The sequence below is a fragment of the Pseudomonas sp. Pseusp16 genome (assembly GCF_047324915.1).
GTDB lineage: Bacteria > Pseudomonadota > Gammaproteobacteria > Pseudomonadales > Pseudomonadaceae > Aquipseudomonas > Aquipseudomonas fluorescens_CD.
In genome coordinates this window covers 967,386-1,890,131 of record NZ_CP168522.1, presented here as the reverse complement: position 1 = coordinate 1,890,131, position 922,746 = coordinate 967,386, and the positions used below count along the sequence as shown (strand labels likewise).

Below are 922,746 nucleotides of genomic sequence, written 5' to 3'. Positions count from 1 at the left end.
ATGTCCCGCCGACATGCGCCCAGCGCCATGCGAACGCCGATCTCTCGTCGTCTTTGAGTCACGTTCATCAGCATGACGTTCATCACGCCGGTACCGCCTCCCACCAAAGAAATTGCCCCAAGCGCCAACAACAAGTAAGCGAAGGTACGGTTTTGACGCGACATTCCATCCATGAGCTGATGCGGGAGCAACATTGCGACATCTGTTACGCCTGGCAACTGTTTCAAAGGGTCGACTAATGCTGTAGCAGCCGCGTTGATCTCCTGATCGGGGGAGACCCGGATAATCACGTTACGTATTTGTGCCAAAGGGCTGATTCGGCGCATGCCGTTCAAGGTAAGGAACAAGGAGTCATTGGCCCTGATTGGAATGAGCAGGGTATCGGGCCTGTCCTGCAGAATGCCGATCACCTGAAACAGGTAATTGTTGATGCGAATCCGGTCCCCTGTACGCAGTGGTTCATCGGCCGCTCCCAGGGTCTCGGCGAGTGAGTGTCCAACCACCACGTAAGTTTCACCCTGATCGAATTCGGACATGAAGCGCCCCGCGCGGAGTGTTAAATCCATGGCATCCATCAACTCGCCTGTGCTGCCAATCAGGTCGGCGTTCAGACTGCGCCCCTTGAATACCACCGAAGCTCCGACGTACGCGGTCGGTGCAATGTTCAGAAGATTGGGTACTGCCTTGCGAAATTGCCCGGCATCAAAGGTCGCGTAAGCAGGTGTCCGTTTTTCGTTCGCCGTGGATAGATGGGCCACGAACGTGTTAACTCCCATTCCTTTGAAAATCATTGATGCTTCTTCGGCGGCGTTACTTGCGATGTTGATCATGGCAACCACCGACGAACTGCCAATGGCGATCCCCAGCAGCGCGAGAACCGAACGCTTGCCCAGCGTGCGGAGGCTGGAGCTGACGTCATGCATCAGCAGAAGTGCGCTTCGTCCGCGACCCGGCATCACGCGGGACAAGGACAGAGTTCCTGTACAGCACCGTTAGTAACGCGAATCTGCCGATTCAGGCGCCTGGCGATCGCCGAATCGTGGGTGACCACGACAAGCGTTACGTCATGTGCCCGGTTGAGCGAAATCAACAGGTCCATGATGTCATCAGCCGTGCCAGGGTCGAGGTTGCCGGTGGGTTCGTCAGCCAGTATCAAGGAGGGTTGACCTACAAGTGCCCGCGCAATCGCCAGTCGTTGTCGCTGACCACCCGACAAGTCTGCCGGGCGATGATGAGCTCGCTGTTCCAGACCGACCTCTGCGAGCATTTGCTGCGCTCGTTGTCGCGCATCACCAGGCTTCATTGAGCGATACCTTAGTGGCAATGCCACGTTTTCGATAGCGTTAAGGCGCGGTATCAGGTTGAAACTCTGAAAGACAAATCCGATCTGTTGATTGCGAATGGCTGCCAGTTCATCGGGGGTAGCGGAGCATACATCGTGACCGGCGAAGCGATACTCACCGGCATCAACTGAGTCCAGTAACCCGAGAATATTCAGCAGTGTGCTTTTACCTGATCCCGAAGCTCCCAAGAGAGCACAGCTTTCGCCTGTTTTTATGGTCAAAAATACATCTTGAAGGATGGGCAGGTAATTGTTGTTTATTTTATAACCTTTATTGATGCCCTTGAGGCTAATGAGGCTTTCAATGGTGGTGTTGTTCATTTAATTGATTGTGTGGGAGGGTGGGTTTATTTTGAGTTGTTGATTGAGGAAAGCCGAAAATCTCAAAAATCTTAATGGCAGGCTAGCTGGTTTGTTAAGGATTCTTTGAAAGTAATGAAGTTGCTCGCCGTATAAGTTGTCGGCGAGCAACGCAGACAGCGGATTTGCGCGAGCGGTAGAGGGATTCAACTACGCGCCAAATCGTATGAAGATATTGCCCTTGAAACTTTAAATGTTGGTTCGACTAGTACAGCGTGGGTCCGACCCGGATTTATCAAAAATAAACTCAACCCGGATCTGTGCGGAACTCCAAGGAGCGTGCATCACACTCAGGTCTTGAGCATTCCACTGACCGTCCTGCTTCATTCTGTCGGGAGACTTGACCTCTTTGCTCCCTCCACCATTGAAGTTGGCCACAACCAGGTTCACGTTTGCTTTGTTACCACCCGATTGGCCGTTGTGTTTAGTGATTCGGTACTCTTTCAAGTAGACACTTTTGCTGCTGCCATAATTAAAGTAATGCCCTTTGGCTTCCCCGGTGAAGTTGCCAGTCGAGCAGGAGACGTGAAAGGGTTTGGATACTGAACTGCCAAAGTTCGGGTTGCCAGGGTTAGGGCTGCCGATGTTCGGGTCGACAATGATCGGATTGCCAATGATCGAGTTGGTTGGGGTGGCAGCAAACCCTGTTAGCGGTATGCAGGCTATCGACAGCGACAATAGGATTTTTTTTGCGGAAAGCGCGCTCACTGAAATACATCCTCTTTTTAGTTTTTTTGTGCCTCTCTCAAATGAACCGTTACGGTTGGGAGAAATGAGGCGACGCAAGACTATCGCCTCTCAAAATTGATTAATGTAGGAGTCACCTTCAAGGCAAGTAGGAATTTTCTTACTTGCCGTGAAGTGATTTTCACCCGGCGAAAGCGAGTCTCTTAAACTCGCAGGGTCCGGGTCATACGCAACGCCAGCAAACTGCCGCAGACAATCACACCCGCCAACAGATACAGCGCCGCATCGGTCGAACCGGTGCTGTCCTTGACCCAACCCACCAGGTACGGGCTGAGGAAGCCGGCCATTTGCCCCATCGAGTTGATCAGCGCCAGGCCACCGGCGGCAGCACCCGCACTGAGCAGGGCGGTTGGCACCGGCCAGAACATCGGCAGGCCGGTGAGGGCGCCCATGGTGGCGATGGTCAGGCCGAGAATCGCGATGGCCGGGTTGGCGGCGAAGTTCACCGCAATCAGCAGCCCCAGCGCGCCCATCAACATCGGCACCACCAAATGCCAGCGGCGCTCTTTGCGCAGGTCCGCCGAGCGACCGACAAACAACATGAACAGCGCTGCCAGCAGGTACGGAATTGCACTCAGCCAGCCGATCACCAGGTTATCGCTGAAGCCCAGGTTCTTGATGATCGATGGCAACCAGAAGTTGATCGCATAGACGCCACTCTGGATGCAGAAGTAGATCAGGCCGAAGGCCCAGATCGCCGGGTTCTTGAATACCGCCAGTAGCGAATCGGTCGTGGTTTTCGGTTTGTTGGCGCGGTCTTCGGCGTGGTCGGCTTCCAGCACCGAACGCTCGAATGGGGTCAGCCATTTCGCATTGGCGTAACTGTCGCTGAGCAGGAAATAAGCCAGCGTACCGAGGATCACGGTCGGAATGCCTTGCAGCAGGAACATCCACTGCCAGCCCGCCAAACCACCCTGGCCCGCGGCGAAGTGATTGAGGATCCAGCCGGAGAGCGGACTGCCGAGCAGGCCGGATACCGGGATCGCCGACATGAACAGCGCCATGATGCGGCCACGGCGGAAGGTCGGGAACCACTGCGAGAGGTACAGCACCACACCCGGGAAGAATCCGGCTTCGGCGGCGCCGGTGAACAGGCGCAAGGTGTAGAACTCGTTCGGCGTGGAGACGAACAGCAGGCAGGTCGACAGTGTGCCCCAGACGATCATCATCAGCGCGATCCAGCGTCGCGGGCCGAATTTGGTCAGGGCAAGGTTGCTTGGCACGCCGCACAGTACGTAACCGATAAAGAAGATGCCGGCACCGAGGCCGTATACGGTTTCGCTGAATTTCAGCGCGTCGAGCATCTGCAGCTTTGCAAATCCAACGTTTACCCGGTCGAGGTAGTTGAACAGGTAGCAGATGAAAATGAAGGGGATCAAACGCAGGGTGATGCGCTTGTAGACGGCGTTTTTATCGTCAGCGATGGCGTCGGACGCTATGGCGCTCTGTGTCATGGCGGCTCTCTCTTTATTATGATTTTTTGCGATGCAAAGGGTAACGTTGATCGCCCTGAGAGTCTCGACCACCCTCAGGGTGGCTGTCTTTGTGCCTGAGCACAGGGTTTGCCACCAAGGCCTGTGCGGGTGAACAACCCGTTCCACCACTGTTTCAAGGATCCTCGCTATGTTCGAACTCGATCACGACCTGGCCCAGGACATCGTCGACCGGGCGATGGCCATTCTGCCGTACAACGTCAACGTCATGGACAGCCAGGGCTTGATCCTGGGCAGCGGGGAGCCGGAGCGGGTCAACACCCGGCATGAAGGTGCGCAACTGGTCCTGGCCAACGGTCGCGTGGTGGAGATCGATGCGCAGACGGCGATTCATCTCAAGGGCGTGCAGCCGGGCATCAACCTGCCGCTGTTGCTGGATCAGCGCCTGATCGGCGTGCTGGGGATCACCGGTGAGCCCGAACAACTGCGCACCTATGCCGAACTGGTGCGCATGACCGCCGAGATGCTGGTGGGCCAGCGCAACCAGCAGGCCGAGCAGCAATGGCGGCGCCAGCGTTGCGATGATTTGCTGGCGCTGCTGCTGAGCGAAGCCGGGGACTCTCCACGACTGGTCGATGAAGCGCAGCAGTTGGGCCTCAAGCCACAAATGACCCGGGTGCCGTACTTGTTCGAACTGGGCCTGGAACACGCACCAGGACAAACCGTCGAGGCACTGAGTGCCTGGTTGACGAGCCGTCATCCCGACAGTTGGTGCGTGAGCTCGGCCAAAACCTCATTGCTCTGGTGCCGGCCGGCCAGCCAGTCGGTCGAGAACGAGCGCTTGCTGGACAAACTCGACGGCCTGGGCTGGAACATCCTGCGCATCGCCGTGGGTGGACAAGCCGACGGGTTGGCGGGATTACGTCGCTGCTATCGTCGGGTCGGTGACTTGCTGGCCTACGGGCGCGAGGTGTTGCCACGGTCCCGGTTGTTGACGCTGAACCGCTATCGGCTGCCGGTGATGCTTTGGCGCCATCGCAACGACGACGCCCTCGATGAATTGCTCAACCCGCTGCGCAAGGTCATTGCCAAGGACAGCAACGGTCAGTTGCTGGCGACCCTGCGCAGCTGGTGTGAACACGACGGCCAGAGCCAGGCTTGCGCCGATGCCCTGGGGATTCATCGCAACAGCCTGCGTTATCGCATGGAGCGGATTGCCGAGCTGAGCGGGGTTGATCCGTTGCGACTGGACGGCATGCTCGCGTTGTATCTGGGCGTGCAACTGCTGCCCGAGTCAGACTCAATTTCGTGAGCGACAAAATCCCCCTGTAGGAGCGAGCTTGCTCGCGAAAAACCAGAGGACGCCGCGGTAAGTCTGATTTCCCGCGTCATCGTTACCCTCCATCGCGAGCAAGCTCGCTCCTACAGGTGAAACGTCTGCAACGGGTTTTGTGGAAATGAACAATAATCCTCATCGCCGTTTGTGCAGCGGACCGGCGTTATTGTTCATGGCGGCTGGCAGCATGTGGACATTGGAACTGGAGAATTCCCATGAAAATCGTGATCGCCCCCGATTCGTTCAAGGACAGCCTCAGCGCTCAAGGCGTGGCCGACGCCATTGCCTTGGGATTGGCGCAGGTCTGGCCTGATGCCCAACTGATCAAATGCCCGATGGCAGACGGCGGGGAAGGGACTGTCGAGTCGATTCTTGCCGCGTGTGAAGGCGAATTGCGCCGCTCGGTGGTTCGCGGGCCGCTGGGGACCATGGTGGATGCCGCCTGGGGCTGGTTGCCGCAGAGCCACACCGCGATCATCGAAATGGCCGAGGCCAGCGGTTTGCAGTTGGTCCCGCTGGCTCAACGGGATGCGTGCATCAGCAGCACCTTCGGTACCGGGCAACTGATCCGCGCCGCGCTGGAGGCCGGTGCACAACGGGTGATCCTGGCGATTGGCGGCAGTGCGACCAATGACGGCGGCGCCGGCGCCATGCAGGCCCTGGGCGTGAAACTGCTCGACGCTCAGGGGCAGACGCTGTCACCGGGCGGTCTCGCCCTTGCGCAATTGGCTCGCATCGACCTGAGCGACATTGATCCGCGCCTGGCCCGGGTACGCTTCGACATCGCCGCTGACGTCAACAACCCGTTGTGCGGCCCCCACGGCGCTTCGGCGATTTTCGGCCCGCAAAAAGGCGCCTCCCCTGAACAGGTTCAGTTACTGGATCACGCCCTCGGGCGCTTTGCCGATCACTGCGTCAACGTCCTGAACAAGGATGTGCGTGACGAGCCGGGCAGTGGTGCGGCGGGTGGTCTGGGCTTTGCGGCCAAGGCCTTTCTCGGTGCGAAGTTCAAGGCGGGGGTTGAAGTAGTCGCCGAACTGGTTGGCTTGGCCGACGCAGTGCAAAACGCTAATCTGGTCATCACCGGCGAAGGCCGTTTCGATGCCCAGACCCTGCGCGGGAAAACGCCTTTTGGTGTGGCGCGCATTGCCCGGCAACAAGGCGTGCCGGTGATCGTCATCGCCGGCACCCTGGGCGAGGGATATCAAACGCTGTACGAACACGGCATCGACGCCGCGTTCGCCCTGGCCAGTGGGCCGATGACCCTGGCCAAGGCCTGCAGCGAAGCACCGCAGTTGCTGCGCGAGCGGGCGAGCGATATCGCCCGGGTCTGGCGAGTGGCCTCGCGTAGAACCTGAACACACCCGCGTTTTGTAGGAGCGAGCTTGCTCGCGATGGACATGAGGACGCCGAGTTCACCCAGGCATCCCGCGTCATCGTTGAAGTCCATCGCGAGCAAGCTCGCTCCTGCAGTAGGCAAAAAAAATTTCTGCCACCCCCCCTGCAAAAACCCTCAAGCCCTGCCGATACAACGATCAGGCGCACACACACACCTAAAAAAACAGTGTCGCCCGACTGACCGGCGCGCCTCAACGCCTGCCCGCCAGTGATCATGGCAAGGACGCTCGAAGCCTCAATCACCCGAGTATCGTCCTATGTCCCTGCGTCATCTGAACATCGCGCCTCGAGCTTTCCTGGGGTTTGCCTTCATCGCCTTGCTGGTCATCGTGCTGGGTGTGTTTGCCGTCAATCGCATGAGTATCATCCGCCAGGCATCCGTGGACATGGGGGCCACGCAACTGCCCAGTGTCGGCTTCCTGGGCAACATGACCGAAAACGTCCTGCGCATGCGCATCCTCTCGTTCCGCATCCTGGTCAACCGTGACCCGGCCGCGTTGCAGGAAGCCCAGACCCGTATCGGCGTGCTCACCGACAAACTGCGAAGTGCCCGGCAAAGTTATGCCGCGCTGCCCGCCCAACCGGAAGAAGCCGCGCTGTACAAGACCTTCACCGCCACCCTCGACAACTACATGCAGGCCCAGAGCCAAATGATGGAGCTGTCGCGTGCAAACAGGCTCGATGAGATGCGCAGCCTGATCAACACGCGGATCAAGGACGGCACCGACCAGATGGGCGAGCAGCTCAACAAACTGGTGGCCCTCAATACCGACTACGCCCAGCGCGCGTTGGCCGAGGCGGGCGAGCAATACAACAACGCCATCACCGGCATCATTGTGGTCGCGGTGATCGCGGCACTGATGACCGTGTTGTTGGCATTGCTGCTGACCCGCAGCATCGTCACGCCGCTCAACCGCGCGCTGCAGATCGCCGTTACCATCGCCGGGGGCAACCTGACCAATGCCATCGAAGTGGACGGCAAGGATGAGCCGGCGCGCTTGCTTGGCGCTTTGTCCAGCATGCAGACCAGCCTGCGCAAAACCATCGAGCAGATCGCCGGTTCCGCTACCCAACTGGGAGCCGCCGCCGAAGAACTGAGCACCGTCACTCAGGAAGCCTCTCGCGGTCTGCAACAGCAGAACAACGAAATCGAACAGGCCGCTACCGCCGTCAATGAAATGACTGCCGCCGTGGAGGAAGTTGCACGCAACGCGGTATCCACTTCAGAAGCCTCGAACCAGTCGACCCAGGCTGCCCGGGAAGGTCGTGACCGTGTGGTGGAAACCGTCGATGCGATCCAGACCATGACCCATGACGTGCAGAACACGGCATTGATGATTGAAGGCTTGGCGACCCAGGGCCGTGACATCGGCAAAGTGCTCGACGTGATCCGCGCCATTGCGGAACAGACCAACCTGTTGGCGCTCAACGCCGCCATCGAAGCTGCCCGGGCCGGTGAGGCCGGGCGCGGATTTGCCGTGGTCGCCGACGAGGTGCGGGCGCTGGCCCATCGCACGGCACAGTCGACCCAGGAAATCGAAAAAATGGTCGCCGGCATTCAGAACGGTACTGGCCAGGCGGTGTCGTCGATGCAACAAAGCAATCAACGTACACAGACCACACTGGAAATGGCCCGCGCCGCCGGCATTGCCCTGGAACAGATCACCCAGTCGATCCACTTGATCAACGAACGCAACCTGGTGATCGCCAGTGCATCCGAAGAACAGGCCCAGGTGTCCCGTGAGGTGGATCGCAATCTGGTGAACATTCGCGACCTTGCTACCCAGTCCGCCGCCGGTGCCAATCAGACCAGTGCAGCGACCCACGAATTGTCGCGCCTGGCGGTGGATTTGAACGCCATGGTGGCGCGTTTCGTGATTTGAGATAGGGTTGTGGCTGGGAGCACCCGCGCGACAGGAGACAGACATGCGCTATTCAGCCTTGACCCAACGAATCGCCGGTGACGGAGCGGCGGCCTGGCAGATTCACGATCGAGCGCTGCAATTGCGCGAACAGGGCGTCGACGTCCTGCTGTTGTCAATTGGCGACCCGGACTTCGATACGCCGCAACCTATCGTCCAGGCCGCCATCGCCAGCCTGTTGGCCGGTGATACGCACTATCCTGAAGTGCGCGGCAGCCGAGGGCTGCGCGACAGCATTGCCCGTCGGCATCGGCACCGCAGCGGTCAGGTGGTGGATGCTGAACATGTGATCGTCTTTCCGGGCGCGCAGTGCGCGGTGTATTCGGTGGCGCAATGCCTGCTCGATCCGGGCGATGAAGTGATTGTCGCCGAGCCGATGTACGTGACCTATGAAGGCGTGATCGGCGCCTGTGCGGCCACCGTGGTGCCGGTGCCCGTGCGCCCGCAGAACGGGTTTCGCGTCGACCCGGCGGATGTCGCGGCCCGGATCACGGCAAAAACACGCGCCATCCTGCTCAACAGTCCGAACAATCCATCCGGCGCCAGTTTGCCACTGGCCACCTGGCAAGACCTGGCCGCGCTGTGCATTCATCATGATTTGTGGCTGATCAGTGACGAGGTCTACAGCGATCTGCTGTACGAGGGCGAGCACATCAGTCCGGCGAGCCTGCCGGGCATGGCCGAACGGACGGCGACGATCAACAGCCTGTCCAAGTCCCACGCCATGAGCGGCTGGCGGGTAGGCTGGGTGGTCGGGCCCAAACCCATGGCCGGGCACCTGGTCAATTTGTCGCTCAGCATGTTGTTCGGCATTCCGGATTTCGTGCAGAACGCCGCGCAATTGGCGCTGGACCGGGACCTGCCGGAAGTGGCCTCGATGCGCGAAGAGTATCGTCAGCGTCGAGACCTGGTGTGTGCAAGTCTGGGCCAATGTCAGGGCCTCAGGCCAATTCGCCCGGATGGCGGTATGTTCGTGATGGTCGATGTGCGCCAGACCGGTTTGTCGGCCCAGCGCTTCGCCGAACGACTGCTGGAAGACTATGGTGTGTCGGTGCTGGCCGGTGAAGCGTTCGGGCCGAGTGCGGCGGGGCATATCCGCATCGGGTTGGTGGTTGACCGGCCGAAACTGGCAGATGCTTGTCGGCGGATCGTACGGTGTGCGACGGATTTGCTGGAGGCACGGCGTGCCTGAAAGGTTGTGGTGGTCTGTGCCGGCCTCTTCGTCGGATCGCCGCCCGGAGCAAGCCCGCTCCCACATTGATCTGTGTCGAACACAAAACCAGTGTGGGAGCGGGCTTGCTCGCGAAGGCTGCCTGAAAAGCGCCGAATACCTCAGCCCTTCCACGCCCCGACATTCACCAGATTCACCGGTCGCTCACCCGCCAGCGCCGCCAACAGGTTGTCCACCGCGCATCTGGCCATGGCCTCCCGTGTTTCATGAGTGGCCGAGCCGATGTGCGGAGTCGCCACCACGTTGTTCAACTGCAACAACGGCGAGTCCGGATTCAAAGGTTCGCGTTCGAATACATCCAGCCCCGCCGCGCGAATCCGGCCCGCACGCAGGGTTTCAATCAGCGCTGCTTCATCCACCACCTTGCCCCGTGAAATATTGATGAAGATGGTCTCGGGACGCATCAGGGCGAACTGTTCTGCGCCGATCAGCCCTTCGGTATCAGCGGTCAGCGGCAGCGTCAGGCAAACGAAATCCGCCTGTTGCAACAACTCCGGCAGGCTGCGGTACTGCGCATCGAACCGCTGTTCCACCGCCGGTTTCGGTGACTGGCTGTGGTAAATCACCGGCATGCCGAAACCGAAATGCCCGCGTTGGGCCAGTGCCTCGCCAATACGACCCATGCCAATGATGCCCAGGGTTTTACCGTGCACGTCGCTGCCGAAATGCGCGGGGCCGATGTTGCGGGTCCACTTGCCTTCGCGAATCATGTTGGCCAGTTCCACGACGCGCCGGGCCGTTGCCAGGATCAGCGCGAAACCAGTGTCGGCGGTAGTTTCCGTCAATACATCCGGTGTGTTGCTGAGCAAGATGCGCCGCTCGGTCAGGTAGTCGATGTCGTAGTTGTCGACACCCACCGAAACGCTGGCAATGGCTTCAAGGTGGGGTGCCAGATCGAGCAGTCCGGCATCCAGCTTCAGGCTGGCACCCAGCAAACCATGGGCACGGGGCAGGGCATCGCGCAGTTTGGCCAGGCCCAAGGCATCAAGGTTTTCGATCAGCGTCACTTCGGTCTGCTCGTGCAGGCGAGCCATCAGCAGCGGCGAGAGTTTCTTGTACAGGACGACCTGCTTTTTCATCTTTGAGATCTCAGCTTCAATTCAGGAATGTGCCGTGGCGGTGCGCGTTACCGGGGCCGTGGGCCGCTCCCGATCGCTGGCGCCGGGCTTGAGGAAAAGGGTCAGCAACACCGAGAACATCAGCGCGCCGCTCATCAAAAGGTACGAAGCTCCGGGCGAGCCGGTGGAGCTGTTCAGGTAACCGACCAGATAAGAGCCGCCAAACGAACCGAGCGCTCCCATGCTGTTGATCAGCGCCATGGCGCCGCCCGCGACGTTGGCCGGGAGGATCTCCGGAATGATCGCGAAGAACGGTCCGTAAGGCGCGTACATGCAGGCGCCGGCAATCACCAGCAGGGTGTAGGACCACCAGAAGTGTTCGGCACCCAGGGCGTAGGAACCATAGAAGGCAATCGAGGCAATCAGCAGTGGCGGCCAGACGAAACGTTTACGTTTTTGCAACTTGTCCGAACCCCAGGACACCAGCAGCATGCCGATCACCGCCGCCAGGTACGGCAGCGCCGAAAGCCAGCCGGCCTGGACCATGTCCATCTGCGCGCCAGCCTTGAGAATCGACGGCAGCCACAACACAAATCCGTACACGCCAATGCTCCAGCAGAAAAACTGCAGGGCGAGGATGATCACTTTGGGGGAGCGGAACGCTTCGGCGTAGTTCTTCACGGCCTTGATGCCGACCTGTTCGGCGGCCAGTGCGCATTCCAGGTCCTGCTTTTCCTGATCGTTGAGCCACTTGGCTTGTGACGGACGATCATCGGCCAGGCGCCACCAGATGAATGCCCACAATACCGCCGGCAAACCTTCGATGATGAACATCCAGCGCCAGCTGTAGTGCTGCACCAGATAGCCCGAGACCACCGACATCCAGAGCATGGTCACCGGGTTGCCGAGGATCAGGAAGGTGTTGGCCCGCGAGCGTTCGGCGCGGGTGAACCAGTGGCACAGGTAGATCAGCATCGCCGGCATCACTGCCGCTTCGACCACGCCGAGCATGAAGCGGATGACGATCAGCCAGTAGGCATTGGAGACGATCCCGGTCAACGTCGCCAGGCTGCCCCAGAGGATCAGGCTGACGAAAATCAGCTTCTTCACACTGTGTTTCTGCGCGTAGATCGCGCCGGGTACCTGGAAGAAAAAGTAGCCGAGGAAGAACAGCGCGCCGAGCATCGACGACAGGCCTGGTGTGATCATCAGGTCCGCCGCCATGCCGGACGCGGCGGCAAACCCATAGTTGGCGCGGTCCAGATACGCCAGGCTATAGGTGATGAACACGATGGGCATGATGTACCACCAGCGGCGGGTGGCGAGCGTTGCGGTTTTCATGGTGGTGCTCCTGAGCTTGTTGTTTTTGTCGCAGCAGGTAACGGTTCTAAATCTTCAGTGACTGTTCTGGCCTATTCGCGAGCAAGCCCGCTCCCACAGGGAAACGCGTTCCAATGTGGGAGCGGCGGTGCGGCGATCCGACTTGCTCGCGAAGACGGCCTCGAATTCGCTGGCCATTTCGGGCCGGGCAGGCAACCCCTCCATATCCCCCCGACTCTGCACCGCACGGCTGCCTATCCAGTTGGCGCGTTTCACGGCGTCGGCGATGCTGTGGTTTTCCAGTAGCGCGCTGATCATGCCGACGGCAAACCCGTCACCGGCGCCCACGGTGTCGACCACCTTCTCCACAGGCACGCCCGCCACGAAGCCTTCATCCAGCTGCGTGCGGTAATACGCCCCGTGTGGGCCAAGCTTGATCGCCACGGCTTCGGCGCCCTGGTCGAGGTAGAAGGCGGCGATGTCGGCCGGGTCTTCGAAACCCGTGAGCAAGCGACCTTCGCTCAAGCCCGGCAGCACCCAGTGGGCGAGGGCGGCGAGGCGGTTGATCTCGGTGATCATCTGTTGCTCGCTGGCCCACAGGCTCGGGCGCAGGTTCGGGTCGAAGGACACACTGCGCCCGGCCTCGCGCATGCGGGTCATCAACTCGAACGACATCTGCCGTGCCGACTCCGACAGCGCCGGGGGAATGCCGGTGGCGTGCAGGTGCCGGGCCTTGAGCAATTCGGGCACGATCGAGTGCGGCGACAGGTGGCTGGCCGCCGAACCACGGCGGAAGTACTCGACCACCGGATCGCTGCCGTCGTCGGTGCGGGACTTGAGTTGAAAACCAGTCGGGTGGGCGGTGTCGATGTCGACGTGGCGGCAATCCAGGCCTTCCTGTTCCAGGGTGTCGACCACGAACCGGCCCAACGAATCGGCACCGACACGGCTCAGCCATGCCACGTTGAAGCCCAGTCGGGAAAGGCCAATGGCGACGTTGCTGTCAGCCCCGGCAATGCGTTTGTGGAAGGCGCCGACGCTGGCCAGGTCACCCGCCTGCTCGGCGACGAACATCGCCATGGTTTCGCCGAAAGACAGAATATCGATCTCAGACATGAGCACTCTCCAGCTGCGATTGGCCGAGGTGGGCGAGGGCAGCGACGTGCTCGGTGGTCAGTTGCACCAGGTCATCGCCTTGCAGCGGATATTCGGCGGCGCGCATAACGCCTTGGGCCATGTGCCGCAGCAGGTACTCCCACTGTTGCAGGTCACTGACCGCGGGCGGAGTGGCAACCAGTTTGCCGTCGGTACGGCGCATGACCGCTTTGCAGTGCACATAACCGACATGACGACCGAGCAACCGCGCGGCGCTGGCGGCGGACTGGTCCTGCCAGTGCCAATTGCCGATGTCGAAGGTCATTTTGATCGGCAGCTTGTGCTGCTCGACCTCCGCGAAAAAACGCTGGAAGGGTTCAATGCGCCCGCCGTGCAGGGTCTGGTCGTTTTCCACCAGCAACTGCACGGCGCTTTCGCCCAGCACGCGGGCGAGGGTTTGCAGATCGCTGTTGTCGGTGAAATAGCCCAGCGACACCTTCAGCCATTTGGCGCCGAACGCCTGGGCGCGTTGCAGGGCAGTGATCAGTTCGGAGTTGGGCAAGGATTGCCCGGCCAGCCACAATTCCATTGGCGACGAATACACACTCTCCAGGCCTTCTGCTTGAGTGGCATCGGCCAGTTGAGCGGGGTCCTCGGTGGTCAGTAATTCTTCGCGCCACTCAATGCGCGTGGCGCCGGCGGCGGCGAGAATTTCGATGAAGCTGCCCTGGCCGCGTTGACGCACGAGGTCGGCGCCGTAGCTGGAGAGGCTGATGGAAACGGCTGGTTTGTTCATTGTTTTTTTACCTCTGAAACCGGTTTCATTTTTGTTCAAAAAAAATTTCAGCGCTACTTAGGGCCTCTTCGTCGGATCGCCGCCCGGAGCAAGCCCGCTCCCACAGGTTCAGCTGTGTTCACAGATTTTGTGTACGACTCGAACACTGTGGGAGCGGGCTTGCTCGCGAAGGCGCCGGACCATTCACCGAAAATCCCCACGGGTCGAACCTCGCACAACCAGCCGCGCCGAAAAATCCAGCGTCCTCACCGGTCCGTCATCTCCACGCAAACGCTTGAGCAAGCATTCGAACGCGCTGGCGCCAATCTCCTCGGTCGGCTGCGCGAGGGCGGTAATGCCACTGCCCACCAACGGGTACCAATCCAGGTCATCGAGGGCGATCAAGCCCACGTCATCGAACAGGTTGCACTTGAGTTCACGCAACGCATGGGTAATGGCTAGCGCCGCTATCCCGTTCGCGCAAAACAGCGCCTTCGGGCCGGGACCTGGCGTGTCGAGGAAGGTTTTCAGCTGTGCGGTCAGTTCGCTGCCGGTTTCGATGTGCGTGCCGCGAAGCGCCGGTCGTTGTTCGATTTGCGCCTTGAAGCTGCTGACCCGCTCAATCCGCGAACTGGTGCCATCCAGCGGCTCAGTCACCAGCAGCACATCGCAGTAACCGCGTTCTTCAAGGTGGTCAAGGGCCATGTCGATGGCCTGCGGGTTGTTCAGCCCGACCATATCGCTTTCAAGGTGCTGCACCTTGCGATCCACCAGTACCAGGGGCATTTCCCGGTGCAGTTCGTGCAATTCGTCAGGGTGATGACCGAGGGTGTTCACGATCAGGCCTTCGATGTTGTACGAGCGCAGCAGGGCCAGGTGCTGGCGTTCCTGCTCGTCGTCACGGTCGGTGTTGCACACCACCAGGCTATAGCCGTGCTGACGGCAAGCGGTTTCCACCCCGTGCATCACGGCAATTGAATAAGGGTTGCGGATATCGGCCACCAGCATGCCGATCAGGCGGGTGCGCCCGCGTTTCAGGCCCCGGGCCATCTGGTTCGGGCGATAGCCGAGTTCGGCGATGGCCTGTTCGATGCGCTGGGCGATGGCATCGGAGAGCAGGGCACGATCATCGCCAATGAACCGCGAAACGCTGGCCTTGGAGACCTTGGCGTATTCGGCCACGTCGAGCATGGTCACGCGACTGCGCTGGGCGGCGGAGAAATCGTTCACGGTCTGAAACCTTCTTATTGGATTTATAAGGTCGAGTGGTTCGTGAGATCCACCTGAAACCGGTTTCAGGAGACACCAAAAGCCAATTCGCCGTCAAGCCCCGGATGATGGATTGTCGAACAACGACCGAGAAGTGGCCGTCAGGCCAGCACGCTCAACCATGCCGAACCCAGCAGCAACAGCGCCATGCAGCGATTGAAGCGTCGCATGGCACGGGGTGAGCGCAACCAGCGGCTCGATCCGGCACCGAGCACCGCCCAGACCGCGAGACATGGCAGGGAAACCAGAAAAAACACCAGCGACAAATACACCACCTGCATAGCGCGATGTTCGTCACTCCCGGCGAATACGCTGACCACCGCCAGCGCCATCATCCAGGTTTTCGGGTTGACCAGTTGCAGGCTGGCGGCACCCATCCATCCCAGGCGCGCTTCGCTGTTCCGGGCGGCAATGGCTGTCGCCGGAGCACTGTAGATCTGCCAGGCCAGATAGCTCAGCCACGCTACGCCGGCCCATTGCATGACGTTTTGCACGGTGGGCCATGCGCTGATCGATGAGCCGACACCCGTACCCACCAGCAACACAAGGGTCGCCGCGCTGGCACAGGCGCCGAAGATGATCGGTACGGCCGCGGCCAGACCATGACGGGCGCTGTTGCTCAGTACCAGGATGTTGGTCGGGCCGGGGGTGATCGAAGCCACGAAGGCAAACAGCAGGAAAGGCAGCATGGTCGGGAACGAGGGCAGCATCGCGGGCGAACTCCAGTGAAGATCAGTGAATCCGATCTTCACAATCCGCGGGCTTGCCTGTCTGGAAGATTTGAGCAACGTTTGCGGTACAACGCCGGCGTCAAGCCGTAGGCACGCATGAACCAGCGCCCCAGATGGCTCTGGTCGGCAAAGCCCAGTTGCATCGCCACCGCCGCCGGTTGTTCGCCACGGGCCAGCAGGCGTCGGGCGGTTGCCAGGCGCAATTGCACCAGATACGCGTGGGGCGCCATGCCGTAAGCAGCCTTGAACGCGCGGGTCAGGCGGAAGCGGTCGACGCCTGTGGCGGCTGCCAATTGATCGAGGCCGATATCGTATTGCGCGTTGGCATGCAGGTATTCCCGGGCCTTTAGTGCCACTCGTGGCAGACGCGGGTCCTGGCCATCGCGGGCGCGCCAATGCAAATGGCTGGTCAGGCGTTCGAGCAACCCGTCGAGGGCGGACTGGCGGACGATCTTCAGTTCGCCGTAATGCAGGGTTTCAAACGCCAGGCTGGTGGCCTGGGCCAGCCGAACATCGCTGGCCAGGGTGGCGGCGAAGCTCAGTTGGCTGTTGTCGGGGGCATGCTCGTACACGGTGCCGAGTTCGCGCTGCAGCCACTGCGGGTCGAGGTACAGCATGCGGTAGGTAAAGCCGTCGGCGGTCGGCGCTTCACCGTCATGGATGTCACCGGGTTCGAGCAAAAACACCTTGCCCGGCGTGCTTTGGTGCCTGGTCCGCCGACAATTGAATTGCTGGACCCCTTGCTCGGTGACGCCTACCAGATAGCTGTCATGCCAGTGCGGGTCATAGGCGTGACCTTCGAAATGCGCGCGCAGGGTTTCGATGCCGGTGTCGGCATCCTGGGCCAGGTCGAGCCAGTTGTGAGAAGTCATGCTGCACCTGCACGGCGGATTGACCGCTCCATTTAACGCCCGCACCGAGGGCGATGACTAGAACGTTTGTGCAGCTTTCAGTTGAACAGCCCGGCGGCGATGTTGATCGAGAACCCGAGAATGGCCGTGTTGAACAGAAAACCGATCAACGACTGCGCCAGCACGATCTTGCGCAAGTCACGAGTGGCCACGCCGACATCCGAGGTCTGCACCGCCACGCCGACGGTGAACGAGAAGTACAAAAAGTCCCAGTAGTTGGGCGTCGTCAGACCTTCGGCAAAACGTAGTGCCGGCTCCTTGCCTTCCCACGTGTAGAACAGCCGTGCGTAGTGCACGCTGAAAATCACCCCGATCAGCAACCAGGAGCCGATTACCGTCAACGCGGTGAAGCCGTAGTGCAGCAGTTTGCGGGTGGTTTCCAGGTCTTTGCCGCCGGCCAGTTCGAGAGTGATGGCTGCCAGGCTGGCAATTGCCGCAATGCACACCACGAACAGCACCAGCCCGGCGTTCTCGTCCTCGATTTCGGCAATGCGTTTCACATCAGTCGCTTTCGAACGCACGACGAGCCAAGACATCAGGATCAGGTAAGTCCAGACCCCGGCATTCCAGCCGATGAGTATTTTGCCGATGACCGAATCGGCCGGAACCAGGATGCCAGCTGCGATACCGAACGTCGTGGCGGCGGACAGGCGAGGGTGGGTGCGGGTGAGGAAGGACATGGAGACTCGATGGGTCGTGGCTGTGCAATCACCTTAGCCCAGGTGAGCACAATCTTGAAATCACCGGGATCCCCTGTGGGAGCGGGCTTGCTCGCGAAGGGGCCATCACATTCAACATCCATGTCGACTGACCATCCGCCTTCGCGAGCAAGCCCGCTCCCACATTGGGTAGGTGTTGTTGGTTAAATGTTTTTATGGCGCTTGCGCACCAGTTTCATCACCACCACAAAAAACACCGGCACGAACACCACGGCCAGGGTCGCCGTGATCATCCCGCCAATTACCCCGGTGCCGATGGCTTGCTGGCTCGCCGAACTGGCGCCGGTAGCGATCGCCAACGGCACTACGCCAAGGATGAACGCCAGCGAGGTCATAACGATCGGCCGCAACCGCAGGCGTGCCGCTTGCAGCGTCGCGTCGATCAGGTCATGGCCTTCGTCGTACAGGCTCTTGGCGAACTCGATGATCAGGATCGCGTTCTTTGCCGACAGACCGATGATGGTGATCAGCCCGACCTTGAAGAACACATCGTTGGGCATCCCGCGCAAGGTCACGGCCAGCACCGCGCCGAGCACGCCCAGCGGCACCACCAGCAGCACCGAGGTCGGGATCGACCAGCTCTCGTACAACGCCGCCAGGCACAGGAACACGATCAGCAGCGACAGCCCCAGCAGGATCGGCGCCTGGCTGCCGGATAGCCGTTCCTGCAACGACAACCCGGTCCATTCCTGGCCCAGGCCTGCCGGGCCTTGCGCCACCAGCCGCTCGATCTCGGCCATGGCCTCGCCGGTGCTGTGGCCCGGCGTCGGTTCACCGGAAATGCTGATCGCCGGGTAGCCGTTGTAGCGGGTCAATTGCGCCGGGCCCTGCGTCCACGTTGCCTGTACAAAGGCCGACAATGGCACCATTTTTTCGTGGGTGTTACGCACGTGAATGTTCAGCAGGTCTGCCACCTGACTGCGTTGATCGCCCTCGGCCTGCACCACGACGCGCTGCATCCGCCCCTGATTGGGGAAGTCGTTGATGTAGGCCGAGCCCACGGCCGTGGACAGCACACCGCCGACATCGGCAAAGGACACACCCAGCGCGTTGGCCTGCTTGCGGTCGACGATCAGTTGCACCTGCGGTGCCTCGGCCAGGGCGCTTTCGCGCACATTCATCAGGATCGGGCTTTTTTCGGCCGCTGCGAGTAGCTCGGTGCGAGCCGCCATCAACTTCTCATGACCGAGACCACCGCGATCCTGCAGCCGGAACTCGAATCCGCTGGACGTACCCAGGCCATCCACGGGCGGCGGCAGTACGGCGAACGTCACCGCATCCTTGATCTGGCTGAGGGCGACGTTGGCCCGGTCGGCGATCGAGGCGGCCGAGTCGTCGCTGTCTCGCTCGGACCAGTCTTTGAGCGTGCTGAATGCCAGCGCCGCATTCTGCCCGCTGCCAGAGAAGCTGAATCCGAGAATCACCACGCTGTTGCGAATACCCGGTTCGCCGGCGTTGTGCGCTTCAACCTGCTCGGCCACCTGTACCGTGCGGTTCTTGCTTGCGCCCGGCGGCAACTGGATGTCGGTGATGGTGTAACCCTGGTCTTCTACCGGCAGGAACGACGAGGGCAGGCGACTGAAGCACACGCCCAGCCCCACCAGCAACACGCCGTAGATCAGCAGGAAACGCCCGCTGCGTTTCAGTGCATGGGCGACCCAGCCCTGGTAGCGCTCGGTCAGTCGCTCGAAGCGACGGTTGAACCAGCCGAAGAACCCGGTCTTTTCGTGGTGTTCGCCTTGGGCAATCGGCTTGAGCAATGTCGCGCACAGGGCCGGGGTCAAGGTCAGGGCGAGGAATGCCGAGAACAGGATCGAAGTGGCCATCGACAGCGAGAACTGCTGATAGATCACCCCGACCGAACCCTGCATGAACGCCATCGGAATGAACACCGCGACCAGCACCAGGGTGATGCCGACGATGGCCCCGGTGATTTGCTGCATGGCCTTGCGCGTGGCCTCCCTGGGTGACAGACCCTCGGTGGCCATGATGCGCTCGACGTTCTCCACCACTACGATGGCGTCGTCCACCAGAATGCCGATGGCCAGCACCATGCCGAACATGGTCAGCACGTTGATCGAAAACCCCAGCGCCAGCATTGTCGCAAAAGTGCCCATCAACGCCACCGGCACCACCAGCGTCGGAATCAGCGTGTAGCGGATGTTTTGCAGGAACAGGAACATCACCGCGAACACCAGCAGCATCGCCTCGCCGAGGGTATAGACCACTTTGGTGATCGAGACCTTGACGAAGGGTGAAGTGTCGTACGGAATCGAGTAATCGACGTTCGCCGGGAAGTAGCGCTTGAGTTCGTCCATCTTCGCCCGCACCAGGGTCGCGGTGTTCAGCGCGTTGGCGCCAGGCGACAACTGCACGGCGACGGCGGTGGACGGTTTGCCGTTCAGGCGCGTGGAAAACTGGTATTCCTGGCTACCGATCTCGACCCGGGCAACATCGCTGATGCGCACGGTCGACCCGTCCGGGTTGGCCTTGAGGACGATGTCGGCAAACTCGTCGGGGGTCGACAGCTGGCCCTTGACCAGAATGGTCGCGGTGATTTCCTGGGTGGTGCGGGTCGGCAGATCGCCGATGCTGCCGGCCGACACCTGGGCGTTTTGCGCGACGATGGCGGCGTTGACGTCCGCCGGCGTCAGGTTGAAGGCGAGCAGTTTCTGCGGGTCGATCCAGATCCGCATCGCCCGTTCGGCGCCGTACAGCTGCGCCTTGCCGACGCCGTCCAGACGCTTGATCTCGTTCATCACGTTGCGCGCCAGGTAATCGCTGAGCGCCACGTCGTCGAGTTTGCCGTCGCTGGACGTCAGGGTGATCAACAGCAGGAAACCGGAGGAGACTTTCTCCACCTGCAAACCTTGCTGGTTCACGGCTTGCGGCAGGCGTGACTCCACGGCCTTGAGGCGGTTCTGCACATCCACTTGAGCCAGTTCCGGGTTGGTGCCCGGCTGGAACGTAGCCTTGATGGTGGCGCTGCCCAGGCTGCTCTGGGATTCGAAATACAACAGGTGATCGGCGCCATTGAGCTCTTCCTCGATCAGGCTGACCACGCTCTCGTCCACGGTTTGTGCCGAAGCGCCCGGGTACACGGCGTAGATTTCGATCTGTGGTGGCGCCACGTCGGGGTATTGCGCCACCGGCAGTTGCGGAATGGCCAGTGCCCCGGCCAGCAGGATGAACAGCGCAACCACCCAGGCGAACACCGGGCGGTCGATAAAGAACTGCGGCATAAAAAAGCGTCCTGCTTACTGACCAGTCACCTGGGCAAGTGGAAGAGGGGTGTCGTCGATCTGCACTTTCTCGCCGGGGCGGGCGTGTTGCAGGCCTTCGATGACGATGCGGTCGCCTGCCTTCAGGCCGCTGGTGACGATCCAGCGATCGTTCTGCACGGCACCCAGTTCGACCGGTTGCTGCCCGACGCGCTGTTCGGCGTCGAGCAGCAGCACCTGGGCGACGCCGGCGCTGTCGCGCTGGACGGCACGTTGCGGCACGCTGATGCCCTGCTGGTTGACCGCTTGTTCCAGGCGAACGCGCACGAAACTGCCGGGCAGCAAGTCGAGGTCGGGGTTGGGGAACTCGCTGCGCAGGATGATCTGGCCGGTGCCCGGGTCGACGGTGATGTCGCTGAACAGCATTTTGCCAGGTAACGGGTAGAGGCTGCCGTCATCCTGAATCAGCGTGGCCTTGGCCTGGTCCTGGCCGACTTGCTGCAACTGCCCGGAACGGAAGGCTCGGCGCAGTTCGTTGAGTTCGCGGGTGGACTGGGTCAGGTCGGCATGAATCGGGTTCAGTTGCTGGATCAGCGCCAGCGCAGTGGTTTCGTTTTGCCCGACCAACGCGCCTTCGGTGACCAGCGCCCGACCGATACGCCCGGAAATCGGTGCGGTGACGGTGGCGTAGCCAAGGTTCAACCGGGCGCGCTCCACCGCAGCCTTGCTGGCAGCAACGTCGGCGGCGGTCTGCCGTGCGTTGGCCCGGGCGTTGTCGTAGTCCTGGCCGCTGATGGCCTTGTCGTCGATCAACTGGGCGTAGCGTTGCTCCTGCAATCTGGCCTGGAACGCGTTGGCTTCGGCCTTGCGCAACGCCGCTTCGGCACTGTCCAGGTCAGCCTTGAACGGCGCCGGGTCGATGCGGAACAGGACATCACCCTGTTTCACGTCACTGCCTTCACGGAAGGTCCGTTGCAAGACCACGCCGGCGACCCGGGCACGCACTTCAGCGATGCGCGGGGCGGCAATCCGTCCGCTCAGTTCGCTGCTGATGGTCAGTGGCTGCGCTTCGATGGTTTCGATGCGAACCGTGGCCAGCGGCGCCTGTTCCTCGGCGTTCGAGGACTTGTCACACGCGCCCAGTGTCATCGCAAGCGCAATCAGGCTGAGCCTGGCAAGCAGATTTTTCGACATGTCATACCCCAATAAAGACTCCCGGCATCCTACTGGGCGCCAGCGAGGTTAGCGGTGAAGCTTTGTTGGTGCTGTGTGAAATTGTGTAAGGGTTTTACTCAGGGACGAGTGAGGGCGTATATCCTTCAGTCCTTGAATTTTATTGCGTCTGTCAGGCCGCCTTCGCGGGCAAGCCCGCTCCCACATTGAAATGCGGTCCCCTGTGGGAGCGGGCTTGCCCGCGAAGAGGCCGGTACAGGCGCCACGGCTCTTTCTGGAAACACCCCATGCCCAACATCCTCCTGGTCGAAGACGACACCGCCCTCGCCGAACTGATTGCCAGCTACCTGGAGCGCAACGGTTATTCCGTCAGCGTGATCGGTCGCGGTGATCAGGTGCGCGAACGTGCGCGGCTCAATCCGCCGGACCTGGTGATCCTCGACCTGATGCTGCCCGGCCTCGACGGCTTGCAGGTCTGTCGCCTGCTGCGCGCCGATTCGGCGACCTTGCCGATCCTGATGCTCACCGCCCGCGACGACAGCCACGACCAGGTACTGGGCCTGGAAATGGGCGCCGACGACTACGTCACCAAGCCGTGCGAACCGCGGGTGCTGCTGGCCCGGGTGCGGACCTTGTTGCGCCGCAGCAGCCTCAGCGAGCCGCAGACCGCCAATGACCGCATTCTGATGGGTAACCTGTGCATCGATTTGTCCGAACGCACCGTGACCTGGCGCGGGCAATTGGTGGAACTGTCCAGCGGCGAATACAACCTGCTGGTGGTGCTGGCCCGGCATGCCGGTGAGGTGTTGAGCCGCGACCAGATCCTGCAGCGCCTGCGCGGCATCGAATTCAACGGCACCGACCGTTCGGTGGACGTGGCGATTTCCAAGTTGCGGCGCAAATTCGACGACCACGCCGGCGAGGCGCGCAAGATCAAGACTGTGTGGGGCAAAGGCTACCTGTTCAGTCGTTCCGAGTGGGAATGTTGAGCCGATGTTCAGAATCCTCTTTCGTCTGTACCTGGTGACCATCGTCTCGTTCAGCGCGGCGATCTACCTGGTGCCGGATCTGGTGATCAAGGTGTTCCACGAACGCTTTGTCACCTACAACCTCGATTACTCCCGTGGGCTGCAAACGCTGATCGTCAAACAGTTTCACGCGGCCCCGGCCGAACAGTGGCCGGCCCTGGCCGCTGAAATGGACAAGGACTTCAATCCACTGCACATTGTGCTCAGTGACAATGACGACAGCAGCCTGACGCCTGATGAACAGCAGCGCTTGCGCCGTGGCGAGAACGTCGTGCGCGTGGGCGACTGGGGCTGGCGCACGCTGGCGGTCGCGCCGCTGAATGAGCGCACCGTGGTGCAAATGGTCGTGCCCCCGGATCCGCTGGACGTCAACCTGTTGTACTGGAGCATCAACGTCCTGATCGGCGCGACCATGCTCGCCTGCCTGTTGCTGTGGCTGCGCCCGCACTGGCGTGACCTGGAACGCCTCAAGGGCGCGGCCGAACGCTTTGGCAAGGGCCACTTGAGCGAACGCACGCAAATTTCCCCGAATTCCAACATCGGCAGCCTGGCCAGTGTGTTCGACACCATGGCCGGCGATATCGAGAACCTGCTCAACCAGCAGCGGGATTTGCTCAATGCGGTGTCCCACGAGTTGCGCACGCCGCTGACGCGCCTGGACTTCGGCCTGGCGCTGGCGCTGTCCGATGACTTGCCGGCGGCCAGCCGCGAGCGCTTGCAAAGCCTGGTGGCGCACATCCGGGAGCTCGATGAGTTGGTGTTGGAGCTGCTGTCCTACAGTCGCCTGCAAAACCCGGCGCGGCTGACGGAGCAGGTCGAGGTGTCGCTGGATGAATTCATCGACAGCATCCTTGGCAGCGTCGACGAAGAAATGGACTCCCCGGAAATTGTCATCGACGTGCTGCTGCACGGCCAGCTCGAACGCTTCAGCCTGGACCCGCGCCTGACCGCCCGTGCCTTGCAAAACCTGCTGCGCAACGCCCTGCGCTATTGCGAGAAGCGTATTCAGATCGGTGTGCAGGTGCACGCCGGCGGCTGTGAGATCTGGGTCGACGATGACGGCATCGGCATTCCGGATGACGAGCGCGAGCGGATTTTCGAGCCGTTCTACCGCCTCGACCGCAGCCGCGACCGCGCCACGGGTGGTTTCGGACTGGGTCTGGCGATCAGCCGCCGCGCGCTGGAGGTCCAGGGTGGCACGCTGACAGTGGAAGCCTCGCCGCTGGGCGGGGCGAGGTTTCGCTTGTGGTTGCCGCCTTCGGCCTGATGCGTCCAGGTGAAAAAAACGACTATCAAGCGCTCAGCCGACTGCGCAACAGCTTGGCCATCTCCTCCAGATCCGTCATCGACTGATGCCCGATCAGCATCCAGGCGTGTTCCATGTCTGCCCAATACACGATGTTCAGCTCGCGCCGCTGTTCCCGGGCGAAATGGCGGCTGCCGCTGTTGGAGCGGGTGACGCACAGCGCCATGGGGCCGTGCGCCGGATCGAGGTAGGTGATCTGGGCGATGGGCGCACCGTCGTACTCGAGGATTTGCGCACGCTTGAACTCGGCACGGGGCAGGCTCAGTTTTGCCGGTGCGAGGTCAAGGCCCAGGCGCGCATCGATGGTCCGCAGCTGTGCCCGTTGGCTGGCTTCATCAGCGGGTAAATGGTCCAGGGTTTCCGGCACGTAGAGCGCCATGTAATCGGCCACCAGGCCGCGCCAGTTGTGTGTCTTCTGGCTCGCTTGCCAGCCGAGGAACAAACGGTCCGCCAACACGCCGCCGGCCAACAGTCCGGCCGCCGCGGCAAGGAACCAGCGTCGATTGAGCGCAGGGCGGACCGGAGAGGGCAGCGTTGCGAGCATGGCCTGCAGGCGATCCACCGGGGCCTGCCGGGCCAGTTCATCGTAGGCTTCCTTGAACGGCAGGCTACTGCGATTCAGCCATTGCAGACGCAGGCCGAGCATAGGGTCGGCGATGATGGCCGCGTCGATGCGCGAGCGCTGCTCGGCATCGAGTTGGTTGTCGAGGTACGCCACCAGTTGTTCGTCCGAGGGTCTTGCGCTCATCAATGTTCTCCTCGGTTAGGGTTGGGCACCGAGTGCAACGGTGGGTATTCGGCCAATTTCGCACGAGCGGTGGCAAGGCGACTCATGACCGTGCCGATGGGCACTTGCAGCACATCGGCGACTTCGCGGTAGGACAACCCTTCGACGTAGGCGAGAAACACGGTTTCGCGCTGGGCCTCGGGCAATGCATCGACGCGCCGGATGACCTGTGCCGCCAACACGTGGGTCTGCGCCACGGATTCTCCATCGAACGACAAGGCCTGATCGGCATCCACCCAGCCCTGACCTTGACGCACCCGTTGGGCGCGGACTTCGTTGAGCCAGATCGAATGCAGAATGCTCAGCAGCCAGCGGTCCATGCGCGTTCCCTGCTCGTATTGTCCGGCCCGCTCAAGCGCCCGCACGCAGGTGGCCTGTACCAGGTCATCGGCGACATGCCGTTGTCGGGACAGCAGCAGGCCGTAGCGCCATAAACGCGCCAGGTGCTGGTACAGTTCCGTTCGTATTGTCTGATCGCTGGCGATGGCGACCTCCGTCCGCTCGGGTTGTCAGGTTTTCGATGAATCGTTGATGGCTTCGGCCAGGTCCTGGTACTCCTCGCACCGGGTATTGCCGCAGATGGCTTTGATCTGCTGCAGTTGCTCCTGTGCAAGGTCCAGCCGGCCTTTGACCACATAGGCCTCGCCGAGGTATTCACGGACTTGCGCGTATTGCGGGTCGAGTTTTACCGATTGCAGGTAATAACCGATGCCTTCGTCGGTACGTCCCAGTTTACGCGTGGCGTAGCCGCGATAGTTCAACGCCTTTGCCGTATTTGGCTGTTTCAGTGTGTCAAGCAGGGCAAGGGCTTCTTCGTAACGCCCGTCCTTGGCCAGTTGATAGGCATAGTTGGTGCGGTCTTCGTCAGGCACCAGGTTGCTGGTCTGCCTGACGCAGCGCTGCGATCGGGTATCGAGCACCTGACCTTTCGGGCAATGGGGTCTGGGGGGAGGCTCGTCACCGCCGCCGCCACCGTTGGCCAGGGCGAGAGTGCCGGACAACGCAACGGTCAGCAACAGCGGGGTCATCAGAACAGCAAAACGAATACTCATGGGCTTGGCTCCACAGGTTCATGCGTTTCAGATCAGGTCGCGCCCGCCGGATGCAGCGCAAGGTCGAAACAGCCAACGGCTTGAACAATTGAAGGGGGCTGTCTGCCCCCGGCAATCTTATGTTCACGGTTGATGTCATGAGAACACCGCAGCAAGAACAATTATTCATTACGTACTGGCGGTATTTTCAAGGAAAGCTCATATCGGGGCGCAGGCATGGTTTTGAGCCTTGCGCAGCTTTGTGTGCGCTGAAGATCCCTGTGGGAGCGGGCTTGCTCGCGAAGGCGGTGTACCAGTCAATGATGATGTTGAATGTTACGGCCTCTTCGCGAGCAAGCCCGCTCCCACATGGGATTTTCGTCGAGCAAAACATCCGGGCGGTGTTTCGACGATGAACGTTGGCGCGCGATCAGCCCAGCAAACGAATGGGGGAGCCGGCAGACCAGGCCTGGATGTCCTCGATCATTTGCGAGAAAAACAGCTGGTAGTTCTGTTGGCTCACGTACCCGACATGGGGTGTTGCCAGCACGTTGTCCAGCGTCCTGAACGGGTGGTGGGCGGGCAGGGGCTCGTGTTCGAAGACGTCCAGAGCGGCACCAGCCAGCCGCTGTTTCTGCAGTGCCTTGATCAAGGCCGCTTCATCGACAATCGGCCCGCGAGCGGTGTTTACCAGCAGCGCCGTGGGCTTCATCCAGCCCAGTGCTTGCGCGTCCACCAGGCCTCGACTGCGGTCGCTGAGCACCAGGTGCACCGACAACACGTCGGCCTGTTCGAACAGTTCCTGCTTGCTGACATAGGTCACACCGACTTGCGCCGCACGTTCGGCGGTGAGGTTTTCACTCCAGGCAATGACGCGCATGCCGAACACCTGGCCGAACTGCGCGACGCGCTGGCCGATGCTGCCCAGACCGAGGATCGCCAGCGTCTTGCCATGCAGGTCGCCACCCAGGCCTTGTTGCCACTGGCCGGCGCGCAAGGCATTGGCTTCGACCACCAGGTTGCGGGTTGCGGCCATGATCAGCGCCCAGGTCAGTTCCGGTGCGGCGTGTTTGTAGCTGTCGGTGCCGCAGACCTGAATGCCCAGTGCGGCGGCGGCTTTCAGGTCAAGCGCGGCGTTGCGCATGCCGCCGGTCACCAGCAGTTTGAGCTTAGGCAGGCGGCGCAGCAGGTCTTCATCGAAGCGGGTGCGTTCGCGCATTACGCAAATCACCTCAAACCCGGCCAGGCGCTCGGCCAGGGATGGGTTATCGGTGGGGTAGTCATGGAGAAAGCTCACCTGGCCGACGCTGTCCAGCGCCGACCAGTCCACCACGTCCCGCGCCACATCCTGCCAATCATCAAGCACTGCAATCTGTACAGGCATCAGCCTTTCCTCTTCAACGCACGGGGTTGCTCTTGTTCAGCCAGGCGAGCAGGGCCTGGTGGAATTGTGCCGGTTGTTCCATCTGTGGCGCGTGGCCCATGCCAGGGAATTCGACCAGCGTGGACTGGGGAATCAGCCTGGCCACCTGTTTGCCGAGGACGTCGTAGTGCCCGATCTTCGCCTTGACCTCGGGAGGGGCGATGTCACTGCCGATGGCGGTGGTATCGGACGTTCCGATCAACAGCAGGGTCGGCATCCGCAGGTTGTGGAATTCGTAGTACACCGGCTGGGTGAAGATCATGTCGTAGATCAGCGCCGAGTTCCACGCGACTTGCGTATGCCCCGGGCCTTTGTTCAGGCCGGCGAGCATCTCGACCCAGCGATCGAATTCAGGTTTCCAGCGGCCGCCGTAATACGTGCTGCGTTCGTAGTTGCGGATACCGTCGGCGCTGAGTTTGAGTTCGCGTTCGTACCATTGATCAACCGTGCGATAGGGCACACCGAGGGCTTTCCAGTCCTCCAGGCCGATAGGGTTGACCAGCGCCAGTTGCTCAACTTGTTCGGGGTATTGCAAGGCATAGCGAGTGGCGAGCATGCCGCCGGTGGAATGCCCCAGCAGGGTGGCTTTCTGGATGCCCAGCGCCTTGAGCAATTGCTGGGTGTTCGTCGCCAGTTGCTGGAAGCTGTACTGATAGTGCGCCGGTTTGCTGGAGGTGCAGAAGCCGATCTGATCCGGGGCGATGACCCGATAGCCGGCGTCGCTGAGGGCTTTGATCGAACTGTCCCAGGTGGCGCCGCAGAAATTCTTGCCGTGCATCAGCACCACGCTGCGACCATTGGCCTTACCGTGGGCGGCGACGTCCATGTAACCCATTTGCAGGGACTGGCCCTGGGATTCGAACGCAAAGTGCTTGAGGGTGTACGGATAGTCGAAACCCTGGAGTTCGGGACCGTATGCCGGTCCTTCGGCTTGGGCGATGGCGGGCAGTGCGGCGGTCAGCAACAGGCCGTGTAACCAGCGGGAGAGGGGGCGCGGCATGGGGCAACTCCATGGAAAATCCGCCGATGCTGGATCGGCTCGATTAGGGCGACATTAAGCACAGGCAATCGCCGCCCTTGATGGTTCAACCCATCCAGCCCAATGTCGCCACGGCCAGTACACCATAACGGGCGCCTTTGGCCAGGGTGACGATCAGCAGGAACCGCCCCGGTGGCTCGCGCATGACCCCGGCGACCAGCGTCAGCGGATCGCCGATCACCGGTAGCCAACTGAGCAGTAATGACCAATGGCCGTAGCGTTGGTAATGAAACCGGGCTTTTTCCAGATGTCGGGGGCTCACCGGAAACCAGCGCCGGTCGCGGAACCGCTCGATCCCGCGCCCCAGCCACCAGTTAAGCAGCGACCCCAGGACGTTGCCCAGCGTTGCCACTGCCAGCAGCGCCCAGAGCCAATACCGATCGCTGAGCAGCAGTGCGACCAGCACGGCTTCGGATTGCAACGGCAGCAGCGTGGCGGCGCCGAATGCGGCGAAAAACAGCCCGAGGTATGCGCCGGACATCAATGGGCGGGGTAGTCCGCAACCACCACGTCAGTGCCGTCCTTTTTCAGGCCAATGACCTGATAGGCATCGCTCATGCCATCCATTTCCATGCCGGGCGACCCCATGGGCATGCCGGGGGCGGCGACACCGAGCAGATCGTCGCGCTTGCTCAAGGCCAGGACCTGATCGGCCGGGACATGACCTTCGACGAATTTGCCATTGATCAATGCGGTGTGGCACGACGCCAGGCGCGGCGGTACACCGTGCTGTTGCTTGAACTCACTCATGTTGGCTTCGACGTGGTCTTCGACCTTGAAGCCATTGGCCTCCAGGTGGGTGATCCACTTTTTGCAGCAACCACAATTGGCGTCGCGATGAACCTCGATCGGAATGAGGTCGGCGGCCTGGGCCAGGGAAGAAATGAACAGGGCGCTCAGGGCGATCAGACGCAGAGGGTTTCGCATGGGATTCGTCTCGGCTAACGGGCAAAAAACGCATTCTGACCATTTTTCCCGGTCAGGCATTCAAGGAGTGTTTCGAAGTACTACAAAGATCCGCCGTTCGATGATGGTAGATCAACGCTGTCAGGCAGATGAGGGGCACATTACAAAATCGTCAGGTGCAATGGTCTCCCGGCCAAGGCCTGAAGCCGTGTTACCCGGCCCGCCCGATTCATCGAACGGGCCGGTGACCCTTACCGGTCGAGCAGCTTCATGACTTCCTCCGGATAACGCAGGCCAGCGGTGGCATTAGCCGCAAAGACCGACTCCAGCGCGTGCAGCTCTTCGGCGCTCAGCGTCACCTGCAGTGCGGCCACGTTTTCTTCCAGGTATTTACGTTGCTTGGTGCCGGGAATCGGAATCAGGTAATCACCCTGGGCCAGCACCCACGCCAGCGCCAGTTGGCCCGCCGTCACGCCTTTTTCCGCCGCCAGGGCCTGCACTTGCTGCACCAGCAGCAGGTTCTTCGCGAAGTTTTCGCCCTGGAAGCGCGGGCTGAAACGGCGGTAATCGTCTGCGGCGAAATCATCCGGACTTTTCAATGCGCCGGTCAGAAACCCCCGGCCCAACGGGCTATAAGGCACAAAGGCGACGCCCAGGCGCTGGCAGGCTGCCAGGCAACCGTTTTCTTCCTGATCGCGGCTCCACAGCGAATATTCACTTTGCAACGCACTGATCGGATGAACCTTGTGCGCCCGTTCCAGTGTCGTCACCGAGGCCTCGCTCAATCCCAGATAACGGACTTTGCCGGCACTGACCAGATCGGCCATGGCGCCAACGGTTTCTTCAATGGCCACCTGCGGGTCGATGCGGTGCTGGTAATACAGGTCAAGGGTATCCACGCCGAGGCGTTTCAAGCTGCCGTCGATGGACTGGCGAATGTATTCCGGCCGACCGTTGACGCCCCGGGCGCCGGGGTTCGCCGGGTCGCGGACGATACCGAACTTGCTGGCCAGGAACACCTGGTCGCGCTTGCCGGCAATGGCCTTGCCAATCAGTTCTTCATTGCTGTGCGGGCCGTACATATCAGCGGTATCGAGCAGGTTGACGCCCAGTTCCAGCGCGCGATGCAGGGTGGCGGTGGCTTCGCGGGTGTCCGTGCCGGTGGTATAGAAATCGGTCATACCCATGCAACCCAGGCCGATGGCCGAAACCTGCGGACCGTTTTTTCCCAATTGACGTGTGTGCATGAAATCAGCTCCCTGTGAAGTGAATCGCCATTGTTCATCTCGACAAAAACAAGATAAACCGGCTAAAACGGCTATCACTATTCGTTAAATCTAAACAATCTGCCGGTGGAGCCAGCAATGGACCGTTTCAATGCCATGCGCGTCTTTACCCGAATCGTCGAGCTGGGTGGCTTTGCCAGGGCCGCCGACAGCCTGCAATTGCCCCGGGCCTCGGTAACCATCCTGATCAAGCAACTGGAGGCGCATCTGGGGGTGCAACTGTTGCAACGCACCACGCGGCAGATCAGCCTGACGCTCGACGGTGCGGCCTATTACCCACGTTGCGTACGCTTGCTGGCGGATCTTGAAGAGACCGAAGCGGTGTTCAGTGCAGCACGGCACAATCCCAAGGGGCTGTTGCGCGTGGACATGCCGGCGGGAGTGGGGCGCCTGGTGGTGATCCCGGCGCTGCCGCAATTCACCGCCCGCTATCCCTTGATCGAGCTGGAAATCGGCTTGAATGACCGGCCGGTCGACCTGATTCGCGAAGGTGTCGATTGCGTGTTGCGCGGTGGCTCGACGCTGGACGATTCGTTGGTGGCGCGGCCGCTGGTGATGATGGATCAGGTGACCTGTGCCAGCCCTGATTATCTGCAGCGGCACGGAACGCCTCGTTCCCTGGATGACCTGCGCGGGCATCAGGTGGTCGAGTACTTCTCCAGCAGCAGCGGAAAACGCTATGGGCTGGAGTTTGTCGTGGATGGCCAGGTGCAGTCGCTCGACCTGCCCAAGCAGGTGGCGGTCAACAGTGCCGATGGCTATCTGGCGGCGTGCGAGGCCGGATATGGTCTGGTGCAGACGCCGTACTATCATGTGGCGCGGCAGCTGGCGGAGGGGCGTTTGATTGAAGTGCTGAGGGAAGTGCCGCCACCGGGCATGCCGATGACGGCGCTGTATCCGCCGCACCGCCAGTTATCCCGGCGGGTGCGGGTGTTTGTCGATTGGCTGGTAGAGCTGTGTGCCCAGCCTGGCAATGACTTTTACAGAAAGGACTCGGGACATTGAGCCGCCGTTAACGATGTTGGTAGTAACCCGGTCCGCCATGGCCGTAGTAGTGATCGTGGTGCCGGCCCCCATGGGGGTAAATAATGCAACCGCTCAGGGTCAGGAGGGCAAACAGTGGAATCAGCAGTGTGATTCGACGCAACATTTTGGAAATCCTCATGTTATCGCCGTAATGAAGCTAAAAATCTTCATCGGCTGTAACATGAGACCGCGCTTATAGCAGGTCATTCCCGAAACAGGGTAAGCGCCTGGCATGCATGTCGATACAAACCGGATACATTTTTCAGATTCAGGAACCCGCAATGACTCAGTCGCAACGTTTGAAATACTCGATTCTGATCTCCCTGGTGGTACTGGGGATCATGTTTGGCCTTTCCTGGTTGCAGAATACCGGTGTCATCAGCGAAAAAATGTTCCAGTACATCGCCATAGGCGTGGCGGTGGTCGTGGTGGTCATCAATGGCGTGATGCGCCGCAAGGTCAAGCCCTGATCATTCGATCACGGGTTGCGCAGGATGGCGGCAGCCTGAGGGTGCAGGCTGTAGCTTTTGTCGGGGTTGAGGACAATCACGCCTTCGCTGCACAAGCGCTTTAGCACTTCACGCACGCTGAGAAAGGACAATGGAATATCCAGGTCCAGCAATTGGCTGTGCACGCCGCGTACGCCAAGGCTGCGGTCGCTTTCGGCGGCTGCCAGCAAGGCATCGATGACTTTCAGGCGGATCAGGCTGGTGCGCAGGCCATAGCTTTTGAGCAGGATCCTGATGCGCTCGTTGCCGTGGCGATCGCTACGCGGCTCGAATACGCCAACTCCCATGGAAGCACCCTTTGGCGCGTTGCTACCGTCCGTTGGCAGTCGCGAGTTGTACATTGCAAAAACTCCTTTTCAGAGCCTGATCAGGAAAAAGTGGGCGCTCTTACATGACTAGACGTATGAGCAGCGCAAATCATGAAGGCTCGAATGTAGAAATTTTGTCGCCACCGCGTGATCAACCTGTCAGTCCTTGCGCCAATGCGCGGTAAAACCCTAAATTTCTGGTGTGAGCTTCGTCCCTACAGGGAGGCACGGTGCGTGCGGGTATGCGCAGCAGTGGCCATCGTTTTTTCGATCAGGAGCGAGCGTGATTATTTCCAGCCAGTTAGCCAGGTTGAGCCTGGCGGGTGTGACACTGGGGTTGAGCCTGGGGCTGAGCCTTGCTGCGAGCGCGAGCGGTTCGCCTGCGCAAACGAGCGCGGACATCCGACGAACCGGTTTCGGCGTGCCGCACATCCGTGCCGACAACGAGCGCGGGCTCGGCTACGGCATCGGCTATGCCTACGCCCAGGACAACCTGTGCCTGCTGGCTAACGAGATCGCTACGGTCAATGGTGAGCGCTCACGGTATTTCGGACCGGATCAATTCACCGTCGAAGAGCGGGAGAACCGGGTCAGTGATGTGTTTTTCACCTGGTTGAATACACCACAGGCCGTGGCCGGTTTCTGGCAGGCGCAAATTCCGCAGGTCCGCGAACTCATTGAGGGTTACGTGGCGGGGTATAACCGTTCGCTGGCCGAACGTCGCGCACAGGGTTTGCCGGCGCAATGCCAGGGCGACTGGGTGCGGGATATCACGACGATGGATCTGGTGAAATTGACCCGGCGCCTGCTGGTCGAGGGCGGAGTCGGGCAATTTGCCGAGGCCCTGGCCGGAGCCGCGCCGCCTGAGGCGGTCACTCTGGCGTCAAACGCCGATTTCCAGGTGGCCGCCACGCGGATGCAGCGCTTTGCCCTGGACCGGGGCAGCAATGCCGTCGCGGTCGGCAGCGAGCGTTCTTTCAACGGGCGCGGCATGTTGCTGGCCAATCCGCACTTTCCGTGGGTGGGCGGCATGCGTTTTTATCAGATGCACCTGACCATTCCCGGCAAACTGGACGTGATGGGCGCGGCGTTGCCCGGCCTGCCGGTGATCAACATCGGTTTCAATCAACATCTGGCCTGGACCCACACCGTGGATTCCTCCAGGCACTTCACGCTGTACCGTCTGCAACTCGACCCCAAGGATTCGACCCGTTACCTGCTCGACGGCCAGTCCCTGCCAATGGACAAGCAAACCCTGACCGTCAACGTCAAACAGGCGGACGGGCAGGTCCAGGCGGTTTCCCGTGTGATCTACAGCTCGAAGTTCGGCCCGGTGGTGCAATGGCCAGGAAAGCTGGATTGGGACCACCGGTACGCCTACAGCCTGCGCGATGCCAACCTGGATAACGACCGCGTGCTGCAACAGTGGTACGCAATGAACCGCGCTGACAACCTCAAGGATTTCCAGGACTCGGTGCACAAGATCCAGGGGATTCCTTGGGTCAACACGCTGGCGGCGGACGATCAGGGGCAGACGCTGTACATGAACCTGTCGGTGGTGCCCAACGTCAGTGCTGCCAAGCTCGCCCAGTGCAGCGATCCGCGGATCGGCCTGCAGATGATCATCCTCGACGGTTCCAACAGTGCCTGTGCCTGGGACATCGACCCGCTGGCCGCGCAGGCCGGCATCTATGCCTCGGACAAACTACCGCAGTTGCTGCGCAAGGATTTTGTCCAGCACTCCAACGATTCGGCGTGGCTGGCCAACCCGGCACAACCACTGACCGGCTACTCGCCATTGATCAGCCAGGACAATCAGCCACTGGGCTTGCGTTCGCGTTTTGCGCTGGATCGCTTGCATACGCTGGCCAAGGTCGCGCCGGCGGACTTGCAACACATGGTCATGGACGATCAGGTTTATCAGGCCGCTCTAGTGATGCCTGATCTGCTGCAGTTTTGCGCGAAAAATCTCGGTGCCGACGCAAAAGCGCTCACGCCACTGTGCGCCAGCCTCAAAACGTGGGATCGCACGGCAAACCTGAACAGTGGCCTTGGCTTTGTCCACTTCCAGAATGTCATGGAGGCCTTGGAGCCGGTCCCTGATGTCTGGCGCGTGGCGTTCGATCCGCTAGACCCGCAACACACCCCGCGTGGCCTGGCGGTCGATCGTCCGAACGTGGCGCAGGCGCTGCGGGCGGCGATGCTGGCCTCGGTCGAACAAGTCAGCGCTGCTGGTCTCAAACCAGACAGCCGCTGGGGCGATATCCAGGTGGTCAGCAGCGGTAGCCAGCAAACATCGATTCACGGCGGGCCGGGCATGCTGGGGATCTATAACGCGATCCAGAGCGTGCCAAGGTCCGACGGCAAGCGTGAAGTGGTCAGCGGCACCAGCTACTTGCAGGTGGTGACCTTTGACGAGCAGGGGCCACAGGCCAAAGGGTTGTTGGCGTTTTCGTTATCGAGCGACCCGGCGTCGAAGTATTCCCGGGACCAGACCCAGGCGTTTTCGAACAAACAATTGAGCGTATTGCCGTTCACCGAGCAACAGATCACCGCCGATCCGCAGTATCAGCTACAGACCATCCGTCAGCAGGATGAAAAGCCCGCCAAGGTGGCCACGCAGTGATCTGAAGGGGTGCTGAAACGAACGAGGAAGGCCGCACCCGGCAAGGGTTGCGGCCTTTTCAGCTTTTTGGGGTCTTTTGCGGAATCGCGTTGACCACCAGATTGCCGTTGTCATTGCGCGTCAGGTACACCGGCAGCACGCGGGGCAGGGACTTCACCAGGCCGTTGATCTCCTTGATGCTGTAGATGCCGCCGATGTGGATCGAACCGGTGCTGTTGTCAGCGATCTTCAACGGCTTTTCCAGGTAACGGTTGATCAATGGCAATGCATCGGCCAGCGCCAGATCGTCGAGCACCAGTTTGCCCTGGCGCCAGGCCAGCGAACTGTCGTTGTCATAGGTATCGCTGATGCGCGGAGTGAAATCGCCGCGGCGATAGCTTGCCTGCATCGCCGGACCCAGCCGCAGTCCGTCGCCGGACAGGTTATCGTTGCTGCTGACCAGCACCGAGCCTTCGATCAGGTTCACCTTCACCTGGTCTTCATACATCCAGACGTTGAACTTGGTCCCGGTCACGCGTATGCGGCCTTCAGCCGCCTTGACGATAAACGGGTGACGAGTGTCATGGCTGACGCTGAAGAACGCCTCGCCTTTTTTCAGCGTGACTTGCCGCTGATTCTTGTAGTTGCTGTAGGTCAGCTCGCTGCCCAGGTTCAACTCAACCTGACTGCCATCGTTCAAGGTGACCGTGCGGACATTGTCGGTCGATTCGAAATGCTGGTACGAGTTGGGCAGCCAGCCCAGGTGCCAGCCGCTGTACGCGGCCAGCGGTAACGCCAGGGCACACACGGCAGCCGCTATGCCCATGGTGCGCCAGGGCGTCTGCGGTTTGGCATGAACCATCGGCATGACGGGGGCGGGGCAAGGCAGGTCCCCGGCAACATCCCAGATATCCAGCATCGCCTCGTACTCGAAGGCGTGGAGCGGATGCGCATCCCGCCATTGCGCGAACGCCTGGCGCTCTTGCTCAGTGCAATCATTGGCGTGCAGGCGCATGCACCAATGCGCTGCGGCATCGGTGATGGCGTCGTATTCGGCTTCCGAGAGCGTGTGGTCGGTCATTGGCTCATCCTGATTTCGTGCATTCTAACCTTGGGGGAAGTCTGCGAGAACATCAGTCATGGCAATTACCCATCAAAGTGCGTTTATTTTTCGCCAGAGTGCTGCGTTCTTTTCGGATGGGAGAATTCGTGGACCTGCCCGGTGGACCAACGTTGAGGCGCGGCGCAATACGCCAATGGAAGGAGCGTCGAGACGAAAAATCGGCGCCGGGGCGCAGGCGGTAGATAGTTAACGCATGGGCGGCTGGCGTTCGTGCCAGCCTGCGCAATCGAAGGGTTGACAGCTCGCTCCCGGCGCGTTGTTAATCGGCGGTCTACGTACGCTGTTGCCCCCTCCAATAATTAGTCTGGAGCTTCAGATGTCTGCGCCACACGATCACGCGTCCACTGCGGTCTCGCAATACCTGTCCCTTGAAGCGTTGAGCGCTTTGCTGGAGAAGATTTTCTTGCGTCACGGCACCTCGGCCGATGTCGCCAGGGTGCTGGCGCAAAACTGCGCGGGCGCCGAGCGCGACGGCGCGCACAGCCACGGCGTGTTCCGGATGCCGGGTTATGTGTCCACGCTGCAAAGTGGCTGGGTCAACGGCCAGGCCGTTCCGATCGTCGAAGATGTGGCTTCAGGTTTCGTGCGGGTCGATGCCGCCAACGGTTTTGCGCAACCGGCCCTGGCGGCCGCACGCGAGCTGTTGGTTGAGAAAGCGCGGAGCGCCGGAATCGCGGTACTGGCGATTCGCAACTCACACCATTTCGCTGCGCTGTGGCCGGATGTCGAACCTTTTGCCTATGAAGGCCTGGTGGCCTTGAGTGTGGTCAACAGCATGACCTGCGTGGTGCCCCACGGTGCCGACCGGCCGCTGTTCGGCACCAACCCGATTGCCTTCGCCGCCCCGCGGGCCGACGGCGAACCGATTGTCTTCGACCTTGCCACCAGTGCCATTGCCCATGGTGATGTGCAAATTGCCGCGCGCGAGGGTAAACGCTTGCCGGCAGGGATGGGCGTGGACAGCCTCGGCCAGCCGACCACAGACCCGAAAGCAATTCTCGAGGGCGGCGCGTTGCTGCCGTTTGGCGGGCACAAGGGCTCGGCGTTGTCGATGATGGTCGAGCTGCTGGCGGCGGCACTGACCGGGGGGAATTTTTCCTTCGAATTCGACTGGAAGAACCACCCTGGCGCCAAGACGCCCTGGACTGGCCAATTGCTGATCGTGATCGATCCGGGCAAAGCGGCGGGGCAAAGCTTTGCCGAACGCAGCCAGGAACTGGTGCGTCAAATGCACGGGGTCGGCTTGAAGCGCTTGCCGGGTGACCGGCGTCATCATCAGCGCGCCAGGTCGCAGGTCAACGGCATCGAGCTGGATGCCAAGACGCTGGCGAACCTGCGGGAGCTGGCGGGCGTCTGACGCTGTCAGCCTTGTGGGAGCGGGCTTGCTCGCGAAGGCGTCGTGTCAGCCGATAGCTTGGTTGCTGACACACCGCCTTCGCGAGCAAGCCCGCTCCCACACAGGGTTCAGTTTTTGCCAGTATTTAGCGCCGCCCCAACAACAACCCCACCACCAGGCCGAACCCGGCAGAAATCGCCACGGTTTGCCATGGATGCCCGCCGATATAGGTTTCAGTGGCCTCGACCGCGGGCAGCGTCCGGTCGCGCACGCTGGTTACCGAATCCCTGGCTTGCCGGAGTTTCAGCGCGATTTGTCCGCGAAGGGTCTCCGCTTCTTCCCCGACCAGTGAAGCGCTGCTTTTCAGCAGTTTTTCCGACTCTTCGATCAGCCGTTGAAGTTCGCTGAACGCCAGATCCTTGATTTGGTCTTCGGCGGCTTGCGCGGTGGTTTTGCGGACCATTGAAGTACTCCTTGCAGGTAAGTGGACAGTGAACAATGGAGTCTGCGGTTGTCGGAAAAGTTGCAGCTATTTTGCCCAGTGAGGCCATCTTGCTGAAAAACCGGCGCAGGACATTTCGTCCTACAGTGTAAGATGTCGCCTATTTTACGCAGCAGGAAAATCCCATGAGCTTCAATCTGGCCGACAAACCCCTCGCCGAGCGCGCTGCGCTTGAAGACGAGAAATCCCGTCTGTTCGAACTCTGGCAAAACAATCTGGGCAAAGCCAAGGGTGAGGCCGCGCGGTTGTTCGGCGAACGGGCCAAGCGCAAAGGCAAGTGGGCGGAATGGGTGCGCGCCGAGCTGGACGGTATGTCGCCCCCGGAATTCGCCAACATGGTGCGCAGTGAAGTCAATCGCCTGATGGCCGCCAACAAGTAATATCGGCTGTCACGCGAAACTTGCGACAATCGCTTCACGCACTTTCAACACCACCGGATCGAGTTGGGTGCTGGTGCGCCAGCCCAGCTCGATCGGGTAACGTGGCAACGCCAAGGGGCAGGGCAGCAACGCCAGTCCGCTGAGCGTTGCGATGCTTTGCGCCGCATGAGCCGGAATGGTCGCAACGGCCTGGCTGCCCTTGAGCAAATGCGGCAGCGCGGCAAAGTGCGTGGTCGAGGCGCACACCCGCCGACTCAACCCCAGCGCGGCCAACCCCTCGTCGGTAATCCCGATAAAACCGCCGGACGACACCAGAATGTGTTCGCGGGCGACAAACTCTTCAAGACTGATGCTCTGCTGGCCCGCGCCCAGGCTCGACGGGTCCGCCAGGCACAGGTATCCGCCTTCCCCCAGTACCTGACGGCTGAGCAGCCGCTCGGCAACCCCGCCCGCGGTGATCGCCAGGTCGATGCTGCGCTCCATCAACGCCTGGGCGACGATCTGGCTGTGGGTCTGGCGGAAAATCAGCCGCAGCTTCGGCGCGGTACGGGCGATTTCTTCAATCATCCGCCGGCCGTAGGCAATTTCGAAATCATCCGACATTCCCACAGTGACCGAGCGACCGTCGTACTGCTGTGCGGCCGGATCGACCATCGCCAGGCTCTGCCGGCATTTGTTCAGGGCATCGCTGACCACCGGCTTGAGCTGATTGGCCTTGAGCGAGGGGGCCAGGCCTCGTCCGGTGCGCACGAACAGCTGATCGCCATACACCTCGCGCAACCGCCGCAGTGCTGCACTGACCGCCGATTGCGTCACGCCCAGGCGCAAGGCGGCACGACTGGCGCTGGACTCCTCGTGCAGCGCTTCGAAGACTTTGAGCAGGTTGAGGTCGATGTCTGTGATATTCATTTGGCTCATATCATTCAGCAGTGAGTCGGTCTTTATTGATGATTGCGTGACGCTGGATAATGAGCAACACCTGATGCGAATGGAGTTTCCGATATGCCCAAATCAATCGTTGCGGCCCTGCAAATCGGCGCATTGCCCGGCGGCAAGGCTGAAACCCTGGAACAGATCCTGTCCTATGAAAACGCGATCATCGAATCCGGCGCCGGGTTGGTGGTGATGCCGGAAGCGCTGCTGGGCGGTTATCCCAAAGGTGAGGGCTTTGGTACGCAATTGGGTTATCGCCTGCCGGAAGGTCGCGAAGCCTTTGCCCGCTATTTTGCCAATGCCATCGACGTGCCCGGCGCGGAAACCGAGGCGTTGGCGGCGCTGTCCGCCCGCACTGGGGCCAATCTGGTGATCGGCGTGATCGAGCGTGCGGGCAGCACGTTGTACTGCACCGCGCTGTACTTTGATCCGCAGGCCGGGCTGGTGGCCAAGCACCGCAAACTGATGCCCACCGGCACCGAGCGGCTGATCTGGGGCAAGGGCGATGGTTCGACGCTGCCGGTGATCGACAGCCAGGTCGGGCGTGTCGGTGCGGCGGTGTGCTGGGAAAACATGATGCCGTTGCTGCGCACGGCGATGTACGCCAAGGGCGTGGAGGTGTGGTGCGCGCCGACCGTGGACGAACGGGAGATGTGGCAGGTCAGCATGCGCCACATCGCCCATGAGGGGCGTTGTTTCGTGGTCAGTGCCTGTCAGGTCCAGGCCTCACCCAAGGCCCTGGGCGTGGACATCGCCAACTGGCCGGCGGATCGGCCATTGATCGCCGGTGGCAGTGTGATCGTAGGTCCCATGGGCGACATCCTCGCCGGACCGTTGCGTGACAGCGCCGGTCTGCTCACCGCGCAAATCGACACTGACGACCTGGTACGCGCCCGCTACGACTATGACGTGGTCGGCCACTACGCGCGGCCGGATGTGTTCGAGCTGACCGTGGACGAACGCACCAAACCCGGGGTGCGTTTCATCGCTTGATACCCTGCGGGCTTTGGCCAAAGCAGTCAGACAACTTGATAACTTTGACCATTGCCCGACACCCCGCGCAGAGCGAGTATTTCCCTGTTGATTACGGTTCCCCCAACCTAATAAGAAACACAGAGGGATTCTGGCAATGCGCGATTACTTGTCTGCTACTTCTCAGTTCAATTATCAGCACACCGTCGACACCGCACTCGCAGGCGATCTGACCGCCCTCAACGCCTGTGTCGAATGTTGTGACCGGCATGCCTTGCCGGGCCGCATCGCGCTGTTCTGGGAAGGACGCGACGGCACCAGTGCGACCTATACCTTCACCGAACTGCAGGACAAGGCCGCGCGTTTCGCCAATTACCTGCAGGCCTTGGGCGTGAAGAAAGGCGACAAGGTGGCCGGCCTGTTGCCACGCAATATCGAACTGCTGATCACCGTGTTCGCCACCTGGCGCATCGGTGCGGTGTATCAACCGCTGTTTACCGCGTTCGGCCCCAAAGCCATCGAGCACCGCCTGAGCTGCTCTGGCGCCAAAGTGGTGGTCACCGATGCGGTGAACCGGCCGAAACTGGCTGAAGTCGCCGATTGCCCGACCACGGTGACCGTCACAGGCCCCAAAGGGCAGGGCCTGGTTCGTGGCGATTGCAGTTTCTGGGCCGAACTGGCCAACTATTCCGCCGACTGTGAGCCTGTATTGCTGACCGGGGAAGATCCGTTCCTGCTGATGTTCACTTCGGGCACCACCGGTCCGTCGAAAGCCCTGTCGGTGCCGCTCAAGGCCATCGTTGCGTTCCAGAGCTACACCCGCGATGCGGTGGATCTGCGCCCGGAAGACGCCTTCTGGAACGTCGCAGATCCGGGTTGGGCCTACGGTATCTATTTCGGTGTCACGGGGCCGATGGCCATGGGGCATCCGATCACCTTTTACGATGGCCCGTTCACCCTGGAAAGCACCTGCCGGGTGATCAACAAGTACGGGATTACCAATCTCACCGGTTCGCCGACCGCCTACCGTTTGCTGATTGCCGGCGGCGACGAATTCGCCAGATCGATCAAGGGCAAGCTGCGCATCGTCAGCAGCGCCGGCGAGCCGCTGAACCCGGAAGTGATCCGCTGGTTCGCCGACAACCTCGACGTGGTGATCCACGACCATTACGGCCAGACCGAACTGGGCATGGTGCTGTGCAACCACCACGGCCTTGAACATCCGATTCACATGGGCGCGGCCGGTTTTGCCTCGCCAGGCCACCGCATCGTGGTCCTGGATGACGAATACAAGGAACTGGGCGTTGGCCAGCCGGGCATTCTGGCCATCGACCGCAGCCAATCGCCGATGTGCTGGTTCGCCGGCTACGAAGGCGGGCCGACCAAGGCCTTTGTCGGCAACTATTACCTGAGTGGCGACACCGTCGAGTGGAACCCGGACGGCAGCATCAGCTTCGTCGGTCGCAGCGATGACGTGATCACCACCTCCGGTTACCGGGTCGGTCCGTTCGACGTGGAAAGCGCGCTGATCGAACACCCGGCCGTGGTCGAGGCCGCAGTGATCGGCAAACCCGATCCGGAGCGCACCGAACTGGTCAAGGCCTTTGTCGTGCTCAGCCCGCAATACCGCGCAGAACCTGCGTTGGCCGAAGAGCTGCGGCAACACGTGCGCAAGCGTCTGGCGGCGCATTCCTACCCCCGCGAAATCGAATTTGTCAGCGAGTTGCCGAAAACCCCAAGCGGCAAATTGCAGCGCTTTATCTTGCGCAACCAGGAAATCGCCAAGGCTCAAGAGGCCGCGGCGAAGAACGTTCCAGCTTGAATCCAGGGAAACAATGATGCAGATCGAGAACAAGATATTTATCGTCACGGGTGGCGCTTCCGGCCTTGGTGCAGCCACTGCCGAGGTGCTGGTTGCCGCAGGCGCGAAAGTGATGCTGGTGGACATGAACGCCGAAGCCGTTGCCGCCCAGGCCCAGCGCCTTGGCGCGCACAGCGTGGTGGCGGACATCAGCAACGAAGCAGCGGCCGAAGCCGCCGTGCAGGCGACGGTCAAGGCCTTTGGCGGCCTCAATGGCCTGGTCAATTGCGCCGGCATCGTGCGTGGCGAGAAGATTCTTGGCAAGAACGGCCCGCACGCGCTGGCCAGCTTCAGCCAGGTGATCAACGTCAACCTGATCGGCAGCTTCAATATGCTGCGCCTTGCGGCAGCGGCGATTGCGGAAACCGAAGCGGACGCCGATGGCGAACGCGGCGTGATCATCAATACCGCGTCTGCCGCGGCTTACGACGGTCAGATCGGTCAGGCGGCCTACTCGGCGTCCAAAGGTGCGATTGTCAGCCTGACCTTGCCCGCTGCCCGCGAACTGGCGCGTTTCGGCATCCGTGTCATGACGATCGCTCCCGGCATCTTCGAAACGCCGATGATGGCCGGCATGACCCAGGAAGTCCGCGACTCCCTGGCGGCTGGCGTGCCATTTCCGCCGCGCCTGGGCAAACCGGGCGAGTATGCCGCGCTGGTCAGGCATATCATTGAAAACAGCATGCTCAATGGCGAGGTGATCCGTCTCGACGGTGCCTTGCGCATGGCCGCCAAATAAGGAGGATTTGTCATGACAATGTCCAACGATCCGATTGTAATCGTCAGCGCCGTCCGCACCCCGATGGGCGGTTTCCAGGGCGAACTGAAAAGCCTGACGGCGCCGCAACTCGGCGCTGCCGCCATCAAGGCCGCGGTTGAACGTGCCGGCGTCGCCAGTGATAGCGTCGACGAAGTGCTGTTCGGCTGCGTACTGCCGGCAGGCCTCGGCCAGGCCCCGGCGCGTCAGGCGGCGCTGGGTGCCGGGCTGGATAAATCGACCCGCTGCACCACCTTGAACAAGATGTGCGGTTCCGGCATGGAAGCGGCGATCCTGGCCCACGACATGCTGGTGGCCGGCAGTGCCGACGTGGTGGTCGCCGGTGGCATGGAAAGCATGTCCAACGCGCCTTACCTGCTGGACCGCGCCCGTGCCGGCTACCGCATGGGCCATGGCCGGGTGCAGGACTCGATGTTCCTGGACGGCCTCGAAGACGCCTACGACAAGGGCCGCCTGATGGGCACCTTCGCCGAAGACTGCGCCGAAACCAACAGCTTCAGCCGTGAAGCCCAGGACGCGTTCGCCATCGCCTCGACCACTCGCGCCCAGCAGGCGATCAAGGACGGCAGCTTCAGGGACGAAATCGTGCCGCTCACCGTGACGGTCGGCAAAGAGCAGGTTGTGATCAGCAATGACGAGCAGCCGCCCAAAGCCAAGCTGGACAAGATCGCTTCGTTGAAACCGGCGTTCCGTGAAGGCGGTACGGTGACGGCGGCCAACTCCAGTTCGATCTCCGACGGTGCCGCCGCACTGGTGCTGATGCGCCAGTCGCAGGCACAGAAGCAAGGCCTGAAACCGTTGGCGGTGATTCATGGCCACGCTGCGTTCGCCGATACCCCGGGCCTGTTCCCGGTGGCACCGATTGGCGCAATCAGGAAGTTGATGAAGAAAACCGGCTGGTCGCTCAATGACGTAGATCTGGTGGAAGTCAACGAAGCCTTCGCCGTGGTCGGCATGGCCGCGATGACTCATCTGGAAATTCCCCACGAGAAACTCAACGTGCACGGCGGTGCTTGCGCCCTCGGTCATCCGATCGGGGCGTCCGGTGCGCGGATTCTCGTGACCTTGCTCTCGGCCCTGCGCCAGAAGGGCCTGAAGCGTGGTGTCGCGGCGATTTGCATTGGTGGCGGTGAAGCGACGGCGATGGCCGTGGAATGCCTGTATTAAGACTTGCGCAGTCCCTGTAGGAGCGAGCTTGCTCGCGAAGGGCGTCAACGATGACGAGGTCTGCCTGGATGAATGCGGCGCTCTCAGGCCCTTCGCGAGCAAGCTCGCTCCTACAGGGGGCGATTACATTTTTAAGGATTCACCATGATCCCCAATGACGACCAACAACAGATCCGCGACATGGCCCGGGACTTTGCCCAGGAACGGCTGAAACCGTTCGCGGCCGAGTGGGACCGTGAGCATCGCTTTCCCAAGGAAGCCATTGGCGAAATGGCCGGGCTGGGCTTCTTCGGCATGCTGGTGCCGGAGCAGTGGGGCGGATGCGACACCGGTTACCTGGCCTACGCCATGGCGCTGGAAGAAATCGCCGCCGGCGATGGCGCCTGTTCGACCATCATGAGTGTGCACAACTCCGTGGGTTGTGTGCCGATCCTCAACTACGGCACGGATGAGCAGAAAGAGCGCTTCCTCAAGCCGCTGGCCAGCGGCGCGATGCTCGGCGCATTCGCCCTGACTGAACCCCAGGCCGGTTCCGACGCCAGCGGCCTGAAAACCCGCGCGCGCCTGGAGGGCGATCATTACGTGCTCAACGGTTGCAAGCAGTTCATCACCTCCGGGCGCAATGCCGGGGTGGTGATCGTGTTTGCAGTGACCGATCCGGGCGCCGGCAAACGCGGTATCAGCGCTTTTATCGTGCCGACCGATTCGCCGGGCTACACCGTTGCGCGGGTCGAAGACAAGCTCGGTCAGCATGCGTCCGACACTTGCCAGATCCTTTTCGAAGACGTGAAGGTGCCGGTGGCCAATCGCTTGGGCGAGGAGGGCGAAGGCTACAGGATTGCCCTGGCCAACCTTGAAGGCGGCCGCGTCGGGATCGCTTCGCAATCGGTGGGCATGGCCCGCGCCGCGTTCGAAGCGGCTCGCGACTACGCCCGTGAGCGCGAGAGTTTCGGCAAGCCCATCATCGAGCACCAGGCCGTGGCGTTCCGCCTGGCGGACATGGCGACCCAGATCGCCGTGGCGCGGCAAATGGTGCACTACGCCGCCGCCCTGCGTGACAGCGGCAAGCCGGCGCTGGTCGAAGCGTCGATGGCCAAGTTGTTCGCCTCGGAAATGGCCGAGAAGGTATGCTCCTCGGCGCTGCAAACCCTTGGCGGTTACGGTTACCTCAACGACTTCCCGGTGGAGCGGATCTACCGCGACGTGCGGGTCTGCCAGATCTACGAAGGCACCAGCGATATTCAACGCATGGTCATTTCGCGCAATTTATAAGAAGGAGTCCCTTGTGAACTACGAAACGATTTTGTTGGAAACCCATGGCCGCGTTGGCCTGATCACCCTCAACCGTCCGCAAGCGTTGAACGCGTTGAATGCGCAGATCGTCAGCGAACTGAACCAGGCCCTCGACGGCTTTGAGGCTGACTCGAACATCGGCTGCATCGTCCTGACCGGTTCGAAAAAAGCCTTTGCCGCCGGTGCCGACATCAAGGAAATGGCTGAGCTGACCTATCCGCAGATCTACATCGACGACCTGTTCAGCGACAGCGACCGTGTGGCCAACCGCCGCAAGCCGATCATCGCGGCGGTCAACGGTTTCGCCCTGGGCGGCGGCTGTGAGCTGGCGTTGATGTGCGACTTCATCCTGGCGGGCGACAATGCCCGATTTGGTCAGCCGGAAATCAACCTCGGCGTGTTGCCGGGCATGGGCGGAACCCAGCGCCTGACTCGCGCCGTGGGCAAGGCCAAGGCCATGGAAATGTGCCTGAGCGGGCGTTTGATCGATGCCGTGGAAGCCGAGCGTTGCGGCATCGTGGCGCGTATCGTGCCGAGCGATGAGCTGTTGGATGAAGCGCTGAAAGTCGCCGCGTTGATCGCCAAGAAGTCGTTGCCGATTGCGATGATGGTCAAGGAAAGCGTCAACCGTGCCTTTGAAGTGAGCCTGGCCGAAGGCGTGCGCTTTGAGCGCCGGGTGTTCCATGCGGCATTTGCGACGCAGGATCAGAAGGAAGGGATGGCGGCGTTCATTGCCAAGCGTGAGGCGGAGTTCCAAGGCAAGTGATGCGGCGCTTTCGCTGACGCCATCGCGAGCGAGCTCGCTCCTACATTGAATCTCTGTAGGAGCGAGCCTGCTCGCGAAAAACCCAAGGGCACCGAGTAGATTCAGGTGCCCCGCGTCATCGTTGACCGCCATCGCGAGCGAGCTCGCTCCTACATTGAATCCCTGTAGGAGCGAGCCTGCTCGCGAAAAACCCAAGGGCACCGAGTAGATTCAGGTGCCCCGCGTCATCGTTGACTGCCATCGCGAGCAAGCTCGCTCCTACATTGGATCTCTGTAGGAGCGAGCCTGCTCGCGAAAAAACCAAGGGCTCCGAGTCGATTCAGGTGCCCCGCGTCATCGTTGACCGCCATCGCGAGCGAGCTCGCTCCTACATTGAATCCCTGTAGGAGCGAGCCTGCTCGCGAAAAACCCAAGGGCACCGAGTAGATTCAGGTGCCCCGCGTCATCGTTGACTGCCATCGCGAGCAAGCTCGCTCCTACATTGGATCTCTGTAGGAGCGAGCCTGCTCGCGAAAAAACCAAGGGCTCCGAGTCGATTCAGGTGCCCCGCGTCATCGTTGACTGCCATCGCGAGCAAGCTCGCTCCTACATTGGATCTCTGTAGGAGCGAGCCTGCTCGCGAAAAACCCAAGGGCACCGGGTTGATTCAGGTGCCCAGCGTTATCGTTGACCGCCATCGCGAGCGAGCTCGCTCCTACAGGTACAGGGCATCAAATCAGGTAGTTCTTCAGCTCGCGGGCGATCACCATCCGCTGTATCTCGCTCGACCCTTCGTAGATCTGCGTGATCCGCGCATCCCGGTAGTATCTTTCCACCGGATAGTCTTCCAGGTAGCCATAGCCGCCATGAATCTGAATGGCGGACGAGCAGACCTTTTCCGCCATTTCCGACGCAAACAGCTTGGCTTGTGAGGCCTCCGACAGGCAGGGTTTGCCGGCCGTGCGCAGGCGTGCGGCGTGCAGGATCATCAACCGTGCGGCGTTCAGTTGCATGTGCATGTCGGCCAGCAGGTTGGCGATGCTCTGGTGTTCATTGATGGTTTTGCCAAACTGCACCCGATCACGGGAGTAGGCCAGTGCCGCTTCGAACGCCGCGCGAGCAATGCCGAGTGCTTGCGCGGCGATGCCGATTCGCCCGCCTTCGAGGTTGGACAGGGCGATGGCCAGGCCCTTGCCGCGCTCACCCAGCAGATTGGCTTCGGGGATGGTGCAATTGTCGAGGGTCACGGCGCAGGTGTCGGAGGCGCGAATGCCCATCTTGTGTTCACTGCGGTCGACCTTGAAGCCAGGGGTGCTGGTGGGCACCAGGAATGCCGAGATGCCACGCTTGCCCAGGTCCGGATCGGTCACGGCAAATACAATCGCGAGCTTGGCCCGCTTGCCGTTACTGACGAATTGCTTGGCGCCGTTGATCACCCACTGGCCGTCGCGCAGTTCGGCGCGGGTGCGCAGGTTGTGCGCCTCGGAACCGGCCTGGGGTTCGGTCAGGCAGAAGCAACCGATGGCCTTGCCGCTGGACAGATCCGCCAGCCAGGTCTGTTTCTGTTCTTCGCTGCCGTAGTTGAGTACCGGCCCGCAGCCCACGGAGTTGTGGATGCTCATGAAGGCGCCGGTAGCACCGTCGCCGGCGGAAATCTCTTCAACCGCCAGCGCGTAGGCCACGTAGTCGACATAGGTTCCGCCCCATTCCTCGGGGACCACCATGCCCAGCAAGCCCAGTTCGCCCATCTTCGCCACCAGACCGTCATCGATCCAGCCGGCCTTTTCCCAGGCCTGGGCATGGGGCGCGATTTCGCCACGGGCAAAATCCCGGGCCATGTCGCGGATCATGACTTGCTCTTCGCTCAATTCGATATCGTGCATGGCTCAGCTCTCGCTCTGGTCAAACCCGCTGAAGAAGCTCGCCACGTGTTCGGCGTGCAGCGCCTGAAGGGTGGGCGGGTTCCAGCGTGGTGTCTTGTCTTTGTCGATCAGCAAGGCGCGCACGCCTTCGATCAGGTCGCCGCGCTCGAACCACTGGCGGTCCAGATGCAGCTCAAGGGCGAAACATTGCTCAAGCGGCAGCTCGCGTCCGCGACGGAGCATTTCCAGGGTCACGGCCATGGCCAGCGGCGAGCGGGTTTCCAGCAGGTCGGCGGTGGTGACAGCCCACGCATGGCTGTCGGCGACCGTTACCTGGCGCAGTTGTTCCACAATACTCGGCACGTCGGGCTGGGCGAAGAAGTGGTCGATGGCCGGGCGCAACGTTGCCAGTGGCGCATCAGGCAGTTGCTGAACGGCGAGTCTGGCCAGCAGGCCTTGCAGGTCCTTGAGCGGCGTGTCGTGCCATTCGAGCTGGTCGAGTTTCTCGTCCAGATCGCCCAGCCTGTCGCTTTCCAGGTACCAGTCGGCCAGACCGCAATACAGGGCATCGGCTGCGCGGATTTGTACGCCACTGACCCCAAGGTAAATCCCCAGTTCACCGGGAATGCGCGGCAGGAAATAACTGCCACCGACGTCAGGGAAATAACCGATGCCGACTTCCGGCATCGCCAGACGGCTTTTTTCGGTGACCACGCGCAAGTCAGCGCCTTGCACCAGGCCCATGCCGCCGCCGAGGACAAAGCCATCCATCAGGGCCAGCACCGGTTTGCGGTAGTGGTGGATCGCGAGGTCGAGGGCGTATTCCTCGACGAAGAAATCTTCATGCAGGGTGTCGCCGCTTTTGAAACTGTCATATAGCGAGCGTATGTCGCCACCAGCGCAGAAGGCTTTTTCGCCGGCACCACGCAAGACTACGGCATGGACTTGCGAATCCTGGGCCCAGGCGTCGAGCTGACGCTGCAGGTTGCGGATCATGTCCAGGGTGAGGGCATTGAGGCCGGCGGGGCGGTTGAGGGTCAGATGACCAATGTGGTTGCGAACCTCGGCCAGCACTTCGTTTTGCATGGCATCCATGGACTGAGTCCCCGGAGAAGACACCTGAGCAGTCATCACTAACTCCCTGCTTTTATTGTTCTTTATCGAGATGCTCGCGCGCGAGCGATGACGGATCGTATCAGTGCAAATTTGCCTTGTACAACCCGGATAAGTGCAGGTTATCTGTGCATTTTTGCATGGTGATGACCGGCACCGTTTCAGCGTAGACCACGGCGTATTCAGGCAAACGCCGCGAGCAGATCCTCTTCGAATGCCTTCTGCGCATCACCGGCCACCTGTGCCCGGTGCCGGGCCAGATGAAACGCGACATCGAAACTCATGTCGTTGCGCCGCACGGCCTTGAGCAAACCCTTGTCTTCCCAGGTACGGGCAAAGTGGCTGGGCAGGTAACCGACATGCTTGCCGGAAAGAATGAAGGCGAGGGTGCCTTCGACCTGCTCCGATCGTGCCGAACACAGCTTGCCTTGAAAGGGCTCGTCACTGCGCAGGAAGCGGTAGGGGTGACCGACCCGGTCGCAGGCCTGCAAATCCTCATCGTCCGGGGCCGCGTTGGTGAACAACGGGTGACCGGGGGCGCAATACAGATGCTGGGTTTCTATGAACAATTGGCGGTAGTCGAACGCGCTTTGCACTTGAGAGAAATAGCCGATGGCCAGGTCCAGCCGCTGTTGCAGCAGCAAGCGTTCCATTTCGCCGGGCATGGCGCTGATCAGTTCGATGCGCACCGATTCGTCCCTTTCACGGAAGCGCCGGATCGCCTCGGCCACCCGTTGCAGCACCGATTGATCGAGGGCTTCGGACAGACCCAGGCGCACTTCGCCGATCAAGCGTCCGGCCACGCCGTTGGATTGATGACGGAAGGCTTCGATGGACTCGAACAGTCCACGGGTGGCGCTGAGGAGCTGTTCGCCCTTGGGCGTGATCCTGAACCCTCCCTTGCCGCGACTGCATAGCCGGTAGCCAAGGCGGGTTTCCAGTTTGGCCATTTGCTGGCTGATGCTCGACTGGCTCAACCCCAGCTCGCCCTGGGCTGCGCTGAAACCGCCGCATTCCACCACGCTGACAAACAGTCGCAACAATTGCAGATCCAGATCGTGGAGTTGGCCGAGCATCAAACATTACTCCGTCGTAAAGTCAGGTTAATTAACTTGATATTTTATCAATGTATCCGACGACGCATCCTGCAACCACTTCCTCTGGTCAGGTGTTCGTCATGGCTCCCAAGTTCAAGCTGTGTTTATCCACGCTGTTGCTCGCCGTTGCTGTTTCGGCCCAGGCCGAGGACAAGGAGGTCAATCTGTACAGTTGGGCCGATTACGTCGCCCCCGAAACCCTGCAACGGTTCGAGCAGGAAACCGGTATCCATGTGCGCTACGACACCTTTGATTCATCTGAAGTGCTGGAGACCAAGTTGCTCACGGGCGGCAGCGGCTATGACGTGGTGGTGCCGTCCTCCAGCGTGCTGGCCCGGGGGCTTGCGGCCGGGGCGTTGAAACCGATTCCCCACGAAGGACTCAAGGGCTACGCCAACCTTGATGCGGATTTGCTGGAAAAACTCGCCGCTGTCGATCCGGGCAACCGCTACGGCGTGCCGTACACCTGGGGCACCCTGGGTTTGGGCATGAACGTCGAGGCGGTCAAGCAGCGCTTGCCGGACGTGCCGCTCAATAGCCTGGACCTGCTGTTCAAACCCGAGTACGCGAGCAAGTTGAAGGATTGCGGCATTGCCATTCTTGACTCACCGCAAGAGGTCATCGGACTGGCGCTGCATTACCTGGGTAAAGATCCCTACAGCACCGACAAGAACGATCTGTCAGCCGCCGAGGCGTTGCTGCATCAGCTACAACCGAATGTGTTGTACGTCGCCACCGGGCGGCAGATCAGCGACCTGGCCAATGGCAGTGTGTGCCTGGCGCTGACCTACAACGGGGACGCGAGCATGGCCGCCGACCAGGCACGCAAGGCCAACAAACCCTATGAAATTGCCTACCGGATTCCCAAGGAAGGCACCCTCGTGTGGCAGGACAACCTGGCGATCCCCAAGGACGCTCCGCACCCCGAAGCCGCCCGCGCTTTTATCGAGTTCATGTTGCGCCCCGAGTCCGTTGCGGCACTGACCAACACCTTGTTCTTCGCCACGGCGAACCAGGCCGCCACGCCGCTGGTGGATGAAGCGGTACGAACCGATCCGGACATCTACCCGCTAGCCGACGTGCGGGAACGGCTGTACGCCGACCGCAGCATGAGCCTCAAGGACATGCGCCAGCGCACCCGCCTGTGGACCACTTTCCGTAGCCGCCAATAAGAAAAAGACAAGGAGCCTTCAATGGACGTCCCGATGCAGAACGATCAAGCCATGACCCGTGACAGCCTTTACGGCACGGCCGCCGAAAGTACCTACGCCGGTATCACCAGCTTCATGCGTCGCCGCTACAGCCGTGACTTGCGCGGAGTCGACGTGGCCGTCAGCGGCGTGCCGTTCGACACCGCCACCAGCAACCGCCCCGGCGCACGCTTCGGGCCACGCGGCATTCGCGCCGCCTCTGCCGGGATCGCCTGGGAACGGCACTGGCCGTGGACGTTTGACCCGTTCGATCACTTGGCGGTGATCGACTATGGCGATTGCGATTTCGATTACGGCTCGCCGCAGTCGACGCCCGAAATGATCGAGGCCCACGCCGAACACATCCTCAATGCCGGCACGGCGATGCTGACGTTTGGCGGCGACCATTTCATTACCTATCCACTGCTCAAGGCCCATGCCCGCAAGCATGGGGCGTTGTCGCTGATCCACTTCGACGCCCACAGCGACACCTGGCCGGACGAGGAGGGCAAGCGCATCGACCACGGCACCATGTTCTGGCACGCAGCCAGGGAAGGGCTGGTCGCCCCGTCGCGCTCGGTACAAATCGGCTTGCGTACCACCAACGATGATCATCAGGGCTTTGAAGTGCTCGATGCGCGGCAGGTGCATCGACGTGGTTGCGAGGCGATTGTCGAGGCGATTCGCGCGCGAGTCGGCGACAACCCGGTGTACCTGACCTTCGACATCGACTGCCTCGATCCGGCATTCGCGCCTGGCACCGGAACACCGGTATGCGGCGGCTTGAGCACGGTACAGGCGCTGGAAATTCTCGGCGGTCTGCGCGGCATCAATCTGGTGGGCATGGACGTTGTGGAAGTGGCTCCGGCCTATGACAGCGCGGAGATCACCTCACTGGCGGCGGCGACGCTGGCGATGGAGATGCTGTGCCTGTATGCGGCCAGGCATAAGGTCGATCGGTAGTACAAAGCCCAATGTGGGCCCAGTGTGGGCGAAGCTACAACTTGACGACATTTAGACTTCCCCATCGCCAAGCTCAAGTGCCTTAACGATATTGGCATGGCGCCGGCAGTGTTTCAGGATATTCCCGCTAAATTTATCGACCAATTCCGGCAACGCTGTGTGGCCGAATCGATCCGTATATTGCAAATAACGAGGGTACTGCTGACACAGGGGGTCAACGTTCGTGAAGTGGCAATAAGGATCAAAATCGGGAAGACGACGCTCTACGACGCTTTGCGTGAGACCGATCAAGAACCCCAGCAAAGCTAAATGTCGTCAAATTGTAGCTTCGCCCACACTGGGCCCAGTCCCACGGCCAGCAGGCAGAGGGGGAGAAGCGCAATGACCCCGGCAATGACCGGCATTTTAAGGCCTGATGAAATCAGGTAGACGATAGGCGCGTAGAGTATCCCGCAGGCATAAGCGCCCAGCAGCATGATCGAATAGGAGATGTAGAGGCTTCGCAACAACATGGCGCAAGCCAGAAGCAGACCGGGGATGACGAACAGATAGGCAATGCTGGGGACGTAGAATGCAAGTGTTGCGCAGGCAATGCCGAACAGGACAATGGCCATGGGCCGCAGCACGGAATTCTTGCCCTGATCTTGGCGGCGAGTGCGGCAGCGTTGCGCCCAAAGACCGCAGAACACGAACGAGGCGATGCCCAGCGCATACATGGCGGGCAAAGGGAGTACCAGCAGTGTGCCGCCTGGCAGTGGGAAATAGGTTGCGTCCTCGTCAGCGCTCAGGGAGGAGAGGTCTATACCCTGGATAAAGTAGTTGCCCACTTCACGCACTGTCTTTTGGTAGCGAAACAAGGTCTCTGACGCAAGGTTCTCCACCGTGTCGCTCATGTGGTGGTAGTGTTGAAAACCCTCCACGACCGCAAAATTCAACCCCGCGATGTTCTTTTTCCTGAAGGCCGTAAAGTCTGTGTCGTTTTGCAGCATCTTGTAAATCAGGGGGGTGAATGAGAAGGAAATGATGTCCCGAACCCCTGCGTTCAGGTTCCTGATCAGGCTGTAGTCCATCTGCGAGGTCTCGAACAATAAAGGGATGCCCTGGTTACCCCTGGCTTCGAAGTTCAATACCAGGCGGATGGCTTCACGTTCCTGCGTGCTGAGCTGCGAGACGTAGTGCTCCGCTCCCAATAGGCCCAGTTCTTCGCCATCGGTAAATAGAAAGACAACATTGTTTTTGGCATCGCTGCGGGTAACGGTTTCCCGCATCAGCTGGAGTATCGAGGCGACGGCCATGCCATCGTCACTGGCCCCTGGGGCGGTTCCGACGCTGTCGTAATGCGCCATGAACAGGACCGTTGCGGTCGCTCCCGGTACGCGGCGTGAGGCTATCAGGTTGATTCCCTGGCCGCTGTCGCCTTCCAGCAGGCCGGAGCGAATTCGCACTTCCTTTTCAAAACTGTCCGCGCCCACCCGAGCCAGCTCGGCATCGAATGCTTGGCGCTGGTGCTCGTTCAGCTCGGCGTAGAGCATTTTCTGCCGGTTCACCATGCTTTCGATGGTAAATCGAAAGGGTTGTTCAACCACCTGGTAACCCATGCCCGCAATCGTTTCCTGCAAGTAATGCCTGACAGCGGCCTGGCGTGGTGACGCGGTGGGGTGGGGTGCAGCGGCGATGACGCCCAGGTTATTGCGTACATTCAGATAGCCGATATCGCGAGCATCGGCGGCTGTCAGGGCGGCGGGTTTCACCATCCCTGTTCCATGAACACTCGCCAGAGCGACAACGGCCAGCAAACATATACTCAATACCAAACGCTTCACTGGTTTCTTCCTTGGGGTCCGACGCTGCGAGTTTCGATACCCGATCGTCTTTTGGGTGTTAATCCGCTTTCACGTCCAGGACGCATTCCATGGCACCGCTCTGCAGCGTACGCTGTTTTCTGGGAACGACTTCAAACGCGCGGTCAACGGGCAGTACGGGAACGCCGGAGCCGAGAAAGATCGGAATGGTGGTGATGAACAGCTGCTGCAATTCCCCGGCGTCGGCAAAACAGGCTGCCGTTTTGCCGCCACCGACCAGCCAGACATTCTTGCCCTTCGCCGCTTGCCTGGCCCTGGCCGCGATCGCCCCGGCATCACCGCGTACGAAGGTGATATCCAGATTGGCGGGGACTGACCGATTCCGGTTGCTCATGACAAAGGCGGGTACATCCTGGTAGGGCCAGTCATCGGGAGCGTTCGACATGATCCAGTCATAGGTCTGCGACCCCATGACCACCGCTCCGACCGACTGATAAAAATCATCATAGGCCGTTGCGTCATCCCCCAGCGCAAAGTTCTCCAGCCAATCGAGTTTGTGTTGTTGAGTGGCAATATAACCATCCAAGGTGGCAGCTACGTAATAGACCAGCGTCGACATGTGTTTTCCTTGTAATCATGCAGGTGGGAAATGACCCGTAAATAAAGAGCCCCTCTGGAAAGTGGCGAGGGGCGATGGTGATCATTTATTTCGGGTAGGCGAAGATAATGCCGTGCCCACTTGGCAGGCGCTTTACCTGTTTGACGATAAAGCCGCTGTTCTCAATGAGGGTTCTGAATTCAACCTCGTTGCGCTCCTTGCCACCGGCGATACCGAACAAGGACAGCATGTAAAGATCCATCATTGCGCCTGTAGGATTGGGCTGGGCACTTTCACCCTGGTCAATCACCAGGTCCACTACAACCAGCAGCGCATTGTCCGGCATGCTCCGTCGGCAGGTGGCCAATATGGCCTGGCAGTCTTCGTCGCCCCAGTCGTGCAAGACATGGGACAGCAGGTAAGCGCTGCCATAGCTTGCTGTAAGCAGAGAACTTTTTGGCGTAATGAAGCTTGCACCGTATACCATCTCCTTTGTAGTTGGATAAGCGTTTTTACTTGTCGTGCTGATACGGCTAAGCAGCGGAGCTTTATGACTCATGCAGCTTGTAAAGTTTCCTTGATTACAAGATACAGTTGAATTTTTAACTTTGAATTTTAGGCGATGTGCGGTTGTTGAAGTTTGATTTATGATTGGCCATTTAGATTGCAAATCAAACGATAAGAAAGTAACAAAATATTGCGAGGCCAAAAAATGGGAATAGGAAGGCAGCTTTTAGGAATGAGCTGTAGGATTATTCTGAGGAACCCCAGCATCCAAAAAACAAGTTCTGGAAATGCGGGGGCTCCAGACAGATTTTTTGCAAAAGAGTGGGTTTTTTCAGAGTTTCTCTAGGGCGCGCCAGACTATTTAGGAGTAGCTCAAATGGGAGATTGGCGGCGGCAACGCTGGCGATGGAGATGCTGTGCCTGTATGCGGCAAGACATAAGGTCGATATGTAGTACACAAACCCTGTGGGAGCGAGCTTGCTCGCGATGGCGGTCGATCAGCCAACATAGTTGTTGAATGTTCCGCCCTCATCGCGAGCAAGCTCGCTCCCACAGTTTTGATGGGTGTCAGGCCACCGGAATGCTCGGTAACTCGAGGATCTGCCCCCCGCTAAAGCGTGCGAACGAACCGGAAATGGATTCGTGTGGCACACCTTTGGCCACGTCACTGACGCCATCCAGCCTTGCCATTTGCTCGGTGCTCAACTGCACATTCAGCGCGCCCAACGTGGCATCCAGTTGCTCGCGTGTGCGGGAACCGAGGATCGGAATCAGTGCCGTGGTCGAGCGTTTGGCCTTTTCCCGCAGCCAGGCGATGGCCACGTGGGTCGGGCTGGCATCGAGTGCTGCGGCGATGTCGATCAAGGTGTCGAGCAGGGCGGTTTCGCGGGCGCTTTTTTCAGCATGAATCAACACGCCGAGCTTGTTCGCGCGGTTGTCGCCTTCACTGTTGCGATACTTGCCGGTCAGGAAGCCGCCACCCAGCGGCGACCACAAGGTCGCGGCCAGGCCCAGGGCTTCGGCCATCGGCAGTTGTTCACGCTCGGCTGTGCGTTCGGCCAGGCTGTACTCGACCTGGATCGCGGCAATCGGCGCAAAACCACGCACCTCGGCCAACAGGTCGGCGCGGGCGATGCGCCACGCGGGGAAGTTCGACAGTCCGGCGTAATGAATCTTGCCGGCACTGACCAGGTCGTCGAAGCCGCGCAGGATCTCTTCCATGGGCGTGACGCCGTCGCTCATGTGAGCCCAGAACAGATCGATATGCTCGGTCTTCAGCCGTTTAAGGCTTTCTTCGACGGCGCGCACCATGTTCTTGCGGCTGTTGCCCGTGTGGGAAATGCCGGCCGCCGGGGTAGTCCCGAGGGTGTATTTGGTGGCGATGACCAGGCTATCGCGTTCCGCGGCGATGAATTCGCTGAGCATGGCCTCGGATTGCCCGCCCTGGTAACCATTGGCGGTATCGATGAAGTTGCCACCGGCTTGCAGGTAGCCATCAAAAATGCGTTTGGCTTCGTCACGCTCGGCGCCATGGCCCCAACCGGTACCGAAATTGCCGGCGCCCAGTGCCAGCTCGGAAACACGCAAGCCGGTTTTACGACCGAAAACTTTGTAGTGCATGGGATGACTCCAGAGGGATGACGTCAGGGTTATATATGTTGAGCGACATTTATAAATATGATGCTTGTAATTTAAGCCGTCAAGATGCTTTTCCCTTTCGCACAAAAGCGCCGATAACCGGTCACGTTATCAATGCGCAATGGCATACTGCCGCCCATGACTATCGATTCCCCCTTGAGCGCCTGGCAGCACGCCATCGAACAAAAGGGCTTCGTCCAGGACGAGGCCCAGGAACATGCCGTGTGGGCGTTGCAAAAATGCCACGAAGCGCTGCACGAAGGCCGCTCGGCCATTTCCGGGGTGTACCTGTGGGGGCCGGTGGGGCGGGGTAAAACCTGGTTGATGGACCAGTTCTACCAAAACCTGCGGGTACCGGCGCGGCGCCAGCACTTTCACCACTTCATGGGCTGGGTGCACCAGCGCTCGTTTCAACTGACCGGCACCGCCGACCCGCTCAAGGCGTTGGCCCGTGAATTGGCCGAAGAGGTTCGCGTGTTGTGTTTCGACGAGCTGTTCGTCAATGACATCGGCGACGCGATCATTCTCGGGCGCCTGTTCCAGGTGATGTTCGAACAGGGCGTGGTGGTGGTCTGCACGTCCAATCTGCCACCGGACCAGCTGTACGCCGACGGTTTCAATCGCGACCGTTTCATGCCCGCCATCGCGGCGATCAAGCAGCACATGCAGGTGATTGCAGTCGATGGCGGGGAAGACCATCGCCTGCATCCGGGTGCTGGTTCACAACGTTATTGGGTCGCCGAGCCCGGGCAGCCAGATGCGCTCACCGGGGTGTTCTCGGGGTTGGCCGTGAATCAGCCGGTGTCGAGCGAACCGGTCAAGGTCGGTTACCGCTCCCTCGAGGTGGTCAAGGCCAGCCCGACCGTGCTCTGGACCTGTTACGCCGCGTTGTGCGAGCAACCTTTCGCGGCCATGGATTTCATCGCCCTGTGCGATACCTACAGCGCTATTCTGTTGAGTGACGTACCCAACCTCAGCGCGCAAAAACGTGCCGGGCGCATCGCCCGTGGCACTGAGGACGGTGTCGAGCGGGTGGCAGCGGGGGACCGCGAGCTGCCACAGTTGTCGGTGCATGACGATGGTGTGCGACGGTTTATTGCCCTGGTGGACGAGTGCTACGACCGCAAGGTACCGCTGTACCTTGAAGCGCAAGTGCCGATGGCGTCGCTTTACACCGAGGGTTATCTGGAATTCCCGTTCCGCCGCACCCTCAGTCGATTGCAGGAAATGCAACTGCAGAGGTTTGCCGAAGTTTGATCGGGATTTGATCGGGAGCAGCGAACATGAATCAGCCCCTTTCGCACCATTTGCTGACCATGGCCTATCAGAACGCCTGGGCCAATCACCGACTGGCCAAGGCCTGGCGTCAGTTGAGCCCGCAGGAGCTGACTGCACCGCGGGTCAGCTTCTTCCCGACTATCCGCGCCACCCTCAACCACATCCTTACCTGTGACTGGTTTTATGTGGACGCCCTGGAGCGCGAACTGCGCGGCGACGATCCACATCCCGACTGCCGTGTATTTTTCAAGGAAGACGAGCCTTTTCTCATGGCGACGGACCTCGTTGGCGAGCAGGCCCACGTCGACCGCCGGCTGATCGCCTACTGCGAGCAGATGCGCGACGCCGACCTTGGCAAAATCGTGACCATCGCCCGCGACACCCCGCAACACGACAGTCGTTTGCGCCTGCTGTCCCATTTGTTTGAGCACCAGATCCATCACCGCGGCCAGGTTCACGCCATGCTCAGCGGAACTTCGGTCCGGCCACCGCAGCTCGACGAGTTTTTCTGCGCCGGAGAGTCACACTTGCGGGCCGAGGATTTTGCCGAGCTGGGATGGACCGAAGCCTTGATCTGGGGCGCTTGAGCGCCAAAAGATTTCCTCGGTTGCGATTGTCGTTGGCAGGGTGCTCGCGCTATGGTCAGCGCGCACTTCAGCGTGAAATACATGCTGGGGGCTACTTCATGTGTGATCGAGGATGGAAATGGACTCCGCAGAAATTCTTGTGCTTCAGGCCAGTTACACCAATCCGGTGCATGCCGAGGCTATTTGTCTGGTGTTGAACCACTACGCCGAGGATCCGATGGGGGGTGGTCAGTCGTTGCCAGCCAATGTACTGGAGCAACTCCCGGCAGAGCTTGCCAGGCGTCCCCACGCCTTCAGTGTGCTGGCGTTTGTCGGGGGCGAGCCAGCCGGGCTGGTCAATTGCTTCGAGGGGTTCTCGACCTTTGCCTGCCGGCCGTTGGTCAATGTGCACGATGTGTCGGTGGTGAAAAAATTTCGCGGGTTGGGCTTGAGCCGGAAGATGCTGCAAAAGGTCGAGGACATCGCCCGTCAGCGTGGTTGCTGCAAGCTCACCCTGGAGGTGCTGGAAGGCAATGCCGTGGCGCAGGGCGCTTATGCAAAAGCCGGTTTTGCCGCCGGCATGTTCGATCCGGCCCATGGACGCATGCTGTTCTGGACCAAGAGCCTCTGACTCAACAGGAAAAAAAGGGCGTCCATCAGGACGCCCGAACGATGTTCTCCAACTGTAGAGCCGCAGTCAGAGGTCCATGGATCATTTCGGTCTGTAGGTTTCAGTCATTTGTGCGGTTTGATCGTCGGGTACCCGCAGCTCAGAGCTTTGGATCGGATGGCCCAGGGCTTGTTGCTGGGCCAGTCGCAGACTTTCGTAGTAATAGCGCATGCGTTCGGCTCCACCCTCGGCAAATGCGCTGGCCGAGCCCAGTGCCATCAGGCCGGCGAGGATCGCGGCGGTGCGTTTCATGGTATGCCTCCCACTGAAGTTGTCGGATGCCTTTCGTCCATGAGCCAATGAATCAGTGTCGAAATGGCATTATCCGCCGATTCGGTTAAATGGGAATTAACTTCATCAACGGCTGCCATTTCCGAAGCGAGAAGATGAAAAAGGGGCCGGAAGCGGCCCCTGAAAGGATTACTGCTGAACAATTGCGGGTGGCGTTTTCGGCTTCATCAGGCTGAAGTCGATCAACGCGCGTTGCTCGCGCTCATACGGGTTGCCGATCATCAATGGCCGGGCCTTGAAACTGTCGCTGACCACACTTTTGCTTTGATCGAGTTCGTCGAAGCTCAGGCCTGCCAGATCGGCCCAGGTGTGGATCAGGTGCGAGCTGCTGTAAGGCCGCGAGAGATCACCGGCGAGGTTCCAGTCATGGCTTGCCCGCCATTTCGGCGAAGCCCAGGCCATGAACGGAATGGTGTACATCGGTGCTGTCGGCTTGTTCTCGTTGCGCCCCAGTGTGCTGTGGCCCACGGAATCGAACACGTCTTCGCCATGGTCGGACAGGTACAGCAGGAAGCCGTTCGGATCGGTCCTGGCGTAGTCCTTGATCAGGCTGGACACCACGAAGTCGTTGTACAGCACGGCATTGTCATAGCTGTTGTACGTCGGCAACTGGTCATCGCGAATGCCGGCCGGTACGCCAGTGCGGTCCTGGAACTTGTCGAAGGTCGGCGGGTAGCGGTACTGGTAGCTCATGTGCGTGCCGAGCAAATGCACGACGATGAGCTTGCGCGGTGCCCCGTCGGCCAAGGCCTTGTTGAATGGCTCGATCACGTCGCCATCGTACTGGGCGGCGTTCTGGTTGCGGTTGTTGTTCAGATACACCTGCTGGTCGGCCTGTTCGGAAAAGGTCGTGAGCATGGTGTTGCGCTTGGTCATGGTCTGCTGGTTGGTGATCCAGAAGGTCTTGTAACCGGCCTGTTTCATCATGCTGACCAGCGATGGCGTCGACAGGTACAGGTCCGGGTTTTCTTCGTCGGCGAAGGTCAGGACCTGCTGCAGCGCCTCGATGGTGTAGGGGCGCGGGGTGATGACGTTGTCGAAAACGTCCAGTTGATCCTTGAGCTTGTCCAGTTCCGGCGTGGTTGGCCGGGGATAGCCGTACAGGCTCATGCGCTGACGGTTGGTGGACTCGCCGATCACCAGCACCAGAGTCGCAGGCGTGTTGGCCATGGCATCCTTGAGGTTATGCAGTGGTGGAATCTTGCTGGCGCTTTCCAGCATGTCCTGCATACCGGCCAGGGTTTCCAGGTAACGGTGATAGGCCACGGCCATCTGCCACGGCACCGCAGGTTCGATGCGGGTTTCGAACTTCTCGAACCCGGCCGCGAAACTGCCGGTACGCTGGGTCTGCTTGATCAGCGGATAAGCGACCACGGAGACCAGAATGGCCACTGCTGCCACGATTGCCTTGCCGCGAGGCAGGTACACCGGGCGCAGGCGCGTCCACAGGAACCAGGAGAAAGCGCTGTGGGCCAGGAATGCCGGGACCATCCACCAGGCAAAATACTGGGTCATGTACTCGCCGGCTTCAGCCACGTTCGATTCGAACATGATGAAGATGACGCTCTGGGAAAATTCCTGCTGATAAATGAAGAAATAACCCAGGCTCGCCATGGAGCACGTCCACAGCACGACGCCGATCACTGCGGACATGACACGGGTTTGCCGGGGGAACAGCAACATGGGCGCCAGCCAGATGGCGCTCATGACGAAGGCCTGGCGGAATCCGCTAAAGCCGGAGGTGCCAGTCAGCTGGATCAGTAGTTGGGTAATGCCGGAAAAGTACCAGAAGAAAACAAACAGCCAGACGAATCCGGCCCAATCAAAAGCTGTCGCAGTAGTTTTACTGCGTTCAAACAAGGACATTCAGCGCTCCAGCCGAGAATTCACTACCACCGCCGGGACTTGGGTATCGCGGACGACGAACGATGGCCGCGCGGAATCGGGCGACCTAAACCAGTAATTATTGTGAAACAATTGTGAAAATTATGTGAGGTGCCAGGGAGGGCAGGGCGTGAGCCGGTGCGGAAGCAGTGCAGACTGCTCCCGCTTCAAAGGAGGGAATCAGGCGAGTGGGGCGCGCTGCACCACAGCCAGGGGCTGCACTTGATTGGCTTGCAGCAGCAGCCGCAATTGCGCCAGTTCCTGCTTCAACTGATCGCGTTCGTCCTTCAACTGGCGCAATTCATCGCGACGGATAGTGACGTAAAGGGTTTGTGCTGGCAGTGCGGTATGTACTGTGCCCATTGCTCACCTCGCAAATGGCGTGTCTCAACTGTAGGTACGCCTCGAAATCCGGGGCTGACCTACTATCGGCGCCAATTTTGATTTCTTTTGCCCCCGAAGGGAACTTTTTTATTTTTCATGGTCGTTGTGTCTTCGGTTTGATTCCCGACGTTATCCATCAGGATCGGGCACAATGCCCGGAAACTTCACGCCAACGCTCTGGACTAACCTCATGAGTCGCGTTGGGCTATAACCTTTGACACACTTTAATTTGTAGTAGGGAGCATCAGCACATGCAACTCGGGATTATTGGACTGGGCCGCATGGGCGGCAATATTGCGCGGCGCCTGATGCTCAACGGGCACACCACCGTTGTTTACGATCGCAATACCGCCTTTGTCGAAGCCCTGGCCACAGAGGGCTCCACTGGCGCCGCCGATCTGCCGGCGCTGGTTGCCGGCCTGGCCAGGCCGCGTGCGGTCTGGGTCATGCTGCCGGCCGGCGCGCCGACCGAAGAGACCATCGACACCCTGAGCACCTTGCTCGAACCCGGCGACACCATCATCGACGGCGGCAACACCTTCTATAAGGACGATATCCGCCGGGCGAAAACCCTGTCGGAAAAAGGCCTGCATTACATCGATGTCGGTACCTCCGGCGGCGTCTGGGGCCTGGAGCGCGGTTACTGCATGATGATCGGCGGCGATGCCGAGACCGTCAGGCGCCTTGACCCGCTGTTCGCAACCCTGGCCCCGGGCCTGGGCGACATCCCGCGCACCAAGGACCGCAAGTCCGACGACGATCGTGCCGAGCGTGGCTACATTCACGCCGGTCCCGCCGGTGCCGGGCATTTCGTGAAAATGATCCACAACGGCATCGAATACGGAATGATGCAGGCCTTCGCCGAAGGCTTCGACATCCTGCAAACCAAAAACAGTGAGAGCCTGCCACAAGACCAGCGCTTCGACCTGAACGTCGCCGACATCGCCGAAGTCTGGCGTCGTGGCAGCGTGGTGTCTTCGTGGTTGCTCGACCTGACCGCCGACGCCCTGGCCAGTGATCCGAAACTCGACGGCTTTTCCGGCTCCGTGGCCGACAGCGGTGAAGGTCGCTGGACCATCGAAGCCGCGATGGAGCAAGCGGTGCCGGTGCCGGTGCTGTCGAACTCGCTGTTCTCCCGCTACCGCTCCCGTGGGCAAGGTACCTTTGGCGACAAGATTCTCTCGGCCCAGCGCTTCGGCTTCGGCGGCCATGTGGAGACCTCGAAAAAATGACCCATGCGATCCGCAGGAAATCCAAGGCCGAGCCCGCACCACCGACGACGCTGTTTCTGTTTGGCGCCCACGGTGACCTGGTCAAGCGTCTGTTGGTACCGGCGCTGTATAACCTCAAGCGCAACGGCTTACTCGGGGATGGACTGCGGATCATCGGCGTTGACCACAACGCCATCAGCGATGAAGGCTTTGCGCAAAAGCTCGAAGACTTCATTCAGAACGAGATGGCTGGCAAGGGCGACCACACCCTTGATCCAGCGCTCTGGTCCAAACTTGCCAAAGGCATCAGCTACGTCCAGGGCGACTTCCTGGACGCCAGCACTTATCAAGCGCTGGCGGCGAAAATCGCCGACAGCGGAACCGGCAATGCGGTGTTCTACCTGGCTACCGCGCCGCGTTTCTTCAGTGAAGTGGCACGCCGCCTCGGTGCCGCCGGCTTGCTGGAGGAAACCCCCGAGGCTTTCAGAAGGGTCGTGATCGAAAAGCCCTTCGGCTCCGACTTGCAAACGGCCGAGGCCTTGAACGCCTGCCTGCTCAAGGTGATGACGGAAAAGCAGATCTACAGGATCGACCATTACCTGGGCAAGGAGACCGTACAGAACATTCTGGTCAGCCGGTTCTCCAACAGCCTGTTCGAAGCGTTCTGGAACAATCACTACATCGATCACGTGCAGATCACTGCCGCCGAAACCGTCGGCGTGGAAACCCGTGGCAGTTTTTATGAGCACACCGGCGCGCTACGGGACATGGTGCCCAATCACCTGTTCCAGTTGCTCGCGATGGTGGCGATGGAGCCTCCCGCCGCGTTTGGCGCCGATGCGGTCCGTGGCGAAAAAGCCAAGGTCGTCGGTGCGATCAGGCCCTGGACGGTCGAGGAGGCCCGCGCCAACTCGGTGCGTGGCCAATACGTCGCGGGTGAGATCGGCGGCAAGGCACTGCCGGGCTATCGCCAGGAAGACAAGGTCGCGCCCGACAGCAATACCGAAACCTATGTGGCCCTCAAGGTCATGATCGACAATTGGCGCTGGGTCGGGGTGCCGTTCTACCTGCGTACCGGCAAGCGCATGAGCGTGCGCGACACCGAGATCGTGATTTGCTTCAAACCGGCGCCCTATGCGCAGTTCCGCGATACCGAGGTCGATGAGTTGCAACCGACCTATTTGCGCATTCAGATCCAGCCCAACGAAGGCATGTGGTTCGACCTGTTGGCCAAGCGGCCCGGTCAGGCCCTGAAGATGGACAACATCGAGCTGGGGTTTGCCTACAAGGACTTCTTTGAGATGCAGCCATCCACCGGCTACGAAACCCTGATCTACGATTGCCTGACAGGCGATCAGACGTTGTTCCAGCGCGCCGACAACATCGAAAACGGCTGGCGCGCCGTACAGCCGTTCCTGGATGCCTGGCAGCAGGATTCCAGCGTGCAGAGCTATGCCGCCGGGGAAAACGGTCCCAAGGCCGGCGAAGAATTGCTCATCCGTGACGGTCGCGTCTGGCACCGTCTCGGATGAAGGAGGCCACGCAACGCCCCATTGGTTTTTTGCTCAGTGACATGGACGGCACGTTGCTGCTGCCCGATCATGGCCTGAGTCAGCGCACCATCGACGCCGTCCGCTCGTTGCGCGAGGCGGGTGTACTGTTCAGTCTGGCCACTGGCCGGCCACCCAAGGCCATGTTGCAAGTCATTGAAGCCCTGGGCGTCGACCTGCCGACGGCGGCCTTCAATGGCGGGACGCTGGTCAATCCGGACGGCAGTATTCTGGTTGCGCACTATTTGCCGGCTACTGCCGCATTAACCACATTGACGCTGCTTTGCGGCCTGCCAGAGGTTGAGGTCTGGGTGTTCAGTGGCGGCGACTGGCTGGTCAAGGATGCGAACGGCCCGATGGTGCCTCGTGAGCAACACGGCTTGGGGTACCCGCCGGTGGTGGTCGACAGTTTCGAACCCTATCTGGAGCGCATCGACAAGATCGTTGCCGCGAGCAACAACACCGGATTGTTGATCGAGCTCGAAGCGCGGCTGCTACAGCAGGTAGTAGGCCAGGCACAGGTGTCGCGCTCCCAACCGGTGTATCTGGATGTGACCGCCATGCAAGCCAACAAGGGAGAGGCATTGGTGACGCTGGCCAGGCATCTCGGTGTGCCGCTGGAACAGACGGCGGCGATAGGGGATGGCGGCAATGACCCGGCAATGTTTCAGGTTGCCGGGCTGTCGATTGCCATGGGGCAGGCGGAGGATGCGGTGCGGCGCCAGGCCGATGTGGTCACCGGTGCCAATACCGAAGACGGTGCTGCGCAGGCAATCGAGCAATACATCCTCCCTCGATAACAACGCAAAACCCCTGTGGGAGCGGGCTTGCTCGCGAATGCGGTGTGTCAGATACATCAATGTTGACTGACACACCGCATTCGCGAGCAAGTCGGATCGCCGCACCGCCGCTCCCATATTCTGTTTCGGGTCAGAGCCAGTAGCTCACCGCATACCACCCGAGCAAGCCCATCACCACGGTGTAAGGCAACGCCATCCAGACCATTCGCCCATAAGACAGGCGTACCAGCGGTGCGATCGCCGAGGTCAGCAGGAACAGGAACGCCGCCTGACCGTTGGGCGTCGCCACGCTCGGCAGGTTGGTGCCGGTATTGATCGCAATGGCCAGCGTCTCGAAATGCTCACGGGTCATCTCACCCGCCATGAATGCACGCTTCACTTCAGTGATGTAGATGGTTGCCACGAACACGTTGTCGCTGATGGCGGACAACAGGCCGTTGGCAATGAACAGCATGCCCGGCTGTTGGTCCGCTGGCAGTGTCAGCACCCAGTGGATCAGTGGGGCGAACAGTTGCTGATCGTGAATCACCGCGACGACGGCGAAAAACACCACCAACAACGCGGTGAACGGCATGGCGTCCTTGAACGCGGTGCCAAGGCGGTGTTCGTCGGTGATGCCGGTAAAGGCGGTGATCAATACGATCACCATCAGGCCGATCAAGCCCACTTCGGCGATGTGGAACGCCAGCCCGGCAATCAGAATCAATGCGGCAACGCCTTGCACCAGAAGCGCTGCACGTTGGCGAGTGGTGCGCTCGGCATTGTCTTCGGCGGCGTAGTTGGCCAGCACCGCATGGACGTTATCCGGCAGCAGCGTGCCGTATCCGAACCAGCGCAGCTTTTCCAGCAGGACACACGTTACCAGCCCGGTAACCAGTACCGGCAGGGATACCGGCGCAACCCGGGTAAAGAACTCGGAGAAGTGCCAGCCCATTTCATGGCCGATCAGCAGGTTCTGCGGTTCGCCGACCAGCGTGCAAACACCGCCCAGAGCAGTGCCCACGGCACCGTGCATCAGCAGGCTGCGCAGAAAGGCGCGGAACTGTTCGAGATCCCCCTGGTGCAGGGTAGGCAGATGCTGGTCGTCGCTGAACTCGCTGTCCTGACGCGGATCGTTACCCGAGGCAACGCGGTGATACACCGAGTAAAAGCCTACGGCGGCACTGATAATCACGGCGGTCACGGTCAGGGCATCGAGGAACGCCGACAGAAATGCTGACAAAAAGCAGAACATCAGGGCCAGCAGGGCCTTGGAGCGAACCCCCAACAGCAGGCGCGAGAACAGGTACAGCAACAAGTCCTTCATGAAATAGATACCGGCCACCATGAACATCAGCAGCAGGATCACCGGGAAGTTGTGCAACAACTCCTCGTACAACGCCTGGGGCGTAGTCATTTTCAGCAACAGGGCTTCAATCAGCAACAGGCCGCCGGGCATCAGCGGATAACACTTGAGTGCCATGGCCAGGGTGAAGATGAACTCCAGCACCAGTAGCCAGCCGGCAGCCATCGGGCCTGCGGCCCACAGCACCAGGGCATTGAGAATCAGAAAGCCGACGATGCAGGCCTTGTACCAACGGGGCGAGTTCCCGAGAAAGTTGTGTGCGAACGCCTGGGCCATTGAGCCGGACATCGGCTGCTCCTTGTTTTAAGAAGCGCGCAAGTTGCCGCAAGCAGCCTGGAAGATCAAGCGCAGTACTACTGCATCGGTTCAGCCCAGATATCGCGTGACTACTGCCTTGTAACTGCCATGCAACGAATAGCCACCAGCCACGATGTTGCCATCGGCCTGCACCGCGACACAGGTGGCAGTATCCAGGCTGGGGCCGAGGCGGCTCCGCACAAAGCCGCGGCCTGCACCAAAGCGGGGATCGAGATGGCCATTGGGCAGGTACCGTCCGACAATGAAGTCTGCCTCAACGCCGCCGATGGTCGCGCCCGCCGTGATCAAACGGCCATCGGGCTGTAATTGCGCGGCACTCCACTGGCAGCCGCTGCGGCCAATTTCCAGGCATCGCGGGTGGCCGCTGTTGCAGTGGTTGTCGGGGCGGCCGTTGCTGTGCATTTTAAAGGTCAGGCAATGCATCGGCTCATGACTGCTGCCCACACACAGGATATCGCCAGTGTGTTGCTGGACCACCTGACTGACTTGGGCACCATGCCCATGCGCCTTGAACGTCATGAATCCATCCACGGCAAAGCTCTCGTCGAGGCGCCCATCCGGGTGATAGCGGGCCAGCAAGCCTTCTTCAGGGAAGTTGATCGATCCACCCACCAGAATCCGACCGTCGCGTTGAACGGTCAGGCTGCTGAGCCAGGTATTCACCAGCAGGTGCCGTACCACGACAAAGCCGTTGCCATTGAACGAGCAGTCCAGCGAGCCTTCGACATCCAGCCGTATCAACAGGCCCACGTGATCGGCCAGTTCGTAGTAATGGTTGGCCAGGACCAGGATCCGGCCGTCTTGCTGTACGTCCACATCGCAGGCTTCTGCGCCTGGCACACCGGGAGGCAGCCAGATATCACGCATGCCCAGGGAAAGACCGCCAGGCAATCGTACGACGCGCTGGCCATTATCGCCAAAGCCGTGAACCAGATTGCCCCGCTGATCCAGCAATGCGAGGGCCGGGAGCGTGTGGTGCGCGTTTTCGTAGTGCAGACCGGCCAACAGGATATTGCCGTCGGGCATGACCACAACCTTGGCGCCCATGGCTTCGAATCCCGGTTCGAATTGCCCGATGATGCTGCCTTGCTTACCGAACGCGAGGTCCGCGGAACCATCCTCCAGCAAGCGGGCCAGGCCAAAGCGGCAGCCATCGGCCATGGTGACCTTCGCAGCCACCAGCAAACGGCCCTGGGCATCGATTGCGACGTCGTTGGCAATGCTGGAAAGGCTGTCGGCGAAATACACCTGGGTTTTGCCATTGGCGGCAAACGTTGCATCGAGGGTGCCGGCGGTTTTCCGGGTGGTGGGGTAGGCAATAGCGGGCCGGATTGACATGAACCGCATCTCCTTGCGAGTCGTCCGGATCCAGAAGTTTGGGTGGCGACGTAATAAGGAGACTATTCAATCCCTGAATGGGGAGATGCACAACAGTGAGAAGTAACAGACGGAGAGTCGCTGTGTGCCACAACAGTGTCTTTTCGAACCAATAGCGAGCCTGCGAAGTACCGGGTGCGTAAAAGTACGAACTTGCGGAGGTAATCAGTGCGGATGGGCGAGAGCGTTCAGCCCAACTAATGACAGGGGGAGGGTGCGGATTACCCCGGGGTAATCCGCAAAACGATTAGTGCGGCATCGACCACGACTGCAGTGTGTAACCTTCCTGGCTCAATTCGGCGCGGGCCTGTTCCAGCAGCAGTTCGAGTTGTGCCGGATCGGAATAAGCGCTGCTTGGAATCTGCTTGCGGCCAATGCTGGTGCTGGTGCGGTCGATAACGGTCAGGCTGAGTTCGCCATTACCGTCTTGTGGAGCCCAGGCCACGCATTTGAATGGTTTAAATGCGCGGTCGGCAATCAGAAGTGCTTCGTTGATACGCAGCGGGGCGTTCATAGGGTCTTCTCTCAGTTTGCCCAATCAAGTGATGTGCCGACGGTTGGGCTTACCGTTCAGCTGGTTACTTGTACTGATGCCCGCAACCGGGGGTTGGGTCACACACAATCAAAAGAATTTTCCACTTTATTTCATATACTCAAGTATGAGCCTGACATTGAAAGCTGAATGAAAGGAAAGAGTCGTTAGGTAACTATCAAAAGTGCTTCTTATAACCGGTTTTATGACAACGCTATAGTCAAACAGTTCAAGGGCCTGTCAAATTCTTGCTAATGTTACAGCCAGGTCCGCCAAACGACTGTTTTTAATAAATTTTCTTAAATTTGGCGCCAAGGAACAGTCATGAGCGATGCGCCTGCTTTACGACGTTTACTAGTGGTGGACCCCTGCGACGATTGCCATCGTCTGATCCCCGGATTGCGGGCTATCGGTTGGGACGTTGATAGCTGCACGCTGGAGAACGCCGCTGACCGATCCTGTGACGTGGGTTTGTTACGCTTGCAGCCCTTTCACCTACAGCACCCGGAAGCTGTCAAAGCGTTGATCAGCCGCAGTGGCACCGAGTGGATAGCCGTACTCAATCAGGAAGTGCTGCGACTGCAAAATGTCGGCGACTTTGTCTGTGAATGGTTTTTTGACTTTCATACCTTGCCATTCGATGTGTCCCGGGTCCAGGTAACATTGGGGCGCGCGTTTGGCATGGCGCGCTTGCGCGGGCAGGGCACGGTCTATGTCGACCAGCCCGAGCACGAATTGCTGGGCGACAGCAAGCCTATTCGTGAGCTGCGAAAGCTGTTGAGCAAACTGGCTCCGACCGAATCTCCGGTGTTGATTCGGGGTGAAAGCGGCACTGGCAAGGAACTGGTCGCACGAACCCTGCATCGTCAGTCCCAGCGTCACAACAAACCCTTCATTGCGATCAATTGTGGTGCGATTCCCGAACATTTGATCCAGTCCGAGCTGTTTGGCCATGAGAAAGGTGCATTCACCGGCGCGCACCAGCGCAAGGTCGGACGGATAGAAGCCGCCAACGGTGGCACCCTGTTTCTCGACGAGATTGGTGACCTGCCACTGGAGTTGCAGGCCAACCTGTTGCGGTTCCTCCAGGAAAAACACATCGAGCGGGTGGGTGGCAGTCAGCTGATTCCGGTGGATGTTCGGGTTCTGGCGGCAACACATACCGACCTTGAAGCCGCCATCGAGAAGAAGCGCTTTCGCGAAGACTTGTATTACCGCTTGAACGTACTGCAAGTGGCAACCGTTCCGCTGCGCGAGCGCCATGGCGACCTGGCGACGCTGGCCAACCACTTCTCCCATCTCTACAGCCATGAAACCGGGCGCCGCCCGCGCAGTTTCAGCGAAGACGCATTGATTGCCATGGGCAAACACGACTGGCCAGGCAATGTTCGCGAACTGGCCAACCGCGTTCGTCGCGGACTGGTGTTGGCCGAAGGCAGGCAGATCGAGGCCCGCGATCTGGGGTTGATCAGCCAGCATACAATCGCCGCGCCGATGGGGACCCTCGAAGAATACAAGTCCCGGGCCGAACGCCAGGCGTTGTGTGATGTATTGAATCGCCACAGCGATAACCTGAGTGTCGCCGCCAAAGTATTGGGTGTGTCGCGACCGACCTTCTATCGCTTGTTGCACAAGCACCAGATTCGCTGAACCGCAGCCTGAAAAAACCGTTGCGATTGCAATTGCAGCGGTTTTTTTGTTCGGGTCAGAAGTAGTAAGGGAGTTTCAGGCTGAACTGGAAGTCCGGGGCATCGTCCGTCATGCCGATGGACAGGTTGGGGACGATGGTCAGATTGTCGGTGGCCGCAATGGTCATGCCGATGTTGAAGTAGCCGGCGTTGGCATCGCTGGACACCACCGATTGCCAATCCCCGCCATCTTCCTTGAGCTTGCTTTTGCGTTGCACCAGGTCAGAGACCGAGAACGACATACTCATCTTTTCGTTCAAGGCGAACGCAATACCGGCGCCGATCTGGAAACTGTCGCCAATGCGGACTTTGCCCGGTGTCTTGACCGCCGGGTTGGAGCTGATGTCGTCGAAAGACTCTTCCAGGTTGTGCGTGTAGGACAGGCTGCCGAACAGCACTGCCGGATCGAACGTCTTGACCAGAGAGATCCCCGGCGTAATCGACCAGACGCCGTTACCGGTAGGCAAGGACTCAGGCACGGCCAGGTTGGAGTTATCGGCCGCCCGAATCAGCTTGATGCCGAACGGGTCTTTGCCGGTCGGTGCCTTGACGCGCAAGGTCACCACGGCATCCGGCGTGCTGGCCGATTCGTCGAGGAATTTGTAGGCGATACCGAAGTTGACGTCACCAATGGTCGGGTCTTCCTTGACCGTATCTTCGGTCGTGACGTTGGCGGTGCCGTTGTTGCCGCCACCGGACTGGTACGTGGATTGGCGGTAGACCACCGGCACGTTCAGGTCGAATTGCCAGCGATTGTTGAAGTTGTAGCGGCCGGTGAGGTCAAGCGTCCAGGTGTCGGCCTTGATCCGGTCCAGGTTGATGGAGCCCAGGAAGATCGAGTCCAGGGCGAGAAAGCCGTTGAGGATCAGTTGGCGGGTATCGTATCGGGAGTAGGTTATTCCGGTTTCGAAGCTGAACTTGCCACCGCCGAAGAATCCGCTGGCCTCGTCATACAGGTTTGAAACGCTTTGCGCCGGTTGAGAGTCATCGGCCAGCGATTGTCCATAAGAGCTGCCGCTGCCCCCGGCGGCGCCCCCTGAAGCCGCCGCGGCGCCGGTGCCGGTGGCGACTTTTGGATTGCCTTTGAGGTCCGCTGGCGACTTGGCCAGGCGTTTAGGGGGGGGCGCAGCGGGTTGGTCTTCGACCTGGCGGACCCGTTGTTCGAGAACCGCCAAGGCTTTTTGCTGTACTTCGTATCGCTGCTTCAACTCCAGAAGCTCTTGTTTGAGAGCCTCCATTTCCGGGTCAGGTGCTGCCTGCAACATCGCCGCGGGGAGTAGAGCACTCAAGCATGCAACTGCACGCAGTGATACTGATCGGTACATGAAATAAGCCGTCCATTTGTGCCCAATGCTCGAGACTCAGCGTAGTTCAATACCCCAGGGTCCGTAATGCAGCGAGTTGGTTCAGGTTGCAGTCCAATACACTGGCACTCGGGCCATTATTGTTGAGCACTACGTTGAGTTGAGTCATGTTGTCGACCACGTTGCTGCTGCCCAGCAACCGGGTATTTTGCAGCAACCCGCCTTGGGCGACCTGTTGCAGGCTTGAGCCCTGGTTATTGTTGGCAGTAATGGCCATCTGAACTCCGCCGCCCGTCGCGGACACGGCGACACTGCCTGCGGCATTGCCGCCGGTAATGGTTTGACCGGCTATCAGCGCCTGCCCCTGGCTCGGCACCAGTGCCGGGGCCGTGCTGGCCTCTTTGACGTTGATGGCGATGTTGTTGTTTGAGCTGTTGCCATCGCCTGCGGCCCGTGTGACCTGGGTGATGCCCCGAGAGGTGTTGAGTCCGGCGCCACCCATCACGTTACCGGTACCCTCGTTGTGCGAACGGCCTTTACCGGATTGTTTGATGGTCGAAACATAGAACTCGGGCTTGACCGTTTCGGCCTGGAGTTGCATCGAGGAGGATGCCCCGATCAGATCACCACTGGCGTTGCGCCAGGTACTGCTCATGACGACTCCGAAACTGATGATCCGCCCCGGCATAACATACCGGCCACGCAACTCGGCCAGTTCCTGGTCCTTGAGTTCGATGGGCCTGAATTCATCAGCAAAACCTGATGTGGTCGCTGCCAGACAGGCGGCGACCACCCAATACGAGGTTTTCATTTGCTGCTCCCGGAGCATCCTGCCCCCTATCATCTTGTTGGCGATTAAAAGAAGTCGCTCTGTATGAAGCCAAAATCCATCAATTCAGCGTCTTTGACCGGGTTGAAATTATCCATCTTGTTCTTGGCTGTCAGCGGTTCCGGCGGGCTGCGTAACGCATTGGACTTGTCGTAACCGGGACCGACGATGGCGAAGACAATGCCATTCCAGCCTTTGACAAAGTCATCATGGGAGTAGCGTTTGTGACCAAGTACCGGGTCGCCGATATAGACCCAGTTCCTGTCCGCCCGCTGCAACACCACGAAGTGCTTGTAGCCGCGAATTTCCATCAGTACCACCACCGGAATCGTCACTGAATCGAGTCTTTCAGGCGGGATTTTGTAGCCTCGGGCGCGCATGCCGATGCTTTCTATGTAGCGCTTCATGTCCAGCATGGAAAAACCCTGGGTACGTACAAGGTCCTGGTCGGCGTAGACCAGCATGCCTTTGATGATGTGCTCCTCATCGACGTCGAGCCAATAGGCCTGGCGCAGTATCGTTGCCAGCGCGGCGGCGCCACAGCTGAAATCGGTTTTCTGTTCGACGATGTCGCTGAACTTGCGCTCGCGCAAACTCTGTACGTGCTTGTACACCAGTACGCCACCCGGCAGGGCCGCAACCGGCATCTGTGCGGCCTGGGTCAGGCCAGACAGGCAGAGCAGGGCGAAAAGGGCCGTCTTACGCATGGACGATACGCCTCCAGACCGAGGAAAAGCGTCGTCGCCGAGGCTTTCATGACGGTCGCGATTATGGGCATGATTTGCAGCCTGCGGCGATGGACAGCGAGTTGCTTTGCTGGTTGCCGACGCCGGACGATACGTTGGCTCCGCCGTTGCCGGAGAAGCTGTTCATCGAGCCCGTGATCGAAGCATTGTTGGTTACAGGAGGTCTCCAGCCTTCTGGTGTCATCACTTGTTGTGTGGTTATGCCGGACAGACCGAGTACACCTACGGGTACGAAATCAGTCCTGGCGTTGTTGGTGACTTTCAGCCCGGACGTGCTTTGGTTCGCCGCCGCCGCGGCTACTGCTACACGGCCGCCGGAAACGGCAATCGCCAGGTTGTTTTTCTGTTGGTTGAAGTCGCCGGTGGTCACGTTGATGCCGATGTTGCCGGAACCGCTGTTGCCAGAGTTATTGAGCGTTGTGTTGTTGGTGTTGGAGTGGTTCCTGGCGGTGTTGCCGGTGCTCTTCTGAGTCGCGCTGGAGACGGTGACGGCGGAGCCGAAGATGAAGGCTTCGTCAGCCGTGGCAAGGGCGGCGGCGTTGTCTTGCTGGTTGCCGTTACCGGCTGCAACGTTGGCGCCCATGTTGCCGTTGGAGTTGTTCAGGGAGTTATCGATTTTGGCGTCGTTTTTGGTGCCCCGGTTCACTACCCCGCTGTCACTGCTTTCCTGCGAGTCCAGCACGGCGGCCCCGGCGCCTGCGGTAATCTGCAGAATCTGATCCAGCGATGGGCCATTAGGCGGTTGGTTGCTGCCCTGTCCATTGCCCTGCACGGGATCAGCCTGGGCTGCGAATGCCATCACTGCTGCCAGGGCGAAAGCCAGTGGTTTGAGAGCAGTTATCGGGTTCATGGTGATTCTCCGTGCTCATTAGTTGGTCAAGTGTTGGTACTTCCCCATTCGCACTGTATCGGGGTCAGTCAGAGACCCGGATACTCAGGGTGTTAGCCATTCGGTTCCCCACCCCGGCACTCTGGTTCACCTGGATCACGCCCCGGCTGCCGGTGAAGGCCTGGTCGCTTGTCACGACCTGGCGACTGCCGTTTGGGGTGCCAGTTGCTCCCGAGTTCGGTAGCAACGCCACGTTCTGTTGAGAAAGAGCACTGTCGTCGATGGCTTGCGGTGCAGCGCCGATGCTGATGCGCAGGGCGTTGACCATCTGGCTGTTCGCCCCGGCGCCCTGGTTGACGCCCAGCACGCCGCTGCCATTGCTGAAGGCGGTGCCGCCGATAGTGGCCGTCGCATCCATCGACGGATTGGCGGGCGTGGTGATTTTCTGCTGGACACTGGTGGTCGCACCGGCTTCGGTACCAATGGCGATCGCGCGGACGTTGGCCTGCTGCTGTTGATCACCCGCCGCCTGGTTGACGCTGAAGTTGCCTCGGTATTTAGTGCCGGAATCCTGGATGGAGGCGTTGTTCATTGAACGGACGCCCGAGTCGGCCATCACGCCGGTGCATCCGAGCAGGGCAAGTAACAGGAGGGAACGACTCATCTCATTGGCCTCCCGCCATTCTGCCCAGTGAGCCGAGGCCGCTGCTCATGGCACGATTGATGGTTCCGGAAATAGCGCCGCCACTGCCACCCCCTTGGCCGACAGACATGCCAGGCAAACCGTTGGGGTTGGTGACGACGTTGAAACCTTGCATGCCACCCAGGCTTTGCCCGTTGCTGTTGCGAAGGGCCGTTCCGGTGGTGACCCCGGCAATGTCGGCGTCACTGAGTTCGCCGGTGACGCGGGCCGACGGGTTGGCATTGACGGTGTTCGGGGTCGGATCCCTGCCGCCACTGCGACCGATGGGCGTTGTGTGAATGGTACGATCGAGCACGATGACACCGTTGCCTTCGGCTTGTACGTTCAAACTGAGAACAGTACTGGCAACACTTCCGATCAGCAGTAGGCAGGTCAAGCCTCTTTTTTTGAGAATCCCCACAGTGGTCATTCCTTCTTTCCTGGCTGGCCCTTGTCAGCCATGGAAGAAAGAGAGCGAAACCTGTGCCGGTTTTTGAATATGGCGTTGATTCAACGGCTTACGGAGTTTGTCAAAAAACACTTTGTCGGGGATGTTTCATCGGTGAGACAGCGCCCGTCGCGGGCAGCCCGCAAATGCGGATGCACCGCTCTGATGACCCCCTGTAGGAGCGAGCTTGCTCGCGATGGTCGTTAACGATGCCGCGTGTTAACTGACTAAACGCAGCGTCCTTGAGACCATCGCGAGCCAGCTCGCTCCTACAGAGTCCCTGACTGAATAGCATTGCCCTCTGGAGCGAGGGTTCCAGTGATTCTGTATCAATCCCTTAACAAATCCGCCGGCCAAACGATGAAGGGCGTTCAAATGGGCTGTTTGAGACAGGGAGGGTGTTTCAGGACCGGACATTTTTTCCCAAAACAGGGTGGGGGGAGTGGGGAAATCCCCCCAAATGCCGGTCAGGCGTCGAGCAATCGGGTCACGGCGTCCAGTGCACGGCGTCGGCGTTCTGCCCAATCTCCGTGCAGTACTTGAACCGGTTGTGCGTGGTGCTCAAGCCAGGCGAGGGTCTGGTCGAAAAAAGCCTGGCGCTCACTCAATCGGGGCTGACAACGCTGACCGTCGTCAGTCCATTTGACGTGTTCCGGCGACAGCAGCAGGTGCAAGTCGTAATGCCGGGCCAGAAGCGCTTGTTCAATCCAGGCGGGGCAATCGCCAAACAGGGTTTGGCTCCAGAGGATATTGCTCAGCAGGTGCGTGTCGAGGATGAGCAAGGACGGTTGTTGCGCCCGCGCTTGGTCTTCCCATGCCAGCTGACCGCGGGCGATGGGCGTAATGTCCGCCAGCGTGGTGTCCCGTGGATTCTGCTCGATGAACCAGCGCACATACTCGTCAACCAGAATCCCGCCGAAACGCTGTTGCAACTCGGCCGCCAGCCAGCTTTTACCGCTGGATTCGGGGCCTGTGAGTACCAGGACCTTCATGCGCGCAAAGCCGGATCGGCGCGCCATTCGCGCCAGCCCTGCACGGCGATAACGGTGAACAACCCGTACAGCGTGGCGGTCAGGTACAGGCCTTTATAGATGAACAACCCGACGAAAATCACATCCAGGGCGATCCACAGCGGCCAGCACTGGACACGTTTTTGCGCCATCCAGACCTGCGCCACCAGGCTGAATCCGGTCAGCGCCGCATCGAGCCAGGGTTGCGCTGCGTCGGTCCAATGGACCATGGCCGCTCCCAGCAACAGGCTGCCGAGTGCGCCAATGGCGAGGCTCACCGCCACGGACCGGCCATCGAGCCGACTGACTTCGCGGCCATGTGTCGTTTCACCAACCCGTGTCCACTGCCACCAGCCGTAAAGCTGCAAGGCGGCATAGACGACTTGCAGCAGCATGTCCGAATACAGCTTCACCTCGAAAAAGACCCAGCTATATAACAGCACCATGACCAGGCCGATGGGCCAGCACCAGGGGTTCTGTTTGACCGTCAGCCAGACGGCAATCACACCGAGGGCGGCGGCAAACAGTTCAAGCCCGGACATGGAGGTTCCTTGGGGAAATCGAAGAGGGGGCCGATTGTAACCGGATTGGCGTGCGCAATCTCGTGGCGAAGGGCATACGCCACTGGAACGTGAAACGGTCCTGAAATATGCCGTGGCCTGCCGGTTTCATCGGCTCCGATCGCCGCGGATTCTTGTTCCTGTCATAAACCATTGCCAGCATCCAGCCACGCCATGTCGCATGAGCCTGTACGAGCGCCGCCCGGACTTGTCTGCTAGGATTCCGGCCCCGCACGGGTAAACCTGATTCAGGGTGTTTTTTCACAGGATTTTTACAGTGCTGTGGTGATCCTTGATGCGTGGGGCTTCAGTACGCTGATCGCAATGAAAGCTTTTGAAAAATACTAACGGGGCATGCCGGCGCGCATAGCCTTTTGGGGGATTGATGGATCTTTGGACCGCCTTTCAGGCATTGATTCTTGGGGTTGTAGAAGGGCTGACCGAATTCCTGCCCATTTCCAGTACCGGCCACCAGATCATCGTCGCCGACTTGCTCGGCTTCGGGGGCGAACGGGCGATGGCGTTCAACATCATTATTCAGCTGGGTGCCATCCTGGCGGTGGTGTGGGAGTTTCGACGCAAGATCCTTGACGTGGTTATCGGCCTGCCGACCCAGCCGAGTGCGCGGCGGTTTACCGCGAACCTGTTGATCGCGTTCTTGCCGGCGGTAGTGTTGGGCGTCATCTTCGCCGACCTTATCCACAAATACCTGTTCAATCCCATCACCGTGGCAACGGCGCTGGTCGTGGGCGGGGTCATCATGTTGTGGGCCGAGCGCCGTCAACATGAAGTACATGCCGAATCGGTGGATGACATCACCTGGAAAGATGCCCTGAAAGTCGGCTTCGCCCAATGCCTGGCGATGATCCCGGGCACTTCGCGTTCGGGCTCGACGATCATCGGCGGGTTACTGTTTGGTCTGTCGCGCAAGACCGCTACCGAGTTTTCGTTCTTCCTGGCGATGCCAACCATGGTCGGCGCAGCGGTGTATTCGGGCTATAAGTACCGTCACCTGTTTGTCCCGGCGGATTTCCCGGTATTCGCAGTCGGCTTCGTCACGGCCTTCGTCTTCGCGATGATTGCGGTTCGCGGGTTGCTCAAGTTCATCGCCAACCACAGCTACGCGGCGTTTGCCTGGTATCGCATCGTGTTTGGCCTGTTTATTCTGGCGACCTGGCAATTCGGTTGGGTTGACTGGAGCGCGGCCAAGCCGTGAGTGACTCACGCTCGCGCAATAACCCCGGACGCCAGTCCGGGGGACAGATCCGTCATTCACGGTTGAAATGGCTGGTGTTTGCGATCCTGTGTGCGTTGCCGCTGTCGGGATCGCTGTCGTCATGGCTGCATGGAGAGTCGCTGATTCCCCTGGCGGCCTACGGCATCGTCAGCGTCGTGACGTTTTTCCTGTACTGGAGCGACAAGCGCAAGGCCCGCGCCGATCAATGGCGCACGCCGGAAAATGTCCTGCATGCGCTGGAGTTTGCCGCAGGCTGGCCCGGCGCATTGCTGGCCCAGCAGGTGTTTCGGCACAAAACGCGCAAAGTCTCGTTCCAGTTGGTGTTCTGGATCATCGTGCTACTGCACCAGGTGTTCTGGATCGATCACCTGTTCCTTGGCGCACACGTGTTCGCCTTGCTCCAATAACGAAGGCCCTACAGCAGGAGTCCGACTTGAGTGCGCTTTGGCAGTCTGCTCACCACCAATTGGTGGGAACGCTGCAGCAATTCCTGTAGTTCTTCGTTACCGAGCGGGTAGGGCGTTTCCATGATGATCCACTGGGCACGCGCCAGATAAGGCGCCGGGTGAATCCCCGGGCGGTCGCAATGACCAAGAAACACATCCTTGTCGACCTTGAAGGCCAGGGAGTCACCCCGCAGGCCCTGCAAGGCGAACATCTTGTTCCCGGCAATCGAAAACACCCGTACACCACCCCATTTGTAGTCTTCCCGCGTTCCAGGCAGGGCGAGGCAAAATTGCGCGACATCCTCTTCGCTCATCCGTCCAGCCTTCATAACAATCGTTCCCCACAGGCATTGAAAGATTCAACCAGATGATCAATCCAGGCGCGTACCGCCGGCATCACCCCGCGTCGATGAGGATAGACCGCTTGCAGCCAGCCACCGGGCAACGACCAGTCGGGCAACAACTGCACCAGTGAGCCGTTTTCCAGTTCCTGCTCGCAATACATCATGGGCAGCATGGTAAAGCCCTGGCCGGAGAGGGTACTGGCCTTGCGCACGATAAAGTCATCAATGCCCAGCCGGGCCTCGAGCGCGAGTTCACAACTTTTGCCTTTTTGATCCAGCATGCGGATGTGCACCATGCGGTCGGCTTCCAGTGCGCCGAGCACCGGCAGGCTTTTCAGATCCTCGGGATGGTTGATCTCACGTCCGACGAGAAAACCGGGACTGGCGACCATCAGCATCTGCGCCTGACGCAGCCGGCGGGTGACCAGCAGCGGGTCTTCGTCGCCCGGTTCCCGCACACGCAGGGCAACGTCAATGCCTTCGTTCACCAGGTCAACCCGCCGGTTGAGCAGCATGACCTCCAGCTGGACTTGTGGAAACCGTTCCAGAAAGTCGCTGATCACCCCCGGCAATATTTCGTGGGCCAGCCCGACCGGGCAGGACACCCGTAAACGCCCGCGGGGCTCGCTGGACATGCTGGCCACGGCCTCGTCGGCCATTTCCGCCTCCAGCAGCATTGCCTGGCAGTGCCTGAGGTAGCGTTCACCCACGGCGGTCAGCTTCAGCTGTCGAGTGGTGCGTTGCAGCAAGCGCGCGCCAAGGCGTTCTTCCAGTTCGGCGATGCGCCGTGACAGTCGTGACTTGGGGATGCCCAGCAATCGTCCGGCTGCCGCGAATCCCCCGGCTTCCACGACTTTGGCGAAGTAATACAGGTCGTTGAGGTCTTGCATGATGTGAGCCTGATTGTTCTATCTGTGAGACGAACTATCGCATTATTGCCGTCTAATCAGCTATTGGTTTCGTATGTAGGATTAGTCCCATCAGATCGCCCTTGTGGGCGATCCTCACTTGGAGATCCCACATGAAACTGCTGCATATCGATTCGAGCATTCTTGGCGACAACTCGGCTTCCCGTCAGTTGAGCGGCGAAGTCGTTAAAGCCTGGCAAACCGCCGAGCCAACCGCCGTGGTGACTTACCGCGACCTGGCCGCCGACGCGATCAGCCACTTCTCGGCCAACACTCTGGTCGCCGCCGGCACCACCGCTGAACTGCGTAATGCCGCACAACAGCACGAAGCCGAACTGAGCGCCTCGACCCTGGCCGAATTCCTCGCCGCCGATGCCGTGGTGATTGCCGCGCCGATGTACAACTTCACCATCCCGACTCAACTGAAGGCCTGGATCGACCGCATCGCCGTTGCCGGTCAGACCTTCCGTTACACCGAAGCCGGCCCTGAAGGCCTGTGCGGTGGCAAGAAAGTCGTGATCGTCTCGACTTCCGGCGGCATTCACGCCGGTCAGGCGACCGGTGTTGCCCACGAAGAATATTTGAAGTTGCTGTTCGGTTTCATCGGTATCACTGACATCGAAATCGTCCGCGCCGAAGGCCTGGCCTACGGTGACGACGTTCGCAACAAAGCCATGAGCGCTGCTCACACGCAAATCAGCGAGCAGCTGTTCGCCGCTGCGTAAGGCTTGCGTAAAGAACGCAACCGTTCAGGTAACACCCAAAAAAACTCTGTATTCTGGTTACGCAAGTACCAGTTACGGAGTTTTTTGTTTCTGGTCGTTTCAGATTGTGGCTCGACTTATGCAGTCAAGGGTTCACGTCTCAAGTCCGGTAACAAGGTGGGGCATCCCATGATGCGACTTTGTGCAACTTTACTGATTTGCCTGCTCAGCAGCCTGAATACAGTGCACGCAGCACCTGCACCGCATCCTCACTGGAGCGTCGGCTTCCATGAGATGACTTTTCTCGATCCGTTGGACCTGCAGCCGATGCGCGCCATCGCCTTCTATCCTTCCAGTGACTGGGAGCACACCAGCAAGCTAGAGGGTTACACCGTCGAAGCCGGGGAAGACAGCAAAGTCGCCATTGGCCGGTTCCCGATGCTGATGCTGTCCCACGGTAATACCGGCACCCCGCTGGCTCTGCACGATCTCGCCACATCACTGGCGCGTAAAGGCTTTGTCGTGGTGGCGGTGATCCATCCCGGTGACAACTCCAGGGACCACAGCCGCCTCGGTACTTTGAGTAACCTGTATGGCCGGCCGATCCAGATTTCCGAAGCCATAACCGCTACCCTGGGCGACCGTATGCTGTCGCCGTTCGTCAATGCCGATCAGGTGGGCGTCATTGGCTATTCGGCCGGTGGCGAGACCGCATTGATCCTGTCCGGCGCGACCCCGGACCTCGATCGCCTGCGCCGTTACTGCCAGGAACGTCCCGATGATCGCGACGCCTGTAACACCCGGGGTGAATTGATTGTCGACCGCGACGACCTGCAACCGGTGGCTGATCCTCGCGTCCACGCCTTGATGCTGATGGCGCCGCTGAGCCTGAAATTCGGCCGCCACACCCTGGCCGATGTGCATGTGCCGGTGCTGCTTTACAGCGGCGATGGCGACAAGCTGGTGGCTGTCGACAAGAACGCCGCAGCACTGGCGCGCAAACTGCCGACGGCGCCTGACTTCAAGCTACTGGCTGGAGCAGGGCACTTCGTCTTCATGGCTCCGTGCAATGACGAGCAGATCGTGATCATGCCGGCGCTGTGCACCGATGCCGATGGCGTCGATCGGCAAGACATTCACCGCAATCTGATCTCTGAAGCCGGAAGCTTCTTCTCACGGACTCTGGGCAGGGCGACCCGGGCCGGGATGCAGACCGCCGATCAGTAAACTTGTGATCGGCGATCGCAGGGTTCAATGACTTTTTGAAAAAACATTTTCCCATGTTGAGTTCGGAAAGATGGTTCGCGGACCGGTTTGATAAATGATGTCACTGATTTTTTAAAACACTGGAAAGTGCCCGCACATAGCAGGCACTCACTATGGATATGGTTTCTGACTTTCCGGGCGTTGGGCACTACTCCTCAGTTGCTCAACACTGAACGGGCAGCACTCATCGCCGATCTCGCCGAGATCATAGCAGACACCGTTATGGCAGATCTGCTGAGCGGAGTCTTGTGCATTTGCATTGGAGTAAAGTGAAATCAGCAAGGGCGGAACGAGCAGGGTCAGCGGTAATAGACGCATATCAATTTCCTGTATTTATAATCTAGGTGAGTTCAGCGCATGTGATTCTGCCTCCATCAATAATTAAAACAACGATAGCACTTTGAATTGATATGTTCGGGGTGTTTCATGTTTGTTTTAAATTGAAATGCATTAGTTGTTGTTTCTTTTTGGGCTGTTTCTAGTGCGATGCGCTCGCCGATTTACGTGCCAGCAATAAAGTCAGTCCCAAACCCGTCACCGACAACAACGCCGCACTGAAGAAAATCCACGCATAACCCAGGTTCAGCGCCACTGCGCCCATCAACGGGCCGGCGATGGCCAGCGCCAGGTCGAAAAACACCGCATAAGCACTCAAGCCCGCGCCCCGACTGGAGTCAGGTACCTGCTTGATGGCCTCGACACCCAGTGCCGGGTACACCAGGGACAGGCCGAATCCGGTCAGGCCGGCGCCAATGAGCGCATACCCGGTCGAAGGAGCCAGCCACAGCAGCACCAGGCCAACCGTCTCGATGCACATGCAGGCAATGGCGGACGTGAACCCGCCGAAACGGCTGATGGCGGAAATGAACAGCAGCCGCGACAGAATGAAACACACCCCGAACACGGTCAGGCAGTAAGCTGCGCCGGTCCAGCCGCGATTGACGTAATACAAGGTGATAAAGGTCGTCAGGGTGCCGTAGCCAATGGACGCCAGGCTCAGGCTCGCGCCAAACGGCGCAATGCGCCCGAACACCGCCCAGAACGGCAGACGCTCACCGCGCACCACGGGCACCGAGGGCTTGTTGCGAATCAGCAGCAGTGCGGCCAGGGCCAGCAGCGACAGGGCGATGCCGAGGCTGGTGAAACCGAGTTGTTGCACCATTACCACGCCCAGCGGTGCACCGATGGCAATCGCACCATAGGACGCAATGCCGTTCCAGGAGATCGACCGCGCGGTATGCTCAGCGCCCACCTGGCCCATGCACCAACTGATGGTGCCGACACCGATCAACCCTTGGGCGATCCCCAGCAACAGGCGCCCGGCGATCAAGATCAGCAGACTGAGCAAGGGAAAGCCTTGCAACAGAGTCGACAGCAAGGTCAACACGCCACTGAGCACGATGCCGGACAAGCCATAGATGATTGCGCGCTTGGTGCCGACGCTGTCGGACATCCGCCCGGCCATGGGCCGGCTGAGCAGGGTAGCGAGGTATTGTGAGCCGATGGTCAACCCGGCCACGATGGCGCTGAATCCGAGTTGTTCGTGGACATAACCCGGCAATACCGCAATCGGCAAACCGATGCAGAGGAAGGCAATGAAGGTATAGAAAACGATGGAGACGATCTGCAGGGTGATCGCCATGGAGCTTTGCGGAGCAGCTTGCTGCACAGACATGAGGGCTCGTTCGCGGGCGGCGGTGGGAGAGCTGCATGATGGCGCGGCGTTGCGATAAAAGAAAGCAGGCTAACTAATTTTTGCAGTTAACCTGACTGTAGGAGCGAGCTTGCTCGCGATGGACGACAACGATAACGCGTGCAACCTGAATGCACGCGTTATCCAGACTTTTTTCGCGAGCAAGCTCGCTCCTACAAGTGCAAGTGCAGCGAGGTGTTTTTAGAACACCACACCCTGGCTGCGCAGGTAGTCGTCGTAGGTGCCGCTGAAGTCGGTCACGCCATTAGGGCTCAACTCGATGATGCGGGTGGCCAGGGACGATACGAACTCACGGTCGTGGCTGACGAAGATCAGCGTGCCCGGATAGTTTTCCAGCGCCAGGTTCAGCGCCTCGATCGATTCCATGTCCAGGTGGTTGGTCGGTTCGTCCATTACCAGTACGTTCGGCTTTTGCAGGATCAGCTTGCCGAACAGCATGCGGCCTTGCTCACCACCGGAGATGACCTTGACCGACTTGAGGATCTCGTCGTTGGAGAACAGCATGCGACCCAGTGTGCCGCGAATGATCTGCTCGCCCTGAGTCCACTGGCCCATCCAGTCGAACAGGCTGACGTCGTCTTCGAAGTCATGGGCGTGGTCCTGAGCGTAGTAGCCCAGCTCCGCGCTTTCGGTCCACTTCACGGAGCCGGCGTCCGGGGTCAGCTCGCCCATCAGGGTGCGCAGCAGGGTGGTCTTGCCGATACCGTTCGGGCCGATGATCGCTACGCGCTCGCCGGCCTCGACGGTGAAGCTGAAGTTCTTGAACAGGGTCTTGCCGTCGAAGCCCTTGGACATCTGCTCGATGGTCACGGCCTGGCGGTGCAGTTTCTTGGTCTGTTCGAAGCGGATGAACGGGCTCACGCGGCTCGATGGCTTGACTTCGGCCAGCTGGATCTTGTCGATCTGCTTGGCGCGGGAGGTGGCCTGCTTGGCTTTCGAGGCGTTGGCCGAGAAGCGGCTGACGAACGTTTGCAGTTCGGCAATCTGGGCTTTCTTCTTGGCGTTGTCCGAAAGCAATTGCTCGCGGGACTGGGTCGCCGCGGTCATGTACTCGTCGTAGTTGCCCGGGAACAGGCGCAGCTCACCGTAGTCCAGGTCGGCCATGTGGGTGCAGACGCTGTTGAGGAAGTGACGGTCGTGGGAAATGATGATCATGGTGCTGTTACGCACCGTGAGAATCGATTCCAGCCAGCGAATGGTGTTGATGTCCAGGTGGTTGGTTGGTTCGTCGAGCAACAGCACTTCCGGATCGGAGAACAGTGCCTGAGCCAGCAACACCCGCAGTTTCCAGCCCGGAGCCACTTCGGACATCGGACCGAAATGCTGTTCCAGTGGAATACCCAGGCCCAGCAGCAGCTCACCGGCGCGGGATTCGGCGGTGTAGCCGTCCATTTCGGCGAATTCGGTTTCCAGCTCGGCCACGGCCATGCCGTCTTCTTCACTCATTTCCGGCAGCGAATAGATACGGTCGCGCTCGGCCTTGACCTTCCACAGCTCTTCGTGACCCATGATCACGGTGTCGATCACGGTGAATTCTTCGTAGGCGAACTGGTCCTGGCGCAATTTACCCAGGCGCACGTTCGGCTCCAGCATGACCTGGCCGCCGGACGGCTCGAGGTCACCGCCGAGAATCTTCATGAAGGTCGACTTGCCGCAACCGTTGGCGCCGATCAGGCCGTAACGGTTGCCACCGTTGAACTTGACCGAAACGTTTTCGAAGAGCGGCTTGGCGCCGAACTGCATCGTGATGTTAGCTGTAGAAATCAAAGGTTTTTCCTGCGAAGCATTCAGAGTAGCTAGGGTTGCGGCAGTACCGGTTCAGTACCCGTTTCCACTGTCCGGACCCCGGGACATTCATCCCGATCGGCAGTGGAAGATCCATCTGGCATTAAGTGGACAGCAGCATGTGGCGCGCCTGGCCCGAGTCAACGTGCGCTGAAAGGGGGAGGTTTCCCGCTCTCAACCTGGGGACGCGTAAAGTTTGGCGGCGATTGTACTGGTCTGGCTCTTTAAACGATAGGGCGTTGAGGCCTGTGCAACGCTTTGGCGGATTTTTGCGGCGACATTTTCGCCGTTGCAGGTTAACTATTGGTTACAAACTGTGGCTAAAATGCCATCTATCGGCCGGATGCCGACCATCGGTATGGTTCGATGGCATCACAGGGCCTCTGTTTCGTATTCAGCCGCTGCACAAGACCGGGAGACCGGGATGCCGGTAAAGGGTGCAGTTTGTTTACTTCTGATGTGTGACGATTTCCGTGAAACTGATCATTGCCGTTATCTACGTTGTCTCCATTGCGTATGTCCATCTGCGTGGTCAAGTGCGCCATAAGCTGGGTCGCCAGTTGAGTGATCACTCGACGTTTCTGGCGCCGATAAACTGCTTTCTTTATCTGTTCTCGAAAATCCCCAACAAGCCGTATCTCGACCCGGCCGACTTCCCCGACCTGCGTCCGTTGCAGGCACACTGGGAAGAAATTCGTGCCGAAGGCCAGAATTTGCTTCACGCCGGCGAGATCAAGCGTTCGAACCAATACGACGACGTCGGTTTCAACTCGTTTTTCAAGACCGGTTGGAAGCGCTTCTATCTCAAGTGGTATGGCGACAGCCACCCCTCGGCCATGAAGCTCTGCCCGCGCACCACCGAGCTGTTGCAGGGTATTGACTCGATCAAGGCGGCGATGTTCGCCGAATTGCCGCCGGGCTCCAGACTGGTGCGCCACCGCGATCCGTATGCCGGTTCGTACCGTTATCACCTGGGCCTGGATACACCCAACGCCGACGGTTGCTACATCAATGTCGATGGCCAGAACTACCACTGGCGCGATGGCGAAGTGGTGATGTTCGATGAGACCTACATTCATTACGCGGAAAACACCACGCCGCACAATCGCATCATTTTGTTCTGCGACGTCGAGAGGCCGATGAAGTATCGGTGGGCAGCGGCATTCAATCGCTGGTTCAGTCGCAATGTCATGTCGGCGGCTGGCGCGCCGAACGAGGCGGGCGACAGGACCGGAGGGCTCAACCGACTGTTCGGCAGGATCTACAAGGTTCGCCTGCGCGGCAAGCAACTGAAAAAGCGTAACCGCACGCTTTACTACCTCGAAAAATGGACGATCTTTGCCGGATTGCTGGCAGTCTTCATTCTGATCTGAGAGGTGTTCTGTTACATCTTCCCGGGGAGGTTTTTGTTAACAAATCCGAACCCCGGGCGTAGCGTGGTATCGAAGTCCTTATCCACGCGACGTAGAGAGGCACCCCATGAACCGATACGTGTTTGGCGCCATTGCGCTAGCCTTGAGTGCCATTCTGGGCCCCCAGGCACAGGCCGATGCCTCTGCTTCGTTGCAATTGGCCCAGAACCTGCCAGGCCGCACCAACAACAACCCTTACAACAGTCCGGTTCAGCGGGCCAATCCCAACAGCATGCAAGGCACTCAACCCAGTGCCCCGGCTATACGCGGACCGAACACCGTTCCGGTCCAGCGCTCGCCGACGCTGGACAACGGCGGCATCGGTAATCGCTATCCCGAGCGGAGCGTTCCCGCCAACCCGCCGAAGTTCATTGCCAATCCACCCCCACGAGACATCGGTAACAACATCCCTTGAGTGGCAGGCAGGTCGTCTGCCCGCTGTTTTCAGCAGACCTCATGTTGATCAGAAAAGGAATCGTGCATGTTGCGCAAAAACTTATTGGCACCCCTCTGTGCCGGCGCATTGATCACCGTCACGTGCACTGTGCTTGCCGCGCCCATCCAGACGATGAAAAGCGAAGAAGGCACCCTTGAGGCCACCCCGATCGTGACGGGGCTGGAGCACCCTTGGGCGCTGGCGTTCTTGCCGGATGGTAAAAGCATGCTGGTAACCGAACGCCCCGGCAACCTGCGGCTGGTCACTGCCGACGGCAAGCTGTCGGCACCGCTCAATGGCGTACCAACGGTCTGGGCCAAGGGGCAGGGCGGCTTGCTGGACGTGGCGTTGTCACCGGACTTCAAGCAGGACCGGATGGTCTACCTGTCCTATGCCGAAGGGGGTGGCGAAGGTAACAAGGCCGGTACTGCGGTGGGCCGCGGCCGGCTCTCCGAAGATATGACGGCGCTCAAGGATTTCCAGGTGATCCTGCGTCAGGAACCCAAACTCTCGGTCGGCAACCATTTTGGCTCGCGGCTGGTGTTCGATCGCGACGGCTATCTGTTCGTGACCCTGGGGGAAAACAATGACCGCCCGACCGCCCAGGACCTCGACAAACTGCAAGGCAAAGTGGTGCGAATCTACCCGGACGGCACGGTGCCCAAGGACAACCCCTTTGTCGGCCAGGCCAACGTACGCCCGGAAATCTGGTCCTACGGGCAGCGTAACCCGCAAGGCGCGGCGCTCAATCCGTGGAACGGCACACTGTGGGAAAACGAACACGGCCCTCGGGGCGGCGATGAAATCAACATCATCGAGCGTGGCAAGAATTACGGCTGGCCGCTGGCGACCCATGGCATCAACTACTCCGGTCTACCGATTCCCGAAGCCAGGGGCGATACCGTCGAAGGCACAGTTTCCCCGAACCATGTCTGGGAAAAGTCCCCGGGCCTGAGTGGCATGGCGTTTTACGATGCCGACCGCTTCAAGGCCTGGCAGGGCAACGTGTTTATCGGCGCGTTGGCCAGCCAGGAACTGATTCGCCTGGAGTTCAATGGCGACAAGGTGGTGCACGAGGAGCGTCTGCTCGGGGAGCTGAAAAAGCGCATTCGTGATGTGCGACAAGGGCCGGATGGGTATTTGTATGTGCTGACCGATGAAGAGGATGGTGCCTTGTATAAAGTCGGATTGAAATGAAACTCACCCGCCGCCTTCGCGAGCAAGCCCGCTCACACATAGATTCCTACAGGTCCTGAAGATCCGATAGTCCAACATCACGGACGCGTCCTACACGCATTTCGGAAGCCTCCTATTTCAACGCCTGTCCGCTTCCAGAAAGCTGTCGAGCGCTTGAACGGGGATGGAAATGAAGCCTCCCCGAACGCCCAGGGAGGCCCATACTTGAACACCGTTCCGCCCGTCTTCTTCGACCACAGCCGCCACAAACTCTGGGTCGACGAGCTCGAGACCCACCTCGACGTCCTCGCCTTTGACGGCCAGGAGCACCTGAGCCAACCCTTCAGCTACCACATCGAATTCACCAGCACCGAGCAGGACCTCGCCCCGGAACAACTGCTTGGCAAGCAAGCCCGTTTCAGCCTGTACGCCACCAAACAGCCACCGGTGATCAAAGGCCTGCCCATCCCTGTAATCACACCGCTGCGCACCCTGCACGGCGTGATCACCGCCTTGCAACGCCTCTCCGGCTCCCGCGACGAAGCGCGTTATGAAGTCACCCTGCAACCACGCCTGGCCCTGCTCGAGCGCGGCCGCCAATACCGCATCTACCAGCACCAGTCGGTGCCGGAGATCGTCGAGCACGTCCTGCGCAGCCGCCACCAGTTTGCGTATCAGGACTTCGTCTTCGACCTGACCCGCGAATACCCCCGGCGCGAACAGGTCATGCAGTATGGCGAAAGCGATCTGGCGTTCATCAGCCGGCTGCTGGCCGAGGTCGGCATCTGGTACCGCTTCACCAGCCATGAACGCTTGAAGATCGACGTGGTGAATTTCTGCGACGGCCAGCGCGGCTACCAGTTCGACGTCGAGCTGCCGTTGCGCCCGCCGGCCGGCCTGAGCAGCAGCGAAGACGGCGTGTGGGCGCTCAAGACCCGCCACCAGGTGGTGGAAAAACACGTCAGCGTCCGCGCCTACCAGCATCGCGACGCCCGAGCCTACCTCGACGCCGATGTCGACCAGACCCGCGGCGCCACGACCACCTACGGCGAGGCCTACCACTACGCCGAACCCTACCGCGAGCTCGGCGACCGCTACCAGTTCTATCACGAGCTGCCCGCTGACAACGGCTACTTTTATGCCCGTCTGGCCCACGAGCGCTACCTCAACCGGCAGACCCTCATGAGCGGCACCAGCAGCAGCGCCACTCTGGCGCCGGGCCAGGTGCTGACCATCAGCGACGGCGCGCCCCAGGCCTTCAGCCCGCGTTGCACGATCATCGGCGTGCGGACCCGCGCCGCCCGCGATGCCAGCTTCGAATGCGATTTCGAAGCCATGCCTTACTCGGAATACCTGTGCTTTCGCCCGCCACTCGTGGCCAAACCGCAAATCGCCGGCACCGTCCCGGCCCGGGTCACCAGCGGCCAAGCCCACGACAAATACGCCGAGATCGACAAGGAAGGCCGCTACAAGGTCAACTTCCTGTTCGACCGCGACAGCTGGAAACTCGGCCAGGAAAGCCTGTGGCTGCGTCTGGCCCGGCCCTACGCCGGCGACACCCACGGCCTGCACCTGCCCCTCATCTGCGGCACCGAAGTCGCCATCGCCTTCGAACAGGGCGACCCCGACCGCCCGTACATCGCCCACGCCCTGCACGACAGCGAACACCCGGACCACGTCACCCTGGCCAAGCGCGACTACACCCGCAACGTGCTGCGCACCCCGGCCAACAACAAGCTGCGCATGGAAGACGAGCGGGGGCAGGAGCACGTCAAACTCAGCACCGAATACGGCGGCAAGAGCCAGCTCAACCTGGGGCATCTGGTGAATGCCGAGAAGCAGAAGCGCGGGGAAGGCTTTGAGCTGCGCACGGATGATTGGGGGGCGCTACGCGCGGGCAAGGGGCTGTTCATCAGTGCCGACGGCCAACCCAAGACGCAAGGCCAAGTGCTGGACATGAGCGCCGCCGTGGACCGCCTGCAACAAGCCGGCGAACAACTGCAAAAACTCTCGGTCGACGCCCAGGCCGCCGGCGCCGAGCCGGCGGACGTAAGCGCGCAACTGCAACTGCTGCGCGAAGATCTGGAAGAGTTGAAGTCTTCAGTGCTGCTGCTCAGCGCCCCGCAAGGCATCGCCCTGACCAGCGGCCAGCACCTGCAACTGGCCGCACAAAACAACCTGATGCTCAACGCCGGCGGCGAAGCCGACCTCAGCGTGGTCAAGCGCCTGTTCATCGGCGTCGGCCAGGGCCTGAGCCTGTTCGTGCGCAAGCTGGGGCTCAAGCTGATCGCCAATCAGGGGCCGGTGCAGATTCAGGCGCAGAACGACAAATTGGAATTGTTCGCCCGCCATGGGCTGGACATCACCAGCACCGAGGATGAAATCCGCATCACGGCCAAGAAGAAAATCCTCCTCAATGGCGGGGGCAGCTACTTCAGCCTGGAACAGTGCGGTATCGAGTCGGGCACGGCGGGGGATTACAAGGTCAAGGCCGCGCATTACGAGTACAGCGGACCGGCCAAGCAAGTGCTGGAGACACCCGTGATGCCGCCGTTGAGCGAATACGCGACCAAGCGCCTGGGTCTGACCAAAATCTCCGGCTAATCCGGAACGCCATCGCCTCGTACAACGGCGGCTTCATCACAAGGAACGGATCACCATGCTCGGCTACATTTTTGAGGTCATCAAGGACGAGATCAGCTATCGACGCGAGCGAGCCCGGCGCGCCGCGCTGCCACCCCCTGCACCGGAGACGAAGTCGAGTCCCGCCACACCGTCACTCGGCATGCGCATACTCTCGCCACCTCCGCGACCGGCACCCTCAATGCCGCCGCTAAAGAACTGGAGTCACCCCTTCGGCGACCGTGGCAACCCGTTGCAGCAATTGACCCAACTGGCCAACGCCCAAGCCGGTTACTACCCGTTGGGTCGCAATGGCATGTGGCATGGCGGTGTGCATTTCGATTCCGGTACCACAGGCTCCGATGCTCTGTTTCAGGTGCACTGCCTGGCTGACGGCGAGGTCATGGCCTACCGCGTTCCCGAGCACACACCGCTTAGCACCTTTTATCCGGAAGCGGGGGGCACCCTCGAAGCGCCGTTTGCTTCGGGGTTCGTGCTGGTCCGGCATCACCTGCAAGCGCCGAAGATGGATGGCAGCGGTGATGAACCGCCTGGCCTGACCTTCTTCAGCCTGTACATGCACCTGGAAGATTGGGCGCGTTATCAGGCGGACCCAGCGCTAGCACGTCCCGGCTTCTGGCCTCCTGCCCCGGTTCTTCGCGTCAAACCAGACGCGCCCGACAGAATGCCCGGCCACCCGGAACAACGGGGGGCGAATGTCTGGCATAAAGACCATCAGGGCCAAGTAATCGATTTCCTGCCTGTTGGCACTGAGGTGACAATCAGTGGCACCGGTAACTTCCGCAAGCTGGAAAACAGCCGTGGCCCAGCGACCCTGCGCAATGAGGATGATGCGTTACGGGGTTATGTTTCATTCAGCCACCTTGCGCCGAATCACGCAGGCAGTTATCGCGTCAATGTGATCAACGATCCACTTGTGGTCCGTGCTGAACCCGACAGGCATAGCGCAAAGATTGGAGAGTTGCCGAAGGGCACTGAAGTCACCATCAGCGGCGAAGGTGACTTCCGCAAGCTGGAAAGCATTGCCCAGTACGTGCAATTCAAATCGTTGCAGAGTGAGCGCAAACCGCAGGTTTTCGATGACGTGGTGGTACTCGATCAACCAGTGCCCATCAACGCCGGCGAACTGATCGGGCATCTCGGTCGGTATCAGGAATGCGACGAAACCGCGCCAAAGCAAAAGCTGCATCTGGAGGTCTTCAGCGATGATGACGTGCAAGCCTTCTTCGCCGCCAGCCGTGCCTGGGCCCAGCACCTGCCGGACAAACACAAGACCTGGCTGAAGCTCGCCAAGGGCACGACCGTGGCAGCGCATCAAGATCGCATCAGCGCCAGCCTTTTGCCCATCTGGAGCAGCGACAACCCCCGCAGTGATGCCGACCTGCTGGTACCTAAAAGCCTGCTCGACGGCTTGCCGCCCGAGCGGAAAATCCAGGTGCCCACCGGTGCCAGCGGCAAAACCTACAACTGGTACCGCCTGGAGGGCCTGCTCCATGACGCAGCCGGAAACCTGCTGGACGACGGCTGGGTGCGTGAGGAAGTGGGTGTCACGCCCTGGATCAGTCCCTGGTCCTGGGAAGGGCACGACGTTCTCTACAACTACGCACTGCCGCAGTTGAGCCTGTCCTATCTGCTGAGTGTCACGGGCATGCTCGGTGAGGAGTCGCAGGACCGCCTGCGCGACCGGGCGGAAAAGTGGGACAAGGGGCGGATGCAGACGCGCTTGTACGAAATCATCGACCGAGACCGCAACGGCAAAATGACCGCCGACGAATTGCAAGCGGCATTGCGCATGCCCGCGAAGGCACAGGCACTGGCGCAGTTGGTGATCTTTAGCGAAAGCGAATGGAACTACCAACAGAGCAAGTGGGATGCCCTGGACGAGGTGTTGGGGCATACCAATTCGGCACCGATTTTGAATTGGGTGGCGGAGAAACAGCGAATGAAGCAGTTGAGCTGGTGGGGTGAGGTGGCGGGGAAGGTGGGGTTGTCTAAAGAGGGGATGGTGTTTCACTTTCATCCGGTGCGTTTAGTCGGTGGTTTTTTGAGTAATAACTATAAGATTACCGTCAGTTTAATAGAAAAAGTAACAGGCAAGACTGGGGCGTGGTTTACGGGGAAAGGTGGTAGCAGAAGGTTCACCAAAGAGTTCCAAGAAAATTATCCGAATGTCTATGGGTTCGATAAGCATAAATTTATTGATCTGCTCAACGATGCATTTGAGCGGCATGGCATAGTTACACCCTATCAGCAAGCGCACTTTGTAGCCCAGTGTTTTCACGAGTCCGCACACTTTGAAACAACGATCGAATTTGCTACGGGAGATGGATACGACCCTGGGGCGCACACTAGTGCTATTGCCAACGGAAATACGGAAGTCGGAGATGGCCAAAAATATAAAGGTAAAGGGCTAATCCAGCTGACATGGAAGAACAACTACAAGGCCTACTCGGAATTCAAAAGCATAGACCTTGTTTCAAGTCCGAATCTAATTGCGGAAAACATGCACTTAGCCATTGATGTTTCGTGTTGGTTCTGGAGAAAAAAAGGCGCCGTATATAAAAAGCATGAAGCTAAAGGTGATATCAATATACTGATTGACAAGGAGCCGTTCAATGTCAGCCTTGTCACGCTTGCTGTAAATGGCGGAAGTAACGGATTGGGTGAACGAACCGATATATTTAATGCGCTAATGAAGGAGTGGGGGCTAAAGTGAGTTTTCATCAAAGAAATATCTTCTGGTTAATTGTTTTTTTCATGGGTGTCGACCCTCTGTGCAATGTCACTTTGGCTGCTGAAAAAGCTCCAGTAGTGAAAATAGAAAGTCGATCACCTCTTTCTGTTTCATTGCTAGAGCGAGGAGTAAAATACAACCTTTCAATTTCAAAAAAAATCAATGATGAAGTTGAGGGGATCTACACTGATTTGCACCTGCAAGATCTTAATGGCGATGGCATGCATGAAGTTGTGGCAACACTAGATGATCATGGGGGAGTAAACCAATGTTCAAAAGCCTACGTAGTAAATCTGACCGATTACTCACTGGACAACCTGGTTTTCGATAGTGGCCCATTGTGCAACCATAAAGTTGACCACGAATACTTGATTAGCTCGTACAGAGACGGCGCGATCTGGAGAGAAGACATTTACAAAGTTGAAGGGCGTGCGACACAAATAATTTTTGCGGATAGTTGTATAGGGTGTGGCGAGGTCTTAAGAAAAAAATTCGACTTAGGCGGAAATTATTTTCAATATCTTGCACGTGATAACGGGGACTTTAAAGAGCGTCATCCAATATTTGCAGTGGTTTCTTCGATGAGGGCTGAAGTTTTTAGCAGTCCCGGAGTCTTGTCCAGAAAATATTTGACACGTGGGGACAAAGTGATAGTGGTTCAAGTGGATGATTCAAATTCAGGCATCCCCTGGATTCAAGTCAGATTTGAAGGAGAGATAACTACCGATGGGTGGATTAAATGCAGTGACATTGAAAATTGCAATAATCTGTAGGTTTAAACGATAGGTGACTAATCTTTAGTGTGCAGAAGTAAACCGTCAGAAGCACTCATTATCCCAATCCTCTTGTGAAGGAAAAGGGATCTCGGAGTACTGATAGCTCACCGAGAAAAAAGAGGAAACTCAATTTGAGAGGGCTTTAAAATGCGATTGTTGGGATTGATTATATATTGCTTTAGCTTTTTTTGGATTTTGACTGCTATTGCCGCAGAGAGACATCTGGCATTTAAACACAACGGCATTCCAGTCGCCCTTGACGGTCATTCATGCGCCTGTGGTTGCGCATTGATTTCCTCGTTGCCTGAAGCGGAAGCGAGTTAGTCATGCCGGTCAGACTAGATAAAGTACCTCCTCTCGCACTGCGTCCTGCACAACCCGGTTTTTTGCGTTGGCTCGGCTTGCTGTTGCTGTTGCTGTGTTTGTTGCTGGGTGTGGGCGGGGGATTAGTATTTGGTGATGAACCCTTGCCCCAGTGGCCTGTTGATTTCTGGGGCTTGGCCGTAGGTATACCAATCTTCGGTTGGTGTCTGCTGGGTTTCTTGCGAGTGGCGTTGTATCTCGGCCAACAGGGCGTTGCCGATGGTTGGGATGAGGCGCGTGAGGAAGACCTGATCCGTAAAATTCGCCAGGGTCGGCGCTCTCAGCAACTGTTGAGTGTGAGCCTGTACACCGCTTTTCGAAATCCAGAAGATCAGCCAGATGCGCAGTTGAATAAGTTGCGCAGCGGAACTCAATCTCTGAAGGCTCAAGCGACCCGACTGGGCGAAGCACCATTACGCCATAGTCGTTTGCATTGTGGTGCGGATGAATCGTCGAACGACTTGCTGCTGCGGGTGGTGACGCAGGTACTGAGCGACCTGGCGCAAACTCTGGCTCAGGTGCCTGACGACAGGCTATTGGCTTTATTGTTGGAGATCGAAAGCAGCTTTTCGGAAGATTTGTTGTGCCGAGTGTGGCAACAGGCGTGGGCTGAGTCGGGTATTCGCCAAACAACGGTACTCGTCGAGGGCAGTGGATTGGCCGCAGTGGATCACTGGCTCGACCAACGCATCAACGATCAGGCCATGCTGATGGTTGTAGCGTTACATCTTGCGCCGGAGCAGCCCGAAGACACGGCAGAGGTCGCCGTGGGCTTGTTGCTGGGCAACCGCCTGACGCAAACCACCCTGGCGCCGATCGCCTACCTCCACCGTCCTGAGCAGGAGCGCGCGGCGACCGATATCGATCTGCTCTACGCCACGCGCCAGGCCCTCGACTGGGTGCCGCTGCAAGCGCAGGCGGTCGAACGGGTCTGGCGGGCGGGGATCGATGCGCAACGTCAGGCCTCCATCGCCACCGCGTTGATGGACGTGCCCATGCCGGTCCAGCCACCACAGGGTTTGTGCAACCTCGATGCGGTGCTCGGGCAGCCGGGGAAAACCTCCCCCTGGCTGGCCATCGCCGCCGCGGCGCAATCGATTGAGCGCGGTGCTGGGCCGCAATTCATTTTCAGTGGTGGTGGCGCTGCCACGGCCGGGCTTTGGGGCACGGTGTTGATGCCGGTGTCTCCACTTTCGACATAGGAAATTTCGAATGCAGTTTCGACGCTCTGTAGGGATCGGTGTGCTGATCGGCGGGCTGTTGCTCACCGGTCTGGTCTTGGCGGGAGTGCTCTGGCGCCATCCCGAATGGCTGGGGATGGCCGCCGGCAGTGACCGGCAAAGGATCTGGCTGGCGGTGACCTCGGTCCTCACCCTCGGGGTGATGTTTTGGGGTGGCTACCATTGGCTGGGGCGGCAACTGGGGCGCGCCGATTATCTTCAGTTCGACGGGGATGATGCTCGCCAAGCGGCGCCAGTCTCCCTTGAGGAGTCCGTCGAGTCCCGGGTGGCACGTACCATCGCGACGATCAATGCGGACCTGCGCGAACAACACGGCCTGCTCTGGCGCTTCAAGGTTCGCGTGTTCCTGGTGGTCGGCGAACCGGAGCAGATCGACGCCATCGCTCCCGGCTTGGCCCACCACCAATGGCTGACCAGTCACGACACCCTCCTGCTCTGGGGCGGCAGTACGCAAACCGCGGCCAGCGACAGGGTACTGCACCTGTGCCAATGGCTGACCCGCTGGCGCCCCCTCGACGGTGTCATCTGGGCCCTGAATAAACCACAAAGCGCCGACGCCGCCGCGATGGACATCGGCGCCCGCCACCTGCAAGCCCTGGCGCTCAAGCTGCGCTGGCAGTTGCCGCTGCACCTGTGGCAGGTCTGCGACAGCCAGTGGCAACAGGACCAGCGCCAGCCGGTCGGCTGCCTGCTGCCCACCCCCGTGACGCCGCCGGATGTGGAGGACGCGCTGGACAGCCTCCTGCAACCCCTGCGCCACGCCGGCTGGCTGCAGATGCAGGACTCGGTGGACAACGATTTCCTCGTGCGCCTGGCCCGCGATCTGCAGGTCGAGGGCATTGCCCGTTGGCGTCAGGTGCTGGCACCGTTGTTTCGGATTTTTGCCCGGGGCGTGCCGTTGCGTGGTCTGTGGTTCAGCCTGGCGGTGCCGGGCGGCACGGCAGAGGCCGGGCGTCTGTGGCATGTCACGCCGCCCTGGGAGGGCGTGCTCGGTGACCAAACCGTGCACCGTCGCCGCCTGGGCTGGGGCGCCGTGCGCATCGGCTACGCAATGGCCCTGGCCCTGATCGCGGTGTGGGGTGTTGGCCTGCTGCTGTCGTTCGCCAGCAACCGCGTGCACATCACCCAGGTACAGAGCGCCATCACCTCGATGCAACAGGCGCAAAGCGCCGACCAACAACTGCTGGCCCTGCACCAGCTGACCCTAGAGCTGGGGCGCCTGGATGACCGCGTCGAACACGGCACGCCCTGGTACCAGCGGTTTGGCCTGAACAAAAACGACGCGCTGTTCGAGGCGCTGTGGCCGCGTTATGTCGAGGCCAATAACCGGCTGCTGCGCGACCCGGTGGCGGCCACTCTGCAACAGCAGCTCGACGCCCTGATCAAGTTGCCGCCCGCCAGCCCCGAGCGCGCCCGCCGGGCCCCGGCGGCCTACGCCCAGCTCAAGGCCTACCTGATGCTGACGCGGCCGGAAAAGGTCGACCCGACCTTCCTGACCCAAGCCCTGAGCGAGGCGCAACCGCAACGCGCCGAGATCTCGCCCGGCCTGTGGCAACACCTGTCGCCGATCCTGTGGCAGTTCTATGCCGAACAGCTGGCGGCGCATCCCGACTGGCGCATCGAGGCCGACCCGCGACTGGTGGCGCAAGCCCGCCAGGTGCTGCTTGGCCAACTCGGCCAGCGCAACGCCCAGGCCAGCCTCTATCAAAAAGTCCTCGACGACACGGCCAATCATTACCCGGCGCTGAGCCTGCCACAGATGGTCGGCGACACCGATGCCCGGGCGCTGTTTGCCAGCCAAAAAACCGTGCCCGGCGTGTTCACCCGCCAGGCCTGGGAAGGGCAAGTGCGTGGGGCCATCAACGCCATCGCCGAGGCCCGTCGCGAGGAAATCGACTGGGTGCTCAGCGACCGCCCGGCAGACCTCGCCGCCGAGCTGACCCCGGAGCAACTCAAGGAACGCCTGACCGAGCGCTACTTCCAGGACTACGCCAACGCCTGGCTGGATTTCCTCAACAGCCTGCGCTGGCAAGAGGTCGACAGCCTCGGCGAGGTCATCGACCAGCTGGCGCTGATGAGCGACGTGCGCCAGTCGCCGCTGCTCGCGCTGCTGAACACCCTGGCGTATCAGGGCCAGGCCGGCGCGCGCGGCCAGGCGCTCGGCGATTCGCTGGTCAAGTCGGCGCAGAAGCTGATCGGCCAGGACCAGGTGCCGCTGATAGAACTGCCAGCGCCAAGCCAGCCGCTGGACGCCAGCTTCGGCCCGTGGCTCACGCTGCTGGGCAAGGACGCCGACGGCAAGGCCGACAGCGAGCGCTTGAGCCTGCACGGCTTCCTCAACCGCGTGACCCGGGTACGCTTGAAATTGCAGCAAATGATCCAGGCGAGCAACCCGCAGGCTATGACCCAGGCCCTGGCGCAGAGCGTGTTCCAGGGCCAGCAGGTCGACCTGACCGACACCCAGGCCTACGGCAGCCTGGTCGCCGCCAACCTGGGCGCGCAGTGGGACGGCGCCGGTCACGCGCTGTTCGTGCAGCCGCTGGAACAGGCCTGGCAGCGGGTCCTGCAACCCTCGGTCGCCGGCCTCAACAGCCAGTGGCAACGGGCGGTGGTCAACGACTGGCAGGGCGCCTTCGCCGGTCGCTACCCCTTCGCGGCGACCGCCAGTGACGCCTCGTTGCCGATGCTGGGGCAGATGATCCGCGCCGATTCCGGGCGCATCGAACAATTCCTGCAGCAACAACTGGGCGGCGTGCTGCGCAAGGAAGGCAGCCGTTGGGTGGCCGATGCCCGGCACAGCCAGGGCCTGCGTTTCAACCCGCAGTTCCTCAGCGCGATCAACCAGCTCAGCCACCTGGCCGACGTGCTCTACACCGACGGCGGCATGGGCCTGAGCTTCGAGCTGCAGGGCAAGGCCGTGCGCGACGTGGTGCAGACGACCTTCGTGCTCAACGGTGAGAAACACCACTACTTCAACCAGAAAGAGCGCTGGCAACGCTTCGCCTGGCCAGGCTTCAGCAGCCACCCGGGCACCAGCCTGACCTGGACCAGTGTCCACGCCGGCGAGCGCCTGTACGGCGATTTCCAGGGCACCTGGGGCTTGATCCGCCTGCTGGAACAAGCCCGGGTCACGCCGTTGACCGACAGCGACAGCCACTACCGCGTGCAACTCAAGGCGCCGGACGGCATCGACCTGACCTGGAACCTGCGCACGGAACTGGGCGCGGGGCCGTTGGCGCTGCTCAAGCTGCGGGGCTTCAAGATACCGACGCAGATCTTTGTGGGGGAGAGCGATGCCTCAACAGCTGCTGCGAGAAGCGGCAGGTCTGGGTGAGATGAACATCTCTCCGGAAACCGTGCGTATGCACCGCAAGAACTTGTATTTGAAGTTGGAGGTCGGGGCGCAGTCGGAGTTGTTTGCGTTGTTTATCGAGTGGTTGCGTAAGCATTGAGAGTCAAAAGATCGCAACCTGCGGCCGCTCCTACCGGGAATGCATTTCCCCTGTGGGAGCGGCGATCCGACTTGCTCGCGAAGGCGGTGTCAGGGCTACCACCAAAGTAGCTGCTACCTCTGACCATACAAAATCACAGCCGCCCTCAATTTGTCCCGGCCAAAGCTGCACATCTTCTCGAACTCCCCATGGCTGACCGGCAGGTGCTGGCAGTCCATGGCCTGGCGATGCTGGCTGTGGTCCACATCGGGATCATGCAGATAGACAAATTCTTCATCGCAATCGGTCACCATCACCCAGTGCGGCGATTTGGAGCGGGTCAGGCGATAGCTACTGATCAGCACCAACGGCTGCCCGCCATGCTCCAGCAGTTGAGGAAGATTCAGTGGCCCGCCGATCTCACACACGACGTCACTGGCAAGCAACTGCGCGGTGAACTCTTCGTGCACCAGACGCATTACGTCTTTTTTATGCACATCGCGCACCCCGTCAAGGAACAACGGCCCGGCCATGCTCAGTTGCAGGCGCACCCGAAACCCGCGGCGCCAGGCCGCCAATGCCAGGCCTTGCGGGCTGCAGCCACCGTGGCCGGAGGTCATGAACACGGTGGTTGCCTCGCGCCAGATTTGCAGTTCTTCACGCCGCTCCAGCAAACGCCCCCGCTGCAACGCGCCCATGGCCATGAGCAGGCAGGCCGGACCGCAGGTGAAATCGGTGGTCTGTGGGTAGTAGGGCACTTGAATGTTGCGTGATTCGCGGTGCTGGAGAATGCGTTTTTCCAGGCGCAACGCATCGGCGTGGTCCTGATAGTAGTCATGGATCAGGGCAAAGCGCCGGTAACCGTTACGTTCATACAGGGCAATTGCCGGCGGATTGTCGATACGCACCTCCAAACGCAAATAGGCGCAATCGTGTTCCAGGGCAATGGCTTCGGCGCGATCGAGCAACTGCTTGCCCAAGCCATTGCCCCGCGCCTGAGCCGCGATGGCAATCGAATACAGGCGCGCCAGCGACGTACCTCGATGGAAAAGTACCACGGCGTAACCCAGCAGATGCTCGCCGTGCTGGGCCACGAGCAGTTGCCCGTTGGCGCGGCTGATCATCCATTGAAAGCTACGACTGTTGAGCCGATCGGTGGTAAAGCATTGCTCTTCAAGTTGCAGCAGTGCGGGTAAGTCTTCTATTACCGCCAAACGAAAAACTGTATTCATACTGACCGCCGTAAAAGTTGCGTAACGAAACGGGACTTTCGAATAAGTTCGTGCTTAATAGGAAAGGTCTTGTTCTCCAACGGATCAATCACTATGTCAGCGGTACAAGGTCATTGGCGCGAAGTATCCGAGCAAACTGTGCCGACAGCAATCACTTCGGCAACTTATTTAAATGATGCGAATAAAACTTCCAGCCAGTTGATTATCATCGTCGAACGCAAGGAAGACTGGGCCAACTATTTTCCCAGCGAGGACATTGTCACGGCCCAGGAGTATCTGGAACAAACCCGCGACAACGAGCAGGGCAAGCGCGTGCAGGTCATCAACCTGTGCCGTAGCTACAAGTACCTGGGGCACGGTTATTACTGCTCGCTGCTGGCTGAAGCCCGTGGGCACAAGGTCATTCCGTCGGTGCGAACCATCAGCGAACTGACCCGCAAATCCCTTTACGGACTGGCGCTGGATGACCTGGATAAAACCCTGGAAAAAGCCCTCAGTCATCATGCCTACAGCGACACTGAAGGCTTTACCCTGACGTTGTATTTCGGCAAGACCAATATCGAACCTTTGCAGGATTTGGCCAGGCAATTATTTGAAGTGTTTGCCTGTCCGATCTTGTTAGTTGAGTTTCGTCGAACTAACGGCTGGCATATCGAAGGCATCAAGTCCGGTGCGTTGCACAAGTTACGAGAGGATCAGGAAGATCAATTTGCCCACTCTCTCGATAGTTTCAGTCGCAAGATCTGGCGTCTGCCGCGCTCACGACGGCTGGCCCGCTACGACCTGGCCATCCTGCGCGATCCTCAGGAAGCCTTGCCACCGTCGAATGCCAAGGCGCTGGACAACTTCGTCCGGGTCGGCAGGACGCTGGGTATCGACGTCGAGCTGATCGAGCGCAAGGACTACGCACGGATTGCAGAATACGACGGTTTGTTGATCCGCGAGACCACCAGCGTCGACAACCATACTTATCGCTTCGCCAAGAAAGCCGAGAGCGAAGGGCTGGTGGTAATGGACGACCCGACGTCGATTCTGCGCTGTACCAACAAGGTGTACCTGACCGACCTGCTCAAGAGTCATCAATTGGGCATGCCCGCCACCGAAATCCTCTACAAGGAGCGACCGGAAGACTTCGAACGGGTTGGTGAGCGTCTGGGCTTTCCGCTGGTGTTGAAAATCCCCGACGGTTGTTTCTCCCGGGGCGTGATCAAGGTCGAAAGCCAGCAAGCCTTGCTCGAAGCCACCGCTGAACTGTTCGAACACTCGGTGCTGTTGCTGGCCCAGGAGTTCTTCTACACCGAGTACGACTGGCGCATTGGCGTGCTCAACCGCAAACCGATCTTTGCCTGCCAATACTTCATGTCCAAGGGCCACTGGCAAATCTACAACCACAAGGCCAAGGGTCAGGACATCAACGGTGAATGCCGCACCCTGGCGGTTCACGAAGCGCCTCGGGCGCTGGTGGAACTGGCAGTCAAAACCGCCAACCTGATCGGCGATGGCCTCTACGGCGTCGACCTCAAACAGTCCGGCGACAAAGTGGTGGTGATCGAGGTCAACGACAACCCGAACATGGACGCCGGCATCGAAGACGCCTACCTGCAGGACGATCTGTATTCACTGGTGCTGGAAGAGTTCGTCCGCCGCCTGGAGCTCAAACGTCGCGGCCAGGCCTGGTGAGCGAGCAATGATCAAGAGTTTCGATTTGGCTCACGGCGCACTGCACGCCGTTGAACGCCTGGACGCCGATGTCATGCTGTTCAGCAACCCCGATGCAGCCGAGCGCGACTTGCTGCACAGTCACTTCAAACTCGATGAACACGCGTTGGCCTCGGCGCTGGACCCTGATGAGGTGTCGCGCATCGAGTTCCACCCAGACAACCTGTTCCTGATCTGGAAGCGTCCGGACAGTTACTCAGGCGCCGACAGCCTGGGGTTCCAGGTGTCCTCTTGTGGTCTGCTGTTTTCTCCGGGCCGGTTGCTGGTGATCGCCACCGATGACGCCCCGCTCAACGGGCTCGGCAAGCGTCAGGCGCTCAATACGCCACTGGATGTCTTGCTCGATCTGCTGTTCAACAACATTCATCATTACCTGGGGCACTTGAAGGTCATCAAGCTGATCGCCCGGGAATTGCAGCAGAAATTCAACGCCTCGATGCAGAACCAGCATCTGATCCAGATGTTCAACCTCAGCGAAAGCCTGATCTATTACATCAACGCGATTCACAGCAATGGCGCCGTCCTGACCCGACTGCGCAATCATGCGCAAAAACAGTGTTTCAGCGCTGAGGCCATCGGCCTGATAGATGACCTGATCATCGAAAACAACCAGTGTTACAAGCAGGCGGAAATCTATTCAACGGTGTTCTCCGGACTCATCGACGCCCGGGGCAACCTGATGAACAACAGCATGAACAACCTGCTGCGCAAGCTGACGTTGATCAACGTGGTGTTTCTGCCATTGAATCTGCTGGCGAGCATTGGCGGCATGTCCGAGTTCAGCATGATGACGGCGGGAACGCCTTGGTGGGTTTCGCACCCGTTGCTGCTGTCGGCGATGATGATCGGGGCGGCGGCGATGGTGGTGGGGCTCAAGCGCTTGGCGAAATGATGGCGGTGCAAGTTGACCGCCATGGCCCCCACTGGGGCCGAGTCAGATCTGTCGAGTCGTGGCAACTAATGCCTTTCGATCCTGAAACCCGCGCACAACCAGATACAACAATGGCCCAATCGACACAAAAACAGCGGTGATCAATAGATAAGGCACCACTGAAAGCGCCGACTGCCCGCGCTTTCGTGCATCCCGGTATATCCAGATGCTCGCCAGTACCGCCAGCAAGTAAAGATCGATCACCACCTGTGCGGTATCCGGGCTGGACATCAGGCTGATGCCGAAATCGATCAGCGATTGCTCGGCCTGGAGCATCACCGAAACGGTATAGCCGGCAAAGGCGATCAGGGCGATAAAGGGCAGGGCGATAGCCTTCATGGTTTCCTTCCTTGGACAATGAATTTGATAGAGTCAGCAGCCTATAGCGCGCAGCGCAAACTTGCCATTGACTTGCCATCAATGCCCGGCTAATTTCGAGCCATGACTTCCTCCGTATTGCGCTGCCAGCCAAGCATTATTACCGCCATTCCTCATCTGGCGGGCTAGCTCACGACTGCAGCACCCAACCCGCCCCAGAGGCGGGTTTTTACTTTCTGTCTCCCGGGCCCCGATCAACGTCAGGAGACGACGATGAGTTTTACAACCGATCAGCAAGCCCTGCTTGAACGCTACGTCAAAAAAATCCTTGCCGCGCCGGTGTATGAGCTGGCGGTGCGCACGCCGTTGCAACCGGCGTCGGCCTTGTCTGAAGCCTTGGACAACCAGGTCCTGCTCAAGCGCGAAGACTTGCAACCAACCTTCTCCTTCAAGATCCGCGGCGCCTACAACAAGCTGGTGCAACTGAGCGAAGCGCAAAAGGCTCGCGGCGTGGTCACGGCTTCTGCCGGCAATCATGCGCAGGGTGTGGCCCTGGCCGCTCGGGAACTGGGGATCAATGCCTCCATCGTCATGCCCTGCACGACGCCGCAACTGAAGGTCATCGGGGTGCGCAGTCGTGGCGCTGATGCGCTATTGCACGGGGAAAGCTTTCCGTTTGCACTGGCCTATGCACTGGATCTGGCCAGGGAAACCGGTCGCACCTTTGTTTCACCCTTCGACGATCCGCAGGTGATCGCGGGCCAAGGCACGGTGGCGATGGAAATCCTGCGCCAGCATCAAGGTCCGCTGGATGCGATCTTCGTGCCGGTGGGTGGCGGAGGGCTGATCGCGGGGATCGCCGCCTACATCAAATACTTGCGGCCGGAAATTCGCATCATCGGCGTCGAGTCGGAGCATTCCGCGTGTCTGCAAGCCGCGTTGCTGGCCGGTGAGCGAGTGATCCTGCCCAGCGTCGGCACCTTCGCCGACGGGGTGGCGGTGGCGCAGATCGGCGCCTACGGCTTCGAGGTCTGCCGCTTTTGCGTCGATGACGTAGTGACGGTCAGCAACGATGAGCTTTGCGCTGCGATCAAGAATATCTACGACGATACCCGCTCGATCACCGAACCTTCCGGCGCGCTGGCGGTGGCCGGAATCAAGAAGTACGTGGCACGGAGCGGCGCTCGTGGTCAGACCCTGGTCGCCATCGACTCGGGTGCCAACATCAATTTCGACAGCCTGGGGCATGTGGCAGAGCGCGCCGCGTTGAGCGGCGCACCCGCATGACGCTTGCGCAGGCCGCCAGCGGACGCCGCGAGGGTCCGCCCGATGGCCAGGTCATTCCTGAATGGCTTTCTCGACCTTGTCCGACGCCGACCAGATTCGGTAGCGCACTTCGATGTCCTTGGGTACGTACAGCACGAGCGGCAGCTTGCTGTTGTAGCGCAGCAGGAAGCCATCACCGACCACCGGTACGAAATCCTGTTTGCTCGTGCCGTCCGGGCAGGCCATCAGCGTGCTCATCGGGCCAATGATTTTTTCCAGGCGATAGAACGGGTAGCCCCAACCTTCGAGGTTTTTCTCCTCGAGGATGCCGCCCAGACGCGGGTGGTTGCAGTCTACGGTCATTGTTTTGCCGGCCAGGATCTCGACCTGAAAGTCGTTTTCCCGGGGCTGTGGCGCGAGGTGAATCACCTGGCGGGTAAACCCGCTCTCGGCCTTCGGATAGGGCGCGGTCTCTTCGAGTTTGGCGGCGTGCGCCACGCCAGCAAGCCCCAGTGCGAATAGCGCTGTGCAAGCGTTAACGGTCAAAGAACTCATGATGCCTCCTTGCTTGAAGTGAAGGGCGGCATTCTCACTGTCGTGTGCAGTGAATGCAAATCCGGGGGGGGGGCCAGTGTGCAAATTGCAGGGGCGCCAGCGGCAACTATTGCAAACTGCACGGCAGGCTTTACCGGTGATTGGTCTAAACCCTTGAATTGCCGATGAGCTGCACAGCGAAATCCACGGTATGTTTTATGCTGTACCTGTCCTCGAAGCTTGCCGGGATCTCATAGGAGCGAGCATTGATCGTTATTGGCAGTCTCACAAAGGAGAGAGTCGCCATGTTTCTTTCTGCCCTGGAACTTCGAAACATCATCGAAAGCAGTTTTCTACCCAAGCGCTGCCAGTGCACGCTGTCACCGGATCTATCGATGACCGTCAAGGTCTATGCCGACGGGCAAACCGATCACCTGGATCTATTGGTCACCGGCATCGATGCCTCCGGGCTCAATGGTTGTCGGGAAATAAACGAGTTGATTGCCCAACTGCGGTCCAGACAGCACCACATGGAGGTCGAGCCGCACTCCATGCTGGGCAAGGCGCTTTAACCTGCGGTTTCGAGTTCCACCGATACACGCCGGGTCTGGAAGAACCCCAGGCCCAGCGCCAGTTCAAGCTCGACGGCCAGTAAAATGCCCGGCCCGGCATGGCCAATCCCCAACGGACGTTTCGGTCAGCCTTGGTTCTCGCAGGCGTCGGAAAGTTTACGGTAGGTGATTTCTGCCGGTTTTCCCGTGTCATCGATGTACTTCATTTCGGCCTTCACCACTTTGCACTCCAGGGTGTCGGGCTCGGTCAGTGAAATCACTTTGCTGACATGCAATGGCATGCCGTAGTGATAGGGCACGGCTTGAGAGGTCGTGGTGTCATTGGCCTGAGCCAGGCCGGCAAACGCCGTGCAGGCAAGGGCGGTGGTAACCAGCAGGGTGCGAGTGTTCATCAGCGATCTCCGGTGCGAACGGAATGTCAGTTCGATGTGTGGCTTGTCGAACCTGCCGCACTGGGCGTCAGAACAGTCTGAGGGCGTGCGGTCCAGTGAAGTGTTGGACCGCACGGTTAAGCGAGGGTTAACCCGGTTGAACGCCGCCTGCCGCGATTGCGCGATCCTGTGTATTAGTTAAGACCATCGGGCGCCTGATAGAAAGTCATCGCGAGCAAGCTCGCTCCCACAATGCCCGAGCGTCGACACAAATGTTGTGAACGACCCGCAACCCTGTGGGAGCGAGCTTGCTCGCGATGAGGGCATCAGTGTCAGCTCATCTCCAACTGCTGCCGATAAGGCAAATCCGGCCCGGTCTTGCTGCACGTCAACGCGGCCGCCTGTACGGCGAACCTCAGCATGCGGTCGATCTGCTCGCGGCCAAGTTGCTTCACACCCTCCACCGAATCCAGCTGCTGTTCGGTCAGCCAGGTAATCAGCGCCGCCTGAAAGGTATCGCCCGCGCCCACGGTGTCGGCGATCTTTACCGAACAGGCGGGAACCGACCACGAACCATGGGCCCGGCTGAACACGGTCGCGCCTTCGCCGCCCCGGGTCAGGAATACCAGCTGACAGCGGTGCTGCAACCAACCTTCGATCACCTGCGCCGGGTCCTGGCCGGGATACAACAGATGCAGGTCCTCGTCACTGACCTTGATCAGGTCAGCCAGTTCTACCAGCGTCGCGATCCGCGTGCGCCATAGTTCGATGTCCGGCTCCGGATTCAGACGCACGTTCGGGTCGAGGCTGATCAGGCGCTTGCCGCTTTCCCGGCGCACCAATGCCAATAGTGTGTCGGCGATCGGCTGCACCACCAGGGAAAACGAGCCGATATGCAAGCCGCGCACTTCAGGCCCGAGTGCCGGCAGGTGCTCCGGTTGCAATTGCCGATCCGCGCAGCCTTCGCCACGGAAGCTGTACTGCGGCGAGCCATTGGCCCCGACCGCGACCATCGCCAGGGTGGTCGGCGCGGCAAAGTCGAGCAGGAATTCCTGGCGCACGCCTTCATCCTGCAACACTTGAAGCAAGCGCCGGCCCAGGTAGTCGGTGGACAACCCGGCAAACAGCGCCGCGTCCACGCCCAACCGGCGCAATCCCACTGCCACGTTGAACGGCGAGCCGCCGGCAATGGCTTTGAAACTCACTTTGGAAGCCATACCGCTGGCGTCGTTTTCACTGAAAAAATCGAACAGCGCTTCGCCACACACCAGGTACATAGTTGTTCACTCTTCAAATTGGGTTGCGACATGCTGTCGATAGCGTTCATAAGCCTGCTGACAGGCTTGCACATTGTCGGCGACCGGCAGGGTTTCACTGGCCGGGTCGAGTTTCACGCAGCGTTCGCACAAGTCCGCCAGGCTGTCTTCGCGTCCGTTCGCCCGGGCTACGCACCAGGCCGCCTGAATCGCTGCACCGAGGGCCGCGGCTTCGCTTTGTTCGGTGCTGATCACCGGTGTATTCATGGTGTCGGCGATGATTTGCCGCCAGACCGCACTTTTCGAGCCGCCGCCGATCAGGCAAATGCTGCGGCTTTGTAAGCCATTGTGGCGTAGCAGGTCCAGTCCGTATCGCAATCCGAACGTCGTGCCTTCGACCACCGCGCGGCACAGGTTGGCCCGGGTCAGGTTGGTCATGGTCAAGCCCGACAGGCTGGCGCTGGCATGGGGCAGGGCGGGCACCCGCTCGCCGTTGAAGAACGGCAGCATGCTCACACCTTCGGCACCGATGGGGGCCTTGGCAACGAGCGTATTGAACTGGTCGATGTCCAGGTCCAGCAGGTCACGAATCAGTCCGGTGGCATTGGTCAGGTTCATGGTGCAGATCAAAGGCAGCCAGCCACCGCTTGAAGAACAGAACGTGGCAACCGCAGCATCTGGGGCGACGATCGGCTGATCGGCATAGGCGTACACCGTGCCTGACGACCCGAGGCTCATGGTGATTGCACCGGGCTGGATATTGCCGGTGCCGATGGCGCCCATCATGTTGTCGCCGCCGCCACTGGACACCAGTGCCCGTGGGTTGATACCCAGGTGTTCGGCAATGCCCGGCAGAATCGTGCCGACCGCCTGGTGGGCATCGATCAGCTCCGGCAGGGCGGCTTGCAGGCGTCCGCTCGGGTCGATGTCACGCAACAAGTGCACATCCCACTGGCGCGTACGCACATTGAAATACCCGGTGCCCGAGGCATCACCGTATTCGCTGCAACTGCGGCCGGTGAGCCAATGGTTGAGGTAGTCGTGGGGCAGCAAAATGCGGGCGATGCGGGGAAAAATCTCGGGGTGCTGCTCTTTGGTCCATAACAGCTTGGACAGGGTGTAGCCTGGCGCGATGACCACGCCGAGGCGTTCCAGCGAAGCCTTTTCGCCACCCAGGTGGGCCAGCAGGCGGTCATTCTCCGGGGTGGTTTCAGTGTCGCACCAGAGTTTGGCCGGCCGCAGCACCTTGCCATGCTCGTCGAGCAGCACCAGGCCATGTTGCTGGCCGGACACACCAATGCCGAGGATCGACTGGCCATCGACGCTGGCCGCGAGCAAGGCGCGGCGGGTGGCGCTGGCGAAGGCTTCCAGCCACTGCTGGGTGTCCTGTTCGCGGCGACCATTGGCAGCGCTGATCAGGCTGTGGCTGGCAGCTCCCTGGCCGAGCACTTCACCAGTGGCCGCGTCGAGGATGATGGCTTTGGTGCCCTGGGTGCCGCAGTCGATGCCGAGGAAGAGTTGTCGGGTTGTCATGGAGGATCCTTGGTCGTCAGCTTGATACAAGTCTGGATTCAGTATCACCGGTGCCTGTCTGGCCGCCTTCGCGAGCAAGCCCGCTCCCACAAGGAACACCAAACCCTGTGGGAGCGGGCTTGCTCGCGAAGACGGCAGTAGCCACACCACCGACACTACGCCAAGACCCGCTCCAGAGTTCTTGTCACACCCACTTCGCGCAAACTGTTACAGCACCACTCGAACGCCGCGACAAACTCCGGCGAACGCGAAATAGCCGTACCAAAAATCTCCTCGACCGCCAGCAAGCGCTGGGTGATCAGCACATCATCGGCCACCAGCACCTGGCAGAATGCCGCCCGTGGGTCCGGGATCGAGTAAGTCTCGCCATGCTCATCCACGCCCTTGAGGTACAGTGCCCACGCCGCCACCACCAAGGCCGCACGCCTGGTCTCGCGGCCATCGGCGATCAGGCGGTTGATGGTGGGTACGGTGAATTTAGGAAACTTTGACGAACCGTCCGAGCAAACGCGCTCCAGTTGATCGGCAATCGCCTGATTGGAGAAACGCGCCACCAGGGTGTTTTTGTACTCGGTCAGGTCAATTCCCGGCACCGCCGACAGTTGTGGCGTCACGTCCAGGTCCATGTAGGCGCGGATGTAACGCACGAACAGCGGGTCGTTCATGGTTTCGTGGACGAAACGGTAACCCTTCAGGAATCCAAGGTACGTCAGCGCCAGATGACTACCGTTGAGCAGCTTGATCTTCATTTCTTCGTAGGGCGTAACGTCGTCGGTGAACTGCACGCCAACCTTTTCCCAGGCCGGGCGACCGTTGACGAATTTGTCTTCCAGCACCCATTGCACAAAGGGTTCGCAGACCACCGGCCAGGCATCGTCCACCCCATGTTTGTCGGCCAGTTGCAGGCGGTGTTCGGTGCTGGTCATCGGTGTGATGCGGTCGACCATGGCGTTGGGAAAGCTCACGTTGCGCTCGATCCAGTCCCGCAGACCGGCATCGCGCAACGCGGCGAATGCCAGCAAGGCCTTGCGGGTGACAGCGCCGTTGTGCGGCAGGTTATCGCAGGACATCAGGGTGAAGGCCGCTGTGCCGGAGGCGCGGCGCTTGGCCAGCGCGGCACAGAGGAAGCCGAACACGGTTTTCGGGGTGTCCGGGTGCGCCAGGTCATGCTGGATTGGCGGCAAGTGCGCCATGAACTCACCGGTGCTGTCGTCGATGCAGTAACCGCCTTCGGTGATGGTCAACGAGACAATGCGGATCTCGGGGCTGGCCAGTTTGTCGATCAACGCCTGGGCGTCGTCTTCAGCCAGCAGCATGTCGCGGACGGCCCCGATTACCCGGACTTCGGTGTCGTCGCCATCGCCGAGTTCGAACAGGGTGAACAGGCAGTCCTGATCCTTGAGTTCATCACGGGCGCGGCGGTCCTCGGCGCGCAAGCCGATGCCACAAATGGCCCAGTCCAGACCGTCTCCGGTGTTCATCAGCGCATCGGTGTAAAACGCCTGGTGGGCGCGATGGAAACCGCCGACGCCGATGTGCGCGATGCCTTGGCGGGTGTCGCCCAACACGTAGGCGGGCAGGACCACTTCGGGCGCGAGGCGGTTGAGGTTGTGTTTGTTGAGTTTCATCGCGTGCTCTCTGAAGTCAGGCAGCAATGCGCAACGGGCGGGTCAACGCCACGCCGTCGGCATCGAACAAATGGCAGTGTTGCGCATCCAGGTGCAGGCTCAGGGTTTCACCGTAGCGGCTGGCCAGATCGCCGCGAACACGCAGGGTCAGGGGTTCACCGGACGAAGTCAGGACGTGGCAGAACGTGTCGCTGCCCAGGCGTTCGCTGACATCGGCGGTGACCTGCAAGGTGCAGTCACCCGGTTTGGCCAGTTCCAGATGCTCCGGGCGGATACCCAGCGTCACTGCACCGCCGACGCTCAGACGGCCGCCGTTCAATGGCAGGCTGATGCGGGTTCCGGCGTCCAGTTGCACTTCGCAGCCCTGGCTATCGGTGCGGGTGACCTTGCCTTTGAGAAAGCCCATTTTCGGCGTGCCCAGAAACCCCGCGACAAACAGGTTGGCCGGCTGGTGATACAGCTCCAGTGGCGAGCCGACCTGTTCGACCCTGCCGCCATTCAACACGACGACCTTGTCCGCCAGGGTCATGGCCTCGACCTGATCGTGGGTCACGTAGATCATGGTCGCCTGCAGCTCCTTGTGCAGTCGCGCCAGCTCCAGGCGCATCTGCACGCGCAGGGCGGCATCGAGGTTGGACAGCGGTTCGTCGAACAGGAAGATTTTCGGATTGCGCACGATGGCCCGGCCAATCGCCACACGCTGGCGCTGGCCGCCGGAGAGTTGCTTGGGTTTGCGCTCCAGCATCGGCCCCAGCTCAAGGATGCGCGCCGCTTCGCTGACCTTTTTCTCCACTTCGGTTTTTGCTACACCCGCCAGGTCGAGGGCGAACGACATGTTCTTGCGCACGCTCATGTGCGGGTACAAGGCGTAGGTCTGGAACACCATCGCCAGATCGCGCTTGGCCGGGCTCACTTCAGTGATGTCGCGGCCATCGAGTTCGATGGTGCCGCCGCTGACTTCCTCCAGCCCCGCGATCAAACGCAGCAGGGTGGATTTGCCGCAGCCCGAAGGACCGACGAAAACCACGAATTCCTTGTCATTCACTTCCAGGTCGATGCCCTTGATGATGGAAAAGCCTTCGAAGCCTTTTTGCAGATTCTTGATTCTCAGGTTGGCCATGGTGATGGGCCTCCATTTTCGTTATTCGGTTGAACCTGTAGGAGCGAGCTTGCTCGCGATGAACTTGCGGGCGGCGCGTTCATCCAGGTGGTACACGTCATCGTTCACGTCCATCGCGAGCGAGCTCGCTCCTACAGCAATCGAGTCGATCTTCATTTCACTGCGCCGAACGACAGGCCGCGCACCAGCTGTTTCTGGCTGATCCAGCCGAAGATCAGGATCGGCGCACAGGCCAGGGTCGAGACCGCCGACAACTTGGCCCAGAACAACCCTTCGGGGCTCGAATACGAGGCGATCAACGCGGTCAGTGGCGCGGCTTTCGACGAGGTCAGGTTCAGCGACCAGAACGCCTCGTTCCAGCACAGGATCAGCGACAGCAGCACCGTGGACGCCAGGCCGCCCTTGGCGATTGGCAGCAGCACCCGGAGCATTTCCTGCGCCAGCGTCGCGCCGTCCAGCCTTGCGGCTTCGAGGATGTCCCTGGGAATGTCCTTGAAGTAGGTGTAAATCATCCAGACCACGATCGGCAGGTTGATCAGCGTGTAGATGACGATCAGGGCAATGCGCGTATCGAGCAGGCCGAAACTCTTGGCCAGCAGGTAGATCGGCATCAGCACGCCCACCGGCGGCAGCATTTTGGTCGAGAGCATCCACAGCAGCGTGCCTTTGGTGCGTTGGGTTTCGTAGAACGCCATGGAGTAGGCCGCGGGCACTGCGATCAGCAGGCACAGGGCCGTGGCGCTGAAGGAAATCACCACCGAGTTCCAGGCAAAACTGAAGTAGTCACTGCGCTCGTTGATGTGCAGGTAGTTCTCCAGCGTCGGCATGAAAATGAACTGCGGCGGCGTGGCGAAGGCATCGATTTCGGTCTTGAAACTGGTCAGCACCATCCAGAAGATCGGGAAGAAAATCAGGATCGCAATGGCCCAGGCCAACGTACCGAGCAACAGGCTTTGCAAGCGACGGGATTGTTGAAGAGTCATGGCAGGCCTCAGGCTTTGTCGGTCAGGTTTTTGCCGATCATCCGCACCAGAATGATCGCGGCGATGTTGGCGATGACCACGGCGATCAAACCGCCCGCCGAAGCCATGCCGACGTCAAACTGCACCAGCGCCTGGTTGTAGATCAGGTAGGCGAGGTTGGTCGAGGCGTAGCCGGGGCCGCCGTTGGTGGTGGTGAAGATTTCGGCGAACACCGAGAGCAGGAAGATGGTTTCGATCATCACCACCACCGCAATCGGCCGCGCCAGGTGCGGCAGGGTCAAGTGCCAGAAGATCGCGATGGGCCCGGCACCGTCCAGGCGCGCGGCTTCCTTCTGTTCCTGGTCGAGGGACTGCATGGCGGTCATCAGGATCAGGATCGCGAAGGGCAGCCATTGCCACGAGACAATGACGATGATCGACAGCAGCGGGTAGTGCGCCAGCCAGTCCACCGGTTGCGCGCCAAACAGCTTCCAGACGTAGGCAAGAATCCCCGACACCGGATGGAATATCAGGTTTTTCCAGATCAGCGCGCCGACGGTGGGCATGATGAAAAACGGCGAGATCAGCATCACCCGCACGATACCGCGACCGAAAAACTCACTGGCCTCGAGCAAGGCACTGATCAGCACGCCCAGCACCACACTGATCAGCAGCACGCTGCCCACCAGCAACAGGGTGTTGCTGGCGCCGGGCAGGAAGCCCGAATCGGTGAGGAAGTAGGTGAAGTTTTCCAGCCCGACGAACTCGTTCTCGCCGGGATTGAGCAAGTTGTAGCGAATCATCGAAAAGTAGACGGTCATGCCCAGCGGGACAATCATCCACAGCAGCAACAACGCCACCGAAGGGCTGACCAGAAACCAGCCGGGGTTGGCCACGCGGCTTTTGCGCTGGGGTTGGACAATGTCCATGTGAGCTTTGGCAGTTGATGTATTCATGGTGATCAGAACCGGTTGATTACAGGCATATGAAGATCAATTGTGGGAGCGGGCTTGCTCGCGAAGGCGGCATTCCAATCGCAAAAATTGTGTCGGATGTACTGGCCTCTTCGCGAGCAAGCCCGCTCCTACATTGGGTACGGGGTTACTTGGGATAACCCGCGCGCTTCATTTCGCGTTCAGTGGTTTGCTGGGCCGCCGCCAAGGCCTGGTCGACCGTGGTCTGGCCGATCAGCGCCGCAGAGAAGGATTTGCCAACCTGCGTGCCAATGCCCTGGAACTCGGGAATGGTCACCAACTGAATACCGATGTAAGGCACCGGCCTGGCCCCCGGCTTGCCCGGGTCCGCGGCTTTGAGCGACTCCAGCGTGACCCTGGCGAACGGCGCTGCGTTCATGTACGTCTCGCTGTAGGTGGAGGCCCGGGTGCCCGGCGGCACGTTGGCGATGCCGTCCTTTTCCGCGACCAGCGCGCTGTATTCCCTGGAAGTGGCCCAGGCACTGAAGGTTTTCGCTGCGTCCTTGGCTTTGGAACTGGTCGGAATGGCTAGCGCCCAGGAGTACAACCAGGCCGAGCCCTTGTCAGTGACTTGATGCGGCGCGAAGGTGAAACCGACGTGATCGGCGACCTTGCTCTGGGTCTTGTCGGTGACGAACGAGCCGGCGACGCTGGCATCGACCCAGATCGCGCATTTGCCGCTGTTGAACAACGCCAGGTTTTCATTGAAACCATTGCTCGAGGCACCCGGCGGACCGGATTTTTTCATGGTGTCGACGTAGAAGTTCAGCGCATTTTTCCACTCGGGCCCGCTGAATTCCGGTTGCCACTGTTCATCGAACCAGCGCGCGCCATAAGCGTTGGCAACGGTGGTGACCAACGCCATGTTCTCGCCCCAGCCAGCCTTGCCGCGCAGGCAGATGCCGTACTGTTCTTTGTCTTTGTGGGTGAGTTTGCTGGCGAATTCGCTGATCTGTTCCCAGGTCGGGCGCTCGGGCATGTTCAGGCCGGCGTCCTTGAACAGGTCGGTACGGTAATAGGTGATCGAGCTTTCGGCGTAGAACGGCAGGGCATACAGCCAACCCTTCACCGACAGGCCCTCGCGCACCGACGGGAACACGTCGTCGAGGGCATAACCGGCCGGCAGATCCTTCATCGGCTCCAGCCAGCCCTTGGCGCCCCAGAGTGCGGCTTCGTACATGCCGATGGTCAGCACGTCGAACTGTCCGCCCTGGGTGGCGATGTCGGTGGTGAGGCGCTGGCGCAGGACGTTTTCTTCGAGGACCACCCAGTTGAGCTTGATGTCCGGGTGCTCGGCCTCGAAGGTTTTCGAGAGCTTTTGCATGCGGATCATGTCGCTGTTGTTGACGGTGGCAATGGTCAGGGTCTGGGCGCCAAGGCTGACGCTGCTGAGGGTCATGCAGGTGAGGGCAAGCAGGGTTTTTACCGAAGGTTGCATCGTGCACTCCTTTTCTGCGCCCGGCGGGGTACAGAAGGACAGTTATTGTTTTTGTGTCTTCCGAAGGCAGGAAGAATGTGCACTGATTACATCCTTCAATGGAGGGCGAAACAAATCATCCATCGCACTTGTTTCGATACTTTTTTGCACTGGGCTTTAGGGCGCTAGACGCTGGGAAGGGCTTTTCAGCGAGGAAACGATATCGAATACGTACAGGTTTCAGGCTTGGCTACGACCTCTTGTAGGAGCGGGCTTGCTCGCGAAAGCGTAGTGCCAGGCGATATTTCTCAACCTGACACTGCGCTTTCGCGAGCAAGCCCGCTCCCACATCGGGTCGCGTTTAACCGAGGTTTTGCTCGGTCAACCGCTGCACCACCAACCGCCGGTAGTGTGAAGGCGTCATGCCCTTTAGTTGCTGGAAGCGCCGGTTGAAGTTGGAAATATTGTTGAAGCCCGATTCGAAGCACACGTCAGTGACCGGTTTGTCGCCGTCGGCCAGCAACTCGCAGGCCTTGCTGATGCGCAGGCGATTGACGAACTCGATGAAATTGCGCCCGGTGGCCTGCTTGAATACGCGGCTGAAATAGGTGGGCTTCATGTCCAGGTGCTCGGCAACTTCTTCCAGCGGCAGTTCCCGGGCGTAATGGGCGAAGATGTAATCCACTGCGCGGTTGGTGCGATCGATGTTGTGCTCGTCGGCCAGTTGCGGGGTCGTGGCGCCAGAGAGCAATTGGTAGTCGTCGGTGGCCGCGAGCAACTCCAGCAGAATGAAAAAGTGCCCGAGCCGGGTGATGCCGCTGGTATCGGCGATGCGCTGCATCAGCTCGGTCGCTTTGCCGATGGTGTGCTTGCAGCGAAACTCGATGCCGTACTGCGCGCGTTCCAGCAACGGCGCCAGGGTCTTGAGTTCGGCGAATACCTGATAACCGCTATCGAACAACTCGTCGGTGAAATTGACCAGCATGTCGCGCTTGGGCACCACTTCGTCCTCGGCCACCTGGCTGATCCAGTTGTGGGGCAGATTGGGGCCGGTCAGGAACAGGGTATGCGGGTAGAAGTTGCCGATGTAGTCACCGATGAACACCTTGCCGGAACTGGCGACGATAAGGTGCAGTTCGTATTCCTTGTGGAAATGCCAGCGCACCAGCGGGCAGGGAAAACCGTGCTGGCGGTAAATGATGGACAAGCCGTTGTGGTCGTCCATCAATTCATAGGAAGGGTCGGTGATTCTGGCAATACGGGGCATGTCGATACACTTTTCTTGTTATCGCGCCCTGATCATGCCTCTTGTGGGGAGGCTAATGCCAGTTGTCGATGTCGCGCAACCTGACGGGAGCCTTCTCGGCTTTCGGGACTATCCGGCTTTTCTGGCTCTTCTGGCATTTATCAAGCTTGCGCTTCGGCAACAGGAAACCAGTTTCGATTCTTCCATGAAATCGACATTGATAATGTTGCACCTTTCGCTTCTGGAGTGGGTGACGGGATCAAACCAGGTGTCCAGTTCATCATGGATATCGACGGGGCCTCCCAGCTTCGAGTAGCTTGTGGCGGACAGTGACCACAAGGTGGTGCGCGGAGGTGGAGCCTTCAATACGTTCGTGATGTGCTGCTCCAGTTCCTGGACATTTGTGTCGCCAATCCCGCTCCATTTGTGTTCGATTTTCTTGCAGAACCAGGCGGGATCCAACTCCGGATGTTGTTCGGCAGTTACCAGAACTCGTTGCTCGCCGCTGATTTTCTTAAGCACGCCAAGTGGCAGGCCTCTATTGTCGGCAGGGATTATTCTCTGGCCAAGATAACGGAGCATCATCTCGTTGAAGAGTGCGTAGTCGAACGATTGTTGTCCGTCCTTGAGTTCATGGAAATCCAGAATCACAAACTCGTCAGGGTTGGCGCGCAAAAACAGATTCACAGCCGCAAATAAACCTAGCACGTTACGAGATGAGCGAAAGCCATTGTGCTGGAAACGGAATTTTTCAAACTCCATGGCCGGCTCGTCAAAGTCCAGTCGTAAATCGAGTACGCGCGAACCATTGTTGAGTTGAGCGGCGAACGAATCGTGCTGGCAAGCCAGCCAGTGTGCGCCGGGGATCAATGAATAGGTCGCTTGCAAGTCGCACCCGGCATTGTGCGTGCCGGGTAGTGTAAGCTCGCCAAGCGACAGGTTATCGATTGCCGGCGTAGCGCTCATCCAGTTATTGAGTGCGTAATTGTCTTCGGTTGTATTGTTCATTAATGCATCCTTGCATTGATTGATGAATAACAAGTTGCGCCAAAGCAGTGTTAGTTGACGGTGATCAATTATTTTGTCATTGGATGTACGCGGTCAATAATCAACTTTATTCGGAATGTTGGTTTCGGTTTTTCGCCTCGATCCATTGCGCCATATACTGGGTACTTTTGTGCTGATGATGGCGCAACATGCTGCCGGTGAAGTTATCGCGCCTGATATGTGGCAGATTCCTTTGGCATTCGACCAGCCTTTCGATCAACGCAGGACCATGGATGGACTGCGGGTAGCGGCTGGCCAACAAGTGCCGGGCCTGCGCCTGGGCAGCCAGCCACTGAGTCTTGTCTTGATAAAGTTGCACGGCACTCTCAGCGAACTCGCGTGCCGTACGGGTTACGGCACCGGGCCAGGGCTCTTCGCCGTGCATGGCTTCCGCGCCGACCGGCGTGGTGACATTGGGCGTGCCGCAGAGCATCGCATCGACGATCTTGCCTTTGATACCTGCACCGAAGCGCAGCGGTGCCAGGCACACCCGCGTCTTCGACATCACGTGCAAGGCATCTTCCGCCCAGTTCATCACATGAAAGCCCTGTGCCGCGTTGTGCAGGGCGGTGGCCTTGGGCGGGGTATACGCGCCATAGATGTGCAACTGTGCATCAGGCAGTTGCGCGCGAATCAGCGGCCAGATCGCGGTTTTCAGCCAGAGCACGGCATCCCAGTTGGGCGCATGGCGAAAATTGCCGATGTGCAGAAAATGCGCGCGATCTTCGTACTCTCCCGGCGCGCCGGTCGGCAGATCGACCATCAATGGGCACCAATGCAACAGGTTACGCGGGATCCTGAACTGCTCGACCAGCAATTCGATTTCCACCTCGGAAACCATCAGCGTCAAATCACAGCGATAAAATGAGGCGATTTCGCGCTTGGCCAGATCGGTATTGGCCATGTGTTCGAATTCTTCACGCGACGCCGGGGTGAACAGGCCGCTGAAGTCATTGTTGTCCTCGCTGGCCTTCAAGCGCTCCTTGAGGCGTTGATGCCGGCCGTGCCTGAGGCTCTGCAGGTCGCAACTTTCGAGCACGCGCAAGGCATCGGGACAATGCTTCTCGACCCGCCAGCCGAACTGCTCCTCCATCATGAATTGATCGAACAACACGATGTCCGGCGCCAGTTCGCTGATGAAAGCGTCGAAACTGCTGTTGTTCAGCTCGATAGGTACTTCGCGAATTCCCAGCGCCGTCAGGTCCGCGCGTTGCTCGCCATAGCTGGCCGGGCTGCTGAACGTGATGTCCCAGCCTTGTTGCAGGAACACCTCGAGTATTTGCATGACGTGCCCGCTGGCCGCGGAAGAGCGGGGCTCGGGCCAGACGTAACCAATGACCAGGACTCTGGTTGCGCGGGGCTGATTCATGTACGGGAATTCCTTGGAGCGGAGACAGGGCAGGGACGAAAAAGGCGCGCATTAAACCACAGCGGATTGCAGGGTCACTCCAGAATGCTTTTGACTTTATCGCGCAACTGATCGATGGAGAACGGTTTGCCGATCGCGTGCATGCCTTGAGGCACTTCGATGTTTTCGGCATACCCGCTGGCAAACAGGATCCGCAAGGCCGGACGCAAAGCCCGTGCTTCATTGGCCAGTTCGCGACCGTCCATGTTCGGCAAGCCCACATCGGTCATCATCAGATCAATATGCTGGTTCGAGTCCCTGAGCCGCTCCAGCGCCTGTTCGCTGCCATCGGCTTGCAGCACGTTGAATTCCAGTTCCTCCAGTACGTCGACGATCAGCATGCGCACAATGGCATCGTCTTCGACGACGAGGATAATGGACGCGTTGGCGGAGGACATATATGGCTTTCCTGAAAATGACGGGTTTTCTGGCGAGTGAAATCGCTGGCCTCTTGCATCAGTAAGTAGCGGATCCCGACAAGTTCCCGGCGTCGTGAAAAAGAATTGCACTGCAGGTCGCGCAAGGATAACCCGTGTACCTGAACGGGAGCAGCGGAATGTAGGACCTTGCGCTAAAACACGTCAGAAAATTGGATCAATGTGCCAGATATGGGGCAAACTCCTTGCAATCTGACAGTTCGACAAGGCCTGCCCCATGCCCTCAGCGTCCTCGGTTGATGAACAACGATTTCATAAACTCCTGAGCCGCAACATCAGCCTGCCATTGGGGCTGGGCCTCATCAGCGCGGTGTTCTTCGTTTCGCTGATCACCTATCTGCTGTCGACGATCAAGTGGGTGGAACACACCGACCGGGTGATCAATAACGCCAATGAAGCGGTCAAGCTGACCGTGGACCTGGAAACCGGAATGCGCGGTTTCCTGCTAAGTGGCGATGAACATTTCCTCGATCCCTACGAAACCGCCAAGCCGCGAATTGCCGTGGCCCTCGACACTTTGCTTGAGCTGACCGCGGATAATCCAGTGCAAACCGACCGCCTGCTGCGGTTGCAGGCATTGCAGCTGGAGTGGGCCAACTATGCGCAATCGATGATCGATTTGCAGCGCAGCAGCGGTGACTATCGCGCCGTGGTCAAGGCCGGACGCGGCAAGCGCCTGACCGATGAAATTCGCAAGCAGTTCGAGGAAGTGATCGACACCGAACAGCATTTGCGCACCGCTCGCAATGAAGAGGTGCGGCAGAGCACAGTCTGGAGCATCAGCCTCTATCTGTTGTTCATTGCCGGCGTCAGCGGCTTGCTGGCGTATGTCGGGCGCCGCGATCTGCTCAATCTCTCGCAAAGTTACAGCGTCAATCTCGCTGCCCAACAAGCCAGCGCCCATCACCTGGAGCAGCAGGCCTGGCTGCGCAACGGCCAGACCGAGCTCGCGGAGCAGGTGCTGGGGCAATTGAGCCTTAACCTGCTGGGACGCAACATCCTGCAATTTTGCGCGCAGTACCTGGGCACCGCCGTGGGGGCGATTTATGTCCGGGAAGATCATGGAGGCCTCAAACGCATTGCCTCCTATGGTTTCTCCCGTGAACAGGAAACCCTTGGACAACAGATCTACAGCGACGAAGGCATAGTCGGCCAGGTGGTGCAACAGGCGCGGCTGATTCGCCTCGACGAGGTGCCGGGCGATTATTTCAAGGTCAGCTCCGGCCTCGGCGAAGGTTTGCCGCGCAGCGTGCTGGTGGTGCCGACCAGTGACGATGACCGGGTCAACGGCGTGATCGAACTGGGCTTTCTGCGCCCTCTGAGTGACCGCGACACCGAACTGCTGGAACTGATAGCCGGCAACATCGGCACCTCCATCGAAGCGGCGCGCTATCGTCAGCGTCTGCAGGACGTGCTGGCCGAAACCCAACAGCTCAACGAAGAACTGCAAGTGCAGCAGGAAGAGCTCAAGACCGCCAACGAGGAACTCGAAGAGCAGTCGCGGATTCTCAAGGAATCGCAAGCTCACCTGGAAACCCAGCAGGTGGAGCTTGAGCAAACCAATGAACAACTCGCCGAGCAGGCGCAGGTGCTGGCCGATCAGCGTGATGCCATGGACTTGAAGAACACCGAGCTCAACCAGGCGCAGATCCAGCTTGAAGAACGCGCGGTCGAGTTGCAGCGCTCAAGCAAGTACAAGTCCGAATTCCTCGCCAACATGTCCCACGAGCTGCGCACTCCGCTGAACAGCTCGTTGATCCTGGCCAGGCTGTTGGCCCAAAACACGGAGCAAAACCTCAGCGCCGAGCAGGTCAAGTTCGCCGAGTCGATCTACTCCGCCGGCAATGACTTGCTCCACCTGATCAACGACATTCTGGATATTTCCAAAGTCGAGGCCGGGAAACTGGAAATCCGTCCAGAGAACACCAGCGTGGTGCGTCTGGTGGATGGCCTGCATGACCTGTTCCAGCCATTGGCCACGGACAAGCGGCTGGATTTCCAGGTGGATATGCAGGAGGGTGTGCCGCTGATGCTGTTCACCGACCACCAGCGTCTGGAGCAAGTCCTCAAGAATCTGCTGTCCAACGCGCTGAAATTCACGCAAAGCGGTAGCGTCAGCCTGTCCGTCGCCCCCGTGCTGAACGACGGCATCGCGTTCAGCGTGCGTGATTCCGGGATTGGCATTGCGCCAGACCAGCACGAAAGCATCTTCGAAGCGTTCCGCCAGGCCGATGGCACCACCAATCGGCGTTATGGCGGCACCGGGCTGGGTTTGTCGATCTCCCGTGATCTGGCGGCCTTGCTCGGCGGCTCCATCAGTGTGGCCAGTACACCGGGGCAGGGCAGTGTGTTTACCCTGGTGTTGCCGCAGCAATACGTAGAACCCGGTGAAGTGCCTGTTGAACCGATGCGAGCCGCTCCTGTGGCGGCTGCGCCGAGGGTATCGCCACCCACGTTGTCGCCACTGATAGCCGAAGTCGACATTCCGCGTTTCGACGATGATCGCAACAACGGTCCGTTCAGCAGCCGCTGCATACTGGTGGTGGAAGATGAAGCGAACTTTGCGCACATCCTCTACGATCTTGCCCATGAACTGGGTTATCAGTGCCTGGTGGCCCATGGCGCCGACGAAGGCTACGACCTGGCCAGGACGTTCATCCCCGATGCGATTCTGCTGGACATGCGCCTGCCGGATCATTCCGGCCTGACCGTGCTGCAACGCCTGAAGGAACACGCCGAAACCCGGCATATCCCGGTGCATGTGATTTCGGTCGAAGACCGGGTCGAAGCGGCTATGCACATGGGCGCCATTGGCTATGCGGTCAAACCGACCACCCGCGAGGAACTCAAGGATGTATTTGCCCGCGTTGAGGCCAAGCTGACCCAGAAGGTCAAGCGCGTGCTGCTGGTCGAGGACGACGATTTGCAGCGCGACAGCATTGCCCGCCTGATCGGCGACGATGACATCGAGATCACTGCCGTTGGCCTGGCACAGGAGGCGTTGGACCTGCTGCGCACGTGCGTATTCGATTGCATGATCATCGACCTCAAACTGCCGGACATGCTCGGCAATGACTTGCTCAAGCGCATGTCCACCGAAGACATCTGCTCATTTCCGCCCGTCATCGTCTATACCGGGCGCAACCTGACCCGCAATGAAGAGGCCGAGCTGCGCAAGTATTCGCGTTCGATCATCATCAAGGGCGCACGCTCTCCGGAGCGGCTGCTGGACGAGGTGACGCTTTTTCTGCACAAAATCGAATCACGGTTGTCCCATGAGCGGCAGCAGATGCTCAAGGTCGCCCGCAGCCGCGACAAGGTCTTCGAAGGCCGCAAGGTGCTGCTGGTGGACGACGATGTGCGCAACATTTTCGCCCTCACCAGCGCGCTGGAGCAAAAGGGCGCAGTTGTGGTCATTGGCCGCAACGGCCTTGAAGCGATTGAACGATTGAATGAAGTGGAGGACATCGATCTGGTGTTGATGGATGTGATGATGCCGCAGATGGATGGTTTTGAAGCCACGGCTGAAATCCGCAAGGACCCGCGCTGGCGCAAGCTGCCGATCATCGCGGTGACCGCCAAGGCCATGAAGGACGATCAGGAGCGGTGCCTGCAAGCCGGCGCCAACGATTACCTGGCCAAGCCCATCGACCTGGATCGACTGTTTTCGCTGATTCGTGTGTGGTTACCGAAGATGGAACGCATCTAGTGGAGCGCAGTTTTTCAGTGGAGCGAAACAGCGATATCGAATTGCGATTGTTGATCGAGGCGATCTACCTCAAGTACAGCTACGATTTTCGTGATTATTCCGGCGCTTCAATCAAGCGCCGGGTCAACCATGCGATGAGTCAGTTCGAGTGCAGTACCATCTCGGCGCTGCAGGAAAAGGTCCTGCACGATCCGACGGCCTTCATGCAATTGCTGCAATTGCTGACTATTCCGGTCAGCGAGATGTTTCGCGACCCTTCGCACTTCATGGCCATCCGCAAGGAAGTGGTGCCGCTGCTTCGAACCTATCCTTCGATCAAGATCTGGATCGCCGGATGCAGCACCGGTGAAGAGGTGTATTCGATGGCCATTCTGCTGCGCGAAGAGGGCCTGCTCGACCGCACGATCATCTATGCCACCGACATCAATCCGCGCTCCCTGGAAAAAGCCAGGCAAGGGATTTTCTCGATGGAGAATGTCCGCGCCTACACTGCTAATTATCAGCAGGCCGGTGGCCAGTGTTCGTTTGCCGACTACTATACGGCGGCCTATGGGTACGCGATTTTCGATAAGACCCTGAGCGAGAACGTGACCTTCGCCGATCACAGCCTGGCGACGGACAGCGTATTTTCAGAAACTCAATTAATTTCATGTCGTAACGTACTGATTTATTTCAATAAAAAACTTCAGAATCGGGCATTCGGACTGTTTTATGAATCCCTCTGCCATCGCGGTTTTCTGGTGTTGGGCAGTAAGGAAACCCCGAGTTTTTCAGCCTTCGGCAATCAGTTCGAGCCGCTGGTCAAACAAGAACGGATCTACCGAAAATCATGAGCAGTGCAACGAACCTTACAGTTATCGAAGCGATCGTGATCGGTGCCTCGTACGCGGCATTGGCCGTCTGCTTGTCGAGCTGGAACGAATCGCATGCTGAGTAATATCCCGGCCAAACTGCTGATCGTCGACGATCTGCCGGAGAATCTGCTGGCGCTCGAAGCGCTGATCAAGTGTGAGGACCGGATCGTGTACAAGGCGTTGTCCGCCGACGAAGCCTTGTCACTGCTGTTGCAACACGAATTCGCCATGGCCATCCTCGATGTGCAGATGCCCGGCATGAATGGCTTCGAGTTGGCCGAGCTGATGCGTGGCACGGAAAAAACCAGGAACATCCCGATTGTTTTCGTCAGCGCCGCCGGGCGTGAACGGAACTACGCGTTCAAGGGCTATGAAAGCGGTGCCGTGGACTTCCTGCACAAACCGCTGGACATCCATGCGGTCAAGAGCAAGGTCAATGTGTTCGTCGACCTGTATCGCCAGAGCAAGGCGATGCAGGAACAGGTGTTGGCCCTGGAGCAGAGCCGCCGAGAGCAGGAGGCATTGCTCGAGCAACTGCAAAACACCCGGCTGGAACTGGAACAGGCGGTGCGCATGCGCGATGACTTCATGTCTGTCGTCGCCCACGAAGTGCGCACGCCGCTCAACGGCCTGATCCTTGAAACCCAGTTGCGCAAGATGCACCTGGCCCGGGACAACGCCGCCGCCTTCACCCTGGACAAGATGCACGCCATGGTCGACCGCGACGAACGGCAGATCAAAAGCCTCATTCGCTTGATCGAAGACATGCTCGATGTTTCGCGCATTCGCACCGGAAAGTTGTCGATCCGGCCGACACGGTTCGACCTTTGCGCGTTGATTCGCGACCTGTTGCATAATTTTTCCCGGCAAATCGACGCCGCCGAGGCGTCGGTCACGCTGGATGCCGAGCAGCCGGTGATCGGAAACTGGGATGAATTTCGTATTGAACAGGTCATTTCCAACCTGTTGACCAACGCCTTGCGCTATGGGGCCAAGAGCCCGGTCTCGGTGAAGGTCTACAGTGAAGGGAGCACGGCGCTGGTGGACGTGCGGGACCAGGGGATCGGCATCGGCGAGGAAAACCAGAAGCGGATTTTCCAGCAGTTCGAACGGATATCGGCCAGGCACGCCGTTGCCGGACTGGGCCTGGGATTGTTTATTTCAGAACAGATTGTCACCGCCCATGGCGGTACTATTACGGTCCAGAGCAGGATTGGCGAAGGCGCCTTGTTTCGCGTTTGTCTGCCGCTGCAGGAAAACAGCCAGCCAAACGCAACCTCTGATCGACCCCACGGTCGTATCAGCAGCAAACGACCGAACAAAGGCTTCCCATGAGCGAAGATGCACAAGATGTAGTACTCGTCGTCGAGGACGATCCGTCGATTCTGATGGTGCTGTCCGCTTATCTGTCAGGCGAGGGTTACCGCGTATTGCAGGCCGAAAACGGCGAGCAGGCTTTTGAGATCCTGGCGAGCAAGCCGCACCTGGACATGATGATCACCGACTTCCGCCTGCCCGGTGGAATCTCCGGCGTGCAGATCGCCGAGCCCGCCGTGAAGCTGCGACCGGAGCTCAAGGTGATCTTCATCAGCGGCTATGCCCAGGAAATCCGCGAGACCGACAGCCCGATCACCCGCAAGGCGCCGATCCTGGACAAGCCATTCGATCTGGATAAGTTGCAGGAACTGATGCAGGACATGCTTTCGTAAGCGTGTTGGTCATGCGCGTACCTGTAGTTTCTGACAGTTGACGGTGGTGTTGTATCAGCAGATAAACGTTTCGGACGTCATGTGATCCGGAGCGAGCGCAATGCACCGTCATACACCAACACTTTCAGTGATTGATCCGCGTCGCTCCGTCGTACGTGAAATTGCCTATCATCGGTGCTCGGTCAGCCAAGCCCCTCAAGCACGCATCACCCAACATATCTACAGCATCCGCAACCGCGCCAGTCACAGCCGCGATCCCCGGCTTTTTGCTCTTCATGATCACGATGGGTCCGCACCCGCCAATCAAACCACAGTCACCACTCTCACCGGGCAGCCTTTGCTCTCTGTGAATCTGGACGCCGGATGGCGGGTTAGTATTTACGGTGCTGCCCAGCAAAGGCTGGAAAATTGGGACCAGAAACTTAATCACCTGCGCATGACCTACGATTTCTCTTTGCGCCCGGAGGGCGTTTTTGAATCGGCGACAGGTGAAGAGCAGCGCACGGCTTGTTTTGTGTATGGCGACGATTCGCCAGAGTCCGCCAGGCACAATCGCTGCGGTCAGTTGATCCGTCACGATGACGGTGCGGGTACTCAGCACTTCAGCGAATTCAGTTTGTTCGGTGCATGTTTGCAGCAGACTCGTTGCTTTCTGGCGCAAGTTCAATTGCCTGACTGGCCAGTGAACGAAACCGAGCGCGATAAATTGCTCGAGCCTCAAGGGGCGCTCACACAAATAGGTTTTAACAGTGTCGGCGAGTGGGTACGGCATATTGATGCTTTGGGCAACGAACAACTCCAGCGTCAGACCGTTGCCGGTCAATTGTTCGAAACCCGCATCAAGCTGGCTGACGCCGATGATGAAATCACCCTGATGGGTGACATTCAATACAACGCTTTCGGACAAATCGTGCAGCAAACCGCCGGTAACGGCGTAGTCACTCGCGCCGTTTTCGATCCCGAGGATGGGCGGCTGGCAACGCTGCAAGCGCAACTGGCAGGTCAGCCACCGTTACAGAGTCTGACGTATGCCTATGATCCAGTCGGTAACCCGATTCGTATCACTGACAACACCCAGTCGATCCGCTACTCGCGCAATCAACGCGTTGCCGCGATCAGTACCTGGCAGTACGACACCCTCGGTCAACTCATCGAAGCCAGCGGTCGACAACGTTGCAATGCCTCGGGCGGCCCCCATTTGCCGGCATTCGTTTCGCCACCGGACCCTGGCCAACTGGAGAACTATCTCCAGACGTTCAACTACGACGCCAGTGGCAATCTGGATACCCTGCATCACTACGCTGACAGCGCAAATCGATCCGAGCGAACGGCTGTTGCAACCTTGAGCAACCGAAGCCTGCCGTGGGGCGATGGCATCGAATCACCAGGGGACAGTGAAATTGCTGCTGCGTATGACGCCTGCGGCAATCTCAAGGTGCTTCAACGGGGACAGACACTGCACTGGGATACACGCAACCGCTTGCGTCAGGTCGATCAGGTGGTGCGCGAGGACGAACCTGCTGACATGGAAGTTTATGTCTATGACGGCGATGACCAACGTGTGCGAAAAATCCGTACGGCTTACACCGGCACATTGACCCGTACCCATGAAACCCGCTACTTGCCGGGTGTGGAGATTCGTACAAGTCCCGATGAGACTCTGCATGTCATCAGTGTCCAGTGCGGTAGATGCACCGTGCGGATCCTTCACTGGGAAAGGGGCTCGTCACCGGAAGGTGCCCGGCATCAGTTGCGTTACTGCCTTGCCGATCATCTGGAATCCTGCACGCTGGAACTGGATAAAGACGCCAGACTCATCAGCCAGGAAAGCTACTATCCCTACGGCGGCACAGCCTGGTGGGCGGGTAGGGACAAGGTTGAGGCCAGCTACAAGACGATTCGGTATTCAGGAAAGGAGCGGGACGCAACGGGGCTGTATTACTACGGATTTCGGTATTACATGCCGTGGCGACAGCGTTGGTTGAACGCCGATCCGGCGGGAACGCTAGATGGGTTGAACCTGTATCGGATGGTGGGGGGCAATCCACTCGGGCATGTCGACTGGCTCGGATTGGCCAAAACCCGGATTGGCAAAGTGAAGCGCATCACTGCGACCCTCGCTGCAATTGGCCGGGGAACTGTCAAGGCGGCCGCAGGATATGGCGCAAAGCAACTGGTAAGAAAGGCCTTGAAAGCATCGCTGGGGCGAATGGCAAGTTACCCCGTCGCAATAATGTCAGGCATGGCGGCGGGCTATGTAGGTGGCTCGACTGTGGCCCATGTTCTGGAACGCGAAGATTACAGCGTTATCCGCAAAAATCTGACCGTCGCGGGTGTGGGAATTCTCAGCTTTGGTGTGGGATTCACCCTTGGTTTAACAGCACCCGACCCAATCAGTATGGTTGAAGGGGTTGTCAAATCAATGGGGACGAAGGCGGTTGGGCGGGTAGTTTCCAGGATAGGTCCCAGCATTGCTCCGGATATCAGCACGCGAGGTGCGCTGGCCGTTAATACGATTGCCAATTTGAGCGGCAATATGGCTAAGGGTATGTGGTCCGCAAGCGCGCCTGAAGGCGTTCATCCGATACTGAACTCTGTCGCCGGTATCGTGATGAAAACTGCAGTGAGCGATGCGATTCGCTTTGTTGGCGGTGTGAGCTCTCGACTCAAGGAAAGTAGGCATCACCAATTGATGACCGTGCCGACAGGCGGGGAGTTGATCGACGCCGGAAAATCGTTGATTCACGAAACGGCGGTGCAGTCGGTTTACAAGCTGGGCAATACCGAAGTCGACAAAGGGCTGACCGCTGTATTGGGGTTGCAGACCTCAGAGTCGGCATGGCGGGCCGGGATCAGGCAGTTGAAACCCGCTAATGAGGTCAGCGCTGTGGGGATCTACTTAAACAACGAACAACAAAACGGGCAGGTGATCGCGGCGCATAAAAAAGTATCCGGTACGACAATGCAGGTGTGACGGCGGGAACATTGAGAAGTCCATCACTCGCATTCAGGCGCTGATTATCTCCCGCACTTTCGCTGTCAACAGATCGAAGGTAAATGGCTTGGTGATCATCTGCATTTCCGGATCGAGGAAGCCGCCGCGCGCTGCTGCGACGAGCTGCCTGTTCACTTGACCCTTGGTCGAGACATCGGCTCAACGAAATGTCAGTCGAGGTCAAAGCCCTTGTTGCAATGCCGGATCATCGGGGTTCATCTGTTCGAGTTGGGCCAACAGGATCTGCACGTTTTGCAGCTGCCCGCTTTCCTTCCAGTAATTGATCAGCAGCACCCGGGCCTTGCGATCGTTCGGATGGCGCTGAACGATTTCCTGCAACTGTTTCTGTGCCGCATCCAGTTCCTGCTCGACATGCAACGTGGTGGCCAGGTCGTAGCGGTAATCCCGGTTGTTCGGCTCAAGTTCAACGGCCCTGGACAGGCCGAGGAGGGCGAACTCGCTTTGGTCGTGATGCAGCAACCAGAGACCCAGGGCATGTTGCAGGTAGGCCGAATCGGGTTGCGCCTGGAGCTGCCTGGCCAGCAGTTGCCGGGCGGCGTCGTTCTGACCCTGTTTGTCCAGCACTTCGATTTGCAGCACCAGCGCCGGAAGGTTGTCCGGCGCCAGGCGCAGGGTGTTGTCCAGCGCCTGTTGCGCGTCCTTGAGCTCGGCGTTGTGCAGGTGCAGCCGGGCCAGTTGGTATTGGTTGTCGGCGTTTTGCGGCTCACTCTTGAGCACTTGCTCCCAGGCATCGATGGCTTGCTCCAGCGGCCCGAAATACAAACCGAGTTCATCCGGGGACAAACCCAGCAGCGCGTTGATCGCGGCCAGCCGCACGCTTTGTTCGCTGTCATCGAGCAATGGCCCCAGCAATAAACTGCGCTGGCCGTTCGGTACCAGGCCGCTGATGCTCCTGATCGCGGCGATTCGCACCTCGGGCGACTCGTTCTGCAAGTCGGCATTCGCCAGCTTCAGGGCCACCGAGCTTGGATAATTGGGCAACTCGGCATGCAACCAGACACGGCGCTTGGGGGGAAGGTCCGCACGCCCCAACTGCTGATAGAGCACCCGCGCAGCACCTGGTTGACCGGCCCGGGCAGCCGCCAGCGCTTCGCTGTAGCCACGCTGAATAGCTTCGGGAACCATCGGGGTGGTATCGCGCAGGGAAAACCACGCAAGGCCGATGACGAGCAGGGCGAAGAGGCTGATAAACAGATAGCGGCGGGACTTGGGCATGCAGGAATCCGGAAGCTGGCTAACTTTTGCAAAGGCGCCAGCTTCGGTCAGGCCGGGCTTTGAGTCAAACCTTGACGACGTTCACTGACGATTCAATGGGCCTGCAAGCGGTGTCGACGGCAAAACCTGTCGAGGCCCCGCTGCAGTGACTACGCTTGCTGGAGGCGTCTCGACGAGTGTTCCCATGCAAGCGTTGTTGCAGTACTTCAAGGCCATTCTCAACCCCGGCCCCGGGGTATTGCTGTTTGCCTTGCGAACCATGGCGGCCGGGTTGTTGACCCTGTACCTGGCGTTTTTGTTCGATCTGGAGCAACCCAAGTGGTCGATCATGGCCGTGGTCATCATCAGCCAGCCACTGGGCGGCATGGTGCTGGCCCGCAGTTTTGGCCAGGTGATCGGCACCACGGCGGGCGCGGCCGTGGCGGTGTTGATCATGGCGATCTTTCCCCAGGCGCCGCTGCCGTTCATCACCACCCTGGCGTTGTGGCTGGCGCTGTGCACCGCCGGTGGCACGCTGTTGCGCTACACCAGTTCCGGGGCGTTCGTGCTCAGTGGCTACACCGCCGTGGTCATCGCGTTGCTGGCGATTCCCGATCAGGACGGTACCTTTTTGCTGGCGGTGACCCGCCTCACCGAAACCTTGCTGGCGGTTGCCTGCGTGTGTGTGGTCAGCCTGCTCACCGCCAGGCCGGAAGCCGTGGCCCGGGATTACTTCGCCAGGATCGATCAGATCACCCGGTTGCTGGCCACCCATGCCAGCGCGGTCATCCGCACTGAAGAGAGCGAAGCTGACTTTCAGCTGCGGCAAATGCAGCTGCTGGGCCAGATCAGCGGCCTGGAGGGCGTACGCCGACACATGTACTTCGATGCGCCACGGTTACGCAGTGCCAACGGCCTGGTGCAACTGTTGGGTAACCAATTGGTGTTGTTGACCGCGCGCCTGACAGCTCTGCGCCACCAGCGCCTGCTGTTGACCGAGCGCTGGGAGGGCGAACTGCCTGAAGAAATTCAACGGTTGCGCGCCGAGGAACTGGCCTTTCTCGATGAACTGGCGCGTAAGGGGCGATCGCTGTCCAGTGAACAGCGCCATTACTTCACGTCGTTGCAACAACGCTTTGATGAGCTGGCCTACAGAGCCGAACAATTGACCGAGCCGCTGCCGGCCACCTTGCGCTCGCTGGCCTGGTCGCTGCGCTGGGAGCAGGCACGCCTGCTACAGCAGCTTGAGCAGATTCTGGAGTTGAGTGATGCCATCCAGAGCGGACGACCCGCCAGCAGCGTGTTTCGCGGGCGCGAAAATCCGCTGCACCTGGACTTCACCCTGGCGACCATGAATGCCATCCGGGCCTTTTCCGCGCTGTTGATCGCCGGCCTGATCTGGATCGAAACCGGCTGGGACGGTGCACGAGCCGGCATGGTGCTGCTGGGTATCCTGTGCTCGCTGATGTCGACGTTTCCCCGGCCGCTGCTGGCCGTTCAAAGCTATGCGCGGGGATTCGTGCTGGCGCTGGTGGCCTCGGCGCTCCTTCAGTTCATGTTTGTTCCGATGATCAGCAATTTCGAGATGCTTGCCTTGCTGCTGGCGCCCTTGCTCTATGCCGTTGCAGTGGGGTTGGCCAGTCCACCCACTACCGGTACCGGCATGGGCCTGGGGCTCACGACTTTTCTGCTGCTCGGACCGTTGAACGTGGGGATCGGTCAAAACACCGCGACCCAGTGGTTCGAATTTGCCGGGGCTTATACCTGCGCGACCGTGCTCGCGTTGAGTGTGTATGTGCTGATCTTTCCGTTCATGCCGGACTTGCGCATGCGCCGGCTGCATAGAGAGAACTGCGAGCAGGTGTATGCCTTGCTGAAAACCTCGGCAACCGATGAACAGCAGTTTGCTTTCGAGAGTCGAATGGTTGATCGCCTGACCATGATGCTGGGGCTGCTGCCAGCGACCCAGGAGCCACAATCGCGTGAGCGGTTTCAAACCAGCCTGGGCTGCATGGCACTGGGTATTGCCTTGAATCAGCTGCGGCAGCAGGGGCAGAACAACGCACTGTTGAGTGCGGATCTGCAAAGTCGGCTGTTTTCGACCGTCCGGGACACCGGAAGGCTGGTTGCCGGCCGGCCCGGAGTCGAAGTGGCGCAGGTACTCGACAACCTGCGCGCCTTGGGCGACGAACTGGATGCCCTGCATACCGATGTTCATGAGCGCTTGTGGTCGGTGTTCCGCATGCGTGTGGCGCTGCTGATCGTGGTGTCGTTCGTCGAGCGGTATCGCGGCTACTTTCAACCCGCTGGCCTTGAAGGAGACCCTGTCCTTGCCCATTGATCTGGAAGTGGGTGGTGCCTATCTGCCCCCGATTGCTCAGGCGCTGCTGTTGGGCCTGCCGATTTTCCTGTTGCTGGACTGGACGTTGCGCCGTCTCGGTGTGCTGCAGTTTGTCTGGCATGAGGCATTGTTCGAAGGCGCGTTGTACGTTTGTGTCTGCGCCACGTTGATACTGGTGATGGGAGCCTGATGCCTTGAAGAACATCCTTTCCCGACTCACGACGGTCGCGGTGGTGCTGCTGGCGGTTATCCTGGGCTGGTTCGCCTGGGAGCATTACACCCGTGCGCCCTGGACCCGGGATGCCCGGGTGCGTGCCGATGTGGTGACCTTGTCCGCCGATGTTTCCGGGCGGATCGTCAGTCTGGCCGTGCAGGACAACCAACACGTGAACAAAGGCCAGGCGCTGCTGGAGATCGATCCGGCGCGTTACACGCTGGCAGTGGAACATGCCAAACGTGCGGTTGAGGTGTCGAAAGCCTCGCTCGGGCAGGCCCAGGCGAACATTACCGCCAGCGAAGCCTTGCTCAAGCAACGTCAGAGCGAGGAACAACGGCGGCGCACGCTCAAGGATCGTTCGGCGATTTCCGGCGAAGAGTGGGAAAAAGCCAACACCGATGTGTCGGTGGCCCAGGCTGACCTGCTGCGTAATCAGGCCAATCTGGTGTTGGCCCAGGCCAACGTGCAACTGGCCATCGCGGCACTGACCCAGTCCGAGCTCGACTTGCAGCGTACCCACGTCGTCTCCCCGGTGACCGGCTACGTCACCAATCTGCTGACCCGGGAGGGCGACTACGCTTCGGCCGGCGGTCCATTGCTGGCACTGGTGGACAGCGATTCGTTCTATGTCAGTGGTTACTTTGAAGAAACCAAGCTGCCGCGGATCGGGGAGGGCGACCGGGTCAAGATCGAGTTGATGAGTGGCGAAACGTTCGGCGGCAAAGTGCAGAGCATTGCCTTCGCCATCGCCGACCGGGAAAACCTGCCGGGCGGACGATTGCTGGCGAATATCAACCCCAGTTACACCTGGGTCAAACTGGCACAAAGGGTGCCGGTGCGGATCGAGATCGATGCCGATTATGCCGGTAAAGACAAATTGCGCGCCGGGACCACCGCGACGGTGACCGTCCAGGAACACCCCTGATCCCTGTAGGAGCGAGCTTGCTCGCGATGGTCGTTAACGATGTCGCGTGTTAACTGACTAAACGCGGCGCTCTTGAGTCCATCGCGAGCAAGCTCGCTCCTACAAGAGATATGCGTTGCCTGGACAAGGCAAAAAAAAGCCCCGCGACCGAATGAGACGCAGGGCAAGGAAACTGGTTGGTTGCGGCCAACCCTGTAGGAGCGAGCTTGCTCGCGATGGTGGTCAACGATGACGCGGGAGCCCTGAAAAAACGCGGCGCCCTGGAGTTTTTCGCGAGCAAGCTCGCTCCTGCAAGGGATTTGCGTTGTCTGCAAAGTCAAAAAAAAGCCCCGCGACCGAATGAGACGCAGGGCTAAGGAATTGGTTAGTTGCGGCCAACCCTGTAGGAGCGAGCTTGCTCGCGATGGTCGACAACGATGACGCGGGAGCCCTGAAAAAACGCGGCGCCCTCGAGTTTTTCGCGAGCAAGCTCGCTCCTACAAGGGATTTGCGTTGTCTGCAAAGGCAAAAAAAGCCCCGCGACCGAATGAGACGCAGGGCAAGGAAATTGGTTGGTTGCGGCCAACCAAAGGAGCGCTTTAAGGCATCGGGTCAGTTGCTCGCGACCGTCTCCGGCTGCCAGCCACCTCCGAGGGCCTTGTAGATCGCGACTATGCCGCGATACAGGTCCACTTCAGCCTGGGCCTGGGTGTCTTCGGCCGCCAGGCGTTCTCGCTGGGCATCGAGCAGCACGAGGAAATCGGACGTGCCTTCGCGGTAGCGGATTTGCGCGAGGTCGGCGGCCGAGCGGCTGGACTCGCTCTGACGGATCAGCGAGATCAGGCGCTGTTGGCGTTTGCCGTAGTCGCTGAAGGCGTTTTCCGATTCTTCCAGGGCCAGCAACACATGCTGCTCGTAGGTCGCCAGGGCGCCTTCGGCATCGGCGTCGGCGCCACGTATGCGGGCTTTTACGCTACCCAGGTCAAACGCGGCCCAGGTGATGCTCGGGCCCAGCGCCCAGGCGTTGGCCGCCGAAGAACCAATCTGCGAACCACGTCCGGCGGTCCAGCCGAGGAAGCCGCTGAGGCTGACCCGAGGGAACAGATCCGCCTTGGCCACGCCGATACGCGCGGTGGCCGAAGCCAGTTGGCGTTCGGCGCTGAGGATGTCCGGACGGCGTTGCAGCAGCTCGCCCGGATCGCCGATCGGCAAGGCCTTGGCAATCGCCGGCAGGTCTTTGGGGCTCAAGTCCACGGTCAGCTTGTCCGGACGTTCACCCAGCAGGGTGGCGATACGGTTTTTCTGCCGCACCTGTTCGGCCTGCAGTTGCGGCACGCTGGCTTCAACCGACGCCAGTCGCGCGTCGGCACGCTCCACATCGAGCTGGTCGCCGACGCCGGCATCACGCAGGCTGACCGTGATCTTGCGCGACTCGCGCTGGTTTTCCAGGTTGGCCAGGGCGATTTTCTCCCGCAGTTGCGCGCCGCGCAGTTGCCCGTAGGAGTCCACCAGTTCGGCAATCATGGTCACTTGCAGCTGGTACAGGTCGGCTTCGAACGCCTGTTGCTCGGCGTTGGCCGACTCCAGGTTGCGCTGGATGCGACCGAACAGATCAATCTCCCAGGCCATGTCCAGGCCCAGGTCATAGCGTTCGCTGTTGACCCGCTTGGTGGTCTGGCCCGGGATCTGGCCTTTGCCCAGGTCACTGCTGACGCGGCTGGTGATGGTCGGCATGGCGTCGTTGCTGACGTCATCGCGGATCGCCCGCGCAGCTTTCCAGCGGGCGAAGGCAACGCGCAGATCGCGGTTGCCTTGCAGTGATTGCGTCACCAACTGGTTGAGGGTCGGGTCTTCGAACTGTTGCCACCAGATGCCTTCGAAATGTGAACGGTCAAAGTTCTTCTGGCCGGCGGCGCCATCGGTGGCGGCCGTGATGTTGGCCGCCTCGGTGGTTGGAGTCTTGTAGTCGGGGCCCACGGCACAGGCACTCAAGGCCAGTGCCAGCAGGCTCGGCAGGAACGCTTTCAAACTCATCAGTGCGACTCCAGCTTCAGGTTGGCCTTGGCAGCTTTGCGTGTCTGGCCGCGCTCGACAAAGTTACGAATCAATACGTAGAACACTGGCGTCAGCAACAGGCCGAAGAAGGTCACCCCGAGCATCCCGGAGAACACCGCCACACCCATGGCATGACGCATTTCGGCACCGGCACCGCTGGAGAACACCAAAGGCACGACACCCATGATGAACGCGAAGGAGGTCATCAGGATCGGCCGCAGACGCAGGCGGCAGGCTTCGAGGACCGCAGCCAGCGGGTTGAGGCCCTCGAGCTGTTTGTCCTTGGCGAACTCGACGATCAGGATCGCGTTCTTGCACGCCAGGCCCACCAGTACGATCAGGCCGATCTGGGTGAAGATGTTGTTGTCACCGCCGGAGGCAATCACACCGGTGATGGCCGACAGCAGGGTCATCGGTACGATCAGGATCACCGCCAGTGGCAGGCTCCAGCTTTCGTATTGAGCCGCCAGTACCAGGAACGCCAGCAGCACGCAGAGCGGGAACACGAACAGCGCGGTGTTGCCGGACAGGATCTGCTGGTAGGTCAGGTCGGTCCATTCGTAGGTCATGCCGTTGGGCAGTTCTTCCTTGAGCAGTTTCTCGATGGCTTTTTCGGCCTGGCCGGAGCTGTAGCCAGGGGCTGCCGCACCGTTGATTTCAGCGGTGATGAAGCCGTTGTAGTGCATCACGCGGTCCGGGCCCGAGGTGTCGCTGACCTTGATGAAGGTCGCCAGCGGGATCATCTCGCCCTTGTTGTTACGCACTTTCAGCTGGCCGATCTGGTCGGATTCGAGGCGGAACTGTTGTTCGGCCTGGACGTTGACCTGATAGGTGCGACCGAAGCGGTTGAAGTCGTTGGCATACAGCGAGCCCAGGTAGATTTGCAGGGTGTCGAAGATGTCGCTGACGGCCACGCCGTGGGTCTTGGCTTTTTCGCGGTCAATAGCCGCATCGACCTGTGGCACGTTCACCGTGTAGCTGGTGAACAGACCGGCCAGTTCCGGAACGCTGTGGCTCTTGGCAATGATGTTCATGGTTTCCTTGTACAGCTCTTCGTAGCCCAGGTTGCCCCGGTCTTCGATCTGCAGGCGGAAACCGCCGATGGTGCCCAGGCCTTGTACCGGCGGCGGCGGGAAGATCGCCATGTAGGCTTCCTGGATGTTCGCGTACTGGCCGTTCAAGGCACCGGCAATGGCCCCTGCGGACATGCTCGGGTCTTTGCGTTCGTCGAACGGTTTGAGGGTCACGAACACGATGCCGGCGTTCGGGCTGTTGGTAAACCCGTTGATCGACAGGCCAGGGAAGGCCACCGCACTTTCCACGCCAGGCTGTTTCAGCGCCAGCTCGGACATGCGCTTGATCACGTCTTCGGTGCGATCCAGGCTCGAGGCATCTGGCAATTGCGCGAAGGCCACCAGGTATTGCTTGTCCTGGCCGGGTACGAAACCGGTCGGGGTGCTGGAAAAACCGAAGAAGGTCAGGACCATCAGGCCGGCGTACAGCAGCAGGGCGATGCCGCTGGAGCGGATCACACGGGCAACGGTGCCGACATAACCATGGCTGGCCTTTTCAAAGAAGCGGTTGAACGGGCGGAACAGCCAGCCGCCAAAAATCTTGTCCAGCACCTTGGAGAAACGGTCTTTCGGCGCGTCGTGGCCCTTGAGCAATACCGCGGCAAGCGCCGGCGACAGGGTCAAGGAGTTGAAGGCCGAGATCACCGTGGAAATCGCAATGGTCAGGGCGAACTGCTTGTAGAACTGCCCGGTCAGGCCGGAGATGAACGCCGCCGGAACAAACACCGCACACAGCACCAGCGCCGTGGCAATGATGGGACCGGTCACTTCACGCATGGCGCGTTTGGTGGCTTCCACCGGGGTCAGTCCGAGTTCGATGTTGCGCTCGACGTTCTCCACCACCACGATGGCGTCGTCCACCACGATACCGATCGCCAAGACCAGGCCGAACAGCGACAGGGCGTTGAGCGAGAATCCAAACAGGTGCATCACGGCAAAGGTACCGATCAGCGAGACCGGCACAGCCACCAACGGAATGATCGAGGCGCGCCAGGTTTGCAGGAACAGGATCACCACCAGTACCACGAGGATCAGCGCTTCGAAGAGGGTGTGGACCACCGCCTCGATGGAGCCGCGCACGAAGATCGTCGGGTCATAGACGATGCTGAAGTCCATGCCTTCGGGGAAGCTCTTCTTCAGTTCGGCCATTTTGGCCCGCACTTCATTGGAGATCTCGATGGCGTTGGAGCCAGGGCGCTGGAAGATCGGGATCGCCACCGCCGGCTGATTGTTCAGCAGCGAACGCAGGGCGTACTGGCTGGAGCCCAGCTCGACGCGAGCGATGTCCTTGAGGCGAGTGATTTCACCGTTTTCGCCGGAGCGAATGATGATGTTCTCGAACTCTTCCTCACTGACCAGACGGCCCTGGGTGTTGACCGACAGCTGGAAGCTTTGCGCATTCGGGGCAGGGGGAGCGCCCAATGCACCGGCGGCCACCTGGCGGTTCTGTTCACGAATGGCCGTTACCACGTCAGTGGCGGTCAGGTTGCGCGAAGCGGTTTTGTTCGGGTCGAGCCAGACTCGCAGCGAGTAGTCGCCCATGCCGAACAGTTGCACGTCACCGACACCGCCCAGCCTCGCCAGCTCGTCCTTGATGTTGAGGATCGCGTAGTTGGACAGGTAGAGCATGTCGTAGCGTTTGTCCGGCGAGGTCAAGTGCACAACCATCGTCAGGTCGGGCGACGCCTTGTCCACGGTGATACCGATGCGCGTCACTTCCTCGGGAAGTTTCGGCTCGGTCCGGGTCACGCGGTTCTGTACCTGTACCTGTGCGTTGTCCAGGTCCGTACCCAGGGCAAAGGTGATGGTCAGGGTGATCTTGCCGTCAGCGGTGGATTGCGAGGACATGTACAGCATGTTCTCGACGCCGGTGATGGCTTGCTCCAGCGGAGCGGCCACGGTTTCGCCGATGACTTTCGGGTTGGCACCCGGGAAGTTGGCGCGTACCACCACGGTGGGCGGCACGACTTCCGGGTATTCGCTGATCGGCAACTGGAACAGCGAGATCGCACCGGCGATCAGGATCAGCAGCGACAGCACCGCTGCGAAGATCGGCCGCGAAATGAAGAATTGGGAAAAATTCATCTTGGAAATCCCTTAACCGCGTGGGGTCGTGGCAGCCAGTTTCACAGCCGTACCCGGTGCAACCCTGGCAGGCGCGACTTGGGGCAGGTTGCTGGCTTCCAGCGCTTGGCGTTGTTGTGCGAGTGCCGCGAGGGTTTGTTCGCTGGCCATCGGAATCACTTCAGGGGTGACCGGTGAACCAGGACGTACCCGTTGCAGGCCCTTGACGATAATGGTGTCGTCCTTGCTCAGGCCGTTGCGCACGATGCGCAAGCCTTCGATCTTCGGACCCAGTTCCACGGCGCGGTAGGCGGTCTTGTTGTCGCCATCCATCACGATCACGAACTTCTTGCCCAGGTCGGTGCCGACCGCTTCATCGTTGATCAGCATGGCGCTGTAGGTACCGCTGCCCACCAGTTTCAGGCGTGCATACAAGCCCGGGGTGTAGCTGCCATCGCTGTTGTCGAATACGGCGCGACCACGGATGGTGCCGGTTTTCGGGTTGACCTGGTTGTCGACGAAGTTCATCACGCCCTGGTGCGGGTTGCCGTCCTCGTTGGACAGGCCCATGTAAACCGGGGTGGTGGCGCCGCGCTTGCCCTGGCGAGCGAGCTCCGTGTACTTGAGGAACACACGTTCGTCGGCGTCGAAGTAGGCGTACACCTTGTCAGTGGAGACCACGCTGGTCAGCGGGGTCGTGTCGGCGGTCACCAGGTTGCCGGCGGTGATTTCCGCACGGCTGACGCGGCCGCTGATCGGTGCGGTGACGCGGGTGAAGCTCAGGTTCAATTTAGCCAGATCAAGCTGCGCTTGCAGGGCACCGACGGCGGCGCGGGCTTCCTGTGCGGCGCTGGTACGCGAATCGGCCAGTTCGGCGGAAATGGCGTTGCTGGTGCGCAGGCGCTCACCGCGCTGGGCTTCGTTTTCACTGCGGGTGGCATTGGCGCGCGATTGAGCAACCAGTGCTTCGAGGCGGCGGACCTCAGCCTGGAACGGACGCGGGTCGATCTGGAACAGCAGGTCGCCTTTCTTGACCAGGGCGCCTTCAGTGAAGGCCACTTCATCGATCTGGCCGGAGACCCGTGGACGAATCTCGACGGTTTCCGGCGCTTCGAGGCGACCAGTGAATTCGTCCCATTCGTTGACCGGTTGTTCCAGCACCTTGGCCACGCTGACCTTGGCTGCGGGCATGCTGGCGGCAGTTTGCGGGGCCTTGCCGCAAGCGCTGATCACCACTACGGCCAACAAAGCCAACGGGAAGCGCAAATGTTTGAGTGACTGTTCCATGGATGCATCCGCCAATGTGTTGAGATTGGCGAATGATGCGCGGCGGGTTTGTATCTCACGAATCGAATGGGGCGAAGGTAACTATCATTCGGAATGATATGAGGCCCAAGCCAGCCCTCTAGCCTGCGCCTTGCGTTCGGTTGTCATCAACTGGATTGATGACAATTGTGTGTTGCATTGGATGCAATAGTCAGACTTGGAACCGTGTTGCGGCTTTCGCGAGCAGGCTCGCTCCTACAGGGATCCTTGTCGTTCCCAAATCGCTGTGGGCTTGCCTGCGCTGTGCCAATTTCGTCACCGCCAAGGCCCAAACCCATCAAGCCATAACGCCTCGGACGGACCACTCTGACCGGTCTGTCCAAGGAGATGACCATGATCCGACTGACCCTGATCGAAGCCCGTGAGTTGGCCGAATCGATCTTGTTGCACAACGGTTTTAATCTGGCCCACGCACAAGCGGTGGCGGCGACGGTGATTGCTGGCGAACGTGATGGCTGTGCCTCCCACGGTTTGTACCGGATTCTGGGGTGTGTGAATTCCCTGCGTGCCGGCAAGGTGTCAGCCGATGCCGAGCCGCAGGTGGTCGACCAGGCGCCGTCGATTGTGCGGGTGGATGCTGGCGGTGGCTTTTCGCAGTTGGCGTTTCAGGCGGGGTTGCCGTTGCTGGCGCAGAAAACCCGGGCCAACGGCATTGCGGCGTTGGCAATCAACCGCTGTGTACATTTCTCGGCGCTGTGGGTGGAGATCGAGCAACTGACTGCTGCCGGTCTGGTGGCACTGGCGTGTAATCCGAGCCACGCCTGGGTGGCGCCGGCCGGAGGACGACTGCCGGTGTTCGGCACCAATCCCATTGCCTTCGGTTGGCCGCGTGCGGGGCAGGATCCGTTTGTGTTCGACTTCGCCACCAGCGCGATTGCCCGTGGTGATATCGAACTGCACCGGCGTGCCGGCAAGGCGATTCCCGAAGGTTGGGGCGTCGACGCCCAGGGCCGGCCGACCACCGATGCCAACGTGGTGCTCGACAGCGGCGCGATGCTGACGTTCGGCGGGCACAAGGGTTCGGCGCTGGCGGCGATGGTGGAGTTGATTGCCGGGCCGCTGATTGGTGACCTGACCAGTGCCGAGTCGTTGACTTACGACGGGGGCAGCAAGTCGTCGCCGTACCATGGCGAGTTGATCATCGCCCTGGACCCTCGGCGCTTTCTGGGGGACGCCACTGAAGAACATTTGGCCCGGGCCGAAACGTTGTTCGAGGGCATTGAAGGGCAGGGCGCACGCTTACCGTCGCAACGACGTTACGCGGCGCGGGTACGCAGCCTGGTGGAGGGCGTGCAAATTCCCGAGGCGCTGTACAACGACCTCAAGGCCTTGCTCGCCTGATTCAGTAGGAGCGAGCTTGCTCGCGAAAAACGCAAGGACAACGTTTCCATTCAGGCAACACGCGTTATCGTTGACGTCCATCGCGAGCAAGCTCGCTCCTACAGGGATTTACTCAGGCCAGAGAGTCGGCTCGGCGTGGGCTAGTCGAGGCTGGGTCCAGCGCAGCAACCCGCGCCGCCGACTCGGCATCCACCTGGCGCAATGATTTGCCACGGGTCTCGCGGGTCAGGCCGACAGCCACCACGGAAATCAGCGCGGCGCCCACCAGATACCAGGCGATCGGAGTCGAGCTCTGGTACTTGTTGAGCAAGGTGATGGCGATCAGCGGTGCCAGGGAACCGGCGAAGATCGGCGCCACCTGGTAGCACAGGGACAGCGCGGTGTAGCGTACGTGGGTCGGGAACAGTTCAGCCATCAGCGCCGAGTAAGGCGCGTAAGTCATCGACTCGATGGCCAGGCCCAGAGTGATGGCGGCCATGATCAGCCAGTTGTTGCCGGTGTCCATCATCGGGAAACCGATGAAACCCCAGAACGCGGTGAGCACCGCGCCGGTCAGGTACACCGGCTTGCGCCCGACGATGTCCGACAGATAGCCCATCAGCGGGATCAGGAAAAAGTGCACCAGGTGCGCGCCGAACATCAGCAGCAGAATTTGCGAAGTGTCCTTGTGCACCACCAGTTTCAGATAGGTAATCGAGAACGTCACCACGGTGTAGTAGAGGATGTTCTCGGCAAAGCGTGCGCCGATTCCCACCAGCACCGAACGCCAGTGATGACGCAGCACTTCCACCACACCGAGCTGTTGCTGTTTGGTCTGTGCCTGACGAGCCTGGGCTTCTTTGAAGATCGGCGCGTCATCGACGCTGGTGCGAATCCAGTAACCGATCAACACGACTACCGCCGAGAACCAGAACGCCACGCGCCAGCCCCAGGCAAGGAACTGTTGCTCTGACAGGTTCGACGACAACAGCAGCAGGGCGACCGTGGCCACCAGGTTGCCGGCCGGCACCCCGGCTTGCGGCCAACTGGCCCAGAAACCCCGACGATTGTCCGGGCAGTGTTCGGACACCAGCAGAATCGCGCCGCCCCATTCGCCACCGAAAGCGAAGCCTTGGATCAACCGCAACAGCACCAGTAGCACCGGCGCGGCGTAACCGATCTGGTCGAAGCCAGGCAGGCAACCCATCAGGAAGGTGGTGATGCCGACCACTACCAGGCTCAGTTGCAGCAGGCGTTTGCGGCCGAATTTGTCACCGTAGTGACCGAATACCAGACCGCCCAGCGGCCGGGCGAGAAAGCCGACCGCGTACAAGGCGAAGGCGGCGATGATGCCGTCGATGGGGTTGTCGGTCTGGCGGAAGAACAGCTTGCCGAAAACTAATGCCGAGGCGGTGCCGTAGAGAAAGAATTCATACCACTCGGCGACGGTGCCTGCCATGGCGGCGGCCACTACGCGTTTGAGTCCCGAGGGCGTGGTTGCGCTTTGCGTGTGTTGAGGATTCGACATGCTGACGTACCTTGTTAAGACGCAAAAAAAACGGGCAGCCGGGCGGGGCCAGTAAAGGCCCGCCCGGCAATCACTCAGAGACCGACGTCCGGTAGTTCCGGGCGGTTGGCCAACGCCTTGGCCATGATTTGCTCGACAAATACGCGGTCGGCTTCCGGCAGGGCCAGGCGTGGCGGACGGGTCAAGGCGCTGCCGCGACCGGCGATGGCTTCACACAGCTTGATGCATTGCACCAGGTCGGCACGGGCATCGAGGTGCAGGATCGGCATCAGCCATTCGTAGATCGGCATGGCTTCGGCGAAACGACCGGCCTTGGCCAGGCGGAAGATGGTTTCGCCTTCTTTCGGGAACACGTTGGACATGCCCGAGACCCAACCTTCGGCACCCACGGCGATGCTTTCCAGCACCACGTCGTCGAGGCCGGCGAACAGCACGAAACGGTCACCGACTTCGTTGCGCACGTCGATGAAGCGGCGGGTGTCGCCGGAGGAATCCTTGAAGCACACCACGTTGTCGCAGTCGGCCAGGGAAATCAGGATGTCCGGGGTGACGTCGTTCTTATAGATAGGCGGGTTGTTGTAGACCATCAGCGGCACGTCGGCGTTTTTCGCCACGTAGCGGTAATGCTCGGCGGTCTCGAACGGCTTGGAACCGTAGACCAGCGCCGGCATCAGCATCACGCCATCGACGCCGACCCGGCGTACGGCATTGGCGACCTTGGCCGCTTGCAGGCTGGTGAACTCGGCCACGCCGCAAATCACCGGTACGCGACCACGGGCGGCATCGACAGCGACTTCAGTCACGGCGATTTTCTCTTCGGCGGTCAGCGAGGTGTTTTCACCCACCGAGCCGCAGACCACCAGGCCCGACACGCCGTCGCGGATCACGTTGGAAATCACCTGATGGGTTTTTTCCAGGTTGATAGAGTAGTCATCGTTGAATTGAGTGGTCACCGCCGGGAAGACGCCACTCCAGTTAATGCGCTTGCTCATTGTTGTCTCCGATTCGTTAATAGTATTTCGTATACGACATTTAAAATGACAATGCTCGGCCAGTGCTTTTTCTGGTTTTCAGGGGTTTTTACTGGCCGATGGTCTGGGGGGGCAGGGATTGCGTGATCAGGCGCCGGGCCAAGTGTCGGACAGGCGATAGCCTTGTGGCCACGGATCGCTTGGGTCGAGCAGCAATTGATGGGTGCCGGTGATCCACGCCCGGCCGGAAATGCACGGGTAAATCGCGGCGCGGCCGGCGACTTCGGTCAACGAATCAATGCGGCAGTGGAACTCGGAGCCGATAATCGAACGGCCGACAAAACGCTCGCCAACCTGCATCAAGCCTTTGGCCTGCAACACCGCCATGCGCGCCGAGCAACCCGTGCCGGTGGGGGAGCGGTCGATCTTGCCCGGTTGAATCACCACCGCATTGGCGCCGGTGGCGACGCCGTTCTCATTGACGATCGGCGCGGCGATCTGGCAGAAGGAAATGTGCGACCACTCGGGATTCAGCGGATGCACGAAGCCCAGTTGTTCGTTGGCCGCTCGAGTGATTTTCAGCCCGACCGCCACCAGATCGGCCGCTTCATCCGGGCGGATGGAGAAACCCAGGCCTTTGGCATCGGCAATCACAAAACTGTCGCCACCATAAGCGGTGTCAACCTTCAGCGAGCCGATGCCTTCGACTTCAATCCACGCATCCAGTCGATCAGCGAAGGACGGCACGTTTTTCACTTCCACCCGTTTCACCTTGCCATCCCGGCAGTCGGCCACGGCTTCGATCAGGCCGCCGGGCGCTTCCAGCACCAGGCGTGTTTGCGGCTCGGTCATGGGCAGGATGCCGCTGTCGAGCAATACGGTGGCGACGCACAACGAGTTGGAGCCGGACATCGGCGGGGTGTCCGCCGGTTCCATGATGATCCAGGCCATCTGCGCCCGTGGGTCCTTGGCCGGAACCAGCAGGTTGACGTGGCGAAACACGCCGCCGCGGGGTTCGTTGAGGACGAAGTTGCGCAGGGTTTCGTCCCGGGCGATCCAGCGTGACTGTTCCCACACGGTGGCGCCTGGCGGCTGGGCGACACCGCCCACGATCACGTCGCCGACTTCGCCTTCGGCGTGGCAGCTGACTACATGAATGACTTTTGATGAACGCATGGTTTGCTCCTTGTTTCGCCTGTGAAGGCCTCAGTCGCTATTTCACTGATTTCAGAAACTCTGCAGTCTCCGCACGCACCGGATTGCCAATCACCTGGTCCGGCGAACCAATCTCATGCACCAGGCCATTGCGGAAGAACGCCACACGGTCGGACACGTCCCGGGCAAAGCGGATTTCGTGGGTCACCAACACCATGGTCATGCCGTCTTCGGCGAGCATGCGCATGGTGTCCAGCACTTCACCTACCAACTGCGGATCGAGGGCCGAGGTGGCTTCGTCAAACAACATGTAGTCCGGTGACATGGCCAGGGCGCGGGCGATGGCCATGCGTTGTTGCTGTCCACCGGACAGCTTGCCAGGGAAGGTCTTGAGCTTGTCGCCCAGACCGACGTGGGTCAGTTGCTTCACCGCTAGCTCTTCTGCTTCAGCCTTGCTTTTACCCAGCACTTTGCGCGGAGCGAGCATGACGTTTTCCAGCACCGTCAGGTGCGGGAAGGCATTCCATTGCTGGAACACAATGCCGATTTTCTGCCGCAGGCGATTGAGGTCGGTGGCGCTGTGATGGACCTCGACGCCGTCAACGCGGATGTTGCCTTTCTGGATCGGTTCCAGGCCGTTGATGCACATCAGCAAGGTCGATTTGCCGGAGCCGGAGCCGCCAATGATCGACACCACTTCGCCCTTGTTCACCGTCAGGTTGACGCCCTTGACCACTTCGAGGTTGCCGAAGGATTTATGTACGTTGTCGATCTCAATCATTTTCTTGCCACCTTCTTTCCAGACGAGCGCCCAGGCGTGCGACCACCAGGCTCATGACGTAGTAGATAAGGCCCGCGATGCACAGCACCAGCAACGGTTCCTGGATGCGCGTGACGATGGTTTGCGAGGCGCGCAGCAGTTCGACGATACCGATCCACATCACCAGCGCAGTGTCTTTCATTACACCGAGCACCAGGTTCAGCCAGCCGGGGAACGCTACTCGGGTGGCCATCGGCAGAACGATCCAGCGCAAGTCCTGCAAGAAGCTCAGCCCCAGCGAACGGCTGGCCCGGCGCACTGTGAACGGCACCGCCAGCACGCCGGCACGCACGATCTCGGTGAAGTACGCCGCAGCGTAAACCCCCAACACAATGCAGCCGACGCTAAAGGCGCTGATGTTCAAACCGATGATGCTTTTGAGTGAGTTGAACAGTACGAACTGGATCAGCAACGGCACGCTGCGAAACACGTCCAGCACCCAGGCCAACGGCCGGCTGGCCCGTGGCAACAAGGCCCGCAGCAGGCCGAAGACCAACCCGGCCAAGGAGCCGAGAATGATCGACCAGAACGTCAGTTGCATCGTGACCCACGCACCGTTGAGCAGGAACATCAGGTCATTCGAGGAAAAATCGGTGGAAAACATGGACAGCTCCTCAGTAACGGAACAACCGCCAGGCCATCAGCCGGGCTGCCGCGACGATCGCCTTGGCAATCAAGTAATACAGCACCGCTGCAATGGCGAAATACTCGAAGGTGCGGAAGGTTTTGACGTTGTATTCCTGGGTCACACCGGTCAGGTCATTGTTTAGTCCGACGATCACCCCCAGCGACGTCATCAACACCGCCCAGACCATCTGATTGGTCAGCGGGTAGAACACGACCCGCAGCAGTTGCGGGACGATGATCATGCGGTAGGCCTGGAAGGCACTCATGCCGAGGGAACGCGCCGCACGCACCTGCGTGTCAGGCACGGCCTTGAGGCCGCCGCGAAAGTTCTCCGCCAGATACCCGGCATTGTTGAAGGTGATCCCGGCCAGCAGGGCGAACCAGGAACTGACGTGCAGGTTCAGCGAGCCGAGGCCGAAGTAGAGGATGTAGATCTGGAACAGCGACGGGGTGTTGCGGGCAATCGATACCCAACCGTTGCCGAACCCGCGCAGTAATGGGTGTTTGGCCTCGCGCATCACCGTCAGGACCAGGGCGATCAGCACGCCGAAGATCATCGACAGCGCGGCGGTTTCGAAGGTGACGATGGCACCGGCAAGCATGTCCGGCAGGGCGCGCAAGGCGGAGCGCCATTGGAAGCTGTAGTCAAACATGCGCAGGGGTCTCCAGTAGGGCTGCAGGTTGTAACCAGGCCGGCAAACGTCCGCTGGCCATTGCGGTGCAGGCCGCGTCGACGCATTCGGCAAGGCTGGCGAAGTGCACCTTGCGGCCGACCAGGCCCGGTGCGTAGTGGGCGTATTTGCCCGAGTTGGTCATCAGGGTTTTAGCCGCCAGGGGGATTACGGGTTCGCCGAGCATGCACCAGCAGGTGTCGGTGACCAGGGTCGCGCCAAACGCTTCGATCACGGCGATGTGCCCGGCCTCGCGGGCCTGCTCCAGCACGGCACGGCCGCAGGTGATGGCAAGCACCACATCCGGGTGTCTTTGTCGTCCCCGGCACAGTTGCGCCAGGTGAGCGAACTCGCTGAGGGAAAAGTGCGGGTTACCCAGCGACACCACATCCACCCGGTTATCGCGAGCACTGTTTAGTTTGCGCCAGCTCGACAGCAGGTCCTTCAGGCGGATTTTTTCCACGGCAATGGCAGTGTCCGCATCCAGCACCTGCGCCGGGTCAATGGCCTCCGGGGTGACCCCGGCGATGTGGAACAGTGGTGCCGCAGAGGTGGTGGCGAAGGCCGCGCCAAAGGCTTTGAGGTCGTCCAGGCTCGGCTTGCGTTTTTCCAGTCCCAGCACCAGCGGCATGCGACTGCCGGCCAGGGCACCAATGTGGTAACCCAGCAGCGGGTAGAAGGCATCGTCCAGTTCACCGAGGGCAGGCAACTCGAGCTGCAACCGGGCCTTGCGTTGTGCGTCCAGGTGGCAGCCGATCAGCGGGGCGCGACCGGTGAGGGCGATGCAGATGTCCAGGTAATCCGGGTATTTCAGGGTGCGTGCACCGAGCACGCTGTTGGCGTAGACCACTGCGTTGGATTCCGCCCAGACGATTTGCTCGCCAGCCTTCGGTGCAGTGTCGAGCAGGTACGGCGCGCAAGTGAAACTGAGCTGTGCGCCCATCGCCATATAAGCATCGCCCAAGGCACTGGCCGGTTCACCCAGTGCCGGATCGATACCCAGTTCGCGCCAACGGCGCTGGTCGACGGAAATTGAATTGAGGGTGGTGGGCACTCGCACTTTTGCTCCCCATTGCACCAGTTGCCCGGCAAAGCGCAGGCTCGCCGGTCCGGTGTAAATGCAGCCGTCGATGTGTGCTTGAGTGACATCCACCAATTGGTCGGCACCCTGCAGTTCGGCCATACGCAGGACGATCTGCATGGCCATTTTCGCGGCCTTGCCATGCCGGCCATCGAGCATCGCCCGATCGTGCCCGGTGAGCCTGATCGAGGCGCTGCTGTCAGTGTTTGGTAATGGGCTGTCGAGCGCTTGCCAGGCGTCGCCCGGCAGGTGATCGAACAGGCTCAGCGTTGTATTTTCGACCCGGGCGAAGGCCTGGCCGCGCAAGGCGGCGAAGGCCTCCCTGCCGATGCACAGCACCGGCAGGGAACGGGCAAAAATGGTTTGCGCCACCAGCACGCCCAAGGTCAGGATCTCGTCGGCTTCGGCCAGCACCAATGCTGTCGGTGCATGGCCGTTGCTGATCAGTTCCATCAACACACTGCTGCCGGTGCACGAGCCGCGACCACTGGGAATCGCCAGCACGCGGCCGGCCAGGTGTTGGCCGCTGAGCGGGTGATGGCGGTCGATGACTTCACCCGTGCAGGGATCGACTCCGCCCCAGAAACTCAAGCCGACATCGGCGAACAGCAGGGCGCCTTGCGCGGCACCCGCCACCAGGCTGCGCCCGGTCAGAGAAATTGGCCCAGGCATGCCGGACATCTCAGTAGTAGACCTGAGGCACGGTCAGGTTGGTCGGCGGGATCTCGGTGCCGACCCATTTAACGAACAGCTCCTTGTAGCGACCGTTGCGCACTTGTTGGTTGACAAACAGGTTGAGGTAGTTGAGCAGGCCGTACTCGCTGCGCTTGGCACCCAGGGACACGTAGTCGATGACGTACGGGGCGTTACCGGCGACTTTCAGGTTTTTGTATTTGCCCGACTTGAGGGTGGCGGCGGCCACGGTGTTGGTGACCACAGTGGCATCGATGTGGCCTTGGGCGACGGCTAGCAGGGTATCGCTCTGCGACTGGTAGGCTCGGAAACTGCCCGAGCCCCAGTTCTTCACGTCTTTCTCCAGGGCGATGGCCTCATAGGTGCCGCTGGTGTTGCCCACTGCTTTGCCCTTGAGGTCGTCGAAGCCGTTGATGCCGGTGTCGTCGCGGGTCAGCACTACCATCTGGAAGGCAAAGTAGGGCACGGTCAGGCCAACGGTCTTGGCGCGTTCGAGGGTGTCGGAGGTAGACGCGACGATCACGTCAGCCCGCCCGGAGACCAGTGCCGGAATGCGATCCGGGAACGGCGTTTCCACCACTTCGGCCTCGACCCCGAGGATCTTCGCCAGGTCGCGGCAATAGTCCACATCGAAGCCGGCCGGCGAGTTGCTGGCATCGCGAAAGCCCATGGGCGGGAAGTCCAGGGTCACCGCGCAGCGCAGCTTGCCCGAACCGATGATGTCGTCGAGCTTGTCGGCCTGGGCAGTGGCGATAAAGGAGGTACTGAGAACAGCGCTGAGGGCTACGGCAAATGCGGGGTTTTTCATAGAGGCCTCGTTGATGTGAAGTGCTGTTGAATATCGTATTGGGGATTTCGTATACGATATCAACAATAGCAATCAACGTGCCTATTTCCAGTCCGAGGTGTGAATTAGTTGTCAGGCCTTGGCGTAGAGGTTTTGTAGCGCTGCAACTCGTAGCGCGGTGACGCCAAGGCAGTGAGGACAGGTGTTACATTTGGGAGCAGCGGTAGCGTGGGCGCACCTTTAAGGAACACTGGTCAATGCTGTGTGCGGCCTTGAGCCACCGATGTCAGAACAATCGCTGAAGATCAAAAACGGATATGCCCCCAAACCTAACGCTGGTTGTCGCGATACTGACTCGGCGACAAACTGGTCAGCGCCCGAAACTGCCGGCTGAAGGCACTGTGGTCGGTGTAACCACAGCGCAAGGCAATCTCGGTAATCGGCAACCCGGTGTGCAGTAATAACCGCGAACCTTCTTCCAGGCGCGCCTTGTGAATCATTTGCCGTGGAGTGAGCTGGAACACCCGTTTGCAATGCCGCTCCAATTGCGCCACGGAATAGCCACCGATGGCGGTCAGTTCGGCGAGGCTGATGGAGCGGGCGAAGTGGCGGCGGATATGGGCATCCACGGCGGCGAGTTTCTGGAACGCGGGATGGTTGGACTGCGGCGATTGCAGGTCGCGGGAGATACCGGCCAGGCCCACGATTCGACCCTGTTCATTTTTCAAGGCAAGTTTGTGGGTCAGGCACCAGATCGGCTGATTGCCATAATACAAATGCAGCTCCAGCTGATCGGCCAGTTCGCGACCGCTGGACAGCACTCGCCGATCCTGCTCGGTGTACAGCGGACCGAAGCGTTCCGGGAAGACCATTTCGGCGGTGCGCCCCAGCAGTTCGTCCCTGTGTTTGAAACCACAACGCCGGGCCAGGGTCTGGTTGACGAAGGCGTAGCGGGCCTCGCAGTCCTTGATGAAAAACACCACGTCCGACAGGGTGTCGAGCAATAGCGCGATGGGCTGAAGGCTATTAAGCAGCGTCGGCAGATCGCATGGTTTAAAGGTGGTGAGCGAGGGATACATGGTGCTGGGGGTCTGAGGGGGACCCCCGGGATCATAGACACTCGGCAGCGTGGCCGAAACCCCAGGCGTGGTCATCACGCTGACGGGGTATCGTCCAGGGACATCAAGGTTTCGATCCGCGCCGGGCTGAAGGGTGGGCGCGGTGCCGAGGGCTGCCAACCAAACAAATGCTGTACTGCGCCGCCACACACCCGGCCCTGGCAGGCACCCATGCCGCAGCGACTGGCGAGTTTGGCTTCGCGCCAGCCAGAGTGACCGGTCAATGCCGCGTAGGGCACGTCTTCGCAGCGGCAAACCAGGGTGTCGGGTTGGGCCAGGGACTTGAGTCGCGGGTCGAGGGCGAACGCGCTGTTCAGCGCCTTGGCGAAACCCTGCCAGCGCGCCCGCCGCGGCCAGAATTGCTTGGCGGCTTCCAGATTGCCGACCGCAGCGTGGCCGGCAATTGCACCTTCCACCAAGGCCAGTTCACTGCCGCCGAACCCTGTGCATTCGCCCGCCGCATAATGATCGGCGCGGTTGCTGGCCTGCCAGGCATCCACCGTGATGGCTTGATCTTCGATGGCGCAACCCAGTGCCTGACCCAACTGAATATTGGGAATCAACCCGAAAGAACAGGCCAGCCGATCACATTCCAACTCAACAATGTTGCCTTGTTGTTGCAGGCGCACGCCTTCCACTCGGTCGGTGCCAAGCGCTGCCAATACGTGGGTGGCGGTGCGGTAGTGGTGGTCGAACAGGCTGAACGATTGCAGCCATTTGCCGGGCCAGCGCGGCAGTTGCGCTGCGAAACCGGCGACGGCGCTGCGGCTGGCCTGTTCGGCGATGCGTTGCACTTGCGCGCCATGCTGTTTGGCGGTGGCGGCACTGGCCAGTAACAGCGGGCCGCTGCCGGCGATCACCACGCGCTCGTTCTGAACCGGCAAACCGGCCTTGATCAGCGCCTGCAAACCACCCGCACCGGTGACTCCCGGCAGGGTCCAGCCGGGGAAGGGCAGCAGCAATTCACGGGCGCCGGTGCACAGAATCAGTTTGTCGTAGCTGATCAACCAGCCATGGTCGTCATCTTCGACCAGCAGTTGTTTCGCGCCGGGGGCGGCGATCACCCGGGTACCGGCGTGATGGCGGATGTTGTTGCACGACGCCAGACGCTCGCGCAGGCGCCGGGCCTGACCGGGCACGTTGGCTTGAGGTCCGGCGCGCCAGATTTGCCCGCCCGGCAGCGGGTTGTCGTCGAGCATGACAATGCGGGCGCCGCTGGGGGCGGCGGCAAGGGCGGCGCCCATCCCGGCAGGGCCAGCGCCAATGATCAACAGATCAGCGTATTCATTCATGGGCGAGTCTCCACCTGCATGCCGTCACGGCACAGGGTCTGGCAAGCCAGGCGACGCCGGCCATCGATGGTCACCCGGCATTCCTGACAAATGCCCATGCCGCACAGCGGCGCACGGCGCTGACCGCTGACTGAGGTGCGCGTGCAGCCGTCACTGGCCAACGCCAGGGCAGCGGCGACGCTGGTGCCTTCGGCGACTTTCAGGACGTGGCCGTCCAGCAACAACTCAGGCATAGACCGGTTCTCCGAGAAAACGCTGGGGCAGATAAGGTTGTGCGGCCAGTGGCGGGGTTTCGTTGAACAGTTGCGCCACCAGTAAATCGGCGGTGCCGGGGGCGGTGGTTACGCCCAGTCCTTCGTGACCGACTGCCAGCCACAAGCCTTGACGTTGTGGATGTTGGCCCACCAGCGGCAAGCCGTCGGGGCTGGCGGCGCGCAAACCGGTCCAGGCACGGATGCCATTGAGCCGGGCCAGCCCCGGCATGTACTCGGCGGCACGCTTGAGCATTTTCGCGAGCATCCAGCCTTCGACCTGCGGGTCGGTGGTGCCGAATTGCCGCGAGGCGCCGATGAACAGTTGCCCGGTGGGGCGCGGCTGGATATTGCAGGCGGTCGACGGCCCCGAGGCGTTGTGGGCACTGGTGACGTAACCCAGTTCCACCAGCGTATGGGTGACTCTGCCGGGGTAGCGGTCAGTGATAAGCAAGTGGCCTTTTTTCGGCTCGATGGGCAATTCCGGGCACAACTCGTTGGCTTGAATACCGTTGGCCAACACCACGGCATCGGCACTCAACCAGTGACCATCATCGAGGCAGACGCGGTTGCCATCGACCGCACTGACCCGTGCCCGGCGCTGGCGGATGTTCGGTGTTTCGAGCATCCATCCGGCCGTGGCCGGGGCGTATAGAATGCCGTCGCCAATGATCAGCAAGCCGCCTTCCAGTCCTTCGCTCAGTTCCGGTTCGCGCTGGCGCAGGGCATTGGCGCCGATCAGTTCGCACGCCACGCCCTGGGCTTGCAGGTTCAGGAATTTGCTGTGGGCCACCGCCATTTCTTCGACATTCGCTGCCAGCCACAGCGTGCCGTTGCAGCGGTAGGCACAGCTGTCGGGCAGGTCCGCGCCCAGTTCGCGCCAGCGCTGCAACGAATATTGACTCAGGGCCAGTTCGGCGGGGTTGTCGTCGAGTACCAGCAAGTGGCCCATGCCGGCGGCTGTGGCGCCGTGCAGGCCGGCGTCCAAAACCAGCACCTGCAAGCCGCGACGGGCCAGCGCCTGGGCACAGGCGGCGCCGATAATGCCGGCGCCGATCACGATCACATCGGCTACCTGGCCCTCGTTCATGAACGAATGCCCCAGGCGAACGGGTCGTCCTGTTCGATGATCAGGCTCGCCTCGGCACTGATGAACGCGCGACCACGAATGGTCGGCACGATGCGCTCACCCTGCAGTTCGTAGGAACCCTCGAACTCGCTGCCGATGACGCTGGCCTGGCGCCAGATCTGCCCCGGTTGCAACTTGTCGTCGGCGGCCAGGCATGCCAGTTTGGCACTGGTGCCGGTGCCGCAGGGCGAACGGTCATAGGCTTTGCCGGGGCAGAGCACGAAGTTGCGGCTGTCGGCGTGATCGTCATCGGCGAACAACTCGACGTGATCGATCAAGCCGCCGTCTTCACCGCGAATGCCTTGGGCTTCCAGTGCTTGCTGCACGGCGAAGGTGTAAGCGGTCAGTGCTTCGAGGTTGTCGCCGGCCACCCGCAGGCCATGCTCGGCGATCAGGAAAAACCAGTTGCCGCCCCAAGCGATATCACCGACCACCTGGCCGATGCCCGGCACCTGCACCGCCAGCGCTTTGCGATAACGGTAGGCCGGCACGTTGCGCACGCTCACCGAATGGTCTTCGTGCAGGGTTGCCTGCACCGTGCCCACCGGCGTTTCGATGCGGTGCACACCGGGGCCGATCTTGCCCAGGTGCGCCAACGACGCCACCAGGCCGATGGTGCCATGGCCGCACATGCCCAGATAACCGGTGTTGTTGAAGAAAATCACCCCGGCACAGGCGCCAGGGTCCACCGGCGCGCAGAGTAGGGCGCCCACCAGTACGTCACTGCCCCGTGGTTCCAGCATACAGGCGGCGCGCCATTGATCATGCTGTTCGCTCAATACCTTGCGCCGTTCGACCATGCTGCCAGTGCCCAGGTCAGGAAAGCCGGCGGTCACCAGGCGGGTCGGTTCGCCGCCGGTGTGGGAGTCGATCACAGAGATGCGTTTCATGGGTGGGCCACGTCCATTCGGTTGAGTGAACGCAAGAGTGGCCCGTGCGGCGGGTGTCGGCTTGATGGATTTAGTCTGTGTCGATGACGAAATCGGCACAGCTTCCGCAGCTGTCAGTGGGTGTGGGGCAGGTGCTCGAACAGGGTCGTGCAGACGCCGGCAATGTGCTCGTCCAGAAGCTTCACCGCCAGGTCCACATCCCCGGCGCGGCAGGCCGCCAGGATCTCGCGGTGTTCGTGATCGGCCCGCTCCTTACCGGCCGACAAGCTCATCTGCATGCGTAGATAACGCTCCAGCTTGTCGTTGACCGAACGGATCAGGCTCACCAGAAACGGTCGCTGCGCCGGCTCGTACAGGCAGGAATGCAGTTCCCAGTTGAGCTCGGCCCAGCGCCCCACGTCGTCCTCGCCGATGAACTCCTGACAGATGCGCTCGGCACGGGCGAAGGTCTCTTCGGTCATGTTCGGAATGGCCAGGCGCAGAATCTTGTCCTCCAGCAACATCCGCACTTCGAACATCTGCGCCAGTTCCGCATCGGAAACCCGCGTGACCATTGCCCCGCGATTGCGCTGGAACATCACCAACCCTTCGGCCTCCAGCCGCTTGAGGGCTTCGCGCACAGGGATCTTGCTGACATTGAACTGGCGGGCGATGTCGTCCTGGCGGATCGGCTCATCCTCGGCAAAATGCCCGGCGACAATCGCATCCCGCAGATGGCGCGTGATGATTTCCGAAGTCGAAGGCGTGTTACCAAGGTCGGGTGCGTTGAGTTTGGGTAGGTTCACGGCGGCGGTCATTTGGAGTGAGATAGCGCTAGGGTATACGAAATTCTTTTGCTGATCTTCCCCGGTTCGACGTCGATGCACCCGATGTCGGTCATGCAACCCGCTACAACAAAACGGGCGCCCGCTGAGGCGCCCGTTTTCATTCAGGCCTGCGCCAAACCTGGTCCCCTTGGAGGTATTCTACAAGCCTTCTCAGAGGCTATCCGGATCCCCGAAGAACATCTGAATCCGCGACCTTAACCAGCGCTCCCCCGGATCATTGTCTTGGGACCCGCGCCAGGCCATGTGCAGTTCGAAACTGCGTACCGGCAACGGCGGATCTTCGGCCCGTACACCACCGGCGGCAGTCAGTGCTTCGGCGGTGTAGTCCGGTACCGTAGCCACGATGTCGGTGCCGGAGAGCAGGGTACTCAAACCGTTGAACTGCGGCACCGCGAGCACCACATGACGTTTGCGCCCGAGCTTTTCCAGCTCTTCATCTATGAAGCCGCTGAGGTCGCCGGCAAACGACACCAGTGCATGGGGGCGGGCGCAGTAGTCATCCAGGCTCAACGGCCCCGGCACGGTGTCGGCACGCAACAGCTTCGGCTGGCTGCGGCGCAGTACCTTGCGCTTGGCATTGGCCGGCAGGTCGGTGGTGTAACTGACGCCGATGGAGATCTCACCGGATGCCAGCAACCCCGGCATCAGGATGTAGTTGACCCTGCGCACCACCAGCACAATCCCCGGCGATTCGGCACGCAGGCGCTTGAGCAGCATGGGCAGCAAGGCGAATTCGACATCGTCCGACAGGCCGATGCGGAACACGGCGGTACTTGTGGCAGGATCGAACTCGGCGGCACGGCTGACCGCGGTGGAAATCGAATCCAGTGCCGGCGACAGCAGGGCGAAAATCTCGATCGCCCGGGCGGACGGCTCCATGCTGCGGCCGGTACGCACAAACAAAGGATCATCGAACAACCCGCGCAGGCGCGAGAGCGCCGCACTGATGGCTGGCTGGCCGAGGAACAGTTTTTCCGCGGCACGGGTCACGCTGCGTTCGTGCATCAATGTTTCGAAAACGATCAACAGGTTCAGGTCGACACGACGTAGGTCATTACGATTCATCTGGAGTCCTGGCAGAGTCAGCAAACTTGACGTGAGCGGCCATATGAGAACAATGGCCAGCAGGAATATTACGGGGAAAGGCTGGTACTCTGCACCGGGTAATTCCGATTTCCTGCCAAGGAGGCCGGATTCCTGCGGCATTTGACGATGCTGTGGAATCAATGACAGGCATGTCGACTATTAATAGCCACTGATAGTGTTGGGTTGAAAGCCCAGCTAGAGTTCAAGGCATTAGAGGTTCATTTGGCGAGGTTTGCGATGTCCCGCACGATCCGTTTTCACAAGTTTGGTCCAGCCGAGGTGCTCAAATGCGAAGAGCATGCGGCGGCTCTGCCTGCACCGGGCGAAGTGCAGGTGCGCGTCGAAGCGATCGGCATCAGCTGGTATGACATTCTCTGGCGCCAGAACCTGGCCTCGTCCCATGCTCGCCTGCCTTCAGGCCTTGGTCATGAAATGGCCGGTATCGTCACCGCCGTCGGCGAGGGCGTGGATGACCTGGCGGTTGGTGACAAGGTTGCCAGCTTTCCGGCCCAAAGCCCGAACGATTACCCGGTCTACGGCGAGCAGATCGTTCTGCCGCGCTCGGCTCTGACCCGCTACCCGGATGTGCTCAGCCCGATTGAAGCCAGCGTGCACTACACACCGTTGCTGGTTGCCTATTTCGGCTATACGGATCTGGCACGGGTCAAACCCGGGCAGTTTGCCCTGGTGACCGACGCCAGCCACTGCGCAGGCCCCTCGTTCGTACAACTGGGCAAGGCCTTGGGTGTTCGAGTGATCGCCGCGACCAAGAGCGCGGAGGAACGTGAATACCTGCTGTCGCTGGGTGCCGAGAAAGTCATCGTCACCGAGGAAGAAGATCTGCTGATGCGGATCAACAAAATCACCGATAACCGCGGCGTGGATGTGGTGTTCGATGGTTTGGGCGGTCCTCAGATGTCGTTGCTTGGCGATGTGCTGGCGCCGCGCGGCAGCCTGGTGCTGTACGGCCTGCAAGGTGGCAACCAGACGCCGTTCCCGGCCTGCGCAGCGTTCCAGAAGAACATTCAGTTCTTCGTGCACTGTATCGGCAACTTCACGGGCAAGCCGGAACTGGGCATCACCCAGGACCAGGCAGCACTGCAACGTGCCTTGCGCGACATCAATCAGCTGACCGCCGATCGCGTTCTGCTGCCGCTCAAGACTCGGGTCTTCCCGTTTGCCGAGTTTGTCGAAGCGCACCGCTACATGGACGAATGCCCGTGTCGCGAAAGGGTTGCGCTGCAGGTCGAACCGGCATAACGCTCACCCAGGACCCGATCCAGTAACCCCGCTCAAGAGTCCGTGCCCACACGGACTCTTTCGTTTCAGCCCTCCGAAACCCGTCGATCCGCAGACCGGTCCAGCAACTGAACTGGTTTTTGCTCGTAATCTGTAGCTTCTAATCAGCCACTAAGCCCTGATAATTGAATGATTACTTTCATCTCAAGGAATGAGTCATGGCTGGGTGTCAGGCTGTAACTTTTCAACGTGCGCCGTGGGTGCAAATCTCCAAATTAGTTCGTTGTTGTGTAGTTGCCAAAAAGACAATGACAACTTTCTTCTTTATTTCTTGTGTTAAGTGTCTGTGGGACTTTGTCGGACGTTTCCTAGGACTACGAAATCAATCGACAAAACCCCTGCCAGCCGGGCGCTATAGCCTCGCCTTCGCCATTAAGCCGAGGGGGTGCTGCGATCATTTCAAATGATTTCCGGAAATTTCAAGTGCTAGCATTTGGCAATAAGGTCCATGACTCCATTCGTGCAGACAGTCCAATGGGATTTGCTGTCTGCGCGATGTTGAACTTACGAGTATCAGGTAAATAAAGATGACCAGCATCCATGACCAAGCGATGAACTATGTCTATCAACAAGTGCTGCAGCGATTGCTGGGATATTTCTCGCGCGCTGAACGTACCGCATTGCAATTGTTGATTCAGCGCCTGGCGGTAGCGGCGGGGGGCATGGAGCACATTGGCGATTACAAGGTGTTGGCGATCCAGTCCGGGGCCCGTGACAACTGCTACACCCTGGCACTGTTGCGTGCTGCGCAGTTGACCATTGCCACGCGGGCGCCAGCGACATTCCAGTTGCGCATCGCCTCGTTGCGGTTGAACGGAACAAGCTGCGCAGCCGAGGAAAACATGCACCGGACCAACAGCGCATTGTTTGTCTATGACGATCCCCGGGTCGAGGTGTTGATGGTCGATGATCGCGAAGTCTTGCCGTTCAACCACCTGACGCCGATCTCCGACGCCGGTCGCGAGTCCAGCCGCCTGAACCAGCTGTTGATCGGCCATCGCCGGGAATGGCGCGGAGGGTTCGACCTATGGGATGACGGTTATCTGGCCACGGGGGAGTTCTACGGACAAATCGCCCGCTGGGACGGTGGTGTCGATGCATTGCTCATCAGTGACACGCCGCGTCAGCAGAAACAGTTCATCGACGGTTTGAAGCGTGCCGCCATCAAGGCCGGGCTCAAGCCTTCGCACGCGGGCGAGGCTGGTTATGCGGGGTTGTTCGCATTGCTCGACGAGCTGGGCAGCGACTGTTATCAGGCGTTCTACGTGGATTACGGCCAGGTCCCATGGCGTCCGCAAGAGCGCTTTGAGACCTGTCGTCGTACGGCTTGCATCGACATTCACGACCTGCTGGTCACTAACCTGGAAGAGCGCTGGCCATTGCTGACTGAATTTCTCGGGTTCCAGCCTGACGAAATGTTCGCGCAGATCAGCGACAACGAATTCGTCAGCCCTTCGATCTCGGCGCACGTCCGGGGGTTGCAGGCGAGCTTCGTTCAGGGGCGCAGTTACGAGTCCGGCGTTGCGCAATACCTGCAACACGCCTTGGTGATGATGCGCCGCAAGCACTTGCCTGAACGTTTGTGCGAGCAGGCCATCGAGGTGTTCGGCAACCCGGCGACAATGAGCGAGCGGCGCGCCCGAGCGGCGGCCGAGGCGCAAAAGAACCTGGGCTTGAGCGAAACACAACTGGTGTGCCTGCTTTTTGCGCCTTTTGTCGAAAAAGGTGCGGGGCTCAAGCGTTTTCTGCGTCAGTGCCATCCGGGCATGCTGGTGGCCATGCCCGAGTTGCACCGGGCCATGCAGGGGCATCCGGTCGCCGAACAGATCATGCAATGGATGAGTGATGTCAGCGGATTGCCCGTCAGCCTGATTGGCCAGCTTTATCGCATGGAGGGGGCGCCCGCAAGCGCAAGCGGAGCACCTCAAACACCCGGCCATAGGGCTGCATTGCAAAATACTGCGGACGATCCTGGCGCTGATCAAACGTTGGTGGATGAATGGTCAGCAGGTCACTGAACGTGGGCGGATTTTCAGCCACTGCGGTCGGCCTTCAACCATGAAAGGTCCACGAGAAACGGATTTTGCCTATCAGGCGGTTTATCGATACCTGGCCAGCCTGATCAACGAGTCAGAAGGGGATACACCCATCCGTCTGCCGTCACTGCGGCATCTGGCGGAGCGCCTCAATGTGTCGATCTCGACCATCCAGTACGCCTACTCGCTGCTGGAGAAAGAAGGACGCGTCTATTCGGTGGCCAAGTCCGGCTACTACGCGCTGCCAGTGTCCTCAATCAACCTGCAGGACAGCGGCAGCGACCTGCTGGAAGCCGTCTACGTCAACGCCAGGCGCCCGGGGATGCTGGTCCTGAGCGCCGATGAACCGGCGTTGTTGCAGCCGCTCGACAGTCCTTTGTTGCTGCTGGAGCGAGAGTTGCTGCGCCAGTATCCCCGGCAGCCGCAGTCGCCTTCGCAACCCTGCGGCGAGCTTGAATTGCGCACCGCCCTGGCAGCACGCTACACCACGTCTCCCATGCGTTACTGGCACGCCGATGATGTGTACGTCGGCGCCGACCTTCGCGGTGTAATGGAAATCCTGATCGCCGTGCTGGGCTTGAAAGATGCCACCGTGGTGGTCGAATCGCCGTGCGACTGGACGATCCTGCGTTTGTTTCAAGCCGCCTGCGTGCGGGTGATCGAGTTGCCCGTGCAAGCCGATGGCTGCCTCGATCCGGAACGGCTCAAAATGCTGCTGGCTACGGAACCTGTGCGGCTGGTGATGCTGTCATCGGCCCTGAACATGCCCCGTGGCAGCCTGGCGTCTGACGAAAACAGACAAGACATTGCCCGGCTTTTGGCCGCGCATGACAGTTGGGTTCTGGAAAACGACTGTTATGGCGAACTCGGGTTCGACTTGGGCGGTGTGCGTTTTCGCGACTTGCTGGACCCTGAGCGGCTGATGGTGTTTTCCACATTCGAGAAAACCATCGGTGCGGAAGCGCCCTTCGGTTACCTGCTTTCAAGGCATTTGAGCGCTGAGCTGCAACGGCACTTTCTGCTGCGTTCCTTTCGTCTCTCGCCGATTCGCCAGAAAGCCATCGCCCGTTTGTACAGCAGCGGTCGCATCGACCAGCACCTGCTGGTGCTGCGACGGCTACTCAAGGAACGCAAGAGTCAAATGACCCTGTTGTTACAGGAGCGCCTGGCTGATGCCTTGCATTTCGTCGAGCCGCAAGGCGGTGCAACGATCTGGGTGCGCTCGTTGCGTCGGGTCAATGTACGGCGTGTGTTCCAGCGCCTGCTGGCGCATCAAGTGGTCATCGCACCGGGCGAACTGTTCAGCCTCCACGGTCTGCACGGGCAGCATTTGCGCTTGAGTCATACGTTCGGCGGCGATCACAATCTGCCGGCCGCACTCGGCTTGTTGGGGGATGCGCTGCGTCTGGAATCGATCGAGTGAGACAAGAAATAACATCCTTCACTCTGTAGGATCGATCCCATCGCGTTGCGGTCAAACTGCCAGTAAACTGCGACCCAATCCCTGAACCACTCTATTCCAGAGGTTTTGCATGACACTCAGTCCTTTTGCGGGTAAACCGGCACCGGCAGAATTGTTGGTCGACATCCCGCGACTGGTAACGGCCTATTACACCGGCCAGCCTGATGCGGCGATTTCGACCCAGCGCGTTGCCTTTGGCACATCCGGGCACCGCGGCAGCTCGTTCGACTTGAGTTTCAACGAATGGCACGTGCTGGCAATCAGCCAGGCAATCTGCCTGTATCGCCAAGCTCAAGGCATCGATGGCCCGCTGTTTGTCGGTATCGACACCCATGCGCTGTCCACGCCGGCCGGCGCCAGCGCCCTCGAAGTACTGGCGGCCAACGGCGTGACCGTAATGATCGCCGCTGGCGACGAGTACACGCCGACGCCAGCCATTTCCCATGCGATTCTCTGCTACAACCGTGGTCGCACCACCGGCCTGGCGGACGGCATTGTCATCACGCCGTCCCACAACCCGCCGCAAAGCGGTGGCTACAAGTACAACCCAACCAACGGCGGCCCGGCCGATACCCACATCACCAAGTGGATCGAAGCCAAGGCCAACGAACTGCTGGCCAACAAGCTCGCCGGCGTCAAACGCATCAGCTACGAGCAGGCACTGAAGGCCAGCACCACCCATCGTCACGACTACCTCAACACCTATGTCGCCGACCTGATCAACGTGATCGACTTCGACGCCATCCGCGATGCCAAGTTGCGCCTGGGTGTCGATCCGCTGGGTGGAGCGGGGGTGCGCTACTGGTCGGCGATTGCCGAGCATTACCGTCTGGACCTGGATGTGGTGAACAAAGAGGTCGACTCGACCTTCCGCTTCATGACCGTCGACTGGGACGGCCAGATCCGCATGGACCCATCGTCCAGCCACGCCATGCAAGGCCTGATTGGCCTGAAAGAACGCTTCGACGTGGCGTTTGCCTGTGATCCGGACCACGACCGCCATGGCATCGTCACGCCGTCCGGTGGTTTGCTGGCACCGAACAACTACCTCGCGGTTGCCATCGACTACCTGTTCCAGAATCGCCCGCAATGGCGCGCCGATGCTGCCGTGGGCAAAACCGTGGTCAGCAGCGGCTTGATCGATCGCGTGGCCAGGCGCCTGGGTCGCCGCCTGTACGAAGTGCCGGTTGGCTTCAAATGGTTTGCCGATGGCCTGTTCGATGGTTCCCTGGGTTTTGGCGGCGAAGAAAGCGCCGGTGCCTCGTTCCTGCGCAAGGACGGCAGCGTCTGGTGCACTGACAAGGACGGTTTGATCCCGGCCTTGCTGGCTGCCGAGATGACTGCCCGGACAGGTCGCGACCCGAGCCAGGCGTATCGTGCCTTGACCGATGAACTGGGTCAGCCGTTCTCGGTGCGGGTCGACGCCAAGGCCAACCCGGAGCAGAAATCGCTGTTGAGCAAGCTGTCGCCGCAACAGGTCACCTCGACCCAATTGGCCGGCGAACCGATCCAGAGCATCCTCAGCCATGCACCGGGCAATGACCAGGCCATTGGCGGCCTCAAGGTCATGACCGAAAACGGCTGGTTCGCTGCGCGTCCGTCGGGCACGGAAGACATCTACAAGATCTACGCCGAAAGCTTTGTCAGCGACGACCACCTAAAGCAACTGGTGGCAGAGGCGCAAACGCTGGTGGATGGTGCCATTTCCGCGAAATAACGACATAACCCTGTGGGAGCGGGCTTGCTCGCGAAGGTGTGTCAGCTGCATGGGCGTCGACTGACACTCCATCGCAAGCAGGCTCGCTCCTACAAGGGGTGGTGGTTCGGGCACAAAAAAAGGGGCGCATTCGATGCGCCCCTTTTTGTTGCGTTCAGCAGGTCAAGCCAGGTCCACCAGAACGATCTCGCTGTCCTCGATGGCAGTCACCCGCAACACGGGTTCATCGGCAACGGCTACACCGTCTCGAGCTTGTGCACGCAAGCCATTGACCTCAATGACACCCGTGGCCGGTACCAGGTAGGCGCGACGACTGTTGTCCAGGTGGTACTCGGCGGTTTCGCCGGCCTTCAGGTTGGCCGCTACCAGCCGGGCATCGGCGCGAATACGCAGGCTTTGATCGTCGCCTTCCTTGCCGCTGGCCAGGGTGACAAAACCTTCGCGGTTGCCTTTCGGGAACGGTTTGGCGCCCCAGGAAGGCGCCAGACCGGACTCATTCGGGATAATCCAGATCTGGAAAATCCTGGTCGGCGTCGCTTCCAGGTTGTACTCGCTGTGGGCAATCCCGGTACCGGCGCTCATGACCTGGACGTCACCCGCTTCGGTGCGGCCCTTGTTGCCAAGGTTGTCCTGGTGGGTGATTGCGCCTTCGCGGACATAGGTGATGATTTCCATGTCACGGTGCGGGTGTTGCGGGAAACCGGTGCCGGGAGCGATCACGTCATCATTCCAGACCCGCAGGTTGCCCCAGTTCATGCGCTTGGGATCGTAGTATTCGGCGAACGAAAAATGGTGGTGAGCATCCAACCAGCCGTGGTGAGCACCGCCGAGCGAGTTGAAAGGTCTGAGTTCAAGCATGATCGTCTCCAGAAAAGGTTCGTCATGGGGCGAGGCGCCTGGGCCATGAAGCGAGACCGGTGAGTGATGACAGCCATCATCCAACAGGCAACAATCGATAAAAAGCGTAAAAAATGCTGCATTCCCATCGAATGGATTGATATGAAATAACCTCGAAAGTTTCTCATCCAACCTTCACTTCATCGCATAAGCCAATGAGTCATAAGCAATTCACTAGAACTCGACGGCAAATGCAGACACCATAGCGCTCAACAGCCTCACACCCTGGAGTCAGTCCGCGTGCCGCAACACACCCCCGATCTCCCGCCCGAACTTCGCCCCTTGGCCGAGATGCCGCTGATCAAGCGATTGCTCGCCCGATTCTTCGGTTACAGCCTGACCCGCCTGCACGCACAGCATCGGGTGTCGTGGTTGCATGGCCAGGCCGACGGTTTTCGCAGCGGTCACAGTGCCGGGGTCGATTACGGCTATAAGGAAGGCAAGCTCGAAGGGCTGGAGGAGGGTCGACAGGTCCTGCTGATCCGCGACTCGCGCTCCACTGAACACCGACCACCGAATGTCGACGAACTGTTGTTCGATGATTGGCGCCTGCCGTTGAGCGCCGAGTTGAAGAAGCGCATGAAGGCTGATGTCGCCCGGTTGTTGCCAGCCCATGCCCAACCCAGCACTGCACAGTGGAAAATGATTTTCAGCGACACGCCGTCCACTTCGGTGATCGCGGGTGCCGGCGCAGGCAAGTCGACCACGCTGGTGCTGCGTATCCTGCTGCTGACCCATTATCTTGGCTTCGAGCTGAGCTCGATGACGGTGGTGACCTTCACCCGTGAGTCGCGCAAGGACTTCATCAACAAGCTGATCGAACTGTTTGCGCTCTGGGGACGAGCGATCAGTTTCAAGGAGGCGCGGGATCTGGTGCGCACCTTCCACTCTCGGATCCTGCCGATGGTGCGCAGTCTTCCGGGTTTCGAGCGTTTGCAGGCCTTCGAAAACCTCAGCCTGCGGGCAGCGCAGGGGGACGAGGAGGTCGACAGCAATCCATTCGATTTGCGCATCAACGACGCTCAACGCCAACAGCTCAACGCCTGCTATCACCGCCTGCACAGTGACAATGAACGTTTTCGCGAGTTGATCAAACCCTTGTCCCGGCATGCCTTGCAACTCAGGGAGCTGGAGCGCGATCACCCGGATGTGCAGAAACGCATGGGCGTCACCGAACTGGCGGCCAAGCGCGATGAAGAACTGTGCGACGCCATTGAAGACCTGTGGTTTCGCGCCGGTGCCTGGCCCATCAAGGGGATCGAACCGAAACGTCAGTCGTTCGATATCAACGGTTCAAAATTCCATTGTCACGGCTACATCCCGACTCTGGATGCGTGGGTTGTACTGGGGTTCGATCCTCGGGAAAACCCGCAGGTCACGCGACCAAACGCCAAGCTGTCGGTGCGCGCAGAGTGGGCAGTAAAGCGCACCCTGTTTCAAGCTTTCTGTCGTAAGCCATTGATATGGATAGATAGTTACGAATCGTCAAAACGTGTTTTAGCCTCGCTTGCCGGCGATGCCAGCGCCGGACCGGGCTTCGATTACAAGGTCAAGGGCGAGCTCGCCTCTGCACCGCTGCTGGATTGCTTTGTCGCTGCCGCCGGGTTCATCGAGAACCTCGGGCTGGATGTGCCGGACGCCGTGGCCCGGATGAGTTTCGCCAAGGACGATCCCGACCGGTTCTTCTTCGAGGCCTTGAGCCTTTACTGGCGAGCGCTGGAAGATCATTTGCTTGATCAGAAACCGCCGATCATGACCTACAACCGGATGTTTGCCCTGTTCAGCGAGCATTCGCCGGAGAATCTCAAACTGCTCGGCGATGAGCTGCTGCGACCGTTGTCACACCTGATGATCGACGAATTTCAGGACGTCTCGCCGCAGATCGTCTCCTGGATCAGGGCCAGCCTGGCAGAGATCCGCAGTCGCGGACCGGCCATGCACGTCGGACGCGCAGCCCAGCGTTCCTCGCTGCTCTGTGTGGGCGATGACTGGCAGTCCATCTACGGTTGGCGCGGCAGTTCGCCGACCTACTTCATGGAGTTCAACAAGGAGTTCCCGTCGCCAAGTACCACCAAGGTCATGCTCAGCGACAACTATCGCAGCCATCAGCACATCATTGATGCCGCCGAGCACATCGTGCGCGCGGCACCGGCGATTGCCGGCAAGAAAGCCAAGGCCAGCGGTGAACCCAAGGCCTTGTTGCCAGTGAACGTCCTCGATCGCGATGACCAAGGCATGGCCCAACGCCTGATGGAGCATTATCGAAAGGGCGATTCAATCTTGATGCTTTATCGAAAAAGCAGCGATAAGTTATTGATAGAAGAACATATTCAGTCTGTAGTTAATGTTGATTCGAGGTTGCCGCATGAGGCGCGCAGGCTCAAGCAACTGACGTATCACAGCGCCAAGGGCCTCCAGGCCGATGCGGTGTTTTTGCTCGGCGACTGCCAGCACCTCACCAGTTCGCCCTACAAAAATCAGGTCTACCGGATGGCGGGCCTGGGCAAGGCCGGTGACAGTGAACCCTACGACAACGCCCAGAAGGACGAGATCCTGCGGCTGGCGTATGTGGGTATCACCCGCGCTGTCAGCCATTGCTACTGGTACGTTGATGCGCAGGACTCCCAGGCCGCGAACCTGCCCAAGGCATCCGACCGGATCGGCAAGGGCAAAGCGTTTTTTGCCGACCAGCGTAAAAGCCAAATCACCGCCTGACTTCTGTAGGTGTAGGAGCGAGCTTGCTCGCGATGGTCGTTAACGATGCCGCGTGTTTACTGACTAAACGCAGCGCCCTTGAGTCCATCGCGAGCAAGCTCGCTCCTACAGGTACAGGTACAGGTACAGCGTTCAACAAAAAGCCCACATAAAGTGGGCCTTTCAACAACCGAGCCTTCAGGCGTAACTCCTGAAGGCCTCCGGTGGGGTGAAGGTTTCAAGCTCATCTTCTACTGCTTCGATTATTCGTTCTACATCCGCGGCATTCATGACGGTGGCGCATGGAATACCGGCAATGGCGATCATGGTCTCGCCAGTGGCACGGTCAAAAAGACGGGCAATCATACTGCCCGGCGCGTCCATGCTCGCCTCGAAACCCATGGGATGAAAATGCCAGCGCATCAGCTGGCAGGCGTTTGGAAACGTGACTTTACTGAACCCTCTATTCATGTGTTGCCCGCCTTCATTTTCGAGCGCTTCCTTTAGCTCATGGTAGGGGGGAGAACCTTCATTGGTTCAACCAGTGGCAGTTTTTAAAAGTAGCATCCGGATGTGAAATAAATGTGGATTTTTCAGTTCGTTTGGCGATTGCTGCCATTGTTTTGATTCAGCTCAGTCTTGTTCGCCATTGGCGGGTACCCGCCATCCTCTGTTTAGTCGTTGAAGACATAGAGGAAGTTGGGCAAGCTCGGTTTTTTCCCGTCGAGACATCCAATGCACGCCGATGATGATGGCCCGTTGCAAACCCAGGCCACGGGCGAGACGGTCATGCGCTATCACTTGCGCTGGAAGCACCGGGATCTGGATGGCGTCATGGCGCTTTATCACCCCGAAGTCCAGTACAACGACTTTTTCCAGAACCGGGTCATGGGCCTGGCCGAACTGCGCGAATACGTGCGCAGCAGCATGCCCCGGGATCCGGATGAAGCACTGGAGCACTCCGACCGCATTCGTCTGGACGGCAATACCGCGTTCATTCAATACCGAATCACCTTGCGCGGTGGTGAAGGACTGGTGTCGTTTCGCGCCAGCGAAGCGATCACCGTCAGGGACGGGTTGATCTGGCGGGTCAATGAATATGCTTCACTGGTGCACGAACAACCCGGCAGCAAGACTTCCGGCAACCAGCGCCCGGCGGTCAGTCGACTCGGCCTGTCACCTCGCCAATTGAGCTTCATGGCTGATGACCTGCAGCAATATTTCCAGCGCCAACAGCCGTACCTTGACCCGGAGCTCGATCTGCAACGGGTGGCGAAGGAGTGCGGGTATAGCCGCAACCAGATTTCCTATCTGTTGAATCAGGTGCTGGGCCAGAGCTTCTACCGCTACGTCAACCAGGCGCGCCTGCAACATTTGCTTGCTGCGCTGGATGCCGCCACTCCGCCACTGCGTATCGATGAGCTGGCCTTCGCTGCCGGATTCAATTCGCTGTCGGCGTTCTACAGCTGTTTCCGCCAGCACACCGGCCAGTCACCCAAGGCCTACGTCAAACAAATTTCTTTGCGTGCACGCGCGCAAGACAGCCCCTGAGCCCACGCACTAGGATCGCCGTCATCGAAGTTTGAGTGGCGGAGTCTTGCATGCCGGCGTGGCGCACTATCAGTTTGTGGATGGACCAGCTCGACGAGCCGCTATTGGCGCGTCCGGCGCTGGAGCGGGATCTGGATGTGGACGTGGCAATCATCGGCGCGGGCTACACCGGCCTCTGGACTGCGTACTACCTCAAGCGGCAGAAACCTGAACTGAACATTGCCATCGTCGAAGCGCAAACCGCCGGTTTCGGCGCGTCGGGGCGCAATGGCGGCTGGCTGATGGGCAATTTGCTGGGTGAAGATCGCCTGCTGGCCGATCTTGCGGTCGAAGAGCGCCGCGCTTCCTACGATTTGCTGCACAGCATTCCGGATGAAGTGGAGATTGTCCTCAAACGCGAGGGCATCGACTGCGATTACCGTAAAGGCGGGGTGCTGTATTGCGCGGCGCGCTATCCGGAGCAGGAGGCTAGCCTTCGCCGCTACCTGGACGATCTTCACCGCCAGGGCCTCGACGACAGCCACTATCGCTGGCTGAGCCCGGAACAACTGGTGCAACAGATCCGCGTCGCCAAACCCTATGGCGGTATCTACGCACCGCACGTTGCGACCATCCACCCAGCCAGGCTGGTTCGCGGGTTGGCCCGGGCCGTTGAGCGGCTGGGGGTCAACATTTACGAAAACAGCCCGGTCACCCATTGGCAGTCCGGTAGCCTGCGCACGGCGAAAGCCTCGGTGCGCAGCCGCTGGATAGTGCCGGCGGTAGAAGGCTACTCCGTCACCTTGCCGCCATTGGGGCGTTATCAGATGCCGGTGCAGAGCCTGATTGTCGCGACCGAGCCGTTGTCTGCGGCCACCTGGGACGAAATCGGCCTGAGCCGCGGCCAGGCGTTCAGCGAGGCCAGTCGCCAGGTCACCTATGGCCAGCGTACCGCTGACAACCGTTTGATCTTTGGCGCCCGGGGCGGCTATCAGTTCGCCGGCAAGCTTCGCCACGACTTCGACCTGACCACGGATGAAAAAGAGCTGCGGCGCTATCTGTTCGGCGAGTTGTTCCCGCAGTTGAAGAACGTGCAGATCACCCATTCCTGGGGCGGCAACCTGGGCATGTCCCGGCACTTCAAGCCGCACATGCTCTGCGACCGGGTCAACGGCATCGCCTTGTCGGGCGGCTATGGCGGGGAGGGCGTCGGCGCCAGCAACCTGGGAGGACGGACGCTGGCCGACCTGATCCTGGGGCGCGACACCGATCTGGTACGCCAACCGTGGGTCATCCCGCAGCGAGGCCTGGACGCGCTCAGGGCCTGGGAGCCGGAACCCATCCGCTGGCTCGGCTACAACGCAATCATCCGCAGCTTTGTCCATGAGGACCAGACCCTGGCCAACCCGGCCACTGCACCTTGGCGGCGCAAGCTGGCCAGCGGGGTTGCCGGTTTCATGGAAGGTTTCATGCACTGAGCGGCGCGCTCTTCATCTACAGGCTACATCGACAGGTATTCCCATGAGCATCACACAATTCAAGAACACCGCAACCCTGAAACTGCAAGAGTCCAACCCGGTCGCCGTGCCCCTGGGGACTCCAGTGGCCGTGGCTTCGACCACCAGCGTCGAACGCGACGATGGCGTCGAGACCGGTGTCTGGGAATGCACGCCCGGGCGCTGGCGGCGGCAGATCGTCGCCCAGGAATTTTGTCACTTCATCCAGGGCCGCTGCACCTTCACACCCGACGGCGGCGAACCGATGCACATCGAGGCCGGCGACGCGCTGATGCTGCCAGCCAATAGCCTCGGTATCTGGGACATCCAGGAAACCGTGCGCAAGACCTACGTTTTGATTTTTTGAATGCTTTTGAAATTTGAAAGCTGATCTTTTGATTGCCTGCCAATAACAACAACCTCTACAGGAATCGACTCATGATCCGAAAGACCCTGACTCTGGCTCCGCTGATGCTGGTTGCATCCATCAGCCAGGCCGCCGAAACCGTCAAAATCTACAACTGGTCGGATTACATCGCGCCAGACACCACGAAAAATTTCCAGAAAGAAACCGGCATCGGCTTCACCTACGACGTCTACGACAGCAACGAAACCCTCGATGGCAAGCTGATGACCGGTAAATCCGGGTACGACGTGGTGTTTCCGTCCAACCACTTCATGGCGCGGCAGATTGAAGGCGGCGCACTGAAGAAGCTCGACAAGAGTCAGTTGCCGAACTGGAAGAACCTCAACCCGGTATTGCTCAAGGCATTGCAGACCAACGACCCGGGCAACGAGCACGGCTTCCCGTATCTGTGGGGCAGCACCGGCATCGGCTACAACATTGCCAAGGTCAAAGCGGTGCTGGGCGACAACGCCCCGGTGGATTCCTGGGACCTGATCTTCAAGCCCGAGAACATGCAGAAGTTGCAGAAGTGCGGCGTGGCCATCCTCGACAACGGCCCCGAACTGCTGCCGGCCGCGTTGAACTACCTCGGTTTGCCGCATCACAGCAAGAACCCGGAAGACTACAAAAAGGCCGAAGCGCTGCTGATGAAAGTGCGGCCATATGTCAGCTATTTCCACTCGTCCAAGTACACCAGTGACCTGGCCAATGGCGACATCTGCGTCGCGGTCGGTTTCTCCGGCGACATCCTGCAAGCGGAAAACCGCGCCAGGGAAGCCAACAATGGAATCGACATCGGCTACTCGATTCCCAAGGAAGGCGCAGCGATCTGGTTCGATATGGTCGCGATGCCGGCCGACGCCCCGGACGACAAGGCTGGCTACGCCTTCATGGACTACCTGCTGCGCCCGGACGTCATGGCCAGCGTCAGCAACTACGTGCATTACGCCAATGGCAACGAGAAAGCCGACAGCCTGATCGACCCTGCGATCAAGAACGACACCAAGGTTTACCCAAGTCCTGAAATGATGGGCAAGCTGTTTGCGCTGGAAGCGATGCCACTGAACATCGACCGGGTGCGTACCCGGGTCTGGAACAAGATCCGTACCGGCAGCTGAAGCGTTGAGCGGACATCGGGACCGGACGTCCCGATGCCATCGTCATCAACTGACCGGCTCGGCTGCACAACTCATCTGGCCTGAGCCGGGAATCTGCAAAAACACGTCATTGTCGATTTGCCAGAAGCTGTAGTTGCCTTTGTAATCCTTGCCCGTGTACTGGGTTCCGGAATGGCTCGGCACCTGGTTCAGGGTGATGGAGGTGTTCGCCCATTTCAGGAACACAACGCCCGGTTCGACCGTAAAGAAGGTCGCAGCAACCAATGCGTTAAACCCTGCGCAACGATAAGCCACCGGGCCTTCCGTGAGCCTGCTTGGGTCCTTGGTTCTCGCAATGGCCGAGCCCTGGCGCAGCTGGAACGCACGCTCGGCATAACTTCGGATGACGCACGCCTTGGCTTGAGTCCCGCCACCACACTGGTTACGGGACTCCATCCAGAACCGCTGATCAATCTCGACTTTATCCGGGCGCGGCACTGAATGGTCATCGGTGAGCGCCAGGAGATAAAGACGATCGAGTTCCAGGTCCATGCGCGCCAGTTGCGCGTCGTGACAGACAAGTTTTTCGGCGGATGCCTGGGGGTTGGCGCAATCGAAACTGGTTTTGTACGTTGGCAAGGGCTTTGGCTTGGCCTTTGTCTTTGTGGCGGCGTCACACAGGCTCGCCGTCACGCACGCGCTGACGGCGAGCACAGAGACCAGAAGTGGCGTGACCATTTTCATGTCGGCTTCACCCGGATCATTTCGTGAGGCCCGTGGTGTAAGGCAATCCATCGAACCCTTGCACCGTCATTCGTTCATGGGCTGTATCGCAGTTTAAGGCAGTGTGCAAAACCTGCCACACCGGGGAGGGTTCCAGTGGGGCGACAACGCCGGTTGTGCAGCCTTTGCGGAGCTGAAATGGTTATTGCCTGATGGTCATTCGTTGCCTGCTCGCGAAGAACGATAACCCGGTATTCAGAGGTGATCACCTCATTGGAATGTTTAACGGATTAAACATAAATAGTCGGACGATTCGAGTGCCCGGAAACTTACCTATATTTAATAATTAAATTGTCGATTGTCCGACAATAACTCCCGTCTAATATTTTTCAACTCGATACTTTCTCAGTAAACCCACTGTTTACGGGCACATTCCTGAATGCACAAATTTGACGTCAAAAAAGTAGTGGACGTTTGATTTCTAATTGTGTCAGTTTTCCTACGCCTTCAATGGGCGAGTGATAGGACGATCTCGCCAGGGATCGTCGCTATCTGACAAAAAACTGTTCCATAGCTAAACAAGGAAGTGTGTTTATGTCGAAAGTAAAAGATCACGCTATTGATTCCGCCGAACAGGTGCTGTTGCCACTGTCAGCATTGGCGGCAAGCAGTTCTGCATTTAATCAGATCAATAGTTTCAGCCATCAGTATGATCGGGGCGGCAACCTCACGGTCAATGGCAAACCGTCGTTCTCCGTCGATCAGGCAGCCAACCAATTGCTGCGCGACGGCGCTGCTTACCAGGACAAGGATGGTAGCGGCAAAATAGAGCTGACCTATACCTTCCTGACTTCGGCATCGTCCAGCACGATGTACAAACACGGGATTACCGGGTTCAGTCAGTTCAGCGCGCAGCAGAAAGCCCAGGCCGTGCTTGCCATGCAATCCTGGGCCGACGTGGCCAATGTTACCTTCACAGATAAGGCCAGCGGCGGCGATGGCCACATGACCTTCGGCAACTACAGCGGCGGTCAGGACGGCGCGGCTGCGTTTGCCTACCTGCCTGGTACCGGGGCCGGTTACGACGGGACTTCCTGGTACCTGATCAACAACAGTTACACGCCCAACAAGACCCCGGACCTGAACAACTATGGCCGGCAAACCCTGACCCACGAAATCGGCCACTCCCTGGGCCTGGCCCACCCCGGCGACTACAACGCCGGCGAGGGTGCACCGACCTACAATGACGCGTCCTACGGGCAAGACACCCGCGGCTACAGCGTCATGAGCTACTGGAGTGAAAGCAACACCAGTCAGAACTTCAGCAAGGGCGGCGTCGAAGCCTACGCGTCCGGCCCGCTGATTGACGATATCGCTGCCATCCAGCAGCTCTACGGTGCCAACACCACCACTCGCACCGGCGACACTACCTACGGTTTCAACTCCAACGCCGGTCGCGACTTCCTTGGCGCGTCTTCGTCGGCGGACAAGGTGGTGTTTTCGGTCTGGGATGCAGGCGGCAAGGACACCCTGGACTTTTCCGGGTTTACCCAGAACCAGAAGATCAACCTCAATGAAACGTCGTTCTCGGACGTCGGCGGCCTGGTGGGTAACGTCTCCATCGCCAAGGGTGTCACCGTCGAGAACGCCATTGGCGGTTCGGGCAACGACTTGCTGATCGGTAACAACGTGTCCAACGAGCTCAAAGGCGGTGCCGGCAACGACATCCTTTACGGCGCTGGCGGCGCGGACAAACTGTGGGGCGGCGCAGGTTCGGACACCTTCGTGTTTGCGGCCAGCAGTGACTCCAGGCCTGGTACGGTCGACCAGATCCTCGACTTTGTCAGCGGTCTGGACAAGATCGACCTGACCGGCATCACCAGCGGCGCGGGCCTGCACTTTGTCAGCGCCTTCACCGGGGCGGTGGGCGATGCGGTGCTCAGCACCTCGGGCGGCAACAGTTTGTTGTCGGTCGACTTCTCCGGGCATGGCGTGGCTCATTTCCTGGTCAGTACCGTGGGCCAGGCGGCGTACTCGGACATCGTGGCTTGATGTGAGGTGAACAAGGAGGGCGGCGCTCGATGCGCCGCTCTCTTACCGTAAGCAGGGTTGCGGCCCGGAGTACAAAAACCTATGACGCACAGCGTCTTTTCCCGCAAGGCAAGCGCGTGGCTTCTGGCAGCGCTGATGATTTCTACTGGAGATGCAACCATGGCAAGCAGTCTGAAACTGGCGGATCCGTCGGAGTTGGCTGGCAATTGGCTGGCCACGTTGAATGCCGCACAAGACACGGACAAATCACCGTTCGTTGCGTCGAATGATTGCTTGATCGAGCTTCAGCCAAACCAGACCCTGGGCGCCGGCGCGGACTGCTTTACCGCCTGGCTTGGGGAGCAGGCAATCGGCTGGTTTCCTGAACCGGACGGCATTGCAATCACCGGCAGGGAAGGCTCAAAAATCCTGTTCTTCAGCCGCCAGTTCGAAGGGCTTTATCAAGGCACTTTGCAGTCAGGGCAGACCATTACCCTCAAGCGGTCGACGCGATAGCCGCAAAAGCAGTCAGCGCAATCCCCCGGCACTTTATCGATCACAAAACATTGTTCGTTATTTGTAAACGATAACGGGCAAACAATGTCTCGACCGTGTGTGGACAGTTAACTGGAACCTCGCCCACGCGTGGCGATAAATATCAGCTCAGGAATAACCAATGAAGATGGCGAAGGCCCCAGCCACCGCACCATTAATCAAGGCACTGGGGGACTATAAGAGCATCTTGATCAGCGTCGGTTGTTTTACCGCCCTGATCAATATTCTGATGTTGGCGCCCTCTATCTACATGCTGCAAGTCTATGACCGGGTACTGTCTTCGCAGAATGAAACAACACTGGTCATGTTGTCGCTGATGATTGTCGGGTTCTTTGCCTTTATCGGTTTGCTGGAAGTTGTCCGCAGTTTCATCGTTATCCGTATCGGCAGTCAGTTGGAGCGACGGTTCAATCTGCGGGTCTATCGGGCGGCGTTCGAGCGCAACCTGTTCAAAGGCGAAGGCAATGCGGGACAGGCGCTGGGGGATCTGACACATATTCGCCAGTTCGTCACCGGCCCTGCGTTGTTCGCGTTTTTCGATGCGCCGTGGTTCCCGGTGTACCTGTTGGTGATTTATCTGTTCAACATCTGGCTCGGCGTTTTTGCCACGGCGGGGGCTTTGTTACTGATTGCGCTGGCCTGGCTTAATGAGTCCATGACCAAAAAACCGCTGGGTGAAGCCGCCGCGTGTTCCCAGCGATCCAGCCAATTGGCCACCAGCCATTTGCATAACGCCGAAACCATTCAGGCCATGGGTATGCTGGGGGCGTTGCGCAATCGCTGGTTCCAGGTGCATTCACGGTTCCTCGGCCTGCAAAACCAGGCCAGCGACACGGGCGCCGTCATCAGTTCCTTGAGCAAAACCCTGCGCCTGTGCCTGCAATCGTTGGTGCTGGGCCTTGGCGCGTTGCTGGTGATCAAGGGTGACATGACCGCCGGAATGATGATTGCCGGTTCGATCCTGATGGGCCGTGTGTTGAGTCCTATCGATCAGTTGATCGCCGTATGGAAGCAGTGGAGCGGCGCCAAGCTGGCTTACCGCCGTCTCGACGCCTTGCTGCAAGCCTTCCCGTCGGGCGACGAGGCCATGGCGCTGCCGGCGCCGAAGGGCCAGATCACTTTTGAGCAGGTCAGCGCGGCGCCTCCGGGGCAACGGGCGGCGACCCTGCACCTGGTCAGTTTCAGCCTCGCTGCGGGTGAGGTAATGGGCGTGCTCGGTGCTTCCGGTTCCGGTAAATCGACACTGGCACGGGTACTGGTGGGTGTCTGGCCGACGCTCGGCGGTACTGTGCGGCTCGACGGTGCGGACATCCATCGCTGGAACCGCGACGACCTCGGGCCTTACATCGGTTACCTGCCGCAGGACATCGAGTTGTTCAGCGGCAGCATCGCGCAAAACATCGCGCGTTTCCGCGAGGCCGATCCACATAGCGTCGTGGCCGCCGCACAGCAGGCCGGGGTGCATGAACTGATCCTGCGCCTGCCGCAGGGGTACGACACCACGCTCGGCGAAGACGGCAGCGGCCTTTCCGGCGGGCAGAAACAACGGGTGGCCCTGGCCCGTGCGCTGTACGGCCAGCCGCGCCTGGTGGTGCTGGATGAGCCGAACTCCAACCTCGACACCGTGGGTGAAGCGGCGTTGGCCAGCGCGATTGCGCAAATGAAGGCCCAGGGCACCAGTGTGATCCTGGTGACCCATCGTTCTTGCGCGTTGGCCCAGGCCGACAAGTTGCTGGTGCTCAACGACGGGCGCTTGCAGGCGTTTGGTTCGAGCCAGGACGTGCTCAAGGCACTCTCGGGGGCTCAGCAAGCACAACATGAAAAAACCGCGCAAGCGCCGGGCGGGCTCAGCATGAGCTGGCAGTCTCAGCCCGCGACAAGGAGTTCGGGCGTATGAGCCGTAGCCAGGTAAACCCTCAAAACGAAGCGACGATGGAGCACGACCACCTGGCTGGACAGCCTGAACGCGACGCGCGTTACTTCGCTCGCCTGGGCTGGATACTGGCGATTGTCGGCGCTGGCAGTTTCTTCACCTGGGCCAGCCTGGCCCCCCTCGACCAGGGCATACCGGTACAGGGCACAGTGGTGGTCTCGGGCAAGCGCAAGGCCGTGCAGTCGATGAGCAACGGCGTGGTCAGCCAGATACTGGTGAGCGAAGGCCAGCGGGTAAAACAGGGCCAGCCGCTGTTCCGGCTCGACCAGACTCAGGTCGCCGCGGACGTGCAATCGCTGCAAGCGCAGTACCGCATGGCCTGGGCCAGCCTTGCCCGTTGGCAAAGCGAGCGGGACAACCTCAAGCAGGTGAGTTTCCCCGCCGAGCTAAGCAATGATCCCGACCCGCGTCTGGCGTTGGTGCTCGAAGGCCAGCGCCAGTTGTTCAGCAGTCGTCGCGATGCCTTCGCCCGCGAGCAGGCCGCGTTGGGCGCCAGCATCGAAGGCGCCGGCGCGCAACTGGCCGGCATGCGCCGTGCCCGTACCGACTTGAGTGCTCAGGCCGATTCCCTGCAACAACAGCTAAGCAATCTGACGCCACTGGCGGAAAACGGCTACATCCCGCGCAATCGGTTGATGGAGTACCAGCGGCAACTGTCGCAAGTGCAACAACAGTTGGCAGAAAATCTCGGCGAAAGCGGCCGGGTGGAGCAGGGTATTGTCGAGTCTCGCTTGAAGCTGCAACAGCATATCGAGGAGTACCAGAAAGAAGTACGCACCCAACTGGCCGAAGCGCAGCTCAAAAGCGTGACGCTGGAAGAACAGTTGAACTCCGCCGGGTTCGATCTGCAGCACAGCGAGATCATTGCCACGGCTGACGGCATTGCGGTCAATCTGGGGGTGCACACGGTAGGCGCAGTGGTGCGTCAGGGCGACAACCTGCTGGAGATCGTACCTCAGGACACGCGCCTGGAAGTGGAAGGGCACCTGCCGGTCAACCTGATCGACAAGGTCGGTCCGCACCTGCCGGTGGATATCCTGTTCACCGCCTTCAACCAGAGCCGCACCCCGCGTGTACCGGGCGAAGTCAGCCTGGTCTCCGCCGACCAGTTGCTCGATGAGAAAAGCGGCGCACCGTACTACGTGCTGCGCAGCAGCGTCAGTGACCAGGCCATGGAGAAACTCAATGGCTTGGTGATCAAGCCCGGCATGCCAGCGGAGATGTTCGTGCGTACCGGTGAACGTTCGCTCCTCAATTATTTGTTCAAACCGCTGCTCGACCGGGCAGGCTCCGCGTTGACCGAGGAATAAGGATGTTCGGCAGTATGAATAAGCTTTCGATGCTCGGGGCGGCGTGGATGTTGTTCGCGGGCAACCAGGCCGTGGCGGCCATGGGACCGTTCGAGGTCTATGAACAGGCATTGCGCAATGATCCGGTATTCCTCGGCGCCATCAAGGAACGTGATGCAGGCCTTGAGAACCGTGCCATCGGCCGCGCCGGGCTGTTGCCAAGACTGGGTTACAACTACAACAAGGGCCGCAATAGCTCCAAGGTCACCTACCTCGACGAGCGCAGGCAAAACCAGAGCGATGACCGCAACTACAGCAGTTACGGTTCCAGCCTGACCTTGCAACAACCGTTGCTCGACTACGAGGCCTACGCGGCTTATCGCAAGGGCGTCGCGCAATCGCTGTTTGCCGACGAAAATTTTCGTGGCAAGAGCCAGCAATTGCTGGTGCGGGTGCTGGAAAACTACACCAAGGCGTTGTTCGCCCAGGACCAGATCGATATCGCCCTGGCCAAGAAGAAAGCTTTCGAGCAGCAGTTCCAGCAGAACGAGCAGATGTTTCGCCAGGGCGAAGGTACTCGCACCGACATTCTCGAAGCCGAATCGCGCTACGAACTGGCTATCGCCGAAGAAATCGAAGCGCGTAATGAACAGGATGCATCTCTGCGCGAACTTGGCGCGCTGATCGGTGTGCCGGCGATCGACATTGCCGACCTTGCACCACTGGATCAAAACTTCCAGACCTTCACCCTGCAGCCGGCCAATTACGACACCTGGCATGAGATGGCCGTGGCCAATAACCCCAACCTGGCTTCCCAGCGCCAGGCGCTTGAAGTGGCGCGCTACGAGGTCGAGCGCAACCGGGCCGGGCACCTGCCCAAGGTCAGCGCCTACGCCTCGGTGCGTCAGAATGAATCGGAAAGCGGCAACACCTACAACCAGCGCTACGACACCAACACCATCGGCATCGAAATCAATGTGCCGCTGTACGCCGGCGGTGGTGTTTCTGCATCGACCCGCCAGGCAAGCCGTGCGATGGAGCAGGCCGAGTACGAACTGGATGGCAAGACCCGGGAAACCCTGATCGAGTTGCGACGGCAGTTCAGCGCCTGCCTGACAGGGGTGAGCAAGCTGCGTGCCTATCAGAAAGCCCTGACCTCCGCCGAAGCGCTGGTGGTCTCGACCAGGCAAAGCATTCTGGGCGGTGAGCGGGTCAACCTCGATGCGCTCAATGCCGAGCAACAATTGTTTACCACCCGCCGGGATCTGGCCCAGGCGCGCTACGACTATCTGATGGCCTGGACCAAGTTGCATTACTACGCCGGGACCTTGAATGAACAGGATCTGGCCAGGGTCGACGAGGCGTTCGGACAAGGCCTTCAAACCCGATGATTGCCCCCGTAGGAGCTGCCGCAGGCTGCGATCTTCTGATCTTCAGCGTTTTCGTTGACGCAAAAAGATCGCAGCCTTCGGCAGCTCCTGCAAAAAGCGAAATACAGCCGGAAATAAATGGAAAGGTAACGACATGGGACTGTTTGATTACAAAAACGCCGGAAGCGAAGCCGGCAAGGCGTTGTACAGCGATGCCATCGCCTTGACGCTTTATGCGTACACGCCCACCGGCCAGCCACTACCAGCCGGCGGTTGGGCGCCGATAAGCGCCACGACGCTGGGCTATCAGGGCAAGGTTGGCGCCCAAGGTACCTTCTATGGCGAGAAGGACGGCTTCACCAGCGCCGAAGCCGAAATCCTCGGTAAATACGACGGCGCCGGGAACCTGATTGGCCTGGGCATCGCCTTCCGTGGCACCGGTGGCCTGGGGTACGGCGACACCTTTGGCGACATGAAAAACAACCTGTTGGCCGCGGTCGGCCCGGTGGATTATGCGAGCAACTACGCGAAAAACGCTTTCGACAGCCTGCTCAAGAGCGTCGCTGCATTCGCTATCGCCCACGGCCTGAGTGCCAGGGACGTTGTGGTCAGCGGGCATAGCCTTGGCGGGTTGGGGGTCAACAGCCTGGCGGAGTTGAGTGGTAATAACTGGGGCGGTTTCTTCAAGGACGCCAACTACATCGCCTTCGCTTCGCCAACCCAAAGCACCACCGGCAACAACGTGCTCAACATCGGTTACGAGAACGACCCGGTGTTTCGGGTGCTCGACGGCACTACCTTCAGCAGTGGCTCACTGGGCAAGCACGATGGTCATCAGGATTCAGCGACCAACAACGTCGTCAACTTCAATGACCAGTACGCCTCCACCGCGCAGAACCTGGTGCCCTTCAGCATTCTCAACCCGCTGAACTGGTCGGCCCATGGATCGCTGGGTTACGCCGACGGACTGAACCGGGTGATCGACTCTGCCTTCTATGACCTGACCGGGAAGGATTCGACCCTGATCGTCTCCAACCTGTCGGTGTCGACTCGCGGCGCCACCTGGGTCGAGGACCTCGGGCGCAGTGGCGAGCCGCACACAGGCAGCACGTTTATCATCGGCACCGACAGCGCCGATTGGCTCAAGGGCGGCGCCGGCAATGACTTCATCGAAGGCCGGGACGGCAACGACCGTTTCCGCGACGACGGCGGCTTCAACATACTTTTGGGCGGCAAGGGCAACAACACGTTCGAACTGCTCAAGCCACTGCAGAACTTCAGCTTCGCCAACGATGGCGATGGCACGCTGTTCGTACGTGACGCCTATGGCGGCATCAGCATGACCCGGGACATCGGCGCGCTGGTGAGCCAGGAATCCGGATCATGGTGGAGCACCAGGGACATCACCTGGACCGTCACCGGCAACGGCCTGCTCAACGGCAACGAACTGACCCGCTACAGTCATTCGCTCAACGGCGATGCCCTCGGCAATACGCTGTTAGCCGACGTCCAGGGTGACTGGCTGTTCGGCAACGGCGGCGATGACGTATTGCGCAGCGACAAGGGCCACGTGACCTTCGTCGGCGGCAACGGCAACGACGTGATGCATTCCACCGGGGACGGCAGCAATACCTTCCTGTTCAGCGGCGCTTTCGGATTTGATGCGATCAATGGCTACCAGGGCAGCGACACCCTGGTGTTCATGGGCGTTGAAGGCGCGGGGCAGGGCTATGACTACCGACAGCATGCCTCCCAGGCCGGTCAAGACACGGTGCTGAAGGTTGGCGACTTTTCCGTGACCCTGGTCGGGGTGGGGCTGGATAACCTGTCGACTTCCGGCTTTGTGTTTGCCTGACAGATTTTTGTAACAGCACTGGAGGCTCCGGGCATCTCGCGATCGAGGTGTCCCGGCAGTGAGCTATCTCTGACAATTCCAACAAAGAGAGAGGCAATACCCATGGGTGTGTACGACTACAAGAACCTTGGTACAGCAGACGCCAAAGCGTTGTTCACCGACGCGATGGCAATCACGCTGTACTCCTATCACAACCTCGACAACGGCTTTGCCACCGGTTACCAGCACAACGGTTTCGGCGTGGGCCTGCCGGCAACGTTGGTGACCGCGCTGATTGGCGGCACCGACTCCCAAGGGGTGATTCCCGGTATCCCCTGGAACCCAGATTCGGAAAAAGCTGCACTGGAGGCGGTACAGAAAGCCGGTTGGACACCCATCACCGCCGCGCAGTTGGGTTATGACGGCAAAGTCGATGCACGGGGAACCTTCTTCGGCGAAAAAGCCGGCTATACCAGCGCCCAGGTGGAAATCCTCGGTAAATACGACGCCCAAGGGCACCTCACGGAAATCGGCATCGCCTTTCGCGGCACCAGTGGCCCTCGTGAAAACCAGATCAGTGACTCCATCGGCGATGTCATCAATGACCTGTTGGCGGCATTGGGTCCACAGGATTACGCGAAAAACTATGTGGGTGAAGCGTTCGGGAAGCTGCTCGCCGACGTCGCGGCGTTTGCCCGGGCCAACGGGCTGTCCGGTAATGACGTGCTGGTCAGCGGTCACAGTCTCGGCGGGCTGGCAGTCAATAGCCTGGCAGATTTGAGCCGCGAAAAATGGGGCGGCTTCTTCCAGGACTCCAACTACATTGCCTACGCCTCGCCAACTCAAGGCAGCAGCGACAAGGTGCTGAACATCGGCTATGAAAACGATCCAGTGTTCCGTGCGCTGGACGGTTCGGCGTTCAACCTGGCATCGGTCGGTGTGCACGATACCAATCAAGCCTCGGCCACCAACAACATTGTCAGCTTCAATGACCACTACGCGTCGACCGCATGGAATCTGCTGCCGTTTTCCATCCTCAACATCCCGACCTGGATTTCCCACTTGCCGACCGGTTACGGCGACGGCATGACCCGGGTGCTGGAATCGCGGTTCTACGACCTCACCAGCAAAGACTCGACCATTATTGTTGCCAACCTCTCGGACCCGGCGCGGGCCCACACCTGGGTCCAGGACCTGAACCGCAATGCCGACACCCACAAAGGCAGCACTTTCATTATCGGCAGTGACGGCAACGACCTGATCCAGGGCGGCAAGGGCAACGACTATCTGGAAGGCCGCGACGGCAACGACACCTTCCGCGATGCCGGTGGCTACAACGTCCTTTTGGGCGGCAAGGGGCACAACGTGCTCGACTTGCAGCAGTCGGTGAAAAACTTCGACTTTGCCAACGACGGCGCCGGCAACCTGTACATCCGCGATGCCAATGGCGGCATCAGTATCACCCGTGACATCGGCAGCATCATGAGCAAGGAGCCGGGCTTTTTATGGGGGCTGGTCAAGGATGACGTGACCCACAGCGTCACCGCCAACGGGCTGGCGGACGGTAACCAGCTGACCCGGTACGAGTCGTCGATAAAGGGGGGCATGGGGAACGATACGCTCAAGGCGCAGGCGCTCGGCGATTGGTTGTTCGGTCTCGACGGCAACGATCATTTGATCGCAGGCAAGGGCAACGACGTGTTGATCGGCGGGGCCGGCAACGACCTGCTGGAATCGGGGGGCGGGATCGATACGTTCCTGTTCAGCGGCGCGTTTGGCCACGACCGGGTGCTGGGTTATCAGGCGAACGACAAACTGGTGTTTCTCGGGGTACAGGGTGTTACGCCGGACGACGACTTCCGGGCCCATGCCAGCGTGGTGGGGCAGGATACCGTGCTGACGTTTGGCAATGATTCAGTGACATTGGTCGGGGTCGGGCTGGACAGTTTGTCGGGTGTGGGGATTGTGATCGCCTGATGGTGAGTTGGCGCCGGTAAGGGCCTCTTCGTCGGAGCGCCGCCCGGACCAGTCCCGCTCCCGCAAGGTTGGCGCATACCTTGTGGGAGCGGGCTTTCCCGCGATGAACGATAACGCGAAATTCAGTCTTCCTTGCGGATCGTGGCCACTTCATCAGCCTTGACTTTCACTTTCGCCCCGGAAATATCTTCGAACTCGAAGAAGCCATCCTTTGTCTTGGTTTTCGGCATGTCCTTGGTCAAATACTGGGTGCCGTTCTGCAGGGTCACCACCGTTGGCGTCGAGCAGCCGGCCAGCATCAGCAGGGCCGCTGCCGCCAGGGGCAAGCCCAAAGTCTTGATGTCCATGATCACCTCCCGTACGTTTTGAAGCAGTGCCGTCAGTTCGAGGCTGTCACCGCATCTTTCTGGCGGTTGGTGCTGCCGGGGCGCAGAAAGTTCTACTGCCCTGAAAAATACCGTACAGCGCCGCCATTTATCCTTTTCCGATTGCACCGGGCAGGGCGGAACTGGTATCTGTACGCATAACCAGTACTCGCTCGCCATGGCCCATTTCCCTGTGACTGCAAATCCCCTCGACGATCCGTTCTACTACTTGAACAACTTCATGCAAGTGCTTGATTGGCTTGAGCAGCGCTCCAGCGATGTGTTGAGCGTCGAAGAGCAGCGCTTTATTGATGAGTTTAAGCGGTTGCCCCGTGAGTCGCAGGCACTGCTGGTCAGAATGGTGATGCGCAAAGGCGTACATTTCCGGGCGAGCAAGCTGCATTACGACGAAATCGGCGATATCGGCATAGCCGCCGGCCCGCTGCTCGAACTGGGTTGGGTCGACGGGCAAATGCCCATCGCCATCGACGAACTGTTCGAGGTGCTGCTCAAGGCAGAAATCCTCCAGACCTTCGCCACTGTCATCGATCAACCCAAAGGCAAGAAAGCCGATTGGTTGCCGACGCTCTGCGAGCAGTTTCCCCAGGCGCAAAGCTTCAACGCCTGGTGCCCGTGGCTGGATGAGCGCCTGTTCAGCCTGACCATCATGGAGTTGTGCGATCGCCTGCGCCTGATGTTCTTCGGCAACCTGTACCAGGACTGGTCGGAATTCGTGTTGGCCGATCTCGGCATTTATACCTATGAAAAAGTCGAATTCTGTGCCGAATCCCGTGGCTTGCGCAGCCGGGAAGACGTGGACGCCTGTGTCCTCCTGCATGCGTACCAGCAACAATTCGAGGCCGGTGAAGCGCTGGAAGAGGTGGTCGAGCGTATCAAGGGGCTGGTGCTGGACAATCCATGGTTGCAACGGCGGCGTGGCAAGCTGCTGTTCCAGATGGGGCAGTATTGCGAGCGCATCGTGGATTTCGCCATGGCCCTGAACCTCTACCGCGAATGTGCCTATCCGGGCGCGCGTTCGCGATTGATTCGCGTGCTGGAACGCAGTGGCGAGTTTGAGTTGGCGATGGACCTGGCCACACAGGCCGAACAGGCTCCGGAAAGTGCCGCGGAACACCAGCAGTTGCTCCGCGTGTTGCCACGCCTGCGGCGCAAGCTCGGCGGGCCGCCCATCAAGCGGGCAGCGCCTCGGCAAATGCAGCGTCTGGACCTGCAATTACCGAGGACAGACCCGGCGCTACCGGTGGAACTTCACGTCCAGGCGCATTTGGCGCAAGCGTCGGCGCCAGTGCACTACGTCGAAAACAGCCTGGTCAATTCACTGTTTGGCCTGCTGTGTTGGCCCGCGATTTTCGCGCCTTTGCCGGGGGCCTTTTTTCACCCGTTCCAGCGCGGGCCGGTGGATTTGCTCAGCGAAGACTTCCATGGACGCCGGGCCGAACTGTTTCAGGCTTGTCTGGCCGAACTCGACGACGGGCGCTATCGGCAGACCATCCGCGAACGGTATGCCGCCAAGTGGGGCGTGCAGTCCCCATTCGTGTTCTGGAGCGTGCTCGACGAAGAACTGCTGGAGCAAGCACTGGATTGCCTCCCGGCCGAGCACCTCAAGCATTGGTTCAACCGCCTGTTGCTGGACATCAAGGCCAATCGCGCCGGCATGCCGGACCTGATCCAGTTCTGGCCGCAGCAAAAGACCTACCGCATGATTGAAGTCAAAGGCCCGGGCGATCGCCTGCAGGACAACCAGTTGCGCTGGCTGGAATTCTGCCATGAGCACCAGATGCCGATTGCCGTGTGCTACGTGCAATGGGCGGAGCAGGGCGCTTGAGCTACAGCATTGCGGTACGGGCGTTGTGTGAGTTCACCGCCAAGACCGGCGACCTCGATCTGCGCTTCACACCGTCGCCCACCGCGCTGGAGGGCATCGTCGGGCACCGTACGGTGGCATCACGGCGCAGCGAGGGCTATCAAAGCGAAGTCGCCCTTGAAGGCCAGTATCAGACCTTGACGGTCAAGGGCAGGGCCGATGGCTATGACCCTGGGCAGAACTGCCTGGAAGAGGTCAAGACCTACCGCGGAGACTTGAGCAAACAACCGGCCAACCACCGTCAATTGCATTGGGCCCAGGCGAAAATCTACGGCTGGTTGATGTGCCGGAAACTGGATCTGCCCCGGATCAACCTGGCGCTGGTGTATTTCGACATCGTCAGCGAAAAGGAAACCTGCCTGGTCGAGCCCTTCGAGGCCGCGCAGCTGCAACAGTTCTTCGAGCGGCACTGCGCGCGCTTCCTCCAATGGGCGCAACAGGAAGTCGCCCATCGTGACGGGCGCAATCTAGCGGCGCAGCATCTTGCGTTTCCCCACGCCGGTTTTCGGACGGGGCAGCGCCACCTGGCCGAGTCGGTGTTCAAGGCTGTCAGCACGGGGCGCTGCCTGATGGCCCAGGCGCCCACTGGAATCGGTAAAACCCTGGGCACCCTGTTTCCCATGCTCAAGGCGCTGGCGCCGCAGCAACTGGACAAAGTGTTCTTCCTCACGGCGAAAACCCCGGGACGCAAACTGGCCCTGGACGCCGCGCAAGTGATTCTGGCCAGCACCGATGCGCCGCCGTTGCGGGTGCTGGAAATGATCGCCCGGGACAAGGCCTGCGAACACCCGGACAAGGCCTGCCACGGCGAGTCCTGTCCACTGGCCCGGGGTTTCTACGATCGCCTGCCCGCCGCACGGCAGGCGGCCAGTCAACTGAGCCTGTTGAACCAGGGCGCCTTGCGCGAGGTCGCCCTGGCACACGATGTCTGTCCGTATTACCTGAGCCAGGAAATGGCGCGCTGGGCCGACGTGGTGGTTGCCGACTACAACTATTACTTCGATTTCAGCGCGCTACTGTTCGGTCTGGCCCAGGCCAACAACTGGAAAGTCGCGGTGCTGGTCGACGAAGCCCATAACCTGGTGGAACGCGGCCGGCAGATGTACAGCGCGAGCCTTGATCAGGCGACCTTCAACGGTGTGCGCCAAACCGCACCCGAATTGCTGAAAAAGTCGATGCAGCGAGTCAACCGCGAGTGGAATGCCCTGCATAACGCGCAAACCGGCGCCTACCAGGCTTATGACAAGGCGCCGGAAAAGCTCCTTCAGGCACTGTCATCGTGCAGCGCCAGCATTGGTGACTACCTGAACGATCACCCGCAAGGACTGGACAGCACACTGCAGGGCTTTTACTTCGACATGCTGCATTTTTGCCGGGTGGCCGAGCTTTTCGACGAAAATTTCCTGTTCGACATCAGCAAGCGCGACCTTGAACGCAAGCGCAATCTCTCGCAGCTGTGCCTGCGCAATGTGGTTCCCGCCGGGTTCATCCGCCCGCGCCTGACTGCCGCTCGCAGCACGGTGCTGTTTTCCGCGACCCTCAGCCCCCGGCACTATTACGCCGATTTACTGGGAACACCGGCGGACACGGTATGTATCGACGTCGAGTCGCCGTTTCATGCCGATCAATTGCAAGTGCACATCGTCAGCCAGATCTCCACGCGGTTCGTACATCGCCAGTCCTCTCTCGAACCGATTGTGGATTTGATCGCCAGACAGTTCTGCAAGCGTCCCGGCAACTACCTGGCGTTTTTCAGCAGCTTCGAATACTTGCAGCAAGTGGCGCAGTTACTCACCGAGAAACATCCGCACATCAGCCTGTGGTCGCAGTCCCGGGGCATGGGCGAAGCGCAACGTCAGCAGTTTCTCGATCAATTCCACGCCGACGGCCAGGGTGTCGGCTTTGCGGTACTGGGCGGGGCCTTTGGCGAAGGCATCGATTTGCCCGGTGCCCGGTTGATCGGCGCATTTATCGCCACGTTGGGGCTGGCACAGCTCAATCCGGTGAACGAGCAACTGAAGCAGCGCATGGCCGCCATTTTTGGCGCCGGCTACGACTATACGTATCTGTTTCCCGGCGTACAGAAAGTGGTGCAGGCCGCTGGACGGGTCATCCGTACGCAACAGGACCAAGGGGTGGTGATGCTGATCGATGACCGTTTTGGCGAGAGCAAGGTCAAGCAGTTGTTGCCGCGTTGGTGGGCTTTCCAAAAACCCGGTATGACGCATACTCCAGAGAAACAATGAAGCGGTGGGATCAATGAGCGAAGATCGAACCAGGGTCAGTGCCATCGAAGACGGTCGTTTTCGGCTATTGATCGATGCGGTGATCGACTACGCGATCTACATGATCGATCCCGATGGCATCATCACCAGCTGGAATGCCGGCGCCAGGCGTTTCAAGGGGTATGAGGAGGCCGAGATCCTCGGCCAGCATTTCTCGCGTTTCTATACCGATGAAGATCGTCGTGCCGGCTTGCCCCAGCGGGCACTGGACACGGCGATTCGTGAAGGGCGGTTCGAGGGCGAAGGCTGGCGGGTGCGCAAGGACGGTACGCGTTTCTGGTCCCATGTGGTCATCGATCCGATTCTCGACCCGTCGGGCACGTTACTGGGGTTCGCCAAGATCACCCGGGACCTGACCGATCGCAAAATGGCCGAGGAAGTCCTCAAACAGAGCGAGCAGCAATTCCGCCTGCTGGTGCAGAGCGTTACTGACTACGCGATCTATATGCTTTCGCCGGACGGACGCGTGAGCAACTGGAATCCTGGCGCCCAGCGCATCAAGGGTTACTTGCCGGAAGAAGTCATTGGCCAGCATTTTTCGATGTTCTATACCCCGGAGGATCGCGAAGCCCGCGAGCCACAACGGACGCTGGACATCGCCGTTCGTGAAGGGCGTTTTGAAAACAAGGGCTGGCGGATGCGCAAGGACGGTACGCGGTTCCTCGCCCATGTCATTGTCGACCCGATCTGGGGCGACACCGGCACCTTGCTCGGTTTTGCCAAGATTACCCGCGATATCACTGAGGTCACGCAAGCGCAGCAGGCGCTGGAGCAAACCCGGGAGGCCTTGTTCCAGGCGCAGAAAATGCAGGCCATCGGTCAGCTCAGCGGCGGCATCGCTCACGATTTCAACAACCTGCTGACGGTGATCCTCGGCAACCTGGAAATCCTGCGCAAGCGGGTGACGGACGATCCCAAAATTACCCGCTTGATCGACAACGCCACCCAAGGTGCCTTGCGCGGTGTTTCCCTGACCCAGCGCATGCTGGCGTTTGCCCGACGCCAGGAGCTCAAGTCGGAACCGGTGCGGATACCGGCATTGGTGGAAGGCATTTCCGGGCTGTTGCGCAGCTCCCTCGGGCCTTCGGTGAAAATCGAAACGCGTTTTCCCGAGGGGCTCGAACCCGTGATGGCTGACCTCAACCAGCTGGAACTGGCGGTCCTGAACCTGGCGACCAATGCCCGTGATGCCATGCCCCACGGCGGGACCCTCAGCTTCAGTGCCAGAACCGATGAAGTGACCGACAGCTCCACCTCATCCCTGGCGTTGGGGCGTTACGTCTGCCTGAGTATTGCCGATACGGGCGAGGGCATGGACGAAACCACGCTGGCCTCGGCGATGGACCCGTTCTTTACCACCAAGGGCGTGGGTAAAGGCACGGGCCTGGGGTTGTCGATGGTCCACGGCTTTATCGAGCAATTGGGTGGCCGCTTCATCCTCAAGAGCCGGAAGGATCAGGGCACGACCGCCGAACTCTGGTTGCCGGTCGCCGCCAGTGGCTCGGCCGTCCAACCGGTTTCCAAGGCATCGGCCGTGACGGTGCCTCGCCTGTGCGTACTGGTGGTGGACGATGACAGCCTGGTGTTGACCAGCACCAGCCTGCTGCTCGAGGACCTCGGGCACCGGGTCATCAGTGCGGCCTGCGGTGCCACGGCGCTGGAGCTGTTTGAAAGTGGACCGGAGATTGATCTGGTCATCACCGACATGGCCATGCCACAGATGAATGGCGCGCAACTGGCCAATGCCATCAGGATCATTCGACCGGGCGTGCCGATCATCCTCGCCACCGGTTATGCCGAACGGCTGGAAGGCTTTGCCGCCCATCTGCCACGGTTGTCGAAACCTTTTACCCAACTCAACCTGGTGGAAGTCATTGCCTTGGCGATGAAGTGACGCGGCAGACCAGATTGCCCGGTATCTGTAGGAGCGAGCTTGCTCGCGATGGAGTGTCAGTCGACACTCACTCAGCTGACACACCTTCGCGAGCAAGCTCGCTCCTACAGATGGCGCAAGCTGCGCTCCATCCGCGCAATGCCTTCTTCCAGCAGCGACCGTGGGCAGCCGAAATTCAGGCGCACGAACTGCTTGCAGTCATCGCCGAAGTCCAGACCGGCGCTCAATCCGACCCTGGCCTGTTCCAGGAAGAACTGCTGTGGGTTGTCCAGCCCCAGTGCCGTGCAGTCCAGCCATGCCAGGTAGGTGCTTTGCGGCAGGTTCATGGTGATGCCCGGCAGGCGGGTGCGCACGGCCTCGGCGAGGAAATCGCGGTTGTCCTGCAGGTAGACCTTCAGCGCTGCCAGCCATGGCGCAGCTTCGCTGTAGGCGACGCGGGTGGCTTCCATGCCCAGCGGATTGACACTGTCGACCATGCCGCAACGGGCGTGGTTGACCTTCTCGCGCAGGTGACGGTCCTGGATGATCATGAACGAGGTTTTCAGGCCGGCGATGTTGTAGGCCTTACTTGCCGACATCAGCGTGATGGTGCGCTGGGCGATTTGCGGGCTCAGGGTAGCCATCGGAATGTGCGTGCGGCCGTCGAAGCACAACTCGGCGTGGATCTCGTCGGAAATGATCCAGGCATCATGCTCAAGGCAAATGTCGGCGATGGCTTGCAGTTCTGCGCGGGGGAAGGCCTTGCCCAGTGGGTTGTGCGGGTTGCTCAGCAGCAGTGCGCCACCGCCTTGCAGTGACTGGCTCAAGGAATCCAGCGGCGTGACGTAGGTACCATCGGCTTGCGCGTCGAAATTCAGCTCGACCTTGTTCAGCCCCCAATGCCCGGGTGCGTGGCGCAGCGGCGGGTAGTTCGGAACCTGCACGACGACGTTCTGTTGCGGCTGCACCAGGGCCTTCAATGCCATGTTGAAGCCCGACTCGACGCCCGGCAGGAAAATCAGCTCCTGGGGCTCGACGCGCCAGGCGTACTTGTTCCAGAGGTCGGCAACGATCGCCTCGCGCAGGTCATCCTGGGCCACGCTGTAACCGACCATCGGGTGTTCCAGGCGCTTCTGCAGGGCCTGGATGATCACCGGCGGCGCAGCGAAATCCATGTCGGCGACCCACATCGGCAACACGTCGGCCGGGTAGCGGCTCCACTTGGTACTGCCGGTGTTGTGGCGGTCGAACACCTGATCAAAATCGAAAGTCATGCGGGGTCTCGTAACGGCAGGTTGGTTATGGCGCCATGATAATCGCCAATCCCTTGTAGGAGCGAGCTTGCTTGCGATGGAGTGTCAGTCGACACTCACTCAGCTGATACACCATCGCGAGCAAGCTCGCTCCTACAGAGGGGGTTATGTCTGCAGGGCCGACGGTCGGCTGTCATGGTGAATTCGACAGCATTGACTACAGTTTGTAGTGTCGGCAGCCAGACTGCCGCGACCGTGGTTGTTCAAAAAAGCCCGGCCATGTACCGGGCGCCACCTGATCAGGAGTGCACGATGGATCTCAGCCGTCGTCAGTTCTTCAAGGTCGCCGGCATCGGCCTTGCAGGCTCTAGCCTGGGCGCGTTGGGCATGGCCCCGACGCCAGCCTTTGCCGAACAGGTGCGTCACTTCAAGCTCGCCCATACCCATGAAACCCGCAACACCTGCCCGTATTGCTCGGTCGGTTGCGGCTTGATCATGTACAGCCAGGGCGATACGGCGAAGAATGTCGCGCAAAACATCATCCATATCGAAGGCGACGCCGACCACCCGGTCAACCGCGGCACCCTTTGCCCCAAAGGCGCAGGCCTGCTGGACTTCATACACAGCCCAGGCCGCCTGCAATACCCGCAGACGCGCAAACCCGGCAGCACCGAGTGGACCCGCATCTCCTGGGATGAAGCGCTCGATCGCGTCGCCGACCTGATGAAGGCCGACCGCGACGCCAACTTCACCGAGAAGAATGCCCAGGGCCAAACGGTAAACCGCTGGCTGACCACCGGTTTCCTCGCGGCATCGGCGGCCTCCAGTGAAGCGGGCTACATCACCCACAAGGTGGTTCGCAGTCTCGGCATGCTGGGGTTCGATAACCAGGCGCGTGTCTGACACGGCCCGACGGTGGCAAGTCTTGCCCCGACGTACGGCCGTGGAGCCATGACCAATACCTGGACCGATATCGCCAACGCGAATCTGGTTCTGGTGATGGGCGGCAACGCAGCAGAAGCGCACCCGTGCGGCTTCAAGTGGGTGACCGAGGCCAAGGCGCACAACAAGGCGCGGCTGATCGTGGTCGATCCGCGTTTTACCCGGACCGCCTCGGTGGCCGACTATTACGCGCCGATCCGTACCGGTACCGACATCGCCTTCATGGGCGGGTTGATCAATTATCTGCTGACCGAGGACAAGATCCAGCACGAATACGTGCGCAACTACACCGACGTATCGTTCATCGTCAAAGCCGGTTATGGCTTCGAGGACGGGATCTTCAGCGGTTACGATGCGGCCAAACGCCTCTACACCGACAAGTCCGGCTGGGGTTATGAACTGGGCGAGGACGGCTTTGCCAAGGTCGATCCGACCCTGCAAGACCCACGCTGTGTCTATCAGTTGATGAAGCAGCATTACAGCCGCTACAGCAAAGAGCTGGCGAGCCAGATTTGTGGCATGCCGGTCGATGCCATGCAGAAAATATGGGAGGAAATCGCCACTTGCTCGCAACCGGGCAAGACCATGACCATCCTCTATGCGCTGGGCTGGACCCAGCACTCGACTGGCGCGCAGATGATCCGCAGCGCGGCGATGGTGCAATTGCTGCTGGGCAACGTCGGCATGCCGGGCGGGGGGGTGAATGCCTTGCGCGGGCACTCCAACATCCAGGGGCTGACGGACCTGGGGCTGTTGTCCAATTCACTGCCGGGATACCTCTCGCTACCCGGCGATGCCGAACAGGACTACAACGCCTATATCGTCAAGCGCACGCAGAAACCATTGCGTCCGGGGCAACTGTCCTACTGGCAGAACTACGGCAAATTCCACGTCAGCCTGATGAAAGCCTGGTATGGCGCCAACGCAACGGCCGAGAACAACTGGGCCTACGACTACCTGCCGAAACTGGACATTCCCCAATACGACATCCTCAAGGTGTTTGATTTGATGGGCCAGGGCAAGGTCAACGGCTACCTGTGTCAGGGCTTCAACCCGATTGCCGCGTTGCCGGACAAAAACCGGGTGACCGCGGCACTGGCCAAACTGAAGTGGCTGGTGGTGATGGACCCGCTGGCCACCGAAACTTCGGAATTCTGGCGCAACGTCGGGTCGTACAACGATGTGAAGAGTGCCGACATCCAGACCGAAGTCATTCGCCTGCCCACCACCTGCTTTGCCGAGGAGGATGGCTCGCTGGTCAACAGCAGTCGCTGGCTGCAATGGCACTGGAAGGGCGCCGACGGGCCGGGTGAAGCGCAGACCGACATCCGCATCATGAGCGAACTGTTCGTGCGCCTGCGCCAGCGCTATCAGGCCGAAGGCGGCAAGTTCCCCGATCCGCTGCTCAAACTGTCGTGGCCGTACAAGATCCCGAACGAACCTTCGCCCGAGGAGCTGGCGAAGGAAATCAACGGCTACGCCACCACTGACTTCACCGACGCCACGGGCGCGGCAATCAAGGCCAATTCGCAACTGGCCGGGTTTGGCCAGCTCAAGGATGACGGCAGCACGGCGTCCGGCTGCTGGATTTTCTGTGGCAGCTGGACCGAACTGGGCAACCAGATGGCCCGCCGCGACAACAGCGACCCGTACGGCATGCACCAGCATCAAGGCTGGGCCTGGGCGTGGCCGGCCAACCGGCGGATTCTCTACAACCGTGCCTCGGCGGACCTGCAAGGCAAACCGTGGGATCCGAAAAAACGCCTGGTGTGGTGGAACGGCAAAGCCTGGGGCGGCACCGATGTGCCGGACTACAAGGCTGACGTGCCGCCGGAAGCCGGGATGAATCCGTTCATCATGAACCCCGAGGGCGTGGCGCGATTCTTCGCCGTCGACAAGATGAACGAAGGCCCGTTCCCCGAGCACTACGAGCCGTTCGAGACTCCGATCGGCATCAACCCGCTGCACCCGCAAAACAAGAAAGCCACCAGCAACCCGGCGGCGCGGATCTTCGATTCGGTCTGGGATTCCCTTGGCGTGGCCAAGGATTACCCGTACGCCGCCACCAGTTACCGGCTGACCGAGCATTTCCACTTCTGGAGCAAGCATTGCAAGCTCAACGCGATTGCCCAGCCCGAGCAGTTCGTGGAAATCGGCGAGGTGCTGGCCAAGGAAAAAGGCATCGTCGCCGGCGATCGTGTGCGGGTCAGCAGCAAGCGTGGCTTCATTGAAGCGGTGGCCGTGGTGACCAAGCGGATTCGCCCGCTGCAGGTCAACAATCAGGTGGTGCACCAGATCGGCATTCCGCTGCACTGGGGGTTCACCGGGCTCACGCGGCACGGCTACCTGACCAACACCCTGGTGCCGTTCCTCGGCGATGGCAACACCCAGACCCCGGAATCCAAGTCATTCCTGGTCAACGTGGAGAAAGTCTAAATGGCCAGCCAAGACATCATCGCCCGTTCGGCCACCACCACAGCCCCGTCCTCAATACGCCAGCAGGAGGAAGTCGCCAAGCTGATCGACACCACCAAATGCATCGGCTGCAAGGCTTGCCAGGTCGCCTGCTCGGAATGGAACGAACTGCGGGACGAGGTCGGTCACAACCATGGCACCTACGACAACCCGCAGGACCTCACCGCAGAAACCTGGACGCTGATGCGCTTCACCGAGCACGAGACCGACGCCGGCAACCTCGAATGGCTGATCCGCAAGGATGGCTGCATGCACTGCGCCGAGCCCGGTTGCCTGGCGGCGTGCCCCAGCCCCGGCGCGATCATCAAGCACGCCAATGGCATCGTCGATTTCAACCAGGACCATTGCATCGGCTGCGGCTACTGCATCACCGGGTGTCCGTTCAACATTCCACGGATCTCGCAAAAGGATCACAAGGCCTACAAATGCACCTTGTGCTCGGACCGGGTGGCGGTGGGGCTGGAACCGGCCTGCGTGAAAACCTGCCCGACCGGTGCCATCGTGTTCGGCTCCAAGGACGACATGAAGGTGCATGCCGCCGAACGTATCGTCGATCTGAAAAGCCGGGGCTTTGAAAACGCCGGTCTGTATGACCCCGAAGGCGTCGGAGGCACTCACGTGATGTACGTGTTGCACCACGCCGATACGCCAAGACTGTACGCCGGTTTGCCCGATCACCCGGCAATCAGCCCGCTGGTAGGGCTGTGGAAAGGCGTCAGCAAGCCGTTGGCGCTGCTGGCCATGGGCGCAGCGGTGCTGGCCGGGTTCTTCCACTACGTGCGCGTCGGCCCGCAAATCGTCGAAGAGGATGAACATCCGGCCCCGCCGGACAACGCCGTGCACGAAGTCGATCCGTCGGTGCATACCTTCGATCCCCGTGGGGAGGGCAGGCCATGAGCAACAAGACGATCCTGCGCTACACCAGCAACCAGCGCACCAATCATTGGCTGGTGGCAATCCTGTTTTTCATGGCCGGATTGTCCGGGTTGGCGCTGTTCCATCCGGCGCTGTTCTGGCTGAGCAACCTGTTCGGCGGTGGACCGTGGACACGCATCCTCCACCCATTCATGGGCGTGCTGATGTTCGTGCTGTTCCTCGGCCTGGTGTTGCGCTTCTGGCGCGCCAATTACTTCATCGCCAATGACCGCCTGTGGCTCAAGCGCATCGACCGGGTGATGCTGAACAAAGAGGAGGGCGTGCCACCCATCGGCAAATACAACCCCGGGCAGAAGCTGCTGTTCTGGACTTTACTGCTGTGCATGCTGGTGCTGCTATTGAGCGGTCTGGTGATCTGGCGTGCGTACTTCAGCGACTGGTTCGGCATCACCACGATTCGCTGGGCGATGTTGCTGCATGCGTTGGCCGCTTTTGTGCTGATCCTGAGCATCATCGTGCACATCTATGCCGGGATCTGGATCAAAGGCTCGGTCAGCGCCATGTTGCACGGCCGGGTCAGCCGTGGCTGGGCGAGGAAACACCACGAACTCTGGTATCGCCAAGTGACTCAAGATGAGACCCGCGACGAAGCACCCCAGCGTCCGATCACTAAAAAGGGCTGACATTTGCCAACCATCCTCGAACCCGGAGAAATCGAAGCGGCGGCCAGTTCGCCGCCGTTTCTGTACATGCCACCACATAACCTGTTCAGCCTGCGCGCCTTACGTCTGGAGACGCTGGCCGAAGGGCATCCGTTGGCCGATTACCTTCATTTGATTGCCGGGTTGTGCCGGGTACAGCAACAGGTGTTTAACGACCCGCCACTTGGCGATCCCCTCGACCGACAACGCATCGAATTGTGCCAGCAACACGGCTTGCCGCCGTTCGCAGCCGACAGCCTGGCGCGCGAAGACGATTGGCAGCTTTACCTCGATGCCTTGCTGCAGCGCTATAGCGCACCGCAACCCTGCGCCGTGGCCGATGCCGTGGAAACCTTGCGCCTGGCCGGTGCCGGGCAACGCCGCGCCTGGGCGGTGGCGTTGCTCAGCGGCCAGTATTCGCTGGTGCCAGCGGCGCTGGTGCCGTTTCTCGGTGCGGCGTTGCAAACAGCGTGGAGTCACTGGCTGTTGAGTACGCCAAACCTGGCCCTGACTCCCGGCGACAGCCTCAGCCAGTGCCCGGCCTGTGGCTCGCCGGCCATGGCCGGGGTCATCCGCCATCGCGGCAAGCACAATGGCTTGCGTTATCTGGTCTGTTCGCTGTGCGCCTGCGAGTGGCATGTGGTGCGGGTCAAGTGCGTGTATTGCGAGCAGAGCAAAGGCCTGGAGTACCTCAGCCTTGAAGATGACCGCCATGCCGCCAACCAGGCGCCGTTGCGCGCCGAAGTCTGCCCCGGTTGCAACAGCTATCTGAAGTTGCTCTATCTGGAAAACGATGCGGATGCCGAAGCGCTGTCGGCAGACCTGTCCAGCCTGATGCTCGACATGCGCCTGGCCCAGGACGGTTATCAGCGTTTGGCACCGAATCTGTTGCTGGCTCCGGGAGACGAGTAACCGCAGCGTCTACACTCTGGCGCGACGGTCATTCGTTTTCAGGAGCGCCAGATGTCTGCACACGGTGCCAGGCAACCCCTGCGTCTACCTTCCATCGACAGTTTGTTACGTCACCCGGCGTGCCTGCCGTTGGCCGAGCGCTATGGCCGCGACGTCCTGCTGACGGCCTTGCGGTGTTTGCTGGATGAGTTGCGGGAAAGGGTGCAGCACGGTTTGCTCGAACCTGTAGAGGTCAGCGCTGAGGTGCTGGCCGGCAGGGTCGGCGAACGATTGGCAATCGAGCATCGCAGCCATGTGCGCCGGGTATTCAACCTCACCGGCACGGTGCTGCACACCAACCTCGGGCGGGCATTGCTGCCCGAGGAAGCGATTGAAGCGGTGCAAATGGCTGCCCGCTATCCGCTCAACCTGGAGTTTGACCTGCGCAGTGGCAAGCGCGGTGACCGCGACGACCTGATCGAAGGTTTGATCCGCGAACTGACCGGCGCCGAAGCGGTGACCGTGGTCAACAACAATGCCGCAGCGGTCTTGCTGACCCTCAACAGCCTGGGCGCGCGCAAGGAAGGAATTATTTCCCGCGGTGAACTGATTGAAATCGGCGGTGCCTTCCGCATTCCCGACATCATGGCCCGTGCCGGGGTGAAGCTGGTTGAGGTCGGCACCACCAATCGCACCCATGCCCGCGACTACGAGGCCGCCATCGGCCCGCGCAGCGGATTGATCATGCGCGTGCACGCGAGCAACTACAGCATTCAAGGCTTCACCACGAGCGTGCCGACCGCCGAACTGGCGCAACTGGCCCACCGGCACGGTTTGCCGCTGCTCGAAGACCTCGGCAGCGGCAGCCTGCTGGACTTGACCCGCTGGGGGCTGCCGGCTGAGCCGACGGTGCGTCAGGCGTTGCTCGATGGCGCGGACATCGTCACCTTCAGTGGCGACAAACTGCTCGGCGGGCCGCAAGCCGGGCTGATTGTCGGCCGCCAGGAACTGATCGCCAGGATCAAGAAAAACCCGCTCAAGCGTGCGCTGCGGGTCGACAAAATGACCCTGGCTGCCCTGGAAGCGGTGTTGGGTTTGTACCGCAACCCGGACCGACTGGCCGAGCGCTTGCCCAGCCTGCGCCTGTTGACCCGGCCACAGGCCGATATCCTCGCCCAGGCCGAGCGACTGCGGCCGGCGCTGGCCCAGGTGGTGGGCGAGGACTGGAGCGTCAGCGCCATGCCGGCACTGGGCATGATCGGCAGCGGCAGCCAACCGGTGGCGCGGCTGGCCAGCGCGGCGCTGTGCCTGCGTCCGCTGACGTCCAAGCGCTTGCGCGGGCGGTCCCTGTTGACGCTGGAAGCAGCCTTTCGCGCATTGCCGATCGCGGTACTCGGGCGCATTGACGATGACGCCCTGTGGCTGGACCTGCGGCAACTGGACGACGAATCGGCATGGCTGGCACAGCTCGATCAATTGCAGGTGGAGGGACGGGCAGGGTGATTGTCGGCACCGCAGGGCACATCGACCACGGCAAGACGGCGCTGCTCCAGGCGCTGACCGGTCAGGCGGGCGACCGGCGCCGGGAAGAGCGTGAGCGCGGCATGACCATCGACCTCGGCTACCTGTATGCCGAGCTGGAACCGGGAGCGGGCTTGACCGGTTTCATCGACGTACCCGGGCATGAACGCTTCACCCACAACATGCTTGCCGGGGCACAGGGCATCGATCTGGTGTTGCTGGTAGTGGCCGCCGATGACGGGGTGATGCCGCAGACCCGCGAGCACCTGGCGATTGTCGAGTTGCTGGGCATCCCGCGTGCGCTGGTGGCGATCAATAAGTGCGACCGGGTCGACAGCGCCAGGGTGCAGGTCGTGCGCGATCAGGTCCGCACCTTGCTCGCGCCCGGGCCGTATGCCGAAGCGCCGCTGATTGCGCTGTCGAGCTCCACCTGCGAGGGCATCGAATCCTTGCGCAAGGCGTTGCTCGATGCCCAGCGTGAAGTGGTGCAACGAAGCACGGAAGGTGGTTTTCGCCTGGCGATCGATCGGGCGTTCAGCGTGGCCGGGGCCGGTATCGTGGTGACTGGTACGGCGCTGTCCGGCCAGGTCGTGGTGGGCGATACCTTGCTGCTGGGGCCACAAGGCAAACCGGTGCGCATTCGCGGCCTGCACGCGCAAAACCAGGCCGCCGACCACGCCGTTGCCGGCCAGCGCGTGGCATTGAACCTGAGTGCCGAACGGCTGGCCCTGGAGCATATCCATCGTGGCCACTGGTTGCTGGCCGCCGGCTCGTACGCACCGAGCCAACGCCTGGACATCGACATGCAGCTGCTCCCCGGCGAACCCCGGGCCTTCGAGCACTTTCAACCGGTGCACGTGCACCTCGGCACCCAGGACGTCACCGGTCGAGTCGCCTTGCTCGAAGGCGTCAGTCTGGCGCCCGGTGGGCGGATGTTCGCGCAACTGCTGCTCAATACAGCGGTGCAGGCGGTGAAAGGCGACCCGCTGATCCTGCGCGATCAGAGTGCCCAACGAACCCTGGGCGGCGGCCGGGTGCTGGATCCGTTTGCACCCGCCCGGCAACGTCGCAGCCCGGAACGATTGGCGCAACTGCAGGCGCTGGCGAACAGCACAAGGCTGGAAGATGTGTTGCCGGCATTGCTGGCCCACAGCGACAGCGGGCTCGATCCGCAGCGCCTGGAGCGGCAGTTCAACCGACCGCGCAGCAGTTGGACATTGCCCGCGGATGTGCGCTTGATCGACACCCGTCAAGGCGCGTTGCTGTTCAGTGCCAGTCGCTGGGAAGCCTTGAAGGCTGCAGTGCTCGAGCACCTCGAGCGTTTCCATCAGCTTGAAGCCGATCAGATGGGGCCGGACCGGGATCGCCTGCGCCGATTCACCGGTAGCGAAATGGAGCGTTCGACGTTTATCAGCCTGCTCGACGAATTGCTGGCCAGCGGCGACATCGCCAGCAGCGGCCCATGGTTGCATCTGCCAGGGCATCAGGTGCGTTTGAGCGAAGAGGACGAAGCCCTGTGGCTGCAATTGCAACCGTTGTTCGAACAGGCGGGCTTCGCCCCGCCGTGGGTTCGCGACCTGGGGCATGACGAAGCGGCCGTGCGCGGGTTGCTGCGCAAAATGGCGCGCCTGGGTTTGATGCACCAAGTGGTGCGGGACCTGTTTTACCCCGACAGCATGATTCGCCGATTGGCGGCTATGCTGTTGCAACTGGCGGACGCCAACCCGGTGATCCAGGTGGCGGCGTTTCGTGATGCGGTGGGCCTGGGGCGCAAGCGCAGCATTCAGATACTGGAGTACTTCGACCGTATCGGCCTGACCCGGCGTTTTGGCGATCGTCGGCAGGTTCGCCCGGACAGTGCGTTGGCCCAGCGCACAGAGCTCTGATCAAGGAAGGCAATCGCGCCCGGTGGCGCGGCCGGGCTTCAAACCCGGTTGGGGACGGCATCCGTTCCCGGGCAGGTTCGACTCCGGCTGCCTTCCGCCACTTTGCGCTCAGAACGGCCCGAAGTTCAGCGGGTACTGGATGACCACGTACACCCGGTCGATGTCATCGCCGGCCTGGGCCGCGTTCGCCCGGTGCGACACATGGGACAGTTGCAGCGACAAACCCTTGGCCGACCCGGACTGCACGACGTAGTGCAGGTCGATGTCGCGCTCCCAGTGTCGGCCCCCGGCACCTTGTTGCGGCACGAAGGTGCCGGCCGCCGGGTCGAACGGGTTGTACGCCCCGCCTTGTGGTGCATGCGTGCCGTCGATCTGGTCGCCGGTGACGTAACGGGTCATGAACTTCAGGCCGGGTATCCCGAAGGTGGCCAGGTCCAGGTCGTAACGAACCTGCCAGGAGCGTTCACGGGCGCCATTAAAGTCGGCGAACTTGATCGAGTTGGCCAGGTAGATGGAGTCGCCACCGACAAAATCGAACGGCGTATCACCGTCGATTTTCTGATAGGCCAGGGTGAACGCCTGGGCGCCCAGCGTGTACTGGCCGGACAGGCTGTACGCGGTGTTGTCGATGGCACCGGCCAGCGCCTGGCCAGTGTCCTTGGTGTGATAGAGGTTGGCGTCGATGAACACGTCGGACTGCTTGAAGTGCAGATTGCCGTAGTACTGGTGCCAGGTGTCGGTCAACTCCGAGGCGTACAGCGCGCCGCCGACCGGGCTTTGGGTAAACAGGTCGGCGCCGACAAACGAAATGCCACCAGCCTCGGTGTTGGCGCCATAACCGAAAAAGTCGCCCTTGCCTGAAGCGCTGTCCTGATTCTTGAACGCCGTGAAGTGGCCAGCTTGCAGGTTCATGCCGTCGATTTCGCGACTGTTGAGCAGAAAGCCAGTCGCGTATTCCGGTTGCAGGCGTTTGTCCGCAGTGTCGAATACCGGGGACTCGACCATCATTTCGCCAAACGCCAGGGTGGTTTTCGAGGCCTTGAGCTTGATCGCGCCGCCACCGCTGGAGTAGTCGCTTTCACTGCGGTCATCACTGCCCACGGGCAGCAAACCGGTGCCGGAATGGCCCTTGCCGCCATCGAGTTTCAATCCGAGAAAGGCATGGGCATCAAGGCCGACACCGATCGTGCCCGGTGTGAAGCCGGATTCAAAAGTGCCGATAAAACCCTGAGCCCACTCGGCTTTGTAGTTCTTGCCGGTCGGCGAGGGGGATCGATAATCGCTGTTCAGGTAAAAGTTTCGACTGAGCACGCCAAGCGTTGCGCCGTCCAGAAAGCCCTGCGCCGATTCATCCGCCACCGCGGTCCCGACCGTGCCGGCGAGCAGCACCGATAACCAAAGCTGTAATCGGGCCCTGAGGTCTTGCGAGTCATACTTCATCAATCGTTCACCACAGGCACAGCGACGGTGGGGGGATTCACTGTAGGAGCGAGCTCGCTCGCGATGGTCTCAAGTGAGCCGCGTTAAGGCAGTAAACACGCGTTATCGTTAACGACCATCGTCGGAACGCCGCCCGGAGCAAGCTCGCTCCTACAGGAGGAGTGAGGACGCCATGGTTACGTAGATCGGGCAGGGAATATTGAATCGGTGTGCTGTGTTTGACTCATAGCGCATGCGCACGGCCCGTTTACGTAAACGAGCCGTGCGGTGGAGGTCGTTGTTCGGGGGAAAAGCGCGTAAACCGAATCAGCCCTCAAAGATGGTCCGCATCGATCACAGCCTTGGCGAACGCCTGCGGAGCTTCCTGCGGCAGGTTGTGGCCGATGCCGCCGTTGATCAGCCGGAACTCGTATTTGCCGGTGAAACGCTTGGCATAGTCTTCGGGCGCAGGGTGCGGTGCGCCATTGGCATCGCCTTCCAGGGTAATGGTCGGCACGCTGATGGACGGCGCCGTGGCCAGTTTCTGCTCCAGCGCTTCGTATCGGCTTTCGCCCTCGACCAGGCCCAGGCGCCAGCGGTAGTTGAACACGGTGATGTCGACATGGTCCGGGTTGTCCAGTGCCTTGGCGCTGCGGTCAAAAGTGGCGTCATCGAACGCCCATTTCGGCGAAGCCAGTTGCCAGATCAGCTTGGCGAAGTCGTGGGTGTTTCTCTCGTAACCGGCCTGGCCGCGTTCAGTGGCGAAGTAGAACTGATACCACCACTGCAATTCCGCCTTGGGTGGCAGCGGGTTCTTGCCGGCTGCCTGGTTGCCGATCAGATAACCGCTGACCGAGACCAGTGCCTTGACCCGTTCCGGCCACAGCGCCGAGACAATGTCGGCCGAGCGCGCACCCCAGTCATAGCCACCGAGCACCGCTTGCTTGATCTTCAGCGCGTCCATGAAGTCGATGACATCACTGGCCAGCGCAGCCGGCTGGCCGTTGCGCTCGGTTTTTTCCGACAGGAAACGTGTATCGCCATAGCCGCGCGCATAGGGCATCAGCACCCGATAGCCCTTGGCGGCCAGCAACGGCGCGACCTCGGCATAACTGTGAATGTCGTACGGCCAGCCGTGCAGCAGGATCACCACCGGCCCGTTGGCCGGGCCGGTTTCGGCGTACGCCACGTCCAGCAGCCCGGCGTTGACATGCTTGAGCGGGCCGAAGGGCGAGGGCGCGGCCTGTGTGGCAGGGGTCGCCGCTGGCTGCGCGGCGGCGGCCGTTTGCGCATGGGCCACGCCGAGCACGCCGAACAGCGCAAGCGCGAGGATAGAAGGGCCGACCAGGTGGCGGCGAGTCTTGCCGGGTTTGCTGTTGTGCAGCGCCATCTTCATGGGATATCTCCATTACCAGCCATGGGTCAGGGGGCCTGTCTGAGCCCCTTCAAACATTGCTTGCATTAAAGCGCGGTAACGTATCCGGCCTGTGTCGAATCGACGGCCGGATGAAAGTCTGTGTATCGGGCAGTCCTGCTGACACACTGTGATACACAGGGATTTAGTCTATGCCTCTTGGTAGCCCGATCGAAACACATAAGCCGCTTTTGTCCGTCTCATTCGAGAATCCCAGATGCAGACGAGCCCCGGTGCGCTCAGCGATGGCCCTGACGATGGACAAGCCCAGCCCTGAGCCTGACTCTTCAGTGCCCACGCTGCGATAGAACGGGTCGAACACGCGCATTTGTTCATCGGCGGTGATACCCGGTCCGGAATCCTTGACCTGAAGGATCACGGTTTCCTGCGCCAGCTCCACCGACAGGTCGACGCGTCCGCCGCAAGGGGTGTAGCGGATCGCGTTGTCCACCAGATTTTTCACCAGGATCAGCAGGTCCATTTCGTTGATGACGAGCTGCACGTCCTGGGTACTTTCAACACCGATATCGATGTTCTTGCGCTCCGCCAGGGGCAGCAGGTCCTCCAGCACCCGTCGATAGACCTCATGCACTGAAACCGTGGTCTGCGGCCGCTCCGCGTTCGATTGCGCGGCGGCCAGGGCCAGCAACTGATCGATCAGCTTTCTGCTGCGCTCTATGCCGCGCGACAGCGGCAGCAGGCGCTCGACGGCTTGCGTCGGCATGGGTGTGGCCTGTAGTCGCTCGGCTTGCAAGGACAGGGCGGTCATGGGCGAGCGCAGTTCGTGGGCGGCGTCGGCGATGAAGCGGCGCTGGTTTTCCATGGACTGCGCAACCCGCGCCAGCAGGCGATTGATGGCCACGACGAAAGGGCGGATCTCGGTTGGCAAATGGTGTTCGTCGACCGGGTGCAGGGCCTGTTTGTCGCGTCGGTCTATGTCATCGGAGAGGGTGGCGATGGGGCGAAACAGCTTGTGCACCAGATCGCTCACCACCAGCAACAGCACCGGAAACAGAATGAGAAACGGCAGCAGGCTGCGCAAGGCACTCTCGCGCGCCTCCTTGTCGCGAACCCCCGTCTCCTGGGCCACGACGATGCGCTCGCCACGGGTGGTGGTCCTGACCAATGCGCGAAAGTCTTCGCCAGCGATATTCAAGGTCGACAGGCCATTGGCCAGCGTCGTGGGGAAGGGCAGCGGCAGGACGTTGTCGTCAGTGGTGCCGACGGCTTTACCGCTGTCGGTCAGGTATTGCACGATGACCCTGGATTCCTCGTCGTCACCGGCAATTTTTCCGGCAGTGGGGTAGTGCAGGGTCATCTGCTGCCGATCGAACAGGACGGCCACCTGACGCAAGGTTTCGTCCTGCATTTCGTGGGCCTCGTCGAGGGCCGAGACGAACGCAAACATCCCGGCCAGCACCGCCACGAGCAGGATGGCCAGCGACAGCGCGACCGACAGCCGTACCTGGACCGAGTCGCTCAGGCGCTTTTTGAAACCATCCATCCCATACCCCTGACATTCTTGATGACCTGGTTGCCCAGCTTGCGTCGCAGCGAATGAATCAGAAACTCCACGGCGTTGCTTTCCACTTCGTTGCCCCAGCCGTAGAGGCGGTCTTCGAGTTCGCTGCGCGAGAGGATCGCCCCCGGGCGGATCAGCAGGGCCTGCAGCAGGGCGAATTCGCGGCTGGACAGTTGGACGTTGGGGGTTTGCGCCGTACTCGCCTGTTTCGACACCAGGTCCAGTGCCACCACACCGTTGTCCAGCAATGACTGGGCGCTACCGCCTTTGCGCCGCAGCACCGCGCGCATGCGGGCAAGCAGCTCGGCCATGTCGAAGGGTTTGAGCAAGTAGTCGTCGGCGCCACCGTCGAGGCCGCGCAGGCGATCGTCGAGGCTGTCCCGTGCGGTGATGATCAGCAGAGGTACCGGGTTGTTGCGGCCGCGAATGCTGTCGAGCACATCGAGCCCGTCCTTGCCTGGCAACCCGAGGTCGAGCAGCACCAGGTCGTAGGGCTGGGTCTCCAGCGCCGAAAGCGCGGTAAGGCCGTTTTTCACCCAGTCGGTCGCGTAGCTCGCATCACTCAGTGCGCCGTGGATGGCGTCCCCGATCATCGGGTCATCTTCGACCAGCAATATGCGCATGTCCCGCTCCGAAAAAAAGGCGCGGCGGTCTTGACCGTCGCGCCTGTATTGAAGCACCTGTACCGGCGTTTGTCCGCCTGGTTATTGCGCGCCCTTCATCGAGTCGAAGGCCTTCATCAGCTCGTCCATGCGGGCCTTGCTGTCGCTCTGTTGCGGACTGCTGGCGCGCAAGGCGTCGAGCGCGCGGTCAATGGCCTTGTCCACAACATGCCAGTCGCTGGCAGCGCGAGGCTTGATCCCGGCTTCGGCCGAGTCCCAGGCGCTTTCCAGGTCCTTGATGCGGGCTTTCGCACCCGGCAGGTCGTTTTTATCGACGAGCGCGACAACGTCGGCGGCGATGCTGCGGAACTCGGACAGGTCACCCAATTTTGAACCGGACTGGGTTTGTGCACTCATCGCACCGGATGTGGCGCCCGCAGCAGGTTTGTCGGCGGGTTTCGAGCAACCGGCGGCGATGCTGAGCAAAAAGATCGACGAGACAATGGCGACGTGGCGAATGATGTTTTGAAAAGAGCGCATGACGATTCCTTGATGAGCTATTAAGTGTTACTGAGTGACGGGTTTGCGGTTGCCGATGCTGACCTGTGCGACCGCAACCAGCAGGACGATGACGCACAGGAAGATCGCGCTGGTCCAGGTGGCGCCCATGCCAAGGCCACCGTAGGTCCTGGATTGGGTCAGCAAGTCGCCGAGAGAGGCACCGAACGGACGGGTCAGGATGTAGGCGATCCAGAAGGTCAGCACCATGTTGGCGCCCAGGCGCCAGGCCACCAGGGTTGCGGCGATCAGCGCGGCGAAAATCACGGCACCGAGAGTGAAACCCAGGCCGAGCGCTTCGGTCGCGAGGTCACCGGCCGCCGTACCGAGGGCAAAGGTGCAGAGCACGGTCGTCCAGTAGAACCATTCCCGTCGTGGTGTGACGATCTCGCGGATCGACAGGTTGTGTTCCACCCGGTACCAGACGAAAAAATTGAGCGCGAGCAGAACAGAAAACACGGCCGTGCTGGTGTACAGGCTGACGTCGAGAACGTCGGTCAGGATGTCGGTGAGTTGCGTCCCGACGATGCTCACCAGCACCACGCTCAGCCAGTAGATCCAGGGCGAACAGGCGGTCTTGCGCATCTGCAGGAACAGGGCGATGGCCAGCAAAGTCGCCATGCCAACGCTGGTCCAGCCCAGGCCGAGGCCGGCATCGACTGCGAGAAAGTCCGCGCCGGTTTCACCCACCGTCGTGGACAGGATCTTGATCACCCAGAATGACAGGGTCACCTCGGGTACTTTGTTGAGCCATCCGGCTGTATCGGGTTTCATGGGCGGGTTGCCTCTCCTGTGCAGCGCCGAACTTGCGCAAGGGAGACGATACGCAGCGAAACTTAGCTGAGACTGAGGGGCAGGGAAGTCGACCGGTTTTCCGATACGGCTTCGAGGTCCAGGTTGACTTCAGGTCGACAAAACATGTTTTTGCCGGGACAGGGTGCCTGGGCAGGATAAAAGCCAACTCGACTAAAGCACTATTTAGTCGAATTATGTCGATAAATGCTGCGAATATGACACTAAAATCAAGAATAGGAGGTGATCTGAAAATGACTCAAGACACCCTGGAAATTGGAGAAATGGTCAAGGCCCTGGGTCTTGAGCCCCATATCGAAGGTGGATTCTTTCGCAGAACCTACCAATCGGACGACCAGAACACGATTGTGACTCCGGGTGGCCAGCGCCATTGCATGACGTCGATTTTCTATCTGTTGACCCAGGATTCTCCGATTGGCCATTTCCATCTCAACCAGTCAGACATCGTTCATTACTATCATCTGGGCGATCCGATTCAGTACACGCTGATTTTTCCGGACGGTACATTGCAAACCATTGTGATGGGTCACGATGTTCTCGCCGGACAACGCTTGCAGCTGCACGTGCCGGGCGGGATCTGGAAAGCTTCACAGCTGATGCACGGCGCTGCGGGGTTCGGCTTGATCAGTGAAGCGGTTTCGCCAGGATTTGATTTCGCGGACATGGAAATGGGTGATAGGCAAAAGCTTGGTCAACAGTTTCCCGGGTATCGGGTGCTGATCGAAAAGCTGACGCGAGGATGAGGTGGTTGCGTGCTTCAAGATCTGTGTGAGTCAGGGTCAATCCGGGGATATCGCATGGGATAGCGCTGAAGGGTGCACGTGTCAGTAAGACGCGTGCACGGGATTTCCCTTATGGTTCTAACATGACGTCCGGGCGACCAGCGTCATATTCGTCGAAGATCAGCGCCATGGGCCGGCAGTGCCCTGGGCAGGACGCCTTCCTGGAATTCACAAGTTCGGTATGTGCTGCGGGCAAGATGAGGGCTTAGTTAACCATCACCTCGTCCAGTGCCTGCTCGAGGGTGGTGACCGTGCGCTCGATATTGTGCAGTTTTTCGAGCCCGAACAGACCGATGCGGAAGGTCTGGAAGTCGGCCGGCTCGTCGCATTGCAACGGTACTCCAGCGGCGATCTGCAGGCCGTGGTTGGCAAATTTCTTACCGCTCTTGATGTCGGCATCATCGGTGTAGCTCACCACTACGCCAGGGGCCTGAAAGCCGGCTGCGGCCACGCTTTTGATGCCTTTGCCGGTCAACATCGCGCGTACCCGATCGCCTAGAGCCTGTTGTTCGTCGCGGACCTTGTCGAAACCGTAGGCTTGCGTCTCTTTCATCACTTCGTTGAATCGCGCGAGGGAATCGCTGGGCATGGTCGCATGGTAGGCATGTCCGCCCTGTTCGTAGGCCTGCATGATCTGAAGCCACTTTTTCAGGTCGCAGGCGAAGCTGCTGCTTTGCGTCTGTTCGATGCGCTCGAGGGCCAAGGAACTGAGCATCACCAGCGCGCAGCAAGGGGAGGCGCTCCAGCCTTTCTGTGGTGCGCTGATCAGCAGGTCGACTGCGCATTTCTGCATATCAACCCAAAGCGTGCCTGAGGCGATGCAGTCCAGCACGAACAGGCCACCCACCGCATGCACGGCGTCGCCGACGGCCCGCAGGTACTCGTCGGGCAGGATAATCCCTGATGAGGTTTCAACGTGGGGGGCGAAGACAATCTGCGGCTTCTGCGCCGCAATGGCTGCCAGCACTTCGTCCAGAGGGGGTGGGGCGTAGGCAGCCTGGCGACCAGTGTCGACCGGTCGGGCTTTCAGCACCGTGGTGGCCGCCGGGATGTTGCCCATCTCAAGGATCTGGCTCCAGCGATAACTGAACCAGCCGTTGCGTATCACCAGGCATTGCTGGTCGGTGGCAAGCTGTCGCGCCACCGCTTCCATGCCGAATGTGCCGCTGCCCGGGACCACCGCAACAGCCTGGGCGCTGTAGACCAGTTTCAGGGTCCTGGAAATGTTCTTCATCACGCCTTGAAATGACTGCGACATGTGGTTGAGCGAGCGGTCGGTGTAGACCACTGAGTACTCGACCAGCCCCTCGGGATCGATACTGGGATATAGCTTTGACATGGGGTGACTCCTTTGGCAGAGATCTCAGTGGGATCGACCCTGCCCTAAGCCTTGGCAAATGACAAGATTGCTCGGGATTGATTTGCTACTTCTGTCGAGCGGCCGGCATCATCAGGTCGATTACTGGACGTAGCAATGCTCGCAGGTGGCTGCTGAGTTGTGGGAGGGTGGGCCTTAAAGGTTCCTACCTCCTTACGTTCGGTCGATAACGACCAGTTACGAAGGGCAGCAGCCGGCCCCAAGCGGACATCTGAATATCTGGCCGCTTGCGTAAGGGATAAGGCAGTAAGATGTGTGCTTCATTGCCGATAAGGAAATCGCCATGTCACCGAACAAGGCTTGCCCGGTCATCCTCTCCAGTATTCCTGGCACACACATCCTTCTGTTCCGCCATCCAATAGCAGGCGTACAACTGGTCAAAGGGACAATCGAGACAGGTGAAACTCCAGCTCAGACCGCTCTGCGTGAATTAAGCGAAGAATCAGGCATAGAAGCCGCCTCGGTTGTCAGCGATTTGGGCTGCTGGGACGCCGCGCATCTCGACCAGATATGGTCATTTCAACTGTGTTACACGCAGGCACTTTGGCCGGAGCAATGGAATCATCACACGCTCGATGACCATGGTCACACCTTCAGCTTTTTTTGGGCTCCGCTCGATGATTTGCCGTTTGCCGACTGTCATCCGGTCTTCCGTCGAGCATTACGGTGCCTGACTGCCACACTGACAGCGCAAGGTTATGTATTGGCTCATGATCAAAGCACAAACATATCATCCGAAGCTCCGACTTGATGTTCGCAAGCGGCTTTCGACCGGTTGAATCCACAGCCGAAAGCGGCCCTGAGATGAACGTCCGCTTTTGGCAGCTGCCTGTCGCGACGGATAACAATCGTCCAGGGATGCTATTTCCGGGCGACAACGTTCAACACGTAGCAAACAAATTTCGACCGATTCGAAACATCAGATGGCTGCTCCCGCTGAGCCATACCACACGGCCAATCAGCCTGATCTACAAGGCATGTACGCCTCGATAAGGTCGTTGATGGACAAGCTTCGCAGACCCTGCGGCAAGAACTGCCGAGGCGGCATTCAGCTGCTTGAATCTGTTACCGCCCTCCGTTCGTCAGCCAGGTTCGGACACCCTTCTTGACAGAAAAATGCATCAGGAGAATACTCGCCTCAAGATTCATATATATGACTAGATAACAAGGTGAATAAAGTCGATGAGCTCCTTATCCAGTGATGTCCGGCTACCGCTTTATCAGCGCCTGCGAGATCAGTTGGCTGAACAGATTGCCAACAATCGCTGGCGTCCGGGAGAGGCCATTCCCACCGAGGCTGCACTTTCAGCTGAGTACCAACTGTCCACTGGCACCGTACGCAAAGCGGTCGACGCGCTGGTCAGTGAGGGCGTTCTGGAGCGTCAGCAAGGTCGAGGCACCTTCGTTCGCCGGCCGCAGTTTCAATCGTCACTGTTCCGATTTTTCCGCTTCCAGACTGCCGCGGGCGAGCGCCAGGTGCCGGAAAGTCGCATCTTGTCGATTGAGCCGGTGGCCGCACCCTCAGCGGTGGCCCAAACGTTAGGCCTGCCAATCGACGCACCGGTTATTCGCATTGTTCGCGTACGTCTTCTCGATGTTCAGCCGGTACTTGCCGAAGAAATCTGGCTGCCTCGCAGCCGGTTTCAGCCGCTGCTGGAGATCGACCTGAGTCGAAAAGGGCCGCTGTTGTATCCGATTTACGAAGAGGTCTGCGGTCAGGTCGTCGCTTCTGCCGAAGAAACGCTCACCGCCGAGTCTGTAAACGACGTGCATGCGCGATTGCTGCAAGTACCGGTCAACAGTCCCGTGGTGGTGATCGAGCGTCTGGCGCGTGACTACGCCGGGACGCCTCTGGAATGGCGTCGCTCCCGTGGGCATGCCGAGCACTTCCGTTACAGCGTGGATATTCGCTAGCGCCTTGCCTCAATAGCGGATCGCTCATCGGCGCCTGATCTGCGCCGGCTTCATCGTCTTGCTTGCCATGCCTGGTCTCATAGCGGCGCGGTTCGCTTTCGGCTGCCTCACGTTTCACTTATAAGGATAAGAAATCATGTTCAGCTGGTATCGCCAAGTCACTCCTCGGGAGCGCAAAACGTTTTGGGCCTGCTTCGGCGGATGGTCGCTGGATGCTCTGGAAGTACAAATGTTCGGCCTGGCCATTCCGGCGTTGATCGCTGCGTTCGCACTGACCAAGGGCGATGCCGGGCTGATCAGCGGCGTCACGCTGGTCACTTCGGCCATCGGCGGATGGGTAGGGGGGACGTTGTCCGACCGCTACGGCCGGGTGCGTACGTTGCAGTGGATGATTCTGTGGTTCTCCTTCTTCACCTTTCTGTCCGCCTTCGTCACCGGGTTCCATCAGTTGCTGATGGTCAAGGCACTGCAAGGCTTCGGCATTGGCGGTGAGTGGGCTGCCGGCGCGGTATTGATGGCCGAAACCATCAACCCGAAATACCGCGGCAAAGTGATGGGCACCGTGCAAAGTGCCTGGGCCGTCGGTTGGGGCCTGGCGGTCGGGGTATTTGCACTGATTTATACGTTCGTACCGCAAGACATGGCCTGGCGTGTGATGTTTATCGTAGGCCTGCTGCCGTCATTCCTGATCCTCTGGGTACGCCGCAATGTCGAGGAGCCCGACAGCTTCCAGCGCTTGCAGAAAGAACACGCCATTCCGCAGAGTTTCTTCAAATCCCTGGCCGGTATTTTCCGTCCTGAACTGCTCCGCGTTACGCTGTTCGGCGGGTTGTTGGGTCTGGGCGCACACGGCGGATACCACGCGGTGATGACGTGGCTGCCGACATTCCTCAAGACCGAACGCAACCTGTCGGTGCTGAACTCCGGTGGCTACCTGGCCGTGATCATCTTTGCCTTCTGGTGTGGCTGCGTTGTTAGCGGATTCTTGATCGACCGTATTGGCCGCCGCAAAAACATCGTGCTGTTCGCCCTGTGCTGTGTGGTTACCGTGCAGTGCTACGTGTTCCTGCCCCTGACCAATACCCAAATGCTGTTCCTCGGTTTTCCACTTGGCTTCTTCGCGGCGGGCATTCCGGCCAGCCTCGGTGCACTGTTCAATGAGCTGTACCCGGCGGATGTGCGCGGCGCTGGCGTGGGTTTTTGCTACAACTTCGGCCGAGTGCTCTCTGCGGTGTTCCCGTTTCTGGTCGGCCATATGAGTGACTCCATGTCGCTGGGCTCGGCCATTGGTATTGACGCCGGGATCGCCTATGGCGTGGCGGTAGTCGCGGCCCTCTGCCTGCCGGAAACCCGTGGTCGCAGTCTCGAAGCTACAGCCTCATCCGTCCCGGTTAACGGCGAGAGCGCCCGAGCGTGATGATCCTTACTTGCGATAGATGAAACCCATGTCTGATACCTGTTCAACATCGATCACTGGCATCGATTCCCATGCGCATGTCTTTAGTCGGGGACTAAGCCTGGCCGTTACACGGCGCTACGCCCCTGACTACGATGCCCCGCTTGCCGAGTATCTGAACCACCTGGCTGCCCATGGTTTGAGTCATGGCGTATTGGTGCAGCCGAGCTTTCTCGGTACCGACAACAGCTATCTGCTGGCGGCGTTGAGGCAAGCGCCGGAGCAGTTGCGAGGCGTGGTCGTGCTGGAGCCAGGCGTTAGTCGCGCCACGTTGGATGAGATGGATCACCTGGGCGTGGTCGGCGTTCGCTTGAACCTGATGGGCAAGGCGTTACCTGATTTTCGTAACAGTGCCTGGAGAGAGTTTTTCAGCCACATCGCTGATCTTGACTGGCATGTCGAATTGCATCGGGAGGTAAAGGATCTGCCGGGACTGATCCATCAATTGATGCCGTTCGGCTTGAAGTTGGTGATTGATCATTTCGGCCGGCCGGATGCCCGTTCGGGGGTCGATCAGCCCGGGTTTTGCGAGTTACTGGAATTGGGCTCGAAAGGGTCGATCTGGATGAAGGTATCGGGAATCTATCGCTTGGGAGGTACGCCGCAACAGAACATCAATTTCGCTCGAATGGCATTACCGCTGTTGGAACAAAGTTTCGGCCTTCGCCAGCTTGTATGGGGCAGCGACTGGCCGCACACGCAGCATGAGCAAAGCATCGGCTTCGGCACAGTAATCGATCAGCTGCAAGCCCTGGAGTGTTCGACGCAGCTTAGTTATTCGTTGCTGGTGCAAGCACCTCGAAGGCTATTCGGTTTTGCAAAAGGCGAAAGCTGAAACTTACGCCTGCATTAGCAGATAACCATTCATCTCACCCATTTATAACGAAAACATACAGAAAGTTTGAAGTGTGACGTTGCAGTCGAACCTCTCGTGCCGCATCGAGAAGTTCTGCACAGGGTCAGCCTATTCCAATTACAAAAGAGTGGTCTCCATGAACAAGCCATCCAATGCTGAAATTGAAAGTTCGACGATGCGCAAGTTGGGGTTTCGCCTGATTCCCTTTCTCGTGCTCTGTTATTTCATCGCCTACATCGACCGAGTCAATATCGGCTTCGCTGCCCTGACCATGAACCAGGACATCGGCCTGACGGCCAGTGCGTTCGGATTCGGCGCCACGCTGTTTTTCGTTGCTTATGTACTTTGCGAAATGCCCAGCAACATGGCCATGGAGCGTTTCGGTGCCCGGCGGTGGATCGCGCGCATCATGATCACTTGGGGGATCGTCGGGTTCTGTTCGGCATTTGCGGTCGGGCCGATATCCTATTCGATTTCCCGCTTTCTCTTGGGTGCAGCCGAAGCCGGTTTCTTCCCCGGCGTCATTCTTTACCTCACGCAGTGCATCCCCAAAGCGTACATGGCTCGAATAGTTGCGCTGTTCATGGTGGCGATACCACTCTCCAACTTTCTCGGCTCGCCTGTGTCGGCACTGCTGTTGCAAATGGACGGCCTGGCAGGCCTCAAGGGATGGCAGTGGTTGCTTATGCTTGAAGCAATTCCCGCAATCACTCTGGGATTGCTCGCGCTGAAGGTATTGCCAAATCGACCAAGCGAAGCGAAATGGTTGACTCAGCAGGAACAGGATTGGCTGAGCGAGCAACTGACCAGCGATAAGGCCGCGCGGGAAAGTCGTATTCCTCAACACGCTCATAGCGTAAGCGGCACCCTCAAGGCCGTGTTTACTAACAAATATGTATGGGTACTTTCGATTATCTACATGGGCAGTTCGGCAACCAGCAATACGCTGTCGCTGTGGATGCCGCAGATCCTGAAGTCCTTCCATCTGTCCAACATGCAAACGGGTCTGCTGAACATGATTCCGTTCGGCATGGCCGCCGCTTTCATGATTTTCTGGGGGCTGCGTGCGGACAAGAGCGGGGAGCGGATCAAGAGCACTGCTATACCGCTGGCCATTACTGCAGTGAGCTTCGCGGCCACGCTGTTCACGGACTCCCTGACCATCACGCTGATACTGCTGACGCTCGTATTGATGGGTAACTATGCGATCAAGGGGCCGTTCTGGGCACTTTGTTCCGAATCCCTGCCGCCGGCGACTTTGGCCACCGGGATTGCCGCGATCAATACCTTTGCCCACTTGGGTACGGGCGCCATGAGTTCAGTGATCGGGGTACTGCGTGATCAGACCGGGAGTTTTCCTATCGCACTGATGCCGCTCTGTGCATTGACCGCGATCGGTTCGCTATTGGTGTTTCTGATTGGCAAACAGAACCGTCGTGCGAAGCAAATCGCTACGGTCAGCAGTTAACCCATTCCCGCTGAGGAGGCTCGGAAATGGTGGGCCTCCTCGTTGCCTATGATCCACTTTTCAAAATGTAGCGCTGTTCAGCAGCGAGGTGATTCCAGCGCTCACTTTGGGTCGCAGTCTAGAACTTGTTGCTGCAGCTATAGGAATGGCGGGTGGCTACGCGCTCTGGAACATAGGCATCTTGCGCGGAAATCTCACCTTGCTGGCGACGGTCTCCTACTTCGCACCCGTGCTGTCATCGGCATTTGCTTCAGTATGGTTGGGCGATGTGTTGAATAAACAGTTTTGGCAAGGAGGGCGGTGCTGGTTACAGCAGGATCGCTTATCTGTTGGCAAGCTACTCGACAGCGAAGTGATTCAGTATGAGCGCTGGGTGTTGGGAGCTTCATACGACGTTCGCTTCCGGACTAATGTTAGTGTTTAAGTTAACTATGTTCTGCTTCTCGTCTTACTGCTCCCAAGTACGTGAGCACCTGCTACCTCCGTGATTCAATCTATCGGTCGAAAGATCACGTAGGACACTTGTCCTAAATTCAAATTGCTGTTTTTGGTGTGTTGTTAGGAGACTAACTACATAGAGAATCATCATGTCTAAGCTTGCAGAATTCCGCCAACTCGAAAAACACCTGGCCGAGCAGCTCCAAGCGCTCGAAGCTCTCAAAGACGATGCTGGCCTCAAGAAAGAAATCGAATTCGAAACGAAGCTTCGCGCTTTGCTGGCTGAGTATGGTTACAGTCTGAAAGACGTGATCAACCTGCTTGATCCACAAGCGGGCCGCCGTGCTCCAGCAGCCGAATCTAAAACCGGCAGCCGAAAGCCACGCCAAGTGAAGGTCTACAAGAACCCGCACACCGGCGAACTCGTCGAAACCAAAGGTGGCAATCACCGGACGCTGAAAGAGTGGAAAGCCGAATACGGCTCTGCCACGGTCGAGTCCTGGCTGACCAAGTGATCTCGGTTTGAGTACAAGAAAGGGCCCTTCAAGGGCCCTTTTTATGCGGATTACTGCTTCATTGCCCCGCCTGATATCAAGGCGAAGATCGGTTACTACCGTGTCCTTGGGAAGTAGGCAGCCAAGTTGATTCCGGGAGCGAGGTTGATCGAGTTTGCAGGCAAAGGCCATGTACCACAGATGGCAGACCCGTCCAGTTTTAACAGGGTGTTGGTCGAAGAGCTGAACTGAAGTTAAGACAATGACGCGGGGAGGGGGGAAGAAAAGCAAAACCCCGGAGGTTGGCCCTGCCGGGAGGCTATGGTCTCCCTGTTTCCCTGATGGGAAGAGAACATCGCCAAAGTATATCAGTGCTCGCCAGTTTTTCGATCAGCAGAGGCGGGGGATATTGAGGTGCTCAGCGACACATTGAGAGGTGTCTGCAGCTTCCAGGCTGCAGGTGCCTACGCGCAGTTCAGGATTCGTTCGGAAATGTTTACCATTGCCCGGCAAGAGTCGCCAGCGCTATGCGCCAGTCAAAATTGCCAACCAACTTTCCCAGTGTGATGGCGGCATTCAAAGGAATTCTTTTCGGATGTCGATAGTCGACCGTTCGCCAATATTCCGGTAGTTCTCCGTGAGCCACGCCTCGGCCTCGCCGCGTCCGTTGTCGCGCAGTTCGCAAAGGAAGTCCCAGTCCGCGTTGTACTTGCTGGACACACTGAGCGCGCACATCGCCTCGTCAGACTTAATGGAGTGGATCAGCATCTCCTTCATCTCGTTGCGATCGAGCTTACCTTGCTGAATGAGGTCGGTGACAAAAGCGATGGTACGCAGCTCGCGCATCAGCGACGAGTTGAAGCTGATTTCACTGATACGATTGAGGATGTCGGCAGCAGTAATGGGCACGCCTGGGCGGACGAGCGGGTTGATGTGGACGATCACCACATCGCGTGTATTGCAGTGGTAGATCAACGGGAAAATAGCCGGGTTCCCCATATAGCCGCCATCCCAGTAGTTCTGCCCGTCAATCGTGACTGCCTGGAACAATGTCGGCACACAGGCCGAAGCAAGCACCGCCTCAGCGCAAATGTCATCGCCCGTGAAGATGCGTATCTTCCCCGTCTCGACATTGGTCGCGCACAGATAGAGGTGGAACGGGCATTGGCTTCGCAAGGCGGCAAAATCTACCTGCCTCTCCAGCACCTCCCGTAGCGGACTCAAATTGCGGCGATTGAACTGGTAAGGCGAGAAGATACGAAGCGTCATGTCCGCGAACGTATACATGGGTGAATAGTCCAACCCGAAGCTATGCTTCCCTTTCAACCAAGGCATCCAACGCAACGGGTTATAACGCTCGGCGGACTGCGCCACGGCGTACCAGAAATCGTGCAGCGCCTGGCGTGCGCCGACCTCGCCACCTTGCAGCATGCCGGAGGCAAGTACGACGGCATTCATCGCGCCGGCACTGGTTGCGCTCACCCCTTCAATGGCAAGCCTGTCGTCCTCGAGCAACCGATCGAGCACGCCCCAGGTGAACGCACCGTGCATCCCGCCGCCCTGTAAAGCCAGCGTGACCGACTTGCGCTCGTCACTGCCCCGAGTCATCAATCGCTCACCCCTCGCTTGATGCCCATGCATCGAGCAGCGCCTTGGCTTGTAGCAAATCGACGCTGTCGAAGCCTTCGGTGAAAAAGCTGTAAATGTCGGCCAGCATTTGCCTGGCCGCCTCTTTGTCTCGTGTTTCCCATAGCTGAGCAAGGCTGACTGTGGCGCGTAGCTCGAATGACTTTGCCCCTTGTTGTCGAGCGATTGAGATTGCCTTGTGAAAGCACGCTTCCGCTTCCTGCTGCACGGAAGAATCCTGTCGGTTTTCTCCCGGGCATTGCAGGGTAAGAGCGCCCTTGAGGCGGTACAGCTCTGCTTCGTAAAAGTGCTCGCCTGTTCTGTTCACCATAGTTAGAGCGTCGGTCACGGCATCCAATCCTGCCTGCGGTTGCCCGGCGAGCCTGTGTGCTGCGGCTAGCAGGGCCAGAAAATAAGAACATCCAAGCTCTGCTCCGGCTGCGCGATAAGCGGCAATACCGTTGCTTATCTGAGCGATTCCCTTGTCAGTGTTTCCCTGCTCTGCGCGAGCCCAACCTTGAAGAATATTCCCCCTTGCCAAATACAACGGAAATCCTTGCTCTAGAGAAAGCTTGATGGCGGCATCTGCACACTCTTCGGCGAGTTGTACGTCGTACCGAAACTGTCCCAGTATCGACGTAGCGGACAGAGTGAAGGCCAGGCTGAATGGGTGGGCAATCTTCTTGGCCAGAGCAAGGGCATCCTGGCTGCGCATGCTTGCCTGATTGGGAAAACCCAAGTACCAAAGGCTCCAGGCCGAAAATGACAGGGAGTAGCCCGGATCCATGCCGTACGTAATGGAATGTGTGCGATGGCGATCAGGGTCGTAGAGGACACGCGCCCGTTCCTGATGGTCATGGGCGTTTTTGAGATCACCCTGGAAAAGCAATGTCTGCCCAAGTGCCGCATGGGCTTCCACGAGCAAGTCCGGATCCTGCGCGGTTTGCGCAATACTGAGCAATCGTTCAGCCAGTTCGCATGCGGTTGAGTATTGTGTACGCAACGTGTAGTAACTCCACAGCCCCAGCAGCGTAGAGAAAAGCGAGTCGTCGCCTACTTGCGCGCATAGCGCCAGTGCACGGGTGTAGGTGGCCGCCACCTCGGGCGCACCATAGCCGCGCACGGCCATCAAGGCTGGCCCCAGGGCGAGTAGCAACGTCAGTTCCTGATGTGCACGCGTGGGCGTGTCGGGCAAATGTTCGAGCAATTCCAGTGCCGCGCTGAGATGACGCATCGCATCGAGATGGGCGGAATGCTGGAGGGCCTGTTGCCCGGTACGGTGCAGGTATTCCACGGCCTTCGGGACATTGCCGCTCAGCTTGTAGTGATGCGCCAGTTCGCTGCAGTAATCCGTGATGCGAGTGGGGAACAGTGCCTCGATGGCCTGCGCTGTGCGCTCATGCAGCGCGCTACGCCGCTCCGTGAGTAGCGAGTGGCCCGCGACCTCCTGGGTCAGCGCATGCTTGAACGAATACTCCACCTCCGGAAATGCGGGCCGCTGGTAAATGAACTCCGCAGCCTCCAGTCGGGCGAGCAGATTACACAACTTGTCGTCCGTCTGGGCATCCTGCCCATCACAGATGCACCGGATCAGACTGAACGGAAACTCTTTGCCGATAACGGCGAGGGTCTGCAACAACTCCTTCTCCGCTACGGGGAGCCGGTCGATACGGGCAGCGAGTACACCCTGCACTGTAGTGGGGATATGCAGCGCAGCTGGAGTTTGCTCGATCCGATACTGACCGGCTTCACCCAGCAGCAATTTCTCCTCGATCAGAGTTTGCACCACTTCCTCCATGAAGAACGGGTTGCCCTCCGTCTTATCCAGGATGAGCTGTTTGAGGGGGATGAGGGTAGGATCGTCCCCAAGCTGGGTCGCGAGCATTGCCTGTGCTTCGACCGGGCCCAGCGGTTCGAGCCGCAGTTGGCTGCAATGACCCGCACGTATCCACACAGACTGATACTCGGGCCGGTAGTTCACGAGGAGCAGGATTGGGGAACTCGCCAAGTGGTTGGTCAAGTACACGAGGAATGCTTCGGTCTCGCAGTCCAGCCATTGCAAATCCTCGAACAGCAGCTCGATCGGTTGATTGCGGCTCTCACGTGCCAGTAGTTGAGTGATCGCGTCGAAGGTGCGAACGCGCCGGATCTGAGGATCCATTTCCGCGAGTGCTGAACTGCGTTCGCCGATACCCAGCAGGTAGAGCAGATAGGGCACGAGATCCTCGAAGCCTCGCTCGAGCGTAAGGGTCTTGCCCATGACCTTTTCCCGGCATCGCCGCTCGTCATCCTGGACGGTGATCTGAAAATAATTGTTCAGAAGCTCGATGAGTGGGAAATAGGCAAAGGCTTTGCCGTGCGACACCGAGAATGTCTCCAGCACCAGACAGCCGCACCGCGAGCGTTCCTTGAACTCATGAAACAGCCGTGACTTCCCGACTCCGGCCTCGCCTACCACCGCGACGACCTTACTGTGGCCCGCTTTGGACTGCTCGAGCGCCTGATGCAGGTGGTCGAGCTCGACCTGGCGGCCGACGAACCTGGCCAGCCCGCGATGTGCCGACAGTTGCAGACGCGTGCGCAACGCGCCGAGCCCCTGCACCTCGTACACAACAAGGGGATCGGGAATGCCTTTGACTTGGGCGGCCCCCAGAGCCTTGAATTCGAAATAACCCTCCGCCAGCTTGTAGGTGGGCTCGCTTACCAGGATCGACGAGGGTGCAGCGATGCTCTCCATCCGGGAGGCAATGTGGATCGTGTTCCCGACCGGATCGTAATCGGTGTGCAAATTGTCCGTGCGGATCGAACGCACGACGACCTCTCCGGTATGGATACCGACGCGGATTTGCAGCGGTATGCCTTTCTCCAGGCGAATGCGGTCGCCATGTCGGTGTATCGCCTGCTGCATGCGCAGGGCCGCATACAACGCCCGCTGCGGATGATCCTCATGGGCGATGGGGGCGCCGAACAGCGCGAGTATGCCGTCACCCAGTGTTTTGGCCACGTAGCCTTCGTAGTGGTGGACGGCTTCCATCATCAGCGCGACGACGGGCTCGATCAGGCGGTGGGCCTCTTCCGGATCGAGATCGTGGATCAACGCCGTGGAACCGGCCATGTCGGCAAACAGTGCCGTGACGGTCTTTCGCTCACCGGCGGTGTCGCCTCGGGCTTCCATGGCCGCCTGTTCGGCGCGGATGCGCTCGGCAAGGTGGTGGGGCGTGTAATGAATGGGATCTGGAGAGGGCTCTGAAACAGGCTTGGCGTGCGGTGATAGCGCAGCAGGCGCAGCAGGCGCATCGGTCAGCGGCGCACCGCATTCACTGCAAAATTTGGCGGACAGGCTCGCCTCGTGGCCGCAGCGCGGACAGCTGCGGGACAACTTGACGCCGCACGCTTCACAGAAGCTGGCCTCGGAGGGACTCTCGAATCCGCAGTTTGCGCAGCGCATACGATCTCTTCCCTTTTGCAGTCGTTCAAGAAGACCAGTCAAAAGACGGGAAGCGTGACATCAAACCGGCGAAGGACAAGCTGAAGTCAATGGGCCGGTACGTTTGGGCAGCCTTTTAACCCTCTGTATCAAAGATAGTTTGTATCGTGGTATCGAGAAGTAAAATTCGCTTACTGGAAGAGGGAAGGCCGAAGGCGGGCTAGGCACGTGGGTCGATCAATGATTTCAACCCGAGCCGCAGCTTACCGAGTAAATATTAGGGTTTCATGGTCATTGGAGGAGAGCAGCGCCGCTTGTGGCAGGCGCTGATAGATCGAGAGGTTGGTCGCAGGCTAATTGCTGTTGGAGTAGTCAGGAACGATTTCTCCCTGAAAAACCTAGCACATGGAGCGACCTTGGGAAAAACGATAGATCCTTTTGAGCTCTACCGGTAAAGCTAAATGGCCAATCACTGATTAACAAACTTGAATGAGCAGCTTTCGAAAAGAGATTCGATGCCAACGAAGGTTGTAATCGAAGGATAATGGGAGCTTTCTGCTTGGTATAAGCAGTCGCTACCTTCACTCCAATCCATGCTGTCGCTTCCAGTCGCCCGGATATACAACATATCCAAACAAGGCGTGCCCTCCGTAAACCAACTCTGTTCCTTCGGGAATCCACAGCATCTGCCCTGGTTCAACCCGATAGAGCTCGTCATTGGCCTTGAGTTCGAAGCATCCCTCGATCACAAAGATCACCTCGTCATACAGAAGCGTCCAGGCGACCTCTGCACCTTCCCAGCGTGCGAAGCCAACACCCATGTTTGGCGAAACTTCATTGCTAAGCGCTCGAGCGACAGAAGCTTTACCGGGTGGGCCGCCGCGGTGAACAAATTCAAGATCTCGGTGATCGATAAGCCGTACTGGCCCATTCCCGGAGACACGCTTCACAGTTCGCTCCTGCTATTCCAGGCTGCCATACGGATACGAGTGCGCACCCCTAACCCCAAAAATGGTTCAGGCGGGTTACGGGACGGCATGCCAGTTACCGTTTTGATGTCCTGGAGGTGCTTAGAGTCCGAGCCGACAGCCATTTCCGCTAGCAGGGTTCCCGAGATTGTGCCCCAGGCAGCCCCCACACCATTATCACAAGCTGTGGCGTAAACGCCCGTTTCGAGTTCGCCAAAGAAGTTAGTGAAGTTACGCGAGATCGCGTATACGCCACCCCAAGTGTGAGTGAACGGAACGTTAGCAAGTTGGGGATAGCGAGCAAGCAGGGCAGTGCGATGTCCTTCGCGAATCTCCTGGCGTGTTGAGTCGCTGACGCTTTTGCCATAACGCGGGACGTGTTTGTAGGTATTGCGGATGATAAGACGGCGGTCTTGGGTCATGCGCACGGTTGTGCCGGCATGGTCTGCTGGGGTCAATCCCCAGTCTGCTTGAATACCGATAGTATCCATCTCAGCCTGAGTTAACGGGCGAGTCCAGCTGGCGAATGTCATCACCGGCAGCAGGCGACTGCGCAGATAGCCAAATTCTTGGGTGAAGATGCTGGTACCCAACAGTAGGCTTGGGGTGCGTATCTGGCCATCGGCACCTTGCAGCACCCATTGGCCTTTGCTATCACGCTGCAGGCCCTGGATGGGTGACTGTTCAAGCAGTTCGACATTGTTGGGCAGTGAGTCGGCCAGACCGCGCACTAATGCCGCCGGTTGCATCAGGTAGCATCCTGGCGTAAATACCGCGCGGCTGTAGTGGCGCGTGCCGATTACCTTTGCGAGCTCATCGCGCTCAACGCTTCGAAATGGCTCGCCCAACTCAGTCATCAGGCGTTCAAAATGCTCCAGATAAGCTAATCCACGTGGGCCGACGGCGCCCTGGAATTTGCCGGCATGAGACCACTGGCAGTCGATCTGATGTTGATTGACCAATCGCTGTAATTGGGCGATGGCGGCACGGTTCAGCCCTAACAGGCGCTGCTTGTGAGCCGGATCCGGATGCTCCAAGGCCATCTTATGTGGCAGGTCGATAACGAAACCAGAGTTGCGCCCCGAGGCACCATAGCCCACACGCTGGGCATCGACCAGAACGATGCGCGCATCGGGCTTTTGTTCGGCCAAACGTCTGGCTGCTGCAAGTCCAGCAAAGCCAGCGCCAATTACGGCGTAGTCTGCTTGCTGTTTACCGCTTAGGCGTTTTGCAGCAGCGGGTGGAGGCAGGGCGGCATACCAGCCGCAGTCATGATCATCGTGCGGCAGGTGAATTGTGCGAGTGCTCATATTGTTTTTCTCAGGCCACGTTTGATTGAGAGGGCTGACAGTTCTGAAGCCAGGCACTGCGCTGTTGTTGCGCTTGGCGTCCGAGGAGCGCGAAACCGCGCAAGGTGCCCGCGTCGTCGTGAAACGCTGCGCTGAGACCGTCGGCCGTTGATTCAATTCGCCATTGACCTGTGCAGTCAGCGGGTGCCGCCAGCAAGCACAATGGCGCTGCCGGCGTTTTCACGGTAACTGGCATCAGCGGATACCGCACAATTGTCGGTTGCCCCAACAGCGTGCGTGCTAAGGCTTCGATGCCTTGGTTGATCGGCGCCAGATAAGGCATCAACTGACCGTCGATTTCTATGCAGTCTCCCAGTGCATAAATGCCTGGTGTTGAAGTCTCTAGATACTCATCGACCTTAATACCGCGGCCACATTCCAGACCGCAGGCGAGTGCCAGTTCTTGGTTAGGTCGCAAACCTATAGCTGACAGCACCAGGTCGGCTTGATGTTGTTCACCGTTGGCGAGTGTCAGCTCGAACCCATCGGTGCTCCGCTCAATTCGCTGCAAGGTAGTTTGCAGGTTCCAACGAACTCCCAGCTCACTGAGTGCCTGCTGTAGATGAAGTCCTGCAGGCTGGGGTAGCAAGCGCTCCATGGGCCAAGCACCCAAGCCGATGACTTGCACCTCGAAACCGCTGCTGGCTAAGTCATTGGCAAATTCGCAGCCAATAAGACCATCGCCGAGAATAGCGATACGACGCATACCATCCAATTGCGTACGGAAGGCTTGATAATCAGACAGGTTGTTGACGCTTACCAATGCTTCCGCGCAGCCTTCGATCGGTACGCGAATTGGTGCCGCGCCACTGGCTAGGACTAGCTGGCCATAGGTCATTTCACCAAGGTTGGTATGCAACCGTCGGGCTTGGGAATCGATGCGTTCAACCTGACAATGCGGGTACACCCGTATGCCTAGTCGTTGTTCCACTGCTAATGGGCTCTCACTTGCCAGAGCAGTCGCGCTTCGACCTTGAGCCAATGCAATAGAGAGTGCTGGCTTAGAGTAGACATGTCCGGATTCGCGAGTCAGTACACGGATCTCCAGATTCGGGTCTTGCTTGCGCAAAGCCTGAGCCAGGCCATAGCCGGCATGGCCGCTGCCGATGATTACTACTGGGCCAGCAGGACGCGTTGCTTGCGCTGGCATTGAAACCGGCGCGATGGTAGCAACTGCCGCGGCTAGAGGTGCGATGGTGGCTACTGCAGCAACTGCGGCGGCGGTCACTGGCTCGGTGATCTCGATCATCTCAAAATCACTCTTGCCAACCTTACATTCGGGGCACAACCAGTCTCCCGGTACATCTTCCCAGCGAGTACCAGCAGCGATTCCGTCGTCAGGCCAACCTAGTGCTTCGTCATAGATCAGCCCGCAAATGATGCATAGCCACTTCTTCATGATTTCGACCCTCACTCGCCCTGGATTCGCAATGCAAGGTTCTTGGTGCGCACATAGCTGTACAGCGCTTCCTGACCTTTCTCGCGACCGTAACCGGATAGACCAACCCCGCCGAAAGGCGTCTCAATGCCACCGGCATACCACTCATTTACGAACACTTGACCCGCGCGCAGTCGTCGAGAGCAGCGCAGGGCGCGATTCAGATTTTGGGTGAAGACGCCCGCTACTAGGCCGAAGTCGGTTCCGTTAGCCAGGTTAATGGCCTCTTCCTCGGTATCGAATGGGAGGATCGCCAACACCGGGCCGAATACCTCACTCTGAGCGATGTCCATGTCCGCAGTAACATCGCAGAACACAGTTGGCTGCATGAAATTACCAGCCAAACTCGAAACCGCTTCTCCCCCTGCAACTACTCGCGCGCCTTCCTGTTGTGCGCGTTGGCACATAGCCTGAATACCTTGAAGTTGACCCGCTGAAATTACCGGGGTCAGTTCGGCATTCTCCGAACCAGGGCCAATTTGTAGGCTGCGCGCTAGGGCTCCGACTTGATCAACCACTTCGTTGTAGATCGAGCGCTCTACCAGCAGGCGGGACATTGCGGAACAGACTTGTCCAGCATTGAAGAAGATACCGTTACGCACGCTAGCTAGAAGTTGCTCACGGTCGGCATCGGCGAATACTAGCGCCGCTGACTTACCGCCCAATTCCATAACGCTTGGAACCGCATTCTCTGCTGCTGCGCGCAGAATACTCTGGCCGGTCGGTACGGAGCCGGTGAAGACAATCTGATCGACGCTCTTATTCGCAGCCAGAAAAGCGCCAACCTCGCGACCACGTCCGCACAGCAGATTGACCGCGCCCTTTGGTAAGCCGGCGCGTTCGATTGCTTGCATCAGGACACAGAGACCTAAAGGCGAGAGCTCTGGTGACTTAATTACGACCGAGTTACCAGCGGCTAATGCTGGTGCCAGAGAACGAGCGCAGATCGACACTGGGAAGTTCCAAGGCACGATCTGTAAAGAGACGCCCATCGGCTCATAGATAGTGAAGTCCATGTAGCCATTGCCTAGCGGTACTGAGATACCTTCAATCTTGTCGGCCATGCCGGCGTAGTATTCGAAATAGCGTGCGGCTTCCGTGAATTCGTCCCGTGCATCGCGAAGGGTTTTACCGTTCTCCGCGCAAAGAATTTGAGCTCCTTCATCGGCGACCAAACGAATCTGCCGGGCGATCTCTAGTAGCCAAGTTACACGCTGGGCAGGACGCACCCTGGTCAGCTCAGCACTGTCAGCGCAACGTCGCGCTGACTGCAGGGCACGTTCGGCGTCAGCGACACTGGCTTGGGCCATAGTCGCTACCGGTTGATTATTAGCGGGATTGAGGATAGTCAGGTGTTGGTCGTTATCGACCCACTGCCCATCGATATAGTTAAGCCAGTGTTGAATGCTCATCGGGAAATCCTCGGCTTAAGCCTTCTCGTTGCTGTTGAGCAACTGGCGTGCGGCCCACTTGTGGAAGTAGTGAGTCGGTAAATCCATTTCTGGTGAGAAGGCTCCGCCGTTGTAACCAGGCGAGCTGCGGCCTTTTTGCATTCCTTCAACAGAAGCAATGTCTTCGGCGAACACCACTCGCCAGGATTCCATGACAGCCTTTCGAGCGGCTTCGTAATGCGGGCTGAGAGCCTCGTCGCCTACGAAGAACAAGCGCAGATGTTCAATCGTCTTACCCGGAGCAACCGGCTCAAGCATCATCGCGAAGGCGTGGTCGGCCTGGATACCCAGCAGTACGTTAGGGAAGAACGACACATACTCGGCGTTGCGCATGCGATCAGCCGGCCAGGACGGGAAAGTCGGCAGGTGGGTGCCGGCTACGTCCGACAGGTTGTAGGCAAGGCTACCTTGACCAGCGAACTGGTCGAAAATGATGTTGTAGTGGTCTTCCAGGCGGGAATAGCTGTTAAGGCTTGGGTGAATCCATGGCAGGTGATAGGCCTCACAGTAGTTCTCTACCGCGAGTTTCCAGTTGCAATTGACTTCGATCGACATCTTGCCACCGTCGGATTCGCGGCGCATCAGATCCATACCATCGTGTCCAAGGAACTGCACCCAACGTTCGGTCAACGGGGCCAGCGCCTCTTCCAGTGGCGGGGCATCTCCGGAAAGATTGATAAACACCATGTCCATCCAGATTGCACTGCGCAGTGGCTTAAGACCGTGCTTCTCGCATGCGAAGCGCTCGTCCTTGTGTTGGTTGATGCCGCCAACGTGAGGAGTGCCGCGCAGAGCGCCATTAAGGTCGTAAGTCCAAGAATGGTATGGGCAACGAATCATCCCTTGAATAGTGCCGGCTTCTTGTACCAGCTTGACTCCGCGGTGGCTGCAGACGTTATGGAACACCTGAACCTGGCCTTCGCGGTTGCGCATAATCAAGAGCGGCAGCCCCATGAAATCCACAGGTTTGACGTACGCGTTCGTTGGCAGATCAGTAGCAAAACCGATGCATGCCCAATTGCGGCCCAGAACTTGGTCTCTGTCCAATTCGAAGAAAGGTTGCTCGGTATAGAAATCGTTAGTCAGACCATGGGCCTGCTCGATAGGAGCAAGAACAGCTTCCAGGCTTTTTACAGGGATGAGGTTGGCGATGCCCATTATTTTTGTCTCCAGATCGCACGGTTGATCGGCCTTAAACGGCCTTTGGCTGGAGTAATTGTTTAGGGCAGGACAGATCCCGACAAACCATTTTTCTTCCTGGATTGATGAGAAAAACTCAGTCATGAATTTACGTGACATCCTCCAGTGCTTTGCACTTTTTGAAAGTCTATGCATGCGCTTTTCTCATCAATTAATGAGATTAAATGGTTTGTTGAGTTTAGGTTCCGTCGCTCATTGTTAATCGCGCAATCCTCGGGTTGCGGACAATCAAATCCCATACGGCGCTGCACTACAAAAACAAGGGAGATAGCCGATGCGTGCTACAAGTGGCCTATTCAAAGGCCTCAATCCAACCGTAACCGTTGTTTCGGTTGCAATAGTTATGGCCTTCGTTCTGCTTTGTGCCTTGAAAGGTGATCAGGCTGCCGCGGTGTTCAAGACGGCCTCCGATGCCATCCTCGAAAATTTCAAATGGTTTTATCTGGCCGTGGTGAGTGGTTTGCTCGGTGTACTGTTGATACTTGCGTTCAGCCGTTTCGGCACCCTTAAGCTGGGCCGTGAGAACGATAAGCCGGAATTCAGTTTCGGGGCGTGGATATCCATGCTTTTCAGTGCTGGCATGGGTATCGGACTCATTTTTTGGTCGGTCGCCGAACCAGTACTTCACTATGCAAGCAACCCGTTCAGCCCTGGGCTAACCAACGAAGCTGCAACCGTAGCTATGCGCCTGACGCTATTCCATTGGGGCCTTCATCCTTGGGCCATATTCACCACAATTGGCCTTAGTCTCGCGTATTTCGCCTATTGCAAAGGCTTACCGCTGGCACTGCGTTCCATTCTTTACCCGTTGATAGGCAACCGCATCTATGGGCCGATTGGCCATACAGTCGATATCCTAGGTGTGGCAATCACCGCGTTCGGAGTTTCCCAATCGTTGGGTCTGGGTGTCGTACAAATCAATACTGGTCTAAACCAAGTATTCCAAGTGCCGGTGAATATCGGTCTTCAGTTGAGCATTATCGCTTTGGTGACGATGATCGCTGCCGTCTCGTTAGTAGCCGGACTTTCAAAGGGTATGAAGCGACTGTCCACGCTGAACATGTGGATTTCCTTTGGGCTGATGCTGGTGGTGCTCTGGCTAGGGCCGACCCGTTACATCCTCAATTTCTTTTTTGAAGCCACAGGTGACTATGCCCAGCACATCGTTGGCTTAAGCTTTTGGACGGATACGCAGGCCGATACACAATGGCAGAACAGCTGGACTGCCTTTTACTGGCCGTGGTGGATGACCTGGGGGCCTTTCGTTGGTCTGTTCATCGCGCGTATCTCCCGTGGTCGTACCATCCGCGAACTTATCGTTGGTGCTCTGGTTGTACCTACATTGGTGACGATACTGTGGATGTCAGTATTTGGCGGTTCGGCACTGAAGGATGAGCAACAAGCCCGCCAGGCACACGCTCAACTGCCAGTAGCCGAGCAAACGGAAGCAGCACCTTTCAAAGGCGGAGTCGTGCTCCAGTCTACTCAGAAAGAAACCACTTCAGCCATGTTCACCTTGCTTGAGCGTCTCGATGGGCCAGTCGTGGGTGGGATACTGTGTGTCATCGTCTGCCTGTTGCTATCGGTGCATTTCATTACCGCTGCGGATGCCGGAACTCAGGTGTTATGCATGCTCAATTCCGTAGGCTGCACCAATCCGCCTAATTGGATTCGCGTGCTTTGGTGTTTCCTGGAGGGAGCGATCGCTGCAGGACTATTGCTAGCCGGCGGACTGATCGCGATCCAGATGGCGAGCATCATCATCGGTCTGCCCATTGCCTTTTTCCTGCTCATTACCGGTTACAGTCTTGTGCGGAGCCTGCGGGTCGATACGATGACCACCGCTAAAGGCCAAGTCATGGGCCCGACCGTAAATGACCCGATCGTCGATCCTTACGGAATCAAACAGGGTAATTTTCCAGCAATGATGTCTTCCCATGAGCTCGCATAAAACTCCCCAATGAGATGAGCCGCGCTGGCGGCTCACGACAATCATCGAATGCGACACGCCATCGATGGAAAAGTCTCAATGGTGTTTAGTGGCTGTCCTTAGCCAGTCCTCATCATGCGTTAACCGTTTCCGCTAAATGGGCCATCAACCATTCGCGGAAACGGCTAACGCTTTGTCTGTTCGGAGCTCTGCCTTGGGGTTCAAGTAGGAAAAACTGAGCATCAGTCATCAACGTGGCTTGTGTAGGCCGCACGAGTTCGCCGGTCTGCAGATAATTGCCGAGCAGGCTAGACCAGGCCAACGCAATGCCTTGGCCTGCTAGCGCTGATTGGATCAGCATGGAGTAGCTGTTTATATCAATGCGCCGTCTAGGTTCCGGTGCCACATGCCCCAGGCGCTCGAACCATTCCTTCCATCCGATCCAATCGCGTCGCGGATCCTCTAGCCATAGCCAAGTGCAGGAGCCGAGTTGATCAAGGTCACTAATCTGTGGGTGTTGAGCTAGGAAGGAGGGACTGCAAACCGGAAAAATTTCCCCGCTGAACAGCGGAGTTACCTTCATGTTCTGCGGCGGGGTACTGCAATAGTAAAGTGCGAGATCGCAGTCCAGTCGCGAAAAGTCTTCGACTTTGTCGTTGGTAATGATGCGTAGATCGATTTCTTCGTTCTGACGTTGGAATTCCGATACAAGCGGAAGTAGCCACAACGATGCCATTGCCGTGGTGGTGATAACGGTTACTTGCTGAGCTCCTCGCCAGTGGCGAACACCAGCGGTAGCGTGGACGATTTGCTGCAAAGTGGCACGAACGCTTTCGTAGTACTGACTGCCAGTGGTGGTCAGATTGATTTCACGGGTCGAGCGCACAAAAAGCGGGGTGCCCAAGTAGTCTTCAAGTACGCGTATCTGGCGGCTGATCGCACCTTGAGTGACGTTCAGTTCACGTGCTGCCAGGGTAAAGCTCAAGTGGCGAGCAGCGGCCTCGAACGCCACGAGACTGTTCAGTGGCGGCAGGGGTTGCAGTTTCATCAGGTTCGGTCACTGTATTATATGTTTTATGTAGCGTTCAGAGATTGTGCAGAAGGCAGTGAGCAGTAGCTACTTTTTTAGAGGTCTAGTGCTAGTTCTTCGACGCTCGGTATAGATCTTCGTCACAGGTACGGGCTTAAGGTCTGGCACTGGTCACGCAATTCATAGCATCTGTCCACTCGCGTTCATTGAGTATTCACATTTCGACGTTTTTATGCGCTTTCATGACTCGTATTCATTTGACTTGCCTCAATGCATTCGAACAGACGCATGCTGCGACATTGATCCTGGTAGCAATGAGTCAGGCGTATTTTTACTGCCTTTTGACCGAGCGTTGGAGGCAAGCGATTGGCTGCCAATCCGCAGCAAAAATTTCATAATGAGGCGCGTGGCTATGACTCTAGCCTGCAGCAAAAGTTTTTTAGTCGAATTCTGTGTTGGGTTTAAGGGGGAATGCCGGTGACGATGAGTGGGGAACACGCAAAAGGAAATATGTACGGTTTTGGCGCCATTCTCCTTTGGAGTGCAATGCCTCCGCTTATTCGTTTAGTTAGCGAAGATATCGGCCCATTGATCGGTGCAGCTTTAATGTTTTCGGCCGCAAGCGTGCTGATGATTTTGCTAAACGGATGGACGCCGCTAAAGAAATTCCCTTGTTCGTATCTAATTGTGGGTGGAATCCTGTTTGTCAGCTATGAAGTGGGTCTCGCTTTGGCGCTAGGTTTCGCACAAGACCGGAAACAAGCCATCGAGGTAGGGTTGGTCAATTATTTATGGCCATGTTTTACCCTGCTTCTGGCGGTCTTGTTAGGGCAGCGTAATGCTAATTTTTTTCTGCTAGTCCCCGGTCTGCTGATCTCGCTGTTCGGGGTTGGCTGGATACTGAGTGAGGGGCGCGGACTTTCTATTGAGTTAATAATGGCCAATGCAGCAGTTAACCCATTGAGTTATGGCTTGGCATTAGTGGGGGCGGTTATATGGGCAGTGTACTGCTGTGTGGTAAAGCGCATTTCCAAAGGAACGGATGCGACAGCTTTATTTTTTATCGCTACAAGTCTAGCTCTGTGGGTAAAATATTTACTCGGCGATTACAGCGTCGTAAGCATAAAGCCACTGGCATTAGTGGAGTTGGTGAGTGCCGCTACGATAATGGCGCTAGGCTACATGGGGTGGAATAAAGGACTATCGACTGGCAATTTGCTTTTTCTGGCAGCGGTCTCTTACCTAGCCCCCGTTTTTTCTTCGTTGATGAGTACAATAATTCTAAGCACCGCATTGCAAATGTACTTTTGGCAGGGAGCATCCTTAGTAACGTTCGGGTCACTGTTTTGCTGGTGGGCGACACGACGTTGAAAATGTCGTGTGATAATTTTTTTGTTAGGCATGACTTAAAGTTTAACAGAGTTGTCAGGTTAACAGTTTTTACCATGCCTGGCGGGATAGCTCGAAGTGCTTAGGTATCAATTTTACGATTGAGTCCTCCTCGTGCTTTTCTATGGCTTCTATAAACATATCATGGTGTTCTGCTGCCAGTTTGCGTCGGGCGTCCATTTCGGAGGTCTCAAGACGATAAAAATTATGGCTCATTCGCACATCATCAATCAGCAAGCGTTCATAGCTAGGTTGCAAATAATGGTTGTCTGACATTTGACCGATTATAGAATGGAATCGATGTTCTTCGACAATTAATCCATACACGTCCCTTGTTGATAAGGCTTTCCGGAACCGTTGCTGTGCTTGTTTCAAGTCTTGAATTTGTGCAGGCAATACATTCCGAATCGCAAGTCGACCTATCGCCGAGTAAATCATTGGAGCAACCGAGATCAGGTCACTTATCGTCGAGGGTTTCAGAGGCTTTACGCGAGCGCCACGTCTTTCCTTAATCTCAATGTAACCTTCTCCAGCGAGTAGTCTGAGAACTTCTCGAGTCGGTGTACGTGAAATATGGTACTGCTCACTGAGTGAAAACTCGTCCAGGGAATGGGCTTGGTCGAACTCCATGGTGAGGATTTTTTGTTTTAACTCTATATAAAGAGCGTATTTTTCGTTTTGCACTTATGATCTCAACATGCTCTAGTAAAACTTTTTTTAGGTCGGTGTGTAAAGGCATCTGGAAGTCGTCGCGGATAATAAAGTGCGGGGAGATGGCGGTTCTCCCCACGACCTCAAAGCTTTTATAGATCAACCACCAAATCTGAAGTTGGTTTGCTACAACAGAGCAAGCGAAGGCCCTTGTCTATTTCACGCTGCCTAATTCCCCCGTTATGATTCATCTCAACTGTACCTTTTAAAAGAGCTGTTTTGCATGTTCCGCAAACTCCTTGGCTGCAGGAAGAGGGCACGATTGCACCAGCTTTTTTCGCAGCAGCAAGCACCGTCTGACTACCCGACATGCTGAAAGTCTTTCCCGAGCGCGCTAGCGTCACAGTAAATACGTCCTGCTGATCTAGCGAAGGTATTTGCTCGATCAGTGGTTCTTCATTCAATACCGAAATATCGAAGCTTTCCTGATGATAATGCTCGAAATCAAATTCTCCTTCCTTAAGCAGTGACTTCACCGCATCCATGTAACCTTGCGGGCCACATGTGAAAATTTCTCGTTCCTTAAAGTCGGGAACCTGTTGATGTAACAGTGGTAAATTTAGTCTTCCGATCGGTTGCTGCCATCCCGTGGTATCACCGTGTCCTTCGCAAATGCTGATGACTCGTAAACCAGGCATGCTGGCTTGCATGTTCAGCAATTCCTCATGGAAAATAATATCTACAGGAGTTCGTGCACTATGTATGAAGACAATGTCGAGATTTGCTGCCATGTCGTAGACAGCTCGGGTCATTGACATCAAAGGTGTTACACCAGAACCAGCGGACAGATACAACAATTTTTTTGCAGGGTGGCCTACGGGAGTAAAACTTCCCGTGGGGCCAGAAGCTCGTAGGGTATCTCCGGGATTAAGATTGTCATGCAGCCAGTTTGACACAGCCCCACCGGGTACGCGTTTTACCGTAATGGAGAACGCGAAAGGCCGGGTAGGGGATGACGACACGGTGTAACACCGAGCTACGGTCTGCTCCGCAATGATTGGTGAAATGGTTATGAACTGACCTGGCTCGAAACTGAGCGCGCTGAAGTCAGCGCACCTAAAGATGAACGTCTTTACGTCATGCGTTTCCTGTCGTACCGCGCAACATTGCAATGTTTTCTGTTCACCGCTATTCCACTGTGAGCCAAACGTGCCCCAAGTCTCTGCATCGGTAAAACGCTCAACGGCACCAGCGGTAACGGGCAGCGATAACTTTTCATAAGTAGTCATGTTCATGCCTCACACGCCATGCGCGGCCAAGCGCGCGGCATACCAGCGAGAGAACTGGTCTACATAGGATTCGGTGAACTCGGAGAATGGCCCAGGCGTATAACCAGGATCTTGAGTACCGCTATAGGTGATTCCAACCAAGTTGGCATCTTGCATATTTGTTGCGGCCCATACCACGGTCAGGTTATCAACTTGATAGTCGACGCCCTCGATAGCGTCTGCGTGTACGAGCCACTTAGTACGAACCAATGTTTTATCGGGAGCCAACGGGATGATGTATGACACTACAGCATGGTCACTCATGATGTGTGTCCACGAGTTATGCGTCCAAAGGTGCATATCACCCAAATCACGGCGCGTGAGGTTGCCAAACAGACGTGAGCAAGCGACACGAGTATCTAGTGTTTGAGATTCGCCATTTCCCGCAATTACCAATCTCTGAGAGCGAAATTGAGTTACTGCATCTTCGCTCAAATGCTCGATTGCATCACAGATATAGCCTTCACTCTCCCAGTTTTTTTTGGTTTCGTCATTGCGGAGATGATATTCCTTAAGCGCCTGAAGGGAGTCTTCACCGAGGCCATCCGTGCAAAATCCGAAATCCTCAGGTAAGAAAGACGCGGTCAGTTCAGGATGAGTGCCGGCGCAATGATAACATTCGCGGTTGTTCTCCATTACCAATTTCCAATTGCCGTTCTCGATAATCTCCGATTCGTGGGCAATTTTCGAATTGCAGATATCGTATTGAGCAAAGCGTGGTGTCATAATCTGATCAAGATATGAAATGTCTTGTGGTGGCACTTCGCCTAAACATACAAAAACATGTGTGCCAACAACCTTTGTATGTACCGGGATCAAGCTTTTGCACTTAGGGTCAAAGTTCTGTCCCATGTGCGCCGCATGTTTAAGGCTTCCATCTAAATCATAAGTCCATTGATGATACGGGCAAACCAACATGCCTACCGTCGATTTGCCTGCCTGTTTCAAACGAGCCCCGCGATGACGGCATACATTACGAAAGGCCTGCACTTGCTCGTCTTCATCACGCACTAAGAGGATTGAAGACTTTCCGATATCGATTGTAGATACGTCACCAGGCTCGGGAATGTCGGATGTAACTCCGACTAGGATCCAGTGTTTTGTGAAAAAAATATCTACGTCGGTCTCAAAAATATCCTGCCGACCAAACAATTCGCCCGGCATACCATGTCCTGGGGTGCGATCGGCAAGAAGTTCGCGATGCGTTTTCACAGCTGTAATAGTCATCATCGGTCTCGCTCAAACTAATAGTCTATAAGTGGCGGCAGATTCTGTATCAAAGTAGGTCGTCATTTTTTCAATCCGCTCGCGATCGCATTGCTTGGCGAAGTGCGAACAAGCGGTATTGAATTCGTGCCAACATCTCAATGCTTTAGCTGGCTGTCTTCTCGCAGCCAATCAATAAGCGTATACGTCAAAGGTTTTGGTTCTCGACCATTTGGAATTACCATGTAATAAGCCTCTTTTGGCTTAACAGCGTATGGGGTTATTCTTACAAGGTCACCACTGTTGAGAAGGTGTGAGACCATTCGGCCCCAACCTAATGCAATTCCATGTCCTAAAGTTGCAGCTTGAATCGTATCGTTATAAGAGCTGCAGCGAAGAATATTAGTCAGTTTGGGGCGCGTATCTCCTAGCTCTCGGCACCAGCTATTCCAGGTTAGCCAACCGTCAAGAGTTGCGTCTGAGTCAATGAGCTCCATGCGCGAAAAATCAACTATCGATGTCGGGGCTGGGTTTGCTGCTAGCCAACAGGGTGAGCAGACAGGGAATACCTCCTCATCGAATAAAAAAATTGAGTTTCCATCGTCCCATTTCCCGTTGCCATACCGAATTACTAAATCGACGTCATCGCGATGGAAGTCCGGGGTCAGCATCTGCGTAAATAATCGCAATTTTAATTTAGGTTCAATTGCACGCAACATGCTCAATCTTGGAAGAATTCTAAACTGAGAGAATGCTGAAGTGCATGCAAGAACGATTTCTTGTTCTTGGTCATAAATTCCCTCAGCGATTTTGTCGTATACGCATGCCATTCGATGGATAGATGCTGCTACCGCCGAATGAAGGATACAACCCTCGCTAGTCAACTTGATCGCGCGATGAAGGCGATGAAACAGTTTCGTCTCTAGGGTGTCCTCTAGTAACTTAACTTGTTTACTCACCGCCGCTTGCGTCACTCCCAATTCTTGAGCCGCCAACGTAAAGCTGCTGAGCCTTGCCACCGCTTCGAACTCAAGCAAAGCATTCATGGAAGGTATTAGCCGTCGATAGCCTTTAACTGTTTTATTTATTTCGCTGGGTTGCATATGCACGCTCCAGGGCTCATATCGAATTTGCAGCAGTAAGTTTGCGTTGCGATGCCGACTTCGGCATCGCTGGCCTAATTATGCAACCGAGGACTCTTCCAGTGCTCCGAGTGGAACAGGTGGTGATACGTTATGTCCGAGTAATGCCCGATACAGTTCGCCATCACCCAAGACGCCAAGAACAGCGTGGCTCTCATCTTGTACAATCAGTGGGTGTCCAGTTTCGTAGCGGATCTGAAGTGCATCTCTCATGCTAGTGTCTGGCGATATCAAAGTTACTTGCCGACGCAAGGTCTCGATACCTTTTGTTGGATTCCATGTTTGCGGCTCCACAGCGATAGCACCGCGTCGAATACTTTCTAAGCGACGGGATAGTCCTACTACCATCCAGAGGTTTTGAGTGGTATCCAAGCAATATTCATCACGAGCGAAAACGCATTGGCCCAGTTCGGTCATCAAGCTCTTTGCACACAGCACATTCAATGGATTGGTATGAGCGACGAAATTGCGTACGTAGTCATCGGCCGGATTTAGCACAATCTCTTCGGGCTTGCTGTATTGAATAATTTTGCCGTCTTTCATGATGGCAATTCGCGTGCCCAGTTTAAGTGCTTCGTCCAGGTCATGACTAACGAACACGATTGTCTTATGCAGCTTGCGTTGCAGATCAAGCAGCTCGTCTTGAAGACCTTGTCGAATTAGCGGATCGAGGGCAGAGAAGGGCTCATCCATCAACAGAATATCTGCATCCATCGCTAATGCGCGAGCTAGACCTACGCGTTGTTGCATACCCCCCGATAGCTCATCCGGCCTCTTGTTGCGCCATTGTGTCAAACCCACCAGTTCAAGCTTTTCATCGACCAGCTTACGTCGTTCAGCCTCCGGGCGATTTTGCATTTCCAAGCCGAAGCTGATGTTCTCGCGAACTGTGAGCCAAGGCATAAGGGCGAATTTTTGGAACACCATGGCGATACGCTTGGTGCGCATCATTTTCAGCTCTGCCGGGGTGCAAGACGCAATGTTGATTTGCGAACCTTCATGCTCGACGAACAGCTTGCCGCGGCTTACGGTGTTGAGGCCGTTAATACAGCGCAACAAACTTGATTTTCCTGAGCCCGATAGGCCCATAAGCACGCAGATTTCACCTTTATTGATTTCCAGGTTTGCCTTTTCCACGCCCACAACCAGGCCTGTTTTTTTAAGGATCTCAGGGCGCGAAAGGCCTTGATCCAGCAATTCAAGAGCGTGTTTCGGGCGATTGGAGAAGATGACGTCGACATCTTCAAAACGGATGATGCTCATACGTCACCTCTTTTCATGGTTACTCGTTGCTTGCAGATGCGATCGAGCGTGATAGCTAAGAGCACGATGGATAGGCCTGCTTCGAAGCCCAGTGCTATGTCGGCAGTGTTCAACGCGTTTACTACAGGTTTGCCGAGGCCGTCTGCACCAACCAGGGCAGCGATCACCACCATCGACAGTGACAACATGATGCACTGAGTGATGCCAGCAGCGATGCTAGGCATGGCGTGAGGCAGTTCAATACGGGACAACAGTTGGCGACGTGAGCAGCCAAAGGCCTTTCCAGCATCCATCAACTCTTCTGGAACATCACAGATCCCCAGGTAGGTCAGACGTATTGGTGCGGCAATGGCAAATACCACTGTGGAAATCAATCCCGGAACTACCCCCAGACCGAAAAGGGTTAGGGTTGGAATCAGATAAACAAAGGTGGGCACAGTTTGCATTAGATCGAGTATCGGTCTTAGGGCCGCATAGAACCAGGGGCGATGTGCCGCGACGATGCCTAAAGGGACACCGATGATTACGCATACAAGAGTGGCGAATGAAACTTGAGCAAGAGTCTCCATCGTTTCTTGCCAATAGCCAAGATTAAATATCAATAAAAATGAGGCGGCAACAAAGATTGTGAGGCTGATCTTGCGTTGGATGTAATAAGCCAATGAAGCAAAAATAACTATCAAGGCTAAGGGGTTGAACCATAGAAGGCCTTGAGTGAAAGCAGTTATGATTCCAGACAGCGACGAAGATATGAAGTCAAATACTCCTGCACCATGCTGAGTTAACATATCGACAAACTGGGCGATGTGTTCACCCAAAGGAAGCTTTTCTTGTGTAATCCACATATCACTAATCCGCTTAATGGAAGAAATGACTCACGAACACGATCGTCCGGGGGGCTAGGAAAATACAGTCGCTCCTATTACTCGGCTTGTTCGAGAATTCAGTTGTCGCTATGGGACGCCTAGCTACTTGGCGGTAATTAGTCTTTGATTTGATATGATCATCTTCTGCCTCTTTTCAAACGGTTGATTTTTAATTTGCTTGGGTAACAGGCAGCACGAGGCGGCCCCGCGATGAATTCGCGATAGCAGTTATCAATGTTTGGGCAGTCGATGAATAACAGGTGGAAGGCTTAACAAAGCTAATAGCCCCGGCATTCTTTGACCGGATGTTAAGCGACTTCAGGAGAGGTCTAATCTTGTTCATTATGGCGGCTCGCTTTTGTTGTAGTTGGGAGTCCTTGCCTGAGGTGGATATTTATATAAAATCGCCGAGCCGACAAACTATTTTATCTCAATAGCTTATGATAATTTGTAATAAACTGGCTCGGCTGACTGATTTGGGCTTCTTGAAACCTGCACATAGCCGTTTCAGGCTGCGTATTACAGGAGAAGCTTGCATTAGCTTAAAAAGGTTCAATCACGCAGGAAGCTGTCATCGAAAGGGTATCGCGTTAGCAATTCATAGCCGTCATCAGTTACTAGCAACTGGTTCTCCAGCTTGATTCCATCGCGCCCACCCACTTCACCAATATAGGCCTCCACACACAAAGCCATGCCTGCTTGCAGCTCGCCTTCGTATCCATAAGATTTGACGTCTTCCGGGTAGCGGATACATGGGTACTCATCACACAATCCGACGCCATGGAACATTACCCCGTAACGCTGGGCGCGGCACGATTCGGGCAGTCGATGAGCCTTGGCGGTCAGCTCAGTGAAGCGCACGCCTGGTTTGATAAGGTCGGTATTTCGGGTGATATGCTCGTGAGCAATTCGATAAAGGCGCTTCTGCTCGGCGGTTGGCTCAACGCCCCCGCAGATCCAACTGCGTGACATGTCTACGCACATCCCGTAAGTGCCGATCAGGTCAGTGTCGAACGATAACAGGTCGCCGTCGCTCAATACCCGTGGGCCGGACTCCTGATACCAAGGGTTGGTGCGCGGGCCGGAGCTGAGAATGCGCGTCTCGATCCATTCCCCGCCACGGCGGATGTTGCCAGAGTGCAGAACAGACCAAATGTCATTTTCAGTGGCGCCGGCTCGCAGAGCTTGATGCATTTCGGCCACGGACGCCTCGCACGATGCCACTGCGCAGCGCATAGCCTTGATCTCTTCGGGGCCTTTGATCACTCGGGCCAATTCAGTGATCTCCTGGCCGCTGCAGATATTTACATCCAGGGCATCGAGAGCACGGACTCCCGCGACTTCGATGCGGTCAATCGCAAGGCGACGATTGGTTCCGGCATGTTGGCGCAAGAGATCATCAACCTGGGCAGCGAAATGTCGAGCGTGCTCATCCGTGCGCTCACCGGTTTCGAAATAAAAGAAAGACGCACCGCTGCGTAGTTCGCTGACCAGCGGTAAATGCGCAGATAGGTGATCACAACCATGGAAATCCCACAGCACCATGTATCCGCTGGCTGCAATGAAACACGCCCTCGCCGGATTGTGGGAAGTCCATAGCTGCATATTTGTAGAGTCAGTGGCGTAGCGAATATTCAGTGGGTCGAATAGAAGAATGCCGGCCAAATCGCGAGAGATCAGTTGTGCGCAAATGCGCTGCAGACGATATTCGCGCATGGAGGGTAGGTGTGGCGGCTGTAATCCTATTTGCGCCCATTCAGCGAAAGCTAGGGGCGTGGGGCCTATCTCTACGCGGTCATTGTCCTCGATGGATCCATCGGCCTTTAGCTGGGAAGCTCGCCGCCTGGCGGGGTCAATGCGCCGTGTGTTGGAAGGGATCGAATAAGGTGAAATTATCATTAATGTAGTCCTTTTTATTATGGCGAACAGCCGAGCTCTACTCGTTGGAAGTTTGATTGGTCGCTTGTTTGTAGTGGACTCTATAAATTATCGGCGTAAGAAACATGCCGCTGTTTGAGTCTTGGCGTTAGTGTGACTTAGAAGGTGCTGCGTGCATGCGCAAAGCTATTACAATATGACGGTGTGTTTTCTAATGGTGTTAATGGTAATGGGGGAGTGTTTTTCTCATTCTGATGCAAAGCAGGCACTGTTGCCGCTACGATAGCGCTGGGCGAGTCAATGCAATCGCTTGTGGTTGGAATGTGGTTATGTTGCTTGTTTTTGAGAGTGGTTGTGGGCCAATAGTCCGGGCGCAAGGAAATCTGCACCTGGCGCTGGCGATAATAAGGATTTAACGTGAAAATTATCCCGTTCTCTTCAGGGTGGTGAAATCCTTGCGAAAGGACGTCGGACTTATGTTCCATGATGGTGATCCACTTTTTAAGTTGCTTATTTCCACCTCAAGGAAAGTATTTATATAGCTTATGCTTTTCTAGCAAGTCATTTTATCTCATTACTATATGAGATTTATTCATTAATTGCCTTTGCTTGTTCCATGAGCCACTCCCGAAACCGTCTGACAACGTACTGATTGCCGTCCCGTCCGGGGTGTTCCAAAAGACAAAACTTTGCATCCGTTTGCAGAACATTGTCGACCGGTTTGACCAAGGCACCAGTTTCTAGATGATCTCCAACCAGATGCGACCACGCTAAGGCTATACCCTGTCCTATCAGAGCCGATTGAATCAGCATCGAATAGTTATTGATGTTCACTCGGTGCCGCGGTGCTCGAGTTTCATAGCCCAATCGGTCAAACCATTCTGGCCAACCGATCCAGTCGGTTTGAGGATCATCCAACCATAGCCATGTCGCAGTATCGAGTTGATCAATGTTCCGTATTTGAGGGTGTCTTTCCAGGTAGTCTCTGCTGCAAACTGGAAAGACCTCTTCTGAAAACAATGGTGTAACGATCATATCCGACGGCGCGGTGCGGCAGTAATACAGTGCAATATCGCAATCGAGGCGAGAATAGTCCTTGACGCGATCATAGGCCACGATTCGAAGGTCGACGTCTTCGTTCATACGTTGAAAATCTGCAACCTTTGGAAGCAGCCAGAATGAGGCCATGGCTGAACTGGTCATGACTGTGATTTGACGCCCAGATTGCCAGCGTCGAATTTCTTCGGTGCCTTTAGCAATCTCCTGCAGCATCAAATGTACAGTCCCGTAATACCGCCGACCCACTGGATTCAGGCTGACTTCACGGGTACTTCTTTCGAACAAGCTTTCGCCAAGGTAATCCTCTAGCAGCCTTATCTGCCGGCTAATGGCCCCCTGGGTTACGTTCAGTTCTTTTGCGGCGCCAGTGAAGCTCAAATGGCGAGCTACAGCCTCGAAAACGACCAAGCTATTGAGAGGTGGCAACGGCTGGATTTTCATGATGCTTGATCTCAAGGCGCCGAGGCGGGAAGTCAACCAAATGTACTCAGGTGTACATTTATAGGACATGAGAGTACAGTAAAACTACAAAAAATTGAAGAAGGTGAAACGACATGTCCCAGATCGGGAAGGGGCGTAATAAGGCTCAGGATACAGGATGGCGCGGGTCGCCTGAGGGGTGGCTAGAAGCCGCTTACGACGTTTTAAAGGAGTCGGGCATCGATGCCGTTCGGGTTATGCCGCTAGCCAAGCGTCTTGGTCTATCACGAACCAGTTTCTACTGGTTCTTCGAAGATCGGGAGCAGTTGCTTGCTGCCTTACTTTCACGTTGGCGCGAAACCAATACTGGTGGGTTGATTCGACAATGCGAAAGCTATGCGGAGAGTATTTCCGAGGCGATCCTTAATGTCTTTGAATGCTGGCTCAATCCACAACTATTCGACTCGCAATTCGAGTTCGCAATCCGTAGCTGGGCGCTTCAGTCAAATGAGGTTGCTGCAGAGGTCTCTATCGTTGACGAGCAACGAATGAGTGCTCTAGCCAGCATGTTCAAGCGCTTCGGCTACGACAGCAATGGCGCTGATGCGCGGGCCCGAACGATTTATCTTACTCAAATCGGCTACATCACTATGAACACGAGTGAGTTGATCACCGTGCGTTTCGCACGCATCCCTCATTACGTCAGTATTTTTACCGGGAAGGTGCCTAAGCAGCGTGAGCTGGATCGTTTCTACGGGAAGTTCGGTTATGCCGAAACGGAACCTGGGACTTTCGTCCCTTTGACGGACACCTTCGAGGAGGCGGCTGCCAATGATCAGTGAAACGATAGGTATCATTGGCGGAACGGGTTGGTTAGGTGGATCGATCGCAAAGGCGGTGTTGGCGAATGCATTGTTACCAGCTGAGAATTTGGTCATTTCGAACCGATCAGGTGACCATCCCTTGGCACAACATGGCGCTTGCCTGGTCACGGATAACCAGGAATTAGTGGATCGCAGCGATCTGGTGATAATTGCGGTTCGACCTGAGCACTTCGCCAGCCTCAATATCAATGCTACTGGCAAAACAATCGTATCCCTGATGGCCGGGATTCCGGCACAGACTATTGTTGCGCAGACCTCGGCTTCGGCTGTCGTACGGGCGATGCCAAACGCCGCGGTAGAAATCGAACAGTCTTTTACGCCTTGGTATTGTTTTGGGGAGCTTGATGCGACCCTGAAGAGCCTCGTGCAGCGTTTGTTCGAGTGTGTGGGCACAGCTGCTGAGGTTCAGGAAGAGGGCTTCATTGATTATCTATCGGCGCTCTCCGGCACCGGCCCTGCCTTTCCCGCTTTACTGATGACCGCACTTGCGCACCAGGCGATTATTGCCGGCATACCTTCTGATATAGCGCAACTTGCCGCAAAAAATGTTGTTGTTCATAGCAGCCAGCTTCTGGCCACGCGCGACGCTCAGGAAATGATTGATGCCTTGGTTGGATACCGGGGTGTGACGGCAGCCGCTTTGCAGTCGATGACTCTTGGTCATTTTGAGGAGCAGATTGGTAGAGCTCTGCAAAAGGGAGCTTCTGTTGCTCGGAAAGGGCTTCAATCTTAATAGACCGAAGCCCCCTCCCTTAAGAGGGCTTCGGTGAGCCTATTTACACCGCTTTAAAGCAGTAAACGGCCAGTTTGTTTCCATCCGCATCACGAGCGTAAGCAGCATAGGCATTTTCTGCCCAGCCACGAGGGCCTGGTTGGCCTTCACAAACGCCGCCATTCGCCAGCGCTACTTCGTGGAAAGCTTGAACTGCAGCTCGGTTAGGCGCTTCGAAGCTAACGGTGACACCGTTGCCGACAGTGGCCGGATTGCCGTTAGCAGGTTTAAGTACAAAGAACGAAGGCTTATCGACGCCCCAGATGGATCCGGCTTCGCCGAGATCCGCTACGCGATTGAGGCCGATCTCCTTCAAAACAACGTCATAGAACGCACGTGCTTTTTGCAAATCATTGGTGCCGACGGTTACATGAGTAAAAACGGACATCGTTGTTTCCTTTCTGTTGGTGGTGATTGTTTGCTCAGGTCTGAGAGCTGATGGATCTCAGAAATGGATGACGGTGCGAATACTTTGCCCGGAGTGCATCAGATCGAACGCGTCGTTGATTTCTTCCAGAGGCATGTTGTGGGTGATAAATGTTTCCAGTGGGATCTCTCCGCGGCTGGCTTTATCGACATAGCTAGGAAGTTCAGTGCGGCCCTTCACGCCGCCAAAAGCGCTGCCGCGCCACACACGGCCCGTGACCAGTTGGAAAGGGCGAGTGCTGATTTCTTGTCCCGCGCCGGCAACGCCAATGATGATTGATTCCCCCCAACCCTTGTGGCAGCACTCCAGTGCCGCACGCATCAGCTGCACGTTGCCGACGCACTCGAAGGAGTAATCCACGCCGCCCTCAGTGAGATCGACGATGACTTCCTGAATTGGTTTGTCATGCTCTTTTGGATTTATGAAGTCCGTCGCGCCCAACGACATTGCAACCTCGCGTTTAGCGGGATTGATATCGACTGCGATAATGCGGCCTGCGTTGGCCATCTTTGCGCCAATGATGGCGGCCAGACCAATACCCCCTAGCCCAAAGATTGCGACGCTAGCACCAGCTTCTACCTTGGCGGTATTGAGTACGGCACCAATACCGGTGGTCACTCCGCAACCGAGCAGGCAAACCTGATCCAGAGGCGCATCCTTTGGAATCTTCGCCAGAGAAATTTCAGGCAGTACGGTGTATTCGGAGAAGGTCGAGCAACCCATGTAGTGGAAAAGCGGTTTGCCTTCATAGGAAAAGCGTGAGGTGCCGTCCGGCATCAAACCTTTACCCTGGGTTGCCCTAACTGCTTGGCAAAGATTGGTCTTTCCGGAAAGGCAGAACTTGCATTGCCGGCATTCCGCGGTATAGAGCGGAATCACATGATCTCCGACTTGCAGGGAGGTCACGCCCTCGCCAATTGCTTCTACTACACCACCACCTTCGTGCCCCAACACGCTGGGGAAAATACCCTCAGGATCGCTTCCCGAAAGTGTGAAAGCATCTGTATGGCAGACGCCAGTGGCGACAATACGAACTCGTACTTCCCCAGCCTTAGGTGGGGCTACATCGATGGTGACTAACTGCAACGGTTCATTGGGGGCGAACGCGACAGCAGCCCTTGACTTCAAGGTCTGTGCTGACATGAAAGAGCCTCATACTAAGTGTGAAAAATGCCCCTGAGCTATGAGTTCAGGGGCATGGTTTTAGATATCTTTCAGTAGACGCAAAGCATCGTAGATGGCGGCATGAGTGTTACGCGCTGAGACGGCATCCCCGATTCGGAATAGCTGAAAACGGCCTTCAGGGTTAGTAACAATATTTTGGACTTTTCCAGCGATAAGGTTGTGCTGCTCAACCGCACCGCCATTGCTCGAATGGGGTCGCAGGTCGAAGTACAAATCGTCCAAAGGAATGGTGCCGTGGTTGATAACGACCTGATCAACCGTTCTCTGCTTGTGTACAGCGCCGTAATCACTACCGAAGTTGGCAATCAACTTACCGTCGCGCTTTTCTACGGACTCCACTCGATAGGTGACAGTAAAGGTAACGTCCAGGTCTTGCAGGCTGCGCATGTAAGGAACCAGGTTCATCGCCATCACCTCCGGCGAAAACGACCGATCAGGTGTAACGATCTCGACCTTGGCTCCACTGTTGGCGATGACTTCTGCAGCCTGCAATGCCGCGTGGTCGCCAGCGTCATCAAAGATCAGCACATTCTTTCCAGGCTTGACGTCGCCAGAGATGATGTCCCAAGTCGATACCACCAGTTCATTGCCCTGTTTGAGCACCTCGGTGTGCGGCAAGCCACCAGTGGCAACAATCACAACATCCGGATCTTCAGCCAGTACCGTTTCAGCCTCAGCCCAAGTGTTGAAATTGAACTTCACACCTAGGCGTTCGCATTGCACCATGCGCCAATCGATGATGCTGATCATTTCACGCCGACGCTCACTAAGAGACGTCAACCGGATCTGCCCGCCAGGTTGGTCAGCAGCTTCGAACACTGTTACGTCGTGGCCGCGCTCACCGGCGACGCGTGCCGCCTCCAGGCCCGCCGGGCCGGTTCCGATCACTACCACCTTACGTTTGGTTAGCGCTTTAGGTATTTCGTGGGGCATGGTGGTTTCACGCCCAGTCGCAGCGTTATGGATGCAATAAGCGGCACCACCCTGATATATGCGATCCAGACAGTAGTTTGCCCCTACGCACGGACGGATCTCTTCCTCACGTTTTTCTATGATCTTGCGCACAATGTGCGGATCGGTCATGTGAGCACGAGTCATACCGACCATGTCGATCTTGCCGGAGGCGATGGCGTGGCGCGCGGTTGCGACGTCGGGAATCTTAGCCGCATGGAACGTTGGGAAACCTGTCGCTGCGCGAATTTCGCCAGCGAAATCCAAATGGGGTGAGTTGCGCATCCCTTGAATTGGGATCACGTCAGTCAGGCCTGCATCGGTGTCGATGTGCCCGCGCACCACGTTAAGAAAGTCAACCAAGCCGCTATCTTTGAGCATGTGCGAAATAGCAATGCCTTCCTGCGCCCCGAATCCCCCGGGCAGATCTTCGTCTCCCGTGTACCGCACTCCTAGAAGGAAATCCTCACCGCATTGCTTGCGGATGCCTCTCAAGATATCGAACGTAAAACGTAAACGATTTTCCAGGGAGCCGCCGTATGGGCCTTCCAGTTCGTTGGTCAACGGTGACCAGAACTGATCCATCAAATGTCCGTAGGCCTGAAGTTCCAAACCATCGAGGCCCGCAGCTTTCATGCGCTCGGCGGCATCAACGTAATCTTTGATGATGCGCTCGACGTCCCATTCTTCCATCTTCTTAGGGAAGGCCCGGTGCGATGCTTCGCGGCGGTGAGATGGCGATACCACTGGCAGCCAGTCGGCTTTATCCCAACGGGTACGGCGGCCCAAGTGAGTCAGCTGAATCATCACGGCAGCGCCGTGTTCATGACACTCGTCGGTCAGATCCTTCATCCATCCAACCACTTCGTCCTTGTAAGCCAACACGTTGTTGAACACCGGCGGACTATCGCGCGATACCGAGGCGGAACCGGCGGTCATGGTCAATGCCACACCAGCCTTGGCGCGTTCGACGTGGTAGGCCCGATACAGCTCTTTGGGCATGCCGTCGACCGGATATGCCGGTTCGTGCGAGGTGGTCATGATGCGATTACGTAGTGTCAGGTTTTTGATCTTATAGGGTTGCAGCAAGGGATCGCTGGACATGTGTTGCGCTCCTGGAACAGAACATCAGGCTTGGTTTGACACAACGGTATGTCGAATGTTCACGTGTGTCAACGAGTAGGACACAGGTGTACATTTTTCTTGCGTGACCAAAAAAGCAGGGATAACATCCAGACGAAACAGCGAATGGTTTGGCTGGTTCGCGTCAGTTATGCATTGATCCAGGAGTACCCGGGAGGACTATGAAAGTGCTCGTAGCTGTAAAACGCGCCATCGACCCGAACGTGAAGGTTCGCGTGAAAACTGATGGTTCGGACGTAGATCTGAACGGCGTAAAGATGTCCTTGAATCCGTTCTGTGAAATCGCAGTGGAGGAGGCGATTCGCCTCAAGGAAAAAGGAGTTGTGTCAGAGGTGGTGGTGGTTTCCGTGGGTACTTCTGCTGCTCAAGAGCAGCTGCGTACGGCATTGGCACTTGGTGCAGATCGAGCTCTCCTAGTCGAGACGAGCACGCTTCTTGAGCCGCTAAATGTTGCCAAGTACCTGAGCAAGGTTATCGATCAAGAGAAACCGCAACTGATCCTTTTTGGAAAGCAGGCCATTGACCAGGAGAACAATCAGACCGGGCAAATGGTTGCGCAGCTGATTGGTAGTGGTCAGGCCACCTTTGCCTCTGCGATCAGCTATGCCGATGGCAACTGGTTAGTCGAACGGGAGGTCGATGGTGGCAGCCAGACTGTGGAGCTTTCAGTGCCAGCAGTCGTTACCTGCGATTTACGTCTTAACGAACCGCGCTACGCATCATTGCCGAACATTATGAAAGCCAAGAAGAAGCCGCTTGAGATTCTTGCCGCTGACAGCCTGGATGCAAGTGTGAAAGAGCACACTCGATTGGTAGAGGTTGCACCGCCACCAGTTCGTAAAGCAGGCATCAAAGTCGGCTCCGTATCCGAACTCGTGGAAAAACTGAAAAACGTTTCGGGGGTGATTTGATGCGCACACTGGTTATAGCCGAGCACGCAGCCGGACAGCTTACGGCAGGTACATTAAGTGCGATCACTGCTGCTGTGGAGTTGGGCCTAGAAACTGATCTGCTTGTTATTGGCGGGCAGGGCGCTGTCGCAGTGGCGGAACAAGCTGCGTTTATCCAAGGAGTGCATCGGACACTGCTAGCCCAGGGGGCAATGTTCGAGAAGATATTGCCTGAAAATGTTCAGCCACTGATTTCCTCAGTGGTGGCTGAGGGTTATACGCACGTACTTGCTGATGCAAGCAGCTTGGGCCGTAGTGTATTGCCACGGGTCGCGGCGAGCTTGGATGTAGGAATGCTTTCGGATGTCAGCAAAATTGTATCCGTGGATACCTTCCAGCGACCCATTTATGCAGGCAATGCTATCGCCACATTTCAATCGCTTGACCCCGTTAAATTACTCACTATTCGCTCATCGGCTTTCGCTCAGGCAACGTCACAGCAGAATCGTGGTGATGTCACCGCTGTCGATGGCGGAAAAATCGCTACGAATGTTCGCTTTGTAGGCGAAAAGCTAACGATTAGCGAAAGGCCTGAATTATCGAGCGCTCGTGTAGTGGTTTCTGGTGGACGCGGAATGCAAAGCAAAGAAAATTTTGCATTGGTTGAGCGTGTAGCAGACAAGCTTGGCGGTGCCGTAGGTGCATCGCGTGCAGCAGTGGATTCTGGGTTTGCACCCAACGACCTCCAAGTCGGACAGACGGGGAAAATCGTCGCGCCGGAGTTGTATATCGCCGTTGGCATAAGCGGAGCCATTCAACACTTAGCAGGTATGAGTGGTTCAAAGGTAATCGTTGCGATTAACCAGGACGCAGAGGCCCCAATCGCCCAAGTGGCAGACTACATGTTGGTTGCGGATCTCTTTGAGGCATTGCCGGCGCTCGAAAAAGCGCTGTGAATGGCGCCTGGCGTGACGAGCATCAATACTTATTTTAACAGCCTGATGATAGCTAGGTGATCCCGTGCAGCGCGACCAAATGGAGTTCGATGTAGTGATTGTGGGTGGTGGGCCGGCAGGTCTGGCAACTGCTTGCCATCTCAAACAACTGGCCGCCGCATCCAGTCGTGACCTTAGCGTGTGCGTAGTCGAGAAAGGCTCGGAGATCGGAGCCCATATTCTGTCGGGCGCAATATTCGAGACCCGAGCACTCGACGAGCTATTCCCTGATTGGGAGGCTAAAGGAGCGCCCGTACACACCAAAGTTCTTCGGGATGATATCTACTGGCTCTCTGGGCCAGAAAGCTCTCGAAAAGTCCCTGGTTGGATGGCACCTAAGACGCTCCATAATGAAGGCAACTACATCATCTCGTTAGGCAACTTATGCCGGTGGCTTGGGGAGCAAGCTGAGGCTTTGGGTGTGGAAATCTATCCAGGCTTCGCGGCCAGCGATTTGATCCTGGAACAAGGCGTTGTCAAAGGAATCATTACTGGTGACATGGGTGTAGGTCGAAACGGTGAGGAGCGCGCAGGATACTTCACGCCAGGTATGGAGCTACGTGCGCGTTACACGGTACTGGCGGAGGGATGTCGTGGTCATCTGGGCAAGCGCGCGATCGAGCATTTCGCCTTAGATAAGGACTCCGATCCTCAGCATTATGCGATTGGTCTCAAGGAGATATGGGATGTGGATCCCTCGATCCATGAAGAAGGCCTGGTTGTGCACGCGACAGGATGGCCATTGGACGACAACAACCCAGGAGGCTCATTCCTGTATCACACAGCAAATAATCAGGTTGTTGTTGGGCTGATTGTAGATCTTTGCTACGAGAATCCACATCTATCTCCCTTCGAGGAATTTCAACGTTACAAGCATCATCCCATCATCCAGCGTTACCTCAAGGATGGGAAAAGAGTCAGTTACGGCGCACGGGCAATAGCCAAAGGCGGGCACAACTCACTCCCTAAAATGGCATTTCCTGGAGGGGTGTTAGTGGGGTGCGATGCCGGCACGCTCAATTTTGCCAAAATCAAAGGCACTCATTCTGCAATGAAGTCCGGGATCCTAGCCGCGCAAGCGATATTCAAAGCAGTGGATTCAGATCCTACGTCTGAACAACCGCTAAATAACTACGACTCGCTGTTTTCCAGTAGTTGGCTCGGAGAAGAGCTGGAGCGAAGTAGAAATTTTGGCCCAGCTATGCACAAATTCGGATCGGTGCTCGGAGGGGCTTTCAATTTCATTGATCAGAATATGTTCAAAGGGCGTTTGCCATTTACGCTGCGAGATAAAGTTCGTGACCATGAGAAAATGAAACCTGTTACCGATTCTCCATCACGGTTGTATCCTAAACCTGATGGCGTGATAAGTTTCGACCGCTTGTCATCGGTATTTCTATCTAATACATATCATGAGGAAAATCAGCCGCCTCATCTGAAGTTGGCTGTTGCCAGTGTCCCTATATCGATAAATTTACCAATTTATGATGAGCCCGCACAACGGTACTGTCCCGCCGGAGTGTATGAAATTATAGGGGCCGAAGGGGGCGGCAAGACATTGCAGATTAATGCGCAAAACTGTATCCATTGTAAAACTTGCGATATTAAGGATCCGACTCAAAATATTACGTGGGTTCCGCCAGAGGGCGGGGGAGGGCCGAATTATCCGAATATGTGAAAATGCTATTTTTCACATAACTAAAACTCATGCATGTATAATATTAATTCCCTTGTGATAGTAATGGTAGTTTGCTCTCATGTTGAGGAAGGTTGATTCTTCTGCTGCCCTGCCAATAACCATTAATACAGTACGCGGAGATGCACCATGATTAGTCGTTCGTTTTCCAGTAAACCTTTTGTCGGTTGGCTTGCAGGTTTGGCGATGGCCTCCTGCAGTTTAATTGCTCAAGCCGAAGAACCCGCGCCTATCCGTATTGGGTGGGTAAATTGGTCGGATACGGAAATCGCTGTAAAGCTGGCAGACACAGCACTGCGAGACCACCTGAAGCAACCGGTAAAATTGGTTTTGGCCGATATTGGTATTCAGTTCCAGGCGTTGGCTAATGGCAATATCGACCTGATCCCGATGGTCTGGCTGCCGAGCACTCACAAGTCCTTCTATGATAAATACAAAGACAAACTTGAAGACCTAGGTGTGCTGTATGAAGGTCGGATCGGCATGGCGGTGCCTACTTCCATCCCTACCAGTGAGATCGCCAGTGTCGAAGATCTTAATAAACCAGATGTGAGGGAAAAACTCGGCGGCAAAATTCTGACTTCCGAAGTGGGTAACGGCCAATATAAGCTTACGGAAAAGGCCATTAAAGAATACAAGCTAGATGGCTATAAGATGGTCGCATCTTCAGAGTCTGGAATGTTGAGCGAGTTGGATCGCAACCTGAAGCGTGACAAATGGTCTTTGATTAACGCATGGAGCCCACACTGGATGTTTTCCAAGTGGTCGCTTCGCTATTTGGATGATCCGAAGCAAATTTTCGGTGGCGCTGAGCAAATCCACGCGGTTGCTCGCAAGGGTTTTAGCGCTGAGCATCCCGACGTTGCTCTATTCTTCGCCAACTTCAAAATTCCTCAATCTGACCTTGAGAAACTGATGGCTTCTGCGCGTGATAGCTCGGCAGACAAGGTAGTTGCAGAATACTACGCAGCCAACAAACCTCACTTTGTGGCAATGTTTGGCGCCAATACTGCATCCACAACAGCGGGTCAGTAATAGCTTAAGCTGTTCGGTAGCTACTCCGCAGCCTGGTGTCCTTGAAGGAAAACTAAGGGCCCAGGCAGCATGGAATAAACCGTATAGGCGAAATCCTTTGAAAACAGCAACCGATCATCGCTTTACAATCGAGGAAGCTGTTTCCTGGGTGAAGCATCTCTGCGAATCAAAGGGTTGTTCGCAGGCAGTAGCCGATACGCTTGCCAGAGCAGTGGTCGCTGCACAAGGGCGCGGTAACGACGCTGTGGGTTTTCGTCACTTAGCTGATTATTTGTCCGGATTCTCGTCTGGTCGAATTGATCCGCGAGCTGAACCAAGAATTTCTTCCTCTAGCTCAATAATCTTCAGATCAGATGCCCGAGGGGGGATCGCGCAACTAGGCGTAGATCGGTGTTTTGACTCGTTATGTTACTCCGCACACGAAAATGGAATGGCTGTGTTGAGTCAGTTCAATAGCTTTACGAGTGGTGAGTTAGGCGATTACACCATTCGCCTGGCCAAGGCCGGGCTGATTGCTTTGGCAGTCGCGAATGGCCCAGCGCTCGTCGCAGTTCCCGATGCTAAGGGCAAGACCTATTCTACCAATCCGCTGTCATTTGCAGCACCGACGGCGGACGGTATACCCCTAATGTTTGACCAAGCGAGTAGCGCAACTGCATTTGTAAATGTCGCCCATGCCGCGTCGACGGGTAGCGACATCCCTGATGGATGGGCTGTGGATCGGCATGGGAATGCAACACGCAACGCTTTGGAGGCTTTAGGTGGTGCGCTTCTTCCTTTTGGTGGTTACCGCGGAGCTAATTTGATACTCATGGTTGAGGTCTTGGCTGCAGGTCTAACAGGCGTTAACTGGTCTATTGACTCACCGGCTTTCCACCAAGGCTCTCAGACACCAGGTTGCGGTCTACTGATTCTAGCTATCGCACCGAATTTTTTTTCATCAGGATTCGAGAGCCGACTAGCAAGTCAATTGGCTCGATTGACTGAAATGGGAGTCCATAGGCCAGGATTAGAGCGCCAACACTCATCGATTGATTCGAAAAACGGTGGGATCAGACTTCCTTTGGATTTGCTAGAACAGTTAAGCAGTATGTAATCTGCTTTAGAACTACTGCCAGCGGTCATAACGACATGATTTTGAAAAGGTAGAAAGCAATGACTGACAATGCTGACGTGCTATCTGCGGATCATGATGTATCTTTGAGTGGGCAGCTACTTCTACAAGCTCTTCATAAGATTTTATTAAATGGTATAGCTGTTTCTGACATGGCGCTGGCCTCGGCAGATGCATGTGCTAAGTCCCTGATTTCGGCGCAGTGGAGAACCTTAGAGACATTGAAGGCTTCAGAAAAGCTACCTGAGTCTCTGACACCTCACTTAGCTCAGGCCCTTAACCTTGCGCCAAGGATAAATGAACATTTTGGGTGTGTGTTAGATTCGTTAGGCATTATTTTGCCTCATGCTAATTGGATGAAACGTGAAGCCAAGCCTGGCCAGGAGAATACGTTTGTAGAGATGCATCGCCATGCGATTATCACTGGTGCAGGAGGGATGTTTGAGTGCGAAACTTTAACATTAGGTATGGCGCTAATGGCGCCTTTTACCAGTTATCCATTTCATCATCACCCGCCAGCTGAGTTCTATCTTGTCCTATCGCAGGGCGAGTGGTTTAGAGAAGATATCGGTTGGTGGAGCCCAGGGGCAGGTGGGTTGGTATTCAACCCTCCATCATCCCTCCATGCAATGAGATCAACAGATACTCCACTTCTTGCTCTGTGGGGGTTGATTCATTAGCTGCACGGTAAGCCATATAGCTTTACCGTACAGTAGCATTGAGTGAGTGGCGCAGTGAAGTATGTTTGGAGAGCACAAATATGTCGACTACAACTCTTGGAATCAAATTGGATGCAGGAACTAGGGCGAGACTAAAAACAGTATCCACAAGTCTGGATCGCTCATCCCATTGGTTCATGAAGAAAGCCATTTTAGAGTTGATTGAGAAGGTCGAGGCTGGGGCAGGAATTGAAGATATAGTAGATATAGATCTTCTGGAAAAGGATTCGTTGCGTCATAGCATCGCGCTACGACTTAGGCAAGACAGGTGCTTCTGAGAGTTTAGTTTGGTTGCCATCGACGTTTCATGGACGGCATCCTTGGTTTATATCTGATGGTATGGCTAAATCAGTATTTGGTGTTTGACTTGTCATTCGAGAAGATAAGAGTGCCGTTTAATATTCGTGTTGATCAGGTCTAAACATCATGCATTCTCAAAGACAATACTTGCACAATGAGTTACATGCACGACCATCATTGTACTTCGATGAGCCCGCTCATGTTTTTCATCTAGCCTTTTTGGGAGAAGAAAAAGAGTGCAATTCGCTATTGGAGAGACTTTCACCTGTGGCTATTGATGCGGGTGCCGCTCAGGGCATCGTTGTCGTCAATGGCCATCCGCTGAAATGGGAGCGCCACGCTGAGTTTTTCACTCTCACGGAGGTCGTTACCTCAGCCACCAACGAGCTTTTTTGGGCTTCATTACCCAAAGAGCTTGAAGACCTAGCCCAGCCCTACTTATCACTACTCATCAACTCAGTTCAGATAATTGTGCGATCTGAGGAGTCTTGGAAGGGCGATATTTCCAGTTACGGTTTCAAAGACCCTAGCGGATCGTGCATCGGTGGTTCAGATGCAATTGTTTGGAGCGATTTTAAACTGTGCCCCGAAGGTACAAATAGATTTCTTTTCATTAACAAAGGATTAAATGCTTACCGTCAAGGGAGAATGATTCGACGACTGCTCGAAATTGAGACTTATCGCATGATGGCTTCTCTCGCGTTGCCAACCGCTAAAGAACTCGGCAATCAGCTCACTACATTTGAAAGAACACTGGTACGTCTTTCAGAGCTCAATACGAGTCTAGATGCAACGAGTGCAAAAAATCTGCTTGCTGACATTGCTTCGTTATCAGCTCAGGTTGTTAGTCTCAAGGCCAAAACCCGTCACCGTTTCAGCGCGACCCAAGCATATGCACAGCTAGTTTTTGAGCGACTGGGAGAACTGAGAGAGAGTCATGTTGGTGGTTGTCAGAGGCTTGGTGTCTTCATTGAACGGCGCTTCAAACCTACGGTCAGGTACTGCGCTGTCACCGAGCAACGTTTGGATCAATTGGCAAAGAGTGTGGTCAACCTGGGCGATCTGCTGCAGGCGCGTGTGCAAGTTGAGATGGAAGAGCAAAACTCGGAAATTCTTAAGAGCCTCAACTCACGCGCCGATGCGCAAGTAAAAATCCAGAGAGCCGTCGAAGGGCTTTCAATTATTGCCATAACCTACTACCTGTTGAGCCTACTTAAGCTTTGCTACTCCGCGCTGCACGTACTGGGTATAGAAATTTCAGAGCGCAAAGCCATGTTGACCATGGCTCCGATCGCTTTTGGAATACTGCTGTTGATTGTGACCAGAATTAAGAAAGCCAAAGAACACTAACGCAGACGATTAGACTTTTTTTCCTTTTTCAGATTTTCGTAGGTTAGGGAATGGTCAAATGCTTTTTCGATGCCGCGGGAAGCCGGCAAAAGTTGCTTAATTGAGGTGCCCCAAGTATTCGAGAGTCGGCGTGCTCCATGGGTTCCGCAGTTTTTGGCTGGATGACGTTGGTCGCATGTCACCGCAATTCGATTTGCGTCGACGCAGATGAAATCGGCTGAAACCTGCTGTGGCTAGTAGGCGATGCATTTTTTGCATGAACAAGGGCAAAGGGAGACAGGCATGACGAAGATGCAGTTGAAGGGTGATCAAGAAAGGATTGCTAAGCCGTTCGCCATGCCAAGTGCAGTAATTGCATCGCAAGCCACTAGACCTCAGTTCGGCATTATTTTATGCCTCCTTTCAATGCTGATTTTCGCCAGCCAGGACGGGGTCACCAAGGTACTTGTCAAAGACCTTCCGGTAGCGCAACTGGTCATGGTGCGGTACTGGGTGTTCGTCATTTTCGCACTCGGATATGCGGCTTACCAAGGGAGCATCAAGGAGTCTTTGCACAGCAGGCACCCTTGGCTTCAAATCATGCGCGCGCTGATAGGCGTGGGTGAAATAGCGTTATTCGGGATTGGCCTGCGATATTTAGGGCTAGCAGAGATGCATGCGCTCTACGCCGTATTTCCCCTGATGACCCTGGGATTGGCGGGGGCCTTCCTTGGGGAATTCATAGGGCTTCGTCGTTGGATTGCTGCCGCTATTGGTTTCTCCGGCACGCTGATAATCCTGCGCCCTGGTGCCGGCGTCTTCGAGCTTGCAGCCTTGATTCCACTGCTGTCCGCATTGGGGTTCGCGGTATTCAATGTGCTAACGCGCAAAATCAGCCAGAACGACACCTTCGCGACAAACATGTTTTACATGGCGGGCTTTGGAGCAATAGCAGTCACGATTGTGGGATTGCCTGGATGGGTCACACCCACTCCCATGCAGGGGATATTAATGGGCGTGCTGTCATTGACCGGGGTAATAGCGCAACTTTTCCTTATTCAAGCGCTGAAGTACGCCACTGCTGCAACCCTGCAGCCCTTCAACTACACGCTTTTAGTTTTCGCCACGTTGATAGGCCTGATCATTTTCGGTGAGCTGCCTGATACCTGGACGGTAATTGGAGCGGCCTTAGTGATTATCGGGGGCATCTACGCGATCAAATCGAAGACTTGAAAACCGGCACCTTGCAGCCGAGTTCAACCCCACCAGATCAACAGTTCCGGCTTGCGGCTTTCCACCGTCACGGTATTGAGGGAGTGAAATGAGCACGGGGCCGAGTGACATGTGACGAGTTCGCCAGTCCCTTCTCGGGCCTAAGGCGTGTTGAGCCGGCCAGAGCTACCACGATGGGTCAGCCGTGTGGTGGGATCGACCTTCATCTGCTTCGGAGCAGCCATCCTGACCATGCGTCGACAGGCTGCGTAAGAGTAGGGCGGCCAACCAGTCCGACAGAACCGACGGAGCCGAGGATGGATATCATCACGGCGGTTACCAGCGTGGCGCTGCCGATCAGAAATATTGAGCCAGCCGATATCGCGGCGACGAGCCTTCAGTGCGGCGAACCAGCGCACCGGTAAATACAGCGATGCGGCTACCAGTAGGGTATCGATGGGTTTGTTCGAACGACACTCCTGCTCAAGGGTGCTGAGCCCATTGAATTCAAAACCTGTTTCGCTCTCCAGGTACGCGTCAGGAGATGAGCAGACCAGTTCAAGTACTTATGGGGCCATTCCTCCGTCAGCCATTTGATTCGCCCACGCGAATACTTCTGCCGGCCCGATCACGTCGAGCGCGTCCACCGGTGGCAGGCCCAATATGACAACCCGCTTCTGCCTGGCATCTGCAGGCGGGGCGACTGGTTTCGTGAGCTTTGCCATGGAAGCGTGTCCGCGTATCCGGAGACAGGAAAAAATCTCGGTAGAAGTCACCCTTGCTTGGCAAATGAACTTCCCTCCATCCGCTGAGCGGTCGTCCACACACGTTGACAGTAGGAGCATGTGCTCGTAAATTAAATCACATAGGGGCATATGCTCCTATTTTAATCTTCCAGGGACATTTGCTCCCGCTAATCGAGAGAGCCAAGATCATGAGCGCAGCTGAAATTCTTGTAAGTGGTGCAACGGGGCGTACCGGTGGGGCTACCATCGATGAATTGCTCAAATTGGGTAAACGTGTCCGCGCATATGTACGCAAGGACGATGAGCGAGCCGCCGCGTTGAGGGCGCGTGGCGTCGAGATTGCCATCGGTGATTTCACCAATATCGATGACATTCGCGCTGCGATGGAAGGTATCCGTTCGGCCTATTTCCTTTTTCCGCTGGCATCGGGAATCATCGAAGGTGCGGCGTATTTTGCCCAGGCCGCGAAAGAGGCTGGGGTAGAGGCGATCGTGAACATGTCGCAGATTTCCGCGCGGCGTGAGTCCAAGAGTCATCTGGCACAGGATCACTGGATCTCTGAGCGTGTCTTCGACTGGTCGGGCGTACCGACAACTCATCTGCGTCCAACGTTCTTTGCGGACTGGCTGGCATACCCTCATTTCGCCAAGGAAATCTGGGCCAATAAGAAAATCGAATTCCCCTTTGGAAACGGCCGTCACGCGCCCATTGCCACCGATGATCAAGGGCGAGTGATTGCTCATATCCTGGCCAACCCGGCGGGGCATGGGGGCAAAATTTACACTTTGCACGGCCCGGTCGAGATGAGTCAGAGCGAAATCGCCGCAGCCATGAGTGAGGTGCTAGGGGCGAAAATCGAATACGCCCCGACATCGATCGTAGAGTTCGAGCGTAAGATGACGCACGAGTACCAGTTCCCGGCCGCTTTGACACAACATCTGGTTGAGGTCGCACAGGATTACCAGGTCGGCGTTTTTGCCGGTGTGAATGACGTCGTTGAAAAGATCACCGGTACACCTGCCTTGTCCGTGCAGGCGTTCATCGAAAAATACCGGGATGCCTATGCGTAACTAGCCTGCCGGGCACTTGAAGTAATCATCTGTAGTCACGAGGAAATACGCACATGCTGCCGGTTAGCCAACCGTTAGGGATCGACCAATGCAATTGTTCCGCAATCAGGAAGGCGAGTCGGCAGATCACTCGCTTCTACGATGCGCAGCTTGAACCCTCAGGACTGCGCATCACCCAATACCTGACCCTGGCCGCTCTTCACGAGATGGGGAGCGCTGGCATCAATACCCTTGCCGAACGACTCGACATCGAGCGCACGGCAATGGGGAAAATGGCGGGTTTCCTGGAGAAAGGGGGATTGATCTCAATCAGTCCCTCACCCTCCGATGGTAGAAGTCGCCTCGCAGCGCTGACCGAGGAGGGCAGGAGACTGTTCCAAAAAACCGCTCCTCTCTGGCAGGAAGCCCAGCGTCAGTTCGAGCAATTGAATGGCACTGAAAACGTGGCTTCGCTCCGGAAGGATCTGGCCCAAGTGAAAGTCGGTGATATGAGTGGGATACCTGATGAGTGAATTGCTTCTGGGCACCTCGAGATCCAGCTTCTACGCCGTGCAAGCAACAAGGCGCCCATCCAGCTTACAGAGACAGTGAGCTGAATTTGAGAGCACCGAGCGCTATCCAGTTTAGGCATCCCTTCGGATCGAGAACTTCAGGGTCGATACCTCCGCGCTTGGCTGTCGGAAAGGCAGTTACCGAGCCAAAGCGGTTATCTAGGACAGATGACTATCAGTGTGCTTTCTTTAGACTCTTCAAACGCACATTCGCCCTTTGCACAGCGGCCATTTTTTCAGGCCGCTTCATGCGTTTCCACTTCCTGATGTCTTCCTTGCTGCGCCCGCAGCTCACACACAGATCGGCGCTCAACTGGCAAACCGAAATGCATGGATTTTCAATTTCTTTAGCCATCGTCAATAACCCTGGGTCACGCGTGACTGCGCAAGGCGCTTCTGCCAATCGCCACCATGAGTGCGTTGGCACTCCTCCTCAGAGTCGAATCGGACAGTGTGATCTGAAGGCTTCACATCGATGTTTGCCTCGATCAACGCGATAGCTGTCAGCTCGAAAATCCGCTCTTTCGCGCTAGCTTGGGCAAGCTTTTTTTCGGTCAACGTTTCGAACACCCAAGTCACCTTCAGTGTTTGAGCAAGGGCGTTCAAGTCAGCTGTGTGGGTGAGCCAGGTGAAGCCTTTGATTTCACCTTTTGCGGTCTCGCAGGCATCGGTCAGCGTTGTAACTAAACGGCGCTCGATCCGAGCAAGTTCACGTTTGCCCAAGGTCATAGCGGGCTCCTTTGGAGAGGAAAAAATGGGAAGCACTTTGCACCGTTTGTAGGGGGAAAGCAGCAAAAGGACTCAAGCTTGTTCACGAAATCAGCCAACAATTAACCCTGCTTGGTAGAGAAAATCGCTGGCATTTGAAGATGCAGGTAAATGGCTAAAAACCTCAGGCCGAAGGTGAAGATCAAAGCAATCCAACCGGCGACCCAGACCGACGGGAATATGTTGCGCAGCACGACGTAGAGGGTGCACCCCAACAAGATTGGCGTGGCGTATATCTCACGTGACATCAACAGTGAAACTCTTCCTGCCAGGACATCGCGTGCTATACCGCCTCCAATACTGGTCAGCACGCCCATCATCACTGCCAAAGGTGCGGCGAGCTGCAAATCCAGTACTTTCTCAGTAGCTGCCAGCCCAAACAGGGCAGCCGCCAAACCATCAAGATAGAGCAGCAGGCTGTAACGTCGTTGTAATCGTTGGGTCAGAAAAAACGCCAGCAGTGCGGCAACCAAAGCAGCCCAAATGTAATTGAAATCTGCAATCCAGAAGATCGGTAGATCCAGCAGCAGATCTCGTAGGGTGCCGCCACCAATAGCGGTGATGATGCCAAGCACCACAGCACCGAACAAATCGACATCGGCTTTTTGGATAGCCAACACACCGGTTATTGAAAACACGGCAATACCTAGCATTTCCTGAAAATAGAGCATCTTCTATTCCTTTCTCAGGTCAGTGTTCAATGCCATCAGTCGAGTGTCTTGCAGGTGTCGATCAGCAGTGATCGTAACCACTTATGACCGGGGTCATGATGAGTGCGTTCGTGCCAGGCCACTGTCTTGCTGAAACCTGGAATATCTATAGGTGGCTCAAGCATGACGAGATCATTGGATTTCGTCGCCAGGCGACGCGGCACGACAGCGATCAGATCACTGGCCATCAGAATCTCAGGAAGTACCAGGAAATTGGTCACCGAGACGGTCACTCGCCGCGACCTGCCAATTCGAGCGAGCGCCTGATCAGTTACTCCTTGGAAGGCCCCTCCAGAGGAGGAGACAAGCGCGTGATCAAGGGCGCAAAAACGATCCAACGCCAAGGTCTCACCGACAGCGTCGGGATGATCGGCGCGCATCACGCAGACATAGCGTTCATCGAACAACTTCGCCGCGTGAAGACCCGCCGCAGTGCTGTCAGGCGTCACCAGCGCCCAGTCGACATCCCCACGATCCAGCTGACTGGGTAGGTTTTGATTGTCGACGGGCTGCACGGCGACCCGAATGTTCGGTGCCTGCACTCTTAACGCACTCAGGAAAGGCACTACGACGGCACGCAAGGCGTAGTCGGTAGACGCGATTGTGAGCGTCATGCTGGCAGTGACTGGATCAAAGGCTTGCGGCTGCAAAATTTGCTCAATATCACTGAGCAGTTGTTTAACAGGCAACGCCAGTTGCTGTGCTCTTAGGGTCGGCACGATGCCTCGCTGCGCTCGCACAAATAACGGGTCATCAAAGCTTTCGCGCAGGCGAGTGAGCATTCCGCTGACCGCCGGCTGGGTGAGGTTCAGTCGCTCGGCAGCGCGAGTGACGCTGCGCTCATCAAGCAATGCGTTCAGGGCCTTAAGGAGATTGAAGTCGAGGTGCCTGATATCAGGATTCATGATGCTCTGAATAAAATATGACGATTGGCGTTATTTCAAGCTAGCACCGACTATTGCGTCAGTCCATTGCACCGAGCCCCGAACATGAACGAGATTTTCTGGCCTGAAGGCTACATCCCTGGATTTACCGAGAACTTTGTCTCCAACGAAACCATCGTCGCTGGTCTGAGTGCTGCCGATATTTGGCCGTTGCTGAGCAACGCGCCCCAATGGCCGAGGTACTACGCCAACTCGGCGAACATTCGTTTCTATGACGGCAAAGGGCCTGAGTTAGAAGACAGTGTACGTTTCTACTTTGAGACCTTCGGTTTTCCAGTTGAGGCGCAATGTACCGAGCACGTACCGCCAATCAACGGCCAGCCAGGACGGATTGCATGGCACGGTTGGGCAGGTGAGGGTGATGCACGACTGGACGTTCACCATGCCTGGCTGATTGAAGATTTGTCTGACGGTCGAGTGCGCATCCTCACCCAAGAAACCCAGAAGGGTAAACCCGCTGAAGAGCTGGCCAGGGCCAAGCCAAACCCGATGATCAACGGTCACCAGGATTGGCTGGACGAGCTGGTCGGTGCTGCGCGCTTAGCTAACCAGTGACCGAGTCCAATCGTGGCAACGGCTGGGCTCGGCTCACGCCTGACAGGCGTTTATGGACGTGTTCAATCGTCTGTTGAGTACACACGGTTACGCGACGGAACAATCAATAGATTGCTAGGCACCCAAGTTTTTCAGTGCCCACAATGCTCCCAAACCGACCACCAGCGTGAGCAAGGTGCTTTTGGTTCGCCAGGCAACCAGGCCTGCCAGGATGGCGGCGGGAATTTGCGGGTTGCTCCAGTCGAACGCCGCCTGTCGATCCGGGTACACCACCGCCGGCAAGACCAGCGCGGCCAACACGCTCGCCGGCACGTACAGCAAGGCACGGCGCAGCAACGATGGAATGCGCAAGCTTCCATAAAGCTCGATAAACGACAGGCGAATAGCGAAGGTGCCGGCGCCGATCAACAGGAACAGGCCCCACTGGGAGAGCTCACTCATGATGTCTCCTGTTCGGCGTCATTGCCGCGTGCGGTATCCAGGTCTTTTCGCAGGAGCTCGACGGTAAGCCCGGCGATGACCCCGCCAAGGGATGCCGTCAGCATGCCCAGGTTGTAGGGTAAATCGACTGCCAGCACCGCCAGCGTGCCTCCCGCTACGGCGGCACAGAGCGTTGCAGCACTACGAATGCTAGGGATCAGCAGCGCCAGAAATGACAGCGGAATCGCGAAGCCCAATGACCAGGCCTCGGGGATACGCGCGCCCAGGATGACTCCCGCCAGCACCGCAAGCGTCCAGCCGAGCCACATCGTGATCGCCGCCCCGACATAGTAGTGAAAAGCGTACCGCCCCAGTTCGCCAGAGGCCGATCTCAGGCTGAACAGTGCGAAAACCTGGTCGGCGAGCAGATAGGAGAGAGGCCAGGTCTTGCGCCGGGGCAAGTGGTGCAGGTGAGGCGCCAGCGATGCGCTGTACATCAGAAAGCGAAGATTGATCACCAGTGCGGTGATCACCATGGTCACTGGCAAGGCACCATTTTGCAGTAACTGCAGTACCGCTATCTGCGCTGAGCCGGAATAGAAAAGCAGCGTCATGCCCATGGTGGTGGTGAGTGACATCCCCATCCCGGCAGCGCTGACACCAGCGATCAAGCCGAAAGGAATGACCCCGGTGGTGAGCGGGGAAGCGGTGTGAGCACCGTGCATGAACGCATGTGTCCCACTTCGATAGTTCATTTGAATTCCTTGAAAGTGATCAGACTGATGGCTGCGCGTTGCGACTCGCGTCAGCAAGGAAGGCCTGATCAAAATAAAGCTCGGGCCAACTGGGAACAACGGCAGATTTCTGAAATATTAGGCCTAGAAAAAATGAGGCTCACGACATGTACCTGGACTCGCCCATAAGGCACACATTGCAACTCAACGCTCTACGCGCATTCGAGGCGTCTGCCCGTCTTGGCGGCTTCGCCAGGGCGGCCAATGAGTTGAAGGTGACGCCAGGCGCTATCGCAGCACAGGTCAAGGCCCTGGAAAACGAATATGGCGCAGCCTTGTTCGAGCGCCATGCAAAGGGTGTCAGGCTCACGGCGCTTGGCGAGAGCATGAAGGAGCAATTCATCGAGGCATTCGATGCCGTGGAGGAAGCCGCTCGAACCCTTCGGCGGCTCTCTGCACCACAGCGGGTACATATCGTCACTTCCCCCGCGTTGGCGGAATTGTGGATTGGGCCGCGACTTCCCCGCCTCACCGAAATCCTGGCGCCAATTGAAATATCGGTCACTGCAGTCGATGAGCCTCCCAACCTTAAACGCAGCCCGTTCGACCTGTGCCTGTTCTACACCGAGCAACTGGAACGCGGACAGCGCATGCTTGCCGTCGAGGAAGTACTACCGGTCTGCGTACCTGCGCTGGCGTCACAGATCACCCAACCTGATGACCTTGCCAATGTCCGGTGTATTGCGGATGTTGGATGGAGTGACTGGGAGATATGGACTCGCTCAGTCATGCCCGGTCAGAAGTTCGTAGCCCGTGGGCCCGGTTTTTCCTTGTACTCCATCGCCGTGCAGCAGGCCTTGCTGGCGGCAGGGGTACTGATTGGCCGCCGCAGCCTTATCCAACGGTATCTGGACAGTGGAGAGCTTGTTGCGCCGATTGATCAATCGATACCACTTGGTATGGTCATCGCGGCCTGGAAGCTGCCAGGCGCCAAGGGCAATAAGATGGTGACTGAAGTGGAAGAAACATTAATGCAGCTGGCATAGAGACTGAGTCGCGCCGACACCTATGCACAAACCCTCTCCATGGAGAGGGAGTTGATGTTGGAGACTCTCTTTACCTAATTGAAGAGTACGTAGGTACCACTCGTTGCATCGTGCTCAGTAAGAGCTCGTGAATTCCTGATCGCACGGATGAGTTGGTGGAGCACTGGAGCAGCCATATGAACGGCGCTCTTTCAAAAGGGGCGAAGTGATTTTTTTGTGTTCACTGATATCAAGATCGGTATGGTCACTCCGGTGTCATGAGCACTGCAAGCGTCATATTCCCCGCGACCATTGAGTCTTGGCTGACTAAGTGATCTTGTTTTGAGTAAAAAAAGGCCCGAGAAGGGCCTTTTATTGATCAGCGGACGTTGATTCTAGAGTTGGTTTTCCGTAGTCGAAAAGCCAACTGGCTGACTTGGCTTTTGCGTATTTTCTCGGGCAAGCTCAATGCACTTGAATGCCAAAATGGTTGTCGGATCGACCAATGCAACCTCATGATTTTTGATCATGTAGGATTCGCTATGTTCGAGCACCAGGGGTAGCTCTGTGCACCCCAGGATGAGCACATCGGCACCCAGTTCACACAGGTGCTCTGCAGCGGTCAGTAACTGGTCTTTGCAGATGCCGTCTGTGAAACCCGCCTTGATTCCGTTGTCTCCGTAAATTGACTCCATCACCAACGCTTGGTAATCGACACCAGGGGCAATTATTTGCAATCCAACTCGTCGAGCAGCCTCGTGATACACCTGACTTTTAATTGTTCCGGAGGTCGCTAGCAGCCCTACGGTTTTGCCAGCGCCGTACCTCTGCACGATAGCCTCTACCGTCTCTGTCAGCATGTTCACAATAGGCACACGTAGGTGCGCCTGGATGCGCTCAACAAATGCGTGAGCTGTATTGCACGGAATCGCTATGGCGTTGGCTCCAGCACTCTCGAGTCGTTTGCATGTTGCGTACATCGCCATCGTCGGGTCGGTTTCGTCATACAGCAGGTTGGCTGTGCGATCAGGTATCTGGGGGTTTTGTTCGACCACCATTTTGATGTGTTCTTGATCTCGACCTGCCGGTGTATGCGCAACGACCTTACCCATAAAGTCGACCGTTGCCGCTGGCCCCACTCCACCCACGATCCCAAGCTTAAATGGCGGACGGGTCGACTGGCCTTTCTCCAAAGTTGCGAAAGTGGCATAAATCTCGTTGATATCCAGGACAGTCAACCCACGCCGTTGAAGATCACCGCAGACCAACGAGAGCTCAGTCATGCCAGGCAGGATGATTGTGGCCCCTTGATCCTGAAGCGAAATACACGCCTGATAAACACACTCCAGCGGCACCCCGTCAAGGTACCCATCTTTAATACCGTTAACCCCGTACATGGCGTCCATCAATCCAGATTGTTCGTTATCGTTTGGATAAACGAGCTTGAAATCAGTCCCGAAATAGCGCTCAAACAACCCGGAGTGCCTGACATAGTCGGACGCGATGATGCCCAGTGTTGTACCAGGTTCAGCGACATGATCCACGTGCTTGCGTAACGCAGCCATCATATCCAGAACGGGTATGCCAATTTCCTCCTGGATCTCCTCACGAAAGGTGTGACTGGCAAAACAAGGCAGTAAGACTGCATTGACTTCGTTTGCCTCGAACGTCTGACAAACCTGGAAAACATAGAACTTCCTGGAGGTCATGCTGGCGCCCCGATCTAGGGGCATCAGGACGTCTTTGAAGGGGTGTTGCTCAAACAGGAAGTGATAGCGACCTTGATCCTCCAGAACAGCTCTGGACTTCACCAACTTGTAGAAAAGATCGCCGCCGGCCAGTGAGCCAAGCCCGCCGACGATACCTAGTTTGCGAGAAAACGATGACTCGCTGGACGGCTTCGATTTACCTTTCATGGTTAGGTTCTCACGCGGTGGCTGCAGTATGAATTGGGAGCGGAGACTCAGTGCCGGGCACGTCTTCAGCTTCTTCATGTGGTTCTGATTTGGCAACCACAGCCGTCGCGATGCTATTGCCAACGACGTTGGTGGCAGTCCTGGCCATATCAAGGAATTGGTCAATGCCAAGGATCAGCAAAATGCCGGCTTCGGGAAGATTGAACATGGGTAACGTAGCCGCCACCACAACCACCGATGCTCGGGCTACACCCGCCATTCCCTTGCTGGTGATCATCAGCGTCAGCAAGATGAGCAGTTGCTGTGTGAAGCTCAGGTCGACGTTGTAGGCCTGAGCAATGAACATGATGGCGAACGCTTGATACATCATCGAGCCATCAAGGTTGAATGAGTACCCCAACGGTAGAACGAAGCTTGATACGCGTTTCGGCGCACCAAACTTCTCCAGTGCCTCCATGGTTTTCGGGTATGCGGACTCGCTACTGGCAGTGGAAAATGCCAACAGAACAGGTTCGCGGATGAGCTTGCCCAAGGTAAACACTGAGCGCCCCAGGAACAGGTAGCCGGCAGAGAACAACACGCACCACAGAATCACAATGCCCAAGTAGAACTCGGCAATCAGCTTTCCGTAGTCGACTATCAAGCCAAGACCTTGAGTGGTGATCGCCGATGCGATGGCTGCGAAAACGCCGATTGGCGCGAAGGCCATGACGAAGTCCGTGACCTTGAACATCACCTTGGCCAGCTCTTCGATGCCATCGACAATCGTTGTGTAACCCGCTCGCTTCACACCCGCCAAGGCAAACCCGAAGAACAACGAGAACACCACGATTTGCAGGATTTCGTTGTTGGCCATTGCTTCAGCAATGCTGCGGGGAAACACGTGACTGATGAAAACCTTGAGGCTGAAATCCCCGGTGTTCACCACGGGGCTCGCCGCATGCTGGACGACCTCCATGTTCAGTCCTGCGCCGGGTTGGAACAGGTTCACCAGGCCCATGCCGATTGCCAGCGATATCACCGAAGCGGTGACGAACCAGGTCATGGCTCGCAGGCCAATGCGCCCAACGGAGCGGGAGTTTCCCATGCTGGCAATGCCGCCGACCAAGGTGGCGAACACCAGAGGAGCGATGATCATCTTGATCATGCGTAAAAATATGTCGGTGACCATCGAGAAGTAAGACGCGATCTCTTTGGCGCTTTGTTCGCTCCCTGCGAAGTGGTGGCACGCCCAACCTACAAGCACGCCTAAGGCGATGCCAATTGCGATCCGACGCGGAAGTTTATTTTTCTTCACGGAGCTGTCCTCAAGTGGTTTTTTTGCTTTTTTTACTTGGCAGGAGACAAGTGTCATTCGGTCGAAGCTCTGTGGCCTCGCACCAACGTTTTCGATTCTAGGGTCGGGCTTGGAAAGGCGTGATGAGTAATCCAGATAGCCTCATGCGCATTTGGAATAGTTTTCGAAACCGCTGCTTTTTCCTGACTAGGTCGCAGTAAACTGCTCATTCGGGGCATGAGGTGTCGGTATGCAAATCAAATGGCTGGATGATCTTCTGGCGGTCGCGGAGTGGAAGAATTTTTCTCGGGCTGCGGAGGTTCGCTGTGTGACCCAGTCGGCTTTGTCGAGGCGTATAAAGTCACTTGAAGAATGGGTAGGTGCGGAGTTGGTGGATCGTGGCACCTATCCTGTCCAACTGACCTCTGCTGGCCGCACATTTTGTGAAGAAAGTCGCGAGGCATTAGCGGGGTTAATGAGGCTGCGCTCAAGCCTTCGCGAGGTAGAGCGGATGCCAGGGCGATCCATCCAGGTCACTGCCGGCCACAGTCTGTCGATGACATTCCTGCCGAAATGGCTGAAGCAATTTCAGCAGCACAATGAGCAATTCAATGCGCGGGTCGTTGCCGCCAACATCCACGACGCGGTCATATCTCTGGAGGAAGGTAGTTGTGATCTGATGATTGTCTATCATCACCCCTTGGCGCCCATTCTTCTCGATTCGGAAAAGTTCGGGAGTTTGACCTTGGGTCATGACGCGTTTATCCCTGTGTGCGCACCTAACAGCGATGGGAATCCGCTGTATCCCTTACCGGGCACCTCCAGCAAATCAGTTCCTCACCTCGCTTATACAGCTACGACTTTTCTAGGCCGTGTTGCCGACATCGTCATAAAGAATGGCCCGACTGCATGCATGTTGGAGCGGTGCTACGAGGCGGACATGACGATGCTACTGATGCGAATGGCTGTCGAGGGTTATGGGGTGGCATGGTTGCCACAAAGCGCTGTCATAGACGAGCTTCAACGAGGTCAGTTGGTGAAAGCGGGTGGTGATGAATGGAGCACGCGACTGGAGATACGCTCCTACTGCTCCATCACGAATGAGAACCCTACGATGCGTAACTTATGGAAAACCCTGGAAGGCGCTTCCCGCGATCTCCATGGCAAAACAGCCAGTTGATCGAAGCTCCCAGGCTCGAAAATCATCCCTCAAGTATGGGTAATGACGTCTGCGCATCGGGTCATTCTGAAACGTCATCACCCGCTATTTTTTGCGTGATAGTCTCGCCGCACTTTTGAGTTGGCACTGATCGTTCACACGATGACGGCCACAGTGAGGAGCGATCATGTCCAGAGTTTCCCACCAAGCATTACGCCGTTCGTTTCGCGAGCTGCTGGCATCCAGTAACTGTTTCCAGACGGCTTCAGTGTTTGATCCGATGTCAGCACGCATTGCCGCCGATCTCGGGTTTGAAGTGGGTATTCTGGGGGGATCAGTCGCATCTCTGCAGGTTCTGGCTGCACCAGACTTCGCACTCATTACCCTGTCTGAATTTGTCGAACAAGCGGCCAGAATAGGCCGTGTGGCGCAGTTGCCCGTCATCGCTGACGCTGATCACGGTTACGGAAATGCACTCAACGTCATGCGCACGGTTCAGGAGTTGGAACGCGCAGGAATAGCGGCACTCACGATTGAAGACACCTTCCTTCCGGCTCAATTCGGCTGTAAATCAACAGACCTCATCAGCACTGAAGAGGGCGTAGGCAAAGTGCGTGCTGCACTGGAAGCACGCGTTGACCCAGAGCTTTCGATTACTGCTCGAACCAACGCATCAGCCCTACCAGTGCATGAGGTCATTCACCGAACGCGCGCTTATCAACGGGCCGGCGCGGATGGCATTTGTATTGTTGGCGTACAAGATTTTGCGCACCTCGAACAGATCGCGGAGCACGTCACGATTCCACTGATGTTGGTCACTTACGGAAACCCAAGACTCAACGACAACGAACGGCTAGCCAAGCTAGGTGTACGAATCATTGTTTCAGGTCATGGTGCATATTTCGCCTCCATTAAAGCGACCTACGACTGCCTTCGTGAACAGCGCCAGCTCACTCGCAGCACATCAAACTTAAGCGCTACCGAACTGGCCTATACCTACACGTTGCCGGAAACATATTTGAATTGGGCCAGGGACTTCATGGATGTTCAGGAGTGATGCAAATCTCTCGATCAGCTTTTACCCGTTTTTCTGCCTACAGGTTTCCTCCTGCTTGAATCCGCAAGCATGATTTGCGTGCCGAGAAGAGCAGTCGCACTCATGCGGTTTGGTCACCCTCGGTTGCGTATTCAGCAGTTTGCTTCCGGAGCGATCTGGAAGCTTTTTTCTTCTCAAAAACGCGCTCGAAGCGCTAAGTGTTTTCGCCTTGCTCATTAGCTCTGAGCACGGGTAGCGAAGTATTTTTCGAGCCACAAAAAGCGAATGAGCGCTTCTAGCCAGTAGCTGTCTGTCTTAAAAAATCGCCATCGTTTGTGGATTCACTGGTGGGTGCAACCGACTGGCAATTGCAGACAGCGAGCGTTGTTAAGCTACGGAGATCTTCCAATGTTTGGGTCACAAGCTGGGGCAGTTTCTATGCAAATACTGATGCTTGAACACAATGGCTGGGTTCCCAATAACCCGCGCCTACCTGTACTCATATACCTCAACGCGATTGTAAGTCGGCGCATCGATTTGGCTTCACAGTTAGAGGAAACCTTCAGCGCTAATGGCTGGCCACCGCAATGGCGTGACGGGGTATACGGCTATCACCATTATCATACTGAAGGGCACGAGGTGCTTGGCATCGCCAGTGGCCACGCCCGCTTGATGCTAGGCGGCCCTGATGGCTTTGTGGTTGAAGTCAGGGCAGGAGATGCGTTGCTACTACCCGCCGGCACAGGTCACTGCAACTTGGACTCCAGCGACGACTTTCTGGTGGTCGGCGCTTACCCGCCGGGACAGCACGCAGACATATGCCGCGAGGCACCAAACAAGTCGCAACTGGAGAGGATCTACGAGCTGCCGTTTCCAAATCAAGACCCGGTGCAACGCGTGCATGGCGCCGTACGTAAATACTGGGTTGACCGCTACATGCAGTAGTACCTTTCGAATTGAGGCTAGGTCGAGCAGGGTGGTAACGCAGCTATCTGCTGCGATAAGTGGATACCTGCCTGGAACGTTTTGAAGGTTAATCGGGCGACAACACTCAATGCTTAACCGCTTTTAAGTTTGCGACCGCGCGAGTTTGGCTTTACCGGCACGCTTTTCCCGTACTCGCTCCACCACAACGCAAGTGCCTCCATCGTTGGCCCGAGCGCACGGGCCTTTGCCGTCATCTCATATTCGACGCGCGGGGGCACTTCCGCGAAGACTGTTCGCGACACCAGGCCATCGTTTTCGAGCTCACGAAGTTGTGCTGTCAGCATGTGCTGCGTGATGCCGCTGATCGCCTTGCGAAGTTCTCCGAAGCGATAGATTCGCTGGTTCAACAACCACATGATTTCCAGCTTCCACTTGCCTGAGAGGAGCGCAAATGCACGACGCATTTCCTCGTGCATGTTGATCTGATCGTCATCAATAGTCTGGTTTTCCATACTAAGCACCACTTTTTCATCCTACTTGTAGCTTTTCATATTAGGCGACATCTTTGACCTAAGTCGACGCATTAACGCTTGCTTAGGAAAACTTCATGATCGAAAACTACATTTATTGGATCAGTACAACATTGCTGTCGTTGTTGTATCTGGCCTCGGCGACGATGTACCTGGTTAAAAGAGACTGGGTTCGTCAAGCATTCGCCGACCTCGGCTATCCCGCCTATCTCGTGCCGATCCTAATTGCAGTGAAGATCCTGGCGGTGGCCGCGATTCTGTTGCGCATCAACGTGCCACTTAGCGACCTCGCTTACGCCGGCATGCTTTATCACCTGCTGCTCTCGGCATTAGCACACATCAATGTCCGCAAGCCTCGTGGTGCCTTGCCGGCGGCTATTTGCCTGGTGTTGTTGGTCGCTTCTTTCTTCACCCAAAACGCTGCTCGTGACGTGTCTTCACCCTACGGGCAAGTAATAACGGCACATCAAGAAACCCCTAGATAACTGGAGATCAACATGTCTCGACTCAATGGAAAAGTAGCCATCGTCACTGGGGCCGGCCGTGGTATTGGCCGCGCTACTGCCAAGCTTTTTGCAAGAGACGGCGCAAAAGTGGCGGTCGTTTCACGGACGGCTGAAAATGTTGCTGGCGTCGTTGCTGAGATCAAGGCAGCGGGTGGTATCGCCCTCGGCGTAGTCTGTGATATCGCCGATCCGGATCAAATCAAACACGCCGTTGAACAGGTCGTGGCTAAATATGGCCGGATCGACATTCTTGTGAACAATGCCTTCGACCCCTCAGTCGTCTTTTCATCGGTTATCGATCTGACGGTCGAGCAATTGCAACGCAATCTAGAGATGGGGCCGATTGCCTATCTACGGACGATGCAAGCCTGCTACCCCCACCTCAAAGCCAGCGGGGAAGGTAGGGTCATCAACTTTGCATCGTTGGCCGGTGTCATTGGCCTGCAGGGTTATGCCCCATACAACATGGCGAAGGAGGCGGTACGTGCCTTGACCCGCTCGGCGGCAAGGGAGTGGGGCGCTGACAAGATCACGGTAAACAATGTCATGCCGGTCGCTGACACTTGGGGGGCTGCAGCCGATGTGCCTGCACCCACTAACGCACTTGGCCGTTATGGATCACCCGAAGAGGACATTGCGCCGGTCGTCCTGTTCCTCGCCAGCAAGGATGCACAATTTCTGACGGGGTACAGCCTGACACCAGACGGTGGCCAAATCATCGACAGCGCACGCTGACCGTCACGTCCTAGCCGGGAGCGCAAAGTCTGTCCTGTTCGCGACAGGTACCCGAACGGTTACGGCCCTTTTTTATGCGGAGTACTGCTTCATTGCCCCGCCTGATATCAAGGCGAAGATCGGTTACTACCGTGTCCTTGGGAAGTAGGCAGCCAAGTTGATTCCGGGAGCGAGGTTGATCGAGTTTGCAGGCAAAGGCCATGTGCCACAGATGTCAGATCCGGCCAGTTTTAACAAGGTGTTGGTCGAAGAGCTGAACCGCAGTTAAGACTATGACGCGGGGTGGGGGAAGAAAAGCAAAACCCCGGAGGTTGGCCCTGCCGGGGGTCTATGGTCTCCCTGTTTCCCTGATGGGAAGAGAACATCATGAAATGGTATCAAAGCGGTGCTTCTAGATCATGTCGATACGCGACACGTTACCGGGCTGTAGGACTGCGTCACGACATTAAAGGTTGAGGATCGTGGTCGGTCGGCAGGGTGGCGGAGGAGGGAGGTAAAGTTGGCCAAGTCAGCGATATTCCGGCGCCGATTGGGGCCGTGTCGAATACTGCCTTGATTGCTCTCCGGGATTTCGTTCAATGCAACTGAGGTTTAGGCCCGCCGAGGGCTTGGCGTTGATACTCGTGAACAGCCGCGAACAACGCCTCCGCTTCGAGGCGTAGCTTCTCCACGTCCTTCACAGACTGCGTTTCTTGTGCCTCGTGGTAGCGGCGTAACGCCTGCACCGCAAGCTCCATCAATGGCTCGCCTGCCTTGATCTTGACGAGCAAGCTCCGGCCTTCCCCGCCTTCTCTATCCTTGCTCATCGAATCTCACGGCTCCAATTCCATTGCCAGCGCAGCATGGAATTCGACTACGAATCCTGTCTTAAGTCTGTCCTCAGGCACAGGTTTGAAGCCAGCTAGCTATTACATTAGGTGCGACCGGCTGTAGTGGTTTTATAGATGCATCACCCTTCAACGCTCCGCATTTTGGGAAGAAAATAAGTTTTCGGCTCAGCATGATGCAAAACCTAAAGACGGACGCTGGCAAAGGTTGATTCGTCGCGGGCGTCGTTGAGCGTCGACAACGCCCTGGACAACGGTGACAGCACCAGGGTTTGCGGCAACGGAATCATCGCGACGTGTTTCGCGGTGTTGGAGCTAACGCGCTCGTCGCGTGGCGGAGTACCGAAGTATTCGCGGTAGCACTTGGAAAAGTGTGGTGTAGATACGAAGCCACAGATAGACGCCACTTCGATGATCGACATCGGCGTTTGCTTAAGCAGTTGCCGTGCACGAACCAGGCGTAGTTTCAAGTAGTACCGCGATGGCGAGCAGTGCAGGTACTTCTGGAACAGGCGCTCGAGTTGACGGCGCGACACCGAAACGTAGACGGCCAGCTCATCCAGATCAATCGGTTCTTCCAGGTTGGCTTCCATCAGTGCGACGATTTCCTGCAGCTTCGGCTGGTTGGTGCCGAGCATGTGCTTGAGTGGCACGCGCTGATGATCTTGTTCGTTGCGGATGCGCTCGTAGACGAACATTTCCGAGATCGCCGCCGACAGTTCACGACCGTGATCGCGACTGATCAGGTGCAGCATCATATCCAGCGGCGCGGTGCCGCCGGAGCTGGTGAAGCGGTTGCGATCGAGGGTGAACAGCCGGGTGCTCATGTTCACTCGCGGGAAGGCTTCCTGCATGGCGGCCAGACATTCCCAGTGCACGCTGCAATCGAATCCATCAAGCAAGCCGGCGCTGGCCAATGCCCAACTGCCGGTGCACACCGCGCCGAGGCGCTTGGACTGACGCGCCTGGCTCTGCAGCCAAGTAATGTGCTCACGGGTAACGGTGCGTTGAATAGCGATGCCACCGCAAACGATCACAGTGTCCAGGGTCGGGGCCTTGTGCATGGCGGCGTCGGGGGTGATTTGCAGGCCGTCACTGGCCCACACCTGACCGCCATCTACGGTCAGGGTAGACCAGCGATACAGCTCACGACCCGATAGCTGGTTGGCCATACGCAGCGGTTCGACCGCCGAGGCCAGGGAAATCAATGTGAAATTATCCAGCAGCAGAAAGCCTATGGATTGTGGCGTGCGGTTCTGGGGCTGGGCCCCGGAGTTGAGCGTCGTCATCGCGGTATCTCCTCACACAAAGCGAGTGGCGGCCCTAGGCGCGGGCTCTTTTTATTACCCATCCAGCAAATGGCGGGCTACTGGTATTGACCCAATTAGGCAGTGCTAGTGGCTACTTGGTGATTCTCTGGCTTTAGTCGAGCGGGATCTCCCAGCCACACCATCAAGCATGTCCCAACCAAAAGTATTGCCGCCACCGCGAAGAAAGGCATCGAGTAGCTATGGGTGGCATCTTTGATCAGGCCAATCATGAAGGGGCCCGTAAATCCGCCGAGATTGCCGATTGATACAATCATTGCAAGCCCACCAGCAGCGGCGCGACCAGTGAGGAAGGTTGATGGGATTGCCCAGAACGTCGCTTGGAAGGAAAGGATGCTTGCGACAGTTAAACAGAGGCAGGCAATCTTCAAAACTGGATGCTCAATTAATGCCGCAGCGACAAGCCCCGCAGCAGCCATCGACAAAGCGCCCACAACATAAGGTAAGCGTAGTCGGCTTTGATTGGCCAAGCGAGCCCATAGAGTCATGGCAATCGCACCTAGCAGATAGGGGAGGGCCACGACCAGTCCTACCATGCCGCTGGCGATACCGAGGCTTTTGATGATTTGCGGGAGCCAAATGCCGATACCGACCATCCTCGCAACCGAACGCCAGGTTGGTATTGCTGATGCCGGCACAGGAGACGATGCGCTGCAGAGGCTCTGCGACTTTTGATAGTTTCCAGATTGAGCCGAAACCGGTATGGGCAATGTAGAGATTGCTATCTGCATCGATGGCAAGACCATCTGGGCCACCGAGGCCGCCGTGTATGGGGCGCCGCCGGTGCTGGTGCTTTCGTGGCAACCCTGATTTTAGCCTTCAGTGGATCGCTGTCTCGTTTGCGATATTTCACCGATGGCGGAGCGCTTGTCTGCGGCTTCGCGCTGCTGGGAGTGTTCCTCGCCGGAAGCTTGCCGATGGCATTATTTGGATTGGTGCTGCTTGGCTTCGGCATCACGATGAGCAACGTGAGCACAAATATGCAGTTGCAAAGCGGCGCACCAAGCTCGCTACGTGGTCGCGTAGTCGCATTCTATATCGCCATGCGATTCGGATTTGAGGCTATAGGCGGGATGCTGGCGGGGTTGGTCGCGGCACGATTTGGAGCGCCGGCGACTCTTGGTATCGCAGGAGGTATGTTGCTTCTGTACCTAATCGTAAGTATCGGTGGGCGCTATCTGGAACATCGATCACTCAATAGGTAGCCATCGTCAATAACCTTGGTTCAGCGTGATTGCGCCAAGCGTTTTTGCCAATCGCCGCGCAATTCGCCTTTCTTGTTTCCCTTGCCAGGACTGCTCATCTTTCAGGTTGAAGTCAGAGTAGTAAGAGTTGGCGACATAAATGGCGCTACCACCGTCGCCATAGTCATAGGCATAAAAGGCTCTGAATTTCCGTCAATTCCCAAAGGTGAAAATTCGGTTGAAGGAGGAGGGCAGACACCCATCATCATGAGACCGCCGTCGGCGATAGGTGACGTTTGAGATGGTCGACAGCGCGAGGCGCTACAGGGGTAGTTTTGTCTCGTTAAAAATGCGAGAAAGTGTCGCTGGCGATGCTGCTAACGGGCTCATGTTTTCACCTTTGCTTAGGCTGAGCGACAGGAGTCGGTACTCGATACTAATAGCGAAACCAGCCAGACGAGGCGCTTCGGCCTCATGCCGAGCAGCTAGCAATGGTTTTGGCGTGTGCTTAGCATTTCCGTTCTCTGTCAGCGCAAATGCGGAGTGTCCGCAGCCTGCTCGAACGAGGTGGCACCAGTCCTGCGATTGATAAGCTCGAAGAGCTTTGCGGCACTCCAGGCATCCATCCGGTCAGCCTATTCGCGGCTTGCTATATGCGGAAAGAAAACACCGGCGATAAATCTGACCCTTGGTCATAGAACACTTGGGATTAACTCAACTAAATAGCCGTTTAGTTGAGTTAGCTAATGACTCCACGTAGAGGTCATTACGTTCCCATTGGCGGTAGACCATCTTCAAGAGCTCATATCTCTCGCCAGACACGCGGCGTCAGGCCGCTCTGACGTGGTCCAATCTAATCTAGCAGGGTGTTGAAAAATTGGAAGTTGCGGCTGACAGAGCGGTGCAAGTGATAGTAAAGGTAAGCATTCCAACCGGCAAACTCCATAGCTCGAACAGCATTACGCAGCTTTGAAATCCCAGGCGTGCTAGGCAAATCAAGGTTAACACGTAGATTCATTATTACGCTGTAAACTTGTTTTTTGACTTGTTAACTACGGTGGTTAACAAGTCAAAATTGTGGTTAACAACGGTACCGGACGAGCATTTCACTGAGCTTTTCATCGACCCAGGTTTTGGTGAGCGCAACGTGTGCATCGCCAAACCGTCAGCGTCTGCATGCGAATCAATGGATGTTTGTGTTTTCCACGTGTGGCATACCTTGAAATCTAGGCACCAACTCCACGCTGAACGCTGCAGATTTCGCATAGCGACGTGTTTGCAGCTGGATCTGTGACGTAAGTAATGCCGTAAACGAACAAACGCCCCCCAAAAAGACGCCTTAAATCAAACGGAAAGGCGAACTCGCATACGGTGCGCGCACACGCGAATCTAGGGCAATTTCACGCGATTTCTCCGAGAACTGCGGGCTCCGACGACAGGCATACACCTGTGCAGGCGCGAAAAGCTAAAATGTCAGATGGAACTCATGGGTGTAGCCCTAGGTTAAGTCCAATGCTTGGAGTCGAGGCGCTTAACATTGGGTTGCAACGCAGTTGGTTGGACGCATAAATCTCGACATCACCAGAGCCCCTCAGGCCCGTATATGGCGGTTCGCATAATGTATATTATGTTAAATGATGCATCAGGATTGAACTGCTCCCATATGTGTCACTTGGTAAGTACCCGGAAGTATTTTCCCGAAATTTGAGGGATGTAATCATGCGAATCCGGGAATCTTCTCCGGCTTCGGACATTCAGTATCGAGTAGCTCTCCCGCCTGATACGCAGAGGTAAATCATTGTCTGGATCCAGAAGCAAATCCTGGAAGCGTGCTTCTAAGCGCTATTCACCGATTACTTCCTCCTTCACGACGCCCGAAAGTGTTCTGCCGCCGTCTCAGGTCATTACTTCTCAGATGCCTTGCCATCCAGTATTTGCCGTTGCCCCAGCATGTTGAAGTCAAGGTTGAAGCGGCGTACTCACTTCATCCCGCGCAGCGACCGGATTGACAGGCGCGAGGATCGAGATGCCATACGCAACCAGACAGCCAAGCCCGCAGCTTCCCACCACCAGGCACATGGGCCATGAGGTGCCATCGGCCAGGCGACTGACCCACAGACTGGCCAGCGCCCCGGTAGCAAATTGCACGGAAATACCCAGGGCGACACTCGCCCCTGCCTGCCTCGGGAACATGCTCATCAGACTCGCAGTGCAATTGGCCCCAAGCAACCCGGTGACGCCCATGTACAGCACCATGCAAAGTACGATGCTCCACAGCCCGCCCCACTGCGTATACCCCGCCGCCATCAGCGCCAGCCCTGCCCCGCCCGCCAGCACGGCGCCCAAACCCAGCATGCGCTGTGGCCCGAAGCGAGTGACCCAGCGGGCATTGATAAAGGTCACCACGATATCGCGGCACGAAACAACGAGGACTGTGGTGCGGTAGTCAGCCTCGCTCGTTGAACTCACTGGCCCGGCGCGAAGCGGGTTTAAAAATCGAAGAACACCGTCTCCCCCTCCCCCTGAATGCGTATGTCGAAACGATAAGCCGCCTTGCCATCCACCTCGCAACGCTGCGCTATCAGCGTTTCGCGACGCTGCGGTTGCTCGATCAGATTAAGCACCGGGCACTTCGCGTTGGCTTGTGGCTCATCGGCAAAGTACAGCCGGGTTTGCAGGTGAATATTGATCCCGCGGGCAAACAGCGACACATTGATGTGCGGCGCCATCGGCACCCCGGCGGCATTGTTCACCACGCCGGGCTTGATGGTATTGAGTGTCCACTCCCCTGCATCGAAGGTGGTGGCGGTTCGGCCGAAGCTGTTGAAGGTTTTTTCCGAGTCGAAAACCGGGTCGTAAACCCCTTCATGATTGGCCTGCCAAAACTCCAGAAACGAGTCTCGTACCAGGTGACCGTTGCCGTCGTAGACATGACCGATCAGCAGGATCTGTTCGCCTGGCGCGCCGGACTTGGCCATCTGATTCCAGATTTCCCCTGGCCGTGTCGGGTTGCCGGCAGCCGCCAGAGCCAGACCGATATGCACGTAAGGGCCAGCCGTTTGCGAAGGGGTTTCGGGTAGCAGTTCGATAGGCATGGACGGACTCCTCAGCAATTTTCGAAGTGGGTCTTGCGCTGGCCGCGCAGCACGATGTCGAAGCGATAGGCCAGGCAATCCATCGGATTGGCATTACCCATGTCGAGCCGGGCGATCAGGCTCTGAACCGCGTCCGGGTTGGCGATCGACTTGACGATCGGGCACAGCGGGATCAGCGGATCGCCTTCGAAATACAGCTGGGTGATCAGGCGCGTGGCGATCGATGGCCCGCTGATGGAGAAGTGGATGTGCGCCGGACGCCACTCATTCGGGCCGTTACGCCATGGGTAAGGACCCGGCTTGATGGTGCGGAAGCTGTAGTTGCCGTCACGGTCGGTCAGGGCGCGGCCGACACCGCCGAAATTCGGGTCCAGTGGTGCCAGGTATCGATCATTCTTGTGCCGGTAGCGCCCGCCGGCGTTGGCCTGCCACATCTCCACCAGGGTATGCGGGATTGGCTTGCCGTATTGATCACAGACCCGGCCGGAAACGATGATCCTTTCTCCCACCGGCAACCCGCCATTATTGAAGTTGAGTAGCAGGTCGTTATCGAACGGCCCCATCTCCAGATGAGAGAAATCCGGGCCGCTGGTTTCGCTGGCCGACTGGGGAATGCTCACCAAGGCCTGGCGTGGAGAACGGGCGACAGAGGTTTTGTAATCAGGGGTCAGGGCTTTGGGGTGCCAATTACGGTCACGAATGACGAAGCGACTGCTGTCTGCATCAGACATGTCGATCTCCTGTTGTTTGATTTATGGAGCACTGCCTGCGCAGTTTCAAACAACAGAAGGCTGGGGAATATTGAAAAGCCGCTCTCAACACATTACCAAATGGTTATGGATAAACCCCTTCGCGATACGCCTGCCCTACCTCGCGCAGCACCTCGACACACCACTGGGCCGCCAGTGACAAGGGCAAGCTGGTGTTACTGGAAATCCCCACCGAACCACCCGGTTCGCGCTGCCCCAGATTGATCTCAAACAGTTCGCCGCTTGCCAGATCCAGGCGCACTGCATCCAGTGGTGCGATCCAGATCGCCTCGCTGGACAACACATAACGACGGCTCAGGGTCACGGACAAGGTTTCCAGACGCTGCCGCGACTGGCTGATGCCGCATTGCACGAACAGGCTGTCGGCAAATTTGCGAATCGTCGTCCCTGCCAGCGGCAGCACCAGCGGGAAATCTTCCAGGGCGCTACGCTCCAGTGGCTCGGCCAGCAAGGGATGATCGGGGCGCACCACCAGCGTCATGGATTCACTGTACAGATGCTCGAAGGTCAGTCCCTGAATCTCCGGGCTATCGGTCATACGGCCGACCACCAGGTCCACATCGCCCACCCGCAACTGCGACAACAGATAGGCGCTTGGCCCGGTCACCACACTCACCACCAGCGCCGAATGGCGCTCGTGCAAGCGCCGTACAACCTCAGGCACCAGCAAGCTTTCCACGGTCGACAACACACCGAGTCGAACCTTGCCCGCTGCATATTCGCCACCGCGCAAGGTATTCACCCCATCACGCAGCGCCTGCACCGAAGGCCCGGCATAACGCAAAAAGGCAACCCCGGCTTCGGTCAGGGTTACACCACTTTTACTGCGTATGAACAGGCTTGCCGCCAGCAGATCCTCCAGCTCCTTGAGCGTCTTCGACATCGCTGGCTGACTCACTGCCAGGATATCCGCCGCCCGCGCCAGACTGCCCTGACGGGCCATTTCAAGAAAGCACACGAGGTGACGGAATTTGATGCGGGTGTCGATGTTCACTACAGAGCCCCGTGAGGTTGCCTCATTGGTGTCGAAACGTTTGCAGGCGATCTTAGCGTGCGCTCAATTTCCTGGCGACCGGACGGTGCTGGATTTCAGAGACTCCCGCCGGTATTGATCCTGGAGACTCACAATCTATTAGTGGATCCAACAATTCATCGTAAAGTAGATAATATTTGACAACAATCCATAAAATCATCGCTAATGGATCCACTAAATAACAACAAACAACCTTGGAGAATCTCCATGTACCCCAAGAACACCTGGTACGTCGCCTGCACGCCCGATGAAATCGCCGACAAGCCGCTGGGCCGTCAGATCTGCGGTGAAAAGATGGTTTTTTACCGCGGGCACGAGGGCAAGGTGGCGGCTGTCGAGGACTTCTGCCCCCATCGCGGCGCGCCGCTGTCCTTGGGCTATGTGGAAAACGGCAATCTGGTGTGCGGCTATCACGGCCTGGTGATGGGGTGCGACGGCAAGGCCGTGGAAATGCCCGGGCAACGGGTTCGCGGCTTCCCGTGCAACAAGACCTTTGCCGTGGTCGAGCGCTATGGCTTTATCTGGGCCTGGCCCGGCGATCAGGCGTTGGCGGATCCAGCGCTGATCCATCATCTGGAATGGGCGGTCAGTGACGAGTGGGCCTATGGCGGCGGCCTGTTCCACATCCAGTGCGACTACCGCCTGATGATCGACAACCTGATGGACCTGACTCATGAAACCTACGTTCATGCGTCCAGCATCGGCCAGAAGGAAATCGACGAAGCGCCGCCGGTGACCACGGTCGACGGCGACGAGGTGGTCACCGCCCGCCACATGGAAAACATCATGGCCCCGCCTTTCTGGCGCATGGCCCTGCGCGGCAACAACCTGGCCGACGATGTGCCGGTGGACCGCTGGCAGATCTGTCGTTTCACCCCGCCCAGCCATGTGCTGATCGAAGTCGGCGTGGCCCATGCCGGCCATGGCGGTTATCACGCTCCCCGACAGTTCAAGGCGTCGAGCATCGTCGTCGACTTCATCACGCCGCAAACCGAGACCTCGATCTGGTACTTCTGGGGCATGGCGCGCAACTTCAATCCGCAGGACGAAGCCCTGACCGCGAGCATTCGCGAGGGCCAGGGCAAGATTTTCAGCGAGGACCTGGAGATGCTCGAACGCCAGCAGCAGAACCTGCTCAGCCATCCCGCGCGCAACTTGCTCAAGCTCAATATCGACGCTGGCGGCGTGCAGTCGCGTCGCGTTCTGGAGCGCCTGATCGCCAGGGAACGAGCCCCGCAGGAGTCAATGGCATGATCGAAGTGCTGGTGGTATCGCGCAACAACGAAGCCCAGGACATCTGCAGCTACGAGCTGGCCAGTGTCGATGACCGACCGCTGCCGGCCTTCAGCGCCGGTGCGCATATCGATGTGCACCTGCCCGGCGGCTTGATCCGGCAATATTCCCTGTGCAACCACCCCGAAGAACGTCATCGCTACCTGATCGGCGTGCTCAAGGACCCGACCTCCCGGGGCGGTTCACTGGCCATGCACGAGCAGATCCACCCCGGCGCGTGCCTGCCGATCAGTGAGCCGCGCAACCTGTTCCCGCTGGCCCGTGAGGCCAGGCGCAGCCTGCTCTTCGCCGGCGGTATCGGGATCACGCCGATCCTGTGCATGGCCGAACGCCTGGCCCACAGCGGCGCGGATTTCGAGCTGCATTACTGTGCCCGGTCACGGGACCGTGCGGCTTTTGTCGAACGCCTGCAGCACTCGCCTTTTGCCGACCGGGTGTTCCTGCATTTCGATCAGGAACCCGACACCGTGCTGGACGCGGCCAAGGTCCTGGCCACGCCGCAGAGCGACGTTCATTTATATGTGTGTGGCCCCGGCGGCTTCATGCAGCACGTGTTGGACACAGCCAGGAAGCAGGGCTGGCAGGAGCAATGCCTGCACCGCGAGTATTTCGCCGCTGCCCCCGTCGACACGGGCGCCGATGGCAGTTTCTCGATCAAGGTCGCCAGCAGCGGTCAGGTCTTCGAGGTGCCGGCCGACAAGAGCGTGGTGCAGGTGCTGCAAAATCAGGGCATCGAGGTCGCCATTTCCTGCGAACAGGGAATTTGTGGCACCTGCCTGACTCGGGTTCTGGAGGGCGTGCCGGAGCATCGCGACCTGTTCCTCACCGAGGATGAACAGGCCTGCAATGACCAGTTCACCCCTTGCTGCTCGCGCTCGAAAACGCCGCTGCTGGTGCTGGATATCTAGAACGCCGCGCCTATTCCGAGCGGAGAATGACCTTCATCCGCTCGTCAGCCGTCGCTGAGCCGAAGATCTCGGCGTAGCGCAACGTGGCGTTGGCGTGTTCGCGCATGATCGCTTCGGCACGCGCGCCCTGGCGGTTGACCAAGGCATCGAACACCGAATGGTGTTGCATGTGGGCATAGTTGAAGCGTCGGTATTCCCGGACCATGTCGTTGCGGTCCACGGCCAGGGCTGTCACTGAAGCGAAGGGCAAATGATCGTTGCGCGCCAGGGCGTCGGCTATCGCCGGGTTGTGGCTGCCTTCGACGATCACCTCGTGAAAACGCATGTTGAGGTCGTGATAGACCTCCAGGTCTTCTATGGTCACGTACCCTTTGTCGAACAGCTGATCGCCCTGCATCAGGCACTGTTCGAGGGTCGCCCGGGCTTCGTCCGAGAGCCCGCGCTCGGCGGCCTGACGCGCCGCCAGGCCTTCGAGTACGCCCCGTACTTCGACCGCACCGGCAATGTCATCTGGGCTGACCGAACGCACCTGAAACCCGCGCCCGCCAGAGCGCACCAGCAAGCCTTCCTGCTCCAGTGTGCGGAACGCCATGCGCACCGGCATCCGCGAGACGCCAAACAGCTCCGCCGTGGGGATCTCCATCAGCCGTTCGCCCGCCGCCAGCTCGCCCGAGGCGATCATCTTGCGCAATGCGACCAGCACCGTTTGACCGGGCTTACTCATCCAGGCAACTTCCAGAAAGGTGGGTCTGCATAGTAACGCAAGATGGTGACGCCGGGTTTGGGCAGCACACTCACATCAAAAAGGACGCGTTGTTCTGCCTCAGCCTTGATAGGCCGGGTTCTCGATCAGCAGTGCCATGCCCTGCCCGCCGCCGACACAGGCGGCGGCAATGCCATAACGCAGATTGCCTTCGCGCAGTTGCCGGGCCAGGGTCAGCACCAGGCGCAATCCACTGGCGGCCAAGGGATGTCCCAGGGCGATGGAGCCGCCCCGCCGATTGAGCCGGTCGCCATCCAGTTCCAGCACCTGTGCCACGGCCAGCACCTGAGCCGCCTGGGCTTCGTTGATTTCCACCAAGCCGATGTCGCCAAGGGCCAACCCGCTGCGTTGCAACAGCAACTGGATAGCGGGTGCAGGTCCGATGCCCATGAACTCCGGTGCCACGCCCACCACGGCACTGGCCAGTAAATGAGCCAACACCGGACGCCGGGCCGCAGAAGCGCGCCCCACCAGTGCGGCCGCCGCACCATCGACCACCGCGCAACTGTTGCCGGCCGTTTGCACACCGCCGGCATGCACCGCCCGCAACCGGCTCAAAGCGCCCGGATCGGTGGGTCGCGGGTGGCTATCGCGCGTCACGCGGTCCACGCCCCGTGGCAACTCAATACTCCGTGGCTGATAGCCGGCCAGTTCAAAACGCTCATTGCCAACCGCCACCAGTTCCGGTTCGAACCAGCCGTCAGCCTGGGCCTGCAGCGCCAGCTGATGACTGCCGAGCGCGTAGCGATCCACCGCTTCGCGGCTCAGGCCATGTCGTCGGGCCAGGTTGTCGGCGGTGGTGATCATGTCTACGCCCGGGGCCGGGTCGTAGAGGGCTTCCCAGAGAAAGTCCTTGAACGCCACCTCGGCACCGAGCCGGAAACCACCTCGGTGGGTGTAGGCGGCAATCGGATTGCGCGACATCGATTCGGCCGCCACACACAGGGCCAGCTGCACGCCGTCATCCAGCTGCCTGGCGGCCTGCCGCAAGAGTTCGAAACCGGTGGCGCAGATGCGCTGCACTCCCAGTGCCGGAGTCTCTTGCGGCACGCCGCTGTAAAGGCCGATATGCCGAGGCAGCAGGTAAGCATCGAAACTGGCCTGAGCCATGGAGCCGGCGAGCACGCTGTCCACCGACGACGGATCGATAGCGGCGCGGGCCAGCACCTCGCGCCCGACCTTGATCCCCAGATCGATCGGCGAGACCTGAGCCAAGGCTCCGCCAAGGTCGACCCAAGGCGTGCGCAGTGCTTCGAAAATGGCCACATCGCAGAAGCTCGAATACTGCCCTGCGCCGCTCACGGTTGTGGTCCGGCACGCAGGATGGAAGGCTCTTCACCGCGATACAGCGCCTCGACCTTATCGGCTCGCCACTGCAGCACCGCGCGCTGGTTGATCGAGCCCTTGTCGGTGATTTCACCACGGTCGATGGAAGCAGGTTCGTCGAGCAGCGCGATCCATTCCAGGCGGCTGGCATTACCGGTGGCGTCGCGGTTGAGCCGTTGCAGCCAATCGCCGAACCACTGACGCACCGGCGCGCTGGCCAGAACCTCGGCATCGCTGGCGTGGGCACTCAAACCGGCCAGACGTCGGCACTCAAACAACCGGGGAAAGACCAGTGCACCCAGGCACTCGCGGTCCGGCGCGGCCACCACCAGGTCCTGAACATAGGGCGAACCTTCGAGCACCGCGCGATTGCGCAGCGGGCCGACGCTGACAAACACGCCGGAGCTCAGCTTGAAGTCCTCGGCGATGCGCCCGTCGAACATCAGCCCCAGTTGCGGATCACGGGCGTCAGCCAGTTTCAGCGCATCACCAGAACAATAGAAACCCTGCTCGTCGAACACCTCGGCGGTCTGCTGCGCCGCGCGCCAGTAACCGGGCATGATGTGCGGCCCGCGGAAACGCCCTTCCAGCTTGCCGTCCACCGGCACCAGCCGCACTTCACAACCTGGAGCCGGCAGACCGATATAACCGGCCATGGACAGTGGCCCGGTCGTGAATGTGCAGGACGGCGCCGCCTCAGTCATACCGAGCCCGGCCATCATACGAATGCGTTCGCCACAATGCTGTTCGGCGACCCGATCCAGGCGATCCCAAATCCTCTGGGACAAGCCGGCAGCGGCGAAGAAGAACAGCTTCATGCGCGAGAAGAAAAATTCGCGCAACTCGCCGTCCTGCTCCAGGGCGCTCACCAGTTCTTCCCAGCCCTTGGGCACGGTCAGGTAGGCGGTGGGCGATACTTCTTTGAGGTTGCGCAGTGTTTCGGCAAAGCCCTGGGCGGTGGGCTTGCCGTCGTCCAGGTAAAAGGTGCCGCCGTTGTACAGCACGATGCCGACGTTGTGGCTGCCGCCGAAGGTGTGATTCCACGGTAGCCAGTCCACCAGTACCGGTGGTTCTTCGCCGAACACCGGGAAGGTTTGCAACAGCATCTGCTGGTTGGCGCAGAGCATGCGCTGGGTGGTGACCACCGCCTTGGGCAGCTTGGTGGAACCTGAGGTAAACAGAAACTTGGCGATGCTGTCCGGCCCGGTAGCCGTGAAGGCGCACTCGGCCTCGGCACCGCCGGGCTGTTCCAGCAGGCTGGCAAAGCTCGCCTGATGCCGGCCCGGTATTTGGCCACGCACGGTGATCAGTGGCGTTTTCACTGGCAACACCGCCTCGATCGCCCGCTGATAGGTCGCGGCGTCGCTGATGAACACCAGACCTGGTTGCAGCAGGTCGCAAACATGCCGCAGCTTGGCGAAATCCTGAGACAGCAACGAATAGGCCGGTGAGACCGGGCTATAGGGAATGCCGGCGTACATGGCACCCAGCGCAATCTGCAAATGCTCGATGTCGTTGCCCGAGAGGATCGCCAGCGGTCGTTCGGCCGACAGGCCGTAACTCAGCAGGCTCTGGGCAATGGCGCGGACGCTGGTCAGCATTTCGGCGTAACTCACCCGGCGCCAGTCGCCGCCCTCCTGGCGAGCAGCGATAAAGGTCTGTTGCGGGCGCACTTGGGCCCAATGCACCAGGCGATCGAGCAAGCGTGCAGGCAACTCGGCCAAAGGCTCCAGGGAGCGCATATGCAGGATGCCCTGCTCTTCGCTGACCTCGACCGCAGGACGGCCGATGGAGACCTGCCGATAGCGCGGCGCACTGGCTTCGGTCTGGGGTGGCGATCTGAATTCGGAACTCACGTGCTTGTTCTCCATCAAGGCACGCCACCGGTCCGCCGGGAAGCAGTCAACCGGGGCATCGCAGCCTTGTTATTGTTATGACTGGCCTGCACGCGGGCGGCGATCGCTCTCCAGCATTCGTCGCCCCGCGCTGCGACGGCTGCTCAGATCGGGTAGTGCCGCGGTCCGTTCTGCAAGGTCACCCAGCGCAATTGGGTGAAGTGCTCGATGGACGCCTTGCCGCCGAAACTGCCATAGCCGCTGGACTTGACCCCGCCGAAGGGCATCTGCGCCTCGTCGTGCACGGTCGGACCGTTGATATGGCAAATACCCGATTCAACCCGCTGAGCCAGGGCCAGAGCACGGCTGGTGTCACGACTGAAGATCGCCGCCGACAGGCCGAACTCGGAATCGTTGGCCAAACGCAACAGTTCTTCATCGCCCTCACCTCGCAGCACCACCGCCACCGGGCCAAAGGACTCTTCACGGTACAGGCGCATGGCATCGGTGACACCGTCGAGCAAAGTCGGCTGCAGGATGCTGCCCTCCAACCGGCCACCCGCAACCAGGGTTGCGCCCTTGTCGAGGGCATCGTCGATCAGCAGTTTGATCCGTTCGCCAGCGTTGCTGTCCACCAGGGAGCCAAGCACCGAACCTTCGGCATTGGGGTTGCCGGCGGGCAAGGTGGCGATCTTCGCCGCCAGTTTGGCGACAAAGGCAACGGCCACCTTGGCATCGACGATCAGGCGCTCGGTGGACATGCAAATCTGCCCCTGATTGAAGAAGGCACCGAAGGCCGCAGCCTCCACCGCCGCATCCAGGTCGGCATCCTCCAGCACCAGGAACGGCGCCTTGCCGCCCAGTTCCAGCAACGCCGGCTTGAGATGACGCGCCGACAGCTCGCCGACGATGCGCCCGACATGGGTCGAGCCGGTGAAGTTGACCCGACGCACCGCCGGGTTGGCGATCAGCCGCTCGACAATCGCCGCGGCATCCTGGGGCGCATTGCTGATGACGTTGACCACGCCATCGCCGAGGCCGGCGTCTTGCAACACCTGGCCGATCAACCGGTGCACCGCCGGGCTCAGTTCCGACGCCTTGAGCACAACGGTGTTGCCGCAAGCCAGCGGCATGGCGATGGCGCGGGTGGCGAGGATCACCGGCGCGTTCCAGGGCGCGATGCCCAACACCACGCCACAGGGTTGACGCAGGGCCATCGCGAAGCTGCCGGGCACATCCGAGGGAATGATTTCGCCGTTGATCTGGGTGGTCATGCACGCGGCTTCGCGCAGCATGTTGGACGCCAGGTGCACATTGAAACCGTACCAGTTGGCCATGGCACCGGTCTCGCCGGCCGCCGCGATGAATTCCGCGCTTCGGGCCTGCAACTGTTCAGCCGCACGCAGTAACCGGGTGCGTCGCTCGTTGGGGGCCAGCGCTGCCCAGGCGGGGAATGCCGCTTTGGCCGCAGCCACCGCAGCGTCGGCGTCTTCCAGGGTGGCGGCGGCAACGCGCGACACAACTTCACCGGTCACCGGATTACGCCGTTCGAAGGTTCGACCGTCTCGGGCGGGGCACGACTGGCCGCCAATCAGCAGGGGCACGTCCAGCATGGTGATTCCTCTTTATTGTCTTTATCGGGAATACGTTCTCGGGGTTCACAGTAGCGCCGAGGCGCCGGGGCGAACAGCTGGCGGACGCTCGATCGTCCGGCCAGCTCGCCTTGATTTCAACGCCGGAACTCAGCGCTTGTAAGCCTGCAAACCGGGCTTGATGCTCTTTTCGTCGAGAAACTGCTTCATGCCCTGCTCGCGGCCACCTTCGGTGTCCAGCAGGCGCGACTGATCGAGCTTGGCGTACAGGTAATCTTCGTTCTGCTCCCAGGTGAGTTCGCGGCAACGCTTGAAGCCATGCTTGGCCGCGCGCAGCACCACCGGGTTCTTCTCCAACAGATTACGCGCCAGTTCGATCGTCACTTCACGCAGTTGCGCCAGGGGTACGCTCTCGTTGACCAGGCCCATCTCGGCGGCTTTCTGCCCGCCAAAGGTCTTGCCGGTCATGATGTAGTACAGCGACTGGCGATGGCCCACGGTGTCGGCCATCGCCTTGCTCACCAGATTGCCCGGCGGAATGCCCCAGTTGATTTCCGACAGGCCGAAGGTCGCTTCATCGGCGCAGATCGCCAGATCGCAGGCCACCAGCGGGCTGAAACCGCCACCGAAGCACCAGCCGTTGACCATGGCGATGGTCGGCTTGGCGTACATGCGCAGCAGTTTCCATTGCCATTGAGAGGCTTCGCGACGAATTTTTTCCTGAAGGATTTCCGGGCCGGCGTCCACTTCGCGGAAGTATTCCTTGAGGTCCATGCCCGCAGTCCAGGCTTCGCCCGCACCAGTCAGCACCAGTACACCGGCGTCCGGATCCTGCTCCAGGGTTTCCAGAACGTCGATCATCTCGCGGTTCAGGGTCGGGCTCATGGCGTTGCGTTTTTCCGGGCGGTTGAGGATGACCCACGCGATGCCTTCCTCGATTTCCACTTTGACGGTTGTCCAGCGACCTTCGTAATTGCTCATGGCGATACTCTCTTGTTCTTGGCTTGACGATGGGTAAAAACTAAACCGCAAATATAGTTATGTCAATTAACCATTAATAAAATTAACCGAATTGTTTTCGTGCGTGAAACGGGCGCAGCGCCCAGAAATATGCAAGAGGTCGTGGCTATCCCCGGCCAATCTCGGCAAACTAGATAGCCTTCTTAACCGCCAGCCCGAGGATTCACCCTGCAATGGCTAAATCTTCCAAGATTGCCGCCGCCCCCGAGGCCCCTGCCGACAGCGGCGAAATCCAGGCGTCGCTGGACGCCGCCCTGGACGACCTGATCGGTTACGCCATGCGCCGGGCGCAGTTGAAACTGTTCCAGAACCTGATTGGCCGGCTCTCGACCCACGACTTGCGCCCGGCGCAGTTCTCGGCCCTGGCGATCATCGACCAGAACCCCGGGCTGATGCAGGCCGACCTGGCCAAGGCGCTGGCCATCGAGCCGCCGCAAGTGGTGCCGCTGCTGAACAAACTGGAAAGCCGGGCGCTGGCGGTGCGGGTGCGCTGCAAACCGGACAAGCGCTCCTACGGGATTTTTCTCAGCAAGACCGGCGAAGCCCTGCTCAAGGAGCTGAAACTGATCGCTGCCGAGAGCGACATGGATGCCACGTCCGCCCTCGACAGCCAGGAGCGCGAAGAGCTGCTCAGGCTGCTGAAGAAGGTCTATCAGGCCTGAAACGACTTACCAGATCGGCACGGTGTAGAGCACCAGAAAGCGGGTCTGGTTTTCATCGCGAAACGCCGCGCCGGCGGGGAAGTCATTGCGATAGATCGACTTGCGCGCCATCAGCCCGACGTTCTTCAGCGGGCCACTCTGGATCACATACCCCAGTTCCATCTGGAACTCCCGCTCCTTGCGGTCGTCGGCATTCAGCGCCGCCAGTTCGATATGGTCCCCGCGCACATAACGCAACCGGCTCTTCAGGCCGGGTACCCCGGCAGCGGCAAAGTCATAGTCGTAGATCGCCTGCCAGGTCCGCTCTTTGGCATTGAGAAAGTCCGAACTCATGGTCAACTCGCTCATGCCCATCAACTCGGTGCCCGACACATAAGGCGTCGCGGTATCGCCGCTGGCGTGCATATAGCCCAGGCTCAGGCGATGGCCGCCAAAGCGATAGCCGAGCAGCGCCGAGAGGTTGCGGTTGTCCACCTTGCCGGCCTTGGCGCTGCCGTCCTCGTCACTGAAAAAACTGCGCAAGTCAGTGGTCAGTATGCCCTCGCCTACCTGAAGATTGTGCAGCAGCGCCAGGGTGTTCTGCTGATACAAGTCCGCCACTTCAGCGTGATAGGCACGCAGGCTCAGATCCTTGTTCACCTGGTAATCACCGCCGACATAGGCCATGTGCGATGAGGTGGCCGCGCCGTTGAAACGCCGGTTCGGCGAGGCAATGCTCATCGGCTGATAGTCGGTGGAGTCACGCTTGTTGATGCGGTCGATGTAGCCGGTGTTGAAGGTCAGTCCGTCGATGTCCTTCGAACTGAGCGTGGTGCCGCGAAACGTCTGCGGCAGCAGCCGTGACGGACTGGCGAAAGCGAACGGCAGGAAGATCGACACATCACCGGTCTTCACCGTGGTCTGGGCAAAGCGCATCTTGGCGGTCATGGCCAGGCGCGAATACTCGTCCGCCGCGCGCTTGTCGCTGGCGGACACCGGCAACAACTCAGTGCCGCTGCGGTCCGGCGACGAGTCCAGCTTGACCCCCATCAAGCCGCGGGCGTCGAGGCCGAAACCGACGGTACCCGGGGTAAAGCCCGACTCCACATTCATGATGAAACCCTGGGCCCATTCCCGGGCCGCGGTTTTCGCCCCGTCGTCCTTGTAGTCCCGATCCAGGTAGTAATTGCGCAGGGTCAAGGTGCCGTGGCTGTCATCGATGAAGCCTTCGGCCAGCGCCGGAGTGGCAATCACACTCAAGCCCAACAGGGCCAGGCGACGTGCGCGAACAGGTAAAGATGAGGTCGCCGCAAGGGCGTCCCGAGGGAGGTTTGGCATGTTCGATGTCCACTTTTTGTTGTTGTTTTTGAACGGGATCGTCGGGGTTTCCCCAAGGATCTCCGGCCAGAGAATGGAAACGCCTGAAGGTGGCGTCAACCCACAATGACCGATAAACGAACATTAATATTATTATCTATATTTTAAATTCATCCTCAACCTTATGCCATCACATTGATTTTAATGAATTTAATTGAGTTTTTAAGCAAAAAACCTTGCCTATTCATTTTTTAGTTATCTTTGTTAATCTTAATTCCAGCCTGTTATCGCCTGCTGCGAACAGGCTCGCGTTCCCCCCTCAGCCCCCAACAAAAACAATAACGAGGTTCGCCATGGACACCCCATCACGTCGCACGACGCTGACCATTGCCCTGTGTTTTATCGTTGCACTGATCGAAGGCTTCGACCTGCAAGCCGCCGGCACTGCCGCCGCGGGCCTGCGCCAGACCTTTGCCCTGGATCCGAAAATGATGGGCTGGGTATTCAGCGCCGGCATCATCGGTTTGCTGCCGGGCGCCTTCTTCGGCGGCTGGATTGCCGATCGCATCGGCCGCAAGAAAATCCTCATCAGCGCCGTGCTGCTGTTTGGCCTGTTCTCCCTCAGCACCGCCTACGTCAGCAGTTTTTCCAGCCTGCTGCTGGCGCGCTTCATGACCGGCCTGGGCCTGGGCGCCGCCCTGCCCAACCTGATTGCCTTGTGTGCCGAAGCCGTGGGTGAGCAACGTCGCGGTACTGCGATCAGCATCATGTATGCCGGCGTGCCGTTGGGCGGCGCACTGGCGGCGGTGGTCGCCATGCTCTTCACCGAGTATTGGCAGACGACCTTCATCATCGGCGGTCTCGCGCCCTTGCTGGTGGTGCCACTGATGGTCCTGCTGCTGCCCGAGTCCAGCGCCTTTCGCCAGCAACAAGGCAGCGTCAACCTGGCGCGCACTTCAACCGGCCAGGCGCTGTTCGGTGAAGATCGGGCCCGCGTCACCCTGGCGTTGTGGCTGAGCTACTTCTTTACCCTGACCGTGATGTACATGTTGCTCAACTGGCTGCCATCGCTGTTGCTGGAACAGGGGTTCAGCAAACCCCAGGCGGGTCTGGTGCAAATGCTGTTCAACATCGGCGGCGCCCTCGGTTCCCTGCTCGGCGGGCTGCTGCTGGATCGCTGCAACGGCATCAAAGTGGTGCTGTTTGTCTACGCCGGGTTGCTGGCGGCGCTGGCCGGGGTCGGCCTGTCGGTGGGCATCGTCCCCATGGCCATCGCCGGTTTTTCCGCCGGGTTGTTTGTAATGGCCGCGCAGCTGGTGCTTTACGCCCTGGCACCGCCGTCGTACCCGACCTCGGTGCGCGCCACCGGCGTCGGCGCGGCGGTGGCCATCGGTCGCCTGGGATCGGTGGCCGGGCCGTTGGCCGCCGGGCAGATTCTGGCGGCCGGGGCCGGCACCACCGGGGTGTTACTGGCGACTTCACCGGGGTTGGTGATTGCAGCACTGACCATCATCAGCGTGATTGTCCGATCGGCCCCGCAGACTATGCCCGAGCTGAGGACGGCGAACCCGGTCGCGGACAAACCCTGACCTCGCCCTCTGACAAACTGATTGAAGCCAGGTTGTTCGGCGTTGCGAACAAACGCAATGAACGCGCCGTCTGCCACAGAAACAAAAAAAGAGACCGAGGTCTCTTTTCTTGTTTTCAGCGGCCCGCTACCACACGGCGATATGGGAATCGGCTCGCGGCTCGGTGCCACCGCAAAACACACCGGTATCCAGGTAACAAACCATTTCGCTGGATGCTCCGAAGCCTTTCGTTCCCGCGAAAGAGCGCACTACAGAAATTATCGCTTTAAATGTTTTACTCGATTAAGTATTTTGCATGGATGATTGGGCGACATCCGCCCTCCCTTTTTCATAGCGACAGGGATCTCCCGTGAGCGGACTACGTGAGCGTCAGAAAGTCGAACGACGCCAAGCCATCAGCAAGGCAGCGATCGAACTGTTCGAGCGTCAGGGTTTCCAGAACACCACCATCGAACAGATCGCCAACCAGGCTGGGGTGTCGGCACCCACCGTGTTCAAGTACTTCGGTAATAAGCAGGAAATCATTCTGGAAATCCTGCATGACGCCGACCAGCGTGCACTCAAGGACACCCGCAGCCAGATCCCTGACATTGAGGATCCGGTCGACGCCATGTGTTACCTGGAACGACGACTGACCGGTTACGCCCTGGAGGTCATGCACCCCAGCCTCTGGCGTGAACTGCTGCCATTGATATTGTTTGGCGGCGACAACGGGCTGCCCGAAGGCTATCGCGCCATGAACGATGCGCTCAGGGCTGAAATCAGTGGATTGCTCAGAGAGCTGCAACAGGCTGGCAAGCTACGCGCAGACCTCAACGTCGACCTGGCCGCCTTCTTGTTGAACGACTATTCACACCTGCAGTTGTTCAGGCTGGTCAACCAGGAGCAGCCGGATGTCGAGTCCCACTCCGCTCAGGTAAGGAACATCACCGAGCTGCTCTTTTACGGCATGCGGGCCTGAGAAAACACACGGATGCAATCACCTTGCAAGGTGTTTGGCTGAACGCCAAAAACCAGAGGGCCGATTATTGAATCGAACGGCGGACCGGTATGAAAAAAGACTATTTGGGCAGTTCTACGATGGAGAGTTCTCGCCTGGTGCTAGGCGGCAATGTCTTTGGCTGGACCGTCAACGAACAAGATTCGCTGAAGCTACTCGACGCAGCGTTTGAACTCGGCATCAACACCTTTGATACCGCAGATGCCTATTCCATCTGGGCCAGCGGCAATAGCGGCGGCGAATCGGAAGCGTTCATCGGCAAATGGCTGAGTCAGAACAGCCACCGACGCAGCGAAGTGAAAATTATCACCAAGGTCGGGGCCGAACTATCGCCCCATCAGCACGGGCTCTCGAAAGGCAGAATCCTGCAAGCCGTGGATGATTCGCTGCGTCGACTGCGAACCGATTACATCGATTTTTACTTCTCCCACTACCCGGATCCCTCGACAGCACACGAAGAGACCCTGGAGGCGTATGGCGCATTGATCGCCTGCGGCAAAGTTCGCTCGATCGGCGCGTCCAACTACACCCTGGAAGATCTCCAGGCCGCCAAAACCTCTGCCGATCGCCACGCCCTGCCCCATTACAGCTGCCTTCAGGTGGAGTACAACCTCTATGATCGGCATGACTTCGAACAGCAGTTGCGCTCTTTTGCCCAGGCCGAGGGCTGCGAGGTCCTGACCTACTTCAGCCTGGCCTCGGGTTTTCTCAGCGGCAAGTACAAAGGCCTGGATGACGTGACTCACAGCGCTCGCCGCGAGGATCTGGAAAAGTACTTCGATGAGCGCGGCATGCGCATTTTGCATGTTCTGCATCAGGCGGCGCAGGAGCAGCAGGTCTCCCCTGCGCAAATCGCCCTGGCCTGGATCATGCACCAGCCAGGTATTACCTCTCCCATTGCCAGTGCCACCAACCTGGACTAACTCAATAGCCTGGCGCGTTCGATGCAGATGACGCTGGATGCTCAAACACTTGAACGGCTGAACCTCGCCAGCCTTCTCTGAGACTGGTCACGCGCACTGACCATCAGGTCCTTGCTGAGCTGACAGATCGGGCCCGGCACAAAAGTACCGGGCCACGATGATCAGCGATTGGTCTTGATGCTGGTCCAGGTGCGCGTGCGGATCCGCTCCACCGCTGCCGGCATGGGCTGCAGAGCGAACAGTGTTTTGCGCGCTTCCTCCGGCACATACATGTTGGGGTTATTACGGATGTTGGCGTTCACCAGCGCGGTGGCGTCCTTGTTCGGATTGGGGTAACCGATCTTGTTGCTGATCCGGGCAATGACGTCAGGGCGCAGGATGTAGTTGATGAACTCATAGGCCTCTTTGGTATGCGGGGCGTTGGTCGGCACCATCATCACGTCCGACCACATCGGCGCACCTTCCTTGGGTAACGCCATTTCCACCCTGACACCCTTGCCGGCGGCATCGGCCAGCTGTTTGGCCAGCGCCACGCCGCCCGACCAGCCCACGGCGACGCAGATGTCACCATTGGCGAGGTCCATGCCGTAGCGCGACGAGTTGAAATAGGTGACGTAAGGCCGAATCTTCATCATCGCCGCCTGAGCCTGCGGGTAGTCCTCGCGTTTCTGGCTGTTGGGGTCGAGGCCCTTGTAGTGCAAAGCGATGGGCATGATTTCGTTGGCTGCATCGAGGAAACCGACGCCACAACTGGCCAGCTTGGCGAGGTTCTCTTCCTTGAAGATCATGTCCCAGCTGTTCATCTGCACATTGGCGCCCAGAATCTGCTGAACCTTGTCGACGTTGTAGCCGATCAGCGTGGTGCCCCACAGGTACGGCGCAGCGTAGCGGTTGCCCGTGTCACCCACCGCTTCCAGGGATTTCATGAACTCCGGGTCCAGATGCTGCCAGTTCGGCAACTGGTTGCGGTCCAGAGGCTGGACGGCACCCGCCGCGATCAAGTGGCTCAGGTTGGCGCTGCCGGGGTAGACCACATCATAGCCAGAGTTGCCGGTGAGCAACTTGGACTCCAGGGTCTCGACGCTGTCGAACACGTCATAGACCGGACGGATCCCCGTTTCCTCCTGAAAGCTCTTGAGGATCTCCGGTGGCAGGTACTCGATCCAGTTATAGATCCGCACCGTACGCTCTTCAGCCTGGGAAACGCCCGCCGTCAGCAACGACAGCGCAACGGACAACAGGGTGTTGCGTATATTCTTGTTCATGGTGAAACACTCCTACGCGGCCGCGGCGGCTCGCGGCACTTAATAGCGGTAGGTGAAGTACAGTTCCAGCGCGCTGAATTTCTGATCATCGCCGAATACTTGCCTGGCAGCGGCCAGCGGCTTGACCCAGTTATAGGACAGCGACGTATAGAACGACGGAGTCGGCGTCCAGTCGAGGAAAACCACGCTCTCATCGGCAAAGCGCCGATCGCTGACGGATGCGCCCATGTAGTTTTTCTCGTCCAGCCAGAACTGATAGTGAATCGCGCCGAGGGTCAGGGTTGGGTTCAGGTGAGTTTTGAGTGAGAACTGCTGAACGTTTTCGTTGCTGTTGAACAACAGGTAGTTACCGACGATGTCCCCTACCAGCCAGGTGCTCCAGTCGATGAAACCTTTGCTCAAAGGGTCCCAGGCTTTCTGACGGTTGTCGGTGAGGTTGTCATCGCCGGAAAAACTGGCGTAGCGATAGCCAATGACCGGCGTCAGGGGCAAGGTATTGAAGGCATAGTCCGCCTGACCATACCAAGCCTTGGCATCGTAATCGACGCCCTCGCCGCTGCCTTTCTCCAGCGCGTATTCGGCGTTGAGCGTCAGGGCGGGTACGCCCGGCACTTTGGCGTTGAGTGCCCTTACGTTGTACACCAGCATCCCGTCCCGGAATCGAGGGGCTGTGCTGCCGTTGGGGCCCAGCGCATGAACCTTCATCGCCATGGCGCCCAGTGTCACCTGGTCGTCGAGGTTGTAATCCAGGTTGGCGCCCGTCATGCGGAAGTCACCCAGATCGTCGTCGGTGCGCAAGCTGAAAGCCTGGGCCTTCACCGCGCCATGATCCCAGGCCAGGATCGCAGAATCCTTGAAGGCGGTTCTTGGGCCAAGCCAGTAGGCGCCGTCATCGAGCTGGTCAAGGTTGCCGTCCATGACGATGAAGCCAGTGCCGATCATGTAGTTCTGGCGCCCGGCAGTCAGCGTCCATTCCCCGGCGCGGATACCGCCGTAGAGTTCTTCGGCGGCCACATCACCGTCAGAGCTGCGCGTAAAACCGCCGGCATCGCCATCGCCAAAGGTTGTCGCCGCCACGAGCGAACCGCCGGCCAGCAGGCTGAAGTCAGGCTGTAGTGAATAGTCCAGCTTGATACCTGGCTTTACGTAGAACTCTTGCCAGTCGATTTTCGTGCCGTCATTTTTGCCGCTGCGCATATCGACGCGGCCGCTGCCGAAATTGACGTTACGGGTGGAAAGAGTCGCCCCACCGGCGGTGAGGTTGACCTCACCCTTGAGGTTGCCGTCCTCGAAGGTGTAGCTCGCCAGCGCGACTTGGGCGGTCAGGGGTAAGCCGACCGCTAAGAGCGTTCGAGAGAAACGCGTCATGGAAACCATATGAAGCTCCTGTGTGATTATTGTTGTTACAGGGCAGTGAAATGGCGGCGCAGAGCGCCGCCAACACCTGGCCGAGCCAGGCGGACAGGACACAAACTTCTTGTCGTTATGGGGCGTTTCAGTGAGTCAGGTGCGCGGCGATGGCACGCAGCATGCGCACGCTGTCAGCATCGAATGGGCCGACAGCCTCGGTCAGCGATGACTGCTTGACGATCACCACGCCGGACGGCTTGTCGACGAACAGGTATTGGCCATGAATGCCACCGGCCATGATCGCCTGGCTGTGGTCGTTGAAGACGTACCACTGGCTACGGTAGGAAGCGCCGGGGGTCCATTTGGAGAACTCGGAGTTCTTGGCATAGATCGCCGGATCGGCGCCGGCGAAGAGGCGTGCGATGGTCTCGGTCGACAGCAGTTGCAGGCCATCCTGGCGACCATCGTTGGCCAGCAGGCGGCCGAAACGCGCCATGTCTCGCACGGTGGCGCTGAAACCGGCACCGGCGACACTGCGCCCCCAAGGGTCGGCCATGAAGTAGCCGTCGCGCTCACACCCCAACTGGCTCCAGATGTCTTGCAGCAACTGATCGCAGGCCTTGCCCGAGGCGCGCTCCATGACCCAGGCCAGGGCTTCGGTGGTGGCAGTCACGTAATGGAAAAAGCCGCCGTGGCTGCCGCGTTTTTTCAGCGACGGCAGGTACTGATACAGCGACTCGAACTGAGCGTACTGCGCAGGTGCCGGCTGGAAACCGCAGGCGTAGCCGTACTGCGAACTCTCTGAATTAGGATCGTCATAGACCTCGCTGTAGTCGATGCCCACGGCCATGTCGAACAGCTGGCGCACCGTGGCATCGCCAAACGCGCTGCCCAACAGTTCAGGCACGTAATTCGCCGCCGGTAATTGCGGATTGAGGATGCCATCGCAGACCAGTTGCTCCCCCAGGGTGCCGATCAGCGACTTGGTCACCGAGAACATGACGTGCCGGTCCCGGGGACGCTGGCCGTTGAAGTAACGCTCGAACAGCACGGTGTCGCCCTGCATCACCAAAAAGGCGTCGGTCTGACTGGCCACCAGGTGATCGATGACACTGACGCTCAGACCACATTCACTGTCGAAGTGCAGTTCGTCCAGTGCCTGTGGTGTTTGCGTCAGCGTACTGACCGGCCCACAACCCGCCTGCACATCAATGGAGGGCCGCAGGCGCGCCAGATTGCGGAAGCCCCACTGATTGAACGGCGGGCGCATCCAGTTGTTCCACGTGACGCGGCGTTTCGGTTCGGCCGGAAAACCCTGCATCAGCAAAGGCGTCATGCGCCCGTCGAGTGACGATTCATTCGTCTCGCTGTAAAGACTGGCCAGCAACGGCACGGTGTTCTGGTTCATCGGGTTGCCCCTGAAAAATGACTCTGCGTGAGAGCAGATGCAGGGAAATAATTACCCGGTATTATTCTTTAGTCAATAAAACATTTACGCAGGTTAAAATATCCTCATCACTGTGCTTTGATGGGGGCAAACACGGCGCTCAGCGCCAGTTACTCCTGCGCCAGCCCTGCCAACGGGGATGGTGGCTGGGTGCTAAATGCCCTCGCAGAGTGCTGATACCAGGCGTAGGATCGATACGATGACTGCTAATCACGCGTCGTTGGAAGGTGACTTCCAACCAATCTGCATTCACGCGCAAACGCAAGACATAGACCGCCGCACTGTAAGGTCGCGCGCCCCTTCGCAGTACAAGGGCCGTGTTCTCACAACAACAAAAGCGAGGTGAAAGCATGTCTGGTAATCGTGGTGTCGTGTATCTCGGCGCAGGCAAGGTCGAGGTGCAGACCATCCCCTATCCAAAAATGGAAGACCCGCGCGGCAAGCGCATTGACCATGGCGTGATCCTGCGCGTGGTTTCGACCAATATCTGCGGCTCCGACCAGCATATGGTGCGTGGTCGGACCACGGCCCAGGTCGGGCTGGTGCTTGGCCATGAGATCACCGGCGAGGTGATCGAGAAGGGCCGTGACGTGGAAAACGTGCAGATCGGTGACCTGGTCTCGGTGCCGTTCAATGTCGCCTGCGGCCGTTGTCGCAGTTGCAAGGAGCAGCACACCGGCGTCTGCCTGACGGTCAACCCGGCGCGCCCCGGCGGTGCCTATGGCTATGTGGACATGGGCGACTGGGTCGGCGGCCAGGCTGAATACGTGCTGGTGCCGTATGCCGACTTCAACCTGCTGAAGCTGCCCGACCGCGACAAGGCAATGGCGAAAATCCGCGATCTGACCTGCCTCTCCGATATCCTGCCGACCGGCTACCATGGCGCGGTGACCGCCGGTGTCGGCCCTGGCAGCACGGTGTATATCGCCGGTGCCGGTCCGGTCGGACTGGCTGCTGCCGCCTCCGCCCGTCTGCTGGGTGCGGCGGTGGTGATAATCGGCGACGTCAATCCGCTGCGTCTGGTGCATGCCAAGGCCCAGGGCTTCGAGATCGCCGACCTGACCCTGGACACTCCGCTGCACGAGCAAATCGCCAACCTGCTCGGTGAGCCGGAAGTCGATTGTGCGGTCGATGCGGTCGGCTTCGAAGCCCGTGGCCACGGCCATGACGGCGCGCAGCACGAGGCCCCGGCCGATGTGCTCAACGCGCTGATGGGCGTGGTGCGGGTCGCCGGCAATATCGGTATCCCCGGTCTGTATGTCACCGAAGACCCGGGCGCGGTCAACAAAGCCGCCAAGCATGGCAGCCTGAACATTCGTTTCGGCCTCGGCTGGGCCAAGTCCCACAGCTTCCACACCGGCCAGACCCCGACGATGAAGTACAACCGTCAGCTGATGCAGGCGATCATGTGGGACCGAATCAACATTGCCGAGGTCGTCGGCGTGCAGGTGATCAGCCTGGACGACGCGCCGCGCGGTTACCACGAGTTCGATGCCGGGGCGCCGAAGAAATTCGTCATGGATCCGCACAAGCTGTTTAGCGCCGCCTGAGGACCAGGCTGGAAAAAGGGCAGCTTTGAGCTGCCCTTTTTTATGGCCGTGAGCATTGCTGCGCAAAAGGTTCATTTACTCTCTGGGTTTCGTAGCTGCGATGCGCCAGACCTTGTTCCCGACATCATCGGCCACCAACAACGCGCCATCCTGATCAAGGGTTACGCCGACTGGACGCCCTTGTGCTTCGCCATCAGCGTTGAGGAAGTCGGTCAGGAAATCCACCGGCATCCCCGCAGGCTTGCCATCGCTGAACGGTATGAACACCACCTTGTAACCGGCCTGCGGGTTACGGTTCCATGAGCCATGCTCACCGATGAAAACGCCATCGGCAAAGTTGGCTGGCATGCCTCGCGAATCAGAGAACGTCAGACCCAAAGGGGCGACGTGAGTGCCCAGCGCGTAGTCCGGTGCGATGGCTTCGGCCACTTTATCCGGACGCGGCGGTGTCACTCGGGTATCGATGTGGGAGCCATAGTAGCTCCACGGCCAGCCGTAAAACGCCCCGTCCTTTACTGAAGTCAGGTAATCAGGCACAAGGTCGCTGCCAATTTCGTCGCGTTCGTTGACCACGGTCCACAGTTGGGTTGAACCGGGTTTCCAGGCCAGCCCGTTCGGATTGCGCAAACCGCTGGCAAATAGACGTTTGTCGCCGCTTTTTACGTCGACTTCCCAAATCGCTGCGCGACCTTCTTCCATATCAAGGCCGTTTTCACCGACATTGCTGTTGGAGCCCGCCGTGACGTAAAGCTTCGTTCCCTCGGGGTTGGCGAGTACATTCTTTGTCCAGTGGTGATTAATGCCTGAGGGCAGTTCGGTGACTTTCACCGGCGTTGCATTCACCTCGGTTTGACCCGTGCTGAAAGGCACCTTGACCAGGGCGTCGGCATTGGCAATAAACAACTCATTGCCCACCAGAGCCATGCCAAAAGGCGACGTCAGTCCGGTCATGAACACCTTGCGCACTTCAGCGTGGCCATCACCGTCGGCATCGCGCAACAAGGTGATGCGATTGGCGCTCGGCGCATCCGCCCCCACCCGCTCCATCACAATCCCCATGACGCTGCGTTTTGCCCAGGCGATCGGTCCGGTGCCGCCATCCGTGGCGCCTTCCGGCATCGGCGGGTGGTTGCTCTCGGCGACCAGCACATCGCCATTGGGCAACGTGTACAACCAGCGTGGGTGATCGAGATTCTCGGCCAACGCGGTCACCTTGAAACCGGCAGGAGCCGTGGGCATGGCATTGCCCTTCCAGCCGATGGCCTTGGAGACCTTCAACGTGGGGATCAGCGAAGTGGTGGGTTCTGGTAACTGCGGCGCCGAGCCGACGCTGGCCTGAGACGGCAACTTGGAGGACTCACCACAGGCGGTGAGTAGTGCTGCAGTCGTGATCAGGAGCGCAAGCCGGTTGGGCACATTCATTGTTCTAACCTCGCTATGGCCTTCCATGGGCCAATGATGGGACAGGCAAAATCCCGGCGAAGTATCGCGATGCTTATCCGCTACAAACACCGCGTCTGACGCAAATCATATTTGCCTGAATTGCACGAATGCGCGGCTCCAAAGCCAGTCAATATCCCAAACGTAGCCTTGGGTTCACACCAGGTTCAACAACGCCTCGCGTAGCAGTCTGGCGGCGGGTGAGTCCGGCACGTTTTTGCGCGAAACCAACTCATACGGTTCGCTGCGCGAGGTGATGGGTAGCGGCAGCGTGGTGGTGAAACCGTAGCCGGAGCAGAACTTCGCCACGTCGGTCGAGACCAGCGCGACGAGTGTCGGGTTTTCCTGAAGCAGCGACAAGGTGGCGAACGCTGATGTCGTCTCCAGCAGGTGCAGCGGAAAACGCAGGTCGGCCTCGTGAAACTCTCGCTCCAACAGCAAACGCATCGGCATGTTGGCGCGATAGACCACCCAGCGGTAATCCACCAGGTCCTTGAGCGACAGCTGCCGGGCATAGGCAAACGGATGCTGGGTGCTGGCGATCACCGCCAGGGTTTCCTCCACGAACGTCGAGCTCTCATACAGATAGGGAGTGGTGCTGATGGTAGTACGACAGATCGCCAGATCCAGGCGCCCCGCGTCAACCTGGCTGAGCAGCGCGGCGCTGGTGTCTTCGACGATCTCGATGGACAACTTCGGGTGATCGGCAATCACCCGGCTGATCGCCGTAGTCAACAGCGGCACGGCACCCATGATAGTGCCGACCGACACGCGCCCGCCCTCGCCGCTTTTGATGCCGATGATCTCTTCGCGCAGGTGCGCGAGATCGGTCTGGATCAACCGGGCGTACCGAATGACAGAGCGTCCGGCATCAGTGGGTTCAAGCCCGCGGTTAGTGCGAGTGAATAGCGAAGTGCCGAAGGTGGTTTCAATTTCTTGCAGCGCTTTGCTGGCACCAGGTTGTGTCAGCGCGACCTGTTTGGCAGCGCCCAGCAAGGAGCCGTGCTCATCAAGGGCTATCAGTAAACGCAGCTGCTTGATGTGCAGGCGGGACATGATCGAGTTCAGTGAGGGCGTCATCAGGGTTAACTAATAGTTATAGAGGTATCGAAAGTTGTCAGTATCGAGGCTCGCCACGACGGACCTATAGTCCACCCCACAACCAGGCAATGCAATGGTTTTGACCAGAGAACGAAAGTCCTCCTGCCGTAGACCGATTGCAACAATAACAATCCTGTATAACTCGCGGTGAATCATGTCCCTGATCAATTACGTCACCAAGATCCAGTTCGGCTACGACAGCCTGCAGCACCTGGCCGCCGAAGCCGAGCGCGCCGGCATCACCAGGCCGCTGATCGTTACCGACCTCGGCGTGCGCAATGCCGGCATCGTCGACAAAGTCATCAAAGCCCTCGGCGCCGAGCGCGCCCAGACGATTTTCGACGCCACCCCACCCAACCCGAACGAGCACGCCGTGCGTGAAGCCGTGGCGCAATACCAACTCGGTGAATGCAACGGCATCATCGCCGTCGGCGGTGGTTCCTCCATCGACCTGGCCAAAGGCGTGGCGGTCTGCGCCACTCACGACGGTCCTTTGCAAAGTTTTGCGGTGATCGAAGGCGGACTGGACCGCATCACCCCGGCCACCGCGCCATTGATCGCGATTCCGACCACCGCCGGCACCGGCAGCGAAGTCGGTCGCGGCGCCATTCTGATCCTTGATGACGGGCGCAAGGTCGGCGTGATCTCGCCGTATGTCGTGCCCCGCGTGGCGATCTGCGATCCGGAATTGACCCTGGGCCTGCCGGCGATGCTCACCGCCGCCACCGGCATGGACGCTATTGCACATTGCATAGAGACCTTCATGGCGCCGGCCTTCAACCCCGCCGCCGACGGCATCGCCCTCGACGGCCTGTGGCGCGCCTGGGAACACATCGAGCGCGCAACGGCCGAGCCCGGTGATCGCGAAGCGCGGATGAACATGATGAGCGCCTCCATGCAGGGCGCCCTCGCCTTTCAAAAAGGCCTGGGCTGTGTGCACAGCCTGTCCCACGCACTGGGCGGGATCAATCCGAAGCTGCACCACGGCACGTTGAACGCGATCTTCCTGCCTGCGGTCGTGCACTTCAACGCCGATGCCCCGACGGTGCGTGACGAGCGAAAACTCGAACGATTGCGCCATGCCATGGGCCTTGAGGCAGGTGCCAGTATCGGCGCGGCCATCGAAGACATGACGCGACGCCTGGGCCTGCCGACCCGGCTGAGCGAGATCGGCGTGGACGAGAGCCTGTTCGCCGGCATCGTCGAAGGCGCGCTGCACGATCACAGCCACAAGACCAACCCCCGCGAAGCGTCCTCTGCGGACTACCTGTCGATGCTCGAACAATCGCTGTAAGCAGCCGCTATCCAACAACAATAAATCAGGAGGCATCCGCGTCGTCGGCCCGGCCGACACCCGCGGAACAATCATGAAACCCACCGTCCTTATCGAACGGCAAGACGCCATTGCCATCGTCACCCTCAGTCACCCGGGGAAAATGAATGCCCTGACCCTGTCCATGTGGCAGGACCTGGGTGACGTCATGACCGAATTGTCCGCCGACCTCAGCGTGCGCTGCGTGGTGCTGCGCGGAGCAGGCGAACAGGCCTTTGCCGCCGGCGCCGATGTCAGCGAGTTTCCAGGCGTGCGTGCCAACCAGGCACAAGCCCGGGTGTATGCCGAAGTCACCTCGGCGGCGATGCGTGCGATCGCCGACTGTCCGCACCCGGTGATCGCGATGATCCACGGCGTGTGCGTCGGCGGCGGCCTGGAAATCGCCGCGCTCTGTGACCTGCGCATCTGCGGCACCTCCAGCCGCTTCGGCGCGCCGGTCGGCAAGCTCGGGCTGGTCATGTCCTATGACGAAATGGCCGGCCTGGTGGCGCTGGCCGGGCGCTCGACCACCCTGGAAATTCTCCTGGAGGGGCGCATTCTCGACGCCAACGACGCCTACGTGAAAAAACTCGTGACCCGTGTCGTGGCCGATGTCGACGTCGAGGCGGAAACCCTCGCCACGGCTAAGCGCATCACCAACGGCGCGCCGCTTGTCGCTCGCTGGCACCGCCAGGCTGCACGACAACTGGAAGCCGGCATCGCACCCACCGACGAGCAGATCGACAGCAGTTATTGCTGCTACGACACCCAGGACTTCCAGATCGGCCTGAACGCTTTCATCGCGAAAGCCAAACCACAATTCGAGGGCAAATAACATGGGACCGCTGACAGGCATGCGTGTTGTAGAACTGGCTCACATCATGTCCGGACCGGTGTGCGGCATGATGCTGGCCGACATGGGCGCGGACGTGGTGAAAGTCGAGAAAGTCCCAGATGGCGATGACTCGCGCCGCTTCTCGCCGATCATGGCCAGCGGTGAATCCGCTTCGTTCATGGTGGTCAACCGCAACAAGCGCGGGATCGGCCTTAACCTGAAAACCGACGGTGGCCGTGACGTGTTGCGGCGCCTGCTGATGGACGCCGACGTGGTCACGGAAAACTACCGCGCCGGCACCATGGAAAAATTCGGCCTGGGCTATGAAACCCTGAAAGTCCTCAATCCAGGGCTGATCTATTGCGCGATCTCCGGCTACGGTCGCAGCGGACCGTTCGGCGAGAAAGGCGGCTTCGACCTGATCGCCCAGGGCATGAGCGGCATGATGAGCATGACCGGTGAGGCCGGACGCGAGCCAGTCAAGGCCGGTTCGCCAGTAGCCGATATCAACTCGGGCATCCTCGCCGCCCTCGGCATCTGCGCCGCCTACGCCGCCAAACAGAAAACCGGCCTGGGGCAGATGGTCGATACCTCGCTGTTCGAAGCGGGCCTGCAACAGATGTACTGGCCGGCCGCGGCGTATTTCGCCGATGGCACCATCCTGCCGAAAATGGGCTCCGCCAACTCCACCAGTGCGCCGTATCAGGTGTTCCGCACCGCCGATGGCTGGATCAATATCGGCGCCGCCAACCAGGCCAACTACGAGCGACTGGTCGAGGCGCTGGCCGTCCCGCAGCTCAAGGCCGATCCGCGTTTTGCCAGTAACGCGTTGCGCATGGAGCACCGCCTGGCGTTGGTGGAAATTCTCAACGAAGTGCTGGTGGCGCGTACCACCGATGAATGGATGGTGTTGTTCGACAGCCTCGGACTGCCTGCCGGACCTGTCCTCGACATCGCCGCCGCCCTGGCCCACCCGCAAACCAAAGCGCGCGGCATGGTCGTCGAGACTGAACACCCCACGGAAGGCCGGGTACGCGGCATGGGCCTGCCGATTCACTTCTCCGACATGGATAACGCCGCACCACCGAGCAGCCGCCCTGCGCCACTGCTCGGCGAACACACCCGCGAAGTGCTGAAGGAAAGCGGTTACGCGGAAAACGAAATCGACGACCTGATCCGCAGCCAGGCCGTGGTGGCACTGGCGTCCTGAACCTTGTAGGAGCGAGCTTGCTCGCGATGGACGTTAACGATAACGCGTGTTTGCTGGATAAACGCGGCGCTCCCAAGTCCATCGCGAGCAAGCTCGCTCCTACAGGGATCCGCTGTTTTTTAGAACAACTACAACAAAAACAATAGGTGAACATCATGAGCCGTATCTTGACCGAGTCCGTTAGCCGCCGATCCTTCCTGGTGTCTGCCGGCGTCACCGTGGGTGGTGCTTTCGCCGCCAATCTGCTGCCTTCCGGCGCCTTCGCCGCGACCAAGCCCATTGTGTTGCGCTACACCAGCAGCCTGCCCGACACCCATCCGCTGAACAAGCAAATGAAAGCCGCCTCAGAAGCCATCAAGGTCGAAACCAATGGCGCAGTGGACTTGCAGGTCTACGCCAACGGCGCCATGGGCGGCGACACCGACATGCTGTCCCAGGTGCGCGCCGGGGCGATCGATTTCATTCCGTTGCCCGGCGCAATTCTGTCGACACTGGTGCCGGCCATGTCGATCGAAAGCATGCCGTTCGCCTTCAAGGACTACGACAGTGTCTGGGCCGCCCTGGACGGCAAGCTGGGCGAGCACGTACGCGCCAAGACCGAGAAAGTCGGCCTGATCCCGATGGAAAAAGTCTGGAACAACGGCTTCCGCCAGATCACCAGTTCGACGCGACCGATCAACACCCCGCAAGACCTCGCCGGCTTCAAACTGCGCGTCCTGGTCAGCCCGCTGTGGACGTCGATGTTCAGTGCCCTGGGCGCCTCGCCGACCGGCATCAGCATCAACGAAACCTACTCGGCGTTGCAGACCAAGGTCGTCGATGGCCAGGAGAACCCGCTGGTGGTGGTCGAGTCCGCGCGTTTCTATGAAGTGCAGAAATACTGCTCGTTGACCGACCACATCTGGGGCGGTTTCTGGATCGTTGCGTCGGGCAAGACCTTTCCAAAACTGCCCGCCGATGTGCAGGAAATCGTCTCGCGGCAGATCAATGCCGCCGCTCTGGTCCAGCGCCAACAGGTGATCGATCTCAACTCCAGCCTGGAGCCATCCCTGACCGCCCACGGCATCACCTTCAACAAAGTCGACCGTGCACTGTTCAGGGCTGACCTGCAATCGAAAGGCTTCTACACCCAGTGGAAGGAAAAGTACGGCCCTGAAGCCTGGAGCTTGCTCGAGCAGTACGCGGGTCAACTGTCCTAAGCCGGAGACACAGTCATGAAAAATCAAATTCCAATGACGGATGTCGCACCCGCTGAAGGACTCAGCCCACAAAACGCCACGTTTCGCCTGGGACGCACGCTGGACACCGGCCTGCGCTGGCTGACTGAAGGCAGTGCGGCGCTGCTGGTGGTGATCGAAGTCACGTTGCTGTTCTGCAACGTGTTCTCGCGCTATGTACTCAACCAGCCGATCGTCTGGGGGGATGAACTGGCGTCGCTGCTGTTCCTGTGGCTGGCGATGCTCGGTTCGGTGGTGGCGATGCGTCGCGGCGAGCACATGCGCCTGACCTCGTTCATCGGGCGCTTGCCGGTAGAAAAACGCGCATTCGTCGACACCTTGGGCGCAGTCATCGTCATCACGTTCATCGGACTGCTGTTCACTCCGGCCTGGGAGTACGTCAGCGACGAGTGGATCATCACCACCGCAGCCCTGGAAATCCCCAACGCCTTTCGCGTGTCAGCCATCGCGGTCGGCCTGAGTCTGATGCTGATGACCTGCGTCGCGCGGCTGTTGACCAGCGCCCGGCTGATCGATTTCTCGGTGTCAGTGGCGATGCTCGCCTCTCTCGCCGCGCTGTTGTGGGTGGCGCAAGGCACGATGCTGGTGATGGGTAACTGGAACCTGGTGATCTTCTTCATGATCGGCGTGATGGCGATGATCGTCATCGGCGTGCCGATCATGGTCGCGTTCGGCCTGGCAACGGTGGCGTACCTGTCGACCATGACCAGCACACCGCTGACCCTGGTGGTCGGGCGGATGGACGAAGGCATGGCAAGCCTGATCCTGCTGGCCATCCCGCTGTTCGTGTTCCTGGGTGCGCTGATCGAAGCCATGGGCATGGCGCGGGCGATGATTCGCTTCCTGTGCTCATTGATCGGTCATGTGCGCGGCGGCCTGTCGTATGTGCTGATCGGTGCCATCTACCTGATCTCCGGCATTTCCGGGTCCAAGGCCGCCGACATGGCCGCCATCGCCCCTGCGTTGTTTCCGGAAATGAAGAAACGCGGCGAAGACGAAAACGAACTGGTGGCAATGCTCAACGCCTCCGGGGCGATGTCGGAAACCATTCCGCCAAGCCTGGTGCTGATCACCATCGGTTCGGTAACCGGTGTGTCGATTTCCGCACTGTTCACTGGCGGCTTCATGCCGGCGGTCGTGGGCGCAATTGCCATGGCGGCGGTGGTCTGGTGGAAAAACCGCAAGAAAGACGCTTCTACCGGTAAACGCGCCACGGGCAAGGAAATCGGCCACTCGCTGCTGGTCGCGTTGCCGGCCCTGGCCCTGCCCTTCGTGATCCGCACCGCCGTGGTTGAAGGCGTCGCTACCGCGACCGAAGTCGCCGCCATTGGAGTGGCGTACACCTTCATCGTCGGTCTGCTGTGCTATCGCTGCTTCGATTGGCGCCGCTTGTATCCGATCCTGGTCAGCACCGCGTCGTTGTCCGGCGCGATTCTGATCATCATCGGCAGCGCCACCGCCATGGCATGGGCGCTGACCCAGTCAGGCTTCTCCCACCAGCTGGCGCAAGTGATGTCGACGGTGCCGGGCGGCCCGCTGGGCTTTCTGATTATCTCCGCGGTGGCGTTCATCCTGCTCGGCAGCTTTTTGGAAGGCATCCCGGCCATCGTCCTGTTTGGACCGCTCTTGTTCCCGATCGCCAAAGCCATGGGCATCAACGACGTGCACTACGCCATGGTCGCGATCTTCGCCATGGGCCTGGGCTTGTTCGCCCCGCCGTTTGGCGTGGGGTTCTACGCCGCGTGCGCCATTGCCAAGGTCGACCCCAGCGGTGCCATGCGTCGGGTCTGGCCGTACCTCGGCGCGCTGGTGGTGGCACTGGCGGTGCTGATCGCCGTGCCGTGGGTTTCCATCGGCTTCCTGCCCAATGCCTGAATTGCCCTTTGACTTGACCAAGAGGTTTTCCATGAATTTCTCCACAATGCATGCAGGCTCCGCCACCGAACGCCGACTGACCGTCGACAAGGAACGCACCATCTCGTTTCTCGGCGAAGACTTGCGCATCTACGCCACGCCGCGCCTGGTCGATGACATCGAGCAGACCTGCCTCGATTACCTGCTGACCTTTCTCGATGAAGGCGAGAATACTGTGGGGGCTGCGGTCGATATTCGTCACGTCGGCGCCACGCTGCTGGGAATGTCGGTGAGCATCGTTGCCACGGTCACGCGCATCGAAGGGCGCAGTGTCACCTTCAACGTCGAAGTGCGCGATGACGTTGAACTGGTGGCTACGGCGGCGCACACCCGCGTAGCGGTGAACGTCGCCAAACTGCGCAGCCGCGTCCAGGCCAAAGCCGAAGCAGCCGCTGCAGGCGACGTCGAAGATAGCGTGCTCGGCCCTTCCCCATTGACTGCGACGCGCTGAACAAGGGACGACGTCATGATCACGCTGCACGAACGCAACGGCTTGCCGAACCTTGCCGCCGAAGACGCGCTGCCGTTAGTCGATGCCCACCATCACTTGTGGGATCTGGGCAACGGTCGTTATCCGTGGCTGCAGGACGACTATCACGAGGATTTTTTTCTGGGCGACTATCACAGCCTGTGCCGTGATTTCCTGCCGGACACCTTTCTCGCTCTGACCGAAAAGCAACGGTTGGTCGGCACCGTGCATGTCGAAGCCGAGCGCGCACGCGATGAGCAAGTCGCCGAAACCCGGTGGCTGGAACAGGTGAACGCCCGTTATGGCTTCCCGAGCGCCATCGTCGCCCACGCCTGGTTCGATCGCGAAGACAGCGCCGAGATACTCGCCGCCCAGGCTGCGCGGCCACTGGTCAAAGGCATACGTTCGAAACCGCTGACCTCGGCGTCACCGGACGTGTCGATTACCGGGGCCAAGGGCACCATGCAGGACCCGAAATGGCTGGAAGGATTTGCGCGACTGGCCGATCACGATCTGTCGTGGGACTTGCGCGTGCCGCCGTGGCACCTGGTCGAGGCGGCCGAGGTGGCGGCGATGTTCCCGCAAATCCGCATTGCGCTCAATCACACCGGCTTCGCCTGGGATCGCAGCCCGCAAGGCATGGCACGCTGGCGCAAAGGCCTGGAAGCACTTGCCTTGCAGCCCAACGTGCACATCAAGTTGTCGGAGTTCGGCCTGAAGGATTCGTCCTGGAACTACGCCGACAACCGGGTGGTGGTACTGACCGCGCTGGAGATTTTCGGCCCTGAACGTTGCATGTTCGCCAGCAACTTTCCAGTGGCCGGGCTGCGCGCTTCCTACGACACGATTGCCAATGGCGTGGCCGACATGCTCGCACCGTTGGGCCGTGCGGTGCAGGAAGCGGTGTTCGCCGGCAACGCTCAACGCTTTTATCGCCTGGAGCAACTGCATGGATGAGGTATCAAGTATCGACTGGCGCACACGCTTTCTGGCCAGTGGCGACGATGCGGACCTGCCCATCGTCGACGCGCATCAACACTATTTCGACGTCGAAGCCCATTACTACCCGTGGCTGAACGATCGCCCGTTGCGGCCGTTCCGCTATGGCGATTATTCGTCCATTTGCCGCAACTTTCTGCCGGCTGACTATCGCCGACTGGCCAGCAAGCATCGCGTGGTGCAGACCGTTGTCATAGAAGGTGAATGGGACCCGGCAACCCCTGCCGATGAAGTGACGTTTGTCGAATCACTGGCGCATAGCGAACCCGGTGTGGCGGCGATGGTTGCACAGGCCCGGCTGGACCGTGAAGACGCTTTCGACCTGTTGCGCCTGTACGCAAATCACCCGCTGGTGCGCGGCATCCGCCACAAACCGACGGTGACCAGCCGTGAGGCCTGGCATGCGGATTTTGCAGAACCAGGCTCCATGCGTGACCCGCGCTGGCGTGAGGGCTACGCACAACTGGCGAAAAACGGCCTGCACTTCGAGTTGCAGGCGCCCTGGTGGCATCTGCCAGAAGCCGCCGAGCTGGCCCGGGACTTTCCCGACGTGACCATCGTGGTCAATCACACCGCGCTGCCGGCGGATCGGTCCGAAGCAGGCTTGGCCGGGTGGCGTACCAACCTTGCGCTGCTGGCACGGGAGCCGAACGTTGCCTTGAAGATTTCCGGCATCTGCATTCCCGGCAAGGCATGGCCGGTCGAAGCGAACCGGAGGGTGGTGAACGACGCGATTTCGATTGTCGATGTCAGCCGTTGCGCGTTCGCCAGCAATTACCCGGTCGATGGCGTGGTGAACAGCCTCAGCGAAGTCCTCGACGGGTTCAAAGCCATTGTTCGCGACCGTCCCCTCACTGAACGGCTGGCCCTGTTTCATGACAACGCCCGACGCATCTACCGGCTCACTTGAACCCGATTGCACCGCTCATCAGGAGTCCAACATGTTTGAAGTTTCAGGCCACAACTATATCGCCGGCACACGTTCGGCAAACGGTACGACCACCCTGCATAGCTACGACGCCAGCACCGGGGAAGCACTGCCGTACCGCTTTCATCAAGCGACAACGGACGAAGTGAACGCGGCCGCGCAAGCCGCCGCCACGGCTTACCCGACCTTCCGCAATCTTTCTGCTGCACGTCGCGCCGGTTTTCTCGACGCCATTGCCACAGAACTGGAGGCGCTCGATGAAGTGTTCATCAGCCTCGTGTGCCAGGAAACCGCCCTGCCCGCCGCGCGCATCCAGGGTGAGCGGGCCCGCACCAGCGGCCAGATGCGCCTGTTCGCCACGATGCTGCGGCGCGGCGATTTCTACGGCGCGCGCATCGACTGTGCGCTGCCGGACCGGCAACCGCTGCCCCGCCCGGACCTGCGCCAATATCGCACCGGTCTCGGACCGGTCGCGGTGTTCGGTGCCAGCAACTTCCCGCTGGCCTTTTCAACCGCGGGCGGCGATACAGCCTCCGCCCTCGCCGCCGGTTGCCCAGTAGTGTTCAAGGCCCACAGCGGGCACATGGCGACCGCCGATTACGTCGCCGATGCGATCACTCGCGCCGCGCGAAAAACCGGCATGCCTGAAGGTGTCTTCAGCCTGCTTTACGGCAGTGTCGGTGAAGCCCTGGTCAAGCACCCGGTGATTCAGGCGGTCGGTTTCACCGGTTCGTTGCGCGGCGGTCGGGCCTTGTGTGACATGGCAGCAGCACGCCCGCAACCGATCCCGGTGTTCGCCGAGATGAGCAGCATCAACCCGGTGTTGCTGTTGCCCGAAGCGTTGAAAGCACGCGGCGACAAAATCGCCACCGAGCTGAGCGCTTCGGTGGTACTGGGTGCGGGTCAGTTCTGCACCAATCCCGGTTTGGTGCTGGGCATTCGTTCGCCGCAATTCAGCGCTTTCCTTGAGCGTTTTGCCGGATTGATGAACGAACAACCCGCACACACCATGCTCAACAGCGGTGCCCTGAAAAGCTACTGCCACGGCCTGGACAACCTGCGCGCCCACCCCGGCATAACGCACCTGGCCGGCGCCGATCAACAGGGTAATCAGGCACAGCCACAAGTGTTCAAGGCCGACGTCAGCCTGTTGATCAACGGAGATCAATTGCTCCAGGAAGAAGTATTCGGCCCGACCACTATCGTCGTCGAAGTCGCCGACCACGCCGAGTTGATGCAGGCCTTGCACGGCCTGCGCGGGCAGTTGACCGCCACCCTGATGATCGAAGACACCGAAGCCGGCAGTGTCAGCGACGTGCTGGCCCTGCTTGAACAGAAAGTCGGGCGCGTATTGTTCAACGGTTACCCCACGGGCGTGGAGGTCTGCGACGCGATGGTCCACGGCGGACCGTACCCGGCGACGTCGGATGCGCGCGGCACGTCGGTCGGCACCCTGGCGATCGATCGCTTCCTGCGCCCCGTGTGCTACCAGAACTGCCCCGACAACCTGCTGCCAGATGCCCTGAAAAACGCCAATCCGCTGGGCATCGCCCGCCTGGTTGACGGCGTCAGCCACCGCGAAGCGCTGTAAGTCAGCGGCTTCAACTAACGCCCACTGATAGCAACAACTTCCATGCCTGTGAACAACAGGCATCGGATTCGCTCGTCCCAAAACCGCTGCACCCACAATAAAAACAGAGGAACTCTCATGCACGTTCAACGTCACCCGAAACAACGCTTTTGCAGACTGCTGCTGGCCGTTACTGCCGCCGTGATGATCAATACCGCAGGCACTCAGCTGGCCGTTGCCGACACCACACCCACCGCGACGACAGCGCCCATGCAATGTGCCACTGAAGCCACACCCCGCTACACCAGGACCCCCACCGGTTACCTCATGGTGTTGCGCACGGGTGACAACGCGTTCAAGGAACTGACCAAACTGGCGATAGCCGAGAAGATCCCCAGCGCCTCGATCAGCGGGATCGGTTTCGGCAACGTGAAGTTCGGTTTCTGGAACAAGGACAAAAAGGACTTCGACGCCAAGACCTTCAGCAACGTCGAGATGGCCAGCATCACCGGCTCGGTGGCGTGGAAGAACGATCAGCCTTCGGTCCACATGCACGGAGTCGCCGGCGACGCCACGTTCCAGGCCTATGGCGGCCACATTCTGGATTTCGAAGTCACCACCGGTTCGATGGAGATCACTGTGATCTTGCACCAGCGGCGTCTGGAACGCGGGATTGACCCGTGCATCGGCGCCAACGTACTGGGTATCTGATTCCAACAGCAGGCTCCCGCCAACAGCGCATCTGTGACGGCGGGAGTCACCCTTCTCAATTCCAACTACAAAAACAAGGGGCGCTTCATATGAGCAACAAGAACACCGTTGTAACCCTGGCTCTGGGTGCCATTGCACTCAGCACCCAGGCACAGGCCGACTTCCTGAGTGACAGCAAAGCCACGCTGGGGATGCGCAATTTCTACTTCAACAATGACAACCGCGACGGCTCGGCCGCCCCCTCGAAAACCGAAGAATGGGCACAGGGCTTCATGCTCGACTACAAGTCGGGCTACACCGATGGCGTGGTGGGTTTTGGCGTCGACGCGCTGGGTTTGATGGGCGTTACCCTGGACAGCGGCAAAGGACGGCATGTCGGCAGCTCGATGATTCCTTCGGACAGCGACAACAGCGCCGTCGATGAGTGGAGCCGGTTGGGGTTGACCGGCAAGGTCAAGGTCTCGAAATCCGAGCTGCGCCTGGGCACGCTGATGCCGAAGCTGCCGATCCTGGTGGCCAACGACGGACGCCTGCTGCCGCAGACATTCGAGGGCGGGCAAATCACTTCGAGCGAGTTCAAGGACCTGACCCTGACGGGTGGCCGGATTGAACACGCCACGGGGCGGGGTTCAAGCGATCAAACCGGCCTGGCCGCCACGGGCGGTACCCGTGAAAGCAACGCGTTCGACTTCGCTGGCGGTGACTGGAAAATCACCAAGGACCTGACCGTCCAGTATTACTACGCCAACCTGGAAGACTATTACACCCAGCAGTTTTTCGGCCTGATCCACACACTGGCGATCTCGGACAATCAATCCCTGAAAGCCGACCTGCGTTACTTCAAGACCGACTCGTCCGGTAGAAACAGCTCAGGCACCTCGGGCTACAGAATCAGTGGCTACACCCAAGACAGCGATGGCGAGATCGACAACCGAACCTGGAGTGCCGCGCTGATTTACGCCTTGGGTGCCCATGCGATTACGGCGGGTTACCAAAGCGTTTCCAATGGCAGTAATTTCACTCAGCTCAATCAGGGCAACTTGCCGGACAAAGGCGCCGGTGGGGCCAGTCTTTACCTGTATACCGATCGCCTGATCCAGACCTTCACCCGCGCGGGCGAGCGCACAGCCTTCGGTCAGTATGCGTATGACTTCGCAGCCTTGGGGCTGCCGGGTTTGAAAGCGTCGGTCATGTATCTCAGCGGGGATAACATCAAGACGACATCCGGTGATAACCAGAAAGAATGGGAGCGAGATATCAGCCTGGACTACGTACTCCAGTCCGGTGCGCTCAAAGGGGTTGGATTCGGTTGGCGCAATGGCAAGTCGAACAGCGAAGCGTCCCGCAACCAGGATCAGAATCGATTGATCGTGAGCTATAGCATTCCGTTGTTTTAGCCACTGGGCATCAGTAACGGTTTTCACGCCGCCAGATTCTCCATAGCTACCGGCGACCGGTAATCGTTGTAGCTGTGGAGCCCGCTCGATCCCACGGACATCTTGTTTATTGGACTTGAGTACTAGTTATACCGGTATGGATTGTTGTCAATACCGCCCCCTTCTTTAGCATGCATATACTTCCGCACACTGCTTCCGAGTCTATGGACAAGGGTTCTCGGGTAGCCGTTGATAATGGGTAAAGCTTCTTGTCATACCAACGGGAGCGAGGCTTCGGCTGACGACTACCAACTGCTGCTGGAACAATCGATGTAAGGCACACCTGAAGGACATCGCGCCGGTCGGCGCGCCCCCATCTGAACAACAATAAAAAGAGTGTTGATATGATCCCTGAATCCGCAACCGAAGTTGCAGGTCTCGAGCATAGTGGTGCCCGGACCTCGTCCCTGAAGAAGTACCAGAGCATCACCGTGGTGTTGTTGTTGCTGATTGGCATCGTCAACTATCTGGATCGCAGCGCGCTCTCGATAGCCAATACCTCGATCCAGAAAGACATGCTGATCAGCCCGTCGCAGATGGGCATCTTGCTGTCAGCGTTTTCCTTGGCCTACGCGTTCGCCCAGTTGCCGCTGGGCATCATCATCGATCGACTGGGCAGTAAAATCTCTCTCGGCGCCGCCTTGCTGACCTGGTCCGTTGCGCAATCGGTATCCGGGCTGGTGAACAGTTTTGCCGGCTTCATTGGCCTGCGGATCCTGCTGGGGGTGGGTGAGGCGCCGATGTTCCCATCGGCGGCCAAGGCCTTGTCGGAATGGTTCGAGGCCGAGAAACGCGGGACGCCGACCGGCATCGTGCTGTCCTCGACATGTATCGGGCCGTGCCTGGCTCCGCCGTTGTTGACGCTGTTCATGATCAATGTCGGCTGGCGCGGGATGTTCGTCATCACCGGGTTTATCGGCATCGTCCTGGCCACGTGCTGGCTGATGTTCTACAAGAGCAAAAAACAGTACCTGACCGAGCTGGCCGCCAGCGGTCAACCGTCGCCGGAGGTTGCCCGGGTCGCCGAAAAAAACGCTGAGCCGGCACCGCGCAAGGCGCTGTTTGCCGACTGGTTGAGCCTGTTCCAGCACCGCAGCACCTGGGGCGCGGTACTGGGTTTCATGGGCGTCATCTATATGCTCTGGCTGCACCTCACCTGGTTGCCGGGTTACTTCGAGCGCGAACATGGCCTGGGCCTGTACAAAACCGCCTGGGTGGTCTCGCTGGCTTACCTGTTCGGGGCCTTTGGCACCATTGCCGCCGGGCGCATTTGCGACCGCATGGTCAAGCGCGGCATGAGCGTGTTGGGCAGCCGCAAGGTGACGGCCATTTCCGGCCTGTTGCTCGCGGCCATGTTCACCCTGCCGCTGTCGTTTGGCAGCAGTCTGACCCTGAGTGTGGTGCTGCTGTGTCTGGCGTTGTTCAGCATCAACCTGGCCAGTTCAACGGCCTGGATGATCGCCAATACCATTGTCTCCACACGACGGGTCGCCTCCTTTGGCTCGATCCAGAATTTTGGCGGTTACATCGCCGGGTCCATCGCGCCGATCGTCACCGGATTCAGCATTCAGCACTCGGGCTCCTTCGCCACGGCCTTCATGGTCAGTGCGGTGGTCGCAGTGGTCGCGGCACTGGCCTACTGGGTGCTGCTCAAAGGGCCGGTCGGCGACTGACCGTTATCTATTGATCGAACACTATTGAACTGGAGGATTTATGCCCAAGGGTTATTGGATTGGCCGGGTCGACGTCAGTGATCTGCAGGAGTATCAGCGCTACGCCACGGCCAACGCCGTGGCTTACAAAAAGTATGGCGCGCGGTTTGTCATTCGCGCCGGGCGATTCGAAACGGTGGAGGGTCAGAGTCGGGCGCGCAACGTGGTGATTGAATTCCCCAGTTATCAGGCTGCCATCGATTGCTGGAACTCCCCGGAATATCAGGACGCGGCGAAGATTCGTCAGCCCATTTCCGTCATTGATCTGATCATTGTCGAGGGGTATGACGGGCCGCAACTCGATTGAGCCTGGTAGCCGTATCACTTAATCATTCAGAGAGGTCAGCATGGAACTTGGAATCGAAGGGCGTTGGGCACTGGTCTGTGGCGCGAGCAAAGGCCTTGGCAAAGGTTGCGCCAAAGCCTTGGTAGCGGAAGGAGTGAACGTCGTGATTACTGCGCGCAATCCCCAGGCGCTGGAAGACACAGCCGCTGAACTGCGTCTGCTGAACAGCAAGGTCACGGTTAAAACCGTGGTCGGCGACATCACCACCGTCGCCGGGCGCGAAGCGGCACTGGAAGCCTGTCCGGTGCTCGATATTCTGGTGACCAACGCCGGAGGTCCGCCGCCGGGAGACTTCCGCGACTGGACTCGCGAGGACTGGATGGCCGCCCTTGACGGCAACATGCTCACACCTATCGAGCTGATCAAGGCCACCGTCGATAATATGGCTGAACGCGGATTCGGTCGCATTGTGAACATTACCTCGGGTGCGGTAAAAGCGCCGATCGGCATATTGGGGCTGTCCAACGGCGCTCGCAGCGGCTTGACCGGTTTCATTGCCGGATTGGCGCGCCAGCCGCAGCTGGTTTCCAATAACGTCACGATCAACAACTTGCTGCCGGGGCTGTTTGACACCGATCGCCTGCGCGAATCGACTCAGGCCTCTGCCAATGCGGCCGGCCAGGCGCTTGGCCAGGCGCTGGAGAAAAAACGCGGGGCCATCCCTGCCGGCAGGTTCGGTACTGCTGACGAGTTCGGTGCGCTGTGTGCGTTTATGTGCAGCCGCCACGCAGGCTATCTCACCGGGCAGAACCTCTTGCTGGACGGTGGCGCCTATCCGGGGACCTTCTAAGGCGTAGGCCGATTCCCTGAATCCGTGTGCACAGTCGATCGCACTCCTTCATCAGGCTGCTTGACGAAGCGCTCTTATTCTCGCTTTGCTGCCGATCACCAGATGTGATCCTCCCCTATTTATCGAGGCCATTACATGACCATAAATCCGCTACTGCCACCCTTCGCGGGCCAGACCGTTGAAGTCAATTATGACGGACTGGCTGCGCTCAATGACTACGACGAAGATGGCCTGCATATGACTTACACCATTACAGCCGGCGATTCAGCCGGGGCCACAGGAAGAGTCGAATACGATTGGCAAGAAGTTGCAAACGACATTTTCCTCATCTCCTGGCAAGAAGCTGACGGTGCCACCGTGGTACACGTCGACGACTTTGGCGCCCACACCTCCCGTTCGTTTTACACCACGCCGAACCTGGACCTGTATCGTCTTCAAGGAACCCTGAGCAGGGTCTGAACAACAGGGTTCACCGTTAATGGGTTGCCTCATAAAGCAATCGATCATCGTCGCGCCCATAACGTAATATTCCGCGATAGATGGCTGCATGAACGATTGGCACTTGATGCATCTCGGAAATATGGCGTTGTCGGGGGCTGCGCTGCTTTCGACTGAAGCCGTCGCCGCCCCCCCTCTGGGGGCGGCTTGTGATGGTTAGCGGTGATTCGCTATCCGCTGGCCCTGCAAGTCGGATGACGCCACCTGAATATCCTCCGACAACGGCGGCAATTCGTGGCGCAATACCCAGAGCAGGACAGGTTTGGGGAGTACCCTCGAGAGCCGTATAAGCCAGCGCATGGACCAGGGGAAAAGATAATCCCAACGGTTACTGCGCATGGCTTTGAGCATGTATGAAACGGCAGCTGCCTCAGATATCTCCAACGGCGCAGGCATGCCATCGCTTGCAGTCTGAGCCGTTGCAACGAAGCCCGGGTAAAGGGAGAGAAAGCGAATGCCTTTCTCGCCAAACTCTATTCGACAAGTGTCGATAAGCAGGCGTAACGCGCCCTTGGCGGCACAGTATGGCCCCTGGAGAGTAACACCTAGAAAACCCGCCAACGAATTGGTCTGTACGACGAAACCGGATCGTTGTTCACTCATCTGTCTCAGTGCCGGGAACAGGTAATTAACCACTACGTCATAGTTGGATCTCATATAGCCCGTGACTTGCCCGGCATGCATCTTGCGCATGTCCAGCGCCGGTGCGCCACCCGCGTTGAGCACGACTACGTCCAGGCGGCCGTAGAGCGCTACGACCTCAGCAATCACCTTGGCAGCAGCCTGTTCGTTCATGGCATCTGCCGCCCACACATTGCACTTGCCGCTCTGCTCGGTGATCTCGCGTTGCAGTTCAAGGAGCTGCTCCTGGCGTCGTGCGGTAGCTGCCACCAATGCGCCTTCCTGCGCCAAACGTACCGCGAGGCCGCGCCCCATGCCGGAGGATGCACCGACGATCAGAACGACCTTGCCGGCAAATCCACCCTCCTGCCTCGGCGTCGTTCTTCGTAGCCCCCCCAAAAGGACCAGCGCCAAGAGGGAAAATCCAGAACTGACGAGCGCTACGGGCTGAGCATAATCTCCCGCCACCCATTGCGAAGCGACTAACGGCCCGAAGGCGCAACCCAGCAACTGCATACCAGGAACCAGCACGGCAACTCGCCCGGATGGATCCAGACTCAATGCGATACGGACCTGAAACGGCGTGAGTACCAGATAAACGAGGCCGAAAAGACCACTGAAGATCAGAAACGTTTTCGCACCCTGGTCAGCCGAGAAGTACATACCCGCGGCAATTCCTCCCAATAGAACGGCAGCCGTCGCAAGGAGTTTGAATTCAGAGACCCTGCGCACCAAAAGAATGCCACAGCAACCGCCCACGACTTGCATGAACAAAGTGCCCGAAATCATCGCCTGAGCACTCTGCGCATCCAGTCCGGCGTATTTTCCCAAGGGCTCCAGATATGCCCAGAGTGCGCCAATCGCCGAAAGCTGGATGAAAACAACGGCCATCAACAGTAGATGTGAACGCTGCCACGAGAAGCCTTGCGCCTGACCCGCATGGCTGGCCAAAGGCGCCAGTCGGGCAGGCTGCCAGCAAACCAGCAACACCGACGCCAGTGATAGCGCAGCCAGTAACACGAACCCTCCGGAGACGCTTTGCCGAGGCAGGACCCAAAATGCCAGGACTGCCGCAATGATTCCCTGGGCCAGGGTCTGCACGACCATGAACAGGCCTGATACACGGTCCGGGTGAGGCCCGCGAACAATCAGGCTGACGGCCCCCCATAACAGAAGTCCCTCCGTCAATCCCGCCAAGGCACGCACAATCAGAAGTCCGGCGTCCCCTGTCGTCGTAGTCATGATATCCAGGGCAGCAGTAAACACCGCCGCCATGATCGTGATAAAACGCAGGTTCATCATCAGTCGCATCAAGTCGCCGACGATGACCCCTAACCCCAAAGCAACGATCTCTCCCATTGCAACCAGCCCGACGCCTTCGAGCGACAGCCGATTGGCGGCTAGCAACTCTCCGAGGAGAAGCGGTTGCAGGCCTACCATGAGTACCGCCACGGAACCCAGAGTCAGCGCAGCAACAAGATGTTTGCGAGAAACAGCGAACGAGGAGTGCATAAGCTTTATGCCTCTAATTAATTATTCAGTAACCACGGCTTTCAGGTGGAATTTGGCCGTTGGCAAAACACTGCGCCGCCCGCTTCTCGTCTTTCATCAAGCGCCCCGTAGCGATGAAAGTCACCCACCAGGGCAAATAGGTGATTTGAGCTCCTGAGGCCTTGGCCAGGGTGTAGGCTTTAGCGCACTTTTCAAACAATTCAGCATTGAGCGCCATGCGTGTACCCGTGGCCCCCAGACAAGCCGGCACGCCTCTAATCAGTATCGTATTGCCGCCTTTGCGCAAGGATTTGGCCAACTCACGTTCAGTTCCGACTGGCTCACCCATATGCCCCAAATGCCGCGCCTGTTCATCAAACAGAACAGGCATGAAACCGCCAAAATCGGCCAGACAACTGCTGAACTTACCGCCCCCCAGGAGAATTGCTCCCACATCAGGACGCGCCTGATACGTAGCCGCATGCGTCTGCATGTACCCATCCGGGGCAGCAGCCGGGTCAATCTTCACGGGCTCCGCGGCATCCAGTTTTCCCAGCCAGATCCCCTCCTCGCCTGGTATTCGCAGCGAAAGACTGGAAAGAGCAGCTACTTGGCCGATCAGTCGTCGTTGCAAATCCAGCCATTGTTGCCGAAGTAAATCTCTCATTGCGCTGACCTCACACCAGTTTGAAAACGGCGTCGAATCGATCGAGTGCTTCGTCGATGACATCGTCGGTATCGGCCAGGCTCGTATAGATCCGGCTACCCGCCAGAGTAATCAGACCATGAGCGGTATAGGCGGCCCCCATCTCCTCCATCATGTGCTTGCGGGTTTTTGCCTCGTTACGAGCTCGCAACAATTTGAGCGGGTTACTGGTGTCGAGCAACAGCACGCCGGAGGTCTGCAAGTGCACGATGGAGCCTATGTTATAGGCCACATACGGCAAACCTCGACGCGTGATAATTGCTTCCAGCCCCTTGCGCAGCCGGTCGCCGGCACGTCCGGCTACTGCGGGTGCATCCAGGCGCTTCGCTTCCAGCAAGGCGTAATACCCCGCCACGCAAGACAGCGGGTTTGCCGACAGCGTCCCACCGACGAAGGCCCGGCGCGCAGAAGTGCCGATCCCCCCAGCGAGCAGTTGCATGACATCTCGACGCCCACCAATGGCGCCTGCCATCGGGTAACCACCCGTCAGGCATTTGCCCAGCACAGTGATGTCCGGCATGACGTTGAAATACGCCTGCGCCCCGCCCAGGCCGGCACGAAACCCCGTCACCACTTCATCAAATATCAACAGGGCGCCGAATTCGTCACACAACTTGCGCAACTGGCGGTTGAAGTCCGGGTGTACCGGGCGGGTCCCGCTTTCCGGTCCGAAGGGTTCAACCATCACGGCGGCGGTACCACCACGTAGACGGTTGACCTGTAACTTGCGGCGCAACGCATCCAGATTGTTCGGCGGACTTTCCTGAGTATGCGCCGTGGCCCCACGGGGAATACCGACGGCCTCCATGCGTCCGGTACCGGGCAAGCGCATCCCGTAGACAAGCTGATCGCTCCAGCCGTGGTAGGCCCCGCCGATCTTGATGACCCACTTCTTGCGGGTGTAGGCGCGAGCCAGGCGAACAGCAGCCATCACCGCCTCGGTACCGGAACCGAGCAGTCGAACCATGTCCACCCCCGGCATCATCTCGCAGACCAACTCAGCCAGTTTGACCTCGTATTCATGCAGCAAACCGGTGACCGGCCCACACTCATCGAGGATCCGATCAACCTGCTCGCGGATGGCCGGGTGGTTTGAGCCCAACAGAGTCGGTCCACCGGCTTGCAGGAAATCGATATAGCGGTTGCCATCGACATCCGTCAGGTAAGCACCTTTGGCCTGAGAGATGGCGAGCGGAAACGGATGATTGAACGCCAGGTTGTGCTGCACGCCACCGGGTATGACTTTTTTTGCAGCCTCGGAGAGGCGCTTCGAGCCTTGGCAACGCTCGTCGAAATAGCCCATGACCTTGCTCAATGCGTCCCGCTTCAGCGGGCGGATCGGCTGTTTGACCAGTTCATCGAAACGCCGGTACAACGAATCCACGTCGGGCCATTGTGAAACCGCTGGGGCGTTTGTTTGGGGCATGGTGGATGGACGAAGGGGTTCGTTCATGATGAGGTCTCTGAAATATTTTTTGGGTTGACAGCATGAGCCGAGGACAAAGCCAAGGCGTCGATCAGGCGAGCCGCTGCTGTGCTTGATTCCGGCCGGTCTCGAGCCTGCGCGTAGATTCGACTCAACAGATGATCCCGACAGAACGCCTCAAGATCTTCAAGGCGGTCCAGAGTCGTATCGATGTCCGGGCCGCAACAAAGCACGCCGTGATTGCGCATCAGATAGGCGTTGCATTCAGGGCGAATCAACCGCTCCAGCTTGTTCGCTAACCAACGGGTGCCCGAAGGGGCATACCCCACCAGCGGGATACTCACGCCCAGCGATTTCCATAGTTGTGGAGATCCGACTTGCAGCGGTTTGCCCAGCAATGTGCAGGCACTGGCAATTGGTTGGTGGGTATGAATGCTGCAATTGACATCCGGGCGATTGCGCAGAATTTTTGCGTGCAGACCACTTTCCACAGAGGGCGACCGCTCGCCCGATATCTGCACCAGGTCCTTCAAACGCAACACGCAAACGTCTTCGGGGCGCATGGAAAAATAATCCGTCGCCGAGGGTGTGACCGCGATATGAAACGCATCGACACGCAACGCCAGGTTTCCACCGGTCGCAGCAAAGAAGCCGCGCTGCGACAGATGACGCGATAACTCGACTATCTCCTGCTGTACTTGATTCATTGAGTGCTCTCCTGCGATGGATTCAGGCGGCGATAAAGCGGAGCGAGCCGCTTGCGGACCTCCTTGAATGTGGCGAAACGGTCGTCATAAAGGGCACTCGTGTTCCGCGACGGCTCATACAGCCGGTGGGCTCTCTGCAGATTCGGCAGGTCGTGAAACTGTAGTTTTCCAAGGGCCACTGCTGCGATAAACGCGGCGCCTCGGGCGTTGGTCTGGATGGGGTTGTGGGGCTGCTGGATAATGTGACCGGTGACATCGGCCATGATCTGGCACCAGACATCCGACTGGGCACCACCACCGGTAGCCACGATCATCTCTTTTGATCGGCCGAGGAACCGCGAGAACGGCTCCAGCATCCAGCGCGTGTTGAGCGCAACGCCTTCCATGAAGGCTCGAATGATGTCTTCTCGTGAATGCTCGAGTTTCAGATTCAACAAGCCTGCACGCAGACTCGAATCGCCAACGGGAGAGCGTTCGCCGCACAACCAAGGCGTATAAATCAGCCCTCGTGCTCCCGGCGGGACTCTTGCCGCGATGCGATCTAGCAAGGCATAGACATCCGGTTGCTGTTCATCGCTGAGCAGTTCATCGGGGTGGTACAGCACCTTGTCCCGTAAAAACGAAAGGTTCGAGCCCGCGGCCGACTGCATGGCCAACGCCAGGTACCGGCCATTGATCGCGCTCGGCACCGCCGCAATGTGATGACGCACACTGGTTTTCTTGAACGGCACATGGGCCCCCACCCAAGAGGACGTTCCCAAGTACAGGTGCGAGGCGAAATCACTCACCGCAGCACCTACCGCCACGGCTGAGGTGTCTACGGAACCGGCCACCACTTGGGTGTCTCGAGAGAGGCCCAGCGCATCGGCCAGTTCGGGGAGCAGAGGCCCGATGATGTCGGTTGACCCCACCAGTTCGGGCAGTTTGGCAGCGTCGACACCCAGCGCTCGTACCAAGCCGTCGTCGTAGCGAATGCGATGAGGGTCGCGGTTATCCGTGATCCAGGACGTCAGGATCGAATCGCTCGTGGCACAGAATCGACCGGACAGCCGTAAGTTCATGTAATCGAGCACGTTCAGGAACTTGTAAGTTTGCTCATATCGCTGCGGCTCATGATCAAGGACGTACGCCATGTGTCCGGCCGAATCCATGCCGGACAACGAAGCGACGCCCCCGGTCAAACGCAATGAACGCAACAGCTTGAAGGGCGCGTAACCAGACAGGCCAAACCGCCCTGCCCCCATACGACGCTTGACCGCAGCGGCACCGCGCTTATCCAGCCACAGTAACGCGCGCCCAACGGCCACCCCATTATTGTCAACACAGACGGTCCCTTCGCTTTGCGTCGAACAGCACACGGCAATGATCTGCCTGCGCCTGACCGTATCGCTGCCGAGCAGTTCGCTCGCTCCGCGCATAAAAGCGTTCCACCAATCTTGAGGCTCCTGCTCGGCACTCAAACCACTGACATGCAGCGGGACACTGTGGTAGGCCCATGCGCGTATTTCTCCCTCCAGGGAAACCAGCGCACATTTGCAACCAGATGTTCCAAGATCGACCGCAAGGACGAGTTGCTCCAGCCCGGCCGCCGTTTCAGGCGCCCGGGAAAAGGAAAGCGAGTTCATAATCAGTTACTCAGAATTGACGGGAAATCGAAAGGACCCAACGATTGTCGTCTGTCGCCCGCCTGTGCCCATCATCTTCGGCCAGGTACAACTCTCTCGCCCGGGTCGTGGTAGTGACCCAGTCAAGCCCCCAGTCAAAACCCGCCCAGCGGTGCACCAGGCCTACGCCATAGTCTGCGAAATTCGCTTCAGAGAAATTCACGATCTGCTGGTAACCGGCATGCAGCTTCAGCGTGGTGTTCATGCCCAGCGCATACTTGTAATCCAGGTCATAAAGCATGCTGCCGCGGGAGTTGCGATCCCCTTTGGCATAACACTCCAACCCCTTGGCAGGATCATCGCGGAACTGCAGCAGAGTTCCGCAAACGCCTCCGGTATTAGCGCCTCGATAGGTCTTGGAGAGGACCCTGGCGATTCGACCTTCCAGTGCGCCATACCCCAACTCCAACACGGCGAATTGGCTGTTGTAGTTGGTGCTGCGCTCATCTGTCAGTGTGAATGTCTGAGCGTCGAACCGATTGGGTGCCCTGAACTGAGCATTGGGGAACATTTCGCTCGCCAGGCCCAGGCCGAAGTGCCAGGCATCCGGATCGCCAAAACGATAGCCGCCGGCAAGCAGGATCTCGACGCCATCGCCGTTCAGAAACTGCTTCTTGCTGACGGTCGTGAACTCGGCCAGGGCCACCAGCCCGCTCTCATGAGCGACTTGAATGGAAATTTTGGCCCCCGGCCCGTTCAATGAATCGGAGATACCGCGGTTGCGAATGTCAGAACTGACTCGTGCGGTAACGTCTACCGCGTAGCTGGCCATTTCGTCCGCCAACACCAGCGTTGGGGTTGCGCCGGACAACAGCAGGCCCGCCATCATGCAATGGGTGATGTTTGTACGCATGGAACTCTCCCACGAGGAAGGTCAGGTTTACAGTTTGCAAACCGGTGCGGGAGGCAGTTTTTCAACGCGTTCGAATTGCTCCGTCTGACCCAGAATCTCCGAGCCGACGAACGCCCTTACATTGAGATTTCCTTCCTTGACCCGAACGACGCCTTTGTATTTTTTCTGATTGCGCGGGTCATAGACCCACCCATCGCGCCAGGCGTCCTTCTCGTAACGATCCAATTGCATGATCTGGACGCCACAATCGCTGGTTGTCGATGCGACGTCCCTCACCCAAACGATTTGTCCACAAATTGCGCCTGCCTTGGCCGTGCAATCATCGAGCTTGATGATCGCGTCCTTTTCCGCCGTGAGCCAAAGTCCTTTGGCATCCAACGGTCCCGCCGCCGCAAAAATTTTTCCGGTGCACATCAAAGCGAGGGAAAGGAGAAGCAAGTGCCGCGCGTTCATAGTCGTGCCCTGTATTTTTTGTTTTAGAAACACCGTCACACAAACGACGCATCAGCTATGATAGTCATCGCTACACGATAGTTATAACTATCATTCTTCGCTGAATCAACTGTTTTTTCATCCTGCTATCCTTGCCTCTCACTTCTCGTTAAGGGCGCTCATGGCCAAGCTCAAAACCTCCACTCCCCTCTCCACGAACAGCGTTGGAGCAACGGAACACAAAAAGCTGCCAGCACAGCAGCGGGCGACCGAAACCTATGAGCGAATTCTCGTGGCTACGGCTCAGACACTCTGCGATGTCGGAATAGAGCGCCTGTCGACGAATCTGGTATGTGAACGAGCAGGCCTTACCCCGCCAGCGCTCTATCGCTACTTCCCCAACAAATACGCGCTACTGAGCGTTCTAGGCGATCGCTTACTGGAAAAGCAAAACGAATTGGTTGGCCACTGGATCAACCAGGAGCTGCTGACCGGCTCCCGGGAGGTACTGGAAAAGGCCCTTGCGGAACTGATACTGGATACTTATGAAGTAACCCATGCCACCTTGGGTGGGATGTGGATTCTCAAAGCACTTCGAGCAGTACCGGCGCTGGAGCATGTGAGACTCGACTCTCACCGACGTGTCGCCAGCGCGCAAGCCCAAGCGCTGGCCAGCGCTTTCCCGCACGCCGATCCGCAGATGCTTTTGATGGTTGCCCGAGTCGTGGTCGAAATGATCCATGCGACGGTCGAATTGTTGTTCGATGAATCATTGGACGCCAGACAAGTCTGCAGCATGGTTGCTGCGATGATTGCCAGCCATCTGGACCGGATCAGCCCGGTCGCGTCAATGTCATGAAATCGGCAACTCTTGACCTGAGCCCGGCGCGATCGAGCAGGTCGTATTCCTGCAAGGAGATAGGTCGGTCATCGGCGAACCTCAAGTGATCATTGGTCATGGGCGTCCTTGAGCTGGGCGGCTACCTGTCGCGAACAGGACAGACTTTGCGCACGCGGCTAAACACAGGTCGCAACCGTGGCAAGGCAAAACGTCGCCGCCGGTAGTCTGAGGTGACATCCTGGGAGACTTTCAATGACTCGCCGCGCTTACTTGGCCGCTCTGTTGACACTGACTGCATCAACCGCCTTTGGCGCCCCCAGCTACGATCATCTCTATGCTTTCGGTGACAGCTACTCTGACAATGGTGCGGGTGAAACCTTCACTAGAAACTTGGCCACTCAGAAGGTCAAAGATGCACAGGAGCTCCCCGGTTCGTTGTATTGGAAGGGACGCTGGAGCAATGGCCCCACCGCCGTCGAGGACTTGGCTCACGCCTTGAAAACCCCCTTGACCGACTACGGGATTGGCGGTGCCAAGAGCGGCAACGGCAACTACTACGCCTGGATGGAGCCATCTCGCGACACTGGGGTTTTCGGCCAAATCGCCGATCATCTGAAAGCCGCTAAAACACACAAAGCGGATCCGAGTTCGCTCTATTTCATTTTCATCTCAGCCAACGACTTTTTTGAATGGGCCGACTTCTCGCACCCGGAATCGATTGACGTGCTAAGCCACAACAGCGTGGCGAACATACAGAAGGCTACCGAGACGCTGATTGCGGCAGGCGCGAAGCACGTGATGGTCGTGGGGACTACGGATTTGAGTCACGTGCCGGCTGTGGTGCAGGGCAATCAAGTGAAGAATGCAACAGAATACCAGCAGATACTCGAGCAAAAACTGCCAGCCGTACTAACAACACTCGCTAAAGCCCATCACGTCAGCATTAGTTACTTTGACCACCTGGCCTTCAGCAACAAGCTTCGCGCGGCCCCCGATGTTGCGGGTTTGAAGGATCTGGATACCCCGTGCCAAGCCACCTATCCGGACGTCAAGCCCGTGTGTGAAAATCCAGATGCCCATTACTACTGGGATGAATGGCACCCGACCCGCAAAGTCCACACCCTGGCCGCCGAGGCGATGCTTGAAACGTTAAAAGCCAGCCGCTGAGGTTCTCTATCAGGTCATAGCCGGCGAAGGGACTCAGGGCTGCGCGCGCGAATCATTGCCAAGGCCGGGATAGACAGTCAGTCTGAGGCTATCTATCCCTCGCGCTTTAGCCCTTACCAGGATCAGACAGCGTGCCTTAGCAGCTCCACCAATCGCGTATGCAACGCAGGATCTCCACAAGCAACGACACTCCCGCCATTTTGAGCTGTGCTGCCATCCCAGGCGGTAATCACTCCACCGGCACCTTCGATAATCGGTATCAACGCCTGTACGTCGTAGGGCTGCAAGCTAGCCTCGATAATCACATCTACAAAACCTGAAGCCAGCATGCAGTACGCATAGCAATCACCGCCGAAGCGAACCAATTGCGCCTGACTGGCCACGGATTGAAACGCGTCTCGCCGTACAGCTGAATCGAACATATCGGGTGTTGTGCACATCAGTCTTGCTGAGGAGAGACCTTGGCATGGTCGTGTCTGTAGCTTCGTACCATTGCGCCACGCACCATCCGAAGTGCCAATGTAGCGTTCGCCGGTGAAAGGCTGATTCATGACCCCGAGCACAGGGCGCTGACCATCGTTGAGGGCGATCAGTGTTCCCCATAGTGGCAGGCCGGTGATGAAAGCCCGGGTTCCGTCGATTGGATCGAGCACCCAGGTCAGCTCGCTGCTGCCTGTAATTGAGCCCTCCTCCTCACCAAGGATGCCGTGTGCGGGATACCGATCCTGAATCAGTTCGCGCATCGCTCGTTCGGCAGCCTTATCGGCCAAGGTGACCGGATCGAAGACACGACCGCCCTTATCTTCCACATCCAGCTTTGCTCGAAAGTACGGCTGAATGGCTACAGCGGCAGCATCGGCCAGCTGCTCGGCGAAGGCTTGATACTCAGCAGTTTGATCTGCGCTGATGGACATCGTTCATTACCCCGATTTAGCGAAAAGACCTGGATCTTGTCTGAGGAGACTCCTGAGTCCACCTCACCTCATCACACCCGACAAGAAAGGCCCTGGAAGGGCCTTTTGAGTTCAAACCAAATTTACCGGTTCGTCTACAGGGTGTAAGAAATACCGACCTGAACTGTTCTCGGCTCGCCCGGGTAAGCATAGACATTGCCGAAGGCGCCTTCTTCATAGTCCCGGTCGAACACGTTTTTCACATCGAGATTAAGCCTGACCTGGTCATTGATCTTATAGAAGCCGAGCAGATCAACGACGGTGTAACTGCCCATCGAAAACGCCGTGTTAGCCGTCTGGCCCGCACGTTCATCAACGTACCTACCACCCACACCCAAACCCAGCCCTTTCAGATTGCCATCCTGGAACTCGTAAACGTTCAGCAGACTGAAGCTGTTCTTCGGAATATTCATCAGCCGGGTGCCCGACTGAATCACATTGTCCTTGGTAACCTCGGCGTCGACATAGGCATAGCCGCCAATCACCCGCCACTCCGGGGTTACATTGCCTGCCACGTTCAAATCGAAGCCACGGCTGCGCACCTCACCCGCTGCCACACTGAAGGTCGAGTCCACGGGGTCAGTGGTCAGGACGTTACGTTTTTCAATCTGGTAGATCGCCGCGTCAACGCTCAACTGGCGATCCAGGGCTTCCCATTTGATACCCATCTCATAGGACTTGCCCTTTTCCGGTTCAAAGCCGCCACCCTGTCGACTGGCCCCGGTATTGGGCTTGAAAGAGCGCGCGGTATTGGCATAAACGGCCACGGTATCGGTGAGGTCATAAAGCACGCCGATACGCGGCGTCACCGCATTGTCACTCGCCTCCCAGCTTCTGCCACCCGGCACAAAGGTTTCGTAGTCATGCTCGAAACGCTCGAAACGGGCGCCCGCCAAGACCTTCAAACGCTCAGTCAATGCCACCTGATCCTGGACGAAGGCCGCATAGGTCTTGAGGTTTTCCTTGTCGTTGGTCGGCGTGCGGGTCAAGGCTGGACGCGGCTGGCCATACACCGGATTGAAGATATCAATCGGGTAGGCACCGACTGCGCCGCTGGAGCGCTGGATGATGGACTTGTAGTCGTAATCCTCGTACTCAACGCCGGTCAATAATGTGTGATCGAAGCCGCCGGTGGAGAAATGTCCGGTGAGGTTCAGTTGAGTGTCCTTGTCCGTCCACTCCAGCTTGCGGTAATTGAAGTTGCGCCCCAGCGTGCGCCCGTCGGCGGCAACGCCATTTGCTTCAACGGCGTTGCCCTGCAACGTGCCATCGAGCCATTGGAACCCACCACCCAATGTCCAGTTGTCATTGAGGAAGTGCTCGAAACGCAGCTGCGCGATGTTGTTGTCGTTGTGCAACTTGCCGACGTTTTTCTCACCGAAGAACGTATCACGCGACGCGATGCCAATCTGATTCGGATAGTGCGTCAAGCCGCGATCCAGTGGGTGATTGTTGCGCATGAAGTCGCCTTCGAAGATCACCCTGGTGTCGTCGGTGGCTTGCCAGGAAATAACCGGCGTCACGCCATAACGTTCGGTTTCAACATGATCGCGGAAGGTATCTCCGCCCTCTCCTACCACGTTCAAGCGATAGGCCAGGCGTCCTTCTTCGTCGAGCGGGCCGGAGGCATCCAGCGTGCCACGCTTCATTCCCTGGTCGTCGAGTTGGCTGCCCAACGTCACAGTAGACTCAGGCAGAGGCTGCTTGGAAACGACGTTGAACGTGCCACCTGGATCACCCCGGCCGTAGAGCGTGGTCGCGGGGCCGCGCAGTACTTCCAGGCGCTCGATGGTGTTCGCATCCGGCATGTTCGGATAACCACGGTTGATCGGGAAACCGTTGCGATAGAACTCGCCGGTGGTAAATCCACGCACCGTGAAGGTGGTCAGTCCCTGGCCGCCGAAGTTGTTGGCCCGCCCCACTCCGCCGGCATAGTCAAGGGCGTCTTGCAGGCGAGTCGCCCCGATGTCCTCGACAACATCTTTGGTCACCACGCTGATGGACTGCGGTGTCTCGTGAATCGCAGTGTCGGTTCGCGTCGCGCTGGCAGAACGGGTTGCACGGTAGCCCTGCACTGGCCCTTGGGCCGTTTCGTACTCCGAGGTACCGACGATGTCGGTCACCTGCAACTCCAGACTGGTTTTATCGGTTGCCGCTTGCTCCGCCCAAGAGGAAGCGGAAAACGCCTGAAGCACACAGATAGAGACCAGAGTACGACGCATCGAGGAAACCTTGTGAAAATAGCCAAACGGGATGGCATACATGCCAATAATTCGCGGCGCATGGTATATCACATTATTTGCTTTTGATACGTATTCGCACTTGTATTTTTGAAGTGTTCTCGCAGCGCTTCGAGCTCCTGTTTATTCATTCAAAAAAAAAGGTCCCGAAGGCCCTTTGTATTCAAAAAATCACTTGGTCAGCCAAGACTCGACTTTGCAGCCCGGTGTGGGCACAGTCTTTCGCTACATGAGGATGGATGCCTCGTTGAGGCCTAAGGAGAATGCCGTGTTTCCGATCAATATCTGGCTTGCCTATACTGCCGCCTGCTTGCTATTGGTGCTCGCACCAGGCCCGGACAATCTGCTGGCCGTAGGCCGAGGACTCAGTCAGGGCAGGATAGCCGCTGTCGTATCTGGCATGGCATCCGGGGCGGGAATTCTCTTTCATGTGGCAACTGCTTCGCTAGGACTGACTTTGCTTATGCAAACGTCCGCAGTAGCCTTCTGGGTCGTCAAGCTTATCGGCGCCGGTTATTTACTTTGGCTCGGCATCAAAGTACTACGCTCTCGTAGCCTGATTAGCTTCCGGCCAACGACTCGACAATCTCTGCCGAGCATTTTTCTCACGGGATTTCTCTCGGCAGCACTCAATCCAAAGCCTGGTTTTTTCGTACTTGCATTCATCCCGCAATTCGTCGACCCACAACGCGGTTCAGTGAGCGTGCAGATGCTGGTGTACGGCATATGGTTCGCCGTACTTACGGCAGTGGGATTCGCACTCATGGGCGTATTTGCTACTGCACTCTCCCGGTTTTTGCGTCAGAGGCCACGACTGGTGAATGGCCTGAACGTCGGGGCAGGACTCACCTTCGTCGCTTCGGGAGTATCGATAGCGGCGCTCAGCCAAAAATAGGATCAATGCAATGGCGTGCGAGGCTGAAATACCAGCCTCGCTGAGCCTCGGTGATTATGAAAGCTGACGACTTTAAGACTTATCTTTCAGGGCTGAGTGAGTTTTCAACTCTTCGTCAATGAATGCAGAGATCATGGCCCTGTATACCCGCTCCACGACATCAGGTGAGGCACCGGAATCGTTTGCAATTCCGCGCACTTTGCTGATGACCTGTTCAACCCGCGCTGGAGCGCGCACATCATCAGTGGTTTTCTTGAAAGCCGCCGCCTGGGTGACGAGGTTGCCGCGCCTGGCGAGGAGTGCAACCACATCGCGGTCGATGCGGTCTATGTGCTGACGAACTTCTTCGATTGATGTGCAACGTACTTCCATATAAATATCTCCTTCTAAGTAACCGGAATGCGTCAGTTTTTCCGCAGTCGAGAACACATGTCGTTTCTACCCTCAGTCCAAGTCCACAGAGGCAGGAAACGCGACGATGTCATTCTGCATTCAACCGGGTCGTGAAATACCGTGATGACGCAGTTTGCGATAGAGCGTATTGCGGCTGATCCCTAGGCGGGCGGCAACATGGGCGATATGCCAGTGTTCCGCCTCAATCAACGTTAGCAGCGTCTGCCGTTCGGATACTCCAAGCGGATTTTCGGCCAGCGCGGCTGTCGCTGGCACTGCCGGCAGCAACTCCGCCAAGTCGTCCAGAGTGACACGCCCCTCCAACGCCAACGCTACCAGTGTGCGCAAGCACGTACGCAACTGCCGGACATTGCCTGGCCAAGGCTGCTTCAGCAAGAGCTCTCTGACGCCCGCCTCCAGTCGAATCCTTGCACCTTTTGTCTCTTCGCGCAGCAGAAGGTCGAGCAAACGGCCCTTGTCTGAACGCTCACGCAACGGCGGGAGCTGCACGGCGAAGCCAGCAATGCGATAAAAAAGATCTTCGCGAAAGCGCCCTTCGGCCACACAGGCCTGCAGATCCTGGTGGCTGGCACTGATAAGGCGTACGTCTAGCGGACGTGCCGTTGCGCCACCTAGCGGCACCACCTGACGTTCCTCCAGCACGCGCAGCAGGCGAGTCTGTAACGCCAGTGGCATATCGGCGATTTCATCGAGAAATAGAATGCCGCCATGGACCTGCTCCAGCTTACCGATCATCCCGTCCTTGCGTGCGCCGGTGAAGCTGCCGCCGCGATAGCCGAACAGCTCGCTCTCGATCAACGTTTCTGGGATGGCCGCGCAATTGATCGCCACAAACGGCTGGCTCGCTCTGGAGCTGGCGCGATGCAGCGCCGCAGCAAAAGCTTCTTTGCCGGTACCGGTTTCGCCCTGTAAAAACACCGGAACGTCACGCTCCAAAACACGCAATGCGCGAGCAAAACCGCGTTGCAGGCGCGGGTCTTCCAGACACACGTGTACGTCGTTGATTATGGGAGTTGGGGGAATGACCAAGGGCGCCTGGTGCGCGGGTTCTCGCAACTGTCCGTAGAGCAGGCGTCCGTCCACCAGCCGCATTGGCCAACAGACACTCGGCTGAGCGCTGGCCTGACTCATCACCTGATCAATAGGGGTTTCCAGCAGTATCGTCAGAGATTGCCCAACCACCTGGTCACGGCTGAGGCCCAGCAGATCCAGCGCAGCATGATTGATTGAACAGATACGGGCACTCTCGTCGAAACTGAGCAGGCCTTCACCCAGCAGCCCAACGAAGCCAGCCTCAGGGTGGAAGCGCAGCAAGTATCGCTGCGGATCATGCCCCAAGAAAAAACAGCTCTCGATCAACTTGGCTGACAGGTTGGTCAATGCCATGGCCTGGAAGTGTTGCTGAAGACTGTGGTCATCCCTCACAGAAGAGAGATTGAGCACGGCTAGCAACTCACCACTCGCATCAAATATCGGGCTCGCCGAACAGGTCAGACCGACGTGCTTGCCACGGAAATGCTCATCACGGCGGATGGTTACGTGCTGTCGCTCGACCAGGCAGGTGCCGACACCGTTGGTGCCCTCACAATCTTCACTCCATACCGAGCCGAGCCACAGCCCGGAACGCTGAAACTCCGCTCGTTCGGATTCGTTAAACACACTGTCGATCGCCACACCGCGAGCATCGGTGAGTAGCACCACGTGGCCATCACGTCCGAGTTGTTGGTGCAAGTTGCTCATCTGCCAATGCGCCACAGCGATGATGTGTTCCAGTGGCGCGCGATGATCCTGCAAGCGTGGATGCTCAACCACGTTAGGTGCGCGGCGACTGGCAGGATCGAGCTGATACTGATCCAGGCACCGGCGCCAGGATCGTGTGATGGCCAGGTCAGCAGTAGGGCTGTGGCTGGCGATAGTGCCCTGCACGGCTTGTAGCACTTGCTGTGCATGGGCGTTGATCAAGGCCGGCTTCATTGTTCTTGTTCTCCGCTACGGTCAGGACACGGGTCTGTTCGCAGCTTATATGAAAAGATCGCAACGAGCGCTTTTTGCACCGGGTGACACTCTGTCATCCACCATTCCCGGAATCGTGACATAGATCCGAGTCAAAGCCTGAGCAGTACTGCAGCAGCCGCTCTGCACCGGGGCTTTCATGAAGATGGCCCGGGCCTTGCTCTGGGGCAAGTTGTTACAAAAACAACAAGATCGGGAGAAGCCCCATGAACATCGCTGTTGAAACACCTCTGCACACGCCAACTGCTCAGCTCGCGGCTTGGGTCGAAAGCCTCAACGAGCGTCTCGTCCAACGTGATTTGGACGGCGTACTGGAACTGTTTGCCGAAGAGTGTCACTGGCGTGACCTGCTACTTTTCAGCTGGAACCTGGTGACCTTGGAAGGCAAGCCTGCCATCCGAGACATGCTCGAAACACGCCTCGACCAGACTCGTCCTGAGCGATGGAAACTGGAGGGTGAGGCGACGCTGAATAATGGTGTGCTCGAAGGCTGGATCAGCCTGGAAACCGATGCGGCGCGAGCTAAAGGCTACGTGCGTCTAAAGGAGGGCCTGTGCTGGACGCTGTTGACGACCATGCGCGAGCTCAAAGGCTTTGAAGAACCCAGCGGCCGCCGTCGCCCAATGGGTGCCAGTCATGGTCACGCCCACGCCGACAAACGCAACTGGCTGGAGCGCCGTCGTGATGAAGAAGCTTCGCTAGGCATCACCACCCAACCTTACTGCCTGATCGTAGGCGGCGGCCAGGGTGGGCTGGGGCTCGCTGCGCGACTCAAGCGAATGGGCGTGCCAACCCTGATCGTCGACAAAGCCGAGCGTCCTGGCGATCAGTGGCGCGGTCGCTACAAGTCGCTGTGCTTACACGACCCTGTCTGGTACGACCATATGCCTTACCTGCCCTTCCCCGATCACTGGCCGGTCTTCACCCCAAAAGACCAGATTGGCGACTGGCTGGAAATGTATACCAAAGTCATGGAGCTCAATTATTGGCCGCGTACAGAATGCGTGAACGCCAGCTTTGACGAGCAAAGTGGCACCTGGAAGGTTGAAGTGCAGCGCGATGGCGAGCGTGTGACTTTACAACCGACCCAGTTGATCCTCGCCACCGGCATGTCTGGCGTACCCAATGTTCCTGGTTATCCGGGTGCCGAGGTTTTCAATGGCCAGCAGCATCATTCCAGCCGCCATCCCGGTGGAGACGCCTGGAGCGGCAAGCGCGCGGTGGTCATCGGTGCGAACAATTCGGCTCACGACATCTGCGCCGACTTGGTGGAGAACGGCGCCGAGGTGACCATGGTGCAACGCTCCAGCACCCACATCGTGCGTTCCGACAGTTTAATGGATCTCGTCTTCGGCGGGCTCTACTCTGAAGACGCCCTGGAGACGGGTTTGACCACGGACAAGGCTGACATGCTGTTCGCCTCGATCCCCTACAAGGTTATGCCAAGCTTTCATCAACCCATCTTTGACGCGATCAAGGAGCGTGACAAGGATTTCTACGAGCGCTTGGCCAAGGCCGGCTTCATGCTCGATTTCGGTGACGACGAGTCTGGCCTTTTCATGAAGTACGTACGCCGTGGTTCTGGCTACTACATCGACGTCGGCGCCTCCGAACTGATCGCTAATGGCACGATCAAGCTCAAGAGCGCGCCTGGTCTGGGTGTCGAACGCATCGAAGCAGATGCCGTCGTACTCAACGATGGCAGCCGACTACCGGCAGATCTGATCGTCTACGCCACGGGCTATGGCTCAATGAATGGTTGGGCGGCGAAGCTGATTTCCCAGGAAGTAGCTGACAAGGTCGGCCGCTGCTGGGGCTTGGGTTCTGGAACCACGAATGATCCTGGCCCGTACGAGGGCGAACTGCGGAACATGTGGAAGCCAACACAGCAGGAAAACCTCTGGTTCCACGGTGGCAACCTGCATCAGTCACGGCATTATTCGCTGTATCTGGCACTGCAGTTAAAAGCGCGCTTCGAAGGTATCGACACATCCGTCTACGGTCTTGCCGAGAGTCACCACACAGGCTGAGTCAAATGGCGCCCAGCCGTGGTTGGGCGCCTCTCCACAATGCCCCGGACGCATTCCGGATGAAGCGCCGCAGGAGCTCGAACAGAATGTCGGCGATGCTGTATTTTTGATCGAAGAGTTTGTCGGCAATACGCGCTGCCTAGTCCTATCAAAAAAGCCTCAAATTGCGGATCGCATAGACGAGCTCACAGAAACCTGGAATAGCGAACAGCACGTCAGCGCCGAGGACAAATGAGGAAGCACCTATGCATCAAACCTAGGGCCCGCGATGAAACTCGTAAGGTTGATCCGCCACGCGGAGAGCTCCGCTAACGCCGGTCTAGCCACGGCAGCACCGGACTCAATACCACTGACTGAAAACGGTCTGCATCAAGCTCGTGAACTTGCTGAGTCCATAACGTGCACGCCCGACCTGATCATCTCATCCCCCTTTGAGCGCGCTATCGCAACCGCATTACCAACCACAGGGTGCTTCCCTGACGTGTCATTCGAAGTGTGGCCGGTCGAAGAATTTACGTATTTGAGCCCAAACCGCTTCGCCGGCACTACACAGACCGACCGTAAACCACATGCGGAAAGCTATTGGAAAAATGGTGCCGCGGAGTTTACTGATGGGCCTGGCGCTGAGTCGTTCGATCATCTGCTCGAGCGCGCAGATGCGATGCTGGCCAAGCTTGCGGATCACGATGCTCAGAACATCCTGGTCTTTAGCCATGGGCAATTCATCAGAGCTGCCGCTTGGCTGATCAAGCACGGAAGCCACGCTCGTTCATACGAACTCATGCGTGAATTTCGAGCTCACGATGTGAGGAAACCTTTTAGAAATTGCTCGAGTTATCAGCTTGTGTTTAGCGACGGCAGATGGATAGTTGAATGGCAGATCGACTCTACTGATCAAGAGAGATTTAGCGACGAGTTCTGCACAAGCGAACGTTCTCGGTGACACCGTTTTAGCCAAGCTTCGCTGTCTCGCCAGCAAGCCCGGAAGCTTCGGTGTAACGTAATTTTGTGCATCGTAACAATCGCAACGTTACACATAGAAAATTGCGTTACAAGCCAACAAACTCGGAGTCAAGAGCTCAAAACTATCATTCAAATCCGACTGCGTAACTGGCTCAATGGTACCTCAATGTTGCGCTCTCCCCTCCCGGAAAATCTAAGCAAAGCCTGGCCTTGCCCAAATGAGCGATAAAACGACCAGCGTCTCTTTTGAATGAAGCTAATGACGAAACTCAAAAGACAACTCCTCTCTCCAGTCGACCGATCAGATCGAGGACTGCTTCTGTCTCTACTCTCGTGCCCAGCATTTCCAAGGAACACCTCGAACCCAGTCCTTGCACGGGTTACTTCATACTCGCTCATGACCTGAGCCAGATAACCACCTCCAGCTCACGGTTTTGAGGTTTCCACATCACGAGCAATCGTAAGCATAGGTATTCATTGGTTTTTTTTGATTTCGTGCTTGACGCCTCAGCCGTAAAAGACGTTTAATTCCGCCGCGGCCCAGATAGCTCAGTCGGTAGAGCAGGGGATTGAAAATCCCCGTGTCGGCGGTTCGATTCCGTCTCTGGGCACCATTATTTCTAAACCCCTGACTCCTTATGGTTTCAGGGGTTTTTTATTTGCGGGCACCGCAGCTGTTTGTAAACACACTATCTATCCACCCCCTTTAAGAGCGCGTGCATTTAAGTCTCCGATTCGAGGGCTTAGTGCTAGGCGTCCTGCTACGCTGGCCCCTTTCATGAACGCCGGTTCAACAGGAGGGCTGCGATGGATCTGAAGTTCAGTCACGTAGATGTACTGGTCAAGAATCTCGACGAAGCCAGTGCTTACTACGCACAGATACTAAACGCCAGGATCTCCAAAACGCTCGTCTGGGAACGAGGTGGTCTGCACGTGCGCTATGCGATTGCGCTGATTGGCCAAGAGCGTTTCATGTTGGTACAGCCGTTGGCGGGGAACTTGAAAGAGTTATTGGATTCGTCGGGTGAAGGGATGATTTACCGCCACTGCTACTCGACACCGGACATCGAGAAAGCCTATGACGAATTGATGGCCGCAGGTGTTCAGCCAGAAGACGAAAATGGAAAGCCATTGGCTCGTGCGAACCTGCAATCCCCGTCTGGGGCACGCATCATTTGGTTGCCCAAACGCTTCGGGCACTTCTCTATTGAGATACTGGAAGATAAAGCGCTGGAGGCATTTATCGAGGCTGCGTTTTCCTAAGAAAATTCTGCAGTGGGCGTGGGCGTCGTGAGTACAATGCGCGCCCTTAATTTGCTAATGCTTTCCAATGAAAAAACTGCTTTCCGTAGTAGCGCTGCTGACCTTCTCAGTAATCACCCCCGCCTTCTCAAGCCCTCCATCGACCTTTTCCGAAGCCAAGGTCATCGCCAAGCAAAAGATCTACCTCGACCAGGCGAACAGTGCCATGGGCGAGCTGTATTGCGGCTGCAAATGGACATGGGTAGGTAAGTCAGGTGGCCGGATTGATGCTGAGTCTTGCGGCTATCAAACCAGGAAACAACAGAGCCGCGCGGAACGGACTGAATGGGAACACATCGTTCCTGCCTGGACATTCGGTAACCAACGCCAATGCTGGCAGAACGGTGGCCGAGAACATTGCGTGGATGATGATCCCGTATTCCGAGCGATGGAAGCTGATCTGTTCAACCTCTACCCATCTGTCGGGGAGGTAAATGGCGACCGCAGCAATTTCAATTACGGGATGGCCTCTGGGGTAGCGCCGCAGTATGGGCAGTGCAAGACGCGGGTTGATTTCGATCAACGTGCTGCGGAGCCGCGTGACGAGGTCAAAGGGTTGGTCGCGAGGACAACCTTTTACATGTTCGACAGATACAAACTGAGTATGTCTCGTCAGCAGCAACAGCTACTGATGGCCTGGGACAAGCAGTACCCGGTGTCGTCTTGGGAAAAAGAGCGGGATCGACGCATTGCAGCAATCATGGGGCACTCCAATCCATTTGTAACTGGCGAGCGTCAATGGTCACAAGGGTACAAGGCGGTTGGTGATGGGGTAGTTAGCGCCATTCCTGTTAATCCTCCGCGAGTAGCCGCCCAGCCAACCCTAGCAAGCGCGACCGGAGTAGGTTCGATCATTGGCAACCGAAAGAGCCAGGTCTACCACCTCTCTATGGGGTGTCCTGGTTATGGTCAGGTGTCCGAAAAGAATCAGGTTTCCTTCACCTCAGAATCTGAAGCTCGGGCAGCGGGATATCGAAAGGCAGGCAACTGCAAGTAGCGCGATCTTGTATTGGCGGAACGCTATGGGGGTTTCCGGCTCGGTAAAGCATTATGTCGAGCCGGGCCTCACGGGCCCAAAGGAGCGATAGCAACAATCAGCGTCAGCTTCCACTGCCAGGTGTGGCGCGATGAAGCTCAAACAACCACTCCCCTCTCTAGTCGACCGATCAGATCGAGGACAGCTTCAGTTTCTACTCTCGTCCCGAGCATCTCCAAGGGCCGTTTCGAACAAAGCCCTCGAGATTGTCAATCAACAGTGCTGTACGACTCGCGTTCTATATCGTCTACCAAGGAAGCGCGCGCAAATCGCATTTGATATTCGCTCGGCGAGAGACCGGTCTTGCGCTTGAACAGCTGCCGAAATGTGCTGACGTCTCCATAGCCGACGCGCTGGCTGACCTCATCGATGCCGATGGGCCTTGATTCCAGCAACTGTTTAGCGACTTCGATGCGCAGGTTCTGCAGATACGCCAATGGCGCCAGGCCTACTGCTTGCTTGAAACGCCGGTTAAGCGTCCGTTCACTAACAGCGAGCCAGGCGGCGAGTTCACTCAGCAGAAACCTCTGCTGAAGTGTCGTCTCCATGCGCTGTTGAGCTCGCGCGACGAGCGAATCGGAATGCCCGTGTTCGTCGAGAAGCTTCGCGTAAGAAACCTGAGAAGTCCGGTTCATGTCGATAAATAGCGACTTGGCGGTCATCGCGGCAAACTTCTCACCGGCGAACATTTCGACCAGCCGCACGGCGAGGTTGAGATACGATGTCACTGAACCACCCGAGATAATCCCATCTTGCCCGGTCAGGACTTCCCAGGCCCGAAGTTCGACACGCGGATAGCGTCGGGCGAAATCAGCCGCCTTGGCCCAGTGTGTCGTAGCGACTCGGCCGTCCAGCAAGCCTGCCTCGGCAAGCAGGTAGTTGCCGGTGCAGTATGTGGCCAGTACGGCGCCCGCCTTGTGTTGATGCCGTAGCGCCGAAGACAGCGCATTCAACTGCTCATGGCGGCCGATGAACTCATCCATGTTCGAAACAAACGGGGCTGTCAACAGAACGGCGTCTGCGCGTTTGCGTGGATCGATTTTGCCGTCCACCGAAATGCTTTGGCCCGACGCTGCCTTTACCGCTTGTCCGTCAAGCGATTCCACGCTCCATGCGAACATGGGTAAAGCGCCGGGCCTGCCCGCAGCCTCGCGCGCAATAAGATGATTGGCGGCGCTGAGGACGTCGATGGGGCCCGCGACGCCGGATGCCAGAATTCCGTCGTAGACCCAGATCCGGATTGTGATCATTTCCGTGAATGTCTTAAATTCCTCGAATAATGGCAATGCTGCCACTCCCTGGTTGTCTCGTAAAGCCCGATGATTACCAAACCAAAACACCTGAAGAGGGAATGGCACCATGCCAATGATCGACGCACTGTGGCCGGAAGATGCCTTGACGCCTGAAGCGGAAGCACGCCTGGTTAAAGAATTGACTGACATTCTGATCAAAGCGGAAGGATATGATCCGAGCAATCCGATTGCTCAGAGCGTATCTGTGTTCCATCTGCATCGACCCGCTGCAGTATTCGTCGGCGGAGAACCTTCGAAAGCGGTGCGCTACCGGATCATTCCTTCGGCGCCTGAGGGGCAATACACGGACGAGTCTCGCCGAGCACTGGTTAAAGCAGTCACGGAAGCGGTGGCTCGCGCCGAGAACCGACTGCTCGAAGAGGTTGCCCCGCGCGTCTGGGTCTTCCCGACGGAAATTCCGGAGGGTACGTGGGGCAGTCGTGGCGCCATTTACACGCTGCCCGACATTCATGCACTTCTGGCCGGTGAGTCCGAACGGAGCGGCGGCGAGGAGCGACTCGCGCGCAGACGGCGCGAAAAGGCACGCATCACGCTAGGAGCCGCTGTTGATGCCGCTAGTGCTGGAGTTGCCAAGTCGTAGCAACGCTCCTCGTGTTCTATTCAGCGGGACGAGAGAGGATGCCTATGCTCGCTGACAACCTTCATACAATCGATGGAGAACCCGACATGAAAGGCATTGACCAGCAGGGTACCTATCACCGAGGGATCGACGATGCCAGGAATGTTGCATCCATCATTAAGGAGATGCTCGGCTGATTTGGTGAGCCGGGCCCATTGGCCCGAAGGAGCGACCTCTCCATTTACGTCACCCACAGCTTAGCTATGGGCATGCATTGACTCGTACACAGAATGATTTGACACGACCTGCCCTCCCACCTCCCGCGAAGTCTCTGCCCTCAAGCAGAGAATCACAGTGCCCTGTCATAAATTGTCGCAGCTCAGTCCAGCATATCCCTGCTATTCAAGATCAATCAAAACCAGCTTGCCCTTGAGGCCGCCATCATGGAACTCACGAATTGGGTTGAACAGCCCGGATCAAATGACGTAGCCGAGAGCGTTCGAGGTGCTCTGCAGGCCATCAGTAGGAATGAAGAGTTCATCAATATGACGCTCGCGGTGCTCATGACACCGGAGTGATGTTTGCCTCAGGGTGTTGGAAAGAGCGGACAGTCGACAGTTTCTCAACCAGCAAACAATCTCTCCGTTCAAACACCGCTCAGGCGTGCATTTATGCCGCTACCCCTGCCCTCGCAATACCGCAATATCCCGCTTGGGGGGTACGCCAAACAGTCGACTGTACTCGCGACTGAACTGCGACGGGCTTTCATAGCCGACCTTGAAAGCCGCGCTCGATACGTCCTGGTGTTCATTGAGCATCAATCGCCTCGCCTCATTCAATCGCAGCCATTTCTGGTACTGCAAGGGACTCATTGCGGTGAGTTGGCGGAAGTGGTGGTGAAACGTCGGCGTGCTCATCTGTACTCGGGCAGCCAGTTCCTCCACGCGAAGCGCCAAGGTGTAATTCAACTTCAGCCAATCGATGGCTTTGGCGATCCGGTAACCCTGGCCATCGACGGATGTGATTTGTCGTAGTCGACCCGCCTGATCACTCTGCAAGAGACGGTAGTGAATCTCCCGCTGGATCAAGGGTGCGAGAACAGGGATGGACTCCGGCTCATCGAGCAGTGCCAATAAGCGCTCGAATGACGCCAGCATTGCCAGGGTCACTGAACCAATTCCTACCCCTTTCGCATCTGATCGATCCCGGATTGGTGGCAGGTCACTTTGCGCTATCAGCTCAGCCAGCATGCGCAGATCGAGTTTCAAAGTCAGCCCCAGGCATGGCTTTTCCGGGCTTGCAACAAGCACCTCTGAATTGGCTGGCAAGTCCAATGACGTGACCAGGAATCGCGACGTGTCATACGGATAACCTTCGCCACCTACCCACAGCTGCTTCTGGCCCTGAGCGACAAGAATGATGCTCGGCTCGACCATGCAAACGACGGGGGGAGAAGGATGCTCACGCCGATAAAAGCCCAGGCCAGCAATCGAAGTAGCGCAGTCACCAGGCTTTGAGATCCGAGCACCAATGGTATGCGCAAGCGCTTCTTGGGGGGATGTGTATGCAGCTGCGGTTTCGTGTTTGATCGTCATGTTCGTCTTGTACCTCTTCGCTGAACTCTAACTCGCCAGCTGGCGACCGTCCTGCAAAAAAGCCAAGACTCATAGGATCAGGCAAGTAATCAAGCGGAATGCTCTACAGAGTCTCTGGGCAGAGCCGGAAAATGATCATCCGACACCGCCATTCAGGACTTTCCCATGCTTGTACAAGCCTATGGTGCTCACGCGGGCGACAAACCGCTTGAGCCGTTGCAGATCAGCCGCCGTGCACCCGCCGCCCATGATGTTCAGATCGATATCGCCTTTTGTGGTATCTGCCATTCGGATCTGCATCAGGTGCGTGCCGAGTGGGCAGGCACGCAATTTCCCTGCGTACCTGGGCATGAAATTGTTGGCCGCGTATCGGCAGTAGGCGCGCATGTTTCGGGTTTCAAAGTCGGCGATCTGGTCGGCGTCGGTTGCATCGTCGACAGTTGCAAACACTGTGACGACTGTGCCACGGGTCTGGAAAACTACTGCGACGGCATGATCGGCACCTACAACTTCCCGACCCCGGACGTACCCGGCTGGACACTCGGCGGCTACTCGCAAAACATTGTGGTGCATGAACGCTATGTACTGCGCATCCGCCATCCCGAAGACCAATTGGCAGCCGTCGCGCCGCTGTTGTGTGCGGGCATTACCACGTACTCCCCGCTTCGTCACTGGAACGCTGGGCCAGGCAAGAAAATCGGCGTGGTGGGCATCGGTGGCCTGGGCCACATGGGCATCAAACTAGCGCATGCGATGGGCGCCCACGTCGTTGCGTTCACTACCTCAGAGTCCAAGCGCGAGGCGGCGAAGCAATTGGGCGCCGACGAGGTTGTCGTGTCGCGCAATGCCGAAGAAATGGCCGCGCATGCCAAGAGCTTTGACTTCATTCTCAACACCGTCGCAGCCCCGCACGATCTCGATGCTTTCCTGGTGCTGCTCAAGCGCGATGGCGCACTGACTCTCGTCGGTGCGCCCGCATCGCCACATCCGTCGCCGAACGTATTCAACCTGATCATGAAGCGCCGAACAATTGCCGGCTCGATGATCGGCGGCATTCCCGAGACCCAGGAGATGCTGGATTTCTGCGCCGAGCACGGCATCGTCGCCGACATCGAACTGGTTCGAGCCGATCAGATAAACGAGTCCTATGAGCGAATGCTCAAGGGCGACGTCAAGTACCGCTTTGTAATCGACAACGCCACGTTGGCTGACTAAACGCCTGAGTCAAAAACTCCAGCGAACAACCATGCAATCGAAAGGAATATCCAGTGAAAGGAATTTTGCTAGCCCTGGGGCTGCTCGTTACCTCTTTTTCCTCAATGGGAGCCGATATGTCCAACGGCGCGGACAACTTCTACAAAAGCGAGAAAGTGACCGTTGAAAAGGTCACCTTCAAAAATCAATACGGTATGAAGGTGGCGGGCAACCTGTTCACCTTGAAGGGACTCAACCCCAAAGCGAAAAATGCCGCCATTATCGTCGGCCACCCCATGGGGGCAGTGAAGGAGCAGAGCGCAAACCTGTACGCCACCAAAATGGCCGAGCAGGGCTTTGTCACACTGTCGCTGGACTTGTCTTTCTGGGGTGAGAGCGAAGGTACACCTCGTCAGGCAGTCTCACCAGATATCTACGCAGAAGACTTCAGTGCCGCCGTAGATTTTCTCGGCACTCGACCCATAGTCGACCGTGAGCGTATTGGCGTCATCGGCATCTGCGGCAGTGGCAGCTTCGCCATCAGCGCGGCCAAGATAGATCCACGCCTGAAGGCAATCGCCACCGTCAGCATGTATGACATGGGAGCGGCCAACCGTAACGGACTCAAACACGCCGTGACTCTCGAACAACGCCAGCAGATCATTCGCGAAGCGTCCGAGCAACGCTATGCGGAATTCCAGGGTGGCGAAATCCGCTACACCGGCGGCACGCCGCTCAAACTGACCGGCAACGAAGTAGGCGACGAGTTCTTCGACTTCTATCGCACCCCACGAGGTGAGGTCACTCCGGCAGGCGCAACGCCACAAACAACCACCATGCCGACGCTGACCAGCAACGTGAAGTTCATGAACTTCTACCCGTTCAATGACATCGAGACTATCTCCCCGCGCCCATTGTTGTTTATTGCTGGCGCCCAAGCCCACTCACGCGAGTTCAGTGAGGATGCCTACCAGCGGGCTGCCGAGCCTAAAGAGCTGCTCATTATTCCAGATGCCGGACACGTGGATCTTTACGACCGGGTCAGCCTCATTCCATTCGCCAAGTTGACCACGTTCTTCAAAAGCAACCTGAAGTAGCCCGGTCGGTGCCCTGGCCGGGCATCGGTTCTCTCGTAGCCTCGCCTTCGGGGCTACGACGCTTCGCGCAATACAGGATTCAAACAATGACTGATCACCTCCTCCCAGTGCCCCATAAACCATGGGGTGCCGTATTCGCCATGTCGCTCGCCGCCTTCGTGCTCGTGGCATCGGAGTTCATGCCCGTCAGCCTGCTGACACCGATTGCCGCAGATCTGCATATCACCGAGGGGCAAGCCGGTCAGGGGATCTCCGTTTCGGGGCTGTTTGCCTTGTTCACCAGCCTTCTTATCCCGCTGGTGGCGGCACGGGTTGACCGTAAAGCACTACTTCTTTCACTGACACTGATGATGATTCTTTCCGGAACAGTGGTCGCGTTCGCGCCGAACTACTGGGTCTTCATGGTCGGACGAGCACTGATCGGAGTGGCAATCGGTGGATTCTGGTCATTATCGGCGGCGACGGCCATGCGCCTGGTACCTGATGATCAGGTCACACGGGCCATGGCAATCGTCAACGGCGGCAACGCTTTGGCGACGGTGATTGCAGCGCCATTAGGCAGTTTTCTCGGTGCCTTGATTGGCTGGCGCGGTGCATTCTTGTGCGTCATCCCAGTCGCGATAGTCGCCGGTGTCTGGTTGTCGTTAAGTCTTCCAGCGATGAAATCGCACAGCGGCTCAGGCACTGGAAACGTCTTCAGGTTGATGAAAAGCCTACCGGTCGCGTTAGGCATGGTGGCGGTCAGCGTCTTTTTCATGGGTCAGTTCATGCTGTTTACCTATTTGCGGCCCTTCCTTGAAACGGTCACGCACGTCAGTGTTTCCATGCTGTCGCTGGTGTTGCTCGTGCTGGGTCTGGCGGGCCTCGCGGGAACCTTCCTGATTGAACCGTTCTTGAAAAACGGCCTGCATCGAACGCTCATCGTCATCCCGATCTTGATGGCGGTGATTGCACTGGCGCTTGTTTCATTCGGTAGCTCGGCGGCCACCACGACTGTCTTGCTAGGCCTATGGGGACTGGTTGCGACTGCAGCGCCCGTAGGATGGTGGACATGGCTGGCGAGAACGTTGCCAGACGCTGCCGAAGCAGGAGGCGGGTTAATGGTGGCGATCATCCAACTGGCAATCGCGTCTGGCGCAACCGTTGGCGGGCTGGTCTTTGACTTGAGCGGCTATCGAGCGACCTTCGAGTTGAGCGCCACCTTGCTGGGCGCGGCGGCCGTTCTTGCCTACCTGGCTGCACGCGCAGCATCGCGAGAGTCTCTTGCGGTGGTGAACATCGCTTGAAATAACCACAAGGCACGGCATTGCATGTCTTGTGGTTTCGGTCGAGCATACGCTCGGAGTCAGGACGTGACGGCCCGCCTGCGGATCAAGTAGGTTAGATAGGGTGAACCAAAGAAGTTGTCCGTTCACCGTTTTACAGTTGAGGTCAGGATATCTCACCAAGCATCGGACGTGCACTTCCATGTAAGTTCGTGCGATCTACTTCCATTTTTAACACAGGGGACATCGGGCGTCAGATAAAAGCGTCCACCCGATGTGAACCGATGGCAATTTACTTCGTACGTTTAATCCAGCTCGCTGATGCAGACCACTTTAGGCTGCGTCATATCCTCATACGCAAACCGAACACCTTCGCGCCCCAAACTTCCGTACTTGAAACCACCGAAAGGCATGGCATCGAAACGATAATCGGAAGAATCATTGATCATCACGCCACCCGCTTCAATTTGCCGCGCCAATTTCAAGGCTTTGGAAAGATCACGTGTGAAGAGTCCCGCATGCAAGCTGTACTCAGGAGCGTTGGCCAGAGCAATAGCGTCTTCCAGATGGTCAAAAGGCTCCAGGATAACCACCGGCGCGAAGACTTCCTGCTGCCAAATCGTACTGCCATGCCTCACATGCTCAAGCACGGTCGGCGCATAGCTTCCCCCTTGGCGATGGTGTCCACACAGAAGAACGGCCCCCTCGGCCAGTGCTTCATTTACCAGTTGTTCGGTACGACGGGCCGCCTGTTCCGTAATCATCGGGCCTACATCCGTTGCTCGCTGATCAGGATCACCCACTACCAGGGCACGCGTTTGGCTGACAAAACGCTCACGGAAGTCCTCATAAATTGAACTGTGTATAAGGATGCGTTGAGTGCCGATGCAATTCTGCCCTGCTGCCCAAAAGGCACCAGACACACAGGACTCCACGGTCGGTTCGATATCACAATCTTCAAGCACAAGAACCGGGGCATTTCCTCCCAGATCCATTGCCAGCTTCTTCAACCCTGCACTACGAGCAATGGCCTCACCCGTGGCAAAACCACCCGTAAAGGAAATCATCCGAACTTCGCGAACCTCCACCAATGCTTTACCCAAGTCGACGCCACCGGTAGCCGGGGTAATCACAGAGGGTGGAAGACCCGCTTTCACCAAGCACTCAACGAGCTTGAGAGCAGACAACGGCGCGAGTTCCGAAGGTTTCAAAATCACCGCATTGCCACCGGCGATTGCCGGGCCGAGTTTATGGGCGACCAAATTCAGTGGATCGTTGTAGGGAGTGATCGCGACGATAAGCCCCAACGGTTCCCGCGTGAACCAACCTTGACGCGACTCCGATCCTTCATAAGCCCCAAATGGAATCACTTCCCCGGCGTTACGACGAGCCTCCTGCGCCGATAGCTTCAGCGTGTTCACACAACGCTTCACTTCCTTCTCTGCTTGTCGCAGCGTCTTCCCCGCCTCTGCAACAATGAGTTTGGCAAACGCTTCAGCCTCAAGCTCTACACGCCGGGCCGCGTCCTCAAGAATGCGCGCACGCAGGTGACGAGGCATTGCCGCACTCTCGCGTACGCCGATTCGCGCGCGTTCCAGCAAGCCAGGAACTGCGGCTGCATCGAGGCAAGGGACGCTCCCTACCAAGCGACCATCGAATGGACTGAACACATCAATCTGTTTGGCTTCAACAAGCTGGATACTGGCCATGCTGGATACGCTCATGACTATCTCCTCTTATTTGCCGTGGGCGGAGTGGATGGCGACGATATCCGACAGCAATGCGAAGGCCGTCTCGATACGCCCTGCCCCAGGCCCGGACACTGTGACAGCTCCCAGCAGTTCGGTATTGAATGACACGGCATTCGTAGCACCGCTGATTCCGGCAAGAGGATGTGAGTTCGGCAGTAACCGAGCTTCCACACTCGCTCGAACCGAGCCATCTGCTGCACGATCGGCTGAGCCAATCAGTTTCCAGCTCGCGCCATTGGCACTTGCCTGGGCAATATCTTGCGCGCTGATATTGCTGATACCCGAGCATGCTACATCGCTGACATTCAGTCGTGCATTGAGCAGTTCGTTGGCCAGGATCACCACCTTGAGGCGTACGTCAAACCCTTCCACATCGGCGGTTGGATCTGCCTCGGCGTAGCCGAGCTGTTGCGCTTGTACGACGGCATCGTTGAACGCCAGGCCGTCTTTCATCTGGGTGAGCACGTAGTTGGAGGTGCCGTTCAGGATGCCTTCGAAGCCTTGCACGTTGGCACCCGCCAAGGCCTGCCTGGCCAGACGAATTACGGGGGTGCCACTCATCACCGCCCCCTCGTACTCGAAAGCAACCTGGTTGCGACGGGCCAATGCCTTGAGCTCGGCACCGTGCAGCGCAATAGGCCCCTTATTGGTGGTCACTACATGAATGCCGCTTTCCAAGGCCCAGCGGCAAAAGGTAGTTGCGGGCTCGCCATCCACCGGATTGGTGAAAGTGGCCTCAGCGATGATGTCTGCACCGGAATGCTTGATCACGGTTTCGTTGAAGGCCTCGGCATTGCCGCCGGGCAGTTGAGCGAGTGCGCCTTTCTCAACCGGCAGCGCAACCAACAGCTTTGCATCCAGACCGTCCTTGGCAACGATGGAGCCGAGGAACAGATCGGTGACACCGATAATTTTGATAGTGAAGCCCAGGGCCTCTTTCCATTCGGCATTACGATCGGCGACCAATTGGGCGAAGCCACGGTTCACGCCACCAAACCCTACCAAGGCAATTTTGTACTCAGTCATAACCGCTGTTCCTATATTGATGTTGTTCGATAGGAACAGCTTAAGAGCCGGGCTTTGGCAGTTGAATATGGCAGAGTGCTGTATTAATTGGGCGTTTTGCCCAAGCACGATGTTGTCTGCGAAATTGCACTTCGCATGATCACCCGCTTGCATTCGACCTGACCACCGATTGCATCGGATTTGACCAGCACGCTTCGTAACCATGATCGGCAAAGAATTGCCCATTGCCGTCGGTAGCGGCGACGGGCAGAAAGCGGCCAGAAGCGGTCAGTCGCTCAAAACACTGAAAAACCACTGATTGCTGAAGTAATCAGGATCCGAAAATAGCTCACTCGGTCGAAGGGACGGATGCTTTGCTGCCCAAGCGGACCAGCTCATTGGAGAAACACAGGCCGACGATGATCAGTGCCGCTCCCGCGTACAGGCTTTCGCGCGGTACTTCATTGAGCGCCACAAACGCCAGCAGCGCGGCGAACAGTGGCTCGGTCAGCTCCAGCGCTTGCACTTGGGATGGCTTGAGATACTCGATGGCCTTGGTGGTGCAGAAGAAGCCCAGGATGGTCGGCAGCGCGGCCAGCGCCAGCAGCGCGGCGATCACCAGCGGCGACAGCTCGCCCATCGCGAAACCATCGGCCGCAGCCGGCATCAGCAGGTACAGGCTGCCAAAGAACAACAATTGTCGGGTGAAGTGCAGCCCCCCCGACACACCCATACGCTTCATGGCAACCGAAAAGGCCCCATAGCCGCAGCCGGCCATGGAGGCGAGCGCAGCACCTTGCAGGGTAAAGCCCTGCTGCAGGTCGCCGCCGAAGATCACCGCGATCCCGGCGATAGCCAGTGCGGCGCCCAAGGTAGCGTTCGCGGTGATGGCATCCTTGAGGAAGATGCGCCCCAGGATGATCGAGGAAATCGAGGCACTGGCCATCAGCACCACCACCACACCTGCCGCAGCGTAGTGTCGATAGGCGGACGTTTCGAAATGGAACAGCACGAAGATGCCCAGGAAGGCGCAGATAGCCGCCTGAGTCCATTTGGCCGTGGACGCCGGGCGCTTGAGGAAAAACAGTAAGATCGAGAGAAGCACGCAACCAAGTACGGTTTTGATGACAGCCACACTGCTGGCAGTGAAGCCATTACTCATGAGGACTTTGCTGAGTACACCGATCGTTGCGTTCAGTGCCGCAGCGGAGAGTGCAAACATGACGCCTTTGCTGAAAGTAGATTGCATTGATGACGATCCCTGTCGCTGAATTGTCGTTCGATAGAATGCCGCCCTACATCGACGGCGCAAAGTTTGAGGATACGAAGATCCCACCAACCCCAGTATTTATTAGTGCTCAAGCGGATGGCTGAGGCGATTGAGTGTTAATTAAACATACCCCCCAAGCTAGAGGCGATTGTGCACCCTGTTCTCCCGGCATAGGATCAACATGACTCGACAAGGGTCGATTTCAAGCACGATGGTTGCACTTCCAAGTTGATGAATCCGCATTGCTTACCTTAGGAAAGTCCACTTAATCGGGGCTAACGACTTTGTCGCCCCCAAGGGAGAGTCAGAGGGCCTGGCCCTTGGCTATGCAATATGAGTAGACGAACGTTGCAGTGTGCTGCAAAGACTGACGTATATCCGGTTTGGCTATTCCATGCCTGTTGGCAAATTGCTCGACCGCCGCTATATCAAAACGAGTGGTCTGGATAAAGTCCAAGGCTTCGGGTTTTGTATTCAAAAACCGCGCGAGGGGAGGAATACTCAGTAGCAACTTCAGCAATCGGAGTGAAATGTAGTGCTTGGGAGACTTTAAGCCCAAAGGTTGTGCCACCTGTACCAGGAGTTCTCGCAAGTTGGGAGTTTGCTCATCAAGCGCCAGCAGTTCCTGGCCCACCATGGCAGGATCAAAAGCACAAACCGCCACCAGCTCAACCAGGTAATCCACGGTGACCAGTGGCAGCCAGTGCTCGGCGGTACCGGGCACTGCAGTCAGCTTTCCCTGCACAAGGTTGCGTATCAGCTCTACCAGCGGCTGACCGTCAAGGATATGCCCCGTGCGGCTGTGGCCACAAACCGTCGCGGGGTGGACAACGGTAATCTCCCCGCCTTTGGCGGACATGACATCCAGGGTCGCAAAATGCGCCTCCAGCTTGCTCCCCTCGTAACCACCGACATGCCGGTAGACGGCAGGCCAATTCGTCAGCTCCGGATACCGAGGATCAATTCCGATGCGTTGCAGATGTTCATGATTTTTCAGCATGTAGCCGCCGATCATCACTAACCGGCTTTTTTGCTCAGCCGCCAACAGCGCCACGCGCTTTGCCCCTTCCACATTCACCGCACGAGAATGCTCCACTGAAAGCCCCCATGCGAAGTGGGCGCCCAGGTGGAATATGACTCTGGCGTGCCTTAGCACTTCTCGGTCAGCAAGACTCAGCCCGAGGTTGTCCCGTTCCAGATCGCCGGCTACGGCAAATACCCGGGTTGCGCACCCTCCCAAATTGTCGACTTGCTCCCGCAGTGCAGCCAGTCGCTCTGGGCGACGCATCAACACCCGAATGGTGTGACCTTTTGCACTCAGGTACGCCACCAAATGTTGACCGATGAAGCCGGTACCCCCCGTGACAAAGCACTCCACGCTCATTTCCCTGCTCCTTGTTTAAGGTGAGAAATCAAGCGTAAACTATCGACCCAACTCTATAGTCAAGCGGTGTTTTCATGAAAATCGGCGAACTCGAGGCCCGCAGCGGCGCCAGCCGCCATACGCTGCGTTACTACGAGCAAATCGGCCTGATCTCACCGCTGCGGCAAGCTAACAAATATCGCGTTTATACAGCGCAAACTCTGCAGGATCTGGACTTTATCCAGCGCGCGCAAAGCATGGGGTTTTCCTTGGGGGAAATAGGCGAGATTCTGGATGCGCAGCGGAACAAGCTGATCGATTGTGCTGACGGCGCTAAGCTGATTGAAAAGAAGATGGCAGAAATCAAACAGAAAATCGCCAACTTCCAAAGCATTTATCGGTATCTGGATGAAGAGCGTGCAATCCTCGAAGCCAGTGCTGCCAAGCAACTTGAGCTTCAGCAGCTGAACAACTCTTCCAACTGAACTGTCAGCATCCGGGAAACGGAGGCTGCAGCCTGCTTCCAGTTTCAAGCCCATCGCTTACGCATTTTCTAAAACCTTGTGGCCTGGCCCTGGACAGTAAGCGTCCGCCCAAAAGACCTTGCGTGGTTAAACGGGCGCTTATCTATGCCGCAGCAACTCGATAATCTCGCTCGGCCGCCGCATCGGCATGAATTGCTCCGGATTTGCTAGACACATGATGTCTGCTTTGGGTCATTCTCTGATGGTCAAGACTACGAAGCGTGCTGGTCAGGCCCGATGCAAATGGCTGGTCAGGTCAATGCAGTTACTCAGTTGTCAAAACACCGCAGAAAGGACAAACGATGTCACGGTGTTTTCCACCCCTGGCATGGCCGCGATTTCCTTCCACACGAGATGGACACGTTCAGGTGTGGCGGCATTCACACGCAGCATTAAATCGAACTCACCACTGAGTACTTCACATTGCACGACTTCGGGAATGGAGCGCAGCGCAGTCAGGACTTCTTCGCCACGCATGCGGTCGTAGCGGTAGACAAAGATCACCGCGCTGATGAGCGACACAGGCCGCCGCGACTCACCGAGAAGTACCGTATAGCCCTGGATCGCACCGTCGCGCTCAAGCCGCTCGATGCGCTGACGCACCGCATTGCGCGACAAGTTGATCTTGGCGCCCAGTTCGATATGGGCTATTCGCGCATTGGCGGTAAGTTCGGCCAGTATGCGTTCGTCCAACGAATCGAGAATGCGCTTCATACAAGCCTCTGCTGCGCCAGACGAAGAGCCTGGCACAGACCGTCCAGATCGCCCTTGGCCAGGTACGGTGGTTGCGCGCGCACCTCAACAGTGCTCGGAGCGCTTGCTTGCCAGACGCCCAATTCGGCCAACAGCGCCGCTGACTTGGCTGGCGCAATTTGCCCGAAGGTGACCATCGGCGCGCCCAGGCTGCGTCGATGAAGTCTGCCGGCCAATACACCTACAGCGGTGTGAGGATCAATGGCCGAGCCTGTCTCTCGGTACAGCTCGACCACCTCATCGCGCACCTGGGATTCGTCTACCGCATAGGAGTCGAAGAGTACTCGGGCACGCAGCCATTGTTGGTTGCCGATGCTCATTTCTCCGCAATTTTCAAAATGCTCCATCAGCGCTTTTGTTGAGCAGCCATCGTGCTCGTAAATTTCCCAGATAAACCGCTCCAGGTTGGAAAACAGCGAGAAGTCCATCGCCGGCGACACTGTTCGATCAGTCATCCGGGTGGAGTAGCGATTGCAATGAAAAAACTGGTGCAGGGCATCATTGCTGTTGGTGGAAATGATCACCTGATTGATGGGTAATCCCATTTTCTGCGCAATGTAGCCGGCGTAGATCTCGGCCGAACTGGCAGCTGGAACACTAAAGCCAACGGGACGCGAACCGCCGCCCAGTTGCAATGCCGCGTGGAAGTAAAAAACGATCTGGGCCAGGACGCCGATCCAATTGGTCGAGTTGAAACAGACCGGCAACACTCCGTCCAATGGCCACTCACGCAAGAGTCGGGAGACCAGCGTCTGGCAATCATCGAAATTACCGTCAACCGGAAACAGCTGAACCCACTGCGGGTCGGCTGCCTGCAAGGCACTGAGTTGCTCTGGCGCAAGCCCGTCGCGCGGATACAGTATCGCCATGCGGGCGGCCGGGCAGTTAGCAAAGGCTTCAAGCGCCGCGACGCCGGTATCACCGTTAGTTGCACCGACTACCAATGCTTCTTTACCGACCTCCTGCAGAAAATGCTTGACCAGGCGCGACTGCAATTGCGCGGCGAAATCCTTGGAAGAAGCAGTCGGGCCATGAAACAGCTGGAGTATCCACTCGTTATGCCCGATCTGTTCAAGCGGCGTAATAGCGCGGTGCTTGAATTGTTGATAGCTGTCACTGAGCAAGGCACGCAGGGTGCTTTCGTCTATGGAAGAGCCAACAAAAGGCGAAACCACTCGCCACACCAACTCATCAAACGGCAGCCACGACCAGCTGGCAATCTGTTTCTCGGTGAAGACAGGCAAACTGGCTGGAACGTAGAGACCACCATTTTCGGCGAGCCCCGACAGAACCACACTGCGAAAATCAGCACGCATGTCGCCGCCGCGAGTGCTTACATAATGCATGACAACTCCAAATCAGTTTTACAAAAGGCGATGGGCTTGAGCCACCAGCCAGGTAGAAAAATTAGCGGCATCAGGCGATAGCACTTCGTTCTGTTCGTGCACCAGATAAAAGGATTCGCTTGCCTCGATTCGGTGATTGAATGGCGCAACCAATTGTCCACTCTTAAGCAGATCCTCGACCACGGAAGACCGTGCCAGCGCAACACCCTGCCCCAATTCGGCCATGCGGATCGTGGAAATCAGCGTGTCAAACTGAAGGCCACGGGAATAGTCGACGTCGTCTGCTCCGACTCGCTTCAACCAGTAACCCCAACCTTCTTCGTACCCCAGCACATGAAGCAGAGAATGGTTCATCAAGTCGCGAGGCTCATGTATGGGTGAGCTGGCCATGAGCTCTGGGGAGCAAACAGGCTGAAGGATGTCCCAAGTCAATCGCTGAGCGTGCAAGCCCGACCACTCACCGCATCCCCAGCGAATCTCCAGGTCATCCTCGCCGTCCGGTTCTTTCACCCAAATATTGCTGATATATCGAATATCAATCTGGGGATACTCCCGACAAAAATCTGCGAGTCGGGGGGCTAGCCAATAGTGAAGAAAGGAAAGGCTGCCGCGCACCTTCAAATGTCTTCGATTGTGCTGGCCGAAAATCTCGTTTGTGCCGACTGCCAGGCGACTGATCGCGTCTTGTACGACAGGCAGGTACGACTGCCCTTCCTCGGTCAAGCCAAGCCCTCGAGGTAAGCGCTTGAACAGCGCCACACCGAGGTGACTTTCCAACTGACGGATCTGCTGACTCACAGCCCCTTGAGTCAAATGGAGCTCATCCGCCGCGTGGGTAAAGTTTAAATAACGCGCCGATACTTCGAATGCCCTCAACCAGTTCAAGGGTGGTAGTGACTTTTGACTCATCGGCGCAACCTCATCAGGGTTTTATCTATGCTCAATCATTGCCTGAGAAATTCACGCGGTGCTAGAGGAATGAGCAGCTGCGGCTAAAGCCAACCGCTCTGCTCTCTTGTTACGAGTGATCCAGTAAACGAAATAACACCACGCGATAAAGGGGAGACCGAAGTAAAGCGCCACTCGCTGCTCAGGATCAAAAGCGATACCCACACAGGCCAGCAGACAACACAACAGTGCACCGATAGGCACCCATGGGTAGCCACGCACGCGGAAATGCAGGTCTTCAACTCGTCCGCCATTCGCGACGTATTGACGACGGAACGCGATCTGGCTTGCGGCAATGCTCATCCACACGACTACGACCGCCAGACCGGAAATGGACACCAAGGCCAAGTAAACCGTATCAGGGGCAAACACACTGCTGAGCAGAGAAGCCACTGCACCCGCCATACTAAGAACGATGGCGTTCACCGGTGTGCCCCGACTGGAGAGCCTGGCGTAGCGCTTGGGCATATGTCCTTGATCGCTCAATGTCCACAGCATGCGCGATGCGGCATACAGCCCCGAGTTAGCGGCGGAAATCAGTGCCGTGAGAATGACGAAGTTCATAATGTCGGCAGAGTATGGGATGCCAATCAGCTCAAACACCATCACGAACGGACTTTCCACGAGCCCCGCTTGTTCTCGTGGCAGTAACGTCGCAAGGACGAAAATTGTCCCCACGAAGAACAGCGCCAAACGTACCACTGTCGTGCGGATTGCCTTGGGCACGCTAGTTTGTGGATCTTTTGCTTCACCTGCCGCAATCCCGATCAGCTCGGTTCCGGAGAATGCGAAGGAAACAGCCAGGAGAGTCATTGCAATGGGTAAGAACCCGGTGGGGAAAAGCCCCTCACGTGTGAAGTTGGAAAGTCCCGCCCCCTGCAAACTCTGTACTTGAAAAAGACCGAAAATTGCCGCGCCGCCGATCACAATGAACGTGATAACGGTCAGAACCTTAATCAGCGAAAGCCAGAATTCAGTCTCCGCAAACAACCTAACAGAGACAACGTTGCTCAAGAAAACTGCAATGGCAAACAGCGCACTCCAAATCCAGACCGGTGTGTCAGGAAACCACCGAACCATCAGTATGCCCGCAGCTGTAAATTCTGAACCGATAGCTACTGCCCAAGTGAGCCAGTAAAGCCAGGCCACTGTATAGCCTGTGCCTGGGCCCAGGTATCGCGTTGCGTAGCTACTGAAAGATCCGGTTTCTGGCATCTGTACGGCCAACTCACCGAGACAGACCATGACTAAATACACCATCACTGCACCGATGATGTAAGCGATCACTGCACCGAGTGGCCCTGCCTGATTTACCGTGTAACCGGAGGTAAGGAATAACCCCGTACCAATCACACCGCCCAGTGCCAACATCACGATGTGGCGTGTTTGCATTTCCTTTTTGAAACGCGAGTCTGGATCGGGTTGATTATCTTCGATATGCGTGGACATAGTTTTATTCTCATGAAATGTTCGGACAAACGCCTTGTAACCGGCTTTTGGGCAGTACAGTTTTGTCGTCGCAGGATTTTATTATTTTCATTCTTCATGAAGGGCTTAAGATTAATATCGAAAGTCCTGCCCGTATTCAGGCTCCTACCTCAATGAAACGTTGGGCACTGTCAGCGTGAAGGCTTGCATCACCTTGTTTACTTCGCACTAAAGCGAAGGCTTGTTTTAGGTCAGCCAATAAATCTGCTGATTCTTCAATACCTACGGACACTCGAACCAAGCCTTCGGAAATTCCAAGTGCCTGACGTTCTTCCAAGGTATTTTCCACGTGACTGGTCGTCCGGGCCGGCCCATAGATGGTCTCGACAGCGCCCAAATTACCCGCCCGATGCGCAAATCTGAGCAGCGGCAGCAAACGAGTCACTGTGTCCATGCCACCCTTCAGCACGAAGCTGACGATGGCTCCGAATCCGTTCATTTGCGATCGAGCGATGTCATGACCTGGATGTTGAGGCAACCCCGGATAGTTCACAGACTCGACCAGCGGCTCGGTACAGAGGTACTCGGCCAAAAGCTTCGCGCTCGCCTGTTGCTGGCGAAGGCGCAGAGCCAGAGTCTTGATGCCCCGGATGATTAGATACGCCGAAAAAGGATCCAGCGAGGCACCATTGATTTCGCGGTAATGGCGAACTTGAGACATCAAATGCTCGGCGCCGCAGACCACACCACCGAGCACATCACCATGACCGGACAGGAATTTGGTCGCGCTGTGCACAACCACATCAACGCCTAAAGCGAGCGGATTCTGATTCAGAGGCGTCGCGAATGTATTGTCCGCAACAACCAAAGCGCCCACTCGCTTCGCCGCTGCCACAAGGCGCCGAATATCAACGATTTTCAGTGTTGGGTTCGTGGGTGTTTCCAGGTACAGGACGCTGCAGCCTTTAGCGATCTCCTGCTCAAGTGCCACGGTGTCGAGCGTATCGCAAAGGGTTACCTCCACACCCATGCGGGGAAGAAACTCCTCGAAAATTTTATTCGTACCACCGTAGCTGTCACGCGTAGATATCACACGCTGCCCACAGGACAGGAAGGTGTGTAGTACACCGCTGATTGCGGCCATTCCGGTACTGAAAGCTACAGCCGACTCTGCGTTTTCGAGCTCACAGAGTTTATCTTCCAGGACGCAGACGGTGGGATTGCTCATCCGGCTGTAAATGAAGCCGGGCTCCTTTCCCAATGCCACGTCATACCACTTATCGATATCGTCATAGCCATAAGCGGCACTGACCACGATGGGTGTCTGGGTCGCATTGTAGGGATGTTGAACCTGCTCTCCTCCCCATACGACTCGAGTCCCCATCCCAACCTCTGAAGCCTGGGCGGCGCGTTTCTTGTTTTCCATACAGTTGTCTCGCATCAAGGGAAACACAACCGTGTTCCAAGTGGGCTTGGGAGGACTATATGGAAGGCTCATGCTTGTGAAAAATCATGATATCCGGGAGTAAGGGGTGCTTTTTTTAATGGCTGGATGCCGGTGGTTGACCAGGAACTGTTCGGCTTTGTTGTACTTGAGCCCTGGCCGGAAACCCGATCCACGGCTTCCACCGCTACCTTTGTCATCAAACAATGTCGTAGATCGGTGTCCGCAAACGAGGGGTTTATTTGCAGCTACAGTAATTGGATACAAACGAGGGGAAAGTGAAATGACCAAAAAACGATAAAAAAGCTGAATCACCAAAAGCTGTTTTCGACCGGGTTGCAAAACAGATGGGGCACAGATCCACGACATCGACTGAAGCGTACCTTCCGTCGAAGAAGCCCACTTACGAAGCCGACAGCTCAGTCAAAAATAGGACACTTCACTGACCAGTTGAAAAGTATGGTTCGGTCTTACCAAGGGGAACTGTGAGCTGATACCGGGATTGCGCGATCATCGTTCTTGGGGCGTAGTTTCGTTCCATCATGGGCGGCTGCTACATGAACGAATGCTAGTGCTGTCAGATAGATTCGCTTTATAGGTGCAGGGATTGCCATGCTGATCAAATGTCCAAACTGTTCAAAAGCCAATGATCTGAACCTCGAAACCGACGTGAACTGTGGCCACTGCAAAAAGACCCTCAGAGGTCACACCTATGGAAAGGTTAAAACGTCGGTTGCAGCCGTAGTGATTGCATTTGGGGTAGGTGCATTTGCTACCAAAAAAATTGATGACTACACAGGATCGGCGGATCGCTATTCGATCAAGAGTGAGTACGCGCTCATTGAGATATGCCTCACCTCCTCCCAGCGGGCACTAGCTCTGTACCAGTACAAGGGAAAGAAGGAAGACTGCATCTGTGCGTTAAGTAAAGTGCAGAAGACGTACGGGGTAAAAGACTTCAACGAGAAAACTGACGAGTACCTGGCTGCCTTCGATTCGGCAGCCAGGGTTTGCAAAGCTAACAGGTTAGCTTCGACCTACTCAGGCTAATTAGCGTGTCTTCGGTGCAGGCGGATTATTGTCTCGGCCGCCTCCAGAAGGCTTACCCTCATGCTTACTCGGCCAACCAGCTTCGTTGCCACTGGCTGCCGACTGGGCACGAGCAGCAAACGAGTCCTTGGGTGTCTGCCCACCGGTTTGCTTGGCTGTGGCTGAGGCAATACGCGAAGCGTCGGCTTTGGTCATCTTGGACATTTTTGGTTCCTCTCATTGAGAATATTCAGAGTCCCCGCTGGGACGACTCAAACATTAGCCAGGTACCGAGAGACAAATGGGGACAGAAACGCATCGACTTCAGAAAGAAATTAAATCGCTGATCAAACGCTTAGGTTGGTCTCAAAAGCGTCTTGCTCGTGAGCTCCAAGCAATGGATGAGGACGGCGACTGGGCGACTGAAAAGGAGGTTAACCAGTATGAGGAGCGACTGAAAAAGCACCTTGCTAGGTCGACTGTTTCTCCCGAGTTGTTGGAACGCTATCTTCAGCAAATCCAGAGGCATCAGGAATTCGCGAAGCTCAACGTTATTGTTCCTTACGCACTGATCGACGAAGACTTTTCCGAGGAGTTTATTCAAGGTATGCGATTAATCTCCGCAATGCTTGATGAACAGAATCCCGATGAAGGTAACGGCAGCCCCTAAAGCTTTCACTTGCAGTACACCGTCCAAAGCAGATCTAGCCGTGTAGTGAAGCACTGACTCATCATCTCCCAACGCATCCCCCAATCAGGATTCGTAGGTGCACCCGCTAGGCGCAGAGTGCCTCTACCCCATCGCCCATTGATGGAGTCCAGCACGGCCATGACTTCTCAGAGAAGCAGTCGCATCTTCGCGTAAGCGGCTACTGAACCATATAGGGGTAAGCGCTTCGGAACGGATTCAAAAACAGCTTCAATTGACCAGCATATGGCCATCACCTAGTCTGAAGTGCAGGGTTTGGTTCCTTTCAAGGATGAACATGATCAACTTCAAATGCGATGAGTGCAGCAAGCCGATTCAGGTCTCTAAAGAGATGGCCGGCAAGCAAGGCAAATGTCCACATTGCGCATCGCCGTTGATAGTACCAGCCCCACTGGTGTTCGATATCGATGAGACGGATGTCCCGGATGGTAAGCCGACTTCCTGGGTTGAAGGCTTGGCGAAGGTCGATGTTGCGGTGCAGCCGGCTGGCCCTAAACCTATGCCATTGGCTGATAAGGCCAAGTCGTTCATTGGCACATTGCTCTACTGGATCTTCGGCCTGCTTTTCGCCGGTTGGACGCTAGCGGTCATCCTCCAGGCTCCGGTGGCTGCCATTCCACTACTGATCGCGACCGTTTTGTTGCTGCCACCGTTATGCAACATGCTCATGGTCAAGCTTCAGTTTGATCTCCAGCCCTTTGTTCGTGTGATCGGCGCCGTTGTGCTCGGAGTCGTTGGGATGCTCCTGTTCTCCAATCACCTGAGGGATGAAATCACCGCAGAAAATAAGACGGCGGAGTCGGCAGCGGCTCAAAAGAAGGCCGAGCAGAAGAAGGTGGATACGGACTATCTGGTTGCAAACAAGCTAGCCATCACGGCCCAGTTTCAGCAGTTGCTGGATGCGAAGAAGATCATTGAAGCCAGGAATCTGCTGCAAAAATACAAGGGTCTGGGTGATGCCGATGTGGACGCCATGTTCGCTAAAGTCGATGCAAAGGTTAAGGACATCGCCAGAGACGAGCAGACAACCGCTCTAAAGGCCAAGCTCGCGCAACTGGGCAAGGACGACTACGCAGGCCAGGAGACGACCTACAAGGCCCTGCTGGCGCTCTACCCAGGCAACAAGGAGTACACGGACAAGCTCGCGGCGGCTTCTCATGAGATCAAGAGGGCCAGTGAGTTTCAGCAGCGCAGGATGGCCGGAGAGGCTTGGGATTATGAGACCACACAGGATTCAATGAGCCAGAAGCCGGTCACGACAGCCTTCATTCGGTCAACCAACAGATTGTCGTTCGACTTCCCTTACCGCGGAGCGCAACAGGCCACACTCCAACTGCGCAAGCACCCGCGTTGGGGGCAGGACGTGATTCTGCACATCCAAAAAGGCCAGTTCATCTGCAACTCATACAACGGATGCAGTGTGTCGGTGCGCTTCGGGAACGGAAAACCTAAGCAATTCTCCGCAGGAGAGCCGAGCGACAACGACAGCACCTACGTTTTCATTAAGGGCTACAACAGCTTCGTCAGCGAACTGCGTAAGGTCGACAAGATCTACATCGAGGCTCAGTTTTACAAGGAAGGCAATCGCACGATGGAGTTTGCGGTAGATGGTCTGGACTGGAAGTGAGGTTAAGAGCTGTATCCCTTCTCCAATTTGCTGGCGAGGAGTATCAGATCAAGCGATGGTGTCAGGAAAGCCGCGATTAATTTTCAGCCACCGGAAGCACCAAAGTTGGCGGGCATTCCTGTCGTACTTTGCTCGCGAGTGAGGCTTGGTCATGTCGCCCAGCGCCGCAACAGGATTCCGAAAAAAGTCATCGCCGATGAGCCAATGAGCTCACCAGCCGATCACCAAGGCTTTGCACGCTCTGAACCAGAATCACCAGCACCACCACGGTCGCAACCATCACCTGGTTATTGAAACGCTGGTAACCGTAGCGAATCGCCAGGTCTCCGAGCCCGCCTCCCCCGATAACCCCGGCCATGGATGAGAATCCGATCAACATCACCAGGGTCAAAGTGATGCCCGCGAGCAACGCTGGCAGTGCTTCGGGGAGCAGCACTTTAAAAATCACATGTCGAATATCACCGCCCATCGCGAGGATGGCTTCGATGCGGCCCTTATCGACTTCGTCCAGTGCGTTTTCGACAATTCGGGCAAAAAAAGGAAAGGCGCCTATCGTGATGGGCACCACGGCGGCAGTACTCCCCAACGTCGTGCCGACTATCAGCCGGGTTAGCGGAATCAACGCGATCAGCATCACCACGAACGGTAACGAGCGACCAAGATTGACCAAGCCGCCCAGGCCTTTGTTGAGTCTGGGCATCGGGTACAACCCACCGCGGCGGCTGATGAACAGCAACACGCCAAGGGGCAAGCCGATCAGCAGGGTAAAAATGCCCGCCAGCAGCACCATGTACAGGGTTTCACCGGTTGCGTTCAGCACCAGTTGAACGATTTCGCTCCAATCGATATTCCGGTTCATGAACGCTCCACCCTGACGCCACGCTGCTTCAGAAAGTCCACCACCCGCGTCAGGTTCAGCTCATCACCGGGCTGCCGAAAAGCCACGCGTAACCGCCCTACCCTGCGCCCTCCAACAGACTCGACGCCACTGGCCAGCAGGTTCAACTCCACGCCCTGTTGTTGCACCAACTCCTTGAGCACCGGCGTGGCCAGCAGATTGTCGAAAAAGCTCAAATCCAGGGTTTGTGCATCCTTGCCCAAAGGCGCGCAGTAACCCGGCAGCAGTGAACGGCCCAGGCTGGAGTCCGGGTTGTTCAACAACTGCGCGATCGGCCCCGCCTCGACCAACCGGCCATGGGCCAGTGAAGCGGCGTGATCACATATGGACTTGACCACGTCCAGCTCGTGGGTGATCAGCACGATGGTCAACCCCAGCTGCCGATTGATATCGCGCAGCAGTTCAAGAATCGAAGCCGTGGTTTCCGGGTCGAGGGCGCTGGTGGCTTCATCCGACAGCAGATAAGCCGGTCGCGCCGCCAACGCACGGGCAATGCCAACCCGTTGTTTCTGCCCACCGGACAACTGCGAAGGAAACGCCCGGGCTTTATCGCTCAAGCCCACCAGCTCCAGCAGCTCCCTGACCCGTACATGGCGCCGCGCTTTATCGACGCGCGCGATTTCCAGCGGCACCGCGATGTTGTCGAACACGTTGCGTGAATGCAGCAGGTTGAAGCCCTGGAAGATCATGCCGATGCGCTGGCGTTGTCGTCGCAGTTCGAGGTCGGACAGGGCTGTCAGGTCTTCACCGTCCAGCAGAATACGCCCGGAACTTGGTCGTTCGAGCAGATTGAGGCAACGCAGTAGCGTCGATTTCCCTGCGCCGCTGCGCCCCAGAATCCCGTAGATCGCACCGTCGGAAATGCTCAGGGACACGTTGTCCAACGCAGGTGCCTGCCCCGGCCAGTAGGTTTTGCTCAACTGCTCGACGACAATCATGGCTTGCTGGCCGCCACGGTTACCGGGTCGACCGGAATGACCGAACCGGCAAAGGTGTCGGTAATGAACTTGGCCACCTCAGGCGACGTCAGGTCTTTGGCCAGCTGTTTGATACGCGGGTCGTCCTGCAACTTTGGCGTGGTCACGAGGATATTGGCGTACGGATTGCCATCGGCCTTTTCCAGGCCCAGCGCATCTTTGGCCGGAGCCAGACCGGCGTCCAGCGCGTAGTTGCCGTTGATCACCGCAAGATCGACATCCTCCAGTGCGCGAGGAATCTGCGGCGACTCGATTTCGAGGATTTTCAGCTGCTTCGGGTTTTCGGCGATGTCCTTGGGTGTTGCCTGGTCAGTGGCCGGGTCGTTGAAACCGGCCTTGAGTTTGATCAGGCCATTGTCCTGAAGCAAGTACAGTGCGCGACTCAGGTTAGTGACGTTATTCGGCACCGCCACCGTGCCTTTTAGTGGTACCTGGTCGAAACTTTTGTGTCGGTGGGAGTAGATCCCCAACGGTTCGATATGCACCGTTGCAGCCACCGCGAAATTTTCGCCGAGGGCCTGCTCCTGAGATTTCAGATACGGCAAGTGCTGGAAGTAGTTCGCGTCCACATCACCGTGCGCCAGCAGTTCATTGGAGTTCACGCCGTTGGGGATCTCGATCACCTTGAGGTTCAACTGCGGGTCGATTTTTTGTATGTACGCCAGAATCTGCGCATGAGGCACCGGGTCTGCCGCCACGCGTAATGGTTCCAGTGCCAATGCGCTGAGAGACGCAACCAGCCCGCCCAGTACCGCCAGGGTCAATCCTGTCTTCTTGAACATGTTCGTAATCCTTGATCGAGTAAAAGGGTCAGGCGCTGAGTGCGTTGGGGATCAGTACATCCCCGTAAAATCGCTGGGCAACATCGGGATGGGAGCGCAGGCGACCTTTGAGGTAGTTCCAGCCCACGTCGCGAAACAACGGATTGTCGGGATCGCTCGCCGGGCCCCGTGCTTCGCGCAACAGCTCCGGCGGCAGGGGGTAAAGCGGCACCACCGCGTCCAGTTGCGCACCGAGGAAAAAGGCGATCGACAAACGCTCACTGCCCTCGGGCGGCGACAGCACGCGATGCACGGTGGCGCGCAGATAGCCGTTGGTGGCCAGCTCCAGCAATTCACCGATGTTCACAACCAGAGTGTTGTCCCGAGGCAGCGCATCGATCCAAAGCCCCTCCTCGATTTCCACCTGCAAACCGGTTTGATGATCCTGCAGCAGAAAACTCAGGAAACCTGAATCCTTGTGCGCTCCCACGCCCTGATTGCTTTCGTCTGGCACCTGCCCCGGATACCGCATCAGCTTGATGTGCTCATTGGGCTTATCGCCGTACAACTGATCGAAAGATTCTTGCGGCAGCGACAACGCCTGGGCGAAAGCCCGGAGCAAGCGCAGCGACATTCCGGTCATGGCCTGCTGCCAATCCAGCAACAATGGCTTGAGCGCCGGCAACGCGGCTGGCCATTGATTGGGGCCTTGCAGGCGTGCCCAGTAAGGGCTGTTTTCATCCAGCGATAATGCGTCCCTTTCTGCACCCAGATCGAACTGCTCGCGTAAATCGGGTTTACCGCGAGTGATCTCCGACGCCGCGCGGTTGTAACCGCGAAAATGTGGGGAATTGATCATGCCGACGGCAGTTTTCTCGCTGTCCGGCAGCGCAAAGAATTGACGGGCATGGCTCTGCACCTGTTTCAATAAATCAGTATCAATGCCATGGCCGGTCAGGTAGAAAAAGCCCACATCCCGTGCCGCATGACGCAGATCGTCAAGAAACCCCTGACGCTGTGCCGCAGTGCCATCGAGCAATGACAGATCAAGAGTCGGTAAGGAGGTGATACCCCGTGTGTGCGCCATGTTTCACTCCATGTCTGACTGAACCTGTAATCCTTGCTTGAAGCTAAACGATCTTAAAAAGCAGTAATAAATATCTTTTTAGCATTAGCTTAGGTTCGCTTCTCAGGCGTGACGCAGGTTGTTTTTTGGACTGGTGGGTGGCTAAGGGAGGTTCATGAATGCCGCGCGTGAAAACTTCTGCCCTTTCAAAGCTGCATTCTGGTCACGCAGTACGTTGAAGCTGTGCGGGCACAGGTATTGGCTGACCTTGTCCTTGATCTCGCGGTAATCGGCCGAGCTGAGCAGGCTGTGCCGTTCCAGCAGGTGTACATCATTCAACATCGAGGGTTCTCCTGACCTGGAGTGCCTGCCATTCACCGAGCGGGCTGCCTCTTTCCGATCTTGAGATTTCTCACTACGCAGCGTATTAGTGTTTGCACCTGACTGACGCGACCCGGTGTGGCCAATGCGTGAAATCTACAGCGTCTTCAACTCCAATGGAGCCTATGAAACCGCTGCCCATGAGCATGATGAATTCATGATCATGGTGCCGGAGCATGGTTTGTTGCGATTCAAGGACGAACAAAGCGGCCGTTCAACGTCGATGGTTGACCGACAGTTCGTATTGGTCCCACCCCAGTGGAGCCATTCCTCATCGTCAATGACAGTGAGACAGGGACATGTTGCGTTCTATGTCGACCCGGATTACATGAGCTATGCCCTGCGTGATCTGTCCGGTGATGCCAACCGTTTTTTGCGAGTACCGACGTTGGGTATCTGGCACGCCTCGGCACCGCTTCATCATCTATTGCTGGCGAAAAAAGCCTTCAGTCAACCGGATCGCTACGTGGATCGGCGTAGGCAAATCACCCAGACCGACCACTTGCTGCTCCTGGAATGCCTGGCGATTTCCCTGAGCCAGCCAAGCCTGCAACGTTCTTCGACCGAACGTCATGGTGCGGCATTGGTGCGTGATGTTCAGCGCTATCTGGATGGCAATCTTGAACAGTCTCCGGGACTGGACGAGATCGCTGAAGCCTTTCATGTTTCACGACGCCACCTCACCCGCTTGTTTGCCCAACACACTGGCGAATCTGTGCTGGCCTGCGTTCAGCGCATGCGCCTGGAGCGAGTGAAGAACCTGCTGCAGCACACGCGCATGTCTGTGCTGGAGATTGCCAACAGCGTCGGCTACGAGTCCCCTTCCCACCTGGCCCATGTCTTCCGACGCGCACAGGGCTGCTCGCCTGACGAGTTTCGCCGTAACACCAACCGGTAAACCATCCCGATTATCCATGGCCCGATCTCGCGCATGATGAGGCCCGATCCCGTGCGCCCCGAGTTTCTCCACCCGGCATCCTGAGCCCTGACAAAACAACAAGAGGATGGGGCCGTGAGGCGAGAACCCTTTATCAGTTTCGCTGATGTGCAGAAGAGTTTTAAGGTCGACGGGCGCAGGTTTGTGGCCGTGCGCAATGTATCGCTTGAGATCCAGCGTGGCGAAATCATTACTTTGGTCGGCCCGTCCGGGTGCGGCAAATCGACGTTGTTGAACATGACCGCGGGGCTGTTCGGCCCTACCGAAGGTCGGGTTCATTACGACGGCGCCGAAGTCAAAGGCGTCAACACACGGGTCGGCTACATGACCCAGGCTGACCACCTGCTGCCATGGCGCACAGTGGCCGGCAACATCGCCGTACCGTTACAGATCCGACGCCTGGGCAAGCGTGAAATCGACGCACGTGTCGAGGAACTGTTGGCCTTGGTCGGATTGACCGGATTTGGTGCCAGCTACCCGAACCAACTGTCCGGTGGCATGCGAAAACGTGCGGCCATGGCCCGATTGCTGGCCAGCGATCCTGAGACCTTGCTGATGGACGAGCCGTTTGGAGCCCTCGATGCGCAGATGCGCCTCACGCTGCAAACCGAGCTGTTGCGACTGTGCAAGAAACTGAAAAAAACCGTGCTGTTCGTCACCCACGATGTCGACGAAGCCATCGCCCTCGCCGATCGCTGCGTGGTCTTTGCCGGGCGTCCCGGCACCATCGATCACATCCTTGAGGTGTCACTGGCGCAGCCGCGCAATCTGGTGCAACTGCGTTCCGATCCGCACTACGTCGAACTCTGCGCCGCCCTTTGGCAGCGCCTGGCCCCAGACATCGCCGGTGCCGCCGATCCTTCCTCGCTGGCTCACTCTCTGGAGGCCCTATGATTCAGGTCTATCGCTTGCTGTTCCTGGTGTTTCTGCTGGTGCTGTGGGAAAGCATTTCCCGCTGGTTCGGCGTGGAGTTTTTCATCAGCCGGCCTTCTGCCGTGGCGGCCAGTTTGTGCAAGCTCCTGCTCAATGGCGTGTTTTTCTACCACGCAGGGATTACCACGCTGGAAGCCGTACTCGGATTCTTCTTCGGCTCGGTGGCCGGTCTCGCTGCTGGCCTGCTGTTAGGCCGGGCCAAAGTCCTGGCCGACATCCTCGACCCCTTTCTCACCGCGTTCTACAGCTTGCCGAAGGTCGCTCTCGCACCATTGTTTATCCTCTGGTTCGGCATCGGCTTGCCGATGAAAGTCATTCTGACCGCAGCAGTGGTGTTCTTCCTGGTGTTCCTCAATACCTACAGCGGAGTGCGCAACGTGTCCCGCGAGCAGTTGACCATCCTGCGCCTGATGGGCGCCCGCGAACGTGATTTGTTGAGCATGGTGGTCATTCCCTCCGCGTTCACCTGGGTGTTTACCGGGTTGCGCCTGTCGGTGCCGTACGCACTGATCGGCGCACTGGTGGGTGAAATCATCGCTGCCAATCGCGGGCTCGGCTACTTGCTCTCCGACGCGGCTTCGCAGTTTGACACCGCCGGTGTGTTCGCCGCGCTGGTGGGCATCATTGCCCTGGCGCTGATCCTCAATACCGCGGTCAAACTGGCCGAACGCCGGCTGATGCCATGGAAAGCCAACGACGCCGAACGTGAAGTGGCGGTCTGAACATCCTTTCGATTGATTATCCGGAGTTCCATCATGTTCAAACGTCTAATGACGGCGACCGCGTTTGCCAGCGCACTGCTCTGTGGGTTCGCGACTCAGGCCGCCGAGTTGACCAAGGTCAAACTGGCGTTTCCCAGTGAAGGCTTCCTGTATGTGCCGATCTATGTCGCGCAGAAGCTTGGCTACTTCGCCGAAGAAGGGCTCGACATCGAAGTCATCGTCTTCCAGAAAGGCGGCTCCGCGGCGCTTACCGCTGTCCTCGGACGTGATGCCGACGCCTATGTCGGCCTGCCGGCGGTGGCCATCCGTGCCCGCTCCAAGGGACAGGATGTTCAGGCTTTCGCCTCGGTGCAGACGCAGTTCGGCAGCACCGTGGTGATCGATGCCGATTCCGCGAAAAGTGCGGGTGTATCCGCTGCGTCACCACTGACTGCCCGGGCACAAGCCTTGAAAGGATTGAAAATCGGCGTCACCGGTCCCGGCAGCACCACCGATATGCTGGTTCGCTATCTGGCCAAGGACGCAGGCCTGAGTCCGGACAAAGACCTGACCATCATGCCGATTGGCGGCGCGCCGAACATGCTGGCGGCGTTTTCCCAGGGCAGCATCAATGGTTTTTCGCTGTCACCACCGACTATCACCACCGCCGAACAGCAAGGGGGATTTGTGTTGATGGACTTGGCCAAGGGTGAATATCAGCCGCTCAACGGTTTCCTCTTTACAGCGATGATTGCTCGGGAAGACTGGTTGGCCAGTAACACCGACACCGCACGAAAAATGGTGAAAGCCCTGTGGCGCGCCGAGCAACTGATCGCCACCGATCCGGACAAGGCTCGGGAAGCCGTGCGGCCGTACTTCGCTCACACCGCCGCGCCGATTTTCGATGCGGCATGGACAGCGTCACTGCCCTCTTACCCGGCCACGCCGAGGGTCGAGTTGTCGGGCGTCCAGAAGAACATCAGTTTCATGAACGCTGTTGAAGCGGAACCGGTCAGTCTTGATCCGCACACAGCATTTACCAATGCCATCGTCGATGCGGTTGCACCTGCTTTATCGGACGCTCAAGGAGCGCAGAAATGACCCCGCAAGTTCATCTGATCAATGTATTCCCTGCTGCCGAAAACGGCGGTAACCCTGCACCAACCGTCGCTCGTGCCGACGGCATGAGCGACGCGGACATGCAGGCTGTGGCCCAGGCTTACGGGCATGAATGCGGCTTCGTCTGTTCGCCACCGGCCGGAACCGACTATGATTTCAGCTTCCGTTTCTGGGTGCCGAACCACGAAATGGAGATGTGTGGACATGCCTCGGTCGGCGCCGTCTGGCTGCTGGACCGACTGGGGATGTTGCCAAAGGATCAACTGTCGATCTGGACCTTGAGTGGACGCGTGGAAGCGCGGGTCATGCGCGATGGGGGTGGCACCGTACAGGTCGAAATCAGCCAACCCAAAGGTCAGGTCGAAACTCTCTCGTCCCCGGACATCGAAGCGCAAATCCTCTCGGTGCTGGGCATCAGTTCCAATGAGTTGGCTCCGTTACCCATCCAGAACGCCGCCACCAGCCGGGTGAAAACCCTGATCCCGCTCAAGAGCGTGGCGGTGCTGGACGGGTTGAAACCGGATTTTCGCCGGGTTGAGCAATTGTGCGAGCGCATCGGCTCAACCGGTTTGTACCCCTACGCAGCACTGGACCTTGCCACTCGACAATTCGATGCACGACAGTTTCCCAAGTCCTCCGGTTACCCCGAAGACGCGGCCACCGGTATTGCAGCCGCGGCCCTGGCCTTCGGTTTGCTGGAAAACGGCCTGGTGAGTGCTGATGAACGCCCGGTGCGTGTTCGTCAGGGTCGGGCTATGGGCCGCCCTTCAGAGATATCGTTGCGCTTTCGCCGGGATGCTCAGGAGCAGATTCAGGGATTGTGGCTCGGTGGGCCGGTGAGTTTTGCGCAGGTGAGCCCATGAGCATTCGAGAGAGACTGAAGCTGTTGGGTCTGCAATTGCCCGATGCCCCTGCCCCCAAGGGTGACTACGTGCCGGTGGTGATCCACAGTGGCGTGGCCTATGTCAGCGGGCAGGTGTGTCGCTTGGCCGACAGTGTAATCACAGGTCCGGCTCGGGCAGACATGTCTGCAGAAACCTTGATCCTGGCTGCTCGCACCTGTGTATTGCGCGCTTTGAGTGCGCTTGAGCAAGCGGTCGGTGATCTGGAATGCGTCGAGCGGATTGTGTTCGTACGCGGATTTGTCTATGCCGAGGACGGTTACCAGGAATACTCAAAAGTTCTCGACGAAGCTTCGCGTTTGCTGATCGAGTTGTTTGGCGAGCGAGGGCAACACGCGCGCTCTGCGCTGGGCGTCGCGGGGCTTCCAGGCAGCGGATTGCTGGAATTGGAACTGGTGGCGGCAGTGCGTTAGAGCGTTTTCTCACCAGGCCTGACCAATCAATCAAATATTCCAGATTATCCATGGCCCGATTCCGCGCGTGATCGGGCCCGATCCCACGCGCCCCAAAAATGTCCACCTTGCAAACTGCCCCCTGACAAAACAACAAGAAACCATAGGAAGGTGTTTATGCCAATGCTCCGTCGCCATCCATCGCTCGTTAAGCGCAGCCATCTCCAAGAGGTGGTGTGTGTTTCGACACTCGTTCTATCGTTGACCGCCTGCGCGGCCACTCCTGGTCCCGCGAAGTCCTACCAACAACCTGCGCTGGAGCCGATTGGTGAAGTGCAGGCCATTTATGACGGCAATCTCAGCGAGGACATGGCCGTCACTACCTTTCGCAATACTGATCGTTTGTTCCCTGTGCGGACCATCAAAGCGGGCGGCCATCCTTTCCCGTTACCGCGCAGCGGCACGCCACTCGGCCCGGTTGCCATTGACTATAAAGGCAAGCGCTACAGTCTCGATGACTACGTTGCGCTGAATCGGGTGACAGGCCTGTTGGTGCTCAAGGACGGTCAAATCGTGACTGAGCGATACGAAAAAGGTAATACCGCCAACACCCGCTGGATGTCGATGTCGGTGGCGAAATCAATCACCTCGACTCTCGTGGGCGCTGCATTGCAGGACGGCGCCATCAAAAGCCTTGATGACAAAGTCACTCACTACTTACCCGCGCTGGCCGGTAGCGGATACGACCAGGTCACCGTACGTCAAATTCTGTCCATGCGCTCCGGAATCAAATGGAACGAGAAATACACTGATCCAACATCAGACGAACGACAGCTGATCAAGCTGCGAATCGAACAAGTGCCTGGGTCGCTCCTCAAGTTCATGGCAAGCCTGCCCACCGCTGCACCTCCTGGCACTCGCACCAACTACAGCACCGGTGAAACGCAAGTCTTGGGACAACTGGTCAGCGCCGCCGTGGGCAAGCCACTGACGCAATACCTGAGCGAGAAAATCTGGGTCCCCTATGGCATGCAAACCGATGCCAAATGGTGGCTCGACGGCCTTAACGGCAATGAAGTGGGCGGCAGCGGCATCAGTGCAACCCTTGAAGATTACGGGCGCTTTGGACAGTTTTTCCTCAGCGGCGGCAAGGCCGGTGAACAGCAAGTGTTGCCTGAAGACTGGATGAGCTTCGCCAGCGTGACCACTGGCACAGATGCGGCATACGGTGACTTTGCCAACATGTGGTGGCCAGGCTGGACCGATGCTTCCAAGGCCGACAAAGCCTTTACGGCTGCAGGCACTTTTGGTCAGTTCCTCTACATCAATCCGACCAAAGATGTGGTGATTGTAGTGTGGCAAGCACAGACCAAACCCACCGGTGGTGAGGTTATCGACGACATGGTCGCCTTTGACGCCATTACCAATACCCTTCAGTAACCGGTTTCTTGGATTCATGTACAGGAGTTGGAAAAACTCCTGTACATGAAGAAGGCAGCCAAAATTCGCAGTTTGCCGATTCTGGCCGGAAACTGGCGTTCCTGATCTGGGGCAGCCACGGGCCCTCTCCGGTCATCTTGATACCAATGGTCGTCGTCAGACCGCCCCGGCTACGTCCGAGCGAATGATTTTGCGGTTCTTCAGGCCCCCTTTTTTCCCGGTACCAGAAGAGACGCAGGTTGCACAACCTTTTCAAAAGCGCAGGCCGTTCTTCCACCGCAGGACTGAAGTGAGACTAACCCGTCAGCCTTTGAGCAAGTGCCGAATACGTACAGACTTTCCAGCGATTTGAAAGCGCCGGGCGGCTGATTCGATTTTCAACTCTGCGCGAGTGACTCGACCGTGGTGGCGTAGATGGTCGTACCAGGACTCGTCGAAAAACAACTCGATCCACAGTTGCGGATTTTCGGTGTCCTGCATCAACTGCCAGGAAAAAGAACCATTGCGCTGCCGCATCCTGCGCACCTCTTCCATAGCGTCTTTGAAGGCATCGGCATCCACCGTGTCAATCTCATATTCGAGTGTAATCATGACAGGCCCACGCTCACCTTCAACGTCGACACCCATCAACGGTTGCGGCCAATGCAGCGAAGGGGCCAGGTCTTCTGCGCTCAGCGCAGGCAGTTTGACCCTCCAGCCCACCCCTACTCCCACCACCATGATTACGGCGGCAAGACTCAGCGATATCGAGATCGAAAACCAGCTGGCGATCAGTCCCCATATCACACCGCCCAAAGCCATGCTGCCAAAGAAAGTCAGGATATAGACCGCCAACGCCCTGGCCCTTACCCACGCAGGTACCGATGTTTGCGCAGACACCTGAAAGCTGGACAATACCGCGATCCAGGCAGCACCACTGAGGAACATCACAGGGATAAGCAGATAGAAATCATGAATCCATGCCAATGCCAGCAATACTGCTGCATAGATAAGGCTGGCCGATGCCACCAGCGGATTGACAGCAACATGCTGACGAATCCTGGGTAGAAACATTGCACCCGCGACCGCCCCGATCCCCACGCAACCGAGCAAGATCCCGAATTGCTCAGCACTGCCCTTCAGCTCACTTCGCACAATCAGTGGAAGCAAGGACATGCCGGCGCTTGCACCCAGGAAAAAGGCCAGGGCGCGCACCAGAACTCGCTGCAGGTGCCGTGAACTACGGGTATGGCGCCAACCCGTACGTATAGCGCCAAACAGGCGCTCTGCCGGCAATACGGTCTGTTGTGGCGTGCGACGCCACAAGGCGAGCACCGCGATAACGCCAAAGAAGGACAAGGCATTGACGGCAAATGTCGCCCATGGCCCTACCAGACTGATGATGATGCCAGCGATGGCCGGTCCGAGTGCCCGGGCAACGTTGACCCCCACGCTACTCAGCGATATCGCGGCGGGCAGATCACTGGCCGGAACCTGCTCAGGTGTCAACGCTGACCATGCTGGCATGGTCAGCGCCGTTCCAATCCCCATGGCCAGAGTAAACAGGAGTAAAAGCGTAGAGCTCATCAGGTCCGCAAAGGTGATCAAGGCGAGCGCAAGTGCAATGACGGCCATTCCTGCCTGGACAGCCAACAGGTAACGCCGTTTGTCGACGATGTCGGCCAGCGCGCCAGCAGGCAGCGCTAGAAGGAACATGGGAGCGGCACCCGCTACCTGTACCAGAGACACCATGAGGGGACTGGCCGACAAGGAGGTCATCAGCCACCCCGCACCGACTTCATGCATCCACGTCCCTATGCTGGATGCAATGCTGGCGAGCCATAGACTGCGAAACAGTCCATGGCGAAGCGGTTGCCAGGCCGTACCCGGTGCCTGCTCTTCAGTCATCGTACTCACCATTTCCTCCCCACAGTTTGCTCAGAAGTGGCCAACGACGCGACAGACTCGTACCCAATGCCAATCTTCCGGATCCCCAGGCAAAGTGCGCCTCATCCCCTGGTGGGGAAGAGGCGCTTACCGATCAGTGACCTTCCGATGCGTTAAACATGGTTTTGGCATAAATCAAACCAAGACCATAAGCGCCACCGTGAGCGATAGAAGTTTTCACCGTCTCGTTATAGGTGTCGCTACGAGCCCAGTCACGCTGCAATTCCAGGAGGTATTGAAGCGAGGTCATTGGACGCGCACCTGCTTGAACCATACGCTCGATAGCACGCTCATGAGCCTCATCTGAAACGTCACCACACGCATCGCAAATGACGTAGACCTCGAAGCCTTGTTCAAGCGCCGAGATCGCCGGTCCAACGATGCAGACCGAGGTCCAGAGACCGGCAAGAACGATTCTGTTGCGACCGATCTTATTCACGGCGACGGCGATACGCTCGTCCTCCCAGGTGTTCATGCTGGTCCGGTCAATCAGCTCCTGGCCGGCGAAGACCGAGGTGATTTCTTCAAACATTGGGCCCGAAAAGCTTTTTTCGGCGACGGTGGTAAGAATGGCAGGAACGCCAAATTCCTTCGCTGCTTTCGAGATCAGTGCAGCGTTATTACGCAGTGATACAGCGTCGATGGATTTAGTCGCAAATGACATCTGTGACTGAAAGTCGATCAGGATCAGGGCGTGGTTGCTCGGATCAATCAGGCCTTTGCCTGGTGCTGCTTTTGCGGTTGCCATAACACTTCTCCGGATATGTTTTGAGAAGCGCCATTTTCGGTTTCGCTAGAGCAGAACGATTGTACGGATGTGCGAATCTGGAGGATTTGTGCTGAGAGAATTTACTTCGCCAGCAGTCACCTCGCGATAGCGCTGCGGGAACAGCGGCAGCAGACAGCCCGGAATGCCTTCGAACGGGCTAATTGTCACTCTCTGGTTGACAGTTAAACGCTTTATGGCCGCTTTTTCACTTTCCGGCACCTCATTAATCTGTGCTCACGGTGTTGCTGAGGCCGAAACCCCAGCGCCACAGCAGCCCGATCCCAAGGCATAGAAAAACTAAAACGGCTTAAAAAGGATTTGCACATGAACATCAAGAAAACCCTCGCCGCTTCCCTCCTCGCCCTGTCCATCGGCAATGCGTTCGCTGCTGAAGGTACTGGCGTAGAACACAACACCCAGGCCTTCCTCGATGCCCTCGCCGCCGGCGGTGGCAAACCGCTTGAGCAATTGAGCCCCAAAGACGCCCGTGCGGTGCTGACCGGTGCCCAGGCTTCGGTGAAGGTTGATCTGTCCGGTGTGGACGTCAGCGACAAGGCGATCAAGGTCAATGGCCAGACCATCAACCTGAAAGTGGTGCGCCCCGCCAAGGTCAAAGGCGAGTTGCCGGTGTTCATGTTCTTCCATGGTGGCGGCTGGGTGTTGGGCGACTTCCCGACGCACCAACGCCTGATTCGTGACCTGGTGGTGGGCTCCGGCGCGGTCGCGGTGTACGTCGACTACACGCCGTCGCCGGAAGCGCAGTACCCGACCGCGATCAACCAGGCCTACGCCGCGACGAAATGGGTGGCCGGGCATGGCAAGGAAATCGGTGTCGACGGCAAGCGTCTGGCGGTGGCCGGCAACAGCGTCGGCGGCAACATGGCGGCAGTCGTGGCGCTGATGGCAAAGGAGCAGAACACCCCGGCCCTGCGCTTCCAGCTGTTGATGTGGCCGGTAACCAACGCGCAGTTCGACGACGGCTCGTACCAGCAGTTCGCCGAGGGGCACTTCCTCACCAAAGGCATGATGCAGTGGTTCTGGGACAACTACACCACCAACCCGGCCGAACGTGCGCAGATCCATGCCTCGCCGCTCAACGCCAGCGCCGAACAACTCAAGGGCCTGCCTGCCGCATTGGTGCAGACCGCCGAATTCGACGTGCTGCGTGACGAAGGCGAAGGTTACGCCCGCCACCTCGATGCGGCCGGTGTGCCGGTGACCTCGGTGCGCTACAACGGGATGATTCATGACTTTGGCCTGCTCAATCCGTTGAGTCAGATTCCCGAGGTGAAGGCAGCCGTGCGGCAAGCGGCGGCGGAACTCAAGACCCATCTGAACTGAGTGCAACCACTAGCCACACCTCTGGGTGTGGCGATTTTTTTGTGCCCGCAGGAGTCCACCCCATGAGCATTTTCTCTGCCCACCTGTTGTCCTGGAGCGCCCTGCTGCTGGTGCTCGACGCTCTGCTCTGGCACCTCGTCCCATTCAAGCATCGTGCGCCACGGGTTGGTGTGCGGCTGGTGCTGTTTCTGGCGTTCAGTTCGCTGATCATCAATACCGGCGTCAGTCCATTGCAGGCGCCGTTGTTTGCCGATGACCAGGTGGCGCAACTTGGCGCGACGGCGCTGGGGATTCTCTGGTGGCTGTACGCCGCACGGGTGCTGACCGAGGTGTTCGGTCTGGTGCTGATGCGCCGCATCGGCCACAGCGGCCGTTTGTTGCAGGACGTCATCGGTGCCTTGGTGTTTCTGGCTTCCATCGTCGCCGCCGCCGGCTATGTGCTGGATCTGCCGGTCAAAGGTCTGCTCGCGACCTCTGGCGTGTTTGCCATCGTCGTCGGTCTGGCGCTGCAGAGTACGTTGGCCGACGTGTTCTCCGGCATCGTGCTCAACACCACCAAGCCGTATCAGGTGGACGACTTTGTCGTCATCGATGGCGTCGAGGGCAAGGTGCTCGACATCAACTGGCGCGCCACGCACCTGTTGAGCAGCGCCGGCACGATGGCCGTGGTACCGAACTCGGTGGCGGCCAAGGCCAAGATCGTCAACCTCAGCCAACCGAACAACCTGCACGGGGTGTCGATCAGCATCAGGGTGCCGAACCACATCCGCCCCCGTCGAGTACTCGACGCCCTCGACCGCACCCTGCAAGGCAGCAGCAGCCTGTTGCTCAACCCTGCACCCAAAGCGGTGTTGAAAGAGGCCGGCGAAGAGATGTCCGAATACGTTGCCAGCGGTTTTATCGCCGAGCTCGGCAAGAAAAGCGAAGTGCGCAATCAGCTGTTCGATCTCGCCCATCGGCACCTCGAAGCGGCAGGCATCTCCCGGCAGCCCGATGGCGTGATCGAGCCTTCGACCCGCGCCCGGGCGTTGCTCGATGAAGTGAAAGTCTTCCGTTCCCTGAGCGCCGAGGAGCGTGATCGCCTGGCCCGGAACATGGTGGCGCAGCAATACGCGGCCGGTGAGGTGGTGCTGGATCTGGAAGAAGTACCGGACAGCCTGTTCGTCATCGCCACCGGCGTGGTCAGCGCCACGGTCGCCGACGGCAGCATGCAGATTGAAGCCGGGCGCATGGGGCCGAGTGAAATCATGGGCGAACAAAGCATCCTCGCCGACACGCCGTCCCAGGCACGGTTCACTGCCATGACCTCAAGCATCATCTACCGCCTCGACAAATCCCTGACCCGCAGTTGCATGGAGCAACGACGCGAAGTCGACCGGGCGCTGAACAAGCTGCAAGCGGTCCGGCAGCAGAACAGCCGGATGGCGTTGATGGCCAAACCGGTGGCGGTCAGGAAAGGTGGCTTTCTGGGATGGTTGCAGAACCGTTAAACAACTGTCAGGCACTGACCTTGTGGGAGCGAGCCTGCTCACGAAGAGGGAGTATCAGTGACATTGATGTCATCCGACACACCGCTTTCGCGAGCAGGCTCGCTCCCACAAGTTTTGCACTTGTTTGGCGGCAATGAACGGCGCATCCGGGGACTGTTTTTCCAGCGACCCAGGTCAGGTTTTTTTCGAACATCAGAACCTCGAAAATCGCCAGCAGGTTCAAATCGGCATTGCGCAGATCGTAATGATTCCCGAGTACCGTTCCATTGTGTTTTCAACCAGGCACCCGTCTTTGGACTTTACTGAATCATAGGCACTCAAAGGAGGGAATTAACAACGTTTAACTCGCCAGCCAAAGCCTTGCGACCAAAAATCAAACCCTCGATGCAAGATTGTTTTTCCAAAAGGGATGGTGCCGCCCCACCGCACTGTGCTCCAGAACACACCCATCAACACGGACATTTGTCATGGCCCATGTTCAGCACAACAACACCTGCGTGTCAGCCACCCAAACGCGAAAAGCCATCACTGGTGGTCTCACTCCCTGGCGGGAATGCCTGGTCAAACAATTGATCCTCGACCGCCTCAGCGCCCCCCTGGAAGTCACCGAACTGGCACGGGCCTGCGCGATGTCCCGCAGTCATTTCTCCCGTACCTTCAAGTGCAGCACTGGCCTGTCGCCCCAGGACTGGATTCGTTGCCAGCGCGTCGCCCGGGCCAAGCAACTGATCGAGAAGACCAACCTGACCCTGACGCAAATCGGCCTGGAATGCGGCTTCTGTGATCAGGCGCACTTCAGTCACATTTTCACCCGCAGCGAAGGCATTACGCCTTTCGCCTGGCGCTGTCGGGCGGTGCGATCCGCACCACCTACCGCAACGCAAGCCGCCTCCCTCACTAACCGTTCAAATTCACGTCCAATGATCAAATCGAGCGGCAGGACCGCTCATTTTCCGGGGTGACGACCGTGAATCACCCCAGCACTGGAATGCCGCCCATGCAAGGGGTGTAAACCGGCGCGGGCCCGAACGCCTGCGCCAGGGGCAGAGCCAATCAAGCTTGAAGGAAAGTCAGCAGGTCGGCGTTGAGCTGATCCTTGTCAGTATCAGTTAGCCCACGGGCACGCCAGGGTGGACGAGCAGTTTCGAACCCTTGACCCGTTTGAGATACCGTAGGTTTCGATCGGTACGATCTTGTCAGCACCGAGGAAATCAGCCGGCCGTGACCCGGGTGTGCCCGTAGCCACTGTGATAGACCACCACGTTGCTCGCTGGTTTGTCCTTGAGATGGGTTATATCCATTTGCAGGAGCGAGTTTTGGGTGCAGACCGGACGCAGGACGAGTTAATTTGTGCTGGTGTTTGTGTCCGGTCTTGATCAAAACCAGCGTCCGTTCCAACTCGCGCTGCACTGGGACGACGAAGCTGTAGCCGCGCTGGGGAAAGTTGACAGTGCAGGGCCACCCGTTCTGGCCTTCGACGAGAGCCCGTCGCAGGGCGGCAATGTGCACGCGCGGATTGATATCCCCGACCACTGAAGTTGGCCAGACGTGAGCAATCATTTCGTCCTTGCTTACCACGTTGCCTGCGTGTTCGATCAGCACCCGGGGGATATCCAGTGTCCGCCCAGGCTCCCGTACCTCCATTGTCAAGAGTTCAGAGTATCCTGGCAGGCCTTGAGTGGAACTCGCTGGCCTCCAGCAGATTTCTGCCGCAGTCAATGAAGTGGCCTGGCAGCTGAATAGCCGCTCTCGGAAAACACTAAACTACGAAACGCCTGCTGAACAATTTAGCCAATCCGTTGCGTCGACCGGCTGAGTCCACAGGCTATTTCGGTCGGTCGTGACCGTCGAAATCGGCCGAACGCGGTCCGCCTCTTTTCTCGCCAGACAAAGGTTGCGACCGCAGTTCCGATTGTTTTCCACCATTACCGTACAACCTGCAAGCTGCCTCATGCACCCATTTCGGGGCGCCCCTCCAAGAGGTCCCCTTCGACACTTTCCATGGAAAGGGCTTCAAGCAGTACCTGCTCCAGGATGGCAAAAAAACATTTGATGTGAGCCTGTTTCAATGCCTGCGGCCGGGTCACCAGATAGACCTCCATATCTGGAAGCTGGAGATCCGGGAACAACCCGATCAGATCCTTCGCCAGAATTCTGGGCAACACTGCCACGCCCATTCCTCGCCTCACCGATTCGAGCTGAACCGCGAACGAGCTCACGCTGATCTGCGTGCGGTCCAGACCCGAGGCCTTTGCCATGCGCATTTGAGGCAACATGTCCAGCGGAGGAAGCAAGGCAATATTGGCCGCAGTGGCCGGAGTCAGCCCTGGAAACCGCTTCAGATAACCTGCATCGGCGAATACACCGTAAGCGAGCCTGCCTATGGAGCGATAAATCAGCGACGGCTCGCCCAGATGAGTCGTGCGTACAGCAATGTCTGCGACTCCGCGGACGATCTTGTGAAAGTCGGCTGTTATCAGCAACTCCACCGAGCATCGCGGATGCAGAGTGGTGAAGCGACTCGCGGCCTCCAGCACGCAAGACGAGAACCCCTCTCCTGCACTGACCACGACACTGCCAGATAGCTCTGTGTCTGGTTCGGACATGCCCGTAACGGTTTGACGCCTCAAGCCCGCTTCTGCAGCCAAGGCAACGTCCACGAGGGATTGGCCTCGCGGGGTCAACCTGCATCCTTCAACTCCCCGCTCAACGAGTGGCTCGCCAAGTGCGCCTTCAAGTTGGGTCAGCCGTCGCGCCACAGTAGACGCAGCGACCCCCAGCAATTGACCGGCCTGGAGAAAGCTGCCACGTCGCGAGACTGCCAACAGCAGGCGAAGATCGTCCCAGTTTGCTTGCAAAGCCATGCTTCATATCTTCCCTGATCCGCAAATTTGCAAATCCATTATGCAGCAGTCGCTGTTTTTCGGCAGAGGTGTCAACGGTATATCTACACCCCCTCGAAAAGAATGGAATGGACTGTATGACTACTGGCCCCAACGACTATGCGGCACGCGCCGCCAGCGCCTTTAATCGCCGAGACCTGGAGGCGATGCTTGCGCTGGTTTCCGAAGACTTCATCTACTTCGATGGCATGGGGATACAAACCGGTCGCGAGGCCATGCACAAGCGAGAGCGCGCATTACTCGAAGCGTTCCCCGATGCCAAGGTGATCTTGAGCCCATTTATCGTCACCCACGATCGTTTGGCACTGACCGCCTTCCTGACCGGCACCTTCGCTGCACCATTGGTGCTGTCGGACCGGGTGATTCCACCCCATGGACGCCACATTACCGTGTACTACGCCGCACACTTCACCTTCAAAGACGGCTTGGCCATACGCGAAGAGGTCTTCTTCGACAGTGCGGTATTGATGCCGTCAACCGATCAGAGTGAGGGGTGACACATGCATAACACATTCGTCACTGGCGCGACCGGCTTGTTGGGCAACAACCTGGTACGTGAACTGGTCGCTCGTGGCTGCGTGGTCAAAGCCCTGGTCCGTTCAAGAGCCAAAGGTGAACAACAGTTCAAGCATTTGCCGGGTGTGGAACTGGTCGTTGGTGACATGGCCGATGTCGATGCGTTCGCAGCGTCGCTACAAGGCTGCGATACGGTGTTCCACACCGCAGCGTTCTTTCGCGACAACTACAAGGGCGGCAGCCACTGGGAAGAACTCGAAAAGATTAATGTGTCAGGTACACGGAGCCTGCTTGGTCAGGCCTACCGCGCTGGTATACGACGGTTCATCCATACGTCTTCCATCGCCGTGCTCGACGGCGCTCCCGGCACGTCAATCGATGAAACCTGCCTGCGGGCCGACGCCGACGCGGATGACTACTACCGCAGCAAGATACTCGCCGACCGTGTCGTCCTGTCGTTCCTGGAAGTCCATCCCGAGATGCATGCCTGCATGGTCCTGCCTGGCTGGATGTGGGGGCCTGCCGACATTGGCCCGACCTCCTCGGGACAGTTGGTCAACGATGTCGTACGCGGCAAATTGCCCGGACTGATCCCCGGTAGCTTCTCCGTTGTCGATGCCCGCGATGTGGCATTGGCGCAGATTGCCGCCGCCAGAGATGGGCGTCGAGGCGAGCGCTATCTCGCGGCGGGCCGGCATATGACAATGCGTGAACTGGTGCCCGCTCTTGGGCGTATCGCAGGCGTCAAGACACCCGTTCGACAACTGCCGCTGCCCTTTCTGTACACCTTGGCAGTTGTGCAGGAGATCTACGCGCGTATTACCGGCAAGCCCATTCTGCTGAGCATAGCCACGTTGCGCCTGCTGGTACGAGAAAAGGACCGCACCCGTTTCAATCACGGCAAGAGCGAACGAGAGCTTGACCTGAGTTTCCGGGCGCTGGAGCAAACAATCACCGACACCGTGGCGTGGTACCGTGATCACGGTTGGTTTGATACACACCAGGACAAGGACGTAAACAGACCGTGAGCAGAAAAATAATCCTGATGCGTCACGGCCAGCCAAAACTGGTCGCAACCGACAAAATATCAGCGCTCGATATGAAAGACTGGATCGAACAATACGACCGCTCCGAAATTACCAATCAACCCGTCCCGGATGCCAGCATGCAGCTCGCCGCAACCGCCACGGTGATTGTCTCAAGCAACGCGCCTCGTGCGCTGACTTCCGTCCAGGCTCTCGGCCTGAAGCCCGCCCTGGTCGACGCGCTGTTCTGTGAAGCTCCACTGCCTTATGGTCACTGGCAACTGCCACGGCTATCGCCGTTTACCTGGGCATTTATCCTTCGGATCTTATGGTTGTGCGGTTACTCACGCCGAGTCGAATCCGTCGCCACTACGAGAATGCGCGCCGGCACGGCAGCTAAACGGCTTCAGTCCCTTGCCGGCGAAGGACCGGTTCTGCTGCTCGGTCATGGGTTTATGAATCGAATGATCGCCAGACAACTGGAGGCAGATGGATGGACTCGCCAAAAACGTAACGGCAGCCAATATTGGAGTGCGACGGTGTATCAAAATGGCGGTATTTAAGAGGTGAGAGTTTCTGTTCTACAGAGCTCGGTGCTCCCCTTCAAAACTGACCGGGCCGAAATTGGTATGGTTGTAATGGCATGCGAACGTTCCCGACAGGCACGTTCGAGCGCCTCACTACCGGGTTGGTTTCCCACAGAAAAACACAACACGACCTTCCTCATGAGCCCGTAATAACTCAGCAGCGATGTCTGGCCCATTAGCAACAAACTGCATTCCCTTGCCCCCTACCAACAAACCGTTAGCGCCGATGATTTTCATGACCCGTTTCAGGTTGCAGGCCTCTTCCGAAAACTTCTCGCACGCTTAAGCTTCGCAAACTATCACCATTCATTGCTCTGTTAGCAGAGTGCGCAAAAAACAAAATGATTACACCAAGCCACTTCGTGACCGCTTGGTCTTCATCGTGAACGCCAAATTTGCATGTGTCGATATCAGGCAAGAAGGTGGCGCGAACAGGTAACTGAATCGTCGGACAAGCCGAGTAAGGTGGCACTGCTTTTCATCGAAATAACCACATCGCGATGATGGGTTTGACAAGAACGGCAGCGCTTGGAGGGCGCCGTTTTTAGGAGGGGGACAATAGCCCCCCATCAGCACGCCTGAATGTCGTTCACCAGAGAAAAAAATAATGATCAGCCCGAGCTCCAAGGATTCGAGTGGCCAATTGGCGCAGGGCTTCAAGCCACGTCACTTCACCATGTTGTCTATCGTCGGGATTATCGGCTCCGGTTTGTTCGTGGGCTCAGGACATGCCATTGCGGCGGCTGGCCCGGCCGTCCTGCTGACCTATCTGTTCTCTGGCTTGCTGGTCGTTCTGGTCATGCGCCTGCTCGGTGAAAGGTCGTGGCGATCATTGGTTTCATCGGTGTGGGTTTTGCCGTGTTGATAGGCTGGGTTCCCGATCGGGAAGTCAGCGGGTTGAGCGGCCTGATGGCCGAGCACGGCGGGTTTGCTCCCAACGGCCTGTCGGCGGTAGTCGGCGCCTTCATCTCCATCATGTGATGCTTCATCGGGACCGAGGCGGTGACCATCGCCGCCGCCGAATCATCCGTAGTGCATGGGTTTACTCAATAAGATCACGCAGGAGATTTGACGTGCACATTGGTGTTCCTCTCGAAACCCAGACCGGTGAAACACGGGTTGCTGCAACCCCGGAAACCATCAAGAAGCTGATCAGCCAGGGTCATAAGGTCACTGTACAAAGCGGCGCCGGCGTAAACGCCAGCGTTGTCGACAGTGCCTATGCAGCGGCAGGCGCAACCATTGGCAGCGCCAATGACGCGTTTGGCGCAGAGCTGATCTTGAAGGTGGTCGCGCCCAGCGACAGCGAGCTGGCGCTGATTAAAAGCGGCACCGTTGTGGTGGGGATGCTCAACCCGTTCAGCAACGAAACCATCGCCAAGCTGGCCGAGTGCGGGATTACCGCCTTTGCCCTGGAGGCGGCGCCTCGCACCTCCCGCGCCCAAAGCCTGGATGTGCTGTCCTCGCAAGCCAACATCGCCGGCTATAAAGCCGTGTTGCTGGCCGCGCACTACTATCCGCGCTTCATGCCCATGCTGATGACCGCTGCGGGCACCGTGAAAGCGGCGCGCGTGCTGATTCTCGGTGCCGGTGTGGCCGGTTTGCAGGCTATCGCTACCGCGAAGCGCCTGGGTGCGGTGATCGAAGCGTCTGACGTGCGTCCGGCGGTAAAAGAGCAGATCGAATCCCTCGGCGCCAAGTTCGTCGACGTGCCTTACGAGACCGACGAAGAGCGTGAATGCGCCGTGGGTGTCGGCGGTTACGCCCGCCCCATGCCGGCCAGCTGGATGCAGCGCCAGGCCGCGGCCGTGCACGAACGCGCCAAGCAGGCTGACATCGTCATCACCACCGCACTGATTCCGGGCCGCAAGGCACCGACGCTACTTAGCGCGGAAACCGTGGCCCAGATGAAACCGGGTTCGGTGGTCATCGATCTCGCGGCAGCCCAGGGCGGTAACTGCCCGCTGACCGTGGCCGATCAGGTGGTCATCGAAAATGGCGTGACCATCGTTGGCCCGACCAACCTGGCTGGCGCCGTGGCGGCCGATGCTTCGGCGCTGTATGCCCGCAACCTGCTGGACTTCATGAAACTGTTGTTCGATAAAGAAGGACAACTGGTGATCAACCTTGAAGACGATATCGTCGCCGCGTGCCTGATGTGCCGCGACGGCCAGATCGTGCGCAAGAACGGCTGAGGATAAAAACAATGGAAGACATGCTGATCTCTCACGGTATCTACAACCTGATCATCTTCGTGCTGGCCATCTACGTCGGCTACCACGTGGTCTGGAACGTTACACCTGCACTGCACACGCCACTGATGGCGGTCACCAACGCCATCTCCGCCATCGTGATCGTCGGCGCGATGCTCGCCGCCGCTCTCACCGTGACGCCGTTGGGCAAGACCATGGGCACCCTGGCTGTGGCCCTGGCCGCGGTCAACGTGTTTGGTGGCTTCCTGGTGACCCGCCGCATGCTGGAAATGTTCAAGAAAAAAGCGGCTCCAGCAAAAGCTCCGGCAGCCAAGGCCGAAGCAATCAAGGCTGAGGTGCAGCAAGCATGAGCATGAACCTGGTAACTTCCCTGTATTTGATCGCCTCGGTCTGCTTCATCCAGGCGCTCAAGGGCCTGTCGCACCCGACCACGTCGCGGCGCGGCAACCTGTTCGGCATGCTCGGCATGGGCCTGGCGATCCTCACCACGGTCGGCCTGATCTATAAATTAGGTGCCGAACTGGCTCACGACGGCATCGTCTACGTGATCGTCGGCCTGCTGATCGGCGGCACTGTCGGCTCGATCATGGCCAAACGCGTCGAAATGACCAAGATGCCCGAGCTGGTCGCCTTCATGCACAGCATGATCGGCCTGGCCGCGGTGTTCATCGCCGTGGCTGCCGTGGTCGAGCCACAGTCGCTGGGCATCGTCCAGCAACTCGGTGACGCGATCCCGGCCGGTAACCGCCTGGAGCTGTTCCTCGGTGCCGCCATCGGTGCAATTACCTTCTCCGGTTCGGTGATCGCGTTCGGAAAGCTTTCCGGCAAGTACAAGTTCCGCCTGTTCCAGGGCGCACCGGTACAGTTCGGCGGACAGCACAAGCTGAACCTGCTGATGGGCCTCGCCACACTGGGCCTGGGCGTGACGTTCATGCTCACCGGCGACCTCACCGCTTTCGGCGTGATGCTGGCGCTGGCCTTCGTGCTCGGCGTGCTGATCATCATCCCGATCGGCGGTGCCGACATGCCGGTGGTGGTGTCGATGCTCAACAGCTACTCCGGCTGGGCAGCGGCGGGCATCGGCTTCTCGCTGAACAACTCGATGCTGATCATCGCCGGCTCGCTGGTCGGTTCGTCCGGTGCGATCCTCTCGTACATCATGTGCAAGGCGATGAACCGCTCCTTCTTTAACGTACTGCTCGGCGGTTTCGGCAATACGGCGGACGCAGGTCCGGCAGGCGCCAAGGAGGCCCGCCCGGTGAAATCCGGTTCGGCCGACGACGCCACCTTCCTGCTGACCAACGCCGATACCGTGATCATCGTTCCAGGCTACGGCCTGGCGGTAGCCCGGGCCCAGCATGCACTGAAGGAACTGACCGAGAAGCTGACCCATCGCGGTGTAACCGTGAAGTATGCGATCCACCCGGTGGCCGGGCGTATGCCAGGGCACATGAACGTGTTGCTGGCCGAGGCGGAAGTGCCTTACGACCAGGTGTTCGAGATGGAAGACATCAACTCCGAGTTCGGTCAGGCCGACGTGGTGCTGGTGTTGGGCGCCAACGACGTGGTCAACCCGGCGGCGAAGAACGATCCGAAATCGCCGATTGCCGGCATGCCGATCCTCGAAGCCTTCAAGGCCAAGACCATCATCGTCAACAAGCGCTCGATGGCCAGCGGCTATGCCGGCCTGGACAACGAGCTGTTCTACCTGGACAAAACCATGATGGTGTTCGGCGACGCTAAAAAGGTCATCGAAGACATGGTCAAAGCCGTCGACTAACCCGCGCTCGATGGCTAGCGGCTGCGCCCGCCCTGCTCTACCTGAACGAAGCCAGGATGTTTTTCGGTAGCACCAGGGAAGTCATCGAAGACATGATCAAAGCTGTCGAGTTAGTCCTGCTTCAACGCAACAATGAAAGTAATGCGCCTTACCCTATCCTGCGAGCGTTACGCTTTCGCAGGATAGGGTGAAGATTTATAGACGAACGCTGGCGAAGGTTGATTCGTTACGTGCCTGGCCCAACGCCGACAACGGCCCGGACAACGGCGACAGCACCAACGCTTGCGGCAGCGGCATCATCGCCACTTGCTGGGTAGTGTTGGACCCTACGCGTTCGTCACGCGGCGGAATGCCGAAGTACTCGCGGTAGCACTTGGAGAAGTGCGGCGTGGACACGAAACCACAGATCGACGCCACTTCGATGATCGAAATCGGCGTTTGCTTGAGCAACTGCCGCGCACGGATCAGGCGCAGTTTCAGGTAGTAACGCGACGGCGAACAGTGCAGGTACTTCTGGAACAGGCGTTCGAGCTGACGACGGGACACCGCGACATACACCGCCAGTTCGTCGAGGTCGATCGGCTCTTCGAGGTTGGCTTCCATCAGCGCAACGATTTCCTGCAGTTTTGGCTGGTTGGTGCCGAGCATGTGCTTGAGCGGCACGCGCTGGTGATCCTGTTCGTTGCGGATGCGCTCGTAGACGAACATTTCCGAAATGGCCGCCGACAGTTCGCGACCGTGATCGCGGCTGATCAGGTGCAGCATCATGTCCAGCGGCGCGGTGCCGCCCGAGCTGGTGAAACGGTTACGGTCGAGGGTGAACAGACGGGTGCTCATGGCTACCCGCGGGAAAGCTTCCTGCATCGCCGCCAGGCATTCCCAGTGCACGCTGCAATCGAAGCCGTCGAGCAGGCCGGCGCAGGCCAGGGCCCAGCTGCCGGTGCACACCGCGCCGAGGCGGCGGGCCTGACGGGCCTGGCTTTGCAGCCACGACACGTGTTCCCGGGTAACCGTGCGCTGAATGCCGATACCGCCGCAGACGATGACAATGTCCATTGGCGGGGCTTTGTGCATGGAGGCGTCGGGGGTGATCTGCAGGCCGTCACTGGCCCAGACCTGACCGCCATCGACGGTGAGGGTGGTCCAGCGATACAGCTCGCGACCGGACAATTGGTTGGCCATGCGCAGGGGTTCCACTGCGGAGGCCAGGGAAATCAGCGTGAAATTGTCCAGCAGCAGAAAGCCGATGGATTGAGGCGCACGGTTCTGGGGTTGGGCCCCGGAGTTGAACGTCGTCATCGCGGTATCTCCTCACACAAAGCGGGTGAATGGCCTCAGGCGAAGGCTCTTTTTATTCTCCCGTCCAAAAACTGGTGGGATTGTTCCTATTCAACTTGCAAAGGTCATACCCAGTTACATAGTTTTCAATGAATTCAAAAACGACATCACCCAATGCCTCTATATCGGGGGGGTTGCAGGACGAGAGCCATAAGGGAAACGCTTGAATTATTGCTCCGTTCATCAGCGCTGGGCACATTGGTAGCACATAAGCAAGAGATGTCTATAAACGACAACTTATTTGTCACCGACGTCCACATGTCGGTTTTTGAATACAGCAATGACCAATGCCCCGATTTGGTCAGATACAAGCGCCATGCACGATAAAAGTGCTCTGTAACCGGAATGAGACGTACCAGTAACCGGGCCTGGGCCTGTGCCGCGGGGCACAGTCGCGGACAAACCCTGATCGCGTTCCCTGACAAACTGATAAAGCCAAGCTGTTCGGCGCTGCGAACGATCGCAATCAGCGCCGTCTGCCACACAAACAAAAAAAGAGACCGGGGTCTCTTTTCCTGTTTTCAGCGGCCCGCTACCACACGGCGATATGGGAGTCGGCTCGCGGCTCGGTGCCGCCGCACAGCACACCGGAGTCCGGGTCACGGATGATGATCTGCCCTCGGCCATAGTTGATCAGGTCGCAATCAACCTGAATCTGGTGTCCGCGCCGTGCCAGCGAAGCGGCCAGGTCCCGAGACGCCCCGTGTTCGATGCCGACCTTCATATCCCCCAGCCATTGCCACCGCGGAGCGTCCAGCGCGGCTTGGGGGTTGAGACCAAAATCCAGCAGATTCATGACCATCTGCACATGGCCTTGGGGCTGCATGTAGCCACCCATGACGCCGAACGGTCCCACCGGTGCGTCGCCTTTACTGATGAAACCGGGAATGATGGTGTGAAAGGTTTTTTTGCCCGGTGCCAGGCAGTTGGCGTGGTCAGGGTCGAGACTGAATTCCTGCCCGCGGTTCTGCAAGGCGATTCCGCTGTCTGGCAGTACCACGCCGGAACCAAAGCCGTGGTAGTTGCTCTGGATGAAGGACACCATGTTGCCCTCCGCATCCGCCGTGGCCAGATACACCGTACCGCTGGCGTGGGGATCGCCGGGATTAGGTTCACGCGCCTGATCGGATATCTGTTCGCGACGTTGGCTGCTGTAGGCATCGCTGAGAAGGTCAGCCACGGCCACACGCATGTGCAGCGGATCGGTGATGTAATGCAGGCCGTCGCTGTAGGCCAGCTTCATGGCTTCCAGTTGACGATGCCAGGTCTGCTGGCTGTCCCGGTGATCGAAGTCGAAGCCCTGAAGGATTTTCAGGGTCATCAGGGCCACCAGTCCTTGCCCGCTTGGGGGAATTTCCCAGACATCGTAGCCGCGGTAATTGATGCTGATCGGATCTACCCATTGGGCGCGATAGTCCTGCAGGTCGCTGGCTCGCAGGTAGCCGCCGGTGGCGCGGGAATGGGCATCCAGGCGCTGAGCCAGATCGCCGCGATAGAGGCTTTCGCAAGCGCTGTCCGCCAGTTCTTCCAGCGTTCGGGCTTGCGCCGGGTTGCGGAATAATTCACCGGCCTTTGGCGCACGGCCATCAATCAGGAACGTGTCGAACCAGACGTCGAGCACCGGGTCTCGATGGGGGCTGAATTCATCCAGAGCGGTCTGCCATTGTCGGGCGACCACCGGTGACAGTGGAAAACCCTCCCTGGCCAGGCTGATGGCGGGCTGCAGCAACTCGGCAAAAGGCAGCTTGCCGAACCGTCTGGACAACTGCGCCCAGGCCGAAGGGCAACCGGGCACCGTTACCGGCGTCCAGCCATAAAGCGGCATCTGCTCGTGACCACACGCCTTGACTGCATCGATGGTCAGTGCTGCCGGCGCATGGCCGTTGGCGTTCAGTCCGTGCAATTGGCCTTTGCTCCATACCAGGGCAAAGGCGTCGCCACCCAAGCCGCAGCCAGTGGGTTCAACCACCGTCAGAGCCGCCGCTGTGGCGATCGCGGCATCAATGGCATTGCCGCCGTTGCGCATGATTTCGATGCCGGCTTCGGCGGCCAATGGCTGTGAAGCAGCGACCATGCCGCGACGTGCAAACACGCTCTGACGTTGCGATGGATAGGGATATTCGTGGGCAGAAAATTTCAACATGGCAAAAGTTCTTCCAAACAAGGATTCATTGGCCGCAGGTGTCCGGTTCCATTGCCGGGTGAAAAAAACCCGACTGAGAAGATCACAGCACGCGGCTGAGAAAAGCCTGGGTTCGCGGGTGTGTCGGTCGACTGAAGATCTGCTCCGGCGGCCCCTGTTCGATCAATTCGCCCTGATCGAGCACCACCACGCGGTCAGCCACTTCCCGGGCAAAACCCATTTCATGGGTGACCACCACCATGGTCATGCCGTCATCGGCCAACTGCTTCATCACCTGCAGCACCTCGCCGACGGTTTCCGGATCCAGAGCGCTGGTGGGCTCGTCGAACAGCATGGCCTGGGGTTTCATCGCCAGCGCCCGGGCGATTGCCACGCGCTGCTGCTGCCCGCCGGACAACATCGACGGGTAATGCATGGCCTTGTCCGCCAGACCGACCCGGGCGAGCAAGGCCCGGGCCTGTTCCAAAGCTTCTGCGCGTGGCACGCCGAGCACCTGGATCGGTGCCTCAATGATGTTTTCCAGCGCGGTCATGTGGGGGAACAGATTGAAACGCTGAAAGACCATGCCGATGTCCCGACGCTGGCGAGCGATGTTGCTCTCGGAGTCGCGCACCAGACTGCCGTCGGCGCGCTCGCGGTACCCCATGGAGCGACCGTTGACGCGAATGCGACCACCTTGAATATCTTCCAGCAGATTGATACAGCGAATGAAGGTGGTCTTGCCTGAACCCGATGCGCCGATCAGCACCACCACTTCCCCGCGCCGCACCTGCAAGGAAATTCCCTTGAGAATCTCCAGGTCGCCGAAGGACTTGTGAATGTCCAGGGCCTCGATGATCAGTTCTTCACTTTTGTGCGCCATGCTTAACGCCCCCTCAGCAATTTCAGCGTGCCGCGACCGAACATGCGACTGCCAGCCGCTGGCGGTGCGGGTCGATCGGACTGTCCGAAACGCGCTTCCAGCCAACGCTGGAAAAAGCCCCAGAGGGTGGTCAGCAGCAGGAAATACATCGCCACCACCAGGTACAGTTCAAATACCCGGAATGTCGCCGACGTGACCATTTGCGTGCTCAGCAGCAACTCCTGCACGCCAATAACGCTGACCAGCGTCGTATTCTTGAGCATCACGTTGAACTCGTTACCCAACGGCGGAACGATGACCCGGAACGCCTGAGGCAGAACGATTCGCCGCATCAGTTTGGCGAAGGTCATGCCCAACGAACGCCCGGCCTCGTACTGCCCCTTGTCCACGGCACCGATCCCCGCACGGATGATCTCGGCCATGTAGGCGCCTTCGTTCAGGCCCAGTGCGATGATCGCTGCCTGGATGTTGCCCGGTACCACCAGGCCAAACAGCTCTACGTCTTCGAAGCGGAAGATCCCGCCGGCAGCCAATGCGGTGTAGAGAAAGACGATCTGCACCAGCAGTGGCGTGCCGCGCATCAGCCACACATAAAACCGTACAGGCAGGTTGAGTAGCGGGTTGCGTGACAGACGCATCAGTGCCGCCGCCAGTCCCAGCACACAGCCCAACGCCATCGCCAGCACACTGATCAGACAGGTCAGCCAGAGTCCGGTGAGGTACACCCCGCTCGGCTGCAACAGGTATTGCAAGAACACATCCCAATTGAAATTCATCGAGCGTTCGCCTCAGTCGAGTGTGTCGCTGGAGACATGCCATTTGCTCAGCAACTGCACGTAACTGCCGTCGCTGCGCATGTCACTGATGATCTGTTGTACCGCTGCGGTGAGCTGCGGATCATCCTTGCGAATCCCCAGGCCGGTGAGTATCCGGCTGAAGGCCGGCACCCCTTCCTCGAACAGTTCGGGCGCCATGGCGGCGTAGTAACCGGCGGTTTCCACGGTGGTACCGTAGGCGTCTACCTGACTGATGCGCAGCGCCTGAAAGGCGTCGGTGTCGCTGTTGTAGACCACCAGTTTCATGGGTGTCTTGCCAGCCTTGGTCAGCTTTTCGTTCTCGGCGTCCAGCAAGGTTTTGATCGTCGAGCCGTTGAGCACTGCCACCTTGTGCCCGGACAGTCCATCCAGGGTCTTGATGCCCTTGGGATTGCCTTTGGGAACGACCACTGACTGGCTGGAGTACATGTAGTTGACGATGTCGATCACCTCCCGCCGTTCGGGCTTGTCGAACAGCTGATCAACGATCATGTCGCACTGCTGGGCGAGCAATGCCGGCAGCAACCCGGAGAACGGAATGACCCGCCATTGCACCGGTTTGTCTCCCAGCCGTTTGGCGACTTCCAGCCCCAGATCGACCGTCAGGCCCTTGGGTTTTTGCGCCTCGTCGAAAGACACCAAGGGCGGTGAATCCATGCCCGAGCAATACGTGAGTTTGTCGGCCTTGTGCAATCGCTCCGGCACCTGGGGCGCGGCAACCGCCCACTGCGCACAGAGTCCGAGGGAAACAGCGGCAAGAAACATATGGCGTTTATGCATGACGAGACACTCCAGTTGTTTAGTAACGGGGCAGTACTCAAAGTCAAAACACTGTCGGGTTTGAGCCCGATTCTATTTTTCCGATTGCAGAAACTGGATCAGCGCCGGCACCGTGCCCTCGATGTGCTGACGCACCACGGCCTCGGCCCGGTCGACATCGCCTGAGCGAATGGCGTCAAGGATCACCGCGTGTTCCTGGCGAGCGCTCAGTGGTTTTTCGCTGTGTTGCAGCCACAGCCGCATCGGCGCCTCGATCAGCGAATACAGCGCCGAGATCTGCTTCATCAGCCGAGGACGACCGCTGAGGCTGCACAGGTATTCATGGAAGGCACGATGAAGCCTGACCCACTCGGCGCTTTCGTCGCGGTAGTCATCCATCTCGTCCAGCATGCGTTCCAGAGCCGCCAGCTGACGCTCGCCGATCCTGGGCACGGCCACGCGGATGGCCAGGCCCTCGAGGGCACTGCGCATCTCGAAGACCTCGTGCAATTCGTCGAAGTCCAGGCCACTGACAATGGCGCCGCGGTTAGGCCTCAGGGTTACCAGGCCTTGAGCATCGAGACGGCGAAAGGCTTCGCGCACCGGCATCCGGCTCATGCCGATTTCGCTTGCTATGTCCTCGGCGATCAGGCGGTCGCCTTTGCGGTAACGACCGCCACAGATCGCTTCCAGCAGAAAGTTGTAAGCCTCCTCCTCGGCGGTCAGGGGTTGACGTTCAACGTAGGTGGGAGCGAATTGCATAAAGTCCCCTTTTGCAGTTTTGTATCCAATTATCCATAGATACAAAAAAAGCAGAAACCGTGCCAGTCTGCTTCGAACTGCCTCAAGCTCTTAATTGGAAAGGAGTTTCGACTCAAAAACCGATGATCTTCAGATCGGCGTGATACTCGCCGTGTGCTACGAAATGGCCCAGCACGCCCCAAATGGGTGAATAACGGTATCCAGGTAACAAATCGATACCCAATCGAACCGGGGCCTCTAGCCGAAGCGTCAGCTATCGGCACCTGGTTAAACCTTGGTGCATGGGCTTTTCGATTCGCCGATCATTTCTGAATCCGCGGGGATTCGCCCATCATCTGTCGTAGACAACATTCTCAAGCGGCAGTCTCAGTTCGCACCGGACCTGGTGTACTTGCCCCTCGAAAGCGCTACCCCCGAATTTGCATTACCCAGTGCAAACGCATCAAAACACTCGACCTTGACCCTCTCCTGAAACCCCAAACCCGCGCTGCAGATCCGCAATCAACTCTGCGACATCCTCCAGCCCGATGTGCAAGCGCAATACCGGGTTCAATGAGCGATCCGCCGCACTGTTGCGTTCTTGGGTATCGGCCACGGTAATCAGGCTTTCAAAACCGCCCCAGGAAGCGCCCAACCCGAACAGCTGCAGCGCATCGATGAAGCGCTCGACATACGCGCTGTCCGCCTCGTTCAGTTCAAAGGACAGCAAGCCATTGCTGCCAGTGAAATCCCGCCGCCACAAGGCATGATCGGGATGATCGGGCAAGGCCGGATGGAACACCCGCTTCACCTGCGGTTGCGCTTGCAACCAATGTGCGATTTCCAGAGCCTGACGCTCATGCACCTCCAGTCGTGGCGCCAGGGTTCGAGCGCCGCGCAGCACCAGATAGGCGTCATCAGGGCTGACGGTTGCTCCAAAGTTATCGCTCATGGACGCGAGTGCCGGCCACACGTCTTCGCGGGTGCAGACACTGCCCATGACCACATCGCTGTGGCCGCTCAGGTACTTGGTCAGTGCCATGATCGAGATGTCTGCGCCGAGTGTCAGCGGCCGGTACAGGTAACCGCAGCCCCAGGTATTGTCGACGGCCAGCAGGATACCTCGCGGTTTGCACAGGGCGGCAATGGCCGGCAGGTCGCACAGTTCATATAACAAAGAGCCTGGCACTTCGGTGTAGACCATTTTCGTGTTGGCTTGCAGCTGAGCCTCCAGGTCACGACCGTCCGGGGCGAAATAGCTGACCTGAATACCGAAGGGCTGAAGAAACTCCCGTGCCAGACGCCGCACAGGCGCGTATACCGCGTCGGTGATCAGCACATGATCGCCCGGCCGCAGATAAGCGAGAAACGTCTGCGCGACCGCTGCCAGCCCGGTTCCGAACAAGCGAGTGCGATAACCACCCTCCAGCTCGCTGACCAGGTCTTCGAGGGCAAACGCCGTTGGATTGCCGCGCGCCCCATAACTCAGCACACGCTCGCTATCACGACGAGCACGGGCATCACGCATTTGCGCCAGGTTGTCGAACAGCACGGTGCTCAAGCGAGTGACCGGTACATTGACTGCGCGGCCGCCGACACCCTGGGCCCGCGCTGAATGCACCAGCCGCGTACGCACCTGCGGATCCTGACGTGCTTGAGTCTGCAACGGTTTAAGGCTGGCGATTTCGTCGTCGCTCATCTGCGCCAGCAAACCGATCTCCCATGCCAGGTATTGACGCGCCGCGTCCTTGTTGCCGGAGTGGCGGTCATGGGTAAAGAACAGAAAATCAATGCATTGATCATGGGATGGAGTGTCCGGGCTTTCCTGCACGGAGAAACCCGCTGCACGCCAGGCATCGAGCCCGCCGTCCAGCAACCGTACTTGCGCACGCTGGGCTTCGGGCAATTCCTGTGCGGCGAACGAGGCCAGTTGCGCATCATCGGCCAGCAGCACCAGCGGTCGCTGCTCACCCGTCACGTGTCGCGTCAGCAACGGGCGGATCGACCAGCGCGAGCCGGCAATGTGGCCCTTGCGATAGGTCATGCCCGGACGCAGATCGATCAGCGCGACGGCCTCATCCTTGAGTGCATCAGACAGTACCTGGGCAGTGATCAATGGCAGCACCTCGTGGGCGATCACGTCGCTTGCAGGTAACGCCAGAGCGCTGCTCACGCCACCTGCCAACACATACGCTTCATGCCCCAACTGACGCAGCCAGCTCGCGACAATCGGCGCCCGTACACCATCGCTGTCGATCAGCACCAGCCGTGCCTGACGCACGCCGACATACAGATCAGTAGATTGAACCAGCTGACCGCCCGGTGTGTGTTGCGCGCCCTGTAAACTGCCGGCGGCAAACTCTTCGGCGGTGCGCACGTCGCACAAAAACAGACTGCGCCCGACATCGCCAGCCCACTGCTCGACCTGTTCAGCCGCAACCGTTTTCACCCCGGCCCTCTCCGCCAATCGGGCAGCCGCCAGCCGTTGCGCGGCCAATGGTGCAGCGCTCACGGTATCGGCATAACGACGGCTGCTTGCGTGCTCCAATTGAAAGTCTTCCAGATCCCAGCCTTGGGTTCCGTTCTCCAGGGCATAGACAGGGTTCTTCAAACCGAGGTTGATCAGCGTTTGCGCACCGATAATGCTGCGGGTTCGGCCGGCGCAATTGATCACGATCGGCGTGTGTTCGTCAGGCACCAGGTCATGGATGCGATACCCCAGTTCGCCGTTCGGACAACACACGGAACCGGGAATGGTCATCTTGCGGTATTCATCGAACGGTCGGCCGTCGAGCACCACCAAAGGCTCGCCTCGGCTTTGCCATTCGGCCAATTGTCGTGCGGTGACATGCGGCGTGTGACTGACCTCTTCGACCAATTCGCCAAAAGCCTTGGACGGTACATGCACGCCGGCAAACAGCTGATAACCGGCGGCCTGCCAGCCATTGGCACCGCCCTCGAGTATGTGCACGCGTTCATACCCCAACGCGTGAAGGCGCTGTGCAGCGCGCTTGGCAACATCGCCACCGTTCTGGTCATGGATCACCAGGCGCACCTGAGGGTTGGGCGCCAGTCGCCGTACCTCCAGCTCCAGTCGGCTATAGGGCAGATTGACTGCGAAAAACAGATGGGCTTCGCCATACTGGCCATGCTCGCGCACATCAAACAGGGCGATTTCCTGCCCGTCGAACAGCCACTGCTGCAATTGCCCTGGGGTTACGGTCTGGCTCATGGGGGTTGCGCTCGAAAGAAAATTATTGATGCGCCAGAGCGCGTTCATTGGCCGCCACTTCGCGGCCCTTCGCATATGCACGCTGAATGGCTGGACGTGCCTTGAGGCGTTCGCGCCAGGCACGGATGTGCGGGAAGTCCTGCAGTTCCTGTCCCTGTCGCTGCGGCTGAATCCACGGGAAAATCGCCATGTCGGCGATGGAGTATTCACCCGCCACATGCGGCACTTCAGACAGACGCGCTTCCAGTACCCGATACAAGCGCGTCGCTTCGGCATTCAGCAAATCCAAAGCGAATGGAATCGGTTCCGGGGCCTTCTCTTTAAACACCTGTAGCTGACTCAGGTAAGGGGTTACATGCCCCACCTGCCAGAACAGCCACTCCTGGACTTTCTGTCGTTCGACACTGCCTGCCGGCGGCAGAAAACGCTCGGCCTTGTTGGCCAGGTAATTGAGAATGGCGCCGGACTCGAACAGGCTCAGCGGTTCGCTCAACCCCTCTGGCGCATGGTCGACAATCGCCGGAATGCGGCCATTGGCGCTGATCCGTTGAAACGCCGCCTGCTTCTGTTCGCCCTCGCGGATGTTGATCGGTACCACGCGGTACTCCAACCCGAGCTCTTCGAGCAGGATGCCGATCTTCAGACCATTGCCGGTCGGCCAGTAATACAGATCGATCATGGGTAGGCCTTGATCGACGGCGCCATTTGCGAGGCGTTGTAATTGAGAATGCGTCCGTCGGCCTCAACGCCATAGCGACCGTTAAGGGACTCCAGCGGCAGGCCGTAGAGATGGAAATGCAAGGTCGCCTGCTCGCCCTCGACGCGAATGCGGTGCAGGTCTTCTCCCAAAAACGAGATCGACGTGCCGGGTTGGACGATCACTTCCTTTTGCAGATGCAAGGTGGTGAAACCCGGCTCGCGACCTTCGTCATCACGACCATAGACGTAGTTGATCTCCTGGCCTTCGACGGCACTGATGATCGCCCAGGTTTCGTGGTTGTGCGGGATCGTACTTTTACCCGGCAACAATGAGTTCAGGTATAGCGTTGGCGTGTCGCCGTCGTCGTTAAGCCGGTAGCGAAACGCAGTACTGCCCTGCCCCGGCACCGGCGCCGGGAACTCGTCGAAGTTGAACAGATCACGGCGCTCGGCCAGGGCTTCGAGCTGGGCAACGATTTCCACCAGCGCGGCGCGGTCGACGCCCCGTTGGTTGATCACGCGGATTTTCTTCAGGAAATCCTCGATGACGGCGGCACGGTTTTCGGTACTCATGAACAGGCTCCTCGGTTTTATACGGACAGGCTGTAGCGGCCCAGGTTGGTCAGCAGATAAGGGTCGTTGGCGACGGCGGGACGGCGCCCCGGATCGCCCACGGCATGGCGCAGGAATTCCTGGGTGCGCTCGCTGACCGGGTTCTGAAAAATCTGTGCGGCGCTACCGTGTTCAACAATCACGCCGTTTTCGGTGAAATAGACGATGTCGCTGATTTCTTCGGCGAAACGCATCTCGTGGGTGACCAGCACGCACGTCATGCCCTCTTCGGTCAACTCGCGAATCACGGTCAGCACCTCGCCGACGGTTTCCGGATCAAGAGCCGAGGTCACCTCATCGAATAGAATCAGCTCCGGGCGCATCGCCAGTGCACGGGCAATCGCCACCCGCTGTTGCTGACCACCGGACAGTTGTCCCGGATAGGCATCGGCCTTGTGCTCCATGCGCACTTTGGCCAGCAAGGCACGCGCCTGTTTTTCCGCATCGGCACGGCTGCGCCGCAACACCTTGCGCGGTGCAATCACCAGGTTCTCCAGCACCGACAGATGCGGGAACAGGTTGTACTGCTGAAACACAAACCCCACGCGTTTGCGCAGTTCGATGCGCTGTGCTTCCTGCACCAGCGTGTGAACCAAGGTAGAGCCGACGCGGATGCTGCCACGCTGGGGCTGCAACAGCCCGGTGATGCAGCGCAGGATGGTCGACTTGCCGGAGCCGGACGGGCCGATGATCGACACCGCTTGCCCCCGATGCACATCGAGGTCGATGCCTTTGAGCACCGGGTTGCTGCCAAACGACAGGTGCAGATCGCGCAGGCTCACCAGCGGCTCGGCGACAGTTTCAATAGAAGGCATAACGTCGCTCCAGGCGTTGGGTGAGGCGGGAAATCGGGTAGCAATAAGCGAAGAACAGCACCAGCAGGCTCAGGTAGATCACCACGGTGAAACCGGTCATGTTCACGGTGTTGCTGGCAATCTGCGCGGTGTCGATCACGTCATGCACCCCCACCAGAGAGGCCAGCGCGGTGCCCATGGTGATCACCGCATACAGGTTCATCCACGGTGGCAACATGCGCTTGAAGCACTGCGGCAGGATGATCGAGCGGAAAATCTGCCCCCGGGTAAACGCCAGCGAGCGCGAGGCCTCCCATTGCGTACCCGGGATCGAAGCAATGGCGCCACGGAAGATCTCCGCAACGTTGGCACTCGCCGGCAAGGCCAGGCCGATCGTTACCTTGACCCAGTCCGGAAACGAGACGTAAGCGCTGCCGATGTGGATCTCGAACGGAAACACGTAGGTGGTGAAATAGATCAGCACCAGCCACGGAGCGTTGCGGAAAATCTGCACCCAGATCCGTGCCGGCAAACGCAGCAGGCGCAGCGGCGATAACGCCAGCGCCCCCACCAGCAACCCCAGCAGCGAACCCAATGCAATCGCGAGCAGACTGATCAGGATGTTCTGGCCAAAGCCGGCAGCCAGGGCCGGCGACCATTGCAGCAGCGCCTTCAATACCGGGCTTTGCGGGGTGAACCAGAGCAACCAGAGCCCGGCGCCGACCAACAGCAACAGTTTGCCGACATGCCGACGCGACCAGGTCACCGACGGGGTGACGGACGATTCAATGGCCATAGCCGGGCATCCTCAGGCGCGCTTCAAGGTAGCGCCCCACACAATTGACGATAAAACTCAGCAGACCGAAAAAGCTCAGGATCAGAATCATCAGTTCCAGAACGTTATCGCTCTGCGTCCAGATCATGATCGACGCGTAGGTGATGTCGCCGACGGCAATCGCCGAGGCAACGGCAGTCATCTTCACCAGGTCGATCAGGTTGTTGATCAGCGACGGCAAAGCGAAACGCAGGGCCAGCGGCAGTTGCACGTTCCATAGCAACTGACGGCTGCTCAATGCCAGCGAACTGGCCGCCTCCAGCGTCACCGCCGGTACCGCCTCGATGCCGGCGCGCAGGGCCTCGGCATGGAACGCGCCCTTGTGCAACGAGATCACGATCACCACCCAGGCGAACGGTGTCAGCGGGTTCGCGGCGCCAACGGCTTGAGTGAGCAACATGTTCAAGACGAGGAACGCGCAATACAGCTGCACCAGGGTCGGCGTGTTGCGAGTGACTTCGACGAACACACGTGCCGGTTTCGCCAACCACCGATTGCCCGACGTCAGCATCGCCGCCAGTCCGAGCCCGGCGAGCAAGCTGCCGAGAATGGTGAACAGGCACAGCCACATCGTGGTCAACGCACCCTGCACCACGGTGCCGCGCTGATAGGCGTCCAGCAGGAAGTTGTAGTTCAGACCCAGCCCGGCAGCCCAGTGGACGAATAGCTCCAGCCAATCACTCATGCTGCGCCCCGCAATTGCGCACAGGCCCGGGCGATGCGACGTCCGGCTTCAGTGACGCCATCGGTCGCGCTGGACGGGTGAACCCAGGGTGACAATGCAACAGCATTGGCCAGACACAATGGGGTCAGGTTGTTAGTGGAACAATGACGGTTCATGCGCGACTGCCTTGAATAGCCGTCGCGCGATGCGGCGGCGTATTGAATACGATGAGGTGAATCAGGCGCCGTTGGCCTGGAACTGCTTTTGCAGTTCGACCAGCGCAGGTGACGCGGGGGTGATGTGGTTGCGGGTCTGGGCTTCGATCAACCAGCCGCTGCGGTGCAGTTCCTTGACGATCGGGTCGAGCCTGGCCTGGGTGTCGCTTTCACCACGGCGCGTCCAGATCACCGACGGCGCCGGGTTGAGCTCCGGACTGATGGCGCGATAGCCTTGCCATTCGGTGTTGTCGGCGATTAACGGATTGATCAGTGTGGCGTCATGTACCGCCGCAACGCAGTTGTTGCCACGCAGTGCCAACAAGGACTCGGAGGAACTCTTGAACGCCTTCAACTCAACGCCCAACCCGGTGAGCGGCTTGATGTAGCTGCTGCCCTGAGAGGTGCAGACCGGTTGCCCTTTCAGGTCTTCCCAACGAGTGATCTTGCTGTCCTTGAGCACTGCGGCGGTGCCGCCAACCCGGTAAAACGGTGTCGGTACAAAACCGAGGATCTCGCCGCGCTCTGCCGTCCATTCCATATTGGCGATCAGCAAATCCACTTTGCCCTGCTGCAGGAACTGCACGCGGTTGGCCGGCAATACCGGCACCAGTTGCACTTCAGCGCCCAACTGCCGACCCAGTTCCTGTGCGAGTTCGACGTTCAAACCGCGGGGTTTCTGTGTGGCCGGATCAATGCCGCCAAAGGGGCCGCCTGACAACAGCACGCCAACCACCAGCACATGACGCTGCTCGATCCTGTCCAGCGTCGCGTCAGCATGGGCCGCGGTGCTGGCGGCCAGTGAGATGAAGGCGCCCAACATCACGGGCAATAAACGTTTTACAGACGCGCGCTTGAACGACATGGATTTCCCCTCATGAATGATCGGCAAAACCCCGATCCGATGAGTGGCATCCTGCGTACAGCGTCGAGGTAACGGAAATACAAATATCTAATATCGTTATAACTCTGGTGCTGTCATTTTTTAGATAAACGCTTAAAAGCCAGCGTTTATTGGCATCTGCGAGATTCCAGAAAAATCAATTTCTCCAAATACATAAAAAAATGTAATGTTTATGTTCGCACCCTTGATGTAAAAAGCAGCCGCCATGTCGACCCTCGATCTCGAATTACTGCGCACCTTCATTGCCGTGGTCGATCACCACAGCTTTGCCGAGGCCGGCGTGCAACTGGCCCGCACACAATCGTCGGTCACTCAGCACATGCAACGCCTGGAGCAACAGGTCGGGGTCAGCCTGTTCGAAAAACGCGGGCGGCAAAAGCAGCTCACGGAAGCCGGGCAGCAGTTACTGCGCCATGCCCGACAAATGCTTTCGCTCAACGATGACGCGCTGAATTCCTTGCGCGAAAGCAGCTTGAGCGGCGTGCTGCGAATCGGCTCACCCCATGACATCGCCGACACCATCCTGCCACCGATTCTCAGTCATATCGCGCGCTCGGCTCCGCGCTTGCGCCTGGAAATCGACGTCGGCCGCAGCCCGTTTCTCATGGACGACCTGCATCGCGGCAAGGTCGACATGGTGATTTCCACTCGCGAAGACCCCAGCCTGGAAGGTTTTGCCTTGCGCACCTCGCCGGTATGGTGGATTTGCTCTGCGCAGTTTCTTCATAACCCCGGCGAGCCTTTGCCGTTGATCCTGGTCGATGAGCCCAGCATCTATCGACGATATGCCCTTGAGGCCCTCGAGCGCGCCAACATTCCCTGGCGCCAGGCTTATCTGGCGTCGAACCTGATTGGCATCAAGGCGGCGACGCGTGCAGGCCTTGGCGTCACTGCCAGAAGCATGGAAATGTTGGGCCCGGATATGCGGGTGCTGGGTGAAAGCGATGGCTTGCCCCGTCTGCCGGACGTCACCTATCACCTGTGGATTCGACCCAATACGCTTAATCCTCTGGTGCGTCGGGCTTATGAGTTGATTCGCAGCAACCGCGGGCATTGAATGCCGAAGGTGCACGCGGTGTATGGGGCGAATCGCCCCATCCCCTTTAAAAAGCCTTGTCGAAACGGAACGAGGCCCCATAGGCCGACGCCGGCAACAGACTTGAACCATCGGCCCGTAACCGCGAACGGAAGGTACCGCTTTGCGGTTGAGTACGGTACAGCCCACGTTTCTGCAGTTCGGGGATGATCAGTTCGACGAAGTCCTCAAGGCTTCCGGGGCTGATCAGCGGATTGAGCATGTAGCCACTGGTGCCGGAGATTCGCGCATGCTCCTCAATGCGCTCGGCCACCTGTCGAGGGGTGCCCACCAGGATCAGATCGCTGCCTCGGGTGACGTTGGCAAACCGTTGCTTGACGTCGCCAGCGGTCAAGGGTTTGCCAGTGCCATCGGGACGCATCACGTAGGAGGTCATGCCTTCGGTGTGGGTGGAAAGCGCATCACTGTCGGCATAGCGGCTGATATCGATGCCGGTGTCACCCGCGTAACTGACCAGTTGGGCCTGCAAGTGATAGTTGCTTTGCAGCTCGTCATATTTGCGCTGGGCTTCGATCTCGGTCTTGGCCGTGACGATACGCAGCACCGTCAGGGACTTCACATCGTCACGCTGACGGCCACGTGCCTGAGCCTTGGCCCATATTTCTTCCAGCCCCTGACGAATTTCCTGCGGGTTGGACTTGGCAATGAAGATCAGCTCGGCGTGCTTGGCCGCAAACTCACGTCCGCGCCCTGACCAGCCGGCCTGAATCAACAACGGTGTGCGCTGTGGCGATGGCGAGGTCAAGTGCGGCCCGGCCACCCGGTAATGCTCACCGACGTGGTTGATCGGCCGCACTCGATCACCCCGGGCGTAGAGTTGTCGCGATCTGTCCGCAACCACGGCGTCGTCGGCCCAACTGCCTTCCCAGAGCTTGTAGACCACATCGAGAAACTCTTCGGCGCGCTCATAGCGGTCATCGTGCCTGATCATCTGCTCCAGACCGAAGTTGCGGGCGGCACTGGACAGGTAAGACGTGACGATGTTCCAGCCGACCCGGCCATTGGTGAGGTGATCCAGCGTGCTGAAGCGCCGGGCATGGGTAAACGGATGTTCGTAGCTGGTGGTGACGGTGACGCCAAAGGCCAGGTTTTGCGTCACGGCAGCCAAAGCCGGGATGATCATCAAGGGATCGTTCGCCGGTGCTTCTACCGCCCATTTCATGGCCGCATCGGCATTGCCGCCAAATACATCGTAGAAACCCAGCACATCACCAAAAAACAGCATGTCGAGGTGAGCCTGGTCGGCAATGCGTGCCAGGTTCGACCAGTAGCCAAGAGAGTTGATGGTCAGTCGCTCGTCGGCCGGGTGTGTCCACAGGCTTGGCGCACCGCCGCAACCGACACTGGCCTGTTCGTAGAGTGCAAACAACAGAGGTTTGGGATCGGACATAGTGGTTCCTGAAAAAAATGATTAAACCGGGCGGATCACCGCTGATTCTTGAAGCCTTTGCCGTAGTGGCGTTCGAGGCGGTGCTGTATCAACTCGAGCCCGATGGACAGCAGCCAATAGATGACGGCCGCGGTGGTGAGCATTTCGATGTAGCGATAGGAAGACCGCCCATAGGACTGCGCCAGGAACATCACCTCCCAGACGCCCATCACCGAGATCAGCGAGGAGTCCTTGAGCATTGAAATGAACTGGCTGGTCGTCGGAGGAATGATCGTGCGCATGGCTTGCGGCAGGACGATCTGCACAAACGTCGCCGTTGGCCTGAGTCCCAGGGCCATCGCCGCTTCGCGCTGCCCGGGTGCTACGGCCAGGATGCCGGCGCGAAAGATCTCGCTGAGGTAGGCCCCATAGTTGAGCGAGAGCGCAATGATGCCGGCACTGATGGCGCCGGGAACAACGCCCAGCTGCGGTAAACCCAGATAGATCAGGAGGATCTGAATCAGCAGCGGAGTACCGCGAAAAAAAGATGCGTAGAAGCTCGCGATACCGAACGCCACGGCACTGCGTGACAGACGCGCCAGCGCCGTCACGAACCCCAGGAGCAGGGACAGCCAGATCGAGCAGAAGCACAGAAACAACGTCAGTGCGGCACCCTGCAGGAAACCGTTGGGCCCCAGATGCAGGCCGACCAGATTCGGCCACTTTTCCAGAATGATCGAGAACTTCAGATCGAAGCTCATGAAAAACATGACGCACAAGCCGAACAGCGCCGCCCACGTCAAGTACAGGCGAGTGCGAAAGCCAAAGAGCTGGCTCAAGGGGCGTGGCTCGGCTTCGGGTGCGACAGTCGCCTTGGCCGGATGTGGATTGAGGGCTGTCATTGGCTGATATCGGCACCGATCCACTTCTGCGAAATCTTGCTCAGCGTACCGTCAGCCTTGAGTTGGGTGATGACCTCGGTGACTTTGGCACTCCATTGCGGATCACCCTTCTCGATCGCCACGACGTTCGGTTCGGCGTAGAGCGTATCGCCGGCAATCTTGAAGCGAGGATCCTGGGTAATACGCTCGCGCGCGGTGATCAGGTTGGTGACCATGGCATCCAGACGCACGCCCGTGCCCAGTGCCAGATCCTGGAACGCCACTGTCTCGTTGTCGTAGGGCGCGACCTGAACATTATCGAATGGATAGCTCAAAGGTTTGTCCTCGGCACCTTCGATCACCAGATCCTTGTTCAAGTAGGCTTCGTAAGTCGACGCGCTGATCACACCGACTTTTTTGCCGGACAAGTCTTTGCCCGCAGTGATGTCCTTATCCTTGGCATTCACTACGATCACTGCGGGTGACTGGTAATACTCGACCGGGAAATCGAACACTTCGGCGCGGGCTTTACTCGGGGTCATCGAGCAGACGCAGATGTCATAGCGCCCGCTCCAGTGGCCAGCAGCGATCACGTCCCAGGACGGGGTCTCCAGTTTGAGCTTGACGCCAAGGCGCTGGGCAACCGCCTTGGCGACATCCACGTCAAACCCGTCCAGCTGGTTCTGCTCATTGAGAAAGGAAAACGGCGGATAACTTTCCATCAGGACGCCGGTCAACTCGCCTTTTTTCGTCACACGATCCAGGATCGGGCCTGCAAAAGCCGCAGAGCAACTGGCGGCTAACGCCAGGCCCAAGGACAACAATGCCGTGGTTTTCAAGTACGAAGCTCCTGTCAGTTGAAAAAACCTGATTAGATTAAAACGCACTATAAAATGCGTTTGTACTTGTTTTATGGAATAACAGGCTAGCTTCAGGCTATATCCGGGTTACGGGCTCAGACTGCCCTGACGTCAGCGACCTTCAGGCGATGCACAAGAAGCCACAAAGGTTGCCGGATTGTTCATGGCAATATCGATAACTGCTGGATCGACTCTCGCAAGGCATGATGTCGCCGGGCTTGGGAGTAAATAGCTCTGGCTACGAACAGGTAGAAACAGTTGATTTACGCAGGGGGAAATGGGCTCGGCGCCTCATCTCGCTACTGATCCAGTTGCAGATTCGCTACTATGTTTGCCTGCCTTCCTTGTCCGCGGATTTCTTCATTACTGGAGCCTGAATGCCTAGTCAAAAGGACATGGCCGCCGAAAGCGGCGCACCGATGATCCCTGAACAACGCCGTGAATTGATGCTGCGACAGTTGCGCAAGCATCAAGTGCTGAGCGTTCATCAATTGATGGAAATGTTCGACTGTTCGCACATGACCATACGCCGCGACATCGCGTTGCTGGAGCAGGAAGGTCGTGCCTACTCGGTAACGGGTGGGGTGCGAATCGCCAGTCAGCTGCACAGCGAGCCCAGCCATCAGTTCAAGGCGGTGGTGGAGTTGCCGCAGAAACAGGCCATGGCCAAACTCGCCGCCCGGCTACTGCATGCCGATATGGCGATTTACCTGGATGCGGGAACCAGCACCCTGGAAATTGTTCCCTACATCAAGGCGCTGTCCGGCATGACCGTGGTGACCAACGATTTCGGGATTGTCCAGGCCCTGATCGATGCGCCTCATGTCACGGTGATCCATACCGGCGGGCAACTGGATCACTCCAATCAATCGTGCGTGGGCAGCCTGGCGGTTGCCACCTTGCGTCAGGTCGTCACCGATATCGCGTTCATATCGACCAGCTCATGGGATTTGCGTCGCGGACTGACCACGCCTTCGGCGTTGAAGGTGGAGGTCAAGCAAGCGGCAATGCAATCGGCCTCGCAAGTGGTGCTGGTGGCCAGCAGTTCGAAATACGGGACCTTCAGCATGTACAGGATCGCCGGTCTCGAGCAGTTCGACATTATCCTCAGCGATGACGCGTTGACCCCTGCCGCGGCCGATGGCATCCGCAAGCAGGGCGTCGAACTGTTACTTCCATCGGGCAATACCGTGGCCTGAAACGACGGGCTCCTGCGTCCAGCGGAGCCCATGGTCCAGCTTTGTATTACGCTTGACGCGCCTTCCAGTCCCGCAACCATTGCAAGCCGGCAGACGTGTTGCCTCGAGGCCGGTATTCGCACCCTACCCACCCGTCATAACCCAACTGGTCGATCAACTCGAACAGATAGGGATAGTTGACTTCTCCCAGGTCCGGCTCGTGCCGGTCAGGCAAGCCCGCGATCTGGATGTGACCGATACCGTCGAAGTCCCGACGCAGTTTAGTGGCCAGGTCGCCCTCGACGATCTGGCAGTGGTAGCAGTCGAACTGAACCTTCAGGTTACTGGCGCCCACTTCCTTGCAGATGGCCTGGGCCTGATCCTGCCGATTGAGGAAAAAGCCCGGCATGTCCCGCGTATTGATCGGCTCAAGCAATACCGTGACGCCTGCCTTGGCTGCCTGAGCGGTGGCATAGGCGAGGTTTTCCAGGTAAACGCCGTGATGCCGTGCCCGGTCATTCTCGGAGGGCAGCAGGCCGGCCATGACATGGATGCGTGAATTGCCCAGCACGCCGGCGTATTCCAGGGCGCGATCAAAACCGCTGCGAAATTCACTCTCTCGCCCCGGCAACGACACCGTGCCCCGCTCGCCCGCCGCCCAATCACCGGGCGGCGCATTGAACAATGCCTGCACCAGGCCATTGTCGCTCAAGCGTTGCTTGAGTTCTTCTGCGCTGTAGTCGTAGGGGAACAGATACTCCACCGCTTCGAAACCATCGGCCGCCGCGGCGGCGAAACGATCCAGAAACTCATGTTCCGGGTAAAGCATGCTGAGGTTGGCAGCAAAACGAGGCATGGTAGCTCCTGAGATAACGGGTCAGACAAAGGGCCAGATCAACAGGGTAATACAGAAACCCAAGGTGCCGAGCAAAGTGGTCAGCACCGTCCAGGTGCGCAAGCCGTCGGCCACGTTCAGTCCGGACAGCTTGGTGAAGATCCAGTAACCGGCATCATTGATGTGGGACATGGCCAGGCCCCCGCCGCCCATGGCCAGGCACAGCAAGGCCATGTGGTTCGGAGTGAGGTTGAGCGTTGCAATCAGCGGGCTGATGATGCCGGCAGTGGTCACCAGCGCCACGGTGGTCGAGCCTTGCACCGCGCGTAACAGCATGGTCAGCAGAAAGCCCAGCGCCAGTACTGGCAGACCGGTGGTGCGCAGCATATCGGAGACCACGGCACCGATTCCGGTGTCCACCAGCACTTTGCCGAACACGCCGCCAGCACCGGCAATCAGGATCACCATGGCCACACCGGGCAAGGCCGAACCGATCACATCGGACACCTGATTGCGGCTCCAGCCCCGACGCGAACCGAGCAGCCAGGCACACAGCAAGGTGTCGATCAGCAGCGCCACCAGCGGTGCACCCAGCACCGTCATGACGCCGCGCAGGGTCGATTCCGCAGGCAGCAACGAGGTAGACAGAGTCCCGAGCAGAATCAGGATGATGGGCAGCAGGATCAGACTGACGATCAGGCCAAAACCCGGCGCCGGTGCCGCTGGCAACTTGGAAACAATGCTGCTGGTGGACTCTTCCAGGCCCATGTGCGACACGGCCACAGCCGCTCGCTCAGGGCTCTTGTCGTTGCCATTGGACCAGGCGGCCAGGTCCTCGTTGGTGACATGCGGGCCATAGACCTCGGCGCGAATATCATCGGTCATCGGGAACACCCGACGGGTCATGCGTCCGGCCACGCGGTAGCCGACATAGCAAAGCAGTGCGGTGATCGGCAGTCCGAACATCAGTACGCGGCCAAGGTCCGCGCCCAATTGACTGGCAGCGGCCACTGCGCCCGGGTGTGGCGGCAGGAAGGCGTGGACGGTCAACAAGGCCGCGCACATCGGCAGCGCAAACACCAGCAACGGCTTACGCGCACTGCGGGCAATACCGTAGGCCAGCGGCATCAGGATGATCACACCGACCTCGAAGAACACCGGCACCCCGACCATGAAGCCGGCAATCGTCAAGGCCAATGGCGTACGCCGATTACCGAAACGGGTAATCAGCGTCTTGGCCAGCGCCTCGGCACCACCGGAAAGCTCGATGATCCGTCCGATCATCGCGCCCAGGGCAATGATGATCGCAATATGACCCAGGGTCTTACCCATGCCGCCTTCGATGGTGGCGACCAGATCGGCCGGCTTCACCCCGGCCACCAACGCCACCAGAATGCTCACCAGCATCAAGGCCACGAAGGGCTGGAACTTGTACTTGAGCACCAGGAACAACAACAGCGCGATGCCGACCCCGGCGGTCATCATCAAGAGTAAAGGGCTCATTTCAGAAACCCTCCACGCCGTGAGAACGAAACGGTGCCGCCACTGGATCTGAACATGCCGCAATGAAGATGAGTCATGCCTGGTTTTCCTCTTGTTATTGTATTTTTTGGCAAGCCGAGTCCGTCGAGAGTCGCTGAGCGTCTCCCAGGCAAGGCTTGCGGTATCGATCTGTCGTGTTAAGCCAACGCTTTACCAGTGCGCACCAAAGGTTTCTCGCAGCTCGTCCAGTGCTGCCCGGTCGAGCGGCTCTGGCTTGGGATTGCTCATCAGCCAGAGTCGCGCGGTTTCCTCGAGTTCTTCCAGGGCATAGCTGGCCCTGGACACCGAACTCTCCCAGACCACCGGGCCGAGGCGTTCAAGCATCACGCCGCGAACGCTGTTGGCCAGTTGGGCGACCTGTTCGGCAACTTTTGGCGAACCCGGCCGCTGATAGCCAATCAACGGGATATGCCCGACTTTCATGACCTGATACGGCGTCAACGGCGGCAGAATGTCGCCCGCCTGCCAGACACCGGCCAGGGTCAACGCCACCAGATGGGTGGAGTGGGTATGCACCACGCCACCGACGCCCGGGTTGCGGTCGTAGACCTGGCGATGCAGCGCCAGGGTTTTTGACGGTTTGTCACCGGACACCCATTCACCCGCCAGATTGACCTTGGCGATGGTCGCCGGATCGAGGCGTCCGAGGCAGACGTCAGTCGGGGTGATCAACCAGCCGTCGTCCAGGCGCGCGCTGATATTGCCGGCGCTGCCGACGGTGTAACCGCGCTGGTAAAGACTGCGGCCCACTTCACAGATTTCTTCGCGCCGGGCGTTTTCGTCACTCACTGCGCGGCTCATTGCGCACCCCCGGTCGGGGCAAGCTGGCTCAAGGCTTTGCTGAAGAAGTCCCGACCACCGAAGTTACCCGACTTGAGTGCCAGCGCCAGGGGCTCGTCAGTGTTGCTGACGGTCGCCGGCACACCCGGATCGATTTGTGCGCCGATCTGCAACAGCTGTACACCCAGTGCCTGAACCACAGCGCCCGAGGTTTCTCCGCCGGCGATCACGAAGCGGCGCACGCCGCTCTGGCGCAGACCCCGGGCAATTTCGCCAAAGGCGTTTTCCACCAGGCTTCCGGCTTGCTCGACGCCCAGTTGCTGTTGCACCAACTTGACCTCTTCGGGCGAGCAGGTAGCGTAGATCAATACGGTTTGTTCATTATCGCGAGCAAAAGCCAATGCTTGCGCCACCACCGGCTCACCAGCAGCCAAGGCCAACGGATCAATGCGCAAGGCCGGTCGACCCGCTTCGAGCCAGGCCGCTACCTGTCCATTGGTAGCGATCGAAGCACTGCCGGCCAACACCACTTCCAGGCCTGACACCGCCGGGAGTTTCGCGGCATCGAGGTCGCGCAGCTTGCCGGCCCGACGGAAGTTTTCCGGCAAGCCCAAGGCCAGCCCCGAACCGCCCGTCAACAACGGCAAATCGGCGCAGGCGGTACCGAGGGCGTACAGATCGCTGTCCGACAACGCATCAGCGATGACCATGCCGACACCCTGCGCCCTTAGCTCTGCGATGCGTGCCCTCACCTGCTCAGCGCCACGGGCAATGGTGTCGTAGCGCAACAGACCGACGTTCAGACGGGTCTGCGATTGCAGGACCCGAACCAGATTGGCATCGCTCATCGGCGTCAGTGGATGATGTTGCATGCCCGACTCGCTGAGCAACTGATCCTGCACAAACAAGTGGCCGCGAAAGATCGTCCGGCCATTTTCCGGGAACGCCGGGCAGGCCAGGGTAAAGTCGCTACCCAGTGCGGCCAGCAGCGCTTCGCTGACCTGGCCGATATTGCCGGCCGCGGTGGAGTCGAACGTCGAGCAATATTTGAAAAAGATCTGCTCGCAGCCTTGCTCGCGCAGCCAGGCCAGTGCGGCGAGAGACTGCTCGACCGCTTCGGCGACCGGCGTGGTACGCGATTTCAGGGCAATGACGATGGCATCGGCATCAAGCCCGGCGGCAATTTCCGCGCTCGGGATACCGATGCTTTGCACGGTGCGCATACCGCCGCGCACCAGCATGTTGGCCAGGTCCGTGGCACCGGTGAAGTCGTCGGCGATGCAGCCCAGCAGCGGGCGTGCAGTGGATGTAGTCATGGGGTGTTCCTCAAACGGGCTCAGGCTTCAAACGGACTGGGGCTTGGCAGTCGGCAATTCGATGCCCGGGAAAATCTTGATCACCGCCGAATCGTCCTCACGGCCAAAGCCGGCACTGGACGCCTGCATGAACATCTGGTGAGCGGTGGCCGACAGCGGCAGCGGGAATTTGCTGGCGCGGGCGGTATCCAGCACCAGCCCCAGGTCCTTGACGAAAATATCCACTGCGGACAACGGCGTGTAGTCAGCCTTGAGAATGTGCGGCACGCGGTTTTCGAACATCCAGGAGTTACCGGCGCTGTGGGTGATCACCTCGTACAGCGCATCGGCATCGACCCCTTCACGCAGGCCCAGCGCCATGGCTTCGGCAGACGCGGCAATATGCACCCCGGCCAGAAGCTGGTTGATGATCTTGACCTTCGAACCCAGGCCATGGACGTCGCCCAGGCGATACACCTTGCCGGCCATACCCGCCAGGATCGACTCGGCCTTGGCATAGGCGTCGGCCGGGCCCGAGGTCATCATGGTCATCTCGCCAGCGGCAGCCTTGGCGGCGCCACCGGAAATCGGTGCATCCAGATAGAGCAAACCCAGCGCGGCCAGGCGCTGGCCCAGGTCCACGGCGTAGGTCGGAGCGACTGTGGCGCAGCCGATCACCAGGCTGCCCGGCCGCAGGCAGGCCACGGCCCCGCCCTCACCAAACAAAACGGTCTCGGTCTGCTCGGCATTGACCACCACGGTAATGATCACGTCACACTCGGCGGCCATGTGCGACGGTGACAGGCAAGCCACACCGCCCTCCCCGGCGAACTGCTCTGTTACGGCAGTGCGTACATCACAGGCATGCACATTGAAACCGTTGCGCAACAACGAGCGGGCAATGCCCAGCCCCATCGCGCCCAGACCGACTACACCGACATTCTTGTTATTCATGGGGTACTCCAGAGGAAAAGCAGCGACTGCTTCAATACCTGCAAGGCGCAGACGTTGGCCGCGTTGTAGATAGGGCGTCGGCAGACAGGATCAGCACCTGTGGCGCTGTCGTACAGGACGTGAGTCGCAATCTCATCGAGCATCAAGGCAGTCCTGTTGTTGTCGTGTTATCAGGTTGTCATACCGGCTGGGGAGATAATCCACCAATGAACGGATTATGTGAAGTATTTTTTCCAATTCACATAATTTAACATCGCCTTCGTCACGCTGAACGAAAAGATGCTGCCTCCCTATGGGAGACAACCGAACCACGAACTTGTTGAAAACCCTGGATTCGCAGGGGTTGGCGCTGGTTTTTCCCGCTGTTCTTCGTCAGCACATGGATGCAGATCGATGAAGCTGAAGCGCGAAGCCGAACGCTCAAGAATAAGGCCATCGCCTCCCTGCGCCTGGGGCCTGGAGGCATTCAATGGGCACGACGACCCGGGACGAACGGAGTCAGTGCCTCTTCACTTGCAACACAGCAGCCACAATGCACGCCCGCGCTCGAATACCCTGGGGCTTTTCAAACAGGTAGTTTTTTGACCGGCTTGCTGCATCAGAACACAAGGTTCAGCCGGGCCTCATTGGCCCGAAGGAACGACATTCGAAAGGCAACGGGACAGACCATGTAGTTACGTTATATGATTACAATATATAGCTGTCAGCGTTGTCTGGCAGAGCAATTCACTCCCAGCCTGCGATTTCCGATGACGATATCTGTTCACATTCCGCCCGCTACGCGCCTGAACCAACGTCTGTTGTCCATCGATGCCCTCAGGGGACTCGTGATCATATTCATGCTCCTGGACCACGTGCGAGAGACGTTCTTCCTGCATCGCCAGGTAGCTGACCCGATGGGGATCGAGACAACCGAACCGGCATTGTTTTTCAGCCGGACACTCGCTCATCTGTGTGCCCCCGTGTTCGTCCTTCTCACTGGACTGTCTGCTTACCTGTACGGCGAAAAACACCAGGGCAAGAGCGGCATTTCCGCCTTCCTGTTCAAGCGCGGCCTGTTCCTGGTACTGCTGGAGTTCACCTTGGTGAATTTCGCCTGGACATTCCAGTTCCCGCCCACTGTGATTTACATGCAGGTGATCTGGGCCATCGGCGTCAGCATGATTGCCCTTGCCATACTGGTCTGGTTGCCAAGGCCAATCCTGTTCGCCCTGGGCGTGCTCATCGTCGCCGGGCACAACCTGCTCGATGGTCTGCACTTCCCGGTCGGTACAACAATGCACGTGCCTTGGGCGGTTCTCCATGATCGCGGCTGGATCGACGTATCCGAAGGGCTCAGGTTGCGAACCTCCTACCCGGTTCTGCCCTGGATCGGGGTGATCGCCCTGGGTTACTGCATCGGCCCATGGTTTGCTCGCTCGGCCTGCGTCACCGCGCGTCAACGCAACCTGTTACTGGCAGGCATTGCAGCATTGGCAGGCTTCCTGGCATTGCGCCTGGCCAATGGTTATGGCGAAGCCCATTGGGTGGCCTACGAAAGCACCATTCAAAGCTTGATGAGTTTTTTCAACATCACAAAATATCCGCCCTCCCTGCTGTTCCTTGCCCTGACTCTGGGGGTGGGGCTGCTACTGCTTCTCGGCTTTGAGCGCGCTCCGCAACGCAAGGGGATCAGCACCCTGGCGGTATTTGGAGCGGCACCAATGTTCTTCTATCTGCTTCACCTTTACGTGCTGAAAGTGCTGTATCTGATCGGCGTTGCACTCTTCGGTTTGAACCAGGGTAACCATTTCGGTTTCGACGGCATTTGGGCCGTGTGGCTGACGGCGTTGATCCTGGCCACATCGCTGTATCTACCCGTGCGCTGGTTCGCCGCACTGAAGGCCCGTCGTCGCGATATCGGCTGGCTCAAGTATTTCTGACTGCGGCATGGGGCGGCCGACAGGCAGAACAGATCGTTCGTATTGCCAAGGGACGATCAAACGGCGCTGCCTTGCATGGCGTTAACAGGGTGCACGGTATCGGGCAGCACATTGGAAAACTTGATGTGCCTGTGAACCCTGCATCCGCCCTACCCCTGGTCGCTTCAATGCCCACGGATATAGTGTTCCAGTTGCCGGATCAGGTCGGCCTGCTCGACGATGGCTTCTTTCACCAGATCACCAATCGACAAGAGGCCGATCAGTTGATCACCTTCCACCACCGGTAAGTGGCGCAGATGACTGTCGGTCATGACCACCATGCAACGCTCGATGCTCTGCCGACTGTCTGCCGTCACGACGGGCGCGCTCATGATGGCCCTGACCGGCGTACCGACCGAAGAACGACCCTGCAGAACGACCTTGCGCGCATAGTCGCGTTCGCTGATAACGCCAACCACCCGCCCTTCTTCTATCACGGGTAGAGCCCCCACATTCTTTTCAGCCATCATCTTCAGCGCTTCAAACACCATCTGATCAGGTGCAATGCTATGCACCTGCTGGTTTTGCTTGACCTTCAGTTTCAGCAATTGTGCGGCTGTTTTCATACACTCCCCCGAAACCCATTACGGTTAAAAAAGCAAAAAAAAACGCCTGAAACCCTTCGGTTCCAGGCGCCTTTGCCTGTTCTTTTGCAGCGATAAAACCAGACTTCCCTGCCTGATGCACCAATGTCCCCCATGTCCTGTCCGGCCAATCGATCGTCGTTGACCGAGGGGGCTGCCCTGAGGAGTTCGTTACAGGTGAATCTGATGTGAGCCTTGCAGCCTTTGTGCCAGTCGACAGCAGAGAGACTTCATTCACTGTGCAAGTCCAGGCTCCCGAGCTGGAGATGACTGTCACCGCGACTGCGATCCAGACGAGTTTCAGTGGGGGTAAGCAGACTTCCCAAGAAAGCCAATTGCCAAGGGTGCAAATCGGGACGATTGAGCTAATAGAGGCGAAAGTCCTTTGTGCCGCTTCCGTCTGGTGCGCGTTGCTATGCATGGCGCTTTAAAAAAGTGCATGTACACATCTCGACGGGAGTTTTTATGTAGAACACCGAGAGTTCTTCAGTCTGCGGTCGCTTGAACAGCCTTTCGTGCTCCTCCTCGATGTCATCAAGTGAGTCACCTTGACCGAATCACATAATAAATCCATTAAAAACAAAGCATTACCTTGTAGGCGAGTGAGTCCCCTGATCTTGGCATAGCCCCGACTTCACCTAAGCCGAATGGACGATTCGCCTCCCCTTTGTTGCCTCTACTTTCGTGCAACAACAATAAAGAGTGACTTGTGCATGACCTCTTCCATGCCCCCCGGCCAAGACCTTTGCGCCCGCGCCGGAATCAATGCCGCCGAGTTGAGCGAACTGCTCGACCAGGTCTATCGCGGCCCTCTGGAAAGCACGCCCTGGGCCAGCCTGCTGGAAGCCCTGCGCCAGCGCTTCGCCGCCAGCTTCTTCACCCTGGTGCTGCGCAACCCCGCCCATGAGCGGCCCGGGCTGATAGTCAACGCCTCGGTGCATGGTCCCCTGCTGCCGGGCGAACCCTCCTACAGCGAGCAGTACTACTCGATCTGCCCGTTCCTCAACTGGCCGGTCGAACAGGTCGCCAGCGCCGACCAGGTAATGGGCACCACCGACTGGCTGGCGCACGACTTCTATCGCAACTACCTGCAACCGCTCGACCTGCGCTATGTACTGGTGTCCAACATGCGCACCACCGCCGGTATGCACTGCGCGCTTTTCGCCTGCCGCAACCATGCCGGGAAGGATTTCGATGACAGCTTGATCGCGCTGATACACCTGCTGCTCCCGCACCTGCAGCAGGCCGTGGACCTGCATTCCGCCGTGGACCAACTCGAGTCGGAGCGCCGGCTTTACGCCACGATCATCGACCGGCTGCTGGTGGGCACGGCGATTCTCGACGAAACCGGACGAATGATGCGCTGCAACCCCGCGGCGCAACGCCTGTTCGACGCGCGTGACGGCCTGGAATGCCGGCAGGAGAAACTCTGCGCGTTCGCCAATCACGAAAGCCGTAGCCTGCAGCAAACCATCCAGAAGATGTTGCAGCTCCACCAGCACGGCCTCGATGATGAGATCGAGGTCCTGACCCTTTCGCGGCCCAGCGGGAACCTGCCGCTGAATGTCCTGCTGCGCCCCATCGCCCTCAACCACGAGTGCCAGGGCGGCGCTCAGCGGCCGGCCGTGGCGGTATTCATCCGCGACCCCGCCGATTCGCCGCAGGCTTCGCGCAAGCTGTTGCGCAGCCTGTTCCAGATGACCCGCACGGAAACCGAGGTGGCGATGCTGATAATGGACGGCCTGACGCTCGACGAAACCGCCGAGGCCCTCGGCGTCTCGCGCAACACCGTGCGCGCGCACCTGCGTGGTGTGTTCGCCAAGACGGGGGTCACGCGCCAGGCACATCTGATCAAGACCCTGCTCAACAGCGTGGCGTCACTGGCATAGCCCGGGAGTATCGCTATCGGTGCCGAAAGTGGAGCCCGCCAGCATGCCGCCGTCCACAATGAACTCCGATCCGGTGCAGTAGCTGGATTCGTCGCAGGCGAGGAACAGCACCAACCGGGCAACCTCGTCGGGCCTGCCAATGCGCGGGATTGGCAGACCGCCATAGATCGACGAGGCGTCGAAGTCGGCCAGCTCCGGAGGCCGGGCCATGGCGGTGTCAATGCCGCCCGGGTGCACCGAGTTGACCCGGATGCCATGGCGACCCAGCTCCAGCGCGGCGGCCTTGGTCATGCCGCGTACGGCGAACTTGCTGGCGACATAAGCGGTGCCACCGGCAACTCCCTCCATCCCGGCGGTCGAAGATACATTCACGATCGAGCCGCCACCGGCACGCTTCAGCGCGGGAAGCACCGACTTCATGCCCAGCCAGCAGCCCACCTGGTTGACTTCGATGACCTTGCGATAAGTGTCGAGGGAACACGCCTCCAGCGGCGACAGCACCAGAATGCCGGCATTGTTGACCAGCACGTCCAGTCTGCCGAAGCGCTCCTGCGCCGCACGCACCGCCAAGTCCCACTGTTCGGCGCAGGTGACGTCCAGCCGCTGGAACGACGCCGCCTCGCCCAGTTCGTCGGCCAGCCGCTGGCCATCCTCTTCCAGCAGGTCGGCGATCACCACGCGCGCGCCCTGCTCGACAAATAAACGCGCTTCCACCGCACCTTGTCCTCGTGCGCCGCCGGTGATCAATGCCACTTTTCCATCCAGTCGCTTCATCGTTGCGTTTCCTGTTGGGCAACCGCCCTGGGGTATCCCGACAACAGCCTGTCGGCCAGCTGATCCAGCCCGTCGTCGTCGAGGTGATTGATTCCGGCCGCGCGAGCACGTCCGCCGCCTGTCGGGAAGCCGCGACAGAATTCGTCAGCCGGGATCCCGGTTCCGGCCGGAACCCGCAAGCTGAAACTCCAGCCGCCAGCCTTGGGGCTGAGCAGCCCGATCACTCTGGACGGCTCTGCGACGGCCAACTGGTTGGCCAGTACGCCGCTGACCCGCCGCGACCAGGCTTCGGCGGGCAAGCGGTAAAGCAGTGCCCCAGGACCTTCGCGCCAGGGTTGCTGCCCCTGAGCCGCGACCATGTCTTCTGCGTAGCCGGCACGCAGCCTGATGAAGCTGGGACTGTGCAGCGCGAACTCCAGCGGATCACTGTAGGGCAACAGCTCGGCAGCCAGCGCCACGGGGTCGAAATGCAGGTCGGCCAGGCTGTCGCCATAGGCGTTGTAATTGAGCAGCAGGCCCAGTTCCTCGAGCGCAGCCACCTCACCGGCAGCCAGGCCGTGACGTTCGGCCAGGGCCCGCGCCGGGCCAGCCATGCCGTCGCCGAAGGCCGCCGCCACCGCCCAGCGGTAATGGCGGCCTTGCAGGTAGCGGTCGACCAGGATGCTGGTACAGACGTTGGCGGCGGTATCGATGTACGACTCGAACGCCGGGTGCTGCGGCACCTCGCCGGCATGATGGTGGTCGAAGTAGCGCAACCGGGCGCCCCCTTCGAGCAGCCGCTGGGTATCGTCCCGGTTCTGGCTGTGGGAGATATCCAGTACCGTGACCCTCTCGCCACGGCCGGCCAGTACGCGGCGCAGCAGGTCGATGTCGCGCTTGACCCCGCTGATCAGCCGTACACAGTCGCTCAGTTCCCCGGCCAAGCGCAGTTGCTGTAGGGCACAAAGGCCATCCGCGTCGCCGTTGAAGGCGCAATGATCGATCCAGTCTGTGGCCATGTCGGTCTCCTCTATTTACCTGTCGGCTACCTTAGGGAGTGCGCAATCTCCGGTTCTTCGTCCGACTGGACGAGGAGCGCAGTGGCAAATGCGTCGAGTATCCGGATGATCCCGCCGCACGGTGCGGCGCGGAGCCATCCCGGAGCAATCCCATGTCCGCAGAAAAGAATCTGGTCCGCTCGCTGACCGTGGAAATCGCCGCCCCCGCCGAATGGGTGTGGTCGGTGCTGGTCGATCTGGCCAGCTATCCGCAGTGGAACCCCTATACCGTCAAAGTCGAGTCGAGCCTGCGCCTCGGCGAACCGGTGAACCTGTTCCTGCCCAACCCGGCCCGGCCCGGTGAACTGCTGCATGTGGTCGAGCACCTGGCCGAGTTCGATCCGCCGCGCCTGCTCGCCTGGGAAATGCATTCCAGCGTCGACAATCCCGATGCTGCCCGCCGCGAACAGATCATCGAGAGCACGGGCCCGGCGAGTTGCCGCTATCACACCACCGATCAGTTCCTCGGCCCCACCGCCGACCAGGTAATGGAGATGCACGGCCCCTGGGTGAAGCAGGGCTTCGACGCCGTCGCGCTGGCAGTCAAGGTGCAGGCTGAGGCGTTGTTTGCGGCACGCGGTTAGGTGCATGCGATCGCGGGCCCTCCAGCGGGTCCGCGATCACACCCTTTAGCGCCAGTGGAGGTTCAGTACATGATTTCGCCGCCGTTCGCGTCGAGTTGTGCGCCATTCACCGCGCTGGCGTAGTCCGAGGCGAGAAAAAGTGCGGCGCGGGCGCATTCCTCGTCACCGGGCATGCGCCCACCCGGGATGCCGGCGCTGAACTCGGCGCGCACCTGCTCTTCGCCGACACCGCGCGCGTCAGCGGTCTGGCGTACCACTGCCTGCACCGGCTCACCCCACATCCAGCCACAGGCCACAGCGTTGACACGTATGCCGTGGACAGCCTGCTCCGTGGCGAGATAGCGCACGGACGCAGCCAATGCGCTTTTCGATGCGCAATAGGCAGCGCCACCCAAATAGGGCTTGCGAACACCAAGGGTACTGACCATGACAATGGCACCGGCCCCCTGCTCCTTCATCTGCGGCAGCACCGCACGGCTCATGTTCAGCGAGCCGATCAGATTGACCTCCAGCGCCTCGCGCAGCGGGTCGTTGTCACCCGCCTCCACGGCCTGGAATCCGCCGTGGGAAAACGCGCTGTTGATCAGCGCGTCGATACGGCCGAAGCGCTCGGCGGTGGCTTGGGCGAATTCCGCACAGGCGGCGGGTTCGGTGACGTCGGTGGGCATGCGCAGGACCTCGCAGCCAGGGGCGAAGGCACGGATGCGTTGCTCGGCCTCTACCAGCCGCGCCTCGCTGCGCGCGCAAATGGCCACGGCACGCGCACCTTCGCGGGCGGCTTCCAGGGCGAGCTTGATACCCATACCCGGTCCGATTCCGGAAACCATCACGACCTTGTCTTTGAGCAGCATGGGAAAATCCTCTTGTTGTTATCAGGGCTTGTTTTATGCAGGAGCCAGCTTGCAGGCCCCTGTAAATGACGGCGGTGGCAACGGTTATGCCTGGATATGCCGCGCGCGGTATTCGGCGTAGTCGCGCTCCAGGCGTGCAGCGTCGAGGCCGAAGAGTTCCGCGTTGTAGCTGTGCCGGGCGCGCTTCTCGCGGCCGTTGTCGGCGAGCCAGCGACGCATCGAATCGCGTACCTCGTCGCTCAGCTCCATTGCGGTGAAGCGGTAGATGCGTTCCACCACGCCAAACGGATCGGCCACCGTGTCCTCGAAACGCACGTCGAGGAAGCGCCCGGCAGGCAAACCTTCTCGCACCGTCATGGAGTGCTTCAGCGCACGGGCCATGCGGCTGTTCCACTGTTCGCCGACACGGGCCGGATCGGCGTGGTCGCTGTAGAGCTGCCAGAGGGTATGGATGAAACTCGCCAGCGAGGGGATGGTCTTGCACGGTTCGCGGTGGGTGAGGACCACCTGCGCACGGGGGAACACCTCGAACAGCAGCTCCAGGGTGTGCAGGTGCTGCGGGCTCTTGAGCAGCCAACGGCGGCCGGGGGCGATGCCGCGGCGGGCCTGCTGCCACTGGAGAAACTGCAGGGTCTTTTTCAGGTACCGGTAGACCTGGGTCTGGTCCTGGCGGTCGAGCCAGTCGGTATAGGTCGGCACGTCGACGTAGGAATCCATCGCACAGAGGAAGGAATGCTCCATCAGCATGAATTCCTCGTCCGGCTGCTCCGCGTCCAGCGGGTGGATGGCGAGCAGTTGCGGCAGGAACCCGATCATCCCGGCGACTTCGGCGCGCGCGCGCTCGATGCGCAGGCCCGGCTGTTCCACTGCCTCGCCAGGCAGCGGTGCCGGATAGCGGGTCTCCCACCACTGCGCCTTGCTGAACTGCGGGTCCACCGCCAGCGTGCGCTGCAACAGCGTGGTGCCGGTGCGCGGCAGGCCGACGATGACCAGCGGGTCGTCGATTTCCTGTTCGAGGATTTCCGGATGGCGCCTGCAGTAATCCTCGATCACCAACCGGTTGGCCAGCTGTGCCAGCAGTTTTTCGCGCAGCACGGCACGGCCCTGTCCGGACAGGCGAGCTTCATCGCGCAGCGCGTCGGCCAGCACGGCCAGGGCTTCGCGAAAATCGCCGGGGCCGAAGTCGTCGAGGCCGCCGGTACGGGCACTGGCTTCGGCCAGCAGGCTGTCAGGTGCGAATTCGTTCATCGGGTGAGTTCCTTCAGGTCGGTCAGCTTGACCACGCGGGTCGTCGGGTGCACCGGTTGCTTCGCGCCGACCCAGCGCAGGCAGAGGGTGCCGTGGGGGTGGCCGGCGGTTTCCAGCCAGTTCGGCAGGTCAGGGTCGCGGGCACTAAGCACCATTCGCACTCCGCCCCGCTCGTCGAGGCGCGCCGAGTGCTTGTTCAGACAGATGCGGTGGAAGCGGTAGTCCAGCGACTCCATCCAGTAGTTGTTGATCTGCAGGTTCCAGAAATCGCACTGCGGCACCTGATCGACCTCGATCAGAAGCGCTTCGTCGTCTGCCAGCGCCCAGTAGGAGTGGTAGTAGAAGATGTTCGGATCACCGCCCACCGCCTGGCACACCGCCTGGTCCGCCGGCGGCAGCTGATTGGCATGTTGCTGGTAGCCCTGCGCCCAGTCGGCGAACAGCCGCGCAGTGCCCTCGACAAAGCCGGCGGCGCGTTGCAGGCCCTGCTGCAGGCGCAGCGGGTCAAGCGGCTCGGGAGTCTCGCCGGCATCCAGGCGTTCAATGCGCAGCGGTGCCGGCTGTTCGCTGGCACGGTCGAGGAACGTCTGGCGAACGATCAGTGCGTTGCTCTGCGGCTCCATGCGCAGCCAGTTGCCGGAAGCCGGCGGGTGCTGACTGAGGATGATCTCGAAATTGCCGTCGGCATCCAGTTGCAGCTGTGGGGCATCGACGAAGCCAGTCTGGATCATCTTGCCGTCACTCTCGTAGCCGCCCTTCTGGGTGCCGAAGCTGAGGTAGAAGACGCTGCCACGATTGCCGCTGACGCGATAGCGGTGTTCGCCGTTGAGGCGCGCGTAGCGGTACAGGTTGTCCGGGTTGTCCGCACCGATCTTCGCCGTTTCGTGGGACGGAGTGATGAAGCCGGGGAAGTCCGGGTCGGCGAACTCCAGGTGCATCTCCAGGGCGATGCGCAGCAGTCGGGTCAGATAGCGGAAGCCTTCGGCGCGGGTCTGCGCGTCGGCCGGGGCTTCCGGGCGCAGAATCTGCTCGCCGCTGCGGCGCAGCTGTTCGCAGAAGAGGTTCCAGCTCTCGCCGCTGATCACCTCCTGTTCGATTTTTTCTGTGGCCATGTCGGTCTCCTCTGTGGGCCTGCGCAGACCTTAGAGAGAACACCGATTCCGATTCTTCGTCCGAGCGGACTAAGGTCGCCGCATCGACGCCATGCCCCGGCTCATGCGGCGGCCAGCGCATGAATCGCCCGGCAGTCTTCTCGTCCAGTCAGACGAAGAATCGGCGATGGCGCATTACCTACCGTGATGCCACGCCGGGGAGGAACCCGGCAGAACACGAGGAGGTATTCGATGTTGACTCATTTGCAATGGCTGGAAGCGGAAAGCATCCAGATCATCCGTGAGGTGGTTGCCGAGTGTGAGAACCCGGTGATGCTCTACTCCATCGGCAAGGACAGTGCGGTCATGCTGCACTTGGCGATGAAGGCCTTCGCCCCCGGAAAGCCGCCCTTTCCCCTGCTGCACGTGGACACCACCTGGAAGTTCCGCGAGATGATCGACTTCCGTGACCAGACCGTCCAACGCCTGGGCCTGGATCTGTTGGTACACGTCAATCCCGAAGGCGTGGAAAAGAACATCAACCCGTTCGATCACGGCTCGGCACTGCACACCGATGTGTGGAAAACCCAAGGCCTGAAACAGGCACTCGACCACTTTGGCTTCGATGCCGCCTTCGGTGGCGCCCGCCGCGACGAGGAGAAGTCGCGGGCCAAGGAGCGGGTGTTTTCGATCCGCTCCGAGCAACACCGCTGGGATCCCAAGCAGCAGCGCCCGGAACTCTGGCACCTGTACAACACACGCAAGCGCAAGGGCGAGAGCCTGCGGGTATTCCCGCTGTCGAACTGGACCGAGCTGGACATCTGGCAATACATCTACCTCGAACAGATTCCCATCGTGCCGCTGTATTTGGCCCAGGAGCGCCCGGTGGTGCGCCGCGACGGCACGCTGATCATGGTCGACGACGAGCGCATGCCGCTGCTGGCGGGTGAAACGCCAGAGATGCGCAAGGTGCGCTTTCGCACACTCGGCTGCTACCCGCTTACTGGCGCAATCGAAAGCGACGCCGACAGCCTGCCGGCGATCATCCGCGAGATGCTCGCGAGTCGAACCTCGGAACGCCAGGGTCGGCTGATCGACAGCGACTCGGCCGGTTCCATGGAGAAGAAGAAGCAAGAGGGGTATTTCTGATGAACGTCATTTGTGAACCGCTAACCGACGACCTGAAGCCTTATCTGGAGCAACAGCAGAACAAACAACTGCTGCGCTTTATCACCTGCGGTAGCGTCGACGACGGCAAGAGCACGCTGATCGGCCGCCTGCTCTATGAATCCAAGGTGTTGTTCGAGGACCAGCTTGGCCAGCTCGAAGCTGACTCGAAGAAGCTCGGCACACAGGGCGACGAACTCGACTTCGCCCTGCTGGTGGACGGCCTCGCCGCCGAACGCGAACAGGGCATCACCATCGACGTGGCCTACCGTTTCTTCGCCACCGATAAGCGCAAGTTCATCGTCGCCGACACCCCCGGCCATGAGCAGTACACCCGCAACATGGTGACCGGCGCCTCCACCGCCGACCTTGCGGTGATCCTCATCGATGCGCGCCAAGGCATGCTGGTGCAGACCCGCCGGCACAGCTACCTGGTGTCCCTGCTGGGCATCCGCAAGGTGGTGCTGGCGGTGAACAAGCTCGACCTGATGCACTACTCGCAGGAAGTCTTCGAGCGCATCGAGGCCGACTATCGCGCTTTCGCCGAACAGATCGGCCTCACCGACATCCAGTGCATCCCGTTGTCTGCCCTGCGCGGCGACAACATGCTCGAAGCCAGCCCGAATACCCCGTGGTACAAGGGACCGACCCTGCTGCAGTACCTGGAAAACGTACCACTGCAAGCTTCGCAACAGAGCAAGGCGGCGTTCCGCCTGCCGGTGCAATGGGTCAACCGGCCGAACCTCGACTTCCGCGGCTACAGCGGCAACATCGCTGCCGGCAGCGTTCGTGTAGGCGAGCGCATCCGCGTGCTGCCGTCCGGCCAGCAGAGCGTCGTGACCGGCATCCTCGGCGCCGGCGGCGAGCAGGAACAAGCCTCCTGCGGCCAGGCGGTGACCTTGACCCTGGAAGACGAGATCGACATCAGCCGCGGCGACCTGATCGCCCTCGCCGACGCACCACCAGCGGTGGCCGACCAATTCGAGGCGACCCTGGTGTGGATGGACGAGGAAGCCATGCTCCCCGGCCGCCCGTACCTGATGAAGATCGGCAGCCGTACGGTTGGCATGAGCTGCGCCAACCTCAAGCATCGGGTCGACGTCAACAGCCTCGAGCACCTGGCGGCGCGCACCCTGGACCTGAATGAAATCGGCGTGTGCAACCTCAACCTGGACCGCTCCATCGCCTTCGATGCCTATGCGGATAACCGCGACACCGGTGGCTTCATCATCATCGACCGGCTGAACAACCGTACGGTAGGCGCCGGCATGTTGCACTTCGCCCTGCGCCGTGCGCAGAACGTGCACTGGCAGGCCATCGATGTGAACCGCGAGGCGCACGCCGCACTCAAGGGCCAGACACCCCGTGTGCTTTGGTTCACCGGGCTGTCCGGAGCCGGCAAGTCGACCATCGCCAACCTGGTGGAACGCAAGCTGCACACCCTTGGCCGGCACACCTACCTGCTCGACGGCGACAACGTGCGCCACGGCCTGAACCGCGACCTGGGCTTCACCGAGGCCGACCGGGTGGAAAATATCCGCCGCGTCGCCGAGGTCGCGAAGCTGATGCTGGATGCAGGGCTTGTCACCCTCGTCTCGTTTATCTCGCCATTCCGCGCCGAGCGCGACATGGCACGCGGCTTGGCCGGAGAAGACAACTTTCTGGAGATCTTCATCGACGCGCCGCTGGCGGTGGCCGAACAGCGCGATCCGAAGGGCCTCTACCAGAAGGCCCGGCGCGGCGAGCTGAAGAATTTCACCGGCATCGACTCACCCTACGAGCCACCGGTGGCGCCGGACATCCATATCGACACACAGCGCGAGTCGCCGGAAGCAGCGGCCGAGCGGATCGTCGAGCGGCTGCTCGGCATGTAACCGGTAGATCTGCTGAAACCAGCTTGCCGGCGGTTGCCATACATCGACTTCCGGCAAGCAGGCCCCACCCTTTTCCTCCCCAGGGTGATGTGAAGGGGGCAATAGAGCGCTCGATCGAGCGCCCTGCTCAACGAATCAGCCGTGGGTTACTTGGCGCCATAGACGTCAAAATCGAAGTACTTGTTGTTGATCCGTGCGTAGGTCCCGTTGGCGAGAATGGTTGCCAGGGCTTTGTTCAAGTCTTCGCGCAAGGCGACATCGTTCTTGCGCAGACCGAGGCCATCACCCACGCCGAAGAAGCCCGGATCATCCAGGGTGGCACCGGCAAACTCATAGTCTTGGCCCACCGCTGTTTTCAAGAAGCCGTAGCTGGCTTGAATGGAACCCTGCAACGAAGCATCCAGTCGCCCCACTACCAGATCGGCGTACACCTGATCCTGATTTTGATAGGAAAGAACGTCTACACCTTTGGAACCCCATACCGCTTTGGCGTAGGACTCCTGGGTCGAGCCCTGCTCCACACCAATGCGCTTGCCCTTGAGCGATTCGAGGGTCGGCTGTAATCCCGATCCGCGTTTAGCCACTAACCGTGCCGGTGCATTGGACACCTTGTCGGTGAATGCAATCTGCTCCAGACGTTTGGGGGTGATGGTCATTGAAGACGCCACCGCATCGAACTTGCGCGCCAGCAGCGCCGGGATCATCCCGTCCCAGCTGCTTTCCACCCAGACGCATCGCGCTTTCAGTTCGGCGCAGAGCGCCTCGGCGATGTCGACCCCGAAGCCGGTCAGCGTGCCATCCTGATTCTTGTATTCCAGTGGTGGGTACGTCGGGTCCACCCCCAGCTTCAACACTTTGCCAGACCAGTCAGCTGCACCGGCCAGGCTCGATGCTGTCAGGAACACCAGGGAAACGGCTGCAATCATCTTGTTCATTTTTATTCCTCTTCAGGCCGCAGATTTTTTACCAGAATGACGCGCAAAATAGCGCCGTATCAACACAGAAAACGCTCGACCAACTTGACCCAGTAGCTCGCGCCCACCGGCAGGCAGCCATCGTTGAAGTCGTAGCCGGGATTGTGCAACAGGCACCCGCCCTCTCCCTCACCGTTGCCGATCACCAGATAACTGCCGGGGCATTTTTCCAGGACAAAGGCAAAGTCCTCACTGGCCGTGAACGGCCGCAAGTCATCAATCAGGTGCTCCTCCCCCAGCCAGTCACGGGCGACTTCACGGGCAAATGCAGTGTGTTCGGGATCGTTGATCAACACCGGATGGCAATGCTGATAATCGATGTGGGCCTGGGCACCAAAACTCGCGGCCTGGCCCTTGACCAGCTCAGTGATTCGAACCTCCAGCAAGTGGCGAATCTCGGGGGTCAGGGCGCGCACGCTCAGGCTCATGTCGGCACAGGACGGGATGACATTCGAGGCGCTTCCGGCATGCAGGGAGCCCACCGTGATAATTGCCATCTCCTGCGGATTGACATTGCGCGAAACGATGCTTTGCAGGGCCATCACGATCGAGGCACAAACCACCACGGGGTCGACGGCTTTGTGCGGCACCGCACCATGACCACCATTGCCGATGATTCTGATGTTCACCGTGTCGGCAGACGCCATGAACGGCCCGCTGTAAAAGCCCAAATGCCCGACGGGATAGCCCGGCACGTTATGCATGGCGAAGATCGCGTCACACGGGAACCGTTCGAGCAACCCTTCCTCGAGCATTTTCCTGGCACCGCCCAGCCCTTCTTCCGCCGGTTGGAAAATCAGGTGCAGCGTGCCCTTGAACGCCCGTGTCCGGGCCAGATACTGACCTGCTGCCAGCAGGATTGCCGTATGACCGTCGTGACCGCAGGCATGCATGACACCGTCGATCCCGCTGGCATAGGGCAAGCCGGTGGCTTCCTGTATCGGCAACGCATCCATGTCGGCGCGCAAACCGATGGATCGCCCCTCGCCATTTTTCAGGGTGGCAACGACCCCGGTCTTGCCCACGCCGGTGCTGACCTCATAACCCCATCGGGTCAAACACTGCGCAACCCGCTCGCTGGTGGCGAACTCTTCAAAACCCAGTTCAGGGTGCGCGTGAATGCTGTGACGTATCGCGATCATTTCATCTTGCATCGCGGCAATACCAGGCAGGACCAGGCCGGCATTCATGGGTGTTCTCCTTGGACAGGGTCTGAGCAGCAGCGAAAGCGCTGTTGGGGTCGATCTTAAGGAACAGGCGCTGGGCTGGGGAGGCGCAGTTTGGTTATGATGACAACCAATGGTTGTCGCAAAGGTGGTCAGATGAAACTGCATCAATTACAGGCGCTGATTGCCAGCGCCGAAACCGGCAGCATCCGCGCAGCCGCGCGCTCGCTGGAGATTTCCCAGGCTGCCGTGACCAAAGCGTTGCGCGAACTGGAAACCAGTCAACAGCTGCCGTTGTTCACCCGAACCCCCAACGGCCTGCACTTCACCGAATACGGAAAAGTCCTGCTGACCCACGCGCGGCTGGTGATCAAGCAGCTCGAACATGCGCAGACCGAGCTCGACCATATGCGTGGCAAGGCCCAGGGACGGCTCTGCGTCGGGATCACCCCATGGATCGCCCTGACCTTCCTGCCCGAAGTGGTGTTGGCTTTTCGCGAGCGCATGCCGCAAATCAAGCTGGAGCTGTTTGAAAGCCTGATGGCCGTTGCCCAGCCGCTGCTGCGCGACGGCAGCATGGATTTCGCGATCGGCCAGCTGCATCCAGCACAATCGACCCAGGAATTCGCTTGCGAAACCCTGCTCGATTACCAGACTTCGGTGCTGGTCCGCGAGGGTCACGCCCGACAGCACGCACGATCGATCCACGAGTTACTGGAGGAAAACTGGACCCTGAACTACGCGCCGGACGGGCACGATGGGCTGATGCAGGAACTGTTCTGGAAACACGGCGCGCAAATTGATGAGAACCGAATCGTGCGCGCCCATTCGCTGGCCATTTTGCAGATGATGGTCGAGCGGGCCGACATGTGCACCTGGGGGCCTTCCATTGTGAGCACAGCCCCGCCATTCCTGGGGCGCGTGGTGTCCCTGGGGCTGACCGAGCAATTCGAGCCCCGACAACTGAGCATCGTCACCCGACGCAACGGGTCGTTGAGCAACCCGGCACTCTGCTTTACCGATTGCCTGTTGCAGGTCATTCGGCGTCATGCCCGTTCGGCCAGAAAGGAAGATCGGCAACTCTTCGAAACGTTGCGTCTGCGGATGTAAGGCACAGGACGCGCCGTCAAGGCTTGACAGTGGTAAAACCGCAGTCGATGAATGGAGGTTTGATTCCCCGCTTCACCAAACGCAGCTCAACCGTTGAAGTTAAAGCCAGACTGCTTTCAGCTGATAGCGGCCTGTCATGAAGCGCCGTTGACAATAGCAGCCATTTAACATTGTCCGTCTGCTAAATCGGCCCCGGGTTTCCTATCGACCCTGTTCTGCCATGCGCCTCCCGCCCCAGTGGCAAAACGTCAGCCTGGGACTTCAATCCCGCTGGGTGGCATCCGGACGAATGTACCCCCGTATGTGGGGAATCTCATTTTTTGGGGGTGGATTCAGGGACAGTTTTCGTCTGAAAGAAGTAGCCTGGAACGCAGCATTACAGGCCCAAGGCTTGCACCCAAGTGCCCTTCACTCAAATGGCTTAATTATTGCCTCACTACTCATACGAGCTCATGAATTTCGCAGCTCTCAACTTACCAGGCACCAATATAAAAACAACGATTATGGGAGTTTGGTGTCATGTGGACTCACCCTCTGATGCTCGCGGTTGCCTACCTGACTATCACCCTCAGTGCCGGCTGGTTGATTACCATTGTTATCCTATACCTGCTTTGATTCAGTGAGTGATGATGGTTTCCAGATCCCGGGCCGGTGTCGTTTGTCTACCAACCTCTGCCGCAGCCACGTTCAGAACTTTCACAGCATCCATGGAATAATTCGAGGCGGACCTGCAGGAGCAACATGTCGCCATGACCTCACGGGCGTCCGGATGGTGGCCCGGTCGATTATTTTGAGCTGGGCGAGCTATTCCAAATGTACCGACCACTCTAATCAACCAGCCCTCCCCCTATTCACAACGATCTTCTCCTCCCCCACTGCCATCGTCAGCCGCGATGGCAGGCTCGTGAATGGCTGATGTACGAACGGCTTTTACCTCTCCTAACATCGGTCGCACATGACCACTTGGGTGCCTGTCACCATTCGGCACACGAGCTCCAAGAATAAAAACGCAAACCTGCGAGGTTGAACCATGAAAACCCTGGCTGCCAGTTCCACGGCGCAAGCTCCTGTCGTCGACAGAGTCGGTCAACTGACCGCCAACCAGCGTTACGTGACGCTGGGAGGCTCCTGGGCCGCCTGGCTGTTTGATGCGCTGGATGCCACCGTATTCGGTTTTGTCCTGCTGGCGGTTGCCAAGACCTTCGCCCTCGGCCTGGGCGACGTGGTCTCCACGGTTGCCTGGTTTCTGCTGGCCACCGGTATCGGTGGTTTCTTCCTCGGCAATATTTCCGACAAGATCGGCCGCAAGAAAACCATGATGCTGTCGGTATTCGTCTATGGCACCGGCACCTTGCTCTGTGCTTTTGCCGACAGCCTGTGGCAGCTCAATGTGTTCCGCTTCTGTGTCGGTATCGCCGTCGGTGGCTTGTGGTCCGCCGCGGCGGCGCTGGTGTCCGAGATCTGGCCGGCGGCCGGTCGCGCCAAGGCCTTTGCGGTGATGCAGACCGGCTGGTCGGGTGGTGGTCTGCTGGCAGCGATTTTCGCCTGGACGTTCCTTGATGGCGGCAACCCTGAATCCTGGCGCAGCTTGTTCATCTACGCCTCGATCCCGGCCTATTTCACCCTGGTGTTCATCGGGCTGTTCGTCAAGGAGTCGCCGGTGTGGCTGGCCAACCGCGAGTTCATGCGCCTTAACACCGACAAGGGCCGGCTGATGGAAATCTTCCGTCCGCAGTATCTGAAAGTGACCCTGCTGGGCCTGAGCATTTCGGTCCTGGGCATGTACGGCTACTGGATCATCACCACGTTCATGCCGGCTTACCTGCAGAGCATTCTGAACGTGCGCATCGATCAGGCCCCGGTGTTTGTCATCTGGATCGGCATCGGCGCCACCATCGGTTACCTGGCCTACGGCTACCTGGCGGAAAGCATCGGTCGTCGCTTGTCGTTCGCGGTGTTTTTTGGCGGCATGGCGATCATGGTGCCGGTATTTGCCTACTCGGCGACCTTGATGCCATTGACGGACGGCAAACTGCTGTTCACCACCCAGAACGTCATCGCCCTCGGTTCGCTGGCGGCACTGCTGGGCTTCTTCACCGGTTATTTCAGCGGGTTCGGCGCCTGGTACTCGGAGTTGTTCCCGACCAGCATTCGTTCAACCGCCTCGGGTTTCTGTTTCAACTTCGGCCGGGTCGGCGCCATCGCCGGCATCAAGCTGGTCCCGGTACTGATCCCGCTCATCGGCTTTACCGCCACCATTTCCCTTGCCTCCGTTTCCTACGTCATCGCCGCCGTCATGGTGTTCACGCTGCAGGAAACCAAAGGCGTTCAACTCACCAGCGGCAACTGACCCGACCGTTCAAAGGAAAAAAACCATGAAAAATTTTCGCATCGGCCAAATCGTCCCCAGCTCCAACACGACGATGGAAACCGAAATCCCGGCCATGCTGACGTCGCGCTACGAACTGTTTCCCGAAGAGCACTTTACCTTTCACTCATCACGCATGCGCATGATGCACGTCAGCCCCGAAGAGCTGAAGAAGATGGACATCGACAGCGACCGTTGCGCGCTGGAGCTGAGCGATGCGCGAGTGGATGTCATGGCCTATGCCTGCCTGGTGGCGATCATGTGCCAAGGCGCGGGCTATCACAAAGTCTCGCAGGAGCGCCTGAGTAAAACCGTGGCCTCCAATCAATCGACCGCCCCGGTACTCAGCTCCGCCGGTGCGTTGATCGATAGCCTGCAGATGCTCGACTACAAGAAAGTCTCGATCATCACGCCGTACATGAAGCCGCTGACCCAACAGGTCATCGACTACATCGAAGCGGCCGGCATCGAAGTGGTCGACTCCATCAGCCTGGAGGTTTGCGACAACCTCGAAGTCGGGCGTCTGGACCCGATGAATCTGCTGGCCCACGCCGACCGGCTGAGCATCGGCCAGGCCGATGGCGTGGTGTTGTCCTGCTGCGTGCAAATGCCGTCGCTACCGGCGATCCAGCTTGTCCAGGATCGCCTCGACAAACCGGTGCTGTCGGCATCGGTCGCCACCGTTTACCAGATGTTGAAAACCCTTGGCCTCAAGGCGCAAGTACCCAACGCCGGCCATCTGTTGTCCGGGGCGTTTTGAGCCGATGCCCAAGGAGGTACTATGCTGGCCATTCAGGCCTAACCGGTACCTCCCATGAAACTCGATCCGGTCTCGTTGCGACTGTTTGTCAGCGTCGTTGAAGAAGGCACCATTGCTGCCGCCGCCAAACGCGAACACATCGCCGCGGCGGCGGTCAGCAAACGGCTCAGCGAGCTGGAAGAACTGCTCGACTCGAAACTGCTCAACCGCACCAACAAAGGCATCACCCCGACCGACGCCGGTCTGTCGCTGCTGTTCATGGCTCGCAGTGCATTGAACAACCTCAATGAAATCGTCGTGCAGATGCGTGACTACTCCCATGGCCGCCGTGGCTCGGTGCATGTCCTGGCCAATATTTCCGCCATCACCCAATTCCTCCCGGGCCTGATCAAGTCGTTCATGGAACTGTACCCACTGATCAACATCAGCCTCGAAGAAAGGCAAAGCCTGGCCATCACCAAGGCGGTGTCGGAAAATCGCACCGACATTGGCATCTTCACCCGTCTTCCGCACGGTGCCGATATCGAGGTTTTCCCGTTTCGTACCGATCGCCTGGTGTTGCTTGTGCCCCTTGGGCATCCGCTGGCGACACGCCGCTCGGTCAAATTCAGCGAAACCCTGGATCACGAATACATTGCATTGCGCAGTGGCACTCATCTCAACTTTCAGTTGATCAAGGCAGCCAACGACCTGGGGCGTTCGCTGAAAATCCGCATGGAAGTCTCCAGCTACGACGCGCTATGCCTGATGGTTCAGGCCGGCCTGGGCATTGGCATCATGCCCGAGGGGAGCGCGGCGATTTACAAAATGGACGGTGCGAAGGCAATCAGGCTGGATGAGCCGTGGGCCTCCCGCGAACTCAGCGTGTGCGTAAGGTCGCGAGAGGCGTTGTCGGTCGCGGCGGGATTGTTCCTGGAGCACTTGCTCGAAAGGGCGTAAGCGATATCAGGCTCAATCCGCGACGGCGTGCGCCGGTCGCTGCCGGCGTGAGCAATCAGATGCGCAAGTGCGCACTCATGTAGTCAATGAAAACTCGCAACTTGGGCGAGGCATATCGGCTGGCTGGCCACAGCATCCAGAAGACGACCTGGCGGTCAATGTAATCGTCCAGCACGGTGACCAGCTGGCCGCTTTCCAGCGCGTCGCGCACCAGGAAGGTTGGTAGAAAGGCGATGCCCCTGCCACGGACTGCGGCATAGGCAAGAGGTTCGATCGTGTTCGAAGTCATCGTGGCGGGCAGCACCAATTCCGCCTCGGAGGCTTCGAGCCGCAGAGGCCAACGCTCCAGCTTTCCCGTTGCGGGGAATTTGTGCTGCAGGCATGCATGGCGCTCCAGTTCACGCGGATAAGCGGGTACACCATGCCGCTTGAGGTAAGTCGGCGACGCCACCAGCACATGTGCGCAGGAACCGAGACGGCGCGCAGTCAAGCGAGAATCGGTTTGCTCGCCGGTCCGAATCACCGCGTCGAACCCCTCCTCGATCACATCGACCATGCGGTCGCAAAAATCGATATCCAGTTCGACTTCCGGATACCGCTCCATGAACCCTTCAAAGGCCGGCATCATCAGGTCGCCCAGTAGCGGCGAGCCCACCCGAAGCCGCCCACGTGGACTGCCAGCCAGGCCTGACAGCTCGGTCTCGGCAGCGGTGACCTCACTGAGGATACGGCGGCATCGCTCAAGGAACAGGGTCCCCTCGGCCGTCAGCGTGATACTGCGTGTGCTGCGATGAAACAGCCTTACATGCAAGCGCTCCTCCATCCGGGCGATGGTTTTGCCCACGGTCGAGGACGACACCCCCAACTGGCGGGCGGACTCGCTAAAGCTGCGCGTTTCGGCAACCTGCACGAACATCGAGATGCCACTCAGATTTTCCATCACTTTTCTGCTTGCTCCGGCAGAGCCCCACCGACAGGGCGGGATTACGGAAAAACCATCCGAAATGTTCGGCATCGCGGGATGTTTTTCTCCACGGACTTTACGCCTAGATTGCACCCATCCCAACATTGATAGGTATCGTTGTCATGTCCAAACTGCACACCAGCATCCAGATCGGCCCATACCGGATTTCCCATCGCGTCGTTCTGGCGCCACTGACCCGTATGCGTGCCGAGCCGGGTGCCATCCCTGGCCCATTGATGGCCGAGTACTATGCCCAGCGTACCAGCGCCGGTGGCCTGCTCATCGGCGAAGCGACTATCGCCGCAGCCAATGGTAATGGCTACCTCGGCGCTCCCGGTTTGTATGACGACAGCCAGATCGCCGGTTGGAAACTCGTGACCGACGCTGTGCATGCCAAGGGCGGCAAAATCTTTCTGCAGCTCTATCATGCGGGGCGCCAGTCCAATAGCCTCTTGCAGCCGAACGGCGCCCAGCCGGTGGCACCTTCCGTCGTCGAACACGGTGGCCTCGCCTTCACCGAGACCGGCTGGACCCCCGGCAGCCCGCCGCGCGAATTGACCATCGCGGAAATCCACGGGCTGGTGGAAAGCTTCCGCGCCGCGGCCGAACGCGGTATCGCCGCCGGATTCGACGGCGTGGAGCTGCACTCGGCCAACGGCTACCTGTTCGACCAATTCCTCCAGGACGGCAGCAACAAACGTACGGATATCTACGGCGGTTCGTTCGAGAACCGCAGCCGGTTCCTGCTGGAAGCGGTAGCGGCGGTGATTTCCGTCTGGGGCAGCAATCGGGTGGCGGTGCGCCTGGGCCCGAGCGGCAATTTCGGCGATATGTCCGACAGCGACCCCGTTGGCCTGTTCACCTATGTCGCACGCGAACTGAACAAGCTGGACCTTGCCTATCTGCACCTGATCGAGCCGCGCATCCTGGGTCTCATCGAAGACGAGCGCCGCGACCAGAATCCGGTGGCGTCCCAACTCATCCGTCAGCATTACAAGGGCACCCTTATCGCGGCAGGCGGTTTCTCCGGTGAATCGGCCAACGCGATCCTCGAGGCCGGCGATGCAGACCTGGTCGCTTTCGGCCGCCACTTCATCGCCAACCCTGACTTGCCAGAGCGCCTGCGCAATGGCTGGCCACTGAACCCGTACGACCGCGAGTCGTTCTTCGGCGGCACCCAAGCGGGTTACACGGACTATCCTTTCCATACTGAAGTTGCGTGATAATTTGCACCACTGGTAACTGGGGTCATCGTGCCCCAGCTACCTCTCCCTCCCCCAATAAATCACTCACCCAAGTAGCGATCTGCCAGCTTAATGCCCGTTTCACCGTAGCTTCTGCCAACGGACTCTAGGTACATGCTGGCTGTTGGATGGAGCTGACGCATGAAGGACCTTTTCTCCTACAGGCTTTTCACAAGGGTGGCGCGACTGGGCAGCTTTTCGGCGGCGGCACGCGAAGTGGGCCTTTCTCAATCCCAGGTTTCCAGGATTGTGGCCGAACTCGAAACCGATCTCGGCACCCTGTTGCTGGCGAGATCGACACGTGCCGTCGTACCGACTGAGGCAGGGGCGGATTTTCTCTCGAGAATGGAGCCGATTCTCGCCGCGGTGGAAGAAGCAGAGCAAAGCGTTCGCGGCGGCGCGGAGCTGCGTGGCGTCGTGCGGATCAGCATGCCTACGAGCATCGGTGTAAGGGAAATCATTCCGCGCATGGCGCCGTTCGCGGCGATACATCCCAACCTGCATATCCAGGTCCTGCTCGCCGACCATTGGCAGGATCTGGTGCGGGAAAATATCGATGTAGCGATAAGGCTGGGACGGCTGGTGGATTCCCGTGCAACGAGCCGTCAAATCATGACGATCTCCCGGTTCATTCTTGCCTCACCGTCCTACCTGCGCGCCGCTGGGGAGCCGACTACACCTGAGGACCTGCAATGCCACCGAATCATCGCAGGTCCAGCCTCGACGGTACCGAGCGGGTGGATGTTCAAACGCGATGGCGAGACCAGGACGATTCAGCTCGAGGCACACTTCTCGACCGACGAAAACGAAGGGGCGGTCGCGGCGGCCACGGCCGGATTGGGTATCACCTCGACAACGGCATGGGCGTGTCGGCGCGAACTGGAAAGCGGTGAACTGGTCGCGCTGCTCACCGATTGGGAGACCGAGTCCGTGCCTGTTCATGCCTACTTCCCCCACGGCTCGCGAACCCGCAGTGCCGGCCGCGCCCTCATCGAGCATCTCGTAGCCAGCCTGGTTGGCGAGGGAAGCGGCGTTTCAAGCTAGCATCAGGTCGGCACAGCACAGCACAGCACAGCACAGCAATGTCTATGCATACCTTACATAAATGATAGCGAAAAAGAGTGGCTACTCCGTTCACGCCGAAGCTGCCAACTTAGCGTCACTGCCTGCACGACACATCGCTCGACTGGTTCGTTCGTGGCGGCATTTCCTTACTTCATCTCCCCAGGAGAAGCGTGATGCGTATGACCGGCAATACCATTTTCATCACTGGCGGCGGCTCCGGCATCGGCCAAGAGCTGGCCGAAGCTTTCCACAAGCTCGGCAATCAAGTGATCATCTCCGGACGGCGCAAGGAGCGACTGCAGCAGACGCTCGACGCCAACCCCGGCATGGCGGCCATCGAGCTCGACATCAACGACACGGCCAGCATCAAGGCTGCAGCGCAGCACCTCATCGCCCATTACCCTGAGCTCAACGTGCTGATCAACAATGCCGGCATCATGCTGCTCGATCATGCAGAAGGTCCGGTGGACGATGAGCTTGCCCTGTCGACCGTCACCACAAACCTGCTGGGGCCGATCCGCATGACCTCGGCGCTGGTCGAGCATCTGAAGGCCAGGCCGGATGCGGTCATCGTCAACGTCTCCTCGGTGCTCGGCTTCGTGCCAATGGCCGTGACGGCGGTGTATTCGGCAACCAAGGCGGCGCTGCACTCCTACACCCTGTCACAGCGCTACCTGCTGCGTGAACACGGCGTCCGGCTGGTCGAGATCGCACCACCGTGGGTACGCACCGAGTTGCTCGACAGCAGCGAGGAAGAGCGTGCCATTCCCCTCGACCAGTTCATTACAGAAGCGATGAAACAGTTCGAGAGCGGTGCCGACGAAATCCTCGTCGCTCCGGCCGAAGCCATGCGCGCCAATCCTGGCCCGAACGAGCATGCCTGGGTCAATGGGTTCAACGACATGATTGCAAAAGGACCGGCTTTCGGTTGATTGCGACCGCATCTTTTACATTGCAAGCAGGATCAGACTATGACTTCACGTACCCCCGCCGAGAACAAGGCCATTGTCCTCGAAGGCTTCGCAACCCTGTTCAATCGCAAGGATCTGGCTGCAGCCGAGCGCTTCTGGTCACCCTCTTATATCCAGCACAGTGCACACGTGCCCGCAGGTCGCGAGGGTCTGTTCGAACTGGTCGCCGCAGGATCGCCCGAAATGCGTTACGAATGCCAGTTGGCAGTAGCTGAAGGCGACTTCGTCATGTTGCACGGTCGCTTCACTGGAATCGGTCAGCCTGCGAATTGGGTCGTGGTCGATATCCTGCGCCTGGAGGACGGCGAGATGGTCGAACACTGGGATGTGATTCAGGACGAGGCAACGCGCTCGGGTTCCGCCGGCGGGTACCCCATGTTTGGAGATCAGTTCCCCGGCTGACACTCGATACCTCCTCGCTCGGCGGTCTTTGATCAACCAGCGCACTGCTGAAATATCACTACCCCTGTTCTTGAAAGCGAAACTGATGGGCAATTGAATGGAAGGAAAAAGGGAGGGCATCCATTGCCCTCCCCTCTACTGTTCCGCCCTCCTGCGACGGTACTGACCAGGACCTCAAGTGGCCAGAATGAAGTCCGTCTGATCAACGGTCGTACTGCTGACACCAACAAGATGAATCGTGTCCGCCCCGATCCCGACCACCGTGTCCGCCCCGTTAGCCGTTATGGTCACGTTGGCAGCGAACGTCGCGCTGGTGATCCCCAGTGCCGCGATATTGAGCAAGTCCTGCCCTGCGGCCGCATTGGCGCCGAAGTTCAGGATCGTATCGTTGCCGAAACCCGCGGCAGCAAACTCGAAAATATCGTTGCCGGCGACGCCGCCACTCATCAGGTCGTTACCGCCACCGCCGATGAGAATGTCGTTACCCGCACCACCCACGAGCATGTTGGAGAACGCATTGCCGGAGCCCACGAAATTGCCGCTGCCGCCGAAAAACAGATTCTCGACATCGGCACCCAGGGTGTAGCTCGCGAGCGAGGTCCACACCGAGTCGTTGCCGGCACCGGCAAGCTCGTTCACCACGTCCCCAGGGTCGGTGACTTCGTAGATATCGCTGCCGACACCGCCGGCCATCGTATCGGCACCTGCGTGACCGATGATGACATCGTTACCTGCGTCACCACTGAGGACGTCGTTACCCGTACCGCCCATTATCGTGTTGTTGAGCTCGTTGCCGCTGCCCGCAAAGTTGCCGCTGCCGCCGAAATACAGATTCTCGACGCTGGCACCCAGGGTGTAGCTGGCGAGCGAGGTCCAGACCGCGTCGCTGCCGCCATCGGCGAGCTCCGTCACCACGTCCCCAAGGTCGGTGACTTCGTAGACATCGTTGTCGACACCGCCGGCCATCGTGTCGGCACCTGCGCCACCGATGATGACGTCGTTACCTCCACTGCCGATGAGGACGTCGTTACCCGCACCGCCCACGATCGTGTTGTTGAGCGCGTTGCCGGTGCCCGCAAAGTTGCCGCTGCCGCCGAAATACAGATTTTCGACGTTGGCACCCAGGGTGTAGCTCGCCAGCGAGGTCCACACCGAGTCGTTGCCGGCATCGGCGAGCTCGTTCACCACGTCCCCAAGGTCGGTGACTTCGTAGATGTCGCTGCCGACACCGCCGGCCATCGTGTCGGCACCTGCGCCACCGATGAGGACATCGTTACCCGCACCACCCACGAGCGTGTTGTCGAGCGCGTTGCCGGTGCCCGCAAAGTGGCCGCTGCCGCCGAAATACAGATTCTCGACGTTGGCCCCCAGGGTGTAGCTCGCGAGCGAGGTCCAGACCGAGTCATTGCCAGCACCGGCGAGCTCGGTCACCACATCCCCAGTGTCGGTGACTTCGTAGATGTCGTCGCCAAGACCGCCAGCCATGGTATCGGCACCTGTACCCCCGATGAGCACATCATTGCCCGCGTCACCATTGAGGATGTCGTTGCCGCCCAAGCCGTTCAGGAGGTCGTTGCCAACACCTCCGCTGGCCACATCGTCGCCTGCGGTGCCGGTCCATATGTCGGCACCGGCGGTACCGACAAACACATCACCGACCACTATCGTTGCCGCAGAGGTGACTCGCTCAAGTGTGCCGAGGTCATCGGTATAACTCGCGACGACCCGCAGTTGTTGACCGGACAGCGTCGTGTCGGGCGTGAAGGTCGTACCCGTAGCACCGGCGATGTCGGTAAAGATCGCACCGCTCCCCGCCTGCCACTGATGGTTAATCACCGAGGTCGTGGTTCCGTTGGCGTCGGTGAACGCATCCGTGGCGGTCAAGGCCGAGCCTGGCGTCGGAGTCGTATCGCTGATCAGCACCGTTCCGACCGGCAGGACATTGACGGTGCCGGTACCGGCCGGCGCGATCGGTGCGGTCGGCGCCGAGAATACCTCCTCCAGCACGCCATTGGCGTCCTGGTAGACCGCCCTGACGCGCAGAGCCAGTCCGGTTGCCACGACAAGTTGCGGAACAGCCGGGACGGCGCCAATAAGGGTCGCCGGTGGTGCGACTCTGAGTTCCGTGCCCACTGTGACAGTCGTACCCTCCGCACGCGCGACCTCACCGGCGGCAAAGAAGGTGATGTCTTCGAAGACTCCCGAGCCCGGGCGTGCTTCGAACTGCCAGAAGTAACTGATGGGGCTGGTGATCGCGCCGCCAGTCGCGGTGTTGTCGGCATCGGTGATATCGGCCGCCGAGACGGTCAGCGTCTGGCCGACGGAGGGCGTGGGATCATCGATCCTCAGCGAACCGACTGGCTCCGAGTTCACACCGCCGAGAACAACCGACTGATCGGCGAACTGCAACCGCTCGATATTGCTGAGGGTGTCAGTCCCGTCCCTGCCAGCGACGCTGTCGGTGACCGTAAAGGTGCCGTTGGCGTTATTGACCACGGTGTAATCCGCCAGATTGCCGGAGAACAACGCCGTGTCGAAGTCGGGACCGGTCGCCGTCAGGATTTCGCGGACGATCTGGAGCTGGCCGGGGTTATAGGTGCCGTTCAACATCAGCGGGACCAGCGGCGTCATGCTGTCGAAGGTGGCGATTTCCGGGCCGGTGCCATCGATGTTCTGCCGCACGCTGATGCGTACGTTGAGCCACTTGTCGCCGTCGATGAGGTCATCGCCGCCACGGCCTTCGATGACATCGCTGCCAGCGCCGCCCAGGACGATGTTGCCCGCGTCGAACTTATCGTCGGCCGTACCGGCGATGCCATCCACCCCGTTGCCGGCAGCGCCGACGAACGCCCGCAGACCGCTGATGAGGTCGAAGTTGGTGAGCACGCTGCCCTTGGCGCCTGCCACAGCGAGCAATGCCGCGGTGGAATCGTCGCCGCTGAGGAAATCGGCGTGTGACGATCCCGACAGCCCTTCCACCAGGTCCAGCCGGGCAAGGATCGACGCGGTGGAACCGGGTACCGCCGGTTGATCGAAGAAGCGCAGCCTGGAGTTGAGGCCGATGGTCACGCCGGCCGGGTCGTCCTTGTAGGTCGCCCAGTCGTAACCGGAGAAGCCGATGAAACGGTCCGCCTCGCTGGGGCTGCCGATCATGATGTCATCACCGCCCTCCCCGTCGAAGTTGTCCGGTCCGCCATCGCCCATGAACACATCGTTGCCATTGATCGGATCGTTGCCGAATGCGTCGAAGTTGTCGCCGGCAACACCATCGGCGGATCCGCCCTGGATCCAGTCGTCACCTTCGCCGCCGCGCGCGAATTCGTTCGCCTTGCTGCCGAGGATGAAGTCGTTGCCCAGGCCGCCGCTGGTATCGGCCGCGTCCTCGCCGGTGACGATGAAGTCCTGACCGGCCTGGCCGAGGATCAGGTTGAGGCCGTTGCCGCCCTGGATGACGTCGTTGCCGTCCTCGCCGTGGATGACGTCGTCGCCGCCGATGTCGGTGATGATGTCGTCACCGGTACCGCCGAAGAGTTGGTCGTTGCCGTAGCCGCCATCGATCCGGTCGTTACCGGCATCGCCATAGACCGTGTCGTCGTCCGAGTCGCCTGCAATGAGGATGTCATTGCCGGGCGTACCGCCCAGCACGACCGTATCGGCGCCGGTGTAGTGCAGGTAGTTGGTATCCGGGCCAGGTGTGGCAGGATTGTCGCGGATCACCAGTGGCGTGAGGAAGTCACTGCGTGGTGAGCCAATCGGGTGGTTCGACGGGCCAAACGGATCGGCATTGGCCGGCAGGTTGTCGGCGGCCTCATTGACTGGCGTCAATGGATTGTCGACCAGTATGCCATCCGGCCCGGCAATCACACTCGGGTTGTACTGGTTCGCCTGGTTGACCTCCAGAGTGTAGGCCGGCGTCAGGAAAACCCTGCCCGGGAGGTGTGTTGCGTCGGTATTGGCCATGACCAGCGCGGAGAACGTGTTGTTCTCAAGCTCGGCGCCAAAGTCCATCGAGGCGGTGCGCTCCAGATAGTAGAAGCGGTCACCGTCCTGGAGTTTCTCCATCTGGTTCTCGAAGACGAAGTTGAAGGTCGAGCCGAGCATGCCGCCAAAGGGCATCTTCTCCTCGGCCAGCCCGCCAACCCAGAAATCGACGTTATCCAGGCCGGTGATGGTCACATCGTCTGCCGTGTGCAAAACACCGTCCGCACCAGCGGTGCTGGTCCAGGCGCCGGTGCTGTTGAGGAAGTCGACACGATCGGCCGGTGCGGTCGCGCCGCCCAACACCAGGTCCGCAGCCGCGGCACGCTTGTCCGCCAGCGTGGTGGCGGCGGTGATGGTCGGGTGCGTGCCGTAGGCGGCGATGAAGTTGATCAGCGATTCCGGATGCTTCATGTGCTGCACGAAATCGGCCCAGCTCGTGTAGGGCTTGAGCTCTGCGTCGCCAGTGGGCAGATAGAACTCCCGCCGCGCCGCGTTCAGGGACGGAATGCCGGTATCGCGACCGCGCGCCAGGTTGATGGCGGGCAGATCGAGCGGCAGACCCAGCAGGTTGTTGCGCAGGGCTTCGGTGACGAACTCGTCGATCTCGTTGCCCACCTGACGGGTCACGCCGCGCACGATGGCACCGGCCGCCTGTTCCGGAGTGGGACCGCTGCCTGCGAACTCCAGTGGGTTGAGGAAGGCCTGAATCAGCCCGATGTCGCTCGAGGCGAAGTTCGGATCAAGCCTGTCGACCTGCTCCAGCAGCATCGAGTGCCCGAAGCGATAGACGGTGTGCGCGAACTCGGCAACGATGCTTGGATCGATCGCCGTGTCGTACACCTGCCCCGGGGCGAAGAACGGATCGACCATCGGCTGGATCGTACGCGCGAACTCCTCGAACACCAGGTGCTGGTACTGCATCTCGGTGCCGAACTTCGCGGTCTGGAACAGGCGCTCGCCGTTCCAGTCGAGGGTCGAGGTGTCGGCGGGAACGGCAGTGACAGGCGTCAGCAGCCATTCGTTCAGGAACGATACATCGCCGCTTGCGGCTGTCGCCAGGACCACGTCCTTGGTGTGATCGACCAAGCGGTTGTGTTCATGGTGGAAGATGGAATGGACGGTGGTCAGGCCGATGTTCTCGTTGACCCGGCCATCGCCGGCAATGTAGTGCGCGTCCAGCAGTTCGTTGTCGTAGAAGCCAGGCGCAGGTGTACCGCCAACGATATTGTCCGCATCGGGCAGCAGTGCTGCGCCGGTCTGGTCGTCCACCGGAACGGCGGTGTGCGCGATGTCGTTGAGGAAGGCATGGCCGGTGCGCGCGGCATTGACCAGGCTGATGGGCGCCGCCGGATTGCCTTCAACGAGCACATCGTCGGCCGTACCGGCGATGCCGTCCGGGCCCAACATCACTACCTGTGGAAAACCGTTCGGACCCTTGATGAAATTGCCGTAGGCGTCGGTCGCCAGCAATGGCACGTTGTTGAAATCGGCATCCGTGAGATTGATGCCGAGCAGATCATGGGCTTGCGCCTTGACCACCTTCCAGGTGGCCATGCCACCGATCCCGACGTCATCGGCCGTACCGAACACGCCATCGGCGCCCAGATCACGATTTTCGATCAACTTGCCGGTGGCCACCGGATCACCAGCTGCGTTGAGCTCGTAGGCACGCAGGAACACCTGGTGCGAGGGATGCGAGCTGTAGGTCTGGTTCTGGTCGACAAACGGCGAGGTGGTGTTGGTGTTCTCGTGGATGTCGTCGGCCGTGCCCAGAACGCCATCGGGGCCGGGCAGATTGGTGGCGCGCGTCAGCACCATGAAGTTGGTCGGGCTACCTGGCACGAACAGCGGGTCATCCGGCTGCAGCGGAATGAACACGGTGCCCGAGCCGCCCTTGGTGACGAGGTCCAGGCCATGGTCGAAAAACTGGCCGAAGAAGGTCATCCATTGGTTGAAGGGCGCGGTCAGGCCCGCGTCGGGGCTCACGTTCGGGTCGAAGAAGGTCTGGAACGTCGTGCCGTCCGTACGGGTTCCGGTAACCACCTGAGCACCGGCCTTGAGGACATCGTCAGGCGTGCCGAGGATGCCATCCACACCGGGATCAAAGGTGGCCGCGACCGCCGCCGGGTTGTGCGCGGTCTGGTCGACGATCAGGTTGCTGATGGTGCGCGGCTGCGAGTCGATCACCAGACCGCTGGTCTGGGTGTAACTCGTGCCGGCATCGGCCGGGCGGAAGTTCGGCGTGGTCAGGCGCGGGAATGCATTATCGGCGGCACCGAACTCGGGATGGAGCAGGTTGTTGTCCGTCCCTTCGACCGTGCGTAAACCGAACGGCATCCGTACGTTGTCGAGCAGCGAGCTGAGGTTCTCACCGGCCGCGTTGTGTTCCGCTATCTTGATCTGGTCAAGGATGAACGCCAGGTCCGATTGCGTGTAACGCACACCGTTGCTGGGGGCAGTGGTCTGCGGATCGATCAGCGAAGGCGCCACTACCGGGGCCGGCGCCGCAGCCACTACTGCGGTAGTGGGTGCCGAGAATACCTGCTCGGTCACACCATGATCGTCCGCATAGAAGGCTTTGACGCGGATTGCCAGGCCGGCAAGATCCGGCGTCACCGTGAAAGTGGGCTGGTCCGCTCTGGTAAATCCGATACCGATGCGGCCTGGACCGAGGATGATGTCCTCGAAGACGCCCGAGCCCGGCGCCGCTTCAAACTGCCAGATGTAACTGATGGCATTGTTGATCGCCCCGCCCGCGTTGTCGCCATCGGTGATGCCTGCCGCCGACACGGTCAGCGTCTGGCCTACGGTCGGCGCGGTGTTGCTCACCGTCAGCGCCCCCACAGGCTCGGCGTTGACCCCCTGCACGAGGACCACTGCCTGATCGGAGAACTGCAGCCGCTCGATGTTGGTGAGACGGTCGGTTTCTTCCTTGCCGACATTGTCGGTCACGGTGACGACGTCGGTGCCGACGATATTGAGGGGAGCGGCGGGATCAACGACGATGCCGTTGACGGCGATCGTGTAGTTCGCCAGAGGGCCCAGGAAGTTAACCGTGTCGAACGCAGCCCCGCCTGTGGATGTACCGGGCAGGATCTCACGCACGGCGACGAGCTGGCCAGGATTGAAGGTGCCGTTCAGCATAAGCGGGATCATCTGCGTCATGCTGTCGAAGCTGGCGATTTCCGGCCCGGTGCCATCGATGTTCTGCCGCACGCTGATGCGCACGTTGAGCCAACTGTCGCCGTCGATGAGGTCACTGCCGCCACGGCCTTCGATGATGTCGCTGCCATCGCCGCCGAGGATGATGTTGCCCGCGCCGAACTGATCATCAGCCGTCCCGCCGATACCGTCGGCACCGAAACCGGCGCTGCCGACGAAGGCCCGCAGGCCACTGACGAGATCGAAGTTGGTGAGGATGCTGCCCCTGGCCGTGATGTTGGCGATGATGGCTGCGTTCTGTTCGTCGCCGCGCAGGAAGTCGGAGAAGGCCGACCCCGACAGGCCCTCCACTTCCGCGAACCGGTCATAGACCGCATCGGGCGATTGCGCGAATGCACCCACGATATTGCCCGCGGCATCGGGCACCGGGTGATAGGGACTGAAGAAGGGAACGACCATGTCGACGGTCACGCCGTACAGGTCATTCTTGTAGGTGGTCCAGTCGTACCCGGACATGCCGTCCATCTTGTCTTGCGCGTCGCTGGCGACAAAGACGTCATCGCCGCCCTCGCCGATCATTTCATCGAATCCACCCTTTCCGATGAAGATGTCGTTACCGGGCACATCGTCGGTCAATGTCGGGCTCATGTTATCGCCGGGTGCACCGTCCTGGGTGCCGCCCTCGATCCAGTCATCGCCTTCGTTGCCGGTGGGCGCCAGGTTGACCTTGGCGCCGAGGATGAAATCGTCGCCCGCGCCGCCGAAGGTCATCGTGATGTCTTCGGTGGTGATGATGAAGTCTTTACCCGCACCGCCGAGGACCAGATTGTTGCCGGCGAGGATCGAGTTGCCGGCCTGGATGACGTCGTTGCCGTCGTCGCCGTGGATGACGTCGGCGCCGCCGATGTCAGTGATGATGTCGTCACCGGCGCCGCCAAAGAGGTTGTCGTTGCCGTAGCCGCCGTCGAGCCGGTCGTTGCCGGCGTCGCCATAGACGGTGTCGTCGTCCGAGTCGCCGGCAATGAGGATATCGTTGCCGGCCGTGCCGCCGAGCACGACCGTATCACCACCGGTGTAGTGCAGGTAGTTGGTATCCGGGCCCACTGTGTCGGGATTGTCGCGGATCACCAGTGGCGTGAAATGGTCAATCCGAGGTGAGCCTATCGGGTGGTCCGACGGGCCGAAGGGATCGGCGTTGGCAGGCAGATCGTCGGCCGTGCCGACGATGCCGTCCGGCCCGGCCACCACGCTCTGGTTGAACTGGTGCAACGGGTCGGTCTCGAGGATGAAGGCCGGCGTCTGGAATATGTTGGCCGGCAGGTGTGTTGCGTCGCTGTTGAGCATCACCAGGTTGGCGAACGAATTGTTCTCAAGCTCAGTGCCGAAGTTGAGTCCCGCGGTGCGGGCCAGATAGTAGAAGCGGTCACCGTTCTGCAGGTTTTCCAACTGGGTTTCGAAGACGAAGTTGAAGGACGAACCCAGCAGGCCGCCAAAGGGCATCTTCTCCTCAGCCAGGCCGCCGATCCAGTAGTCGACGTTGTCCAGGCCGGTGGTGGTCACGTCGTCTGCAGTGTGCAGAATGCCGTCCGCACCGGCGGTGCTGGCCCAGGCGCCGGTACTGTGCAGGAAGTCCAGGCGATCAGCCGGTGCCGTGGCGCTACCGAGCACGAGATCCGCAGCCGCGGCGCGCTTGGCCGCCAGCGTCGTAGCGCCAGTGATGGTTGAATGCGTACCGTAGGCGGCGATGAAATTGATCAGCGATTCCGGGTGTTTCATGTGCTGCACGAAATCGGCCCAGCTGGTGTAGGGGGTCAACTGGCTGTCGCCGGTCATGTGGTAGAACTCGCGCCGCGCCGCGTTCAGCGACGGGATGCCGGTGTCGCGGCCGCGCGCCAGGTTGAGGGCGGCCAGGTCCAGGGGCAGACCGACCAGGTTGTTGCGCACCGCGTCGGTCACGAACTCGTCGATCTCGTTGCCGACCTGGCGGGTCAGGCCGCGTACGATGGCGCCTGTCGCCTGCTCAGCGGTCGGGCCGCTCGCAGCAAATGCCAGCGGGTTGAGGAAGGCCGCGATCAGGCCGGTCTGTTGATTGCCCGGGTCAGTCGGATTTCCGTCGCCGACGACGTTGAAGTTGGCATCGAAACGATCGACCGTCTCCACCAGCATCGAGTGACCGAAGCGAAAGACCGTGTGCGCGAACTCGGCGACGATCGACGGGTCGATCGTGGTGTCGTTACCCATGGGTGCCAGGAAGACGTCCACTTGCGGCTGGATGGTGCGCGCGAACTCCTCGAACACCAGGTGCTGGTATTGCATCTCGGTGCCGAACTTGGCGGCCTGGAACAACCGCTCGCCGTTCCAGTGCAGGGCCGCGATGTCGGCCGGCGTCACTGGCAACGCTGTCAGTTGGGCATCGGGCATCAGCCACTTGTTCAGGAAATCGAGGTCGGCGGAAGCCAGCACTGTCTGCTTGGTCTGATCAACCAGCCGGTTGTGTTCGTGGTGGAAAACGGAGTGAACGGTGGTCAGGCCGATGTTCTCGTTGACGCGGCCATCGCCGGCGATGTAGTGCGCATCCAGCAACTCGTTGTCATAGGTGCCGGGCGCTTGCGGGCCGCCAATGACGTTGTCCGCGTCGGGCGTCAGGCCGCCAGTCGGATCGGCGCTGTGCGCAATGTCGATGAGGAACTGGTGGCCGGTGCGCACGGCGTTCGTCAGGTCGATGGGAGCGGCGCGGTTACCCTCGACGAGTATGTCGTCGGCGGTGCCGGCAATGCCATCCGCGCCCAACATCACCACTTGCGGAAGACCGTTGGGCCCCTTGATGAAGTTGCCATAGGCGTCGGTCGCCAGCAGCGGCAGATTGAACACATCGGCATCGGTCAGGTTGATGCCGAGCAGATCATGGGCCTGGGCCTTGACCACCTTCCAGGTGGCCATGCCACCGGTTTCGACATCGTCGGCCGTGCCGAACACACCATCGGCACCCAGGTCACGATTGGTGATCAGCTTGCCGGTGGCGACCGGATCGCCGGCGGCGTTGATCTCATAGGCGCGCAGGAATACCTGGTGCGAGGGATGCGAGCTGTAGGTCTGGTTCTGGTCGACAAACGGCGAGGTGGTGTTTTGCTGTTCGTGGATGTCGTCGGCCGTGCCGAGGATGCCATCGGGACCGGGCAGATTGGTGGCCCGGGTCAACACCATGAAGTTGGTCGGGCTACCAGGCACGAACAGTGGATCGTCGGGCTGCAGCGGAATGAACACTGTGCCGCTGCCACCCTTGGTGACCAGGTCCAGGCCATGGTCGAAGAACTGGCCGAAGAAGGTCATCCAGGCGTTGAAGGGCACGGTCAGGCCCGCGTCCGGCGTGATATTGGGGATCTTGAAGACGGAAACGTCGTCGGCGGTGCCGAACAGCCCGTCCAGACCGGGGCTGGTGACAGTCTGTGAATCCGGATTGAACGCTGCGGCCGCGACCGCCGCCGGGTTGTTGGCGGTCTGGTCGACGATCAGGTTGCTGATGATGCGCGGCTGCGAGTCAAAGACGAAACCGCTGGTCTGCTGGTAGGAAGTCGGCGTGGTTCCGCCAGGATCGGTGGGGCCGAAGAAGCCGGCCGGCTGTACCTGCGCGGTATTGAACACCGGCGGCGTCATGCGCGGGAAGATGTTGTCGGCGGCACCGAACTGGGGATTGGCCAGATTGTTGTAGATGCCGGAGACGGTGCGCAGGCCGAAAGGTACTTCTACGTTCGGCAGCATGTCAGCCAGACTCACGCCTGCCGCATGCCGTTCGGCGATGAAAATTTGTTCGAGAATGAACTCGAGATCGGACTTGATGAAGCTGGCCATGGTTGATTCCTCGATGCTCGACTAATCAGGAAACCACACGCATGAAACACGGCTGCAAGCGCATGGTTTAGTGTTGGACCCCATAAATGAAAATCGAAAATTGAACGACGGGACCTGGTCGTACGGGCGCACCGAGCCCTTGCTGAATGGCGTGCAATCAGCAGTGCTCAACTAAGGGTCAATTCCCCGTGGTAACCGTACCTACAGGCTGGTATTGCGCCTCAAGGAGGCGACGGCCCGTGAACGCAGGTTGAATAGAAGGTGCAACTTGCTAAACGCCCCGTCACGTATCGGGGCTCTATGCATTTGTCCATGGAGCTCTCTCAGGCATAGTGGGCTTGTCACAGATGCCACACATCCAGCGACCGGAGTCATTGGCCGGAAAATGCTGGCGAAGATCGCCATAGTCCGGGACTTCCTGAGGGGTGATGGCACGGTTCTGCGTCCATGCGGCTTCGTCAACAAGCCTTTTATCCAGGAGAAAACTGGCATCGACCACGAATTGACTAGTATGTATTGGAGACTGCTCCCACACGCCTGGTGGTGAACCGGGTTTGACTTGAGTACCAAGCGTGCTGACGTTTCCATCCTGGTCTGTATGGCCATAAGGTGACAGTACAAGGCGCGAATGGACGACCACGCTATTGGTAATGACCCCCGGCTGTTGTTGCCGGAAATAGCGATTATCCAGAGTGGTCGAGAATCTTTTTAAACTATTCATCGCGCCTCCCGCCTTCATCCTCTACCGCCAGCTTTACACTCCATTGAAAATGAGTATTGAGGTGCTACCCGGATGTGTACAGAGACGAAAGGCCAATCAAATTCTGAGACCTTGGTCAGTGAATCGGATCAGACCTTGGTCGAATCAGACGTCGGCCAAACGTCCAGTGGTGGAGTGCCCGGGAGACAGGGCCCCCTTGCGAAACTGCGCCATTTAAGCCGCTCAACCCAGTTCGTGATCTGCGCCACAGTAATTCTGGGTTTGACCATGACGTTCGTTGGAAACCTCGTAAGCCAGAGTATCGAAGATGCAACGGTTCAAACTGCGGCAGAGACCGGGGCGCGGTATATGGAGAACTTTCTCGAACCTTTCGTCCAGGGTCTGACCACTGCCAGGGAACTCCCCGATGGAACTATCCAGACCATTGATAACCTGCTGTCCAGCACCTCGTTCAGTACACATGTTGTCTCGGTGAAGATCTGGCTCCCGGACGGCACGATTGTCTACAGCACCGACAAATCCACGTTCAATAAAAATTTTCCGACAGAGGAGATCTCACAGGCGCTGGCGGGCAAGATCTATACAGAACTGAACGATGATCTTGATGATGATACCGAGGACGCTTTTGAGCGAAGCCTGAATATTCCGTTCTATGAAATTTTTGCTCCACTGCGCGAAGCGGGTACTGGAAAGATTATTGCGGTTGGTGAGTTCTACGAAACCGCGCAAGCGTTACAGCGCGAAATCAATAACGTTCGCAAAAAAGTATGGGCGGTTGTTGGTACAGCAACGATGGCGATGATTTTGCTTTTGTTTTTTATCGTTCGGCGTGGCGACAAGATAATAAAGCTGCAGGAAACAGCACTTGAATGGCGAATGGAAGAGCAAGCCAGGTTGCACTCCAATAATGCCGCCCTTCAGCACAAGGTCACTACAGCCAATCGCGAATTCTCCAGAATCAATGAACTCACCCTTCGCCGGATCGGGGCCGATCTTCATGACGGTCCTGCCCAGCTGTTGTCACTTATTCTCCTTCGCCTTGAAGAGCTCGAAGATTCGGCAGGCACCTCGGATGGGGAAGCCCTCGAAATGATCAGACGTGCCGGCGAGGATGCTTTAAACGAAGTGCGGGAAATATCACTTGGCCTGGCGGTTCCCGAAGTCAATGACCTGACCCTGCACGATGCGCTGGTATTGCTTGTTCAGCGGCACGAAGAGCGAACCGAGACACGAGTCGATCTGCAGCTTGATACGCTTCCGGACGATGTACCGATAGCGCATAAAATCTGTATTTACCGGTTCGCCCAGGAAGCATTGAACAATGCCTATATCCACGCCGGAGGAAAAGGCCAAAAGCTCAGCGCCTCGCACTCTGAAGGCCTGCTGCAAGTGCAAGTCGAGGATGCGGGAGTGGGTATTCCAACCGAGAAACCGAGTGTGCCGGGGCGAGGCAGAACTCATCTGGGCCTTGTCGGCATGCGCTATCGCGTCGAATCCCTCGGCGGAATATTCACCATTGAATCGGCGCCCCATGCCGGAACCAAAGTCAGGGCGCAGTTCAGAATCTGATCACCCGTGCCAACATGATCGTTGCATTCAAGTCACCGCAAGCGCTTATGACTCGTTATCCGGCTAACCATTGTCATTCAAGTCGCGGCGTTGAAGAGCCCCACACAAGCCAGGTATATGGTCACTCTCCCAATGCCGTCTCACTGCTGCGACTGCCTGCGTCCGGTTGCGAACGCGCAGCTTGTACATGACATTCGTCATGTAGTGCTTGATGGTCTTCTCGCAGAGCTCGAGCTTGATGGCAACCTCGCGGTTGGTCAGGCCCTTCGATACTTCCCGGATAACCTGTTCTTCGCGATGGGTCAGCTCGACCTTTTGCTTGTCATCCGCGTGCTTTCTGAAATTGCTCAACAGCTTGCTGGCAAGCCTGGGTGTAATGAAGGTTTCACCAGCGGCAACGTTTCTGATGATCTGTACAAGCTCACGACCGCTTATGCCTTTCAACGCATATCCCTGCGCGCCCGCTTCGAGGGCGGAATAGGCGTCCTCGATGGACTCGGATACCGTCAGCATCAAAACCTTGACTGCCGGCGAAGAAGCCGAGATCGCTCGCACGGCAGCAAAGCTGTCGCCCGGCATATTTACATCCATCAGCAACACATTCGGAGCAAAACGGGCGGCAATTTCCAGGGCATCGTCGGCAGACCCACCCTGCTCGACTACCTGAAAATCAGCTATTTTCTTCAGCGCCATCGTGACCCCATCCCTTAACAGCGGGTGATCATCAACGATGCCAATCCTGATCATGGAACTCATAAGAAGCTCCTCATTTGAAGCGACGGAGCTGCTTGGTGGTGTCGCGTTTTTCATTTTTCACCCCTCGCGTCATGCCGAACCTGGCAAGCCCCGTTGTCTCCATGATGTGCGGGACGAAAGTTGTTGCGGGTAACTGGGGGCTGCAACTAATGAGCCATTTCAATCGAGCGAAGAAAAAGCTCAAATCAATTAACAGGATGTTTCCGGGTGTTTCGAGCGAGAGAATGGGTGAGGCGGGGAATATTCCTCAAATCAGGTGGTAAACGCCCGGTTGGGTGGGTGAAATGCCCCATTTTTGGAGGTAGAAGCGCCCCTGTTTCATTGACCGCTTTTGGCAGGGGTTGATTGCCCTGAGGCTGTGCCGGCATTTGCAGCCGCGTTACTCAACCTGCCGCATGATACCGAGCCATCCGCCAGAGGTTATTCGATTCGTCTGTCAGATGGCGCAAGCCACTACGATCCAGCATGCGTTCCGACTCCTCTTGCACCGCGACCAGCACAGCAGCCTCGTCGACGGCGCGTACGACGTAGTCTTCCATCAGGATCCTGCCATCGACGATAGTGGTACACACGTCAGCGCCGTTGGCGAAGCAAGTGACACGGTGGACCGGCATGTTCATCGGCATCAGGTGCGGTTTGAACAGGTCGATCAGAATGATGTCGGCTTTCTTGCCGACTTCCAGCGAGCCGATCTCATGTTCCATCGACAGTGCTTTGGCGGCATCGATAGTGACCATTTCCAGCACCTTGCCCTGGGGCAGGATGTCCGGGTCGCGGAAATGGCGGCGGTGGTAGTGCATGCACTGGAACATGTGGCGGAACATGTCGTAACCACGGTCCGGGGCGGCGCCGTCGGAGCCGAGGGCGACGGTTACATTGGCCTCGATCAGTTCCGGCACCGGGCAGCGGCCCAGGATCGACATGATGGCGCTCGGGTTGTGCACGATTCTGGTCTGTGTCTCGCGGCACAGGGCGATGTCTTCCTCTGTCAGGTCAATGCAGTGCGACATGAAGGATGTCGGGCCGAGCAGGCCCAGTTCGCGGTGGGCCAGCGCCAGCGTACCGGCGCGGTGGCCATCCTGGGTGAACGTAAGACCATGGCGGTGGGCCAGGGCCAGGTAATCCTGTGCTTGCTGGCGGAACAGAGGTGCCAACTCCCGATGGCCGGGCTCGTATTGTGGCGCGTACACCGGCAGCGTAATGGCAATGCGTACCCGGCCATCACCCATACCGTCGCAGCTCCTGGCGATTTCTTCGCAGACCTCGAACATGGTCTCGAAATTGACTTCGCGCCGAGTGGGCGATTCGGTCGACCAGTCCAGGTAGGTGCGCGGCGCTGGCGGCCGCGACGGCCCGACGGCTACCACCGAGCGGGTACCGATTTCGGCAATGGCCTGGGCGTGGCGTTGCGCGTAGACCGGGTCGTCGACCCGCATGATCGAATCGCCTCCGCCCAGTAGCGACACGCCGGTGGTGGTGCCGCATTTCAGCCGTTCCAGCGCTGACAACCTGGCGTCGACCTCCCAGAACCCGACTCCGGAGGCCGAGGTGTAAATGGTCTCGCAAGCCTTCATCCAGGCATCGCCCTCCCCGCCGCCGATGGTTTTCAGCATCGCGTGGCCGGCATGGGCGTGGCTGTCGATCAAGCCCGGGAGCACCGCCTTGTTGCGTGCATCGATGACTTTTTCAGCAGTGAAGCGAGCCCGCAGTTCATCCGTGCGCCCCACCGCTACGATGCGGTTGCCGAGCACGGCCACTGCGCCGTCCTCAATGACGCGCCGTTGGTCGTCCACGGTGATGACCACGCCATGCTCGATCAGCAGGTCTGCTTTGTTGAGGGGGGCGTCACGATGTGTCATACAGGGCATCCGGTTGAGGCTGGGGGCAAAGTGTTTTGGGTCACAGGCGGCTCTGCAGCAGGCTGCCATTTTTCGCCACGACGATGCCGCGGCTGATCACCGTCCGCGCCAGCGGCCGAGCGACAACGGCTTCACTCAGTGTCTCTGCGGGCAACAGTAACAAGTTGGCTGTTTGCCCTGTCGCCAATCCATGATCACTTCGCCCCAGTGCCTGGGCCCCATTGCCGGCAGCGGCTTCGAACGCTGCGCAGATTTCAGGGTCCGTTCGCATGCCGCAGCGCAACGCGAGCAGCATCGCGCGTTCGAGCATGTCGCCATTGCCCATTGGAGTCCATGCGTCGCGAATGCCATCTGAACCGAGGCAGACGTTTACCCCCACTGAGCGCAGCTCGGCAAAGGGCGGGATGGCAATATCAGATGGCGCCGTGGTCATCAGGGAAATTTTGTTGGCAGCCAGGCGTTCAGCCAACGGCAGCACTTGAGCCCAGTCTTTCATGCCCAGGCAAAAGGCATGGCTGATCATGACTCGCCCCTGCCGTTGATAACGCTCTGTGAAATCAATGATGCGAGCAATCTGCCAAAGCCCCAGCTCCCCACCGTCATGCAGGTGGATATCGATACCGCGATCAAACCTGTCTGCGAGCTCGAACAGGATCGACAGGTGCGCGATCGGATCATTGTCTATGCCGCAGGGGTCCAGCCCCCCTACTACCTCAACCCCCAGACCCAGGGCTTCTCGCATCAATGCTTCAACCCCGGGGCGGTTGACCAGGCCAACCTGAGGAAAGGTGACGAACTCGATATCCACCAGGTCGGCGTAGCGTTCGCGCAGCTCCAGCATGGCCTCCACATGCTCGATACCCAACTCCGGATCGGCGTCGACATGACAGCGCAACAACAGCGAGCCGCGAGCGATGCATTGTTCCAGCAGGGCACCCGCGCGCTCGGCAATGGGTGATGTGAGCTCGCGCAGGATTTGCCGTTCGTTCGCTATGCGCGCCTTGAGGTTTGGGCCTGCACTGTGTGGCCGCCATGGCTGTCCCCACAGGGTCTTGTCCAGATGGATATGGCTTTCTACCAGTGACGGAACGAGTAGTTGACCCTGTCCGTCAAGGTCAGGGCCGGCGACTGGATTGCCACTGGCTGGCCGACGATCGCCGATACGCCCCTCGACAATCTGTACATCTTCGATTTCGCCGCCATAGGGGCGGACATTACGCAACCAGAACGTCATTTGAACCTCATCACGGTTTGAGCGTGCCCCCGCCGCCAGATGGCCAACGGGGCACTCTTTAAGGGGTTACCCAAAGGGCTACTTCAAGTTGCCGGCAAGGAACTGCTTGAGTCGCTCACTCCTGGTGTGCCTGAACAGTTGCTCCGGGCTGCCTTCTTCCTCGATTTTGCCCTGGTGCAGGAAGATCACGTGGTTGGACACCTCGCGGGCAAAGGCCATCTCGTGCGTGACCACCACCATGGTCCTGCCCTCTTCGGCCAGGGCCTGCATCACCTTCAGCACCTCACCGACCAGCTCGGGGTCGAGCGCCGAGGTCGGCTCGTCGAACAGCATCACTTGCGGCTCCATCGCCAGGGCCCGGGCGATCGCCACTCGCTGCTGCTGACCGCCGGACAAATGCGACGGGTACTTTGCCTCCATGCTGGCCGGCAGGCCGACCTTGGCCAGGTACTTGCGTGCGCGAGCCACCGCCTCATCGCGGCTGAGGCCAAGCGCATGCATCGGCGCCTCGATCACGTTTTCCAGCACAGACATGTGCGCCCACAGGTTGAAGTGCTGGAACACCATGGACAGCTTGGTGCGCATGCTTTGCAGCTGCTTCTGGCTGGCCACGCGCAGCCCGCCGTTCCGGTCCTTCTCGGTGCGGATTTCCTCGGCGTTCACCGTGATTCGGCCGGCGCACGGTTGCTCGAGGAAGTTGATGCAGCGCAAGAAGGTACTCTTGCCTGAACCTGAGGAGCCGATGATGCTGATCACGTCGCCTGCCTTGGCCTTGATCGACACGCCCTTGAGCACCTCGTGATTGCCATATTTCTTGTACAGATCGTCTACGGTCAGTTTGTACATGGTTTTGAACCTGCGTATGCGGCCTTCAGGCGGCCTGGGGTTTCAGGAAGGCCAGCCAGCGGGTTTCACCGCGACGAAATAGCCAGACAAGTGACAGCGCAATCACTGCGTACAACAGTGCGGCGATGAAGAAAGCCTCGAACGCTGCATAGGTGGCCGAGTTGACGTCGCGGGCGACCTTCAGGATGTCGGGCACCGTGGCGGTGAACGCCACCGAGGTCGAATGCAGCATCATGATCACCTCGTTGCTGTAGTACGGCAGTGCGCGACGCAGCGCCGAGGGCAGGATGATGCGGCGGTACAGGTTGAACTTCGACATGCCGAAGGCCCGGGCCGCTTCTACCTCGCCGTACGGCACCGACTTGATCGCGCCAGCGAAGACTTCCGTGGTGTAGGCGCAGGTATTGAGCGCGAACGCCAGCACCGTGCAGTTGAAGCCTTCGCGAAAGAACATGTCGAGGAATTCATGCTCGCGCACCACGCTCAGGCTGTAGACACCGGTGTAGATGATCAACAGTTGTATATAGAGCGGCGTGCCACGAAACACATAGGTGTAGAACCAGACGGGAAGTCGGACGAACTTGTTTTTTGAAACCCGAGCCACGGCCAGCGGCACCGACAGCACGAATCCGATCGCGATCGACAGCACCAGCAGCCACAAGGTGATTGCCAGGCCGGAAAAGTTGGCGCCGTCCGACCACAAATACGCTTGCCAATATTCCTGGATAATCGCGATCACAGTTCAGCCTCCCGAACACCGACGGAGTAATGATGCTTGAGCCATATCAAGACGCCGTTTGAGACCGTGGTAATGACGAGATAAATCAGTGCACCGATCACGGTAAAGTAAAACAGCTGCATGGAACTCTTGCCGGCGTCCTGGGTGGCCCTGACGATATCGGACAGGCCAATGATGGACACCAGTGCGGTTGCCTTGATCATGACCTGCCAGTTGTTGGCAATACCGGGCAAGGCAAAACGCATCATTTGCGGGAACAGGACCCGATAGAACGCCTGCCATCGACTGAGGCCATAGGCCATGGCCGCCTCTGTCTGACCGCGTGGGACTGCCTGGAAAGCACCGCGGAACGTCTCGGTAAAATAAGCACCGTAGATAAACGCAAGTGTCACTACTCCCGCGAGAAAGGGATCAATATCAATCTGATCCATTCCAAGCCCTTCGGTGATCTGGTTGAGGAGGATCTGAATGCTGTAGAACAGCAACAGCATGGTCACCAGGTCGGGAACACTGCGTATCATCGTGGTATAGAGGGTGGCGATATTGCGCAGCCACCGATTACCCGACAACTTGGAACTGGCGCCCGCCAATCCAATCAGTACCGAGGCCAGCAGCGATAATGTGGCCAGCTTCAGTGTCATCCAGGTACCACTCGCGATCAGCGGCCCATAGTCTGCCAAGGACATTACATTCTCCTTGAACTCGAAAGATCAGCCGATGCTGCCTGTCTTGTTCAATCGTGTTTTTCTTGTTTTTGAATGCCGCAAAAGTTTGGATTCGTAAATGACTCGAATACATTCAGGCCGAATGATTCCATCGCGGGCTGACGTTGCAATCGATTAGTTGTAGATATCAAAGGAGAAATATTTATCGGAGATTTTCTGGTAAGTGCCGTCCTTGATAATCTCGGCAAGCGCCCCATTGATCTGTTCGCGTAGTTCATTGTCTTCCTTGCGCAAGCCGATTCCCGCTCCCACACCGAGCGTTTTCGGGTCGCGCAATTCCGGGCCGGCAAAAGCGAAATCACGTCCGCTCTCGGTTTTCAAAAAACCCAGGTCGGCCTGGACTGAAGACTGCAGCGCTGCATCCAGGCGGCCGGCGATCAAGTCCTGGTAAACAAGATCCTGGTTCTGGTAGGTCGTTACGGTGACGCCTTTCGGCGCCCAGTAAGTCCTGGCATAGGTTTCCTGCGTGGAGCCCTGCTCGATTCCGACACGCTTGCCTTGGAGGGATTCGGCCGTTGGCAGCAGAACGGAGCCTTTTTTTGCGATGAGACGAGGCAGGACATTACTGATCTTGTCGGAGAAGGCTATCTGCGCCTGACGTTTCTCGGTCACGCTCATGGAGGAAAGAATGCCATCGAACTTCTTGGCTTTGAGCGCCGGGATGATGCCGTCGAAGGAGTTCTCGACCCATACGCACTTGACCTTCAGCTGTTCGCAGATCGCGTTGCCAAGATCGATATCGAAGCCCACAAGGCTGCCATCGGGCGCCTTCGACTCGAACGGGGCGTAAGTGGGGTCAACACCGAAGCGAATGACTTGCAAGTCTTTCGCGTAGACGCCGCTGGCGGCCAAGGCCAGAACAACTGAAACTGCGAACTTCTTCATATTATTCTCCGTAAGCACATGGGTATTGCGGTTATAAAAAATGGCTGATCCTGTATGTAATACCGCTCCCTGTAGGAGCGAGCTCGCTCACGATGTACTTGAGAGCGCCGCGTTTAATCAGTAAACACGCGTAATCGTTAACGACCATCGCGAGCAGAGCTCGCTCCTACAAGTATTCATCACACCGCTTGCATGCTGCGTCGGTAGCTCGCCGGAGAGAACTTGATCGTCAGCACCGCCATCGCCGCGAGCACCCCAATGTGCAACCACCAACCGGTGATGAAGCTGCCGCCGGAGTCGCGTAGCCAGCCGATCAACCAGGGAGCACTCGATGCGAGCAGGAAACCGATGCCCTGAACGAAGGCCGCCAAGGTCCCGGCCGCTTGTGCATTGGGCAAGTGGTCGAGGCTGACAATCAGACTGAGCGAGAAGAACCCGCCGAGGCCGAAACCGGCCAGTGCGACCCACAACCACGGCGCTGCGTTGGGGGCAAGCGCGAAACCGGCGAAGCCTACGGCCTGCAGCGCGATCGTCAGCCATAAGGCTCCGCGCCGGTCAGCGCTGCGGCGGGCGAGCATCGGCATGGCGAACGCCGCCGTCGCCTGGAACATCGCCAGCCACGCGAGCAAGTTGCCCGAGGCCTGCAGGCCCATGTTCTGCTGCTGGTAGAAGGAAGGCAGCCATGCCACCAGACTCGAGTAACCGCTGTTGGTAAGCCCAAAGTAGGCGGCCAACTGCCAGGCACGCCGATTCTTGAAAAAGCTGCCGGTCAAGGCCGGTACAGGTCCGCGAGCTTCTATCGGCGGCGTGCGTGGCGCGCACACCAGCCAAAGCAAGAGCACGGCAAGCGCTGGCAACGCCCACATGGAAAGCCCCAGCCTCCAGCCGCCATACGTATTCAGCCACGTGCTGGCCAGCGAGCCCAGCGCCCCGCCACCGACCAATGCCGCCGAGTAGAGCCCCATCGCCATCGCTATCCGTTCAGGAAACCAGCGTTTGACGACACCCGGTATCAAGGCCTGGATCACCGCTACACCGGTGCCGGCGATACCGGCGCCGATAATCAACTGCGCGCCGTCCTTGACCACGGCACGTGACGCGCACCCGAGCATCAAGAGCACCAATGCGCCGGCCAGCGCCCGCCTTTCGCCGAAGCGGCGTGCGACACCGATGCCAATGAAGGCAATCAGGCCCATCAGCACGAACGGCAAGGTGGTCAACATCGCGGCGGCGCGAAAATCGAGGCCAATATCAGCGCGCACCAGATCGAGCACCGGGCCCACCGAAGTCAGGAATGGCCGCAAATTCAAGCCCAGCAGCACCATGAGCACCAGTGCCGTCAGTGATACTTCACCTGTGCGCGACACGCTCGTAGCGATGCAAGCCGATTCATGGTCAGTCATGGCGGGCACTTCTTTGCGGCCGGTGCGAATGCCGGTTCGGCAGCATCTCTTGCATCAGCGTCACGTCACTTGTCATCACATTTACCTTGGAGATTCTGGTCAACAGGCCGCGTCAGAGGCTGTGCTGCAAGATTAAGAGCAGGTGCTATCATTCGGAAATTAAATGTTCGAATGGCAATTAGTGGGGAATGTAATGACTTCGACGCTGATGGATCCGTTGCTGCTCAAGAGTTTCGTCGCGGTGGTAGAGAGCGGCAGTTTCACGCGCGCCGGTGAACGCGTGCACTTGAGCCAGTCGACCATCAGCCAACAGTTGAAGCGCCTCGAGGAGCAACTCGGCTGTGAGTTGCTCAACCGCAGCGGGCGCTACGTCGTCACCACCGAGGACGGCGAGCGCTTGCTCGGCTATGCGCGCCGGGTTCTGGGGCTGATGGAAGAGGTAGTGGAGGAGTTACGCAAGGGCCACGCACAGGGCGAGGTGCACATCGGCGTGCCAGAAGACTTCGCCTCGGACTTGCTGACGCCAACGCTTGGCGCCTTCGCACGCGCGCACCCGTCGATAAGGCTTGAGATCAGCAGTGGGCTGAGCAACACGCTATGGCAACAGTTTTGTGCCGGCGACTACGACCTGGTGCTGATCAAGCAGCGCCCTGGACAGGTTGTGGGACATGCCGCCTGGCCCGAACCGCTCGCCTGGTTCGACAGCCTCAAGGAACCAACATACGAGCGCGACCCGCTGCCACTGGTGGTGTTTCCGGTCGGCGGCTTGTATCGCGATGAAATGATCCACGCACTGGAGAGCGCCGGCCGACGCTGGCGCATTGGCTACAGCAGTGCGAGCCTCGCGAGCGTCCGCTCGGCAGTCGCCGATGGTCTCGGCGTCAGCGTGCTCCCCTCGCGACTTGCACTGCCCGGCCACCGACGGTTGGGCGTGGCCGAGTCCTTCGCCGAACTGGCGCCACTGGAAATCGCGCTCCACCTGCGCCCCGACGCACCACGCCGAGTGATCGATCTGGCCGAACAGTTGACAAGGCTATGCGCTCAGGTGACCGGCCACGTCGGCTGACAAGCGGAAAAACACATTGGAGTGCACCCGGTTCAGTTTCTGCTGATCGGCTGCACTGTGCTGGTAGCCGCCCTCCTCTTATACAGCCTGTCGACGCATGGTCAGGATGGCGGCGCCGAAGCAGATGAAGATCGATCCCACCACCCGGTTGAGCCAGCGGGACAGGTCTGGCCGCGTCAGCACGCTCTTGACTCTGGACGCAAGAGCGGCGTTTAGAGCACTCAACGAAATCTGAAGCCTGCCAGCCATGTGCTAACGTTCGGGCTTCATCACTTTAAAGTCATACGCCGATGTCCATTGCCGACAACCTCCTTGCCTTTACCTTTGCCGCCACCCTGCTGACGCTGACACCGGGCCTCGATACCGCCCTGGTCTTGCGAACCGCAACGGTGGAAGGCAAACAGCAGGCGTTTCGCGCAGCCCTGGGTATCAATGCCGGCTGCTTGTTGTGGGGCGCTGCCGTCGCCTTTGGCCTGGGTGCTCTGATTGCAGTATCGGGGCTGGCGTACAGCCTGTTGAAGTACTGCGGCGCCGCTTACCTGGCGTGGCTCGGACTGAACATGTTGCTGCGCCCGCGCAACTCATTATCGCCCGTCGAAGCGGACGCAAGGCCGAATGCAAACTGGTTCCTGAAGGGCATGATGGGCAACGTCCTCAATCCCAAGATCGGGATTTTCTACGTTTCCTTTCTCCCTCAGTTCATTCCCCAAGGGCACAACCTGATTGCCTGGACATTCGGTTTGGTGAGCATTCACGTAGTGCTCGGCTTGTTGTGGTCGTCGACGTTGATTGGCGCAACTCAACAACTCGCCGGCGTTCTGCGGCGTGAGAAGGTCATCACATGGATGGATCGCACAACAGGCCTGGTCTTTGTGCTGTTCGCAGCTCGGTTGGCCATAAGCAAGCGCTGAAAACCGCCTCAACGGCGAGCACTGCAAGTAACAGTTATCCCTCAGCTACACTGACTCGATACATTTCTGCACCGAGACTTCGGCCATGGCGACCAAAACCGCAATCGTATTCGCTGGTGGCGGCAGCCTGGGTGCGGTGCAGGTCGGCATGTTGCGGGCCCTGGTCGAGGCCAATGTTCGATTCGACATGGTGGTTGGCGCTTCGGTAGGCGCCATCAACGGTGCCTACTTTGCCGCAAGGCCCGATTCCGATGGCGTTGAGGCGCTCGCCGGATTCTGGCGGGGGCTGAGTAAAACCGACATCTTTCCCCTCTCCTGGCTCGATACCTGTCGAGGACTGATCAAGCGGCGCGGCTTTCTGTTGCAACCGGCGGCCTTGAACCGATTGCTGGGTCAGGCACTGCCCATTCATCGCATTGAGGAGGCGGCGCTGCCCCTGCACATCGTCACCACCGACCTGCTCAGTGGTGCCGAGACCGTTCTGTCCAGTGGCGAACTCGAGCAGGCGTTACTGGCCAGCGCAGCCATCCCGCTGGTATTCCCCTGCGTACAAATCGCCGACCGGTTCCTGGTTGACGGCGGTGTGGCAAGCAATACACCCATTTCGACTGCCGTCGCCTTGGGAGCCACCAACGTCGTGGTCATCCCCACCGGCATAAGTTGCGCCCTGACACAACCGCCCCGAGGCCTGGTCGCCTTGGCCCTGCACACCGTCAATCTGATGAGCATGCGCCAACTGGTGAACGACATCGAACACTTCCGCACGCTCACCAGCCTGCACATCGTCCCGCCCTTGTGCCCCGTGGATGTCTCGGTGTTCAACTTTGACCAGACCGAGTCCTTGCTGCAGCGCGCCTATGTGCAGACCCTGCGGTGGCTGGAACGCGGAGGGCTCGAACGCACCAAGGTACCGGGGGCCCTTTCCATCCATTCACATGCCCATGAGCATTGAGAACCGACCGGTCGCACCGAAGGAGGTCACCCGTTTATGCACTGTGTCCTTTTCGAAATCCGATGAACTACCAGTCTGGGGCACGGCCCCGGGCACTTTTGTCTGACACCCTGAAACGGAGAAGCCAGCATGAGCACCTTGCAACTTCACCCTGTACTGGACAATGGCATCCAGCCCGCCGCCGCGAATTTCACCGGTGGCACCCTGCAATGCCTGTGTGCGACCGACAAGGTCGAGGTCAGGATCGACGCGCAAACCCTGTATAACCACGCCTGCGGTTGCAGCAAATGCTGGAAACCGAAAAACGCGATATTCGCCGTCATCGCCGTAGTGCCTCGGGATAAGGTCAGCGTCATTGCCCACGGCGAAAAACTGGCGATTGTCGACGAAACCGCCACCATCCAGCGCCACGCCTGCAAGCAGTGTCACGCCCATCTCTTTGGGCGCATCGAGAACAAGAACCATGCGTTCTATGGTCTGGACTTCGTCCACACCGAGCTTTCGCCACAGAGCGGATGGGCTGCGCCGGGATTCGCGGCGTTCGTGTCCTCCATCATCGAAACCGGCACACCGCCAGCGCAAATGAAGGCTATTCGCGAGCGCCTGCGCTCGATCGGCCTGGAACCCTATGACTGCCTGTCCCCGGATTTGATGGACGCAATGGCGACTCATGTCGCCAGACAGAAAGGCCTGCTCCCTGCCGCCTGATTGATCCGTCGCCGCGGTTTCTTTTCCGGACCGCGGCTGCGGTTCACCCTTGATGTACGGATTCAGGTCCCGCTTTTAACCTTGCTCCAGACCCGGGTCCGAATGCGTTCGATTTTGAGCGGCAGTGGCTGGTCGGGAAACAGCGTGGCCAGTGTTGCCGCCGGGGGATAGACGTCAGGATTGTTCTTCAACCCTTCATCGACATACGCCATGGCGCTCTTGTTGCCGTTGGGATAACCCAGGTAGTTGGAGCTTTTAGCGATGATGTCGGGGCGCATCATGTAGTTGATAAAGCTCAAGCCTTGCTGCGGATGAGGGGCATCCTTGAGCAACACCAGCGTTTCCATCCAGACCGACGAGCCCTCGCGCGGAATCCGATAGGCCAGGTGGCGACCGTTATTGGCGCGTTCGGCGTTGATCTTTGCGTCGTACACCCCACCTGACCAGGCCACTACAGCGCAAATATTGCCGTTGGCCAGGTCAGTGATGAACCGTGACGAATCAAAATAGGTGATGTAGGGACGAATTTTCAGCAGTAACGCTTCGGCTTTTGCATAGTCATCGGGATTTTTACTGTCGGGCGGCAAGCCGAGATAGTGCAAGGCGATCGGAATGATCTCGCTGGGGGAGTCGAGCATCGCGACGCCGCATTGGCTGAGCCTGGCGATATTTTCTTCCTTGAAGATCAGATCCCAGGAGTCCACCGGGGCAGCCGCCCCCAGTACCTTGGTCACCTGATCCACGTCATAGCCGATACCCGTGGTGCCCCACATGTAGGGGATTGCATAGCGATTACCGGGATCGTTCTGCGCGACCTTGGCGAGAATCTCGGGATCAAGGTTCGAGCGGTTGCTCAATTGGCTGCCATCGAGCTCCTGGAGTACGCCGGCCTTGATCAGGTTGGGCAGCGCACTGTTGGTCACCACCACTACGTCGTATCCGCTACGTCCGACCATCAACTTGCTCTGCATGACTTCAGAGCTATCAAAAGTATCCAGCACCATAGGTGTGCCGGTCTCCTGCTCGAATTCCTTCGGCGCCTGCGGGGCAATGAAGTCATACCAGTTGTACAAGTTCACGCTGGGGGCCTGCGCCCAACTGGCGGCTGTGCCCAGCCCGCAAAAAGTGAACAAGCCAAGGTGCAGCAATCGCATTGCTTTCATGGGGTGCTCCTGGCGAATCGGCCATCGATTGGCGGTCCGCCGCGATATTGTTCTTGTTGGGAAGCGAAACAGGGTTCGTCGCTCAGGGGATCAATAACTCACGGCGACCGTCCGCCTGCTCATTGAGCGCACCGTGCAATTGCAAGCGCTTCTGCGCGCGATAGTCATAGAGCGCGCGTGCCGGTGCGATCTGCGTCATGTCCAGTTCGACGACATGCCGGCACTCCTGGGATCCGGCTTCAAACAGTCGCTTGCCGAACGGATCGACTACGCTGCTGCCCCCTGCGAAGACTTCGCCTGCACCCTCACCGACGCGGTTCACCATGGCGGCGAAGACCTGATTTTCCTGGGCTCTGGCGGCAACGGCGGTATGGTGAACGTGGCCGTAAGGTTCCATGTTGCCGTCAGTGATCAGAATCAGCTCCGCGCCGAGTGCCGCCAATGCGCACGCGCCTTCCGGGAACTCAATGTCGTAGCAGACCAACAAACCGATACGCACCCCGCGCCATTGCACGGTGGAAAAACGGTCGCCAGGCAGCACGAGGCCAGGTTCACCGACCCACAGATGAGTCTTGCGATAACTGAGCGCCACGCCTTCCGGGGTAATGAACAACGTGGTGTTGTAAAAGCGCTCGCCATCGCGCTCGATCAAACCCACAACTACCGCGACATCTCTCTGCCGGGCAGCAGCGCAGATTGCCTGGACGCTGGGACCGGAAACGGGTTCGGCGAGCCGGGCAATATTACCGTGGTCGAGAAAGCCGGTGATAAACGACTCGGGGAACATCAGGATATCGGTGCCAGGCACACTTTCGGCAATCGCCCGTAGAATGCGTTCCAGGTTGTAAGCGACATCGCCATCGCGACCCGCCAACTGTAAGAGTTCAAGTTTCATTGTCAGACCTTTCGGGTAAAAAGCGTCCTGGCCAGGAAGCGGATGACTTTGTCAAAGGCCCGACAAGTATGCGTATCGTGGAAAAACTTCCTATCACGCGGAGTGAGTACTCCCAAAGGGGTAGTACACGGAAATGACGGGGAAATACGCTGCCCTTCAGTAAGTTTCTTTGCGCAGCGAGCGCCTGACCTCAGCCTGTATGGCATAAGCCGGCGCCTCCACGGCATTGAAATCCTGGGTATAGCGTTGGGCAAATCCCTGCACTCCCCATTCCTGATACTGCTGCACATGTTTCAGTTCGTGAGCCCAGAGCGCGATGTCCTGTTCGGCGGATTGAGCGTCCCGGAAGAGGATGACATCGATCAGCGTCACGGCACCGACATCGGGGTTTTGCAGCATGGCATTGGCGGCGGTAAGTTGGCCGTTGTCGCTGATTTTGTAGCGCGCGGTATCGAGGACACCGGGGTCGTACCAGTGCAGCAGCTGCTCGCGGATGTGCGCTGGAACGGGTTGAAGGCCGGCGCTGGCGGCTTCGGCGCGGGCCTGGGTCAGCCACAGGGCCAGGGCAGGTGCCGCGATCTGGTAGACGTCATCAGGCACCAGGTCCGGCAGGCAGATGCAGCCGTCCAGGCACACTTGTTTCTCGCCAGCCGGGCAGCCGTTGCTCTGGGCCGGGACTTCAAGTGCCAGGCAAAGAACAGACAATGCCAACAGGCGCGTGGTGATGGGCGGCATTGGGCGCTCCAGATTTTTCCGAGCGTTGTTCATACCATGGCATGGCGTCAATGCCTGTGCCTCGAAACATCAACAATCCTGGCGATCGAGCAGTGAACTCTCCAACAGTGCCTTCAACGCCATCGGCCTGGCGAAATGATAACCCTGGGCCTGCCCTGCCCCGATCTCACGCAGCAGATCCAGCGTCGCTTCATCCTCGACACCTTCGGCCACCACACTCAGGTCCAGCGATTCGGCCATCCGCACAATCGCCCGGACGATCGCGCGACTGCGGGAACTGGTGGTCAGTTCGAGGATGAACGACTTGTCGATTTTCAAGCCGCTGAAACGGTATTGATGCACATAGCTCAGGGAGGAAAACCCTGCACCGAAGTCATCGAGCACCACCGACATGCCATTGTCAGCCAGTTGCTGCATGGTCTGGCGGGCAATCGCCGGCTCGGCGACCAGTGCCCCTTCGGTCAATTCCAGGCAGATTCGCGATGGCGAGACCTGGTGCTGCGCCAACAGTGCCAGCACCTCACTGGCAAAGTCGGGACGCGTCATGCTGTAGCTGGAGCAATTGACGTGCACCGCAGGCCAATTGGCATGTTCGGGCTGTGCGAGAATCGCTGCAATGCTGCCCAGCATGTACAGGTCCAGTCGACCGATCAGGCGCAAACCCTCGACATCCGGCAAGAACTCGCCCGGCGCGATCACCCGGCCACCCGGCTGATGCCAGCGGATCAGCGCTTCAAGGGCCAACAGCTCACCCGTTTCGACGCTGACTATCGGCTGGAAATACGGCAGCAGTTCGTCAGTACGCTTGAGCGCGTTGCGCAAGGCGCCTTCACGCTCGACCTGGTCCGAGACTTCACGGCGCACTTCCTGGTTGAACACCGCGTAGCTGTCGCGCCCCGCACTCTTGACCCGGTACATCGCTGCATCGGCATCGCGCAACAAGTCGGCGGGCTCGTGGTGGAACTGACTGTCGGCGCTGACAATACCGATGCTGCACGAGGAGAAAACTTCATGGCCGTTGATGAAAAACGGCAGGTCGAACGCCACCAGGATCCGCTCGGCGATTTCGATCATCACCTCCAGCGGGGCCTCGGGGGCCAGCACCGAAAACTCGTCGCCCCCCAGGCGCGCCAGCATGTCGGTGTCACGCAGGCAACCGCGCAGACGCTGGGCCGCCTGCATCAACAGCAGGTCGCCAAAATGGTGGCCGAGGCTGTCGTTGACCATCTTGAAGCGGTCGAGATCGATGAACATCACCGCCAGGTGCCCGCCTTCGCTGCCGAACCGTGACCAGGCCAGATTGAGGCGCTGTTGCAGATAGGTGCGATTCGGCAACCCGGTCAGCGCATCGTGAGCGTTTTCGTGCTGCAACTTGGCATTGGCGTGATCGAGCTCGCGGGTGCGGCTCTGCACCCGGGCTTCCAGCTGGAGGTTGGCGGCATGGATCGCTTCGGCCGCGGTGCGTCGGGACAACGCAGTGTCAATGTGCCGCGATACGAAAGTCAGCAGTTCCTGGTCACGCAGGGTATAGCGCACCTGCGAGGTATAGCTTTGCACCGCCAGCACGCCACGCACCACGTCGTCTTCGAACAACGGGATGCCCAGCCAGGAGTAGGAGCGTACAGACTCGTGGGCAATTTCGATTTCACCCTGCGCGGACAGCCGCTCGGCCTCGCCGGCATCAATCAGGCAAGGTCGACGCTGACGAATCACATATTCAGTCAAGCCCCTGCGCCCACGCCGTGCCGCCGGGATGGTCGTCTGCCGTTCATCCACGTAATAGGGAAAGGTCACTTCACCGGTCGCGTCGTCGAACAGTGCAATGTAGAAGTTCTGCGCGAACAGCAGATCACCGACGATGCCATGCAAGGTTTGAAACAACTCAGCCATATCGCCAGGCTGGCTGGACAGTTCTGCAATCTGGAACAACGCGCCCTGCAGATGTTCGGCACGCTCCCGGTCTGCCACTTCCTGGCGCAATGCGTCGTTGAGTGCCGAAAGTTCCAGGGTACGACGCATCACCGTTTCTTCCAGGTCCTCTCGGTGCAGAATCCGGTCCAGCGCCATGGCCACGTGGCGGGCTACCACCAGAAACAGCGCGCGGTCTTCAGCGCTGTAGATACGGGAAACGTCATAGACCTGCATCGCCAGCATGCCAAACACCTCATCCGAGGCATTTTTCAGCGGTGCGCCCATCCAGAACTCGGGACGATCGCCCACGCAGTAGAATCGCTTTTCGGCCTGGGCCGCGAGAATGCCAGCAGCGTCGATCAACAACGGCTGGCCAGTGGTCAACACCTGCCCGGTCAGCGACAGGCGCGAACGGTCAAGGTATTCGTAGTTTTCGGATTCCAGGGCATCAACGTCGATGATGTCCACGTAATACGGGTAGTCGATCTTGCCCGTGTGCGGGTTATACAGCGCCAGATAGAAGTTTTCGGCGTCGATCAGGCTGGCCAGCAGCCGGTGAACCCCCACCAGAAACACCGACCGGTCACGGGTCGAACTGGCCAGATAGGTAATTTCATACAGCACTCGCTGAGTGATCTGCGCGCGGGCAAGGGTATTGGTCTGCAGCTCAATGCCCAGGCGCTGGGCAAACTCGGCGAACGCAGGCTCCGCAGCATCTTTGACTGGCGCGAGCAGCCAACCCAGCACACTTTCGCCTCTGCCGGTCGGCCAACCATGCAGGTTCGAGGTCAGGCAAAAGGCTTCAAACTCTTCATTCGCAACGCTTGAAGGCCATTGCGCCCGCGGGTCGCCCTGCCCGACCCAATGCATTTGTTCACCGGCGCGATAAAACGCCCAGGCGGTGGTATGGGCCCAATTGCGTGCTGAATCCAGCAAGTGTTCGATCGTGTCGTCGTTGCCGGCGTAAGCCATGCCGACAGTATCCGGGTTCCCTGGTGGCTGCAGTGCGGCAACGTTGCAATGGCTCGTTTGCTGCGGGTAATCGGTCAGTGTACGAAAACTCATCAGCGCTCCCTGAGCCAAAACTGCCGAAACTCACTTGCTGATAGATAGCAATGTGCCATGAGCCTCCCGTCAATAACTTATAAAGGGTTTTTTAATGATTTTGTTCACTTTAAAGCCAACTTTGAGACGGACCACAAGTTATTCGCTACCGGCTGCCCGGTACAACCGTTTCTGCTCGCCCCCCTCGACAAACGTCCGGGGCTGTCATGAATAGCCAAGGGACTGTCGTCAAATGAAAAGCGCCCCCTAATCGTGGGCTCTTTAATGGAGGTTCTGAAAAAAGCCTCTGGCGATTGAGCCGACGGATTTATCCGCGGCGCCTGAGTCACGAGTTGCCTGGTACGCCAGGCAGGAGAATAACAATATGAAATTCGTGAAAAGTCTTCTGGCTGGCCTCCCCCTGATGGCGCTGGCCATCGATGCTCATGCCTACGTATCAGGTCATGAAGCCGAGCGACTGGGCACCAGCCTGACCTGGGTGGGTGCCGAAAAGGCCGGCAATGCCGATGGCTCCATCCCGCCCTACAACGGTGGCCTGACCACGGCCCCATCCAGTTTCAAGACCGGCGACAGCATGCGCCCGGACCCCTTTGCGGACGAAAAACCACTGCTGGTGATCAACGGCAGGAACGTCGATTCGTACAAAGGCCTGCTGACCGCCACCACCGTAGCGTTGGCCAGGCGCTACCCCGGCTTTCGCATCGACGTGTACCCGACCCACCGCACCGCATCGCTACCACAGGCGATCCTGGACAACAGCCGCACAAATGCCACCAACGCCAGGTCCCTGAACGGCGGGATCGCCATCGACAATGTGATGCCGGGAGTGCCCTTCCCGATCCCGCAATCCGGCGCCGAAGCGATGTGGAATTTCCTGCTGCGCTACCAGGGCGTCAACATCCACTCCAAGTACGACTCCTGGAGCGTCGACACGGCGGGTGTGCCGAGCCTGGCTGTCACCGGCGAGGCATACGTGTCCTTCCCGATTTACGAGAACCTGTCGAAGCCGTTCAGCAGCTCGGACATTTATTATCAGTTGAAACTGTCCTACACCGGGCCTGCGCGCCGAGCCGGCGAGTCGATCATGCTCAAGAACGCCACCAATGCCACAGAGTTTCCTGGCCGCGCCTGGCAGTACATGCCTGCCCAGCGCCGGGTCAAACAGATTTCGATCCTGGCCTACGACACACCCAACCCCGGCACCGCCCGTGCGCTCGAACTGTATGACTGGACGCTGGTCGGCAAGCAGGAAATGATCGTGCCTTACAACACCTACAAACTCACTTACGCGCGCAGCGCCAAATCGCTGACCACCCCCAATTTCGTTTCCCCGGATTTCGTACGCTGGGAAAAACACCGGGTCTACGTCGTGGAGGGCAACCTCAAGCCCGGTGCGACGCACATCTACCAGAAGCGCCGCTTTTACCTGGATGAAGATACCTGGGCCGCGTTGGCCTCCGATCAGTACGACACCAGTGGCCAGCTATACCGTGGTTCCTTCGCGTTCTTCAGCCAGAGCTATGACCAGCAAGTCCCGGATGCCACCCCGTTCATGACCTACGACCTGTCGCGTGGCACCTATAACATCAACGGCGTGGTCGGTCCCCATGGTGGCATCCGCTACATCGAGCCGCTATCGACGGCGCAGTGGGTGCCAGAGTCGATGGCGGGTACCGGTATTCGCTAGGTCTGCGGTGATGCAACGCATCGATGATGCATAAAAAAGCCCCCGGCTCGCGAGAACCAGGGGCTTGAGTGTTCGAGTGGTGCGCGAGCTACAAGGATCAGCTCTCAGAGGAATTGACTGGCTCGTGACTGGCTTCAGCCGCCAGTTTCAATCGGTCGGCTTTACAAATGTATTTAGGCTTGTTCTTCGGTGCCAGTTTGGCACTGGCCTTTTTGGCCTTCTCCTTGAACAGCTGCTTCAGTTTCTTTTGACGGTTCATGTTGTTCTACTCAGCCTGTAATTCTTGAATGATATCAGCTTGAGACATTCAACCGATTCAACTTTGCGGCTCGATGATCCTGAGCCAGGGCCAGCGAGCCTGATAACTTTTCGCCTTCTGATCGAACAGGACTGGCTTGGGGTTCCCTGGATTGATACGCAGCAGCCCGTGCTCTGTGTCGGCCAGGCCGTTGGGCGCATAGACCTCGCCCGTTTCAACATCCAGACCGATGCAGGTGCCGGCAATCAGGTAGCGATCAATCCCGTCCCTGGCCGACTCAAGCTTTGGATAATCCCCACCAAACCGCTGGCCATACCACAGGTGAACGCGAGACTGATTCTTGATCTCAATGTTCACGTCGAGGTCCCGGAACAGATGCTGACCTGACTGGATGACCTCATTTTCGGCTTCCCACGACAGGTCGTCATCGAAGTAAAAGACATCGTAGTCTTTCACGCCCCACTCTGGCGGTCGCTGAGACTGATGATTCCACACGGCCTGGAACAGGCAACCGGCAGTGAGCATGCATTGGCTCAAACCGAGCTCAGGCAAGCGAGCGGAAATTTCTGCGTTTACCGGGTTGGTCATTGCGATCCTGACGAGGCTTTCGACAGTCAATGTCATTTTCATTCCTTAAAAATCGAACGGGTCCCGGCGACCGACAATACCCTCGGTGCTTTTCAAATTCGAGAAGACATTGCCCTTTGCTCTCCTTCGGCCAATCTGGCGCGAATCATGCGTCATTCAGTGGCATGAAGTCGGTGCTGACTATGTGGATGACACTTTTGAAGTGAGCCACCTCAGTGTCTGCCCCGATAATCGATAGCTTACTGACGAATTGTCGAGGTCAAGCATGACGAACGCAACGATGGAACAAGTCAGCCCGCAAACGCTGAGAAGAGTGATTGTGGCCGCCGGCATCGGCAATTTCGTCGAGTGGTTCGACTTCGCCGTCTATGGCTTTCTGGCCACGACCATTGCCCAGCAATTTTTCCCCAGCGGCGATGCCAGTGCCGCGCTGCTCAAGACCTTTGCGGTATTCGCCGTGGCCTTTGCGTTTCGGCCCCTGGGCGGGATTTTCTTCGGCATGCTCGGCGACCGGATCGGCCGCAAACGAACCCTGGCGATGACCATACTGCTGATGGCCGGGGCGACGACCTTGATCGGTCTGCTGCCCACTTATGCGGCGATCGGAGTCATGGCGCCGATTCTTCTGTCCCTGATCCGTTGCGCCCAGGGCTTTTCCGCCGGTGGCGAGTACGCCGGTGCCTGCGCCTACCTGATGGAGCACGCACCGAGTGACAAACGCGCCTGGTACGGCAGCTTCATCCCGGTGTCGACATTTTCCGCCTTTGCCACGGCAGCCGTGGTGGCCTACGCGCTCGAGGCGTCGTTGTCGGCCGAGGCGATGGGCAGTTGGGGGTGGCGTCTGCCGTTCCTGATTGCCGCGCCCCTTGGCCTGGTAGGTCTTTACTTGCGCTGGAAGCTCGATGAGACGCCGGCATTCCAGGCGGTGACCCAGGAACATGCGGTCGCACACTCCCCTCTCAAGGAAACCTTGCGCAACCATGGTGCGGCCATCTGCTGCCTGGGCGCCTTTGTGTCACTGACGGCCCTGTCGTTTTATATGTTCACCACCTATTTCGCGACCTACCTGCAAGTCGCCGGTGGCCTGAGTCGCGCCACGGCGTTGCTGGTGTCACTGATTGCATTGCTGTTCGCTGCGGCGATCTGTCCGCTGGCCGGGCTGTATTCGGACCGGGTCGGGCGTCGAATGACAGTGGTGACGGCTTGCGCACTGTTGATCGTGGTCGTGTATCCATCGTTCCTGATGGCCAGTTCGGGCTCGTTCGCAGCCTCCATCGTCGGCGTCATGCTGCTGGCGATCGGCGCGGTGTTGTGTGGCGTGGTGACTGCGGCCCTGCTCTCGGAAACCTTCCCTACCCGTACCCGCTACACCGCCTCGGCGATTACCTACAACATGGCCTATACCATTTTCGGCGGCACCGCTCCGCTGGTGGCGACATGGCTGATCAGCACCACCGGCAGCAACCTGTCGCCGGCGTTCTACCTGATCGCGGTCGCATTGCTCGCGCTGGCGGGCGGGCTGGCATTACCGGAGACTTCAAGGATTTCCCTGCATGACGTTGCGTCGCAGGAGAAAGGCGCAAGCGTGAGCGCTGCGGCCTGAAAATGGCGTTGCGGGTCAACCGCCCCGGATTCACACGCTACGCTACTGCCTGAGGTTTCCGGACATCAGGCATTAACGTAGCGAAAAAGGGGGAATCAGCCCGTGCAGGCACTCTTTGCGTTTCTCAATGCCAACCCCTACATGCTGCTGTTCCTGGTGGTGAGCCTGGCGGTGTTGATTGGCCGCTTCACCATCAAGGGTTATGGGTTGGGTACAGTCGGCGGCGCCATCGTGGTTGGCTGTGGCATCGCCATTGCCGCATCCCTCTATGGCATCACGTTCAAGCTCGACACGTTCACCATGAACCTCTTCTACTACCTGTTCATGTATGGAGTCGGCTTGCGCGTCGGTCCCTCCTTCTTCAATAGCCTGAAGGATGACGGGCTGAAGTTCACCCTCCTGGCGGTCATTTGCAGTGTGTTCAGCCTGGCCGTGGTGGTTGTGGGCACTCGTCTCTTGAACTTGCCGACAGGCGCGGCCGGCGGAATACTCGCCGGGGCCACGACCATGTCCTCCGCCATCGGCTCGGCCGAACAGGCGGTGGCCTCAGGTGCCGTCCACCTCGCACCGGGTGACACGGTCGAGGGGGTGTCCGCGATGATTACCCTGTCCTATGGCATTACTTACATCTGGGGCACCGTCGGCATCGTACTGATGTGCAAATACATGCCGCGCTGGTGGGGTGTCGATGCCAAGGCGGCAGCCCGTCGTTATGAGGAACAGCATGGGATGCATGATCTCGAGGACGACGGCCTCACCGCTGACAAGGCCTTCGGATTGCGTGCCTATCGCCTGGATAACCGCACGACTGCCGGCTTCACCATCCGCCAGCTGCTCGCTCGATTCCCTGAATATCGTGTCGTCAATGTGCATCGCGGCAATGAGTCGATCGGGGCAGATGCTGATATCCGGTTGCAGTTGGGGGATGTGATTACCCTTGGAGGCACGCGTACGGGACTCACCGCCAACATCGGCCTGATCGGCCCGGAAGTCGATGACGCCAAGGCGCTCGCGGTAACACTGGATCATGCGGAGATCCTGGTGACCGAGAAAGCCGTCATCGGCAAGAAGCTCAAGGAGTTCCGCGGACTGGACCTGGCCGGGCAGGTTCAGCTGACTCGCATCCAGCGCGGCGGTGTACCACTGCCCGCAGGGCCGGAGACCACGTTGCAACGCCGCGATGTGCTTTTCGTCACCGGCCTGTCCGGCGCGGTGCAACGCGCGGGCGAGTTGTTTGGCGTCATCGCCCGGCCCAGCAGCCTGACTGATTTGTTGACGCTGTTTGCCGGAATGACCCTGGGGCTGCTGATCGGTTTGATCCAGTTCCCTGCCTTTGGCGCTTCGGTCGGCCTGGGTAGCGCCGGCGGCCTGATGGTGTCGGGAATCATCGTCTCGTCACTGTCCTCGCGCCTGCGCTTCTTCGGCAATACGCCAAACGCAGCGCGTAACATCCTTGAGGACATGGGCCTGCTGGTGTTCGTTGCCATTGTCGGGATCAATGCCGGCGCCACCCTGCTCGCTCAACTGACGGGAACGCTTGCCGTGCAGATATTCCTCGTGGGCTTCGTCGCCTGCATGCTGCCGCCGTTCGCCGTCTGGGTGGTTGGCTATCACTTGATGAAAATCAATCCGGCGGTACTGATGGGCGGCATGGCCGGCGCCCGCAGTCATTCCGGACCGTGCCAAGAGGCCGCGACAGAGATCGGCAGCAACGTACCGTGGGTCGGTTTTCCCGTGGCGTTTGCAGTCTCGGGAATCCTGCTTACGGTCCTCGGCTACTTCGCCATGGTCTTCGCCAATTGACGCAGCTCACCTGTAGGAGCCAGCTCGCGATGGACTCAAGAGCGCTGCGTCCATCCAATGAACACGCGTTTTCGTTCACGACCATCGCGAGCAAGCTCGCTCCTACACTGAATCCATCAGGGCAATGCATACACCCTGAACAGTTTCTTTACGGTCGGTTGCTGGCGCGCCTTCTTTCACCATGGTCTTCGCGAATTGAAGCTGCTCACCTGTAGGAGCGAGCCCGCTCGCGATGGACTCAAGAACGCTGCGTTCATTCAATGAACACGCGTTTTCGTTAACGTCCATCGCGAGCAGGCTCGCTCCTACACAGAACCCATCAGGGCAACGCATACACCCTGAGCAGTTTCTTCACGGTCGGTTGCTGGCGCGCCTTCTTTCACCATGGTCCCCGCCAATTGACGCTGCTCACCTGTAGGAGCGAGCTCGCTCGCGATGGACTCAAGAACGCTGCGTTCATTCAATGAACACGCGTTTTCGTTAACGTCCATCGCGAGCAGGCTCGCTCCTACACAGAACCCATCAGGGCAACGCATACACCCTGAGCAGTTTCTTCACGGTCGGTTGCTGGCGCGCCTTCTTTCACCATGGTCCCCGCCAATTGACGCTGCTCACCTGTAGGAGCGAGCTCGCTCGCGATGGACTCAAGAACGCTGCGTTCATTCAATGAACACGCGTTTTCGTTAACGTCCATCGCGAGCGAGCTCGCTCCTACAGAATCCATCAAGGCAATGCATACACCCTGAACAGTTTCTTCACGGTCGCGTTGGTCCCGCCCAGATACTGGTCGTAGGCCTTTTCCACGAAGCCCGAGTAATAGGCTTCACTCAGGGCCGTATCGACCAGCAAGCGGAAGTCTTCGTCGTTGCGATCCACGATCATCGCCACCGGCGAATACTCGAAGATGCGGTCCAGGATCATCAGGTTGCTGGCCGCGCCTTCCTTCGCGATTTCGTTTCGCAGCAGCATGCGTTCGGAGAAGAAGGCATCGGCCTTGCCCTGCGCAACCAGCTTGATGCCCTCGTCGATGTTGGCCACGGTCACCAGCGAGGCGATCACGTTGAGCAGGCGCATCTGCTCGCGAATCCAGTCTTCGGTCACGCCCCCTTCAAGGGTCGCGTAGGTGTGGTTGGCCAGCCCATTGTTGATGCTGGCACGCCAGGTCGGGCCGGTATTGGCGACCTTGCCATTGAGCACATTGAGCAAGGGTTCGGCAGCATCGTTGCGCACCACCACCGAAAGGCCGGCGGTGTAGATCGGTATGGAGTAGCTGATCATCTTGCGCCGCTCCAGGGTCGGCGGAGTCGGTGTGCAGAGGATATCGACCTTGCCCTGGCTCACGGCACTGACCTCGTCCGAAATCTTTACAGGCTGGTAGTGCACTTGCAGGTCGGGCAGGCCCAGTTCGCTCTTGAGCTTGTCAGCGACTTTCAGGCACAGGTCGATGGCATAACCGCTGGCTTTATCGCCTTCCTGCTTGCTGAAGGGGGCCAGGTCAGGCAAGTAACCCAGGGTAAAAGTGTGGCTGCTGCGCACGCGTTCAAGGGTGTTGGCGCCGGCCACTAGCGGCAGCGTCAAGAGTGCGAAGGCCAGCAACAGTCTGGTGGTTGTGGCAAATGGTACGTTCATGTCCGGTTTCCCCGTATGCAGATGTCTGTGCAGTCCTGATGGCCACGCCTAAGGATTGCCGGCCCTGGCCTGATTGGCCGGTGTCGCTTCGGTAAAGCGCTTGGCGAGGAATCCATAAAGCAGGTAGCCGACAGCGAGCACCAGGGTGCCGCCCATCACTGCGTCCTTGCCGCAGGCATACAGGGCGTACAAGGAGTACGTTATCGCAATGATCAGTACCACCACGTTGCGCGAGTAGATCGCTTGCGAGACCCCGGCCTTGTGCATGATCACCAGCAGGCCCGTGAGCGCAGTGATATAGGGGATCAGGTTGGTGACCGCTGCCAGGCTGACCAGCTTGCTGAACTGGGCGGCGGCGTCGGGCGAGATGGTCGACAGGGCCATGAGGGTCTGCAGCACGCCGCAGACGATCATGCCGACGACGGGCGCATTCATCGAATTGACCTTGCTGAACAGCTTGAGGAACAGGTTCTGGTCAGCCGTCATCTTCGCGGTTTGCGCCAGGGTGAATTGCCAGCCCAGCAGCGAACCGACACAAGCCATGACCGCCAGGGCCATGACGATATGGCCGACCATCGGACTGAATATCGTGGCGTAGACCAGCGCAAACGGCGCCGAGGACTTGGCCAGCTCGGCGTTGGGAATGATGCCCTGGATGACGGTGGTCGACAGCACATAGACTACGGCGGCACCCAGGGTACCGAACAGGCAGGCCAACGGCACATTGCGCTTGGGGTTTTCCACGGCATCGGTGGCCTGGGCCGCCGACTCCATGCCCAGGAAGGCCCACAGGGTCAAGGGAATGGCTTTGGCGATGGCTTCGGAAGTCGGCAGGCTGTTCGGGTTCCAGGCGGCGGCCAACACATCGGGCTTGAACCAGAACCAGCCGATGATGCTCAGGCCCGCTACCGGGATGATCACGCCCCACACGGTGAATGCGCCGATCTTGCCGGTGATGCCCGGGCCACCGAAGTTGGCGAAGGTGGTCAGCCAGATCAGCGCGATCGTGCCGACGCACAGCGGAATGGCGCCCGTGCCCAGCCACGGCACGAAGGCAGTCATGTAGCCCACCGCCGAAATGGCCACGGCCACGTTGGCGATGGCCAGTGACAGGAAGTACAGGTACGAGCAGAGGAAAAAGCCCGACTTTGAATGGGCTTCTTCGGTGTAGGCGGACAAGCCGCCGGAGCGCGGACAGAACACCCCGCATTGGGCAAAGCAGTAGGCGATGGCCATCGAGCCGATCGCGGTGAAGATCCATGACAGCAGCGAGACGGCCCCCAATTGCGCCATATTGGTGGGCAACATGATGATACCCGAGCCCATCATGTTAACCGTGACCAGCGTCGTGAGCCCCATCAGGCTCATTTTCTTGCTTGAATCAGCCATCGCAAACTCCTTGCCTTGTTCAGAGTCTTGAACCTGGCCTGGCGACGTGCAGCACGCAGCCGGACAGGGGCTAATGCTCACTGCTTGATTACGTAAACCTTGCGGGTCGGGTGCTGCGCAGAATGCAGCTGTCGTCGTGTTCCCGAATCATGGTCACGATCAGGACGAAGAAGCGCTGCGCCAGACAGGAAAATTGCACGGGTATCACGAAAGGAATCCCGGACCCTATCGCTGGCCGCGGTTTTCAAAGCGTTCATAACCAGAATCTCTCGGTCTGCTTGACGTTGAAGTTCCTGGGACGTGTATCTGAGGAGGCATCATGTCCCGGGGTCAGGAGCGATTGCCCTATTGGGTATAGTTCAAATTTACAAACTGTTACTTCTTGCCGGATTATTTTCCGGACCTTTTTGCTTGGTTCATGGCGATGAAACACCCCATCGGTTGTCTCCAACCTCTGGGGTGCTGCTCATCCCGCCGTCAGGTGCGCCCTGCAGAACCCGTGACCGGTAGATTCCCCAGCAGCTTGAGGCCGGTGCTCTTCACGAAAGTCTCATAGTCCATCGGCCTCTCGATACGGGCTTCACCATTAGGCAGCACGTAGGCCCAGGCACGTTGCGACGATGCGTCGTACACCAGCTTGAACAGGCGCGTCGGCACCCAGACCTGGTTGTCGCCGATGGTGGAATGGCCAGGGTCAAACAGCGGACCGGTAAAGACAAACACGTTGCCATCGGCTCGCTTGGCAAATTTCCTGACATCCGATTCGATCTTGCTCCAGATCTTGCGGTTGTTGGTCGGGTCTTGCGGCACCATGTTCGACAGCGCAAAGGACTGGGCCATGGCATTGGGGTTCGGTGCATCGGCGGCCGGGGATTGATGGCCACGGTCCACGGCTGGATGCTGGCTGCGGTAGTCGCTCAACTCAGCGCGCCCACTCTTGGGGATGCGTGGGTCCGGGTAGAACTGGTTGGTGCGCTCCTCCCCTTTGGCGTCCTGCAACTGGGCTGCATTCAGGCGTTCGACCACGACCAGCGGGGTCTTGCTGGTCTGCGAGTACAGCACTGCGAAATTGTCGGAACACAAAGCCATGGGTTTCATGGTTGCCGGCACAGTCGCGGTGTTGATCGGTTTCGCTGCCGGGAACAGATCTGCGCAGCCGTCAAACGACGCCTGTCTCTGTTTGTTCGAGTAGAGGTCCAGGGCCGCGCTCTGGCTGATCGAGCCCGAGCGGGACGTTTGTTCATGATGCGCAGCGGGCGGCTTGAGCAGATCCAGCAGACTGCGGGCTTCTGCCCCGGAAGAGAGCAAAACAAGGGCCGACAGCCCAACTGCAATTTTGCGTAGGTACATGGGTTAAATCTTCGAATGGAGTTGAGGGGTAACCGTATGGCGAGTCCCGATTCACGGAACCAGGTAGAGGCTGTTGCTGGTTATGTGGCGGCGAGCATGCTTTCACTGTCCTTGATCAAATTGCCGATGCGGGGCCGGTCGGTTCCGGGCAGTTCGTCCGCCGAGGGTCGAACGCGGTTTATTGACCATGCCAGCACAGGTTAGTGCTGGGCAGTGCCCGGAATTCTATTCGTCAGTGTCGACCTGGAGCTCACGCAGAATAAACCCAAGTGAATCCGGGGCTGCGCAATGACTTTTTTCCGAGCGCTGTTCATCCCAGGGCATCGCGTCATCGGTGCAGAAATCGCCAACACACTCCATGTTCAACCCGACATCGAGAAGTCCAAGCGGAATCCAGTAGTAAGGCGTCTCGCGAAGAGGATTGGGCACGGTCGAGCCGCATTGCGAGCAAAAGTCATTCCTGTAGCCGCTGGGTTTGCGCCAACTGGTGATCGCACCTTGGCCTTCGTCCCAGCGAAAGTCGCCAGCCTTGACCAGCGTGGCGAGATTATGGCCAACCCCGGTTTGCTTGCGGCACAGGGTGCAATGGCAGCGATAAAAAAATCGTGGTTCAACCGCCAGGGAAAAACGTACAGCCCCGCAAAGACATTGTCCTGATGTCATGTGTCGCTCCATTGAAAAACGATTCACCGGGTTATTTGCCGGCTTGATTGTCGGTGTCGGTAAAGAGGTGGCCGTCATGGTACTGGCCTTTCATTGCCATGGAAAATGCCGTCCCCGGGCGCCGCATCGATGCCTGTGGTGGATGACTTATCCAGCACCGCTCGATACCCTTTCGCATCCAGTTGCCTGACGGCATTCAGGCCAGACCACATTCCATCCAGACGAACAAATAATGAAATCCTCCGCCGGTTTGCTGTTGTCAGGTATCGAGCTGGACCGTGCCAGTTCCATCCCCTTGTACCGCCAGCTCTACTTGCAGATTCGCAAACAGATTCTCAGTGGCAGAATTCAGGGCGGCGTACGCCTGCCGTCCACCCGGACCTTGAGCAAAGAACTGCAGCTTTCGCGAATCAGCATTCTCAATGCGTTCGATCAACTGATTGCCGAAGGTTTTCTGACGTCGCGGACCGGGGCCGGGACCTATGTCGGCCATGAATGGGAAGGCCGCGATATCGATGACGACAAGCACCAGCGCCAGCCTCCTCGCCTGTCCGATCTGAGCCAGTCCATGCTGTCGTTGCGCAGCGATCATTTCCGCGGCGTTTCCTATGCTGACTGGGCGACCGGGAGCCCGACCTCGTTCCTGCCCAGTCACACTGCTTACGATGCGTTCCCGCAAACCGTCTGGAAGCGGCTGTTGAACCGCCACCTGCACAAACCGACCAAGGCCATGCTCGGCTATGGCGAACTGCAAGGATTGCTGGCCCTGCGCGAGGCGATTGCCGAATACGTCTTCGATGCCCGGGGCATCGACTGCAGTGCCGAACAGGTGGTCATCGTTTCCGGCGCCCAGCAAGCCTTCAACCTGCTGGGCATGCTTTTGCTCAATCCGCAGGACAGCTTCTGGATGGAGGATCCCGGGCATATCGCGGCGCGAATTGCGCTCCAGGCCCAAGGGGGGGTGGTCGTGCCGTTGCGTATCGACGAACAGGGGATCGATATCCAGCAAGGCCTGGCTCAGTGTCCTGACGCCCGCCTGGTGTTTACCACCCCTTCACGTCAGCACCCCTTGGGCATCACCATGAGTTACGCCCGGCGCCAGGAACTCATCGACTGGGCCGCGCGCAATCAAAGCTGGATCATCGAGGACGACTGTGACAGTGAGTTTCGCTACAACGGCCGTCCCCTGCCGGCACTCTATGCCATGGACCAATGGGCCCGGGTCATCTACGCCGGAACGTTCAGCAAAGTGCTCTTCCCCTCGCTGCGACTGGGTTACGTGATACTGCCGAACGCCTTGATCGAACCCTTCTGCACCCTGCGCGCGGTCATGGATCGCAGCCCGCCCACACTGCTGCAGGCCGTCACGGCAGATTTCATGCGCGAAGGCCACTTTCTCGGTCATATTCGGCGAATGCGGGCGTTGTACCAGACTCGCCAACAGGCACTGGTCGAACAACTGCAGCAACGATTGGGCACTTTCTTGCGGATCACGCCCGTGGAAGCCGGCATGCACCTGATCGCCTGGCTACCGGCGCATCTCGATGACGACACCCTGGCCAAGGAACTCGGCCAGCATGACATTCATACCTATGCCCTGAGTGACTACTGCGTCGGGCAAGTCTTGCCGCCGGCGCTACTGATCGGATTTGCCAGCACCCCTGAGGACCAGGCCCAAGCGCGCGTCGAGGCGTTTGCCGAGGCCTTGAGCAAGTTGGGCTACCTGCAGCAGGCCACTTGACCCAAGGCAAGTGGTCTTATGATTTAACTGATAATGGATCTATCGAGAGTTCCTGACTGGCGCGATAAAGGCTGCGCCGGCAGACCCGGCGTCTGAACCAGGAACGACTCGAATGAACAATAAGATCCAGGAACGATTCAACGCCTTGCTCAGCCACAAGGCTGTCGAGGCCGGTGCTCCACCCGTACTGACCGAGGCACTGGCCCGCCGGTTGCTCGACCGACTCGGGCAACTGCGCCTGTTTGCGCATGCCTACCCCCTGCTGACCAACCTGACCCACGGCCGTGTCACCCCTGGCGACCTGCTGGACTTCGCCTATCGCCACGAACTGCAGGGGCTGAGCCTGCACTTGCTCGACGGTGAGGCAAACAGCCTGAGTCAAATGACGCCCGCACAGCTTCAGGCATTCGCGGCCAAGGCCAGTGCACTCGGGCTGGATGTGCATCTGGAAATCAGCAGCACCTTGAAAAAAGATGTCGATCAGGTGATCGCCATCGCCAAGGCGCTGGGCACCCGCAACATCCGTGTCTACTCACGCTACGAAGGGGCACTGTCCGGGGTCATGGACCTGATCGAGACAGACCTCGGCTACCTCGCGCAACAGGCAGAAGCGCACGACCTGTTCTTCGACTTCGAGCAGCACGAGGAACTCAAGAGTGATGAAATCGCGCAACTGCTGAACCGGCTGAACCACCCACGGCTGCATGCCCTGTTCGATTTCGGCAACATGATCAATGCCTGCGAACAGCCAATGGCGGCACTGCGCACCCTGGCGCCGCACATACGCCAGACCCACCTCAAGGGTGTGCGCATCGTCCCCGAGCAAAACGGCTTCGGGCATTACGGCGTGCTGCAGGGCTGTGCCGAAGACGACCTGCCCAACGCTCGCATGTTGTTCGAACTGCTGATGCTCGGCGAATCAACCCCGCAAGTGATCGCCTTCATTCTCGAGCAGGAAAACCACTACGTCGCCCCGGCGTTCCGCCAGCTTGACGAAGCCGCCGACCCGTTCATCGCGTACCGGGAAATGAGTGAAACAGCGTTGCCGCAAGGCTACTCGCTGGAGCGAATGCTGGCCGATGAACACCGGTGGGCAAACAACCAGGTCGCCTACGTACGAAAACTGTTGGCCGAGTTCCGGACACTGGCCGAGTTGACCCTGGCCCATTGCCCTGACGCCTGAACCTGCTGTGCCGACCGGCACTGCCTATCCAATTACGCCTGGAGAACAATAATGACATCCCAAGACAAGGCCAAATGGCTCAGATTCCTGATTCTCATCCTCGGTGGCGGCACCATCTACAAGCTGGCGAATCTCAAAGACGCCTTCTATATCCCCATGCAGGAATTCATGGGCTTGACCCACACTGAAATCGGCCTGCTGCTGAGCGCCAACGCCATCATCGCCACCGCGCTGTTTGTGGTGGGCGGCATGCTCGCCGACCGGTACGACACGCGCAGGCTGATCCCCATCGGCCTGATCGGTACTGGCAGCCTCGGGCTCTACCTGGCGACCTTTCCGCCCTTCAATAATCTGCTGATCGTGTTCTGCCTGCTGGCCGTATGTGCCGACTGCATTTTCTGGCCTTCGCTGCTCAAGGCCATCCGCAATCTGGGTGACGATCAGGAACAGGGGCGTCTGTTCGGCCTTCTCGAAGGCGGACGTGGCGTCATCGATACCTTGATCGCGTTCGCCGCGCTGGGCGTCTTCGTCGCCATGGGATCCGGTGAAAACGGCCTGAAATCGGCAATCCTCTTCTACTCGGTCATCGACATTCTTGCCGGCGCCCTGACCTGGCTGCTGCTCAAGGGCGGCAGTGCCCAGTCGACCTCCAAGCCGAAGAACGGTTTGGCGAACCTGTTCGAGGCCATCAAGGTGCCGGGTATCTGGCTGGTCAGCCTCAACGTATTCATGGTCTACATCGTGTACTGCGGCCTGACCTATTTCATTCCCTACCTCAAGGACATGTACGAACTGCCCGTGGCCCTGGTGGGCGCCTATGGCATCATCAACCAGTACTTCCTCAAGATCCTCGGTGGCCCCGCCGGCGGTTTCATTGCCGACAAGCAGTTCAAAAGTTCCAGCCGCTATCTGAAATGGGCATTCCTGGCGTTACTGCCGCTGATGGGCGCCATCATGCTCATCCCGAAAAGCCCGGATTTCATCTACGCCGGCATGGCCGCCACCCTCTCCTTCGCGCTGATCGTTTTTTCCATGCGCGGCGTGTTCTGGGCACCCATGGGTGAAGTCGGCATTGCCCCGCACATCACTGGCTCGGCCTTTGGCATAGGTTGCCTGATCGGCTATGCGCCCGGCATGTTTGCCTACGTCATCTATGGCGCAATACTCGACCACTTCCCGGGTCAACAGGGCTACAACTACGTCTTCTCGTTGATGAGTCTGCTGGCCATTCTCGGGTTCATGGTATCCAGCCTGCTGTATCAGGCCGTCCGGAAAAACTCCACGGCCACTGGCAAGGTCAGCACAGCGCAAGCTTGAACTTCGCCAGGACAATCAACCTGACTATCATCCGTGGTGTGTAGTCCATCAGTGAAGCTGTCGGATCGCTATGCAGTGAACTACTGTCAGTCATGGGCATGGCGCCGACAGCCAATCTCCGGATATCCGTCGGGCTGCAGGGTTTCCAGCCGACTTGTCACGATGATCAGGGAACCAGGGCGATGGCAAAAAATGCGAAAGCCGAATCGGAAAACGAGACTCTGATCGCACAGGAGACTGAGGTGTTGGTCGAACCGCCCCCTGTTTCCGGCGTGGTTCGCAATGGCGTCTGGCACACACGGATCTGGGGCCGGGCGCGCAAGCTGAGTCACTCGACCCAGTTTGTGATTGCCGCTGCGGTGATCCTGGGACTGACCATGTTCTTCGTCGGCAATCTGGTTACCGAACGAATAGAAAATGCCGCGGTACAAAGTGCAGCAGAAGCAGGCGCCCAGTACATGGATACCTTTCTGGAGCCCTATGTGCAGGAGATGAGCCGGGACAACGGCCTTTCGGCTGCAAGTGCCCAGTCCCTTGACCGCCTCACCGAAAGCCGTTCGCTTAAACATCACATTGTCTCGGTCAAGATCTGGCGTGCGGATGGCACGGTCATCTACGGCACGAATAAAGCCATCACCAACCGCAAGTTTCCATTGGATGAGATCGCCGAGGCACTCAAGGGCAAAGTAGTCACCGACCTTAAAGACCTGGACGAGGATGAGAACGAGTTCGAGCGCGAACTCAACGTGCCGCTCTATGAGATCTACGCACCCCTGCGGGATTCCAGCTCCGGGAATATCATTGCGGTGGGCGAGTTTTATGAAAAGGCCGATAGCCTCAAGCGCGAGGTCAATCGGGTCCGACAGGAGGTATGGGAGGTCGTTGGCGCCGCGACATTGGCCATGCTGTCGCTGCTTTTCTTCATCGTGCGACGCGGTGACAGGATTATCCAGCAACAACAAGTGGCACTGCACTTGCGGCTGCAGGAGCAAACCCGTTTGCACATCAGCAATGCCGAACTCCAACGCAAGATAGCGACGGCTACCCAGGAATTTTCCCGGGTCAACGAACTCACCTTGCGGCGCATTGGTGCAGACCTGCACGATGGGCCGGCGCAGTTATTGACCTTGATTCTGATCCGGCTCGACGACCTGGCCGAAAACTGCTCCGCAGTCGATCAGGAGTCGATAGAAACCATTCGTGGCGCCGCCACCGACGCGTTGCGGGAGGTCCGCGATTTATCACGGGGCCTGGCACTTCCGGAAATCAATGACGTGAGCCTGGTGGAAGAGTTGCAACTGGTGGCGCAACGGCACGAGCAACGTACCGGCACCAAAGTCACATTAACCCTGGGGCCGCTACCGAAGGCCGCGCCACTGCCGCTCAAACTCTGTTTGTACCGTTTTGTACAAGAAGCTCTCAACAACGCTTACCGTCATGCCGACGGCGAGGGGCAGGTCATCCAGGCACAATATCTTGATGAAGTATTGAACATCAGCGTCAGGGACAGTGGTCCAGGCATGGCGGCGGACGCCATGCTGCAAGAGACATCCGGCAGAACCCGATTGGGGCTCGCCGGTTTGCGTTATCGCGTCGAGTCTCTGGGCGGGTTGTTCAGCATCGACTCCGGCGCCACGGGTACGTCGGTCAATGCACAGTTCAAACTCTAGTCAGGAGCCGCTCCGGGAATCCATTGGTGTTTCCCCTGCGCCGATGTGCAGGCGCCCGACGGCTTCGTGTTCGGTATAACGCCGCAGGGCCGCGACCGCTTCGACACGATTTCGGGCGTGCAGTTTCTGCATCACGCAGCCCATGTGGTGCTTGACGGTTTTTTCGCTGATCAACAGCTTTGACGCAACTTCCCTGTTGGTCAGGCCTTTTGATACTTCACGAATGACCTGCTCCTCGCGATGGGTCAGATCACCCTTGTGAATTTCCGCTTCGTGTTGCTTGCTGTTACTGCGCAGTTTGTTGGCAAACTCGGGGGTGATATACGTCTCACCCTTGGCAACCGATCTGATCGCCAGGACCAGTTCCGGTCCGCTGACACCTTTCAACACATACCCGCTAGCGCCGGCCTCCAGTGCCATGAAGGCGTCATCTTCGGATTCCGAAACCGTCAGCATCAGCACCTTCACATTTGACAGCCGGGTGGAAATGAAGCGCACCGTGGCGAAAACATCGCCCGGCATATTGACGTCCATCAGCATCACATCCGGCCGCACCCTCTGGGCAATATCCCTGGCATCGTCTGCATTGGCGCCCTGCTCCACGACCTGAAGATCCGCCCGTTTCCTCAATGTATTGGCAACACCCTCACGCAACATCGGATGATCGTCGGCAATGCAGATGCGGATGACTGGATTCATGACGCGCTCCCAAAAGGATCAGCACTGGAGTACTCATTGATTAATAGCAGGGAAGCCGGGATAACGCCGGTCACCCGTTGTATGTCCCAGGCTCCAGGCGTTGGGAAATAAGACTTAGGTCGGATGAAAATTCGAGCTTCAACAAGCATTCATCATGACAAGGCTCTGAGATTCACACCCCAACCCATTGTTTTGAAAGACCTTTGAAAACGCCATTGAACGGAGGGGTCCATAAAACCCGGATCCATCATTCATCCGACCAACAGCCGCTCTCCCGCGCCCGGGTACATACAGCCAGAGCACTGAACATTTCTCCGCCGTTTTCGCACCATGAAACGTCACAGCCGCCGCGTGAAACCTTGCGCAAAAATCCGTCATGACATGTTATGACCTCATCCCAAAAAGGCGTTTGGCCCAACAAATACGGCGTTTAAAGGACGAACGGTCGCAAGGCGTCAAGCCCGAGGAATAGCCGGGAGCCTGAAGCCACTACAGGCGAGCCGGGCCGGTGCGTTCGTCGCGGTTTAGTGAACTTCACTTTCAAGGCGTGTCACATGAAGTCCTTGTCAAGCGAACAAAAACAGAGGTACAGCGTTATGAATATGGCCACAATTGTCAGTGCCGTGATTTCCAGTCTCGCCCCAAGTGTCTTTGACCAGAACGGCCTGCAAGAACCCGGCGCGCATGTTTCGGCCGTCGAATACCACTACGGAATGGAAATCGATGTGAAGCGGGTTCTGCAGCGCACCGACACATCCGACAAGACCGGCATGGTACCGGTGACCCTGGTCTACGAAGACAGCGAGGGTGAGGTTCACAAGATCCGTTTCCTCGAATGGGGTGGTAGCCCGGCCAGTCACACGACTGTGGCCTGATCCGCTCGTCGAATGGGTTCTGGCCCTCGCCAGCGCGGCACAGGCCTGAACCCCGACTCGCTCCTGTCGCAGGAACTCGTCCGCCGTCGTGGTACTGATGTTTCTGGAGCAAGCTTTTAGGCACTACCAACTGCACCTGGCACAGCGCCAAAAAGTAAATCCCTCCGCTTTTCCGCTTTTGCGAATTCAGGCAGGGTAATCCAGCCAGGGGCCCGGCTACAGATCACACGGATATGCCGCTATCGGCGGGACGCAGTGATCGGGGACAAGGGGACGCTCTGCGTGACTTTGGCCATCTCGGTGATTTCCACCTTCAACTTATCCTTGCCGAGCAGGTAGTCGGCCAGCTTCTGCGAAAACGGCCAGTAGTTCAGGTTGGCAGTCAGGGTCAGCGGCCCGACGGCGTCGGCCGGCACCAGGAAGGAGAATTCCCGGATATCGTAGCCTTTGGGCAGAATGCGGTTGTCCGATAGAATTTGCGTGGCATTCCAGACCTCGACGTCCAACGGATTGCCGTCCTTGTCGCCTATGTGCACTTTGAAATTTCGTGTGTCGTTCTCGGTCTTGCCATCCTTGATCGAACCCAGTCGATAGAGCTCGCGACCACCGGCATCCTGCACCCGGAAATCGATCCACATCTCCCGTCCCTCCGGAAAGCCAGTCGGCAGCTTGTGTCCGGCGCCGACATTGGAAACCTTGACTGCGACCGAGGTGTATTGCCCGGGAATGATGGTTGCCGGCAGTTGCTCGAACTTTATTTCCGCCGCGCGCCCGAGCATGTTGCGTGCGCGTTGCGCGCCCTCTTCCTGACCGAGATGCTTGAGCATCATCGCGTTGGCTCCGCTGAACCAATGCGAGGAAACCTCCTCGCGGTCTGGCCCCATGATCGCGGCCTTGCCCGCAAAAACCGGCATGTGGCAGCTCTGGCAGGTGACATCGTTAAGGCTGTAGGCGCTCTCCTGCCACTCGTCATAGGTGCGCTCGACCGCCACACTGCTGAACGGGTGCGTAACGTTGTGGCAAGTGCCGCAAAAATCCGAGCGCGTGTGCAGAGCGGAATACACGGTGTCGTGATAAGGCGAAACGGCATCTTTACGCGGGCCGAACTTGGTCGGTTTACCGTGCGCTCGAGGGCTCAGCACATAGGCGCCGTTATCGAGGCCCGTACGGGCGCTGATGTTGTGGCAGGTCTCGCAATCGACCCCGGGCATCGGGTGATTCTTCGCGCTGTCTTCAATCGAGGAGCGATTGACTTCCGAATTGATCTGCCCGGTCGTGAGACCGATCGGGGTATGGCAGCCGGTGCAGAAGTTGTCGACCTTGCCCTCGGTGGCCGAACTCGCGCGCTTGAGCAAGGCCCGATAAACAGGCTCATCCCAGGCCTGGGACATCATCGACGAGCGCCACTGCCTGTAGATCTCCGTATGGCAAGCGCCACAGACCTGGGCATTGTCGAAGTCCTTCACATTCAAGACCAGGTTGCCGGGGGTGTTGGCCCGATGCGGAAAGAACGGCATCCCGCCAGTCACATGCATGAGCCTGGAGCGTGCCGGCTCCAGCCACTTCTCATTAGCTTGATTGTCATTGCCCTGAGGTTCGTCGGCTGCCACCAGCGTTACCATCAGCAGGCAAACCAGAAAACACAAAAGTCGGCGAGCGAAAGGTCCGAACAGCAGGAAAAACGGTATGAACAATGTCGCCAGGGAAATATTCAAATCGACAATGGCCAGCTTGACGGCTGTCGGTACATTGAACAGCGCCGTGTAAGCGCCGGCGCAGATCGTCCATAGAATGATCAGTACCGAAAACCCGTGCAGCGCTACCTGCGCACACGTATATCTGGAGTGGCTCATTGGCATTTCCCCTGGACGGTCGCAGAGGATGACTGCAGCACTTCTATTGAGTAGCCAGGGGTATTTCGTGATGCAAACCGATGGTTACATGCGATCACTCAATGGAGTACTGACAGCTCCACAGCTTCCCGACTTTGCACCTTTCATGAATGGGATAGGCTCACTCAGCAATTACTCTGCCACCCTTGCAGCAATATATGTGCGATGACCTGAGTGCCCAGCAAACATTGGCCGGATATTGAAATATTGTGCGAATGAAGGCGCGAATACTGCTGAGCAATAGCACCCATTAGTGGGGGGAGTTCACTCCGAAATCGGGGGGACCACTCGCTTTACTTGATACAACTTACTCTCTGTCTTTCGTCGTCCGGATGAGATTACCCCGCAACTTCACAATTGCCTTCTGCATTTGCACGAAATCGTCGGGATCAAGACCGGTTTGCGGGAAGCCGTCTTCGGAGAGGTCTTCACGCAGTTTTCGCCCCTCTTTTGTGAGATTGATCCGCACTTGGCGTTCATCTTCCGGGTCGCGCTGGCGTAGCAGATAACCCATCGCTTCCAGCTTCTTCAGAATCGGCGTGAGGGTATTGGATTCAAGAAACAGCTTTTCGCCGAGACTGCCAACGGTCTGGTTATCTTCCTCCCACAATGCAACCAGGGTGATGTATTGCGTATAGGTCAGGCCGAGCCGCTCAAGCATCGGCTTGTAGGCCTTGCCGAACGCCAGGTTGGTGGAATAGACCGCAAAACACAGGAAGTCGGAGAGTTTGAGATCCAGGGCGGATAGCTTGCCGGTGTTTTTCATGGGGGGTTCCCTTGGGTCAATCTTGCGAGACCGAGACTATACATCGTACGCGATGGTATCGGAAATGCGTATAAACACCGAAGGCCGGTTCACCGGGGAAATCCCCGGTGAGCCAGCCTTCGCGTGGGTCATGCCGTCAGGACATTGATGTCGACATCAATGTTGCCGCGTGTGGCCTTGGAGTACGGGCAGATTGCATCGGCTTTGTGGGCCAGTTCAGTCGCCACCCCGTGATCCAGCCCCGGTACGCGCAACGTCAGCCGCGCCTGGAGAAAGTACGCCGCGCCGGTCTGGCCCAGATCGACCTCAATGTCGACGGCAGTGTCGGCCGGCAGTGTCACTTTCGACTGTTGGGCGGCGAGCCCCACCGCTGCGATGTAGCAGGCCGACCACGCTCCGGCGAACAGTTGCTCGGCTTTCGGGTGCGGCTGAACGGCGGTGAGCACGTGTGCCGGTGTTTCGCTGCCAGGGGACGACAGTACAATGTCGAGGTTGCCATTATGGCCGCGGGACGTGTTGCCTGCGCTGTTGTGAGTGGTGTGGGTTTTGCCGCTGGCCAGTACTTTTTCGATCTTGCTCATGATGATTTCCTCAGGATTACAGTCAGTTATATTCGTATGCGCTTGTATCGTATGCGATATTTGTAATGCGCCAAGCATCACGCCGTAATAACGTTCAGGGCAACGTCAATATTGCCGCGTGTGGCTTTGGAGTAAGGGCAGATGGAGTCGGCGATATGCGCCAGTTCGGTCGCGACCTCGTGTGCCAGACCTGGCACGCGCAGTGTCAGTCGGGCCTGAAGGAAATACGCCGGACCAGTCTGGCCCAGGTCCACTTCAATGTCGACGGCCATGTCCGACGGCAACACGATATTGCGTTCCTGGGCCACCAGCCCCACTGCCGCGGTGTAGCAGGCCGACCAGGCCCCGGCAAACAGTTGCTCGGCTTTCGGGTGTGGCTGGACGGCGGTAAAGACGTGGGCCGGCTGGGCGGAACCGGGCGACGACAGCTCGATATCCAGGTTGCCGTTGTGACCACCGACACGGCTGTGAGTGGTGTGGGTTTTGCCGGTAGCCAGTACTTTTTCGATTTTGCTCATGGGGATTTCCTCAGGGCTTAATGTTTCGTACGATTTTATCGTGTGCGATGTATGTGATATTAAAAAACACAACGTCCATCAATTCGCGTGTGCAATGATCCAGTTGTTGCCGTTGTGGCCATGGGAAGCTTGAGCGGTGGAGCTGATCATTTTGCGGCTGCTTCCGGTGTTCATGGCTGAATCTCCAAACGGCAAGGACTGTCGTTGATTGTAATCGCATTCGACTAGATCGCATGCGATGGATGAATACTCAACCAAAGTCCCAATGATGTCAAAGCTTATTTTTTTGCTTGGCGATGAGCGGTAGGTTCAAGGCCGACCTTGCTACCCTCCCCTCGCCGAACGGTTGATTGCCAGCTTTCGTTCGGCGGCACAGGAACTGAGCTCGTCCCAGAGCACGCTGACAGACATAAAAAAACCGGCCAATCGAGCCGGTTTTCTTTGACCTCCCAATACCCACACGCACAAAAAACCCCCTCGCAAGGGGGTAATGCTGTAGGAGCGAGCTTGCTCGCGATGGTCGTTAACGATGCCGCGTGTTTACTGGCTAAACACAGCGCTCTTTAGTCCATCGCGAGCAAGCTCGCTCCTACAGGAGGGAGGTCTGATGTTTGTAAGGTGCAGAGGGTTTTACCCGATCAGCTCACCGCGCAGGAATTCCAGCGAACATCCAGGTGGTCTCTTCAACAGGCGCTGCCGCATTGCGTTTACGGGCCCACTGAGTCAACGCCACCATCATCGCAAAGCCGAGCACGATCAACACCGGATAAGCCATCAGCAGTTCGGTGAGCGAATATTTCCAGGCCAGCGGTCGTCCGACACCGAGCATGGCGGCATACAGCCAGGACACGCCCGACAGTGCACCAGAGAACAAGGCAAACATTCGTACATTGATCTGCAGATCAAGCAACGATCCGGCCTTCAGCATTGCCGGCAATACATAGCGGTGCAACAACATGCCGTTGAATGTCAGCAGCAAAACTATAATGACTTTGGCTTGAAGTTTCGGATTGGCGAAATAGGTCATTCCTTTATCAAGATAATCAATGCCAATAATCGCAGCGCCGGTCACCCACAAGAATATCAGCGCATTGGAAACAGACTTCTGAAGACTGGCCATATGATCATTGTCGTGCCCCGACGACACGCGACCGTTCAATAAGTCCTTGACCATTGCGGCATCGCTGGCAAACACCAGACCAATGGCTACGCAGCAAGCCAACAGGTGAACGTAAACAACTCCTAAACGTAAAAACTCCATGGATTCTTTCTGGCCGAACAGGCCGATAATTGTATTAATATCCACGATTACATCTCCACTTATTGCGGCAGTGCAAATTGACCATGTTCCAGGCTCGCGAGTTAATTAATTAATCGCGCCGACAGGATCAAGTTTGCAATGATTAAAGCAACTGAATAATTTGGGATTACAAGAGAGAGCGACTCGCCCAGCGAGTCAGTGATGACGGCATAATATCACTCCAGGTCTCAGGTAAAAAAAATCCCCATGTGCATTCCATTCGATGCAGATGAGGTATTCGTCCATTATTTTTCTAGTGAGTGCAACGCGAAATCTCGAAGGATCCGCCTGCTGGAGCATAGGAGCGTTGCATTTCCCGATCGTTCATTTTTCGAGCAAAACGCTCGACAAACGGTACTGAATCCAGCGCCCGGAAGTACCTCTCACCTTCGCTGAAACCCGCGTAGCTATGCGGCTGAATCGTTTCCGAAACCACTCCTGAAAAAAACCGCCATCGAGTCACATTTATATCGCCTGACCCGACCGATGGTGAAAATTGTCGACAGGTCGTCGCCCGGAAAAAGCGGGATCCGGCTTCCGTGCAAGCGAAGACTCGTAGCAATCCCGGAACGGGCTCAAGCCAGCAATCGGGAGATCCACCGGGCCTGGCGCGCGATGTCCTGCACCTTGTCCTCGGGCACAGCCTGACGCGCCCGGGCAAAGTGGGCCAGGGTCTTCTGCTTCTGGCGCAGCTTGCGTTGCCACTTGATCAGGAACGCGGGGCTGCGGGCCTGCATCTGCAACGGGCCGAAGTACAGCTCCTCGGCGGTATACATCACTGGCGCGGCGCGCTCGGCGACGATGATTTCGTAGTCGAAACGATTTTCCCGCAGCACTTCTTCGCAGAGGATGCGATAGCCATTTTCCATCAGCCATTGGCGCAGTGGCTGCTCGCCGCCGTTGGGTTGCAGGATCAGGCGCTCCTGACCGCTCAGGCAAACCTTGCCGCTGTCGAGGATGTCGCGGATCGTTTCGCCGCCCATACCGCAGATGCTGATCGCCGTAATCCCGTCTCCCGGCTCGATAGCCGCCAGGCCGGTGGCCAGGCGCACGGTGATCTGCAGGTCCAGGTCATTCTCGCGCACGGTGCGTTCGGCCGAACGGAATGGCGTCAACGCCACCTCGCCGGCCACCGCTGCGGTGATAGCGCCCCGACGCACCAATGCCACCGGCAAGTAGCCGTGATCCGAGCCGATATCGGCCAGGCGCGCACCAGCTGGCACATGTGCCGCCACGCGTTCCAGGCGCATGGACAATGTCTGTTCGTTCAACTTCGGCCCCTTTTCACCAGCAACGTCCGGCGCCTCTGGCCGGATCGGGGCGTGATTCTGTCACGCAATCACTCGCGCATACACCGATCTGTCGACGTTTCCGCCGGACAGGATCACCCCCACCCTTTTCCCCGCCATGTCTTCACGCTCGGCAATGAGCGCTGCCAGCGCCGCCGCACCGGCCCCTTCGGCCAGGTTGTGGGTATCGGTGTAATACACGCGCATGGCCTCGGCAATCTGCGCATCACTGACCGCTACAATCCGCGCCGCACCTGCCGCATACACGGCAAAAGCTTCTGGCACTGGCTTGCGTACGGCCAGACCGTCGGCAAAGGTGGTTGCCGAGGCGGTTTCGCATATGACTCCGCTATTAAACGATAACTGTGCGGCCGCCGCTTCTGTGGACACCACGCCCACCACCCGGGTTTGCAGGCCCAGCGCATCGCGGGCGGCGATCACCCCACTGATCCCCGATCCACAGCCAATCGGTACATACACGGTATCCAGGTCAGGCGCAGCATTGAACAACTCCAGCGCATAAGTGGCGACGCCTTTGACCAACTCCGGGTGAAACGGCGGAACCAGGAACAGGCCATGCGCGCGCGCAAGGCGTGCAGCTTCCTCACGGGCTTCATCGAAGTCGCGGCCATACTCGACCACTTCAGCGCCAAAGCCGCGCATGGCGTTGTTCTTTTCTACCGAGTTACCTTCCGGCACCACGATCAATGCCTGCAAGCCCAGTGCGCCCGCCGCCAGCGCCAGGCTCTGGCCATGGTTGCCGCGGGTAGCGCTGACAATCCCCTTCGCTTCCGGGTGTTCGCGCTTGAGCCAGTGCATGAAGGTGATGCCGCCGCGCACTTTGAAAGCGCCGGTAGGCGTATGATTTTCGTGCTTGACCCACACCGTGCAACCCAACCGTCGGGCCAGCAAGGGCCAAGGGTACTGGGCGGTGGCAGGCATTACCTGGTAGACGTTGCGGGCAGCCTGTTCGATATCGTCGCGAGTCAATTTGTGCATGAGTTGTCCCCCTGAGATTTTGCCCAGTCTGCACATGGGCACCGTCTTGCGGCTTTCAGAAAACTGACCTGACTTTTACGCCTCACCTTCACTACTATGGTGTTCATGAGTCATCGAAACCGTCTGCCGCCACCGCTCCCGTCCGAACCGATCCGCCGTATCGAGGCAGGCCCCTGGGCGATCGAATTGCTGCCTGGGCGCGCCTACGCCACCCGGTATGTAGCGACCCAGGCGGGCATCGGTTTTGCCTTCGACAGCCAGCGCGGCCTGCACGCTATCGGCAGCGACCGGGTACAACCCTTCGCTGCCATGCCCAACGGCCTGGCGTTCATCCCCGCCGGATGCGACGTGCTGTCCGAATCAGCCAAGGGCGGTGAATATCTGCGGGTGATACGCACCGACGGCATTGCGTTGGTGGGGGATCGAGCCTTCAACAATCGCATCGATCCGCAAGCCACTGTCCTCGCGCGGCGAATGCGCGCCGCGCTGTTGCAGGCCTCCGTGGACGACGATTGGGAGGCCTGGGCACTCGCCTTGTCCGAGCGGGCGACGGGTAGCGAAGCCCTGTCGACAGCGCCCCATGGCTCGATAACCGGCCAGCGGATGCGCTTGCTCGATGAGTTCATCGATGCCGGCCTCGATGGCCCGTTGAGCGTATCGACAATGGCGGGCCTGCTTGGATTGTCCGAAGGCTATTTCATGCGGGCATTCAAAAACGCCACAGGCAAAAGCCCGCACGCTTACCTGATCGACCGACGCCTGGCCAAGGCCCGAGCCCTGATGCTCGACTCAACGGCTACGCTGACGGAAATCGCCTACGCCTGCGGTTTCAACTCCCAGGCGCACATGGCGACCACCTTCAGGCAACGCCTTGGCGTGAGTCCGGCGCAACTGCGTCATCACACCCGCTCCTAGCCGGAGATCGTTTGGGCAGGAATACCTCGGCCAGCATGCAGCGTGCACTGCCGCCGCCAATGCGCTCGATGGTGTCGATGTTCACCGGCAACGGCGTGGTGTGAGTTTCGATCAAGCGACGCTGACCGGCGTCCAGCGATTGCCAGGCGGTGCGCGACATCACCAGCAGCGGCTCGCCCGCTGCGTTGTGCACTTGCAGCATGTTGCCGGCAAAGGACTCCAGCTGTGCCCAGTTCAGGGCCACGACCTGTTTGCCACTGGATTCGAGCCGTTCACGCAGCGCCGCACGTTCACCTGGTTGAGGCACGGATGCCAGGCACGCCACCGCCAGGCGGGTGCCGACACTCATCATCACATTGGTGTGATAAATCGCCACGCCCTGGCGGTCCACCGCGTTGAACGCACACAGCTCATAGCCCAAATGGCTGACCAACTGATCCAGGGCCTGGGCGTGGGTGCGCGTGGAATACCCGGCGTAGCAAATCCGTTGTTGCCGATCCAGCACCATGCTGCCGGTGCCCTCGAGGAAAATCTCCTGCTCTTCGAGGCTGGACAGGTCCAGCACCTGCTCGACCCGGTATTCGCCCAGCAACCCGTCGAGTACACCTTTGTCCCGCTCCAGGCGCCGGTTGTGGCCCTGCATCGGGTACAACACCAAGGTGCCGTCCGGGTGGGTGCTCCACCAGTTGTTGGGGAAGATCGAGTCCGGGGTATGCGGCGCTTCGCGATCGTTATGCACCAGGACCTCGACGCCGTGCCGACGCAACGTGGCGACATAGCCATCGAACTCGGCAAGGGCCTTGAGTTGTACGTCTTCGGCTATGGCTGCCGGACGCTGGAAACGGTTGTTCGCCGCCGTGTCCTGATTGAAGGAGAAACGTGTCGGGCGAATCATTAATACCGTGTTGGTGGTTTGCATGGGCACAGACTCATGAGGGTCGAGAGGGGCTCATTGTCTGTTTCGAGGCGGGAAAATCCCGGTTGATAATGGCTGTCGGGGTGATGAAAACGGCTGAAGATTTCGGGCTGTCCAGCCGATTCGGTGAGGCCGCGAAGGTGGCCTGGTAGTCCTTTCAGGTGTACATATCCATTACTGCGGTAACGGCCGCTAACGGTTCCGCCCTTATGGCGGGTTACTTGGAAGAGCGGAGCGCCGCCCGGCCCCAAGTAACCAAGGGCTCTTGCCCCTTTCGTTCGGTGCCTCGCCAAGGCTCGGCATTCCCTCGCTCCGGTCCTGCTCCGTGGGCCCACCGCGATCGGCCATCCATGGCCGTACGCGGCTAACCCGGCATCCATGCCGGGTTGCCCACTGTGCAGAACCGGAACGAAGCCTCTCGAGGGGGCAAGCAGATCAAAAGCCAAAGCCAAAGCGAAGCGGCCTGCTCGCCGGCCTTTTCGCGAGCGGGCTTGCTCCCACAGAAGAGCAGAGCAAAAGCAGATCGGCGAACACCGGCTCTGCTCCTCACCACTCAACAGGCCGAGCGTTAGCTCGCCTGCAGCTTTTGATCCACCCGCCCCCTCGGCAGGCTGAGCGGAGGTGTTCATCCGGGGATAGGCGCGCAGCGCCGTGCGGCGAAGCCGCACACATTGCAGGGAGGTGCAGCGAAGCAAACCGTAGAGCAATGCCCCCGGATGAATGCCGGAGCGAAGGAACCCCGAGCCCTGGCGAGGGGCCGTACGTAAGGGGCGAGACCTTTTGGTTCCTTTTGGGGCGTTTGCCAAAAGGGACCCGCCGTAAGGGCGGAACCATAAGCCGCCGTTACCGAAAAATCGGATATGTACACCGACAACAAAAGACAGGCTGGCCATCAGGCCGCCTTCGCGAGCAAGCCTGCTTGCGATGGCGGCGTGTCGCAGGCAGCGATTTCTGATCTTACTCCATCGTGGTCTTGACCATCGCCAGCTCCGGGTGGCTGACCAGTTTGTCGATGTGCAGATCCGGGTCGTCAAACCAGACTTCGGTCAACACCCGGTAATGCTCCATGTCTCGGCAGCGCATGCGCAGGCTGTAGTCGAACGCGCCACTGATCAGGCGACATTCCAGCACCTGCGGGCAGGCGCGGACCTTGGCCTCGAAGGCCTTTTGCGCCGCGCGTCCACTCTGGTTCGACAACGCCACCAGCACCAGCAACGACAAACCCGGCGTCAGTTTCTTCTCGTCGAGAATCGCGCCATAGCCGCGAATGACCCCGAGCTGCTCCAGCTTGCGTACCCGTTCCAGACAAGGCCTGGGCGTCAGGTGCACGCGCTCGGAAAGCTTTTGATAAGTGATGCGCCCTTCGTGGCGCAACACTTCAATGATTGCCTGATCGATACGATCAAGCACAATCGACAGATCGCGGATATCCGCCATGTACGCGTTGCCTCACTTCAAACGACCCGATAGAAATTGCTGCAAACGTTCACTGTTTGGCCGGTCGAGTATCGTAGCATCACCCTGCTCCTCGACCCGCCCCTGATGCAGGAACAACACCTGGCTGGAAACCTGCCGGGCAAAGCCCATTTCGTGGGTCACCATCAGCATGGTCCGGCCTTCTTCGGCCAGTGCCTGGATCACCTTCAGGACTTCACCCACCAGTTCCGGGTCAAGCGCCGAGGTGGGCTCGTCGAACAACAGGATTTCCGGTTCCACCGCCAGGGCACGGGCAATCGCCACCCGCTGTTGCTGCCCGCCCGACAGAAACGCCGGGTACTGATCGGCCACCCGTTGCGGCAGCCCGACCTTGTCCAGATACGCTCGTGCGCTGTCTTCAGCGGCCTTGCGGCTCATGCCCAGGACTCGACACGGCGCCAGCACGATGTTCTCCAGCACGGTCAGGTGACTCCACAGGTTGAAATGCTGGAACACCATCGCCAGTCGCGTGCGCAAACGCTGCAACTGTTTCGGGTTGGCCACGCGCATGCCACCGACGCCCTGACGGGTGAGGACTCGCTCGCCATCCAGGGCAATGGCACCTTCGTCCGCCCGTTCCAGGAAGTTGATGCAGCGCAACATGGTGCTCTTACCCGAACCGCTGGCGCCGATCATGCTCACCACGTCCCCTGCCCGTGCGTTCAACGAGACGCCCTTGAGCACTTCGTTGTCACCAAAACGTTTATACAGATTTTCAACCGTGAGTTTGTACATGCGAATACTCCTGGAACGGCACGTTGATCGGCGCCGCTCTGGATTAAAAATGGAAGTCAGTGAGTCGGGCCGAGAAAGCTCAGCCAGCGTTTCTCCGCCAGCCTGAATGCCCCGACCAGCCCGAACGACAGCGCGAGGTACAGCAGACCGGCGATGCCGAATGCCTGGAACGTCATGAAGGTCGCCGCATTGGCGTCCCGGGCGATTTTCAGGATGTCCGGAATCGTTGCGGTAAATGCCACCGAAGTTGCGTGCAGCATCAGGATCACTTCGTTGCTGTAGTACGGCAGCGCGCGGCGCAGCGCCGAAGGCAGGATCAGTTGCAGATACAGGCGCCAGCCACTCAGGCCATAGGCATGGGCCGCTTCGATTTCGCCGTAGGGAATACTGCGGATCGCCCCGGCGAAAATCTCCACGGTGTAAGCGCAGGTGTTGAGGGTGAACGCCAGCAAGGTGCAATTCATTGCGTCGCGGAAAAACGCTTCGAGCAATGGCTGCGAACGGACCACGGCAATGCCGTAGATCCCGCTGTAGCAAATCAGCAACTGGATATACAGCGGTGTGCCGCGAAACACGTAGGTGAATAGCTGGACCGGCCAACGCAAAACACCCCAGCGCGACACGCGCAAGATCGCCAGGGGCAGCGACAGCACGAAGCCCATGGCAATGCTCGCCACCAGTAACCACAGGGTCATCGCCAGTCCGGTGAAGCTTTCGCCGTCGCTGAACAGGAAGGGTCTCCAGTATTCGGCAATCAATTCGATCATCGTGCCATCCCCCGCACACCCTGGTTGTAGCGCCGTTCCAGCACGCGCAATACGTAGTTCGAAGCGCTGGTGATCAGCAGGTAAAGCGCTGCGGCCAGCAGCAGAAAATCGAGCATGTTGAACGTACTTTTACCCGCCTCTTGCGCGACCTTGACCAGGTCCGACAAACCGATGATCGATACCAGCGCCGTGGCCTTGAGCAGCACCAGCCAGTTGTTGCCAAGGCTCGGCAAGGCGAAACGCATCATTTGCGGGAACACCACGAAACGAAAGCGCTGCCAACGGTTCAGGCCAAAGCACGCCGCGGCCTCCTGTTGCCCGCGTGGCACACTCAGAATCGCCCCGCGAAAGGTCTCGGTGAAATACGCACCGTATATGAAGCCAAGGGTGACGATGCCGGCCACGAACGGATCGATTTCCATGTACGCCCAACCCATGGCCTCGGTCAGGGCGCTGAGCCAGCCTTGCAGGCTGTAGAAAATCAGCAGCATCAACACCAGGTCAGGCACGCCACGGATCAGTGTCGTGTAAAAGGTCGCCGGCAGATTGAACAGCTTCAGCGGCGACAGCTTTGCCGCCGCGCCGAGCAGCCCCAGCGCCATGCTCACCACAAGCGCGAGCGCCGACAGTTTGAGGGTGACCCAGGTACCGTGCAGCAACAAAGGGCCATAGCCTTGCAGGGCCGAAAGGTCGAGCCCAGGGATATTCAGGAAGGAATTCACGCCAGTCACCTGTCTTGATGCGCCCCGGTCGCTGCGACACAGCGGCCGGGACACGAGGATCAGTTGTTGTAGAGGTCCAGATCGCCGAAGTGCTTCTGCTGGATCTGCGCGTAGATGCCCTTGTCGTGCAGGGCCTTGATGGCGGCATTGAGCATGCCTTTGAGCTCTTCGTTGTCCTTGCGCACCCCGATGGCGATTTCCGAAGGCACCAACGGGTCGCTGATGCCTTCGCTGTTCTGGAAGTCCGCGCCTTGCGGCGAGGTCAGGAAACTCATCTGCGCTTGCAGCTTGTCCTGGATCGACGCATCGAGACGGCCATACACCAGGTCGGCATAGACCTGATCCTGATTCTGATAAGCCCGCAGCTTCACCCCGCCCGGCCCCAGCTTGGCCTTGGCGTAGGTTTCCTGAATCGTGCCTTGCATGTAGCCGATGGTTTTACCGCGCAGCGACTCGGCGGTGGGCAGCAGTCCGGAGTCTTTGCGGGTGACGATGGCGGTCGGTCCGGCATAAAGGCGATCGGTAAAGTCGATCTGTTTTTTGCGCGTGTCGGTCACGGTCATCGAAGATTCGATGGCATCGAACTTGCCGGCCTTGAGCCCCGGAATCAGTCCGTCGAAGTCATTGCTGACCCACACGCAAGTCAGCTTCAGCTCGGCACATATCGCATTGCCCAGATCCACGCCGAAGCCCTGGACCCCGCCATCGGCCGTGGTGGATTCAAAGGGTGGGTAGCTTGGGTTGACGCCAAATCGCAGCTCCTTCCATTCCTTGGCGCTGGCGCCCGTGGTGCAGCACAACAACGCGAGTGCCGGCAAAGTCAGCCATTTGATGTTCATCTTCTTGAGTCCCGGATTATTTGGATTTATCGCGATCCGGCGCCTGCGTCGGACCACACTTTTCTGACAGGGGCAGAGAATCGATGCGGTGTTCACCGCAGCCGTTTTTGTTGTTGTTTTCGACCGCAAGCAGCCGGTCGTCGGAGTCGCATTCCATCTCAAGCGGCGATCGACAAGCGCTTGAAACGGACCGCCAGAATGCCAATTGCGGGGAAGGAGCTGGTGTCGTAAGCCCTCGTTAAAACAGCGTGCCTGTGCTGAACGAAGGGCTTTCACAGCCGATTCTGTTGTCTGCTGTAAATCACTGTTTCTCCACTTGGCGGGAGCGGCACAGAACATGTGAGGCTCTTTGCGGCCTTCTTTATCTGCATGACGATGCATCGTGAAGCACCAAGCCGATTCCGCTGTGCACCCTCTGTTTTTCGACTTCTCTCGCTGTATCCGGGGTCAGTATTGGCCGAAATCTTCTCGCCATTGCCTCGACAATGGGTCCGTCGCAAATACATGGACCACCTCCTGAGTCTCAGCTGCCCAAGCGAACGGCAGACCAGGCCGGCATCCCCCCCAGAAAAAAGCGCCAAAAGGAACCCGATATGACCCGTTACATCGACGTCAATGATCTGAGCCGTCTCGTCCAGGAAAAAGGCTTGCCTCGATGCCTGACCGAAATGGCCGAGTACATCCGTCAGGATTACGTACGCTGGCCGGAATTCGAAAAATGCGCGCGCCTGGCGAACCACTCACCCGAGGGCGTGATCGAGCTGATGCCCGTGTCTGATGCAACGCTCTACGCCTTCAAATATGTCAATGGACATCCGAAGAACACGCACAATGGCATGCTGACGGTCATGGCGTTTGGTGCACTGGGAGATGTCGATACCGGCAAACCTGTGCTTCTGAGTGAAATGACCCTGACTACCGCCATTCGCACCGCTGCCACTTCTGCGCTCGCGGCCCGCTACCTCGCCCGACCGGACAGCCGCCGAATGGCACTCATCGGTAATGGCTCACAGAGCGAATTCCAGGCCCTGGCGTTTCATACCTTACTGGGTATTACTCAAATCAGCCTCTACGACATCGACCCTGCCGCGACCGCGAAGCTGGTAGCCAACCTGCGGGCCTATCCCGCCATCCAGGTGACCGCTGCCAAAACCGTCGCCGAAGCGGTACGGGGTGCCGATATCGTGACCACGGTCACGGCCGACAAGGCCTACGCAACCATTCTGACGCCTGAGATGATCGAGCCCGGGATGCACCTCAACGCCGTGGGCGGCGACTGTCCCGGCAAGACCGAATTGCACCGGGACATCGTGGAGCGTGCGCGGGTCATGGTCGAGTACGAACCGCAAAGCCGCATTGAAGGCGAAATACAGCAGATGCCGGCCGACTCACCGATTATCGAGTTCTGGAAAGTCATCAATGGCCAGACTCAAGGTCGCCAGCATGCCGGGGAAGTCACCCTGTTCGACTCGGTCGGCTTTGCCCTCGAGGACTACTCCGCCCTGCGCTATGTGCTGGATGTAGCAACAACGCTCGACATTGGCAGCGACATCCAGCTGGTGCCAGAGCTGCAAGATCCCAAGAACCTGTTCTCGTTGCTGCAGCCTTCGGCAACAGCCGATGTGCAGCCCGTTCACCATGTGAGGTCCCCGGCGCTGGAGATTTGATCCCGACAGCAATCACATCGCGCGAGCACGCGTCTTTTCTACAAGGACTGGGGCACCGGCCAGCCCATCGTGTTCCATCACGGCTGGCCGCTGTCCGGCGACGACTGGGATACCCAATTCAGCTGCGACTTCGCACGAGTGTTTGGATTGCCGCCTTCGAGAGGTGTGACTCGGATTCTTGGGGAAATCCGCAGCAGCGCAAATGGTTGTTGAGCCTGTTTGCAGTTTTTCATTTGCGTGCATCCTCAAGACCGCCTAGGAACGCCCACTGAACGATTCAGCCAATCTGTTGCGTCCACCGGTTGAATCCATAGCCAGAAGTGGACTTTAAAATTCCGGGAGTGTGTGGACTCCATCTGGTTCGCAGACAGGTCTGCTAGCATCCGCTTTTTGTATATTTCTGAGCTACCAGCATGCTACGGATCGCCGCCTGTTCCCTCCTGCTCACAATGGCTTCTCAATCGGTTCTGGCCGAACAGGTTTCCAGTGTGGTGAAGCCACAGTCACTATAAGCGTCGACACGACCCTGCCATTACGATCGACTGAAGGTGCTGACGTCATACTGCGTGTAGAGCGGGGTCCGCGTTCGACGCTCCTGCGGTACGGCACTCAAGGGCACAAGGATGAATGTGAGCAACGAAGCACATCGACTCGGATTACCGACACCGTAATGGTCGCTCAGCATGTCCGCCATGGGGCGGTTGCAACCCTTCGCGACGGGCTGCAATCGGCTGTGGATTCAACCGGTGGACAGATGAGTCCAACTTCCCGACCCCGCGCCACAACAACGGGAAAGCTCCGGTTTTTGTGAACGACCGGGATTGATTGCTTACCCGCCCAGTTCCGCCCCCCTCGTCAGTGTTTCGGACTGTGCGACAGATTTCGAAAAAAAATCGCAACCCCCACGACGCTTCAGGGCTTGCGACTCATTGGCGATACGCCCCTCAAGTTCCCGGGACGTTTTCTACGGCCAGGCCTGCCGTGTTCATTACGGAACGCGCTGGCCTAGTTGTGTACCTCAACCGCGTCGACATCCGGAGCGTCTGGGGCGTCTGGGGCGTCCGCCACATCCTCTCGGGCATTTTTCGCCTCAACTTTGGCAGCCTCTCTGGCATCTTTCGCTTCAACTTTGGCAGCCTCTCTGGCTGCTTTCGCGTCAGCTTTGGCGGCGTCCCTGGCTGCATCTGCAGCAGCCCTGGCAGCATCTCTGGCTGCATCTGCGTCTGCCTTGGCGGCGTCCCTGGCTGCATCTGCAGCAGCCCTGGCAGCATCTCTGGTTGCATCTGCGCCTGCTACGCCAGCAGCTTTTGCGGCGTCTCTGGCTGCATCCGCCTCAGCCCTTGCGGCATCTCTGGTTGCATTTGCAGTAGCTTTTGCCGCATCCCGGGCTGCATCTGCGTCATTTTTGGCAGCGTCCCTGGCTGCATCGGCGGCGTCGTTGTCATTGTCTTTGGCGTTGTCGTTGTCTTTGGCGTTGTCTTTGGCGTTGTCTTTGGCGTTGTCGTTGTCGTTGTCTTTGGCGTTGTCATGCGCATTGCCTGGGCCTCTGTTCCCGGCCATACCACCATGGTCAGCGTCGCCGCGCCCCGGGCCTCCATGACCTTCACCGCCATGGCCTGCCGCACCATGATCGCCACCCTCTCCATGGCCGCCGCCACCGTGACCGCCACCACCGTCACCACCGTGGCCACCGCCTCCGGAGCCTCCACTACCGGAGCCACTGCCGCCGCCACCGTGGCTGCCTCCGCCTTCACCACCGTGACCGCCGCCTCCGGAGCCACCGCCACCGTGACCACCACCACCGCCTCCGCCGCTACCACCACCGCCGCTGCCACCATCTTTGGCATACACGCTGGAGAAACTACCGATGTAATCGGGCACCAGGACAGTCGATGCCGACAGGACTCCGCCAATTGCCAGAGCCAATAAACATTTTTTGAGCTGCATGTTGCAACCTCCGCTTGGAGTTGCGTCGTCATCTCCGTTTCGAACGCAATGTCCAGTGAGTTCCCGGCCGCCCATTGGAGCGGCCAGCCAACCGGCACGAACATAAATCTGCAGCAATAACGAGCAACTGCGGTATCCGCACGATCCTTCAAAGCCAGTCAGTATCATTGCGCGGGAAAAATTCCCACGTTTATGTTAGAGGAGTGCTTTCAGCCCGAGTTCAACAAATAAGTACCAGGACCAAGGCATGCGTTGAGCAAAAACTTCAACCTGCCCCATTGAAGCATCGCCCCTCAGCCGATCGGCTGGTTTAACGAGATGAGTTTTTTCAATGGGATAGACCAGGAGTCTGGCATTCGGATTTACCCGGGGAACCAGGGTCAAATCAAAATAACCCCCGAATGTCGAGGCAATCACTGCGAAAGGAATAAATTTTGAGGGTCCTTGCCCGAGTCGTGCCTATAATTTTTCAGATACCGACCCCATTGGTCAGTGAATACAAATGCCCGCAGATGACAATTCTCAGCCCGGTTCTGACGTTCTCTTCGACGAAGCTGACTGCGGCTTACTGCTGACCGCAGAAAATGGCGAGATCGTACAGGTCAACCTCACGTTCTGCCGTTGGTTAGGCTACCGGCGAGAAGAGCTGCTCGGTCGTCACATCCAGGACTTGATGAGCCTCGAGGGAAGGACGTTCCACAAGATGTACTGGGCGCCCCTCATGCAGATACAGGGCGTCGTGGCTGACGTGAAGTTCGATCTCGTTCACTACAACGGACATTCCATTCCAATGATGCTCAGCGCCATCAGCTGTGAGCATTCTGCTGGCATATTTCATGAAATGACCCTGTTCAAAGCCGCGGGCAGCCAAAGGTACGAGCGCGAACTGCTCAATGCCCGAATGCTTGCCGAAAGGCATTTGGCGAAACACCTCAAGGACCAACGTGTACTGGATATGACCCAGGACAAGTTGCGCATCACGTACGCTGCGGCTGAGGACAGGGCCCTGTTCGCCGAGCAGCTTATCGGAATTGTCAGTCATGACCTGCGCAACCCGTTATCGGCCATAAAGATGGCGACTGAACTGCTGGGCCGCAGGGAGATGGATGCTAAACAGGTGCAGATACTTGGCCACATCACCCATTCGGCAGAGCGTGCGCAGCGCCTGGTGGCCGATCTGCTGGATTTCACCTTGACTCAGGTCGGGCGAGGTATCTCGGTCCTGCCAAAACCCGTCGATTTACACGAACTGGTGGCCGATTGCCTGGACGAGTTGAGCCTGGCTTTTCCCGGGCATGAGTTGACCCATCTGCGGTATGGGCAAGGTGATTTTTCTGCAGACAGTGATCGGCTCTATCAGCTCATCGGCAACCTGGTCGCCAATGCAGTCGCCTACGGCGCCGCCGATAGCGAAGTCACCGTTTCTACACGCATTGAAGATCAAGCGGTCATTATTACCGTGCACAATTTTGGCACCCCAATACCTGAGGTGTTGCTTGGAGATTTGTTCGAGCCGATGATCCGAGGCAGTCATGACAATGCCGAACTCAGAAGTGTCGGGTTGGGTCTGTTCATCGTTCGGGAGATCGCAAGGGCGCACTACGGCGAAGTGGCTGTCACTTCTACTCTCACCGCCGGTACAACATTCACTGCAACCTTTCCTCGCACCTTGAATTAGCCTGGATTGCCCCTCACTCAGCCCCATCGCCCCTCCATTACTAGCCGACGATAGCCTGGAGTGACTGGCCGCTGTGGGTCGCTTCAGTCGGTCGCGACAGGCTGAAAACGGCGAGAAGCGGCCTCCCAGGCAGGCCTGCGAACCCTGGGAGGTTCAACCGGCTGGCTTGAGCGTCTCCCGATGATCCGCCCATTTCAACAGTGCATCCAGTGCTGGACAAAGCACCTGCCCTACTCTGTCATCCGATACTCCACCTTGGGTAGTACTTGCACATAGGCTCTGCTTCACCAAGGGGTTGGAGGTCATCAAGCCCTGGAAGCAAACCACACAGCACAAGCCGCAACCAGGGAGGCCGCGGCTCTTCAAATGCTGAGTTGAGCGCCTGACCGGGGGAATTTCCCCGCCGGCTGACGATAGCGAAATATCAATTACCAGCAGTCGTCAGGGAGCCAGGCATCTAACGTTTCCCCTTCAAGGAGACTACGCAAAGATAAGCACCCCAAAGCAGACCACACACGGCAAGTATCAGCTCCGGATTGAAAATGTTCTGATCGACCGGCGCCACCCGGATTTCGCTGTAAAGGCACAAGGCGCCAGCGATCAACGCCATAAAGTAGTTGGTCCGGGTTCTCGTCCGGCGCAGCAACAGAACCTTTTTCAGACCCTCGTCTTTCCACTCTTGCCGGGGCATGCACTGGATTTCCTCCAGCACCACCACACCCCACAGCAACGCGCACAACCAGTAGCCAATCATCATGTAGTCCTCCAGTTGGAACTTTGATTCAACATGAATGCAGCGCGTATTCCGCGCTCAACCTACAAATTTTGCAGAGAGGTCAATATGCTTGAGTTGAACGGATCCCACTATCGACGTTAGCTGGACATCCTTGTGGAGATATCGGCCAAGCGTTTGTAGTGGTTCCACTACAGGCAGGCTGGATCGGCTGCGTCGGATGGCAAGGCGTTCTAGGTCAACAGGCCGTTTTCCAGTGCATAGCGGGCCAGTTTGGCATTGCTGTCCATCCCGGTTTTTTCCAGGATGCGTGCCCGGTACGTCGTGACGGTACTCGGGCTCAAGTGCAGTATCTGGGCGATGCGGACAATTCTCTCGCCTGCTGCGAGCAGCTTGAGTACTTCAAGTTCCCGGTCGGATAGTGCTTCGTGGGGTGCCGCGTCGCCTCTGCCGATAGCGTTGACCAGTTTTTCCGCCAGCTCAGGACTGACGTGCTTGCCGCCTGAGGCCACCTTGCGAACTGCCGCAACCAGGGTGGCTGCGGAAATATCCTTGGTGAGGTATCCCGCAGCGCCGTGCTTCATGGCGCGTAATGCATAGGCCTCGACCGAATGCATGCTCAACATCAGAACGGCGAGCCTGGGCTTCTCCGCACGCATCAGCTTGAGGAGTTGGAGACCGGTTTTGTCGGGCAGCTGGATATCGACCAGCGCCACGTCGAAATCCTGCTCCCGGATCAGCAGCATTGCGTCCTGTGCCGTCTCTGCTTCACCTGTTACTTCGATCTCGCCGGCAGTCTCCAGCATGCGTCGCACGCCGTTGCGCACGATGCTGTGATCATCCACCAGCAAGACTCTGATTTTTTGCTCAGGCATCTGTATTTTCCATTCGTACCCGCACTAACCCTGCGGCCAGTGACCGGCAAGCCACGGAATCGGCTGCAGAGCTTGACGTTAGCAGGCCGCGATTGCATTGCAAGATGACAATTTCCCCTGGATCCGGGGCATTGCGCCAACCTTGCTAGTATTCCCTAAGCTGACGCTCGGTTTTCACCATGGGAAACACTGCGTGGCATCAACTTTGACTGGACACAGACATGGCCACAGTAACGACACCGATCGAAGTTTTCGACATGAAGACGTTGCTGGCAGCGCTGCAGGCGTTGCGCAAAGGTGACTTCACTACGCGCATGCCGGAAGACTGGACCGGCATGCCGGGCAAGATCGCCGACACGCTCAACGAAATCATCGACATGGCAGCCGACACCACCACCGAATTCGAACGCGTGGCGCGACTGATCGGCAAGCAGGGCAAGGTCGATGAGCGCATCGAATTGCCGATGATGAAAGGCTCATGGCAAAAGATCGTCAACTCGAGCAATGCGCTTACCAGCGACCTCATCAGCCCGATGAACGAGATCATTCGCGTTGTCGGTTCGGTGGCCGAGGGTAATCTGAGCCAACAGGTACCACCGGTACTCAACGGCCTGAAACTGCGGGGCCAGTTCCTCAAGTCCGCCGGGATCGTGAACACCATGGTGACGCGACTGGGCTCCTTCGCTTCCGAAGTGACCCGCGTAGCCCGCGAAGTCGGCACCGAAGGGATTCTCGGTGGGCAGGCCAATGTCAAAGGAGTGTCCGGCACCTGGAGGGATCTGACCGATTCCGTCAACGACATGGCCGCCAACCTGACCACCCAGATGCGCAACATCGCTTACGTGACGACCGCGGTGGCCAAAGGCGATCTGGGCAAGACGATTACCGTCGAAGCCAAGGGTGAGATTCTCGAGCTGAAAAACACCATCAACACCATGGTCGGCCAGCTCTCGAGCTTCGCTGCGGAGGTGACCCGCGTGGCGCTGGAAGTCGGTACCGAAGGCAAGTTGGGCGGTCAGGCGGAAGTGCGCGACGTATCAGGCACCTGGCGCGACCTGACCGAATCGGTCAACGGCATGGCGGCCAACCTGACCACCCAGGTGCGCAACCTCGCCCAGGTGACGACGGCGGTGGCGCGTGGCGACCTCGGCAAGAAAATTACCGTTGAAGCCAAGGGCGAGATTCTCGAACTGAAAAACACCATCAACACGATGGTCGACCAGCTCTCCAGCTTCGCCGCAGAGGTGACCCGCGTGGCGCTGGAAGTCGGCACCGAAGGCAAGTTGGGCGGACAAGCCGAAGTGACCGGCGTATCCGGTACCTGGAAGGACCTGACCAATTCGGTCAATGGCATGGCGGCCAACCTGACCACCCAGGTGCGCAACATTGCCGACGTGACGACGGCGGTGGCCAACGGCGACCTGTCGCGCAAGATCACAGCCGAAGCGAAAGGTGAAATTCTCCAGCTCAAGGAAACCATCAACACCATGGTGGACCAGCTCTCGACCTTTGCCGACGAAGTGACGCGCATGGCCCGCGAAGTGGGGACTGACGGCAAGCTTGGTGGACAGGCCAAGGTGGCGGGCGTTGGCGGAACCTGGAAAGACTTGACCGACTCGGTCAACAGCATGGCGGCCAACCTGACCAATCAGGTGCGCAACATCGCCGACGTGACGACGGCGGTGGCAAAGGGCGACCTGGGGCGCACGATTACCGTGGAAGCCAAAGGCGAAATCATGGAGTTGAAGAACACCATCAACACAATGGTGGACCAGCTCAACAGCTTTGCCGCCGAAGTGACGCGGGTAGCACGCGAAGTCGGCACCGAAGGAAAGCTCGGCGGGCAGGCACAGGTGCAAGGCGTGTCCGGCACCTGGAAGGATTTGACCGAAAACGTGAACTTCATGGCGGCCAACCTGACCAGCCAGGTGCGAGGCATCGCAAAAGTGGTGACCGCGGTAGCCAACGGCGACATGAAGAAGAAACTGACACTGCAAGCCAAGGGCGAGATCGCCGAACTGGCGGACACCATCAACGGTATGACCGATACGCTGGCGCTGTTCTCCGACCAGGTGACCTCGGTGGCGCGTGAAGTGGGCGTCGAGGGCAAGCTGGGCGGCCAGGCCAACGTGCCCGGTGCTGCCGGCACCTGGCGCGACCTGACCGACAACGTGAACGGCCTGGCGGCCAACCTGACCAATCAGGTGCGTGCAATTGCCGACGTGGCGACTGCCGTGACCAAGGGCGATCTGACCCGTTACGTGGAGGTGGAAGCAAAGGGTGAAGTGGCGGAATTGAAGGACAACGTCAACGAGATGATCCGCAACCTGCGGGAAACCACGCGGCAGAACGCGGAACAGGACTGGCTCAAGACCAATCTCGCGAAATTTACCCGCCTGCTGCAGGGCCAGCGCGATCTGGCGGCTGTCTCCAAGATGGTGCTGTCGGAACTGGCTCCGCTGATCAACGCCCAGCACGGTGTGTTCTACATGATGAACGAGAGCCCGCCCGATCCTGCGAAACTCAAACTGCTGTCGGCGTATGCGTACAAGGGCAACATCAATGTCAACGATGAGTGGCGGCTCGGCGAGGGCCTGGTCGGGCAATGCGCTTACGAGAAGCGGCGCATCCTTTTGACCGATGTCCCCGGCAATTACGTCGCGATTTCATCGGGACTGGGTGCGGCCGCCCCGCTGAATATCATCGTGTTGCCGATCCTGTTCGAGAACAAGGTCAAGGCCGTCGTCGAAATGGCTTCATTCACGCGCTACAGCGTCATTCATCAAACCTTCCTTGATCAGCTTGCTGAATCGATTGGCATCGTGCTCAACACAATCGAAGCCAATATGCGTACCGAAGAACTGCTCAAGCAGTCGCAATCGCTGGCGCAGGAGTTGCAAAGGCAACAGGAAGAATTGCGCCAGACCAACGAGGAACTGGAGGACAAGGCTGGAATGCTGGCGGAGCAGAAAGCCGAAGTCGAGCGCAAGAACCGCGAAGTCGAAATCACCAAGCTGTCGCTGGAGGAGAAGGCGGAGCAGTTGACGCTGACTTCGAAGTACAAGTCCGAATTCCTCTCCAGCATGTCCCATGAGCTCAGGACGCCATTGAACAGCTTGCTGATCCTGGCCCAGCAGCTCAGCGACAACGCCGAACACAATCTCACCCCCAGGCAGGTCGAATATGCCAGGACCATCCGTAGCGCCGGCAAAGACCTGCTGGAGCTGATCGACGAGATTCTCTATCTGTCGAAGATCGAGTCGGGTACGGTCACACTGGATCTGAATGAAGCGCTGTTCGCCGATCTGCACGACCAGATCGAGCGCACCTTCCGGCCGGTCGCCGAAAGCCGGGGCCTCACCTTCACGATTGAACTGGCGCCTACCCTGCCCCCCGTCATCTGGACCGACGAAAAGCGCCTGCTGCAGGTGGTCAAGAACCTGCTGTCCAACGCCTTCAAGTTCACTGAGCAAGGCAGCGTCAAGATCAGCATCGCACCCGCTGTGTCCGGGTGGAGCGTGGATCACAGCGAACTGAATCACGCCGAAGCGGTGGTCGCCTTCGTGGTCACCGACACCGGCATTGGAGTCTCTGCCGGCAAGCAGAAACTCATCTTCGAAGCGTTCCAGCAAGCAGACACCGGAACCTCACGAAAATACGGCGGCACCGGCCTCGGTCTGTCGATCAGCCGCGAGCTCGCACACCGGCTGGGCGGTGAGCTGCGGCTGATTGCCGGTGAGATCGGCAAGGGCAGCATTTTCGCGCTGTACGTGCCCTTGCGCACACGGGATGCCCAGCGTCAGTCGCCAGACGAATCAGCGACAGAGGTAGAGACAGTACCTGACCAGGTCAGGCGCGACCTCATGCCAGGCCCGTCTGCACAGATACTGGACGACCGCGAGTCTGTCCAACCCGGGGACCAGGTGCTGCTGATGCTCGAGAGCGACGCCCGATTCGCCAGTATTCTGCTCGAGGCCGCGCGCCAGAAGGGATTCAAGGCTATCGTCACGACCCGTGGCACGGATGCGCTGGAGCTTGTCGAGCGCTTCAAGCCCGCCGCGATCACCCTGGACCCGGGCCTGACGGACATCGATGGCTGGTTGCTACTCGAGCAGTTGAAGCGAGATTTCGCCACGCGTCACATCCCGGTCCAGATCATTTCGACCGCTGACGACCGCACACGCGGGCTGCGCTATGGCGCTTTCGACTTTTTGCTCAAACCGGTCACAGCCGACGAAATTCAAAATGCGCTGGTCGGCATCGTGGCGTTCGCACGACGCAAGACCAGGAGTCTGCTGCTCGTCGACGGCGACGAAGGCAGCCGCGCCCGCATCCTCGATCTGCTCGGCAATACCGACGTGAAGGTCGCAACGACCGACAGCGGCGCTGGAGCCTTGAAGAAACTGGCAAAGAAACGCTACGACTGCATGGCAATCAACCTCAAACTGCCCGACGCATCCGGTATCAGCTTTCTCGAAGCGTTGCAGGAAGACCACGCAATGCGTGAATTGCCAATCGTGGTCTATGGTGCAGAGACACTGACCAAGCCGGAACACGAGCGTTTCAGGACACTGCTCGGCAAGGGCGTCATCAAGGCAGTTCAATCCCCCGAGCGCATACTCGACGAAACCGCGCTGTTTCTACACCGCGTCGTAGCCAGGCTGCCGCAGACCCAGCGCAGGATGCTGGAAAAACTCTATGAGGGCTCGGACAGTCTGGAGGGCAAAAAAGCCCTGGTGGTCGACGATGACGTGCGCAATATCTTTGCCCTGACCAGCGTGCTCGAGTGCAACAAAATGCTGGTGGCCACGGCCGAAAACGGCCGGACCGCCATAGAACTGCTGCAGCAGCAGCCCGATACCGACATCATCCTGATGGACATCATGATGCCCGGGATGGATGGCTTTGAAACCATGCGCCAGATCCGTACATTCAAAAGATTTGAGACCCTGCCCATGATTGCGCTGACGGCCAAGGCGATGATGGGTGATCGTGAAAAGTGCCTCGAGGCAGGAGCATCGGACTATGTCAGCAAGCCGGTGGATACCGACCAGCTGCTGTCACTGATGCGCAAATGGCTCTATCGATGACGCTGGACCACGCCCATTGCGCGACAGCAAAAGTGGCATTGTGCACAAGTTTACCGGTGCTGCCGTCAAGGCTGGAGACGCTGGCGCAAACTGAAGTGGCATAAATATGCAGCAGGAACCCCCGGTACTCAAAGAGATAACCCAGGTGCGGCAACCGCTCCCGCCTGATGGCGTGCCAGCATCGGTGTTGCTGGTGGATGACAACCCCGCCAAGCTTACGGCGCTGGCCGCGGTGATTGCCGACATGGGCCTGGATATTGCCACGGCGACTTCCGGGCGCGAGGCACTGCGCCTGCTATTGCAGCGCGACTTCGCAGTCATCCTGCTCGACGTGAAAATGCCCGTGATGGACGGTTTTGAAACCGCGGCACTGATTCACGGCCGCCCGAAGTCGGCCCACACGCCCATCATCTTCGTCACAGCCGAGGCCGATACGGATACCGAGCGTTTCCGCGGTTATACGTCCGGCGCAGTGGATTACATCTTCTCGCCGATTGTGGCCGAAGTTCTTCGCGCCAAGATCCGGGTGTTTGTCGACCTGTTCTACCTGCAGCGCAAACTGACGATGCAGGCCGAAGAATTGCTGCAATCGAAGCTGCAACTGCGTGAGCTGGCCTCCTATCAGGAGCACATCAAGGAAGAAGAGCGAAAGCGCATCGCACGCGACATCCATGACGAGCTGGGACAGAGTCTGCTGGCGTTGCGAATCGATGTCTCCATGTTGCAGGCGCGCACCAGTACCATGCACCCCAAGCTCAACGAAAAGGCCAGCGATGCGCTGAATCACCTCGATACAGCCATCCGCAGTGTCCGCAGTATCATCAATGAACTTCGGCCGCCCGTACTCGATCTGGGATTGCAGGCAGCGATCGAGTGGCAACTTGAAGAGTTCCGCCAGCGCAGCGCGGTCGATTGCACGATGTCGGTGAAAGACCAGGATTTGCGTTGCGAGCTGAATGAAAAATCCGCCACGACACTGTTTCGCATCGTCCAGGAGTCGCTGTCGAACATTGCCCGGCACGCGCAAGCGACACAGGTGCATATCGAACTCTACAGGGACGGTCGCCGACTCTACCTACAGATCAAAGACAATGGCGTAGGCATGACCGATCGCAAAAAATTGAACTCGTTCGGACTGGTGGGGATGAAGGAACGCATCAGCATGCTGGGCGGGGAATTCACCATCGACAGCGCACCGCACAAAGGAACGAGACTGACGATATCGCTGCCACTCGACTGACCCGGATGGCATTGAAACACTATGGCCCGGGCCTTTCAGACCGGCCAACCAGGGGCGGTGTATTTTAATCGTCGCTCCCCAAGAGACCGGACGATCAATCGCACAGATGGCATAATCGCAAACTGTTTATAACAGGGGCGCATGAATGACCGTCGAAAGCTATGACCAACTCGCGATCTTCTCGGCCGTGGCCCAGGAGCGCAGTTTCACCCGCGCCGCCGCCAGGCTCGGCATGTCTCAACCGGCCTTGAGCCGGGCGATGCGTCAGCTGGAGGAGCGACTGGGGGTCAGGTTGCTTGCTCGCACCACGCGAAGCGTCTCCCCCACCGAAGCCGGCGAGCATTTGCTGCGGGTGATCGCCCCCCGGTTCGAAGAAATCGACAGTGAGCTGGCATTGCTCAGCGAGTTCCGCGACAAGCCGGCCGGCAAATTGCGCATCACGGCGGGTGAGCACTCGGCGATTACGCTGTTGCATCCTGTGCTGGCGAAGCTGCTGCCCGATAATCCCGATCTCAATATCGAAATCATCGTCGACTACGGCTTGACCGACATCGTCGCGGAAGGCTTCGATGCCGGTGTGCGCCTGGGCGAGCAAGTCGCCAAGGACATGATCGCGATGCGCATCGGCCCTGACATGCGCATGGCGGTGGTGGGCTCTCCGGCGTATTTCACCCGTTATCCCAAACCAGTCATCCCCAGTGACCTCATGATGCACAACTGCATCACCCTGCGCATGCCGACTTACGGCGGCCTGTTCCTCTGGGAGTTCGAAAAAGACGGACAAGAACTGAAGGTACGGGTCGAAGGCCAACTGGTGTTCAACAACATCGCCATGCGCCTGGAGGCGGCCCTCCAGGGACTGGGACTGGCCTATATGCCGGAGGACCTGGTGCTGGAGCATGTAGCGCAAGGTCGGTTGGTTCACGTGCTCCAGGACTGGTGCGAACCCTTTGCTGGCTACCACCTCTATTATCCGAGCCGGCGCCAGAGTTCACCGGCCTTCACCTTGCTGCGCGAAGCCCTGCGCTATCTGGGTTGATTAGGCTGGACGCTATCCAGCGCTTCACCGGCGCGCTTGGCCGCGGCGGCATCACCCTGGTCAGCCAGCAGTTGAACCAGCTGACGTAACTGCGCAGCCGTCAGGCCGACCCGCAGGCTGGCAGCCATGTGCGAGCGCAGTTGCGGCTCGACACCGGGAGTGACGGCTAAAGCCGCGACGGTGGCCAGTTCACGACTTTGCCAGTCCAGGTTGTCGCGCTCGAAGATGTCGCCAAACAGATGCGCCTGCAAATACTGGTTGATGACGGGAACGAAGTCGAACAACGGGCCCTGTACCGGCGCACCGGCGATTCGCGTCTGATTGGCTTTGCCCGCCGCGAGCAGTTCATCGCCTACGGGAATGACCCGGCCGGGCTCGCGCCCCGGATCGTCCTGAACCCCGCGTTGCTTGCGTGCCTCGACCACCTTCATCAACTCGCCGAGTGCATTGAGGCTGCGTGGAAAACCGCTGTAGGCGTAGAGCTGCACCAGAGTTTCCTTCGCCTCGCTGACCGTGAGGCCGGCATCCAGCCCTTGATTCAATGCGGTATTGAGCGCGGACATGTTGCTCGTGGCCATGGCGGCGGCCATCAACGGGATGGCCTGTTGCCTGGCGGACAGCGTCCCGGATACCGGTTGGGTCGCAGTCTGGGCTTGCGGTGCCTGCGAACCTTGGGCGTTGTATTGCTCGTCGGTCACTTTCTCCAGCCATTGCACACTCTTGCCATCCACCGAGCCCGTCACGGCCAGGTGCGTCATGGCGCTCGTCGCAGCGGCGCCATGCCAGTGCTTGACGCCCGGCGGGCAGACGATCACGTCGCCCGGGCGGATTTCCTGCACCGGCTTGCCCCATTCCTGGACCCGCCCCACGCCGGAAGTCACCACCAATCGCTGTCCTGCGGGATGGGTATGCCAGGCCGAGCGCGCGCCCGCTTCGAAGCTGACATAAGCACCGGAAGCATTGATCTCGTCCGTGGCGGGAAACAAGGGATCGACGCGTACCCGCCCGGTGAAATAGTCCGCGGGGCCCGCAACCGAAGCCTGACTGCCCGCCCGGCTAATCTGCTGCACAGTCCGGGACTCACTGGCATTGTCTGCACCGACGGCGTCGGCAAAAGGCGCCGCGGCGCACACCGCGATGCCTATCAAGGTGTTCTTCATGAGGACGTATCCCTTCAAGTCAGAGCGTTCTGGCGTAAAACGCGGTCAACTGGCCCATTGCGACGTCCACATACGCAGGCACCCAGTAGGTGTCGATATGGGTCGCGCCATCGATGGTGAACAGTTTTTTGTCCTGGGTACCGGTAGCCTTGGCAAAGGCTTGTTGCGACATGTACAGGCTGTCGGCCTTGCTGCCTGCAATCATCAGCAACGGCTTGTCGATCAGCTCGATCTGATCCGTGGCATCGAAGCTCATCAGGTCCATCAGGCTGCTCTGGGTGTAACGGAAGGTCGAGTTGGGGTGAGCGTGGGTCTTGCCGTAGTACTCGAAGCCCTGTCTGTACAGATCGAACGGCAGCCTGGCAATCTGCTCATCAGTCAGCCTGGCATCACCGACGTAGAGCACCTCCCCACCCGCCGCTTCCTGGGCGCGGGCCGCCGACGCCTGCTGCAAGCGATCCTGGATCGTCGACAGCTGCGAATCCTGGTAGCCATTTCGGCGAACCAGCCCGGAGTTGAACATGCTCAAGGTCGCAATCGCCTGGAAGCGCTTGTCGGTCCGCGCCGCCGCCAATGAATAACCGCCACCGCCGCAGATACCCAGCAAGCCCAGACGCTTGCTGTCGACGCCGGGATAGCCGGCAATGAAGTCCGCCATGCCATGGATGTCATCGATGCGATGCGCCGGTTTGTCGACATTGCGCGGCTCACCACCACTGGCCCCCTGATACGCCGCATCCGCCGTGATCGTGATGTAACCCTGATCCGCCAGACGCTGGGCATACAGGCCCGCAACCTGCTCCTTCACCCCACCATTGGGGTGCGCCACGACGACGACCGGGTATTTTCTCGCCGCATCATAGTTCGCCGGGGTGTAAACGTTGGCGGCAATGTCCAGGCCATCGAGCTTGTAGGTGACCGGATGGATGTTGACCTTGCCCGGTTCGTTCTTCGTCAGCGCGCCACCGTAGGTCAACGTGAATGGATTCTTCCTGTAGTCGCCGGCTTCGGCTTCGGCACCGGACATCCCGATCATGGCGGCCATCAACGTGGCCTTGAGCGTGGTTCGCATCATGGGAATACTCCTGATATTTCAAATGTGTGTGAGGGGCGGCCGATATCGCCGCGCTCCTGGTCAATCCAGATGTTTTTCAGCGAGAAACCGCGAAACCAGATCCGCGATCTCGACGTTGTTAATGTCCGAAAAAGGAAAGTGGCTATTGCCCTTGATACCGATCTCCGGCAGGTGAACGAGCCTGACGTCACCGCCATGGCGATTCACCGTATCGCGCCACAGGCGCGCCATCTCGAGCCGTGCGCGCCAACTGTCCTGGGCCGGTAGCCGAACGGGTTGGTCGGGGATGTTGTCGCCGTAGAAGATAACGATGGGGATTCGGGTCAGTGCTTTGAACTGATCCGCCGATACGGCCAGGCCAGAGAGCGTGTCGAACGCGCTGGCAATCGGTGCGGGCACCTCCCCCTCTGGAAACACGAAACCGCTGCCCGGTTCGAACGCCACGATGGCCCGCACGTTCGAGCTTTTGATCGCCGCCAGCCAACCGGGGCCGCCACCCTGGGAATGCGTAAACAAGATGGCCGGACCGGTCTTTTCCAACAGAGCGCACACGCCATTGGATACGACGTCAATGTCGTAGGGTCCGGTATTGGGCGTCATCGCCCGAAAGAACTGCTCCAGCGCCGTCTGCCCACGTGGAAACTGGCTGCCTTCGAAAATCTCGGGCCACAGGCCGATGCGAAACTGGTTGAACCACAGTTGCTCGTCCGGCACCGGTTTGATCGTCGTTTCAACCAGGCTGCGTCCCGCATCGCCACGGCGCGGCTGGTCGATCAGGTACGTGGAGAATCCCCGCCGCAGGAAAATGTTCTGGAACCCTTCACGGCCGTCGGCCGTTGTCTCCCAGGACTTCGCGGACTGCCCCGCGCCATGCAGCATGAGAATCGGCAGCGGACGAGCGCCGACGGGAACCTGATAGAACGCATACACATGATCGCCGTGATAGGTCTGGCCATCGGGCATCAACGGTTTGTAGGGGTCGAAGGTTCCCGGCTGAGTGATCGATCCACCGCCGGCAGTGAGGCTGCCCTGATCCTTGATGATCAGCGGGGCGTGATCGTCAGCGCCGACACACGCCCCGGCGCCCAGTGCGAAACAAAGACTGCCGGCCTTTGCCGCGGCGGGCACGCATTGACGGATGAAGCTCTGGATCATGACTTGCTCTCGGTCTGATATCGCCGGGAAGCAAATTACCTGTCATCGATTAATCGATAAAGCGCGCCAATCACATAGCACTGATACCAGATTCACATAAGTCTGATTGGCAGTACGAAAAGTTCACCACTTGCGCAAGTGGTGAACCTGGGCCGGAAGCAGCCCTTCGTGACAACCAATAGCGGCCATTCATCAACACTCATGGCTTAGGCCGTCTGCCTACGTATAGCGAGAATCGCAGCCCCAAACCCGATGAACGTTACCCCCACCACCCGGCTAACCCAGCGGGACAACTCGGGTCGTACCAGCACGCCCTTGGCACGCGAGGCCAGCGCGGCATACAAGCTCAACGACGACACCGAGAGCGCCATGAAAATCGCGGTCAGGATCAGAAATTGTGGGAACAGGGCTGCGCCTTGGTCGATGAACTGCGGGAACAACGCCGTAAAAAACAGAGTCGCCTTGGGGTTGGAGAGCGCGGTAAAAAACGCCGACCTGTACAGTTTTAGTCGTGTGGGCCGCAGGCGCTGCTCCTCCTGAACGCCATCAGCCAGCAGCGGCGTCTTGTTGAGCAACTGCCTCACCCCAAGGTAGAACAGATACCCGGCGCCGACGATCTTTACCATGTTGAACAACCCTTCGGAGCTGGCAAGCAGTGCCCCCAACCCCAGCATCGCAGCCGCCGACAGGCAGAACAGGCCACTGGCATTGCCCAGCGAGGACCACATTGCGCTGCGTTGGCCATGGGCGAGGCTGTTGTTGATCGCCATCAATGTCGCAGGCCCCGGGCTGGCGATGGCAATCGCGGCGACCAGGGTAAATGCCAGCATAGTGTTCGGGTCCATGGTTCCAGTCTCGTAGAAAATTGAGGGCATACTACCGAAGGCTTCGTTGCCTGATGATGCAAATTACTCATCACCTACAGGAGCAACCGGAGCACCGCCAGCGACGCCACAGCAATAGCGACTGTGAACAGCATCGGTAACCGCCACGCGGCAACCAGTGTGATGCCCAATGCAATCAACTCTTCAGGATGAGGCGAGACGAAGTGTGGAGCGATCACCGAGATCAGCACGCACCCCGGTGCGGCCTCCATGACCGCGTGGGCACGTGGCCCGAGCTTGCGTTTGCGCAGCAGCAGATATCCCGCCAGGCGTGTTGCATAGGTGGCTGACGCCATGCCCACGATCGTCAGCAAAGCCGCCATGCTGATCATGGCTCTATCGCCCGCAGGCAAGTGAATAGCATCCTGGCGATGACGCCAGCAAACACGAACCAGGCGCCGGGTACCGTAAGGTAGACCAGGATCGCAACGAGCAGACTGATCAACCAGGAAAAGGCCAACCGCGGGCCTTTCCACATCCCCCTGAGCGGCACGATGAAGACCGCCGGGATTCCATTGGAGCAGCCTGAAAAGCTCGCTCTGTTGATGTCGCAATGGTTGGATAAGATGGGTTGAAGGCGTGCGAAGCCTGCACACGATTAACCGCCGCTGATTGGCACCTGTGACCGCTCGCTTTGGCTAGTCAGTCGCCCATTGATCCCAGGAGCCACTGCCGAAATATCTCCGCAGAGGCAGAACGCTTGCGATGTTTCAGCGATACAAGGAATTCGCCATTGCCAGTCACGCATTCGAAAGACGTAACCCGCTGCAATTCCCCCTTGGCCAGCGCTTCATCAGCCATGAACGTCCACGCCAGGCCGATGCCCATGCCTTGCTGAACGGCCCGATACGCCAACGTCAGCTGGTTGAAGACCGGGGCTTTGTCCCGCGGTATGTAGTCGATGCCAAAGTGGCCGAACCATTGATGCCAGTCCAGACACTGCCAGGCGCAAGTGTCGATTTGCACCAGGTTGGCCTGCGCCAATTGTTCCAGCGTCTTTATCCCCGAGACTTCCAGTGAAGGATGAGCCACCGCATAGACAATTTCCGGCAGCAGGAAATCACTGTCCAGCGAGGGCCATTCGCCAGAACCATAGAGAATGCCCACGTCGAAATCATTGAGGCTGGCCTCATCGAACTCGTTGATCGCGTGGACATGCACGGCGATGTCGGGGTACGCCTTGTTGAATTCGATCAGCTTCGGGAACAGCCAGAACTGGGCCAGGGCGTGGGTCGCCAGCACCGAGACGGCGTTGGACTGATGGACATTGCGAATTCGCGTGACGCTTTGGTACATCGTGGCGAGGAGCACATTGACTGTCATCAGCAACTCATCTCCTGCGCTGGTCAGCCTGACACCCCGTGGTTTGCGCTCGAAAAGCGGAACGCCCATACAATCTTCAAGCTGGCGCATCTGTTTGCTCACGGCACTCTGGGTAAGAAATAGCTCGCCAGCCGCACCCGTGAAGCTGGCATGTCGCCCCACCGCCTCAAACGTGATCAGGGTCTCCAATGGGGGCAAGGTGCGCAGGTAACGGTTGATCAGGATTCTCCTCGGCGGGTGACCATGGCACGACATTCCGCACAGGAATGGGTGGCCAACTTTTTATCGCAGGTTGCGCTTATATACCATGGCTAGAATGCCGCTAAACAGCCTGCCAGAGCAGAGATGATGAATAGCGGGATTTTATTTGCGATATTGGCGGGTGCCATCTGGGGTGGGGTGATTATCGCCCCTTCGTTGCTGCCGGAATTCAATACCGTGCTGATCAGCAGTGTGCGGTTTGCGATGTACGGGCTGATCTCGCTCCTCGTGGCTTTACCGATTGTATCCCGCCTGCTCTCACAGTTGACGCGCCGCGATGCCTTGATGCTGCTTCGTCTTTCATTAACCGGAAACATCCTGAACTACGCGCTGCTGGGCGCTTCCGTACAACTGAGCGGGGTGACTGCGGCCGCCCTCATCAACGGCATGATGCCGGTTGCCATTACCTTTCTGGGGCGTGGCGATACAGGGTCCCTGCCCCTGACAAAGCTCAAGCTGCCCTTGTTGCTGGTATTCCTGGGCATCGTATCGGTCAGTCTGGAACATTCAGGCGCGCGGGCGGTGAGTACCTCGCTGTCTTCCCAGTTGCTGGGCCTTGCCTGCGGATTCAGCGGTGTTGTCTGCTGGTCGTGGTACGCCACCCACAATGCCCGTTATCTCAAACAAAGCCATTTCAACAGCAGCGAATGGTCGACGCTGTTGGGCATCGTGACGGGCGTCGTGGCGGTCGTGTTCGGCATCGCTGCCTTGATGCTTTTCCCGAACCTGGTACCCGCTCAGGTTGAAAGCAGCCGCTGGATGACTTTGCTGTGGGTCTGCCTGTTCCTGGCACTCTGTGGTTCGTGGGTTGCCAATGGGTTGTGGAATGCCTGCTCGCGTCGAATGGCCACGTCGTTGAGTGGCCAGATGATCGTGTTCGAAACGCTGTTTGCCTGTGTATACGGTTTTCTGTTCAGCCAGCGGGTGCCTGGCTTGATGGAGGTGACGTCAATCGTGTTGTTGGTGGGTGGGGTTATCTGGGCGGCGAAGCGTCACCGAATGGTGCCGGTGACACATGCTGAACCGTAGCCGCTGCTGGCCGTTTTCTTCCGGTGCTGATCGGCAATGGGTCGTTTTCTGCCTGTCGCGACGGGCAGCAAACGGCTGTGGATTCAACCGGTCATCCAACAATGTACAAACCTATCAGGGGGATTTCCTGCATCACGGATTAGACCCGCTTCGCGATACCACGAAACTGTGTCATGTTGATTTCACAATCGGTGATGGGTCTGCTCTATGACGCTGCAACAACTCCACTACTTTCTTGCCGCCATCGAGCACGGTACGTTTTCCAAGGCCGCAGAGAGTTTGCATATTTCACAACCCTCGCTTTCCGAGCAGATTCTGCGACTGGAAGAACACCTCGGCACGCATGTTTTTATCCGCACTAACCGCCGGTTGATGTTGACCGAGGCGGGACGGCGCTTGCAGCCTTTTGCCCAAGGAATGGTGACGGCGGCTCGACAGGGTTATGAAGCGGTGCAAGCCGTGCGGGAGTTATCCGGGGGCGTGGCGAGTTTTGGCACCTTCGGTACGGCGCACCATTACTTTCTGACGGACCTGATCGAGCAATTCCGCATGCAGCACCCGGACATGCGCATCAAAATCGTGGGCTACAACTCTTCGGAGATCGCCGAACTGGTCAGCCAGGGCGAGCTTGAAGCGGGTCTGGTCATGCTGCCCATCAAGCAGCAGAACCTCGCGGTGAGCGAGCCGGTGTGGTCGGCCCAGGTAGGCTACATCAGCGCAGACCCTGAGCGGCTGAAAGGTCCTAAAACCATCAGCGACCTGGCCGTGGCGCCCCTGATCCTGACCGAGGCGCGCTGGAGCACTGGCGATCCGATTCGCCGGTTATTGGCGCAACTGGCGGCCAAAGGCGGTGAAGTACTGGACCCGATTATCGAGGTGGAGCATCAGATCACCGGGTTCGAACTCGCGGCACGCGGGCTGGGCGATGTCATTGCGACCCGTCCCATTTTGCACCAGTTGGGCTTCAACGACCGCCTTGGCTGGGTGCCCATTACCCCGCCCATCTTCGAAGTATTCGGTTTCATCCATCGACACGACACCCCCATCTCACCACCCACTCGGGTGCTGATCAACTTGATGCGCAGCCACTTGAGCCGCATCCAGAATCTCTACGCCCATCTGGAATCCATCTAGCCATAGGCGATACCTATAGGACACACATGGCTTAGCCCATTCATCCGTCCATTGCGTGGACGGATACTCAAACCACGGACGCCAACAACAGGCGCTTCCAACGTTCGAGGAATGGGGAGTCATAATGTCCAATCACTATTGCATCATTGGCGCCGGGGCCGCTGGTCTCGCCGCACTGAAGACCATGACCGACGCTGGTTTCCAGGTGGACTGTTTTGAAAAGTCCGGGAACATCGGCGGTCACTGGAACACCGACTACGACGCCCTGCACCTGATCACCCCGAAAAGCAGTTCCTGCTTCGACGGCTTCCCCATGCCGGCGGACTACCCGGTTTATCCGAGCCGCGACCAGGTCAAGGCGTACATGAACGCCTACACCGACACCTTCGGCCTGCGCGAGAAAATCTCTTTCAATACCGAAGTTCGCAGCCTTGTCCCGCTGGGCGAGAACGGCGAAGCCGGTTGGCAAGTGACCCTCGCCGACGGCACCAGCAAGCACTACGCCGGTGTACTGGTTGCCAACGGTCACCTGTGGGATTGCAAGGTCCCGGAGGTCGGCCAGCGCTTTACCGGTGTGTCGATCCATTCCGGTGAGTACCGCAACGTCGAACAGGTGAAAGGCAAAGTATTGGTCGTTGGCTTCGGTAACTCCGGCTGCGACCTGGCTGTGGATGCCGCCCAGGCGCGCCTGGATACCACCATCGTTATCCGTCGCGGCCAGTTGTTCCAACCCAAGACTATTTTCGGCGTGCCGCGTGGCGAGTTGCCTTTCCTCGGGCAATTGCCGCCCGAGCAGCAGAACATGGTCATGAACATGCTGATCATGGCCAGCGTCGGCACACACAAAAATTACCCCGGCATGCCGGCCCCGGAAACTTACGACCTGGATGCGCAGCCGCCTGTGGTCAACACCCTGCTGTTGTACTGGATCCAGCATGGTCGTATCAAAGTCGCTCCGGGGATCGAAAACATCGAAGGCAAAACCGTCACCTTCACCGATGGCAGTCAGGGCGACTACGACACCATCGTCTGGGCTACAGGGTTCAACACTCGCCTGCCGTTCCTCGATGAAAGCTTACTGCACTGGCGTAACGGCGCCCCGCTACGCACCGCGGCGATGACCTTGCCGACCAACCTTGAAGGCCTGTTCTACATTGGCCTGGGCGCGCCGCGTGGTCCGCAATGGCCGGTGTATTGCGACCAGACCAAACTGGTCATGCGTTTCCTCAAGCTGCGCGCCGCCGGCATGAAAGGCCTGGCCGGCAAGTTCGCCAAGCTGCAAGCGGCCGAATCGCGCATCGATATCGTCAAACGCGAATGGCTGAGCAACTACCAGGACACCCAGAGCCAACTGGACGTCATGGAACTGGCCCTGCTGCCCCACTCCCTCCCTGAAATCGCCTGATCGGACGACTACTATGAACAATGCACCTCACTCCAGCGTCATCGTGACCGGCACTTCTTCGGGCATGGGCCAGGCCGTCGCGCAACGCTTTCAAGATGAAGGCTGGCACGTTGTCGCCGTCGATGTAACGCCGAGCCAGCAAGCCCCGAGCGCCCTTTTCTCGCCGGTCGTCGGCGACATTACCCGCGAAGAAGCGCTGACCGGCGCCATCGACGCGGCCCTCGACGGCAAGGCGCCGCTGCGGGCGGTCGTCAACGCGGCGGGGATCTTCCCCACCTCGTGCCTGGAAAGTTACAGCGAGTCGTTGTACCGGAAAATTTTCGACATCAACGTACTAGGCTCATTAAATATCGCCCGCATCGGCACGCGTCACCTGAAAGCGGCCGGCGGTGGTGCCATCGTGTTTTTCGCCTCGGTCGATGCGTTCACCGTCTCCAAAAACCAGCTGCTGTACAGCGCCTCAAAAGCAGCGGTGGTGGCAATGACACGCTCCCTGGCCATCGAACTCGCCGACCACAACATTGTGGTGAACGCTCTCGCACCTGGCTGGGTCGACACTGAAGGGACCCGAGCCGGCGGGCGCATCGAAGCCGCCATCGAGTCCATCCCCTTGAAACGCGCGGCGCGCGTTGAAGAAATCGCAGATTGGGTCTGGCAACTGAGTGCCAAACCTTCCTACATCACTGGCGAATCGCTGTGCATCGCCGGCGGTGTGTTCATGCGCTGACCTGAGCGCAGGCCCCACGCGCCAGACGTGGGCCTGCTCCTCCTATTGACTGCTGCCTCACTAACAAATACTACAGAGGGCAATATCATGGGCGAATTACACGCTACCGCGATTCCTGAGTTTTCCAGCAATGATGCGCCAGTCGAGCAATCGCGCAAACGTCTGTCAAAAGCCGTCATCGGCGTGACACTTGGCAACATGGTCGAATGGTTCGACTTTGCGCTGTACTCCTCGTTGGCAGGCATCATCGGCAAAACGTTTTTCCACTCTGAAAATCACGCCACTCAACTGATGGCGATCTACGCGACTTTCGCCGCCGGCTTTCTGATCCGTCCGCTGGGTAGCGTGATCTTTGGCCCAATCGGCGACAAATACGGGCGTCGTACCGCGTTGTCCCTCAGTATTTCGCTGATGGCCATCGCGACCTTCACCATCGCCTTGATTCCCGGCTATACCAGCATCGGGATATTCGCGCCCATTCTCCTGGTACTGATGAGACTGCTACAGGGTCTTTCTACCGGCGGCGAATACGGCGGTTCCTGCACCTTCATCGCTGAGCACAGTCCGGACAAGCGCCGCGGCTATTTCACCAGCTGGCTGGAGTTCGGCAACATCTCAGGTTTCCTGATCGGCGGTGCCGTGGTCAGCCTGTTTACCCTCGCGCTGGGTGAACAAGCCATGAGCGAATGGGGCTGGCGTGTACCTTTCGCCATCGGTGGTGTGCTCGGCCTGATTGCGCTGTACCTGCGACTGGGCCTGGAAGAAACCCCGGTGTTCAAGGAAATCCAGAAGAACGAAGCGCTGCAAAAGTCGACCTCAGGCGAGAAAACCAGTCTCTTCAGCCTGATGGTCAGCGAGTGGCCACAGATGCTCAAGTGCATGGGGCTGGTGACCGTGTTCAACGTCACCTACTACATCGTGCTTGGCTACATCCCCGGCTACCTGGAAAACGTGCTCGGCTACAGCAACAGCTTCAGCCTGTCCCTGGGGCTGGCGGCCACCCTGTTCATGCTCGTACTGATCCCCGTTTCCGGCCATATGGCTGATCGTTTCGGCCGTAACCGCATGATCATCTGTGGCTGCGTGCTGTTGATCGTGATGGCGTTCCCCTGCTTCATGCTGCTGCATACCGGACAGGTCGGTTTCCTGTTCGCAGCCTTGCTGACGCTAACCCTGTCGCAACTGTTTTTTGAAGGTGCGATGCCCGCGACCCTGACTTCACTGTTCGGTGCTCGAGTGCGCTACAGCGCTCTGGCCATCAGCTACAACATTGCTGTCTCGCTCTTCGGCGGCACCGCCCCGCTGATCAACACCTGGCTAATCTCCACCACCGGCAATCAGATGATTCCCGCCTGGTACCTGATCGCCGGTGCAGTGGTCGGCCTGATTTCGATCCTGTTCGTCAAGGATTCCACCGGTAAACCCCTCCCAAAATGAGACACGACATGACCAGCAAAACAGCATCGCGGCAAAACATTTCTTCGGGCGGCCAGTATGAATCGGTGTTCGGTTATTCCCGTGCGGTACGCGTGGGCAACCATCTGCACATTTCCGGCACCTGCGCATCGCCCGACTACGAACACAGCAATGCCTATGAACAGGCCCAGGCCATTCTCGGCACGGTCAAAAAAGTCCTGGCCGAAGCCGAGATGAGTGTTGAAGACGTAGTGCGCACAGTGGTGTACCTGCGCGACATCAACGATGCCGCGATTGTGGCCAAGGCCCACAGCGAAGTGTTCGACGGCATCCGCCCGGCCAGCAGCCTGATCCAGGTGGACTCGATGTTGCGACCTTGGCAGAAAGTTGAAATCGAAACCTACGCCATCGTCGCTGACTGAAAGTTCGCGATTCACCACAGAGGCCGCGACCCTGTCGCGGCCTTTTTTTGACCCGCAAAAAGGCTGACCCCATCATGATCAAAGCTGCCGAGTTAGTTGTGAAGTGTCTGGAAAACGAAGGTGTGGAGTACGTGTTCGGTATTCCCGGTGAAGAAAACCTGGACCTGCTGGACTCACTTTCGCGCTCATCAATCAAGCTGGTCCTGACCCGTCATGAGCAACCTGCGGGTTTCATGGCCGCAACTTATGGCCGCCTCACCGGCAAGACCGGTGTGTGCCTGTCCACCCTCGGTCCTGGCGCAACCAACCTGGTAACTGCCAGTGCCTACGCCTATCTGGGTGGCATGCCGATGATGATGATCACCGGCCAGAAACCGATCAAGAAATCCAAGCAAGGTCGTTTCCAGATTCTCGACGTGTGCGCCATGATGGCGCCGCTCACCAAGTACACCCACCAACTGGCCTCGGCAGATAACATTCCTTCGCGCATCCGCGAAGCTATTCGCCTGGCCGAAGAAGAGAAACCGGGCTCGGTGCACCTGGAGCTTCCCGAGGACATTGCCGCCGAGTACACCGAGAGCACGCCCATAGCCCCAAGCCTGAACCGTCGCCCGGTAGCCGAACACAAGGCCATCAGCGCCGCCGTCGCCAAGCTCGAAGCTGCGCGCAGCCCGGTGCTGGTGATTGGTGCCGGCGCCAACCGCAAAATGACCGCGCGGGTCTTGCGTCAACTGATCGAAAAAACCGGCATCCCATTCATCACCACCCAGATGGGCAAGGGTGTTGTGGATGAGCGCCATCCGCGCTTCCTCGGCAACGCGGCGCTGTCGGCGGGTGATTTCGTGCATCGCGCGCTGGAATCCGCCGACCTGATCGTCAACATCGGCCACGACGTGATCGAGAAGCCGCCCTTCTTCATGGTCCGTGGCGGGACCGAAGTGGTGCACATCAGCTTCCGTTCCGCCGAGGTCGACCCAGTGTACTTCCCGCAGATCGAAGTGGTGGGCGACATCGCCAACGCCGTCTGGCAAATCAAGGAAAGCATCGAAGTGCAGCCCACCTGGGACTTCGAACGCCTGCTGACCATCCGCGAAGCCAATGAGGCCCATGTCGCAGAAGGCAGCGACGACGCACGCTTCCCGGTGTATCCGCAACGCCTGGTGGCGGACCTGCGCGCAGTACTACCATCCGATGGCATCGTCGCCCTGGACAACGGCATCTACAAAATCTGGTTCGCCCGCAACTACAAGGCCTATATGCCGAATACGGTACTGCTGGATAACGCCCTGGCGACCATGGGTGCGGGTCTGCCTTCAGCCATGGCCGCACGCCTGGTATACCCCGACACGCCAATCGTGGCAGTTTGCGGCGACGGCGGGTTCATGATGAACAGCCAGGAAATCGAAACCGCCGTAAGACTGAACATGAACCTGGTCGTCATCATCCTGCGCGACGACGCCTACGGCATGATCCGCTGGAAGCAGCAACAGATGGGCTTCATTGACTTCGGTCTGGACTACGGCAACCCCGACTTCGTGCGCTACGCCCAGAGCTACGGCGCCCACGGCCACCGGGTAGAAAGCGCAGCGAGTTTCGCCCCGCTGGTCACCCAGTGTCTGCAATCCCCAGGTGTTCACGTGATCGACTGCCCCGTGGATTACTCGGACAACGAACAGATTTTGCTGCATGACATCAAAACCCTGAGCGCCAGCGTCTGACACAAGATCGCAGCTTCGTTACGCTCGACAGCCACTACAGAAAGTAAATCCCTGGAGGAGCTGTCGAGTGAAACGAGGCTGCGATCTTGTTTTCTAATCGCCTATAGGCAAAAGACCCAACGCCTTACGCGCCCGGGCAATGGACGCCGGTGCAATGCCGGCAAACAGGTTTGCACCGCTTTTTACCAACCCGGTGCACCGGGCAATACCCACCATGGCCTCCAGGTATTTAAGCGCCACCGTCGACGAATCCACTACCGGAACTTCCGTGCCCTGCACCTGCCGATAACCGGCACGGCGCAACAGCGGCCCATAATAAGCGCAGCCCACCAAAATGACGTCCGCACCCTCGGCGATGCATTGATGCGCCACTGCTTCCAGCCTCGGAATAAAGCGTTCAGCCGGCGAATGTGTAGCCTCAAGCAGCAATTGGGCATCCGAAAATGGCTGGATCGAGCGCACCGGCCGGCGGATGCAACGCTCGGTCAGACCATAGCCGATGATATCCCGCTCGATGGTCACGGCGGTTTTCTCCGACACGGTGATTACCGCAAATCGCTGTCCCATGGTGAGCGCAGCCAGCATCGACTGCTCGCCGACCGATGCCACCGGGATATCGAGCATTTCCCTGGCTTCCCACAGTGGATCGTTCCAGCAACCGAGGAACACCCCGTCATAACCGTCGGATTGAGCCTTGATTGCTGCCTCCACCATCAATACAGAGTTCAGATGCTCGGCGTACAGCGAACGGGTAAAACCACCGCTGTTGTCGAGGAAGCGAAAATCAAGCTCCGTACCTCGCGCCAGCGTGCTGCAGACTGTGTCGTGGATGGCGTTCCACAAAGGTTCAAGAGCCGAATTGCGGCCCGTGGGATGAATCCAGCAAAGCTTCATGAAGTGGCATTCCTGTCGGACAGAAGGACCAGCGAATTAAGTCGCCGGTTGGAAGGGGCACGATACTGGGTGCATCGAATACGGAGTGCCGTGGAGCATTGTTGCGCTCTTCACGCGAGGGGATGAACAGGACGTTTCCAGTACGTTGTATAGGCGATGCCTATATCTGAAAGTGTCGGTTTTCACCGACCATTTTCGGTCGCTTGCGTTTGTTTTAGACAGACAGAAGTCGGCTATTTGTCGCCTGTAGCCACCGTCCGCTTCGGGTCGACTGCGGCCCCTAGCCAGAGGCAGAAATCGGCCAGAAGCGATCATCCCTGACCGCTAGCAACCACCCTTATGATTACACGGTACGGGTTACTGGCCTGACGCCTGTGTATGGAGTGCCGAAAACAAAAAAACAAACCAAAACGACTCATTGTCCACAGTGACTTCCAACTGCATTAATCAAAAAAGAGAGGACTACTTGACCCGCCTCAAACTTTTAGCGTCAGACCTGACTGTTTCAATGCCGACCATCTCCCGGGCAACGAGATCCTCGTAGCGCTCTCTCTGACGCACAACTTGATAGTGCTCGCCCGTGACCACCACTTCAGCTGGACGAACTTTCGAGTTGTATTGGCTGGCCATGCTCATTGCGTAGGCACCCGCCGAAAAAATGGCCAGGGTGTCATGCTCCGAAAGTGTCGGCAGTGGACGCGACAGCGCTAGAAAGTCCCCTGTTTCACAAATCGGCCCAACCACATCCACCGACGACAATGACGTCTCTGGCCGGACCTGCGAAGGATTGGTCGCATGCGTCCAGTGCCCGTTGAAATGGTCGTATCGAATCGGCCACGTGGCGTGGTGGGCACCGTACAGCGTGGGTCTGAGCAAGATGTTCATGCCGGCATCGACAATGACGATCTGACGGTCCCAACCGTCCTTGATGTATTCGACGCCGGTCAACAGCACGCCGGCATTGGCGCTGATAGAGCGGCCAGGTTCGATCACGAACCGCAGGCCTCGCGCCTTGAGCCCCAGCAATCGGTGACAGATGACGCTGCCCATTTCCTGCAATGAAATGCTATCGGAATGGGAACTTTCGTATATGGCTGGAAAGCCACCACCGATATTGATCGTTTCGACGCTGCCGCCCGCCTGTTCCACCTCATCCAGCAGCTTCTCGATGACATCAATGCAAGCCAGATAGGATGCGCTGTCATGGATAGGCGAGCCAATGTGTGCATGGATTCCGACAACGTCGACGTTGCCGTACAAACCCGCCGCGTAAAGCCGCGCCGACCGTGTCACCGGAATGCCGAATTTGGTCTGACGTCCTCCCGTGGAGGTTTTTTGCGGGGTATCGCGGTCAGCAACGTCGGGGTTGATCCGGATAGAAACCCTTGCCCTGCAACTGCACTGGCCGGCAATGGTATCGATCCTTGCCAGTTCACCTTCGGACTCGACATTGAACTGGTAGACCCCCGCCTCCAGTGCATATCTGATTTCGTCTGCAGACTTGCCTACACCGGCAAACACAATGGAGTCGGGACGAGCACCGGCCAACAGGGCCCGATATATTTCGCCGCCACTGACGACATCCAGACCCGCGCCTTGCTCCACCAGAAATTTCAGGATGCTCAAGTTGCTGCAGCTTTTGACCGAGAAACAAATCAGCGGATCAATCATAAAAAAAGCGTCACGCATGTTTTGCAAATGCAACGCCAAGGTACTCAATGAATAGACAAACAACGGTGTACCCAACTTTTCAGCCAGGCTTTCCAGGTCCACCCCTTCAGCATGCAGAACACCTTGTTTGTAGCTAAACCCATCCATTCGAACCTCTCTGAAACACGACAGTTAAATAGTCATTGCATGTTTTTTTAATGTCATTCATACGCCGAGGCGTCACCGAATCAATTCAACCTGCCGCCCTTGTGCAAGTAAGCGATGACGCCGCCGGCAATGCCCCACATGCCATAACCCACTTCACTGACTTTCCAGCCCAGCCGGCCAAACGTTCTGTAATTCATCGTGTTATCCATAACCACCAATAATCCAGGGCACTTGCTTAAATACTGAACTTGCTTGCTGGCTATTATCTGCAACGTACAGTCAGATTAAAAATATCAATTTATTCATTATCGATTCATATCTGATATGGTTAAACCCTCCCCATCACCGAGGCAAGGATCGCCATGGCAACGCTGAATTTCAGGCATATCGAGATATTCTGGGCCGTCATGACGACCGGTAGCGCGACAGCCGCCGCAGCCCTGCTGCGCACCTCCCAGCCGACAATCAGCCGAGAACTGGGCAGGCTTGAGTCGGTGACCCAGTTGACGTTGTTCAAACGCGCCAATGCCAAACTGATCCCGTCCGAACAAGCGCTGATGCTCTTCGACGAAGTCAAAAGGGCTTATTTTGGCCTTGAGCGGATAGCCAAAGCGGCTGACGCCATTCGCCAGTACAAGCACGGGCAAATCACCATCGTTTGCCTGCCTGCTTTCTCCCAGGCTGTGGCGCCCACTGTCTGCAAACATTTCCTCGATCAGTATCCCGGCGTGGGAGTCAGCATCACTCCCCAGGACTCTCCCCTGCTCAACGAGTGGCTTTCTTCACAGCGCTTTGATCTGGGGCTTATCGAGGACACCATGGCCCCCCGTGGCACAGACCTGGAGACCATCTTCACGTCGGACATTGTCTGCATCTTGCCCACCGGCCACCGACTGTGTAAAAAAGCCGTCCTGTTCCCCGAGGACTTTGAAGGCGAACACTTTATTTCTCTGGCGACCAACGACCCCTATCGCAACAAGATCGACAGTTTTTTCGACAGCCTCGGAATCAACAGACAGTTGGTGGTTGAAACGCACAGCGCAGCGGCGGTCTGCGCGACAGTGGCCCTAGGGGTCGGCATTGCAATCATCAACCCGCTCACAGCACTGGCCTACGCCAAACTTGGGCTGACAATTCGCGGGCTGTCACTTTCCATTCCGTACACCGTCAGTGTTGTTCGCCCGCAGCATCGCCCCTATTCGCCGCTGGTCGACAACTTCATCAGCTCATTGAGGCATTGCTGCCAGGTGCTGACCAGTCAACTCCAATCAATCACTGACAGCGAAAACAGACCGCACCCAGACCAGTGACAGCTCACCCGGTCTTATCGAAGCGAGCTCTGGAGAAAGCCGGGGCAATGTGCTGCAGCGACTCGCCAAGAACCGCCCAGGACAGCCACTCCCCCAAGATAAACGACTCATCCGGGCTCATGGTGTAGACGCATTTTTTAGCGGCATGGAGATGGGGTCCAGGGACGGAAAATGCGCTGCCACGCACTCGGCAATTTCCTCCCTTGCCGAGCGGCCGACGGGCTCCAGTTGGGTCCCCATATACGGTCATTCCAGTACTGTTTGCACGAAACCTTGGAATTGGCCAACACGCCCTCATAACATTGGCTATACCCAACATCTCCGAGAGGAAGGACAGACCATGACCAGACAAACCGAAACTGCCATTCTCGCCGGCGGCTGCTTCTGGGGCATGCAGGATCTGCTACGGCGCTATCCCGGTGTGCTGCACACGCGGGTCGGTTATACCGGCGGCGATGTGCCGAATGCCACCTATCGCAACCATGGCAATCACGCTGAAGCCATCGAGCTCGTCTTCGACCCTGGCGTGATCAGCTACCGGCAGATTCTTGAGTTCTTCTTCCAGATACACGACCCCAGCACGCCCAACCGTCAGGGCAATGATCTTGGCCCCAGCTATCGTTCAGCGATCTACTACCTCAGCGAACAGCAACGCGACGTCGCCGAAGACACCGCTGCCGATGTCGATGCTTCACGCCTGTGGCCAGGCCGGGTAGTCACCGAAATCGAACCGGCGGGGCCTTTTTGGGAAGCGGAACCGGAGCACCAGGACTACCTCGAACGCATACCGAATGGCTACACATGCCACTTCATCCGCCCGAACTGGAAGCTTCCCAAGCGCACCTGAGAGTCGCGCTTGTGAGATGCAGAGGTGCCCGCCCCGAACCTTTCGAAGTGGTCATGGTGCTGCCGGGCCCGTCGCTATTCGACGAGGCACTGCAGGACGTCTTCGGGGTAAACGCCGCACACGCTTATTGCGTGAAACGCAGCTGAGCGTGGTCACTGTCGCCAATGAAGTCGGCTACTCCAGCCCCAGTCACTTCGCCCCTGTATTTCGCAAGCACACCGGTCTTTCCACAAGCGACTACCGGCGCCAGCGTCAGGGCTCTGCTGGCCGCAGATAGGGCTCGATAAAGCCGCAGCCCAGGATCTCGTTCAGGCGTTGCGCATCGTTCATTCGGCGAAACAGTCCAATAGTCTTCCAAGGCGCGTGACCATCGACATTGGGCGCTCCCAATCCGGCCAACAGGTCGGCGATCAGTATTGATCGGGTCTCGAAAGAGATGCGTGTCAGCCCGGTGCTATTGCCGACGCCGGCATGGGCATGAGCCCCGGAAAAGGCGATCAGACTCCCCGGAGCGATATCGACGGCAATCCCCTCCTGCGGGTCGATCGCTTCCAGCAGGTGCGGAATGGCTGCGTCGGCATCCACGGTATTGCGGCCGTCTCGATGGGATCGCTGCAAAATGGCGCGCATATCGAAATCTGCGCTCGAATTACCCAGCGGTCGCTGCCAGAGGCCTGGATACAAGGCGACGGTACGCCCTGCCGCGATGGGATAGATGGGCGCCCACCAGTTGGTTTGCGCATAGATATTCGACCCCCAGGTATCGCGGTGAAACGCGATGGTGGCCGTCGTGCGGGCACGCGGCGTCGACAGCCCTGGCTCGCAATGCGGCTGAAAACGCAAATGCAGGCGATCGCACGCCAGGGTATCGGGGGCGATGCCAAGGCTTTGCACGACGTCCTGCCAGCGCTGCTGGACCTCAGCCGAGCCTGCGAAGTCGCTCTGAATTTTCGCAAAGCGCTCAGTCTGCTCAGGGTGGCTCAAATGGAGATGGATCTGTTGCGGCGGCCAGGGATGCAGCGCGTCTTCGAGGAACGCACGTGTATATTCCACCAGCGCCGTCATGGGCTGCAGGTCAGTGAAGCGAATGATCTCGCCAGCATAGATCCGGTCATGCAATTGGCGAGCGGTGCTCGGTGTGGCAAGCGAGCTGTACATGACTGGAAGTCCCCTGAAGGTGCGCCCCTGACTTTAGATCCACGCCGATTGTGGCGAAAGTGGCAGGTGGGGCGAAAAAGCGCGGATCAGGCCCTGGGGACGTGAGCAACAGGCGACCTTCAAGCCATGAATGGGGCGTTTATGGCAGTTCCTGGCAGGCAGTTAACGGCCATGAGCAGTAGGTCGCAGATGTCCACTAAATCAGGGACGACTCAATCATTAATGCCCGGAGGTGGCTCAGGCAAATCGAGAGTCACTTGGTCTGATTCGACGGATAAAGACCGGCAAGCCGCGCTATCACGACACCCACATAAAAGACGCCTGAAAACTCTTCGACCATCACAAGTGAGCGGGCGTGGTTGGTCAACGGGAGAACATCACCGTAACCGGTGGTCGTGAGCGTCGTGAGGCTGAAATAGATCAGTTTGAAGAAGGTGCCGGGCTGTCCGAAGTCGAGGTGGGCAGGGCCGAATGAGCCAGCGCTGGATATCTCGACCAGGGCATAGACGAAGGACCAGACGAAGGCCAGCATGATGTACCCCGCAAGTGCGCCATGCAGCTTGTCGGCGGTAATCGGTCCGCGTTTGAGAATATAGCGAAGCACCCCGCTAAACGAGACGGCAAGAGACGCCGCATAAGATATCCCGGCAAGAAAAAGAATCGCGACACTCTCAGCCCACAACGCCGCCCATTGAAGGCCAACCCCAAGTAATGCCAGGCCCAGTTTGAGGATGAACCCCCGCTGAGTCTGCCTGGTGGCAAAAGCGCCCACGAGCAGCACGGTTGAAAACAGAATGCCAAGCGATGTGCGGGCAAATAGACCTTCCTCAAGAAAGGGAAACAGGAGGATCAATCCTAACAAGAGCAGCAATAGATAGGTGCAGGGCCCTCGCCCTATTACCATCTGACCTAAATCCTCGTCGGATTCGGCTTTATCTTGCGGATTTGTCATACCGGTTTCCCAGAGATTGAATTAACGCTCGAGACTTGACGCTGCAGTTTTGAAATCTGGCCTGGCTTTAGAATTGTCGGCAGTGGAATTCTAGTCGCGAATGCAGGTGAGAGGATTCAGCCCGACAGCCATGGGGCGATTTCTACCCTTCACGACAGGCAGAAATCGACCAGGAGCCCTCCCCTAAGCGGCCCGCTGTCGCTTGGGACTCTTCAAAATGATGCCGTAATAAAGGCACATCTCGCTAATAGCCAACATAGACACGTACTCGCCGCAAAAATCCCTCCTGACAAGCACGATAATTAGCCAGCTAATTGTTAACGAAAATCTGAACTATTCATTTGAGTTTTCAGATTCTTTCGTCGTGCGGCCTGTGCCTAACATCGGCTCCACAGCGAACCAGTCTCGGTATCGCTCAGTGGGATCAGATGACGCAGAGACCCGGATCCGAAGTCCCCTGCTGCCGCTGACCATTGATCGCCAAGCCGTCTGGTGCCGTCGAAGTGCTTTTGCACCAGGCCCTGGGATTTTTGAGGATCACCGATGAAGCTGGAAATCTTTCGCACGCTGTGGGGTTACACCGCCAGCAAGGCTCAGGCGCTCGATGAGTTGCTGCGGGCGGGCTTTGATGGCATGGAAGCACGCCTGCCACTGGACGCCGGTGAACGGGCTGAGTTTGGCGCGTTTCTAGAGGCCAATCGCCTGGGCTATATCAGCACCGTCTTCACCGCGTACGACGTACTGCCCGACCAGTCGGCAACGCCTGCAGTGCACCTCTATGACCTGGACCGCAAGCTCGCCCTGGCCGCCGAACTCGGTCCACGCTTCGTCAACGTACTGGCGGGCAACGACCGCTGGTCCTTGCCACAACAAGTGGATTTTTTTGGCCAGGCACTGGATCTGGCGCGCAAGCACGGCCAGGTCTGCAGTTTCGAAACCCACCGCTCGCGTTCGCTGTTCAACCCCTGGGTAACCCTGGAGTTGATCCGGCAACTGCCCGATCTGTTGTTCACCAGTGACATCAGCCATTGGGTGGTGACCTGCGAGCGTCTGTTGAACGACCCGGCCGATGACCTGAGCGCTTTCGTCGAGCGGGTTCACCATATCCAGGCGCGGGTCGGTTACGACCAGGGCCCGCAGGTTCCGCACCCGGCGGCCCCCGAATATGCAAAAGAACTGGCGTTCCATCAGCAGCACTGGGAAAGCATCTGGCGCTCGCAGCAAGCCCGTGGTTACCAGGTCAGCACCCTGACCCCGGAATTCGGCGCCGACGGCTACCTGCATCATTTGCCCTTCACCAATGTCCCGGTCGCCGACCTGTGGTCATTGAACGTGTGGATGGGCCAGACCGAGCGCGAACACTTCGAGCGTTTCCACCACAAAAGCCATCCTTAGGGAGCCGATGCGTCATGCCTGACAATAAAAACAACAGCGCCAGCACTGACACACACAAAGCCAACTTCAATAGCATCCCGGTGGTCGACATCGCCGGTCTGTTCAGCGTTGAACTGGAACACCGCCTGGCCGTGGCCGAACAATTGGGGCGTGCCGCCAGCGAAGTCGGGTTCCTCTATATCACCCATCACGGCATCGACCCGCAACTGATCGCCAACCTGCGCAAGGCGGCCAAGGACTTTTTCGACCAGCCCTTCGACACCAAGATGCGGCACTACATCGGCACCTCGCAAACCCACAAGGGCTTTGTACCCGAAGGCGAAGAGGTCTATTCCAAAGGCAAGCCGGACCACAAGGAAGCCTTCGACGTCGGCTTCGAAGTCCCGGCCGATGACCCGCTGGTGCTGGCCAATACGCCATTGCTGGGGCCCAACGACTGGCCGCAGCTGGCAGGTTTCAAGGCATCGGTGCAGGCCTACTATGAAGCGATCTTCGCCCTGGGCCGGCGCCTGTTCGGCGGCTTCGCCCTGACCCTGGGCCTGGACGAAAACTATTTCGACAGCCTGGTCAGCCGTCCGCCGTCCAAGCTCCGGCTGATCCACTACCCCTACGACGGTGCGGCCCATGACGCACCGGGTCTGGGCGCCCATACTGATTACGAGTGTTTCACCATCCTCCTGGCCGACAAACCTGGCCTTGAGGTGATGAACAACCTTGGTCAATGGATCGATGCACCACCGATCGCCGATGCCTTTGTGGTCAACATCGGCGACATGCTGGAAGTGATGACGGCAGGCGCATTCGTTGCCACTGCGCACCGGGTGCGCAGCGTGAAGGAGGAGCGTTATTCCTTCCCGCTGTTTTATGCCTGCGACTATCACACCCAGATCAAACCACTGCCCGGGTTCGCCCAGGCCGGCAACGACTACGAAGAAATCACGATCGGCGAACACATGTATGGCCAGGCGCTGCAGACCTATCAGTATCTGCGCCAGAGGGTGGCCAACGGGGAAGTTCAACTGCCAGGCAAGGCACGCAAGCCCGCCAGTTTCGGACATTTGAAAAATCAGGCTCAACTGTCCTGATTGAAGTTTTCAGTTAAATCCTTATCTACGCCGGAGTCAGTAAATAATGAAAAACAATAAAAAAAACCTGTTGAGCTTGGCTGTATTGGCAACCGGCATGCTCGCTGCCTCGGCAAGCATGGCCGCGGCGGACACGTTCAAGGTCGGCATGGAAATCACTTACCCTCCTTTCGAATCCTATGACAAGGACAAGAACGTGGTGGGTTCGGACCCCGAATTGGCAACGGCACTGGCCAAACACATGAACGGCAAGGTGGAGTTCGTCGACACCAAGTTCCCGAGCCTGATCCTGGGCCTGAACTCCGGCAAGTACGACGCGGTCATTTCCGGCATGTACATCACGCCGGAGCGCCAGACTCAAGCCCAGACCATCGCCTATGCCAACACCGGTGCTGCGGTCATGGTGCCTCAGGGCAGCGAGATCAATGCGAAAAAGCCTGAGGACCTGTGCGGCTTGAAACTGGGCCTGGAACAGGGCACTACCTGGGTCAAGGAGTTCCGCAAGCTGTCCGACGACTACTGCGTGCCGAACAACAAAGGCGCCATCACCGTCAGCGAGTACCCCTCTGCGCCCGAAGTGACCCAGGCCCTGTTGTCCAAAAACATCCAGGCCCAGGTTGAAATCGCCGGTGCCGCAAAAATGATCGCGGAAAAAACCAATGGCCGGGTCGTGATCACCACCGAGCACCCGATCTATCAGCAAACCCTGGGCATCTTCGTCAAGAAAGGCAACGACGAAACCTTCCAGGCTTTGCAAAAAGCCTTCGAAGAGACGAAAAAGAGCGGTGAATACGCCGCTATCCTTAAGAAATATGGCCTGGAAGAGCCGGCTGCCCAATAAGAACCTGTCCTTGTAGTCTGGTCATCTGCCGTCCCTGCACGGGGGCGGCAGATCGAGGTGCCCTATGCAATTCGATTGGTCGTACTTTCTCTCCCTGTTCTCCCTGCCAGACTTCTGGAAAGCCTGCGTCACGGTGATCCAGCTCAGTGCCCTGGCCTGGTTCATCGGCATGCTGCTGGGTTTTCTCCTGGCCACGGCCAAGCTGTCCCAATCGCCCTTGCTGCGCATGCCGGCAGCTGCCTACATCTGGTTTTTCCGCAGCATCCCGTTGCTGGTGCTGGTGGTGTTCGTCTACAACCTGCCGCAACTGTTTCCCGGCAGTGGACCGATCCTGTCCAACCCCTTCTACTCCGGCTTGCTGGCCCTGGTGGTCACCGAGGCGGCGTACATGGCGGAAATCCATCGTGGCGGTCTGATTTCCGTGGCCAAGGGCCAAAAGGAAGCCGGGCGCGCGCTGGGTGTCGGCCTGTTCGGCATGCAACGCCTGATCGTGATTCCCCAGGCTTTCCGTATATCGCTGCCCACGCTGATCAATGAATACATCACTGTGGTCAAGCTGACATCGCTGGTCTCGGTCATCTCCCTGACCGAAATCCTCACGGTCGGCCAACGCCTCTATGCCACCAACTTCCTGGTCATGGAGACCCTGGCGGCGGTAGGCGTCTACTACGTGTTGATCGTCACCGTGTTCGGCTATTTCCTGCAGCGCCTGGAGCGCTACCTGGACCTGAACTTCCGCAAGCCGCACACGCTCGACGAGGCCACCATCGCCAGGTTCAAGGCCAGCGCCGAAGCGTTGCCCGATACTGCGCGCAAAGCCGCCGGCAACAACGCGACGCCGATCCTGCAACTGAACAACATCCAGAAAAGCTATGGCACGCACAAGGTGCTGCTGGGTATCGACCTGAATGTCGACTACGGCCAGGTGGTCTCGATCATCGGGCCATCCGGTTCCGGCAAGACTTCGCTGATCCGCACGGTCAACGGCCTGGAAAGCATCGATACCGGCGACATTCAGTTGTTCGGCGAAAAGTTCATCGAGGCATCGGACAAACCCAACAGCTCCCGCCTGCGCAAAGGCGTTAGGCACATCGGCATGGTGTTCCAGAACTTCAACCTGTTCCCGCACCGCACCATTCTCGACAACGTCACGCTGGCACCGCGTTACCACGGCCAACCGGGCGAATTGAGTGAGCATCGTGCGTATGCGCTGCTGGACAAGGTCGGCCTGCTGGCCCATGCCCACAAGTACCCGCACCAGCTTTCCGGCGGGCAGCAACAGCGTGTGGCGATCGCTCGGGCCCTGGCGATGGAACCGCAGATCATGCTGTTCGACGAGCCGACCTCGGCCCTCGACCCGGAATTGGTCAACGACGTGCTCAACGTGATCCGCGACCTGGCGAAGGAAGGCATGACCATGCTGATCGTGACCCACGAGATGGACTTTGCCATGTCGATTTCCGACCGGGTGATTTTCATGGAAAACGGCAATATTCAACTCGATGCCGCACCTGAAACCATACGATGCGACGCCAAGGGCGAGCGAGTACGGCGCTTCATGGGAATCGCTGCCCGATCGCCAAACCTGTCTGCTACGGTGGACCATGCATGAACAGGCAAGCACTTTCTTTGAGCTACCTACTTTCAGGAAAACCCGCATGAATCTTGGAATAGCAGGACGCTGGGCGCTGGTCTGCGCCGCCAGCAAAGGCCTGGGCAAAGCCTGCGCACAGGCACTCGTGCGCGAAGGCGTGAACGTGGTGATCACCGCTCGGGGCGAACACACGCTGAATGAAACGGCCCGTGAGCTCAGAGCGATAAATCCTCAAGTGACTGTCATCGCCGTGGCGGGAGATATTTCGACGCCCGAGGGTCGGGCGGCAGCGCTCAAGGCCCATGAGCATTTCGATATTTTGATCAACAACGCCGGAGGCCCTCCCCCCGGGGATTTCCGCGATTGGAATCGCGATGCCTGGCTCAAGGCGCTGGATGCCAACATGCTGACCCCTATCGACTTGATCAAGGCAACGGTAGACGGCATGGCGGCACGCGGATTTGGCCGGATCATCAACATCACGTCGAGCGCCGTGAAGTCCCCCATCGAAAGCCTGGGCCTGTCCAATGGTGCGCGCAGTGGCCTGACCGGGTTCATCGCAGGGCTTGCCCGACAGGACAACATTGCCAGTCGCAATGTGACGATCAACAACCTGCAACCGGGCTCATTCGATACCGATCGACTGCGTGACAACCTTGTCGCTGCCGCCGAAGAGTCGGGGCAAGACAGTGAGGCTTTCCTTGACGAATGCCGTGCCGAGATTCCTGCCAAACGCTTCGGCTCACCCGAGGAGTTCGGTGCGCTTTGCGCCTTCGTTTGCAGCAGCCATGCAGGCTACCTGACCGGGCAGAACCTGTTGATCGATGGAGGCGCCGTTCGCTCCAGTCAATAATGACGACAGGCATAAATTGTAGGAGCGAGCTTGCTAGCGATGGTCGTCAACGATGCCGCGTGTTTCCTGACTAAACGCAGCGCTCTTGAGTCCATCGCGAGCAAGCTCGCTCCTACAACGTCTCTTATCCCGAATATCCCGCACAATCGCACCCTGTATTGGGGGGTATTCCCCATTATCGGGGGCCTTCACCCAGCTTCTGATACGCCCGCTCAAAGCCCGCAAGCAAGAGGGGCGTGGCGTAGAGCCATTAGTCACCGCCTGTCACTTTCGGCGGGAAATATGCATCGTTCCCATCCCGGCTCGAAATAAAAAGTTTCGCCTGCCCGGCCAGGAGCAGTGGCTCGTTGCCCATGTATTGCCACGCGCTCCGCGGAACCCGTCAGAGGTGTTTGCGATGAAACTGGATACCGGAAGGTTGAATCCTAGTCCATTGTCCAAAACCAGGCTGGCGATGAGTATCTCTGCTGCCGCGATCATGCTGGGGTTGGGCTTGTCCCAGGCCCCGGCAGCCCCCCTCGACAACACCGATCCACCGCCTCCTACCGACCCATCGGCGTTCACCAATCCGCCTGCCGACGCCGATGCCGCATTACGGGATTTGCTCAAGCTGCCTCCGGCAAACGTCGGCGCTTTCGACTTGCCCAATGGAGTGGTCGGTAACCGCCAGACGCCCTTGGTCGACAATGTGCTGCCACCCAATCTGCAACCCAGCTTCAATATCCCCACCAACGGTAATGCCAGCCCGTTGTTCGGGGTTCAACCGTTCACACAGAAGCTTGAACTGTTCGAGGAATTCGGCTCGAACAAACTGGATGCGGCCGACCCGCCATCACCCGTTCCGTTTCCGGTTCCGACGGTGGGCCCAGCACCGGCGCAAGATCCATTGAACGTGGCGCGTAGCGGCCCGTCGCCGGATGCGCTGGATGCCTTTCTCAGGCAGCCGGCATTGACGCCCTTCCCGACAGAGTTCTCCAATGTACTGGACCGCAACCCCTGGAAGGCACAGATCGAGCTTTTCCTCAATCGCCGAGTCGATTCGCCCGCAGAAGGCCGGCCACCGGGAAAAGGCTGGTCGCACCAGCGTTTCAATGAGTTTTTCCCGCGCGACGCCTTCAAGACTGTGCAAGCAGGCGCGCACGTCAACAGTGGCTTGCGAGATCGCATGCAACGGCATAACTACGCCGTGGGGGAATTTGCGCCAGGCGGGCTCTATCACAACACCAACGGCACCCCGGCCAACGAGGGCACCACCAAGGGCATTCAAGTGCAGTTTCACGAAAACCTTCCTGTCCAGGACCATAATGCGTTGTGGACATTCGACGGCACCTTTCCGCCCAAACTGCTTCTAGTACGCTATGGCCAGGCGATGCTGATGCGTCATTACGATGCCCTGCCGATTGACCCATCGGCCAACCGGGGCTTTGGCCTGCACACCCTCACCACCCATGAACACAACGGCCACACCCCGGCGGAAAGCGACGGCTTTGCCAACGCGTTCTTCTTCCCGGGCCAGTACTACGACTATCGCTGGCCGATCCAGTTGGCCGGTTACGACACCATCAATACCACGGCCGAGGACCCACGGGCAGCGTTCCCCTGCGACCCCGGTGAAATCCTTTTCGTCAACGACGCCACCCCAGGTTTCAAGACCTGCGACCACGGCACCATCAAGATCCGTGGCGACTGGCGCGAAACCATGAGCACCCACTGGTTCCACGACCACATGCTCGATTTCACCGCGCAGAATGTCTACAAGGGCAACGCGACGATGATGAATTACTACAGCGCCCTGGACCGTGGCAACGAGTCGGTCGACGACGGGGTCAACCTGCGCTTGCCCAGCGGTTCGGCGCTGGGCTGGGGTAACCGCGACTATGACGTCAACCTGACGATTGCCGACAAGGCCTGGGACCAGACCGGCCAATTGTGGTTCAACCCCTTCAACACCGACGGTTTTCTCGGTGACCAGGTATTGACCAACTGGGAGTTCAAGCCCTTCCTGGACGTACGTGCCCGCCGCTACCGTTTCCGCATTCTCAACGGATCGGTTTCTCGTTACTTCAAGCTGGCGGTGGTGCGTCAGGTCAATGGTAATGGTGGCGAGTTTTCTGGCCCGAACAACTCCGGGGTTTCCTATAACCGGGTGCCGTTCCACATGATTGCCAACGACGGCAATATCATGGAGCACGCGGTGCCGTTCGATGGCAGCCTGGACCTCGATGGCGACGGCGACACACAGAACCACAATGCCATTCTGCCAATACAGGGCATTGCCGAGCGTTTTGACATCGTCATCGACTTCGCGGCAAACGGCATCAAGGCGGGCGACAGGATTTTCTTCGTCAACATCGAGGAGCATGAAAACGGCAGGCGCCCTAAACGCGACATTCCATTGGCGGATGTACTCTCCGAGAAGTACCTGCCCGTGGTCAGGCAAACCAGCCACGGGCCACAGTGGGTCAACGGTGACCCGGGCGTGGGCCTGTTCCTGCAACTCAACGTCCAGCCTTACAGCGGCCAGGATGTCAGCATGAATCCGGTCGACTTCGAGCCCGCCAAGCCTGGCAAGCCCGAAGGCAAGTTCATGATCCCCCTGCCCTTGCACCGTGATGACCCTGCCGATATCGCCCGGCTTGCCCAGGCGCGGCACCGCACCTTTATCTTTGGCCGCTCCAACGGCACGGATTTTGCGCCTTGGACGATCAAGACCGATGGCGGCCGAGGCTTCAACATGGACCCACGCCGGATTTCCGCCGCGCCACAACTGGCCACTGGCCCGACACCGGCCGGGTTCAAGGGTGAAGGCACGCTGGAAGTCTGGAAGATCCAGAACGGCGGCAATGGCTGGAGTCACCCGGTGCATGTGCACTTCGAGGAAGGGATCATTCTCACCCGCGGTGGCAGACCACCACCAGAATGGGAAAAAGGCGCGCGCAAAGATATGTACGATATAGGCCGCCATCCAGAGAGCCGAGACAATGTCGAAATGGCCATACACATCCGTGAGTTTGCCGGTACCTACATGGAGCACTGCCACAACACCCAGCATGAGGACACCTCGATGCTGCTGCGTTGGGACTCCGAGCACCCGGGCCAGTTCCAGTTGATGCCCACACCGCTGCCCAGCTGGGACGGCGTGAAATTCGTGGACTCGGTTGCGTTACCGACATTCCGTACGGGAGATGGCGTCGGGCCACAGGTCAGGGTCAACAATAACAACCAAGGAGATAACAGCGGCAGTGGTAACAGCGGCAGCGGCAGCGGCAGTAGTGGCAGCAGCGGAGGCAGTAGTGGCAGCAGCGGAGGCAAAGGCTAGTGTCGTCTATCAAACACAAAAATCCGCCTGCATGACCGTTTCAACCCAAAGCCGCCTGACATCACAGTCGGCTTTGGGTCGCTGGTCGGACACTGGCTGCCTGGCTTTTTCAGGGTGTCCACCGGCACCGGACCTTCTCATGCTGACTGTCTGCGCCAGGTGCCGGGGGATGTGCCGAACTGGCGTTTGAATGCGCGACTGAACGCGGCTTCGGATTCGTAGCCAACTGCAAAACCGACTTGCGCCACATTGCCGCGACCTTCGCGCAGGTGTTGAGCGGCCACATGCATACGCCAGAGCGTCAGGTATTGCATCGGTGGCTGTCCGACCAGCGCCGTGAATCGCTCCGCGAAAACCGAGCGCGACATGCCCACCTCAAGCGCCAGGGCTTCCGCAGTCCAGCCTTCGGTCGGACGAGCATGGAGTAGCGCCAGCGCACGCCCGATATGCGGATCCCGCAAACCTGCCAGCCATCCGCGCCGCTCGGCGGGCAGGCTGGCGACATACTGGCCGATGGCTTCGACGAATAGCAGCTCGGACAGCTTGGCGATGACCGTTGTCGAACCGACGCGCCCCGCCGCGATTTCACTGACAGCAAAACGGAACGAGCTTTCGATCCAGGCGCCCGAAGCCGTCGCGCATACGTCCAGTTTCAACAAGGATGGCAATGACGAAAGCAACGGGCTGAAAGGCGTTTCAGAGCCGAGGAATCCGCACAACAACTGTGTGGCCTCGCCGCCCCCGCCGTACTTGATCCGCGAAATCCCACCGACTTCCGGTGGCTGAATGACTTCTCTGGCCGGCATGGGCGCAACGCTCAGGTCGCTGCCAAAAGAGTGAGCGTCATTGCGAGGCAGCAGAACCAGTTCGCCTGCCCCCACGTCGACGGTGGTATCACCGTCGATGCGTATTTGCATGTGCCCCGCCGCGACAAAATGCGACGCAATGATATGCCGGGGTACCGCCAGGAACGGTTTGCAATCATCCGCCGAGAGTCTTCCGTTGATGCACCAGGGCGCAGTGAGCTCCGCCTCGAGGAACACCCCCCCAGACAGCCGAATCACCCGCAAAACATCAGAAAGCGCGTCCAGCAATTGCCAGCCCTCCTTTCCGGAGTCCGGAGCATGTAATCAGGCGCACCGGTCATTTGCCGCCTGAACCGCGAGCCCTAGATTAGCACCAGCGCGGACTCAGAGATCGAGACTGTTCCCAGAGGCTTCACCCAAGATCATTGGCTCCGGCGTCAACCGTAATTGCCCCACTCCAATTCAACCGGGGCAACAGGAGATCCACATGAACACCGTAGCTACCCTACCCGGCTCAGAGTCAGGCAACGCTGCCCGTTATGCGCGGATTGTCAGATCATCGGAAAAAAACCAATGGCAGATCGATCGCGATTTGCTACAGGACCGGCGTTTCGACTTCTCGCGCAAATTCCTGCCCGACGGACTGTCGCAGATCGATCGCCTGACTTTTCTCACCGCAGCCGAGGCACGCCTGCTCAGTCAGATTCAGGGCCGAACCTATGCGTATATCTTTGGCCTGGTGGAGCGCTTTATCAGTGCCAAAATGCTCGATCAGGGTCGGGCCCATGTATTTGACAATCAACTCGCACTCGAAGCGCTGGTGCGCTTTTCCAACGACGAGATCAAGCACCAGGCGTTGTTCCGGCGCATGGAGACGATGATCGGTTCGCAATTGCCCGCGGGCTATCGTCAAGTTGCCGATCCAAACGATGTAGCGCACGTGGTACTGGCGGCCAGCACCTGGTCGGTGCTGGCGCTGACCTGTCATATCGAGCTGTTCGTTCAGGCGCACTACGTACAGAGCATCGCACCACGCGAAGAGTTGTGCCCGCTGTTCAAGGATGTCTTCAAATTTCACTGGATGGATGAAAGCCGGCACGTCGTACTCGATGAACTGGAGTGGCAGGCGGAGCACGCGAAACTCTCGCCGGCCGAGCGCGACTCGGCGGTGAATGACCTGATTGCGCTGGTGGCGGCCGTCGACGCAATCCTGCTGGCACAGTCGGCATCCGATGCCGACTACTTCATGGGTAGTGTTTCACGATCGTTCAGTGCCGAGGAGACCGCGCAAATCAAGGTCGGTGTGCTGGGCGCCTACCGCTGGCAATACATTGTCTCGGGCGTGCAGCATCCACACTTTGGCCGGTTGCTGACGCACATGACAACGCCTGCACAGATGTCCAGGATTCAGACCGCACTGGCACCCATCATGCGCAATTGAACGACAGCGCGCGACCGACTGTTCGTTGGTCGCGCGACTGTGGGATGACTTGCCGATAATGATCTATCGAGGATGGCGGCCATGACCGTACCGATGTGGATGTTGCTTGGGTTTGCGACCTGGACTTTGCTGCTGTTGATGGCAACCGTCGGCGTTTATCGCTGGGTCGCCATCCTGTTCTCGAGTGCTCCGATCGCCTCTTTCCGCAGCGATCAGCTCGAAGGCGCGGACTGGTACCAGCGCGGGACCAGGGCACACGCCAACTGTGTGGAAAACCTGCCTGTCTTTGCCGTCATCGTGTTCGTGATTTCCGCCCTTGATATCAACGGCCCGGCAGTGAACTACTTGTCCACGCTCATCCTGATCGCTCGCGTGTGCCAGTCGCTGGTTCACGTATCCCATGTGCAAACCAATGCGTTCGTCGCAGTCCGGTTTACCTTCTTTTGCGTTCAACTGGTCTGTTTTCTTGCGCTCATGGTTATCGCTGCGTATTACGGCGCATGAATACGAAAACGGCCATAAGTAGCCGGTGGTCGTTGCTTTCAGATTATCGCCGGCGTTTGGCTAAGCTTAATAAATCAGGGCGAACTGAAACCTGAGTGATTGCGGCCATCAACGGATCGGTAGTCCCAAAGGAGACGACCATGTATGCGGTTATACGAACCTACCTGGGTACTGGAGCAAAGGAGCTTTTCAATCTTTTGGAAGAACGCAATGTCGACATCGAAGCTACCTTGCGGACAGTGCCTGGTCTGGTCAGCTACACACTGTTGAATACGGGAGATGGTGGTACGTCGGTGACTGTTTGCGAGGACAAGGCCGGCAGTGATGCGAGCTCGAAAGTCGCGCGCGAGTGGATTCAGAAAAACACCTCGAATATCCGGGCGAACCCGCCGATCGTAACTGAAGGTCCGGTCATTGTGCAGATCAACTAGCGTGCCCTTGCGGTTGATCTCGCGACACTACCGGTGTCGCAAGTTGCCGACCGGCCCGCAGGCTGGCGAGTGCTATACTTCGCTCAGATTGCATGAAGTGTGAAACGTTTCCCCCAGTACAGATACCGACTACAAAATCCTGGTTAACGGCTGCCGGACAAAGGAGGTCTACAGCAAACTCTAGATCGGAGGTGTGGCATGAATCGACACTATTACATCAGTGACAATCTCAACGAACTTGAAACCGTTGAAAATGAATTGGAAGCCAGCGGCATCAATTCCGAACAGATTCATGTGTTCAGTGAGAAAGTTGCTGATGTTGAACAACATCACCTCCACGAGATCAGCTCGTTAATGGAACAGGATGCTGTTCACTCCGGTGAGATTGGTGCGGTGGTCGGTGTGCCACTCGCGGCGCTGGTCCTGCTTGGCGCCTATTGGATGGGCTGGACCGAGTCCGCCGCAGGCTGGATGCCCTTTATCTTCCTTGCCATTGTTGTTTTGGGCTTCTGCATCTGGGAAGGCGGCTTTTTCGGGTTCCAGGTGCCGAACACTCACTTTCGCAATTTCAGCCAGGTGGTAAAGGAAGGCAAACATATCTTCTTCGTGGATGTTGAACCGAACCAGGAGTCGATACTGGACCAGGTCATCGGACATCATCCAAAACTGAAGATCGCCGGCACGGGAGCGGCAGCCCCTCACTGGACAGTAGCCTGGCAGCACAAGTGGCATCAGTTCAAGCGAGTGATTTCGGGTTAGCTCCTGGAGACTCAAGGCCATCCGAAGGCGGCTTATTGACCGAAGAAAATGACCCGGCTGAGGAAAACATAATCCGCCTCAGTGGCCATCAGTCCGACGAGCACCAGTAAACACAAAGGTGGGACCAATATCGCGTAGACCATGGCCAACCGCTCCCAGGCCATGTGCATGAAGATGGAGACAATCAAACCCGCCTTCAACAACATGAACGTGATAATCAGGAACCACCGAAGGTAGCCATGGAAGTGGAAATAGTCGACAAGGTACGACATCGTACTGAGGACGAATAACAGCCCCCAGATCTTGAGGTACAGACTGATTGGATGTTGCTGACCCTGAGCATGTGCCATCACCCGTGCTCCTCTACCACAAATAGAAGAAAGCAAAAATAAACACCCACACCAAATCCACGAAGTGCCAGTAAAGCCCCGCTATCTCGACGTTCTGATAATTTCCGGAGCGCTCATAATCTCCGCGCAATACTTTGCGCGCCACAATGCTGAGGTAGAGCGCGCCGATTGACACGTGCAGTCCGTGAAATCCGGTGATCATGAAAAAGCTGGCGCCAAATTGCGCCGCCCCCATGGGGTTCCCCCAGGGGCGCACCCCTTCTGCGATGAGCTTGCTCCATTCAAATGCCTGCATGCTGACGAAGGTCACGCCCAAGGCCGCGGTCGCCAGCATCAGGGCCGTGGTTTTCGCGCGATCACGGCGATAGGCGAAGTTGACTGCCATGGCCATGGTGCCGCTGCTACTGATCAGCACAAAGGTCATGATGGCAATCAGAATAAGTGGAATTTCCGTGCCGCCGATGGTCAAGGCGAACACTTCACTGGGGTTCGGCCAGGCGGTGGTGATGGTCATGCGTACCGACATGTAGCCGGTCAGAAAACAGGTGAATATAAACGTGTCGCTGAGCAGGAAAATCCACATCATCGCCTTGCCCCAGTGGACCTGCTTGAAGGCGTCTTTATCCGAGGACCAGTCGCTGGCGATGCCCTCCCATCCCGATGCAGGTGGCGAGCCTGGCGGATTGGATGAACTGGTCTCGACTTGGGCTTGGGCTTGGGCTTGCAGGTGCGATGCCATGGCTTTTCACCTCAGGCCGCAGAATCTGGCGATGGCTTCATAGGTTTGCGGCGTGCTGGTCAGCAGCGCGAACAGCACAAACCAGAGACCCAACAGGTAATGCCAATAGATGGCACAGAGCTCTATGCTGGCGCTGAGTTGCGGCAACGGCACATGACGCAGGAATTTGGCGACGGTCCTGGCCCAGGCAATCAACCCGCCCAACAGGTGGAAGCCGTGCACGCCGGTCAACAGGTAGAAGAAACTGTTGGCCGGATTGCTGGCGACAAAGTAACCCCAGGCGACAAACTGCTGCCAGACCCAGAGCTGCCCCGCCAGAAAGGCAATGGTAAATCCTCCCCCCAATACAAAGCCGATGACCGTGGCGTCCATTCGAGCCTTGCGGGCAGCCATGCGCGACCACTGCAGTGCGATGCAGCTCAATACCAGGAAAGCCGAATTCACCCACAGCTGCCATGGATTGGCCAGCGGCGCCATGGGTTCTGTCAGGGGTAGCCAGTCGACCATTTGTGAGCGGGCGATAAAGGCGAGCAGAAACAGAAAAAATAACGAACTGACCACCACCAGAAACAAGCGCAGGCCAAACCTTGCGATTTGGCTTCTATCGCCGCCCTCGCCGGCCTGAATGCCCTCGGGATCGCGATTCCAGCTACCGCCGGGGTCAGCACCGTCGGCGTTTCTCAGTAGCAGTCTGTTCATGTTTTAACGTCCGCTATTTTGGTTCCGGCACTGAGTTGGCGCATTTGCTCCAGTTCCTCGGCGGAGACCGTTTGCGGCACGAAATCCTGCTCTATCCCCGGCACGCTGTAGTCATAGGCCCAGCGATGCACCACCGGCAGCTTCGCGCCCCAGTTACCGTGTACCGGTGGGGTGTCCGGCGTTTGCCATTCCAGGCTAGCCGCGCCCCAGGGGTTACTGCCTGCGGGTCTGCCTTTGAATACGCTCCAGGCCAGGTTGAACACAAACAGCAATTGGGAAACGCCGACGGTCAGTGCGACCACCGTAATGAAGGCATTCAACTCTTGCGCCGACTGCGGGATGAACGCGTAGTTTTCATAGGCGTAGTAACGGCGTGGCATGCCCTGGAAACCCAGGTAGTGCATGGGAAAGAAAATGGCGTAGGTGCCCAGGAAGGTAATCCAGAAATGCAGCTTGCCCAGGATGTCGTTGGTCATGCGCCCGGTTATTTTCGGAAACCAGTGGTAGATGCCGCCGAACACCACCAGTACCGGTGCGACGCCCATGACCATATGGAAATGGGCCACGACGAAATAGGTGTCCGAGAGCGGTATGTCCACGATCACATTGCCGAGAAACAAGCCGGTCAGACCGCCGACCAGGAAGGTCACGATAAAGGCCAGGGCAAACAGCATTGGCACGGTCAGATGGATGTCGCCGCGCCACAGGGTCAGTACCCAGTTATAGACTTTCAGCGCGGTCGGCACCGCGATGATCAAGGTGGTGACGGCGAAGAAAAAGCCGAAGTACGGATTCATTCCGCTGACATACATATGGTGTGCCCAGACCACAAAACTGAGTACGCCAATCGCAATGATGGCCCACACCATCATTCGGTAACCGAAGATGTTTTTACGCGCATGGGTGCTGATCAAGTCCGAGACCAGGCCAAACGCCGGGAGAGCAACGATGTACACCTCCGGGTGGCCGAAGAACCAGAACAGGTGCTGGAACAATATCGGGCTGCCACCCTGGTGATCGAGCTGCTGCCCCAGCGAAATCATCGCCGGCATGAAGAAGCTGGTGCCCAACAGCTTGTCGAACAGCATCATCACTGCGCTGACAAACAACGCCGGGAAGGCCAGCAAGGCCATGATCGAGGCCATGAAGATTCCCCAGACCGAGAGCGGCATGCGAAACAAGGTCATGCCGTGGGTGCGCGCCTGCAAGACAGTGGTGACGTAGTTCAACCCGCCCATGGTGGCGGCGACAATAAAAATCGCCAGTGAGACGAGCATCAGCACGATGCCCCACTCGACCCCCGGTGTCCCCCGGGCGATGGACTGTGGCGGGTAGAGCGTCCAGCCGGAACCTGTGGGGCCGCCAGGGACAAAGAAACTGGAGAGCAACACCACTACCGCCACCAGGTAGAACCAGTAGCTGAGCATGTTGACATAGGGGAAGACCATGTCGCGGGCGCCGACCATCAGCGGGATCAGATAGTTGCCGAAGCCCCCCAGAAACAGGGCCGTCAGCAAGTAAATGACCATGATCATGCCGTGCATGGTCATCGCCTGATAGTAAGTACTGGCATCCATGAACGCCAAACTGCCGGGGAAACCGATCTGCATGCGCATCAAGCCGGACAACACTACGGCGATAAGACCCACGAACAAAGCCGTCAGGGAATACTGAATGGCTATGACCTTGTGGTCCTGACTCCAGACATATTTGGTCAGGAAACTCTTGGGCTCGTGCAGTGCTTCTGTATCGGCTTGCTCCGCATAGGCCATCACGTCATCCTCCTGTCGAAGTTTCAGTGTATTGCTGGCTGCTTTACGGCTACTTCCCTGGCTCCGCCTTGCTTGCATCAGCGTTGGCATTCGCTTTGGACTTGATAAAAGCGATCAGCGCGTCCAGCTCCTTGTCGCTCGGTTTCAAGGCCGGCATGACGGCTGCGTAACCCTTGACGACTTTGACAGCAGGTTCAAGAACCGATTCCTTTAAATAACCCTCGTCGACCTTGACGCTCGTATCGTCGGCAAGGGTTTCGGTCTTGCCATACAGGCCCTGCCAGCTGGGGCCGACGCCCTTGTTGCCATCGACACTGTGGCAGGCCAGACAGCCAAGCGACCCGGCCAGCCGCTGTCCCTGCGCCACCAGGTCTTCACCCGGGCCCGATGCTTCGCCAACAGTGGCTTCATCGCCCTGGCGCGCAGCACCCAGTGATTTGATCAGGGCGACGAGCGCGCCCAGTTCATCGTCAGAGAGAGTATAGGCCACCATGACCGGCGGGTAGCCCTTTACCAGGCGGGCCTTCGGATCGAGAATCGACTCTTTCAGGTAGGCCTCATCGACCTGTACGCTGGAGCCATCGGCCAGCTGTTCAGTGCGGCCGTACAGTCCCTTCCATCCAGGGCCAAGACTGGTACTGCCATCCTGGCTATGACAGGCACCGCAACCGTATTTGTCGACCAGCAAGCGGCCTTTTTCCAACAGGCTGTCCCTTCCAGGCCTGGCAGCTGTGGCCAATGTCTGCGCAAACGTCGGTTGGCCTTTCAGCCATTGATCGAAGACGCCCTGTTCTTCCACGATCATATGGCCGCGCATGTTGTAATGACCTACGCCACAAAACTCAGCGCAAAGGGTTTCGTACTTTCCGGTCTTGGTCGGCGTAAACCAAAAGTACGACACCATTCCTGGCACCATGTCCATCTTGCTGCGAATTTGCGGTACATAGAAATCGTGCAGAACATCTTTGGAACGCAGTAAGACTTTCACCGGCCGATCGAGCGGAAGGTGAACTTCATTATTCATGACAAGCACGTCGTCCTGCCCTGCAGGATCCTTGGGATCAAGGCCGAGAGGATTGGTGGAATCAACAAACTTGATATCCGATTTGCCCAGCTTTGCGTCCTGACCGGCAAAACGAAAGGCCCACTGCCACTGCTGGGCGACCACTTCAAGTTCATAGGCATTTTTCGGTACCCGGATGAAATCATCGTAAACAACCAGGCCCGGCGCCAACATCCCGGCAATGCCTATCGAGGTAACGATGATCAACCATAATTCCAGCTTTTTGTTTTCTGGCTGGTAGGCCGCCCGGGCACCCTCCTTGTGACGAAACCGCATCACCGCGACTGCCATGAATACGACGATGGCAATGAAGAATATTCCGCTGATGATCAGAGTGATGAACAGGGTGGTGTCTATGGACCCCCAGTTGGATGCGGCCGGTGTCGCATGCCAGGGCGCGAATATGTGGAATAGCACTGATGCAATAACGATTAGTACCAGGATAATTGCTATTGCCATTTGCTCTTCATCCTATTCCTGATGTTCATTGGTTATGCAAAAGCATCGCCACTGACATCCAAGCAGGCCAGACAAATACCACCCGTCCGGGCGGTAAAGTCAGTAAGGAGTATAGAGCCATCGGCTTGTACCGTGAGGTTGGCAAGGGAGTTCCGGTTGCCAGCTATACTTGAATCCTGATGACGGACGGCAGCGATCGGCCAGAAGCGACCACAAAGTGCGAACCCTGCCCTTGTACAGTCGTCAAACATGAGTGATCGCAATGAACAGGGACGATAGTTAATAGAGTCCAGCAATCCACATGGGAGGTTTCGTCATGAGTGCACTGACGATCGCAGGCTGGTGCAAGCCCAGCCCCGACCAGAAGTCCATCCCGATCGGTGAGATCCATTTTTACGTCGACGGCCCTCTCCATGTCCGTCTGGAGGAGGCCGAAGAGCGCTTGCAGCAGTCCCACGAGCGTGAAGCCATGGTCGATGTCGATATGGATACGATGGAATTGATCATGCCCGAGGGATACGCGCCCTTGTCCGACTGTCAGATGCGTGTCTATCTGCACCACGAACGCGGTCAGTTTCACCTGGTCGGGCACCGTGCGAGCGATGGCAGCCTGGTCTATACCAACGCAGTGTTGATCGATCAGTTGATTGAATAGCGGCTCACCCGCAGCCTCAACCGTGCAGCAGAAAGGCTCCCGGCGGAACCCGATGTCGCAGCTTCTTGCAGCGACCGGGTGCCGGCTGATGCCCGGGCGGGCGATCGGGAAACCAGATCCGGCATTTCCCCGGAGGCGGCAAATGGCCGCGGGGAATCACAACCTCATCGTACGCGGGCGCTGGCGCAACGGAAGCCATTTGCACTGCTTCTTCAGGCTGTGGTTTGTCAGCCGTCGGCGAAACCGATGCCCACGCAGCCTTTACCCGATCAAAAATGCCAGCTTGTTGCCCAGTGTCCGCAGCGGGTTGTTCAACAGGCGCCATCTGTGCTTCCTGGATCTGCTCATCCTGCCCCTTCTGTACTGCAACCTGGCCCTCTCTGGCTTGGGGTGGGGTATTCGAAGCCCGGGCCTGCTGGGCCGCCTGGATCAATTGGAAGTTGCGGTTGCGTAACTCGACGTTGCCACCAACCTGCACATTCGAGCGCAGCGCCAATGTTTCAGCCTGTTGGTACTGCCCCTGCTGAAGGCGCAACACACCGAGGTAATGCAGCGTCGCGGGATTGTTCGGCTGAATATGCAGGGCACGCTCCAGCGTGGCAGCAGCCTGGTCCAGCTGGCCATTTTCATACTGCCGCGAGGCCGTTTCGATCAGGGTGGTAGAGGCGCGGTTACTTTGCGTGGGCGCGATTCGCTCGCCAGCAATGGAACAATGCGACGCGACGGCGCAGAGCACCAGGAGGAGACCGGGGAGAAAACTCTTGGTTGGCATCAGGGGGTGGACTCGACTGATCTCGGCCGGCACTGCCCGAAAACAGGCCACCAGCGCTGCTCGGCTTCTGCGATACAGGGCCCCTATTGACCTGGCCCGTGCCCTGAAGTTCCCGCTGTAAAGGCCGTCGCGACCAATACCTCAAAGGCGCTAAACACTCGGGGCCATCGGCTATTTAAACAGCGGTTTTCTAGAACTTTTCCCTGTTTATCGGTCTATGTGGATAGGCACTTCCGTCCGGCAGGCGCAAACCCGCAGGTGGATGGCCACACGTCCAATTGTCAATCAGAGGTTGTCTTCGTTCATGAAATTCCATGACCCACGGATGGTGCTCTTCGGCCTGTTCGCGCTCGCGGCAGTGGGCTCGGCATCAGCAACACAAATGAAGACCGCAACCCCTGTTGTCGCACATGAAGTCGCAGTCGTTCAGGCTCCGGTCAAGGCTGCCGACAACCCTTGGCCGACCTTGGCCAACATGGCCGGCAAGCAGCCAGGGCCGATGTTGGCCCATGACGACCGATACTGGCATAACGGCCGTTGGCACTATCGCAGAGATGATTGGCGAAGAGACGATTGGCGCCGAGACGAGTGGCGTAGAGAGCAGTGGCGCAGAGAGCAGGCCCGCCGCGAAGCCGAACGCCATCGTTATTGGGAGCGCCACCAGGATCGGGACATGCGGTACCGCTACGAGGACGATCGCCGCTACTATCGCTAGTTGCCAAGCCACGCCTGCACCACTCGTCCTGCATACACAGAACGAGTGGTGCATCGACCGGTGAGAAGCTGACATCAGGTACCGAAGTGCCTGATGACGTTTTGACGATGAGCCCCCTTCCCCGTCACCCAGTTGAAAACCGCTTGCGATAATCACTCGGCCCCACCCCGAGACGCCGCATGAAGGCCCTTCTGAACCCATCCGTATTTGCATAGCCGACGGTATCGGCCAAGCGCTTGAGTGATACGTCCGAATCCTCGATCAGCCGCCTGGCCGCATCGATGCGGGCCAGTTCGACAAACTCGGCCGGCGTCGAGCCGGCTTCGGCCTTGAACGTGCGGGCAAAGTTGCGTTCGCTCATGCCGGCGCGGGCGGCCAGGGTCGGTACGCTCAAGTCGGCCTTCAGGTGCTGCACGACATACTCCTGCACATCCCTTATCACACTGCGCTCGGCGGTTTGCGCTGCCAGTTGCGCGCTGAACTGTGATTGCCCGCCTGGTCGCTTGAAGAACATCACCATTTCACGGGCAACGCTGAGCGCCAGCTCCCTGCCGTGATCCTCTTCGACAAGCGCCAGGGCCAGGTCCATGCCGGCCGTGACGCCCGCCGAGGTGTAAAGGTTGCCGTCCTTGATGAAAATGCTATCGGGGTCGACGTGGGCCTGGGGATGTTCCCTTGCGAGTTTCGCGCTGGAATTCCAGTGAGTGGTGACACGGCGCCCGTCGAGCAAGCCTGCGGCGGCCAGCAGGAAGGCGCCGCTGCAGACTGAGCCGATACGGCGCACTGATTTCGCCTGTTGGCGCAGCCATTCCTGCAGTGCGGGGTTCAGGGCAATTTCGTCGATGTGCGGGCTGCCGGCCACGAGCAACGTGTCAATCCGGCCTTTATAGGTTTCGAAGGTCTCGTCGATGCCGAGCTTCAGACCGCTTGAGCCCTTGATCATCCCTTTGTCGGTCCCGATGACTTCGACCCGGTAGGCACGTGGATTGCCAAGTTGCCTGGCGGCCTCGGCGAAGACGTCTGCCGGACCGACCACATCCAGCAGCTGCACGCGGGGGAAGGCCAGGAGGGTTATGCGCATGATGTCTGTCCTCGTCGAATCATTGGCTGAATACGTCGTAACTGCACTATTTCAGCCAACAGCTGTTTGGCTGAAAATAGCTCCAACAGCAAATTCAGTCAAACGGGAGACTGCCATGAACACTGCATACACCCCCAACATCGCTGCAGCTCAATCAGTATCGACCAGCAAGACATCCATCAAGAACCTGCCCATCAATCTGTTCGGTTCAGTCATGGGCTTGGCCGGCCTGGGCCTCGCCTGGCGCTTGAGTGGTCAGCATTACGGCGTCGGTGGCCTGCTGGGTGAAGCGATTGGCGCGTTTGCCGGCCTGGTATTCGTGTTGCTGACGCTGGGCTATCTGAGCAAATGGGTGAAGCATCCCGAAGCGGTACGGGCCGAATTCAACCATCCGGTCGCCAGCAACTTTTTCGGCACCGTCACCATCGCCCTGCTGCTGCTTTCCGCAGTGGCAGCGCCCCACAGTCAACTGCTTGGACAGGCACTCTGGATATTGGGCAGCGTATTGACCGTGTTGCTTGCCGGCCTGGTGGTTTCGCGCCTGTTGTCGGGCGGTCACGATCAACTCAATGCCGTACCCGCCTGGTTGATCCCGGGCGTAGCCACCCTCGACATCGCGGTAACCGGTGCGCACATGCCCATGGCCTGGGCTGCGGAGTTCAACCTGTTTGCGCTTGCCGTGGGTGCGGTGCTGGCACTGGTTTTCTTTACCCGGATCTTTTCGCGGTTGGTGCATCAGGCCGCTCTGGCCAAAGGCATGGTGCCTTCACTGATGGTCTTGATTGCACCATTTGAAGTGGGTTTCCTGGCGTACACCAACGTGTTCGGCGAGATCGACCGGTTTGCCAGCGTGTTGTTCTACTTCGGCCTGTTCCTGTTCGTGGTACTGAGCTTCAAAGTGTTCCGTCGCGATGTGCCTTTTGCCCCTTCGTGGTGGGCAATCAGCTTTCCCATCGCAGCCCTGAGCAATGCTGCGCTGAAGTATGCCCATGCCCAGGACAGCACGTTGCTGATGGCTATCGCGGCATTGATCTTGCTGTTCCTCACAGTGGCCCTGCTTGTGTTGACCGTGAAGACCCTGGCCAGTCTGTTCAGCGGCAAACTGTTGGCCAACTGACGTTTACCTCCCTTTGGCGAGCCTTGACCGGCTCGCTTTTTTTTTGCCAACACAGGTCTTGTCGAATGACTTACACCACATCCTGGTTACTGCTGATTGTCGCCGGCTTCCTGGAGATCGCCTTTGCGGTTGGATTGAAATGCGCAAATGGCCTGGATCGACCCTGGATCCTCGCCGGCACCTTAGTAGCATTGGCCAGCAGTTTGTATTTGTTGACGATGGTATTGCGGGTCCTGCCCGTGGGCACCGCCTACGCGGTCTGGACCGGTATCGGCGCTGCCGGTACGGCCATCGTCGGCATGTATTGGCTCGGTGACGGGGTTTCGCTTTGGCGGTTGTTCTGGGTCGGCTTGATTCTGCTGAGCGTGAACGGGCTGCGCTGATTCAAATCACGAAGGGTTCAACCCATTACGGGGATGACTCCAACAGATCAATCAACCGAGGCTCGATTGAAGTCGCCGATACCTCAAGCAGCGCCAGCGTCACCGGAAGCTTGAAGCGTCGTCGCCCCGCGCTACCGGGATTGACAAACAATCGCTCCCCACGCCATTCGATGCGTGGCTGGTGGGAGTGGCCGGTGATCACCAGCTGTACGCCTGCCTCCAGTTCGACCGGGACATCGGCAATGTCATGCACCAACAACGCCTGCCAACCGTTGATGTCGAAACGCAGAAGATCAGGGAGATGCCCTGCCCATGCAAGGTCTTGATCATTGTTCCCGCGCACGACGTGCAGGGGTGCAATAGCGGCCAGTCGATCAAGGACTTCCGGGGCACCGATGTCGCCGGCATGAATGATTCGCTCGCACCCCTGCAGGGCGGCAAGCGCTTCGGGACGGAGCAAGCCGTGGGTATCGGAAATCACGCCAACTTTCATGCAAGCTCCAGGACGAATACAGGAATCTGCCACAGTGTAACGGGCCGAATGCCTTCGACGCGCAGGATCTCCCACGCACATGACGACGGTGGTGCCATCGAACCACGCCACTACTGTAGGAGCGAGCTTGCTCGCGATGGTCGCTAACGATGCCGCGTGTTTACTGACTAAACGCAGCGCCCTTAAGTCCATCGCGAGCAAGCTCGCTCCTACAGAATCCTTGACTGAACAGTATTGCGCTCAATGGCGACGAGCATATTCTGCAGGTGTTGCGACGATCTGGATCAATACCCGGGTTGAAGCTATACCGAAAGGGTTCAGAGTGGGGATGGACCACACGCTCGATTAGCGACTGAGGAGAACTTTGCGGTGTCCAATCAACTGGTCATACGCAACATGACCCGTCCCGAGCTGGACGAACTCGTCGGTTGGGCCGCCCGTGAGGGTTGGAATCCCGGCCTTCACGATGCCGAGCTGTTCTGGGCTACGGACCCTGCCGCCTTCATCGCGGCGTCCCGGAGCGGCGAATTGATCGGCGGCGGTGCCATCACCTCCTACAATGGCGAATTCGGTTTCATGGGTTTTTTCATCGTCCGGCCTGAATATCGCGGTCAAGGTCTGGGCAATACCCTGTGGCACGCACGCCGCGAGCGACTCCTCGCCCGCCTGCGCCCAGGCGCGAGCATCGGCATGGACGGCGTCTTCGCGATGCAGGACTACTACGCCAAGGGTGGTTTCGTCTTTTCCCATCGCAACATGCGTTTTCGTGCCGAGATCACCGAACACCCGGCGACCTCGCAGGCAGGCGAGGACATCGTCCCGTTGGCCACCTTCCCGTTCGATCAGGTTGTCGATTACGACCGCACCTGTTTCCCCGCCGCGCGCGCAACCTTCCTGAGCGGCTGGATAGCCCAGGCCGACGCACTCGCCGTGGGTTGCCGGCGCGAGGGCAGGCTAAGCGGCTATGGCGTAGCAAGGCGCTGCCGGGAAGGCTGCAAGATCGGCCCCTTGTTCGCCGATGACGCCCTGGCAGCCAATGCCCTCTACGCGCGCCTGGCGGAATTTGCGGCAGGTGGCCCGTTGTTTCTCGATGCCCCGGAGAATAACCCCGCCGCGATGGCGCTCGTGCGCCAACAGGGCATGATCGAGGTTTTCGGCTGCGCACGCATGTACCTCGGCCCTCCTCCGGCGATCGCGCACGAACGTGTGTTCGGCGTCACGACTTTCGAGCTGGGCTGATGGCCGCTCGCGACCTCATCGGATATGGCGGCTGCCCACCCCACCCGCGATGGCCCGGTGAGGCGCGCGTCGCGGTCCAGTTCGTCCTCAACATCGAAGAGGGCGCGGAATCATGCATCCTCAATGGCGATGCACAGTCGGAGGCCTGGCTGCACGAGCTACCGGGCCGTCCGCCGCGTGTGGGCGAACCGGACTTGAGCGTCGAGGGCATGTACGAATACGGGTCGCGCGCAGGGGTGTGGCGCATTCTGCAGCTGTTCAGCGCCCGAGGCCTGCCGCTGACCGCCTTCGCCGTCGGCCGGGCACTGGAACTCACCCCGGCGATTGGCCTTGCGCTCTGCGCCGCCGGGCATGAGATTGCCGGGCACGGCTACCGTTGGCTGGACTATCGCGACATGCCTGAAGACCAGGAGCGGCGCCATATCCGCCTGACCCTCGACGTGATCGAGCAGATCTGCGGTAAACGCCCCGTAGGCTGGTACACAGGAAGGGTCAGCCAGAACACCCGCCGCCTGTTGCGTGAGGAAGGCGGGTTTCTCTATAGCTCGGACGCCTACAACGATGATCTGCCCTATTGGCTCCCGGGCTCACCCGCCCACCTGGTGATCCCTTACACACTGGTCAACAACGACGCCCGCTATCTGCTGCCGAACGGTTTCGCCTGCGGCGAAGACTTCTTCCAGCTGCTCAAGGATGCTTTCGACCTGCTGTGGCAAGAAGGCGCGCAACACCCGAAGATGATGAGCGTCGGCCTGCATGGGCGGATCAGTGGCCATCCCGGTCGTGCGATGGCGCTGGCGCGCTTTCTCGATTACGTGCAAGGCCACGACGCGGTGTGGATCTGCCGGCGCGAAGAGATTGCCAGACACTGGATAGGCCAATTCCCCGCGTGAGCGGTACATGCAAATCCACCAAAAGCGGTCGGTGAAACAGCGCCGCTACTTTCCCCACAAATGGGGTACTTCACCCACCCCCGCTTCACCCGTCTGTAACGCTCAGAACAACTTGTTAATTTATTTGAATTTTTCCTTCGCCCGGGTGATGGCTCATTAGTTGCACCCCGCCCCTTATGCCCGCAACACCTGTCGTCCCGGACATGGAGACGGTGGAGCATCAGCGGAGGGGTGAAAAATGAAAAGCGCGACACCACCATGCGATTCCTTCGGCCGGCTGCGCAAATCAAGCCTGCCTTGTGCGATGCTCCTGTCCCTGGCCACGGCAGACGCCGCACCGCTGGACGATGTCAGCCAGCCGCCACCGACCGACCCCTCGGCGTTTACCAACTCGCCGCTCGACCCCAAGGCCGCGGTGGATGCCATACGGGCCATGCTACCCGCCAACCAGGGCGCCATCGCCCTGCCCAATGGCGCTTTTGGCACCCGCACCACGCCAACGGCCGACAACGTGCTGCCGCCAGCCCTGCAGACATCCTTCAAGATCCCCACCAATGGCAAGCCCAGCCCATTGTTCGGAGCGCAGCCGTACACCCAGCAACTGCTGCTGTTCGAAGAATTCGGCACGGAGAAACTCGACCCGACACTGCCGGCCCCTCCCCTGACCTTCCCGGTTCCGCTCGTCGGCCCGGCGCCCACGCAGGACCCCAACAACATCGCCCGCAGCGGTCCTTCGGCCGCGGCGCTGGAAGCCTTCATGCGCCAGCCGGGGCTGTACCCGTTTCCGTCGCAGTATTCCAACGTGCTGGACCGCAACCCGTGGAAAGCGCAGATCGAAGCCTTCCTCAACCGCCATCCGGTCGGCTCGCCGGCCGAAGGTCGTCCGCCAGGAAAAGGCTGGTCGCACCAGCGCTGGAACGAGTTCTACCCGCAGGTCGCCTTCAAGACCGCTCAAGCGGGCGCCAAGCTCAACGGCGGCATGCGCGACCGCCGCCAGTTGCACAACTACGCTGTCGGCGAGTTCGGGCCTGGCGGGCTCTACAACCAGACCTCGGATGCTCCGGTCATCGCAGGCACCACCAAAGGCATCGACACCCGCTTCCACCCCAACATGCCGATCCAGAACCACAAGGCGCTCTGGACCTTCGACGGCACCTTTCCGCCAAAACTGCTGATGGTGCGTTACGGCCAACCGGTGCTGATGCGTCACTACAACGCCCTGCCGATCGATCCGTCGGCCAACATGGGGTTTGGCCTGCACACCCTCAGCACCCATGAACACAACGGCCACTCCCCGGCCGAAAGCGACGGCTATGCCAATGCATTTTTCTTTCCGGGGCAGTACTACGACTATCGCTGGCCGATACAACTGGCCGGCTACGACAGCATCAACACCAACGCTCAGGATCCGCGCGCGGCGTTCCCCTGCGCCCCGGGCGAAACCCTGTTCGTCAACGATGCCACTCCGGGCCTGAAGACGTGCAACAACGGCAGCATCAAGATTCGTGGCGACTGGCGCGAAACCATGAGCACCCACTGGTTCCATGACCACATGCTCGATTTCACCGCGCAGAACGTCTACAAGGGCAACGCGACGATGATGAACTACTACAGCGCCCTGGATCGTGGCAACGAAGCGCTGCAAGACGGTGTCAACCTGCGCCTGCCCAGCGGTTCGGCGCTGCCCTGGGGCAACCGTGACTATGACGTCAACCTGCTGGTGGCCGACAAGGCCTGGGATCAGAACGGCCAGCTGTGGTTCAACCCGTTCAACACCGACGGCTTCCTCGGCGACCAGATCCTGGTCAACTGGCAGTACCAGCCACGCCTGAACGTGCGCGCGCGCAGCTATCGTTTCCGCATTCTCAACGGCTCGGTCTCGCGCTTCTTCAGGATCGCGCTGGTGCGTGAAGTCGCCGGCAGCGGTGGCGAATTCCCCGGCCCGGCAGGTTCCGGCGTGTCTTACACCCGCGTGCCGTTCCACATGATCGGCAACGACGGCAACCTTATGGAACACGCGGTGCCGTTCGATGGCAGCATGGATCTGGACGGCGACGGCGATGTGCAGGACCACAACGCCATCCTGCCCACCCAGGGCATTGCCGAGCGGTTCGACATCATCGTCAACTTCGCGAAAAACGGGATCAGGACCGGCGACAAGCTGTACTTCGTCAACCTGATGGAGCACCAGAACGGCAAGGGTCCGGAGAGTACTCCACTGAGCCTGGCCGATGTCCTGTCCGGGAAGTACAAGGCGGTGCTCAAGCTGGGCAGCAAAGGGCTGGAATGGGACGCCGGCGACCCGGTGGTGGGCAAGTTCCTGCAGATGGTGGTCCAGCCTTATGCCGGCCAGGACGTGAGCATGAACCCCGCCGACTACGAACCCGCCAAACCGGGTAAACCGGTCGGCAAGGTCATGATCCCGCTGACGATCAACCGCGACGATCCGGCAATGCAGGCCAAACTGAAACTGGCACGCCATCGCGAATTCACTTTCGGTCGCTCCGACGGCACCGACGAACAACCCTGGACGATCAAGACCGACGGCGGTTTCGGCTTCCAGATGGACCCTCGAATCATCAGCGCCGCTCCGCAACTGGCCAACGGCCCGACCGATGCCGGGTTCTCTGGCGACGGCACCCTGGAAGTGTGGAAAATCAGGAACGGCGGCAACGGTTGGAGCCACCCGGTGCACGTGCATTTCGAAGAAGGCATCGTCCTCAATCGAGACGGCAAGGCACCGCCGGAATGGGAAAAATGGGCACGCAAGGACGTCTATCTCATTGGCCAGGGCATCGACAGCTCGGTGGACGTGGACATCGCCATCCGCTTCCGCGAATTCGCCGGGACCTACATGGAGCACTGCCACAACACCCAGCACGAGGACACCTCCATGCTGCTGCGCTGGGATGTCGAGCACCCGGGCCAGTTCCAGCTTATGCCAACGCCCCTGCCCGGCTGGGACGGCGTCACCTACGTAAACTCCGCCGCGCTGCCGACTTTCCGCACTGGCGATAAACGTGACAATAACGACGGCGATAACATAAAACCGCTTGCCAACCCCGACAGCGCCATCAGCAACAACGGCCAACCGGTGACCATCAACGTCCTGGCCAACGACACCGACCCTGACGGTAACGTGCCGCTTAAAGTGGTGGGCCTGGCACAACCGGACTCCGGCAAGGGTACGGTCAGCACCGATGGTCTGCGCGTGATCTACACACCACCGGCCACGGTCCCCGCGCCGTTCACCGCGACCTTTACCTATCAGGCCGCCGATGCCAAGGGGGCGGAGTCGGCACCGACGACGGTGTCCGTGGCGGTCTCGGCGGCGGTCGCCGAGAACCTGATCGTCACCAGCGCTACCGTCACCGCCCGCAGCAACAGCCGCTACTACTGGGTCCTGTCCGGCACCACCTCGCGTGGCACGGGCAATACCATCACGGCGACTGCCACGACCACCTCAGGTCCAGTGAGCCTTGGCGCCGCCACCCTGACGCCGACGGCGGCAGGCGCGCGCTGGCAGATAGCGGTGACGACCACCGGCAGTGGCCCGGCGCCTGGCGCGACGGTGACCGTTCAGTCGGCCTTCGGCAAAACCGTGACGGTGCCGATAGCGGCGCGTTGAGTGACAACGGGTTAAATTAAATCCGGGCCGCGTAGCTGGATGCTTCTTCGTGCATGCCGATTTGAGCCAGGACATTCAGGCTGCAGCCATTAACTCCATTGGTTATGTGGGTGAGGAGCATTCGTTCTATTGCACACGGCATCGCTGGCTAATCTACTGAGGTTGAGGGGCGGCAACCTTCAGGAAGGTGCAACCATATGGACGCAAATCCGATCGAAACCGACTACCTGATCATCGGTGCTGGCGCGACGGCCATGGCTTTCGTCGATACGCTACTCGAGGAAACGAATGCACGCATCGTGATAGTGGATCGACACGAACGGCCTGGTGGTCACTGGAATGATGCCTACCCCTTCGTCCGCTTGCACCAGCCCTCGACCTGCTATGGCGTCAACTCACGCGAACTGGGCAGCGGAACGAAAGACACGACGGCACTGAACGAGGGCTTGTATGAGCTGGCCTCCGGTGCCGAGGTGGTGAGTTACTTCGACCAGGTGATGAATCAGCGGTTTCTGCCGTCAGGTCGAGTCCGTTATTTCCCCATGTGCAACTACACCGGCGACCGCCTTGACGACCACCGGTTTACCTCGCTGGTCAGCGGCGTAAACCATCAGGTCCGGGTGCACAAAAAGGTGGTAGACGCCACCCATGCGCAGACAGCAGTTCCCTCGACCCACCCGCCCAGGTACAAGGTGGAACCCGGCGTGCAATGCGTGCCGCTGAACGACTTGCCGAAAATCCGGCACCCATACTCCAGCTACGTAGTGGTGGGCTCGGGCAAGACCGGGATCGACGCTTGCCTGTGGTTGCTGCAAAACGGTGTTGCGCCCGCAACAATCTGCTGGATCATGCCGAACGATCCGTGGTTGATCGACCGGGCCAACATGCAACCCGGCCTCGACAACTTCGAACGAACAATCGGCGGTGTCACGGCACAGTTCGAGGCCATCGCAGCCGCAGACTCGATCCCGGACCTGTTCTCCAGGCTCGAGGCGGCGGGCCAGCTCCTGCGCCTGGACAAGTCCGTCGAACCCACTGCCTACCGCTGCGCCACCGTCACACAGGCGGAATTACGCGAGCTTCGACGCATCGACAACATTGTGCGTCTGGGGAGAGTGCGAGTGATCGAGCCAACGTGCATCGTGCTCGAGCAGGGCAACATCGCCACGAGCCCAAGTGCCCTGCACATCGATTGCAGCGCCAGTGCCATCCCGACACTCCCTGAAATGAAGGTGTTCGACGGCGGCAAGATCAACCTGTTGATGGTCAGCAGCTGCCAACCCGTGTTCAGCGCGGCCTTGATCGCCTATGTGGAAAGCCACCTGGTCGATCAAGCGCAAATGAACTCGCTGTGCATGATGGTCCCCCCGCCTCACGTCCCCACGGACTGGATCAGAATCTGGGCGGTCTACCTGGGTAACCAGCTACGCTGGGGAGAGCATGACGGCCTTAACCGCTGGATCAGGCAGTCGCGCTTGTACTTCATGACGGCGGTGGTCAGGGGTTTGCAAGAAACCGACACCGAAAAACTGGCACAGCTGCATCGGCTCTCTGTCGGCAGGCAGCAGGCTCTGGCGAGTTTGCCACGGTTGCTGGGGGCCATCGCTTGAATCGCAGGAAGCGCACATGAACGAGCCACACCTCGAACTGCTCGATATCAATGGCATCCGCATGCAGATCGCAACGCAAGGTTGTGGCCCGCTGGTCTTGCTATGCCACGGTTTCCCGGAGCTTTGGTACTCGTGGCGTAACCAGCTTGCTGCGCTGGCGGCCGCTGGCTACAGAGCGGTCGCGCCCGACATGCGTGGCTATGGCGGCACAGATGCACCGGCCGAACCCGACGCCTACACCATGCTGCACCTGGTAGGCGACATGGTCGAGCTGGTCCACGCACTCGGCGAACAGCAAGCCGTCATCGTCGGCCATGACTGGGGCGCGCAGGTGGCCTGGAGCACAGCAATGATGCGGCCCGATCTGTTCCGCGCCGTGGTCGGCATGAGCGTTCCCTTCTCGCCACCGGGGCGCGTGGAGCTCCTCGGCGCGCTTGCCTCGCGGGGCATCCGTGACTTCTACATCCAGTATTTCCAGACGCCGGGTGTGGCCGAGGCCGAACTGGAAAGGGACGTCGAGTCGTCGATCCGGCGCATCTACTTCAATGGCTCGGGTGACGGGCCCGATTGGCCGGTGTTCGGCCAGCTGCAGCCGGGCCAGGGCTTCCTGGGGGCGATGATCGAACCCAAAACCCTGCCAGCCTGGCTAAGCCTTGAGGATATTGCCTGCTACACCCGCGAATTCACCCGCAGCGGATTTCGCGGCGGCCTGAACTGGTACCGCAACATGACGCGTTCATGGGCACTGCTGGCACCCTGGCGTGGTTGCATTATCCGGCAGCCGTCGATGTTCATTGCCGGCAGCCGCGACGGCGTGCTGAAGTTTGCGGGCTCCCCGCGGCAGATCGAAGCCTTCGCGCAGACACTGCCGCAACTGCGCGGGTGTCATATCCTCGAAGGTGCCGGCCACTGGATACAGCAAGAGCGCGCGACAGAGGTCAATGAGCTGCTGCTGGGCTTCCTGAAAAAACTCTGATCCGCAGGTTGAATTCTTATCCATAATTGAAATGCCGCAGATCGCTCCATCCCATGTTTGCGTAGTGATGCGAGAGACTGTTGGCATGCAGGCGGCTTCAACACCCGACCGGTGTTGGCTATGCGGATTTAAAACTGGAGGGAACCATGAGCAATCTCATCGCCACCGACGAGTCACCTGTAGCCGTTCGCCTCATGGTCAAGGTTTACGCCTACTTGCTGCTCGCAGGGTTTGCGTTCGTTCCGGCCTATCTGATTGGCTACTTGTACTTTTTCCAGGACCCCACGCTTGTATTCGAGAATCACCTGTTCCATGTAATCGCGATCATCACAGCCACCCTGGCGGGCTCGTTTGTCACTTACGTAACGTGGCGCTGCTATCAGTCATCGGGGGATCCGCTGCTACGATGGATGACGCTTGGTTTCCTCGGGTTTGTACTGATCTACGCGTTGCATGGTGCGTTCACAGGGCTTGCACACCACAATATCTGGCTCTTCCTGCTTTATGGACCAGCCTCTCGACTGGTCATGTCGATTCTGCTGTTGGTCGGAATGCTGTCGTACCACCGCCCACCTGATGCCGCGGACCAACGAATGAAGGCCCACCCGTGGCTGACCTGGATAGGACTGTTCCTGCTGGTTGACCTGGCAGTGGCGTACGTCGCGAACTTGCCGATCGCCGGCAATCTCGCGGTGCGCCTCTCCATGGAGGGTGGCGCCCTCGTTCTTTCCGCATTGACCGCGGCCATACTTCTGTTGCGCCGTATCCGTTCGCCGCTGATGATAATTTTCATCATCTCGGTCACCGCGTTCGCGCTGTCATCTCTTGCCTTCATCCTTGCGCGTCCGTGGAACCATATGTGGTGGCTCGCTCATGCGATCTTCGCCGGTGGATTCTTCATGCTGAGCTATGGGGTGGTGCAAGCGTTCCTCACCACGCGGTCGTTTTCGAAGATCTACAGCCAAGAGGAATTGATGGTGCGTCTTGCCGAAGCGATGGCGTATGCCGAGAGCGCTCTGCAGGAACTCCAGCGCACCAATCAGGAACTCGGGCACCTTGCGGCGACCGATCCACTGACCGGCGCTGAAAATCGGCGTCGCTTCATGGAGCGGGTCGACGTCGAAATTGGCCGGACCAAACGCGGCGGTGCGCCGTTCTCCGTGTTGGCACTCGATCTGGATAATTTCAAGTCCATCAACGATCGCTTCGGGCACCAGGTTGGCGATGACATCCTGAAGAGTTTCGTGGAGAAATGCCTGGATTCGATTCGGCCGTATGACGGCGTAGCCCGAGTGGGCGGGGAAGAATTCATGATACTGCTGCCCCAGACTTCACTTGAAGGCGCGCACGAAATCGCCGAGCGTCTGCGAAGCACCGTTGCAAATAGTTCTTTTCATGGCCTGCAGCGCTCAACCGTGGTCACGGTGAGCATCGGCGTATCGCAATCCGGTCGCGACGGCGACACCATCGAGGCAATTCTGCGCACAGCCGATCAACGCCTGTATCACGCTAAACACGAAGGCCGTAACCGAGTGGTCACCACCTTCAAAACCAGCCTCCAGCCTCTGCCCTGACCATCGTCGCGAAGCCGTTGCCTGGCAGCGCCGTATCGGGCAGCAATCGCAGCGTTACGAAACCTGACGTATTGCCACAGGGCCACCTATGCTTTGGATCAGGACACCGACATCAGTTGGACAAAGATCTTGCCCGGTTACATGCCGGTGGAGCATTCCCGGTCCACAATGGGCAATCCAATCTCCGGTCAGTTCGACAACACCTGGATTCAAGCTTGAAACATGGCATTGCGTTTCTGGTTTTCTGTTGACGGAACACGACTTGATCCTGGAGTGAACCCAACATGACCTTGGCCCATAAAGTGTTTGTCGGCGTCGCACTAGTCTGCCTGCTACTCGGCGGCTGCACCTCCCAGGTCACTGAGCGCGAGCAGTACTCCGGCTTCCTGTCCAACTACAACAACCTGGAAGAAGTGACCACTGCCACCGGTGAGAAGACACTGCGCTGGGTAAGCCCGTCGTGGAACCCGAATGCGTACGACACCATAGCGTTCAGAACGCTGGAGTTTTATCCCGCGCCGAAACCCAATGAGCAGGTCAATCAGCAGACGCTGGCCGACTTGCAGGATTTCATGTCCAGAAAGGCCAAACTCGTGCTGGGCCGCAAATACCAGAGGGTGTCTAACGCGGCCGCTGCACCGGCCGGGTCACACCCCCTGATCCTGCGTGCGGCGATCACCGGCGTCAGCGCTTCGAACGAGGGCATGAAGTGGTATGAAGTGATGCCGATCGCAGCCGTTGTCGGAGCGACACAGGCAGCCACCGGTCACCGGGATCAAGACACCAATCTGTTCATCGAAGCCGAATTCATTGACGCGAGAACCCATCAGACAATGGCCAAAGTGGTGCGCAAGGTATTCGGCAGCCAGCTAGAGAACGAGAGTCAGCAAATCACCACCAAAGACTTTAAAACCGCTATCGAAAAATTGAATACCGATCTCTGGACGTTCGTCCACAGTTGAACTGACTCTTTGGATCAGTTGCGGCCTCTCACGAAGGGCAACTGTCGGTAGTGGATTCAACCGGTCGTGGCAGGCAACAATCGGCCAAAAGCTGCCCGTCGATTTCGTCTTAGGAAACCCAGGCGATCTGTCTCTTGCAGCGCCTTGTTATAAGAATTCGAGTTGTCCACGAAATCAGGGAGGCACCCCTCATCTGTTAAACAGTATGCCTAGTCACTGATCGACCAGGAGTATCCGATCAAACAGTAAGTGCGATCACACAATGCTGGCGGCAGCTGTAAGTGCTAAACGAATGCAGATGCACTACAACAATACATAGAACCCTGAGGTCCTGACAGGAAGCGAGCGAATGTGGATGGAACACAAACTCTGTGTCGTCAGGCTGGCTCGGTTCGCATCCGCTTCGCTCATCATCTTAGCCCCCAGTGCAGTCGCAGAGGATCTCGAACCCAGGTCCTACGCCAATACGCCGGTCGGTATCAATTTCCTGCTCATGGGGTACAGCGACCTCCATGGTAGCGTAACCGCCAACCCCTCAGTCCCACTCGAGGATGCCAAGCTCAACATCAAGACTGTCGTGTTTGCCTTTGCCAGGTCCCTGGACGTCTGGGGCCGCTCCGGGAAGTTCGATATCGTCGTGCCTGAAGCCAGATTGACGGGCTCGGCCCTGTTCGCCGGTGAACCCAAGGAGCGAAATGTTACTGGGTTGATCGATCCAAGATTCCGCTTCTCGGTCAACTTATATGGCGCCCCGGCGATGTCCCTGGCTGAGTTCCCCAGCTATCAACAGGATGTGATTATCGGCGCCAGCCTGGCAATTACGGCGCCACTTGGCCAATACGACTCCAGTAAGCTGGTAAATCTCGGCAACAACCGCTGGTCATTCAAGCCCGAACTTGGGATTTCCAAGCGCTTGGGACCCGTGACCCTGGAATTATCCGGTGCGGGAACCTTTTACACCGACAATGACCAGTACCTTGGCGACCGTACATTTTCCCAGAACCCGACTTACCAGGCACAGGTGCATCTTATCTATGCCTTTAGAAACGGTGTCTGGGCCTCGCTGGATGGGACCTACTTCGCTGGCGGGAGTACCTCAGTCGATGGGGTCGGTAACCACGACTTTCAGGAAAATACACGCTATGGGGGCACCCTCTCGCTGCCGTTGAACCGAAATCACTCACTAAAGCTGTTTGCGAGTGATGGTGCGCATACCCGTACCGGCAGCGAATACGATGCTATTGGCATCGTCTGGCAGTATCGCTTCGGCGGAGGGCTTTGAAACCTGGGACTTACGCTACATTCCATTCATGCGTTCGTGAGACATTTGTCTGATGCTGGTTGTTACCTGCCAATTGTGACAGGCAGGTATCGGCTGTGGATTCAACCGGTCGAGGAAAGTCCGTTGCTATTCGGTCAGTAGTGGACGTTTGGAGTACGGAAGTAATCGTCCCCTCTTTTTGTCTATCATCGCGCTGTCGCAGGACAACCCGCTCGCGCAAGCCCGTGCTCGGCAACGTCGAGCTCGGGGGGGCAGAACCTGCTGCTGGAAACAGGCCATTGCCTGTGCAAGTAGGAACTCTCGATCTGCTGCGTCGCTGCTTCAGGGCGACGCGACGAGCTGAAGGGTACAGCCCCCCCGGTGTCGAGGTGGAGCGCGGCTGATTGGGCCTGCCGATGATCCATGTCATAGGGAGGCCCTTGCCGTAGCGAGGATTGGCCCGTCTACTTCTGCTGCCTACTGCCTTTGATGTTACCGGCAACCCCGCCGGCGACGGCACCAATCGCAGCGCCAGTCCATCCACTGCCACCGGAGATCGCGGCAATGCCAGCGCCGGCCGCAGCACCGATAGCCGCACCGCTCACCGTCCCCTGCTGCTTAGCAGTCATCGAGGTGCAACCGATCACGCTCGCTGCGGTGAGGACTGCGGCAAACAATTGCAACCTCTTCATGTTCACCTCCGCTACTTATTCTGTTTCAGTCCGGGCAAGACCATCTCGAACCAGATGGTCTCGATGACGGGGCGTTTCACGCGGTCGGGATTGGCGGCGTACCACTGGTTCAGCCCTTCGCGCACACTGTCGAGCGTATGGCCCTTCAGGCCCTTGCCGAAACGCGGAATCAGGCTCTGCTCATCGGATGGCGGCTTCGACCCATAGTAGGCCCTCTCCACCTGATAAGCGTTGGCGATGCCGATGAGATAGACCTTCTTGAGCTGCTCCGACGACTGCACCCATTGCTCGCCGGTGATCATGGCAACCTCTTCGGCACGGGTAATGCCCGATGCCGTCGCCAGGGTCATGCATGCCGCCATTACCAACGTACTCATTCGCAATGCTCTCATCGTCTTCCCTCCTCGACAGGCTGAACCTCAACGCCGTGGTGCGGTGTGCACCGGGGCCCTAGGTCGCTTCGCCAGAACGCACTTCGAACCGGAAAAGCACACCGGAGCTTTATCGGACTATCGCCGGGGCCCGAATATCAATGCCCGCGCCCACAATTGCTCCCGCTGCACACGAACTACGCGGCAGTCCTAATCAGGCTCAGCCGTGATCCCTTCCGCCGCGCGCTGCTTCGCCTCCCGCGCTTCCATGATCAGCCGATAGGCAATGTAGTACTTGTAGATGTTGCTGACGTAAGTCACTGTCTCCGCGCCGATTCGCTCGGCAGCAACGTACTCGACGTTATGGAACCAGATGTTGGGATCCAGCCCGCGCTTGGCGGCTTCCTCGCGCAATCGGGCAACTCGGGCGGGACCGGCGTTGTACGACGCGAAGGTAAACAGGACCTTATCCAACTCGGTCATCGGTTCGTCACCGTAGTACCTGTCTATCATCGTCCGCATGTACTTGACTCCAGCCTCGATGTTCGGCTGGGTTTGCCTGATATCACCTACCTTCAGCTCCTTGCCTGTCGCCGGCATGACCTGCATCACGCCGATGGCTCCCACAGGGCTTCGAACGGATTGATCAAGCCGCGACTCCTGGTATCCCTGAGCAGCCATCAGCAGCCAGTCGACACTGTACTTGTCGCCGTACTGCTTAAAGAACTGAATCAAATCGAGGAACTTCTTCCGCTCCGACGTGGATGCCGCGTCCTTGATGTATTTTGCGCTCTTCAGATAGCGCACCAGAATCATATTTCCCGTCTTGGTTCCTTTTCCGTGACGGGCGACAAAGTCATCTACAGCAGCTTTGAGTTGCGGGCTCCCCTTCCGTATCGCCCAGGCAATTTCTCCTCCCGTGCGGACGGCAATCCCTTCATGGACCGTTACCTTGGGAAAGACCTGCTTCCAGAGGTCCGCTTTGTGCTTGTCCATGACGATGAGTGGTAGCAGTCCGGCATTCAGCATCTCGACCAGATCCTCGTCCTCCAACTCCTCCGGCGCCAACTTGATGGTCACCTGGGGCCGACTTTCTGCGGAAAAGCGCTTGTTTAGCTCGACCAGACTCTCGTAGTAGCTGGAAGACTTGCGAACGAATACCTCCTTTCCCGCCAGATCGTCGATGCTGACGACCTGTGGTGAAGTGGGACCGGACAGGATCACTTCGCTGACATTGGTATACGCGGGCACAGAGAAGTCCACCAACTCCCGTCGCCCAGGGGTAATGGTGAGGTTGGACGCAGCTATATCACCCTTCCCGGCAACTAGCGCCGGCAGTAGTTGGTCCCGACTAACTGGAACGAAGACCACTTGAACCTTCAGATGTTTCTTTGCATCCGACTTTGAAGGCGCCATCTTCTGGTTCAGTTCCTTCTCGAACACACTGAACCAGTCGTAGGTCGCGCCGCGCTGGGTGCCCTTGTTGACGAAGTAAAAGGTCTTGCTATAGATCGTGAGGACGCGAATGATCCGCCGGTCCTTCATCGCCTCAAGATCACCGGTCCACGGCTTCTGGATCTCACTCGGATCGACGGTGAGCGTCTCCGAGGGCGGTGTCTCTGAGAATTTGACTGCATCAGCGGCAAGAGCCGGGCCGATGTGCATGGCCCATAGAATGGTCGCCAGTCCAACTATGATCAGCCGCAAGCGCGTCGCGCGATGCTCCACGGGGTGAAGTTGCTGCGACAGGTTCAGCATGATTGCGCTCCGATTGTGCCGCGAACGGCCCTACTACTGCTTAGCGATGGTTTAAGCATGGGGGCGCGACAGAACGCGACAGCAGTATCGTTACTAACCAGTCACCGCGACTCAATTCACGTTTAACTAAGCCCTTCCCAACAGACAAGTTTAGATGCCTGTGTGAAAGCCGCGATGTTTTTGACACATGCTGGAACCGTCGCGACAACAGGCACGCACCGCAGACGAGCCCCTGATCCAGGTAACTGCGCGTAGAGCTGCCCCAACATGGAAGCCTCCAATCGCCGACTCAGCGGCGCAATACAGTTATCGCCAGTAAATTCTGATAACGCAATTTTCAGAGCTTGGAGAGAGTCTTTGAAAGATGCGGCGATTCAGTCTGCTTTTGGCGGGTTTCTGTCGGCTCCCACCGGCAGCTATGGGTCGGTTGCTGCCCTTCGAGACAGTCAGCAATCGGCCAGATTGCGGACTTCAAAACTATGGGAGTGTGTGGTTTCCATCCGGTTCGCAGACAGGTCTGCTAGCATCCGCTTTTTGTATATTTCTGAGCTACCAGCATGCTACGGATCGCCAGCTGTTCCCTCCTGCTCACAATGGCTTCTCAATCGGTTCTGGCCGAACAGGTATTCCAGTGTGGTGAAGCCACAGTCACCATGAGCGTCGACACGACCCTGCCATTACGATCGACTGAAGGCGCTGACGTCATACTGCGTGTAGAACGTGGTCCGCGTTCGACACTCCTGCGGTACAGCAACGTCGATTTCATAAGAGGCACGTGCGACACCGACGCGAACAGCGCCCCACGAATCGTCTACCAGGCGGTATGCAGCGGTAGCGGTTGTTCCGATTTATCCAACTGGGGTGTTATCGATCCATTGAGCTTGCAGGCGTTGCTCGTGCCTGCGGATGACAGCCTGGAGCCTGCCACCCGGCTGCTCGGCCATCGACCGACGCTCAAGGGCGCGAGGATGAATGTGAGCGACGAAGCACGTCGACTGGGATTGCCGACGCCGTAATGGCTGTTCAGCATGTCTGCCATGGGTCGTTTGCGACGTTTGCAGCTGATTCAGACCGCACGCTCGGGTTACTTGAAAACTGGCACGCTGGCTGACCCGTTTGGTTTTTTCAGGTATTCACGCAGCCGGGCACCGATCTCGGCGATTTTCGCCTCCCCGGCACGCAAGGCTTGCGGGTTGGTATGCACCGAGTAGTTTCCCAGCGAGAGATCATAAGGATGAGGCTCCGCGGAGCCGATCACGAAGACCGTATCGCTGTGCCCGGCCTTGAGCGTAACGCTGCCGCTACCGGGTTCGAAGACGACCATTTCTCCCGTCATGACCACCTCCGGAGCGCCAAGGACCCCGCGACTGACACTCAGCCACAACGACTCATGCCCCTTGGGCGGCACATAAGTCCAGGATTCTCCGGCAGGCAGCGTGACCAGCAGGTAGTTCATGCCAGCGGGAGCACGGACCGGGCTTTGCACACCCTGGTACGTCCCCAGGATCACACGCGCCGGTCCCGTTTGCGGCATCGCGCCTGACTCCAGGTATTGGCTATCGACACTGGCGTTTTCCAATGCCGGCGGTAATGCGACCCACAGCTGAAAACCTTGAATGCGCTTCGATGTACCGACCGACATTTCCTTGCCATGCCAGACCCCGCCACCCGCGCGCATCCATTCAACACCGCCATAGTCAATCATCCCCGTACCCGAATCAGCATCCTCAAAACGCAAATTGCCTTCGGTAATGACGGTGACAGTGGCGATGCCCGAATGCGGATGCAGCGGCATGCCGTTGATGAATGAGCTCTCGCCTTCAAACAGGTCAAGGAACACAAAAGGCTTGATCAGGTGGCCAAGATCCGAAGGGCTCATCAACCGGACAATCGCGCCATGCCCACTGCCGGTGGTGCGGTAGCGGATGGCCCGCCGGGTAACGGTGTCTTGTGTATCGATCTGAGGTTGTTGCTTGAAAGGCATCGTGAATACTCGAAGTTGGCGGCCTTTCGGCCCGATGCTCCAGACAATAGGCCAGGCCTGATTACTTGATAAGACGGTACAATTGGATTGCACTCGTCCACCAGCATCAGGAATCCCCCGCCATGCTCGACCTCAATGACATCGCCATGTTTGTCCAGGTAGTACATTGCGGCAGCTTTGCAGAAGCCGCACGACGGCTGGGCATGCCGCCCAATACCGTGAGTCGGCGCATCCAGCAGCTTGAAACGCGGCTCGGCACCCGGTTGCTGCAACGCTCCACTCGCAAGCTCACGCTCACCAGTGCAGGCCAGGGCTTTCATGAGCGTTGCGTGGGTGCCGTCGATGACCTGCTGGAAGCGGGACAGGATTTGATCACGGGCAGTAGCGAGCCCAGTGGCCGGGTTCGCGTGGCGGCTCCGGCAGACTTTTTCGACTTCTTCGAGATGGCGTGGGTGAGCGAGTTTCTGACCGCGTATCCACGCGTGCGACTCGACTTCGTGCTCAGCGATGCAAAGGCCGACCTGATCGCCGAGCAGATCGATGTCGCCTTTCGCGGCGGCCCCTTGCGCGATTCAGGCTATGTCGGTCGTCAGATCCTTGACCCGCGCAGCGTCGGGATGGTTGCCAGCCCCGACTACCTCGCGGCGCGTGGCTCACCCCGCACGCTACAGGACCTGGCGAGCCACGACTGCGTGATTTCCGCGCATCCCGGCGGCCATGCCACATGGTATTTGATCGGCCCGAAGGGTGAGGAAGAGATACAAGTGACCGGGCGCTTCAGCGGCAATACCGCTCAGTCGCAGCGCAAGGCCGCCGTGGCGGGCCTCGGCATCGCGTTGCTGCCGCCGCTGATGGCCAAGCTTGAAGTGGATACCGGCGTACTGGTCCCGGTGTTGCCTCAATACCAGCCCAACGGCTACGGCCTGAATGTGCTGTATCCGAGCCGCCGACAGCTTCCGCCCGCAGTGTCGGCGTTCATCGGTTTGGTGATTCGGAAGATGAATGCGGCAGATGTACCGCAGGTTTATCAGTAACCGCACCCGATGCTGGCGACTTACCGGGTTGTATCGAGGACAAGCCTGCCCCGCAAATGACGGCCCATGCTTTTCTCGATCGCCGCTTTGGCCTCACTCAACGGGTAGGCCTCGACGTCGACCGTGAGGTGGCCCTTGTCGAACAGTTCGGCAATGAGCGTGAGCTGTCGGCCATCGGAACGGGTGGCGAAGTTGGCGGGGGTCACGCCATAGTCGTTGGCCAGCGACATATTCGGCAGGCTCACTGGCGAGACCAGCACACCGTTTCTTTTCAGAACTTTGAACGAACGGTTTTGCGTTTCGCCGCCCACCAGATCCAGTACGACATCGACACCGGCCACCAGCTCGTCGAATGCCTGGGTCCTGTAGTCGATGGTGTAATCGGCACCGAGGTCCTTCAGGTAGGCATGATTGTGCGCAGAGGCCGTTGCGTAGACTTCAGCGCCCAGGTATTTGGCAATCTGCACCGCCATGCTGCCCACACCACCGGCCGCGGCATGGATCAACACCTTCTGCCGCCGTTGCACGCCAGCGTGGTCGGTCAGGGCTTGCCAGGCCGTCAGGGCAGTTGCGGGGACAGCGCTGGCCTGCAAGGCACTCAGCGATTTGGGTTTTATCGCCAGCTTTGCAACCTGGGCAACCGCCTTGGTCGCATAACCGCCGACGATGTTGATGAAGCCGAACACTTCATCGCCAATGCTGAACTCAGTGACGCCCTGCCCCAGCGCGATCACGGTACCGGCCACCTCGACTCCCGGGGTAAACGGCAGCGGTAACGGGATGAACGCTTTCATGGCACCGGACAGGATCTTCCAGTCAATCGGGTTGACCCCTGCCCCGCCGACATCGATCAGCACTTCACCAATACCTGCCACCGGGTCTGTAATGTCTTCCAGACGTAAAACTTCAGGGCTGCCGTATTCGTACACGCGTATGGCTTTCATGGAGGTCTCGACTATTGAATAAGGGAGGAAAACACTGCGCTGCGAGGGACCGGCCTTCGCAGCGCGGGGGGTATCAACGACGGCGAGCGTCGAGGCTGAAGCGACCGGCACCAAAGGCCACGACCTGAAGCAGGCCACCGGCCATCGCGATGTTCTTGAAGAAGTGGATGAACTGGTTCTGATCGCCCAGCGCGTTATGGAAAGCCAGTGCGGTAAACACACTGAACACGGCCAGTACCGCGGCAACGGTGCGGGTGCGGTAACCGGCGATCAACGCCAGGCCGCCACCGATCTCGACAACGATCGCCAACGCCAGCGCCAGTTGCGGAAGCGGAAGGCCCACGGAGCTGATGTAGCCGACCATCATCGCGGGAGCGGCCAGTTTCGAAAAACCGGAGAGAATGAAAATTGCGCTGAGCAGTACGCGGCCGATCAACGAGGCCGAGGCTTGGGTCACGTCGGACCGGTTCTGTTCAGAGTGGGTGGAAGGAGCGATGTTTGCGGAAGTCGTCATGAGGTAATTCCTTCAAAGTTTGCGCGACTCGCCATGAATCGCTGCTGTGAAGAAATCTTGCGCCTTGACATCTAATCTGAATAGAAGACTAATTTAGATCATTAGGTTCGAATAAATAGGCAAGCAATTCACATCATCGAAAGGGAGTTCAATCGTGAAAAACGCTGAACGGACCTCTGCAACAGGCCCGGACGCGCACATTCGCGGTCAGCGCCTGGCCGCATCCGGGTCCGCGGGTACTGACCATTACGCTCGAGGAAACAGGCATGATTTCTGATCCCGGAACACCGACACTCGACCAACTGCGGGTGTTCCTGACCGTTGTTGAAGTCGGCAGTTTTGCAGCGGCTGCCAGAAAGCTGCATCGTGCCACTTCAGTCATCAGCTACTCGATTGCCAACCTGGAAACGCAACTCGGTGTGTCGCTGTTCGACCGTCAGACCACACGCAAACCGCAGCTCACCGACGCCGGCCGCACCGTGCTGGCCGAAGCCAGGACCATCGCCAACGGCATTCATGGTTTACGCGCCAAAGTGAAGGGGCTGCTTCAGGGCCTCGAAGCCGAAGTTCACGTGGTGCTCGATGTGATGCTGCCCCCGGAGCGCGTGGTGGACGCCCTCAAATCCTTTCGGGAAGAATTTCCTACGGTTGCCCTGCACTTGCACATGGAAGCCCTCGGCGCCGTCACGGAACTGGTGATCAACCGAGGCGCAATCGTCGGCGTCAGTGGGCCGATGAACGAAGGTCTCGACGGTATCGAAAGAATTGGCGTCGGCAGCGTCGAGTTGATTCCGGTGGCAGCCCCGAATCATCCGCTGGCTTCGAGCGACTCGAATGTTCCAGGCGCCGGGCGAGAGTTCACGCAACTGGTGCTGTCCGATCGCTCGCTGCTGACCAGGGACAAGGATTTCGCCGTGCTCAGCAACCGCACCTGGCGCCTGGCGGATCTGGGCGCCAAGCACATGCTGCTGCGCGAAGGCATCGGTTGGGGGAACATGCCGGCACCGATGGTCCAGGAGGATCTGGAGAGCGGCCGGCTCGTGCAGTTGAACATTCCGGAATACAAAAGCGGAAAATATTCCTTCGACGTCATCTACCGCACGGATCTGCCACCGGGTCCGGCGGCAAGGTGGTTGATCGACCGTTTCGTTCAACAAGGCGCGGCGCTGGAGCATCAAGGATTGAACCAGGAAAGTCGGCCCCCCTGATCTCACACTTTGTTACCGCATACCCCAGCCGGGTGTAAAAACCTGCGTTGGTAACAGCCTCGCAGGCCACCTCTCCCCTGCGCTCACCTGCCCGCCAAGCCCATCCCAGAGCGCTGCCCGCGTTTTCTCAAACGCCCAATCCGCGAATTGGCCGGGTGATTGCATATGATTGTCTGTACAAGTACTTGCGTGTGCATAAGACACTTCGCTACGCAGTACATGCGCTCTTGCGGCACAAGCGCTTTCGATGGTCCTTGGGAAAAAAATAATGAAAAAAGCATTTCTCACCCTTTCTGCATTGGCTTTGTGTGTGGCTGCCGGTTCTGCGCTGGCCAAGGAGTACAAGGAGTTGCGCTTTGGCGTCGACCCCTCTTATGCGCCGTTCGAATCCAAGGCCGCCGATGGCAGCCTGGTGGGCTTCGATATCGACCTGGGCAACGCGATCTGCGCTGAGCTGAAGGTCAAGTGCAAGTGGGTTGAAAGCGACTTCGATGGCATGATTCCCGGCCTCAAGGCCAACAAGTTCGATGGCGTGATCTCTTCCATGACCGTCACGCCGGCGCGTGAGAAAGTCATCGACTTCTCGAGCGAGCTGTTCTCTGGCCCGACCGCGCTGGTATTCAAGAAAGGCACGGCCATCGGCACCGATCCGGCCTCCCTCAAGGGCAAGAAAGTCGGCTACGAGCAAGGCACCATCCAGGAAGCCTACGCCAAGGCCGTGCTGGACAAGGCCGGGGTCGAGACCCAGGCCTACGCCAACCAGGACCAGGTGTACGCCGACCTGATCTCCGGACGCCTCGATGCCTCTATCCAGGACATGCTGCAAGCCGAACTGGGCTTCCTGAAGTCGCCACCAGGCGCCGACTTCCAGATCAGCGAGCCGGTCGAAAGCCCCCTGCTGCCGGCCAAAACCGCCGTGGGCCTGACCAAAGGCAATGCCGAGCTCCAGGCCTTGCTGAACAAAGGGATCAAGGCACTGCACGACAACGGCACCTATGCGGCCGTCCAGCAGAAGCACTTTGGCGATCTGAATCTCTACAGCGACAAATAATGACCCTGTGCCCATTCTCGGATGGGCACTTTTTTGATTGAGGTAGGGCTGCTCAATGCTAGAAAACCTATTGCAGATTCTTGGGCTGTCAGGCTTCAGCCTCAAGGGCTTCGGCCCGCTGTTGCTGCAAGGCTCCTGGATGACTGTCAAATTATCCTTTCTGTGCTTGCTGGTGAGCGTTGGCCTGGGCCTGATCGGCGCCAGCGCCAAGCTTTCGAAATCGGCACTGCTGCGCGTCCCTGCGCAGGCCTACACCACGCTGATCCGCGGGGTGCCGGACCTGGTGCTGATGCTGTTGATTTTCTACAGCCTGCAAACCTGGCTGACCAGCCTGACCGAAGCACTGGACTGGGACTATATCGAAATCAACCCCTTCAGCGCCGGAGTCATTACCCTGGGCTTCATCTACGGGGCTTATTTCACCGAAACCTTCCGTGGCGCCATCCTTGCCGTACCGCGAGGGCAAATGGAAGCGGCTACCGCCTACGGCCTGACCCGTGCCCAGCGCTTTCGCCTGGTGGTGTTCCCGCAAATGATGCGTTTTGCCCTGCCGGGCATCGGCAATAACTGGATGGTGATCCTCAAGGCCACCGCGCTGGTGTCGATCATTGGCCTGGCCGATCTGGTCAAGGTGGCCCAGGACGCGGGCAAGAGCTCCTATCAGCTGTTCTTCTTCCTGATCCTGGCCGCCTTGATCTATCTGGTGATAACCACCGTTTCGAACTACGTCTTGCGCCGGATGGAAATCTTCTACGCCGCAGGCACCCGGGAGGCCGTGCGATGATCGAGCTACTGCAGGAATACTGGAAACCTTTCCTGTTCCAGGACGGCAATCACATCACCGGGCTGGCCATGACCCTCTGGCTGCTCAGTGCCTCGATCTTCTTCGGCTTCGTGATGTCGATCCCGCTGTCGATTGCCCGGGTCTCGAGCAATGTCCTGGTGCGCTGGCCGGTGCAGTTCTACACCTATCTGTTTCGGGGTACGCCACTCTATATTCAGCTGCTGATCTGCTACACCGGCATTTACAGCCTGGCCGCGGTGCGTGCCCAGCCAGTACTGGATGCGTTCTTTCGCGATGCGATGAACTGCACCATCCTGGCCTTCGCCCTGAACACCTGCGCCTACACCACGGAGATCTTCGCCGGGGCAATTCGCAGCATGGCCCACGGTGAGGTCGAAGCGGCCAAAGCCTACGGGCTGACCGGCTGGAGGCTGTACACCTACGTGATCATGCCGTCCGCCCTGCGTCGCTCGCTGCCTTACTACAGCAACGAAGTGATTCTGATGCTGCACTCGACCACCGTGGCCTTCACCGCAACCATCCCGGACATTCTGAAAGTCGCGCGGGACGCCAACTCGGCGACCTTCCTGACCTTCCAGTCGTTCGGTATCGCCGCGTTGATCTACCTGGCAGTCACTTTCTCCCTGGTCGGCCTGTTCCGCCTGGCTGAACGCCGTTGGTTGTCCTTCCTCGGCCCGGCCCACTAATTCAGGATGCTTGTTCATGTACAAACTGACCGTTGAAAACCTGCACAAAAGTTACGGCAACCATGAAGTGCTCAAGGGCGTTTCGCTAAACGCCAGGACCGGCGATGTGATCAGCCTGATTGGCGCCAGTGGTTCGGGCAAGAGCACTTTTCTGCGTTGCATCAACTTCCTGGAAACGCCCAACGACGGCGCCATGAGCCTGGACAACCAGCCGATCAAAATGGTCCATGACCACCACGGCATGCGCGTGGCCGACGCCAAAGAACTGCAACGCATCCGCACTCGCCTGGCGATGGTGTTCCAGCACTTCAACCTGTGGAGCCACATGACTGTGCTGGAAAACATCACCATGGCTCCACGCCGGGTGCTGGGCGTCAGCAAGAAGGACGCGGAGGATCGCGCCCGGCGCTACCTGGACAAGGTCGGTTTGCCGGCACGCGTCGCAGATCAGTACCCGGCGTTTCTCTCGGGTGGCCAGCAGCAACGGGTCGCCATTGCCCGTGCCCTGAGCATGGAGCCGGAGATCATGCTGTTCGACGAGCCGACTTCGGCCCTGGACCCGGAACTGGTGGGCGAAGTGCTCAAGGTGATCCAGGGTCTGGCCGAAGAAGGCCGCACCATGATCATGGTGACCCACGAAATGAGCTTTGCGCGCAAAGTGTCGAACCAGGTGCTGTTCCTGCACCAGGGGCGGGTCGAAGAGCAAGGTGTGCCCGAGGACGTATTGGGCAATCCAAAAAGCGAGCGTCTGCAGCAATTCCTCAGCGGCAACCTGAAGTAACCGCAGCGTCTTCGAGCGACCGCAGGGTCGCTCGAAGACGCTGGTTCAACCCTCAAAACGTCCCGTGGAATCCCGGTCGCGTTCGTAGTGTCGTGTGAGCGGAAACGGCGGCAACCAGGCCTCGCGACGCACGACCCAGCTCTCGTAGGTTGGCGTCAGCTGGTCAGGGGCATCCAGGGATCCGAGGTTCACTTCGATTTCGTCTGCGCTGCGGGCGAACACGGACGAACCGCAGTGCGGACAGAAATGCCGCCCGGCGTAGTCACGTGTTTCGCCTTCGATCGTCACGGCATCCTGATGAAATATCGCGAACGCGTGAAACAGCGCTCCATGATGCTTGCGGCAATCCAGGCAGTGACAGACACCAACCCGGAACGGGCGCCCCGACGCGACCAGGCGCACCTTGCCGCACAAACAACCGCCGGTGAATCGGTCCATGCCGTGTCTCCTCTAAAGCCACGCTGCCAGGTTGAGCGGTACCGACCATTCTCGCGATTGCCAATTGTAGGTCGATTCGGCGCACACCCCCAAGGTCGTCAGGCTGCGGGTGGTGTCCAGGCCGGCACAGCCAATCACCGACCGTGTGTTTAACAGTTTTTGAGAGTTATTGATTCGGATTATCCCGCTGCTGCAGGCAGCATCCGGCCCGCATTGACCGGCGTGCAAGCACCTGCTTTGCGTAACCGACTGGCGAGTAACCGTGCCCAAATACGAGGCACCCAGACCAATGCCTGGCGCCAGATCGGAACCCGAATGACAATTTTCATCACTTGAGAACCAAACACATGGGCATGTCGAATAAATGGATTGCGGGTATTGCTTTGAGCTGTGTATTTCAGGTCGGCTGCGTCTCGAAAGTGGCGCAGCAAGAGCAATACTCGGGCTTCCTGGGCAACTACCAGGGCCTGGAGGAGCAAACTACACCGAGTGAGCAGAAAGTATTGCGCTGGGTATCGCCGGGGTTCGATCCTCGCGCGTACTCCACAGTCGTGTTCAGGCAGATGGAGCTGTATCCAGCGCCGAAGCCGACTGCGCGCGTCAGCCTGAAGACACTGCAAGACTTGCAATTGATGGCCAGTAATAGCGTCAAGACCGCCTTTGCCCGCCGCTATACAATCGTCCCTTACCCGCAACTGGCGCCAACCAATTCGCGTTCGCTGATCCTGCAGGCGGCGATCACTCACGTCAGCGCCAACAACGAAGGCATGCACTGGTACGAGGCCGTTCCAATCGGCGCGATTGTCGGGGCAACACAAGCAGCCACCGGACATCGGGACCAGACTGCCGAGATGTACATCGAAGCCAACCTGATCGACTCCAAGACCGGTTTGCCGGTGGCGAAGGTCGTTCGCAAGGTATTCGGCGCGACGCTCGACAATGCCGAGCAGCCGATTGTTGCCAATGACTTCAAGGTTGCACTCAAAGGCATGACAGACGATATGCAGGCCCTCCTCCTCAAGCATTGACGCTCAAGCAAACCCCATCGCAAACGTCGCAGTGCCTGCCGTCCACCGGCATTGGCAGGCATGGCAAACAGACCGGCATGGGGTTTCAAAGTGGCGCCACGTCGCTTTTCCCTCTGACAAACCGTCAGCCGTGCCGACGCCTGACGTGAGGCCCAATGATGAAAATACCGGCCCATACCTTAGCGGTCCTTATGCTGTTACTGAGCACCAGCGCCCTGGCGGCGACGGTGGTCCCCCTCAAAGGTCAGACTTCCCAGACCATCCAGCAGGACACCAGTGCCTGCCAATCCCAGGCCAACGCGCAATTTCCGGTACAAAGCACCGTGCCTTCCGGTGGCCGGGTAAAGGGCGCCGCTACCGCCGCGGTAGCCGGGGCCACCGCGGCAGAAGTCCGGGGCCGCCAGCATGAAAACGTCTATGACCAGATCGACGACGATACCAAGCAAGACTATCGCCAGAACCGGGCACGCAGTGCCGCGGCTGCGGGAGCCGTCGTGGGGGCTTCCAGGCAGCGACAGGAGCGCCGGCAGAACCTGAATGCGAGCGAGCAAAGCACCACCGCCAACAACTCGGTCTACAGCAGCTGCCTGCAACAACGTGGCTACGATGTTTTGCCCTGATCGGCGGCGAAGATGACCCGGAACGTTTACCGACCTTCCTGTCCATGACTCAACGAACCCAACCGAATTGAACTTGAGGGCTCCACCCATGCGCCTTGTATGTGTTCCTGTCGTGGTGTTCGCTTCCTGGCTCCTTGCCGGTTGTGCCACCTCCCCGAACAATCCGACTTCAACGTTGCAAACGGACAAATCTCCCGAGCAGTATGTTGACTGTCTCGTACCGAAGTTACAGGACAAAGAGATGAGTCCTTTGGTGTCACGGAGCGAACGCAGCTACCGGGTTGTCGTTTCAAGCAAAGTTGCCGTAGACACTGTGCTGGAAACCCATAGGGCACAGGATGGCGGCAAGGTGTATCTATACGAGCGCCAATTGCTGGCCTCGACCTTCAAGCCATCGAGCTTCGAGCGCACCGCACAGGAATGCCTGTAGCACCAGCCAGCGACTTGCCGGTTCATGATTGAGCGGCCCCAAAAAAGCCCCGCGCCCTTGATAAAAGGACGCGGGGCAAAGGCCGTTGAACGAGAGGTGAGGATCGTTTACGTCGCGACAGGCAAACCCTGAACGCGATATGTGTCAACGCTCCTTGAGATCCATTTAAAGCTGTAATCAGCCTGGTTCAAAGCTAATTGGAATCAAAAATGCTTTGCAATCTTCCAGGCGCAAAAAAAACAATCATTGACTTGTATTGTGAAAACTCTCAACCCGTTCAAGTAGCAACTAATACCTTGTCCGGACAACAACGACAGTCCACTCAGACCTTGCTGCGCGCAAATCCACCTGCCCGAGCTTGCAGTTTTCGGATAGCGCAGATAGTCCATTCCAAGCATTATTCATGGTGTCCAAATCGAAAACCATGGGTCATCCAGCAATGTTTTTCCTTCGTTTGAGTCAACTGATTCCACTGACAGCCTGGGCTGTTGGCCACACTGCATGCCGCTGAAACGAGCCATTGCAGCATTGTAAATGCGACACACCGTGCACCTTCCGCCTGGCCCTCATCTTCGTTCGCCTCCAAGACCAGAATGTACCGCGCCTAATCCGGCCCCTATACTCAGGCCAGTACCGCCTGAACGGAAGTTTTCTATGAGCCACACCTTCAAGTTGAAAAATGGCGCTGTGGCAGTATTCGACCCAGACAGCGCCGTGCTTTCCATTACAACACCCCATGGAGATGTACAAAATTCCACGCTAGGCAGAGCCGAGTCACGCCTGTTGGACCTGCTGCTCATGGAGCCAGGTGTCACTAAAAGCCGCGACGAAATCATCGACTACACCTGGAATGACCGCGTGGTTGCCTCCGGCAGTTTGAATCAAACCGTTTTCTCACTACGCAATATTCTTAATGACAGTCGGGATCACGAGATTTTGATGACTGTTCCTCGACGAGGATATTGCTTCAACCGCAACTGTATAGTCGATGCAGTAGCAGATGTACCAACTCCCCCGGAGGAAACTGCGCAGCCACCTGTTCCCGACGTTGGACAAATGCCGCCACCTGTTAGTGAAGGGGCGCCAACACCTTCAGGTAAAACCAGAAAATCCATCGGCATTACAAAGCCACAACTGATCGCTTACATCGTTACGCTGGCAGTCGTTGCCTTGACTGTTTTCCAATTCGATTTCGACGCGCCAAAAATTGAAATTTCCAGCGTCGACAAGAATGGATTGGTCATCCACGCCGTAGGCAATGATCTGGCCGAGGCACAAGCGCTGATGGAACTGTCGGCCAAACAATCTGAACAGCTGCCACCAAGCCTGAAAGGTCAAGTCTGGATCAACCTGTATAAAGCCAACTACTCCGTTTCGTGCATTCGCCCGGATCTAAGCACCGCAAACCTGCAATTGAACAGCAGTGAAAGAGACCTCGCCTTGATGATTCGCCAATGCCTGGAAGTCACCTTATGAAGTTTGAGATCCCGCAAGTCATTCACTGGCCGATTATTGCCCTGATCAATGCACTGTGCATTTTTTCCTTTTTTTATTCTCCTTCGCACTACATGGAAAACACTAGCTATCAAACGAAAACCCGGCAATGGCTGGAAGATCTCAATCAACTCAACACCGAAGAGTACCTCACCATCGGTCATGGTCGACTGACTGGAACCACGCTGGAAAGCCTGAATGGACAAATCCGCAATGCGACCATTTCGGCGAATATCATCGGAGAAAACAAAACACACGTGCAGATTCAAGTCAGGAACGTCAAACTCAGTCAGGACAATGAACTCTTTGCCATTGAAAAGACCCCCGACCTGTTCTTCAGACGCCAATACGTCTTGCAAGAAGGCGCCATACTAAACTACGAATTGATACCGACGCAGAACAAGAATGCCGTGTGTTTTTACCTGCATGAACTTGGCCGTTTGCGCTGCATGAACCATTAGTCGCCCTCCCGCACCGACTTGGCACAGATTCACGTCAAACAATCTTCCAGGCAAAAATAACAGTTATTGATTTGAATCAGATGGCGCACCAGCACAAAATCCCCCGCCGATAATCTCTGGAATCGAGCCTGCTTGATTCCCGTCCGGGACAATGCCCTATACAGGGGAATCAAGTGAAAGCAATGCACTTCCTGCGAACCAGCAAATCGCCGACTTTCGGACTCCTGGCGGTTCTGTTTTTGTCTGCCATGCCACTTTATTCGCTAGCGCACGACGAGCAAGCCGTCGAAAGCACGACAATTGAATATTTTGAAATTGAAACAAGCCCCGATGACAGCCAGAAACTGTCGCATCTGAAAATTCAAACCGAAAATGAGTATCACACAGACGAGCAAGAAAGTGATTTCCCTCTCTCTGGCCCACCACAAGGTGATACCGGCTCGAGTTACGCCAACTCGCGCATAGTGCTATGAGGCCGATGCAGGCGTTGACTGGCCCCTTCTGACAACCTGACAAATATGAGTTTTTGATTTTTGCAGGTGCAATCCGGGTGAGATTATTTGCAGACCGATCCGTGGCAGAGCTGCAGCTGAAATTACGTTCTGCCTGAATAAACTGCTAATAAGGAATCGCCTCGATGCTACTGAAAAACTTCGTCACCGTGTCGTTTGGTTTATTGCTTTCTCTCAAGGCCATGGCCGACGACAAGGGCGTCTACAGTGAAAAATTGACCTGTACCGAAACCAACAAGAAGGCCCTGAATGCTGTGAAAACTGGCTATCAGGTAAAAACGGGTTATCGCATTGACGACTTTCATTCATTTTCGGCTGCAGCCATTGACCCGATGAAACCCCAATCGAAAATCTTCAGTGCGAAGGTTGACCCGCGCAACGTCCAGCACATGGACGACTCTCCATTGGACAGCAAGTACGCATTTTCGGCGGAACTGGAACTGATCCGGGGGCTCTGACATCGCTGCGCGGGCAGTCATTGCCTGACCCTAATCAATTAACAGATGAGCTTTCAACTTCATGAGTATTGCACCGCCCGATGAAATCTTTCATTTGTCTTCTGCCTTGCCAAGCCAACTGAACAGGACGATAGGAAAATGGGAAATGAGCCTTATCCCGACTGAGCATGAGGCGCACATTCGTCAACATAAGCTCTTTCACAGCCCCGAACTCCAGTGCAGTCGTCTGGAGTTCGATTCATCCGTCACTCTGGTCAGCGCCGTCCCTGCCGGATGCGTAACATTCGCCATCTCGCAGGTCCCGATTGGTCGCCCTGTCGTCAACAATTACAAACTACGGCCCAACGAAATCATCGTACTGCACAGCGATGAACCGGTGCATTATACCTGTGAACCGAATGAAACACTTTTCACCCTGACCACAACTCTGGAGCATTATGACCGGTGCCGCCAACGTCACTCGATCATCGATATACTTGCAAACAGAACAGAACACAGTTTCCAGGCTGAAAACTTTAAATTCATACGATCTGCCATTCAAGCCATCAGCGTTTCCTGTGTCGACACCAACGACGCTGATGCGGTACTTGCCTCTCTATTGCAGGCATTGACGCCCGCTGGCGGCTTCAGCCGTAAAGTCCCGACAAGAAGAAAAGTGGCGATACAAGCCATAGAGTACATTCATGAAAATACAAAAAAGACGCTGACTATCAAGTCACTCGTAAGGCAACTTGAAACCACAACCCGCACCTTGCACTTTGGCTTCATTGAAACGTTCGGGATGTCGCCAATCGCGTATATCAGGAACTTGAGACTCGCCAGTGCCCGTCGCGATCTGATTAATAAAACCTGGCCCACTGTGACTGAAACCGCGATGTTCTGGAACTTTCATCATCTGGGCCGATTTTCCATGGCGTATCAGCTTGCTTACGGAGAGACACCGTCGGAAACGGCCAGGCGCAGTTCCGCCAAGCCCAGGAACACGACCTCATCCGCGTATAAGCAGATCGTTGGCGGGCTTTTATCAAACCCCTGAAAATAACGATTAATAATTACGTTTCACCAGGCACAGGTACCCACAATTGCTTATTTTTCCACTCAAGGAGATAAGCATGCATCATCGAATAAACACACTGCCGCTCAAGCAGAAGATCATCCTGTGCATTACCGCCTACGCCAGCGGCATCTTGTTGGCCTGGGTAATTGACTGGTACTGAAGACGTTTAATACGTGGCTACAAAGTGCACAGTGAAATAATGATACCTCGGGGTTTTCGATGGTTGCCATATATAAAGCGTTACCTGGAAGGCACGCAGTCACTGTATGTCTGATTGCTGCAGCGGGCTGGGCCGCATGGTTCTGTGCCGGATTACTGGCCGAGCCATTCATTGCACGGAAGTTGAATAACGTTTATGCCGATTTGCGTGCCGCTCAAGTCGAACCTAATGCACAGATCGACAAGGTATTGGGAACCCTCGGTGGTCTTGATCGTTCGGGCCGGGAATGCTCCGTCGAGCAATATTCACAACTGGCCGACCTGGTCAAGAACCTGCGTTTTGTTGATCAGGCGGCCATCCAGTTATCGAATGGCAAGATCTGTTCCTCCTACGGACAGGAACTGCCGTCGATACTGACCGATAACGCGAAGCGCAAGTTCTCCGTTGGAAAGCGAACCTATTGGGTCGATACCGGCCACGCCGTTTCTGCGGACACCGACTTTATCATTGTGTCGGAACAGTCAACCTACGTCTGGGCAAACAAGAAGATCCTGCTCGACAATCTGAAGCTTCCCGAGGACCTGCAACTGGACCTCATCGGCCCCGGCGGCGCAGTGCCCATTGCCTCTACGGCCCCCCACGCCCTGATGACGCAGAAGCCGCTCCACCTTGAAGAACTCGTGACCTCGGCAGACAAGGTCTTCATCGCCTTTGCGGGCAACCGAAATGAACTGATCGCCGTCATTTCGCTTCCGCTGAGCTACCTGTCAGGTCTCAAATTCAAATTATTCATTGGCCTTGTGTGCCTGTTCGCAGCGCTGCTCCTGCTCGCAAGGTGTGCCCAACGGCATTACACCTCCACTGCCGTACAGCTTCGCAATGCCATAAAAGCCAACACGCTGGGTGTTCACTATCAGCCTATCGTCAATTTGACCACGGGCTATCTGGTAGGCGCCGAATCGCTTTCACGCTGGAACGTCAACGGCACCCCTGTGCCTGCGGATGTTTTTATTCCGGTAGCTGAGAAATCCGGCTTGATCCGCCAACTTACGCGTTCGGTGATTCGGCAAGTGGCGGAGGACTACAGCACTTACCTTTGGGCGTGCAAGGACTTCTACATAACGGTCAATCTTTGCGCCCAGGACATTCAGGACCCGACCTTTCCAGACTTTGTCGCCAGCCTGCTGGCAACCTATGGCATGCCTGCGTCCGCCATGACTTTTGAAATCACCGAAAGGACCTTGCTCGACCAGAAGCCTGCCGCGATGCAATTGCGACAGCTTCGTGCGTGCGGCCATCGCATTGCCGTGGACGACTTCGGCATCGGCTATTCCAACCTGTCGCTTCTGGATTCAGTGCCTTTCGATATTCTGAAAATTGATCGCTCATTCATCGCCGACGACAAGATCGCGGCCAGGGATGCCATGTGGCGACACATTGCCCAGTTGGCCAGGTCGCTAAGACTGAAGGTGGTCGCAGAGGGTGTCGAGACTCAGGAGCAACTGCCGCACCTGGTTTCGGAGGGCGTTCTATTGGCACAGGGCTGGTTGTTCTCCGAAGCGTTGCCTATTCAAGCGTTGGCAAGACGCTACTTTCAATGTCCGCCAAACATCCCGTCCTACGACTCGAAAATATCAATCAATGATTTTCATTAGCCCCTCGAGGCCCCTCAAATGCACGCCGAACCCTAACACCAAAACCTGTACAAGGACTCCACTACAGATGCTACTTCGAAACCTTGGCTTCGCTTCTCTGCTTTCGCTGCTGTCTTTTCAGGCGCTCGCCGATGACAAAGGTTTATATCTTGGAGCTGGCGTAAGCAGCATCCAGAGCGACGAATCCAGACTGGACGACGACGACACCAGCTACAAGGTTTATGCAGGGTATCGCGTCAATAGCTACCTGGCCTTCGAGGGTGCCTACGTCGATCTCGGTCAATTCAAGGACAAGAATGTCGATTTCGAAGGCAAGTCGGCCCAGGCTGCCGCCCATGTCGGTTTTCCAATAGGTGATCGGTTGCGAGTGTTCGGCAGTGTCGGTGCTCACGCCTGGGACGCCGACGGCAATGCCACCGACGACGATACCGGGGTTGATCTGACCTACGGTGTCGGCCTGGAATTCGATGTCTTTCGCAACATCGGCCTGCGCGCTGAATACGAAGTTCTGGAGGTCGGAGAGATCGACCTGAACCAGACCACCGCATCCGCCTATATTCTTTTCTGACACCGCTGCAACTGAGCGGCCGCGCCGGTCGCTCAACGCACTCGTCGCATCGCTCCTCCCCGCCTCCCTTCCAGGCGCAATCAGGATTCCTTGCGCTCTTGTGCGGGCGCCGGGTACCACTTGTCCCTGGGCACCCACTTCTCTTGTTGCGGGTCGCCCAGGTAGTGCGGCGACATGATCTGCACGCCGTACTCGTTGAACACATCCTGGATATTGGCGTGCAGCATGCTCAACAGCACCGCTCGCGGCCGAGGCTGACTGGGAATGGCCTGGGCCACCAGTCGGTATTCCGGGTAGAAGTCCGACAGCGCCGTCTGAAACACCTGGGCCGGCGGCACTTCGAGAATCCCCGGCGTGCGTTTTGCCGCCTCCAGCAACATCGCCTCCACCTGCCGCCACGGTGTGTCGTAGCCGATGGTCACGACAGTGTCGACCACGTAACCAGGGCCTTGCACTACCCGCGAGTAGTTCTTGGTGACGGTGCCGGTGATCATCGAGTTGGGCAGGGTCAGCACCTCGCCCAGACCGGTGCGGATGCTGGTGGTAAACATGCCAAGTTCCGTCACCGTGCCTTCGTATTCGCCAATGCGCACGAACTCGCCGGGGCGCAGGGTTCGGGTGTAGGTCAGGATCAACCCCGCTGCCGCCTGGCCCACCACGCTGGTGGCGCCGAGGGAAATCATCAGGCCGATCAACACCGACAAACCTTTGAAAGCATCGGTGCCGGCACCCGGCAGGTACGGATAGGCCATGGCCAGGGCAAACAGCCAGATCGCCAGCGACGTCAGGCGTTGGGTCGGTTGCAGGGTTTCATGGTTCAGCCAGCTGAGGGTTCCCGGTGCCGCCATGCGCCGCAGTATCCGCCGCATGAACGCGGTGGCGCCGCGGGCGATAAAAAAGATCGCCAGTGCCACGCCCAAGCCGGGAATGGCACCGACGATCCCTTGCAGCAGATAGCCACCGAGCTCCAGCAGATAGTTGTTGAGGCTTTCGCCCCAGGGACGGGTATAGGGAAAACGTGACAGGACAAAGCCCAGCCATTCGTAGGTAAGCAGCAACACAACGACCCAGCGCACCAGCTCCAGCAGGCGGCTGGCCAACGGATACAGATAATTGGCATCGACCAGCGGAATCCTTCCGACTTTCAGCGCCTGGGTGTGCCGATGCATCAGTTCGGGCAGTTTCTTCAACACTCTACGCCGCACAAGCGACATGCCGAACAACAGACCGATGTATACACCGGTGGCCAGCAACGCGGCGCCTGTGGAACGCAGAATCAATCGCAGGCTGCGGGCTTCCCGGGTTTCGGCCACGACCTGGCGCAGCTTGCCAGCCGCGGCTTCGGCGGCCTGCTGGACCGAGTCGTATTCGGTCTCGTCGAAGTCCTTGGGCGAAACGATAAAGGCACGCCGGCTACCCAGCAGCACCATGTAGCTTTTTGAGATCGGGTCGAGGGTGACATTGAGGTCGTCCTCTTCATCCAGCGCCTCACCGATGACCGCTTTCGCCCGTTTAACCCGGTTGGCCGGTGCTTCGCCGAGGATGCTCGCGCGAAACACCATGATGCTGCGGTTGGCCACTTTTAATTCAACGGGAGCATCAACCACTTTCGGTGCGTCTTCGGCCCACAATTGCACCGATCCAAACATCCCGAAAACAGTAAACATTACAGCGAGCAGCCTGCTCCGCATGTGTCGGATCCTTACTTCACAAGGTTCGAATCGAGGGTACGTATCGCAGCGTAGTTCACCGATGAACGGTTGTCAGACTCGCCGGGCAGGCGATTACGCCCTGCTGGTTTGGGGTCTGCCCGCGGCAGTCGCTCAAAACACTGAAGATCCCTGTGGGAGCGAGCCTGTTCGCGAAGGCTGTGTGTTGGGCGACGTTTTTTTGTGTACATATCCGTTTCTGCGGTCGCGGCCACTAACGGTTCCGCCTTTACGGCGGGTCACTTTCGAAGAGCGCGAAAGTAACCAAAGCGCTCTGCCCCTGACGTTCGGTGCCTCGCCCAGGCTCGGCATTCCCTCGCTCCGGTCCTGCTCCGTGGGCCCGCCGCGATCGGCCATCCCTGGCCGTACGCGGCTAACCCGGCATCCATGCCGGGTTGCCCACTGCGCAGAACCGGAACGAAGCCTCTCGAGGGGGCAAGCAGATCAAAAGCCAAAGCAAAAGCGAGGCGGCCTACAGGCCGGCCTGATCACAACTGAACGCGTTCCCCTCTGTAGGAGCGAGCTTGCTCGCGAAAAACGCCGGGACACCGCGGGGATTCAGACAGCCCGCGTCATCGTTGACGACCATCGCGAGCAAGCTCGCTCCTACAGAAGAGAGAAGAGCAGAGCAAAGCGGATCGGCATACCCCCACGCTTTTCACCAATCAACAGGCCGAGCGTTAGCTCGCCTGCCGCTCTTGATCTTGATCCACCCGCCCCCTCGGCAGGCTGAGTGGAGGCGTTCATCCGGGGAATGGCGCGCAGCGCCGTTCGACGCAGTCGAACTCATTGCATGCAGGTCGCGCGCAGCCGACCGGAGGGCAATGCCCCCGGATGAATGCCGGAGCGAAGGAACCCCGAGCCCTGGCGAGGGGCCGGACGTTCGGGGCGAGCGTTTTTTTGCTTACTTTTTTTAGGCGCTTGTAAAAAAAGTGAGTCGCCGTAAGGGCGAAACCGCCAGCCGCCGTTACCCAAAAAATGGATATGTACTCAGTCAGCCCGCCTTCGTCGGAACGCCGCCCGGACCAAGCTCACTCACACAGTGTTATCTGCACCCGATTCAAGGGTTGACCTGATAACCCTTGCCCTGCAAACAACTGGTGTAGGCCGTCGCAGTGTTCGCCTGGGTGGTTTTCGATTGCTCCCGGCGTTCCTGGCGCTGACGTGAAGCACCGACCACGGCGCCGGCCGCCGCCGTCTCCTTGGCGCGGTTCTGGCGGTATTGCTGTTGCACATCACTATCAACGCGGTCATACGCCTCGTCGTGCTGATTGCCGCGCACCTGGGCCGCGGTCGCGCCGGCAGCGGCCCCGACAGCAGCGCCCTTGACCCTCCCGCCGGAAGGCGTGGAAGTCGTCGAGGCACTCTGGCTTGCGGCGATGCTATTGCATTCGTTGATGTCGGCCTGGGTTTGTTGCGAACTTTGCCCTTTCATCGGCACCACCGTTTGCGCCCATCCCGGGGCACTCAAAACCGACAATGCGATGCACAGGCTGACCGGTGAAAACCTTTTCATGATGACCTCCGACAGGCTTGCCACAACGGACAAGCCTTTGGGTCGACTGGCGGACGGCAGGCGATGCCTGCCGATCGGGTGGAGTAACAGTGAAGTGTAGTTCAGTGTCGCCCGCTATTGGCCCCGTCGGTCACACCTCGACAGCTGCCTTCGGATACAGCTGCTCATCGAACTGCGACAGTTTCGGAAACACCAGCGGCTGATCATCGCTCAGGTGTTGCAGGCGGCGGCTGTAGTCGTCGAGGAAGCCCTTGCGCGCTTCATCGCTGATGTATGGCACATGCCAGGCCACGAAGGGTTCCAGCACATCGAACCCGACGTAAGCCAGCGTACCGCGCAGGATCGGCCGCAGCATGTCCTCCAGCGGACCATGAATCGCGCCCTCGCCAAACATGTGTTCACGACCGCCCAGGGTCACGGTCACCAGTGCTTTCTTGCCGGCCAGGCCACCCTGGTCGTAGAAGCGCTTGCCGCCATAGCAGATGCCGGACACCAGCACCCGGTCGATCCAGCCCTTGAGCATGGCCGGGGCGGAGAACCAGAAGATCGGGAAGTTGAGGATCAGCAGGTCGGCCCACAGCAGTTTGTCCAGCTCAGCCTGGATGTCCGCCGCCAGCGACTGGCTCTTCACGCCCAGGCGTTGTTCCAGGGCATAGACCAGGTATTCGGGGTTTTCCCGGTTCGAGAAGTCGGCATCGCTGGCTACCGGGTTCCAGTTCATTTTGTACAGGTCGCTGACCTGCACTTCGTGGCCCTGGGCCTGGAGGGTGGCGACAGCCTGGTCCCGCAGGGCGGCGGTGAAGGATTGCGGCTCCGGGTGAGCGTGGACGATCAGTACTTTCATGGTGGTTCCTTAGACTTGTTCCAGCGAATCGGTTGAAGGTGTAGAGGCGCGCGTGGCCAGCAACCGGTCGAGCCAGTCGGGGTCCATTTGCGGTTCGGAAGAAAACAGCAGCCCGGTGTAGTCCTGATGCGGCGGGGTGAAAATCTGGCTGCGTGAGCCGTGGTCCACCACCCTGCCCCGTTGCATGACCAATACCTCATCGGCAATCGCCCGTACAGTAGCGACATCGTGGGTGATGAACAGGTAGGCCACACCCAGTTGTTGCTGGATGCGGTTGAGCAATTTCAGTACGCCTTCAGCCACCAGTTGGTCGAGGGCCGAGGTCACTTCGTCGCAGATGATCAGTTGCGGTTCGGCCGCCAGGGCCCTGGCGATGCAGATGCGTTGTTTCTGCCCGCCGGACAGTTCCCGGGGCTGGCGATCCATGAAGGTCGCCGGGTCGAGTTCGATCATCTCCAGCAGTTCGGCAACCCGGGCGCGCATGGCCTTACCCTTGAGGCCCAGATAAAACGTCAACGGCCGGCCGATGATGTCGACGATGCGCTGCCTTGGATTCAGCGCCGTGTCGGGGATCTGGTAGATCATCTGGATGCGCCGCAGTTGTTCCTTGCTGCGTTGGCGAAAGTCCGCCGGCAAGGGTTCACCGTCGTACAGCACCTGGCCGTAAGTCGGTGGCAGCAAACCGGTGATCAACCGCGCGGTGGAGCTTTTGCCACTGCCGGACTCGCCAATCACCGCCAGGGTCTGGCCGCGATACAGCTTCATGGAGACGTCGTGCAGCACCGGTTGCTGGCCGTAGCTGGCGCAGCTGTTGCGCAGTTCCAGCAGGGGTTGTTCCTGTTGCGGGCACGCCTTGGGCTCGGTGCGAAAACTGCGCACCGCCCACAGCGACTTGGTGTAGTCCTCCTGCGGATCGCCGAGCATCTGCCGGGTCTCGGCCTCTTCCACCAGCTTGCCGTGGCGCAGCACCATGATGCGGTCGGCCATCTGCGCCACCACCGCCAGGTCGTGGCTGATGTAGATCGCCGCACTGCCATAGGTCGCGACCGCATCGCGGATGGCCGCCAGCACTTCGATCTGGGTGGTGACGTCCAGCGCGGTGGTCGGTTCGTCGAAGATGATCAGGTCCGGATGGCAGGCCATCGCCATGGCCGTCATCACCCGCTGCAACTGGCCGCCGGACACCTGATGCGGATAACGCTGGCCGATGGTTTCGGGATTGGGCAGGCGCAGCACCCGATACAATTCCACCGCGTCGCGCATGGCCTGGTCGCGGCTCATGCCGCCGTTTTTCACAGCGGTTTCGACGTGCTGGTCGATCAGTCGATGGGCCGGGTTGAACGAGGCTGCCGCGCTCTGCGCCACATAGGCAATCCGCAGGCCCCGCAGTTTGCGCAGGGCTTCAGGTTTGGCGTTGAGCAGGTCGATGCCGTCGAAGTGCACCGAGCCGCCGGTGATCCGGCAGCCGTCGCGGGTATAGCCCATGGCCGACAGGCCGAGGGTCGACTTGCCCGCGCCGGACTCGCCGATCAAGCCCAGCACCTCGCCCCGTTGCAGCGTCAGGTCGATGCCCTTGATCAGCGGATGCCAGGCGTCTTCGTAATGGCCTTCGATGTGCAGGTCGCGAATTTCCAGCAATGGTTTGGTAGTCGTCATGTTCAGCATTCCTTGAGGCCGCTGGATTTGTGCAGCATCCAGTCGACGACGAAGTTGACGCTGACCGTGATCAAGGCCACGGCCAGGGCGGGCAACAGCGGACTGATGTCGCCGAAGGTAATCAGCACCGCGTTGTCGCGCACCATGCTGCCCCAGTCGGCGGTGGGCGGCTGGATGCCCAGGCCGAGGAACGACAGCGCACTGATGAACAGGAACACGAAGCAGAAGCGCAGGCCGAACTCGGCAATCAGCGGTGCCGCCGCGTTCGGCAGCACCTCGCGGGTCACCAGCCACCACAGGCCTTCACCGCGCAGGCGTGCGGCTTCGACGAAGTCCTGTACCACCACGTTCATCGCCACGGCACGAGACAGGCGAAACACCCGGGTCGCATCCAGCAGCGCAATCACCAGCACCAGCGATGTCGCCGTGGTGCCGACCACGCTGAGGATCAGCAAGGCGAAGATCAGTTGCGGAATGGCCATCAGGATGTCCACCACCCACGACAATCCCTGATCGACCCAGCCGCCCTTGATCGCCGCGATCAGGCCGCTCAAGCCACCGAGCAGAAACGCCAGGACAGTGGTGAGGAAGGCGATGCCCAGGGTATTGCGCGCGCCATAGACCAGGCGGCTGAACATGTCACGCCCCAGGTTATCGGTGCCCAACAGGAACTGCCCGCCCCAGGGTGCGAAGCCCTCGCCCACCACTTGGGTTTCGCCGAACGGCGCCAATACCGGTGCGAAGATAGCCACCAGCACGTAAAGCAGGATCATCGACAACCCGAACCTGGCGCTCAACGGCGCCCGCCATACTTGTTTCAACAGGCTCATGGTCTACCCCTTCGGATGCATCAGGCGTGGGTTGCTGGCAATCGACAGCACATCGGCGCTGGTGTTGAGCAGGATGTAGGTCGCGGCGAAGATCAGGCTGCAAGCCTGCACCACCGGGATATCGCGCTTGGCCACCGAGTCCACCAGCAACTGGCCGAGCCCCGGATAGACAAACACCACCTCGACCACCACCACGCCGACCACCAGGTACGCCAGGTTTAGCGCGACCACGTTGACGATGGGGGCCAGGGCGTTGGGCAAGGCGTGGCGGAAGATGATCCGCGACTGGCTGATGCCCTTGAGCCGGGCCATTTCGATGTAGGGGCTGGCCAGCAGGTTGATCAACGAGGCGCGGGTCATGCGCATCATCTGCGCGATCACCACCAGGCTCAGGGTCGCCACCGGCAACACCGAGCGTTGCAGTACCGTGCCCAACGAGGCATCCGGCGCCAGGTTGGAAATGCTCGGGAACCAGTTGAGCTTCACCGCGAACACCAGGATCAGGATGTAGGCAACGAAAAACTCGGGGAACGACACCGCGCTCAGGGCCGAGGTGTTGAGCAACCGGTCGAACCAGCTGTTGCGGTATAACGCCGCGAGCATCCCCAGCAGCAAGGCCAGCGGCACCGACACCAGTGCCGCCAGCAAGGCGAGGCTGAAGGTGTTGCCCAAACGCGCGCCCACCAGTTCAGCAATCGGGCGCTGGTTGGCCAGCGACACGCCGAGGTCACCTTGCAGCAGGTGCCAGATCCAGTGGCCGAAACGGGTCAACGGCGGCAGGTCCAGCCCCAGTTGCGCTCGATACGCCGCCACGGTTTCCGGGGTGGCCGACTGGCCGAGCATGGCCTGGGCGATATCGCCCGGGAGCATGCCGACGGCCAGGAAAATGATCACTGATACCGCGAACAGCGATAACAGCCCCAATGCCAAACGCTGAAGTAGCAACCTGAAAATACTATTCACCGCGCAATTCCTTGAAATGGGCACATTTGTGATGACTGCGAATTTCCCCTGTGGGAGCGGGCTTGCTCGCGAAGAGGCCCTGTCAGTAAACATTTATGGTGACTGACACACCGCATTCGCGAGCAAGCCCGCTCCCACATTTGATCTTCACTGGCTTGACGATTTTTTACGCCTGCCACCACCGCTCGATCACCCGCAGGCCATCCAGCTCGCCATAGGGCGCGGTCTGCCCGCCGTGCACCACGCGGTTGGAACGTGCCGCCACGGAACTGGCGAACAGCGGCACGATCGCCCCGCCCTCGTCCCGGCACAACGCCTGCATTTCGTTGTACATCTCGCGGCGCAGCGGGTCGTTCATCTCGCCGCGGGCGGCGTTGAGCAGCTGGTTGAAGCGCGGGTTGTCCCAGTGGGTTTCGTTCCACGCCGCGCCTTTGGCGTAGCCAATGCTGAACATGCGGTCGGCGGTCAGGCTGCTGTACCAGAACGAGGTGGTGAACGGCTGCTTCATCCACACGTTGGAGAAGAAGCCGTCCGCCGGCTCGCGCACTACATCGATGTCTATCCCGGCGGCGCGGGCCTGTTCCTTGAACAGCACCGAGGCATCCACCGCGCCGGTGTAGGCCGCATCGGAGGCTTGCAGGCGGACCTTGAGCGAATCCAGACCGGCTTTTTTCAGGTAGAAGCGCGACTTGTCCGGATCATAGGTACGTTGTTCCAGCGCGGTGTTGATGAAGCGGCTGCCGGGCTGGATCGGGTGGTCGTTGCCCACCAGGCCATAACCGTGCAGCACCGAGGCCAGCAGGGTTTCGCGGTTGATCGCGTGCTTCATCGCCAGGCGCACGTCGTTGTTCAGGAACACCTGGCTGTCGGTGAGCATCGGGAAGGTGTAGTGCTGGGCGCCTTTGGTTTCTTCGATGACCAGGTTCGGGTTGCGCTTGAGCAGCGCGACGGTTTTCAGGTCGACCTTGTTGATCACGTCCACTTGCCCGGTGACCAGCGCATTGACCCGTGCCGCACCGTCGGAAATGGCAATCAACTCGGCACTGGCGAAGTGTGCCCTGCCCGGTTTCCAGTAATCGGGGCTGCGTTCCAGAGTCATGCGCACGCCCGGCTCGAAGTCCTTGAGGCGATAGCCACCGGTGCCGGCACCGGCCTGCCAGTCGGCCATGCCATCCTTGCCCGGCATGATCGCCAGGTGGTAATCGGCGACCACGTAGGAGAAATCGGCGTTACCCGAGTGCAGTTCGAACACCACGCTGTCGCTGCCATTGGCGCTGACCTTGGCCACGTCGCCCAATACAGTCTTGGCCGCCGAGGTGGATTTCTCGCCGAGGTGATGCTGGATCGAAGCGACCACGTCGTCGGCGGTCAGGGTCTTGCCGTTGTGGAAGGTCACGCCCTGGCGAACCTTGAACGTCCAGACACGCGCGTCGGGGGTCGAGGTCCAGCTTTCGGCCAGTTCGGGGATGGCCGTGCCGTCGACGGCAATTTCGGTCAGGGTGTTATAGACCGCCGAGAAGCCGACGAAGGTGAAGGTGTCGGACCAGGAGCCAGGGTCCCTGGAGTCGGTGGTGCTGCCACCGGCCAGGCCCAGACGCAGCACGCCACCGGGTTTTGGCGTGGCCTCCCCGGCAAAGGCGCCAGACGGCAGCCCCATGGAGAACGCCCCGGCCACCGCCGCAGCCGCCGCGCTGTACTTGAGGAAGTCTCTACGCGGGAAGCTGAATTCATGGTTCGCTTGAGTAATCTTGTTTTTGTTATCGCTCATTGCATTGCCCCTGATCAAACGCTAATGGAATACCAATTCAATGCCACGCAAAGCACCGGGCCAGGGCCCGGTGCATACAACGTTTGAATCGCCAGCCGTCACACCTGGATCGCCTTCACTTCGACGAACTCGTTCAGTCCCTCTTCCCCCCACTCCCGACCATTGCCCGATTGTTTGTAGCCACCGAACGGCGCCTGATAATTGAACGCCGCGCCATTGAGGAAGCACTGGCCGGCGCGCATCTGCCGCCCCAGTTGCAAGGCACGCTCGGCACTGCCGGCCCAGACGCCGCTGGACAGGCCGAACGGTGAGTCATTGGCGATCTGGATCGCTTGCGCCTCATCGGTGTAGGGAATCAGGCACAGCACCGGGCCGAAGATTTCTTCCTGGGCGATGCGCATGCGGTTGTCGACATCGGCGAACAGCGTCGGGCTGACATAGAACCCGCGCTCGAACGCCGCCGGTGTGTCACCGCCACACAGCAACCGTGCGCCTTCCTGTTGACCGACCTTGATGTAGTCGAGCACGGTGCGCCGTTGCCCGGCCGAACACATCGGGCCGAGGAAACTTTGCGGGTCGAGGGGATCGCCCATGCGCAGGCTCAAGGTTTCCGCCAGCGCCAGTTCGACGGCCTCGGCGTAGCGGCTGGCTGGCAGCAGCATGCGGGTCAGCGCGGTGCAGGTCTGGCCGGAGTTGATCATCACGTCCTGCACGCCGTAGCGCACGGCCGCTGCCAGGTCCGCATCCTCGGCGATCAGCAGCGGCGACTTGCCGCCCAGTTCCAGGCACACCCGTTTCACCGAAGGCGCCGCTGCCTGCGCGACCCGCACCCCGGCGCCGGTGGACCCGGTGAACGACACCATGTCCACGTCCGGGTGTTTGGCCAGCGCTTCGCCGACCTTCGAACCCGGCCCGCTGACCAGGTTGAACACCCCGGCCGGCAAGCCGATGTCCTCGATCATTTGCGCCAGCAGGAAGGCATGCAGCGGCGTGTCCTGGCTCGGCTTGACCACCACCGTGCAACCGGCGGCCAGTGCCGGGGCGAGTTTGCCGATCAACTGGTGCAGCGGGTAATTCCACGGATTGATGAACACGCAGACGCCCACCGCTTCGCGAATCACCAGCGAATTGCCGACTTCGCGCACTTCGTCCATCAATCCGGCCAGCTCGACGTACTGCTCAAGGCCGATGATCGGCCCGTCGACCTGCACCGAGCGACACCATTGCACCGGCATGCCCAGTTCAGTGGTGATGACCGAGGCCATTTCATCGGCACGATTGCGCAGTTGTTCAGCCAGTGCGCGGATATAACCGGCGCGCACACTCGACGGCGTCCGCGACCATGAGTCGAATGCCCGGCGGGCCGCCGACACGGCATTGTCGACATCGCGCTCATCGCCCAGCGGCACGCTTCCAGCCACTTCTTCGGTCGCCGGGTTGATCACCTCGGCGATGCCCTGCCCCGACGGGGTTTGCCAGCGGCCGTCAATAAACAGTGTCTTGTGGTTAAGCATGAACCTTCGCCTCCATCAATTCTCGGGCACAACGGGCAATGCGCTGGCAGGCATCGCGCAACGGTTCGGTATCCACCACCAGACCGAGTCGAATATGCCCCGCCGCGCTCGGACCAAAAGCCTCGCCAGCCAATACCGAGACGCCGTGGCGATCCAGCAGACGGTCGGCAAACGCCTGGGCGCTGAGCCCGGTTGCGCGGATATCGAGCATCACGAACATGCCACCATCAGGTTTCAACGGCCGCACCCCGGGGCAATCGGCCAGGCTGTCGCACACCAGGTCGCGACGCTGGCGATAGGCTTCGCGCATGGCTTCGAGTTCCGGCAGGTTGCTTTCCAGGGCCACCACAGCGGCGTCCTGAATGAAATCCGGCGAGCCGTAGAGCATGCACAGCGCGAGGTTTTCCAGGTGCGCGGCCAGGGATGGCGGCGCCACCACCCAGCCGACGCGCCAACCGGTCATAGCGTGGGACTTGGACAGACTGTTGAGGGTCGCGGTGCGCTCGGCCATGCCCGGCAGGCTCGCCGGGCTGACGTGTTCGCCTTCGAACAGCAATTCGCTGTAGACCTCGTCGGAAATCAGCCACAGGTCGTGGGCGATGCACAACTCAGCCAAAGCCGCCCACGTGCTGCGCGGCAGACTGGCGCCGGACGGGTTGTGCGGGCTGTTCAGTGCCAGTGCCCGGGTGCGTGGCGTGATGCGCGCGGCGACATCTTCGGGCAACACACGAAAGCCGTTTTCCGAGCGTACCGGCACCGGCACCACCACGGCACCGCAAGCACCGAACACCGCTTCGTAGGTGACGTACATCGGTTCGGCGACGATCACTTCGTCACCCGGATTCAGTACACATTGGGCCACGCTGAACAGCGCACATTGCGCCCCAGCCAGCACGGTGACCTGGTCGGCCGAAACGGTTTGGCCGCTGCGTTGTTGGTGGCGCCTGGCGATGGCTTCACGCAGGGCACGCTTGCCGCGCACCTCGGCATAGTGCGTGTTGCCGCTGCGCAGGCTGTCGATGGCACCCTGCACAATAGGTTGTGGCGTGTCGAAATCCGGGTCGCCCACGGACAGCAGCAAAATGTCTTCGCCCTGTTCGCGCAGCGCCAGGGCGCGGTAGTGAATATCCCACGCGGCGGCGCCATCACCGGCGATACGTTGAGTCAGATCGGAAAAGCGCATGGCCTTCCTCCTATAAACATGATCCCTGTAGGAGCGAGCATGCTCGCGAAAAACGTTAGGGCAACCCGGTCATTCAGACAGCGCGCGTAATCGTTGACGTCCATCGCGAGCGTGCTCGCTCCTACAGTGAACTCAGCGAACGCAAGCATGCTTGAGCTCAATCAGGGTGACGCCGTTGCGAGTGAAGCCATGGCGCAGGTCGGTTTGCAGTTCCGCGAGGTTCTGCGGCTGGGTCACGGTGCAGCCGAACGCACGAGCGAGGGCGGCGAAATCCGGGTTACGAGGCAATACGCCGATGGGCTCGATGTTCAGGCCGAGCATGTCGTCGCGGATCTGCCCCAGCGCATCGTTGTTCCACAGCAGCACCACCAGCGGGCTGTCCAGTTCCTCGACGGCGGTCGCCAGTTCCTGCGCGGTGTAGAGGAACCCGCCGTCGCCCACCAGCACCAGCCCCGGTCGCTGCGGCGCGCCGAACTTGGCGCCGATCCCGGCCGGCAGGCCGTAACCCAGGGTGCCGTAGCCGGTCGGGTGCAACCAGCTGCGGGTGGCGGCACTGTCAAAGGCGTAGTTGCCGGTGTAGGCCAGTTGGGTCATGTCGGTGCTGATGAACGCGTTTTCCGGCAGTTCCGCAGCGATTCGGTCGAGAATCGATTGATGGATGGACTGCAACAGGCCATGGCTGGCCTTGACCGCTTCGCGCAGTGCGGCAACCGAGGCAATGGCTGCGCGAGCGTCGCGCACGTCGGACGGCAGGCGCTCGAGCAAACCGCTTAGGGTTTGTTGCGCGTCGCCATGCAATGCCACCGCGCATGGGTAGAAATCATTGAATTTGCGTGGGTCGATATCGACGCGCAGCAGTTCGCCATTGACTGGCAGGCGTTCGCGCCAGAAGTCGGTGTCGGCCATTTCGGTGCCGACCGCCAGCACCACGTCCGCCTCGGCGATGAGCTTCCAACCCGGCTCCACACACAGCGACGAACCGGCATTGAGCGGTGCGCCCGGCGGCAGCAGACCCTTGCCGGCGACGCTGGTGAACAGCGGCGCAGCGAGTCGGGTGCTGATCTCTTGCAGCTGAGACGTGGCATTGAGCGCACCACCACCGGCGATGATCATCGGGCGTTTCGCCCCGCTGAGTTTGGCCACGGCCTGATCGATTGCAGTGGCGGATGCCGGGCCACGACCCGGACGACGCACCACGTCGTTGCTCCAGTCACGCGCGATCGGTGCCGACAGCACATCCAGCGGCACCGAAATGTGCACCGGGCGCGGCCGCTCGCTGTCGAACACCGCGTAGGCGCGGGCGATCAGTTCCGGCAGGTCTTCGGCGGTCAGGGCCACTGCGGAAAACGCGGTGATCGGCGCGGTCATTGCCCGCTGGTCCTGACACTCGTGCAGGCTGCCCCAGCCCTTGCCGAGGCTGGCGCTGTGGTTGACGCTGGAAATCACCAGCATCGGAATCGAGTCGGCGTAGGCCTGGCCGATGCCGGTGGCGGCGTTGGTCACGCCCGGGCCGGTGATGATGAAGCACACGCCGGGTTTACCGCTGACCCGGGCGTAGCCGTCAGCCATGAAACTGGCGCCCTGTTCATGGCGGGTCAGGACATGGCGAATGCCGCTGCCGGGCAAGCCGCGATACAGCTCCAGGGTGTGTACGCCGGGGATGCCGAACACAGTATCGACGCCGTAGTTGGCCAACAAACGCACCAGCGCCTGGCCACCGGTCAAGGTTTTGCTTTGCATGTTCATGTCCTCACTCATGGCCGAGGCGAATCAACGCATCGACCGCGGTCGTGCCATGGGCACCGACCAACAATGGGTTCACATCGAGCTCCAGCAATTGCGTGGCGTTTTCGCAGGCGTAGTCGGCCACCGCGCGGATCGCCGCCACCAGGGCGTCCAGGTCCGCCGGCTCGCGCCCACGAAAACCTTGCAGCAAGGGTGCGCTGCGCAGGCTGAGCAAGGCATTGCGGATCGCGCCGTCGGTGGTCGGCAGCAACAGGCTGCGACTGTCCTTGAGCAGCTCGACCAGAATGCCGCCGGCACCAATCACCAGCGCGAGGCCAAAATCGTTTTCGCGCTTGATGCCGACGATCAGCTCAGCCAGTGGCGGCGTGGCCATCGGCTCCAGCAACAGTTGATCGAACGGTACGCCCGGGGCGTAGGCGGCAATGCTGCTGCGCATCCTCTCCAGTGCAGCGCTCAATGCCGCACCGTCCTTGAGATTCAGCGCCACGGCACCGGCCTCGGTCTTGTGCGGCAGCTGTGCACTGACGGCTTTCAATACCAGCGGATAACCCAGCGACTCGGCGTCCTTCAGGGCTTTATCCGGGGTGCTCAGTACGCCGTTTGGCGTCGGCAGGCCAAAGGCTCGCAAGGCCTGTTTGGAATCCCATTCATTGAGCAAAAGCCCCTCACCGTCCAGTGCTTGCGGGCACAGCGGGACCAACGCCGATTCGCCCAGCGCCAGCAAGGCCTGGCGCTTGCGTTGATAACCGGCGATGCGACCCCACGCGGCCAGCCCGTCTTCAACGCCCTGCAATGCCGCGACGCCTTGCGCGTGCAAACGCTCACGGGCATGGGCCGGCAGCAATTCGGGGAAGGCCGAGGTCACGAAACCGGTCTTGCCGTGACGCGCCAGTGCCGCGTAGTACAGCTCCAGCAGCAGGTCGCATTCCTTGCGCTCGCCGGTAAACTCCGCCGGATAGTCGAGCACCAGCATCGCCGCGTCGGCTTCGGTACGCAGTGCGCTGTCGAGCATGCGGTTCAAGGCTTCGCCGTCGCCCCAGATTGCCGTGGTGAAATCCAGCGGGTTGACCAGGTTGGCGTAGCTCGGCAGCACCTGGGCCAATTCACCCACCTGACCGTCGTCGAGCTTGGGCAAGCCCAGGTCATTGCGTTCGGCGTAGTCGGCAATCAGCCCGGCGTCACCACCGGAACAGGCCAGCGCGATCAGGCTGTTGCCCGCTGGCAGGTTGCCGCAGGCCGCGGCCTTGAGGGTTTCGACAAAACTCACCGGGCCGCTGACGCGGATCACCCCGAGGCGATCGAACAGCGCGTCGTACAGTGCATCGGAGCCGGAGAGCGAACTGGTGTGACTCAAGGCCAGCTCGGCGCCGATCTGCGACACGCCGGTTTTCAGGGCAATGATCGGGATGCCCTTCTCCAGTGCCTTATGCGCGGCGCGGGCGAAACCCGGCACGTTCTTCAGGCCTTCGAGGTGCAGGCCGATGGCGGTGACCCGAGGTTCGTCGAGCAACACGTCCATCAGTTCAGCGACACCCAGTTGCGCCTGATTGCCGACCGAGGCCATGTAGGCCACCGGCAGCGAGCGGTCGCTCATGGACAGGTTGTAGGCGAAGTTGCCGCTCTGGGTCAGCACTGCCACGCCCTTCTCCACCGCTTTGCCGCCATGGGCCACCGGCCACAGCGCGGAGCTGTGCAGGTAGTCGAGCAGGCCGTAGCAGTTGGGGCCGAGCAAGGCCATGTCGCCAGCGGCCTCGAGCAATTGCTGTTGCAGGGCCTGGCCTTCGGCGCCGGTCTCGGCGAAACCGGAGGCGTAGCAGATCGCGCCGCCCGCGCCGATGGCGGCCAGTTCGGCCACGCAGGTCAGGGTCAGTTCGCGATTGGTGGCGATGAAGACTGCATCCGGCCCGCATGGCAGATCGGCAATAGTGCGCACGCAGGGTACGCCTTCGAGGCTGTCGTGTTGCGGGTTGACCAGCCACATTTGCCCTTGGTAGCCACCTTCGGCACAGCGCTTGAGGGCACGCGCCATGCTCCGGCCGCCGACAAACGCCACATGTTGCGGCGCGAGCATGCGTTTGAGGTTGTCACGAATGGTTTGGGTCATGGGAACTCTCCGGACCGATCAGCGCAGCAGCGGCCGCAGCAGCTCGCGGGAAATGATGTGGCGCTGGATTTCCGAGGTGCCTTCCCAGATCCGTTCGATCCGCGCGTTACGCCAGATGCGCTCCACCGGACCTTCGTCCATCAGGCCCATGCCGCCGAAAATCTGCACCGCCTCATCGGCGGTACGGCCGAGCACTTCACTGGCGAACAGCTTGGCCATGCCGGCCTCGCCATCGGTCATGGTGCCCTGGTCCATTTTCCACGCGGTGTGCAGGGTCAGCAGTTCGGCGGCGCGGATTTGCGTGGCCATGTCGGCCAATTTGAACGACACGCCCTGGTAGGTGCCGATCGGCTGGCCGAACTGCTTGCGGTCTGCCGCCCATTGCAAGGACACGTCCAGCGCGCGCTGGGCCTGACCGACGCAGTTGGCCGCGACCATCACGCGCCCGGCGGTCAGCCAGGCGTTGGCCACGTCCCAACCCTTGCCGACTTCGCCCAACACTTTGCTGGCCGGTACGCGGCAGTCGTCGAAGAACATTTCGAAGGTGTGGTAACCACGGTTGCTCACGCACTTGGGCCCACGGCGGATGGTCATGCCCGGGGTGTTGCGGTCGACCAGGAACGACGTCACGGCATTGCGCTTCTTGCCGTTGTGTTCGTAGGTGTCGGTGACGGCGAAGACAATGGCGAAGTCAGCATGGCCGGCGTGGCTGATGAAGTGCTTGCTACCGTTGAGAATGAAGTCGTCGCCTTCACGCACGGCGCGGGTCTTGATCGCATTGGCATCGGAGCCGGCACCCGGCTCGGTCAATGCGAAGCAGTCGATCTTCTCGCCCTGGATGCACGGCAGCAGGTAGTCATTGATCTGCTCGCCCTTGCAGGCCATGAGGATTTTCGACGGCCGCGCGACGAACACGTGCAGCGCCCAGGACACCTTGGACAGTTCACGTTCGATCAGCGCCTGGGACAGGTAATCCAGGCCACCACCGCCCACTTCTTCCGGCATGTTGAAGGCGTAGAAGCCGGCGGCAATCGCCTTGCCGCGAATCTGCGCGGCCAGTTCCGGGGACACCTCGTCGGCGCGGTCGACTTGCTCTTCATAGGGCAGCAGTTCCTTCTCGACGAAGCTGCGTACCGAGTCCACCAACATTTCTTGTTCTTGGGTCAGTTGGAAATTCATGGTGCTACCTGTTGTTCGTGTGCTGATAGAGGTGTGCAAAGCGTTCGCTATTAGCGGCCGATGAAGCGTGCCGGGCGTTTTTCCATGGCGGCGCGCAGGGCTTCGTTGCCGTCCTCGCTGCGACCGCAGAGCAGGCCCGCGGCGAGTTCGGCCTGCAGTTGTTCCGCCAGGCTGCGTTCGGCGCCTTCACGCATGAGTTTTTTGGTCTGGGCGAAGGCAAAGGTCGGTCCGGCGGCCAGGCGTGCGGCCAGTTCACTGGCTGCGGTCAGCAGTTGCTCGTCGGCGCAAACTTCACCGACCAGGCCCGCGACCAAGGCACGCTCGGCGCCCCACAACTCATCGAGAAACAGCAGGCGCTTGGCCTGTTCGCTGCCGATCAGGCGCGGCAGGTGCCAACTGGCGCCCGCATCCGGCGAATACGCCATGCTGGTGTAGCCGGCCTTGAAGCGGGCCGATTGCCCGGCGATGCGCAGGTCGCAGCACAGGGTCAGGTCCATCCCGGCGCCGACGGCAGTGCCGTTGATGGCGGCGATGGTCGGTTTTTCCAGGCTGTGCAGGCGGGTCATCAGAGCGTGGGCGGTTTCGGTCCAGCCGTAGGTTTCCAGCGCGCCCCGGGCTTCGGCATCAGCCCATTCATCGAGGTCGGCACCGGCGCAGAAGCTGCGGCCGCTACCGGTCAACACCACCACGCGCACCGCAGGGTCGGCGTTGAAACCGTCGAGCAAGGCGTGCAGGTTTTTCAGCGTCGGAATGTCCAGCGCATTGCGCTGGGCAGTGCGATTGAGGGTGATCCAGGCAACGCCTGCTTCGACCTGGCTGAGCAGCGACGATTGAGTGGTCATGGGAATCCTCGAATTATTGTGATTGGTCTGAGGTGATGCGACTTGAGACCATACTAAACGAGTGTTCAGTAAGGCGGCAATTGGTGGAGAAATGGGCTGTAACAAGCTCAGCAGATGGTTAAACCATTGTTTTTATTGAGCTATTTCAAAAATGGCGGGCATAAGCCGTTGGTGTTGTTACAACTTCGAACAACTGGTGACACAGGACATGTCGCATGTTCTCTCATCCGCCTCAAAACACCTGTAGGAGCGAGCTTGCTCGCGAAAATTTCAAGCACACCGCGATCAATCAGACAATGCACGTCTTCGTTAACGTCCTTCGCGAGCAAGCTCGCTCCTACAGGGCACTTCAGTGTTCGCAATTGCCGCGTACGCCACAAAACACTGTAGGGGCGAGCCTGCTCGCGAAAATTTCAAGCGCACCGCGTTCAATCAGGCAGTGCATGTGTTCGTTAACGTCCTTCGCGAGCAAGCTCGCTCCTACAGGGCACTTCAGTGTTCGCAAATGCCGTGTACGCCACAAAGCACTGTAGGGGCGAGCCTGCTCGCGAAAATTTCAAGCGCACCGCGTTCAATCAGGCAGTGCATGTGTTCGTTAACGTCCTTCGCGAGCAAGCTCGCTCCTACAGGGCACTTCAGTGTTCGCAAATGCCGTGTACGCCACAAAGCACTGTAGGGGCGAGCCTGCTCGCGAAAATTTCAAGCGCACCGCGTTCAATCAGGCAGTGCATGTGTTCGTTAACGTCCTTCGCGAGCAAGCTCGCTCCTACAGGGCACTTCAGTGTTCGCAAATGCCGTGTACGCCACAAAGCACTGTAGGGGCGAGCCTGCTCGCGAAAATTTCAAGCGCACCGCGTTCAATCAGGCAGTGCATGTGTTCGTTAACGTCCATCGCGAGCAAGCTCGCTCCTACAGGGCACTTCAGTGTTCGCAAATGCCGTGTACGCCACAAAGCACTGTAGGGGCGAGCCTGCTCGCGAAAATTTCAAGCGCACCGCGTTCAATCAGGCAGTGCATGTGTTCGTTAACGTCCATCGCGAGCAAGCTCGCTCCTACAGGGCACTTCAGTGTTCGCAAATGCCGTGTACGCCACAAAGCACTGTAGGGGCGAGCCTGCTCGCGAAAATTTCAAGCGCACCGCGTTCAATCAGGCAGTGCATGTGTTCGTTAACGTCCATCGCGAGCAAGCTCGCTCCTACGGGGCACTTCAGTGTTCGCAAATGCCGTGTACGCCACAAAAAACCGTAGGAGCGAGCCTGCTCGCGAAAATTTCAAGCACGCCGCGTTCAATCAGACAGTGCACGTCTTCGTTAACGTCCATCGCGAGCAAGCTCGCTCCTACGGGGCACTTCAGTGTTCGCAAATGCCGTGTACGCCACAAAACACTGTGGGAGCGGGCTTGCCCGCGATGGCGCCGGGACAGTCAGCTGGTTGCTGGTTGACCCACCGCTATCGCGGGCAAGCCCGCTCCCACAGGGAAAGTACTTGGCAGAAGGAATTAAACGGTCGGCAGGCCCGGCGCCAACACCGCCTGACGCTTGCGATGAACCAGGAAGTACGCGCCATAGCACAGCGCAATGAATCCAAAGCCCCAATACAGCGACGGACGCTGGGTTTCATCCAGGGCCAGGAACACGAACAGCGAGCAGCACAGTGTGATGCACATCAACGGCAATACCGGGAACCAGGGTGCGCGGTACTTCAGGTCGCTGAGTTTGCCGCCGTCACGCAAGTACGCCTTGCGGAACTTGTACTGCGCCAGCGCGATGACAATCCAGGTCACGGTGCCGGACATGCCGCTCACGGCCATCAGCACCATGAACAAGGTATCGGCGGCGACGAAGCTGGTCATCAACGACACCAGCGCGAAGCACAAGGTGATGCTCAAGGCACGCAACGGCACCCCACGCTTGCTCAATGGCGACAGGCTTTTCGGTGCCATGCCGGTTTTCGACATCGCCCACAGGATGCGCGTCGAGGCATACAGGCCGGAGTTGCCCACCGACAGGATCGCGGTAAGGATCACGAAGTTCATCAGGTCGGCAGCGTAGGGAATGCCGACCATGTCGAACACCTGCACGAACGGACTTTCCATCAGCCCCGCCTGCTGCCATGGCACGATGGCCGACAGCACGACAATCGCCAGCACGTAGAAGATCAGCACGCGGAACACCACGTTGCGCACGGCGCGGGGAATGCTCTTTTCCGGCTGATCGGTTTCACCGGCGGCCACGCCCATGATCTCGCAACCCTGGAACGCATAGACCACGGTCATCATCACCGCGAACACGGCTGACAGGCCGTTGGGGAACAGCGAATCGCCGATCAGGTTGGTCGCCATCGGCGCGGGTGCGCCGCTGCTCAGGGGCATCACGCCGAAGATCACCAGCACGCCGACCACGATGAAACCGAGAATCGCCGCGACCTTGATCCCCGAGAACCAGTATTCGGCTTCACCGAATGCGCGGGTCGCCAGGGCGTTGATGCCGAACAGCACCACCACGAACAGCGCCGACCAGTACCAGATCGGCACATGCGGGAACCAGCGCGTCATCAGCATGCCGGCGGCGGTGAACTCCAGACCGACAGTGGTGGCCCAGCTCATCCAGTACACCCAACCGATCATGAACCCGGTGGCCGGGCCGATGTATTTCGTGGCATGGGTCTGGAACGACCCGGACACCGGCATCTGTACCGACAGTTCGCCCAGGCAGACCATCACCAGGTACATCAGGAAACCCGCGACCAGGTAAGCCAGGATCGCCCCCACCGGGCCGCCCTGGTTGATGGTCACCCCGGAGCCCATGAACAGCCCGGTGCCGATGACGCCGCCCAGGGACAGCATGAAGATGTGCCGGCTTTTCAGGGCACGGGTCAGCTGAATGCCTTTTTGATCAGTGCTGCGCTCAGTGTTTTCGTTCATGTCGGCACCTCAGCAGTCAGTGAGGTGTACAGCGCGCGACAGGACGTCACGGCGCAGGGTGGGATCAGCTTTACGGCAATTCATTATTATTATCTCCAATAAGCTTCGAAGACCGCGCTGCGGCGGTTGCGTCGATTATTGGAAAGCCATGTAAGTTCGCGTTGACCGTAAAGATCGAAGTTGTAGAAAGTCGTAACAAACTTGTACGTCAGCTCTGCAACAGGCCTTTCAGGGTGGTCAGCGCGTGCTGCAATTTTTCATCCAGCGTGGTGGTCATGCGGTGGATCGCCGATTCATCGTTGACCAGGGCCGAAGTCTCCAGCGCCCTCAGCGTCGTGGCCAGCGAACGAAAACCCAGCGAATCACAGCTGCCGGCCAGACGGTGAGCCAGTTGCGCGACCTCTGTGCAGTCGTCGGCGGCAATGGCTTCATGCAGCGCATCGCGGTGCTGAAGAATCGAGTCGCGCAGCACCGCCAGCAGGCCCTGGACTTTTTGCTCGCCGAGCAAGTTGCGATGGGTCTGCAACAGCGACCAGTCCATCGTCTCGTCATGCACAAGCGAGTCGGCGACGGGTGTGTGCCCCTCCAGTACCTGGCGCAGGTTATCCAGCTTCAAGGGTTTGGCCAGGATGCCATCCATGCCGGCCTCCAGATAACCGCGCACCAGTGCCGGCTGTACGCTGGCGGTCAGGGCGAAAATGCGGGTATGGCGGTTCGGCCCGTCGCCGTGGCGGATCTGTCGGCATAACTCGACACCGCTGATGCCCGGCAGATGAACGTCCAGCAGCAACAGATCGAAAGCCTGCGCTGCACAGTGCTCCAGCGCCTGTTGCGCCTCTTCAGCCAGCCACACTCGGTGGCCGTCCCGTTGCAGCAAGCCCATGGCCACCTCGCGGTTGAGCGCCACGTCTTCGACCACCAGGATATTCAGGACCGGTCCTACCGCGCGAACCGGCGCGACTGCCACCACAGCGCTGGCCGGCTGCAGGCAAAGCTCGAACCAGAAGCAACTGCCGCGCCCCACTTCACTGTCCACGCCGATGCAGCCGCCCATCTGCTCCACCAGATGTTTGCAGATCGCCAATCCCAAACCGGTGCCCCCAAAACGCTGCGCGACTTCTTCGCTGGCCTGGGTGAAGCGCTCGAAAATCTTCGCCTGCATCGCCGGAGCAATGCCGATGCCGTCGTCCGTGACACTGACCCGCAAGCGCTGCCCGGCCTGTTCGCCGGTTTCAGCGAGCAGCGCCACCTCGACGCTGACTTCGCCGCCTTCGGTGAACTTGATCGCGTTGGCCAGCAGGTTGCTCAGCACTTGACGCAGGAACTGCTCGGCGCCGTGGTGATACTCGGCAATCCGCTGATCAACGCGGCAACTCAGGATCGTGTCGTTGTTCAGCGCTCGCGGCTCCAACAGTGTCAGCACCTCGTCGAGCAACTGGCGCAGCGAGAAATCCACCGGTTCAGGATGGCTGACGCCCTCCTCCAGCCTGGCGAAATACAGCACTTCGTTGAGGATGGTCAGCAAGCCTTCGCCGGCCTTGTGCAAGGCATCCAGACGTTTGCCGTCCTGTGCATCCAGACGTGCGCCGCGCAAGAGTTCGGCCATGCCGAGGATGCCGTTGAGGGGCGTGCGCAGTTCGTGGCTCATGGTCGCCAGAAACCGCGATTTGGCGAGGTTGGCCGCTTCCGCTTCATCCTTGGCCCGCATCAGGCTGGCGGTACGGCGCTCGACCATTTTCAGCAGTTCGTCACGGTTGTCCTGCAAGGCCAGGCGATCGCTTTCCCGGCGCTCGATGTCCCGCAGGATCGACCGACGCATGTCATCCAGTGCGTGGGCCACGGTATCGATTTCGTCACTGCCGCGACGCTTGTCCAGGTGCAAGGGTTCTTGCCATTCACCGGCGGCGATGCGCCGGGCAAACTCGGCCATGACTTTCAGGTGCCGGGTCACCAGTCGATAAAACAAGCCCGACAGCGCAACGGCCAGACCGCAGAGAAACACCGCCATCCACAACAGGCTGGTCAAACCGGTGGCGTAGAGTCGCTGGTACACCGCCCCCAGATCCGTGCTCACTTCCAGTTCGCCGAGGTTGCGCAACGGGCCGGACGGCGGTTGATAGTCCAGGGCGAACCGCTCGATGCGCAACGGCCCGACCGGCTCGGGATTGCCCTGCAACAGGTCGAAGTCGGCGCTGGTCAAATGCACCCGGGCGACATCGGAGAAGTCCACCAGTCCGCGCAACTGCACCTTCAACTGTTCCTGGTTCAAGTCCCAGAGGCTGCGCTCCAGGCTGGCCAGGTAGCCGGCGCGGATCAACTCCATGCGTGAGTCGATGTCGCGCATTTCCCGTCGATACTCGATGTACAGTTGCACGCTGCTGGCCAGCACGGTGAAGCACAGGCTGAACAACAGAATGAACAGCAGCAGCCGTCGCAGCAGTCCACCGGGACGGGCGCGAATCATTGCGTATCCGCCGGCAGGTTGATCATGTCGCGGTAGGTCACTTCGCTTTCGTTGAGCCAGCGCTCGATGTCACCCGCATCGACCATGCGCTGCAACAGCGCGTTGATCTCGGGCATGCGATTGGCCAATGGCGAGCGCCGTGACACGGCGACCCGCAGGTAGTCCACGCTCAACGCCTTGGGCAAGGCGACGATGTCCTGGCCGCCGGGCAGATTTTCCACGTACAACTGGCCGGTGCGCCGCTCCTGGGTGATGAAATCGATGCGCCCGCGAATCAGCTTGCCGAAGTTCTGGTGGCTGTCGGAGACCCATTCGATGTTGTTGTAGCGCGCGACCATGCGATCGAACGCCACGCCGTAGCTCTCGCCGAACAACAGGCCGCCACGGTAATGGGCCAGGTCGTCCAGCTGTTCGAATTTCACCGGGTGCTGACGATTGATGAACAGCGCCACTTCTTCACGCAATACCGGCACCGTCGAGAACAGCATGCTCTGTTCCCGTTGCGCGGAACTGTAGGCCAGCACCACATCGACCCGGCCTTCGGCGGCGTCCAGCAGGCAGCGTTTCCAGTTGCCCAGCACGACCATCTCGACCTCATACCCCAACTGGCCGAACAAGTGCTTCACCACGCTGGGCGCCAGTCCGCGAACCTGCTTGCCGTCACTCCAGGAGATCGGCGGGTACACCGGGTAATCGCAATAGCGAACCTTGTCCGCCGCGACGGCATGGCCGGCCACAAACACCGCCAGCAGCCAAAGCCAACGCCTCATCAAGTTCAGGCCGCCACACCGGCGGTGAACAGGTAACCGGCGCCGTGAATGGTGATGATCAACTGGGGTTCGGCCGGATCGTCGTGCAGCTTGCGACGCAGGCGCCCGACCAGCACGTCGATGGAGCGGTCGTTGGGCACCCATTCGCGGTTGCGGATCTGGTCCATCAACTGGTCGCGGCTGAGGGTGTGGCCGCTGTTGCGCAGGAACACGCTGAGCAACTGGTATTCGCCGTGGGTCAACAGCGTTTCACTGCCGGACGAATCGATCAGCCGGCGGCGGTCGGTGTCCAGCGCCCAGTCGGCGAATTGCTTGACCGGCTTGGCCACCGCGACGGCAGGCGCTGGCGTTTGCGCATGACGTACCCGGCGAATCAGGTTTTTCGCCCGGGACACCAGTTCCCTTGGATTGAGGGGTTTGATCACGTAGTCATCGGCGCCGCATTCGAGGCCGACGATGCGGTCGATTTCGTCGTTGCGCCCGGTGATCAGGATGATCCCGACTTCCGAGCGCACCCGCAGCTCGCGGGTCAGGGTCAGGCCGTCCTTGCCCGGCAGGCGGATGTCGAGCATCACCAGGTCCACGGTCTGGCTGGCCAGGAAGGTTTCCGCCAGTTCCGCCGTGGCGGCGCAATGGACGTCGTAGCCTTCCTGGGACAGGTAGGCGTGCAGCAGATCGCGAATCAGCGGATCGTCATCGACGATCAATACCCGAGGAGTCATCGCTTGGTGTCCGGCTCAGGCCCGAAGGCCAGTTTCTTATTAGAGTGTTTTCCTGCATCGGCGCCAGAGAGTATCCATTGCTGAACGACTGATCAACAGTCGCTCGTCTGCAGGCGAAAACGCTGGCGACCACCGGCCTGCAAGCCATCGACCCAGGCCTCGCAAATCTGGATGCCCTGCTCCGGGGTGAAGGTGCCGGGGTTCAGCCCGGACTCCAGCCACAAGCCGTCGAGCAATGCGCTGAGGCTGATGGCGGCAAGGTCGGCGTCGAAACTTTCCCAGCCCTCCTCCTGGGCCAGTTGCGCCAGCACCTTGCGCAGGATGCCGCGATACTCGCCATAGGAATGATCGTGGGCCTGGTTGATGGCCTCGGCGGTTTTCACCGCGCCCCAGAACGCCAGCCACGCATCGATCAGCTGCGGATCGAGCAGTTCGGCGGAAAACGACCCGCGAAAAAATGCCGACAAGCGCTCCCGGGCATTCGGCGCGGCTTGCTCCATGGCGTCGCGCAGCAGGGTCATGACCCGCCCGGTAATCGCCATGTAGGCCTCGGCCACCAGCTCATCCTTGCCGGAGTAGTGATGGCTGATCAGCCCTACCGAGACCCCGGCCTCGGCGGAAATCTTGCGGATCGACGCGCCCTGGAAGCCGTGACGCTTGAGGCACACCAGCGTCGCCTCGATCAGGTTGGCTTTGCGCAACTCCGGTTCCATTCGGGAAAAACGGGCTTCCTGATTCATGGGCGACACGCTCCTTAGGTTCAATCGTTAAAGCCCGCACGGGTAAGCGGCGGGCTGAACGACTGTACAGCAAGAGCGGGCAATACCTCCAGTCATCTGCCAGTCTGATAGACCGTGCTGTGCCCTTCGCGAGCAAGCCCGCTCCCACAGGGGATTTGCGTCGTACACAGAATTTGCGGCAACCCCGGATCAACTATGGGAGCGGGCTTGCTCGCGAAGGGGTCAGTCTGAACAACCGAAAAATCGAGATCAGTCGCGATAATCCGGTGCAATGCGCTCCAGCATTCGCAACAACGCCGCCCAGGCCAATTGCATGGCATCCGGGTCATTCAGCTCTCCCTCCTCCAGCGGTCGCCCCGGATCATTGAACTGGCGTTCGGTGTGCGCGCAAACCTCAGCCGATGGCAGCACCAGTTCTCCGGCAGCCATGGCCGCCAACTGGATTTCACAGGCCTTCTCCAGGTAGTACATGCGCAGGAACGCCTGGCTCACCGTCTCGCCGACGGTCAGCAATCCATGATTGCGCAGCATCAGCACCGGCTTATCGCCGATATCCTGAACCAGGCGCTCTTGCTCGCTCAGGTCCAGCGCGACTCCTTCGTAGTCGTGGTAGGCAACCCGGCCATGGAACTCCATGGAAATCTGGCTCACCGGCAACAACCCACACTTCAACGCCGCCACCGCGCACCCGGATCTGGTGTGGGTGTGCAGCACGCATTGCGCATCTTCCCGCGCGCCGTGGATGGCGCTGTGAATCACGAAACCGGCCGGGTTGACCGGGTACGGCGACGGCTCCACGGCGTGGCCATCGAGGTCGATCTTGACCAGGTTGGACGCGGTGATCTCGTCGAACATCAGCCCGTAAGGGTTGATCAGAAAGTGATGTTCCGGCCCCGGAATGCGCACCGAGATGTGGGTGAAGATCAAATCGGTCATGCGAAAGTGCGCAATCAGGCGGTAACAGGCCGCCAATTCCTCACGCAGACGCTGCTCGATTGCGCTGCGCTCAGGGGCCAGATGGCTGGCGATTTTGTTCATTGTTCTGGTTCTCCAGGCTGATCGGCTGAGGAAGACAGCAAGGCTGGACGCTTCGACACGTCCAGCCATCCGCGTTTATTTGCTGGCCCAGGCGTTGAAGCGCTCTTCGAGCTCTTCGCCATGATCGACCCAGAAACCGACGTTCATCGACAGTGCACCCTTGAGATTCTGCGGCGCAGTGGGCACCCATTGCGCCAGTTTGTCGTCCAGTCGCGCGGCGGCCTGGGTGTTGGTCGGGCCGTAAGGGATCTGCTGCACATAGTTGACCTGGGCGTCCGGCTGATTGGCGAAGGCAATGAAACGCTTGGCCTGATCCACATGTCTGGAGCCTTTGATGATCGCCCAGTAGTCCATGCCGTACAGGCTGCCGGGCCAGACCAGGCCGAGATGGCTGCCTTTCTGCGCGGCGTCGGCGATGCGTCCGCTGTAGGTCGAGGTCATCACCACGTCGCCGGCGGTCAGCCACTGTGGCGGTTGCGCGCCGGCTTCCCACCACTGGATGTAAGGCTTGAGTTCAGTGAGTTTGGCGAATGCCCGGTCCACGCCTTGCGGGGTGCCGAGTACCTTGTAGACGTCTTCGGTTTTCACGCCGTCGGCCAGCAAGGCGAACTCCAGGTTGTACACCGCGCGTTTACGCAGCCCGCGTTTGCCGGGGGTTTTCTTCACGTCCCAAAAGTCTGCCCACGAGGTCGGGGCCTGGGCCAGTTTGTCGGTGTCGTAGGCAATCGCCACGCTCCACACCAGCGCGGCGGAACCGCACTCCTGTGCCGCTTCGGGGATCAGCTGGTCGGCGTGCCCCAGGCGCGTCCAGTCCAGGCGTTCGTACATGCCCTCTTCGCAGCCGCGCATCAGGTCCGGGCCTTCGATCTGCACCACGTCCCAATCGACGTTGCCGGTGTCGACCATCACTTTGATTTTGGCCATCTCGCCGTTGTATTCGCTCTGGATCACTTTGCTTTGATCCACGGCGGCGAAAGGTTGAAAGAACGCCACGTCCTGGGCTTTTTGTCCGGCTCCGCCGTAACCGACCACCACCATGTCCGATGCTGCCTGGGCACTGCCCAGGCCCATGGCCACGGACAACACCAAGGGATAAAAACCGTGCTTGAGCGTATTCGATTTCATCAGTGGTTCCTCTGGCAGGTGCCCTGCGGACACATTCCGCCCAGGCCCTTTTTTATTGTTGTGAGGTAAGCCCCAGGAGCAGGCTCGAAGTGAAATTACTGCAAGGCGCAGTAAAAAAACAAGTTGATTTTTTACTGAAGGTAAATTTCTATAGCTGAAAATAACAACACCGAAAACCTTTTGCCTCTGTAGGAGCGAGCTTGCTCGCGATGGACCTGAGGGCGACGCGTTCATCCAGACAACACGCGTTATCGTTAACGTCCATCGCGAGCAAGCTCGCTCCTACAGAGCTCAGCCTGCCTGGAGTACCCGCACCATGCCGACCTCGACACCTGCCTTCGCGCACCTGTTCGAACCCCTGGAGATCCGCGGCAAGCGCCTGAAAAACCGCATCATGTCCAGTGGTCACGACACGTCGATGCCCACCGACAACCTGGTCAATGAGCAATTGATCGCCTATCACCGGGCGCGGGCCGAAGGCGGCGCCGGGCTGATCGTGCTGCAAGTGGCCGGTGTGCACGACAGTGCGCGCTACACCTCCCACGTATTGATGGCCACCGACGATGCGTGCATCGAGGGTTACCGCAAACTGGCGCAAACCTGCCATGCCCACGGCACTGTAGTGTTGTCCCAGGTGTTCCATCCGGGGCGGGAAATCATGGAGTCCAGCGATGGCCTGCTGGCGGTGGCCTACTCCGCCTCGTCGGTGCCCAACGAACGCTTCCGGGTGATGCCCCGCGCGCTGGATCAGGCCATGATCGACGAGATCGTCGCCGGTTATGCCGCTGCCGCCCGGCGACTGCATCAGGCCGGGATCGATGGCGTCGAGGTGGTCGCCAGCCACGGTTACCTGCCGGCGCAATTCATCAATCCGCGGGTCAACCGGCGCACCGATGGCTACAACGGTGAACTGGACCAGCGTTTGCGTTTTCTGCGCGAAGTCATCAAAGCCGTGCGAGGGGCGACCGATGAGCAGTTCATCGTCGGCCTGCGCATTTCTGCCGACGAGCGCGACCCGGAAGGCCTGACCGAAGATGAATCCCTGGCCGCCGTGCAGTCGCTGCAAGCGCAGCTCGATTATGTGCACATCGTCGCCGGCACCTCGGCGTCGCTTGGCGGCGCGGTGCACATCGTGCCGCCCATGGCGATCGAAGCAGCGTACCTGGCCCGGGAAGCCGGAACGTTCAAGGCCAGCCTGAACATTCCGTTGTTCGTCACCGGGCGCATCAACCAGCCCCAGGAAGCCGAGCTGATTCTGGCCCGGGGCCAGGCCGATGTCTGCGGCATGACCCGCGCGCTGATCTGCGACCCGCAGATGCCCAACAAGACCGATACCGGCCGCGTGGAAGACGTGCGCGCCTGTATCGCCTGCAATCAGGCGTGCATCGGGCACTTCCACAAAGGCTTGCCGATTTCCTGCATCCAGCACCCGGAAACCGGTCGCGAACTGATTTTTGGCGAACGTAAACCGACAATCAATCGCAAGCGCATCATGATCGCCGGCGGCGGCCCGGCCGGCATGAAAGCCGCCGCCGTCGCTGCCCAGCGTGGACACGACGTGACCCTGTACGAAGCCGGTTCACAACTGGGCGGTCAGGTGTTGCTTGCACAACTGCTGCCACGGCGCAGTGAATTCGGCGGTGCCAGCACCAACCTGCAGCGGGAAATGGAGCTGGCCGGGGTGCGCGTGGTGCGCAACACACGGGTCGACCGGGCACTGGTGGAACAGCAAAAACCGGACATGGTGATCGTCGCTACCGGTGCCGAGCCGTATTGGCCAGCCTTTGAGCGCGGTGGTGAGCTACAGGTGGTAGACGCCTGGCAAGTACTGCGCGATGAAGTACAGATCGGCCGTTCGGTGGTGGTGGTCGACTGGCGCTGCGACTGGATCGGCCCCGGCATCGCCGAGCGCCTGGTTCGCACCGGGCATCAGGTACAACTGGCGGTCAACGGCACCCATTGCGGGGAAAACCTGCCACTGTACGTGCGCGATCAACTGGCCGGCGAGCTGCATAAACTGGGGGTGCCGATCACGCCGTATGCGCGCCTGTATGGCTGCGATGACAACACGGTCTACCTGCAACACACCGCCAGTGGCGAACCGATGCTGATGGAGAACATCGACACCCTGGTGCTGTGCCAGGGTCACCAGCCGGTGGATACCCTGGGTGCCGAGCTGCAGGGGTTGGTTGAGTTTCGCCGCATCGGCGACTGCCTGGCGCCGCGCACTGTCGAAGAAGCGATATATGAAGGCCTGAAAGTCGCGTGGGAACTTTAAGGCTGTTTATACTCCGGGGCTTTAATGGCTAACACCAACCCTGTAGGAGCGAGCTCTGCTCGCGATGAACCCGAGAACACTGCTGGGTGTCAGGCTTCCAGCGTTATCGTTAACGACCATCGTGAGCAAGCTCGCTCCTACAAGAGACAAGGGATTTGCGCCATTCCTCCGGTTCGGAATTGATTATGAGCAACAACAGCACGACCCCGCCCGCACCCGGCAACGCCGAACCGCATTTTCTCGGCACGCGCATTCGCGGCCTGCGCAAACGTCGGGGCATGACCCTGGCGGAACTGGCGCAACAGAGCGAACTCACCGCCGGTTACATCAGCCAGCTGGAACGCAACCTCGCCTACCCGTCGATTCCGGCGCTGTTCAACATTGCCCGCAGCCTCGGTGTCACCATCCAGTGGTTCTTCGCCAGTGAAGCGGTCACCGCCCCCGAGGACGATGGCGTGGTGGTGCGCAAGAACAGCCGCCTGAACGTGCATTACGAAGACGGCATCGTCGACCAGTTGCTGACGCCGCAAGCCAACCGTCAACTGGAAATGCTCCACTCGCGTTTCCCGCCCGGCACCTACAGCCAGCAAAGCTACAGCCACGAAGGTGAAGAAGCCGGTTTCCTGCTGTCCGGCAGTTTTGAGCTGTGGGTTGGCGAGCGTCACTTCCAGCTCAATGAAGGCGACAGCTTCAGCTTTTCCAGCCAGGAACCTCACCGTTACGGTAATCCCGGCGAGGTGGACGCGGTGGTGATCTGGGTGATTACGCCGCCGACGTTCTAACGCCGGCCGCGCCCGACTGGCTGCGCGACACTCGCACGCTTGAGGGTGTCGCTCGGCAATTCCTTGAACAGCGCACGATAGCTGCTGGAAAACCGCCCCAAATGCCAGAACGACCAATGCATGGCCACTTCGGCCACGGTGGTTTGCGCGGGCGTGCGGCTCAGCAGTTCGCGGCGGGCGCTGTTGAGTCGGCGCAAGCGCAGCCATTGGGTCGGCGCCATGCCGGTGTAGGTCTTGAACGCATGCTGCAACTGGCGCAGTGAAACCCCGGCAACCTGGGACAGCTCCAGCAGGTTGAGGTGTTCTTCCGGGGTGTCCGCCGCCCATTCCCCTACCCGCTTCATGATCGCCCGCTCTCCCGCTCGGCGCTGCAATGCGCCCTGGTCGAGGCCGACACACGCGTTGTCAAGAATGAACAGACAGTCTTCCAGCAGCTGTTGGGTCAGCGCTTCGCGGCTCGGTGGGTCGAAGGTCTGTGACAGCCGCGTCAGGGTACCGCTGAGCCAACGGCAGAACAGCGCATTCTGCTGAGAATTGAGCGGTGCCATGAACAGCCCTTCGAGCCGGGCGATGTCGAGGCTATGGCGTTTTACAAACTCCGGACCGAATACCACGGCGATTTCCTGGTAGTTCTCTGGGGTAATCCAGATGTTGCGACTTTCGCCATTCAACACATACAGCGCGTTGTCGCCGCGATCGAAGCAGAACGACAGCGACCCCTGGGGCGCGCTGAAATTCTGCTCGACCCGGGTGTTCATGTGCTCTTCGTAAATCTCCACGCCCTGTAGATCCAGGTAGCGCACCCTACCTGCGAAATGCCCCGGCGACATCTGTTGGTAATGCTGGACCCAGCCCGGCGTGGCGCGGATTTGCTCGGCGACATCGGCGGTATTGAAGGCTTGGACCCGGAGTGAATTGCACGTCGACATAAGTGACCTTACGCACTCTTTTGGTGCGCTTTGTGCTGCTTAAAGTGGATAGATGGAACTGCAAGGCTCGCCCAAGATAGACGTCAACGCGCTACAGGGGAAGTGTCCGGCGGATGAAACCGGCCTCTCCTGGCGTTAATAAAACCAATAACGAGGTCTTTATGAATGCCCCTTTCGATCAGCTGTTCACTTGGCTGAAAGATCACAAGATTACCGAAGTCGAGTGCGTCGTCAGCGACCTGACCGGCATTGCACGCGGCAAAATCGCACCCACCAACAAGTTCCTGCATGAGCGAGGCATGCGCCTGCCGGAAAGTGTGCTGTTGCAAACGGTAACCGGGGACTTTGTCGACGACGACATCTACTACGACCTGCTCGATCCGGCCGATATCGACATGGTCTGCAAGCCGGACGCCGACGCCGTCTACGTGGTGCCATGGGCCATCGAGCCGACCGCCATCGTGATCCACGACACCTTCGACAAGTTCGGCAACCCAATCGAACTGTCACCGCGCAACGTGCTGAAAAAAGTCCTGCAGTTGTACACCGACAAAGGCTGGCGGCCGATTGTCGCGCCGGAAATGGAGTTCTACCTGACCCAGCGCTGCGAAGATCCGGACTTGCCGCTCAAGGCGCCGATGGGCCGTTCGGGCCGCGCCGAAAGCGGTCGTCAGTCGTTCTCCATTGACGCGGCCAACGAATTCGATCCGCTGTTCGAAGACGTCTACGACTGGTGCGAACTGCAAGGCCTGGACCTCGACACGCTGATCCATGAAGACGGCCCGGCACAGATGGAAATCAACTTCCGTCATGGCAACGCACTGGACCTCGCCGACCAGATCACCGTGTTCAAGCGCACCATGCGTGAAGCGGCGCTCAAGCACAACGTGGCGGCAACCTTCATGGCCAAACCGGTCGGCGATGAGCCTGGCAGCGCCATGCACCTTCACCAGAGCGTGGTAGACATTGCCACCGGCCAGCCGATCTTTGCCGATGCCGATGGCAACATGAGCGAGCTGTTCCTGCATCACATCGGTGGCTTGCAGAAGTACATCCCGAAAGTGCTGCCGATGTTTGCGCCGAACGTCAACTCGTTCCGCCGCTTCCTGCCGGATACCTCGGCGCCGGTGAACGTCGAATGGGGCGAAGAAAACCGCACCGTCGGCCTGCGCGTGCCAACCTCCAGCCCGGACGCCATGCGCGTCGAGAACCGGCTGCCGGGCGCCGATGCCAACCCGTACCTGGCCATCGCCGCCAGCCTGCTGTGCGGTTACCTGGGCATGGTCGAGCGCATCGAGCCGAGCGCAGCGGTCCAGGGTCGCGCCTATGAGCGTCGCAATCTGCGTCTGCCGATCACCATCGAGGATGCCCTGACCCAGATGGAAGAATGCGACACCATCAGCCGCTACCTGGGCAGCAAGTTCGTGCGGGGCTATGTCGCGGTCAAGCGCGCCGAGCACGAGAACTTCAAACGGGTGATCAGCTCCTGGGAACGTGAGTTCCTGATGCTCAGCGTCTGATAAACCAAATCCAGCCTGCAACCGCGTCCCCCTGTGGGAGCGGGCTTGCTCGCGAATGCGGTGTGTCATTCAGCAAAAATGCTGGCTGACCCGGCCCCTTCGCGAGCAAGCCCGCTCCCACAGGGAGAACGCCAACGCCTGAAAATCCAACAATTCGAAAAGGTGTCGATATGCGTCTATTGAAATCCATGGTCCCGCTCGCGCTGGCAGCGCTGTTCAGTGCCGGTGCCCAGGCTCAGGCACAAGTCAGTGTCTACAACTGGACCGACTACATCGGCGAAACCACCCTCGCCGACTTCCAGGCCAAAACCGGGATCAAGGTGATCTACGACGTATTCGATTCCAACGAAACCCTGGAGGGCAAACTGCTTGCCGGTCGTACCGGGTATGACGTGGTGGTGCCGTCGAACCACTTCCTCGCTCGCCAGGTGAAGGCCGGTGCGTTCCTCAAGCTCGATCGCGAGCAACTGCCGAATTTCAACAACCTCGACCCGAAACTGCTGACGCTGCTGGAAAAAAACGATCCGGCCAACGCGCACTCGGTGCCGTACCTGTGGGGTACCAATGGCATCGGCTATAACGTCGACAAGGTCAAGCAGGTGCTGGGCATCGATCACATCGATTCCTGGGCCGTGCTGTTCGAACCGGAAAACATCAAGAAGCTCAGCGCCTGCGGCGTGTCGATGATGGACTCGGCGGACGAAGTGTTCCCGGCGATTCTCAACTACATGGGCATGGACCCGCGCAGCGAAAACCCCGAGGACTTCAAAAAGGCCGAGGCCAAGCTGCTGCAGATCCGCCCTTACATCACCTACTTCCACTCCTCCAAGTACGTCTCGGACTTGGCCAACGGCGACATCTGCGTAGCGTTCGGTTACTCGGGCGACGTGTTCCAGGCCGCCAACCGTGCCAAGGAAGCAAAAAACGGTGTAAACATCGCCTACGCCATACCCAAAGAAGGCGCCAACCTGTGGTTTGACCTGCTGGCCATCCCCGCCGACGCCAGCAATCCGAAAGAAGCCCACGCCTTCATCAACAACCTGCTGGACCCGCAAGTGATCGCCAAGGTCAGTGCGTCGGTCGGCTATGCCAACCCGAACCCGGCCGCCAAGCAGTACATGGACCCTGAGCTGGTCAGCAATCCCGAGGTTTATCCATCCCAGGCAGTCCTCGACAAACTCTACATCTCCACCACGCCGCCGCAGTCGATCATGCGCCTGATGACCCGCTCGTGGAGCAAAGTGAAGTCCAACAAATGAATCAGTACACCAAGGAACACGCCCTCTCCTATTACGCGGCGTCCGCCAAGGGCATGAAGCAGCGTCCCGCGCTGGCCTCGGACCTTGAAGCCGATGTCTGCGTGGTCGGCGCGGGTTTCACCGGCATCAACACCGCCATCGAACTGGCCCAGCGCGGGCTCTCGGTGGTACTGCTGGAGGCCCGGCGGATTGGCTGGGGTGCCAGCGGGCGCAACGGCGGCCAGTTGATTCGTGGTATCGGCCATGACGTCAGCGGTTTCGCCAAACACATCGGCGCCGATGGCGTGCAATACCTGGAACACGCCGGGACCGAGTCGGTGCAAGTCGTGGCCAATCGCATCCGCGAACACGGCATCGATTGCGACCTGCGCTGGGGCTTCTGCGAACTGGCCAACACCCCGGCACACTTTGCCGGGTTGAAGGCCGAGCACGCCGAACTGCTTGAGTCCGGTTACGCTCATGAAACCCGCTTGATCGAACCTGACCAGATCCGCGAGCACGTGGTGAACTCCGGCGTTTACGCCGGCGGCCTGGTAGACATGGGCTCGGGCCACCTGCATCCGCTGAACCTGGCACTCGGCGAAGCGCAAGTCGCCGAATCCCTTGGCGTGCAGATCTTCGAGCAGAGCCCGGTGCTGGAGCTGATCCACGGCAGCACCGTGCAAGTACGCTGTGGCGGTGGCACGGTGCGTGCGGGCACGTTGGTGCTGGCGTGCAATGCCCATCTGGAAGAGCTGGAACCGAAACTCAGCGGCAAAGTGCTCCCGGCGGGCAGCTACATCATCGCCACCGAACCCCTGTCAGAAGACGCCGCCAGACAACTGATCCCTCACAACGTCGCTTTGTGCGACCAGAAAGTCGGCCTGGATTACTACCGGCTCTCGGCTGATCGGCGCTTGTTGTTCGGCGGCGCCTGTCATTACTCCGGGCGCGATCCTTCGGACATCGCTGCCTACATGCGCCCGCAGATGCTCAAGGTCTTCCCGCAACTGGCCAGTGCGCGCATCGATTTTCAGTGGGGCGGCATGATTGGCATCTCGGCCAACCGCTTCCCGCAGGTCGGGCGCTTGAGCCAGCACCCGAACGTGTACTACGCCCAGGGTTACTCCGGCCATGGCCTGAACGTGACTCACTGGTGCGCCAGGCTCTTGGGCGAAGCGATCAATGCCGGCCACAGCAAAGGCTTCGACGTGTTCAGCGCCGTGCCGCACATGACCTTCCCCGGCGGGCGTGCCCTGCGCTCGCCACTGCTGGCCCTTGGCATGTTCTGGTATCGGATGCGGGAAATGCTCGGCTGAAACAATCATCCTGTGGGATCGCCGCACCGCCGCTCCCACTCTCACTCGATTCCGTTGTTTCGACTTTCGATTTGCTCAATTGCAAGGCACTTCTATATTGAGGGGGTGCTCTGAATTTCCTGCCTTCTGTTGAGCCTGGCCCATGGCAACTACTGATCAGCTGATCATCTGCGAGCACTGCGACAGCGTGTACCAGAAAGTAACGCTCGCAAAACATCAGAAAACCCTGTGTACGCGCTGCGGCGGTGTGCTTCAACGCTATAACGGCCTCACGGTCGAACAGCGTCTTGCGCTGACCTTCACGGCGTTGATGCTATGGCTGTTCACCAATTTCTATCCGGTGATGAGCATCAGCCTAAAAGGCATGAAAAACAGTGCGACCCTGTGGGACTCGGTGTTGGCCCTGAGCCTGGGGCCCATCACATTCATCGCCATGGTGGCGGCGATCGCCATGATCATTGCGCCGATCTTCCAGTTGTTGCTGCTGATCTGGGTGTTGGGCTTCGCCCTCGCCCGGCAACGCTCGCCCGGGTTCAAATTCTGCATGCGCTGGCTGGAAGCCTTGCGGCCCTGGAGCATGCTCGAAGTCTGCCTGCTGGGCGCCATGGTTGCCGTGATCAAACTCGCCGGACTGCTTGATGTGCTGCCCGGCATAGGGCTGTTTGCCCTGGCTGCGCTGAGTCTGATGATGATCCGCATCGCCGGGCGCGATATCCGCGACTTATGGGACATTTTATGAGCACGCCTCCGTACGCCGACGAGCTCAACCTGTGCCTGTGTCACAGCTGCGGGCTGGCCTGCGACATGACTGACGACCCTCACGAATGCGAACGCTGCGGCGCACCTTTGCACCGACGCAAAACCAATTCGCTGGCCCGGACCTGGGCCTACATGATCGCCGCCCTGGTGTTTTACATCCCGGCCAATTTGCTGCCGGTGATGAACACCGAAATGGTCGGCAACGGTTCCGACAGCACGATCATGAGCGGCGTGCTGGAGTTCTGGGAAGCCGGCGCCTGGGACATTGCCCTGATCATTTTCATTGCCAGTATCGCGGTGCCGGGCGTCAAGTTCGTCGCCATCACCTTGCTGCTGGTCACCGTGCACCGCGACAGCGAGTGGGCGCGCATGGAACGATCGAAGCTGTACCGGTTCGTCGAGGTCATCGGCTACTGGTCGATGCTCGATGTGATCGTTGTCGCCCTGGTGGCCTCGCTGGTGAAATTCCAGGCCCTGGCCGACATCGAACCGCGTCCGGGCATTCTGTTTTTTGGTCTGGTTGTGGTGTTCACCATGCTGTCGGCGATGAGTTTCGATCCACGCATGATCTGGGATAAAGAACGCGAAAACCCAAACAATGAGGAGGTCACGGATGAAGTCACAAGCCACTGACGGGCCGCAAGCCCCCGGGCCGGCGCCGATCAAGACCCGCCGCTTCAGTGTCTCGCTGGTCTGGATCGTCCCGATCGTGGCGGTGCTGGTGGGTATTTCGCTGGTGGTTCACAGCATGCTGCAGGAAGGCCCGACCATCATTGTCACGTTCAAGACCGGGGACGGCCTGACCGCGAATAAAACCGAGGTCAAATACCGTAATGTCGTGATCGGTCATGTCTCCGATGTGGAATTGAGCGATGACCAGAAGAGTGTCAACGCCACCATCAAACTGGCCAAGCAGGCCGAAAGCTTTACCCGCGAAGATTCGCAATTCTGGGTCGTGCGACCGCGAATTGGCGCTGGCGGTGTATCCGGTATCGATACGCTGCTATCGGGAGATTACATCGGTGCCGATATCGGCCAGGCCAACGGCCGGGCAAAAAACTTCAAGGGGCTGGAAAACCCGCCGCCCATCACCTACGGCGAGCCGGGCAAGCGTTTCACCCTGTTCACACAGGACCTGGGGTCGCTGGATATCGGCTCTCCGGTTTACTACCGCAAGATCCCGGTGGGTCAAGTGGTGGCCTATGCACTGGACCCGGACGGCAAGGGCGTGAACATAGAACTGTTCATCCATGCACCCAATGACAAATACGTCACCGAAAACACCCGTTTCTGGAACGCCAGCGGTATTGACGTGAACGTCGGTGCCAATGGTTTTGCGGTCAAGACCGAATCGTTGTCTTCCTTGCTGGTGGGCGGCATTGCCTTCCGCGCGCCAGACTACAGCCCTGACGATAAACCTGCTGCGGCAGAATATGCCTACGAGCTGTTCGACGACCAACAAACCGCCCTCGCCCCGCCAAACGGCAAGCCGCAGTACCTGGCCATGCGATTCGACCAGGCACTGCGCGGGCTCAAGGTGGATGCTCCGGTAGAGTTCCTCGGGGTGGAAATCGGCAAGGTGGTGGCGGTGAATCTGGATTACGACGAGAAAAAACGTTCCTTTCCGGTCAACGTCGGCATTGTGATCTACCCGCAACGCCTGGGCCAGGCCCACATCAAAATGCTCAAGGCGCTCAGTCATGATCCCAATGACGAAGCCGGGGGTGTGCGTCTGATGGGCACCTTTATCGACAACGGCCTGCGGGCCCAGGCCCGCACCGGTAACTTCCTGACCGGCCAGTTGTACATCTCCCTGGATTTCTACCCCAAGGCAGAAAAAGTCGCTTTCGATGCAAACGCACGCCCGGTCGTGATTCCGACCATTCCGGGCAGCCTCGAGCAATTGCAGGAAAAACTCGAATCCATGGTCGACAAGCTCAACAAACTGCCGATCGAGCGTATCGCCGGCAACCTGGATGGCAATCTCGTCGAACTGCGCAAAGGCATGATGCAATTCAACGGCAAGATCCTGCCTGGCGTGCAATCCACCTTGTCGGATGTCAGCAAGACGCTGGAAACGGCCAATTCGACCCTGCAATCCGCCAGCACGACCTTGGCCGAGGACTCGCCGCAACGGGAAAAACTGGGGCAGACCCTGGATGAACTGGGACGCACGTCGAGATCCTTGCGTGATCTTTCGGATTACCTGGGACGGCATCCGGAATCGCTGGTTCGCGGCCGTCCGAACAATGCCGCCCCGATGGATCTGCAAGGGCCACCGCGCAATTGAACACAGGAGCATCACCCATGGCTTTACCGCTGAAGTTAACCCTGGTCACCGCGGTGTTGCTGCTCGCCGCTTGCCGCAGTGACCCGATTCAATTTCACACCCTGACACCGACCCAGTCCGGCGATCATTCGAGGACCACCGTCGGGGTGATTCAGATCGAGACGATCAGCGTGCCGCCCCAGGTCGATCGGGCGCAGATTGTCATTCGCCAGAGCAACAGTGGCCTGGCAATCCTGGAAACCCAGTGGTGGGGTGCGACCCTTGTGGACGAATTGCGCAATGCGCTGGCCGATCAATTGAGCAACAGTCCGGTACAAGGCAAATATTCGGTGCGGGTCGATGTGCAGCGTTTTGACTCGGTCCCCGGTCAATACGCATTGATGGACGTGAAATGGCGCCTGCGCAGTGCCGGTACAGGCGACACGGAACGGGTGATTTGCCGCAGCACCTTGCAAACGCCGTCAGGCGCGAGCATCGACGACCTGGTGCTTGCCCAGCAAAACAACGTCAAGCGCCTGGCCGCGCTGATCAGCCAGGCTGCCACCAGACCACAGGCGAACTGCCCTTCGCCCTGAACAGCCTTTTCACGCTTCCCGGACTAACGGCGGCAGGTTCGCCGTTAGTCCCATCCCATACGCCCATCTGTTTCCCGCTGTCATTCCACGCTTGAGCAATAGATAACAATTCCCAGTAACAAACTAATTAGCCGCTGGAGTCTCTTCTGCAAATTTTTCACATTCCTTTCACCGTTCTGACAGCTGTGCAGATTTAACTTGGGCCGCAGTTAACTCGCTGAACCTGGTCTCGGCGGTCATTTTTCGCGCTGTTTCAGGGTTTGTTTAACAACACTTCCCCGGCGCTCCAATTGGTGGACAAACTTGGTCAACTCCGTCTCGCGTAAAACATCTTCGCGCCTGTCCAGATCGGTCGTGGCCATTGGTGCACTGACCGTTGCCGTGCTGGTCACCGGTTTTGTCCTGTGGCCGAAATCACCGACCAACCTGGCCCAGGAAGGCGCGCAAGCCCGGGCCCAATTGCTGCAACAATGGGGTGCCGGCGAGATCGCGGTGCTGGTGCGTCATGCCGAACGCTGCGACCGCTCCAGCAATCCTTGCCTGGGCCCGGCCGATGGCATTACCCGAGCCGGCAGTGAGGCGGCGGCGGGTGTCGGGCAAGGCTTGGCGCGCCTGGGTTTGACACACACCGACATCCTGACCAGCCCCGTTACGCGCACCGTGCAGACCGCGCATTACATGTTCAACAGCGACCCACGGCCCCAGGAGTGGCTGGCCACCTGCGGCACGACCCTGCGTAACGACGTCGTGGCGCACAAGGTGGCCCATCGCAACCTGGTGCTGGTGACTCACAGCGGTTGCATCGCTGACTTTGAAAAGCAGACCGGCTTCAAGCATTCGGCGAAGGACGCCGAGTACGGCAGTTCGTTGTTTGTCCGCATCGATGGCAATGGCCAATTGCAAGTTCTCGGCATTGTAAATGCGGAAGACTGGAATACCCTGTTGCAAGAAAAAAACTGAGTCATTACCTATCGAAAACATTAGTAACAAGTTACTTCAATGCAGACTGAATGAAGCCTGAACAGAATAGCGAGAAGTGTGATTAAACTTCTCGCCGTTCAATATCATTCCGTTTTTCTCTCTCGCAAGTTGTACATCACACTTAAACCAGCCATCTAAGCGCCAAGGTCGAGACATGACGTCAAATCAGCCACTGCCAGATTTTGCTGGCCATTCTTCCCGCCTGCACACACCAACAGCACCTGCCAATGAACGCTGGATGCTGTTCGCCTTGGTACTGGCGTTCATCGCGTTCTACTTGCTACCGCTGATGAGCCACGGCTTGTGGATTCCGGATGAAACCCGATATGCCCAGATCAGCCAGGAAATGCTGCAGGGCGGGAACTGGGTCTCGCCGCACTTCATGGGCCTTCGTTATTTCGAGAAGCCGATTGCCGGGTACTGGATGATCGCCATCGGTCAGGCAGTGTTTGGCGACAATCTGTTCGGGGTACGCATCGCATCAGCGCTGAGTACCGGGCTGAGCGTATGGCTGACCTGGCTGATTGCACGCCGGTTCTGGGGCGATCCGCGCAAAAGCTTTGCCTGCGCACTGTTGTACATGAGCTTCGGACTGATTGCCGGTCAGGCCGGGTATGCCAACCTCGACCCGCAGTTCACCCTCTGGGTCAACCTGAGCCTGGTTTCCCTGTGGTTTGCCATCGACAGTCGGACCACTCGCGCCCGCCTGGGATCCTGGGCAGTCCTGGGTATCGCCTGCGGCATGGGCTTCATGACCAAGGGCTTTCTGGCCTGGCTGCTGCCGGCGGTGATAGCCCTGCCCTACATGATCTGGCAGCGTCGCATCGGCGAACTGTTGCGTTATGGGCCACTGGCTGTTGTGGTCGCCGCGGCAGTCTGCTTGCCCTGGGTAGTGGCCATTCATCATCAGGAACCGGATTTCTGGAATTTCTTCTTCTGGAACGAGCACGTACGCCGCTTCGCCGCCGACAATGCGCAGCACGCCCGTCCGTGGTGGTTCTACCTGCCGATGCTGGTCGTTTCCGCCCTGCCCTGGACCGCGTTGTTGCCGACAACGTTCATCCAGGCCTGGAACAACAAGCGTCAGCCCGTCAGCGGTTTTCTCCTGCTCTGGCTGTTGTTGCCATTGGCGATATTCAGCATGAGCAGCGGCAAGTTGCCGACTTACATCATGCCGTGCCTGTTACCGCTGGCGCTGCTGATGGGCAATGCGCTGACCAGCCTGCTGCAACAGGCACGGGGACGGACGATTCGCGTCAACGGATGGCTCAACGTCGTCATTGCCACGACAGCCCTGGTTGCCTTGTTGTACCTGCAACTGAGCAAAGGGATTTTCGAAAAAACCGAGATGTTCAGCCTGTCCCTGGCGTTCATCGTGTTGCTGGGCTGGATCATCGCCAACGCCCTGCAAATCCTGCGGCCATTGACATTATGGGCGATGCCGGCCCTCGGCATCTGGCTACTGGTGGCTCTGCTTCCCGCCGCCATGCCGGGCCAGATTGTCGACAGCAAGATGCCCGACCGGTTTATCTCCGAACACCTGGACAGCCTGAGCCAGACCACCTCGCTGTTGAGCAACGACCTGGGTGCAGCCTCGGCCTTGTCGTGGCTGACCGGGCGACCGGAGGTGGCGCTCTACAATGTCGTCGGCGAGCTCAAATACGGCCTCTCGGATCCGGCCGCGGCCTCGCGCAAAGTGACCCTGCATGACATCGGGCAATGGATGTCCGAGGCACGTAAAAAAGGCTCGGTCGGGGTGGTGATGAGGGTCAACAGCGTCGATGAAATCCAGGAAGTCGAGGCGTTGCCAACCGACGGCAAGCGTTATCAGCGCGGCAACCTGCAGGTCCTGATCTTCCCGCAAATCCAGCCCTGACAACCGAGACGAGAAAAACCGAGTGGCCAAACCGGCCTCTCGGTTTTTTTCGTTTCTGCCAGGTGCCATCGAGCGGATCTTCATGGGCGGGGGTGTTCAGCACAGCGGCAAGGCCGGAGCGGGTCAATCTGCGAGACTTGAAAATCGTGATCAGCGCCATCCATGACCTGAATCAGGCGCTACGCTTTGCCGATCAGCTATTGGTCATTGCCGAGGGCACGACAAAAGGCAGCCAGGGGCAGCGTCATATTCTGCTCGGCGACATCGTTTGATCGACGAGTCGAACCACAGTGGGCTCAGTGCTGCTAATCTGAATGAAAATTACATGTATTAACGGTTTTTTTTACGTTATTTTCTCATTTGGATCTCTACATTCCCTGCAATTCAAAATATGCAAATGATTCGCATTGGTCTACAGGCGATTCAATGCCCATGATTTTTCAAAAAAACGCACCAGGAGCAGCCCGCAGAATGTTTCCCAACATCCCTTCGTTCTTGAAAAAGGCCCTGCTGGCCACCGCTTTGCTGAGCGCTGGCCAGGCCTATGCAGCCGACTCCGTCGGCATCGTAGTGTACAACGCGCAACACGAAGGCCTGACCAAGGCCTGGGTCGAGGGTTTTACCCAGGAAACCGGTATTCCCGTTACCTTGCGTAATGGCGACGACACCGAGATGGGCAACCAGATCGTACAGGAAGGTGCAGCTTCTCCGGCGGACGTGTTCCTGACCGAAAACTCCCCGGCCATGGTCCTGGTCGACAACGCCGGGCTGTTTGCGCCTGTCGAAAAGGCCACGCTGGAGCAGATTGACTCCGCCTACCGTCCGGCCCACGGCAAATGGGTCGGGATTGCCGCGCGCTCCACGGTGTTCGTGTACAACCCGAGCAAACTGTCGGCAGCCAATCTGCCGAAATCGATCATGGACCTGGCCGATCCAAGCTGGAAAGGTCGCTGGGCCGCATCGCCAGGCGGTGCCGACTTCCAGGCCATCGTCGCTGCCATCCTGGAACAAAAGGGTGAAGCCGCCACGCTGGATTGGCTGAAAGCGATGAAAACCAACTACGCCAACTACCGTGGCAACAGCTCCGTACTCAAGGCGGTGAATGCCGGGCAGATCGACAGTGGCGTGATCTACCACTATTACAGCCTGGTGGACCAGTCCAAGACTGGCGAAAACAGCAAGAACACCGCCCTGCACTATTTCAAGCACAAAGATCCGGGCGCTTTTGTTAGCATCTCCGGCGGCGGCGTCCTCGCCTCCAGCAAACACAAAGAACAAGCCCAGGCGTTTCTCAAATACATTACCGGCAAGGATGGCCAGGCCGTCCTGAAAAACGGCAAGTCGTTCGAGTACGCCGTGGGCAAGAACGCTGAATCCAACCCTAAACTGGTGCCTCTGCAGCAACTCGATGCGCCGACTGTCGATGCTTCCAAACTCGACAGCAAAAAAGCCGTGGAGCTGATGACACAGGCCGGACTGCTCTAATTGATGCCTGAAACCCTGCCTGTGGGTGTCGCCGAGGCGACACCCACACAATTGCGCCGACGATCCCGCGGAGTCTTTGCGGGACGTGGCGGTGTATGGGTGATCGGTTTGTCGGTGCTGGTTTCCTTACTGGCACTGCTACCGATCGCTTACGTTATTGGCGTGTCCCTGCAGACAGGCTGGTCAACCGTGGTGACCCTGGTGTTCCGCCCCCGGGTGGGTGAACTGCTGGTCAACACCGTGTTGCTGGTGCTGCTGACGATTCCCTTGTGCGTGGCGCTGGGGGTGACGCTGGCGTGGCTCACGGAACGCACGAATTTGCCGGGGCGGCGCTGGTGGTCGTTGCTGGCCACCGCACCGCTGGCGGTGCCTGCGTTCGTTCACAGCTACGCCTGGGTCAGCCTGGTGCCACCGATTCACGGCTTGTTTGCCGGTGTCCTGGTCTCGGTCATCGCTTACTTCCCGTTCTTGTATTTGCCGGTGGCGGCTACCTTGCGCCGACTTGACCCGGCCATCGAAGACGTCGCCGAATCCATGGGGCTCAAACCCTGGAAAGTGTTTTTCCGCGTGGTGTTGCCACAATTGCGCCTGGCGATCTGCGGCGGCGCCTTGCTGGTCGGTCTGCACCTGCTGGCCGAATATGGCCTGTATGCCATGATCCGCTTCGACACCTTTACCACCGCGATCTTCGATCAGTTCAAGTCGACCTTCAACGGCGCAGCGGCGCACATGCTGGCCAGTGTGCTGGCACTGTGTTGCCTGGCAATGTTGACGGCCGAATCCGCCGCCCGGGGCTCCGCACGTTACGCTCGCGTCGGATCGGGAAGCGCCCGGGAACAACGGGTGGTCATCCTGAAAACCACTTCAACGATGCTGTCGTTGGCCCTGCAAACCGTGACCTGCGCCCTGGCCCTGGGTGTTCCACTCATCACCCTGGGCAAATGGCTCATCGCTGGCGGTGCGGAAGTCTGGGACATGGCCGAGTTGTTGCCCGCTCTGGAGCAAACCCTGCTACTCGGCGTCGCCGGCGCGGCGCTGACCACCTGCGCGGCGATCCCGATTGCCTGGCTGTCGATCCGCTACCCCGGCCGAATGCAGCGGGTACTGGAAAGCTGCAACTACATTACCAGTTCCTTGCCCGGAATTATCGTGGCGCTGGCGCTGGTGACCGTCACGATCCATTTTGCCCGGCCGATTTACCAGACCACCTTCACCGTGCTGCTGGCGTACCTGTTGATGTTCTTGCCCCGCGCCCTGGTGAGCCTGCGCGCAGGCATTGCCCAGGCCCCGGTGGAACTGGAAAACATCGCCCGCAGCCTTGGCCGCTCGCCAGCCCGGGCCCTGTGGCTGATCACCTTGCGCCTGGCCGCTCCGGGGGCTGCCGCCGGTGCGGCGCTGGTGTTCCTGGCAATCACCAACGAACTGACCGCCACCCTGCTGCTGGCCCCTAACGGCACGCGCACGCTGGCAACCGGATTCTGGGCCATGACCAGCGAAATCGACTATGCCGCTGCTGCGCCCTACGCCTTATTGATGGTTGTGCTGTCGCTTCCGCTGACCGGACTTCTTTATCACCAATCGAAAAAAACGGCTGGCCGATGAACACTCTTGAATTGAATGCCCTCTACAAGTCCTATGGCGCCCATTGCGCTCTGGACAACGTCAGCCTGTCGGTGCCAAGCGGCAGTCGCACAGTCATCGTCGGCCCTTCAGGCTCTGGCAAGACCACGTTGCTGCGGATGATTGCCGGCTTCGAATTCCCCGATTCCGGGCGTCTTTCGCTCAATGGCCAGACCCTGGTCGACGGCACCCACGAAGTGCCGGCGCATCAACGCCTGATCGGCTACGTGCCACAGGACGGCGCACTGTTCCCGCACATGACCGTGGCGGCGAACATCGGCTTTGGTTTGTCCATCAAGGGCAATGAAAAGCAACATCGGGTTGCTGAACTGATGGACAGCGTGGCACTGGACGCGAAGATGGCCGAGCGTTGGCCTCACGAGTTGTCCGGCGGCCAGCAACAACGAGTGGCCCTGGCCCGGGCGTTGGCGCAACAGCCACGGCTGATGCTGCTGGACGAACCGTTCTCGGCGCTCGACACCGGATTGCGCGCCGCTATGCGCAAGATGGTTGCGCGGCTGCTGGAAGACGCGGGCGTCACCACCATTCTGGTCACCCATGACCAGAGTGAAGCCCTGTCGTTCGCCGACCAGTTGGCGGTGATGCGTCATGGCCGACTGGTCCAGTCAGGCCATCCACTGGACCTGTACCGCTACCCCGAAGACGAACAGACCGCCCTGTTCCTGGGGGATGCCGTGGTCATGCCCGCACGCATCGAGGCTGGCTGGGCCCATTGCGACCTGGGGCGAATCCCGGTCAACAACCACCGCAACAACAAGTCCGCGCAAATCATGCTGCGCCCTGAACAGTTGCAACTGGCCAGCATCCTCCCCAGTGACCCGGAAGCCAGCGGTTGCCGGGCCGTGGTCACCGATCGGGACTTCAGCGGCAACACCTGCACGCTGACGGTGGAACTCCAGCCACTGACCAGCCGCGAGCAACCGGGTCGATCACTGCTGGTGCGCAGTTCAGGCATGTATGCGCCACCCGCAGGCAGCTCGGTTCAGGTCTCGACCATTGGCCACGCCCATGTGCTGAGCGAGATGTGATCGGTCACAGATCGAATCGGTCCACCGCCCGACGCCGCTCGTTGTCGTCGCGCACATCGTAGTTGGCCGTGGTCTGGATGTTGCTGTGGTGTGCCAGTTTCTGCGCAATCGACAGGTCATGCTCTTCGATCACCCGGGTTATGAACGAACGCCGGAAATCGTGGGGCATGATTTTCACTCCGACCTGCGCGCCCCGTTGCCGGGCGATGTAGTAGATCGCATGTTTGGTGATGCGCTCACGGGTGATATGGCTGCCACGGCGGATGCGGTTGAACAGGAACGGGTCATCCGATTCTCCTTCCTTGAGCAACGAACGGCGCAGCTCAAGCCAGGCTTCAAGCTTGGCGAAGGCCCAGGCCGGGGCGTACTTGATCAACTGTTTGTTGCCCTTGGCCGTCACCCGCAGGCTGCGCTCGGTGAAATCGACCTGATTCAACTCCAGGTTCACCGATTCGGACTTGCGCATCCCCGAGCCGTACAGTATCCCGATGATCGCGGCATCCCGCAGGCCTTGCGGCCTCGGGTCGGCGGCGCAGACCGCCATCAGTTCCTGAATCAGCGTCCGCCTGAGATTGCGCCCCTGGGACAGCCGTGTACCGGCCATGCCCTTCACCGTACGCATCTTCAACAGATGTTCCTGGGAGATCAGGCTCATGCGCCACGCTTCGTTCATCACCCCGCGCACCGCGTTGACATACAGCGAGGACGTGTTGGGCGCATAACCGTCGGAACGCAAAGTGGCCACCAGTGCGATCACGTCTTCGGGCTGCAAGTTGTGCCAGGATATTTCCTCGATATCGTGGTCTTCGAAGCCCAGGCGGTCGGCGGCATCCTGCAGCACGTAACGCATGGTCAGTTGGCTGGACGGCGCCAGTCGCGCCAGATACAGGGTCAGCGGATTGGTGAGGGGTGTGCGTGAATCAGTTACAGGTAAGTCAATCAAACGAAACGGCCTTGAATGTAAACAGTTCAATGAAACAACTAAGAAGTGAAATAACGATGATATAAAAGACAATACGCTTGTAGGACTTTTCCTAAAAAACGAGATAAACGGAAGAAGTCTGAACAGCAGCTTAATAGCCTCCAGATAAAACGATTCCCCAACCGTTTTTTCATGTTCCTTTCACAAAATCGGGAATAACCTTCTGTAAAATCGGTGCAGCCCAGACGGATGCCCAACCTGCCGGCCATCGCGGAAAAAGTCAACTGACGCAATTTTTTGCTTCCACCCAGTAACTAGTTGATTTGATGCAGATTCTGATTTAGCGTCTATGCTGATTTTTGGATCCCTTTTAGCCTCAAAGGCTATTTACGTTTTCAGCCCCTGAGGTGCCCATGAGTCAGGCGTTTCTCCCTTTCTCCCGTCCCAGCATCGGCGACGAAGAAATCGCTGCCGTAGAGCAAGTATTGCGCTCCGGGTGGATCACTACCGGTCCGAAAAACCAGGCACTGGAAGAACACTTCGCCAACTACGTCGGTTGCCGACATGCCGTGGCACTGTCCTCGGCCACCGGCGGAATGCATATCACCCTGCTGGCATTGGGCATCGGGCCCGGCGATGAAGTCATTACGCCGTCGCAGACCTGGGTGTCCACCGCCAACATGATCACCCTGCTGGGTGCCACGCCGGTGTTCGTCGACGTCGACCGCGACACGCTGATGACCGACGCGGCCACTATCGAAGCAGCGATCACGCCGCGTACCAAAGCCATCATCCCGGTGCATTACGCCGGTGCGGCATTCGATCTCGATCCGCTCTACGCGCTGGCCGACAAACACGGCATTGCCGTGATCGAAGACGCCGCACACGCCGCCGGTACTCTCTACAATGGTCGTCACGTCGGCGCCAAAGGCACGGCGATCTTTTCGTTCCACGCGATCAAGAACATGACCTGCGCCGAAGGCGCGATGTTCGTCAGTGACGATGAAGCCCTGGCCTCGCGGGTACGCATGCTCAAGTTTCACGGGCTCGGGGTCGATGCCTACGACCGCTTGACCCATGGCCGCAAGCCCCAGGCCCAGGTGGTCGAACCCGGCTTCAAGTACAACCTGGCCGACATCAACGCGGCCATCGCACTGGTGCAACTGGAACGCCTGGACGAAATCAACGCCAAACGCACTCAACTGGCCCAGACCTACCTGCAGCGCCTGGAAGGTTTGCCGGTTCAACCGCTGACCGTCCCTGCCTATTCGCAAAAACATGCCTGGCACCTGTTCATCCTGCGCATCGACGCCGAGCAGTGCGGGCTGGATCGCGAAGCGTTCATGAAAGCCCTCCAGGAACAGAATGTCGGTACCGGTATTCACTTCATTGCAACGCACCTGCACACTTACTACCGCCAGCGTTACCCCAACCTGTACCTGCCCAACACCGAATGGAATTCGGCGCGGCTGTGTTCGATCCCGTTGTTCCCCGACATGACCACCGATGATGTCGAGCGCGTCGTCGGTGCCATCGAAAACTGTATGGACAGAAGCCTTTGAGACCTTACCCAATCAACTTCGTTTCGATCGTCATTCCGGTCTACAACGAACAGGACAGCCTGCCTGAACTGCTCCGACGCACCGAAGCGGCTTGCCAGCAGTTGCACCAGGCCTATGAAATCGTGCTGGTCGACGACGGCAGTCGAGATGACTCCGCGCAGATCCTGGAAGACGCCGCCTCCCGCGAAGGCAGCCCGGTGGTGGCGGTGATCCTCAACCGCAACTACGGCCAGCATGCGGCGATCATGGCCGGTTTCGAACAGTGCAAGGGCGATGTCGTCATCACCCTCGATGCCGACCTGCAAAACCCGCCCGAAGAAATCCCGCGGCTGGTAGCACAGGCCGAACTCGGCTACGACGTCGTCGCGACCGTGCGCAACAACCGCCAGGACTCGGCTTTGCGCCGCTGGCCATCGAAGCTGATCAACCTTGCCGTGCAACGTTCCACCGGCGTGGCCATGAGCGACTACGGCTGCATGCTGCGCGCCTACCGCCGCACCATCGTCGACGCCATGCTCGCCTGCCGTGAACGCAGCACCTTCATTCCGATCCTGGCCAACAGCTTTGCCCGCCACACCACGGAAATCCTCGTGACCCACGCCGAGCGTGAACACGGCGACTCCAAGTACAGCCCCATGCGCCTGATCAACCTGATGTTCGACCTGGTCACCTGCATGACCACCACGCCGCTGCGACTGCTGAGCATCGTCGGCGTCGGCATGGCGGCCCTGGGCATGCTGTTCGCCATGGCCTTGATCCTGCTGCGCCTGGTGTTCGGTGCCGGCTGGGCCGGTGGCGGTACCTTCGTACTGTTCGCCGTACTGTTCGTCTTCACCGGTGGACAATTCATCGGCATGGGTCTGCTGGGTGAATACCTGGGCCGCATGTACAGCGACGTGCGCGCACGTCCGCGCTTCTTCATTGAAAAGGTGCTGCGTAGCCAGCCCGCCTCCCCCGCTTCCGTTGTTACCGTCGACGGCCTTACTTCCACTTCTTCAGATCAGGTTCCTTCATGAGTGCAAAAGCTGTTGTCTTCGCCTATCACGATATTGGCTGTGCCGGCATCGAATCCCTGCTCTCCTCCGGTTTCGAGATCGCTGCGGTGTTCACCCACGCCGACGATCCGAAGGAAAACGCGTTCTACGGCTCCGTCGCACAGCTGTGCGCCCGCCACGGCATTGCCGTGCATGCACCGGAAGATGCCAACCATCCGTTGTGGATCGAGCGTATCGCCAAGCTCGATCCCGACTACATTTTCTCCTTCTACTACCGTAACCTGCTGAGCGAAACGCTGCTGGCCACGGCCCGTAAAGGCGCGTTCAACCTGCACGGTTCCCTGCTGCCACGCTACCGTGGTCGCGCACCGGCCAACTGGGTGCTGGTCAACGGCGAAACGGAAACCGGCGTGACTCTGCACCGCATGGTCAAGCGTGCCGATGCGGGCGCCATCGTTGCCCAGCAAAAGGTTGCGATCGAGCGCAGCGACACCGCGCTGAGCCTGCACGGCAAACTGCGCCTGGCCGCCTCTGACCTGCTGCGCGACACCTTGCCGGCGCTGCTGCAAGGCAAGGCCGGCGAAACCCCGCAAGACGAATCCAAAGCCACGGTGTTCGGCCGTCGCACCCCGGCTGACGGCAAACTGGTCTGGGCCAAACCGGCCGAAGAACTGTTCAACCTGGTCCGCGCCGTGACCCAGCCATATCCGGGCGCCTTCTGCGCGGTGGGCGAGCACAAGCTGATTGTCTGGAGCGCCGAAGTCGCCAAGGGCAACGAAGGCCTGGCACCGGGCCGCGTCATCAGCGTCGACCCGTTGCGCATCGCCTGCGGTGAAGACTCGCTGATCATCAATGCCGGCCAGCGCAACGACAACGGCCTGTACCTGAGCGGCCCGCAACTGGCCAACGAACTGGGCCTGGTGGACGGTTCCGTCTTGCGCGGTGCCGAATCCGGTCGTGCTCCGCGTCGCACTCGCGTGCTGATCCTCGGCGTCAACGGCTTCATCGGCAACCACTTGTCCGAGCGCCTGCTGCGCGACGACCGCTACGAAGTCTACGGCCTGGATATCGGTTCGGATGCCATCGAGCGCCTGCGCAGCCACCCGAACTTCCACTTCGTCGAAGGCGACATCAGCATCCACTCCGAGTGGATCGAGTACCACATCAAGAAGTGCGACGTGGTGCTGCCGCTGGTTGCCATCGCGACGCCAATCGAATACACCCGTAACCCGCTGCGTGTATTCGAGCTGGACTTCGAAGAAAACCTGAAACTGGTTCGCTACTGCGTCAAGTACAACAAGCGCGTGATCTTCCCGTCGACTTCGGAAGTCTACGGCATGTGCCAGGACCCCAACTTCGACGAAGACAGCTCCAACCTGGTGGTCGGTCCGATCAACAAACAGCGCTGGATCTACTCGGTCTCCAAGCAACTGCTGGACCGCGTGATCTGGGCTTATGGCCAGAAGGGTCTGAACTTCACCCTGTTCCGTCCGTTCAACTGGATGGGACCACGCCTGGATCGCCTGGATTCCGCCCGTATCGGCAGCTCCCGCGCGATCACCCAGTTGATCCTGAACCTGGTGGAAGGTACGCCGATTCGCCTGTTCGACGGTGGTGAGCAAAAACGCTGCTTCACCGACATCGCCGACGGTGTGGAAGCGCTGGCACGGATCATCGACAACGACAACGATGTCTGCAACGGCCAGATCATCAACATCGGCAACCCGGAAAACGAAGCCAGCATCCGTCAGTTGGGCGAAGAGCTGCTGCGTCAGTTCGAAGCTCACCCGCTGCGCGCCAACTTCCCTCCGTTCGCCGGTTTCCGCGACATCGAAAGCAAGGCGTTCTACGGCACCGGTTACCAGGACGTGTCGCACCGCAAGCCAAGTATCGCCAACGCCAAGCGCCTGCTGGACTGGACGCCAACCGTGGAGATGAGTGAAACCATCGGCAACACCCTGGACTTCTTCCTGCGTGAAGCCATGCTCGAAATCGCGGACAAGCGCTGATGCAGGCAGGACTGCGGATCGATGTCGACACCTACCGGGGTACCCGTGAAGGGGTGCCCCGGCTGCTGGAAATCCTTGATGAAGCTCAGGTCAAGGCGACGTTCTTCTTCAGTGTCGGGCCGGACAACATGGGGCGCCACTTGTGGCGCCTCATCCGTCCACAGTTTCTCTGGAAAATGCTCCGGTCCAACGCAGCCGGCCTGTATGGCTGGGACATTCTGCTGGCCGGCACCGCATGGCCCGGAAAACCGATCGGCCGCGACCTGGGGCACTTGATGCGCCAGGCCCGGGATGCCGGGCATGAGGTTGGCCTGCACGCCTGGGATCACCATGGCTGGCAAGCCAACGCCGGGCGCTGGAGCGACGCACAACTGGTCGAACAGATACGCCGTGGCGTGGACACCCTCAGCGACATTCTCGGGGAAAAGATCACCTGCTCGGCGTCCGCTGGCTGGCGTGCCGACGAGCGCGTGATCGAAGCCAAGCAGGGTTTCGGCTTTCGCTACAACAGCGATTGTCGCGGCCTGAGCCTGTTCCAGCCACGATTGGCCGATGGTCGCCTGGGCGCGCCACAAATACCGGTAGACCTGCCGACCTTCGATGAGGTGGTCGGGCCGACTGTCGCCGCCAAGGATTTCAACACGTTCATCCTGGACCGGTTCACCCCGGAAAAACTCAATGTCTACACGATCCATGCCGAGGTAGAAGGGATTCTGATGGCTAACGATTTCCGTCAACTGCTGAGCGATGCACATCAGCGGGACATCCGTTTTCAACCCTTGGGCGACTTGTTGCCCGAGGCCCCTGACAGTTTGCCGATCGGCCGCGTGGTACGCGGTGCGCTCGAAGGTCGCGAAGGCTGGCTGGGAGTGCAAGGCGCATGAGCAAACGCTGGGCTTTGCCGATATTGCTGGCCATGGTGGCGCTGGCCTACCTGCTGCCACTGGGCAGTCATGGCTTATGGATTCCCGACGAAACCCGCTACGCCCAGATCAGCCAGGGCATGCTCCTGAGCGGCAACTGGGTGTCGCCGCATTTCATGGACGTGCGCTATTTCGAAAAACCCGCAGCCGGCTACTGGATGATTGCCATCGGTCAGGCGCTGTTCGGCCAGAACCTCTTCGGGGTGCGCTTCGCCTCGGCACTGAGCACCGGTTTGAGCGTGTTGCTGTGCTACCTGGTCGCCCGCCGGATGTGGAACGAACCGCGCAAGAGTTTCGCTTGCGCGCTGCTGTACATGAGCTTCTCGGTCATTGCCGCTTCGGCGGGGTATGCCAACCTCGATCCGCAATTCACGTTCTGGGTCAACCTGAGCCTGGTGGCCCTGTGGTTTGCACTGGACAGCGTCGGCCGCGGTCAGCGCCTGATCGCGTGGGCGGTGCTGGGACTGGCCTGCGGCATGGGTTTCATGACCAAGGGCTTCCTGGCCTGGTTGCTGCCGGTGCTGATCGCCCTGCCCTGGATGATCTGGCAAAAACGCTGGCGTGAACTGCTGGTCTACGGCCCGGTGGCGGTCGTGGTCGCCATCGCCGTCAGCCTGCCATGGGCCCTGGCGGTGCATGCCCAAGAGCCTGACTATTGGCGGTTTTTCTTCTGGCACGAACATATCCGCCGTTTTGCCGGGGACGACGCCCAGCATGACGCGCCGTGGTGGTACTACCTGCCGCTGCTGGTGGCTTTCAGCATGCCGTGGGTTGCATTGCTGCCGCCAGCGCTGAAGCAAGCCTGGCAGACCCGACGCCAGTCCGATATCGCATTCCTGCTGCTGTGGCTGTGGATGCCGTTGTTCTTCTTCAGCCTGAGCAAGGGCAAACTGCCTGCCTACATCCTGCCATGCCTGTTACCTCTGGCATTGTTGCTCGGCCATGCACTGGCCGACCGATTGAAGCTGGAGCAAGGTCGAGCCCTTGGCATCAACGGCCTGCTGAATCTGGTGGTGGGCGTGGTCACTCTGCTGGCCCTGGTTTATCTGCAACTGAAAAAGCCGATTTACGATCATGAACTGCACAACCTGGTGTTGGTGTTCATCGGTTTGATCGGCTGGATCATGGCCAACCTGCTGCAGGCCTTCCGCCCGTTGCAGTGCTGGGCAGCCCCGGCTTTTGGCAGCCTGTTGCTCATCGGCCTGGTGCCTGCCGGATTGCCCAATTCCGTAGTCGCCAACAAAACCCCTGACCAATTCATCCTCGATCACGCCCAGGAACTCGGCCAGACCGCGAAGTTGTTGAGCAACGACCTGGGTGCAGCGTCGGCGTTGTCCTGGCGGGTGAAACGGCCGGAAGTGGCTTTTTTCAATACGATAGGCGAATTGAAATACGGCCTTGCCTATCCTGACTCGCTCAAGCAGCGCGTTGGCCCCGAACATGTGCAACAGTGGATGCACGATGCTCGCCAGCTTGGCTCGGTGGGTGTCGTCATGCGGGTCAAGGGCGAGGAAGAGCTGCGCGAACTTGATCAATTGCCCAAAGAGGGCAAGCGCTACGAACAAGGCAACCTGGTGATTTTGATTATCCCTCAGGCGACGCTATGAGCCTGCTATTGCTACTGGTCGCCTGCCTGCTGACCTGCCTGGGCCAGATCGCCCAGAAATATGCGGTGGAAAGCTGGCGCGGCAAAGCCTCCGGGTGGATGGACAAACTGCGTTCGCCCTGGCTTTGGCTGGCCCTCGCCTCTTTGGGACTGGGCCTGCTGGTATGGCTGCTGGTGCTGCAACGCCTGGAAGTCGGGATTGCCTACCCGATGCTCAGCCTGAACTTCGTGCTGATCACCCTGGTTGCACGTTTCGTGTTCCACGAAACCATCGACCGCCGTCACTGGCTGGGTGTGGCGCTGGTGATCGGTGGCGTGGCATTGCTGGGGCAACACACGTGAATCTGAGTCGAGGTATTACCTTCGCACTGGGCAGCGTGTTGCTGGTCAGCGCCGCCCAATTGGGCATGCGCTGGAGCATGAGTCACCTGCCGCAACCCGAACAATGGCTCACCGCTCACATCGACCTGACGGCCGTTGCCGTGGTGCTAGTGGCCATCTGCGCCTATGCCTTGTCGATGCTTTGCTGGCTCGCCGCCCTGCGGGACCTGCCACTGGGCCGAGCCTACTCGTTGCTGAGCATCAGCTACGCGCTGGTGTACCTGCTGGCCGCCAGTCTGCCGCTGTTCAACGAAACGTTCAGTCTTACAAAAAGCCTTGGAGTGGCATTGGTCATCCTCGGCGTCATTACCATCAATTCTCGACCTGCTCGTGCGCCTGAATTAAGGAGTGCCCCATGAAAATAAGTGTATTTGGTAGCGGTTATGTTGGCCTGGTGCAGGCAGCGGTATTGGCGGAGGTCGGCCACGACGTGGTCTGCATGGACGTTGACGAGAAAAAAGTCGAATTGCTCAAGCAGGGCCACGTGAGTATTTTCGAACCCGGGCTGGCCAGCCTGGTACGCGAAGGCCTCGACGCCAAGCGGTTGCAGTTCACCAGTGACGAAAAATTCGCGGTCCAGCACGGACAGGTACTGTTCATCGCGGTCGGTACTCCGTCCCGGGACGACGGTTCAGCGGATTTGCGCTACGTGATGTCGGTGGGCGAAGCCGTGGCACGGCATCGCGAGCAACCGGCGATCCTGGTGGAAAAATCCACCGTCCCGGTCGGCACCGGCGATGCCTTGCGTGCACACATCGACAAATGCCTGCTCAATGCCGGGCGTGTATTGCAGTTCGATATCGTCTCCAACCCGGAATTCCTGAAAGAAGGTTCGGCCGTTTCCGACTGCCGACGCCCGGACCGTATCGTCGTAGGCTGTGAACGCGATGAAGTACGTGACGTGATGCGTGACCTGTACTCGCCATTCAACCGCAATCATGAGCGCATCATGTTCATGGACCTGCGCAGTGCCGAACTGACCAAGTACGCCGCCAACTGCATGCTGGCGACCAAGATCAGCTTCATCAACCAGATCGCCGAGCTGGCTGAACACCTGGGGGCCGACATCGAATCGGTACGCCTGGGCATCGGGGCCGACTCGCGCATCGGTTACCACTTCATCTACCCCGGTTGCGGCTACGGTGGCTCATGCTTCCCCAAGGATATGCGCGCCCTGATCCACAGCGCCGAAGAGGCACATTGCTCCAGCGACCTGCTGCAAGCGGTGGAAGCCATCAACGAGCGGCAGAAACACAAACTGTTCGAGCGCATCAACGCGTTCTACAAGGGCGACTTGCGTGGCAGGACCTTTGCCTTGTGGGGTCTGGCGTTCAAACCGAACACCGACGACATGCGCGATGCTCCAAGCCGGGTGTTGCTGGAATCGTTGTGGGCCGCCGGGGCGAATGTCCGTGCGTTCGATCCGGAAGCCATGCAGGAAACCCAGAAGCTGTATCCCGATGAATCGAAACTGATGCTCATGGGCACGCCTGAGTCGGTCCTGTCCGGTGCCGATGCACTGATCATCTGCACCGAATGGCAACAGTTCAAGGCTCCGGACTTCGAGCTGATCCAGCAGCGGCTCAATGCGCCGGTGATCTTCGACGGCCGTAACCTGTACGACGCCGACCGCCTGGCACGCATCGGTTTCACCTACTTCCCGATCGGCCGGGGCGAATCGCGCAAATTGCCGATGCCTTACCAGCAATGGTCAGCCGAATCAGTGGTCGCCTGAACCTCATGATCCCTCACATCCGCCAACAGTCCCTCGCGCTGGGTCTGTTGGCGCTGTTGTTGTTCTGCGCCGGGATGTATCAGCAGGCCGCCATCGGTTTCGATTCGCGCTTCGTGCTGTTCGCCCAGGAGATGCTGCGCAATGGGCCGTCGTTTTTTCCAACGACCTATGGCCAGCCCTACGCAGACTATTCGGGACTTTCTACGATATTCATCTGGCTGCTTTCACTGCCATTCGGCCAGGTCACCAGCCTGACCGCGTGGCTGCCAAGCGCCATCGCCGCAGCGATCATCGTCACATTGATGTACCGCCTGCTGGCGCCCTATTCCACGCGCTGGGCATTGCTGAGCATCGCCTTGATGCTGCTGACCAACACCTTCATCACGGAAACCCGCGCGGTTTCCCTCGACCTGATGCTGGCAGCCGTGTCGTTCAGCGTGTTCTACCTGGGCTATGCCGCCGATCACTTCGCGGCGCCGCGCCGCCACGTTCTGATCTTTGCCTTGCTGATGCTGGGCTTCTGGATTCGCGGGCCAATCGGCCTGGTCATTCCTACGGGGATGCTCTGCAGCTATTTTCTGGTCGATCGCCAATGGCGACGCCTGATTGTCTTCGGATTGCTGGCATCGGCGCTGCTGGCGCTGTGCGTTGGACTGTTGCTGTGGCTGGCGGACGTCAGCGGCGGCCCGGACTTCTTGCAGGACGTGATTCGCATGCAGTTCATGGGGCGCATGGACGGCACCGAGGGTTCCAACGATTTGCTGTATTACTTCACCAGTTCGGTAGGTAATTACGCATTGGCCTGGCCCTTGGCGGTGCTGGCGCTGTTGGCGGTCGGAGTCTCCGGCCGCCGGGAAACCGGCCCGGCATTGCGCCTGCTGCAATACTGCGTCGCCGCCGGACTGATCGTGATGATCGGCCTCTCGATCCCTCAGGCGAAAAAAGCCCGCTACCTGCTGCCGATGCTGCCCATGGCGGCAATCGTGGCGGCCTATCCGTTCTACGCCACACAGGGTCGATTGTTTGCCTGGCTGCGCAGGTTGATGCAGGGACTGTGGCTGCTGATCCCAGGGTTGCTGATCGTGACCTTGCTGGTTGTGCGACGAAAATTTCCCGATGAAGTGGCTCACCTCACTTCGTTGTTCATTATTCTCGGTGTGCTGCAAGTGATCGCTGTGGCAGCGCTCAAGCAGCCCCGCTGGCGAACAGAGGCACTGGCCCTTTGCGCGGTCCTGGCACTCTGGTCGTTCTACATCCTGCAATTCGAGCCTGTTCAACGACAGCTCTACGATACCCGGACCTTCAGCCACGAGGTGTTTGAACGGGTGCAAGAAGCCCCGGCACCGCTGGTTATGCACGGCATGGGCAAAGATGCGAAGGCCATCAAATTCATGGTCAATATCCCGCAGGAACTGCACCCGGTTTTCACCGACTCCCCCGCAGAACTTGAAGCCCTGCAGGGCCCGGCGTGGCTGATGATGGACCTGAACGCGTACGAGACATTGCAAGGCACGGCTATTGGTGCATTGCCGCCCGTACTGAGCGGGCGTTTCGACAAGAATGATTTCGTGCTGCTGCACCTCAAGTAAATCCCGTGGCAACAATCGAATCGTCCGACTGTTAGAGTAGCGCCCATGATCGGGCTGATGCCGGCCCGATCGAATAAGGACATTCACGCCGTGACCACCTACTCCCCTCTGATCCGCCGCCTGCTGATCTGCTCGCTGACCATCGTCGTCAGTCGCGCCATTACCAGCCCGCTGCTCACTCTGTTCGTCAGTGACAAGCTTGGCCTGAACCAGCAGGACGTTGGTTTGCTGCTCGGCATCGCGGTGTTCGTCGCCACCCTGCTCTCACTCTACGGCGGCTACATCATCGATCGCTTCGAAAAACGCCGATTGCTTATTCTCTCGATGGCGTCCAGTGCTATCGGCCTGGTGTTGCTGACCTTTGCTGAAAACCTTTACCTGACAACAATCACCCTGATCGTCACCGAAACCGCCTCATCGCTGTTCTTGATCGGTTCGAAAGCGATCCTCAGTGACAACCTTGCGGTGGGTCAGCGCGCCAAGGCGTTTTCCCTGAGCTACACACTGACCAACATTGGCTACGCTGTCGGGCCGATGCTCGGTGTATTGATCGCCGGCGTCTTTGCGAGCGCACCGTTCCTGGTGGCCGCGGCCATCGCTTTTTTCAGTATTTTCTTGATGACCAGTATTCCCGGGGGCCCGGCCAGTGTTTCTCTGACCGGTCAAGCGCAGAGTTTTCTCAAAACCCTGGTCACCCTGAAAAACGACCGCACCCTGATCACGTTCACCGCAGGTTGCCTGCTCAGCACGGTGGTGCACGGGCGATTTACGTTTTACCTGTCGCAGTACCTGCTGGTGGTCAGCAATCCCCGCCACACCATGGAAATCATGGCCGCCCTGCTCGCCTGCAACGCCATCAGCGTGATCTTGCTGCAATACCAGATCGGGCGCTTACTCAAGCGCGAGCAACTGCGGCAATGGATCGTTGCCGGCACCGGCCTGTTCATCCTCGGGCTGATCGGTTTCAGCCTGGCAGACAGCCTGGTGAGCTGGTGCGTGGCGATGTTTATCTTCACTCTCGGCGAAATCATCATTTACCCGGCCGAGTTTCTCTTCGTCGACACCCTGGCTCCGGAAGAACTGCGCGGCAGCTACTACGGCGCGCAAAACCTTGCTGCGCTTGGCGGCGCGTTGAGCCCGATGATTTGCGGTTTCATGTTGATGCACACCCCGGCACCGACGATGTTTTATGCCTTGAGTGCACTCGCTGCCGTGGGTGGTTTGCTGTGCTACATAAGCGGCCGACGGGGTCATTCAAAGCAAAATTAATGCACTGAAAGCTCATTAATATGAATTTGTCAGCAGCAGGATTGAACGGCACACTGTGCGCGTTCCTCCCCCAACAGTTGGAACACCTTCAAGGGCTTTCTGGTTATCCCAGCCAAGCCCTTTTTTTTTGCCTCGCTTTTTTCTGCCGGAGTTTTTCTCGAAATGCTTGCTCGCTGGTTGCCCGCTGCCATCAACACCCGCCCTACCGAATGGAGCCGCGCCGCCATTGGCATGGCCTTGGGAACGCTGCTCAGCGTGTGGCTCTGTGCGCAGGTGTTCGGCATTGAGGTGGCCCAGCACCTGATCGGCCCGCTGGGGGCGTCGGCGGTGCTGCTGTTTGCCGTGTCTTCGGGAGCACTCGCCCAACCCTGGTCAATTCTGGGCGGCTACCTGAGCGCCGCGGTGATTGCGTTGCTGGTGGCCCATGTGCTGGGCCGAACCCTGGGTAGCGCTTGCCTGGCCGCGGGCATGGCGTTGATCCTGATGTGCTGGCTGCGGTGCCTGCATCCACCGGCCGGAGCATTGGCCCTGACCCTGGTACTGGCCGATCCGGCCACCATTGCCATGGGCTGGAAAGCCATTGAACCGGTAATGCTAAGCGCAGCGACGATGCTGATCTGCGCCCTGGCCTATAACAACCTGACGCGCATTCGTTACCCAAAAAATGCCAGCGAACCGGTGGTCATGATCCCCGCCGATCACTCGCCGGTCGACCGTCAGGCCATCACCGCCGAAGACCTGAAACTGGCGTTGGCCGACATGGAAGCGTTCTATGACGTCACACCCGAGGACCTCGAACAGTTGATCCAGGCCAGCCAACTGCACGCCAAACGCCGCAGCGTTGGCGAGGTGCTCGCCCCACGACTGTAAACCACTGTTTTTGAGGTTCTTTTGCCGTGGCCGGGCGGTTCTGGCATCCTGCGCCTCCATTTTCTGACCCGGCCCGCCTTCTGGCACGCAAACCACCATGACCGCCTCCGAAAAAGCCCCTGCTCCACGCCACAATGATCTGATTTATGGCCTCGATGACCGGCCGCACCTGACCGCCACCGTCTTCGCCGCCCTGCAACATGTGCTGGCGAGTTTCGTCGGCATCATCACCCCGACGCTGATCATGGGCAGCGCCCTGGGCCTGCAGAGCGAAATTCCTTATCTGATCAGCATGGCGCTGTTCGTCTCCGGCCTGGGCACCTTCGTGCAGGCGCGGCGCTTCGGCCCGGTGGGCTCCGGCCTGTTGTGCCTGCAAGGCACCAGCTTCTCGTTCATCAGCGTGATTCTCAGTGCCGGCTTCATGGTCAAGGCCCGGGGCGGCGGCACCGACGAGATTCTCTCGACCATCTTCGGCGTGTGTTTTTTTGCCGCGTTCATTGAAGTGGTGTTGAGCCAGTTCATCGGCAAACTGCGCATGCTGATCACCCCGGTGGTGACCGGGACGATCATCACGCTGATGGGGTTGTCGCTGATCAAGGTGGCCATGACCGACATCGCCGGTGGCTTCGGCGCCCCGGACCTGGGTGCTGCCAGTCACCTGGCCCTGGCGGCGCTGGTGCTGGGAACCATCGTGGTGTTGAACCGGGTGGACGTGCCGTTTCTGCGCCTGGGCGCGATTGTCATCGGCCTGACCCTGGGTTACGTGGTGGCATGGCTCATGGGGCAAGTGGATTTCACCAGCCTGCCCGAAGTCCCGCTGGTGAGTGTACCGGTACCATTCAAGTACGGATTCGCCTTCGATTGGGTGGCGTTCATTCCGGTGGCGGTGATTTTCCTCGTTTCGCCGCTGGAGGCCGCAGGTGACCTCACGGCCAACTCGATGATCTCCCGGCAACCGGTCAAAGGCCCGGTGTACATTCGAAGGATCAAGTCCGGCCTGCTCGCCGACGGCCTCAATTCGGCCATGGCGGCGGTGTTCAACAGCATGCCGATGGTGACCTTCGCCCAGAACAACGGGGTGATCCAGCTCACGGGCGTGGCCAGTCGCTACGTGGCGTTTTTCATTGCCGGCCTGCTGGTGGTGCTTGGTCTGTTCCCGATGATCGGGGCCGTGCTGCAGTTGATGCCGAAACCGGTGCTGGGTGGCGCGGAGCTGGTGATGTTCGGCACCGTCGCCGTGGCCGGGATCAAGATCCTCGCCGAGGCCGGCCTGCACCGACGCAACATGCTGATCGTGGCGATTTCGCTCGGCATGGGCCTGGGTGTGGCCGCCGTGCCGGAAGTCTTGCGCGAACTGCCCAAGGCCCTGCACAACATTTTCGAATCGCCCATCACCGTCGGCGCGCTGTGCGCTATCGTTCTTAATATCTTCCTGCCTGAGGAATTCATCGAGCTGGAGGAAGACGAATTCGATCCGGAGGCCTCCGTGCTTCAGGTGATGCAGAACCCCGACGTGACCGCCAGGGATGAACCGGCAAAAGCTGCGGTCGACGCACAGTCAAACCGCTAGACGGGCTCGAGGGCTGAGCCGCTGGCGGTTCAGCCCTTTTCAGATGAGAGCACGTCCATGCGCAGCGTCCACGCGGTCCTGATTTCCCTCCTGCTCTGCCTGAGCGCCTGTTCCTCGCTGCCCTATAGAGACCCGGTGAAAGTCAACGTCGTGGGTATCGAGCCCCTGCAAGGTGAAGGCATGGAAGTGCGTTTTGCCGTGAAAATCCGCGTGCAGAACCCCAATGACATCAACCTTACTTATAGCGGCGTCGCCCTGGACCTGGACATCAACGGCCAGCCATTCGCCTCTGGCGTCACCGATGAGCGGGGCGAAATCGGGCGTTTTTCCGACACCGTCGTGAGCGTGCCGGTCAGCGTTTCGGCGCTTTCGGTGGTCCGCCAGACCTATGGCATCAGCCAGATGAAAACACTCGACAACCTGCCTTATATCCTGCACGGCAAACTCTCGGGCGGGGTGTTCAACACGACGCGTTTCGTGGACAGTGGCACGCTCAATCTGCCAAGGCCGATCACTGGCAGCCGTTGAAAGGCTGCACTTGATCCGCACCGATGCCATTCAATTTGCCAGCGGGACTTCCCCGACGTAGATCCGCGAAATCACCCGTGAAGAATGGTCATTGCGTCGCCGGGCTCACTCGACGTCATTGAGAATCAGGCTGCGGTAATGCCCCGGATTTGACCCCGACCATTTGCGAAACGCCTTGTAGAACGAACTGACGTCGGCGAACCCGAGCCGCGTGGCGATTTCACTGAAGCTGATCGCCGGCTCGGCCAGCCAGACAATCGCCAGTTCCTTGCGCACGCCGTCCTTGAGGCCTTGATAGGTCTGCCCTTCTTCGGCCAGTCGGCGGCGCAAGGTTGAGGCCGACATGCACAGGCGTTGCGCGAGGGTTTCGGTTTCCGGCCAGTGTTCGGCTGGCAGGTGGCGCAGATCATGTTTGATACGGCTTGCCAGGCTCTGCGGATCGCGGTATTTCACCAGAATGTTCGCCGGTGCATGGGCCAGGAATCGCTTGAGTTCCTCGGGGCTGCGCTTGATCGGCAAATCCAGACAATCGGCGGAGAAAATCATCCGCGTGCGCGGACGGTCGAAACGCAGGTTCTCGGAAAACATCACCTGATAGTCATCGCAGAAATCCGGTTTCGAACAGCGCAGCTCGATCGCCAGAATCGGAATCCGCCGCCCTGCCAGCCAGCAGGCAACGCCGTGCACGATCATCCAGTAGGTGAAATAGGTGAAGGCCCGGCGCGGGTCTTTGTCGTCCTCCAGCAGGACGATTTCCGCCAGGCTTTGCTGATGCACCAACTGCGCCGGCAGGTGTTCGAGGATCAACGACAGGAACGCCAGGCCGCTGGCCAGCCCCGCCGCCACGTTGGGCTGGAGCATGGCGCTGCGACACAGGAACGCAAAGCTGCCGGATTTCAGTTTGCGTGGGTCCATGCCAAAAAACTCATCATCCCCGCGCCGTGCCAGCAACCGCCACAGGCGCGCATAGGCAGCGGCCGGAACACGGGCGTCGGCGTTGCTCAACAGCTGTGGGTCGATGCCAACCTTGATCAGCACCTCGTCCGTGGCGATGCCTGGCGCGCAGCTTTGCAACAGTGCTTCACGCACCAGTTGGATGGAGATGGTGTCTTTTTCCGACATGGATCGCGGCAAGCCCTGTTCTTGTTCGAGTGGGGGCATATTAGCCGAAACCGCCCACCCAACGCAGATCACCTTGTAGGAGCGAGCTTGCTCGCGAAAAACGCCGGGACACCGCGGGGGTTCAGACAGCCCGCGTTATCGTTGACGTCCATCGCGAGCAAGCTCGCTCCTACAGGGGGGTGTGCTGATCTTCAGGTTCGTTCAGCTTGGGTTCAGGTATTGTCAATCAATAGCATATGGGAATACGTATCATTATGTTACAACTTGGCACCCTATCTAAATTCGAGACGCCGCTGAATGCTTGTTCCTTTTCTGATCATGCTGCGCGAAGGTGTCGAGGCCGCGTTGATCGTTGGCATCATCGCCAGTTACCTCAAACAGACCGGTCGCGGCCAATGGCTGCCGGCGATGTGGATCGGGGTGTTTCTTGCCGTCACCCTCGCCCTGCTGGTGGGCGGTGGCCTGGAACTGGTCAGTGCCGAGTTCCCGCAGAAACAACAGGAGCTGTTTGAAGGCATCGTTGGACTGGTAGCCGTCGGCATTCTCAGCTCCATGGTGTTCTGGATGCGCAAGGTCGCGCGTTCGATCAAGCATTCACTGCACGAGTCCCTCGACCACGCATTGACCGGTTCCGGGCACCAGGTGATCGCACTGATCGCCATGGTGTTTTTTGCCGTGGCCCGCGAAGGCCTGGAAACGGTGTTCTTCCTGCTCGCGGTATTCCAGCAAAGCCAGGGCCCGGCGGCACCGATTGGCGCCCTGCTCGGCCTGGTCCTGGCCATCGTCATCGGCTTCCTGATCTACAGCGGCAGCATGCGCCTGAACCTCGCGGCGTTTTTCCGCTGGACCGGCCTGTTCATCCTGGTGGTGGCGGCCGGCATCCTCGCCAACTCGGTACAGGCGCTGCATGAAGCCGGGCTCTGGAACCACCTGCAGACCGTGCTGTTCGATTTCAGCACAACGCTGCCGATGGATGGCCCGCTGGGCTCGGTGCTGGCCGGCATGTTCGGTTACCAGGACGCCCCGACCGTCAGCACCCTGGGTGCGTATCTGATCTATCTGCTGGTGGCGCTAGTGATGTTCTTCTCACCGGCCGGCGCACCCGCCAGGCAATCCTCTTCCGTTTCCAGCCAATAAGGGCTCCCATGCCAAATCAAGCCCCACCCCAGGCTTCCCCACCCCGCGCCTTGCGCTGGGCGGTGGCCGGCTCGGTGATCGTCATGATCGCCGCCGGCGGCCTGTTCTACTACGCCGCGCAGCTGGCGGCGACCAAGCGTCAGGCAAACCACGATGAAGTGGTGGTGACCATCCACCCGCACAGCTGCGAACCCAATGCCCTCACCGTCCCGGCCGGGCGCGCCAGCTTCCGTATCGTCAACCGCTCCGACCGCGCCGTGGAATGGGAAATCCTCGACGGCGTGCTGGTGCTCGAAGAACGGGAAAACATCGCACCCGGTTTGAGCCAGGTCATCAACGCCAACCTGCTGCCCGGCGACTACAGCATCACTTGCGGACTGCTTAGCAACCCGCGTGGCACCTTGCATGTCACGCCGACAGTGGCCTCCGACGCGGCCGCCAAAGCCAGGCCGTCGATGGTCGCCTTTGTCGGGCCGCTTTCGGAATACCGCGTGTACCTGAACAGCCAGGGCACCGCGCTGATCAAAGCCGTCACCGCCCTCCAGCAAGCCATCGAGTCCGGTGACCTGAGCCAGGCGCAAGCCTTGTATGGGCCGGCGCGCGCGGCGTATCAGCGTGTCGCGCCTGCCGCTCAACGCCTGGCGGAACTGGACAACGCCATCAATGCCCGCGCCGACTATTTCGAAAAACGCGAGCAGGACCCGGGCTTCACGGGTTTCCACCGCATCGAATACGCACTGTTCCAACAACGCACCCTCGCGGACCTGACGCCGATTGCCCAGCGACTACTGACGGACGTCACCACCCTCAAACAACAGTTGCTGGCCCAGTCACTGCCGCCGGAGCAACTGGTGAGCATCATGGTGCGCAATCTCAACGGCATCGCCGATGTACGCGCCAGCAGCGGCGAAGAGGAACGCTACAGCCATGGCGACCTGAACGGCTTCGCCGCCAACCTCGACGCCACGCGCAAAGTCGTCGACCTGTTGCGTCCGTTGCTGAGCAAATCCGCGGCCGGGTTGCTGCCGACAATCGACAGCGCCCTCATCGCCTTCGACGCCGAACTCAATGGTTTCAAGGTGGGCGACGGTTACGCCAGTTACGACAGCGTCAGCGCCGAGCAGCGCAAACAGATCGCCGACAAGGCCAGGGCACTGGCCACCGCACTCAATGAAATCGATCCCGCCCTTGGCCTTTCCGGCCTGTTAGCAGAAGACGCAAACCGATGAACGATCCAGAGCAATTCAACCTCCAGCGCCGCCGTGTACTGATGGGCATGGGCGCCGCCGGTGTCGCCCTTGCCGGCTCGGCCCTCAGTTGCCCGGCCATGGCCGCCAGCCCCGCGCAAGTCACGCAAGCGCCGAGCAGCGACAAAACCGCTGACCGCCACGAGTTCCATGGCCAGCACCAGACCGGCATTGTCACGCCGCGCCCGGCGGCCGGCATGCTGGTGTCCTTCGATGTGTTGGCCAGCGACCGTGAAGACCTTGAGCGGCTATTTCGCACCCTGAACCAGCGCATTGCGTTCCTGATGACGGGCGGCCCGGTGACCCAGGTCGATCCGAAGCTGCCACCTCTGGACTCGGGCATCCTCGGGCCGGTCGTGACCCCGGATAACCTGACCGTTACGGTGTCGGTGGGCGAATCGCTGTTCGATGAGCGCTTCGGCCTGGCCGACGCCAAGCCCAAGCGGCTGACACGCATGGTCGGCTTCCCCAACGACGCGCTGGAACCTGATTGCTGCCATGGTGACTTGAGTATCCAGTTCTGCGCCAACACCACCGACACCAACATCCATGCGCTGCGTGACATCGTGAAAAACCTGCCGGACTTGCTGCTGGTACGCTGGAAACAGGAAGGCAGCGTGCCGCCCCAGGCCCCGGCGAAACCTGGTGCGCCAGCACAGAGCGCGCGCAATTTCCTCGGTTTCCGCGACGGTTCGGCCAACCCCGATTCCAACGACGCCAAGGCCATGGACAGCATCGTCTGGGTGCAGCCCGGCAGCGATGAGCCAGCGTGGGCAGCCAACGGCAGCTACCAGGCCGTGCGCATCATCCGCAACTTTGTCGAACGCTGGGACCGCACGCCGTTGCAGGAACAGGAAAGCATTCTCGGCCGGGTCAAAAGCACCGGTGCACCCATGGGCGGTGCCCACGAATCCGAGGTGCCGGACTACAACAAGGATCCGCAAGGCAAGCTGACCCGGCTCGACGCGCACATTCGCCTGGCCAACCCGCGCACTGCCGCGACCCGGGCCAACCTGATCCTGCGCCGGCCGTTCAACTACTCCAACGGCGTGAACAAGAACGGCCAACTCGACATGGGCCTGCTGTTCATCTGCTACCAGGCCGACCTGGAAAAAGGCTTCATCACCGTGCAAACCCGGCTCAACGGCGAACCACTGGAGGAATATCTCAAGCCGGTCGGCGGCGGCTATTTCTTCACCTTGCCCGGTGTCATCGGCGACCAGGATTTCATCGGTCGCTCGCTGCTTGATGCGACACAACCCGCTCATCCATCAAAAACTACCGCCTGACCACAACAACCCTCACGGAACAGCCCCATGAAGAAGTCACCCCTCGCGTTAATGCTGACCCTTGGTTTGCTCAACACTTCGCTTTCGGCATTCGCAGCGACAGCGCCGATGGACCTGGTGGGGCCGGTCTCGGACTACAAGATCTACGTGACCGGGCAACTGGATGAACTGGCCAGCCACACCCAACAATTCACTGACGCCGTGAAAAAAGGCGACCTGGCCACCGCGAAAAAACTCTACGCGCCGACTCGCGTCTACTACGAGTCGATCGAGCCGATTGCCGAGCTGTTCAGTGATCTGGATGCGTCCATCGACTCCCGCGTCGACGATCACGAAAAAGGCGTGAAGGCCGAAGACTTCACCGGCTTCCACCGCCTCGAATACTCGCTGTTCTCGGAAAAGAGCAGCAATGACCTGGGCGAACTGGCTGACGGCTTGAACAAAGACGTGAAAGACCTGCAGACCCGCGTGGCCGGCCTGACCTTCCCGCCCGAGAAAGTCGTGGGCGGTGCTGCTGCGCTGCTCGAAGAAGTCGCGGCAACCAAGATCTCCGGTGAAGAAGATCGCTACAGCCACACTGACCTGTATGACTTCCAGGGCAACATCGACGGCGCGAAGAAAATCGTCGACCTGTTCCGTCCGCAGATCGAAAAACAGGATGCAGCGTTCGTGGCCAAGGTCGACAAGAACTTCGCCACCGTGGACAAGATCCTGGCCAAGTACAAGACCGGTGACGGTGGTTTCGAGACCTACGACAAAGTGAAGGACGCCGACCGCAAGGCGCTCGTGGGCCCGGTCAACACCCTGGCTGAAGATCTGTCGACGCTGCGTGGGAAACTGGGTTTGAACTAGTTTTCAGCGTCTGAGCGGGCCCCTTCGCTGGCAAGCCAGCTCCTACAGGAAAAATGCGATTGACCTGTAGGAGCTGGCTTGCCAGCGAAGCTTTTTCAGGCCTCAGAGGATACGGTAAAGCAAGCGCTCGATCCGCACGCGACTCACGCGCTTGAGGAACTTGGCAACGCCCATCGGGTACTCGGCGAGGGTTTCCAGGTTCTGGAAATGCTCGATTCGACGGGTGTGCTGGAAGATCTCTGTCAGCTCGTTGCGACGCGGCTCCAGCAGTTCGCCATGGGGATCATCGATCAACAAGGCGTTTTCCAGGTCGAGTCGAAACGCCCGCGGGTTGAGGTTGTTGCCAGTCAGCAAGGTATAGCGCTGATCGATCCACATGCCCTTGAGGTGATAGGAGTTGTCGCCATCACGCCACAGGTGCAGGTTCAACTGACCGCTGTCGATGTTGCGCTGATGGCGCTTGGCAAACCGGCGCAAGCTGATTTCGTACAGGTACGGCAACGCCGAAATGACCCGGAACGGTTCGCTCGGCGGAATGTAGAAGTCGTTGGCAGTCTTGTCGCCGACCACAATGTCGATCTTCACCCCACGGGCCAGCGCACGGTTGATCTCGCGGATGATCGCCAGCGGCAGGTTGAAGTACGGAGTACAAATGGTCAGTTGCTGCCGGGCGCTGGCGATCAGCTCACAGATCACCCGGTTCAGCGGATTGTTCTTGCCGACGCCGAGCAACGGGCTGACTGACAAGCCTGCCCTGTCGGTGGTGCCCCGCGTGGTGTCGTACGCCGCGTGCTTGAGACGGCTGCGCAGGTCACCGATGTCATTGCGCAGGCTGCGGGTGGTCGGCAGGTTCGGCAGGTCGAGGCGGTGCACCGCTTTTGAGGCCACAAGGCCGTGCTGCACCAGGTGCTGCATCGAATCGGCCAGGTCGCGATTGTGCAGCAGGTGATAGCGGTCGTAGCGGTACTTGTCGAACTTGTGCAGATAGACGTTGTTCAGGCTCGCGCCGCTGTAGATCACACAGTCATCGATCACGAAGCCTTTGAGGTGCAGCACACCAAACAGTTCGCGGGTTTGTACCGGGACGCCGTAGATCGGCACGACACTTTCACGGGTGCGGGTCATTTCCTGATACCAGGCGGAGTTGCCCGGTTGCTTGCCGGCACCGATCAGGCCGCGCTGGGCGCGCAGCCAGTCGACGACCACCACCACGTCCAGTTCCGGACGCGCCAGTTTGGCCGCGTGCAAGGCATCGAGGATTTCCTGGCCGGCTTCATCCTGTTGCAGGTACAGCGCAACGATGTAAATGCGCCGGGTCGCGCTGGCGATTTTCTCCAGCAGGCAACGACGGAATTCGGCAGCGCCACTGAGGATGCCGACGGCATCGGCCGTCAGCGGGAAACTGCGCAGTTTGGGCAGCAGGGAGCGTTTGAAAAGCAACGGCATAGGGCTCGCAAAGGGTCGAATCCGAAGAACCCGAGAGCTTACACCATCGATGGGTTCGGGTCTTGTTACTGTCTGTAATGACGCCATCGCTGGCAAGCCAGCTCCTACGGATTGACCGCATTCCCCCTGTAGGAGCTGGCTTGCCAGCGAAGGCCATTTATCAGGCACTGCAAAAATATTAATTGACCAAGGAGAACGATCGTTCTACTGTTAGCCACATGAACGAAATCACTAGCACTGACACACGCGACATCATTCTGGATGTCACCGAAAAGTTGATCTACAAAAGTGGCATAGCCGCCACTGGCATGGATCTTCTGGTGAAAACCGCCGGCGTCTCCAGAAAAAGCATTTATCGCTACTTCGCCAACAAGGACGAACTGGTTGTGGCCGCCCTGCAACGCCGCGACCAGCGCTGGATGCACTGGTACCGCGAGGAAGTCGGCCAGGCCGAAACCCCGGCCGAGCGACTGCTCAACCTGTTTACCGTACTCAAGTCGTGGTTCGCCTGCGAAGGCTTCCGCGGCTGCGCCTTCATCAACACCAGCGGCGAAACCGGCGACCCGCAAGACCCGGTGCGCCTGGTCGCCAAAGAACATAAACAGAAGCTGCTCGACTACGTGTGCGAGCTGTGTACCGAATATGGTGCCGAGGATCCGCAGATGCTGGCCAGACAGCTGCTGATCCTGATCGACGGTGCCATTACCGTGGCGCTTGTAATGGGTGATCACAGTGCCGCCGATAATGCGCAATGCATGGCGCGAAAGTTATTGGGCCTGTAGCAACTTAATCAAGCTCGACATTGTGTTTGAACTTTAACTTGATACGGAGACTTGAAATGTCTAATGCCGAAGTTCGTCCGCCATTACCCCCTTTCACCCGTGAATCGGCCATTGAAAAAGTTCGCCTGGCTGAAGATGGCTGGAACTCCCGCGACCCGGAGCGCGTGTCCCTGGCCTACACCCTGGACACCCAATGGCGCAATCGTGCCGAGTTCGCCTACAACCGCGAAGAAGCCAAGGGCTTCCTGACCCGCAAATGGGCCAAGGAACTGGATTATCGACTGATCAAGGAACTCTGGGCCTTTACCGGCAACCGCATCGCCGTGCGTTATGCCTATGAATGGCACGACGACTCGGGCAACTGGTTCCGTTCCTACGGCAACGAAAACTGGGAGTTCAACGAGGACGGCCTGATGGCCCGCCGCTTCGCCTGCATCAACGACATGCCGATCAAGGAAAGCGAGCGCAAGTTCCACTGGCCGCTGGGGCGCCGTCCTGACGATCACCCGAGCCTGTCGGACCTGGGCCTGTAGATTCACCGATATCAATTGTGGGAGCGGCGGTGCGGCGATCCGACTTGCTCGCGAAAGCGGTGTGTCAGCCAACATTTATGCTGGATCTGACTTCCTCTTCGCGAGCAAGCCCGCTCCCACAATGGTTTTGTGTTGTGCAGGTGGTTAAGATGCTGCCCTTCCCTGCAGCCTCTTTCTGCACCCGCCGAATAAGCCGATCCCATGCCTTTCGAACTCAGCGTTGACCTCTCCACCCTGGCCATCCTGGCCCTTGTCGCTTTTGTTGCCGGTTTCATCGACGCCATCGCCGGTGGCGGTGGTCTGTTGACCACCCCGGCCCTGTTGACCGCCGGCCTGCCGCCGCATCTGGTGCTGGGCACCAACAAACTCAGTTCGACCTTCGGTTCGGCGATTGCCAGTTTCACCTTCTACCGCCGCAAGCTGTTCCACCCCGCGCAATGGGTGCACGCCATCGTCGGTACCCTGGTCGGCGCACTGACCGGTGCCGTGGTCGCGCATTATCTGCCGGCAGAATGGTTGAACAAGATGCTGCCAGTGATCGTCTTCGCTTGCGGGGTCTATCTATTGTTTGGCGGCACGCCGAAAGCGCCAACGGACAGCGACGCACCGATCAAGAAAACGTGGCAATCGACCCAAGGCTTCAGCCTCGGCTTCTATGACGGCGTGGCCGGTCCCGGCACGGGCGCGTTCTGGACCGTGAGCAGCCTGCTGCTGTACCCCATCGACCTGGTGAAGGCCAGCGGAGTGGCGCGCAGCATGAATTTCGTCAGCAACGCGGCGGCGCTGTCGATCTTCATCTTTTCCGGTCAGGTGGACTGGATCATCGGCCTGTGCATGGGCTCGTCGCTGATGGTCGGCGCGTTCTTCGGCGCCCGCACCGCCATCAGCGGCGGCGCGAAATTCATTCGCCCGGTGTTCATCACCGTGGTGCTGGGCCTGACCGTGCGTCTAGCCTGGCAGCACTGGTTCAGCGTGGCCTAAACGCCGCGCCACATAGAGGTCGATCAGGTAACGGGCAATCGAGCGTGACGCCGGCAACGGCGGCAGCTCGTGCACGTTGAACCACTGGGCATCCTCGATCTCGTCTTCCTGACAGACGATCTCGCCACCGGCGTATTCGGCATGAAAGCCGAGCATCATCGAGTGCGGGAACGGCCAGCACTGGCTGCCCATGTACTGGATGTTCCTGACCTCGATGCTCACCTCTTCGCGAACCTCGCGAATCAGGCAGTCCTCGGCCGATTCGCCCGGCTCGGCAAACCCGGCCAGGGTGCTGTAGACACCCGGCACAAAACGCGGCGAACGTCCCAGCAGAATCTCGTCGCCGCGGGTCACCAGCACGATCATGCTCGGTGAAATGCGCGGGTAATAGCGCAAGTCACACGGCTCGCAGTACATAGCCCGTTCACGCACCACCTGATGGGTCGCCTGCCCGCAATTGCCGCAAAAACGGTGCTCGCGGGCCCAGGTGCCGATCTGTGCGGCGTAACCGAGCACCTTGTAGACCGTGTGATCGCCTTCCAGCATGAACGCCCGCAGGCCTTTCCAGTTGCAACCCGGCACCTCGCTGTGACTGCGCAGCTCCAGCAGATAGACAGGCTCGCCATCGAGATGACCGATGCCATGCTCGGCAAGAATCGACAGATCCTGACGCTTGAGCCATTCGCGGGGAAACAACGCGCCGTTGTCATCGAACAGAAAGCCTTCGGGGCTGCGCGCAACGGCCCAGCCGCCAGGTTGATCGGTGTCCAGTACTGCCGTGGTCCAGCGAGGAATCATGGTTAATCAATCCAGAAATTCGGGTTTCTGTTTGCTCATATGGGCGGCCATGGCCACGCGCAGATCGGTGGATTGCAGCATGGCGGCGTTCCAGGTAGCGATGTATTCGAGGCCGTCATCGATGCGATGGTCACGCATGTAACTGATCATCTCTTTGGTACCGGTGACGGCGATCGGCGACTTTCCGGCGATTTCGCGGGCGATGCCCATGACGCCGTCAAGCAGGCTGGCGTTGTCGCTGTAGACGCGATTGACCAGGCCCATGTCCCGTGCTTCATCGGCACCAAAGGTGCGACCAGTGTAAGCCAGTTCACGCAGCATGCCGTCACCGATGATTCGCGGCAAGCGTTGCAATGTGCCGACGTCGGCGGCCATGCCGATGTCGATTTCCTTGATTGAAAACTGTGCGTCTGTGGCGGCATAACGCATGTCGCACGCGGCAATCAGGTCGATGGCGCCACCCAGGCAGTAACCCTGTATGGCCGCGAGCACCGGTTTGCGGCAGTTATCGACCGCATTGAACGACGCTTGCAGGGTGAGAATCTTGCGTCGCAACAGGCGCGCATTGCGCCCGACGTCCTTGCCCAGTTCATTGGCCACGCCGGCCAGCATCATCAGGTCGATACCCGAGGAGAAATGCTTGCCTGCCCCGCTGAGGACCACCACGCGCACTTCATCGGTTTCGTCGATCCACTGGAAAATCTCGACGATCTCGCTCCAGAACGCAGCGTTCATCGAGTTGATCTTCTCCGGGCGGTTGATCTGCACATGGGCGATTTTATCGACCAGTTCGACGTTGAACGCAGTGTACCGAGACATACCAGTGATCCTTTTGCGGGCAAAAATGAGGCCCGAACTATAACAAGGCATCGCGACCGGCAGTAAGGCAGCGGTTCAGCCAAATGCGGGACTCACCGCACGCACCAAAACAGTGCGTATCCGCCCGATCACCTCGCACATTTATGTGACTGCCCGGTGACTTTTTGCAGCCAAAACGCAAAAAAACATGCACTTCGTCGGGGCACCTGCACCTCGATCAGGCACGTCCGTACCGCTACAAACCGATTGTCGAACAATTTTGCCATCTGCCCTTTACCGCTCTAAGTTCTGGCCTAGACTCATTTTCTTGAGACGAAACCGGTCGGTCACAAAGTGGAAAAAAAGTCGAAACTTTTTCCAATCCCGATCGGTCCTCTGACAAGAAGGTGCGTTGCGACTGGTGCAATCCTTGCAACGGCTCATTCACCCCTTTTGCTTCGACGCATCGGGCAGCGCTTGCTCACTGATGCGTAGCGCGATTGCGCCCGGCCAGCGGAATTGGCCATGAAACACCGTTTGCCAGACCTAAGAATTAGATCAACAACACGGGAGATTCATATGATCAGTACGGCTTTGGAAATACAGGGAGAGCGTGCTCATCAGGTCGGCGATTCGAGCGCCGTAACTGCCGCAAACACCCAACCCGTCAGCGTTCCTGGCACCAGGATGCTGACCCCGGCGGCCAACCAGAATCCGAACCGTAAAAAAGTGTTGTTTGTCACCTCGGAAATTGCCGACCTGGTGAAAACCGGTGGCCTGGGCGACGTATCTGCGGCGCTGCCACGGGCCATGGCCCACCTGCACGATGTGCGGGTGTTGATCCCGGGTTACCCGCAGGTGCTGCACAGCGAGAACCCCATTCATATCATCGGTGAGCTTGGCGGGCATGCTGCGCTGCCACCGTGCAAGATCGGGCGCATGGACATGCCCGATGGTCTGGTCATTTACGTGTTGATCTGCCCCGAACTCTACGAGCGCGAAGGTTCGCCCTACGGCGCCAACAACGGCCGCGACTGGCCGGACAACCATATCCGTTTCGCCCGCCTGGGCCTGGCGGCCGCCGACATTGCCGCCAACCTCGCACAAATCCACTGGTGCCCGGACCTGGTGCACGCCCACGACTGGCCTGCGGGCCTGGCCCCGGCCTACATGCACTGGCGTGGGCAGCGTACGCCGACGCTGTTCACCATTCACAACCTGGCGTATCAAGGCGTGACCAGCCTGGGCTCGTGCCCCGAACTGGGTATTCCCCATCACGCGCTGCAACAGGAAGGCATGGAGTTCTACGGCAAGATGTCGTTCCTCAAGGCCGGCATGGCCTATTCGAGCCACATCACCACCGTCAGTGCGACCTACGCCCAGGAAATCACCACCCCGGATTTCGGCTGCGGTCTCGACGGTTTCCTCGCCGCCAAGACCCAGCAAGGCCTGCTCAGCGGGATACCCAACGGCATTGATGAAAGCTGGGATGCGGCGACTGATCCGCACCTGTTCTGCCCGTTCAGCATCGGCGACTGGGATGGCAAGGCGGTGAACGCCGCCCATGTCCGCGAGCTGTTCGGCCTGCAAGACTCCGAAGGGCCGCTGTTTGCAGTGGTTTCACGCCTGGTCTACCAGAAAGGCCTGGACCTGACCGAAGCGGTCTCCGAATACATCGTCAAATCCGGTGGCCAGATCGCGATCATCGGCCGTGGCGAGCCGGAAGAAGAACAGTCGATGCGCGAACTGGCCCTGCGCTTCCCCGGGCAGATCGGCGTGCGCATTGGCTTTAACGAAACCGATGCCCGGCGCATGTTCGCCGGCAGCGACTTCCTGCTGATGCCTTCGCGTTACGAGCCATGCGGCTTGAGCCAGATGTACGCCCAGCGCTTCGGCTCGTTGCCGGTGGCACGCAATACCGGCGGCCTGGCCGACACCATCGAAAACGGCGTGACCGGGTTCCTGTTCGATGAATCCACGGTGCAGAGCTACCAGGAAGCCCTGAGCCGCGCGTTCAAGGTGTTTGCCTTCCCCGACCTGCTGCACGCCATGCGCTGCCGGGCCATGGCTGCACCGTTCAACTGGTGCAAGGCGGTCGAACCCTACGCCGAGCTCTACGAGCAGCTTGTGGCGAAAGCGTTGGGGAAATCGAACAAACAGTAGAGGCTTGCAAGATGCCGTTACGGACCCTTGAGACCTGGCCCCACGGCGCAATCATGCTGGACGCAGAGCACACGCGATTCGCGTTGTGGGCGCCAGATGCGTTTTACGTCAGTGTCGAACTGGAAAATGGACAGTCCTTGCCGTTACTGCCCCAGGCCGACGGCTGGTTCGTGAGCAACACCCGATGCCCGGCGGGCACGCGTTACCGCTACAGCATCGATGGCGAGCTGGAGGTGCCCGACCCGGCCTCACGCGCCCAGGCCGGCGATATTGACCGATACAGCGTGGTGGTCGATCCGCTGGCCTATGCGTGGCAACACAGTACCTGGCTGGGACGACCGTGGAACGAAGCGGTGATCTACGAATTGCATGTCGGTGCGCTCGGCGGCTTCAGTGCCGTCGAGCAGCATCTGGCACGCCTGGTGGAACTGGGCGTCACCGCGATCGAACTGATGCCTATCGCGCAGTTTCCCGGTGAGCGCAATTGGGGTTATGACGGCGTCCTGCCCTACGCGCCCCAGGCTTCATACGGCTCAACCGAGCAGCTCAAGCACTTGATCGACACCGCCCATGGCCACGGCCTGGCGGTGATCCTCGACGTGGTCTACAACCACTTCGGCCCGGACGGCAATTACCTGCATCGTTATGCCAAGGGGTTTTTTCGCGAAGACAAACACACGCCGTGGGGCGCAGCCATCGACTTGCGCCGTCGCGAAGTACGGGACTTCTTCATCGAAAACGCCTTGATGTGGCTCCTGGAATACCGTTTCGACGGTTTGCGCCTGGACGCGGTACACGCCATCGAAGACCCGGATTTCCTTGAGGAACTGGCGCAACGGGTGCGCCAGCAGACGGGGGCGGCGCGGCATGTCTGGCTGATGGTCGAGAACGAACACAACCAGGCCAGCCTGCTGGAATACGGTTACGACGCACAATGGAATGACGACGGCCACAACGCCCTGCATGTGTTGTTGACCGGCGAAACCGACGCCTATTACGCCGACTACGCACAAAACCCCACCGAACAACTGGCGCGCTGCCTGAGCGAAGGCTTCGTGTTCCAGGGCGATCTCAACCGCCATGGTGTTGCACGCGGTGAACCCAGCGGGCATTTGCCGCCCGGTGCGTTCATCCTGTTCCTGCAGAACCATGACCAGATCGGCAATCGGGCCTTCGGCGAGCGCCTGCATCAACTCGCCCACCCGCAAGCGCTGCGGGCGGCGACGGTGTTGCTGCTGTTGTCGCCGATGATTCCGCTGCTGTTCATGGGTGACGAGTTCGCCGTCGAACAACCCTTCCTGTTTTTCACCAGCCATCATGGCGAATTGGCAAAGCAGGTCCGCGAGGGCCGACGTAACGAGTTCGCCGCGTTCAGCGCGTTTGCCGACCCTCGTCAACGCGAACACATTCCGGACCCGAATGATCCGCAGACGTTTGCAGCATCCCGCCCGGTCCTGCCATCGACCGGTCATTCAGAGATGCACGACCTGTATTGCCGACTGCTGCAGATCCGCCATCGACTCATCATCCCGCGCCTGCCGGGCGCCCAGGCCCTGGGCACCGACGTGCTGGGCGATGGTGCGGTGAGTGCATCCTGGCGTTTGGGCGATGGCAGCCAACTGCGCATAGACCTGAACCTCAGCGACAAACCCGTAGACCACACCACACACAGCGGTGCCATGTGGTTGTTCGAATACCCGCCAGAGAGCGCCGGCCTGCTGGACCACGGCACCCTTGCTCCGTATTGCGCGCTCGTCAGCCTTGCCGCCACAGCAGTCCCCTTTGCTACCCCGTATGGAGAGCGTCCATGAGTGATGCGCAACTGGAAATTCTGGCCAGCCGTGCCGGCCTCGCGGTCGACTGGATCGACGCCAACGGCCGCCCGCAAAAAGTCGCGCCTTCAGTGTTGCGCAACGTGCTGACCGGCCTGGGCCACCCGGCTGGCAGTGCCCAGGAAATCGACGCCAGCCTGCTGGAGTTACAGGCGGTGCAACAAACACACCGCTTGCCGCCATTGATGACTGCCGATGAGGGGGGCGGCCTGGACCTGGCGCGTTACTTCGAGCCTCAAACCCCTTGCGAAATCCACCTCGAGGACGGTTCGCGGCTCAACCTGAAGCTGGACGCAAATTCGGTGCTGCCGGGGCTGGTACCGGTCGGCTATCAACAGGTCAGCATCGACGGACAAACTTTCACTCTGGCGGTGGCCCCCGCCCGTTGTTACAGCGTGGCCGATGCCGTGGATAACCCGATCCCGCGTGCCTGGGGCCTGAGCGTGCAATTGTATGGATTGCGCCGCCCCGGCGATGGCGGGTTTGGTGACACCCAGGCGCTGGAGGACCTCGCCCGGGTCGCCGGTGAACGGGGCGCCGAGGCTTTGGCGATCAGCCCGTTGCATGCGATGTTTTCCAGTGACACGCAACGCTACAGCCCGTATTCGCCGTCCAGCCGTTTGTTTCTCAACAGCCTTTACTGCGCCCCCGGCACCATTCTCGGCGAACGCGCCCTGCGTACCGCCATCGATGCAACCGGGCTGGCCATTGAACTCAAAGCGCTGGAAGAACGCCCGCTGATTGACTGGCCGGCCGCTGCCGAAGCCAAGTATCGATTGCTGCAGGCACTGTATGAAGGCTTCGTCCAGGGTGAACACCCGTTGCATGAAGACTTCAGCAGCTTTCGTCACGCTGCGGGCGAAGCGCTGGAAAACCACTGTCGCTTCGAAGCGATCCAGGAGGCTCGCGCAGCCCGCGGTGAACACCTCGACTGGCGGCAATGGCCCGAACCCTGGCGCAACCCGCGCAGCACCGAAGTGGCGGCATTTGCCGAAGAGAATGCTGGGCGCATCGGCTTCTTTGCTTTCTGTCAGTGGCTGATCGCTCGCTGTCTGGAGCGTGCGCAAGCCGCCGCCCGCGCCAGCGGCATGAGTATCGGCCTGATCGCCGATCTGGCCGTCGGTGCCGATGGTGGCGGCAGCCAGGCCTGGAGCCGTCAGGACGAACTGCTCGCCGCCCTGACCGTTGGTGCGCCACCGGACATTCTCAACCGCAGTGGCCAGGGCTGGGGAATTTCCGCGTTCTCCCCTGAAGGCCTGGTACGCAATGGTTTCCGTGCCTTCATCGAAATGCTGCGGGCCAATTTCGCCCATTGCGGTGGCTTGCGTATCGATCACGTCATGGGGCTGCAGCGTCTGTGGGTGATCCCCAACGGCTCGCCACCGGCCGACGGCGCTTACCTGTACTACCCGGTGGACGACCTGCTGCGTCTGTTGACCCTCGAATCCCATCGTCACCAGGCCATCGTCCTCGGCGAAGACCTCGGCACCGTGCCGGACGGCCTGCGGGAAAAACTCATCGCCCGCTCGATGCTCGGCATGCGGGTATTGCTGTTCGAGCAGGACAACACTCACTTCAAGCCAATCCTCGACTGGCCGGACAACGCCCTGGCGACCACCAGCACCCATGACCTGCCCACTCTCAACGGCTGGTGGCATGGTCGGGACATCGACTGGAACGCCCGGCTCGGCATGGTCGATGCCAGCGGTGAAATCGAATGGCGCCAGCACCGCGAGCGCGAGCGTGAGGGCCTGCGCCGGGCGTTGAGCCAGGATCCGCAGAACTTCCGCGAAGAGTCCCACGAAACCGACCAGGTGCTCGATGCCAGCGTGCGTTTTCTGGGCCATACCCGGGCGCCGCTGGTGTTGCTGCCGCTGGAAGATGCCCTTGGCGTCGAACAACAGGCCAACCTGCCGGGCACCATCGACACGCACCCGAACTGGTCACGGCGCTTGCCCGGATACAGCGAAGCCCTGCTCGATGGGGCGGATGCCGCGCGGCGCCTGGAACTGCTCGCCTGTGCGCGACTTCAGGCGGCCGAGCGTGATCGATGACTCAAGTGCCGACCCGACCGCTGCGCGCCACGTTGCGCCTGCAATTTCATAAAGGCTTCACCCTGGAAGATGCAGTGCCACTGGTGCCCTATTTCGCCCGCCTCGGCATCAGCCATGTCTACGCCTCCCCGCTGTTGCGCGCCCGTGCCGGGTCAATGCATGGCTATGACGTGGTGGACCCGACCAGGGTCAACCCGGAACTGGGCGGCGAGGCGGCGCTGCGCAGCCTGGTCAGTGCCTTGCACGAGCAGAACATGGGGTTGATCCTCGACATCGTCTCCAACCACATGGCGGTCGGCGGCAGTGATAATCCCTGGTGGCTGGATTTGCTGGAGTGGGGACGCCTGAGCCCCTACGGCGAGTTTTTCGATATCCAGTGGCACTCTCCCGACCCGCTGATGGAAGGCCAGTTGCTCCTGCCGTTTCTGGGCAGCGATTACGGCGTCGCGCTGCAGGACGGCACCCTGCCCTTGCGATTCGATGCCTGGCACGGCAGCTTCCATGTCGAGCACTACGAACACCGCTTTCCCGTTTGCCCCTGCGATTACGGGGAACTGCTCAAGATCGATGCAGCGCTCGATACACAACAGGCCGAACAACTCAAATCCCTGGCCGATCGCTTCAGCACCCTGAGCTACCAGAGCGACGCCCACAGCCTGGCCATCCCGCTGAAAGCAGAATTGCGCGATCTGGTCAGCGATCCGGCCATTGCCCAGGCCATTGACCAGCATCTGAAAAACTACGACTCAGTGACCGGCGAAGGCTTCCAGCGCCTGCACAGCCTGCTGGAACGCCAGAGCTATCGCCTTGCCAGCTGGCGCACTGCGGCCGATGACATCAACTGGCGGCGCTTCTTTGATATCAATGAACTCGGTGGTCTGCGCGTCGAGCGTCCAGCCGTGTTCGAAGCCACCCACGCGAAGATCTTCCAGCTGGTGGCTGAAGGGTTGATCGACGGATTGCGCATCGACCACATCGACGGCCTTGCCGACCCGCGGGGCTACTGCCGAAAGTTGCGGCGCCGGGTCGACCGTCTGTCCCCGGGCCGTCACCTGACCATCCATGTCGAAAAGATCCTCGGCGAAGGCGAAACCCTGCATCGCGACTGGTCGGTGGATGGCACCACCGGCTACGAATTCATGAACCAGTTGTCACTGCTGCAACATGATCCACGGGGCGCGCAGCCACTGCTCCAACTCTGGCATCGTCACAGCGAGCGGCCCGCTGATTTCTCCGAGGAAGCACAATTGGCCCGCCAGCAAATCCTCAGCAGTTCCCTGGCCGGGGATTTCGAAAGCGTCGCCCAGGCCCTGCTGCAAGTGGCCCGGGACAACCTCATGACCCGCGACCTGACCCTCGGCGCCATTCGCCGGGCCTTGCAGGCGCTGATCGTGCATTTCCCGGTGTACCGCACCTACATCAGCCCCCTTGGTCGGTCGGCCCAGGACGAGGTGTTTTTCCAGCGGGCCATGGACGGCGCCCGGCAAACCCTGGGCGAGACAGACTGGCCGGTGCTCGACTGCCTGGCCGGCTGGCTCGGTGGCGAGCCCTGGCGGCAGCGCCCGGCCGGGCGTCAGCGCAAGCGCCTCAAGCATGCCTGCGTGCGTTTCCAGCAACTGACCTCGCCGGCCGCGGCGAAAGCAGTGGAAGACACCGCGTTCTATCGTTCGGCAGCCCTGCTCTCACGCAATGACGTGGGGTTCAACACCGAGCAGTTCAGTGCACCGGTTGCCGACTTTCATCAGGCTTGCATCGAGCGACTCGACACCTTCCCGGACAATCTGCTGGCCAGCGCCACCCACGACCACAAGCGTGGCGAAGATTCACGCGCGCGGCTGGCGGTGTTGAGCGAACGCAGCCACTGGTACGCCGGGCAGATCGGCCTGTGGCGCACCCTCGCCCGGCCGTTGCGCAATGACGATCAAGCGCCGTCGGCGGGCGATGAGTTGATCCTGTATCAAGCGATCCTTGGCAGTTGGCCGCTGGACCTCGATATCGATCAATCGCCGGCGCTCGAAGCCTACGCAAATCGCCTCTGGCAGTGGCAACGCAAGGCCCTGCGCGAAGCCAAACTGCAAAGCAGCTGGAGCGCACCCAATGACGCTTACGAGCAAGCGACCGAGGGATTCATCCAGCGCTTGTTGCTCAACCCCGAAGGCGAGCTGTTGCGTGCCGCCCTCGCCAAAGCCGCTCGATCGATTGCCATCCCCGGGGCGCTCAACGGTTTGGCGCAAACCTTGCTGCGCATGACAGTGCCCGGCGTACCGGACCTTTATCAGGGCAACGATTTCTGGGACTTCAGCCTGGTCGATCCGGACAACCGTCGACCGGTGGATTACACCCGTCGCCAGCAAGCGATGCAGTCATCGATTGAGCCAACTGATCTGCTGGCGAACTGGCGTGACGGGCGCATCAAGCAGGCCTTGATTGCGCGCACCCTGGGCCTGCGGGCCGAGCATGCCGAGCTGTTTCGGCGAGGCACCTACCAGGCCCTGGAAGTAGTGGGCAGCGAGGCCCATCGAGTACTGGGCTTTGTCCGTGAAAGGGAGGGAAAACGCGCCATCGTGATTGTGCCGATACGCTGTGCCGAACTGCTGGAAAACAGTGCCGAACCACAGGTCCACGCGCCGCTGTGGGGCGACACCCGGGTCAAATTGCCGTTCGCCGTCCCTGACGAACATCTGAAGGGACTTTTTTCCGGCATCACAGTCACAGAACACAGGGAGCTGCTGATCAGCGCCGCGCTGGGGGATTTCCCGGTCAATCTCATTATTCAAACTACCCGCACTTGAGTTCAGTTAAGGAGCATTGCAATGAGTACCGACGAAAAACGCATCCGCGAATTCGCTTATCAGATCTGGGAATCCGAAGGAAAACCCGAAGGTCAGGAAGCCCGCCACTGGGAGATGGCGCGCAAGCTGGCAGAAGCCGAAGCCCTGGCCCCAAGCAAATCACCGAAGGTCGCCGCCAGCAAAGCCGCGCCGAAGAAAACCGGCGACGGCAAACTCACCACCGACAAGACACTCAACGGCAAGACCGCCGTGCCGAAAACCAAAGCCAAACCGGCGGCGGCTTCAAAAGTGATCCCGCCGGGAGAAAAGGCCGTCGAGAAAAAGCCCCGGGCGCCGCGAAAACCGCCGGCGGTCTGATCAGGCCCAAAACATACCTGTGGGAGCGGGCTTGCTCGCGAATGCGGTCTGGCATTCAACATTTGTGTTGTCTGACACGCCGCTTTCGCGAGCAAGCCCGCTCCCACAGGATGCAGTGCTGATCCAGCGAGTTTTTTTTGTACCCAGGAGCATTCATGACCAGTCCGAAGAAAGCCGCCGCGCCAGCCCCTCGTGCCGAAGCCACACGAATCCGCGAAGGGCTGCCCTTCCCGCTGGGTGCCACCTGGGACGGACTGGGCGTCAACTTCGCGCTGTTTTCCGCCCATGCCACCCGGGTTGAGCTGTGCCTGTTCGACGACACCGGCGAGGTGGAACTCGAACGCATCGAACTGCCCGAATACACCGACGAGATCTATCACGGCTACTTGCCCGACGCTCATCCCGGGCTGATTTATGGCTACCGCGTGTACGGTCCGTACGACCCGGCCAACGGCCATCGCTTCAACCCCAACAAACTGCTGATCGACCCCTACGCCAAACAACTGGTCGGCAAGCTGAAATGGTCCGAAGCGCTGTTCGGCTACACCATTGGCCACCCCGACGCCGACCTCAGTTTCGATGAACGGGACAGCGCGCCCTTCGTGCCCAAATGCAAGGTCATCGACCCCGCGCACACCTGGGGCCACGACCACCGCGTCAGCGTGCCGTGGGACAAGACGATCATTTATGAAACCCATGTGCGCGGCTTCACCATGCGTCATCCCTCGGTTCCCGAAAACGTGCGCGGGACGTTTGCCGGGTTAATGGTCGATGACGTGATGGAGCACATCCGCAAGCTCGGCGTGTCGTCCGTGGAGCTGCTGCCGATCCACGCGTTCGTCAACGACCAGCATTTGCTGCACAAGGGCATGACCAATTATTGGGGCTACAACAGCATTGCGTTCTTTGCCCCCGACCCGCGTTACCTGGCCAGCGGCAAGATTGCCGAATTCAAGGAAATGGTCGCTCACCTGCACGAAGCCAACCTCGAGGTGATCCTCGACGTGGTCTACAACCACACCGCCGAGGGCAACGAACAAGGCCCGACCCTGTCCATGCGCGGCATCGACAACGCGTCCTACTACCGCCTGAAGCCGGATGACAAACGCTTCTATATCAACGATTCCGGCACCGGCAACACCCTGGACCTGAGCCATCCGTGCGTGCTGCAAATGGTCACCGACTCATTGCGCTACTGGGCTTCGGAAATGCATGTGGACGGTTTCCGCTTTGACCTGGCGACCATCCTCGGGCGTTATCACGACGGTTTCGATGAGCGCCACAGTTTCCTGGTGGCCTGCCGCCAGGACCCGGTATTGCGCCAGGTCAAACTGATCGCCGAACCGTGGGACTGCGGTCCCGGCGGTTATCAGGTCGGCAATTTCCCGCCTGGCTGGGTCGAGTGGAACGACAAGTTCCGCGACACCGTGCGCGCCTTCTGGAAAGGCGACGACGGGCAACTGGCGGACTTTGCCAGCCGCCTGACCGCTTCGGGCGAAATGTTCAATCAGCGCGGCCGCCGCCCCTACTCGTCAGTGAACTTCGTCACCGCCCATGACGGCTTCACCCTCAATGACCTGGTGTCGTACAACGACAAGCACAACGAAGCCAACGACGAAAACAATCAGGACGGCAGCAACAACAACCTGTCGTGGAACCACGGCGTCGAAGGCCCCACTGACGACCCCGAGATCAATGCGCTGCGCCATCGGCAGATGCGCAATTTCTTCGCCACCCTGCTGCTGGCCCAGGGCACGCCGATGCTGGTGGCTGGCGACGAGTTCGCCCGCACCCAGGACGGCAACAACAATGCGTACTGCCAGGACAGCGAGATCGGCTGGGTCAACTGGGATCTCAGCGAAGACGGCAAGACCCTGCTCAAGTTCGTCAAACGCCTGATCAAGTTGCGCCTGACGTACCCGATCCTGCGCCGTGGACGTTTTCTGGTGGGTAATTACAACGAGGACATCGGCGTCAAGGACGTGACCTGGCTGGCGCCGGACGGTAAGGAAATGAGCACCGAGCATTGGCACGACGCGCACAATCGATGCCTGGGCATGCTGCTCGATGGTCGCGCCCAGGAAACCGGCATTCGCCGCAAAGGCGCCGACGCGACGTTGATGCTGGTGGTCAACGCGCATCACGACATCGTCAATTTCCGACTGCCGGAAGTGCCCGACGGTGGTTTCTGGACATGCATGATCGACACCAACCAGCCGTCGATCCGCGGCCAGGAGCGCTTCGAGTTTGGCCACGAGTACTCGATCACCGGCCGCTCGTTGCTGTTGTTCGAGTTACAGCATGAAGATGAAGAGTAGCGACGAGGTTCGGGAATTCACGGCGCCACTGCCGTAGAGCGGAAAAATAATATTGGTCAGGTTCGCGATGCGACGAATAGCGTTACATGAGTAATACTCGATGCGCGGCAATCCAGGGTTTGGCTTGGCGCACATTGTTATCAACGAGCCCTCACGGGTCTGCCGGGCCTGGATCGCGCACGACTGAAGGCGAAGCAGAACAAGGACGTAATGCCCATGAAATCCGTTTCCGTCAGTGAAACCAGCCTGCCAGCACAGATCTGGAACAGTGCCCCGCAACTGGACAGCATTCCGGTCATCAGCCCCCAATCCCTGGTACCCACTGGCGCACGCGCAGTGCTCATTGCCCCCCACCCCGGCGATGAAGTCGTGACTTGCGGCGGCCTGCTGCAATTGCTCAGCAACCTGGGCCACCCACTGCAACTGATCTCGATCACCGACGGCAGCGCCAGCCATCCGGGCTCTGTGCAGTGGTCGGAAAAACGCCTCAGCGTATTCCGTCCCCAGGAAAGCGTCGAAGCCATACGCCGACTCGGATTGCCGATGCACAGCCTGAAGTGGATACGGGGCGGGTTTACCGACAACGCCCTGGTGGAACACGAAGAACAGATCGCCCGATTCATCACGCGTTACCTGCGCCCCGGCGATGTGGTGTTCAGCACCTGGCGCGAGGACGGCAACGCCGACCACGACACTGTTGGTCGCGCCAGCGCCCGGGCGGCGGCCAGCGCAGGGGCAACCTATAACGACATACCGCTCTGGGCCTGGCACTGGCCGGCACGGGACCGGGAGCTGATCCCCTGGCATCGTGCACGCAAGGTGCGCCTCGATACCTGGACCATCGCCCGCAAGAGCCACGCCATCCACGCCTATGCCAGCCAACTCGACGGCGAACCGGCCATCGGCCTTGCGCCATTGCTGCCCCGCACGCTGCTGGAGCGTATCCGTTTGCCTTATGAAATCGTGCTGGTTTGAAAGTGCAGCCCATCAGACTGAACTGCCTGCTGGCGCATCAGTCGCATACATAAGCAGCCCTGAATCAGTGGAGTGCATGTGGCCAGTCATTCAAAACGCCAGGAAGCCGAATCAATGCCATTGAACACGCCTGCGGCGATTCATCGACTTCGCGTGCTGACGGTCAACACCCACAAGGGTTTTACCGCACTCAACCGGCGCTTCATCCTCCCCGAGTTGCGTGAAGCGGTGCGCAGTACGTCGGCAGACCTGGTGTTCCTGCAAGAGGTCGTCGGCGAGCACGACCGCCACTCCTCTCGCTACAACGACTGGCCGCAAACCTCGCAATATGAATTCCTTGCCGACAGCATGTGGAGCGACTTCGCCTATGGGCGCAACGCCGTCTACCCCGACGGTCATCATGGCAACGCCCTGCTGTCGAAGTACCCGATCCGCGAGTACCGAAACCTGGATGTTTCCATTACCGGCCCGGAACGTCGCGGCTTGCTGCACTGCGTGCTGGACGTGCCGGGGCATAGCGAAGTCCATGCCATCTGCGTGCACCTCAGCCTGCTGGAAAGCCATCGTCAGTTGCAATTGCAGTTGCTCTGTCAGCTCCTTGAGTCCCTGCCCGGGCAGGCGCCGGTAATCATTGCCGGTGACTTCAACGACTGGCAGATGCAAGGCAATGCCGCCCTGGTCCGCCGCGATGATTTGCACGAAGCTTTCGAACGCCACCTTGGTCGTCCGGCCAAAACCTACCCCGCGCGGTTTCCCCTGTTGCGCCTCGATCGTGTCTACCTGCGCAACGCCAGTAGCCATGAGCCGAAAATACTCGGGCACAAGCCGTGGACGCACCTTTCCGACCATTTGCCGTTGGCGGTGGAAGTGCACCTCTGAATCGCGGCCAATCCGCGCGAAGTAGCGAAAAATCGTCCCCCACCTGTTATTTCTGACAGTAGCCACGTTGAATCAATGACTGCTACGTTGGTGATGCTCCGCCGGATGTCTGCAGGGGCTTGCACCACATACGTAGCGTCTTGGTTGCTGAAGGTATACACGGGTCGCTGTTTTTCCCGATGCTGTCTTGCAACTCGCGCTGCCGAATACGCCGGATTCCTGGCCACTCATGACGGCCCAGGGAACGGAAGTTGATCCCATCGCGGAGGCAACATGGAGTTTTCGACAGACCTGTCCAGGTACCGTCATGGTGCGTGCCTGTTTTCGATCTGGTTGTGTGCGAACTGGTCCCAGCCCGCCCACGCAGCCTGCACACTCATCCCCACCGCCGGCAACGACAACTTTGTCTGCGACAGCGCTACCAGCGGCCCGCTGAGCGATTTGGCAGGCAATAACACCCTGACCTTCCCCGCCGATGGCAGCGGCAGGATCAACGGCAACGCGACCTTCGGCGCCGGCGCCGACACTGTGGACATGGCTTCCGGCATCGTGGCCGGCACCGTGGATCAGGGCGACGGGGCGGACAGCTTTACGATCAGCGCCGGGCAAGTCACCGGGGCGGTCAGCCAGGGCAATGGCATCGATCACTTCGTCATGTCGGGCGGGACCATTCAGTCCCTGGCCCAAGGGGATGGTCGCGATACCTTCCTGATGACCGCCGGCACCATCGTCGGAGCCTTCGAAGATGGCGACGTCGCCAAAATGACCGGCGGCACCATTGGCCGCGTCGACATGAAACTCGATAACAATATTTTCGATATGTCCGCCGGGCAGATCCTCGGCAATCTGGTGACGGGTTTAGGCACCGACACCATCATCGTTTCCGGTGGCCGAATCGGCGGCAATATCAGTGTCAGCAACGGCAACGACAGCATCACGGTCACGGGCGGGGAAATCGTTGGCGAAATCCGCACCGGCAACGGCGATGACACCCTAGTCTGGGACGGCGGCGGGATCATCCGCTCGCCAATCCTCCTGCAGGCGGGCGACGACCGCGCCGCCTTGCGCAATCTGACCGAAAGCACCCTCGCGCTGACCCCGGGCACCGATGGCGGTATCGGCAATGACCTGCTGACCTTCGATCACACCACCTCATCGGGCGCCGCCCGGTACATCAACTGGGAAACCGTCAACCTGGGCAATGGCTCGCGCTTCGACCTGGATGGCAACTTTCAACTGGGGGACACCACCACCGGCACGGGCGTATTCAATATCGACGGCAGCAGTACGCTGACCTCGGTGCAAGGCAGCATTACGCCATTGACCGCAGGCCGGCTCGCAACCTTGAACAACAGCGGGGTCATCGATCTCGCCAGTGGTAACTCACGCACCAATGACACCCTGACTGTTGAGGGTAATTACGCGGGTAATGGCGGTCAGTTGCATTTGCAAAGCACGGTGGGCGATGACAGCTCCCCCAGTGACAAACTGGTCGTGAACAATGGGACGCTGACCGGCAATACCCTGATTACGGTCAGCAACATCGGTGGCACAGGCGCACTGACGCAGCAGAACGGCATCCAGTTGGTCCAGGCCCAAGGCACGGCGGTCAGCGACAACACCGCATTTGCCCTCAAAGCCCCGGTCTCGGTCGGTGCCTTCGATTACCGCCTGTTCAAAGGCGGTATTACACCGGGCAGCGAAAACAGTTGGTACTTGCGCTCCTCGGTTGTGGCGCCGCCATTGGTCTCCGTCGCCAACCCGGATCCCGCCTTGCCGCCGACGCTGGCGCCTTTGGTGGCAGTACCGGTGGCCGCCCCGGTTGTTAAGGTTTCCGGGGTTCCCGGAGTTCCGGGGGGTGAAGGGGTTGTCACAGTCGAAACCCCGGTGTTACCCGCCGCTGTCCCGGGCGCGGCACCGATCCCGCTGTACCGCGAGGCGGTTCCCACCTGGTCGGTGGTGCCTCCCGCTGCCGCACAATTGAGCCTGACGGCGCTGGGCACGTTCCATGATCGTCAAGGCGACCAGCGCCTGCTGACAGAAACCGGGGCCTTGGGCGCTGGTTGGGGCCGGGTCTACGGCAAGAATCTCGAGCAGACCTGGGCCGGCACCGTCACGCCAAGACTGGACGGCTCGCTCAATGGCTTCCAGGTCGGCAATGACCTGTTCAGTTCACAACTGGCGAGTGGACAGACCCAGCGCAGTGGTTTCTTTGTCGGCCACAGCCGCCTGCAAGGTGATGTCGACGGTTTCAACGAGGGCTTCGAAGGCAAACGCTCCGGCAAGGTGGAATTGCAAGGCGACAGTCTTGGCGTTTACTGGACCCTGACCGATCCTGCCGGCGCCTATCTCGATACCGTGGCCATGTACACCTGGCTCAACGGTGACAACCACTCGCAAAGCGGCCTGAAGATCGACAATGACGGTCACGTCACGACCTTATCGGCAGAGGTCGGATACCCGATCGCGGTGGCTGCTGGCTGGGTGATCGAACCCCAGGCCCAGGCGATTTACCAGAAGGTCAGACTCGACAGTCAGGACGACGGCATCTCCCATGTCTCGTTCGATTCCGACAGCGCCTGGACCGGCCGCGTCGGCGCTCGACTCAAAGGTCGCTACGAAGTCGGCGGCAGGCCGCTTGAGCCGTATCTGCGGGCCAATATCTGGCACACCTTTACCGGTACCGATACCGTCACCTTTGACCATGTCGATCAGGTCGAATCCCAACAACGAACCTCGTCCGCCGACCTCGGTATCGGGATGGTGCTGAGCGTCGCGACATCCGTCAGTGTGTATGCCGGCGTCGACTACAGCAGCAATATCGACAGCACCCAGCAACGGGGAACATTCGGTAACGTGGGGGTGCGGGTGAAGTGGTGAGGATCGACAACCACTCTATCCCGGTTTTTTTTTGACGATCCGACGAACAAACAAGAACTTAGAGACACGTCATAAATCAGGCACTTAAACCATTACCACTTATCGGCCATCCTCTTGACGCGACCGTTTCGCTCTTCTTGACTTCACTTTACTACCCCCGGATATGCCATCAGGACCCGCCTCGGACTCCCGTAAAAACGGGCAGCCGGAGGCGAGTCCTATCCCATTCGGTCGCCCCTCATTCGGGGTAGGAGAGACGCCAGAGCGAGATGCTACATGCGCCTGCAAGGTAGACCTCCATGAAAACTTCACTCACCCCAGAAGAGATCAAAGTCGCTTTTTGCACCGTGTCGAGTTCACTCCTGCTGTGTTCCTCCCTGGAAATACAAGCCGCCCCTGCCGAACAAGAAACAACCCCGTGGTATCGACAGGACATCCCGACGCTCAGTCTGTCTACCCTTGCAGTAACGTACCCCGGTCAGTTCAACGCTCATCCCGATCTGCGAAGTTCCAGCCTGACTACCGAAGACGCCGCGCCCACGGCCTGGGACCAACTCTACGGCCAGCCCTCTCGCCAGGCACAAACCGATTTCCTTTCCCTGGAGCTGGCCGTTCCCGGCACCCACGAAGTCAAAGGCCCGGCGATCTTCACCCTGCAAAGCGCCAGCGGCCATACGCAGAGGGTCGGGCTGGTCGGCGGCACGAGCCAGTTCCAGCTCAACAACAACGGCACGCAGATCACCCCGGTAATGTCCAACCCCAATAGCGACACGCTCAACCTCCAGGGACAAAGCCTCGGCGCCTACTGGAGCCTGACCGGACCACAAGGCTGGCACGTCGACCTGACCGCCAGCGGTGGTCGGGTCAACGGCTTCAGCCGCAACGAGCAAGGGACCCGAAGAGCCACCGAGGGCAGCGCGGTCACACTGTCGGTAGAAGGTGGCATTCCCATCGGCCTTGGCGAAAACTGGGTGATTGAACCCCAGGCACAGTTGATCAATCAGCGCATCTCTCTGGACACCCCGTATGCCGGTTCGGGCAACGCGTCTTCCACCGATCTGACTTCGTGGAGTGGCCGGGTCGGTGCGCACTTGAAAGGCAGTTACGACATCAGCGGCCTGCTGGTCGAACCTTACGTGCGGACCAACTTGTGGCACACGGCGTACTCCGGCAACAGCGTGACCCTCGATCAGGTCGACAAGATCAGCAGCAGCCGCAATTCCACGACCGTCGAACTGGGCCTGGGCCTGGTCGCCAGAGTCACGCCGACCGTGAGTTTTTACGTCAGCGCCGATTACAGCAGCGATGTGGATGACAACGACTTGAATGGCTTGATTGGTAGTCTGGGTGTGCGGATGCGCTGGTAAAAACTGGTATTTCTTACAGTATCCACGGCTCTGCGGGTGATGCATTGTAATGGCGGGGCACTCTGATCGAGACCATCACTCATGCCATTGAATTCTGCGCACCACGGCACACCGAACCTTGCGGTTTCAGATCCGCGTGGCTTGGCGATCAGGGCCATTCAATACCATCGGCGGCTAGCGGCTGATCCGGTTGATACACGAGTGACGCATCAACGGTTCGATGCCGCCGGCCGGGCGGTGGCCAGCAGGGATCCGTATCTGTTTGCCCTGGCGCAGAACGATGCGTCGGTGCCGGCGAACTTGGGCCAGGTGTACAGCCTGTCTGGTGCACCCTTGTCGAGTGACAGCGTGGACGCGGGTTGGCGGGTGGCGTTGCACAGTGCTGCCGGGCAACGCGTCGAGGCTTGGGACGGCCGTGGCAGCCATTCCCGGACTGAGTTCGATGAACTGCTGCGGCCGGTGGCCGTACATGAACGTGGTGAAGATGTCGCCGCGCACGTCCTCGAGCGATTTACGTATGCGAGCGTCGATGCCGACGCGGCCTCGCGCAATCTGTGCGGTCAATTGATTCGCCATGACGACCCGGCCGGCACCTTGCAACTGCGCGAACTCGGGATCGCAGGCGCGGTGCTGCAACAGACCCGGCATTTTTTGCGCGAAACCGTTCCAGTGAACTGGCCAGACAGCGTGCCGGCACGCGATGCATTGCTTGAATCTGCCAAGGGCGCCACCACCGCGCTGCACCATGCCGCCAGCGGTGAACTGCTCCGGCAAATCGATGCGCTGGGCAATCGTCAACGTTTTGCCTATACCGTCACCGGAGAGTTGAAGAACACGCTTCTGACTTTGGCCGGTGACGATCAAAAAGAGCTGACGCTGGTCTGCGATCTTCACTACAGCGCCTCCGGTCAGATCGAGTCGGAAACCGCCGGTAACGGCGTCCTCACCCGCCACCGCTACGATCCGGCGGATGGCCGCCTCATCGGCCTGAGCGCACACAAGGCCAACGGCACGCCACTGCAGGACCTGAAATATCGCTACGACGCGATCGGCAACGTGCTGAGCCTCGAAGATGCCGCGCAACCGATCCGTTACTTCAACAATCAACGCATTGAACCAATCAAGACCTATCACTACGACACCCTCGATCAATTGATCGAAGCCACGGGTTGGGAAGCCAAGACCGGCCATGGCGGCCCTGCCCTGCCCGACCTGCAACCCTTACCCCTCGACCCCAACCAGGTCGCCCGGTACAGCCAGACCTTTCACTACGATGCGGGCGGCAATCTCCTGGATTTGGTGCACGTCGGCTCACAGGCCCATGGCCGCACCTTGACCCGCGCCCAATACAGCAACCGCTGCCTGCCCGAACGCAATGGCCGGCCGCCGACGGAAGCCGAACTGGTCGCCGGTTTCGATGCCAACGGGAATTTGCGTGAGTTGCAGGCGGGCCAATCGCTCGACTGGGACCTGCGTAATCAACTGTCCAGCGTGCGCCCGGTGGTCCGCGACGATGGCAATGATGATTATGAACGTTACCTCTACGACGGCGGCGGGCAACGGGTGCGCAAGCTGCGCGCGAACCAGACCAACGCCCGCACACTGACCAGTGAAGTGCGATACCTGCCCGGCGTGGAAGTCCGTCGTCACGACAGCACCGGCGAAATCCTCCACGTGATCAACGCCAGCGCCGGCAGCAACAGCGTGCGGGTGCTGCATTGGGTCAACCAGAAGCCGGATGACATCGCCAACGACCAGGTGCGTTACAGCCTCAACGACCACCTGCAATCCAGCGCACTGGAACTGGACCAGAACGCCGACCTGATCAGTCAGGAATGGTATTACCCGTTTGGCGGCACGGCTTGCTGGGCGGCCCGATCCGCTACCGAAGCCAGGTACAAAACTGTGCGTTATTCAGGCAAGGAGCGGGATGCGACGGGGCTCTATTACTATGGGTTCAGGTATTACGCGCCGTGGTTGCAGCGGTGGATTAATCCGGATCCGGCGGGGGCGATTGATGGCATGAACTTCTATCGGATGGTCAGGAATAATCCCATTGCGCTATATGATTCAAATGGTTTGTCACCAGAAGGGAAGCTGGCGCGAGAAACATTGAGATCCAAAACTTTTCATAAAGAGTACCAAGCAGATCCTGAAATGGCTCTGAAATTCGTGGCATATGTTGCTAAGACGCGTGGACATTCCGAAGAGATTATTAATAAAGTTATAGAAAGAATTCAAATGGCAATGGCCCCACCGCTTGAAGAAGCAACGACACAGATGAGCAGCTTAGCAATCGCCCTACCTAAAAAAGAGATCCCCACCCCTACAGACAAATACGACAAGAAAATATTTATCGCACTCTACACAACGACCCACGGCTCAGATGAGATCAACAATGCCATGAGAAAAAACGAAGAAATATACATATCTAAAACAAAGGTAATACGAGAATTAGAAGAACGACATGGAAGTGAAATATTTGAGAGAAAAACCGGAAGAGATCTAAAACTAGACATTCAGGTTGCCGCAGAACTCTTCAAACTTGAAACAGCCAAAAAAGTAAGCAATCAACTATACCTTCAAGACAACGAAGAAATGAAAACCTATTATCGAGGAGGCAGATTAACCAAGTCAGCATTGGAAGAGTATAAAGCAGCCAAAGAAAATGGCTCCGCACTTCACTCCCTGAGCTTTCTTTCAGTGGCCAAAGATAAATCAGTTGCCGAAGATTTTAAATCCACACATGCAAGCGGTCTTTTTATCTTTAAGGGTTTTAGCGCCGCAGGAATGGCGGGTAGTCTTTCCGCTTCAGCTGTACAAGGTTCTGTGTTCACATTTCATGCAGATTTCAAGGTGACCAAAGTCGATGAGGTAAACAATGTTGTCCATCTCACAGAGTTGCGAGGGTATAAGGGCCATCGAATCCCTTTGCCTCATTAGCACCACCGAAAAGCATCCGGTGTGGCACTGAACCGAAAGCGCGCATTTACAACTTCGCGGCTTTCGGTTCGCCACGCCAGTGCTCTTAAAAGTCCACTTCCATCACCCCTGCGGCCGTAACATCAACACCGCCAACGGCGGCAAATTCAGCACCAACGACAACGCCTGCCCATGGCTCGGCGTCTCCTCGGCCACCGCCCCGCCGCTATTGCCGTAGTTGGAACCCGCATAGATCGACGAATCGCTGTTGAGCACCTCATTCCACTGCCCGGCAAACGGCACTCCAACCCGATAAGCCTCGCGCGGCACCGGCGTAAAGTTGGCCACCACCAGCAGCGGTTTGCCGTCCTTGCTCCAGCGCAGCCATGCATAAACGCTGTTGATCGCATCATCGCCGATCAGCCATTGGAAACCCTGCGGCACATCGTCCTGCTCATGCAGCGCCGGCTCTTCGCGGTACAAGCGATTGAGGTCGGTCACCAGTTTCTGCACGCCCTTGTGCTCGGAGTATTGCAACAGGTACCAGTCCAGTTGCTGGTCATGGTTCCACTCGCGCCACTGGCCGAACTCGCAGCCCATGAACAGCAGCTTCTTGCCCGGATGCGCCCACATGAAGCTCAGGTAGGCCCGCAGGTTGGCGAATTTCTGCCAGCGGTCGCCGGGCATCTTGTCGATCAGCGAGTGCTTGCCGTGCACCACTTCGTCATGGGAGATCGGTAGGATGAAGCGCTCGGACCAGGCGTACACCAGGCCGAAACTCAACTCGTTGTGGTGATGGGCGCGGTAGACCGGGTCCTGCTGGATGTAATGCAGCGAATCATGCATCCAGCCCATGTTCCATTTGTAGGCAAAGCCCAGGCCGCCCTGTTGCGTGCCCTGGCTGACGCCCGGCCATGCGGTGGATTCTTCGGCGATCACCAGTGCACCGGGCGCTTCCAGGGCCACCACGTCGTTGAGGTGGCGCAGGAAGTCGATGGCTTCCAGGTTCTCTCGGCCGCCATGGCGGTTCGGCACCCACTCGCCGGCCTTGCGCGAGTAGTCGCGGTACAGCATCGAGGCCACCGCATCGACCCGCAGGCCGTCGACATGGAAATGCTTGAGCCAGTGCAGCGCCGACGCCAGCATGTAGCCGTGCACTTCGGTGCGCCCCAGGTTGTAGATCAGCGTGTCCCAATCCTGGTGGAAACCTTCCTGCGGGTTGCCGTACTCGTACAGCGCCGTGCCGTCGAACTGCGCCAGGCCGTGGGTATCGGTGGGGAAATGCGCCGGCACCCAGTCGAGGATCACCCCGAGCCCGGCCACATGGCAGGCGTTGACGAACGCGGCGAACTCGTCCGGCGTGCCATATCGCGCACTCGGTGCGAATTGCGACAGCAACTGATAACCCCACGAACCACCGAACGGGTGCTCCATGATCGGCATCAGTTCGATGTGGGTGAAGCCCAGGTCTTTTACATAGGGAATGAGCCGCTCGGTCAGTTCCGGCCAGGTGTACTGGCGGGCCACTTCGCCCAGGTCGTCCAGCTCGCATTGCCACGAGCCGGCGTGCAATTCGTAGATCGACAATGGCGCCGTCACTCGCTGGCGGTCGCCCCGGCCCATCATCCAGTCCTGATCCTGCCAGTCGACTTTCAACGGTGAAGCGACTTTCGAGGCGGTGTCCGGTGGCAGGCTGGTGGCCAGCGCCATGGGATCCGCCTTCAACGGCAGAATGCCGTGGGCGCCGAGAATCTCGTATTTGTAGGCGTCGCCTGCTTGCAGGCGCGGGATGAAGAGCTCCCAGACACCGGTGGGATGACGCAGGCGCATCGGATGCCGGCGCCCGTCCCAGACGTTGAAATCACCGACCACCGATACCCTTCGGGCATTCGGTGCCCACACGGCGAAACGCACGCCATCGACGCCGCCCACGGTCTTGAGCTGTGCGCCAAGGCACGCGCTGAGGTCACGGTGATTGCCTTCGGCAAACAGGTACAAGTCCATTTCGCCCAGCAACGGGCCGAAGCTGTAAGGGTCTTCGGCCGTTTGCTCGCCGCCGGCCCAACGGGTGCGCAGCAAGTACCCTTGCACGTGGTCGAAATGCCCAACAAACAAACCCGGCGTCTCTGTGGCTTCAAGCTTTCCAAGCTCTTCGCCCGAATCCCTGGCCAGCACTTCTACACTCAGGGCGCCCGGCAGATAAGCGCGAATGAACTGCCCGCCAGCGCCATCGCCGTGGGGGCCGAGAATGGCGAAAGGATCGATATGCTCGGCGCGCACCAATGCATCGATATCCCGTGCGCTGGGCAGTAGCGCTTCTTTGTGATGACCCTGTTCCCTGTTCGAGACACTCATGACTACTCTCCATCAAGATCGGAAAAGGGTTTGAGCCCACTCAATAATCCATACAAACCGTGCAACGGCACAGGCAGCCAGGTGGGGCGATTTTCCGCCTCATAGGCCACTTCATACGCCGCCTTCTCCAGACCGAACAACGCCAGCGCGGCGTCCTCGCCTTCGGGATCTTGCCATGCATGGGCAAGAGTAGCTGCCGCCAGCCGATAAGCGTCGACAAATGCTTGCCGCGCCTCGCTCAAGTAGCGCTCGGTGACCCGCAAACGCGCAGCAGCAGCCGCAGCCGTGTTGTCGATGCTCTGCACGTTGATCGCCATCGCCGCCGCATAGTCGAAGGAACGCAGCACGCCGCTGACATCCTTGTACGGGCTGTGCTTGCCCCGTCGTTCCTGCAATGGCCGTGCCGGTTCACCTTCAAAGTCGATCAGATAGGCATCGCCCTTGATCACCAGCACCTGCCCCAAATGCAGGTCGCCGTGCACACGAATGCGCAAGCCACCCGCAGTCTTTTTGCCCAGCTCTTGCACATGACCGAGAATGGCTTTTTTGTTGTCCAGTAAACGGGTGACAAGGGTCTGGTCCGCCGTATTCAGTTGATTTTCATGTTGCTTGAGCAAGTTCAGCGCATGCTCGATTTGCGCCGCGACATCCTTGGCCGAGGCCAGCGCTTCCTTCTGCGTGGTGACCTGCGGCAAGAAATCCGGGTGGGTACCCGGCGCTGCCAGTACCTGATGCATTTCCCCCAGGCGCTGGCCGAGCATAGCGGCGAAATCTTTCAGTTCGCCGAGCGCGTTGTAGTGTTGCTCCTGCTCGGACATCGCGTCGGCCAGCTCATCGCGAAGCGCCCGCTCGAGGTTGTTCTGGGTCCACTCCCAGGCGTCGCCCTGATTACTCAGATAGCCTTGGGCAATCATCAGCAAGTTGTCTTGACCCGCTGCGTCCCGACGCACCACGGCCCCCAGCAATGGCGAAATATTGCCGAACCCGGCTCCGGTCAGATACGCGCTCATCTCCAGTTCAGGATGCACCCCGGAGGCGACCTTGCGGATCAACTTCAGCACCAGGCTGTTGCCGATCACCACCGAACTATTGGACTGTTCGGCGGACAGGTAACGTACCGGCGACTCGGCATTGAGGCCGAGTTTTTCCAGCTCGGCGGTGGACTCGAAGCGGATGTCGCCATCGCTGCAAGCCAGTACGGTGCCGGCCTGAATGCCCTGCAATACGGCATGCACAAAAGTTTCCAGGCTGAAGGCATCGGTGATCAGGCCGACTTGGCGTCCGCGCCTTACCCGCGATAGCGCCAATTGCTGCGGCAGCGGCGTACCGACCTGGTCTTCCGGGATAAAGCCGAACGGCAACTGGTAGCGACTGCTCTGGCCTGCGCTGGTGACGTTGATCTCACTGAACAGCACCGGATGCTGCGGATCGCCGAACCGCACGCCGTACACCAGATCGACCTGCTCGATGGCGGCGTCCTTGCCCGCAAACCAGCGGCGGTTCTGCAGCCAGTTCGGCAGGATGCTTTGCTCCAGCGTGGTCCTTGATGGCACCTCGAGCAGTTCTTCCATGCGTTTTTTCAGCACCAGCGTAGTGAAGTCCGGCAGGCTTTGTGCGGGCTCCACGTGCCAGCTCGGCATCTGGTTTTCCGCAGCGAGGCCGAACCAGTAAAAACCGTAAGGCGCCAGCGTCAGGAGGAAATTCAGCTGGCCGATGGGCGGGAACGCGTTACCCCCGAGCATTTCCACCGGCACCATGCCGACGTAGGCCGACAAATCCAGCTCGGCGGCCTGGGCACTGCGCGACACGTTGGCCACGCACAGAATGACTTCGTGCTTGCCGTCCACCCCAGTGTATTCCCGGGTGTAGGCCAGAATCCGCCGGTTGCTGGGCGAAAGCATCTTCAACGTACCGCGCCCGAAAGCCTTGGATTGCTTGCGCACGGCCAGCAGGCGCCGGGTCCAGTTCAACAGCGAATGCGGATCACCGGCCTGGGTTTCGACGTTGACCGACAGATAACCGTATTGCGGGTCCATGATCGGCGGCAGCACCAGGCTGGCCGGGTCGGCGCGGGAGAATCCGCCGTTGCGGTCGATGGACCATTGCATCGGCGTGCGCACCCCGTCGCGGTCGCCGAGGTAGATGTTGTCGCCCATGCCGATTTCGTCGCCGTAATACAGGGTCGGCGTGCCGGGCATGGACAGCAGCAGGCTGTTGAGCAGCTCGACCCGACGGCGGTCGCGTTCCACCAAAGGCGCCAGCCGGCGGCGAATCCCCAGGTTGATCCGCGCGCGGCGGTCGGCGGCATAGTAGTTCCACAGATAGTCGCGCTCCTTGTCGGTGACCATTTCCAGGGTCAGCTCATCGTGATTGCGCAGGAAGATCGCCCATTGGCAGTTGGCGGGAATTTCCGGGGTCTGGCGCAGAATATCGGTGATCGGGAAGCGATCTTCCTGGGCCAGCGCCATGTACATGCGCGGCATCAACGGGAAGTGAAAGGCCATGTGGCATTCGTCGCCGTTCAGGCCTTTCTTATCGATTTCGCCGAAGTACAACCGAGTGTCTTCCGGCCACTGATTGGCCTCGGCCAACAGCATGCGGTCGGGGTAGTTGGCGTCGATTTCCGCGCGGATCCTTTTCAGGACGTCATGGGTTTCCGGCAAGTTCTCGTTGTTGGTGCCGTCGCGTTCGATCAGGTAGGGGATCGCGTCCAGACGCAAGCCGTCGATGCCCATGTCGAGCCAGTAGCGCATCACCGACAGCACCGCTTTCATGACTTGCGGGTTATCGAAATTCAGGTCCGGCTGGTGGGAGTAGAAGCGGTGCCAGAAGTATTGGCCGGCGACCGGGTCCCAGGTCCAGTTGGACTTTTCGGTGTCGAGGAAAATGATGCGGGTGCCGTCGTATTTCTGATCGTCATCGGACCACACGTAGAAGTCCCGCGCGGCCGAACCGGGCTTGGCCTTGCGTGCGCGCTGGAACCACGGGTGCTGGTCGGACGTGTGGTTGATGACCAGCTCGGTGATCACCCGCAGGCCGCGCTTGTGCGCCTCGGCAATGAAACGCCGGGCATCGGCCATGGAGCCGTAGTCACTGTGCACGCCGCGGTACTCGGCGATGTCATAACCGTCGTCACGCCGTGGCGAGGGATAGAACGGCAACAGCCAGATGGTGTTGACGCCCAGGTCGGCGATGTAGTCGAGCTTGGCGATGAGGCCGGGAAAGTCGCCGATCCCGTCGTTGTTGGAGTCGAAATACGATTTGACGTGAACTTGATAGATCACCGCGTCCTTGTACCAGAGCGGGTCCTTGATGAACGTGGCTGCCTTGGGTTTCTTCGCCATTTGAAACTCCTGGTCAATTCGACTTGGCCACAGGATGAGACTCTCTGTGGCGAGGGAGCCTTCTGGTCTATGCGGTGATTCTCCAGATACCGAACGGCTGATACGCCGGGTCGATGCGCATGAACTGGTTTTTGCCGTGCCAGGTCCAGCGATGGCCATTCATCAAGTCTTCGCCCTGGGTGCTGGCGTCGTCGGGCAGGCCCAATTCCCATAGCGGCAACTCGAAGTTCGCTTCCTGCACGTTGTGCGGATCGAGACTGACCGCCACCAGGATAAAGTTGCTGCCGTCAAAGCTGCGTTTACCGAAATACAGGATGTTGTCGTTCCAGGCGTTGTAGACCTTCAGGCCCAGATGCGTGTGCAACGCCGGGTTTTGCCTGCGAATGCGGTTGAGCTGGGCGATCTCGGCAATGATGTTGCCCGGCGCATTGAAGTCCCTGGGGCGGATTTCGTACTTCTCGGAGTCGAGGTACTCTTCCTTGCCCGGCACCGGCGCCGACTCGCACAGCTCGAACCCCGAATACATGCCCCACAAGCCCGAGCCCATGGTCGCCAGCACAGCGCGAATGAGGAATCCGGGACGCCCGGACTCATGCAGGAACGCGGGGTTGATGTCCGGTGTATTGACGAAAAAATTCGGCCGGTAGCACTCGCGCCAGGGCGATTCGTTGAGTTCGCTGAAGTAGCTCGCCAGTTCGGCCTTGGTGTTGCGCCAGGTGAAATAGGTGTAACTCTGGGAATAACCGACCTTGCCCAGGCGCGCCATCATTGCCGGGGTGGTAAAGGCTTCGGCGAGGAAGATCACCTCGGGGTACAACGCCCGTACATCGGCGATCAACCATTGCCAGAACGGCAACGGCTTTGTGTGCGGGTTATCGACGCGGAAGATCTTCACGCCCTCCTCGACCCAGCCCACCACGATATCGCGCAACTCCACCCACAGGCTCGGAATCGCCTCGGGGGTATAGAAGTCGACGTTGACGATGTCCTGGTACTTCTTCGGCGGATTCTCCGCGTACTTGATCGTGCCGTCAGGCCGCCAGTTGAACCAGCCAGGGTGTTGCTTGAGCCACGGATGGTCCTGGGAACACTGGATGGCGAAATCGAGGGCGATTTCCAGGCCATGGGCGGCAGCGGCCGCCACCAGTCGCCGGAAGTCGTCGCGGGTACCCAACTGCGAATGAATCGCCTCATGCCCGCCCTCCTCGCTGCCGATCGCATAAGGGCTGCCCGGATCATCGGGCCCCGCTGTCAGGGCGTTGTTCGGGCCTTTGCGGTAACTGCGCCCGATCGGATGGATCGGCGGGAAATACAGCACATCGAAGCCCATGTCCTGGATCATCGCCAGCCGTGAATGCACGTCATTGAAAGTGCCATGGCGTGCAGGATCGTCGGTGATCGAACGCGGGAACAACTCATACCAACTGGCGAACTGCGCCAGCTCGCGTTCCACATCCACCGGGCACTCCGGGCTCAGGCTCAAATACGCACGGTGTTCGACGCGGGCCATGAGGTCGGCACTACGTTGGTGCAAAAACAGTGCGACCTGCTCGGCTTCAAGCAGTCCTGACAGTTCATGGTGCAAGGCTGCCAGTTGCTCACTGAGTTGCCCTTCGCTGCGTTCGGCGGCTTGTTGCACATGAATCCGCCCTTCCTGCAGTTCCAGGCTTACCGGAACGGCAGCCGCATGCTTCTTTTCCAGCTCATAACGAAAACTGGCAAACTGATCGATCCAGGCTTCGATACAGAACAGATACCGGCCCTGGCTGTCGACACGGAACTGCCCTTGCCAACCGTTGTTGCCCAGGTCGAGCATGACAGCGCTTTGCCAGACGTCCTCGTCGTCGGCCCGCCAGCGCACGCGAACCGCCAACTTGTCATGCCCGTCGGCGAAGACCTTGGCCGTCACCACCACGTCCTGCCCCACCACGGCCTTGACCGCGAACTGCCCGCCTTCAAGGGTCGGCATGATGTTTTCTATGACAATACGCGGCAGCAACAGCGCCTGCGACAGCGGCATGTGCGGGTTGTAGCTCAACTCAGTCGGTTTTTCAGCCGTCATCGAGCCTCTCTCCTTACGCCCCATGGACGCGCTTGTGTCTGGTTGCCATCCCGCCGGGCCATCGGCCCCGGGACGCACTCACTTAGGTTCCGAGCGAGGCTGTCGGGAAAAGTTCATCAGCAGTTTCCGGAATCAAACCCATCGCGCAGCGGTCAACCAACTAGTCCACCTACTTAAGCACGACTCACGCCATGTGCCACCGTAGGCTTGAACGATGAACAATCCATTCCCGGCACGTCCCCGCCGCCAAGGGAAGAACCGCCAACGACAATGCCGCCGGTGATTGTGAGTCCGCAATGAAGACAGTTGATCGTTCCTGCCTCGACACCAGGGACGATCATAAAAATGAAAGACGCTTCCCAATAACGCGTAGTACCGATCCTGAAGCGCCAATTCTGCCCGTCCGACTCTTTACGAAATCTACACCCCGCGCCTTATATAGCCACCTCTCAGTCAGCCTTGAGCGTGGCCAGCCATGAAAACGATTTTTTCCAGCGTCAGCGAATTCACAGACAGAGCGAGCGCACAGCACCACGCGCTCAACCGTGAACGACCAATCGACGGCTGGCCTTCCCTTGAAAATATTCAACTACGAATTTCTTTGCTTCGAAGCCGAGCGCACTCCCTCACAACAATCAACCAGGAGCTCAATCATCAGGGATCTGGAGAATCATCTGCTGCACGGCGATATTGACTACAGCCAGCACGAACTCTCGGAAACAAAGAGCAACGAGCAGGAATCAAGCTGTGAAACAACCTCTGTAGACAGGGTGAACTCCTGACAGGCAGGCGCGGTGGATGGACGCCGGCACTTGAAAGCCACCGAAAGTGATTCGGTGATTTGACTGACATTGATCAACACCCGCCGCAGCTGTTTGGCACAGGCGTTTGCACCTTTGTGTGGCGGGTGCTTCAAGTTGTCGCAGGTCGTGCAAACACTGCCATCTGATCCGCTTTTTAATCCAATACCTGAGTCTGTTATGCAAACAGATCACCGCTCATAGTGCTCATGCCTGATGGAGGCTGATGAGCGAAAGACCATGAGCGAGAGAATCCCCGTCCGAACCGTAGAAACATTCGAGCCTTCGCGTCCAAAGACGAAGGCCAAAACCAGCGACAACCTGATCCACACCCGTAGCTTCACAGGGCTGTTCCGCAACCTGCGCATCAGCGGCGCGGGTTTTCTGTTTTTGCTGTTCTTCGGCACCGTGTGGTTGAACTGGGGCGGTCGCCAGGCGGTGCTCTGGGATCTTTCCGAAAGCAAGTTCCATATCTTCGGTGCGACCTTCTGGCCACAGGATTTCATCCTGCTGTCGGCGCTGTTGATCATTGCCGCGTTCGGTCTGTTTGCGATCACCGTGTTCGCGGGACGGGTCTGGTGCGGCTACACCTGCCCGCAAAGTTCGTGGACCTGGATCTTCATGTGGTGCGAAAAGATCACCGAAGGCGAACGCAACCAGCGGATCAAGTTGCAAGCCGCGCCCTGGGGCCTGAACAAACTGATGCGTCGAGCGGCCAAGCACACCTTGTGGCTGGCCATCAGCCTGCTGACCGGCCTGACCTTCGTCGGCTACTTCACGCCGATCAGGCCGTTGGCCGAAGAGCTGCTGACCTTTCAAATGAGCGGTGTCAGCCTGTTCTGGGTGCTGTTCTTTACCGGCGCCACGTACATCAATGCCGGCTGGCTGCGTGAAGCGGTGTGCATGCACATGTGCCCCTACGCACGGTTCCAGAGCGTGATGTTCGACAAGGACACCCTGACCATTTCCTACGACGTGGCCCGAGGCGAAAACCGTGGCCCGCGCAAACGCGAGGTCAAGCCCGCCGAAGTCGGCCTGGGCGATTGCATCGATTGCCAGCTGTGCGTACAGGTCTGCCCGACCGGCATCGACATTCGCGATGGCTTGCAGATGGAGTGCATCGGTTGCGCCGCCTGCATCGACGCCTGCGACTCGATCATGGACAAGATGGGCTACGCCCGAGGGTTGATCAGCTATACCTCCGAGCACCAGTTGCAGGGTGGCAAGACACACCTGCTACGCCCGCGCCTGATCGGCTACACCGCCGTGCTTGTGGTAATGATCGCCGCGCTGGTGGTGGCGCTGGTGGAGCGGCCGATGGTGTCGCTCGACGTCAGCAAGGACCGCGGTCTGTTCCGCGAGAACAGCCAGGGGCAGATCGAAAACATCTACAGTCTGAAGGTGATCAACAAGACCCAGCAGCGTCAGGACTATCAATTGCAACTGGTCGATGCCGACGGTTTCGAGTTGCAGGGCAAGAACGGGTTGAGCCTGGCAGCGGGCGAGATCGTCGATGTGCCGGTGTCGGTGGTGATGCTCACGGAGCGTCCGGCCAGCAGTTCGCAGAGCCTTGGCTTCAAGGTGGTCGACAGCGATGAGCCTGATGTCTACAGCGTGGCGAAGAGCCGGTTTGTTGCGCCGATGAATCGTTAAGGCTTTAGACTGCGGTGCGCCATTCGCGAGCAAGCCCGCTCCCACATTGGATCTCCAGTGTTCACAAATCCAATGTGGGAGCGGCGGTGCGACGATTCGACTTGCTCGCGAAGAAGTCACCTCGTTTTTTCTGAATGACACCAATCCGGGCTAACGATGAAACGCTACGAAAAATTCGCCGACGACATTGCAGAACTGATCCGCACCGGCGTCCTCGGCCCGGGCCAGCGTGTGCCGTCGGTGCGCTACGCCAGCCAGACCTACGGTGTCAGCCCGTCGACGGTGTTCCAGGCCTACTACCTGCTGGAACGTCGCGGGCTGATCCGCGCCCGTCCGCGCTCCGGCTACTTCGTCAATGCCCATGCGCCACGGCCGTTTTCCGAACCGGAGATCAGCAATCAGGTCAACGAGTCCACCGAAGTCGACGTCAGCGAACTGGTGTTCTCGGTGCTCGACTCGATCAAGGACCCGAACACCGTGCCCTTCGGTTCGGCGTTCCCCAGCCCGACACTGTTTCCCCTGCAACGCCTGTCGCGCTCCCTGGCCAGCGCCAGCCGCGAAATGGACCCTCGCATGGTCGTCACCGACATGTCGCCGGGCAACCCGCAGCTGCGTCGGCAAATCGCCCTGCGCTACATGGTCGGCGGGCTGATGCTGCCCATGGAAGAACTGCTGATCACCAACGGCGCGCTGGAAGCCCTCAACCTGTGCCTGCAAGCGGTGACAGAGCCCGGCGATCTGGTGGCCATCGAAGCCCCGGCGTTCTACGCCTGCCTGCAGGTGCTTGAACGGCTGAAACTCAAAGCCGTGGAAATCCCGGTGCACCCGCGCGATGGCATCGACCTCGGCGTGCTCGAACAAACTCTGGAGCGGTATCCGGTCAAGGCCTGCTGGTGCATGACCAGCTTCCAGAACCCCATGGGCGCAACCCTGCCCGAGACAAAGAAACAGCAGCTCGTGGAACTGCTGCGCCGCCATCAAGTGCCGCTGATCGAAGACGATGTCTACGCCGAGCTGTATTACGGTCAACAGGCTCCGAAACCGGCCAAGGCCTTTGATACCGAAGGCCTGGTGATGCATTGCGGCTCGTTCGCCAAGAGCCTGGCCCCCGGTTACCGCATTGGCTGGGTCGCCGCCGGGCGTTATGCGCAGAAAATCGAACGGCTGAAACTCATGACCTCGCTGTGCGCGTCGATGCCGGCACAGGCGGCAATCGCCGATTACCTGCAACACGGGGGCTACGACCGGCACCTGCGCAAACTGCGCCACGCGCTGGAAGACCAACAGAGTGCCATGCTCGCCGCCATCGCCCGGTATTTCCCGGCACAAACGCGGGTAAGCCAGCCAGCGGGCGGGTACTTTTTATGGCTGGAATTGCCGGAGCAGATGGATTCGCTGAAGTTGTTTCAGATGGCACTGGCGCAAGGCATCAGCATTGCACCGGGGCCGATCTTTTCCCCGGCGCAGCGGTTCCGGAATTGTATTCGGTTGAATTACGGCAGCCCGTGGGATGAGGCTGCGGAAAAGGCGATGGAGACGTTGGGGCGGATTGTGCGGTCGTTTTGATAGTTGGATGTTGCCTGCACTATTGCCTTCGCGAGCAAGCCCGCTCCCACAGGTATTGCATTGTCCATGTGGGAGCGGGCTTGCTCGCGAAGAGGCCAGAACCGACAACGCAAACCTCGGATCAACGCCCGCCCCCCAGATCCACAAACGTCCCCGTCGCATAAGAAGCCTTATCCGACAGCAACCACACAATCGCCTCCGCCACTTCATCCGGACGCCCGCCCCGCGCCATCGGAATCGCCGATTCCAGTTTGCTGACCCGATCCGGATCACCGCTCAAGGCATGGAAATCGGTATGGATGTAGCCGGGGCGCACGGCGTTGACGCGAATACCCTCGCCTGCCACTTCCTTGGACAGGCCGATGGTGAAGGTGTCCAGCGCGCCTTTGGAGGCGGCGTAGTCGACATACTCGTTGGGCGAGCCCAAACGCGCGGCCACCGAGGACACGTTGACGATGCTGCCGCCCTGCCCGCCGTGCTTGGGCGACATGCGCAGGATCGCGTGCTTGGCGCAGAGGATCGGCGCCAGGACGTTGGTTTTCATGATTTTGAGAATGCGGAACTCGGACATTTCGTCGACCCGGGACTTTTGTCCGACGGTGCCGGCGTTGTTCACCAGCGCGGTGACCCGGCCCAGTTCACTGTCTACCCGATTGAACAGCGCGATGACTTCGTCTTCGATGCTGACGTCGGCCCGAACTGCAATGGCTTGCGCACCGAGGGCGCGGACTTGCTCCAGCACACCAAGTGCAGCCTGTTCATCAGCCTGGTAGTTGATGCAGATCCGATAGCCCTGCGCGGCGGCCAACAGGGCGGTGGCGGCACCAATGCCGCGGCTGCCGCCGGTGATGACGATGACTTTGTCCATGCGAGCTTTCCCCCAATTCAAAGCTTAAGCGGTCGGGGCAAGAATAACCGCCATTGGCGGTTTTTGCATGGCTACACATCAGCTGTCATGTCATCGACATTTCGCGCTCGGCACCAGCTTTCAACTGCTCGACCAATTGCTCCCCGCGATGGATTTCCACCATGAAACCTGCAGCCGGCAGCGGATGCCCCAGCAGGTAACCCTGCAACGAATCGCAACCGAGTTGCGTCAGGAAATCCTGCTGCACACCCGTCTCCACACCTTCGGCGACGATGCGCAGCCCCAGCGCCTGGCCGAGGGCCACGATGGCCGAAACGATGGCGGCGTCATCGCTGTCGTGCTCCAGGTCGCGGACGAAACCACGGTCGATCTTCAGCTCGTTGGCCGGCAGGCGCTTGAGGTACATCAGACTCGAATAGCCAGTGCCAAAATCGTCGATGGACAGGTCGACGCCCATTTCCGACAGTTCCTGAAGCACTGTCATGCTCGCATCGGCATCGCTCATGGCGGTGGTTTCAGTGATTTCCAGGGTCAGGCTGTTGGCCGGCAAATGATGAGTCGCCAGGGCCTTGGCGACGCTCTGGACCAGCCCGGAATGGCAAAACTGAATGGCCGAAAGGTTCACCGCGATGCGCCAGTCGGTGTAGCCCAGCACGTACCACTCGCGCATCTGCCGGCACGCTTCGTTGAGCACCCACTCGCCAATCGGAATGATCAGCCCGGTCTTTTCCGCCAGCTCGATGAATTTGTCCGGCAACAGCATCCCGTGCGTCGGATGCTCCCAGCGCAGCAAGGCTTCGGCGCCCACCGGCCGGCCATTGGCAGCGTCGAACTTGGGCTGGTAATGCAGGCTGAACTCCTGATGTTCCACGGCGTTGCGCAAGTCCTGCAGCAATTGCAGCTGTTTGCGGGCATTGCTGTTCATCGAGACATCGAAAAAGCTGTAGCCGTTTTTGCCCGCCCCCTTGGCGTGATACATCGCCGCGTCGGCGTTCATCAGCAATTCGTCGGCGGACTGCCCGTTACCCGGGTAGAGCGCAATGCCGACGCTGGCTGAAATGTGCAAATCATGTTCGGCAACCCGGAACACACCCGCAATCAACCCAACCTGACGGGCCGCCAGGTTCAAGGCATCGATCTGTTCACTCAACTGCACCAGCAACACGAACTCATCGCCACCGATCCGCGCCAGGGTGTCCTGGCTGCGCAAGTCTTCGCGCAGGCGCTGGGCCACTTCGCGCAACAGCAGATCACCCATGTGGTGGCCAAAGGCATCGTTGACCGGTTTGAAGCCGTCCAGATCGATGAACATCAGGGCAAAGCAGCCACCCTCTTCCCGGACTCGCGACATCGCCTGATCGATTCGATCGGCGAGCAGCATCCGGTTCGGCAACCCGGTCAGGGTGTCGTGCAGGGCCAGTTGGGTCAGTTCCCGGTTGGCCTCCGTCAGCGACTGCGCCAGGCTCGCGGTGCGGGCTTCCAGGCGAGCATCGAGGATCGAGGTCAGCAAGGCAATGCTCAGCACCGCCAGCGTGGTGACCAGCACCAGGTTGTCCAGGCCATTGCCGGTCAGGCCATTGACTGCCGCCCCGCAAAAACTGCCATCGGCAAAGCGTGCGGCGGCCATCCCGGTGTAGTGCATGCCGACGATGGCGACACCCATGATCACGGCGGCCCCGCCACGGATCAGTCGGACATAAGGCGTGTGCTGGCGCAAATGGAATGCGATCCACAATGCCGCGCCCGATGCACCGACCGCGATCAGAAGCGAGGCGCCAAATAGCGTCGGATCGTAGTCGATGCCCGGTTGCATGCGCATGGCGGCCATGCCGGTGTAGTGCATCGCGCTGATGCCGGCGCCCATGACCAACGCGCCAAAGGCCAGTTGCCAGGCCGGCAATTGCGGTTGGCTGACCAGCCACAGCGCAAAACCACTGGAGAGTACTCCGATCAGCAGCGACAACAGGGTGATCGCGCCGTCGTACCCCAGGTCGATCGGCAACTTGAACGCGAGCATGCCGATAAAGTGCATCGACCAGATGCCGATGCCCATGGCAACGGCCCCGCCTGCGGTCCACAAATGCACGGCGCGGCCTTTGGCCGTGGCAATGCGTCCGGTCAGGTCGAGTGCGGTGTATGAGGCGAGAATCGCTACGCAGAGGGAAATGATGACCAGGGTGGGGGAATAGCTACCGATGAGCATGGGGACTTCTCGCGAATGCCCCCTTTAATGGTATTGATTCTCGCTGGGGGGCAAATGCGGCGATTGTACTGATTCCGATTGAGAACGCACTCACAAAATTAGCAAAAGGCCATCAGCCCGATGAAACGCTTGTTTTAAGGTTAAACATTAACTCTAATCGAGCGAAAAACCCTGTAGGAGCTGGCTTGCCAGCGAAGAGGTCATCAGGTCCAGCATTGTTGTCGCCTGACACACTGCCTTCGCTGGCAAGCCAGCTCCTACAGGGATTGCAGCGTTCAACGACGACGCTACTGGCTATCGCTCACCTGAAGCTGCCCGTCCCAACCACCCCCCAACGCGGCAATCAATTGCACGCTGGCAATCAGGCGGCTTTGCAACAGGTCCAGGTTGCTGCGCTCATTGCTCAGCGCCGCCGCCTGGGTCACCACCACATCGATGTATGCGATCAAACCGGCCTTGTACTGGTTCTGGGTCAGGCGCAGCGATTCACGGGCGGCGTCCAGTGCCTGTTGGCGCACCACGGCTTCGTCCTGAAGCACCTTGAGCTGCACCAGGAAGTTTTCCACTTCGCGGAATCCATCCAGCACGGTCTGGCGGTACTTGGCCACCGTTTCGTCATAGGCCGCCTCACTGCGGTCGACCTCTGCCGAGCGCTGTCCGCCGTCGAACAGGGTCATGGCCAACTGCGGCCCAACCGACCAGAAACGGTTCGGCAGGCTGATCCAGTTGGCATAGGTACTGCTGCTGTAACCTCCGTTCATGTTCAATGTCAGGTCAGGGTAATAGGCGGCCTTGGCCACACCGATGTTGGCATTGGCGGCCATCACCGAGCGCTCGGCGGAAGCGATGTCCGGGCGACGCTCCAGCAACTGCGAAGGCAGCGCTGGCGGTACTTGCGGCAACTGCGGAATGTCCTGGCTTTCCGCCAGGCTGAACTCCGCTGGCGGCAAGCCGATCAACACGGCGATGGCGTTCTCGAACTGGGCGCGTTGCCAGATCAGGTCGACCATATCCGCTTCGGTGCTCTTGAGCTGCGTCTGGGCCTGGGCCACCGCGTCCTTGCCGGATACGCCGGCACGGTACTGGTTCTCGGTCATCTTCAGCGATCGCTGATAAGCCTCGACCGTGTCCTGGAGCAGGCGCTTCTGGCCATCGATCACGCGCAATTGCAGGTAGTTCTGCACCAGTTCCGACTGCTGGCTCAGGCGCATCGCCGCCAGATCGGCAAAGCTGGCCTGGGCATTCGCGGTATCGGCTTCGAGGCCGCGGCGCAGCTTGCCCCATACATCGGCCTCCCAACTGACACCCACCTGCGCCGAGTAGGTGTTGCGAATACCGCTGGATGAACTGCTCAGACTGGAGCTGCTGCTGCCGGTGCCCTGGCTTGAACGGTTCTTGCTGACGTTCAGGTCGACCGTCGGGAAAAACGCCCCGCGAGCGCTGCGTACCAAGGCCTGGGCCTGCCGGTACTGCGCTTCGGACTGGGCGACGGTCTGGTTGGAACTGTTGAGTTTTTCGATCAGGTCATTGAGCTGCCGGTCGCCATACAACTCCCACCACGCGCCGCGCGCCAGGGCATCGCTCGGGTTGGCCTGGCGCCAGCCCTCTGCAGCCTTGTACTGCGCCGGCTCAGCGGTTTGCGGGCGCTGGTAATCCGGGCCGATGGCGCAGGCACTGAGCATCGCCACACACAGTGACAGGCTCAACAGACGCGAGCCCCGGGCCGTGATCAGCGGTGCAGCCAGGTTGAAAAGCGAACGTTCAGTCATAGCGGAGTTTCCAGAGCGGCATCGGTACGCACCCCACGCCATTTATTGAAGCGATGGCGCAGTTTGTCGAGATAGAGGTAAACCACCGGGGTGGTGTAAAGCGTCAGCACCTGGCTGAAGATCAGCCCGCCAATGATGGTCAGGCCCAGCGGCTGGCGCATTTCCGCCCCTTCGGCGCGGCTCAGCAACAACGGCAAGGCACCGAGGATCGCCGCCAGGGTGGTCATCAGGATAGGTCGCAAACGTTGCAGGCAGGCGTTGCGAATCGACTCCAGCGGCGCCATGCCCTGTTGACGCTCCAGTTGCAACGCCAGGTCAATCATCAAAATGGCGTTTTTCTTCACCACGCCGATCAACAGAAACAGCCCAAGCAAGGAAATCAGGCTGAACTCGCCGCCCAGCGCATAGATCGACAGCAACGCGCCGACCCCGGCCGACGGCAACGTGGACAGGATGGTCAGCGGATGAATGTAGCTTTCGTACAGCACACCCAGCACCAGATACACCGCCACCAGCGCCCCCAGAATCATCCACGGCTGACTTTTCTGAGTCGCTGCGAAAGCGTCGGCGGTGCCGGCCATTTTCGCGATCACGTCTTCCGGCAGGCCGACCTTGGCAATCGCCCGCTCGATGGCGGCACCGCCCTGCTCCACGGTCACGCCTTCGGCCATGTCGAAGGCAATGCTTTCCGAAGCAAACTGGCCTTCGTGGCTGACCCGGTCGTTTTCCAGACTGTTCTCGTAATGCGCGATGGTCGACAGCGGGATCCGCGCGCCGTCAGCGGTGATCACCTGGACCTGCTTGAGGGTGATCGGGTCCTGGGCGTACTTCGGGTTGACCTCCATCACCACCTGATACTGGTTGAGGCTGTCGTAGATGGTCGAAATCTGCCGCTGGCTGTAGGCGTTGTTCAGCACCGCCGTGACCATCTCCATGTCGACACCGAGGCGCTTGGCCTGGTCACGGTCGACGATCAGGGTCACCTGCCGGGCGCCCCGGCCTTCCCGTGCATCGATCGCCGTCAGCTCCGGCAAGGCCCTGAGCGCGGTGACGACTTTCGGATACCACTCGCGCAACGCCCCGAGATCCCCGCTTTGCAGGATGTACGAGTATTGCGAGGTAGTCTGTTCACGACCGCCACCGAATTGCAGGTCCTGGTCCGCCATGAGCATCAGTTGTGCACCGGGGACCTTGGGCATTTCCTTGCGCAGGCGTTCGATGACTTTCTGCGCGGAAATGTTGCGTGCCTTGATCGGCTTCAGGCGCACCAGCATGAAGGCGTTGTTGGTGCCGTTGGTGCCGCCGATGAACCCGGCGACGCTTTCTACCGCCTCATCCTTCAACACGGCCCGGCGGAAAATCTCCATCTTCGGCTGCATCACACTGAACGACAGGCCGTCGTCGCCGCGCACGAAACCGATCAGTTGGCCGGTATCTTGTTGCGGTAAAAACGTTTTAGGAACAACAATATACAGCGCAATGTTCACACCAATTGTCACGAATAGACTGAGCAAGGTCAGACGCTTGTGGCGCAGCACCCAGTCGAGGCTGGTGGCGTATTTGCCGACCATCCAGTCGTTGCTTCGCTGGCTCCAGCGTTGCAGGCGGTTCTCCTTCCCGGGCGTATGTGGCTTGAGCCAGCGTGCGCAGAGCATCGGGGTCAGGGTCAGGGAGACCAGCAGCGAGACCACGATGGCCGCCGCCAGGGTGATGGAGAATTCGCGGAACAGGCTTTCAATGATCCCGCCCATGAACAGGATCGACAGGAACACCGCCACCAGCGATACGTTCATCGACAACAAGGTAAAACCGACTTCCTGGGCACCGAGGTACGCGGCCCTCATCGGTCGTACGCCTTTGTCGATGTGCCGGGAGATGTTCTCCAGCACCACGATGGCATCGTCCACCACCAGCCCGGTGGCCAGAATCAGCGCCATCAGCGACAGGTTGTTCAGCGAAAACCCGTAGAGGTACATCACCGCAAAGGTGCCGACCAGCGACACCGGCACAGCCAGGGTCGGGATCAACGAGGCGCGGAAGTTACCGAGGAACAGGAACACCACCAGAATCACCAGCGCCACGGCGATCAGCAGGGTCATTTCCGCTTCGTGCAGCGTGGCCTTGATGACGGGCGAGCGGTCCATGGCCAGGTTCAGCTTGACGCTGGCCGGCAGCACCGCCTGCAACGCCGGCAACTGAGCCTTGATCTCGTTGACCGTCTCGATGATGTTGGCGCCGGCCTGCCGGTTGATCACCAGCAGCACGGCCGCATCGTCGTTGAAGAAACCGCTGTTGTAGCGGTCCTCGACGCCATCGCTGACCTTCGCCACATCCTTCAGGCGCAGGGCCGCGCCGCCGTTGTAGTGGATGATCAGCGATTCGTAGTCCTTGGCTTTTTCCAACTGGTCGTTGGCCTGGACCTGCCACAGTCGTTGATCGTCTTCCACCGAGCCCTTGGGCCGGCGCACATTGGCATTGGCGATGGTGTTGCGCACATCGTCCAGGGCCACGCCGTACTGGTTCAGCGACTGCGGTTCGAGCTCGATACGTACTGCCGGCAGGGAACTGCCGCCGATCTGCACCTCGCCGACGCCCTGCACCTGGGACAGGCTCTGGGACAAAATCGTCGAGGCCAGGTCATAGAGCTGGCCCTTTTCCAGCACATCCGAGGTCAGCGACAGCACCATGATTGGCGCCTGGGACGGGTTGACCTTCTTGTAGGTGGGCATGCTGCGCATCCCGCTCGGCAGCAGGTTGCGCGAGGCGTTGATGGCCGCCTGCACTTCCCGCGCCGCGCCGTTGATGTCGCGGTCCAGGTCGAATTGCAGGATCACCCGGGTCGAGCCCTGGCTGGACCGGCTGCTCATGGTGTTGACCCCGGCGATGGCGCCAAAGGAACGCTCCAGCGGCGTGGCCACCGTTGACGCCATCACCTCGGGGCTGGCCCCGGGCAGGCTGGCCTGGACCACGATCACCGGAAAGTCCATTTGCGGCAGCGGCGATACGGGCAACAGGCCGAAGCTCACGCCGCCCAGCAACATGATCGCCAGGCTCAGCAGCATGGTCGCGACCGGGCGCTTGATGAAAGGTCCGGAAAGATTCATCGATGATTGCCCCCGGCACCAACCCACGAGCCCTGCTGCCCCCCTGTGGGAGCGGGCTTGCTCGCGAAGAGAGCCTTGCATTCAACATCCCTGTCGACTGACCGGACGCCTTCGCGAGCAAGCCCGCTCCCACAGATCATGCATGCCGTCATACCGCCGTCTCCTGAGCGCCCGTCTTGCCAAAGCGCCGACCGAGACGGTCGAAGTACAGGTAGATCACAGGCGTGGTGAACAGCGTCAGAACCTGGCTGAGCAACAGGCCGCCGACCATCACCAGACCCAGCGGCTGGCGCAGTTCCGCGCCGGATCCGGTGGCCAGCATCAACGGCACGGCACCGAACAAGGCCGCCAGGGTGGTCATCAGGATCGGCCGGAAACGCAGCAAAGCCGCCTGGTAGATCGCCGTCTGCGGGTCCATGCCCTGATTGCGCTCGGCGTCGAGGGCGAAGTCGATCATCATGATCGCGTTCTTCTTCACGATGCCGATCAGCAGAATGATGCCGATGATCGCGATCATGCCCAGGTCATTGCCGCTCAGGATCAACGCCAGCAAGGCGCCCACCGCTGCCGAAGGCAAGGTCGACAGAATGGTGATCGGGTGGATGTAGCTCTCATAGAGCACCCCCAGCACGATGTACATGGTCACCACCGCCGCCAGAATCAGCAAAAGCGTGCTCGACAACGAGGCCTGGAACGCCTGCGCCGCGCCCTGGAACTGGGTCTGCACGCCAATCGGCATGCCGATGTCCTTCTGCACCTGCTCGATGATCTGCACCGCATGCCCCAGCGCCACGCCGGGTGCCAGGTTGAACGACATCATCACCGCCGGGAACTGGCCGATGTGGGTGATCGCCAGTTGCGCCTGGCGCTCCTCGATATGCGCCAGGCTGGACAACCGCACCTGACCGCCATCGGTGGTCTTGACGTGAATCTGGTTCAACGCATCCGGGCCGATCTTCTCGCCGGACTGCGATTGCAGCACCACGCGGTACTGGCTGGCCTGGGTGTAGATGGTGGATATCTGCCGTTGGCCGAAGGCGTCGTACAAGGCATCGGTGATATTCGACACCGACACCCCGACCCGCGACGCCGCATCGCGGTCGATCACCAGATAGACCTGCAAGCCCTTGTCCTGCAAATCGCTGGCAACGTCGGTCAGTTCGGGCCGGTCGGCCAAGGCTTCGACCAGACGCCCGCTCCACAGGCTCAGCAACTCCGAATCCGGCGACGACATGCTGAACTGGTACTGCGTGCGGCTGACCCGGTCTTCAATGGTCAGGTCCTGCACCGGCTGCATGAACAGGCGGATGCCCACCAGTTTGTCCAGCTCCGGTTGCAAGCGGGCAATCACTTGCGTTGCGCTCAGGTCGCGGTCGTGGTGCGACTTGAGGTTGATCAGCAACCGACCGCTGTTGAGGGTCGAATTGTCGCCATCCACGCCAATGTAGGAGGACAGGCTCTCGACGGCCGGGTCGGCCAGAATGACCTTGGCCAGTTCCTGCTGGCGCTCGCTCATGGCCGCGAAGGAAATCGATTGCGGGGCTTCGGAAATGCCCTGGATAACGCCGGTGTCCTGCACCGGGAAGAACCCCTTGGGCACCGCCAGGTACAGGAGTACCGTCAGCACCAAAGTGCCAACGGCCACCATCAAGGTCAGCGGCTGGTGCTTGAGCACCCACTGCAACTTGCGCCCGTAGGCGGCGATCATCCAGTCGATGAACGCACCGCTGGCACGGTAGAAACGGCCCTGCTCGGCTTCTTCAGGTTCACGCTTGAGCAACCGCGCGCACATCATCGGCGTCAGGGTCAGGGAAACCACCAGGGAAATCAGGATTGCCACCGCGAGTGTGATGGCGAACTCGCGGAACAACCGCCCGACCACATCCGCCATGAACAGCAGCGGGATCAGCACCGCAATCAATGACAACGTCAGGGAGATCAAGGTGAAACCGATCTGCTTGGCGCCCTTGAGCGCCGCGTTCAGCGGACTGTCGCCCTCCTCGATATAACGCGCAATGTTCTCCAGCATGACGATCGCATCGTCCACCACGAAACCGGTGGCGATGGTCAGGGCCATCAGGGTCAGGTTATTGACCGAGAACCCTGCCAGGTACATCACGCCGAACGTACCGATCAGCGACAGCGGCACGGCGACCGACGGAATGATCGTGGCGCTGGCGCGACGCAGGAACAGGAAGGTGACCATGACCACCAGGGCGATGGCGATCAGCAACTCGTGCTGCACGTCCTTGACCGAGGCGCGGATGGTCTGGGTACGGTCGGTCAGCACCACCACGTCGAGGCCGGCCGGCAGGTTATCGGTGATGCTCGGCAGCAGGGCCTTGATCCGGTCCACCACCTCGATCACGTTGGCGCCGGGCTGACGCTGGATGTTCAGCAGTACCGCCTGGTTCTCGTTGGCCCACGCAGCGAGCCGCTCGTTCTCGGCGCCGTCGACGATTTCCGCGACGTCCTTGAGCCGCAACGGCGCGCCGTTGGCGTAGGCCAGAATCAGGTTGGCGTAGTCCTTGGGCGACGTCAGCTGATCGTTGGCATCGAGCATCGAGACCCGGGTCGGGCCGTCGAAGTTGCCTTTGGGCTGGTTGACGTTGGACGCGCCGATCAGCGTGCGCACATCCGACAGGTTCAAGCCGTTGGCCGCCAGGGCCTCGGGGTTGACCTTGATCCGCACGGCCTGGCGCTGGCCGCCGGCAATGCTGACCATGCCGACACCGCTGATCTGCGCGATTTTCTGCGCCATGCGCGTATCGACCAGATCGTTGAGTTTGGGCAGCAGCATGGTCCTGGAGGTGATGGCCAGCGTCAGCACCGGTGTATCGGCCGGGTTGACCTTGTTGTACACCGGCGGTGCCGGCAAGTCCTTGGGCAACAGGTTGGTGGCGGCGTTGATCGCGGCTTGCACCTGTTGCTCGGCGACGTCCATGTTGATGTCGAGGCTGAAACGCAGGGTCAGCACCGAGGCACCGCCCGAACTGGTCGAGGCCATTTGCGTCAGGCCGGGCATCTGCCCGAACTGCCGTTCAAGCGGCGCGGTTACCGCGCTGGTCATGACATCCGGACTGGCGCCGGGATACAGGGTCATGACACGAATGGTCGGGTAATCGACCTGAGGCAGCGCCGAAACCGGCAGCAGCCGATAAGCGATCACACCGGCCAGAATAATGGCCAGCATGCTCAGCGTGGTGGCTACCGGGCGAAGGATGAACAGCCGCGAGAGATTCATGCGCCGCCCTTTTTCGCCTTGTCAGTGGTCGCGGGCTCAGCCGCGTCGGCCGCCGACTTGCCTTGCAGGTTTTCGGTCGGTGTGGCCGGCACATCCTGACTGTCGTTGACCACCTCCACGTCACTGCCGTCCTTCAGGCGGTCGGTACCTTCCAGAACAACCCGGTCACCCGCCGACAGGCCTTCGGTGACCACAGTGTTCAGGCCATCGCTGGCGCCGACTTTCAACTGACGGATCTTGACCTTCTTGTCACCGTCCAGGGCATAGACGAACGTGCCGTTGGTGCCGAACTGGATCGCGGCGGAAGGCGCGAGCACTACGCCTTTTAGGGTGTCGGCCAACAGGCGCACGTTGACGAACTGGTTGGGGAATAGCGACTGATCGCGGTTCTCGTAGCGGGCCTTGAATTTCAGGGTGCCGGTGGTGACGTCGATCTGGTTATCCAGGCTCTGCAGCACGCCAGTGGCCTGTAATTTGGTATCACCGCGATCCCAGGCTTCAGCTGGCAATTTGGCGCCGCTGCGATAACGGGCAAGCACGGTGTCGAGGCTGTTTTCCGGGAGGGTGAAGGCCACGCTGATCGGCTGGGTCTGGGTGATGATCGCCAATGCGGTGGTGTCGTTGGCGGCTACCAGGTTGCCGACGTCCAGTTGACGCAGGCCGACGCGACCGGTGATCGGTGCGCGGATCCTGGTGAATTCGAGGTTGAGCCTGGCGTCGTTGACCGCTGCCTGATTGGTCTTGACCGTGCCCTGGAACTGACCGACCAGTGCTTCGGCGGTGTCCAGGGTCTGTTTGGCAATACTGTCTTCGCGGTACAGGCCGCGATAGCGCTCGACGTCGACCTGGGCGTTTTTCAACTGCGCCTGATTCTGCAGCAAGGTGCCTTCGGCCTGAAGCAAGGCGTTCTGGTAAGGACGCGGGTCGATTTCCGCCAACAGATCGCCAGCCTTGACCATCTGCCCTTCTTCGAAATAGATCTTGACCAACTCACCGCCGACGCGGCTGCGGACATTGATGGTGTTGAGCGCCGTGACCGTGCCCAGCGCCTTGAAATACAGCGGGAAGTCACCGGTGACTGCCGGAGCCACTCGCACCGGCACCGGCCCGGACGCCCCGCCGAAACCCGGACGCATCCCCCCCGATCGACCGGTATGCCCGGCGACGGCTTTCTGCCCCGCTGCCTCCTTGGGTGCAGCGCTGCTGGGCCAGAATTTCCAGCACAAGGCGGCGATGACCAACAGGACAAGCAGGCCGAACAGCCAGCGACGGGGACTACGGGAAGCGGAGGATTGCATTGAGTGACCAACCATTGGGCGCGTGGGCTTTTTTACATGAGACTGAACGATAAGCACTGGCGGGTTTTAAGCAAAGCGCCTTTACCGGCAATTTACCTTTGGCTTACGTAGCAGGAGATATATCCAAGACACTGAAACACAAATGAAAACGGCCTGGACAGGGCCAGGCCGTTAAACATTGTAAAGCCAGGCTTACTTCAGAACGGCAAGTGCCGCTTCGTAGTTCGGCTCGTCAGCGATTTCGCCAACCAGTTCGCTGTGCAGCACGTTGTCGTTTTCGTCCAGAACCACCACGGCACGGGCGGTCAGGCCTTTGAGCGGGCCGTCAGCGATAGCCACGCCGTAGTTCTGGATGAACTCGGCACCGCGCAGGGTCGACAGGTTCTGTACGTTTTCCAGGCCTTCGGCACCGCAGAAGCGCGCCTGGGCGAACGGCAGGTCAGCGGAGATGCACAGTACAACGGTATTGGCGACGTCATTGGCCTGGGCGTTGAACTGGCGTACAGACTTGGCGCAGGTCGGGGTGTCAACGCTTGGGAAGATGTTCAGCACTTTGCGCTTGCCGGCAAAGTCTTTCAGGGTGACGTCGGACAGATTGCCGGCAACCAGGGAAAAGGCTGGCGCCTTGGAACCGGCTTGTGGCAGTTGGCCGTTGACTTGAACCGGAGTGCCTTTGAGAGTGACTTGAGCCATGAACGGAGTCCTTCTGAACGTTGTTGTAGAGAGTTTTGACGAGGCCGAAGTTAACCACGAAATTGTCCGACGACCTATGGTCAAACATAAATTGTCATGTATCGGCACACAAAATTGGATACATGTGCCCTCCCACACACCACAAGACACTGTGGCAGAGGCGTTATCTGAGTAGCCGCAACATATTGCAATGGCGCGCCTCGAAAATCCGGCGCATATAGCCATTGACCAGCAACCACTCCACTGGCGCGCCGCCAATCGCCGAATACGTCACCCGATCGGTGTATAGCGTACCGCCCTCTCCCGCCGCGACCCGATGTTCATGACGAAAGGCGCGCATCGGCCCGTTGAGCATTTCGTCGATGAAATGCCACTCACCGACCTCACGGATCACCACCGTCCAGTTCGACGGAATAACGTTGAACATCCAGTGCCTGAAACGAAACTGTCGACCGGCTTCGATGCGCAGGTTGTTCAGGTCGATTTCGCCCAGCGGCGTGATGCGTTCGGGGAAGATTTTCGGGAAATTCACGCCTTCGAGGCAGAAGTCGAGGACTTGCTCAGGTGAGCGGTTGGGGATGAGAGTCGTGAGTTCCAGGACAGGCATGGGCGGTGGCAATCCATTGGCCGGGGACCCGCAGGCTACCATCTCACCAAAGCCCCATGCATCCCCTTGGGCTATCAGAAAACTTGTTGCGATTTTCTTTTAGAGAATTGTCGATTCAGACGCTGATCATTCGACTATCAAGTAACTCACTTACCCCCCAATGGAGAAAAGCCATGCGATTCATGATCATCATCAAAGCCAGCCAGGATTCCGAAGCCGGAATAATGCCCAGCCAGGAACTGCTGACCGCCATGGGCAATTACAACGAGGAGCTGGCCAAGGCCGGCATCCTCCTCGCCGGTGAAGGCCTGCACCCCAGCAGCAAAGGCGCCCGCGTGCGCTTCTCCGGCGACAAGCGCACGGTGATTGACGGCCCGTTCATCGAAACCAGGGAGCTGATCGCCGGCTTCTGGCTATGGCAGGTGAAATCGAAAGAAGAAGCCATCGAATGGGTCAAGCGCTGCCCCAACCCGATGCCGGGTACCGAAGCCGAGATCGAGATTCGCCAGGTGTTTGAAATGGAAGATTTTGGTGCCGAGCTCACCCCGGAGCTACGTGAACAGGAAGAACGAGCGTTCGGCCTGGGGAAGAAATGCTGATTGGCGAATCCACGCCGGGGATTGAGACTTCACCCTGAATCCTGCAAAACCCGCCGTTCATGCTTGCGCAGATGGCGGGTTTTTTATTACAGCAGCAATCCCCTCCCGGTCTGCCTGACCTGCCACCAGGGCAAGGCCAGCGATAAGGTCACCGAGCAGTTCAAGCTGTGGAACACGTGACGAGGCGTGCGCAGAACTGGAACGGCTGTTGAAAGAACAACCGGCCAACCGCAATGTTTAGATTTTTAGTGATATCACAACGCCATCAGTGATAAGGTTCGCGTCGCTTGAAAAACCTCCCCCCATTACATTTCGAGGCGACATGAAGCACGCCTCGGCCAATGACGGCAAAGACCGGTCTCAAGGATCTACCATGGAAGCTCTTCGCAAGCTGTTCACCATTACAGCCCTGACCACAGCACTCCTGACTTCGGGCTGTGCAAGCATCGTCGGTGACAGCAAATACCCGGTGAACGTATCGAGTACGCCTAGCGGCGCCAACTTCACCATTACCAACAAAGCCGGTGTCGTCGTACATAACGGCTCCACGCCCAACACCGTGACACTGCCTTCCGGTCGTGGCTACTTCAAGGGTGAGGCCTACACCATCACCTTCAAGAAAGAGGGTTATGCCGATACCAGTACCACTCTGGATACCAGCATGAGCGGCTGGTACTGGGGCAACCTCCTGATTGGCGGGTTGATCGGCATGCTGGTAGTCGATCCAATGACCGGCGCAATGTACAAACTTCCCGAAAATGCCGCGGGTAACCTCGGCAGTCCGTTGGCCGGCGAAGCTCCAAAAAACCTGACACTGCTGGAAATCGATCAGCTGTCGCCTACCCAGCGCGCGACGCTGGTTCGCATCAACTGACAGCACCCGGCGCATTCCGCCGTTCGGGATGCGCCCTTTTCCGGATGATCTAGCCGCGCCGCCGAAACAACGGCCGCGGCTCAATCACCGAACGCCCGTACAGCACGCTCATCCCCGCCAGTCCCTTCAATGCATCTTCTGCGGATTTGTCTTCACGCACGGCAAAGCTGTCGAAACCGCATTGGCGCATGTGGCTGAGTTGATCGCGCAAGACATCGCCGATGGCGCGCAACTCACCGGTCCAGCCCAGTCGTGTGCGCAGCAGATACGCCTGGCTGTAACCGCGCCCGTCGCGAAAGCTCGGAAAATCCAGGGCAATCAGTGGCAATTGATCAAACCAGGGCTTGAGGATTTCCACCTCGTCGTCCGGCCCCAGCCACACCGCATTTCGCTGTGGACTTTCCAGCCAGCGGGCCAGCGGCAGGATCGCCTTGCCCACTGGCGATGGCGGTGCCAGATCCCGAACCAGCATCCACGGGTCATCCGCATCGATGCGCGCCTCACCTTTTTCCAGCCGCAACAGATTGTTCACGCCAAAACCTCCACCGCTTGCGGATAAACCGCCTCCTTGAACGGCTCCAGGCCGATACGCTGCAACGTGTCGACCAATACTTCCTCGCTCTCGCGATAGCGCACGAAGGTGTCGACAATGCGCTCGATCACCTCGGGCACTTGCGCGGCGCTGAAGGACGGGCCAATAACCTTGCCCAGCGCACTATGCTTGCCCTGGGCGCCACCAAGGGTGATCTGGTACCACTCGCTGCCGTTTTTATCGACGCCCAGGATGCCGATGTTGCCGATGTGGTGATGACCGCAGGCATTCATGCAGCCGGAAATGTTGAGGCTGATGTCACCCAGGTCATGCAGGTAGTCGAGGTCTTCGAAACGGGCCTGAATGGCCTGGGCGATGGGGATCGACTTGGCATTGGCCAGCGCACAGAAATCGCCACCGGGGCAGGCGATGATGTCGGTCAGCAAACCGATGTTGGCGCTGCCCAGATTGTGTTCACAGGCCAGGCGCCATAACGCGAACAGCTCGGCCTTGGGCACGTCCGGCAGGACGATGTTCTGCTCATGGGCAATGCGGATTTCGCCGAAACCAAAGCGCTCGGACCATTCGGCAACCGCCTCCATCTGCGTGTCCGTCACATCGCCCGGTGGCGCAGCGACGCCGGGCTTGGTCGACAGCACGACGCTGGCATAACCCGGTACTTTGTGCGGCTGCACGTTACGCAGCACCCAGCGGGCGAACGCCGGGTTCTCGGCCAGATGCGTGCCGAAGTCCAGATGGATGCTCGCCAGCTCGCGATACTCCGGGGCGACGAATGCACTGGCCACCCGCTCGTATTCGGCGTCGGTCAGTTGCGCCGGGCCGTCCTTGAGATACTGCCACTCCTCCTCCACCTCCCGGGCGAACGCTTCGATGCCCAGGGCCTTGACCAGAATCTTGATCCGCGCCTTGTACTTGTTGTCACGTCGACCATGGCGGTTGTAGACGCGCAGCACCGCTTCGACGTAGGACAACAAATGTTGCCATGGCAAACCTTCGCGGATCTGCAGGCCGAGGATCGGCGTGCGCCCCAGACCGCCGCCGACGATCACCCGCAGGAGCATTTGCCCGTTGTCGCCGGGATAAAGATACAGGCCGATGTCATGCATCATGATCGCCGCACGGTCCTGTTCGGCCGAGCAGATGGCGATCTTGAACTTGCGGGGCAGGAACAGGAACTCCGGGTTGATGGTCGACCACTGCCGCAGGATCTCCGCCAAGGGGCGCGGGTCGATCATCTCGTCGGCGGCGACCCCGGCAAAGGCTTCGGTGGTGATGTTGCGTACGCAGTTGCCAGAAGTCTGGATCGCGTGCATTTCCACCTGGGCCAGGCGCTCAAGGATGTCTGGCACCTGGGCCAGTTCGATCCAGTTGAACTGCATGTTCTGGCGGGTGGTGAAGTGCCCGTAGCCGCGATCGTAATCCCGGGCGATGCTCGCCAGCGTGCGCATCTGCCGGACACTCAGCGTGCCGTAGGGAATGGCCACCCGCAGCATATAGGCGTGTTTCTGCATATACAGACCGTTTTGCAAGCGCAACGGCAGGAATTCTTCCTCGCTCAGCTCACCGGCCATGAAACGCTCGACCTGATCGCGAAACTGTGCAACCCGCTCGGACACCAGCGCCCGGTCATAGTCGTCGTACTGATACATCTGGCTACCTCATCAGGATTAGGCACAGAACCCTGTAGGAGCGAGCTCTGCTCGCGATGAGCCTGAGGGCGCCACGGGGTGTCAGGCTTCGCGCGTTATCGTTCACGACCATCGCGAGCGAGCTCGCTCCTACAGGGGGGTTCGTTTTGAGGTAGTGACTATGGACCGGTGCCAATCCGCATTACAGATTCAGCTGACTGTGAAAAAACCATATCAGGGTAAAACCAGCAGGACTATGGCCACTTTTTATCTGATCTGTATAAATCAATTTTTCCTGAGCCTGTTTTGTTTACGCCACGGTTTTTACAGTGCACGGCATTGCAACCGTGGAAGCATTGAGCATGAGCACAACTACTATCAGTCAGGCCTATAACTACAAGGTCGTGCGCCAGTTCGTCGTGGCGACTGTCTTCTGGGGCGTCGTGGGGATGGCGATGGGTGTATGGATCGCCTCGCAACTGGTGTGGCCGCAGATGAATCTTGACCTGCCGTGGACCACCTTCGGCCGGTTACGCCCGTTGCACACCAGCCTGGTGATTTTCGGTTTTGCCGGCAGCGCGCAATTTGCCGCCAGTTACTACGCGGTACAGCGCACCTGTCAGGTGCGGCTGTTCTCCGACAAGCTCGCCGCGTTCACCTTCTGGGGTTGGCAATCGGTGATAGTGGTGATGCTGATCAGCCTGCCGCTGGGCTACACCACCACCAAGGAATACGCCGAAATCGAATTCACCGGCGCGGTGTGGATGACCGTGGTCTGGGTTGCATACGCCGTGGTGTTCTTCACTACCGTGGTGCAACGCAAGACTAAACACATCTACGTCGGCAACTGGTTCTTCGGTGCATTCATCGTGGTCATCGCCATGCTGCACGTGGTCAATCACCTGGCGATCCCGGTGGACTGGTTCAAGTCCTATCCGGTGTATTCCGGGGCCACCGACGCCATGGTCCAGTGGTGGTACGGCCACAATGCGGTGGGTTTTTTCCTGACCACCGGTTTCCTGGGGATGATGTACTACTTCGTGCCCAAGCAGGTCGGGCGGCCGGTGTACTCCTATCGCTTGTCCATCGTGCATTTCTGGGCACTGATCACCCTGTACATCTGGGCCGGCCCGCACCACTTGCACTACACCGCACTGCCGGACTGGGCGCAGTCGCTGGGCATGGCCATGTCGCTGATCCTGCTGGCGCCGAGCTGGGGCGGGATGATCAACGGCATGATGACGCTCTCGGGCGCCTGGCATAAGCTGCGCACCGACCCGATCCTGCGCTTTCTCGTGCTATCCCTGGCGTTCTACGGCATGTCGACCTTCGAAGGGCCGATGATGGCCATCAAGACGGTCAACGCCCTCTCCCACTACACCGACTGGACCATCGGCCACGTACACGCCGGCGCCCTCGGCTGGGTGGCGATGATCACCTTCGGCGCGACCTACCACATGGTGCCAAAAGTCTTCGGACGCACGCAGATGCACAGCACGCCGCTGATCAACCTGCACTTTTGGCTGGCGACCATCGGCACGGTGCTGTACATCGCCTCGATGTGGGTCAACGGCATCACCCAAGGCCTGATGTGGCGGGCGATCAACGACGATGGCACGCTGACTTACTCCTTCGTCGAAGCCCTCCAGGCCAGCCATCCTGGCTTCCTGGTGCGCTTCATCGGCGGTCTGTTCTTCCTCGGCGGCATGTTGCTGATGGCGTACAACGTGTGGCGCACGGTGTGGGTGTCGGACCTGAAAATGGCACAGCGCGAGGCGCAGATAGCCTGATGATCGAGCTTGCGCTGAATGTACTGGGAGTGGTGAGTCTATGGCTGGCGGTCGAATACTGCTTGAAGCACCAGACCGCCGAGAGTCTTGAAGAGGCGAGCCTGATTCCGTTTGCCGATGACCCGCAGGTGGCACGGCGGGTGGAGTTGGCGACAGGGAAGACAGTGAAAGCGGTTGCCCCGCCGGAGCTGAAATCAGGCTGGGGCAACCTCGATATCTGATGCACTACCCATCAATGCTGGTTATCCGCGCTCCCGAGGAATCAGGCTCTGCAACTGCTGCGCCAAAAAATCCCCATCGAAGACAAAGATGTCCGGATCCTTCAAACCGTTGGTCTTGCGCCATTGCCAGGCGTTGGACGGTGGCAGGCACACCAGCGAAACACTGCCGTAGCGCGCAGCCGTAAAGCCCATCACGGCCACCGAGATCTGTCCGCCGGCCCCCATCACATCCGGCACGAACTCCACCGGCTTGCCAACAATCACAATGGACAGCTTCTCGGTCTTGAATGTCGATGTCTCGACAGGAATGCTCGGGCCCGAGGCGACATAGGCTTCGCGGCTCACCTCCAGCAGGTTGGGGGCCTGCACCGGCTCCAGCCACTGCTGGATCTGATCGAACAGGTCACCAATGCGCGTCGCCCATTCGGCCGACTGCGACTCGAACACTTGCTTCTTGTGCGCTTCGCTTTCTGCATAGTGGCGAAGCATTTCGCCCAGTTGCTGTACGTCATCCATTGCGGTGTTCCTTTGATTGCAGCGGTGCTACGGACATTGAGCATGGCAGATGTGTGATGCAGGTGTGCGACTAACAGCCGGGAGGTACGTCGGCGGTGGCGTTCGCCCTGGGCGAATGACTCAACCGGCCTTGGGCGGGCGACGCAGGCGCGCCATGCTCAAGGTGTCCACCAATACGCCGTCGCGAACGGCGTAATCACGGAACAGGCCCTCGGTTTCGAAGCCGAACTTGCGATACAGCGCTATGGCCGCTTCGTTGTCGGCATACACCGAAAGCTCGATGCGCTGCAGGTTCATCCAGTTGTCGGCGATATCCAGCGCCGTCGCGAGCAGCTTCGAGCCCACGCCCTTGCCCTGCCACGCCACCGCAACGCCCATGCCGAAACTGCCGGCATGGCTGCGACGAATGCGTGAGAACTGCTCCAGGCCGATGTTGCCGATGACCGTGCCTTGATGCAGGGCCACCAGTTTCACCAGGCGCTCGTTATCCAGCGCCAGGCGACTGCGCCAGAGTTCGGTGGACTGAAACGGCATTTGCAGGGTCTGCCGGGCGATCTGCGGGTCGTTGTACAGCGCCGTGATGCCTTCGATGTGGGACTCGTTGTAGCGCTCGAGGGTGATGACGGGTTCAGTGGCTGGCATGGGTGGATCATCCTTGAAGCAGACATGGCCGTTCACTCTATAACGCTACCTTCGGGTGTGGCGAGAACCAATGTGGGATCGTGCTCAGCTTTCGAACCACTCCCGGCGCTCGCTGAAGGTGTTTTCAATCAACTCGACGAGCATCCGTACCTGCGCGTCGTGCTCGGAATGGACGTTGACCGCCATCCACACCTGGCGCTGCATCGGCTGGTCAAACAGGCCCGGCAAGGCAATCAGCCCGCGGTCGAAGTGGCTCATGTAGTGCGGCAGCAGCCCGATGCAGGCACTGCAACGGACCATCTCCAGCATCAATTCGTAGGATTGCAACTGCACCGCTCCGGCCAGGCGCTGATCGACCAGCGCATTCCACGGCCGGAAGCTTTCAACCTGGCAGTCCTGTCGCCATTGCACCAGGAGAAAATCGGCCAGGTCATCCAGGCAATCCGGCCTGGAAGCGACCCGCGAGTAACGCTTGGCAATGTGCGGCAGGTAATCCAGTCGCGCCAGCAGTCGTGGTTCAGTGGTGGCAAGGCTCGGCCCCGGTAACGGCGATCCGGTCTCGCCCAGCCACACCACCACGTCGGCGCTGACCGCTTGCAATGACAATTCACTGTCGAGCGTGATGATGTCCAGCCGCACGCTGGCATTGCGCCGCAGCATTGCCACCAGGTCACGTCCGAGAATGTCATGCAGGATCGAATCCGCCACGGCCAGCCGAATCAACGGCTGTTCGATCACCGGCAAATTGCGCTCATGGGCCAGGGCGATCAATTGTGCGTGCAGGCGCAAGCCATCGCGACTGAGGCTCAAACCATTGTCTGAATGATTGAACAGCGAGCACTGGAGCTGCGTCTCCAGCTGCACCAGTTGCCTGCGCAGGCGGGTGGCCTTGAAGTTGAGACTGCGGGCGGCCTGCATGAAGCAACCGCAACGGACGCTGACGATGAAACACTGCGCCAGTTCAGGGTCGATAGCCGCTGCCAACTGACGCCAGGACGGTTTTTTATCGATGGCTACGCGATACTCGACAGCCCCCTGGTGGGCGCTGATTTCCATGAATGACATCGAAGACTCCCTGTCGATCTGACACTGACAGCTCTATCCTGCGGATCGTTCATGAACCTGCTGTGACAAGGACTCAGGCGCTGGGTGTCTGGCGAAAGCTCACCGCCAGGCGATTCCAGCTGTTGATGGTGGTGACGGCGATGGTCAAGTCGACCATTTCGCTTTCATTGAACTGCTCCCGGGCCTGGGCGTAGACATCGTCCGGCACATGGCTTTCGGAGAGCAAGGTGACCGCCTCGGTCCAGGCCAGCGCGGCTCTTTCCCGCGGATTGAAAAAATTGCTGTCGCGCCAGACCACAATGGAATAAAGACGCCGGTCGCTCTCGCCCAGGCGCCTTGCATCCACCGAGTGCATGTCGGTGCAGAACGCACAGCCGTTGAGCTGCGAAGCACGAATCTTGATCAGGTGCAGCAGCGCCGGTTCGATGCTCAAACTGCTGGTCAGGGCCTCCATGGCGATCATGGCTTTCATCGCTTTGGGGGAAGCGCTGTAGTAATCCAGACGGGGGGTCATGGAGCGGCCTCATGGATCGGACAGGTTTGTCCAAGGTAGGGGTTGGCACAGCAACGTTACAGATCCAATTCGGCGAAAAATCCGTGGACCAGCGAAAAGCACGCCAATTGGCGGTTTTTGCGCCACGCAACTTCTGCGTGGCGGCTCATGCGCGTAATCTGGCGCACAGTCTTTGCCTCGTTCACCCAAGGAGCCTTGCCGGTATGGAACTACATGTTGTCATCAACGGCCGCAAGGATCTGGCGGGCCAGTTGTATAACCAACTGCGCAGCGCCATTGAATCCGGTCGTCTGGCAGCAGGGACGCAACTTCCACCGAGCCGCTTGCTGGCCGAACAGCTGGGCATTTCGCGCAAGACCATTTCCGATACCTACGCCCAGCTCACCTACGAAAACTTTCTCACCGGGGTGATTGGCAAAGGCACCTACGTCAACGCGCGGGTGTCGAAAGTCGAGCGCAAGCAGAACCCTTCGGAGCTGGCCGGTTACGAGGTGATCGAATCCTGGCGCAATCTGCCGGTGTTTCTGCGTCACCCGACACTGGAAGGCTCGCTGCGCTACGACTTTATCGGCGGCGCCACCAGCAAGGGCCAGTTTCCCCAGGACGACTGGCGGCGTTGCACTTCCCACGCCTTGCGCCAGATCGCCGCGTCCAAGGGCTTCTACAGCCTGCCGGAGGGTTTGCCGGCCCTGCGCAATGCCATCGCCCGGCATATCGCGTTCTCTCGCGGGGTCAACTGCCAGGACGAAGACGTGGTGGTGTGCAACGGCGCGCAGCAGGCCCTGGACCTGATTTCCCGGGTGCTGACTCGCCCGGGCAGCATCGTCGCCATGGAAGATCCCGGTTATCCGCCGGCACGCCTGCTGTTCGGTACCCACGGCGCTACGGTGATCGGAGTGCCAGTGGACGCCGAGGGCATCCAGGTGGACAGGATCCCCCTTGGGACACGGCTGATTTACGTCACCCCTTCCCACCAGTTCCCGCTGGGCATGCCGATGAGCCAGGAGCGCCGTGTTGCGCTGCTGGCCAGGGCCCATGAACTGGGCGCGATCATCATCGAGGACGACTACGACAGCGAATTCCGCTACGAAGGGCGTCCGACGGACTCGCTGCAAAGCATGGATGAGCGCGGGATTGTCGCCTACGTCGGGACCTTCTCGAAAACCCTGTTGCCGGAACTGCGGCTGGGCTACGCGATCCTGCCGCCGGCCATTCTCGATGCGGTGGTGCGCGCCAAGCAGCTCACTGACCTGCACACCTCCACCCTGCCCCAATGGGCGCTGGCCAAGTTCATCGCCGAAGGCTGCCTGCTCAAGCACATCCGGCGCTGCCACACGATTTACGCCGGGCGACGCGAACGAATCCTGGCACGCATGGCCGGTGATCTATCGCCGTGGCTTGAAGCGGTACCGACCATGGCCGGCTTTCACATGGTGGTGATGTGCAGAGTGCCGATGGATATTCCATTGGTGATCGAACTGGCGAAAAAAGTCGAAGTCGGGCTCTATGCCATCGACAGCTTTTTCTATCAGCAAGCCCCGCAGGCCGGGTTTTTCCTCGGTTTCGGCGCCATTGAAACCCTGGACATCGACATCGCCCTGGATCGTTTGCGGGATATTTTGCAACAAGTTGCCTGACAGATTGGACTGCGGCTTTATCCGGCGATTGGCTATTGGTGGTCCCGGGGGGCAGGCCTATCCTGCATAGGCGTTATCCCTCAATGAGCAGGATACGTCCGGCCTGATTCAGGAGTGTGAGCAATGTTCAACAAAGCGATCAATACCGTAGAGGTGCAGGCCGTCGCCGGCCGCTCGGACGAACTGGGCAAGCAATTGCAAAAGATCGTCGAAAACCTGCGCGAACTACCAGGGTGCGAATCCTATATGGTCGACCGCTGCCCCGAGGACAGCAATCGCTGGACAGTCAGCGCCCACTGGCAGTCGGAAGAGGCCATGCGATCGCATTTCAACAGTCCCCAGGCTCAAGGCTTCATCGATTTGATCGATTGCCAATTGGCCAACGCCGTCGACTTCAACAGCTTTCCGATCCGCTAAGCCCCCCTGTAGGAGCGAGCTCGCTCGCGATGGTCGTCAACGATAACGCGTGCTTGCTGATGAAACGCGGCGTTTCTGAATACATCGCGAGCAAGCTCGCTCCTACAGGGTTCCCACCTGATTGCCCCTTCCCTCTGCAGGAGCGAGTCCGCTCGCGATGGTCGTCAACGATAACGCGTGCTTGCTGGCTGCACGCGGCGTTTTCGCGTCTATCGCGAGCGAGCTCGCTCCTGCATTGGTCCCCTGGCCTTCCCGAATATTGGCTGTTTGTTTGTCACCCGCTGCGGACTAGATTTGTCCCTGACAACTCATCCAACGCAGGTAATGAACATGAACGTTTTACGCTTCTGTGCCGCTTCCCTTGTTGCCCTGACCCTGACCGCTTCCGCTTCGGCATTTGCCCACGACCCTTCGGAAAAGGTCACGGTGCTGCAGGACCAGATGTTGAAAAACGTCCCGGGCAAAAAAGCCTTGATGATCGAAGTCGACTACAAGCCCGGCCAGTCGTCCATCGCTCACAAGCACGAGGGCACAGCCATGGCCTACGTTCTTTCAGGTGCAATCACGTCCCAGGTAAAAGGTGAAAAAGCGGTCACCTACAAGGCAGGTCAGTATTGGTACGAGCCTGCCGGCTCGGAGCACCTGGTTTCGAAAAACGCCAGCGCCACCAAACCTGCCAGGTTGTTGGTGTTCATGGTGCTGTCGCCGGACGAGCAAGTGCTGATCCCATTGGAAAACTGATGGCTGAACGTATGTCCATAAATAAAAAGGCCCGAATCATTGAATCGGGCCTTTTTATTTCCCGATGCAATTAACCGAACAATTTTAAACCAAACAAAACTATTGGCCTCCGGACAAGTTCGGATATTGGCTATTTAAATAAACCATCCAGGGTTTAGTCTTGAGTCACCGCCGGCACAGCACCGGCAACTTCAATTTCAAACTCAAGTTGTTTCACTGGAGAAACACCATGAAACTTGCACTTGCCAGTACCTTGACGATGACTGTCTTGATAACCGGTTGCTCGATTCCCACCGCGCCTTCATCCGTCTCCTCATTGAATGGCCTCTTCACCGAGCCGGTTGGCCGCAGCAGTGCTACGAGTGTTCCCAACGGCAGCCATGTCTCACTGGGCATTGTCTACAGCCAAAACACCCAGGCGAACCGTGCTTACCTGCAAGATTATCAGGCCAACGCCGGCACCGGTTTCGGCCAGAGCCTGCTGGTTCAGCCGATTCACGATGCCTACGTCGCCACTTCCAGGCCCGATCTGGCGGTGGACTGGGTCAAGGCCTCGTTGCAACGCCAGTTCGGCTCGGTCACGGTGTATCCGGACATGCAAAGCCTCAAGGCAGCCAGGCCGGATGTGGTCGCGATCGTCGACAGCCGCAGCCAATTGATCACATCGCGCAGTTCAGACATCAAGGCTGATGTCAGTGCGGACTTTTATGACAACCACTTCAATTACATCGGTACCGCACAAGGGCATGACGCCCGGGCGCTCAGCCCGGTGTGGGCGGACTTTAAACGTAGCGAAGAGATCGTTGCAGACATTAACGAACAGCAGAATGTGCAAGTAAGGGCGCTACAGAAGTTTGATCAATCGCTCAGTAATTTATTGACCAGCCCGACAAGTAATGTATCGATGATTAATAGTCCATCAGGCAAAAAAACGTATTGATATCGATTGCCCCATCGCGAGCAGGCTCGACCCGACAGCAGAAAATCAAAAAAAAACCCCGCATCTCTCGATGCGGGGTTTTTTCATTCAACGCCTGATCAAGCCGGTTCCAGCTCGGCGGCGACGGCGGCAGGCACCACCGCTTGACCGCTCAACGCCAGGTCCAGCAGTTCGCGGTTGGCCACCGCGTACATGGCGTAGTCGGTGCCGCTGGCGGCACGGATTTCCACCAGCATGGCACGCCAGCGCTCGATCATGCCTTCGTGCTGCGCCATCCACAGCTCCAGGCGTGTTTCGACGTCCAGGGTGCCGTTACCCTGTTGCAGTACCGAGATGGTGATCGCACGTTGCTGCCAGTCGACGTCATCACGGAACGCTTCACGGGCCAGGGCCTGCCAGTTGTTTTCAACCGGCAGGGCACTGATCTGTTGCAGGTACCAGGTGATGTCCAGCGCACTGCCCACGGCGAAGTACGCCTTGGCCACGTCGGCAGGATCCTGGCCGGTCACGTCGGACGCCTCGATGATCGGCAGCAGCGTATACAGGTGCGTGGTGCCAGCCACCATGCGCGCCAGCAACTCCGGCACACCGGCTTCGACGTACGCCTGATAACGGGTCTGCCAGGTTTCGCGGATCTCGCCACTGAGCAATTCGTCGAGCTTGAGGCCCAACGCCGCCAGATGCGGACCGAAGTGCGCGACGTCACGGGCAGCGTTCTGCTCGTTGCGACGGGCACGCAGGAACCAGCGCGTGGCGCGACGGCCCAGGCGCATCAGCTCGTCCATCAGCTCCAGTTGCACGTCGGCGGAAACCTTGTAGTCCAGGTTTTCAATCTGACGGAACCAGTGCGGGAGGTGGAAAATGTCACGCACGATCACATAAGCGCCAGCCACGTTCGCCGGGCTCATGCCGGTCGACTCTTTGAGTCGTTGAACGAAGGTGATGCCCATATGGTTGACCAGATCGTTGGCGATCTGGGTGCTGACGATTTCGCGCTTCAGGCGGTGACGACGCATCGCCGCGGAGAACTTGCTCACCAGGGTCGGCGGGAAAGCGGTCTCCATGTCGCGGGTCAGGTAGTCGTCGTCCGGCACCAGGGAGCCCAGCAACTGCTCCTTGAGGTCGATCTTGCTGTACGAGATCAGCACCGACAGCTCGGGACGGGTCAGGCCATGGCCTTCAGCGATACGCTCGTTGATCGCATCTTCAGCCGGCAGGAACTCGATGGCACGATCCAGCTTGCCACGACCTTCCAGGTCGTTCATCAGGCGCTTGTATTCGGCAATCCGCGGCAGGGCACGACGGGCTGCCAGGGACAGGGCCTGAGTCTGCTTGTAGTTGTTGCCCAACACCAGGCCACCGACTTCGTCGGTCATGCTCGCCAGCAACTCGTTGCGCTGCTTGGCGGTCATGTCGCCGGCCTGAACCACTTCGTTGAGCAGGATCTTGATGTTCACTTCGTGGTCGGAGCAGTCCACGCCACCGGCGTTGTCGATGAAGTCGGTGTTGGAACCGCCGCCATTGAGGCCGAACTCCACACGACCCAGTTGGGTCATGCCGAGGTTACCGCCCTCGCCCACCACTTTGCAGCGCAGTTCGTTGCCGTTCACGCGCAGTGCATCGTTGGCCTTGTCGCCGACATCGGCGTGGCTTTCGCTGCTGGCTTTGACGTAAGTACCGATACCGCCGTTCCACAGCAGATCCACCGGCGCCTTGAGCAAGGCGTTCAGCAGTTCGGTCGGGGTCAGCTTGTCGGCCTCGATGTCGAAGCGCTCTTGCATCTGCGGGGAAATCGCGATGCTCTTCGCGCTGCGCGAGAAGATGCCGCCGCCTTCGGACATGATGCTGGTGTCGTAGTCAGACCAGGCCGAACGCGGCAGGTCGAACATGCGCTGACGCTCGGCGAAGCTCGATGCCGGATCCGGATTCGGGTCGATGAAAATGTGCAGGTGGTTGAACGCCGCGACCAGTTGCAGCTTGTCGGACATCAGCAAGCCGTTACCGAACACGTCACCGGCCATGTCGCCGACACCGACCACGGTGATGCTGTCTTCCTGGACATTGATGCCGCGCTCGCGGAAGTGGCGCTGTACGCCGACCCACGCGCCTTTGGCGGTGATGCCCATTTTCTTGTGGTCGTAACCGGCCGAACCGCCGGACGCGAACGCATCACCCAGCCAGAAGCCGTAGTCGATGGCGATGCCGTTGGCGATGTCGGAGAAGGTCGCAGTGCCTTTGTCCGCGGCCACTACCAGGTACGGGTCATCGTCGTCATGACGCACGACGTTGGCCGGCGGCACCAGGGCGCCGTCTTTCAGGTTGTCGGTGATGTCCAGCAGGCCCGAGATGAAGATGCGGTAGCAGGCGATGCCCTCGGCCGCGATCTCGTCACGGCTGCCGCCCAGTGGCAGGCGACGCGGCAGGAAGCCGCCCTTCGCGCCCACCGGCACGATGACCGAGTTCTTCACTTGCTGGGCTTTTACCAGGCCCAGGACTTCGGTACGGAAGTCTTCTTCACGGTCGGACCAGCGCAGGCCGCCACGAGCAACGTTGCCGAAGCGCAGGTGCACGCCTTCGACGCGCGGCGAGTACACGAAGATTTCGAACTTCGGTACCGGCTTCGGCAGCTCGGGAATCAAGTGCGGGTTGAACTTGAAGCTGAAGTACGACTTGTTATGGCCGTTGGCATCGGTCTGGTAGAAGTTGGTGCGCAGGGTGGCCTTGATCAGGTCCAGGTAGCGACGCAGGATGCGGTCTTCGTTCAGTACCTGAACGTCGTCCAGGGCGCTGTGAATCGCTTGCTCCAGGCGTTGCTGCTTGTCTTCCAGATCATCGCCGGACAGTTTGCGCGCCAGGTAGAAGCGGGTCTTGAACAACCGCGTCAGCTCGCGGGCGATGTCGGTGTGGTTGTTCAGGGTGCTGGCGATGTAGCCCAGGTCGAAGCCCAGGCGAATCTGCTTCATGTAGCGGGCGTAGGCGCGCAGCAGCGCCACGTCGCGCCATGGCAGGCCGGCGGTCAGTACCAGACGGTTGAACCCGTCGTTCTCGGCTTCGCCACGCACGATGTGGACAAATGCGTCCTGCAGCGTGTCGTTGAGCTGCTGGATGTCGAGTTCCAGGCCCTCGGCGGCGGTGAACGCGAAGTCGTGAATCCAGAACTCGCGGCCACTGTTGTGACGCAGGCGATACGGGAACTCACCCAGCACGCGCAGGCCAAGGTTTTCCAGGATCGGCAGGACGTCGGACAACGCCAGCGGGGTATCGGCGTGATACAGCTTGCAGTGCAGCATGCGCTGGCCGGAAACCTGGCCCAGCGGCTGGTAGAAGCTCATCACCAGCGGATTTTTTTCGTTCAGGCTCAGCAGGTGCTGCATGTCGACCACAGCCGAGTGGGCTGCGAAACGTTCGCGATAACCGGCCGGGAAGCCTTTCGGGAAGTCGGCCAGCACGTTGGTGCCGTGGGCTTCGCCGAAGCTTTCGATGGTCAGGGCGGCGTAATCGTCCTGCCAGCTGCGGCAGGCCTGCACCACTTCCTTTTCCAGCAGCAGCGGGTCGATGTCGAGGCGGTTTTTCGGGTCGACTCGCAGGATCAACTGCACGCGGGCCAGCACGGACTCGGAGAAGAAGGTCCAGAACTCGCAATCGGTCGCTTTCAGGCGATCCATCAGTACTTGCTGGATCTTCTGCCGCACTTCGGTGGAATAGATGTCACGCGGCACGTAGGCCAGGCAGTAGCAGAAACGGCCGTACGGGTCTTTGCGCAGGAACACGCGAATCTTGTTGCGTTCCTGGATCTGCACGATCGACATCACGGTGCTGAACAGCTCGTCCACCGGGGTCTGGAACAGATCGTCGCGCGGCAGCACTTCGAGTACCTGCGCCAGTTCCTTGCCCAGGTGAGCCTTGGCCTGGAAGCCGGAACGGCGTTCGATTTCCTCGACCTTGCGGCGGATGTACGGGATCACCCGCACGCTCTCGCCATACACCGACGAGGTGTACAGGCCCATGAAACGGCATTCCTTGATGACCTCGCCGTTGGCATCGATTTCGCGGATCGACACGTAATCCGGGTAAGCCGGACGGTGTACACGGCTTGGGTGCGCGGCCTTGGCGAACGACAACAGGGTCGGTTCGCGCAGGTAGTTCACGGCGTAGTCTTCGATGCGCAGGTCATCGTAGGTCAGGCCGGCACGCAGCAGTTTGGTCAGGCCAAGGAAGGAATCCTTGTCGTAGACGATGTGGCCGCCATCGGCTTCGTCGCTGACCACGAACTCTTCGTAGCCGAGGAAGGTGAAGTGGTTACCCACCAGCCATTCCAGGAAACTCTTGATTTCGCTCTTCTCGTCGGCATCGACGGCGAACTGGCTGTTGTCCAGCTTGGTCAGGATGTCCTGGACCTTGGCCTTCATCGGCTCGAAATCGCCGACGGCAACGCGCACTTCACCGAGCACCTGCTCCAGCTCTTTGCTCAGGACATTGAGCTCGGCGGTGTTGGCGCAGCGGTCGATTTCCAGGTACATCAGCGACTCTTGCTGAATATCGTCGCCCTGGGTGCCCTTCGGCAGGATTTCCAACAGCTCGCCCTTGCTGCCACGACGCACGCTGAGCACGGTGGTTTGCAGGGTATGGATGCTGTAGCCGCGGCGATTGAGCTCGGTACGCACCGAGTCCACCAGGAATGGCAGGTCGTGGTGCAGCACTTCGACCGCCGTGTGGGTCGACTGCCAGCCGTGGCGCTCGTAATCGGGGTTGAAGACGCGCACTTGCGGTTGCGCGTGATCGAAGCGCTCAAGCAGGCGCCATGCAGAAAGGGTGCAGCCAGCAAGGTCGGACAACCGACGCTGGGTCAGCTCGTCAAGGGAAATGATGCCGAAGAATTGTTCAGCGAACAGCGCCACTTGTGGCAGTGCCTGTTCACTGATGTGCTGCGCCAGTGCCGCTTGCAGTTGGTGCTGGAAGTCGGCTTTGCTGGCTGCGGTGAAGAACGCCATCTGTGGTACTCCGCTTGGGCTTGTTATTGATGAAAGCGTCGCGTGCAAAACCCCTTTTCGGGGCTACCCGTCACCCTGTTCCTGATTCTCGGGCAGAGGAAACAGGGCGACAGGTGGGTGAAGCTGGACGAGACACTCAGGTCACATTCACCTTCCGTGAATGGGCATCTGCAAAAACGACTGGGCTGCGTGCAGCGCAATGTCTTTACGGGTGCTCATCCGTTGCGCAGCTTAACGAGTGCGGCAAGGCCCATGCTTGCGGTGCTGCGACATATTCGGTCATCGGCACGCAGCTCAAGGCATGCGCATCGAACAACACTAGCATCCGCACAGGAAAATGACGGGTTTCCGTCCGGTTTTGCGGTACGTCAGTACCAGAAATGACCGACAACACTTCCTTTGTTCACGACAGATGCCCGTCACTCGTCGAGCAGGCATTCGCGAGAAATGGAGGCGCTGAGCCTCGAGGCGTTTTCGATGGGCCTGGCCAGATCGCGCATGAGCAGCAATACGGCCTTCGGCAAGCAGAGTGATGGGTCGATCAAAACCGGGAGTCGGGGTTACTTTTCCTTATGTACACCCCCGACCGTTAAACAAATAACCAACATTGCGCGCCTACTGTGGACAAGCCACACCTGTATGCCACTCCTTGCCATAATCAGCCGAGTTGACGTCCGGTTGTTTATTAACGTTGTAGAAGTTCTGCTTGTACATTTTCCCCTTGTACGCCACGGCCTCTGCGTAGACTGCATAAACCTTGCTGGCATCCCATGCCGGCAGTTCGCCGCAATTACCGCCCTCGACAGGCGCTTTAACGGTTAAATTCTCTGTGAGTTCAAGGGTATGCAAGCCATCGGAAACTTCTACGGAAATGGCAGTACGGGTATCCGCGGTCACTGTTGGGGCCGTGAAAGACATGGATATCGTACTGCCTGTCGGTGGTATGAATCCGGTTGCGTTCCAATGATAATTCAGTGGTTTGTTTGAGGGTGACTCAGCATAAACATGTGCGCTGAGCGTTCCCCCCGACTTCACCTCCTCAGGCAGGGCAAGGCGTCCTGTAGGCGGCTTATCGGCTGCGTCTGCCAACATTTTTTTGATAGCGGCATCCAAATCGGGTTGAACCCCGATTTCCGTGCGATTGCCGTTGATCTGCGGGTAGCCCGTTTCGACGAGGAGTTGACGTAAAACCTTGGGTGGAATATTGCCTATTCCGTTCGCACGAGCCACGCCTTGTACAGAGGCAAGCACCCCCGCAATGATTGGGTTGGACGACGACGTGCCGCTAAAAGTATGGGTATACCCCATAGTGGGATTGCTCGCACTCCATGTTGTAGTGGTGACGTTGCGCCCCCAACTAAATAAATCGACGCGACTTCCATACTCGGAAAAGCTCGCTCTGATGCCGGTCTCCGGATCAACAGCACCCGCATAAATCGCACCAGTATCGAAAACATTTCGATCATAATAACCATTAAAAAATGGATGATCCAAATCAATGTTGCCATTACCCGCAGCCAGCACTACATGAACGCCCTTCTCTTCAACAAGATAAGAAATAATATCACGTACCGTCGTATTTCTTTCGATCGGCATGAAACAGTTCACTGTACATCCGACTCCATTGAGAGGCGTACTGTTGATGTGTACACCAATCTGCACTACATCGCCCTCATTCAATTTATCAGCCAACTGGAGCAGCCTGTCCGTGCCCCATTGCAAATAACCCAGCCTGGAGTACGGAACAATGCCGGTAGTGCCGAAACCATTTTCCTGCGAAGCAATAATTCCAGCGCTGGAAGTATCATGGGAGCCAGTTTTGGCCCCTGCATCAACTTCCAGATAAGGTTTTGGCAAATCAACATGATCATACGACCAATGATCTACCTCTGCAGAGATCACCTGCACTTCCTGCCCCTTCCCCCCTGAAATCTTCCAGGCTTCAACTGCGTTCACGCCGCCAATTTTATAGGGGGTTACTGCATTTCCCCCTTGAAGATAATTTTGCCGCCCCGTGTAATCCGGAATGTTCTTGCTCATTACACTCGCAATTGGGGCACCATTATCGTCATGCATACCATCTACCTTTGGTTCAAATTCTGCCTTCTCCACTAAAGGGATTTTCTTCAATTGCAGGAGTAATGTTTCAGCCTGCGCTTTAGTCATGGTACGGGTATCCACCATGAAGTAGCGATTCAGTCTATGCCGCTGCAGCGCCTGTAACTCTTCCTTGGTCCGCACTTCGGAAACCGGCACCAACGGCCTAATCTGTGGCGCGAGTTTTTTAAGTTCGTTTAATGACGAGTGACTATCGAGAGCACTTTTCTGCGTGTCAGACAGAAACGCATCCTCTTTGACTAAAATGATAAAATGCGAATAATCCCGCACGGCCGCAAACAACGACAAAGGCGAGGAAGCAAGCACAAAGAGTACAGATCCCAGCCATTTGCTCATCGATTTCATGGTGATATCTTCCAATTAGTATCGCTGGCAATTTCTGAACACTTCCGATTTGACCTAAAGTTAATCCGTACAAACTAATGACTACCTTTCCCGGATTACAGCTAAAGCTAAAACCCGAGGACTTGCTACTGTCAGAAATTACAGTGCCGACGATTGGTCGCACGTCCCGCGCGTTCGAAAATGGGTGGATTTTTCACGTAACGAACCACCGGGCACGTTTGTCCCTGCCTTGGTGGCATCACAGCGCGACCAGGGAGGCCGAGCAGAGTTCTCCAAAGACTGGCAGAATTGCCCTTTGTCCATATTCACAATGCTCGTCGAGCCAGGATCCCTCCCCATGCAAATGACCACCGCCCTCTTGATCGTCAACCCGTGCGACGAAGAAGAAGACAACATGGCCATGCTGTGCTGCCACAGCGACAAGGGCGAAATGTTCCTGATGAGCCGCTACCCGGATGAAGACGAACTGGAAATCACCCTCGACGGCGAACCCTCGACCCTTGAAGGCGTGAAGGTCACGCTCGGCCCTGCACTGCTGAAAATCGAAATTGCGGCGGCCGATGCCGATGCGCTGAATGGGGATGATGTGCTGGAGATCACTTTTAACCCGGCCATGGTTGATCTGGCTGAAGTTGAGGAAACCCTGAAGAACATCCTTGACGGTACCGGGACCTTCATCAGCCAGATTTGAGAGTGTCTGAACCGGCCCTGTCGCTGGCAAGCCAGCTCCCACAGTGACCGATGTGTTGCACAGATTGCATGCACACCGCCAATATTTGTGGGAGCTGGCTTGCCAGCGATGAGGTCCTGACAGTCACCTCAAGACTGTTGCCCTGCATAAATCCAACAAATCTCCCGGTCATTCCCCGCACTTTGCACAAAATGCCGTTAGTCGCCGCCCCCCGCGATGGATTAAAGTAACGCCCCCGGCCCTGGCGCATTTCGAACGTCCTCGGCCACCCTTTTGCAGGAACAGTCATCGATGGAACATCGTGAAGCGCTGCTCGCGCTGCGAACCTTTCTTTCAACGCAGATTCTCGGCCAGGAAAAACTCATCGAGCGCTTGCTCATCGCCCTGCTCGCCGACGGCCACATGCTGGTCGAGGGCGCTCCTGGCCTGGCCAAGACCAAGGCCATCAAAGAACTCGCCGAAGGCATCGAAGCCCAGTTCCACCGCATCCAGTTCACCCCTGACCTGTTGCCGGCCGACATTACCGGTACGGAAATCTACCGCCCGGAAACCGGCAGTTTCGTGTTCCAGCAAGGGCCTATCTTCCACAACCTGGTATTGGCGGACGAAATCAACCGCGCCCCGGCCAAGGTTCAGTCGGCCTTGCTCGAAGCCATGGGCGAACGGCAAGTCAGTGTCGGACGCAGCACCTATGAGCTGTCGCCGCTGTTCCTGGTGATGGCCACGCAAAACCCCATCGAGCAGGAAGGTACCTATCCGCTGCCCGAAGCCCAGCTTGACCGGTTCCTGATGCACGTGAAAATCGGCTTTCCCGATGCCACTGTCGAGCGCCGGATTCTGCAGCAAGCCCGTGGAGAAGCCCTGAACGGCGAAGCAAAACCTGAGCGTCGGGTTACCCAACAGACGATTTTTGCGGCACGCAAGGAAATCCTCGGCCTGTACATGGCCGACGCCGTGGAGGAATACCTGGTGCAATTGGTCATGGCCACCCGTACCCCGGCCAAGTTCGATCCGGAGATGGCCGAGTGGATCGCCTACGGCGCCAGCCCGCGCGGTTCGATTGCCCTGGACCGCTGCGCCCGTGCCCACGCCTGGCTGGCCGGACGCGATTTCGTCAGCCCGGAAGATATCCAGGCCGTGCTGTTCGACGTGCTGCGCCATCGCATCATTCTTTCCTTTGAAGCCGAAGCCGCTGGCATCGATCAGGACCGGGTCGTCCAGCGGATTCTCGACGTCGTAGCCGTCGCTTGACCCCGATGAACGTCAGCCTGCCGCCCGAGCCGGGCATCCGTGTCAGCCTCGCCGACCTGATCGAGATGCGCCATCGCGTGCGCGAAGTGCAGCTGTTTTCCACGCCGAGCCAGCGCAGCCCACTGATTGGCCTGCACCACTCCAAATTGCGCGGCCGTGGCGTCGACTTCGACCAGGTGCGGGTCTATCAGGCCGGCGACGATGTGCGCACCATCGACTGGCGCGTGACTGCGCGCACCCAGGAGCCCCATACCAAGCTGTTCCACGAAGAACGCGAGCGGCCGATCTTCATCATGGTCGAACAAAGCCGCCGGTTGTTTTTCGGCTCGGGCCAGATGTTCAAGTCCGTACTCGCCGCACAGGCTGCGAGCCTGATCGGTTGGGCAGCCCTGGGCCACAACGATCGGGTCGGCGGGCTGGTGTATGGCGACAATGAGCACTACGAAATCAAGCCTCGGCGCAGCAAGCAAAGCCTGCTGCAGCTGCTCAACCGACTGGTGCGGGTCAATCAGTCGCTCAACAGCGAAATCGAGCCGGACCGTGACGCCTTCGGTATCGCCCTGCGCCGCGCCCGCGAAGTGTCACGCCCGGGCAGCCTGGTGGTGGTGATCTGCGACGAACGCTCCCTTTCGGAAAGTGCCGAGCAACAGCTGAGCCTGTTATCTCGCCATTGCGACCTGTTGCTGCTGCCGTTGTCCGATCCGCTGGATCATGCCCTGCCCGCCGCCGGCCTTTTACGTTTCGCCGAACGCGGTGCGCAACTGGAGCTCGACACGCTGAATTTCGACCTGCGCCAGACTTACCGGGCCCTGGCCGAAGCACGCATCGCCCGTTGGGAGCTGCTCGCGCAGAAGCTGGGCGTGTTGCTGATGCCCCTGAGTACCCAGAGCGAGATGGTCGAGCAACTGCGCGAGTACCTGAACCCACAGAAGCCGGGGAAAGGTCGATGAGCGGACTGGAACAACTGCAACCGCTGATTTCTCCGCCGCCGATCGATTTTTGGCCGCCCGCGCCTGGCTGGTGGATACTGCTGCTGTTGCTGCCGCTACTCGGCTTCGGGCTGTGGAGCCTGCGGCGCTTCATTCCTCGCAAACGCCCCGTGGTGCGTGCCGAACAGCCGCTGGACCCGGTTCGCTTGGCCGCACTGGCTGAATTGGCGCTGATGCCCAAGCCGTATGACGGTGCGCCGGCCGGTGCCTGGCTGCAGCAACTCAACGGCTTGCTCAAGCGCCTGTGCCGCAACCACTATCCCTACAGCCAGAGCCATACCCTCAACGGGCGCAAGTGGCTGGCGTTCCTTGACAACCGCTGCCCGGCAGCCGGCCTGACTCGCTGGATGGTGCTCGTGGAAGGTGCCTACAAACCCGAATGCAAACTCGATGACAAGGCCATCGCCGGCCTGACCCAGGCCGTCGACACATGGATTCGCAAGCATGTTTGAGTTCACCTGGCCGTGGATCTTCGCCCTGTTGCCCTTGCCGTGGCTGATGCGCCTCGTCTTGCCGGTCGCCGACAGTGGCGAGCCGGCGCTCAAGGTCAGTTTTCTAAGCGATCTGGAAGGCCTCGCCGGCCGCCGCGCCCGCGCCAATCTGCCGGCCTGGCGCCAACAGTCGCCATTCATTCTGCTGTGGCTGCTGCTGCTGATGGCCGCCGCACGCCCGCAGTGGCTGGGTGAACCGTTACCGATCGCCGCCAGTGGCCGCGACCTGCTGATCGCGGTGGACGTTTCGGGCTCCATGGATTTTCCCGACATGCAGTGGCAGGACGAAGACGTCAGTCGCCTTTCGCTGGTCCAGCATCTGCTCGGAGACTTTCTCGAAAGCCGCGAAGGTGACCGGGTCGGCCTGATCCTGTTCGGTAGCCAGGCCTACGTGCAAGCGCCACTGACCTTCGACCGCCACACCGTGCGCGTCTGGCTCGATGAGGCACGCATCGGCATTGCCGGCAAAAACACCGCCATCGGCGATGCCATCGGCCTTGCCCTCAAACGCCTGCGCCAACGTCCGGCGCAGAGCCGCGTGCTGATTCTGGTCACCGACGGGGCCAATAATGCCGGTGAAATCGATCCGCTCACCGCCGCCCGACTGGCGGGCAAGGAAGATGTGAAGATCTATCCGATCGGCATCGGTGCCGATCCGGAGCAAAGTGGCACGGTCGGCTTTCTCGGCGTCAATCCCAGCCTGGACCTGGACGAGCCGTCCCTGAAAGCCATTGCCGAAGCCACCGGCGGCCGGTATTTCCGCGCCCACGATGGCAAGCAACTGCAATCGATCAAGGCAACCCTCGATCAACTGGAACCCGTGGCCCAGCAACCGACCCAGGCCCGTCCGGCCCAGGCTCTGTATCAATGGCCTCTGGCGCTGGCTCTGTTGTTGAGCATGCTGCTGGTGGCCCCTGTACTCTGGCCGGACAACCCGTTGCAACGCCTGTTTACCAAGGATCTGTTTTTGCAAACCCAAGTGTTGCCTGACTGGCGCCAGCGTCTGAAACGCCTGCGTCTGCGGAGGCGCCGATGAGTGCGTTGTGGCCCTACTGGTTCCGCCCCTGGTGGCTATTGTTGTTGCCGGTGCTTGGCTGGTTGCTCTGGCAACTCTGGCACCGCAAGAAACGCGCCGGGCGCTGGCAGATGATTCTGCCTCCAGCCTTTCACGCAGCACTGCTCAGCGGTGGCAGTGGTCGCGACAGTAAATTGCCTTGGGTCGCGCTTGGCGTGGCGTGGCTGTTGACCGTGCTCGCGCTGCTGGGCCCGAGCTGGGAACGCGTCGAGCAAACCAGCCAGAAGCCCGCCGACCCGTTGGTGGTGATTCTTGAACTGACCCCGGAAATGCTCGCCACGGACGTCGCGCCCAATCGCCTGGAGCAGGCCCGGCGCAAGCTGTTCGACCTGCTGCAGGTTCGCAGCGATGCCCAGACTGCGATCGTCGTCTACGCCGGCAGCGCGCATACGCTGGTGCCGCTCTCCGATGACCTGTCCACCAGCCGCAACCTGCTCGATGCCCTCAAGCCGTCATTGATGCCCGAGGCCGGCCATCGCGCCGACCTGGCGGTAGTCAAGGCCTTGGCCCTGCTGGAACAGGGTGCGCTCGGTGACGGGCGGATCCTGCTGATTGGCTCGTCCCTGACGGAAGACGAACGCCTGGGGATTCGCCGCGCCATGGCAGGCAAATCGACGCAATGGCTGATGCTCGGCATCGGCACCGCCGAAGGCTCGCCGATCACCCAGGAAGACGGCAGTTTCCTCAAGGACGAACAAGGCGCGATCCTCGTACCGCGCCTGGACGAGCCCGGCCTGAAAGGCTTCGCCCGCGACCTCGACGGACGCTATCGCCACGCCCGCCTGGACGATAGCGACCTGCGCGCCCTTGGCCTGCTTGACGGTCCGCGTCACTTGCGCAATGACGGCCAGACGCTGCGCCTCGACACCTGGGCCGACCAGGGTTACTGGCTGCTGCTGCCACTGTTGCTGCTCGCGGCCTGCGCGGGACGTCGCGGCTGGCTGCTCTGCCTGCCGCTGCTATTGGCGCTGCCTCAGCCCAGCTATGCCTTCGACCTCGCAGACCTGTGGCTGCGTCCTGATCAACAAGGCGTGCAATTACTCAAGCTCAAGCGTCCGGCCGAGGCCGCGCGGCGCTTCGAAGACCATCAGTGGCAAGGCGTGGCGCTCTATGAAGCCGGAGACTACGCCGGCGCCGCCGAGCGGTTTGCCGAAGGCAACGATGCCCATGCCCACTACAATCGGGGCAACGCCCTGGCCAAAAGTGGTGCGCTGGAGGCTGCCCTGGACGCCTACGAACAGGCGCTGGAACGCCAACCGGATTTGCGCCCGGCACTGACCAACAAGACGCTGGTGGAAGAGTTGATCAAGCAAAAAAACAGCCCGCCCACCCCGGAGCCGGCCACCAGCGAGGAGCCCCAGGCCACTGAGCAGCAAACACCGCCCGGCGCCACGACGCAGCCTTCGGACGGCGGCGAGCCGCAGGCGCAAGAACCGCAGACTGGCGCCGACACCAGGCATCCGCCCACGTCGCCACGCAAGCCCGGAACCAACGAAGTTCCAGGCAGTGAATTGGGTGACGAGCAACACACGACGCCGCCCTTGCGCCCGGCCACCGACAGCATCGAAGGTGAACAGCGTCAGGCGCTGGAGCAGTGGTTGCGGCAGATCCCGGATGACCCCGGTGAGCTGCTGCGGCGCAAATTCTGGTACGAACAGCAACAACATCAGGATCAGGAAAAAACTCGATGACCCGCTTCACCGTTATATTGCTCGCGCTGCTGCATGGCCTGTTGTTCTGCACCGTTCAGGCGCAGGCAGCAGAGCTGGTCGCCAGTGTGGACCGCAGTCGCCTGAGCTCGGGCGAGACGGTCGAGCTGACCCTGGAATCCACCGACGTGACACAGTTCGGCAAACCCGACATGACACCGCTGGAGCCGTTGTTCGAAGTGCGCGGCACACGCCAGGTCAACCAGTTGAACACCCTTAGCGGTGAAAACCGGGCCACCACACGCTGGATCGTCACCCTCCTGCCCCGGCAAAACGGCAGCGTGGTGATTCCGCCACTGCAACTGGGCGAACTGCAGAGCCAGCCGATCACCCTGCAAGTGGTCGAGAGCGAAACACCGGACAACCCGAACAAACGGGCCGCGGTGTTCATTGACGCCAGCCTCGATCAAACCAGCGTGTACGTTCAGGCCCAGGCGATCCTGACCCTGCGCATCTACCATTCGGTGTCGCTGTACGACGACAGCAGCCTGCCACCCTTGCAGATATCTGATGCCCGTATCGAACAATTGGGCGACTCACGCACCTACGAAAAAGACATCGACGGCCTGCGCCATGGCGTGATTGAAATGCGCTACGCGATCTACCCGCAACACAGTGGCGAACTGATCATTCCGGCGCAGGTCTTCAACGCTGCGCTGGTCGATGCACAACCGGTACAGGACGCGGCCCAGGGGCCGAAATCCGGCAAGCTGATGCGCGTGACCTCGGCCGAACTGCTGTTGACGGTCAAGGCCAAACCCATCACCTATCCGGCCGATGCCCCCTGGCTGCCTGCGCGCAGCCTGACCCTGAGCGATAGCTGGAACCCGGAGCCGGATCATGCCCAGGTGGGCGATTCATTGACCCGCAGCCTGACGGTGAAGGCCGAAGGCTTGTCCAGCACCCAGCTACCACCGCTGCCCGGCACCGATGTCGGCGGTCTGCGCCGCTACCCGGATCAACCAGTGCTCGGCAATCAGAACAGCGAACGCGGCCTGGTCGGCAGTCGTGAAGACCGCGAGGCCCTGGTGCCGACACGGACCGGCGCCATCGAGCTGCCCACCGTCGACGTGGTGTGGTGGAACACCTTCGAAGACCATCTGGAGCACAGCAGCCTGCCCGCTCGCACGCTGCACGTGGCGGCCAATCCGAACCTGGTGGTCGACACCCCGGCCGGCACCTCAGCGATCGATGCCAGCGCCGACAGCCAAGCGCTCTGGCGCTGGAAGCTCAGCACCTTGATTCTGGCCTGCACCACCCTGCTCGGCTTCGGCCTCTGGTGGCGTGGCCGCTGGCAACCGGCGGTGATGCGTGCCGCTCAAACCGGGCCAAGCCCGCGCACCGTCCTAGACGACCTCAAGCGCGCCTGCCAGGCCAACGACTCCCACGCCACCCGCCAGGCCCTCGACGCCTGGGCCCGCCAACAACCGGAAACCCTGGCCGACATGGCCGCCCGCTTCGTGCCGCTGTCCAACGCCCTCGACGGCCTGAACGGCGCGCTTTACAGCGAAACCGGCCAGTATTGGCAAGGTGATGAATTGTGGCGGGCGATCAAGGCGATCCCGATTGCCGAACGGGTTCAGGATCCGGTCGGCGACACTGGGTTGCCGCCGCTTTATCCCAAGTAGAATCAAATGATCGCAACCTTCGAAAGCGCCTGCATCAGGTGGATGTACACCCTCAGGAGCCATCGAAGGCTGCGATCTTTCAGCCCTTTTCAGCCACTCACGATGGCCTGTTCAACGGATCAGACATGCTTGGCCCAAAGCACATTGTCGCCTGCCCCAGGTGCCCAATCCTCAACATATGACGTATGTGCCTGAATGCAGGACCAGTTCTGCCCGGCGTGGCTCACCAACGCGTTTTTTGCATACTGAGTATTCAACTTCCACGCCGGATATGCCCCACCATCACCTTGTGTGCTGACGCTCAGGACATTACTTGATGATGACAGCTTGCCGTTCAGGTCGAGCGCCCTCACAAAATAACGGTACTCGGTCCCTGACGTCAGGTCCGTGTCCTCAAACGAAGTCTGATCTGCACCTACGCGCTTGACCTCCTGGCCGTCGCGAAAAATCAGGTAGTTCGTTATTGCCACCGGGCCTGAGGAGGCCCCCCACATCAAGCTGATACTGCGCTCTGTCTGGCCCATGCTGTGCAGGTTCGCCGGAGCGCTCGGCGCCCCGACCTCACCCTCCTCTGGCAACGTACGCACCTCGATAGCCGGACTTGGACGTGAAACATTGCCTGTCTCGTCGACTGCGCTAATAAAATAGCTGTAGACGGTGTCAGGCATCACGGCATGGTCGATCCAGGTCAGTTGTGGTGCCGCGACATCGACTGTAGCGGTCCCGTTGCGCGTAATACGGTAAAACGCGATAGGAGAAGCCCCCGTTGCAGCATTCCACGTCAATACCACCTGCTTGTCAGTGATATCACTGGCCTTCAAACCGGTCGGCGTGGTCGGACGCTCGCCTCCTCCAGACGACACAAAATCCAGGTCCACTACGTGATAGAACGCATTTCCGGTATCGGCGACCTCCCAGACAGCCAACAACACGTGATACCCCTCTCGTTTTGGCAGCGGGACCCCATGGATGGTGGGCGACGGCGGCTTCATGTCGTTTGAGTGTTCCCAATAGGGCTTCAGATTCAACTGCACCGTATAGAAAGGCTCGGCATCAAATTGATCGCGCGCCAGCGCTCTGCTGCTATCCCAATCAGCCTTGGTAATGAAGTAGTTCCAGCGACGGGTAACGTGGTTGGCGGTGAAATGCCAAGAGACATCCAGTGTTTCGCCGCTTCGCACTTCATGTTTTTGCCAGTGGCTACCCGGCTGATCCAGTTTTTGGCCGGTGGCTTGATTGGCGCTGGCAATTTTGCCGTCAGGAGGCGGCGCAAAATTGGCCACGTCCTCTTTGGCGTATGCATCAGCCACGTCGGCGGAAGTTTCGGGAAAAAACTTGCCGGACTCGCGCTGGTTCAAAGCCCCTTCATCCAACTCGCCTGCCTGCCAGGCAAAGTACGCCCGGGATGCGGGGGAAAACACGTGGCCATGACGCGGCGTGTTGATTCGGCTGATGGTACTCGGATGACTGTTTGACATGACGTTTCTCCACTGAGGCTGGATGAATGCGAGGTTCGATTCCATTGAGATCACATGTGAACAACACAACTTCAGCGTTTTTGAAGCGACACTATTTTCCCTTCAGGCTGAAACTCATAAATTGCGTCGCTGCCGCTCTGCAAGGCTCCATGCGCAGGGTCGATTAAACACCCTGCCCACCATAGTGGGAACTGTCATAACTGACAGGTAGGCATGACCGTTCGTAGGATTTTTTCATCGAGATCCGTAGCTGCACTCAATCAAGGCGTTCAGCAACCTTGGTCGTTTGTCAGTAAACTCTCCCCCCTTTCGTCGCCTCCATTTTTCCTGCGACCATCACCTTTTTATTTAGCGGAGTTGCCCTTGCGCTTGTTCCACACCTCCGACTGGCACCTCGGGCAGAACCTGCACGGCCAGGATCGCGATTTCGAACACGGCTGTTTTCTCGACTGGCTGCTGCGTCAACTGAAGCTCGATCAGCCGGACGTGCTGTTGATCGCCGGCGATATCTTCGACACGGTCAATCCGCCGGTCAAAGCCCAGGAACGCCTCTACGACTTCATCGTCAGCGCCCACGAACAGCAGCCATTGCTGACCATCGTGATGATTGCCGGCAACCACGATTCCGGCTCGCGGATCGAACTGCCCGCGCCGTTGATGCGCCGCCTGCGCACGCATGCCCTCGGTCGTGTGCTGTGGCTGGATGACGGGCAACTGGATGCCGAGCGCTTGCTGTTGCCGCTGCCGGACGCCAAGGGCAAAACCGTCGCCTGGTGCCTGGCGCTGCCGTTCCTGCGCCCTGCCGAAGTCACCGGCGCGCATCTGGGCGACAACTACCTGCGTGGCATTGGCCAGGTCCATGAATGGCTGATCGAGGCGGCGAACGCAAAGCGCAAGAAAGGCCAGGCGCTGATCGCCATCAGCCACGCGCACATGGCAGGCGGTTCGGTGTCGGAAGACTCCGAGCGCAGCCTGATCATCGGCAATGCCGAAGCGCTGCCCGCCAGCCTGTTCGGGCCGAGCATCAGTTACGTTGCCCTCGGCCACTTGCACAAACCGCAGAAGGTCAACGGCGAGGAGCGCATCCGCTACAGCGGCTCGCCGATTCCGCTGTCGTTCTCCGAGATCAGCTATCAGCACCAGATTCTCGACATCCGGCTCGAGGGCGAAACCCTGGTCAGCGTCGAACCGAAAATGATCCCCCGCGCGGTCAACCTGCAACGCATCGGCCCGGCGCCATTGAGCGAGATCCTGCTGCAACTGGCGGATCTGCCGAACATCGATCTGTTGGCCGACATCCAGCGCCAGCCGTGGCTGGAAGTGCGGGTGCGCCTTGATGAACCGCAGCCAGACCTGCGCAATCAAGTGGAAACCGCCCTGCAAGGCAAGGCCGTGCGCCTGGTGCGCATCGCCGCGGAATACGCCGGCAACGGCAGCCGTAACGGCGTCGAGGATGGCAACACACTGATCGAGCTGGACCAGCTCACACCTCAGGAGCTGTTCAGCCGCGCCTGGCAGGACAACTACGGCAGCGAGGTCGACGAGCAGACCCTCAAGGACTTTGCCGAGCTGTTGCAGGACGTGCAGATGGAGAGCGAACAGCCATGAAAATCCTCGCGATCCGCCTGAAGAACCTCGCCTCGCTGGCCGGGCCGTTTGAGATCGACTTTACCGCCGAACCCCTGGCCAGTGCCGGACTGTTCGCCATCACCGGGCCGACCGGCGCCGGAAAAAGCACCCTGCTCGATGCGCTGTGCCTGGCGCTGTTTGGCGCCGTACCCCGCCTGAACAACACCGGCCGCGACGCCAAGGTGCCGGACGCCGACGGCGAAATCGGCACGGGTGACCCGCGGACCCTGCTGCGTCGCGGCACGGGCGAAGGTTATGCGGAAGTGGATTTCGTCGGTGTCGACGGCCGTCGTTACCGCGCCCGCTGGGAAGCCAATCGCGCTCGGGACAAGGCCGCCGGCAAGCTGCAGGCCAGCCGCCAGAGCTTGCGTGACATCGATCAGGATCAATTGCTCGCCAGCCAGAAAGGCGAATACAAGACTCAACTCGAAGCCGCCCTGGGGCTGAACTTCGAACAGTTCACCCGCGCCGTGCTGCTGGCCCAAAGCGAGTTCAGCGCATTCCTCAAGGCCGACGACAACGACCGCAGCGAACTGCTGGAGAAGCTCACCGACACGGCGCTCTATACGCGTCTCGGTCGTCGGGCCTTCGACAAGACCAAGGACGCGCGCGAGACCCACAAGCTGTTGCAGGACCAGGCCAGCGGGGTCACGCCACTGTCGCCTGAAGCCCGGGCCGAGCTCGATGAGCGCTTCAATGAAGCTCAGCAGCAACTTAAAACCCGGCAGGCGCAGCTCAAACAGTTGGAGTTGCAACACAGCTGGCTCAAGGACTTGCAGCAGTTGCAGGACGCACAACAGAGCGCCACCGAACAACTGCAAGCAGCCCAACAGCACTGGGACAGCCTGACCGGCGAGCGCTTGAAGCTGACTCGTCTGGAGCAACTGGCCCCGCAACGGCACCAGTTCGCGCGCAAGACCGAACTGAGCGCCCAGCTCACACCGCTGGCGGCACACATTCAACAGCATATCCAACAGCAAACCGGACTGAACGCGCGTCAGGTTCAGCTCGAACACAGCCTGAGCGCGGCGAAAACGGCACTGGCCGCGGCCCAGAGCCAACACAGCCACAGCGCGCCACTGCTGCGTCAGGCCTTCGAAGAGCAAAGCACCCTCGCCCGCCTGGTCAAGGATGCGAGCCTCAGCGCCGACCTCAAGCAGCAGGCAGAACTGGCCTGCACTCAGGGGCAAAGCACGATTCAGGGTTTGCTCGACCAGCAGAAGCAGGTCGCCGAACGCTTGCAACGGATTGCCGCTGAACTTGAACAGAGCACTCATCTGGCGCCGCTGAGCGATGCCTGGAACGCCTACCGTGATCGTCTGCAACAACTGATGCTGATCGGTAATCGCTTGAACAAGGGCCAGGCTGAACTGGCCACCCTGGAGCAGAGCGCCGCACGCGCTGCCGAAGAACTGACCACACAGCGTCATGACCTCGAGGTGCTGTACAAAGAGGCTGGCGCCGAGCCCGAAGCGGTGGCCGAGCAGATCCGGATTCTCGGCAGCCTGCTGCAGGACAACCGCAAGCAACTGCGGGCCGTTGAAGAACTGATGCGGCTTTGGGCCAGCCAGCAAGAACTGGACAAGCTCGGCGCCGAGCTACAGCAGCGCCAGCTCGCGGCGCAGCAAGAGCGTGATCGCCTGACCCAGGACGGTGTGAAGACCAAGGCCGAGCTGACCATCGCCGAACAGACCCTGACGGTCACCCGCGACTTGCTGGAACGCCAGCGTCTGGCGCGCAGTGCCAGCGTCGAAGAACTGCGTGCGCAGTTGCAGGACGATCAGCCGTGCCCGGTTTGCGGCAGCCCGGACCACCCTTATCACCAGCCCGAAGCCTTGCTGCAAAGCCTCGGCCGGCACGATGAAAGCGAACAGGCCAATGCCCAGAAAGCCGTGGACCTGCTCAAGGAAAAACTCACCGATCTGCGCGCTGAAGTCGGCGGCCTGATTGCCCAGCAAAAAGAATTGCTGCGACAGCAGGAACAGCTCGCGACTCAGCAACAAAGCCTGGCGCCGAGCCTTGAAGCGCACCCGCTGTCCGCTCAACTGTTGGTCCAGGATGCGGACAAACGCGATGCCTGGCTGGCACAACAAAGCAGCCAGTTGAACCAGAGCATTGCCCAGGACGAACAACGGCAAACCGCCCTGCTCACCCTGCAACAGGACGCTGCGCGCCTGACGCAGCAACTGCGCAGCGCCGAAACGGCGAACCAACAGGCGACACAACAGCTGCTCGACCAGCAACGGGAGTTGAGCAGCGACCGCCAACGCCTGGACGAAGAACTGAGCACGTTCAGCACCCTGTTGCCCGCCGAGACCCTGGAAGCGCTGCGCAACGAACCCGCCGCGACTTTCATGCAGCTCGACCGGCAGATCGCCCAGCGTCTGCAACAACTCGACCAGCAGCGCGATGAACTCGGCGAACAGCAACAACGCCAGCAGACGCTGGACAAAGAACAGTACCAACAGCAGACCCGCGCCCAACAACTGGACGCTACGCAGCAGCAATTCACCGCGCTGGCAGGACAGCAACAGGCTTGCCAGGAAAAACTGACGCAACTGCTGGGCGAACACGCCAGCGCCGAACAATGGCAACAACAACTCGATCAGGCCGTCGAGCAGGCACGCACTGCCGAAGCAGCGGCCAATCAGGAACTGCAAAGCGTGCGCACGGAGCTGGTGCAACTGGCCGCCGAACTCAAGGCGCAACAGGAACGCGTACAAGCCCTGGAAAGCGAAGACCGCGAGCTGAGCGCCAGGATCGACGACTGGCGCGCGCAGCATCCAGAACTGGACGACGGCGGACTGCAGGAGTTGTTGAGCGTCAGCGAGCAACAGCTCAGCGAACTGCGTCAACGATTGCAGCAGAGCGAAAAAGCCATCGAACAAACCAGGGTGTTGCTGCAAGAGCGGGATCAACGCTTGCTCGATCATCAAGCGCAACACAACGGCAACCTCGACGCCGGACAACTGGCTGCCGCACTGGTCGACCTGCAAAACCTGGCGGCCACCAGCGAGCAACATTGCGCCGAACTGCGCGCCGAACAGGCCGAGGACCAGCGCCGGCAGAACGCCAATCAGGCCCTGGCGCAGCAAATCGCCGACGCCTACGGCGAGTATCAACGCTGGGCTCGCTTGAATGCGCTGATCGGCTCCGCCACCGGCGACACCTTCCGCAAGATCGCCCAGGCCTACAACCTTGACCTGCTGGTGCACCACGCCAACGTGCAATTGCGCCAACTGGTGCGCCGCTATCGCCTCAAGCGTGGCGGCAGCATGCTCGGGTTGCTGGTGATGGACACCGAAATGGGCGACGAACTGCGTTCGGTGCATTCGCTGTCCGGTGGCGAGACCTTCCTGGTATCGCTGGCGCTGGCCCTCGGCCTGGCATCGATGGCGTCGAGCACGCTGAAAATCGAGTCGCTGTTCATCGACGAAGGCTTCGGCAGCCTCGATCCGGAATCCCTGCAACTGGCCATGGACGCCCTCGACGGCTTGCAAGCCCAGGGCCGCAAGGTCGCGGTTATTTCCCACGTACAGGAAATGCATGAACGGATTCCGGTGCAGATTCAGGTCCGCCGCCAGGGCAACGGCCTGAGCACCCTGGAGGTGAAATGAACACGCTGTATTCCTTCCGCCGCTGCCCGTACGCCATGCGCGCACGCATGGCCCTGCACTATTCGGGGGTGGCCGCGGACATCGTCGAAGTCAGCCTGAAGGCCAAGCCTGCCGAGATGCTCGCGCTGTCGGGCAAAGGCACGGTGCCGGTACTGAACGCCGATGGCCGGGTGATCGACGAAAGCCTCGACATCATGCGCTGGGCGCTGGCGCAGAACGATCCCCAGGACTGGTTGCTCAAGAATGATCCTGATGCGGCGGCACACATCGCCCCGCTGATCGAACAGAACGATCAGGTGTTCAAGGTGCACTTGAATCGCTACAAGTACGCCGAGCGTTATCCCGAGCAGCCGATGGAGGTTTATCGCAGCGAAGGTGAGGTGTTCCTGCGCAGGCTGGATCAGTTGCTGGAAGGACGGGACTATTTGCTGGCGGACCATCCGAGCCTGGCGGATGTCGCATTGATGCCGTTCGTACGGCAGTTTGCACATGTGGATCGCGAGTGGTTCGGGCAGACGCCTTACCTGCGCTTGCAGGCGTGGCTACAGCGGCTTTTGGCGTCGGACCTGTTCACATCAATCATGAAGAAATAACCACCCCCTGTAGGAGCCAGCTTGCTGGCGATGGTGTGTCAGTTGACGCTGTGGTGCCTGATACGCCATCGCCAGCAAGCTGGCTCCTACAAAGGCCAGCGGTGTGTCGAGGATTCAGGCCAGCACCCCACACATCCCTATCACCGAGCAATCGACCTGGAACGGCCCGAAAACCACACCTTCACTCCTGATGGGCGGATTGCCGGCCAGCATGCCCTGAGCATTGGCGTTTTCGATGTTGCGGGCAATGTTGTGGTTGGCTTCGATGGCCCGGGCCAATGAACCCGCCGAGCCCTGTCCGATCCCCAACAGGGAGGATCCGTTGGTCATGAACGCCAGGAAGGCGATGACCCAAAGTCTGTGCCCTTTCATGCGCCGACCACTCCTGCGAGTTCAGCCTGATCAGCGCTCGCGCTTTGCGCACGGTGTTCAAACTGGATGCCGGGATAAGCGACCTGGATCGGTGCTTCAACGCTGGATTGCGACTGGGCTGAAAGGCTGACCACCAGCACCATGGCAAGGTAAAGACCGATCGCCACATAGGCGCCGTGTTTGGCAGAAGTGAGAATTGCGCTGGCCATGATGTTCTCCGCAGGCATGTTTCAATACCCACAGAATCGATCAAAAGAGCCTGGGTAACCACTCAGGGTTATCCATAGTGACCATCAGCCTCATTGATCATTAAGCCAGACTATTTCAGTCTTCAATAAAACTCATCAAGCGTTCGCGGCCAGCATCCGGCTCACCCGGAACAGGGTCGGCTGCCGACAAAATGGGGGTGGAATAGAGAAAAAGAAGAACCAATGCCAGACGCGTCACCATGCTGCCGATCCTTGCCGTGAGGGGGAGTCAAAAAATCAGCGTCAATTTAAACTCATGGCGATGTGATATCAAGCGTGACATTGATAGCAATTTGATGCTGTCGTAAATGCGTTATGCAGGAGCGACATCACTCTGATCGTTTTCGACACTCGTGTTTTCAACACAAGGGTCTTCGATCATCAGTGACTTCGCTCCTGCATAAAGGCAGGGGTGAACGTTCAGGCTTGGGTTTTGTGGTCCAGCGCGGCGTAGAAGTTGGCGCTCTGTTGCAGGTACTTCTGGGTGTAGCTCTGGGTGTGGGCTTTTTTGTCGCTGATTTCAACGTTGGCACTGGCTGGCAGCGCAACGGTGGCAGAAATGGCGGATGCGGCGATGACAGAGAAGATGTTGAAGTTCATGGCGGTATTCCTCGGATTCAGTTGGCTTGCTTGCCCGGTGGGGCCGTGAAGCAAACTTAACCCTCGAGGGTTCTTGCCTTGAAATGCTTTGTAGCATTACCAGATATCAGCGCCATTGATAAAAGCAGGCAGACCCCATTAACCGGGGCCTGCGGCTTATTGACGCAGCAGAAACCTGAGGTCGCTTGGCGCGTCCATCGGCAGTTTTTGCACGGTCTTGCCCAGCAAACCGGTCTTGGCATCGCGTTCGACGACGACAATCTGGTTGCTCTTCTGGTTGGCGATCAACAGGAATCTGCCGCTCGGATCGAGGCTGAATTCTCGCGGATGATCGCCCTCCACCGCCCGGCGTTGCAGCTCGTTGAGGTGGCCGGTGGCCGGATCAATCGCAAACACCAGCAGTTGATTGGCCGTGCCACGGTTGCTGACGTAGAGGAACTTGTCGTCAGCTGAGGCATGCAGCGCCGCCGCAGCCTTGTCTGAGACCGGTTGCCCGGCGGCAAGATCAACCATCTGCGTCTGCTCAAGTTGGCCGTCGTGGTAATCGAACACTGCCACCTGTGCACTCATTTCCATGGTCAGCCAGGCGTGTTTGCCATCGGCGCTGAACAGCAGATGACGGGGTCCGCTACCGGGCGGCAGCTCCACGAATGCCGGGGTTGCCGGGGTCAATGGCAGTTCTGGATTGGCCTTGGGGTCGAAGCGGTAGGCAAACACCTTGTCGGCGCCCAGGTCGTTGGAGAACACGTATCTGCCGTCCGGCGACGGGATCGTCGAATGCACGTGGGCCGAGGCCTGGCGTTCGGGATTGATCCGGCTCGCCGGGTGGCTGCTCATCTGCACCACGGGTTTGAGCTTGCCATCGGCCGCCACCGGCAATACTGCGAGGGTGCCACCCGGGTCTTCGGCCACCGAGTAATTGCTGACAAACAGATGGCGGCCATCGGCGCTGAGACTGGAATGGGTCGGCTCGTTGCCCAGGCTTTGTACCTGGCTGATCAGGCTCAGCGCATGGGTCTTGGGATCAATCGAGTAACTGCTGACACGCCCTACCGGATCCGCCTGACCCGGGCCGTTTTCATTGACCACGAACAAGTGTCGCTGGTCCTTCGACAGGGTCAGCCACGAAGGATTCTCGCTTTTGATCACTTGCAGGGGCCTGGCATTGATCTGCCCGGTGCGGCTGTCGAAAGCCAGACGGTAGATGCCCTGGCTTTGACTGGCGGTGTAGGACCCCACGAGCAGTTGATAGTCGTCGGCGGACGCAGCCTGAACTCCCATCGCACCGATACTGCCGGCCATCAACAGCGGCCAGAGTTTATTCATCCTCAGGTTCATCGTCATCGTTGTCACCGCTGACGACATCGCCCAGGCACACCAAACGGTGCTCACCTGAATCACCGATGATCAACCAGCTTTGCAGTGAGGCGTCGTATGTCGCAGCCTGAACCTGCGCCGGGGTGAACTCCCAGTGCTTGGCCGCGCGGCCGTCCATGCATTCGATATGCAGGTTGTCATCGACATCAAGGGCGAATTCGAAGGCATGCAGCCCGTCGATTTCCACCATTCCACAGTGTTCGAGGGCATTGAGCAGGGTGTCGGTTGCGGCAGTCATGGCAGTCAATCTTTGGATGGGAAAACCGCAATGATAGCTCATGGCACCGCATTCCCCTCATCTGGAATGACCAACCTGTGGGAGCGGGCTTGCTCGCGAAAGCGGTCTGTCAGGCAACATTCATGTTGAATGTCCAATTGCATTCGCGAGCAAGCCCGCTCCCACAGGGATTGTATTGGTCTGTTACAGCGCCTCACGCGATGGCTGGCCATCCACCAGTCGCTGGATACGCATCGGATTGCCGTTCTTCAGCGCATCCGGCAGCAGATTGTCGGGGTAGTTCTGCAAGCACACCGGTCGCAGGAAGCGATCGATGGCCAGTGTGCCCACCGACGTACCACGCGCATCGGACGTTGCCGGGTAAGGCCCGCCGTGGACCATCGAATCACAGACCTCCACGCCAGTCGGATAGCCATTGAGCAGGATTCGCCCGACCTTCTGTTCCAGCATCGCAGTCAGCCCGGTGAACTGCTCGAAGTCCGCCGGCTCGCCAATGAGGGTGGCGGTCAATTGGCCGTGCAGGCCGTTCAAGGCGGCCATCAGTTGCGCGTGATCGGCCACCTCAACCACCACGGTGGCCGGACCGAACACTTCCTCCTGCAGCACTTCATCGCCGTCGATCAGCAAGCTGACATCGGCCTTGAACAACTGCGGCTGCGCCTGGTTGCCCTGCTGCGGATGACCGGCCAGGTGCTTGACGCCCGGATGCGCGAGCAGTTTTTGCAAGCCTTGGCCATAGCTGCCCAAGGTTCCGGCGTTGAGCATGGTTTGCGCCGGTTGATCCGCCATCAACCCGGCTACTTGCTGCACAAATGCGCTGAACGAAGCAGAGCGAATGCCAATCACCAAACCGGGATTGGTGCAGAACTGCCCGCAGCCCTGGACCACCGACGCCGTGAGATCCCGGGCGATCGAGTCCGCCCGCGCCTGCAAGGCCTCGGGCAACACGATCACCGGGTTGATGCTCGACATCTCGGCGAACACCGGAATCGGTTGCGCACGTGCCGCGGCCATGTCGCACAAGGCTCGACCGCCCTTGAGCGAACCAGTGAAACCCACGGCCTGGATCGCCGGATGCTTGACCAGTGTCTCGCCGACACCCGCGCCGTAGATCATGTTGAACACGCCCGCCGGCATGCCGGTTTTCTCGGCGGCACGAATGATTACGTCGGCCACCTGCTCGGCCGTGGCCATGTGACCGCTGTGGGCCTTGAACACCACCGGGCATCCGGCGGCGAGTGCCGATGCGGTATCGCCGCCGGCGGTGGAGAACGCCAGCGGAAAGTTGCTGGCACCGAACACAGCCACCGGCCCGAGGCCGATACGGTATTGACGCAGATCCGGACGCGGCAACGGCTGACGCTCCGGTAATGCCCGGTCGATCCGTGCACCGTAGAAATCACCGCGACGCAAGACTTTGGCAAACAGGCGCATCTGGCCGCTGGTGCGTCCACGCTCACCTTGAATCCGGCCTGCGGGCAACGCTGTTTCGCGGCAGACCACAGCGACAAAATCATCACCGAGGGCATCCAGTTCATCGGCAATCGCATCGAGAAACTGCGCCCGTCGCTCCGCGCTCAGGCTGCGATAGGCCGGATACGCGGCCGCTGCAGCGGCGGCCGCCGCAGCGACTTCCAGCGGTGTCGCCTGATAAAAATCGCCGGACAAGGCCTCGCCCGTCGTCGCATCGACACTCTGCAACTTGATGCTGCCGGCAGCGCTGCGTTGGCCGCCGATGTAGTTGTGACCAAGAATCCGGGTCATGGGTGAGTCCTCAAAGTGTGCCGACGGTGCCGGGCTCGAAAGCCGCAGCGACGGGTGCGATGCCGTTGATCAACGGCGCGCCGAATTCGGCCTGGGTGATCTCGAACACGTCACCCGGTTGCGTGCGAATGCCGTCGGCAAAGGACAGGGTCGCGGTGCCGAAGAAGTGAACATGCACATCCCCCGGGCGCAGGAACTGGCTGTACTTGAAATGATGGAATTCCAGGTTGGCGAGGCTGTGGCACATGTTCGCCTCACCACTGAGAAACTCGTTTTGCCATAGCACTTCGCCGTCGCGCAGGATGCGGCTGGTGCCCGCCAGATGCTGCGGCAGTTCGCCGACCCGCAGTTCCGGGCCATAGCTGCAACTGCGCAGTTTCGAGTGAGCCAGATACAGGTAGTTCTTGCGTTCCATGACGTGATCGGAGAATTCGTTACCCACGGCAAAGCCCAGGCGATACGGTTTGCGGTCTTGGCCGATCACGTACAGGCCACTGATCTCGGGCTCTTCACCGGCATCTTCGGCGAATGGCGGTAGCGGAAAAGGTTGACCTGGCCGCACGACAATGCTGCCGTCGCCCTTGTAGAACCATTCCGGTTGCACACCGGCTTCATCCGCCGCCGGTTTGCCGCCCTCCACGCCCCATTTGAAGATGCGCATGGTGTCGGTCATCGCCGCTTCGTCGCCACTTTGCTGATGCATCTTGTCCCGGGCCGAGGCGCTGCCCAGATGGGTCAGGCCTGTGCCGCTGATGAGCATGTGCGCCGGATCCGGATGGTCCAGCGGCGGCAGGATGCGCCGTTTCGCCAGCAGTTCGGCATAATCATGGCTGATGCCCAGCCCCAGACCTTGCACCTGTTGCTCAAGGCTGGCGCCCGCCTCGATCGCCGCCAATGCCAGATCGCGAGCCGTGCGCGCGTCCTGCACTTCACGGACCAAACCGTCCTCGACAACGCCGACACGGCGTTCGCCGTTACTCAATTCGAACTGAACCAAACGCATGAATTCTCTCCTGTAAAACAATTCTTCAAAACGCTGCAGAACCAATGTGGGAGCGGCGGTGCGGCGATCCGACTTGCTCGCGAAGAGGTCGTCATACCCGACATCATCGGTGACTGACACTCCGCTTTCGCGAGCAAGCCCGCTCCCACATTCGGTCGGCGTAAATCCTCAAAATCAGGTACGCGACGCCCCACGCGCACTCGCCGCAAATTCATCGGCCGGCAACACGTGCCGGCGTTCCAGCAAGCGATACACCACACCGGTCAACACCAGCCCGAACACCATCACGCCAGACAGGAAGTACAGGCCCGAAGCCAGGTTGCCGGTGTATTCCTTGAGTGCGCCGATCACGAATGGACCGAGGTAGCCACCGAGGTTGCCCACCGAGTTGATCAAGGCGATCCCCGCCGCTGCACTGGCGCCGGCAAAGAAGCGGCCCGGCAAGGTCCAGAACACGGCCGTGCAGGAGAACAGTGCGAATGCCACCAGGCACAACGTCGCCAGTTGCAGCACCGGCACCGACAGCCAGGCGCTGAGGAACAGGCCGATCGCACCGAGCACGTAAAGCACGGCGAGGTGGCCGTAGCGGTCGTTCAAGCGGTCGGAACTGCGCGGGATGATCAGCAGACCGACGATGCCAAAGATGTACGGCACCGCCGAGACGAATCCGGTCACCAGGTCGCTGCCGCCAAACTGCTTGATCAGGGTCGGCAGCCACAAACCCAGGCCATAGATGCTCAGCGTCACCGGCAGGTAGAACAGCGCCAACAGCAGCACGCGCTTGTCCTTGAGGGCGTGCAGCGGATTGCCATGGCGGGTCTGGCCGTACGCGTCCAGATCCTTTTTCAGCTCACCACTGAGCCAGTCCTTTTCCGCCTGGTCCATCCACTTCACTTGTTGCGGGCCGTCCGGCAGGTAACGCAGTACCGGCCAGGTCAACAGGATCGCCGGGGTACCGATGACGATGAACAGCCACTGCCAGCCGTGCAGCCCCAGCACACCGTCCATGCCCAGCAAGCCACCGGACACCGGGCCGGTGATCATCATCGCAATGGGTTGCGACAGGATGAACAACCCGAGGATCTTGCCGCGATGGCGCACCGGGAACCATTGGGTGATGTAGTACAGGACACCCGGAAAGAACCCGGCCTCGGCGGCACCGAGCAGGAAACGCATCAGATAGAAACTGTTCGGTCCCTGGACGAACGCCATGCCGATGGTGATGGCGCCCCAGGTGACCATGATTCGCGCGAACCAGCGCCGGGCACCGAAGCGATCGAGCATCAGGTTACTGGGGATTTCCAGCAGGAAGTAACCGATGAAGAACAGCCCTGCGCCCAGGCCGTAAGCCGCATCGCCCAGACCGATGTCGGCACCCATGTGCAGCTTGGCGAACCCCACGGCGGAGCGGTCCACATAGGCGATCAGGTACAGCAGGATCAGGAAGGGAATCAGTTTCAACGTAATGCGACGGATAAGCCGCAGTTCCTGGCTCATGAGATCGGTCTCCGATTGTTGTTGTTATAGAACCTCGGGGGACGCCTCTCGCGAAATGTTCGCCAGGGCCATCCCTCCGTTTGAGCGGACTATATAGTAATACTATTTGATCAACAACACTTCCAAACAGTGCAAATTGCGCTTATGTTACGCCTCAGCTCGAACAATATAGTCATACAATAAGAGAATCGATCATGTCTGATAAGAAACCCACCCTGCGCTCGGCCCAATGGTTTGGCACCGCCGACAAGAACGGCTTCATGTACCGCAGCTGGATGAAGAATCAGGGCATCGCCGACCACCAGTTCCATGGCAAGCCGATCATCGGCATCTGCAACACCTGGTCGGAACTGACCCCGTGCAACGCGCACTTCCGCCAGATTGCCGAGCACGTCAAACGCGGAGTGATCGAGGCCGGCGGCTTCCCGGTGGAGTTTCCGGTGTTCTCCAACGGCGAATCGAACCTGCGCCCGACCGCCATGCTCACCCGCAACCTGGCGAGCATGGACGTGGAAGAAGCCATTCGCGGCAACCCGATTGACGGCGTCGTGCTGCTGACCGGTTGCGACAAGACCACTCCGGCGCTACTGATGGGCGCCGCCAGTTGCGACGTGCCGGCCATCGTCGTCACTGGCGGGCCGATGCTCAACGGCAAGCACAAGGGCAAGGACATCGGCTCCGGCACCGTGGTCTGGCAGCTCAGCGAACAGGTCAAGGCCGGCACCATCAGCATCGATGACTTCCTTGCGGCCGAGGGCGGCATGTCTCGCTCGGCCGGCACCTGCAACACCATGGGCACCGCCTCGACCATGGCCTGCATGGCCGAAGCACTCGGTACTTCCCTGCCCCACAACGCGGCGATTCCCGCCGTTGATGCACGCCGCTACGTGTTGGCGCACATGTCCGGCATGCGTGCGGTGGAGATGGTGCGCGAAGACTTGAAGCTGTCGAAGATCCTCACCAGGGAAGCCTTCGAAAATGCCATTCGCGTCAATGCCGCCATCGGCGGTTCGACCAACGCGGTGATCCACCTGAAAGCCATCGCCGGGCGCATCGGGGTTGAACTGGACCTGGACGACTGGACCCGTATCGGCCGTGGCATGCCGACCATCGTCGACCTGCAACCTTCCGGGCGCTTCCTGATGGAAGAGTTCTACTACGCCGGTGGATTGCCTGCGGTACTGCGCCGCCTCGGCGAAGCCAATCTGATCCCGAACCCGAATGCCTTGACCGTCAACGGCAAATCCATCGGCGAGAACACCAGGGACGCGCCGATCTACGGCGAAGACGAAGTGATCCGCACCCTAAACAACCCGATCCGTGCCGATGGCGGTATCTGTGTGCTGCGCGGCAACCTGGCACCGCTGGGCGCTGTGCTCAAGCCATCCGCTGCCACGCCGGAACTGATGCAGCATCGCGGCCGCGCGGTGGTGTTCGAGAACTTCGACATGTACAAGGCGCGAATCAACGACCCGGAACTGGACGTGGATGCCGACTCGATCCTGGTGATGAAAAACTGCGGGCCGAAGGGTTATCCCGGCATGGCCGAAGTGGGCAACATGGGCTTGCCGGCCAAGCTGCTGGCCCAGGGCGTGACCGACATGGTGCGTATTTCCGATGCGCGCATGAGCGGCACGGCATACGGTACCGTTGTCCTGCACGTCGCCCCAGAGGCCGCCGCCGGCGGACCGCTGGCCGCGGTGAAGGAAGGCGACTGGATCGAACTCGATTGCGCCAGCGGCCGCTTGCACCTGGACATTCCGGACGCCGAACTGGCCGCGCGCATGGCCGACCTGCAACCGCCACAGCAGTTGCTGGTGGGTGGCTACCGTCAGCTGTACATCGACCACGTGCTGCAAGCGGACCAGGGTTGCGACTTCGACTTCCTGGTCGGCTGCCGCGGAGCCGAAGTGCCGCGTCATTCCCACTGACACCACCTCCCCCTGTAGGAGCGAGCTTGCTCGCGATGGACCCGAGACCGCCGCGGGGTGTCAGGTTCCCCACGTTATCGTTGACGTCCATCGCGAGCGAGCTCGCTCCTACAGTCGACTCGCCGCGCCTGCTATCATGCGCGACACCTATTCGCACAGGACCGCGCCGTTCCCCATGGATTACCGCAAACCCTCCGACCGCAAAAGCATGCACTCGCGCATCGTCCAGGAACTGGGGATGCAGATCGTCTCGGGACGTTTCCTGCCGGACGACAAACTGCCCGCCGAGGCGCTGTTGTGCGAAGAATATGCGGTCAGCCGACCGGTGCTGCGTGAAGCCACCCGGGTACTGGTTGCCAAGGGCCTGGTGTATTCCCGCCCGCGAGTCGGCACCGTGGTCAAGCCGCGCAAGGACTGGCACATGCTCGACCCGGACGTGCTGCACTGGTTGATGCAGAGCAGCCCGCAGAATCAGTTTTTCGACTTGCTGACCAGTGTGCGCAGCATCATCGAACCGGCCGCTGCCGCCCTCGCCGCGCAATTCGCCACGGAAGCAGACATTGCCTCCATCGGTGAGGCCTACCAGCGCATGGAAGCTGCGCCGACGCCGGAGGCACTGTTGCAACCTGACCTGGACTTCCACAGTCGCATCGCCGACGCAACGCACAACGACTTGCTGGCCAACCTGTGCAATATGCTCTCGGTGGCTATCGCCGAAGCCTTGAAGCACTCGAACCAACGGCCGAACCTGCATGAACTGGCGCTGCCCCGGCACAAGGCGATCCTGACCGCCATCGAAAACCGCGACGCCCTCGGTGCGCGGCATGCGACGCTGGTGCAACTCGATGATGCGCGCAGTGCGTTGAATGTGGTGCTGGGCAGCGATCCCGCCTGATTACCGGCCCCTAGTAGGAGCGAGCTTGCTCGCGATGGAGTATCAGTCGGAGTCAATGTAGCTGACACACCATCGCGAGCAAGCTCGCTCCTACAACAGGGACTGGTGCGAATTTGAGATATAAAAAAAGCCGCAACCCTGAGGTTGCGGCTTTTTCATTTCAGCCTGGATCAGTGGGCGAACAACGAATTGCCTTTCTGCCCCGCCAGCTTCTCAGGCTTGATCAGGAACCGCGCCAGTGCCGGCAACAGCCACAGCGCACCGAACATGTTCCACAACAGCATGAAGGTCAGCATCAGCCCCATGTCGGCCTGGAACTTGATGGCCGAGAAGATCCAGGTGCACACGCCGATGGCCAGGCACAGACCGGTGAACAGCACGGCCTTGCCGGTGGACTTCAGCGTCTGGTAGTACGCCTCTTGCAGCGGCAGGCCGGCACGCAGGAAGCTTTCCAGGCGGCTGTAGATGTAGATGCCGTAGTCCACGCCGATCCCCACCCCAAGCGCCACGACCGGCAGGGTCGCCACTTTCACGCCGATACCCATGAAAGCCATCAGGGCGTTGCCGAGTACCGAGGTCAGCACCAGCGGCAGCACGATGCACAGGGTCGCCGCCCAAGAGCGGAAAGTGATCATGCACATGACCGCGACGCAGATGTACACCAGGATCAGGATGGTCAGCTCGGACTTCTTGATCACCTCGTTGGTGGCCGCCTCGATACCGGCGTTACCGGCCGCGAGGATGAACTCCAGGCCTTCCTTGTTGTTTTCCTTGGCGAACTCCTGCACCGCATGCACCGCGCGATCCAGGGTCTCGGCCTTGTGATCGTTGAGGAACACCAGCACCGGCGCCAGGGAACAGCTGTTGTTGTACAGGCCATCCGCACGGGCAATGGAGTTGTTCAGCACATCAGGGTTACGCGACAGGGTTTCCCATTTCAGGTTGCCCTCGTTCATGCCCTTGATCATCTGCTTGGACACGGTCACCAGCGAGATCGCCGACTGCACGCCCTCGGTGTTCTGCATCTTCCACATCAATTCGTCGATCGGCGCCATGGCTTCGTAGCGCGAGCAACCTTCGGCCTTGGTCTTGACCATCACCACCAACACATCGGAACTGGTGGAGTAGTTATTGATGATGAAGTTGTTGTCCTTGTTGTAGCGCGAGTCCGGACGCAGCTCCGGGGCACCCTGGTCGAGGTCGCCGATCTTCAGGTTCTGGCTGTACCAGAGGCCGCCACCAAAGGCGATCAGCGCCAGCAGGATGGAAACCGGTGCAACTTTGGCGCTGGCGAAATTCGCCAGCAAGCGCCAGAACGGATGTTCGCGGGTTGCGTCTTTCTTGCTGCGGGCCACGGCACGCTTGCTGATGCCGACATAGGAAATCGCCACCGGCAGCAGGATCAGGTTGGTGAACACGATCACCGCCACACCGATGGACGCGCCAATCGCCAGCTCACGGATCACGCCGATATCGATGATCAGCAGCGTGATGAAACCCACCGCATCGGCGAGGATCGCGATCATCCCCGGCAAGAACAATTGACGGAACGTCCGGCGCGCCGCCGTCAGGGCGTTGTCCGCTTCACTCGATTGCAGGGCGATGCCGTTGATCTTCTGCACGCCGTGGGAAATACCGATGGCGAAGATCAGGAACGGCACCAGCATCGAATAGGGGTCGAGCCCGAAACCGAAGAAGTGCATCAACCCCAGTTGCCAGACCACCGCCACCAGCGTCGTGCTCAACACGGCGACGGTACTGCGCAGGCAGTTGGTGAACCACAGCAGGAGGATCAGGGTGATGACAAAGGCAATTCCGAAGAACATCACCACCATCACCAGGCCATCGATCAGGTCGCCGACTTTCTTGGCGAAACCGACGATGTGGATCTTCACGTTCGGGTTCTGTGCTTCGAACTTGGTGCGGATCTTGTCTTCAAGCTCGTGGGAGAACTTGCGATAGTCCAGCGCCAGCAGCTTGCCCTGGTCTTGCGGGTCAGGGTAGGACTCCAGCAACGGAATGTCGACGATGCTCGACTTGAAGTCGTTGGCCACCAGACGCCCGATCTGTCCGGACTTGAGCACGTTGTTGCGCAGCAAATCGAGGCTGGCCTGGGAGCCGTTGTAGCTTTGCGGAATCACTTCACCGCCGGCGAAGCCCTCTTCCGTCACTTCGGTCCAGCGAACGCTCGGGCTCCACAGCGACTTGAGGCCGGAACGGTCGACACCGGAGATGTAGAACACCTCGTCGTTGATCTGACGCAGGGTCTCCATGTACTCCTTGGAGAAGATATCGCCGTCGGTGGCCTCCACCGAAATCCGCACGGTGTTGCCCAGGTTCGTCAGGTCATTGCGGTGCTCCATCATCTTCTGGATGAAGGGATGCTCCAGCGGGATCATCTTTTCGAAACTGGTGGACGGACGAATCAGCGTGGCCTGCCAGAACAGGAAGATACTGACCAGCAGGCAGATCGTGATCACTGCCGGGCGGTTGTTGAAGATCAGGCGCTCGAGGAACGTCGCCTTGTCCTGGTGATGAGTACTCAAGGAAGTCATAGCTCCGCCTTCTTGTTATTAACCCGGCTCATTTGCCCGACTCGGTGCCGTTCGGCGAAGTGACGCGAACGCCGCCCTGCCCGGCCAGAACCAGATTGCCATTGCCTGCCGCAGTCACTGCCGAGACGGAAATACGGTCCGGACGGTTGACCACCGTGAAGGTTTCGCCATCGTCGCTGCTGCGAATCACCGAGCCGCCGTTGCCGACGATCACGATGGAACCATCGTCGAGCAGCGTGCCGCCGGACAACCCGAACTCCAGGTCGCCACGTTCGGCCTTGAGCTCGACTTGCTCCCAGGTGCTGCCGAAATCCGTGGAACGGTAAAGGTTGCCGCGCAGTCCGTAGGCCAGCAGCGTATTGGGCTGTGCCGTGCCGATCACGCCAAACAGCGAGCCTTCGTACGGACCCTCGAGTTTCTCCCAGGTCTGGCCCCAGTCCGCTGAGCGGAACATGCTGCCCTGCTCGCCGACGATGAACAGCCCGGCATCCTTGACCGCGGCAATCGCGTTCAGGTGGTACTGGTCTTCGTTGTCCAGGCGGTCGCTGGCGTCTTCCCAATGTTTGCCACCGTCGGTGGTTTCCATCAAAGAGCCGTAAGCGCCCACGGCAAAGCCGCTGTTGACGTCCTGGAACCAGACATCGAGCAGCGGCGATTCGCGTTTCAGATCTTCGAACTGCTTGGTCCAGGTCGTACCACCGTCCTCGCTGGCGAGGATCTGCGCGTCATGGCCGACGGCCCAGCCGTGCTTGTCATCGACAAAGAACACCGACGTGAGCAGGGCCCGGGTCGGGACCTTGGCCTGGGTCCAGGTGGCGCCCTGGTCATCGGAATACAGGATGTGCCCACGATCCCCGACCGCCACCAGGCGCTTGCCCGCGTGCACGACGTCGAGGACCAGGCTTTTGCTGGCCTTGGCCGATTCAACGGAATAAACAACGTCGGCTGCCGGCGCGTCAGCCGCCAGTACAGGCGCCGACCACGCGGCACAGCCCAACAGCGAGAGCGCTGTAGCCAGCAACGCGAATTTGCGTAGTGCCAGCGGGCGGCAGATACCCACACCCATGACAGGCTCACTCATAGACCTTCCCCCATTATTATTGTTAGGTCGTTCAACCTTTCTGGGCGCCGCAAGGGTGCGTGTCTGGACCGGCTGTTTCAGAGCATAGTCCTGAAACCCGCAATCCAGAGCCCCTTCGGAAGCTGGCTTATCCTATCGGTGTTTTTTAATGTCTGACAATCGACGCCACGTTATGTTTTGTTAACCGGGGGTAGATGCGGCCCGGGTGAATGGTCGGGTATTGCGGAGGGTGATCGAGTGTCTATGGACGGCCTATGCCCGTGTTTGGCTTACTCATGCCGCCAAGCGAATTGTAACCATGAGCGTTTTTTGTCAGAACCCGACTTGCCGTCCCCCCTATGGTGGTACGCATCGACTCCCCATGGACGGCAAGAAATGATTCCATCTGCAAGCGGCTCCTCATCCAGCCGCCCTCCCGCAAACAACGACCGTCCAATAGACCCCACACCCATTGCACAAGCGGTGAAACTCGTTTGCCAGGGACAGGCGGAATTAGTGTCGCCCGTGCAATCAGCGGAAAAAAAGCCAGTGCGTGACTCATCTGTGGCGGGACCGAAGCCGCCCGGGGATGGCCGTAAGAATAGAATCGCCGCGATGAAGGACCAAAAGCAGCAGCGCACTGCTGAACTGACGCAGAATATCCAGAAATACCTGGGGCAACAGGAGCAAATGCAAAAACGCGTTGATGTCACGTACAACGTCATGCTGAGCAAACAAAACGATCCGTCATGCTCCGAACAAGAGCGGGCGAAGTTCAGGCAACGTTACGTCGTCGAACTCGACACTCAAAGCACAAGCTATGTCACGCTGCTGGCCGAGACCAGGAAACTGGATGAGCTGAGGGTTGATCCTTACACTACTCAACTCCAGTGCGACCTGCTGAATAGTCTTGTCAACAATGTTAGGGCGTTAATCGCCATAGCAGGCCTGGATCTCGAAGCCACTGAGCGCAATTACCCCCATTCCAACAGTAATGCTTTGCAGATCTACACAGCCATGCACACCGAAGGCACTGTCGTAGTGGATGGTCTGTTGGAATACATGGGCAAGAGCTCCGAAATCTACGAGACGTTGATAAAGCTCCATGAAGAGGTGGGGAACCTGCTTCACGAACTTAAATCGATGTCACCCCAGGGCGCCAAGGCCTGGCAGCGATTGACCAGCAACAGGCCCGATAATCAAGCGACCGCTCTGCGTACCAGGTTCAACCAAGTGGTCACTTTGCCCACCCTCAGTGCCAAAGTACCTGGCAGCGACACGTCAGCAGCACTGTTCAGCGCTATAGAGCCACTGCTGTTGTTGTCCACGTCCCATATTGAGCTACAAGCTTTACAGCACTATGAAAGCGGCGATCGTATTGCCGTACTGGACAACCTGATCGAACACTACGACACAGCAAAGCTCGGGCTCACAAGTATCGGCATTTTCAGAACCGAGGAATTGCAGCTGGCCCCGTTCAGCCGTCTGTGTGAAATCGTCGGACAATTGCACGATGATGCCGAGCGCCGTCTGGCTGATGAGCTGCAGAACCTGGCGGACTCTGAAAGGTCCTCCCCGAAATCGACAGCGGACCAACTTCCCGCCAACCGCCCCTCTTCATCGCCCTCCCGCAAGCGGGTCATCAAAACTGTCAATGGCGCAATGATCGGTGACGTCCGGCCGCGAGTTGCCAAACAGGGCGCAGACATTGTCGACATCAAAAGCCCTTTCGAAGACCAGCCACTGGCCTCCTTCCACGAACATAAGCCGAATGCCTGGGTAGAAATCGAAAAAGCCAGAACACCCGCACCGAAACCGCGAGCCACTCCCTATCCGCAACTCATGGGCGATGCTCGAAAGGCGTTGGCAAAAATCGATGAACTGATGCAAAAATTTGAAGGCTACGCACGAGGGACGAGCCACCCAAAGGGAATCGAAGAGAGCTTGCAGAACACGGCAAAGAATCTCATCGACTATGCGGACCGCCTGAAAGACCATGAACACGCACCGCCAAACTCGCAAAACGATGCCGCATTCGTCAGTAAGCTACGGGGCCAGGCACAAACAATCAACGACAAGGCAACGCAACTGCGCACCAAAATGTCCCTGGCCCAAGCCCCTACCAGCGCAGCCGTAGAATATCTGTTGAGTCGCAACGAAATTCATCCACAAAAAAACGGCGAGCGCATTCAACTGAAAACCGGACGCCAGGACTTTTTGCAGGAATACGTTCTGTTGAACCGTGAGAATCGGCCCTTGTGGTATGCACACTTTCATTACGAAACATTAAATAGCGACGACGTCGACTACACTGCGGCCAGCCTGAAAACCAAAGAACAGCGCTTCGCAACCAATGCCACGGCACTGGCCAAGGCACAAACCCCTCACCAGAAAATCGACATCTACCGCGGCCACATCGACAAGGAACTGGCCACGAAGCTTTTCTTGCTGCTGTAACCTGTTCGCCGCGCAGTGACTGGCACTGCGCGGCGTCAGAATCAGGCCAGGCTTTTGCTGACCACCTCAAACACATCGCTGGACAACTGCCCCGAAGCACGAATTCGCTCCAGCTCGCCTTTCATCAAAGCCTGACGAGCATCGTCATACTTGCGCCAGCGAGTCAAAGGCGCCAACTGGCGAGAAGCAATCTGCGGATTGAAACCGTTCAACTCGATCACCAGATCCGCGAGGAAGCGATACCCCGAACCATCGGCAGCATGGAAGTTGACCAGGTTCTGCCCGGCGAACGCACCAACCAGTGCCCGCACCTTGTTCGGATTCTTGATGTTGAATGCAGGATGCTGCATCAACTGACGAACCCGCTCCAGACCACCTGGCAACACACTGCCGGCCTGGACGCTGAACCACTGATCCATGACCAGCGGGTTGTCCATGAAGTGCTCGGCAAAACTGGCCAGCGCCTTGGCTTTCTCGGCTTCGAACGGCGAATTGACCAACACCGCGAGTGCGGTCAGGCGCTCGGTCATGTTGTCGCACGCGTCGAACTGCTCCAGGGTTGCGGCCAATACTTCCAGCTTGCCGCTGAGCATCAGGTACGACAGCGCGATGTTCTGCAGGGCACGACGAGCGAAATGCCCGGCTTCGGCCACGTACGGCGTCTGCTTCGACAATTGGCGATTGGCCTGATAACGCAGCCACAGACCTTCGAACAGGACGTCGGCCAGTTGCTTGCGGGCAAACTCGCGGGCGATGTGGATGGCGTCGACATCCGCCACTTCACTGATCTCGGTCAGGTACGCCTCGCTCGGCAGCGACAGCATTTCTGCCACCATCGCCTGATCCAGCGACTCATCCGCGAGCACCGTGCGCAGTGCCGACACCAGGCGCTGATCAAGTACCAGCGCTTCGCCCTTCTGCTGCTGGGCGATCAACTCTTGCAGCACCTGCACCGACAGTTGCTGACCAGCATCCCAGCGGTTGAAGCCGTCGCTGTCGTGCTGCATCAGGAACATCAACTGGTCGCGGTTGTACGGGAAGCTCAGTTTTACCGGCGCGGAGAAACCACGCAGCAACGAAGGCAGCGGTTGTTCAGCGATGTCGACGAAGGTAAAGGTCTGCTCGGCCTCGGTCACGGAAATGACCCGCGAGGTGCCTTGCGCAGTGGCTTCACCGGACAGGCGCAGGGCAATCGCTGCCCCTTTGGCATCCAGCAGCCCCAGTTCGACAGGGATCACGAACGGCAGTTTTTCAACCTTGTCCGGGGTTTGCGGGTAGCTCTGGCGGAAGGTCAGGCTGTAGGTTTTTGCCGCCGCGTCATAGGACTCGCTCACCGCCAGGCGCGGTGTGCCAGCCTGGCTGTACCAGCGCTTGAACTGGGTCAGGTCGACGCCATTGGCATCTTCCATTGCCTTGATGAAGTCATCGCAGGTCACCGCCTGGCCGTCGTGGCGTTCGAAGTACAGGTCGCTGCCTTTGCGGAAGCCTTCGGCACCGAGCAAGGTGTGGATCATGCCGACCACTTCCGAACCCTTTTCATATACGGTCAGGGTGTAGAAGTTGGAAATCTCGATGAAGCTGTCCGGGCGCACGGCGTGGGCCATGGGGCCGGCGTCCTCGGCGAACTGGTGGGTGCGCAGGTACGCCACGTCCTGGATGCGCTTGACCGTGGCCGAGTTCATGTCCGAGGAGAAACCGGCATCGCGGAACACGGTGAAGCCTTCCTTGAGCGACAGCTGGAACCAGTCGCGGCAGGTCACGCGGTTGCCCGACCAGTTGTGGAAGTATTCGTGGGCGACGATCGCCTCGACCCGCTGGTGCGCGGCATCGGTGGCGGTTTCGGCCTTGGCCAGCACGGCGCTGGAGTTGAAGATGTTGAGGCCCTTGTTCTCCATGGCGCCCATATTGAAGTCATTCACGGCGACGATCATGAAGATGTCCAGATCGTACTCGCGACCATAGACCTCTTCGTCCCAACGCATGGACTTCTTCAGGCTGTTCATGGCGTGCTGGCACTTGTCGATGTTTTCCGGCTCGACGTAGATGCGCAGCGCCACAGTGCGCTCGTTCATGGTGGTGAAGCTGTCTTCGACGCACCACAGGTCGCCGGCGACCAGCGCAAACAGGTACGCCGGTTTCTTGAACGGGTCTTCCCAGGTCGCCCAGTGCCGGCCATCTTCGCCGGGACCGGAAGCGATCGGGTTGCCGTTGGACAGCAGCACCGGATAGCTGTGTTGTTCGGCGACGACCGTGGTGGTGAACGTGCTCATCACGTCCGGGCGGTCGAGGTAATAGGTGATCTTGCGAAAGCCTTCGGCCTCGCACTGGGTGCAGAACATCGTGCCGGACTTGTACAGGCCCTCCAGCGCGGTGTTGGTTTCCGGGTGGATCCGGACGCTGGTATCGACCGTGAAGGTGGTGCTGGTCGGGTGCAGGGTCAGGTGATTTTCAGTCAACTGGTAGTCGGCGGCGCCCAGCTCACGGTCGGCCAGGGTGACCGACAACAGCTCCAGCTGCTGGCCGTCCAGTACCAGTGGCGGCAGCCCCGGGCCGCGCTCGGGGTTACGGCGCATCACCAGTTGCGCATGGACCAGGCTGTGGTCCTCGAACAACTCGAAGGTCAGGTGCGTTTCGTCGATCAGGTACTCGGGCGCCTGATAGTCTTTCAGGTAAATCATCTTCGGTTGTTCGGTGCGCATGCTGGAGTCCTTACTGATGCACGGCGAGCTGGTAAGCCGTGTATTTACGAATATTGATCACGCCGGTGTCGAAGATCAGGTATTGGCCCTTGACCCCCATCAGCGTGCCTTCGGCAATCGGGTTCTTGTCCAGGTTGAAGCTGACAATCTTCGCCGGGTATTGCTCGACCGGGTAGCGGATTTCCAGCGGTTCGACGTCGGTAACCGTCTGGATCGCCTGCAAGCCAAATCGTTGCTGCAGTCCCAACAGGCCCTCGGCGCAGCTGTCGAACAGTCGGTCGCGGACCTCGGCCAGGTTCACGGCCGCCGCATCGCCCTTGAGTAAAGCACGCCAATTGGTCTTGTCGGCCACCTGGCTACGGAACAGGTCTTCGACGAAACCGGACTGTTGCCGGGTCGATACGCGCATGATCGGCAAGGCCTGGCTCGCACCCTGGTCGAGCCAGCGGGTCGGCAACTGGGTGGCGCGGGTAATCCCGACTTTCACCCCCGACGAGTTCGCCAGGTACACCACGTGATCGGTCATGCAGAACTTCTCGCCCCATTCGGGCTCGCGGCAGGTGCCGGCGTCGAAGTGGCAGCGCTCCGGGCTCATGATGCACACGTCGCACTGGGCCAGTTTGGTCATGCACGGGTAGCAGTAACCCTGGCTGAAACTGGTTTTGGTCTTGCGTGCGCAATGGATGCAGTGAATCGCACCCAGGTATTCGAGGCGCACCGTGGTGCCGATCAACGGATTGACCGGGACCTCGGTTTCGCCCAGACGGAAAGCGTATTGCACGTTCGGCCCGTCAAGGCGCGCCGACATTTTGCTGATTGCACCGCGGCCAATCTCGATCAATGGATGGCATCCGACTTGAACAGGATATTCGGCACTTCGATCGACTTCGAGGCGCATTCCTGCGGCCCCATGTAGCCGGTACGCTGGTCCTCTGGCAGGTTCTGGATTTCCCAGGCGATCATCGCCTGCAACGACAGCTCGCGTTGTTCGGCGGTGAGTTTGCCACCGTCGGACCATTTGCCGATTTCCACGGCCAGCTTCAGGCTCTCGTAGATATCGGGGGTGATGTTTTTGATCATTTCGTTAAAAGAGGACATCAGGTCTCCGTGCTCTTTATTGCATGTCTGAATTAGGCGGCCAGTTTACGGCGGTTATACAAACCGCCCAACAAACCGGTGAAGCATCCGATGAGTAACCCGCTGACATGGGCCGCGTTGGCGATTTCGCCGAAGCCGATCATCGAGACCAGCCCGGACAGGCACAGCAGCAACCACACCAGCATCATCACCAGCACACCGCGCGGCAGGCGATAAGCCGGGTTCGGCGCCAGCAGCTGGAAGATCCAGCAATGTCCGAGCAGGCCGTACAGTACGCCGGACAAGCCGCCGAACAAGGTCGGGCCGCTGAAGTAATACTGGGCGAAGTTGGACACCAGGCTGAACAGCAAGGTCAGGCCGATCAGGTTGATACTGCCCTGGCGCGACTCGATGCGCCGCCCCAGTTCCCAGTACCACATGCCGTTCATCGCCAGGTGCAGGATGCCGAAGTGGATCAGCATCGGCGTAACCAGGCGCCACCACTGCCCCGCCGCCAGGCTGTCGGCCAGTGGCGTGAAGTGGAGGTATTCGCCGACCACGCGGAATTCGAGGAAGGTCAGCCAGCGCATGGTTTCAAGGTTGTCGCCGAGCAAGGTCACCGCGCCGACGATCACGCTCAGCATCAGCACCAGCGCGGTGGCCCTGGCGTATTTCAATTGCTCGACGAACCCCGGACGCTTGATGGTCTGCGCCACCGGAATGTCCAGTTGCTGGTCGGGATCGCCCGCCGGAAAGCGTTCGTACAGCGCGCGCACGTCTTCGCTGATATTGTCTGGCACCCACAGCACCTGCTCGCCCGCTTCCTCACTGACCCGATGGGGCACTTGCATGCGTTTGAGCAGCGTGACGAACCCGCTCAGGTCCACCGCCAATGGCAGACGCAATACCGCTACAGCACTCATTGCAGCACCTCCGGCCGCTCGACATCGACCCAGACGAATTTATGCGGATCCAGGCGGGTTTCCTGATCCAGTCGATAGGCAACCAGTTTGCCGTACAGCACCGCGCTGTAATCCAGACAGGCCAGGTTCGGCCGGATCGGTGCCGGCTTGCCGCTGCGCCAGTAATGGCCAACGAAAAGCAGCGGCTCATCGATGCCATAGCGCAGCAAACTGTTCTTTTCAGTGGACGTCAGCGGTGTCCGGGCCACGGGCTCCGGCAGCGCATCCGGCTGGAACACGATGTCGCCGTAGGTTTTCGGATCGTCTTCCCAGAACTTGGTGCGGAAGAACGAACGCACTAAACCATCGCCACTGGTCATGGTCAGGCCATGGGGCAAGCGCATGTCCGTGCCGCGCAGCAGCCGGTCGAACACGGTGCAGGCAAACGAACCCGACTGCGCCGACGCCTGGAGAAAAGGCTCGTCGACGCAACCGTTGGGGAACAACGCCCGCAGCGGCTCGATCAGCCCGGCATCCCAGCAGGCGTGCACCACGCGAAAACGCCCGGCATCGACGAACAATGGCAGCTCATAGAACCATTGCTGGAAGTCGTGCCAGTCACCCGGATGCTGTTCGAACTGGGTCAGGGTTTCATGCAGCAGGCGGGCATGGCGCGGTGTGTGCTCGCGCACGAACTGCTTGCCGCTGCCGGGCAGCGCCGGCGTGACCCAGCCCAGCGCGTTGAACTCATGGTTGCCCATGATGCACAACGCGTGACCGGCCTCGACCATGTCGTGGACGATGTGCAGTGCCTCGCGAATCCGCGGGCCGCGGTCGATGATGTCGCCGACGAACACCGCCATCCGCGAATCGTGTCGCCAGACGCCGCCCTGTTTGTGATAACCGAGTCGGTCGAGCAAGTGCTCCAGGGTCAGAGCGCAACCATGCACGTCACCGATCAGGTCGTAGCTACGCGCGGGATCGAGCATCAGTCGCCTCCACCCCCCAACTTGCTGCCCCAGCCGAGCTTGGTGCGGCAGACTTCATAGTAGTTGTGGTCAAGCGGATGAATCAGCCGCAGTTTCTGGGCTTTTTTGCTGACGGTAATGGTGTCGCCGGGCGCGCAGGTAAAGTGGTTCTGCCCGTCACACGAGACTTGCGGGTAAATCTGCATATCCTTGGACACGACGATTTTCAGCTCACTGTTGCCATCGACCACAATCGGTCTACCCGACAAGGTATGGGGGTACATCGGCACGATCACAATAGCGTCTAGCTTGGGATGCATGATCGGTCCGCCCGCCGACAGCGCGTAAGCGGTCGAACCGGTCGGTGTGGCGACGATCAGGCCGTCGGCCTTCTGGCTGCAGACGAACTGGCCATCGATGTACAGCTCGAATTCGATCATTCGCGTGGATTTGCCGGGGTGCAGCACCACATCGTTCAAGGCATCGCCCTGACCGATGGCCTCGCCATGACGGCGGACTTCGGCCTGCAGCAGGAAGCGGTTTTCCACCAGATAGTGGCCATCCAGTACTTCAGCGACCTTGGTTTCCAGCTCATCGGGGCGAATGTCGGTCAGGAAACCCAGGCTGCCCCGGTTGATGCCGAGCACCGGAATATTGTGTTTTGCCAACGCCCGGGCGGCACCGAGCAGGCTGCCGTCACCACCGACCACAATGACCATGTCGCAGACTTCGCCGAGCATCTTGCGTGACGAGGTTTGCAGGCCGTGCCCTGGCAGCACTTCGGCGATGGTGTCTTCGAGGATCACGTGCAGGTGACGATCGAGCAGAAACCGTTTCAGTCGGCGGACGGTATCCAGCACCTGGGAACTGCCCAGGCGACCGATGATGCCGATATTGCGAAATTGCTCCATGGGGCTCCTGCGGGGATCTGTGTGGCGGCGAAAATCACGATTATGGGCGAAAGCCGGCCGTAGACAAAATCCTTTCAGCTTCAAGGGTGTGCCCGGGATTCGGGCTATGCTCGCAAGATGATGCTATTTCCGGATTTGCTCCACCTGCCCCATCAGTTACGCCATCCCGAAGTGCGTGACCTGGCGTGGGTCATCCTCGCGCCGCCGATGCTGGGTGATACCCCGTGGCCGCAGCGCCACCCGCTGGCCGGCAGCGACTGGGTGCTGGCACCGCAAAAGCTCGAGCATTGGCTACGGCAGCTGGACCGCGACAGTTACGGCCTGCTGCACTGGCTGGCCCAGGCCCGAACCCGGCGCCTGGGCCTGTACTACGAACGCCTCTGGCAATTCGCCGTGCAGCATGCGCCTGGCATTGAACTGATTGCCGCCAACATGCCGATTCGGCGCGAGGGGCACACCCTGGGTGAACTGGACATGCTGCTGCGCGACCGCGACGGCGTGCATCACCTGGAACTGGCGATCAAGCTCTACCTCGGCCCGCAATCTGGCGACGGACACGACACCGCCCAGTGGCTGGGTCCGGGGTGCCACGATCGGCTCGACCGTAAACTGGCGCACCTGAGCCAGCATCAACTGCCGATTTCCGCACGCCCCGAGAGCCGTGAAGTGCTGGCGGGACTGGATATCCAGGCGTTCAGTGCCCACTTGTGGCTGGGGGGTTATCTGCTGTACCCGTGGCCCGGACAGGCCGCCCCACCGTTGGGTGCGCATCCGCAGCATTTGCGGGGGCGCTGGCTGCATCAAAAGGATTGGCCAGCGTTGTTGGCCCAGAGCCCGCCGGGGCGCTGGCAACCTCTGCCCCGCCACGCCTGGCTGGCGCCGGCGCATTATTCGGCGGAGCACACCTGGAACCCTGGACAGATGCAGGCGTGGCTCGATGACCTGGACCCGCTGGCGCCGGCACAACTGCTGGTGCGCCTGACGGAAAATGCCAACGGTGACTGGGAAGAGGCTGAACGCCTGTTTCTGGTGGCAGATCTTTGGCCGAATGTACCGGGGCAGAGTTGAGCCTTGCATCGCCTGAGCCGGCCCCTTCGCGGGCAAGCCCGCTCCCACATTGGGCCTCAGCCGAACACAAGTCTTGTATCCACTGAAGATCCCTGTGGGAGCGGGCTTGCTCGCGAAGGGGCCAACACGGCCTAAACAGAAAACCGCATCGCCGGTTATCCAGCGTTTCGCAGAACAAACACCGGCCAATGACCATCAAGCTTTCTTGTGCTGCTCGACCCATTGCCCATAGGCATTGATGAAACTTTGCAGGAACGGCTTGACCGACTCGGACAATTTCCCCGCCTCGTCGAACGCCGAACCGGCGTTCCCCAGATAGGCCTCCGGTTGCTGCATCATCGGCACATTGAGAAACACCATGGATTGACGCAGGTTGTGGTTGGCCCCAAACCCGCCGACGGCCCCCGGCGAAACGCTGATAACGGCGCCCGGTTTGCCGCTCCAGGCACTTTTGCCATACGGACGCGAACCCACGTCAATCGCGTTTTTCAGCGGCGCCGGCACCGATCGGTTGTATTCCGGGGTCACGAACAGCACCGCGTCGGATGAACTCACCTGTTGCCGGAAAGTGCTGTAGGCTGCCGGCGGTGAAGCGCCATCGATGTCTTCGTTGTAGAGCGGCAAATCGCCAATCTCGACGATGTTGAGCTTGAGATTGGCCGGCGCCAGCTCTATCAGGGCCCGAGCGACCTTGCGGTTGATCGATTCCTTTCTCAAGCTGCCGACCAGGACGGCGATCGTATAGACGTTGCTCATGGGGATTTCTCGACTGTCCGATAGGAAGAGCTTGTAGTTATAGATGACGATTCCAGCAGCGGGCGACTGAAAACGCCGCCCCTGACTATTTTTTTCCTGTAGGAAAACTTACCGCACCCAGTCACGGTCTACAGAGCCGCAAATTGAGTGATTTATCTCCAGAGGTTCTAAGCAGATGGCAGCAGTACTCGTCGGTCAGTTCCATGCAAGAGACGCGCAAGGCCGTATTTATTCGGTGCACGAGTTCCAGGAATCCACCCCGGCGGTAGACGGTTCAGGGCCTGTCACCACCTACAAGCTGGCCATTGGCGACCGTGTCAACAAGGTCGACGACAATGAATTTCTGTTGGTGCAAACCGGCGTTACCATTATCCGCGAACCGCAAACCGTCAGCGTTTCATAACTCATCGTTATGAGCAGAAGTCATATGCGCGGACTTGGGGTAGGATTCAGCGACTGACTCCTCCACCTGCTGAACATGGACTTCACGCATGCGCTTACGCCATATCGAAGTGATCCAGGCGCTCTTGCAGACCGGTCACCTGGGCACCGCCGCCGAATGGCTGCAGTTGCCGGTGACCGAAGTCGAACGCTTGCTACGCGACGCTGAGGATCAGTTGGGTTTCATGCTGTTCGCCAGCGTGCGCGGACGATTGCAGGCCACCCGTGAAGCGCGGGAATTGCAGGTGGAAATTGCCCGGGTCTACGACGCGCTCGAACCCGTACAGCGTCTGGCCAACAGCCTCAGGCAATACCTGGCGCCGCCGCTGCGCATCATCTGCACCCCGCCTCTGGCCAACCAATTGTTGCCACACAGCATTGCGACCCTGCGCCGACGCCTGCCCGACGCGCCTTGCACACTACTGAGCCAGCCGACCCGCGACATCGTCAGAAGCCTGCTGCTGCGTGAAAGCGATCTGGGGCTGAGCCTGCACGACCCCGATCACGCCGACCTCGATTGCCAGGTGATTGCCCAGGGCAAACTTCAGTTGCTCGCACCCCATGGCTGGCTGCAACCGAAGCAGAAATACATTTCACTGCAGGATCTGGCCGGTCAATCAATGATCGGCCTGGAGGGGCACGACCCGCTGAGCCCGGCACTGGAAAACAAACTGCACGGCTTGCGCCCTGCTCCGGTGATTCAGACCCGGGTCCAGACGCATCAGATGATGCGCAGCATGGTCGAGGCCGGCGAAGGTCTGGCCATTGTCGACCCCTTCACCGCCCTCGGTGCCAAAGCCTCGGGACTGGACACCTGCCCGCTGGCGCCCGCCGTCCCGATCAGCCTCTACGCCCTGTCCCTGAAAAACGCCGAACCGTCTGCGGCGGTTCAGACCCTGTTGGCCATCGTCACGGAACAAGCCGCGGCGATGCTGACGAACTGAGCGGGTTTTCCAATGGGTTTTCGAACAGCCGATACCAGAACAGCGCCACTTCGGCGGTGTTCGGATCGATCCCGCGATAACGCAGTTGGTCAATCCCGCCAATCACGTAACCGCAGCGTTCATAAAGCCTGCAGGCCCCGAGGTTGTTGTTCTGGGTTTCGAGCATGATGCCCGGGAGTTTTTTCTTGCGGCTCCAGAATTGCGCCACATCCAGCAAGGCCTTGGCCACTCCATGCCGTCGGGCCGGTGCATGCACCGCCAGCTCGTCGATATGGGCAAAGCCGTTCCAGTTGGTGCTGACCACCAGATGCCCCACGGGCTGGTCATCCAGATAGGCCATGAAAATTGCGCTGTCGGCGGCATCGCGAAAGCTGCTGAACTCCTCCGGATCAATACCATAGCACTTGCGATACGGCGTAATCGGTGTAACCGGCCACTGTGCCACCGGCGTACCTATTTCGGCTGCACCGTAGGCCGCGACTTCAAAACTGAAATCACTGCCCCAGATATAAGCGGCAAAACCGTCATCGGCAACCCGTACCGACAAGCCTGGGTAAATCGGATTCATAACCGGCTGCATACTGGGAAAGGTCCTCACTCCTTGATGCAATCGACGGTGTAGCACCGCCCACTGCCCTGGTCTTCATGTTGCAATCCGTGCACATCAGCAACGAACCCCGGGAAACTGCTATCGAACGTGCGGGCAAACGCCAGGTAATCGATGATCGAGCGAGTCGACTCGGTAAAGCGCTCGCCTGGCATGATCAGCGGTATGCCGGGAGGGTACGGCACCAGCATCACCGCGGCGATCCGCCCATCCAGCGCATCGATCGACACCGCCTCAACCTCACCTCGCACCAATTGATCATAGGCGTCCGCCGGTTTCATCGCGACCTCCGGCAATACGGTGTACATGCGTTTGAGGTGCCTGGCGGTGGCGTTGCTGCGATAACAGGCATGCAACTGATCGCATAAATCACGCAGGCCCATACCCTGATACCGCGCCACATTCTCTTGCGCCACGCAAGGCAGGCAACTGGCCAGGCTGACGTTGGCGTCATAACTGCGCTTGAACTCCAGCAATTCGGTGAGCAGCGTACTCCACTTGCCTTTGGTGATCCCCATGGAGAACAGCACCAGGAACGAATACAGCCCGGTTTTCTCGACCACCAGGCCACGCTCCCAAAGGAACTTGCTGACCACCGCCGCCGGAATCCCGCGCTCGCTGAGGGCGCCACCGGCTGTCAGCCCCGGCATCACCAGCGTGACCTTGATCGGGTCGAGCAACACATAATCCTCGGTCACGCCGCCAAAGCCATGCCAGTCGGCATCGGGCTGCAGTAACCAGTCCTCGGTAACGACCCGCTCGATGCCCTCCGCCGACGGCGGTTGCCAGATCGAAAACCACCAGTCATCCGCAGCAATGTGCTGTCGCAAGTTGGCCAGCGCCCGACGAAAGCTCAGGGCCTCGTCAAACATTTCCTGCAACAGCGAACGCCCGGCCGGCCCTTCCATCATCGCCGAGGCCACGTCCAGCGAGGCGATGATGCCGTACTGCGGCGAAGTCGAGATGTGCATCATGAACGCTTCATTGAAGCGATCCCGGTCCAGTTGCCGCGCACCGCCGTCGCGCACATGAATCATCGACGCCTGGCTGAATGCCGCCAGCAGCTTGTGAGTGGAATGGGTGGTAAACACCAACGGGCTGCCTTCATCACGTGACGTGCCCATGCCGTAGCGCCCGGCAAAAAACTCATGAAATGCGGCATAGGCGTACCAGGCCTCGTCGAAGTGCAGCACTTCAACGCTATTGCCCAATTGCTGCCTGATCAGTTCGGCGTTGTAACAGAGGCCGTCATAGGTCGAATTGGTCACCACGGCGAGCTTGACCTTCGGTGAACGCCCCTTGGTCAGCGGACTGGCGTCGATCTTGGCCTGGATCGACTCGCGGCTGAACTCACTCAGTGGAATCGGACCGATGATCCCCAGCTCATTACGCTCCGGACACAAGTACAGCGGGATCGCGCCGGTCATGATGATCGAGTGCAGCACCGACTTGTGGCAATTGCGATCCACCAGCACCAGGTCATCGCGAGCGACCACCGAGTGCCAGACAATCTTGTTGGCCGTGGACGTGCCATTGATCACGAAAAAGGTGTGATCGGCGCCAAAATTACGTGCTGCACGGGCCTCGGCTTCAGCCAGGGGACCGGTGTGGTCGAGTAAGGAGCCAAGTTCCGGCACCGACACCGAAAGATCCGAGCGCAGGGTATTTTCCCCGAAAAACTGGTGAAACGCCTGCCCGACCGGGCTTTTGTGATACGCCACGCCACCGCCGTGACCGGGGGTATGCCAGGAATAATTGGAATCCGCCGTGTGCTGCACCAGTGCCTTGAAAAACGGTGGCAACAGACCATCAAGGTATTTGCGTGCAGCGCGGGCCACCTGCCGGGCGAGAAAGGGCACCGTATCTTCAAACAGGTAAAGGATGCCGCGTAACTGATTGAGCTCGGCCATGGCGTCGGCGGGCGCGTTTTCCAGAGTCACTTTTTCGCCCAGGGCGAAAATCGGCAGATCCGGCGCACGCACTCGCGCCAGACCGATCAGTTCGGCCATGTTTTGCAACAAATGCGAATGGGAGCTGGCGTCCTCAGACGCAATCAACATGCAGGACAGGCCATGGTAAGTCGACGCCACCAGTCGTCCTTCGGTGTAGTCCACCGCCGAAACGACGCTGAATCCTTCCTGCTCCAGCTCCCGGGCAATCCCCCGCACGCGGTCGCCAGCGACGCTGTCGGCCTTGATGTCGCGATGGACAATCAGGACCGGGAATTTCAAATCTTTATACATGAGGCTCAGTGTCCTGAGGCGGCAGACCAGAGCCTGCCAATCACCTCAGGTTAGAGTGTTGCAGCGGATGTAGCGAGTGCGACGCCCTGAAATGGGTCACAAGGTGCGCTTTTATTTGAAAGGGCTAGGCCTGGGCTTCAGCCTCGGCCAGTTGCACCCACAACGCCGGAGCGCCAGCGGATTTGCTGATGATTTCCAGGCGCGCGGCATGGCGGGCCAGGTCGTCTTCGCTGGCGCGGATGATACGCGTCGGCTGGCGGTCCGCCGGCAGACGGCGGATCTCGGTGGCTGAGTTGTCCGCCCCTTCACCGGATCCATTGCCATCGGAAGCGTTACCGGCCAGGGAGAGACTGGTCTGCCCCCCGGTCATGGTCAGGTAGACGTCGGCGAGAATCTCGGAGTCGAGCAAGGCGCCGTGCAGTTCACGGCCGGAGTTGTCGACGCCATAGCGCTTGCACAAGGCGTCGAGGCTGTTGCGCTGCCCCGGGTGACGTTCCCGGGCCATGATCAGGGTGTCGAGGATCGTGCAGTGCTGCGTGATGTCCGCGCGATCCTGCCGCCCCATCAGGGCGAATTCGTTGTTGATGAAGCCAACGTCGAACGCCGCGTTATGGATGATCAGCTGCGCGCCCTTGATGAACTCGAAGAACTCTTCGGCCACTTCGGCAAAACGTGGCTTGCCCACGAGGAACTCGTTGGTGATGCCGTGGACGCCGATGGCGCCCTCGTCACTTTCGCGGTCGGGTTGCAGGTACACGTGAAAGTGCCGGCCCGTCAGGCGTCGGCCGATCAACTCGACACAACCGATTTCGATAATCCGGTGGCCGTCGGTCACCGGCATGCCGGTGGTTTCGGTATCGAGTACAACGGATCTGGTGGCCATCAGTGCTCAGCTCTCAATCGGTCAATCGTGCAAAAGCGGCGATGTTAACACGCTCGCCGGGGTGTTTCAGATAGACCGTGTCGCCCCTTTCGCGAGCAAGCCCGCTCCCACAGGGAATCGAGGTTTGCACACAATATTGGGCTCATGAAGATCCAGTGTGGGAGCGGGCTTGCTCGCGAAGGCCGCGACTCGGTCCATAGGCCAGACCCGAATCAGCCCTGTTTGTACCCACGCACTTCATCGACGCCGCGGTTGGCCAACTGGTCGGCCCGTTCGTTACCGTGATGGCCAATGTGTCCGCGCACCCATTTCCAGGTGACCTTGTGGCGGTTGACCTGCTCGTCGAGCAGCTTCCACAGGTCGGCGTTTTTCACCGGTTCTTTCGCTGCGGTTTTCCAGCCGCGCTTCTTCCAGTTGTCCATCCACTCGTTGATGCCTTTCATCACGTACTGGGAGTCGGTCACCAGCAGCACGTCACAGGGTCGCTTGAGTTCTTCCAGGCCACGGATCGCGCCCATCAGCTCCATGCGGTTGTTGGTGGTATTGGCTTCGCCGCCCCAGAGCTCCTTTTCGACACCCTTGCACACCAGCAGTGCGCCCCAGCCGCCAGGGCCAGGGTTGCCTTTGCAGGCGCCGTCGGTGAACAGTTCTACGCTATCGCTCATGCCAATCTATCCAGAAAATGCGCTGGCCCGCCGATCGCTGATCGACGACGCCCGAAGCCGGGACAGGCCCGGCCGCAAATAAAAAGTGTGTCTTACGGTTCGATGTTGCGACGGTTGACCTTGGCCATCGGCAAAGGAATCAACTTGCCCATTGGCTCGCGCCGCTCCTGACGGACTGGTCGCAGGCCCACCACGATCTTGCGCGCCACCAATAAATAGAAGCCGCCGCCCGACAGTTGCCAGTCACCGGCCTTGCGCTCCCAACCGGCCAGGCGGGTCTGCCATGCCGGTGACGCAAGCGGCGGACGATAGCACCCGAAGCGGCGTTTCTCCAGCGCAAAGCCCAGCAGGTTCAGCCAGTCCGCAACCCGTGACGGCGAAATGCAGCGCGCCTTGCGCAGCGCATCCTGGGCAAACACATGCCGCAGGCCCCAACTGCTCCAGGGGTTGATGCCAATGATCAGCAAATGTCCACCGGGGCGTACGCTGCTTGCTGCCTCGCGAAGCAGCCCGTGGGGCGACAGGCAGAAATCCAGGCCATGCTGCAATACCACCACGTCGGCAGCGTGCTCGCTCAGCGGCCAGGCCTGCTCCTCGCAAACGATCTCCACCCCCGGCAACGGCGCGCCAAGGCGCACGTTACGCTGCACCTGCGGCGCTGACGGAGGGGGCTCGGCCGAGGGGCCGTAATGCACCAGATAACCACCAAAGAACCGCCCGAGCTCGTCTTCGAGCATGCGCCGCTCTTCGTCCAGCAGAAATTGCCCGAGGGGACCGGCCAGCCACTCGCGGGCCGCGCTGATCAACGCCAGCCAGTCAGGATCGGCTTGTGCGAACGCTTTATCAGTCATTGCATTCTCCAACGCGCCAGGAAGTTCTAAGATGCGCCAATGTTTTCCGCTTGGCGAATCCGACGATGATACAGATCACTGCCCTGCCCGCCTTTACCGACAACTACATCTGGTTGTTACAGGACCACGGCAGCAAACGCTGCGCGGTGGTCGACCCGGGTGATGCCGCCCCGGTACAAGCCTGGCTCGCGGCCAATCCGGGCTGGGTACTGAGTGATATTTTGATCACTCACCACCATCATGACCACGTCGGCGGCGTCGAATTGCTGAAGAAAGCGACAAACGCGAAAGTCTTTGGTCCGGCCAGCGAAAAGATCCCGGCGCGGGACGTCGCGCTCAAGGACAACGACAAGGTCAGCGTGCTCGGCTGGGACTTCGACGTCATCGCGGTCCCGGGTCACACCCTGGGGCATATCGCCTATTACCATCACGGGCTGCTGTTTTGCGGTGACACCTTGTTTGCCGCCGGTTGCGGGCGCTTGTTCGAAGGCACGCCACAGCAAATGCACAGCTCGCTGACACGCCTCGCGGCGTTGCCGGAAGACACGCTGGTCTACTGCACCCACGAATACACCCTCAGTAACCTGAAGTTTGCGGCGGCCGTCGAACCGGACAATCCGCACACCGCCGAGCGCCTGGCCAAAGTCACCCGGCAACGGGAATCCGGGATCCTGACGCTGCCGTCGACACTGGCACTGGAAAAGCTCACAAACCCGTTTTTGCGCTCCGGCGAAACATCCGTTAAAGAAAAAGCGGACGAACGGACCGGCACCGATAACTCGGCGCCCGATATGGTTTTTGCTGCTCTTCGAGCCTGGAAAGATACGTTCTAAAAGGATCTCGTAAGGTTGCAACAATTCTGAAAGGTTGACCGCGCTGGGTGCGCTTCCTAGAATCGCCCGACATTTTTGCCCGGAACTTACTTCCAGCCAATGTCGTCACCTATTCGCAAAGCCATCAGTTCCGACGCATTGACCCGCTTGGCTCAAGCCATAGCGGTGGCTGTGTCCGCCACCCTGGCGGGCTGTTCCAGCCATGCGCCGCAGACCGATGCGGCGCATACGCCGAACATCGCCGCGCGCGCCAAGCAGAAGCCGATCTGGCTGAGCGAAAAACCCAGTCCGCAAATTCCACAGGACGTCTGGGAGCGTATGCGGCAGGGCTTCCAGTTGCAGGACGGGCTGGGTGTCAACCCGCGCATCGAGCAACAGCGCCTCTGGTTCGCCAGCAATCCATCGTTCCTGGAAAACGCCGGCGAACGTGGCAGCCTCTACATTCACTACATCGTCGAACGCCTTGAAGAGCGCAACATGCCGCTGGAACTGGCACTGCTGCCAGTGATTGAAAGTGCCTACAACCCGATGGCCTATTCCCGGGCCGACGCGGTGGGTCTTTGGCAATTCATCCCCTCCACCGGGCGCTACTTCAACCTGCGTCAAACCCGATTCTATGATGGCCGGCGCGACATCACCGCGTCGACCACCGCCGCGATGGATTACCTGACCCGCCTGCACGACATGTTCAACGGCGACTGGTTGCTGGCCCTGGCGGCCTATAACGCAGGCGAAGGCACCGTCAGCCGGGCCATCGAGCGCAACGAGCGCCTCGGCCTGCCGACCGACTACTGGAACCTGCCGTTGCCGGCCGAAACCCAGGCCTACGTACCGAAGCTGCTGGCACTGTCGCAAGTGGTGATGGCACCGGAAGCCTACGGCGTGAACCTCAATCCGATCGCCAACGAACCCTACTTCCAGGTCGTCGAAATCAACCAGCGCATGGACCTGTCCAAGGTCGCTGAAGTCGCCAACATCGACGAAGACGAACTGTTCCAGCTCAACCCGGCATTCAAGCAGCGCACCACCATCGACGGCCCGCAGCACCTGCTGGTGCCGACCTCCAAGGCGCAACTGCTGACCAGCAGCCTCCAGACCATGCGTCCTGAAGAGTTGATCAGCAAGAAATCGCTCAAGCCGGTCTTCGAAGGCGCCGACGACACCCAGGTCGCCAGCGCCAGGCGCTCCTACCGGGTCAAACGGGGTGACAACCTCGGCTCCATCGCCAAGGCCAACAACGTTGACGTGAAGGACCTGCAACGCTGGAACAACATGACCGGCAAGAATCTCAAGCCCGGCCAGACCCTGGTCATGCAGGACAACGGCAAACGCAATTCCGGGCGGGTCAACACCGTGATTGCGGCAAACAACAAGAAGCAGCAGACCACGTACAAGGTCCAGCAAGGCGACTCGCTGTACATCGTGGCCAAGCGCTTCAATGTAGAGATGCAGCACCTCAAGCGCTGGAACCCGCGTGTCGGCCAGGCGCTCAAGCCCGGTCAGATGTTGACGGTGGCCAATCCGCATTAAAACTACTGTAGGAGCGAGCTTGCTCGCGAAAAACCCAAGGGCACCGAGTTGATTCAGGCGCCCCGTGTCATCGTTGACCACCATCGCGAGCAAGCTCGCTCCTACAGGATTGTGATCGCCCGGATCCCCCGTCTTTTTCCTGCCCATACAAGCTGTTACTGTACGATCCATAATGCCCAAGCCGCCTGGATCGGATCCCCTATTTGAAGCGTCCCCTGCCCCTGCTCCTGATCAGCCTGGCCTTGAGCTCCACCGCAAGCGCGACGATCAGCGAAAGCCATGGTTATGCGCAGTTCGGCACGCTCAAGTATCCGGCCCGATTTACCCACTTCGACTGGGTCAACCCGCAAGCGCCCAAGGGCGGTACGTTGCGGGTGATGGCGTTTGGCACCTTCGATACGCTCAACCCGTACACCTTCAAGGGCACCAGCCCGGTCACCACACCGAACTTCCTGCAATACGGCATCAATGAGCTCAACGAGCCGCTGATGGTCGGCACCGGGCAGTACGCGCCTTCGGGTGACGAGCCCGCGTCCAGCTATGGCCTGATTGCCCAGTCGGTGGAGTACAGCGAGGACCGCAGCTGGGTGGTGTTCAACCTGCGTCCCGAAGCACGCTTCCATGACGGTACGCCGATCACCGCCTACGACGTCGCGTTCTCCTATCGCCTGCTGCTCAAGGAAGGCCATCCGCTGTACCGCACCAGCCTTCAGGAAGTGCAACGGGTCGACATCCTCAACCCGCAGCGGGTCCGTTTCGTGTTCAAGCGCGCCGGTAATCCACTGCTGATCCTGCGCCTGGGCGAAATGCCGGTGCTGGCACAGCACTACTGGAAAGGTCGCGACTTCAAGGCCACCACCTTCGAGGCGCCGCTGGGCAGCGGACCGTATCGCATCACGTCGGTCACGCCAGGGCGACAGATCGTCTTCGAACGGGTCAACGATTACTGGGGCAAGGACCTGCCGGTCAATCGCGGCAAGTACAACTTCGACCGCATGGAAGTCGAGTTCTACCGCGACAGTGACGTGGCCTTCGAGGCGTTCAAGGCCGGTGAATTCGACATCTACATCGAACATCAGGCGAAGAACTGGGACACCGGCTACAACTTTCCCGCCATACGCCGCGGCGAAGTGGTCAAGGCGCAGATCCCCCACCAGATCCCGACCCAGACCCAGGGCCTGTTCATGAACAGCCGTCGTCCGACTTTCTCGGACGCCAAGGTCCGTGAAGCACTGGGGCTGATGTTCAACTTTGAGTGGACCAACCGCACGCTGTTCGGCGGTGCCTACCAACGCGCCATGAGCTACTACCCCAACAGCGAATTCTCGGCCAGCGGTTTACCGGTCGGGCATGAATGGCTGTTGCTCAAGCCCTATCGTGAACAGCTGCCGGCCAGGCTCTTTACCGAGCCGTTCAGCTTGCCGCAGACCGACGGGCGCGCCATCCCCAGGGAGACCTTGCGCAATGCCCTCGGCCTGCTCGCCGAAGCCGGCTGGAAGCTCAATGGCCAGCACCTGCAAAACGCCGCCGGGCAACCCTTGCGGCTGGAGCTGCTGCTGGTCAATCCAAACCTGGAACGCATCCTCCAGCCTTATGTCGAGAACCTCGCCAGCATCGGCATCGATGCGCGGCTGCGCACGGTCGATCGCGCACAATACAAGCAGCGCCTCGACCAGTTCGATTTCGACATGATTCTGATGACCCTCAACCAGACCCTCAGCCCCGGCCTGGAGCAGTGGCAGTACTTTCACTCCAGCCAGGCCGGGGTCAAGGGCAGCAAGAACTACGCGGGCATCGCCAACCCGGTGGTCGACCATTTGCTCGAACAGTTGCTGGCCGCCCGCAACCGCGACGAGCAAGTCGCCGCCGGCAAGGCCCTTGACCGCGTGCTGCTGTGGCAGCACTACATCGTCCCCAACTGGTACCTCAATTATCACCGCCTGGCGTACCGCAACCGGCTCGCCTTCGTCACCACGCCGCCCTATACCCTGGGCCTGAACGCGTGGTGGCTGAAATCTTCGGAGAAAGATCAATGAAGCCCATCCGCACCCTGCTCCTGCAGGCCAGCGGCCTGTTGTTCGCCGGGCTGGCCTGCGCCGCCCCGCAACACGCAGTGACCCTGTACAACGAGCCGCCGAAATACCCGGCCGACTTCAAGCACTTCGACTACGTCAATCCGGACGCGCCCAAGGGCGGAATATTCCGTCAGGCCGGTTTCGGCGGCTTCGACAGCCTTAACCCGTTCATCAGCAAAGGCGTGCCGGCGGACGATATCGGCATGATCTACGACACCCTGGCCAAGCAAGGCCTGGACGAACCGTTCACCGAGTACGGCCTGATCGCCCGGCTGATCGAAAAAGCCCCGGACAACGGTTGGGTGCGCTTCTACCTGCGCCCCGAAGCGCGCTTCCATGATGGCCATCCGGTGCGTGCCGAAGACGTGGTGTTCAGCTTCCAGATGCTGACCAAGGACGGCGCCCCGATGTACCGCGGCTACTACAACGACGTGGCGGAAGCGGTCGCCGAAGACCCGCTCACCGTACTGTTCAAGTTCAAGCACACCAACAACCGCGAACTGCCGCTGATCCTTGGCCAGTTGCCGGTGCTGCCCAAGCATTGGTGGGCCGACCGCGACTTCAATAAGGGCAACCTGGAAATTCCGCTGGGCAGCGGCCCGTACAAGGTCGGCGAAGTGAAGGCCGGGCGCTCGGTGCGCTATGAGCGCGTCAAGGATTACTGGGGCAAGGACCTGCCGGTCAATCGGGGTTTCTATAATTTCGACGTGATGACCACCGATTACTACCGTGACAACACCGTGGCCCTGGAAGCGCTCAAGGCCGGGCAGTTCGACTACTGGCTGGAAATGACCGCGAAAAACTGGGCCAACGCCTACAACACTCCAGCGGTCACCGAAGGTCGGCTGGTCAAGGAACAGATTCCCAACGGCAATCCGACCGGCATGCAAGGGTTCGTGTTCAATTTGCGCCGCCCGGTGTTCCAGGATGTGCGCGTGCGCCAGGCCTTGTCGCTATTGCTGGACTTCGAATGGACCAACAAGCAGCTGTTCAACAGCGCCTATGTGCGTACCCGCAGCTACTTCGAAAACTCGGAAATGGCCGCCACCGGCCTGCCGGATGCCGATCAGGTGGCGATCCTCGATCCGTTGCGCAGCAAGCTGCCACCGCAAGTATTCAGCGAAGCGTTCCAGAACCCGAGCACCGACGCTAGCGGCATGATCCGCACCCAGCAACGGGAAGCCTATCAACTGTTGCAGGAGGCCGGCTGGCGCATTGTCGATGACAAGATGGTCGACGCCACCGGCAAACCGGTGGCCATCGAGTTCCTGCTGGCCCAGACCGAGTTCGAACGGGTGTTGCTACCGTTCAAGCGCAACCTGAGCGACCTGGGTATCGACCTGGTGATTCGCCGGGTCGACGTCTCGCAATACATCAACCGCGTGCGTTCCCGGGACTTCGACATGATCGTCGGCAGCTTCCCGCAATCCAACTCGCCGGGGAACGAACAACGGGAATTCTGGATGTCGGCCGCCGCCGACAAACCCGGCAGCCGCAACTCCATGGGCCTGAAAGACCCGGTGGTCGATCAACTGGTCGAGCAACTGATCAACGCCGATTCGCGCAAGAGCCTGGTGGCCCATGCCCGCGCGCTGGACCGCGTTCTGCAATGGGGCTATTACGTAATACCAAACTGGCACATCAAGACCTGGCGCGTGGCGTACTGGAACCACATCGGCCACCCGAAGGTCTCGCCTAAATACGACATCGGCACGGCCACCTGGTGGGTCAAGCCTGATATCAAGCCTGCGATAGAAGTCGAAACCACACTGCAGGCCGGTCCTGCGGGCACGGAGTAATCAGATGCTGGCGTACATTTTTCGGCGACTGCTGCTGATCATTCCCACCCTGTTCGGCATCCTGCTGATCAACTTCGTGATCATCCAGGCTGCTCCGGGCGGGCCGGTGGAGCAAATGATCGCCAAGCTCGAAGGCTTTGAAGGCGCCACCAGCCGCATCGCTGGCGGTGGTGCCGAAGTGTCGGTGGCAGGCTCGGCCTATCGCGGCGCCCAGGGCCTGGACCCGGCGCTGGTCAAGGAAATCGAACACATGTACGGCTTCGACAAATCGGCGCCGGAACGCCTGTGGATCATGGTCAAGAACTATGCGTCGCTGGATTTCGGCGACAGCTTCTTCCGTGACGCCAAGGTCATCGACCTGATCAAGGAAAAGATGCCGGTCTCGATCTCCCTCGGGCTGTGGAGCACGCTGATCATGTACCTGGTGTCGATCCCGCTGGGAATCGCCAAGGCGAAGCGGCACGGCAGCCACTTCGACGTCTGGACCAGTTCGGCGATCATCGTCGGCTATGCGATCCCGGCGTTCCTGTTCGCCATCCTGTTGATCGTGGTATTTGCCGGCGGCAGTTACCTGGACTGGTTCCCGTTGCGCGGGCTGACCTCGAACAACTTCGATGAACTGAGCATGGGCGGCAAGGTCCTCGACTACTTCTGGCACCTGGCGCTGCCGGTGACCGCGCTGGTCATCGGCAACTTCGCGACCATGACCCTGCTGACCAAGAACAGCTTTCTCGACGAGATCAACAAGCAGTACGTGATCACCGCCAAGGCCAAGGGACTGACCAATCACCGCGTGCTGTACGGCCACGTGTTCCGCAACGCCATGCTGCTGGTGATCGCCGGTTTCCCTTCAGCCTTGATCGGCATCTTTTTCACCGGCTCGTTGCTGGTAGAGGTGATCTTCTCCCTTGACGGCCTCGGCCTGATGAGTTTCGAGGCGGCGATCAACCGCGATTACCCGGTGGTGTTCGGCACGCTGTTCATCTTCACCCTGCTCGGGTTGGTGGTAAAACTGATCGGCGACCTCACCTACACCCTTGTCGATCCGCGCATCGACTTCGAAAGCCGGGAGCATTGAGATGAACCTGTCCCCCCTCAATCGCCGGCGCTTCGAACTGTTCAAGGCCAACAGGCGCGGGTGGTGGTCGCTGTGGCTGTTCCTGATCCTGTTCGGTGCCAGCCTCGGTGCCGAGCTGATTGCCAACGACAAGCCGCTGGCGGTGCATTACGACAACAACTGGTACTTCCCGGCGCTCAAGCGCTACCCGGAAACCACCTTCGGCGGCGAATTTCCGCTGGAAGCCAACTACAAGAGTCCGTACATCCGCGAACTGCTCAAGGCCAAGGACGCCTGGGTGCTGTGGGCGCCGATCCCCTACAGCTACCAGAGCATCAACTACGACCTGAAAGTCCCGGCCCCGGCCCCGCCCTCGACGGACAACCTGCTGGGCACCGACGATCAGGGCCGCGATGTGCTGGCCCGGGTGATCTACGGCTTCCGCATTTCAGTACTGTTTGCCCTGACCCTGACGGTGCTCAGCTCGATCATCGGCGTGATCGCCGGGGCCTTGCAGGGTTTCTACGGTGGCTGGGTGGATCTGGCCGGGCAGCGCTTCCTGGAGATCTGGTCCGGGCTGCCGGTGTTGTACTTGCTGATCATCCTCGCCAGCTTCGTGCAGCCCAACTTCTGGTGGTTGCTGGGGATCATGCTGCTGTTCTCGTGGATGAGCCTGGTGGATGTGGTGCGCGCCGAGTTCCTGCGCGGTCGCAACCTGGAATACGTACGCGCCGCCCGCGCCCTGGGCATGCAGAACGGTGCGATCATGTTCCGCCACATCTTGCCCAACGCGATGGTCTCGACCATGACCTTCATGCCGTTCATCCTCACCGGCGCCATCGGCACATTGACCGCCCTGGACTTCCTCGGCTTCGGCCTGCCGGCGGGCAGCCCTTCGCTGGGGGAACTGGTGGCCCAGGGCAAATCCAACCTGCAGGCGCCGTGGCTGGGCATCAGTGCTTTTGCGGTGCTGGCCTTGATGTTGAGTTTGCTGGTGTTCATCGGTGAGTCCGCTCGCGATGCCTTCGACCCGAGGAAGTGAAATGAATCAGCACAATCTGATCGAAGTGCGCGACCTGTCCGTCGACTTTGTCGTCGGCAATCGCTGCCAGCGGGCCGTCGAAGGCGTCAGCTTCGACATCAAGCGCGGCGAAACCCTGGCCCTGGTCGGCGAGAGCGGTTCCGGCAAATCGGTCACCGCCCATTCGATCCTGCGCCTGCTGCCCTACCCCCTTGCCCGGCATCCGTCCGGCACGATCGAATATTCCGGGCAGAACCTGCTGAACCTGAAAGAAAAGACCATTCGCCACATTCGCGGCAACCGCATTGCGATGATCTTCCAGGAGCCGATGACCTCGCTCAATCCCCTGCACTCGATTCAAAAGCAGATCAACGAGGTGCTGGGCATCCACAAAGGGCTGACCGGCAAGGTCGCGACCAAACGCACGCTGGAACTGCTGGAGATGGTCGGCATCCCCGAGCCGCACAAACGCCTCAAGGCCCTGCCCCACGAATTGTCCGGCGGCCAGCGTCAACGGGTGATGATCGCCATGGCCCTGGCCAACGAGCCGGAACTGCTGATCGCCGACGAGCCGACCACTGCGCTGGACGTGACCGTTCAGCTGAAAATCCTCGAGTTGCTCAAGGAACTGCAGGCCCGATTGGGCATGGCCCTGCTGCTGATCAGCCATGATTTGAACCTTGTGCGAAGAATTGCGCATCGCGTATGTGTCATGCAGCAAGGTTGCATCGTCGAACAGGCATCGTGCGAAGAATTGTTCCGCGCGCCGCAGCATCCGTACACTCGGGAACTGCTGGCAGCGGAGCCCGGCGGCAAGCCTGCAAGCAACGTGATCGGCCCGCCCTTGCTGGCGGTCGAAGACCTGAAAGTCTGGTTTCCGATCAAGAAAGGCTTGCTCAAGCGCACGGTGGATTACGTCAAGGCGGTGGACGGCATCAACTTCAGCCTGCCCCAGGGCCAGACCCTGGGGATCGTGGGTGAAAGCGGTTCCGGCAAGTCGACGCTGGGCCTGGCGATTTTGCGGTTGATCGCCAGCAAAGGCGCCATTCGCTTTGAAGGCCAGCCGCTAGACTGCCTGACGCAGCAACAAGTCAGGCCGCTGCGACGGGAGATGCAAGTGGTGTTTCAGGACCCGTTCGGCAGCCTGAGCCCACGGATGTGCGTGAATGACATCGTTGGCGAAGGCCTGCGGATCCACAAGATGGGCACCGAGGCGGAACAGGAACAAGCGATCATTGCAGCACTCAAGGAGGTAGGCCTGGATCCGGAAACCCGGCATCGCTACCCCCACGAATTTTCCGGCGGGCAACGGCAGAGAATCGCCATTGCCCGGGCATTGGTGTTAAAACCGGCGTTGATTTTGCTGGACGAGCCGACCTCGGCTCTCGACCGCACCGTACAGCGCCAAGTGGTGGAGCTTTTGCGTTCGCTGCAAACCAAGTACAACCTGACGTATCTGTTTATCAGCCATGACCTGGCTGTGGTGAAAGCGCTGAGCCACCAGTTGATGGTGGTCAAGCATGGCCAAGTGGTCGAACAGGGAGACGCGCAAAGCATTTTTGCCGCCCCCCAACATCCATATACACAGCAGTTGCTGGAAGCCGCTTTTCTGGCTCCGGCCACTGCGCAATAACCTGAAAGAGGAGCAACACATGGGTTTTCTCGCCGGTAAGCGCGTACTGATCGTCGGTGTCGCCAGCAAGCTGTCCATCGCATCCGGCATCGCTGCCGCCATGCATCGCGAGGGCGCTGAGCTTGCCTTCACTTATCAGAACGACAAACTCAAGGGTCGTGTCGAAGAGTTCGCACAAGGCTGGGGTTCGAGCCCTGAGCTGTGCTTCCCGTGCGACGTGGCCAGCGATGAAGAAATCGCCAAGGTCTTCGAAGAACTGAGCAAGAAGTGGGATGGCCTGGACTGCATCGTGCACTCCGTGGGCTTCGCCCCGGGCGACCAACTGGACGGCGACTTCACCGAAGCCACCACCCGTGAAGGTTTCCGCATCTCTCACGACATCAGCGCCTACAGCTTCGTGGCACTGGCCAAGGCCGGCCGTGAAATGATGAAAGGCCGCAACGGCAGCCTGCTGACCCTGTCGTACCTGGGCGCCGAGCGCACCATGCCGAACTACAACGTAATGGGCATGGCCAAGGCTTCCCTGGAAGCGGGCGTACGCTACCTGGCCGGCTCCCTGGGCCCGGACGGTACTCGCGTCAACTGTGTATCGGCAGGTCCGATCCGCACCCTCGCCGCTTCCGGCATCAAGAACTTCCGCAAGATGCTGGCCGCCAACGAAGCGCAAACTCCGCTGCGCCGCAACGTCACCATCGAAGAGGTCGGCAACGCCGGCGCCTTCCTGTGCTCGGACCTGGCGTCCGGCATCAGCGGTGAAATCATGTACGTGGACGGTGGCTTCAACACCACCGCCATGGGCAGCCTCGAAGAGTAATCTTCGGTCGGCTACAAAAAAACCGCCTTTTCAGGCGGTTTTTTTATGCCTGCGATTTCCGGCCGATGTAGCACCCCCTGTAGGAGCGAGCCTGCTCGCGAAAAACCCGGGCACGCCGTGTTCATCCAGACTGCGCGCGTTATCGTTGACGACCTTCGCGAGCCAGCTCGCTCCTACAGAGGGTCAGTGTTGTGTCAGGCATTTGGCGAACAACTGCTGAATCGGCTGATTGCGCTGGCTGTAGCGCTGCAACAGCACGATCTCGCGGTAGAAGGTCAACTCACCCAACCGAATCACCCTGACCTTCGCCCCATGCTCCAGCCACAGCCCCGCCTCCGGCAGCAGCGAAACCCCCAACCCACACTCGACCATTTTGACAATGGCCTCCAGTTCATCCAGCTCCAGCGCCACGCGCACTTCAATCCGTTGCTCACGCAGAAAACGCGTCACTAGCCGCCCGCCAAACGAATTGCGGTCGTAGCGCACATGAGGGTGCTCAGCCAGCAGTTGCAACGGATCATCGTCCTCCAGGTCCGCCGGTACGATCAGTACAAACGGCTCCCGGCGAATCACCTGTGCGAACAACTCCTTGGGCAACTCGAACGGTGGCTTGATCAGGATCGCCAGATCCACTTCTCCCGTGTCCACCTGGCTCAGCAGGTTCAGCGATACACCGGGCACCAGCTTGGGCTCCAGCAAGGGTGCCTGCTGGCGCAATCGCAGCAGCGCCTGTGGCAGCAACCCGGTCTGCGCCGTCGCCACCGCGCCAATTTTCAACTCGCCACGGTACTCACCGACATCGTCACTGACAGCCATGCGGCTGAAGGTTTCGAGCATTTCCCTGGCCATTGGCAATGCACGCTGCCCTGCTGCATTGAGCAGTGCCTGGCGGCCAGTGCGGTCGAACAGACGGATGCCCAGGGCGTGTTCCAGATTGCGAATCTGCGCGCTGACCGCCGATTGCGTCAGGCCGATGTGCATGCCGGCCGCGGCGAAGGTGCCGTGACGCGCCACGGCGACAAAGGTTTTCAGTTCTCGCAGCATAGCGGCCTCGATTGATCGAAATAATTTGAGCTCGACGCAAAAATTATCGTCTTTCAATCAAAAAGCACAGGACTAAACTCAACGCACTCCCACCCGCCACCGAGGTACGCCTGATGCAACTGTCCCCTTTTCACCTGGCCATTCCCGTCTACGACTTGCCTGCCGCCCGGCGCTTTTACGGTGAGGTGTTTGGCCTGGAGGAAGGTCGCTCAAGCGATCATTGGGTGGATTTCAATTTCTTCGGTCATCAACTGGTGATTCACCTGGCGCCGAAAAATCCTGCGCAAGAAGCCGCGCACACCAATGCCGTTGATGGTCACGATGTGCCGGTGCCGCATTTTGGCGTGGTGCTCGGCATGGCGGAATGGGAGACGCTGGCCGAGCGGCTGAAGTCGCTGGAGACTCGCTTCGTGATCGAGCCGGGGATTCGTTTTCAGGGGCTGGTGGGGGAACAGGCGACGATGTTTCTGTTTGATCCTTGCGGTAATGCGCTGGAGTTCAAGGCGTTCAAGGATATCGGGCAACTGTTTGCCAAGTGAAAGTATGTGTTGCCTGTTCGGGCCTCTTCGCGAGCAAGCCCGCTCCCACACTGGATCCATGTAGCACTGAAGATCCCTGTGGGAGCGGGCTTGCTCGCGAAGAGGCCCGCCAATACTTCACAGCCCTAACGGCTCATCACCCGCTCGGCCTCAGCTAACAGGTCCTCGATTGAGTCATGAACCTCAGGGTCATACTCGACCTGGACAACGCGGAACCGAATGTCATAACTGCGATGCGCCGTGGCGTTGCGTTCATCGAGTATCTCGTCGAGTCGCGCCTTGATCGCTGCAATCTCCACGACACTGGAACCGGTCAGCAGCGCCGCGAACCGGTCGCCTTCGAGCCGTCCGACCACATCGTTTTCACGAAAGCCGATACGCAGGACATCGGCGAATGTCTTGAGCGCATCGTCACCCTTGGCCCGGCCATACAGATAACAGTTGCGCTTGAATTCATCGAGGGTGAAGTACAGCAGCGTCGCCGGCGTCGCCACTTCCCGGCAAGCGTCCAGTCCGAGTTTGGCCAGTTCGCTGAAACCATGGCGATTGGACAGCAGCGTCAGCTCATCCATGCTCGCCATTTGCACGCCCGCCAACTCTCGCTCGGCCTGGCGCGCCAGATCGCGCAGCCGTTCACGTTCTTGCTGTGGCGTGAGCAACTGATTGGTGGATTGACCCGATTTGCCCGTTTTTCCTGAGATCAACATCGTTCACTCCTTTGGCAGGTATGCACGTTAGAGTCGCTCATACCTGCATTGGCTCCCTGTTTGCGTGCCGCTGGTCAGCTACCCGACACCGGGCACGGCCCTCCTGCATCGGCCCAGCGCTTGAACCGGGTGACGAAGATATCGTGGGGCACCGGCACCGGCGCGCGATTGCCGCCCGGACTCCAGCCCCATAGCACCAGCTTGTCGTCGCTGACGTGTTTGATCAGCGCGGCGAAATCCCGATCGCCGTTGCTCGAGCGATCCTTGATCATCGCGCATAGCCGGTCGGCCGGCAGGCCGATCCAGGCCATCCGCTGCGCTGCCGGCGGCAGGCTCCAGTGTGGCGCGCCGGGTGGCGCGTGAGGCCCATAACTGGCCGGCGGATTACTTTGGGCATGGCACGTCGCACAGGGCAACCCGGCCGAGCCCTTGCCGTCCATGCCACGCACGACATTCATCGCGTGCGGCACCCCGGCATCGAATTGCAGCGGCGAATCACCGGGAATGTGGCAGTTCTGGCAACGGGGGCTCTGGAAGACCTTCTGCACGGTGTCGAACGCCTGCAAGGCCTCGCGGTCATCGGCAAACACGTGCGATGCGTAGGCTACGAGACAGATCAGGATCACCGTCCCAAGCAACCAATGATGTCGTTTCATCTCACACCCCCGACAGCTGCAACGGCAGCTCCCGCAGACGCTGGCCGGTCAGGGCAAACACCGCGTTGGCCACTGCCGGGGCCGTGGGTGGCACACCGGCTTCGCCGATGCCGCCGGGCTTGTCGCTGCTGGGTACGATATGCACTTCGACCACCGGCATTTCGTTGAGCCGCAGCACCTGATAGTCGTGGTAGTTGGACTGCACCACCTGCCCGTCCTTGAGCGTCAGTTTGCTGTGCAAGGTGAAGCCCAGGCCAAAGGTAATGCACGACTCCATCTGCGCGGCGATACTCTGCGGGTTGACCGCGATGCCGCAGTCCACCGCGCACACCACCCGGTGCACGCGAATGGCGAGGTTGTCCTGGGACACTTCGGCCACCTGAGCCACGTAACTGCCGAACGACTCGTGCACCGCCACACCCAGTGCATGGCCATCCGGCAACGGCGCCTTCCAGTTGGCTTTCTCCACCGCAAGGTTCAGCACACCGAGGTGGCGCGGATGGTCCTTGAGCAAGGTGCGCCGATACTCCACCGGATCCTTGCCCGCTGCCGTGGCCAGTTCATCGATCAGCGATTCCATGACAAACGCGGTGTGGGTGTGCCCCACCGAACGTAACCACAACACGCTGATCCCGGTCTTCGGTGAGTGCAGTTCAATCTGGTGATTGGCCAGCCCTTCGAGGTAGGGGCTATCGGCCACGCCCTCGACGGAGGTCTTGTCGATCCCGTCCTTGACCATGCTCGCTTCAAGCGAGGTGCCGGCCATGATCGACTGCCCGACCATCACATGCTTCCAGGCCAATGGCAGGCCGTCGGCATCCAGCCCGATGCGTGCATGGTGCAGGAACGCCGAGCGATAATAGCCGCCACGGATGTCATCCTCCCGCGCCCACACGGTTTTCACCGGTGCACCTGCGGCCTTGGCGACATACACCGCTTCGCTGACGAAATCCGACGTCGGATTGGCCCGTCGCCCGAAGCCGCCGCCAAGAAACTCGGTATGGATCTCGACCTGTTCGGGCTTGAGCCCGGTGATTTCCCCGGCGACCATTTGATCCAGGGTCTGAAACTGGGTACCGGTCCAGATTTCGCACTTGTCCTTGGTGATGCGCACCGTGCAGTTCAGTGGTTCCATCGGCGCGTGGGCCAGATAAGGCACGCTGTATTCAGCGTCGATGGTCTTCGCCGCTTTCGCCAGCGCAGCCTGGGTATCGCCGGCCTGACCGGCGTTCAGGCCTGGGGTGGCGGCGAGTTTGCGGAAGCTTTCCAGCAGCGCCTGGCTATCGAGCCCGGCATTCGGCCCCGGGTTCCAGTCGATTTTCAGCGCATCGCGGCCCAGCTTCGCCGCCCAATAATGTTCGGCAATCACCGCGATGCCTGTCGGCACCTGCACCACTTTGTGTACACCCGGAATCGCCAGCGCTTCGGCGCCTTCAAAGGATCTGACGCTACCGCCGAATGTGGGTGAACGGGCGACCATCGCGGTCATCAGCCCGTCAAACTGCACGTCCATGCCGAATTTCGCCCGCCCGGTGATTTTCTCCGGTGTGTCCAGGCGCCTGGTGGGTTTGCCGATCAGCCGCCAGTCCTTGGCGTCCTTGAGTTTGATCGAGGCCGGGTCCGGCCGAGGCAACTGACCTGCGTCATCGGCCAATTCGCCATAAGTGGCGCGATGCTCGCCAGCGATGACCACGCCCGACTCGGTTTGAATCCCGGACGGCGGAACATTGAAACGCTTGGCCGCCGCCTCGATCAGCATCAAGCGCGCCGCTGCGCCGGCCTGGCGATAGCGGTCGAATTCCATCCAGGTCGAGGTCGAACCACCAGTGATTTGCATCCCGCCAAACCCGGCCAGGCCGTAATCGGCGGCCGATGCCGGGGCATGTTCGACGCGGATTTTCGCCCAGTCGGCGTCGAGTTCTTCGGCGATCAACATGGTCAGGCCGGTCCAGATGCCCTGGCCCATTTCCGAGTGCCCGAGCAACACAGTGACACTGTTGTCATTGCCAATGCGCAGGAAGGCGTTTGGCGCAAACACGTTGCCCTGGTTCTGCGCGCCCATGGCGAACCGGTGAGCGCCGGGAATGACAAACGCGACCACCAGCCCACCGCCCAGCCAGGCACTGCCCTTGAGAAAACCACGGCGCGATAACCTGTCGATGCTGTTCATGGCAACCTCAACCCAGCTCGGCGGCGCGCTTGACGGCGGCGCGAATCCGCGGGTAAGTGCCGCAGCGGCAGATGTTGCCGGACAGTGCCTGATCGATGTCGCTGTCGGTCGGTTTCGGAATCTTCGCCAGCAACGCCGCCGCCGACATGATCTGCCCGGACTGGCAGTAACCACACTGGACCACGTCAAGTTCCGCCCAGGCCTGTTGCACCGGGTGCGAACCGTCCGCGGACAGGCCTTCGATGGTGAGAATCCTTTGCCCATCGGCCACAGCCGTGGCCGGTGTGATACAGGCACGTAGCGGCGCGCCGTCGACGTGCACGGTGCAGGCCCCGCATTGGGCGATACCGCAGCCGAATTTGGTGCCGGTGAGGTGGGCCACATCGCGCAAGACCCAGAGCAGCGGCATGTCGGCGGGGACATCCAGCTCCTGATCCTGGCCATTGATGTTCAGGGTCAGCATGGCGCAGTTCCTCAGGCTCACGATGATCTGAAGGGGCGCCGCTGCGGTCTTGTCCAACCTGCGCGCGCCCCGGGCTATCCCTTCAGCTAAGCGCAAATTTGCCGGCAGGCCGTGGTGCGTCGACCACCGGTCACCTGTAGGAGCGAGCTTGCTCGCGAAAAACGCCAGTACAACGCGGTCATTCAGACAGGGCGCGTTATCGTTCACGGCCGTCGCGAGCAAGCTTCGCTCCTACACCCTCGGCTTGAGCAAAATACCGGTGTAACGCGACAGAAACAGCCCGAATGCCATACACCAAAGCAGCGCCGACATTCCCAATCCCCACCCGGAAAACGGCACCAGCAACACCCGTGACACACCCGCCACCAGCACCAGGGCAAATCCCGCAACGATTACTTTCGAGGGCAGCAACGGCCGCCCGGTATGCCCCAGGCTGACCCGCGCGATCATCGCCAGGATCAACCCGCCGATACCGCCAACGGCCAGCGAATGGGTGGCCAGGCTTTGTTGCGGCATCACGCCCAGGTGCCACAGCGCCATGGCCAGCGTCGCCACCGCGAGCCAGGCGTAAGCCAAGTACAGCGACCACAGTAGCGGCACGCGCCACAGGCCGCGGTCATGCCAGCGCCACAGGCGCAGCAGATGCAAGCCGCTCAGCAACGCAAACAACACTGCCAGCCACACACGTGGGACGTCGTTCAAACCGGCGGCAAAAGACACCGCCGCCAGCATGGCACTGACCAGCAACACCTTGCCCGGCAACGGATGGGCTGCAGGCGTTGCCGGACGATTCAAGCCGCGCTGGATGAAGAACGGAATCACCCGCCCGCCGATCACGCTCATCAGCGCGCCCACCAGCCACAAAGCGGCCAGCACGCCATGACGTTGCAGATTGGCGTCATCAACGACAAACCCCAGCAACGTCAATGCCTGACACCCGGCCAGCAACGACACCATCAATAGAATCGGATAATTCTCGCGCTTGCCCGCAGCCAGCAGATCGCGCCCCAACACCCACGCCAACAGAGGCAGAAACGGAACCTGCAAGGCCAGCAGCAAGGATGCCGGTATCGGCAGGTACCACGCCAGCCGCGCCAGCAGCCACACCAGCAGCAGGCCGATCAGCGGCCAGCCCTTGAGCCCCGGCCGGCCGGTCCAGTTGGGCACCGCAGTCAGGAGGAACCCGGCGATGATGGCCGTGGCAAATCCGAAGGGCATTTCATGCCGATGCCAGGCGAGCATGCCGCCCACCGGTTGCGCACCGGGCAAACGCCCGTACAGCCACAAGGCCCAGATAGCCACGGCGATGGCGGCGAAACCGGCACCGGCGAGAAAGAATGGCCGGAAGCCAAGGCTGAATACCGGTGCAACGGCAAGCCGGCGCATCAAGCCACCACCCGGACCGGGCCTTGGCTCAGTCGATACTGAGAAAGCAGGCGCATGACATAGCCGATTTTCAACAGGGTCGGGCCGAGAATGGTCATGGCGTGCATAGTCACCAGTACGACGATCGACAGGTGGCCGTCGTAAAGATAGGCACCGTAGATGCCGGCCAGCAGCATCGCCAGGCCAGCACCGAGCACACGGCTCGACAACTCAAGAACGTTCTGCGGGTTGCTGAAGAAGTTGAACATTTTGCGTACTCCTGAAGGCGTTCAGTTGTACGTTTACCTGATCAAGTCCCGTGCCAGCTTTTTACCCCTTCAGATCCAGGCACTTGTGCGAATACGAGTCATAACGACACACCACACAAATAGTCAATTAGACTCTTCATCAAGTCATTAAGACTACGTTTTCGCAAACCTGTGGCAATTTTCTCGATCTACGGTACGGCCTGGCGACCAGAGGCTGACTACGCTGAAAGTCCTGGACATGCGTAACCTGAAGAGGAGTTGGCACCATGCTACGCGTACAAAAACTCACGCCTTGCCTGTGGTTCGACGATCAGGCCGAAGAGGCGGCGAAGTTCTATTGCTCGATCTTCGATCATTCGAAAATCACGGCCATCACCCACTACGGCCATGCCGGTTTCGAATTCCATGGCCGGCCCGAAGGTTCGGTCATGACCGTCAGCTTCGAGCTCGACGGGCAGAGCTTCACCGGCCTCAACGGCGGGCCGTTGTTCAAGTTCAGTGAAGCGGTTTCGTTTCAGGTCAATTGCCTGACCCAGGAAGAAGTCGATCATTACTGGGGCAACCTCTCGGCCGGTGGCGTACCCGAGGCCCAGCAATGCGGTTGGCTCAAGGACAAGTTCGGGCTGTCGTGGCAGATCGTCCCCGTCGCGATGATGGACATGATCAAAGACCCGGACACGAAAAAATCCCAACGGGCCATGCAGGCGATGATGCAGATGAAAAAACTCGATATCGCCGAACTGCAACGAGCCTTTGACGGCGAGAGCTAATACACTCGGGCACTGACCTGCCGAGGAATGAGCATGAAGCACGCCGTTGCCAAAAACGCCGACAAGGCCCCGCGCTTCTGGCGCGATGATGCCCTGCCCTTCATCGAAGCCCGCTCCATCGCCGACGGGCGCGAAGTCTGCTACACCCGGCATGCCCACGAGCACTTTTCCATCGGGGCGATCACCGCCGGGCGCAGCACCTATGTCCATGAGCAGTGCGCATTCGAGGTCAGCGCCGGCACGGTCGTACTGATGAACCCCGGCGACGTCCATGCCTGCAATCCGATCGAGGACCAACCCTGGTCGTACCTGATGCTGTACGTCGATACGCCGTGGCTGACCGATTTGCAGCACCAGCTGGGGTTCAGCGATGACACGGCGTTTCGCCGCTTTTCGCTGACCCATACGCGGGACGCCCACCTGTTTGCCGGCCTCGCGGGCTTGTATGAAGTGTTGGTCGACCCACAACAGGATGTGCTGCGCAAACACAGCGTGGCGGTGGAGTTTTTCACCGATGTGCAGCAGCGATTGAACCCGATCGACCCACCGCTGCGTGAACCCAATTTCAAGCTGGAACGTGCCGCCGATTACATCCGCGACCACTGCACGCAAACCCTCAGGCTCGAAGACATTTGCGAGGCAGCGCAACTGTCACCGTCCTACCTGATCCGCGCCTTCAAACAGCATTACGGCATGACGCCCCACGCGTTCCTGGTGAACCGGCGCATCCAGTTCGCCCAGGATCAATTGCGCAGCGGCAAACTGATTGCAGACGTGGCGCTGGAAGCGGGGTTCGCCGATCAGGCGCATTTTCAACGGGCGTTCAAACAGCACCTGGCGGCAACGCCGGGGCAGTATCGGGGCTGAATCTCTAGTGGCTGCCATTACGGCAGCAGCAGATACACCGCGCTCACCACCAGCAACAACGCCATGGCGCGATTGAACAACCGCATCCCCGCCGGGTTGTTCAAAAAACCGCTCAGAAACGTCCCGGCATAAGCCCAGCAACCGACCGACAGATAGCAGATCACCAGATAAATCGCGGCGAATTGCCAAACCAGCCGCGCCTCGCCATCGGCGACAAACGCGCCCATGCCGGCCACGCAGGCCAGCCAGGCCTTCGGGTTGAGCCACTGCATGATGGCGCCGTACAGCATCGACGGGGCCTGTGCTGATTCATTGGCTTGCACCTGTCCATTGTCTGCCGCCAGCTTGAAGGCCATGTACAACAGAAAGGCTACGCCCGCCCATTGCACCACCTGCGTCAGCGCGGGCCACTGTTGCAACAACTCATGCAGGCCCAATCCCATCAGCACCAACAGCAAGACAAACCCCAGCGTGGCCCCGGCCACGTGACGCTGGCTGGCCCGCAGGCCGAACCGCGCGCCGGAGCTCAGCGCCACAATGTTGACCGGCCCCGGGGTAATGGAAGCGACCAGCGCAAACGCTGCCATGGACATCATCAGACTCATTGCACACCTTCTTCCGTCGAGTTGAACAAGGCCCTCAAGGTAAAGCGCCGACTGGCTCGCGTATTGAAGAAAACTGCCCTGCCCGGCCTCGCTATGAGTAATAGCTGACGACGCTCTTCACTTTGTTCAGGGCAATGCGCAGCGAGTCCATGTCCACCGAGCCCAACGCCAGGCGTATCGCGTGCGGCACATGGGCCGAAACTGCAAAAGGCTCGGCCGGCGACACCGACACCTGCTCGCGCATCAGCGCCATGGCGATCCGGTCGGCCCGGGCGTCTTCGGCCAACGGCAGCCAGATGAAGTAGGAATTCGGGTGGCTGATGGTCCTGAGCCCCGCCAAAACCTCCCGGGCCAGGGCTTGCCTGGCCTGGGCGTCCGCCCGTTTTTGCGACTCCAGCTGGCTGACGGTGCCATCGTCGAGCCAGGCCGTGGCGATGGCGGTCATCACGCCGGGGGTGTTCCAGGTGGTCGCCATGATGGTGCGCTCGAAGGCGGCGACCCATTGCACGGGTGCGGCCATGAAGCCAACGCGCAGCCCGGTGGCGACATTCTTCGACAGACCGGACACATACACCGTTCTCTCAGGCGCCAGCCCGGCCAGTGGCGGCGGTACGTTTTCGGCCAGGAACGCGTAGGCAGCGTCCTCGATGATGGTCAGGTCATGCCGGCGCGCTATCACCACCAGTTGCTCGCGCTGAGCGGCGTCCATCACCCAGCCCAGCGGGTTATGCAAGGTCGGCATCGAGTACACGGCCCGTACCGATCGGCTGCGGCAGAGTTTTTCCAGAGCAGGCAGATCAGGCCCGGTATCCGTGACCGGAATGGGCAGGACTTCCAGATGCAGCGTTTCGGCCAGTGTCTTGAAACCGGGATAGGTCAGCGCATCGGCGGCGATCACATCGCCGGGCTTGAGCAGCGTCATCATTGCCACCGCCAGGCCATGCTGGGCGCCGCTGACGATCAACACCTGCCCGGCCGGCACGCTCAGCCCGCGTTCAAGCAGATGGCGCGCGACCGAGGCCCGCTCATGCAGGCGCCCCGCGTGGGGCTGATAACGCAGGAGGGATTCCAGGTCACCGGACAACGCCAGCTGACGCAAGGCATTGCGCAGCAGGTCGGCCTGGCCTGGCAATGACGGGTAGTTGAAATTCAGGTCGATCATCCCCGCCGCCACCACGTGCTGCGAGATTCCCTGACCCGGTGGCAGCGAGGTCTCCCTGACAAAGGTCCCGCGTCCGGTTTCGCCACTGACCAGGCCCATTCCCTCCAGCTCGGCATACACCCGGCTGGCGGTGACCAGTGCCAGGCCGTGCTCAGTCGCCAGTTGCCGGTGAGTCGGCAGGCGCGTGCCAGGCGGCAAACGCCCGGCACGGATGTCGGCGGCAAAGGCATCCACCAGCGTTTTGTAGCGGGATCGAGGCATGTCGAGATGTATCCATGACAATTTTTTGATTGTATCGATAGTCGCTCATAGGATGAGTTTCGTGCAATCAGACAATGAGCGTGAACCAAATGGAACGGACCTCGAACCTGCAACACCGGACCCTGGAAAACAGCACCAGCGGCTGGATCAATGGCCTGATCGGCGTGGTGATCTTCAGCGGCTCGCTGCCGGCAACACGGGTGGCGGTGCTGGAGTTTGATCCGGTGTTCCTGACGGTCGCCCGTGCAACCATCGCTGCGCTCCTGGCGCTGTGCCTGCTGTGGTTATTCAAGGAAAAACGTCCGGCGCGCGATCAACTGATACCGCTGATGATCGTCGCTCTGGGTGTGATCATCGGTTTCCCTCTGCTGACGGCGCTGGCACTGCAATACGTGACGTCCGCACACTCCATCGTCTTCGTCGGCCTGTTGCCCCTGGCGACGGCGGTGTTTGGCGTTTTGCGCGGCGGCGAGCGGCCACGGGCGGCGTTCTGGATTTTCTCGGTGCTGGGTAGCCTGCTGGTGGTCGGGTTTGCCCTGTCCCAAGGGCTGACCGCCTCCCCGCAAGGCGACATCCTTATGCTGTTGGCCATCCTCGCCTGCGGCCTGGGGTATGCCGAAGGCGCGAAACTGTCGCGCACGCTCGGTGGCTGGCAGGTGATTTCCTGGGCGCTGGTAGTGTCGCTACCGCTCGTGGCGGTGCTCAGCTGGATGCGCATGCCAGCTTCGTTCACCGGCATCAGCACGCCGGCCTGGTTCAGCCTGGCTTACGTCTCGCTGTTCAGCATGCTGATCGGTTTCGTGTTCTGGTATCGCGGCCTGGCCCAAGGGGGCATCGCCGCCGTTGGGCAATTGCAGCTGCTGCAGCCGTTTTTCGGCCTGACCCTGGCCGCCACTCTGCTGCATGAGCAGGTCAGCCTCGGCATGCTGGGTGTCACCGTCGCAGTGATCCTCTGCGTCGCCGGGGCGAAAAAATTCGCCAGATAGCCCCTTGTACGGTGGTTTACGCCCGTCACTGTATGGGTCTGGCCAGCGCTTTGCTGTGATAAAAATAGCGCTCTTGCTACAGGAGCCCACCATGGACCTCGCCACCCTCACCCTGTTTCTGCCGGCCTGCTTCGCCCTCAATATGGCACCCGGCCCCAACAACCTGCTGTCGGTCAGCAATTCGACCCGCTATGGCTACCGCACCGCGTGTGTGGCCGGCATCGGCCGGTTGCTGGCGTTTGCCGGGATGATTGCCCTCGCCTCGGCGGGGCTGGCGGTGGTACTGCAAACCTCCGAACTGCTGTTCTATGCCATCAAGATCCTCGGCGCCGCCTACCTGTTCTACCTCGCCTGGCAATTGTGGCGCGCCGATCCTGGCGTCGAAAACGTGGTCACTACAGCGCCCGTGGGCACCCTGGCGCTGGCCCGACAGGAATTCCTGGTAGCGGCCGGCAACCCCAAGGCCATCCTGATTTTCACCGCGTTCCTGCCGCAATTCGTCGACTCGACCCACGCCATTGCGCCGCAGTTCGTGGTGTTGGGCGCGCTGTTTCTGGTGCTGGAGTGGATCGCCATCGGCGCCTATGCCTACATGGGCCTGCACATGCGCCGCTGGTTCGCCAGGCCGTTGGGCAAGCGGATATTCAACCGCTGCTGCGCCGGGTTGCTGTCGGCGGCGGCTTCGGTGTTGCTGATGGCCAGACGCGCCTGAGAATTTGCGCTGATATGTGGGAGCGGGCTTGCTCGCGAAGGCGTCGTGTCAGGCACCTCGATGTCGAATGACACGACGCCTTCGCGAGCAAGCCCGCTCCCACAGGGTGAGCTCACTTTCCAGTGCGAAATTCGCTGTCGATTTTCCGGTGGAGGCTACCCATGAGGCGATCTATGCTGCGCCCATGAACCTACAAAAAACGCTGCTACCGCCCCATGCCGAGATGGTTCGCGCCATGCTCGAGCGAGACACCTCCTACGAGGGGGTGTTTTTCACGGCGGTCAAGACCACTCGAATCTTCTGCCGCCCCGGTTGCACCGCCCGCAGCCCGAAGCCTGCGAATGTCGAGTTCTTTGCCAACACCGAACAATGCCTGGCGGCGGGCTACCGCGCCTGCCTGCGCTGCAAACCGCTGGACACGGCCGCCAGAGCGCCGGACTGGGTGCAAAAATTGTTCAAGTCGGTAGACGCCGCCCCGGAGCAGCGCTGGACCGACACCCGGCTACTGGCCGAAGGCGTCGAACCTCTGAAGCTGCGTCGCTGGTTCAAGCAGCATTTCGGCATGACCTTCCACGCGTGGCTGCGCGCCCGGCGCCTGGGTTTGGCGTTGGGCGGAATCAAACAGGGCGACTCCATCGACGACGTCGCATTCGATTCCGGCTACGAGTCCCTGAGCGGCTTTCGCGATGCCTTTCAGAAGTCGTTTCACATCACCCCGGGCCGTGCGGCCAACAGCGAGCCGCTGCTGTTCACGCGCCTGACCACGCCGTTGGGGCCGATGATCGCCATGGCCGAACGGCGTGGACTGGTGCTGCTGGAGTTTCTCGATCAGCCATCGCTGAACCCTTCGGTCGAAGCGCTGCAAAACCGTTTCGGTTATGCCGTGGCACCGGGACACAACCCGCATTTGCAACAGATCGAAGCGCAGTTGTCCGCGTATTTCGCCGGCACGCTCACGGAGTTCAGCGTTGCCCTGCACATGCCCGGCAGCGAGTTCTCCCGCAGGGTCTGGGCTGAACTGCTGAAGATCCCTTACAGCCAAACCACCACCTACGGTGCCATCGCGGCGGCTCTGGGCAAGCCCGGTGCCAGCCGGGCGGTGGGCCTGGCCAACGGGCATAACCGCTTATCGATTGTCGTGCCGTGCCATCGAGTGATCGGTGCCGACGGCTCGCTGACCGGCTACGCTGGAGGCCAACCGCGCAAGGCGTTTCTGCTCAGACTGGAAAACGCAGCGGTGCAGCTCACGGAGCAATTGGCGTTCTGATCCCCCACAGACTTTTCATAAGGAAGGAAACTCGATGGACAGGCTCGACAATCATCTGCACCAACTGCATCACGATGGCTTGCTGATCCTCACCAACGTCGCCGATGCCGCCGGGGCGCGGCTGGTAGAACAACTGGGCAACAAGGCCGTGGCCACCAGCAGCGCGGCGGTGGCCTGGGTACATGGCTACCCGGATGGCAACACCCTGCCCCTTGAGCGTCTGGTCTCGACCGTCGAGTCGATTGCCCGGGTCATTTCGGTGCCGCTGACCGTGGACATCGAGGCGGGTTATTCCGATGATCTGGAACGGGTGGCTCAGGTGGTTGACGCCGTGATAGCCGCCGGCGCGGTTGGGATCAATATCGAGGACGGTTCTTCGCCGCCGGATTTGCTGGCACGCAAGATTGAGACCGCGCGCCGGGTTGCCGATCGCCGTCAGGTGAACCTGTTCATCAATGCGCGCACCGACGTGTATCTGCGGGGACTGGTGCCTGCCGAGGATCGCGTCGCCGAAACCCTCAAGCGCGCCGCGTTGTATCAGGCGGCCGGTGCCAATGGCCTGTTTGCGGCGGGCGTTACCGCGGAGTACGAGATCAAGGCGCTGTGCCACGGCACCTCGCTGCCATTGAATGTGCTTGGCTTCCCGGGCTTGCCGTCGCCCGAAGTGCTCGAGGCACTTGGCGTGCGCCGCCTGTCCGCAGGTTCAGGCATCGCCGAATTCCTCTACGGTGCCATGGCCGGCATCGCCAAAAGCTTTCTGCAAACCGGCAAGCTCGATACCCACGACCTGAAGGCCTTCACCTATGGTGAAGTGAATGCCCTGTTGAATCTGTCCGGGAAAGCCTGACCGATGTCCGACGGCTATCGGGCGGCCAGTGAGTTCCTGGCCGCCATCGATGACGACTGGCGCCGCCATATCGACGCCATCGGCCCATGCCTGCACCAGCCGCATGCGGCGCGTGATCCGTATGAGTCGCTGGTGCGGGCGATTGCCTATCAGCAACTGCATGCCAAGGCTGGCGATGCGATTGTCGGCCGGCTGTTGGCGCTGTTCGGTTCGGGCTCGTTTCCCAGGCCTGAACAGATCGTCGCGACAGACTTCGACAGGTTGCGCAGTTGCGGGTTTTCCGCGAGCAAGATCGCGACCATTCAGGGCATCGCCCAGGCGGCGCTGGACGGCGTGGTGCCGGATTACACCACGGCGCTGGCCATGGACGATGAAGCGCTGATCGAACGCCTGATCACGTTGCGCGGCGTGGGCCGCTGGACCGTGGAGATGTTGCTGATCTACAGCCTGGACCGACCGGACATCCTGCCGGCCGATGACTTTGGCGTGCGTGAGGGCTACAGGCGACTCAAGGGCCTGGAGGTGCAGCCGACGCGCAAGCAGATGATCGAGATCGGGTTGGGGTGGAGCCCTTACCGGACGGTGGCCTCCTGGTATTTGTGGCGGGTGCCTGGGCGGTAGACCGCGTTATCGTTCTTCGCGAGCAAGCCCGCTCCCACAGGGTTCGCGTGATCCTTGTGGGAGCGGGCTTGCTCGCGAAGGCGTCCGTCCAGTCAATACATCACCCGAAACAGATCACAACCCCGACTTCAACCGACTGAACGCCCGGATCAACGCCCGGTTGAACGCCTTGCCATTGTCATTCTTGCTGTACAGCGAAGCCCTGACCACCGCCGGCGGATACGTCCCCGGATCATTGCGAATCGCCGGGTCGATCAAGCCATCCGCCGCCGTGATCGCATTGGCGTAGTGGATGGTATCGGTGATCGGCGCAATCACCTCCGGAGTCATCAGGTAGTCCATCAGTGCAAGACCGGCCTTTGGATGCGGCGCATCCTTGGGAATGACCATGGCATCGAACCAGATCAACGTGCCCTCCTTCGGAATGCGGTACGTCAGCGAGTACGGCTTACCCGCAGCCTCGGCCTGGCCCGCCGCGATGCCTACGTTGCCGTTCCACGACATCGCCACGCAGGTGTTGCCGTTGGCCAGGTCGCTGATGTTCAGGTCGTTGTCGAAGTAGCGAATGTACGGCCGAATCTTCGCCAGTTGCTGCTCGGCCAGTTTCAGGTCGTCGAGGTTCTGGCGGTTGATGTCCAGCCCCATGTATTTCATGACCGCCGCATACACTTCGTTGGGATCGTTGAGCAGGCTGACCCCGCAATCGGCGAATTTCGAGACCACGGCCGGATCGAACAGCATCGCCCAGCTGTCTGTCGGCGCGTCGGGCAGGCGCTGTTTCACGGCCTGTTCCTGATAACCCACGCCCGTAGTGCCCCAGGCGTAGATCCCGGCATAACGATTGCCCGGATCGAACACCGCCATGTGCTGGCGGAACTCCTCGCCAACCCCGGCAAAGTGCGGCAGCTGTTGTTTGTCCACCGTCTGCACCGCGCCACTCTCGATGGCGCGCGACAGGTGCTGCCCCGCCGTCAGTACCAGGTCGTAGCCACTGCGGCCGGTGAGCAGCTTGGTCTCGACGGTTTCCAGGGAGTCGAAGTGATCGGCCACCACATGGATGCCGGTTTTTTCCTCGAAGTTCTTCAGGGTATCCGGGGCCAGGTACTCGCCCCAGATGTACAGGTTGACCACCGGCTTGGCGGTATCGGCGGCCTGCACACACAGGGGTGCAAGCACCAGCAGTATTGCTTGAGTCAGTTTGTGCAGGCCCATGGTCAGACTCCCATCTTGTTGCAAGCAGTGCCAGCGTACTGCGGCATGGTGATGCACGCGACGTTGCCGCCGCCGAGGAGGATTTCCCGGGAGTTTTCGATGCCGACGATGCTGTGTTTCGGGAACAGCTCGGCCAGGGTTGCCAGCGCCACCTTGTCGTTGCGATCACCAAACAGCGGCACCACGATGGAACGGTTGCCGGCGTAGTAGTTGATGTACGACGCGCAGATTTTCGTCCCGGCCTGACGGGTATGAGTGCTGTCCTGCTGGTCCAGCCCTTCGGCCTCTTCAGCTGTCCACTCCAGCACATCCGGCTGCGGCAGCTTGTGCACGATCAACTCGCGGCCGCGACTGTCACGGGTGCTGCGCAGGATGTCGTAGGCTTCCTGATAGATTTCCCACTGCGGGTCATCGCGGTTGTCGGTCCATTGCAACACCACTTCACCAGGGCGCACGAAGCACGCGAGGTCGTCGACATGGCCATCGGTTTCGTCGAACTTGCAGCCCCGCGGCAGCCAGATGACCTGCTCGGCGCCGAGGTAATCGGTCAGGCGACGGGTGACTTCGTCCTTGCCCAGATGCTGGTTGCGGTTGCGGTTGAGCAGGCATTGTTCAGTGGTCAGGATACTGCCCTGGCCGTCGCTCTGGATGCCACCCAGTTCGGCAATCAGTGGCGCGCGATAGCGGTCGAAGCGTTCGATTTCGAGGATTTTGCCGGCGATCTGGTCGTCCTTGTCCCACGGGTAGTACAGGCCGCCGTCGAGCCCGCCGTAGGCGTTGAATTCGAAGTCGACGCCGCGCACTTCGCCGCTCTGGTCATTGACCACAAAGCACGGGCCGCTGTCGCGGAACCAGGTGTCGTTGCAGGTCATTTCCACCACACGTACCTGCGGTGGCAACTGCCGGCGCGCGGTGGCGAACTGTGCGGCCGAGGCGCATACGGTGACCGGTTCGCTCATGGAAATGGCGGTGACGATCTGCACCCAGACTTTCTGCGCCGGCTTGGCACCGTTGCGCCAGACGTCGGTGCGCTCCGGCCAGCCGAGCCAGCAACCGGACTTGGCTTCGAATTCACCGGGCAGACGGAAACCGTCCTGTTTGGGAGTGGTGTCGAGCAAACGTGCCATGGTCAAACCTCTTCAGCAGGGATTGGAATGACCACAGGCTAAGGGCGTTGGCGACTGGCTCGCCAACGATGATTATTTCGGAATACTTGAATTAAACTCATCAATCGAGCAACTGATCGTTGAACCATTCCAGCATCTGCGCCACCGCCGGACGCTCCAGCCGCACCCTCTCGCACACCAGCGCGTATTGGCCCAGGGCGGTCATGCTCGACGTAAACGGCCGTACCAGCCGACCGCTGAGCAAATCTTCCTGGGCTGTCAGGTTGTCGCCCATGGCCACGCCCTGCCCTTGAGCGGCCGCTTCCAGCGCCAGCCCGGCATGGGCGAAATACAACTGGCGGTCCGGACGCTGGTCGCCGGCATGACTGGTGAGCCACGCGGTCCAGGTCTTGCCGTCCTGATCATCGTGCAGCAGGCAATGACGGACCAGGTCCTTCGGGGTTTTCAGAGTGCCCTGGTTGAACAGGCCGGGACTGCACACCGGAAAGAACTGCAACGCCGGAAGCGGCCTGACGAAATACGCGGTGCTGTCCACCGGACCGGTGCCGTAGGTGATCGCCAGGTCGATGTCTTCCCCGGGCGCCGTGGCGTCGATCGGTTGTTCGTACAGATGCAGAGTGATGTGCGGATAGCGCGCGTAGAAATCCGTGAGGCGACTCATCAGCCACTTTTGCGCCAGCTCGGCGGTGACCGCCAGGCGTAATACCGCCAGGGATGAAGGATCGCGCAGTTCATCGCAGGCATCGCCAATCAGTTCGAAGGCCTGTTGCAGGCTTTGCATCAGGCGCCCGGCGGCCAGGGTCGGGCGAATCTGCCGGCCTTCGCGCACGAACAGCGACACGCCGAGTTGCTCTTCGAGTTGGCGAATCTGGTGGCTGACCGCGCTGTCGGTGACACACAACTCGGCCGCCGCCCGGCCGAAATGGGCGTGACGGGCGGCGCATTCGAAGGTTCTGAGGGCTGCCAGGGAGGGTAGTCGTCGCATGGGGCTTGATCCCGGTTTCGAGGTGCCCATGCTGACCCGGACATTAGTGTGCGTCCAGTGGGACCGCGTTATCGTTCATCGCTGGCAAGCCAGCGCCCACAAGGATTGCAGGCGAACAGAAAACTTGTGCCCGGTACATAACCTGTGGGAGCTGGCTTGCCTGCGATGGCGTCGGCACTCTCGCTTCTTGTCTTCTAGGCTAATACCGGATCCCCCAAGCCACCGGAGACCACCATGCACCTCGAAGGCTCCTGCCATTGCGGCGCGGTGTCGTTCAGTTTGACCAGCGCCCACCCCTACCCTTACCAGCGTTGCTACTGCTCGATCTGCCGCAAGACCCAGGGCGGTGGCGGCTATTCGATCAACCTCGGTGGCGATGCCGCCAGCCTCAAGGTTCGCGGGCGCAAGCACATCGCGATTTACCACGCGCGACTCAAGGAACAAGGCCAAAAACGCGCCCACAGCAGCACCGCCGAGCGGCATTTCTGCTCGGTGTGCGGCTCGGGTTTATGGCTGTTCAGCCCCGAATGGCCTGAGTTGATTCACCCCTTCGCGTCGGCCATCGACACGCCACTGCCGGTGCCGCCGGAGCACACACACCTGATGCTCGGCTCAAAAGCGCCGTGGGTAGAGGTTCAGGCGCAGCCCAGGGATCAACAGTTCGACCTGTACCCCGAAGAGTCCATCGCGCAATGGCATGAACGGTTGGGTTTGAGCCGTTAGCTTTTGTTTGGCTGATGGCCCCTTCGCGAGCAAGCCCGCTCCCACAGTTGGAATGCATTTCCCTGTGGGAGCGGGCTTGCTCGCGAAGGCGTCCGCCAGAACAACACCAAATAATCAGACCGCCGCAGGCACGCCGCTGTGAAAACGAAACTCCACATCCGGCGACTCAATCAGTTCCTGCTCGGCGGCGCGGACCTTGTCGATCACCTGGGCAATATCCTTGGCGTCGCCGTACTGGTAGGCCAGTTTCAGGTAACCCTGGAAGTGCCGGGCCTCGCTCTTGAGCAGACCGAAATAGAACTTACCCAGTTCTTCGTCCAGATGCGGCACCAGCGCTTCGAAACGCTCGCAACTGCGGGCCTCGATGAATGCCCCCACCACCAATGTGTCCACCAGTTTCACCGGCTCGTGACTGCGTACCACCTTGCGCAGCCCCGAAGCATAGCGCCCGGCGGACAGTTGGCGCAGCGCGATCTTGCGGCGTTTCATCAGGCGCATGACCTGTTCGTGGTGCACCAGCTCTTCCCGGGCCAGGCGCGACATCATGTTGATCAGGTCTACGTGGGAGTGATACTTGGCGATCAGGCTCAATGCGGTGCTGGCGGCCTTGAATTCGCAGTTCTTGTGGTCGATCAGCAGGGTTTCCTGATCGGCCAGCGCGGCTTGAACCCAGCCGTCGGGGGTGCGGCAGCCAAGGAACTCGTGAATTTCGGGAAGGATCATGGGGCTCACGGAAAAATAGGTTCAAAACGAAGGGCGCCGATTATACCGGCCTGCCCGCAGACCACCAGTCGCCAACCGTTGATATGCATCAAGTCCCCGAATCGCAGACAGCAACTATAGTTGTGCAACGCCGTGCTTTTTCATTTTCAGGAGATCCCGATCATGCAAGCCGTACGCAGCATTCTGGTGGTCATCGACCCCGAACACTCCGAAAGCCTGGCGCTCAAACGGGCGAAGCTGATTGCCGGTGTGACCCAGGCGCATCTGCATCTGCTGGTGTGCGATCCCAAGCATGATCACAGTGGCATGTTGGGTGTGCTCAAGGCCGCTTTACTGTCGGACGGTTACAGCGTCACCACTGAACAGGCCTGGAATCATAGCCTGCATCAAACCATCACCGATGTGCAGCAAGCCGAAGGTTGCGGCCTGGTGGTGAAGCAGCATTTTCCCGACAGCACACTGAAAAAGGCCCTGCTGACACCCGAGGACTGGAAATTGCTGCGCCAATGCCCTTCCCCGGTACTGCTGGTGAAAACCGCCGGTTCATGGAAAGACAAAGTGATCCTGGCCGCTGTCGACGTCGGCAACACCGACTCCGAACACCGCCACCTGCACGACACGATCATTGATCATGGCTATGACATCGCAACCCTGGCCAAGGCCCACCTGCACGTGATCAGCGCCCACCCGTCACCGATGCTGTCGTCGGCCGACCCGACGTTTCAACTCAGCGAAACCATCCAGGCGCGCTACCGCGAGCAATGCAAGTCGTTCCAGACTGAATTCGACATTGACGATGAGCACCTGCACATCGAGGAAGGCCCGGCGGATGTGCTGATCCCGTTCATGGTGCACAAGCTGCAGGCGGCGGTGACGGTGATCGGTACCGTGGCCCGCAGCGGTTTGTCCGGGACCCTGATCGGCAATACGGCGGAAGTGGTGCTGGATGCGGTCGAGAGCGATGTGCTGGTGCTCAAGCCGCAGGAAATCGAGGATCATCTGGAGGAGATTGCGAACAATCATTGAGATTTGTAGCGACTGTCAGGACGCCTTCGCGAGCAAGTCGAATCGTCGCACCGCCGCTCCCACATTTGAAATGCATTCCCTTGTGGGAGCGGGCTTGCTCGCGAAGCTTTTCAGGATCTAACCGCCAAAGGCGTCTTTCAGGAACCCCGGCGCAATGTAGCGCTGGTAATGCGCCTCGGAGAGCAGGAAAAATTCCCGATCAATGGCATCGCGCAATTCCGGCAGGTTCCAGTCGCGAAACTCCGGCAGCAACACCATGCCGTAGGCTTCCAGGTTGTTGATCACCCGCGCGCCCCGCGCGATCAACTGGTAGGCCCAGCAGTATTCCGACTGATGGGGCACAAAACGGATCTTGCGTTGCTCCAGCTGCATTCTCAGTAGTGCCGGGTCGAAAATTTCCACCTTGGCGGCCATCACCTGCGACAGCAACTGCTCCAGGCGCAGCCATACCGCGCGCTTCTCTTCCTCGTTGTAACCGTTCCAGTGGATCACTTCGTGGTGGAAACGCTTGCAGCCGCGGCACACCAGGTCTCCGTAAACAGTGGAGCAGAGGCCGACGCAAGGTGTCTTGATGGTCTGATTGGGCATAGATAGGCAAAACGCGAGAAAGCAGGACAGGCCGGCATGTTAGCCCTTTGTCCGCCATTGATCACCCCTCAAAGTTCAGGGCCTTGGGTGAATCGGGGTTTACCGGCCGCCTCCACCAAAGTCCAATAAAACCTGACTTACCTTTAATTTTTTTTTGCCGTAGAATCAGCCTGCCTTTTTAGGCGCCAATGTCCGTTAGAAGCTGTTTTCAAAGCGTCACGAGCACAGTCGTTCCTTCAGAGCGGTGTTGGCGAGGGGTTTTTCCAGCGGGGAAAAGCCCAACGCCAACCCTCATCAGCTCCCGTTCTGCAGGCGTAAAACTTTGAAAGCAGCTTCTGTAAGGAATTGTCGGTAATTCTGGCTAAGTGGCTCACAACGCCATGCAGCGCATGAGTACGGCAATTTCGGGATGAGCGTCCCGGACACCCATTTGGGACCACTGATGAGGGTAATAACTGTGCTTGAAGCCTACCGCAAACATATCGAAGAGCGCGCAGCACTGGGTATCGTTCCCCAGCCGCTAAACGCCGAACAAACTGCAGGCCTGGTCGAGCTGCTGAAAAATCCCCCGGCTGGCGAAGAAGCATTCCTCGTTGACCTGATCACCAATCGCGTTCCGCCAGGCGTGGACGAAGCTGCCTATGTCAAGGCCGGCTTCCTGTCCGCCATCGCCAAAGGCGAAGCCAAATCCCCCCTGATCGACAAGAAGCGCGCTGTTGAACTGCTCGGCACCATGCAGGGCGGCTACAACATCGTGACTCTGGTAAACCTGCTGGACGACGCCGAACTGGCACCAGTAGCTGCCGAAGAACTCAAGCACACCCTGCTGATGTTCGATGCCTTCCACGACGTCGCTGAAAAAGCCAAGAACGGTAACGTTCACGCCAAAGGCGTGCTGCAATCCTGGGCTGACGGCGAGTGGTTCGTGAAGCGCCCGACCCTGGCCGACAAGATCAGCCTGCGCGTGTTCAAGGTCACCGGCGAAACCAACACCGACGACCTGTCCCCTGCTCCGGATGCCTGGTCCCGTCCGGACATCCCGCTGCACGCCCTGGCCATGCTGAAAATGGCTCGCGACGGCATCGTGCCGGACGAGCAAGGCGTCACCGGTCCGATGAAGCAGATCGAAGAAATGCGCAACGCCGGCTTCCCGATCGCCTACGTCGGCGACGTAGTCGGTACCGGTTCTTCGCGTAAATCGGCGACCAACTCGGTACTGTGGTTCTTCGGCGACGACGTTCCTTACGTGCCGAACAAGCGTGCCGGCGGTTTCTGCTTCGGCAGCAAGATCGCTCCGATCTTCTACAACACCATGGAAGATGCCGGCGCACTGCCAATCGAATTCGACGTATCCAACATGCACATGGGCGACGTGATCGACCTGTACCCGCATGCTGGCAAAGTCTGCAAGCACGGCACCGACGAAGTCCTGACCACCTTCGAAATGAAGACCCCGGTCCTGCTGGACGAAGTTCGCGCTGGCGGCCGTATTCCGCTGATCATCGGCCGTGGCCTGACCGAGAAGGCTCGTGCCGAGCTGGGTCTGCCACCTTCGACCCTGTTCAAGAAGCCTGAAGCACCGGCTGAAAGCACCAAGGGTTTCACCCTGGCGCAGAAAATGGTCGGCAAGGCTTGCGGTGTGACCGGCGTTCGTCCGGGCACCTACTGCGAACCGAAGATGACCACCGTGGGTTCCCAGGACACCACCGGTCCAATGACCCGTGACGAACTCAAAGACCTGGCGTGCCTGGGCTTCTCGACCGACCTGGTGATGCAGTCCTTCTGCCACACCGCGGCTTATCCAAAGCCGATCGACGTGACCACCCACCACACCCTGCCTGACTTCATCATGACCCGCGGCGGCGTTTCCCTGCGTCCGGGCGACGGCATCATCCACTCGTGGCTGAACCGCATGCTGCTGCCGGACACCGTCGGTACCGGTGGTGACTCCCACACCCGTTTCCCGATCGGCATTTCGTTCCCGGCCGGTTCCGGCCTGGTAGCGTTCGCCGCTGCCACCGGCGTCATGCCGCTGGACATGCCTGAGTCGATCCTGGTTCGCTTCAAAGGCGAACTGCAGCCAGGCGTCACCCTGCGTGACCTGGTTCACGCCATTCCTTACTACGCGATCCAGAAAGGCCTGTTGACCGTAGAGAAGAAAGGCAAGAAGAACGCCTTCTCCGGTCGCATCCTGGAGATCGAAGGTCTGCCTAAACTGACCGTAGAGCAAGCGTTCGAACTGTCCGACGCCTCGGCCGAACGTTCGGCTGCCGGTTGCACCATCCAGCTGTCCAAAGAGTCGATCGCCGAGTACCTGCAATCGAACATCACCCTGCTGCGCTGGATGATCGGCGAAGGCTACGGCGATGCGCGTACCCTGGAACGTCGTGCTCAAGCGATGGAAGCCTGGCTGGCCAACCCTGAGCTGCTGGAAGCTGACAAGGACGCTGAATACGCCGAAGTCATCGAGATCGACCTGGCCGACATCAAGGAGCCTGTGCTCTGCGCGCCGAACGACCCGGACGACGCTCGCCTGCTCTCCAGCGTTGCTGGCGAGAAGATCGACGAAGTGTTCATCGGTTCGTGCATGACCAACATCGGTCACTTCCGCGCCGCCGGCAAGTTGCTGGAACAGGTCAAGGGTCAGCTGCCAACCCGTCTGTGGCTGTCGCCGCCGACCAAGATGGACGCTCACCAACTGACCGAAGAAGGCTACTACGGCATCTACGGCAAGGCCGGCGCTCGCATGGAAATGCCAGGCTGCTCGCTGTGCATGGGTAACCAGGCACGTGTAGAGGCCAACTCCACTGTAGTGTCGACGTCGACCCGTAACTTCCCGAACCGTCTGGGTGACGGCGCGAACGTCTACCTGGCTTCGGCCGAGCTGGCGTCCGTGGCCTCCATCCTGGGTCGCCTGCCGACCGTCGAGGAGTACATGGAATACGCTGGCAAGATCGACAGCATGGCGGCCGATGTCTACCGCTACCTGTCCTTCGACCAGATCGCCGAGTTCCGTGAAGCTGCTGCGAACGCCAACATTCCGGTCGTTCAAGCCTAACGTTGCAACGCAATGAAAAACGCCGCCCATCGTGAGATGGACGGCGTTTTTTTATGCCCACGATGGACCACTATCCCCTGTGGGAGCGGGCTTGCTCGCGAAAGCTGTGTGTCAGTCCATACAAATATTGACTGACACTCCCTCTTCGCGAGCAAGCCCGCTCCCACAGGGGTCATGCGTTCAACTGAAGGGCCTGCTGCACCGCACCATCCACGCTCAACCCGCTCAGCACCACAGCGTTGGCCTCCACCTCCGGCAACGCCGCCAGCGCCGCTTGCGCACTGTCCTTGAGACGAGCCAGAGTCAGGCGCTTGCCTTCCTGATGCACCCGCACGAAAAACGCCTGCAACGCCTCGATGCTGGTGCCATCCAGGTCGGGGGATTCCTCAAGACTGAGAATCACTGAATGAACGGGTTCCTGTGAGTGCCGGACCAGACGCAAGGCGCCGCCAAGAATCCGCTCGACGTTGGCAAAGAACAACGCTTCACCCGGACGGACAATCAACACGCCTGGCACTGATTGCGCCGTTGGATGGCGTTGCAGATCGACAAAGTCGTGACCGCCATCGATGCGCCCCAGAATCTGAATATCCGCCGCCGACATCTGCTTGAGCATCAGCAACACACTGATCGCCACCGCCACCAGCAAGCCATCCAGCACCCCCAGCACCAACACGGCACCCACGGCGCAGATCACCAGCAGACGGTCACGGCGCCAGATGAAATACCGTCCCAGCGGCTGCAGGCTCAGACCGCGTCCCAGTGCATGGATAACGATGGCGGCCAGGATCGGCTCCGGGGTCAGGGCGATGTAAGGCAGCACCGTCAGGACAATGACCAGCACCACCAGCGCCGCCACGATACCGGCCAGGCGCGAAGTGGCACCTGCCGCTTCATTGGCCGACGTGGCCGAATACCCCGCGCCGGCCGGCATGCCGTGGAACAGGCCGGACAACAGGTTGCTAGCCCCCAGCGCCAGCAGATCTCGGTTGGAGGTGACGCGGTCCCCATGCTTGAGCGCATAGGCACTGATCGAGCCATAAGACTCCGCATACAGAATCATCACCATGGCGAACGCCAATTCACCCAGACGCAGCCAGTCGGCAAACGGCAGTACCGGCAACTTCGGCACCTCCAGGCTCAGGTCGATCACGCCGATCAGCTTCACGCCATAAGCCGGCAGGTCCAGCCACTGCCCCGCCGCAACGCCAATGACCACCACCAACAAACCACCTGGCAGACGTCGAAACCGTGCGAACAGCCATAACAAGGCCAATGCCACGGCGCCGACGCCAGCCGCCGCCCAGTTCCATTGCGGCATTTGCTCCAGCAGTTGCGGCAGAAAGCGCACCAGGTTGGCATCGGTCAAATGCACACCGACCACGCTGGCGACCTGCTTGAGAATGATGGTCAGCGCCAGTCCGAAGGCAAAACCGCGCAACACCGGTTTGGCAATGAACGACGTCACGCTGCCGAGCTTGAACAGCCCGGCCAGCAGGAAAAACATCCCGGTCACCAGCACCAGGCCGAAGGCCAGGGTCGAGCGCAGTTGCGGGTCGCCATTGGCCAGGGTGGCGGTCGCGGCGGCCAGCACGGCGGCGGAAGATGAGGTAGCCGAGACGATGGCGAAGCGGCTGGTGCCGAACAGGCCATAACACAACAATCCGGCGAACAAGGCGATCACCCCGGCCTGGGGCGCCAGTGCGGCGATGCCTGAGTAAGCGACCGCCTCGGGCAGCAGCAGGCCGGCAATCGACAAACCTGCCAGCAGGTCCTGCCAGCGATTGGGCGGCTCAACGGGGTTAGGCGGTAAGGCGCTCGACAATCCAGTGTCTCCAGTCGAAAAAAACCCGCTGCGCGAGTGATACGCACAGCCGCCACTGTAGCTCAAAAGCAAAAGATCGCCGCCTGTAGCGAAGCTGAAGTGAACGCACTCCCCTGTAGGAGCGAGACTGCTCGCGAAAAATCCCAGGGCAACACGGGCACCCAGACACCCCCGCGTCATCGTTGACGCCCATCGCGGGCAAGCCCGCTCCTACAGTTTGATCGGGCTACAACTGAAGTGAACGCGCTCCCCTGTAGGAGCGAGCCTGCTCGCGAAAAATCCCAGGACAACACGGGCACCCAGACACCCCGCGTCATCTCTGACATGCTTTTGCTTTGGCTTTTGATCTGCCCTGCCCCATCGGGAGGCCGAGCGCAGGTTCTGCGCAGTAGGTAACCCGGCATGGATGCCGGGTTAGCCGCGTACGGCCATGGATGGCCGATCGCGGCGGGCCCTGTAGGAGCGAGCTTGCTCGCGATGGTCGTCAACGATGACGCTGGGCACCTGACCCCCCTCGCGAGCAAGCTCGCTCCTACAGGCTTCTCCAAGTAACCCGTCGTAAAGGCGGAACCAATAGTGGCCATTACCGCAACAATGGATATGTCCACCATCCAAAAAAAAACGGCCAACCCGAAACCCGGATCAGCCGTCATTCACTCACCAAATCAAACAGCAATCACGCACTCAGCGAATAGACCAACGCCGAAATCGCCACCAGACCCACCGCCGTCACGAAGACATTGGACGCCTGACCGCGATAACGTGTCATCGCCGGCACCTTGCGGATGGCATACATCGGCATCAAAAACAGGATCGCCGCAATCACCGGACCACCGAGGGTCTCGATCATGCCAAGGATGCTCGGGTTCAACGTAGCGACGATCCAGCACACCACCAGCATGAACGCAGCGGTCATGCGGTCCAGAGTCTTGGCGGACGGACGCTTGCCGCTCTTGACGATCAGGCCCTTGAGGCCTTCGCTGGCACCGATGTAGTGCCCCAGGAACGACTTGGAAATGGCCACGAAGGCAATCAACGGCGCCGCAAAGGCAATGGTCGGATTGCTGAAGTGGTTGGCCAGGTACGACAGGATCGACAGGTTCTGCGCCTTGGCTTCAGCCAGTTGCGCTGGCGACAGGGTCAGCACGCAGCTGAAGACGAAGAACAGCACCATCACCACCATCAGCAGGTGGGCGCGGGACAGGATCTGCGAACTGCGCTCCTCGGCATGCTCCCCGTAGCGACGCTTCTGGTCCACGGCGAACGCCGAAATGATCGGCGAGTGGTTGAACGAGAACACCATCACCGGAATCGCCAGCCACAAGGTGTGCAACAACGCCGAAGGCGCCGGCACATCGCTGGCGGTGGCCAGGATGCCGCCATTCCAGTGGGGAATCAGGTACACCGCCAGAAACAGCAGGGCGACGATGAACGGGTAGACCATCAGGCTCATGGCCTTGACGATCAGTTGCTCACCACAACGCACCACCGCCAGCAGGCCGAGGATCAGCACCAGCGACAGCACGGCGCGCGGTGGCGGCATGATATGCAGTTGATGCTCAAGGAAACTGCCCACGGTGTTGGTCAGGGCCACACTGTAGATCAGCAGGATCGGGAAAATGGCGAAGAAGTACAGCAAGGTGATCAGCGCACCGGCCTTGATCCCGAAATGCTCCTCCACCACCTCGGTGATGTCGGCGCCTTCGCGCCCGGACAGCACGAAGCGGGTCAGCCCGCGGTGTGCGTAGAAGGTCATCGGGAACGCCAGCAACGCCAGGACCAGCAGCGGCCAGAATCCGCCCAGACCTGCATTGATCGGTAAAAACAGGGTACCCGCACCAATCGCCGTGCCAAACAGGCCCAGCATCCAGGTGGTGTCTTGGCGATTCCAGCTCGAAAGTGTCGCTGGTGTTGCTGCTACATAGCGTTTGTTGACGCTATTGGCCTGATCATTCATCCGGTGGGATCTCCACATTCCGGTCACTTGCCACCCGGCCGGGACGCGTCGGAATACCCGACAGGCGGCGCCCTGGCCGAAACAGAGGCGCGATTCTGGAGGATTACTGAACAGAAGCAAAGACTTAGGTGAGGGACGGTGGTACCAGGTTGCACCTCTGCCCCCTACCACTGTAGGAGCGAGCTTGCTCCGGGCGGCGTTCCGACGAGGGTCGTCAACGATAACGCTGGAAACCAGACACCCCATGGTGCCCTCGGGTTTCTCGCGAGCGAGCTCGCTCCTACAGGGGTCGCAATCAACGCCAGCCGACGATGTGCGCTTGATAAAGGTTAAACGTCATGTATTTTTAACTGACCTGTATCTTTCCGGAGTCTTCCCATGCCACTGGTTCGCGTCGACATCAAAAAACATCAGGACCCCACCCACGCCAAACGCATCGGCCAATTGATCTACGCCGCCATGCGCAGCACCATCGGTGTGCCGGAGGACGACAACTTCCAGATCCTCGCCGAACACGATGAGCAGCATTTCATCTTTGATCCCGGCTATCTGGGCATCAATCGCACGGACCAGTTGGTGGTGATCCAGATCACCATGAGCGAGGGGCGAACCGTCGAGCAGAAAAAACTCCTCTATAAAACCATCGCCGAAAGCCTTCATGCGGAACTGGCCATGCGCCTGGAGGATGTTTTCATCAATCTGGTGGAAGTGAAAAAAGAGAATTGGTCGTTCGGCAACGGGATTGCCCAATACGCCCTCTGATGTTCAACCTGCAGACCCGAGAGTGCCCCATGCCCCGAGTTTCCCGCAAACAAGCCGACCTCAACCGCGAGATCATCGTCGATGCCGCCACACGGCTGTTTCGCGAGCGCGGTTTGCACGGGATCAGTGTTGTCGATGTGATGGCTGCCGCGGGCCTGACCCACGGCGGCTTCTACGGGCACTTCGAATCCAGGGAAGCCCTGGCGCAAGAGGCCAGTGGCCGGGCTTTCGAGCAAGCCGCGCACCGCTGGCAGGCGCGGGTGGCCGAGCATGACAGCAAGGACGCTGCCCGTCGCGCCGTGATCGAACCGTACCTGTCCAGCGAAAGCCGGGACAATCCGGGTGACAGCTGCCCGGTGGTGGCCTTTGCCGGGGACATGTGCCACGAGGCCGCCGAGAGCGGTTTGCGTCAAACCTATATGCAGGGCCTGAACAACCTGCTCGATTCCCTCGGCTCGCTGTTGCAGGCAGAGGACGAAGCCGGCAAACGACAGCAGGCACTGGTGCAGTATTCGTTGATGTTCGGCGCGCTGATGCTGTCCCGGGCTACCCGCGGCGACCCGCTGTCGGATGAAATTCTCGAGGCTGCCCGGGCCGCTCTCGCGCCGTCGAAGTAAAGCGACCTCAACCCTCGCAACAAAACAATCGCCAGCCTCGCCAACCACCACATCGCGCTGCCCGCCAGTGCGCAGGCGTTGTCGCAGGCTGCGATCACTGGTGGTTGCCAAGCTATCCTTAAATCAGCAATCTCAAACGATGTTCGAGCCGATTTTTCGATGCCCACAGGGAGCCAAGCATGCCTGTAACCGTTCTGGTACTGGTTGAAACCATCAATGATTACCTGCCCATCCTGGAACATCAGGGCTTCCACCTGATTCTGGCCCCGACGCCCGCCGAACGCGCCGAAGCCATCGCCCGGCACGCCTGCCAGATCGACGCCGTCCTCACCCGTGGCCCATTGGGGCTGTATACCGATGAAATCGCCGCGCTGCCCAACCTCAAGATCATCTGCGTGATCGGCGCCGGCTATGAACACGTCGACCTGCAGGCCGCCGCCGACCGGGGCATCACCGTCACCAATGGCGCCGGGGTCAACGCCTCGTCCGTCGCCGACCATGCCATGGCGCTGCTGCTGTCGCTGGTACGCGACGTGCCGCGCTGTGATGCCGCCGTACGGCACGGCGAGTGGCCGAAGATCATGCGCCCTTCCCTCGCCGGCAAACGCCTGGGCATCCTTGGCCTCGGCGCGGTCGGCATGGCCATCGCCAAACGCGCCGGTGCCGGTTTCGACATGAGCATCAGCTATCACAACCGCCAGCATCGCAGCGATGCGCCCTACACGTTCTGCTCGACCCCGACCGAACTGGCGCGCGCCTCGGACTTCCTGATCGTCGCCACGCCCGGCGGCCTGGGCACCAAGCACCTGGTCAATCGCCAGGTGCTCGACGCACTGGGTCCCAACGGGTTTATCGTCAACATCGCCCGGGCCAGCGTGATTGCCACCGCCGACCTGATCACCGCCCTGGAGCAACGCCGAATCGCTGGCGCCGCGCTGGATGTGTTCGACGCCGAACCGAAGGTGCCGGATGCGCTCAAGGCCCTGAGCAACGTGATCCTCACACCCCATGTCGCCGGGTTGTCCCCGGAAGCCACCCAGGGCACCGTCGAACTGGTGGGCAAGAACCTCGTGGCGTTTTTCTCCAGACAACCGGTGCTGACGCCGATTGCCTTGCCGCCCGCCATGAGCCGGGTCGCCCATTGAAGGCGATTCAAACAGCTGTATCAAAAACAATGATTGGCCGGCAACACGCTCACCTATAAGAGCGGTTCGCGGTTGTGGGTGCGCAGTGTGCGCATTAGATTAGCCAATAGTTTCAGGCCTCCAGAATAAGCAGAAGGGATAAGCATGGCGCTTAATGACCAGTCCACCCGTATCCGCACCGGCGAAGAGCTCGATGTCAGCCTGATCGATCCGTACCTCAAGGCCCATATTCCAGGGCTCAGCGGCTTGCCACAGATCAGCCAGTTTCCGGGCGGCGCTTCAAACCTCACCTACTTGCTGGAGTACCCCGAACAGGAATTCGTCCTGCGTCGCCCGCCCTTTGGCCACAAAGCCAAATCCGCCCACGACATGGGCCGTGAATTCCGCATCCTCAATCAACTGCGCAACGGTTTTCCGTACTGCCCGAAAGCCTATGTGCACTGCACCGACGAATCGGTGATCGGTGCCGAGTTCTATGTCATGGAACGGGTCAACGGCATCATCCTGCGCTCGGACCTGCCGCCGGAACTGGGCCTGGATTCGGCGAAAACCGAAGCCCTGTGCAAGAGTTTCATCGACAAGTTCGTGGAACTGCATCGCGTTGACTACAACGCCTACGGCCTGGGTGACCTGGGCAAACCCGAAGGCTACGTGGCGCGGCAGATCAAAGGCTGGAGCGATCGCTACGAAAAAGCCCTGACCCCCGATGCGCCGCAATGGGACGTGGTCAAGGCATGGCTCAACGACAAGATGCCGGCCGACCATCCGACCTCCAGCATCGTGCACAACGACTACCGCTTCGACAACGTGATCCTCGACCCGGCCAACCCGATGCAGATCATCGGCGTGCTCGACTGGGAACTGACCACCCTCGGCGACCCGCTGATGGACCTGGGCAACACCCTCGCCTACTGGATCGAAGCCGATGACCCGGCGCCGGTGCAGATGATGCGCCGCCAGCCAAGCCATGCGCCGGGCATGCTGACCCGTCGCGAATTCGTCGATTACTACGCCGAACGTTCGGGCATCCGCATCGACAATTTCGACTTCTACTACACCTACGGCCTGTTCCGCCTGGCCGGCATCGTGCAGCAGATCTACTACCGCTTCTACCATGGCCAGACCCAGGACAAACGCTTCGCGCAGTTCATTCACATGAACAAGCTGCTGGAGCAGATGAGTCTGCAAGTCATCCGCAAATCCAGTCTGTGAACCTGATTCTGCTCGATTACACAGAACCCTGTAGGAGCGAGCTTGCTCGCGAAGGTCGCTAACGATAACGCGCGCTCACTGACCCGACACAGTGCCCTCTACCGACTCGATAACAAGGAAACCCCATGTCCAAGACTCAGTTGTTCGACCTCGACGGCAAGATCGCTTTCGTCTCCGGCGCCAGCCGTGGCATCGGTGAAGCCATCGCCAAACTGCTGGCCCAGCAAGGCGCCCACGTGATCGTCTCGAGCCGCAAGCTTGAAGGCTGCCAACACGTGGCCGACGCGATCATCGCCGCTGGCGGCAAGGCCACCGCCATCGCCTGCCACATCGGCGAAATGGAACAGATCAGCCAGGTCTTCGCCGGCATCAAGGAACAGTTCGGCCGCCTCGACATCCTGGTCAACAACGCCGCGACCAACCCGCAGTTCTGCAACGTGCTGGACACCGACCTCGGCGCCTTCCAGAAAACCGTCGACGTGAACATCCGCGGCTACTTCTTCATGTCGGTCGAAGCCGGCAAACTGATGCGCGAAAACGGTGGCGGCAGCATCATCAACGTGGCGTCGATCAACGGTGTTTCGCCGGGAGTATTCCAAGGCATCTATTCGGTGACCAAGGCTGCGGTGATCAACATGACCAAAGTGTTCGCCAAGGAATGTGCGCAGTTCGGAATTCGTTGCAATGCCCTGTTGCCGGGTTTGACCGATACCAAGTTTGCTTCGGCGCTGGTGAAGAACGAAGCCATTCTGAACACCGCTTTGCAGCAGATTCCGTTGAAACGAGTGGCGGATCCGAGTGAGATGGCCGGCGCGGTGCTTTATCTGGCCAGCGATGCTTCCAGCTACACCACAGGTGTTTCGTTGAACGTGGATGGTGGTTTCCTGTCCTGATCCGGTTTCCGAATGAAAGAAAGGCAGCCATCGGGGCGATTGGCTGCCTTTTGTTCACACTGCTACCAGCGGTCGCTCGGCAATCAAATCAATTTGGCCGGCTAACAAACTCAACCTTCTCCCTTGCCGAATATACTGGAGAATAATCAAAGAAAACCGTCTCTTGCACGTCACGGACAGCCCTCGATACGAAGGTCCAATCCACCCTGCCGCCAGAGGCAACAAACTGTCTTTCCAAAGGTGGATTAAAATCAAACTCACCCGGACTATTCTCGACATATATGCGAGAGACTCCCGCTGAAACCTCCACGCGAAGGCTATAGGAATGATCCGGCACAATAGTTTGAAAGCCGGAAATTTCTTTATTATCTAAAAAATATCTCGCAATAATTTTCCTGCTAATTGGCAAAGACAGCATCGCATCAAGCCCTGCCACAGCAAGTCCGAGTTCAAATGTTCCGTGCTTTTCCGAGGAACTGGTCACCTCCCACCTATAAACCGTCGTATCTTGATTTAAATCCGGGTTCACATTCAGGTCCTGCACTACAACGCCGTCCCCTCTAACCCAGCGCAAACTGACTTTAGCACCATCTAATGGGCTACCCGGTTTAGGAGTTAACGTAATTGTGCGTTTTGAATTTTTCAGATAGGGAACTTCACTATTGGATACGTCAACGCCATCAATTTTAACGACAGCCTCATCCGCCAGATTGCGCGAAATCACCAGGCTTCGGTGCTCCCACGGCACCAGCACTTCCCGGCTGAAAAACATCAGGGTGATACGACCGCTCTTGCCAGCGTGCGGCGTAATCTTCCAAATGAACTTGCCATTGACGGGAGCCACCCAAGCGCCAAATTCCGGCGATGCAACAGTTTCCAGACCGCCATTGTCGGCCAGCCCCAAATTGATCTCCCTGGCGATCGCGGATGGAGCCTCCACCGTCACTTCGTTCTCTTGACCGCGGCGTAGAACGAGCTCCACCCCCCATTCCACTTGCTTGCCGTTGATAAACAACGTGGCTTGTTCCCAAGGGCTTGTTACAGCGGTTGCAGCTTTTAATCCGGTGGTCATGACGACGTTTCCTTTTCAGCGTTGGACATAAAAAACAGTCCGTGAACTATCAGGAAAATTCGATGGATCGGAAACTGGCATAACTGATAGGACAGCTAGAACAAGGTGCGATAAAAACCCAACGTCATTATCAATGGCATGTACAGAATGAAATCAATGCTCCACTCCACAGCGGGATCACTCTCGAATACGGTGCCTGCCTTGGCATCGGCCCGGTAAGGTATCGAGCCGAAATGCGCTCGGTTCGAGATTCGTTGCAACGCCCTGTTGCCGGGCATGACCGATATCAGGTTTGCTTCGGTGCTGGTGAAGAACCAGGCGATTTTAAACACTGCGCTGACATAGACTCCACTGAAGTGCGTAGCGGATCCGAGTGAGATGGCGGGGGCTGCGTTTTATCTGGCGAGTGATGCGTCGAGTTATACGACTGGGGTTTCGTTGAATGTGAACGGGGGTGTCCTGCCCCACAGATTTGAATGAAAGAAAGGCAGCCGATCAGGGCGATTGGCTGCCTTTTGCTCACACTATTACCAGCGGTCGTTTTGCAATCAAATCAAATTTGCCCGCGAACAAACTCAACCTTCTCCCTTGCCGAATATTCTGATGAATAATCAAAGAGAACCGTCTGTTCTGGTTTTTTGTTAATACTCGACAGGAACTGCCAACTTTTCATCCCGCCAGAGGCATCAAACCATGTATTTAAACTTGGAGCAAAAGAATACTCTCCCTGCGAACCATCGACATATATGCGGGAGACTCCAGTTGAAACCTCCACATGAAGGCGATACATCTGTGCCGTTCGAACAGTCTGAACCCCGGAAATTTCTTTTCCATCTAAAAAATATTTCGCAATAATTTTCCTGCTGACGGGCAATGCCAGCATCGTATCAAGCCCTGCTATAGCAAGTCCGAGTTCAAATGTCCCGTGTTTTGCAGAGGGACTGCTCACATCCCAATAATAAGTCCCTGTATCTATATTCAGATTCGGCGTCACGCTTAAATCCTGCGACACAATACCGTCACCCCTGATCCAGCGCAAACTCACGTTGGTACCAGCCAATGGGCTGCCCGGCTTGGGAATTAACGTAATAACGCGCTTTGAACTTTTCAGATAGGGAACTTCATTATTGGATACGTCAACGCCATCAATTTTAACGACAGCCTCATCCGCCAGATTGCTCGAAAGCAACTTGCTGACCGCAACTTTCATTGGAATAGACATGCCCTGTCCTACCACAGAAATTTCGAAGGTGCCGCTTCTGTTGAATCCAGTCAACTGCCAACGCCAGTTTGGTCCTCCTACCCCCCCAAATGGCGGTGCACTTTGTATATCGCCTTCGGATAGCCCCTGTAAAAGCTTACAATTCAACGTAATATTGTGTCCGGCGATCGGACTGCCCGGCTTAGGGACCAGTGTAACTTCCTGAGCCTGCGTCCTTATGAATACATTTCCACGGGAAGGTACACTTTTCCCGCCAATCCTCACCTCAACCTCATCCGCCAGATTGTTCGACAGCAACTTGCTGTCTGCCAAGGTAATCGGTGTGGTCATGCCCCTGCCCGACAAGGCCAATTGGAAGGTGCCACTTCTGGTGTTCCCGACCACTAACCAGGAATGGATAAGTGACTCACTGCCAAAGGCCGGAGCACTCACCACGTCGGTGACACCGAGACCACTTTTGATTGCACAGGTTAACTTGACCGGAAGGCCGGCCAGCGGGCTGTTGGTTTTGGGGGTCAACGTCACCGTTTGCGCCTTGTCCCGGTAAAACCAGTTACCCCCGGCAGGCACGGCTACGCCGCCAATCTTCACGTCGGCCTCATCCGCCAGGTTGTTCGACAGCAACTTGCTGACAGCCAAGGCAATCGGTGTGGTCATGCCCCTGCCCGCCAATGCCAACTGGAAGGTGCCACTTCTGGTTTTCCCGGTGACTACCCAGCTATACGTGGTTTGCTCACTGCCAAAGGCCGGTGCACTCACCACGTCGCCAGCCGACAGTCCGCTTTTGATCCCACAGGTCAGGGTGACCGGAAGACCCGCCAGCGGGCTGTTGGGTTTGGGAGTCAACGTCACCGTTTGGGCCTTGTCCCGGTAAAACCAATTGCCCCCGGCAGGCACGGCGACGCCCTCAATCTTCACGTCTGCCTCATCTGCCAGGTTGCCCGAAATCACCAGGCTTCGGCTCTCCCACGGTACCAGCACTTCCCGGCTGAAAAACACCAGAGTGATACGACCACTCTTGCCCGCGCCCGGCGTAATCTTCCAAATGAACTTGCCATTGACGGGAGCCACCCAATCGCCAAATTTTGGCGATGCAACAGCTTCCAGACCGCCATTGTCAGCCAGCCCCAGATTGATTTCCCTGGCGATCGCGGATGGAGCCTCCACCGTCACTTCGTTCTCCTGCCCGCGGAGCAAAACGAGCTCCGCCCCCCATTCCACTTGCTTACCGTTGATAAACAACGTGGCTTGCTCCCATGGGCTTGGTGCAGCGGTTGCAACTTTTAATTCGGTGGTCATGACGACGTTTCCTTTTCAGCGTTGGACATAAAAAACAGTCCGTGAACTATCAGGAAAAATCGATGCACCGGTAACTGGCATAACTGAGGGGGCAGCTAGAACAAGGTGTGATAAAAACCCCAATTTCATTATCAACATCATGTAGAGAATGAAATCAGGGCCTGACTCGGCAGCGGGATCACTCTCGCATTCGATGCCCGCCATGGCATCCGCCCGGCATTGTATCGAGCCGAAATGCGCTCAGTTCGGGATTCGTTGCAACGTCTTACTGCGCTGGCACAGATTCCGCTGAAGCACGTGGCGGATCCGGGTGAGATGGCGGGGGGCTGCGTTGTATCTGGCGAGTGATGCGTCAATTTGTACGACTGGTGTTTCGTTGAATGTGGATGGGGGTGTCCTGCCCCACAGATTTGAATGAAAGAAAGGCAGCCGATCAGGGCGATTGGCTGCCTTTTATTCAGACTGTTACCAGCGGTCGTTTGGCAATCAAATCAAATTTACCCGCGAACAAACTCAACCTTCTCACTTGCCGAATATTCTGATGAGTATTCAAAGAAAACCGTCTGATTTGGTTTATGGTAAGACCTCACCACGAAGAGCCAAGTCTCCATGCCGCCATGTATATCAAACCAACTGTTTATATTTGGAGTAAATTCATAATCCCCATCATAACTTTGGACATATATGCGGGAGACCCCAGTTGAAACCTCCACACGAAGGTAATAGCCACGATCCGTTCGAACAGTCTGAATCCCGGAAACTTCTTTGTCATCTAAAAAATACTTCGCAATAATTTTCCTGCTAACTGGCAAAGCCAGCATCGTATCAAGCCCCGCCACAGCAAGTCCGAGCTCAAATGTCCCGTGTTTTGCAGAGGGACTACTCACCTCCCACCTATAAACCGTTGTATCTATATTTAGACTTGGGCTCACACTTAAATCCTGCGCCACAATACCGCCCCCTCTAATCCAGCGCAAACTGACCTTAGTACCATCCAATGGGCTACCCGACTTAGGAACTAACGTCACTGTGCGCTTCGAACTATTAATAAAGGGAACTTCATTATTGGATGCGTCAACGCCATCAATTTTAACGACAGCCTCATCCTCCAGGTTGTTCGACAGCAACTTGCTGACAGGCAAAATAATCGGTGTGGTCATGCCCTTACCCGCAAATGCCAGCTGGAAGGTCCCGCTGTTGGTGTTCCCGCTTACTATCCAGGAACGGAGAGAATACTCGTTGCCGAAGGGCGGTACACTCTCCACGTTGGTGACATCGAGACCACTTTTGATTGCACAGGTCAGCGTGACCGGAAGGCCGGCCAGCGGGCTGCCTGATTTGGTAATCAACGACACGGTTTGCTGTTTACCCCGGATAAACAAATTACCCTCAGCAGGCACGGCATCGCCGCCAATCTTCACGTCGGCCTCATCCGCCAGGTTGTTCGACAGCAACTTGCTGACAGCCAAGGTAATCGGTGTGGCCATGCCCTGGCCCGTCAACGCCAGCTGGAAGGTGCCACTTCTGGTTTTCCCGGTGACTGACCAGCTGTACGTGGTGAGTGCACCGCCAAAGGCCGGTGCACTCACCACGTCGGTGACACTGAGGCCACTTTTGACTTCACAGGTCAACGTGACCGGAACACCGGCCAGCGGGCTGTTGGTTTTGGGAGTCAACGTCACCGTTTGCGCCTTGTCCCGGTAAAACCAATTGCCCCCGGCGGGCACGGCGACGCCGCCAATCTTCACGTCTGCCTCATCCGCCAGGTTGTTCGACAGCAACTTGCTGACAGTCAGGGTAATCGGTGTAGTCATGCCCTTACCCGCCAACGCCAACCGGAAGGTGCCGCTTTTGGTCTTCCCGACCACTAACCAGGAATGGATAAGTGACTCACTGCCGAAGGCCGGTACACTCTCCACGTTGGCGCTATCCAGTCCGTTTATGATGGTACAGGTCAGGGTGACCCGCAGGCCGGTCAGCGGGCTGTCGGGTTTGGGGGTCAACGTCACCGTTTGCGCCTTGTCCCGGTAAAACCAGTTGCCCCCGGCAGGCACGGCGACGCCGCCAATCTTCACGTCGGCCTCATCCGCCAGGTTGTTCGACAGCAACTTGCTGACAGCCAAGGTAATCGGCGTGGCCATGCCCTTACCCGCCAATGCCAGCTGGAAGGTGCCACTTCTGGTTTTCCCGGTGACTGACCAGCTGTACGTGGTTTGCTCACCGCCAAAGTCCGGTGCACTCACCACGTCGGTGACATTGAGACCGCTTTTGATGGTGCAGGTCAGCGTGACCGGCAGGCCGGCCAGCGGGCTGTTGGTTTTGGGAGTCAACGTCACCGTTTGCGCCTTGTCCCGGTAAAACCAATTACCCCCGGCAGGCACGGCGGCGCCGCCAATCTTCACGTCAGCCTCATCCGCCAGGTTGTTCGATAGCAACTTGCTGATAGTCAGGGTAATCGGTGTCGTCATGCCCTTACCCGCCAACGCCAACCGGAAGGTGCCGCTTTTGGTCTTCCCGACCACTGACCAGGAATGGATAAGTGACTCACTACCGAAGGCCGGTACACTCTCCACGTTGGCGCTATCCAGTCCGTTTATGATGGTACAGGTCAGGGTGACCCGCAGGCCGGCCAGCGGGCTGTCGGGTTTGGGGGTCAACGTCACCGTTTGCGCCTTGTCCCGGTAAAACCAGTTACCCCCGGCAGGCACGGCAACGCCGCCAATCTTCACGTCGGCCTCATCCGCCAGGTTGTTCGACAGCAACTTGCTGACAGCCAAGGTAATCGGCGTGGCCATGCCCTTACCCGCCAATGCCAGCTGGAAGGTGCCACTTCTGGTTTTCCCGGTGACTGACCAGCTGTACGTGGTTTGCTCACCGCCAAAGTCCGGTGCACTCACCACGTCGCCAGCCGACAGTCCGCTTTTGATCCCACAGGTCAGGGTGACCGGAAGACCCGCCAGCGGGCTGTTGGGTTTGGGAGTCAACGTCACCGTTTGCGCCTTGTCCCGGTAAAACCAATTGCCCTCGGCGGGCACGGCGACGAATCCAATCTTCACGTCTGCCTCATCCGCCAGGTTGTTCGACAGCAACTTGCTGACAGCCAGGGTAATCGGCGTGGACATGCCCTTGCACGCCAATGCCAGCTGGAAGGTACCACTTCTGGTTTTCCCGGTGACTGCCCAGCTATACGTAGTTTGCTCACTGCCAAAGTCCGGTGCACTCACCACGTCGGCGATTACCAGTCCGTTTCTGATGGCGCAGGTCAGGGTGACTGGAAGGCCCGCCAGCGGGCTGCCTGATTTGGGGGTCAACGTCACCGTTTGCGCCTTGTCCCGGTAAAACCAATTACCCCCGGCAGGCACGGCGACGCCGCCAATCTTCACGTCGGCCTCATCCGCCAGGTTGCTCGACAGCAACCGACACCCCAGCGGCATCGATTGCTCCACTTGGGGAACGTCTATGAGCAACTCAAACGAACCGCTTTGGGTTTGCCCGCCGGTTACCGTCCACTGCAATCCTGCCTGCGTGAGCGGTCGTGGATCGTTCAACTCAGGGTTATACGTCATGCCCAACTCTGCACCACTGCCTTTTTTCAACGCGACATTCAGCCCAATCAATGAGCTGGCAGCCTTGGGGACGAGTTCTACTGTGTAAGTGCCTGCACGAAAGAACAGCAGCTCAGGTCGAGCCAGGTCGACAGGCTCACCATTGATCTTGAGCGATTGAATTTCATCGGCAGTGATTTTCGACAGCACCCGACTCTCGATGCTTAATGGCGTTTCAACATCGGCACAGACGACCCGCAACGTAAACACACTACTACGATCACCGCCGGTCACCTGCCACTCCAGCTTCAGATTGTCCGGGACTTTTCGAGGCGTTATGAGGCGCGGGTCATAGGTCATACCCGGGTTGCCGGTTTCCTCCAGTGTCACGCTCAGCCCACGCATGGACTCTGCAAAGGTTATGGTCAGCGGACGCGTTTCCTTGCGGAAGAACACCGCGCCGAGGTCTGAAACTTCACTTCCGCTCACCTCGATTTTTGCGACTTCATCCTTCAGGTTCGCCGAAAGCAGATGCCCGGTGATTTCCCAGTCGCGCTTGAGTTTCGAGCAGTGCATCTGCAGTTTGAACAAACCGCTTTTGGCGCTGACAGGTGAGGTCAGGTTCCATGTCAGCTCGGTGCCCTCCATTGGGCGTTCGACGTCCAGATCCGGAGTAAAGCTGAGCCCCAGGGCTTTGGCGTCCGCGGACTTGAGTGACACCGTAGAACCTTCAAGCAGCTTGTTTTGATTCAACAGCTTTAACGACAATGGCTTGCCACTTGTGCAAACCACACCTCGCTCAAGTACATCGGGTTCAGTCTTGCCGTTGACCTGTATCAGCGCGTCATTGCCCCATGGGGTGAGCGCCAAGGCATGGACCGGCATCTCTTTACGGAAGTAGCCTTGCTCGTAATAGAGGCTCGGCACAGTGACGTTGATGAGGTGAATCCCTGCCTTTGTTGGCTTGAAGTTGTAAGGCGTGACCCAACCTGTTGCATCAGGATCGGCCGGCTGAAGGTCTTGCTCTTCCAGCTTCCATTTCGCCGGAAATGGCATCGCCTCTTTTGTGTAGTAGGAAATTTCCCGCGCCTTGAGGATCGTCTCTTCGCCGTACTCAATCACCTGAAATTGCTCGTTGCCGCTGGCATCGACAAAATCGATTCGGTGATGGCCCAGCGACACATCAACCTTGTACGCAGGTGAAGTGAACTCGGTTTGAGCCCATAGCTGAAACGCCTTCACTTCAGCGTTGGACGGTTGGTGGGGGCAATCGATTAGCCAGGTAGCGCCCTGTTCCTGAAAATGTTGATAAACAGTGATGTTCGGGTTGGTAGTGACGGGCAATTCAGGTTCGGCGGGATTTTTGTTCAGGCTCACGCCCTGATTGCTCCACGGGCTGTCCGCCGCAGCCTTGACCGTAAAATCGTGTTTAGCACCATGACAGATATAAAGTGGTCCAGCGGCCATCAACTCGGAATTGCGATTGCCTGCCATTACGTCATTCTCCCGATCATTGCAGCAGAGTGAAAAACGGTGTGTTTTTCACTATCTGAGAAATACCGGGTAGCGACTACTGTCAGAAATAACAGCAACAAAGATCATTCGGCAATAAAAACCGACCGTCTGATACCAACTTTTACCGATTTACCATTCAGCATGACCGCGCCGTTCAACAGCGCGGCCGTCACACCGGCTTACTGGGTAATGCACCGAGTCGTGGTGGTGATTCGGGTCACTTGCCCGTCTTCGGCCCGTACATCGCCCAGCACATCGGTTTTATCCATGGCCTGGCAGGTTCGTTCAGGAGGGGGTGGAGTGACTGCTGGAGGGGGTGGCGGACTGGAACAACCGCCGAGAATCGCCACGCAGAATGCCAGCGACACAGGTGAGATAACGCGTTTCCCAAGAATTTTCATAGGTTGACCCGCGATGAGTGATCGACACATTTTTGTGACAACAGAACCGGTGCGGAAAATCCACACACCTGTCAAAAAAAATAAATATCTGCGAATCACTCATAGCCCGGCCGGCGAGCGATGCCAGTAAAAGCTGGCAGTTCTTACATCATCAGGTCAGGGCGTTGCAGGGAATTACTCTACAGTTCGTAGCGCTATTCTTCGATCAGGGTGACGACCGTTTACACCGCCATTCACTGGAGAACAGCCCCCGCTCCCGCGCCCAGACAATCGCCTCGCTGCGGCTATGCACATCGATTTTCGAATACACCGCTGCCACACGATTGCGCACCGTGTTCGGCGCCAATTTCAGGCGCGCGGCGATTTCCTTGTCGGCCAGGCCTTCGCATATCAGGCTCAGCACATCGTGCTCACGGGTGGTCAGGTCGGTGAAGGACTCGCCGGGCAATTTCGGTGAGTTGACACGCTTCACGTTGGCGAGTTTTTCCATCAGCGTGCGGCTGAACCACGAGGCGTCCTTCATCACCTCTTCGATGGTCGCCACCAGTTCCAGCTCAGTGCGCTTGCGCTCGGTGATGTCTATCAGCACCAGCAGATGGCACCGGCGGTCCTGAATGTTCACGGTGTCTGCCGACACCACGTAATCGATCAGCCCGGCGTCCTTTCGGCGTACACGCACATCGATGCGGTCCAGGCTTGCAGACTTCTCCAATGCTGCGAAAAGCCGCATGCGTACTCCCTTGTCGACGATGAAATCGATCTGCGCGATGCTCTTGCCGAGGACCTCTTCGCGGGAATACCCGAGGGTATCGAGGAAGGCTTCATTCACATCCAGCACCACTTGATTGCGGGCCGCACAGACCAGGATCGGCACCGGGGACAGGCGAAATGCCTTGGCAAATCGTTCTTCGCTCTGGCGCAGGGCAGCTTCGACCTTGCGTCGCGGCTCCATGTCGACGAAGGAAAACAACAGGCAGGCTTCGCCGTTGAGCTCCAGCGGCTGGCCGGCCACGATCACTTGCTTGCTGCCACCGCCGGCCAAGCGCAGCTCGGCCTGCATTTGCGGTATGGTCGCGCCTTCGCGCAGGCGCTGCCTGGCCAGCTCCTTGTTTTCGGCCTGATCCAATACGTCAAGCTCATGGGTCGATGTACCGATCACTTGGTCACGGGTGTAACCGGTCATCTCGAGGAACCCGGGGTTGACCTTGATGTAGCGCAAGTCGCTGAGGCGGCAGATCACAGCGGGGGCCGGGTTGGAGGCGAAGGTTTTCTCGAAACGTTGCTCGGCGTTGGCCCGGTCGGTGACATCGTCCATGATCAACACCAGCGATTGCGGCTCGCCACGGCTGTCGGCCAATACCAGGCTGCGCACGCGATGGACCCAGGTACGCTCTTCGTCCGCCACCGACGTCACTTCCACCAGCACATCGCTGAACGTCTCGCCGCGCCCCACCCGGTTGATCGGGTAGCTGTCGACGGGCACCACATGGTTGTTGCGATAGCGCAAGGCGAAGCGCTTGGCATACGCCTTGGCGTTGGCACCCAGGTCACTGACTTGCGCGACACCGTGCATGGCCAGCGCTGCCGCGTTGGCCCACAGAATGCTCTGGTCGAGATCGAGCAGTATCACCCCGTCGGACAGACCATCGATGATCTGCTGCAACTGGCGCCGATTGGTTTCCGTGGTCAAAACGTCCTGGCTCATGGTGACTCCACAAGTAGGGGGAACCCGTGAAGAGTAAGACCGCAGACCTGTCTGATCGTGCGAAGTACCTGTGGGATCTGCATCATTTCGGGATGTCTGACTAGTGCACGTTCAGCGCCGCCTCCAGCCCCGCCAGCTTGTCCGGATTACGCATGATGAAAATCCGGCTCACCCGCCCCGCTTCATCAAAACCAAAGGTCATCGACGCCGTGATAACGCCGTCGGCCTTGATGACGACACCTTGGGCGCCATTGATTTCAATGGGCAGCCATTCGCACGCCTGCCAATAGTTGTGCAACGACTGACCGATGAAATCCAGCACGCGCGCGATACCCGACAGGGTTTCGCGGATGGCCGGGGCCTTGCCGCCGCTGTCGGCGCAGAGTTCAACGTCTTCGCTCAGCATGGCACTCAAGGAAACGGTCGAGCCGCTGGCGATAGCGCCGTGAAACGCACTCAACAATTGAGTTTGACGCACGGGCTCCGGTTGGTAACGGGCGTGCCCGTTACCCAGGCTCGCCTTGGCCCGGGACACCAGCTTGCGGCAAGCGGCTTCCTGCACCCCGACCGCATCGGCGACCTGCGGGTAATCCATGTCAAAGATTTCGTGGAGCAGGTACGCCGCGCGCTCCTTGGGTGTCAGGCGCTCCAGCAGCAACATGAACGCGGTGGACAATGACGAGGCCAGTTCGAGCCGGTGCTCGGGTGAGTCCTGATGGGTGGTGTGAATCGGTTCCGGCAGCCAGGTGCCGAAGTAGTCGACCCGGGATGCGTGCGCCGAGCGCAGCACATCGATGCAGTGCCGGGTGCAGGCCGTGGTCAGCCAGGCGGCCGGCGTGGCGATGGAGGCCCGGTCGGCCTCCAGCCACTTGATGAACAACTCTTGCACCGCATCCTCGGCTTCGGCGCGCGAGCCAAGAATGCGATAGGCCAGGCCGAGCAAAAAGGGCCGGCGCTGCTCGAACACAATGGCGGCGTTTTCAGCGCAGTTCATCAATCAGTGCCTCGACACCTGCAAGCGGTTCCACAGGTTGATCATGCCGATCTCGGCCGTCAAGGCACCGATCTGTTCGTCGTTGAAATGCGCCCTCAACTCACCGCGCAGGCTGGCGTAATCGTTTTTTTCATCCAGCAGCGTCAAGGCTTCGGTCCACGCCAGCGCGGCGCGCTCCGAAGCGCTGAAATCACTGACGTGACGCCAGACGATCAGGCGATCCAGGCGCTCATTGGTTTCATTGGCTTCCCGGGCCTCGCGGGTGTGCATCTTCACGCAGAAACCGCACTGGTTGATCTGCGAGGCACGCAGGTGGATCAAGTGCTTGAGGGAGGGATCGAGATCATGCTGATCGAGCACGACATGGACCTGAGTCAGGCTTTCGAAAACCTGTGGGATCGATTGCAGCAGGTTGACCGGTTGGGTATTGGACGACATCGCGTTGCTCCACTGATTGAGGGATTCAACAGGATGACGATTGAGGATTGCCCGTTGTGACGTGCGCCGAACAATTCAGCGCACGTCACAGGGTTCAGGCAGTCAACGCCTCCTTGGCCACCGCCGCCGAAGCCGCCAGCATTGCCCGCAACAGCACCGCACAGCCGGCCGCGAGGTCGTCCGGCGCGGCGTTTTCGATTTCGTTGTGGCTGATACCGCCTTCGCACGGCACGAAGATCATCCCGGCCGGGCCGAGTTCAGCGAGGAAGATCGCGTCGTGTCCTGCGCCACTGACGATGTCCATGTGCGAAAGGCCCAGGCCTTGGGCGGCGCCGCGCACGGCTTCGACACAGCCCTTGTCGAAGTACAGCGGCGGGAAGTCGGCGGTTGGGGTCAGTTCGAACGTCAGGCCGTGTTCTTCGCAGGTGGTTTCGATGACTTCTCGCACTTCGGCGATCATCGAGTCCAGGCGTTCCGGTTCCAGATGGCGGAAGTCCAGGGTCATGCGTACTTCGCCGGGGATGACGTTGCGCGAGCCGGGATAGGCTTGCAGGCAACCGACAGTGCCGCAGGCGTGGGGCTGATGGCCGAGGGCGGCACGGTTGACCGCACCGACAATCACCGCGGCACCGACCAGGGCATCCTTGCGCAGGTGCATCGGGGTCGGGCCGGCGTGGGCTTCGACACCGCGCAGTTTCAGGTCGAACCATTTCTGCCCGAGGGCGCCCATGACCACGCCTATGGTCTTGCGTTCGTCTTCAAGGATCGGGCCTTGCTCGATGTGGGCTTCGAAATAGGCGCCCACCGCATGGCCACTGACCTGACGCGGGCCCGCGTAACCGATGGCGTTCAACGCTTGCCCCACGGTGACACCATCGGCATCGACCTTGGCCAGGGTTTCCTCGAGGGTGAATTTTTCCGCGAACACGCCGGAACCCATCATGCACGGGGCAAAGCGCGAGCCTTCTTCGTTGGTCCAGACCACCACTTCCAGCGGCGCCTCGGTTTCGATGTTCAGGTCATTGAGGGTGCGCAGCACTTCGACGCCGGCCAATACACCGAAGCAGCCATCGAACTTGCCGCCGGTGGGCTGGGTGTCGATGTGGCTGCCGGTCATCACCGGCGGCAGGTCGGGATTGCGTCCGGGGCGCCGGGCGAAGATATTGCCGACGGCGTCGATGCTGACGGTGCAGCCGGCATCGATACACCATTTGACGAAGATGTCCCGGGCCTGGCGGTCGAGATCGGTCAGGGCCAGACGACACACGCCCCCCTTGACCGTGGCGCCAAGCCTGGCCAGATCCATGAGCGACTGCCACAGGCGGTCGCGGTTGATGTGCTGATGGCTGGACTGCAGAACGTCGACGGCAGCGTTCATGATGATCTCCTCAGGCAGTTCTTGTGTGTTTCTTCAGGCAATTCGGTGGTGTATGCGCGGCCGTCTTCGCGAGCAAGCCCGCTCCCACAGGGGAATGCATTCCAAATGTGGGAGCGGGCTTGCTCGCGAAGAGGCCAGTCGTCACACCGGAGATTTCACTACCGATGGATCGACTCGCATCACACTCAACCCGTAATAAATAACCCCGCCCAGCGCCGAGCCAGTGAACCAGCCATAGCTGTAGAACCAGTTGAAGGCATCGCTGCCCAGGGACAGCAGCGTCAACACCACCGGCACGCCGAAGGCCATGAAGCCGCACCAGTTCCACGCCGGGTACACGTCATCGCGGTACAGGCCGGCAAGGTCCAGTTGCTGTTTCTTGATCAGGAAATAGTCCACCACCATGATCCCGGCAATCGGCCCCAGCAGGCTCGAATAGCCAAGCAACCAGTTGGAATAAACGGTTTCCAGACTGAGATCCGAGACGATCAGGCCAAGCTTTTTCAGCAGTTCATGGGCCATCAACGCCAATCCGACGAATCCGGTAAGCAGCACGGCGTTGGTGCGGTTGATCACCTTGGGGGCGATGTTCTGGAAGTCATTGGTCGGCGACACGATATTCGCCGCGGTATTGGTCGACAGCGTGGCGATGATGATCAGCGCCATTGCCAGTGCGACCCACACCGGGCTCTGGATATGACCGATCAGAGTCACCGGATCGGAAACCGTCACTCCCACCAGCTTCACCGAGGCCGCGGTCATCACCACACCCAGGGAGGCAAACAGGAACATGGTCAGCGGCAGGCCGATGATCTGCCCGACAATCTGGTCCTTCTGGCTTTTTGCGTAGCGGCTGAAGTCCGGAATGTTGAGTGACAGCGTGGCCCAGAAGCCGACCATCGCGGTCAGCCCGGCGGCGAAGTAACTGGCCACCCCGGCGCCTTCGGGACGTTTGGCCGGAATCGCCAGCAACTCGGTCATCGAAACGTTCGGCATGGCCCAGACCAGCAGCCCTACGCCCACCAGCACCAACAGCGGTGCGGACAGGGTTTCCAGCCATTTGATCGACTCGGCGCCGCGAATCACCACCCACAGGTTCAGCGCCCAGAACACCATGAAGCCGATGACCTCGCCGGTGCCACCCAGGGATTTCCAGCCCTCGAACACCGAACCGAGGAACAGGTGAATCGCCAAGCCGCCGAACATGGTCTGGATGCCGAACCAGCCACACGCCACCAGGGCGCGGATCAGGCACGGAATGTTGGAGCCGAGCACGCCGAAGGACGAGCGCAGCAACACCGGAAAGGGAATGCCGTACTTCGTGCCGGGAAAGGCGTTGAGTGTCAGGGGGATCAGCACGATGATGTTGGCCAGCAGAATCGCCAGCAGCGCTTCACCGACGGTCAGGCCGAAGTACGCGGTCAACACCCCGCCGAGGGTGTAGGTCGGCACGCAGATCGCCATGCCCACCCACAGCGCGGTGATGTGCCATTTGTTCCAGGTGCGTTCGCGCACCTTGGTCGGTGCAATGTCGTGGTTGTAACGGGGACTGTCGAGGACATCGCTGCCGGCTTCCAGCTCAAACAAGCCGTCGCGCTCGGTCACTTGCGATCTGATCTGTTGCATGGCCGCTCCACTGTTCTTTGAATTATTTTTTTGCTCATCGCAGGCTCGCGGCATCAATAAACGTGCCGGGTGCCCCGTTTGCGCATCGGGCAGTTCCATAAACACTTTGTAAACAACTGATGTTTATCAGTTTTATTGGGTCATCGATGCAGTCCTCGGTTACTTGCCTTGCCACTCAGGCCGAATTCCAACCAAGTTGTCCGAACAGTCAGGACTCAATCTGGTGCATTGATCTTTTTTCAATGGCTGCGCATCGATCATAGACCCTGCTCAAACAGCTGATTTCACGTAAGAAATCTTGACCATATTTCGAACCTGTCAAGTGCGTCAAAATGGTGAGCAGCCTCACCATTTTGGTGATTCCAGCATTTTGTCGTTATTTATCAATTAGTTAATATCAATATAAGCTTATAAAAAATATTCTTGCCGATTCGGGAAACTGCAGCTAGCGTTTATTCCTGACAGCACTGACAGGAATCATTCTGTGCGGGCTGTTTTTATATAAAACATCTAGAACCGGCATAAGCCGGTCAATGCCTGCGAGGAACTCGGAATGTCTCTGTTGATCCGTGGCGCCACCGTTATTACCCATGATGAAAGTTATCGCGCCGATGTGTATTGCGCAGACGGCGTGATCAAGGCCATCGGCGAAAACCTCGATGTTCCTCCAGGAGCCGAAGTGCTCGACGGCAGCGGTCAATACCTGATGCCCGGCGGCATCGACCCGCACACCCACATGCAACTGCCCTTCATGGGCACGGTAGCCAGCGAAGACTTTTACAGTGGCACGGCGGCGGGACTGGCCGGCGGCACCACGTCGATCATCGACTTCGTGATTCCCAATCCGCAGCAATCCTTGCTCGAAGCCTTCCATCAGTGGCGCGGCTGGGCCGAGAAGTCAGCGTCGGACTACGGCTTTCACGTCGCCATTACCTGGTGGAGCGAACAAGTCCGCGAGGAGATGGCCGAGCTGGTCAGCCAGCATGGCGTTAACAGCTTCAAGCATTTCATGGCCTACAAGAACGCGATCATGGCCGCCGATGACACCCTGGTGGCGAGTTTCGAACGCTGCCTGGAACTGGGCGCGGTGCCGACCGTTCATGCGGAAAACGGGGAACTGGTCTATCACCTGCAACGCAAACTGATGGCCCAAGGCATTACCGGGCCGGAAGCGCATCCGCTGTCACGGCCGTCACAGGTTGAAGGCGAGGCCGCGAGCCGGGCGATCCGCATCGCCGAAACCCTGGGTACGCCGCTGTATCTGGTTCACGTTTCGACCAAGGAAGCCCTGGATGAAATCACCTACGCCCGGGGCAAGGGCCAGCCGGTTTACGGCGAAGTGCTGGCCGGGCACCTGCTGCTGGACGACAGCGTCTACCGTGATCCGGACTGGCAAACCGCAGCCGGTTATGTGATGAGCCCGCCGTTCCGCCCTCGCGGCCATCAGGAAGCACTCTGGCATGGTCTGCAATCGGGCAACCTGCACACCACCGCCACCGACCACTGCTGCTTCTGCGCCGAGCAAAAAGCCGCTGGCCGCGACGACTTCAGCAAGATCCCCAACGGCACCGCCGGCATCGAAGACCGCATGGCGGTGTTGTGGGATGAAGGGGTGAACACCGGACGCTTCTCGATGCAGCAATTTGTCGCGCTGACGTCCACCAACACGGCGAAGATCTTCAACCTCTACCCACGCAAAGGCGCGATCCGCGTCGGTGCCGATGCCGACCTGGTGCTGTGGGACCCGCAAGGCACGCGGACCATTTCCGCCAAGACCCACCATCAGCAGGTGGACTTCAACATCTTCGAAGGCAAGACCGTGCGCGGCGTGCCCAGCCACACCATCAGCCAGGGCCGCGTGGTCTGGGCCGACGGCGACCTGCGGGCCGAGCGCGGCGCCGGGCGCTACATCGAACGGCCGGCGTACCCGGCGGTGTTTGATTTGCTGAGCAAGCGGGCGGAGCAGCACAAGCCAACTCCTGTGAAACGCTGAAATCGAGGCCTTCGGCCTTCGCGAGCAAGCCCGCTCCCACAGGGGAACGCGTTCCAAGTGTGGGAGCGGGCTTGCTCGCGAAGAGGCCCGCACAGACAACAAAAAAACAATGCCCATCAGAGGCAGCACCTCAAATCACCGTGAGGCCAAAACCGTGATCAAGACCCTGAGTCATCTCCCGCATCCCTACGAGAGTGCAGCCACCCTCGCCGGCCACTTCACCGATCTGGCGCCGCCGCTCAACGAGCGCCAGGCTCACCTGGAAGCCTCGCGTTGCCTGTATTGCTACGACGCGCCGTGCGTGAATGCCTGCCCGAGCGAAATCGACATTCCCTCGTTCATCCGCAACATTGCGCAGGACAATGTGCAAGGCGCCGCACAGAAGATCCTTTCGGCCAACATCCTCGGCGGCAGTTGCGCCCGGGTGTGCCCGACGGAAATCCTTTGCCAGCAAGCCTGCGTGCGCAATAACGCCCACGAGTGTGCGCCGGTCATGATCGGCCTGTTGCAACGCTACGCCGTGGACAACGCCCACTTCAGCGCCCACCCGTTCCAGCGCGCTGCCACCACCGGCAAACGCATCGCCGTGGTTGGCGCCGGTCCCGCCGGACTGTCCTGCGCCCACCGCAGTGCCATGCACGGGCACGACGTGGTGATTTTCGAGGCACGGGAAAAGGCTGGCGGTCTCAACGAGTACGGGATCGCCAAATACAAACTGGTGGATGACTACGCGCAACAGGAGCTTGAGTTCCTGCTGGAAATCGGCGGGATCGAAATTCGCCACGGACAGAAGCTCGGGGACAACCTGACCTTGAGCGAACTGCAGCAACAGTTCGATGCGGTGTTCCTTGGCCTCGGACTCAATGCCAGCAAACAATTGGGGCTGGCCCACGAAGACGCGCCGGGCCTGCTCGCCGCCACCGACTACATCCGCGAACTGCGCCAGGCCGATGACCTGACCCAACTGCCCCTGGCCGACCATTGCATCGTCCTCGGCGCCGGCAACACCGCCATCGACATGGCTGTGCAAATGGCCCGTCTCGGTGCCCGTGACGTGAACCTGGTGTACCGGCGCGGTACCGAAGACATGGGTGCCACCCATCACGAACAGGACATTGCCAAGGCCAATCAGGTACGACTGATGACCTGGGCGCAGCCCGAAGAGGTGTTGCTCGATGACCACGGCCGCGTGCGCGGCATGCGTTTCGCCCGCACCCATCTGGTCGAAGGTCGCTTGCAAACCACCGGTGAAACCTTCGAACTGGCCGCCGACGCGATCTTCAAAGCCATCGGCCAGGCCTTCGACAGCAGCGCCCTCGCCGATCCGCTGGCTCGTGAACTCAAGCGTCAGGGCGAGCGCATAGAAGTCGATGAACAGCTGCGCACCAGCATCCCCGGCGTGTATGCCGGCGGCGACTGCACCAGCCTCGACCAGGACCTTACCGTGCAAGCGGTACAACACGGCAAACGCGCCGCCGAGGCGATCAACGCTCAACTGATGCTCAACGTGGAGGCTGCGTAAATGGCCGATCTATCGATAGTCTTCGCCGGCATCAAAGCGCCCAATCCGTTCTGGCTGGCCTCCGCGCCACCCACCGACAAAGCCTACAACGTGGTCCGCGCCTTCGAGGCCGGCTGGGGCGGCGTGGTCTGGAAAACCCTGGGTGAAGACCCGGCGGCGGTCAACGTGTCGTCGCGCTACTCGGCGCACTTCGGGGCTAACAGGGAGGTACTCGGTTTTAACAACATCGAGCTGATCACCGACCGCTCACTGGAGATCAACCTGCGGGAAATCACCCAGGTCAAAAAGGACTGGCCGGACCGTGCACTGATCGTGTCGTTGATGGTGCCCTGCGTCGAAGAATCGTGGAAAAACATCCTGCCACTGGTGGAAGCCACCGGTGCCGACGGCATCGAACTGAATTTCGGTTGCCCCCACGGCATGCCGGAACGGGGCATGGGCGCGGCGGTCGGCCAGGTGCCGGAATACGTGGAACAGGTCACCCGCTGGTGCAAGACGTATTGCTCTTTGCCGGTGATCGTCAAGCTCACGCCGAACATCACCGACATCCGTGTCGCCGCCCGCGCGGCCCACCGTGGCGGCGCCGATGCAGTGTCGTTGATCAACACCATCAACTCGATCACCAGCGTCAACCTCGAACTCATGGTCGCCAACCCCATGGTCGGCAGCCAAAGTACCCACGGCGGCTACTGTGGCTCGGCGGTCAAACCGATTGCCTTGAACATGGTCGCCGAAATCGCCCGTGATCCGCAGACCCAAGGCCTGCCCATCAGTGGCATCGGTGGCATCGGCAACTGGCGCGATGCCGCGGAATTCATCGCGCTGGGCAGCGGCGCGGTGCAGGTGTGCACGGCGGCGATGCTGCATGGCTTCCGGATTGTTGAAGACATGAAGGACGGTTTGTCCCGCTGGATGGACAGTCAGGGTTACGCCAGTATCTCGGAGTTTTCCGGCCGCGCGGTGGGCAATACCACGGACTGGAAGTACCTGGACATCAACTACCAGGTGATCGCGAAGATCGATCAGGAGGCGTGCATTGGCTGTGGTCGTTGCCATATCGCCTGTGAGGACACCTCGCACCAGGCTGTGGCCAGCCTCAAGCAGGCAGATGGCACCCACAAGTATCAAGTGATCGATGAGGAATGCGTGGGCTGCAACCTGTGCCAGATCACCTGCCCGGTGCAGGACTGCATCGAGATGGTGCCGGTGGAGACTGGCAAGCCGTTCCTGGACTGGAATCATGATCCGAGGAATCCGTATCATGTCAGCCCTTGAAATCCGCGGTGCCTGAACTGGCGCCTTCGCGAGCAAGCCCGCTCCCACAGGGATCTGTGTCGAACACAAATTTTGTGAACACCAGAGAACCTGTGGGAGCGGGCTTGCTCGCGAAGAGGCCAGCAGCCACACCACCCGACCTCACGGCTCCAACCCGATCCCCCGCAAAATCACACTGGTCACCGTCTGCACTGCTTTTTCAAATTGCATGTCCGACAGCGGCTGATGGTCGTTGAGGATATTCACTTGGTGATCGAAGTCGGCGTAGTGCTGGGTCGAGGCCCAGATCATGTACAGCAGGCTCGACGGCTCCACCGGCAGGATGCGTTTGTCATCCACCCACTGGCGGATTTTCGCTTCCTTCATCTTGGCCCAGTCGTACAGGCTCGCGTCCAGCGCTGCGCCGAGGGTCGGCGCGCCATGGATGATTTCGTTGGCCCAGACTTTCGAACCATAAGGCCGGCTGCGGGAATGGTTCATCTTGGCGCGGATGTAGCTGCTGAGCACCACACGCGGGTCATCGAACATCTCGAAGCACAGGGCGTCCTGCTTCCAGACCTCCAGCAAATCGAACAGCACCGCGCTGTACAGTTCGGTCTTGGTGCTGAAGTAGTAATGCAGGTTGGAACGCGGCAGTTGCACTTCGGCGGCGATATCGGCCATGGCGGTGCTGCCGAAGCCCTTTTCAGCGAAGACTTTTTCCGCCCCCAGCAGAATCTTTTCGACGTTACTGCGACGAATCTCGATCTTGTGATTGCCCATGCGGGTCCCCGACAACAACGTTGAACAAGACTAGCATCCGCTCTGGACCGCGGCGACAGGGGAAAACGAAACTTCGTACAGCCGCTGTCGTAACGCTAAACTCTGTGCACCTGGAAATTGCCTGAGGAACTCACGATGCTGCTCAAGAAAACCCTGACCGTCGCAGCCCTGCTCGGCTCGCTGCTCGCCGCTTCTTCGGTGTTTGCCCATGCGCACCTGAAAAGCCAGACACCGGCCGCCAACAGCACCGTGACCGCGCCAACGGAGTTGCGCCTGGAGTTCTCCGAGGGTGTCGAGGCCAGTTTCACCAAAGTCACGCTGACCAGGGATGGCGCACCGGTGGCGGTCAAAGCGCTGACCACCGAAGGCAGCGACAAGAAGACCCTGATCGTCACCCCGGCCGCGCCGCTAACCGCCGGAGCCTACAAGGTCGAATGGCACGCCGTGTCGGTCGACACTCACAAAAGCGAAGGTGCCTACGCCTTCAAGGTTGGCCAGTAATTCATGGCGAGCGCGCTGGTGCTGTGCCGCTTCCTGCATTTCATCGTGGTGTTGATGCTGTTCGGAAGCTGGGTGTTCAGGCCGTTGCTGGCGAATGGCGAAACCGCACTGGATCAGCGGCTGGCACGGACCTCCCATTGGCTGGCCGCAGTGGCGCTGGGCAGCGGGGTCTGTTGGTTGTTGCTGGTTACCGCAAGCATGGCCGGGGCCTGGGACGCAGCCTTCGATCCGCCGACCCTGCACCTGGTGCTGGGCAGTACCTTTTTCGGTCAGGTCTGGCGCTGGCATCTGCTGATTAACATCGCGTTGCTGGTGGTGTTGCTGACACCGCTAAGCGCCAGCCTTGCGCCGCGTCTGATCCTCAGCGGTCTGCTGGTGGCCACGCTGGCCCCGGTCGGTCACGGCGCCATGCTCGACGGCACCGCCGGGCAATTGTTGATACTCAATCAGCTCATTCACCTGATGTGCGTGGGTGCCTGGCTCGGCGGCTTGATGTTGCTGGTGATGATTCTGCGACAGCCTGCCGGGCATTCGATCCGCTTGATGTTGCAGCGCTTCAGCGGCGTCGGCTACGGGTTGGTCGCCGGGCTGCTGATCACCGGGCTGATCAATGTGCGGGTGCTCACCGGGGCCTTCTGGCCAACGCCGCTGTTCACCGGGTTCGCCTTGATCCTGTTGATCAAGGCGTTGCTGGTGACGGCGATGCTGGGCCTGGCGTTGTTCAATCGCTTGCGGATCAATGATTGCGAGCAGCGCCTGCAAACACTGCGCACCAGTGTGATGCTGGAGTGGATGCTGGGGCTTGGCGCAGTGGCGGCCGTTTCATTGCTGGGCACCCTGCCCCCGATGATTTCCAACTGACCGCCCCATCCCCTGTAGGAGCGAGCTCGCTCGCGATGAACCCGACAACGCCGAGGGGCATCAGGATTCCAGCGTTATCGTTGACGACCATCGCGAGCGAGCTCGCTCCTACAGGGTAGGTATTCCAAATCTGAAAGTTGACCCCGGCAGGCATGAAACGCCCCTCCATCGATTTCCACCAGTGATGACCATGATGCCCACGCTTCTCGAACTCAAAGACGAACTCACCCACCTCACCCTCGCCCCGGAACTCGGCGCCAGCATCGTCAACTGGACTGTCCGCAGCACCGGGCAACCCTTGTTGCGCCACAGTGACGCCGATGCCCTGAACACGGGATTGCCCGGCAAACTTGGCTGCTTTCCCCTGATCCCCTGGTCCAATCGCATCGCCGAAGGTGGATTCGATTGCCCCGACGGCTGGCTGGCCCTGACGCCCAACAGCCTCACCGATCCCCTGCCGATTCACGGCAGCGCCTGGCAGCAGCCGTGGGACGTGGTTGCCCAATCTGAAGATGAAGTGATCCTGCAACTCGACAGTGCAATGCCTTTCGCCTATCGCGCCCGGCAACGTTTGCATTTGAGCGAGGGCAAGCTGAGCATCGAACTGCAGGTCACGCACCTGGCTGAAAAGCCTGCGTGGTATGGCTTGGGACTGCATCCGTACCTGCCGCGCACCGCTAACACCCGACTACAGGCACCGGCCCGGCACGTATGGTTGTGCGACGAGGCAAAACTGCCGACAGTACTCAGCGCGTTGCCGCTCGAGTGGGATTTCCAACAACTCAAGTCATTGCCCGAAGCGCTGGTGGACAACGGCTTCTGCGAATGGGACGGCCATTGCCTGATCCGTCAGCCCGACCTTGGCCATGAACTGCAATGCCGGGTCACCGGTAGCGATTACTACCTGCTTTATTGCCCGGTTGGCCTGGACTTTTTCTGCATCGAACCGGTGAGCCACCCGGTCAACGCGCACCACCTGCCCGGTCGGCCGGGGTTGCGTCTACTGGAACAGGGGCAGTCCACCGGGCTGGGTTTCACCCTGCAGTATCGGCCGCTTCAGGCAGATGTCCCCAACAGTTGACTCAACACCGCTCGCAACTTGCCGGGCTTCACCGGTTTGTTCAGCAACGGCGCGTTGAGCCGCTGTAACGCGCGCCGACAATGGTCGGTGCGGTCGGCAGTGATGATCACCGCGGGAATGTTCTGGTGGAAATGCTCGCGCAAATGTCGCACCACATCACAGCCGACCACCGCGTGATCGAGATGATAGTCCGCGAGAATCAGTTCGGGCGCCTGCCCGCGCAATGCCGCCAGCGCAGACGCCTCATCGGTGGCGGTCAGAACGTCGCAGCCCCACTGCCCAAGCAACGCGCTCATGCTTTCGAGGATGCTCACTTCGTTGTCGATCACCAGCAGACGGCGGCCCGGCAGCGGGTTGCCGGTGCCCGGCTGTGGCACCGTCTGGCTCACGGGTAACGGAACCTCGCGGGATATCGGCACCTCGATGCTGAACATCGACCCACGCCCCGGCAACGAGTACACGCCAACTTTATAGCCGAGGATCTTGGCGATGCGCTCGACAATCGCCAGCCCCAGGCCCACGCCCTTGCGATCGGCGGCGCGGCCGACGTCCAGCTGGTTGAACTCGAGGAAGATCGAATCGAGCCGGTCAGCGGCGATGCCACGCCCGGTGTCCCAGACCTCCAGGCGCAACATCTCGCCTCGACGCCTTGCCCCCAGCAGGATGCTGCCTTCATCGGTGTAGCGGCAGGCATTGCTGAGGAAATTACGCAGGATCCGCGTCATCAGGCGCAAGTCGGTGCTGATGGCGTAATCGGCCATGCGCACCCGCAGGTTCAAGCCGGCCGCCTGCGCGACGGACTGAAACTCCGAGACCAGCGGCCCGAGCAGTTCGTCGAGGCGGTATGGCGCGATGTCCGGTTTGACCGCTGCCTGGTCGAGCCGGGAAATGTCGAGCAGATCCGTCAGCAGGTCTTCGGCCCCTTCCAGGGCCTGGTGAGTGCGCTCCACCAGCACCTGTTCGGTTTCCGGCAACTTGCGTTCGCGCAAGGTCGAAATCAGCAACCGTGCGGCATTCAGCGGTTGCAGCAGGTCGTGGCTGGCGGCGGCGAGGTATTTGTCCTTGCTGTGATTGGCGGCCTCGGCGGCATCGCGGGCGTCGCGCAAGGCCTCGGCGATCTGTTTACGCTGGATGATCTGCTGCTGAAGGTTGCGGTTGGCTTCGAGCAGTTCATTGGTGCGTGCGACGACGCGCAGTTCCAGTTCGTCATTGAGTTGCTGCAGGCGTTGCTGGGCCTGTTTACGCTCGGTGATATCGGAAACGAACCCCTCCACCAGCCCTTCCTGGCCGGGTTTGAGCAGCAGGTTCATCAACACATCGAGGTAACTGCCGTCCTTGCGGCGCAAGCGGGTTTCATAGCCGTGCAGGCTGCGCTGGTGCCTGAGGATCTCGACGATGTTTTCCAGCTCCTGCGCACCGTCGACAAACAGGGCGCCGGCCAGGTCGGTCAGGGAGAACAGCACCTCCTGCGGGTCCTGGTAGCCCAGCATGCGTGCCAGCGCCGGGTTGGCGGCGCGCATGCCATCGTGCAGGCTGGCCTGGAAGATCCCGTGCACCGCGTTTTCGAACAGCCACTTGTAGCGATTACGCTCGGCTTCCAGATCATCCAGGCGCGCAGCCAGTTCCGGGTAATGACTCTTGCGGGCCGAATGGCTGCCTAACCCCAGCAGCCCGGCCAGGGCCCGTTGTTGCTCGTCAGAGGGCTTCGCCATAGACGACCTCGACATCACGCTGGCTGGATTCGCGCGGGTTGGTCAGGATGCACGGATCGTCCATGGCATGTTGCGACAGGAACGGAATGTCGGAGGTCCTGACGCCATGCAAACCGAGGGTTTCGTGAAAGCCGATGGCATGCTTGAGCGCGATCAGGTGTTCCACCAGACGCCCGCAGATCTGCCGGTGATTCAGGCCCCGGCAGTCGATGCCGAAGGTCTCGGCGATCACTTTGAAGCGCTCCGGTGCCGAGTTGTAATTGAAGGCCACCACGTGTTCGACGAGCACCGCGTTGCACAGGCCGTGGGGCAGGTCGAGAAAGCCGCCGAGGCTGTGGGACATGGCATGCACGGCACCGAGGATTGCGTTGGAAAATGCCAGCCCGGCCTGCATGCTGCCGAGCATGATCTTCTCGCGCAGGGCGATGTCGGTCGGGTTGGCGATCATTTGCACCAGGTTGCCATTGATCAGGCGCATCGCCTCCAACGCGTGAGGGTCGGTCAGCGGCCCATGGCCGGTGGACACGAACGCTTCGATGGCATGCACCAACGCGTCGATGCCAGTACAGGCCGACAGGAACGGGTCCATGCTCAGGGTGGTTTCCGGGTCGATCAGCGAAACGTCCGGCACCACCGCCTTGCTGACGATGGAGAACTTCATGCGTTCCTGCTGGTTGGAAATGATCACGAATTGCGAGACGTCGGCCGAGGTGCCGGCAGTGGTCGGAATCAGGATCAGCGGCGGGCTGGGCACGCGGATGGTGTCCACGCCCTCGAATTCGAGAATGCTGCGGCCATGGGCGACGACGATGCCGATGCCCTTGCCGCAGTCCATCGGGCTGCCGCCACCGACGGCGACGATCACGTCGCAGTGGTTTTCCCGGTACAGTTCGGCGCCGCGCATCACCTCTTCGACCCGCGGGTTGGGCGAAACATCGCTGTAAAGGCAGTATTCGATGCCCAGCGCCTGCAGGCTGGCTTCGACATCGGCGACCCAGCCGGCGGCAATCACGCCGGGATCGCTGACCACCAGGACCTTGCGCGCGCCAAAGGTCTTGGCATAGTTGCCGACATTGTGCCGGCTACCGGCACCGAAGATGATTTCAGGCGAAACGAATTTACGCAGCTGGTTGAGACTCTGGCTCATTGGAAAGCCTGTTTTTATTGTTTTGGAAGGTAAAAGCCACACTAAACCATCCAGCTGCGAATGCAATCAGACCAAGGTCATCTGCCCGGATTGGGATCTGTACTGCTTGATTTATCCGCGGTAGATCAGCCGCGACGCCTTCTCATTGCGCAATGTCAGGTGTTCCATGCCCAAACCCGGCGCCTCGGCTTCTTCGCGGGCCTTGAGAATCACACCGTGGTGCGCGGACTTGCTGCACACCGGGTCGGCATTGGTGGCGTCACCGGTGAGCATGAAGGCCTGGCAGCGGCAGCCCCCCAGGTCCTTGTGCTTTTCGTCGCAGGAGTGGCACGGCTCCTTCATCCAGTCATCGCCGCGAAAACGGTTGAAGCCGAACGAGTCGTTCCAGATGTGCTCGATGCTGTGCTCGCGCACGTTGGGAAACTGTACCGGCAATTGCCGGGCGCTGTGACAAGGCAACGCTGTGCCATCAGGGGTGATGTCGAGAAACAGGTTGGCCCAGCCGTTCATGCAGGTCTTGGGACGCTCTTCGTAGTAGTCCGGGGTGACGAAGATCAGCTTGCACGGGTGGCCCTGGGCTTCGAGACGTTGGCGATATTCGTTGGTGATGCGCTCGGCCCGTTGCAGTTGTTCGCGGGTCGGCAGCAAGCCGACGCGATTGAGTTCAGCCCAGCCATAGAACTGGCACGTGGCGAGTTCTACAAAGTCCGCTTCCAGTTCCAGGCACAACTCGATGATCTGTGCGATCCGGTCGATGTTGTGCCGATGGGTGACGAAGTTCAGCACCATCGGATAGCCCTGGGCTTTCACCGCCCTGGCCATCGCGAGTTTCTGGGCGAAGGCCTTGCGCGAGCCGGCCAGCATGTTGTTCACCGCTTCGTCGGCGGCCTGGAAACTGATCTGGATATGGTCCAGCCCGGCCACCTTGAAGTCGCGCACCTTCTGCTCGGTCAGGCCGATGCCGGAGGTGATCAGGTTGGTGTAGTAGCCCATGTCCCGCGCGGCCTTGATCAGTTCGGCGAGGTCCTGGCGTACCAGCGGCTCGCCACCGGAAAAGCCCAATTGCGCGGCGCCCATGTCCCGTGCGTCGCGGAACACGCGGATCCATTCTTCCGTGCTCAGTTCCTCGCCGTGCCGGGCAAAATCCAATGGATTGGAACAGTACGGGCATTGCAGCGGGCAGCGGTAAGTCAACTCGGCGAGCAGCCACAACGGCGGTCCGGGCAGCGCCTTACTCGATCCAGAATTGCGCATGGGCCACCTCCAGAAACGCCAGCACGTCTTCGTCGATCCCCGGTACGCCGGGGAAATTCGCGCTCAATCGATCAATGATCGCCGCCACGCTGCGCTGGCCATCCACCAGGTCGAGAATCTGTCCGGCACTGCTGTTGAGCTTGATCATGCCTTCGGGGTACAGCAGCACATGGCAGGCCTGACGGGGCTCCCATTGCAGGCGAAAACCGCGACGCAAGGCCGGTGACTGCTGGCGATTGATCAGGCTCACAGGGCGATCCCCCGGTGCCAGACGTTATCGCCGGTGACCGTATGGTACGGCGGACGCTCCAGCTCGTAGGCCATGCTCATGGCATCGAGCATGCTCCACAGCACGTCGAGCTTGAATTGCAGAATCTCCAGCATGCGTCGTTGCCCCTCGGCCGTCACGTAGTGCGCCAGGGTGATGCGCAAGCCATGCTCGACATCGCGCCGCGCCTGGCTCAGGCGCGTGCGGAAATAGTCGTAGCCTGCGACGTCGATCCACGGGTAATGGGTGGGCCAGGCGTCGAGTCGCGATTGATGGATCTGCGGGGCAAAGAGTTCGGTCAGCGAACTGCTGGCCGCTTCCTGCCAGCAGGCGCGACGGGCGAAGTTGACGTAGGCATCCACCGCAAATCGCACCCCGGGCAACACCAGCTCCTGGGACAGAATCCGCTCGCGATCCAGCCCCACGGCTTCGCCCAGGCGCAGCCAGGCTTCGATACCGCCCTCGCTGCCGGGGACACCGTCGTGGTCGAGAATCCGTTGCAGCCATTCCCGGCGCACGTCGCGGTCCGGGCAGTTGGCCAGGATCGCGGCGTCTTTCAGCGGAATGTTGACCTGGTAATAGAAACGATTGGCGACCCAGCCCTGGATCTGCTCGCGGCTGGCGCGGCCGGCGTACATGGCCTGGTGGAACGGGTGATGGATATGGTAGTAGGCGCCCTTGGCACGCAGGGCGGCTTCGAATTCTTTGGGGGACATCGGGGTCTCGGTCATTGGGGTACTCCTGGAAGCGCTGCGGTGTCTGGTCTGGCCTCTTCGCGAGCAAGCCCGCTCCCACAGGGGTCAGGGTTGAACACAATTTTTTGATCGAAACAGATCCATTGTGGGAGCGGGCTTGCTCGCGAAGAGGCCGTCGACTACAACTCAATACCCATGCCGTCATAAGCCACTTCGATCCCCCGCCGCTCCAGCAACGCCCGCTCGGTCGAGTTTTCATCAAGGATCGGATTGGTGTTGTTGATGTGGATCAGCACCTTGCGCTGGCGGTTGAAACCCTCCAGCACTTCAAGCATCCCGCCGGGGCCGCTTTGTGCGAGGTGCCCCATTTCGCTGCCCAGGCTCTGGCCGACTTCACAAAGACGCATCTCATCGTCACGCCACAGCGTGCCGTCCAGCAGCAGGCAATCGGCACGCTGCATCCAGCCCAGCACTTCATCGTCGATTTGCCCAAGGCCCGGTGCATAGAACAGCGAGGCGCCGTTGCGCAGGTCTTCAATGAACAGGCCAATGGTGTCGCCCGGTTGCGGGTTGCCGCGATTGGGCGAATACGGTGGCGCGTTGCTCACCAGGGGAATCGCACGAAATTGCAAATGCTCGCAGGCCGGGATGCCGAACGGCTGGCGATCGAGACCGACCGGTTGCCATTGCAATCCGCCGTTCCAGTGCCCAAGCACCTCGAACAAAGGGAAACCACTGCTCAGGTCCTGATGCACGCGCTCAGTGCACCACACCGCATGCGGACAGCCTTCGCGCAGACTGAGCAAACCGGTGCAATGGTCGATCTGGCTGTCCAGCAGCACGATGCCGGCGATGGCGCTGTCACGCAGTCGCCGCGCCGGTTGCAAGGGCGCAAAACTCTCGAATTGCGCGCGAATGTCCGGTGAAGCGTTGCACAGCACCCACGCCACACCGTCGTCACTCAGGGCAATCGACGACTGCGTACGGCGCTGTGCCTGGAGGCTGCCATTGCGCACACCGGCGCACTGGCGGCAATTGCAGTTCCACTGTGGGAAGCCACCGCCGGCTGCGGAACCAAGAACGCGAATGTACATGGCAGATGCTCCACAAGGCAGGCCCGGCCAACGCTTCGGCTGGCCGGGTGATCAATCAACGGTTGGCGAAATACATCGTCACTTCGAAGCCAATGCGCAGATCGGTAAACGCGGGTTTAGTCCACATGGGTCATTCCTCTTCTTGTGCCCGGGTGATTCCGGTAATGCCATTAATGCACGGGGCGTCGAGTGCCCGAATGCTACTTTCGAAGGAGTTTCGGGGGTGATTTGGTAGGGGGTGTGCGATCGTCATGTACACACAAATACTGTAGGAGCGAGCTTGCTCGCGATGGTCGTCAACGATAACGCGGGAAGCCTGGTGCCCCGTGGCGTTCTCGGGATCATCGCGAGCAAGCTCGCTCCTACAGAGTGCTTGCCATCAGTGCGAAATCAGAAGAACCCCAGCGGATTGATGTCGTAGCTCACCAGCAGGTTTTTGGTCTGCTGATAGTGGTCGAGCATCATCTTGTGGTTTTCCCGACCGACGCCGGACTTCTTGTAGCCACCAAACGCCGCGTGCGCCGGGTACAGGTGGTAGCAGTTGGTCCACACGCGCCCGGCCTTGATCGCCCGGCCCATGCGGTAGGCGCGGTTGATGTCGCGGGTCCACAGGCCGGCGCCGAGGCCGAACTCGCTGTCGTTGGCGATGGCCAAGGCTTCAGCTTCGTCCTTGAAGGTGGTAACACCCACCACCGGGCCGAAGATTTCTTCCTGGAACACACGCATCTTGTTGTGCCCCTTGAGCAGCGTCGGCTGGATGTAATAACCACTGGACAGGTCGCCCTCCAGGCGTTCGGCCGCGCCACCGGTGAGCAGTTCGGCGCCCTCCTCCTGGGCAATGCTCAGGTACGAGAGGATCTTGTCGTATTGCTGCTCGGAAGCCTGGGCACCGACCATGGTTTCGGTGTCCAGCGGGTTGCCGCGCTTGATCTTGACGATCTTCTTCATCACCTCGGCCATGAACGGCTCGTAGATCGACTCCTGCACCAGCGCCCGGGACGGGCAGGTGCAGACTTCGCCCTGGTTGAAGAACGCCAGCACCAGGCCTTCGGCGGCTTTTTCGATGAACGCAGGTTCCGCGCTCATGATGTCTTCGAAGAAGATGTTCGGCGACTTGCCGCCCAGTTCGACGGTGCTGGGAATGATGTTCTCGGCGGCGCAATGCATGATGTGCGCGCCCACCGGGGTCGAACCGGTGAACGCGATCTTGGCGATGCGCTTGCTGGTGGCCAGGGCTTCGCCGGCTTCGCGACCGAAGCCCTGGACGATGTTCAGTACGCCCGCCGGCAGCAGGTCGGCGATGAGCTCAGCGAAGACCATGATCGACAGCGGCGTCTGCTCGGCAGGCTTGAGCACGATGCAGTTGCCCGCAGCCAGGGCCGGGGCGAGTTTCCAGGCGGCCATCAGCAGCGGGAAGTTCCAGGGAATGATCTGCCCGACCACGCCCAGCGGCTCATGGAAGTGATAGGCCGTGGTCAGCTCGTTGATCTCGGCGGCGCCGCCTTCCTGGGCGCGGATGCAGCCTGCGAAGTAACGGAAGTGGTCGGCCGCCAGCGGCACGTCGGCGTTGAGGGTTTCGCGCACGGCCTTGCCGTTGTCCCAGGTTTCGGTGACGGCCAGCACCTCAAGGTTCTGCTCGATGCGATCAGCGATTTTCAGCAGCACCAGGGAGCGGTCCTGGGCCGAGGTCTTGCCCCAGGCGTCGGCAGCGGCATGGGCAGCGTCGAGGGCCTTGTCGATGTCGGCGGCGCTGGAGCGCGGGAATTCGGCAATTACTTCGCCGTTGACCGGTGAGGTGTTGGTGAAGTACTCGCCATTGATCGGGGCAACGAACTCGCCACCGATGAAGTTGCCGTAGCGCGGCTTGAAGGTAATGACGGCACCTGGGGTTCCGGGTTGTGCGTAGATCATGATGGGCCTCTGTCTGGGTCGGAGCCTGTCGTGCTGACAGGCGATGAGCCGATACTAGAGAGCCCCGCGTGCCAGACGAATGCATCGTTGGCAGGAGGGGCTCTCGTTATTTGGTCGTAGATTCTGCACCGCCCCCTGTAGGAGCGAGCTTGCTCGCGATGGTCGTCAACGATAACGCTGGAAGCCTGACACCCCACGGCGTTCTCGGGTTCATCGCGAGCGAGCTCGCTCCTACAGGTTTGTGGTGGATCAGTGTTTGGCTACCAGGTCCTTGGGCAGCTTGAAGGTCCAGAGCATGCCGCCCTGGTTGAAGTCCTTCACCCGCTTGGCCACTTCGCCACCCCACAACGGTACGGCGCCGCCCCAGCCGGAGAGCACCGAGACATACTGTTCGCCGTCCATTTCCCAGGTCACGGGCGAACCGAGCACACCGGAACCGGTCTGGAACTCCCAGACCTTCTCGCCCGTCTTGGCGTTGAACGCCTGCAGGAATCCTTCAGGCGTACCGGTGAACACCAGGTTGCCCTTGGTGGTCAGCACCCCGCCCCATAGCGGCGCGTAGTTCTTGTGGCGCCACACTTCCTTGCCGGTTTTCGGATCGATGGCCCGCAACACGCCGATGTAGTCTTCGTTCAATGGCTTGATGGTGAATCCGGCGCCGAGGAACGCCGCGCCTTTCTTGTAGGCGATGCCTTCGTTCCAGATGTCCATGCCCCATTCGTTGGACGGTACATAGAACAGCCCGGTGTCTTGGTTGTAAGCCATCGGCATCCAGTTTTTCGCGCCGAGGAACGCCGGCGCCACGAAGACCGAACTGCCCTTGGCTTCGGAGCCCGGGGCACCGGGACGGCTGGCTTCGTTGTAGATCGGCCGGCCGGTTTTATCCAGGCCGGTGGCCCAGGTGATCTTGTCCACGAACGGGAAACCACGGATGAATTTGCCGTTGGTACGATCCAGCACGTAGAAGAAACCGTTACGGTCGGCAGTGGCCGCCGCCTTGATCTCTTTACCGCCTTCGCTGTAATTGAACGACACCAGCTCGTTCACGCCGTCGTAGTCCCAACCGTCGTGGGGCGTGCTCTGGAAGTGCCACTTGATGGTGCCGTCGTCTGGATTGAGTGCCAGGCGCGATGAAGAGTAGAGGTTGTCGCCAGGGCGCAGGTGCGAGTTCCACGGTGCCGGGTTACCGGTACCGAACAGCAGCAGGTTGGTTTCCGGGTCGTAATAGCCGCCAAGCCAAGGGGCCGCGCCGCCGGTTTTCCAGAGATCGCCCGGCCAGGTCTTGCCCGCCTCGCCACCGGAGATGCCGTTTTCCACCGCTTTGCCGTCCTTGTAGACGTAGCCCATATGGCCTTCGACCGTCGGCCGGGTCCACAGCAGGTCACCGTTTTTCGGGTCGTAGGCCTCGATCTTGCCCACCACGCCGAACTCGCCTCCGGCCACGCCGGTAATCAGTTTGCCGTTGATCACCAACGGCGCGGCGCTGATCGAGTAGCCTTCCTTGTGGTCGGCGACTTTCTTGCTCCAGACCACCTTGCCGGTGTCCTTGTTCAGTGCCACGAGCTTGGCGTCGAGGGTGCCGAAGATCACCAGGTCGCCATACAGCGCGACGCCACGGTTGATCACGTCGCAGCAGGGGCGTATGTCATCCGGCAGGCGCGCATCGTATTGCCAGAGCTTCTTGCCGGTGCGCGCATCCACGGCGAACACCCGCGAGTAGGAACCGGTCATGTACATCACGCCGTCCTTGACCATCGGCTGCGCTTGTTGACCACGCTGTTTTTCACCACCGAAGGAAAACGCCCATGCCGGTCGCAGCTCCTTGACGTTGTCGACATTGAGAATGTCCAGCGGGCTGTAGCGCTGCCCCTGGACACCCAGGCCGTTGGTCACGACCTGCTCGGGATTCTTCGGGTCCTGGAGAATGTCCTGGTCGGAAACCCCGGCCAATGCCTGGCCGGACAACAGCATGGCACTGAGCAGCAGGCTCAGGACGAAGGGCTGGCGACGTGCGGGTTGAGTCATGACGGCTTCCTCTGCAATTTTTGTTATGCCCGGAAAATTTTCCCGGTCTGGTGCAGATTCTTGGGCGCCGCCGCCCTGGCAACAATTGCCCGCAGTGTGGAGTTTTCTAGTTCCTTGGTAGCGGGTCGAGTGAGATGGACACTCGATTTTGTGAACGACACCGCCCCCCTGTAGGAGCGAGCTTGCTCGCGAAAAACGTCAGACCACCGCGTTCATCCAGGCAGCTCGCGTTATCGTTAACGTCCATCGCGAGCAGGCTCGCTCCTACAGGGGATCTGGGTCGACTATTTGCTGGCGGAATCGACCCGGGTCATCTGCCCGCGCTCGTAACGCGGGTACAAATGGCTGACGCTGCGAATCAGTTCGTATCGGCTCAGGTTGATCCCGGCAAAACGTTCGGGGATGGGGCTGCGGATCATCTCGGCCATGTCGCTGCCATTGGCGGCGCCGTTGCGCATAAGCTGATCGAGCCAGGTCAGGTAATCGCGCATCTGCTCGAAGGGTCGTGGATCGCTTGCCACCGGTCCATGACCCGGCACGACCAGCGTCCAGGGCAAGTCTTGCAGGGCCGCGATATCCGCCAGCCACCGTGACAGCCCCGGACTGTTGGGCGTGGTCAGCGCCCGTTGATAAAACACCAGGTCCCCGGCAAACAGCACACCGGTTTGCTGGTCGAGAATAGCCAGATCCGCGCCCGTATGCCCACCCAGGCTCAGCAGACGCAAATCGTGATTCCCAAAACTTTTCACGCCGGGTGTCAGCACCTGGGTGGGCAATACCATTTCAGTGCCGCGCATCCAGTCGCCGACCATTCGATACAGGTTCTCGGTCATGGCATCGCCTTGCTGGTGCATCAGCCCGGTGGTGCCGGCCAAGGCACCGATCGGCACGTCGGTGAAGGCCTGATTGCCCAGCACATGGTCCGGGTGATGGTGAGTCAGCAACACCTGGATCACCGGCTTGTCGGTGGTGGCGGCAATCGCCTTGCGCAGCGCTTCGCCGTAACGCTTCGACGGCCCGCTGTCGATCACTACCACACCACGCTCGGTGACAATGAACGCGGTGTTGACGATGTTGCCGCCGTTGGCCTTGGCGAAATTATCCGTGCTGCCTTCCAGCAACCAGGTGTCCTGGGCGATCTGCCGGGGCTTGAGCGAGTACTCGAGGTCGGCCAGGGTCGGCAGACTGACGCACAACACCATCAGCAGTATCCAGCGCATGCCACGCTCCTTATGGTCAGGGAATTGATGCATCAAACACATTGCCGCTGTTGTCCCGTAAAAACAGGCTGGTTTGCCCTGCCCCTTCGATGTCGAAGGCCAGGTTGGGGTTTTCGCTGACGGCGGGAAACAACTCCAGCCGGGCCAGCACCTGGTCGCTGCGGTCGCGCAGCTCGGCATGGTTGATGAAGAATTCCGGAATGCCGCTGACCATGCCGTTGTCCATGGGATGGGCCACCTGCAAACGCAAACGGCTGAACTCGCCACGGGGATAGCGGCCGCCGAACACTTCGCCGATGTGCTCCTCCCAGCCGGGCTGGCTGCGTACCACGCTCGGCGCGGTGCAGCCGCCACCCGCCGCGTCGATCAGGGTCGAACCGACGTGCCACAGGCCGTCACGGGTCAACACCGCCGCGCGCAAGGGTGTGGCCTGTTCGATGCGAATGCGCAACGACAGCCAGGGTAAAACGGAATCCAGCGGCTGGAAGTCGACGATTTTCGGCAAAGGGTTCAGCTCTGCCCAGGCGAGGATTTTCACCACCTCGCCATTGAACGCCCGGGCGTCGATTTCCAGCGGCACCTGCCGGGCATCTTCGGCAAACGGCGGCGCCAGCAACTTGACCTGATCATCGAAAACGAACGGCGCATTGCCAAGAAACTGCTTGTGATAGAACGTCCACATCACCGATGGCACCGGATCCTTGCCGGGATCGATATCGGCGGCCTGGGCCGCCAGGCTTAACCAGCAGGCCAACAGACAACTCCCTCGCCATTTCATCGCCAGCTCCTATTGATACATCTCGGGCACGTCGTAACGCAGGCCGTAATGGTCGTAGATGGCCTTCACCGAGCCCTCGCGGATCAAGCCTTCGAGCGCCTCCTCCACGGCATAGGCCAGTTGACGGTTGCTTTCGTGAACCGCCATGCCGATTTCCCAAAGCTGCTTGCCCATGTTCGGGTAGGCATTTTCTGCCAGTGCCACTTGCGGGTCGGCCGCTTCATGCACTTGCCAGTCGATCTCGCCGCGCATGGCCATCACCGCGTCGACCTCACCCGCCTTCATCGCGGCAAACGCCTGGGGCACGCCGGGATAGTGATGAGTCTTGCCGGCGAGCATGCCGTTGAACACCGAGGTCAGGTAGAACGACGGCACGCTGTCGACTTCGACGCCAATCGGGTGTTGCGCGAACACCGCGACGCTGGCGACCTTGTCCAGCCGCCGACGGTCATAGGCCACCTGCCATTGTTCGTTCTGGTACGGACCGAACATCACCACATGGCCGTTTTCCAGTTCGCCTAACTCATTACGCTTCTGCGCATAGTCATGGTCGTAGGGCACGCGCATCATCAGGTCGGCCAGTTGCTGATTGTGCAAGGCACTGGCACGCCAGATGTAGTCGCGCAGGTCGTCATCGAGCTTTTCCCCGGCCGGAGCCCAGATCAGCGTCAGGCGCACGCCGAGCGCCTTGGCCAGGGCCTCGGCGAGCTCGACATCGACCCCCTGGGGCTTTCCGGCGCGTTCAAAACTGTAGGGGGCGAAGTCCTTGTAGATCGCCACCTTCAGCTCCCCGGCGGCGATCATTTCGTCGTAGTTGCGAACCTGCGCCTGCGCCGGCTGGCAACACAGCCACAGAGCGCCGAGCAACACCGCGAGCAGGCGCATGGGTCACTCCTCGACGTGCACAGTGTCCAGATAAGTGCGCACCGCCCACAGAGCTTCCTGGCTCAGGTAGTCGGCCATCTTCGGCATGTACACCCGACCGTCGCGCACCGCGCCATGGCGTACCCGTTCGGCGAACCATTCATCGCCCGACTCACCGACATCGAGCATGCGCAAGTCGGGGGCGATACCACCGGACTTGGCTTCCAGACCATGACAGGCCGCGCAGTTCTGGGTATAGGCCGAGGCGCCGATTTCCACTGCCTTGTCATGTTCCGGGGCGGTGCGATAAGGGTTTACCGCAGCCCAGCCGTCGGCATCGAGTTGCACACCGGCGTCCTTGACTGGCGTCAGTCCCTTGGTTTCCACAGCCTGGGGTACCACGTTGCCGTGGGCCCACACGGAACCTGCGCTGATAAGACCGGCCAGCAGCCCGGTGACGAGCAAGGCGTTGCGTTTTGTTGTCATTGTTCTGCCCTCAGGATTGCACGCAAAACCTCTTGTCAGAGGCTATGGCGGTCATATTAGAAAGCCCTGCGCACAGACCCCATGCTGCTTTGGTGGTCGCCACCTACTCCCTTGGTCGTAAGGCGATCGGTGGACTGCGGACGCGGGCCGTGGAGCCGGTCGACGCCGATCAGGGTCAGGATCAGCAGAAACGGCAGGAGCAGCGTTTTGACGATACGCATGGTCAATCCCCTCCAGATCAATGGCCGTGATTGCCCATGCTAGAACCGCGCCGAACGTGGCGGGCTACTACCTTGGTACTGGCCCTTCGGTACTTTCTGCATATTTTCACGTCACCACAGGCTTCCTATGCTGGCGCTACCGGTGATGGAGAGCCTTATGCGCCAGCTTGCCCCTTATGCCCTGATCTATCTGCTGGCGATTGCCTGCGCCGCCGGCCTGGCCACCCAGAGCCAGGCCGCCGATGCGCCCTTGCAGGTGCGCATCGGCTACCTGGGTTATCGCCCCGACCCTGGCCCGCTGCTGTCGAACGTCATTCCCGAACCCACCGATGCCGGCCTGCGCGGCGCCGAACTGGCGATCACCGACAGCAACAGCACCGGGCGTTTTCTCAATCACGGCTACAGCCTGACCAGCGCCAGCGTCGACAGCCCCGAAGCCTTGCTCGAAGCGGCGAAGGCCCAGCACGAACAGGGTCTGCGCCTGTTTGTGGTGAACGCACCTGCAGCCAGCCTGCAGCAGCTCAGTGCCGCACTGCCCGACAGCCTGCTGTTCAACGCCGGCAGCCCGGACGACAACCTGCGCACCACCGATTGCCTGCCGAACGTGCTGCACACCTTGCCGAGCCGGGCGATGCTCGCCGACGCGCTGGTACAGTTTCTGGTGCTGCGCAAATGGCAGCGCGCGCTGCTGATAGTCGGCCCGACGGCGGACGATCAAGCCTACGCCGCCGCCCTGCGCCGCGCCGCCAGGCGCTTCGGCCTGCAACTAGTGGCGGAAAAACCCTGGAGCTTTGATAACGACCAGCGGCGCAGTGCCCAGGCGGATATGCCGCTGTTCACCCAGACCGCCGAGTACGACGTGGTACTGGTGGCCGATGAACGCGGTGACTTCGGTGAATACGTGCCCTACCAGACCTGGTACCCGCGTCCGGTCGCCGGCACCCAGGGCCTGACCCCGGTAGGCTGGCACAAGACCGTGGAAACCTACGGCGCCGCGCAACTGCAAAAACGCTTCGAAGCCCTGGCCGGACGCTGGATGAACGACCGCGATTTCGCCGCATGGATTGCCGTGCGCAGTATCGCCAGCGCCGTGAGCAAACAGCGCCAGGCCGAGCCGATGGCGATCCGTGCGCTTGAAATCAGCGACCAGTTGCCGCTCGACGGTTTCAAGGGCCGCAAGCTCAGCTATCGGCCGTGGAACGGCCAGTTGCGCCAGCCGATTCCCATTGTCCAGCCCCGGGCGCTGGTCAGCACGTCACCCCAGGACGGCTTTCTGCACCCGTTCAACGAGATGGACAGTCTGGGTTACGACAAATCCGAGGTGAGCTGCCGCTTTCCCTGAACACAACAACTACAACAAGGACACTGCCATGCGCCGCACCCTGCTTTCATGCATCCTGCTGCTCGCCGCTGGCCAAGCCGTCGCCAGCACGGCCTGGGTCTCCAACGAAAAGGACAACAGCCTGAGCCTGATCGACATGCAGACCCTGCAAGTCACCGACACCCTGCCCGTCGGCCAGCGCCCCCGCGGCCTGCTGCTGTCCCATGACAACAAGCTGTTGTACATCTGCGCCAGCGACTCGGACCGGGTCCAGGTGATGGACGTGGCCACGCGCAAGATCATCAAGGAATTGCCCTCGGGCAAAGACCCTGAACAATTCGCCCTGCACCCGAACAATCGCTGGTTGTATGTCTCCAACGAAGACGATGCACTGGTCACGGTGATCGACACCGAAACCTCCAAGGTCCTCGGCCAGATCAACGTCGGCGTCGAACCCGAAGGCATGGCGGTGAGCCCTGACGGCAAGTGGGCGGTCAATACCAGCGAAACCACCAACATGCTGCACTGGATCGACACCAGCACCCAGACCCTGGCCGACAGCACCCTGGTGGATCAGCGCCCGCGCTTCGTCGAGTTCTCCCCGGATGGCGCGAAGCTCTGGGCCTCGGCGGAAATCGGCGGCACCGTGACCATTCTCGACGTGGCCAGCCGCAACGTCCTCAAGACCCTGAACTTCCAGATCAAGGGCGTGCACCCGGACAAGGTGCAACCGGTGGGCATCAAGCTCAGCGCCGATGGAAAATACGCTTTCGTCGCCCTCGGCCCGGCCAATCACGTCGCGGTGGTCGACGCCAGAACCTTCGAGATTATTGATTACCTGCTGGTGGGCCGACGGGTCTGGCAGATGGCGTTCACCCCGGACCAGAAGCAATTGCTGGCCACCAACGGCGTCAGCGGCGATGTCTCGGTGATCGATGTCGACAGCCTCAAGGTCAGCAAGTCGGTGAAGGTCGGGCGCTATCCCTGGGGCGTGGTGGTGACGCCATGAACGCCCTTGAAGTCAGTGACCTGAGCTTTGCCTACGGTACTCGAGAGGCCTTGCGCAAGGTGAGCTTCAGCCTGGAACCCGGGCGTTTCGCCGCGCTGCTGGGACCCAACGGCGCGGGCAAGTCGACCCTGATTGCCCTGCTGACCCGGCTCTATGATCTGCAGCAAGGCGAGATCCGCGTCGGTGGCTGTTCATTGCGCAACGCGGCACGCCCGGCGCTCAGGCAATTGGGCGTGGTGTTCCAGCAAAGCACGCTGGACCTGGACCTTAGCGTCGAGCAGAACCTGCGTTATCACGCGGCATTGCATGGCCTGTCCCGGCGCCAGAGCGGTCTTCGGGTCGACGCCGAACTGGCCCGCCAGGCCCTGACCGAGCGCCGCCGCGAACGGGTGCGTGAACTCAACGGCGGCCATCGTCGCCGGGTAGAGATAGCCCGCGCCCTGTTGCATGAGCCGCGTCTGCTGCTGCTCGATGAAGCCAGTGTCGGCCTCGACCCGGCAAGTCGCCTGGCGCTCAATCAGCACCTGCGCAGCCTGTGTCGCGAGGAGCGCATCAGCGTGCTCTGGACCACTCACCTGCTCGACGAAGTGCAGCCCAGTGACGACTTGCTGATCCTCCATCAAGGCCGGCTGGTCGCCAGCGGACAGGCGGCTGCCCTGAGCCTGGAACACGGCGGTGACCTCGGTTCGGCATTCACCCGCCTGACGACCACAGGAGCCATGCAATGACAGCTTACTGGCAATGCTTCAGCGGCATCGTGCTACGCGAATGGCTGCGCTTCGTGCTGCAACGCACGCGGTTTCTCAGCGCCCTGGTGCGGCCACTGCTGTGGCTGCTGGTATTCGCGGCCGGTTTTCGCGCAGCGCTCGGGATCGCCATCATCGAGCCCTACGACACCTACATTCCCTATGAGGTCTACATCATTCCCGGGCTGGCCTGCATGATCCTGCTGTTCAACGGCATGCAGGGGTCACTGTCGATGGTCTACGACCGCGAGATGGGCAGCATGCGCGTGCTGTTGACCAGCCCTCTGCCGCGCACCTTCGTGCTGTGCAGCAAGCTGCTGGCCACCTCACTGATTTCGCTGTTGCAGGTGTATGCGTTTCTGGCGATTGCCTGGATTTACGGCGTGCGGCCGCCCGCCTTGGGTCTGTTGATGGCGTTGCCGGCCCTGCTGCTGGTGGCGTTGATGCTCAGCGCACTGGGCCTGTTGCTGTCGAACGCGATCCGCCAGCTGGAGAACTTTGCCGGGGTGATGAATTTCGTGATCTTCCCGCTGTTTTTCCTGTCATCGGCGCTGTATCCGCTGTGGAAGATGCGCGAGGCCAGCGAGTGGTTGTACTGGTTGTGCACCCTGAACCCGTTCAGCCATGCGGTGGAGCTGGTGCGCTTTGCCTTGTACGAGCGCTTCAATCCGCTGGCGCTGGCGGTGTGCGTGGGGCTAACGCTGCTGTTCACGCTGCTCGCTGTGCTGACCTTCAACCCCCAGCACGCCGCCCTGCGCAAAACCAACTGACTACACAGGTCAACTGTGGGAGCGGGCTTGCTCGCGAAGGCGGCGGCAAATTCAATAAATAAGTTGACTGACACAACGCTTTCGCGAGCAAGCCCGCTCCCACAGGGGGATCTTCATTGAGCAGGGTGAAATTACTACTTTAGTACTGGTTTCCCTGTCTATCGTCGCATTCCCAACGTCCCCCGACTGGCATGTAATAGGTCCATAACTATAAGGACCGAACCCATGCCGCGTGCCCGACGTCGCCTGTTGCGCCCTGCTCTCGCCGCCCTGTCGCTGAGCCTGTTGTTGAGTACTGCGCAGGCCGATACCGCGCTGTTCTCTGCCGACGGCTATCGCATTGGCCTGTACCGCAGCCCGACGCCCGAGCAGTTGCAAGGTGCAACCATCGTCGACACCCGCGCCCTGCAGACGCTGCTCAGCCAAAACCCGCGCCCGGTGCTGATCGACGTCTACCGCCGTCAGTGGCTGCAAGGGCAATTCATCGAAGACCAGCCCCATGAAAACCTGCCCGGCAGCCACTGGCTGGCCAATACCGGTGACGGCGACCTGACGCCCGCCTGGCAGGATTACTTTTCCCGCAACCTGAAGTCACTGACGGGCGGCGACCCGACGCAACCGCTGGTCTTCTATTGCCGCTCCGACTGCTGGTTGAGCTGGAACGCGGTCAAACGCGCAGCCATCATGGGCTATAAAACCTTGTATTGGTATCGCGATGGCCTGGACGCCTGGCAAGCGGCCAATCTGCCGGTTTCGCCAGCCAGCCCCGAACCCTTTCCCTGAAGCTTTACGCGTGCGTGTAGTTGCCACACCATAATCAAAATAATGAGGTGAAAGGCCATGTACAAAATTCTGATTGCCGACGATCACCCGCTGTTTCGCGAAGCCATTCACAACGTCATCAGCGACGGTTTTGCCGGCAGCGAAGTGATGGAAACCGCTGACCTGGACAGCGCCCTGGCACTGACCCAGGAACACGACGACCTCGACCTGATCCTGCTCGACCTGAACATGCCCGGCATGCACGGGCTCAATGGCCTGATCAACCTGCGTAACGAAGCGCCGACCATTCCGGTGGTGATTGTCTCCGCCGAGCAGGACAAACAGATCGTGCTGCAAGCCATCACTTACGGTGCCGTGGGTTTTATCACCAAGTCTTCACCCCGCGCACAGATGACCGATGCCATCCAGCAAATCCTCAATGGCAATGTCTACCTGCCCCCGGACATCATCCGCACCGCCAAAAGCAGCACCCAGCGGCGGATGAACGACACCCCGAGCTTCCCACCCGAACTGCTCCAGGCCCTGACCCGCAAGCAATTGCAGGTATTGGAGCGCATGACCAAGGGCGAATCGAACAAGCAGATTGCCTACACCCTGGAAATCGCCGAGACCACGGTCAAGGCCCACGTCTCGGCGATCCTGCGCAAGCTCAACGTGCACAACCGGGTGCAGGCGATCCTGAGTGCCGGGGATATTGATTTCGGGTCATACCTGCGGCGTTGAGTCAGAAAGACCGCTGCGCGCCTTTCGCGAGCAAGCCCGCTCCCACAAAGATTCAGGTGATCCAGTGGGAGCGGGCTTGCTCGCGAAGGGGCCAGCACCGACACCCGGAAAATCAAGGCCTGCCCAACAAATGACTCATCGCCGTCTTCAGCTTCATCGGCCGCACCGGCTTGTGCATCAGGGTGTGGCCCAGTTCACGGATCTGCTGCTTGAGTTCATTGCTGTAGTTGGCCGTGATCATCATCGCCGGGACCGGTGACGCGCGCCGGGCATTGATCCGGGCGACGGCGTCGACTCCGTTGCGGTCGTTGTCCAGGTGGTAATCGGCTATCAGCAAGTCGGCCTCGGCGTGGTAGTTGTCCACTTGCCGCGCCAGATCTTCCTCTGACAGCGCTGTCACCACCCGACACCCCCATCCCTCCAGCAAGGTGCGCATGCCGGCACAGATGGTCGCATCGTTGTCCAGCACCCATATCCGGGCACCGCGCAGGCGTTCAAGCATCGGCTCGCTCATCGGCAATGTCGGCGGCGGTTTCGGCGCAGTGGCGCTCAGCGGTACTTCGACCGAGAACATCGAGCCCCGACCCGGCCACGAGCGCACATGAATGCGATGCCCGAGGATGCCGGCAATTTTCTCGACAATCGCCAGGCCCAGGCCCAGGCCGCGATCCTGATCGGGTCGCTGCACATCGCCGCGCTTGAACTCCTGGAAAATCTCCTCCAGGCGATGCTCGGCAATGCCCATGCCGCTGTCCCAGACTTCGATCGTCAGGCACTGATGATGCCGCCTGCAACCCAGCACCACGCGACCACTGCAGGTATAGCGAATCGCATTGCTCAGCAGGTTGCGCAGAATGCGCGCCAGCAACTGGATGTCGCTGCGCACCAGCGCCGAACAACCGATGAAGTGCAGTTGCAGGCCTTCACTGCGCGCCACCTGGGTGTATTCGGCGGCCAGGTTGTCCAGCAGTTCGCTGAGGGCGAACGGCGCGACGTCGGCCTTGATCACCCCCGCATCGAGCTTGGAAATATCCACCAGGGTGCCCAGCAGGTTTTCCACGTCCTCCAGGGAATTGCTCACGTTGCGCACCAGGATCTCGCTGGACATCGGCTCGCGCCGTTCCAGCAAGGCACTGGTAAACAGTCGCGCGGCATTCAACGGTTGCAGCAGGTCATGGCTGACGGCCGCGAGGAACTTGGTTTTCGACAGGTTGGCCTGCTCGGCTTCCTGCTTGGCCTCGCGCAAGCGTGACTCGACCAGGCGGCGCTCATCGATCTCACGCAGCAACTGATCGTTGAGGGTGGTCAATTCCGCCGTGCGCTCGCGTACCCGCAGCTCAAGGTTCTGATAAGCCTGATGCAGCGCCTCGGCGGTGCGACGGCGTTCGGTAATGTCACGGATCAGCACGAAAATCCCCACCACCTCGCCACTGGCCAGGCGGTTGGGCACATAGGAGCGCAGCATGTAGCGCTCCTGGTCGTTGACGTTGGTTTCGGCGAACTCGAAGGTCACGCTCTCGCCCGCCAGCGCCCTGGCCACGTAGGGTTCCAGCCGCTGGTAATGCTGTTCGCTGTGCACTTCGCGCAGACTCTGGCCGAGCATCACGCCCCGGGGCCAGCAGTACCACTCTTCGTAGACCTTGTTGGTGAACTCGTAGACCAGATCGGCATTGAGGTAGGCAATCAATGCCGGCACGTGATCGGTGATCAGGCGAATCCAGTGTTCGCTTTCACTCAGCGCCTCGGCGTGCTGGTAGCGTTCGGTAATGTCGGTGAAGGTGTTGACGAAACCGCCGGTGGGCAAAGGATGGGTGCGGATTTCCAGGACCCGGCCATCGTACAGGCGCTGCTCGCATTCCCTTACCGGTCGGCCGTTGCCATCGCGACTGGCCGGGGTCAGCAGGTTCAACTCGCTGTCGGCGATCACCTCGGCAAACGGGCGATGGGCAGCCACCGGCGCCAGGCCGCTCAACTCCAGGAAACGCCGGTTCCACAGCTCCAGAATGCCCTCGGCGTTGACCATTGCCACCCCTTGGGACAGGTTGTCGACCGCCCGTTGCAACAGATGCGACTTCTGCGCCACCGCCTGCTCACGGCGCACGGTTTCGCTGAGTTTGACGTCGGTAATGTCGGTGAACAGAATCACCCGCCCACCTTCCTGGGTCGGCCGCTCGCTGACCTGCAGCCAGCGCCCGTCCTGCAGGCGGTAAAGCAGGTTTTCGTCGGCATGCCCGCGTGGCTCTTCGGTGAACAGGCCGTTGTTCATCATCAGGCGCTTGACCTCGGTCAGGCGCATGCCGGCGTTGATGCGCATCCGACTGCTGCTCCAGAACGCCTTGAAGCGACTGTTGAACAGCACGATGCGCTGCTCGGCGTCGAACAGGACGAAGGCGTCGGAAATGCTTTCGATGGCATCGATCAGGTGTTGATGCGCCGTTTCCGCGCGCAGGCGGGCTTCGCTGAGCAAATGATTACCAGCCTTGAGTTCCGCCATGGCCTGGTTCAGGGCATCGGTGCGTTCGCGCACTTGCTCGGCCAGCACCACCGAATGCTGGAATGCGGCGTACGGATCGTTGCCGCGGGTCACCCCGGACTCGACCCGTTCGATCAGCGCGCCGTTGATGCGCTGCAGTTTATGGTTTTCGAGGCGCAGCCTGGCCAGTTCGGCCTGCAGCTCAGCGATGTCCTGGGGCACGGCCACGGGCAATGGCAACGCCGGTGAAGGTCTGGTTGATGTGCATGCCATTGAACTGTTCTCCATAGGTGTTGAAACCCATCACCCGTTGCTCACGCAAAAACGTGCCGATCCGGTCAAGACTGCCGTCGTCTTCGAGTTCCAGACGCCGCAGGAAACAGTCGCAACCGATGGTCAGCAGCAAATCACCCAGGCGCTCCTGCAACCCCTCGAACAGGCTCTGCAGGTTCGGCAGCATCGGGCCCGGGGTCATCGCGGTGAGGACGATGCCGTTTTCCACGGCGCAGTAGAAACTCAGGCTCAGGTCCGGATGCACCTGCTGGATGGCCCGCACGTAGTACTGCTGGTTGATTCGCACCGCCAGCGGGTGCGCGGCGAAGACCCGGTGATCAAGCTGCGCCACCGGCACGCCGATGTGCCGGGCGTACTCGGCGGCTGCCGGCTCGGCATTGAGTTCGAAGACCCGGCGCAAGGTGCTGTCGGCCCCGGTGACCACCAGCTTCTCGGCGCGGGGCAACACGTGGTGGGTGGTGAACACTTCGAAATCCAGCCAGGTATTGACCAGCACCACGACGGCCGCGCCGCTGTGAAACTCGCCATCGAAGTACACATGGGTATGGGTCAGGTAGTTATCGTCGCCGGCCGAGCCGCCGAAATGCGGAATGTCGCCCAATGCCGCGCTCAAGGCCGCCAGGACCATTTCTTCGCGGCTGGACAGGCCATCGAGCAAGGTCAGGGCAAAGCTGTTGCCCTTGATCGGGGCCAGGGTGTTGCTGCGACAGCCACTGACCAGGCGCTCGACCATTTGCTGGGCGTCGATCAGGCTGAAGTGCTCCATCTGGTCGATCAGCTCGATCGCGATGGAAAAGTGCCGGTGATCGAAGCCCACCGCCGTCACGCAATTGCGCCCGTAGCCCAGCGGGGTGATCTCCCCGGCGCTGGTGCAGCCCACCAGGCGAATGCCGCCGAAGCTTTGCTGCAAGGCCTGGCCCAGTGCCTGCAAGTCGTACTCGGCGGAACAGAAGAACAGCACGAACCCCAGGTGCGGATGCAACAACTGTCCTGCCAGTTCCTGCGCGACCTGCCGGGCATCGGTGGCCTGGGACATTGCACTGACGACGCCTTCGCTCTGCTGCATCCTTACCTCCCGCTGGTGCGTGTGTATGAGGTACGAGTGTACGAAGTCTGTGGGGGGCGACGAATGCTACTTGGGTAGCGGGTAGCCGCTTCGATGGGATGAGACGGTTGGCGACCCTCGCCGCGATGCGCACGGCCAGGGCCACCTCCCGGGTTTACCAGGTCAGCACCGCGCCCACGGCAAAGGTGTCGGTGTCTTCATTCTGGGCACTGGTGTCGTGGCCGTTGATTTCGAACTGGTTGTACTCGGCCACCAGCTTGAGGTTGTCGTTCACGTCATGGAACAACGCGATGCCGCGGGTCTCGTAGTCCGCGCCGCTGCCGACCACGCCGTTGCCATCGTCATTGGTCTTGCCGTAGGACAAGGCCAGGCGGTTCTTGCCCAGTTTGTAGGAGCCCTGCAACAGGTATCCGTCGCTGTCGACATTGCGCAGGGTCGGCTCGCCGGCATTGTTGGTGAAAAACGGGTTGATGCCCTTGGCCTGGAAACCCGACCCGGTGAGGGACAAGCCGCCCATCTTCGCCTGTACACCATAACCGACACCCTTGGAGGTGACGGTCTCGACTGTGGAATCAGTGTTGTCCGAGGTCTGGTAGCTGCCGTTGACCCAGCTGTAGATCTTTGCCCCGGCCAGGTCGAACTGATAGGTGATTTCGCTCTCGGTACGCGGGTTTTCCTGATAGGCCTTGCCCGTCGGGCTGCTGTCGTTGGTGTCTACCGGGTCCATGATGCCTACCGCCACACGCAGGCCGTCCATCACCGGGGTGCGATAGGTTATCTGCGAGGTCGGGAACGGATACGGGTAACCGGTGCCGATGTTGCCGAACGACACCCCGCCGCCATCCACCAGCCCCAGCGTATCGCTGACCTGACCGTAACCGGCGAGCATTTCGTCGAGCAGGATGTTGGAGCGGGCGAACAGCCCGAAGTCTTTGCCGATCAGCACTTCGCCCCATTCCGGGTTGGCTACGGTGCCATAGAACTGCCGCACATCGATGGCTGTGTCGGTGCCGTTGGTTTGGCTGTCGTTGATGGTGACCCAGAACGAGGCGCGGGCGCCGAGCTTGAGATCGTCTACCTGCTTGCCCATGTTGAACCCCAGGTAGTTGGGCAAAAAGCCCATCTTTACCCGCGACTGCCGACGGTCGAACTGCTCGCCGGCCCGGTCGACATCACTGTTCACGTAAAAGGCGTTGATGTAGCCGTCGGTGGAGAACGTCGTCTGGTCCTTGTCGTACAGCATGATTTCCGCCTTGGCCACCGGGCTCAGGCCAAGGGCAGACAGGCTGGCGATGAAGGCTGGCAGAAAACGATGCGTGAAGTTCTTATTGTTGTGCATGGCGCGCTCCGAAACGGGGACTGAGTGTCGGAGGCGATTATCGAAACCTGACCGGCGGCGCCATACGCTGCCTTGGGGGTGGTTTTCAGCTGCTTTGGACTGGACGGCGGTGCGTGACCACTATGGCGTACGACCGCTGGTCGGCGAGGCTCGCAACTTAGGGTGTAGGCCTGCGGACCTGACTGGCGTCCGCAGGAACCGGTACCGGTCAGGCGTTGGCTTTGAACAGCATGTAAGCGGCGACCACCACGCAGATGCTGGCGAACCCGACCTGCAACCCCCGCGCCGGTACCCGCGCGCACAGCTTGCGGCCAACGATCATGCCGGCGATGCTGGCGCCGATGAAAGCGGCACCGACGCCGTCAATGCGCACGCCGGCATGGAACGCGCCAATCACCCCGATGGCGGAAATCAGGCTGATCACCATCAGCGAGGTGGCGACAATCCCGCGCATTTGCACATCGGTCAGTTGCTTGAATGCCGGGACGATCAGAAAGCCGCCGCCCACCCCCAGCAACCCCGACACCACCCCCGTCACCGCACCGAGTGCGGCGAGGGTCGCGGTGCATTTGGCGGTCCAGGAAAAGCGCCCGGTCTGTTGATCGAGCATGCAGTTCTTCTGGCCCCAGTTGGCGTGCCCATGATCGCTCGGGCCGTCATCCTTGCGTTCACGGCGCAACATCCGCCAGGCCACCATGACCATCAACAGGCTGAACAGGATCATCAGGATTTTTTCCGGCAACTGATGGGCGAAGTAGATGCCCACCGGCGAAAACACCGCACCGAGTGCTGCGATCAACAACGCCGCGCGATAACGCACCAGGCCATGGCGCAATCCATCGATGGCGCCGACCGCTGCAGCACTGCCCACCGCGAACAACGCCACCGGAGCGGCCTGGGTCATGCTCCAGCCCAACCCCAACACCAGCGCCGGGACCGCAAGGATACCGCCGCCGGCGCCAGTCAAGCCGAGCACCAACCCCATCACTACGCCAAACAGACTTGCCAGCAACATAGGGAGTTCTCAGTCGACCCTGGACACACGCGTCAGCCACTCACGGCCCTTGAGCATACCGTTCCAGTAGAACCACGGTAGCAGTGTCGCCTTCAGCCACCACGCCGAGCGGCGCGGGGTCGTCGGGTCAAGGGGAAAGGTCGGCAGCAACTTGCCCGCATAACCGAACTCGGCAAGGATCACCTTGCCCTTCTCCACCGTCAGCGGACAGGAGCCATAGCCGTCGTACTTCAGCGGCAGCGGTTGTTGCTTGCGCAAGGCCAGCAGGTTTTCGGCCACCACCACGATCTGCTTGCGCACCGCAGCTGCGGTTTTTGCATTCGTGGTGCCGCAGATATCACCCAGCGCGAAGACGTCGGGATAACGCGGATGCTGCAGGCTGTGCGGATCGACCTCGCACCAGCCAGCGGTGTCGGCCAGCGCGCTGCGGGCGATGAAATCCGGGGAGACCTGGGGCGGTACGACATGCAGCAGGTCAAAGGCTTTTGCCTGACGGGTGACATTGCCATCGGCATCCCTGACCTCGAACCATGCGGTTTTCGCCGGGCCGTCGACCTTGACCAGATTCGAGTTGAACGCCAACCGGGCCTTGTACTTCTCGATGTACTTCATCAGCGGCGGGACAAACGTCGCCACACCAAACAGCGCCGCGCCGGCCAGGTTGAATTCGACGTCAATGTTGTTCAGCACACCGGTCCTGTTCCAGTGATCGCAGGACAGGTACAGCGCCTTTTGTGGCGCTCCCGCGCATTTGATCGGCATGGCCGGCTGAGTGAACAGCACCTTGCCGCCGCGCAATTTCTGCACCTGATCCCAGGTGTAGGTCGCGTGCTGATAGCTGTAATTCGAGGTCACGCCATGCTGGCCGAGGGTTTCCTCCAGACCTTCGATTTTCTCCCAGGCCAGGCGCAGGCCGGGGCAGACGACCAGATTGAGATAGCTGACCGTGCGCGCGTCACTGAGGGTGAGTTGGCGTTTGTCAGGATCGATGCCGGTCACGGCAGCCTGCACCCAATTGGCCCCGCGCGGCATCACCGACGCTGTCGGCCGCACGGTGTTTTCCACGTTGAATGCACCACCGCCGACCAGCGTCCAGGCCGGTTGATAGAAGTGCCGGGGGCTGGGTTCGATCACGGTGACGTTCAGATGCGGGCTACGCTTGAGCAGGCTGGCGACAAGGCCGATGCCCGCCGTGCCGCCGCCGATGACCACGATATCTGCACTGATGGATGGGCCCCAGTGTTGATCGTTCATTGCTTGTTCCTTATTGCTGCACGCAAGGATTTTTCTAGTCAGTACACAAAACTACTGTGGGAGCGGGCTTGCTCGCGAAAGCGGTGGGTCAGCCAATGAAGGTGTCGACTGACACTATGTCTTCGCGAGCAAGCCCGCTCCCACAGGTTCGGGGTGTTGAACAGGATCAGGGTTGAATCCAGCTTTTAAACACCGCCCCGCAATAAAGTCCGGAGAGGGTTTTCATCACCTGGATCACTTCATGACTGGCGAGACCGTAAAAAATGTACTTGCCTTCACGACGGGTCGCGACCAGTCCTTCATCGCGCAGGACCCCCAATTGCTGGGACAGGCTCGGTTGGCGCACGCCGGTCATTTTCTCCAGCTCGCCTACGTTGCGCTCACCCTGGGTCAGCTGGCACAGGATCAACAGGCGATCCTCATTGGCCAGGGCCTTGAGCAGCGCACAGGCCTTGGAGGCCGAGGCGCGCAGTTGGGCGACTTCACATTCGGTCAGACTGGATTGCATTTGCAGGATGCCTTCAACGTCACTTAAGCTGTGAACATTATGTTTTTATGTAAAGTGTTGCAACCCACGACTGACTTTTCTACCCCTGCACAGGTCCATGTTCATGCCCGCGCTGATTGAAGCTTTCCTCGACCCCGCCTCCTCGACCTACAGCTATGTGGTTTACGAGGCCGATGGCGGGCAGTGTGCGATCGTCGACCCCGTGCTCGATTACGACGGTGCCGCCGGGCGTACCGCGACGACCCAGGCTGACAAAATCATCAACTTCGTTCGTGCCCACAAGCTGCAGGTGCAATGGCTGCTGGAAACCCACGCCCACGCCGATCACCTGTCCGCCGCGCCTTATCTGCGGCGGGAGCTGGGTGGCAAGATCGCCATTGGCGAGTCGATCAGCAAGGTCCAGGACGTGTTCAAGGCGCTGTTCAATCTGGAACCCTCCTTTCGCGTCGACGGCTCCCAGTTCGATCACCTGTTCGCCCCCGACGAATCGTTCATGATCGGCAACCTCAAGGCCACCGCCCTGCACGTGCCCGGCCATACCCCGGCGGACATGGCTTACCTGGTCGACAGCGATGTGATTCTGGTGGGCGACACGATGTTCATGCCCGACGTCGGCACCGCCCGCTGCGATTTCCCGGGCGGCAATGCCAACCAGATGTTCGCCTCGATCCACAAACTGCTGGCCTTCCCCGCCAGCGTGCGGCTGTTCGTCTGCCACGACTACCCGCCCAATGGCCGCTCCCCCCAGTGCCAATCCACCGTCGGCGAACAACGCAAAAACAACATTCATATACATGACGGGATCGATGAAGCCGCGTTCGTGGAAATGCGCACACGACGTGATGCAGGGCTGGGCATGCCGACGCTGTTACTGCCGGCGATCCAGGTGAATGTGCGGGCGGGGAATTTGCCGCCGGCCGAGGGCAATGGCGTGACTTACCTGAAAATCCCTCTGAACAAATTCTGACCCTGTAGGAGCGAGCTTGCTCGCGATGGACTTGAGGGCAACGCGTTTATCCAGAAGACTCGCGTTATCGTTAACGTCCATCGCGAGCAAGCTCGCTCCTACAGAGTGATCGTGTCAGTTGCCCAGAGTCAGGCCATTGGCCGGCAACGGCAACGCAGTCTTGTAGCGCACTTGCTTGAGCGCAAAGCTCGAACGAATGTTCGCCACCCCCGGCACCTTGGTCAGGAAGTCCATCATGAAGCGCTCCAGCGACTGAATGGTCGGCACCAGTACCCGGATCAGGTAGTCCGGGTCGCCGGCCATCAGGTAGCACTCCATCACCTCGGGGCGGTCGGAAATCGCTTCTTCGAAATGCTGCAACGCCTCCTCCACTTGCTTCTCCAGGCTGACGTGAATGAACACGTTCACATGCAATCCCAGCAGGTCGGCATCCAGCAGCGTCACTTGCTCGCGAATCACCCCCAGTTCTTCCATGGCCTTGACCCGGTTGAAACACGGTGTCGGCGACAGGTTCACCGAACGCGCGAGGTCGGCGTTGGTGATGCGTGCATTCTCCTGAAGGCTGTTGAGAATGCCGATATCGGTACGGTCCAGTTTGCGCATGAGACAAAAACACCTGCTTTTTATGTTTATGCAGTTTTTTTATCTGCAAATGATCTTTAACGCAACGAAACAGAGAGAAATATTCTTCTTGGGCGGGCCTATGATTGTTGTAGGACAAGATTTCATTTACCGAATGAAATCTGTCAGCTCACTACAAGAAATTCACAAGATCGAGCGTAGAAGCCATGACCCAAGCGTATGAACCGCTGCGCCTGCACGTCCCCGAACCCTCGGGCCGCCCAGGGTGCAAAACCGACTTCTCCTACCTGCACCTGACCGATGCCGGCACGGTGCGCAAACCTTCCATCGACGTTGAACCGGCCGACACCGCCGACCTGGCCCGTGGCCTGATCCGCGTGCTCGACGACCAGGGCAATGCCCTCGGCCCCTGGGCTGAAAACGTGCCGGTGGAGATTTTGCGCAAGGGCATGCGAGCCATGCTCAAGACCCGCATCTACGACAACCGCATGGTAGTCGCCCAGCGTCAGAAAAAAATGTCGTTCTACATGCAAAGCCTTGGCGAAGAAGCCATCGGCAGCGCCCAGGCCCTGGCCTTGAACATCGACGACATGTGCTTCCCGACCTACCGCCAGCAAAGCATCCTGATGGCCCGCGACGTACCGCTGGTCGGCCTGATCTGCCAGTTGCTGTCCAACGAGCGCGATCCGCTCAAGGGCCGGCAATTGCCGATCATGTACTCGGTCAAGGACGCCGGTTTCTTCACCATTTCCGGCAACCTCGCCACCCAGTTCATTCAAGGCGTGGGCTGGGGCATGGCCTCGGCGATCAAGGGCGACACCAAGATCGCCTCGGCGTGGATCGGTGACGGCGCCACCGCCGAATCGGACTTCCACACGGCCCTGACCTTCGCCCACGTGTACCGCGCCCCGGTGATCCTCAACGTGGTCAACAACCAGTGGGCGATTTCCACCTTCCAGGCGATTGCCGGCGGTGAAGCCACCACCTTCGCCGGTCGTGGCGTCGGTTGCGGCATTGCCTCCCTGCGGGTCGACGGCAACGACTTCGTCGCCGTCTATGCCGCCTCTGCCTGGGCCGCCGAACGTGCGCGCCGCGGTCTCGGCCCGACCATGATCGAATGGGTCACCTACCGCGCCGGCCCGCACTCGACCTCCGATGATCCGTCGAAGTACCGCCCTGCCGATGACTGGAGCCACTTCCCGCTGGGTGATCCGATTGCGCGCCTCAAGCAGCACATGATCAAGATCGGCCACTGGTCCGAAGAGGAACACGCCACCGTCAGCGCCGAACTGGAAGCCGAAGTGATCGCCGCGCAAAAAGAAGCCGAACAGTACGGCACCCTCGCCGGCGGCCAGATTCCGAGCGCCGCGACCATGTTCGAAGACGTCTACAAAGAGATGCCGGAGCACTTGAAGCGCCAGCGTCAAGAGTTGGGGATCTGACATGAACGATCACAACAACAAAATCGAGTTGGAAACCGCCATGACCACGACCACCATGACCATGATCCAGGCCCTGCGCTCGGCCATGGATGTGATGCTTGAGCGTGACGACAACGTCGTGGTCTTCGGCCAGGACGTGGGCTACTTCGGCGGCGTGTTCCGCTGCACCGAAGGCCTGCAAGCCAAGTACGGCACCTCGCGGGTGTTCGACGCGCCGATCTCTGAAAGCGGTATCGTCGGCACCGCCGTGGGCATGGGCGCCTACGGTCTGCGCCCGGTGGTGGAGATCCAGTTCGCCGACTATGTGTACCCGGCGTATGACCAGATCATTTCCGAAGCCGCGCGCCTGCGTTATCGCTCGGCCGGCGAGTTCACCGCGCCGCTGACCCTGCGCATGCCCTGCGGCGGCGGCATCTATGGCGGCCAGACCCACAGCCAGAGCATCGAGGCACTCTTCACTCAGGTGTGTGGCCTGCGCACCGTCATGCCGTCCAACCCCTACGACGCCAAAGGCCTGCTGATCGCCTCCATCGAAAACGATGACCCGGTGATCTTTCTGGAGCCGAAACGCCTGTACAACGGCCCTTTCGACGGCCACCACGAGCGTCCGGTGACCCCATGGTCGAAACACCCCGCCGCACAGGTTCCGGACGGCTACTACACCGTACCGCTGGACGTTGCCGCCATCGCCCGTCCGGGCAAGGACGTCACCGTGCTGACCTACGGCACCACCGTCTACGTGTCGCAAGTCGCCGCTGAAGAAAGCGGCGTGGATGCCGAAGTCATCGACCTGCGCAGCCTGTGGCCGCTGGACCTGGAAACCATCACCAAGTCCGTGAAGAAAACCGGGCGCTGCGTGATCGTTCACGAAGCCACCCGCACTTGCGGCTTCGGCGCCGAACTGACGGCGCTGGTGCAAGAGCACTGCTTCCACTACCTGGAAGCGCCGATCGAACGCGTCACCGGTTGGGACACCCCCTACCCGCACGCGCAAGAGTGGGCGTATTTCCCAGGGCCGTCCCGTGTGGGCGCGGCGTTGAAACGGGTCATGGAGGTCTGAATGGGCACGCACGTTATTAAAATGCCGGACATTGGCGAAGGCATTGCAGAAGTTGAATTGTCGGTGTGGCACGTCAAGGTCGGCGACATGGTCGTCGAAGATCAGGTGCTGGCCGATGTCATGACGGATAAGGCGATGGTGGATATTCCGTCGCCCGTGCATGGCAAGGTCATTGCCCTCGGTGGCCAGCCGGGCGAAGTCATGGCGGTTGGCAGCGTGTTGATCAGCATTGAAGTCGAAGGCGCGGGCAACGTTAAGGAGTCGGCGCAACCGGCCCCTGTGAAAGAAGCGCCAGTTGCAGCACCGAAAGTCGATGCCGTGATGGAAAGCAAACCGGTCGCTGCCGCAGCGCCGAAAGCTGCCATATGCCAAGGCCCGATGGTGGCTCGCGAAGCCGATGAACGTCCGCTGGCCTCGCCGGCCGTGCGCAAGCATGCGCTGGACCTCGGTATTCAATTGCGTCTGGTACGTGGCAGCGGCCCCGCCGGACGGATTCTGCACGACGACCTCGAAGCCTATCTGGCCCAAGGTCAGTCGAACGCTTCGGCACCGGCCCCCGCCGCTTATGCCCAGCGCACCGATGAACAGCAGATCCCGGTGATCGGCATGCGCCGCAAGATTGCCCAGCGCATGCAGGACGCCACCCAGCGCGCCGCCCACTTCAGCTACGTCGAAGAAATCGACGTCACCGCCGTGGAAGAGTTGCGCGCGCACCTCAACGAAAAACATGGCGCGACTCGCGGCAAACTCACGCTGCTGCCGTTCCTGGTCCGCGCCATGGTCGTCGCCCTGCGCGACTTCCCGCAAATGAACGCCCGCTACGACGACGAAGCCCAGGTCATCACCCGCCTCGGCGCCGTACACGTTGGCGTCGCGACCCAGAGTGACGTCGGCCTGATGGTGCCGGTGGTGCGTCACGCCGAAGCGCGCAGCCTGTGGGACAGCGCGGCGGAAATCGCCCGCCTGGCCACCGCCGCACGCAACGGCAAGGCCAGCCGCGACGAGCTGTCCGGCTCGACCATTACCCTGACCAGCCTCGGCGCCTTGGGCGGTATTGTCAGTACGCCGGTGCTGAACCTGCCGGAAGTGGCGATTGTCGGCGTCAACAAGATCGTTGAGCGACCAATGGTGGTCAAAGGCCAGATCGTGATCCGCAAGATGATGAACCTCTCCAGCTCCTTCGATCACCGCGTGGTCGACGGCATGGACGCGGCGCTATTCATCCAGGCCATCCGTGGCTTGCTCGAACAACCCGCTACCTTGTTTGTGGAGTAATTCATGCAGACTCTGAACACCACGCTGCTGATCATCGGCGGCGGCCCTGGCGGTTATGTGACGGCGATCCGTGCTGGCCAACTGGGCATTTCGACCATTCTGGTGGAAGGTCAATCCCTGGGCGGCACCTGCCTGAACATCGGCTGCATTCCGTCCAAGGCACTGATTCACGTCGCCGAGCAGTTCCACCAGACACAACACCACAGCCAGCATTCGGCCCTGGGCATCAGCGTTTCGGCGCCGACCCTGGACATCGGCAAGAGCGTGGAATGGAAGGACGGCATCGTCGATCGCCTGACCACCGGCGTCGCGGCGCTGCTGAAAAAGAACAAGGTTCAGGTCATTCAAGGCTGGGCCAGGGTCATCGACGGCAAAACCGTGGAAGTCGGCGACACGCGCATCCAGTGCGAACACCTGGTGCTGGCCACCGGCTCCAAAAGCGTCAACCTGCCGATGCTGCCGATCGGCGGGCCGATCATCTCGTCCACCGAAGCCCTGGCGCCGACATCCGTGCCCAAGCGCTTGATTGTGGTCGGCGGCGGTTACATCGGTCTGGAGCTGGGCATTGCCTATCGCAAGCTCGGCGCCGACGTCAGCGTGGTGGAGGCGCAGGAACGCATCCTGCCGGCCTACGACGCCGAACTGACCCAGCCTGTGCACGACGAACTGAAAAAACTCGGCGTGAAGCTTTACTTGAAACACAGCGTGCAAGGCTTTGATTCACAACAGAATACCTTGCAAGTTCTGGATCCGAACGGCGATACCCTGCACCTGGAAACCGATCAGGTGCTGGTGGCCGTCGGGCGCAAGCCGAACACCCAGGGCTGGAACCTCGAAGCGCTGAACCTGGAGATGAACGGTTCGTCGATCAAGATCGACAACCGCTGCCAGACCAGCATGCGCAACGTGTATGCCATCGGTGACCTGAGCGGTGAACCGATGCTCGCGCACCGGGCCATGGCCCAGGGCGAGATGGTCGCCGAACTGATCAGCGGTAAATCCCGCGAGTTCAACCCGACCGCCATCGCCGCCGTGTGCTTCACCGACCCGGAACTGGTGGTGGTCGGCAAGACCCCCGACGAGGCCAAGGCCGCAGGCCTGGACTGCATCGTGTCGAGCTTCCCGTTCGCCGCCAATGGCCGGGCCATGACACTGGAGTCGAAAAGCGGCTTCGTGCGCGTGGTCGCCCGTCGCGACAATCATGTGATTGTCGGCTGGCAAGCGGTGGGCGTTGGCGTCTCGGAGTTGTCCACGGCGTTTGCCCAGAGCCTGGAGATGGGCGCGCGGCTGGAAGACATCGGCGGCACCATCCACGCGCACCCGACGCTGGGTGAGGCGGTGCAGGAAGCGGCGTTGCGTGCTTTGGGGCATGCATTGCATCTGTGATTCAGAGTGATTGATGGCGGCAGTGCTGGCCTCTTCGCGAGCAAGCCCGCTCCCACATCTGGAATGCATTCCCCTGTGGGAGCGGGCTTGCTCGCGAATTCTCAAGGTCAACGCGAATTATCTGTCCGTCATCCGATAGTCCGGGCTGCGAAACCGGCCCGGAATGAAGTATTGTTGTGCCCATCCGGAAAAACGTCAGAAGCCTTGAACCGTTTCGGCGGTTGTTAAGTGATAGAGGGTGTCATGGGTAACGAAAGCATCAACTGGGACAAGCTGGGTTTTGACTACATCAAGACCGACAAACGCTATCTGTCGTACTTTCGCAATGGCGAATGGGACAAAGGCACCCTGACCGAAGACAATGTGCTGCACATCAGCGAAGGCTCCACTGCCCTTCACTATGGCCAGCAATGCTTCGAAGGCATGAAGGCCTACCGTTGCAAGGACGGCTCGATCAACCTGTTCCGTCCGGACCAGAACGCCCTGCGCATGCAACGCAGTTGCGCCCGGCTGCTGATGCCGCAAGTCGACACCGAGCAATTCATCGAAGCCTGTAAAGAAGTGGTCCGTGCCAACGAGCGCTTCATTCCGCCGTACGGAACCGGCGGCGCGCTGTACCTGCGCCCGTTCGTGATCGGCGTGGGTGACAACATCGGCGTGCGTACCGCCCCCGAGTTCATCTTCTCGATCTTCTGCATCCCGGTTGGCGCCTACTTCAAGGGCGGCCTGACCCCGCACAACTTCCTGATCTCCAGCTACGACCGCGCCGCACCACAAGGCACCGGTGCCGCCAAGGTCGGTGGCAACTACGCCGCCAGCCTGATGCCGGGCTCCCAGGCCAAGAAGGCGCACTTCGCCGACTGCATCTACCTGGATCCGCTGACCCATACCAAGATCGAGGAAGTCGGTTCGGCCAACTTCTTCGGGATCACCCACGACAACAAGTTCGTGACCCCGAACTCGCCATCGGTACTGCCGGGCATCACCCGTCTGTCGCTGATCGAACTGGCCAAGTCCCGCCTGGGTCTGGAAGTGATCGAAGGCGACGTGTTCATCGACAAGCTGGCGGACTTCAAGGAAGCCGGTGCTTGTGGTACTGCGGCGGTGATCACGCCGATCGGCGGCATCAACTACAACGACCACCTGCACGTGTTCCACAGCGAAACCGAAGTCGGCCCGATCACCCAGAAGCTCTACAAAGAGCTGACCGGCGTGCAAACCGGCGATATCGAAGCGCCAGCAGGCTGGATCGTCAAGGTTTGACCTGACGCCAGACGCACAAAAGCCCCCCATCGGGTGACCGATGGGGGGCTTTTTCATGGTTGCGATTCAGCGACTGAACGCCGCCCCCGCAGGAGTGGCCACAGGCTGCGATCTTTTGCCGTCACGTTCCAGCGGCAATTCAACCCCGAACCGCCCCGCCATCTCCTTGCGCCCCAACGCGGTCAGCGCCAGCGCGCGACTGTCCAGATCCTGCGTCACCCACTTGCGCTTGAGCGCCGTTTGCAGCAACGCCGCGCCCAGCGACCCACCCAGATGCGGCCGGCGCATGCTCCAGTCCAGGCATGGGCAGGCAAAGCGGCGACGCAATGTGCTCAAGTCCTGGACCTCGATCCCAAGCCCCTGAAACATTGCCGTACCGCTGTCACTCAAGCGATAGGCCTGTTCGTCGGTTTCCTCCAGCCAGCCAGCCTCAAGCATCCGGTCATGCAACAGTACGGCAAGGGTCCCCGCCATGTGGTCGTAGCAGGTGCGGGCAAATTGCAGGCGATCCGGCGTACGCGACTGGAACTCCGGCGTGGCATTCCGGCCGAGCACCATCAGCGCTTCAAGGGCCTGGGCCACGCACTTGTCCGCCAGGCTGTAATAGCGGTGACGTCCCTGAACGTGCAGCCGCACCAGCGCCAGTTCCTTGAGTTTGGCCAGGTGGGCACTGGCGGTCGACGCGCTGACTTCGGCCACCGCCGCCAGTTCGGTACTGGTGCGGGCGTGACCGTCCATCAGCGAACAGAGGATTTTCGTCCGCGCCGGCTCAGCGATGCCTGCCGCCACCTGCGAGACGCCAATGTCGTGTTGTTCTGCGCTCATATTTCGCTCCCGGACGAATCAACGTCCTTTCGAACTGGAGATAGTAGCAACACTTTCCAACAACAAAAGGCCGCGACCCATGGACCCGATCATCGCTGCGACCCATGCCGATCCTTATCCCTACTACGCACAACTGCGTGCCGAGGGTGGGCTGGCCTTTCATCCGGGGCTGAAAATGTGGGTGGCCAGCAACGCCCGGGCGGTGGCTGCCGTGCTGGCCCATCCCGACTGCCACGTTCGCCCCGCACAGGAGCCCGTCCCGAGGGCGATTGCCGATGGCATGGCCGGCCAGGTGTTCGGCCAACTGATGCGCATGAACGAGGGCGAGCGCCAGCGCTGTCCACGGTCGGCGATTGCGCCGGGGCTGGAGTTGATCGATGCGCGGGAAGTCGAGGCCCTGGTCAGCGCCCGGTTGATCACCGCCGACGCCGCCGGCCTGTACAACGCCATGTTCCGTGGACCGGTGTGCGTGGTGGCGGCGTTGCTGGGATTCACCCCGGCTCAGGGTCGCGTCATCAGCGAACTGACGGCGGATTTCGTGGCTTGCCTGTCGCCCTTGAGTACCGCAGCACAGTTGACCGCCGCCCACGCTGCCGCCGAGCAATTGAGCGGTTACTGTGTCGAGCTGCTGGCCGACCCGGACAACCACAGCCATCTGCTTGGAGGCATCCGCCAGCGCTTCGCGTCCGGCGCGCCGCAAACGCTGATCGCCAACCTGATCGGCCTGTTTTCCCAGACCTTCGAGGCCACTGCCGGGCTGATTGGCAATGCCGTGCTGGCATTGATTGAACATCCGTCGTTGGCCAGTGAATCAACCCCTGTTGAAGACCTGCTGGCCGAAGTGCAGCGCTTCGATCCGCCGGTACAGAACACCCGCCGCTTCGTCGCCGCCGTCTGCGAGATTGACGGGGTGAGGCTGGATGCCGGAGACGTGATCCTGGTGCTGCTGGCCTCGGCCAATCGCGACCCGCAACTCAACGACGACCCCGACGCATTCCTGCTCGACCGCCCGAACCGGCGCAGTTTCACCTTTGGTGCGGGGCGCCATCAATGTCCGGGGCAACGGCTGGCATTGAGCATTGCCGGCGCTACGCTCAAGCAGCTTCTGGCGATGAGGCCAGCACTGGAGCACCTGAAGCGGGAATTCCGTCCGTCCGCGAATGGACGAATTCCGCTGTTCAGTGATTGACCGAAGGTCCCGTCCTGAAAGCCGCTCAGGCAGTGCGATATTCGACGGTCAGGTGAGACAGCTCATGGACCGGCGCCAGCCGTTCGCGAATGGCGTCGGCACTGACATCGGCCGTCGCCACGACGCTGACAATCGCCGCCCGCGCCTGCGGGCCGACCTGCCACACATGCAGATCGCTGATACGCACATCGTCCGACGACTCGAGCAGTTGTCGAATCTCATCGGCAACCTGTGCATCCGTGACATCGAGCAACACCGCAGCGCTGTCACGCATCAAGCCAACGGCCCATTTCGCGATGACAATGGCGCCCACGATACCCATCACCGGGTCCAGCCACACCCACCCCAGATACCGCCCGGCCAGCAATGCGGCAATCGCCAGCAGCGAAGTCAAGGCGTCGGCCAACACATGGACATAGGCTGAACGCAGGTTATTGTCGTGATGGTGATGATGGCCGTGATCATGACTGTGCCCATGATCGTGGCCATGATGACCGTGGTCGCCCGCCAGCAAAAAGGCGCTGACAATGTTCACCGCCAGCCCCACCACCGCAATCACTGTCGCCTCGGTGAATGCCACTGTGGTGGGCTGAAACAGGCGAAAAACCGACTCACCGGCAATGCCGATCGCCACCAGTCCCAGCACCATGGCCGAGGCAAAACCCGCCAGATCCCCGACCTTGCCGGTGCCGAAGCTGTAACGCGCATTGTTGGCATTGCGCCGCGCGAACCCATAGGCCGCCGCAGCGATGCCCAAGGCCCCGGCGTGGGTGGCCATGTGAAAGCCGTCAGCCAGCAACGCCATGGAACCGGTGATGTAACCGGCGGCAATTTCGCCAATCATCATCACAAACGTCAGCGCCACCACCCATAAGGTGCGGCGGGCGTTTTCATCATGGGAGGCGCCGAGAAACACATGGTCGTGGGAAAAACGTGAAGCCTGTGGTGTCAGTGTCATGGGATTCAGGCCTCTATTTGGCATAACGACGGATGGCCAGCAACAAGTCTTCCACGCCCTGGGCGCGCTCTTCGTCGCTCAGGTCTGGATGGGCCACGTGCTCACGGGCGTGGGCGTCGATGAACTGCTCCAGCAGACCATTGACCGCCCCCCGGATGGCGGCCACCAGATGCAGGGTCTTGGCGCAATCGGCATCGGACTCGAGCGCTCGCTCCACGGCTTCCACCTGACCGGCAATGCGCCTCACCCGCTTGATCAAGTCATCTTTGTGTTCGTGAATGTGTGACATACATATACCCCCTACCCCTATATGACACCTATGATCGCCAATAGAGTGGAGCCTGGCAAGGCACAACCAGATGATTGGCCGCTAAACGTTCAGGCTCAATCCCCCTGCTGCCCGACTGATTAGTTACACCGGGTTAAAACAGTCATGACCGACAGTGCGTTTATCCCGCCGGCCTTTCTCCATAGAGTCACCCGGATCATGGTGAACAACGAGGCTCGACTGATGCAAACCCAACTGGACAAGGCACTGAGTGTTTTCGCGCGGGCAGACCTGTTGCAAGGTCCCACCCCCATTCAGCGCGCCGCGCGACTCGAACAGCTGCTGGGCCTGGACAAGCAGGGTATCGGCCTATTCCTCAAACGCGACGACCATATGTTGATCGGCGCGGGCGGCAACAAGCTGCGCAAGCTTGAATTCCATATAGGCGCGGCGCTGCAAGCCGGGGTCGATACGATCATTACCGTGGGCGGCATCCAGTCCAATCATGCCCGCCTGACTGCCGCCGTGTGCGCCCGGCTGGGCATCGCCTGCGAATTGTTCCTGACCCGGGCCGTGGCCAAGGCCGAGGTGGATTACGAGCTCAACGGCAACGTGCTGCTCGACCAGTTGTTCGGCGCGCAGATGCAGGTGTTTGCCGGCGGCACCGACTCACTGGCCAAAGCCGAGGCCAGGGCGGCGCAGCTTCGGGACTCCGGGCACAAGGTCATGGTGCTGCCAACCGGTGGCTCGACGCCCCTGGGCAGCCTCGGCTATGCCAGCTGCGCAGGGGAAATCGCCCGGCAAGAGGCAGAACTGCAAGTCGCATTCAATCAAGTGGTGGTACCCAACGGCAGCGCCGGCACGCATGCCGGGCTGGCGGCGGGTTTCCAATTGCTGGGCCGGGGCGCGTCGCTGGTCAAGTCGTTCTCGGTGCTGTCCGACCAGGAATCATCAACAGCGAGAACCCTGCAACTGACCCGCGAGACATTGGCACTACTGGACAGCAGCGCCGAGGTGCGGGCTGACCAGCTGGTGATTGACGGCAGCCAGTTGGGTGCCGGCTATGGACTGCCAACCGTCGCCATGCAGGACGCGGTACGCCTGATGGCGCGTGCCGAAGGCCTGCTGGTCGACCCGGTGTACTCCGGCAAGGCGTTTGCCGGATTGCTCGCCGACCTGCAGCAGCGGCGCTTCGCCCCCGGGGACAATGTGCTGTTCATCATGACCGGTGGAACGCCCGGCCTGTATGCGTACCGGGAAACCTTTCAGGCCTGACGCTCAATCATCCCGCGTCAGCACTTCCAGCAATTCAATTTCGAAGATCAGGTTCGAATTCGGCGTGATCTTGCCCATGGTGCGCTCGCCATAGGCCAGGTGCGCCGGCACCAGCAACTTGCGCTTGCCGCCGACCTGCATTCCGATGATGCCCTGGTCCCAGCCCTTGATGACCCGCCCGGTGCCGATCACGCACTGGAAGGGTTTGCCACGGCTGTAGGAGGAATCGAATTCGGTCCCGTCCTCCAGCCAGCCACGGTACTGGGTGGTGATCAGCGCGCCTTTTACGGCGGCTTTTCCGTCACCCGGCTGGAGATCGATTACCTGAAGCTCGTCATTCATTGAATTCACTCGTATGCTCACTCGCCCTAAAGGGCCTGATGGGCGCCGTTTTCCCAGATTTACCTTCGATTGGCAACCATTGCCGCCTCCGCGCACGGCGTTCAAAGCTGTTTGCTGAACTAAAATAATCTACTACTACCCGTACGGTTCACCGCTCTGATGGCCATCCCCGAATGATCCTGCTCTGGACCAGCGTCATCCTTGGCTCAATGACGCTCACCCTGATCGTCGCGCTGGTCTGGCGCGAGCGCTCGCTGCAAAAGCAACTGGCAGAGTATCGCGCGATCATCAACAGCCTGTCCGAAGGCCGGAACATCCACCAGGATGACGACGCCGAGCGCTTCAAGCGCAGCCAGTATTTCGCTCGTATCGGTACCTGGGATTGGGATGTCGACACCGACCGGCTGTACTGGTCAGAAGCCATTTTCGGCATGTTCGGCTTCAAGGTCGGCGAAGTGACGCCCTCCTATGCCCTGTTCTGCTCCTGCGTGCACCCGGACGACCGGCTCAGGGTTCGGGCCGGCGAACTGCGTTGCCTGCAAACCGGCGAAAACCATGATGAGGAATACCGCGTGGTCTGGCCCGACGGGACGATCCGCTGGCTGCGGGAAACCGGAAACGTGGTCAAGAATGAACACGACGAAACGATCAAGATGATGGGCGTGGTACGCGACATCACCGAAGAAAAGGCCTCGGCCAACTACCTCAAGCACCTGGCCCATTACGACCCTTTGACCGGCCTGCCCAATCGCCTGGTGCTCGAAGAGCGCCTGTCCGAAGCGCTGGAACAAGCGCGCGCCAGCGCTACGCGGGTGGCGCTGGTATTTGTCGATCTCAATGGCTTCAAGGCCATCAACGACCGCTATGGCCATGCGGCCGGCGATCGGGTGCTGGTCACTACCGCCACGCGGCTCAAGCGCATTCTGCGCGGCACCGACACCGTCGCCCGGATCGGTGGCGACGAATTCGTGGTCATTCTCCAGGACTTGCCCCAAGGTAAAAGCCTGCAAGACGAAGCGCGCACCATCTGCCAGAAAATCTTCGTCGAACTCTCCCCGCCCGTCAGCATCGGCAACGACCAGCGCCATATCGGCACCAGCCTCGGCGTCGCCATGTTCCCCGACCATGCACCGAGCATTGACCGCTTGCTGCACATTGCCGACCTGGCGATGTATGAGGCCAAGCGCAGCGGGAACAACCAGTATCGGTTGGGCACCGAGAGCGTTGTGCGGGCATACAGCCAGTAACGCGATGTCGGCGGGTGCCTGCTTTCGTTACATGACTGTTATCATAATAATGTCTCGAACTGTACCGGCAACGTTGAGGGGCACCCGGGTAGGCTGCTCAAAAAACCATCGGAGTTCGCCATGCATATCGCCATCCTGACCTTTGACGGCTTCAATGAACTGGACTCGCTGATCGCCTACGGCATGCTCAGCCGGGTTTCCCTGCTCGGGGACAAGGATTGGCGCGTGAGCGTCGCATCGCCGACCGCGCGGGTCACGTCGATGAATGGCTTGAGCATCGATGCGCACATCGGTCTCGCCGAGGCCTGTCAGGCGGATGCGGTGCTGGTGGGCAGCGGCCGCAAGACCCGGGAAGTGGCCGCAAACCCGGGGATCATGGAGCAACTGCAATTCGATCCCGCACGCCAGCTGCTGGCGGCCCAGTGTTCCGGCACCTTCCTGCTGGCCAGACTCGGCCTGCTCGGGGATGCCCCGGCCTGCACCGATGCCATCAGCAAACCCTGGGTGCTGGAAGCCGGGGTCAATGTCGTCAACCAGGCCTTCTACGCTAACGGCAACGTTGCCACCGCGGGTGGCTGCCTGGCGTCGCAATACCTCGCGGCCTGGATCCTGGCCCGTTTGAAAGGCCGCGAAACCGCCCGGGAAGTGCTGAACAATTTCGCCCCTGTGGGTGAGAAGGATGAGTACGTGGCCCGGGGGATGGGGCATATCGAGGCGTTTATTTGATCGGTAGCCATCCAGCCTGACGCAGTATCGGCCTTGTCCCCGGATGCATTGATCCACTTCGCGCATCAATGCATGCCAACAATGCAATTAACATATCGATGCCCCTGCTCCACTATCCGCCCCAATAAGAACCGTGCGCCGCGTCCAGCCGGAGCACGTCATAAAAGCGGTGGAGTACACGTCAATGACAGCATCAATCCAACGGCCTGCGACTACCGGTCGCTCCCGGGCCAACGCAATCTTCCGGGTCACCTCTGGCAACTTCCTCGAACAGTTCGACTTCTTCCTTTTTGGTTTCTATGCCACGCAGATCGCCGCCGTGTTCTTCCCGGCCAGCAGCGAATTCGCCTCGCTGATGATGACCTTCGCCGTGTTCGGTGCAGGCTTTTTGATGCGCCCGTTGGGCGCCGTGGTGCTGGGTGCCTACATCGATGATGTGGGTCGACGCAAAGGGTTGATCGTGACCTTGTCGATCATGGCCAGCGGCACCATCCTGATTGTGCTGGTGCCCGGTTACGAATCCATCGGTTTGTTCGCCCCGGCCCTGGTGCTGATCGGGCGGCTGCTGCAGGGCTTTTCCGCCGGTGCGGAGTTGGGTGGCGTGTCGGTGTATCTCGCCGAAATCGCCACACCCGGCCACAAGGGCTTCTTTACCAGTTGGCAGTCGGGTAGCCAGCAAGTGGCAATCATTGTCGCCGCCGCGCTGGGCTATGCCTTGAACCAGTGGATGGCACCGGGTGTGATTGCCGATTGGGGCTGGCGGATTCCGTTTTTCGTCGGCTGCATGATCGTGCCATTCATCTTCCTGCTGCGCCGCAACCTGGAAGAAACCGAAGAGTTCGCCACCCGTAAACACCGTCCGAACATGGGTGAAGTGTTCCGCACCCTGGGGCAAAACTGGCTGATCGTGTTCGCGGGCATGATGATGGTCGCCCTGACCACCACCGCGTTCTACCTGATCACGGTGTACGCACCGACCTTCGGTAAAACCGTGCTGCAGCTGAGCACGTCCGATGCGCTGTTGGTGACGTTGCTGGTCGGCGTTTCCAATTTCATCTGGCTGCCGATTGGCGGTGCTCTCTCGGACCGTATCGGTCGACGCCCGGTGTTGATCGTCATGGCCTTGCTGGCCATCGCCACCACCTACCCGGCACTGACCTTTCTGGTCAACGCGCCCAGCTTCATCCACATGCTGTTGGTCTTGCTGTGGCTGTCGTTCATCTACGGCCTGTACAACGGCGCGATGATCCCGGCGCTGACGGAAATCATGCCCGTGGAAGTGCGAGTCGCCGGGTTCTCGCTGGCATACAGCCTGGCCACGGCCGTGTTCGGCGGGTTCACTCCGGCAATATCGACCTTGCTGATCCAGTACACCGGCGACAAGGCTGCGCCGGGTTACTGGATGAGCTTTGCAGCACTGTGCGCGTTGTGCGCGACGCTCATGCTCTATCGCCGAGCCTCGAATCGACTGCAAGCGGTTGCGTCGTGAACCTGCCCTTTATCGAGAACATGACCATGAAAAAACTGTTCAATCTGGCCGCCCTCGCGTTGGTGGCCAGCCTGGGCTTGAGCGGCATTGCCCGGGCTGAAGAGATCCGTGTGATGACCTCCGGCGGCTTCACTGCGGCCTACAAGATCCTCGGCCCGAAGTTCACCGCCGCCACCGGCAACACCCTCGACACCGCACTCGGTCCATCCATGGGCAAGGCGCCAGAGGCGATTCCCAATCGCCTGGCCCGCGGAGAGCAAGCCGATGTGGTGATCATGGTCGGCTACGCACTGGACGATCTGATCAAACAAGGCAAAGTCGATCCCGCTTCAAGAGTCGAACTGGCAGATTCGCGCATTGGCCTGGTCGTGCGCGAAGGGGCACCGAAACCGGATATCAGCAACGTCGAGGGCCTGAAAAAGACGCTGCTCGAGGCTGAATCAGTGGCCTACTCCGACAGCGCCAGCGGCGTGTACATCGAACAGCAGCTGTTCAAACGCCTGGGTATCGAAGACCAACTCAAGCCCAAGTCGACCATGGTTCCGAAAGTCCCCGTGGGCTCGGTGGTTGCCACTGGCGATTATCAACTGGGCTTCCAGCAAGTCAGCGAGTTATTGCCGGTGCCGGGGGTGAGTTTCGTGGCGAAGATTCCGGAGTCAGTGCAGTCGGTGACCCGGTTTGCCGCCGGTATCCCGGTAGGTGCACAGCACCCGGTCGAAGCCAAAGCCCTGCTGGAATACATGGCTTCGGCCCAGGCTCAACCGGACGTAAAAGCGACCGGACTGGACTCGGTCAGTCGCTGACCGACGGCTGCAGGACTTTCATCTCCACCACCAGTCGTTCCAGTTCAAGTGCCGCCGGGGTCAGGGTTCGCCCCCGGCGCTTGATCAGACCGACGCTGCGCATCACTTGCGGATCAGTCAATGGCACCCGCGTCAGGATCGGGTGATCCGCTGCCGGCATCGCCATCAACGGCACCGCTGCCACACCCAACCCGGCCTCCACCAGACCGATCATGGTGGTCACGTGGCGGGTTTCGCAGATACTCGGCCGCTGCGGCACCACGCCGGTCAACGCCTGATCCAGCAGAAAGCGATTGCCCGAGGTTTTATCCAGCGAGATGTAATCCTGCCGGTAGAACTCGTTCCAGGTGACGCTGCTTCGCCCCGCCAGCGGATGATCGCGCCGGCACGCCACTACATACCCCTCTTGCACCAAGGGCTCGAAATCCACTTCGGCTTCCAGCGTGCCCATGAAACTCAGGCCGAAATCCGCTTCGCCATTGACTACCGCGCTCAACACCTCGTGGGCGCTGGAGTCCAGCACCTTGACCTTGATCTTCGGAAACTGCCGATGATAGTGCGCGATCACCCGCGGCATGAAGTAGTAAGCCGCCGAGGGTACACAGGCGACTGTGACGTGACCGAGCCGGGTCGAAGCGACTTCGCTGATGCCCAGCAATGCCACGTCCAGATCGTCCAGAAGGCGTTCGACGCTGGGCATGAAACCCCGTCCGGCCTGGGTCAGGCTGACCTTGCGCGTGGTGCGCTCAAACAGCTTCACGCCCAGGGCGTCTTCGAGCTTTTCAATCCGCCGGCTCAAGGCTGGCTGGGATATCCGCACGGAATCGGCCGCCTTGCGGAAGCTGCCCTGCTCGACCACGGCACGGAAGGCTTGCAGGTCATTGAGGTCGAAGTTGATTGCCATGGAGTTGCTCGGAAACGAAGCTGATTGATCAGCTAATTCTATAAATGTAACTAATTAATGCAAATTGTGACATCTGAACCCGGGCGCTTTGCTGACGTCGAAGGGCTCAGCCTTTATTCTTGTCTTCCCCGTTGTACCGAGTTCTGGAGTTTTCTCATGCCCCATGAAGGCAACCTGCTACAAGCCGCTGTCGTGTTCCTGTTGGCGGCCGTGCTCATCGTTCCGTTGGCCAAGCGCCTGCAACTGGGGGCGGTCCTGGGTTATCTGTTTGCCGGTGTGATCATCGGCCCATCGGTGCTGGGCCTGATCGACAACCCGCAAAGCGTCGCGCACATTTCCGAACTCGGCGTGGTGTTGCTGCTGTTCATCATCGGCCTGGAGCTGTCGCCACGACGCTTGTGGGTCATGCGTAAATCAGTGTTCGGCGTGGGTCTGGCGCAAGTGTTGCTGACCGGCTCGGTGATTGGCGCGGTGGCGCTGTGGATCTTCGGCCAGCCATTGAACACCGCGATCGTCCTGGGCCTGGGCCTGGCGCTGTCGTCCACGGCATTCGGCCTGCAAAGCCTGGCTGAACGCAAGGAACTGACCAGCCCCCACGGGCGGCTGGCGTTCGCGATTCTGTTGTTCCAGGACATCGCTGCAATCCCGTTGATCGCCATGGTGCCGTTGCTGGCCGGCGGCGATCAGCCCACCACTGCCGGCGAAGACCTGAACCATGGCCTGCAAGTGCTGGTCAGCATCGCCGTGGTGGTGATCGGCGGGCGCTATCTGCTGCGGCCGGTGTTTCGCATAGTGACCAAAACCGCGTTGCCGGAGGTCTCCACCGCCACGGCGTTGCTGGTGGTGATCGGCACCGCATGGCTGATGGAACTGGCCGGTATTTCCATGGCCCTGGGCGCATTCCTCGCCGGCCTGCTGCTGGCGGACTCCGAGTATCGCCATGAACTGGAAGCCCAGATCGAACCGTTCAAGGGCCTGTTGCTCGGGCTGTTTTTCATCAGCGTCGGCATGGGCGCGAACCTGAGCCTGTTGCTGAGCATGCCGGTCGCGGTGCTGGGCCTGACCCTGTTGCTGATCGCGATCAAACTGCCGCTGCTGTTTGTCGTCGGTCGACTGGCCGGCGGCTTGAAGAAGGTCAGTGCGATCCGCCTGGGTATCGTGTTGGCGGCCGGTGGTGAATTTGCCTTCGTAGTGTTCAAGATCGGTCGCGATCACGGGCTGTTCGCGGCAGAACTGTATGACTTGCTGGTGTTGACCATCACCTTGTCCATGGCTGTGACGCCGTTGTTGCTACTGGTTTGCGCACGGCTGGTCAGCCCGAAAGTGCAACCGGTGGAAGTGCCGGAGAAGTTCCGCGAAATCGACACCGACGCACCACGGGTGGTGATCGCCGGCATGGGCCGCATGGGCCAGATCGTTGCGCGGATCCTGCGCGCACAGAACATCAAGTTCGTGGCCCTCGACACCTCGGTGGAAACCATCGAGCTGTCCCGCAGCTTTGGTGGTGTGCCGGTGTTCTACGGCGACCCGATGCGCCCGGAGATCCTCAGCGCGGCCAAGGTCGGGGAAGCCGAGTTTTTCGTAATCGCCACCGACGACCCGGACACCAACATCAAGACCGCCGAGCTGGTGCACAAGCTCTACCCGCATATGAAAATCATCGCCCGCGCCCGCAACCGTCAGCATGTGCACCGGCTGATGGACGTCGGCGCTCATGCCGTGCGCGAAACCTTTCATTCGAGCCTGGAAATGAGCCGCAAAACCCTGATCGGGTTGGGATTGACCCAGGCCCAGGCGGATGCGCGGATCAAGCGCTTCAAGCAGCACGACGAAGAGGTGCTCGAGGCCCAGCATGCGGTGTATGACGACGCCGCGAAAGTGATGCAGACGGCAAAGGAAGCGCGAGTCGAACTGGCGAAGTTGTTTGAGTCGGATCAGCTGCAGGAGCAGGTGGGCACAAAATGAGGTGGATTTGAGGGCCCCTTCGCGAGCAAGCCCGCTCCCACATTGGATCTTGGGTGCTCACAAATATTGAGCCTGACAGAGCCCCCTTGTGGGAGCGGGCTTGCTCGCGAAGAACGATAACGCGGTGTGATGGAATAACCACAATTTCAAAGGAACCAGCATGGCTGACCAACCTGCCCCCGCCCTCAAAGAAATCTTCAACACCGAACGCCTCAGGCACATCGCCTCCGAGATGACCGCGGTCTATCCCGCATTCGAGGCCAGGCGCTTCCTGAAGCTGGCCCAAACCGGCCTCGCAGACCTCAGCGTCATGCAGCGCATGGCCCGGGTCAGCGAATGCCTGCACGCCGTGCTGCCCCTGGACTACGAAGCGTCACTCAAGGTGCTGCGCGCCCTCGCCCCGCGCCTCAACAGCGGCTTCGTCAGCATGTGCCTGCCGCACTATGTCGCCACTTATGGCGCCCATGCGTTCGAGGTGTCGATGGACGCCCTGAGGTACTTCACCGCCTTCGGCTCCTCGGAATTCGCGATCCGCCATTTTCTGCGCAGCGACCTCGAGCGTTCGCTCAAGCTGATGCACGCCTGGTCGCTGGATGACAACGAGCATGTGCGGCGCCTGGCCAGTGAAGGCTGCCGGCCACGCCTGCCCTGGTCATTCCGGCTGGAGCCGGTTCAGGCCGATCCGCAACTCGCCGCGAAAATCCTCGACAACCTCAAGGCCGACACGAGCCTGTACGTGCGCAAATCCGTGGCCAATCACCTCAACGACATCACCAAGGATCATCCCGAATGGGTGCTGGACCTGATCGAAGGCTGGTCACTGGACAACAGGCACACCGCATGGATCGCCAAACACGCCCTGCGCAGCCTGATCAAACAGGGCAACCAGCGGGCACTGGCGATCATCGGCGCGGGCGGCAAGCCTGAAGTCGAGATCGTCGATGTGAAAGTCGAACCGCCGGTGATTGGCCTGGGAGAAAAGATCACCCTGTCGTTTGCCGTCAAATCCACCGTTGAAAGCAGTCAGCGCCTGGTGATCGACTACGCCATCGATTACGTCAAGGCCAATGGCAGCACCTCGGCGAAGGTATTCAAGCTCAAGGCCCTGACGCTGCCCGGCAACGCCAGCGAAGCCGTCAGCCGGGGTCAGCACATCAAGGAACTCACCACCCGCCGGCATTACGCGGGGCGCCATGCGGTGCACATCATGGTCAATGGCGAAAGGCTGGCCAGCACGGCGTTCGAGATTCTTGCTTAAACCATAAGATCTATTTTGGATGTGCCGCCGCCTTCGCGAGCAAGCCCGCTCCCACAGGAGGACGCATTCCAATGTGGGAGCGGGCTTGCTCGCGAAGGCGTCCGTTCAAGCACCCTGGGAGTTTGACCCTAGCAGTAATGCCTGCTCCCGCTCACACAACTCCACCACATAATCCCAAAGCACCCGCAGCCGCACCGATTTGTGCAATTCGCGGCGGGTGCTGATCCAGTAGCTGCGCTGGATGCTTTCGTCCGGCAGCAGCGGCACCAGGTCCGGGTCGGCACTGGCCATGTAGCACGGCAGCACCGCGATACCCAGGCCCGAGCGCGCAGCCTGCTGCTGGGCAATCACGCTGGTACTGTGAAACACCACCTGCGGGTTGCGGCAGAAGCTGTTGAGGAACATCAGCTCCTGGCTGAACAGCAAGTCATCGACGTAGCCGATCCAGGCGTGGCGCCCCAGGTCTTCGCGACTGCGCAACGGCGGCGAACGGTCGAGATAGTCCTGGCTGGCGTAGAGCGCCAGGCGATAATCGGTGAGCTTGCGCGTGACCAGCATGTCGGCGGCCGGGCGCTCAAGGTGGATGCTGATTTCCGCCTCGCGGTTGAGGATGCTGACAAAACGCGGCACCGCCACCAGCTCCACTTCCAGCCCCGGATAGCGCTCGAACAAGCCGTTCATGCGACTGGCGAGGAACATGATGCCCAGGCCTTCGGTCACCCCGACGCGGATCTTGCCCAACGGCGCGGTGGATTGGGTGATTTCCTCCTGGGCCAGCAGCGCCACGTTCTCCATCGCTTCGGCGTGTTTAAGCAATGCCTCGCCAGCCGGGGTCATCTCATATCCCTGGGCATGCTGAACGAACAACGCCGTGCCGAGGCTCTTTTCGATGGCCTCGATGTGCCGCGCCACGGTGGCATGGGTGGTGTTCAGGCGGCGGGCGGCCGTGAGCAAACGCCCGCTGCGCTGCAATTCGAGAAAAAACCGCAGGTCATTCCAGTCGAACATGAATCGTCCTTGTTCGTTGCCGTTCGGGATGCTGTTTAAAAACGCACAGCGGCTGCGCAAAAACTAACATTCTTTTGACGAAAGCTAACAACTAGGATGACAGACAACAAGAACAACAAAACGAGGTCAGGGATGCAGACTTCCCTTGATGAGTTCGATTACATCGTGGTCGGGGCCGGGCCGGCCGGGTGTCTGCTGGCCAATCGACTGTCGGCCAATGCGCAACATCGCGTGCTGCTGCTCGAGGCTGGCGGCCGCGATAACTATGCGTGGATACACATCCCCGTGGGCTACCTGTACTGCATCGGCAACCCGCGCACCGACTGGTGCTTCAAGACCGAAGCGCAACCTGGCCTGCAAGGTCGCGCCCTGAGCTATCCGCGCGGCAAGGTGCTGGGGGGCTGCTCCTCCATCAACGGCATGATCTACATGCGCGGCCAGGCCGCTGACTACGATCGCTGGGCCGCCGACGGCAACCCCGGCTGGAGCTGGCAAGACGTGTTGCCGCTGTTCAAGCAGAGCGAAAACCACTTTGCCGGCGCCGCCGAATTCCACGGCGCCGCGGGCGAATGGCGAGTCGAACGCCAGCGCCTGTCGTGGCCGATTCTCGACGCCTTCCGCAGTGCCGCCGAACAAAGCGGCATCGCCAGTATCGATGACTTCAACCAGGGCGACAACGAAGGTTGCGGCTACTTCCAGGTCAATCAGAAGGCCGGCGTCCGCTGGAACGCGGCCAAGGCTTTTCTCAAGCCGGTGCGCCAGCGTCCCAATCTCACCGTACTGACCGGGGTCGAAGTCGACCGCGTGCTGCTGGACAATGGCCGCGCCTCGGCGGTCAGCGCCCGCTGGCAAGGCCAGGCGAAAACCTTCAAGGCCCGCAAGGAGATCGTCCTCTGTGCCGGCTCGGTCGGTTCGCCAGGCATCCTGCAGCGTTCCGGTATCGGCCCGCGTCCGCTGCTGGAGCGGCTGGGCATCGGCGTCACCCATGAGCTAACCGGTGTCGGTGGCAATTTGCAGGATCACCTGCAACTGCGGCTGATCTACAAGCTGGAAAATGCCCGCACCCTGAACCAGATTGCCGGCAGCCTGTGGGGCAAGCTGGGCATGGGCCTGCGCTACCTGTATGACCGCAGCGGCCCGCTGTCCATGGCGCCGAGCCAGTTGGGCGCCTTTGCCCGCTCGGGGCCGGAACAGACTTCGGCCAACCTCGAGTATCACGTACAACCGCTGTCGCTGGAGCGCTTTGGCGAACCGCTGCATGCGTTCCCGGCGTTCACCGCCTCGGTCTGTGATTTGCGCCCGCAAAGCCGTGGCCGGGTAGACATCCGCTCGGCCAACCCGCAGGACGCACCACTGATCCAGCCCAACTACCTCAGCCACCCGCAAGACCTGCGGGTGGCCGCCGACGCCATTCGCCTGACCCGGCGCATCGTCAGCGCGCCGGCCCTGCGCCCCTTCAACCCGGTGGAATACCTGCCCGGCGACAGCCTGCAAAGCGAAGAACAACTGCACGAAGCCGCCGCGCGGATCGGCACCACGATTTTCCACCCGGTGGGCACCTGCCGCATGGGCAACGACGCCGACGCCGTGGTCGATGCGCAACTCAAGGTCCATGGCATCCCCGGCCTGCGCATTGCCGATGCCTCGATCATGCCGCGCATCACCTCGGGCAACACCTGCTCGCCGACGCTGATGATTGCCGAGAAGGCTGCACAATTGATCCTCAACCCCGCCACAAGGAGCATCACACCGACAATGGAACTGATCGCACACCCCTGAATCCTTACGCCCCCCCTGTAGGAGCGAGCTTGCTCGTGATGAACCTGAGAGCGCACGTGGGTGTCAGGTTTACAGCGTTATCGTTGACGACCATCGCGAGCAGGCTCGCTCCTACAGGTAGCGGATACACCTGATACATCGCAGTAGCGGCACCCGCCCACAAGGCCGGCGCCGACAGTGGAACAACAAAAACAATCACTGTGAGGGATACCGGTATGTCAGAACACGTTCAATCCCTGGAAGCCGTGCGTAGCGCGGGGACCAGTCAGGAAACCCAGAAAGTCATCTTCGCCTCGTCCCTCGGGACGGTCTTCGAGTGGTACGACTTTTTCCTCTATGGCGCCCTCGCGGCGGTGATCAGCAAGCAGTTTTTTGCCGGGGTCAACGACACCACGGCGTTCATCTTTGCGCTGATGGCCTTCGCCGCCGGCTTCATCGTGCGGCCGTTCGGCGCGTTGGTGTTCGGTCGATTGGGGGACATGATCGGACGCAAGTACACCTTTCTCGCCACCATCGTCCTCATGGGCCTGGCGACGTTCTGTGTCGGGCTGCTGCCGACCTACGCCAGCATCGGCATCGCCGCGCCGATCATCCTGGTGGTGTTGCGCATGCTCCAGGGCCTGGCCCTGGGCGGTGAATACGGCGGCGCCGCGACTTATGTCGCCGAGCACGCGCCCATCGGCAAGCGTGGCTTCCACACCAGCTGGATTCAATCCACCGCGACCCTGGGCCTGCTGCTCTCGCTGCTGGTGGTGCTGGGCTGCCGCTACTTCACCGGCGATCAGTTCGAAGTCTGGGGCTGGCGCATTCCGTTCCTGTTTTCCATCGTGCTGCTGGGCATCTCGACCTGGATTCGCCTGAGCCTGCACGAATCGCCGGCCTTCGTGAAAATGAAAGAGGAAGGCAAGCTGTGCAAACAGCCGATTCGCGACTCCTTCGGCAAGTGGGAAAACCTCAAAGTGGTGCTGATCGCCCTGTTCAGCATCAATGCCGGGCAAGCGGTGACCTTCTACGCCGCGCAATTTTACGTGCTGTTTTTCCTCACCCAGTTCCTGAAAATGGACCCGGCGGTGGCCAACGGCTTGCTGATTGTCAGCGTGACCATCGGCGCCCCCTTCTTCATTTTCTTTGGCTGGCTGTCGGACAAGGTCGGGCGTAAACCGGTGCTGATGATCGGCCTGCTGCTGGCCACCGCGCTGTACTTCCCGATCTTCAAGACCCTGGCCCACTACGCCAACCCGGCCATCGACCAGGCCAGCCGCCAGGCACCGATCACCGTGATGGCCGACCCGGCCACCTGCACCTTCCAGTTCGACCCGGTGGGCAAGGCGAAATTCGACAGCCCGTGCGACAAGGTCAAGACCTTCCTGGTCAAGCAGGGCTTGCCGTACAGCAGTGCTGTCGCACCGGCCGGCAGTGGCGTGCAGGTGAGCGTCGGTGACGTGAAGATCGATGGTTTCGACGAAGCCGCCCTGCGCGGTGCCGTGACCCTCGCCGGTTACCCGCAACAGGCGGACATGCAGCAGATCAACAAGCCGATGATAGTCGCGCTGATCGTTGCGCTGATCATCATCTCCGCGATGTGCTACGGCCCGCTGGCGGCGTTGATGGTCGAACTGTTCCCGACCCGCATCCGCTACACCTCGATGTCCCTGCCCTACCACATCGGCAACGGCTGGTTCGGCGGGTTCCTCCCGACGGTGTCGTTCGCGTTGGTGGTATACACCGGGGACATCTTCTACGGGCTGTGGTATCCGGTGGTGATCACCGGGGTGAGCCTGGTGGTGGGGATGATTTTCCTGCGTGAGACCCGTAACGTGGATCTCGACAAAAACTGAGACTAGCCAGTAACAACCTGAGGGGGGGAGCGAGCTTGCTCGCTCCCACAGGAGGCCAGTAGATCGTGGCTTCTTTGTCGCAGCGAAAACGACAATCACTCGTCGAGTTCGATGACCTCGAATTTCACTTGATCCGGATAGAAAGCCATGTACTCCTGAATCTGCCTGACGGAGACCTTGGGATTCTCGTAGCTCCACACCGCGTTGGCGCCCTCATGACCCGGGACCTGCAAATTGAAATAACTGGCATCACCCTTGTACGGGCAATAACTGGTGTGATCAGTGCGGGCGAAATACTTCTCGTCGATGTCCTCTCGCGGCACGTAGTACACCGGCGGGTAATTGGCCTCCAGCAACACCAGCGCGCGCGAGGATGCGGCCACCTGGATTCCGTGGAACTTCACCAAAAGACAGCCGGGCTGCTCGGCGATGGTGATGACAGGACTAGGACCGGAGCTTTTCATGGAATACGTTCCTCATGACGGTGATGGACCTGCAAATCAATGTGGGAGCGTGACTTGCCCGCGATGGGCTGCGCAGCAACCCCAAAACCTGAGACCACGATTTATCAGGTATAACCCAAGTTTCACCCATGCAACTGCTTCGCAGCCGAACGGGAGCAAGGCAGTCGTCGCGACACACAAAACTGTACATCCATACAGATAAAGATTGCCCGATCGTCCATCAACCGCCATTCTGTGCACCTCTGGCACATAGATCGACGATGGTGGTTATGCGGCTGTACCTCTGTGAAAAACCTTCCCAGGCCAAAGACATTGCGGCGGTCCTCGGCGCTAAACGCCGGGGCGATGGCTGCTGGCTGGGAACAGACGTCACGGTGACCTGGTGCATCGGCCACCTGCTGGAAACCGCACCGCCGGATGCCTACGACGCACGCTACAAGCGCTGGGTGCTGGCCGACCTGCCGATCATTCCGGAAAAGTGGAAAATGACCGTCAAGCCGCGCACCGCCAGCCAGTACAAGGCGGTCAAGCGCCTGCTCGGTGAAGCTTCCGAACTGATCATTGCCACGGACGCCGACCGCGAGGGCGAGATGATCGCCCGGGAACTGGTGGAGCATTGCCGCTATCGCGGACCGATCCGCCGCCTCTGGTTGTCGGCGCTGGACGATGCGTCAATCCGCAAGGCCCTCGCGGCACTTAAACCGGGGAACGAAACCTTCAGCCTCTATCACTCGGCCCTGGGGCGTTCCCGGGCCGACTGGCTGATCGGCATGAACATGAGCCGGCTGTTCACCCTGCTGGGGCGCCAGTCCGGCTATCAAGGCGTGTTGCCGGTCGGCCGGGTGCAAACGCCGACCTTGCGCCTGGTGGTGGATCGCGATCGCAGCATCGCCGACTTTGTGCCCGTCCCCTATTGGGCCATCGATGTGCAGCTGCTGCACAATGGCACCGCGTTCACGGCGCAATGGCGCGCGGCATCCGCGGTTTGTGACGATCAGGACCGCTGCCTGAATCAGGCGCTGGCACAACAAGCGGCGGCCGCCATGAGTGGCGCGGCCAGTGCGCGGGTGATCAAGCTGCGCACCGAGCGGATGCGCGAAGTGGCCCCGCTGCCGTTCGATCTGGGCACCCTGCAGGAGGTCTGTTCGAAGAAGCTCGGCCTCGGCGCCCAGGAAACCCTGGACATCGCCCAGGCGCTGTACGAGACCTACAAAGTCATCACCTATCCGCGCAGTGATTGCGGCTACCTGCCCCTCAGTCAGCACAGCGAGGCACCGGCCATCCTGGCTGCATTGCGCCAGGCCGATCCGGCGTTGAACGCCTTGCACGATCACCTCGATCCGCAACGGCGCTCACGGGCCTGGAACGATGCCAAGGTCAGCGCTCACCACGGCATCATCCCCACCGCTGCGGCGAAGAACCTCGACAAGCTGGCGGGCAAGCAGCGTGCGGTCTACACCCTGATCCGCGCCCGCTATCTGGCGCAGTTCCTGCCCAATCACGAATACGACCGCACCCAGGCCGACTTCGATTGTGCCGGCGAAGCCCTGCGCGCAGTGGGCAAGCAGATCATCGAGCCGGGTTGGAAACGCGCCCTGCCCGAAGCGCTGGCGCCGGCCAGGGGCCGCGAAGCTCCTGCGCCGCAGACACTGCCCAACCTGGCCGAAGGCATCGATTGCGCAGTGGCCGGCGTGCAACTCAAGGACCTCTGGACGCAACCGCCGAAGCCGTTTACCGAAGGCGACCTGATCAAGGCCATGAAGAATGTCGCCAAACTGGTGGAAGACCCGCTGCTCAAGCAAAAGCTCAAGGACACCACCGGCATCGGCACCGAAGCGACCCGCGCGTCGATCATCCAGGGCCTGCTCGACCGTGGTTATCTGGTCAAGAACGGCAAGGCCCTGGCCGCTACACCGGCCGCGTTCAGCCTGATCGACGCCGTGCCCCGGGCCATCGCCGATCCGGGCACCACGGCGATCTGGGAACAGGCCCTGGACATGGTGCAAAGCGGGGAAATGAGCCTGGAAGAGTTCGTCACCAAACAGGCGGCGTGGATGAGCAAACAGGTCAGTCGCTGCTCCGGGCTGAGCCTGACCATCAGCGGTCCACCGCCCGCCGGGCGCGCCGCAGCCCCATGGAAAAAGAAACGCAAGAGCACCCAGCGCAAGCCGGGCGGCACCCAACGCAGGGCAAAACCGGCCGGCAAAACTCAAACCTGACACAGAACCCTGTGGCGCCGGTCATAATCAACCCTGTCCCGTGATCTGTCAGGAGCCGCTTCACATGTCTTCGATAGAACTGCACGCCGCCCAGCGCGATGAGCTGGAAACCATCGAAAACCTGATGCAGTTCTATACCTACGATTTCAGCGAATGGTTACCGCTGAAACTGGGTGACTACGGTTTCTTCAACATCCAGCCGATGTCGGACTACTGGCGAAACCCGGCCACCCGCCCCTTCCTGATCAAGGTCGACGCAGAACTGGCCGGCTTCGTGACCGTGGATAACCAGACCCATCTACCCGGCGCCGAATACAACATCGGTTATCTGTTCGTCAGCCGACGCTTTCGTGGCCAGGGTGCCGCCCGGTTTGTCGTGTCCACCCTCTTGAGTCAATTCCCCGGTCAATGGCAGATTTTCCATATCGAGGCCAATCAGCCGGCACGGCTGTTCTGGGCAGCCGTCATGCCAGGGCTCGACATTGGCGGGCTCACCTTGCATCAGCAGGTGGTTGACCGCCATCCCTGCACTTTTTACCGCTTTCAGTGTCCGCCCCAGTCGCCCTGACCGGCACACACTCGACTCCCCGTGCTAATTCCCAACGGCTTTGTAGGACAATATGTAGTGACTAAAAATAATCACTACAAAACCGTTGACGCCTCCGATTTGCCCTTGCATGATGCAGACGTCTCCCCGATCGGGAGTACAGGCAACACGTTTGAGCAAGCTCGTCTGACCGCCGAGCTGTTTTTCCCGGATACACGCTGCCCACAAGGCAGATTGAAGAAGCTGACCTGGCCTGAACGTCCAGTACAAGGGCGAGAAGTCTTGGCGAGCAATCCTCATGAAGCTTGTGGTCGACCCTGAAAACGTCGGCAGTGGCCTTAAGGTTTTCGCCGCTTCTCTTCGTTGTGACGCTATTGCGTAGCAGTTATTCAACACGACTACATGCAACAGACGCAGGACCCCGCCCGATAAGGCGGTCGAACGCTGACGTCCTGGTTTCGGTGCCAGGGATCAACTAACCGATGGGCTACCTGTATTAGCGAATCAACTTTGAAAGATCACCAATTGGTCAAGGGGCTTTATGATGAATCTGAACAATCAACCAACTATCGATGAACTGGCTCGTATGTTCGCGGCAAAAAAAGACAGCCACGACAGCCATATTCTCTGGATCAGCAAGTGTGGCCAGGTGCATATCGACTGCCTGTCGCCGCACGCCCATGAAGCAGAGTTCGACCAGAACAACCAGAACCTGCTCGCCCGACTGAAGATGTACCGTCGCGGCCAGGGCTATGTCGGCAAGAAAGCCGCAGCCGACAAGGACTTCATCGGTAGTGTTCTGCAAACTCTGAAACAGGCCTGGGCCTCGATGCAGAATCAGAACGAAGTTCGGGTGATTGACCGGTTCTACTGATTGAAATGAGTCATTACTGACTTATAAATAAAAAGGCCTGCTCCCAAAAAGAGCAGGCCTTTTTTTCGTCCAGGACACGCCCTCTTGTAGGAGCTGGCTTGCCAGCGATAGTCGTTAACGATAACGCGTGTAACCCGGATAAAAGCGGCGCACTTGAGTCCATCGCCGGCAAGCCGGCTCCTACAGGGTTTAGTCGTCGTTAGGAAAAATCAGCCCCCAACACCAGATCCACAAACGCCAGTGACGCCGCACTGTGGTAGTTGTTCTTGCGCCGAAGCAACGCGGCCCCGCGCTCAGGTGCTGCGCCCAGCATCGACAGTTTGCGCAATGCCCGATCCTGCGTGGCGATGGGTTCCGGCAGGATGGTGGCGATGGAGGAATGCCGGATGACTTCCAGCAGCGTGTTGACCGAGTTCACTTCAATCGCCACTTTGGGCGTGATCTGCACCTGAGCGAAATACTCGTCGATGCACGTACGGGTGATGTAGTCCGGGGTCAGCAGCGCAAACTCAAGCTGAGCCACCTCTGCAGCAGACAACGGGTCCTGATGTTCGTAAAGCGGATGATCGCGCCCGACCATCAACCCCAGGGTTTCGGTAAAGGCCGGGATCGATTCGATGTCGGTGCTTCTCACCTGATCGAACGCAATCGCGATATCCAGCGAATCATCCGCCAGCCCGGCCTCGATCCCGTCCATCGACAACTCGAAAATCTCCAGGTGGATGTTCGGGTAACGCGCCACGTAGTCGCGCACCAGCGGCCCTACCAGATAGGCCATGAAGGTCGGCGTCATGGCCAGGCGCAAGGTCCCGCGGGACAAATCCTTCACGTCGTGCAACGCACGCTTGCCCGCTTCCAGCTCCACCAATACCCGCCGCGCGCATTCAATGTAAGCCTGGCCGGCATCGGTCGGCTTGACCGTGCGCGAGGTGCGGTCGAACAGGCTCACGCCCAGGGAGTCTTCCAGTTGGCGGATCTGCTGCGACAAGGTCGGCTGGGACACATGCAGCACTTCGGCAGCGCGCGTGAAACCACCGTGGTCGGCCACCGCCAGCAGGTAACGCAAATGTCGAAGCAACATGGGATTCTCCATCTATAGGCAGTACTTATGGCTAGCATTGTATATCGGTCTTGGACGCTATGGATGGATCGGCAGAAGATGGCCCCACACCCAAGCAACATCCCTTCCGATAGGAGAATCACCATGCAACAGTCCCATGCCTACAACGACCCAAGCCTGGCCCTGACCACTTCTGTCCTTGACGCCAAGGCGCGCAAAAACCTGTCGTGGCAGGACCTGGCCGACGGCACCGGATTGAGCCTGGCCTACGTCACCGCCGCCCTGCTCGGTCAACATCCGCTGCCGGAAAGCGCGGCCAAAGTAGTCGGCGACAAACTTGAACTGGACGCCGACGCCGTGGCCCGGCTGCAGATCATCCCGCTGCGCGGCAGCCTCTCGGGTGTGCCGACCGACCCGACCATCTACCGCTTCTACGAAATGATCCAGATCTACGGCACCACCCTCAAAGCCCTGGTTCATGAGCAGTTCGGCGACGGCATCATCAGCGCGATCAACTTCAAGCTCGACATGAAAAAAGTAGAAGACCCGGAAGGCGGCTCCCGCGCAGTCATCACCCTCGACGGCAAGTTCCTGCCCCTGCGTCCTTTCTAAGTTGATAGCGGCCCGCACGCCCCGTGCGGGCCGAACCCTGCCCAGCCATGAGGAAGCGATCATGCAAGCGCTCATCGACGGTTTCTTGAAGTTCCAGAAAGAAGCCTTTCCGCAACGCACCGACCTGTTCAAACACCTGGCCACCACCCAACATCCAGGCACGCTGTTCATCACCTGTTCCGACAGCCGTGTCGTGCCGGAACTGCTGACCCAGCAAGAGCCCGGTGAACTGTTCGTGATCCGTAACGCCGGCAACATCGTGCCGTCCTACAGCCCGCATCCGGGTGGTGTGTCGGCCACGGTCGAATATGCCGTCGCTGTGCTCGGCGTGACCGATATCGTGATTTGCGGCCATTCGGACTGCGGTGCCATGACGGCGGTGGCCAAGTGCAAATGCATGGACCACCTGCCCGCCGTCAGCGGCTGGCTGCAACACGCCGAGTCGGCGAAAGTGATCAACGAAGCCCGGCCACACGCCAGTGAAGCGGCCAAGGTCAGTTCGATGGTTCGGGAAAACGTCATCGCCCAACTGGCCAACATCCAGACACACCCGAGCGTGCGACTGGCCCAGGAAAAAGGCCTGTTGAACCTGCATGGCTGGGTGTACGACATCGAGACCGGTTCGATCGACGCGCTGGATGCCGACAGCCGAAGCTTCCTGTCGCTGGTCGAATACCCAGGCACTTGTGCCGTATCGGCCAAAGTGATCAAGGCCGCTTGATCAGCGCCGCCGATCGTTGAAGAAAGTGACCGCCCTTGCAGCGGTCACTGATTGTTCCGGCTCAGCGTTTGACGCCCAGGTCGATCTGGGTCATGCGGCTACGAATGGTGAACACACCATCGCCCGAGAGAATCGCACTGCGAGCAAACAGGCGCCCGCTCTCCCAGTTCGAAAGACCCAGTTCCGGCTTGTTCAACGCGTACTGGCCGTCGACCCAACGAGTGATGCCATTACCGACAAAAGGCGCGTTGACCGCGTTGTAGAAGTGTTCCTGCGCCTCTGCACTTTCACTGATCAATGACACCGTGAATTGCGGGCTGTAGCGGTTGAACAAGGCAATGGCGCTGTCCAGGTCATCAACGATTTTCAGGCTGACTTCCGGGGTTTCCTCCCACTCCCATTCACGACCCAATTGAGCTTCCGGCAACGGTTCGGCCTGCGCCTCGGTCTGATAGCCTTCGGCGCGGTACACCTTGACCGTTGCCGCCAGCCAGTCTGGCGGCAGGTACGACTCGCAGCCTTCAACGATGTGCAGCTTGCAACCCTGGCCCCGTGCGGTGCCGGCCTGCTTGAGTGCATCGAGGAACAGCGGCACCAGTTCAGCGGCGCGGTCGCGGTGAATCAGGCAGACGTTCAGGGTGTTGCAGACCTTGCGGTCCAGGGAGTTGCGCACCACCGCGGCAAAGCGCTGGGCGTCGGCATCGGCATGGGCGATCAGCCAGGCGCCACCGGTGCCGTGCAGGCTGACCGCCGTGCCGGCCTGCTGCGCGATGCTGCCCAACTGGCTGACGGCGCGACCCGAACCGCGGGCCACCGCCAATGACAGGCGCCGGTCCGCGAACATCGCCCAACCGGCGGCGTGGTTGACACTTTCCACCAGCGACACGGCACCGGCCGGCAGGCCGGCATCGCTCAGCGCTGGGTTCAGCGCATGGGTGACGATCGCCTGGGCCGTGCCCAACGCATCACTGCCGATGCGCAGCACAGCGGTGTTGCCGGTGCGCAACACACCGGCGGCATCGGCAAACACATTCGGCCGGCCTTCGAAGACGAACGCGACTATGCCCAACGGCGAGACCACTTGCTCGACTTTCCAGCCATCGTGCTCCACACAGCTGATCACCTTGCCACGGCTGGCCGCTGCATCACGCCAGGCGCGCAGGCCGGCGATCATGTCGCGACGCATGCGCTCATCGGCGAGCAACCGGGTGGTCGAGCGACCGCGCGCCTTGGCCCGTTCGATGTCGGCCAGGTTGGCGGCTTCGATCAACGCCCAGCATTCAGGGGTTTCCAGGCGCTGGGCAAACAGGTCGAAGAAGGCGCTGATCGCTTGATCAGACACGGCCGACAGCGCGGTAAACGCCGCTTCGGCACGCTCGATCGCGACGCTGGCCGCTTGCTGGTCCGCCACCGGGATCAGCAGCAACTCGCCGCTGACCTGCTCCACCAGCAGGTGGTCACCGGGCTGGAAGCGCTGCGCCAGTTCGGGGCTGACGACAGTGACACGATTACCGGCGAAAGGGATGGGCGTGCCAGCGACTAGACGTTCGAGCGCAAGAGACATGAAGCGGTTACACCATGCAATGGGCGGCCGGAAAATGTATAGCAAATTCCCTGTAGGAGCGAGCCTGCTCGCGATAGCGGAGTGTCAGGCAGCATCCATTTGACTGACCTGGCGCTATTCGCGAGCAAGCCCGCTCCCACCCTGGTTGTGCACTGGATGAAAAATCCCGTGGTTACGTATCTCAATGTATACAGCCCCGCCCCCGACACACCCCGCACTCAAAACCCCGCCACAACGACACACCGCAGATACACCCCATTGATGAAATACGCCTGCCGATCGGCCACGCCGATCAATGCGCTCAACTCACGGGGCATGCCGTTGCCCCGCCTCCCTGACCTGAAAGAGATCAACGTCCATGAGCACCTCCATTTCTTCGGCCGTCAAAGGCCTGCACCTGAACCTCGACCGTGCCGGCGACTGGGTTGCCCCCCTGGCGTTGCGAGTGTTCCTCGCCTGGGAATTCTTCGAGTCGGGCCTTGAGAAATTCAATGGCCAGAACTGGTTCGCCGATATCCAGGAGCGCTTCCCGTTTCCCTTCGACCACATTCCAGCGACCCTGAACTGGGAACTGTCGATGTGGGCCGAACTGATCTTTTCCATGACCTTGCTGCTGGGCCTGGGCACGCGTTTTTCGGCGTTGAGCCTGATGGTCGTGACCATCGTCGCAACCGCCGCCATCCATTGGCCTGCCGACTGGCACACCCTGAGTGAACTTGCCCAAGGCTATGCCATCAGCAACAAGGGTTACGGCAACTTCAAACTGCCATTGATCTACCTTGTGGCCTTCACGCCGCTGCTGCTGTCGGGTGCCGGCAAGCTCAGCATCGATGCGCTGCTGACCCGTTTCTTCTGGCGTCGCTGAAACGAAATCTGCAACGCGGACAAACAAAAGGGGACTTCCATGAAGTCCCCTGTTTTTTTGCCTTGAAACTAACGAATCAGTTCCTCCAGCCCGGTCTCTTCGGCCAGCTTCGGATGCGCACTGCGTTCATGCACATGGGCTTGAGGTGTGCGGTCAATCAGCAGGCTCAGCAGTTCCGGGCGGCTGTAGTGGCCGCGCGAATCCATCACGCGTTTGCGCTTGTCGATCAGGCTCATGTCGAGGTCGGCAATCACCTCGCCCTCACCTTCCAGCAACGAGCCCAGCACCGTGCCATCCGGGCTGATGATCGCGGTATAGCAACCGCCGGAGATCGGGCCGATGGCGCAACCGGTATCGGCCATGATCTGCGCCTGTTGCTCGGGGTACAACCATGCCGTGGAGTTGACCACGAAGCACGCTGCCTCCAGGGCATGCTGGCGAATGCTGACTTCCATTTGCGCGGCGAACAGGGGACCGGCAAACGACCCCGGGTACATCGCCGCATGGATCTGCTCGCCATCGGCCATCAAGGCATAACGGGCCAGCGGGTTGTAATGCTCCCAGCAGGCCAATTGACCGATGCGCCCTACCGCGCTGTCGATGGCCCGCAGGCCGGAGCCGTCGCCCATGCCCCAGATCATGCGTTCGTGGTAGGTCGGGGAAATCTTGCGACGACGCTGGATCAGCGAGCCGTCGGCATCGAACAACAACTGCGTGTTGTACAGCGTGCCGCCATCGCGCTCGTTGACGCCAATGGACACGACCATGCCGGCTTGCCTGGCCGCAGCGCCGATGGCATCGGTGGCAGCTGAGGGCACGGTGACCGCCTGATCCAGCAGCTTGAGGTGCTCGGCGGCCATTTCGAACGGCGACTGCACGTAGGAAAAGTACGGGTAGTACGGCACGACGGTTTCCGGAAACACAGCGAATTGCACGCCCTGTTCGCCGAGTTCGAGAATCTTCTGCACCACTTTGTCGACGGTGCCTTCTCGGCTGTAAAGAACGGGGCTGATTTGTACGGCGGCGGCTTTGACGAGGCTCATGGCGGTGATCTCACTGAAGGAAAGGTTTCAACGAGATAAAGATTACGACAATAATATAAAGGCATGAATGTCGTATGCACCACCTTTTAGGACATCACGAAGATCACCCCCGACTGGCACGCTGAATCACCTGCGGCGGCTGTCCGAAAGCACGTATAAAAGCGCGGCGCATACGTTCCCGATCACCAAAACCAGTGGCTGTCGCCACTGCATCGATGGAGTGCCGCCCGCTTTCCATCATCAACCGGGCCGACTCGACCCGCAGGTTTTCGATGGCCTTGGCCGGAGACTGGCCGGTTTCGGCATGAAACACCCGGCTGAATTGCCGGGGGCTGAGATTGGCCGCGCTGGCCAGTTCCTCGACCGTCAGCGCCGACTTGAGATTCTGCTTGGCGTAGTTCAGCGCGGCCTGTATCCGGTCGGTCCTGGGGGCCAGTTCCAGCATCACCGAAAACTGCGACTGCCCGCCGGAACGCCGGTGGTACACCACCAATTGCCGCGCCACCTTGCGGGCAACCTCGGCGCCCAGATCCATCTCCACCAGCGCCAACGCCAGGTCCACGCACGCGCTCATGCCCGCCGCCGTCCACAGGTGGCCATCGTTGATGAAGATCCGGTCTTCCTCGACCTTCACGTTCGGGTACGCCTTGCGAAAGGCCGGTACATGCGCCCAGTGGGTCGTCGCCCGCCGACCGTCGAGCAAACCGGCCTCCGCCAATGCATTCGCCCCCGTGCAAATCGAGCCCAGACGCCGGGTGCCGTGACTGGCGCGGCGCAAAAACGCCAACATGCCCGGTGTGGTCGGGCGGATCAGGTTGTCGCCCATGACCAGCAGCGTATCGAACGAACGCTGGTCGAACGCTTCGGTCTGCACACCGAAACCGGCGGACGTCTGCACCAGGCCACCCGGCTCGGACAATAAGGCAATGCTGTACAACGGCTCATCTGCGGCGTTGTTGGCCAACTCGAAGGCGGCACACATGGCCAGCCCCAGAACCTGAAAACCGGGGTAAACAATCAGTCCGATCTGGTGCATGGCGCAATGACCCTAAACGTGGCATGCCTGACAATCAGGCCAGAATTTGCACTCTAACCCGAACAGCTCGCAGCGGAAATCAGGGTGACGCCGGCCGGCATCACATCCGACAGCGCATGTGGCCGCTGTCGGATGAACAGGCGTGACTCTTACCATGCCGACATCGTGCGGCAGGTCGACGGCGAGGCCGGCGTTGATCGGCGGCCTACTTCACCAGCCTGGTTTCCCTGGACGGCCGATAGCCAAAATAAGAGCTGTAGCACTTGCTGAAATGGCTGGGAGAAACGAAACCACAGGCGACCGAGACCTCGACGATGGTCAGCGTGGTGTGCTGCAGCAAGCGCCGCGCTTCGGTGATGCGCAGGTCCATGTAATAGCGTTGCGGCGTGGTGCCCAACTGCTCCTTGAACAGACGCTCGATCTGCCGGCGAGAGCGCCCTGCGTAGAGGCAGAGCGTTTCCATTTCCAGCGGTTCCTCCAGATTGGCGTCCATCAGGTTGACCACCTCTCTGAGCGGACCACTGACCGAGACATTCAGCGACGGCTTGATGCGCCGGTAGCGTGAGGCTTCAAACGCCAGAATGTCTTCGATGCCATCGGTCAGCGCCTTGTCGTACAGCCCCCTGATCCACTCCAGGGCCATATAGAAAGTACCCGTCGGGCTCGACGCTGTCAGGCGGTCACGATCCACCACGTAGGCTTCGCTGGTCACCTGGGTCAGCTTGGCAATTTCCGCCAGTGCCGGGCGGTGTTCCGGGTGAATCGCACAGCGATAACCCTCGAGCAAACCGGCGCGTCCGAGAAACCACGCGCCGTTCCACACGCCAGCCAGGGTAACGCCCTGCTGCGCCGCGTCTTGCAGCAGGTTGATCAATGCCTCGTCGGCGTGCAGATGGGTGCGGTATCCGCCACAGACCACCAGCAGGTCCAGGTTCTGTATCTCGGCATGGCTCAGGCAGGCGTCGGGACGGATGACCAGCCCCAGATCGCTGATCACCTCTGCGTCCTTCAGGCCGAAGGTTTTCGTTGAAAACAGCTCCGGCCGCAACAGGTTGGCCGTCACGACCGTATCCAGCGCCTGGGTAAACGCCGGCAGCGAGAAATGCTCGAGCAACAGGAAACCTGCACGCGCCTGCAGAACGGATTGGCCTTCATGCTCCTTGAGGAAGCGAAGGTTCTTGCCTTTCATCGCTCCGCTGAACTGACGTCGCTCTACCAACGCTCGCCTCGCTTCGTCCTGTCGACGAACCTGTGAAATAACGCTTTGATACCTGTCACTCCCGACCTGGAAACCTGTATCCCCTGGCGCCGATCATTCGGCGCCTGCACTGTTTACGCAAGTTGAAAGCCTTGGGCAAGCCAGTCTTTTGCCCTTAAACCAGTTTGCGCGGGGAATGGCAATCGCCACCGAGATCACAGCCACCTGACGAACCGCCTCGCACCGAAGCGAACCTGGGTCGATACTGCACGGGCCTCCCCCTTCGCCAAGGAAAGGAACATGCCGCTGACTCTTTATTTCCATCCGCTCTCGTCGTTCTGCCACAAAGCGCTGATCGCTCTCTATGAACTGGATATCGAGTTTGAAAAAAGGATCATCGACCTGGGCAACGAGGCTGACCGGGCTGAGCTGCAAGCACTTTGGCCACTCTGCAAATTTCCGGTGATCCGCGATCACGACCGCCAACGGAACGTAGCCGAGTCGAGCGTGATCATCGAGTACCTGGACCACCACCAGGCCGGCCACCTGTGCCTGATTCCTGAAGATTGGGATGCCGCGCTGGAAGTACGCCTGTGGGATCGTTTTTTCGACCTGCACGTCCAGGTGCCGATGCAGAAGATCGTCGCTGACCGAATGAACGCCTCCAACGGCGACCTGACCCGCGAACGCGCCGCGCTGACAACGGCGTACGGCATGCTTGAACATCAGTTGAGCGCAAACGCCTGGGCCGCCAGCCCGGCGTTCAGCATGGCCGACTGTGCCGCTGCCCCGGCGCTGTTCTATGCCAGCACCCTCGTGCCGTTTCCCGACGATCATCATCGCTTGAGTGCTTATTTCGACAGGTTGATCCAGTGGCCCTCGGTCAAACGGGTGATCGACGAGGCAAGGCCGTACTTTTCCATGTACCCGTTCGCCGAGGCCATTCCACAACGGTTTCGGTAGTGATGATTGGGAGCCGAAAACGAAAAATCCCCGTGATCCATCAGGAAATCGATCACGGGGATCAGTAAGCAATGCTTGTGTCTGATCAGGCCGGAACGCCCAGGATGATGTGGGAAGCCTTGATCACGGCCGTGGCGCTGACGCCGGTTGCCAGACCCAGCTCTGCCACAGCATCGCGGGTGACGATCGAATAGACCTTCGAACCGCCGGCCAGCTCGATGACCACCTCTGCGTTGACCGCACCATCGGTAACGCTCAGTACCTTGCCTTCCAGGCAGTTACGCGCCGACAGGCGAATGTCGCTCGATTCGGTCATCAACATCACCCACGGCGCCTTGATCAGCGCGACGGCTTCTTTGCCGACGGCGATGCCGAGGCTCTTGATGCTTTCCATGGTGACGACGGCAACCAGTTGCTCTCCGCCCGCCAGGGTCAGAACCACTTCGGCGTTGACCGCGCCTGGCTGGACCTGACTGACTTTGCCTTTGAATACGTTGCGTGCACTGACTTTCATGTGAGGCGTCCTTTTCTTGACTTTGAAGTTAGGAAACGGCGGGGATCATCAGTGTAAGCGCTATGTAGAAACAACTACAGCGCTGCGCTGGTTCAGTGACGGATGGCCAGATCAGCTGAAAAGTCTTGATGAAACGCGCCGAAAGGACACCCGTGAGCCTTGGCTGGACGCTGACTGGCAAGGGAACATCAGGGAAATGGACAACGGACGCAAAAAACCAGCGAATCAGCGAATCAGAACCGCCGACGAAGTGTTATCTGATTATGCAGGAAGAAAATGGCAGGGGCGGCTGGATTCGAACCAACGCATGGCAGGATCAAAACCTGCTGCCTTACCGCTTGGCGACGCCCCTGTATCTGTTGCGATGAGTGCCTGGCACTCGCTTACTTGAGTGGCAACAAGACCTGTTGCCTGCTTGCGCGAGAGGCTCCGTGAGGGCCTGTGCAAGAGTGGGCGCAAATTTACCAACTTTTGCCTCGTCTGGGAAGCCCCAACACAATATTTTGTTTTTTAAAACAGATGCTTAGTGTTGAGCCGAATCGCGGCGAACGGTCGGCACACATTCAGCCCGACCAGGTCTGCTACGCTTTTCTCGAATGGAATCAGGAATCGTCAGCGCAACACCCTTCCCCTTGCAATCTGAGGGCGCCAAATGTGAAAGGCAAATTAATGGGTACCGCTGCAACCCTCCTGGTGGTCGGGGCGGCGATTTATGGATTGAACACCTGGGATCACATCCAGAGTCAGCGACAGGAAGCGGTCTGCAAGACCGCCCGGGAGCATCTCGACAGGCTGCAAATCCAGGCGCGGGCGCTGGCCTCCGGGTTGACGGTCGAAGCCTATGCCGAAGCCGAAAAAGCCGAGGCAGGCCAGTTGGTCCTGGCACTCGATACCGCCAGGAATGAAGCCGAGGTCGATGCCGTCATCGACAAGCACTCCGCGACTATCGAAGCGCAGATAACCGCCGAGGACGCCGAGGTCCAGTCCCGGGGCGAGCAACCCTTCCTCGGTCAGGAACTCAAGAAGCAACGCATCCCCACCGATGTCAAACAGGAATTCAAACGGGCTGAAAAAGCCGTCGCCGACTCCTGTGAATAATGTCGACCGCTAGCTCCGGGTTTGTCGCCAGCGTCTAGACTTCAGCAAAAGCAGCTTGCAACCAGACTCCGCGTTAACAACAAAAATCCTGCAAAAAACGAGGGGGTCTCGACCTTGAAAACATCAACCCTCTGCGCCATGGCGTGCCTGCTGGTGTCGGCCGCGGTGTCTGCCAACTGCGTCATTCCGGTCCTCGAAATGGACTTCACACGGTCTGCGATGGAAGCCCTGAAAAAAATCGGTATCGACGACGCGTGCATCATCGCCGCTTCCAGCCCTGCTGCGTTCACCTACTGCCGGGAAGGATCGATGACTCTCTGGAAGTACCAGGCACTGGACCTGGAGCAAATGGCCGCGACGCACAATGATGCGCAGCAGCCCTCGACGGTCTACCAAGCCATTTCTGTCCTGGAGTTCGGGAGCGCGGCCTGTGAACACGAGAACAGCCTGGCCGCCGCTAAAAAGCCGGCAACCATACGCTGGCTGATCCTCGGCCTGATGGCCATTTCACTGCTGACGGGATTGGGTTACACCTGGCGGGCCATTCTGCAGCGCCGCCAAAACGCCACCGCGTACTCGCAACCCCATGAACAAGCGTCGAACGAATTGCAGGCCACTGCACATACAAAAGCCCTGGCAGCGTTTGGTCTGGCAGTTGCCGTGGCATACATCTACTTCAACTACGCCGGGTTTTGAACAACAGGTGAGCGCACCGTTGCGGGGCGCTCACCGGTCACTCAGTGCGGCGCGCGCGGGATGGTCTTGAGCAAGTCTTCGGGGCTGATGTGCCCCACCACGCTGCCCGGCTGCGGCATATCGAGGATGTGGCCCTTCATCTTGCCGATGATGTGCATCTCGCAAGGCTTGCAGTCGAACTTCAACGTCAGCACTTCATCGCCGTGGATCAGTTGCATTGGCGCAACCTTGGTGCGCACGCCGGTCACGCCCTTGGCCTGTTTCGGGCACAGGTTGAAGGAGAACCGCAGGCAGTGCTTGGTGATCATCACCGGCACCTCGCCGGCTTCCTCGTGGGCCTCGTAGGCCGCGTCGATCAGCTTGACGCCATGGCGGTGATAGAAGTCGCGGGCCTTCTGGTTGTAGACGTTGGCCAGGAACGACAGGTGCGATTCCGGGTACACCGGCGGCGGAGTGGTTTCGGCCTTGCGGCTGCCACGGGGATGGGCGGCGATCCGCGCTTCGGTCAAGGCATCGATCACTTCACGGCGCAAGGCCTTGAGCTGCGAGTTCGGGATGAAGTACGCCTGCGGCGCGTCCAGCTTGATGTCGATGGCGTGGTACTGCGTGGTGCCCAGTTGGCCGAGCAGATCCTGCAATTGCTCCAGCGCCTGTTCCGGCTTGTTGGCGGCGCCGAACGGGCCATTCAGGGTAACGCTGGCGCTGATGCCTTCTTCGCTGGTAGCTGTCAGTTCCAGCTGCTCTTCACGCAGGCGCGCAACCCAGCGCAAGGCCACGCGACGCTCGGCGGAGGTCTTTTGCAGCGCCTGTTGCCAGTTGTGATCGAGATTGCGATTCAGCGGATGGTTGGGGCGCAGCTTGTACATCCCCTCCGGCATCTCATTGGGCTCGACGCGATAGCGATAACGCTTCTCGCCGTCCTCCTCGAACTCGCCTTTCGGTTCGGCGATGTTGGCGCGGAAACCCACCACTTCACGCTTGACCAGCACGTTGAGGCCGTCGCCATTGGACAGCGGCTCATGGGTCACGACCTGCATGTCACGCTTGGCGACTTTCTCGACCACACCCACCGGCAAACCGGTGAAGGTCGGCGAGTCAAACGCACCGATATCGATCTTGCGGTCAGTGACGAAGTAATCGGTGCTGCCACGGTGGAAGGTTTTTTCCGGGTCGGGCAGGAAGAAGTGCGCGGTGCGCCCACTGGAGGCACGGGCCAGGTCCGGGCGGTCTTCGAGCACGGCGTCGAGGCGCTGGCGGTAGTAGGCGGTGATGTTTTTCACATAGCCCATGTCCTTGTAGCGGCCCTCGATCTTGAACGAACGCACGCCGGCCTCGACCAGTGCGCGGATGTTGGCGCTCTGGTTGTTGTCCTTCATCGAGAGCAGGTGCTTTTCGTAAGCGATCACGCCACCCTTTTCATCCTTGAGGGTGTACGGCAGACGGCAGGCCTGGGAACAATCGCCACGGTTCGCGCTGCGCCCGGTTTGCGCGTGGGAAATGTTGCACTGGCCGGAAAACGCCACGCACAACGCGCCATGGATAAAGAACTCGATGGCCGCGTCGGTTTCGTCGGCGATGGCACGGATCTCTTTGAGGTTGAGCTCGCGGGCCAGCACCAGTTGCGAGAAACCGGCCTGGTCGAGGAACTTCGCCCGCTCCAGCGTGCGGATGTCCGTCTGGGTACTGGCGTGCAGTTCGATCGGCGGAATGTCCAGCTCCATCACACCCAGGTCCTGGACGATCAGCGCATCGACGCCGGCGTCGTACAACTGGTGGATCAGCTGGCGGGCCGGTTCCAGTTCGTTGTCATGCAGGATCGTGTTGATGGTGGTGAACACGCGCGCATGGTAGCGACGGGCGAACTCCACCAATTGGGCGATATCGCTCACTTCGTTGCAGGCGTTGTGGCGGGCGCCGAAGCTCGGGCCACCGATGTACACGGCATCGGCACCATGCAGGATAGCCTCGCGGGCGATGGCGACATCGCGGGCAGGGCTGAGCAATTCCAGGTGATGTTTGGGCAAAGACATAGTTTTTTTAGTCAGGCTTGTCACGGTCGAGGCGTGCATTGTAGCGGCGAAACGCCTGACCGGCACCCGTGCGCTGCCAGGTGGTGTTTTGGCAGAGCTGGACGCGTACCCAAATTCTGGATTCGACAAATGCCCAGTGTGGGAGCGGGCTTGCTCGCGAAGGCGGTGGGTCAGTCGAAATCAATGTTGCCTGACACGCCCTCTTCGCGAGCAAGCCCGCTCCCACAAGGTTTTGTGTGTTGCTTCGATCAGGCCTTGGCAGCCATCGCGGTCACTTCCACGCGCATGCCTTCCACCGCCAACGAGGCAACCCCGACGGCAGCGCGCACCGGCCATGGTTTGGCGAAGTAACGCTTGTAGACTTCGTTGAACGCGGCGCGGTCGGCCATGTCGGTGAGGTAGATGGTCAGATGCATCACGCGGTCCATGGAACTGCCGGCACGTTCCAGCGCAACCTTCAGCGCTTGCAGGGTGCATTCGCTTTGCAGGGTGATGTCGCCCAGTTCCAGGCTGCCGTCGGCGCGGGTCGGGATCTGGGTCGAGACCAGCACACCGCCGAAACCGACGACATCGGAAGAAATCGAATCCGCATCAGGATCGGGCGTAAAGGTCAGGTCGTGATTTGCCATGAGATCTCTCTTGCTTGAAGTGGTGAGGCTGGCGCCTTTTGCGCGGCCAGTCTACAGGGCCGTTGGCGGCGCGTCGCTAATCCGCACCGGACAGTTGCGGGTGACCGGTGGCCTGGCGGTACTGGCGCGGGGTGAAGCCGGTCAATGCCTTGAACTGCCGGGTGAACGCACTGTGGTCGGTATAGCCGCATTGCAGGGCGACCTCGGTGATTGGCAGGTCCGTGTGGAGCAGTCGATGCGCGTGCTCCAGGCGAACCTTCTGGATCATTTGCCGTGGCGTCAAATGGAACACACGCTTGCAGTAGCGCTCGAGCTGCGCCACGGAAATGCCGGCGATGCGCGTCAACTCGCCGAGGGTGACGCGACGGTTGAAATTCGCACGAATGTGTTCGTCCACCGCCGCCAGGCGCTGGTACGCCGGGTGCGTGTCAGTGGCCGATTGCAGGTCGACCGAGATGCCCGCCAAGCCGATGATCTGATTATGGCGGTTATACAGCGGTCGTTTATGAGTCAGGCACCAGCCTGGCTCCCGGCTGCCATACAGATGCAATTCCAGCTGGTCTGACAGCACCAGACCTTGCTCCAGCACACGCCGGTCCTGTTCGGTATAGCCGGGCCCGAACTGCTCGGGAAATACCTCGGCACTGGTTTTCCCCAGCAGCGGCTTGAGCTGCTTCAAGCCACAGCGTTGAACCAGCGTGCGGTTGGCCATGACATAGCGCGCCTGCACGTCCTTGATGAAGATCGCGGCGTTCGGAATGACATCGAGCATCGGCAACAAAAGCGCAATGCCTGCCAGCAGTTGCTCGATGGATTCGGGGCGGTTCGAGTCGTCGCCCTGGCACAGCAGTGCAAACGCATCCTGAGTCATCTACCTGTCTCTCCCAATGATCGGCCGTTGCCCATTGTGCTGATTTCGTCATCGACACCCAAGGAAAACATCAATCGCGAGCAAGCCGTCGAGTTCACTCTATGGCCACCGCCCTCCTCGGCAAACCGACGGGGACGACTTGAAGTGCACACCTGCCTATCCAATAACTCACAAGAAGACAATGCAATGTCAGGCCAAGGCAAATTCAAAAAACAACTTTCATTGATAGACCTTACGTTTATCGGACTGGGGGCCATCTTCGGCTCCGGCTGGTTGTTCGCAGCCAGTCACGTGTCTGCCATCGCGGGGCCGGCGGGGATATTTTCCTGGCTGCTGGGCGGTTTTGCGGTGCTGCTGCTGGGCATCGTCTACTGTGAACTCGGCGCCGCATTGCCCCGTGCCGGTGGTGTGATTCGCTACCCGGTGTACTCCCACGGCCCGCTGCTCGGCTACCTGATGGGTTTCATCACCCTGATCGCGTTTTCCAGCCTGGTGGCCATCGAGGTGGTCGCCGCACGCCAGTATGCCGCGGCGTGGTTTCCAGCATTGACCCAGGCCGGTTCCAGCAATCCGACGGCGATTGGCTGGCTGGTTCAGTTCGGCCTGCTGTGCCTGTTCTTCATGCTCAACTACTACAGTGTGAAAACGTTCGCCAAGGCCAACAACCTGATCAGCATGTTCAAGTTCATCGTGCCGTTGCTGGTGATCGGCGTGCTGTTCACCTTCTTCAAACCGGAGAACTTCCAGTCCCAGGGCTTCATGCCGTTCGGGCTGTCGGGTGTCGAGATGGCGGTGTCCGCCGGCGGCATCATCTTCGCCTACTTGGGGTTGACGCCGATCATCTCGGTGGCCAGCGAAGTGAAGAATCCGCAACGCACCATTCCGATTGCATTGATCCTCTCCGTACTGCTGTCCACCGCCATCTATGTATTGTTGCAAGTGGCGTTCCTCGGCGGCGTGCCCACCGAAATGCTCGCCAACGGTTGGGCCGGCGTCGCCAAGGAACTGGCCCTGCCATACCGCGACATCGCCCTGGCATTGGGCGTGGGCTGGTTGGCTTATCTGGTGGTGGCCGACGCGGTGATTTCCCCCAGCGGCTGCGGCAACATCTACATGAACGCGACCCCGCGGGTGATCTACGGCTGGGCGCAGACCGGTACGTTCTTCAAGGTCTTCACCCGCATTGACGAAAAGTCCGGCATCCCGCGCCCGGCGTTGTGGCTGACCTTTGCCCTTTCGGTGTTCTGGACCCTGCCTTTCCCCTCCTGGGAAGCGCTGATCAACGTGGTCTCCGCCGCGCTGGTGTTGAGCTACGCCGTCGCACCAGTGTCCGTGGCCGCCCTGCGCCGTAATGCGCCCGACATGCCGCGCCCGTTCAAGGTCAAGCGCATGGGCGTCCTCGGCCCGGTGTCGTTCATCATCGCCGCGCTGATCGTCTACTGGTCCGGCTGGAGCACCGTGTCCTGGCTGCTCGGCCTGCAAATCCTGATGTTCGTGGTGTACCTGCTGTGCGGTCGCTTTGTGCCGACCCAACACCTGAGCCTGGGCCAACAAGTGCGTTCTTCGGCGTGGCTGATCGGCTTCTACGCCGTGACCATCGTGCTGTCCTGGCTCGGCAGCTTCGGCGGCATGGGCGTGCTCACCCATCCGTTCGACACCCTTGTCGTGGCGGCCTGCGCCATGGGCATCTACTACTGGGGCGCGGCCACTGGCGTACCGGCGCATCTGGTTCGCCTGGAAGCCGAGGACGGTGAAGAAGAAGCCGACCCCGTCTACAGCGGCACGACCACAGGCCAGCGTCCGATCGGTGTGTCCGCCCAGACCTCTCGCTGACATTCAGGCCGGCAAAGCCTGCGTGTTCCTCTAATGGAAAGGTTTATGAAAAAAGTACATGTCATTGATTCCCACACCGGCGGCGAGCCGACTCGCCTGGTGATGTCGGGCCTGCCCCAGTTGTCCGGCCGGACCATGGCCGAGAAGCGCGATGCCCTGCGCGAGCAGCATGACCAATGGCGTCGCGCCTGCCTGCTGGAACCCCGTGGCAACGATGTGCTGGTGGGTGCGCTGTATTGCGAACCGGTGTCGCCGGATGCCACTTGCGGTGTGATCTTCTTCAACAACGCCGGCTACCTCGGCATGTGCGGTCACGGCACCATCGGCCTGGTCAACTCGCTGCATCACCTGGGGCACATCCAGCCCGGCGAGCACAAGATCGATACGCCGGTCGGCCCGGTCAGCGCCACGCTGCATGAGGACGGCAACGTCACCCTGCGCAACGTGCCTGCCTACCGCTACCGCCAACGAGTGCCGGTCGAAGTACCGGGACATGGTCGCGTGTACGGCGACATCGCCTGGGGTGGCAACTGGTTTTTCCTGGTGTCCGATCACGGTCAGGCGCTGCAGATGGACAACGTCGAGTTCCTCACCGAGTACACCTGGGCAATGCTCAAGGCCCTCGAGGCCCAAGGCATCCACGGTGAAGACGGCGCGCTGATCGACCACATCGAACTGTTTGCCGACGACGAATCGGCCGACAGCCGCAACTTCGTCATGTGCCCCGGCAAGGCCTACGACCGCTCGCCCTGCGGCACCGGCACCAGCGCGAAACTGGCGTGCCTGGCGGCCGACGGAAAACTGGCCACCGGTGAGCGCTGGGTCCAGGCCAGCATCACCGCCAGCCAATTTGTCGGCAGCTATGAATGGGAAGGCGAACGCATCATCCCTTTCATCACTGGCCGCGCCTACATGACCGCCGATTGCACCTTGCTGATCGACGAACAGGATCCCTTTGCGTGGGGCATTTGAGCCCCACGCCTTTTCCCTAACCCGATCTGAATGAACGCTTCAAGGAGTGACAACAAAATGAGCGACAACATTTTCACCGGCTGCATCCCTGCACTGATGACCCCATGCACCGCCGAGCGCAAGCCGGACTTCGACGCGCTGGTGGCCAAGGGTCGCGAGCTGATCGACATTGGCATGAGCGCAGTGGTGTATTGCGGCTCCATGGGCGACTGGCCGCTGCTGACCGAAGCCGAGCGTCAGGAAGGCGTGGCGCGCCTGGTGGCCGCCGGCGTTCCGACCATCGTCGGCACCGGTGCGGTCAACAGCCGCGAAGCGGTTTCCCATGCGGCACACGCGGCCAAAGTCGGTGCCCATGGTTTGATGGTCATTCCGCGGGTGCTGTCTCGCGGCGCTTCGGCCACCGCGCAAAAAGCCCACTTCGCCGCGATCCTCAAAGCCGCCCCGGGCTTGCCGGCGGTGATCTACAACAGCCCTTACTATGGCTTCGCCACCCGCGCCGAGCTGTTCTTCGAACTGCGCCGCGAGTACCCGAACCTGATCGGCTTCAAGGAATTCGGCGGAGCGGCCGACCTGCGCTACGCCGCCGAACACATCACCTCCAGGGACGATGACGTGACCCTGATGGTCGGTGTCGACACCCAGGTGGTTCATGGCTTCGTCAACTGCAACGCCACCGGCGCCATCACCGGCATCGGCAACGCACTGCCGCGCGAAGTGTTGCGCCTGGTGGCCTTGAGCAAACAAGCGGCCAAGGGCGATGCCAAGGCACGTCGTCAGGCGCGGGAACTGGAGTCCGCCCTGGCTGTGCTGTCGTCGTTCGATGAGGGCTGCGACCTGGTGCTCTACTACAAGCACCTGATGGTGCTCAACGGCGACAAGGAATACACCCTGCATTTCAACGAGACCGATGCGCTCAGCGATGCCCAGCGTCGTTATGCCGAGAACCAGTACGCACTGTTCCGCCAGTGGTACGAGCAGTGGTCGGCCGAGCAGGACTTCGCCTGATATTCAGCCTGTACAGCGGCGTGCCGAAGCGCGCCGCCTTTATTTTCGTCCACGGCGGTACAGCGTTTTTTCGCAAACGCCCAGCCTCTTTTTTTCAGGAAATACCATGACTCTGACAGGCAACATGCTGATCGGCCAACAGGCCATCCCCGGCAACCGCGACGCGATCCACGGCATTGATCCCGCCACTGGTCTCCCTCTTGAACCGGCCTATCACGGCGGCGGCAGCGAGCACGTCGAACAGGCCTGCGCCCTGGCGTGGAGTGCCCTGGACAGCTATCGCGCGACCTCCCTGGACGCCCGCGCCGAATTCCTCGAAACCATCGCCAGCGAAATCGAAGCCCTCGGCGATGCGTTGATCGACCGCGCCGTGGCCGAGACCGGCCTGCCACGCCCGCGTATCCAGGGTGAACGCGGCCGCACCTGCCAGCAACTGCGCACCTTTGCCCGCACCGTACGCGCTGGCGAATGGCTGGATGTACGGATCGACAGCGCACTGCCGGAACGCCAGCCCCTGCCCCGCCCGGATCTGCGTCAGCGTCAGGTGCCGCTGGGTCCGGTGGCGGTGTTCGGCGCCAGCAACTTTCCCCTGGCCTTCTCGGTCGCCGGCGGAGACACAGCGTCGGCGCTGGCCGCCGGTTGCCCGGTGATCGTCAAGGCCCATGGCGCGCACCCCGGCACCAGTGAGCTGGTGGGTCGGGCGCTGGCCCGTGCGGTCAAGCTGTGCGGGTTGCATGAAGGCGTGTTTTCGCTGTTGTTCGGCTCGGGCCGCGAAGTGGGCATCGCCCTGGTCACCGACCCGCGCATCAAGGCCGTGGGTTTCACCGGCTCGCGCAGCGGTGGCATCGCCTTGTGCAAGGCAGCCCAGGCGCGTCCCGAGCCGATCCCGGTGTACGCGGAAATGAGTTCGATCAATCCGGTATTGCTGTTCCCGGCAGCACTGCAATCGCGAGCCGAAGCGCTGGCGCAAGGCTTCGTCGCCTCCCTCACCCAGGGCGCTGGCCAGTTCTGCACCAACCCTGGCCTGGTGATTGCCCGCCAAGGCCCGGCCCTTGAGCGCTTCATCCAGACGGCCGCGCAACTGATCCAGCGCAGCCCGGCGCAGACCATGCTCACCCCCGGCATTTTCAACGCCTATGAGACTGGCGTTGGCGCGCTGGTCGAGCATGCCCACGCTGACACAGTGGCCGTCGGCCTGAGGGGCGAAACCCCGAACCAGTGCCAGGCCCACCTGTTCGTCACCCAGGCCAGCGAGTTTCTCGCCAACCCGGCCTTGCAGGCGGAAATGTTCGGCGCCGCGTCGCTGATCGTGCAATGTGCCAGCGACGAGGAAATCCGCCAGGTCATCGAACACCTGGAAGGCCAACTGACCGCCACCCTGCACCTGGACGATGCCGACGTGGAGAGCGCCAGGGCATTACTGTCGACTCTGGAGCGCAAGGCCGGGCGCCTGTTGGTCAATGGCTGGCCGACCGGGGTCGAAGTGTGCGATGCCATGGTCCATGGCGGCCCGTTCCCGGCGACTTCCGACCCGCGCACCACCTCGGTCGGTACCGCCGCCATCCTGCGTTTCCTTCGCCCGGTCTGCTATCAGGATTTCCCGGACGCCTTGTTGCCGGCTGCGCTCAAGCACGGCAATCCGTTGCAGTTGCGTCGCCTGCTCGACGGCCAGAGAGAGGCCTAGGCCATGTCCAACGCCTCCCATTTCAACACCCCGCATCCCACGGCGGATGTTGCCGTGATCGGCGCCGGGATCATCGGCGTCGCCTGCGCCCTGCGCCTGGCTCGCCAGGGCCGGCGGGTGGTGGTCATCGATCAGCAGGAGCCCGGCCGTGGCGCCTCGTTCGGCAATGCCGGACACCTGGCCACCGAGCAGGTGTTCCCCATCGCCGACCTGTCCATCCTCAAGCGCCTGCCCGCCATGCTCCTGGACCCCATGGGCCCGCTGCGCCTGGACTGGAAATACATGCCCCGGGCCCTGCCCTGGTTCATGCGCCTGTTGCTGAACCTGCGGCCCGCGCCGTTCCAGCGCACCGTGGCCGGCATCCGCGCGCTCAATGAAAGCAGCCTGGGTGCCTGGAACCGTTTGCTGGAAGCCATCGACCGTCCCGGGTTACTCAAAGAAGACGGCTCGTTACTGGTTTTCGAGCGCGCCGACTCGCAACAGGCCATCGAAGCGCTGCAGGCGCGCATGCGCCAGCAACAGGTACCGGTCGATTTCTGGCAGGCCAGGAATGTCCGCGATGCTGCGCCGCAACTCAGCGAGCAGATCCGGGGTGGTCTGTTCTTCCCGCGCACCGGGCACTTTCTCGATCCCTTCCGGGTGGTGGGTGAACTGGTCCACGCGGCCAAAAGCAGCGGTGTGCAGTTCCTCCAGCAGCGGGTCGAGGGCGGGCAGTTGAATGAACACGGCGTGTCGTTGATCACTGATCAGGGTCGCGTCAATAGTCGACAAGTGCTGATTGCCTGCGGCGCGCATTCGGCGAAGCTCACCGCCGCGCTGACCGGCAAAAAGGTGCCCTTGGACACCGAGCGCGGCTATCACCTGATGCTGCCCCACGAACACCAACGCTTACCGTTTGCCGTCACCTCGCTGGAACGCAAGTTCATCATGACGCCGATGGCCGATGGGCTGCGCCTGGCCGGCACCGTTGAATTCGCCGGTCTCGAATGCCCACCGACGATGGAGCGTGCCTGGCAATTGCACCGATTGAGCAAAGGCCTGTTCAAGCGCGACCTGAGTGCCGAAGCGGCCACACCGTGGATGGGCTTTCGCCCCTCCTTGCCCGACTCCCTGCCGATCATCGATCGGGTGTGCGACGGCAAGGTCCTGCTCGCCTTCGGCCACCAGCACCTGGGGTTGACCCAGGCGGCGGTCACGGCGGAAATGATTGCGCAAATGGCCTCGCCCTTGACCGGCGCCCAGCCGTGCGACCTGCCGGCGACGGCGGCGTACCGGCTGGATCGATTCTGAGGGTAATGACAGTAGACACAGGCGTGCCCCCATCACTGCAAGGGCGAGAACTTCGCAGGCAGGTAGATCGTCGAGCACATGTCCCGCAGTTGCGGGCCGGAGTTTTCCGGCGGCCAGACGCCGTCGGCGACTGCCTGGGTGCGCACCTGCAAGCGCTGTTCAAGGCTGGTCCACGGCCAGATGTGCAGATAGCGCGGCAGCGAACCGTCAGTGGCATAAAACGCCGCATACACAGGCGAATACTGTTCGGCGGTCCGCGCTTCGATGGCCTTGCTCCAGCCGTCGAGGGTCGGCTGCAACCCGCTGCTGACCAGGTCGTAGACGCGCAACTCATAGAACGGACCGTGCTGGCCGGCGCTCAAGGGCTC

At 59.5% G+C, this 922,746-nt stretch carries 790 protein-coding genes, 3 tRNA genes and 17 pseudogenes (2 of these 810 running past the window's edge); 395 read left to right on the top strand and 415 right to left on the bottom strand.

The window, feature by feature from the left end; genetic code table 11:
* From ACEN8Q_RS08300 to ACEN8Q_RS08285, 4 genes are all read right to left on the bottom strand, one after another.
* Positions 1-956, bottom strand: the 5' portion of a protein-coding gene (locus ACEN8Q_RS08300; protein WP_413425699.1) for an ABC transporter permease. It extends 241 nt beyond the left edge of the window; 956 of the gene's 1,197 nt are visible here — the first part of the coding sequence; its start codon is at positions 954-956; the stop codon falls past the left edge of the window.
* On the bottom strand, positions 956-1,663 hold the full coding sequence (locus tag ACEN8Q_RS08295) for an ABC transporter ATP-binding protein (RefSeq protein ID WP_413425617.1): 708 nt from the start codon (positions 1,661-1,663) through the stop codon (positions 956-958). The genes ACEN8Q_RS08300 and ACEN8Q_RS08295 overlap by 1 nt, the downstream gene beginning before the upstream one ends.
* Positions 1,664-1,891: 228 nt before the next feature.
* A complete protein-coding gene (locus tag ACEN8Q_RS08290) occupies positions 1,892-2,488 on the bottom strand; it encodes a hypothetical protein (protein WP_413704942.1) in 597 nt (198 codons plus the stop codon).
* Between the two features lie 104 nt (positions 2,489-2,592).
* Entirely contained in the window at positions 2,593-3,903 is a 1,311-nt protein-coding gene (locus tag ACEN8Q_RS08285) for an MFS transporter (protein ID WP_413425621.1), read from the bottom strand.
* 169 nt (positions 3,904-4,072) lie between these two features.
* Here ACEN8Q_RS08285 and ACEN8Q_RS08280 point away from each other — a divergent pair, with 169 nt between their 5' ends.
* The 4 genes from ACEN8Q_RS08280 to ACEN8Q_RS08265 all read left to right on the top strand — a co-directional run bounded on the left by ACEN8Q_RS08280 (position 4,073) and on the right by ACEN8Q_RS08265 (position 9,730).
* Positions 4,073-5,194 carry a sugar diacid recognition domain-containing protein gene (locus tag ACEN8Q_RS08280; RefSeq protein WP_413425623.1) on the top strand — a complete coding sequence of 374 codons (1,122 nt, stop codon included), beginning with the start codon at positions 4,073-4,075 and terminating at the stop codon, positions 5,192-5,194.
* Between the two features lie 239 nt (positions 5,195-5,433).
* Positions 5,434-6,576: a glycerate kinase gene (locus ACEN8Q_RS08275; RefSeq protein ID WP_413704941.1), complete on the top strand. Its 1,143-nt coding sequence runs from the start codon at positions 5,434-5,436 to the stop codon at positions 6,574-6,576.
* 297 nt (positions 6,577-6,873) lie between these two features.
* Entirely contained in the window at positions 6,874-8,499 is a 1,626-nt protein-coding gene (locus ACEN8Q_RS08270) for a methyl-accepting chemotaxis protein (RefSeq protein WP_413704940.1), read from the top strand.
* 43 nt (positions 8,500-8,542) lie between these two features.
* Positions 8,543-9,730: a pyridoxal phosphate-dependent aminotransferase gene (locus ACEN8Q_RS08265; RefSeq protein ID WP_413425631.1), complete on the top strand. Its 1,188-nt coding sequence runs from the start codon at positions 8,543-8,545 to the stop codon at positions 9,728-9,730.
* A gap of 140 nt (positions 9,731-9,870) precedes the next feature.
* On the opposite strand, the gene ACEN8Q_RS08260 is transcribed toward ACEN8Q_RS08265, so the two are convergent.
* From ACEN8Q_RS08260 to ACEN8Q_RS08215, 10 genes are all read right to left on the bottom strand, one after another.
* Positions 9,871-10,848: a 2-hydroxyacid dehydrogenase gene (locus tag ACEN8Q_RS08260; RefSeq protein WP_413425633.1), complete on the bottom strand. Its 978-nt coding sequence runs from the start codon at positions 10,846-10,848 to the stop codon at positions 9,871-9,873.
* A gap of 21 nt (positions 10,849-10,869) precedes the next feature.
* Complete coding sequence (locus ACEN8Q_RS08255; protein WP_413425635.1) at positions 10,870-12,168, bottom strand: MFS transporter; 1,299 nt, start codon at positions 12,166-12,168, stop codon at positions 10,870-10,872.
* A 54-nt stretch (positions 12,169-12,222) separates the two neighbouring features.
* Positions 12,223-13,263, bottom strand: coding sequence for a sugar kinase (locus ACEN8Q_RS08250; RefSeq protein ID WP_413704939.1), 1,041 nt, complete (start codon positions 13,261-13,263; stop codon positions 12,223-12,225).
* Positions 13,256-14,038, bottom strand: coding sequence for a sugar phosphate isomerase/epimerase family protein (locus ACEN8Q_RS08245; protein ID WP_413425639.1), 783 nt, complete (start codon positions 14,036-14,038; stop codon positions 13,256-13,258). The genes ACEN8Q_RS08250 and ACEN8Q_RS08245 overlap by 8 nt, the downstream gene beginning before the upstream one ends.
* Before the next feature lie 183 nt (positions 14,039-14,221).
* Positions 14,222-15,247, bottom strand: a complete 1,026-nt coding sequence (locus tag ACEN8Q_RS08240) for a LacI family DNA-binding transcriptional regulator (RefSeq protein ID WP_413704938.1) — start codon at positions 15,245-15,247, stop codon at positions 14,222-14,224.
* A 140-nt stretch (positions 15,248-15,387) separates the two neighbouring features.
* A complete protein-coding gene (locus ACEN8Q_RS08235) occupies positions 15,388-15,996 on the bottom strand; it encodes a LysE family translocator (protein WP_413425643.1) in 609 nt (202 codons plus the stop codon).
* Between the two features lie 38 nt (positions 15,997-16,034).
* Complete coding sequence (locus ACEN8Q_RS08230; RefSeq protein WP_413425645.1) at positions 16,035-16,889, bottom strand: AraC family ligand binding domain-containing protein; 855 nt, start codon at positions 16,887-16,889, stop codon at positions 16,035-16,037.
* Between the two features lie 77 nt (positions 16,890-16,966).
* Positions 16,967-17,608 carry a DUF1345 domain-containing protein gene (locus tag ACEN8Q_RS08225; RefSeq protein ID WP_413425647.1) on the bottom strand — a complete coding sequence of 214 codons (642 nt, stop codon included), beginning with the start codon at positions 17,606-17,608 and terminating at the stop codon, positions 16,967-16,969.
* A gap of 182 nt (positions 17,609-17,790) precedes the next feature.
* The gene (locus ACEN8Q_RS08220) at positions 17,791-20,889 is read right to left on the bottom strand and encodes a multidrug efflux RND transporter permease subunit (RefSeq protein ID WP_413704937.1); all 3,099 of its coding nucleotides are present in this window, start codon (positions 20,887-20,889) and stop codon (positions 17,791-17,793) included.
* Between the two features lie 15 nt (positions 20,890-20,904).
* Positions 20,905-22,062, bottom strand: coding sequence for an efflux RND transporter periplasmic adaptor subunit (locus tag ACEN8Q_RS08215; protein WP_413704936.1), 1,158 nt, complete (start codon positions 22,060-22,062; stop codon positions 20,905-20,907).
* A gap of 266 nt (positions 22,063-22,328) precedes the next feature.
* Between ACEN8Q_RS08215 and ACEN8Q_RS08210 the strand changes: the two genes are divergently transcribed.
* Together ACEN8Q_RS08210 and ACEN8Q_RS08205 are read left to right on the top strand one after the other, a co-directional pair.
* Positions 22,329-23,030 carry a response regulator transcription factor gene (locus tag ACEN8Q_RS08210; RefSeq protein WP_223502649.1) on the top strand — a complete coding sequence of 234 codons (702 nt, stop codon included), beginning with the start codon at positions 22,329-22,331 and terminating at the stop codon, positions 23,028-23,030.
* 4 nt (positions 23,031-23,034) lie between these two features.
* On the top strand, positions 23,035-24,336 hold the full coding sequence (locus ACEN8Q_RS08205) for an ATP-binding protein (RefSeq protein ID WP_413425655.1): 1,302 nt from the start codon (positions 23,035-23,037) through the stop codon (positions 24,334-24,336).
* 25 nt (positions 24,337-24,361) lie between these two features.
* Here ACEN8Q_RS08205 and ACEN8Q_RS08200 read toward each other — a convergent pair whose 3' ends face one another.
* From ACEN8Q_RS08200 to ACEN8Q_RS08165, 8 genes are all read right to left on the bottom strand, one after another.
* Positions 24,362-25,123, bottom strand: a complete 762-nt coding sequence (locus ACEN8Q_RS08200; RefSeq protein WP_413425657.1) for an anti-sigma factor family protein — start codon at positions 25,121-25,123, stop codon at positions 24,362-24,364.
* Positions 25,123-25,605 (bottom strand): RNA polymerase sigma factor, encoded by a 483-nt coding sequence (locus ACEN8Q_RS08195; protein WP_413425701.1) that lies wholly within the window; start codon positions 25,603-25,605, stop codon positions 25,123-25,125. Before ACEN8Q_RS08195 ends, ACEN8Q_RS08200 begins: the two co-directional genes overlap by 1 nt.
* A 66-nt stretch (positions 25,606-25,671) precedes the next feature.
* Positions 25,672-26,214, bottom strand: coding sequence for a tetratricopeptide repeat protein (locus tag ACEN8Q_RS08190; RefSeq protein WP_413425659.1), 543 nt, complete (start codon positions 26,212-26,214; stop codon positions 25,672-25,674).
* 409 nt (positions 26,215-26,623) lie between these two features.
* Positions 26,624-27,577, bottom strand: a complete 954-nt coding sequence (locus tag ACEN8Q_RS08185) for a D-2-hydroxyacid dehydrogenase family protein (RefSeq protein WP_413425661.1) — start codon at positions 27,575-27,577, stop codon at positions 26,624-26,626.
* Between the two features lie 13 nt (positions 27,578-27,590).
* Entirely contained in the window at positions 27,591-28,616 is a 1,026-nt protein-coding gene (locus ACEN8Q_RS08180) for an alpha/beta fold hydrolase (protein WP_413704935.1), read from the bottom strand.
* Positions 28,617-28,701: 85 nt separating this feature from the next.
* Entirely contained in the window at positions 28,702-29,136 is a 435-nt protein-coding gene (locus tag ACEN8Q_RS08175) for a YqaA family protein (RefSeq protein ID WP_413425665.1), read from the bottom strand.
* Complete coding sequence (locus ACEN8Q_RS08170) at positions 29,136-29,582, bottom strand: DUF411 domain-containing protein (RefSeq protein ID WP_413425667.1); 447 nt, start codon at positions 29,580-29,582, stop codon at positions 29,136-29,138. The genes ACEN8Q_RS08175 and ACEN8Q_RS08170 overlap by 1 nt, the downstream gene beginning before the upstream one ends.
* Positions 29,583-29,812: 230 nt before the next feature.
* On the bottom strand, positions 29,813-30,808 hold the full coding sequence (locus ACEN8Q_RS08165) for an aldo/keto reductase (RefSeq protein ID WP_413425669.1): 996 nt from the start codon (positions 30,806-30,808) through the stop codon (positions 29,813-29,815).
* Positions 30,809-30,925: 117 nt separating this feature from the next.
* On the opposite strand from ACEN8Q_RS08165, the gene ACEN8Q_RS08160 reads away from it, so the two are divergent.
* Positions 30,926-31,852, top strand: a complete 927-nt coding sequence (locus tag ACEN8Q_RS08160) for a LysR family transcriptional regulator (protein ID WP_413704934.1) — start codon at positions 30,926-30,928, stop codon at positions 31,850-31,852.
* A gap of 7 nt (positions 31,853-31,859) precedes the next feature.
* On the opposite strand, the gene ACEN8Q_RS08155 is transcribed toward ACEN8Q_RS08160, so the two are convergent.
* Entirely contained in the window at positions 31,860-31,997 is a 138-nt protein-coding gene (locus ACEN8Q_RS08155) for a hypothetical protein (RefSeq protein WP_413425673.1), read from the bottom strand.
* A gap of 157 nt (positions 31,998-32,154) precedes the next feature.
* Between ACEN8Q_RS08155 and ACEN8Q_RS08150 the strand changes: the two genes are divergently transcribed.
* Positions 32,155-32,343 carry a hypothetical protein gene (locus tag ACEN8Q_RS08150; RefSeq protein ID WP_413425675.1) on the top strand — a complete coding sequence of 63 codons (189 nt, stop codon included), beginning with the start codon at positions 32,155-32,157 and terminating at the stop codon, positions 32,341-32,343.
* 8 nt (positions 32,344-32,351) lie between these two features.
* Here the strand turns inward: ACEN8Q_RS08150 and ACEN8Q_RS08145 are convergent, their stop codons facing one another.
* Positions 32,352-32,723 carry a fe2+ zn2+ uptake regulation protein gene (locus ACEN8Q_RS08145; protein WP_413425677.1) on the bottom strand — a complete coding sequence of 124 codons (372 nt, stop codon included), beginning with the start codon at positions 32,721-32,723 and terminating at the stop codon, positions 32,352-32,354.
* 250 nt (positions 32,724-32,973) lie between these two features.
* On the opposite strand from ACEN8Q_RS08145, the gene ACEN8Q_RS08140 reads away from it, so the two are divergent.
* The gene (locus tag ACEN8Q_RS08140) at positions 32,974-35,316 is read left to right on the top strand and encodes an acylase (RefSeq protein ID WP_413704933.1); all 2,343 of its coding nucleotides are present in this window, start codon (positions 32,974-32,976) and stop codon (positions 35,314-35,316) included.
* A 58-nt stretch (positions 35,317-35,374) separates the two neighbouring features.
* On the opposite strand, the gene ACEN8Q_RS08135 is transcribed toward ACEN8Q_RS08140, so the two are convergent.
* Entirely contained in the window at positions 35,375-36,376 is a 1,002-nt protein-coding gene (locus tag ACEN8Q_RS08135; RefSeq protein WP_413425681.1) for a FecR family protein, read from the bottom strand.
* Positions 36,377-36,734: 358 nt separating this feature from the next.
* Between ACEN8Q_RS08135 and ACEN8Q_RS08130 the strand changes: the two genes are divergently transcribed.
* On the top strand, positions 36,735-37,775 hold the full coding sequence (locus ACEN8Q_RS08130) for an Ldh family oxidoreductase (protein ID WP_413425683.1): 1,041 nt from the start codon (positions 36,735-36,737) through the stop codon (positions 37,773-37,775).
* A 124-nt stretch (positions 37,776-37,899) separates the two neighbouring features.
* Here ACEN8Q_RS08130 and ACEN8Q_RS08125 read toward each other — a convergent pair whose 3' ends face one another.
* Positions 37,900-38,217, bottom strand: a complete 318-nt coding sequence (locus ACEN8Q_RS08125; RefSeq protein WP_413704932.1) for a DUF883 family protein — start codon at positions 38,215-38,217, stop codon at positions 37,900-37,902.
* Positions 38,218-38,381: 164 nt separating this feature from the next.
* Here ACEN8Q_RS08125 and ACEN8Q_RS08120 point away from each other — a divergent pair, with 164 nt between their 5' ends.
* Positions 38,382-38,636, top strand: a complete 255-nt coding sequence (locus ACEN8Q_RS08120) for a hypothetical protein (RefSeq protein ID WP_057400121.1) — start codon at positions 38,382-38,384, stop codon at positions 38,634-38,636.
* 9 nt (positions 38,637-38,645) lie between these two features.
* Here ACEN8Q_RS08120 and ACEN8Q_RS08115 read toward each other — a convergent pair whose 3' ends face one another.
* The gene (locus tag ACEN8Q_RS08115; RefSeq protein ID WP_413425687.1) at positions 38,646-39,554 is read right to left on the bottom strand and encodes a LysR substrate-binding domain-containing protein; all 909 of its coding nucleotides are present in this window, start codon (positions 39,552-39,554) and stop codon (positions 38,646-38,648) included.
* An 84-nt stretch (positions 39,555-39,638) separates the two neighbouring features.
* On the opposite strand from ACEN8Q_RS08115, the gene ACEN8Q_RS08110 reads away from it, so the two are divergent.
* The 6 genes from ACEN8Q_RS08110 (at position 39,639) to ACEN8Q_RS08085 (ending at position 46,406) form a co-directional block, all read left to right on the top strand.
* Positions 39,639-40,562 carry a carbon-nitrogen hydrolase family protein gene (locus ACEN8Q_RS08110; RefSeq protein WP_413704931.1) on the top strand — a complete coding sequence of 308 codons (924 nt, stop codon included), beginning with the start codon at positions 39,639-39,641 and terminating at the stop codon, positions 40,560-40,562.
* Positions 40,563-40,698: 136 nt separating this feature from the next.
* The gene (locus ACEN8Q_RS08105) at positions 40,699-42,363 is read left to right on the top strand and encodes an AMP-binding protein (protein WP_413425691.1); all 1,665 of its coding nucleotides are present in this window, start codon (positions 40,699-40,701) and stop codon (positions 42,361-42,363) included.
* Positions 42,364-42,379: 16 nt separating this feature from the next.
* Positions 42,380-43,141, top strand: coding sequence for an SDR family NAD(P)-dependent oxidoreductase (locus ACEN8Q_RS08100; protein ID WP_413425693.1), 762 nt, complete (start codon positions 42,380-42,382; stop codon positions 43,139-43,141).
* 12 nt (positions 43,142-43,153) lie between these two features.
* Entirely contained in the window at positions 43,154-44,347 is a 1,194-nt protein-coding gene (locus ACEN8Q_RS08095; RefSeq protein ID WP_413425695.1) for an acetyl-CoA C-acyltransferase, read from the top strand.
* A gap of 144 nt (positions 44,348-44,491) precedes the next feature.
* Positions 44,492-45,619 (top strand): acyl-CoA dehydrogenase, encoded by a 1,128-nt coding sequence (locus ACEN8Q_RS08090; RefSeq protein WP_413425697.1) that lies wholly within the window; start codon positions 44,492-44,494, stop codon positions 45,617-45,619.
* A 13-nt stretch (positions 45,620-45,632) separates the two neighbouring features.
* Positions 45,633-46,406 carry an enoyl-CoA hydratase gene (locus ACEN8Q_RS08085; protein WP_056724587.1) on the top strand — a complete coding sequence of 258 codons (774 nt, stop codon included), beginning with the start codon at positions 45,633-45,635 and terminating at the stop codon, positions 46,404-46,406.
* A 710-nt stretch (positions 46,407-47,116) separates the two neighbouring features.
* Here ACEN8Q_RS08085 and ACEN8Q_RS08080 read toward each other — a convergent pair.
* The 3 genes from ACEN8Q_RS08080 to ACEN8Q_RS08070 all read right to left on the bottom strand — a co-directional run bounded on the left by ACEN8Q_RS08080 (position 47,117) and on the right by ACEN8Q_RS08070 (position 50,436).
* Entirely contained in the window at positions 47,117-48,268 is a 1,152-nt protein-coding gene (locus tag ACEN8Q_RS08080) for an acyl-CoA dehydrogenase family protein (RefSeq protein WP_413428835.1), read from the bottom strand.
* 3 nt (positions 48,269-48,271) lie between these two features.
* On the bottom strand, positions 48,272-49,378 hold the full coding sequence (locus tag ACEN8Q_RS08075) for an enoyl-CoA hydratase/isomerase family protein (RefSeq protein ID WP_413704930.1): 1,107 nt from the start codon (positions 49,376-49,378) through the stop codon (positions 48,272-48,274).
* Positions 49,379-49,542: 164 nt separating this feature from the next.
* The gene (locus tag ACEN8Q_RS08070) at positions 49,543-50,436 is read right to left on the bottom strand and encodes a LysR family transcriptional regulator (protein WP_413428833.1); all 894 of its coding nucleotides are present in this window, start codon (positions 50,434-50,436) and stop codon (positions 49,543-49,545) included.
* A 101-nt stretch (positions 50,437-50,537) separates the two neighbouring features.
* On the opposite strand from ACEN8Q_RS08070, the gene ACEN8Q_RS08065 reads away from it, so the two are divergent.
* Positions 50,538-51,629, top strand: coding sequence for a polyamine ABC transporter substrate-binding protein (locus ACEN8Q_RS08065; RefSeq protein WP_413428832.1), 1,092 nt, complete (start codon positions 50,538-50,540; stop codon positions 51,627-51,629).
* A 21-nt stretch (positions 51,630-51,650) separates the two neighbouring features.
* A complete protein-coding gene (gene speB, locus ACEN8Q_RS08060; RefSeq protein ID WP_413704929.1) occupies positions 51,651-52,610 on the top strand; it encodes an agmatinase in 960 nt (319 codons plus the stop codon).
* Between the two features lie 305 nt (positions 52,611-52,915).
* Here speB and ACEN8Q_RS08055 read toward each other — a convergent pair whose 3' ends face one another.
* The 4 genes from ACEN8Q_RS08055 to ACEN8Q_RS08040 form a co-directional block, all read right to left on the bottom strand.
* The gene (locus ACEN8Q_RS08055) at positions 52,916-54,433 is read right to left on the bottom strand and encodes a M28 family metallopeptidase (protein WP_413704928.1); all 1,518 of its coding nucleotides are present in this window, start codon (positions 54,431-54,433) and stop codon (positions 52,916-52,918) included.
* Positions 54,434-54,491: 58 nt separating this feature from the next.
* Positions 54,492-55,031, bottom strand: a complete 540-nt coding sequence (locus ACEN8Q_RS08050) for a dihydrofolate reductase family protein (protein WP_413704927.1) — start codon at positions 55,029-55,031, stop codon at positions 54,492-54,494.
* Between the two features lie 85 nt (positions 55,032-55,116).
* Positions 55,117-55,569, bottom strand: a complete 453-nt coding sequence (locus ACEN8Q_RS08045) for a methyltransferase (RefSeq protein ID WP_413704926.1) — start codon at positions 55,567-55,569, stop codon at positions 55,117-55,119.
* Between the two features lie 515 nt (positions 55,570-56,084).
* The gene (locus ACEN8Q_RS08040) at positions 56,085-57,137 is read right to left on the bottom strand and encodes an aldo/keto reductase (RefSeq protein WP_413704925.1); all 1,053 of its coding nucleotides are present in this window, start codon (positions 57,135-57,137) and stop codon (positions 56,085-56,087) included.
* A 156-nt stretch (positions 57,138-57,293) separates the two neighbouring features.
* Here ACEN8Q_RS08040 and zapE point away from each other — a divergent pair, with 156 nt between their 5' ends.
* From zapE to ACEN8Q_RS08025, 3 genes are all read left to right on the top strand, one after another.
* Positions 57,294-58,412: a cell division protein ZapE gene (gene zapE, locus ACEN8Q_RS08035; protein WP_413704924.1), complete on the top strand. Its 1,119-nt coding sequence runs from the start codon at positions 57,294-57,296 to the stop codon at positions 58,410-58,412.
* A 26-nt stretch (positions 58,413-58,438) separates the two neighbouring features.
* Entirely contained in the window at positions 58,439-59,020 is a 582-nt protein-coding gene (locus ACEN8Q_RS08030) for a DinB family protein (protein WP_413704923.1), read from the top strand.
* Between the two features lie 118 nt (positions 59,021-59,138).
* The gene (locus tag ACEN8Q_RS08025) at positions 59,139-59,630 is read left to right on the top strand and encodes a GNAT family N-acetyltransferase (protein WP_413428817.1); all 492 of its coding nucleotides are present in this window, start codon (positions 59,139-59,141) and stop codon (positions 59,628-59,630) included.
* Between the two features lie 81 nt (positions 59,631-59,711).
* Here the strand turns inward: ACEN8Q_RS08025 and ACEN8Q_RS08020 are convergent, their stop codons facing one another.
* From ACEN8Q_RS08020 to ACEN8Q_RS08010, 3 genes are all read right to left on the bottom strand, one after another.
* On the bottom strand, positions 59,712-59,921 hold the full coding sequence (locus ACEN8Q_RS08020) for a hypothetical protein (RefSeq protein ID WP_413428818.1): 210 nt from the start codon (positions 59,919-59,921) through the stop codon (positions 59,712-59,714).
* Between the two features lie 168 nt (positions 59,922-60,089).
* Complete coding sequence (locus tag ACEN8Q_RS08015) at positions 60,090-61,826, bottom strand: phosphoethanolamine transferase CptA (RefSeq protein ID WP_413704922.1); 1,737 nt, start codon at positions 61,824-61,826, stop codon at positions 60,090-60,092.
* A gap of 198 nt (positions 61,827-62,024) precedes the next feature.
* Positions 62,025-62,207 carry a DUF6026 family protein gene (locus ACEN8Q_RS08010; RefSeq protein WP_347906748.1) on the bottom strand — a complete coding sequence of 61 codons (183 nt, stop codon included), beginning with the start codon at positions 62,205-62,207 and terminating at the stop codon, positions 62,025-62,027.
* A gap of 272 nt (positions 62,208-62,479) precedes the next feature.
* Between ACEN8Q_RS08010 and gnd the strand changes: the two genes are divergently transcribed.
* Genes gnd through ACEN8Q_RS07995 form a run of 3 tightly spaced genes read left to right on the top strand, consistent with a single transcriptional unit; the run spans position 62,480 to position 65,789 of the window.
* Positions 62,480-63,460, top strand: a complete 981-nt coding sequence (gene gnd, locus ACEN8Q_RS08005) for a phosphogluconate dehydrogenase (NAD(+)-dependent, decarboxylating) (RefSeq protein ID WP_413704921.1) — start codon at positions 62,480-62,482, stop codon at positions 63,458-63,460.
* Entirely contained in the window at positions 63,457-64,971 is a 1,515-nt protein-coding gene (gene zwf, locus ACEN8Q_RS08000; protein WP_413704920.1) for a glucose-6-phosphate dehydrogenase, read from the top strand. Before gnd ends, zwf begins: the two co-directional genes overlap by 4 nt.
* Positions 64,968-65,789 carry an HAD family hydrolase gene (locus ACEN8Q_RS07995; protein ID WP_413427467.1) on the top strand — a complete coding sequence of 274 codons (822 nt, stop codon included), beginning with the start codon at positions 64,968-64,970 and terminating at the stop codon, positions 65,787-65,789. Before zwf ends, ACEN8Q_RS07995 begins: the two co-directional genes overlap by 4 nt.
* 130 nt (positions 65,790-65,919) lie before the next feature.
* On the opposite strand, the gene nhaB is transcribed toward ACEN8Q_RS07995, so the two are convergent.
* From nhaB to ACEN8Q_RS07980, 3 genes are all read right to left on the bottom strand, one after another.
* Positions 65,920-67,422, bottom strand: coding sequence for a sodium/proton antiporter NhaB (nhaB, locus tag ACEN8Q_RS07990; RefSeq protein WP_413704919.1), 1,503 nt, complete (start codon positions 67,420-67,422; stop codon positions 65,920-65,922).
* Positions 67,423-67,500: 78 nt separating this feature from the next.
* Positions 67,501-68,790 (bottom strand): hypothetical protein, encoded by a 1,290-nt coding sequence (locus tag ACEN8Q_RS07985; RefSeq protein WP_413427469.1) that lies wholly within the window; start codon positions 68,788-68,790, stop codon positions 67,501-67,503.
* 286 nt (positions 68,791-69,076) lie between these two features.
* Complete coding sequence (locus ACEN8Q_RS07980; protein WP_007983639.1) at positions 69,077-69,343, bottom strand: hypothetical protein; 267 nt, start codon at positions 69,341-69,343, stop codon at positions 69,077-69,079.
* A gap of 342 nt (positions 69,344-69,685) precedes the next feature.
* On the opposite strand from ACEN8Q_RS07980, the gene ACEN8Q_RS07975 reads away from it, so the two are divergent.
* Positions 69,686-71,011: a sigma 54-interacting transcriptional regulator gene (locus ACEN8Q_RS07975; protein WP_413427470.1), complete on the top strand. Its 1,326-nt coding sequence runs from the start codon at positions 69,686-69,688 to the stop codon at positions 71,009-71,011.
* A 55-nt stretch (positions 71,012-71,066) separates the two neighbouring features.
* Here the strand turns inward: ACEN8Q_RS07975 and ACEN8Q_RS07970 are convergent, their stop codons facing one another.
* From ACEN8Q_RS07970 to pnuC, 8 genes are all read right to left on the bottom strand, one after another.
* On the bottom strand, positions 71,067-72,374 hold the full coding sequence (locus ACEN8Q_RS07970; RefSeq protein ID WP_413427471.1) for a hypothetical protein: 1,308 nt from the start codon (positions 72,372-72,374) through the stop codon (positions 71,067-71,069).
* Positions 72,375-72,420: 46 nt separating this feature from the next.
* Complete coding sequence (locus ACEN8Q_RS07965) at positions 72,421-73,182, bottom strand: hypothetical protein (RefSeq protein ID WP_413704918.1); 762 nt, start codon at positions 73,180-73,182, stop codon at positions 72,421-72,423.
* Between the two features lie 26 nt (positions 73,183-73,208).
* Positions 73,209-73,889, bottom strand: a complete 681-nt coding sequence (locus ACEN8Q_RS07960) for a C39 family peptidase (RefSeq protein WP_413427473.1) — start codon at positions 73,887-73,889, stop codon at positions 73,209-73,211.
* Between the two features lie 61 nt (positions 73,890-73,950).
* Positions 73,951-74,778: a heme utilization protein gene (locus ACEN8Q_RS07955; RefSeq protein WP_413704917.1), complete on the bottom strand. Its 828-nt coding sequence runs from the start codon at positions 74,776-74,778 to the stop codon at positions 73,951-73,953.
* Positions 74,779-74,842: 64 nt separating this feature from the next.
* Complete coding sequence (locus tag ACEN8Q_RS07950) at positions 74,843-75,421, bottom strand: adhesin (RefSeq protein ID WP_413427475.1); 579 nt, start codon at positions 75,419-75,421, stop codon at positions 74,843-74,845.
* A gap of 1 nt (position 75,422) precedes the next feature.
* Entirely contained in the window at positions 75,423-75,869 is a 447-nt protein-coding gene (locus ACEN8Q_RS07945) for a hypothetical protein (RefSeq protein ID WP_413427476.1), read from the bottom strand.
* Between the two features lie 485 nt (positions 75,870-76,354).
* A complete protein-coding gene (locus ACEN8Q_RS07940; protein WP_413427489.1) occupies positions 76,355-76,879 on the bottom strand; it encodes an AAA family ATPase in 525 nt (174 codons plus the stop codon).
* Positions 76,876-77,439 (bottom strand): nicotinamide riboside transporter PnuC, encoded by a 564-nt coding sequence (gene pnuC, locus ACEN8Q_RS07935; RefSeq protein ID WP_413427477.1) that lies wholly within the window; start codon positions 77,437-77,439, stop codon positions 76,876-76,878. Before pnuC ends, ACEN8Q_RS07940 begins: the two co-directional genes overlap by 4 nt.
* Before the next feature lie 403 nt (positions 77,440-77,842).
* Here pnuC and ACEN8Q_RS07930 point away from each other — a divergent pair, with 403 nt between their 5' ends.
* Both ACEN8Q_RS07930 and ACEN8Q_RS07925 read left to right on the top strand, forming a co-directional pair.
* Positions 77,843-78,673 (top strand): undecaprenyl-diphosphate phosphatase, encoded by an 831-nt coding sequence (locus ACEN8Q_RS07930; protein ID WP_413427478.1) that lies wholly within the window; start codon positions 77,843-77,845, stop codon positions 78,671-78,673.
* Positions 78,670-79,101, top strand: coding sequence for a DUF1294 domain-containing protein (locus ACEN8Q_RS07925; RefSeq protein WP_413427479.1), 432 nt, complete (start codon positions 78,670-78,672; stop codon positions 79,099-79,101). The genes ACEN8Q_RS07930 and ACEN8Q_RS07925 overlap by 4 nt, the downstream gene beginning before the upstream one ends.
* 8 nt (positions 79,102-79,109) lie before the next feature.
* Here ACEN8Q_RS07925 and ACEN8Q_RS07920 read toward each other — a convergent pair whose 3' ends face one another.
* Both ACEN8Q_RS07920 and ACEN8Q_RS07915 read right to left on the bottom strand, forming a co-directional pair.
* Positions 79,110-79,469, bottom strand: a complete 360-nt coding sequence (locus ACEN8Q_RS07920; RefSeq protein WP_413427480.1) for an MmcQ/YjbR family DNA-binding protein — start codon at positions 79,467-79,469, stop codon at positions 79,110-79,112.
* Positions 79,466-80,374 carry a LysR substrate-binding domain-containing protein gene (locus ACEN8Q_RS07915; protein ID WP_085717517.1) on the bottom strand — a complete coding sequence of 303 codons (909 nt, stop codon included), beginning with the start codon at positions 80,372-80,374 and terminating at the stop codon, positions 79,466-79,468. The genes ACEN8Q_RS07920 and ACEN8Q_RS07915 overlap by 4 nt, the downstream gene beginning before the upstream one ends.
* 131 nt (positions 80,375-80,505) lie before the next feature.
* Here ACEN8Q_RS07915 and ACEN8Q_RS07910 point away from each other — a divergent pair, with 131 nt between their 5' ends.
* Together ACEN8Q_RS07910 and ACEN8Q_RS07905 are read left to right on the top strand one after the other, a co-directional pair.
* A complete protein-coding gene (locus ACEN8Q_RS07910; protein ID WP_413427481.1) occupies positions 80,506-81,117 on the top strand; it encodes an FMN-dependent NADH-azoreductase in 612 nt (203 codons plus the stop codon).
* A 168-nt stretch (positions 81,118-81,285) separates the two neighbouring features.
* The gene (locus tag ACEN8Q_RS07905; protein ID WP_413427482.1) at positions 81,286-82,323 is read left to right on the top strand and encodes an alpha/beta hydrolase family protein; all 1,038 of its coding nucleotides are present in this window, start codon (positions 81,286-81,288) and stop codon (positions 82,321-82,323) included.
* A gap of 517 nt (positions 82,324-82,840) precedes the next feature.
* On the opposite strand, the gene ACEN8Q_RS07900 is transcribed toward ACEN8Q_RS07905, so the two are convergent.
* Together ACEN8Q_RS07900 and ACEN8Q_RS07895 are read right to left on the bottom strand one after the other, a co-directional pair.
* Positions 82,841-84,037 (bottom strand): MFS transporter, encoded by a 1,197-nt coding sequence (locus ACEN8Q_RS07900; RefSeq protein ID WP_413427483.1) that lies wholly within the window; start codon positions 84,035-84,037, stop codon positions 82,841-82,843.
* A 219-nt stretch (positions 84,038-84,256) separates the two neighbouring features.
* The gene (locus ACEN8Q_RS07895) at positions 84,257-85,843 is read right to left on the bottom strand and encodes an ABC-F family ATPase (protein WP_033044478.1); all 1,587 of its coding nucleotides are present in this window, start codon (positions 85,841-85,843) and stop codon (positions 84,257-84,259) included.
* 491 nt (positions 85,844-86,334) lie between these two features.
* Here ACEN8Q_RS07895 and lpxO point away from each other — a divergent pair, with 491 nt between their 5' ends.
* The 10 genes and pseudogenes from lpxO to ACEN8Q_RS07845 all read left to right on the top strand — a co-directional run.
* Entirely contained in the window at positions 86,335-87,234 is a 900-nt protein-coding gene (lpxO, locus tag ACEN8Q_RS07890; protein ID WP_413427484.1) for a lipid A hydroxylase LpxO, read from the top strand.
* Between the two features lie 106 nt (positions 87,235-87,340).
* The gene (locus ACEN8Q_RS07885; RefSeq protein WP_413704916.1) at positions 87,341-87,688 is read left to right on the top strand and encodes a hypothetical protein; all 348 of its coding nucleotides are present in this window, start codon (positions 87,341-87,343) and stop codon (positions 87,686-87,688) included.
* Between the two features lie 66 nt (positions 87,689-87,754).
* Positions 87,755-88,906 carry a PQQ-dependent sugar dehydrogenase gene (locus tag ACEN8Q_RS07880; protein WP_413704915.1) on the top strand — a complete coding sequence of 384 codons (1,152 nt, stop codon included), beginning with the start codon at positions 87,755-87,757 and terminating at the stop codon, positions 88,904-88,906.
* A gap of 204 nt (positions 88,907-89,110) precedes the next feature.
* Positions 89,111-91,489 (top strand): type VI secretion system Vgr family protein, encoded by a 2,379-nt coding sequence (locus ACEN8Q_RS07875; RefSeq protein WP_413704914.1) that lies wholly within the window; start codon positions 89,111-89,113, stop codon positions 91,487-91,489.
* A 55-nt stretch (positions 91,490-91,544) separates the two neighbouring features.
* Entirely contained in the window at positions 91,545-94,244 is a 2,700-nt protein-coding gene (locus ACEN8Q_RS07870; RefSeq protein WP_413704913.1) for a glycoside hydrolase family 19 protein, read from the top strand.
* Positions 94,241-95,035 carry a hypothetical protein gene (locus tag ACEN8Q_RS07865; RefSeq protein WP_413704912.1) on the top strand — a complete coding sequence of 265 codons (795 nt, stop codon included), beginning with the start codon at positions 94,241-94,243 and terminating at the stop codon, positions 95,033-95,035. Before ACEN8Q_RS07870 ends, ACEN8Q_RS07865 begins: the two co-directional genes overlap by 4 nt.
* Positions 95,036-95,185: 150 nt before the next feature.
* Entirely contained in the window at positions 95,186-95,362 is a 177-nt protein-coding gene (locus ACEN8Q_RS07860) for a PAAR domain-containing protein (RefSeq protein WP_413704911.1), read from the top strand.
* 2 nt (positions 95,363-95,364) lie between these two features.
* Positions 95,365-96,603, top strand: coding sequence for a hypothetical protein (locus tag ACEN8Q_RS07855; RefSeq protein WP_413704910.1), 1,239 nt, complete (start codon positions 95,365-95,367; stop codon positions 96,601-96,603).
* A gap of 10 nt (positions 96,604-96,613) precedes the next feature.
* The gene (locus tag ACEN8Q_RS07850) at positions 96,614-99,976 is read left to right on the top strand and encodes an ImcF-related family protein (RefSeq protein ID WP_413704909.1); all 3,363 of its coding nucleotides are present in this window, start codon (positions 96,614-96,616) and stop codon (positions 99,974-99,976) included.
* A gap of 1 nt (position 99,977) precedes the next feature.
* Positions 99,978-100,094, top strand: a pseudogene (locus ACEN8Q_RS07845) (helix-turn-helix transcriptional regulator); the annotation flags it as partial.
* Positions 100,095-100,207: 113 nt separating this feature from the next.
* Here ACEN8Q_RS07845 and ACEN8Q_RS07840 read toward each other — a convergent pair.
* Positions 100,208-101,305: a GNAT family N-acetyltransferase/peptidase C39 family protein gene (locus ACEN8Q_RS07840; protein ID WP_413704908.1), complete on the bottom strand. Its 1,098-nt coding sequence runs from the start codon at positions 101,303-101,305 to the stop codon at positions 100,208-100,210.
* Between the two features lie 93 nt (positions 101,306-101,398).
* On the opposite strand from ACEN8Q_RS07840, the gene ACEN8Q_RS07835 reads away from it, so the two are divergent.
* Positions 101,399-102,985: a RimK family protein gene (locus ACEN8Q_RS07835; RefSeq protein WP_413704907.1), complete on the top strand. Its 1,587-nt coding sequence runs from the start codon at positions 101,399-101,401 to the stop codon at positions 102,983-102,985.
* A gap of 7 nt (positions 102,986-102,992) precedes the next feature.
* Positions 102,993-103,916 (top strand): magnesium transporter CorA family protein, encoded by a 924-nt coding sequence (locus tag ACEN8Q_RS07830; protein ID WP_413704906.1) that lies wholly within the window; start codon positions 102,993-102,995, stop codon positions 103,914-103,916.
* Between the two features lie 42 nt (positions 103,917-103,958).
* Here the strand turns inward: ACEN8Q_RS07830 and ACEN8Q_RS07825 are convergent, their stop codons facing one another.
* Positions 103,959-104,294 carry a DUF2834 domain-containing protein gene (locus ACEN8Q_RS07825; RefSeq protein ID WP_413704905.1) on the bottom strand — a complete coding sequence of 112 codons (336 nt, stop codon included), beginning with the start codon at positions 104,292-104,294 and terminating at the stop codon, positions 103,959-103,961.
* A 252-nt stretch (positions 104,295-104,546) separates the two neighbouring features.
* Here ACEN8Q_RS07825 and ilvA point away from each other — a divergent pair, with 252 nt between their 5' ends.
* Positions 104,547-105,560, top strand: coding sequence for a threonine ammonia-lyase, biosynthetic (gene ilvA, locus ACEN8Q_RS07820; RefSeq protein WP_413704904.1), 1,014 nt, complete (start codon positions 104,547-104,549; stop codon positions 105,558-105,560).
* 51 nt (positions 105,561-105,611) lie between these two features.
* Here the strand turns inward: ilvA and eco are convergent, their stop codons facing one another.
* Positions 105,612-106,094, bottom strand: a complete 483-nt coding sequence (gene eco, locus ACEN8Q_RS07815) for a serine protease inhibitor ecotin (RefSeq protein WP_413704903.1) — start codon at positions 106,092-106,094, stop codon at positions 105,612-105,614.
* A gap of 284 nt (positions 106,095-106,378) precedes the next feature.
* Between eco and ACEN8Q_RS07810 the strand changes: the two genes are divergently transcribed.
* Positions 106,379-106,645: a DUF1652 domain-containing protein gene (locus tag ACEN8Q_RS07810; protein ID WP_413422867.1), complete on the top strand. Its 267-nt coding sequence runs from the start codon at positions 106,379-106,381 to the stop codon at positions 106,643-106,645.
* A 125-nt stretch (positions 106,646-106,770) separates the two neighbouring features.
* On the opposite strand, the gene ACEN8Q_RS07805 is transcribed toward ACEN8Q_RS07810, so the two are convergent.
* The 13 genes from ACEN8Q_RS07805 to ACEN8Q_RS07745 form a co-directional block, all read right to left on the bottom strand.
* Positions 106,771-107,037 (bottom strand): DUF2790 domain-containing protein, encoded by a 267-nt coding sequence (locus ACEN8Q_RS07805; RefSeq protein ID WP_413422865.1) that lies wholly within the window; start codon positions 107,035-107,037, stop codon positions 106,771-106,773.
* A 311-nt stretch (positions 107,038-107,348) separates the two neighbouring features.
* Positions 107,349-108,293, bottom strand: a complete 945-nt coding sequence (locus tag ACEN8Q_RS07800; RefSeq protein ID WP_413422863.1) for a carbohydrate kinase family protein — start codon at positions 108,291-108,293, stop codon at positions 107,349-107,351.
* Between the two features lie 6 nt (positions 108,294-108,299).
* Positions 108,300-109,805, bottom strand: a complete 1,506-nt coding sequence (xylB, locus tag ACEN8Q_RS07795; protein WP_413422861.1) for a xylulokinase — start codon at positions 109,803-109,805, stop codon at positions 108,300-108,302.
* Positions 109,806-109,960: 155 nt separating this feature from the next.
* Positions 109,961-111,433, bottom strand: a complete 1,473-nt coding sequence (locus ACEN8Q_RS07790) for a mannitol dehydrogenase family protein (protein ID WP_413704902.1) — start codon at positions 111,431-111,433, stop codon at positions 109,961-109,963.
* A gap of 16 nt (positions 111,434-111,449) precedes the next feature.
* Positions 111,450-112,553: an ABC transporter ATP-binding protein gene (locus ACEN8Q_RS07785; protein ID WP_413422857.1), complete on the bottom strand. Its 1,104-nt coding sequence runs from the start codon at positions 112,551-112,553 to the stop codon at positions 111,450-111,452.
* Between the two features lie 21 nt (positions 112,554-112,574).
* Positions 112,575-112,709, bottom strand: a complete 135-nt coding sequence (locus ACEN8Q_RS07780) for a hypothetical protein (RefSeq protein WP_413422856.1) — start codon at positions 112,707-112,709, stop codon at positions 112,575-112,577.
* Positions 112,706-113,536, bottom strand: a complete 831-nt coding sequence (locus ACEN8Q_RS07775; RefSeq protein ID WP_413422854.1) for a carbohydrate ABC transporter permease — start codon at positions 113,534-113,536, stop codon at positions 112,706-112,708. The genes ACEN8Q_RS07780 and ACEN8Q_RS07775 overlap by 4 nt, the downstream gene beginning before the upstream one ends.
* Positions 113,537-113,544: 8 nt before the next feature.
* Complete coding sequence (locus tag ACEN8Q_RS07770) at positions 113,545-114,444, bottom strand: carbohydrate ABC transporter permease (protein ID WP_413705481.1); 900 nt, start codon at positions 114,442-114,444, stop codon at positions 113,545-113,547.
* A 172-nt stretch (positions 114,445-114,616) separates the two neighbouring features.
* Positions 114,617-115,927 carry an ABC transporter substrate-binding protein gene (locus ACEN8Q_RS07765; protein ID WP_413704901.1) on the bottom strand — a complete coding sequence of 437 codons (1,311 nt, stop codon included), beginning with the start codon at positions 115,925-115,927 and terminating at the stop codon, positions 114,617-114,619.
* Positions 115,928-116,267: 340 nt separating this feature from the next.
* Complete coding sequence (locus ACEN8Q_RS07760; protein WP_413422847.1) at positions 116,268-117,173, bottom strand: AraC family transcriptional regulator; 906 nt, start codon at positions 117,171-117,173, stop codon at positions 116,268-116,270.
* 108 nt (positions 117,174-117,281) lie between these two features.
* Entirely contained in the window at positions 117,282-118,160 is an 879-nt protein-coding gene (locus ACEN8Q_RS07755; RefSeq protein WP_413422846.1) for a phospholipase, read from the bottom strand.
* Positions 118,161-118,266: 106 nt separating this feature from the next.
* Complete coding sequence (locus ACEN8Q_RS07750) at positions 118,267-119,568, bottom strand: glycosyltransferase (protein ID WP_413704900.1); 1,302 nt, start codon at positions 119,566-119,568, stop codon at positions 118,267-118,269.
* Between the two features lie 74 nt (positions 119,569-119,642).
* The gene (locus ACEN8Q_RS07745) at positions 119,643-120,005 is read right to left on the bottom strand and encodes a response regulator (RefSeq protein ID WP_413704899.1); all 363 of its coding nucleotides are present in this window, start codon (positions 120,003-120,005) and stop codon (positions 119,643-119,645) included.
* Between the two features lie 256 nt (positions 120,006-120,261).
* Between ACEN8Q_RS07745 and ACEN8Q_RS07740 the strand changes: the two genes are divergently transcribed.
* From ACEN8Q_RS07740 to ACEN8Q_RS07720, 5 genes are all read left to right on the top strand, one after another.
* Positions 120,262-123,753 carry a response regulator gene (locus tag ACEN8Q_RS07740; RefSeq protein ID WP_413704898.1) on the top strand — a complete coding sequence of 1,164 codons (3,492 nt, stop codon included), beginning with the start codon at positions 120,262-120,264 and terminating at the stop codon, positions 123,751-123,753.
* Positions 123,753-124,586, top strand: a complete 834-nt coding sequence (locus ACEN8Q_RS07735; protein ID WP_413422839.1) for a CheR family methyltransferase — start codon at positions 123,753-123,755, stop codon at positions 124,584-124,586. The genes ACEN8Q_RS07740 and ACEN8Q_RS07735 overlap by 1 nt, the downstream gene beginning before the upstream one ends.
* A 93-nt stretch (positions 124,587-124,679) precedes the next feature.
* On the top strand, positions 124,680-125,942 hold the full coding sequence (locus tag ACEN8Q_RS07730) for an ATP-binding protein (protein ID WP_413422837.1): 1,263 nt from the start codon (positions 124,680-124,682) through the stop codon (positions 125,940-125,942).
* Positions 125,939-126,316 carry a response regulator gene (locus tag ACEN8Q_RS07725; RefSeq protein ID WP_007970583.1) on the top strand — a complete coding sequence of 126 codons (378 nt, stop codon included), beginning with the start codon at positions 125,939-125,941 and terminating at the stop codon, positions 126,314-126,316. The genes ACEN8Q_RS07730 and ACEN8Q_RS07725 overlap by 4 nt, the downstream gene beginning before the upstream one ends.
* Positions 126,317-126,416: 100 nt before the next feature.
* Positions 126,417-129,290, top strand: coding sequence for an RHS repeat-associated core domain-containing protein (locus ACEN8Q_RS07720; RefSeq protein WP_413704897.1), 2,874 nt, complete (start codon positions 126,417-126,419; stop codon positions 129,288-129,290).
* 33 nt (positions 129,291-129,323) lie between these two features.
* Here the strand turns inward: ACEN8Q_RS07720 and ACEN8Q_RS07715 are convergent, their stop codons facing one another.
* Together ACEN8Q_RS07715 and ACEN8Q_RS07710 are read right to left on the bottom strand one after the other, a co-directional pair.
* Complete coding sequence (locus ACEN8Q_RS07715; RefSeq protein WP_413422871.1) at positions 129,324-129,446, bottom strand: hypothetical protein; 123 nt, start codon at positions 129,444-129,446, stop codon at positions 129,324-129,326.
* A 45-nt stretch (positions 129,447-129,491) separates the two neighbouring features.
* A complete protein-coding gene (locus ACEN8Q_RS07710) occupies positions 129,492-130,547 on the bottom strand; it encodes a tetratricopeptide repeat protein (protein ID WP_413704896.1) in 1,056 nt (351 codons plus the stop codon).
* Positions 130,548-130,731: 184 nt separating this feature from the next.
* Here ACEN8Q_RS07710 and ACEN8Q_RS07705 point away from each other — a divergent pair, with 184 nt between their 5' ends.
* Genes ACEN8Q_RS07705 through ACEN8Q_RS07695 form a run of 3 tightly spaced genes read left to right on the top strand, consistent with a single transcriptional unit; the run spans position 130,732 to position 134,009 of the window.
* Positions 130,732-132,867, top strand: a complete 2,136-nt coding sequence (locus tag ACEN8Q_RS07705; RefSeq protein ID WP_413422829.1) for an FUSC family protein — start codon at positions 130,732-130,734, stop codon at positions 132,865-132,867.
* Positions 132,857-133,057, top strand: coding sequence for a DUF1656 domain-containing protein (locus ACEN8Q_RS07700; RefSeq protein WP_008001544.1), 201 nt, complete (start codon positions 132,857-132,859; stop codon positions 133,055-133,057). Before ACEN8Q_RS07705 ends, ACEN8Q_RS07700 begins: the two co-directional genes overlap by 11 nt.
* Before the next feature lie 4 nt (positions 133,058-133,061).
* A complete protein-coding gene (locus ACEN8Q_RS07695) occupies positions 133,062-134,009 on the top strand; it encodes an HlyD family secretion protein (RefSeq protein ID WP_413704895.1) in 948 nt (315 codons plus the stop codon).
* Between the two features lie 591 nt (positions 134,010-134,600).
* On the opposite strand, the gene ACEN8Q_RS07690 is transcribed toward ACEN8Q_RS07695, so the two are convergent.
* The 3 genes from ACEN8Q_RS07690 to mexE are packed head-to-tail and all read right to left on the bottom strand — an operon-like array spanning position 134,601 to position 140,467.
* Complete coding sequence (locus ACEN8Q_RS07690) at positions 134,601-136,022, bottom strand: efflux transporter outer membrane subunit (RefSeq protein ID WP_413422825.1); 1,422 nt, start codon at positions 136,020-136,022, stop codon at positions 134,601-134,603.
* The gene (locus ACEN8Q_RS07685) at positions 136,022-139,201 is read right to left on the bottom strand and encodes an efflux RND transporter permease subunit (protein WP_413422823.1); all 3,180 of its coding nucleotides are present in this window, start codon (positions 139,199-139,201) and stop codon (positions 136,022-136,024) included. The genes ACEN8Q_RS07690 and ACEN8Q_RS07685 overlap by 1 nt, the downstream gene beginning before the upstream one ends.
* Positions 139,202-139,213: 12 nt before the next feature.
* Positions 139,214-140,467, bottom strand: coding sequence for a multidrug efflux RND transporter periplasmic adaptor subunit MexE (gene mexE, locus ACEN8Q_RS07680; protein WP_413704894.1), 1,254 nt, complete (start codon positions 140,465-140,467; stop codon positions 139,214-139,216).
* A 372-nt stretch (positions 140,468-140,839) separates the two neighbouring features.
* Between mexE and ACEN8Q_RS07675 the strand changes: the two genes are divergently transcribed.
* Positions 140,840-141,847 (top strand): Ldh family oxidoreductase, encoded by a 1,008-nt coding sequence (locus ACEN8Q_RS07675; RefSeq protein WP_413704893.1) that lies wholly within the window; start codon positions 140,840-140,842, stop codon positions 141,845-141,847.
* A 112-nt stretch (positions 141,848-141,959) separates the two neighbouring features.
* On the opposite strand, the gene abaF is transcribed toward ACEN8Q_RS07675, so the two are convergent.
* The 15 genes from abaF to ACEN8Q_RS07600 form a co-directional block, all read right to left on the bottom strand.
* Complete coding sequence (abaF, locus tag ACEN8Q_RS07670; protein ID WP_413422816.1) at positions 141,960-143,354, bottom strand: fosfomycin efflux MFS transporter AbaF; 1,395 nt, start codon at positions 143,352-143,354, stop codon at positions 141,960-141,962.
* Positions 143,355-143,428: 74 nt separating this feature from the next.
* Entirely contained in the window at positions 143,429-144,346 is a 918-nt protein-coding gene (locus ACEN8Q_RS07665) for a dihydrodipicolinate synthase family protein (protein WP_095942202.1), read from the bottom strand.
* Positions 144,347-144,472: 126 nt separating this feature from the next.
* Positions 144,473-145,501, bottom strand: a complete 1,029-nt coding sequence (locus ACEN8Q_RS07660; RefSeq protein ID WP_413422814.1) for a trans-3-hydroxy-L-proline dehydratase — start codon at positions 145,499-145,501, stop codon at positions 144,473-144,475.
* A gap of 37 nt (positions 145,502-145,538) precedes the next feature.
* Positions 145,539-146,261, bottom strand: a complete 723-nt coding sequence (locus tag ACEN8Q_RS07655) for an amino acid ABC transporter ATP-binding protein (RefSeq protein WP_008018646.1) — start codon at positions 146,259-146,261, stop codon at positions 145,539-145,541.
* Entirely contained in the window at positions 146,254-146,904 is a 651-nt protein-coding gene (locus ACEN8Q_RS07650) for an amino acid ABC transporter permease (protein ID WP_008018647.1), read from the bottom strand. Before ACEN8Q_RS07650 ends, ACEN8Q_RS07655 begins: the two co-directional genes overlap by 8 nt.
* A gap of 10 nt (positions 146,905-146,914) precedes the next feature.
* Positions 146,915-147,580, bottom strand: coding sequence for an amino acid ABC transporter permease (locus tag ACEN8Q_RS07645; RefSeq protein ID WP_413422811.1), 666 nt, complete (start codon positions 147,578-147,580; stop codon positions 146,915-146,917).
* The gene (locus ACEN8Q_RS07640; RefSeq protein WP_413704892.1) at positions 147,573-149,351 is read right to left on the bottom strand and encodes an aconitase X; all 1,779 of its coding nucleotides are present in this window, start codon (positions 149,349-149,351) and stop codon (positions 147,573-147,575) included. Before ACEN8Q_RS07640 ends, ACEN8Q_RS07645 begins: the two co-directional genes overlap by 8 nt.
* Before the next feature lie 10 nt (positions 149,352-149,361).
* Positions 149,362-150,180 carry a transporter substrate-binding domain-containing protein gene (locus ACEN8Q_RS07635; protein WP_008018651.1) on the bottom strand — a complete coding sequence of 273 codons (819 nt, stop codon included), beginning with the start codon at positions 150,178-150,180 and terminating at the stop codon, positions 149,362-149,364.
* Positions 150,181-150,488: 308 nt separating this feature from the next.
* Positions 150,489-151,238, bottom strand: a complete 750-nt coding sequence (locus ACEN8Q_RS07630) for a helix-turn-helix domain-containing protein (protein WP_413704891.1) — start codon at positions 151,236-151,238, stop codon at positions 150,489-150,491.
* A gap of 74 nt (positions 151,239-151,312) precedes the next feature.
* A complete protein-coding gene (locus ACEN8Q_RS07625; RefSeq protein ID WP_413422805.1) occupies positions 151,313-152,569 on the bottom strand; it encodes an FAD-dependent oxidoreductase in 1,257 nt (418 codons plus the stop codon).
* On the bottom strand, positions 152,566-152,802 hold the full coding sequence (locus ACEN8Q_RS07620; protein ID WP_413422803.1) for a 2Fe-2S iron-sulfur cluster-binding protein: 237 nt from the start codon (positions 152,800-152,802) through the stop codon (positions 152,566-152,568). Before ACEN8Q_RS07620 ends, ACEN8Q_RS07625 begins: the two co-directional genes overlap by 4 nt.
* Positions 152,795-153,910, bottom strand: a complete 1,116-nt coding sequence (locus ACEN8Q_RS07615) for an NAD(P)/FAD-dependent oxidoreductase (protein ID WP_413422801.1) — start codon at positions 153,908-153,910, stop codon at positions 152,795-152,797. Before ACEN8Q_RS07615 ends, ACEN8Q_RS07620 begins: the two co-directional genes overlap by 8 nt.
* Positions 153,907-154,839: a 4-hydroxyproline epimerase gene (locus tag ACEN8Q_RS07610; RefSeq protein WP_413422799.1), complete on the bottom strand. Its 933-nt coding sequence runs from the start codon at positions 154,837-154,839 to the stop codon at positions 153,907-153,909. The genes ACEN8Q_RS07615 and ACEN8Q_RS07610 overlap by 4 nt, the downstream gene beginning before the upstream one ends.
* Before the next feature lie 113 nt (positions 154,840-154,952).
* Positions 154,953-155,636: a GntR family transcriptional regulator gene (locus ACEN8Q_RS07605; RefSeq protein WP_007994315.1), complete on the bottom strand. Its 684-nt coding sequence runs from the start codon at positions 155,634-155,636 to the stop codon at positions 154,953-154,955.
* 180 nt (positions 155,637-155,816) lie between these two features.
* Positions 155,817-156,731, bottom strand: coding sequence for a LysR family transcriptional regulator (locus ACEN8Q_RS07600; protein WP_413704890.1), 915 nt, complete (start codon positions 156,729-156,731; stop codon positions 155,817-155,819).
* A 258-nt stretch (positions 156,732-156,989) separates the two neighbouring features.
* On the opposite strand from ACEN8Q_RS07600, the gene ACEN8Q_RS07595 reads away from it, so the two are divergent.
* The 4 genes from ACEN8Q_RS07595 (at position 156,990) to pgm (ending at position 163,266) form a co-directional block, all read left to right on the top strand.
* The gene (locus ACEN8Q_RS07595) at positions 156,990-158,012 is read left to right on the top strand and encodes a zinc-dependent alcohol dehydrogenase family protein (protein ID WP_413704889.1); all 1,023 of its coding nucleotides are present in this window, start codon (positions 156,990-156,992) and stop codon (positions 158,010-158,012) included.
* A gap of 566 nt (positions 158,013-158,578) precedes the next feature.
* Positions 158,579-160,069: a hypothetical protein gene (locus ACEN8Q_RS07590; RefSeq protein ID WP_413704888.1), complete on the top strand. Its 1,491-nt coding sequence runs from the start codon at positions 158,579-158,581 to the stop codon at positions 160,067-160,069.
* A 40-nt stretch (positions 160,070-160,109) separates the two neighbouring features.
* The gene (locus tag ACEN8Q_RS07585; protein ID WP_413704887.1) at positions 160,110-161,510 is read left to right on the top strand and encodes a PLP-dependent aminotransferase family protein; all 1,401 of its coding nucleotides are present in this window, start codon (positions 160,110-160,112) and stop codon (positions 161,508-161,510) included.
* A gap of 109 nt (positions 161,511-161,619) precedes the next feature.
* A complete protein-coding gene (pgm, locus tag ACEN8Q_RS07580) occupies positions 161,620-163,266 on the top strand; it encodes a phosphoglucomutase (alpha-D-glucose-1,6-bisphosphate-dependent) (protein ID WP_413704886.1) in 1,647 nt (548 codons plus the stop codon).
* A gap of 162 nt (positions 163,267-163,428) precedes the next feature.
* Here pgm and ACEN8Q_RS07575 read toward each other — a convergent pair whose 3' ends face one another.
* Entirely contained in the window at positions 163,429-164,124 is a 696-nt protein-coding gene (locus ACEN8Q_RS07575; protein ID WP_413704885.1) for a pirin family protein, read from the bottom strand.
* A 279-nt stretch (positions 164,125-164,403) separates the two neighbouring features.
* Here ACEN8Q_RS07575 and ACEN8Q_RS07570 point away from each other — a divergent pair, with 279 nt between their 5' ends.
* Entirely contained in the window at positions 164,404-166,878 is a 2,475-nt protein-coding gene (locus ACEN8Q_RS07570; RefSeq protein WP_413704884.1) for a UvrD-helicase domain-containing protein, read from the top strand.
* Positions 166,879-167,055: 177 nt separating this feature from the next.
* Here the strand turns inward: ACEN8Q_RS07570 and ACEN8Q_RS07565 are convergent, their stop codons facing one another.
* Positions 167,056-167,328 carry a DUF1652 domain-containing protein gene (locus ACEN8Q_RS07565; RefSeq protein WP_413704883.1) on the bottom strand — a complete coding sequence of 91 codons (273 nt, stop codon included), beginning with the start codon at positions 167,326-167,328 and terminating at the stop codon, positions 167,056-167,058.
* A gap of 264 nt (positions 167,329-167,592) precedes the next feature.
* Between ACEN8Q_RS07565 and ACEN8Q_RS07560 the strand changes: the two genes are divergently transcribed.
* The 4 genes from ACEN8Q_RS07560 to ACEN8Q_RS07545 all read left to right on the top strand — a co-directional run bounded on the left by ACEN8Q_RS07560 (position 167,593) and on the right by ACEN8Q_RS07545 (position 171,407).
* The gene (locus ACEN8Q_RS07560) at positions 167,593-168,408 is read left to right on the top strand and encodes a helix-turn-helix domain-containing protein (protein WP_413704882.1); all 816 of its coding nucleotides are present in this window, start codon (positions 167,593-167,595) and stop codon (positions 168,406-168,408) included.
* A 50-nt stretch (positions 168,409-168,458) separates the two neighbouring features.
* The gene (locus ACEN8Q_RS07555) at positions 168,459-169,865 is read left to right on the top strand and encodes an NAD(P)/FAD-dependent oxidoreductase (protein ID WP_413704881.1); all 1,407 of its coding nucleotides are present in this window, start codon (positions 168,459-168,461) and stop codon (positions 169,863-169,865) included.
* Positions 169,866-169,908: 43 nt separating this feature from the next.
* The gene (locus ACEN8Q_RS07550; protein WP_413704880.1) at positions 169,909-170,250 is read left to right on the top strand and encodes a cupin domain-containing protein; all 342 of its coding nucleotides are present in this window, start codon (positions 169,909-169,911) and stop codon (positions 170,248-170,250) included.
* 71 nt (positions 170,251-170,321) lie between these two features.
* Positions 170,322-171,407, top strand: coding sequence for a polyamine ABC transporter substrate-binding protein (locus tag ACEN8Q_RS07545; protein ID WP_413422775.1), 1,086 nt, complete (start codon positions 170,322-170,324; stop codon positions 171,405-171,407).
* Positions 171,408-171,452: 45 nt separating this feature from the next.
* Here ACEN8Q_RS07545 and ACEN8Q_RS07540 read toward each other — a convergent pair whose 3' ends face one another.
* Positions 171,453-172,130, bottom strand: coding sequence for an MliC family protein (locus ACEN8Q_RS07540; protein ID WP_413422773.1), 678 nt, complete (start codon positions 172,128-172,130; stop codon positions 171,453-171,455).
* Between the two features lie 573 nt (positions 172,131-172,703).
* Between ACEN8Q_RS07540 and ACEN8Q_RS07535 the strand changes: the two genes are divergently transcribed.
* The 7 genes from ACEN8Q_RS07535 to ACEN8Q_RS07505 all read left to right on the top strand — a co-directional run bounded on the left by ACEN8Q_RS07535 (position 172,704) and on the right by ACEN8Q_RS07505 (position 183,098).
* Positions 172,704-174,161 (top strand): serralysin family metalloprotease, encoded by a 1,458-nt coding sequence (locus tag ACEN8Q_RS07535; protein WP_413704879.1) that lies wholly within the window; start codon positions 172,704-172,706, stop codon positions 174,159-174,161.
* An 81-nt stretch (positions 174,162-174,242) separates the two neighbouring features.
* On the top strand, positions 174,243-174,656 hold the full coding sequence (locus ACEN8Q_RS07530; RefSeq protein WP_413422769.1) for an AprI/Inh family metalloprotease inhibitor: 414 nt from the start codon (positions 174,243-174,245) through the stop codon (positions 174,654-174,656).
* 160 nt (positions 174,657-174,816) lie between these two features.
* Entirely contained in the window at positions 174,817-176,592 is a 1,776-nt protein-coding gene (locus tag ACEN8Q_RS07525; protein ID WP_413704878.1) for a type I secretion system permease/ATPase, read from the top strand.
* A 35-nt stretch (positions 176,593-176,627) separates the two neighbouring features.
* A complete protein-coding gene (locus ACEN8Q_RS07520; RefSeq protein WP_413705480.1) occupies positions 176,628-177,938 on the top strand; it encodes an HlyD family type I secretion periplasmic adaptor subunit in 1,311 nt (436 codons plus the stop codon).
* Between the two features lie 2 nt (positions 177,939-177,940).
* Entirely contained in the window at positions 177,941-179,308 is a 1,368-nt protein-coding gene (locus tag ACEN8Q_RS07515; protein WP_413422765.1) for a TolC family outer membrane protein, read from the top strand.
* Positions 179,309-179,441: 133 nt separating this feature from the next.
* Positions 179,442-181,142, top strand: a complete 1,701-nt coding sequence (locus ACEN8Q_RS07510; RefSeq protein WP_413704877.1) for a polyurethanase — start codon at positions 179,442-179,444, stop codon at positions 181,140-181,142.
* Between the two features lie 102 nt (positions 181,143-181,244).
* Positions 181,245-183,098, top strand: a complete 1,854-nt coding sequence (locus ACEN8Q_RS07505; protein ID WP_413704876.1) for a polyurethanase — start codon at positions 181,245-181,247, stop codon at positions 183,096-183,098.
* A gap of 122 nt (positions 183,099-183,220) precedes the next feature.
* Here the strand turns inward: ACEN8Q_RS07505 and ACEN8Q_RS07500 are convergent, their stop codons facing one another.
* Positions 183,221-183,445 (bottom strand): YgdI/YgdR family lipoprotein, encoded by a 225-nt coding sequence (locus tag ACEN8Q_RS07500; RefSeq protein WP_413422759.1) that lies wholly within the window; start codon positions 183,443-183,445, stop codon positions 183,221-183,223.
* 196 nt (positions 183,446-183,641) lie between these two features.
* Here ACEN8Q_RS07500 and ACEN8Q_RS07495 point away from each other — a divergent pair, with 196 nt between their 5' ends.
* The 3 genes from ACEN8Q_RS07495 to ACEN8Q_RS07485 are packed head-to-tail and all read left to right on the top strand — an operon-like array spanning position 183,642 to position 189,527.
* Positions 183,642-185,309 carry a VRR-NUC domain-containing protein gene (locus ACEN8Q_RS07495; protein ID WP_413704875.1) on the top strand — a complete coding sequence of 556 codons (1,668 nt, stop codon included), beginning with the start codon at positions 183,642-183,644 and terminating at the stop codon, positions 185,307-185,309.
* Positions 185,306-187,594, top strand: a complete 2,289-nt coding sequence (locus ACEN8Q_RS07490) for an ATP-dependent DNA helicase (RefSeq protein ID WP_413704874.1) — start codon at positions 185,306-185,308, stop codon at positions 187,592-187,594. The genes ACEN8Q_RS07495 and ACEN8Q_RS07490 overlap by 4 nt, the downstream gene beginning before the upstream one ends.
* Before the next feature lie 13 nt (positions 187,595-187,607).
* The gene (locus tag ACEN8Q_RS07485) at positions 187,608-189,527 is read left to right on the top strand and encodes a PAS domain S-box protein (RefSeq protein WP_413422753.1); all 1,920 of its coding nucleotides are present in this window, start codon (positions 187,608-187,610) and stop codon (positions 189,525-189,527) included.
* 104 nt (positions 189,528-189,631) lie between these two features.
* Here ACEN8Q_RS07485 and ACEN8Q_RS07480 read toward each other — a convergent pair whose 3' ends face one another.
* The gene (locus ACEN8Q_RS07480; protein ID WP_413704873.1) at positions 189,632-190,780 is read right to left on the bottom strand and encodes a MalY/PatB family protein; all 1,149 of its coding nucleotides are present in this window, start codon (positions 190,778-190,780) and stop codon (positions 189,632-189,634) included.
* 291 nt (positions 190,781-191,071) lie between these two features.
* On the opposite strand from ACEN8Q_RS07480, the gene fdnG reads away from it, so the two are divergent.
* The 7 genes from fdnG to ACEN8Q_RS07445 all read left to right on the top strand — a co-directional run bounded on the left by fdnG (position 191,072) and on the right by ACEN8Q_RS07445 (position 200,151).
* Complete coding sequence (gene fdnG / locus ACEN8Q_RS07475) at positions 191,072-194,137, top strand: formate dehydrogenase-N subunit alpha (RefSeq protein ID WP_413704872.1); 3,066 nt, start codon at positions 191,072-191,074, stop codon at positions 194,135-194,137.
* On the top strand, positions 194,138-195,073 hold the full coding sequence (fdxH, locus tag ACEN8Q_RS07470) for a formate dehydrogenase subunit beta (RefSeq protein WP_413422747.1): 936 nt from the start codon (positions 194,138-194,140) through the stop codon (positions 195,071-195,073).
* Entirely contained in the window at positions 195,070-195,735 is a 666-nt protein-coding gene (locus ACEN8Q_RS07465) for a formate dehydrogenase subunit gamma (RefSeq protein WP_413422745.1), read from the top strand. The genes fdxH and ACEN8Q_RS07465 overlap by 4 nt, the downstream gene beginning before the upstream one ends.
* Positions 195,736-195,738: 3 nt before the next feature.
* Positions 195,739-196,665: a formate dehydrogenase accessory protein FdhE gene (gene fdhE, locus ACEN8Q_RS07460; protein ID WP_413704871.1), complete on the top strand. Its 927-nt coding sequence runs from the start codon at positions 195,739-195,741 to the stop codon at positions 196,663-196,665.
* Positions 196,666-196,716: 51 nt separating this feature from the next.
* Positions 196,717-198,147 (top strand): L-seryl-tRNA(Sec) selenium transferase, encoded by a 1,431-nt coding sequence (gene selA, locus ACEN8Q_RS07455; RefSeq protein WP_413704870.1) that lies wholly within the window; start codon positions 196,717-196,719, stop codon positions 198,145-198,147.
* Entirely contained in the window at positions 198,144-200,051 is a 1,908-nt protein-coding gene (gene selB / locus ACEN8Q_RS07450) for a selenocysteine-specific translation elongation factor (RefSeq protein ID WP_413428856.1), read from the top strand. Before selA ends, selB begins: the two co-directional genes overlap by 4 nt.
* Before the next feature lie 4 nt (positions 200,052-200,055).
* Positions 200,056-200,151, top strand: a tRNA-Sec gene (locus tag ACEN8Q_RS07445).
* A gap of 8 nt (positions 200,152-200,159) precedes the next feature.
* Here the strand turns inward: ACEN8Q_RS07445 and ACEN8Q_RS07440 are convergent.
* From ACEN8Q_RS07440 to ACEN8Q_RS07415, 6 genes are all read right to left on the bottom strand, one after another.
* On the bottom strand, positions 200,160-201,491 hold the full coding sequence (locus ACEN8Q_RS07440; RefSeq protein ID WP_413704869.1) for an OprD family porin: 1,332 nt from the start codon (positions 201,489-201,491) through the stop codon (positions 200,160-200,162).
* Between the two features lie 313 nt (positions 201,492-201,804).
* Positions 201,805-202,866 carry an alpha/beta fold hydrolase gene (locus ACEN8Q_RS07435; protein ID WP_413704868.1) on the bottom strand — a complete coding sequence of 354 codons (1,062 nt, stop codon included), beginning with the start codon at positions 202,864-202,866 and terminating at the stop codon, positions 201,805-201,807.
* 163 nt (positions 202,867-203,029) lie between these two features.
* Positions 203,030-204,388 (bottom strand): ATP-binding protein, encoded by a 1,359-nt coding sequence (locus tag ACEN8Q_RS07430; RefSeq protein WP_413704867.1) that lies wholly within the window; start codon positions 204,386-204,388, stop codon positions 203,030-203,032.
* Positions 204,364-205,029 (bottom strand): response regulator transcription factor, encoded by a 666-nt coding sequence (locus tag ACEN8Q_RS07425; RefSeq protein WP_413424452.1) that lies wholly within the window; start codon positions 205,027-205,029, stop codon positions 204,364-204,366. Before ACEN8Q_RS07425 ends, ACEN8Q_RS07430 begins: the two co-directional genes overlap by 25 nt.
* 81 nt (positions 205,030-205,110) lie before the next feature.
* Positions 205,111-205,548, bottom strand: coding sequence for a hypothetical protein (locus ACEN8Q_RS07420; RefSeq protein WP_413424450.1), 438 nt, complete (start codon positions 205,546-205,548; stop codon positions 205,111-205,113).
* Positions 205,549-205,575: 27 nt separating this feature from the next.
* Complete coding sequence (locus ACEN8Q_RS07415; protein WP_413424448.1) at positions 205,576-206,340, bottom strand: hypothetical protein; 765 nt, start codon at positions 206,338-206,340, stop codon at positions 205,576-205,578.
* A 272-nt stretch (positions 206,341-206,612) separates the two neighbouring features.
* Between ACEN8Q_RS07415 and ACEN8Q_RS07410 the strand changes: the two genes are divergently transcribed.
* On the top strand, positions 206,613-207,122 hold the full coding sequence (locus tag ACEN8Q_RS07410) for a cupin domain-containing protein (RefSeq protein WP_413704866.1): 510 nt from the start codon (positions 206,613-206,615) through the stop codon (positions 207,120-207,122).
* A gap of 244 nt (positions 207,123-207,366) precedes the next feature.
* On the opposite strand, the gene ACEN8Q_RS07405 is transcribed toward ACEN8Q_RS07410, so the two are convergent.
* The gene (locus ACEN8Q_RS07405) at positions 207,367-208,500 is read right to left on the bottom strand and encodes an aminotransferase class V-fold PLP-dependent enzyme (protein WP_413704865.1); all 1,134 of its coding nucleotides are present in this window, start codon (positions 208,498-208,500) and stop codon (positions 207,367-207,369) included.
* Positions 208,501-208,822: 322 nt separating this feature from the next.
* Here ACEN8Q_RS07405 and ACEN8Q_RS07400 point away from each other — a divergent pair, with 322 nt between their 5' ends.
* The 8 genes and pseudogenes from ACEN8Q_RS07400 to ACEN8Q_RS07365 form a co-directional block, all read left to right on the top strand.
* Positions 208,823-209,290, top strand: coding sequence for an NUDIX hydrolase (locus tag ACEN8Q_RS07400; RefSeq protein ID WP_413704864.1), 468 nt, complete (start codon positions 208,823-208,825; stop codon positions 209,288-209,290).
* A gap of 431 nt (positions 209,291-209,721) precedes the next feature.
* Positions 209,722-210,453, top strand: coding sequence for a GntR family transcriptional regulator (locus ACEN8Q_RS07395; protein WP_413424440.1), 732 nt, complete (start codon positions 209,722-209,724; stop codon positions 210,451-210,453).
* A 136-nt stretch (positions 210,454-210,589) separates the two neighbouring features.
* Entirely contained in the window at positions 210,590-211,870 is a 1,281-nt protein-coding gene (locus tag ACEN8Q_RS07390) for an MFS transporter (RefSeq protein WP_413424438.1), read from the top strand.
* 28 nt (positions 211,871-211,898) lie between these two features.
* The gene (locus ACEN8Q_RS07385; protein WP_413424436.1) at positions 211,899-212,744 is read left to right on the top strand and encodes an amidohydrolase family protein; all 846 of its coding nucleotides are present in this window, start codon (positions 211,899-211,901) and stop codon (positions 212,742-212,744) included.
* 157 nt (positions 212,745-212,901) lie between these two features.
* Positions 212,902-214,233: an MFS transporter gene (locus tag ACEN8Q_RS07380; RefSeq protein WP_413704863.1), complete on the top strand. Its 1,332-nt coding sequence runs from the start codon at positions 212,902-212,904 to the stop codon at positions 214,231-214,233.
* A gap of 145 nt (positions 214,234-214,378) precedes the next feature.
* A complete protein-coding gene (locus tag ACEN8Q_RS07375; RefSeq protein ID WP_413705479.1) occupies positions 214,379-214,657 on the top strand; it encodes a hypothetical protein in 279 nt (92 codons plus the stop codon).
* Between the two features lie 163 nt (positions 214,658-214,820).
* Positions 214,821-215,186 carry a histone-like nucleoid-structuring protein, MvaT/MvaU family gene (locus ACEN8Q_RS07370; RefSeq protein WP_413424432.1) on the top strand — a complete coding sequence of 122 codons (366 nt, stop codon included), beginning with the start codon at positions 214,821-214,823 and terminating at the stop codon, positions 215,184-215,186.
* A gap of 60 nt (positions 215,187-215,246) precedes the next feature.
* Positions 215,247-215,417, top strand: a pseudogene (locus tag ACEN8Q_RS07365) (alpha/beta fold hydrolase); the annotation flags it as partial.
* A 324-nt stretch (positions 215,418-215,741) separates the two neighbouring features.
* Here ACEN8Q_RS07365 and ACEN8Q_RS07360 read toward each other — a convergent pair.
* The 8 genes and pseudogenes from ACEN8Q_RS07360 to ACEN8Q_RS07325 all read right to left on the bottom strand — a co-directional run bounded on the left by ACEN8Q_RS07360 (position 215,742) and on the right by ACEN8Q_RS07325 (position 226,582).
* Positions 215,742-216,773, bottom strand: coding sequence for a patatin-like phospholipase family protein (locus ACEN8Q_RS07360; protein WP_413704862.1), 1,032 nt, complete (start codon positions 216,771-216,773; stop codon positions 215,742-215,744).
* 7 nt (positions 216,774-216,780) lie between these two features.
* Entirely contained in the window at positions 216,781-220,239 is a 3,459-nt protein-coding gene (locus ACEN8Q_RS07355) for an adenylate/guanylate cyclase domain-containing protein (protein WP_413704861.1), read from the bottom strand.
* Positions 220,240-220,799: 560 nt separating this feature from the next.
* Positions 220,800-221,168 (bottom strand): ethanolamine utilization protein EutQ, encoded by a 369-nt coding sequence (locus ACEN8Q_RS07350; RefSeq protein ID WP_413704860.1) that lies wholly within the window; start codon positions 221,166-221,168, stop codon positions 220,800-220,802.
* The gene (locus ACEN8Q_RS07345) at positions 221,165-222,496 is read right to left on the bottom strand and encodes an NAD(P)/FAD-dependent oxidoreductase (RefSeq protein ID WP_413704859.1); all 1,332 of its coding nucleotides are present in this window, start codon (positions 222,494-222,496) and stop codon (positions 221,165-221,167) included. Before ACEN8Q_RS07345 ends, ACEN8Q_RS07350 begins: the two co-directional genes overlap by 4 nt.
* Before the next feature lie 10 nt (positions 222,497-222,506).
* Positions 222,507-223,685: an FAD-dependent oxidoreductase gene (locus ACEN8Q_RS07340; RefSeq protein ID WP_413705478.1), complete on the bottom strand. Its 1,179-nt coding sequence runs from the start codon at positions 223,683-223,685 to the stop codon at positions 222,507-222,509.
* An 87-nt stretch (positions 223,686-223,772) separates the two neighbouring features.
* Positions 223,773-223,934: pseudogene (locus ACEN8Q_RS07335) on the bottom strand (rubredoxin); the annotation flags it as partial.
* Between the two features lie 11 nt (positions 223,935-223,945).
* A complete protein-coding gene (locus ACEN8Q_RS07330) occupies positions 223,946-225,385 on the bottom strand; it encodes an aldehyde dehydrogenase family protein (RefSeq protein ID WP_413704858.1) in 1,440 nt (479 codons plus the stop codon).
* Positions 225,386-225,400: 15 nt separating this feature from the next.
* The gene (locus tag ACEN8Q_RS07325; RefSeq protein ID WP_413705477.1) at positions 225,401-226,582 is read right to left on the bottom strand and encodes an aromatic ring-hydroxylating oxygenase subunit alpha; all 1,182 of its coding nucleotides are present in this window, start codon (positions 226,580-226,582) and stop codon (positions 225,401-225,403) included.
* A 316-nt stretch (positions 226,583-226,898) separates the two neighbouring features.
* Here ACEN8Q_RS07325 and ACEN8Q_RS07320 point away from each other — a divergent pair, with 316 nt between their 5' ends.
* On the top strand, positions 226,899-228,575 hold the full coding sequence (locus ACEN8Q_RS07320) for a BCCT family transporter (protein ID WP_413704857.1): 1,677 nt from the start codon (positions 226,899-226,901) through the stop codon (positions 228,573-228,575).
* Positions 228,576-228,687: 112 nt separating this feature from the next.
* Here ACEN8Q_RS07320 and ACEN8Q_RS07315 read toward each other — a convergent pair whose 3' ends face one another.
* Positions 228,688-229,602, bottom strand: coding sequence for a LysR substrate-binding domain-containing protein (locus ACEN8Q_RS07315; protein WP_413704856.1), 915 nt, complete (start codon positions 229,600-229,602; stop codon positions 228,688-228,690).
* A 465-nt stretch (positions 229,603-230,067) separates the two neighbouring features.
* On the opposite strand from ACEN8Q_RS07315, the gene yddG reads away from it, so the two are divergent.
* The gene (yddG, locus tag ACEN8Q_RS07310) at positions 230,068-230,955 is read left to right on the top strand and encodes an aromatic amino acid DMT transporter YddG (RefSeq protein ID WP_413704855.1); all 888 of its coding nucleotides are present in this window, start codon (positions 230,068-230,070) and stop codon (positions 230,953-230,955) included.
* 69 nt (positions 230,956-231,024) lie between these two features.
* On the opposite strand, the gene ACEN8Q_RS07305 is transcribed toward yddG, so the two are convergent.
* From ACEN8Q_RS07305 to ACEN8Q_RS07265, 9 genes are all read right to left on the bottom strand, one after another.
* Positions 231,025-231,657, bottom strand: a complete 633-nt coding sequence (locus ACEN8Q_RS07305; protein ID WP_413704854.1) for a GntR family transcriptional regulator — start codon at positions 231,655-231,657, stop codon at positions 231,025-231,027.
* A gap of 119 nt (positions 231,658-231,776) precedes the next feature.
* Complete coding sequence (locus tag ACEN8Q_RS07300; protein ID WP_413705476.1) at positions 231,777-232,913, bottom strand: FAD-binding oxidoreductase; 1,137 nt, start codon at positions 232,911-232,913, stop codon at positions 231,777-231,779.
* Between the two features lie 9 nt (positions 232,914-232,922).
* A complete protein-coding gene (locus tag ACEN8Q_RS07295) occupies positions 232,923-234,179 on the bottom strand; it encodes an aromatic ring-hydroxylating oxygenase subunit alpha (RefSeq protein ID WP_413705475.1) in 1,257 nt (418 codons plus the stop codon).
* 137 nt (positions 234,180-234,316) lie between these two features.
* Positions 234,317-235,261, bottom strand: coding sequence for a LysR substrate-binding domain-containing protein (locus tag ACEN8Q_RS07290; protein WP_413704853.1), 945 nt, complete (start codon positions 235,259-235,261; stop codon positions 234,317-234,319).
* A 78-nt stretch (positions 235,262-235,339) separates the two neighbouring features.
* Positions 235,340-236,563, bottom strand: a complete 1,224-nt coding sequence (gene choV / locus ACEN8Q_RS07285; RefSeq protein WP_413704852.1) for a choline ABC transporter ATP-binding protein — start codon at positions 236,561-236,563, stop codon at positions 235,340-235,342.
* Positions 236,560-237,408: a choline ABC transporter permease subunit gene (choW, locus tag ACEN8Q_RS07280; RefSeq protein ID WP_413704851.1), complete on the bottom strand. Its 849-nt coding sequence runs from the start codon at positions 237,406-237,408 to the stop codon at positions 236,560-236,562. Before choW ends, choV begins: the two co-directional genes overlap by 4 nt.
* A gap of 573 nt (positions 237,409-237,981) precedes the next feature.
* The gene (dddP, locus tag ACEN8Q_RS07275; RefSeq protein ID WP_413704850.1) at positions 237,982-239,328 is read right to left on the bottom strand and encodes a dimethylsulfonioproprionate lyase DddP; all 1,347 of its coding nucleotides are present in this window, start codon (positions 239,326-239,328) and stop codon (positions 237,982-237,984) included.
* A gap of 137 nt (positions 239,329-239,465) precedes the next feature.
* Positions 239,466-239,792 (bottom strand): hypothetical protein, encoded by a 327-nt coding sequence (locus ACEN8Q_RS07270; protein ID WP_413704849.1) that lies wholly within the window; start codon positions 239,790-239,792, stop codon positions 239,466-239,468.
* A gap of 103 nt (positions 239,793-239,895) precedes the next feature.
* Entirely contained in the window at positions 239,896-240,807 is a 912-nt protein-coding gene (locus ACEN8Q_RS07265) for a LysR substrate-binding domain-containing protein (protein WP_413704848.1), read from the bottom strand.
* Positions 240,808-240,920: 113 nt separating this feature from the next.
* Between ACEN8Q_RS07265 and ACEN8Q_RS07260 the strand changes: the two genes are divergently transcribed.
* Positions 240,921-241,628, top strand: coding sequence for a TetR/AcrR family transcriptional regulator (locus ACEN8Q_RS07260; protein ID WP_413704847.1), 708 nt, complete (start codon positions 240,921-240,923; stop codon positions 241,626-241,628).
* On the top strand, positions 241,618-242,403 hold the full coding sequence (locus ACEN8Q_RS07255; RefSeq protein ID WP_413704846.1) for a pyrroline-5-carboxylate reductase family protein: 786 nt from the start codon (positions 241,618-241,620) through the stop codon (positions 242,401-242,403). Before ACEN8Q_RS07260 ends, ACEN8Q_RS07255 begins: the two co-directional genes overlap by 11 nt.
* 43 nt (positions 242,404-242,446) lie before the next feature.
* Here ACEN8Q_RS07255 and ACEN8Q_RS07250 read toward each other — a convergent pair whose 3' ends face one another.
* Genes ACEN8Q_RS07250 through ACEN8Q_RS07240 form a run of 3 tightly spaced genes read right to left on the bottom strand, consistent with a single transcriptional unit; the run spans position 242,447 to position 246,109 of the window.
* Entirely contained in the window at positions 242,447-242,830 is a 384-nt protein-coding gene (locus ACEN8Q_RS07250) for a VOC family protein (RefSeq protein ID WP_413704845.1), read from the bottom strand.
* Positions 242,831-242,887: 57 nt separating this feature from the next.
* Positions 242,888-244,012: an S-(hydroxymethyl)glutathione dehydrogenase/class III alcohol dehydrogenase gene (locus tag ACEN8Q_RS07245; RefSeq protein ID WP_413704844.1), complete on the bottom strand. Its 1,125-nt coding sequence runs from the start codon at positions 244,010-244,012 to the stop codon at positions 242,888-242,890.
* 60 nt (positions 244,013-244,072) lie between these two features.
* Positions 244,073-246,109: an FAD-dependent oxidoreductase gene (locus ACEN8Q_RS07240; RefSeq protein ID WP_413704843.1), complete on the bottom strand. Its 2,037-nt coding sequence runs from the start codon at positions 246,107-246,109 to the stop codon at positions 244,073-244,075.
* Positions 246,110-246,309: 200 nt separating this feature from the next.
* On the opposite strand from ACEN8Q_RS07240, the gene ACEN8Q_RS07235 reads away from it, so the two are divergent.
* The 11 genes and pseudogenes from ACEN8Q_RS07235 to ACEN8Q_RS07185 all read left to right on the top strand — a co-directional run bounded on the left by ACEN8Q_RS07235 (position 246,310) and on the right by ACEN8Q_RS07185 (position 257,766).
* On the top strand, positions 246,310-247,059 hold the full coding sequence (locus tag ACEN8Q_RS07235) for an electron transfer flavoprotein subunit beta/FixA family protein (RefSeq protein WP_413704842.1): 750 nt from the start codon (positions 246,310-246,312) through the stop codon (positions 247,057-247,059).
* Complete coding sequence (locus ACEN8Q_RS07230) at positions 247,059-247,994, top strand: electron transfer flavoprotein subunit alpha/FixB family protein (protein WP_413704841.1); 936 nt, start codon at positions 247,059-247,061, stop codon at positions 247,992-247,994. Before ACEN8Q_RS07235 ends, ACEN8Q_RS07230 begins: the two co-directional genes overlap by 1 nt.
* Positions 247,995-248,058: 64 nt before the next feature.
* Complete coding sequence (locus ACEN8Q_RS07225) at positions 248,059-249,711, top strand: electron transfer flavoprotein-ubiquinone oxidoreductase (RefSeq protein ID WP_413704840.1); 1,653 nt, start codon at positions 248,059-248,061, stop codon at positions 249,709-249,711.
* Positions 249,712-249,858: 147 nt separating this feature from the next.
* A complete protein-coding gene (locus ACEN8Q_RS07220; RefSeq protein WP_413704839.1) occupies positions 249,859-250,764 on the top strand; it encodes a glycine betaine ABC transporter substrate-binding protein in 906 nt (301 codons plus the stop codon).
* Between the two features lie 97 nt (positions 250,765-250,861).
* Positions 250,862-251,860 (top strand): Ldh family oxidoreductase, encoded by a 999-nt coding sequence (locus ACEN8Q_RS07215; RefSeq protein ID WP_413704838.1) that lies wholly within the window; start codon positions 250,862-250,864, stop codon positions 251,858-251,860.
* Positions 251,861-251,919: 59 nt separating this feature from the next.
* Positions 251,920-252,558, top strand: coding sequence for a dimethylsulfonioproprionate lyase family protein (locus ACEN8Q_RS07210; protein ID WP_413704837.1), 639 nt, complete (start codon positions 251,920-251,922; stop codon positions 252,556-252,558).
* 465 nt (positions 252,559-253,023) lie between these two features.
* Entirely contained in the window at positions 253,024-254,247 is a 1,224-nt protein-coding gene (locus ACEN8Q_RS07205; protein WP_413704836.1) for a DUF3422 domain-containing protein, read from the top strand.
* 282 nt (positions 254,248-254,529) lie between these two features.
* Positions 254,530-255,459, top strand: coding sequence for a DMT family transporter (locus ACEN8Q_RS07200; protein ID WP_413704835.1), 930 nt, complete (start codon positions 254,530-254,532; stop codon positions 255,457-255,459).
* Positions 255,460-255,603: 144 nt separating this feature from the next.
* Positions 255,604-255,711 (top strand): annotated as a pseudogene (locus ACEN8Q_RS07195) (LysE family translocator); the annotation flags it as partial.
* Between the two features lie 661 nt (positions 255,712-256,372).
* Positions 256,373-257,254 (top strand): NmrA family NAD(P)-binding protein, encoded by an 882-nt coding sequence (locus tag ACEN8Q_RS07190; RefSeq protein ID WP_111289261.1) that lies wholly within the window; start codon positions 256,373-256,375, stop codon positions 257,252-257,254.
* Positions 257,255-257,307: 53 nt separating this feature from the next.
* Positions 257,308-257,766 (top strand): MarR family winged helix-turn-helix transcriptional regulator, encoded by a 459-nt coding sequence (locus ACEN8Q_RS07185; protein WP_413704834.1) that lies wholly within the window; start codon positions 257,308-257,310, stop codon positions 257,764-257,766.
* Positions 257,767-257,980: 214 nt separating this feature from the next.
* Here the strand turns inward: ACEN8Q_RS07185 and ACEN8Q_RS07180 are convergent, their stop codons facing one another.
* From ACEN8Q_RS07180 to ACEN8Q_RS07165, 4 genes are all read right to left on the bottom strand, one after another.
* Positions 257,981-258,160: a DUF1289 domain-containing protein gene (locus ACEN8Q_RS07180; protein ID WP_413704833.1), complete on the bottom strand. Its 180-nt coding sequence runs from the start codon at positions 258,158-258,160 to the stop codon at positions 257,981-257,983.
* Between the two features lie 2 nt (positions 258,161-258,162).
* On the bottom strand, positions 258,163-258,534 hold the full coding sequence (locus tag ACEN8Q_RS07175) for a hypothetical protein (RefSeq protein WP_413704832.1): 372 nt from the start codon (positions 258,532-258,534) through the stop codon (positions 258,163-258,165).
* A 101-nt stretch (positions 258,535-258,635) separates the two neighbouring features.
* Positions 258,636-259,244: a trimeric intracellular cation channel family protein gene (locus tag ACEN8Q_RS07170; protein ID WP_413704831.1), complete on the bottom strand. Its 609-nt coding sequence runs from the start codon at positions 259,242-259,244 to the stop codon at positions 258,636-258,638.
* 35 nt (positions 259,245-259,279) lie between these two features.
* On the bottom strand, positions 259,280-260,188 hold the full coding sequence (locus ACEN8Q_RS07165) for a LysR family transcriptional regulator (protein ID WP_413704830.1): 909 nt from the start codon (positions 260,186-260,188) through the stop codon (positions 259,280-259,282).
* An 84-nt stretch (positions 260,189-260,272) separates the two neighbouring features.
* Between ACEN8Q_RS07165 and ACEN8Q_RS07160 the strand changes: the two genes are divergently transcribed.
* Entirely contained in the window at positions 260,273-260,782 is a 510-nt protein-coding gene (locus ACEN8Q_RS07160) for an SRPBCC domain-containing protein (RefSeq protein ID WP_413704829.1), read from the top strand.
* Between the two features lie 114 nt (positions 260,783-260,896).
* Here the strand turns inward: ACEN8Q_RS07160 and ACEN8Q_RS07155 are convergent, their stop codons facing one another.
* A complete protein-coding gene (locus tag ACEN8Q_RS07155) occupies positions 260,897-261,223 on the bottom strand; it encodes an AzlD domain-containing protein (protein WP_413704828.1) in 327 nt (108 codons plus the stop codon).
* Complete coding sequence (locus tag ACEN8Q_RS07150; protein ID WP_413704827.1) at positions 261,220-261,957, bottom strand: AzlC family ABC transporter permease; 738 nt, start codon at positions 261,955-261,957, stop codon at positions 261,220-261,222. The genes ACEN8Q_RS07155 and ACEN8Q_RS07150 overlap by 4 nt, the downstream gene beginning before the upstream one ends.
* Positions 261,958-262,103: 146 nt before the next feature.
* Here ACEN8Q_RS07150 and ACEN8Q_RS07145 point away from each other — a divergent pair, with 146 nt between their 5' ends.
* On the top strand, positions 262,104-262,982 hold the full coding sequence (locus tag ACEN8Q_RS07145) for a LysR family transcriptional regulator (protein WP_413704826.1): 879 nt from the start codon (positions 262,104-262,106) through the stop codon (positions 262,980-262,982).
* Positions 262,983-263,029: 47 nt separating this feature from the next.
* Positions 263,030-263,113 (top strand): annotated as a pseudogene (locus ACEN8Q_RS07140) (AbrB/MazE/SpoVT family DNA-binding domain-containing protein); the annotation flags it as partial.
* A 243-nt stretch (positions 263,114-263,356) separates the two neighbouring features.
* Here ACEN8Q_RS07140 and ACEN8Q_RS07135 read toward each other — a convergent pair.
* Both ACEN8Q_RS07135 and ACEN8Q_RS07130 read right to left on the bottom strand, forming a co-directional pair.
* A complete protein-coding gene (locus tag ACEN8Q_RS07135) occupies positions 263,357-264,877 on the bottom strand; it encodes an amino acid racemase (RefSeq protein ID WP_413704825.1) in 1,521 nt (506 codons plus the stop codon).
* A gap of 10 nt (positions 264,878-264,887) precedes the next feature.
* Complete coding sequence (locus ACEN8Q_RS07130) at positions 264,888-266,174, bottom strand: dicarboxylate/amino acid:cation symporter (RefSeq protein WP_413705474.1); 1,287 nt, start codon at positions 266,172-266,174, stop codon at positions 264,888-264,890.
* Between the two features lie 229 nt (positions 266,175-266,403).
* Here ACEN8Q_RS07130 and ACEN8Q_RS07125 point away from each other — a divergent pair, with 229 nt between their 5' ends.
* The 3 genes from ACEN8Q_RS07125 to ACEN8Q_RS07115 all read left to right on the top strand — a co-directional run bounded on the left by ACEN8Q_RS07125 (position 266,404) and on the right by ACEN8Q_RS07115 (position 269,293).
* Entirely contained in the window at positions 266,404-267,333 is a 930-nt protein-coding gene (locus ACEN8Q_RS07125) for a LysR substrate-binding domain-containing protein (RefSeq protein ID WP_413704824.1), read from the top strand.
* A gap of 166 nt (positions 267,334-267,499) precedes the next feature.
* Positions 267,500-268,369, top strand: coding sequence for an isocitrate lyase/PEP mutase family protein (locus ACEN8Q_RS07120; protein WP_413704823.1), 870 nt, complete (start codon positions 267,500-267,502; stop codon positions 268,367-268,369).
* Between the two features lie 387 nt (positions 268,370-268,756).
* Positions 268,757-269,293 (top strand): cupin, encoded by a 537-nt coding sequence (locus ACEN8Q_RS07115; RefSeq protein ID WP_413704822.1) that lies wholly within the window; start codon positions 268,757-268,759, stop codon positions 269,291-269,293.
* Between the two features lie 113 nt (positions 269,294-269,406).
* Here the strand turns inward: ACEN8Q_RS07115 and ACEN8Q_RS07110 are convergent, their stop codons facing one another.
* Positions 269,407-269,787: a winged helix-turn-helix transcriptional regulator gene (locus ACEN8Q_RS07110; protein WP_413704821.1), complete on the bottom strand. Its 381-nt coding sequence runs from the start codon at positions 269,785-269,787 to the stop codon at positions 269,407-269,409.
* 95 nt (positions 269,788-269,882) lie between these two features.
* Here ACEN8Q_RS07110 and ACEN8Q_RS07105 point away from each other — a divergent pair, with 95 nt between their 5' ends.
* The 3 genes and pseudogenes from ACEN8Q_RS07105 to ACEN8Q_RS07095 form a co-directional block, all read left to right on the top strand.
* Complete coding sequence (locus ACEN8Q_RS07105) at positions 269,883-270,290, top strand: DoxX family protein (protein WP_413704820.1); 408 nt, start codon at positions 269,883-269,885, stop codon at positions 270,288-270,290.
* Positions 270,291-270,302: 12 nt separating this feature from the next.
* Entirely contained in the window at positions 270,303-271,046 is a 744-nt protein-coding gene (locus ACEN8Q_RS07100) for an SDR family NAD(P)-dependent oxidoreductase (RefSeq protein ID WP_413704819.1), read from the top strand.
* A gap of 91 nt (positions 271,047-271,137) precedes the next feature.
* Positions 271,138-271,314, top strand: a pseudogene (locus ACEN8Q_RS07095) (alpha/beta fold hydrolase); the annotation flags it as partial.
* Positions 271,315-271,621: 307 nt separating this feature from the next.
* Here the strand turns inward: ACEN8Q_RS07095 and ACEN8Q_RS07090 are convergent.
* The 3 genes from ACEN8Q_RS07090 to ACEN8Q_RS07080 all read right to left on the bottom strand — a co-directional run bounded on the left by ACEN8Q_RS07090 (position 271,622) and on the right by ACEN8Q_RS07080 (position 273,797).
* A complete protein-coding gene (locus tag ACEN8Q_RS07090; RefSeq protein ID WP_413704818.1) occupies positions 271,622-271,816 on the bottom strand; it encodes a hypothetical protein in 195 nt (64 codons plus the stop codon).
* Between the two features lie 242 nt (positions 271,817-272,058).
* Positions 272,059-273,162 (bottom strand): GlxA family transcriptional regulator, encoded by a 1,104-nt coding sequence (locus ACEN8Q_RS07085; protein ID WP_204124316.1) that lies wholly within the window; start codon positions 273,160-273,162, stop codon positions 272,059-272,061.
* Positions 273,163-273,257: 95 nt separating this feature from the next.
* Complete coding sequence (locus tag ACEN8Q_RS07080) at positions 273,258-273,797, bottom strand: MFS transporter (protein ID WP_413424388.1); 540 nt, start codon at positions 273,795-273,797, stop codon at positions 273,258-273,260.
* Between the two features lie 171 nt (positions 273,798-273,968).
* On the opposite strand from ACEN8Q_RS07080, the pseudogene ACEN8Q_RS07075 reads away from it, so the two are divergent.
* A pseudogene (locus tag ACEN8Q_RS07075) lies at positions 273,969-274,406 on the top strand (MFS transporter); the annotation flags it as partial.
* Positions 274,407-276,344: 1,938 nt separating this feature from the next.
* Here the strand turns inward: ACEN8Q_RS07075 and ACEN8Q_RS07070 are convergent.
* The 4 genes from ACEN8Q_RS07070 to pcaQ all read right to left on the bottom strand — a co-directional run bounded on the left by ACEN8Q_RS07070 (position 276,345) and on the right by pcaQ (position 279,244).
* Positions 276,345-276,788 (bottom strand): hypothetical protein, encoded by a 444-nt coding sequence (locus ACEN8Q_RS07070; protein WP_413704817.1) that lies wholly within the window; start codon positions 276,786-276,788, stop codon positions 276,345-276,347.
* A gap of 86 nt (positions 276,789-276,874) precedes the next feature.
* A complete protein-coding gene (gene pcaG, locus ACEN8Q_RS07065) occupies positions 276,875-277,480 on the bottom strand; it encodes a protocatechuate 3,4-dioxygenase subunit alpha (RefSeq protein ID WP_413428539.1) in 606 nt (201 codons plus the stop codon).
* Positions 277,481-277,491: 11 nt separating this feature from the next.
* Positions 277,492-278,211: a protocatechuate 3,4-dioxygenase subunit beta gene (gene pcaH / locus ACEN8Q_RS07060; RefSeq protein ID WP_413428540.1), complete on the bottom strand. Its 720-nt coding sequence runs from the start codon at positions 278,209-278,211 to the stop codon at positions 277,492-277,494.
* 103 nt (positions 278,212-278,314) lie between these two features.
* Positions 278,315-279,244 (bottom strand): pca operon transcription factor PcaQ, encoded by a 930-nt coding sequence (gene pcaQ / locus ACEN8Q_RS07055; RefSeq protein ID WP_413704816.1) that lies wholly within the window; start codon positions 279,242-279,244, stop codon positions 278,315-278,317.
* A 246-nt stretch (positions 279,245-279,490) separates the two neighbouring features.
* Between pcaQ and ACEN8Q_RS07050 the strand changes: the two genes are divergently transcribed.
* Entirely contained in the window at positions 279,491-280,537 is a 1,047-nt protein-coding gene (locus ACEN8Q_RS07050) for a Rieske 2Fe-2S domain-containing protein (protein WP_413704815.1), read from the top strand.
* Complete coding sequence (locus ACEN8Q_RS07045) at positions 280,534-281,484, top strand: PDR/VanB family oxidoreductase (RefSeq protein WP_413704814.1); 951 nt, start codon at positions 280,534-280,536, stop codon at positions 281,482-281,484. Before ACEN8Q_RS07050 ends, ACEN8Q_RS07045 begins: the two co-directional genes overlap by 4 nt.
* 10 nt (positions 281,485-281,494) lie before the next feature.
* On the opposite strand, the gene ACEN8Q_RS07040 is transcribed toward ACEN8Q_RS07045, so the two are convergent.
* The 5 genes from ACEN8Q_RS07040 to ACEN8Q_RS07020 all read right to left on the bottom strand — a co-directional run bounded on the left by ACEN8Q_RS07040 (position 281,495) and on the right by ACEN8Q_RS07020 (position 287,981).
* Positions 281,495-282,208 carry a GntR family transcriptional regulator gene (locus tag ACEN8Q_RS07040; RefSeq protein ID WP_413704813.1) on the bottom strand — a complete coding sequence of 238 codons (714 nt, stop codon included), beginning with the start codon at positions 282,206-282,208 and terminating at the stop codon, positions 281,495-281,497.
* Positions 282,209-282,307: 99 nt separating this feature from the next.
* The gene (locus ACEN8Q_RS07035; RefSeq protein ID WP_413704812.1) at positions 282,308-283,549 is read right to left on the bottom strand and encodes a thiolase family protein; all 1,242 of its coding nucleotides are present in this window, start codon (positions 283,547-283,549) and stop codon (positions 282,308-282,310) included.
* Positions 283,546-285,429, bottom strand: a complete 1,884-nt coding sequence (locus ACEN8Q_RS07030; RefSeq protein ID WP_413704811.1) for a feruloyl-CoA synthase — start codon at positions 285,427-285,429, stop codon at positions 283,546-283,548. The genes ACEN8Q_RS07035 and ACEN8Q_RS07030 overlap by 4 nt, the downstream gene beginning before the upstream one ends.
* A 143-nt stretch (positions 285,430-285,572) precedes the next feature.
* Entirely contained in the window at positions 285,573-287,021 is a 1,449-nt protein-coding gene (locus tag ACEN8Q_RS07025; RefSeq protein WP_413428546.1) for an aldehyde dehydrogenase, read from the bottom strand.
* Between the two features lie 129 nt (positions 287,022-287,150).
* Positions 287,151-287,981 carry a p-hydroxycinnamoyl CoA hydratase/lyase gene (locus tag ACEN8Q_RS07020; RefSeq protein WP_413428547.1) on the bottom strand — a complete coding sequence of 277 codons (831 nt, stop codon included), beginning with the start codon at positions 287,979-287,981 and terminating at the stop codon, positions 287,151-287,153.
* A gap of 212 nt (positions 287,982-288,193) precedes the next feature.
* Here ACEN8Q_RS07020 and ACEN8Q_RS07015 point away from each other — a divergent pair, with 212 nt between their 5' ends.
* Positions 288,194-288,682, top strand: a complete 489-nt coding sequence (locus tag ACEN8Q_RS07015) for a MarR family winged helix-turn-helix transcriptional regulator (RefSeq protein ID WP_413704810.1) — start codon at positions 288,194-288,196, stop codon at positions 288,680-288,682.
* Positions 288,683-288,688: 6 nt separating this feature from the next.
* Here the strand turns inward: ACEN8Q_RS07015 and ACEN8Q_RS07010 are convergent, their stop codons facing one another.
* The gene (locus ACEN8Q_RS07010; protein ID WP_413428889.1) at positions 288,689-289,999 is read right to left on the bottom strand and encodes an OprD family porin; all 1,311 of its coding nucleotides are present in this window, start codon (positions 289,997-289,999) and stop codon (positions 288,689-288,691) included.
* 332 nt (positions 290,000-290,331) lie between these two features.
* Here ACEN8Q_RS07010 and mhpT point away from each other — a divergent pair, with 332 nt between their 5' ends.
* The 3 genes from mhpT (at position 290,332) to ACEN8Q_RS06995 (ending at position 293,490) form a co-directional block, all read left to right on the top strand.
* The gene (gene mhpT, locus ACEN8Q_RS07005) at positions 290,332-291,567 is read left to right on the top strand and encodes a 3-(3-hydroxy-phenyl)propionate transporter MhpT (protein WP_413704809.1); all 1,236 of its coding nucleotides are present in this window, start codon (positions 290,332-290,334) and stop codon (positions 291,565-291,567) included.
* Between the two features lie 349 nt (positions 291,568-291,916).
* Positions 291,917-292,528 carry a TetR/AcrR family transcriptional regulator gene (locus ACEN8Q_RS07000; protein ID WP_413428071.1) on the top strand — a complete coding sequence of 204 codons (612 nt, stop codon included), beginning with the start codon at positions 291,917-291,919 and terminating at the stop codon, positions 292,526-292,528.
* A gap of 89 nt (positions 292,529-292,617) precedes the next feature.
* Positions 292,618-293,490: an aldo/keto reductase gene (locus tag ACEN8Q_RS06995; protein WP_413704808.1), complete on the top strand. Its 873-nt coding sequence runs from the start codon at positions 292,618-292,620 to the stop codon at positions 293,488-293,490.
* Between the two features lie 161 nt (positions 293,491-293,651).
* On the opposite strand, the gene ACEN8Q_RS06990 is transcribed toward ACEN8Q_RS06995, so the two are convergent.
* The 3 genes from ACEN8Q_RS06990 to ACEN8Q_RS06980 form a co-directional block, all read right to left on the bottom strand.
* Positions 293,652-294,755: a polyamine ABC transporter substrate-binding protein gene (locus tag ACEN8Q_RS06990; RefSeq protein WP_413428069.1), complete on the bottom strand. Its 1,104-nt coding sequence runs from the start codon at positions 294,753-294,755 to the stop codon at positions 293,652-293,654.
* Positions 294,756-294,794: 39 nt separating this feature from the next.
* Positions 294,795-296,132 (bottom strand): alginate export family protein, encoded by a 1,338-nt coding sequence (locus ACEN8Q_RS06985; RefSeq protein ID WP_413704807.1) that lies wholly within the window; start codon positions 296,130-296,132, stop codon positions 294,795-294,797.
* Between the two features lie 118 nt (positions 296,133-296,250).
* The gene (locus ACEN8Q_RS06980) at positions 296,251-297,513 is read right to left on the bottom strand and encodes a serine hydrolase domain-containing protein (RefSeq protein ID WP_413704806.1); all 1,263 of its coding nucleotides are present in this window, start codon (positions 297,511-297,513) and stop codon (positions 296,251-296,253) included.
* A 389-nt stretch (positions 297,514-297,902) separates the two neighbouring features.
* Here ACEN8Q_RS06980 and fdhA point away from each other — a divergent pair, with 389 nt between their 5' ends.
* Complete coding sequence (gene fdhA, locus ACEN8Q_RS06975) at positions 297,903-299,102, top strand: formaldehyde dehydrogenase, glutathione-independent (protein WP_413704805.1); 1,200 nt, start codon at positions 297,903-297,905, stop codon at positions 299,100-299,102.
* A 75-nt stretch (positions 299,103-299,177) separates the two neighbouring features.
* On the opposite strand, the gene ACEN8Q_RS06970 is transcribed toward fdhA, so the two are convergent.
* A complete protein-coding gene (locus ACEN8Q_RS06970; RefSeq protein WP_413428065.1) occupies positions 299,178-300,524 on the bottom strand; it encodes a PQQ-dependent sugar dehydrogenase in 1,347 nt (448 codons plus the stop codon).
* A gap of 174 nt (positions 300,525-300,698) precedes the next feature.
* Positions 300,699-301,622: a LysR family transcriptional regulator gene (locus ACEN8Q_RS06965; RefSeq protein WP_413704804.1), complete on the bottom strand. Its 924-nt coding sequence runs from the start codon at positions 301,620-301,622 to the stop codon at positions 300,699-300,701.
* Positions 301,623-301,797: 175 nt separating this feature from the next.
* On the opposite strand from ACEN8Q_RS06965, the gene ACEN8Q_RS06960 reads away from it, so the two are divergent.
* The 15 genes from ACEN8Q_RS06960 (at position 301,798) to ACEN8Q_RS06890 (ending at position 317,572) form a co-directional block, all read left to right on the top strand.
* A complete protein-coding gene (locus tag ACEN8Q_RS06960) occupies positions 301,798-302,937 on the top strand; it encodes an iron-containing alcohol dehydrogenase (protein ID WP_413704803.1) in 1,140 nt (379 codons plus the stop codon).
* Positions 302,938-303,010: 73 nt separating this feature from the next.
* Positions 303,011-303,790 (top strand): enoyl-CoA hydratase-related protein, encoded by a 780-nt coding sequence (locus tag ACEN8Q_RS06955; RefSeq protein ID WP_413428062.1) that lies wholly within the window; start codon positions 303,011-303,013, stop codon positions 303,788-303,790.
* Between the two features lies 1 nt (position 303,791).
* Positions 303,792-305,000 (top strand): CaiB/BaiF CoA transferase family protein, encoded by a 1,209-nt coding sequence (locus tag ACEN8Q_RS06950; protein ID WP_413704802.1) that lies wholly within the window; start codon positions 303,792-303,794, stop codon positions 304,998-305,000.
* Positions 305,001-305,155: 155 nt separating this feature from the next.
* A complete protein-coding gene (locus ACEN8Q_RS06945) occupies positions 305,156-306,199 on the top strand; it encodes a TRAP transporter substrate-binding protein (protein WP_413704801.1) in 1,044 nt (347 codons plus the stop codon).
* Between the two features lie 15 nt (positions 306,200-306,214).
* A complete protein-coding gene (locus ACEN8Q_RS06940) occupies positions 306,215-308,113 on the top strand; it encodes a TRAP transporter large permease subunit (RefSeq protein WP_413704800.1) in 1,899 nt (632 codons plus the stop codon).
* A gap of 31 nt (positions 308,114-308,144) precedes the next feature.
* A complete protein-coding gene (locus ACEN8Q_RS06935; RefSeq protein ID WP_413704799.1) occupies positions 308,145-308,603 on the top strand; it encodes a thioesterase family protein in 459 nt (152 codons plus the stop codon).
* 15 nt (positions 308,604-308,618) lie between these two features.
* The gene (locus ACEN8Q_RS06930; protein WP_413428057.1) at positions 308,619-309,578 is read left to right on the top strand and encodes an amidohydrolase family protein; all 960 of its coding nucleotides are present in this window, start codon (positions 308,619-308,621) and stop codon (positions 309,576-309,578) included.
* Positions 309,571-310,530 (top strand): amidohydrolase family protein, encoded by a 960-nt coding sequence (locus tag ACEN8Q_RS06925; protein ID WP_413428056.1) that lies wholly within the window; start codon positions 309,571-309,573, stop codon positions 310,528-310,530. Before ACEN8Q_RS06930 ends, ACEN8Q_RS06925 begins: the two co-directional genes overlap by 8 nt.
* Before the next feature lie 31 nt (positions 310,531-310,561).
* Positions 310,562-312,139 (top strand): aldehyde dehydrogenase (NADP(+)), encoded by a 1,578-nt coding sequence (locus ACEN8Q_RS06920; RefSeq protein WP_413704798.1) that lies wholly within the window; start codon positions 310,562-310,564, stop codon positions 312,137-312,139.
* A 117-nt stretch (positions 312,140-312,256) separates the two neighbouring features.
* Complete coding sequence (locus tag ACEN8Q_RS06915) at positions 312,257-312,829, top strand: PPC domain-containing DNA-binding protein (RefSeq protein WP_413424336.1); 573 nt, start codon at positions 312,257-312,259, stop codon at positions 312,827-312,829.
* 89 nt (positions 312,830-312,918) lie between these two features.
* Positions 312,919-314,226 carry an OprD family porin gene (locus ACEN8Q_RS06910; protein ID WP_413424334.1) on the top strand — a complete coding sequence of 436 codons (1,308 nt, stop codon included), beginning with the start codon at positions 312,919-312,921 and terminating at the stop codon, positions 314,224-314,226.
* A 446-nt stretch (positions 314,227-314,672) separates the two neighbouring features.
* Complete coding sequence (locus ACEN8Q_RS06905) at positions 314,673-315,938, top strand: MFS transporter (RefSeq protein ID WP_413705473.1); 1,266 nt, start codon at positions 314,673-314,675, stop codon at positions 315,936-315,938.
* A 40-nt stretch (positions 315,939-315,978) separates the two neighbouring features.
* Complete coding sequence (locus ACEN8Q_RS06900) at positions 315,979-316,284, top strand: DUF1330 domain-containing protein (protein ID WP_413424332.1); 306 nt, start codon at positions 315,979-315,981, stop codon at positions 316,282-316,284.
* 40 nt (positions 316,285-316,324) lie between these two features.
* Entirely contained in the window at positions 316,325-317,113 is a 789-nt protein-coding gene (locus ACEN8Q_RS06895; RefSeq protein WP_413424330.1) for an SDR family oxidoreductase, read from the top strand.
* Between the two features lie 135 nt (positions 317,114-317,248).
* A complete protein-coding gene (locus ACEN8Q_RS06890) occupies positions 317,249-317,572 on the top strand; it encodes a MoaF-related domain-containing protein (protein ID WP_413424328.1) in 324 nt (107 codons plus the stop codon).
* A 195-nt stretch (positions 317,573-317,767) separates the two neighbouring features.
* Here ACEN8Q_RS06890 and ACEN8Q_RS06885 read toward each other — a convergent pair whose 3' ends face one another.
* From ACEN8Q_RS06885 to ACEN8Q_RS06855, 7 genes are read right to left on the bottom strand one after another with little or no spacing between them, the layout of a single operon-like run.
* Entirely contained in the window at positions 317,768-319,744 is a 1,977-nt protein-coding gene (locus ACEN8Q_RS06885; RefSeq protein WP_413704797.1) for an SDR family NAD(P)-dependent oxidoreductase, read from the bottom strand.
* Between the two features lie 25 nt (positions 319,745-319,769).
* Entirely contained in the window at positions 319,770-320,390 is a 621-nt protein-coding gene (locus tag ACEN8Q_RS06880; protein WP_413424324.1) for a hypothetical protein, read from the bottom strand.
* A gap of 10 nt (positions 320,391-320,400) precedes the next feature.
* A complete protein-coding gene (locus ACEN8Q_RS06875) occupies positions 320,401-321,882 on the bottom strand; it encodes an aspartate aminotransferase family protein (RefSeq protein WP_413424322.1) in 1,482 nt (493 codons plus the stop codon).
* Positions 321,879-322,562 carry a class II aldolase/adducin family protein gene (locus ACEN8Q_RS06870; RefSeq protein ID WP_413424320.1) on the bottom strand — a complete coding sequence of 228 codons (684 nt, stop codon included), beginning with the start codon at positions 322,560-322,562 and terminating at the stop codon, positions 321,879-321,881. Before ACEN8Q_RS06870 ends, ACEN8Q_RS06875 begins: the two co-directional genes overlap by 4 nt.
* Positions 322,559-324,187, bottom strand: a complete 1,629-nt coding sequence (locus ACEN8Q_RS06865; RefSeq protein ID WP_413424318.1) for a xylulokinase — start codon at positions 324,185-324,187, stop codon at positions 322,559-322,561. The genes ACEN8Q_RS06870 and ACEN8Q_RS06865 overlap by 4 nt, the downstream gene beginning before the upstream one ends.
* A 10-nt stretch (positions 324,188-324,197) precedes the next feature.
* A complete protein-coding gene (locus tag ACEN8Q_RS06860) occupies positions 324,198-325,079 on the bottom strand; it encodes a TorF family putative porin (RefSeq protein WP_413424316.1) in 882 nt (293 codons plus the stop codon).
* Positions 325,080-325,106: 27 nt separating this feature from the next.
* Positions 325,107-325,532 carry a DUF2147 domain-containing protein gene (locus ACEN8Q_RS06855; RefSeq protein WP_413424314.1) on the bottom strand — a complete coding sequence of 142 codons (426 nt, stop codon included), beginning with the start codon at positions 325,530-325,532 and terminating at the stop codon, positions 325,107-325,109.
* A gap of 160 nt (positions 325,533-325,692) precedes the next feature.
* On the opposite strand from ACEN8Q_RS06855, the gene ACEN8Q_RS06850 reads away from it, so the two are divergent.
* Together ACEN8Q_RS06850 and ACEN8Q_RS06845 are read left to right on the top strand one after the other, a co-directional pair.
* Entirely contained in the window at positions 325,693-326,370 is a 678-nt protein-coding gene (locus tag ACEN8Q_RS06850) for a TetR/AcrR family transcriptional regulator (RefSeq protein ID WP_413424312.1), read from the top strand.
* Between the two features lie 234 nt (positions 326,371-326,604).
* The gene (locus tag ACEN8Q_RS06845) at positions 326,605-327,519 is read left to right on the top strand and encodes an SGNH/GDSL hydrolase family protein (RefSeq protein ID WP_413704796.1); all 915 of its coding nucleotides are present in this window, start codon (positions 326,605-326,607) and stop codon (positions 327,517-327,519) included.
* 122 nt (positions 327,520-327,641) lie between these two features.
* Here the strand turns inward: ACEN8Q_RS06845 and hisN are convergent, their stop codons facing one another.
* Together hisN and ACEN8Q_RS06835 are read right to left on the bottom strand one after the other, a co-directional pair.
* Positions 327,642-328,433, bottom strand: coding sequence for a histidinol-phosphatase (gene hisN, locus ACEN8Q_RS06840; protein WP_413704795.1), 792 nt, complete (start codon positions 328,431-328,433; stop codon positions 327,642-327,644).
* 134 nt (positions 328,434-328,567) lie between these two features.
* On the bottom strand, positions 328,568-330,694 hold the full coding sequence (locus tag ACEN8Q_RS06835) for a TonB-dependent siderophore receptor (protein WP_413704794.1): 2,127 nt from the start codon (positions 330,692-330,694) through the stop codon (positions 328,568-328,570).
* Positions 330,695-330,980: 286 nt separating this feature from the next.
* On the opposite strand from ACEN8Q_RS06835, the gene ACEN8Q_RS06830 reads away from it, so the two are divergent.
* A complete protein-coding gene (locus tag ACEN8Q_RS06830) occupies positions 330,981-331,607 on the top strand; it encodes a LysE family translocator (RefSeq protein WP_413424304.1) in 627 nt (208 codons plus the stop codon).
* Between the two features lie 72 nt (positions 331,608-331,679).
* On the opposite strand, the gene ACEN8Q_RS06825 is transcribed toward ACEN8Q_RS06830, so the two are convergent.
* A complete protein-coding gene (locus ACEN8Q_RS06825; RefSeq protein ID WP_413424302.1) occupies positions 331,680-331,979 on the bottom strand; it encodes a chorismate mutase in 300 nt (99 codons plus the stop codon).
* A gap of 120 nt (positions 331,980-332,099) precedes the next feature.
* Positions 332,100-333,995: a sigma-54-dependent Fis family transcriptional regulator gene (locus tag ACEN8Q_RS06820; RefSeq protein WP_413704793.1), complete on the bottom strand. Its 1,896-nt coding sequence runs from the start codon at positions 333,993-333,995 to the stop codon at positions 332,100-332,102.
* A gap of 245 nt (positions 333,996-334,240) precedes the next feature.
* Between ACEN8Q_RS06820 and ACEN8Q_RS06815 the strand changes: the two genes are divergently transcribed.
* The 3 genes from ACEN8Q_RS06815 to ACEN8Q_RS06805 are packed head-to-tail and all read left to right on the top strand — an operon-like array spanning position 334,241 to position 337,007.
* Entirely contained in the window at positions 334,241-336,064 is a 1,824-nt protein-coding gene (locus tag ACEN8Q_RS06815) for an NAD(P)-binding domain-containing protein (protein ID WP_413424298.1), read from the top strand.
* Positions 336,065-336,086: 22 nt separating this feature from the next.
* The gene (locus ACEN8Q_RS06810) at positions 336,087-336,299 is read left to right on the top strand and encodes an AbrB/MazE/SpoVT family DNA-binding domain-containing protein (RefSeq protein WP_413424296.1); all 213 of its coding nucleotides are present in this window, start codon (positions 336,087-336,089) and stop codon (positions 336,297-336,299) included.
* 33 nt (positions 336,300-336,332) lie between these two features.
* A complete protein-coding gene (locus tag ACEN8Q_RS06805) occupies positions 336,333-337,007 on the top strand; it encodes a histidine phosphatase family protein (RefSeq protein WP_413424294.1) in 675 nt (224 codons plus the stop codon).
* A 289-nt stretch (positions 337,008-337,296) separates the two neighbouring features.
* On the opposite strand, the pseudogene ACEN8Q_RS06800 reads toward ACEN8Q_RS06805, so the two are convergent.
* A pseudogene (locus tag ACEN8Q_RS06800) lies at positions 337,297-337,407 on the bottom strand (antitoxin); the annotation flags it as partial.
* A gap of 158 nt (positions 337,408-337,565) precedes the next feature.
* Here ACEN8Q_RS06800 and ACEN8Q_RS06795 point away from each other — a divergent pair.
* From ACEN8Q_RS06795 to ACEN8Q_RS06785, 3 genes are all read left to right on the top strand, one after another.
* Positions 337,566-337,641 (top strand) — tRNA-Phe (locus ACEN8Q_RS06795).
* A 193-nt stretch (positions 337,642-337,834) separates the two neighbouring features.
* Complete coding sequence (locus ACEN8Q_RS06790; protein WP_413424292.1) at positions 337,835-338,290, top strand: VOC family protein; 456 nt, start codon at positions 337,835-337,837, stop codon at positions 338,288-338,290.
* A 67-nt stretch (positions 338,291-338,357) separates the two neighbouring features.
* Positions 338,358-339,326, top strand: a complete 969-nt coding sequence (locus tag ACEN8Q_RS06785) for an endonuclease (protein ID WP_413704792.1) — start codon at positions 338,358-338,360, stop codon at positions 339,324-339,326.
* Positions 339,327-339,463: 137 nt separating this feature from the next.
* Here ACEN8Q_RS06785 and ACEN8Q_RS06780 read toward each other — a convergent pair.
* Positions 339,464-339,565 (bottom strand): annotated as a pseudogene (locus ACEN8Q_RS06780) (antitoxin); the annotation flags it as partial.
* 9 nt (positions 339,566-339,574) lie between these two features.
* Positions 339,575-340,651 (bottom strand): GlxA family transcriptional regulator, encoded by a 1,077-nt coding sequence (locus tag ACEN8Q_RS06775; RefSeq protein ID WP_413424288.1) that lies wholly within the window; start codon positions 340,649-340,651, stop codon positions 339,575-339,577.
* A 73-nt stretch (positions 340,652-340,724) separates the two neighbouring features.
* Between ACEN8Q_RS06775 and ACEN8Q_RS06770 the strand changes: the two genes are divergently transcribed.
* Positions 340,725-341,258 (top strand): tautomerase family protein, encoded by a 534-nt coding sequence (locus ACEN8Q_RS06770; RefSeq protein ID WP_413424286.1) that lies wholly within the window; start codon positions 340,725-340,727, stop codon positions 341,256-341,258.
* A 347-nt stretch (positions 341,259-341,605) separates the two neighbouring features.
* The gene (locus ACEN8Q_RS06765; RefSeq protein WP_413424342.1) at positions 341,606-341,815 is read left to right on the top strand and encodes a hypothetical protein; all 210 of its coding nucleotides are present in this window, start codon (positions 341,606-341,608) and stop codon (positions 341,813-341,815) included.
* A gap of 99 nt (positions 341,816-341,914) precedes the next feature.
* On the opposite strand, the gene ACEN8Q_RS06760 is transcribed toward ACEN8Q_RS06765, so the two are convergent.
* Positions 341,915-342,832, bottom strand: a complete 918-nt coding sequence (locus ACEN8Q_RS06760; RefSeq protein ID WP_413424284.1) for an AraC family transcriptional regulator N-terminal domain-containing protein — start codon at positions 342,830-342,832, stop codon at positions 341,915-341,917.
* Between the two features lie 165 nt (positions 342,833-342,997).
* On the opposite strand from ACEN8Q_RS06760, the gene ACEN8Q_RS06755 reads away from it, so the two are divergent.
* The 3 genes from ACEN8Q_RS06755 (at position 342,998) to ACEN8Q_RS06745 (ending at position 346,409) form a co-directional block, all read left to right on the top strand.
* Entirely contained in the window at positions 342,998-344,047 is a 1,050-nt protein-coding gene (locus tag ACEN8Q_RS06755; RefSeq protein WP_413424282.1) for an NAD(P)-dependent alcohol dehydrogenase, read from the top strand.
* Positions 344,048-344,100: 53 nt separating this feature from the next.
* Positions 344,101-345,123, top strand: coding sequence for an alpha/beta hydrolase (locus tag ACEN8Q_RS06750; protein WP_413704791.1), 1,023 nt, complete (start codon positions 344,101-344,103; stop codon positions 345,121-345,123).
* Between the two features lie 86 nt (positions 345,124-345,209).
* Positions 345,210-346,409: an MFS transporter gene (locus tag ACEN8Q_RS06745; RefSeq protein WP_413704790.1), complete on the top strand. Its 1,200-nt coding sequence runs from the start codon at positions 345,210-345,212 to the stop codon at positions 346,407-346,409.
* 284 nt (positions 346,410-346,693) lie between these two features.
* Here ACEN8Q_RS06745 and ACEN8Q_RS06740 read toward each other — a convergent pair whose 3' ends face one another.
* The 4 genes from ACEN8Q_RS06740 to ACEN8Q_RS06725 all read right to left on the bottom strand — a co-directional run bounded on the left by ACEN8Q_RS06740 (position 346,694) and on the right by ACEN8Q_RS06725 (position 351,798).
* Positions 346,694-348,112, bottom strand: coding sequence for an aldehyde dehydrogenase family protein (locus ACEN8Q_RS06740; RefSeq protein WP_413704789.1), 1,419 nt, complete (start codon positions 348,110-348,112; stop codon positions 346,694-346,696).
* A gap of 12 nt (positions 348,113-348,124) precedes the next feature.
* Complete coding sequence (locus ACEN8Q_RS06735; protein WP_413704788.1) at positions 348,125-349,165, bottom strand: homoserine dehydrogenase; 1,041 nt, start codon at positions 349,163-349,165, stop codon at positions 348,125-348,127.
* Between the two features lie 328 nt (positions 349,166-349,493).
* The gene (locus ACEN8Q_RS06730; RefSeq protein WP_413704787.1) at positions 349,494-350,393 is read right to left on the bottom strand and encodes a DMT family transporter; all 900 of its coding nucleotides are present in this window, start codon (positions 350,391-350,393) and stop codon (positions 349,494-349,496) included.
* 325 nt (positions 350,394-350,718) lie between these two features.
* The gene (locus tag ACEN8Q_RS06725; RefSeq protein WP_413704786.1) at positions 350,719-351,798 is read right to left on the bottom strand and encodes an SDR family oxidoreductase; all 1,080 of its coding nucleotides are present in this window, start codon (positions 351,796-351,798) and stop codon (positions 350,719-350,721) included.
* A 74-nt stretch (positions 351,799-351,872) separates the two neighbouring features.
* Between ACEN8Q_RS06725 and ACEN8Q_RS06720 the strand changes: the two genes are divergently transcribed.
* On the top strand, positions 351,873-352,262 hold the full coding sequence (locus ACEN8Q_RS06720) for a MerR family transcriptional regulator (RefSeq protein WP_413704785.1): 390 nt from the start codon (positions 351,873-351,875) through the stop codon (positions 352,260-352,262).
* Positions 352,263-352,577: 315 nt separating this feature from the next.
* Here ACEN8Q_RS06720 and ACEN8Q_RS06715 read toward each other — a convergent pair whose 3' ends face one another.
* The 5 genes from ACEN8Q_RS06715 to ACEN8Q_RS06695 form a co-directional block, all read right to left on the bottom strand.
* The gene (locus ACEN8Q_RS06715) at positions 352,578-353,015 is read right to left on the bottom strand and encodes an Lrp/AsnC family transcriptional regulator (RefSeq protein ID WP_413424266.1); all 438 of its coding nucleotides are present in this window, start codon (positions 353,013-353,015) and stop codon (positions 352,578-352,580) included.
* Complete coding sequence (gene thrC, locus ACEN8Q_RS06710; protein ID WP_413424264.1) at positions 353,012-354,400, bottom strand: threonine synthase; 1,389 nt, start codon at positions 354,398-354,400, stop codon at positions 353,012-353,014. Before thrC ends, ACEN8Q_RS06715 begins: the two co-directional genes overlap by 4 nt.
* An 18-nt stretch (positions 354,401-354,418) precedes the next feature.
* Positions 354,419-355,309 (bottom strand): LysR substrate-binding domain-containing protein, encoded by an 891-nt coding sequence (locus ACEN8Q_RS06705; protein ID WP_413424262.1) that lies wholly within the window; start codon positions 355,307-355,309, stop codon positions 354,419-354,421.
* A 51-nt stretch (positions 355,310-355,360) separates the two neighbouring features.
* A complete protein-coding gene (locus ACEN8Q_RS06700) occupies positions 355,361-356,797 on the bottom strand; it encodes an amino acid permease (RefSeq protein ID WP_413704784.1) in 1,437 nt (478 codons plus the stop codon).
* A gap of 136 nt (positions 356,798-356,933) precedes the next feature.
* The gene (locus ACEN8Q_RS06695; protein WP_413704783.1) at positions 356,934-358,202 is read right to left on the bottom strand and encodes a cystathionine gamma-synthase family protein; all 1,269 of its coding nucleotides are present in this window, start codon (positions 358,200-358,202) and stop codon (positions 356,934-356,936) included.
* A 630-nt stretch (positions 358,203-358,832) separates the two neighbouring features.
* Here ACEN8Q_RS06695 and ACEN8Q_RS06690 point away from each other — a divergent pair.
* Positions 358,833-359,270: a hypothetical protein gene (locus ACEN8Q_RS06690; RefSeq protein ID WP_413704782.1), complete on the top strand. Its 438-nt coding sequence runs from the start codon at positions 358,833-358,835 to the stop codon at positions 359,268-359,270.
* Here the strand turns inward: ACEN8Q_RS06690 and ACEN8Q_RS06685 are convergent, their stop codons facing one another.
* Positions 359,271-359,465: a hypothetical protein gene (locus ACEN8Q_RS06685; RefSeq protein WP_413705472.1), complete on the bottom strand. Its 195-nt coding sequence runs from the start codon at positions 359,463-359,465 to the stop codon at positions 359,271-359,273.
* 85 nt (positions 359,466-359,550) lie between these two features.
* On the opposite strand from ACEN8Q_RS06685, the gene ACEN8Q_RS06680 reads away from it, so the two are divergent.
* Positions 359,551-359,919: a hypothetical protein gene (locus ACEN8Q_RS06680; RefSeq protein ID WP_413704781.1), complete on the top strand. Its 369-nt coding sequence runs from the start codon at positions 359,551-359,553 to the stop codon at positions 359,917-359,919.
* Positions 359,920-359,924: 5 nt separating this feature from the next.
* Here ACEN8Q_RS06680 and ACEN8Q_RS06675 read toward each other — a convergent pair.
* Positions 359,925-360,086, bottom strand: a pseudogene (locus ACEN8Q_RS06675) (DUF4113 domain-containing protein); the annotation flags it as partial.
* Positions 360,087-360,235: 149 nt separating this feature from the next.
* Between ACEN8Q_RS06675 and ACEN8Q_RS06670 the strand changes: the two are divergent.
* Positions 360,236-361,585, top strand: a complete 1,350-nt coding sequence (locus ACEN8Q_RS06670; RefSeq protein WP_413704780.1) for a hypothetical protein — start codon at positions 360,236-360,238, stop codon at positions 361,583-361,585.
* A 187-nt stretch (positions 361,586-361,772) separates the two neighbouring features.
* Here the strand turns inward: ACEN8Q_RS06670 and ACEN8Q_RS06665 are convergent, their stop codons facing one another.
* The 5 genes from ACEN8Q_RS06665 to ACEN8Q_RS06645 form a co-directional block, all read right to left on the bottom strand.
* Positions 361,773-362,444, bottom strand: a complete 672-nt coding sequence (locus tag ACEN8Q_RS06665) for a methionine ABC transporter permease (RefSeq protein ID WP_413704779.1) — start codon at positions 362,442-362,444, stop codon at positions 361,773-361,775.
* Positions 362,441-363,421, bottom strand: a complete 981-nt coding sequence (locus ACEN8Q_RS06660) for a methionine ABC transporter ATP-binding protein (protein ID WP_413704778.1) — start codon at positions 363,419-363,421, stop codon at positions 362,441-362,443. Before ACEN8Q_RS06660 ends, ACEN8Q_RS06665 begins: the two co-directional genes overlap by 4 nt.
* A complete protein-coding gene (locus ACEN8Q_RS06655) occupies positions 363,418-364,242 on the bottom strand; it encodes a MetQ/NlpA family ABC transporter substrate-binding protein (protein WP_413424252.1) in 825 nt (274 codons plus the stop codon). Before ACEN8Q_RS06655 ends, ACEN8Q_RS06660 begins: the two co-directional genes overlap by 4 nt.
* 28 nt (positions 364,243-364,270) lie before the next feature.
* Positions 364,271-365,308, bottom strand: a complete 1,038-nt coding sequence (locus tag ACEN8Q_RS06650) for an isopenicillin N synthase family dioxygenase (protein ID WP_413704777.1) — start codon at positions 365,306-365,308, stop codon at positions 364,271-364,273.
* 141 nt (positions 365,309-365,449) lie between these two features.
* The gene (locus ACEN8Q_RS06645; RefSeq protein WP_413424248.1) at positions 365,450-365,629 is read right to left on the bottom strand and encodes a hypothetical protein; all 180 of its coding nucleotides are present in this window, start codon (positions 365,627-365,629) and stop codon (positions 365,450-365,452) included.
* A gap of 124 nt (positions 365,630-365,753) precedes the next feature.
* Here ACEN8Q_RS06645 and ACEN8Q_RS06640 point away from each other — a divergent pair, with 124 nt between their 5' ends.
* The 7 genes from ACEN8Q_RS06640 (at position 365,754) to ACEN8Q_RS06610 (ending at position 372,092) form a co-directional block, all read left to right on the top strand.
* Positions 365,754-366,566 (top strand): helix-turn-helix domain-containing protein, encoded by an 813-nt coding sequence (locus ACEN8Q_RS06640; protein ID WP_413424246.1) that lies wholly within the window; start codon positions 365,754-365,756, stop codon positions 366,564-366,566.
* Positions 366,567-366,680: 114 nt separating this feature from the next.
* Positions 366,681-367,499, top strand: coding sequence for an ABC transporter ATP-binding protein (locus ACEN8Q_RS06635; protein WP_413424244.1), 819 nt, complete (start codon positions 366,681-366,683; stop codon positions 367,497-367,499).
* Positions 367,496-368,260 carry an ABC transporter permease gene (locus tag ACEN8Q_RS06630; RefSeq protein ID WP_413424242.1) on the top strand — a complete coding sequence of 255 codons (765 nt, stop codon included), beginning with the start codon at positions 367,496-367,498 and terminating at the stop codon, positions 368,258-368,260. The genes ACEN8Q_RS06635 and ACEN8Q_RS06630 overlap by 4 nt, the downstream gene beginning before the upstream one ends.
* 33 nt (positions 368,261-368,293) lie before the next feature.
* On the top strand, positions 368,294-369,340 hold the full coding sequence (locus tag ACEN8Q_RS06625) for an ABC transporter substrate-binding protein (protein ID WP_413704776.1): 1,047 nt from the start codon (positions 368,294-368,296) through the stop codon (positions 369,338-369,340).
* Positions 369,337-370,221 carry a PhzF family phenazine biosynthesis protein gene (locus tag ACEN8Q_RS06620; protein ID WP_413704775.1) on the top strand — a complete coding sequence of 295 codons (885 nt, stop codon included), beginning with the start codon at positions 369,337-369,339 and terminating at the stop codon, positions 370,219-370,221. Before ACEN8Q_RS06625 ends, ACEN8Q_RS06620 begins: the two co-directional genes overlap by 4 nt.
* Entirely contained in the window at positions 370,218-370,673 is a 456-nt protein-coding gene (locus ACEN8Q_RS06615; protein ID WP_413704774.1) for a RidA family protein, read from the top strand. Before ACEN8Q_RS06620 ends, ACEN8Q_RS06615 begins: the two co-directional genes overlap by 4 nt.
* Positions 370,674-370,829: 156 nt before the next feature.
* A complete protein-coding gene (locus ACEN8Q_RS06610) occupies positions 370,830-372,092 on the top strand; it encodes a serine hydrolase domain-containing protein (RefSeq protein ID WP_413704773.1) in 1,263 nt (420 codons plus the stop codon).
* Between the two features lie 121 nt (positions 372,093-372,213).
* On the opposite strand, the pseudogene ACEN8Q_RS06605 reads toward ACEN8Q_RS06610, so the two are convergent.
* The 3 genes and pseudogenes from ACEN8Q_RS06605 to ACEN8Q_RS06595 all read right to left on the bottom strand — a co-directional run.
* A pseudogene (locus ACEN8Q_RS06605) lies at positions 372,214-372,335 on the bottom strand (IS5/IS1182 family transposase); the annotation flags it as partial.
* 60 nt (positions 372,336-372,395) lie between these two features.
* On the bottom strand, positions 372,396-373,979 hold the full coding sequence (locus tag ACEN8Q_RS06600; RefSeq protein WP_413704772.1) for an MFS transporter: 1,584 nt from the start codon (positions 373,977-373,979) through the stop codon (positions 372,396-372,398).
* A gap of 133 nt (positions 373,980-374,112) precedes the next feature.
* Complete coding sequence (locus tag ACEN8Q_RS06595; protein WP_057399470.1) at positions 374,113-374,766, bottom strand: hydrolase; 654 nt, start codon at positions 374,764-374,766, stop codon at positions 374,113-374,115.
* 345 nt (positions 374,767-375,111) lie between these two features.
* Between ACEN8Q_RS06595 and ACEN8Q_RS06590 the strand changes: the two genes are divergently transcribed.
* The 3 genes from ACEN8Q_RS06590 (at position 375,112) to ACEN8Q_RS06580 (ending at position 378,580) form a co-directional block, all read left to right on the top strand.
* Positions 375,112-376,128, top strand: a complete 1,017-nt coding sequence (locus ACEN8Q_RS06590; protein ID WP_413704771.1) for an alpha/beta hydrolase — start codon at positions 375,112-375,114, stop codon at positions 376,126-376,128.
* Positions 376,129-376,190: 62 nt separating this feature from the next.
* Positions 376,191-377,618 carry a mechanosensitive ion channel domain-containing protein gene (locus ACEN8Q_RS06585; protein ID WP_413424228.1) on the top strand — a complete coding sequence of 476 codons (1,428 nt, stop codon included), beginning with the start codon at positions 376,191-376,193 and terminating at the stop codon, positions 377,616-377,618.
* A 467-nt stretch (positions 377,619-378,085) separates the two neighbouring features.
* Positions 378,086-378,580 carry a helix-turn-helix domain-containing protein gene (locus tag ACEN8Q_RS06580; RefSeq protein ID WP_413704770.1) on the top strand — a complete coding sequence of 165 codons (495 nt, stop codon included), beginning with the start codon at positions 378,086-378,088 and terminating at the stop codon, positions 378,578-378,580.
* Between the two features lie 517 nt (positions 378,581-379,097).
* Here the strand turns inward: ACEN8Q_RS06580 and ACEN8Q_RS06575 are convergent.
* Together ACEN8Q_RS06575 and ACEN8Q_RS06570 are read right to left on the bottom strand one after the other, a co-directional pair.
* Positions 379,098-379,178: pseudogene (locus ACEN8Q_RS06575) on the bottom strand (hypothetical protein); the annotation flags it as partial.
* Between the two features lie 389 nt (positions 379,179-379,567).
* Positions 379,568-380,482: a LysR family transcriptional regulator gene (locus tag ACEN8Q_RS06570; protein WP_413424224.1), complete on the bottom strand. Its 915-nt coding sequence runs from the start codon at positions 380,480-380,482 to the stop codon at positions 379,568-379,570.
* Positions 380,483-380,598: 116 nt separating this feature from the next.
* On the opposite strand from ACEN8Q_RS06570, the gene ACEN8Q_RS06565 reads away from it, so the two are divergent.
* From ACEN8Q_RS06565 to ACEN8Q_RS06535, 7 genes and pseudogenes are all read left to right on the top strand, one after another.
* A complete protein-coding gene (locus ACEN8Q_RS06565) occupies positions 380,599-381,018 on the top strand; it encodes an ester cyclase (RefSeq protein ID WP_413424222.1) in 420 nt (139 codons plus the stop codon).
* 3 nt (positions 381,019-381,021) lie between these two features.
* On the top strand, positions 381,022-382,065 hold the full coding sequence (locus ACEN8Q_RS06560; RefSeq protein ID WP_413704769.1) for an SDR family oxidoreductase: 1,044 nt from the start codon (positions 381,022-381,024) through the stop codon (positions 382,063-382,065).
* Between the two features lie 17 nt (positions 382,066-382,082).
* Positions 382,083-382,625, top strand: a complete 543-nt coding sequence (locus ACEN8Q_RS06555; protein WP_413424340.1) for a histidine phosphatase family protein — start codon at positions 382,083-382,085, stop codon at positions 382,623-382,625.
* Between the two features lie 631 nt (positions 382,626-383,256).
* A pseudogene (locus ACEN8Q_RS06550) lies at positions 383,257-383,627 on the top strand (hypothetical protein); the annotation flags it as partial.
* 95 nt (positions 383,628-383,722) lie between these two features.
* Positions 383,723-384,844, top strand: a complete 1,122-nt coding sequence (locus tag ACEN8Q_RS06545; protein ID WP_413428893.1) for a Re/Si-specific NAD(P)(+) transhydrogenase subunit alpha — start codon at positions 383,723-383,725, stop codon at positions 384,842-384,844.
* Positions 384,845-384,855: 11 nt separating this feature from the next.
* The gene (locus ACEN8Q_RS06540; protein ID WP_008064823.1) at positions 384,856-385,212 is read left to right on the top strand and encodes an NAD(P) transhydrogenase subunit alpha; all 357 of its coding nucleotides are present in this window, start codon (positions 384,856-384,858) and stop codon (positions 385,210-385,212) included.
* Positions 385,209-386,642 carry an NAD(P)(+) transhydrogenase (Re/Si-specific) subunit beta gene (locus tag ACEN8Q_RS06535; RefSeq protein ID WP_413428892.1) on the top strand — a complete coding sequence of 478 codons (1,434 nt, stop codon included), beginning with the start codon at positions 385,209-385,211 and terminating at the stop codon, positions 386,640-386,642. Before ACEN8Q_RS06540 ends, ACEN8Q_RS06535 begins: the two co-directional genes overlap by 4 nt.
* 195 nt (positions 386,643-386,837) lie before the next feature.
* Here ACEN8Q_RS06535 and ACEN8Q_RS06530 read toward each other — a convergent pair whose 3' ends face one another.
* From ACEN8Q_RS06530 to ACEN8Q_RS06465, 14 genes are all read right to left on the bottom strand, one after another.
* Positions 386,838-387,941 (bottom strand): GlxA family transcriptional regulator, encoded by a 1,104-nt coding sequence (locus ACEN8Q_RS06530; protein ID WP_413704768.1) that lies wholly within the window; start codon positions 387,939-387,941, stop codon positions 386,838-386,840.
* 571 nt (positions 387,942-388,512) lie between these two features.
* Positions 388,513-390,123 (bottom strand): gamma-glutamyltransferase family protein, encoded by a 1,611-nt coding sequence (locus tag ACEN8Q_RS06525; RefSeq protein ID WP_413704767.1) that lies wholly within the window; start codon positions 390,121-390,123, stop codon positions 388,513-388,515.
* Positions 390,124-390,205: 82 nt separating this feature from the next.
* Positions 390,206-390,985, bottom strand: a complete 780-nt coding sequence (locus ACEN8Q_RS06520) for an amino acid ABC transporter ATP-binding protein (protein WP_413427461.1) — start codon at positions 390,983-390,985, stop codon at positions 390,206-390,208.
* A 2-nt stretch (positions 390,986-390,987) separates the two neighbouring features.
* Positions 390,988-391,761: an amino acid ABC transporter permease gene (locus ACEN8Q_RS06515; protein ID WP_413427460.1), complete on the bottom strand. Its 774-nt coding sequence runs from the start codon at positions 391,759-391,761 to the stop codon at positions 390,988-390,990.
* A 12-nt stretch (positions 391,762-391,773) separates the two neighbouring features.
* A complete protein-coding gene (locus tag ACEN8Q_RS06510; RefSeq protein ID WP_413704766.1) occupies positions 391,774-392,580 on the bottom strand; it encodes an ABC transporter substrate-binding protein in 807 nt (268 codons plus the stop codon).
* Positions 392,581-392,652: 72 nt separating this feature from the next.
* Positions 392,653-393,321, bottom strand: coding sequence for a GntR family transcriptional regulator (locus tag ACEN8Q_RS06505; protein WP_413427458.1), 669 nt, complete (start codon positions 393,319-393,321; stop codon positions 392,653-392,655).
* A gap of 442 nt (positions 393,322-393,763) precedes the next feature.
* Positions 393,764-396,532: a cystathionine beta-lyase gene (gene metC / locus ACEN8Q_RS06500; protein WP_413427457.1), complete on the bottom strand. Its 2,769-nt coding sequence runs from the start codon at positions 396,530-396,532 to the stop codon at positions 393,764-393,766.
* Between the two features lie 22 nt (positions 396,533-396,554).
* A complete protein-coding gene (locus tag ACEN8Q_RS06495) occupies positions 396,555-397,211 on the bottom strand; it encodes a glutathione S-transferase family protein (RefSeq protein ID WP_413427456.1) in 657 nt (218 codons plus the stop codon).
* Positions 397,208-397,804 (bottom strand): cysteine dioxygenase, encoded by a 597-nt coding sequence (locus ACEN8Q_RS06490; RefSeq protein ID WP_413704765.1) that lies wholly within the window; start codon positions 397,802-397,804, stop codon positions 397,208-397,210. The genes ACEN8Q_RS06495 and ACEN8Q_RS06490 overlap by 4 nt, the downstream gene beginning before the upstream one ends.
* Positions 397,805-397,821: 17 nt before the next feature.
* Entirely contained in the window at positions 397,822-398,658 is an 837-nt protein-coding gene (locus ACEN8Q_RS06485; protein WP_413427454.1) for an amino acid ABC transporter ATP-binding protein, read from the bottom strand.
* On the bottom strand, positions 398,645-399,433 hold the full coding sequence (locus ACEN8Q_RS06480; protein WP_413427453.1) for an amino acid ABC transporter permease: 789 nt from the start codon (positions 399,431-399,433) through the stop codon (positions 398,645-398,647). The genes ACEN8Q_RS06485 and ACEN8Q_RS06480 overlap by 14 nt, the downstream gene beginning before the upstream one ends.
* Positions 399,423-400,157 (bottom strand): amino acid ABC transporter permease, encoded by a 735-nt coding sequence (locus ACEN8Q_RS06475; protein ID WP_413704764.1) that lies wholly within the window; start codon positions 400,155-400,157, stop codon positions 399,423-399,425. The genes ACEN8Q_RS06480 and ACEN8Q_RS06475 overlap by 11 nt, the downstream gene beginning before the upstream one ends.
* The gene (locus tag ACEN8Q_RS06470; RefSeq protein ID WP_413704763.1) at positions 400,154-400,312 is read right to left on the bottom strand and encodes a hypothetical protein; all 159 of its coding nucleotides are present in this window, start codon (positions 400,310-400,312) and stop codon (positions 400,154-400,156) included. Before ACEN8Q_RS06470 ends, ACEN8Q_RS06475 begins: the two co-directional genes overlap by 4 nt.
* A 61-nt stretch (positions 400,313-400,373) precedes the next feature.
* Positions 400,374-401,216, bottom strand: a complete 843-nt coding sequence (locus ACEN8Q_RS06465) for a transporter substrate-binding domain-containing protein (RefSeq protein WP_413704762.1) — start codon at positions 401,214-401,216, stop codon at positions 400,374-400,376.
* A gap of 244 nt (positions 401,217-401,460) precedes the next feature.
* On the opposite strand from ACEN8Q_RS06465, the gene ACEN8Q_RS06460 reads away from it, so the two are divergent.
* On the top strand, positions 401,461-402,312 hold the full coding sequence (locus ACEN8Q_RS06460; RefSeq protein ID WP_413427449.1) for a LysR substrate-binding domain-containing protein: 852 nt from the start codon (positions 401,461-401,463) through the stop codon (positions 402,310-402,312).
* A gap of 46 nt (positions 402,313-402,358) precedes the next feature.
* Here the strand turns inward: ACEN8Q_RS06460 and ACEN8Q_RS06455 are convergent, their stop codons facing one another.
* Genes ACEN8Q_RS06455 through ACEN8Q_RS06445 form a run of 3 tightly spaced genes read right to left on the bottom strand, consistent with a single transcriptional unit; the run spans position 402,359 to position 405,440 of the window.
* Positions 402,359-403,741 (bottom strand): LLM class flavin-dependent oxidoreductase, encoded by a 1,383-nt coding sequence (locus ACEN8Q_RS06455; RefSeq protein WP_413704761.1) that lies wholly within the window; start codon positions 403,739-403,741, stop codon positions 402,359-402,361.
* A 35-nt stretch (positions 403,742-403,776) separates the two neighbouring features.
* Positions 403,777-404,622: an amino acid ABC transporter permease gene (locus tag ACEN8Q_RS06450; RefSeq protein ID WP_413704760.1), complete on the bottom strand. Its 846-nt coding sequence runs from the start codon at positions 404,620-404,622 to the stop codon at positions 403,777-403,779.
* Positions 404,619-405,440: an ABC transporter substrate-binding protein gene (locus ACEN8Q_RS06445; protein ID WP_413704759.1), complete on the bottom strand. Its 822-nt coding sequence runs from the start codon at positions 405,438-405,440 to the stop codon at positions 404,619-404,621. The genes ACEN8Q_RS06450 and ACEN8Q_RS06445 overlap by 4 nt, the downstream gene beginning before the upstream one ends.
* A gap of 398 nt (positions 405,441-405,838) precedes the next feature.
* Between ACEN8Q_RS06445 and ACEN8Q_RS06440 the strand changes: the two genes are divergently transcribed.
* Positions 405,839-406,660, top strand: coding sequence for a DeoR/GlpR family DNA-binding transcription regulator (locus ACEN8Q_RS06440; protein ID WP_413427446.1), 822 nt, complete (start codon positions 405,839-405,841; stop codon positions 406,658-406,660).
* A gap of 46 nt (positions 406,661-406,706) precedes the next feature.
* Here ACEN8Q_RS06440 and otnI read toward each other — a convergent pair whose 3' ends face one another.
* From otnI to ltnD, 5 genes are all read right to left on the bottom strand, one after another.
* Positions 406,707-407,495, bottom strand: a complete 789-nt coding sequence (gene otnI, locus ACEN8Q_RS06435) for a 2-oxo-tetronate isomerase (protein WP_413704758.1) — start codon at positions 407,493-407,495, stop codon at positions 406,707-406,709.
* Positions 407,496-407,516: 21 nt separating this feature from the next.
* Positions 407,517-408,977, bottom strand: a complete 1,461-nt coding sequence (locus ACEN8Q_RS06430) for an SLC13 family permease (RefSeq protein WP_413427444.1) — start codon at positions 408,975-408,977, stop codon at positions 407,517-407,519.
* Positions 408,978-409,166: 189 nt separating this feature from the next.
* The gene (locus tag ACEN8Q_RS06425) at positions 409,167-409,805 is read right to left on the bottom strand and encodes an aldolase (RefSeq protein WP_413427463.1); all 639 of its coding nucleotides are present in this window, start codon (positions 409,803-409,805) and stop codon (positions 409,167-409,169) included.
* Positions 409,806-409,813: 8 nt separating this feature from the next.
* The gene (gene otnK, locus ACEN8Q_RS06420; protein WP_413427443.1) at positions 409,814-411,112 is read right to left on the bottom strand and encodes a 3-oxo-tetronate kinase; all 1,299 of its coding nucleotides are present in this window, start codon (positions 411,110-411,112) and stop codon (positions 409,814-409,816) included.
* 27 nt (positions 411,113-411,139) lie between these two features.
* Positions 411,140-412,045 carry an L-threonate dehydrogenase gene (ltnD, locus tag ACEN8Q_RS06415; protein WP_413427442.1) on the bottom strand — a complete coding sequence of 302 codons (906 nt, stop codon included), beginning with the start codon at positions 412,043-412,045 and terminating at the stop codon, positions 411,140-411,142.
* Positions 412,046-412,794: 749 nt separating this feature from the next.
* On the opposite strand from ltnD, the gene ACEN8Q_RS06410 reads away from it, so the two are divergent.
* Complete coding sequence (locus tag ACEN8Q_RS06410) at positions 412,795-413,967, top strand: DUF1624 domain-containing protein (RefSeq protein WP_413427441.1); 1,173 nt, start codon at positions 412,795-412,797, stop codon at positions 413,965-413,967.
* Between the two features lie 164 nt (positions 413,968-414,131).
* Here ACEN8Q_RS06410 and ACEN8Q_RS06405 read toward each other — a convergent pair whose 3' ends face one another.
* Entirely contained in the window at positions 414,132-414,572 is a 441-nt protein-coding gene (locus tag ACEN8Q_RS06405) for a CBS domain-containing protein (protein ID WP_413427440.1), read from the bottom strand.
* On the bottom strand, positions 414,514-414,828 hold the full coding sequence (locus ACEN8Q_RS06400; RefSeq protein WP_413704757.1) for a hypothetical protein: 315 nt from the start codon (positions 414,826-414,828) through the stop codon (positions 414,514-414,516). The genes ACEN8Q_RS06405 and ACEN8Q_RS06400 overlap by 59 nt, the downstream gene beginning before the upstream one ends.
* Positions 414,829-415,303: 475 nt before the next feature.
* Between ACEN8Q_RS06400 and ACEN8Q_RS06395 the strand changes: the two genes are divergently transcribed.
* Positions 415,304-416,479 carry a LuxR C-terminal-related transcriptional regulator gene (locus ACEN8Q_RS06395; protein WP_413704756.1) on the top strand — a complete coding sequence of 392 codons (1,176 nt, stop codon included), beginning with the start codon at positions 415,304-415,306 and terminating at the stop codon, positions 416,477-416,479.
* Here ACEN8Q_RS06395 and ACEN8Q_RS06390 read toward each other — a convergent pair.
* Positions 416,468-417,253 (bottom strand): glucose 1-dehydrogenase, encoded by a 786-nt coding sequence (locus ACEN8Q_RS06390; RefSeq protein WP_413704755.1) that lies wholly within the window; start codon positions 417,251-417,253, stop codon positions 416,468-416,470. The two genes, ACEN8Q_RS06395 and ACEN8Q_RS06390, sit on opposite strands and share 12 nt — an antisense overlap.
* Positions 417,250-418,251: an acetyltransferase gene (locus tag ACEN8Q_RS06385; protein WP_413704754.1), complete on the bottom strand. Its 1,002-nt coding sequence runs from the start codon at positions 418,249-418,251 to the stop codon at positions 417,250-417,252. Before ACEN8Q_RS06385 ends, ACEN8Q_RS06390 begins: the two co-directional genes overlap by 4 nt.
* A gap of 152 nt (positions 418,252-418,403) precedes the next feature.
* Between ACEN8Q_RS06385 and ACEN8Q_RS06380 the strand changes: the two genes are divergently transcribed.
* Positions 418,404-418,874, top strand: a complete 471-nt coding sequence (locus ACEN8Q_RS06380) for an SRPBCC domain-containing protein (RefSeq protein WP_413704753.1) — start codon at positions 418,404-418,406, stop codon at positions 418,872-418,874.
* Positions 418,875-418,936: 62 nt separating this feature from the next.
* On the opposite strand, the gene ACEN8Q_RS06375 is transcribed toward ACEN8Q_RS06380, so the two are convergent.
* The 3 genes from ACEN8Q_RS06375 to ACEN8Q_RS06365 form a co-directional block, all read right to left on the bottom strand.
* On the bottom strand, positions 418,937-419,725 hold the full coding sequence (locus ACEN8Q_RS06375) for an SDR family oxidoreductase (RefSeq protein WP_413425935.1): 789 nt from the start codon (positions 419,723-419,725) through the stop codon (positions 418,937-418,939).
* An 84-nt stretch (positions 419,726-419,809) separates the two neighbouring features.
* Entirely contained in the window at positions 419,810-420,973 is a 1,164-nt protein-coding gene (locus ACEN8Q_RS06370; protein ID WP_413425933.1) for a sulfotransferase family protein, read from the bottom strand.
* A complete protein-coding gene (locus tag ACEN8Q_RS06365) occupies positions 420,970-422,085 on the bottom strand; it encodes a DUF1214 domain-containing protein (protein ID WP_413425931.1) in 1,116 nt (371 codons plus the stop codon). The genes ACEN8Q_RS06370 and ACEN8Q_RS06365 overlap by 4 nt, the downstream gene beginning before the upstream one ends.
* A gap of 186 nt (positions 422,086-422,271) precedes the next feature.
* On the opposite strand from ACEN8Q_RS06365, the gene cysD reads away from it, so the two are divergent.
* Positions 422,272-423,213 carry a sulfate adenylyltransferase subunit CysD gene (gene cysD, locus ACEN8Q_RS06360; protein ID WP_413705471.1) on the top strand — a complete coding sequence of 314 codons (942 nt, stop codon included), beginning with the start codon at positions 422,272-422,274 and terminating at the stop codon, positions 423,211-423,213.
* The gene (gene cysN / locus ACEN8Q_RS06355; RefSeq protein ID WP_413704752.1) at positions 423,213-425,105 is read left to right on the top strand and encodes a sulfate adenylyltransferase subunit CysN; all 1,893 of its coding nucleotides are present in this window, start codon (positions 423,213-423,215) and stop codon (positions 425,103-425,105) included. Before cysD ends, cysN begins: the two co-directional genes overlap by 1 nt.
* 146 nt (positions 425,106-425,251) lie before the next feature.
* Here cysN and ACEN8Q_RS06350 read toward each other — a convergent pair whose 3' ends face one another.
* Both ACEN8Q_RS06350 and ACEN8Q_RS06345 read right to left on the bottom strand, forming a co-directional pair.
* On the bottom strand, positions 425,252-426,040 hold the full coding sequence (locus tag ACEN8Q_RS06350) for an ABC transporter substrate-binding protein (protein WP_413425927.1): 789 nt from the start codon (positions 426,038-426,040) through the stop codon (positions 425,252-425,254).
* Between the two features lie 59 nt (positions 426,041-426,099).
* A complete protein-coding gene (locus ACEN8Q_RS06345) occupies positions 426,100-427,269 on the bottom strand; it encodes a M20 aminoacylase family protein (RefSeq protein WP_413425925.1) in 1,170 nt (389 codons plus the stop codon).
* A gap of 132 nt (positions 427,270-427,401) precedes the next feature.
* On the opposite strand from ACEN8Q_RS06345, the gene ACEN8Q_RS06340 reads away from it, so the two are divergent.
* From ACEN8Q_RS06340 to ACEN8Q_RS06325, 4 genes are all read left to right on the top strand, one after another.
* Entirely contained in the window at positions 427,402-428,355 is a 954-nt protein-coding gene (locus tag ACEN8Q_RS06340) for a LysR substrate-binding domain-containing protein (protein WP_413425923.1), read from the top strand.
* 1,030 nt (positions 428,356-429,385) lie between these two features.
* Positions 429,386-430,705: an MFS transporter gene (locus tag ACEN8Q_RS06335; RefSeq protein ID WP_413704751.1), complete on the top strand. Its 1,320-nt coding sequence runs from the start codon at positions 429,386-429,388 to the stop codon at positions 430,703-430,705.
* A 25-nt stretch (positions 430,706-430,730) separates the two neighbouring features.
* Positions 430,731-431,483, top strand: coding sequence for an Asp/Glu racemase (locus ACEN8Q_RS06330; protein ID WP_413425919.1), 753 nt, complete (start codon positions 430,731-430,733; stop codon positions 431,481-431,483).
* Between the two features lie 54 nt (positions 431,484-431,537).
* Positions 431,538-432,422: a LysR family transcriptional regulator gene (locus ACEN8Q_RS06325; protein WP_413425917.1), complete on the top strand. Its 885-nt coding sequence runs from the start codon at positions 431,538-431,540 to the stop codon at positions 432,420-432,422.
* Between the two features lie 55 nt (positions 432,423-432,477).
* Here ACEN8Q_RS06325 and ACEN8Q_RS06320 read toward each other — a convergent pair whose 3' ends face one another.
* A complete protein-coding gene (locus ACEN8Q_RS06320) occupies positions 432,478-433,362 on the bottom strand; it encodes a LysR family transcriptional regulator (protein WP_413425915.1) in 885 nt (294 codons plus the stop codon).
* A gap of 146 nt (positions 433,363-433,508) precedes the next feature.
* Here ACEN8Q_RS06320 and ACEN8Q_RS06315 point away from each other — a divergent pair, with 146 nt between their 5' ends.
* The 4 genes from ACEN8Q_RS06315 (at position 433,509) to ACEN8Q_RS06300 (ending at position 437,068) form a co-directional block, all read left to right on the top strand.
* Entirely contained in the window at positions 433,509-434,609 is a 1,101-nt protein-coding gene (locus tag ACEN8Q_RS06315) for an alkene reductase (RefSeq protein ID WP_413425913.1), read from the top strand.
* A 162-nt stretch (positions 434,610-434,771) separates the two neighbouring features.
* Positions 434,772-435,674 carry a LysR family transcriptional regulator gene (locus ACEN8Q_RS06310; protein ID WP_413425911.1) on the top strand — a complete coding sequence of 301 codons (903 nt, stop codon included), beginning with the start codon at positions 434,772-434,774 and terminating at the stop codon, positions 435,672-435,674.
* A gap of 194 nt (positions 435,675-435,868) precedes the next feature.
* Positions 435,869-436,627 (top strand): SDR family oxidoreductase, encoded by a 759-nt coding sequence (locus ACEN8Q_RS06305; protein WP_413704750.1) that lies wholly within the window; start codon positions 435,869-435,871, stop codon positions 436,625-436,627.
* Positions 436,628-436,666: 39 nt separating this feature from the next.
* Positions 436,667-437,068, top strand: coding sequence for an ester cyclase (locus ACEN8Q_RS06300; protein ID WP_413704749.1), 402 nt, complete (start codon positions 436,667-436,669; stop codon positions 437,066-437,068).
* Positions 437,069-437,242: 174 nt separating this feature from the next.
* Here the strand turns inward: ACEN8Q_RS06300 and ACEN8Q_RS06295 are convergent, their stop codons facing one another.
* Positions 437,243-448,060, bottom strand: coding sequence for a peroxidase family protein (locus tag ACEN8Q_RS06295; RefSeq protein WP_413704748.1), 10,818 nt, complete (start codon positions 448,058-448,060; stop codon positions 437,243-437,245).
* 298 nt (positions 448,061-448,358) lie between these two features.
* Entirely contained in the window at positions 448,359-448,781 is a 423-nt protein-coding gene (locus tag ACEN8Q_RS06290) for a hypothetical protein (protein ID WP_413425902.1), read from the bottom strand.
* A 72-nt stretch (positions 448,782-448,853) separates the two neighbouring features.
* On the opposite strand from ACEN8Q_RS06290, the gene ACEN8Q_RS06285 reads away from it, so the two are divergent.
* Entirely contained in the window at positions 448,854-450,350 is a 1,497-nt protein-coding gene (locus ACEN8Q_RS06285) for a sensor histidine kinase (protein WP_413425900.1), read from the top strand.
* A gap of 63 nt (positions 450,351-450,413) precedes the next feature.
* On the opposite strand, the gene ACEN8Q_RS06280 is transcribed toward ACEN8Q_RS06285, so the two are convergent.
* From ACEN8Q_RS06280 to ACEN8Q_RS06245, 8 genes are all read right to left on the bottom strand, one after another.
* On the bottom strand, positions 450,414-451,106 hold the full coding sequence (locus tag ACEN8Q_RS06280) for a response regulator (RefSeq protein WP_413425898.1): 693 nt from the start codon (positions 451,104-451,106) through the stop codon (positions 450,414-450,416).
* A gap of 383 nt (positions 451,107-451,489) precedes the next feature.
* Positions 451,490-452,965 (bottom strand): amidohydrolase family protein, encoded by a 1,476-nt coding sequence (locus tag ACEN8Q_RS06275; protein ID WP_413425896.1) that lies wholly within the window; start codon positions 452,963-452,965, stop codon positions 451,490-451,492.
* 40 nt (positions 452,966-453,005) lie between these two features.
* Positions 453,006-454,199, bottom strand: a complete 1,194-nt coding sequence (locus ACEN8Q_RS06270) for an amidohydrolase family protein (RefSeq protein ID WP_413425894.1) — start codon at positions 454,197-454,199, stop codon at positions 453,006-453,008.
* 78 nt (positions 454,200-454,277) lie between these two features.
* Positions 454,278-455,045 carry an ABC transporter ATP-binding protein gene (locus tag ACEN8Q_RS06265; RefSeq protein WP_413425892.1) on the bottom strand — a complete coding sequence of 256 codons (768 nt, stop codon included), beginning with the start codon at positions 455,043-455,045 and terminating at the stop codon, positions 454,278-454,280.
* Between the two features lie 25 nt (positions 455,046-455,070).
* Complete coding sequence (locus ACEN8Q_RS06260) at positions 455,071-455,784, bottom strand: ABC transporter permease (protein WP_413425890.1); 714 nt, start codon at positions 455,782-455,784, stop codon at positions 455,071-455,073.
* Positions 455,781-456,470 carry an ABC transporter permease gene (locus ACEN8Q_RS06255; RefSeq protein ID WP_413704747.1) on the bottom strand — a complete coding sequence of 230 codons (690 nt, stop codon included), beginning with the start codon at positions 456,468-456,470 and terminating at the stop codon, positions 455,781-455,783. The genes ACEN8Q_RS06260 and ACEN8Q_RS06255 overlap by 4 nt, the downstream gene beginning before the upstream one ends.
* Before the next feature lie 153 nt (positions 456,471-456,623).
* Entirely contained in the window at positions 456,624-457,394 is a 771-nt protein-coding gene (locus ACEN8Q_RS06250) for an ABC transporter substrate-binding protein (protein ID WP_413425886.1), read from the bottom strand.
* Positions 457,395-457,573: 179 nt separating this feature from the next.
* Complete coding sequence (locus ACEN8Q_RS06245) at positions 457,574-458,797, bottom strand: cyanate transporter (protein WP_413704746.1); 1,224 nt, start codon at positions 458,795-458,797, stop codon at positions 457,574-457,576.
* A gap of 193 nt (positions 458,798-458,990) precedes the next feature.
* Here ACEN8Q_RS06245 and ACEN8Q_RS06240 point away from each other — a divergent pair, with 193 nt between their 5' ends.
* Positions 458,991-459,863 (top strand): LysR family transcriptional regulator, encoded by an 873-nt coding sequence (locus ACEN8Q_RS06240; RefSeq protein ID WP_413704745.1) that lies wholly within the window; start codon positions 458,991-458,993, stop codon positions 459,861-459,863.
* A 78-nt stretch (positions 459,864-459,941) separates the two neighbouring features.
* Here the strand turns inward: ACEN8Q_RS06240 and ACEN8Q_RS06235 are convergent.
* Positions 459,942-460,073 (bottom strand): annotated as a pseudogene (locus ACEN8Q_RS06235) (LysE family translocator); the annotation flags it as partial.
* 80 nt (positions 460,074-460,153) lie between these two features.
* Between ACEN8Q_RS06235 and ACEN8Q_RS06230 the strand changes: the two are divergent.
* From ACEN8Q_RS06230 to gfa, 3 genes are all read left to right on the top strand, one after another.
* Positions 460,154-460,774 carry a LysE family translocator gene (locus ACEN8Q_RS06230; RefSeq protein ID WP_413425880.1) on the top strand — a complete coding sequence of 207 codons (621 nt, stop codon included), beginning with the start codon at positions 460,154-460,156 and terminating at the stop codon, positions 460,772-460,774.
* An 85-nt stretch (positions 460,775-460,859) separates the two neighbouring features.
* Entirely contained in the window at positions 460,860-461,726 is an 867-nt protein-coding gene (locus ACEN8Q_RS06225) for a patatin-like phospholipase family protein (RefSeq protein WP_413425878.1), read from the top strand.
* Between the two features lie 129 nt (positions 461,727-461,855).
* Entirely contained in the window at positions 461,856-462,434 is a 579-nt protein-coding gene (gfa, locus tag ACEN8Q_RS06220; protein ID WP_413425876.1) for an S-(hydroxymethyl)glutathione synthase, read from the top strand.
* 62 nt (positions 462,435-462,496) lie between these two features.
* On the opposite strand, the gene ACEN8Q_RS06215 is transcribed toward gfa, so the two are convergent.
* The 4 genes from ACEN8Q_RS06215 to ACEN8Q_RS06200 all read right to left on the bottom strand — a co-directional run bounded on the left by ACEN8Q_RS06215 (position 462,497) and on the right by ACEN8Q_RS06200 (position 468,203).
* Complete coding sequence (locus ACEN8Q_RS06215) at positions 462,497-463,597, bottom strand: polyamine ABC transporter substrate-binding protein (RefSeq protein ID WP_413704744.1); 1,101 nt, start codon at positions 463,595-463,597, stop codon at positions 462,497-462,499.
* A gap of 82 nt (positions 463,598-463,679) precedes the next feature.
* Positions 463,680-464,492, bottom strand: coding sequence for a carbon-nitrogen hydrolase family protein (locus ACEN8Q_RS06210; RefSeq protein WP_413425872.1), 813 nt, complete (start codon positions 464,490-464,492; stop codon positions 463,680-463,682).
* A 156-nt stretch (positions 464,493-464,648) separates the two neighbouring features.
* Positions 464,649-465,227, bottom strand: a complete 579-nt coding sequence (locus tag ACEN8Q_RS06205) for a DUF4157 domain-containing protein (protein WP_413425870.1) — start codon at positions 465,225-465,227, stop codon at positions 464,649-464,651.
* A 69-nt stretch (positions 465,228-465,296) separates the two neighbouring features.
* Positions 465,297-468,203 carry an EAL domain-containing protein gene (locus ACEN8Q_RS06200; RefSeq protein ID WP_413704743.1) on the bottom strand — a complete coding sequence of 969 codons (2,907 nt, stop codon included), beginning with the start codon at positions 468,201-468,203 and terminating at the stop codon, positions 465,297-465,299.
* Between the two features lie 364 nt (positions 468,204-468,567).
* On the opposite strand from ACEN8Q_RS06200, the gene ACEN8Q_RS06195 reads away from it, so the two are divergent.
* Positions 468,568-469,890, top strand: a complete 1,323-nt coding sequence (locus ACEN8Q_RS06195) for a DUF1329 domain-containing protein (RefSeq protein ID WP_413425866.1) — start codon at positions 468,568-468,570, stop codon at positions 469,888-469,890.
* A gap of 97 nt (positions 469,891-469,987) precedes the next feature.
* Here ACEN8Q_RS06195 and ACEN8Q_RS06190 read toward each other — a convergent pair whose 3' ends face one another.
* Both ACEN8Q_RS06190 and ACEN8Q_RS06185 read right to left on the bottom strand, forming a co-directional pair.
* On the bottom strand, positions 469,988-470,149 hold the full coding sequence (locus tag ACEN8Q_RS06190) for a DUF2986 domain-containing protein (RefSeq protein WP_413425864.1): 162 nt from the start codon (positions 470,147-470,149) through the stop codon (positions 469,988-469,990).
* A gap of 57 nt (positions 470,150-470,206) precedes the next feature.
* Positions 470,207-470,737 carry a nucleotidyltransferase family protein gene (locus ACEN8Q_RS06185; RefSeq protein WP_413425939.1) on the bottom strand — a complete coding sequence of 177 codons (531 nt, stop codon included), beginning with the start codon at positions 470,735-470,737 and terminating at the stop codon, positions 470,207-470,209.
* Between ACEN8Q_RS06185 and ACEN8Q_RS06180 the strand changes: the two genes are divergently transcribed.
* The 3 genes from ACEN8Q_RS06180 (at position 470,633) to ACEN8Q_RS06170 (ending at position 474,143) form a co-directional block, all read left to right on the top strand.
* Positions 470,633-470,905, top strand: a complete 273-nt coding sequence (locus ACEN8Q_RS06180; protein ID WP_413425943.1) for a hypothetical protein — start codon at positions 470,633-470,635, stop codon at positions 470,903-470,905. The genes ACEN8Q_RS06185 and ACEN8Q_RS06180 overlap by 105 nt on opposite strands.
* Before the next feature lie 97 nt (positions 470,906-471,002).
* Positions 471,003-472,340, top strand: coding sequence for an MFS transporter (locus ACEN8Q_RS06175; RefSeq protein WP_413704742.1), 1,338 nt, complete (start codon positions 471,003-471,005; stop codon positions 472,338-472,340).
* A 102-nt stretch (positions 472,341-472,442) separates the two neighbouring features.
* Positions 472,443-474,143, top strand: a complete 1,701-nt coding sequence (locus ACEN8Q_RS06170) for an aspartate:alanine exchanger family transporter (protein ID WP_413425860.1) — start codon at positions 472,443-472,445, stop codon at positions 474,141-474,143.
* Between the two features lie 102 nt (positions 474,144-474,245).
* On the opposite strand, the gene ACEN8Q_RS06165 is transcribed toward ACEN8Q_RS06170, so the two are convergent.
* The 5 genes from ACEN8Q_RS06165 to ACEN8Q_RS06145 all read right to left on the bottom strand — a co-directional run bounded on the left by ACEN8Q_RS06165 (position 474,246) and on the right by ACEN8Q_RS06145 (position 479,174).
* The gene (locus ACEN8Q_RS06165) at positions 474,246-474,431 is read right to left on the bottom strand and encodes a hypothetical protein (RefSeq protein WP_413704741.1); all 186 of its coding nucleotides are present in this window, start codon (positions 474,429-474,431) and stop codon (positions 474,246-474,248) included.
* A gap of 435 nt (positions 474,432-474,866) precedes the next feature.
* Positions 474,867-475,772 carry an amino acid ABC transporter substrate-binding protein gene (locus tag ACEN8Q_RS06160; protein ID WP_413428020.1) on the bottom strand — a complete coding sequence of 302 codons (906 nt, stop codon included), beginning with the start codon at positions 475,770-475,772 and terminating at the stop codon, positions 474,867-474,869.
* Positions 475,773-475,820: 48 nt separating this feature from the next.
* The gene (gene potE / locus ACEN8Q_RS06155; protein WP_413428019.1) at positions 475,821-477,161 is read right to left on the bottom strand and encodes a putrescine-ornithine antiporter; all 1,341 of its coding nucleotides are present in this window, start codon (positions 477,159-477,161) and stop codon (positions 475,821-475,823) included.
* A 477-nt stretch (positions 477,162-477,638) separates the two neighbouring features.
* Positions 477,639-478,511, bottom strand: coding sequence for a DNA/RNA non-specific endonuclease (locus ACEN8Q_RS06150; protein ID WP_413704740.1), 873 nt, complete (start codon positions 478,509-478,511; stop codon positions 477,639-477,641).
* Between the two features lie 225 nt (positions 478,512-478,736).
* Positions 478,737-479,174, bottom strand: a complete 438-nt coding sequence (locus ACEN8Q_RS06145) for a GFA family protein (protein ID WP_413428022.1) — start codon at positions 479,172-479,174, stop codon at positions 478,737-478,739.
* Positions 479,175-479,406: 232 nt separating this feature from the next.
* On the opposite strand from ACEN8Q_RS06145, the gene ACEN8Q_RS06140 reads away from it, so the two are divergent.
* The 4 genes from ACEN8Q_RS06140 to ACEN8Q_RS06125 all read left to right on the top strand — a co-directional run bounded on the left by ACEN8Q_RS06140 (position 479,407) and on the right by ACEN8Q_RS06125 (position 485,085).
* On the top strand, positions 479,407-480,915 hold the full coding sequence (locus tag ACEN8Q_RS06140) for a PLP-dependent aminotransferase family protein (RefSeq protein ID WP_413428017.1): 1,509 nt from the start codon (positions 479,407-479,409) through the stop codon (positions 480,913-480,915).
* 112 nt (positions 480,916-481,027) lie between these two features.
* Positions 481,028-482,098 carry a sugar phosphate isomerase/epimerase family protein gene (locus ACEN8Q_RS06135; RefSeq protein ID WP_413704739.1) on the top strand — a complete coding sequence of 357 codons (1,071 nt, stop codon included), beginning with the start codon at positions 481,028-481,030 and terminating at the stop codon, positions 482,096-482,098.
* A 51-nt stretch (positions 482,099-482,149) separates the two neighbouring features.
* On the top strand, positions 482,150-483,415 hold the full coding sequence (locus ACEN8Q_RS06130; RefSeq protein ID WP_413704738.1) for an MFS transporter: 1,266 nt from the start codon (positions 482,150-482,152) through the stop codon (positions 483,413-483,415).
* Positions 483,416-483,597: 182 nt separating this feature from the next.
* Complete coding sequence (locus tag ACEN8Q_RS06125) at positions 483,598-485,085, top strand: sensor histidine kinase (protein WP_413705470.1); 1,488 nt, start codon at positions 483,598-483,600, stop codon at positions 485,083-485,085.
* Here ACEN8Q_RS06125 and ACEN8Q_RS06120 read toward each other — a convergent pair whose 3' ends face one another.
* Positions 485,086-485,784, bottom strand: coding sequence for a response regulator (locus ACEN8Q_RS06120; RefSeq protein ID WP_413428013.1), 699 nt, complete (start codon positions 485,782-485,784; stop codon positions 485,086-485,088).
* A gap of 596 nt (positions 485,785-486,380) precedes the next feature.
* On the opposite strand from ACEN8Q_RS06120, the gene ACEN8Q_RS06115 reads away from it, so the two are divergent.
* Positions 486,381-486,659 (top strand): DUF2790 domain-containing protein, encoded by a 279-nt coding sequence (locus ACEN8Q_RS06115; protein ID WP_413428012.1) that lies wholly within the window; start codon positions 486,381-486,383, stop codon positions 486,657-486,659.
* Between the two features lie 239 nt (positions 486,660-486,898).
* Here the strand turns inward: ACEN8Q_RS06115 and ACEN8Q_RS06110 are convergent, their stop codons facing one another.
* The 7 genes from ACEN8Q_RS06110 to ACEN8Q_RS06080 form a co-directional block, all read right to left on the bottom strand.
* Positions 486,899-488,512: a multiheme c-type cytochrome gene (locus ACEN8Q_RS06110; RefSeq protein ID WP_413428011.1), complete on the bottom strand. Its 1,614-nt coding sequence runs from the start codon at positions 488,510-488,512 to the stop codon at positions 486,899-486,901.
* Between the two features lie 346 nt (positions 488,513-488,858).
* Positions 488,859-489,317, bottom strand: a complete 459-nt coding sequence (locus ACEN8Q_RS06105; protein WP_413428010.1) for a MarR family winged helix-turn-helix transcriptional regulator — start codon at positions 489,315-489,317, stop codon at positions 488,859-488,861.
* Between the two features lie 128 nt (positions 489,318-489,445).
* Positions 489,446-489,898, bottom strand: a complete 453-nt coding sequence (locus ACEN8Q_RS06100; protein ID WP_413704737.1) for an Ohr family peroxiredoxin — start codon at positions 489,896-489,898, stop codon at positions 489,446-489,448.
* Positions 489,899-489,975: 77 nt separating this feature from the next.
* Positions 489,976-490,416, bottom strand: a complete 441-nt coding sequence (locus ACEN8Q_RS06095) for an Ohr family peroxiredoxin (protein WP_413704736.1) — start codon at positions 490,414-490,416, stop codon at positions 489,976-489,978.
* Positions 490,417-491,059: 643 nt separating this feature from the next.
* Entirely contained in the window at positions 491,060-491,677 is a 618-nt protein-coding gene (locus ACEN8Q_RS06090; protein WP_413428021.1) for a hypothetical protein, read from the bottom strand.
* A gap of 614 nt (positions 491,678-492,291) precedes the next feature.
* Entirely contained in the window at positions 492,292-492,987 is a 696-nt protein-coding gene (locus ACEN8Q_RS06085; protein WP_413704735.1) for a tRNA (adenine(22)-N(1))-methyltransferase, read from the bottom strand.
* Between the two features lie 60 nt (positions 492,988-493,047).
* The gene (locus ACEN8Q_RS06080) at positions 493,048-494,004 is read right to left on the bottom strand and encodes a threonine dehydratase (protein ID WP_413428006.1); all 957 of its coding nucleotides are present in this window, start codon (positions 494,002-494,004) and stop codon (positions 493,048-493,050) included.
* 96 nt (positions 494,005-494,100) lie between these two features.
* Here ACEN8Q_RS06080 and ACEN8Q_RS06075 point away from each other — a divergent pair, with 96 nt between their 5' ends.
* Positions 494,101-494,919 (top strand): helix-turn-helix transcriptional regulator, encoded by an 819-nt coding sequence (locus ACEN8Q_RS06075; protein WP_413428005.1) that lies wholly within the window; start codon positions 494,101-494,103, stop codon positions 494,917-494,919.
* Here ACEN8Q_RS06075 and ctlX read toward each other — a convergent pair.
* The 6 genes from ctlX to ACEN8Q_RS06045 form a co-directional block, all read right to left on the bottom strand.
* The gene (gene ctlX, locus ACEN8Q_RS06070) at positions 494,864-495,838 is read right to left on the bottom strand and encodes a citrulline utilization hydrolase CtlX (protein WP_413428004.1); all 975 of its coding nucleotides are present in this window, start codon (positions 495,836-495,838) and stop codon (positions 494,864-494,866) included. The genes ACEN8Q_RS06075 and ctlX overlap by 56 nt on opposite strands.
* Before the next feature lie 954 nt (positions 495,839-496,792).
* Positions 496,793-497,272, bottom strand: coding sequence for an Lrp/AsnC family transcriptional regulator (locus ACEN8Q_RS06065; RefSeq protein WP_007974731.1), 480 nt, complete (start codon positions 497,270-497,272; stop codon positions 496,793-496,795).
* A 12-nt stretch (positions 497,273-497,284) separates the two neighbouring features.
* Positions 497,285-498,046: an ABC transporter ATP-binding protein gene (locus ACEN8Q_RS06060; protein WP_085715083.1), complete on the bottom strand. Its 762-nt coding sequence runs from the start codon at positions 498,044-498,046 to the stop codon at positions 497,285-497,287.
* 56 nt (positions 498,047-498,102) lie between these two features.
* Positions 498,103-498,813 (bottom strand): ABC transporter permease, encoded by a 711-nt coding sequence (locus tag ACEN8Q_RS06055; protein WP_057399569.1) that lies wholly within the window; start codon positions 498,811-498,813, stop codon positions 498,103-498,105.
* Entirely contained in the window at positions 498,810-499,535 is a 726-nt protein-coding gene (locus ACEN8Q_RS06050; RefSeq protein ID WP_413428537.1) for an ABC transporter permease, read from the bottom strand. The genes ACEN8Q_RS06055 and ACEN8Q_RS06050 overlap by 4 nt, the downstream gene beginning before the upstream one ends.
* 59 nt (positions 499,536-499,594) lie before the next feature.
* A complete protein-coding gene (locus tag ACEN8Q_RS06045; RefSeq protein WP_322617977.1) occupies positions 499,595-500,374 on the bottom strand; it encodes a transporter substrate-binding domain-containing protein in 780 nt (259 codons plus the stop codon).
* Between the two features lie 593 nt (positions 500,375-500,967).
* Here ACEN8Q_RS06045 and ACEN8Q_RS06040 point away from each other — a divergent pair.
* Positions 500,968-502,041 carry an ornithine cyclodeaminase gene (locus ACEN8Q_RS06040; RefSeq protein WP_413704734.1) on the top strand — a complete coding sequence of 358 codons (1,074 nt, stop codon included), beginning with the start codon at positions 500,968-500,970 and terminating at the stop codon, positions 502,039-502,041.
* Positions 502,042-502,074: 33 nt separating this feature from the next.
* Positions 502,075-502,158 (top strand): annotated as a pseudogene (locus ACEN8Q_RS06035) (alpha/beta fold hydrolase); the annotation flags it as partial.
* 888 nt (positions 502,159-503,046) lie between these two features.
* Here ACEN8Q_RS06035 and ACEN8Q_RS06030 read toward each other — a convergent pair.
* Entirely contained in the window at positions 503,047-503,601 is a 555-nt protein-coding gene (locus ACEN8Q_RS06030) for a hypothetical protein (RefSeq protein WP_413704733.1), read from the bottom strand.
* On the opposite strand from ACEN8Q_RS06030, the gene ACEN8Q_RS06025 reads away from it, so the two are divergent.
* The gene (locus tag ACEN8Q_RS06025; RefSeq protein WP_413704732.1) at positions 503,569-503,970 is read left to right on the top strand and encodes a hypothetical protein; all 402 of its coding nucleotides are present in this window, start codon (positions 503,569-503,571) and stop codon (positions 503,968-503,970) included. The genes ACEN8Q_RS06030 and ACEN8Q_RS06025 overlap by 33 nt on opposite strands.
* A gap of 520 nt (positions 503,971-504,490) precedes the next feature.
* A complete protein-coding gene (locus tag ACEN8Q_RS06020; RefSeq protein WP_413704731.1) occupies positions 504,491-505,666 on the top strand; it encodes an ATP-binding protein in 1,176 nt (391 codons plus the stop codon).
* A gap of 457 nt (positions 505,667-506,123) precedes the next feature.
* On the opposite strand, the gene ACEN8Q_RS06015 is transcribed toward ACEN8Q_RS06020, so the two are convergent.
* Both ACEN8Q_RS06015 and ACEN8Q_RS06010 read right to left on the bottom strand, forming a co-directional pair.
* Positions 506,124-506,423, bottom strand: a complete 300-nt coding sequence (locus ACEN8Q_RS06015) for a hypothetical protein (RefSeq protein WP_413428213.1) — start codon at positions 506,421-506,423, stop codon at positions 506,124-506,126.
* 209 nt (positions 506,424-506,632) lie between these two features.
* A complete protein-coding gene (locus tag ACEN8Q_RS06010) occupies positions 506,633-507,274 on the bottom strand; it encodes a response regulator (protein ID WP_413428214.1) in 642 nt (213 codons plus the stop codon).
* A gap of 221 nt (positions 507,275-507,495) precedes the next feature.
* On the opposite strand from ACEN8Q_RS06010, the gene ACEN8Q_RS06005 reads away from it, so the two are divergent.
* The 3 genes from ACEN8Q_RS06005 to ACEN8Q_RS05995 all read left to right on the top strand — a co-directional run bounded on the left by ACEN8Q_RS06005 (position 507,496) and on the right by ACEN8Q_RS05995 (position 514,643).
* Positions 507,496-512,364: a HAMP domain-containing protein gene (locus tag ACEN8Q_RS06005; RefSeq protein ID WP_413704730.1), complete on the top strand. Its 4,869-nt coding sequence runs from the start codon at positions 507,496-507,498 to the stop codon at positions 512,362-512,364.
* Between the two features lie 106 nt (positions 512,365-512,470).
* Positions 512,471-513,604 carry a response regulator gene (locus ACEN8Q_RS06000; RefSeq protein ID WP_413704729.1) on the top strand — a complete coding sequence of 378 codons (1,134 nt, stop codon included), beginning with the start codon at positions 512,471-512,473 and terminating at the stop codon, positions 513,602-513,604.
* Positions 513,605-513,749: 145 nt separating this feature from the next.
* Positions 513,750-514,643: a LysR family transcriptional regulator gene (locus ACEN8Q_RS05995; RefSeq protein WP_413704728.1), complete on the top strand. Its 894-nt coding sequence runs from the start codon at positions 513,750-513,752 to the stop codon at positions 514,641-514,643.
* On the opposite strand, the gene ACEN8Q_RS05990 is transcribed toward ACEN8Q_RS05995, so the two are convergent.
* From ACEN8Q_RS05990 to ACEN8Q_RS05965, 6 genes are all read right to left on the bottom strand, one after another.
* On the bottom strand, positions 514,631-515,803 hold the full coding sequence (locus tag ACEN8Q_RS05990; RefSeq protein ID WP_413704727.1) for a cupin domain-containing carboxymuconolactone decarboxylase family protein: 1,173 nt from the start codon (positions 515,801-515,803) through the stop codon (positions 514,631-514,633). The genes ACEN8Q_RS05995 and ACEN8Q_RS05990 overlap by 13 nt on opposite strands.
* Before the next feature lie 19 nt (positions 515,804-515,822).
* The gene (locus tag ACEN8Q_RS05985) at positions 515,823-516,878 is read right to left on the bottom strand and encodes an alpha/beta hydrolase (protein ID WP_413428219.1); all 1,056 of its coding nucleotides are present in this window, start codon (positions 516,876-516,878) and stop codon (positions 515,823-515,825) included.
* A gap of 60 nt (positions 516,879-516,938) precedes the next feature.
* Entirely contained in the window at positions 516,939-518,033 is a 1,095-nt protein-coding gene (locus ACEN8Q_RS05980) for an alpha/beta hydrolase (RefSeq protein ID WP_413704726.1), read from the bottom strand.
* A gap of 206 nt (positions 518,034-518,239) precedes the next feature.
* The gene (locus ACEN8Q_RS05975) at positions 518,240-518,878 is read right to left on the bottom strand and encodes a LysE family translocator (protein ID WP_413704725.1); all 639 of its coding nucleotides are present in this window, start codon (positions 518,876-518,878) and stop codon (positions 518,240-518,242) included.
* 74 nt (positions 518,879-518,952) lie between these two features.
* The gene (locus tag ACEN8Q_RS05970) at positions 518,953-519,249 is read right to left on the bottom strand and encodes an AzlD family protein (RefSeq protein ID WP_413704724.1); all 297 of its coding nucleotides are present in this window, start codon (positions 519,247-519,249) and stop codon (positions 518,953-518,955) included.
* Positions 519,250-519,559: 310 nt separating this feature from the next.
* Positions 519,560-520,495, bottom strand: a complete 936-nt coding sequence (locus ACEN8Q_RS05965; protein WP_413704723.1) for a LysR substrate-binding domain-containing protein — start codon at positions 520,493-520,495, stop codon at positions 519,560-519,562.
* A 90-nt stretch (positions 520,496-520,585) separates the two neighbouring features.
* Between ACEN8Q_RS05965 and ACEN8Q_RS05960 the strand changes: the two genes are divergently transcribed.
* The 7 genes from ACEN8Q_RS05960 (at position 520,586) to ACEN8Q_RS05930 (ending at position 528,352) form a co-directional block, all read left to right on the top strand.
* Entirely contained in the window at positions 520,586-521,530 is a 945-nt protein-coding gene (locus ACEN8Q_RS05960) for a DMT family transporter (protein WP_413704722.1), read from the top strand.
* Between the two features lie 207 nt (positions 521,531-521,737).
* Positions 521,738-522,664, top strand: coding sequence for a LysR family transcriptional regulator (locus ACEN8Q_RS05955; RefSeq protein WP_413704721.1), 927 nt, complete (start codon positions 521,738-521,740; stop codon positions 522,662-522,664).
* Positions 522,665-522,788: 124 nt separating this feature from the next.
* The gene (locus ACEN8Q_RS05950) at positions 522,789-524,069 is read left to right on the top strand and encodes a flavin-containing monooxygenase (RefSeq protein ID WP_413704720.1); all 1,281 of its coding nucleotides are present in this window, start codon (positions 522,789-522,791) and stop codon (positions 524,067-524,069) included.
* A 13-nt stretch (positions 524,070-524,082) separates the two neighbouring features.
* The gene (locus ACEN8Q_RS05945; protein WP_413704719.1) at positions 524,083-524,796 is read left to right on the top strand and encodes an SDR family NAD(P)-dependent oxidoreductase; all 714 of its coding nucleotides are present in this window, start codon (positions 524,083-524,085) and stop codon (positions 524,794-524,796) included.
* An 87-nt stretch (positions 524,797-524,883) separates the two neighbouring features.
* Positions 524,884-526,233 carry an MFS transporter gene (locus tag ACEN8Q_RS05940; RefSeq protein WP_413704718.1) on the top strand — a complete coding sequence of 450 codons (1,350 nt, stop codon included), beginning with the start codon at positions 524,884-524,886 and terminating at the stop codon, positions 526,231-526,233.
* An 8-nt stretch (positions 526,234-526,241) separates the two neighbouring features.
* Complete coding sequence (locus ACEN8Q_RS05935) at positions 526,242-526,634, top strand: Rid family hydrolase (RefSeq protein ID WP_008062571.1); 393 nt, start codon at positions 526,242-526,244, stop codon at positions 526,632-526,634.
* A 74-nt stretch (positions 526,635-526,708) separates the two neighbouring features.
* Positions 526,709-528,352, top strand: coding sequence for an acetolactate synthase large subunit (locus ACEN8Q_RS05930; protein WP_413704717.1), 1,644 nt, complete (start codon positions 526,709-526,711; stop codon positions 528,350-528,352).
* 93 nt (positions 528,353-528,445) lie between these two features.
* Here ACEN8Q_RS05930 and ACEN8Q_RS05925 read toward each other — a convergent pair whose 3' ends face one another.
* Entirely contained in the window at positions 528,446-529,246 is an 801-nt protein-coding gene (locus ACEN8Q_RS05925) for an aspartate/glutamate racemase family protein (RefSeq protein WP_413704716.1), read from the bottom strand.
* 462 nt (positions 529,247-529,708) lie between these two features.
* Positions 529,709-531,064: a diaminopimelate decarboxylase gene (lysA, locus tag ACEN8Q_RS05920; protein ID WP_413704715.1), complete on the bottom strand. Its 1,356-nt coding sequence runs from the start codon at positions 531,062-531,064 to the stop codon at positions 529,709-529,711.
* 362 nt (positions 531,065-531,426) lie between these two features.
* On the opposite strand from lysA, the gene ACEN8Q_RS05915 reads away from it, so the two are divergent.
* From ACEN8Q_RS05915 to ACEN8Q_RS05905, 3 genes are all read left to right on the top strand, one after another.
* On the top strand, positions 531,427-532,374 hold the full coding sequence (locus ACEN8Q_RS05915; protein WP_413704714.1) for a LysR family transcriptional regulator: 948 nt from the start codon (positions 531,427-531,429) through the stop codon (positions 532,372-532,374).
* A 340-nt stretch (positions 532,375-532,714) separates the two neighbouring features.
* Positions 532,715-533,221, top strand: a complete 507-nt coding sequence (gene msrA / locus ACEN8Q_RS05910; protein WP_413704713.1) for a peptide-methionine (S)-S-oxide reductase MsrA — start codon at positions 532,715-532,717, stop codon at positions 533,219-533,221.
* Entirely contained in the window at positions 533,166-533,498 is a 333-nt protein-coding gene (locus ACEN8Q_RS05905; protein ID WP_413704712.1) for a helix-turn-helix domain-containing protein, read from the top strand. The genes msrA and ACEN8Q_RS05905 overlap by 56 nt, the downstream gene beginning before the upstream one ends.
* On the opposite strand, the gene ACEN8Q_RS05900 is transcribed toward ACEN8Q_RS05905, so the two are convergent.
* Positions 533,474-534,379: a hypothetical protein gene (locus ACEN8Q_RS05900; protein ID WP_413704711.1), complete on the bottom strand. Its 906-nt coding sequence runs from the start codon at positions 534,377-534,379 to the stop codon at positions 533,474-533,476. The two genes, ACEN8Q_RS05905 and ACEN8Q_RS05900, sit on opposite strands and share 25 nt — an antisense overlap.
* A 253-nt stretch (positions 534,380-534,632) precedes the next feature.
* Positions 534,633-535,331 (bottom strand): ion channel, encoded by a 699-nt coding sequence (locus tag ACEN8Q_RS05895; protein ID WP_413704710.1) that lies wholly within the window; start codon positions 535,329-535,331, stop codon positions 534,633-534,635.
* 543 nt (positions 535,332-535,874) lie between these two features.
* Here ACEN8Q_RS05895 and ACEN8Q_RS05890 point away from each other — a divergent pair.
* The 6 genes from ACEN8Q_RS05890 (at position 535,875) to ACEN8Q_RS05865 (ending at position 544,418) form a co-directional block, all read left to right on the top strand.
* A complete protein-coding gene (locus tag ACEN8Q_RS05890; protein ID WP_413426943.1) occupies positions 535,875-536,726 on the top strand; it encodes a sugar phosphate isomerase/epimerase family protein in 852 nt (283 codons plus the stop codon).
* 14 nt (positions 536,727-536,740) lie between these two features.
* Positions 536,741-537,811 (top strand): isopenicillin N synthase family dioxygenase, encoded by a 1,071-nt coding sequence (locus ACEN8Q_RS05885; RefSeq protein ID WP_413426945.1) that lies wholly within the window; start codon positions 536,741-536,743, stop codon positions 537,809-537,811.
* 46 nt (positions 537,812-537,857) lie between these two features.
* A complete protein-coding gene (locus tag ACEN8Q_RS05880; protein ID WP_413426947.1) occupies positions 537,858-538,652 on the top strand; it encodes an ABC transporter substrate-binding protein in 795 nt (264 codons plus the stop codon).
* 64 nt (positions 538,653-538,716) lie between these two features.
* A complete protein-coding gene (locus tag ACEN8Q_RS05875) occupies positions 538,717-540,264 on the top strand; it encodes an amino acid ABC transporter permease/ATP-binding protein (protein WP_413704709.1) in 1,548 nt (515 codons plus the stop codon).
* Positions 540,265-540,310: 46 nt separating this feature from the next.
* Positions 540,311-541,099 (top strand): SDR family oxidoreductase, encoded by a 789-nt coding sequence (locus tag ACEN8Q_RS05870; protein ID WP_413704708.1) that lies wholly within the window; start codon positions 540,311-540,313, stop codon positions 541,097-541,099.
* 397 nt (positions 541,100-541,496) lie between these two features.
* Complete coding sequence (locus ACEN8Q_RS05865; RefSeq protein WP_413704707.1) at positions 541,497-544,418, top strand: multicopper oxidase domain-containing protein; 2,922 nt, start codon at positions 541,497-541,499, stop codon at positions 544,416-544,418.
* A 137-nt stretch (positions 544,419-544,555) separates the two neighbouring features.
* On the opposite strand, the gene ACEN8Q_RS05860 is transcribed toward ACEN8Q_RS05865, so the two are convergent.
* Positions 544,556-545,512: an AraC family transcriptional regulator gene (locus ACEN8Q_RS05860; RefSeq protein ID WP_413704706.1), complete on the bottom strand. Its 957-nt coding sequence runs from the start codon at positions 545,510-545,512 to the stop codon at positions 544,556-544,558.
* 199 nt (positions 545,513-545,711) lie between these two features.
* Between ACEN8Q_RS05860 and ACEN8Q_RS05855 the strand changes: the two genes are divergently transcribed.
* The 4 genes from ACEN8Q_RS05855 to ACEN8Q_RS05840 all read left to right on the top strand — a co-directional run bounded on the left by ACEN8Q_RS05855 (position 545,712) and on the right by ACEN8Q_RS05840 (position 548,359).
* Positions 545,712-546,665 carry a diiron oxygenase gene (locus ACEN8Q_RS05855; protein WP_413426957.1) on the top strand — a complete coding sequence of 318 codons (954 nt, stop codon included), beginning with the start codon at positions 545,712-545,714 and terminating at the stop codon, positions 546,663-546,665.
* 81 nt (positions 546,666-546,746) lie between these two features.
* Complete coding sequence (locus ACEN8Q_RS05850) at positions 546,747-547,169, top strand: MAPEG family protein (RefSeq protein WP_413704705.1); 423 nt, start codon at positions 546,747-546,749, stop codon at positions 547,167-547,169.
* A gap of 140 nt (positions 547,170-547,309) precedes the next feature.
* On the top strand, positions 547,310-547,600 hold the full coding sequence (locus ACEN8Q_RS05845; protein WP_413426961.1) for a hypothetical protein: 291 nt from the start codon (positions 547,310-547,312) through the stop codon (positions 547,598-547,600).
* A 198-nt stretch (positions 547,601-547,798) separates the two neighbouring features.
* The gene (locus tag ACEN8Q_RS05840; protein ID WP_413426963.1) at positions 547,799-548,359 is read left to right on the top strand and encodes a magnesium transporter; all 561 of its coding nucleotides are present in this window, start codon (positions 547,799-547,801) and stop codon (positions 548,357-548,359) included.
* A gap of 32 nt (positions 548,360-548,391) precedes the next feature.
* Here the strand turns inward: ACEN8Q_RS05840 and ACEN8Q_RS05835 are convergent, their stop codons facing one another.
* Genes ACEN8Q_RS05835 through ACEN8Q_RS05815 form a run of 5 tightly spaced genes read right to left on the bottom strand, consistent with a single transcriptional unit; the run spans position 548,392 to position 553,441 of the window.
* Entirely contained in the window at positions 548,392-548,709 is a 318-nt protein-coding gene (locus ACEN8Q_RS05835; protein ID WP_008017298.1) for a cytochrome C oxidase subunit IV family protein, read from the bottom strand.
* Positions 548,710-548,722: 13 nt separating this feature from the next.
* A complete protein-coding gene (locus ACEN8Q_RS05830; RefSeq protein ID WP_413704704.1) occupies positions 548,723-549,448 on the bottom strand; it encodes a heme-copper oxidase subunit III family protein in 726 nt (241 codons plus the stop codon).
* Between the two features lie 6 nt (positions 549,449-549,454).
* Positions 549,455-550,147: a heme-copper oxidase subunit III gene (locus tag ACEN8Q_RS05825; RefSeq protein WP_413426968.1), complete on the bottom strand. Its 693-nt coding sequence runs from the start codon at positions 550,145-550,147 to the stop codon at positions 549,455-549,457.
* Positions 550,144-551,919, bottom strand: a complete 1,776-nt coding sequence (ctaD, locus tag ACEN8Q_RS05820) for a cytochrome c oxidase subunit I (protein ID WP_413427001.1) — start codon at positions 551,917-551,919, stop codon at positions 550,144-550,146. Before ctaD ends, ACEN8Q_RS05825 begins: the two co-directional genes overlap by 4 nt.
* Positions 551,920-551,968: 49 nt before the next feature.
* Entirely contained in the window at positions 551,969-553,441 is a 1,473-nt protein-coding gene (locus tag ACEN8Q_RS05815) for a c-type cytochrome (RefSeq protein ID WP_413426970.1), read from the bottom strand.
* A gap of 316 nt (positions 553,442-553,757) precedes the next feature.
* Between ACEN8Q_RS05815 and ACEN8Q_RS05810 the strand changes: the two genes are divergently transcribed.
* Entirely contained in the window at positions 553,758-554,096 is a 339-nt protein-coding gene (locus tag ACEN8Q_RS05810) for a hypothetical protein (RefSeq protein ID WP_413426972.1), read from the top strand.
* Between the two features lie 16 nt (positions 554,097-554,112).
* On the opposite strand, the gene ACEN8Q_RS05805 is transcribed toward ACEN8Q_RS05810, so the two are convergent.
* On the bottom strand, positions 554,113-554,868 hold the full coding sequence (locus ACEN8Q_RS05805) for a tetratricopeptide repeat protein (RefSeq protein ID WP_413426973.1): 756 nt from the start codon (positions 554,866-554,868) through the stop codon (positions 554,113-554,115).
* 304 nt (positions 554,869-555,172) lie between these two features.
* Here ACEN8Q_RS05805 and ACEN8Q_RS05800 point away from each other — a divergent pair, with 304 nt between their 5' ends.
* Positions 555,173-555,583 (top strand): hypothetical protein, encoded by a 411-nt coding sequence (locus ACEN8Q_RS05800; RefSeq protein ID WP_413704703.1) that lies wholly within the window; start codon positions 555,173-555,175, stop codon positions 555,581-555,583.
* A gap of 124 nt (positions 555,584-555,707) precedes the next feature.
* Here the strand turns inward: ACEN8Q_RS05800 and ACEN8Q_RS05795 are convergent, their stop codons facing one another.
* Positions 555,708-556,664: a GlxA family transcriptional regulator gene (locus ACEN8Q_RS05795; protein ID WP_413704702.1), complete on the bottom strand. Its 957-nt coding sequence runs from the start codon at positions 556,662-556,664 to the stop codon at positions 555,708-555,710.
* A 115-nt stretch (positions 556,665-556,779) separates the two neighbouring features.
* On the opposite strand from ACEN8Q_RS05795, the gene ACEN8Q_RS05790 reads away from it, so the two are divergent.
* Together ACEN8Q_RS05790 and ACEN8Q_RS05785 are read left to right on the top strand one after the other, a co-directional pair.
* Positions 556,780-557,781, top strand: coding sequence for an SLAC1 anion channel family protein (locus ACEN8Q_RS05790; RefSeq protein ID WP_413704701.1), 1,002 nt, complete (start codon positions 556,780-556,782; stop codon positions 557,779-557,781).
* 65 nt (positions 557,782-557,846) lie between these two features.
* A complete protein-coding gene (locus ACEN8Q_RS05785) occupies positions 557,847-558,164 on the top strand; it encodes a DMT family transporter (protein WP_413704700.1) in 318 nt (105 codons plus the stop codon).
* A 25-nt stretch (positions 558,165-558,189) separates the two neighbouring features.
* On the opposite strand, the gene ACEN8Q_RS05780 is transcribed toward ACEN8Q_RS05785, so the two are convergent.
* Positions 558,190-558,657: a metallophosphoesterase family protein gene (locus ACEN8Q_RS05780; protein ID WP_413426983.1), complete on the bottom strand. Its 468-nt coding sequence runs from the start codon at positions 558,655-558,657 to the stop codon at positions 558,190-558,192.
* A 369-nt stretch (positions 558,658-559,026) separates the two neighbouring features.
* Between ACEN8Q_RS05780 and ACEN8Q_RS05775 the strand changes: the two genes are divergently transcribed.
* The 8 genes from ACEN8Q_RS05775 to ACEN8Q_RS05740 all read left to right on the top strand — a co-directional run bounded on the left by ACEN8Q_RS05775 (position 559,027) and on the right by ACEN8Q_RS05740 (position 570,821).
* Entirely contained in the window at positions 559,027-559,896 is an 870-nt protein-coding gene (locus tag ACEN8Q_RS05775; RefSeq protein WP_413704699.1) for a GNAT family N-acetyltransferase, read from the top strand.
* Positions 559,896-560,789: an allantoinase PuuE gene (gene puuE, locus ACEN8Q_RS05770; protein ID WP_413704698.1), complete on the top strand. Its 894-nt coding sequence runs from the start codon at positions 559,896-559,898 to the stop codon at positions 560,787-560,789. Before ACEN8Q_RS05775 ends, puuE begins: the two co-directional genes overlap by 1 nt.
* A 238-nt stretch (positions 560,790-561,027) precedes the next feature.
* Positions 561,028-564,417, top strand: a complete 3,390-nt coding sequence (locus tag ACEN8Q_RS05765; protein ID WP_413704697.1) for an Ig-like domain-containing protein — start codon at positions 561,028-561,030, stop codon at positions 564,415-564,417.
* 197 nt (positions 564,418-564,614) lie between these two features.
* Positions 564,615-566,027 (top strand): NAD(P)-binding protein, encoded by a 1,413-nt coding sequence (locus tag ACEN8Q_RS05760; protein WP_413704696.1) that lies wholly within the window; start codon positions 564,615-564,617, stop codon positions 566,025-566,027.
* Positions 566,028-566,043: 16 nt separating this feature from the next.
* Positions 566,044-567,003 carry an alpha/beta fold hydrolase gene (locus ACEN8Q_RS05755; RefSeq protein ID WP_413426993.1) on the top strand — a complete coding sequence of 320 codons (960 nt, stop codon included), beginning with the start codon at positions 566,044-566,046 and terminating at the stop codon, positions 567,001-567,003.
* A 146-nt stretch (positions 567,004-567,149) separates the two neighbouring features.
* Positions 567,150-568,577: a GGDEF domain-containing protein gene (locus ACEN8Q_RS05750; protein WP_413704695.1), complete on the top strand. Its 1,428-nt coding sequence runs from the start codon at positions 567,150-567,152 to the stop codon at positions 568,575-568,577.
* Between the two features lie 284 nt (positions 568,578-568,861).
* On the top strand, positions 568,862-569,539 hold the full coding sequence (locus tag ACEN8Q_RS05745; protein WP_413426999.1) for a DUF3313 domain-containing protein: 678 nt from the start codon (positions 568,862-568,864) through the stop codon (positions 569,537-569,539).
* Between the two features lie 349 nt (positions 569,540-569,888).
* Positions 569,889-570,821, top strand: a complete 933-nt coding sequence (locus ACEN8Q_RS05740) for a transporter (RefSeq protein ID WP_413428630.1) — start codon at positions 569,889-569,891, stop codon at positions 570,819-570,821.
* Positions 570,822-571,264: 443 nt separating this feature from the next.
* Here ACEN8Q_RS05740 and ACEN8Q_RS05735 read toward each other — a convergent pair whose 3' ends face one another.
* The 3 genes from ACEN8Q_RS05735 to ACEN8Q_RS05725 form a co-directional block, all read right to left on the bottom strand.
* Positions 571,265-571,492 (bottom strand): YMGG-like glycine zipper-containing protein, encoded by a 228-nt coding sequence (locus tag ACEN8Q_RS05735; RefSeq protein ID WP_413428631.1) that lies wholly within the window; start codon positions 571,490-571,492, stop codon positions 571,265-571,267.
* Positions 571,493-571,503: 11 nt separating this feature from the next.
* Entirely contained in the window at positions 571,504-571,869 is a 366-nt protein-coding gene (locus ACEN8Q_RS05730; protein WP_413428632.1) for a hypothetical protein, read from the bottom strand.
* A 204-nt stretch (positions 571,870-572,073) separates the two neighbouring features.
* Entirely contained in the window at positions 572,074-573,621 is a 1,548-nt protein-coding gene (locus tag ACEN8Q_RS05725; RefSeq protein WP_413428633.1) for a transglycosylase SLT domain-containing protein, read from the bottom strand.
* A gap of 593 nt (positions 573,622-574,214) precedes the next feature.
* Here ACEN8Q_RS05725 and ACEN8Q_RS05720 point away from each other — a divergent pair.
* Positions 574,215-574,637, top strand: coding sequence for a hypothetical protein (locus ACEN8Q_RS05720; RefSeq protein WP_413428634.1), 423 nt, complete (start codon positions 574,215-574,217; stop codon positions 574,635-574,637).
* Positions 574,638-574,705: 68 nt separating this feature from the next.
* Here ACEN8Q_RS05720 and ACEN8Q_RS05715 read toward each other — a convergent pair whose 3' ends face one another.
* Positions 574,706-575,605 carry a pirin family protein gene (locus ACEN8Q_RS05715; RefSeq protein WP_413428640.1) on the bottom strand — a complete coding sequence of 300 codons (900 nt, stop codon included), beginning with the start codon at positions 575,603-575,605 and terminating at the stop codon, positions 574,706-574,708.
* 122 nt (positions 575,606-575,727) lie between these two features.
* On the opposite strand from ACEN8Q_RS05715, the gene ACEN8Q_RS05710 reads away from it, so the two are divergent.
* Positions 575,728-576,639 carry a LysR family transcriptional regulator gene (locus tag ACEN8Q_RS05710; protein ID WP_413704694.1) on the top strand — a complete coding sequence of 304 codons (912 nt, stop codon included), beginning with the start codon at positions 575,728-575,730 and terminating at the stop codon, positions 576,637-576,639.
* Between the two features lie 20 nt (positions 576,640-576,659).
* On the opposite strand, the gene ACEN8Q_RS05705 is transcribed toward ACEN8Q_RS05710, so the two are convergent.
* On the bottom strand, positions 576,660-577,583 hold the full coding sequence (locus tag ACEN8Q_RS05705; protein WP_413704693.1) for an NADP-dependent oxidoreductase: 924 nt from the start codon (positions 577,581-577,583) through the stop codon (positions 576,660-576,662).
* A 73-nt stretch (positions 577,584-577,656) separates the two neighbouring features.
* On the bottom strand, positions 577,657-578,097 hold the full coding sequence (locus ACEN8Q_RS05700) for a DoxX family protein (protein WP_413704692.1): 441 nt from the start codon (positions 578,095-578,097) through the stop codon (positions 577,657-577,659).
* Positions 578,098-578,363: 266 nt separating this feature from the next.
* On the opposite strand from ACEN8Q_RS05700, the gene ACEN8Q_RS05695 reads away from it, so the two are divergent.
* The 5 genes from ACEN8Q_RS05695 to ACEN8Q_RS05675 all read left to right on the top strand — a co-directional run bounded on the left by ACEN8Q_RS05695 (position 578,364) and on the right by ACEN8Q_RS05675 (position 582,628).
* Positions 578,364-579,305, top strand: coding sequence for a LysR family transcriptional regulator (locus ACEN8Q_RS05695; protein WP_413704691.1), 942 nt, complete (start codon positions 578,364-578,366; stop codon positions 579,303-579,305).
* A 268-nt stretch (positions 579,306-579,573) separates the two neighbouring features.
* Positions 579,574-580,356, top strand: a complete 783-nt coding sequence (locus tag ACEN8Q_RS05690) for a transporter substrate-binding domain-containing protein (protein WP_413428647.1) — start codon at positions 579,574-579,576, stop codon at positions 580,354-580,356.
* A 55-nt stretch (positions 580,357-580,411) separates the two neighbouring features.
* Positions 580,412-581,140, top strand: a complete 729-nt coding sequence (locus ACEN8Q_RS05685; protein WP_413428648.1) for an ABC transporter permease — start codon at positions 580,412-580,414, stop codon at positions 581,138-581,140.
* On the top strand, positions 581,137-581,847 hold the full coding sequence (locus ACEN8Q_RS05680) for an ABC transporter permease (RefSeq protein ID WP_413428649.1): 711 nt from the start codon (positions 581,137-581,139) through the stop codon (positions 581,845-581,847). Before ACEN8Q_RS05685 ends, ACEN8Q_RS05680 begins: the two co-directional genes overlap by 4 nt.
* 16 nt (positions 581,848-581,863) lie before the next feature.
* Positions 581,864-582,628: an ABC transporter ATP-binding protein gene (locus ACEN8Q_RS05675; RefSeq protein WP_413704690.1), complete on the top strand. Its 765-nt coding sequence runs from the start codon at positions 581,864-581,866 to the stop codon at positions 582,626-582,628.
* Between the two features lie 45 nt (positions 582,629-582,673).
* Here the strand turns inward: ACEN8Q_RS05675 and ACEN8Q_RS05670 are convergent, their stop codons facing one another.
* Complete coding sequence (locus tag ACEN8Q_RS05670; protein ID WP_413704689.1) at positions 582,674-583,066, bottom strand: GFA family protein; 393 nt, start codon at positions 583,064-583,066, stop codon at positions 582,674-582,676.
* Between the two features lie 347 nt (positions 583,067-583,413).
* Here ACEN8Q_RS05670 and ACEN8Q_RS05665 point away from each other — a divergent pair, with 347 nt between their 5' ends.
* From ACEN8Q_RS05665 to ACEN8Q_RS05620, 10 genes are all read left to right on the top strand, one after another.
* Positions 583,414-584,094: a DUF3313 domain-containing protein gene (locus tag ACEN8Q_RS05665; protein ID WP_413428606.1), complete on the top strand. Its 681-nt coding sequence runs from the start codon at positions 583,414-583,416 to the stop codon at positions 584,092-584,094.
* Between the two features lie 158 nt (positions 584,095-584,252).
* Positions 584,253-584,714, top strand: coding sequence for a hypothetical protein (locus tag ACEN8Q_RS05660; protein ID WP_413428614.1), 462 nt, complete (start codon positions 584,253-584,255; stop codon positions 584,712-584,714).
* 88 nt (positions 584,715-584,802) lie between these two features.
* Positions 584,803-585,144 (top strand): hypothetical protein, encoded by a 342-nt coding sequence (locus ACEN8Q_RS05655; RefSeq protein WP_413428607.1) that lies wholly within the window; start codon positions 584,803-584,805, stop codon positions 585,142-585,144.
* Positions 585,145-585,798: 654 nt separating this feature from the next.
* The gene (locus ACEN8Q_RS05650; protein WP_413428608.1) at positions 585,799-586,620 is read left to right on the top strand and encodes a winged helix-turn-helix domain-containing protein; all 822 of its coding nucleotides are present in this window, start codon (positions 585,799-585,801) and stop codon (positions 586,618-586,620) included.
* The gene (locus ACEN8Q_RS05645) at positions 586,617-587,099 is read left to right on the top strand and encodes a hypothetical protein (protein WP_008023577.1); all 483 of its coding nucleotides are present in this window, start codon (positions 586,617-586,619) and stop codon (positions 587,097-587,099) included. The genes ACEN8Q_RS05650 and ACEN8Q_RS05645 overlap by 4 nt, the downstream gene beginning before the upstream one ends.
* Before the next feature lie 182 nt (positions 587,100-587,281).
* Entirely contained in the window at positions 587,282-587,572 is a 291-nt protein-coding gene (locus tag ACEN8Q_RS05640) for a hypothetical protein (RefSeq protein WP_413428615.1), read from the top strand.
* A gap of 164 nt (positions 587,573-587,736) precedes the next feature.
* A complete protein-coding gene (locus tag ACEN8Q_RS05635) occupies positions 587,737-588,069 on the top strand; it encodes a hypothetical protein (RefSeq protein WP_413428609.1) in 333 nt (110 codons plus the stop codon).
* A 61-nt stretch (positions 588,070-588,130) separates the two neighbouring features.
* Complete coding sequence (locus ACEN8Q_RS05630) at positions 588,131-589,105, top strand: helix-turn-helix domain-containing protein (protein ID WP_413428610.1); 975 nt, start codon at positions 588,131-588,133, stop codon at positions 589,103-589,105.
* Between the two features lie 240 nt (positions 589,106-589,345).
* Positions 589,346-590,941 carry an EAL domain-containing protein gene (locus ACEN8Q_RS05625; protein WP_413428611.1) on the top strand — a complete coding sequence of 532 codons (1,596 nt, stop codon included), beginning with the start codon at positions 589,346-589,348 and terminating at the stop codon, positions 590,939-590,941.
* Positions 590,942-591,008: 67 nt separating this feature from the next.
* Positions 591,009-591,509, top strand: coding sequence for an outer membrane beta-barrel protein (locus tag ACEN8Q_RS05620; protein WP_413428612.1), 501 nt, complete (start codon positions 591,009-591,011; stop codon positions 591,507-591,509).
* A gap of 80 nt (positions 591,510-591,589) precedes the next feature.
* Here the strand turns inward: ACEN8Q_RS05620 and ACEN8Q_RS05615 are convergent, their stop codons facing one another.
* The 20 genes from ACEN8Q_RS05615 to ACEN8Q_RS05520 form a co-directional block, all read right to left on the bottom strand.
* The gene (locus ACEN8Q_RS05615; RefSeq protein WP_413704688.1) at positions 591,590-593,200 is read right to left on the bottom strand and encodes a mechanosensitive ion channel family protein; all 1,611 of its coding nucleotides are present in this window, start codon (positions 593,198-593,200) and stop codon (positions 591,590-591,592) included.
* A gap of 1,078 nt (positions 593,201-594,278) precedes the next feature.
* Positions 594,279-594,734 (bottom strand): hypothetical protein, encoded by a 456-nt coding sequence (locus ACEN8Q_RS05610; RefSeq protein ID WP_413704687.1) that lies wholly within the window; start codon positions 594,732-594,734, stop codon positions 594,279-594,281.
* A 130-nt stretch (positions 594,735-594,864) separates the two neighbouring features.
* Complete coding sequence (locus ACEN8Q_RS05605; RefSeq protein WP_413704686.1) at positions 594,865-595,578, bottom strand: NAD(P)H-dependent oxidoreductase; 714 nt, start codon at positions 595,576-595,578, stop codon at positions 594,865-594,867.
* Between the two features lie 9 nt (positions 595,579-595,587).
* Complete coding sequence (locus ACEN8Q_RS05600) at positions 595,588-597,234, bottom strand: ABC transporter ATP-binding protein (protein ID WP_413704685.1); 1,647 nt, start codon at positions 597,232-597,234, stop codon at positions 595,588-595,590.
* Positions 597,235-597,236: 2 nt separating this feature from the next.
* Complete coding sequence (locus ACEN8Q_RS05595; RefSeq protein WP_413704684.1) at positions 597,237-598,064, bottom strand: ABC transporter permease; 828 nt, start codon at positions 598,062-598,064, stop codon at positions 597,237-597,239.
* Positions 598,065-598,067: 3 nt separating this feature from the next.
* Complete coding sequence (locus ACEN8Q_RS05590) at positions 598,068-599,027, bottom strand: ABC transporter permease (RefSeq protein ID WP_413427977.1); 960 nt, start codon at positions 599,025-599,027, stop codon at positions 598,068-598,070.
* A gap of 166 nt (positions 599,028-599,193) precedes the next feature.
* The gene (locus tag ACEN8Q_RS05585; RefSeq protein ID WP_413704683.1) at positions 599,194-600,795 is read right to left on the bottom strand and encodes an ABC transporter substrate-binding protein; all 1,602 of its coding nucleotides are present in this window, start codon (positions 600,793-600,795) and stop codon (positions 599,194-599,196) included.
* 98 nt (positions 600,796-600,893) lie between these two features.
* Positions 600,894-602,309, bottom strand: coding sequence for an aldehyde dehydrogenase family protein (locus tag ACEN8Q_RS05580; protein WP_413704682.1), 1,416 nt, complete (start codon positions 602,307-602,309; stop codon positions 600,894-600,896).
* Entirely contained in the window at positions 602,302-603,492 is a 1,191-nt protein-coding gene (locus ACEN8Q_RS05575) for a pyridoxal phosphate-dependent aminotransferase (protein WP_413704681.1), read from the bottom strand. Before ACEN8Q_RS05575 ends, ACEN8Q_RS05580 begins: the two co-directional genes overlap by 8 nt.
* 132 nt (positions 603,493-603,624) lie before the next feature.
* Positions 603,625-605,232 (bottom strand): 5-guanidino-2-oxopentanoate decarboxylase, encoded by a 1,608-nt coding sequence (locus tag ACEN8Q_RS05570; RefSeq protein WP_413705469.1) that lies wholly within the window; start codon positions 605,230-605,232, stop codon positions 603,625-603,627.
* Positions 605,233-605,242: 10 nt separating this feature from the next.
* Entirely contained in the window at positions 605,243-607,342 is a 2,100-nt protein-coding gene (locus tag ACEN8Q_RS05565) for an acetate--CoA ligase family protein (RefSeq protein WP_413704680.1), read from the bottom strand.
* 18 nt (positions 607,343-607,360) lie between these two features.
* Entirely contained in the window at positions 607,361-608,521 is a 1,161-nt protein-coding gene (locus tag ACEN8Q_RS05560; protein ID WP_008021395.1) for an acyl-CoA dehydrogenase family protein, read from the bottom strand.
* 50 nt (positions 608,522-608,571) lie between these two features.
* On the bottom strand, positions 608,572-609,363 hold the full coding sequence (locus tag ACEN8Q_RS05555; RefSeq protein WP_413427972.1) for an enoyl-CoA hydratase/isomerase family protein: 792 nt from the start codon (positions 609,361-609,363) through the stop codon (positions 608,572-608,574).
* Positions 609,364-610,861: 1,498 nt separating this feature from the next.
* Positions 610,862-612,286 (bottom strand): amino acid permease, encoded by a 1,425-nt coding sequence (locus ACEN8Q_RS05550; protein WP_413426737.1) that lies wholly within the window; start codon positions 612,284-612,286, stop codon positions 610,862-610,864.
* Between the two features lie 208 nt (positions 612,287-612,494).
* The gene (locus ACEN8Q_RS05545; RefSeq protein ID WP_413704679.1) at positions 612,495-614,750 is read right to left on the bottom strand and encodes an ATP-binding protein; all 2,256 of its coding nucleotides are present in this window, start codon (positions 614,748-614,750) and stop codon (positions 612,495-612,497) included.
* Complete coding sequence (locus ACEN8Q_RS05540; protein WP_413426733.1) at positions 614,747-615,520, bottom strand: substrate-binding periplasmic protein; 774 nt, start codon at positions 615,518-615,520, stop codon at positions 614,747-614,749. Before ACEN8Q_RS05540 ends, ACEN8Q_RS05545 begins: the two co-directional genes overlap by 4 nt.
* Before the next feature lie 5 nt (positions 615,521-615,525).
* Positions 615,526-616,242: a response regulator gene (locus ACEN8Q_RS05535; RefSeq protein ID WP_413426731.1), complete on the bottom strand. Its 717-nt coding sequence runs from the start codon at positions 616,240-616,242 to the stop codon at positions 615,526-615,528.
* Between the two features lie 92 nt (positions 616,243-616,334).
* A complete protein-coding gene (locus ACEN8Q_RS05530) occupies positions 616,335-616,982 on the bottom strand; it encodes a TetR family transcriptional regulator C-terminal domain-containing protein (RefSeq protein WP_413426729.1) in 648 nt (215 codons plus the stop codon).
* Positions 616,983-617,231: 249 nt separating this feature from the next.
* On the bottom strand, positions 617,232-618,020 hold the full coding sequence (locus ACEN8Q_RS05525; protein ID WP_413704678.1) for a class II aldolase/adducin family protein: 789 nt from the start codon (positions 618,018-618,020) through the stop codon (positions 617,232-617,234).
* 75 nt (positions 618,021-618,095) lie between these two features.
* Positions 618,096-619,145 carry an ABC transporter substrate-binding protein gene (locus ACEN8Q_RS05520; protein ID WP_413704677.1) on the bottom strand — a complete coding sequence of 350 codons (1,050 nt, stop codon included), beginning with the start codon at positions 619,143-619,145 and terminating at the stop codon, positions 618,096-618,098.
* 316 nt (positions 619,146-619,461) lie between these two features.
* Between ACEN8Q_RS05520 and ACEN8Q_RS05515 the strand changes: the two genes are divergently transcribed.
* Both ACEN8Q_RS05515 and ACEN8Q_RS05510 read left to right on the top strand, forming a co-directional pair.
* Positions 619,462-621,423, top strand: a complete 1,962-nt coding sequence (locus tag ACEN8Q_RS05515) for an FAD-dependent oxidoreductase (RefSeq protein ID WP_413426723.1) — start codon at positions 619,462-619,464, stop codon at positions 621,421-621,423.
* 185 nt (positions 621,424-621,608) lie between these two features.
* A complete protein-coding gene (locus tag ACEN8Q_RS05510; RefSeq protein ID WP_413426721.1) occupies positions 621,609-622,205 on the top strand; it encodes a cupin domain-containing protein in 597 nt (198 codons plus the stop codon).
* On the opposite strand, the gene ACEN8Q_RS05505 is transcribed toward ACEN8Q_RS05510, so the two are convergent.
* Positions 622,202-623,134, bottom strand: a complete 933-nt coding sequence (locus ACEN8Q_RS05505; RefSeq protein WP_413704676.1) for a helix-turn-helix domain-containing protein — start codon at positions 623,132-623,134, stop codon at positions 622,202-622,204. The two genes, ACEN8Q_RS05510 and ACEN8Q_RS05505, sit on opposite strands and share 4 nt — an antisense overlap.
* Positions 623,135-623,295: 161 nt before the next feature.
* Between ACEN8Q_RS05505 and ACEN8Q_RS05500 the strand changes: the two genes are divergently transcribed.
* The 13 genes and pseudogenes from ACEN8Q_RS05500 (at position 623,296) to ACEN8Q_RS05440 (ending at position 637,846) form a co-directional block, all read left to right on the top strand.
* Positions 623,296-624,654 (top strand): glutamine synthetase family protein, encoded by a 1,359-nt coding sequence (locus ACEN8Q_RS05500; RefSeq protein ID WP_413426717.1) that lies wholly within the window; start codon positions 623,296-623,298, stop codon positions 624,652-624,654.
* Between the two features lie 170 nt (positions 624,655-624,824).
* The gene (locus tag ACEN8Q_RS05495; protein WP_413704675.1) at positions 624,825-625,913 is read left to right on the top strand and encodes a polyamine ABC transporter substrate-binding protein; all 1,089 of its coding nucleotides are present in this window, start codon (positions 624,825-624,827) and stop codon (positions 625,911-625,913) included.
* On the top strand, positions 625,910-627,211 hold the full coding sequence (locus tag ACEN8Q_RS05490; protein ID WP_413426713.1) for an NAD(P)/FAD-dependent oxidoreductase: 1,302 nt from the start codon (positions 625,910-625,912) through the stop codon (positions 627,209-627,211). The genes ACEN8Q_RS05495 and ACEN8Q_RS05490 overlap by 4 nt, the downstream gene beginning before the upstream one ends.
* Before the next feature lie 142 nt (positions 627,212-627,353).
* A complete protein-coding gene (locus ACEN8Q_RS05485; RefSeq protein WP_413426711.1) occupies positions 627,354-627,950 on the top strand; it encodes a paraquat-inducible protein A in 597 nt (198 codons plus the stop codon).
* Entirely contained in the window at positions 627,947-628,603 is a 657-nt protein-coding gene (locus tag ACEN8Q_RS05480) for a paraquat-inducible protein A (RefSeq protein ID WP_413426709.1), read from the top strand. Before ACEN8Q_RS05485 ends, ACEN8Q_RS05480 begins: the two co-directional genes overlap by 4 nt.
* Complete coding sequence (locus ACEN8Q_RS05475) at positions 628,584-630,260, top strand: intermembrane transport protein PqiB (RefSeq protein WP_413426707.1); 1,677 nt, start codon at positions 628,584-628,586, stop codon at positions 630,258-630,260. The genes ACEN8Q_RS05480 and ACEN8Q_RS05475 overlap by 20 nt, the downstream gene beginning before the upstream one ends.
* Positions 630,261-630,277: 17 nt before the next feature.
* A complete protein-coding gene (locus tag ACEN8Q_RS05470; RefSeq protein WP_413704674.1) occupies positions 630,278-630,835 on the top strand; it encodes a membrane integrity-associated transporter subunit PqiC in 558 nt (185 codons plus the stop codon).
* A 303-nt stretch (positions 630,836-631,138) separates the two neighbouring features.
* The gene (locus ACEN8Q_RS05465) at positions 631,139-631,795 is read left to right on the top strand and encodes a histidine phosphatase family protein (RefSeq protein WP_413426703.1); all 657 of its coding nucleotides are present in this window, start codon (positions 631,139-631,141) and stop codon (positions 631,793-631,795) included.
* A 175-nt stretch (positions 631,796-631,970) separates the two neighbouring features.
* Positions 631,971-633,692 carry a lipid IV(A) 4-amino-4-deoxy-L-arabinosyltransferase gene (gene arnT / locus ACEN8Q_RS05460; protein WP_413704673.1) on the top strand — a complete coding sequence of 574 codons (1,722 nt, stop codon included), beginning with the start codon at positions 631,971-631,973 and terminating at the stop codon, positions 633,690-633,692.
* A gap of 143 nt (positions 633,693-633,835) precedes the next feature.
* A pseudogene (locus ACEN8Q_RS05455) lies at positions 633,836-633,964 on the top strand (ABC transporter ATP-binding protein); the annotation flags it as partial.
* A 199-nt stretch (positions 633,965-634,163) separates the two neighbouring features.
* On the top strand, positions 634,164-635,177 hold the full coding sequence (locus ACEN8Q_RS05450) for an iron ABC transporter substrate-binding protein (RefSeq protein WP_413426699.1): 1,014 nt from the start codon (positions 634,164-634,166) through the stop codon (positions 635,175-635,177).
* Between the two features lie 3 nt (positions 635,178-635,180).
* Entirely contained in the window at positions 635,181-636,779 is a 1,599-nt protein-coding gene (locus tag ACEN8Q_RS05445; RefSeq protein ID WP_413426697.1) for an ABC transporter permease, read from the top strand.
* The gene (locus ACEN8Q_RS05440) at positions 636,776-637,846 is read left to right on the top strand and encodes an ABC transporter ATP-binding protein (protein ID WP_413426695.1); all 1,071 of its coding nucleotides are present in this window, start codon (positions 636,776-636,778) and stop codon (positions 637,844-637,846) included. The genes ACEN8Q_RS05445 and ACEN8Q_RS05440 overlap by 4 nt, the downstream gene beginning before the upstream one ends.
* A gap of 4 nt (positions 637,847-637,850) precedes the next feature.
* On the opposite strand, the gene xerC is transcribed toward ACEN8Q_RS05440, so the two are convergent.
* On the bottom strand, positions 637,851-638,789 hold the full coding sequence (gene xerC / locus ACEN8Q_RS05435) for a tyrosine recombinase XerC (RefSeq protein WP_413704672.1): 939 nt from the start codon (positions 638,787-638,789) through the stop codon (positions 637,851-637,853).
* Positions 638,790-639,181: 392 nt separating this feature from the next.
* On the opposite strand from xerC, the gene arnB reads away from it, so the two are divergent.
* The 13 genes from arnB (at position 639,182) to ACEN8Q_RS05370 (ending at position 653,805) form a co-directional block, all read left to right on the top strand.
* Positions 639,182-640,330 (top strand): UDP-4-amino-4-deoxy-L-arabinose aminotransferase, encoded by a 1,149-nt coding sequence (gene arnB / locus ACEN8Q_RS05430; protein ID WP_413704671.1) that lies wholly within the window; start codon positions 639,182-639,184, stop codon positions 640,328-640,330.
* Positions 640,327-641,346 (top strand): undecaprenyl-phosphate 4-deoxy-4-formamido-L-arabinose transferase, encoded by a 1,020-nt coding sequence (arnC, locus tag ACEN8Q_RS05425; RefSeq protein ID WP_413426689.1) that lies wholly within the window; start codon positions 640,327-640,329, stop codon positions 641,344-641,346. The genes arnB and arnC overlap by 4 nt, the downstream gene beginning before the upstream one ends.
* On the top strand, positions 641,343-643,334 hold the full coding sequence (arnA, locus tag ACEN8Q_RS05420) for a bifunctional UDP-4-amino-4-deoxy-L-arabinose formyltransferase/UDP-glucuronic acid oxidase ArnA (RefSeq protein WP_413426687.1): 1,992 nt from the start codon (positions 641,343-641,345) through the stop codon (positions 643,332-643,334). Before arnC ends, arnA begins: the two co-directional genes overlap by 4 nt.
* Positions 643,334-644,218: a 4-deoxy-4-formamido-L-arabinose-phosphoundecaprenol deformylase gene (gene arnD / locus ACEN8Q_RS05415; RefSeq protein ID WP_413704670.1), complete on the top strand. Its 885-nt coding sequence runs from the start codon at positions 643,334-643,336 to the stop codon at positions 644,216-644,218. Before arnA ends, arnD begins: the two co-directional genes overlap by 1 nt.
* Positions 644,215-645,864, top strand: a complete 1,650-nt coding sequence (gene arnT / locus ACEN8Q_RS05410) for a lipid IV(A) 4-amino-4-deoxy-L-arabinosyltransferase (protein WP_413704669.1) — start codon at positions 644,215-644,217, stop codon at positions 645,862-645,864. Before arnD ends, arnT (ACEN8Q_RS05410) begins: the two co-directional genes overlap by 4 nt.
* Complete coding sequence (gene arnE, locus ACEN8Q_RS05405; RefSeq protein ID WP_413426681.1) at positions 645,861-646,205, top strand: 4-amino-4-deoxy-L-arabinose-phosphoundecaprenol flippase subunit ArnE; 345 nt, start codon at positions 645,861-645,863, stop codon at positions 646,203-646,205. The genes arnT (ACEN8Q_RS05410) and arnE overlap by 4 nt, the downstream gene beginning before the upstream one ends.
* The gene (arnF, locus tag ACEN8Q_RS05400) at positions 646,202-646,603 is read left to right on the top strand and encodes a 4-amino-4-deoxy-L-arabinose-phosphoundecaprenol flippase subunit ArnF (RefSeq protein WP_057397666.1); all 402 of its coding nucleotides are present in this window, start codon (positions 646,202-646,204) and stop codon (positions 646,601-646,603) included. Before arnE ends, arnF begins: the two co-directional genes overlap by 4 nt.
* Entirely contained in the window at positions 646,600-647,979 is a 1,380-nt protein-coding gene (locus tag ACEN8Q_RS05395) for a UDP-glucose dehydrogenase family protein (protein ID WP_413426679.1), read from the top strand. The genes arnF and ACEN8Q_RS05395 overlap by 4 nt, the downstream gene beginning before the upstream one ends.
* 5 nt (positions 647,980-647,984) lie before the next feature.
* Positions 647,985-649,568: an ArnT family glycosyltransferase gene (locus tag ACEN8Q_RS05390; protein WP_413426677.1), complete on the top strand. Its 1,584-nt coding sequence runs from the start codon at positions 647,985-647,987 to the stop codon at positions 649,566-649,568.
* A gap of 90 nt (positions 649,569-649,658) precedes the next feature.
* Entirely contained in the window at positions 649,659-650,837 is a 1,179-nt protein-coding gene (locus ACEN8Q_RS05385; protein WP_413426740.1) for an MFS transporter, read from the top strand.
* Positions 650,838-650,999: 162 nt separating this feature from the next.
* On the top strand, positions 651,000-651,707 hold the full coding sequence (locus ACEN8Q_RS05380; RefSeq protein WP_413704668.1) for an HPP family protein: 708 nt from the start codon (positions 651,000-651,002) through the stop codon (positions 651,705-651,707).
* A gap of 97 nt (positions 651,708-651,804) precedes the next feature.
* The gene (locus tag ACEN8Q_RS05375; RefSeq protein ID WP_413704667.1) at positions 651,805-653,277 is read left to right on the top strand and encodes a nucleobase:cation symporter-2 family protein; all 1,473 of its coding nucleotides are present in this window, start codon (positions 651,805-651,807) and stop codon (positions 653,275-653,277) included.
* Between the two features lie 57 nt (positions 653,278-653,334).
* Entirely contained in the window at positions 653,335-653,805 is a 471-nt protein-coding gene (locus ACEN8Q_RS05370; RefSeq protein WP_085714953.1) for an LEA type 2 family protein, read from the top strand.
* A gap of 105 nt (positions 653,806-653,910) precedes the next feature.
* On the opposite strand, the gene ACEN8Q_RS05365 is transcribed toward ACEN8Q_RS05370, so the two are convergent.
* Positions 653,911-654,927 carry an AraC family transcriptional regulator gene (locus ACEN8Q_RS05365; RefSeq protein WP_413426739.1) on the bottom strand — a complete coding sequence of 339 codons (1,017 nt, stop codon included), beginning with the start codon at positions 654,925-654,927 and terminating at the stop codon, positions 653,911-653,913.
* Between the two features lie 297 nt (positions 654,928-655,224).
* Here ACEN8Q_RS05365 and efeU point away from each other — a divergent pair, with 297 nt between their 5' ends.
* From efeU to efeO (ACEN8Q_RS05345), 4 genes are read left to right on the top strand one after another with little or no spacing between them, the layout of a single operon-like run.
* Positions 655,225-656,064: an iron uptake transporter permease EfeU gene (efeU, locus tag ACEN8Q_RS05360; RefSeq protein ID WP_413428926.1), complete on the top strand. Its 840-nt coding sequence runs from the start codon at positions 655,225-655,227 to the stop codon at positions 656,062-656,064.
* Between the two features lie 8 nt (positions 656,065-656,072).
* Positions 656,073-657,293, top strand: coding sequence for an iron uptake system protein EfeO (gene efeO, locus ACEN8Q_RS05355; RefSeq protein ID WP_413704666.1), 1,221 nt, complete (start codon positions 656,073-656,075; stop codon positions 657,291-657,293).
* A complete protein-coding gene (gene efeB, locus ACEN8Q_RS05350; RefSeq protein WP_413424038.1) occupies positions 657,290-658,600 on the top strand; it encodes an iron uptake transporter deferrochelatase/peroxidase subunit in 1,311 nt (436 codons plus the stop codon). Before efeO (ACEN8Q_RS05355) ends, efeB begins: the two co-directional genes overlap by 4 nt.
* A 27-nt stretch (positions 658,601-658,627) precedes the next feature.
* Complete coding sequence (gene efeO / locus ACEN8Q_RS05345) at positions 658,628-659,452, top strand: iron uptake system protein EfeO (protein WP_413424040.1); 825 nt, start codon at positions 658,628-658,630, stop codon at positions 659,450-659,452.
* Positions 659,453-659,554: 102 nt separating this feature from the next.
* Here efeO (ACEN8Q_RS05345) and pssA read toward each other — a convergent pair whose 3' ends face one another.
* On the bottom strand, positions 659,555-660,898 hold the full coding sequence (pssA, locus tag ACEN8Q_RS05340; RefSeq protein WP_413424042.1) for a CDP-diacylglycerol--serine O-phosphatidyltransferase: 1,344 nt from the start codon (positions 660,896-660,898) through the stop codon (positions 659,555-659,557).
* A 218-nt stretch (positions 660,899-661,116) separates the two neighbouring features.
* Between pssA and ACEN8Q_RS05335 the strand changes: the two genes are divergently transcribed.
* From ACEN8Q_RS05335 to ACEN8Q_RS05325, 3 genes are all read left to right on the top strand, one after another.
* Positions 661,117-661,680, top strand: a complete 564-nt coding sequence (locus ACEN8Q_RS05335; protein WP_413424044.1) for a TetR/AcrR family transcriptional regulator — start codon at positions 661,117-661,119, stop codon at positions 661,678-661,680.
* Positions 661,681-661,736: 56 nt separating this feature from the next.
* Positions 661,737-662,213 carry a DUF1348 family protein gene (locus tag ACEN8Q_RS05330; RefSeq protein WP_413424047.1) on the top strand — a complete coding sequence of 159 codons (477 nt, stop codon included), beginning with the start codon at positions 661,737-661,739 and terminating at the stop codon, positions 662,211-662,213.
* Between the two features lie 201 nt (positions 662,214-662,414).
* Positions 662,415-663,194 carry a TSUP family transporter gene (locus tag ACEN8Q_RS05325; protein ID WP_007974280.1) on the top strand — a complete coding sequence of 260 codons (780 nt, stop codon included), beginning with the start codon at positions 662,415-662,417 and terminating at the stop codon, positions 663,192-663,194.
* Here ACEN8Q_RS05325 and nudC read toward each other — a convergent pair.
* Positions 663,162-663,992 carry an NAD(+) diphosphatase gene (nudC, locus tag ACEN8Q_RS05320; RefSeq protein ID WP_413424049.1) on the bottom strand — a complete coding sequence of 277 codons (831 nt, stop codon included), beginning with the start codon at positions 663,990-663,992 and terminating at the stop codon, positions 663,162-663,164. The genes ACEN8Q_RS05325 and nudC overlap by 33 nt on opposite strands.
* 6 nt (positions 663,993-663,998) lie before the next feature.
* Complete coding sequence (locus ACEN8Q_RS05315; RefSeq protein WP_413424051.1) at positions 663,999-664,811, bottom strand: crotonase/enoyl-CoA hydratase family protein; 813 nt, start codon at positions 664,809-664,811, stop codon at positions 663,999-664,001.
* A 558-nt stretch (positions 664,812-665,369) separates the two neighbouring features.
* On the opposite strand from ACEN8Q_RS05315, the gene glgA reads away from it, so the two are divergent.
* From glgA to ACEN8Q_RS05260, 11 genes are all read left to right on the top strand, one after another.
* Positions 665,370-666,953 carry a glycogen synthase GlgA gene (gene glgA / locus ACEN8Q_RS05310; RefSeq protein WP_413704665.1) on the top strand — a complete coding sequence of 528 codons (1,584 nt, stop codon included), beginning with the start codon at positions 665,370-665,372 and terminating at the stop codon, positions 666,951-666,953.
* 11 nt (positions 666,954-666,964) lie between these two features.
* A complete protein-coding gene (gene treZ / locus ACEN8Q_RS05305; RefSeq protein ID WP_413704664.1) occupies positions 666,965-668,764 on the top strand; it encodes a malto-oligosyltrehalose trehalohydrolase in 1,800 nt (599 codons plus the stop codon).
* The gene (gene malQ / locus ACEN8Q_RS05300) at positions 668,761-670,839 is read left to right on the top strand and encodes a 4-alpha-glucanotransferase (RefSeq protein WP_413704663.1); all 2,079 of its coding nucleotides are present in this window, start codon (positions 668,761-668,763) and stop codon (positions 670,837-670,839) included. The genes treZ and malQ overlap by 4 nt, the downstream gene beginning before the upstream one ends.
* Positions 670,836-673,631, top strand: a complete 2,796-nt coding sequence (locus ACEN8Q_RS05295) for a malto-oligosyltrehalose synthase (RefSeq protein WP_413704662.1) — start codon at positions 670,836-670,838, stop codon at positions 673,629-673,631. Before malQ ends, ACEN8Q_RS05295 begins: the two co-directional genes overlap by 4 nt.
* Before the next feature lie 21 nt (positions 673,632-673,652).
* A complete protein-coding gene (locus ACEN8Q_RS05290) occupies positions 673,653-673,988 on the top strand; it encodes a DUF2934 domain-containing protein (RefSeq protein ID WP_413424061.1) in 336 nt (111 codons plus the stop codon).
* A gap of 155 nt (positions 673,989-674,143) precedes the next feature.
* Entirely contained in the window at positions 674,144-676,306 is a 2,163-nt protein-coding gene (glgX, locus tag ACEN8Q_RS05285; protein WP_413704661.1) for a glycogen debranching protein GlgX, read from the top strand.
* A gap of 216 nt (positions 676,307-676,522) precedes the next feature.
* Complete coding sequence (locus tag ACEN8Q_RS05280) at positions 676,523-677,281, top strand: PIG-L deacetylase family protein (RefSeq protein ID WP_413704660.1); 759 nt, start codon at positions 676,523-676,525, stop codon at positions 677,279-677,281.
* A gap of 114 nt (positions 677,282-677,395) precedes the next feature.
* Positions 677,396-678,160, top strand: a complete 765-nt coding sequence (locus tag ACEN8Q_RS05275; RefSeq protein WP_413704659.1) for an endonuclease/exonuclease/phosphatase family protein — start codon at positions 677,396-677,398, stop codon at positions 678,158-678,160.
* Positions 678,161-678,433: 273 nt separating this feature from the next.
* On the top strand, positions 678,434-681,040 hold the full coding sequence (locus tag ACEN8Q_RS05270) for an autotransporter outer membrane beta-barrel domain-containing protein (protein ID WP_413704658.1): 2,607 nt from the start codon (positions 678,434-678,436) through the stop codon (positions 681,038-681,040).
* Positions 681,041-681,339: 299 nt separating this feature from the next.
* On the top strand, positions 681,340-682,407 hold the full coding sequence (locus ACEN8Q_RS05265; RefSeq protein ID WP_413704657.1) for an autotransporter domain-containing protein: 1,068 nt from the start codon (positions 681,340-681,342) through the stop codon (positions 682,405-682,407).
* Positions 682,408-682,488: 81 nt separating this feature from the next.
* The gene (locus tag ACEN8Q_RS05260; protein ID WP_413704656.1) at positions 682,489-685,350 is read left to right on the top strand and encodes an RHS repeat domain-containing protein; all 2,862 of its coding nucleotides are present in this window, start codon (positions 682,489-682,491) and stop codon (positions 685,348-685,350) included.
* A 102-nt stretch (positions 685,351-685,452) separates the two neighbouring features.
* Here the strand turns inward: ACEN8Q_RS05260 and glgB are convergent, their stop codons facing one another.
* The 3 genes from glgB to ACEN8Q_RS05245 all read right to left on the bottom strand — a co-directional run bounded on the left by glgB (position 685,453) and on the right by ACEN8Q_RS05245 (position 693,090).
* The gene (gene glgB / locus ACEN8Q_RS05255) at positions 685,453-687,684 is read right to left on the bottom strand and encodes a 1,4-alpha-glucan branching protein GlgB (RefSeq protein WP_413704655.1); all 2,232 of its coding nucleotides are present in this window, start codon (positions 687,682-687,684) and stop codon (positions 685,453-685,455) included.
* A gap of 2 nt (positions 687,685-687,686) precedes the next feature.
* The gene (gene treS / locus ACEN8Q_RS05250; RefSeq protein WP_413704654.1) at positions 687,687-691,028 is read right to left on the bottom strand and encodes a maltose alpha-D-glucosyltransferase; all 3,342 of its coding nucleotides are present in this window, start codon (positions 691,026-691,028) and stop codon (positions 687,687-687,689) included.
* A 67-nt stretch (positions 691,029-691,095) separates the two neighbouring features.
* Positions 691,096-693,090, bottom strand: coding sequence for an alpha-1,4-glucan--maltose-1-phosphate maltosyltransferase (locus ACEN8Q_RS05245; protein WP_413424078.1), 1,995 nt, complete (start codon positions 693,088-693,090; stop codon positions 691,096-691,098).
* A gap of 1,040 nt (positions 693,091-694,130) precedes the next feature.
* On the opposite strand from ACEN8Q_RS05245, the gene ccoG reads away from it, so the two are divergent.
* Together ccoG and mapR are read left to right on the top strand one after the other, a co-directional pair.
* A complete protein-coding gene (gene ccoG / locus ACEN8Q_RS05240) occupies positions 694,131-695,543 on the top strand; it encodes a cytochrome c oxidase accessory protein CcoG (RefSeq protein ID WP_413424092.1) in 1,413 nt (470 codons plus the stop codon).
* Between the two features lie 156 nt (positions 695,544-695,699).
* On the top strand, positions 695,700-697,109 hold the full coding sequence (mapR, locus tag ACEN8Q_RS05235) for a GntR family transcriptional regulator MpaR (protein WP_413704653.1): 1,410 nt from the start codon (positions 695,700-695,702) through the stop codon (positions 697,107-697,109).
* A gap of 121 nt (positions 697,110-697,230) precedes the next feature.
* Here mapR and ACEN8Q_RS05230 read toward each other — a convergent pair whose 3' ends face one another.
* The 8 genes from ACEN8Q_RS05230 to ACEN8Q_RS05195 form a co-directional block, all read right to left on the bottom strand.
* A complete protein-coding gene (locus ACEN8Q_RS05230) occupies positions 697,231-697,977 on the bottom strand; it encodes an SDR family oxidoreductase (protein ID WP_057397634.1) in 747 nt (248 codons plus the stop codon).
* A gap of 85 nt (positions 697,978-698,062) precedes the next feature.
* The gene (locus ACEN8Q_RS05225; protein WP_413704652.1) at positions 698,063-700,180 is read right to left on the bottom strand and encodes a putative bifunctional diguanylate cyclase/phosphodiesterase; all 2,118 of its coding nucleotides are present in this window, start codon (positions 700,178-700,180) and stop codon (positions 698,063-698,065) included.
* Positions 700,181-700,467: 287 nt separating this feature from the next.
* Positions 700,468-701,949 carry an efflux transporter outer membrane subunit gene (locus tag ACEN8Q_RS05220; protein ID WP_413424100.1) on the bottom strand — a complete coding sequence of 494 codons (1,482 nt, stop codon included), beginning with the start codon at positions 701,947-701,949 and terminating at the stop codon, positions 700,468-700,470.
* On the bottom strand, positions 701,946-705,053 hold the full coding sequence (locus ACEN8Q_RS05215) for an efflux RND transporter permease subunit (protein WP_413704651.1): 3,108 nt from the start codon (positions 705,051-705,053) through the stop codon (positions 701,946-701,948). The genes ACEN8Q_RS05220 and ACEN8Q_RS05215 overlap by 4 nt, the downstream gene beginning before the upstream one ends.
* Before the next feature lie 148 nt (positions 705,054-705,201).
* Complete coding sequence (locus tag ACEN8Q_RS05210) at positions 705,202-708,297, bottom strand: MdtB/MuxB family multidrug efflux RND transporter permease subunit (protein ID WP_413704650.1); 3,096 nt, start codon at positions 708,295-708,297, stop codon at positions 705,202-705,204.
* Positions 708,294-709,610: an MdtA/MuxA family multidrug efflux RND transporter periplasmic adaptor subunit gene (locus tag ACEN8Q_RS05205; RefSeq protein ID WP_413704649.1), complete on the bottom strand. Its 1,317-nt coding sequence runs from the start codon at positions 709,608-709,610 to the stop codon at positions 708,294-708,296. Before ACEN8Q_RS05205 ends, ACEN8Q_RS05210 begins: the two co-directional genes overlap by 4 nt.
* A 177-nt stretch (positions 709,611-709,787) precedes the next feature.
* Positions 709,788-710,288, bottom strand: a complete 501-nt coding sequence (gene tpx, locus ACEN8Q_RS05200) for a thiol peroxidase (RefSeq protein WP_413424108.1) — start codon at positions 710,286-710,288, stop codon at positions 709,788-709,790.
* 163 nt (positions 710,289-710,451) lie between these two features.
* Positions 710,452-710,895: an SRPBCC family protein gene (locus tag ACEN8Q_RS05195; RefSeq protein WP_413424110.1), complete on the bottom strand. Its 444-nt coding sequence runs from the start codon at positions 710,893-710,895 to the stop codon at positions 710,452-710,454.
* 173 nt (positions 710,896-711,068) lie between these two features.
* On the opposite strand from ACEN8Q_RS05195, the gene ACEN8Q_RS05190 reads away from it, so the two are divergent.
* Together ACEN8Q_RS05190 and ACEN8Q_RS05185 are read left to right on the top strand one after the other, a co-directional pair.
* Positions 711,069-711,494, top strand: coding sequence for a YciI family protein (locus ACEN8Q_RS05190; protein ID WP_413424112.1), 426 nt, complete (start codon positions 711,069-711,071; stop codon positions 711,492-711,494).
* A gap of 373 nt (positions 711,495-711,867) precedes the next feature.
* The gene (locus tag ACEN8Q_RS05185) at positions 711,868-712,368 is read left to right on the top strand and encodes a hypothetical protein (protein WP_413424114.1); all 501 of its coding nucleotides are present in this window, start codon (positions 711,868-711,870) and stop codon (positions 712,366-712,368) included.
* A gap of 49 nt (positions 712,369-712,417) precedes the next feature.
* Here ACEN8Q_RS05185 and ACEN8Q_RS05180 read toward each other — a convergent pair whose 3' ends face one another.
* Together ACEN8Q_RS05180 and ACEN8Q_RS05175 are read right to left on the bottom strand one after the other, a co-directional pair.
* The gene (locus ACEN8Q_RS05180; protein ID WP_413424116.1) at positions 712,418-712,900 is read right to left on the bottom strand and encodes a DUF934 domain-containing protein; all 483 of its coding nucleotides are present in this window, start codon (positions 712,898-712,900) and stop codon (positions 712,418-712,420) included.
* Positions 712,897-714,570 (bottom strand): nitrite/sulfite reductase, encoded by a 1,674-nt coding sequence (locus tag ACEN8Q_RS05175; protein ID WP_413424118.1) that lies wholly within the window; start codon positions 714,568-714,570, stop codon positions 712,897-712,899. Before ACEN8Q_RS05175 ends, ACEN8Q_RS05180 begins: the two co-directional genes overlap by 4 nt.
* 341 nt (positions 714,571-714,911) lie before the next feature.
* Between ACEN8Q_RS05175 and ccoN the strand changes: the two genes are divergently transcribed.
* A complete protein-coding gene (gene ccoN, locus ACEN8Q_RS05170) occupies positions 714,912-716,339 on the top strand; it encodes a cytochrome-c oxidase, cbb3-type subunit I (RefSeq protein WP_413424120.1) in 1,428 nt (475 codons plus the stop codon).
* Positions 716,339-716,560 (top strand): cbb3-type cytochrome c oxidase subunit 3, encoded by a 222-nt coding sequence (locus ACEN8Q_RS05165; RefSeq protein WP_413424122.1) that lies wholly within the window; start codon positions 716,339-716,341, stop codon positions 716,558-716,560. Before ccoN ends, ACEN8Q_RS05165 begins: the two co-directional genes overlap by 1 nt.
* Positions 716,561-716,581: 21 nt before the next feature.
* Here the strand turns inward: ACEN8Q_RS05165 and ACEN8Q_RS05160 are convergent, their stop codons facing one another.
* The 4 genes from ACEN8Q_RS05160 to ACEN8Q_RS05145 form a co-directional block, all read right to left on the bottom strand.
* Positions 716,582-717,076, bottom strand: coding sequence for a hypothetical protein (locus tag ACEN8Q_RS05160; RefSeq protein WP_413704648.1), 495 nt, complete (start codon positions 717,074-717,076; stop codon positions 716,582-716,584).
* Positions 717,077-717,196: 120 nt separating this feature from the next.
* Positions 717,197-717,718, bottom strand: a complete 522-nt coding sequence (locus ACEN8Q_RS05155) for a GNAT family N-acetyltransferase (protein WP_413424126.1) — start codon at positions 717,716-717,718, stop codon at positions 717,197-717,199.
* Between the two features lie 84 nt (positions 717,719-717,802).
* On the bottom strand, positions 717,803-718,783 hold the full coding sequence (locus ACEN8Q_RS05150) for a LysR substrate-binding domain-containing protein (RefSeq protein ID WP_413704647.1): 981 nt from the start codon (positions 718,781-718,783) through the stop codon (positions 717,803-717,805).
* A gap of 73 nt (positions 718,784-718,856) precedes the next feature.
* Positions 718,857-719,297 (bottom strand): carboxymuconolactone decarboxylase family protein, encoded by a 441-nt coding sequence (locus ACEN8Q_RS05145; protein WP_008020051.1) that lies wholly within the window; start codon positions 719,295-719,297, stop codon positions 718,857-718,859.
* Between the two features lie 203 nt (positions 719,298-719,500).
* Between ACEN8Q_RS05145 and ACEN8Q_RS05140 the strand changes: the two genes are divergently transcribed.
* From ACEN8Q_RS05140 to ACEN8Q_RS05125, 4 genes are all read left to right on the top strand, one after another.
* Positions 719,501-720,934, top strand: coding sequence for a PLP-dependent aminotransferase family protein (locus ACEN8Q_RS05140; protein ID WP_413424130.1), 1,434 nt, complete (start codon positions 719,501-719,503; stop codon positions 720,932-720,934).
* Between the two features lie 123 nt (positions 720,935-721,057).
* Complete coding sequence (locus ACEN8Q_RS05135) at positions 721,058-721,351, top strand: putative quinol monooxygenase (protein ID WP_413424132.1); 294 nt, start codon at positions 721,058-721,060, stop codon at positions 721,349-721,351.
* Between the two features lie 330 nt (positions 721,352-721,681).
* A complete protein-coding gene (locus ACEN8Q_RS05130) occupies positions 721,682-722,092 on the top strand; it encodes a cupin domain-containing protein (protein WP_413428371.1) in 411 nt (136 codons plus the stop codon).
* 229 nt (positions 722,093-722,321) lie between these two features.
* The gene (locus tag ACEN8Q_RS05125) at positions 722,322-723,032 is read left to right on the top strand and encodes an ATPase (protein ID WP_413428372.1); all 711 of its coding nucleotides are present in this window, start codon (positions 722,322-722,324) and stop codon (positions 723,030-723,032) included.
* A 98-nt stretch (positions 723,033-723,130) separates the two neighbouring features.
* Here ACEN8Q_RS05125 and ACEN8Q_RS05120 read toward each other — a convergent pair whose 3' ends face one another.
* Together ACEN8Q_RS05120 and ACEN8Q_RS05115 are read right to left on the bottom strand one after the other, a co-directional pair.
* Positions 723,131-728,023, bottom strand: a complete 4,893-nt coding sequence (locus ACEN8Q_RS05120; protein ID WP_413704646.1) for an NAD-glutamate dehydrogenase — start codon at positions 728,021-728,023, stop codon at positions 723,131-723,133.
* Positions 728,024-728,638: 615 nt separating this feature from the next.
* Positions 728,639-730,501 (bottom strand): S8 family serine peptidase, encoded by a 1,863-nt coding sequence (locus ACEN8Q_RS05115; protein ID WP_413704645.1) that lies wholly within the window; start codon positions 730,499-730,501, stop codon positions 728,639-728,641.
* A 322-nt stretch (positions 730,502-730,823) separates the two neighbouring features.
* Here ACEN8Q_RS05115 and ACEN8Q_RS05110 point away from each other — a divergent pair, with 322 nt between their 5' ends.
* The 7 genes from ACEN8Q_RS05110 to ACEN8Q_RS05080 all read left to right on the top strand — a co-directional run bounded on the left by ACEN8Q_RS05110 (position 730,824) and on the right by ACEN8Q_RS05080 (position 738,320).
* Positions 730,824-731,177 carry a hypothetical protein gene (locus ACEN8Q_RS05110; RefSeq protein ID WP_413428375.1) on the top strand — a complete coding sequence of 118 codons (354 nt, stop codon included), beginning with the start codon at positions 730,824-730,826 and terminating at the stop codon, positions 731,175-731,177.
* 291 nt (positions 731,178-731,468) lie between these two features.
* Entirely contained in the window at positions 731,469-732,428 is a 960-nt protein-coding gene (locus ACEN8Q_RS05105; protein ID WP_007994509.1) for an AAA family ATPase, read from the top strand.
* Between the two features lie 5 nt (positions 732,429-732,433).
* Entirely contained in the window at positions 732,434-733,378 is a 945-nt protein-coding gene (locus ACEN8Q_RS05100) for a DUF58 domain-containing protein (RefSeq protein WP_322617320.1), read from the top strand.
* Entirely contained in the window at positions 733,375-733,869 is a 495-nt protein-coding gene (locus tag ACEN8Q_RS05095) for a DUF4381 domain-containing protein (RefSeq protein WP_413428376.1), read from the top strand. The genes ACEN8Q_RS05100 and ACEN8Q_RS05095 overlap by 4 nt, the downstream gene beginning before the upstream one ends.
* Positions 733,862-734,944 carry a vWA domain-containing protein gene (locus tag ACEN8Q_RS05090; protein ID WP_413428377.1) on the top strand — a complete coding sequence of 361 codons (1,083 nt, stop codon included), beginning with the start codon at positions 733,862-733,864 and terminating at the stop codon, positions 734,942-734,944. The genes ACEN8Q_RS05095 and ACEN8Q_RS05090 overlap by 8 nt, the downstream gene beginning before the upstream one ends.
* Positions 734,941-736,674, top strand: a complete 1,734-nt coding sequence (locus ACEN8Q_RS05085) for a tetratricopeptide repeat protein (RefSeq protein ID WP_413704644.1) — start codon at positions 734,941-734,943, stop codon at positions 736,672-736,674. Before ACEN8Q_RS05090 ends, ACEN8Q_RS05085 begins: the two co-directional genes overlap by 4 nt.
* Entirely contained in the window at positions 736,671-738,320 is a 1,650-nt protein-coding gene (locus tag ACEN8Q_RS05080; RefSeq protein WP_413704643.1) for a BatD family protein, read from the top strand. Before ACEN8Q_RS05085 ends, ACEN8Q_RS05080 begins: the two co-directional genes overlap by 4 nt.
* A gap of 119 nt (positions 738,321-738,439) precedes the next feature.
* On the opposite strand, the gene ACEN8Q_RS05075 is transcribed toward ACEN8Q_RS05080, so the two are convergent.
* Positions 738,440-739,843 (bottom strand): lytic polysaccharide monooxygenase, encoded by a 1,404-nt coding sequence (locus tag ACEN8Q_RS05075; RefSeq protein WP_413704642.1) that lies wholly within the window; start codon positions 739,841-739,843, stop codon positions 738,440-738,442.
* 318 nt (positions 739,844-740,161) lie between these two features.
* Between ACEN8Q_RS05075 and ACEN8Q_RS05070 the strand changes: the two genes are divergently transcribed.
* From ACEN8Q_RS05070 to ACEN8Q_RS05060, 3 genes are read left to right on the top strand one after another with little or no spacing between them, the layout of a single operon-like run.
* Positions 740,162-741,406, top strand: a complete 1,245-nt coding sequence (locus ACEN8Q_RS05070) for an exonuclease SbcCD subunit D C-terminal domain-containing protein (RefSeq protein ID WP_413424662.1) — start codon at positions 740,162-740,164, stop codon at positions 741,404-741,406.
* A complete protein-coding gene (locus tag ACEN8Q_RS05065; RefSeq protein ID WP_413424664.1) occupies positions 741,403-745,044 on the top strand; it encodes an AAA family ATPase in 3,642 nt (1,213 codons plus the stop codon). The genes ACEN8Q_RS05070 and ACEN8Q_RS05065 overlap by 4 nt, the downstream gene beginning before the upstream one ends.
* Positions 745,041-745,637, top strand: coding sequence for a glutathione S-transferase (locus ACEN8Q_RS05060; protein ID WP_413424666.1), 597 nt, complete (start codon positions 745,041-745,043; stop codon positions 745,635-745,637). The genes ACEN8Q_RS05065 and ACEN8Q_RS05060 overlap by 4 nt, the downstream gene beginning before the upstream one ends.
* A 114-nt stretch (positions 745,638-745,751) precedes the next feature.
* Here ACEN8Q_RS05060 and ACEN8Q_RS05055 read toward each other — a convergent pair whose 3' ends face one another.
* The 9 genes from ACEN8Q_RS05055 to ACEN8Q_RS05015 all read right to left on the bottom strand — a co-directional run bounded on the left by ACEN8Q_RS05055 (position 745,752) and on the right by ACEN8Q_RS05015 (position 752,736).
* Positions 745,752-746,009: a hypothetical protein gene (locus ACEN8Q_RS05055; RefSeq protein ID WP_413424668.1), complete on the bottom strand. Its 258-nt coding sequence runs from the start codon at positions 746,007-746,009 to the stop codon at positions 745,752-745,754.
* Positions 746,006-746,218, bottom strand: a complete 213-nt coding sequence (locus tag ACEN8Q_RS05050; RefSeq protein WP_413704641.1) for a hypothetical protein — start codon at positions 746,216-746,218, stop codon at positions 746,006-746,008. The genes ACEN8Q_RS05055 and ACEN8Q_RS05050 overlap by 4 nt, the downstream gene beginning before the upstream one ends.
* 115 nt (positions 746,219-746,333) lie before the next feature.
* Entirely contained in the window at positions 746,334-746,459 is a 126-nt protein-coding gene (locus ACEN8Q_RS05045; protein ID WP_008020073.1) for a hypothetical protein, read from the bottom strand.
* A gap of 218 nt (positions 746,460-746,677) precedes the next feature.
* Complete coding sequence (locus tag ACEN8Q_RS05040) at positions 746,678-746,857, bottom strand: hypothetical protein (RefSeq protein ID WP_007979950.1); 180 nt, start codon at positions 746,855-746,857, stop codon at positions 746,678-746,680.
* A gap of 156 nt (positions 746,858-747,013) precedes the next feature.
* Entirely contained in the window at positions 747,014-748,183 is a 1,170-nt protein-coding gene (locus ACEN8Q_RS05035; RefSeq protein WP_413704640.1) for a lactonase family protein, read from the bottom strand.
* Positions 748,176-748,514: a DUF5629 family protein gene (locus tag ACEN8Q_RS05030; RefSeq protein ID WP_008020075.1), complete on the bottom strand. Its 339-nt coding sequence runs from the start codon at positions 748,512-748,514 to the stop codon at positions 748,176-748,178. The genes ACEN8Q_RS05035 and ACEN8Q_RS05030 overlap by 8 nt, the downstream gene beginning before the upstream one ends.
* A 141-nt stretch (positions 748,515-748,655) precedes the next feature.
* Positions 748,656-750,236, bottom strand: coding sequence for an aldehyde dehydrogenase (NADP(+)) (locus tag ACEN8Q_RS05025; RefSeq protein WP_413704639.1), 1,581 nt, complete (start codon positions 750,234-750,236; stop codon positions 748,656-748,658).
* 10 nt (positions 750,237-750,246) lie between these two features.
* Positions 750,247-751,239, bottom strand: coding sequence for an AraD1 family protein (gene araD1, locus ACEN8Q_RS05020; RefSeq protein WP_413424676.1), 993 nt, complete (start codon positions 751,237-751,239; stop codon positions 750,247-750,249).
* A 174-nt stretch (positions 751,240-751,413) separates the two neighbouring features.
* Positions 751,414-752,736 carry an MFS transporter gene (locus ACEN8Q_RS05015; protein WP_413704638.1) on the bottom strand — a complete coding sequence of 441 codons (1,323 nt, stop codon included), beginning with the start codon at positions 752,734-752,736 and terminating at the stop codon, positions 751,414-751,416.
* 194 nt (positions 752,737-752,930) lie between these two features.
* Here ACEN8Q_RS05015 and ACEN8Q_RS05010 point away from each other — a divergent pair, with 194 nt between their 5' ends.
* Both ACEN8Q_RS05010 and ACEN8Q_RS05005 read left to right on the top strand, forming a co-directional pair.
* Positions 752,931-754,667 carry an IlvD/Edd family dehydratase gene (locus tag ACEN8Q_RS05010; RefSeq protein ID WP_413424680.1) on the top strand — a complete coding sequence of 579 codons (1,737 nt, stop codon included), beginning with the start codon at positions 752,931-752,933 and terminating at the stop codon, positions 754,665-754,667.
* Between the two features lie 175 nt (positions 754,668-754,842).
* The gene (locus ACEN8Q_RS05005; protein ID WP_032829613.1) at positions 754,843-755,562 is read left to right on the top strand and encodes a FadR/GntR family transcriptional regulator; all 720 of its coding nucleotides are present in this window, start codon (positions 754,843-754,845) and stop codon (positions 755,560-755,562) included.
* Positions 755,563-755,732: 170 nt separating this feature from the next.
* On the opposite strand, the gene ACEN8Q_RS05000 is transcribed toward ACEN8Q_RS05005, so the two are convergent.
* On the bottom strand, positions 755,733-758,117 hold the full coding sequence (locus ACEN8Q_RS05000) for an efflux RND transporter permease subunit (protein ID WP_413704637.1): 2,385 nt from the start codon (positions 758,115-758,117) through the stop codon (positions 755,733-755,735).
* A gap of 28 nt (positions 758,118-758,145) precedes the next feature.
* Positions 758,146-759,198, bottom strand: coding sequence for a WD40/YVTN/BNR-like repeat-containing protein (locus tag ACEN8Q_RS04995; RefSeq protein ID WP_413704636.1), 1,053 nt, complete (start codon positions 759,196-759,198; stop codon positions 758,146-758,148).
* 375 nt (positions 759,199-759,573) lie between these two features.
* Between ACEN8Q_RS04995 and ACEN8Q_RS04990 the strand changes: the two genes are divergently transcribed.
* Entirely contained in the window at positions 759,574-761,634 is a 2,061-nt protein-coding gene (locus tag ACEN8Q_RS04990; protein ID WP_413704635.1) for a hypothetical protein, read from the top strand.
* Positions 761,635-761,675: 41 nt separating this feature from the next.
* On the opposite strand, the gene pepN is transcribed toward ACEN8Q_RS04990, so the two are convergent.
* From pepN to ACEN8Q_RS04960, 6 genes are read right to left on the bottom strand one after another with little or no spacing between them, the layout of a single operon-like run.
* Positions 761,676-764,333: an aminopeptidase N gene (gene pepN / locus ACEN8Q_RS04985; protein ID WP_413704634.1), complete on the bottom strand. Its 2,658-nt coding sequence runs from the start codon at positions 764,331-764,333 to the stop codon at positions 761,676-761,678.
* Positions 764,334-764,343: 10 nt separating this feature from the next.
* On the bottom strand, positions 764,344-765,174 hold the full coding sequence (locus ACEN8Q_RS04980; RefSeq protein ID WP_413424690.1) for a DUF2797 domain-containing protein: 831 nt from the start codon (positions 765,172-765,174) through the stop codon (positions 764,344-764,346).
* A complete protein-coding gene (locus ACEN8Q_RS04975) occupies positions 765,171-765,431 on the bottom strand; it encodes a YeaC family protein (protein ID WP_060540507.1) in 261 nt (86 codons plus the stop codon). Before ACEN8Q_RS04975 ends, ACEN8Q_RS04980 begins: the two co-directional genes overlap by 4 nt.
* Before the next feature lie 32 nt (positions 765,432-765,463).
* Positions 765,464-766,333 (bottom strand): rhomboid family intramembrane serine protease, encoded by an 870-nt coding sequence (locus ACEN8Q_RS04970; protein ID WP_413424692.1) that lies wholly within the window; start codon positions 766,331-766,333, stop codon positions 765,464-765,466.
* On the bottom strand, positions 766,330-767,301 hold the full coding sequence (locus tag ACEN8Q_RS04965) for a metallophosphoesterase (protein ID WP_413704633.1): 972 nt from the start codon (positions 767,299-767,301) through the stop codon (positions 766,330-766,332). Before ACEN8Q_RS04965 ends, ACEN8Q_RS04970 begins: the two co-directional genes overlap by 4 nt.
* Entirely contained in the window at positions 767,301-768,191 is an 891-nt protein-coding gene (locus ACEN8Q_RS04960) for an NAD(+) kinase (protein WP_008016128.1), read from the bottom strand. The genes ACEN8Q_RS04965 and ACEN8Q_RS04960 overlap by 1 nt, the downstream gene beginning before the upstream one ends.
* Positions 768,192-768,308: 117 nt before the next feature.
* Between ACEN8Q_RS04960 and ACEN8Q_RS04955 the strand changes: the two genes are divergently transcribed.
* On the top strand, positions 768,309-769,259 hold the full coding sequence (locus ACEN8Q_RS04955; protein ID WP_413424696.1) for a DUF1853 family protein: 951 nt from the start codon (positions 768,309-768,311) through the stop codon (positions 769,257-769,259).
* A gap of 195 nt (positions 769,260-769,454) precedes the next feature.
* Here the strand turns inward: ACEN8Q_RS04955 and ACEN8Q_RS04950 are convergent, their stop codons facing one another.
* Complete coding sequence (locus ACEN8Q_RS04950) at positions 769,455-770,015, bottom strand: NADPH-dependent FMN reductase (RefSeq protein WP_413424698.1); 561 nt, start codon at positions 770,013-770,015, stop codon at positions 769,455-769,457.
* Between the two features lie 175 nt (positions 770,016-770,190).
* Between ACEN8Q_RS04950 and ACEN8Q_RS04945 the strand changes: the two genes are divergently transcribed.
* Positions 770,191-770,418, top strand: a complete 228-nt coding sequence (locus ACEN8Q_RS04945; RefSeq protein ID WP_413424700.1) for a hypothetical protein — start codon at positions 770,191-770,193, stop codon at positions 770,416-770,418.
* A gap of 88 nt (positions 770,419-770,506) precedes the next feature.
* Positions 770,507-771,400, top strand: a complete 894-nt coding sequence (locus tag ACEN8Q_RS04940) for a LysR family transcriptional regulator (RefSeq protein WP_413424702.1) — start codon at positions 770,507-770,509, stop codon at positions 771,398-771,400.
* Here ACEN8Q_RS04940 and ACEN8Q_RS04935 read toward each other — a convergent pair.
* From ACEN8Q_RS04935 to ACEN8Q_RS04915, 5 genes are all read right to left on the bottom strand, one after another.
* On the bottom strand, positions 771,366-771,980 hold the full coding sequence (locus tag ACEN8Q_RS04935; RefSeq protein ID WP_413424704.1) for a GNAT family N-acetyltransferase: 615 nt from the start codon (positions 771,978-771,980) through the stop codon (positions 771,366-771,368). The genes ACEN8Q_RS04940 and ACEN8Q_RS04935 overlap by 35 nt on opposite strands.
* Positions 771,981-771,994: 14 nt before the next feature.
* The gene (locus ACEN8Q_RS04930; RefSeq protein WP_413424706.1) at positions 771,995-774,250 is read right to left on the bottom strand and encodes an Orn/Lys/Arg decarboxylase N-terminal domain-containing protein; all 2,256 of its coding nucleotides are present in this window, start codon (positions 774,248-774,250) and stop codon (positions 771,995-771,997) included.
* A 124-nt stretch (positions 774,251-774,374) separates the two neighbouring features.
* Complete coding sequence (gene dnaQ / locus ACEN8Q_RS04925) at positions 774,375-775,133, bottom strand: DNA polymerase III subunit epsilon (RefSeq protein WP_008016120.1); 759 nt, start codon at positions 775,131-775,133, stop codon at positions 774,375-774,377.
* Between the two features lie 212 nt (positions 775,134-775,345).
* Entirely contained in the window at positions 775,346-775,798 is a 453-nt protein-coding gene (rnhA, locus tag ACEN8Q_RS04920; RefSeq protein ID WP_108215886.1) for a ribonuclease HI, read from the bottom strand.
* 92 nt (positions 775,799-775,890) lie between these two features.
* A complete protein-coding gene (locus tag ACEN8Q_RS04915) occupies positions 775,891-776,649 on the bottom strand; it encodes a methyltransferase domain-containing protein (protein WP_413424709.1) in 759 nt (252 codons plus the stop codon).
* Between the two features lie 65 nt (positions 776,650-776,714).
* Here ACEN8Q_RS04915 and gloB point away from each other — a divergent pair, with 65 nt between their 5' ends.
* From gloB to fabI, 8 genes are all read left to right on the top strand, one after another.
* A complete protein-coding gene (gene gloB / locus ACEN8Q_RS04910) occupies positions 776,715-777,482 on the top strand; it encodes a hydroxyacylglutathione hydrolase (RefSeq protein WP_413424711.1) in 768 nt (255 codons plus the stop codon).
* Positions 777,483-777,581: 99 nt separating this feature from the next.
* Entirely contained in the window at positions 777,582-779,012 is a 1,431-nt protein-coding gene (locus tag ACEN8Q_RS04905) for a transglycosylase SLT domain-containing protein (protein WP_413424713.1), read from the top strand.
* A gap of 215 nt (positions 779,013-779,227) precedes the next feature.
* A complete protein-coding gene (locus tag ACEN8Q_RS04900; protein WP_413424762.1) occupies positions 779,228-781,048 on the top strand; it encodes an extracellular solute-binding protein in 1,821 nt (606 codons plus the stop codon).
* Positions 781,045-782,886, top strand: a complete 1,842-nt coding sequence (locus ACEN8Q_RS04895; RefSeq protein WP_413424715.1) for an extracellular solute-binding protein — start codon at positions 781,045-781,047, stop codon at positions 782,884-782,886. The genes ACEN8Q_RS04900 and ACEN8Q_RS04895 overlap by 4 nt, the downstream gene beginning before the upstream one ends.
* Positions 782,887-782,890: 4 nt before the next feature.
* A complete protein-coding gene (locus ACEN8Q_RS04890) occupies positions 782,891-783,964 on the top strand; it encodes a microcin C ABC transporter permease YejB (RefSeq protein WP_413424717.1) in 1,074 nt (357 codons plus the stop codon).
* 1 nt (position 783,965) lies between these two features.
* Positions 783,966-784,985, top strand: coding sequence for an ABC transporter permease (locus ACEN8Q_RS04885; RefSeq protein ID WP_223461820.1), 1,020 nt, complete (start codon positions 783,966-783,968; stop codon positions 784,983-784,985).
* A 1-nt stretch (position 784,986) separates the two neighbouring features.
* Positions 784,987-786,597, top strand: coding sequence for an ABC transporter ATP-binding protein (locus ACEN8Q_RS04880; protein WP_413424719.1), 1,611 nt, complete (start codon positions 784,987-784,989; stop codon positions 786,595-786,597).
* 19 nt (positions 786,598-786,616) lie between these two features.
* Positions 786,617-787,411 carry an enoyl-ACP reductase FabI gene (fabI, locus tag ACEN8Q_RS04875; protein WP_057398455.1) on the top strand — a complete coding sequence of 265 codons (795 nt, stop codon included), beginning with the start codon at positions 786,617-786,619 and terminating at the stop codon, positions 787,409-787,411.
* A gap of 183 nt (positions 787,412-787,594) precedes the next feature.
* On the opposite strand, the gene ACEN8Q_RS04870 is transcribed toward fabI, so the two are convergent.
* Complete coding sequence (locus ACEN8Q_RS04870) at positions 787,595-788,455, bottom strand: LysR family transcriptional regulator (protein WP_413424721.1); 861 nt, start codon at positions 788,453-788,455, stop codon at positions 787,595-787,597.
* A 113-nt stretch (positions 788,456-788,568) separates the two neighbouring features.
* Here ACEN8Q_RS04870 and ACEN8Q_RS04865 point away from each other — a divergent pair, with 113 nt between their 5' ends.
* The gene (locus ACEN8Q_RS04865; protein WP_413424723.1) at positions 788,569-788,994 is read left to right on the top strand and encodes a VOC family protein; all 426 of its coding nucleotides are present in this window, start codon (positions 788,569-788,571) and stop codon (positions 788,992-788,994) included.
* A 125-nt stretch (positions 788,995-789,119) separates the two neighbouring features.
* On the opposite strand, the gene ACEN8Q_RS04860 is transcribed toward ACEN8Q_RS04865, so the two are convergent.
* The 6 genes from ACEN8Q_RS04860 to ACEN8Q_RS04835 all read right to left on the bottom strand — a co-directional run bounded on the left by ACEN8Q_RS04860 (position 789,120) and on the right by ACEN8Q_RS04835 (position 794,624).
* Complete coding sequence (locus ACEN8Q_RS04860; protein WP_413424725.1) at positions 789,120-789,701, bottom strand: GGDEF domain-containing protein; 582 nt, start codon at positions 789,699-789,701, stop codon at positions 789,120-789,122.
* A 74-nt stretch (positions 789,702-789,775) separates the two neighbouring features.
* On the bottom strand, positions 789,776-790,357 hold the full coding sequence (locus ACEN8Q_RS04855) for a hypothetical protein (RefSeq protein WP_413424727.1): 582 nt from the start codon (positions 790,355-790,357) through the stop codon (positions 789,776-789,778).
* Position 790,358: 1 nt separating this feature from the next.
* Positions 790,359-792,527: a molybdopterin cofactor-binding domain-containing protein gene (locus ACEN8Q_RS04850; protein WP_413424729.1), complete on the bottom strand. Its 2,169-nt coding sequence runs from the start codon at positions 792,525-792,527 to the stop codon at positions 790,359-790,361.
* 7 nt (positions 792,528-792,534) lie between these two features.
* Entirely contained in the window at positions 792,535-792,990 is a 456-nt protein-coding gene (locus ACEN8Q_RS04845) for a (2Fe-2S)-binding protein (RefSeq protein ID WP_413424731.1), read from the bottom strand.
* 231 nt (positions 792,991-793,221) lie between these two features.
* A complete protein-coding gene (locus tag ACEN8Q_RS04840) occupies positions 793,222-794,376 on the bottom strand; it encodes an NnrS family protein (RefSeq protein WP_413424733.1) in 1,155 nt (384 codons plus the stop codon).
* Positions 794,376-794,624, bottom strand: coding sequence for a transmembrane sensor/regulator PpyR (locus tag ACEN8Q_RS04835; RefSeq protein WP_413424735.1), 249 nt, complete (start codon positions 794,622-794,624; stop codon positions 794,376-794,378). The genes ACEN8Q_RS04840 and ACEN8Q_RS04835 overlap by 1 nt, the downstream gene beginning before the upstream one ends.
* A 266-nt stretch (positions 794,625-794,890) precedes the next feature.
* On the opposite strand from ACEN8Q_RS04835, the gene ACEN8Q_RS04830 reads away from it, so the two are divergent.
* Complete coding sequence (locus ACEN8Q_RS04830; protein ID WP_413424737.1) at positions 794,891-795,394, top strand: VOC family protein; 504 nt, start codon at positions 794,891-794,893, stop codon at positions 795,392-795,394.
* Between the two features lie 33 nt (positions 795,395-795,427).
* On the top strand, positions 795,428-796,261 hold the full coding sequence (locus ACEN8Q_RS04825) for a helix-turn-helix domain-containing protein (protein WP_413704632.1): 834 nt from the start codon (positions 795,428-795,430) through the stop codon (positions 796,259-796,261).
* A 17-nt stretch (positions 796,262-796,278) separates the two neighbouring features.
* Here ACEN8Q_RS04825 and ACEN8Q_RS04820 read toward each other — a convergent pair whose 3' ends face one another.
* Both ACEN8Q_RS04820 and ACEN8Q_RS04815 read right to left on the bottom strand, forming a co-directional pair.
* Positions 796,279-796,866 (bottom strand): LysE family translocator, encoded by a 588-nt coding sequence (locus ACEN8Q_RS04820; protein ID WP_413704631.1) that lies wholly within the window; start codon positions 796,864-796,866, stop codon positions 796,279-796,281.
* 91 nt (positions 796,867-796,957) lie between these two features.
* Positions 796,958-798,289 carry a PLP-dependent aminotransferase family protein gene (locus ACEN8Q_RS04815; protein ID WP_413704630.1) on the bottom strand — a complete coding sequence of 444 codons (1,332 nt, stop codon included), beginning with the start codon at positions 798,287-798,289 and terminating at the stop codon, positions 796,958-796,960.
* A gap of 89 nt (positions 798,290-798,378) precedes the next feature.
* Here ACEN8Q_RS04815 and ACEN8Q_RS04810 point away from each other — a divergent pair, with 89 nt between their 5' ends.
* The 5 genes from ACEN8Q_RS04810 to ACEN8Q_RS04790 all read left to right on the top strand — a co-directional run bounded on the left by ACEN8Q_RS04810 (position 798,379) and on the right by ACEN8Q_RS04790 (position 802,722).
* Positions 798,379-799,275: a DMT family transporter gene (locus ACEN8Q_RS04810; RefSeq protein ID WP_413704629.1), complete on the top strand. Its 897-nt coding sequence runs from the start codon at positions 798,379-798,381 to the stop codon at positions 799,273-799,275.
* Positions 799,276-799,366: 91 nt separating this feature from the next.
* On the top strand, positions 799,367-799,987 hold the full coding sequence (locus tag ACEN8Q_RS04805) for a LysE family translocator (RefSeq protein ID WP_413424747.1): 621 nt from the start codon (positions 799,367-799,369) through the stop codon (positions 799,985-799,987).
* 184 nt (positions 799,988-800,171) lie between these two features.
* Positions 800,172-801,254: a bifunctional transcriptional activator/DNA repair enzyme AdaA gene (locus ACEN8Q_RS04800; RefSeq protein ID WP_413704628.1), complete on the top strand. Its 1,083-nt coding sequence runs from the start codon at positions 800,172-800,174 to the stop codon at positions 801,252-801,254.
* Between the two features lie 34 nt (positions 801,255-801,288).
* The gene (locus tag ACEN8Q_RS04795; protein ID WP_413424751.1) at positions 801,289-802,101 is read left to right on the top strand and encodes an isocitrate lyase/PEP mutase family protein; all 813 of its coding nucleotides are present in this window, start codon (positions 801,289-801,291) and stop codon (positions 802,099-802,101) included.
* A gap of 3 nt (positions 802,102-802,104) precedes the next feature.
* Entirely contained in the window at positions 802,105-802,722 is a 618-nt protein-coding gene (locus tag ACEN8Q_RS04790; RefSeq protein WP_413704627.1) for a DNA-3-methyladenine glycosylase family protein, read from the top strand.
* 114 nt (positions 802,723-802,836) lie between these two features.
* On the opposite strand, the gene ACEN8Q_RS04785 is transcribed toward ACEN8Q_RS04790, so the two are convergent.
* From ACEN8Q_RS04785 to ACEN8Q_RS04775, 3 genes are all read right to left on the bottom strand, one after another.
* Positions 802,837-803,934 (bottom strand): extracellular solute-binding protein, encoded by a 1,098-nt coding sequence (locus tag ACEN8Q_RS04785; protein ID WP_413704626.1) that lies wholly within the window; start codon positions 803,932-803,934, stop codon positions 802,837-802,839.
* A gap of 2 nt (positions 803,935-803,936) precedes the next feature.
* Positions 803,937-805,061, bottom strand: coding sequence for an agmatine deiminase (gene aguA / locus ACEN8Q_RS04780; protein WP_413424757.1), 1,125 nt, complete (start codon positions 805,059-805,061; stop codon positions 803,937-803,939).
* A gap of 100 nt (positions 805,062-805,161) precedes the next feature.
* On the bottom strand, positions 805,162-806,046 hold the full coding sequence (locus tag ACEN8Q_RS04775) for a LysR substrate-binding domain-containing protein (RefSeq protein WP_103393673.1): 885 nt from the start codon (positions 806,044-806,046) through the stop codon (positions 805,162-805,164).
* Between the two features lie 234 nt (positions 806,047-806,280).
* Between ACEN8Q_RS04775 and ACEN8Q_RS04770 the strand changes: the two genes are divergently transcribed.
* Positions 806,281-806,769: a GFA family protein gene (locus ACEN8Q_RS04770; protein WP_413424760.1), complete on the top strand. Its 489-nt coding sequence runs from the start codon at positions 806,281-806,283 to the stop codon at positions 806,767-806,769.
* Positions 806,770-806,883: 114 nt separating this feature from the next.
* Here ACEN8Q_RS04770 and ACEN8Q_RS04765 read toward each other — a convergent pair whose 3' ends face one another.
* Positions 806,884-807,492 carry a tRNA-(ms[2]io[6]A)-hydroxylase gene (locus ACEN8Q_RS04765; RefSeq protein ID WP_413428130.1) on the bottom strand — a complete coding sequence of 203 codons (609 nt, stop codon included), beginning with the start codon at positions 807,490-807,492 and terminating at the stop codon, positions 806,884-806,886.
* Between the two features lie 162 nt (positions 807,493-807,654).
* Between ACEN8Q_RS04765 and ACEN8Q_RS04760 the strand changes: the two genes are divergently transcribed.
* On the top strand, positions 807,655-808,518 hold the full coding sequence (locus ACEN8Q_RS04760; protein WP_413428131.1) for a universal stress protein: 864 nt from the start codon (positions 807,655-807,657) through the stop codon (positions 808,516-808,518).
* A 117-nt stretch (positions 808,519-808,635) separates the two neighbouring features.
* On the opposite strand, the gene ACEN8Q_RS04755 is transcribed toward ACEN8Q_RS04760, so the two are convergent.
* The gene (locus ACEN8Q_RS04755) at positions 808,636-809,106 is read right to left on the bottom strand and encodes a DUF1289 domain-containing protein (RefSeq protein ID WP_007937731.1); all 471 of its coding nucleotides are present in this window, start codon (positions 809,104-809,106) and stop codon (positions 808,636-808,638) included.
* 457 nt (positions 809,107-809,563) lie between these two features.
* On the opposite strand from ACEN8Q_RS04755, the gene acnB reads away from it, so the two are divergent.
* Positions 809,564-812,164 carry a bifunctional aconitate hydratase 2/2-methylisocitrate dehydratase gene (acnB, locus tag ACEN8Q_RS04750; protein ID WP_413428140.1) on the top strand — a complete coding sequence of 867 codons (2,601 nt, stop codon included), beginning with the start codon at positions 809,564-809,566 and terminating at the stop codon, positions 812,162-812,164.
* 172 nt (positions 812,165-812,336) lie between these two features.
* On the opposite strand, the gene ACEN8Q_RS04745 is transcribed toward acnB, so the two are convergent.
* Both ACEN8Q_RS04745 and ACEN8Q_RS04740 read right to left on the bottom strand, forming a co-directional pair.
* The gene (locus tag ACEN8Q_RS04745; RefSeq protein ID WP_413428132.1) at positions 812,337-813,989 is read right to left on the bottom strand and encodes a SulP family inorganic anion transporter; all 1,653 of its coding nucleotides are present in this window, start codon (positions 813,987-813,989) and stop codon (positions 812,337-812,339) included.
* Between the two features lie 676 nt (positions 813,990-814,665).
* On the bottom strand, positions 814,666-815,946 hold the full coding sequence (locus ACEN8Q_RS04740) for a serine/threonine transporter (RefSeq protein WP_413704625.1): 1,281 nt from the start codon (positions 815,944-815,946) through the stop codon (positions 814,666-814,668).
* 378 nt (positions 815,947-816,324) lie between these two features.
* On the opposite strand from ACEN8Q_RS04740, the gene ACEN8Q_RS04735 reads away from it, so the two are divergent.
* The 5 genes from ACEN8Q_RS04735 (at position 816,325) to ACEN8Q_RS04715 (ending at position 820,575) form a co-directional block, all read left to right on the top strand.
* Entirely contained in the window at positions 816,325-816,708 is a 384-nt protein-coding gene (locus ACEN8Q_RS04735) for a tautomerase family protein (protein WP_413428134.1), read from the top strand.
* 29 nt (positions 816,709-816,737) lie between these two features.
* Entirely contained in the window at positions 816,738-817,325 is a 588-nt protein-coding gene (locus ACEN8Q_RS04730; protein WP_413428135.1) for a TetR/AcrR family transcriptional regulator, read from the top strand.
* 179 nt (positions 817,326-817,504) lie between these two features.
* A complete protein-coding gene (locus ACEN8Q_RS04725) occupies positions 817,505-818,470 on the top strand; it encodes a 2-hydroxyacid dehydrogenase (RefSeq protein ID WP_413428136.1) in 966 nt (321 codons plus the stop codon).
* Positions 818,471-818,614: 144 nt separating this feature from the next.
* Entirely contained in the window at positions 818,615-819,682 is a 1,068-nt protein-coding gene (locus tag ACEN8Q_RS04720; protein ID WP_413428137.1) for a phosphotransferase family protein, read from the top strand.
* Positions 819,683-819,807: 125 nt separating this feature from the next.
* Positions 819,808-820,575: an SDR family oxidoreductase gene (locus ACEN8Q_RS04715; protein ID WP_085714718.1), complete on the top strand. Its 768-nt coding sequence runs from the start codon at positions 819,808-819,810 to the stop codon at positions 820,573-820,575.
* A gap of 88 nt (positions 820,576-820,663) precedes the next feature.
* On the opposite strand, the gene ACEN8Q_RS04710 is transcribed toward ACEN8Q_RS04715, so the two are convergent.
* Positions 820,664-821,647, bottom strand: a complete 984-nt coding sequence (locus tag ACEN8Q_RS04710) for a hypothetical protein (RefSeq protein ID WP_413428138.1) — start codon at positions 821,645-821,647, stop codon at positions 820,664-820,666.
* A gap of 95 nt (positions 821,648-821,742) precedes the next feature.
* Positions 821,743-821,979 (bottom strand): hypothetical protein, encoded by a 237-nt coding sequence (locus tag ACEN8Q_RS04705; protein ID WP_413704624.1) that lies wholly within the window; start codon positions 821,977-821,979, stop codon positions 821,743-821,745.
* On the opposite strand from ACEN8Q_RS04705, the pseudogene ACEN8Q_RS04700 reads away from it, so the two are divergent.
* A pseudogene (locus tag ACEN8Q_RS04700) lies at positions 821,879-822,127 on the top strand (SDR family oxidoreductase); the annotation flags it as partial. The gene ACEN8Q_RS04705 and the pseudogene ACEN8Q_RS04700 overlap by 101 nt on opposite strands.
* A 73-nt stretch (positions 822,128-822,200) precedes the next feature.
* On the opposite strand, the gene ACEN8Q_RS04695 reads toward ACEN8Q_RS04700, so the two are convergent.
* The 7 genes from ACEN8Q_RS04695 to ACEN8Q_RS04665 form a co-directional block, all read right to left on the bottom strand.
* Positions 822,201-824,168 (bottom strand): hypothetical protein, encoded by a 1,968-nt coding sequence (locus ACEN8Q_RS04695; RefSeq protein ID WP_413704623.1) that lies wholly within the window; start codon positions 824,166-824,168, stop codon positions 822,201-822,203.
* Between the two features lie 497 nt (positions 824,169-824,665).
* Positions 824,666-829,207 carry a hypothetical protein gene (locus tag ACEN8Q_RS04690; RefSeq protein WP_413704622.1) on the bottom strand — a complete coding sequence of 1,514 codons (4,542 nt, stop codon included), beginning with the start codon at positions 829,205-829,207 and terminating at the stop codon, positions 824,666-824,668.
* 627 nt (positions 829,208-829,834) lie between these two features.
* A complete protein-coding gene (locus ACEN8Q_RS04685; protein ID WP_413428703.1) occupies positions 829,835-831,334 on the bottom strand; it encodes a PAS domain S-box protein in 1,500 nt (499 codons plus the stop codon).
* A 100-nt stretch (positions 831,335-831,434) separates the two neighbouring features.
* Entirely contained in the window at positions 831,435-832,328 is an 894-nt protein-coding gene (gene sigJ, locus ACEN8Q_RS04680; protein ID WP_413428702.1) for an RNA polymerase sigma factor SigJ, read from the bottom strand.
* A 3-nt stretch (positions 832,329-832,331) separates the two neighbouring features.
* Positions 832,332-832,766, bottom strand: a complete 435-nt coding sequence (locus ACEN8Q_RS04675; protein ID WP_413428701.1) for a carboxymuconolactone decarboxylase family protein — start codon at positions 832,764-832,766, stop codon at positions 832,332-832,334.
* 94 nt (positions 832,767-832,860) lie between these two features.
* Positions 832,861-834,144 carry a Zn-dependent hydrolase gene (locus ACEN8Q_RS04670; protein ID WP_413428700.1) on the bottom strand — a complete coding sequence of 428 codons (1,284 nt, stop codon included), beginning with the start codon at positions 834,142-834,144 and terminating at the stop codon, positions 832,861-832,863.
* A 141-nt stretch (positions 834,145-834,285) separates the two neighbouring features.
* Positions 834,286-835,770, bottom strand: coding sequence for an NCS1 family nucleobase:cation symporter-1 (locus ACEN8Q_RS04665; RefSeq protein ID WP_413428881.1), 1,485 nt, complete (start codon positions 835,768-835,770; stop codon positions 834,286-834,288).
* Between the two features lie 553 nt (positions 835,771-836,323).
* Between ACEN8Q_RS04665 and hydA the strand changes: the two genes are divergently transcribed.
* From hydA to preA, 3 genes are all read left to right on the top strand, one after another.
* Positions 836,324-837,763, top strand: coding sequence for a dihydropyrimidinase (gene hydA, locus ACEN8Q_RS04660; RefSeq protein ID WP_413704621.1), 1,440 nt, complete (start codon positions 836,324-836,326; stop codon positions 837,761-837,763).
* A gap of 154 nt (positions 837,764-837,917) precedes the next feature.
* The gene (locus ACEN8Q_RS04655; protein WP_413427937.1) at positions 837,918-839,285 is read left to right on the top strand and encodes an NAD(P)-dependent oxidoreductase; all 1,368 of its coding nucleotides are present in this window, start codon (positions 837,918-837,920) and stop codon (positions 839,283-839,285) included.
* Positions 839,286-840,560 carry an NAD-dependent dihydropyrimidine dehydrogenase subunit PreA gene (preA, locus tag ACEN8Q_RS04650; RefSeq protein ID WP_413704620.1) on the top strand — a complete coding sequence of 425 codons (1,275 nt, stop codon included), beginning with the start codon at positions 839,286-839,288 and terminating at the stop codon, positions 840,558-840,560.
* Positions 840,561-840,701: 141 nt separating this feature from the next.
* Here preA and ACEN8Q_RS04645 read toward each other — a convergent pair whose 3' ends face one another.
* Positions 840,702-841,322 (bottom strand): TetR/AcrR family transcriptional regulator, encoded by a 621-nt coding sequence (locus ACEN8Q_RS04645; protein ID WP_008017494.1) that lies wholly within the window; start codon positions 841,320-841,322, stop codon positions 840,702-840,704.
* A gap of 135 nt (positions 841,323-841,457) precedes the next feature.
* Between ACEN8Q_RS04645 and copC the strand changes: the two genes are divergently transcribed.
* The 3 genes from copC (at position 841,458) to ACEN8Q_RS04630 (ending at position 843,765) form a co-directional block, all read left to right on the top strand.
* Complete coding sequence (gene copC, locus ACEN8Q_RS04640; RefSeq protein ID WP_413427939.1) at positions 841,458-841,823, top strand: copper homeostasis periplasmic binding protein CopC; 366 nt, start codon at positions 841,458-841,460, stop codon at positions 841,821-841,823.
* Positions 841,824-841,826: 3 nt separating this feature from the next.
* Complete coding sequence (gene copD / locus ACEN8Q_RS04635) at positions 841,827-842,684, top strand: copper homeostasis membrane protein CopD (protein ID WP_413427940.1); 858 nt, start codon at positions 841,827-841,829, stop codon at positions 842,682-842,684.
* A 190-nt stretch (positions 842,685-842,874) separates the two neighbouring features.
* On the top strand, positions 842,875-843,765 hold the full coding sequence (locus ACEN8Q_RS04630) for an aldose 1-epimerase (protein ID WP_413704619.1): 891 nt from the start codon (positions 842,875-842,877) through the stop codon (positions 843,763-843,765).
* On the opposite strand, the gene ACEN8Q_RS04625 is transcribed toward ACEN8Q_RS04630, so the two are convergent.
* From ACEN8Q_RS04625 to ACEN8Q_RS04560, 14 genes are all read right to left on the bottom strand, one after another.
* The gene (locus tag ACEN8Q_RS04625) at positions 843,741-845,477 is read right to left on the bottom strand and encodes a NahK/ErcS family hybrid sensor histidine kinase/response regulator (protein WP_413704618.1); all 1,737 of its coding nucleotides are present in this window, start codon (positions 845,475-845,477) and stop codon (positions 843,741-843,743) included. The genes ACEN8Q_RS04630 and ACEN8Q_RS04625 overlap by 25 nt on opposite strands.
* Entirely contained in the window at positions 845,461-846,624 is a 1,164-nt protein-coding gene (gene ercA, locus ACEN8Q_RS04620; protein ID WP_085718082.1) for an alcohol dehydrogenase-like regulatory protein ErcA, read from the bottom strand. The genes ACEN8Q_RS04625 and ercA overlap by 17 nt, the downstream gene beginning before the upstream one ends.
* Before the next feature lie 111 nt (positions 846,625-846,735).
* Positions 846,736-847,878, bottom strand: a complete 1,143-nt coding sequence (pqqE, locus tag ACEN8Q_RS04615; protein WP_413704617.1) for a pyrroloquinoline quinone biosynthesis protein PqqE — start codon at positions 847,876-847,878, stop codon at positions 846,736-846,738.
* Positions 847,856-848,128 carry a pyrroloquinoline quinone biosynthesis peptide chaperone PqqD gene (gene pqqD / locus ACEN8Q_RS04610; protein ID WP_111288525.1) on the bottom strand — a complete coding sequence of 91 codons (273 nt, stop codon included), beginning with the start codon at positions 848,126-848,128 and terminating at the stop codon, positions 847,856-847,858. Before pqqD ends, pqqE begins: the two co-directional genes overlap by 23 nt.
* The gene (pqqC, locus tag ACEN8Q_RS04605; protein ID WP_413427944.1) at positions 848,125-848,877 is read right to left on the bottom strand and encodes a pyrroloquinoline-quinone synthase PqqC; all 753 of its coding nucleotides are present in this window, start codon (positions 848,875-848,877) and stop codon (positions 848,125-848,127) included. The genes pqqD and pqqC overlap by 4 nt, the downstream gene beginning before the upstream one ends.
* A gap of 143 nt (positions 848,878-849,020) precedes the next feature.
* Positions 849,021-849,935, bottom strand: a complete 915-nt coding sequence (gene pqqB / locus ACEN8Q_RS04600) for a pyrroloquinoline quinone biosynthesis protein PqqB (RefSeq protein WP_413427945.1) — start codon at positions 849,933-849,935, stop codon at positions 849,021-849,023.
* Positions 849,936-849,990: 55 nt separating this feature from the next.
* Complete coding sequence (gene pqqA, locus ACEN8Q_RS04595; RefSeq protein ID WP_003253598.1) at positions 849,991-850,062, bottom strand: pyrroloquinoline quinone precursor peptide PqqA; 72 nt, start codon at positions 850,060-850,062, stop codon at positions 849,991-849,993.
* A gap of 263 nt (positions 850,063-850,325) precedes the next feature.
* On the bottom strand, positions 850,326-851,846 hold the full coding sequence (locus tag ACEN8Q_RS04590; RefSeq protein WP_413427946.1) for an aldehyde dehydrogenase family protein: 1,521 nt from the start codon (positions 851,844-851,846) through the stop codon (positions 850,326-850,328).
* A 249-nt stretch (positions 851,847-852,095) separates the two neighbouring features.
* Positions 852,096-853,871 carry a PQQ-dependent methanol/ethanol family dehydrogenase gene (locus tag ACEN8Q_RS04585; protein WP_008017481.1) on the bottom strand — a complete coding sequence of 592 codons (1,776 nt, stop codon included), beginning with the start codon at positions 853,869-853,871 and terminating at the stop codon, positions 852,096-852,098.
* A gap of 284 nt (positions 853,872-854,155) precedes the next feature.
* The gene (locus ACEN8Q_RS04580) at positions 854,156-855,091 is read right to left on the bottom strand and encodes a quinoprotein relay system zinc metallohydrolase 1 (RefSeq protein ID WP_413704616.1); all 936 of its coding nucleotides are present in this window, start codon (positions 855,089-855,091) and stop codon (positions 854,156-854,158) included.
* Between the two features lie 16 nt (positions 855,092-855,107).
* Complete coding sequence (locus tag ACEN8Q_RS04575) at positions 855,108-855,869, bottom strand: quinoprotein dehydrogenase-associated SoxYZ-like carrier (protein WP_413704615.1); 762 nt, start codon at positions 855,867-855,869, stop codon at positions 855,108-855,110.
* A gap of 9 nt (positions 855,870-855,878) precedes the next feature.
* Entirely contained in the window at positions 855,879-856,754 is an 876-nt protein-coding gene (locus ACEN8Q_RS04570) for a substrate-binding periplasmic protein (RefSeq protein ID WP_413704614.1), read from the bottom strand.
* Between the two features lie 3 nt (positions 856,755-856,757).
* Positions 856,758-857,219, bottom strand: coding sequence for a cytochrome c-550 PedF (gene pedF / locus ACEN8Q_RS04565; RefSeq protein ID WP_008017475.1), 462 nt, complete (start codon positions 857,217-857,219; stop codon positions 856,758-856,760).
* Between the two features lie 56 nt (positions 857,220-857,275).
* Positions 857,276-857,440 (bottom strand): hypothetical protein, encoded by a 165-nt coding sequence (locus ACEN8Q_RS04560; RefSeq protein ID WP_413427954.1) that lies wholly within the window; start codon positions 857,438-857,440, stop codon positions 857,276-857,278.
* A 157-nt stretch (positions 857,441-857,597) separates the two neighbouring features.
* Here ACEN8Q_RS04560 and ACEN8Q_RS04555 point away from each other — a divergent pair, with 157 nt between their 5' ends.
* The 6 genes from ACEN8Q_RS04555 (at position 857,598) to ACEN8Q_RS04530 (ending at position 862,792) form a co-directional block, all read left to right on the top strand.
* The gene (locus ACEN8Q_RS04555; protein WP_413704613.1) at positions 857,598-858,782 is read left to right on the top strand and encodes an ABC transporter substrate-binding protein; all 1,185 of its coding nucleotides are present in this window, start codon (positions 857,598-857,600) and stop codon (positions 858,780-858,782) included.
* Between the two features lie 28 nt (positions 858,783-858,810).
* Positions 858,811-859,770 (top strand): YVTN family beta-propeller repeat protein, encoded by a 960-nt coding sequence (locus tag ACEN8Q_RS04550; protein ID WP_413427951.1) that lies wholly within the window; start codon positions 858,811-858,813, stop codon positions 859,768-859,770.
* Positions 859,767-860,498 carry an ABC transporter ATP-binding protein gene (locus ACEN8Q_RS04545; protein WP_413427952.1) on the top strand — a complete coding sequence of 244 codons (732 nt, stop codon included), beginning with the start codon at positions 859,767-859,769 and terminating at the stop codon, positions 860,496-860,498. Before ACEN8Q_RS04550 ends, ACEN8Q_RS04545 begins: the two co-directional genes overlap by 4 nt.
* Positions 860,495-861,286 carry an ABC transporter permease gene (locus ACEN8Q_RS04540; protein WP_413427953.1) on the top strand — a complete coding sequence of 264 codons (792 nt, stop codon included), beginning with the start codon at positions 860,495-860,497 and terminating at the stop codon, positions 861,284-861,286. Before ACEN8Q_RS04545 ends, ACEN8Q_RS04540 begins: the two co-directional genes overlap by 4 nt.
* A gap of 225 nt (positions 861,287-861,511) precedes the next feature.
* Positions 861,512-862,069 (top strand): PQQ-dependent catabolism-associated CXXCW motif protein, encoded by a 558-nt coding sequence (locus ACEN8Q_RS04535; RefSeq protein WP_413428768.1) that lies wholly within the window; start codon positions 861,512-861,514, stop codon positions 862,067-862,069.
* A 57-nt stretch (positions 862,070-862,126) separates the two neighbouring features.
* Positions 862,127-862,792: a response regulator transcription factor gene (locus tag ACEN8Q_RS04530; RefSeq protein ID WP_008017467.1), complete on the top strand. Its 666-nt coding sequence runs from the start codon at positions 862,127-862,129 to the stop codon at positions 862,790-862,792.
* A gap of 112 nt (positions 862,793-862,904) precedes the next feature.
* Here the strand turns inward: ACEN8Q_RS04530 and nahK are convergent, their stop codons facing one another.
* The 6 genes from nahK to ACEN8Q_RS04500 form a co-directional block, all read right to left on the bottom strand.
* Positions 862,905-865,538 carry a hybrid sensor histidine kinase/response regulator NahK/ErcS' gene (gene nahK, locus ACEN8Q_RS04525; protein ID WP_413704612.1) on the bottom strand — a complete coding sequence of 878 codons (2,634 nt, stop codon included), beginning with the start codon at positions 865,536-865,538 and terminating at the stop codon, positions 862,905-862,907.
* Positions 865,468-866,625, bottom strand: a complete 1,158-nt coding sequence (gene nosP / locus ACEN8Q_RS04520) for a nitric oxide-sensing protein NosP (protein ID WP_413428770.1) — start codon at positions 866,623-866,625, stop codon at positions 865,468-865,470. Before nosP ends, nahK begins: the two co-directional genes overlap by 71 nt.
* 154 nt (positions 866,626-866,779) lie before the next feature.
* On the bottom strand, positions 866,780-867,964 hold the full coding sequence (locus ACEN8Q_RS04515) for a porin (protein ID WP_413428771.1): 1,185 nt from the start codon (positions 867,962-867,964) through the stop codon (positions 866,780-866,782).
* Between the two features lie 208 nt (positions 867,965-868,172).
* Complete coding sequence (locus ACEN8Q_RS04510; RefSeq protein WP_413704611.1) at positions 868,173-868,979, bottom strand: sulfite exporter TauE/SafE family protein; 807 nt, start codon at positions 868,977-868,979, stop codon at positions 868,173-868,175.
* A 9-nt stretch (positions 868,980-868,988) separates the two neighbouring features.
* Positions 868,989-870,233, bottom strand: coding sequence for an FAD/NAD(P)-binding oxidoreductase (locus tag ACEN8Q_RS04505; RefSeq protein WP_413428887.1), 1,245 nt, complete (start codon positions 870,231-870,233; stop codon positions 868,989-868,991).
* 166 nt (positions 870,234-870,399) lie between these two features.
* Positions 870,400-870,741 (bottom strand): ArsR/SmtB family transcription factor, encoded by a 342-nt coding sequence (locus tag ACEN8Q_RS04500; RefSeq protein WP_413428886.1) that lies wholly within the window; start codon positions 870,739-870,741, stop codon positions 870,400-870,402.
* A gap of 103 nt (positions 870,742-870,844) precedes the next feature.
* On the opposite strand from ACEN8Q_RS04500, the gene ACEN8Q_RS04495 reads away from it, so the two are divergent.
* Complete coding sequence (locus ACEN8Q_RS04495) at positions 870,845-871,708, top strand: MBL fold metallo-hydrolase (protein WP_413428885.1); 864 nt, start codon at positions 870,845-870,847, stop codon at positions 871,706-871,708.
* A gap of 114 nt (positions 871,709-871,822) precedes the next feature.
* Here ACEN8Q_RS04495 and bkdR read toward each other — a convergent pair whose 3' ends face one another.
* Complete coding sequence (gene bkdR, locus ACEN8Q_RS04490; RefSeq protein ID WP_007976593.1) at positions 871,823-872,311, bottom strand: Bkd operon transcriptional regulator BkdR; 489 nt, start codon at positions 872,309-872,311, stop codon at positions 871,823-871,825.
* A gap of 185 nt (positions 872,312-872,496) precedes the next feature.
* Here bkdR and ACEN8Q_RS04485 point away from each other — a divergent pair, with 185 nt between their 5' ends.
* From ACEN8Q_RS04485 to ACEN8Q_RS04465, 5 genes are all read left to right on the top strand, one after another.
* Positions 872,497-873,732, top strand: coding sequence for a 3-methyl-2-oxobutanoate dehydrogenase (2-methylpropanoyl-transferring) subunit alpha (locus ACEN8Q_RS04485; RefSeq protein WP_413427806.1), 1,236 nt, complete (start codon positions 872,497-872,499; stop codon positions 873,730-873,732).
* A 1-nt stretch (position 873,733) separates the two neighbouring features.
* Complete coding sequence (locus ACEN8Q_RS04480; RefSeq protein ID WP_413427805.1) at positions 873,734-874,792, top strand: alpha-ketoacid dehydrogenase subunit beta; 1,059 nt, start codon at positions 873,734-873,736, stop codon at positions 874,790-874,792.
* Positions 874,793-876,067 carry a dihydrolipoamide acetyltransferase family protein gene (locus tag ACEN8Q_RS04475; protein ID WP_413427804.1) on the top strand — a complete coding sequence of 425 codons (1,275 nt, stop codon included), beginning with the start codon at positions 874,793-874,795 and terminating at the stop codon, positions 876,065-876,067. It abuts the gene before it with no gap.
* A gap of 3 nt (positions 876,068-876,070) precedes the next feature.
* The gene (lpdA, locus tag ACEN8Q_RS04470; RefSeq protein WP_413704610.1) at positions 876,071-877,453 is read left to right on the top strand and encodes a dihydrolipoyl dehydrogenase; all 1,383 of its coding nucleotides are present in this window, start codon (positions 876,071-876,073) and stop codon (positions 877,451-877,453) included.
* A gap of 243 nt (positions 877,454-877,696) precedes the next feature.
* The gene (locus ACEN8Q_RS04465; protein WP_413704609.1) at positions 877,697-878,716 is read left to right on the top strand and encodes a branched-chain amino acid aminotransferase; all 1,020 of its coding nucleotides are present in this window, start codon (positions 877,697-877,699) and stop codon (positions 878,714-878,716) included.
* A 66-nt stretch (positions 878,717-878,782) separates the two neighbouring features.
* Here the strand turns inward: ACEN8Q_RS04465 and ACEN8Q_RS04460 are convergent, their stop codons facing one another.
* Positions 878,783-879,541, bottom strand: a complete 759-nt coding sequence (locus tag ACEN8Q_RS04460; RefSeq protein WP_413704608.1) for an ArsR/SmtB family transcription factor — start codon at positions 879,539-879,541, stop codon at positions 878,783-878,785.
* 79 nt (positions 879,542-879,620) lie between these two features.
* Here ACEN8Q_RS04460 and ACEN8Q_RS04455 point away from each other — a divergent pair, with 79 nt between their 5' ends.
* Positions 879,621-880,730, top strand: a complete 1,110-nt coding sequence (locus ACEN8Q_RS04455) for a cytochrome P450 (protein WP_413704607.1) — start codon at positions 879,621-879,623, stop codon at positions 880,728-880,730.
* A gap of 25 nt (positions 880,731-880,755) precedes the next feature.
* Here ACEN8Q_RS04455 and dmeF read toward each other — a convergent pair whose 3' ends face one another.
* On the bottom strand, positions 880,756-881,688 hold the full coding sequence (gene dmeF, locus ACEN8Q_RS04450; protein ID WP_413427799.1) for a CDF family Co(II)/Ni(II) efflux transporter DmeF: 933 nt from the start codon (positions 881,686-881,688) through the stop codon (positions 880,756-880,758).
* A gap of 13 nt (positions 881,689-881,701) precedes the next feature.
* Positions 881,702-881,977: a metal/formaldehyde-sensitive transcriptional repressor gene (locus tag ACEN8Q_RS04445; RefSeq protein ID WP_046037323.1), complete on the bottom strand. Its 276-nt coding sequence runs from the start codon at positions 881,975-881,977 to the stop codon at positions 881,702-881,704.
* A gap of 222 nt (positions 881,978-882,199) precedes the next feature.
* Between ACEN8Q_RS04445 and ACEN8Q_RS04440 the strand changes: the two genes are divergently transcribed.
* Positions 882,200-883,231, top strand: coding sequence for a D-cysteine desulfhydrase family protein (locus ACEN8Q_RS04440; RefSeq protein ID WP_413427808.1), 1,032 nt, complete (start codon positions 882,200-882,202; stop codon positions 883,229-883,231).
* A 3-nt stretch (positions 883,232-883,234) separates the two neighbouring features.
* Here the strand turns inward: ACEN8Q_RS04440 and ACEN8Q_RS04435 are convergent, their stop codons facing one another.
* On the bottom strand, positions 883,235-883,573 hold the full coding sequence (locus ACEN8Q_RS04435) for an FKBP-type peptidyl-prolyl cis-trans isomerase (RefSeq protein ID WP_413427798.1): 339 nt from the start codon (positions 883,571-883,573) through the stop codon (positions 883,235-883,237).
* A gap of 173 nt (positions 883,574-883,746) precedes the next feature.
* On the opposite strand from ACEN8Q_RS04435, the gene ACEN8Q_RS04430 reads away from it, so the two are divergent.
* The 4 genes from ACEN8Q_RS04430 (at position 883,747) to ACEN8Q_RS04415 (ending at position 887,838) form a co-directional block, all read left to right on the top strand.
* A complete protein-coding gene (locus ACEN8Q_RS04430; protein ID WP_413427797.1) occupies positions 883,747-884,820 on the top strand; it encodes a diguanylate cyclase domain-containing protein in 1,074 nt (357 codons plus the stop codon).
* A 120-nt stretch (positions 884,821-884,940) separates the two neighbouring features.
* Positions 884,941-885,546: a DJ-1/PfpI family protein gene (locus tag ACEN8Q_RS04425; protein ID WP_413427796.1), complete on the top strand. Its 606-nt coding sequence runs from the start codon at positions 884,941-884,943 to the stop codon at positions 885,544-885,546.
* Between the two features lie 184 nt (positions 885,547-885,730).
* Positions 885,731-887,035: an MFS transporter gene (locus ACEN8Q_RS04420; protein ID WP_413427795.1), complete on the top strand. Its 1,305-nt coding sequence runs from the start codon at positions 885,731-885,733 to the stop codon at positions 887,033-887,035.
* 26 nt (positions 887,036-887,061) lie between these two features.
* Complete coding sequence (locus ACEN8Q_RS04415; RefSeq protein WP_413705468.1) at positions 887,062-887,838, top strand: substrate-binding domain-containing protein; 777 nt, start codon at positions 887,062-887,064, stop codon at positions 887,836-887,838.
* On the opposite strand, the gene ACEN8Q_RS04410 is transcribed toward ACEN8Q_RS04415, so the two are convergent.
* On the bottom strand, positions 887,828-888,742 hold the full coding sequence (locus ACEN8Q_RS04410) for a LysR family transcriptional regulator (protein WP_413427794.1): 915 nt from the start codon (positions 888,740-888,742) through the stop codon (positions 887,828-887,830). The genes ACEN8Q_RS04415 and ACEN8Q_RS04410 overlap by 11 nt on opposite strands.
* A 156-nt stretch (positions 888,743-888,898) precedes the next feature.
* Here ACEN8Q_RS04410 and ACEN8Q_RS04405 point away from each other — a divergent pair, with 156 nt between their 5' ends.
* Positions 888,899-890,707 carry a monovalent cation:proton antiporter-2 (CPA2) family protein gene (locus ACEN8Q_RS04405; RefSeq protein WP_413427793.1) on the top strand — a complete coding sequence of 603 codons (1,809 nt, stop codon included), beginning with the start codon at positions 888,899-888,901 and terminating at the stop codon, positions 890,705-890,707.
* 160 nt (positions 890,708-890,867) lie between these two features.
* Positions 890,868-891,965 carry a DNA alkylation repair protein gene (locus ACEN8Q_RS04400; RefSeq protein WP_413704606.1) on the top strand — a complete coding sequence of 366 codons (1,098 nt, stop codon included), beginning with the start codon at positions 890,868-890,870 and terminating at the stop codon, positions 891,963-891,965.
* Between the two features lie 105 nt (positions 891,966-892,070).
* On the opposite strand, the gene ACEN8Q_RS04395 is transcribed toward ACEN8Q_RS04400, so the two are convergent.
* A complete protein-coding gene (locus tag ACEN8Q_RS04395) occupies positions 892,071-892,973 on the bottom strand; it encodes a LysR family transcriptional regulator (RefSeq protein WP_413427791.1) in 903 nt (300 codons plus the stop codon).
* A gap of 132 nt (positions 892,974-893,105) precedes the next feature.
* On the opposite strand from ACEN8Q_RS04395, the gene ACEN8Q_RS04390 reads away from it, so the two are divergent.
* Both ACEN8Q_RS04390 and ACEN8Q_RS04385 read left to right on the top strand, forming a co-directional pair.
* Positions 893,106-894,752 carry a GMC family oxidoreductase gene (locus tag ACEN8Q_RS04390; RefSeq protein WP_413427790.1) on the top strand — a complete coding sequence of 549 codons (1,647 nt, stop codon included), beginning with the start codon at positions 893,106-893,108 and terminating at the stop codon, positions 894,750-894,752.
* 215 nt (positions 894,753-894,967) lie between these two features.
* A complete protein-coding gene (locus ACEN8Q_RS04385) occupies positions 894,968-896,590 on the top strand; it encodes an MFS transporter (RefSeq protein WP_413427789.1) in 1,623 nt (540 codons plus the stop codon).
* Positions 896,591-896,685: 95 nt separating this feature from the next.
* On the opposite strand, the gene ACEN8Q_RS04380 is transcribed toward ACEN8Q_RS04385, so the two are convergent.
* Entirely contained in the window at positions 896,686-897,054 is a 369-nt protein-coding gene (locus ACEN8Q_RS04380; protein WP_413428778.1) for a DUF427 domain-containing protein, read from the bottom strand.
* 269 nt (positions 897,055-897,323) lie between these two features.
* Here ACEN8Q_RS04380 and ACEN8Q_RS04375 point away from each other — a divergent pair, with 269 nt between their 5' ends.
* From ACEN8Q_RS04375 to ACEN8Q_RS04365, 3 genes are all read left to right on the top strand, one after another.
* Complete coding sequence (locus ACEN8Q_RS04375; protein ID WP_413428777.1) at positions 897,324-899,273, top strand: DNA topoisomerase III; 1,950 nt, start codon at positions 897,324-897,326, stop codon at positions 899,271-899,273.
* Between the two features lie 64 nt (positions 899,274-899,337).
* A complete protein-coding gene (locus tag ACEN8Q_RS04370) occupies positions 899,338-899,841 on the top strand; it encodes a GNAT family N-acetyltransferase (RefSeq protein ID WP_413428776.1) in 504 nt (167 codons plus the stop codon).
* Positions 899,842-900,364: 523 nt separating this feature from the next.
* Positions 900,365-900,694, top strand: a complete 330-nt coding sequence (locus ACEN8Q_RS04365; protein ID WP_413428775.1) for a hypothetical protein — start codon at positions 900,365-900,367, stop codon at positions 900,692-900,694.
* A gap of 199 nt (positions 900,695-900,893) precedes the next feature.
* Here ACEN8Q_RS04365 and cynR read toward each other — a convergent pair whose 3' ends face one another.
* The gene (gene cynR, locus ACEN8Q_RS04360) at positions 900,894-901,775 is read right to left on the bottom strand and encodes a transcriptional regulator CynR (RefSeq protein WP_413428774.1); all 882 of its coding nucleotides are present in this window, start codon (positions 901,773-901,775) and stop codon (positions 900,894-900,896) included.
* A gap of 123 nt (positions 901,776-901,898) precedes the next feature.
* On the opposite strand from cynR, the gene cynS reads away from it, so the two are divergent.
* Positions 901,899-902,366, top strand: coding sequence for a cyanase (gene cynS, locus ACEN8Q_RS04355; RefSeq protein WP_007971791.1), 468 nt, complete (start codon positions 901,899-901,901; stop codon positions 902,364-902,366).
* A gap of 61 nt (positions 902,367-902,427) precedes the next feature.
* Positions 902,428-903,087: a carbonic anhydrase gene (locus ACEN8Q_RS04350; RefSeq protein ID WP_413428773.1), complete on the top strand. Its 660-nt coding sequence runs from the start codon at positions 902,428-902,430 to the stop codon at positions 903,085-903,087.
* A gap of 61 nt (positions 903,088-903,148) precedes the next feature.
* Here ACEN8Q_RS04350 and ACEN8Q_RS04345 read toward each other — a convergent pair whose 3' ends face one another.
* Complete coding sequence (locus ACEN8Q_RS04345) at positions 903,149-904,651, bottom strand: aldehyde dehydrogenase family protein (RefSeq protein ID WP_413704605.1); 1,503 nt, start codon at positions 904,649-904,651, stop codon at positions 903,149-903,151.
* A 358-nt stretch (positions 904,652-905,009) separates the two neighbouring features.
* Between ACEN8Q_RS04345 and ACEN8Q_RS04340 the strand changes: the two genes are divergently transcribed.
* A complete protein-coding gene (locus ACEN8Q_RS04340) occupies positions 905,010-905,516 on the top strand; it encodes a DoxX family protein (protein ID WP_413704604.1) in 507 nt (168 codons plus the stop codon).
* 68 nt (positions 905,517-905,584) lie between these two features.
* Here the strand turns inward: ACEN8Q_RS04340 and ACEN8Q_RS04335 are convergent, their stop codons facing one another.
* From ACEN8Q_RS04335 to ACEN8Q_RS04325, 3 genes are all read right to left on the bottom strand, one after another.
* Complete coding sequence (locus ACEN8Q_RS04335) at positions 905,585-906,559, bottom strand: nitrilase-related carbon-nitrogen hydrolase (protein WP_413704603.1); 975 nt, start codon at positions 906,557-906,559, stop codon at positions 905,585-905,587.
* 103 nt (positions 906,560-906,662) lie between these two features.
* The gene (locus tag ACEN8Q_RS04330) at positions 906,663-907,595 is read right to left on the bottom strand and encodes a GlxA family transcriptional regulator (protein WP_413426746.1); all 933 of its coding nucleotides are present in this window, start codon (positions 907,593-907,595) and stop codon (positions 906,663-906,665) included.
* Positions 907,596-907,800: 205 nt separating this feature from the next.
* Positions 907,801-908,814 (bottom strand): GlxA family transcriptional regulator, encoded by a 1,014-nt coding sequence (locus ACEN8Q_RS04325; protein WP_413426748.1) that lies wholly within the window; start codon positions 908,812-908,814, stop codon positions 907,801-907,803.
* Between the two features lie 279 nt (positions 908,815-909,093).
* Here ACEN8Q_RS04325 and ACEN8Q_RS04320 point away from each other — a divergent pair, with 279 nt between their 5' ends.
* Positions 909,094-909,756 carry a glutathione S-transferase family protein gene (locus ACEN8Q_RS04320; protein ID WP_413426750.1) on the top strand — a complete coding sequence of 221 codons (663 nt, stop codon included), beginning with the start codon at positions 909,094-909,096 and terminating at the stop codon, positions 909,754-909,756.
* Between the two features lie 85 nt (positions 909,757-909,841).
* Here ACEN8Q_RS04320 and ACEN8Q_RS04315 read toward each other — a convergent pair whose 3' ends face one another.
* Together ACEN8Q_RS04315 and ACEN8Q_RS04310 are read right to left on the bottom strand one after the other, a co-directional pair.
* Positions 909,842-910,270: a TOBE domain-containing protein gene (locus ACEN8Q_RS04315; RefSeq protein ID WP_008021531.1), complete on the bottom strand. Its 429-nt coding sequence runs from the start codon at positions 910,268-910,270 to the stop codon at positions 909,842-909,844.
* A 277-nt stretch (positions 910,271-910,547) separates the two neighbouring features.
* Positions 910,548-910,622: transfer RNA gene (locus ACEN8Q_RS04310), tRNA-Gln, on the bottom strand.
* Between the two features lie 317 nt (positions 910,623-910,939).
* On the opposite strand from ACEN8Q_RS04310, the gene ACEN8Q_RS04305 reads away from it, so the two are divergent.
* Positions 910,940-911,368 carry a hypothetical protein gene (locus ACEN8Q_RS04305; RefSeq protein WP_413426752.1) on the top strand — a complete coding sequence of 143 codons (429 nt, stop codon included), beginning with the start codon at positions 910,940-910,942 and terminating at the stop codon, positions 911,366-911,368.
* 114 nt (positions 911,369-911,482) lie between these two features.
* Positions 911,483-912,064 carry a hypothetical protein gene (locus ACEN8Q_RS04300; RefSeq protein ID WP_413704602.1) on the top strand — a complete coding sequence of 194 codons (582 nt, stop codon included), beginning with the start codon at positions 911,483-911,485 and terminating at the stop codon, positions 912,062-912,064.
* A 41-nt stretch (positions 912,065-912,105) separates the two neighbouring features.
* Here ACEN8Q_RS04300 and ACEN8Q_RS04295 read toward each other — a convergent pair whose 3' ends face one another.
* The 3 genes from ACEN8Q_RS04295 to ACEN8Q_RS04285 form a co-directional block, all read right to left on the bottom strand.
* Positions 912,106-914,094, bottom strand: coding sequence for a peptidase U32 family protein (locus tag ACEN8Q_RS04295; RefSeq protein ID WP_413426756.1), 1,989 nt, complete (start codon positions 914,092-914,094; stop codon positions 912,106-912,108).
* 248 nt (positions 914,095-914,342) lie between these two features.
* A complete protein-coding gene (locus tag ACEN8Q_RS04290; RefSeq protein WP_008021538.1) occupies positions 914,343-914,723 on the bottom strand; it encodes a RidA family protein in 381 nt (126 codons plus the stop codon).
* 76 nt (positions 914,724-914,799) lie between these two features.
* Positions 914,800-915,594 carry a helix-turn-helix domain-containing protein gene (locus tag ACEN8Q_RS04285; RefSeq protein ID WP_413704601.1) on the bottom strand — a complete coding sequence of 265 codons (795 nt, stop codon included), beginning with the start codon at positions 915,592-915,594 and terminating at the stop codon, positions 914,800-914,802.
* Positions 915,595-915,780: 186 nt separating this feature from the next.
* Here ACEN8Q_RS04285 and ACEN8Q_RS04280 point away from each other — a divergent pair, with 186 nt between their 5' ends.
* From ACEN8Q_RS04280 to ACEN8Q_RS04260, 5 genes are all read left to right on the top strand, one after another.
* Complete coding sequence (locus ACEN8Q_RS04280; protein WP_413704600.1) at positions 915,781-917,427, top strand: APC family permease; 1,647 nt, start codon at positions 915,781-915,783, stop codon at positions 917,425-917,427.
* A 45-nt stretch (positions 917,428-917,472) separates the two neighbouring features.
* A complete protein-coding gene (locus ACEN8Q_RS04275; RefSeq protein WP_413704599.1) occupies positions 917,473-918,399 on the top strand; it encodes a 4-hydroxyproline epimerase in 927 nt (308 codons plus the stop codon).
* A gap of 57 nt (positions 918,400-918,456) precedes the next feature.
* Positions 918,457-919,404 carry a dihydrodipicolinate synthase family protein gene (locus ACEN8Q_RS04270; RefSeq protein WP_413704598.1) on the top strand — a complete coding sequence of 316 codons (948 nt, stop codon included), beginning with the start codon at positions 918,457-918,459 and terminating at the stop codon, positions 919,402-919,404.
* Positions 919,405-919,510: 106 nt separating this feature from the next.
* Positions 919,511-921,088: an aldehyde dehydrogenase (NADP(+)) gene (locus tag ACEN8Q_RS04265; protein ID WP_413704597.1), complete on the top strand. Its 1,578-nt coding sequence runs from the start codon at positions 919,511-919,513 to the stop codon at positions 921,086-921,088.
* 3 nt (positions 921,089-921,091) lie between these two features.
* Entirely contained in the window at positions 921,092-922,378 is a 1,287-nt protein-coding gene (locus tag ACEN8Q_RS04260) for an FAD-dependent oxidoreductase (protein ID WP_413704596.1), read from the top strand.
* A 32-nt stretch (positions 922,379-922,410) separates the two neighbouring features.
* On the opposite strand, the gene ACEN8Q_RS04255 is transcribed toward ACEN8Q_RS04260, so the two are convergent.
* Positions 922,411-922,746: the 3' portion of an NIPSNAP family protein gene (locus ACEN8Q_RS04255; RefSeq protein ID WP_413426770.1), read on the bottom strand. Its footprint extends 288 nt past the window's final position; only the last 336 of its 624 coding nucleotides appear in the window; its start codon lies off the right edge, out of view — the gene reads right to left on this strand; the stop codon is at positions 922,411-922,413.

Bases quoted from the DNA above. Each gene is read 5' to 3' on its own strand.
- nhaB (WP_413704919.1), bottom strand. From the start codon at position 67,422: ATGTCCGGCTCAATGGCCCAGGCGTTCGCACACAACTTTCTCGGGAAC.
- ACEN8Q_RS07920 (WP_413427480.1), bottom strand. From the start codon at position 79,469: ATGAAGGCTGGACGGATGAGCGAAGAGGATGTCGCGCAATTTTGCCTC.
- ACEN8Q_RS06625 (WP_413704776.1), top strand. From the start codon at position 368,294: ATGTTCAAACGTCTAATGACGGCGACCGCGTTTGCCAGCGCACTGCTC.
- ACEN8Q_RS06385 (WP_413704754.1), bottom strand. From the start codon at position 418,251: ATGGCCACAGACTGGATCGATCATTGCGCCTTCAACGGCGACGCGGAT.
- ACEN8Q_RS05480 (WP_413426709.1), top strand. From the start codon at position 627,947: ATGAGCACGCCTCCGTACGCCGACGAGCTCAACCTGTGCCTGTGTCAC.
- ACEN8Q_RS07145 (WP_413704826.1), top strand. From the start codon at position 262,104: ATGTACCTGGACTCGCCCATAAGGCACACATTGCAACTCAACGCTCTA.
- ACEN8Q_RS04400 (WP_413704606.1), top strand. From the start codon at position 890,868: ATGGCTGACCAACCTGCCCCCGCCCTCAAAGAAATCTTCAACACCGAA.
- ACEN8Q_RS07165 (WP_413704830.1), bottom strand. From the start codon at position 260,188: ATGAATCCTGATATCAGGCACCTCGACTTCAATCTCCTTAAGGCCCTG.
- ACEN8Q_RS05550 (WP_413426737.1), bottom strand. From the start codon at position 612,286: ATGAACGAAAACACTGAGCGCAGCACTGATCAAAAAGGCATTCAGCTG.
- ACEN8Q_RS07025 (WP_413428546.1), bottom strand. From the start codon at position 287,021: ATGCTGGACGTGCCCCTGCTGATTGGCGGCCAGTCGTGCCCCGCCCGA.
- ACEN8Q_RS06640 (WP_413424246.1), top strand. From the start codon at position 365,754: ATGCGTGAAATCTACAGCGTCTTCAACTCCAATGGAGCCTATGAAACC.
- ACEN8Q_RS05890 (WP_413426943.1), top strand. From the start codon at position 535,875: ATGAAGCTGGAAATCTTTCGCACGCTGTGGGGTTACACCGCCAGCAAG.
- ACEN8Q_RS05230 (WP_057397634.1), bottom strand. From the start codon at position 697,977: ATGGACAAAGTCATCGTCATCACCGGCGGCAGCCGCGGCATTGGTGCC.
- ACEN8Q_RS06130 (WP_413704738.1), top strand. From the start codon at position 482,150: ATGACATCCCAAGACAAGGCCAAATGGCTCAGATTCCTGATTCTCATC.
- ACEN8Q_RS06495 (WP_413427456.1), bottom strand. From the start codon at position 397,211: ATGATCGATCTGTATTACTGGCCGACCGGCAATGGTCTGAAGATCGGC.
- ACEN8Q_RS05840 (WP_413426963.1), top strand. From the start codon at position 547,799: ATGAATCGACACTATTACATCAGTGACAATCTCAACGAACTTGAAACC.
- ACEN8Q_RS05750 (WP_413704695.1), top strand. From the start codon at position 567,150: ATGAGCAATCTCATCGCCACCGACGAGTCACCTGTAGCCGTTCGCCTC.
- mhpT (WP_413704809.1), top strand. From the start codon at position 290,332: ATGGACACCCCATCACGTCGCACGACGCTGACCATTGCCCTGTGTTTT.
- ACEN8Q_RS06815 (WP_413424298.1), top strand. From the start codon at position 334,241: ATGAACATCGCTGTTGAAACACCTCTGCACACGCCAACTGCTCAGCTC.
- ACEN8Q_RS06920 (WP_413704798.1), top strand. From the start codon at position 310,562: ATGTTTGAAGTTTCAGGCCACAACTATATCGCCGGCACACGTTCGGCA.
- ACEN8Q_RS07480 (WP_413704873.1), bottom strand. From the start codon at position 190,780: ATGACTTTCGATTTTGATCAGGTGTTCGACCGCCACAACACCGGCAGT.
- ACEN8Q_RS07190 (WP_111289261.1), top strand. From the start codon at position 256,373: ATGAGCGCAGCTGAAATTCTTGTAAGTGGTGCAACGGGGCGTACCGGT.
- ACEN8Q_RS06080 (WP_413428006.1), bottom strand. From the start codon at position 494,004: ATGCACAAATTGACTCGCGACGATATCGAACAGGCTGCCCGCAACGTC.
- ACEN8Q_RS06475 (WP_413704764.1), bottom strand. From the start codon at position 400,157: ATGAGTGATTGGCTGGAGCTATTCGTCCACTGGGCTGCCGGGCTGGGT.
- ACEN8Q_RS04790 (WP_413704627.1), top strand. From the start codon at position 802,105: ATGTCCGACGGCTATCGGGCGGCCAGTGAGTTCCTGGCCGCCATCGAT.
- ACEN8Q_RS04720 (WP_413428137.1), top strand. From the start codon at position 818,615: ATGGCGCTTAATGACCAGTCCACCCGTATCCGCACCGGCGAAGAGCTC.
- ACEN8Q_RS08280 (WP_413425623.1), top strand. From the start codon at position 4,073: ATGTTCGAACTCGATCACGACCTGGCCCAGGACATCGTCGACCGGGCG.
- ACEN8Q_RS05595 (WP_413704684.1), bottom strand. From the start codon at position 598,064: ATGAGCCTGTTGAAACAAGTATGGCGGGCGCCGTTGAGCGCCAGGTTC.
- ACEN8Q_RS06505 (WP_413427458.1), bottom strand. From the start codon at position 393,321: ATGCAATTCGCTCCCACCTACGTTGAACGTCAACCCCTGACCGCCGAG.
- ACEN8Q_RS05375 (WP_413704667.1), top strand. From the start codon at position 651,805: ATGACCGCCTCCGAAAAAGCCCCTGCTCCACGCCACAATGATCTGATT.
- ACEN8Q_RS05925 (WP_413704716.1), bottom strand. From the start codon at position 529,246: ATGAAGCTTTGCTGGATTCATCCCACGGGCCGCAATTCGGCTCTTGAA.
- ACEN8Q_RS04645 (WP_008017494.1), bottom strand. From the start codon at position 841,322: ATGGGCAATCACAAGATCGAGATTCGTCGCAGTAACGTCGAAAAGATT.
- ACEN8Q_RS07750 (WP_413704900.1), bottom strand. From the start codon at position 119,568: ATGAATCAGCCCCGCGCAACCAGAGTCCTGGTCATTGGTTACGTCTGG.
- arnT (WP_413704673.1), top strand. From the start codon at position 631,971: ATGACGTCAAATCAGCCACTGCCAGATTTTGCTGGCCATTCTTCCCGC.
- ACEN8Q_RS04690 (WP_413704622.1), bottom strand. From the start codon at position 829,207: ATGGCAGGCAATCGCAATTCCGAGTTGATGGCCGCTGGACCACTTTAT.
- tpx (WP_413424108.1), bottom strand. From the start codon at position 710,288: ATGGCTCAAGTCACTCTCAAAGGCACTCCGGTTCAAGTCAACGGCCAA.
- msrA (WP_413704713.1), top strand. From the start codon at position 532,715: ATGACCAGACAAACCGAAACTGCCATTCTCGCCGGCGGCTGCTTCTGG.
- ACEN8Q_RS07370 (WP_413424432.1), top strand. From the start codon at position 214,821: ATGTCTAAGCTTGCAGAATTCCGCCAACTCGAAAAACACCTGGCCGAG.
- ACEN8Q_RS04330 (WP_413426746.1), bottom strand. From the start codon at position 907,595: ATGCACCAGATCGGACTGATTGTTTACCCCGGTTTTCAGGTTCTGGGG.
- pgm (WP_413704886.1), top strand. From the start codon at position 161,620: ATGACACTCAGTCCTTTTGCGGGTAAACCGGCACCGGCAGAATTGTTG.
- ctlX (WP_413428004.1), bottom strand. From the start codon at position 495,838: ATGCAAACCACCAACACGGTATTAATGATTCGCCCGACACGTTTCTCC.
- ACEN8Q_RS05325 (WP_007974280.1), top strand. From the start codon at position 662,415: ATGCCTTTCGAACTCAGCGTTGACCTCTCCACCCTGGCCATCCTGGCC.
- cysN (WP_413704752.1), top strand. From the start codon at position 423,213: ATGAACGTCATTTGTGAACCGCTAACCGACGACCTGAAGCCTTATCTG.
- ACEN8Q_RS05810 (WP_413426972.1), top strand. From the start codon at position 553,758: ATGAGTGCACTGACGATCGCAGGCTGGTGCAAGCCCAGCCCCGACCAG.
- ACEN8Q_RS05935 (WP_008062571.1), top strand. From the start codon at position 526,242: ATGACCAGCAAAACAGCATCGCGGCAAAACATTTCTTCGGGCGGCCAG.
- ACEN8Q_RS07905 (WP_413427482.1), top strand. From the start codon at position 81,286: ATGATGCGACTTTGTGCAACTTTACTGATTTGCCTGCTCAGCAGCCTG.
- ACEN8Q_RS05160 (WP_413704648.1), bottom strand. From the start codon at position 717,076: ATGGATGACGTACAGCAACTGGGCGAAATGCTTCGCCACTATGCAGAA.
- ACEN8Q_RS06010 (WP_413428214.1), bottom strand. From the start codon at position 507,274: ATGCCTGAGCAAAAAATCAGAGTCTTGCTGGTGGATGATCACAGCATC.
- ACEN8Q_RS06660 (WP_413704778.1), bottom strand. From the start codon at position 363,421: ATGATTGTCGTCGAGCAGTTGAGCAAAACCTACTGGCCGGGGCAGGCA.
- ACEN8Q_RS07835 (WP_413704907.1), top strand. From the start codon at position 101,399: ATGTCAGCGGTACAAGGTCATTGGCGCGAAGTATCCGAGCAAACTGTG.
- ACEN8Q_RS04290 (WP_008021538.1), bottom strand. From the start codon at position 914,723: ATGGCAAATCACGACCTGACCTTTACGCCCGATCCTGATGCGGATTCG.
- ACEN8Q_RS04795 (WP_413424751.1), top strand. From the start codon at position 801,289: ATGGACAGGCTCGACAATCATCTGCACCAACTGCATCACGATGGCTTG.
- ACEN8Q_RS05005 (WP_032829613.1), top strand. From the start codon at position 754,843: ATGGATTACCGCAAACCCTCCGACCGCAAAAGCATGCACTCGCGCATC.
- dnaQ (WP_008016120.1), bottom strand. From the start codon at position 775,133: ATGGCCACCAGATCCGTTGTACTCGATACCGAAACCACCGGCATGCCG.
- ACEN8Q_RS05225 (WP_413704652.1), bottom strand. From the start codon at position 700,180: ATGCTCATCGGTAGCTATTCCCCCACCCTGGTCATCATTTCCCTCTGC.
- ACEN8Q_RS07620 (WP_413422803.1), bottom strand. From the start codon at position 152,802: ATGCCTGAGTTGTTGCTGGACGGCCACGTCCTGAAAGTCGCCGAAGGC.
- ACEN8Q_RS04585 (WP_008017481.1), bottom strand. From the start codon at position 853,871: ATGACTCAACCCGCACGTCGCCAGCCCTTCGTCCTGAGCCTGCTGCTC.
- ACEN8Q_RS07295 (WP_413705475.1), bottom strand. From the start codon at position 234,179: ATGACTATTACAGCTGTGAAAACGCATCGCGAACTTCTTGCCGATCGC.
- ACEN8Q_RS06205 (WP_413425870.1), bottom strand. From the start codon at position 465,227: ATGCCGCCCATCACCACGCGCCTGTTGGCATTGTCTGTTCTTTGCCTG.
- ACEN8Q_RS05830 (WP_413704704.1), bottom strand. From the start codon at position 549,448: ATGGCATCGCACCTGCAAGCCCAAGCCCAAGCCCAAGTCGAGACCAGT.
- ACEN8Q_RS06685 (WP_413705472.1), bottom strand. From the start codon at position 359,465: ATGACCAAAGCCGACGCTTCGCGTATTGCCTCAGCCACAGCCAAGCAA.
- ACEN8Q_RS06885 (WP_413704797.1), bottom strand. From the start codon at position 319,744: ATGCACTCCTCGTTCGCTGTTTCTCGCAAACATCTTGTTGCTGCGCTG.
- ACEN8Q_RS05125 (WP_413428372.1), top strand. From the start codon at position 722,322: ATGAAACTTGCACTTGCCAGTACCTTGACGATGACTGTCTTGATAACC.
- arnT (WP_413704669.1), top strand. From the start codon at position 644,215: ATGAGCAAACGCTGGGCTTTGCCGATATTGCTGGCCATGGTGGCGCTG.
- ACEN8Q_RS04715 (WP_085714718.1), top strand. From the start codon at position 819,808: ATGTCCAAGACTCAGTTGTTCGACCTCGACGGCAAGATCGCTTTCGTC.
- ACEN8Q_RS05680 (WP_413428649.1), top strand. From the start codon at position 581,137: ATGATCGAGCTACTGCAGGAATACTGGAAACCTTTCCTGTTCCAGGAC.
- ACEN8Q_RS04800 (WP_413704628.1), top strand. From the start codon at position 800,172: ATGAACCTACAAAAAACGCTGCTACCGCCCCATGCCGAGATGGTTCGC.
- ACEN8Q_RS07945 (WP_413427476.1), bottom strand. From the start codon at position 75,869: ATGACCACTGTGGGGATTCTCAAAAAAAGAGGCTTGACCTGCCTACTG.
- ACEN8Q_RS06755 (WP_413424282.1), top strand. From the start codon at position 342,998: ATGCTTGTACAAGCCTATGGTGCTCACGCGGGCGACAAACCGCTTGAG.
- ACEN8Q_RS05535 (WP_413426731.1), bottom strand. From the start codon at position 616,242: ATGACTCCTCGGGTATTGATCGTCGATGACGATCCGCTGATTCGCGAT.
- ACEN8Q_RS06200 (WP_413704743.1), bottom strand. From the start codon at position 468,203: ATGAGTTTTCGTACACTGACCGATTACCCGCAGCAAACGAGCCATTGC.
- ACEN8Q_RS07755 (WP_413422846.1), bottom strand. From the start codon at position 118,160: ATGAACAATACAACCGAAGACAATTACGCACTCAATAACTGGATGAGC.
- copC (WP_413427939.1), top strand. From the start codon at position 841,458: ATGCTGCTCAAGAAAACCCTGACCGTCGCAGCCCTGCTCGGCTCGCTG.
- ACEN8Q_RS06630 (WP_413424242.1), top strand. From the start codon at position 367,496: ATGATTCAGGTCTATCGCTTGCTGTTCCTGGTGTTTCTGCTGGTGCTG.
- ACEN8Q_RS05155 (WP_413424126.1), bottom strand. From the start codon at position 717,718: ATGCCAGCCACTGAACCCGTCATCACCCTCGAGCGCTACAACGAGTCC.
- ACEN8Q_RS06310 (WP_413425911.1), top strand. From the start codon at position 434,772: ATGAAGGACCTTTTCTCCTACAGGCTTTTCACAAGGGTGGCGCGACTG.
- ACEN8Q_RS06655 (WP_413424252.1), bottom strand. From the start codon at position 364,242: ATGTTCAAGAAGACAGGATTGACCCTGGCGGTACTGGGCGGGCTGGTT.
- ACEN8Q_RS06210 (WP_413425872.1), bottom strand. From the start codon at position 464,492: ATGAAACTTGAACTCTTACAGTTGGCGGGTCGCGATGGCGATGTCGCT.
- pqqE (WP_413704617.1), bottom strand. From the start codon at position 847,878: ATGCGCAATTCTGGATCGAGTAAGGCGCTGCCCGGACCGCCGTTGTGG.
- ACEN8Q_RS05120 (WP_413704646.1), bottom strand. From the start codon at position 728,023: ATGGCGTTCTTCACCGCAGCCAGCAAAGCCGACTTCCAGCACCAACTG.
- ACEN8Q_RS06940 (WP_413704800.1), top strand. From the start codon at position 306,215: ATGAAAAATCAAATTCCAATGACGGATGTCGCACCCGCTGAAGGACTC.
- zwf (WP_413704920.1), top strand. From the start codon at position 63,457: ATGACCCATGCGATCCGCAGGAAATCCAAGGCCGAGCCCGCACCACCG.
- ACEN8Q_RS06005 (WP_413704730.1), top strand. From the start codon at position 507,496: ATGGCCACAGTAACGACACCGATCGAAGTTTTCGACATGAAGACGTTG.
- ACEN8Q_RS07245 (WP_413704844.1), bottom strand. From the start codon at position 244,012: ATGTCAGCACAGACCTTGAAGTCAAGGGCTGCTGTCGCGTTCGCCCCC.
- ACEN8Q_RS05780 (WP_413426983.1), bottom strand. From the start codon at position 558,657: ATGAAAGTTGGCGTGATTTCCGATACCCACGGCTTGCTCCGTCCCGAA.
- ACEN8Q_RS04545 (WP_413427952.1), top strand. From the start codon at position 859,767: ATGAACGCCCTTGAAGTCAGTGACCTGAGCTTTGCCTACGGTACTCGA.
- ACEN8Q_RS05050 (WP_413704641.1), bottom strand. From the start codon at position 746,218: ATGGCCAGCGCAATTCTCACTTCTGCCAAACACGGCGCCTATGTGGCG.
- ACEN8Q_RS05330 (WP_413424047.1), top strand. From the start codon at position 661,737: ATGTCTAATGCCGAAGTTCGTCCGCCATTACCCCCTTTCACCCGTGAA.
- ACEN8Q_RS07230 (WP_413704841.1), top strand. From the start codon at position 247,059: ATGCGCACACTGGTTATAGCCGAGCACGCAGCCGGACAGCTTACGGCA.
- ACEN8Q_RS05290 (WP_413424061.1), top strand. From the start codon at position 673,653: ATGAGTACCGACGAAAAACGCATCCGCGAATTCGCTTATCAGATCTGG.
- ACEN8Q_RS08220 (WP_413704937.1), bottom strand. From the start codon at position 20,889: ATGCCGCAGTTCTTTATCGACCGCCCGGTGTTCGCCTGGGTGGTTGCG.
- ACEN8Q_RS08265 (WP_413425631.1), top strand. From the start codon at position 8,543: ATGCGCTATTCAGCCTTGACCCAACGAATCGCCGGTGACGGAGCGGCG.
- ACEN8Q_RS07615 (WP_413422801.1), bottom strand. From the start codon at position 153,910: ATGAACGAGGGCCAGGTAGCCGATGTGATCGTGATCGGCGCCGGCATT.
- ACEN8Q_RS04995 (WP_413704636.1), bottom strand. From the start codon at position 759,198: ATGAGTGAGCCTGTCATGGGTGTGGGTATCTGCCGCCCGCTGGCACTA.
- efeU (WP_413428926.1), top strand. From the start codon at position 655,225: ATGCTTGTTCCTTTTCTGATCATGCTGCGCGAAGGTGTCGAGGCCGCG.
- ACEN8Q_RS07970 (WP_413427471.1), bottom strand. From the start codon at position 72,374: ATGTACCGATCAGTATCACTGCGTGCAGTTGCATGCTTGAGTGCTCTA.
- ACEN8Q_RS05100 (WP_322617320.1), top strand. From the start codon at position 732,434: ATGAACGTCAGCCTGCCGCCCGAGCCGGGCATCCGTGTCAGCCTCGCC.
- ACEN8Q_RS04555 (WP_413704613.1), top strand. From the start codon at position 857,598: ATGCGCCAGCTTGCCCCTTATGCCCTGATCTATCTGCTGGCGATTGCC.
- ACEN8Q_RS06340 (WP_413425923.1), top strand. From the start codon at position 427,402: ATGAAACTGCATCAATTACAGGCGCTGATTGCCAGCGCCGAAACCGGC.
- ACEN8Q_RS05995 (WP_413704728.1), top strand. From the start codon at position 513,750: ATGACCGTCGAAAGCTATGACCAACTCGCGATCTTCTCGGCCGTGGCC.
- ACEN8Q_RS04350 (WP_413428773.1), top strand. From the start codon at position 902,428: ATGCAAGCGCTCATCGACGGTTTCTTGAAGTTCCAGAAAGAAGCCTTT.
- ACEN8Q_RS07560 (WP_413704882.1), top strand. From the start codon at position 167,593: ATGCACGCCGATGATGATGGCCCGTTGCAAACCCAGGCCACGGGCGAG.
- ACEN8Q_RS06770 (WP_413424286.1), top strand. From the start codon at position 340,725: ATGCCAATGATCGACGCACTGTGGCCGGAAGATGCCTTGACGCCTGAA.
- ACEN8Q_RS05540 (WP_413426733.1), bottom strand. From the start codon at position 615,520: ATGAGGCGTTGGCTTTGGCTGCTGGCGGTGTTTGTGGCCGGCCATGCC.
- ACEN8Q_RS07710 (WP_413704896.1), bottom strand. From the start codon at position 130,547: ATGCCCAAGTCCCGCCGCTATCTGTTTATCAGCCTCTTCGCCCTGCTC.
- ACEN8Q_RS05785 (WP_413704700.1), top strand. From the start codon at position 557,847: ATGACTTACACCACATCCTGGTTACTGCTGATTGTCGCCGGCTTCCTG.
- ACEN8Q_RS06470 (WP_413704763.1), bottom strand. From the start codon at position 400,312: ATGAACCGTCATTGTTCCACTAACAACCTGACCCCATTGTGTCTGGCC.
- ACEN8Q_RS06585 (WP_413424228.1), top strand. From the start codon at position 376,191: ATGAGCATTTTCTCTGCCCACCTGTTGTCCTGGAGCGCCCTGCTGCTG.
- ACEN8Q_RS04275 (WP_413704599.1), top strand. From the start codon at position 917,473: ATGAAAAAAGTACATGTCATTGATTCCCACACCGGCGGCGAGCCGACT.
- ACEN8Q_RS06055 (WP_057399569.1), bottom strand. From the start codon at position 498,813: ATGATCGAATTGATTGCCGAATACTGGAGACCCTTCCTGTTCAGCGAC.
- ACEN8Q_RS07435 (WP_413704868.1), bottom strand. From the start codon at position 202,866: ATGAAGATGGCGCTGCACAACAGCAAACCCGGCAAGACTCGCCGCCAC.
- potE (WP_413428019.1), bottom strand. From the start codon at position 477,161: ATGGCTGATTCAAGCAAGAAAATGAGCCTGATGGGGCTCACGACGCTG.
- ACEN8Q_RS07085 (WP_204124316.1), bottom strand. From the start codon at position 273,162: ATGACGACGCTCAACTCCGGGGCCCAGCCCCAGAACCGCACGCCACAA.
- ACEN8Q_RS08065 (WP_413428832.1), top strand. From the start codon at position 50,538: ATGGCTCCCAAGTTCAAGCTGTGTTTATCCACGCTGTTGCTCGCCGTT.
- ACEN8Q_RS07800 (WP_413422863.1), bottom strand. From the start codon at position 108,293: ATGTACCTGGTGTGTGGCGAAGCGCTGTTCGATTTTTTCAGTGAAAAC.
- ACEN8Q_RS06900 (WP_413424332.1), top strand. From the start codon at position 315,979: ATGCCCAAGGGTTATTGGATTGGCCGGGTCGACGTCAGTGATCTGCAG.
- ACEN8Q_RS06195 (WP_413425866.1), top strand. From the start codon at position 468,568: ATGAAATTCGTGAAAAGTCTTCTGGCTGGCCTCCCCCTGATGGCGCTG.
- ACEN8Q_RS05705 (WP_413704693.1), bottom strand. From the start codon at position 577,583: ATGAAAGCCATACGCGTGTACGAATACGGCAGCCCTGAAGTTTTACGT.
- ACEN8Q_RS05185 (WP_413424114.1), top strand. From the start codon at position 711,868: ATGGAAGCTCTTCGCAAGCTGTTCACCATTACAGCCCTGACCACAGCA.
- ACEN8Q_RS08260 (WP_413425633.1), bottom strand. From the start codon at position 10,848: ATGAAAAAGCAGGTCGTCCTGTACAAGAAACTCTCGCCGCTGCTGATG.
- ACEN8Q_RS05265 (WP_413704657.1), top strand. From the start codon at position 681,340: ATGAAAACTTCACTCACCCCAGAAGAGATCAAAGTCGCTTTTTGCACC.
- ACEN8Q_RS07640 (WP_413704892.1), bottom strand. From the start codon at position 149,351: ATGCCTGGGCCAATTTCTCTGACCGGGCGCAGCCTGGTGGCGGGTGCC.
- ACEN8Q_RS07100 (WP_413704819.1), top strand. From the start codon at position 270,303: ATGTCTCGACTCAATGGAAAAGTAGCCATCGTCACTGGGGCCGGCCGT.
- ACEN8Q_RS05870 (WP_413704708.1), top strand. From the start codon at position 540,311: ATGAATCTTGGAATAGCAGGACGCTGGGCGCTGGTCTGCGCCGCCAGC.
- ACEN8Q_RS05560 (WP_008021395.1), bottom strand. From the start codon at position 608,521: ATGAATTTCCAACTGACCCAAGAACAAGAAATGTTGGTGGACTCGGTA.
- ACEN8Q_RS06455 (WP_413704761.1), bottom strand. From the start codon at position 403,741: ATGTCCGATCCCAAACCTCTGTTGTTTGCACTCTACGAACAGGCCAGT.
- ACEN8Q_RS04890 (WP_413424717.1), top strand. From the start codon at position 782,891: ATGCTGGCGTACATTTTTCGGCGACTGCTGCTGATCATTCCCACCCTG.
- ACEN8Q_RS07675 (WP_413704893.1), top strand. From the start codon at position 140,840: ATGATCCGACTGACCCTGATCGAAGCCCGTGAGTTGGCCGAATCGATC.
- ACEN8Q_RS07885 (WP_413704916.1), top strand. From the start codon at position 87,341: ATGAACCGATACGTGTTTGGCGCCATTGCGCTAGCCTTGAGTGCCATT.
- ACEN8Q_RS07155 (WP_413704828.1), bottom strand. From the start codon at position 261,223: ATGAGTGAGCTCTCCCAGTGGGGCCTGTTCCTGTTGATCGGCGCCGGC.
- ACEN8Q_RS04955 (WP_413424696.1), top strand. From the start codon at position 768,309: ATGATGCTATTTCCGGATTTGCTCCACCTGCCCCATCAGTTACGCCAT.
- ACEN8Q_RS04540 (WP_413427953.1), top strand. From the start codon at position 860,495: ATGACAGCTTACTGGCAATGCTTCAGCGGCATCGTGCTACGCGAATGG.
- gfa (WP_413425876.1), top strand. From the start codon at position 461,856: ATGAGCACCTTGCAACTTCACCCTGTACTGGACAATGGCATCCAGCCC.
- xylB (WP_413422861.1), bottom strand. From the start codon at position 109,805: ATGACAACCCGACAACTCTTCCTCGGCATCGACTGCGGCACCCAGGGC.
- thrC (WP_413424264.1), bottom strand. From the start codon at position 354,400: ATGCATTATGTAAGCACTCGCGGCGGCGACATGCGTGCTGATTTTCGC.
- ACEN8Q_RS05720 (WP_413428634.1), top strand. From the start codon at position 574,215: ATGGCTTCTCAATCGGTTCTGGCCGAACAGGTATTCCAGTGTGGTGAA.
- ACEN8Q_RS06090 (WP_413428021.1), bottom strand. From the start codon at position 491,677: ATGGAGTTTTTACGTTTAGGAGTTGTTTACGTTCACCTGTTGGCTTGC.
- ACEN8Q_RS07345 (WP_413704859.1), bottom strand. From the start codon at position 222,496: ATGAGCACTCGCACAATTCACCTGCCGCACGATGATCATGACTGCGGC.
- ACEN8Q_RS07170 (WP_413704831.1), bottom strand. From the start codon at position 259,244: ATGCTCTATTTTCAGGAAATGCTAGGTATTGCCGTGTTTTCAATAACC.
- ACEN8Q_RS06985 (WP_413704807.1), bottom strand. From the start codon at position 296,132: ATGGTTTCCATGACGCGTTTCTCTCGAACGCTCTTAGCGGTCGGCTTA.
- rnhA (WP_108215886.1), bottom strand. From the start codon at position 775,798: ATGAGCGATAGCGTAGAACTGTTCACCGACGGCGCCTGCAAAGGCAAC.
- ACEN8Q_RS07985 (WP_413427469.1), bottom strand. From the start codon at position 68,790: ATGTCAATCCGGCCCGCTATTGCCTACCCCACCACCCGGAAAACCGCC.
- ACEN8Q_RS04270 (WP_413704598.1), top strand. From the start codon at position 918,457: ATGAGCGACAACATTTTCACCGGCTGCATCCCTGCACTGATGACCCCA.
- eco (WP_413704903.1), bottom strand. From the start codon at position 106,094: ATGAGTTCTTTGACCGTTAACGCTTGCACAGCGCTATTCGCACTGGGG.
- ACEN8Q_RS05105 (WP_007994509.1), top strand. From the start codon at position 731,469: ATGGAACATCGTGAAGCGCTGCTCGCGCTGCGAACCTTTCTTTCAACG.
- ACEN8Q_RS06465 (WP_413704762.1), bottom strand. From the start codon at position 401,216: ATGTCGTTCAAGCGCGCGTCTGTAAAACGTTTATTGCCCGTGATGTTG.
- ACEN8Q_RS04885 (WP_223461820.1), top strand. From the start codon at position 783,966: ATGAACCTGTCCCCCCTCAATCGCCGGCGCTTCGAACTGTTCAAGGCC.
- ACEN8Q_RS05600 (WP_413704685.1), bottom strand. From the start codon at position 597,234: ATGACGACTACCAAACCATTGCTGGAAATTCGCGACCTGCACATCGAA.
- ACEN8Q_RS04630 (WP_413704619.1), top strand. From the start codon at position 842,875: ATGATGCCCACGCTTCTCGAACTCAAAGACGAACTCACCCACCTCACC.
- ACEN8Q_RS06745 (WP_413704790.1), top strand. From the start codon at position 345,210: ATGACTGATCACCTCCTCCCAGTGCCCCATAAACCATGGGGTGCCGTA.
- nosP (WP_413428770.1), bottom strand. From the start codon at position 866,625: ATGCAGCAGAGCGAAGGCGTCGTCAGTGCAATGTCCCAGGCCACCGAT.
- ACEN8Q_RS04765 (WP_413428130.1), bottom strand. From the start codon at position 807,492: ATGATCCTTCCCGAAATTCACGAGTTCCTTGGCTGCCGCACCCCCGAC.
- ACEN8Q_RS04315 (WP_008021531.1), bottom strand. From the start codon at position 910,270: ATGAAAGTCAGTGCACGCAACGTATTCAAAGGCAAAGTCAGTCAGGTC.
- preA (WP_413704620.1), top strand. From the start codon at position 839,286: ATGGCCGATCTATCGATAGTCTTCGCCGGCATCAAAGCGCCCAATCCG.
- ACEN8Q_RS08295 (WP_413425617.1), bottom strand. From the start codon at position 1,663: ATGAACAACACCACCATTGAAAGCCTCATTAGCCTCAAGGGCATCAAT.
- ACEN8Q_RS04535 (WP_413428768.1), top strand. From the start codon at position 861,512: ATGCCGCGTGCCCGACGTCGCCTGTTGCGCCCTGCTCTCGCCGCCCTG.
- ACEN8Q_RS06380 (WP_413704753.1), top strand. From the start codon at position 418,404: ATGTCCGCAGAAAAGAATCTGGTCCGCTCGCTGACCGTGGAAATCGCC.
- ACEN8Q_RS06255 (WP_413704747.1), bottom strand. From the start codon at position 456,470: ATGTCCTTGGCAGACTATGGGCCGCTGATCGCGAGTGGTACCTGGATG.
- ACEN8Q_RS04740 (WP_413704625.1), bottom strand. From the start codon at position 815,946: ATGAATGATCAGGCCAATAGCGTCAACAAACGCTATGTAGCAGCAACA.
- ACEN8Q_RS08095 (WP_413425695.1), top strand. From the start codon at position 43,154: ATGACAATGTCCAACGATCCGATTGTAATCGTCAGCGCCGTCCGCACC.
- ACEN8Q_RS05805 (WP_413426973.1), bottom strand. From the start codon at position 554,868: ATGCCAACCAAGAGTTTTCTCCCCGGTCTCCTCCTGGTGCTCTGCGCC.
- treS (WP_413704654.1), bottom strand. From the start codon at position 691,028: ATGGCGAAGAAACCCAAGGCAGCCACGTTCATCAAGGACCCGCTCTGG.
- ACEN8Q_RS04380 (WP_413428778.1), bottom strand. From the start codon at position 897,054: ATGAAAAGCTCCGGTCCTAGTCCTGTCATCACCATCGCCGAGCAGCCC.
- ACEN8Q_RS06825 (WP_413424302.1), bottom strand. From the start codon at position 331,979: ATGGAAGTACGTTGCACATCAATCGAAGAAGTTCGTCAGCACATAGAC.
- ACEN8Q_RS07405 (WP_413704865.1), bottom strand. From the start codon at position 208,500: ATGTCAAAGCTATATCCCAGTATCGATCCCGAGGGGCTGGTCGAGTAC.
- ACEN8Q_RS04825 (WP_413704632.1), top strand. From the start codon at position 795,428: ATGAAGCACGCCGTTGCCAAAAACGCCGACAAGGCCCCGCGCTTCTGG.
- ACEN8Q_RS05315 (WP_413424051.1), bottom strand. From the start codon at position 664,811: ATGTCTCGGTACACTGCGTTCAACGTCGAACTGGTCGATAAAATCGCC.
- efeO (WP_413704666.1), top strand. From the start codon at position 656,073: ATGCCAAATCAAGCCCCACCCCAGGCTTCCCCACCCCGCGCCTTGCGC.
- gloB (WP_413424711.1), top strand. From the start codon at position 776,715: ATGATACAGATCACTGCCCTGCCCGCCTTTACCGACAACTACATCTGG.
- ACEN8Q_RS04940 (WP_413424702.1), top strand. From the start codon at position 770,507: ATGCGCTTACGCCATATCGAAGTGATCCAGGCGCTCTTGCAGACCGGT.
- ACEN8Q_RS04435 (WP_413427798.1), bottom strand. From the start codon at position 883,573: ATGAATGACGAGCTTCAGGTAATCGATCTCCAGCCGGGTGACGGAAAA.
- ACEN8Q_RS05490 (WP_413426713.1), top strand. From the start codon at position 625,910: ATGAATCAGTACACCAAGGAACACGCCCTCTCCTATTACGCGGCGTCC.
- ACEN8Q_RS07955 (WP_413704917.1), bottom strand. From the start codon at position 74,778: ATGAACCCGATAACTGCTCTCAAACCACTGGCTTTCGCCCTGGCAGCA.
- ACEN8Q_RS08275 (WP_413704941.1), top strand. From the start codon at position 5,434: ATGAAAATCGTGATCGCCCCCGATTCGTTCAAGGACAGCCTCAGCGCT.
- ACEN8Q_RS05895 (WP_413704710.1), bottom strand. From the start codon at position 535,331: ATGACAAATCCGCAAGATAAAGCCGAATCCGACGAGGATTTAGGTCAG.
- ACEN8Q_RS07430 (WP_413704867.1), bottom strand. From the start codon at position 204,388: ATGGATGGTTTCAAAAAGCGCCTGAGCGACTCGGTCCAGGTACGGCTG.
- ACEN8Q_RS04390 (WP_413427790.1), top strand. From the start codon at position 893,106: ATGCAGACTTCCCTTGATGAGTTCGATTACATCGTGGTCGGGGCCGGG.
- ACEN8Q_RS08025 (WP_413428817.1), top strand. From the start codon at position 59,139: ATGGACTCCGCAGAAATTCTTGTGCTTCAGGCCAGTTACACCAATCCG.
- ACEN8Q_RS08245 (WP_413425639.1), bottom strand. From the start codon at position 14,038: ATGAACAAACCAGCCGTTTCCATCAGCCTCTCCAGCTACGGCGCCGAC.
- choW (WP_413704851.1), bottom strand. From the start codon at position 237,408: ATGTGGATTACACAAGAAAAGCTTCCTTTGGGTGAACACATCGCCCAG.
- ACEN8Q_RS05015 (WP_413704638.1), bottom strand. From the start codon at position 752,736: ATGAGCCAGGAACTGCGGCTTATCCGTCGCATTACGTTGAAACTGATT.
- ACEN8Q_RS05715 (WP_413428640.1), bottom strand. From the start codon at position 575,605: ATGCCTTTCAAGCAACAACCTCAGATCGATACACAAGACACCGTTACC.
- ACEN8Q_RS04675 (WP_413428701.1), bottom strand. From the start codon at position 832,766: ATGTCGTCCAATACCCAACCGGTCAACCTGCTGCAATCGATCCCACAG.
- ACEN8Q_RS06955 (WP_413428062.1), top strand. From the start codon at position 303,011: ATGAAACCCACCGTCCTTATCGAACGGCAAGACGCCATTGCCATCGTC.
- ACEN8Q_RS08170 (WP_413425667.1), bottom strand. From the start codon at position 29,582: ATGCGAAACCCTCTGCGTCTGATCGCCCTGAGCGCCCTGTTCATTTCT.
- ACEN8Q_RS05640 (WP_413428615.1), top strand. From the start codon at position 587,282: ATGCACTTCCTGCGAACCAGCAAATCGCCGACTTTCGGACTCCTGGCG.
- ACEN8Q_RS05735 (WP_413428631.1), bottom strand. From the start codon at position 571,492: ATGAAGAGGTTGCAATTGTTTGCCGCAGTCCTCACCGCAGCGAGCGTG.
- ACEN8Q_RS05845 (WP_413426961.1), top strand. From the start codon at position 547,310: ATGTATGCGGTTATACGAACCTACCTGGGTACTGGAGCAAAGGAGCTT.
- ACEN8Q_RS07555 (WP_413704881.1), top strand. From the start codon at position 168,459: ATGCCGGCGTGGCGCACTATCAGTTTGTGGATGGACCAGCTCGACGAG.
- ACEN8Q_RS04500 (WP_413428886.1), bottom strand. From the start codon at position 870,741: ATGCAATCCAGTCTGACCGAATGTGAAGTCGCCCAACTGCGCGCCTCG.
- ACEN8Q_RS05605 (WP_413704686.1), bottom strand. From the start codon at position 595,578: ATGAAAGTACTGATCGTCCACGCTCACCCGGAGCCGCAATCCTTCACC.
- ACEN8Q_RS04725 (WP_413428136.1), top strand. From the start codon at position 817,505: ATGCCTGTAACCGTTCTGGTACTGGTTGAAACCATCAATGATTACCTG.
- ACEN8Q_RS06855 (WP_413424314.1), bottom strand. From the start codon at position 325,532: ATGAACGCGCGGCACTTGCTTCTCCTTTCCCTCGCTTTGATGTGCACC.
- ACEN8Q_RS06935 (WP_413704799.1), top strand. From the start codon at position 308,145: ATGAATTTCTCCACAATGCATGCAGGCTCCGCCACCGAACGCCGACTG.
- ACEN8Q_RS05145 (WP_008020051.1), bottom strand. From the start codon at position 719,297: ATGACCCCCCGTCTGGATTACTACAGCGCTTCCCCCAAAGCGATGAAA.
- ACEN8Q_RS06530 (WP_413704768.1), bottom strand. From the start codon at position 387,941: ATGACGACGTTCAACTCCGGGGCCCAACCCCAGAACCGTGCGCCTCAA.
- ACEN8Q_RS04930 (WP_413424706.1), bottom strand. From the start codon at position 774,250: ATGTATAAAGATTTGAAATTCCCGGTCCTGATTGTCCATCGCGACATC.
- ACEN8Q_RS06690 (WP_413704782.1), top strand. From the start codon at position 358,833: ATGCTGATCAAATGTCCAAACTGTTCAAAAGCCAATGATCTGAACCTC.
- ACEN8Q_RS08100 (WP_413425693.1), top strand. From the start codon at position 42,380: ATGCAGATCGAGAACAAGATATTTATCGTCACGGGTGGCGCTTCCGGC.
- ACEN8Q_RS05130 (WP_413428371.1), top strand. From the start codon at position 721,682: ATGAACGTTTTACGCTTCTGTGCCGCTTCCCTTGTTGCCCTGACCCTG.
- arnB (WP_413704671.1), top strand. From the start codon at position 639,182: ATGAGTCAGGCGTTTCTCCCTTTCTCCCGTCCCAGCATCGGCGACGAA.
- ACEN8Q_RS04460 (WP_413704608.1), bottom strand. From the start codon at position 879,541: ATGAGCGCAGAACAACACGACATTGGCGTCTCGCAGGTGGCGGCAGGC.
- ACEN8Q_RS04405 (WP_413427793.1), top strand. From the start codon at position 888,899: ATGCCCCATGAAGGCAACCTGCTACAAGCCGCTGTCGTGTTCCTGTTG.
- fabI (WP_057398455.1), top strand. From the start codon at position 786,617: ATGGGTTTTCTCGCCGGTAAGCGCGTACTGATCGTCGGTGTCGCCAGC.
- ACEN8Q_RS06845 (WP_413704796.1), top strand. From the start codon at position 326,605: ATGACTCGCCGCGCTTACTTGGCCGCTCTGTTGACACTGACTGCATCA.
- ACEN8Q_RS05010 (WP_413424680.1), top strand. From the start codon at position 752,931: ATGTCTGATAAGAAACCCACCCTGCGCTCGGCCCAATGGTTTGGCACC.
- ACEN8Q_RS06330 (WP_413425919.1), top strand. From the start codon at position 430,731: ATGAAAAATTTTCGCATCGGCCAAATCGTCCCCAGCTCCAACACGACG.
- cynS (WP_007971791.1), top strand. From the start codon at position 901,899: ATGCAACAGTCCCATGCCTACAACGACCCAAGCCTGGCCCTGACCACT.
- pcaG (WP_413428539.1), bottom strand. From the start codon at position 277,480: ATGCCTATCGAACTGCTACCCGAAACCCCTTCGCAAACGGCTGGCCCT.
- ACEN8Q_RS08115 (WP_413425687.1), bottom strand. From the start codon at position 39,554: ATGAGCCAAATGAATATCACAGACATCGACCTCAACCTGCTCAAAGTC.
- aguA (WP_413424757.1), bottom strand. From the start codon at position 805,061: ATGGCACGTTTGCTCGACACCACTCCCAAACAGGACGGTTTCCGTCTG.
- ACEN8Q_RS06110 (WP_413428011.1), bottom strand. From the start codon at position 488,512: ATGAGCCACTCCAGATATACGTGTGCGCAGGTAGCGCTGCACGGGTTT.
- ACEN8Q_RS06045 (WP_322617977.1), bottom strand. From the start codon at position 500,374: ATGAACATCAAATGGCTGACTTTGCCGGCACTCGCGTTGTTGTGCTGC.
- ACEN8Q_RS04440 (WP_413427808.1), top strand. From the start codon at position 882,200: ATGCAAACCCAACTGGACAAGGCACTGAGTGTTTTCGCGCGGGCAGAC.
- ACEN8Q_RS04480 (WP_413427805.1), top strand. From the start codon at position 873,734: ATGAACGATCACAACAACAAAATCGAGTTGGAAACCGCCATGACCACG.
- ACEN8Q_RS07960 (WP_413427473.1), bottom strand. From the start codon at position 73,889: ATGCGTAAGACGGCCCTTTTCGCCCTGCTCTGCCTGTCTGGCCTGACC.
- ACEN8Q_RS06510 (WP_413704766.1), bottom strand. From the start codon at position 392,580: ATGCATAAACGCCATATGTTTCTTGCCGCTGTTTCCCTCGGACTCTGT.
- ACEN8Q_RS05615 (WP_413704688.1), bottom strand. From the start codon at position 593,200: ATGCGGAGCAGGCTGCTCGCTGTAATGTTTACTGTTTTCGGGATGTTT.
- ACEN8Q_RS05755 (WP_413426993.1), top strand. From the start codon at position 566,044: ATGAACGAGCCACACCTCGAACTGCTCGATATCAATGGCATCCGCATG.
- ACEN8Q_RS07080 (WP_413424388.1), bottom strand. From the start codon at position 273,797: ATGGTCGGTATCGGCATTTGGCTCCCGCAAATCATCAAAAGCCTCGGT.
- fdhA (WP_413704805.1), top strand. From the start codon at position 297,903: ATGTCTGGTAATCGTGGTGTCGTGTATCTCGGCGCAGGCAAGGTCGAG.
- ACEN8Q_RS08230 (WP_413425645.1), bottom strand. From the start codon at position 16,889: ATGACTTCTCACAACTGGCTCGACCTGGCCCAGGATGCCGACACCGGC.
- ACEN8Q_RS07645 (WP_413422811.1), bottom strand. From the start codon at position 147,580: ATGTTTGACTACAGCTTCCAATGGCGCTCCGCCTTGCGCGCCCTGCCG.
- ACEN8Q_RS04835 (WP_413424735.1), bottom strand. From the start codon at position 794,624: ATGTTCAACTTCTTCAGCAACCCGCAGAACGTTCTTGAGTTGTCGAGC.
- ACEN8Q_RS06345 (WP_413425925.1), bottom strand. From the start codon at position 427,269: ATGAATGCCGGCCTGGTCCTGCCTGGTATTGCCGCGATGCAAGATGAA.
- ACEN8Q_RS07540 (WP_413422773.1), bottom strand. From the start codon at position 172,130: ATGAAAATGGTCACGCCACTTCTGGTCTCTGTGCTCGCCGTCAGCGCG.
- ACEN8Q_RS07940 (WP_413427489.1), bottom strand. From the start codon at position 76,879: ATGAAGGTCCTGGTACTCACAGGCCCCGAATCCAGCGGTAAAAGCTGG.
- ACEN8Q_RS06520 (WP_413427461.1), bottom strand. From the start codon at position 390,985: ATGGCGCACAAAAGTGAAGAACTGATCATCGAGGCCCTGGACATTCAC.
- ACEN8Q_RS04845 (WP_413424731.1), bottom strand. From the start codon at position 792,990: ATGCTGACCCTGAACATCAATGGCCAGGATCAGGAGCTGGATGTCCCC.
- ACEN8Q_RS06060 (WP_085715083.1), bottom strand. From the start codon at position 498,046: ATGTACAAACTCACGGTTGAAAATCTGTATAAACGTTTTGGTGACAAC.
- ACEN8Q_RS04625 (WP_413704618.1), bottom strand. From the start codon at position 845,477: ATGGCGAAGCCCTCTGACGAGCAACAACGGGCCCTGGCCGGGCTGCTG.
- ACEN8Q_RS06185 (WP_413425939.1), bottom strand. From the start codon at position 470,737: ATGACCAACCCGGTAAACGCAGAAATTTCCGCTCGCTTGCCTGAGCTC.
- ACEN8Q_RS04295 (WP_413426756.1), bottom strand. From the start codon at position 914,094: ATGTCTTTGCCCAAACATCACCTGGAATTGCTCAGCCCTGCCCGCGAT.
- ACEN8Q_RS08270 (WP_413704940.1), top strand. From the start codon at position 6,874: ATGTCCCTGCGTCATCTGAACATCGCGCCTCGAGCTTTCCTGGGGTTT.
- ACEN8Q_RS07585 (WP_413704887.1), top strand. From the start codon at position 160,110: ATGAAAGGTCCACGAGAAACGGATTTTGCCTATCAGGCGGTTTATCGA.
- ACEN8Q_RS07705 (WP_413422829.1), top strand. From the start codon at position 130,732: ATGCAAGCGTTGTTGCAGTACTTCAAGGCCATTCTCAACCCCGGCCCC.
- ACEN8Q_RS06285 (WP_413425900.1), top strand. From the start codon at position 448,854: ATGTGTACAGAGACGAAAGGCCAATCAAATTCTGAGACCTTGGTCAGT.
- ACEN8Q_RS05835 (WP_008017298.1), bottom strand. From the start codon at position 548,709: ATGGCACATGCTCAGGGTCAGCAACATCCAATCAGTCTGTACCTCAAG.
- ACEN8Q_RS04820 (WP_413704631.1), bottom strand. From the start codon at position 796,866: ATGAGTCTGATGATGTCCATGGCAGCGTTTGCGCTGGTCGCTTCCATT.
- ACEN8Q_RS06610 (WP_413704773.1), top strand. From the start codon at position 370,830: ATGCCAATGCTCCGTCGCCATCCATCGCTCGTTAAGCGCAGCCATCTC.
- copD (WP_413427940.1), top strand. From the start codon at position 841,827: ATGGCGAGCGCGCTGGTGCTGTGCCGCTTCCTGCATTTCATCGTGGTG.
- ercA (WP_085718082.1), bottom strand. From the start codon at position 846,624: ATGAGCCAGAGTCTCAACCAGCTGCGTAAATTCGTTTCGCCTGAAATC.
- ACEN8Q_RS04975 (WP_060540507.1), bottom strand. From the start codon at position 765,431: ATGTCCTCTTTTAACGAAATGATCAAAAACATCACCCCCGATATCTAC.
- ACEN8Q_RS08185 (WP_413425661.1), bottom strand. From the start codon at position 27,577: ATGCCTGTACAGATTGCAGTGCTTGATGATTGGCAGGATGTGGCGCGG.
- ACEN8Q_RS08160 (WP_413704934.1), top strand. From the start codon at position 30,926: ATGGACCGTTTCAATGCCATGCGCGTCTTTACCCGAATCGTCGAGCTG.
- ACEN8Q_RS04810 (WP_413704629.1), top strand. From the start codon at position 798,379: ATGGAACGGACCTCGAACCTGCAACACCGGACCCTGGAAAACAGCACC.
- ACEN8Q_RS05645 (WP_008023577.1), top strand. From the start codon at position 586,617: ATGAAGTTTGAGATCCCGCAAGTCATTCACTGGCCGATTATTGCCCTG.
- ACEN8Q_RS05335 (WP_413424044.1), top strand. From the start codon at position 661,117: ATGAACGAAATCACTAGCACTGACACACGCGACATCATTCTGGATGTC.
- ACEN8Q_RS05565 (WP_413704680.1), bottom strand. From the start codon at position 607,342: ATGACCCAAACCATTCGTGACAACCTCAAACGCATGCTCGCGCCGCAA.
- ACEN8Q_RS06600 (WP_413704772.1), bottom strand. From the start codon at position 373,979: ATGACTGAAGAGCAGGCACCGGGTACGGCCTGGCAACCGCTTCGCCAT.
- ACEN8Q_RS06945 (WP_413704801.1), top strand. From the start codon at position 305,156: ATGAGCCGTATCTTGACCGAGTCCGTTAGCCGCCGATCCTTCCTGGTG.
- ACEN8Q_RS06890 (WP_413424328.1), top strand. From the start codon at position 317,249: ATGACCATAAATCCGCTACTGCCACCCTTCGCGGGCCAGACCGTTGAA.
- ACEN8Q_RS05790 (WP_413704701.1), top strand. From the start codon at position 556,780: ATGAACACTGCATACACCCCCAACATCGCTGCAGCTCAATCAGTATCG.
- ACEN8Q_RS06280 (WP_413425898.1), bottom strand. From the start codon at position 451,106: ATGAGTTCCATGATCAGGATTGGCATCGTTGATGATCACCCGCTGTTA.
- ACEN8Q_RS06485 (WP_413427454.1), bottom strand. From the start codon at position 398,658: ATGCCTTCTATTGAAACTGTCGCCGAGCCGCTGGTGAGCCTGCGCGAT.
- ACEN8Q_RS07255 (WP_413704846.1), top strand. From the start codon at position 241,618: ATGATCAGTGAAACGATAGGTATCATTGGCGGAACGGGTTGGTTAGGT.
- ACEN8Q_RS05570 (WP_413705469.1), bottom strand. From the start codon at position 605,232: ATGCAAAGCAAAACCTTGACCGGTGGCCAGGCGCTGGTGCGTTTGTTG.
- ACEN8Q_RS05690 (WP_413428647.1), top strand. From the start codon at position 579,574: ATGAAAAAAGCATTTCTCACCCTTTCTGCATTGGCTTTGTGTGTGGCT.
- ACEN8Q_RS04260 (WP_413704596.1), top strand. From the start codon at position 921,092: ATGTCCAACGCCTCCCATTTCAACACCCCGCATCCCACGGCGGATGTT.
- ACEN8Q_RS07590 (WP_413704888.1), top strand. From the start codon at position 158,579: ATGACCAGCATCCATGACCAAGCGATGAACTATGTCTATCAACAAGTG.
- ACEN8Q_RS05800 (WP_413704703.1), top strand. From the start codon at position 555,173: ATGAAATTCCATGACCCACGGATGGTGCTCTTCGGCCTGTTCGCGCTC.
- ACEN8Q_RS07770 (WP_413705481.1), bottom strand. From the start codon at position 114,444: ATGGACATTGTCCAACCCCAGCGCAAAAGCCGCGTGGCCAACCCCGGC.
- ACEN8Q_RS05965 (WP_413704723.1), bottom strand. From the start codon at position 520,495: ATGTCGTGCCATGGTCACCCGCCGAGGAGAATCCTGATCAACCGTTAC.
- ACEN8Q_RS07320 (WP_413704857.1), top strand. From the start codon at position 226,899: ATGCGTGCTACAAGTGGCCTATTCAAAGGCCTCAATCCAACCGTAACC.
- ACEN8Q_RS07520 (WP_413705480.1), top strand. From the start codon at position 176,628: ATGGAGCACGACCACCTGGCTGGACAGCCTGAACGCGACGCGCGTTAC.
- ACEN8Q_RS04445 (WP_046037323.1), bottom strand. From the start codon at position 881,977: ATGTCACACATTCACGAACACAAAGATGACTTGATCAAGCGGGTGAGG.
- ACEN8Q_RS04760 (WP_413428131.1), top strand. From the start codon at position 807,655: ATGCAAGCCGTACGCAGCATTCTGGTGGTCATCGACCCCGAACACTCC.
- ACEN8Q_RS05280 (WP_413704660.1), top strand. From the start codon at position 676,523: ATGAAATCCGTTTCCGTCAGTGAAACCAGCCTGCCAGCACAGATCTGG.
- ACEN8Q_RS05190 (WP_413424112.1), top strand. From the start codon at position 711,069: ATGCGATTCATGATCATCATCAAAGCCAGCCAGGATTCCGAAGCCGGA.
- ACEN8Q_RS07610 (WP_413422799.1), bottom strand. From the start codon at position 154,839: ATGAAACGCATCTCTGTGATCGACTCCCACACCGGCGGCGAACCGACC.
- ACEN8Q_RS06615 (WP_413704774.1), top strand. From the start codon at position 370,218: ATGAGCATTCGAGAGAGACTGAAGCTGTTGGGTCTGCAATTGCCCGAT.
- ACEN8Q_RS04735 (WP_413428134.1), top strand. From the start codon at position 816,325: ATGCCACTGGTTCGCGTCGACATCAAAAAACATCAGGACCCCACCCAC.
- ACEN8Q_RS07550 (WP_413704880.1), top strand. From the start codon at position 169,909: ATGAGCATCACACAATTCAAGAACACCGCAACCCTGAAACTGCAAGAG.
- ACEN8Q_RS05630 (WP_413428610.1), top strand. From the start codon at position 588,131: ATGAGTATTGCACCGCCCGATGAAATCTTTCATTTGTCTTCTGCCTTG.
- ACEN8Q_RS06370 (WP_413425933.1), bottom strand. From the start codon at position 420,973: ATGAACGAATTCGCACCTGACAGCCTGCTGGCCGAAGCCAGTGCCCGT.
- ACEN8Q_RS04375 (WP_413428777.1), top strand. From the start codon at position 897,324: ATGCGGCTGTACCTCTGTGAAAAACCTTCCCAGGCCAAAGACATTGCG.
- ACEN8Q_RS04840 (WP_413424733.1), bottom strand. From the start codon at position 794,376: ATGCGCCGGCTTGCCGTTGCACCGGTATTCAGCCTTGGCTTCCGGCCA.
- ACEN8Q_RS06865 (WP_413424318.1), bottom strand. From the start codon at position 324,187: ATGAACTCGCTTTCCTTTTCCCGGGCGCCTGAAACGGCGGCCGGGCTG.
- ACEN8Q_RS04865 (WP_413424723.1), top strand. From the start codon at position 788,569: ATGCAACTGTCCCCTTTTCACCTGGCCATTCCCGTCTACGACTTGCCT.
- ACEN8Q_RS05135 (WP_413424132.1), top strand. From the start codon at position 721,058: ATGTTCAACAAAGCGATCAATACCGTAGAGGTGCAGGCCGTCGCCGGC.
- ACEN8Q_RS04670 (WP_413428700.1), bottom strand. From the start codon at position 834,144: ATGAACGCTGCCGTCGACGTTCTGCAGTCCAGCCATCAGCACATCAAC.
- ACEN8Q_RS06555 (WP_413424340.1), top strand. From the start codon at position 382,083: ATGCGTCACGGCCAGCCAAAACTGGTCGCAACCGACAAAATATCAGCG.
- ACEN8Q_RS07785 (WP_413422857.1), bottom strand. From the start codon at position 112,553: ATGGCCAACCTGAGAATCAAGAATCTGCAAAAAGGCTTCGAAGGCTTT.
- ACEN8Q_RS07420 (WP_413424450.1), bottom strand. From the start codon at position 205,548: ATGCGCTCTTTTCAAAACATCATTCGCCACGTCGCCATTGTCTCGTCG.
- ACEN8Q_RS06645 (WP_413424248.1), bottom strand. From the start codon at position 365,629: ATGTTGAATGATGTACACCTGCTGGAACGGCACAGCCTGCTCAGCTCG.
- ACEN8Q_RS05700 (WP_413704692.1), bottom strand. From the start codon at position 578,097: ATGACGACTTCCGCAAACATCGCTCCTTCCACCCACTCTGAACAGAAC.
- ACEN8Q_RS07760 (WP_413422847.1), bottom strand. From the start codon at position 117,173: ATGCCCCGTATTGCCAGAATCACCGACCCTTCCTATGAATTGATGGAC.
- ACEN8Q_RS07040 (WP_413704813.1), bottom strand. From the start codon at position 282,208: ATGAGTAAGCCCGGTCAAACGGTGCTGGTCGCATTGCGCAAGATGATC.
- ACEN8Q_RS08010 (WP_347906748.1), bottom strand. From the start codon at position 62,207: ATGGGCACAGTACATACCGCACTGCCAGCACAAACCCTTTACGTCACT.
- ACEN8Q_RS06140 (WP_413428017.1), top strand. From the start codon at position 479,407: ATGAAATCCTCCGCCGGTTTGCTGTTGTCAGGTATCGAGCTGGACCGT.
- treZ (WP_413704664.1), top strand. From the start codon at position 666,965: ATGCCGTTACGGACCCTTGAGACCTGGCCCCACGGCGCAATCATGCTG.
- ACEN8Q_RS07870 (WP_413704913.1), top strand. From the start codon at position 91,545: ATGCTCGGCTACATTTTTGAGGTCATCAAGGACGAGATCAGCTATCGA.
- ACEN8Q_RS08125 (WP_413704932.1), bottom strand. From the start codon at position 38,217: ATGGTCCGCAAAACCACCGCGCAAGCCGCCGAAGACCAAATCAAGGAT.
- ACEN8Q_RS06570 (WP_413424224.1), bottom strand. From the start codon at position 380,482: ATGGCTTTGCAAGCAAACTGGGACGATCTTCGCCTGCTGTTGGCAGTC.
- ACEN8Q_RS04860 (WP_413424725.1), bottom strand. From the start codon at position 789,701: ATGTTGATCTCAGGAAAAACGGGCAAATCGGGTCAATCCACCAATCAG.
- ACEN8Q_RS05295 (WP_413704662.1), top strand. From the start codon at position 670,836: ATGACTCAAGTGCCGACCCGACCGCTGCGCGCCACGTTGCGCCTGCAA.
- ACEN8Q_RS04345 (WP_413704605.1), bottom strand. From the start codon at position 904,651: ATGTCTCTTGCGCTCGAACGTCTAGTCGCTGGCACGCCCATCCCTTTC.
- ACEN8Q_RS06895 (WP_413424330.1), top strand. From the start codon at position 316,325: ATGGAACTTGGAATCGAAGGGCGTTGGGCACTGGTCTGTGGCGCGAGC.
- ACEN8Q_RS05610 (WP_413704687.1), bottom strand. From the start codon at position 594,734: ATGAAAAGGTTTTCACCGGTCAGCCTGTGCATCGCATTGTCGGTTTTG.
- ACEN8Q_RS06165 (WP_413704741.1), bottom strand. From the start codon at position 474,431: ATGGACGTTAACGAAAACGCGTGTTCATTGAATGAACGCAGCGTTCTT.
- ACEN8Q_RS08030 (WP_413704923.1), top strand. From the start codon at position 58,439: ATGAATCAGCCCCTTTCGCACCATTTGCTGACCATGGCCTATCAGAAC.
- ACEN8Q_RS07660 (WP_413422814.1), bottom strand. From the start codon at position 145,501: ATGCGTTCATCAAAAGTCATTCATGTAGTCAGCTGCCACGCCGAAGGC.
- pqqC (WP_413427944.1), bottom strand. From the start codon at position 848,877: ATGACCGAGACCCCGATGTCCCCCAAAGAATTCGAAGCCGCCCTGCGT.
- ACEN8Q_RS06850 (WP_413424312.1), top strand. From the start codon at position 325,693: ATGGCCAAGCTCAAAACCTCCACTCCCCTCTCCACGAACAGCGTTGGA.
- ACEN8Q_RS05150 (WP_413704647.1), bottom strand. From the start codon at position 718,783: ATGTCATTCATGGAAATCAGCGCCCACCAGGGGGCTGTCGAGTATCGC.
- ACEN8Q_RS07530 (WP_413422769.1), top strand. From the start codon at position 174,243: ATGACGCACAGCGTCTTTTCCCGCAAGGCAAGCGCGTGGCTTCTGGCA.
- ACEN8Q_RS07180 (WP_413704833.1), bottom strand. From the start codon at position 258,160: ATGGCTAAAGAAATTGAAAATCCATGCATTTCGGTTTGCCAGTTGAGC.
- ACEN8Q_RS05215 (WP_413704651.1), bottom strand. From the start codon at position 705,053: ATGAATCTTTCCGGACCTTTCATCAAGCGCCCGGTCGCGACCATGCTG.
- pcaH (WP_413428540.1), bottom strand. From the start codon at position 278,211: ATGTCTGATGCAGACAGCAGTCGCTTCGTCATTCGTGACCGTAATTGG.
- ACEN8Q_RS08180 (WP_413704935.1), bottom strand. From the start codon at position 28,616: ATGCCGCGCCCCCTCTCCCGCTGGTTACACGGCCTGTTGCTGACCGCC.
- ACEN8Q_RS07745 (WP_413704899.1), bottom strand. From the start codon at position 120,005: ATGTCCTCCGCCAACGCGTCCATTATCCTCGTCGTCGAAGACGATGCC.
- ACEN8Q_RS07740 (WP_413704898.1), top strand. From the start codon at position 120,262: ATGCCCTCAGCGTCCTCGGTTGATGAACAACGATTTCATAAACTCCTG.
- ACEN8Q_RS07600 (WP_413704890.1), bottom strand. From the start codon at position 156,731: ATGAATCGTAATGACCTACGTCGTGTCGACCTGAACCTGTTGATCGTT.
- ACEN8Q_RS05960 (WP_413704722.1), top strand. From the start codon at position 520,586: ATGATGAATAGCGGGATTTTATTTGCGATATTGGCGGGTGCCATCTGG.
- ACEN8Q_RS04960 (WP_008016128.1), bottom strand. From the start codon at position 768,191: ATGGAGCAATTTCGCAATATCGGCATCATCGGTCGCCTGGGCAGTTCC.
- ACEN8Q_RS04805 (WP_413424747.1), top strand. From the start codon at position 799,367: ATGGACCTCGCCACCCTCACCCTGTTTCTGCCGGCCTGCTTCGCCCTC.
- ACEN8Q_RS04365 (WP_413428775.1), top strand. From the start codon at position 900,365: ATGAATCTGAACAATCAACCAACTATCGATGAACTGGCTCGTATGTTC.
- ACEN8Q_RS05485 (WP_413426711.1), top strand. From the start codon at position 627,354: ATGGCAACTACTGATCAGCTGATCATCTGCGAGCACTGCGACAGCGTG.
- ACEN8Q_RS08205 (WP_413425655.1), top strand. From the start codon at position 23,035: ATGTTCAGAATCCTCTTTCGTCTGTACCTGGTGACCATCGTCTCGTTC.
- ACEN8Q_RS07400 (WP_413704864.1), top strand. From the start codon at position 208,823: ATGTCACCGAACAAGGCTTGCCCGGTCATCCTCTCCAGTATTCCTGGC.
- ACEN8Q_RS05660 (WP_413428614.1), top strand. From the start codon at position 584,253: ATGAAAATACCGGCCCATACCTTAGCGGTCCTTATGCTGTTACTGAGC.
- cysD (WP_413705471.1), top strand. From the start codon at position 422,272: ATGCCACGCCGGGGAGGAACCCGGCAGAACACGAGGAGGTATTCGATG.
- ACEN8Q_RS07440 (WP_413704869.1), bottom strand. From the start codon at position 201,491: ATGAAGTATGACTCGCAAGACCTCAGGGCCCGATTACAGCTTTGGTTA.
- lysA (WP_413704715.1), bottom strand. From the start codon at position 531,064: ATGGATGGGTTTAGCTACAAACAAGGTGTTCTGCATGCTGAAGGGGTG.
- ACEN8Q_RS06715 (WP_413424266.1), bottom strand. From the start codon at position 353,015: ATGAAGCGCATTCTCGATTCGTTGGACGAACGCATACTGGCCGAACTT.
- ACEN8Q_RS07505 (WP_413704876.1), top strand. From the start codon at position 181,245: ATGGGTGTGTACGACTACAAGAACCTTGGTACAGCAGACGCCAAAGCG.
- ACEN8Q_RS06565 (WP_413424222.1), top strand. From the start codon at position 380,599: ATGACTACTGGCCCCAACGACTATGCGGCACGCGCCGCCAGCGCCTTT.
- selA (WP_413704870.1), top strand. From the start codon at position 196,717: ATGTCTGCACACGGTGCCAGGCAACCCCTGCGTCTACCTTCCATCGAC.
- ACEN8Q_RS04850 (WP_413424729.1), bottom strand. From the start codon at position 792,527: ATGAACAGCATCGACAGGTTATCGCGCCGTGGTTTTCTCAAGGGCAGT.
- ACEN8Q_RS06075 (WP_413428005.1), top strand. From the start codon at position 494,101: ATGGTGTTCATGAGTCATCGAAACCGTCTGCCGCCACCGCTCCCGTCC.
- ACEN8Q_RS05695 (WP_413704691.1), top strand. From the start codon at position 578,364: ATGATTTCTGATCCCGGAACACCGACACTCGACCAACTGCGGGTGTTC.
- ACEN8Q_RS05270 (WP_413704658.1), top strand. From the start codon at position 678,434: ATGGAGTTTTCGACAGACCTGTCCAGGTACCGTCATGGTGCGTGCCTG.
- ACEN8Q_RS04695 (WP_413704623.1), bottom strand. From the start codon at position 824,168: ATGACCACCGAATTAAAAGTTGCAACCGCTGCACCAAGCCCATGGGAG.
- ACEN8Q_RS04420 (WP_413427795.1), top strand. From the start codon at position 885,731: ATGACAGCATCAATCCAACGGCCTGCGACTACCGGTCGCTCCCGGGCC.
- ACEN8Q_RS04990 (WP_413704635.1), top strand. From the start codon at position 759,574: ATGATTCCATCTGCAAGCGGCTCCTCATCCAGCCGCCCTCCCGCAAAC.
- ACEN8Q_RS07390 (WP_413424438.1), top strand. From the start codon at position 210,590: ATGTTCAGCTGGTATCGCCAAGTCACTCCTCGGGAGCGCAAAACGTTT.
- ACEN8Q_RS05380 (WP_413704668.1), top strand. From the start codon at position 651,000: ATGCTTGCTCGCTGGTTGCCCGCTGCCATCAACACCCGCCCTACCGAA.
- ACEN8Q_RS05635 (WP_413428609.1), top strand. From the start codon at position 587,737: ATGCTACTGAAAAACTTCGTCACCGTGTCGTTTGGTTTATTGCTTTCT.
- speB (WP_413704929.1), top strand. From the start codon at position 51,651: ATGGACGTCCCGATGCAGAACGATCAAGCCATGACCCGTGACAGCCTT.
- ACEN8Q_RS07595 (WP_413704889.1), top strand. From the start codon at position 156,990: ATGTCCCGCACGATCCGTTTTCACAAGTTTGGTCCAGCCGAGGTGCTC.
- ACEN8Q_RS05985 (WP_413428219.1), bottom strand. From the start codon at position 516,878: ATGATGCGAACCACGCTCAAGGCCACGTTGATGGCCGCCATGATCGGG.
- ccoG (WP_413424092.1), top strand. From the start codon at position 694,131: ATGAGCGAGAGAATCCCCGTCCGAACCGTAGAAACATTCGAGCCTTCG.
- ACEN8Q_RS07860 (WP_413704911.1), top strand. From the start codon at position 95,186: ATGCGATTGTTGGGATTGATTATATATTGCTTTAGCTTTTTTTGGATT.
- ACEN8Q_RS05740 (WP_413428630.1), top strand. From the start codon at position 569,889: ATGTGGATGGAACACAAACTCTGTGTCGTCAGGCTGGCTCGGTTCGCA.
- ACEN8Q_RS05085 (WP_413704644.1), top strand. From the start codon at position 734,941: ATGAGTGCGTTGTGGCCCTACTGGTTCCGCCCCTGGTGGCTATTGTTG.
- ACEN8Q_RS07125 (WP_413704824.1), top strand. From the start codon at position 266,404: ATGCAAATCAAATGGCTGGATGATCTTCTGGCGGTCGCGGAGTGGAAG.
- ACEN8Q_RS04665 (WP_413428881.1), bottom strand. From the start codon at position 835,770: ATGCAACAGATCAGATCGCAAGTGACCGAGCGCGACGGCTTGTTTGAG.
- ACEN8Q_RS05220 (WP_413424100.1), bottom strand. From the start codon at position 701,949: ATGACTGAACGTTCGCTTTTCAACCTGGCTGCACCGCTGATCACGGCC.
- ACEN8Q_RS07975 (WP_413427470.1), top strand. From the start codon at position 69,686: ATGAGCGATGCGCCTGCTTTACGACGTTTACTAGTGGTGGACCCCTGC.
- ACEN8Q_RS07045 (WP_413704814.1), top strand. From the start codon at position 280,534: ATGATCGAAGTGCTGGTGGTATCGCGCAACAACGAAGCCCAGGACATC.
- ACEN8Q_RS08210 (WP_223502649.1), top strand. From the start codon at position 22,329: ATGCCCAACATCCTCCTGGTCGAAGACGACACCGCCCTCGCCGAACTG.
- ACEN8Q_RS04285 (WP_413704601.1), bottom strand. From the start codon at position 915,594: ATGACTCAGGATGCGTTTGCACTGCTGTGCCAGGGCGACGACTCGAAC.
- efeO (WP_413424040.1), top strand. From the start codon at position 658,628: ATGAAGAAGTCACCCCTCGCGTTAATGCTGACCCTTGGTTTGCTCAAC.
- ACEN8Q_RS05850 (WP_413704705.1), top strand. From the start codon at position 546,747: ATGACCGTACCGATGTGGATGTTGCTTGGGTTTGCGACCTGGACTTTG.
- ACEN8Q_RS06025 (WP_413704732.1), top strand. From the start codon at position 503,569: ATGCGCATTGCCTGGGCCTCTGTTCCCGGCCATACCACCATGGTCAGC.
- ACEN8Q_RS05205 (WP_413704649.1), bottom strand. From the start codon at position 709,610: ATGGTTGGTCACTCAATGCAATCCTCCGCTTCCCGTAGTCCCCGTCGC.
- ACEN8Q_RS06015 (WP_413428213.1), bottom strand. From the start codon at position 506,423: ATGATGATTGGCTACTGGTTGTGCGCGTTGCTGTGGGGTGTGGTGGTG.
- ACEN8Q_RS05025 (WP_413704639.1), bottom strand. From the start codon at position 750,236: ATGACCCGGATTCTTGGTCACAACTACATCGGCGGCCAACGCAGCGCT.
- ACEN8Q_RS06595 (WP_057399470.1), bottom strand. From the start codon at position 374,766: ATGGCAACCGCAAAAGCAGCACCAGGCAAAGGCCTGATTGATCCGAGC.
- ACEN8Q_RS05365 (WP_413426739.1), bottom strand. From the start codon at position 654,927: ATGTCGGAAAAAGACACCATCTCCATCCAACTGGTGCGTGAAGCACTG.
- ACEN8Q_RS06670 (WP_413704780.1), top strand. From the start codon at position 360,236: ATGATCAACTTCAAATGCGATGAGTGCAGCAAGCCGATTCAGGTCTCT.
- ACEN8Q_RS04710 (WP_413428138.1), bottom strand. From the start codon at position 821,647: ATGACCACCGGATTAAAAGCTGCAACCGCTGTAACAAGCCCTTGGGAA.
- ACEN8Q_RS06460 (WP_413427449.1), top strand. From the start codon at position 401,461: ATGTCGACCCTCGATCTCGAATTACTGCGCACCTTCATTGCCGTGGTC.
- ACEN8Q_RS07725 (WP_007970583.1), top strand. From the start codon at position 125,939: ATGAGCGAAGATGCACAAGATGTAGTACTCGTCGTCGAGGACGATCCG.
- ACEN8Q_RS06450 (WP_413704760.1), bottom strand. From the start codon at position 404,622: ATGACAGCCCTCAATCCACATCCGGCCAAGGCGACTGTCGCACCCGAA.
- ACEN8Q_RS07210 (WP_413704837.1), top strand. From the start codon at position 251,920: ATGACTGACAATGCTGACGTGCTATCTGCGGATCATGATGTATCTTTG.
- ACEN8Q_RS07380 (WP_413704863.1), top strand. From the start codon at position 212,902: ATGAACAAGCCATCCAATGCTGAAATTGAAAGTTCGACGATGCGCAAG.
- ACEN8Q_RS07625 (WP_413422805.1), bottom strand. From the start codon at position 152,569: ATGAATGAATACGCTGATCTGTTGATCATTGGCGCTGGCCCTGCCGGG.
- ACEN8Q_RS06305 (WP_413704750.1), top strand. From the start codon at position 435,869: ATGCGTATGACCGGCAATACCATTTTCATCACTGGCGGCGGCTCCGGC.
- ACEN8Q_RS06490 (WP_413704765.1), bottom strand. From the start codon at position 397,804: ATGAGTACCGAAAACCGTGCCGCCGTCATCGAGGATTTCCTGAAGAAA.
- sigJ (WP_413428702.1), bottom strand. From the start codon at position 832,328: ATGAACTGCGCTGAAAACGCCGCCATTGTGTTCGAGCAGCGCCGGCCC.
- ACEN8Q_RS06590 (WP_413704771.1), top strand. From the start codon at position 375,112: ATGAACATCAAGAAAACCCTCGCCGCTTCCCTCCTCGCCCTGTCCATC.
- ACEN8Q_RS08235 (WP_413425643.1), bottom strand. From the start codon at position 15,996: ATGCTGCCCTCGTTCCCGACCATGCTGCCTTTCCTGCTGTTTGCCTTC.
- ACEN8Q_RS07110 (WP_413704821.1), bottom strand. From the start codon at position 269,787: ATGGAAAACCAGACTATTGATGACGATCAGATCAACATGCACGAGGAA.
- ACEN8Q_RS06860 (WP_413424316.1), bottom strand. From the start codon at position 325,079: ATGCGTACAAACATCACCCATTGCATGATGGCGGGCCTGCTGTTGTCC.
- ACEN8Q_RS05080 (WP_413704643.1), top strand. From the start codon at position 736,671: ATGACCCGCTTCACCGTTATATTGCTCGCGCTGCTGCATGGCCTGTTG.
- ACEN8Q_RS06535 (WP_413428892.1), top strand. From the start codon at position 385,209: ATGAGCATGAACCTGGTAACTTCCCTGTATTTGATCGCCTCGGTCTGC.
- ACEN8Q_RS06760 (WP_413424284.1), bottom strand. From the start codon at position 342,832: ATGACGATCAAACACGAAACCGCAGCTGCATACACATCCCCCCAAGAA.
- ACEN8Q_RS06295 (WP_413704748.1), bottom strand. From the start codon at position 448,060: ATGGCCAGCTTCATCAAGTCCGATCTCGAGTTCATTCTCGAACAAATT.
- ACEN8Q_RS05530 (WP_413426729.1), bottom strand. From the start codon at position 616,982: ATGAATCAGGAAGCCCGTTTTTCCCGAATGGAACCGGAGTTGCGCAAA.
- ACEN8Q_RS06230 (WP_413425880.1), top strand. From the start codon at position 460,154: ATGTCCATTGCCGACAACCTCCTTGCCTTTACCTTTGCCGCCACCCTG.
- ACEN8Q_RS06275 (WP_413425896.1), bottom strand. From the start codon at position 452,965: ATGACACATCGTGACGCCCCCCTCAACAAAGCAGACCTGCTGATCGAG.
- lpdA (WP_413704610.1), top strand. From the start codon at position 876,071: ATGCAGACTCTGAACACCACGCTGCTGATCATCGGCGGCGGCCCTGGC.
- ACEN8Q_RS06315 (WP_413425913.1), top strand. From the start codon at position 433,509: ATGTCCAAACTGCACACCAGCATCCAGATCGGCCCATACCGGATTTCC.
- ACEN8Q_RS04475 (WP_413427804.1), top strand. From the start codon at position 874,793: ATGGGCACGCACGTTATTAAAATGCCGGACATTGGCGAAGGCATTGCA.
- ACEN8Q_RS05175 (WP_413424118.1), bottom strand. From the start codon at position 714,570: ATGTATCAGTACGACGACTATGACCGGGCGCTGGTGTCCGAGCGGGTT.
- ACEN8Q_RS08045 (WP_413704926.1), bottom strand. From the start codon at position 55,569: ATGAGTCATAAAGCTCCGCTGCTTAGCCGTATCAGCACGACAAGTAAA.
- ACEN8Q_RS04305 (WP_413426752.1), top strand. From the start codon at position 910,940: ATGGGTACCGCTGCAACCCTCCTGGTGGTCGGGGCGGCGATTTATGGA.
- ACEN8Q_RS04950 (WP_413424698.1), bottom strand. From the start codon at position 770,015: ATGAGCAACGTCTATACGATCGCCGTCCTGGTCGGCAGCTTGAGAAAG.
- ACEN8Q_RS05510 (WP_413426721.1), top strand. From the start codon at position 621,609: ATGAGCAACAACAGCACGACCCCGCCCGCACCCGGCAACGCCGAACCG.
- ACEN8Q_RS08175 (WP_413425665.1), bottom strand. From the start codon at position 29,136: ATGTCCGGCGCATACCTCGGGCTGTTTTTCGCCGCATTCGGCGCCGCC.
- ACEN8Q_RS06580 (WP_413704770.1), top strand. From the start codon at position 378,086: ATGGCCCATGTTCAGCACAACAACACCTGCGTGTCAGCCACCCAAACG.
- ACEN8Q_RS04915 (WP_413424709.1), bottom strand. From the start codon at position 776,649: ATGACTGATAAAGCGTTCGCACAAGCCGATCCTGACTGGCTGGCGTTG.
- ACEN8Q_RS05495 (WP_413704675.1), top strand. From the start codon at position 624,825: ATGCGTCTATTGAAATCCATGGTCCCGCTCGCGCTGGCAGCGCTGTTC.
- ACEN8Q_RS07050 (WP_413704815.1), top strand. From the start codon at position 279,491: ATGTACCCCAAGAACACCTGGTACGTCGCCTGCACGCCCGATGAAATC.
- dmeF (WP_413427799.1), bottom strand. From the start codon at position 881,688: ATGACACTGACACCACAGGCTTCACGTTTTTCCCACGACCATGTGTTT.
- ACEN8Q_RS08200 (WP_413425657.1), bottom strand. From the start codon at position 25,123: ATGAGCGCAAGACCCTCGGACGAACAACTGGTGGCGTACCTCGACAAC.
- ACEN8Q_RS08130 (WP_413425683.1), top strand. From the start codon at position 36,735: ATGTCTGCGCCACACGATCACGCGTCCACTGCGGTCTCGCAATACCTG.
- ACEN8Q_RS06560 (WP_413704769.1), top strand. From the start codon at position 381,022: ATGCATAACACATTCGTCACTGGCGCGACCGGCTTGTTGGGCAACAAC.
- ACEN8Q_RS06915 (WP_413424336.1), top strand. From the start codon at position 312,257: ATGCACGTTCAACGTCACCCGAAACAACGCTTTTGCAGACTGCTGCTG.
- ACEN8Q_RS06410 (WP_413427441.1), top strand. From the start codon at position 412,795: ATGACGATATCTGTTCACATTCCGCCCGCTACGCGCCTGAACCAACGT.
- ACEN8Q_RS05055 (WP_413424668.1), bottom strand. From the start codon at position 746,009: ATGAAAGGGCACAGACTTTGGGTCATCGCCTTCCTGGCGTTCATGACC.
- ACEN8Q_RS07665 (WP_095942202.1), bottom strand. From the start codon at position 144,346: ATGAGCAAGCGCATTAACTGGAGTGGCGTCTTCCCGGCGGTGACCACT.
- ACEN8Q_RS07805 (WP_413422865.1), bottom strand. From the start codon at position 107,037: ATGAACACTCGCACCCTGCTGGTTACCACCGCCCTTGCCTGCACGGCG.
- ACEN8Q_RS06880 (WP_413424324.1), bottom strand. From the start codon at position 320,390: ATGAGAGATTTACTTCGGCAACAATGGCTGGATTTGCAACGACGACTG.
- ACEN8Q_RS05675 (WP_413704690.1), top strand. From the start codon at position 581,864: ATGTACAAACTGACCGTTGAAAACCTGCACAAAAGTTACGGCAACCAT.
- ACEN8Q_RS07330 (WP_413704858.1), bottom strand. From the start codon at position 225,385: ATGAGCATTCAACACTGGCTTAACTATATCGATGGGCAGTGGGTCGAT.
- ACEN8Q_RS06365 (WP_413425931.1), bottom strand. From the start codon at position 422,085: ATGGCCACAGAAAAAATCGAACAGGAGGTGATCAGCGGCGAGAGCTGG.
- ACEN8Q_RS05195 (WP_413424110.1), bottom strand. From the start codon at position 710,895: ATGCCTGTCCTGGAACTCACGACTCTCATCCCCAACCGCTCACCTGAG.
- araD1 (WP_413424676.1), bottom strand. From the start codon at position 751,239: ATGCGTTTGGTTCAGTTCGAATTGAGTAACGGCGAACGCCGTGTCGGC.
- ACEN8Q_RS06440 (WP_413427446.1), top strand. From the start codon at position 405,839: ATGCCTAGTCAAAAGGACATGGCCGCCGAAAGCGGCGCACCGATGATC.
- ACEN8Q_RS06735 (WP_413704788.1), bottom strand. From the start codon at position 349,165: ATGACTGAGTACAAAATTGCCTTGGTAGGGTTTGGTGGCGTGAACCGT.
- ACEN8Q_RS06910 (WP_413424334.1), top strand. From the start codon at position 312,919: ATGAGCAACAAGAACACCGTTGTAACCCTGGCTCTGGGTGCCATTGCA.
- ACEN8Q_RS06245 (WP_413704746.1), bottom strand. From the start codon at position 458,797: ATGACTGACCATGAATCGGCTTGCATCGCTACGAGCGTGTCGCGCACA.
- yddG (WP_413704855.1), top strand. From the start codon at position 230,068: ATGAGTGGGGAACACGCAAAAGGAAATATGTACGGTTTTGGCGCCATT.
- ACEN8Q_RS06145 (WP_413428022.1), bottom strand. From the start codon at position 479,174: ATGACATCAGGACAATGTCTTTGCGGGGCTGTACGTTTTTCCCTGGCG.
- ACEN8Q_RS07185 (WP_413704834.1), top strand. From the start codon at position 257,308: ATGCTGCCGGTTAGCCAACCGTTAGGGATCGACCAATGCAATTGTTCC.
- ACEN8Q_RS08070 (WP_413428833.1), bottom strand. From the start codon at position 50,436: ATGCTCGGCCAACTCCACGATCTGGATCTGCAATTGTTGCGACTGTTT.
- ACEN8Q_RS05520 (WP_413704677.1), bottom strand. From the start codon at position 619,145: ATGAAATCGAATACGCTCAAGCACGGTTTTTATCCCTTGGTGTTGTCC.
- ACEN8Q_RS04855 (WP_413424727.1), bottom strand. From the start codon at position 790,357: ATGAAACGACATCATTGGTTGCTTGGGACGGTGATCCTGATCTGTCTC.
- ACEN8Q_RS06215 (WP_413704744.1), bottom strand. From the start codon at position 463,597: ATGAAAGCAATGCGATTGCTGCACCTTGGCTTGTTCACTTTTTGCGGG.
- ACEN8Q_RS06405 (WP_413427440.1), bottom strand. From the start codon at position 414,572: ATGAAAACAGCCGCACAATTGCTGAAACTGAAGGTCAAGCAAAACCAG.
- ACEN8Q_RS07485 (WP_413422753.1), top strand. From the start codon at position 187,608: ATGAGCGAAGATCGAACCAGGGTCAGTGCCATCGAAGACGGTCGTTTT.
- ACEN8Q_RS07410 (WP_413704866.1), top strand. From the start codon at position 206,613: ATGACTCAAGACACCCTGGAAATTGGAGAAATGGTCAAGGCCCTGGGT.
- ACEN8Q_RS08135 (WP_413425681.1), bottom strand. From the start codon at position 36,376: ATGACCGACCACACGCTCTCGGAAGCCGAATACGACGCCATCACCGAT.
- otnI (WP_413704758.1), bottom strand. From the start codon at position 407,495: ATGCCTCGTTTTGCTGCCAACCTCAGCATGCTTTACCCGGAACATGAG.
- ACEN8Q_RS07265 (WP_413704848.1), bottom strand. From the start codon at position 240,807: ATGAAAATCCAGCCGTTGCCACCTCTCAATAGCTTGGTCGTTTTCGAG.
- glgB (WP_413704655.1), bottom strand. From the start codon at position 687,684: ATGAGTGTCTCGAACAGGGAACAGGGTCATCACAAAGAAGCGCTACTG.
- ACEN8Q_RS05045 (WP_008020073.1), bottom strand. From the start codon at position 746,459: ATGGTGACGCGTCTGGCATTGGTTCTTCTTTTTCTCTATTCCACCCCC.
- ACEN8Q_RS06705 (WP_413424262.1), bottom strand. From the start codon at position 355,309: ATGAGTCAAAAGTCACTACCACCCTTGAACTGGTTGAGGGCATTCGAA.
- ACEN8Q_RS05930 (WP_413704717.1), top strand. From the start codon at position 526,709: ATGATCAAAGCTGCCGAGTTAGTTGTGAAGTGTCTGGAAAACGAAGGT.
- ACEN8Q_RS04775 (WP_103393673.1), bottom strand. From the start codon at position 806,046: ATGCGACGACTACCCTCCCTGGCAGCCCTCAGAACCTTCGAATGCGCC.
- ACEN8Q_RS07300 (WP_413705476.1), bottom strand. From the start codon at position 232,913: ATGACTACTTATGAAAAGTTATCGCTGCCCGTTACCGCTGGTGCCGTT.
- ACEN8Q_RS07325 (WP_413705477.1), bottom strand. From the start codon at position 226,582: ATGGGCATCGCCAACCTCATCCCTGTAAAAAGCCTGGAAGCTGTTCTT.
- ACEN8Q_RS08080 (WP_413428835.1), bottom strand. From the start codon at position 48,268: ATGCACGATATCGAATTGAGCGAAGAGCAAGTCATGATCCGCGACATG.
- ACEN8Q_RS06190 (WP_413425864.1), bottom strand. From the start codon at position 470,149: ATGAACCGTCAAAAGAAACTGAAGCAGCTGTTCAAGGAGAAGGCCAAA.
- ACEN8Q_RS06995 (WP_413704808.1), top strand. From the start codon at position 292,618: ATGAAAAAAGACTATTTGGGCAGTTCTACGATGGAGAGTTCTCGCCTG.
- pedF (WP_008017475.1), bottom strand. From the start codon at position 857,219: ATGACAACAAAACGCAACGCCTTGCTCGTCACCGGGCTGCTGGCCGGT.
- ACEN8Q_RS07995 (WP_413427467.1), top strand. From the start codon at position 64,968: ATGAAGGAGGCCACGCAACGCCCCATTGGTTTTTTGCTCAGTGACATG.
- ACEN8Q_RS04415 (WP_413705468.1), top strand. From the start codon at position 887,062: ATGAAAAAACTGTTCAATCTGGCCGCCCTCGCGTTGGTGGCCAGCCTG.
- ACEN8Q_RS06650 (WP_413704777.1), bottom strand. From the start codon at position 365,308: ATGGCGCACACACGGGGTATCACCTCCTTACCGACTCTTGATCTGTCA.
- ACEN8Q_RS07730 (WP_413422837.1), top strand. From the start codon at position 124,680: ATGCTGAGTAATATCCCGGCCAAACTGCTGATCGTCGACGATCTGCCG.
- ACEN8Q_RS06160 (WP_413428020.1), bottom strand. From the start codon at position 475,772: ATGAACGTACCATTTGCCACAACCACCAGACTGTTGCTGGCCTTCGCA.
- ACEN8Q_RS05040 (WP_007979950.1), bottom strand. From the start codon at position 746,857: ATGAACTTCAACATCTTCTCTGTCATCGCCGCATCCGCCATTTCTGCC.
- ACEN8Q_RS04515 (WP_413428771.1), bottom strand. From the start codon at position 867,964: ATGCACAACAATAAGAACTTCACGCATCGTTTTCTGCCAGCCTTCATC.
- ACEN8Q_RS05470 (WP_413704674.1), top strand. From the start codon at position 630,278: ATGGCTTTACCGCTGAAGTTAACCCTGGTCACCGCGGTGTTGCTGCTC.
- ACEN8Q_RS06320 (WP_413425915.1), bottom strand. From the start codon at position 433,362: ATGGAAAATCTGAGTGGCATCTCGATGTTCGTGCAGGTTGCCGAAACG.
- ACEN8Q_RS05710 (WP_413704694.1), top strand. From the start codon at position 575,728: ATGCTCGACCTCAATGACATCGCCATGTTTGTCCAGGTAGTACATTGC.
- ACEN8Q_RS04550 (WP_413427951.1), top strand. From the start codon at position 858,811: ATGCGCCGCACCCTGCTTTCATGCATCCTGCTGCTCGCCGCTGGCCAA.
- ACEN8Q_RS07765 (WP_413704901.1), bottom strand. From the start codon at position 115,927: ATGCAACCTTCGGTAAAAACCCTGCTTGCCCTCACCTGCATGACCCTC.
- ACEN8Q_RS06700 (WP_413704784.1), bottom strand. From the start codon at position 356,797: ATGTCCACGCATATCGAAGATAATCAACCCGATCCAGACTCGCGTTTC.
- ACEN8Q_RS07915 (WP_085717517.1), bottom strand. From the start codon at position 80,374: ATGCAAGACCTCAACGACCTGTATTACTTCGCCAAAGTCGTGGAAGCC.
- ACEN8Q_RS04685 (WP_413428703.1), bottom strand. From the start codon at position 831,334: ATGAGCCAGGACGTTTTGACCACGGAAACCAATCGGCGCCAGTTGCAG.
- mapR (WP_413704653.1), top strand. From the start codon at position 695,700: ATGAAACGCTACGAAAAATTCGCCGACGACATTGCAGAACTGATCCGC.
- ACEN8Q_RS05450 (WP_413426699.1), top strand. From the start codon at position 634,164: ATGTTTCCCAACATCCCTTCGTTCTTGAAAAAGGCCCTGCTGGCCACC.
- ACEN8Q_RS05445 (WP_413426697.1), top strand. From the start codon at position 635,181: ATGCCTGAAACCCTGCCTGTGGGTGTCGCCGAGGCGACACCCACACAA.
- ACEN8Q_RS04465 (WP_413704609.1), top strand. From the start codon at position 877,697: ATGGGTAACGAAAGCATCAACTGGGACAAGCTGGGTTTTGACTACATC.
- ACEN8Q_RS07205 (WP_413704836.1), top strand. From the start codon at position 253,024: ATGCATTCTCAAAGACAATACTTGCACAATGAGTTACATGCACGACCA.
- ACEN8Q_RS04580 (WP_413704616.1), bottom strand. From the start codon at position 855,091: ATGCGCTGGATACTGCTGATGGTGTTGTGCGTCAGTCTGCCGACCCTG.
- ACEN8Q_RS04485 (WP_413427806.1), top strand. From the start codon at position 872,497: ATGACCCAAGCGTATGAACCGCTGCGCCTGCACGTCCCCGAACCCTCG.
- ACEN8Q_RS04385 (WP_413427789.1), top strand. From the start codon at position 894,968: ATGTCAGAACACGTTCAATCCCTGGAAGCCGTGCGTAGCGCGGGGACC.
- ACEN8Q_RS05880 (WP_413426947.1), top strand. From the start codon at position 537,858: ATGAAAAACAATAAAAAAAACCTGTTGAGCTTGGCTGTATTGGCAACC.
- ACEN8Q_RS05030 (WP_008020075.1), bottom strand. From the start codon at position 748,514: ATGAGCTATCATTGCGGTTTTCCCATCCAAAGATTGACTGCCATGACT.
- ACEN8Q_RS06390 (WP_413704755.1), bottom strand. From the start codon at position 417,253: ATGAAGCGACTGGATGGAAAAGTGGCATTGATCACCGGCGGCGCACGA.
- ACEN8Q_RS07605 (WP_007994315.1), bottom strand. From the start codon at position 155,636: ATGACCGCCGCCGTGAACCTACCCAAACTCAACGCACCCGACCTTGGT.
- mexE (WP_413704894.1), bottom strand. From the start codon at position 140,467: ATGGAACAGTCACTCAAACATTTGCGCTTCCCGTTGGCTTTGTTGGCC.
- gnd (WP_413704921.1), top strand. From the start codon at position 62,480: ATGCAACTCGGGATTATTGGACTGGGCCGCATGGGCGGCAATATTGCG.
- ACEN8Q_RS05575 (WP_413704681.1), bottom strand. From the start codon at position 603,492: ATGCGCTTTTCCGATCTGACTCAACGTATCGCCGGTGATGGCGCCGCC.
- ACEN8Q_RS06960 (WP_413704803.1), top strand. From the start codon at position 301,798: ATGTCCCTGATCAATTACGTCACCAAGATCCAGTTCGGCTACGACAGC.
- ACEN8Q_RS07240 (WP_413704843.1), bottom strand. From the start codon at position 246,109: ATGTCCAGCGATCCCTTGCTGCAACCCTATAAGATCAAAAACCTGACA.
- ACEN8Q_RS05745 (WP_413426999.1), top strand. From the start codon at position 568,862: ATGACCTTGGCCCATAAAGTGTTTGTCGGCGTCGCACTAGTCTGCCTG.
- ACEN8Q_RS07650 (WP_008018647.1), bottom strand. From the start codon at position 146,904: ATGTTTTCCACCGATTTTTCCTCGAATGACCTGATGTTCCTGCTCAAC.
- ACEN8Q_RS06805 (WP_413424294.1), top strand. From the start codon at position 336,333: ATGAAACTCGTAAGGTTGATCCGCCACGCGGAGAGCTCCGCTAACGCC.
- ACEN8Q_RS07790 (WP_413704902.1), bottom strand. From the start codon at position 111,433: ATGAAACTCAACAAACACAACCTCAACCGCCTCGCGCCCGAAGTGGTC.
- ACEN8Q_RS06680 (WP_413704781.1), top strand. From the start codon at position 359,551: ATGGGGACAGAAACGCATCGACTTCAGAAAGAAATTAAATCGCTGATC.
- ACEN8Q_RS07780 (WP_413422856.1), bottom strand. From the start codon at position 112,709: ATGAAGATCGACTCGATTGCTGTAGGAGCGAGCTCGCTCGCGATGGAC.
- nahK (WP_413704612.1), bottom strand. From the start codon at position 865,538: ATGGCATGCACATCAACCAGACCTTCACCGGCGTTGCCATTGCCCGTG.
- ACEN8Q_RS07950 (WP_413427475.1), bottom strand. From the start codon at position 75,421: ATGAGTCGTTCCCTCCTGTTACTTGCCCTGCTCGGATGCACCGGCGTG.
- ACEN8Q_RS07010 (WP_413428889.1), bottom strand. From the start codon at position 289,999: ATGCCAAACCTCCCTCGGGACGCCCTTGCGGCGACCTCATCTTTACCT.
- ACEN8Q_RS07175 (WP_413704832.1), bottom strand. From the start codon at position 258,534: ATGACCTTGGGCAAACGTGAACTTGCTCGGATCGAGCGCCGTTTAGTT.
- ACEN8Q_RS04970 (WP_413424692.1), bottom strand. From the start codon at position 766,333: ATGAGTGCTGTAGCGGTATTGCGTCTGCCATTGGCGGTGGACCTGAGC.
- pepN (WP_413704634.1), bottom strand. From the start codon at position 764,333: ATGCGCACCGAACAACCGAAGATGATTTACCTGAAAGACTATCAGGCG.
- ACEN8Q_RS05625 (WP_413428611.1), top strand. From the start codon at position 589,346: ATGGTTGCCATATATAAAGCGTTACCTGGAAGGCACGCAGTCACTGTA.
- nudC (WP_413424049.1), bottom strand. From the start codon at position 663,992: ATGATTCCTCGCTGGACCACGGCAGTACTGGACACCGATCAACCTGGC.
- pnuC (WP_413427477.1), bottom strand. From the start codon at position 77,439: ATGTCCGGGCTTGAACTGTTTGCCGCCGCCCTCGGTGTGATTGCCGTC.
- ACEN8Q_RS07260 (WP_413704847.1), top strand. From the start codon at position 240,921: ATGTCCCAGATCGGGAAGGGGCGTAATAAGGCTCAGGATACAGGATGG.
- ACEN8Q_RS05915 (WP_413704714.1), top strand. From the start codon at position 531,427: ATGGCAACGCTGAATTTCAGGCATATCGAGATATTCTGGGCCGTCATG.
- ACEN8Q_RS07315 (WP_413704856.1), bottom strand. From the start codon at position 229,602: ATGAAACTGCAACCCCTGCCGCCACTGAACAGTCTCGTGGCGTTCGAG.
- ACEN8Q_RS08105 (WP_413425691.1), top strand. From the start codon at position 40,699: ATGCGCGATTACTTGTCTGCTACTTCTCAGTTCAATTATCAGCACACC.
- ACEN8Q_RS05165 (WP_413424122.1), top strand. From the start codon at position 716,339: ATGATCGAGCTTGCGCTGAATGTACTGGGAGTGGTGAGTCTATGGCTG.
- ACEN8Q_RS05245 (WP_413424078.1), bottom strand. From the start codon at position 693,090: ATGACGGCTGAAAAACCGACTGAGTTGAGCTACAACCCGCACATGCCG.
- ACEN8Q_RS04945 (WP_413424700.1), top strand. From the start codon at position 770,191: ATGGCAGCAGTACTCGTCGGTCAGTTCCATGCAAGAGACGCGCAAGGC.
- ACEN8Q_RS06990 (WP_413428069.1), bottom strand. From the start codon at position 294,755: ATGAACAAGAATATACGCAACACCCTGTTGTCCGTTGCGCTGTCGTTG.
- ACEN8Q_RS06875 (WP_413424322.1), bottom strand. From the start codon at position 321,882: ATGAACGAACCCCTTCGTCCATCCACCATGCCCCAAACAAACGCCCCA.
- ACEN8Q_RS06325 (WP_413425917.1), top strand. From the start codon at position 431,538: ATGAAACTCGATCCGGTCTCGTTGCGACTGTTTGTCAGCGTCGTTGAA.
- ACEN8Q_RS06350 (WP_413425927.1), bottom strand. From the start codon at position 426,040: ATGAACAAGATGATTGCAGCCGTTTCCCTGGTGTTCCTGACAGCATCG.
- ACEN8Q_RS06820 (WP_413704793.1), bottom strand. From the start codon at position 333,995: ATGAAGCCGGCCTTGATCAACGCCCATGCACAGCAAGTGCTACAAGCC.
- ACEN8Q_RS06925 (WP_413428056.1), top strand. From the start codon at position 309,571: ATGGATGAGGTATCAAGTATCGACTGGCGCACACGCTTTCTGGCCAGT.
- ACEN8Q_RS05580 (WP_413704682.1), bottom strand. From the start codon at position 602,309: ATGCTTAACCACAAGACACTGTTTATTGACGGCCGCTGGCAAACCCCG.
- ACEN8Q_RS05945 (WP_413704719.1), top strand. From the start codon at position 524,083: ATGAACAATGCACCTCACTCCAGCGTCATCGTGACCGGCACTTCTTCG.
- ACEN8Q_RS05940 (WP_413704718.1), top strand. From the start codon at position 524,884: ATGGGCGAATTACACGCTACCGCGATTCCTGAGTTTTCCAGCAATGAT.
- ACEN8Q_RS05900 (WP_413704711.1), bottom strand. From the start codon at position 534,379: ATGTACAGCTCGCTTGCCACACCGAGCACCGCTCGCCAATTGCATGAC.
- ACEN8Q_RS05970 (WP_413704724.1), bottom strand. From the start codon at position 519,249: ATGATCAGCATGGCGGCTTTGCTGACGATCGTGGGCATGGCGTCAGCC.
- ACEN8Q_RS06115 (WP_413428012.1), top strand. From the start codon at position 486,381: ATGAATATGGCCACAATTGTCAGTGCCGTGATTTCCAGTCTCGCCCCA.
- ACEN8Q_RS06515 (WP_413427460.1), bottom strand. From the start codon at position 391,761: ATGAATTTCAATTGGGATGTGTTCTTGCAATACCTGTTGCAGCCGAGC.
- ACEN8Q_RS08075 (WP_413704930.1), bottom strand. From the start codon at position 49,378: ATGACTGCTCAGGTGTCTTCTCCGGGGACTCAGTCCATGGATGCCATG.
- ACEN8Q_RS07395 (WP_413424440.1), top strand. From the start codon at position 209,722: ATGAGCTCCTTATCCAGTGATGTCCGGCTACCGCTTTATCAGCGCCTG.
- glgX (WP_413704661.1), top strand. From the start codon at position 674,144: ATGACCAGTCCGAAGAAAGCCGCCGCGCCAGCCCCTCGTGCCGAAGCC.
- ACEN8Q_RS07655 (WP_008018646.1), bottom strand. From the start codon at position 146,261: ATGATTGAGATCGACAACGTACATAAATCCTTCGGCAACCTCGAAGTG.
- ACEN8Q_RS06395 (WP_413704756.1), top strand. From the start codon at position 415,304: ATGACCTCTTCCATGCCCCCCGGCCAAGACCTTTGCGCCCGCGCCGGA.
- ACEN8Q_RS08155 (WP_413425673.1), bottom strand. From the start codon at position 31,997: ATGTTGCGTCGAATCACACTGCTGATTCCACTGTTTGCCCTCCTGACC.
- ACEN8Q_RS05765 (WP_413704697.1), top strand. From the start codon at position 561,028: ATGAAAAGCGCGACACCACCATGCGATTCCTTCGGCCGGCTGCGCAAA.
- ACEN8Q_RS05395 (WP_413426679.1), top strand. From the start codon at position 646,600: ATGAAAATAAGTGTATTTGGTAGCGGTTATGTTGGCCTGGTGCAGGCA.
- ACEN8Q_RS08250 (WP_413704939.1), bottom strand. From the start codon at position 13,263: ATGTCTGAGATCGATATTCTGTCTTTCGGCGAAACCATGGCGATGTTC.
- ACEN8Q_RS06480 (WP_413427453.1), bottom strand. From the start codon at position 399,433: ATGGCCATTGAATCGTCCGTCACCCCGTCGGTGACCTGGTCGCGTCGG.
- ACEN8Q_RS06835 (WP_413704794.1), bottom strand. From the start codon at position 330,694: ATGCGTCGTACTCTGGTCTCTATCTGTGTGCTTCAGGCGTTTTCCGCT.
- ACEN8Q_RS05090 (WP_413428377.1), top strand. From the start codon at position 733,862: ATGTTTGAGTTCACCTGGCCGTGGATCTTCGCCCTGTTGCCCTTGCCG.
- ACEN8Q_RS05650 (WP_413428608.1), top strand. From the start codon at position 585,799: ATGAGCCACACCTTCAAGTTGAAAAATGGCGCTGTGGCAGTATTCGAC.
- ACEN8Q_RS06040 (WP_413704734.1), top strand. From the start codon at position 500,968: ATGACCCGTTACATCGACGTCAATGATCTGAGCCGTCTCGTCCAGGAA.
- ACEN8Q_RS07425 (WP_413424452.1), bottom strand. From the start codon at position 205,029: ATGCGCATATTGCTGGTCGAAGATGACCCGATGATCGGGGACGCCATC.
- ACEN8Q_RS05760 (WP_413704696.1), top strand. From the start codon at position 564,615: ATGGACGCAAATCCGATCGAAACCGACTACCTGATCATCGGTGCTGGC.
- cynR (WP_413428774.1), bottom strand. From the start codon at position 901,775: ATGTTGCTTCGACATTTGCGTTACCTGCTGGCGGTGGCCGACCACGGT.
- pssA (WP_413424042.1), bottom strand. From the start codon at position 660,898: ATGCCGTTGCTTTTCAAACGCTCCCTGCTGCCCAAACTGCGCAGTTTC.
- ACEN8Q_RS04265 (WP_413704597.1), top strand. From the start codon at position 919,511: ATGACTCTGACAGGCAACATGCTGATCGGCCAACAGGCCATCCCCGGC.
- ACEN8Q_RS05475 (WP_413426707.1), top strand. From the start codon at position 628,584: ATGAAGTCACAAGCCACTGACGGGCCGCAAGCCCCCGGGCCGGCGCCG.
- ACEN8Q_RS08040 (WP_413704925.1), bottom strand. From the start codon at position 57,137: ATGCACTACAAAGTTTTCGGTCGTAAAACCGGCTTGCGTGTTTCCGAG.
- ACEN8Q_RS08120 (WP_057400121.1), top strand. From the start codon at position 38,382: ATGAGCTTCAATCTGGCCGACAAACCCCTCGCCGAGCGCGCTGCGCTT.
- ACEN8Q_RS07910 (WP_413427481.1), top strand. From the start codon at position 80,506: ATGAAACTGCTGCATATCGATTCGAGCATTCTTGGCGACAACTCGGCT.
- pqqB (WP_413427945.1), bottom strand. From the start codon at position 849,935: ATGTACATTCGCGTTCTTGGTTCCGCAGCCGGCGGTGGCTTCCCACAG.
- ccoN (WP_413424120.1), top strand. From the start codon at position 714,912: ATGAGCACAACTACTATCAGTCAGGCCTATAACTACAAGGTCGTGCGC.
- ACEN8Q_RS05670 (WP_413704689.1), bottom strand. From the start codon at position 583,066: ATGGACCGATTCACCGGCGGTTGTTTGTGCGGCAAGGTGCGCCTGGTC.
- ACEN8Q_RS06740 (WP_413704789.1), bottom strand. From the start codon at position 348,112: ATGAGCGTATCCAGCATGGCCAGTATCCAGCTTGTTGAAGCCAAACAG.
- ACEN8Q_RS05500 (WP_413426717.1), top strand. From the start codon at position 623,296: ATGAATGCCCCTTTCGATCAGCTGTTCACTTGGCTGAAAGATCACAAG.
- ilvA (WP_413704904.1), top strand. From the start codon at position 104,547: ATGAGTTTTACAACCGATCAGCAAGCCCTGCTTGAACGCTACGTCAAA.
- ACEN8Q_RS07020 (WP_413428547.1), bottom strand. From the start codon at position 287,981: ATGAGCAATTACGAAGGTCGCTGGACAACCGTCAAAGTGGAAATCGAG.
- ACEN8Q_RS05815 (WP_413426970.1), bottom strand. From the start codon at position 553,441: ATGGCAATAGCAATTATCCTGGTACTAATCGTTATTGCATCAGTGCTA.
- ACEN8Q_RS06790 (WP_413424292.1), top strand. From the start codon at position 337,835: ATGGATCTGAAGTTCAGTCACGTAGATGTACTGGTCAAGAATCTCGAC.
- ACEN8Q_RS07830 (WP_413704906.1), top strand. From the start codon at position 102,993: ATGATCAAGAGTTTCGATTTGGCTCACGGCGCACTGCACGCCGTTGAA.
- ACEN8Q_RS04965 (WP_413704633.1), bottom strand. From the start codon at position 767,301: ATGCTCGATCCCGCGCGTAGCTACGACCTGATCGGTGACGTGCATGGT.
- ACEN8Q_RS06335 (WP_413704751.1), top strand. From the start codon at position 429,386: ATGAAAACCCTGGCTGCCAGTTCCACGGCGCAAGCTCCTGTCGTCGAC.
- ACEN8Q_RS05885 (WP_413426945.1), top strand. From the start codon at position 536,741: ATGCCTGACAATAAAAACAACAGCGCCAGCACTGACACACACAAAGCC.
- ACEN8Q_RS05620 (WP_413428612.1), top strand. From the start codon at position 591,009: ATGCTACTTCGAAACCTTGGCTTCGCTTCTCTGCTTTCGCTGCTGTCT.
- ACEN8Q_RS07415 (WP_413424448.1), bottom strand. From the start codon at position 206,340: ATGAAACCCGATACAGCCGGATGGCTCAACAAAGTACCCGAGGTGACC.
- ACEN8Q_RS05875 (WP_413704709.1), top strand. From the start codon at position 538,717: ATGCAATTCGATTGGTCGTACTTTCTCTCCCTGTTCTCCCTGCCAGAC.
- puuE (WP_413704698.1), top strand. From the start codon at position 559,896: ATGGCCGCTCGCGACCTCATCGGATATGGCGGCTGCCCACCCCACCCG.
- ACEN8Q_RS07630 (WP_413704891.1), bottom strand. From the start codon at position 151,238: ATGTATCCCTCGCTCACCACCTTTAAACCATGCGATCTGCCGACGCTG.
- ACEN8Q_RS04530 (WP_008017467.1), top strand. From the start codon at position 862,127: ATGTACAAAATTCTGATTGCCGACGATCACCCGCTGTTTCGCGAAGCC.
- ACEN8Q_RS04410 (WP_413427794.1), bottom strand. From the start codon at position 888,742: ATGGCAATCAACTTCGACCTCAATGACCTGCAAGCCTTCCGTGCCGTG.
- ACEN8Q_RS05725 (WP_413428633.1), bottom strand. From the start codon at position 573,621: ATGCTGAACCTGTCGCAGCAACTTCACCCCGTGGAGCATCGCGCGACG.
- ACEN8Q_RS07515 (WP_413422765.1), top strand. From the start codon at position 177,941: ATGTTCGGCAGTATGAATAAGCTTTCGATGCTCGGGGCGGCGTGGATG.
- ACEN8Q_RS06175 (WP_413704742.1), top strand. From the start codon at position 471,003: ATGACGAACGCAACGATGGAACAAGTCAGCCCGCAAACGCTGAGAAGA.
- ACEN8Q_RS05390 (WP_413426677.1), top strand. From the start codon at position 647,985: ATGATCCCTCACATCCGCCAACAGTCCCTCGCGCTGGGTCTGTTGGCG.
- ACEN8Q_RS05260 (WP_413704656.1), top strand. From the start codon at position 682,489: ATGCCATTGAATTCTGCGCACCACGGCACACCGAACCTTGCGGTTTCA.
- ACEN8Q_RS05140 (WP_413424130.1), top strand. From the start codon at position 719,501: ATGGAACTACATGTTGTCATCAACGGCCGCAAGGATCTGGCGGGCCAG.
- ACEN8Q_RS07105 (WP_413704820.1), top strand. From the start codon at position 269,883: ATGATCGAAAACTACATTTATTGGATCAGTACAACATTGCTGTCGTTG.
- ACEN8Q_RS07290 (WP_413704853.1), bottom strand. From the start codon at position 235,261: ATGCAACCCAGCGAAATAAATAAAACAGTTAAAGGCTATCGACGGCTA.
- ACEN8Q_RS04280 (WP_413704600.1), top strand. From the start codon at position 915,781: ATGTCAGGCCAAGGCAAATTCAAAAAACAACTTTCATTGATAGACCTT.
- ACEN8Q_RS07635 (WP_008018651.1), bottom strand. From the start codon at position 150,180: ATGAAAAACCCCGCATTTGCCGTAGCCCTCAGCGCTGTTCTCAGTACC.
- ACEN8Q_RS07855 (WP_413704910.1), top strand. From the start codon at position 95,365: ATGCCGGTCAGACTAGATAAAGTACCTCCTCTCGCACTGCGTCCTGCA.
- ACEN8Q_RS05555 (WP_413427972.1), bottom strand. From the start codon at position 609,363: ATGACCACTCAATCGTCGCTGCTCAGCCAGGTCGAAGCAGGCGTTGCC.
- hydA (WP_413704621.1), top strand. From the start codon at position 836,324: ATGTCTCTGTTGATCCGTGGCGCCACCGTTATTACCCATGATGAAAGT.
- arnE (WP_413426681.1), top strand. From the start codon at position 645,861: ATGAGCCTGCTATTGCTACTGGTCGCCTGCCTGCTGACCTGCCTGGGC.
- ACEN8Q_RS08150 (WP_413425675.1), top strand. From the start codon at position 32,155: ATGACTCAGTCGCAACGTTTGAAATACTCGATTCTGATCTCCCTGGTG.
- ACEN8Q_RS07545 (WP_413422775.1), top strand. From the start codon at position 170,322: ATGATCCGAAAGACCCTGACTCTGGCTCCGCTGATGCTGGTTGCATCC.
- hisN (WP_413704795.1), bottom strand. From the start codon at position 328,433: ATGTCCATCAGCGCAGATCAAACTGCTGAGTATCAAGCCTTCGCCGAG.
- ACEN8Q_RS06970 (WP_413428065.1), bottom strand. From the start codon at position 300,524: ATGAATGTGCCCAACCGGCTTGCGCTCCTGATCACGACTGCAGCACTA.
- ACEN8Q_RS04880 (WP_413424719.1), top strand. From the start codon at position 784,987: ATGAATCAGCACAATCTGATCGAAGTGCGCGACCTGTCCGTCGACTTT.
- ACEN8Q_RS07150 (WP_413704827.1), bottom strand. From the start codon at position 261,957: ATGAACTATCGAAGTGGGACACATGCGTTCATGCACGGTGCTCACACC.
- abaF (WP_413422816.1), bottom strand. From the start codon at position 143,354: ATGTCGAATCCTCAACACACGCAAAGCGCAACCACGCCCTCGGGACTC.
- ACEN8Q_RS05525 (WP_413704678.1), bottom strand. From the start codon at position 618,020: ATGAACAAAATCGCCAGCCATCTGGCCCCTGAGCGCAGCGCAATCGAG.
- ACEN8Q_RS06105 (WP_413428010.1), bottom strand. From the start codon at position 489,317: ATGAAAAACACCGGCAAGCTATCCGCCCTGGATCTCAAACTCTCCGAC.
- ACEN8Q_RS05065 (WP_413424664.1), top strand. From the start codon at position 741,403: ATGAAAATCCTCGCGATCCGCCTGAAGAACCTCGCCTCGCTGGCCGGG.
- ACEN8Q_RS07115 (WP_413704822.1), top strand. From the start codon at position 268,757: ATGTTTGGGTCACAAGCTGGGGCAGTTTCTATGCAAATACTGATGCTT.
- ACEN8Q_RS05990 (WP_413704727.1), bottom strand. From the start codon at position 515,803: ATGAAGAACACCTTGATAGGCATCGCGGTGTGCGCCGCGGCGCCTTTT.
- ACEN8Q_RS05825 (WP_413426968.1), bottom strand. From the start codon at position 550,147: ATGAACAGACTGCTACTGAGAAACGCCGACGGTGCTGACCCCGGCGGT.
- ACEN8Q_RS04560 (WP_413427954.1), bottom strand. From the start codon at position 857,440: ATGCGTATCGTCAAAACGCTGCTCCTGCCGTTTCTGCTGATCCTGACC.
- ACEN8Q_RS07200 (WP_413704835.1), top strand. From the start codon at position 254,530: ATGACGAAGATGCAGTTGAAGGGTGATCAAGAAAGGATTGCTAAGCCG.
- ACEN8Q_RS08145 (WP_413425677.1), bottom strand. From the start codon at position 32,723: ATGTACAACTCGCGACTGCCAACGGACGGTAGCAACGCGCCAAAGGGT.
- fdxH (WP_413422747.1), top strand. From the start codon at position 194,138: ATGGCCAGCCAAGACATCATCGCCCGTTCGGCCACCACCACAGCCCCG.
- ACEN8Q_RS05110 (WP_413428375.1), top strand. From the start codon at position 730,824: ATGCAAATGACCACCGCCCTCTTGATCGTCAACCCGTGCGACGAAGAA.
- ACEN8Q_RS05795 (WP_413704702.1), bottom strand. From the start codon at position 556,664: ATGCGCATAACCCTCCTGGCCTTCCCCCGCGTGCAGCTGCTGGATGTG.
- ACEN8Q_RS08255 (WP_413425635.1), bottom strand. From the start codon at position 12,168: ATGAAAACCGCAACGCTCGCCACCCGCCGCTGGTGGTACATCATGCCC.
- ACEN8Q_RS05665 (WP_413428606.1), top strand. From the start codon at position 583,414: ATGGGCATGTCGAATAAATGGATTGCGGGTATTGCTTTGAGCTGTGTA.
- ACEN8Q_RS04430 (WP_413427797.1), top strand. From the start codon at position 883,747: ATGATCCTGCTCTGGACCAGCGTCATCCTTGGCTCAATGACGCTCACC.
- arnA (WP_413426687.1), top strand. From the start codon at position 641,343: ATGAGTGCAAAAGCTGTTGTCTTCGCCTATCACGATATTGGCTGTGCC.
- ACEN8Q_RS05655 (WP_413428607.1), top strand. From the start codon at position 584,803: ATGCGCCTTGTATGTGTTCCTGTCGTGGTGTTCGCTTCCTGGCTCCTT.
- ACEN8Q_RS07355 (WP_413704861.1), bottom strand. From the start codon at position 220,239: ATGCGCTGCGCAAACTGCGGATTCGAGAGTCCCTCCGAGGCCAGCTTC.
- ACEN8Q_RS05060 (WP_413424666.1), top strand. From the start codon at position 745,041: ATGAACACGCTGTATTCCTTCCGCCGCTGCCCGTACGCCATGCGCGCA.
- ACEN8Q_RS06695 (WP_413704783.1), bottom strand. From the start codon at position 358,202: ATGGAAAACAAGAAACGCGCCGCCCAGGCTTCAGAGGTTGGGATGGGG.
- ACEN8Q_RS08285 (WP_413425621.1), bottom strand. From the start codon at position 3,903: ATGACACAGAGCGCCATAGCGTCCGACGCCATCGCTGACGATAAAAAC.
- ACEN8Q_RS06270 (WP_413425894.1), bottom strand. From the start codon at position 454,199: ATGACGTTCTGGTTGCGTAATGTCCGCCCCTATGGCGGCGAAATCGAA.
- ACEN8Q_RS06980 (WP_413704806.1), bottom strand. From the start codon at position 297,513: ATGAACCAGAACACCGTGCCGTTGCTGGCCAGTCTTTACAGCGAGACG.
- ACEN8Q_RS05440 (WP_413426695.1), top strand. From the start codon at position 636,776: ATGAACACTCTTGAATTGAATGCCCTCTACAAGTCCTATGGCGCCCAT.
- ACEN8Q_RS04590 (WP_413427946.1), bottom strand. From the start codon at position 851,846: ATGATCTACGCACAACCCGGAACCCCAGGTGCCGTCATTACCTTCAAG.
- ACEN8Q_RS08165 (WP_413425669.1), bottom strand. From the start codon at position 30,808: ATGCACACACGTCAATTGGGAAAAAACGGTCCGCAGGTTTCGGCCATC.
- ACEN8Q_RS04755 (WP_007937731.1), bottom strand. From the start codon at position 809,106: ATGCCCAATCAGACCATCAAGACACCTTGCGTCGGCCTCTGCTCCACT.
- ACEN8Q_RS04830 (WP_413424737.1), top strand. From the start codon at position 794,891: ATGCTACGCGTACAAAAACTCACGCCTTGCCTGTGGTTCGACGATCAG.
- ACEN8Q_RS04495 (WP_413428885.1), top strand. From the start codon at position 870,845: ATGCCCGCGCTGATTGAAGCTTTCCTCGACCCCGCCTCCTCGACCTAC.
- ACEN8Q_RS06135 (WP_413704739.1), top strand. From the start codon at position 481,028: ATGAACAATAAGATCCAGGAACGATTCAACGCCTTGCTCAGCCACAAG.
- ctaD (WP_413427001.1), bottom strand. From the start codon at position 551,919: ATGGCCTATGCGGAGCAAGCCGATACAGAAGCACTGCACGAGCCCAAG.
- ACEN8Q_RS04455 (WP_413704607.1), top strand. From the start codon at position 879,621: ATGGACCCGATCATCGCTGCGACCCATGCCGATCCTTATCCCTACTAC.
- ltnD (WP_413427442.1), bottom strand. From the start codon at position 412,045: ATGAATAACAAGAATGTCGGTGTAGTCGGTCTGGGCGCGATGGGGCTG.
- ACEN8Q_RS06725 (WP_413704786.1), bottom strand. From the start codon at position 351,798: ATGAGCGTGGAGTGCTTTGTCACGGGGGGTACCGGCTTCATCGGTCAA.
- ACEN8Q_RS07775 (WP_413422854.1), bottom strand. From the start codon at position 113,536: ATGACTCTTCAACAATCCCGTCGCTTGCAAAGCCTGTTGCTCGGTACG.
- ACEN8Q_RS07980 (WP_007983639.1), bottom strand. From the start codon at position 69,343: ATGAACGCCCCGCTGCGTATCAACGAAGCACTTCTGATTGCCGACCGC.
- ACEN8Q_RS06965 (WP_413704804.1), bottom strand. From the start codon at position 301,622: ATGACGCCCTCACTGAACTCGATCATGTCCCGCCTGCACATCAAGCAG.
- ACEN8Q_RS07360 (WP_413704862.1), bottom strand. From the start codon at position 216,773: ATGACTCGGGGCAGTGACGAGCGCAAGTCGGTCACGCTGGCTTTACAG.
- ACEN8Q_RS07015 (WP_413704810.1), top strand. From the start codon at position 288,194: ATGGCTAAATCTTCCAAGATTGCCGCCGCCCCCGAGGCCCCTGCCGAC.
- ACEN8Q_RS04370 (WP_413428776.1), top strand. From the start codon at position 899,338: ATGTCTTCGATAGAACTGCACGCCGCCCAGCGCGATGAGCTGGAAACC.
- ACEN8Q_RS06180 (WP_413425943.1), top strand. From the start codon at position 470,633: ATGATTCCACACGGCCTGGAACAGGCAACCGGCAGTGAGCATGCATTG.
- ACEN8Q_RS07135 (WP_413704825.1), bottom strand. From the start codon at position 264,877: ATGAAAGGTAAATCGAAGCCGTCCAGCGAGTCATCGTTTTCTCGCAAA.
- ACEN8Q_RS08225 (WP_413425647.1), bottom strand. From the start codon at position 17,608: ATGTCCTTCCTCACCCGCACCCACCCTCGCCTGTCCGCCGCCACGACG.
- ACEN8Q_RS05730 (WP_413428632.1), bottom strand. From the start codon at position 571,869: ATGAGTACGTTGGTAATGGCGGCATGCATGACCCTGGCGACGGCATCG.
- ACEN8Q_RS07930 (WP_413427478.1), top strand. From the start codon at position 77,843: ATGGATCTTTGGACCGCCTTTCAGGCATTGATTCTTGGGGTTGTAGAA.
- ACEN8Q_RS06375 (WP_413425935.1), bottom strand. From the start codon at position 419,725: ATGCTGCTCAAAGACAAGGTCGTGATGGTTTCCGGAATCGGACCGGGT.
- ACEN8Q_RS07270 (WP_413704849.1), bottom strand. From the start codon at position 239,792: ATGGAACATAAGTCCGACGTCCTTTCGCAAGGATTTCACCACCCTGAA.
- ACEN8Q_RS07575 (WP_413704885.1), bottom strand. From the start codon at position 164,124: ATGCTTGAACTCAGACCTTTCAACTCGCTCGGCGGTGCTCACCACGGC.
- ACEN8Q_RS07900 (WP_413427483.1), bottom strand. From the start codon at position 84,037: ATGTCTGTGCAGCAAGCTGCTCCGCAAAGCTCCATGGCGATCACCCTG.
- ACEN8Q_RS05075 (WP_413704642.1), bottom strand. From the start codon at position 739,843: ATGGAATCGAACCTCGCATTCATCCAGCCTCAGTGGAGAAACGTCATG.
- ACEN8Q_RS06785 (WP_413704792.1), top strand. From the start codon at position 338,358: ATGAAAAAACTGCTTTCCGTAGTAGCGCTGCTGACCTTCTCAGTAATC.
- ACEN8Q_RS04935 (WP_413424704.1), bottom strand. From the start codon at position 771,980: ATGCAGCCGGTTATGAATCCGATTTACCCAGGCTTGTCGGTACGGGTT.
- arnD (WP_413704670.1), top strand. From the start codon at position 643,334: ATGCAGGCAGGACTGCGGATCGATGTCGACACCTACCGGGGTACCCGT.
- ACEN8Q_RS05855 (WP_413426957.1), top strand. From the start codon at position 545,712: ATGAACACCGTAGCTACCCTACCCGGCTCAGAGTCAGGCAACGCTGCC.
- ACEN8Q_RS06240 (WP_413704745.1), top strand. From the start codon at position 458,991: ATGACTTCGACGCTGATGGATCCGTTGCTGCTCAAGAGTTTCGTCGCG.
- ACEN8Q_RS08110 (WP_413704931.1), top strand. From the start codon at position 39,639: ATGCCCAAATCAATCGTTGCGGCCCTGCAAATCGGCGCATTGCCCGGC.
- ACEN8Q_RS05545 (WP_413704679.1), bottom strand. From the start codon at position 614,750: ATGATTCGCGCCCGTCCCGGTGGACTGCTGCGACGGCTGCTGCTGTTC.
- ACEN8Q_RS06665 (WP_413704779.1), bottom strand. From the start codon at position 362,444: ATGAACCGGAATATCGATTGGAGCGAAATCGTTCAACTGGTGCTGAAC.
- ACEN8Q_RS07685 (WP_413422823.1), bottom strand. From the start codon at position 139,201: ATGAATTTTTCCCAATTCTTCATTTCGCGGCCGATCTTCGCAGCGGTG.
- ACEN8Q_RS05515 (WP_413426723.1), top strand. From the start codon at position 619,462: ATGCCGACCTCGACACCTGCCTTCGCGCACCTGTTCGAACCCCTGGAG.
- malQ (WP_413704663.1), top strand. From the start codon at position 668,761: ATGAGTGATGCGCAACTGGAAATTCTGGCCAGCCGTGCCGGCCTCGCG.
- otnK (WP_413427443.1), bottom strand. From the start codon at position 411,112: ATGACTACATCCACTGCACGCCCGCTGCTGGGCTGCATCGCCGACGAC.
- ACEN8Q_RS06265 (WP_413425892.1), bottom strand. From the start codon at position 455,045: ATGTACAAACTGACCGTAGACGATCTGTACAAGAAATATGGCAATCAC.
- ACEN8Q_RS07120 (WP_413704823.1), top strand. From the start codon at position 267,500: ATGTCCAGAGTTTCCCACCAAGCATTACGCCGTTCGTTTCGCGAGCTG.
- ACEN8Q_RS05035 (WP_413704640.1), bottom strand. From the start codon at position 748,183: ATGAATAAACTCTGGCCGCTGTTGATGGCCGGCAGTATCGGTGCGATG.
- metC (WP_413427457.1), bottom strand. From the start codon at position 396,532: ATGAGCCAGACCGTAACCCCAGGGCAATTGCAGCAGTGGCTGTTCGAC.
- ACEN8Q_RS06150 (WP_413704740.1), bottom strand. From the start codon at position 478,511: ATGTACCTACGCAAAATTGCAGTTGGGCTGTCGGCCCTTGTTTTGCTC.
- efeB (WP_413424038.1), top strand. From the start codon at position 657,290: ATGAACGATCCAGAGCAATTCAACCTCCAGCGCCGCCGTGTACTGATG.
- ACEN8Q_RS05905 (WP_413704712.1), top strand. From the start codon at position 533,166: ATGGCTACACATGCCACTTCATCCGCCCGAACTGGAAGCTTCCCAAGC.
- ACEN8Q_RS07510 (WP_413704877.1), top strand. From the start codon at position 179,442: ATGGGACTGTTTGATTACAAAAACGCCGGAAGCGAAGCCGGCAAGGCG.
- ACEN8Q_RS07495 (WP_413704875.1), top strand. From the start codon at position 183,642: ATGGCCCATTTCCCTGTGACTGCAAATCCCCTCGACGATCCGTTCTAC.
- ACEN8Q_RS06540 (WP_008064823.1), top strand. From the start codon at position 384,856: ATGGAAGACATGCTGATCTCTCACGGTATCTACAACCTGATCATCTTC.
- ACEN8Q_RS06125 (WP_413705470.1), top strand. From the start codon at position 483,598: ATGGCAAAAAATGCGAAAGCCGAATCGGAAAACGAGACTCTGATCGCA.
- ACEN8Q_RS06030 (WP_413704733.1), bottom strand. From the start codon at position 503,601: ATGGCCGGGAACAGAGGCCCAGGCAATGCGCATGACAACGCCAAAGAC.
- ACEN8Q_RS04815 (WP_413704630.1), bottom strand. From the start codon at position 798,289: ATGCCTCGATCCCGCTACAAAACGCTGGTGGATGCCTTTGCCGCCGAC.
- ACEN8Q_RS07385 (WP_413424436.1), top strand. From the start codon at position 211,899: ATGTCTGATACCTGTTCAACATCGATCACTGGCATCGATTCCCATGCG.
- ACEN8Q_RS07340 (WP_413705478.1), bottom strand. From the start codon at position 223,685: ATGCCAGCGCAAGCAACGCGTCCTGCTGGCCCAGTAGTAATCATCGGC.
- ACEN8Q_RS06730 (WP_413704787.1), bottom strand. From the start codon at position 350,393: ATGCAATCTACTTTCAGCAAAGGCGTCATGTTTGCACTCTCCGCTGCG.
- ACEN8Q_RS08090 (WP_413425697.1), top strand. From the start codon at position 44,492: ATGATCCCCAATGACGACCAACAACAGATCCGCGACATGGCCCGGGAC.
- ACEN8Q_RS04870 (WP_413424721.1), bottom strand. From the start codon at position 788,455: ATGCTGCGAGAACTGAAAACCTTTGTCGCCGTGGCGCGTCACGGCACC.
- ACEN8Q_RS05865 (WP_413704707.1), top strand. From the start codon at position 541,497: ATGAAACTGGATACCGGAAGGTTGAATCCTAGTCCATTGTCCAAAACC.
- ACEN8Q_RS06120 (WP_413428013.1), bottom strand. From the start codon at position 485,784: ATGAATCCAGTCATCCGCATCTGCATTGCCGACGATCATCCGATGTTG.
- ACEN8Q_RS04785 (WP_413704626.1), bottom strand. From the start codon at position 803,934: ATGGGCCTGCACAAACTGACTCAAGCAATACTGCTGGTGCTTGCACCC.
- ACEN8Q_RS06300 (WP_413704749.1), top strand. From the start codon at position 436,667: ATGACTTCACGTACCCCCGCCGAGAACAAGGCCATTGTCCTCGAAGGC.
- ACEN8Q_RS04570 (WP_413704614.1), bottom strand. From the start codon at position 856,754: ATGCGCCTGCTCGCGGTGTTGCTCGGCGCTCTGTGGCTGTGTTGCCAG.
- ACEN8Q_RS07235 (WP_413704842.1), top strand. From the start codon at position 246,310: ATGAAAGTGCTCGTAGCTGTAAAACGCGCCATCGACCCGAACGTGAAG.
- ACEN8Q_RS06525 (WP_413704767.1), bottom strand. From the start codon at position 390,123: ATGTTGAAATTTTCTGCCCACGAATATCCCTATCCATCGCAACGTCAG.
- ACEN8Q_RS04320 (WP_413426750.1), top strand. From the start codon at position 909,094: ATGCCGCTGACTCTTTATTTCCATCCGCTCTCGTCGTTCTGCCACAAA.
- dddP (WP_413704850.1), bottom strand. From the start codon at position 239,328: ATGATAATTTCACCTTATTCGATCCCTTCCAACACACGGCGCATTGAC.
- ACEN8Q_RS08015 (WP_413704922.1), bottom strand. From the start codon at position 61,826: ATGTCCTTGTTTGAACGCAGTAAAACTACTGCGACAGCTTTTGATTGG.
- ACEN8Q_RS07250 (WP_413704845.1), bottom strand. From the start codon at position 242,830: ATGTCCGTTTTTACTCATGTAACCGTCGGCACCAATGATTTGCAAAAA.
- ACEN8Q_RS04335 (WP_413704603.1), bottom strand. From the start codon at position 906,559: ATGAGCCTCGTCAAAGCCGCCGCCGTACAAATCAGCCCCGTTCTTTAC.
- ACEN8Q_RS06225 (WP_413425878.1), top strand. From the start codon at position 460,860: ATGGCGACCAAAACCGCAATCGTATTCGCTGGTGGCGGCAGCCTGGGT.
- ACEN8Q_RS08190 (WP_413425659.1), bottom strand. From the start codon at position 26,214: ATGAGTATTCGTTTTGCTGTTCTGATGACCCCGCTGTTGCTGACCGTT.
- ACEN8Q_RS05505 (WP_413704676.1), bottom strand. From the start codon at position 623,134: ATGTCGACGTGCAATTCACTCCGGGTCCAAGCCTTCAATACCGCCGAT.
- ACEN8Q_RS04505 (WP_413428887.1), bottom strand. From the start codon at position 870,233: ATGAACGATCAACACTGGGGCCCATCCATCAGTGCAGATATCGTGGTC.
- ACEN8Q_RS05975 (WP_413704725.1), bottom strand. From the start codon at position 518,878: ATGGACCCGAACACTATGCTGGCATTTACCCTGGTCGCCGCGATTGCC.
- ACEN8Q_RS07160 (WP_413704829.1), top strand. From the start codon at position 260,273: ATGAACGAGATTTTCTGGCCTGAAGGCTACATCCCTGGATTTACCGAG.
- ACEN8Q_RS05095 (WP_413428376.1), top strand. From the start codon at position 733,375: ATGAGCGGACTGGAACAACTGCAACCGCTGATTTCTCCGCCGCCGATC.
- ACEN8Q_RS05685 (WP_413428648.1), top strand. From the start codon at position 580,412: ATGCTAGAAAACCTATTGCAGATTCTTGGGCTGTCAGGCTTCAGCCTC.
- ACEN8Q_RS07840 (WP_413704908.1), bottom strand. From the start codon at position 101,305: ATGAATACAGTTTTTCGTTTGGCGGTAATAGAAGACTTACCCGCACTG.
- ACEN8Q_RS06020 (WP_413704731.1), top strand. From the start codon at position 504,491: ATGCCCGCAGATGACAATTCTCAGCCCGGTTCTGACGTTCTCTTCGAC.
- ACEN8Q_RS04510 (WP_413704611.1), bottom strand. From the start codon at position 868,979: ATGTTGCTGGCAAGTCTGTTTGGCGTAGTGATGGGGTTGGTGCTCGGC.
- ACEN8Q_RS04895 (WP_413424715.1), top strand. From the start codon at position 781,045: ATGAAGCCCATCCGCACCCTGCTCCTGCAGGCCAGCGGCCTGTTGTTC.
- ACEN8Q_RS06000 (WP_413704729.1), top strand. From the start codon at position 512,471: ATGCAGCAGGAACCCCCGGTACTCAAAGAGATAACCCAGGTGCGGCAA.
- ACEN8Q_RS06095 (WP_413704736.1), bottom strand. From the start codon at position 490,416: ATGAGCAAAATCGAAAAAGTACTGGCTACCGGCAAAACCCACACCACT.
- ACEN8Q_RS07720 (WP_413704897.1), top strand. From the start codon at position 126,417: ATGCACCGTCATACACCAACACTTTCAGTGATTGATCCGCGTCGCTCC.
- ACEN8Q_RS07535 (WP_413704879.1), top strand. From the start codon at position 172,704: ATGTCGAAAGTAAAAGATCACGCTATTGATTCCGCCGAACAGGTGCTG.
- ACEN8Q_RS07500 (WP_413422759.1), bottom strand. From the start codon at position 183,445: ATGGACATCAAGACTTTGGGCTTGCCCCTGGCGGCAGCGGCCCTGCTG.
- ACEN8Q_RS05275 (WP_413704659.1), top strand. From the start codon at position 677,396: ATGCCATTGAACACGCCTGCGGCGATTCATCGACTTCGCGTGCTGACG.
- ACEN8Q_RS06430 (WP_413427444.1), bottom strand. From the start codon at position 408,977: ATGAGCCCTTTACTCTTGATGATGACCGCCGGGGTCGGCATCGCGCTG.
- ACEN8Q_RS04730 (WP_413428135.1), top strand. From the start codon at position 816,738: ATGCCCCGAGTTTCCCGCAAACAAGCCGACCTCAACCGCGAGATCATC.
- ACEN8Q_RS05980 (WP_413704726.1), bottom strand. From the start codon at position 518,033: ATGATCCAGAGCTTCATCCGTCAATGCGTGCCCGCCGCGGCAAAGGCC.
- ACEN8Q_RS06065 (WP_007974731.1), bottom strand. From the start codon at position 497,272: ATGGCGGATATCCGCGATCTGTCGATTGTGCTTGATCGTATCGATCAG.
- ACEN8Q_RS08215 (WP_413704936.1), bottom strand. From the start codon at position 22,062: ATGTCGAAAAATCTGCTTGCCAGGCTCAGCCTGATTGCGCTTGCGATG.
- ACEN8Q_RS06870 (WP_413424320.1), bottom strand. From the start codon at position 322,562: ATGAATCAAGTACAGCAGGAGATAGTCGAGTTATCGCGTCATCTGTCG.
- ACEN8Q_RS05585 (WP_413704683.1), bottom strand. From the start codon at position 600,795: ATGAGCGATAACAAAAACAAGATTACTCAAGCGAACCATGAATTCAGC.
- ACEN8Q_RS04905 (WP_413424713.1), top strand. From the start codon at position 777,582: ATGTCGTCACCTATTCGCAAAGCCATCAGTTCCGACGCATTGACCCGC.
- ACEN8Q_RS04575 (WP_413704615.1), bottom strand. From the start codon at position 855,869: ATGAAATGGCGAGGGAGTTGTCTGTTGGCCTGCTGGTTAAGCCTGGCG.
- ACEN8Q_RS04425 (WP_413427796.1), top strand. From the start codon at position 884,941: ATGCATATCGCCATCCTGACCTTTGACGGCTTCAATGAACTGGACTCG.
- ACEN8Q_RS08050 (WP_413704927.1), bottom strand. From the start codon at position 55,031: ATGTCGACGCTGGTCTATTACGTAGCTGCCACCTTGGATGGTTATATT.
- ACEN8Q_RS08020 (WP_413428818.1), bottom strand. From the start codon at position 59,921: ATGAAACGCACCGCCGCGATCCTCGCCGGCCTGATGGCACTGGGCTCG.
- ACEN8Q_RS06720 (WP_413704785.1), top strand. From the start codon at position 351,873: ATGAAAATCGGCGAACTCGAGGCCCGCAGCGGCGCCAGCCGCCATACG.
- ACEN8Q_RS04340 (WP_413704604.1), top strand. From the start codon at position 905,010: ATGAGCACCTCCATTTCTTCGGCCGTCAAAGGCCTGCACCTGAACCTC.
- ACEN8Q_RS04395 (WP_413427791.1), bottom strand. From the start codon at position 892,973: ATGTTCGACTGGAATGACCTGCGGTTTTTTCTCGAATTGCAGCGCAGC.
- ACEN8Q_RS06620 (WP_413704775.1), top strand. From the start codon at position 369,337: ATGACCCCGCAAGTTCATCTGATCAATGTATTCCCTGCTGCCGAAAAC.
- ACEN8Q_RS05000 (WP_413704637.1), bottom strand. From the start codon at position 758,117: ATGACTTCCTTGAGTACTCATCACCAGGACAAGGCGACGTTCCTCGAG.
- ACEN8Q_RS07825 (WP_413704905.1), bottom strand. From the start codon at position 104,294: ATGAAGGCTATCGCCCTGCCCTTTATCGCCCTGATCGCCTTTGCCGGC.
- bkdR (WP_007976593.1), bottom strand. From the start codon at position 872,311: ATGCGCAAACTGGACCGTACCGATATCGGCATTCTCAACAGCCTTCAG.
- zapE (WP_413704924.1), top strand. From the start codon at position 57,294: ATGACTATCGATTCCCCCTTGAGCGCCTGGCAGCACGCCATCGAACAA.
- ACEN8Q_RS06950 (WP_413704802.1), top strand. From the start codon at position 303,792: ATGGGACCGCTGACAGGCATGCGTGTTGTAGAACTGGCTCACATCATG.
- ACEN8Q_RS05370 (WP_085714953.1), top strand. From the start codon at position 653,335: ATGCGCAGCGTCCACGCGGTCCTGATTTCCCTCCTGCTCTGCCTGAGC.
- ACEN8Q_RS07810 (WP_413422867.1), top strand. From the start codon at position 106,379: ATGTTTCTTTCTGCCCTGGAACTTCGAAACATCATCGAAAGCAGTTTT.
- choV (WP_413704852.1), bottom strand. From the start codon at position 236,563: ATGAGCATCATCCGTTTTGAAGATGTCGACGTCATCTTCTCCAATCGC.
- ACEN8Q_RS06930 (WP_413428057.1), top strand. From the start codon at position 308,619: ATGATCACGCTGCACGAACGCAACGGCTTGCCGAACCTTGCCGCCGAA.
- glgA (WP_413704665.1), top strand. From the start codon at position 665,370: ATGATCAGTACGGCTTTGGAAATACAGGGAGAGCGTGCTCATCAGGTC.
- ACEN8Q_RS07220 (WP_413704839.1), top strand. From the start codon at position 249,859: ATGATTAGTCGTTCGTTTTCCAGTAAACCTTTTGTCGGTTGGCTTGCA.
- ACEN8Q_RS07965 (WP_413704918.1), bottom strand. From the start codon at position 73,182: ATGCTCCGGGAGCAGCAAATGAAAACCTCGTATTGGGTGGTCGCCGCC.
- ACEN8Q_RS07465 (WP_413422745.1), top strand. From the start codon at position 195,070: ATGAGCAACAAGACGATCCTGCGCTACACCAGCAACCAGCGCACCAAT.
- ACEN8Q_RS07690 (WP_413422825.1), bottom strand. From the start codon at position 136,022: ATGAGTTTGAAAGCGTTCCTGCCGAGCCTGCTGGCACTGGCCTTGAGT.
- ACEN8Q_RS07525 (WP_413704878.1), top strand. From the start codon at position 174,817: ATGAAGATGGCGAAGGCCCCAGCCACCGCACCATTAATCAAGGCACTG.
- ACEN8Q_RS06100 (WP_413704737.1), bottom strand. From the start codon at position 489,898: ATGAGCAAGATCGAAAAAGTACTGGCCAGCGGCAAAACCCACACCACT.
- ACEN8Q_RS05955 (WP_413704721.1), top strand. From the start codon at position 521,738: ATGACGCTGCAACAACTCCACTACTTTCTTGCCGCCATCGAGCACGGT.
- ACEN8Q_RS05950 (WP_413704720.1), top strand. From the start codon at position 522,789: ATGTCCAATCACTATTGCATCATTGGCGCCGGGGCCGCTGGTCTCGCC.
- ACEN8Q_RS07375 (WP_413705479.1), top strand. From the start codon at position 214,379: ATGGCGGGTGGCTACGCGCTCTGGAACATAGGCATCTTGCGCGGAAAT.
- ACEN8Q_RS06290 (WP_413425902.1), bottom strand. From the start codon at position 448,781: ATGAATAGTTTAAAAAGATTCTCGACCACTCTGGATAATCGCTATTTC.
- ACEN8Q_RS06250 (WP_413425886.1), bottom strand. From the start codon at position 457,394: ATGAAGAAGTTCGCAGTTTCAGTTGTTCTGGCCTTGGCCGCCAGCGGC.
- ACEN8Q_RS07880 (WP_413704915.1), top strand. From the start codon at position 87,755: ATGTTGCGCAAAAACTTATTGGCACCCCTCTGTGCCGGCGCATTGATC.
- ACEN8Q_RS07565 (WP_413704883.1), bottom strand. From the start codon at position 167,328: ATGAATAGAGGGTTCAGTAAAGTCACGTTTCCAAACGCCTGCCAGCTG.
- ACEN8Q_RS04770 (WP_413424760.1), top strand. From the start codon at position 806,281: ATGCACCTCGAAGGCTCCTGCCATTGCGGCGCGGTGTCGTTCAGTTTG.
- ACEN8Q_RS05210 (WP_413704650.1), bottom strand. From the start codon at position 708,297: ATGAATCTCTCGCGGCTGTTCATCCTTCGCCCGGTAGCCACCACGCTG.
- ACEN8Q_RS07850 (WP_413704909.1), top strand. From the start codon at position 96,614: ATGCAGTTTCGACGCTCTGTAGGGATCGGTGTGCTGATCGGCGGGCTG.